Annotated in this window: 804 protein-coding genes, 5 tRNA genes, 3 rRNA genes, 15 pseudogenes and 2 riboswitches (2 of these 829 running past the window's edge); of the genes and pseudogenes, 497 read left to right on the top strand and 330 right to left on the bottom strand. The window is 70.9% G+C overall.

What is annotated here, in order from left to right; genetic code table 11:
• On the bottom strand, nt 1-587 hold the 5' portion of the coding sequence (proS, locus tag ACQPY0_RS47370) for a proline--tRNA ligase (RefSeq protein WP_432976553.1). It extends 823 nt beyond the left edge of the window; the window shows 587 of its 1,410 coding nt (coding positions 1-587); the start codon lies at nt 585-587; its stop codon lies beyond the left edge, outside the window.
• A gap of 61 nt (nt 588-648) precedes the next feature.
• On the opposite strand from proS, the gene ACQPY0_RS47365 reads away from it, so the two are divergent.
• The 3 genes from ACQPY0_RS47365 to ACQPY0_RS47355 all read left to right on the top strand — a co-directional run bounded on the left by ACQPY0_RS47365 (nt 649) and on the right by ACQPY0_RS47355 (nt 2,906).
• The gene (locus ACQPY0_RS47365) at nt 649-1,734 is read left to right on the top strand and encodes a sensor histidine kinase (protein ID WP_432976550.1); all 1,086 of its coding nucleotides are present in this window, start codon (nt 649-651) and stop codon (nt 1,732-1,734) included.
• Nucleotides 1,731-2,384, top strand: a complete 654-nt coding sequence (locus ACQPY0_RS47360; RefSeq protein WP_432976547.1) for a response regulator — start codon at nt 1,731-1,733, stop codon at nt 2,382-2,384. The genes ACQPY0_RS47365 and ACQPY0_RS47360 overlap by 4 nt, the downstream gene beginning before the upstream one ends.
• 87 nt (nt 2,385-2,471) lie before the next feature.
• Nucleotides 2,472-2,906: a hypothetical protein gene (locus ACQPY0_RS47355; protein WP_432976544.1), complete on the top strand. Its 435-nt coding sequence runs from the start codon at nt 2,472-2,474 to the stop codon at nt 2,904-2,906.
• 125 nt (nt 2,907-3,031) lie between these two features.
• Here ACQPY0_RS47355 and ACQPY0_RS47350 read toward each other — a convergent pair.
• Nucleotides 3,032-3,312: pseudogene (locus ACQPY0_RS47350) on the bottom strand (transposase); the annotation flags it as partial.
• 47 nt (nt 3,313-3,359) lie between these two features.
• On the opposite strand from ACQPY0_RS47350, the gene ACQPY0_RS47345 reads away from it, so the two are divergent.
• A complete protein-coding gene (locus ACQPY0_RS47345; RefSeq protein WP_432976541.1) occupies nt 3,360-3,794 on the top strand; it encodes a hypothetical protein in 435 nt (144 codons plus the stop codon).
• On the opposite strand, the gene ACQPY0_RS47340 is transcribed toward ACQPY0_RS47345, so the two are convergent.
• The 6 genes from ACQPY0_RS47340 to ACQPY0_RS47315 all read right to left on the bottom strand — a co-directional run bounded on the left by ACQPY0_RS47340 (nt 3,770) and on the right by ACQPY0_RS47315 (nt 11,643).
• Nucleotides 3,770-4,723 carry a CU044_5270 family protein gene (locus ACQPY0_RS47340; protein WP_432976538.1) on the bottom strand — a complete coding sequence of 318 codons (954 nt, stop codon included), beginning with the start codon at nt 4,721-4,723 and terminating at the stop codon, nt 3,770-3,772. The two genes, ACQPY0_RS47345 and ACQPY0_RS47340, sit on opposite strands and share 25 nt — an antisense overlap.
• Before the next feature lie 2 nt (nt 4,724-4,725).
• On the bottom strand, nt 4,726-5,316 hold the full coding sequence (locus ACQPY0_RS47335) for an RNA polymerase sigma factor (RefSeq protein ID WP_432976535.1): 591 nt from the start codon (nt 5,314-5,316) through the stop codon (nt 4,726-4,728).
• 745 nt (nt 5,317-6,061) lie between these two features.
• A complete protein-coding gene (locus tag ACQPY0_RS47330; RefSeq protein WP_432976532.1) occupies nt 6,062-6,574 on the bottom strand; it encodes a TetR/AcrR family transcriptional regulator in 513 nt (170 codons plus the stop codon).
• Between the two features lie 193 nt (nt 6,575-6,767).
• Nucleotides 6,768-7,403 carry a hypothetical protein gene (locus ACQPY0_RS47325; RefSeq protein ID WP_432976529.1) on the bottom strand — a complete coding sequence of 212 codons (636 nt, stop codon included), beginning with the start codon at nt 7,401-7,403 and terminating at the stop codon, nt 6,768-6,770.
• A gap of 32 nt (nt 7,404-7,435) precedes the next feature.
• On the bottom strand, nt 7,436-9,769 hold the full coding sequence (locus ACQPY0_RS47320; protein ID WP_432976526.1) for an FHA domain-containing protein: 2,334 nt from the start codon (nt 9,767-9,769) through the stop codon (nt 7,436-7,438).
• Between the two features lie 80 nt (nt 9,770-9,849).
• Nucleotides 9,850-11,643: a serine/threonine-protein kinase gene (locus ACQPY0_RS47315; RefSeq protein ID WP_432995675.1), complete on the bottom strand. Its 1,794-nt coding sequence runs from the start codon at nt 11,641-11,643 to the stop codon at nt 9,850-9,852.
• A gap of 154 nt (nt 11,644-11,797) precedes the next feature.
• On the opposite strand from ACQPY0_RS47315, the gene ACQPY0_RS47310 reads away from it, so the two are divergent.
• The 3 genes from ACQPY0_RS47310 to ACQPY0_RS47300 all read left to right on the top strand — a co-directional run bounded on the left by ACQPY0_RS47310 (nt 11,798) and on the right by ACQPY0_RS47300 (nt 17,479).
• Nucleotides 11,798-15,892 carry a BTAD domain-containing putative transcriptional regulator gene (locus ACQPY0_RS47310; RefSeq protein WP_432976523.1) on the top strand — a complete coding sequence of 1,365 codons (4,095 nt, stop codon included), beginning with the start codon at nt 11,798-11,800 and terminating at the stop codon, nt 15,890-15,892.
• Between the two features lie 369 nt (nt 15,893-16,261).
• Nucleotides 16,262-16,600, top strand: a complete 339-nt coding sequence (locus tag ACQPY0_RS47305) for a helix-turn-helix domain-containing protein (protein ID WP_432976520.1) — start codon at nt 16,262-16,264, stop codon at nt 16,598-16,600.
• 78 nt (nt 16,601-16,678) lie between these two features.
• On the top strand, nt 16,679-17,479 hold the full coding sequence (locus ACQPY0_RS47300; protein WP_432995673.1) for an ImmA/IrrE family metallo-endopeptidase: 801 nt from the start codon (nt 16,679-16,681) through the stop codon (nt 17,477-17,479).
• A 1-nt stretch (nt 17,480) separates the two neighbouring features.
• Here the strand turns inward: ACQPY0_RS47300 and ACQPY0_RS47295 are convergent, their stop codons facing one another.
• From ACQPY0_RS47295 to ACQPY0_RS47275, 5 genes are all read right to left on the bottom strand, one after another.
• Entirely contained in the window at nt 17,481-19,790 is a 2,310-nt protein-coding gene (locus ACQPY0_RS47295) for a 2OG-Fe(II) oxygenase (protein WP_432976517.1), read from the bottom strand.
• A gap of 106 nt (nt 19,791-19,896) precedes the next feature.
• Nucleotides 19,897-21,012, bottom strand: coding sequence for a hypothetical protein (locus ACQPY0_RS47290; protein WP_432976514.1), 1,116 nt, complete (start codon nt 21,010-21,012; stop codon nt 19,897-19,899).
• Nucleotides 21,013-21,097: 85 nt separating this feature from the next.
• Nucleotides 21,098-22,327, bottom strand: coding sequence for a hypothetical protein (locus tag ACQPY0_RS47285; RefSeq protein ID WP_432976511.1), 1,230 nt, complete (start codon nt 22,325-22,327; stop codon nt 21,098-21,100).
• Nucleotides 22,328-22,505: 178 nt separating this feature from the next.
• Complete coding sequence (locus ACQPY0_RS47280) at nt 22,506-23,165, bottom strand: response regulator (protein ID WP_432976508.1); 660 nt, start codon at nt 23,163-23,165, stop codon at nt 22,506-22,508.
• On the bottom strand, nt 23,162-24,295 hold the full coding sequence (locus ACQPY0_RS47275; protein ID WP_432976505.1) for a sensor histidine kinase: 1,134 nt from the start codon (nt 24,293-24,295) through the stop codon (nt 23,162-23,164). Before ACQPY0_RS47275 ends, ACQPY0_RS47280 begins: the two co-directional genes overlap by 4 nt.
• Before the next feature lie 185 nt (nt 24,296-24,480).
• Here ACQPY0_RS47275 and ACQPY0_RS47270 point away from each other — a divergent pair, with 185 nt between their 5' ends.
• Complete coding sequence (locus tag ACQPY0_RS47270) at nt 24,481-25,686, top strand: DUF418 domain-containing protein (protein WP_432976502.1); 1,206 nt, start codon at nt 24,481-24,483, stop codon at nt 25,684-25,686.
• A gap of 117 nt (nt 25,687-25,803) precedes the next feature.
• On the opposite strand, the gene ACQPY0_RS47265 is transcribed toward ACQPY0_RS47270, so the two are convergent.
• The 3 genes from ACQPY0_RS47265 to ACQPY0_RS47255 form a co-directional block, all read right to left on the bottom strand.
• Nucleotides 25,804-26,292: a VOC family protein gene (locus ACQPY0_RS47265; RefSeq protein WP_432976499.1), complete on the bottom strand. Its 489-nt coding sequence runs from the start codon at nt 26,290-26,292 to the stop codon at nt 25,804-25,806.
• 88 nt (nt 26,293-26,380) lie between these two features.
• On the bottom strand, nt 26,381-29,398 hold the full coding sequence (locus ACQPY0_RS47260) for a PQQ-dependent sugar dehydrogenase (RefSeq protein ID WP_432976496.1): 3,018 nt from the start codon (nt 29,396-29,398) through the stop codon (nt 26,381-26,383).
• A gap of 140 nt (nt 29,399-29,538) precedes the next feature.
• Nucleotides 29,539-30,696: a glycoside hydrolase family 16 protein gene (locus ACQPY0_RS47255; protein WP_432976493.1), complete on the bottom strand. Its 1,158-nt coding sequence runs from the start codon at nt 30,694-30,696 to the stop codon at nt 29,539-29,541.
• Nucleotides 30,697-30,874: 178 nt separating this feature from the next.
• Here ACQPY0_RS47255 and ACQPY0_RS47250 point away from each other — a divergent pair, with 178 nt between their 5' ends.
• The 4 genes from ACQPY0_RS47250 to ACQPY0_RS47235 all read left to right on the top strand — a co-directional run bounded on the left by ACQPY0_RS47250 (nt 30,875) and on the right by ACQPY0_RS47235 (nt 35,387).
• Nucleotides 30,875-31,738, top strand: coding sequence for a hypothetical protein (locus ACQPY0_RS47250; RefSeq protein ID WP_432976490.1), 864 nt, complete (start codon nt 30,875-30,877; stop codon nt 31,736-31,738).
• 3 nt (nt 31,739-31,741) lie between these two features.
• Entirely contained in the window at nt 31,742-32,896 is a 1,155-nt protein-coding gene (locus ACQPY0_RS47245; RefSeq protein ID WP_432976487.1) for a HEAT repeat domain-containing protein, read from the top strand.
• A 138-nt stretch (nt 32,897-33,034) separates the two neighbouring features.
• Nucleotides 33,035-33,292, top strand: coding sequence for a ribbon-helix-helix protein, CopG family (locus ACQPY0_RS47240; RefSeq protein WP_432976484.1), 258 nt, complete (start codon nt 33,035-33,037; stop codon nt 33,290-33,292).
• A gap of 61 nt (nt 33,293-33,353) precedes the next feature.
• Nucleotides 33,354-35,387 (top strand): NAD(+) synthase, encoded by a 2,034-nt coding sequence (locus ACQPY0_RS47235; protein WP_432976481.1) that lies wholly within the window; start codon nt 33,354-33,356, stop codon nt 35,385-35,387.
• A 21-nt stretch (nt 35,388-35,408) separates the two neighbouring features.
• Here the strand turns inward: ACQPY0_RS47235 and ACQPY0_RS47230 are convergent, their stop codons facing one another.
• Nucleotides 35,409-35,750 (bottom strand): hypothetical protein, encoded by a 342-nt coding sequence (locus ACQPY0_RS47230; RefSeq protein ID WP_432976478.1) that lies wholly within the window; start codon nt 35,748-35,750, stop codon nt 35,409-35,411.
• Nucleotides 35,751-35,802: 52 nt separating this feature from the next.
• On the opposite strand from ACQPY0_RS47230, the gene ACQPY0_RS47225 reads away from it, so the two are divergent.
• Complete coding sequence (locus tag ACQPY0_RS47225) at nt 35,803-36,273, top strand: MarR family winged helix-turn-helix transcriptional regulator (protein WP_432976475.1); 471 nt, start codon at nt 35,803-35,805, stop codon at nt 36,271-36,273.
• On the opposite strand, the gene ACQPY0_RS47220 is transcribed toward ACQPY0_RS47225, so the two are convergent.
• Nucleotides 36,222-36,755, bottom strand: a complete 534-nt coding sequence (locus ACQPY0_RS47220) for a GNAT family N-acetyltransferase (protein ID WP_432976472.1) — start codon at nt 36,753-36,755, stop codon at nt 36,222-36,224. The two genes, ACQPY0_RS47225 and ACQPY0_RS47220, sit on opposite strands and share 52 nt — an antisense overlap.
• Before the next feature lie 136 nt (nt 36,756-36,891).
• On the opposite strand from ACQPY0_RS47220, the gene ACQPY0_RS47215 reads away from it, so the two are divergent.
• The gene (locus ACQPY0_RS47215) at nt 36,892-38,709 is read left to right on the top strand and encodes a hypothetical protein (protein WP_432976469.1); all 1,818 of its coding nucleotides are present in this window, start codon (nt 36,892-36,894) and stop codon (nt 38,707-38,709) included.
• Between the two features lie 148 nt (nt 38,710-38,857).
• Here the strand turns inward: ACQPY0_RS47215 and thrC are convergent, their stop codons facing one another.
• Nucleotides 38,858-39,910 (bottom strand): threonine synthase, encoded by a 1,053-nt coding sequence (gene thrC, locus ACQPY0_RS47210; RefSeq protein ID WP_432976466.1) that lies wholly within the window; start codon nt 39,908-39,910, stop codon nt 38,858-38,860.
• Between the two features lie 64 nt (nt 39,911-39,974).
• On the opposite strand from thrC, the gene ACQPY0_RS47205 reads away from it, so the two are divergent.
• From ACQPY0_RS47205 to ACQPY0_RS47195, 3 genes are all read left to right on the top strand, one after another.
• Nucleotides 39,975-40,808 (top strand): MurR/RpiR family transcriptional regulator, encoded by an 834-nt coding sequence (locus tag ACQPY0_RS47205; protein WP_432976463.1) that lies wholly within the window; start codon nt 39,975-39,977, stop codon nt 40,806-40,808.
• 317 nt (nt 40,809-41,125) lie between these two features.
• A complete protein-coding gene (locus ACQPY0_RS47200; RefSeq protein WP_432976460.1) occupies nt 41,126-41,791 on the top strand; it encodes a hypothetical protein in 666 nt (221 codons plus the stop codon).
• Nucleotides 41,792-41,965: 174 nt separating this feature from the next.
• Nucleotides 41,966-42,652 (top strand): PP2C family protein-serine/threonine phosphatase, encoded by a 687-nt coding sequence (locus tag ACQPY0_RS47195; RefSeq protein ID WP_432976457.1) that lies wholly within the window; start codon nt 41,966-41,968, stop codon nt 42,650-42,652.
• On the opposite strand, the gene ACQPY0_RS47190 is transcribed toward ACQPY0_RS47195, so the two are convergent.
• The 3 genes from ACQPY0_RS47190 to ACQPY0_RS47180 all read right to left on the bottom strand — a co-directional run bounded on the left by ACQPY0_RS47190 (nt 42,637) and on the right by ACQPY0_RS47180 (nt 44,557).
• Nucleotides 42,637-43,062, bottom strand: a complete 426-nt coding sequence (locus tag ACQPY0_RS47190) for a GntR family transcriptional regulator (RefSeq protein WP_432976454.1) — start codon at nt 43,060-43,062, stop codon at nt 42,637-42,639. The two genes, ACQPY0_RS47195 and ACQPY0_RS47190, sit on opposite strands and share 16 nt — an antisense overlap.
• 320 nt (nt 43,063-43,382) lie before the next feature.
• On the bottom strand, nt 43,383-44,051 hold the full coding sequence (locus ACQPY0_RS47185) for a zf-HC2 domain-containing protein (protein ID WP_432976451.1): 669 nt from the start codon (nt 44,049-44,051) through the stop codon (nt 43,383-43,385).
• Nucleotides 44,048-44,557: a sigma-70 family RNA polymerase sigma factor gene (locus ACQPY0_RS47180; protein ID WP_432976448.1), complete on the bottom strand. Its 510-nt coding sequence runs from the start codon at nt 44,555-44,557 to the stop codon at nt 44,048-44,050. The genes ACQPY0_RS47185 and ACQPY0_RS47180 overlap by 4 nt, the downstream gene beginning before the upstream one ends.
• Before the next feature lie 86 nt (nt 44,558-44,643).
• Here ACQPY0_RS47180 and ACQPY0_RS47175 point away from each other — a divergent pair, with 86 nt between their 5' ends.
• Nucleotides 44,644-45,270 carry a (2Fe-2S)-binding protein gene (locus ACQPY0_RS47175; protein WP_432976445.1) on the top strand — a complete coding sequence of 209 codons (627 nt, stop codon included), beginning with the start codon at nt 44,644-44,646 and terminating at the stop codon, nt 45,268-45,270.
• Here the strand turns inward: ACQPY0_RS47175 and ACQPY0_RS47170 are convergent.
• The gene (locus ACQPY0_RS47170) at nt 45,267-45,491 is read right to left on the bottom strand and encodes a CbtB domain-containing protein (protein WP_432976442.1); all 225 of its coding nucleotides are present in this window, start codon (nt 45,489-45,491) and stop codon (nt 45,267-45,269) included. The genes ACQPY0_RS47175 and ACQPY0_RS47170 overlap by 4 nt on opposite strands.
• 235 nt (nt 45,492-45,726) lie before the next feature.
• Between ACQPY0_RS47170 and ACQPY0_RS47165 the strand changes: the two genes are divergently transcribed.
• The 11 genes from ACQPY0_RS47165 to ACQPY0_RS47115 all read left to right on the top strand — a co-directional run bounded on the left by ACQPY0_RS47165 (nt 45,727) and on the right by ACQPY0_RS47115 (nt 53,185).
• Nucleotides 45,727-46,647 carry a DUF929 family protein gene (locus ACQPY0_RS47165; protein WP_432976440.1) on the top strand — a complete coding sequence of 307 codons (921 nt, stop codon included), beginning with the start codon at nt 45,727-45,729 and terminating at the stop codon, nt 46,645-46,647.
• Nucleotides 46,634-47,116, top strand: a complete 483-nt coding sequence (locus ACQPY0_RS47160; protein ID WP_432976437.1) for a vitamin K epoxide reductase family protein — start codon at nt 46,634-46,636, stop codon at nt 47,114-47,116. Before ACQPY0_RS47165 ends, ACQPY0_RS47160 begins: the two co-directional genes overlap by 14 nt.
• A gap of 76 nt (nt 47,117-47,192) precedes the next feature.
• Complete coding sequence (locus tag ACQPY0_RS47155; RefSeq protein WP_432976434.1) at nt 47,193-47,915, top strand: YcnI family protein; 723 nt, start codon at nt 47,193-47,195, stop codon at nt 47,913-47,915.
• Nucleotides 47,916-48,034: 119 nt separating this feature from the next.
• On the top strand, nt 48,035-48,160 hold the full coding sequence (locus tag ACQPY0_RS47150; protein ID WP_432976431.1) for a hypothetical protein: 126 nt from the start codon (nt 48,035-48,037) through the stop codon (nt 48,158-48,160).
• Nucleotides 48,109-48,522 carry a hypothetical protein gene (locus ACQPY0_RS47145; protein ID WP_432976428.1) on the top strand — a complete coding sequence of 138 codons (414 nt, stop codon included), beginning with the start codon at nt 48,109-48,111 and terminating at the stop codon, nt 48,520-48,522. Before ACQPY0_RS47150 ends, ACQPY0_RS47145 begins: the two co-directional genes overlap by 52 nt.
• A gap of 101 nt (nt 48,523-48,623) precedes the next feature.
• Entirely contained in the window at nt 48,624-49,154 is a 531-nt protein-coding gene (locus ACQPY0_RS47140; protein ID WP_432976425.1) for a M15 family metallopeptidase, read from the top strand.
• Between the two features lie 182 nt (nt 49,155-49,336).
• Nucleotides 49,337-50,956: an AAA family ATPase gene (locus ACQPY0_RS47135; protein ID WP_432976422.1), complete on the top strand. Its 1,620-nt coding sequence runs from the start codon at nt 49,337-49,339 to the stop codon at nt 50,954-50,956.
• 2 nt (nt 50,957-50,958) lie between these two features.
• Nucleotides 50,959-51,399: a hypothetical protein gene (locus ACQPY0_RS47130; RefSeq protein ID WP_432976419.1), complete on the top strand. Its 441-nt coding sequence runs from the start codon at nt 50,959-50,961 to the stop codon at nt 51,397-51,399.
• Complete coding sequence (locus ACQPY0_RS47125) at nt 51,396-51,599, top strand: DUF2997 domain-containing protein (RefSeq protein ID WP_432976416.1); 204 nt, start codon at nt 51,396-51,398, stop codon at nt 51,597-51,599. Before ACQPY0_RS47130 ends, ACQPY0_RS47125 begins: the two co-directional genes overlap by 4 nt.
• The gene (locus tag ACQPY0_RS47120; protein WP_432976413.1) at nt 51,589-52,533 is read left to right on the top strand and encodes a ComEA family DNA-binding protein; all 945 of its coding nucleotides are present in this window, start codon (nt 51,589-51,591) and stop codon (nt 52,531-52,533) included. The genes ACQPY0_RS47125 and ACQPY0_RS47120 overlap by 11 nt, the downstream gene beginning before the upstream one ends.
• A 58-nt stretch (nt 52,534-52,591) precedes the next feature.
• The gene (locus ACQPY0_RS47115) at nt 52,592-53,185 is read left to right on the top strand and encodes a 4Fe-4S single cluster domain-containing protein (RefSeq protein ID WP_432976410.1); all 594 of its coding nucleotides are present in this window, start codon (nt 52,592-52,594) and stop codon (nt 53,183-53,185) included.
• A gap of 48 nt (nt 53,186-53,233) precedes the next feature.
• Here the strand turns inward: ACQPY0_RS47115 and ACQPY0_RS47110 are convergent, their stop codons facing one another.
• From ACQPY0_RS47110 to ACQPY0_RS47095, 4 genes are read right to left on the bottom strand one after another with little or no spacing between them, the layout of a single operon-like run.
• Entirely contained in the window at nt 53,234-53,848 is a 615-nt protein-coding gene (locus ACQPY0_RS47110; protein WP_432976407.1) for a LutC/YkgG family protein, read from the bottom strand.
• Entirely contained in the window at nt 53,845-55,290 is a 1,446-nt protein-coding gene (locus tag ACQPY0_RS47105; protein WP_432976404.1) for a LutB/LldF family L-lactate oxidation iron-sulfur protein, read from the bottom strand. The genes ACQPY0_RS47110 and ACQPY0_RS47105 overlap by 4 nt, the downstream gene beginning before the upstream one ends.
• Complete coding sequence (locus ACQPY0_RS47100; protein WP_432976401.1) at nt 55,287-56,012, bottom strand: (Fe-S)-binding protein; 726 nt, start codon at nt 56,010-56,012, stop codon at nt 55,287-55,289. Before ACQPY0_RS47100 ends, ACQPY0_RS47105 begins: the two co-directional genes overlap by 4 nt.
• A 3-nt stretch (nt 56,013-56,015) precedes the next feature.
• Complete coding sequence (locus ACQPY0_RS47095; RefSeq protein WP_432976398.1) at nt 56,016-57,056, bottom strand: LacI family DNA-binding transcriptional regulator; 1,041 nt, start codon at nt 57,054-57,056, stop codon at nt 56,016-56,018.
• 177 nt (nt 57,057-57,233) lie between these two features.
• Here ACQPY0_RS47095 and ACQPY0_RS47090 point away from each other — a divergent pair, with 177 nt between their 5' ends.
• Genes ACQPY0_RS47090 through ACQPY0_RS47055 form a run of 8 tightly spaced genes read left to right on the top strand, consistent with a single transcriptional unit; the run spans nt 57,234 to nt 66,706 of the window.
• Nucleotides 57,234-58,718: a sugar ABC transporter ATP-binding protein gene (locus ACQPY0_RS47090; RefSeq protein WP_432976395.1), complete on the top strand. Its 1,485-nt coding sequence runs from the start codon at nt 57,234-57,236 to the stop codon at nt 58,716-58,718.
• Nucleotides 58,715-59,743 carry an ABC transporter permease gene (locus tag ACQPY0_RS47085; RefSeq protein ID WP_432976392.1) on the top strand — a complete coding sequence of 343 codons (1,029 nt, stop codon included), beginning with the start codon at nt 58,715-58,717 and terminating at the stop codon, nt 59,741-59,743. Before ACQPY0_RS47090 ends, ACQPY0_RS47085 begins: the two co-directional genes overlap by 4 nt.
• Nucleotides 59,740-60,714: an ABC transporter permease gene (locus ACQPY0_RS47080; RefSeq protein WP_432976389.1), complete on the top strand. Its 975-nt coding sequence runs from the start codon at nt 59,740-59,742 to the stop codon at nt 60,712-60,714. The genes ACQPY0_RS47085 and ACQPY0_RS47080 overlap by 4 nt, the downstream gene beginning before the upstream one ends.
• A 55-nt stretch (nt 60,715-60,769) precedes the next feature.
• Complete coding sequence (gene rhaS / locus ACQPY0_RS47075) at nt 60,770-61,819, top strand: rhamnose ABC transporter substrate-binding protein (protein WP_432976386.1); 1,050 nt, start codon at nt 60,770-60,772, stop codon at nt 61,817-61,819.
• A 24-nt stretch (nt 61,820-61,843) separates the two neighbouring features.
• Complete coding sequence (locus tag ACQPY0_RS47070; RefSeq protein WP_432976383.1) at nt 61,844-62,167, top strand: L-rhamnose mutarotase; 324 nt, start codon at nt 61,844-61,846, stop codon at nt 62,165-62,167.
• Nucleotides 62,164-63,342 carry an L-rhamnose isomerase gene (gene rhaI, locus ACQPY0_RS47065; protein ID WP_432976380.1) on the top strand — a complete coding sequence of 393 codons (1,179 nt, stop codon included), beginning with the start codon at nt 62,164-62,166 and terminating at the stop codon, nt 63,340-63,342. Before ACQPY0_RS47070 ends, rhaI begins: the two co-directional genes overlap by 4 nt.
• A complete protein-coding gene (locus ACQPY0_RS47060; RefSeq protein WP_432976377.1) occupies nt 63,339-65,348 on the top strand; it encodes a bifunctional aldolase/short-chain dehydrogenase in 2,010 nt (669 codons plus the stop codon). The genes rhaI and ACQPY0_RS47060 overlap by 4 nt, the downstream gene beginning before the upstream one ends.
• A complete protein-coding gene (locus ACQPY0_RS47055) occupies nt 65,345-66,706 on the top strand; it encodes a rhamnulokinase (protein WP_432976374.1) in 1,362 nt (453 codons plus the stop codon). The genes ACQPY0_RS47060 and ACQPY0_RS47055 overlap by 4 nt, the downstream gene beginning before the upstream one ends.
• Before the next feature lie 71 nt (nt 66,707-66,777).
• On the opposite strand, the gene ACQPY0_RS47050 is transcribed toward ACQPY0_RS47055, so the two are convergent.
• The 5 genes from ACQPY0_RS47050 to ACQPY0_RS47030 all read right to left on the bottom strand — a co-directional run bounded on the left by ACQPY0_RS47050 (nt 66,778) and on the right by ACQPY0_RS47030 (nt 72,056).
• Complete coding sequence (locus ACQPY0_RS47050; RefSeq protein ID WP_432976371.1) at nt 66,778-67,353, bottom strand: HD domain-containing protein; 576 nt, start codon at nt 67,351-67,353, stop codon at nt 66,778-66,780.
• Nucleotides 67,350-67,997 (bottom strand): 4'-phosphopantetheinyl transferase family protein, encoded by a 648-nt coding sequence (locus ACQPY0_RS47045; RefSeq protein WP_432976368.1) that lies wholly within the window; start codon nt 67,995-67,997, stop codon nt 67,350-67,352. Before ACQPY0_RS47045 ends, ACQPY0_RS47050 begins: the two co-directional genes overlap by 4 nt.
• Nucleotides 67,998-68,007: 10 nt before the next feature.
• Nucleotides 68,008-69,048, bottom strand: a complete 1,041-nt coding sequence (locus tag ACQPY0_RS47040) for a hypothetical protein (protein WP_432976365.1) — start codon at nt 69,046-69,048, stop codon at nt 68,008-68,010.
• Nucleotides 69,049-69,516: 468 nt separating this feature from the next.
• Entirely contained in the window at nt 69,517-70,911 is a 1,395-nt protein-coding gene (locus tag ACQPY0_RS47035) for an FAD-dependent oxidoreductase (protein ID WP_432976362.1), read from the bottom strand.
• Nucleotides 70,908-72,056: a polysaccharide pyruvyl transferase family protein gene (locus ACQPY0_RS47030; protein ID WP_432976359.1), complete on the bottom strand. Its 1,149-nt coding sequence runs from the start codon at nt 72,054-72,056 to the stop codon at nt 70,908-70,910. The genes ACQPY0_RS47035 and ACQPY0_RS47030 overlap by 4 nt, the downstream gene beginning before the upstream one ends.
• Nucleotides 72,057-72,133: 77 nt before the next feature.
• On the opposite strand from ACQPY0_RS47030, the gene ACQPY0_RS47025 reads away from it, so the two are divergent.
• Both ACQPY0_RS47025 and ACQPY0_RS47020 read left to right on the top strand, forming a co-directional pair.
• A complete protein-coding gene (locus ACQPY0_RS47025; RefSeq protein ID WP_432976356.1) occupies nt 72,134-73,150 on the top strand; it encodes a potassium channel family protein in 1,017 nt (338 codons plus the stop codon).
• Nucleotides 73,151-73,161: 11 nt separating this feature from the next.
• The gene (locus ACQPY0_RS47020) at nt 73,162-73,698 is read left to right on the top strand and encodes a hypothetical protein (protein ID WP_432976353.1); all 537 of its coding nucleotides are present in this window, start codon (nt 73,162-73,164) and stop codon (nt 73,696-73,698) included.
• A 49-nt stretch (nt 73,699-73,747) separates the two neighbouring features.
• Here the strand turns inward: ACQPY0_RS47020 and ACQPY0_RS47015 are convergent, their stop codons facing one another.
• Nucleotides 73,748-73,993, bottom strand: a complete 246-nt coding sequence (locus ACQPY0_RS47015; RefSeq protein WP_432976350.1) for a hypothetical protein — start codon at nt 73,991-73,993, stop codon at nt 73,748-73,750.
• A gap of 464 nt (nt 73,994-74,457) precedes the next feature.
• On the opposite strand from ACQPY0_RS47015, the gene ACQPY0_RS47010 reads away from it, so the two are divergent.
• The 4 genes from ACQPY0_RS47010 (at nt 74,458) to ACQPY0_RS46995 (ending at nt 80,270) form a co-directional block, all read left to right on the top strand.
• Complete coding sequence (locus ACQPY0_RS47010; protein WP_432976347.1) at nt 74,458-74,844, top strand: hypothetical protein; 387 nt, start codon at nt 74,458-74,460, stop codon at nt 74,842-74,844.
• Between the two features lie 603 nt (nt 74,845-75,447).
• Nucleotides 75,448-75,996, top strand: a complete 549-nt coding sequence (locus ACQPY0_RS47005; RefSeq protein WP_432976344.1) for a sigma-70 family RNA polymerase sigma factor — start codon at nt 75,448-75,450, stop codon at nt 75,994-75,996.
• 319 nt (nt 75,997-76,315) lie between these two features.
• Nucleotides 76,316-77,290, top strand: coding sequence for a hypothetical protein (locus tag ACQPY0_RS47000; protein ID WP_432976341.1), 975 nt, complete (start codon nt 76,316-76,318; stop codon nt 77,288-77,290).
• A gap of 88 nt (nt 77,291-77,378) precedes the next feature.
• Nucleotides 77,379-80,270 (top strand): RICIN domain-containing protein, encoded by a 2,892-nt coding sequence (locus ACQPY0_RS46995; RefSeq protein WP_432976338.1) that lies wholly within the window; start codon nt 77,379-77,381, stop codon nt 80,268-80,270.
• A gap of 47 nt (nt 80,271-80,317) precedes the next feature.
• Here ACQPY0_RS46995 and ACQPY0_RS46990 read toward each other — a convergent pair whose 3' ends face one another.
• Nucleotides 80,318-81,283 carry a pirin family protein gene (locus tag ACQPY0_RS46990; RefSeq protein ID WP_432976335.1) on the bottom strand — a complete coding sequence of 322 codons (966 nt, stop codon included), beginning with the start codon at nt 81,281-81,283 and terminating at the stop codon, nt 80,318-80,320.
• Between the two features lie 267 nt (nt 81,284-81,550).
• On the opposite strand from ACQPY0_RS46990, the gene ACQPY0_RS46985 reads away from it, so the two are divergent.
• Nucleotides 81,551-82,117: a hypothetical protein gene (locus ACQPY0_RS46985; protein WP_432976332.1), complete on the top strand. Its 567-nt coding sequence runs from the start codon at nt 81,551-81,553 to the stop codon at nt 82,115-82,117.
• Nucleotides 82,118-82,140: 23 nt separating this feature from the next.
• Here ACQPY0_RS46985 and ACQPY0_RS46980 read toward each other — a convergent pair whose 3' ends face one another.
• Entirely contained in the window at nt 82,141-83,166 is a 1,026-nt protein-coding gene (locus ACQPY0_RS46980) for an ROK family protein (protein WP_432976329.1), read from the bottom strand.
• Between the two features lie 120 nt (nt 83,167-83,286).
• Between ACQPY0_RS46980 and ACQPY0_RS46975 the strand changes: the two genes are divergently transcribed.
• Complete coding sequence (locus ACQPY0_RS46975; protein ID WP_432976326.1) at nt 83,287-84,189, top strand: NADP-dependent oxidoreductase; 903 nt, start codon at nt 83,287-83,289, stop codon at nt 84,187-84,189.
• Nucleotides 84,190-84,198: 9 nt separating this feature from the next.
• On the opposite strand, the gene ACQPY0_RS46970 is transcribed toward ACQPY0_RS46975, so the two are convergent.
• Both ACQPY0_RS46970 and ACQPY0_RS46965 read right to left on the bottom strand, forming a co-directional pair.
• Nucleotides 84,199-84,840, bottom strand: coding sequence for a LuxR C-terminal-related transcriptional regulator (locus tag ACQPY0_RS46970; protein ID WP_432976323.1), 642 nt, complete (start codon nt 84,838-84,840; stop codon nt 84,199-84,201).
• A complete protein-coding gene (locus ACQPY0_RS46965; protein ID WP_432976320.1) occupies nt 84,804-86,588 on the bottom strand; it encodes a histidine kinase in 1,785 nt (594 codons plus the stop codon). Before ACQPY0_RS46965 ends, ACQPY0_RS46970 begins: the two co-directional genes overlap by 37 nt.
• Nucleotides 86,589-86,720: 132 nt before the next feature.
• Between ACQPY0_RS46965 and ACQPY0_RS46960 the strand changes: the two genes are divergently transcribed.
• Entirely contained in the window at nt 86,721-87,617 is an 897-nt protein-coding gene (locus tag ACQPY0_RS46960) for an ABC transporter ATP-binding protein (protein WP_432976317.1), read from the top strand.
• Between the two features lie 2 nt (nt 87,618-87,619).
• Nucleotides 87,620-88,360: an ABC transporter permease gene (locus ACQPY0_RS46955; RefSeq protein ID WP_432976314.1), complete on the top strand. Its 741-nt coding sequence runs from the start codon at nt 87,620-87,622 to the stop codon at nt 88,358-88,360.
• Here the strand turns inward: ACQPY0_RS46955 and ACQPY0_RS46950 are convergent.
• Nucleotides 88,345-88,959, bottom strand: coding sequence for a cysteine hydrolase (locus tag ACQPY0_RS46950; protein WP_432976311.1), 615 nt, complete (start codon nt 88,957-88,959; stop codon nt 88,345-88,347). The genes ACQPY0_RS46955 and ACQPY0_RS46950 overlap by 16 nt on opposite strands.
• A 64-nt stretch (nt 88,960-89,023) precedes the next feature.
• Here ACQPY0_RS46950 and ACQPY0_RS46945 point away from each other — a divergent pair, with 64 nt between their 5' ends.
• On the top strand, nt 89,024-89,854 hold the full coding sequence (locus ACQPY0_RS46945; RefSeq protein ID WP_432976308.1) for a phosphoribosylaminoimidazolesuccinocarboxamide synthase: 831 nt from the start codon (nt 89,024-89,026) through the stop codon (nt 89,852-89,854).
• A 251-nt stretch (nt 89,855-90,105) separates the two neighbouring features.
• On the opposite strand, the gene ACQPY0_RS46940 is transcribed toward ACQPY0_RS46945, so the two are convergent.
• A complete protein-coding gene (locus tag ACQPY0_RS46940; RefSeq protein ID WP_432976305.1) occupies nt 90,106-91,029 on the bottom strand; it encodes a proteasome assembly chaperone family protein in 924 nt (307 codons plus the stop codon).
• A gap of 23 nt (nt 91,030-91,052) precedes the next feature.
• The gene (locus tag ACQPY0_RS46935) at nt 91,053-91,706 is read right to left on the bottom strand and encodes a TetR/AcrR family transcriptional regulator (protein ID WP_432976302.1); all 654 of its coding nucleotides are present in this window, start codon (nt 91,704-91,706) and stop codon (nt 91,053-91,055) included.
• Between the two features lie 86 nt (nt 91,707-91,792).
• On the opposite strand from ACQPY0_RS46935, the gene ACQPY0_RS46930 reads away from it, so the two are divergent.
• The gene (locus tag ACQPY0_RS46930; RefSeq protein WP_432976299.1) at nt 91,793-92,719 is read left to right on the top strand and encodes an SDR family oxidoreductase; all 927 of its coding nucleotides are present in this window, start codon (nt 91,793-91,795) and stop codon (nt 92,717-92,719) included.
• 296 nt (nt 92,720-93,015) lie between these two features.
• Nucleotides 93,016-93,381, top strand: a complete 366-nt coding sequence (locus tag ACQPY0_RS46925; protein ID WP_432976296.1) for a TetR/AcrR family transcriptional regulator C-terminal domain-containing protein — start codon at nt 93,016-93,018, stop codon at nt 93,379-93,381.
• A gap of 135 nt (nt 93,382-93,516) precedes the next feature.
• On the opposite strand, the pseudogene ACQPY0_RS46920 reads toward ACQPY0_RS46925, so the two are convergent.
• A pseudogene (locus tag ACQPY0_RS46920) lies at nt 93,517-93,671 on the bottom strand (transposase); the annotation flags it as partial.
• Between the two features lie 132 nt (nt 93,672-93,803).
• The gene (locus ACQPY0_RS46915) at nt 93,804-94,886 is read right to left on the bottom strand and encodes a nucleoside hydrolase (protein WP_432976293.1); all 1,083 of its coding nucleotides are present in this window, start codon (nt 94,884-94,886) and stop codon (nt 93,804-93,806) included.
• 840 nt (nt 94,887-95,726) lie between these two features.
• On the opposite strand from ACQPY0_RS46915, the pseudogene ACQPY0_RS46910 reads away from it, so the two are divergent.
• A pseudogene (locus tag ACQPY0_RS46910) lies at nt 95,727-95,999 on the top strand (transposase); the annotation flags it as partial.
• 15 nt (nt 96,000-96,014) lie between these two features.
• On the opposite strand, the gene ACQPY0_RS46905 reads toward ACQPY0_RS46910, so the two are convergent.
• From ACQPY0_RS46905 to ACQPY0_RS46835, 15 genes are all read right to left on the bottom strand, one after another.
• Complete coding sequence (locus ACQPY0_RS46905; RefSeq protein WP_432976290.1) at nt 96,015-96,668, bottom strand: response regulator; 654 nt, start codon at nt 96,666-96,668, stop codon at nt 96,015-96,017.
• On the bottom strand, nt 96,647-97,786 hold the full coding sequence (locus ACQPY0_RS46900) for a sensor histidine kinase (RefSeq protein ID WP_432976287.1): 1,140 nt from the start codon (nt 97,784-97,786) through the stop codon (nt 96,647-96,649). Before ACQPY0_RS46900 ends, ACQPY0_RS46905 begins: the two co-directional genes overlap by 22 nt.
• A complete protein-coding gene (locus ACQPY0_RS46895) occupies nt 97,783-98,463 on the bottom strand; it encodes a YqeB family protein (protein WP_432976284.1) in 681 nt (226 codons plus the stop codon). Before ACQPY0_RS46895 ends, ACQPY0_RS46900 begins: the two co-directional genes overlap by 4 nt.
• A 304-nt stretch (nt 98,464-98,767) precedes the next feature.
• Entirely contained in the window at nt 98,768-100,006 is a 1,239-nt protein-coding gene (locus ACQPY0_RS46890; protein ID WP_432976281.1) for a vWA domain-containing protein, read from the bottom strand.
• Nucleotides 100,003-101,178, bottom strand: coding sequence for an AAA family ATPase (locus tag ACQPY0_RS46885; protein WP_432976278.1), 1,176 nt, complete (start codon nt 101,176-101,178; stop codon nt 100,003-100,005). Before ACQPY0_RS46885 ends, ACQPY0_RS46890 begins: the two co-directional genes overlap by 4 nt.
• A 34-nt stretch (nt 101,179-101,212) precedes the next feature.
• Nucleotides 101,213-102,700 (bottom strand): ankyrin repeat domain-containing protein, encoded by a 1,488-nt coding sequence (locus ACQPY0_RS46880; RefSeq protein ID WP_432976275.1) that lies wholly within the window; start codon nt 102,698-102,700, stop codon nt 101,213-101,215.
• Entirely contained in the window at nt 102,697-103,815 is a 1,119-nt protein-coding gene (locus ACQPY0_RS46875) for a gala protein (RefSeq protein ID WP_432976272.1), read from the bottom strand. Before ACQPY0_RS46875 ends, ACQPY0_RS46880 begins: the two co-directional genes overlap by 4 nt.
• Nucleotides 103,809-105,041 (bottom strand): SDR family NAD(P)-dependent oxidoreductase, encoded by a 1,233-nt coding sequence (locus tag ACQPY0_RS46870; protein ID WP_432976269.1) that lies wholly within the window; start codon nt 105,039-105,041, stop codon nt 103,809-103,811. Before ACQPY0_RS46870 ends, ACQPY0_RS46875 begins: the two co-directional genes overlap by 7 nt.
• Before the next feature lie 14 nt (nt 105,042-105,055).
• Nucleotides 105,056-105,131: transfer RNA gene (locus ACQPY0_RS46865), tRNA-Met, on the bottom strand.
• Nucleotides 105,132-105,156: 25 nt separating this feature from the next.
• Nucleotides 105,157-105,233: transfer RNA gene (locus tag ACQPY0_RS46860), tRNA-Trp, on the bottom strand.
• A 24-nt stretch (nt 105,234-105,257) separates the two neighbouring features.
• Nucleotides 105,258-105,330: transfer RNA gene (locus tag ACQPY0_RS46855), tRNA-Val, on the bottom strand.
• Complete coding sequence (locus ACQPY0_RS46850; protein WP_432976266.1) at nt 105,321-105,728, bottom strand: VOC family protein; 408 nt, start codon at nt 105,726-105,728, stop codon at nt 105,321-105,323. Before ACQPY0_RS46850 ends, ACQPY0_RS46855 begins: the two co-directional genes overlap by 10 nt.
• Nucleotides 105,729-105,802: 74 nt before the next feature.
• A complete protein-coding gene (locus ACQPY0_RS46845; protein ID WP_432976263.1) occupies nt 105,803-106,264 on the bottom strand; it encodes a hypothetical protein in 462 nt (153 codons plus the stop codon).
• A 28-nt stretch (nt 106,265-106,292) separates the two neighbouring features.
• On the bottom strand, nt 106,293-106,883 hold the full coding sequence (locus tag ACQPY0_RS46840; RefSeq protein ID WP_432976260.1) for an RNA polymerase sigma factor: 591 nt from the start codon (nt 106,881-106,883) through the stop codon (nt 106,293-106,295).
• A gap of 96 nt (nt 106,884-106,979) precedes the next feature.
• Nucleotides 106,980-108,140 (bottom strand): S8 family peptidase, encoded by a 1,161-nt coding sequence (locus tag ACQPY0_RS46835; protein ID WP_432976257.1) that lies wholly within the window; start codon nt 108,138-108,140, stop codon nt 106,980-106,982.
• Between the two features lie 134 nt (nt 108,141-108,274).
• Between ACQPY0_RS46835 and ACQPY0_RS46830 the strand changes: the two genes are divergently transcribed.
• Entirely contained in the window at nt 108,275-110,866 is a 2,592-nt protein-coding gene (locus ACQPY0_RS46830) for an FHA domain-containing protein (RefSeq protein WP_432976254.1), read from the top strand.
• 131 nt (nt 110,867-110,997) lie between these two features.
• On the opposite strand, the gene ACQPY0_RS46825 is transcribed toward ACQPY0_RS46830, so the two are convergent.
• Complete coding sequence (locus tag ACQPY0_RS46825; RefSeq protein WP_432976251.1) at nt 110,998-111,540, bottom strand: hypothetical protein; 543 nt, start codon at nt 111,538-111,540, stop codon at nt 110,998-111,000.
• A 109-nt stretch (nt 111,541-111,649) separates the two neighbouring features.
• Here ACQPY0_RS46825 and ACQPY0_RS46820 point away from each other — a divergent pair, with 109 nt between their 5' ends.
• The 3 genes from ACQPY0_RS46820 (at nt 111,650) to ACQPY0_RS46810 (ending at nt 115,425) form a co-directional block, all read left to right on the top strand.
• Nucleotides 111,650-112,786, top strand: a complete 1,137-nt coding sequence (locus ACQPY0_RS46820) for a serine hydrolase domain-containing protein (RefSeq protein WP_432976248.1) — start codon at nt 111,650-111,652, stop codon at nt 112,784-112,786.
• A 780-nt stretch (nt 112,787-113,566) separates the two neighbouring features.
• Nucleotides 113,567-114,499 carry an aminoglycoside phosphotransferase family protein gene (locus ACQPY0_RS46815; protein ID WP_432976245.1) on the top strand — a complete coding sequence of 311 codons (933 nt, stop codon included), beginning with the start codon at nt 113,567-113,569 and terminating at the stop codon, nt 114,497-114,499.
• A gap of 26 nt (nt 114,500-114,525) precedes the next feature.
• Nucleotides 114,526-115,425: a phosphotransferase enzyme family protein gene (locus ACQPY0_RS46810; protein ID WP_432976242.1), complete on the top strand. Its 900-nt coding sequence runs from the start codon at nt 114,526-114,528 to the stop codon at nt 115,423-115,425.
• Nucleotides 115,426-115,434: 9 nt separating this feature from the next.
• Here ACQPY0_RS46810 and ACQPY0_RS46805 read toward each other — a convergent pair whose 3' ends face one another.
• Entirely contained in the window at nt 115,435-116,292 is an 858-nt protein-coding gene (locus ACQPY0_RS46805) for a phosphotransferase family protein (RefSeq protein WP_432995671.1), read from the bottom strand.
• Nucleotides 116,293-116,549: 257 nt separating this feature from the next.
• Between ACQPY0_RS46805 and ACQPY0_RS46800 the strand changes: the two genes are divergently transcribed.
• The 5 genes from ACQPY0_RS46800 (at nt 116,550) to ACQPY0_RS46780 (ending at nt 121,679) form a co-directional block, all read left to right on the top strand.
• A complete protein-coding gene (locus ACQPY0_RS46800) occupies nt 116,550-117,284 on the top strand; it encodes a dienelactone hydrolase family protein (RefSeq protein ID WP_432976238.1) in 735 nt (244 codons plus the stop codon).
• A gap of 1 nt (nt 117,285) precedes the next feature.
• Nucleotides 117,286-117,564 carry a DUF6295 family protein gene (locus tag ACQPY0_RS46795; protein WP_432976235.1) on the top strand — a complete coding sequence of 93 codons (279 nt, stop codon included), beginning with the start codon at nt 117,286-117,288 and terminating at the stop codon, nt 117,562-117,564.
• Nucleotides 117,565-117,770: 206 nt separating this feature from the next.
• Complete coding sequence (locus tag ACQPY0_RS46790; protein ID WP_432976232.1) at nt 117,771-119,663, top strand: propionyl-CoA synthetase; 1,893 nt, start codon at nt 117,771-117,773, stop codon at nt 119,661-119,663.
• A gap of 61 nt (nt 119,664-119,724) precedes the next feature.
• The gene (locus ACQPY0_RS46785; protein WP_432976229.1) at nt 119,725-120,300 is read left to right on the top strand and encodes an ATP-dependent Clp protease proteolytic subunit; all 576 of its coding nucleotides are present in this window, start codon (nt 119,725-119,727) and stop codon (nt 120,298-120,300) included.
• A gap of 164 nt (nt 120,301-120,464) precedes the next feature.
• A complete protein-coding gene (locus ACQPY0_RS46780; RefSeq protein WP_432976226.1) occupies nt 120,465-121,679 on the top strand; it encodes a serine hydrolase domain-containing protein in 1,215 nt (404 codons plus the stop codon).
• A gap of 565 nt (nt 121,680-122,244) precedes the next feature.
• On the opposite strand, the gene ACQPY0_RS46775 is transcribed toward ACQPY0_RS46780, so the two are convergent.
• Nucleotides 122,245-122,499, bottom strand: coding sequence for a hypothetical protein (locus ACQPY0_RS46775; protein WP_432976223.1), 255 nt, complete (start codon nt 122,497-122,499; stop codon nt 122,245-122,247).
• Here ACQPY0_RS46775 and ACQPY0_RS46770 point away from each other — a divergent pair.
• On the top strand, nt 122,498-122,944 hold the full coding sequence (locus ACQPY0_RS46770) for a transposase family protein (protein ID WP_432976220.1): 447 nt from the start codon (nt 122,498-122,500) through the stop codon (nt 122,942-122,944). The two genes, ACQPY0_RS46775 and ACQPY0_RS46770, sit on opposite strands and share 2 nt — an antisense overlap.
• Here ACQPY0_RS46770 and ACQPY0_RS46765 read toward each other — a convergent pair.
• Complete coding sequence (locus ACQPY0_RS46765; protein ID WP_432976217.1) at nt 122,896-123,609, bottom strand: DUF998 domain-containing protein; 714 nt, start codon at nt 123,607-123,609, stop codon at nt 122,896-122,898. The genes ACQPY0_RS46770 and ACQPY0_RS46765 overlap by 49 nt on opposite strands.
• Nucleotides 123,610-123,806: 197 nt before the next feature.
• Here ACQPY0_RS46765 and ACQPY0_RS46760 point away from each other — a divergent pair, with 197 nt between their 5' ends.
• Together ACQPY0_RS46760 and ACQPY0_RS46755 are read left to right on the top strand one after the other, a co-directional pair.
• Nucleotides 123,807-125,135 carry a sensor histidine kinase gene (locus ACQPY0_RS46760; RefSeq protein ID WP_432976214.1) on the top strand — a complete coding sequence of 443 codons (1,329 nt, stop codon included), beginning with the start codon at nt 123,807-123,809 and terminating at the stop codon, nt 125,133-125,135.
• Nucleotides 125,132-125,845 carry a response regulator gene (locus tag ACQPY0_RS46755; protein ID WP_432995669.1) on the top strand — a complete coding sequence of 238 codons (714 nt, stop codon included), beginning with the start codon at nt 125,132-125,134 and terminating at the stop codon, nt 125,843-125,845. The genes ACQPY0_RS46760 and ACQPY0_RS46755 overlap by 4 nt, the downstream gene beginning before the upstream one ends.
• Before the next feature lie 298 nt (nt 125,846-126,143).
• Here the strand turns inward: ACQPY0_RS46755 and ACQPY0_RS46750 are convergent.
• From ACQPY0_RS46750 to ACQPY0_RS46740, 3 genes and pseudogenes are all read right to left on the bottom strand, one after another.
• Nucleotides 126,144-127,206 (bottom strand): annotated as a pseudogene (locus ACQPY0_RS46750) (transposase); the annotation flags it as partial.
• A gap of 91 nt (nt 127,207-127,297) precedes the next feature.
• Nucleotides 127,298-127,705: a DUF4279 domain-containing protein gene (locus ACQPY0_RS46745; RefSeq protein WP_432976211.1), complete on the bottom strand. Its 408-nt coding sequence runs from the start codon at nt 127,703-127,705 to the stop codon at nt 127,298-127,300.
• A gap of 40 nt (nt 127,706-127,745) precedes the next feature.
• On the bottom strand, nt 127,746-128,453 hold the full coding sequence (locus ACQPY0_RS46740; RefSeq protein ID WP_432976208.1) for a hypothetical protein: 708 nt from the start codon (nt 128,451-128,453) through the stop codon (nt 127,746-127,748).
• A gap of 51 nt (nt 128,454-128,504) precedes the next feature.
• Here ACQPY0_RS46740 and ACQPY0_RS46735 point away from each other — a divergent pair, with 51 nt between their 5' ends.
• Both ACQPY0_RS46735 and ACQPY0_RS46730 read left to right on the top strand, forming a co-directional pair.
• The gene (locus ACQPY0_RS46735) at nt 128,505-129,110 is read left to right on the top strand and encodes an O-methyltransferase (protein ID WP_432976205.1); all 606 of its coding nucleotides are present in this window, start codon (nt 128,505-128,507) and stop codon (nt 129,108-129,110) included.
• A 68-nt stretch (nt 129,111-129,178) separates the two neighbouring features.
• Nucleotides 129,179-129,637 carry an STAS domain-containing protein gene (locus ACQPY0_RS46730; RefSeq protein ID WP_432976202.1) on the top strand — a complete coding sequence of 153 codons (459 nt, stop codon included), beginning with the start codon at nt 129,179-129,181 and terminating at the stop codon, nt 129,635-129,637.
• On the opposite strand, the gene ACQPY0_RS46725 is transcribed toward ACQPY0_RS46730, so the two are convergent.
• A complete protein-coding gene (locus ACQPY0_RS46725; protein ID WP_432976199.1) occupies nt 129,582-130,250 on the bottom strand; it encodes a pentapeptide repeat-containing protein in 669 nt (222 codons plus the stop codon). The two genes, ACQPY0_RS46730 and ACQPY0_RS46725, sit on opposite strands and share 56 nt — an antisense overlap.
• A 52-nt stretch (nt 130,251-130,302) precedes the next feature.
• Between ACQPY0_RS46725 and ACQPY0_RS46720 the strand changes: the two genes are divergently transcribed.
• The 4 genes from ACQPY0_RS46720 (at nt 130,303) to ACQPY0_RS46705 (ending at nt 134,429) form a co-directional block, all read left to right on the top strand.
• Nucleotides 130,303-130,929: a TetR/AcrR family transcriptional regulator gene (locus ACQPY0_RS46720; protein WP_432976196.1), complete on the top strand. Its 627-nt coding sequence runs from the start codon at nt 130,303-130,305 to the stop codon at nt 130,927-130,929.
• A gap of 105 nt (nt 130,930-131,034) precedes the next feature.
• The gene (locus ACQPY0_RS46715) at nt 131,035-132,030 is read left to right on the top strand and encodes a CAP domain-containing protein (RefSeq protein WP_432976193.1); all 996 of its coding nucleotides are present in this window, start codon (nt 131,035-131,037) and stop codon (nt 132,028-132,030) included.
• Between the two features lie 259 nt (nt 132,031-132,289).
• Nucleotides 132,290-133,168, top strand: a complete 879-nt coding sequence (locus ACQPY0_RS46710; RefSeq protein ID WP_432976190.1) for a DUF4397 domain-containing protein — start codon at nt 132,290-132,292, stop codon at nt 133,166-133,168.
• Between the two features lie 370 nt (nt 133,169-133,538).
• The gene (locus tag ACQPY0_RS46705; RefSeq protein ID WP_432976187.1) at nt 133,539-134,429 is read left to right on the top strand and encodes a class F sortase; all 891 of its coding nucleotides are present in this window, start codon (nt 133,539-133,541) and stop codon (nt 134,427-134,429) included.
• 620 nt (nt 134,430-135,049) lie between these two features.
• Here the strand turns inward: ACQPY0_RS46705 and ACQPY0_RS46700 are convergent.
• On the bottom strand, nt 135,050-135,481 hold the full coding sequence (locus tag ACQPY0_RS46700; RefSeq protein ID WP_366228113.1) for an SsgA family sporulation/cell division regulator: 432 nt from the start codon (nt 135,479-135,481) through the stop codon (nt 135,050-135,052).
• Nucleotides 135,482-135,949: 468 nt separating this feature from the next.
• Here ACQPY0_RS46700 and ACQPY0_RS46695 point away from each other — a divergent pair, with 468 nt between their 5' ends.
• Both ACQPY0_RS46695 and ACQPY0_RS46690 read left to right on the top strand, forming a co-directional pair.
• Complete coding sequence (locus tag ACQPY0_RS46695) at nt 135,950-136,360, top strand: PGPGW domain-containing protein (RefSeq protein WP_432976184.1); 411 nt, start codon at nt 135,950-135,952, stop codon at nt 136,358-136,360.
• Nucleotides 136,361-136,693: 333 nt separating this feature from the next.
• Complete coding sequence (locus tag ACQPY0_RS46690; RefSeq protein WP_432976181.1) at nt 136,694-137,050, top strand: histone-like nucleoid-structuring protein Lsr2; 357 nt, start codon at nt 136,694-136,696, stop codon at nt 137,048-137,050.
• Nucleotides 137,051-137,391: 341 nt separating this feature from the next.
• Here the strand turns inward: ACQPY0_RS46690 and ACQPY0_RS46685 are convergent, their stop codons facing one another.
• The 5 genes from ACQPY0_RS46685 to ACQPY0_RS46665 all read right to left on the bottom strand — a co-directional run bounded on the left by ACQPY0_RS46685 (nt 137,392) and on the right by ACQPY0_RS46665 (nt 141,249).
• Nucleotides 137,392-137,811 (bottom strand): Hsp20/alpha crystallin family protein, encoded by a 420-nt coding sequence (locus ACQPY0_RS46685; RefSeq protein ID WP_432976178.1) that lies wholly within the window; start codon nt 137,809-137,811, stop codon nt 137,392-137,394.
• Between the two features lie 107 nt (nt 137,812-137,918).
• The gene (locus tag ACQPY0_RS46680; protein WP_432976175.1) at nt 137,919-138,530 is read right to left on the bottom strand and encodes a response regulator transcription factor; all 612 of its coding nucleotides are present in this window, start codon (nt 138,528-138,530) and stop codon (nt 137,919-137,921) included.
• Entirely contained in the window at nt 138,527-139,627 is a 1,101-nt protein-coding gene (locus tag ACQPY0_RS46675; RefSeq protein ID WP_432976172.1) for a sensor histidine kinase, read from the bottom strand. Before ACQPY0_RS46675 ends, ACQPY0_RS46680 begins: the two co-directional genes overlap by 4 nt.
• Nucleotide 139,628: 1 nt before the next feature.
• On the bottom strand, nt 139,629-140,366 hold the full coding sequence (locus ACQPY0_RS46670) for an ABC transporter permease (protein ID WP_432976169.1): 738 nt from the start codon (nt 140,364-140,366) through the stop codon (nt 139,629-139,631).
• Nucleotide 140,367: 1 nt separating this feature from the next.
• Nucleotides 140,368-141,249, bottom strand: a complete 882-nt coding sequence (locus ACQPY0_RS46665; RefSeq protein WP_432976166.1) for an ABC transporter ATP-binding protein — start codon at nt 141,247-141,249, stop codon at nt 140,368-140,370.
• Nucleotides 141,250-141,352: 103 nt separating this feature from the next.
• On the opposite strand from ACQPY0_RS46665, the gene ACQPY0_RS46660 reads away from it, so the two are divergent.
• Nucleotides 141,353-142,234: a Dyp-type peroxidase gene (locus ACQPY0_RS46660; RefSeq protein WP_432976163.1), complete on the top strand. Its 882-nt coding sequence runs from the start codon at nt 141,353-141,355 to the stop codon at nt 142,232-142,234.
• A 4-nt stretch (nt 142,235-142,238) separates the two neighbouring features.
• On the opposite strand, the gene ACQPY0_RS46655 is transcribed toward ACQPY0_RS46660, so the two are convergent.
• Genes ACQPY0_RS46655 through ACQPY0_RS46645 form a run of 3 tightly spaced genes read right to left on the bottom strand, consistent with a single transcriptional unit; the run spans nt 142,239 to nt 145,791 of the window.
• Nucleotides 142,239-144,344, bottom strand: a complete 2,106-nt coding sequence (locus ACQPY0_RS46655; RefSeq protein ID WP_432976160.1) for a xanthine dehydrogenase family protein molybdopterin-binding subunit — start codon at nt 144,342-144,344, stop codon at nt 142,239-142,241.
• On the bottom strand, nt 144,341-145,318 hold the full coding sequence (locus ACQPY0_RS46650) for an FAD binding domain-containing protein (protein WP_432976157.1): 978 nt from the start codon (nt 145,316-145,318) through the stop codon (nt 144,341-144,343). Before ACQPY0_RS46650 ends, ACQPY0_RS46655 begins: the two co-directional genes overlap by 4 nt.
• Nucleotides 145,315-145,791 carry a (2Fe-2S)-binding protein gene (locus tag ACQPY0_RS46645; protein ID WP_432976154.1) on the bottom strand — a complete coding sequence of 159 codons (477 nt, stop codon included), beginning with the start codon at nt 145,789-145,791 and terminating at the stop codon, nt 145,315-145,317. Before ACQPY0_RS46645 ends, ACQPY0_RS46650 begins: the two co-directional genes overlap by 4 nt.
• Before the next feature lie 55 nt (nt 145,792-145,846).
• Here ACQPY0_RS46645 and ACQPY0_RS46640 point away from each other — a divergent pair, with 55 nt between their 5' ends.
• The gene (locus ACQPY0_RS46640; protein WP_432976151.1) at nt 145,847-146,803 is read left to right on the top strand and encodes a zinc-binding dehydrogenase; all 957 of its coding nucleotides are present in this window, start codon (nt 145,847-145,849) and stop codon (nt 146,801-146,803) included.
• Here ACQPY0_RS46640 and ACQPY0_RS46635 read toward each other — a convergent pair.
• The gene (locus tag ACQPY0_RS46635; protein WP_432976148.1) at nt 146,789-147,214 is read right to left on the bottom strand and encodes a rhodanese-like domain-containing protein; all 426 of its coding nucleotides are present in this window, start codon (nt 147,212-147,214) and stop codon (nt 146,789-146,791) included. The genes ACQPY0_RS46640 and ACQPY0_RS46635 overlap by 15 nt on opposite strands.
• A 72-nt stretch (nt 147,215-147,286) precedes the next feature.
• Between ACQPY0_RS46635 and ACQPY0_RS46630 the strand changes: the two genes are divergently transcribed.
• On the top strand, nt 147,287-148,240 hold the full coding sequence (locus tag ACQPY0_RS46630) for a helix-turn-helix domain-containing protein (protein ID WP_432976145.1): 954 nt from the start codon (nt 147,287-147,289) through the stop codon (nt 148,238-148,240).
• 17 nt (nt 148,241-148,257) lie between these two features.
• On the opposite strand, the gene ACQPY0_RS46625 is transcribed toward ACQPY0_RS46630, so the two are convergent.
• From ACQPY0_RS46625 to ACQPY0_RS46575, 11 genes are all read right to left on the bottom strand, one after another.
• Complete coding sequence (locus tag ACQPY0_RS46625) at nt 148,258-148,896, bottom strand: maleylpyruvate isomerase N-terminal domain-containing protein (protein WP_432995667.1); 639 nt, start codon at nt 148,894-148,896, stop codon at nt 148,258-148,260.
• Between the two features lie 19 nt (nt 148,897-148,915).
• Nucleotides 148,916-149,869 carry an ABC transporter ATP-binding protein gene (locus ACQPY0_RS46620; RefSeq protein ID WP_432976142.1) on the bottom strand — a complete coding sequence of 318 codons (954 nt, stop codon included), beginning with the start codon at nt 149,867-149,869 and terminating at the stop codon, nt 148,916-148,918.
• Entirely contained in the window at nt 149,866-150,660 is a 795-nt protein-coding gene (locus tag ACQPY0_RS46615) for an ABC transporter permease (RefSeq protein WP_432976139.1), read from the bottom strand. Before ACQPY0_RS46615 ends, ACQPY0_RS46620 begins: the two co-directional genes overlap by 4 nt.
• Nucleotides 150,653-151,429, bottom strand: a complete 777-nt coding sequence (locus ACQPY0_RS46610) for an ABC transporter permease (protein ID WP_432976136.1) — start codon at nt 151,427-151,429, stop codon at nt 150,653-150,655. Before ACQPY0_RS46610 ends, ACQPY0_RS46615 begins: the two co-directional genes overlap by 8 nt.
• Before the next feature lie 188 nt (nt 151,430-151,617).
• The gene (locus ACQPY0_RS46605) at nt 151,618-152,694 is read right to left on the bottom strand and encodes a hypothetical protein (protein WP_432976133.1); all 1,077 of its coding nucleotides are present in this window, start codon (nt 152,692-152,694) and stop codon (nt 151,618-151,620) included.
• Nucleotides 152,695-152,758: 64 nt separating this feature from the next.
• On the bottom strand, nt 152,759-153,310 hold the full coding sequence (locus ACQPY0_RS46600) for a hypothetical protein (protein ID WP_432976130.1): 552 nt from the start codon (nt 153,308-153,310) through the stop codon (nt 152,759-152,761).
• Between the two features lie 89 nt (nt 153,311-153,399).
• On the bottom strand, nt 153,400-153,888 hold the full coding sequence (locus tag ACQPY0_RS46595) for a hypothetical protein (RefSeq protein ID WP_432976127.1): 489 nt from the start codon (nt 153,886-153,888) through the stop codon (nt 153,400-153,402).
• 140 nt (nt 153,889-154,028) lie between these two features.
• Nucleotides 154,029-156,779: a protein kinase domain-containing protein gene (locus ACQPY0_RS46590; RefSeq protein ID WP_432976124.1), complete on the bottom strand. Its 2,751-nt coding sequence runs from the start codon at nt 156,777-156,779 to the stop codon at nt 154,029-154,031.
• A gap of 171 nt (nt 156,780-156,950) precedes the next feature.
• Nucleotides 156,951-157,328 carry a hypothetical protein gene (locus ACQPY0_RS46585; RefSeq protein ID WP_432976121.1) on the bottom strand — a complete coding sequence of 126 codons (378 nt, stop codon included), beginning with the start codon at nt 157,326-157,328 and terminating at the stop codon, nt 156,951-156,953.
• Nucleotides 157,325-157,792 carry a cation:proton antiporter domain-containing protein gene (locus tag ACQPY0_RS46580; protein ID WP_432976118.1) on the bottom strand — a complete coding sequence of 156 codons (468 nt, stop codon included), beginning with the start codon at nt 157,790-157,792 and terminating at the stop codon, nt 157,325-157,327. Before ACQPY0_RS46580 ends, ACQPY0_RS46585 begins: the two co-directional genes overlap by 4 nt.
• A 269-nt stretch (nt 157,793-158,061) precedes the next feature.
• A complete protein-coding gene (locus ACQPY0_RS46575; protein ID WP_432976115.1) occupies nt 158,062-159,231 on the bottom strand; it encodes a S8 family peptidase in 1,170 nt (389 codons plus the stop codon).
• 95 nt (nt 159,232-159,326) lie between these two features.
• Here ACQPY0_RS46575 and ACQPY0_RS46570 point away from each other — a divergent pair, with 95 nt between their 5' ends.
• The 4 genes from ACQPY0_RS46570 to ACQPY0_RS46555 all read left to right on the top strand — a co-directional run bounded on the left by ACQPY0_RS46570 (nt 159,327) and on the right by ACQPY0_RS46555 (nt 166,743).
• Nucleotides 159,327-161,012, top strand: coding sequence for a tetratricopeptide repeat protein (locus ACQPY0_RS46570; RefSeq protein WP_432976112.1), 1,686 nt, complete (start codon nt 159,327-159,329; stop codon nt 161,010-161,012).
• Complete coding sequence (locus ACQPY0_RS46565; RefSeq protein ID WP_432976109.1) at nt 160,982-161,941, top strand: CHAT domain-containing protein; 960 nt, start codon at nt 160,982-160,984, stop codon at nt 161,939-161,941. Before ACQPY0_RS46570 ends, ACQPY0_RS46565 begins: the two co-directional genes overlap by 31 nt.
• A 42-nt stretch (nt 161,942-161,983) precedes the next feature.
• The gene (locus tag ACQPY0_RS46560; protein ID WP_432976106.1) at nt 161,984-165,202 is read left to right on the top strand and encodes a hypothetical protein; all 3,219 of its coding nucleotides are present in this window, start codon (nt 161,984-161,986) and stop codon (nt 165,200-165,202) included.
• 527 nt (nt 165,203-165,729) lie between these two features.
• On the top strand, nt 165,730-166,743 hold the full coding sequence (locus ACQPY0_RS46555) for an SDR family oxidoreductase (protein ID WP_432976103.1): 1,014 nt from the start codon (nt 165,730-165,732) through the stop codon (nt 166,741-166,743).
• 61 nt (nt 166,744-166,804) lie between these two features.
• Here the strand turns inward: ACQPY0_RS46555 and ACQPY0_RS46550 are convergent, their stop codons facing one another.
• The 3 genes from ACQPY0_RS46550 to ACQPY0_RS46540 all read right to left on the bottom strand — a co-directional run bounded on the left by ACQPY0_RS46550 (nt 166,805) and on the right by ACQPY0_RS46540 (nt 169,736).
• Nucleotides 166,805-167,329 (bottom strand): hypothetical protein, encoded by a 525-nt coding sequence (locus ACQPY0_RS46550; RefSeq protein WP_432976100.1) that lies wholly within the window; start codon nt 167,327-167,329, stop codon nt 166,805-166,807.
• An 84-nt stretch (nt 167,330-167,413) separates the two neighbouring features.
• Complete coding sequence (locus ACQPY0_RS46545; protein ID WP_432976097.1) at nt 167,414-168,574, bottom strand: DUF2786 domain-containing protein; 1,161 nt, start codon at nt 168,572-168,574, stop codon at nt 167,414-167,416.
• Between the two features lie 10 nt (nt 168,575-168,584).
• Nucleotides 168,585-169,736, bottom strand: coding sequence for an FAD-dependent monooxygenase (locus ACQPY0_RS46540; protein ID WP_432976093.1), 1,152 nt, complete (start codon nt 169,734-169,736; stop codon nt 168,585-168,587).
• A gap of 65 nt (nt 169,737-169,801) precedes the next feature.
• Between ACQPY0_RS46540 and ACQPY0_RS46535 the strand changes: the two genes are divergently transcribed.
• The 5 genes from ACQPY0_RS46535 to ACQPY0_RS46515 all read left to right on the top strand — a co-directional run bounded on the left by ACQPY0_RS46535 (nt 169,802) and on the right by ACQPY0_RS46515 (nt 174,496).
• A complete protein-coding gene (locus ACQPY0_RS46535) occupies nt 169,802-170,452 on the top strand; it encodes a TetR/AcrR family transcriptional regulator (RefSeq protein ID WP_432976090.1) in 651 nt (216 codons plus the stop codon).
• A 46-nt stretch (nt 170,453-170,498) separates the two neighbouring features.
• Nucleotides 170,499-171,425, top strand: coding sequence for a TIGR01777 family oxidoreductase (locus ACQPY0_RS46530; RefSeq protein WP_432976087.1), 927 nt, complete (start codon nt 170,499-170,501; stop codon nt 171,423-171,425).
• A 95-nt stretch (nt 171,426-171,520) separates the two neighbouring features.
• A complete protein-coding gene (locus tag ACQPY0_RS46525; protein ID WP_432976084.1) occupies nt 171,521-172,861 on the top strand; it encodes a chitosanase in 1,341 nt (446 codons plus the stop codon).
• Between the two features lie 58 nt (nt 172,862-172,919).
• Complete coding sequence (locus tag ACQPY0_RS46520) at nt 172,920-173,576, top strand: HAD family hydrolase (RefSeq protein WP_432976081.1); 657 nt, start codon at nt 172,920-172,922, stop codon at nt 173,574-173,576.
• A complete protein-coding gene (locus ACQPY0_RS46515; RefSeq protein ID WP_432976078.1) occupies nt 173,573-174,496 on the top strand; it encodes a hypothetical protein in 924 nt (307 codons plus the stop codon). The genes ACQPY0_RS46520 and ACQPY0_RS46515 overlap by 4 nt, the downstream gene beginning before the upstream one ends.
• Nucleotides 174,497-174,546: 50 nt before the next feature.
• Here ACQPY0_RS46515 and ACQPY0_RS46510 read toward each other — a convergent pair whose 3' ends face one another.
• The 3 genes from ACQPY0_RS46510 to ACQPY0_RS46500 all read right to left on the bottom strand — a co-directional run bounded on the left by ACQPY0_RS46510 (nt 174,547) and on the right by ACQPY0_RS46500 (nt 178,190).
• Nucleotides 174,547-176,397 carry a hypothetical protein gene (locus ACQPY0_RS46510; RefSeq protein WP_432976075.1) on the bottom strand — a complete coding sequence of 617 codons (1,851 nt, stop codon included), beginning with the start codon at nt 176,395-176,397 and terminating at the stop codon, nt 174,547-174,549.
• 102 nt (nt 176,398-176,499) lie between these two features.
• On the bottom strand, nt 176,500-177,174 hold the full coding sequence (locus tag ACQPY0_RS46505; protein ID WP_432976072.1) for a hypothetical protein: 675 nt from the start codon (nt 177,172-177,174) through the stop codon (nt 176,500-176,502).
• Nucleotides 177,175-177,320: 146 nt separating this feature from the next.
• On the bottom strand, nt 177,321-178,190 hold the full coding sequence (locus ACQPY0_RS46500) for a GGDEF domain-containing protein (RefSeq protein WP_432976069.1): 870 nt from the start codon (nt 178,188-178,190) through the stop codon (nt 177,321-177,323).
• Between the two features lie 327 nt (nt 178,191-178,517).
• Here ACQPY0_RS46500 and ACQPY0_RS46495 point away from each other — a divergent pair, with 327 nt between their 5' ends.
• Nucleotides 178,518-179,501 (top strand): hypothetical protein, encoded by a 984-nt coding sequence (locus ACQPY0_RS46495; RefSeq protein WP_432976066.1) that lies wholly within the window; start codon nt 178,518-178,520, stop codon nt 179,499-179,501.
• A 49-nt stretch (nt 179,502-179,550) separates the two neighbouring features.
• Here ACQPY0_RS46495 and ACQPY0_RS46490 read toward each other — a convergent pair whose 3' ends face one another.
• The 4 genes from ACQPY0_RS46490 to ACQPY0_RS46475 form a co-directional block, all read right to left on the bottom strand.
• Nucleotides 179,551-179,904, bottom strand: coding sequence for a GntR family transcriptional regulator (locus tag ACQPY0_RS46490; RefSeq protein WP_432976063.1), 354 nt, complete (start codon nt 179,902-179,904; stop codon nt 179,551-179,553).
• A gap of 257 nt (nt 179,905-180,161) precedes the next feature.
• Complete coding sequence (locus ACQPY0_RS46485; protein ID WP_432976060.1) at nt 180,162-181,010, bottom strand: hypothetical protein; 849 nt, start codon at nt 181,008-181,010, stop codon at nt 180,162-180,164.
• Nucleotides 181,011-181,012: 2 nt separating this feature from the next.
• On the bottom strand, nt 181,013-181,648 hold the full coding sequence (locus ACQPY0_RS46480; protein WP_432976057.1) for a SigE family RNA polymerase sigma factor: 636 nt from the start codon (nt 181,646-181,648) through the stop codon (nt 181,013-181,015).
• A 322-nt stretch (nt 181,649-181,970) separates the two neighbouring features.
• Nucleotides 181,971-182,408, bottom strand: coding sequence for a hypothetical protein (locus ACQPY0_RS46475; RefSeq protein WP_432976054.1), 438 nt, complete (start codon nt 182,406-182,408; stop codon nt 181,971-181,973).
• Nucleotides 182,409-182,559: 151 nt separating this feature from the next.
• On the opposite strand from ACQPY0_RS46475, the gene ACQPY0_RS46470 reads away from it, so the two are divergent.
• Nucleotides 182,560-183,417, top strand: a complete 858-nt coding sequence (locus ACQPY0_RS46470; protein WP_432976051.1) for a metal ABC transporter permease — start codon at nt 182,560-182,562, stop codon at nt 183,415-183,417.
• 48 nt (nt 183,418-183,465) lie between these two features.
• Here ACQPY0_RS46470 and ACQPY0_RS46465 read toward each other — a convergent pair whose 3' ends face one another.
• Nucleotides 183,466-184,038, bottom strand: a complete 573-nt coding sequence (locus tag ACQPY0_RS46465) for a TetR/AcrR family transcriptional regulator (protein ID WP_432976048.1) — start codon at nt 184,036-184,038, stop codon at nt 183,466-183,468.
• Between the two features lie 31 nt (nt 184,039-184,069).
• Here ACQPY0_RS46465 and ACQPY0_RS46460 point away from each other — a divergent pair, with 31 nt between their 5' ends.
• On the top strand, nt 184,070-184,978 hold the full coding sequence (locus ACQPY0_RS46460) for an NADP-dependent oxidoreductase (protein ID WP_432976045.1): 909 nt from the start codon (nt 184,070-184,072) through the stop codon (nt 184,976-184,978).
• On the opposite strand, the gene ACQPY0_RS46455 is transcribed toward ACQPY0_RS46460, so the two are convergent.
• Both ACQPY0_RS46455 and ACQPY0_RS46450 read right to left on the bottom strand, forming a co-directional pair.
• Nucleotides 184,965-185,372: a VOC family protein gene (locus ACQPY0_RS46455; protein WP_432976042.1), complete on the bottom strand. Its 408-nt coding sequence runs from the start codon at nt 185,370-185,372 to the stop codon at nt 184,965-184,967. The genes ACQPY0_RS46460 and ACQPY0_RS46455 overlap by 14 nt on opposite strands.
• 5 nt (nt 185,373-185,377) lie before the next feature.
• On the bottom strand, nt 185,378-185,782 hold the full coding sequence (locus ACQPY0_RS46450) for a helix-turn-helix transcriptional regulator (RefSeq protein ID WP_432995665.1): 405 nt from the start codon (nt 185,780-185,782) through the stop codon (nt 185,378-185,380).
• Between the two features lie 371 nt (nt 185,783-186,153).
• Between ACQPY0_RS46450 and ACQPY0_RS46445 the strand changes: the two genes are divergently transcribed.
• Nucleotides 186,154-186,711 carry an RICIN domain-containing protein gene (locus ACQPY0_RS46445; RefSeq protein ID WP_432976039.1) on the top strand — a complete coding sequence of 186 codons (558 nt, stop codon included), beginning with the start codon at nt 186,154-186,156 and terminating at the stop codon, nt 186,709-186,711.
• A gap of 338 nt (nt 186,712-187,049) precedes the next feature.
• Here the strand turns inward: ACQPY0_RS46445 and ACQPY0_RS46440 are convergent, their stop codons facing one another.
• From ACQPY0_RS46440 to ACQPY0_RS46430, 3 genes are all read right to left on the bottom strand, one after another.
• Nucleotides 187,050-188,348, bottom strand: a complete 1,299-nt coding sequence (locus ACQPY0_RS46440) for a glycoside hydrolase family 19 protein (protein WP_432976036.1) — start codon at nt 188,346-188,348, stop codon at nt 187,050-187,052.
• A 930-nt stretch (nt 188,349-189,278) separates the two neighbouring features.
• A complete protein-coding gene (locus tag ACQPY0_RS46435; RefSeq protein ID WP_432976033.1) occupies nt 189,279-190,751 on the bottom strand; it encodes an FAD-dependent oxidoreductase in 1,473 nt (490 codons plus the stop codon).
• A 43-nt stretch (nt 190,752-190,794) separates the two neighbouring features.
• A complete protein-coding gene (locus ACQPY0_RS46430; protein ID WP_432976030.1) occupies nt 190,795-191,196 on the bottom strand; it encodes a YybH family protein in 402 nt (133 codons plus the stop codon).
• 57 nt (nt 191,197-191,253) lie between these two features.
• Between ACQPY0_RS46430 and ACQPY0_RS46425 the strand changes: the two genes are divergently transcribed.
• Nucleotides 191,254-191,556 (top strand): hypothetical protein, encoded by a 303-nt coding sequence (locus ACQPY0_RS46425; RefSeq protein ID WP_432976027.1) that lies wholly within the window; start codon nt 191,254-191,256, stop codon nt 191,554-191,556.
• On the opposite strand, the gene ACQPY0_RS46420 is transcribed toward ACQPY0_RS46425, so the two are convergent.
• On the bottom strand, nt 191,537-192,454 hold the full coding sequence (locus ACQPY0_RS46420; protein WP_432976024.1) for an NADP-dependent oxidoreductase: 918 nt from the start codon (nt 192,452-192,454) through the stop codon (nt 191,537-191,539). The two genes, ACQPY0_RS46425 and ACQPY0_RS46420, sit on opposite strands and share 20 nt — an antisense overlap.
• A gap of 464 nt (nt 192,455-192,918) precedes the next feature.
• On the opposite strand from ACQPY0_RS46420, the gene ACQPY0_RS46415 reads away from it, so the two are divergent.
• The 3 genes from ACQPY0_RS46415 (at nt 192,919) to ACQPY0_RS46405 (ending at nt 194,853) form a co-directional block, all read left to right on the top strand.
• Nucleotides 192,919-193,212, top strand: a complete 294-nt coding sequence (locus tag ACQPY0_RS46415; RefSeq protein WP_432976021.1) for an alpha/beta fold hydrolase — start codon at nt 192,919-192,921, stop codon at nt 193,210-193,212.
• Nucleotides 193,169-193,789, top strand: a complete 621-nt coding sequence (locus ACQPY0_RS46410; protein ID WP_432976018.1) for an alpha/beta fold hydrolase — start codon at nt 193,169-193,171, stop codon at nt 193,787-193,789. Before ACQPY0_RS46415 ends, ACQPY0_RS46410 begins: the two co-directional genes overlap by 44 nt.
• Nucleotides 193,790-194,034: 245 nt before the next feature.
• Nucleotides 194,035-194,853, top strand: a complete 819-nt coding sequence (locus tag ACQPY0_RS46405; RefSeq protein WP_432976015.1) for an alpha/beta fold hydrolase — start codon at nt 194,035-194,037, stop codon at nt 194,851-194,853.
• A gap of 361 nt (nt 194,854-195,214) precedes the next feature.
• Here ACQPY0_RS46405 and ACQPY0_RS46400 read toward each other — a convergent pair whose 3' ends face one another.
• On the bottom strand, nt 195,215-196,438 hold the full coding sequence (locus ACQPY0_RS46400; protein ID WP_432976012.1) for an NAD(P)/FAD-dependent oxidoreductase: 1,224 nt from the start codon (nt 196,436-196,438) through the stop codon (nt 195,215-195,217).
• Between the two features lie 50 nt (nt 196,439-196,488).
• On the bottom strand, nt 196,489-196,680 hold the full coding sequence (locus ACQPY0_RS46395) for a ferredoxin (RefSeq protein ID WP_432976009.1): 192 nt from the start codon (nt 196,678-196,680) through the stop codon (nt 196,489-196,491).
• A gap of 690 nt (nt 196,681-197,370) precedes the next feature.
• Here ACQPY0_RS46395 and ACQPY0_RS46390 point away from each other — a divergent pair.
• The gene (locus ACQPY0_RS46390; protein WP_432976006.1) at nt 197,371-197,559 is read left to right on the top strand and encodes a hypothetical protein; all 189 of its coding nucleotides are present in this window, start codon (nt 197,371-197,373) and stop codon (nt 197,557-197,559) included.
• Between the two features lie 122 nt (nt 197,560-197,681).
• On the top strand, nt 197,682-198,896 hold the full coding sequence (locus ACQPY0_RS46385; RefSeq protein WP_432976003.1) for a cytochrome P450: 1,215 nt from the start codon (nt 197,682-197,684) through the stop codon (nt 198,894-198,896).
• Between the two features lie 334 nt (nt 198,897-199,230).
• On the opposite strand, the gene ACQPY0_RS46380 is transcribed toward ACQPY0_RS46385, so the two are convergent.
• Both ACQPY0_RS46380 and ACQPY0_RS46375 read right to left on the bottom strand, forming a co-directional pair.
• Nucleotides 199,231-199,959 carry a TetR family transcriptional regulator gene (locus ACQPY0_RS46380; RefSeq protein WP_432976000.1) on the bottom strand — a complete coding sequence of 243 codons (729 nt, stop codon included), beginning with the start codon at nt 199,957-199,959 and terminating at the stop codon, nt 199,231-199,233.
• A complete protein-coding gene (locus ACQPY0_RS46375) occupies nt 199,956-201,515 on the bottom strand; it encodes a class I adenylate-forming enzyme family protein (RefSeq protein ID WP_432975997.1) in 1,560 nt (519 codons plus the stop codon). The genes ACQPY0_RS46380 and ACQPY0_RS46375 overlap by 4 nt, the downstream gene beginning before the upstream one ends.
• Before the next feature lie 419 nt (nt 201,516-201,934).
• On the opposite strand from ACQPY0_RS46375, the gene ACQPY0_RS46370 reads away from it, so the two are divergent.
• From ACQPY0_RS46370 to ACQPY0_RS46325, 10 genes are all read left to right on the top strand, one after another.
• Nucleotides 201,935-203,110 (top strand): thiolase family protein, encoded by a 1,176-nt coding sequence (locus ACQPY0_RS46370; RefSeq protein ID WP_432975994.1) that lies wholly within the window; start codon nt 201,935-201,937, stop codon nt 203,108-203,110.
• A 2-nt stretch (nt 203,111-203,112) separates the two neighbouring features.
• Nucleotides 203,113-203,541, top strand: coding sequence for a Zn-ribbon domain-containing OB-fold protein (locus tag ACQPY0_RS46365; protein ID WP_432975991.1), 429 nt, complete (start codon nt 203,113-203,115; stop codon nt 203,539-203,541).
• A gap of 27 nt (nt 203,542-203,568) precedes the next feature.
• Complete coding sequence (locus ACQPY0_RS46360) at nt 203,569-204,507, top strand: cyclase family protein (RefSeq protein WP_432995663.1); 939 nt, start codon at nt 203,569-203,571, stop codon at nt 204,505-204,507.
• Nucleotides 204,508-204,597: 90 nt separating this feature from the next.
• Nucleotides 204,598-205,728, top strand: coding sequence for an enolase C-terminal domain-like protein (locus ACQPY0_RS46355; protein ID WP_432975988.1), 1,131 nt, complete (start codon nt 204,598-204,600; stop codon nt 205,726-205,728).
• Between the two features lie 1,787 nt (nt 205,729-207,515).
• Nucleotides 207,516-208,262, top strand: a complete 747-nt coding sequence (locus ACQPY0_RS46350) for an HpcH/HpaI aldolase family protein (protein WP_432975985.1) — start codon at nt 207,516-207,518, stop codon at nt 208,260-208,262.
• A gap of 46 nt (nt 208,263-208,308) precedes the next feature.
• Nucleotides 208,309-209,202: a branched-chain amino acid ABC transporter permease gene (locus ACQPY0_RS46345; protein WP_432975982.1), complete on the top strand. Its 894-nt coding sequence runs from the start codon at nt 208,309-208,311 to the stop codon at nt 209,200-209,202.
• Nucleotides 209,199-210,155: a branched-chain amino acid ABC transporter permease gene (locus tag ACQPY0_RS46340; protein WP_432975979.1), complete on the top strand. Its 957-nt coding sequence runs from the start codon at nt 209,199-209,201 to the stop codon at nt 210,153-210,155. The genes ACQPY0_RS46345 and ACQPY0_RS46340 overlap by 4 nt, the downstream gene beginning before the upstream one ends.
• Nucleotides 210,152-210,943: an ABC transporter ATP-binding protein gene (locus tag ACQPY0_RS46335; protein ID WP_432975976.1), complete on the top strand. Its 792-nt coding sequence runs from the start codon at nt 210,152-210,154 to the stop codon at nt 210,941-210,943. The genes ACQPY0_RS46340 and ACQPY0_RS46335 overlap by 4 nt, the downstream gene beginning before the upstream one ends.
• Nucleotides 210,927-211,667, top strand: coding sequence for an ABC transporter ATP-binding protein (locus ACQPY0_RS46330; RefSeq protein WP_432975973.1), 741 nt, complete (start codon nt 210,927-210,929; stop codon nt 211,665-211,667). The genes ACQPY0_RS46335 and ACQPY0_RS46330 overlap by 17 nt, the downstream gene beginning before the upstream one ends.
• Nucleotides 211,668-211,944: 277 nt before the next feature.
• On the top strand, nt 211,945-213,084 hold the full coding sequence (locus ACQPY0_RS46325) for an ABC transporter substrate-binding protein (RefSeq protein ID WP_432975970.1): 1,140 nt from the start codon (nt 211,945-211,947) through the stop codon (nt 213,082-213,084).
• Between the two features lie 103 nt (nt 213,085-213,187).
• Here ACQPY0_RS46325 and ACQPY0_RS46320 read toward each other — a convergent pair whose 3' ends face one another.
• The 9 genes and pseudogenes from ACQPY0_RS46320 to ACQPY0_RS46280 form a co-directional block, all read right to left on the bottom strand.
• Entirely contained in the window at nt 213,188-213,490 is a 303-nt protein-coding gene (locus ACQPY0_RS46320) for a hypothetical protein (RefSeq protein ID WP_432995923.1), read from the bottom strand.
• Nucleotides 213,491-213,644: 154 nt separating this feature from the next.
• Nucleotides 213,645-214,365 (bottom strand): annotated as a pseudogene (locus tag ACQPY0_RS46315) (4-hydroxy-2-oxovalerate aldolase); the annotation flags it as partial.
• Nucleotides 214,366-214,645: 280 nt separating this feature from the next.
• Complete coding sequence (locus ACQPY0_RS46310; RefSeq protein WP_432975967.1) at nt 214,646-214,996, bottom strand: hypothetical protein; 351 nt, start codon at nt 214,994-214,996, stop codon at nt 214,646-214,648.
• Nucleotides 214,993-215,853, bottom strand: coding sequence for an SDR family NAD(P)-dependent oxidoreductase (locus ACQPY0_RS46305; protein WP_432975964.1), 861 nt, complete (start codon nt 215,851-215,853; stop codon nt 214,993-214,995). The genes ACQPY0_RS46310 and ACQPY0_RS46305 overlap by 4 nt, the downstream gene beginning before the upstream one ends.
• The gene (locus ACQPY0_RS46300) at nt 215,850-216,713 is read right to left on the bottom strand and encodes an alpha/beta fold hydrolase (RefSeq protein WP_432975961.1); all 864 of its coding nucleotides are present in this window, start codon (nt 216,711-216,713) and stop codon (nt 215,850-215,852) included. The genes ACQPY0_RS46305 and ACQPY0_RS46300 overlap by 4 nt, the downstream gene beginning before the upstream one ends.
• A 25-nt stretch (nt 216,714-216,738) precedes the next feature.
• Nucleotides 216,739-217,335 (bottom strand): 3-phenylpropionate/cinnamic acid dioxygenase subunit beta, encoded by a 597-nt coding sequence (locus tag ACQPY0_RS46295; RefSeq protein WP_432975958.1) that lies wholly within the window; start codon nt 217,333-217,335, stop codon nt 216,739-216,741.
• A gap of 1 nt (nt 217,336) precedes the next feature.
• Nucleotides 217,337-218,572 (bottom strand): NAD(P)/FAD-dependent oxidoreductase, encoded by a 1,236-nt coding sequence (locus ACQPY0_RS46290; protein ID WP_432975955.1) that lies wholly within the window; start codon nt 218,570-218,572, stop codon nt 217,337-217,339.
• Nucleotides 218,569-218,901 (bottom strand): non-heme iron oxygenase ferredoxin subunit, encoded by a 333-nt coding sequence (locus ACQPY0_RS46285; RefSeq protein WP_432975952.1) that lies wholly within the window; start codon nt 218,899-218,901, stop codon nt 218,569-218,571. The genes ACQPY0_RS46290 and ACQPY0_RS46285 overlap by 4 nt, the downstream gene beginning before the upstream one ends.
• Nucleotides 218,898-220,283, bottom strand: a complete 1,386-nt coding sequence (locus ACQPY0_RS46280; RefSeq protein WP_432975949.1) for an aromatic ring-hydroxylating dioxygenase subunit alpha — start codon at nt 220,281-220,283, stop codon at nt 218,898-218,900. The genes ACQPY0_RS46285 and ACQPY0_RS46280 overlap by 4 nt, the downstream gene beginning before the upstream one ends.
• Nucleotides 220,284-220,385: 102 nt before the next feature.
• Here ACQPY0_RS46280 and ACQPY0_RS46275 point away from each other — a divergent pair, with 102 nt between their 5' ends.
• Both ACQPY0_RS46275 and ACQPY0_RS46270 read left to right on the top strand, forming a co-directional pair.
• Nucleotides 220,386-221,375 carry a zinc-binding dehydrogenase gene (locus ACQPY0_RS46275; protein WP_432975946.1) on the top strand — a complete coding sequence of 330 codons (990 nt, stop codon included), beginning with the start codon at nt 220,386-220,388 and terminating at the stop codon, nt 221,373-221,375.
• Entirely contained in the window at nt 221,372-222,310 is a 939-nt protein-coding gene (locus ACQPY0_RS46270) for a 3-carboxyethylcatechol 2,3-dioxygenase (RefSeq protein WP_432975943.1), read from the top strand. The genes ACQPY0_RS46275 and ACQPY0_RS46270 overlap by 4 nt, the downstream gene beginning before the upstream one ends.
• A 22-nt stretch (nt 222,311-222,332) precedes the next feature.
• On the opposite strand, the gene ACQPY0_RS46265 is transcribed toward ACQPY0_RS46270, so the two are convergent.
• The gene (locus ACQPY0_RS46265; protein WP_432975940.1) at nt 222,333-222,866 is read right to left on the bottom strand and encodes a helix-turn-helix domain-containing protein; all 534 of its coding nucleotides are present in this window, start codon (nt 222,864-222,866) and stop codon (nt 222,333-222,335) included.
• 175 nt (nt 222,867-223,041) lie between these two features.
• Between ACQPY0_RS46265 and ACQPY0_RS46260 the strand changes: the two genes are divergently transcribed.
• The 11 genes from ACQPY0_RS46260 to ACQPY0_RS46210 all read left to right on the top strand — a co-directional run bounded on the left by ACQPY0_RS46260 (nt 223,042) and on the right by ACQPY0_RS46210 (nt 237,181).
• Nucleotides 223,042-223,842 carry an IclR family transcriptional regulator gene (locus ACQPY0_RS46260; RefSeq protein WP_432975937.1) on the top strand — a complete coding sequence of 267 codons (801 nt, stop codon included), beginning with the start codon at nt 223,042-223,044 and terminating at the stop codon, nt 223,840-223,842.
• Between the two features lie 509 nt (nt 223,843-224,351).
• The gene (locus tag ACQPY0_RS46255; protein ID WP_432975934.1) at nt 224,352-225,908 is read left to right on the top strand and encodes an ABC transporter substrate-binding protein; all 1,557 of its coding nucleotides are present in this window, start codon (nt 224,352-224,354) and stop codon (nt 225,906-225,908) included.
• 6 nt (nt 225,909-225,914) lie between these two features.
• Nucleotides 225,915-226,919, top strand: coding sequence for an ABC transporter permease (locus tag ACQPY0_RS46250; protein WP_432975931.1), 1,005 nt, complete (start codon nt 225,915-225,917; stop codon nt 226,917-226,919).
• Between the two features lie 113 nt (nt 226,920-227,032).
• The gene (locus tag ACQPY0_RS46245) at nt 227,033-228,853 is read left to right on the top strand and encodes a dipeptide/oligopeptide/nickel ABC transporter permease/ATP-binding protein (RefSeq protein ID WP_432995661.1); all 1,821 of its coding nucleotides are present in this window, start codon (nt 227,033-227,035) and stop codon (nt 228,851-228,853) included.
• Nucleotides 228,850-229,881 (top strand): ABC transporter ATP-binding protein, encoded by a 1,032-nt coding sequence (locus ACQPY0_RS46240; RefSeq protein ID WP_432975928.1) that lies wholly within the window; start codon nt 228,850-228,852, stop codon nt 229,879-229,881. The genes ACQPY0_RS46245 and ACQPY0_RS46240 overlap by 4 nt, the downstream gene beginning before the upstream one ends.
• A gap of 43 nt (nt 229,882-229,924) precedes the next feature.
• Nucleotides 229,925-231,883, top strand: coding sequence for a prolyl oligopeptidase family serine peptidase (locus tag ACQPY0_RS46235; RefSeq protein WP_432975925.1), 1,959 nt, complete (start codon nt 229,925-229,927; stop codon nt 231,881-231,883).
• Nucleotides 231,880-233,046, top strand: coding sequence for a P1 family peptidase (locus ACQPY0_RS46230; RefSeq protein ID WP_432975922.1), 1,167 nt, complete (start codon nt 231,880-231,882; stop codon nt 233,044-233,046). The genes ACQPY0_RS46235 and ACQPY0_RS46230 overlap by 4 nt, the downstream gene beginning before the upstream one ends.
• Entirely contained in the window at nt 233,043-233,777 is a 735-nt protein-coding gene (locus tag ACQPY0_RS46225; protein ID WP_432975919.1) for a TetR/AcrR family transcriptional regulator C-terminal domain-containing protein, read from the top strand. The genes ACQPY0_RS46230 and ACQPY0_RS46225 overlap by 4 nt, the downstream gene beginning before the upstream one ends.
• On the top strand, nt 233,774-234,247 hold the full coding sequence (locus ACQPY0_RS46220) for a hypothetical protein (protein WP_432975916.1): 474 nt from the start codon (nt 233,774-233,776) through the stop codon (nt 234,245-234,247). Before ACQPY0_RS46225 ends, ACQPY0_RS46220 begins: the two co-directional genes overlap by 4 nt.
• 155 nt (nt 234,248-234,402) lie before the next feature.
• On the top strand, nt 234,403-235,959 hold the full coding sequence (locus tag ACQPY0_RS46215; RefSeq protein ID WP_432975913.1) for a class I adenylate-forming enzyme family protein: 1,557 nt from the start codon (nt 234,403-234,405) through the stop codon (nt 235,957-235,959).
• A 94-nt stretch (nt 235,960-236,053) separates the two neighbouring features.
• Nucleotides 236,054-237,181: a Glu/Leu/Phe/Val dehydrogenase dimerization domain-containing protein gene (locus ACQPY0_RS46210; protein ID WP_432975910.1), complete on the top strand. Its 1,128-nt coding sequence runs from the start codon at nt 236,054-236,056 to the stop codon at nt 237,179-237,181.
• 26 nt (nt 237,182-237,207) lie between these two features.
• Here ACQPY0_RS46210 and ACQPY0_RS46205 read toward each other — a convergent pair whose 3' ends face one another.
• Nucleotides 237,208-237,360 carry a hypothetical protein gene (locus ACQPY0_RS46205; RefSeq protein WP_432975907.1) on the bottom strand — a complete coding sequence of 51 codons (153 nt, stop codon included), beginning with the start codon at nt 237,358-237,360 and terminating at the stop codon, nt 237,208-237,210.
• A 508-nt stretch (nt 237,361-237,868) separates the two neighbouring features.
• Here ACQPY0_RS46205 and ACQPY0_RS46200 point away from each other — a divergent pair.
• The 4 genes and pseudogenes from ACQPY0_RS46200 (at nt 237,869) to ACQPY0_RS46185 (ending at nt 241,656) form a co-directional block, all read left to right on the top strand.
• A complete protein-coding gene (locus tag ACQPY0_RS46200; RefSeq protein ID WP_432975904.1) occupies nt 237,869-239,167 on the top strand; it encodes a PQQ-binding-like beta-propeller repeat protein in 1,299 nt (432 codons plus the stop codon).
• Between the two features lie 465 nt (nt 239,168-239,632).
• Entirely contained in the window at nt 239,633-239,971 is a 339-nt protein-coding gene (locus ACQPY0_RS46195) for a hypothetical protein (RefSeq protein WP_432975901.1), read from the top strand.
• A gap of 23 nt (nt 239,972-239,994) precedes the next feature.
• Nucleotides 239,995-240,275, top strand: a pseudogene (locus ACQPY0_RS46190) (hypothetical protein); the annotation flags it as partial.
• 280 nt (nt 240,276-240,555) lie between these two features.
• On the top strand, nt 240,556-241,656 hold the full coding sequence (locus ACQPY0_RS46185) for a hypothetical protein (RefSeq protein ID WP_432975898.1): 1,101 nt from the start codon (nt 240,556-240,558) through the stop codon (nt 241,654-241,656).
• A gap of 578 nt (nt 241,657-242,234) precedes the next feature.
• On the opposite strand, the gene ACQPY0_RS46180 is transcribed toward ACQPY0_RS46185, so the two are convergent.
• Nucleotides 242,235-242,306: transfer RNA gene (locus tag ACQPY0_RS46180), tRNA-Val, on the bottom strand.
• 76 nt (nt 242,307-242,382) lie between these two features.
• On the opposite strand from ACQPY0_RS46180, the gene ACQPY0_RS46175 reads away from it, so the two are divergent.
• The gene (locus ACQPY0_RS46175) at nt 242,383-243,417 is read left to right on the top strand and encodes a TRM11 family SAM-dependent methyltransferase (protein WP_432975895.1); all 1,035 of its coding nucleotides are present in this window, start codon (nt 242,383-242,385) and stop codon (nt 243,415-243,417) included.
• Between the two features lie 42 nt (nt 243,418-243,459).
• On the opposite strand, the gene ACQPY0_RS46170 is transcribed toward ACQPY0_RS46175, so the two are convergent.
• Together ACQPY0_RS46170 and ACQPY0_RS46165 are read right to left on the bottom strand one after the other, a co-directional pair.
• Nucleotides 243,460-244,938, bottom strand: coding sequence for a family 20 glycosylhydrolase (locus tag ACQPY0_RS46170; protein ID WP_432975892.1), 1,479 nt, complete (start codon nt 244,936-244,938; stop codon nt 243,460-243,462).
• Nucleotides 244,939-245,303: 365 nt separating this feature from the next.
• Nucleotides 245,304-245,648, bottom strand: coding sequence for a hypothetical protein (locus ACQPY0_RS46165; RefSeq protein ID WP_432975889.1), 345 nt, complete (start codon nt 245,646-245,648; stop codon nt 245,304-245,306).
• A 29-nt stretch (nt 245,649-245,677) separates the two neighbouring features.
• Here ACQPY0_RS46165 and ACQPY0_RS46160 point away from each other — a divergent pair, with 29 nt between their 5' ends.
• The 6 genes from ACQPY0_RS46160 to ACQPY0_RS46135 all read left to right on the top strand — a co-directional run bounded on the left by ACQPY0_RS46160 (nt 245,678) and on the right by ACQPY0_RS46135 (nt 250,917).
• Nucleotides 245,678-246,787, top strand: a complete 1,110-nt coding sequence (locus tag ACQPY0_RS46160; RefSeq protein WP_432975886.1) for a damage-control phosphatase ARMT1 family protein — start codon at nt 245,678-245,680, stop codon at nt 246,785-246,787.
• Nucleotides 246,788-247,004: 217 nt separating this feature from the next.
• A complete protein-coding gene (locus tag ACQPY0_RS46155) occupies nt 247,005-247,484 on the top strand; it encodes a hypothetical protein (protein WP_432975883.1) in 480 nt (159 codons plus the stop codon).
• A gap of 10 nt (nt 247,485-247,494) precedes the next feature.
• The gene (locus ACQPY0_RS46150; protein ID WP_432975880.1) at nt 247,495-248,073 is read left to right on the top strand and encodes a hypothetical protein; all 579 of its coding nucleotides are present in this window, start codon (nt 247,495-247,497) and stop codon (nt 248,071-248,073) included.
• Nucleotides 248,074-248,126: 53 nt separating this feature from the next.
• On the top strand, nt 248,127-248,726 hold the full coding sequence (locus ACQPY0_RS46145; protein WP_432975877.1) for a hypothetical protein: 600 nt from the start codon (nt 248,127-248,129) through the stop codon (nt 248,724-248,726).
• Between the two features lie 20 nt (nt 248,727-248,746).
• Complete coding sequence (locus ACQPY0_RS46140; protein WP_432975874.1) at nt 248,747-249,361, top strand: hypothetical protein; 615 nt, start codon at nt 248,747-248,749, stop codon at nt 249,359-249,361.
• A 104-nt stretch (nt 249,362-249,465) separates the two neighbouring features.
• Nucleotides 249,466-250,917: a flavin-containing monooxygenase gene (locus tag ACQPY0_RS46135; RefSeq protein ID WP_432975871.1), complete on the top strand. Its 1,452-nt coding sequence runs from the start codon at nt 249,466-249,468 to the stop codon at nt 250,915-250,917.
• Between the two features lie 33 nt (nt 250,918-250,950).
• On the opposite strand, the gene ACQPY0_RS46130 is transcribed toward ACQPY0_RS46135, so the two are convergent.
• The 3 genes from ACQPY0_RS46130 to ACQPY0_RS46120 are packed head-to-tail and all read right to left on the bottom strand — an operon-like array spanning nt 250,951 to nt 253,507.
• Nucleotides 250,951-252,042, bottom strand: a complete 1,092-nt coding sequence (locus tag ACQPY0_RS46130) for a Zn-dependent alcohol dehydrogenase (protein WP_432975868.1) — start codon at nt 252,040-252,042, stop codon at nt 250,951-250,953.
• A 35-nt stretch (nt 252,043-252,077) separates the two neighbouring features.
• Nucleotides 252,078-253,418: an aldehyde dehydrogenase family protein gene (locus ACQPY0_RS46125; RefSeq protein ID WP_432975865.1), complete on the bottom strand. Its 1,341-nt coding sequence runs from the start codon at nt 253,416-253,418 to the stop codon at nt 252,078-252,080.
• A 14-nt stretch (nt 253,419-253,432) separates the two neighbouring features.
• Complete coding sequence (locus tag ACQPY0_RS46120) at nt 253,433-253,507, bottom strand: hypothetical protein (protein ID WP_432995659.1); 75 nt, start codon at nt 253,505-253,507, stop codon at nt 253,433-253,435.
• A 132-nt stretch (nt 253,508-253,639) separates the two neighbouring features.
• Between ACQPY0_RS46120 and ACQPY0_RS46115 the strand changes: the two genes are divergently transcribed.
• From ACQPY0_RS46115 to ACQPY0_RS46085, 7 genes and pseudogenes are all read left to right on the top strand, one after another.
• Nucleotides 253,640-254,272 (top strand): TetR/AcrR family transcriptional regulator, encoded by a 633-nt coding sequence (locus tag ACQPY0_RS46115; RefSeq protein WP_432975862.1) that lies wholly within the window; start codon nt 253,640-253,642, stop codon nt 254,270-254,272.
• A gap of 106 nt (nt 254,273-254,378) precedes the next feature.
• On the top strand, nt 254,379-254,999 hold the full coding sequence (locus ACQPY0_RS46110; protein ID WP_432975859.1) for a TetR/AcrR family transcriptional regulator: 621 nt from the start codon (nt 254,379-254,381) through the stop codon (nt 254,997-254,999).
• Nucleotides 255,000-255,009: 10 nt separating this feature from the next.
• Nucleotides 255,010-255,586: pseudogene (locus tag ACQPY0_RS46105) on the top strand (5'-nucleotidase C-terminal domain-containing protein); the annotation flags it as partial.
• A gap of 38 nt (nt 255,587-255,624) precedes the next feature.
• Nucleotides 255,625-256,611 carry an aldo/keto reductase gene (locus tag ACQPY0_RS46100; protein ID WP_432975856.1) on the top strand — a complete coding sequence of 329 codons (987 nt, stop codon included), beginning with the start codon at nt 255,625-255,627 and terminating at the stop codon, nt 256,609-256,611.
• The gene (locus tag ACQPY0_RS46095; protein WP_432975853.1) at nt 256,608-257,678 is read left to right on the top strand and encodes a carboxylate-amine ligase; all 1,071 of its coding nucleotides are present in this window, start codon (nt 256,608-256,610) and stop codon (nt 257,676-257,678) included. The genes ACQPY0_RS46100 and ACQPY0_RS46095 overlap by 4 nt, the downstream gene beginning before the upstream one ends.
• A gap of 13 nt (nt 257,679-257,691) precedes the next feature.
• Nucleotides 257,692-258,306 carry an HAD family hydrolase gene (locus tag ACQPY0_RS46090; protein WP_432975850.1) on the top strand — a complete coding sequence of 205 codons (615 nt, stop codon included), beginning with the start codon at nt 257,692-257,694 and terminating at the stop codon, nt 258,304-258,306.
• A complete protein-coding gene (locus tag ACQPY0_RS46085; RefSeq protein WP_432975847.1) occupies nt 258,303-259,241 on the top strand; it encodes a TAXI family TRAP transporter solute-binding subunit in 939 nt (312 codons plus the stop codon). The genes ACQPY0_RS46090 and ACQPY0_RS46085 overlap by 4 nt, the downstream gene beginning before the upstream one ends.
• 72 nt (nt 259,242-259,313) lie before the next feature.
• Here ACQPY0_RS46085 and ACQPY0_RS46080 read toward each other — a convergent pair whose 3' ends face one another.
• Nucleotides 259,314-259,913: a hypothetical protein gene (locus ACQPY0_RS46080; protein WP_432975844.1), complete on the bottom strand. Its 600-nt coding sequence runs from the start codon at nt 259,911-259,913 to the stop codon at nt 259,314-259,316.
• 96 nt (nt 259,914-260,009) lie between these two features.
• Between ACQPY0_RS46080 and ACQPY0_RS46075 the strand changes: the two genes are divergently transcribed.
• On the top strand, nt 260,010-260,675 hold the full coding sequence (locus ACQPY0_RS46075; protein ID WP_432975841.1) for a response regulator transcription factor: 666 nt from the start codon (nt 260,010-260,012) through the stop codon (nt 260,673-260,675).
• Nucleotides 260,672-262,048 (top strand): ATP-binding protein, encoded by a 1,377-nt coding sequence (locus ACQPY0_RS46070; protein WP_432975838.1) that lies wholly within the window; start codon nt 260,672-260,674, stop codon nt 262,046-262,048. Before ACQPY0_RS46075 ends, ACQPY0_RS46070 begins: the two co-directional genes overlap by 4 nt.
• Before the next feature lie 1,382 nt (nt 262,049-263,430).
• Here ACQPY0_RS46070 and ACQPY0_RS46065 read toward each other — a convergent pair.
• From ACQPY0_RS46065 to ACQPY0_RS46055, 3 genes are all read right to left on the bottom strand, one after another.
• Entirely contained in the window at nt 263,431-263,556 is a 126-nt protein-coding gene (locus tag ACQPY0_RS46065) for a hypothetical protein (RefSeq protein ID WP_432975835.1), read from the bottom strand.
• A gap of 200 nt (nt 263,557-263,756) precedes the next feature.
• Complete coding sequence (locus ACQPY0_RS46060) at nt 263,757-265,835, bottom strand: hypothetical protein (RefSeq protein ID WP_432975832.1); 2,079 nt, start codon at nt 265,833-265,835, stop codon at nt 263,757-263,759.
• A gap of 120 nt (nt 265,836-265,955) precedes the next feature.
• Entirely contained in the window at nt 265,956-267,227 is a 1,272-nt protein-coding gene (locus ACQPY0_RS46055; RefSeq protein WP_432975829.1) for a sensor domain-containing phosphodiesterase, read from the bottom strand.
• Between the two features lie 102 nt (nt 267,228-267,329).
• Between ACQPY0_RS46055 and ACQPY0_RS46050 the strand changes: the two genes are divergently transcribed.
• The gene (locus tag ACQPY0_RS46050; protein WP_432975826.1) at nt 267,330-268,169 is read left to right on the top strand and encodes a spermidine synthase; all 840 of its coding nucleotides are present in this window, start codon (nt 267,330-267,332) and stop codon (nt 268,167-268,169) included.
• 477 nt (nt 268,170-268,646) lie between these two features.
• Here ACQPY0_RS46050 and ACQPY0_RS46045 read toward each other — a convergent pair.
• A tRNA-Leu gene (locus ACQPY0_RS46045) sits at nt 268,647-268,723 on the bottom strand.
• 112 nt (nt 268,724-268,835) lie between these two features.
• Between ACQPY0_RS46045 and ACQPY0_RS46040 the strand changes: the two genes are divergently transcribed.
• The 10 genes from ACQPY0_RS46040 to polA all read left to right on the top strand — a co-directional run bounded on the left by ACQPY0_RS46040 (nt 268,836) and on the right by polA (nt 280,116).
• Nucleotides 268,836-269,423, top strand: a complete 588-nt coding sequence (locus tag ACQPY0_RS46040) for an ANTAR domain-containing response regulator (protein WP_432995657.1) — start codon at nt 268,836-268,838, stop codon at nt 269,421-269,423.
• A gap of 241 nt (nt 269,424-269,664) precedes the next feature.
• Nucleotides 269,665-270,837, top strand: coding sequence for a branched-chain amino acid ABC transporter substrate-binding protein (locus tag ACQPY0_RS46035; protein WP_432975823.1), 1,173 nt, complete (start codon nt 269,665-269,667; stop codon nt 270,835-270,837).
• A 102-nt stretch (nt 270,838-270,939) separates the two neighbouring features.
• Complete coding sequence (locus tag ACQPY0_RS46030; RefSeq protein WP_432975820.1) at nt 270,940-271,905, top strand: branched-chain amino acid ABC transporter permease; 966 nt, start codon at nt 270,940-270,942, stop codon at nt 271,903-271,905.
• The gene (locus ACQPY0_RS46025) at nt 271,902-273,011 is read left to right on the top strand and encodes a branched-chain amino acid ABC transporter permease (protein ID WP_432975817.1); all 1,110 of its coding nucleotides are present in this window, start codon (nt 271,902-271,904) and stop codon (nt 273,009-273,011) included. The genes ACQPY0_RS46030 and ACQPY0_RS46025 overlap by 4 nt, the downstream gene beginning before the upstream one ends.
• Before the next feature lie 92 nt (nt 273,012-273,103).
• Nucleotides 273,104-273,934, top strand: a complete 831-nt coding sequence (locus ACQPY0_RS46020; RefSeq protein WP_432995655.1) for an ABC transporter ATP-binding protein — start codon at nt 273,104-273,106, stop codon at nt 273,932-273,934.
• Nucleotides 273,924-274,634, top strand: coding sequence for an ABC transporter ATP-binding protein (locus ACQPY0_RS46015; RefSeq protein WP_432975813.1), 711 nt, complete (start codon nt 273,924-273,926; stop codon nt 274,632-274,634). The genes ACQPY0_RS46020 and ACQPY0_RS46015 overlap by 11 nt, the downstream gene beginning before the upstream one ends.
• A 31-nt stretch (nt 274,635-274,665) precedes the next feature.
• Nucleotides 274,666-275,580 (top strand): ABC transporter substrate-binding protein, encoded by a 915-nt coding sequence (locus ACQPY0_RS46010; RefSeq protein ID WP_432975810.1) that lies wholly within the window; start codon nt 274,666-274,668, stop codon nt 275,578-275,580.
• 10 nt (nt 275,581-275,590) lie between these two features.
• Nucleotides 275,591-276,559, top strand: a complete 969-nt coding sequence (locus ACQPY0_RS46005; protein WP_432975807.1) for an amino acid ABC transporter permease — start codon at nt 275,591-275,593, stop codon at nt 276,557-276,559.
• Entirely contained in the window at nt 276,556-277,320 is a 765-nt protein-coding gene (locus ACQPY0_RS46000; RefSeq protein ID WP_432975804.1) for an amino acid ABC transporter ATP-binding protein, read from the top strand. The genes ACQPY0_RS46005 and ACQPY0_RS46000 overlap by 4 nt, the downstream gene beginning before the upstream one ends.
• A gap of 105 nt (nt 277,321-277,425) precedes the next feature.
• Nucleotides 277,426-280,116 carry a DNA polymerase I gene (gene polA, locus ACQPY0_RS45995; RefSeq protein ID WP_432975801.1) on the top strand — a complete coding sequence of 897 codons (2,691 nt, stop codon included), beginning with the start codon at nt 277,426-277,428 and terminating at the stop codon, nt 280,114-280,116.
• A 1,339-nt stretch (nt 280,117-281,455) separates the two neighbouring features.
• Here the strand turns inward: polA and ACQPY0_RS45990 are convergent.
• Nucleotides 281,456-282,265: a class I SAM-dependent methyltransferase gene (locus ACQPY0_RS45990; RefSeq protein ID WP_432975799.1), complete on the bottom strand. Its 810-nt coding sequence runs from the start codon at nt 282,263-282,265 to the stop codon at nt 281,456-281,458.
• A gap of 261 nt (nt 282,266-282,526) precedes the next feature.
• On the opposite strand from ACQPY0_RS45990, the gene rpsA reads away from it, so the two are divergent.
• Complete coding sequence (gene rpsA, locus ACQPY0_RS45985; RefSeq protein ID WP_432975796.1) at nt 282,527-284,023, top strand: 30S ribosomal protein S1; 1,497 nt, start codon at nt 282,527-282,529, stop codon at nt 284,021-284,023.
• Between the two features lie 975 nt (nt 284,024-284,998).
• Here rpsA and uvrB read toward each other — a convergent pair.
• Both uvrB and coaE read right to left on the bottom strand, forming a co-directional pair.
• Nucleotides 284,999-287,155, bottom strand: a complete 2,157-nt coding sequence (gene uvrB / locus ACQPY0_RS45980) for an excinuclease ABC subunit UvrB (RefSeq protein ID WP_432975793.1) — start codon at nt 287,153-287,155, stop codon at nt 284,999-285,001.
• Nucleotides 287,156-287,451: 296 nt separating this feature from the next.
• Nucleotides 287,452-288,039: a dephospho-CoA kinase gene (gene coaE / locus ACQPY0_RS45975; protein WP_432975790.1), complete on the bottom strand. Its 588-nt coding sequence runs from the start codon at nt 288,037-288,039 to the stop codon at nt 287,452-287,454.
• Nucleotides 288,040-288,562: 523 nt separating this feature from the next.
• Between coaE and ACQPY0_RS45970 the strand changes: the two genes are divergently transcribed.
• A complete protein-coding gene (locus tag ACQPY0_RS45970) occupies nt 288,563-288,763 on the top strand; it encodes a hypothetical protein (RefSeq protein WP_432975787.1) in 201 nt (66 codons plus the stop codon).
• A gap of 200 nt (nt 288,764-288,963) precedes the next feature.
• Nucleotides 288,964-289,821, top strand: a complete 858-nt coding sequence (locus ACQPY0_RS45965) for a hypothetical protein (RefSeq protein ID WP_432975784.1) — start codon at nt 288,964-288,966, stop codon at nt 289,819-289,821.
• Here the strand turns inward: ACQPY0_RS45965 and ACQPY0_RS45960 are convergent.
• Nucleotides 289,818-290,111: an antibiotic biosynthesis monooxygenase family protein gene (locus ACQPY0_RS45960; RefSeq protein WP_432975781.1), complete on the bottom strand. Its 294-nt coding sequence runs from the start codon at nt 290,109-290,111 to the stop codon at nt 289,818-289,820. The genes ACQPY0_RS45965 and ACQPY0_RS45960 overlap by 4 nt on opposite strands.
• Nucleotides 290,112-290,127: 16 nt before the next feature.
• Here ACQPY0_RS45960 and pnuC point away from each other — a divergent pair, with 16 nt between their 5' ends.
• Genes pnuC through ACQPY0_RS45925 form a run of 7 tightly spaced genes read left to right on the top strand, consistent with a single transcriptional unit; the run spans nt 290,128 to nt 296,802 of the window.
• Nucleotides 290,128-290,757, top strand: coding sequence for a nicotinamide riboside transporter PnuC (pnuC, locus tag ACQPY0_RS45955; protein ID WP_432975778.1), 630 nt, complete (start codon nt 290,128-290,130; stop codon nt 290,755-290,757).
• Nucleotides 290,742-291,836 carry an AAA family ATPase gene (locus tag ACQPY0_RS45950; protein WP_432975775.1) on the top strand — a complete coding sequence of 365 codons (1,095 nt, stop codon included), beginning with the start codon at nt 290,742-290,744 and terminating at the stop codon, nt 291,834-291,836. Before pnuC ends, ACQPY0_RS45950 begins: the two co-directional genes overlap by 16 nt.
• Before the next feature lie 11 nt (nt 291,837-291,847).
• Nucleotides 291,848-292,762, top strand: a complete 915-nt coding sequence (locus ACQPY0_RS45945; RefSeq protein ID WP_432975772.1) for an STM4015 family protein — start codon at nt 291,848-291,850, stop codon at nt 292,760-292,762.
• A complete protein-coding gene (locus tag ACQPY0_RS45940; protein WP_432975769.1) occupies nt 292,759-293,799 on the top strand; it encodes an STM4014 family protein in 1,041 nt (346 codons plus the stop codon). Before ACQPY0_RS45945 ends, ACQPY0_RS45940 begins: the two co-directional genes overlap by 4 nt.
• The gene (locus tag ACQPY0_RS45935) at nt 293,796-294,590 is read left to right on the top strand and encodes an STM4013/SEN3800 family hydrolase (RefSeq protein WP_432975766.1); all 795 of its coding nucleotides are present in this window, start codon (nt 293,796-293,798) and stop codon (nt 294,588-294,590) included. The genes ACQPY0_RS45940 and ACQPY0_RS45935 overlap by 4 nt, the downstream gene beginning before the upstream one ends.
• The gene (locus tag ACQPY0_RS45930; protein WP_432975763.1) at nt 294,584-295,894 is read left to right on the top strand and encodes an STM4012 family radical SAM protein; all 1,311 of its coding nucleotides are present in this window, start codon (nt 294,584-294,586) and stop codon (nt 295,892-295,894) included. Before ACQPY0_RS45935 ends, ACQPY0_RS45930 begins: the two co-directional genes overlap by 7 nt.
• The gene (locus ACQPY0_RS45925) at nt 295,891-296,802 is read left to right on the top strand and encodes an STM4011 family radical SAM protein (RefSeq protein ID WP_432975761.1); all 912 of its coding nucleotides are present in this window, start codon (nt 295,891-295,893) and stop codon (nt 296,800-296,802) included. The genes ACQPY0_RS45930 and ACQPY0_RS45925 overlap by 4 nt, the downstream gene beginning before the upstream one ends.
• Here ACQPY0_RS45925 and ACQPY0_RS45920 read toward each other — a convergent pair.
• Nucleotides 296,777-297,328, bottom strand: coding sequence for a TIGR03086 family metal-binding protein (locus ACQPY0_RS45920; RefSeq protein ID WP_432975758.1), 552 nt, complete (start codon nt 297,326-297,328; stop codon nt 296,777-296,779). The genes ACQPY0_RS45925 and ACQPY0_RS45920 overlap by 26 nt on opposite strands.
• 38 nt (nt 297,329-297,366) lie before the next feature.
• On the opposite strand from ACQPY0_RS45920, the gene ACQPY0_RS45915 reads away from it, so the two are divergent.
• The gene (locus ACQPY0_RS45915; RefSeq protein WP_432975755.1) at nt 297,367-297,699 is read left to right on the top strand and encodes a hypothetical protein; all 333 of its coding nucleotides are present in this window, start codon (nt 297,367-297,369) and stop codon (nt 297,697-297,699) included.
• Here the strand turns inward: ACQPY0_RS45915 and ACQPY0_RS45910 are convergent.
• Nucleotides 297,696-298,502 carry a transglycosylase SLT domain-containing protein gene (locus tag ACQPY0_RS45910; protein WP_432975752.1) on the bottom strand — a complete coding sequence of 269 codons (807 nt, stop codon included), beginning with the start codon at nt 298,500-298,502 and terminating at the stop codon, nt 297,696-297,698. The genes ACQPY0_RS45915 and ACQPY0_RS45910 overlap by 4 nt on opposite strands.
• 168 nt (nt 298,503-298,670) lie before the next feature.
• Between ACQPY0_RS45910 and typA the strand changes: the two genes are divergently transcribed.
• The 3 genes from typA (at nt 298,671) to ACQPY0_RS45895 (ending at nt 301,517) form a co-directional block, all read left to right on the top strand.
• The gene (gene typA / locus ACQPY0_RS45905) at nt 298,671-300,536 is read left to right on the top strand and encodes a translational GTPase TypA (protein WP_432975749.1); all 1,866 of its coding nucleotides are present in this window, start codon (nt 298,671-298,673) and stop codon (nt 300,534-300,536) included.
• A gap of 172 nt (nt 300,537-300,708) precedes the next feature.
• Nucleotides 300,709-301,149, top strand: coding sequence for a DUF899 family protein (locus ACQPY0_RS45900; RefSeq protein ID WP_432975746.1), 441 nt, complete (start codon nt 300,709-300,711; stop codon nt 301,147-301,149).
• Nucleotides 301,095-301,517: a DUF899 family protein gene (locus ACQPY0_RS45895; protein ID WP_432975743.1), complete on the top strand. Its 423-nt coding sequence runs from the start codon at nt 301,095-301,097 to the stop codon at nt 301,515-301,517. The genes ACQPY0_RS45900 and ACQPY0_RS45895 overlap by 55 nt, the downstream gene beginning before the upstream one ends.
• Nucleotides 301,518-301,855: 338 nt before the next feature.
• On the opposite strand, the gene ACQPY0_RS45890 is transcribed toward ACQPY0_RS45895, so the two are convergent.
• Together ACQPY0_RS45890 and ACQPY0_RS45885 are read right to left on the bottom strand one after the other, a co-directional pair.
• Nucleotides 301,856-303,334 (bottom strand): DUF6745 domain-containing protein, encoded by a 1,479-nt coding sequence (locus ACQPY0_RS45890; RefSeq protein ID WP_432975740.1) that lies wholly within the window; start codon nt 303,332-303,334, stop codon nt 301,856-301,858.
• Between the two features lies 1 nt (nt 303,335).
• Nucleotides 303,336-303,629 carry a hypothetical protein gene (locus ACQPY0_RS45885; RefSeq protein ID WP_432975737.1) on the bottom strand — a complete coding sequence of 98 codons (294 nt, stop codon included), beginning with the start codon at nt 303,627-303,629 and terminating at the stop codon, nt 303,336-303,338.
• A gap of 374 nt (nt 303,630-304,003) precedes the next feature.
• Here ACQPY0_RS45885 and ACQPY0_RS45880 point away from each other — a divergent pair, with 374 nt between their 5' ends.
• Entirely contained in the window at nt 304,004-305,014 is a 1,011-nt protein-coding gene (locus tag ACQPY0_RS45880; RefSeq protein ID WP_432975734.1) for a TerC family protein, read from the top strand.
• 88 nt (nt 305,015-305,102) lie between these two features.
• Complete coding sequence (locus tag ACQPY0_RS45875; RefSeq protein WP_432975731.1) at nt 305,103-306,095, top strand: terpene synthase family protein; 993 nt, start codon at nt 305,103-305,105, stop codon at nt 306,093-306,095.
• A 75-nt stretch (nt 306,096-306,170) separates the two neighbouring features.
• On the opposite strand, the gene ACQPY0_RS45870 is transcribed toward ACQPY0_RS45875, so the two are convergent.
• The gene (locus ACQPY0_RS45870) at nt 306,171-307,931 is read right to left on the bottom strand and encodes a CocE/NonD family hydrolase (protein ID WP_432975728.1); all 1,761 of its coding nucleotides are present in this window, start codon (nt 307,929-307,931) and stop codon (nt 306,171-306,173) included.
• Nucleotides 307,932-308,022: 91 nt separating this feature from the next.
• Nucleotides 308,023-309,126 carry a winged helix DNA-binding domain-containing protein gene (locus tag ACQPY0_RS45865; protein ID WP_432975725.1) on the bottom strand — a complete coding sequence of 368 codons (1,104 nt, stop codon included), beginning with the start codon at nt 309,124-309,126 and terminating at the stop codon, nt 308,023-308,025.
• An 18-nt stretch (nt 309,127-309,144) separates the two neighbouring features.
• Here ACQPY0_RS45865 and ACQPY0_RS45860 point away from each other — a divergent pair, with 18 nt between their 5' ends.
• Nucleotides 309,145-309,378 carry a hypothetical protein gene (locus ACQPY0_RS45860; RefSeq protein WP_432975722.1) on the top strand — a complete coding sequence of 78 codons (234 nt, stop codon included), beginning with the start codon at nt 309,145-309,147 and terminating at the stop codon, nt 309,376-309,378.
• Nucleotides 309,379-309,469: 91 nt separating this feature from the next.
• Nucleotides 309,470-310,330 (top strand): MHYT domain-containing protein, encoded by an 861-nt coding sequence (locus ACQPY0_RS45855; RefSeq protein WP_432975719.1) that lies wholly within the window; start codon nt 309,470-309,472, stop codon nt 310,328-310,330.
• Nucleotides 310,331-310,336: 6 nt separating this feature from the next.
• Here ACQPY0_RS45855 and ACQPY0_RS45850 read toward each other — a convergent pair whose 3' ends face one another.
• Nucleotides 310,337-311,458: a LolA family protein gene (locus ACQPY0_RS45850; protein WP_432975716.1), complete on the bottom strand. Its 1,122-nt coding sequence runs from the start codon at nt 311,456-311,458 to the stop codon at nt 310,337-310,339.
• Nucleotides 311,459-311,556: 98 nt separating this feature from the next.
• Here ACQPY0_RS45850 and ACQPY0_RS45845 point away from each other — a divergent pair, with 98 nt between their 5' ends.
• Together ACQPY0_RS45845 and ACQPY0_RS45840 are read left to right on the top strand one after the other, a co-directional pair.
• Nucleotides 311,557-312,213 carry a response regulator transcription factor gene (locus ACQPY0_RS45845; RefSeq protein WP_432975713.1) on the top strand — a complete coding sequence of 219 codons (657 nt, stop codon included), beginning with the start codon at nt 311,557-311,559 and terminating at the stop codon, nt 312,211-312,213.
• Nucleotides 312,210-313,556: an ATP-binding protein gene (locus ACQPY0_RS45840; protein WP_432975710.1), complete on the top strand. Its 1,347-nt coding sequence runs from the start codon at nt 312,210-312,212 to the stop codon at nt 313,554-313,556. The genes ACQPY0_RS45845 and ACQPY0_RS45840 overlap by 4 nt, the downstream gene beginning before the upstream one ends.
• A gap of 306 nt (nt 313,557-313,862) precedes the next feature.
• Here ACQPY0_RS45840 and ACQPY0_RS45835 read toward each other — a convergent pair whose 3' ends face one another.
• Nucleotides 313,863-314,420, bottom strand: coding sequence for a cysteine hydrolase family protein (locus ACQPY0_RS45835; RefSeq protein WP_432975707.1), 558 nt, complete (start codon nt 314,418-314,420; stop codon nt 313,863-313,865).
• Between the two features lie 59 nt (nt 314,421-314,479).
• On the opposite strand from ACQPY0_RS45835, the gene ACQPY0_RS45830 reads away from it, so the two are divergent.
• Together ACQPY0_RS45830 and ACQPY0_RS45825 are read left to right on the top strand one after the other, a co-directional pair.
• On the top strand, nt 314,480-315,241 hold the full coding sequence (locus ACQPY0_RS45830; protein ID WP_432975704.1) for a MerR family transcriptional regulator: 762 nt from the start codon (nt 314,480-314,482) through the stop codon (nt 315,239-315,241).
• Entirely contained in the window at nt 315,238-317,778 is a 2,541-nt protein-coding gene (locus tag ACQPY0_RS45825; protein WP_432975701.1) for a VIT domain-containing protein, read from the top strand. Before ACQPY0_RS45830 ends, ACQPY0_RS45825 begins: the two co-directional genes overlap by 4 nt.
• Before the next feature lie 338 nt (nt 317,779-318,116).
• Here ACQPY0_RS45825 and ACQPY0_RS45820 read toward each other — a convergent pair whose 3' ends face one another.
• The 4 genes from ACQPY0_RS45820 to ACQPY0_RS45805 all read right to left on the bottom strand — a co-directional run bounded on the left by ACQPY0_RS45820 (nt 318,117) and on the right by ACQPY0_RS45805 (nt 321,786).
• Nucleotides 318,117-318,539 (bottom strand): hypothetical protein, encoded by a 423-nt coding sequence (locus tag ACQPY0_RS45820; RefSeq protein WP_432975698.1) that lies wholly within the window; start codon nt 318,537-318,539, stop codon nt 318,117-318,119.
• Between the two features lie 63 nt (nt 318,540-318,602).
• A complete protein-coding gene (locus tag ACQPY0_RS45815; protein WP_432995653.1) occupies nt 318,603-319,076 on the bottom strand; it encodes an HIT family protein in 474 nt (157 codons plus the stop codon).
• Nucleotides 319,077-319,126: 50 nt separating this feature from the next.
• Nucleotides 319,127-321,136, bottom strand: coding sequence for a threonine--tRNA ligase (thrS, locus tag ACQPY0_RS45810; protein WP_432995651.1), 2,010 nt, complete (start codon nt 321,134-321,136; stop codon nt 319,127-319,129).
• A gap of 65 nt (nt 321,137-321,201) precedes the next feature.
• Entirely contained in the window at nt 321,202-321,786 is a 585-nt protein-coding gene (locus tag ACQPY0_RS45805; RefSeq protein ID WP_432975695.1) for a phosphoesterase PA-phosphatase, read from the bottom strand.
• Nucleotides 321,787-321,895: 109 nt separating this feature from the next.
• Between ACQPY0_RS45805 and ACQPY0_RS45800 the strand changes: the two genes are divergently transcribed.
• Nucleotides 321,896-324,076 carry an acyltransferase family protein gene (locus tag ACQPY0_RS45800; RefSeq protein ID WP_432975692.1) on the top strand — a complete coding sequence of 727 codons (2,181 nt, stop codon included), beginning with the start codon at nt 321,896-321,898 and terminating at the stop codon, nt 324,074-324,076.
• A 281-nt stretch (nt 324,077-324,357) separates the two neighbouring features.
• Here the strand turns inward: ACQPY0_RS45800 and ACQPY0_RS45795 are convergent, their stop codons facing one another.
• The 4 genes from ACQPY0_RS45795 to ACQPY0_RS45780 form a co-directional block, all read right to left on the bottom strand.
• A complete protein-coding gene (locus ACQPY0_RS45795; RefSeq protein WP_432975689.1) occupies nt 324,358-324,933 on the bottom strand; it encodes a hypothetical protein in 576 nt (191 codons plus the stop codon).
• A gap of 367 nt (nt 324,934-325,300) precedes the next feature.
• Complete coding sequence (locus ACQPY0_RS45790) at nt 325,301-326,482, bottom strand: cytochrome P450 (RefSeq protein WP_432995649.1); 1,182 nt, start codon at nt 326,480-326,482, stop codon at nt 325,301-325,303.
• A 334-nt stretch (nt 326,483-326,816) separates the two neighbouring features.
• Entirely contained in the window at nt 326,817-327,851 is a 1,035-nt protein-coding gene (locus tag ACQPY0_RS45785) for a DUF695 domain-containing protein (protein WP_432975686.1), read from the bottom strand.
• A gap of 55 nt (nt 327,852-327,906) precedes the next feature.
• Complete coding sequence (locus ACQPY0_RS45780) at nt 327,907-330,069, bottom strand: elongation factor G-like protein EF-G2 (RefSeq protein WP_432975683.1); 2,163 nt, start codon at nt 330,067-330,069, stop codon at nt 327,907-327,909.
• Between the two features lie 191 nt (nt 330,070-330,260).
• On the opposite strand from ACQPY0_RS45780, the gene pgsA reads away from it, so the two are divergent.
• The 11 genes from pgsA to ACQPY0_RS45725 all read left to right on the top strand — a co-directional run bounded on the left by pgsA (nt 330,261) and on the right by ACQPY0_RS45725 (nt 337,741).
• Entirely contained in the window at nt 330,261-330,902 is a 642-nt protein-coding gene (pgsA, locus tag ACQPY0_RS45775; protein WP_432975680.1) for a phosphatidylinositol phosphate synthase, read from the top strand.
• Entirely contained in the window at nt 330,899-331,816 is a 918-nt protein-coding gene (locus tag ACQPY0_RS45770; protein ID WP_432975677.1) for a phosphatidylinositol mannoside acyltransferase, read from the top strand. Before pgsA ends, ACQPY0_RS45770 begins: the two co-directional genes overlap by 4 nt.
• 9 nt (nt 331,817-331,825) lie before the next feature.
• Nucleotides 331,826-332,959 carry a glycosyltransferase family 4 protein gene (locus tag ACQPY0_RS45765; protein WP_432975674.1) on the top strand — a complete coding sequence of 378 codons (1,134 nt, stop codon included), beginning with the start codon at nt 331,826-331,828 and terminating at the stop codon, nt 332,957-332,959.
• Nucleotides 332,960-332,969: 10 nt separating this feature from the next.
• Nucleotides 332,970-333,500 carry a hypothetical protein gene (locus ACQPY0_RS45760; RefSeq protein WP_432975671.1) on the top strand — a complete coding sequence of 177 codons (531 nt, stop codon included), beginning with the start codon at nt 332,970-332,972 and terminating at the stop codon, nt 333,498-333,500.
• A gap of 150 nt (nt 333,501-333,650) precedes the next feature.
• Complete coding sequence (pdxS, locus tag ACQPY0_RS45755; RefSeq protein ID WP_432995647.1) at nt 333,651-334,499, top strand: pyridoxal 5'-phosphate synthase lyase subunit PdxS; 849 nt, start codon at nt 333,651-333,653, stop codon at nt 334,497-334,499.
• Entirely contained in the window at nt 334,496-335,119 is a 624-nt protein-coding gene (gene pdxT / locus ACQPY0_RS45750) for a pyridoxal 5'-phosphate synthase glutaminase subunit PdxT (RefSeq protein WP_432975668.1), read from the top strand. The genes pdxS and pdxT overlap by 4 nt, the downstream gene beginning before the upstream one ends.
• A gap of 2 nt (nt 335,120-335,121) precedes the next feature.
• Nucleotides 335,122-335,877: a YebC/PmpR family DNA-binding transcriptional regulator gene (locus ACQPY0_RS45745; protein WP_432975665.1), complete on the top strand. Its 756-nt coding sequence runs from the start codon at nt 335,122-335,124 to the stop codon at nt 335,875-335,877.
• 116 nt (nt 335,878-335,993) lie between these two features.
• Complete coding sequence (locus ACQPY0_RS45740) at nt 335,994-336,224, top strand: type II toxin-antitoxin system VapB family antitoxin (protein WP_432975662.1); 231 nt, start codon at nt 335,994-335,996, stop codon at nt 336,222-336,224.
• A 23-nt stretch (nt 336,225-336,247) separates the two neighbouring features.
• A complete protein-coding gene (locus tag ACQPY0_RS45735) occupies nt 336,248-336,631 on the top strand; it encodes a PIN domain-containing protein (RefSeq protein WP_432975659.1) in 384 nt (127 codons plus the stop codon).
• Between the two features lie 471 nt (nt 336,632-337,102).
• Complete coding sequence (locus ACQPY0_RS45730) at nt 337,103-337,333, top strand: type II toxin-antitoxin system VapB family antitoxin (protein ID WP_432975656.1); 231 nt, start codon at nt 337,103-337,105, stop codon at nt 337,331-337,333.
• Between the two features lie 189 nt (nt 337,334-337,522).
• Nucleotides 337,523-337,741, top strand: coding sequence for a PIN domain-containing protein (locus tag ACQPY0_RS45725; protein ID WP_432975652.1), 219 nt, complete (start codon nt 337,523-337,525; stop codon nt 337,739-337,741).
• A gap of 46 nt (nt 337,742-337,787) precedes the next feature.
• Here ACQPY0_RS45725 and ACQPY0_RS45720 read toward each other — a convergent pair whose 3' ends face one another.
• Entirely contained in the window at nt 337,788-339,005 is a 1,218-nt protein-coding gene (locus ACQPY0_RS45720; RefSeq protein WP_432975649.1) for a hypothetical protein, read from the bottom strand.
• Nucleotides 339,006-339,164: 159 nt separating this feature from the next.
• Here ACQPY0_RS45720 and ACQPY0_RS45715 point away from each other — a divergent pair, with 159 nt between their 5' ends.
• Nucleotides 339,165-340,277, top strand: a complete 1,113-nt coding sequence (locus ACQPY0_RS45715) for a sensor histidine kinase (RefSeq protein WP_432975646.1) — start codon at nt 339,165-339,167, stop codon at nt 340,275-340,277.
• A 44-nt stretch (nt 340,278-340,321) separates the two neighbouring features.
• Nucleotides 340,322-340,945 carry a response regulator gene (locus ACQPY0_RS45710; RefSeq protein WP_432995646.1) on the top strand — a complete coding sequence of 208 codons (624 nt, stop codon included), beginning with the start codon at nt 340,322-340,324 and terminating at the stop codon, nt 340,943-340,945.
• 4 nt (nt 340,946-340,949) lie between these two features.
• Here the strand turns inward: ACQPY0_RS45710 and ACQPY0_RS45705 are convergent, their stop codons facing one another.
• The 4 genes from ACQPY0_RS45705 to ACQPY0_RS45690 are packed head-to-tail and all read right to left on the bottom strand — an operon-like array spanning nt 340,950 to nt 345,283.
• Nucleotides 340,950-342,119, bottom strand: a complete 1,170-nt coding sequence (locus ACQPY0_RS45705) for a cytochrome P450 (RefSeq protein WP_432975643.1) — start codon at nt 342,117-342,119, stop codon at nt 340,950-340,952.
• Nucleotides 342,116-343,714, bottom strand: a complete 1,599-nt coding sequence (locus ACQPY0_RS45700; protein WP_432975640.1) for an FAD-dependent oxidoreductase — start codon at nt 343,712-343,714, stop codon at nt 342,116-342,118. Before ACQPY0_RS45700 ends, ACQPY0_RS45705 begins: the two co-directional genes overlap by 4 nt.
• Nucleotides 343,715-343,748: 34 nt before the next feature.
• The gene (locus tag ACQPY0_RS45695) at nt 343,749-344,639 is read right to left on the bottom strand and encodes a sensor histidine kinase (protein ID WP_432975637.1); all 891 of its coding nucleotides are present in this window, start codon (nt 344,637-344,639) and stop codon (nt 343,749-343,751) included.
• On the bottom strand, nt 344,636-345,283 hold the full coding sequence (locus ACQPY0_RS45690) for a response regulator (RefSeq protein ID WP_432975634.1): 648 nt from the start codon (nt 345,281-345,283) through the stop codon (nt 344,636-344,638). Before ACQPY0_RS45690 ends, ACQPY0_RS45695 begins: the two co-directional genes overlap by 4 nt.
• Nucleotides 345,284-345,488: 205 nt before the next feature.
• On the opposite strand from ACQPY0_RS45690, the gene ACQPY0_RS45685 reads away from it, so the two are divergent.
• The 20 genes from ACQPY0_RS45685 (at nt 345,489) to ACQPY0_RS45590 (ending at nt 366,314) form a co-directional block, all read left to right on the top strand.
• Nucleotides 345,489-346,061 (top strand): GtrA family protein, encoded by a 573-nt coding sequence (locus ACQPY0_RS45685; protein ID WP_432975631.1) that lies wholly within the window; start codon nt 345,489-345,491, stop codon nt 346,059-346,061.
• A complete protein-coding gene (locus ACQPY0_RS45680; protein ID WP_432975628.1) occupies nt 345,973-347,121 on the top strand; it encodes a glycosyltransferase in 1,149 nt (382 codons plus the stop codon). The genes ACQPY0_RS45685 and ACQPY0_RS45680 overlap by 89 nt, the downstream gene beginning before the upstream one ends.
• A complete protein-coding gene (locus ACQPY0_RS45675; RefSeq protein ID WP_432975625.1) occupies nt 347,111-348,718 on the top strand; it encodes an ArnT family glycosyltransferase in 1,608 nt (535 codons plus the stop codon). The genes ACQPY0_RS45680 and ACQPY0_RS45675 overlap by 11 nt, the downstream gene beginning before the upstream one ends.
• Before the next feature lie 12 nt (nt 348,719-348,730).
• On the top strand, nt 348,731-350,197 hold the full coding sequence (locus ACQPY0_RS45670) for a hypothetical protein (protein ID WP_432975622.1): 1,467 nt from the start codon (nt 348,731-348,733) through the stop codon (nt 350,195-350,197).
• Between the two features lie 5 nt (nt 350,198-350,202).
• Nucleotides 350,203-351,186 (top strand): ATP-binding protein, encoded by a 984-nt coding sequence (locus ACQPY0_RS45665; RefSeq protein WP_432975619.1) that lies wholly within the window; start codon nt 350,203-350,205, stop codon nt 351,184-351,186.
• On the top strand, nt 351,183-351,851 hold the full coding sequence (locus ACQPY0_RS45660; protein ID WP_432975616.1) for a response regulator: 669 nt from the start codon (nt 351,183-351,185) through the stop codon (nt 351,849-351,851). The genes ACQPY0_RS45665 and ACQPY0_RS45660 overlap by 4 nt, the downstream gene beginning before the upstream one ends.
• A 266-nt stretch (nt 351,852-352,117) precedes the next feature.
• On the top strand, nt 352,118-353,233 hold the full coding sequence (locus ACQPY0_RS45655) for a glycoside hydrolase family 5 protein (RefSeq protein WP_432975613.1): 1,116 nt from the start codon (nt 352,118-352,120) through the stop codon (nt 353,231-353,233).
• Nucleotides 353,234-353,297: 64 nt separating this feature from the next.
• The gene (locus ACQPY0_RS45650; RefSeq protein ID WP_432975610.1) at nt 353,298-354,218 is read left to right on the top strand and encodes an alpha/beta hydrolase; all 921 of its coding nucleotides are present in this window, start codon (nt 353,298-353,300) and stop codon (nt 354,216-354,218) included.
• A gap of 159 nt (nt 354,219-354,377) precedes the next feature.
• On the top strand, nt 354,378-355,559 hold the full coding sequence (locus tag ACQPY0_RS45645; RefSeq protein WP_432995644.1) for a substrate-binding domain-containing protein: 1,182 nt from the start codon (nt 354,378-354,380) through the stop codon (nt 355,557-355,559).
• Nucleotides 355,560-355,584: 25 nt separating this feature from the next.
• Nucleotides 355,585-356,367: an ABC transporter ATP-binding protein gene (locus ACQPY0_RS45640; protein WP_432995642.1), complete on the top strand. Its 783-nt coding sequence runs from the start codon at nt 355,585-355,587 to the stop codon at nt 356,365-356,367.
• The gene (locus ACQPY0_RS45635) at nt 356,364-357,086 is read left to right on the top strand and encodes an ABC transporter ATP-binding protein (protein ID WP_432975607.1); all 723 of its coding nucleotides are present in this window, start codon (nt 356,364-356,366) and stop codon (nt 357,084-357,086) included. The genes ACQPY0_RS45640 and ACQPY0_RS45635 overlap by 4 nt, the downstream gene beginning before the upstream one ends.
• Before the next feature lie 133 nt (nt 357,087-357,219).
• Entirely contained in the window at nt 357,220-358,107 is an 888-nt protein-coding gene (locus tag ACQPY0_RS45630) for a branched-chain amino acid ABC transporter permease (protein ID WP_432975604.1), read from the top strand.
• Nucleotides 358,104-359,198: a branched-chain amino acid ABC transporter permease gene (locus tag ACQPY0_RS45625; RefSeq protein ID WP_432975601.1), complete on the top strand. Its 1,095-nt coding sequence runs from the start codon at nt 358,104-358,106 to the stop codon at nt 359,196-359,198. Before ACQPY0_RS45630 ends, ACQPY0_RS45625 begins: the two co-directional genes overlap by 4 nt.
• Before the next feature lie 209 nt (nt 359,199-359,407).
• Nucleotides 359,408-360,166: an ABC transporter ATP-binding protein gene (locus tag ACQPY0_RS45620; RefSeq protein ID WP_432975598.1), complete on the top strand. Its 759-nt coding sequence runs from the start codon at nt 359,408-359,410 to the stop codon at nt 360,164-360,166.
• Nucleotides 360,153-360,878 carry an ABC transporter ATP-binding protein gene (locus ACQPY0_RS45615; protein WP_432975595.1) on the top strand — a complete coding sequence of 242 codons (726 nt, stop codon included), beginning with the start codon at nt 360,153-360,155 and terminating at the stop codon, nt 360,876-360,878. Before ACQPY0_RS45620 ends, ACQPY0_RS45615 begins: the two co-directional genes overlap by 14 nt.
• Before the next feature lie 15 nt (nt 360,879-360,893).
• Nucleotides 360,894-362,135 (top strand): ABC transporter substrate-binding protein, encoded by a 1,242-nt coding sequence (locus ACQPY0_RS45610; protein ID WP_432975592.1) that lies wholly within the window; start codon nt 360,894-360,896, stop codon nt 362,133-362,135.
• A 6-nt stretch (nt 362,136-362,141) separates the two neighbouring features.
• On the top strand, nt 362,142-363,014 hold the full coding sequence (locus tag ACQPY0_RS45605; RefSeq protein ID WP_432975589.1) for a branched-chain amino acid ABC transporter permease: 873 nt from the start codon (nt 362,142-362,144) through the stop codon (nt 363,012-363,014).
• Entirely contained in the window at nt 363,011-363,931 is a 921-nt protein-coding gene (locus tag ACQPY0_RS45600; RefSeq protein ID WP_432975586.1) for a branched-chain amino acid ABC transporter permease, read from the top strand. The genes ACQPY0_RS45605 and ACQPY0_RS45600 overlap by 4 nt, the downstream gene beginning before the upstream one ends.
• A 109-nt stretch (nt 363,932-364,040) precedes the next feature.
• Nucleotides 364,041-365,645, top strand: a complete 1,605-nt coding sequence (locus ACQPY0_RS45595) for an MFS transporter (protein WP_432975583.1) — start codon at nt 364,041-364,043, stop codon at nt 365,643-365,645.
• Nucleotides 365,646-365,702: 57 nt separating this feature from the next.
• Nucleotides 365,703-366,314 (top strand): TetR/AcrR family transcriptional regulator, encoded by a 612-nt coding sequence (locus ACQPY0_RS45590; RefSeq protein ID WP_432975580.1) that lies wholly within the window; start codon nt 365,703-365,705, stop codon nt 366,312-366,314.
• Nucleotides 366,315-366,440: 126 nt separating this feature from the next.
• On the opposite strand, the gene ACQPY0_RS45585 is transcribed toward ACQPY0_RS45590, so the two are convergent.
• Both ACQPY0_RS45585 and ACQPY0_RS45580 read right to left on the bottom strand, forming a co-directional pair.
• Nucleotides 366,441-368,333: a helix-turn-helix domain-containing protein gene (locus ACQPY0_RS45585; protein WP_432995641.1), complete on the bottom strand. Its 1,893-nt coding sequence runs from the start codon at nt 368,331-368,333 to the stop codon at nt 366,441-366,443.
• Nucleotides 368,334-368,344: 11 nt separating this feature from the next.
• On the bottom strand, nt 368,345-369,142 hold the full coding sequence (locus ACQPY0_RS45580; RefSeq protein ID WP_432975577.1) for a 3-hydroxybutyrate dehydrogenase: 798 nt from the start codon (nt 369,140-369,142) through the stop codon (nt 368,345-368,347).
• 141 nt (nt 369,143-369,283) lie between these two features.
• Between ACQPY0_RS45580 and ruvC the strand changes: the two genes are divergently transcribed.
• The 9 genes from ruvC (at nt 369,284) to ACQPY0_RS45535 (ending at nt 378,494) form a co-directional block, all read left to right on the top strand.
• Nucleotides 369,284-369,796 (top strand): crossover junction endodeoxyribonuclease RuvC, encoded by a 513-nt coding sequence (gene ruvC, locus ACQPY0_RS45575; RefSeq protein ID WP_432975574.1) that lies wholly within the window; start codon nt 369,284-369,286, stop codon nt 369,794-369,796.
• Nucleotides 369,793-370,401 carry a Holliday junction branch migration protein RuvA gene (gene ruvA / locus ACQPY0_RS45570; protein ID WP_432975571.1) on the top strand — a complete coding sequence of 203 codons (609 nt, stop codon included), beginning with the start codon at nt 369,793-369,795 and terminating at the stop codon, nt 370,399-370,401. Before ruvC ends, ruvA begins: the two co-directional genes overlap by 4 nt.
• Nucleotides 370,398-371,462 (top strand): Holliday junction branch migration DNA helicase RuvB, encoded by a 1,065-nt coding sequence (gene ruvB, locus ACQPY0_RS45565; RefSeq protein ID WP_432975568.1) that lies wholly within the window; start codon nt 370,398-370,400, stop codon nt 371,460-371,462. The genes ruvA and ruvB overlap by 4 nt, the downstream gene beginning before the upstream one ends.
• 168 nt (nt 371,463-371,630) lie before the next feature.
• A complete protein-coding gene (gene yajC, locus ACQPY0_RS45560) occupies nt 371,631-371,978 on the top strand; it encodes a preprotein translocase subunit YajC (RefSeq protein WP_432975565.1) in 348 nt (115 codons plus the stop codon).
• Nucleotides 371,979-372,057: 79 nt separating this feature from the next.
• A complete protein-coding gene (gene secD / locus ACQPY0_RS45555) occupies nt 372,058-373,863 on the top strand; it encodes a protein translocase subunit SecD (protein ID WP_432975562.1) in 1,806 nt (601 codons plus the stop codon).
• A gap of 2 nt (nt 373,864-373,865) precedes the next feature.
• Nucleotides 373,866-375,029 carry a protein translocase subunit SecF gene (secF, locus tag ACQPY0_RS45550; protein ID WP_432975559.1) on the top strand — a complete coding sequence of 388 codons (1,164 nt, stop codon included), beginning with the start codon at nt 373,866-373,868 and terminating at the stop codon, nt 375,027-375,029.
• 79 nt (nt 375,030-375,108) lie between these two features.
• Nucleotides 375,109-375,633: an adenine phosphoribosyltransferase gene (locus tag ACQPY0_RS45545; RefSeq protein ID WP_432975556.1), complete on the top strand. Its 525-nt coding sequence runs from the start codon at nt 375,109-375,111 to the stop codon at nt 375,631-375,633.
• A gap of 44 nt (nt 375,634-375,677) precedes the next feature.
• The gene (locus ACQPY0_RS45540; protein WP_432975553.1) at nt 375,678-378,287 is read left to right on the top strand and encodes a RelA/SpoT family protein; all 2,610 of its coding nucleotides are present in this window, start codon (nt 375,678-375,680) and stop codon (nt 378,285-378,287) included.
• 42 nt (nt 378,288-378,329) lie between these two features.
• Nucleotides 378,330-378,494 (top strand): hypothetical protein, encoded by a 165-nt coding sequence (locus ACQPY0_RS45535; protein WP_432975551.1) that lies wholly within the window; start codon nt 378,330-378,332, stop codon nt 378,492-378,494.
• A gap of 58 nt (nt 378,495-378,552) precedes the next feature.
• On the opposite strand, the gene ACQPY0_RS45530 is transcribed toward ACQPY0_RS45535, so the two are convergent.
• Both ACQPY0_RS45530 and ACQPY0_RS45525 read right to left on the bottom strand, forming a co-directional pair.
• Nucleotides 378,553-379,422 (bottom strand): peptidylprolyl isomerase, encoded by an 870-nt coding sequence (locus ACQPY0_RS45530; protein ID WP_432975548.1) that lies wholly within the window; start codon nt 379,420-379,422, stop codon nt 378,553-378,555.
• Nucleotides 379,423-379,459: 37 nt separating this feature from the next.
• Nucleotides 379,460-380,374, bottom strand: a complete 915-nt coding sequence (locus ACQPY0_RS45525) for a peptidylprolyl isomerase (protein WP_432975545.1) — start codon at nt 380,372-380,374, stop codon at nt 379,460-379,462.
• Nucleotides 380,375-380,580: 206 nt separating this feature from the next.
• On the opposite strand from ACQPY0_RS45525, the gene ACQPY0_RS45520 reads away from it, so the two are divergent.
• From ACQPY0_RS45520 to ACQPY0_RS45505, 4 genes are all read left to right on the top strand, one after another.
• Complete coding sequence (locus ACQPY0_RS45520; RefSeq protein WP_432975542.1) at nt 380,581-381,261, top strand: MBL fold metallo-hydrolase; 681 nt, start codon at nt 380,581-380,583, stop codon at nt 381,259-381,261.
• 6 nt (nt 381,262-381,267) lie between these two features.
• Nucleotides 381,268-382,593: a histidine--tRNA ligase gene (gene hisS / locus ACQPY0_RS45515; protein WP_432975539.1), complete on the top strand. Its 1,326-nt coding sequence runs from the start codon at nt 381,268-381,270 to the stop codon at nt 382,591-382,593.
• Between the two features lie 41 nt (nt 382,594-382,634).
• The gene (aspS, locus tag ACQPY0_RS45510; RefSeq protein WP_432975536.1) at nt 382,635-384,455 is read left to right on the top strand and encodes an aspartate--tRNA ligase; all 1,821 of its coding nucleotides are present in this window, start codon (nt 382,635-382,637) and stop codon (nt 384,453-384,455) included.
• A gap of 112 nt (nt 384,456-384,567) precedes the next feature.
• Nucleotides 384,568-385,905: a replication-associated recombination protein A gene (locus ACQPY0_RS45505; protein WP_432975533.1), complete on the top strand. Its 1,338-nt coding sequence runs from the start codon at nt 384,568-384,570 to the stop codon at nt 385,903-385,905.
• 229 nt (nt 385,906-386,134) lie between these two features.
• On the opposite strand, the gene ACQPY0_RS45500 is transcribed toward ACQPY0_RS45505, so the two are convergent.
• Complete coding sequence (locus tag ACQPY0_RS45500; RefSeq protein ID WP_432975530.1) at nt 386,135-386,854, bottom strand: hypothetical protein; 720 nt, start codon at nt 386,852-386,854, stop codon at nt 386,135-386,137.
• 299 nt (nt 386,855-387,153) lie between these two features.
• On the opposite strand from ACQPY0_RS45500, the gene ACQPY0_RS45495 reads away from it, so the two are divergent.
• The 11 genes from ACQPY0_RS45495 to aroB all read left to right on the top strand — a co-directional run bounded on the left by ACQPY0_RS45495 (nt 387,154) and on the right by aroB (nt 399,205).
• Nucleotides 387,154-388,122 carry a hypothetical protein gene (locus ACQPY0_RS45495; protein WP_432975527.1) on the top strand — a complete coding sequence of 323 codons (969 nt, stop codon included), beginning with the start codon at nt 387,154-387,156 and terminating at the stop codon, nt 388,120-388,122.
• Nucleotides 388,119-388,841 (top strand): hypothetical protein, encoded by a 723-nt coding sequence (locus ACQPY0_RS45490; protein WP_432975524.1) that lies wholly within the window; start codon nt 388,119-388,121, stop codon nt 388,839-388,841. Before ACQPY0_RS45495 ends, ACQPY0_RS45490 begins: the two co-directional genes overlap by 4 nt.
• Nucleotides 388,842-389,276: 435 nt before the next feature.
• On the top strand, nt 389,277-389,723 hold the full coding sequence (locus ACQPY0_RS45485; protein WP_432995639.1) for a DUF948 domain-containing protein: 447 nt from the start codon (nt 389,277-389,279) through the stop codon (nt 389,721-389,723).
• A gap of 72 nt (nt 389,724-389,795) precedes the next feature.
• Complete coding sequence (locus ACQPY0_RS45480; protein WP_432975521.1) at nt 389,796-390,062, top strand: hypothetical protein; 267 nt, start codon at nt 389,796-389,798, stop codon at nt 390,060-390,062.
• Nucleotides 390,059-392,719: an alanine--tRNA ligase gene (alaS, locus tag ACQPY0_RS45475; RefSeq protein ID WP_432975518.1), complete on the top strand. Its 2,661-nt coding sequence runs from the start codon at nt 390,059-390,061 to the stop codon at nt 392,717-392,719. Before ACQPY0_RS45480 ends, alaS begins: the two co-directional genes overlap by 4 nt.
• 1,223 nt (nt 392,720-393,942) lie before the next feature.
• Nucleotides 393,943-394,410, top strand: coding sequence for a Holliday junction resolvase RuvX (gene ruvX, locus ACQPY0_RS45470; RefSeq protein ID WP_432975515.1), 468 nt, complete (start codon nt 393,943-393,945; stop codon nt 394,408-394,410).
• 22 nt (nt 394,411-394,432) lie between these two features.
• Nucleotides 394,433-395,623, top strand: a complete 1,191-nt coding sequence (mltG, locus tag ACQPY0_RS45465) for an endolytic transglycosylase MltG (RefSeq protein ID WP_432975512.1) — start codon at nt 394,433-394,435, stop codon at nt 395,621-395,623.
• A 13-nt stretch (nt 395,624-395,636) separates the two neighbouring features.
• Nucleotides 395,637-396,422, top strand: coding sequence for a shikimate dehydrogenase (locus ACQPY0_RS45460; protein WP_432995637.1), 786 nt, complete (start codon nt 395,637-395,639; stop codon nt 396,420-396,422).
• 55 nt (nt 396,423-396,477) lie between these two features.
• Entirely contained in the window at nt 396,478-397,656 is a 1,179-nt protein-coding gene (gene aroC, locus ACQPY0_RS45455) for a chorismate synthase (RefSeq protein WP_432975509.1), read from the top strand.
• Nucleotides 397,653-398,150 carry a shikimate kinase gene (locus tag ACQPY0_RS45450; RefSeq protein ID WP_432975506.1) on the top strand — a complete coding sequence of 166 codons (498 nt, stop codon included), beginning with the start codon at nt 397,653-397,655 and terminating at the stop codon, nt 398,148-398,150. Before aroC ends, ACQPY0_RS45450 begins: the two co-directional genes overlap by 4 nt.
• Complete coding sequence (gene aroB / locus ACQPY0_RS45445) at nt 398,147-399,205, top strand: 3-dehydroquinate synthase (RefSeq protein ID WP_432975503.1); 1,059 nt, start codon at nt 398,147-398,149, stop codon at nt 399,203-399,205. Before ACQPY0_RS45450 ends, aroB begins: the two co-directional genes overlap by 4 nt.
• A gap of 862 nt (nt 399,206-400,067) precedes the next feature.
• Here the strand turns inward: aroB and mptB are convergent.
• Nucleotides 400,068-401,447 carry a polyprenol phosphomannose-dependent alpha 1,6 mannosyltransferase MptB gene (mptB, locus tag ACQPY0_RS45440; protein ID WP_432975500.1) on the bottom strand — a complete coding sequence of 460 codons (1,380 nt, stop codon included), beginning with the start codon at nt 401,445-401,447 and terminating at the stop codon, nt 400,068-400,070.
• A gap of 189 nt (nt 401,448-401,636) precedes the next feature.
• Between mptB and efp the strand changes: the two genes are divergently transcribed.
• The gene (efp, locus tag ACQPY0_RS45435) at nt 401,637-402,194 is read left to right on the top strand and encodes an elongation factor P (RefSeq protein WP_432975497.1); all 558 of its coding nucleotides are present in this window, start codon (nt 401,637-401,639) and stop codon (nt 402,192-402,194) included.
• A 50-nt stretch (nt 402,195-402,244) separates the two neighbouring features.
• The gene (nusB, locus tag ACQPY0_RS45430) at nt 402,245-402,652 is read left to right on the top strand and encodes a transcription antitermination factor NusB (protein ID WP_432995635.1); all 408 of its coding nucleotides are present in this window, start codon (nt 402,245-402,247) and stop codon (nt 402,650-402,652) included.
• Nucleotides 402,653-402,720: 68 nt separating this feature from the next.
• Here nusB and bldD read toward each other — a convergent pair whose 3' ends face one another.
• Nucleotides 402,721-403,209: a transcriptional regulator BldD gene (gene bldD / locus ACQPY0_RS45425; protein ID WP_432975494.1), complete on the bottom strand. Its 489-nt coding sequence runs from the start codon at nt 403,207-403,209 to the stop codon at nt 402,721-402,723.
• Nucleotides 403,210-403,400: 191 nt separating this feature from the next.
• Here bldD and pyrR point away from each other — a divergent pair, with 191 nt between their 5' ends.
• The 12 genes from pyrR to ACQPY0_RS45365 all read left to right on the top strand — a co-directional run bounded on the left by pyrR (nt 403,401) and on the right by ACQPY0_RS45365 (nt 418,077).
• On the top strand, nt 403,401-403,985 hold the full coding sequence (gene pyrR, locus ACQPY0_RS45420; RefSeq protein WP_432975491.1) for a bifunctional pyr operon transcriptional regulator/uracil phosphoribosyltransferase PyrR: 585 nt from the start codon (nt 403,401-403,403) through the stop codon (nt 403,983-403,985).
• Nucleotides 403,982-404,896 (top strand): aspartate carbamoyltransferase catalytic subunit, encoded by a 915-nt coding sequence (locus ACQPY0_RS45415; protein WP_432975488.1) that lies wholly within the window; start codon nt 403,982-403,984, stop codon nt 404,894-404,896. The genes pyrR and ACQPY0_RS45415 overlap by 4 nt, the downstream gene beginning before the upstream one ends.
• A gap of 121 nt (nt 404,897-405,017) precedes the next feature.
• The gene (locus ACQPY0_RS45410; RefSeq protein ID WP_432995633.1) at nt 405,018-406,214 is read left to right on the top strand and encodes a dihydroorotase; all 1,197 of its coding nucleotides are present in this window, start codon (nt 405,018-405,020) and stop codon (nt 406,212-406,214) included.
• Nucleotides 406,211-407,323: a glutamine-hydrolyzing carbamoyl-phosphate synthase small subunit gene (carA, locus tag ACQPY0_RS45405; protein ID WP_432975485.1), complete on the top strand. Its 1,113-nt coding sequence runs from the start codon at nt 406,211-406,213 to the stop codon at nt 407,321-407,323. The genes ACQPY0_RS45410 and carA overlap by 4 nt, the downstream gene beginning before the upstream one ends.
• Complete coding sequence (gene carB, locus ACQPY0_RS45400; protein WP_432975482.1) at nt 407,316-410,609, top strand: carbamoyl-phosphate synthase large subunit; 3,294 nt, start codon at nt 407,316-407,318, stop codon at nt 410,607-410,609. The genes carA and carB overlap by 8 nt, the downstream gene beginning before the upstream one ends.
• Entirely contained in the window at nt 410,606-411,604 is a 999-nt protein-coding gene (locus ACQPY0_RS45395; RefSeq protein ID WP_432975479.1) for a quinone-dependent dihydroorotate dehydrogenase, read from the top strand. The genes carB and ACQPY0_RS45395 overlap by 4 nt, the downstream gene beginning before the upstream one ends.
• A 32-nt stretch (nt 411,605-411,636) precedes the next feature.
• The gene (gene pyrF / locus ACQPY0_RS45390; protein ID WP_432995631.1) at nt 411,637-412,443 is read left to right on the top strand and encodes an orotidine-5'-phosphate decarboxylase; all 807 of its coding nucleotides are present in this window, start codon (nt 411,637-411,639) and stop codon (nt 412,441-412,443) included.
• 119 nt (nt 412,444-412,562) lie between these two features.
• Nucleotides 412,563-412,883, top strand: coding sequence for an integration host factor, actinobacterial type (mihF, locus tag ACQPY0_RS45385; RefSeq protein ID WP_190253177.1), 321 nt, complete (start codon nt 412,563-412,565; stop codon nt 412,881-412,883).
• 140 nt (nt 412,884-413,023) lie between these two features.
• A complete protein-coding gene (gene rpoZ, locus ACQPY0_RS45380) occupies nt 413,024-413,293 on the top strand; it encodes a DNA-directed RNA polymerase subunit omega (protein ID WP_344616982.1) in 270 nt (89 codons plus the stop codon).
• 8 nt (nt 413,294-413,301) lie between these two features.
• Complete coding sequence (coaBC, locus tag ACQPY0_RS45375; protein ID WP_432975476.1) at nt 413,302-414,528, top strand: bifunctional phosphopantothenoylcysteine decarboxylase/phosphopantothenate--cysteine ligase CoaBC; 1,227 nt, start codon at nt 413,302-413,304, stop codon at nt 414,526-414,528.
• 139 nt (nt 414,529-414,667) lie between these two features.
• On the top strand, nt 414,668-415,867 hold the full coding sequence (gene metK / locus ACQPY0_RS45370; RefSeq protein WP_432975473.1) for a methionine adenosyltransferase: 1,200 nt from the start codon (nt 414,668-414,670) through the stop codon (nt 415,865-415,867).
• 287 nt (nt 415,868-416,154) lie between these two features.
• Nucleotides 416,155-418,077 (top strand): primosomal protein N', encoded by a 1,923-nt coding sequence (locus ACQPY0_RS45365; RefSeq protein ID WP_432995629.1) that lies wholly within the window; start codon nt 416,155-416,157, stop codon nt 418,075-418,077.
• 158 nt (nt 418,078-418,235) lie between these two features.
• On the opposite strand, the gene ACQPY0_RS45360 is transcribed toward ACQPY0_RS45365, so the two are convergent.
• Together ACQPY0_RS45360 and ACQPY0_RS45355 are read right to left on the bottom strand one after the other, a co-directional pair.
• Nucleotides 418,236-418,811 (bottom strand): AAA family ATPase, encoded by a 576-nt coding sequence (locus tag ACQPY0_RS45360; RefSeq protein ID WP_432975470.1) that lies wholly within the window; start codon nt 418,809-418,811, stop codon nt 418,236-418,238.
• Complete coding sequence (locus tag ACQPY0_RS45355; RefSeq protein WP_432975467.1) at nt 418,808-420,535, bottom strand: ABC transporter ATP-binding protein; 1,728 nt, start codon at nt 420,533-420,535, stop codon at nt 418,808-418,810. The genes ACQPY0_RS45360 and ACQPY0_RS45355 overlap by 4 nt, the downstream gene beginning before the upstream one ends.
• Before the next feature lie 62 nt (nt 420,536-420,597).
• Here ACQPY0_RS45355 and def point away from each other — a divergent pair, with 62 nt between their 5' ends.
• The 3 genes from def to ACQPY0_RS45340 are packed head-to-tail and all read left to right on the top strand — an operon-like array spanning nt 420,598 to nt 423,529.
• On the top strand, nt 420,598-421,146 hold the full coding sequence (gene def / locus ACQPY0_RS45350; RefSeq protein WP_432975464.1) for a peptide deformylase: 549 nt from the start codon (nt 420,598-420,600) through the stop codon (nt 421,144-421,146).
• Nucleotides 421,143-422,087, top strand: a complete 945-nt coding sequence (gene fmt / locus ACQPY0_RS45345) for a methionyl-tRNA formyltransferase (protein WP_432975461.1) — start codon at nt 421,143-421,145, stop codon at nt 422,085-422,087. The genes def and fmt overlap by 4 nt, the downstream gene beginning before the upstream one ends.
• A complete protein-coding gene (locus ACQPY0_RS45340) occupies nt 422,042-423,529 on the top strand; it encodes an RsmB/NOP family class I SAM-dependent RNA methyltransferase (RefSeq protein WP_432995627.1) in 1,488 nt (495 codons plus the stop codon). Before fmt ends, ACQPY0_RS45340 begins: the two co-directional genes overlap by 46 nt.
• Here the strand turns inward: ACQPY0_RS45340 and ACQPY0_RS45335 are convergent.
• Entirely contained in the window at nt 423,526-424,068 is a 543-nt protein-coding gene (locus ACQPY0_RS45335; protein ID WP_432975458.1) for a hemerythrin domain-containing protein, read from the bottom strand. The genes ACQPY0_RS45340 and ACQPY0_RS45335 overlap by 4 nt on opposite strands.
• 129 nt (nt 424,069-424,197) lie before the next feature.
• Here ACQPY0_RS45335 and rpe point away from each other — a divergent pair, with 129 nt between their 5' ends.
• The 7 genes from rpe (at nt 424,198) to ACQPY0_RS45300 (ending at nt 431,436) form a co-directional block, all read left to right on the top strand.
• On the top strand, nt 424,198-424,863 hold the full coding sequence (gene rpe / locus ACQPY0_RS45330; protein WP_432975455.1) for a ribulose-phosphate 3-epimerase: 666 nt from the start codon (nt 424,198-424,200) through the stop codon (nt 424,861-424,863).
• Between the two features lie 44 nt (nt 424,864-424,907).
• Nucleotides 424,908-425,858 carry a GGDEF domain-containing response regulator gene (locus ACQPY0_RS45325; RefSeq protein ID WP_432975452.1) on the top strand — a complete coding sequence of 317 codons (951 nt, stop codon included), beginning with the start codon at nt 424,908-424,910 and terminating at the stop codon, nt 425,856-425,858.
• 67 nt (nt 425,859-425,925) lie between these two features.
• A riboswitch (FMN riboswitch) is annotated at nt 425,926-426,075 on the top strand.
• 123 nt (nt 426,076-426,198) lie between these two features.
• Complete coding sequence (gene ribD / locus ACQPY0_RS45320; RefSeq protein WP_432975449.1) at nt 426,199-427,368, top strand: bifunctional diaminohydroxyphosphoribosylaminopyrimidine deaminase/5-amino-6-(5-phosphoribosylamino)uracil reductase RibD; 1,170 nt, start codon at nt 426,199-426,201, stop codon at nt 427,366-427,368.
• A gap of 3 nt (nt 427,369-427,371) precedes the next feature.
• Nucleotides 427,372-427,998 (top strand): riboflavin synthase, encoded by a 627-nt coding sequence (locus tag ACQPY0_RS45315; RefSeq protein ID WP_432975446.1) that lies wholly within the window; start codon nt 427,372-427,374, stop codon nt 427,996-427,998.
• A complete protein-coding gene (locus tag ACQPY0_RS45310) occupies nt 427,995-429,239 on the top strand; it encodes a bifunctional 3,4-dihydroxy-2-butanone-4-phosphate synthase/GTP cyclohydrolase II (protein ID WP_432975443.1) in 1,245 nt (414 codons plus the stop codon). The genes ACQPY0_RS45315 and ACQPY0_RS45310 overlap by 4 nt, the downstream gene beginning before the upstream one ends.
• On the top strand, nt 429,239-429,715 hold the full coding sequence (gene ribH / locus ACQPY0_RS45305; protein ID WP_432975440.1) for a 6,7-dimethyl-8-ribityllumazine synthase: 477 nt from the start codon (nt 429,239-429,241) through the stop codon (nt 429,713-429,715). The genes ACQPY0_RS45310 and ribH overlap by 1 nt, the downstream gene beginning before the upstream one ends.
• A gap of 1,475 nt (nt 429,716-431,190) precedes the next feature.
• Nucleotides 431,191-431,436: a hypothetical protein gene (locus ACQPY0_RS45300; RefSeq protein ID WP_432975437.1), complete on the top strand. Its 246-nt coding sequence runs from the start codon at nt 431,191-431,193 to the stop codon at nt 431,434-431,436.
• A 110-nt stretch (nt 431,437-431,546) separates the two neighbouring features.
• Here ACQPY0_RS45300 and ACQPY0_RS45295 read toward each other — a convergent pair whose 3' ends face one another.
• Nucleotides 431,547-432,035, bottom strand: coding sequence for a hypothetical protein (locus ACQPY0_RS45295; protein WP_432975434.1), 489 nt, complete (start codon nt 432,033-432,035; stop codon nt 431,547-431,549).
• A 68-nt stretch (nt 432,036-432,103) separates the two neighbouring features.
• On the opposite strand from ACQPY0_RS45295, the gene ACQPY0_RS45290 reads away from it, so the two are divergent.
• The 24 genes from ACQPY0_RS45290 to argH all read left to right on the top strand — a co-directional run bounded on the left by ACQPY0_RS45290 (nt 432,104) and on the right by argH (nt 458,218).
• Nucleotides 432,104-432,724 (top strand): SigE family RNA polymerase sigma factor, encoded by a 621-nt coding sequence (locus ACQPY0_RS45290; RefSeq protein ID WP_432975431.1) that lies wholly within the window; start codon nt 432,104-432,106, stop codon nt 432,722-432,724.
• On the top strand, nt 432,721-433,728 hold the full coding sequence (locus tag ACQPY0_RS45285; RefSeq protein WP_432975428.1) for a Gmad2 immunoglobulin-like domain-containing protein: 1,008 nt from the start codon (nt 432,721-432,723) through the stop codon (nt 433,726-433,728). The genes ACQPY0_RS45290 and ACQPY0_RS45285 overlap by 4 nt, the downstream gene beginning before the upstream one ends.
• 65 nt (nt 433,729-433,793) lie before the next feature.
• Nucleotides 433,794-434,057, top strand: a complete 264-nt coding sequence (locus ACQPY0_RS45280; RefSeq protein WP_432975425.1) for a phosphoribosyl-ATP diphosphatase — start codon at nt 433,794-433,796, stop codon at nt 434,055-434,057.
• 53 nt (nt 434,058-434,110) lie between these two features.
• Nucleotides 434,111-434,962, top strand: a complete 852-nt coding sequence (hisG, locus tag ACQPY0_RS45275) for an ATP phosphoribosyltransferase (protein WP_432975422.1) — start codon at nt 434,111-434,113, stop codon at nt 434,960-434,962.
• 16 nt (nt 434,963-434,978) lie between these two features.
• Nucleotides 434,979-435,455, top strand: a complete 477-nt coding sequence (locus ACQPY0_RS45270; RefSeq protein ID WP_432975419.1) for a PH domain-containing protein — start codon at nt 434,979-434,981, stop codon at nt 435,453-435,455.
• Nucleotides 435,456-435,699: 244 nt separating this feature from the next.
• Nucleotides 435,700-436,320: a translation initiation factor IF-3 gene (infC, locus tag ACQPY0_RS45265; protein ID WP_432995625.1), complete on the top strand. Its 621-nt coding sequence runs from the start codon at nt 435,700-435,702 to the stop codon at nt 436,318-436,320.
• 249 nt (nt 436,321-436,569) lie between these two features.
• Nucleotides 436,570-436,764, top strand: a complete 195-nt coding sequence (gene rpmI / locus ACQPY0_RS45260; protein WP_350550703.1) for a 50S ribosomal protein L35 — start codon at nt 436,570-436,572, stop codon at nt 436,762-436,764.
• A 90-nt stretch (nt 436,765-436,854) separates the two neighbouring features.
• Nucleotides 436,855-437,217, top strand: coding sequence for a 50S ribosomal protein L20 (rplT, locus tag ACQPY0_RS45255; RefSeq protein WP_033356865.1), 363 nt, complete (start codon nt 436,855-436,857; stop codon nt 437,215-437,217).
• A 28-nt stretch (nt 437,218-437,245) separates the two neighbouring features.
• Nucleotides 437,246-438,010 carry a TrmH family RNA methyltransferase gene (locus ACQPY0_RS45250; RefSeq protein ID WP_432975414.1) on the top strand — a complete coding sequence of 255 codons (765 nt, stop codon included), beginning with the start codon at nt 437,246-437,248 and terminating at the stop codon, nt 438,008-438,010.
• A gap of 186 nt (nt 438,011-438,196) precedes the next feature.
• On the top strand, nt 438,197-439,282 hold the full coding sequence (pheS, locus tag ACQPY0_RS45245; RefSeq protein ID WP_432975411.1) for a phenylalanine--tRNA ligase subunit alpha: 1,086 nt from the start codon (nt 438,197-438,199) through the stop codon (nt 439,280-439,282).
• A gap of 1 nt (nt 439,283) precedes the next feature.
• Nucleotides 439,284-441,758, top strand: a complete 2,475-nt coding sequence (pheT, locus tag ACQPY0_RS45240) for a phenylalanine--tRNA ligase subunit beta (RefSeq protein WP_432975408.1) — start codon at nt 439,284-439,286, stop codon at nt 441,756-441,758.
• 241 nt (nt 441,759-441,999) lie between these two features.
• On the top strand, nt 442,000-443,211 hold the full coding sequence (locus tag ACQPY0_RS45235; protein ID WP_432975405.1) for a nucleotide sugar dehydrogenase: 1,212 nt from the start codon (nt 442,000-442,002) through the stop codon (nt 443,209-443,211).
• On the top strand, nt 443,208-444,005 hold the full coding sequence (locus ACQPY0_RS45230) for a glycosyltransferase family 2 protein (RefSeq protein ID WP_432975402.1): 798 nt from the start codon (nt 443,208-443,210) through the stop codon (nt 444,003-444,005). Before ACQPY0_RS45235 ends, ACQPY0_RS45230 begins: the two co-directional genes overlap by 4 nt.
• A gap of 25 nt (nt 444,006-444,030) precedes the next feature.
• Nucleotides 444,031-445,056, top strand: a complete 1,026-nt coding sequence (locus ACQPY0_RS45225; RefSeq protein WP_432975399.1) for an NAD-dependent epimerase/dehydratase family protein — start codon at nt 444,031-444,033, stop codon at nt 445,054-445,056.
• A gap of 388 nt (nt 445,057-445,444) precedes the next feature.
• A complete protein-coding gene (locus ACQPY0_RS45220; RefSeq protein ID WP_432975396.1) occupies nt 445,445-446,671 on the top strand; it encodes a hypothetical protein in 1,227 nt (408 codons plus the stop codon).
• 86 nt (nt 446,672-446,757) lie between these two features.
• Nucleotides 446,758-449,475 (top strand): AAA family ATPase, encoded by a 2,718-nt coding sequence (locus ACQPY0_RS45215; RefSeq protein WP_432975393.1) that lies wholly within the window; start codon nt 446,758-446,760, stop codon nt 449,473-449,475.
• 114 nt (nt 449,476-449,589) lie between these two features.
• On the top strand, nt 449,590-451,002 hold the full coding sequence (locus tag ACQPY0_RS45210; RefSeq protein ID WP_432975391.1) for a hydrolase: 1,413 nt from the start codon (nt 449,590-449,592) through the stop codon (nt 451,000-451,002).
• A gap of 49 nt (nt 451,003-451,051) precedes the next feature.
• Complete coding sequence (gene argC, locus ACQPY0_RS45205; RefSeq protein WP_432975388.1) at nt 451,052-452,056, top strand: N-acetyl-gamma-glutamyl-phosphate reductase; 1,005 nt, start codon at nt 451,052-451,054, stop codon at nt 452,054-452,056.
• The gene (argJ, locus tag ACQPY0_RS45200) at nt 452,053-453,228 is read left to right on the top strand and encodes a bifunctional glutamate N-acetyltransferase/amino-acid acetyltransferase ArgJ (protein ID WP_432975385.1); all 1,176 of its coding nucleotides are present in this window, start codon (nt 452,053-452,055) and stop codon (nt 453,226-453,228) included. Before argC ends, argJ begins: the two co-directional genes overlap by 4 nt.
• Before the next feature lie 38 nt (nt 453,229-453,266).
• Nucleotides 453,267-454,151, top strand: coding sequence for an acetylglutamate kinase (gene argB / locus ACQPY0_RS45195; protein WP_432995623.1), 885 nt, complete (start codon nt 453,267-453,269; stop codon nt 454,149-454,151).
• Nucleotides 454,148-455,323, top strand: coding sequence for an acetylornithine transaminase (locus ACQPY0_RS45190; protein WP_432975382.1), 1,176 nt, complete (start codon nt 454,148-454,150; stop codon nt 455,321-455,323). The genes argB and ACQPY0_RS45190 overlap by 4 nt, the downstream gene beginning before the upstream one ends.
• Nucleotides 455,320-456,228, top strand: coding sequence for an ornithine carbamoyltransferase (gene argF, locus ACQPY0_RS45185; RefSeq protein ID WP_432975379.1), 909 nt, complete (start codon nt 455,320-455,322; stop codon nt 456,226-456,228). Before ACQPY0_RS45190 ends, argF begins: the two co-directional genes overlap by 4 nt.
• A complete protein-coding gene (gene argR / locus ACQPY0_RS45180) occupies nt 456,225-456,719 on the top strand; it encodes an arginine repressor (RefSeq protein WP_432975376.1) in 495 nt (164 codons plus the stop codon). The genes argF and argR overlap by 4 nt, the downstream gene beginning before the upstream one ends.
• Before the next feature lie 68 nt (nt 456,720-456,787).
• Nucleotides 456,788-458,218, top strand: a complete 1,431-nt coding sequence (gene argH, locus ACQPY0_RS45175; protein WP_432975373.1) for an argininosuccinate lyase — start codon at nt 456,788-456,790, stop codon at nt 458,216-458,218.
• A 230-nt stretch (nt 458,219-458,448) separates the two neighbouring features.
• On the opposite strand, the gene ACQPY0_RS45170 is transcribed toward argH, so the two are convergent.
• Genes ACQPY0_RS45170 through ACQPY0_RS45160 form a run of 3 tightly spaced genes read right to left on the bottom strand, consistent with a single transcriptional unit; the run spans nt 458,449 to nt 460,465 of the window.
• Nucleotides 458,449-459,234 carry an ABC transporter permease gene (locus ACQPY0_RS45170; protein ID WP_432975370.1) on the bottom strand — a complete coding sequence of 262 codons (786 nt, stop codon included), beginning with the start codon at nt 459,232-459,234 and terminating at the stop codon, nt 458,449-458,451.
• Entirely contained in the window at nt 459,231-460,109 is an 879-nt protein-coding gene (locus ACQPY0_RS45165; RefSeq protein WP_432975367.1) for an ABC transporter ATP-binding protein, read from the bottom strand. The genes ACQPY0_RS45170 and ACQPY0_RS45165 overlap by 4 nt, the downstream gene beginning before the upstream one ends.
• Nucleotides 460,106-460,465, bottom strand: coding sequence for a GntR family transcriptional regulator (locus ACQPY0_RS45160; RefSeq protein ID WP_432975364.1), 360 nt, complete (start codon nt 460,463-460,465; stop codon nt 460,106-460,108). Before ACQPY0_RS45160 ends, ACQPY0_RS45165 begins: the two co-directional genes overlap by 4 nt.
• An 85-nt stretch (nt 460,466-460,550) precedes the next feature.
• Here ACQPY0_RS45160 and ACQPY0_RS45155 point away from each other — a divergent pair, with 85 nt between their 5' ends.
• Nucleotides 460,551-460,994 carry a hypothetical protein gene (locus tag ACQPY0_RS45155; RefSeq protein ID WP_432975361.1) on the top strand — a complete coding sequence of 148 codons (444 nt, stop codon included), beginning with the start codon at nt 460,551-460,553 and terminating at the stop codon, nt 460,992-460,994.
• A gap of 106 nt (nt 460,995-461,100) precedes the next feature.
• On the opposite strand, the gene ACQPY0_RS45150 is transcribed toward ACQPY0_RS45155, so the two are convergent.
• Together ACQPY0_RS45150 and ACQPY0_RS45145 are read right to left on the bottom strand one after the other, a co-directional pair.
• Nucleotides 461,101-461,280 (bottom strand): DUF4236 domain-containing protein, encoded by a 180-nt coding sequence (locus tag ACQPY0_RS45150; RefSeq protein ID WP_344620382.1) that lies wholly within the window; start codon nt 461,278-461,280, stop codon nt 461,101-461,103.
• A 26-nt stretch (nt 461,281-461,306) separates the two neighbouring features.
• Nucleotides 461,307-461,675, bottom strand: a complete 369-nt coding sequence (locus ACQPY0_RS45145) for a PH domain-containing protein (protein ID WP_432975358.1) — start codon at nt 461,673-461,675, stop codon at nt 461,307-461,309.
• Nucleotides 461,676-461,837: 162 nt separating this feature from the next.
• Here ACQPY0_RS45145 and ACQPY0_RS45140 point away from each other — a divergent pair, with 162 nt between their 5' ends.
• The 6 genes from ACQPY0_RS45140 (at nt 461,838) to ACQPY0_RS45115 (ending at nt 469,159) form a co-directional block, all read left to right on the top strand.
• Nucleotides 461,838-464,663, top strand: coding sequence for an AfsR/SARP family transcriptional regulator (locus ACQPY0_RS45140; RefSeq protein WP_432975355.1), 2,826 nt, complete (start codon nt 461,838-461,840; stop codon nt 464,661-464,663).
• A 47-nt stretch (nt 464,664-464,710) separates the two neighbouring features.
• On the top strand, nt 464,711-465,790 hold the full coding sequence (locus ACQPY0_RS45135; RefSeq protein WP_432975352.1) for a M20 family metallopeptidase: 1,080 nt from the start codon (nt 464,711-464,713) through the stop codon (nt 465,788-465,790).
• Nucleotides 465,787-466,659 (top strand): GNAT family N-acetyltransferase, encoded by an 873-nt coding sequence (locus ACQPY0_RS45130; protein ID WP_432975349.1) that lies wholly within the window; start codon nt 465,787-465,789, stop codon nt 466,657-466,659. The genes ACQPY0_RS45135 and ACQPY0_RS45130 overlap by 4 nt, the downstream gene beginning before the upstream one ends.
• Before the next feature lie 68 nt (nt 466,660-466,727).
• On the top strand, nt 466,728-468,239 hold the full coding sequence (locus tag ACQPY0_RS45125) for an MFS transporter (RefSeq protein ID WP_432975346.1): 1,512 nt from the start codon (nt 466,728-466,730) through the stop codon (nt 468,237-468,239).
• Nucleotides 468,240-468,247: 8 nt separating this feature from the next.
• Nucleotides 468,248-468,919: a TetR/AcrR family transcriptional regulator gene (locus ACQPY0_RS45120; protein ID WP_432975343.1), complete on the top strand. Its 672-nt coding sequence runs from the start codon at nt 468,248-468,250 to the stop codon at nt 468,917-468,919.
• Between the two features lie 81 nt (nt 468,920-469,000).
• On the top strand, nt 469,001-469,159 hold the full coding sequence (locus ACQPY0_RS45115) for a DNA-3-methyladenine glycosylase (protein WP_432975340.1): 159 nt from the start codon (nt 469,001-469,003) through the stop codon (nt 469,157-469,159).
• A 297-nt stretch (nt 469,160-469,456) separates the two neighbouring features.
• Here ACQPY0_RS45115 and ACQPY0_RS45110 read toward each other — a convergent pair.
• The 4 genes and pseudogenes from ACQPY0_RS45110 to ACQPY0_RS45095 all read right to left on the bottom strand — a co-directional run.
• A pseudogene (locus tag ACQPY0_RS45110) lies at nt 469,457-469,709 on the bottom strand (acyl-CoA dehydrogenase family protein); the annotation flags it as partial.
• A 154-nt stretch (nt 469,710-469,863) separates the two neighbouring features.
• Entirely contained in the window at nt 469,864-470,685 is an 822-nt protein-coding gene (locus ACQPY0_RS45105) for a 3-hydroxybutyryl-CoA dehydrogenase (RefSeq protein WP_432975337.1), read from the bottom strand.
• A gap of 153 nt (nt 470,686-470,838) precedes the next feature.
• A complete protein-coding gene (locus ACQPY0_RS45100) occupies nt 470,839-470,994 on the bottom strand; it encodes a hypothetical protein (protein WP_432995622.1) in 156 nt (51 codons plus the stop codon).
• Nucleotides 470,995-471,089: 95 nt separating this feature from the next.
• Nucleotides 471,090-471,260: pseudogene (locus ACQPY0_RS45095) on the bottom strand (beta-ketoacyl synthase N-terminal-like domain-containing protein); the annotation flags it as partial.
• Between the two features lie 599 nt (nt 471,261-471,859).
• Between ACQPY0_RS45095 and ACQPY0_RS45090 the strand changes: the two are divergent.
• The 9 genes and pseudogenes from ACQPY0_RS45090 to ACQPY0_RS45050 form a co-directional block, all read left to right on the top strand.
• Nucleotides 471,860-472,564, top strand: coding sequence for an alpha/beta fold hydrolase (locus ACQPY0_RS45090; RefSeq protein WP_432975334.1), 705 nt, complete (start codon nt 471,860-471,862; stop codon nt 472,562-472,564).
• Nucleotides 472,565-473,002: 438 nt separating this feature from the next.
• Complete coding sequence (locus ACQPY0_RS45085; RefSeq protein ID WP_432975331.1) at nt 473,003-474,292, top strand: sugar ABC transporter substrate-binding protein; 1,290 nt, start codon at nt 473,003-473,005, stop codon at nt 474,290-474,292.
• A 96-nt stretch (nt 474,293-474,388) separates the two neighbouring features.
• Nucleotides 474,389-475,981: a sugar ABC transporter ATP-binding protein gene (locus ACQPY0_RS45080; protein ID WP_432975328.1), complete on the top strand. Its 1,593-nt coding sequence runs from the start codon at nt 474,389-474,391 to the stop codon at nt 475,979-475,981.
• Nucleotides 475,982-476,058: 77 nt separating this feature from the next.
• The gene (locus tag ACQPY0_RS45075) at nt 476,059-477,063 is read left to right on the top strand and encodes an ABC transporter permease (RefSeq protein ID WP_432975325.1); all 1,005 of its coding nucleotides are present in this window, start codon (nt 476,059-476,061) and stop codon (nt 477,061-477,063) included.
• Nucleotides 477,060-478,274 carry a CaiB/BaiF CoA transferase family protein gene (locus ACQPY0_RS45070; protein ID WP_432975322.1) on the top strand — a complete coding sequence of 405 codons (1,215 nt, stop codon included), beginning with the start codon at nt 477,060-477,062 and terminating at the stop codon, nt 478,272-478,274. Before ACQPY0_RS45075 ends, ACQPY0_RS45070 begins: the two co-directional genes overlap by 4 nt.
• 78 nt (nt 478,275-478,352) lie before the next feature.
• The gene (locus tag ACQPY0_RS45065) at nt 478,353-479,141 is read left to right on the top strand and encodes a citryl-CoA lyase (protein ID WP_432975319.1); all 789 of its coding nucleotides are present in this window, start codon (nt 478,353-478,355) and stop codon (nt 479,139-479,141) included.
• Nucleotides 479,142-479,220: 79 nt separating this feature from the next.
• Complete coding sequence (locus tag ACQPY0_RS45060; protein WP_432975316.1) at nt 479,221-480,372, top strand: acyl-CoA dehydrogenase family protein; 1,152 nt, start codon at nt 479,221-479,223, stop codon at nt 480,370-480,372.
• Nucleotides 480,373-480,476: 104 nt separating this feature from the next.
• Entirely contained in the window at nt 480,477-481,229 is a 753-nt protein-coding gene (locus ACQPY0_RS45055) for an enoyl-CoA hydratase/isomerase family protein (RefSeq protein ID WP_432975313.1), read from the top strand.
• A 137-nt stretch (nt 481,230-481,366) separates the two neighbouring features.
• Nucleotides 481,367-481,543 (top strand): annotated as a pseudogene (locus ACQPY0_RS45050) (group II intron reverse transcriptase/maturase); the annotation flags it as partial.
• Between the two features lie 257 nt (nt 481,544-481,800).
• On the opposite strand, the gene ACQPY0_RS45045 reads toward ACQPY0_RS45050, so the two are convergent.
• Nucleotides 481,801-482,832: an LLM class F420-dependent oxidoreductase gene (locus ACQPY0_RS45045; RefSeq protein WP_432975310.1), complete on the bottom strand. Its 1,032-nt coding sequence runs from the start codon at nt 482,830-482,832 to the stop codon at nt 481,801-481,803.
• Nucleotides 482,833-483,227: 395 nt separating this feature from the next.
• Here ACQPY0_RS45045 and ACQPY0_RS45040 point away from each other — a divergent pair, with 395 nt between their 5' ends.
• The 4 genes from ACQPY0_RS45040 to ACQPY0_RS45025 all read left to right on the top strand — a co-directional run bounded on the left by ACQPY0_RS45040 (nt 483,228) and on the right by ACQPY0_RS45025 (nt 487,533).
• Nucleotides 483,228-484,778, top strand: coding sequence for an AMP-binding protein (locus ACQPY0_RS45040; RefSeq protein WP_432975307.1), 1,551 nt, complete (start codon nt 483,228-483,230; stop codon nt 484,776-484,778).
• Nucleotides 484,779-484,827: 49 nt separating this feature from the next.
• Nucleotides 484,828-485,712, top strand: a complete 885-nt coding sequence (locus ACQPY0_RS45035) for an amidohydrolase family protein (protein WP_432975304.1) — start codon at nt 484,828-484,830, stop codon at nt 485,710-485,712.
• A complete protein-coding gene (locus ACQPY0_RS45030; RefSeq protein ID WP_432975301.1) occupies nt 485,712-486,515 on the top strand; it encodes an SDR family oxidoreductase in 804 nt (267 codons plus the stop codon). Before ACQPY0_RS45035 ends, ACQPY0_RS45030 begins: the two co-directional genes overlap by 1 nt.
• A 376-nt stretch (nt 486,516-486,891) precedes the next feature.
• The gene (locus ACQPY0_RS45025; protein ID WP_432975298.1) at nt 486,892-487,533 is read left to right on the top strand and encodes a TetR/AcrR family transcriptional regulator; all 642 of its coding nucleotides are present in this window, start codon (nt 486,892-486,894) and stop codon (nt 487,531-487,533) included.
• 25 nt (nt 487,534-487,558) lie between these two features.
• Here the strand turns inward: ACQPY0_RS45025 and ACQPY0_RS45020 are convergent, their stop codons facing one another.
• Both ACQPY0_RS45020 and ACQPY0_RS45015 read right to left on the bottom strand, forming a co-directional pair.
• Nucleotides 487,559-487,651 (bottom strand): hypothetical protein, encoded by a 93-nt coding sequence (locus tag ACQPY0_RS45020; protein ID WP_432975295.1) that lies wholly within the window; start codon nt 487,649-487,651, stop codon nt 487,559-487,561.
• A gap of 153 nt (nt 487,652-487,804) precedes the next feature.
• Nucleotides 487,805-488,434, bottom strand: a complete 630-nt coding sequence (locus tag ACQPY0_RS45015) for a TetR/AcrR family transcriptional regulator (RefSeq protein ID WP_432975292.1) — start codon at nt 488,432-488,434, stop codon at nt 487,805-487,807.
• Between the two features lie 447 nt (nt 488,435-488,881).
• On the opposite strand from ACQPY0_RS45015, the gene ACQPY0_RS45010 reads away from it, so the two are divergent.
• Nucleotides 488,882-489,052, top strand: a complete 171-nt coding sequence (locus ACQPY0_RS45010) for a hypothetical protein (protein ID WP_432975289.1) — start codon at nt 488,882-488,884, stop codon at nt 489,050-489,052.
• Nucleotides 489,053-489,066: 14 nt separating this feature from the next.
• On the opposite strand, the gene ACQPY0_RS45005 is transcribed toward ACQPY0_RS45010, so the two are convergent.
• Nucleotides 489,067-490,584, bottom strand: coding sequence for an apolipoprotein N-acyltransferase (locus ACQPY0_RS45005; protein WP_432975286.1), 1,518 nt, complete (start codon nt 490,582-490,584; stop codon nt 489,067-489,069).
• The gene (locus ACQPY0_RS45000; protein WP_432975283.1) at nt 490,568-491,143 is read right to left on the bottom strand and encodes a TetR/AcrR family transcriptional regulator; all 576 of its coding nucleotides are present in this window, start codon (nt 491,141-491,143) and stop codon (nt 490,568-490,570) included. Before ACQPY0_RS45000 ends, ACQPY0_RS45005 begins: the two co-directional genes overlap by 17 nt.
• Nucleotides 491,144-491,312: 169 nt before the next feature.
• On the opposite strand from ACQPY0_RS45000, the gene ACQPY0_RS44995 reads away from it, so the two are divergent.
• Nucleotides 491,313-491,921: a DNA-3-methyladenine glycosylase gene (locus ACQPY0_RS44995; protein ID WP_432975280.1), complete on the top strand. Its 609-nt coding sequence runs from the start codon at nt 491,313-491,315 to the stop codon at nt 491,919-491,921.
• A 66-nt stretch (nt 491,922-491,987) separates the two neighbouring features.
• Here the strand turns inward: ACQPY0_RS44995 and ACQPY0_RS44990 are convergent, their stop codons facing one another.
• The 3 genes from ACQPY0_RS44990 to ACQPY0_RS44980 all read right to left on the bottom strand — a co-directional run bounded on the left by ACQPY0_RS44990 (nt 491,988) and on the right by ACQPY0_RS44980 (nt 494,498).
• Entirely contained in the window at nt 491,988-492,449 is a 462-nt protein-coding gene (locus ACQPY0_RS44990; protein WP_432975277.1) for a cupin domain-containing protein, read from the bottom strand.
• Between the two features lie 3 nt (nt 492,450-492,452).
• Complete coding sequence (locus ACQPY0_RS44985; protein ID WP_432975274.1) at nt 492,453-493,583, bottom strand: Ig-like domain-containing protein; 1,131 nt, start codon at nt 493,581-493,583, stop codon at nt 492,453-492,455.
• A 66-nt stretch (nt 493,584-493,649) separates the two neighbouring features.
• Complete coding sequence (locus tag ACQPY0_RS44980; RefSeq protein ID WP_432975271.1) at nt 493,650-494,498, bottom strand: hypothetical protein; 849 nt, start codon at nt 494,496-494,498, stop codon at nt 493,650-493,652.
• Between the two features lie 454 nt (nt 494,499-494,952).
• Nucleotides 494,953-495,102: riboswitch (cyclic di-AMP (ydaO/yuaA leader) on the top strand.
• Nucleotides 495,103-495,113: 11 nt separating this feature from the next.
• Here ACQPY0_RS44980 and ACQPY0_RS44975 point away from each other — a divergent pair.
• A complete protein-coding gene (locus ACQPY0_RS44975; RefSeq protein ID WP_432975268.1) occupies nt 495,114-495,965 on the top strand; it encodes a C39 family peptidase in 852 nt (283 codons plus the stop codon).
• Between the two features lie 6 nt (nt 495,966-495,971).
• Here ACQPY0_RS44975 and ACQPY0_RS44970 read toward each other — a convergent pair whose 3' ends face one another.
• Nucleotides 495,972-498,056, bottom strand: coding sequence for a transglycosylase domain-containing protein (locus tag ACQPY0_RS44970; protein WP_432975265.1), 2,085 nt, complete (start codon nt 498,054-498,056; stop codon nt 495,972-495,974).
• A gap of 169 nt (nt 498,057-498,225) precedes the next feature.
• Between ACQPY0_RS44970 and asnB the strand changes: the two genes are divergently transcribed.
• On the top strand, nt 498,226-500,163 hold the full coding sequence (gene asnB, locus ACQPY0_RS44965; protein WP_432975262.1) for an asparagine synthase (glutamine-hydrolyzing): 1,938 nt from the start codon (nt 498,226-498,228) through the stop codon (nt 500,161-500,163).
• Between the two features lie 269 nt (nt 500,164-500,432).
• Here the strand turns inward: asnB and recQ are convergent, their stop codons facing one another.
• Together recQ and ACQPY0_RS44955 are read right to left on the bottom strand one after the other, a co-directional pair.
• Complete coding sequence (recQ, locus tag ACQPY0_RS44960) at nt 500,433-502,280, bottom strand: DNA helicase RecQ (RefSeq protein ID WP_432975259.1); 1,848 nt, start codon at nt 502,278-502,280, stop codon at nt 500,433-500,435.
• 86 nt (nt 502,281-502,366) lie between these two features.
• The gene (locus ACQPY0_RS44955; RefSeq protein WP_432975256.1) at nt 502,367-502,723 is read right to left on the bottom strand and encodes a YciI family protein; all 357 of its coding nucleotides are present in this window, start codon (nt 502,721-502,723) and stop codon (nt 502,367-502,369) included.
• A gap of 142 nt (nt 502,724-502,865) precedes the next feature.
• Here ACQPY0_RS44955 and ACQPY0_RS44950 point away from each other — a divergent pair, with 142 nt between their 5' ends.
• Together ACQPY0_RS44950 and ACQPY0_RS44945 are read left to right on the top strand one after the other, a co-directional pair.
• Nucleotides 502,866-503,726, top strand: a complete 861-nt coding sequence (locus ACQPY0_RS44950) for an RNA polymerase subunit sigma-70 (protein WP_432995620.1) — start codon at nt 502,866-502,868, stop codon at nt 503,724-503,726.
• Nucleotides 503,727-503,857: 131 nt separating this feature from the next.
• On the top strand, nt 503,858-505,243 hold the full coding sequence (locus tag ACQPY0_RS44945) for an IS1380 family transposase (protein WP_432972463.1): 1,386 nt from the start codon (nt 503,858-503,860) through the stop codon (nt 505,241-505,243).
• Between the two features lie 117 nt (nt 505,244-505,360).
• Here ACQPY0_RS44945 and ACQPY0_RS44940 read toward each other — a convergent pair whose 3' ends face one another.
• Entirely contained in the window at nt 505,361-506,356 is a 996-nt protein-coding gene (locus ACQPY0_RS44940) for a hypothetical protein (protein WP_432975253.1), read from the bottom strand.
• Between the two features lie 51 nt (nt 506,357-506,407).
• Between ACQPY0_RS44940 and ACQPY0_RS44935 the strand changes: the two genes are divergently transcribed.
• From ACQPY0_RS44935 to ACQPY0_RS44920, 4 genes are all read left to right on the top strand, one after another.
• The gene (locus ACQPY0_RS44935) at nt 506,408-506,821 is read left to right on the top strand and encodes a hypothetical protein (protein ID WP_432975250.1); all 414 of its coding nucleotides are present in this window, start codon (nt 506,408-506,410) and stop codon (nt 506,819-506,821) included.
• Nucleotides 506,822-506,901: 80 nt separating this feature from the next.
• Complete coding sequence (locus tag ACQPY0_RS44930; RefSeq protein ID WP_432975247.1) at nt 506,902-507,519, top strand: hypothetical protein; 618 nt, start codon at nt 506,902-506,904, stop codon at nt 507,517-507,519.
• Between the two features lie 27 nt (nt 507,520-507,546).
• A complete protein-coding gene (locus tag ACQPY0_RS44925; RefSeq protein WP_432975244.1) occupies nt 507,547-508,209 on the top strand; it encodes a hypothetical protein in 663 nt (220 codons plus the stop codon).
• Nucleotides 508,206-509,054, top strand: coding sequence for an SGNH/GDSL hydrolase family protein (locus ACQPY0_RS44920; RefSeq protein ID WP_432975241.1), 849 nt, complete (start codon nt 508,206-508,208; stop codon nt 509,052-509,054). The genes ACQPY0_RS44925 and ACQPY0_RS44920 overlap by 4 nt, the downstream gene beginning before the upstream one ends.
• Before the next feature lie 98 nt (nt 509,055-509,152).
• Here the strand turns inward: ACQPY0_RS44920 and ACQPY0_RS44915 are convergent, their stop codons facing one another.
• From ACQPY0_RS44915 to ACQPY0_RS44905, 3 genes are all read right to left on the bottom strand, one after another.
• Nucleotides 509,153-510,058 (bottom strand): NADP-dependent oxidoreductase, encoded by a 906-nt coding sequence (locus ACQPY0_RS44915; protein WP_432975238.1) that lies wholly within the window; start codon nt 510,056-510,058, stop codon nt 509,153-509,155.
• 84 nt (nt 510,059-510,142) lie between these two features.
• A complete protein-coding gene (locus ACQPY0_RS44910) occupies nt 510,143-512,701 on the bottom strand; it encodes a hypothetical protein (protein WP_432975235.1) in 2,559 nt (852 codons plus the stop codon).
• Nucleotides 512,702-512,703: 2 nt separating this feature from the next.
• Nucleotides 512,704-513,012: an antibiotic biosynthesis monooxygenase family protein gene (locus ACQPY0_RS44905; protein WP_432975232.1), complete on the bottom strand. Its 309-nt coding sequence runs from the start codon at nt 513,010-513,012 to the stop codon at nt 512,704-512,706.
• A gap of 96 nt (nt 513,013-513,108) precedes the next feature.
• On the opposite strand from ACQPY0_RS44905, the gene tyrS reads away from it, so the two are divergent.
• From tyrS to ACQPY0_RS44875, 6 genes are all read left to right on the top strand, one after another.
• Nucleotides 513,109-514,377, top strand: coding sequence for a tyrosine--tRNA ligase (tyrS, locus tag ACQPY0_RS44900; protein ID WP_432975229.1), 1,269 nt, complete (start codon nt 513,109-513,111; stop codon nt 514,375-514,377).
• A gap of 692 nt (nt 514,378-515,069) precedes the next feature.
• Nucleotides 515,070-516,584: ribosomal RNA gene (locus tag ACQPY0_RS44895) — 16S ribosomal RNA — on the top strand.
• A 341-nt stretch (nt 516,585-516,925) separates the two neighbouring features.
• Nucleotides 516,926-520,032 (top strand): 23S ribosomal RNA (locus ACQPY0_RS44890).
• A 103-nt stretch (nt 520,033-520,135) separates the two neighbouring features.
• Nucleotides 520,136-520,252, top strand: a 5S ribosomal RNA gene (rrf, locus tag ACQPY0_RS44885).
• Together the 16S, 23S and 5S rRNA genes form the textbook arrangement of a ribosomal RNA operon.
• Before the next feature lie 2,003 nt (nt 520,253-522,255).
• Nucleotides 522,256-523,440, top strand: a complete 1,185-nt coding sequence (locus tag ACQPY0_RS44880; protein WP_432975226.1) for a hypothetical protein — start codon at nt 522,256-522,258, stop codon at nt 523,438-523,440.
• A complete protein-coding gene (locus ACQPY0_RS44875; RefSeq protein ID WP_432975223.1) occupies nt 523,437-524,435 on the top strand; it encodes an HAD-IIA family hydrolase in 999 nt (332 codons plus the stop codon). Before ACQPY0_RS44880 ends, ACQPY0_RS44875 begins: the two co-directional genes overlap by 4 nt.
• A gap of 1 nt (nt 524,436) precedes the next feature.
• On the opposite strand, the gene ACQPY0_RS44870 is transcribed toward ACQPY0_RS44875, so the two are convergent.
• Nucleotides 524,437-524,775 (bottom strand): SCP2 sterol-binding domain-containing protein, encoded by a 339-nt coding sequence (locus tag ACQPY0_RS44870; RefSeq protein ID WP_432975220.1) that lies wholly within the window; start codon nt 524,773-524,775, stop codon nt 524,437-524,439.
• Nucleotides 524,776-524,887: 112 nt separating this feature from the next.
• Here ACQPY0_RS44870 and ACQPY0_RS44865 point away from each other — a divergent pair, with 112 nt between their 5' ends.
• From ACQPY0_RS44865 to ACQPY0_RS44840, 6 genes and pseudogenes are all read left to right on the top strand, one after another.
• Entirely contained in the window at nt 524,888-525,457 is a 570-nt protein-coding gene (locus ACQPY0_RS44865; protein ID WP_432975217.1) for a phasin family protein, read from the top strand.
• Complete coding sequence (locus ACQPY0_RS44860) at nt 525,454-525,648, top strand: hypothetical protein (RefSeq protein WP_432975214.1); 195 nt, start codon at nt 525,454-525,456, stop codon at nt 525,646-525,648. The genes ACQPY0_RS44865 and ACQPY0_RS44860 overlap by 4 nt, the downstream gene beginning before the upstream one ends.
• A gap of 22 nt (nt 525,649-525,670) precedes the next feature.
• Nucleotides 525,671-526,471, top strand: coding sequence for a TlyA family RNA methyltransferase (locus tag ACQPY0_RS44855; RefSeq protein ID WP_432975211.1), 801 nt, complete (start codon nt 525,671-525,673; stop codon nt 526,469-526,471).
• A gap of 172 nt (nt 526,472-526,643) precedes the next feature.
• The gene (locus tag ACQPY0_RS44850) at nt 526,644-527,537 is read left to right on the top strand and encodes an NAD kinase (protein ID WP_432975208.1); all 894 of its coding nucleotides are present in this window, start codon (nt 526,644-526,646) and stop codon (nt 527,535-527,537) included.
• A gap of 71 nt (nt 527,538-527,608) precedes the next feature.
• Nucleotides 527,609-529,366, top strand: a complete 1,758-nt coding sequence (recN, locus tag ACQPY0_RS44845; protein WP_432975205.1) for a DNA repair protein RecN — start codon at nt 527,609-527,611, stop codon at nt 529,364-529,366.
• 58 nt (nt 529,367-529,424) lie between these two features.
• A pseudogene (locus ACQPY0_RS44840) lies at nt 529,425-529,802 on the top strand (DedA family protein); the annotation flags it as partial.
• A gap of 162 nt (nt 529,803-529,964) precedes the next feature.
• On the opposite strand, the gene ACQPY0_RS44835 reads toward ACQPY0_RS44840, so the two are convergent.
• On the bottom strand, nt 529,965-530,183 hold the full coding sequence (locus ACQPY0_RS44835) for a PASTA domain-containing protein (RefSeq protein ID WP_432975202.1): 219 nt from the start codon (nt 530,181-530,183) through the stop codon (nt 529,965-529,967).
• A gap of 207 nt (nt 530,184-530,390) precedes the next feature.
• Between ACQPY0_RS44835 and steA the strand changes: the two genes are divergently transcribed.
• The 6 genes and pseudogenes from steA (at nt 530,391) to ACQPY0_RS44805 (ending at nt 538,177) form a co-directional block, all read left to right on the top strand.
• Complete coding sequence (steA, locus tag ACQPY0_RS44830) at nt 530,391-531,563, top strand: putative cytokinetic ring protein SteA (RefSeq protein WP_432975199.1); 1,173 nt, start codon at nt 530,391-530,393, stop codon at nt 531,561-531,563.
• A gap of 13 nt (nt 531,564-531,576) precedes the next feature.
• Entirely contained in the window at nt 531,577-532,524 is a 948-nt protein-coding gene (locus tag ACQPY0_RS44825) for a copper transporter (RefSeq protein WP_432975196.1), read from the top strand.
• Nucleotides 532,514-533,296 (top strand): annotated as a pseudogene (locus ACQPY0_RS44820) (hypothetical protein); the annotation flags it as partial. The gene ACQPY0_RS44825 and the pseudogene ACQPY0_RS44820, both read left to right, overlap by 11 nt.
• A gap of 65 nt (nt 533,297-533,361) precedes the next feature.
• Nucleotides 533,362-534,927, top strand: a complete 1,566-nt coding sequence (gene murJ / locus ACQPY0_RS44815) for a murein biosynthesis integral membrane protein MurJ (protein WP_432975193.1) — start codon at nt 533,362-533,364, stop codon at nt 534,925-534,927.
• A 62-nt stretch (nt 534,928-534,989) separates the two neighbouring features.
• A complete protein-coding gene (locus ACQPY0_RS44810; protein WP_432995618.1) occupies nt 534,990-536,048 on the top strand; it encodes a glycosyltransferase family 4 protein in 1,059 nt (352 codons plus the stop codon).
• Nucleotides 536,048-538,177, top strand: a complete 2,130-nt coding sequence (locus ACQPY0_RS44805; protein WP_432975190.1) for a hypothetical protein — start codon at nt 536,048-536,050, stop codon at nt 538,175-538,177. Before ACQPY0_RS44810 ends, ACQPY0_RS44805 begins: the two co-directional genes overlap by 1 nt.
• A 116-nt stretch (nt 538,178-538,293) precedes the next feature.
• Here ACQPY0_RS44805 and paaI read toward each other — a convergent pair whose 3' ends face one another.
• The 8 genes from paaI to arfB form a co-directional block, all read right to left on the bottom strand.
• Nucleotides 538,294-538,737, bottom strand: a complete 444-nt coding sequence (gene paaI, locus ACQPY0_RS44800; RefSeq protein ID WP_432975187.1) for a hydroxyphenylacetyl-CoA thioesterase PaaI — start codon at nt 538,735-538,737, stop codon at nt 538,294-538,296.
• Nucleotides 538,734-539,321: an NUDIX domain-containing protein gene (locus ACQPY0_RS44795; protein ID WP_432975184.1), complete on the bottom strand. Its 588-nt coding sequence runs from the start codon at nt 539,319-539,321 to the stop codon at nt 538,734-538,736. Before ACQPY0_RS44795 ends, paaI begins: the two co-directional genes overlap by 4 nt.
• Entirely contained in the window at nt 539,318-541,021 is a 1,704-nt protein-coding gene (locus ACQPY0_RS44790; RefSeq protein WP_432975181.1) for a CTP synthase, read from the bottom strand. Before ACQPY0_RS44790 ends, ACQPY0_RS44795 begins: the two co-directional genes overlap by 4 nt.
• A 107-nt stretch (nt 541,022-541,128) precedes the next feature.
• Nucleotides 541,129-541,968, bottom strand: coding sequence for a helix-turn-helix transcriptional regulator (locus ACQPY0_RS44785; protein WP_432975178.1), 840 nt, complete (start codon nt 541,966-541,968; stop codon nt 541,129-541,131).
• Nucleotides 541,969-542,355: 387 nt separating this feature from the next.
• A complete protein-coding gene (locus ACQPY0_RS44780; protein ID WP_432975175.1) occupies nt 542,356-543,264 on the bottom strand; it encodes an SDR family oxidoreductase in 909 nt (302 codons plus the stop codon).
• A 171-nt stretch (nt 543,265-543,435) separates the two neighbouring features.
• On the bottom strand, nt 543,436-544,083 hold the full coding sequence (locus tag ACQPY0_RS44775; protein WP_432975172.1) for an epimerase: 648 nt from the start codon (nt 544,081-544,083) through the stop codon (nt 543,436-543,438).
• Nucleotides 544,084-544,088: 5 nt separating this feature from the next.
• Complete coding sequence (locus tag ACQPY0_RS44770) at nt 544,089-544,802, bottom strand: hypothetical protein (RefSeq protein WP_432975169.1); 714 nt, start codon at nt 544,800-544,802, stop codon at nt 544,089-544,091.
• Nucleotides 544,803-544,827: 25 nt separating this feature from the next.
• Nucleotides 544,828-545,253 (bottom strand): alternative ribosome rescue aminoacyl-tRNA hydrolase ArfB, encoded by a 426-nt coding sequence (arfB, locus tag ACQPY0_RS44765; protein WP_432975166.1) that lies wholly within the window; start codon nt 545,251-545,253, stop codon nt 544,828-544,830.
• A gap of 114 nt (nt 545,254-545,367) precedes the next feature.
• On the opposite strand from arfB, the gene ACQPY0_RS44760 reads away from it, so the two are divergent.
• A complete protein-coding gene (locus ACQPY0_RS44760; protein ID WP_432975163.1) occupies nt 545,368-545,784 on the top strand; it encodes an ATP-binding protein in 417 nt (138 codons plus the stop codon).
• A 13-nt stretch (nt 545,785-545,797) separates the two neighbouring features.
• On the opposite strand, the gene ACQPY0_RS44755 is transcribed toward ACQPY0_RS44760, so the two are convergent.
• Together ACQPY0_RS44755 and ACQPY0_RS44750 are read right to left on the bottom strand one after the other, a co-directional pair.
• The gene (locus ACQPY0_RS44755; protein WP_432975160.1) at nt 545,798-546,175 is read right to left on the bottom strand and encodes a YchJ family protein; all 378 of its coding nucleotides are present in this window, start codon (nt 546,173-546,175) and stop codon (nt 545,798-545,800) included.
• Nucleotides 546,172-547,110, bottom strand: coding sequence for an AraC family transcriptional regulator (locus ACQPY0_RS44750; RefSeq protein ID WP_432975157.1), 939 nt, complete (start codon nt 547,108-547,110; stop codon nt 546,172-546,174). The genes ACQPY0_RS44755 and ACQPY0_RS44750 overlap by 4 nt, the downstream gene beginning before the upstream one ends.
• Nucleotides 547,111-547,191: 81 nt before the next feature.
• Between ACQPY0_RS44750 and ACQPY0_RS44745 the strand changes: the two genes are divergently transcribed.
• The gene (locus ACQPY0_RS44745) at nt 547,192-547,668 is read left to right on the top strand and encodes a DUF1772 domain-containing protein (RefSeq protein WP_432975154.1); all 477 of its coding nucleotides are present in this window, start codon (nt 547,192-547,194) and stop codon (nt 547,666-547,668) included.
• 12 nt (nt 547,669-547,680) lie between these two features.
• On the opposite strand, the gene ACQPY0_RS44740 is transcribed toward ACQPY0_RS44745, so the two are convergent.
• Entirely contained in the window at nt 547,681-548,388 is a 708-nt protein-coding gene (locus ACQPY0_RS44740; RefSeq protein WP_432975151.1) for an RICIN domain-containing protein, read from the bottom strand.
• 164 nt (nt 548,389-548,552) lie between these two features.
• Between ACQPY0_RS44740 and ald the strand changes: the two genes are divergently transcribed.
• Together ald and ACQPY0_RS44730 are read left to right on the top strand one after the other, a co-directional pair.
• Nucleotides 548,553-549,668: an alanine dehydrogenase gene (ald, locus tag ACQPY0_RS44735; RefSeq protein ID WP_432975148.1), complete on the top strand. Its 1,116-nt coding sequence runs from the start codon at nt 548,553-548,555 to the stop codon at nt 549,666-549,668.
• A gap of 6 nt (nt 549,669-549,674) precedes the next feature.
• Nucleotides 549,675-550,616, top strand: a complete 942-nt coding sequence (locus tag ACQPY0_RS44730; RefSeq protein WP_432975145.1) for a site-specific tyrosine recombinase XerD — start codon at nt 549,675-549,677, stop codon at nt 550,614-550,616.
• A gap of 106 nt (nt 550,617-550,722) precedes the next feature.
• Here the strand turns inward: ACQPY0_RS44730 and ACQPY0_RS44725 are convergent, their stop codons facing one another.
• The 4 genes from ACQPY0_RS44725 to ACQPY0_RS44710 form a co-directional block, all read right to left on the bottom strand.
• A complete protein-coding gene (locus tag ACQPY0_RS44725; protein ID WP_432975142.1) occupies nt 550,723-550,932 on the bottom strand; it encodes a hypothetical protein in 210 nt (69 codons plus the stop codon).
• A gap of 206 nt (nt 550,933-551,138) precedes the next feature.
• Nucleotides 551,139-552,374 carry a hypothetical protein gene (locus ACQPY0_RS44720; RefSeq protein WP_432975139.1) on the bottom strand — a complete coding sequence of 412 codons (1,236 nt, stop codon included), beginning with the start codon at nt 552,372-552,374 and terminating at the stop codon, nt 551,139-551,141.
• Complete coding sequence (locus tag ACQPY0_RS44715; protein ID WP_432975136.1) at nt 552,304-552,948, bottom strand: SigE family RNA polymerase sigma factor; 645 nt, start codon at nt 552,946-552,948, stop codon at nt 552,304-552,306. Before ACQPY0_RS44715 ends, ACQPY0_RS44720 begins: the two co-directional genes overlap by 71 nt.
• Before the next feature lie 119 nt (nt 552,949-553,067).
• Complete coding sequence (locus tag ACQPY0_RS44710; RefSeq protein ID WP_432975133.1) at nt 553,068-554,381, bottom strand: protein kinase domain-containing protein; 1,314 nt, start codon at nt 554,379-554,381, stop codon at nt 553,068-553,070.
• A gap of 171 nt (nt 554,382-554,552) precedes the next feature.
• On the opposite strand from ACQPY0_RS44710, the gene ACQPY0_RS44705 reads away from it, so the two are divergent.
• From ACQPY0_RS44705 to ACQPY0_RS44685, 5 genes and pseudogenes are all read left to right on the top strand, one after another.
• A complete protein-coding gene (locus tag ACQPY0_RS44705; protein WP_432975130.1) occupies nt 554,553-555,488 on the top strand; it encodes a ParA family protein in 936 nt (311 codons plus the stop codon).
• Nucleotides 555,489-555,525: 37 nt separating this feature from the next.
• Complete coding sequence (locus tag ACQPY0_RS44700) at nt 555,526-556,611, top strand: segregation and condensation protein A (RefSeq protein WP_432975127.1); 1,086 nt, start codon at nt 555,526-555,528, stop codon at nt 556,609-556,611.
• Between the two features lie 1,337 nt (nt 556,612-557,948).
• Nucleotides 557,949-558,491 (top strand): annotated as a pseudogene (gene scpB / locus ACQPY0_RS44695) (SMC-Scp complex subunit ScpB); the annotation flags it as partial.
• Between the two features lie 175 nt (nt 558,492-558,666).
• A complete protein-coding gene (locus tag ACQPY0_RS44690; protein WP_432995617.1) occupies nt 558,667-559,365 on the top strand; it encodes a pseudouridine synthase in 699 nt (232 codons plus the stop codon).
• 346 nt (nt 559,366-559,711) lie between these two features.
• Nucleotides 559,712-560,698 (top strand): helix-turn-helix transcriptional regulator, encoded by a 987-nt coding sequence (locus ACQPY0_RS44685; protein ID WP_432975124.1) that lies wholly within the window; start codon nt 559,712-559,714, stop codon nt 560,696-560,698.
• A gap of 298 nt (nt 560,699-560,996) precedes the next feature.
• Here ACQPY0_RS44685 and ACQPY0_RS44680 read toward each other — a convergent pair whose 3' ends face one another.
• Nucleotides 560,997-561,560 carry an NADPH-dependent FMN reductase gene (locus ACQPY0_RS44680; protein WP_432975121.1) on the bottom strand — a complete coding sequence of 188 codons (564 nt, stop codon included), beginning with the start codon at nt 561,558-561,560 and terminating at the stop codon, nt 560,997-560,999.
• Nucleotides 561,561-561,667: 107 nt separating this feature from the next.
• Here ACQPY0_RS44680 and ACQPY0_RS44675 point away from each other — a divergent pair, with 107 nt between their 5' ends.
• The 3 genes from ACQPY0_RS44675 (at nt 561,668) to der (ending at nt 564,794) form a co-directional block, all read left to right on the top strand.
• Nucleotides 561,668-562,276 (top strand): MarR family winged helix-turn-helix transcriptional regulator, encoded by a 609-nt coding sequence (locus tag ACQPY0_RS44675; protein WP_432975118.1) that lies wholly within the window; start codon nt 561,668-561,670, stop codon nt 562,274-562,276.
• Between the two features lie 473 nt (nt 562,277-562,749).
• A complete protein-coding gene (gene cmk / locus ACQPY0_RS44670) occupies nt 562,750-563,421 on the top strand; it encodes a (d)CMP kinase (protein ID WP_432975115.1) in 672 nt (223 codons plus the stop codon).
• A gap of 11 nt (nt 563,422-563,432) precedes the next feature.
• The gene (gene der / locus ACQPY0_RS44665; protein WP_432995615.1) at nt 563,433-564,794 is read left to right on the top strand and encodes a ribosome biogenesis GTPase Der; all 1,362 of its coding nucleotides are present in this window, start codon (nt 563,433-563,435) and stop codon (nt 564,792-564,794) included.
• 106 nt (nt 564,795-564,900) lie between these two features.
• Here the strand turns inward: der and ACQPY0_RS44660 are convergent, their stop codons facing one another.
• Genes ACQPY0_RS44660 through ACQPY0_RS44630 form a run of 7 tightly spaced genes read right to left on the bottom strand, consistent with a single transcriptional unit; the run spans nt 564,901 to nt 571,910 of the window.
• On the bottom strand, nt 564,901-565,752 hold the full coding sequence (locus tag ACQPY0_RS44660) for a carbon-nitrogen hydrolase family protein (protein ID WP_432975112.1): 852 nt from the start codon (nt 565,750-565,752) through the stop codon (nt 564,901-564,903).
• On the bottom strand, nt 565,752-566,468 hold the full coding sequence (locus ACQPY0_RS44655) for a glycerophosphodiester phosphodiesterase (RefSeq protein WP_432975109.1): 717 nt from the start codon (nt 566,466-566,468) through the stop codon (nt 565,752-565,754). The genes ACQPY0_RS44660 and ACQPY0_RS44655 overlap by 1 nt, the downstream gene beginning before the upstream one ends.
• A 39-nt stretch (nt 566,469-566,507) precedes the next feature.
• Entirely contained in the window at nt 566,508-567,374 is an 867-nt protein-coding gene (locus ACQPY0_RS44650; RefSeq protein WP_432975106.1) for an ABC transporter permease, read from the bottom strand.
• Nucleotides 567,367-568,287, bottom strand: a complete 921-nt coding sequence (locus ACQPY0_RS44645) for an ABC transporter permease (RefSeq protein WP_432975103.1) — start codon at nt 568,285-568,287, stop codon at nt 567,367-567,369. Before ACQPY0_RS44645 ends, ACQPY0_RS44650 begins: the two co-directional genes overlap by 8 nt.
• Nucleotides 568,284-569,282 carry an ABC transporter ATP-binding protein gene (locus ACQPY0_RS44640; RefSeq protein WP_432975100.1) on the bottom strand — a complete coding sequence of 333 codons (999 nt, stop codon included), beginning with the start codon at nt 569,280-569,282 and terminating at the stop codon, nt 568,284-568,286. The genes ACQPY0_RS44645 and ACQPY0_RS44640 overlap by 4 nt, the downstream gene beginning before the upstream one ends.
• Nucleotides 569,269-570,276, bottom strand: coding sequence for an ABC transporter ATP-binding protein (locus ACQPY0_RS44635; protein WP_432975097.1), 1,008 nt, complete (start codon nt 570,274-570,276; stop codon nt 569,269-569,271). Before ACQPY0_RS44635 ends, ACQPY0_RS44640 begins: the two co-directional genes overlap by 14 nt.
• Nucleotides 570,276-571,910 carry an ABC transporter substrate-binding protein gene (locus tag ACQPY0_RS44630; RefSeq protein ID WP_432975094.1) on the bottom strand — a complete coding sequence of 545 codons (1,635 nt, stop codon included), beginning with the start codon at nt 571,908-571,910 and terminating at the stop codon, nt 570,276-570,278. The genes ACQPY0_RS44635 and ACQPY0_RS44630 overlap by 1 nt, the downstream gene beginning before the upstream one ends.
• 342 nt (nt 571,911-572,252) lie before the next feature.
• On the opposite strand from ACQPY0_RS44630, the gene ACQPY0_RS44625 reads away from it, so the two are divergent.
• Nucleotides 572,253-573,209 (top strand): LysR family transcriptional regulator, encoded by a 957-nt coding sequence (locus tag ACQPY0_RS44625; protein WP_432975091.1) that lies wholly within the window; start codon nt 572,253-572,255, stop codon nt 573,207-573,209.
• Between the two features lie 29 nt (nt 573,210-573,238).
• Here ACQPY0_RS44625 and ACQPY0_RS44620 read toward each other — a convergent pair whose 3' ends face one another.
• The 7 genes from ACQPY0_RS44620 to ACQPY0_RS44590 form a co-directional block, all read right to left on the bottom strand.
• The gene (locus ACQPY0_RS44620) at nt 573,239-574,642 is read right to left on the bottom strand and encodes a ferredoxin reductase family protein (RefSeq protein WP_432975088.1); all 1,404 of its coding nucleotides are present in this window, start codon (nt 574,640-574,642) and stop codon (nt 573,239-573,241) included.
• Nucleotides 574,639-575,295 (bottom strand): RibD family protein, encoded by a 657-nt coding sequence (locus ACQPY0_RS44615; protein WP_432995613.1) that lies wholly within the window; start codon nt 575,293-575,295, stop codon nt 574,639-574,641. Before ACQPY0_RS44615 ends, ACQPY0_RS44620 begins: the two co-directional genes overlap by 4 nt.
• Before the next feature lie 223 nt (nt 575,296-575,518).
• Entirely contained in the window at nt 575,519-576,151 is a 633-nt protein-coding gene (locus tag ACQPY0_RS44610; protein WP_432975085.1) for a GTP cyclohydrolase II, read from the bottom strand.
• 9 nt (nt 576,152-576,160) lie between these two features.
• On the bottom strand, nt 576,161-577,018 hold the full coding sequence (locus tag ACQPY0_RS44605; protein ID WP_432995612.1) for a lysylphosphatidylglycerol synthase transmembrane domain-containing protein: 858 nt from the start codon (nt 577,016-577,018) through the stop codon (nt 576,161-576,163).
• Between the two features lie 200 nt (nt 577,019-577,218).
• Nucleotides 577,219-578,325, bottom strand: coding sequence for a glycosyltransferase family 4 protein (locus ACQPY0_RS44600; RefSeq protein ID WP_432975082.1), 1,107 nt, complete (start codon nt 578,323-578,325; stop codon nt 577,219-577,221).
• Complete coding sequence (locus ACQPY0_RS44595; RefSeq protein ID WP_432975079.1) at nt 578,322-578,720, bottom strand: 6-pyruvoyl trahydropterin synthase family protein; 399 nt, start codon at nt 578,718-578,720, stop codon at nt 578,322-578,324. The genes ACQPY0_RS44600 and ACQPY0_RS44595 overlap by 4 nt, the downstream gene beginning before the upstream one ends.
• 14 nt (nt 578,721-578,734) lie before the next feature.
• Nucleotides 578,735-579,742: a zinc-dependent alcohol dehydrogenase gene (locus ACQPY0_RS44590; protein WP_432995610.1), complete on the bottom strand. Its 1,008-nt coding sequence runs from the start codon at nt 579,740-579,742 to the stop codon at nt 578,735-578,737.
• Nucleotides 579,743-579,833: 91 nt separating this feature from the next.
• On the opposite strand from ACQPY0_RS44590, the gene ACQPY0_RS44585 reads away from it, so the two are divergent.
• From ACQPY0_RS44585 to ACQPY0_RS44575, 3 genes are all read left to right on the top strand, one after another.
• Nucleotides 579,834-580,544 carry a CDP-alcohol phosphatidyltransferase family protein gene (locus tag ACQPY0_RS44585; RefSeq protein ID WP_432975076.1) on the top strand — a complete coding sequence of 237 codons (711 nt, stop codon included), beginning with the start codon at nt 579,834-579,836 and terminating at the stop codon, nt 580,542-580,544.
• 20 nt (nt 580,545-580,564) lie between these two features.
• Complete coding sequence (locus ACQPY0_RS44580; RefSeq protein WP_432975073.1) at nt 580,565-582,256, top strand: sulfatase-like hydrolase/transferase; 1,692 nt, start codon at nt 580,565-580,567, stop codon at nt 582,254-582,256.
• A 128-nt stretch (nt 582,257-582,384) separates the two neighbouring features.
• Complete coding sequence (locus tag ACQPY0_RS44575) at nt 582,385-583,641, top strand: glycoside hydrolase family 3 N-terminal domain-containing protein (protein ID WP_432975070.1); 1,257 nt, start codon at nt 582,385-582,387, stop codon at nt 583,639-583,641.
• Between the two features lie 37 nt (nt 583,642-583,678).
• Here ACQPY0_RS44575 and ACQPY0_RS44570 read toward each other — a convergent pair whose 3' ends face one another.
• The 6 genes from ACQPY0_RS44570 to ACQPY0_RS44545 form a co-directional block, all read right to left on the bottom strand.
• Complete coding sequence (locus ACQPY0_RS44570) at nt 583,679-585,805, bottom strand: ATP-dependent Clp protease ATP-binding subunit (protein WP_432995609.1); 2,127 nt, start codon at nt 585,803-585,805, stop codon at nt 583,679-583,681.
• A gap of 2 nt (nt 585,806-585,807) precedes the next feature.
• A complete protein-coding gene (locus tag ACQPY0_RS44565) occupies nt 585,808-586,092 on the bottom strand; it encodes a chaperone modulator CbpM (RefSeq protein WP_432975067.1) in 285 nt (94 codons plus the stop codon).
• Complete coding sequence (locus ACQPY0_RS44560) at nt 586,089-586,904, bottom strand: DnaJ C-terminal domain-containing protein (RefSeq protein WP_432975064.1); 816 nt, start codon at nt 586,902-586,904, stop codon at nt 586,089-586,091. The genes ACQPY0_RS44565 and ACQPY0_RS44560 overlap by 4 nt, the downstream gene beginning before the upstream one ends.
• Nucleotides 586,894-587,349 carry a nucleotide exchange factor GrpE gene (locus tag ACQPY0_RS44555; RefSeq protein ID WP_432975061.1) on the bottom strand — a complete coding sequence of 152 codons (456 nt, stop codon included), beginning with the start codon at nt 587,347-587,349 and terminating at the stop codon, nt 586,894-586,896. The genes ACQPY0_RS44560 and ACQPY0_RS44555 overlap by 11 nt, the downstream gene beginning before the upstream one ends.
• A 65-nt stretch (nt 587,350-587,414) precedes the next feature.
• Entirely contained in the window at nt 587,415-589,274 is a 1,860-nt protein-coding gene (dnaK, locus tag ACQPY0_RS44550; RefSeq protein ID WP_432975058.1) for a molecular chaperone DnaK, read from the bottom strand.
• Between the two features lie 113 nt (nt 589,275-589,387).
• Entirely contained in the window at nt 589,388-589,771 is a 384-nt protein-coding gene (locus tag ACQPY0_RS44545; protein ID WP_432975055.1) for a YccF domain-containing protein, read from the bottom strand.
• Nucleotides 589,772-590,483: 712 nt separating this feature from the next.
• Between ACQPY0_RS44545 and ACQPY0_RS44540 the strand changes: the two genes are divergently transcribed.
• From ACQPY0_RS44540 to ACQPY0_RS44500, 9 genes are all read left to right on the top strand, one after another.
• Nucleotides 590,484-592,934: a sensor histidine kinase gene (locus ACQPY0_RS44540; protein ID WP_432975052.1), complete on the top strand. Its 2,451-nt coding sequence runs from the start codon at nt 590,484-590,486 to the stop codon at nt 592,932-592,934.
• Nucleotides 592,935-592,947: 13 nt separating this feature from the next.
• A complete protein-coding gene (locus ACQPY0_RS44535) occupies nt 592,948-593,328 on the top strand; it encodes a roadblock/LC7 domain-containing protein (protein WP_432975049.1) in 381 nt (126 codons plus the stop codon).
• Nucleotides 593,329-593,418: 90 nt separating this feature from the next.
• Nucleotides 593,419-593,967, top strand: a complete 549-nt coding sequence (locus ACQPY0_RS44530; RefSeq protein WP_432975046.1) for a GTP-binding protein — start codon at nt 593,419-593,421, stop codon at nt 593,965-593,967.
• An 83-nt stretch (nt 593,968-594,050) separates the two neighbouring features.
• The gene (locus ACQPY0_RS44525; protein ID WP_432975043.1) at nt 594,051-595,241 is read left to right on the top strand and encodes an ABC transporter substrate-binding protein; all 1,191 of its coding nucleotides are present in this window, start codon (nt 594,051-594,053) and stop codon (nt 595,239-595,241) included.
• A 29-nt stretch (nt 595,242-595,270) separates the two neighbouring features.
• Nucleotides 595,271-596,080 (top strand): class I SAM-dependent methyltransferase, encoded by an 810-nt coding sequence (locus ACQPY0_RS44520; RefSeq protein ID WP_432975040.1) that lies wholly within the window; start codon nt 595,271-595,273, stop codon nt 596,078-596,080.
• A gap of 84 nt (nt 596,081-596,164) precedes the next feature.
• Nucleotides 596,165-597,043 (top strand): branched-chain amino acid ABC transporter permease, encoded by an 879-nt coding sequence (locus ACQPY0_RS44515; protein WP_432975037.1) that lies wholly within the window; start codon nt 596,165-596,167, stop codon nt 597,041-597,043.
• Nucleotides 597,040-598,029: an ABC transporter permease subunit gene (locus tag ACQPY0_RS44510; RefSeq protein WP_432975034.1), complete on the top strand. Its 990-nt coding sequence runs from the start codon at nt 597,040-597,042 to the stop codon at nt 598,027-598,029. The genes ACQPY0_RS44515 and ACQPY0_RS44510 overlap by 4 nt, the downstream gene beginning before the upstream one ends.
• Nucleotides 598,026-599,591 (top strand): ATP-binding cassette domain-containing protein, encoded by a 1,566-nt coding sequence (locus ACQPY0_RS44505; protein ID WP_432975031.1) that lies wholly within the window; start codon nt 598,026-598,028, stop codon nt 599,589-599,591. Before ACQPY0_RS44510 ends, ACQPY0_RS44505 begins: the two co-directional genes overlap by 4 nt.
• Before the next feature lie 149 nt (nt 599,592-599,740).
• On the top strand, nt 599,741-600,439 hold the full coding sequence (locus ACQPY0_RS44500) for a hypothetical protein (protein ID WP_432975028.1): 699 nt from the start codon (nt 599,741-599,743) through the stop codon (nt 600,437-600,439).
• Nucleotides 600,440-600,522: 83 nt separating this feature from the next.
• Here ACQPY0_RS44500 and ACQPY0_RS44495 read toward each other — a convergent pair whose 3' ends face one another.
• Nucleotides 600,523-601,758, bottom strand: a complete 1,236-nt coding sequence (locus ACQPY0_RS44495; RefSeq protein WP_432975025.1) for a hypothetical protein — start codon at nt 601,756-601,758, stop codon at nt 600,523-600,525.
• A gap of 173 nt (nt 601,759-601,931) precedes the next feature.
• On the opposite strand from ACQPY0_RS44495, the gene ACQPY0_RS44490 reads away from it, so the two are divergent.
• Genes ACQPY0_RS44490 through ACQPY0_RS44480 form a run of 3 tightly spaced genes read left to right on the top strand, consistent with a single transcriptional unit; the run spans nt 601,932 to nt 604,910 of the window.
• Complete coding sequence (locus ACQPY0_RS44490) at nt 601,932-602,450, top strand: PadR family transcriptional regulator (RefSeq protein WP_432995607.1); 519 nt, start codon at nt 601,932-601,934, stop codon at nt 602,448-602,450.
• Nucleotides 602,447-603,148 carry an ABC transporter ATP-binding protein gene (locus ACQPY0_RS44485; protein ID WP_432975023.1) on the top strand — a complete coding sequence of 234 codons (702 nt, stop codon included), beginning with the start codon at nt 602,447-602,449 and terminating at the stop codon, nt 603,146-603,148. The genes ACQPY0_RS44490 and ACQPY0_RS44485 overlap by 4 nt, the downstream gene beginning before the upstream one ends.
• Before the next feature lies 1 nt (nt 603,149).
• Complete coding sequence (locus ACQPY0_RS44480) at nt 603,150-604,910, top strand: FtsX-like permease family protein (protein WP_432975021.1); 1,761 nt, start codon at nt 603,150-603,152, stop codon at nt 604,908-604,910.
• A gap of 19 nt (nt 604,911-604,929) precedes the next feature.
• On the opposite strand, the gene ACQPY0_RS44475 is transcribed toward ACQPY0_RS44480, so the two are convergent.
• Nucleotides 604,930-605,247 (bottom strand): hypothetical protein, encoded by a 318-nt coding sequence (locus ACQPY0_RS44475; protein WP_432995921.1) that lies wholly within the window; start codon nt 605,245-605,247, stop codon nt 604,930-604,932.
• Between ACQPY0_RS44475 and ACQPY0_RS44470 the strand changes: the two genes are divergently transcribed.
• The gene (locus ACQPY0_RS44470; RefSeq protein ID WP_432975019.1) at nt 605,174-605,434 is read left to right on the top strand and encodes a TetR-like C-terminal domain-containing protein; all 261 of its coding nucleotides are present in this window, start codon (nt 605,174-605,176) and stop codon (nt 605,432-605,434) included. The two genes, ACQPY0_RS44475 and ACQPY0_RS44470, sit on opposite strands and share 74 nt — an antisense overlap.
• A 17-nt stretch (nt 605,435-605,451) precedes the next feature.
• Here ACQPY0_RS44470 and ACQPY0_RS44465 read toward each other — a convergent pair whose 3' ends face one another.
• Both ACQPY0_RS44465 and ACQPY0_RS44460 read right to left on the bottom strand, forming a co-directional pair.
• The gene (locus ACQPY0_RS44465) at nt 605,452-606,450 is read right to left on the bottom strand and encodes a sugar-binding transcriptional regulator (protein WP_432975017.1); all 999 of its coding nucleotides are present in this window, start codon (nt 606,448-606,450) and stop codon (nt 605,452-605,454) included.
• 182 nt (nt 606,451-606,632) lie between these two features.
• Nucleotides 606,633-607,022 carry a VOC family protein gene (locus ACQPY0_RS44460; protein WP_432975015.1) on the bottom strand — a complete coding sequence of 130 codons (390 nt, stop codon included), beginning with the start codon at nt 607,020-607,022 and terminating at the stop codon, nt 606,633-606,635.
• A 123-nt stretch (nt 607,023-607,145) separates the two neighbouring features.
• Between ACQPY0_RS44460 and ACQPY0_RS44455 the strand changes: the two genes are divergently transcribed.
• Entirely contained in the window at nt 607,146-608,972 is a 1,827-nt protein-coding gene (locus ACQPY0_RS44455) for a glycoside hydrolase family 15 protein (RefSeq protein WP_432975013.1), read from the top strand.
• A 64-nt stretch (nt 608,973-609,036) separates the two neighbouring features.
• Nucleotides 609,037-609,408 carry a VOC family protein gene (locus ACQPY0_RS44450; RefSeq protein ID WP_432975011.1) on the top strand — a complete coding sequence of 124 codons (372 nt, stop codon included), beginning with the start codon at nt 609,037-609,039 and terminating at the stop codon, nt 609,406-609,408.
• A 24-nt stretch (nt 609,409-609,432) separates the two neighbouring features.
• On the opposite strand, the gene ACQPY0_RS44445 is transcribed toward ACQPY0_RS44450, so the two are convergent.
• The 6 genes from ACQPY0_RS44445 to ACQPY0_RS44420 all read right to left on the bottom strand — a co-directional run bounded on the left by ACQPY0_RS44445 (nt 609,433) and on the right by ACQPY0_RS44420 (nt 615,937).
• Entirely contained in the window at nt 609,433-609,696 is a 264-nt protein-coding gene (locus ACQPY0_RS44445) for a hypothetical protein (protein ID WP_432975009.1), read from the bottom strand.
• Between the two features lie 479 nt (nt 609,697-610,175).
• Complete coding sequence (locus tag ACQPY0_RS44440) at nt 610,176-610,934, bottom strand: SDR family NAD(P)-dependent oxidoreductase (RefSeq protein ID WP_432975007.1); 759 nt, start codon at nt 610,932-610,934, stop codon at nt 610,176-610,178.
• Nucleotides 610,935-610,941: 7 nt separating this feature from the next.
• Entirely contained in the window at nt 610,942-611,634 is a 693-nt protein-coding gene (locus ACQPY0_RS44435; protein ID WP_432975005.1) for a class I SAM-dependent methyltransferase, read from the bottom strand.
• A complete protein-coding gene (locus tag ACQPY0_RS44430; protein WP_432975003.1) occupies nt 611,631-612,632 on the bottom strand; it encodes an alpha/beta hydrolase in 1,002 nt (333 codons plus the stop codon). Before ACQPY0_RS44430 ends, ACQPY0_RS44435 begins: the two co-directional genes overlap by 4 nt.
• Nucleotides 612,633-612,669: 37 nt before the next feature.
• Entirely contained in the window at nt 612,670-612,975 is a 306-nt protein-coding gene (locus ACQPY0_RS44425; protein ID WP_432975001.1) for a putative quinol monooxygenase, read from the bottom strand.
• Between the two features lie 193 nt (nt 612,976-613,168).
• Nucleotides 613,169-615,937, bottom strand: a complete 2,769-nt coding sequence (locus ACQPY0_RS44420; protein ID WP_432974999.1) for an AAA family ATPase — start codon at nt 615,935-615,937, stop codon at nt 613,169-613,171.
• A gap of 133 nt (nt 615,938-616,070) precedes the next feature.
• Between ACQPY0_RS44420 and ACQPY0_RS44415 the strand changes: the two genes are divergently transcribed.
• The gene (locus ACQPY0_RS44415; protein ID WP_432974997.1) at nt 616,071-616,964 is read left to right on the top strand and encodes an AraC family transcriptional regulator N-terminal domain-containing protein; all 894 of its coding nucleotides are present in this window, start codon (nt 616,071-616,073) and stop codon (nt 616,962-616,964) included.
• A gap of 19 nt (nt 616,965-616,983) precedes the next feature.
• Here the strand turns inward: ACQPY0_RS44415 and ACQPY0_RS44410 are convergent, their stop codons facing one another.
• Nucleotides 616,984-619,467 (bottom strand): ATP-binding protein, encoded by a 2,484-nt coding sequence (locus ACQPY0_RS44410; protein WP_432995605.1) that lies wholly within the window; start codon nt 619,465-619,467, stop codon nt 616,984-616,986.
• 134 nt (nt 619,468-619,601) lie between these two features.
• The gene (locus tag ACQPY0_RS44405; RefSeq protein ID WP_432974995.1) at nt 619,602-620,021 is read right to left on the bottom strand and encodes a cellulose binding domain-containing protein; all 420 of its coding nucleotides are present in this window, start codon (nt 620,019-620,021) and stop codon (nt 619,602-619,604) included.
• Between the two features lie 246 nt (nt 620,022-620,267).
• On the opposite strand from ACQPY0_RS44405, the gene ACQPY0_RS44400 reads away from it, so the two are divergent.
• From ACQPY0_RS44400 to ACQPY0_RS44365, 8 genes are all read left to right on the top strand, one after another.
• Nucleotides 620,268-620,702: a hypothetical protein gene (locus tag ACQPY0_RS44400; protein WP_432974993.1), complete on the top strand. Its 435-nt coding sequence runs from the start codon at nt 620,268-620,270 to the stop codon at nt 620,700-620,702.
• 72 nt (nt 620,703-620,774) lie between these two features.
• Nucleotides 620,775-620,864 (top strand): K(+)-transporting ATPase subunit F, encoded by a 90-nt coding sequence (kdpF, locus tag ACQPY0_RS44395; protein WP_271188891.1) that lies wholly within the window; start codon nt 620,775-620,777, stop codon nt 620,862-620,864.
• Nucleotides 620,864-622,525, top strand: coding sequence for a potassium-transporting ATPase subunit KdpA (gene kdpA, locus ACQPY0_RS44390; protein WP_432974990.1), 1,662 nt, complete (start codon nt 620,864-620,866; stop codon nt 622,523-622,525). Before kdpF ends, kdpA begins: the two co-directional genes overlap by 1 nt.
• A gap of 2 nt (nt 622,526-622,527) precedes the next feature.
• Complete coding sequence (gene kdpB, locus ACQPY0_RS44385; RefSeq protein ID WP_432995603.1) at nt 622,528-624,651, top strand: potassium-transporting ATPase subunit KdpB; 2,124 nt, start codon at nt 622,528-622,530, stop codon at nt 624,649-624,651.
• Between the two features lies 1 nt (nt 624,652).
• Nucleotides 624,653-625,501 carry a potassium-transporting ATPase subunit C gene (locus tag ACQPY0_RS44380; RefSeq protein WP_432974988.1) on the top strand — a complete coding sequence of 283 codons (849 nt, stop codon included), beginning with the start codon at nt 624,653-624,655 and terminating at the stop codon, nt 625,499-625,501.
• 1 nt (nt 625,502) lies between these two features.
• Complete coding sequence (locus ACQPY0_RS44375) at nt 625,503-628,076, top strand: DUF4118 domain-containing protein (protein WP_432974986.1); 2,574 nt, start codon at nt 625,503-625,505, stop codon at nt 628,074-628,076.
• Between the two features lie 2 nt (nt 628,077-628,078).
• Nucleotides 628,079-628,768, top strand: a complete 690-nt coding sequence (locus ACQPY0_RS44370) for a response regulator (RefSeq protein ID WP_432974984.1) — start codon at nt 628,079-628,081, stop codon at nt 628,766-628,768.
• 69 nt (nt 628,769-628,837) lie between these two features.
• Nucleotides 628,838-630,160: a diaminopimelate decarboxylase family protein gene (locus ACQPY0_RS44365; RefSeq protein WP_432974982.1), complete on the top strand. Its 1,323-nt coding sequence runs from the start codon at nt 628,838-628,840 to the stop codon at nt 630,158-630,160.
• 12 nt (nt 630,161-630,172) lie between these two features.
• Here the strand turns inward: ACQPY0_RS44365 and ACQPY0_RS44360 are convergent, their stop codons facing one another.
• A complete protein-coding gene (locus ACQPY0_RS44360) occupies nt 630,173-632,134 on the bottom strand; it encodes an amino acid transporter (protein ID WP_432974980.1) in 1,962 nt (653 codons plus the stop codon).
• Between the two features lie 355 nt (nt 632,135-632,489).
• Between ACQPY0_RS44360 and ACQPY0_RS44355 the strand changes: the two genes are divergently transcribed.
• Complete coding sequence (locus tag ACQPY0_RS44355; protein WP_432974978.1) at nt 632,490-633,956, top strand: glutamate synthase subunit beta; 1,467 nt, start codon at nt 632,490-632,492, stop codon at nt 633,954-633,956.
• A gap of 61 nt (nt 633,957-634,017) precedes the next feature.
• On the opposite strand, the gene ACQPY0_RS44350 is transcribed toward ACQPY0_RS44355, so the two are convergent.
• Nucleotides 634,018-635,871 (bottom strand): N,N-dimethylformamidase beta subunit family domain-containing protein, encoded by a 1,854-nt coding sequence (locus ACQPY0_RS44350; RefSeq protein WP_432974976.1) that lies wholly within the window; start codon nt 635,869-635,871, stop codon nt 634,018-634,020.
• A 3-nt stretch (nt 635,872-635,874) separates the two neighbouring features.
• Nucleotides 635,875-637,215: a condensation domain-containing protein gene (locus ACQPY0_RS44345; RefSeq protein WP_432974974.1), complete on the bottom strand. Its 1,341-nt coding sequence runs from the start codon at nt 637,213-637,215 to the stop codon at nt 635,875-635,877.
• Nucleotides 637,216-637,475: 260 nt separating this feature from the next.
• Between ACQPY0_RS44345 and ACQPY0_RS44340 the strand changes: the two genes are divergently transcribed.
• Together ACQPY0_RS44340 and ACQPY0_RS44335 are read left to right on the top strand one after the other, a co-directional pair.
• Nucleotides 637,476-638,228 (top strand): serine hydrolase domain-containing protein, encoded by a 753-nt coding sequence (locus ACQPY0_RS44340; RefSeq protein WP_432974972.1) that lies wholly within the window; start codon nt 637,476-637,478, stop codon nt 638,226-638,228.
• Entirely contained in the window at nt 638,225-638,593 is a 369-nt protein-coding gene (locus ACQPY0_RS44335; RefSeq protein ID WP_432974970.1) for a serine hydrolase, read from the top strand. The genes ACQPY0_RS44340 and ACQPY0_RS44335 overlap by 4 nt, the downstream gene beginning before the upstream one ends.
• Before the next feature lie 106 nt (nt 638,594-638,699).
• Here the strand turns inward: ACQPY0_RS44335 and ACQPY0_RS44330 are convergent, their stop codons facing one another.
• Both ACQPY0_RS44330 and ACQPY0_RS44325 read right to left on the bottom strand, forming a co-directional pair.
• Nucleotides 638,700-639,542 (bottom strand): 3-hydroxybutyryl-CoA dehydrogenase, encoded by an 843-nt coding sequence (locus ACQPY0_RS44330; RefSeq protein WP_432995601.1) that lies wholly within the window; start codon nt 639,540-639,542, stop codon nt 638,700-638,702.
• A gap of 47 nt (nt 639,543-639,589) precedes the next feature.
• Nucleotides 639,590-640,765 (bottom strand): acyl-CoA dehydrogenase family protein, encoded by a 1,176-nt coding sequence (locus ACQPY0_RS44325; protein WP_432974968.1) that lies wholly within the window; start codon nt 640,763-640,765, stop codon nt 639,590-639,592.
• Between the two features lie 84 nt (nt 640,766-640,849).
• On the opposite strand from ACQPY0_RS44325, the gene ACQPY0_RS44320 reads away from it, so the two are divergent.
• A complete protein-coding gene (locus ACQPY0_RS44320; protein ID WP_432974966.1) occupies nt 640,850-641,572 on the top strand; it encodes a TetR family transcriptional regulator in 723 nt (240 codons plus the stop codon).
• A gap of 62 nt (nt 641,573-641,634) precedes the next feature.
• Here ACQPY0_RS44320 and ACQPY0_RS44315 read toward each other — a convergent pair whose 3' ends face one another.
• Entirely contained in the window at nt 641,635-642,030 is a 396-nt protein-coding gene (locus ACQPY0_RS44315) for a VOC family protein (protein ID WP_432974964.1), read from the bottom strand.
• Nucleotides 642,031-642,427: 397 nt separating this feature from the next.
• Between ACQPY0_RS44315 and ACQPY0_RS44310 the strand changes: the two genes are divergently transcribed.
• From ACQPY0_RS44310 to ACQPY0_RS44245, 14 genes are all read left to right on the top strand, one after another.
• The gene (locus tag ACQPY0_RS44310; protein WP_432974962.1) at nt 642,428-643,972 is read left to right on the top strand and encodes an APC family permease; all 1,545 of its coding nucleotides are present in this window, start codon (nt 642,428-642,430) and stop codon (nt 643,970-643,972) included.
• A 35-nt stretch (nt 643,973-644,007) separates the two neighbouring features.
• Nucleotides 644,008-644,814, top strand: coding sequence for an alpha/beta hydrolase (locus ACQPY0_RS44305; protein WP_432974960.1), 807 nt, complete (start codon nt 644,008-644,010; stop codon nt 644,812-644,814).
• A 49-nt stretch (nt 644,815-644,863) separates the two neighbouring features.
• Entirely contained in the window at nt 644,864-645,100 is a 237-nt protein-coding gene (locus ACQPY0_RS44300; protein WP_432974958.1) for a hypothetical protein, read from the top strand.
• A complete protein-coding gene (locus ACQPY0_RS44295) occupies nt 645,097-646,299 on the top strand; it encodes an acyl-CoA dehydrogenase family protein (protein ID WP_432974956.1) in 1,203 nt (400 codons plus the stop codon). The genes ACQPY0_RS44300 and ACQPY0_RS44295 overlap by 4 nt, the downstream gene beginning before the upstream one ends.
• A 36-nt stretch (nt 646,300-646,335) precedes the next feature.
• Nucleotides 646,336-647,535: a GNAT family N-acetyltransferase gene (locus ACQPY0_RS44290; RefSeq protein ID WP_432974954.1), complete on the top strand. Its 1,200-nt coding sequence runs from the start codon at nt 646,336-646,338 to the stop codon at nt 647,533-647,535.
• A gap of 96 nt (nt 647,536-647,631) precedes the next feature.
• Nucleotides 647,632-648,930: an NtaA/DmoA family FMN-dependent monooxygenase gene (locus ACQPY0_RS44285; protein ID WP_432974952.1), complete on the top strand. Its 1,299-nt coding sequence runs from the start codon at nt 647,632-647,634 to the stop codon at nt 648,928-648,930.
• A 391-nt stretch (nt 648,931-649,321) separates the two neighbouring features.
• Nucleotides 649,322-650,935, top strand: coding sequence for an ABC transporter substrate-binding protein (locus ACQPY0_RS44280; RefSeq protein WP_432974950.1), 1,614 nt, complete (start codon nt 649,322-649,324; stop codon nt 650,933-650,935).
• Nucleotides 650,936-650,937: 2 nt separating this feature from the next.
• Entirely contained in the window at nt 650,938-651,894 is a 957-nt protein-coding gene (locus ACQPY0_RS44275) for an ABC transporter permease (RefSeq protein WP_432974948.1), read from the top strand.
• Nucleotides 651,891-652,763 carry an ABC transporter permease gene (locus ACQPY0_RS44270; protein WP_432974946.1) on the top strand — a complete coding sequence of 291 codons (873 nt, stop codon included), beginning with the start codon at nt 651,891-651,893 and terminating at the stop codon, nt 652,761-652,763. Before ACQPY0_RS44275 ends, ACQPY0_RS44270 begins: the two co-directional genes overlap by 4 nt.
• A gap of 9 nt (nt 652,764-652,772) precedes the next feature.
• Nucleotides 652,773-654,500 carry a dipeptide ABC transporter ATP-binding protein gene (locus ACQPY0_RS44265; RefSeq protein WP_432974944.1) on the top strand — a complete coding sequence of 576 codons (1,728 nt, stop codon included), beginning with the start codon at nt 652,773-652,775 and terminating at the stop codon, nt 654,498-654,500.
• Nucleotides 654,501-654,502: 2 nt separating this feature from the next.
• Nucleotides 654,503-655,753 (top strand): acyl-CoA dehydrogenase family protein, encoded by a 1,251-nt coding sequence (locus ACQPY0_RS44260; protein WP_432974942.1) that lies wholly within the window; start codon nt 654,503-654,505, stop codon nt 655,751-655,753.
• A 32-nt stretch (nt 655,754-655,785) separates the two neighbouring features.
• Nucleotides 655,786-656,703, top strand: coding sequence for a hypothetical protein (locus tag ACQPY0_RS44255; protein WP_432974940.1), 918 nt, complete (start codon nt 655,786-655,788; stop codon nt 656,701-656,703).
• 16 nt (nt 656,704-656,719) lie between these two features.
• A complete protein-coding gene (locus ACQPY0_RS44250) occupies nt 656,720-658,012 on the top strand; it encodes an NtaA/DmoA family FMN-dependent monooxygenase (protein ID WP_432974938.1) in 1,293 nt (430 codons plus the stop codon).
• Between the two features lie 20 nt (nt 658,013-658,032).
• Entirely contained in the window at nt 658,033-658,545 is a 513-nt protein-coding gene (locus ACQPY0_RS44245) for a flavin reductase family protein (RefSeq protein WP_432974936.1), read from the top strand.
• Nucleotides 658,546-658,628: 83 nt separating this feature from the next.
• Here the strand turns inward: ACQPY0_RS44245 and ACQPY0_RS44240 are convergent, their stop codons facing one another.
• Entirely contained in the window at nt 658,629-659,243 is a 615-nt protein-coding gene (locus ACQPY0_RS44240) for a TetR/AcrR family transcriptional regulator (RefSeq protein ID WP_432974934.1), read from the bottom strand.
• Nucleotides 659,244-659,298: 55 nt separating this feature from the next.
• On the opposite strand from ACQPY0_RS44240, the gene ACQPY0_RS44235 reads away from it, so the two are divergent.
• Nucleotides 659,299-660,858 (top strand): MFS transporter, encoded by a 1,560-nt coding sequence (locus tag ACQPY0_RS44235; protein ID WP_432974932.1) that lies wholly within the window; start codon nt 659,299-659,301, stop codon nt 660,856-660,858.
• Between the two features lie 71 nt (nt 660,859-660,929).
• Here ACQPY0_RS44235 and ACQPY0_RS44230 read toward each other — a convergent pair whose 3' ends face one another.
• The 5 genes from ACQPY0_RS44230 to ACQPY0_RS44210 form a co-directional block, all read right to left on the bottom strand.
• Entirely contained in the window at nt 660,930-661,700 is a 771-nt protein-coding gene (locus ACQPY0_RS44230; RefSeq protein WP_432974930.1) for an IclR family transcriptional regulator, read from the bottom strand.
• Nucleotides 661,701-661,712: 12 nt separating this feature from the next.
• A complete protein-coding gene (locus ACQPY0_RS44225) occupies nt 661,713-662,804 on the bottom strand; it encodes an ABC transporter ATP-binding protein (protein ID WP_432974928.1) in 1,092 nt (363 codons plus the stop codon).
• Nucleotides 662,801-664,588, bottom strand: coding sequence for an ABC transporter permease subunit (locus ACQPY0_RS44220; protein WP_432974926.1), 1,788 nt, complete (start codon nt 664,586-664,588; stop codon nt 662,801-662,803). Before ACQPY0_RS44220 ends, ACQPY0_RS44225 begins: the two co-directional genes overlap by 4 nt.
• Nucleotides 664,585-665,652: an ABC transporter substrate-binding protein gene (locus ACQPY0_RS44215; RefSeq protein WP_432974924.1), complete on the bottom strand. Its 1,068-nt coding sequence runs from the start codon at nt 665,650-665,652 to the stop codon at nt 664,585-664,587. The genes ACQPY0_RS44220 and ACQPY0_RS44215 overlap by 4 nt, the downstream gene beginning before the upstream one ends.
• A 118-nt stretch (nt 665,653-665,770) precedes the next feature.
• Nucleotides 665,771-666,889: a PLP-dependent cysteine synthase family protein gene (locus tag ACQPY0_RS44210; RefSeq protein ID WP_432974922.1), complete on the bottom strand. Its 1,119-nt coding sequence runs from the start codon at nt 666,887-666,889 to the stop codon at nt 665,771-665,773.
• 135 nt (nt 666,890-667,024) lie between these two features.
• On the opposite strand from ACQPY0_RS44210, the gene ACQPY0_RS44205 reads away from it, so the two are divergent.
• The 5 genes from ACQPY0_RS44205 (at nt 667,025) to ACQPY0_RS44185 (ending at nt 672,647) form a co-directional block, all read left to right on the top strand.
• Complete coding sequence (locus ACQPY0_RS44205; protein WP_432974920.1) at nt 667,025-667,411, top strand: nuclear transport factor 2 family protein; 387 nt, start codon at nt 667,025-667,027, stop codon at nt 667,409-667,411.
• A 31-nt stretch (nt 667,412-667,442) separates the two neighbouring features.
• The gene (locus ACQPY0_RS44200) at nt 667,443-669,044 is read left to right on the top strand and encodes a phytoene desaturase family protein (protein ID WP_432974918.1); all 1,602 of its coding nucleotides are present in this window, start codon (nt 667,443-667,445) and stop codon (nt 669,042-669,044) included.
• A 28-nt stretch (nt 669,045-669,072) separates the two neighbouring features.
• A complete protein-coding gene (locus ACQPY0_RS44195; protein ID WP_432974916.1) occupies nt 669,073-669,471 on the top strand; it encodes a cupin domain-containing protein in 399 nt (132 codons plus the stop codon).
• On the top strand, nt 669,468-670,949 hold the full coding sequence (locus ACQPY0_RS44190; RefSeq protein WP_432974914.1) for an aldehyde dehydrogenase family protein: 1,482 nt from the start codon (nt 669,468-669,470) through the stop codon (nt 670,947-670,949). The genes ACQPY0_RS44195 and ACQPY0_RS44190 overlap by 4 nt, the downstream gene beginning before the upstream one ends.
• An 81-nt stretch (nt 670,950-671,030) precedes the next feature.
• Nucleotides 671,031-672,647, top strand: coding sequence for an amidohydrolase (locus tag ACQPY0_RS44185; RefSeq protein ID WP_432974912.1), 1,617 nt, complete (start codon nt 671,031-671,033; stop codon nt 672,645-672,647).
• Nucleotides 672,648-672,696: 49 nt separating this feature from the next.
• Here the strand turns inward: ACQPY0_RS44185 and ACQPY0_RS44180 are convergent, their stop codons facing one another.
• Together ACQPY0_RS44180 and ACQPY0_RS44175 are read right to left on the bottom strand one after the other, a co-directional pair.
• Nucleotides 672,697-675,021 carry a PKD domain-containing protein gene (locus tag ACQPY0_RS44180; RefSeq protein ID WP_432974910.1) on the bottom strand — a complete coding sequence of 775 codons (2,325 nt, stop codon included), beginning with the start codon at nt 675,019-675,021 and terminating at the stop codon, nt 672,697-672,699.
• Nucleotides 675,022-675,203: 182 nt separating this feature from the next.
• Nucleotides 675,204-678,446 carry a TIM-barrel domain-containing protein gene (locus ACQPY0_RS44175; RefSeq protein WP_432974908.1) on the bottom strand — a complete coding sequence of 1,081 codons (3,243 nt, stop codon included), beginning with the start codon at nt 678,444-678,446 and terminating at the stop codon, nt 675,204-675,206.
• A gap of 536 nt (nt 678,447-678,982) precedes the next feature.
• Here ACQPY0_RS44175 and ACQPY0_RS44170 point away from each other — a divergent pair.
• From ACQPY0_RS44170 to ACQPY0_RS44155, 4 genes are all read left to right on the top strand, one after another.
• Complete coding sequence (locus ACQPY0_RS44170; protein WP_432974906.1) at nt 678,983-680,041, top strand: acyl-CoA dehydrogenase family protein; 1,059 nt, start codon at nt 678,983-678,985, stop codon at nt 680,039-680,041.
• A complete protein-coding gene (locus ACQPY0_RS44165; RefSeq protein WP_432974904.1) occupies nt 680,038-681,144 on the top strand; it encodes an acyl-CoA dehydrogenase family protein in 1,107 nt (368 codons plus the stop codon). The genes ACQPY0_RS44170 and ACQPY0_RS44165 overlap by 4 nt, the downstream gene beginning before the upstream one ends.
• Nucleotides 681,145-681,188: 44 nt before the next feature.
• Nucleotides 681,189-681,974, top strand: a complete 786-nt coding sequence (locus ACQPY0_RS44160) for an SDR family NAD(P)-dependent oxidoreductase (RefSeq protein ID WP_432974902.1) — start codon at nt 681,189-681,191, stop codon at nt 681,972-681,974.
• A 68-nt stretch (nt 681,975-682,042) separates the two neighbouring features.
• The gene (locus ACQPY0_RS44155; protein ID WP_432974900.1) at nt 682,043-682,786 is read left to right on the top strand and encodes a FadR/GntR family transcriptional regulator; all 744 of its coding nucleotides are present in this window, start codon (nt 682,043-682,045) and stop codon (nt 682,784-682,786) included.
• Nucleotides 682,787-682,840: 54 nt separating this feature from the next.
• On the opposite strand, the gene ACQPY0_RS44150 is transcribed toward ACQPY0_RS44155, so the two are convergent.
• Genes ACQPY0_RS44150 through ACQPY0_RS44125 form a run of 6 tightly spaced genes read right to left on the bottom strand, consistent with a single transcriptional unit; the run spans nt 682,841 to nt 689,610 of the window.
• Complete coding sequence (locus ACQPY0_RS44150; protein WP_432974898.1) at nt 682,841-683,794, bottom strand: acyl-CoA dehydrogenase family protein; 954 nt, start codon at nt 683,792-683,794, stop codon at nt 682,841-682,843.
• The gene (locus ACQPY0_RS44145; protein ID WP_432974896.1) at nt 683,784-684,920 is read right to left on the bottom strand and encodes an acyl-CoA dehydrogenase family protein; all 1,137 of its coding nucleotides are present in this window, start codon (nt 684,918-684,920) and stop codon (nt 683,784-683,786) included. The genes ACQPY0_RS44150 and ACQPY0_RS44145 overlap by 11 nt, the downstream gene beginning before the upstream one ends.
• Before the next feature lie 30 nt (nt 684,921-684,950).
• Nucleotides 684,951-686,177 carry an ABC transporter substrate-binding protein gene (locus ACQPY0_RS44140; protein WP_432974894.1) on the bottom strand — a complete coding sequence of 409 codons (1,227 nt, stop codon included), beginning with the start codon at nt 686,175-686,177 and terminating at the stop codon, nt 684,951-684,953.
• A gap of 27 nt (nt 686,178-686,204) precedes the next feature.
• Complete coding sequence (locus ACQPY0_RS44135) at nt 686,205-686,900, bottom strand: ABC transporter ATP-binding protein (protein ID WP_432974892.1); 696 nt, start codon at nt 686,898-686,900, stop codon at nt 686,205-686,207.
• Nucleotides 686,897-688,732 (bottom strand): branched-chain amino acid ABC transporter ATP-binding protein/permease, encoded by a 1,836-nt coding sequence (locus ACQPY0_RS44130; RefSeq protein ID WP_432974890.1) that lies wholly within the window; start codon nt 688,730-688,732, stop codon nt 686,897-686,899. The genes ACQPY0_RS44135 and ACQPY0_RS44130 overlap by 4 nt, the downstream gene beginning before the upstream one ends.
• Entirely contained in the window at nt 688,732-689,610 is an 879-nt protein-coding gene (locus tag ACQPY0_RS44125) for a branched-chain amino acid ABC transporter permease (RefSeq protein WP_432974887.1), read from the bottom strand. Before ACQPY0_RS44125 ends, ACQPY0_RS44130 begins: the two co-directional genes overlap by 1 nt.
• 117 nt (nt 689,611-689,727) lie before the next feature.
• Between ACQPY0_RS44125 and ACQPY0_RS44120 the strand changes: the two genes are divergently transcribed.
• The 4 genes from ACQPY0_RS44120 to ACQPY0_RS44105 are packed head-to-tail and all read left to right on the top strand — an operon-like array spanning nt 689,728 to nt 694,044.
• Nucleotides 689,728-690,537 carry an enoyl-CoA hydratase/isomerase family protein gene (locus tag ACQPY0_RS44120; RefSeq protein WP_432974885.1) on the top strand — a complete coding sequence of 270 codons (810 nt, stop codon included), beginning with the start codon at nt 689,728-689,730 and terminating at the stop codon, nt 690,535-690,537.
• Nucleotides 690,534-692,156, top strand: a complete 1,623-nt coding sequence (locus ACQPY0_RS44115) for an AMP-binding protein (RefSeq protein ID WP_432974883.1) — start codon at nt 690,534-690,536, stop codon at nt 692,154-692,156. Before ACQPY0_RS44120 ends, ACQPY0_RS44115 begins: the two co-directional genes overlap by 4 nt.
• The gene (locus tag ACQPY0_RS44110) at nt 692,156-692,992 is read left to right on the top strand and encodes an SDR family NAD(P)-dependent oxidoreductase (protein ID WP_432974881.1); all 837 of its coding nucleotides are present in this window, start codon (nt 692,156-692,158) and stop codon (nt 692,990-692,992) included. The genes ACQPY0_RS44115 and ACQPY0_RS44110 overlap by 1 nt, the downstream gene beginning before the upstream one ends.
• A 56-nt stretch (nt 692,993-693,048) precedes the next feature.
• Nucleotides 693,049-694,044, top strand: coding sequence for an NAD(P)H-dependent flavin oxidoreductase (locus tag ACQPY0_RS44105; protein WP_432974879.1), 996 nt, complete (start codon nt 693,049-693,051; stop codon nt 694,042-694,044).
• Between the two features lie 16 nt (nt 694,045-694,060).
• Here ACQPY0_RS44105 and ACQPY0_RS44100 read toward each other — a convergent pair whose 3' ends face one another.
• Together ACQPY0_RS44100 and ACQPY0_RS44095 are read right to left on the bottom strand one after the other, a co-directional pair.
• On the bottom strand, nt 694,061-694,867 hold the full coding sequence (locus ACQPY0_RS44100; RefSeq protein WP_432974877.1) for an enoyl-CoA hydratase/isomerase family protein: 807 nt from the start codon (nt 694,865-694,867) through the stop codon (nt 694,061-694,063).
• Nucleotides 694,867-695,457 (bottom strand): TetR/AcrR family transcriptional regulator, encoded by a 591-nt coding sequence (locus ACQPY0_RS44095; protein ID WP_432974875.1) that lies wholly within the window; start codon nt 695,455-695,457, stop codon nt 694,867-694,869. The genes ACQPY0_RS44100 and ACQPY0_RS44095 overlap by 1 nt, the downstream gene beginning before the upstream one ends.
• An 83-nt stretch (nt 695,458-695,540) precedes the next feature.
• Here ACQPY0_RS44095 and ACQPY0_RS44090 point away from each other — a divergent pair, with 83 nt between their 5' ends.
• Genes ACQPY0_RS44090 through ACQPY0_RS44080 form a run of 3 tightly spaced genes read left to right on the top strand, consistent with a single transcriptional unit; the run spans nt 695,541 to nt 698,653 of the window.
• Nucleotides 695,541-696,722 carry an acyl-CoA dehydrogenase family protein gene (locus tag ACQPY0_RS44090; protein WP_432974873.1) on the top strand — a complete coding sequence of 394 codons (1,182 nt, stop codon included), beginning with the start codon at nt 695,541-695,543 and terminating at the stop codon, nt 696,720-696,722.
• Nucleotides 696,722-697,477, top strand: a complete 756-nt coding sequence (locus tag ACQPY0_RS44085; RefSeq protein ID WP_432974871.1) for an SDR family NAD(P)-dependent oxidoreductase — start codon at nt 696,722-696,724, stop codon at nt 697,475-697,477. The genes ACQPY0_RS44090 and ACQPY0_RS44085 overlap by 1 nt, the downstream gene beginning before the upstream one ends.
• Nucleotides 697,478-697,507: 30 nt before the next feature.
• A complete protein-coding gene (locus tag ACQPY0_RS44080; protein ID WP_432974869.1) occupies nt 697,508-698,653 on the top strand; it encodes a thiolase family protein in 1,146 nt (381 codons plus the stop codon).
• A gap of 49 nt (nt 698,654-698,702) precedes the next feature.
• Here ACQPY0_RS44080 and ACQPY0_RS44075 read toward each other — a convergent pair whose 3' ends face one another.
• Together ACQPY0_RS44075 and ACQPY0_RS44070 are read right to left on the bottom strand one after the other, a co-directional pair.
• Nucleotides 698,703-699,866: a CaiB/BaiF CoA transferase family protein gene (locus tag ACQPY0_RS44075; protein WP_432974867.1), complete on the bottom strand. Its 1,164-nt coding sequence runs from the start codon at nt 699,864-699,866 to the stop codon at nt 698,703-698,705.
• A gap of 133 nt (nt 699,867-699,999) precedes the next feature.
• Nucleotides 700,000-701,490 carry a CoA-acylating methylmalonate-semialdehyde dehydrogenase gene (locus tag ACQPY0_RS44070; RefSeq protein ID WP_432974865.1) on the bottom strand — a complete coding sequence of 497 codons (1,491 nt, stop codon included), beginning with the start codon at nt 701,488-701,490 and terminating at the stop codon, nt 700,000-700,002.
• Nucleotides 701,491-701,549: 59 nt separating this feature from the next.
• On the opposite strand from ACQPY0_RS44070, the gene ACQPY0_RS44065 reads away from it, so the two are divergent.
• On the top strand, nt 701,550-702,899 hold the full coding sequence (locus ACQPY0_RS44065) for a PLP-dependent aminotransferase family protein (protein WP_432974863.1): 1,350 nt from the start codon (nt 701,550-701,552) through the stop codon (nt 702,897-702,899).
• Between the two features lie 67 nt (nt 702,900-702,966).
• Here ACQPY0_RS44065 and ACQPY0_RS44060 read toward each other — a convergent pair whose 3' ends face one another.
• From ACQPY0_RS44060 to ACQPY0_RS44015, 10 genes are all read right to left on the bottom strand, one after another.
• A complete protein-coding gene (locus tag ACQPY0_RS44060) occupies nt 702,967-704,046 on the bottom strand; it encodes an ABC transporter permease (protein ID WP_432974861.1) in 1,080 nt (359 codons plus the stop codon).
• Nucleotides 704,043-704,957 (bottom strand): ABC transporter ATP-binding protein, encoded by a 915-nt coding sequence (locus tag ACQPY0_RS44055; RefSeq protein ID WP_432974859.1) that lies wholly within the window; start codon nt 704,955-704,957, stop codon nt 704,043-704,045. The genes ACQPY0_RS44060 and ACQPY0_RS44055 overlap by 4 nt, the downstream gene beginning before the upstream one ends.
• Before the next feature lie 82 nt (nt 704,958-705,039).
• Nucleotides 705,040-705,501 (bottom strand): GntR family transcriptional regulator, encoded by a 462-nt coding sequence (locus ACQPY0_RS44050; RefSeq protein WP_432974857.1) that lies wholly within the window; start codon nt 705,499-705,501, stop codon nt 705,040-705,042.
• 937 nt (nt 705,502-706,438) lie between these two features.
• Nucleotides 706,439-707,239: an alpha/beta fold hydrolase gene (locus ACQPY0_RS44045; RefSeq protein ID WP_432974855.1), complete on the bottom strand. Its 801-nt coding sequence runs from the start codon at nt 707,237-707,239 to the stop codon at nt 706,439-706,441.
• The gene (locus ACQPY0_RS44040; RefSeq protein WP_432974853.1) at nt 707,236-708,255 is read right to left on the bottom strand and encodes an ROK family protein; all 1,020 of its coding nucleotides are present in this window, start codon (nt 708,253-708,255) and stop codon (nt 707,236-707,238) included. The genes ACQPY0_RS44045 and ACQPY0_RS44040 overlap by 4 nt, the downstream gene beginning before the upstream one ends.
• Nucleotides 708,245-709,678, bottom strand: a complete 1,434-nt coding sequence (locus ACQPY0_RS44035) for a mannitol dehydrogenase family protein (protein WP_432974851.1) — start codon at nt 709,676-709,678, stop codon at nt 708,245-708,247. Before ACQPY0_RS44035 ends, ACQPY0_RS44040 begins: the two co-directional genes overlap by 11 nt.
• Nucleotides 709,679-709,704: 26 nt before the next feature.
• Nucleotides 709,705-712,143, bottom strand: coding sequence for a glycosyl hydrolase 2 galactose-binding domain-containing protein (locus ACQPY0_RS44030; RefSeq protein ID WP_432974849.1), 2,439 nt, complete (start codon nt 712,141-712,143; stop codon nt 709,705-709,707).
• The gene (locus ACQPY0_RS44025; RefSeq protein WP_432974847.1) at nt 712,140-712,964 is read right to left on the bottom strand and encodes a carbohydrate ABC transporter permease; all 825 of its coding nucleotides are present in this window, start codon (nt 712,962-712,964) and stop codon (nt 712,140-712,142) included. Before ACQPY0_RS44025 ends, ACQPY0_RS44030 begins: the two co-directional genes overlap by 4 nt.
• Entirely contained in the window at nt 712,961-713,806 is an 846-nt protein-coding gene (locus ACQPY0_RS44020; protein WP_432974845.1) for a carbohydrate ABC transporter permease, read from the bottom strand. Before ACQPY0_RS44020 ends, ACQPY0_RS44025 begins: the two co-directional genes overlap by 4 nt.
• Nucleotides 713,807-714,097: 291 nt before the next feature.
• Nucleotides 714,098-715,417, bottom strand: a complete 1,320-nt coding sequence (locus ACQPY0_RS44015; RefSeq protein ID WP_432974843.1) for an extracellular solute-binding protein — start codon at nt 715,415-715,417, stop codon at nt 714,098-714,100.
• Nucleotides 715,418-715,489: 72 nt separating this feature from the next.
• Between ACQPY0_RS44015 and ACQPY0_RS44010 the strand changes: the two genes are divergently transcribed.
• Nucleotides 715,490-716,668 carry an ROK family transcriptional regulator gene (locus ACQPY0_RS44010; protein ID WP_432974841.1) on the top strand — a complete coding sequence of 393 codons (1,179 nt, stop codon included), beginning with the start codon at nt 715,490-715,492 and terminating at the stop codon, nt 716,666-716,668.
• Nucleotides 716,665-717,516, top strand: coding sequence for a LacI family DNA-binding transcriptional regulator (locus ACQPY0_RS44005; protein ID WP_432974839.1), 852 nt, complete (start codon nt 716,665-716,667; stop codon nt 717,514-717,516). The genes ACQPY0_RS44010 and ACQPY0_RS44005 overlap by 4 nt, the downstream gene beginning before the upstream one ends.
• Before the next feature lie 106 nt (nt 717,517-717,622).
• Here ACQPY0_RS44005 and ACQPY0_RS44000 read toward each other — a convergent pair whose 3' ends face one another.
• Nucleotides 717,623-718,852 (bottom strand): hypothetical protein, encoded by a 1,230-nt coding sequence (locus tag ACQPY0_RS44000; RefSeq protein WP_432974837.1) that lies wholly within the window; start codon nt 718,850-718,852, stop codon nt 717,623-717,625.
• Between the two features lie 270 nt (nt 718,853-719,122).
• On the opposite strand from ACQPY0_RS44000, the gene ACQPY0_RS43995 reads away from it, so the two are divergent.
• On the top strand, nt 719,123-719,650 hold the full coding sequence (locus ACQPY0_RS43995; RefSeq protein ID WP_432974835.1) for a hypothetical protein: 528 nt from the start codon (nt 719,123-719,125) through the stop codon (nt 719,648-719,650).
• A gap of 291 nt (nt 719,651-719,941) precedes the next feature.
• Here ACQPY0_RS43995 and ACQPY0_RS43990 read toward each other — a convergent pair whose 3' ends face one another.
• The gene (locus tag ACQPY0_RS43990) at nt 719,942-720,922 is read right to left on the bottom strand and encodes an SDR family NAD(P)-dependent oxidoreductase (RefSeq protein ID WP_432974833.1); all 981 of its coding nucleotides are present in this window, start codon (nt 720,920-720,922) and stop codon (nt 719,942-719,944) included.
• A gap of 185 nt (nt 720,923-721,107) precedes the next feature.
• On the opposite strand from ACQPY0_RS43990, the gene ACQPY0_RS43985 reads away from it, so the two are divergent.
• Nucleotides 721,108-721,563: a MarR family winged helix-turn-helix transcriptional regulator gene (locus tag ACQPY0_RS43985; RefSeq protein WP_432974831.1), complete on the top strand. Its 456-nt coding sequence runs from the start codon at nt 721,108-721,110 to the stop codon at nt 721,561-721,563.
• A gap of 22 nt (nt 721,564-721,585) precedes the next feature.
• Here ACQPY0_RS43985 and ACQPY0_RS43980 read toward each other — a convergent pair whose 3' ends face one another.
• From ACQPY0_RS43980 to pdhA, 3 genes are read right to left on the bottom strand one after another with little or no spacing between them, the layout of a single operon-like run.
• Nucleotides 721,586-722,758 (bottom strand): dihydrolipoamide acetyltransferase family protein, encoded by a 1,173-nt coding sequence (locus ACQPY0_RS43980; RefSeq protein ID WP_432974829.1) that lies wholly within the window; start codon nt 722,756-722,758, stop codon nt 721,586-721,588.
• Nucleotides 722,759-722,780: 22 nt separating this feature from the next.
• Nucleotides 722,781-723,779 (bottom strand): alpha-ketoacid dehydrogenase subunit beta, encoded by a 999-nt coding sequence (locus ACQPY0_RS43975; protein WP_432974827.1) that lies wholly within the window; start codon nt 723,777-723,779, stop codon nt 722,781-722,783.
• Nucleotides 723,776-724,864: a pyruvate dehydrogenase (acetyl-transferring) E1 component subunit alpha gene (gene pdhA, locus ACQPY0_RS43970; protein ID WP_432974825.1), complete on the bottom strand. Its 1,089-nt coding sequence runs from the start codon at nt 724,862-724,864 to the stop codon at nt 723,776-723,778. The genes ACQPY0_RS43975 and pdhA overlap by 4 nt, the downstream gene beginning before the upstream one ends.
• A 145-nt stretch (nt 724,865-725,009) precedes the next feature.
• Between pdhA and ACQPY0_RS43965 the strand changes: the two genes are divergently transcribed.
• Nucleotides 725,010-725,627 carry a TetR/AcrR family transcriptional regulator gene (locus ACQPY0_RS43965; protein WP_432974823.1) on the top strand — a complete coding sequence of 206 codons (618 nt, stop codon included), beginning with the start codon at nt 725,010-725,012 and terminating at the stop codon, nt 725,625-725,627.
• 66 nt (nt 725,628-725,693) lie between these two features.
• On the opposite strand, the gene ACQPY0_RS43960 is transcribed toward ACQPY0_RS43965, so the two are convergent.
• From ACQPY0_RS43960 to ACQPY0_RS43950, 3 genes are all read right to left on the bottom strand, one after another.
• Nucleotides 725,694-726,173 (bottom strand): hypothetical protein, encoded by a 480-nt coding sequence (locus tag ACQPY0_RS43960; RefSeq protein WP_432974821.1) that lies wholly within the window; start codon nt 726,171-726,173, stop codon nt 725,694-725,696.
• Between the two features lie 108 nt (nt 726,174-726,281).
• Entirely contained in the window at nt 726,282-726,746 is a 465-nt protein-coding gene (locus ACQPY0_RS43955; protein ID WP_432974819.1) for a hypothetical protein, read from the bottom strand.
• Nucleotides 726,747-726,853: 107 nt separating this feature from the next.
• A complete protein-coding gene (locus ACQPY0_RS43950) occupies nt 726,854-728,878 on the bottom strand; it encodes an ABC1 kinase family protein (protein ID WP_432974817.1) in 2,025 nt (674 codons plus the stop codon).
• A gap of 47 nt (nt 728,879-728,925) precedes the next feature.
• On the opposite strand from ACQPY0_RS43950, the gene ACQPY0_RS43945 reads away from it, so the two are divergent.
• The gene (locus ACQPY0_RS43945; protein WP_432974815.1) at nt 728,926-729,264 is read left to right on the top strand and encodes a hypothetical protein; all 339 of its coding nucleotides are present in this window, start codon (nt 728,926-728,928) and stop codon (nt 729,262-729,264) included.
• A 132-nt stretch (nt 729,265-729,396) separates the two neighbouring features.
• Here ACQPY0_RS43945 and ACQPY0_RS43940 read toward each other — a convergent pair whose 3' ends face one another.
• Entirely contained in the window at nt 729,397-730,407 is a 1,011-nt protein-coding gene (locus tag ACQPY0_RS43940) for a LacI family DNA-binding transcriptional regulator (RefSeq protein ID WP_432974813.1), read from the bottom strand.
• A gap of 351 nt (nt 730,408-730,758) precedes the next feature.
• Here ACQPY0_RS43940 and ACQPY0_RS43935 point away from each other — a divergent pair, with 351 nt between their 5' ends.
• The 5 genes from ACQPY0_RS43935 (at nt 730,759) to ACQPY0_RS43915 (ending at nt 737,766) form a co-directional block, all read left to right on the top strand.
• Complete coding sequence (locus ACQPY0_RS43935; protein WP_432974811.1) at nt 730,759-732,084, top strand: ABC transporter substrate-binding protein; 1,326 nt, start codon at nt 730,759-730,761, stop codon at nt 732,082-732,084.
• A gap of 21 nt (nt 732,085-732,105) precedes the next feature.
• Nucleotides 732,106-733,050: a carbohydrate ABC transporter permease gene (locus ACQPY0_RS43930; RefSeq protein WP_432974809.1), complete on the top strand. Its 945-nt coding sequence runs from the start codon at nt 732,106-732,108 to the stop codon at nt 733,048-733,050.
• A 38-nt stretch (nt 733,051-733,088) separates the two neighbouring features.
• Nucleotides 733,089-733,895, top strand: coding sequence for a carbohydrate ABC transporter permease (locus tag ACQPY0_RS43925; protein WP_432974807.1), 807 nt, complete (start codon nt 733,089-733,091; stop codon nt 733,893-733,895).
• Nucleotides 733,896-733,957: 62 nt separating this feature from the next.
• Nucleotides 733,958-735,265 (top strand): glycoside hydrolase family 1 protein, encoded by a 1,308-nt coding sequence (locus ACQPY0_RS43920; RefSeq protein ID WP_432974805.1) that lies wholly within the window; start codon nt 733,958-733,960, stop codon nt 735,263-735,265.
• On the top strand, nt 735,262-737,766 hold the full coding sequence (locus tag ACQPY0_RS43915; RefSeq protein WP_432974803.1) for a glycoside hydrolase family 78 protein: 2,505 nt from the start codon (nt 735,262-735,264) through the stop codon (nt 737,764-737,766). Before ACQPY0_RS43920 ends, ACQPY0_RS43915 begins: the two co-directional genes overlap by 4 nt.
• A gap of 25 nt (nt 737,767-737,791) precedes the next feature.
• Here the strand turns inward: ACQPY0_RS43915 and ACQPY0_RS43910 are convergent, their stop codons facing one another.
• Genes ACQPY0_RS43910 through ACQPY0_RS43900 form a run of 3 tightly spaced genes read right to left on the bottom strand, consistent with a single transcriptional unit; the run spans nt 737,792 to nt 740,757 of the window.
• Entirely contained in the window at nt 737,792-739,033 is a 1,242-nt protein-coding gene (locus ACQPY0_RS43910) for an amidohydrolase family protein (RefSeq protein ID WP_432974801.1), read from the bottom strand.
• A gap of 58 nt (nt 739,034-739,091) precedes the next feature.
• The gene (locus ACQPY0_RS43905) at nt 739,092-739,853 is read right to left on the bottom strand and encodes an alpha/beta fold hydrolase (protein ID WP_432974799.1); all 762 of its coding nucleotides are present in this window, start codon (nt 739,851-739,853) and stop codon (nt 739,092-739,094) included.
• A 19-nt stretch (nt 739,854-739,872) separates the two neighbouring features.
• Nucleotides 739,873-740,757 (bottom strand): fumarylacetoacetate hydrolase family protein, encoded by an 885-nt coding sequence (locus tag ACQPY0_RS43900; protein ID WP_432974797.1) that lies wholly within the window; start codon nt 740,755-740,757, stop codon nt 739,873-739,875.
• Between the two features lie 141 nt (nt 740,758-740,898).
• On the opposite strand from ACQPY0_RS43900, the gene ACQPY0_RS43895 reads away from it, so the two are divergent.
• Nucleotides 740,899-741,561 (top strand): FadR/GntR family transcriptional regulator, encoded by a 663-nt coding sequence (locus ACQPY0_RS43895; protein ID WP_432974795.1) that lies wholly within the window; start codon nt 740,899-740,901, stop codon nt 741,559-741,561.
• A 39-nt stretch (nt 741,562-741,600) separates the two neighbouring features.
• Here ACQPY0_RS43895 and ACQPY0_RS43890 read toward each other — a convergent pair whose 3' ends face one another.
• From ACQPY0_RS43890 to ACQPY0_RS43870, 5 genes are all read right to left on the bottom strand, one after another.
• Nucleotides 741,601-743,094, bottom strand: a complete 1,494-nt coding sequence (locus ACQPY0_RS43890) for an aldehyde dehydrogenase family protein (RefSeq protein ID WP_432974793.1) — start codon at nt 743,092-743,094, stop codon at nt 741,601-741,603.
• Nucleotides 743,095-743,149: 55 nt separating this feature from the next.
• Complete coding sequence (locus tag ACQPY0_RS43885) at nt 743,150-744,286, bottom strand: thiolase family protein (protein ID WP_432974791.1); 1,137 nt, start codon at nt 744,284-744,286, stop codon at nt 743,150-743,152.
• A gap of 70 nt (nt 744,287-744,356) precedes the next feature.
• The gene (locus tag ACQPY0_RS43880) at nt 744,357-744,734 is read right to left on the bottom strand and encodes a Zn-ribbon domain-containing OB-fold protein (RefSeq protein ID WP_432974789.1); all 378 of its coding nucleotides are present in this window, start codon (nt 744,732-744,734) and stop codon (nt 744,357-744,359) included.
• Nucleotides 744,735-744,776: 42 nt separating this feature from the next.
• Nucleotides 744,777-747,290, bottom strand: a complete 2,514-nt coding sequence (locus ACQPY0_RS43875; RefSeq protein ID WP_432974787.1) for a CoA transferase — start codon at nt 747,288-747,290, stop codon at nt 744,777-744,779.
• A 73-nt stretch (nt 747,291-747,363) separates the two neighbouring features.
• Nucleotides 747,364-748,992 carry a thiamine pyrophosphate-binding protein gene (locus ACQPY0_RS43870; protein WP_432974785.1) on the bottom strand — a complete coding sequence of 543 codons (1,629 nt, stop codon included), beginning with the start codon at nt 748,990-748,992 and terminating at the stop codon, nt 747,364-747,366.
• A 246-nt stretch (nt 748,993-749,238) separates the two neighbouring features.
• Here ACQPY0_RS43870 and ACQPY0_RS43865 point away from each other — a divergent pair, with 246 nt between their 5' ends.
• The 9 genes from ACQPY0_RS43865 (at nt 749,239) to ACQPY0_RS43825 (ending at nt 758,806) form a co-directional block, all read left to right on the top strand.
• Complete coding sequence (locus tag ACQPY0_RS43865; protein ID WP_432974783.1) at nt 749,239-750,207, top strand: ABC transporter permease; 969 nt, start codon at nt 749,239-749,241, stop codon at nt 750,205-750,207.
• 81 nt (nt 750,208-750,288) lie between these two features.
• Nucleotides 750,289-751,908 carry an ABC transporter substrate-binding protein gene (locus tag ACQPY0_RS43860; RefSeq protein WP_432974781.1) on the top strand — a complete coding sequence of 540 codons (1,620 nt, stop codon included), beginning with the start codon at nt 750,289-750,291 and terminating at the stop codon, nt 751,906-751,908.
• Nucleotides 751,905-752,918 (top strand): ABC transporter permease, encoded by a 1,014-nt coding sequence (locus tag ACQPY0_RS43855; protein WP_432974779.1) that lies wholly within the window; start codon nt 751,905-751,907, stop codon nt 752,916-752,918. Before ACQPY0_RS43860 ends, ACQPY0_RS43855 begins: the two co-directional genes overlap by 4 nt.
• 3 nt (nt 752,919-752,921) lie before the next feature.
• Complete coding sequence (locus tag ACQPY0_RS43850) at nt 752,922-754,049, top strand: ABC transporter ATP-binding protein (protein WP_432974777.1); 1,128 nt, start codon at nt 752,922-752,924, stop codon at nt 754,047-754,049.
• Nucleotides 754,033-755,424, top strand: coding sequence for an MmgE/PrpD family protein (locus ACQPY0_RS43845; protein ID WP_432974775.1), 1,392 nt, complete (start codon nt 754,033-754,035; stop codon nt 755,422-755,424). Before ACQPY0_RS43850 ends, ACQPY0_RS43845 begins: the two co-directional genes overlap by 17 nt.
• Nucleotides 755,421-756,716 carry an aconitase/3-isopropylmalate dehydratase large subunit family protein gene (locus ACQPY0_RS43840; RefSeq protein ID WP_432974773.1) on the top strand — a complete coding sequence of 432 codons (1,296 nt, stop codon included), beginning with the start codon at nt 755,421-755,423 and terminating at the stop codon, nt 756,714-756,716. The genes ACQPY0_RS43845 and ACQPY0_RS43840 overlap by 4 nt, the downstream gene beginning before the upstream one ends.
• 26 nt (nt 756,717-756,742) lie before the next feature.
• Nucleotides 756,743-757,294 (top strand): 3-isopropylmalate dehydratase, encoded by a 552-nt coding sequence (locus tag ACQPY0_RS43835; RefSeq protein WP_432974771.1) that lies wholly within the window; start codon nt 756,743-756,745, stop codon nt 757,292-757,294.
• Entirely contained in the window at nt 757,291-758,136 is an 846-nt protein-coding gene (locus ACQPY0_RS43830) for an ATP-binding cassette domain-containing protein (RefSeq protein ID WP_432974769.1), read from the top strand. Before ACQPY0_RS43835 ends, ACQPY0_RS43830 begins: the two co-directional genes overlap by 4 nt.
• A 148-nt stretch (nt 758,137-758,284) precedes the next feature.
• Nucleotides 758,285-758,806: an RraA family protein gene (locus ACQPY0_RS43825; protein ID WP_432974767.1), complete on the top strand. Its 522-nt coding sequence runs from the start codon at nt 758,285-758,287 to the stop codon at nt 758,804-758,806.
• 59 nt (nt 758,807-758,865) lie between these two features.
• Here ACQPY0_RS43825 and ACQPY0_RS43820 read toward each other — a convergent pair whose 3' ends face one another.
• Entirely contained in the window at nt 758,866-759,852 is a 987-nt protein-coding gene (locus ACQPY0_RS43820) for an alpha-ketoacid dehydrogenase subunit beta (protein ID WP_432974765.1), read from the bottom strand.
• Nucleotides 759,845-760,927: a thiamine pyrophosphate-dependent dehydrogenase E1 component subunit alpha gene (locus ACQPY0_RS43815; RefSeq protein WP_432974763.1), complete on the bottom strand. Its 1,083-nt coding sequence runs from the start codon at nt 760,925-760,927 to the stop codon at nt 759,845-759,847. The genes ACQPY0_RS43820 and ACQPY0_RS43815 overlap by 8 nt, the downstream gene beginning before the upstream one ends.
• A 189-nt stretch (nt 760,928-761,116) precedes the next feature.
• Here ACQPY0_RS43815 and ACQPY0_RS43810 point away from each other — a divergent pair, with 189 nt between their 5' ends.
• Nucleotides 761,117-761,950: an IclR family transcriptional regulator gene (locus tag ACQPY0_RS43810; protein ID WP_432974761.1), complete on the top strand. Its 834-nt coding sequence runs from the start codon at nt 761,117-761,119 to the stop codon at nt 761,948-761,950.
• 64 nt (nt 761,951-762,014) lie between these two features.
• Here the strand turns inward: ACQPY0_RS43810 and ACQPY0_RS43805 are convergent, their stop codons facing one another.
• The 4 genes from ACQPY0_RS43805 to ACQPY0_RS43790 form a co-directional block, all read right to left on the bottom strand.
• Entirely contained in the window at nt 762,015-762,665 is a 651-nt protein-coding gene (locus tag ACQPY0_RS43805) for a FadR/GntR family transcriptional regulator (protein ID WP_432974759.1), read from the bottom strand.
• Between the two features lie 148 nt (nt 762,666-762,813).
• Nucleotides 762,814-764,385, bottom strand: coding sequence for a sugar ABC transporter ATP-binding protein (locus ACQPY0_RS43800; protein ID WP_432974757.1), 1,572 nt, complete (start codon nt 764,383-764,385; stop codon nt 762,814-762,816).
• Nucleotides 764,386-764,387: 2 nt separating this feature from the next.
• Nucleotides 764,388-765,512: a sugar ABC transporter substrate-binding protein gene (locus tag ACQPY0_RS43795; RefSeq protein WP_432974755.1), complete on the bottom strand. Its 1,125-nt coding sequence runs from the start codon at nt 765,510-765,512 to the stop codon at nt 764,388-764,390.
• Between the two features lie 122 nt (nt 765,513-765,634).
• Nucleotides 765,635-766,465 carry an FAD binding domain-containing protein gene (locus ACQPY0_RS43790; protein ID WP_432974753.1) on the bottom strand — a complete coding sequence of 277 codons (831 nt, stop codon included), beginning with the start codon at nt 766,463-766,465 and terminating at the stop codon, nt 765,635-765,637.
• 201 nt (nt 766,466-766,666) lie between these two features.
• Between ACQPY0_RS43790 and ACQPY0_RS43785 the strand changes: the two genes are divergently transcribed.
• The 8 genes from ACQPY0_RS43785 to ACQPY0_RS43750 all read left to right on the top strand — a co-directional run bounded on the left by ACQPY0_RS43785 (nt 766,667) and on the right by ACQPY0_RS43750 (nt 775,596).
• Nucleotides 766,667-767,692, top strand: a complete 1,026-nt coding sequence (locus ACQPY0_RS43785; RefSeq protein ID WP_432974751.1) for an ABC transporter permease — start codon at nt 766,667-766,669, stop codon at nt 767,690-767,692.
• Nucleotides 767,689-769,104 carry a dihydropyrimidinase gene (gene hydA, locus ACQPY0_RS43780; protein WP_432974749.1) on the top strand — a complete coding sequence of 472 codons (1,416 nt, stop codon included), beginning with the start codon at nt 767,689-767,691 and terminating at the stop codon, nt 769,102-769,104. Before ACQPY0_RS43785 ends, hydA begins: the two co-directional genes overlap by 4 nt.
• Nucleotides 769,105-769,111: 7 nt before the next feature.
• Nucleotides 769,112-769,975, top strand: coding sequence for a carbon-nitrogen hydrolase family protein (locus ACQPY0_RS43775; protein WP_432974747.1), 864 nt, complete (start codon nt 769,112-769,114; stop codon nt 769,973-769,975).
• 46 nt (nt 769,976-770,021) lie between these two features.
• Complete coding sequence (locus ACQPY0_RS43770) at nt 770,022-771,713, top strand: thiamine pyrophosphate-binding protein (RefSeq protein ID WP_432974745.1); 1,692 nt, start codon at nt 770,022-770,024, stop codon at nt 771,711-771,713.
• A 22-nt stretch (nt 771,714-771,735) separates the two neighbouring features.
• On the top strand, nt 771,736-772,224 hold the full coding sequence (locus tag ACQPY0_RS43765) for a (2Fe-2S)-binding protein (protein WP_432974743.1): 489 nt from the start codon (nt 771,736-771,738) through the stop codon (nt 772,222-772,224).
• Nucleotides 772,214-774,562 carry a molybdopterin cofactor-binding domain-containing protein gene (locus ACQPY0_RS43760; RefSeq protein ID WP_432974740.1) on the top strand — a complete coding sequence of 783 codons (2,349 nt, stop codon included), beginning with the start codon at nt 772,214-772,216 and terminating at the stop codon, nt 774,560-774,562. Before ACQPY0_RS43765 ends, ACQPY0_RS43760 begins: the two co-directional genes overlap by 11 nt.
• 35 nt (nt 774,563-774,597) lie before the next feature.
• Complete coding sequence (locus ACQPY0_RS43755; protein ID WP_432974738.1) at nt 774,598-775,314, top strand: CoxG family protein; 717 nt, start codon at nt 774,598-774,600, stop codon at nt 775,312-775,314.
• A gap of 189 nt (nt 775,315-775,503) precedes the next feature.
• Nucleotides 775,504-775,596, top strand: a complete 93-nt coding sequence (locus tag ACQPY0_RS43750; RefSeq protein WP_432974736.1) for a hypothetical protein — start codon at nt 775,504-775,506, stop codon at nt 775,594-775,596.
• 252 nt (nt 775,597-775,848) lie between these two features.
• Here ACQPY0_RS43750 and ACQPY0_RS43745 read toward each other — a convergent pair.
• Nucleotides 775,849-776,051 (bottom strand): annotated as a pseudogene (locus tag ACQPY0_RS43745) (IS5/IS1182 family transposase); the annotation flags it as partial.
• Complete coding sequence (locus ACQPY0_RS43740; RefSeq protein ID WP_432974734.1) at nt 776,048-776,743, bottom strand: TetR/AcrR family transcriptional regulator; 696 nt, start codon at nt 776,741-776,743, stop codon at nt 776,048-776,050. The gene ACQPY0_RS43740 and the pseudogene ACQPY0_RS43745, both read right to left, overlap by 4 nt.
• Nucleotides 776,744-777,236: 493 nt before the next feature.
• On the opposite strand from ACQPY0_RS43740, the gene ACQPY0_RS43735 reads away from it, so the two are divergent.
• From ACQPY0_RS43735 to ACQPY0_RS43660, 16 genes are all read left to right on the top strand, one after another.
• Entirely contained in the window at nt 777,237-778,316 is a 1,080-nt protein-coding gene (locus tag ACQPY0_RS43735; protein ID WP_432974732.1) for an ABC transporter ATP-binding protein, read from the top strand.
• 65 nt (nt 778,317-778,381) lie between these two features.
• A complete protein-coding gene (locus ACQPY0_RS43730; protein WP_432974727.1) occupies nt 778,382-780,097 on the top strand; it encodes an ABC transporter permease in 1,716 nt (571 codons plus the stop codon).
• 39 nt (nt 780,098-780,136) lie between these two features.
• Nucleotides 780,137-781,246, top strand: coding sequence for an ABC transporter substrate-binding protein (locus ACQPY0_RS43725; protein ID WP_432974725.1), 1,110 nt, complete (start codon nt 780,137-780,139; stop codon nt 781,244-781,246).
• 77 nt (nt 781,247-781,323) lie between these two features.
• Entirely contained in the window at nt 781,324-782,313 is a 990-nt protein-coding gene (locus ACQPY0_RS43720) for a peptidyl-alpha-hydroxyglycine alpha-amidating lyase family protein (protein ID WP_432974723.1), read from the top strand.
• Nucleotides 782,310-783,167 carry an aldo/keto reductase gene (locus tag ACQPY0_RS43715; RefSeq protein WP_432974721.1) on the top strand — a complete coding sequence of 286 codons (858 nt, stop codon included), beginning with the start codon at nt 782,310-782,312 and terminating at the stop codon, nt 783,165-783,167. Before ACQPY0_RS43720 ends, ACQPY0_RS43715 begins: the two co-directional genes overlap by 4 nt.
• A gap of 76 nt (nt 783,168-783,243) precedes the next feature.
• Entirely contained in the window at nt 783,244-784,146 is a 903-nt protein-coding gene (locus ACQPY0_RS43710) for an NAD(P)-dependent oxidoreductase (protein WP_432974719.1), read from the top strand.
• Between the two features lies 1 nt (nt 784,147).
• Nucleotides 784,148-784,435: a putative quinol monooxygenase gene (locus tag ACQPY0_RS43705; protein ID WP_432974717.1), complete on the top strand. Its 288-nt coding sequence runs from the start codon at nt 784,148-784,150 to the stop codon at nt 784,433-784,435.
• A 111-nt stretch (nt 784,436-784,546) separates the two neighbouring features.
• Nucleotides 784,547-785,461 (top strand): dihydrodipicolinate synthase family protein, encoded by a 915-nt coding sequence (locus ACQPY0_RS43700; RefSeq protein ID WP_432974715.1) that lies wholly within the window; start codon nt 784,547-784,549, stop codon nt 785,459-785,461.
• Complete coding sequence (locus ACQPY0_RS43695; RefSeq protein ID WP_432974713.1) at nt 785,458-786,246, top strand: LamB/YcsF family protein; 789 nt, start codon at nt 785,458-785,460, stop codon at nt 786,244-786,246. The genes ACQPY0_RS43700 and ACQPY0_RS43695 overlap by 4 nt, the downstream gene beginning before the upstream one ends.
• Entirely contained in the window at nt 786,243-786,953 is a 711-nt protein-coding gene (locus tag ACQPY0_RS43690; protein ID WP_432974711.1) for a 5-oxoprolinase subunit B family protein, read from the top strand. Before ACQPY0_RS43695 ends, ACQPY0_RS43690 begins: the two co-directional genes overlap by 4 nt.
• Nucleotides 786,950-787,975 carry a biotin-dependent carboxyltransferase family protein gene (locus ACQPY0_RS43685; protein WP_432974709.1) on the top strand — a complete coding sequence of 342 codons (1,026 nt, stop codon included), beginning with the start codon at nt 786,950-786,952 and terminating at the stop codon, nt 787,973-787,975. Before ACQPY0_RS43690 ends, ACQPY0_RS43685 begins: the two co-directional genes overlap by 4 nt.
• 103 nt (nt 787,976-788,078) lie before the next feature.
• Nucleotides 788,079-789,254, top strand: coding sequence for a pyridoxal phosphate-dependent aminotransferase (locus ACQPY0_RS43680; protein WP_432974707.1), 1,176 nt, complete (start codon nt 788,079-788,081; stop codon nt 789,252-789,254).
• Nucleotides 789,251-789,871, top strand: a complete 621-nt coding sequence (locus ACQPY0_RS43675) for an RraA family protein (protein ID WP_432974705.1) — start codon at nt 789,251-789,253, stop codon at nt 789,869-789,871. The genes ACQPY0_RS43680 and ACQPY0_RS43675 overlap by 4 nt, the downstream gene beginning before the upstream one ends.
• Nucleotides 789,868-790,725 carry a transketolase gene (locus ACQPY0_RS43670; RefSeq protein ID WP_432974702.1) on the top strand — a complete coding sequence of 286 codons (858 nt, stop codon included), beginning with the start codon at nt 789,868-789,870 and terminating at the stop codon, nt 790,723-790,725. Before ACQPY0_RS43675 ends, ACQPY0_RS43670 begins: the two co-directional genes overlap by 4 nt.
• Nucleotides 790,726-790,749: 24 nt before the next feature.
• Nucleotides 790,750-791,712: a transketolase family protein gene (locus ACQPY0_RS43665; protein WP_432974700.1), complete on the top strand. Its 963-nt coding sequence runs from the start codon at nt 790,750-790,752 to the stop codon at nt 791,710-791,712.
• 4 nt (nt 791,713-791,716) lie between these two features.
• Nucleotides 791,717-792,727, top strand: coding sequence for a glycerate kinase family protein (locus ACQPY0_RS43660; RefSeq protein ID WP_432974698.1), 1,011 nt, complete (start codon nt 791,717-791,719; stop codon nt 792,725-792,727).
• Between the two features lie 24 nt (nt 792,728-792,751).
• Here ACQPY0_RS43660 and ACQPY0_RS43655 read toward each other — a convergent pair whose 3' ends face one another.
• From ACQPY0_RS43655 to ACQPY0_RS43645, 3 genes are all read right to left on the bottom strand, one after another.
• A complete protein-coding gene (locus ACQPY0_RS43655; protein WP_432974693.1) occupies nt 792,752-793,408 on the bottom strand; it encodes an FMN-binding negative transcriptional regulator in 657 nt (218 codons plus the stop codon).
• Between the two features lie 77 nt (nt 793,409-793,485).
• The gene (locus tag ACQPY0_RS43650; protein WP_432974691.1) at nt 793,486-794,091 is read right to left on the bottom strand and encodes a helix-turn-helix domain-containing protein; all 606 of its coding nucleotides are present in this window, start codon (nt 794,089-794,091) and stop codon (nt 793,486-793,488) included.
• A gap of 48 nt (nt 794,092-794,139) precedes the next feature.
• On the bottom strand, nt 794,140-794,778 hold the full coding sequence (locus ACQPY0_RS43645; RefSeq protein ID WP_432974689.1) for a TetR/AcrR family transcriptional regulator: 639 nt from the start codon (nt 794,776-794,778) through the stop codon (nt 794,140-794,142).
• 138 nt (nt 794,779-794,916) lie between these two features.
• Between ACQPY0_RS43645 and ACQPY0_RS43640 the strand changes: the two genes are divergently transcribed.
• Complete coding sequence (locus ACQPY0_RS43640; protein ID WP_432974687.1) at nt 794,917-797,070, top strand: ABC transporter permease; 2,154 nt, start codon at nt 794,917-794,919, stop codon at nt 797,068-797,070.
• Between the two features lie 105 nt (nt 797,071-797,175).
• On the opposite strand, the gene icmF is transcribed toward ACQPY0_RS43640, so the two are convergent.
• Nucleotides 797,176-800,388, bottom strand: a complete 3,213-nt coding sequence (gene icmF / locus ACQPY0_RS43635) for a fused isobutyryl-CoA mutase/GTPase IcmF (RefSeq protein WP_432974685.1) — start codon at nt 800,386-800,388, stop codon at nt 797,176-797,178.
• A gap of 66 nt (nt 800,389-800,454) precedes the next feature.
• Between icmF and ACQPY0_RS43630 the strand changes: the two genes are divergently transcribed.
• The 5 genes from ACQPY0_RS43630 to ACQPY0_RS43610 all read left to right on the top strand — a co-directional run bounded on the left by ACQPY0_RS43630 (nt 800,455) and on the right by ACQPY0_RS43610 (nt 805,427).
• Nucleotides 800,455-800,961, top strand: coding sequence for a MarR family transcriptional regulator (locus ACQPY0_RS43630; protein ID WP_432974683.1), 507 nt, complete (start codon nt 800,455-800,457; stop codon nt 800,959-800,961).
• Nucleotides 800,962-801,037: 76 nt separating this feature from the next.
• The gene (locus tag ACQPY0_RS43625; protein WP_432974681.1) at nt 801,038-801,868 is read left to right on the top strand and encodes an SDR family NAD(P)-dependent oxidoreductase; all 831 of its coding nucleotides are present in this window, start codon (nt 801,038-801,040) and stop codon (nt 801,866-801,868) included.
• Between the two features lie 86 nt (nt 801,869-801,954).
• Entirely contained in the window at nt 801,955-803,316 is a 1,362-nt protein-coding gene (locus ACQPY0_RS43620) for a M14 family zinc carboxypeptidase (RefSeq protein ID WP_432974679.1), read from the top strand.
• 114 nt (nt 803,317-803,430) lie between these two features.
• The gene (locus ACQPY0_RS43615) at nt 803,431-804,372 is read left to right on the top strand and encodes an ABC transporter ATP-binding protein (protein WP_432974677.1); all 942 of its coding nucleotides are present in this window, start codon (nt 803,431-803,433) and stop codon (nt 804,370-804,372) included.
• A 20-nt stretch (nt 804,373-804,392) separates the two neighbouring features.
• The gene (locus tag ACQPY0_RS43610; RefSeq protein WP_432974675.1) at nt 804,393-805,427 is read left to right on the top strand and encodes a dipeptidase; all 1,035 of its coding nucleotides are present in this window, start codon (nt 804,393-804,395) and stop codon (nt 805,425-805,427) included.
• Nucleotides 805,428-805,431: 4 nt separating this feature from the next.
• On the opposite strand, the gene ACQPY0_RS43605 is transcribed toward ACQPY0_RS43610, so the two are convergent.
• Entirely contained in the window at nt 805,432-806,283 is an 852-nt protein-coding gene (locus tag ACQPY0_RS43605) for a MarR family transcriptional regulator (RefSeq protein ID WP_432974673.1), read from the bottom strand.
• Between the two features lie 76 nt (nt 806,284-806,359).
• Between ACQPY0_RS43605 and ACQPY0_RS43600 the strand changes: the two genes are divergently transcribed.
• The 4 genes from ACQPY0_RS43600 to pepN all read left to right on the top strand — a co-directional run bounded on the left by ACQPY0_RS43600 (nt 806,360) and on the right by pepN (nt 813,064).
• Entirely contained in the window at nt 806,360-807,724 is a 1,365-nt protein-coding gene (locus tag ACQPY0_RS43600) for a UbiD family decarboxylase (protein WP_432974671.1), read from the top strand.
• The gene (locus ACQPY0_RS43595; RefSeq protein WP_432974668.1) at nt 807,721-808,008 is read left to right on the top strand and encodes a flavoprotein; all 288 of its coding nucleotides are present in this window, start codon (nt 807,721-807,723) and stop codon (nt 808,006-808,008) included. The genes ACQPY0_RS43600 and ACQPY0_RS43595 overlap by 4 nt, the downstream gene beginning before the upstream one ends.
• A 113-nt stretch (nt 808,009-808,121) precedes the next feature.
• Nucleotides 808,122-810,488, top strand: coding sequence for a zinc-dependent metalloprotease (locus ACQPY0_RS43590; protein WP_432974666.1), 2,367 nt, complete (start codon nt 808,122-808,124; stop codon nt 810,486-810,488).
• Between the two features lie 113 nt (nt 810,489-810,601).
• Nucleotides 810,602-813,064 carry an aminopeptidase N gene (pepN, locus tag ACQPY0_RS43585; protein ID WP_432974664.1) on the top strand — a complete coding sequence of 821 codons (2,463 nt, stop codon included), beginning with the start codon at nt 810,602-810,604 and terminating at the stop codon, nt 813,062-813,064.
• A 92-nt stretch (nt 813,065-813,156) separates the two neighbouring features.
• Here pepN and ACQPY0_RS43580 read toward each other — a convergent pair whose 3' ends face one another.
• On the bottom strand, nt 813,157-813,588 hold the full coding sequence (locus ACQPY0_RS43580) for an Lrp/AsnC family transcriptional regulator (RefSeq protein WP_432974662.1): 432 nt from the start codon (nt 813,586-813,588) through the stop codon (nt 813,157-813,159).
• 177 nt (nt 813,589-813,765) lie between these two features.
• Between ACQPY0_RS43580 and ACQPY0_RS43575 the strand changes: the two genes are divergently transcribed.
• Genes ACQPY0_RS43575 through ACQPY0_RS43560 form a run of 4 tightly spaced genes read left to right on the top strand, consistent with a single transcriptional unit; the run spans nt 813,766 to nt 817,101 of the window.
• Complete coding sequence (locus ACQPY0_RS43575) at nt 813,766-814,758, top strand: ABC transporter substrate-binding protein (RefSeq protein WP_432974660.1); 993 nt, start codon at nt 813,766-813,768, stop codon at nt 814,756-814,758.
• Between the two features lie 7 nt (nt 814,759-814,765).
• Complete coding sequence (locus ACQPY0_RS43570; protein WP_432974657.1) at nt 814,766-815,707, top strand: ABC transporter permease; 942 nt, start codon at nt 814,766-814,768, stop codon at nt 815,705-815,707.
• Entirely contained in the window at nt 815,704-816,498 is a 795-nt protein-coding gene (locus tag ACQPY0_RS43565) for an ABC transporter ATP-binding protein (protein ID WP_432974655.1), read from the top strand. Before ACQPY0_RS43570 ends, ACQPY0_RS43565 begins: the two co-directional genes overlap by 4 nt.
• Before the next feature lie 18 nt (nt 816,499-816,516).
• Nucleotides 816,517-817,101: a cysteine hydrolase family protein gene (locus tag ACQPY0_RS43560; protein WP_432974653.1), complete on the top strand. Its 585-nt coding sequence runs from the start codon at nt 816,517-816,519 to the stop codon at nt 817,099-817,101.
• On the opposite strand, the gene cysK is transcribed toward ACQPY0_RS43560, so the two are convergent.
• Nucleotides 817,098-818,012, bottom strand: coding sequence for a cysteine synthase A (gene cysK / locus ACQPY0_RS43555; RefSeq protein WP_432974651.1), 915 nt, complete (start codon nt 818,010-818,012; stop codon nt 817,098-817,100). The two genes, ACQPY0_RS43560 and cysK, sit on opposite strands and share 4 nt — an antisense overlap.
• 184 nt (nt 818,013-818,196) lie before the next feature.
• Here cysK and ACQPY0_RS43550 point away from each other — a divergent pair, with 184 nt between their 5' ends.
• The 3 genes from ACQPY0_RS43550 (at nt 818,197) to ACQPY0_RS43540 (ending at nt 821,125) form a co-directional block, all read left to right on the top strand.
• Nucleotides 818,197-818,352, top strand: a complete 156-nt coding sequence (locus tag ACQPY0_RS43550) for a hypothetical protein (RefSeq protein WP_432974649.1) — start codon at nt 818,197-818,199, stop codon at nt 818,350-818,352.
• Between the two features lie 289 nt (nt 818,353-818,641).
• Nucleotides 818,642-820,237, top strand: a complete 1,596-nt coding sequence (locus ACQPY0_RS43545) for a hypothetical protein (protein WP_432974647.1) — start codon at nt 818,642-818,644, stop codon at nt 820,235-820,237.
• 393 nt (nt 820,238-820,630) lie between these two features.
• Nucleotides 820,631-821,125 (top strand): sigma-70 family RNA polymerase sigma factor, encoded by a 495-nt coding sequence (locus tag ACQPY0_RS43540; RefSeq protein ID WP_432974645.1) that lies wholly within the window; start codon nt 820,631-820,633, stop codon nt 821,123-821,125.
• Nucleotides 821,126-821,330: 205 nt separating this feature from the next.
• On the opposite strand, the gene ACQPY0_RS43535 is transcribed toward ACQPY0_RS43540, so the two are convergent.
• Both ACQPY0_RS43535 and ACQPY0_RS43530 read right to left on the bottom strand, forming a co-directional pair.
• Nucleotides 821,331-822,551, bottom strand: a complete 1,221-nt coding sequence (locus ACQPY0_RS43535) for a sensor histidine kinase (protein ID WP_432974643.1) — start codon at nt 822,549-822,551, stop codon at nt 821,331-821,333.
• Nucleotides 822,552-822,695: 144 nt separating this feature from the next.
• Nucleotides 822,696-822,938, bottom strand: a complete 243-nt coding sequence (locus ACQPY0_RS43530; RefSeq protein ID WP_432974641.1) for a zf-HC2 domain-containing protein — start codon at nt 822,936-822,938, stop codon at nt 822,696-822,698.
• Nucleotides 822,939-823,124: 186 nt separating this feature from the next.
• Here ACQPY0_RS43530 and ACQPY0_RS43525 point away from each other — a divergent pair, with 186 nt between their 5' ends.
• Complete coding sequence (locus ACQPY0_RS43525; RefSeq protein ID WP_432974639.1) at nt 823,125-823,835, top strand: hypothetical protein; 711 nt, start codon at nt 823,125-823,127, stop codon at nt 823,833-823,835.
• A gap of 115 nt (nt 823,836-823,950) precedes the next feature.
• Here ACQPY0_RS43525 and ACQPY0_RS43520 read toward each other — a convergent pair whose 3' ends face one another.
• On the bottom strand, nt 823,951-826,689 hold the full coding sequence (locus ACQPY0_RS43520; protein WP_432974637.1) for a hypothetical protein: 2,739 nt from the start codon (nt 826,687-826,689) through the stop codon (nt 823,951-823,953).
• A 244-nt stretch (nt 826,690-826,933) separates the two neighbouring features.
• Between ACQPY0_RS43520 and ACQPY0_RS43515 the strand changes: the two genes are divergently transcribed.
• From ACQPY0_RS43515 to ACQPY0_RS43460, 12 genes are all read left to right on the top strand, one after another.
• A complete protein-coding gene (locus tag ACQPY0_RS43515; protein WP_432974635.1) occupies nt 826,934-832,588 on the top strand; it encodes a hypothetical protein in 5,655 nt (1,884 codons plus the stop codon).
• A gap of 147 nt (nt 832,589-832,735) precedes the next feature.
• Nucleotides 832,736-833,395 (top strand): response regulator, encoded by a 660-nt coding sequence (locus ACQPY0_RS43510; RefSeq protein WP_432974633.1) that lies wholly within the window; start codon nt 832,736-832,738, stop codon nt 833,393-833,395.
• Between the two features lie 196 nt (nt 833,396-833,591).
• Nucleotides 833,592-834,242, top strand: a complete 651-nt coding sequence (locus tag ACQPY0_RS43505; RefSeq protein WP_432974631.1) for a response regulator transcription factor — start codon at nt 833,592-833,594, stop codon at nt 834,240-834,242.
• A gap of 51 nt (nt 834,243-834,293) precedes the next feature.
• On the top strand, nt 834,294-836,465 hold the full coding sequence (locus ACQPY0_RS43500) for a hypothetical protein (protein ID WP_432974629.1): 2,172 nt from the start codon (nt 834,294-834,296) through the stop codon (nt 836,463-836,465).
• A gap of 43 nt (nt 836,466-836,508) precedes the next feature.
• A complete protein-coding gene (locus ACQPY0_RS43495) occupies nt 836,509-837,600 on the top strand; it encodes a discoidin domain-containing protein (RefSeq protein ID WP_432974627.1) in 1,092 nt (363 codons plus the stop codon).
• 156 nt (nt 837,601-837,756) lie between these two features.
• Nucleotides 837,757-838,527, top strand: coding sequence for a hypothetical protein (locus tag ACQPY0_RS43490; RefSeq protein WP_432974625.1), 771 nt, complete (start codon nt 837,757-837,759; stop codon nt 838,525-838,527).
• A 39-nt stretch (nt 838,528-838,566) separates the two neighbouring features.
• A complete protein-coding gene (locus ACQPY0_RS43485) occupies nt 838,567-841,374 on the top strand; it encodes a right-handed parallel beta-helix repeat-containing protein (protein ID WP_432974623.1) in 2,808 nt (935 codons plus the stop codon).
• Nucleotides 841,371-845,378 (top strand): type VII secretion protein EccCa, encoded by a 4,008-nt coding sequence (eccCa, locus tag ACQPY0_RS43480; protein ID WP_432974621.1) that lies wholly within the window; start codon nt 841,371-841,373, stop codon nt 845,376-845,378. Before ACQPY0_RS43485 ends, eccCa begins: the two co-directional genes overlap by 4 nt.
• A 15-nt stretch (nt 845,379-845,393) precedes the next feature.
• Complete coding sequence (locus ACQPY0_RS43475; RefSeq protein WP_432974619.1) at nt 845,394-846,770, top strand: EsaB/YukD family protein; 1,377 nt, start codon at nt 845,394-845,396, stop codon at nt 846,768-846,770.
• A 96-nt stretch (nt 846,771-846,866) separates the two neighbouring features.
• Complete coding sequence (locus ACQPY0_RS43470) at nt 846,867-848,672, top strand: hypothetical protein (protein WP_432974617.1); 1,806 nt, start codon at nt 846,867-846,869, stop codon at nt 848,670-848,672.
• A gap of 157 nt (nt 848,673-848,829) precedes the next feature.
• On the top strand, nt 848,830-849,150 hold the full coding sequence (locus tag ACQPY0_RS43465) for a WXG100 family type VII secretion target (protein WP_432974615.1): 321 nt from the start codon (nt 848,830-848,832) through the stop codon (nt 849,148-849,150).
• Nucleotides 849,151-849,199: 49 nt separating this feature from the next.
• A complete protein-coding gene (locus ACQPY0_RS43460) occupies nt 849,200-849,487 on the top strand; it encodes a WXG100 family type VII secretion target (protein ID WP_432974613.1) in 288 nt (95 codons plus the stop codon).
• Nucleotides 849,488-849,825: 338 nt separating this feature from the next.
• On the opposite strand, the gene ACQPY0_RS43455 is transcribed toward ACQPY0_RS43460, so the two are convergent.
• Both ACQPY0_RS43455 and ACQPY0_RS43450 read right to left on the bottom strand, forming a co-directional pair.
• Nucleotides 849,826-851,211: an IS1380 family transposase gene (locus ACQPY0_RS43455; protein WP_432972463.1), complete on the bottom strand. Its 1,386-nt coding sequence runs from the start codon at nt 851,209-851,211 to the stop codon at nt 849,826-849,828.
• A 132-nt stretch (nt 851,212-851,343) separates the two neighbouring features.
• Nucleotides 851,344-852,078: a hypothetical protein gene (locus ACQPY0_RS43450; RefSeq protein WP_432974611.1), complete on the bottom strand. Its 735-nt coding sequence runs from the start codon at nt 852,076-852,078 to the stop codon at nt 851,344-851,346.
• A gap of 246 nt (nt 852,079-852,324) precedes the next feature.
• Between ACQPY0_RS43450 and ACQPY0_RS43445 the strand changes: the two genes are divergently transcribed.
• From ACQPY0_RS43445 to ACQPY0_RS43435, 3 genes are all read left to right on the top strand, one after another.
• Nucleotides 852,325-852,906: a hypothetical protein gene (locus tag ACQPY0_RS43445; RefSeq protein WP_432974609.1), complete on the top strand. Its 582-nt coding sequence runs from the start codon at nt 852,325-852,327 to the stop codon at nt 852,904-852,906.
• 79 nt (nt 852,907-852,985) lie between these two features.
• On the top strand, nt 852,986-876,496 hold the full coding sequence (locus ACQPY0_RS43440) for a hypothetical protein (RefSeq protein ID WP_432974607.1): 23,511 nt from the start codon (nt 852,986-852,988) through the stop codon (nt 876,494-876,496).
• Between the two features lie 112 nt (nt 876,497-876,608).
• Nucleotides 876,609-877,136: a hypothetical protein gene (locus ACQPY0_RS43435; RefSeq protein WP_432974605.1), complete on the top strand. Its 528-nt coding sequence runs from the start codon at nt 876,609-876,611 to the stop codon at nt 877,134-877,136.
• A gap of 19 nt (nt 877,137-877,155) precedes the next feature.
• Here the strand turns inward: ACQPY0_RS43435 and ACQPY0_RS43430 are convergent, their stop codons facing one another.
• From ACQPY0_RS43430 to ACQPY0_RS43420, 3 genes are all read right to left on the bottom strand, one after another.
• A complete protein-coding gene (locus ACQPY0_RS43430) occupies nt 877,156-877,482 on the bottom strand; it encodes a YbaB/EbfC family nucleoid-associated protein (RefSeq protein ID WP_432974603.1) in 327 nt (108 codons plus the stop codon).
• A gap of 140 nt (nt 877,483-877,622) precedes the next feature.
• On the bottom strand, nt 877,623-878,996 hold the full coding sequence (locus ACQPY0_RS43425; protein WP_432974601.1) for a hypothetical protein: 1,374 nt from the start codon (nt 878,994-878,996) through the stop codon (nt 877,623-877,625).
• A gap of 32 nt (nt 878,997-879,028) precedes the next feature.
• Nucleotides 879,029-886,150, bottom strand: coding sequence for a hypothetical protein (locus ACQPY0_RS43420; protein WP_432974599.1), 7,122 nt, complete (start codon nt 886,148-886,150; stop codon nt 879,029-879,031).
• 227 nt (nt 886,151-886,377) lie between these two features.
• On the opposite strand from ACQPY0_RS43420, the gene ACQPY0_RS43415 reads away from it, so the two are divergent.
• The 3 genes from ACQPY0_RS43415 to ACQPY0_RS43405 all read left to right on the top strand — a co-directional run bounded on the left by ACQPY0_RS43415 (nt 886,378) and on the right by ACQPY0_RS43405 (nt 889,881).
• Nucleotides 886,378-887,649, top strand: a complete 1,272-nt coding sequence (locus ACQPY0_RS43415; RefSeq protein WP_432974597.1) for a VWA domain-containing protein — start codon at nt 886,378-886,380, stop codon at nt 887,647-887,649.
• Nucleotides 887,649-888,473 (top strand): peptidase, encoded by an 825-nt coding sequence (locus ACQPY0_RS43410; protein ID WP_432974595.1) that lies wholly within the window; start codon nt 887,649-887,651, stop codon nt 888,471-888,473. Before ACQPY0_RS43415 ends, ACQPY0_RS43410 begins: the two co-directional genes overlap by 1 nt.
• 220 nt (nt 888,474-888,693) lie before the next feature.
• Entirely contained in the window at nt 888,694-889,881 is a 1,188-nt protein-coding gene (locus ACQPY0_RS43405; RefSeq protein WP_432974593.1) for a zinc-dependent alcohol dehydrogenase family protein, read from the top strand.
• A gap of 72 nt (nt 889,882-889,953) precedes the next feature.
• Here the strand turns inward: ACQPY0_RS43405 and ACQPY0_RS43400 are convergent, their stop codons facing one another.
• From ACQPY0_RS43400 to ACQPY0_RS43385, 4 genes are all read right to left on the bottom strand, one after another.
• On the bottom strand, nt 889,954-891,462 hold the full coding sequence (locus ACQPY0_RS43400) for an aldehyde dehydrogenase (NADP(+)) (protein ID WP_432974591.1): 1,509 nt from the start codon (nt 891,460-891,462) through the stop codon (nt 889,954-889,956).
• Complete coding sequence (locus tag ACQPY0_RS43395; protein ID WP_432974589.1) at nt 891,459-892,853, bottom strand: NAD(P)/FAD-dependent oxidoreductase; 1,395 nt, start codon at nt 892,851-892,853, stop codon at nt 891,459-891,461. Before ACQPY0_RS43395 ends, ACQPY0_RS43400 begins: the two co-directional genes overlap by 4 nt.
• Nucleotides 892,837-893,109, bottom strand: coding sequence for a (2Fe-2S)-binding protein (locus tag ACQPY0_RS43390; RefSeq protein WP_432974587.1), 273 nt, complete (start codon nt 893,107-893,109; stop codon nt 892,837-892,839). Before ACQPY0_RS43390 ends, ACQPY0_RS43395 begins: the two co-directional genes overlap by 17 nt.
• Before the next feature lie 124 nt (nt 893,110-893,233).
• Nucleotides 893,234-894,409, bottom strand: coding sequence for an NAD(P)/FAD-dependent oxidoreductase (locus ACQPY0_RS43385; RefSeq protein WP_432974585.1), 1,176 nt, complete (start codon nt 894,407-894,409; stop codon nt 893,234-893,236).
• A 94-nt stretch (nt 894,410-894,503) separates the two neighbouring features.
• Here ACQPY0_RS43385 and ACQPY0_RS43380 point away from each other — a divergent pair, with 94 nt between their 5' ends.
• Genes ACQPY0_RS43380 through ACQPY0_RS43360 form a run of 5 tightly spaced genes read left to right on the top strand, consistent with a single transcriptional unit; the run spans nt 894,504 to nt 898,880 of the window.
• A complete protein-coding gene (locus ACQPY0_RS43380; protein ID WP_432974583.1) occupies nt 894,504-895,400 on the top strand; it encodes a dihydrodipicolinate synthase family protein in 897 nt (298 codons plus the stop codon).
• A 3-nt stretch (nt 895,401-895,403) separates the two neighbouring features.
• Nucleotides 895,404-896,414, top strand: a complete 1,011-nt coding sequence (locus tag ACQPY0_RS43375; RefSeq protein ID WP_432974581.1) for a proline racemase family protein — start codon at nt 895,404-895,406, stop codon at nt 896,412-896,414.
• A gap of 2 nt (nt 896,415-896,416) precedes the next feature.
• The gene (locus ACQPY0_RS43370; RefSeq protein WP_432995599.1) at nt 896,417-897,322 is read left to right on the top strand and encodes an ornithine cyclodeaminase family protein; all 906 of its coding nucleotides are present in this window, start codon (nt 896,417-896,419) and stop codon (nt 897,320-897,322) included.
• A complete protein-coding gene (locus ACQPY0_RS43365; protein WP_432974579.1) occupies nt 897,319-897,999 on the top strand; it encodes a GntR family transcriptional regulator in 681 nt (226 codons plus the stop codon). The genes ACQPY0_RS43370 and ACQPY0_RS43365 overlap by 4 nt, the downstream gene beginning before the upstream one ends.
• On the top strand, nt 897,996-898,880 hold the full coding sequence (locus ACQPY0_RS43360; protein WP_432974577.1) for an LLM class flavin-dependent oxidoreductase: 885 nt from the start codon (nt 897,996-897,998) through the stop codon (nt 898,878-898,880). The genes ACQPY0_RS43365 and ACQPY0_RS43360 overlap by 4 nt, the downstream gene beginning before the upstream one ends.
• Nucleotides 898,881-898,896: 16 nt before the next feature.
• Here ACQPY0_RS43360 and ACQPY0_RS43355 read toward each other — a convergent pair whose 3' ends face one another.
• From ACQPY0_RS43355 to ACQPY0_RS43345, 3 genes are read right to left on the bottom strand one after another with little or no spacing between them, the layout of a single operon-like run.
• Entirely contained in the window at nt 898,897-900,105 is a 1,209-nt protein-coding gene (locus ACQPY0_RS43355) for an amidohydrolase family protein (RefSeq protein ID WP_432974574.1), read from the bottom strand.
• A complete protein-coding gene (locus ACQPY0_RS43350) occupies nt 900,102-901,820 on the bottom strand; it encodes a hydantoinase B/oxoprolinase family protein (protein ID WP_432974572.1) in 1,719 nt (572 codons plus the stop codon). The genes ACQPY0_RS43355 and ACQPY0_RS43350 overlap by 4 nt, the downstream gene beginning before the upstream one ends.
• Nucleotides 901,817-903,874 (bottom strand): hydantoinase/oxoprolinase family protein, encoded by a 2,058-nt coding sequence (locus tag ACQPY0_RS43345; RefSeq protein ID WP_432974570.1) that lies wholly within the window; start codon nt 903,872-903,874, stop codon nt 901,817-901,819. Before ACQPY0_RS43345 ends, ACQPY0_RS43350 begins: the two co-directional genes overlap by 4 nt.
• Before the next feature lie 448 nt (nt 903,875-904,322).
• Between ACQPY0_RS43345 and ACQPY0_RS43340 the strand changes: the two genes are divergently transcribed.
• The 7 genes from ACQPY0_RS43340 to ACQPY0_RS43310 all read left to right on the top strand — a co-directional run bounded on the left by ACQPY0_RS43340 (nt 904,323) and on the right by ACQPY0_RS43310 (nt 912,362).
• Complete coding sequence (locus ACQPY0_RS43340) at nt 904,323-904,634, top strand: antibiotic biosynthesis monooxygenase family protein (RefSeq protein ID WP_432974568.1); 312 nt, start codon at nt 904,323-904,325, stop codon at nt 904,632-904,634.
• A gap of 30 nt (nt 904,635-904,664) precedes the next feature.
• On the top strand, nt 904,665-905,687 hold the full coding sequence (locus ACQPY0_RS43335) for a sugar ABC transporter substrate-binding protein (protein WP_432974565.1): 1,023 nt from the start codon (nt 904,665-904,667) through the stop codon (nt 905,685-905,687).
• A 73-nt stretch (nt 905,688-905,760) separates the two neighbouring features.
• Nucleotides 905,761-907,275 carry a sugar ABC transporter ATP-binding protein gene (locus tag ACQPY0_RS43330; protein ID WP_432974563.1) on the top strand — a complete coding sequence of 505 codons (1,515 nt, stop codon included), beginning with the start codon at nt 905,761-905,763 and terminating at the stop codon, nt 907,273-907,275.
• Nucleotides 907,272-908,273 (top strand): ABC transporter permease, encoded by a 1,002-nt coding sequence (locus ACQPY0_RS43325; RefSeq protein ID WP_432974561.1) that lies wholly within the window; start codon nt 907,272-907,274, stop codon nt 908,271-908,273. Before ACQPY0_RS43330 ends, ACQPY0_RS43325 begins: the two co-directional genes overlap by 4 nt.
• Nucleotides 908,274-908,321: 48 nt before the next feature.
• On the top strand, nt 908,322-909,626 hold the full coding sequence (locus ACQPY0_RS43320; protein ID WP_432974559.1) for a hydantoinase/oxoprolinase N-terminal domain-containing protein: 1,305 nt from the start codon (nt 908,322-908,324) through the stop codon (nt 909,624-909,626).
• 85 nt (nt 909,627-909,711) lie between these two features.
• Nucleotides 909,712-910,836 carry a DUF917 domain-containing protein gene (locus tag ACQPY0_RS43315; RefSeq protein ID WP_432974557.1) on the top strand — a complete coding sequence of 375 codons (1,125 nt, stop codon included), beginning with the start codon at nt 909,712-909,714 and terminating at the stop codon, nt 910,834-910,836.
• On the top strand, nt 910,833-912,362 hold the full coding sequence (locus tag ACQPY0_RS43310) for a PucR family transcriptional regulator (RefSeq protein WP_432974555.1): 1,530 nt from the start codon (nt 910,833-910,835) through the stop codon (nt 912,360-912,362). The genes ACQPY0_RS43315 and ACQPY0_RS43310 overlap by 4 nt, the downstream gene beginning before the upstream one ends.
• On the opposite strand, the gene ACQPY0_RS43305 is transcribed toward ACQPY0_RS43310, so the two are convergent.
• The 5 genes from ACQPY0_RS43305 to ACQPY0_RS43285 all read right to left on the bottom strand — a co-directional run bounded on the left by ACQPY0_RS43305 (nt 912,344) and on the right by ACQPY0_RS43285 (nt 916,910).
• Nucleotides 912,344-914,029, bottom strand: coding sequence for a hydantoinase B/oxoprolinase family protein (locus ACQPY0_RS43305; RefSeq protein WP_432974553.1), 1,686 nt, complete (start codon nt 914,027-914,029; stop codon nt 912,344-912,346). The genes ACQPY0_RS43310 and ACQPY0_RS43305 overlap by 19 nt on opposite strands.
• The gene (locus ACQPY0_RS43300; RefSeq protein WP_432974551.1) at nt 914,026-916,068 is read right to left on the bottom strand and encodes a hydantoinase/oxoprolinase family protein; all 2,043 of its coding nucleotides are present in this window, start codon (nt 916,066-916,068) and stop codon (nt 914,026-914,028) included. The genes ACQPY0_RS43305 and ACQPY0_RS43300 overlap by 4 nt, the downstream gene beginning before the upstream one ends.
• A 247-nt stretch (nt 916,069-916,315) precedes the next feature.
• Nucleotides 916,316-916,492, bottom strand: coding sequence for a hypothetical protein (locus ACQPY0_RS43295; protein WP_432974549.1), 177 nt, complete (start codon nt 916,490-916,492; stop codon nt 916,316-916,318).
• 23 nt (nt 916,493-916,515) lie between these two features.
• Nucleotides 916,516-916,668, bottom strand: coding sequence for a hypothetical protein (locus ACQPY0_RS43290; protein WP_432974547.1), 153 nt, complete (start codon nt 916,666-916,668; stop codon nt 916,516-916,518).
• A 68-nt stretch (nt 916,669-916,736) separates the two neighbouring features.
• The gene (locus ACQPY0_RS43285; protein WP_432974545.1) at nt 916,737-916,910 is read right to left on the bottom strand and encodes a hypothetical protein; all 174 of its coding nucleotides are present in this window, start codon (nt 916,908-916,910) and stop codon (nt 916,737-916,739) included.
• A gap of 222 nt (nt 916,911-917,132) precedes the next feature.
• Here ACQPY0_RS43285 and ACQPY0_RS43280 point away from each other — a divergent pair, with 222 nt between their 5' ends.
• The 3 genes from ACQPY0_RS43280 to ACQPY0_RS43270 are packed head-to-tail and all read left to right on the top strand — an operon-like array spanning nt 917,133 to nt 918,811.
• Nucleotides 917,133-917,867 carry an XRE family transcriptional regulator gene (locus ACQPY0_RS43280; protein WP_432974543.1) on the top strand — a complete coding sequence of 245 codons (735 nt, stop codon included), beginning with the start codon at nt 917,133-917,135 and terminating at the stop codon, nt 917,865-917,867.
• 10 nt (nt 917,868-917,877) lie between these two features.
• Nucleotides 917,878-918,354, top strand: a complete 477-nt coding sequence (locus ACQPY0_RS43275; protein ID WP_432974541.1) for an NUDIX hydrolase — start codon at nt 917,878-917,880, stop codon at nt 918,352-918,354.
• The gene (locus ACQPY0_RS43270; protein ID WP_432974539.1) at nt 918,347-918,811 is read left to right on the top strand and encodes a hypothetical protein; all 465 of its coding nucleotides are present in this window, start codon (nt 918,347-918,349) and stop codon (nt 918,809-918,811) included. Before ACQPY0_RS43275 ends, ACQPY0_RS43270 begins: the two co-directional genes overlap by 8 nt.
• Here the strand turns inward: ACQPY0_RS43270 and ACQPY0_RS43265 are convergent.
• Genes ACQPY0_RS43265 through ACQPY0_RS43255 form a run of 3 tightly spaced genes read right to left on the bottom strand, consistent with a single transcriptional unit; the run spans nt 918,776 to nt 920,052 of the window.
• On the bottom strand, nt 918,776-919,321 hold the full coding sequence (locus ACQPY0_RS43265; RefSeq protein WP_432974537.1) for an HD domain-containing protein: 546 nt from the start codon (nt 919,319-919,321) through the stop codon (nt 918,776-918,778). The genes ACQPY0_RS43270 and ACQPY0_RS43265 overlap by 36 nt on opposite strands.
• Before the next feature lie 24 nt (nt 919,322-919,345).
• Nucleotides 919,346-919,792: a GntR family transcriptional regulator gene (locus ACQPY0_RS43260; RefSeq protein ID WP_432974535.1), complete on the bottom strand. Its 447-nt coding sequence runs from the start codon at nt 919,790-919,792 to the stop codon at nt 919,346-919,348.
• Between the two features lie 29 nt (nt 919,793-919,821).
• On the bottom strand, nt 919,822-920,052 hold the full coding sequence (locus tag ACQPY0_RS43255; RefSeq protein ID WP_432974533.1) for a hypothetical protein: 231 nt from the start codon (nt 920,050-920,052) through the stop codon (nt 919,822-919,824).
• 174 nt (nt 920,053-920,226) lie between these two features.
• On the opposite strand from ACQPY0_RS43255, the gene ACQPY0_RS43250 reads away from it, so the two are divergent.
• Complete coding sequence (locus ACQPY0_RS43250; protein WP_432974531.1) at nt 920,227-920,673, top strand: hypothetical protein; 447 nt, start codon at nt 920,227-920,229, stop codon at nt 920,671-920,673.
• Between the two features lie 88 nt (nt 920,674-920,761).
• Here the strand turns inward: ACQPY0_RS43250 and ACQPY0_RS43245 are convergent.
• A pseudogene (locus ACQPY0_RS43245) lies at nt 920,762-921,262 on the bottom strand (transposase family protein); the annotation flags it as partial.
• A gap of 415 nt (nt 921,263-921,677) precedes the next feature.
• Nucleotides 921,678-922,746, bottom strand: partial view of an ABC transporter substrate-binding protein gene (locus tag ACQPY0_RS43240; protein WP_432974529.1) — the 3' portion only. 221 nt of this gene lie beyond the right edge of the window; 1,069 of the gene's 1,290 nt are visible here — the last part of the coding sequence; its start codon lies beyond the right edge, outside the window; it ends in the stop codon at nt 921,678-921,680.

Below are 922,746 nucleotides of genomic sequence, written 5' to 3'. Positions count from 1 at the left end.
CCGGCCACGACCGGCATGGCCAGCACGCTGCGCATGAAGTCCTCGTACAGGTCGTGCAGGATCCGGCGCGCGTACCGCCCGGCGTCCTCCTCGGTGGCGTGCGCGGTGTGGCCCTCCTGCCACAGGAACTCGGTCGTGCGCAGCAGCAGCCGCGGCCGAAGCTCCCACCGCACGACGTTGGCCCACTGGTTGAGCAGCAGCGGCAGGTCGCGGTAGCTGCTGATCCACTTCGCCAGGTACTCGCCGATCACCGTCTCGCTGGTCGGCCGCACGACCAGCGGCTCGGCGAGCGGCTTGCCCCCGCCGTGCGTGACCACGGCCAGCTCCGGCGCGAACCCTTCGACGTGCTCCGCCTCGCGCCGCAGGTAGCTCTCCGGGATGAACAGCGGGAAGTAGGCGTTCTGCGCGCCGGCCGCCTTGATGCGCGCGTCCATCTCGGCCTGCATACGCTCCCAGATCGCGTACCCGGCCGGTCGGATGACCATCGTCCCGCGCACCGGCCCGTTGTCGGCCACCTCGGCCTTGGCGAGCAGCTCCTGGTACCACCGGGGAAAGTCCTCCGCACGCGGAGTGAGCACACGAGCCATGACTCCCACGCTAGTGGCGCACGCTCGCCATCGCCTTCGATTAAGGGCCTACAGTGTGCGGGTGACGCCCGTCCGGGTCCGGGAAGGACTGTTGGCCGCGGGGCTCGTCGTGGTGCTGGCGGCCGGCACGGCCGGGGCCGCGGCGCGGCAGGTGCCGCCGAGGCATCCGCTGGACGGGTTGGCGTGGCTGTTCGTCGGCGCCGCCGTCGCGGTCGTGCTGGTGCGGCGGCGGTGGCCGGTCGGCGCGCTGCTCGCCGGGGCCGCCATCGTGGCCGGTTACTTCGCCGCGGGCTATCCATACGGCCCGGTGATCTTCGTTGTGTGTCTGCTGTCGTACTCGCTGGCCCGGCGCGGCGGCACGCGGCGCACCCTGTGGGCCATCGGGCTGGCGACGGTCCTGCTCGTGCCGCCGCTGGTGCGGCCCGCGCCGGTCAGCACGCTGCTGGTCGAGGCGCTCGTGCTGCTCGGGGCGGTGCTGGCCTGGCTCGGCGTGCCGGCGTGGCTGGCGGCGACCGTCCGGCTGTACCGCACGCACGCCGACGACGTGGCCGAGCGGGCGATCGCCGACGAGCGGCTCCGGCTCAGCCGCGAGGTGCACGACGTCGTCGCGCACAGCCTGTCGCTCATCACCCTGCAGTCGGGTGCGGCGCTACGGGTGTGGGACCACAGCCCGCAGGACGCGCACGCGGCCGTGCAGGCCATCCGGGCCACGAGCGTCGACGCGCTGCGCGAGCTGCGCCAGACCCTCGCCGAGCTGCGCGGCGAGGCGCCGCCGCGGGGGATCGCCGACGTGGACGGGCTGGTCGCCCGGCTCAACGGCGACGCGCTGCGGGTGTCCCTCACGGTGACGGGCGAGGCGCGGCCGCTGCCGAGCGAGGCGGACGCGTGCGCCTACCGGCTCGTCCAGGAGTCGCTGACCAACGTCGTGCGGCACGCGGAGGCCGGCGCCGCGCTGGTGGCGGTGGCCTACGAGCCGGGCGGCGTCGGGCTGGCCGTCGAGGACGACGGCGCCGGTGCTGCCGACGGGCCGGGCCACGGGCGAGGGCTGCAGGGTATGGGGGAGCGGGTGGCCGCGCTGGGCGGGACGCTCTCGGCCGGGCCGCGACCCGGCGGGGGATTCGCCGTGCGGGCCTGGATCCCGCGATGATCCGGGTGGTGCTGGTGGACGACCAGCCGCTGGCCCGGGCCGGGCTGCGGGTGATGCTCTCGGCCGAGCCCGACCTGGAGGTGGTCGCCGAGGCGGCCAACGGCGCCGAGGCGCTCGGCGTGGCCCGGCTGCATCGGCCCGACGTCATGATCATGGATGTGCGGATGCCGGGCGTGGACGGCATCGAGGCGACCCGGCGGGTCACCGCGGCGGTCGCCGGGGTGCGGGTGCTGGTGCTCACCACCTTCGACGTGGACGAGTACGTCTTCTCGGCGCTGCGCGCGGGCGCGAGCGGCTTCCTGCTCAAGGACGCCGAGCCCGAGGCGCTGATCGACGCGGTGCGGGTGGTGGCGCGCGGCGACGCGCTGCTCGACGCGGCGGCGACGCGCAAGCTCGTGGCGGCGTTCGTGCGCCGGCCGGCCGGGCGGTCCGCGGAGGCGGTGCGGGCGCTGGGGCGGCTCACCGAGCGCGAGCGCGAGGTCGTGCGGCTGGTCGCGCAGGGGCTGACCAACGACGAGATCGGCACGCGGCTGGGGATCAGCGCGGCGACCGCCCGCACGCACGTCAGCCGCAGCATCGTCAAGGTCGGTGCCCGGGACCGGGTCCAGTTGGTGGTGTACGCCTACCGGTGGGGCCTGGTGGAGCCCTGAACCCGTACGCGATCCTGCGTACGCCGGGCGGCCCGGTGCCGCGTCCGGTCGGACGAGCCGGCCCGCGCCCGCCCATAGCGTCGGGGCATGACCGCTCGCCGCATGCGCAAGGTTCTGCTCACCGTGCACCTCTGCGCCGCCGCCGGCTGGCTCGGCGCGGCGCTGACCCTCGTCGCCCTCGGGTTGTCCGCCCCTGACGGCGCGCTCGACGCCATGCGCACCATCGATCAGTACGTGATGATCCCGGTCTCGATGCTGGCCCTGCTGGCCGGCCTCGCGCTGGCCCTGACGTCGCCGTGGGGCCTGGTCAAGCACTACTGGGTGCTGACCAAGCTCGTGCTCACCGTCGCCGTCATCGTGTTCGCCGCGGTCTTCCTCGCCCGGCAGGTGGAGGCGGGGTCGCGGGCGGGTGCCGTCGTAGGCGCGGTCGTCCTGCTCGGGGTCCTGGTCACGAACGCGACCCTCGGCGTGTTCAAGCCGTGGGGCCGCCGCACGGTCCGCGCCCCCGAGCGGGTCAGTTAGGCCGGGTACTGTCCACGAACCCGGCCACCATCGGCGCCGCCTCGTCCAGGTACGACTCCAGCAGGAAGTGGCCGCCGTCCAGCAACTGGATCTCGGCGCCGGGCAGATCCCGGCGGAACGCCTCCGCGAGGTGCCGTGGTGTGGCGGGGTGGGCCGGTGTGCCAGTAGTTGCTGTGTGCGATCACGGTCTTCTCGACCGCCTTGGCGAGGTTGTTCCACAGGTGCCAGCGGTCATTGACCTGCACTGCCTGTGGTGTCCGTCGCGGATGGCTTCGACGTAGGCTGCGGACCCGTCACGACACACCACCTCGACCTCGGGATGCTCGCGCAGCCAAGCTGCCAGGGTGGCGGCCCTGCGATCGGGTAGCACGTCGACGCGGCGGTGTGTGACCGCGCCAATCAGCACGGCCGGTGCTGGTAGCCGGCCCCGGTATCGCGAGCTACGAATGCGGCGTGGTGGTCCTGTCCCCGCATCAGAACAACTTCCACATGCCGCTGCGTGTCGAGTGCTGGCACCGGCGGCCACCCGACGATACGGATCAGTGGGAGGAAGTCACCGAGTGCGCATTCACGGTCGAAGCCGGCGAGCTGCGCTACGAGTCCCCGGCCCTCGACACGACGGCCTGTGCGGTCCCGGACGGGCAATACGCCGTACGGATATGTGGCCGGGGATTCGTCAATCGAGGATGGCCCGGGTCCACCAAACCAGGCGACGTCTGGCGAATACAGCTCTGGCCGGCCAGCGACGAGGTCGCTGATCGGAGGATCAAGCATGGCAACCCTGAGAGCACTCCCGAACAGGACAGGGCATCATGCCCGACGGCGCGGCAATACACGATCGGCGGATTGGAACCCCAGCCCGGTCAGTCCGGCAGCCGCCCCGCCTGATCCACGATCGCCGTCCGCAGGAGTGCTGTGGGACGCAGCATCAGCATGGAGATGCGGTCGTCGTCACTGTTGAGTTGCGTACCTAGGAACCGATAGCTGCCCGGATCGAACAGCAACTCCTGGCGCAAACTGTCCTGGGTGCGGGTGACGGCAACACCGTGCCGACCCGCCGCGTCAACCCTGTCCTGGGCGACAGAGACACCGGGAAGCTCAGATGCTGCCATGAACAGGGCTGCGCGCGATTTCGGCGGCACGTACCCGCTGCTGAGTAGCGTGATGATCTGACTGAACACCTGACCGGGGTCGTCGCCGCCGGCCGCGCGGCGCAGGTAAGCCAGCATCGCCCCGGGACTCGTCGGCAGCTGGTCGCGGTAGCCGGGGTCGGGTGTGCACGGGCGGGTCCGGGTCGGATCGAGTGTTCCCCCCGGTCCCCACTGGGCAGCCTTGCCGTTGCGACAACCGGGGATCGTCATCTCATGCCGTCCGTCGGGGTCGGCCTGCTCTTTCCAGATCAGGTTGTCGCGGGTGCCGTCGACCGACAGCCAGGAACGCACGAGGCCGGCTACCGGGCCGCTGGTGGTCGGTGACCAACTCTTGGACTCGACAAAGACGAACTGGTCGGGCCGGGCAGCCAGTCCCGGCTCCTGCCCTGCTACGGCGGCCGCGTGCCGCAACAGTTCCGTGGCTTCGGCGCTCGCGGCCGGACCTCGTTCGCCGATACGCGATGTCTGCAGGACGAAGGTTGCGGCAACCATCACCGCGGCGACGCCGGCCACCAGGACGATCCGTCCGCTGGGACCACGTAGCCACAACCGCCGCCGGCTCGTGCGCGCCCGGTCGAGTACGCGGCCATGCAGCGAGGCCGGCACCACAGGCTGCGGCGGGCCAAGACGCGCACCGAGATCATCAAGTGCCTGCTGCAGGTCCACGACTACTCCTCACCGACTCGTAGCGGATTGTCACCCAATACAGCCCTGACCTGTCGCCGCGCCCGATGTAACCGGGACCGAACCGTTCCTGCTGGAATGCCCAGGGCGTCAGCAACCTCGTCGTAGCTCAGCCCGCCCCACGCGATCAGCAGCAGAACGTCGCGGTCACCGGCCGTCAGGCCACGCAGAGCAGCAGCGAGCGCCGCCCTGGCGGCCCGGGCGGTTACCTCGTCCGCCACCCGCTCGGCATGGCCGTCCTCGCCGAGCGGCTCCCCGTAGCGGGCGACGGCACGCAGCCGCGCGCCTTCCGTGCGCCGATGCCGGGAGATCTCTTTCGTGAGGATGCCGAACAGCCATGGCCGGGCGTCGGGCCGGCTCAGGTCGTACCGGGCGCGCTGGCGGAAGGCCACGGCGAAGGTCTCAGCGACCACATCATCGGCGATGTCGGGCCCGACGCGCCGGTAGGCGTAGCTGTACAACGCCAGGGCATGGCGCTCGTACAGCACGGCAAACGCCTCCGCTGAGATCAGCGAGGCCTCCACAGCCCGCCCGTCGGCGAGACCACCCGCCGACCGCCAGCTCAGCACACCCATCCGTCAACCAGGCCCATCGCATCCGCCTCCCCTCCCCGCAGGAACACCCCGCACCATTACTCGCCACTTTCCGGTCAGCGAGTTCACGCCCAAAGGGAAACCGGCGTCCGACGCAGCCGCCGAGGCCCGCTGTATCGCCCGGCAGCGGCGCCGGGTGTGGCTCCTGTCTGGGGCTGTGCTTCGGCTCCTTGCCCGGATCTGGGCTTTGGCCCGTGGAACCTTCGTGCCCTCCCGGGCCCCCGCCGGGCCAGGTCCGCTGAGATGATCCAATGCCGAATCCCCTCATCGGGGAGATCCGTGTACTCACTCGCCTGGCGGCGCGGCGGCGATCCGCTACGAAGCGGCGATCCGCTACGAACTGGTCCAACTGCGCCTCAACCGGGCCGACTGTGGCGCTCAGTCACAGACCAGCCGGAGGGGGGTGTTCGTCCGGTCGGGCCGGTCCGGGGGTGAGTGGGCCGGGCTGGCCGTGGCTGCTGGGCAGGTCGGCCAGGGTGAGCCGGTGGCGGTCGTTGCCGGCCAGCCGTCACACCGGGCCGGCGGGGACGGCAAGCTCGCGCGGAGATATCGAACGACGTTTGTGAATTAGGTCGCTGAGCGGTTCATGCTCGGGGTTGCCTTACCGGGAGGCTCGACCCAACCGGTCATCGGCGTTGCCATGCGCGGCTGGTCTGCGGCACCAGCCTAGAAACGGCTCCATGATCCACTGTCGGGCCGCGCGGCAAGCGACGATGAGCCCCGGCCGTCAGAATCGGGAATTGAGGACGTGGTCGACGGCCGCGTGCAGTGTCTCGGTCTCGGTGGTCAGGATCGATTCCTCCGAGGGTAAGGCTCTCGTGATCGAGAGTCCGTTGAGGACGGTCACAAGGAATCTGGCACGTCGGCTGTTGTCACCCTCGGCGAGGGCGCCTTCGTTGCTCAGGACGGTCAGCCAGTACTCGACACGGCGGTGTGCTTCCCGGTCGATAGCGAGATACGCTGCGCGACTCTCGGCGGTCGGCTCGGGCTCGATGTAGGTCGTGAAGATCTCACCCCAGGCCGCTCGGGCCTGTTCGCCCACGCCGGCGAGGGCGAGCACGTGCCGGAGGCAATCGATCAGCCGCTCCCGTGCCGTTGCCGATCGGTCGTGGATCCTGTCATCGGGGCTGATCACGTCATAGAAGCCGGCGAGCACGGCGTCCTGCAGTGCGCGCTGCGTCGGGAAGTGATACCTGAGCGAGCCGGTGCTCACCCCGGCCCGCGCCGCAACCGCCCGCACGCTGAGCCGGGCGCCCCTTCACACTGCCGCCCATCACGGCGCGATTCGGGACGTTCGTCTCGCCCGTCTCCCTTCCTGCGTGGCTCAACGCCTTGATCGGCATCGGCGCCGCGCTGGCCAGCATCGAACGCGCACTCCGCCTACGCCGCAACCGGTTCCTCGACACCGTCGGCCACCATTAACTTGACAGGCGTCAGCTCCCGTCGCCGATGGCCCGCTGGTTCTGGTACGTCGCGTCGGCGATCGAGCGGGGCAGCGCGGCGAGACCCGGGAGTTGCAGGCCGCCGCGCCCGTACACCACGTGCGCGACGCTGACCGCGAACCAGGGCGCCGCCGGGCCGTGCAGCATGATCGGTTCACCGACCTGGTAGCGCAGGACGAACAGCCACCGTGCGACGTCGGCCTGGAACTCGGTGACACCCTCGTGCCAGAAGCTCAGCCACCGCCCGCGGTAGTCGCACATCAGGCGCCGGTTGGTGAGCATGGTCCGGACGGTTGCGTGGTCGCGCCACTGGACGGCCGCCTGCGCCTGAGCGCGCTGCTTCGCAGACGAGTTCACGACCGCGTTCGCGGCGAGTCCGGCGGCCACGAACGCCGCCGAGCCGAACAGGAACATGTTGTTGCGCTCGTAGGTCACCGTGGTCCCGTAGAAGCGGGCGTAGCCGAGCAGCGCGTCGCCGTACAAAATCTCGCCGGGGTTCAGCCGCACCGCATTGGGCGGCAGTGCGGCGAGTTCGCCGCCGGCGTGCAGATGCCCGTACAGCTGGCACGCACTGGCCCAGCCCTCCCGCAGGGCGATCTCGAGTCCGCCGTCCATCCTGCGACCCACGAGTTCCTCCTTCCTCTCCATGCTCCCGGTGGTCAGCGGCCCGGCTCATGGCGCCGCAGCGCCCACCGGGCGGCGCCGGTGAGCACCACGCCCTGCAGCGCGAGGACGCCCATCGCCCACCACCACGCCCCGGCGGTGTGCTTCCACAGCGCGTCCGCGCTCGGATTCACCACCAGCGCGCGAAGGTCGACGGTGGCCGCCGCGGCGGCGTATCCCCACCGCGACGGTGCCAACCACGACAGCTGCTCGACGCCCGAGCGACCGACCACTTCGAACAGGCCCCCGCAGAGCACCAGCTGCGCCATCACCAGTCCGACCAGGATGGGCATCGTCTGCTCGCCGGTGGAGACGTACGCGCTGACCAGCAGGCCCGTCACGGTCGCGACCAGCGCGGTCAACCAGACCACCGCGATCAGCTCCAACAGCGGCCGGCGCAGCGCCAGCGCCTCGGGCGCACCCGGCCGCCCGGCGAGACCCACGACCACGAACAGCGCCGCCTGCGCGCCGTTCACGACGGCGAACGCCAGAACCTTCGAGCCGAGGTACGCACCCGGCGCGAGCCCGACGGCCCGCTCCCGGCGGTAGATGGGGCGCTCCCGGACCAGTTCCCGCACGCCGCCGGCCAACCCGAAGAACACCGCACCGATGATGAGTACGACGAGGAGCTGGGACGCCTCGGTGCCGCGCGCCAGCGGGTTGTCCGGTACGGCGAACCCGTTGTCGCCGGGGATCACGTGCAGCAGCGCGGCGAGTCCGAGCGGCAGCCCGAGCAGCAGCGCCACGTACATCCGGTCGGCCAGGGTCACAGCCGCGATCCGCCGGGTCAGGATCGTCAGCTGCCGCCACCAGCCCTGCCGGGCCGGCGGCGCCTGGGCCGGTTGCGTCGCGGGCGCGATCGGTTCGGCGGCGGTGGGCCGGGGCGTCACCCGGGCGGCGTACCGCGCCGCCCAGCCGTCGGGGTCGTCGTACACCTGCTTGAAGACGTCGGCGTACTCCTGCACGCCGAAGAACGGCAGCAGCTCGCCGGGCGGGCCGAAGTAGGCGACCTTGCCGCCTCGCCCGAGGACCAGCACCCGATCGCAGACGTTGAGGTGCAGCGGGCTGTGGGTGACCACGACGACGGTACGGCCGCGGTCGGCGAGGTCCCGCAGGCTCACCATCACATCCCGGTCCAGCGAAGGATCGAGCCCGGACGTCGGCTCGTCGAGGAACAGCAGCGACGGCTCGGTGAGCAACTCCAGCGCGACCGAGGTACGTTTGCGCTGGCCGCCCGAGAGGGTGTCGATCCGCTGGTCCGCCTGGGCGGCCAGGCCGAGCTGACCGATCACCTCGTCGATGCGCTGCTCCCGCTCCGCGCTCGTGACGTCGGAGCCGAATCGCAGCGCGGCCGCGTATCGCAGGGCGCGGCGTACGGTCAGCGCCGAGTGCAGGATGTCGTCCTGCGGCACCAGACCGATCCGCTGGCGCAGGTCGTCGTACTCGGCGTACAGGTCGCGGCCCTGGTAGACCACCGCGCCCTCGTTCGCCGGGCGGTACCCGGTCAACGCACCCAGCAGGGTCGATTTTCCGGCTCCGCTGGGGCCGACCACGGCGAGCAGGCTGCACTCGTCGAGCGCGAAACCGATGTTGTCGAGCAGCCGCCGGCCGCCCGCCACGGTGACGCCCAACCCGTCGACGTGGAGCGAGACCCTCCCGGTGTCGACGTACTCCCGCAGCTCTGTGCCGTCGACGACGAGCTGGTGCCGCCCGAACGACAGCAGGTCACCGGGGTGCAGGTCCACCTCGGAGATCCGGCGGCCGTTGACGAACGTGCCGTTGCTGGTACCGAGGTCGACGAGCTTCAGCCCGGCCGGGGTCCGCAGCAGGTCCGCGTGGTACCGCGACACCTGCAGGTCGTCGAGCACGATGTCGTTGTCCGGGGCGCGGCCGATGCGGGTGCGCTGCGCGGCCCGGTAGATCGCGGAGGGCACCCGGCCGGCCTCGAACCGCGGTCCCGATGCGGCCGTCGCCGGCATCGCCGGCGGGGTCGCCGCCGTGACCGTCACCGGCGGCGCATCCATCCGGGCCGGCTCCGGGCGCAGGGTGAGGGCCGGCCCGTCGGCGGCACCGAGCCGTACCTGGCACGGCCGCGTCAGGTCGAGCTCGTCCACCCGCACGCCGCCGGCGTAGGTGCCGTTCTGGCTGCCCAGGTCCCGCAGCCACCACCCGTCGGCGCGGCGGAACACCTCGACGTGTTCCCGGGATACCCGGGGGTCTTCGACGACGATCCGGCACAGCGGGTCCCGGCCGATCCGCAGCACCGTCTCCGCCGGCGTGATGCGCAGCTCGCCGTCGGGCGTGCCGATCAGCAGGGCAACGCCGGTCACGAGCCCTCCGCTTCGCTCCGGTCCCGTGACCTCCGCCCTGTGCCCATGGTGACCGGCCTCTCCGCTTCGCTCCGAACCGGTCACGAGCCGCTCTTCGGCAGCCGGTTCGCCATCGCGGTCGCCAGCTGGATCGCGTCCGACTGGTAGCTGCCGTGGACAAGGTCCATGAAGGTCTGCCCCGTCACCACTACCTCGATGGCCGCCTGACCGCTTCGGACGAATACGATCGCCAGCTTGGTGCTCCCATCGTCGGAGAACACCCCGAGCGTTTCATCGCCGAGCTTCGCGGTCTGCATCTCCGTCCACCCGCATCGGCCGGCCTTGTCGCGCAGTGAGGCGAAGAAGACCTTCGCCTCGTCACCGTAGAAGCCGGCGACGGCCGAACCCACGAACGGGTAGCCCTCGGCCCCTGTGACCTTGAAGTTGTTCGTCTCGGAGCCGGCGATGGCGTCCCCGGCCACCGCGCCGTCGGCACACAGCTTCAGGCTGGACAGCCCACCGTGAAGATAATTCTCGCCAGACCCCCTCGACTCGATCGTTTCGCGCGATGCGCGCATCACCGCGGTGATGTCACCGACCGAGACCAGCGCCGAGCGCAGCTCCGTCACCGGCGGCGGGGGCTTGCTCTTGTCGAACGACCGGGTGGGTCCGGCGCCGGGTCTGCCGGTGGATTCTGGTTGGCTGCTGAATCGGGCCGCACTCGACCCGAATTTGTAGACGGTGAAGGAACAACAACCGACGACGAGCAGCAGCACCGCGCCGAGGATCATCAGCGGTACCTTGGCGCCGCTCTTCTTCGGCGGCGCAGCGGCGACGTAGCCACTGGCGGCCGGCGAGAGCTGCGGTCCGCCGAGACTGCCGGGCGGCATCGGGTAACTCACCGGTTGCGGCGGCGGGCCGGGAAGGGAGCCGGTGAAGGAGCCGGGCGGGAGCCGGTATCCGGACGGGGACGCCGCCGTGGGAGGCGGCGGCGAGATCTGCGCCGGAATCTGCTGTGGGCTGACGGTCGTCTGCGGTGGTGCGGTTCGCAGGGCGCGGACCCAGCGCGCGGCACTGGCGGGGCGGGCGTCGGGCTGCGCGGCGAGCATCGCGAGGATGCCCCGCGCTTCCCGATCCTTGCCCGGCCCGAGCGCCGCCGTCAGCCGCTGGGTCATCCCCTGCACATCTCCGGGTATCGGAGCCTCGCCGGTCAGTGCGTAGTAGACGGTCGCGCCCAGCGTGTACCGGTCGGTTGCGGGGCTGTACTCGCCGCGGGCCAGCGACTCCGGCGCCATGAACGGGGCGGTGCCGAAGATCCGCGAGGTCCGGTCGGTGCCTCGCAGGCGTACCAGCCCGAAGTCCACCAGGTACACCCGGCCGTCGGCGGCGAGCAGAACGTTCGCGGGCTTGATGTCGCGGTGGAGCACCGGGGCGCCGTTGGTGTCCTGTCCGCTGTGCAGGTAGTCGATCGCCTCGGCGACGGGTTCCAGCGGCGCCAGCACGTCGAGGCCCTGGATCTCGCCCCGCTCCAGCGACTCCTGCAGGTTGCGGCCCTCGATCCACTTCATCACGAAGTAGAGCCGCCGCCCCGTGGCAGCGGCGCCCTGACCGGCCGGGTGCGGCGGCGGGCCGACGAAGACCTCCTTCACCTTCACCAGCGCCGGGTGCTCCAGCTGCGTGGCGAGCGCCGCCTGCAGCCGCAGCTCTTCCAGCTGGCGCTCCGCGACCGAGTCGTCGTCGATCCGGATCACCTTCACGGCGTACGAGAACGACTCGGCCCCGTGGTGTTCACGAGCCAGCCACACCTCGCCCTCGCCGCCCGCGGCGTGCCGCTGCACGAACTCGTACCGGTCGAGCGCGTCGGCCGGGCCGGCGTGACCCGGGCCTCCCTCCATCGACACCAATCCACACCATTCTCTTGCTGGCCACACGATTCTTCTTGCAGGCCCCTGGGCAATGGCCGCCAGTCTAGGGATGCTTCGCCGCCGGTATCGATCGGTTGTTAGGGACTTGTTAGGGGGCCGGCGTCCGGTTTGATATCAATGGTCAGTGGAATTCGGGCTCCTGGGACCGGTCGAAGTCCGGCACATGGGGCGGCTCCTGCCCGGTGGTAGCGGACGGGAGCGGCTGGTGCTCGCCACGTTGCTGATCAACGCCGAGCGGTTGAACTCCGCCGACGAACTCATCGCCCGGCTCTGGGAGCATCCGCCCGGCTCCGCGAGAGCGCAGCTGCACAACCTGATCAGCGGACTGCGGCGCCGGTTCCGCGCCGTGGACACCTCCCTCATCCAGACGCGACCCACCGGGTACCTGCTGCGACTGGGGCCGCACCGGTTGGACCTGGCGGAGTTTCGCGGACTCACCGAGCGGGGCCGCACCGCAGCTGCGGCGGGCGAGCACACCACCGCGGTGGCGGCATTGGACCAGGCGTTGTCGCTGTGGCGGGGCCCGGCGCTGGCCGACCTCGCCGACGCGTATGCGGGCGAGGTCCGAGAGGCGCTGCATCGGGAGCGGCTCGCCGCGGCCGAGGCGAAGCTGGCCGCCGCGCTGGCGCTCGAGGACTACGACACCGTGCTGCGCGAGGTCGAGCCACTGGTCGCCGAGAATCCGTACGCCGAGCGCCTCTATCGCCGGCAGATGCTGGCGCTGGCCGGCGTGGGTCGCCGCGCCGACGCGCTTGCCGTCTACCGGCGCGCGTACCGGCGCCTCGTCGACGACATCGGTGTAGAACCGGGACCGTTGCTGCGCAACACCGAGCGGGAGATCCTGTGGGGGTGGCAGGCGGGCCGGGCGACCGCGTCGAGCGGGCCACCGGCACCGCGGCAGCTTCCCCGGGCGGCCGCGCTGACGGGTCGCGGCCCGCTGCTCGACCGGATCGTCGGGCAACTCGATGGTGACGCCGAGGCTTCCCCGGTGGTACTGCTGGTGGGGCCCGGCGGGGTCGGCAAGAGCAGCCTGGCCCTGATGGCCGGTCACCGGCTGACCCGGGCGTTCCCGGACGGGCAGCTCTACGCCGACCTGCGCGGCAGCCAGGACACTCCCGCGGACCCGTACCAGGTCCTGGAGCGGTTTCTGCGGGCGCTGGGGGTCAACGGCACCGACATGCCCAGGGATCCCGAGGAGCGCGTCACGCTGTACCGCAGCCAGTTCGCGCGCGGCCGGATGCTGGTGGTGCTCGACGACGCCGCCGACGAGGCCCAGGTGCGACCGCTGCTGCCCGGGGCGGGCGCCGCCGTGGTGACGTCGCGGTGGCAGCTGGGAGAGCTGCTCAACGTGGCCCGCTTCGTGGTACCGCCGCTGCGGACCGCCGACGCGATCCGGCTCCTCGCCAGCGGTGTCGGCGCCGCGCGGATCGCCGCCGAGCCGCAGGCGGCGCAGGAGATCGTGCGACTGTGCGGCGGACTTCCGCTCGCCGTCTGCATCGTGGCCGCCCGGCTGGCGCTGCGGCCGGACGCCGGCCTTGACGAGCTGCGGCGGCGCCTGGGCACCCAGCGCGGCCGGCTGGACGAGCCGGCGACCGGCAATCTCGACGTGCGGGCGACCATCGCGCTGAGCCACGAATCGCTTCCGGCCGATACGCGAATGCTCTTCCTGCGCTCGGGTCTGCTCGGCACGGCTGACTGGCCGGAGTGGGTCGCACAGGCGCTGCTCGACGCGACGGGCGAGCGGGCCCGCGCGCTGCTCGACCAGCTCGCGGACGTCCACCTGGTGGAGCCGCTCGGCCGCGACGTCACCGGGCAGGAGCGGTACCGGCTGCACGGACTGGTTGCCGAATACGCCCGTGAGCGCTGCACGTCCGACGAAGCGCCGGCCGAGCGGGACCGGGCGCTGAAACGGCTGCTCAACGGCTGGCTCGCGCTTGCCGGCGAGGCCGGCGAGCGGCTCGGTCACCGCGCGGGCGGACTTGAGCTGAAGGCCCTGCCGCCGGCGCCCGACAGCGGTGTACGCGCGATGCGATCCGGCCCGCTCAACTGGTTCGAGACGGAGCGCGCCGGGCTGGTCGCCGGGGTCGACCAGGCCTGCCGGTCGGGGTTACCCGATCTCGCCGGCGGGCTCGCGCTGAGCCTTTCTCGTCTTCTCGGGAACCGGCCCTACTCCGACGACTGGGAACACACGCTCCGGCAAGCGATGTCGTGCGTCCGCGCGTTCGGAGCGGACCGGCTCCTCGTCCGCCTGCTCGGGGGTCTCTACGACGCCCACCTGCACCGCGACGAGTATGCCCAGCTGCCGGCCATCGCGGCCGAGCAGCTGAGCGTGGCGCGCCGGCTCGGCGACTCGGAACTCGAGGTGCGATCGCTGCGAAACGCCGGCCTGGCCGCGGTCCGCCTCGGGCGGTTCGGTGAGGCGTTCGACTGGTTGGAACAGGCGGTGACGGCGGCCCGCAGCCGGGCGGTCCCCGATTGGCTGCTCTGCGACACCCTGGACGGCCTCGGCTTCGCCAACTGGGAGGCGGGCGATGCCGCGGCCGCCGTGCCACTGCTGGAAGAGGCGCTCGCCCTCGACGGCGCGGCCGGCCGGTCGCTGCAGGTCGCCCGCGTCCGCTATCGCTACGGCTTGGCGCTCATCGGGGCCGGAAGGCTCGCCGACGCGGAGCGGGCACTGGCCGCGGCGCTGCGGACCAGCCAGGAGGTGGGCGACGACCTGGGCACGGCGTACGTCGAGCAGGCGCTCGCCGACGCGGAGATCCGGCAAGGGAGGTGGCCCGAGGCCGCGGCGCGACTGGGCCGGGCGCTGTCCGGTCACCAGCAGGTCGGGCGCCCCGACGGCCTCGCCGAGACGTTGCGTTCCATGGGTGACCTGGCCGCCGCCGAGGGACGCTGGGCGGAGGCGATCGGCCCGCTGCGCCAAGCCCTGGCCATCTGGCGTCGCATCGGCGCGGCGCCGCGGATCGCTCGCGTGTCGGCCCGCCTCGAGCGGATCTCGGCCGCTGCCGGTGACCACGCCGCGGCCGCGGCCTACCGCCGGCAATGGCGCTCGGCCGTCGCCAGGCTCAACGTCGACGACGCCGTGCTGAACCTTCCACCGTTCCTCGCCCGGCATCAAGGGATCGACCGGGAGCAGTCACCCGCGGCGCGCGGCCGTCCCGCCGGCAACACCCCCGGTACGTTCGATGCGAGGAAGGCGGGTGTGGTGGCCAGAGTGGATCCCGAATCCGACGGGAGCTGGTCCGGGCTGCTGTCCGGGATGGTCAGCGACGAGGCGGCCATGGTCTTCGGCCGGCTACTGTCGGCCTCCCAGCTGCCCGTCGGCCACGGGCCGGGCATGCTGGACCTGGATGAGGGACCGGGGCGAGAACTGCTGGATGCCGGGGTCATCAACATCACCGGCAGCGGTGACGCCCGGTTCGCCCGTACGGTACATCCCTCCCTCGCTCTGCGCCGGTTGCTCGACCGCCAGCATCGCAAGCTGGCCGAGCTGCAGCAGCAGTTGGGCAGGGTTTGGGAGCAGTTCGCGGGCATGATGTTGCCGACCACCGGCCTGGCCCACGGCCCGATCGACGACCAAAACGTCCGGGTCATTCGCGACTACCCGGAGATGGCACGGCTCGCGTCCGGGCTGTATCGGTCACCGAAACGCATGCTCCGAGCGACTTTGAACGGTCATTTCGTCGATGGCGCCCCCACGCACGGGGTGCTGCTCCCTCCGGCGGACGCCATCGCCGCGGGAGTCGAGTTCCGGATGATCTACGACGCGATACACGTGTCGGACCCCTGGGGGTCGTACAGCGTCGAGCAGTCCGTGCAGGCCGGCGAGCAGGCCAGGGTGCGCAAGCAGGTGCCGATCAAGATGATGCACGTCGATGACGCGGTCGCCCTGGTGACCATCGACGCCACCGGCGCGGCCGGCGCGTTGCACATCCACTCGACCGCCCTGCTCGAATTGCTTGCCGAATGGTTCGACCTGCTGTGGCACGACCCAGGAAGCGTGGTGGTCGGCGGCGGGGCGGACGAGGCCGAGCTCACCGGCGTCCAGCAGAAGGTGCTGCGTCTGCTGGCCTCCGGCCTCACCGACGAGGCTATTTCGCACCGTACCGGGACCGCCGTGCGGACCGTGCGCCGGCACGTCGGTGCGATCCTCAAGGTACTCGGGGCGGACAGCCGCTTCCAGGCCGGCGTGGCGGCGGCAAAACGCGGCTGGCTGTAGCTGATGTAGTGCCGCTATGCGGGCGAAGCCGCGTAGGCCGGAAACAGCTGGTCAGAACCGGACAATGTCCGGAATTGCCGCTGCCGATCCCGACAGTGTGCGCGTGCCCGGGTGGCCATCGGCGGGATCGTGCGATCGTCCTGTGCCACGAGATACCGGCCTGCTGTACCGCGAGTAGCTGATCGCCGAGGCCACCACGCTTTCGAGACTGGCTTTCCACGGGCGTGCAGCCAGCGAGCCGAATGGTCGGCAAAAGGTCGCGTCGGCTCTGGAGGATCAGGCGCGCTGCTCGGCTTGGCGCCGTGTGCAGCGGTCGCGTATGCTGAATCAATAAGGCCGATCATGATTCAGTATAGGAGGAGGGCGGCCATGGCAACGGCAGATGTCGGTGCGCTGGTTGAGCGTGCCCGCATGGCTGCTGGCCTGAGCCAGCGTGCCCTCGCGGACGCGACCGGCATCTCGCAGTCCACGCTGTCGCGGATCATCTCGGGCGATCGGGTGGCGAAGCTGCCTGAGGTCGTGGCGATCGCGTGGGCGACCGGGCACACGGTTGCCCAGCTCACCGGGGCCGGGACGGTGGCCGATCGAGTCCAGTGCGCGGCCCGGGCCACCAACGACTCGGACATGGAAGGCATGCGCCGTGCGCTTCTGCACTTCCTGGAGCTGGACGACTATCTCGATGACCAGGCCATCCCAGCCACGATCTAGCCCGGGTTGGAAATCGTGAATGCTGAAGCAGGCGGGAACGCTGCTGCCGCACGGTTCCGCCAGGACCACCACTTGGGCGTGCAGCCGCTGGGTGACCTCGTTGCGGTCATCGAACAGGCGACCGGTATCGACGTGGCCGTGCTCGACGCAGGTCCGGACGAGCACGGTCTGACGATGCGCGACCCGCGGCGCAACGCCGTGTTCATCGGCGTCGCACGCACGCGCAACCCGATGCGGCAGCGCAGCACACTCGCCCACGAACTTGGCCACGTCCTGTTCGAGGACTGGACGGACAACGATGCGGCCAACTGGAGCGACCGAACTCAGGAGGAGATTCGAGCCGACGCCTTCGCGCGGCACCTGCTCGTGCCGGTCGACGGCCTGCGCGAGTTCCTCGGAACCGGCGATCGGATAAGCCAATTCAACCTCTCGGCGGTCGTCCAGCGATTCCTGGTGTCACCAGCCGTCGCCACAATCGCGCTGCACCAGGCGGGGTACATCGATGCTGCCACCAAGCAGGAGTGGATGGGGCTCTCCGCGCGCCAGTTGGTTGTCCGGTTCGGGTGGAGCGACCAATACCGCGCATTGCAGGCTGACTCCGACCAACGGAGGGCGCCGCAGCGGCTCCTGGCCCGTGCGATCAAGGGCTACACGGAGGGTGTGATCCCCGCACAGGCCATCGCCACCTTGCGCGGCATTGATCTGGAAGCCGCCGAAGCGGAGCTGCGAGAGGCGGGTGTCGTGCCTCCTGAGCGTCTTGTTACGTGGGCCGCCCCTGCTGAACTGCCGGACGTGCAGGTGGACCTGGCATCCCTGGACGAGGATCTCAATGCGCCGGATGACGGTGGGGACACGACCACGGAGACAAAGGCGACATGAGTCACCGGCGCCGGGCGGCGGAGGTGCGGTTGAGCCAGGTCAGGTCGGTCTGATCGCGCCGGCGGGCCTCCCGCTCGCGTGTGAAGAGCGCATCGGTTTTGTTCAGTACCAAGGTGTAGGGTCGGCCGGTGCGTCGGGTTTGATGGTGTACCGGCAGCTCGGACTGGTCGATTCTGCTGTGGATGTGACGTCGGCGCTGTTCGGCCAGCGGCCACTCGAACGTGCGCCGCGCCGGGTCGCCCAGGAAGGCACCCAGGGTCCCGCACAGCTCGCAGTGGCACCCCTCCGGCAGCTCGATCGACCAGTCGTCGGCGGCCCGGGCCGGCCGGGCCAGCCGGGCCTCGAGCCGTGCGGCGCAGTGGCGGGCGATGACATCGAGTCCTGACTCGCGGTGGGTCTCCCACTTGGCCTTGTGGGCCGCTCGCAGCGCGGACATCGCGCACACGACCAGATCGTCGTTGTCCTGGCGCAGGAAGGCGACCACCTCCTCGCGCAGATCCGCCGCCGCGACGATCGCCGTGCTCACCAGCAAGCCGGCGACGGCCGGCCCGAGTTCGCCCAGCGCCTTGTCCCGGCGGCTCGGCGTGGGGAATCGCAGCATCCCGGCCGCCGATTCCCGCACTCGGGTCCAGGCGGCAGCCGACAGCAGCCGGCCCACCAGCACGCCTGCTTCGGGTGCCGCGCGCAATGCCTCGCACACAGCCGGTAGCGACTCCAGCCAGACGGCGTGCTGCGGCTGCCACGACATGTACGCCGGCCGGTCCCGGCCGAACCAGACCCCGATCAGGTCGCGGGTCCAGGACTCGTCGTAGTGCGCCGCGAGCCGGGCCAGCGCTGCCGCATGGGTACGGGCCAGCATCTCGATCTGGAACGGCGCGAGCAGCATGGCGGCAGTGCCCGGCTCGTCCAAGCGTTGGGCGACCGTCAGCGCCTTGCCCAGCAGGTGCTCGGCGTCCGCCTTCGCCGTCACGCTCCAGAACGAGGTCAGCGTGGCGGCGGCATCCCTGGCCTCGGCCACGTCCCCAGCCCGCAGCAGGTCGGCGAGCCGGTCAAGGGCCCATCTGGGCGAGGACTCCGCGCGGACCGCGAAGTCCCACCGGCGCGGCCACACAACGACCGCCGCCCTGCGGTACCACCGGTCGAGGGTGTTGCCGTAGTTTCCCATGTAACCCTCGTACGACGAATCGTACGGCGACAGATCCGCTGTGGGCGTCGTCGCGCACACCTCGTCGTCGGAGACGGTCAGCGAGATAGGCGCAACCTCGTCCGACTCGTCCAGCCAGCAGTCGAGGCTGGTCGTGGATTCGATGAGTTCCTGCAGCTCGTAAGCGTCCTCGTCTTCCTCGTCGTCATCCCCGGACCGGTCGCGCCACTCCTGCCGCCCCCAGGAGCCCGCCTCCTCGGCGCTCCACGTCTCGTGCACCTTCGCCAACGCCAAGGCGACCTCGCAGTCGGCGGCACGGGCCGCCGCCCGCACCATCGCGGCCCGGCTGGCGTCGTTTCCCTTGAGCCGGGCCCAGCCCAGCCCCCGCTCGGTGTACTCGTGGTCGAGCAGATACACCAGGCGGGTGGGCTTGTCGGAACCGCCGAGGTGTTCGTCGAGGCAGCTCGCCAGTTCGGTGACCAGGCCCGGGTCGGCCCGGCCGGTGGCCGCGGCGACCGTGTCGCCGTTGAGGAGCAGGTTGTAGGTCAGCACGACCCGGTAGCCAGACGTGACCGGCCGGACGTGGTGCCGGCAGTCCGCGTAGAACGCCACGAACGACAGCGACTCCTTCGACGGCCGGTACGTCGCGGTCTGGCCGGCATGCTCGACCACGAGTACACCGCCCGCAGACACCGAGGGCAGCGTCACGACCAGGGTCCCGATCATGGCGTCGACCTTCTCGGAGTCCTGGTGCGATGCGAAGAACTGGCCCGGCGCATAGACCAGCATCGAGTGGAACTCGGCTGCCAGCTTGCATCCCTCCGGCAGGCCGAGATCGACGCGCAGGCGATCGAGGACGGGTCGCAGGGTGGTGTTCCACTGCCGCTTGTCGATCTTTATGCGGCTCTTCGGGACCTCCCACGTGTCGCGGACCTTCGCGTCCAGCAGCGTCTGCTCACCTTTGCCGAACCGGGCCGGTCGACCGATCAGGCACAGCTGCTTCGCCTGCCGGACCGAGACGGGCAGGTCGATCGGGCCGACGCCGTCGACCTCCAGCCGCAGGTCATCGGGGCGGGCGGTGCGTCGCGCGCTGAACGAGCCAGCAGCCGCGGCCCCACCCAGAAGAGTTGCGAAGCGATCACGCGGAAGGGCTGCGGGCGAAGGCACGGCATGACTGTAGTCGCCCTCGGTGCGCCGACGGGAGCCGCGTTCCGCCAGCGGCGGCAGCTGCGCAGTAGCCCGCGGGCTGTGCGGGGTCGGTGAAGACTATCGGTCAGCTTTCCCGGCGGAGCACGGCGGCGAGGCGGTCGCTGAGCACGGTGACCCGAGGAAGCGGAGGGCGCGCGTACCACGAGCTCTTGCGCTCCCGGAGCAGCCGCTCGCCGTCGGTCTCCCAGCGGAATGCGGGTTTGCCGAGGGCCGCCCGGAAGACCCGGTCCACGGTGCCGGGGTGACGGGCGGCGAGCCGTTGGAGCGGGATCGGGTCCACGCTGTCGTCGTCGAGGTAGGACTTGATCGTTTCCTTGTAGCGCCGCTCGCGCATGAGGTCGGGATTGTCGAACGCCTCCTGGGCCAACGCGTAGTCGGCGTACATGCCCAGTCCCGCGGTCTCGTCGTAGATGATCCCGACCGTCTCGGCGGAGACGCGCAGCCAATCCGTGTCCGTGTCAGGGCCCGTGCTGACACCGCCGGTATACGTTTTCCAGAAATTTGCCATGACCGTCGGCAGCTCCTCGACGGACACGGTGACCTCATCCTTGCCGAAGTGCCGCACGAATCCGGCGTACTGGTCGCGTTGCTGCCGCCAGCCGGCCGCGACCTTGTCCGGGTTGTGGAAGACCAGGTCGGGGGAGGACGCGGCGACCTGCGCAGCGACGTGCAGGACGTCGTCGCGGGCGATCGCGGGAAATGTCCGCACCGGACCGCTGATGAGCCACTCGTCATTGACTGGCACGATCCGCGTCGAGATGAACGACCCGGCCGGCATCTGGTCGAACGCCTGGGGCCCGACGTTGGCCCGGATTCGGTACGACATCTCGTCGATCAGGTTCTCGGCGAGCAGCGCGGCGCCATCGCGTCCGGTCACCTCGAACAACCCCTCGCGCACGTTGCGCCAGCCGAGCAGAAAGGTGCGCTCGTCATCAGGCAGGCTCCGCTGGGTATCCAGGTAGCAGTCGATGAGGGTGCGTCCGTCGTGCAGCCGGAATTCCTGGAGGAACCAGTCGTAGAAGGCGTGCAGGTCTTCCTCACGTTCGAGGACGACGACCTTGCCGAAGCGCTTGCGGATCTCCTGACGGAACTGCTTGTCGAAGCGCGGCTCCCGGGCGAACTCCAACAGCTGGCGTTTCAGGCTGCCGCTGCGTTCCACCAAGGAGTCAGTCGAATCCACGAAGCGAGTGTAGGGCCGGCCGAGCGCGGCATGCCGGGTGACCTTCCGATCGCGGGCTGGGCCAGTGTCTTCTTAGTTCTGATCCTTACTCGGCGACTCGTGCCATGGTGTTCAGTCGTCCTTGCTCGTCGAGGATCCCGGGGAACTGAAGATCGCCCGAGGCGTAGGCGAGGCAGCGGTCGGTCAGCTCCGCCGGCATGCCGGTGTGCTCGGCAAGGAAGCGGATCCATTCCGGTAGCACTGCGACGAGTTCGGCGGCGAAGTTTTCCATGTAGAAGTCTCGCAGGTGCAGCACAGCCACTGCGACCTTGTGCGGCGAGCAGAACGGATACAGCGTTGCGTCATCGTGTGGGGACCAGGAGCCGGCCAACTCCGTGGCCAGCTCCTCGGCCCCGGCCGGGCCGTCGTCCGACCCGTCGCCCGCTGGCACGTCGGGGTAGCCGAGCTGCCGTAGCCGCTGGCCGAACTGTCTGCTCGCGTCGTCAGCGCTCAGCGGTACAAGAGTCCGCCCACGCCCCCGGCGGACCGCGTCGCGGACGGCCCGGCCGAGCCGCCGGCTGCGCAGGTACTCGGCATACTGCTGCTGGTCTTCTCCGCCGAGCCGGATCCCCTCGACCTCGCCACACAGCAGGCCGCCGAGGGTTTCCGCATCGTCCGCTGTGGTCAGGGCCGCGCCGGCCGCGCTGGGGCCGACCGCTCCCTGCCAGGCGGCCATCGCGGACTCGGCCGACGGGTGGAAGCCGCTGTGCGTCGTGACGACCTCATACCCGCAGGTGTCCACGTCCCACAGGTACCACCGGTCCGGGCCGCCCGCCGCCGCGAACGGCGCGACCACGGCCCAACGGCTGCCATAGGCGTCGCGTGCCCACAACACCGGACCGGTCACGGTGCGGCCGCGCCCGATCTCCCGTGCTGCGCGGGCGCTGACATGTTCGGCGACCATACCCTGTGCGGACTCGCTCAGCGGGAACGGCAGCACCCCGGCGACAACCGTCAACAGCCGCTGGAGCATCACGACGTCGGCACCGGCCTCCTCGGCCTGGTGCAACCGCTCGTCGATCGCCGCCAGTAAGGCGGTGGCAAGGTTGTCCGGGTTGACCAGATCCTCCACCGCGCCGCCCTTGAACTGGACCATCGCCGCGCCATAGCGGGCGCAGAACTCGTCCTCGAGGTCGTCGTCGGACCACCCCGGGGCAGCAGCGATCAGTGCGTCGATCATCGCCCCGGCGGTGTTCCCGGCCAGCGCGGTGCGATGCTCGGCCAGCTCGCGCCGGTGCTCGAGCAGCTCATCGAAGGCGCTGACCCGTGGGGACACGCTCGGCGTCGATGACATCGGCGGACGCGGCGGCCGGCGACCGGACTGGGACTTCTTCTTCCGCTTACGGGATACGGGCACTGCGGCAGCCTACCCAACCAGTCTCGGCTCAGGGCGACCTATGGCCGACCGGCTCCACGGCTGCCGCCTACATGACCTGCGGCTGGGCCCGCCGCCGTCAGGAGTCGAGCAGCCCAGCCTGGTGGGCGAGGATGGCGGCCTGGACCCGGTTGGTGAGGCCGAGCTTGGTCAGGATGCGGCTGACGTGGGTCTTGGCCGTCGCCTCACTCATGTGGAGGCTCGCCGCGATGTCGGTGTTCGACAACCCTTTCCCCACGGCGACGAGCACCTCCTGTTCTTTGATCGTCAAGACGGTGAGGCGCTGACTGGCCTCGGAGCGTCCTGCGTCGACGGTGATGAACCGGCGCAGGAGTCTCCCGGTCACCTTGGGGGAGAGCATGGCGTCGCCGCGCGCCGCGCTGCGGACCGCGGTCAGCATTTCCTCGGCCGAGGCATCCTTGAGCAGGAAGCCGACAGCGCCGTGCCGCAGCGCGGTGTGCACGTACTCGTCGAGGTCGAACGTCGTGAGAACCACGACGTGCGGCGGCGGGGTGAGATGGGTGAGCCGCTCGGTGGCGGTGAGGCCGTCGGCGCGGGGCATACGGATGTCCATCAGTACGACGTCCGGACGGTGGCGCCGCGCTTGTTCGACGGCCTCGTTGCCGTCGGCCGCCTCGCCGACCACGACGATGTCCGGCGCGGTCTGCACGATGGTGCGCAACATCGCCCGAACCATCCATTCGTCGTCGACGACGAGCACCCGGATCGGTTCGCTCATCGAAGGTTCTCGGAATCCGGCCTTGGCGTCAGCGGTACCGTGGCGGTGATCTCGAAGCCGCCGTGCGGCGAGGGCCCCGCGGTCAGCCGGCCACCGACGAGCCGCACCCGCTCCGCGATACCGAGCAGGCCGTGTCCGCCGCCGGGCAGGCCGGTCCCGGCCGGACCCCGGCCACGGTCGTTGCTCACCACCAGACATAACGTTTCTGGAGTGTGGGTGACGCGGACGTGGGTCCGCGCACCGGCGGCGTGCTTGTGCACGTTGGTCAGCGCCTCCTGTGCGACGCGGTAGAGCGCGTGGTCGATGAGCGCGGGCGGCCGGGTCCCGGACTCGTCGGTCAGGTCGAAGGTGACCGGCAGGCCGATCCGGCGGGACGCGGCGACCAGGTCGGCCAGGTCGGCGAGCCCGGGGTGCGGCGCCACAGGCGCGGCCTCGTCCGTGCGGAGAACGTTCACCAGTGACCGCAGCTCCTCCAGAGCTTCGCGTCCGATCGTGCCGACCCGCCGGCCGATGGCGACGGCATCCTGACCCTGGGTCGCTTCCAGTGCGGTGGCGTGCAGGACGATCAGCGACACCCGGTGGGTAACGACATCGTGCATGTCCCGGGCGATCTGGGCACGTTCCTCACTACGGGCCTGGAGGATCCGCTGGTTCTGCTCGCGCTCCACCCGCTCGGCGCGCTCCCGCACCCGGGCGATCAGCTCGCGCCGGGTGCCGATGTACAGGCCGAGGAGGGCAGGACCGGCGCAGATTCCCGCGCTCAGCGGCCCGGCCGCGTCGGCTCCGCCCGCGCCCCAGATGGGTACTCCCACCACGATCGCGGTGAGCACAGTGCTCACCGCGACCGGCCGCCACGACCGGGTGCGCTCCGCGAGGTTGTACTGCGCGAACAGCACGGCGACGAACGCCGCCACGCTCACCCAGGCGACCACACCGAGCAGCACGACGAGCGCCGGCCAGCGCCGCCGCCACCAGACGGCCGTCCCGACCAGGACGCCGAGCGGGATCGCGAACCACAGCGGCGGCTGCCAGCCGAAGTAGGCGATCTCGTGCGGGCCGAATGCGCGGCCGGCCCCGCCGTCGCCGAGTGCCGTCGATCCGCCGATGGCGAGCGCCAGCACGGCGTCCACGGGACGGCCTTGGTCCGCCCGGAACCGGAACCACCGACTCATGGCCCGCCATGGTAGTCGCGGCCCTGATGGCCGGCATCAGCAGAAAGTTGTACGTGAATGCCGCAAGTCGGCCCCGATCCGCCGACGCCGAGGGCGCAGGTTGCCGGATGTCTCGGCTGGGCCGTCCAGCCGATGCTGCCGGCATGGACAATCCTCAAACGACGGCGATCCGGCGGCCGCTCACGGCCGGACCGGCATCCGGATCGGAACGCATCGCTGCCCTGGACGTTCTGCGGGGCTTCGCCCTGCTGGGCATTCTGATCGTGAACATCACGGTCTTCCAAGGCGAACCGCCGCCGGAGGACCACGCGGCGGGCGTCGTCAAGGACGTCCTCACGTTCGCCTTCTCGGACAAGTTCTACGCGCTGTTCGCGCTGCTGTTCGGATACGGCCTGGCCATCCAGATACGGCGGGCCGGTACCGAGCACGTCGCCCGGATGCGGCGCAGGTTGGCGTTCCTGTTCGTCCTCGGGCTGGCCCACGCGGTGTTCCTGTTCTACGGCGACGTGCTCGCCAGCTACGCCATCGCCGGAGTGGTGCTGCTCGCCCTACGCCGGCTCTCCGCCCGTACGGCGGCCCGCGCCGCCATCTGGTCGCTGGTCGGCCTCGCCGCCCTGCACCTGATTCTCGCGCTCGGCTGGGCGTTGGCCGGAGGCGCCGGCGATTCGGCGTCCGGCGACGACGCAGGGGCCTCCGCGGCGGCGATGGCCGCGTACCAGGGGTCGTTCACCGACATCGTCGGCCGGCGGCTGAGCGACTTCGCCGGCTTCGTCCCGTTGACGCTGGGGTTGCTCCTGCCGAACTACGTGGTGCTGTTCCTCGGCGGCATGGCCGCCGGCGCGTACGGGCTGCTGGACCGGGCTGACATCGCGGCGCGCAGCCTCTGGCGGGTGGTCATGATCGGGTTGGCGATCGGACTGCCCGGTGCCGCACTGTCCACCGCGTTCCCGATCGCCGAGGCGAATCCGCTGTCCGTCGCGGCCCGTGGTGCCAGCGTGCTGACCGCACCGGCCCTCACCGCCGCCTACGCGGCCGCCCTGCTGCTCGCCGCGCGGACCCGACCCGGGCGCCGCTTGGCGGACCTGCTCGCACCAGCCGGACGGATGGCTCTGTCCAACTACATCGGACAGTCGCTCCTGTGCGCCATGCTGTTCACCGGCTACGGCCTCGGCCTGATCGGCACCCTGGGAAGCCTCGCCACCGCCGGCGTCGCGGTCGGTATCTTCGCCGTCCAGGTCGTGCTGAGCCGGTGGTGGCTACGCCGCTTCCGGTTCGGCCCGCTGGAGTGGCTCCTCCGCTCGGTGACCTACTGGCGTCGCCAGCCGTGGCGGGACACCCCGGCCAACTGACCACTCGCCCGGCCAACGCCAACGAGCCGGAGCCGCCGCACTCGCTCGGGGTCAGCCAGGCCCGGGTTTCTCAGATTGAGTACGGGCCGGGCCGGGGTTGCGGGCCGCGGTCGAGGTTCAGGTCCGGGGGAAGATCTCCGTTTCGGGGCGCTGCATGTACTCCATCGCCGCGGTGAACTCCGGGTCGGTGCAGCGTCGCTCCATCTCCTCGGGCGTCACGTCCTCGATGCGGGTCTGGATCCACCATACGTTGCCGAACGGGTCGCGGACCCGCCCGACCAGGTCGCCGAAGGCCAGATGGGTGACCTCCGAGATGCAGACGCCGCCCGCCTCGACCGCCTGGCGGTGCACGGCGTGGGCGTCCTGGACGTACAGGCGGAGGAACGCGGGTGTCGCCGGCCAGCTCGGGTCGCCGTCGAAGAGCATCACGATCGCGTCGCCGATGCGGACCTCCGCGTGCCCGATCACCCCGCGGGCGTCGATCACCCGGCCCAGTTCCTCGGCGTCGAACGCCCTTCGGATGTAGTCGATGACCGCGGCCGTGTCGCGGGAGATGATCCACGGCGTGACGGTCGTGTAGCCCTCGGGGATCGCCTTGACAGACATGTCGGGTGGCTCCTCTGCGTGCGGAAATGCGCCACCGACGCTAGCTGCCGTACAGGTCCGTTCCTGTCCTGTACGGCAGCAACCGCCGTCAGAGGGGGGTGATGGTGAACTTCTCCCAGGGGCCGACGGCGGTGCGGTTGGCGATCAGCGGGGACGCCCCGGCGTTGTCGGCCGTCACGTACAGGGCGTTGGCGTTGGCCTTCAGGCTTACCGTGCCGTCCGGGTTGTTCACGACCTGGAACTGCTCCCAGTCGCCGATCGTCGCGCGGTTGGCGATCAGCGGGGACGTGCCGCCCTTCTCCGCGGTCACGTACAGGCCGTTCGCCTTCGACAGCAGGGCCGCGTAGCCGTTGCCCAGGTCCAGCAGGTCGAACTGCTCCCAGGTGCCGACCGTGCTGCGGTTGGCGATCAGCGCCGACTTGCCGCCGTTGGCCGCCGAGACCAGGCCGTTGTTGATGTACGCGGTGATGCTCACCGTCCTCGGGGCCTTCGGCGTCGTGAACTTCTCCCAGTCGCCGATGCTCGTGCGGTTGGCGATCAGCGGGGACGCGCCGGCGTTGTCGGCGGTGACGTATCGGCCGTTGGCGTTGGCCTTCAGGCTCACCGTGCCGTCCGGGTTGGTGACGATCTGGAACTTCTCCCAGTCGCCGATGCTCGTGCGGTTGGCGATCAGCGGGGACGCGCCGGCGTTGTCGGCGGTGACGTACAGCCCGTTGGCCTTGGCCCGCAGCGCCACGAAGCCGCCGCCCGCGTCCACCGGGTCGAACTGCTCCCATTGGCCGACCACCGCGCGGTTGGCGATCAGCGGGTTGTTGCCGCCGTTGGCCGCCGTCACGAAGCTTCCGTTGACGCCGGCGCGGAACTCGATCGGGGCCACGGCCGCGTAGGTCGCCGTGTAGGTGGCCGGCGCGGCCGGGGCGGTGATCGTGTGGGTCTGGGCGCCGCCGTCGGACCAGCCGCCGAAGTTGTACGTCATGGCCGGGGCCGTCTGCGGGGCCGGGGCGCTGATCGTGTTCGTCGAGCCGACGATGACCCGGCGGGTGAACGGGGTCGCCTGGCCCGTCGAGCCCACCGCCAGCTGCAGGCCGGACGGCTTCGTGGCGAAGGACAGGTCCACCGTCTTGGGCTGCAGGTCGACCGTGGCGACGCTGGTCAGGCCGCCGGCGTCCGTGGCGGTCAGGCGCAGGCGCAGGTAGGACGGGTACTCGTGGTCGGGGGCCGGGAACGAGCCGCTCGCCACGCCGTTGAAGGTCTGCAGGTAGTGGGTGTGGCAGTTGTCCGGGGCCGTGCAGTGCTGGAGCAGGACCTCCCACTTCAGCGCCGAGGGCGGCAGGGTGCCCTGCTGCGGGTCGCTCGCGTGGCCGGAGAACGTGATCGTATTGCCGACCGCCCACGTCAGGGACGAGGCCGGGGTGTCGATCGTGGCGGTCGGGGACGCGTTGCCGGCGGTGATCGTCGTGGTCGCGGTGCCGCTCGCACCGAGCGGGTCGGTGACCTTGAGCAGGGCGGTGTAGCTTCCGTCGCTGCCGTACGTGTGGGTCGCGGTCACGCCCGTCGCGTCGAACGTGCCGTTGCCGTCGAAGTCCCACTGGTACGTCAGCTGGTTCTGGTCGGCGACGTCCTGGTCGGTCGAGCTCGAGGCGTCGAAGCTGACCGTCAGCGGCGTCGTGCCGCCGGTCGGGTTGGCCGCGAACGAGGCTATCGGCGGGCGGTTCGTCGGGAAGTACCGGATCCGCCGGACGGTGCCGCCGCCCAGGTCGACGTAGTAGAGGTCGTTGCCCGGGCCGACGGTGAGGTACACCGGAGTGGCCGCGCCGGCGGTGAAGGTCTGGATCTGGGCCGGGTCGGGCAGGCCGTTGCTGCCCTTGAACATCGCCCAGATGCAGCCGCGGGCGTAGTCGGCGAAGAACAGTGCGCCGTTGTAGGAGGCCGGGTAGGAGCCGCCGGAGCCCGGGTAGAAGGCGAGCCCGGTGACCGAGGAGCCGCCCGTCGGGCAGGACTCGCCGGGCACGATCTTGTTGACGTGGTTGTAGGTGAAGTACGGCGGTGTGTGCCCGCCGCCGCTGTACAGGCTCTGGCACATCGGCAGTGCGGCGCTGGAGTACGCCGGCTGGGCCGCGCTGCCCTCGTAGCAGGGCCAGCCGAAGTTCGCCGGCGCGGCGGTCGGGTTGGCGATCCGGTTGATCTCCTCCCACGTGTCCCAGCCGACGTCGCCGGCCCAGACCTCGTTGGTGCCGGGGCGAAGCGTGAACCGGAACGGGTTGCGCAGGCCGTATCCGACGATCCGCCGCGTGTTGGGGTCCGGCGATCCACCGAGCGGGTTGCCGGCCATCGCCGCCCCGGTCGCCGGGTCCAGGCGCAGGATCGCGCCGTCGAACGAGGCCGGGTCGCCGGTGCTGCGCACGTCCTGGGCGCGCAGCGCGCCGCCCTCGTCCGCCGGGTCGCCGCACGGGTTGACCGGGGTGCCGAACTGGCCGTAGTCGGTGCCGTAGAAGCTGGCGCCGTCGCCGCCGGAGACGTAGAGCGCCCCGTCGGCGCCGAAGTGCAGGTCGCCGAGCGAGTGGCTGGGGAACTGCTGGCACCAGTCGTTGATCAGCGGCTGCTCGACGCCGGTCCACGCGTCGCCGGCGGCGGTCAGCCGGGACAGCCGCCCGCTGATGACGCAGTTTCCGCCGGTGCCGCCGCCGTCGACGGCGCAGTCGTCGTGATACACGGGGGCCGTGCCGCCCAGCGGGGCGTCATAGCTGTACAGCACGTAGACCGACGGGTCCGCCGGAAACGTCGGGGCGAGCGCGAACCCGAGCAGCCCGCGGTCCCAGTAGTCGTGCACGCGGGAGGAGAGATCGGCGAAAACGGCGGGGGAGGGGTCCGACAGGCTGTCGTACACCTTGATGACGCCGTTCTTCTGCGCGACGAACACCCGCCCGTCCGCGGCGAACTGGATGCTGGTCGGCTGCGTCAGTCCGCTGAAGACGATCTGCTCCTGGAACCCGGTCGGCAGCGTCGCGGCCGTCGCCGTCGAATGACCGGCGCCGATCCACACGGCGGCGCCAGCGACCACGACGGCGGCGGCCACGACGGACGACAAACGACGACGCAGCGACATTGCGCGCTCTCCCCTGGGATGGCCGTCCCGAAAGTGGCGCAAGCGTAACGCTGGTTGTCGAATTGGTTAAGTGCCCGCAAGGAGGAGGTGGAGATGCCCGTTGCGGCACCGCCCCCGCCGTGCCCCGCGCCGGCGGCGGGTTACGCGGCGGTCTGCTGGTAGACGCGGATGTAGTCGACCTCGAGCTGGCGGGTCAGGGTCGGGTCGGCCAGGCCGGCGCCGGAGCGGCGCTGCCAGTTGTTGTCGACCATCAGGTGCAGGATGATCTGCATCGGGTCCTTGGCGATGTTGGCGGCGTCGGTGAAGCGGGCACACTCGACGCCGTCGATGTACCAGGCGATGTGGTCCGGCTGCCAGTCCAGGCCCATCCGGACGAAGTCCTTCGAATAGTCCTTCACCGGGCATTTGCCGTTGTTGTACATGCCCTTGTTGCCCGAAAACGCCGTGTCGCGGTTGTTGTAGTGATACGTCATGAACATCGTTGACGGCTCGTTGCCGAGCTGTTCGAGAATGTCGATCTCGGTCTTGTAGTTGTACGTCGGATCCGTCGGCAGCATCCAGAACGCGGTGAAGAATCCGCGGGCGACCGGGAACTTGAATCGCGATTCCACGTAACCGTACGTGAACGAGTAGAGGTACTTCGAGCCGTCGGACGCGTTCGGGCGCGAGGTCGACACCAGGCCGGCCTTGTAGGTGCAGGAGCCGTTCTGGCAGGCGCTGCTCGGATACGCCGGGCTCAGCGGCGCGGCGATCAGCTTGGCGGTGCCGCCGGAGACGACGACCTGGCTGGGCTGGTAGTGCTCGCGGCCCTCGTTGAACGTCGAGGTGCAGTCGCCGGAGTTCCAGTCGAAGCACGGGCTGAGCTTGGACTTGTCCAGCGACGTGCCGTTGAACTCCTCGCTGTAGCCCAGCGTCCAGCGCTTGCCGGCGGCGGCCGCGATCGGCGGGGCGCCCGGGCCCGAGCCGGTGCTGCCGGCCTTCGTGCCGGTCGCGCTCGGGCGGGCCGAGGCCGACGGGCCGGTCGAGGCCGAGGCGGACGCGCCGGCGCCGAGGCCGGCCGAGCCGCCCGCGTCGCCGGACTCGCCGGTGACGCCCGGGGAACCGGCCGCGTTGACGGCGTCGCTGTTCGTGGCGGGGGTGTCGTGCCCGAGATAGGTGAAGGCACCGGCACCGGCCACGACGATCAATACGGCCGCGGCCGCCAGGACGATGACCCAGAGCTTTCGGCGCCGGGGCCGCTCCATATGGTCGAATTCGTCGCTTTCCGGGGTGCCGATCCTTGTCTCACGGAAACGCATCTGCCTACCAATCGGCTCGCGTATTTCGGTTGACCGGGAACTGCCCGACCGCATTGCCGTCGGCAACCCTATCAGCGAGGTGGGTGCAGTTGTATGCCTGACCGGTGGAGCGGTCAAGGTCGTGGATCTCGCCGGGGGCGGCTAGCTTCGAGATCGATACCCACAACGGGAGGTAGCGATGGCATGGAGAGCCGCACGCTCGTTGCTGGTCCTCCACCAACAGTTGAGAGCCGGCGCGCCCCGCGCGGCACCCCCGGGGACCGGGACCGACGAGTGGGGCCTGATCGGCGACGCGGCCCACGACCCCACCTCGGACCACACGCCGCACAACTTCGCGGGCTGGGGCAACCAGATCGTCACCGCGGCGGACTTCCCCAACCGGCCCGGCCTGGGGCTGGACGCGCACAAGGTGCTCGAGGACATCCGGCGCTCGCGCGACGCACGGGTGAAGTACGGCATCAGCAACGGGCAGATGTTCTCCAGCTACGGGGTGCGCGGCTACAACGCCTGGACCTGGCGGCCGTACAACCCCGCAAACGGCGACCGGCACTTCACCCACGGCCACCTCTCCGTCGTCGGCGACGCGCGGGCGGACGGCACACAACCCTGGCAGACAATCGGCGCGGCACAGGCCCGCGGCACGGAGGATGACGACGAGATGGGCGCTTCGTTCGGACCGATCAACATCGAGCGCGAGGGCGCGACCTCGCTGACCATCCCCCCGGTCAGCGCGGGTCTCGCCGACCCCCGCCCGGCCTGGCTGAACTTCTGCAACGACACGCTGGGCCAGGTCTACGGGCTGCGCATCTGGTACACCTCCGGCAACGAGAACTTCGCCCCGCTGCCCGGCACCAACGGCGGCCTGCTCGCCCTGCGCTCCGGCCAGCGCTTCTCCCAGCAGATCCCGAGCGGCACCTCCTGCCTGTCGATCTCCCGCAAGGCGATCGACCCCGCCGGCAACGTGGTCGACCCGACCGACACGCTTCGCCCGTACCCGGGCCACCTCACTTGCGCGATCGAGCGGGGACCGGTAGGCACCTGATCCGTGGATCTGGACCGGCTCATCGAGCACGCCGCGGCGGCGGGGGACTACGAGGAGATCGCCCCCGCCGCCGCGGCGCTCGCGGCCTCGGGGGACCTTTCCCTCGTACCGCGGCTGCTCACCGCCCTCGAAGCGTTCCTCGCCGAGGAGAACTTCTACGGCCGTGACCTGGTCGCGACCGTCCTCGCGGGCATCCAGGGCCCGGCGGCGCTCCCCGCGCTGCTGCGCGCGTCGGCCCGCGACCTCGGCGACGACCAGGACGGCCTGTCCACCGAGATCGCGAGCCTGCTCGAACAGGACCCGGACGCGGCCCGCCCGATCGTCCTGGAGTTGGTGGCGTCCCCGGACGCGGCCCTGCGCCGCACGGGCCTGTGGGCCCTGGGTTTCATCGCCGGCCCCGCCGACAACGCGATCTGGGCCGAGGCGGCGCTCGACCCCGACCCGCGGATCCGCGCCGAGGCGATCGACGCCATCGACGACCCGGGCAGCGACGAGCGCGCCTTCGCCGTCCTGATACGCGCGGTGCGCGACCCGAGCCCCGACGTCCGCACGGCTGCCGTCTCCCGCCTGGGCGCGATCCGCCGCCCCGATGCCGCCGCCCCGCTGTCCGAGGCGGCCGGCGACCCCTCCGCGCAGGTGCGGGCCCGGATCGCGTACGCCCTGGGCCGCCTGCGTACCCCCGCCGCGACCCCGGCCCTGCGCCGCCTGCTCGACGACCCGGACGAGTTCGTGCGCCGCTACGCCCTGGCCGCCCTCGGGACCACCGGCGGCGAGGACGCGGTCGACACCCTGCTCACCCTGGCCGCCTCCGGCAACCCGGAGCACCGCGAGCGCGCCGCCAAGGCCCTGCCGGCGGCGGCCGGCACCGACCCGCGGGTGGCCCCGGCCCTGGCCGCGCTGGCGGCCGACCGCGAACATCCGGTCCGCGCCGCCCTGGCCAGCGGCCTGGCGAGCACCGGCACCACCCGGCCGGACTGGCCGCCGCTGCTGCTGGCGCTGGCCGACGACCCGCAGAGCTCGGTCCGCGAGCGCGTCGCGGTGGCGGTCCGCCACGTGGCCCCGTCGGTCGCGCCGGACCTGCTGCGCCGCTACGCCGACCACGATCCCGACCCGGCGATCCGCCGCACCGCCACCGTCCAGCTCACCCGCCTGCCCTGACCGGACGGAGTCGCGCTCGCGTTTTACGCGTTATACGCTGGGAGGCTACGCGATTCTTGCCGTCCGGCCGGCGACCCCGCACGAGATCAAGCTGTGGTTGGAGGGAACTCGATGAGCGAGCACCGGGACCCCCGGACGATGAGCCGGGACGAGCTGATTGCTTACTTCAACGGGGGCGGCGACATCTCTGAGGTGCTGCGGGGTGGCGTCCGGGGGCCCGATCTCGGGCCGGCGCCGGCGGAGATTCCCATGATCGTGACCGGGGTGCGGCTGCCGGCCGCCGTCGTTGAGCGGCTCGACGCGCTGGCCGGCAACGACAAGGGTGGCCGGTCGGGGCTGATCCGGCGGGCGATCGACGAGTTCCTGCAGCGCCACGCGGGTGAAGCGGCGGCCTGAACCGGCCGGCCGTGACGGCGGTCGCTGACAATCCGGGGGGCCGGTTCGACATGATGGAAGCGTGAACTTCCGGTCGATCTACGCGCACGGTTTTGCCCGGGTGGCCGCCTGCACCGGCCTGACCTCCATCGCCGACCCGCCCGCCAACGCGGCCGAGATCCTGCGGCAGGCGCGAGCGTGCTCGGACGAGGGCGTCGTGCTGGCGGTCTTCCCGGAGCTGGGGCTCAGCGGGTACAGCATCGAGGATCTCCTGCTGCAGGACGCCGTGCTCGACGGGGTCGAGGACGGGCTCGCCGCGGTGGTCGAGGGCTCCCGGGAACTGCTGCCCGTGCTGGTCGTCGGGGCGCCGCTGCGGCATCGGGGGCGCGTGTACAACTGTGCCGTCGTGGTGCACCGGGGACGGGTGCTCGGCGTAGCCCCGAAATCGTACCTGCCCAACTACCGTGAGTTCTACGAAGCCCGGCAGCTCACCGCCGGCGACGCCGAGCGCGGCGGGGTCATCCGGGTGCTGGGAAGCGACGTGCCGTTCGGCACCGACCTGCTGTTCGCGGCCGCGGACCTGCCGGCGTTCGTGCTGCACGTCGAGGTCTGCGAGGACATGTGGGTGCCGGTGCCGCCGAGCGCGGAGGCGGCCCTGGCCGGGGCGACCGTGCTGGCCAACCTGTCCGGCAGCCCGATCACCGTCGGCCGGGCGGAGGATCGCAAGCTGCTGTGTCGCTCGGCGTCGTCGCGGTGCCTGGCCGCGTACGTCTACTCCGCCGCCGGCGCCGGGGAGTCCACGACCGACCTGTCGTGGGACGGGCAGACGATGATCTACGAGAACGGGGTGCTGCTGGCCGAGACCGAGCGCTTCCCCGACGGCGACCGGCGCTCGGTCGCCGACGTCGACCTCGACCTGCTGCGCCAGGAGCGGCAGCGGATGGGCACCTTCGAGGACAACCGGCGCACGCACGAGGCCCGCACGGGCGGGTTCCGGCGGATCGCGTTCACGGCCGCCCCGCCCGAGGGGGACCTGGGGCTGCGACGGGTTATCGAGCGCTTCCCGTTCGTGCCCGCCGACGTGGCGCGGCTGGAGCTGGACTGCTACGAGGCGTACAACATCCAGGTCGCCGGCCTGCGGCAGCGCCTGGCGGCGATCGGCGAGCCCAAGGTCGTCATCGGCGTGTCCGGCGGCCTCGACTCGACCCACGCGCTCATCGTCGCGGCCCGGGCGATGGACCGGGCCGGGCGCCCGCGCACCGACATCCTGGCGTACACGATGCCGGGGTTCGCGACCTCCGGCGGGACCCGGGACAACGCCCACGCCCTGATGCGCGCCCTCGGCGTCAGCGTCCACGAGCTCGACATCACCCCGACCGCGCGCCTCATGCTCGCCGAACTCGGCCACCCCTTCGCGGCCGGCGAGCCCGTCTACGACGTGACGTTCGAGAACGTGCAGGCGGGCCTGCGCTACGACTACCTGTTCCGCATCGCCAACCACCGCGGCGGGATCGTGCTGGGCACCGGGGACCTCTCGGAGCTGGCGCTGGGCTGGTCGACGTACGGCGTCGGCGACCACATGAGCCACTACAACGTCAACGGCGGCGTGCCGAAGACCCTGATCCAGCACCTGATCCGGTGGGTCAGCGGCAGCGGGCAGTTCGACGACGAGGTCGCCAAGATCCTCGACGTCATCGTCGAGCAGGAGATCAGCCCGGAGCTCGTGCCGGGGGAGGAGCTGCAGTCCTCGGAGTCGAAGGTCGGCCCCTACGCGCTGCAGGATTTCACGCTCTTCCACGTCCTGCGATACGGCATGCGCCCGTCGAAGATCGCCTTCCTGGCCTGGCACGCCTGGCGCGACCCGGACGCCGGCGCGTGGCCGGTCAACTTCCCGAAGGAGAAGCGGGTGGCGTACGACCTGCCGGCGATCCGGCACTGGCTGGAGGTGTTCTGCCGCCGCTTCTTCGGCTTCGCCCAGTTCAAGCGCTCGGCCCTGCCCAACAGCCCGAAGGTCTCGGCCGGCGGCTCGCTCTCCCCGCGCGGCGACTGGCGCGCCCCGTCGGACGGCAACGCCAACGCCTGGCTGCGCGACCTCGACCGGTGGGACATGTCATGAGCCGGCCGGGCGCTGGCCGAGCTACCGCGCTGAGGCGAGGGCGTCGTGCAGGGAGCCGAACCGGTGCGCGAGCGCGACCCGGCCGCTGCGGACCCGGAACAGCGTGGCGACCGTGGCGGCGGCGCCCCCGTCCCAGCTCGCCTCCTGCTCGACCACCATCGCGTCGGGGCCCACGGGGTGCCAGGACACCGGCCGCAGCGTGATCCCGGACCGGACGATCCAGCCGGCGAAGTCGGCGGCGGGAATGGGTCCGGCCCCGCGGGGCCCGGACACGTCGACGGGATCGGTGACGGCGGCCTGCGCGGCGTCGAGGTCGCGCCGATTGACGGCGTCGTGCCAGGCGTTGATCGCGTCTTCCAGCATGACGGCTACCGTATGCGTTTTGCATACGTAATGACAAGGGGTTCGAGGGCTCATGGAGTCTGGCGGCGGGCAGGCGTTGTTCGCGTTCGTGCGGTACTGGTCGCGCCGCTGGACCGGCGCGGACCCGGACCGCGGCCGCGACGTGCTGGCCCTGGAGGCGGTCCGCGCGCTGAGCGCCCGCCTCGGCGCCCCGCCGTCGGTGAACGACGTGGCCCATGAGCTGGGCCTGGACCAGTCGGGGGCGAGCCGGCTGCTGAGCCGGGCCGAGCGGCTCGGCCTGCTGGCGCGCCGGTCGGCCCGCGGGGTCGGCGCGGCGACGACGGTCACCGTGACGCCGCCGGGTGAGGAACTGCTGCGCCAGGCGCACGCCTGGCAGGACGAGGTGCTGGCGGAGCTGACCGCGGGCTGGCCCGACGAGGACGTCCGGACGCTGGTCGCCCTCATGTCCCGCCTGATCGAGGGCCAGTCCGGCTACGGGCGCGGCTGGGAGCCTTCCGCGGACTCGGCGCGCAGCAGCGAGTAGATGTGCAGGTCGCGCCACCGGCCCTGGCGGAACTGGGCCGAGCGGATCGTGCCCTCCCGGGTGAACCCGGCCTTGGCCAGCGCGCGCTGCTCGGCGAAGTTCTCCACGTCGGTGTACGCCTCGATGCGCTCCAGCGGGCTGATGTCGAACAGGTACGCGACCAGGGCCCGCTGCGCCTCGGTGCCGTGCCCCCGGCTGCGGAACTCCGGTAGCAGCGAGATACCGATGTTCCAGCAGGCCCAGGACGGGGCGCCGTACGTCAGCCGCCGCCACGCCACCGTCCCGGCGATCCCGTCCGGCGCCTCGACGATCAGGCACCCGTTGTCCGCGCTGATGAGCCGGTCCTCGTCGAAGCGGCGGCGCAGCGCGGCGATGTCGCGGTAGCCGGACCAGTTGAACCGCCCGCCGGCCTCGGGCTCGTCGGCCTGTCGTTCGAGCAGCCAGAGATCGGCGGCGGTGATCGGCCGCAGCACAACGTCCACGGCAGCAGACTACCGGCGGCAACGCCCATGTCGGCGTTCGGTTGCATCGCCGGAGCATGTGTCGAGAACCCGTCGCGGCCCGGCCAGGGGCGCCGCGATCGACCATGATGGTTACGGGCAGAGGTTGGAGAACCGTATGTCGTCGGGTTCCGGCGCGCAGGGGTGCGTCGAGGCTGACTTCGCAACTGACATTGAGCCGATCGCCGCAGGGCTGCGCGCGCTGCACGACCACGGGGATCTGCGGACCGCCCGGGCGTGCTTCGACGCCGCGTTCGTGCGGGCCGAAGCCGCCGGGGACGTGAACGCCATGGCCGAGGCGGCGCTGGGCTTCGCCGGCGTGTGGGTGCACGAGCACCGCGTCGGCGCGTCGGCCGCCGTGCTGGAGCAGCGGCTGGTCCAGGTGCTCGGGCTGGTCGACCCGGACGGGTCGTTCGCGGTGCGGCTGCGCGCCCGGCTGGCGGCCGAGCGCGACTACCGCGACGGGTCCAGCGACGCCGTCCTGGCCGCGCTGGAGGAGGCCCGCGGGCACGGGGACCCGGTCGCGCACGCCGAGGCGCTGAGCCTGGCGCACCACTGCGTGCTGGGCCCCGAGCAGCGCGTGCTGCGCCGGGAGATCGCCGTCGAGCTGCTCGGCGTGAGCTCCCGCACGCACCGCCGCGGCGACCTGCTCATGGGCCTGCTGTGGCGGACGTCGGACCTGCTCCTGGACGGCGACCGGCACGCCGAGCGGCGCTTGGCGGAGCTGCGCGGGATGCTGGCGGACACCCCGCACCTCGCGGTCGGATACGTCGTGGACGCCATCGACGTCATGCGCGAGATCCGGGCCGGGCGCTTCGCCGAGGCCGAGGCGGCCGCGAAGCGCGCGTTCGAGCACGGCGAACGGGCCGGCGACGCCGACGCCACCGGCTGGTACGGCGCGCACCTGGTCGCCATCCGCTGGTACCAGGGGCGCCTGCAGGAACTGCGCCCGATGCTCGAGCAACTCGTGCACTGGCCGACGCTGTCGGTCGTCGACAACGCGTACTTCGCCGTGCACGCCGTCGCGGCGGCCGAGGCCGGCGACCTGCGCACCGCCGCCGGAGCCCTGGCCCGGCTGCGCGGCCCGGCGCTCAAGGAGCTGCCGCGCTCGGGCAGCTGGCTGGTCACCATGCACGGCATCGTCGAGGCGGCCCGGCTGCTCGGCGACGCCGACCTGGCGGCGGAGGCCTACGAGCTGCTCCGGCCGCACGCGGAGCGGCCGGCGATGGTGAGCCTCGGCATCGCGTGCTTCGGCTCGGTGCACCACGCGCTCGGCGTGGCCGCCCACACGTCCGGCCGCCGGGACCTGGCCGTGCAGCACCTGACCCGGGCGATCGCGCACAACCGGGCGCTCGGGCACTGGCCGGCCGCCGAGGAGTCCCGCCGCGCCCTGGAGCGGCTCGGCCCGGCGCAGCCCGACCGGGCCGTCTGCGTGCGGCAGCGTCAGCACTGGCGGCTCGAGTGGGGCGAGCGCTCGGTCGTCGTCGAGAACAGCGTGGGGATGCTGCATCTGGCGGTACTGCTGGCAAATGCCGCAACCGAGATCCCCGCGGTCGAGCTCGCGATGGGCGTCACCGGTCTGGCCCAGGCGGCCGGGGCGCGCAGCTCGCCGCAGGCGGTCCTCGACCACGAGGCGATGCGCCGGTACCGCAGCCGCGTCGCCGAGCTGCGCGAGGAGATCGAGTCCACCTCCGACGACCGGCGCGCCGCGGTGGCCCAGCGCGAGAGCGACGCGCTGCTGGCGGAGCTCGCCGGCAGCGTCGGCATCGGCGGGCGCAGCCGGCGCTTCGTCGACAACGCCGAGCGGGCGCGGGTCGCGGTCGGCAAGGCGATCCGCCGCGCCATCGCCCGGATCGAGGAGGCCGACGCGGACCTGGGCCGGCACCTGCGCGAGACCGTCCACACCGGACGCCAATGCTCCTACCGGCCGGTGTGACCCGTCAGGCGTCGCACGGCACGACCCGGCCGGACCGCCGAGCGCGAGGCCGGGCAGCGGCCCCGCCCGGCACGACCCGGCCGGACCGCCGAGCGCGAGGCCGGGCAGCGGCCTCGCCCGGCACCTGGCGGCGCGCCGCGTCAGCCGGTCAGCCGGTCAGCCCGAGCGTGCGGGCCACCTCGGCGGTGGCGGGGCCGGACGGTGCCGGGTCGTAGTCGTCGCGCAGGGCGGCGTCGGGGTCCTTCAGGCCGTTGCCGGTGAGCGTGATCGCCACGGTCGAGCCCGGCGTGAGGCGGCCCGCGCGGTGCTCGGCGAGCAGCCCCGCCACGGCGGCCGCGGACGCGGGCTCGGCGTAGACGCCGTCGAGGCGGGCGAGGTCGCGGTACGCCGCGAAGATCTCGGCATCCGTGACCGCCCCGATCAGGCCGCCGGACTCGTCGCGGGCCGCGACCGCCGGCGCCCAGGTGGCGGGCGAGCCGACCCGGATCGCGCTCGCGTCGGTGCGCGGCTCGGCCACCGGCGCGCCGTGCACCAGCGGCGCGGCGCCGGCGGCCTGGAAGCCCCACATGCGCGGCCGGCCGCGGCCGTATCGGCAGTATCCCTGCCAGGTGGCGGTGATGTTCCCGCCGTTGCCGACCGGCAGGCAGTGCACGTCGGGCGCGGCGCCGAGGGCGTCGACGATCTCGTAGGCGACCGTGCGCTGCCCGGCCAGCCGCAGTTCGTTGCCGACCGAGTTGACCAGCGCGACCGGGTGGTGCGCGGCGAGCTCCCGGGCGGCGCGCAGGCAGTCCTCGAAGGTGCCGGCGACCTCGACGATCCGCGCCCCGAAGCGGGCCGCCTGGCCGAGCTTGCCGCGCGCGACGCCGCCCGTGGGCACGAGCACGGCGGCGCCCAGCCCGCCGCGGGCCGCGTACGCGGCGGCGGAGGCGCTGGTGTTGCCGGTCGACGCGCACACGACGAGGCGCACGCCGGCCTGCGTGGCGCGGCTGATCGCGACGGTCATGCCGCGGTCCTTGAACGACCCGGTCGGGTTCGCGCCCTCGACCTTGAGCCAGACGTCGCAGCCGGTCCGCGCGCAGAGGTGCGCCGAGCGCAGCAGCGGGGTGTTCCCCTCGTGCAGGGTCACCGAGGGAGTCTGCGGGGTGACCGGCAGCCGGGGCCGGTATTCGCTGTCGAGCAGTCCACGCCAGGGAGCAGCCATGCCTGGGACCATAACACTCGTTTCGCCATTTGTGATTGCTGGCATTTGACGTAACATTCGTTTCATGGATCTCGAGGCGCGCCTGAGCGGCGTCTACGCCGAGCTGCCGCCGGGGGAGCGCGCGATCGCGCGCGCGATCCTGGACGACTACCCGTATGCCGCGCTCGGCTCGCTGCGTGCGCTGGCCCAGCGCGCCGGCGTCAGCGCGCCCACGGCGTCGCGGCTCGTCGCCCGCATCGGCTTCGCGAGCTTCGCCGACTTCCAGGAGGCGGTCCGTGCGGGCGCCCGCTCGGCGGCCGCCCCCACCGCGGGGGGCCGCTCCCGCCTGCACACCTTCGTCGCCGAGCCGGCCGGCCTGGCCGAGGCCGCCCGGAGCCTGCGAGCGGGGCTCGACGGCTGCCTCGCCGCCGTGCCCGAGGCGCTGCTGGACACGGTCGCGGAGCGCCTGGCGACGGCCGGCGCGGTGTGGGCGCTGGGTGGACGCCTGAGCGAGTTGGCGGCCGAATACCTGGTGCGCCAGCTCGCGAGCCTGCGCCCCGGCGTCCGCCACGTCCCCGGCCCGGCGCCGCAGCGCGCCCGGGTCCTGCTCGACCTGCGCCCGGGCGACCTGCTGGTCGCGTACGACTTCCGCCGCTACTCCACCGCCAACGCGCGCTTCGCCGCGGCCGCCACCGCCCGCGGCGCCCGGCTCGCGCTCGTCACCGACGCCTGGGAGTCCCCGCTGGCCGGCCGCGCGGACGTGCTGGTCCGCCTGCCGCGCGAGGCGTCGGGGCCGATCGACCCGATCACGCTGGAGATCGCGGTGACCGAGCTGATCCTGGTGACGGTCGCGGCCCGGCTGAGCCCCGCCGACCGCCTGGCCGACCTGGAGCGGCTGACCCGTGACCTGGCAGGCTGAGCCGGGCAGCGGTTTGGGCGTTTTGTTCAGTTTCGGCCGTGGCTGGCCGATCGGGGGCGTGTGAACCATGCTGCGGCCGTTCGGCCGGGGGCCGGCGAGGTCGGCGTCGACGCGGCGGGCACGCGCGCCCGGCGGACGGTTGCGGTCGAGGGTTTGCGGGAGCCACGCGTGCGGTACGACTTCGGGGTGGTCACGATCGGCATCGGCGTCGCGTCCGACGTGGCGCCGTACGAGGCGAAACGCGAAGGGCGTGACCGGGTCGCGCCGCTCCGGCGGCCACCGGTAATCTCAGCGGTTTGAGGGAGCATGCGACGGCCATGGCCGACCATCGAGCGGACCGGCACACCGGCGACGCGACCGGCGCCCCGGTGACGCTGACGTTCGCGGAGCTGGAGTTCGTCCTGCGCTGCGCGGCCGAGCGGGGCGTGGACGTGGATGACGTACGCCGCCGCCTCAACTTTCAGCCCGGCGTCTCCACCGGCATCGTGGTCGCCTCCGGCGTCGCCTCGCTCGTGGCCCGCGACCTGTGCCGCATCGACGGCGCCCGGGTCGTGCCCGGCGAGTTCGTCCAGTGCGCGATCGCGGCCCTGGCGACCCGGCACACGAGCACCGAGGCGGCCGGCTGGCTCGACGAGCGCCCGGTGGTCGTGCACCTGTTCTCGGGCGTGACGGGGCGGCTCGCGGTGTACCCGGGCTCCTTCGGCCTCTTCTCCGTCGAACTGATCGACGCCGCCGAGCCGCTGTCGGCCCCGGTCATCCGGTTCCTGGACATGTGCACCTCGGGCGACGGCGCCGCCACCGTGCTGATTCGCACCCAGGCCGGCGCGGCGGACGAGTCGGGCGTGGCGGTGGCCCGCAGCGCGGCCGGTGCCTGGTTCATGTCCGACTCGCTGGAGCGCCCGGACCCGGGCCGCCCGCTCGCCCGCGCGGCGGTGGTGGCCCGCCTGCTGTCGCTGCTGGCGCAGCCGGTGGGTGTCCGATGAAGTCTTCTCGGAGCCCAGTGTCCGTTCGTTCCACCGATGGTGCGATCTTGACAATGGTGAGATCTTGATGGCGGTTCGTTGCTGTCGGCGTAGTCGCGTGTCTGGCGGTCCCCCTGGCCGCCGGCATGGTTGTTGCTTGTCCGGCGGTGTTTCTGCGATGGCGGTGGAGGGCTGATGGCGAACATCCGGGCCGGCGTGGCGAGCGACGTCGGCAAGATCCGCCGCCGCAACGAGGACAGCGCCGTCGTCGGCACCTGCATCTTCGCCGTGGCCGACGGCATGGGCGGCCACGCGGCCGGCGATGTCGCCAGCCGCCTCGCGGTCGCCGCCCTCAAGCGCCTCGACGACGTGGCCGGCCCCGGCCCGCTGGACATCCGCGACGAGATCGTCCAGGCCAACGCCGACATCCTTTCCGCGGCCGCCGCGGATCCGGCCCAGGGCGGCATGGGCACCACCGCCGCCGGACTCTGCCTCGGCCGGGTCGACGGCGACGAGTGCTGGATCATTTTCAATGTCGGCGACTCGCGGGTGTACCGTTTCGCCGCCTCCGCCCTGGACCAGCTCACGGTCGACCACGTGGCCCCCGAGTCCGTGACCATGCGCCGCGGCGTGATCACCCGCGCCCTGGGCACCGATCCCGGCCCCCGCCCCGACCTGTGGGTGCGCACCGCCGAGCCGGGGGAGCGCTACCTGGTCTGCTCCGACGGCCTGCCGCTGGAGCTCACCGACGCCGAGATCACGGATGTCCTGGCCGCGGGTCAGGAGCCGCAGGCGGCCGCGGAGGAGTTGGTCCGGCGGGCGGTCCTGGCCGGCGGCCGGGACAACGTGACGGTGGTCGTGGTCGACTACCTGTCGGTCTGATCGCGCCGGAAGCGCAGCCCGGTCTCGTCCGCGGGATGCACCTCCTCGACGTCACCGATCCTCACGACCAGCACCGGCACCCCTTCGGGCAGGTCAAGCTCCGCCCGCTCCCGCGGCGTGGGCATCCGCGCCCGCACGACTCCGCAGGGCGGGACCTCGACCAGGTTCGCGGGCGGCACCGGCCCGACGCCGTTGCGCCGCTGCATGGGCCCGGCCCGCACGACGCAGTCCCGTCCGAGCACGGCGATTCCCTCGTTGCGCAGCAGCCGTACAGCCTTGAGCGCGGTGTCCCGCCCGACCCCGAACTCCCGCGCCAGCTGATCGGCTCCGGGCAGCGCCTGCCCCACGACGTACGCACCGGAGAGCACCCGCTCCCGGAGCACATCGGCGATCAGTCGATACCGCACCACGCGCTCAAAAGTAGCCAAGTGGCCACACCGTCCGAAAGTGCCACGCCGTGGGTATTCGGAGATGCCTGCCATTAGCGCCAAGCTTGTGGCGCTTAAATCCGATAAACCGGACACCTAGCCGTACGACTTGCCAGATTTATGTCCATATTTCGGATTGGTGAGATCTGGCGCGCACCGGATCTTCCGGTATGTCCGGCGGTGATGCCCGCCGCCGACGGATTCGTGAAACGTGAGCGCGGCGGAAGTGTTCCGCGAGCCGCCCCGTCGGCGCGCGCGAGCCAGCCCGGAGGGCGGGCGGCCCTTCCGGGTGGGCGGGAACCTCAGGCGACGCGGGCGGAGCCCAGCAGGTTGCCGTCGTGATCGGCGACCGTGACCGAGTCGACGTTGGCCAGCTGGATCGAGCTGGCCCCGGTCACCCGGGCCTGGGCCGTGCGGGTCCGGCCCCAGCAGGCGGCCTGCTCGGCCTGGCCGCCGCGGCCGAGCACGTTCATCGTGAACGGCCCGTCGCCGGGCAGCCCGGCCAGCTCCAGCGAGACCGAGACCCCCCACTGCCGCGGGCTCAGGGTGGCCCGCCCCGACAGCCCGCTGCCGCCGGCCGCCACGAATTGCACGACGGTGCCGGCGGAGACCGACGGCGACGCCTGTGCCTGTGGAGCCGGTGTGCCCGCCGGCCGCAGCGCCAGGACGCCGGCCAGGACGGCGAGCGCGACGCAGGCCGCGGCGAGCACGACGACCGGCAGGCGGCGGGGGCGGGCGCGGCGCAGGAAGGCGTCGAGGCCGGCGCGGGACGGTGGTTCGAGGGGCTCGCCGGGGGAGGATGAGGGCAGGCGCTGCAGCAGCTCCGGCACGGACGCCAGGCGCCCCACCTCGGCCCGGCACTGCGCGCACGAGCTCAGGTGGGCGTCGAGCGTGGTCTGGTCGGTGGTGTCGAGGCCGCCCAGGACGTACGCCCCGAGCAGCCGGCGCACCGCGTCGTGATCGGCGGTCACCGTAACACCCCCATCTCCTCGAACACCGCCCGAAGCGCGCGGACCGCGTAGTAGGCGCGCGACTTGACGGTACCCTCCGGTACCGAAAGCCGTTTCGCCGTGTCGGCGACCGTGCGGCCGTCGTAGTAGACGGAGCGGATCACGTCGCGGTGCTCCGGGGAGAGGCGGTCGAGCGCGGCGCGGATCAGCCAGCCCTCGACCAGCTCGTCGACGTTGTCGGGGTCGGCGACGGCCGCCACCGCGTCGGGGTCCGAGACGAGCCGGGGGCGGCGCTGCTCGGCCCGCCAGTTGTTGCTGACCACGTTGCGCGCGATCGTGAGCAGGTACGCCCGCGTGGTGTCCCGGCTCACGTCGATGCGCTCGATGTGCCGCCAGGCGCGCAGGAGCGTGTCCTGCACGAGGTCCTCGGCGCGGTGGCGGTCCCGCTCGTAGCGTGAGACGAAGGCGAGCAGCACACCGTAGTGCTCGGTGTACAGCGCGGTCATGAGCTCCTCGTCGCGCGTCACGCACAGCCCCTCTCGACGGCCTCCCGGTGACATCTACACCACGAGGCTGTTCAGGGTTCAACCAACTCCGCGGTTAGGGTACGGGCGTGAATCCGTACTTCGTCTGGGAGCCCTACGACGGCGGCCCCGGCTGGCGGCCGTTCGCGCAGTTGCTGGAGCCGGACGTGGTCGCGCAGCGGGTCGCCGTGTCGCGGCGGGCGCTCGTGGGGATGTTCGGGCTCGACGAGGCGGCGGTGCCGGAGCGGGTGGTCGCGTCGGTGCTGTTCCTGGGGTGGGCGTCGCGGCTGGTCTCGCCGCCGCTGGCGGATGCGCTGACGGGGACGGTCCGGGGCGCGGGGCCGGGCGACCTGTGGTGGCGGGAGGTTCCCGGCGGCCCGCTGCCCCTGGCCGTCCGTGATGTGCCGCCCCGGCCGGCGGACGACCTCTTCGACGTGGCGGTGCTGGGCCTGGTCGCGCCGCTCGCCGAGGTGTTCCGGGAGCGGTTCCGCCTCTCGCCCCGGGTGCTGTGGGGCAACGTGGCCTCGGCGCTGGGCGGGGCGGCCGGGCAGTTGCCCGGGGGCGCCTGGGACGTCGTGCGGGGGCTGCTGGCGCGCCCGCCGCTGGCCGGGACCGCGGTCGTCGGCGCGCGCTCGCTGCGGCGCAACAACTGCTGCCTGTACTACCGCATCCCCGGCGGCGGGACCTGCGGCGACTGCGTGCTGCGCAAGCCCTAGTGGCAGGGGAAGCCGAGGAAGTGGCGGCCGTCGTGCAGCAGTTCGTGGACGTGCGAGTCGTTGCCGAAGACCGACACGGCGCCCTGGTCGATGCCGACGAAGTAGTAGACGAGCAGGGCCAGCAGGGCGGTGCCGCCGAGCCAGAACAGCGAGCGGGAGATCGGCAGGACCAGCGGGGTCGTGATCGCCTGGGGTGACTCGGCGCCGGACACGGTGCTCATCGGTGACCTCCCTCGATGTCTACCCGTACGACACTATGGGCCCGGCGGTCCTTACGTCAATCAGGCGCCCAGGACCTTTCCAGGACCTTCCCAGGACTTTCGCCCCTGACCGGTCGGTAGCCACTCCCATACGATCGGTCGTCGGCAGGGTGATCTTCGGTGGGATCGGGAACTGGACGCCCCGCCGCGTGCGACTACTGAGTGACAGGATGACTCGTTCCGGGAAGGTGGCCGCGTGTCCAAACGGCAGCGCGACTCGCGTGAGTACGCGCGACGAATGCGCATGATCCAGGAGCGGGCGCAGGCCCGGCACGGGCGGATGAGGCTGGCGTATTCGTCCATCGCCGCCGTCCTGCTGGTCTTCGTCGTGATGGGCCTGGTCAAGCTCGGCAGCGCCGGTGGAGGCGGCGAGAAGCCCAGCGCACTGCCCAGCCCCGCCGCGGCCGCCGAGATCGTCGCCGGCGTGACCTCGGTGCCGGCCGCCACCCTCGACGCCGTCGGCGCCGGCGCGAAGCCGTCGCTGCCCACGCCGCTGACCGGCCAGCCGGCGCTCACCGCCGACGGCAAGCCCCTGATCCTGTACGTCGGCGCCGAGTACTGCCCCTTCTGCGCCGCGCAGCGCTGGCCCGTGGTCGTGGCACTGTCGCGGTTCGGCACCTTCCAGGGCCTGTCGCTGACGACGTCGGCGGCGGACGACTCGTTCCCCAACACGCCGACGCTGTCGTTCCACGGCTCGACGTACACGAGCCAGTACCTCGCCTTCCAGGGCGTCGAGACGACCACGAACGTGCGCAAGGGCGGGCAGTACCAGCCGCTGGACCAGCTCACCGCCGAGCAGGCGCAGATCGTGCAGAAGTACAACGCCCCGCCGTACGTCCCCAAGGACTCCGCGGGCGCGATCCCGTTCATGGACTTCGCCAACAAGGCCCTGCAGGCCGGCGCCTCCTACAGCCCGGAGCTGCTCGCCGACCACACCCACCAGCAGGTCCTCGACGCCATCAGGAATCCCGACAGCCAGCTCGGGCGCAGCATCGGCGGCAGCGCCAACGCGCTGACCGCGCTGCTGTGCCGCATCACCGGCAACCAGCCCGGCGACGTGTGTTCCAGCGCGGCCGTCAAGGCCTACCAGGGGGAGTTCGCCAATGTCGGCCAGTGAGATCGAGATCGACCGCAGCGTGGTGCAGCACTGGGTGCCGCTGACCTCGCTGGTGCTGGCGGTGTGCGGGCTGGCTGTCTCGGTGTACCTCACGATCGAGCACTTCACCTCGTCGAGCACCCTGGCCTGCCCCGACACCGGCGCGCTGAACTGCCTGAAGGTCACCACATCGCAGCAGTCGGCCGTGTTCGGCATCCCGGTGGCGGTGCTCGGGCTGGTGTACTTCGTGGCGATGCTGGCCCTCTCGCCCGCGCCCCTGTGGCGCTCGGCGCTGCCGGCGATCCGCTACGGCCGCCTGGCCCTCGCCGCGATCGGCGTGCTGTTCGTGTTTTACCTGGTCTTCGCCGAGCTGTTCACGCTCGACGCGATCTGCCTGTGGTGCACCGGCGTGCACGTGCTCGCGGTGGTGCTCTTCGCCGTCACCGCGATCGGCACCGCCTACGCCGACCCGGGCGACCTGAAGCGCTGAACGCGGGAACTTCGCGGGGGTGTGTGGCGACTATCAGCGCGACACATCCCCGGATCCCCGAGAGGACCTCCCCGTCATGCGCCTGGCCCGTGTGGTCCGCGCCGGTGTCGCCGCCGCGGCGGCGCTCACCGCGGCGCTCGCCTTCCCCGTCGCCGCTTCCGCCCACGTCACGGTGAACCCGAACACCGCCGTGCAGGGCGGATACACGAAGGTGACGTTCCGTGTCCCGACCGAGCGCGACAACGCCAGCACCACGAAGGTCGAGATCGCGATCCCGACCGACAAGCCGATCGCCTCGGTCTCGCTCAAGCCGGTGCAGGGCTGGACGGCCGCCACGGAGACCAGCAAGCTGGCAACCCCGATCAAGACCAACGACGGCGACGAGATGACCGAGGCGGTCTCCAAGATCACCTGGACCGCGGACGAGAGCGCGGCGATCAAGCCCCACCAGTTCCAGGAGTTCGACGTCTCCCTCGGCCCCCTGCCGCAGGTCGACCAGATCGTCTTCAAGGCCCTGCAGACGTACTCCAACGGCGAGGTCGTCCGCTGGATCGACGAGCCCGCCCCGGGCGCCGAGGCCGAGCACCCGGCCCCGGTCCTGAAACTGTCGAAGAAGACCGACACCACGGCCGCCTCGACGACGACCTCGGCCGGCCCGACGGTCGCGGCGAGCGACTCGAAGTCCGGCGGCAGCGACGGCACCGCGATCGGCCTGGGCGTCGCCGGCCTGGTCCTGGGCCTGGCCGGCCTGGTGGTGGGCATCCTGGCGTACCGCCGCGCCCCCGCCCCCACCGCCTGACACACGCATCCCCGGCGCCGCGCCCCGCCTGGGCCGCGGCGCCGGAGCGTGTCCGGCGTTCGCCGCCCGTTCGCCGCCGCGGCACCGGTCCGCAGCGCAAGCGCGGTCGAATCGTCGGCATGCGTCGGTTGGTCAGGATCGTGGCGGTGGCCCTCCTGCTCGCGCCCGCGGCCCTCGCGCCCGGTGCCGCCGCGTGGGGCGCGCCGGCGCACGCCCGGATCGAGGGCACCGCCACGGCGAGCTGAGCGGGATCTCGGTCACCGACACGCGCCCCGGCCAGCCCGGCTGGACCCTCACCGGCCAGGCGACCGACTTCGTCAACGGCGCCACCACCGCCCCCGCCGCTGACTTCGGCTGGATTCCGGCGCTGCTCGCGCCCGGCAGCGACGCCGAGGGCGCCCCGCTCGCGGGCCCCGCCGTGCCGCCCCGGATGCAGTCCCCGCAAAGCGGCGGCCTCGCCGTGCCGGGCGCCACGCTGGCGTCCGCGCCGCCGGGCAGCGGCCTGGGCACCCAGCACGTCGGCGCCGCGATGGCGCTGTGGTTGCCGGACACGGCCCCGACCGGCACCTACACCAGCCTGTTGACGATCACCCTCATCGGCCCCTGACGCGAAATGCCCGCGCGCCGCCCGCGCCGGCTAAGGTTGCGGTTCGGGTGGCCGATGGTTGCGATGTGGAGGCCACAGGCATAGCCGGCATCGCGAACCGCATGGCGGAGATTCGCACGCAGATCGCCGCGTTCCGGTCGCCCGCGACGACGCCGGCGGCCGCGGGGACCGAGTCGTCCTCGGCGGCGTTCGCGCAGGCGCTCGACGGGACGCTGCGCACGGCGCGCACGTCGGCCGGGGTGCCGGTGGAGCTCACGAAGTACGGCAACGGGCGCATCCCCGAAAGTGCGCTGCAGCGGGTCGGGACCACCGGGCACCGCCTGTGGGCGCCGGCCGCCACGTCGCTGGAGGCGCTCATGTGCGCGGCGCGGGAGCAGGGCGTGAACATCGGCATCACCGACTCCTACCGGCCGCTCGCCGAGCAGGTCGACCTCGCCGAGCGCAAGGGGCTGTACTCCCAGGGCGGGCTCGCCGCGAAGCCCGGGACCAGCGACCACGGGTGGGGCATCGCCGTCGACCTCGACCTCGACAGCCGCGCCCAGGCGTGGATGCGGGCGAACGCCGGGAGGTTCGGGTTCGCCGAGACGACCCCGCGCGAGCCCTGGCACTGGGCGTTCCGGCCGGCGAAATGAGTGGGTGACCGCCCTCTTCGTGACCCTGCACCTCGCGCTGCGGGCGCGGGCGTGGGCGATGACCGTGATCGCCGGTGGCGCGTTTCTGACAGGGCTGGCGGCAACCAGCGGACTCATCTGAGCGGCCCGCTGCGGTTAGGGTCATCGGCAACGCCCGCCCGCGGTAAGGAGAGGACAGCGCAGTGACCGGTTTCCGCCACGACCTGGCGCAGCTGTTGAAGGCCAGGTTCCCGGTCCTCTACGTCGAGTCCTACGAGGAGCACCGGGTGCTGGGCGAGCTCGCCGCGGTCGCGGCCGACGCCGCGCTCGTGCGCACCCCGCGGCCGGTGTGGACCTGGTCGGCGACCAGCGGCCTGCTGCAGCCCGACGGGGTCGCCGTGCAGTACACCACCGAGCCCGACAACGCGCTCGAGGCGGTGCTGCGCATCCAGCAGCCCGGCCTGTTCGTCTTCCGCGACCTGCACAACTCGCTCGGCGGCGACGTGCCGGTCCTGCCCAGCGTGGTGCGGCGGCTGCGGGACATCGCCGCGGCGTTCAAGGCCGGCGCGGCGCCCCGGACGCTGGTCGTCGTCGCCCCGGTCCTGCGGATCCCGCCGGACCTCGAGAAGGACGTGACGATCGTCGACTTCCCGCTGCCCAGCGAGGCCGAGATCCGCGGGGTGCTGGAGGCGATGATCGCCGGCAACGCCAGCAGCGGCCGCATCCGCATCGAGCTCGACCCGATCGGCCGCGAGAAGTTCGCCAAGGCCGCGGCCGGGCTCACGCTCAACGAGGCCGAGAACGCGTTCGCCCGGGCGATGGTCAACGACGGCGTGCTGAACCTGGGCGACCTCGACATCGTGCACGAGGAGAAGCGGCAGGCGGTGCGCAAGGCCGGCGTGCTGGAGTACGTCGACGCCGACGTGCGCCTGGACCAGGTCGGTGGCCTCGAGAACCTCAAGCGCTGGTTGGCCAAGCGGGACAACTCGTGGCTGGCGGCCGCCGCGGAGTACGGGCTGCCGGCGCCCAAGGGCGTGCTCATCACCGGCGTGCCGGGCTGCGGCAAGTCGCTGACCGCCAAGGCCGTCGCCGCCGCGTGGGGGCTGCCGCTGCTGCGGCTGGACATCGGCCGCGTCTTCTCCGGCCTGATCGGCTCCAGCGAGCAGAACATGCGCGCCGCGCTGCGCACCGCCGAGGCGAGCGCCCCGTGCGTGCTGTGGGTCGACGAGATCGAGAAGGGCTTCTCCAGCAGCGCGAGCAACGACGGCGGCACCACCAACCGCGTCTTCGGCACGTTCCTGACCTGGATGCAGGAGAAGACCGGCTCGGTGTTCGTGATCGCGACCGCCAACGACATCGAACGGCTGCCCCCCGAGCTGCTGCGCAAGGGCCGGTTCGACGAGATCTTCTTCGTGGACCTGCCCAGCCGCGCCGAGCGGGCCTCCATCTGGGGCGTCCACCTGCGGCGGCGCCTGGCCCGCCCGGCCGTCCAGGGCGCACTGCGGCTCGACGAGGCGCTGCTGCGCGAGGTGTGCACGCTCTCGGCCGGCTACTCCGGCGCCGAGATCGAGCAGGCCGTGGTCGCGGCGCTCTTCGACGCGTTCTCCGAGCGGCGCCCTCTGCACCGCGAGGACATCCTGCGTTCGGTGGCGGGCATGGTACCGCTGAGCGTCACCCAGGCCGAGAAGCTCGGCGCGCTGCGCGAGTGGGCCCGCACCCGCGCCGTCGCCGCGACCGCCCCCGAGGACTGGGACGCCGACGAGGAGCCGCCGACCGCCCCGATGCCGGTGATCGGCTTGCGCGGACGAACGATCGAGGTCTGACGATGAGCGTTTCCCTCATTCTGGTACCGCTGGTGATCGCCGCCACCGCGGCGCACGCCGGCCTCACCAAGGGCAAGGACTCCACGGTCGTCAAGGTGGAGACCCGGATGCGCGACGCGGCCCTGCTCGCCGCGGCCCTGCGCGACACCCGGGCCGCCGTGACCACCGAGGACGCCGATCTCGTCGCCGACTGGGCGGGCGTGCGGGCCCGCTTCAGCCGCGACGAGCGGCACATCTGGACCGCCCACTTCACCGGCGACGTCGACGAGGCGCGCGCGACGGACATCGTCCGCGCGGTCGACGCCGCGTACGGCCGGCAGGTGCAGCGGGCGGTCCTGACCAGGCTGACCGAGCGCGCCCCGGCCGCGGGCCTGCGGCTGGAGTCGCGCTCGGTCACCCCGGACCGCGCGGTGCGGCTGGTCTTCGCGGTGGAGCGGTCATGAAACGCATCGTGGTCACCGTCGCCGAGGACGGCACCGTCTCGGCCGAGACCCTGGGCGTCACCGGCTCCAAGTGCCTCGACTACGTCGCCGTGCTCGAGGACCTGCTGGCCGCGCAGACGGTGCACAGCGAGTACACCGCCGACTACACGGCGGCGTCGAACTCTGTGACGGTGAGGCGGGAGCAGTACGATGGCGGGTAATGCGGTCGGCTTCGGCTGGCGGCTGCGCAACAGCTGGTGGGTCCTGCTGGTGGTGCTCGGCCTGGGCTGCCTGAGCGGCACCGGCTTCCTCTACATCGGCATCACGGCTCGCCGCCCGGCCTGGTGGGGCCTCGGCATCGCCTATCTCGTCCTGCCCTGGGCCGGCCTCGTCGCGATCAACCGCCTGGGGGACGCCCCGGCGAGCACGGCGATCGCGGTCGCCTACTTCGTCCTGTGGTTCGCCGGCATCGTCCACGCGCTGCTGCTCAACGGCTCCTGGCTGCGCTGGCGCGCGGCGAACCGCCCCTGGTTCGAGCAGCAGCCGCCCGCCGCCGCTGCGCTCGCCCCGCCACCGACCTTCCCCGCACCGCCGCCTCCCAGCGTCGCGCCCGCCGCTTTCGGTGCCTACCCGCCCGGTGTTCCGGGTGCCTACGCACCCGCGGCTTCCGGCGCCGATGTGCCTGCGGTGCCAGGTGCCTACGTGCCCGCGGCTCCCGGCGCCGATATGCCCGAAGTGCCGGGCGCCTTTGCGTCCGCGGCTCCCCGAGCGTGGGGAACCGATAAGTCGGGCGCTCCGCGCCACGACTTATCGGATATTTCGGGTATGCCCGAATCTCGGCCCGCTGCGCCTTTCGGCGCGATCCCGGCCCCGCCGGGCCCGAACGCCGCAGCCCCGGGCATCGCCGGGATGCTCGACGTCAATGCGGCCACCGCGGCGCAGCTGGTTCAGCTCGCCCGCCTGGATTCGCCGCGGGCCGAGCGACTCGTCGCCGATCGCGAGGCGTGGGGCGGTTTCCAGACCGTCGAGGAGTTCGCCGCCGCGGCCGCCCTCGCCCCGCACGAGTACGCCCGCCTGCGCCCGGTCCTCACCTGCACCCCGCGCCCCCGCGCGCCGCAGCACAACCCGGGCGGCGGCCGTGTCCTCGACTTCTGAGCCAGGCCCGCCCATCCCCGCGGACGTCCTGCGGCTGGGCCGGTTCGTCGAGCGGACGGTGGCGGAGGGGCCGGGGGAGCGTACGGCCCTGTGGGTCCAGGGCTGCACCATCCGCTGCCCGGGCTGCTTCAACCCGCACCTGTGGACCTTCCGCGGCGGCGAGCCGGCCCCGACCCGGGCGGTCCTGGACCGGGTCCTGGCCGCGGGCACCGAGGGCCTGACCCTGCTCGGCGGCGAACCGTTCGACCACGCCGCCCCGCTCGCGGTGATCGCCGCGGGTGTGCGGGCGGCCGGCCGCTCGGTCATGACCTTCTCGGGCTACACCACCGCACAGCTGAACCGGGCCGTCCACAGTGGGCGAACCGACGTGGCCGCGCTGCTGGAGGCCACGGATCTGCTCATCGCCGGCCCGTACGTCGCGGCCCTCGTCGACCGCCACCGCCCTTGGGCCGGCTCGACCAACCAGGAGTTCGTCCAGCGCAGCGACCGTATCCGGGTGGCCGAGGCCGTCGCGACCCGGGACCGGCTGGAGATCACGGTCGCGCCCGACGGCGTCCTGTCGGTCAACGGCTGGGCCGACGACGAGACGCTGGACGCCCTCCTGCACGACCTGGGCCGCCCGCAACGGTCACGCACCGCTTTATCACGATAAAGGCGATATATCCGGCGCCGGAGGCGCCGGATATATCGGAAAAGCCAGTCACCGAACCAGGAACACGACCAGGGTCCGCGGCCCGTGCACGCCCTCCACGCGGTTCAGCTCGATGTCGCTCGTCGCCGAGGGGCCGCTGATCAGGGTGAGCGGCCGGGTGGGCGTGAGCCGGGCCAGCAGATCGGGCACGGACTGCACGACCTGGTCGGCCCGGACCACGCAGAAGTGGCGGTCGGGGACCAGCGATATCGCCCGGCGGCCCTGGTCCGGGGAGCCGTCCAGCGCGATCGTCCCGGTCTCCGCCACGGCCGCCGCGCAGCACGTCACGACGCCGGCGAACGTGTCCAGGCCGGGGGCGGACAGTGAACCGTCGTCCACCGTGGCGCCTGGAACCGCGAAGGGCAGGGACGGCGGCACGATCAGCGGGGACAGGCCGGCCACAGCGGTGGCCAGGTCCGTGGCGAGGGCGTCGGCGGAGGTCGGTACGACCGTCGCCTTGTAATCGAGCAGGCGATCCGTGAACAGCGCCAGCAGTTCGTCGGACCCCGGCGCCAGCGGGCCCGAGCGCCGGTAGTCGCGCGGCACCGCGGGCACGGTGGGGGAGGAGCCGAGGGCCGACCGGATGCGGGCCAGGACCACGGAGCGGGCGTCGGGTTCAGTCATCGCGCGCGCCACCATTCACGGAACGTCTGGGCCGGCGGCCGGGGCAGGTCCCGGCTCGCGGTCCACGCGGACAGCGGCGGCGGCAGCGACCCGATGCGGTCGCGGCGCCGGCCGAGCAGGCGCCCGAGCCGCATCAGCCGCTCGCCGGCGCGGAACCGGGCCGGGCGCCCCATCACCCACGACATCGCGGCCATCGCCACCGCCTCCGCCGACGGGCCGTGCTCCTCGACGTGCCGGGCCCGCAGATGCACGAGCATGGACGGGATGTCGATGCGCACTGGGCAGGCGTCGAAGCAGGCGCCGCAGAGGCTGGAGGCGTACGGCAGCGAGGCGTTGTCCTCCACCCCCGTCAGCTGCGGGCTCAGCACCGCGCCGATCGGGCCGGGGTAGACGGATCCGTACGCGTGGCCGCCGGTGCGCTCGTAGACCGGGCACACGTTGAGGCACGCGCTGCAGCGGATGCAGTGCAGGGCCGACCGGCCGGCCTCGTCGGCGAGGACGGCGGTGCGGCCGTTGTCGAGCAGGATCAGGTGGAAGTCCTGCGGGCCGTCGCCGGGGGTCACGCCGGTCCACAGCGACGTGTACGGGTTCATGCGCTCGCCGGTGGACGAGCGCGGCAGCAGCTGGAGGAAGACCTCCAGGTCGGTCCAGGCGGGAACGAGCTTCTCGATGCCCATCACCGTGATCAGCGTCCGCGGCAGGGTCAGGCACATGCGGCCGTTGCCCTCCGACTCGACCACGGCCAGGGTGCCGGTCTCGGCGACGGCGAAGTTGGCGCCCGACACGGCGACCTTCGCCGAGAGGAACTTGCGGCGCAGGTGCTCGCGGGCGGCCATGGCCAGCCGGCGAGGATCGTCGGTGAGATCCGGGGGCGCGCCCTGCATGGAGCGCAGGAAGATGTCGCGGATCTCGGTGCGGTTGCGGTGGATCGCCGGGACGAGGATGTGCGAGGGCCGGTCGTGGCCGAGCTGGACGATGAGCTCGGCGAGGTCAGTCTCCCAGGCGGCGATGCCCTGCGCCTCCAGGGCCTCGTTGAGCCCGATCTCCTGGGTCGCCATCGATTTGACCTTCACGACCTCGTCGGCGCCGGCCGCGCGGACGAGGCCGGCGACGATGGCGTTGGCCTCGTTGGCGTCGCGGGCCCAGTGCACGGTGCCGCCGCGGGCGGTGACCTGCTCCTCCAGCTGGGCGAGCAGCTCGGGCAGGCGGGCCATGGTCGAGGCCTTCAGCGCCTCGCCGGCGCGGCGCAGCTCCTCCCAGTCCGGCACCTCGCCGACGACCGCGGCCCGCTTGGCCCGGATCGTGCGGGTGGCGTGGCCGAGGTTGCGCCGCAGCTGCTCGTTGCCCAGCGCCGTGCGGGCGGCGACGGGGAAGGGCTCGTCGCCGCGCAGCTGCCCGACCCCGCGCGGGGCCACTTCGGGCATTCCCAGAAAGGTGCTCATGTCGAGGCCAGAATCTCCGCGAGGTGTACGGGACGAGCCTGCACCGACAGCCGCGACAATCCGCCGCCGATGTGCATCAGGCAGGACGAGTCCCCGGCCGAGACGACGTCGGCGGAGGTGGACAGCACGTTGCGCAGCTTGTCGGCGAGCATCGCGGCCGAGGTGTCGGCGTTCTTGAGCGCGAAGGTCCCCCCGAAGCCGCAGCACTGCTCGGCGTCGGGCAGCTCGACGAGGTCGATGCCGCGGACCGCCCGCAGCAGCCGCAGCGGCCGGTCGCCGACGCGCAGCATGCGCAGCGAGTGGCAGGTCGGGTGGTAGGTGACCCGGTGCGGGTAGTGCGCGCCGACGTCGGTCACCCCGAGCACGTCGACCAGGAACTCCGACAGCTCGTAGGTGCGCCGGGCGACCTCGCCGGCCCGGGCCGCGAGCTGGCGCTTGCCGGCGCGCTCGGCGACCGCCGCGTGCTGGTGGCGCACGGAACCCACGCACGAACCCGAGGGCGCCACGATCGCGTCATAGGGCTCGAACGTGCGCATGTGGTGCTCGACGAGGCTGAGGGCCTGTTTCTGGTATCCCGTGTTGACGTGCATCTGCCCGCAGCAGGTCTGCGCCTCGGGGAACACGACCTCGTTCCCCAGCCGCTCCAGCAGCGTCACCGTGGCCTTGCCGACCTGCGGGAACATCGCGTCGGCGAGGCAGGTGACGAACAGCGCGACGCGCACAGGTCATCGCCCCTTCCGGGCCGGTCCACGCCGGCCGCGCGGGCGGGCGCTGGACTCGCGGACGATCAGTTCGGGCTGGAAGACCACGTGCCGGTGCTCGTGGCGGCCGTCGTCCTCGATCTCCTCGAGCAGCAGCGCCGCCGCCGTGCGGCCGAGCTGTTCGCGGGGCTGCCGCACCGAGCTTAACGGCACGGCGGCGGCCGCGGCGAACTCGATGTCGTCGTAGCCGACGATGGCGACGTCCTGCGGCGCCCGCAGGCCGCGCTGCGTCATCTCCTGCAGCACGCCGAGGGCGAGCAGGTCGTTGGCGCAGAAGACGGCCGTCGGCCGTTGCCCGGGTGGTCGGGAGGCGATCTGCGTGGCGGCCGCGCGGCCCGAGGCCACGGTGAGGTTCGGCGTCGGTACGACGGACAGCTCGGCCTTGCCCTCGACGGCCTCGGCCACCCCGGCGTGCCGGTCGTGGACCTGGGCGATCGACATGGGGCCGCCGACGAAGGCGATGTGCTGGTGGTCCTGCTCGACGAGGTGCTCGCCGGCGAGCCGGCCGCCGAGGACGTCGTCGACCGCCACCGAGCAGCGGCTGTGCCGGCCCGAGCCGCGGTCGACCAGCACCACCGGGGTGCCGCGCTGGATGAGCTGCTCCAGCCGCGAGTTCGGCGACTCGTCCACCGGTGTGATGAGCACGCCCCGCACCCGCTGCTCCTCCAGCAGCTCCAGGTGCCGCTGCTCGCGGTTGGCGTCCTCGCCGCTGTTGCACACCACGACCATCACGCCGTGGTCCTCGGCGGCGGCCTCCGCGCCCCGGACGACGTCGGTGAAGAACGGGTTGGTCACGTCGAGCACCACCAGCGCGATCTGCCGGCTCTGCCCGGCCCGCAGCTGCCGCGCCGAGTCGTTGCGCACGTAGCCGAGCTCGGCGATCGCATCCAGGACGCGCTGCCGGGTGGTCGTGGCGACGAGCTCGGGGCGGTTGAGGACGTTGCTGACGGTGCCGATGGAAACACCGGCCCGTCGCGCGACCTCTTTGATGCCGGTGGTGGACATCTATCTCCTGAAACGTGTAAAGCCCGGGGCGCGGGCAGGCGCCGCGTCCGGTGTATCAAATCGGTAACGCGATGCAAAGCCTTGACGGGGTCAAGGCTTTGCTTCTACCGTCACTCTAACCAGTCCATGAAACGTTTCACAAGCAGTGCGCAGTCGCGAACCGTCAAGGGAGGTCCGGTGCTCGTTCTCGAGGGCATCAGCAAGTCCTTCGGCGCCGTTGCCGCGCTGCGCGACGTGCACCTTGACCTGCGCGCCGGCGAGGCCCACGCGCTCGTCGGCGAGAACGGCGCCGGCAAGTCCACCCTGGTCAAGATCCTGGCCGGGGCGCACGCGCCGGATGCCGGGACGCTGCGCATGCACGGCGAGCCGCTGGTCCTGGGCAACCCCGCCGACGCCCGCGCGGCCGGCATCGCGGTCATCTACCAGGAGCCGACGCTCTTCGCCGACCTCTCGGTCGCCGAGAACATCTTCATGGGCCGCCAGCCGCGCAAGGGGCTGCGCCGCATCGACACCGCCGAGATGCGCCGCCGCGCCGCCGAGCTCTTCGCGCGCCTCGGCGTGCAGCTGGACCCCGACCGCCCGGCCCGCGGCCTGTCCATCGCCGACCAGCAGCTGGTCGAGATCGCCAAGGCGCTGTCGTTCGACGCCAGGGTGCTCGTCATGGACGAGCCGACCGCGGCCCTGTCCGGCGTCGAGGTCGAGCGCCTCTTCGCCGTCGCCCGCTCGCTGCGCGACGCCGGTGCCGCGGTCCTGTTCATCTCGCACCGCTTCGACGAGGTGTTCGCGCTGTGCCAGCGCATCACGGTCATGCGCGACGGCCGGTGGGTCTCCACCGACCCGGCCGGCGACCTGACCGTTGAGGAGGTCGTACGCCGGATGGTCGGCCGCGAGGTCGGCACCTTGTTCCCGAAGGAGCCGGCGACCATCGGCGAGCCGCGGCTGCAGGTGCGCGGCCTGACCCGCCAGGGCGCCTTCCACGACGTCGGCTTCACCGTCCACAGTGGAGAGATCGTGGCCCTGGCCGGGCTCGTCGGAGCCGGGCGCTCCGAGGTCATCCGGGCCGTCTTCGGCGTGGACCGGTACGAATCGGGCGAGGTCCTCGTCGACGGCAAGCCCCTGCGCCGCGGCAGCGCCGGCGCGGCCATCGCCGCCGGCCTGGCGCTGGTGCCGGAGGACCGTCGCCAGCAGGGCCTGGTGATGGAGTTGTCGGTCGAGCGCAACGCCACGCTGCCGCGGCGCTGGTCGTTGGCGAGCCTCGGCCTGCTCTTCGGCGCCGCCGAGCGCCGCTCCGCGAGCGAGTGGTCCGAACGCCTGCAGGTCAAGGCGGGCCGGCTCGGCGATTCGGTCTCCACGCTGTCGGGCGGCAACCAGCAGAAGGTCGTGCTGGCCAAGTGGCTGGCCACCCGGCCGCGCGTGCTCATCGTCGACGAGCCCACCCGCGGCATCGACGTGGGCACCAAGGCCGAGGTCCACCGGCTGCTCAGTCGCCTCGCGCAGGAGGGTGTCGCGGTCCTCATGGTCTCCAGCGAGCTGCCCGAGGTGCTCGGCATGGCCGACCGGGTCCTCGTGATGCACGAAGGGCGGCTCGTCGCCGACATCCCCCGCAGCCGAGCCGACGAGGAGTCCGTGATGCTCGCCGCCACCGGGCAGGGCGATCGATGAGCGCCGCAGCCACCGCCGCCCCGCCGCGCACGGCCCGGGCCACGCGCCTGACCCATCGGGTCTTCCTCGTGCGGGAACTGGGCATCCTCGTCGCGCTCGCGCTGCTCATCGGGGTCACCGCGATCACCAACCCGCGTTTCCTGTCCCAGCAGAGCGTCAAGGACCTGCTGCTCGGCGCGACGATCCTGGCGATCCTGGCCACCGGGCAGGCGATCGTCGTCATCACCGGCAACGTCGACCTCTCGGTCGGCTCGGTCCTCGGCCTGTCGGCGTTCGCGACCGGCACGCTGTTCCTCGACCACCCCGGCATCCCGATCCCGGTGGTGCTGGTGGCGGGCGCGGCACTCGGCGCGGTGTGCGGCGCGGTCAACGGCGCCCTCATCGCCGCCGCCCGGGTGCCGGCGCTCGTCGTCACGCTCGGCACGCTCTACGTCTTCCGCGGCATCGACTACCAGTGGGCCACCGGCAAGCAGATCAACGCCAAGGACATCCCGGTGTCGTTCCTGCACATGGGGACCTCGACGATCCTCGGGGTGCCGCTGCTGACGCTCTTCGCCCTCGTCGTCGTGCTCGCCGCCGGCTTCTTCCTGCGCTCCTACCGCAGCGGCCGCGAGCTGTACGCGATCGGCTCCGACCCCGCCGCGGCCCGCCTGTCCGGCATCGCGGTCGGCCGCCGCGTCTTCTTCGCGTTCGTCACCTGCGGCGCCCTGGCGGGCCTGGCCGGCGTGCTCTACGTGGCCCGCTTCGGCACCCTGGACGCCAACGCCGGGCTCGGCCAGGAGCTCAACGTCGTCGCCGCGGTCGTCGTCGGCGGCGTGGCGATCTTCGGCGGCAGCGGCTCGGTCTACGGCGCGGCCCTCGGCGCGATGCTGCTCAGCACCATCGGCAGCGCCCTGCCGGTGCTCGGCGTCACCCCGTTCTGGCAGCGGGCCGCGGTCGGCGCGCTGATCCTGGCGGCGATCGGCCTGGACCGCGCGCTGTCGGTTCGCGTCACGAAGAGCCTGCAGCGAGGGGTACACCAGTGAATGTCATCCGGCGGATCGGCTCCTGGGACCTGATCGTCCTGCTGGCACTGGTCCTGGTCGTGGTCATCGGCGCGGCGAGCATCGACGGCGTCGCCAGCCCGCGCTTCTGGCGGTTCGTGACGCTGGAGGTCATCCCGATCGCGCTCGTGGCCATGCCGCTCACGCTCGTCGTCATCACCGGCGAGATCGACCTGTCGGTGGCCAGCGTCATGGGCCTGACCTGCGCGGTCATGGGCAGCCTGTGGGCGCACGGGGTGAGCTCGCTGCCCCTGCTCATCGCTTTGTGCCTGGTGCTCGGCGCGGTGCTGGGCGCGGTCAACGGCCTGTTCGTGACCGTCTTCGGCCTGCCCTCGCTCGCCGTCACGATCGGGACCCTGGCGCTGTACCGCGGCCTGGCCTACGTCGTGCTCGGCGACAAGGCGGTCGCGGACTACCCGATCTCCTGGACCAGCAAGGCGATCAGCCCGATCCCGGGGCTCACCATCCCGTGGGCCGTCATCGTCGTCGCCGTCCTCGCGGTCGTCTTCGCCGTGGTCCTGCACGCCACGCCGATCGGCCGCGGCCTCTACGCCATGGGTAACAACGCCGAGGCGGCCCGCTTCGCCGGGGTCGCCGTCGGCCGCACCAAGTTCTGGCTCTTCGTCACCACGGGCGCGATGTCCGCGCTCGCCGGGGTGTTCTGGACCTTCCGCTACGCCAGCGCCCGCGCGGACAACGCCAACGGCCTGGAGCTCGCGGTGGTCGCGGCGGTGCTCCTCGGCGGCGTGTCCATCTTCGGCGGCCGCGGCGGCCTGCTCGGCGTCATCGGCGCGGTCGTGCTGCTCAGCACGCTGCGCAACGCGCTGCAGCTGGCCTCCGTGCCGCAGAACACGCTCACCATCGTCACCGGCTCCCTGCTCATCGCCTCGGTCGTCGGACCGAACGTCGTCGCCATGGCGCGCGAGCGCCTCCGCCGGCGACGGCCAGCATAAGACGTTCTGCCCGACGCCCTTTCTGCCCGCACCTCACTGAAAGGATTCAACCCCGATGAGAGGTAAGATCCTTGCGGCCGTCGTCGCGACCGCGCTCGCGTTCAGCACGACGGCCTGCGCCGAGGACTCGTCCACGTCGACCGACAACGGCGGCGGGGACTCGGGTAACGGCACCATCAAGAGCGGCCTCAAGGTCGCGTTCCTGCCCAAGCAGGTCAACAACCCGTACTTCGACACCTCCGACAACAAGGGCGGCAAGGTCGCCGTCGAGGAGTTCAAGGGAACGTACAGCGAGACCGGCCCGTCGGAGGCGAGCCCCTCGGCGCAGGTCAGCTACATCAACACGCTGTCGCAGCAGGGCGCGAAGGTCATCGCCGTCTCCGCCAACGACAAGGACGCCATCTGCGGCGCGCTGAACGAGGCACGGCAGGCCGGCGCCAAGGTCGTCACCTACGACTCCGACACCAAGCCCGAGTGCCGCGACCTGTTCATCAACCAGGCCAGCACCGAGGGCATCGCGAAGATCCAGGTCAAGCTCATCTCCGACGCGATCGGCCCGGACGGCGGCGAGATCGCGATCCTGTCGGCCACGGCGAACGCGACCAACCAGAACGCCTGGATCGAGCAGATGAAGACCGAGCTGGCCAAGCCGGAGTACGGCAAGCTCAAGCTCGTCGACACCGTCTACGGCGACGACGACGACCAGAAGTCGTTCCAGGAGGCCCAGGGCCTGCTGGCCAAGCACCCCAACCTCAAGGGCATCATCTCGCCGACCACGGTCGGCGTCGCCGCCGCCGCGCGTTACCTGTCCGGCTCGACGTACAAGGGCAAGGTCCAGCTCACCGGCCTCGGCACGCCGAACCAGATGAAGGCGTACGTCAAGGACGGCACCGTCAAGGCCTTCGCGCTGTGGAACCCGGCGGACCTGGGCTACCTCGCCGCGTACGCCGGCGCCTCGCTCGCCTCGGGCCTCATCAAGGGCAAGGAGGGCGACAAGTTCAAGGCCGGCAAGCTCGGCGAGTTCACGGTCGGCAAGGACGGCACGGTCCTGCTCGGCGACCCGTACACCTTCAAGGCCGACAACATCGACCAGTTCAACTTCTAGAAGTTCTTCGCTGAGGAGTATGGCGTGCGCCGCGTCTGTTTCACGCTGCAGGTCAAGCCGGAGCGGCTGGAGGAGTACCGGCGCCGCCATGCCCAGGTCTGGCCGGAGATGCTCGTCGCCCTGCGCGACGCCGGCTGGCACGAGTACCAACTCTTTCTTCGCGACGACGGCCTGCTGGTCGGCACCCTGCTGACCGACGACCTGGCCGCCGCGCAGGGCGCCATGGACGCCACCGAGGTGTCCGCGCGCTGGGAAGCGCAGATGGCGCAGTTCTTCACCCACGGACGGCATCCTGCCGTCCTCGACGAGGTGTTCAACCTGGAGCACCAGCTTGGAGCAATGCAATGACTGAGCTCGCGCCGCAGACGCGGGCGCGTGTCGCGGCGGCACTGCGCGACCAGCGGATCGAGACCGCGTCCTGGGCGTTCGGCAACTCGGGCACGCGGTTCAAGGTGTTCGCGCAGGAAGGCGTGCCCCGAGACCCGTACGAGAAGCTCGCCGACGCCGCCCAGGTGCACCGCTTCACCGGCGTCGCCCCGTCCGTGGCGCTGCACATCCCGTGGGACCTCGTCGAAAACTACGCCGACCTGGCCCGGCACGCCTCCGAGCTCGGCGTGCGGGTCGGCACCATCAACGCCAACGTGTTCCAGGACGACGACTACAAGCTCGGCAGCGTCACCAACCCCGACCCGGGCGTGCGGCGCAAGGCGATCGGGCACCTGCTGGAGTGCGTCGAGGTGATGGACCGCACCGGGTCGCGCGACCTGAAGCTGTGGTTCTCCGACGGCACCAACTACCCGGGCCAGGACGACGTGCGCACCCGGCAGGACCGCCTCGCCGCGGCCCTGGCGGAGACCTACGAGCGCCTCGGCGAGCACCAGCGGATGCTGCTGGAGTACAAGCTCTTCGAGCCGGCGTTCTACCTGACCGACGTGCCCGACTGGGGCACGGCGTACGCCCACTGCACGGCCCTCGGCGAGCGCGCCCAGGTCGTCATCGACACCGGTCACCACGCCCCGGGCACCAACATCGAGTTCATCGTCGCGATGCTGCTGCGCACCGGCAAGCTCGGCGGCTTCGACTTCAACTCCCGCTTCTACGCCGACGACGACCTCATGGTCGGCGCCGCGGACCCGTTCCAGCTCTTCCGCATCATGCACGAGATCGTCCTGGCCGACGCGCTGTCGGGGCAGGGGATCGCATTCATGCTCGACCAGTGCCACAACATCGAACCCAAGATCCAGGCGGTGATTCGCTCCGTGCTCAACGTCCAGGAGGCGACAGCCAAGGCGCTGCTCGTCGACCACACCGCGCTGCGGGCCGCGCAGGACGCCGGTGACGTGCTCGGCGCCAACGAGGTGCTGATGGACGCGTACAACACCGACGTGCGGCCGCTGCTGCGCTCGGTACGCGAGGATATGGGGCTCGACCCCGACCCGATCGGGGCGTACAAGCGCTCCGGGTACCTTGCCGAGATCGTGGCCGAGCGCGTCGGCGGCACCCAGGCCGGGTGGGGCGCGTGACCTCCCCACAGGATCTCATCGCGCGGTCGAACCGGCTCGGAGCGGACCCGCGCAACACCAACTACGCCGGCGGCAACACGTCGGCCAAGGGCACCGACACGGACCCGGTCACCGGTGGCCCGGTCGAGCTGCTGTGGGTCAAGGGCTCGGGCGGCGACCTCGGCACGCTGCGGCCCGAGGGCCTCGCCGTGCTGCGGCTGGACCGGCTGCGGGCGCTCGTCGACGTGTACCCGGGGGTCGAGCGCGAGGACGAGATGGTCGCCGCGTTCGACTACTGCCTGCACGGCCGGGGCGGGGCGGCCCCGTCGATCGACACCGCGATGCACGGCCTGGTCGAGGCCGCGCACGTCGACCACCTCCACCCCGACGCGGGCATCGCCCTGGCCACGGCGGCGGACGGCCCGGCGCTGACCAAGGAGTGCTTCGGCGACCGGGTCGTCTGGGTGCCGTGGCGCCGCCCGGGCTTCCAGCTGGGCCTGGACATCGCCGCGGTCCAGCGCGCGAACCCGCAGGCCATCGGCGTGATCCTCGGCGGCCACGGCATCACGGCGTGGGGCGCCACCTCCGAGGAGTGCGAACGCCACTCGCTCGAGATCATCGCCACCGCGACGCGCTTCCTCGCCGAACGCGGCCGCCCCGAGCCGTTCGGCGCGAGCGTCGTGCCCGTGCTGGACGCCGCCGCCCGGCGGGCTGAGGCCGCTCGGCTGATGCCCCTGCTGCGTGGGCTGGCGTCGACCGACCGGCCCCAGGTCGGCCACTTCCGGGACGATGACGTCGTTCTGGACTTCGTGGGATCGGCGCAGATGCCCCGGCTGGCGGCGCTCGGGACCTCGTGCCCCGATCACTTCCTGCGGACCAAGGTGCGCCCCATGGTGCTGGAGCCGGGCCGCGGCACCGAGGAGTCGATCCGGGAGTTGCACGCGGCGTATCGGGCCGACTACGCCACCTACTACGACCGGCACGCCACCCCTGACTCGCCGCCGATGCGCGGCGCGGACCCGGCGATCGTGCTCGTCCCCGGCGTCGGGATGTTCTCCTTCGGCGCCAACAAGCAGACCGCGCGGGTCGCGGGGGAGTTCTACGTCAACGCGATCAACGTGATGCGCGGCGCCGAGTCCGTGTCGAGCTACGCGCCGATCGACGAGGCGGAGAAGTTCCGCATCGAGTACTGGGCCCTGGAGGAGGCGAAGCTGCGGCGCATGCCCAAGCCGAAGCCCCTCGCCACCCGGATCGCGCTGGTCACCGGCGGCGGGTCGGGCATCGGGCGGGCGATCGCCCTGCGGCTGGCCGCCGAGGGGGCGTGCGTCGTCGTCGCCGACCGGGACGCCGACGCCGCCGCGCGTGTAGCCGGCGAGATCGGCGGGGCCGATGTCGCGATACCGGTGACCGTCGACGTCACCGACGAGAACGCGGTGCGGGCCGCCGTCGACGCGGCCGTGCTCGCGTTCGGCGGGGTCGACCTCGTCGTCAACAACGCCGGGCTGTCGGTGTCCAAGCCGCTGCTGGCGACCAGCGTCGCCGACTGGGACCTGCAGCACGACGTGATGGCGCGCGGCTCGTTCCTGGTCGCCCGCGAGGCCGCCCGGGCCATGATCGCCCAGGGGCTCGGCGGGGACATCGTGTACATCGCGAGCAAGAACTCGGTGTTCGCTGGGCCGAACAACGTGGCGTACGGCGCGACCAAGGCCGACCAGGCCCACCAGGTCCGGCTGCTGGCCGCCGAGCTCGGCGAGCACGGCATCCGCGTCAACGGCGTCAACCCCGACGGCGTCGTGCGCGGCTCCGGCATCTTCGCCTCCGGCTGGGGCGCCCAGCGCGCCGCGGTCTACGGCGTGCCGGAGTCGGAACTCGGCGCCTACTACGCGCAGCGGACGCTGCTGAAGCGCGAGGTGCTGCCCGAGCACGTGGCGAACGCGGTCTTCGTCCTCACCGCCGGCGAGCTGTCCCACACCACGGGCCTGCACATCCCGGTCGACGCCGGCGTCGCGGCGGCGTTCCTGAGATGAGGATCGCGGCCGTTGACCTGGGTGCGTCGAACGGGCGCGTGATCGTCGCCGACGTGTCGTCCGGGGCGATCACGTTCTCGGAGGTCGCGCGGTTCGCCAACGAGCCGGTGCGCGTCGGCGGCACGCTGCACTGGGACATCCTCGCGCTGTTCCGCGGCGTGCTCGACGGGCTGGCGGCCGCCGGACCGCTCGACTCCGTCGGGATCGACTCGTGGGCCGTCGACTACGGGCTCCTCGACGCCGACGGTGTGCTGCTGGGCAACCCCGTCCACTACCGCGACACGCGGACGGACGGGGTGGCCGCGCGGTTCGACGGCTACGCGCTGTACCAGGCCTCCGGCATCGCCACGCTGCCGTTCAACACGATCTTCCAGCTGGCCGCGGCCCGGGGCAGCGCCCAGCTGGAGGCGGCGCGCACGCTGCTGCTCATCCCGGATCTGCTGTCGTACTGGCTGACCGGGACCCTCGGCACCGAGGTGACGAACGCGTCGACGACCGGCCTGCTCGCCGCCGGCGGCGCGGGCTGGTCGCCGGCGATGCTGGCGCTGGCCGGGGTGCCGCAGTCGCTGCTGGCACCCCTTCGCGCGCCCGGCTCCTCCGCCGGGACCGTCAAGGCTTCACTCGGGGTGTCCGCCGGCACCCCGGTCACCGTCGTCGGGTCGCACGACACGGCGTCAGCGGTGGCCGGGGTGCCCGGCGAGGGTGACTTCGCCTACATCTCCTGCGGCACCTGGTCCCTCGTCGGCGTCGAGCTGTCCGCGCCCGTGCTGACCCGCGACTCCTACGAGGCCGGGTTCACCAACGAGATCGGGGTCGACGGGTCCGTACGATATCTGCGCAACGTCATGGGCCTCTGGCTGTTGCAGGAGTGCATGCGCTCCTGGGACGTGCCGCTGGCCGACCTGCTGGCGGGGGCCGCCGCGGCGCCCGCCGGGCGCAGCGTCATCGACGCGACCGATCCGGTGTTCCTCGCTCCCGGGGACATGCCGGCGCGGATCGCCTCCGCCTGCCGGGCCCTGTCGCAGCCGGTGCCCTCCAACCCGGTCGAGATGACCCGCTGCATTCTCGACTCCCTGGCGCTGGCCTATCGGCGGGCCATCGACGATGCCCGGCGGCTGGCCGGGGTGTCGGTCGACGTGGTCCACATGGTCGGGGGCGGGGCGCAGAACTCGTTGCTGTGCCAGCTCACCGCCGACGCCTGTGGGCTGCCGGTGCTGGCCGGGCCCGTCGAGGCCGGGGCGTTGGGGAACATCCTGGTGCAGGCGCGGGCGCTGGGGGTGGTAGATCCGGATTTGTCGGGCATGCGGGGGTTGCTGCGGGCGACTCAGCCTCTTGTGCGGTACGACCCGCGCGTTTAGGCGTTCTTGTCGTACGCGTGCGGTACGGTGGCCTCATGGTTAGAACGGATGTTCTAGATCATGAGCGTTTTTCAGATCGGGAACCGGTTCTGAAAGGCCAGCCGCTCGTCGGCCCCGTCGGCGAGCCGGGTCAGTTCGTCGTCGAGGCGCATGTAGACGGCCCAGACCGGCTCGCCGAGGGCTCCGGCGACGACCTGCGCGACCTTCTCCTCGAGGCCGGCCTCGCGCCGCCCCTTCCAGACCTTGTCGGCGAGCGTGACGAGCAGTTCGTCGAGGGTGGCCTGGTCCCGGTCCCATCGCGCGTGCAGGGCGGTGAAGCGGGCCAGCCGCCGCTCGACGCCCAGCTCGGCGAGGAGCCGCTCCCCGGCCGGCTCGTGCTGTGCACCGGCCCCCGACAGCTCCTGGGGGAAGTGGACCTTGCCGACGTCGTGGGTGGCCGCCCCGAAGAGCACAGCCTCCCGGTCGACCTGGACGCCCTGACCCTCGACCCAGACGACGATCTCTACGGCGACGTCGTGCACGGCCCGCAGATGGGCACCGAGCCGCGCCGGCGCGGCCAGCCGCCGCAGCAGCCGCGCCACATCCCCCGGCAGCGCGCGTAGCCCCGGCTCGGCCAGCGCCCGCTCCAGCGCGTTCCCCGCGCTCAAGCCGTCACCACCCCCGCACTGCGGACCAGGCCGGGGGCCACGTGAAACCGTCCCTGGAACACCTCGGGCGCTCCGGGCGTCCGGGCCAGCCGCTTCGCCCCGATCCGCGCCTCGAACGCTCCCGCCTCGACGTCGATCGTCAGATGCGCGTCGTGGAAGTCGAGCCAGGTCCCGACGATCGGCGACCACAGCTTGTAGACGACCTCCTTCGCGGAGAAGAACACCGCCGGCCACCAGTCCTCGCCGGGCCGCTGCGCGCACCACGCCAACTCCTCCGGCAGGCAGATCGTGGCCCGGATGTTCTGCGGCAGAATCGTCCGCCGCTCGGCGTCGATCCCGACGGCCTGCACGCGCGCGCTGAGCCCGACGGCCGCCGCGCAGTAGCCGGCGGTGTGCGTGATGCTCCCGGTGACCCCGTCGGGCCAGCGCGGCGCCCGGTTCTCCGCCGAGGTCAGCGGCCAGCCGTGCACCCCGACCCGCCCGAGCGCCCGGCGCGCGCACGCTCGCCCGGCGGCGAACTCCCGCCGCCGGCTGGCCACCGCCCGGGCGCTGAGTGCCGCCTCCTCCTCGGGCAGCAGCGCGGCGGTGTAATCGTCTTCTTCCGCGACCTCGACGGCCACCCACTCCGGCAACAGGTCCCGCACCCGAGCGACTCTAACCGCCGGTTCGTGTCGCCGGTAGGAACAGCCCGCCGAGCACCGCGCCGGCGAGCGTCGTCAGCACGACGACCCCGCTCCACAGCTCCAGCGACCAGGCCACCCCGAGCGAGAACTCGATGCCGAGCAGGTGCGTCGCCCAGACCAGCGACGGCACGACCGCCCCGGCGGCGACCGGCACCAGACGCGCCTGCCGCACGGCGACCCACTGCACCACCAGATCGGCCACGACCGCCCCGACCAGCGGCCAGAGCTGCGCCGGAAGGTTCTCGAAGTCGTCGAACACCCCGTCGGGAACGGCCGCGGCGGCGACCACGAGCGTCACGAGCCCGACCGGCACCCGCCCGAGCCGGCTGCGGACGAACAGCACCGCGGTGACCATCAGCACCGTGAACGCCACGTACTGCGCCAGCCCGAACGACTGCGCGTTCTCGTATCCGCTCAGCGACGCGGGCGCATCGGTGAACGGCGAGAGATAACTGAGGAAGAACGCCGCCACCGCGGTGGCGCTGGTCGCGCTGATCAGCACCGGCCACGACCCGGCCATGACGTCCGTGCGCCGTCCGGCCTCGTCGTCGAAGCGCTGCTTGGCGGCCGCCGCCCGGATCGGCGTCGTGATCATCAGCATGCCCGCGGTCAGCAGCACCAGGTGCGGCGGGCTGAGCAGCGCCTCGAGACTGGCCTCGATCCCGAACGCGATGTGCCACGTCATGTCGCACACCCCGCCGACCGCGAACAGGATCGCGCCGAGCAGCCCCAGCCCGTACCCGGCCGGCATCCAGCCCGCCACCGGCTCCTCGGGCCGCCCGCGCCACAGCCGCCCTGGGACGAGCGCGATCGCCAGCGCGGCGTATCCGCTGTACAACACCCCGTGCCACGGCGTGAAGAACGTCTCGAGCTGGGGCACATGCGAGTGCGCCCACCCATCGAGAAAGAGCCCGCCCGCAAGCCAGACGGTCGCGAGCGCCACAAACAGGTCCCGCCGGTCGCTGGAGACCGGCCGGCCCACGGTCGTGCGGCCGGTGACAATGGCAGCCATCCATCGATCGTGGCGCATCAGGCCCGGGAACACAGCCCCGTTTCCCCGAACTGCCCCACCCGGGCGACCACTCCCACACCGCGAACAGCGGCACCGGGGTCCCCATCGACAGTGCGATTACGTCAAAGCCTCATGACCCGCGCAATTCGGGCGGCCCGTCTAGGGCGTCCGGCGTTCCCGGTGCGGGCGGTTGTGTCGGGGTGCCGCGATCCGGCCGCTCGGGCGGCCGGTCTTTGGTGGTCCGGGCGGTTCGGTCCGCTTGGGCGCCCGCCGTTCCCGGTGCGGGCGGTTGTGTCGGGGTTCCACGATCCGGCCTGCTCGGGCGACACTTCTTCCGGCCGCGGGTGGTGGCGTTGCCTTGGCCGCCCTCGCCGTGCTGCGCAAGCAGGCCGGGCTGACCTTCCATGCGGCGCAGCAGGTGGGCCCGGGCTTCAGCGTCCATCGGCCCGCCGCGTCGAGGTTCGGGCGTCAGCTCGGGAGGCTCGCGCCCTGCGCGCGCAGGACGCGCTGGACCTGCTCCGGTGGGACCTCGCGGGGCGGCTTGCCCAGGCGGGCCGCCAGCGCCGCGCAGACGCCCGCGGCCTGGCCGGTCGCCATCGAGATGGGCATGATGCGGTACGAGCTGTGCGCGACATGGTCGCCGGAGATGCATCGGCCCGCCACCAGCAGGCCGTCGGTGTCGCGGGGGAGCAGTGCGCGCAGCGGGATGTCGTAGGAGCAGCCCTGCGGCAGCCGGCGCAGGATCGTGCCGGGGCCGTTGGGATTGTGGATGTCGACCGGGTAGGCGCCCCGGGCGATCACGTCGTCGAACGAGCGCGCGCTCAGCACGTCCTCGCCCGTCAGCTGGTAGTCGCCCAGCACCCGGCGCGTCTCCCGGACGCCGATCTGCACGCCGCTCTGGATGACGTACGACTCCGCGAAGCCCGGCACCCGGTCGTGCAGGAACCGCGCGATCTGCGCCAGCTGCCGGTGGGTCGTCAGCTCCGCCCGGGTCAGGTCCCACACGCTGATGCCGAGCCCGCCGACGCGCGTCGAGTTGACCGAAACCTCGTCCGGGTGCGGGGTCGCGAAGAACAGGATGTCCTCGCGCGGCAGGTCCAGCTCGCCCGCGTCGCGCGCCTGGCGGATGAGGTCCCACAGCCCGTGTACTCCTCTCCACTGGTCGGGGTTCTCGTGCACGTATTCGAGGAAAGCCGCCCGGTCGAAGTTGCCGACGCGGAACATCAGCGTCATCGGCTGGGTCAGGCCGTCCTCGGGGCGGCCGATCTCGTAGGGCGCGCCGGACGCCGCCGCGAGATCGCCGTCGCCGGTGCAGTCCACGACGACGTCGGCGTCCAGCACGACGGGGCCGGACTTGGTCTCGAACACGCAACGTGAACCCCCGCCGGGCAGCGTCGCGCGATCCGAGGCGAAGGCGTGCAGCAGGAGACGAACACCGCAGCCGTGCAGCATGTCGTAGGCGACAAGCTTGAAGAGCTCGGGATCGAAGGGAACGGTGTAACCAGTGCTCGGGTCCGGTGGGATGGCGCCCCGGACGCGGACCAGTCGGTCGAGCAGGGTCCACAGTACACCCGCCACAACCGGCTCACCTTCCCCATGATCGGTCGGTAGCAGACGGTTATCTTCGCCGGCCACGGCCTGCTTGACCTCGTTGTGGAAGCTCATCAGCGGCATGACCAGGGCGGCCGTGGCGTTGCCGCCGAGGAATCCGTAGCGCTCGACGAGGATGACCTCGGCCCCGGCCGCCGCGGCGCCCATCGCCGCGCCCAGCCCGGCCGGCCCGCCGCCCACGACGAGCACCTCGGTCCGCCCGCCGTGCGTGGCCGTTCGCGGCGGAAGCTGTACCCTGTCCAGCTCGCTCATGCGCTCACCACCGGCTCGGGCACGCCCACCGGGGCCAGGCGGTCCAGCTGCGCGCCGAGGCGTCGCCCGGTCTCCGTCGCGCGCTGCCGCAGCCCGGCGACCCGCGCGGCGATCTCCTCGCGGCGCTGTGGCCGTTCGTCCCACAATCGGTCGACCTGGGCGATCAGCGGCCCGGCGGCCTCCCGCACGACGCCGCGGGGCACGGGCGCGCCGATGCGCTGCGCGAAGTCGAAGACCTTGCCGGCGTACGGCAGCGCCAGAACGGGTACACCTGATAAGGCCGCGAACATGAGGAAGTGCAGGCGCATGCCGACTGCCATGTCCAGATGGCGCATGAGGTCGAGGATCTGTCCGGGCCGGAACTGCCCGTTGAGCACCCGGCAGTGCTCCGCCGCCGTCATCCGCGACAGCACCGCGTGCGAGTGCCGAATGTCCGAGCGCTCCATCGGCACGAAGAGCAGCGCCGCGTCGAGCCGGTGCACGATGAAGTCGCCGACCTGGGCGAGCAGTTGGTGGTACTCGTCGGCGTCCAGGTGCTGCGCCGCGCGGCCCGGCTCGCGCACGCTCATCCCGACCACCCGCCGCTCGGGCGGCAGTGAGCCGTTCAGCACGGCCGGGTCGAACTCCTCCGGCTGCAGCAGCAGGGCCGGGTCCGCGGTCACGGTGACCGGCGCCGTCACCCCGGCCTCCTCCAGCGCGACCTTCGACTCCTCGTCGCGGACGGTCACTTCGACGGCCGCGGCGAGCGTCTCACGCGCCATCGTGCAGTCGAGATCCTCGGTCAGCGGGCCGGCGCCGAGCGCGTAGGCGAAGACGGGGACGCGCTGCTCCTGAGCGGTGCGTACGACGCGCAGATATCGGCGCGCCTCGGTGTCGTACAGGATGCCGCCACCGCCGAGGACGAGCAGGTCGAGGCGGGAGAGGGCCTCCGCGGTACGTTCGCGTCCGACGCCTTCCCACGGCGCGACCGCAACGTTCGGGTGCTCCCGGGCCGTGTGCTGCGGGTCACGCGAGAAGACCAGCACCTCCGCGTCCGGGCGCCTGATCTGAAGATCGGCGAGGATGCTGGCCAGGATGGCCTCGTCGCCGAGGTTGCATCCGCCGTACGAGCCCAGGACGCCGACCCGGGGACCGATTTCGGACATGACGCGCCTCCCGTTCGCCGGATGGCGGGCACTACCCACGAGCGAAACTGTCACACCCGAGCCTTATGGTGGATTTCGTGATCCACCTTCCGGCTGTACGGCGCGGGCCGCTGCGAGCCATCAGTGCCCGCCTCGGCTTCGCCGTCGCGCTGGTGTGCGCGATCGTGGTCGTGATTTTCATCGACCGTGACGGATATCGTGACGTCAACGAGGACGGCCTGTCGCTGCTCGACTGCTTCTACTACGCGGTCGTGACACTGTCGACGACCGGCTACGGCGACATCACCCCGATCTCGCAGTCGGCCCGGCTGGTCAACATCCTGGTCATCACACCGGCCCGCGTGCTGTTCCTGATCATCCTGGTCGGCACCACCCTCGAAGTCCTGACCGAGCAGTACCGCACCAACCTCAGGTTGCAGCGGTGGAGGAAACGCGTGAAGAAGCACGTCATCGTGTGCGGCTACGGCACCAAGGGCCGTGCGGCCGTCAGCACCCTGCTGGAGAACGGATTCGACAAGACCAGCGTCGTGGTCGTCGAGAACGACCGCGCGGCGCTGCGCCAGGCGACCTCCGACGGCCTGGTCTGCGTCGAGGGTTCGGCCACCCGCTCGTCCATCCTGGTCGAGGCCCGCGTCCAGGAGGCCAAGGCCGTCATCATCGCCACCGACAGCGACGACGCGTCGGTCCTGGTCACCCTGACCGTCCGCCAGCTGACCGCCGGCAAGGTGTCCATCATCGCGGCCGTGCGCGAGGCCGAGAACGCGCCGCTGCTGCGCCAGTCCGGCGCCCACCACGTCATCGTGTCCTCCGCCACCGCCGGTCGGCTGCTCGGCCTGTCGACCACAGCCCCGCCGCTGATCGAGGTCGTCGAGGACCTGCTCACGCCCGGCCAGGGCATGGCGCTGGCGATGCGCTCCGCCCGCCGCGACGAGGTCGGCTCCTCGCCCCGCGAGCTCACCGAGCTCGTGATCGCCCTGTTCCGCCGCGGCAAGGTCCTCTCCCTGGCCGACCCGGAGGGCACCGCCATCCAGACCGGCGACATGATCGTCTATGTCCGCGACGACCGTCCGGAGTCGATCCCGGCCATGCCGTAGGGTTGCCGAGCGTGGCGGCGCGCATCGGAACCCTCCTGGCCACGGTGGCGCTGCTCCTGCTGCTGACGCCGACGGCCGCCCAGGCCCACGGCGGCGCCGACGTGACGATCCACACCGACGGCCACGGCTCGGTGTGGATCACCGCCCAGTGGCAGGACGGCCACCCGATCAGCGAGCCCACCCAGGTCACCCTGACCGCGACGGGCGACACCACCACACTGCCCGCGTCGGCACTACGCCAGACGGGCGACGAGCGCGGCACCCAGACGTACAGCGGCACCCTGGCCCCGGGCGCCTGGCGCGTGTCGATCGACCTGGCCGCCCCGGTCAACGGCCACTGCCAGGCCCTGATCCAGTCCGCACCCGAAAGCGCGCCCCCCCACCCGGCCGAGATCGCCTGCCTGATCCCAGCCACGGCGCCAACGCCAGCCGAGCCCCCCGAACCGGCCTCGAACGGCAGCCTGACGCCCTTGTGGTTCACCCTGGCCGCCCTGGCGACAGCCGCCACGGCCATGGCGGTCTACCTACACCGCCGCCGTCGCCCCTGACCCACCGCCACGTCCCGTAGCCGCCATCACCGCCGGCCGTTTCCCCAGCTCAGCGGTTTTTGTCGTACCCCTGTTCTAGGTTCTTGTCATGGGCGAGGTGCTGACCGGGATCTCCGATTCGGAGCGGCGTGTTCGGTTGGATGCGATGCTGGCCGAGAGCCGTCGTCGTGTGGCCCACCGTCGCGCGGTTCGTGCCGAGTTCGCTGAGGCTCGCCGTCGTGGTTTGGAGGCGCGTCATGCCGAGCGGCTGGCCCGCTTGGACGCCGAGGCCCGCACTGCTGAGATCAGCGCTCATTGGGCTGAACAGGATGCCCGAGCCGCCCGCCGCCGTTCTCTAGCCACCCAACCCGGGTCGGGCCGTCTGCCGGCTCAGCCTGATTCGGGCTGTCCGCCGACCCAGTCCGACTCCCGCCGTCCGGCCACGCCGTCCAACCCCCGCTGTCCGGCCGCTCAGCCCGACCCGCGCTCCGATCCGTCCGCGTCCACCCCGCCCAGACCGTCTCGCCCTCTCGACGTTGCCACCCCACCGGCACAGCCCCCACCGCCGACAGTTCGTACGCAGTCGCCGAGGCCATCACCGCCGCCGATGTCCCGCGCACCATCACCAGAGCCTTCGCCAAGGCCTACGCCGTCGCCGCGTTCCCAGCCCGCACCGACGCCACTGCACCCCCGACCGGACCAGTCCCCGCACCCTCAGCCGGACCAGTCCCCGTGCCCCCAGCCGGTCCAGTCACCGCGTTCCCGGCCTGTCCAATCAGCGTGCTGCCGATCCGTAGCGTCACCACCATCGCAACGACCGAGCCGTTGCGGCGCCGCCGCGCCACCCCCGCCGCAGCGGCGATCGAGTCGTTGCAGCGCCGCCGCGTCGCCGCTCACCGCTCCGGCATCCGCCACCGGGAGGGCCGCCGCACCGGCGAATTCTTCGCCAGCCCCGCCGCAGCGGCGATCGAGTCGTTGCAGCGCCGCCGCGTCGCCGCTCACCGCCCCGGCACTCGCCACCGGGAGGGCCGCCGCACCGGCGCATCCCTCGCCCCCGCCGAGCTCCCCTCCGGCCCGGTGGCCATGTGCTTCACCCTGGCCGCATTCACCGCGTCATCCGCACGCCCAATCTCGCCGGTCGTCGCCGTCGCCCGCCAGACGACCTGAAGGCGGCCGCTGGACACGCGGCTCGACAACATCACCACGACCGACCCTGGGCCTGGAGATCCCCGCGTTCGTCGCCACGGGTGGCAGGAGCCGAGCAGGAGCGGGAGCACGGTCCCCGCCGACGTGACCGTAATGTCGCCACCGGGCGGAGCCGAGGCCCCGCCGTCGCCCTGGTCGCCGAACCGGCCACCCGGCGCCGCCCGTCACCCGGCGCCGCCCGTCACCCGGCGCCGCCCGCCACCGGCGTCACAGACTAGCCACTTGGCGTCACGGACCGATGTGAGCCCAGACCATGCTGCGAGCCCAGACTGCGTGGTTCGGCCCTGGATGGGGCGGCTTGTGGCCGGCGGAATGGGTCCGGCGGAGCCGGGTGGTTCGACAGGGCCGAGTGTGCTGCCTGCGACTCCGTCTCGGCTCGCACGGTCGGCGGGGCTCGGCAGGCGCTCGCCTGCGGGCGGCTGCCGCTGGCCCGGCCGGGCCCGCCTGTTTCCTGTCCCCGAGGACTCGACGGTCGTGGCTTCGGCCCCGGGGGTCGGTGCCGCGCGGGGACCGCCTGGCGAGGCGGAGGGAGGCCTCTCAGGGTGGGACGCTAGGCTCGCTGCCGTGACTGGTGACGCCAACGGCGAGGTGGATGCGGCGACGCGGGCGTTGCTGGCTGCCCGGAGCGGCGATGAGCGGGCCGCGGCCGCGTTCGTGCGGGCCACCCAGGCGGAGGTTTGGCGGTTCGTGGCGGCGCTGGTGGGGGTGGCGCTGGCCGATGACGTGACGCAGGACACTTACCTGCGGGCCTTCCGGGCGCTGCCGGAGTTCGCTGGGCGGTCCTCGGCGCGCACCTGGGTGCTGGCCATCGCTCGGCGGGCGTGTGCCGACCAGGTGCGGGCGGCCGTGCGGGCCCGGCGGCTCGAGGCGCGGGTCGTGGCCGAGCCGGCCCCGCTCACCGACCAGGACCACGCCGGGCTGCATGCCACGAGCGCGTTGGTCGCGGCGCTGCCGGCCGAGCGGCGGGTGGCGTTCGTGCTTACGCAGGTGCTCGGTGTGTCCTACGCGGAGGCCGCCGAGATCGAGGACGTTCCGGTCGGGACCATCCGGTCGCGGGTGGCGCGTGCCCGGGCCGACCTGGTCGCGGCGATCGCCGCCGCCCGGGCCGGCTGAGAGTGCCTGCCTACGGGCCGAGGTCACGGCCGCAGGCGCGACCGGTGCGCGGTCGGGACTTGGCGCCGCGGTTGGGGGCGGCTGACGGCCACGGGCCGCGGCCCTGTTGACGAGCGCGAGCCGAGCAGCAGCGCTCCCAACGGCCGTCCAGCCTGATGGCGGCTGCCCGGCCTGATGGCTGCGCCCAGGCCTGATGGCTGTTGCTCGGGCCTGATGGCTTTGCTCGGGGCTGATGGCTGTTGCTCGGGCCTGATGGGTACCGCCTCGGGTTGCGAACGGCTGTCGCTCGGGCCGGATGCCGCCCGGAGAGTGAGGGAATGTGACTGGTCGGGGCTGGCGGTGGGTTGTCGCGGTCGGGGTCGGGGTGCTTGGCGTGCTGTTGTACGGCGGGCCGGTCAGTGCTCACGGGGCCGATGCGCCCGTCGCCGTCGGGTACGTCGTGCGGGTTGAGTCCGTTTCCGTGCCGGGGGTTTCGGTTCGGGCCGTCGAGGGCGGGGCTCGGCTTGAGCTCGTGAACCGGTCCGGCCGCGAAGTTGTCGTGCTCGGGTTGCAGGGTGAGGAGTTTCTCCGGGTCACCGGCGATGGTGTCGCGGAGAACCGGCGGTCGCCCACCTGGTTCTCCAGCCGGACCATCAGCGGCAGCGCTGCGGGAGGAGACGCCGCCGCGGCGCCCGAGTGGCATCGGATCGCCGATGAGCCGCGGGTTCGGTGGCATGACGAGCGGGCCCGGGAGCTGCCCGCCCGGAGCTGGAGCGTTCCGTTGCTCGTCGATCAGCGGGAGAACGGGATCGTGCGGGGGAGCATCGTCGCCGCGCCGGGGCCGGCTATCGGGTGGTGGTGGGCCGGTGGGGTACTGGGGGCGGTCGGCGTCGCGCTGCTGTGGCGGTGGCGGTTCGCGCTCGCCGGCGTCGCGCTTGCCAGCGGGGCGATCAGCGGGGCCTGGGTTGTCGGGTCCGCCGTGCTCGCCGCCTCGCCCGCCGACGGGGTCGGGGTGCAGCTGCTGGCTCGGCTGTGGGCGTTGCTGACCGCGGCCGGGGTCGTGGCCGCGGGGGTGTTGGTGCTGTTCAAGCGGGTGGACGTCGTTGTCGGGATCGTCGGGGCCTGTCTGGCGGTCATGATCGGGATCGGTGACTCGGCCGTGTTCCGGTACGGGACGCTCGCCGGGCCCTCGTGGGGGCGGTGGGGGGTCGTGGCCGCGTTCGCCGGCGGGATCGGGCTCGCCGTCGCCGGGGGATTGCGGTGGTACCAGGCCGCCGGGGAGCACGAGAACGCACATGCGGTACACGTGAAATAAACAAAGTTAAACGGGTTCTTTCATGAACGACCGTTTCTTTGCATAATCGGGCTTCGATGTTCCCCGCCAGGAGCAAAGGAGTCCGATCGTGGACCGTAGGACGTTCGTCGCGCGAGGGGCCGTCGTCACCGGCGGAGCGATCGCGCTCACCGCGGGTGTGGCCGGGGTCGCCGAGGCCGCCGTGCGGACCTCGAAGACCGTCACCGCCGGGGCGCGTGGCGGACAGTACGCGCCCAACCTCGCGCCGCTCAAGGCGACGCCGTTCCTGAAGCTTCCGCCGGGGGCGGTCCAGCCGCGCGGGTGGCTTCGCAACCAGCTCAACATCGAGGCCGACGGGCTGTGCGGGCGCATGACCGAGGTCAGCGACTACCTGCAGTACAACAACTGTGGCTGGGTCGACAAGACCAAGGGTGCCTGGGAGGAGTTGCCCTACTGGCTGCGAGGCTTCGGTGACCTCGGGTACGTCACCGGCAACACCCGCATCCTCACGCTCGCGCGGCAGTGGATCGACGGGATCATCGCCAACCAGGCATCCGACGGGTTCTTCGGCCCCAGCAGCCTGCGCACCAGCCTGGAGAACGGTCCGGACTTCTGGCCGCACATGCCGCTGCTGGACGCGCTGCGCTCGTTCGTGGAGTACAGCGGCGACACCCGCGTCGTGCCGTTCATGCGCAAGTACTTCCAGTTCCAGAACGCGCAGCCGGCGGCCGTGTTCAACCGCAGCTGGGCGGCCCTGCGCTGGGGCGACAACATCGACAGTATCTACTGGCTGTACAACCGGACCGGCGAGAGCTGGCTGCTCGACCTGGTGCGCAAGATCCACGCCGGGTCGGCCGACTACACCAACGGTATCCCGGACTGGCACAACGTCAACCTCGCGCAGGGCTTCCGCGAGCCGGCGCAGTTCGGGCTGCTCGACGCCGACCCGAAGTATCCGCAGGCCACGTACAACGACTACAACACCGTGATGGGGCTCTACGGCAACTTCCCCGGCGGCGGGTTCGCCGGCGACGAGAACTGCCGCACCGGGTACACCGATCCCCGCCAGGGCTTCGAGACCTGCGGGATCGTCGAGTTCATGCACTCCCACCAGATGCTCGCGCGCATGACCGGTGACTCAGTGTGGCTGGATCGCTGCGAGGACCTGGCGTTCAACTCGCTACCCGCCGCGCTCGACCCGGCACAGAAGGGCATCCACTACATCACGAGCGCGAACAGCATCGCGCTGACGGACCGCACGCTCACGCAGGGGCAGTTCCAGAACGGCTTCCCGATGCTCGCGTACATGCTGGGCATCCACAACTACCGTTGCTGCCCGCACAACTACGGGATGGGCTGGCCGTACTACGCGCAGGAGCTGTGGTTCGGCACGTGGGACAACGGGCTGTGCGCGGCCATGTACGGCGCGTCGCAGGTGACCGCCAAGGTCGGCGCGAGCGGCACCACCGTCACCGTCGTCGAGGACACCGACTACCCGTTCAGCGACACGATCACGCTCACGCTGAGCACGCCGGGGCCGGTGGCTTTCCCCTTGTACCTGCGCATCCCCGGCTGGTCCACCGGCGCCCAGGTCCGCGTCAACGGCACCCTGGTCACCGGCGCGCTGCAATCCGGCTCGTTCGTCATCGTGGACCAGACCTTCAACAACGGCGACAAGGTCACCGTCACACTGCCGATGCGCACCACGGTGCGTACGTGGGCCAGGAACGGCAACGCGATCAGTGTCGACAACGGCCCGCTCACGTTCTCGCTGTCCATCGCCGAGCGCTGGTCGCGCATCGGCGGCACCGACGCGTGGCCGAGCAACGAGGTGTACACCGACTCCGCCTGGAACTACGGCCTGCTGCTGGACCCGAACAACCCGGCCGTCGCCGTGACCAGAAGGTCCGGACCTTTGGCCGCGAACCCGTTCACCCGGGACGGGGCGCCGATCTCGCTGAGCGTCACCGCCCGGAAGATCCCGAACTGGCAGGCCGACGCCGAGGGAATCGTGCGCACCCTGCAGCAGAGCCCGGCCCGCTCGACCCAGCCGAACGAGACCGTACAGCTGCTGCCGATGGGCGCGCAGCGGGTCAGGATCACCACGTTCCCGCGCATCAGCGACGGCTCGGACGCGATCGAGTGGTCGATCCCGGCGACCGCGTCCGCGTCCTGGTGCTGGGGTGGAGACAGTGTCGGCGCGATCAACGACGGCAAGGTGCCGAGCAGCTCCGGCGACCCGAGTATCCCGCGCCTGACCTGGTGGGATCACCTCGGCACGAGCGAGTGGGCGCAGCTTTCCTACGCGACGCCGATCAATACCGGGGCCGTTTCGGTGTACTGGTTCGACGACACCGGCGTCGGGCAGTGCCGGGTGCCGCAGTCGTGGCAGGTGCAGTACCTCAACGCCGCCGGGCAGTGGACGGCGGTGAGCGGAGCGTCGGCGTACGGTGTCGCGCTGAACACCTTCAACCGGGTCACGTTCAACTCGGTCACCACGTCGGCGCTGCGCGTGGTCGTGCAGCTCAACTCCGGCGTCTCCGGCGGCATCCTGGAAATGCGCGTCGAGGGCACCACGGCACCGATCTCGTGGAAGCGGATCCAGAACAGGAACAGCCTCAAGGTGCTGGGCGTCTCCGGAATGTCGACGGCGAACAGCGCCAATGTCGTGCAGTACGACGACAACGGCACCGCGGACCACAACTGGCGCCTGATCGACGCGGGCGGCGGCTGGTGCAAAATCCAGAACCAGAACAGCGGGAAGCTCCTCGCCGTGCAGAACATGTCGACGGCGAACAGCGCGCCCGTGCAGCAGTACGACGACAACGGCAGCGCCGACCACCTGTGGCGGCTCATCGACAACGGTGACGGTTGGTATCGGATTCAGGTCCAGCACAGCATGAAGGTGCTGGGCGTCTCCGGAATGTCGAGCGCCAACAGCGCGCAGGTCGTGCAGTTCGACGACAACGGGACCGCCGATCACCTTTGGAAACTGCTCTAGATTTGGCCGTACCGCATGAGCCGGCGCCTTTTTCGCAAGGCGTCGGCTCACGCCTTTCGGTGGCGTGGGCGTGGCATCAGCCTTGTGGTGGGCAGGCCCGGGGCCGGCAGCGGGTCCTCGCCGCCGGGGACGGTGCCGAAGCGGTCCGAACCTTTCATCCAGTCCGCGCGGGCCTCGACGATCTCCTCGTGCGAGCGGCCGACGAAGTTCCACCACATCACGAGCTCCTCCTCGAACGGCACGCCGCCGAGCAGGAACAGCCGCGCCTCGCCGTCGGCCTCGAGGCGGAGGTGGTCGCGGTGGGCGCCGAGGTACAGCAGCGATCCCGGCGTGACCTCGACCCCCTCGACGCGGGCGCGGCCGCCGGTGACGACGACGGCGTGCTCGAAGTCCTGTCGCACGCGGATCCCGGCACCGGCTCCTGCACCCAGCTCGATGTCGGCGCCGAGGAGCTCGCTGTGCACCTCGGCCGGCGATGCGGCACCCTCCAGCTCACCGACCGCGACCGTTATCTTTACCGACTTATCCGAAATTTCGGGCAAATCGGAAATGTGGGAGAAGGCCGGGGCGCGGTCACGGTCCGGGGACGGCAGGGCGACCCATAGCTGCAGGCCGTGCAGGATGGGCGGCTTGGCGGTGGGGGAGTTCTCGGAGTGCGCGATGCCCCGCCCGGACGTCATGATGTTGAGCTGCCCGGGCCGGATGACCTGATCGGAGCCGAGGCTGTCGCGGTGGCGGACCTCGCCGCTCAGCAGCCAGCTGACGGTCTGCAGCCCGATGTGCGGATGCGGCGGCACCCGCATGCCGGGTCCGCCGGTCACGTCCTCGGGCCCGAAGTGGTCGAGAAAGCACCAGGCCCCGACGGTGCGCCGTGACTTGTTCGGCAGGCTGCGCCGCACCACCGTGTATCGCCCGAGCGGCACGTCCCGCCCCTCGAGCAACTCCGCGCACGGCCCGGCCTCGGTGTCCACGGGCAGGTCCACCTCGGCCGGCTGCCCCTCCAGGTTGCTCACGCGCCCGATTCTCCCAGTGCCCCGCCCTCATCGCCCACCCCGCGCCGGTCCCGGCCGGAACTGCGACGCGGCGTGAGGGTGGATCGGGGCTGGGCTGGGGCTGTGACGCGGCGTGAGGGTGGGTCGAGGACGAGCGGGGGTTGCGGCACAGTGCCGGGATGGGAATGTCGGACCGGGAAGCCGTCCGGGTTCGCCGGGGGAGGCCGTCGTTGACAGCTTGAGTCGAATGCCCGGTCTCATACGAAATTTCATGACAACATGGGCGGCGTGGGGCTTCTCGTCGCCGCGATGCTTGCCGTGCTCGTGGCCGGTGCGGGCGTGTACGTCGGCTGGATGGCGTTGCAGGCCGCGCGGCAGGGTGTGGTCGCCGCCGCCGGGCTGGTGGCCGCTTACCGGCTGGCCGAGGAGCGCAAGGACGCCGAGCGGGTGTGTGCCTGGGCCGTGAGCGAGCGCGAGACATTCGAGAAGATCATCACCCGGGGCGTGGTCGGGGCGGCGGTGCGCAACGCCGGGCAGGCCCCGGTGTACGACGTCGAGATCGTCTTCCGTGACCCGCCCGCGGCCTGGACCGCCGTGCGGAAGGTGCGCATCGTTCCGCCGGGGGAGCAGCCCGAGGTGTACGCCGGGTTCGATCAGGAGGAGACCAGCGGGCCCGTCGAGCGCGACCGCATCAACGAGGACGGCACCATCCGGCTGGCGCCGTCGGCCGACATGCACGTCGAGCTGCGCTTCACCGACGCCGCCGGGCGGCGCTGGCAGCGCGACGACAAGGGGCAGCTCAACCTGCTCGGCGAGAACGTGGCGAGGGCCCCGGCGCCGGTCGAGACGGCCTGAATCCGAAAGGGCCCAGGAAGAACCTACGCCACGACCGTGCCCGCCGCGGCGATCGCGGCGCCCCGGGCGCCGGCCATGTCGCGGTCCGGGACCAGGGCGAACTCGGCGACCGCGGTCTGCTCCTCGCGCAGCAGCGTGTGCTCGCGGACGCGGGCCAGGAACCAGTCCCGGAAGTGGGGTGCCGCCTCCACCACGCCGCCGCCGACGAAATAGCAGTCGGGGTCGGTGAAGTTGGCGGCGATCGTGAACAGGCGGCCGAGCCCCATCGCCTGCTGCTCGAAGATCCTCAGGGCCAGCGCGTCGCCCTGCTCGGCGTAGGAGCGGACCTGCTTGGCCGCGGCCTTGACGGATTCGGCGGCGTGCAGCGGGTGGTCGGGGAAGCGCGTGAGCCAGTACGGCAGGAGGTTGCGCACGATCCCGGTGAGCGAGGTGATGCTCTCCACGTCGCCGAGGAAGCCGCAGCCGCAGCTGGGCAACGGCTGGCCCTCCTCGAGCAGGCCGTGCATCGGGATGTGCACGTGGCCGAGCTCGCCCGCCATGCCGGCCGCGCCCTTGACGATCTTGCCGCCCTCGACGACGCCGCCGCCGAGGCCGGTGCCGACGATCGCCGAGACCGAGGACCTGGCGTCGGCGTCAGCGCCGAAGTACACGTGATGGGCGTAGAGGGCGGCCGCGTTGCCGTCGTTGTTGTAGACGACCGGCAGGCCGAGCCGCCGCTCCAGGCCACCGCGGAAGTCGTAGCCCCACCAGGCCGGCTGCGAGAAGTTCGTCGCGCCCTTGGAGGAGATGACCCCGTCGGCGCTGGCCGGGCCGGGGGTGTCGAGGCCGACGGCCACCACGTGGGAACGGTCGACCTTGGTCACCGCGAGGATGTTGTCGAACGCGGCGGCGAGCGCCTCGATCGCCGCCTCCGGGCCGTCGAGCACCCGGCTGGGCACCTCGACGAGGCCGTCCACCAGGAACGTGCCATCGCGGTCCAGGACCGTGGCATTGTTCGCCGTGCCGCCGTTGTCGAGCCCGACAACGACCCAGTCCTTCGCGTTCACCATCGTCGACTCCCTGAGTACTCGCCGCGCGGCATGCACGCTACCGCATCGACCACGACCGCGCTCAAGGCCACAGCGCCGGGTGTTGACCTCAAGCGCGCTTGAGGTCGCAGAGTCGAGCCCATGAGAGCTGCTGCCTTCGCCGAGCCCGGCCCGCCCGACGTCCTGCGGACCCTCGACCTGCCCGAACCCCAGGCGGGACCGGGACAGGTGCGCGTTCGGGTGCGCGCCGCCGGTGTCCAGCCGTTCGACGCGGCGCTGCGCCGGGGCTGGGTCCCGCCGTACGCGACCGTCACGCTCCCGCAGATCCCGGGCAACGAGTTCGCCGGCGTCGTCGACCAGGGCACGCCGCAGGTGCCGGAGGGGACGCAGGTGCTGGGCTTCAGCGTGTTCGGGGCGTACGCGCAGTACGTCGTCGTCCCCGCCGACCAGGTCACCGTCAAGCCGGCGGACGTGCCGTGGGAGGTCGCCGGCGGCTTCACGGCCGGATGGCAGACGGCCCGCCTGGCCCTGACGGCGATCGGCGCCGGGCCGGGCGACACCGTGCTCGTCAACGCCGCCGCGGGCGGCACCGGCACGGCTGGCGTCCAGCTCGCCCGCCTGCGCGGGGCGAGCGTCATCGGCACCGCGAGCGAGGCCAACCAGGACTACGTGCGTTCTCTCGGCGCGATTCCCGTGGTGTACGGCCCGGGCCTGGCCGCCCGCGTCCGCGCCCTGGCCCCGCAGGGCGTCACGGCCGCGATCGACGGCGCCGGCGGTGCGGCCCTCGAGACGTCCCTCGAGCTGGTGGCGGACCGCCGGCGGATCATCACCCTGGTCGAGCATGCCCGCATCGAGGAGCTGGGGCTCGGCAGCATCCAGGGCCGCCGCAGCGCCGAGGCCCTCGCCGAGCTCATCGACCTGTACGCGGCCGGCCGCACGCAGTGGCACGTCCGGCGCGCGTACCCGCTGGAGGAGGCCGCCGCGGCGCACCGGGAGATCGAGACGGGCCACGGGCGGGGGAAGATCGTGCTGCGGATCGAGTAGCCCGGGTCCTCAGGCGCCCTGCAGGTGGGCGAGCACCGCCAGCACCCGGCGGTTGTCGTCGCCTGCGACCGGCAGGTTCAGCTTGCCGAAGATGCTCGCGATGTGCTTGTTCACCGCGCTCTCGCTGAGGAACAGCTGCTTGGCGATGGCCGCGTTCGAGCGCCCCTCCGCCATCAGGGTCAGCACCTCGCGCTCGCGCGGGGTGAGGGCGCCGGTCTGCGGGGTCGGGCGGGCGACGAGCTTCGCGATCACCGAGGGGTCCATGACGGTGCCGCCGGCGGCCACCCGGCGTACGGCATCGACGAACTGTTCGGCGTTGAACACGCGGTCCTTGAGCAGGTAGCCCACCGACCCGGTGCCGTCGGCCAGCAGCTCCCGGGCGTAGAGCTGCTCGACGTGCTGGGAGAGCACCAGCACCGGCAGGCCGGGCACCTCGCGGCGGGCGGACAGGGCGGCCTGCAGCCCCTCGTCGGTGAAGCTCGGCGGGAGCCGCACGTCGACCACGGCCACGTCCGGGCGGTGCTCCAGCAACGCCGCGAGCAGCGCCGGTCCGTTGTCGACGGCCGCCACGATCTCGAAGCCGTGGCTGCGCAGCAGCAGGACCAGGCCGTCCCTCAGGAGGTAGAGGTCTTCGGCGAGGACAACGCGCACGGCAGCTCCAGCGTCGCGACGGTCGGCCCGCCCACTGGGCTGTTCAGGGCGAGCGTCCCGTCGAAGGTACCCAACCGCCGCTCGATCCCGCGCAGCCCAGTGCCGCGCGACGGGTCGGCGCCGCCGTCGCCGTCGTCGGTGACGGTCACCCGCAGCAGCCCGTCGCGGTGGCGGAGGTCGACGGTGACGTGCTCGGCGTGCCCGTGCCGGACGGCGTTGGCCAGCAGCTCGCTGACCGCGAAGTACGCCGCCGACTCGACCGGCGCTGCCAGCCGCCCCGCGAGCCGCCCGGTGACGGTGACCTCGGCCCCCGTGTCCAGGGCCAGGGCCCGCACCGCGTCGGGCAGGCCCCGCTCGGACAGCACCGGCGGGTGGATGCCGCGGACCAGGTCGCGCAGCTCGGACAGGGCCACCTTCGAGGTCTCCCGGGCCTGCGCGACGAGCCTGCGGGCGGCGTCGGGGTCGGTGTCCATGAGCCGCTCGATCGCGCCGAGGGTCAGCCCGACCGAGATGAGCCGCGCCTGAGCGCCGTCGTGCAGGTCGCGTTCGATGCGGCGTACCTCGGCCGCCTGCGCGTCCACGGCGTCGGCCCGGGTCCGGGTGAGCCGCTCGACCCGCCGGCGCAGCTCCTCCTTGGCGGTCGGGCGCAGCAGCAGCGCCGTCCAGCGCGACGCCAGCCGCAGCGCGGGGTGCGCGGTCGCCAACGCCCCGGCCACCAGCAGGACACCGACCGCGAGGCCGGCGGTGCGGTTGCCGGCGACGGCGCCGTACCAGCGGCCCCACTGTGCCCCGAACGCCCGGGTCCACACCCACGGCAGCACGAGGCCCCACCCGCCGTACACCCCGGCGAGCACCGGCAGGCCGGCGATGACCCCGGTGACGGCCGCGTCGGTGAACAGCCACACCAGGTCCCGCCAGGACGCGGCGTCGTGCCAGACCCACTGCCAGCGGGCGTTGAACTCCGCCATGCCCTCGGTCTTGTACAGCGAGCGCCCCACCCGGTACAGCCCGTCGTCGCGCAGCTCGGGCCGCAGCTGCCTGGTGTAGGGCCGTTCGACGGCGACCCCGCCCCAGGCCGCGTACGACCGGCGCAGGTTCGCCAGCCACCGGAAGTGCGTGAGCCCCACCGGGATCAGGAACACGATGCCGAGGCCGAAGCCGAGCAGGAAGCACGCCACCGTGACCGCGAACAGCCCGACCTGCAGCACGGCGCTGAGCGACAGCAGCCCGCAGCGCGCCCAGGCGAGCAGCACCTGGTTGGTGCGGCTCGGCTGCGTGCGGCGCGGCGCCGACGACGACGGGCCCAGCCGGCGCTCGCTCCACCGGGCGACCGTGCGCACCGCGCGGGGCGCGACCGGCAGGCCGAGCGGGATGACGAGCAGCACCACGAACGGGAACGTCAGCTGCCACCGCAGGTCGCGGCCGAGCGCCGGATCGTGGGAGAACCAGTCGACCCGCCGCAGGTAGTTCGGCACGCGCGGCGAGCGGTACAGCTGCGTGTCGTGCTGGTACAGCCCCTCGGAGTCCGGCTCCGGCGGCGGGGGCGGCGGCAGGTAGGGCGCCGGGATCTCCCGGCCCAGCCAGCCGCCGAACACCGCCCGCCAGCGGTTCGTCAGCCACCGGGCCAGCACGGCCACGTGGATCAGGCCGACCATGAGCGGCACGACGGTGAACAGGAGCTGGCCGAGGGCGAGCACGGCCATGCCGAGCAGTGCCGCGCTGCGGGCGAGGGCCCTGAGGTACGTCATGCCAACGAGCCTCGCTTCCCCCGTCCGCGCCCACATCGGCCCTGGCTGCCGGGCGGGGGTGCAGAAAACTCCACCCCGCGCCGGCATCCAGCGCCATTCTGCCCGGTCGCGGAAATCGAGAGAGTTCTCGGCATGACAGTCATCGACGTGCAGCAGCTGCAGAAGCGCTACGGCGACCGCGCCGCCGTGCGGGACGTGACCTTCTCGGTCGAGCGCGGCGAGATCTTCGGCATCATCGGCCGCAACGGCGCCGGCAAGACCACGACGGTCGAGTGCGTCGAGGGCCTGCGCCGCGCCGACGGCGGCCGCGTGCGGGTCCTCGGCCTGGACCCGGGCGACCCGGCGGTGCGCCAGCGCCTCGGCGTGCAGCTGCAGGAGTCGCAGCTGCCCGACCGGATCCGCGTCCGGGAGGCGATGGAGCTCTTCGCCTCCTTCTACTCCCGGCCCGCCCCGATCGCGCCGCTCCTGGAGCAGCTCGGGTTCGCCGAGCACGGCGCCCAGCAGTACAGGAGGCTCTCCGGCGGCCAGAAGCAGCGGCTGTCGATCGCCCTGTCGCTGGTCGGCTCGCCCGAGGTCGCGGTGCTCGACGAGCTCACCACCGGCCTGGACCCGCAGGCCCGCCGCGACACCTGGAAGCTCATCGGCGACATCCGTGACCGGGGCGTCACGGTCCTGCTCGTCACCCACTTCATGGACGAGGCCGAGCGGCTGTGCGACCGGATCGCGGTCATCGACCGCGGCCGCACGGTGGCGATCGACTCGCCGGCCGGGCTGATCCGGCGGGTGCCGAGCGGGGTGACCGTGACCTTCCAGCCTTCGGTTCCCATCGAGAAGTGCGTTCTGGCAGCGGTACCGGGGGTGCGTTCGGCCAGCGCCGAGGACGGCATCTGGACCGTCACCGGCAGCGGCAACCTCGCCCACGAGGTGTCCACGGCCCTGGCCGCCCGCTCGGTGGTCCCCCTCGCGCTGAACATCGTCCAGGCCGATCTCGAGTCGGCCTTCGTCGCCCTCACCGGCGAGGAGTCCTGACCATGGGCGCCCTGACCCGCCTGGCCGTCATCGAGACGAAGCTGATGCTGCGCGAGATCGCGGCCCCGATGTTCACCGTGCTGCTGCCGGTCGCCCTGCTGGTCGTCTTCGGCCTGCCGGCGAGCGTCCACCGGCCCGACCCGGCCCTCGGCGGCCACCGCGGCATCGACACGCTCATCCCGTCGATGTCCGTCATGGTGTCGATGGCGATGGTGGCGTTCTTCATGCTGCCGACGGTGCTGGCCGGGTACCGCGAAAAAGGCGTCCTGCGCCGCTTCGCCACCACCCCGGTGAAGCCCGCCGCCCTGCTCGGCGCCCAGCTGGTCATGAACGCCGGGGTGGTGCTGTTCTCGACGTCGCTCACGCTGGTCATCGGCGTCGCCGCGCTGGACATGCACCTGCCGGACCCGCTGCTGGTGATCCCGGTGCTGCTGCTGGGCCTGCTCGGGCTGTTCCCGATCGGGCTGCTGGTCGCCTCGATCGCCGGCAGTGCCAAGGCGGCGACCGGCTACGCGCTCGCGCTGTGGTTCCCGTCGGCGTTCTTCGCCGGGCTGTACGTGCCGGTCGAGTACCTGCCGCGAGTGATCCGCCGCATCGGGGACTTCACCCCGCTGGGCGCGTTCCGCCAGGCCATCCAGGCGGCGTGGGCCGGCGACGCCCCGCACCCGCAGCATCTGCTCGTGCTCGGCGTGAGCTTCCTCGTCGCCGGTGGCCTGGCGGTCCGCTACTACCGACCGGCCTGAAGCCGGCCGGCGAAGTCGGCCCCGGACATGGGCGTGGAGAACATCGGGAAGTCGTACTTCAGCGCGTTGTCGTGCTCCTCGGCCGAGGTGGCCGCGACGCAGTCCTGCAGGGTGATGACCTGGTAGCCGTGCTCGTAGCCGGTGCGCATCGTCGACTCGACGCAGCAGTTGGTCAGGAACCCGCCCAGGGCGATCGTGGTGATGCCCTTGCTGCGCAGGATGAAATCGAGGTTGGTGCTGGCGAACGTGTCCAGCCCGCGCTTGCCCTCCACGACGATGTCGCCGGGCTGGGGAGCCAGGTCGTCCACGATCTCGGCGCCCCACCCGCCCTTGACGAAGGCGTTGCCGTCGACGACGCCCTTGAGGATGCCGTACGGATGGGAGGTGATCTCGTTGTATCCGGGCGCGAACGTGATCGGCGCGTGGATGACGGTCACCCCGGCGGCGCGGGCGGACGCGACGACCTTGCGCGTGTTGGCCATCATGTCGGTCTTCTCCATCACGCCCTGCACGGCGCCGTGGAACGCGCCGCCCTCGGAGACGAAGTCGTTCTGATACTCGATGAGCACGATGGCGGTCTTCGCGGGATCGATGGTCATACCGACCTCCTCAGGCTGGGTGTGGCGTGTTTCACCCTACGCGCCGACCAGTAGGCTCTGCGGTGTGAAACTCCTGCACTCGGGCAAGGTCCGTGACGTCTACGCCGACGGTGACGACCTGATCCTGGTCGCCTCGGACCGCATCTCCGTCTACGACGTGGTGCTGCCGACGCCGATCCCGGACAAGGGCGCGGTGCTCACCCGGCTCTCGCTGTGGTGGTTCGAGCAGCTCGCCGACCTCGTGCCGAACCATGTCATCTCGGCCACCGACGTCCCCGCCGAGTTCGCCGGCCGCGCCATCCGCTGCCGCCGCCTGGCCATACTGCCGGTCGAGTGCATCGCGCGCGGCTATCTCACGGGCCTCGGGCTGTCGCAGTACAACTCCCGGGGTGAGGTCTCCGGCGTTGCGCTCCCGCCCGGCCTGGTCGAGGGCTCCCACCTGCCCGAGCCCGTCTTCACCCCCACCACCAAGGCGCCGATGGGCGAGCACGACGAGCCCGTGACGCTGGACGAGGTCCGCGAGCAGATCGGCAAGGAGCTCGCGGAGGAGCTGCGCGACCTGACCCTGCGGGTGTACTCGCGCGGCGCGGCCCTGGCGGCGGAGCGCGGCATCATCGTGGCGGACACCAAGCTGGAGTTCGGCCGCACCGCCGACGGCTCGGTGCTCCTCGCCGACGAGGTGCTGACCCCGGACTCGTCCCGCTTCTGGCCGCTGGAGCAGTGGGAGCCGGGCCGGACGCAGTTCTCCTTCGACAAGCAGCTGGTCCGCGACTGGTCGCTGAGCAGCGGCTGGAACAAGACCGCCCCGGGCCCGGAAGTCCCGCCGGACGTGGTGGCCCTGACCCGCGCCCGCTACGTCGAGGTGTACGAACGCCTGACCGGCACCGCCTGGTAGCGTCGCGCTCACGCTCGGCGACGGACTTTTTCGGGCACGCTAGCATAGCAATTAGATGAGCGCGCGGCCCGCCGAGGACCGCGCGCAGCTCGTATCGACAGGCCAGCTTCTATCGGCAAGTTAGCTCGTGGCGACAAGGCGGCGGCAGGCGGGCCGTGGCGCGGCGCGGCGCGGGCCGCGCGCAGGCGCGGCCGCGGTCCCCCGACGCGCTGGTAGCCTCGTCCGTTCCCCGCCGCCGAGCCGTGGCGGGATCAGCCGATGGGTGGCTCGTCGCCGCGGCTGTGCTCGGCCAGGAAGCGCTCCAGCTCGGCGCCGATCTCGTCCGCCGTCGGTAGCGGGGCGGGCGACTCGGCCAGCAGGTTGTTGTTGCCGACGCGGCCGCGGGTGAAGGCGTCATACTGCTCCTCGAGCGCCCGCACCAGCGACGCCGCCTCGTCGGCCTGGGCGATCTGCACGTCGATCTCGGCGCGCACCGAGTCCGCGGCCGCGTGCAGCTCGTCCATCGGCACGCGCAGGCCGGTCGCGTCGGCCAGGCAGGACAGCAGCTTCTCCGCCGCCGCCGGGAACTCGGCCTGGGCCACGTAGTGCGGCACGTGCACGGCGAAGCCGAACGCGTCGCGGTCCTGCTGGCCGATGCGATACTCCAGCAGGTTGCCGACGCTGCCGGGCACCTGGACGCGCTGCAGCCACGGCTCGAAGCCGGCGATCAGGTCGCGGCTGGTGCCGTGCGCGGTCACGCCGGTGGGGCGGGTATGGGGCACGGCCATCGGGATCGCGGTCAGGCCGACCGTGGCGCGCACGTCGAAGCGCTCGATGAGCTCCAGCACGGCCGCGGTGAAGCGTTCCCACTGCAGGTCCGGCTCGGGGCCGTCCAGCAGCAGGAACTCGGTGCCGGTGGCGTCGCGCAGCACGCGCAGCAGGAGCGCGGGCTGTTCGTAGTGCTCCCAGTGATCCTCCACGAACAGCATCGCCGGGCGGCGGCTGCGGTAGTCGTAGAGCTGGTCGAGGTCGAACCGGGCGATCGTGCGCGGCGAGCCGACCGACAGCAGGTGCTCGCGGGCTAGGCGGGCGGCGTTGCCGGCGTCGACGAAGCCCGTCAGCGCGTGCACGAGCACCGGCCGGTCGGCCGCCGGCAGTTCGTCAGTGAGCTCGTAAAGTCCGCTGGGGTTCAGCACCGCAACGAGTCCCTTCCTCTGTTTTAAGCCTGCAACCCGTCTGTACGCCCGATCATTCCATCCGCCGTCTGCCACGGATTCGTAAGGATCGCGTAGACGAGTTCGTCCACGGCGGGCGCGAGTGTGGTGAAGGACGGTCCGGCGCCGGTGTACGGGTCCGAGACCTGCAGCATCATCTCGTGCACGCCGCCGACCAGCGCGACGGCCAGCAGCGGCGACAGCCGGGGGATCGCCGGGTCCCGGGCGTGCGCGGCCTCCACGACCTCGACCAGCGCGTCGGCGAAGCGCCGCTGCATCTGCTGGCGCAGCCGGAACGCCCGCGGCCCGGCCGCCTGGACCTCGACCAGCAGCGTGCGGGTCGCCGCGGGCATGCTCTCCAGCGCCGTGAGGTACGCCGTCACCCCGTTGTTGACCATTTCCTTCCACGGCCGGCCGCTGCCGCCCTCGGCGGCGGCGCTGCGCACCACGGCCAGCAGGTGCCCGCAGCCCTGCTCGTAGAGGGCCATGAGGCAGGCTTCCTTGTCGGCGAAGTGCTCGTAGAACGTGCGCTTCGACACGCGGGCGTGCATGACGATGTCGGCGATCGTCGTGGCCGCGTAACCCTTCGCGGCGATCGCCTCGCCCAGCCCGCCCGTGAGGTCCTGCCGCAGCTCCTCGGCGGTCCTGGTGCTCGTCATGCGGCTGCCCTGACCTTTCGCGACAATGTCCCGGATGTTATTTTGCCTGGTACTGAACGGTACCGCCGATGGGAGGAGCCCCGCGGGTGAAGCGCAGCTTGTCCGGCCAGGTGGTGCTGATCACGGGCGCCGCCCGCGGTATCGGTGAACACACCGCGCGCGCGGCCGCCGCCCGCGGTGCCCGGCTCGCCCTGGTGGGGCTGGAGCCCGAGCGGCTGGAGCGGCTCGCCGGCGAGATCGGCGCGGTGTGGTTCGCCGCCGACGTGACCGACCAGGCCAGTATGGCGGCCGCCGTCGAGGGGGTGCTGGGCGCGTACGGCCGCATCGACGCCGTCATGGCCAACGCGGGCGTGGCCAGCCGCGGCACGATGGCCACCGGGGACGTGGACGCGCTGGTGCGCACGGTCGAGGTCAACCTCATCGGCGTCATGCGCACCGCGGCGGCCTGCCTGCCGCACCTGATCGCGGCCCGGGGATACCTGCTCATCGTCGCCTCCGCCGCGTCGTTCGTGGCACTGCCCGGGATGGCGCCGTACTGCGCCTCGAAGGCCGGCGTCGAGCACTTCGGCAACGCCGTGCGCCTCGAGGTCGCCCACCACGGCGTCGCGGTCGGCACCGCCCACCCGAGCTGGATCGACACCGACCTCGTCCGCGACGCCCAGGACGACCTGCCCGCGTTCAAGGACTCCCTGCGCCGCCTGCCGCCGCCGCTGGGCTCGACCACGTCCGTCGAACGCTGCGCGGCCGCGTTCGCCGACGCCCTGGAGCGCCGGCGCCGCAAGGTCTTCGTGCCCAGGAGCGTCATGCTCCTGTACTGGCTGAGAACCTTCCTCAACAGCCGCCTGACGGAGAAGGTCGTCGAGTCGCAGGCCCGGCGCAGCGTGCCGGCCATGGAGGAGCAGGTGCGCACCCTCGGGCGCGGCTTCGGCGCCAGCACCGCCGCCGCGCTCCCGGCCCCGGCCACGCCGCCCAAGGCCGAGCCGGGATTCATCGCGGACCGCTATCACCGCTGATCCCGCTGCACGGCAGATTTGCCCAATGCCCACGCCGCCCGCGCGCCATCGCGGCCGCCGCGCTGGAGCTCGCCGCCGCCGAGGGCATCGACGTAGTGTCCATGCGTAACGTCGCCGCGCCTCGGCGCCAGCACGATGACGCTGTACAACTACGTCGAGACGAAGGACGAGATCTTCGCGCTCATGGACGACCTCATGGCCGAGGCGGTGCTGGTCGGCGGCTGGCTGGGCGGTGCTGTCGCGGCATCCGTGGGCGATCGCGCTGCGCCAGGGCCCGGCGATCGGCCCTACACGCGATGCTGCACTTCGAGCAGAGCCTCGCGGTGCTGGCCGGCACCGGGCTCTCCGCGCCGGCCAGGTTCGAGGTGCTCGCGGTGGTCGACGCGTACGTCTTCGGCAGCGCCCTGCGCGCCGCCGAGTCCCGCGCCGAGACTGACCCGGAAACGGTGCGGGCCATCACGGCGTACGGCCTGCGGCGGCTGGCCACCGGCCGCTTCCCGCACACGGCGGCGCTGCTGGCGAGCCACGAACCCGGCTCGCAAGAGGTCGCCGGCCGGGCGATGGCCGCGGAAGCGATGGCGGCCCAGTTCGAGCGCGGCCTGCAGGCGGTCCTCGACGGGCTGGTGGCGCTAGGTGCGTATCAAGGCAGAGCCACTCGTTGATCGCGGCGATGCGCATGGTGGCTTCGTAGCGCACGGCGAGCCCGATTGCGCTTGAGGCGGTGATGCCGCAGTCCACGGCGTGACGCTGTTTGTGGCGTTCTGGGTCGAAAGCCGCGCCCACGTCCCGTCTCGCTACCACCGGCGAAACAGCGCATAGGCCGCGGACCAGGACCCAGAGCAGTCCGGCACGTCCCGCCACGGCGTGCCGACCCGGACCCGCCACCGGATTGCGTCGATCAACTGCCGCCTGCTCCACAACGACGAGCGCCCGGCCGCTTCGGTGCGGGCAGTAACGGCTCCCCCTCACCCGCTACGCGCGAGACATTCTCGATGTCGACCTGAATGGCCCGACTCGCATCACCGTTGTGGGGTCGGTCGATCTGGATGCTTTGGTCCAGATCGACCGGCCCTTCAGCCGCCCGTCAGTGTCCGAAGTTGAGCTTCATTTTGGCGAAGAAGTCGCCCAGGAGCAGCCGGCTGTCGATGGTGTCGTAGACACGGATACTCCGGCCCGATGGGTTAGCGGTGTAGGTGCCGTTGTTGTTGATGGTCGGCGCGTTGACCGTTTGGAAGGTGGCGCTGCTGGAGTTCACGCCACCGAAGGCGGACGACAGCGCGGTCACCATCACGAGCGGACTGTCGCCCATTACATACGTCTCGCCGAGGTTTGCCCATGCAAGACTCTTCTTCCGTTCAACGAGCTTCGCCCAGAGGTAGGCCCCGATCGAGCCGCATGGAGCAACGTTGAGCTGGATCTCGGTATCCGACGTCACGATCTGGGCATATGCATTTGACGGAATCTGCCAGATCGACACATTTGAATCATTGAAGAGCACCTGCGCGGCCGTCGTGTCCTGGGTCATGTTGAACTCGGCCCCACCGGCCGGGTAGCGGCCGCCACCGATCCAGACCAAGGTGAACTTGTTGGCGATCGCCGGCTCCATGAGGACCGCGCTGGCGACGTCGGTCAGTGTGCCGCCGACCGTGACGAACAGGGGCAACGTTGTGTCGGTCCGCATGGCCTCGGCGATCAGGGCCCGCGCGGCAGCCGACGGTTGTGGGGTCGTGCGGTTGGCGAGGACTGTGTCGGACCCGGCGAGCACCGGCACTTTGCCTGTCAGCCCCATCCTCTTGACGACCTCGTTGAGGATGGCGACGCCGTCGGTTGCGGGGGTCTTCGACTGCTGGCCGCTGGCCTCTCGTCCGGTCCTGTTGAGGCAGGACACGACACCAGTAACCTGCGTGCTGCTGCACATCAACGCATGCGCATAGGCGAAGAGGCCGTCGGGATCGCCGAATGCATCGTTGAAGACCATCACGCGAGCACGCGGGCCCCTCGGCACCTGGAATGCGTCGTGCTGGGGCGTCGTGCTGGGGTTTGTCGAGCCAGAATCTGCGGACCCTGACGCGGCTTCGGCTGAAGCGGCTGAGGCCGTGGCGGTGGTCGCCAAAGCGCCGGCGGTGGCCACGCCGATCCCTTTGAGCATCATTCTACGATCGATCACGTCATTGTCCTCTCGAATTCGTTGCCTGATTCGCCATTCCCGCCACCTCCGCCCAGGGGTGGTCAGTCTTGTGGCAATCAAGTGCACTGAGGCAAATAGATGGTGAGGGCGGCCGTTGTCGGAGACGGCGGCGCCGATGACGGTGCGTTGGCCGGTGTGGGTGGTCTTGGGGATCTGGACGCGGATGTCGGATCCGTAATGAGCTGGGGCGTGCCGTTGGCGGACCATGCGGTGGTGAGCTTGTTGCCGTCGGGGTCGCTGGCTTCGACGCCGAGGGTGACGGTCTGATCGGGCTTGCCGGTGGTGGGGACGGGAGGTTACCCAAGCGGCGGGGTAGTGAATTTCTATTCAGTACCCGTTAGGCATGCATACATCCTGGAGCGGCCCACCGGGCTTTGTCAACGGCTGGACACGCCGCTGTTACCGGCCGGTGACGCGCCCGATCGCGCCGCGACTACGAATGGGTTGTCCCCTATCGCGAGGCGATCCCCAACGGGCTGTCGACGCGTTCTGCGCCCCGGCCGACCCGCTCGCCGACCAACCCGCCCAGCAGGGCGATCCGCGACACCGCCATCCGCCACACCCGCGCGCCAAAGCCCTCCCATCGGAAGGCCATGCGCGCCCCCGCCGGGGTCCCACCTCGACGCGATCCGCGCCCTGCGGCGCAACCTCACCCGCGCCCTCGCCAGATCGACGCCGAACCCGACGACCAAAGCCTGGCCCTCGCCGACCAACGCACCGCCGTGAGCGGCCCGGCCCATCTCGCTGGCTCAGACCTGGGGATCGTCGACGTTGGGCGTAGTCCTGTATGGCTTCGCGGCGGCGGAGTCTACTTAGGGCGGGGACAGCCCGCAGTTCGTGCCGGTCCTGGACGGGATCCCGGGTCCCGCGGTTGGGTGGTGGCCGGCCCCGCACCCGCCCGGACCGGGTTTCTGGTTGACAAGGCCTACACGTCCCCGGGCCAACCGCCGCTACCTGCGCCGGCGCGGCATCCGGGCAACAGTCCCGTCCAAGGCCGACCAGGACGCCAACCGGCGCGAGCGGGGGTCCAGAGGCGGCCGGCCACCGGCCTTCGATCCCGAGGCCTACAAGCAGCGCCACGTGGTGGAGCGCGGCATCGTACAGGCGTTAGTCGAGGCGTGACTCGTGGACCAGGATCGCCACCTGGACCCGGTTCGTGCAGTGCAGCTTCGCCAGGATCCTCGACACGTACGTCTTGACGGTCGCCACGCTCATGTGCACCGCCGCGCTGATCTCCGCGTTCGAGCGGCCCTCGGCGACGGCGTCGGCGACGTCGCGCTCCCGCGGTGTGAGCACCGTGAGCGCCCGCCGGGCCGCGTCCCCGCGGTCGTCGGCGGCCACGTGCGCGATGAGCTGGCGCACCACGGACGGGGAGAGGATCTGCTCGCCGGTGGCGACGCGGCGTACGGCATCCAGGATGGCCAGCGGTGGCGTGTCCTTGCGCAGGAAGCCGTGCGCCCCGAGCCGCAGCGCGCGCAGCACGTGCGCGTCGGTGTCGAACGTGGTGAGCACGACGACCCGCGCCCTGTCGGCCTGCAGCGCCTCGAGCGCGGCGAGGCCGTCCATGCGCGGCATGCGGATGTCCATGAGCACCACGTCGGGGCGCAGCGCCCGCACGCTGCGCACCGCCTGCGCCCCGTCGGCCGCCTCGCCGACGACCTCGACGCCCGCGCCGCCGCCGAGCACCATGCCCAGCCCGGCCCGCACGAGCGCGTCGTCGTCAACCACGACGACCCGGATCACCTCAGCCACGGCAGCCACGCCTCCAGCGTGAACGCCGGCCCGTCCGCGCCGCGCCGCACCCCGTGCTCGATCCGCCCGCCGGCCAGCGCGACCCGCTCGCCGAGCCCGACGAGCCCCGAGCGCGCGCCCGGCAGCCCCGGCGCGACCGGCCCCGCCGGCAGCGGGTTGCTGACCCGCACGTGCAGCTCGTCGCGCTGCTCCAGCCGGACCGCCACCTCGGCTCCCGGCGCGTGCTTGCGGGCGTTCGTCAGCCCCTCCTGCACCAGCCGGAACGCGGTCCGGTTCACCGCCGCCGGCAGCGCCCGCGGATCGCCGAGGCCATTCTCCAGCCGTACGGCCATGCCGGCCTCCCGCGCCTGCGCCACGAGCTCGTCGAGGTCCTCGAGCCCCTGGCGGGGCCGCAGGTTCTCGCTCTCGCCGGCGCGCAGCACCCCGAGGATCTCCCGCAGCTCCTCCATCGCCTGATGTGCGCTGGCCCGGATCGTGCCCCCGGCCGCGGCGACCTGCTCCCGGCTGAGGTCGTCGCGGATCTCCAGCGCCCCGGCGTGCAGGCTGATCAGCGAGATCCGGTGCGCCAGCACGTCGTGCATCTCCCGCGCGATCCGCTCGCGCTCCAGCCCGCGCAGCACCGCGGCCCGCTGCCCCGCCTCGGCCTCGGCCCGCGCCGCCCGCTCCCGCAGCGTGGCGACGAGCTCGCGGCGGGCCCGCACCGCGCTGCCCCAGGCCACGACGATCGCCAGGACCGTGAACCCGAACGTGCTGGCCCAGATGGTCCCCAGGTCCGGGTCCGGATAGCGGACGCTGAGCGGAACCTGCACCAGCAGGTGCAGCCCCGCCACCCACAACGCCGTGCGCAGCCGCCGGTGCACGGTGACGGTGAACACGGCGATGGCGGTGACCCCGCCCACCATGTCAGTGACGGCCCCCGGCGCGAGCAGCACGAGCGCCACGCCGACGGGGTACTTTCGCCGCCACCACAGCACCACCAGACTCGGCACGGTCACCGCGAGCGAGACCAGCAGCCGTTCGTCGCTCAGCGTCTCGGTGTCGAGTCCGGCGGCCGCGGCCACGAGCGCCACGAAGACCCCGATGAGGGTGGCGGCGACCCCGACGGCGACGTCGCGGGTCCGTCTCACGGCTTCACCAGCGGCCGCCAGTGCTGGACCTTGCCGACGTCCCGGACCGTGTACCCGAGCTTCTGCACCTCGTCCCGCAGCTCCTCCGCGTCGGCGGCGCTGCCGGCCTCCAACGCCTTGCCGCGGGCGGCCAGCACCGCGTTGACGGCGGCCGGAAGATCGGGCAGGTCGGGCACCCACCGCCGGTAAAGTTCACGGTACGGATCGTGGTCGACCCACGGATACCCGTGCGCGAGAAATGCCCGTGCCACGTCCGGGCTGTCATGATTCTCCAGCGAGTCCCGGATCACCTGCCGGGATTCCCGATCGAGCACGACGAGCAGCCTGCCGTCCATGAAGACGGCGTCGACACTGCTTCTGGCCACCGTACGCCGAGCCTCCCCGCGAACGACCGTCAGCAGTTCGTCCCCGACCGTGACCCGCAACGACTCGTGCACGGCGCCGGCCCCGAGCAAACCCCCGGCGACCAGGCCGGCCGCGAGGACCCCGGCCCGCCCCCACCCCGAGTCGAGGTGCGCGACCAGCCGCAGCGGCCCGGCGAACGGGACCCAGTCGAGCGAGATCAGCCACCGAGCCACGACGGGCAGGAACCACCCGGCCAACCCCCCGGCAAGCGGAAACCCGCCAAGCATGACGAGCCGATCGCCCCGCGAGAACCCCAGCTCGTGATCAGTCATACCCTCACGCTAAGCACCCCACAGACGTGAACCCAGTCGCCAAAAGTCGACGACCGCAAGCGATACGAAGGTCCCTGCCGACCCGCCGCTGCAGCTGGTCGCGATGCACAAGCGGACAGTACTGCCGGGGTATGACATTTTCGGGCGTCCTGGCGGCACGGCCCAGCGCATGGTTTGTGCCCTGCCGGGGCACGCTGTCGTCGGCCCGCGCGACGTGCGCCGCGGCCCGCAGCCCCGCCCGACCGCGGTGGTCGGGTCAGCCTCCTGCGCCCACCGTCGAAACGGACCATCGACGGCGCTCGAGTCATGAGCTGGGGCGGGCGGCGCGGGGGGTGTCGGTGATGTGGACGGACTCGATCCATGGTGGCACGGACGGGGGGTTGGGGCCGATCAGGCCGGCGATGACGCGGCACGACGAGGTCTCGTCCGGCCAGGGGGTTATGCCGTCGGTCAGCACGACGATGATGTTGGGCGGCTCCGGGCTGGACCGGGCGCGGGCGATGCCCACCCTCATGTCCGTGCCGCCTCCGCCGCTGAGCTGGATCTGCTCGGTCTTCGTCACGCGGGTCACGGCGTGGACGTCGGCGTCGCAGGCCAGGACGGTGACCCGGTTGCCGCGGATGCCCACCGCGCGCAGCACGCCCGTCACCTCGCCGAGTGCCGCGGCCAGCTCGTCGTCGCCCATCGAGCCGGACGTGTCGATGACGATGGCGACCCGGGGGAGCGGCTGGCGCAGGCTCGGCAGCACCACACCGCGGAGGGCGGCGCTGCGCCGGCCCGGGCGCGCGTAGGTGTAGTCGACCGCGCCGCTCGCCCACGCCACGGCCTGGCGCAGCGCGCCGGTGAGCAGGCGGCGCCAGTCGATCACGGGCTCGGCGATCTCGTCGGCCCAGCGTTTCCAGCCGTGCGGCACCAGGCCCCGGGAGCGGGCGTGGCCGCGGATCGCCTCGGCGGTCTGGCGGCGGATGGCCTCGGCCTCGACCGAGCGCACCCCGGGCGCCCCGTCGATGTCGAGCTCGCCGGGCACCGGGACGCCGTGCGCGCCCGAGCCGCACTGAACATGGACGACCGGCGTCGGCGGAATCCCCGGCAGATACTCCTCGAAGAGCCGCCCCGTCGGCAGCGCGAACGTCTTCGGCTCCACCCGCGCGGCGGGCAGCGCCAGCCCGTCCTCGATCAGGTCGTCGTTGATCTCGCAGTCCTGCGCGAGATTGACCCGGTGGGAGTCGTCCCGGTCGGCGTCGCGCAGCCGCTCGGCCCGCCCGTGATGCTCGCGCAGCACGTGCGCCACCTCGTGAATCCACACCCCGGCCAGCTCCTCGACGGGGTGCCCGGCGACGAAATCCGGGTTCACGTAGAGCCGCCAGTGCCGGTCCACCCCCATCGTCAGCAGATGCCATGAGGGAACCACCGACAACGCGTAGAGCGCCGTCGCCAGATACGGCCGATCCTTGGCGGCCCGATACCGCGCCGCGAGCAGCTTCGTGCGATCCAGCGCCGTGCGCGCGGACACCGGCGGCGCGGCCGGGCCGGCGGTCGTCACAGGGCCCCCGACAGGCGCAGGATGTCGAGGAACGCGTCGATCGTCTTCGGCACCGGCCACGTCTTGTCGCGCATCACCGCCAGGTCCGTCGCGGCCCGCGCCGCCACGTCCGGCACGCCCGCGTCCACCGCCTTGGCCAGGACCGCCCATGCGGCCTCCCACCGGGCGCGGCTCGTGTCGGACTGCACGGCCGAGACGATCGCGGTGAGGAAGGCCAGCTGTCGGTCCCCGCGCTGGGGCAGCGCGAACGCGTCCGGGTTGGCCAGGACCCGGTTGGGGTCGGGCAGGTCGAGCTCGTCGAGGTAGGTGATCAGCTCCAGCCCCGCCCCGTCGCCGATCGCCCCCACGATCGCCGTCGACAGCGCCTCGCGGCTGGCGTCGCTGGCCAGGCCGAAGGTGAGCAGGCGCAGGGCCATCTCCCAGGTGCGCGGGGACGGCCACGCGCCGCCGCGGGCCTCGGCGTCGGCCGGCAGGTGGTGGGACAGGCCGGGGCGGGCGGTGAGGAAGCCGGACAGGGTGCCGCGGGCGCGGGCCAGGGCCGAGGCGGTGCGGCGGGGGTCGACGCGCGGGATGTCGGCGGTGGGCCAGGTCCCGGCCAGGCCGCGGGCGACGACGGCCGGGTCGTGGGTCCAGCGCAGGTGGATGAAGCGGTTGGCCAGCGGCGGGCTGAGATGCCAGCCGTCGGCGGCGGAGGCCGGCGGGTTGGCCGCGGCCACGACCCGCACGCCCGGCGGGAGCTCCAGGCTGCCGACCCGGCGCTCCAGCACGACCCGCAGCAGGGCCGCCTGCACGGCCGGCGGGGCGGAGGAGAGCTCGTCGAAGAAGACCAGCCCGACGCGGTTGCGGGTGAGGCGGACCGCCCAGTCCGGCGGGGCCATCGGCACGCCCTGGGTCGCCGGGTCGTCGCCGACGACGGGCAGCCCGGCGAAGTCCGACGGCTCGTGGATGCTCGCGATGACGGTCTCCATCGGCACCCCGAGCCGGTCGGCGAGCTGCTGCAGCGCGGAGGACTTGCCGATGCCCGGCTCGCCCCACAGCAGCACCGGCAGGTTGGCCGACACGGCCAGCGCGAGCGCCTCGAGCTGGACGTTGTCGCGCCGCTCGACGCGGGTGGCGCGGGTCGCGGCGAGCAGCTCGTCGGCCGCGGCGAGCAGGGTCAGTGCCTCCGTCATGCCCGCGAGCGTAGCCGTGAGGTCTGACAAAAATTCACGAGAAGAATCCGCGCAGCTGGGGTAGGTCGTCCGCGCGGCGGCGATCGTACAGGTCCGCCAGGCTCCACCCCTGCGCGTCCTCGGCATGCGGGTCCGCGCCCGCGTCGAGCAGCGCCCCCACCACCTGCGGCGACCCGTCCTGGTGGACCGCCAGGTGCAGGGGAGTGCGCCCGGCGTGGTCGCGCGCCTCGAGGTCCAGCCCCGCGGCGAGCAGCCGGGCGAGCAGGTCCGGCCAGCCCTCGCACCAGTCCACGCCGGCGATGAGGTGCAGCAGCGTGCGCCCGTGCACGTCCCGGGCGCGGGGGTCCATGCCGGCGTCGAGCCGCTCGACGACCCCATCGAGGTCGCCGTGCATCATGCGCAGCAGCAGGTCGCGCCGCTGCTCCTCGAGCCTGCGTGGCAGCCGGTCCGCCCGGTCCGCCCACCCCTCGGCGGCCGCGAAGCAGCCGTGCAGCGTGCCGCCGAGTGCCCGCAGCGCCTCCTCCCGCCGCCGCTCGTCCGCGTCGTGCGGGATCGCCAGCCGCGCGGACTCCCAGCCGACCGCGTGCCACTGCCCGCCGCACCGCACCCGCACGACGTCGTCCCGGCGAACAACGGGAATCCGAGCCGCAGCGGCGAAGGGCGCCAGTTGCGGGCCGACGAGCGGGTGCAGGTCGGCGGGGGAGAGCAGGCCGGTGCGGACCAGGTGCAGGTCGACCGGGCGCTGGACCGCGAGGTAGTCGAGCCGGTCGGGGGAGGCAGGCCGCGTCCACGAGCGCGCCCGCACCCACTCGGAGTGCACCGGCCCGCCGTTGACGAGGTGCAGCCGCAGGTCGAAGCGCCCGCTGACGGTGACCGAGAACGTGGCGGTGCGGCCGGCCCGGGCGGCGGCGAGCACCCGGTGCGGGTCCGCGTCGAACCGGGCGAAGTCCTTCCGGGCGGCGTCGGGCGGGTCGGGGACGTCGATCCCGGCATCGGCCCACGCCTGCTGGGTCTGCCCCGCGTCCTGCAGGGCCAGGATCTGCGTGGCGTTCGGCCCGCAGGTGCGCTCGGCGAGCCGGTCGGCCTCCCGGGCGTCCCAGCGGTGCCGGGCCGCGCTCCAGTCGTACGACCCGGGGAAACGATCCTCGTCGATCTCTTCGCAGGCGACCAGCACGAGCCGCTGCGAGCCGAACCCGACCCGCGGCGTGCCGACGCCGAGCAGGGAATCGCCGCGGCGGGCCAGGATGACGAGGTTGCGCGGGGCGATCGTGGTCTCGCCCCGGCCGGGCCGGCGCGGCAGGTGCCAGCGCAGCAGATCGGGCGCGAAGTGCAGCAGATCGTCGGCGAACGGCGCCAGCTCGGCCTCGCCGGGCTCGACGACGACCCCGGCGGCGGCGCAGGCGGCCCGCCAGTCGCCGGCCAGCCGCGCGGCCGTGGCCCGCTCGATCATGCGGCGCGGCACCGCGTACTGCCGCACGCGCCGCCAGTTGCCCAGCGCCTCCTCGCCGATGAGCGCGCTCACCGGTACACGCTCAGGATCTCGCTCGAAAGCGGCGGCTCGCCCCCGGGCAGCAGGCCGGCGAGGACCCGCTTGACCCGCCGCGGCACGTCGGGGCCGAGCGTGAGGCGGCGCAGCGCGGTCCGGCCGGTCTCCACCGCGGCGAGCAGCGCCTTGGCGCCGCGGCCGCGCACGCCCGTGTGGCGCAGGTCGAGCCGGCGCAGCGGGCTGCCGGGCAGCGCCTCGGCGAGCCGGAACGCGCCCGCGTCGCCGATCGTGTTGTCGGTGGCGCCGAGGACCCGCAGCGACAGCGGCCGGCTCAGGTCCAGGCCGTCCAGCATGGACAGTCGCGCGGCGAGCGGGGCGGCGTCGGTCAGGCCGTTGCCGCCCAGGCCCAGCGTGGTACCGCTGCGGGAAATGGCGTCCGCGAGCGTTGCGATGCCGTCGTCGCCGAGGCGGTTCGCCGCCAGGAACAGCCCGGTGACGCCGCCGTCGGCCAGCAGCCGTCCGAGCAGCGGCGCGGCGGCCGGGCCGAGGCCGTTGCCGCCGAGGAAGACCCGGGTGACGGGGCGCGGCCGGGCCACGAGCGCGTCGACCAGCTCGCCCAGCCCGGCCTGGGTCAGCCCGGTGTTGACCAGGTCCAGGGTGTCGATCGCCGTGTTGGTGCGCAGCATCGCGGCGAGCGCGGCGACCCCCGCGTCGCCGAGGGGGTTGCGCTTGAGCCACAGCGCGGTCACCGTCTCGTCGCCGGCGAGGCGCTCGAACAGCGGCTCGGCGCCGCCCGCGTCGATGGCGTTGCAGCCCAGGTAGAGCGTCCGGACGCCGTGGCCGGGGGCGAGCGCCGCGGCCAGGGCCGCGGTCCCGGGCGCGGCCAGAGCGTTGGTTCCAAGCAGCAGGTGTACGGCATGAGCCGACCCGACCACACGGTCCAGCACCCGCGTCACCCCGTCCGGGCCGAGCCCCTGCTTGCACAGGTCGAGGCGGCCGTCGGCCTGCAGGGTGCCCAGCGGGAAGCGCTCGGTCCCGGCGACGTGCGCCGGGTCGGACAGGCGGGCCAGCAGGGGCTCCAGGAGCGTCAGATCCGCCGGCGGTACGGCCGGAGCCGCCATGACGGGACACGCGATCTCGATCTCTACCACTGCACCACCCGGTAGTCCTTGAGGAACACGCCGTGCACCGGGTCGCCGTGCACGCCGCGCACGATCGGGTCGTAGACCCGCGCGGCGCCGTCGACGACGTCCAGCGGCACCCGGAAACCCTTGCCGTGCAACGCCTCCCGGGTCGCCTGGGGCCGCTCGTCGGTGACCCAGCCGGTGTCGACGCTGGTGACGTGGATGCCCTCGGCCGCGTACTCGCCCGCGATCGTGCGGGTGAGCATGTTCAGCCCCGCCTTGGCCATGTTGGTGTGCGGGTGGTCGGCGGTCTTGTTGCGCCGGCTGAAGCTGCCCTCCATCGCCGAGACGTTGACGACGTAGCGGTCCGGGAACGGCGAGGCGTGCAGCAGCGGGCGCAGGCGGGCGGTCAGCAGGAAGGGTACGAAGGCGTTGATGACCTGTACCTCCATCCACTCCCGCGGGGTGACCTGGTGCACCTTGAGCATCCAGCTGTTGACCGGCCGGAGATCCAGCGGCTCGCCGGTCTCGTCGAGCGCGCCGGCCGGGAAGAACAGGTCGGTGGCCGAGGCCGCCAGTGCGGGGCGGCCCTCGGCGGCGGCGAGCTCGCGGTAGTACGACGGCGGCCTCTGGATCGTCTGCGCGGCGTTGTTGACGAGGATGTCCAGGTGGCCCCATTGGGCGGCGACGGCGTCGGCGAGACCTAGGACGCCGGGCAGGTCCAGGAAGTCCACGCCGTGGATGTGCAGCCGGTCGCGCCAGTCGGCGGCGTCGGGGACCCCGGCGTAGCGCCGCTCGGCGTCGCGCGGGAAGCGGGTGGTGACGACGACCTCGGCGCCGTCGCGCAGCAGCTTCAGCGCCGTCTCGAAGCCGATCTTGATCCGGCCCCCGGTGAGCAGCGCCCGCCGGCCGGTGAGGTCGGCGCGGGCGTGGCGGCGCGCCGTGTTGCCGGCCGCGCAGTCGGCGCACATCTGCGGATACGTCGCTGGTACGGCGCGGTAGGGCGCCTTGCACACGTAGCAGTTGCGGGCCCGTAACAGCTCGGCGCCCTCGGCGGGCCGGGGCGCGGTCAGCAGCCGCCGGTCGTGCTGGGCGACCGCGGCCCGGCGCTCGCCCTTGAGACGCTTCTTGCGGATCTTGTACGCCTTGTCGACCGCCGCCCACACCGCTGCGGCGCCGGTGTCGTCCGCCTCGTCGAGCGCGTCCAGCACCCGCAGGCAGGTCTCCACGTCGGCGGGATTCAGCGGCGGCACCCGAGGAATGGTACTGGCGGACCGGCCGGAATCGAACCGGCGTCCTCCCGAATTATGAGTCCGGGCGCGACGACCTCTGCGCTACGGCCCGCGCGCGGGCATGGCACCGCCCCGATGCAGGCCGACCGGATTCGAACCGGCGTCCTCCCAGATTTGGAGTCCGGGCGCGACGACCTCTGCGCTACGACCTGCGCGTGGGGCATGCTGCCCGCAAGGCAAGGCCGGCCGGATTCGAACCGGCGTCCTCCAGTGTGTTGTACCGGCGCGACGACCTCTGCGCTACGACCTTGCCGCGGCGAAGCTTACCGGTCGCGTCCGCGGCTGGTAGAGCTGGTGCAGCACGAAGGTGTTGCCGTCGGGGTCGGCGAACGAGGTGACCCGCGAGAACGGGCCCTCCTCGATCGGCGTCTCGAAGACGATCCCGCGCTCGGCGAGCTCCTCGTAGGTCCGCTCGATGTCGTCGGTGTCGAGCACGACGCCGCGCAGCGAGCCGGGCGGCATCGTGTCGAACCAGGTGACGAGCGCGAACGAGGTCTGGCCGTGCTTCGGCGCGACCTCGACCCAGCGCCGGTCGCCCTCGTCGTTGTCGCTGATCAGCTCCCAGCCCAGCGCGTTGAGGTAGAAGTCGCGGGCCCGGTCCTGGTCGGTCACGGGAATGGACACGATCTGCACGTGGTCGATGGGCATGGCCGGCTCCTCGCAACGTGGGGGCACCTTTCGTGCACGGTACCCCGGCCGACCTGGCCGTTTTCCCGGAACTTCTACAACTGCACCCATTCTGTGCGGACTGGTACGAATGCCCCCTCGTCCACGGGTTCGCAGCGCAGCCGCACCGGCCCGGGCGTCACGCCCTCGACCCGGAAGCGCCCCTCGTCGTCGGCGGCCGTCTCGTGCGTCCCGCCGGGCGACTCGACCACCACCTTGGCCGGGATCACCGGCGCCAGCTCGCCGACCACGTCGACGGCGCCGGCGCGCGTGGTCACCTGGACGTCGATCGTCAGCGCGCCGCCGAGGAACGTCAGCACCCGCGGGGTGCCGCCACGGACCCCGCCGCGCACGGCGATCAGCTTGTCCAGCGAGTCGCGCACCAGCTCGGCCAGGGCCGCGTCCGGGTCGCGCCACGCCAGGCTCGCCCGGGCGGCGGCCAGGACCGCGAGTGGCACCGGATCGTGCCGGCCGGCGATCTCACGCAATGAGCTCAGCACCTCTTCCTCCCCGATCATCGGGTCGGCCCTGCCCAGCCGCGGTGGGTCATATCGAAGCCGCCAATCGTCGGCGCAGCGTGCCCAGGCAGCGCTTGCGAGTCGGACCGATACTGCCGATCGGCACGTCGAGCGCGGCCGAGACCTCGGCGTAGCTCGGCGGCGGATCGGCGATGAGCACCCGCAGCAGCTGCTGACACTGGCCGGACAGCGCGCGGAACTCCTGCCACAGCGTGGCGTCGCGCTCGTCGCGCAGCACGCCGGCGTCCGGCTCGTCCTCGACCCGGTCGAGGCCGGCCTGCACCCCCAGGTGGCCGACGAAGTCGCCGGCCGAGCCTGCGGGGACGTCGCGGCCGCCCTTGCGCAGCAGGGCGATCGCCTCGCGCCGGGCGGTGGTCGCCAGCCACGAGCCGAGCTTGTCGGCGTCGCGGACGTCGTCGACGTGCTCGACGAGCCGCAGCCAGGTCGCCTGGCTCACGTCGGCGGCGTCGGACTGACCGAGCTGGAAACTGCGCGCGACCGACCAGACGAGGTTGGCGTATCGGTCCACAATGGACTCCCACGCCTGCTGGTCGCCGGCCGCGGCCGCCCGCAGAAGTGCGGCGTTTCCGTGCTCACCGGGACTTTCGGGGTCGGCCATGGCTCCGAAGGGTAGCATCGCGGCCACCGGACGACGGGGTGCGGCGACCAGTGCGCCGCACCCCGTCACCCCCCTCCCCCTGATGTACTGCATGGCCTACGCCACCCCCGCGTAGCGGCCGTAACGCAGCCGTGCCCCGGCCACCACGGACTGCGCCGCGAGCCCGGCCGATCCCGACCCGGGCAGCGCGTCGGCGATGGCCGCCGCGACGAACGGCGCGGCGAACGACGTGCCGCTCCACCGCGCCCAGCCGTCCGGGAAGTCCTCGTGGTGCACGAACGTGCTGTGCACGTCAGCCCCCGGCGCCGCGAGCGTCACCCACGGGCCGGTGTTGCTCCACTCACAGATCCGCCGGCCGTCGTGGGCGGCGACCGCGACGACGCGCTGGCGCCACGGCGCGCCCGTCCCGGCGTACGCGGCCGGCCAGAACGGCCGGTCGTGCTGGCCGTCGTTGCCGGCCGCCGCCACGACAACCCGGTCCCCGCTGGTCAGCAGCCCCGCCAGCGCCGCCGTGAGCAGGACCGGTGGCCGGTCGTCGAGCGTGTATCCCCCCAGCGAGAGGTTGATGATCGGATCGTCGCCCGCCTGCCGGAGCGCGGCGACCAGGTCGCTCTCCCGGCAGATCCCGAACGTGTCCACGATCCGCACCAGCCTCGGCCGTACCCGCCCTGACCGGCCCAGCATGACCCCGGCGACGAAGTTCGCGTGACCGGCGTCGCCGTGCGCCACCCCGTCGCCGGACGAGTCCTCCCAGTCCTGCGTGACGTAGCGCTCCTTCGGCAGCGGGCTGTTGAGCAGCACCCCGCTGTCGAGCACCAGCACGCCCACCTCGCCGGTCGCCTCCGGCGGGGTCAGCGTGCCGGGCGGCGCCGGGCGCGGCGCCCCGTACGCCCCGGCGTGCGCCAACGGTGTCGAGACGAACACGTGGTTCGGACCGGCGGCCACCCTCGTGTCACCCGCCGCCTCCGCCTGCACGCGCACGCGCCGGGCGGCGCGCGCGACGTCCAGACCGGGCAGGCGCACCCGCCGGAAGCCGTCCGGGACATCCCCCTCCTCGATGATGTCCCGGGCGGTGAAGCCCTGCTCGGCGAACGCCTGCCGCGCGGTGGCGAAGTGCTCCTCGAGCACCACCAGCTCGTCGGCGACGAAACGCACCGGCGTGCCGTCCGTCCGGTCCTCGCGGCGCACCCACGGCAGGCCGGCCAGTCGCCGGGCGCGCCGGGAGCGCCACTGATCCGAACGGGCGTGCGCTGCCATCGGGGGCTCCTCCTCACCGTGTCGTCCTCGTCTCGACACACAAGAGGAGCCGGGCGGCCGTCCTGATACATGGATCTTCGCGGTTTCCGCCCCCCGGCTGTTTTCTGTCGTACCCCCACGGCATGATGAGCCCCGTGGCGAGCATCGATCAGCAGACGGTGACCCGAGAGCTCACCGTGCTCGAGGTGATCAGCGGCGACAAGAAGGCGGTCGTCCGCCCGGACGACACGGTGACCCTCGGCCGCGACGCCGCCAACGACCTCGTGGTCGAGGGCAACCTGATCTCCCGCCGGCACGCCGAGGTGATCTGGAACGACGACGGCTGGTTCCTGCGCGACCTGGACAGCCGCAACGGCACCTTCGTCGGCGGCGAGCGGGCGGCCTTCGTCGCCGCGACCGACGGCGGCGAGGTCCACCTCGGCTCGGCCGACGGCCCGGCGGTGACGTTCAAGGTGATCACCATCACGGAGCAGCTGCCCGTCCAGCCCTCACCCCCGCAGCGGGAGGCGACCCAGCACGAGTTCGGCGCCGGGCGCATCCGCATCGGCCGCGGCGCCGACAACGACATCGTGCTCACCGACCTGCGCAGCTCCCGCAACCACGCCGAGCTGCGCCGCACTCCCACCGGCGGCTACGAGGTCGTCGACCTGGGCAGCCGCAACGGCACCTTCCACAACGGCAAGCAGGTCGCCCGCCAGGACATGAGCCCCGGCGACCTGATCTCCATCGGCCGGCACGAGTTCATCTTCGACGGTGCCCGGCTGCACGAGTTCGAGGACGCGGGCCCCTCCTCGCTCATCGCCGACGACCTCACGGTGCGGATCAAGGACTCGGTCCTGCTCGACGACGTCAGCTTCGCCCTGGCCGAGGGCAGCCTGCTCGCCGTCGTCGGCCCCTCCGGCTGCGGCAAGTCGACCCTGGTCAAGGCGGTCGCCGGCCTGCGCCCCGCGACCCAGGGCGCGGTCCGCTACGACGGCCGCGACCTCTACGCCGACTATGCCGAGCTGCGCTACCGCATCGGCATGGTGCCCCAGGACGACGTCCTGCACCGCCAGCTCACCGTGCGCCGCGCCCTGCGCTTCGCCGCCGCCCTGCGCTTCGCCGACGACGTGCCGCGCAAGGAGCGCCGCGCCCGGGTCGCCGAGGTGCTCAAGACCCTCAACCTCACCGAGCGGGCCAAGCAGCGCATCGACAGCCTCTCCGGCGGCCAGCGCAAGCGGGTCTCGGTCGCCCTGGAGCTGCTCACCGAGCCCTCGCTGCTCTTCCTCGACGAGCCCACGTCCGGCCTCGACCCGGCGCTGGACAAGGAGGTCATGGAGGAGCTGCGCGAGCTGGCCGACAGGGGCCGCACCGTCGCCGTGGTCACGCACAACGTCATGCACCTCGACCTGACCGACCGCGTGCTCGTGCTCACCGTCGGCGGCCGGATGGGTTACTTCGGCCCGCCCGATGAGCTGCTGGGCTTCTTCGGCGCCGAGGACTACGCCGAGGTGTTCCGCGAGGTCACCAGCAACGCCGAGCACTGGGTGCGCAAATATCGCTCGTCCGAGCTCTACACGCGCTACGTGACCGACCAGATCGCCGAGGCCCCGCCGCCGAAGCCGGAGGCGGTCGAGCAGGTGACGATCCCGGCCCAGCGCACCGCCACCGCGTCCGCTCCCACGGGCGCTCCCACGGCGGTCCTGGGCGAGTCGACCGCCGAGCAGGAGATGCCGCCGAAGCCCGCCACGCCCGGCGAGTCCCCGACCGCAGAGCAGCGCGTGCCCGCCCGGCCCGGCACCGCCGCTCCCGCCCCGGCCGGTCCGGGGACCGGCGGCGGCTCCGGGGCGGCGCAGTCGGCCAAGATCGTCGGGCGGGCCCGGGTGAGGCTGGGCGGGGCGTCGCTGCGCAGCCGGGCCCTGCACCCTGCGGCCCCGATCCGGCAGTTCCTCACGCTGTGCCTGCGCATGCTGTGGGTGATCGGCGCCGACCGTGGCCTGTCCGTGTTCATGGTCGGACTGCCGCTCGCCCTGGCGCTGCTCACCCGCACCGTGCCCGGCGAAAACGGCCTGGCCCCGGCGACCGGCCTGCGCTACAGCCTGGAGGCCCAGCGCCTGCTCGTCGTCCTGGCCGTCGGCGCCGCGTTCCTGGGCACCGCCGCCGCCATCCGTGAGCTGGTCAACGAGTCGACGATCTACAAGCGCGAGCGCGCGGTGGGCCTGTCCGCCGGCGCCTACCTGGCCTCCAAGGTCTTCGTCTTCGCCGTGATCATCGTCGTCCAGACGGCCCTGTTCACCTGGCTGGCCCTGCTCGGCAAGAACCCGCCGCGCGACCCGCTGATCTTCTCCGAGCACTGGCTGGTCGAGATCACCATCCCGGTCGCTATGGTCGCCCTGGCGTCGATGGCCTTCGGCCTGCTGGTCAGCGCCCTGGTCAAGACCACCGAGCAGACCACCCCGGTCCTGGTCGTCGTGGTCATGGCCCAGCTGGTCCTCTCGGGCGGCCTGTTCGAGCTCGACGGCCAGAACGTCCTGGAGCAGATCTCCTGGCTCTTCCCGACCCGCTGGGGCCTGGCCGCCGGCGCGTCCACGGTCGACCTGCAGTCGATGATCCCGTTCAAGGACGCCCTGTGGGAGCACACCACGGGCGCCTGGTGGCGCTCAGTGCTGATCCTGCTCCTGCAGATCGCCCTGCTCACCGGCCTGGCCCGGCTGGCCTTGCGCCGCTCGGAGCCCGGCCGCCAGTAACCGGCCCGGGCCCACCCGTCCCGCCGCGTCCACCCACACCGCCACCGCCTGAGAGGGAGACAGCCGACTTCCTGGCCGAGATCCGGCCCCGCCGTCAGGCCCGCAGGGTGATAGGGCGGGACGGAGGATCGTCATGGCTGCACGGGACGACGCCGGCCGCGGGAGCCGTTGCCGGTGGCGCGGGCCGGCGTGAATCGTTCGTGCGCGGACTGGCGTGTGATGCCGAGCACCGCGCCGATGTCGGCCCAGGAACTGCCCGCGTCACGGGCCCGCGCAACGGCCTCCTCGGTTGCGGTGCGCTGCCAGCTTTCCAGGTGCGCGAGGACTCCCAACGCCTGCAACGGCCACGTGCCGGCGAGCTCGGTGACGCTTTCACGGAGCGAGTCGGATCGGTTGAGTAGCCAGCCCGGTGGTGCGGCCGCCCACAGCGGCCGCATGTGCGCGATCCAGTCCGAGATCGCGGACATCCGGCCCACTTCGTCGGGCCGGTGCTCGGTCGGGCTGGTCCAGCCGCATGAGCACCGCGCGAATACCCCGACCGGCGAGGGACGCCGGCCTGAGCGGTCGCCCTCGCCACGGCTCAGGTCAGCATCGACCTCGGCGAGCGAGCCGTCGGGCAGACGCTCGACCGTCGAGCCGGAGTGTCCGGGTAGGTCGTCCAGCGCAATGTGCACGTCCGCATCCTAATGATGTCAGGATCTCCTGACAAATAATGTAAGGGTTGCCTAACGGACACCGTCGTTCTAGCCTGACGCGCGTTCCCGTGTCACAGGAGGAGAACAAGTGGAGATCCACGGCGTCACCGAGCCCAGCTTCACGGCCGTCCGGAAGGCGTTCGCACGAAATATCGAGCGGTACGGGGAGGTCGGCGCGGCGGTGTGCGTCTACCACCACGGCCGCCCGGTCGTCGACCTCTGGACCGGCCTGGCCGATCCAGACGTCAGCCGGCCCTGGCAACGCGACACGCTGCAGATCGTCTTCTCGGCGACGAAAGGCGTGGTCGCAGCGTGCGCACATCTGCTCGTCCAGCGCGGCGACCTGGACCTGGACGCTCCGGTCACCCGGTACTGGCCGGAGTTCGGCGCCGCCGGCAAGGACCGAATCCCGGTGCGGTGGGTACTCTCGCACCGGGCCGGACTGGCAGCCCTCGACCGTCCACTGACACTCGCCGATGTGACCGCGTGGAACCCCGTCACCGAAGCCCTCGCCATGCAGGCACCGGCCTGGGAGCCCGGCACAGCGCACGGCTACCATGCGTTCACCTACGGCTGGATCGTCGGTGAACTGGTCCGGCGCGTGTCCGGCCGCAGCATCGGCACGTTCTTCCGGCAGGAGATCGCCGACCCGCTCGGCCTCGACATCTGGATCGGGCTACCCGGCGACGAACAGCACCGGGTGAGCCGGATCGTGGCGCCGCCGCTGGACCTGTCAACCGTCGACCGCTCCTCGCTGACGCTCCGGGCGATGCTGCCCACCGAAGAGCCGATGGACTTCAACCGGCCGGACCTCCGCGCCGCCGAGATCCCGGCCGTCAACGGCGTGTGCACAGCCCGCGCACTCGCTCGGTTCTACGCCGCGCTGATCGGCTCGGTCGACGGCCACCGGATCCTCGACCCGGCAACACTCGCCACCGCGACTGCCGAGCAGGCGGCCGGGGCCGACCGGATCCTGCAGGTGCCGACCCGTTGGGCGCTCGGCTTCGGCCTGCCCACGCCGGACCTGCCATGGTTCACACCGACGTTGTTCGGGCACGCCGGTCACGGCGGATCGCTGGGCTTTGCCGACCCGGCCAGCGGGCTGGCGTTCGCCTACGTCATGAACCGTGTGCACGCCGCTATGGAGCCCGACCTGCGGGCCAACGACCTGGCCGTGGCAGCCATCGAGGCCGCAGAGCGACCGGGTGATCGGGTGGCCGGGTGACCGGTGCACTCTCTTCCTAGCGCTTTGGGCGTGCTGGAAGCAGCTGTTCGAAGATCGTGATGGTGGTCTTGACGGTGTAGGTCTGGGTGCCGTGTGGTCCTCTGGTGCGGGCTTGGTGCTTGCTGGTCCTGCTTTTCCGGGTGCGGGGCTTGATGCGTCGGCGATGTCGAGCGGGCAGGAGATTGGCCAGGGCGGAGCGTCAAGACCGGATTCAGTGAAGGCGGCGTCGGCAGCGGCGCGGGTAAGTGCCCGACAGGTCGTCAGGAGCGCCCAGATTTCTTGCCCGAGGCCGTGGGTGCTGCGGGAGCGTAAGACGCGTCCGTCGAGGATGATGGCTTTGATCGAGGCGTAGGCGATGGTCGGGCGGCGGTTGGCATCGCCGCGGACGAGAAACCGGGCACCCGTGGTGGTGACCTGCTGCGGGAACGTGTCTCGAACAGCGGCCGCAGCGGCGCAGCATCAACCCGGCGCCGTACCCTGGCCAGCGACGACACGTTCGGCTGCGCCAGCCGCAGACCGGTCAACGCCGCGGTCAGCTTCGTCCACGTGGCCCGGTGGGAGCAGTGCCAGCTCGCCGAGATGACCCGGGGCAGGACGCCGCCGGCCACGGTAACCGCCCGGGCGACGCCGGACTGCTCCTGGAACAGTTCGGCCGGCCCCTCAACGCGACGGCGTTGTAGGCTTTGGGCATGCGTTGACCCCTGCCCGGAAGCCGGGCGCCGCCACCGTCTCCTTCGTCTCACGCGATCGAATCCGGAGTCCACGAAGGAGACATTCAACATGAACACGTCGATCCGCATCGACGTCCCCGAGGCGCTGGCCGCCTCGCACAGCAAGCACGGCGGTGCGGCTGGCCGTGCCTGGATCGCCGCACTGCCCGCACTGGCCGCCGGCTTCCTGGACCGCTGGACACTGCGGTTGGACGGTCCAGGACGGCACGGCATGGCATCGCTCGTGCTCCCGGTGACCCGCGCGGACGGCACGCCCGCCGCGCTCAAGCTCCAGCCGGTCAGCGATGAGCACGCCACCGAACCGATCGGCCTGCGCACATGGGACGGCGATGGAGCCGTACGCCTGCTCGACCACGACCCGGACACCGGCACCATGCTCCTGGAGCGCCTGGACGCGACCCGGCCGCTGTCGGCGGTGGCCGACGACAGCACCGCCGTACGGATCCTGGCCGAACTGCTGGTACGTCTGGTCGCGGTACCCGCGCCGAAGGGCCTGCGCCGCCTGGCCGACATCGCCGCCGCCATGCTCGAGCAGGTGCCCCGCGCTGTGCCCGCGCTGGGAGATCCGGCCGATCGGCAACTGGTGCGGACCTGCGCGTCCGCCGTGGCCGAACTGATCGGCGAACCCGGCGACCGCCTGCTGCACTGGGACCTGCACTACGACAACATCCTCACCGGACAGCGAGAACCATGGCTGGCCATCGACCCCAAACCGCTCGCCGGCGACCCCGGCTTCGACCTGTGGCCGGCACTGGACAACCGGTGGGAGGAGGCAGTGGCGACCGGTGACGTGACCCGCGCGGTACTGCGCCGCTTCGACCTGCTGACCGAAGCCCTCGGCCTGGACCGGCAGCGGGCGGCCGGCTGGACGCTCGGCCGCGTGCTGCAAAACGCGTTGTGGGACATCGAGGACGGCGAGACCGCGCTGGAACCTGCCCAGGTCACCATCGCCACCACCCTTCTGCGCCATCGGGCGCGCTGACCCTGCGGACCTGTGAGGAGGTTGTGATGCCTTTCGCCGAAACGCCGCTGACCGCCCCGATACGAAGTGCGGTTCAGGACGCCTGGGGACTGCGCGTCGGCGGTGAGCCGGTGCGGCTGTACGGCGGCGAGGAGTCGGTGGCCTACCGGGTCGATGACCTTGTCGTACGCGTCGGTCCCGCGAGACGTACGAGCGCCGAGGCCGAGTGGTGCCACTCGATCGCAGTCCATGCCGCCTCCACCTTCGCGGAGGCGGTGGCCCCGTTGCGCGCACGCGACGGGGCCACGGTCATCCGGGTGGACGACCGGCCCGTGTCAGTGTGGCCTTATGTCGAGGGCGAGTGGCCCGATGCGGATCAACCCCAGGTGCGCACGCAAGGCGCGCGGCTTCTCGCGCAGCTGCACCGTGCGCTGGTCTCCCACCGGCCACCGCCGCGCCCGGTGGCCTCGTTCGCGCAGACCGGACTGTACGGGGAATCGCCGCACGATGTTCCCGCGCTGGCCGATCAAGGACTGGACCGCTGGCTGGCGGACTTTCATCGTCGAAACCCCGTCCGCCAGCCACTGCACGGGGACTTCTACACGGGAAACACCCTCGCCCGGGACGGTCGGTTGGTGGCCGTCCTGGACTGGGACGAGGCCATCGTCGGAGCGCCTGAAATGGAGGTGGCGTCCGCCGCGCTCGAATGGGCCGATGAGTACGGCGACAGCCCGGCCCGACGTCGCCGCTTCATCGCCGACTATCACGAGGCCGGCGGGACCGCGGGCGACCTGGACGATGAGACGGTCGTCCAGCTGATCAGGCACCGGCTGCGCCGCGAGGCGGCATATTTCGAGCATGCCCGGCGCCAGGGCGCCGAGCATGACGAGGACGATCTCGAACACCACGAGCGCCGCGTGAAGGCCTTCTTCAATCTCAGGCCGTAACGAGCCCGTTCAGCGGTAGCCCGCCAGACCGTCCGCCAACTCCTTCTCGTCACCGTCCCGGTACGCGGCGAGGGCCTGCTGCAGGGCGAACGTTGCGCCGATCGTGGTGACGCGGGTGATCGTCTCGTGATCCGCCCAGCCGCCCAGCGTGAGTACGCGCCTCAACTGGTCCGCGCCGTAGCCGGCACCGATGGCCGCGAGATCCTCGGCGGGGTCGCCGAGCGTGATTTCGTCCCAGTCGATCACCCCGCTCAGGCGCGGCAGCCCATCGGTGCTCTCCCAAAGGACGTTCTCGGGGCCGAGGTCACCGTGCACCACCGCCGCGGTGAGGTCAGGAAGGTCGCCGAGCGCAGTGAGTTCCCGTTCGGCTCGCCGGCGCCCGCCGGCGGACATCAGCCCGAACAACTCGGCGCGGACATCCACCGCGAACCGCCGCCACCGATCTTCCGGAGTCGGCAGTGTCGCGCGCACCCTGTCGTCGGCGCCGGCCCTGGCCAGACCGGTCAGCAGACCGACGTACTGGCCGGCGACCGCATCGGCCACCCGCGGATCACCGATTGCATCGGCCGTCAACGGTGTTCCCGGTACGCGGCTCAGGACCAGGAACGGCGGGTCGCCGGCGTGGTCCGCGCTGCTTTCCATCAGTGGCTCTGGCGTATGGAAACCGAGGTCGAGCCGGGCGAGGACACGCAGGATGGCCGCTCGCCGCGGTAGCCGGGCCGCCGCCGCCTCGGTGCGGGGCAGGCATACGACACGGTCCGGGCCGATCACCACCAGATGGAACTGCCCTTCGCGGACGGTGACATCCTCCGGTTCCACATCCGGCAGCAGCCGGCTCAGCAGAGCCCGATGCGTCCGAAGCACCATCTCCACGACGCGAACACTCCTCTCTCGCCACCGGGCAAGTGTCTCGCTACGGTCGTTGCTGCCCTCCCGGGCATGCGCGCCGCGATATATCCGACATTTCGGTTATGCCAGGTTCGTGGGAATGTGGCGGGTCCGGGGTGATGCGATCCCGGGTGGTGATGGCGGGCCTTGGATCGGCGCGCGCCGGACGGGGATATTGTTTGCCCGGCTAAGTAAACCTGCCGCGCGTGGTGACCGAGAACGACGGAGAACAGAGCATGTCAGACGCGATCCGGGCCGAGACCGTGTTCATCGGTGAGGAGCAGATCCAGGCGTACCAGGCCCGCCCGCTCGACCCGGGGCCGTTCCCGGGCGTCGTGGTGATCCACCATCTGCCCGGGTACGACGAGGCCACCAAGGAGATGGTGCGGCGGTTCGCCGTGAGCGGGTACTCGGCGATCTGCCCCAACCTGTACTGGCGCGAAGCCCCGAACGCCTCGCCGGACGACGCGTCGGCGTTCGTGCGCGGGCAGGGCGGCATCCCGGACGAGCAGATCATCAAGGACGCGGCCACGGCGGCGGCCGCGCTGCGCGCCCTGGACAACGCCAACGGCAAGGTCGGCGTGATCGGGCACTGCTCGGGCGGCCGCCAGGCGCTGCTGGTCTCGACCGCGGTCGACCTCGACGCGGCGGTGGACTGCTACGGCGCGTTCGCGCTGGAGGCGCCGCCGACCGGGTTCCCGCTCAAGGCCACGTCGATCAAGGACCGCCTGCCGGACGTGCGCTGCCCGGTGCTGGGGCTGTTCGGCGACGACGACAAGTACCCGGCGCCGGACGAGGTCGCGCGGCTGGCCGAGCTCATGGCCGAGCACGGCAAGACCTTCGAGCACCACAGCTACGAGGGTGCGGGACACGCGTTCTTCGCCGTGGACCGCCCGTCGTACCGGCCGGCCGCCGCGGTCGACGGCTGGCAGCGCATCTTCGCGTTCTTCGGAAAGCACCTGGGGGCCTGACATGTGCACGTACGAGACGGAGACCGTCGACATCGAGGGCGCCGGCAAGGGCGCCGCGGGCTGGTTCGACCTGACCCGCGCCGCGGTATACATCGACCACCCGCAGCACGCCCTGTTCGGCCACACCGTGAACATCGACTTCGCCAACCCCGCTCTGGGACCGTCGGCCCGGGTCGCGGTGGAGTTGACCGAGGAGGCGGCCCTGGCCCTGGTCGCGGCGATCCAGCAGGCCCTGGCCCACGCCCCGGCCGGCCTGGCCAGCGCCGACGCCCCGGTGTAGCCGCCCTGGTCCGGCCCATGCCCCTGCGGCCACGTAGCCGCAGGCGGAACGCCGATTTGTCCGACACTGCGAGCCGATAAGTCGGGCGCTCCGCGCCACGACTTATCGGACATTTACCCTGTCCGGGTATAAATGCGATATGTCGGAATCGGAGCGGCGCTGACGCGGGCCTACCGCGCAGGCGACGCCGGGAGCAGGATCGAGGCATGGGCAGCTACCACGACACGTACCAGCGCAGCCTCACCGATCCCGAGTGGTTCTGGCGTGACGCCGCCGCCGGTGTGGACTGGACCCGGATGCCCATCCGCATCCTCGACGCCGACAACCCGCCGTTCTACCGCTGGTATCCGGACGCCGAGCTCAACACCTGCCACAACACGCTCGACCGGCACGTCGCGGCCGGGCGGGGGAACGATATCGCGCTGGTGTACGACTCGCCGGTGACGGGGAAGCTTCGGCGGTACACCTTCCGGGATCTGCTCTTCGAGGTTGCCACGTTCGCGGGCGCGCTGCGGCGGCTCGGCGTGGGCCGGGGCGACCGGGTCGTGATCTACATGGCCATGGTCCCCGAGGCCGTGATCGCCATGCTCGCGTGCGCGCGGATCGGCGCCGTGCACTCGGTGGTCTTCGGCGGCTTCGGGTCCAAGGAGCTCGCGGCCCGCATCGACGACGCCCGGCCCAAGGTCGTGGTCGCGACGTCGTGCGGGATCGAGGCGAGCCGGGTCGTGCCGTACAAGCCGCTGCTGGACGCCGCGCTGCGGGAAGCCTCGCACACCCCCGAGCACCGCGTGATCCTGCAGCGCGAGCAGGCCCCGGGCGAGCTGCGCGACGGCGACGTCACGTGGGCCGACGCGGTCGCGGGGGTAATCCCGCACTACGCGACGGTGCCGGTGGCGGCGACGGATCCGCTGTACGTCCTCTACACCTCGGGCACGACCGGCCGTCCGAAGGGGATCGTCCGGGACAACGGCGGGCACGCCGTCGCGCTGACGTGGTCGATGGCGAACATCTTCGACTGCGGCCCGGGCGACGTGTTCTGGGCCGCGTCCGACGTGGGCTGGGTCGTCGGCCACTCGTACATCGTGTACGCGCCGCTGCTGGCCGGGGCGACGACGGTGCTGTACGAGGGCAAACCCGTCGGCACCCCCGATGCCGGCGCCTTCTGGCGGGTCGTCGCCGACCACGGCGTGAACGTCTTGTTCACCGCGCCCACCGCGATCCGCGCGATCCGCAAGGAGGACCCGGACGGCGCGCGGATCGACCGGGCGCGGATCGGCTCGCTGCGCGCCCTGTTCCTGGCGGGGGAGCGGCTGGACCCGCAGACGTACGAGTGGGCCGGTGAGCGGCTCGGCGTGCCGGTCGTCGACAACTGGTGGCAGACCGAGACCGGCTGGCCGATCGCGGCGAGCCCGCGCGGGCTGGAGCCGTTGCCGACGAAGCCCGGCTCGCCTTCGGTACCCGTGCCGGGCTTCGACGTCCGCGTGCTCGCACCCGACGGCCGGGACGCCGCCCCAGGAGACGACGGCGCGATCGTGATCCGGCTGCCGCTGCCGCCGGGGTGCCTGCCCACGCTGTGGGGCGACGACGAGCGTTTCATCCGGTCGTACCTGTCCGCCTACCCCGGCCACTACCTCACCGGCGACGGGGGACGCTTCGACGAGGACGGGTACCTCTTCGTGATGGGCCGCACCGACGACGTCATCAACGTCGCCGGCCACCGGCTGTCGACCGGCGCCATGGAGGAGGTGCTGGCCTCGCACCCAGCGGTCGCCGAGTGCGCGGTCATCGGGGTCGACGACGAGCTCAAGGGGCAGGTGCCGCGCGGCTTCGTGGTGCTCAAGGCCGGCGTGTCCACGCCGCCGGAGACGGTCGCCGGCGAGCTGGTGCGGCTGGTGCGGGACCGGATCGGGGCCGTGGCGAGCCTGCGCAGCGTGCAGGTGGTGGCGGCGCTGCCGAAGACTCGCTCGGGCAAGATCCTGCGCCGGACGATGCGGGCGATCGCGGACGGCCGCGAGGAGCCCGTGCCCTCGACCATCGAGGACCCGGCGGTGCTGGACGCCCTCCGGCCGGCACTGCGGGCCCGGGGCGGCACGCTGTGAGCGAACACGCTCAGGGCGAACGGGGGGTCACAGATCACCGGCGCCGCCATACCGTCGAGGCATGGCCGACCTTGAGATCCCCTTCGACAGTGCCGTCTTCGAGCGCCTGCTCGCCAAGCGCATCATCGTGCTCGGCAGCGAGGTCAACGACGAAATCGCCAACCGCATCTGCGGCCAGCTGGTCCTGCTTGCCGCCGAGGACTCCGAAAAGGACATCAGCCTCTGGATCAACTCGCCGGGCGGGGCCGTGCACGCCGGGCTCGCGATCTACGACACGATGAGGTTCATCCGCAACGACGTGTCGACCGTGGTCATGGGCATGGCGGCGTCGATGGGGCAGTTCCTGCTCAGCGCCGGCACGCCCGGGAAGCGTTACGCGCTGCCGCACTCGCGGGTGATGATGCACCAGCCGTCGGGCGGCATCGGCGGCACGGCGGCCGACATCGCCATCCAGGCCGAGCAGATGCTGCACACCAAGAAGACCATGCAGCGGCTGATCGCCGAGCACACCGGCCAGACGCTCGAGCAGATCGAGGCCGACTCGGACCGCGACCGCTGGTTCACGGCGCCGGAGGCGTTGGAGTATGGCTTCGTGGACCGCGTGGTGGAGGGCGCGCAGCAGCTCGCGCTGTCCTGAGGCCTGACCGCGCCGAGCGGCCGTCCGCGGGCCGCTTGTTCGCGGGCCGCTTGTTCGCGGGCCGCCTGTTCGCGGGCCGCCTGTTCGCGGGAGCTACCTTTTCGCGGGCCGCTTGTTCGCGGGCTCCCTTTTCGCGGGGCGCCGTGAAGATCTACAGTCCGGATGTGAGCATCGAACGCGAAGTGGCGCCAGAGCAGGCCGGTTTCGACGCGCGGCGGCTGGCCCGCCTGGACGCCCACTTCGCGCGATACGTCGACGACGGGCGCCTGGCCGGCTGGCAGCTCACCGTCGCGCGCGACGGCCGCGTGGCGCACAGCAGCGTCTACGGCCACCGTGACGCCGAGGCCGGCCGGCCGGTCGAGCCGGACACGCTGTGGCGGCTGTTCTCGATGACCAAGCCCATCACCTCGGTCGCCGCGATGCTGCTGTGGGAGGAGGGCCGCTTCGAGCTCACCGACCCGATCGGCGAGTGGCTGCCCGAGTTCCGGGACATGCGGGTCTACGACAAGGGCTCGGCGACCCAGCCGTTCACGGTCCCCACGGTCGAGCCGATTCGGGTCTGGCACCTGCTCACGCACACGTCGGGCCTGACGTACGGCTTCCTGAACACGTCGGTCGTCGACGCGCTGTACCGCAAGGCCGGCTACGACATGACCACCAAGCCCGGCGCCGACCTCGCCGAGGTGTGCCGCGACTTCGCCCGGCTGCCGCTGCTGTTCCAGCCCGGCACCGCCTGGGGCTACGGCGTGAGCACCGACGTGCTCGGCCGCCTGGTGGAGGTCGTCGCGGGCATGCCGCTGCCCGACTTCATCCGCACGCGCATCCTCGAGCCGCTCGGCATGCACGACACCACCTGGTCCGTCGCGCCGGACGAGCCGCGGATGGCCGCACTCTACGTGCCGGGCCCCGACGGCCACCGCCTACGCTTCGACATGATGGGCCGGCAGGCGTTCGAGGAGCCCAAGGCCCCAGCGGGCGGCGGCGGCCTGATCTCGACCGCGGCCGACTACCAGAAGTTCATGACCATGCTCCTGCGCCGCGGCGACGGCCTGCTCGCCCCGCGCACGGTGGGCTTCATGACCCGCAACCACCTGCCCGGCGGCGTCGACCTGGACCGGCTGCAGACCGGCGGCTTCGCCGAGACCACCTTCGAAGGCGTCGGCTTCGGCCTGGGCTTCGCCGTGGTCCGCGACCCGGTCCCGGCCCGCGTGTTCAGCAGCCCCGGCACATACTATTGGGGCGGCGCGGCGAGCACCGCCTTCTGGATCGACCCGGTGGAGCGGCTCACCGTCGGGTTCTACACCCAGCTCGTGCCGTCCAGCACGTATCCGATCCGCCCCCAGCTCCGCCAGCTCATCTACAGCGCCCTGACCGACTGAACGCCCCACCCGCGGCGCCCAGGTCGGACGCATGATCGCCGGCCTTGCCCCACCTGGCCAGCGCCGTGTCCGCCGTCGGGGCCGCCGCGGCGAGCCCGGCCCCTACGTCGTCGGCCAACTGTATGACCCCCGAGCCAGGCTGTCGACCGGGGCGTCTCAGCGGCCTTGCGTCGGGTCCGGTTCTACGTCGCTGGCCGGGCCGTGTGACCGCCGAGCCAGGCCGCCAGCTGTGGCGTGTCTGTGCCCCAGCCCCGGGTCGGCCCCCGGGCCACGGCGCATCGACCCCGCTCGCACCGACTGATCCCGACCCGACTCGTCGACGCCGCTGAAACAACCGTGTCGCTCGACGCCGCTGAACAATCGCGCCGCGGAGCCGACACCGTCGCCGAAGCTCGAATTCAAGCGCCGACAGGATGTGCAGGCGAAACGATGAGCCTTTTCAACCATCAGTGATGGCCGTCTTCGACGTGCTCGAGCACGAAGATCGCTTTGGGGGATCGCGATGGCGCAGAGTGGGTGCGGTATCGGCGATTTCCGACGCCAATCACCGGAAAGGTGACGAACGCTACTCGCCGTGCTCGATCCACACGCCGAGGCGGGCGAGCCGCTGGATGGTCGTTGGTCCGTAGAAGACCAACGCCCTCGCCGCACGGTCCGGACTGTCGTTGACAACCCTGATGCCGGCCTGCAGGCCGAAGGCCCGGCAGGCAGCGGCGATGCCGTCGGCGAATGGGGGCTCTTCGAACTTGGCGGGGGTCTGAGGGTTGGCTGAAGTTCCACTGTGGACCCGGTGATAGTGCCCGTAGCTCTCGTAGATCATGTTGTTGTCGAAGCAAGATGATCACAACCGAAGAGCTACGGGCGTGGTTCACGATACGACGCGGCTGCTGGGCCTTGACGGCCTGGCCGTGGTCGGGGTCGCCGACGACCCCAAAGGACCGGTAGTGCACCTGGTCACCGCCGATGAACAGGCACGACACTGCCCGGACTGCGGCACCCGGGCGCGACGGTCCAAAGGCCGGCGGGTGACCCGGCCTCGTGACCTGCCGGTCGGTGGCCGCCGGCCGCGGCTGGTGTGGACCAAGCGCCGCTGGCGCTGCGACGAGGCGGCGTGCCGGCGTCGTTCGTTCACCGAGTCGGCGCCGGCGGTGCCGCCGCGTAAGCGGTTGACCAGCCGGTTGAGGCGCCTCGACCGGTCGTGCGTACGATCCGATGATCACCCGGTCGTTGCCTGCGGTGTACTTCCCCACATCGACGCCGGCTGACGGCGCCGCGACGCCGAGAAGACCGCCGCCGCCAGCGTGGCGAGCAACGCGATGTTGCTCGCCAGGGCCAGGCGTTCGGTGATGCCGCTGTACTGCCGTGCTCCGATCAGCCAGACGGGCTGACCGGTGGGGACGAAGGTGCTGACAAACGCGGCGATGCCCAGCAGACTTACGGTGGAGCACGCCCGGACGACGGTCGCCGACCGGCGCCACCACGCATGCGTCCGGAAACGGCGGGCCAGCCGGATTCCGGCCAGCGGGAGGCAGACGAAGCCGACCAGCGCGGCGTAGCGGTGCAGTGTGTCGTACCAGACTGCCGGCGTCCCTACCGGCGTCGGTGGGAAGATCGCGGCCACCACCAGCGCGCCGCTCCAGACGCCGATCAGCATCCGGTCGAGCCGGCCGGTCGGTGCCAGGCAGGCGATCAGCGCGAACATGATGCAGATCGATGCGAAAGAGAGCATGACCATGCTGACGCCGACCAAACGCGCGCCCAGCGTCGTGAAGATGAGTTCGCTGAAGGTCGGGTGGATCAGGTCGATGCCGCTCGGCCGGCCGAGTTCGCTGGCGAGCGCGATGGCGACGGCGCACGCGATCCACAGCGAACCGGCGCCGGCGAGTGGCCGGGCGAGCCGGAACGGGGATGTCCGGTCTGCATTTCCCATGAGCGAAAGCCTGGACATCGTGAGAGGTCATCCGCCTCAGCGCGCCGAACGATTGCCCGCCTCATCCTCGCGGCCGATCGTCGGTAGGTCTGCGGAGCGATGGCGAGAGCCGCAGCTGTCCCGTAAGGTCTGGCCCTCGAGTTATCCGGGGAACTTCACGATGCGCGGCGGATCTTTGCCGGGCTAGCCTGCCCGGCATGGACAGTGCGGCCGGCGGGCGCGGCATCGGCAGACTCCTGGGTCGGGTCTGGTCCGCGCTGTGCCACGTGCTGATCACGGGCCGGGACCGGGAGCTCCCGCCGTCCGGCTGGGGGACCGCTGGGCGGCGCTACGCCCAGCGGGCGCTGCTCGCGGTGGCCGTGGCGGCGCTGTTCGTGGGCGAGGTCGGTAACGGATACCCGTATGACCACGCGGGCCCGGTAGTCGCGGTCGTCGTCCTGCTGCACATGACTCCGGTGTTCCTCATGCGGCGCCGGCCGTTCACGGCCTGGCGGCTCGCCATCGCCGGCACCCTGCTGACGCTGGTCGTCGCTGCGATACTCACCGACTGGGGCCAGAGATACCAGCTCGGCACGCCCTGGACGCCCGGGATGCTGCTGTACCTCCCGGTCATCATGATGACGGTCGCGCGCTGTCCCCCGCCCGGCGCGACGGCCGTCGCCGGGGTCAGCCTCCTGCTCGTCGTCCCGGCTGGGCTGGTGGTCGGCGCGGGGCCGCTTTCCGGGGCCACGGTGTTAGGGATTCTAGCGGTGGGCGCCGCGGTACTGGCCGGCCTGGGCCTCGGCCGGCAGGACCGGATGGAGCAGCAACTCGACATGGTGAACCGGTCCGTGGCCGAGGAGCAGACCCGCCGGGCCGTGCTGGAGGAGCAGGCCCGCATCGTCGGTGAGCTACACGACATCATCGCCCACCACCTGTCCCTCATCGCGGTACGGACCGAGACCGCGCCGTACCGGCTCGCCGCGCTCCGGTCCGCACCGGAGGATGATCCGGTACGGGCTGAGTTCGCCGCGATGGCCGACGCGACCCGGCAGGCCCTCGACGAAACCCGGCAGCTCCTCGGTCTGCTGCGGCGTGATGAGGCCGAGGCCGACGACCTGGCTCCGCAGCCGGGCCTGAACGACGTCGAGGCCCTGGTGGCCGACGGACGCGCTGCCGGCGTGCCCGCGACACTCACGGTGCACGGACACCTCCGCCCGGTGCCGCCCACCGTCGGCCTGGTCCTGTATCGGGTAGCGCAGGAGGCCCTGAGTAACGCACGGCGGCACTCGCCGGGCGCGCCGGTGCGGGTCGAACTGTGGTATGCGGTGGACCGGGTGCGGATCAGGGTCGAGAACTCGCCGCCGCCCCGGCCCGCCCGGTCGACGTCGACGGCGGGGCCCGGGCTCGGCCTCGCGGGGATGCGGGAACGGATCGCCGTCGTGCGCGGCGAACTGGCCGTCGAGCCACGACCCGACGGAGGGTTCGCCGTCGACGCCGCGGTGCCGGTCACCACCGCCCGCGCCGGAGCGCCGGCACTGTGGTGACGCGGGTGTTCGTCGCCGACGATCAGGCCATGGTGCGGGAGGGATTCACCTACCTGCTCGATGCCCAGCCGGACCTGTCGGTCGTCGGGACCGCCGGCGACGGCCTGGACGCGCTGGCGACGATCGCGGAGCTACGCGAGCTGGGCGAGGGGCCGGACGTGGTGCTCATGGACATCCGGATGCCGAAGCTGGACGGGCTCGAGGCGACCCGGCGGCTGCTCGAGGATCCGCATCCGACCGCCGGAGCCGAACAGCCACCGCGAGTGCTCGTGCTGACGACCTTCCACCTCGACAGATACGTCTACCAGGCGCTCCGGGTCGGCGCGAGCGGGTTCCTCCTCAAGGACGCCACGGCGACCGAACTCATCGCGGCTGTCCGGGTCGTCGCCGTGGGCGACTGTCTGCTGGCCCCGGCAGTGACCCGTCGGCTCATCGCCGACTTCGTCCGGGCCGACCGGTCGGCGCCGCCCGTTAGGCCGCAGCGGCTGGCCGACCTCACCACGCGGGAGACGGAGGTCCTCGCCCTCATCGCCCGGGGCCTCACCAACGCCGACATCGCGGTGGACCTGTTCGTCTCGGAGTACACGGTCAAGACCCATGTCGCGCACATCCTGAGCAAGCTGAGCCTGCGGGACAGAGTCCAGGCCGTCGTCCTGGCGTACGAGGCCGGCCTCGTCACGCCGGTCCGGACGCCGGTCGCGCCGCCCTGACCGCCTGCGGCGCCGCTCGCACGAGCAGGGCCCAAACCCAAGGCGTACCTGATCCGGCCGATCACCCCCCGGACCACTCGGCCGTCAGCGCACGACCACGGCCGCACCACCCGGACGCCCACGTTTCCCCAGGTCACGGCGCGTTTGCCAAGGCGGTTCGCGTACTGCCCGTCCGGTTTCGCGTTTTCCCAGCCCACGTGCCATGGGTGGAGTTGAGGGGACTCGAACCCCTGACCCCCTCGATTCGAATGAGGGTGGTTGCGCGCCGGCACAAAGTCCTTAGCGGCTCTTCGAAGTTAGCGGGGGTCGAGATGCCCGCGGGCTTGCGGGTGGTGGCGGTTCGGGTTCGTAGTCGCTGGTTGACGGGGTTACGGAAGCCGTAGGCGTCGCGGGCGATGGTCTTGATGACCCGGTTTGGTGCCTTCGGAGCCCGCGTTGGTGATCCCGGTGTGCAGGAACGCCAGGATTTCCGGCCACCACGTCTCGACGGTCGTGGCCAGGCGCTCCAGTTCGCGGAGGCCGGCGTCGGCGCTGCGGCGGTAGAACCGGTGCAGCAGGTCGCGGACCTGTTCGCGGTCCGGGTGGGTGCGGGCGGTGGCGAGCAGGTCGAGGAGGTCTTCCTTGGCGTTCCACGCGGCGGTGATCGGTTTGCCGATCGCTGGCGGCAGGCCGGCGAGTTCGTCGAGGAGGGCGTCGCGCCAGGCCTGGTCACGGTCGGTCAGCCAGTCGATGACCGTCTGGGCGGTGCGGCCTTCGACCTGCCCGAGCAGGCCCTGCCGGCCGGACAGGTCGACGAAGCCGACGTGCCAGCGGTCCACCGTGGTCTGCCAGGCACCGGTGGCCTCGTCGCGGATCCATCTCGGCCGGCCCCGGCGAATTTCGTCGATACCGAGCGCCTGCACCGGCTCGGACTGGGCCGGCAGCATCGACCGGGCGTGGGCGGTGAACGCCGCCGCGACCACCGGCCAGGAGACCGCATGGTCGCGGGCCGCCTGGACCACGGTGCGGCCGGCGTCGGCAACCGCCGCCCCGGCCGCAACCCTCAACCGGCTGGTCAACCGCTTACGCGGCGGCACCGCCGGCGCCGACTCGGTGAACGAACGACGCCGGCACGCCGCCTCGTCGCAGCGCCAGCGGCGCTTGGTCCACACCAGCCGCGGCCGGCGGCCACCGACCGGCAGGTCACGAGGCCGGGTCACCCGCCGGCCTTTGGACCGTCGCGCCCGGGTGCCGCAGTCCGGGCAGTGTCGTGCCTGTTCATCGGCGGTGACCAGGTGCACTACCGGTCCTTTGGGGTCGTCGGCGACCCCGACCACGGCCAGGCCGTCAAGGCCCAGCAGCCGCGTCGTATCGTGAACCACGCCCGTAGCTCTTCTGTTGTGATCATCTTGCTTCGACAACAACATGATCTACGAGAGCTACGGGCACTATCACCGGGTCCACAGTGGAACTTCAGCCAACCCTCAGACCCCCGCCAAGTTCGAAGAGCCCGAATGGGTCGATCCGGTCGAGCAGTGCCGTCACCACGTCGTCGGTGATCATGGTGTCCATCACCGGCGTGCTGTACTCCCAGCCGCTGGATCGTCGTGCCAACCCGTCCGGCTCGCCCCGCCGGTAGCTGGTTGTCGGTGCCAGCCCTGCCAGCGCGGTGACCTCGTCCGGGTCGAACGCCATCGCGTCGAGTTCTGCGTCGCTGTACGACGACACGTCTTTCGTGACCGGATGCTGGAGAACCAGGTAGGCCCGTTGCGCAAACGTCTCATCCATCAAGGCGAAGAGTACCGAGCCAGGCGCCACAGCCGAGGCGCCGATCTGGGCCGCCGCGGCCACGTGTGACGGTGCCAAGAAAAAGGCGATCATCGATTTCCGTGGACGGTGATCGAGCCGTGGCGCATCGGCGTCAGATGAACGACAGGCTGCCGCCGCCCGTGGCGATGCGGACCTTGTGCGTCGAGGCGTTGTCCGTCTTGATTGTGCCCGTCTGCTTGCCGCCGTCGAGCTCGGCCTGCAGTGCGTAGCTGTCGGTCGTCAGTCGCAGGTTGACGTTGCCGCCGCCGCTGTCGATGTCGACGCGGTCCGGGGCCTGCGCGATCTTGATGTCGACCGGGCCGCCGCCGGTGCGGGCGTTGAGCTCCGGCGGGGCCAGGTTCTCGCCGCTCACGCCGCCGCCGTCGGACTGCACGTCGATCAGGCCGGTCAGGCCGGTCAGCATGATCCGCCCGCCCGAGCTGTCCAGCCGGACGCTCAGCGTCGAGGGTATCTCCACCTCGTACGATATCGAGCAATCGCTGTTCGGGCACCCGGCCGAGCCCAGGATCAGCTCGCCGCCGTCGAGGCTCTGCTTGCGGCCGGGCTTGTCGCTCTTGTACTTCGCGGTCTCCGTCACCTTGATGGTGGGGCCGCTGCCGGCCTTGATCGAGATCGTGCCGCCCTCGCTGTCGACCTCGACGACGCTGACGTCGTCCTTCACCTCGAACGCGTTCGTGGCGGTCTGCTCGGGGCCGTTTTTGGCCGGGTTGCTCGGCGACTGCGACGGGCTACCGCAGGCGCCGAGGGCGAGCAGGACGGCGGCGGCGGGCGTGAGGACCCGCGAAGGCAGTGACTTCACGGGGCACAGCTTTGCACGCGGAGCGCGACGATCTTCGGTAGGGTCGCCGCCGTGAACTCAGCCCAGATCGACGGCGATGCTCTCGTCGCCGCCGCCTACGCCCGGGCCACGGCGAACGGCTTCGGGCAGTCCTGTGAGCCGGCCGTCGGACGGCTGCTGGCGACCCTGGCCGCGGCACTGCCGCCGGGCGCGCGGGTGCTGGAGATCGGCACCGGCGCCGGCGTCGGCACCGCGTGGATCGTCAGCGGCCTGCTGCCCCGCACCGACGTCAGCGTCGTCTCGATCGAGTCCGACCCGGCCAGGGCGGCGCTCGCGGCGACCGGGGACTGGCCGGCGTTCGTGGACCTGCGGGTCGCCGAGGCGCTGGAGTTCCTGGCGGCTGGGGGCGATCAAAACGGTGACGGGGGGTTCGACCTGATCTTCGCCGACGCCGTTGGGGGCAAGATCGACGGACTCGACCGTACCGTCGCGAAATTGAACCATCGAGGGACCCTTGTGGTGGACGACATGACCCCGGTCGAGGGATGGCCGGAGGAGTTCCGGGTGAAGCAGGACGGGGTGCGCCGTGCCCTGCTGGGTGACCCCGGACTGGTCGGCGTCGAGCTGGCCTGCGGTTCGGGCGTGATCATCGGCGTCCGTCGACCCCCGGCGGGCTGAACGGCGCAGGAGGGGTCGGCCGCCCGGCCGCTGACGCGCAGGAGCCGGGGTCGGTACCGTCAGCAGCGATGAGTGCGGTCGTGCTGGCCCTGCACGGGCTGCTGGTGGAAGGGACCGTGGCGACCATCGAGCCGGTACTCGCCGGGCTGCTGGTCGCCGACGAGCCCCGGCTGGTGCTGGACGTGTCGCAGGTGACGGTGTGCGACACGACCGGCGCCGGGCTGCTGGTCAGCGTGGCCGGCGCGGCCCGCGACCGGGGCGGCGAGCTGCGCCTGGCCGCGCCGTCGCCGGCGATCCGCTCGTGGCTGGGCGTCGCCGCGGGCATGAGCGGCATCGCCGCCTTCGCCACGGTCGAGGGGGCGATGGAGGCCGACCCGCGCGACCTCATCGGCCCGGTCGCGACGCCCGCGGCCGAGTGCGTCGAGCCGCCGCCCGCCCGGACGTTCCCGCACGGCCGGCCGCGCTGGCGGGTCAACCCTTCGGGCCGCGCACGATCACGCCGAGGTCCCGCATCACCGCGTCGGTGAGCCCGGGCAACTGCGCGGGCTCGATCGTCACCCCGCGCAGGCTCGTCATCCCGCTGACCTCCGACAGCTGGTTGCCGCGCAGGTCGGCGCCGCGCAGGTCGCAGCTCTCGAACGACATCTGGCGCAGCCGGCAGCCCTGCATCGCCGCGTAGGGCAGCGCGCAGTCGCGCAGGTTGGTGTTGACCAGCACGCAGCCCACGAAGCCGGTCGGCCCGGCGGTGCTCACGTCGTCCAGCGAGGCCCCGTCGAGCCGGCAGCCCTCGAACAGCACGTCGGACAGGCGCGACTCGGCGAGGTTGGCCCAGGTGAGCTTGCAGTTGACGAAGTGCACCCGCTCCAGGGTCAGGCCGGTCAGCCGCGCGGCGGTGAAGTCGACCTTCTCGAACCGGCAGCCACTGATCGCCACGTCCTCCCAGGTGACCCCGTTGAGGTCGAGGTTCTCCAGGTGGGAGCGGCGCAGCCGGGCGTCGATGAGCGTGGTGCGGATGGCGCGGCCGGTCTGTACGTGCGCCTCGTTGAGGTTGCCGCCCCAGGGCGCGCTGACCGGCTCCAGCTCGCCCGGGTCGAACACGGGAAGCTCGATGTCGATGTCGTGCACGTTGCGCACTGCCACGCCCTTCACCGTAGAGGGTCCCGCGAACGTGTGGCACGTAGGCTGTCACGTCATGAACGATTCGGGGGTGCGCCAACGGGTGGACGGGCGCACGTTACGGGCCGAGCGCACCCGGCGGGCGATCACCGACGCACACTTCGCGCTCCTGGAGGAGGGGGAGCTGCGCCCGACCGCGGAGCGTATCGCCGAGCGGGCCGGGGTGTCCCTGCGCGCGCTGTGGACCAACTTCAAGGACATGGAGGGCCTGTTCGCGGCGGCCGGCGAACGGCTCATGGAGCGCATGCGGGCGGACTACCGCCCGATCCCGGCCGACCTGCCACTGCCGCGGCGCATCGACGAGTACTGCGAGCAGCGCGCCCGCCTCCTGGAGCTCGTCGCCCCCGCCGCGCGCGCCGCGCGGATCCGGGAGCCGTTCTCGGCGCAGCTGCGCAAGAATCGGGCCGGGCACTTCGACTTCGCCCGCGAGGAGATCCAGGCCCTCTTCGCCGCCGAGCTCGCCGCGGCCGGTCCGGCCCGCGCCGAGATCCTCGACGCGCTGACGCTCGCCACGACCTTCGCCGGCTGGTCGATGTGGCGCGACGAGCTGCACCTGGACGTGCCCGCCGCCACGGCCGTGCTCCGCCGGGTGGTCAGCAGCCTGTTGACCGGCAGCAGCACCGCACCCGCAGTGTCGGCATAAGTTTGGCTTAGACCGCCGTTAAATCGGCTTCCGTGAGCGAATCACGTGTCCAACGCCTTCTAGTGTCTGTGGCGGCTGTGACGAAACGTGACCATGGAGGCCCCGGTGTCAGCGTTCGGTGAGGACTACCCGGACCGGTACGACCCCTACGGCGCCGAGCGCGGCTACGAACGCAGCCCCGGCTACGGCGAGCAGCAGGGATACGGCGGCCAGCCGGGGTATGGCGAGCGCCAGGGGTACGGCGAGCAGCAGGGATACGGCGGCCAGCCGGGGTATGGCGAGCGCCAAGGGTACGGTGAGCACCAGGGGTACGACAGCCGCGGTTTGGGCGAAGCCGACTGGGCCGCCGGGGAAGCCCCCGAGCCGCAGCACCGCCGCGGGTCGAAGATGCTGCTGGCCGCCGGTATCGGCACCGTGGCGCTGATCGTGGTCGGCGCGGTCGCGTTCGGCGGCTCGGTGCTCATGTCGAAGTCCGCCAACTCCTCGCCGGGGCAGTCGAAGGTGGCGGGTGCGGCCTCCTCGACCAGCCCGGGCAACGACCTGCTCGGCAGCGCCGGCGGCGACCCCGCCGCGGCGGCCTCGAGCCCCGCGGCCGAGAACGCCACCGCCTCCACCGCGCCGAGCCCGACGAAGGCGACCACGACGGCCGCGGCGCCGAAGACGACCCCGCCGGCGAAGCCGAAGACCACGGGCGCCCCGGCCGGGGGGACCGGCAATACCGCGTACGAGTCGCAGGTCCTCACGATCGTGAACACCGAGCGGGCCAAGGCCGGCTGCCAGCCCCTCGCCTACAACGCGAAGCTGCGCGCGGCCGCGTACAAGCACTCGGCCGACATGGCGGCCCGCGACTACTTCTCGCACGACACTCCCGAGGGAGTCTCCTTCGCCACCCGGATCAAGAACGAGGGATACAGCTGGTCCGGTGCGGCCGAGAACATCGCCAAGGGGCAGCGCACCCCGGAAGAGGTCATGAACTCCTGGATGAACAGCTCCGGGCACCGCGCCAACATCCTCAACTGCAAGCTCAAGGACCTGGGCGTGGGCCTGGCCTACGAGGGCAAGACCGCGATCTGGACCCAGGACTTCGGCACCCCGATGTAAGCCGGTCGATCAAGACATTGATTCGTACCGAAGGGTAATTTGCCTCGTCCGGACGGACGTTGTGCCGCAGCCCAGCGTCGGGCACCGTACACACGCCGCGATGATCCCTGCCCAACACGGGTAGCGCGTTGCTCATTGACGTGCCAGACTCACCGCGTTCAGTGCTGACGGTGCCCGCGCGGATTACTCATGTCGACCCCCGCGGGTGCGTACGACCCGCTCAGAAGAATCGCTGTGTTCCAACAGCAGGGGGTACAACGTGTTCGCTGCTCCCCAGCGGCGGCGGCTCGCGGCGCTGTCCGCCGCGGCACTGCTCGGCCTGGGCCTGACGATGGTGGAAGCCTCGCCGGCCGCGGCGGCCGGGGTGGGTTACGTCCGTCTCGCGCACCTGTCGCCGGACACTCCGGCGGTCGACGTCTATCTCAGCTCCGTCACCGGTGCCATCCCGCAGCAGAAGTTCGACGCCGTCGGGTACGGCACGGTTTCGAAGTACCTGCCGCTGCCGCCCGGCACCTACGCGGTGGCGATGCGCAAGAAGGGCGACCCCGCCTCCGCGGCGCCGGTGCTGAGCACCCAGGCGACGGTCGAGGAGGGCAAGGCCTACACGGTGGCCGGCACCGGCAAGTTCGCCGACCTCGGCCTGCGCGTGATCCCCGACGACCTGGGCCTGCCCGCGGACGGCAAGGCGAAGGTGCGGGTCGTGCAGGCTTCGGTGAAGCAGCCGGTCCTGGACGTCGCGGTCGCCGGCGGCGCGCAGATCGCCCAGGGCGTGCAGTTCGCGACGACGAGTCCGTACCAGACCGTCGATCCCGGCCGATGGACGCTGCGCCTGTCCCAGCCCAGCTCGACCGGAGCGGCGACCACGGTGACCGCCCCGCTGAAGGCCGGCGCCGTGTACTCGCTGATCATCCTCGACGGCAGCGACGGCCTGACCGCGCAACTGCGCACCGACGCCTCCAGCAGCGGCGTGCCCGAGGGCGGCGTCGACACCGGTGGCGGCGGCACGGCGGGGGAGCGGCCGGGCCTGAACCCGCTGCTGCCGATCGGCGGCGGCGCGGCCCTGGTGCTGCTCGCGCTGGCCGGCGGCCTGTTCTGGCGCGGTTACCGCCGATCCCGCATCAGCGCGGCGGCGGCTTAGGGCAGCCGGCCGTACGCTCGGGGCGATGAGCAGCAGGGATCCGGCCGCGGGCGGGCCGGGGGATGCGCCGGCGGACCCGGCCGCGGGCGTGCCGGCGGACCCGGCCGCGGGTGCGTCGGCGGCCTCGGTGGGTCCCGCTGCTGACTCGCCAGGGCCGGCCGTGGGTGAGGCCGGACCGACCATCGGCGCGGCGGAACCGGCGACGGGCAACGCCGGATCGGTGCCGGGATCGACCGGGCGGGCCGCGGAACCGGCGGGTCCGGCCGAAAGCTCGACAGGACCGGATGAAGGAAAGACGGCGCTGGTCGGGGGCGGGACGGCGCTGGTTGTGAGTAGGACGTCGCCGGTCGAGGGCAGGATGTTGCCGGCGGTGAAGACCGGGACGGTGGTCAGGCATCGGGCGCTGGGGGGTCAGCGACCGGGCCTGGCCGCCTCCCGCCTGCGCCGGACCGAGACCCCGCGCCCGAGCGGGACGCCGAGCCAGACCGGGACGCCCCGCCTGAACGAGACCCTGCGCCGGACCGAGATCCTGCGCCCGAGCGGGACGCCCCGCCAGACCGGGACGCCCCGCCAGACCGGGGCTCCGCGCCCGAGCGGGACGCCGCGCCTGAGCGAGACCCTGCGCCTGGCCGCGACGCGGCGCTTGCGTCTGACCGCGACCCGGCGGCGGACGCTGATGCTCATCGGGTGCGTGCTGGCCCTGGCCGCGCCGCTGATCGCCGGCGCCGCCACGCTGGTCGGCCGGCGTGTCGACATCGACGCCGGTGACGCGACCTGGATCGTGCCGCACAGCATCGACCTGCCGGTCGCCAACGCCGCGCCCGACACGCCGCCGACGCAGCTGCGCATCGCCCGGCTCGGCGTGGACACCCCGCTGGAGGATCTACGGATGGACGGGGCCGGGGTGCTGGAGAGCCCGAAGGAGTACGCCGAGGCGGGCTGGTTCGCCGGCGGCACGTACCCCGGCGATCCGGGCCCCGCCGTGGTGGTCGGCCACGTGGACTCCAAGACCGGGCCGGCGGTGTTCTACCGCCTCCACGAACTCAAGCCCGGCGACACCGTGGACGTGCGGCGCGGCGATGGCTGGCTGACGTTCCAGGTGACGGCGAGCGAGCACTACGCGAAGGCGCAGTTTCCCAGCGCGAAGGTCTACGGGCCAACGCCGGTGCCCGAGCTGCGGCTGATCACGTGCGGCGGGACGTTCGATCAGGCCCGCCACTCGTACCGCGACAACCTCGTCGTCTACGCGGTGCTCACGTAAGCGGGTGCCGCGCCGCCGTTCCGAAGCCCTACGCTACCTCACGCCCACAAATCCCGGCCCAGTCCGACCGCGGACCGTAGTTTCTCGTCACGCTGGGGAGTGCTTTTGGGTCGGTGTGCCAGGTCGCCTCGCGGCGATAGGCGCGACACGGCTCCAGCCGAACGGTATTCCGTGAAGGCAGTGTGGTGAGGCCCGGGGACACACAGCACACCGACTCACTGAACAGTAGCGCGCCCCGGCGCCATCGTCCCGCGATCGCACGATGCGAGAAATCACAGCAACGCCGCGGCCCGCCACACCGCGTGCGCCGGACCTTCGACCAGGCGGAGATCCGAAAGGTTCGCTCCCCGCGCCTCGGGGAGCTCAACCGTGGGTGAGATCCGGGTGACCGGAACGGGACCCCGCCGGGCCGGCCCGGACGACAGCAACGGGCGCCACACGATCCCCTTGGCGGTGGCAGGGGTCGTGTCGCGCCCGGGTGCGCCGTCTGTCATGCCGGTGCAGCGCCGGCGGGAAGCGTTTGGCTGCTGTGCTGTGCCGTGCTGCTGGTCGCGCTCGGTGGCCGGGTCGGCGGGTGGTGCCGCGGTGGTCGCCGGCGAGGGCCGAGCGCGACGGTGGGCTCAGCGGCCGGCTAGTAGCCGGTTCACGGCGCTGTCGACGTCGAGGTGGTCGGTCTCGTGACCGCGGGGCACGACGCTGTACGTGCGGCGCAGGAAGCGCACCAGCACGCTGCGTGGCACCTCGAACAGCGCGTTGCCGTCCGGTGAGGACAGCGCCAGGGCGACGAAGTCGCCGCGTGGCCCGTTCCATGGCCAGACCCGCACGTCGCCGATGCCCGCCGGCTCGTCCAGCCCGGTGAACAGCAGCTCACGAGCGAAGGACCAGCTCACCGGCTCGCCCCCCGCCGACTCGGCGTGGAAGAGCACGTGGACCGCGTACGGGTCGTTCGGGTCGTAGCGCAGGCTGGCTCGCACCGGCAGCGCGGTCGCGTCGGGCGCGACGAGTCGTAGGGATGTCTCGACCTCGACGGTCGATGGTCGGATAGCGCTCATGTCGTACTCCCCCCGGCACCGCTTGCGGAGCATGCCGTGCCCCGCCTCTCCTATGTTGAGGCGATTCCCAGTGTTACGCGTAGTGATTCTACGATCTCACTCTGTAGTGTTTCTGGGCCCGATTTGCCGTCAACCGAACATCCTGCGTGCGATGTCTGGTTTTTCGGGCGCGTTCGGGGTCCATGACGTGACGAGTGGGCCGTACGTCAATTCATTCCGGTAACGTCCCGTGGTCCATGGGAGTGACGGCTTATCGAGTGATGGGAACGAGAATTGCGCGGTAGTGAGGTGGACGGGTCGGGCGTTACGCCTGATACCGGACGTCCCGCCGCCCGCGAGAGTGACTTCCGGCGTGTCGCTGCCGGGGACGTATCCTCCGATCGCATCGTCTATGCACTGACCTTGGACGATTAGTCCGTTTATGTCCGAAACTCGCGGCCCGGTTGCCGGACCGTGGACCATGGAACCGTGTCTGAGCAGCCGAGCAGCCCCGTTGACGTGACCGAACGACCGGCGCCCGGGCGGGCCCGACGACTCCGTGCCGCGTTGCTGCGGGCGCGGCAGCGGGCGTACGCCACCCCGCTCGGCCGGCTCGGCGTGAAGATCGCGGTCGCCGTGACCGGCACCCTCGTCATCGCCGTGGGCGTGGTCCTGCTGCCCCTGCCCGGCCCGGGCTGGGTCATCATCCTGGCCGGGCTGGCTCTGCTGGCGATGGAGTTCGCCTGGGCCCGCCGCCTGCTGCACTTCACGCGCGAGCAGTTGCTGCGCTGGACCCGGCTGGTGCGCGAGGGTTCGTGGCTGGTGCGCGTCGCCTCCGTCGGCGGCCTGCTCCTGGTGGTCGGTGGCGCGTTGCTGCTGTCGCTGCGGATGCTCGCCTGACTCCACAACCGCGATCGTCGGGATCGCGCGGGTGAGTTCTCGCCATCCGGCTCGGGTGGCTCTCTCGGTGCGTGATCCTGGCTCTTTAGGCCGGTTGGTCTTTACCGATCGTGTGCGTTTCGTGTTGTATGCGTTTCGTGACATGCTGATTTCGGTACCCGGCGCGCGAAAGGGCTACCGTGGAGGTATTCTCGCCCGAGTCACCGAGTAGCATGTAGCCAAGTATCTTGTTTGTGTCCGAATGATACGGCCGGTGCGCTCAGTGCCGAGATCCGGATCGGTTCCGTACACATCGGTTCTGTACACCTGGGTACCACCGAGGAAAGGCCACTCATGGCAAAACGCGTCATCCACGAGCTGATCGACGACATCGACGGCAAGCCCGCCGCCGAGAGTATTGTCTTCGCGCTCGACGGCGTGCAGTACGAGATCGACCTGTCCGCGACCAATGCAGCCAAGCTGCGCGACGCGGTCGCGCCCTTCGTCGCCGCCGCGACGAAGATCGGCCGCGGTGGCGTGGTCGCCACGTCGCGCGGCCGGGAGGCCCGCGGCCGCAGCGTGACCCGAGGAGACCGCGACCAGAACCGCGCGATTCGCGAATGGGCGCAGGCCAAGGGCATCGAGGTGTCCGACCGGGGCCGCATCAAGCAGGACATCGTCGACCGCTACCACGCCGAGGCCGGTCGCTGATCCCCGGCGCGACGGCGGTGTGAACCCATCGCCGGTTCGACGCGACGCAAAGCGGGCGGGCCCGGGCACACGATTCGTGTGCCCGGGCCCGCCCGCTTTCCATTGCCGGGGCACAGTGCCCCATTGCCGATCGGTCCGGTCGCCTTTCGCCGCCGGGCAAATGCGCCGGACGATCACCGCGGGCGCATCGAGAATGACCGGCTGTGGCGACGCCGATCGATTTCGAATGGGCGCGGAAACGCGACGGCCGCGGCCCGCACGGGGCCGCGGCCGGAACGCGATCGCGGATCAGTCCTCGTCAGGCGCTTTTCGGGGCGCCACCGGTGGATTCGGCCGGGCGTTTACCGCGCGGCGGCGAGCTCGTGCTGCGCCGTGCTGATCTCGATCTTGCGCGGACGGGCCTTCTCGGTCACTGGGATGCTCAGCGTGAGCACGCCGGCGTCGTAGCTGGCCTGCAGGCCCTCGGTGTCCAGGGTGTCGCCCAGGACCAGGCGGCGGGTGACGGTGCCGGTCGGGCGCTCGGCGATGACGCGGCGGACGCCTTCACGATCGGTGCGGGTGCGCTCGGCGCGCACCGTGAGCACGTTGCGGTCGACGGTGGCGTCGATGGTGGCCGGGTCCACGCCGGGCAGGTCGATCTCGACGAAGAAGGTGTCCCCGTCGCGGTAGGCGTCCAGCGGCGCCGTCGTGCGGGTGCCCGCGGTGTTGAAGAGCTGGTCGAACGCATCGAAGGTCCGGAACGGAGCGGTGCGCAGCAACATGATGTAGTCCCCTCCAAGGTTGAGCCCGTGTCGCTCAAGTCGTACAACCGGAGAGGTGCCCAGCCCGTTCCCCTCCCGGACGTGACCTGAGTCACCCTGACTCAACTTTAGGGGAGCCAGCCGTTGGACTGGGCGACGCCGATCGCCTCGATCCGGTTGCGGGTGCCGGTCTTCGTGATCGCCGCCGACAGGTAGTTGCGCACCGTGCTCTCCGACAGGTGCAGCCGCGCCGCGATGTCGGCGACCGTCGAGCCGTCGGCCGCCTCCCGCAGCACCTCGCGCTCGCGATCGGTCAGCGGGTCGGGCCGGGCGGCCAGCGCGGCGGCGGCGAGGTCGGGGTCGAGGACCCGCTCGCCGGCGAGCACCCGGCGCACGGCCGCGGCCAGGGACTCTACTGGCCCGTCCTTGACCAGGAAGCCGCTCGCGCCCGCCTGCATGGCCCGCCGCAGGTACCCGGGCCGCCCGAACGTCGTGAGGATCAGCACCCGGCACCCGGGCAGCCGCCGGCGCAGTTCGGCGGTGGCGGCGATGCCGTCGCCGCCCGGCATCTCGATGTCGAGCAGTGCCACGTCGGGCCGCGCCTGCAGGGCCGCGGGCACCACCGCGTCGCCGCTGCCCACCTGGGCCACGACCTCGATGTCGGGCTCGAGGTCGAGCAGCAGCGCCAGCGCGCCGCGCATCATGCCCTGGTCCTCGGCGAGCAGCACCCGGATCGTCATATGGGCAGCCTCGCAGTCAGCGCGAAGCCGCCCTCCGGCCGGGCCCCCGTCTGCAGGGTGCCGCCGGCCGTGCGCAGGCGCTCGGCCAGCCCGCGCAGGCCGTTGCCCGGCGGGGGCGCCGCCGACGGTGCGAGGTCCCCGTCGTCGGTGACCCGCAGGACCGCCGCCCCGTCGCTCAGGCCGACGGCGATGTCGCAGCGGGCCGCCCCGCTGTGGCGGATCACGTTGGTCGTCGCCTCGCGCACGACCCAGGCCAGCAGCCGGTCGGCGGCGTCGGGCAGCGGGTCAGCGGTGCGCAGCACGCCGGCGGCGATGCCGGCCGCGGCCAGCGCGCCCTTCGCGCGCGTGAGCTCGGCCGTCAGGCCGGTCTCGCGGTAGCCGGTGACCGCCTCGCGGATCTCGACCAGGGCGCGCCGGCCGACCTGCTCGATGTCGGCGGCCTGAGCGGCGGCCGCGGCCGGGTCGCGCTCGGCGATGCGGCGCACCACCTCGGCCTTGACGACGATGACCGACAGGGTGTGGCCGAGCAGGTCGTGCAGGTCGCGGGAGAAGCGCAGCCGCTCCTCGGCGACGGCGGCCTCGGCCAGCGCCTCCCGGGTGCGCTGCAGTTCGCCGATGAGCCGGCCGTGCTGGCGGACCGCGCCGACGAGCAGCGACGACAGGGTGGTGCCGGCCATGACCGCTGCGGCCTGCCACCACGGGACCGCGTGCGCGAACCCGATGACGGCCGTGGTGGCCAGCGCCGCCAGGAGCACGCGGAGCGCGATGACCGGGCGCTCCTGGCCGGCGTACACCGCCATGCCGGCGCACGCGACGAACAGCATCAGCACGAGCCAGTGCCGGCCGTAGACACCGGCCAGTCCGGCGCCGAGCGCGGCCACGCACGCGACGAGGACATGGTGGCGCCGCGTGAGCCGGCCCGACTCGAAGCCCAGGGCGGCGGTGTACACGTAGACCACCTCGAACAGCCCGAGCCCGACGGCCCCGACCGGCGACGTGAGCGCGCCCAGCGGCTCGGCGAGCGGGAACGTCCAGACCGCGACCCAGATGAGCCCCGGGATCGTCGGGCGCGGCCGGCGCTTCACGGCGTTCACCATGTCACAGCACCGCGACGCTGCGCACGCTGCGGCGGAACCCCAGCACCGCCAGGCCCGCGAACGCGGCCATCCACCCGGCGAGCGTCACGACGTCGGTGACGCTCGGGGCACCGCCGAACGCGACCCGCCAGGACATGTCGGCGTAGGCGTGGGTCGGCAGCAGCCGCCCTGCCGAGGCGAGCCAGTCCGGCATGACGTCCAGCGGCAGCCACAGGCCGCCGGCGATCGACAGCCCGAAGTACACCAGGAAGTTCAGCGGCTGCGCCGTCTGTGCCGTGGCGAGGTACCCCATCCCGATGCCGAGCAGTGCGAACGGCAGCGAGCCCAGCCACAGCAGCGGCAGGATCGCCAGCCACTGCCCGGCCCGCAGCTGCACGCCGTTGACGAGCACCGCGGCGCCGCACAGCGCCAGGACGGGCAGCAGCGCCGCCGCCATCGCGGCCAGGCCCTTGCCCAGCACCACCTTGACCGGCGGCAGCGGGGTCAGCCGCAGCTGGCGCAGCCAGCCGATGGAGCGGTCCACGACCAGGCCGGAGGCGTAGTTGAGCAGGGCGCCGATCGCGCCGTAGCCGGCCATGGAGACCATCGTGTACGTCGCGGCGGTCCCCTTGTCCTGCCCGGTGATGGTGTTGAGGTTGGTGAAGAGCAGGTAGCTCAGCAGCGGCATGACCACGGCGAAGATGAGCAGGCCGGGCGTGCGGGCGAGCCGGCGCAGCTCCAGGCGGACGTAGGGCAGCATGTCAGGCCTCGCTGTTCGTGAGCCGGGTCAGGGTGAGGTACGCCTCCTCGAGGCCGGCCCCGGCGACCTCGAGGTCGCGCAGCAGGCCGGCGGCGGCGAGCGCCAGCACGGTGGCGTCGGAGTCGGTGCTGGTCATGACCACCCGCTCGGGCAGGTGCTCGACGGCGGCGACCCCGGGAAGTACCGAATAGTCGTGCTCCTGGGCCGCCACGCTCACGGTGCGCACGCCGACCCGCCGCTTCACCTCGGCCGCGGTGCCGTCGGCGATGACCCGCCCGCGGTCGAGGACCACGATGCGGTCGGCGTTGGCGTCCGCCTCCTGCAGGTAGTGCGTGGAGAACAGGACCGTGCGGCCCTGGTCCGCGTAGCGGCGCATCGCGGCCCAGAACGCGCGGCGGGACTCGACGTCCAGCGCCGCCGTGGGTTCGTCGAGGATCAGCAGGTCGGGCCGGCCGACGAGCGCCATCGCGAAGCGCAGCCGCTGGGCCTGGCCGCCGGAGAGCCGCTCGACGGTCCGCCCCGCCAGGCCGGTGAGGTCGGCGAGCCCGAGCGCCTCGGCGACGGGCATCGGGTGCGGGTACACCTCGTGGAGAAACCGCAGCAGATCACCGACGGTTGAGCGGGGCAGCAGCCCGCCCGCCTGCGGCATCGCCGCGACCCGGCCCGCCGCCACGGCCGTCCGCGGGCTGTCCCCGAAGAGCCGAACGGTGCCGGTGCGCGGCGGTAGCAGCCCCAGCAGCATGAGCAGCGTCGTGGACTTGCCGGCCCCGTTGGGCCCGAGGACCGCGACGACCTCGCCGGCCTCGACGGTGAGCGTGACGTCCTCGACGGCCCGCAGGCTGCCGTACGCGTACGACAGGTTCTGAAGTTCGACGGCGTTCATGGACGTGACGGTAGGTTCGCGGGCCGGCCGCGGGCAGATGCGTCCGTATCGGCTTCGCGGTGACAAATGTCCTGCGGATCCCGGACTCGCTACGATCGGGCGCATGGCACCGACCCCGCAGCCGGGCATCTTCGCGGCGGCCCTGGCCGAGCACGCGTATCTCGAGTTCGACCGGCGCCCGGGCGTCGACGCGCGGGAGCTGTTCGCGGCCCTGACCGCCGTCGGCGAGCCGATGCCCGCCGCCGGCGCGATCAACGTCGTCGTCGGCGTCCGCCCGTCGCTGTGGGAACCGGTCGTCGCCACCGACTTCACCGAGCCGGTGGCCGGCCCCGACGGGTTCACCATGCCGGCGACGCAGCACGACGCGTGGCTGTGGCTGTCCGGCGCCGACCGCACCGCGCTGTTCGACTACACCCGGGCCGCGCTCGCCGTGCTCGACCCGGTCGCGATCTGCGCGAGCGAGGTCTCCGGCTGGGTGTACCACCACGACCGCGACCTGACCGGCTTCATCGACGGCACCGAGAACCCGCCGCGCAGCCTGGCCCCGACCGTCGCCGCGGTCGCCGAGGGCCCGGCCGCCGGCTGCTGCGTGGCGCTGATCCAGCAGTGGCGCCACGACTCCGGCGCGTTCGAGGTGCTCAGCGTCGCCGAGCAGGAGGCCGTCATCGGCCGGACCAAGGCCGACTCGGTCGAGCTCGACGACGCGCACAAGCCGCCGACGTCACACGTGGCGCGCACGGTCATCGAGAAGGACGGCGAGGAGCTGAAGATCTTCCGCCGCAACACCGCCTACGGCTCGGTGCGCGAGCACGGCACGATGTTCGTCGGCTTCTGCGCGCAGCAGTATCCGCTCGCCGAGATGCTGCGCCGCATGGCCGGCGTGGGCGACGGCGTCCGCGACGCCCTGACCCGCTACACCGCCCCGGTTACCGGCGCCTACTACGTGATCCCGCCCGTCGAGGCCCTCGCGCGCCTCGCCCCGTAGCAGCTCATTCCCGCGCGGCGGACAGCAGCACGGCGGGCGTGACGGGCAGGCTCCGCACGCGGATGCCCGTCGCGTGGAACACCGCGTTCGCCACCGCCGCCGCCGCGCCCACGATCCCGATCTCGCCGATGCCCTTCGACCCCATGGGGTTGAGGCGCTCGTCGGTCTCGGGCACGAACTCGACGTCGGCGCGCGGGATGTCGGCGTTGACCGCCACGTGGTACGAGGCCAGGTCCGACGTCACGAAGTCGCCGGTACGCGGGTCGAGCACCGTCTGCTCCAGCAGCGCCATCGACGCGCCCATCGTCATCCCGCCCAGCAGCTGTGAGCGGGCCGTCGTCGGGTTGATGATGCGGCCGGCCGCGAAGACGCCCAGCAGCCGGTCGATGCGCACCTCGCCGGTGGCCGGATCGGCGCGCAGCGCGCAGAACTGAGCCCCGAACGCGTGCCGGGCGTACGCCTCGCGGGCGGCCACGTCGGCGGTGGTGTCGGCGCGCACGCCCACGCCCTCGGGCGGGACCCGGCCGCCGTGGACCTCCTCGATCCGCTCGCGCAGCAGCCGGCACGCCTTGGTGACCGCCCAGCCCCACGACGACGTGCCCATCGAGCCGCCCGCGACCGGCGCCGGGCCGATCGCGCTGTCGCCGACCGTGATCTCGACGCGGTCCTCGGCGACACCGAGCGCGTCCGCGGCGATCTGGCGCATCACCGTGCGGGCGCCGGTGCCGATGTCGGCGGCGTTGACGGCGACCTCGAAGCGGCCGTCGGCCAAGGCCCGCGCGGTCGCCGTCGACGGGAAGGTGATCGCCGGGAACGTGGCCGCGGCGACGCCGGTGCCCAGCAGCCACCGGCCCTCGCGGCGGGCTGCCGGGCGGGGGTCGCGCCCGGCCCAGCCGAAGTGCTCCGCGCCGGTGCGCAGGCACTCGACGAGGTGGCGGCTGCTGAAGGGCAGACCCTCCGCGTCGTGGGTGGCGTCGTTGTCGATGCGCAGCTGTACCGGATCCCAGTGCCCGGCCACCGCCAGCTCGTCGATCGCCGACTCCAGCGCGAACGAGCCCGGGCACTCGCCGGGCCCGCGCATCCAGGTCGGCGGCGGCACGTCGAGGGCGACCACGCGGTGGCTGGTGGTCAGGTTCGGCGGGCGGTACATCACGCGGCTCACCACGGCGCACTGCTCGGTGTACTCGACCAGCCGCGACGTCTGGGTGATCGACTCGTGCCCGAGCGCCATCAGCCGGCCGTCGGCGTCGGCGCCGAGGCGGACGCGCTGGATGCTCGGAGTGCGATACCCGGCCAGCGCGAACGTCGCCGGCCGGCTCAGCGCCAGCGTGACCGGCCGGCCGACGACCCGGGCGGCCATCGCGGCCAGCACCGCGTTGGGCTTCGGCGCCCCCTTGGCCCCGAAGCCCCCGCCCACGTGCTCGTTGTGCACCCGGACCAGCTGCGGTGGCAGCTCGAAGAGGGCGGCGAGCGTGTCCTGCACGTCGGAGGAGGCCTGGGTCGCGTCGAACACGACGAGCCCGCCGCCCTCCCACAACGCCGTCGTCGCGTGCGGCTCCATCGCGTTGTGATGTTCGGTCGGCGTGCGGTACGTCGCGTCGACGCGCACCTCGGCGGCGGCGAACCCGGTGTCGAAGTCGCCGGTGTCGACCCGCCCGGGGTAGCCGGCGTTGACGACCGCGGGCTCGTAGAGGCCGGGATGCCCGTCGCGCAGCACGGTGTCCGATGCGGACACCTCCGCCCGTACGTCCACCAGGTCCGCGCCCTCCCGGGCCCGCTCCAGCGCCGTGGCCACCACGAGCGCCACGACCTGGCCGTAGTAGGCGACCTCCGGCGACTGCAGGACCAGCAGGGCCGGGTCGCCGCCGCGAGCCAGCCGGGGCGCGTTGGCGTGCCACAGCACCCCGAGGACGCCGTCGACGGCGAGCGCGGCCGAGGTGTCCACCGTGGACACCCGGCCGCGGGCGAACGCCGCGTGGACCGGCCAGGCGTAGACAGTTCCGGGGAAGTGGCGGTCCGCGGCGTAGCGGGCCTGCCCGGTCACCTTCTCCCGCGCCTCCAGCCGCGGCTGGGCCGCGCCGGCACGGGTCGTCGGCTGCAGCATCGTCATGGCGTCATCTCCAGCAGCACCTCGACGGTCAGGTTGCGCAGCAGCGGCACCTTGTACGCGTTGTCGCGCAGCGGCCGCGCCCCGGCGAGCTCGGCCTCGGCGGCCCGCGCGTAGCTCTCGGCGGTGGCCGGCGCGCCGCGCAGGGCCCGCTCCGCCGCCCAGCACCGCCACGGCAGGTGCGCGACCGCGCCCCAGGCGAGCCGCACGTCGTGCACGACCCCGTCGCGCACGTCGAGTGCGGCCGCGACCGAGCCGGCCGCGAACGCGAACGACGCCCGGTCGCGGACCTTGCGGTACCTGGAGGCGGCCGCGATCGGCAGCTCCGGCAGCGCGACCGCGGTGATGAGCGCCCCGTGCGGCAGGTTGGTGTCCCGGTCCGGCCGGTCGCCGGGGCGGCGGAAGAAGTCGTGGACGCTGATCGCGGCTGGGCCGTGCGGGCCCAGGTACTGCACCGAGGCGTCCATGATGGACAGCGCCACCGCCAGGTCGGACGGGTTGGTGGCGATGCACTGCGGCGAGGCGCCCAGGATCGCCAGATCGTGATGCTCGCCGTCGCGGGCCGCGCAGCCGGTGCCCGGCACCCGCTTGGCGCACGCCTTCGTGAGGTCCTGGAAGTACCGGCACCGCGTGCGCTGCAGCAGGTTGCCGGCGACCGTGGCGCGGTTGCGCAACTGCCCGGACGCGCCGGCCAGCACGGCCTGCGACACGGCCGGGTACGCCGCCTCGACCGCCGGGTGCACGGCCAGGTCGGTGTTGGACACCAGCGCCCCGATGTATAGCCCGCCGCCGGGCGGCTCCTCGATGTCGCGGTACGGCAGGCCACCGAGGTCCACCAGGACCTCCGGCGTCGCCACGCCGAGCTTCATGAGGTCGACGAGGTTCGTGCCGCCGGCCAGGTACTCGGTGCCGGGCCGGGCCATGGTCGCGAGCGCCCCCTCGGCGTCGGCGGCCCGTTCGTAGCCAAATGGTTTCATGACGCCGCCGCCACCTCGTAGACGGCCGCGGCGATGTGCACGTAGGCGCCGCAGCGGCAGATGTTGCCGCTCATCGCCTCCCGCACCGCCGCCGGCGACGCCGTCTCCTGCGGGGTGAGCCCGACCGCCGAGCAGATCTGGCCCGGCGTGCAGAAGCCGCACTGCATCGCGTCGAAGTCGATGAACGCCTCCTGCATCGGGTGCAGTCCGTCCCCGGCGCTGAGGCCCTCCACCGTCGTCACCGCCGAGCCCTCCACCGAGCAGGCCAGCAGCAGGCAGCTCACCACCCGGCGGCCGTCCAGCAGTACCGTGCAGGCGCCGCATTGGCCCTGGTCGCAGCCCTTCTTCGCCCCCGGCAGGTCCAGGTGCTCGCGCAGCGTGTCCAGCAGTGTCGTGCGGTTGTCCAGTCGTAGCTTGTGCTCTTCGCCGTTGACGCGCAGCGTCACGTCGGTCTCGGTTCGTGTCGTGCCCACGGCGCCGCGTTACCCGCCTTGACATGAACCATGCTTGAGGTTCGAGGGTGGTTTCATGCGCGCGATAGAGGTGGCCCGCTTCGGTGGACCCGAGGTGCTCGTCCCCGTCGATGCCCCGGACCCGTTCCCCGGCCCCGGCCAGGTGCTCCTCGACGTGACGGTCGCCGACACCCTGTGGCTGGAGACGATGGTGCGCGCGGGCACCGGGGGCGCGCACTTCCCGGTCGAGCCGCCCTACCGCCCCGGCGTCGGCGTCGCCGGCACGGTGTTCACGGTGGGCAGCGGCGTCGCTCCACAGTGGATCGGCCGGCGGGTGCTCGCCCGCACCGGGCACGCCGGCGGCGGATACGCGACCCGGGCCCTCGCCGCCGCCGAGGGGCTGGTGCCGATCCCCGACACCGTCGAGGACCTCGCCGCCGCGGCCGTCCTGCACGACGGCGTCACCGCCCTGGCGCTGCTCGACGTCGTCCCCGTCCGCGCCGGCGACCGGGTCCTGGTCACCGCGGCCGCCGGCGGCCTGGGCGCGATCCTGGTCCAGCTGGCCCGGGCGCAGGGTGCGACGGTGGTGGCCGCGGCCCGGGGCGAGGCCAAGCTGCAGCGCCTGCGGGCGCTCGGCGCCGATGAGGTCGTGGACTATTCGCGGCCCGGCTGGGCCGATGCCGTCGAGCCGGTCGACGCGGTCTTCGACGGCGCCGGCGGCGACTACGGCCGGGCGGCGTTCGAGCTGGTCAAGCCCGGCGGCCGGTTCTCCGGCCACGGCGCGCCCGGCGGCGGCTTCGTCGCCGAGCCGGACCGCGCCCGCGCCCGCGGGATCACCGCGACCGGGATCGCGGACGTCCAGCTGCGGCCCGAGCGGCACCGCGCCTACCTCGGCCGGGCGCTGGCCGCCGTGGCCGAGCGGCGCTTCACGCCGCTGATCGGGCAGGTGTACCAGCTCGACGAGGCCCCCGCCGCGCACCGCGGGATCGAGCAGCGCACCGCGATCGGCAAGACGCTCTTAGCAGTCGCATGAGACCGTCCACCGCGGGGCGGTGAGCTCGTCGGCGGGGCGGCGCTGCGGGCCGGCCGGCGTCTCGAACTCCAGGCCCTCGCGCACCCAGTACTCGAACCCGCCGAGCATCTCGCGCACCCGGTAGCCGAGCTTCGCGAACTCCAGCGCGGCCCGGGTCGCGCCGTTGCAGCCGGGGCCCCAGCAGTACGTCACCACGTCCGCGCCCGCGGGGACCAGCTGTGCGGCACGGTGCGCGATGTCCGCGGTCGGCAGGTGCAGCGCGCCCGGGAGGTGCCCCTGCGCCCAGGCCCGCGCCCCGCGCGAGTCGACCACGACGAGGCCGCCGGCACCGGCGCTGAGGGCGGCGTGCACGTCGCTGACATCGGTTTCGAAGGTGAGGCGGGCGGTGAAGTGCTCGATCGCGTTCGTCATGCCGTGCAGCATGAGCCGGATACGGTACCGCATGACAGTGGCGAAATCGCCGCTGTTCGCTAACATCTCGCCATGCACGTCGCGGTCCTGGCCTTCGACGGCATGTCCCTGTTCGAGAGCGGCATCGTCACCGAGGTCTTCGGGCTGGCCCGCCCCGAGCTGGACGTCCCGTGGTACACCCTGACGATCTGCGCCCCGACGCCGGACCCGGTCCCGGTCCTCGGCGGCGCGACGCTCACCGCCCCGGCCGGCCTGGCGGAGCTGGCCGCCGCCGACACGGTCATCGTCCCCGGCGTGCAGAGCGTCCACGCCGACCCGCCCCCGCCGGTCCTCGACGCCCTGCGGTCGGCTCACGCCCGGGGCGCGCGCGTGCTGTCCATCTGCTCCGGCGCCTTCGCCCTGGCCGCCGCCGGGCTGCTCGACGGCCGCCGGGCCACCACCCACTGGCGCTACGCCGAGGTCTTCCGCGCCCGCTTCCCGCACGTCGACCTGGACCCGCGGGTGCTCTACCTGGCCGAGGGCGACGTGTGGACGAGCGCCGGCAGCGCGGCGGGCATCGACCTGTGCCTGCACCTGATCCGCACCGACCACGGTGCCGCGGTCGCCAACGCGGTGGCCCGCCGCCTGGTGGTCCAGCCCCACCGCGACGGCGGCCAGGCCCAGTTCATCGAGTCCCCGATGCCCGCGTCCGGCGGGACCGACGACCGGATCGCCGCGAGCCTGGCCTGGGCCCTGGCCCACCTGCGCGACCCGCTGAGCCTGCCCGTGCTGGCCCACCAGGCGCACATGTCGCCGCGCACGTACCTTCGCCACTTCACCCGGGCGACGGGCACCAGCCCGATCCGCTGGGTCCTGCACCAGCGCATCCAGGCCAGCCTGGCCCTGCTTGAGACGACCGACACGCCGATCGAGCGGATCGCGGCGGCGGTGGGCTTCGACACCGCGGTGACGTTCCGTCACCACTTCACCAACGCGATGCGTACGTCCCCGTCGGCCTACCGCCAGGCGTTCCGGGCCCGCGAGTAGCCGCGCCGGGAGCCGCGTCAGCCGCGTTCGGCGAGGGGGCGGCCGTCCCAGCGCCACGTCGTGGGCGTCGCGTGGCCGGGCAGCTCGATGCGGCCGGTCGCCCACAGCAGGACCTGCCACGGGTCGTCGTGCGCCGGGAGGCGATCGGGCACGCCGGGGAAGAGGCGGTCCAGGACCGCCCGGCACAGCTGCGCCGGCGGGTTCCAGGGCCGCTCCACGGTGTCGGCGACGTCCCAGGCGTGGACCAGGACCTCGACCACGCCCATGGCGGCGAAGCCCTCGGGGTCACTGACGCCGTACGGGTGCCAGCCGCGGCGGGCCGGCGGGGCCGCGTCCACCACGCCGGCCAGCATCGCGCCGCAGGCCTCCAGGGCGCGCAGCAGGGCCAGGGTGCCGCCCTTGCGCTCGACGAAAATGGTGTTCGGCGGGCCGCCCTCGCGCAGCGCGCGGTAGACGAACGGCACGTAGGAGTCCCGGGGGCTGTCCTCGGCGGCGATCTGGCCCGCGTAGGCGAACAGGTCGTCCGCCGTGTGCTCCATCGTCTCCCAGCAGGTCCAGGACAGGGTGCCGGCCGGGCGGTCCCAGCCGTCGTCGGCGACGTCGGCGAACGCCGTCCGCACCAGGGACACCGCGCGCAGGACATCCGAGCCGTGCATCGTCACGCTTCCGACGCTACTAGCCCGGAGCCGGTTTTCGAACGGCATTCTGGCGGGTCTGGAGGTCTTGGGAGTACAGCCGGCGCACCACCGCCTCGATGTCGGGCTCCTCGATGGTCAGGTCGTGCACGCCGGCGGTGGGCGCGACCGACGCCAGGATGGCCGCCACCGTCGTCGTGCCCGGCGCGAACGACAGGCGCTGGCGCAGGCCGCCCCCCTCCACGCCGACCAGCCGCGTGCCGGGGACCGCGTCCAGGGGCGGGGCCTGCTCGGTCAGGTCGAGCACCAGGATGCGCTCGGCGCCGACCTCGCGGGCCAGGCCGTCGAGGGTGCCGTCGAAGGCGAGGCGGCCGTGGTCGACGACCAGGAGGCGGTCGGTCAGGCGGCGTACGTCGCCCATGTCGTGCGTGGCCAGCAGCAGGCTCGTGCCGGCCGCGGCCCGCTGCTCCAGCAGGAACGCCCGCAGCCGCTCCTTGCTCAGCACGTCCAGGCCGATCGTCGGCTCGTCGAGGATCAGCAGCTCCGGCGCGTGCAGCAGCGCCGCCGCGACCTCGCCGCGGATGCGCTGGCCCAGGGAGAGCTGGCGGACGGGAGTGTCCAGAAAGGACGTCAGGTCCAGGCGCTCGGCCAGCTCGGCCAGGCGCGGGCGGTGATCGAGGCGGTGGATCGCGCCCAGCGCGCGGTACGAGTCGCGCAGCGGCAGGTCCCACCACAGCTGGCTGCGCTGGCCGAAGACCACGCCGATGCGCCGGGCCAGGCGGCGGCGCTGGCGCATCGGCTCCAGGCCGCACGTGCGCACGCGGCCGGCCGTGGGGCGCAGGATGCCGGTCAGCATCTTGATGGTGGTGGACTTGCCGGCGCCGTTCGCCCCGATGTACCCGACCGCCGCGCCCCGCTGGATGCCGAACGTGAGCCCGTCGACGGCGACGACCTTGCCGAAGCTCCGCCGCAGGCCCTCGACCTCGATGATCATGACCCCGCCCCCCTGTAACGCCGCAGGCCCGATCGCCAGCCCAGCAGTGCCACGACCCACAGCGCCGCCGCGGCCGCCGGCGAGCACCAGCCGATCCACTGCGGAAGCCCGTCCGGCACCGGCAGCCGCAGCAGGGTGAGCGCCGGCAGATACGCGACGAACGCCGTCGGCACCACGAACGTGAACAGCACCCGCAGCGGGTCCGGGTAGACGGTCGCCGGGAACTGCGCCGCGTACTGTCCACCGTAGACGAACGACGAGGTGATGTCGGCGCCGTCGACGAGCCGGAACTGCACCGCCGCCGCGAGGGTGAACAGCGCCGCGAATATGGCCGCGCCCGAGAGCACCGTGAGCGCGAGCAGCGCCGCGTTCGCCGCGCTCCAGTGGATGCCGAGCCGGGCGAGCAGCACCGCCGCGATGACCGCGCCGGCGGCGGTCCGCCCGAGCCGGCGCAGCGACAGCTCCGCGGTGATGAGCTGTGGCAGGACCGGCAGCGGGCGCAGCAGGAACGCGTCGAGCGTGCCGGTGCGCAGATACGCCGGCAGCGCGTCGAGGTGGCCGAAGAACAGGTCGGCCAGACTCATCGACACGTGCCCGAGCGCGAAGACGAGCAGCCCCGCACGCAACGTCAGCCCGCCCAGCGCCGGCACGTTGGCGAACACGACGTACAGCTCGCACACGCCGCTGACCGTGGCGCCCACGCTCGCCAGCAGCTCGATGGCGAACGAGCCGCGATAGACGGTCTGCGCCCGCATGTGCAGGCGCGCCAGCACCAGATACGGCTCAGCCACCCTGGACCACCAGCTTTCGCGCGCCGAGGGCGAACCCGGCCCGCCCGAGCGCGAGCAGGCCGATCAGCCACAGCAGCTGCAGCAGTACCGCCTGTGCCCCCGCCCGTCCCATCAGCACGTCGATGGGCGCCTGCAGCATCGACGGGAACGGCGTCGCGGCGGCGAGCGCGGCCAGCCAGCCCGGGAACCAGTGCACCGGCACCACGAGTCCACACAGGACACCGCTGAGCACCAGGTACAGCGTCATCGGCCCGCGCAGGTCCAGCAGCCAGAACGCGCTGAGGTTGACCAGCCACCGGCACGCGAACGACAGCGCGGCGGCCAGCACGACGCTGGCCAGCCCGAGCGCGTACGGCGCCACGGCGTGCGGCAGGGCCAGCCCCGTCGCCAGCAGCCCGACGGCCATCGGCGGCAGGCCCCGCGGCAGCAGCGAGAACGCGGCCCGGCCGAGGTCCGCGGCGAGGTAGGACAGCAGCGGATCGGCCGGGCGGGCCAGGTCGATCGCGATGTCGCCGGTGCGGATGCGCTGCGCAAGTTCGGTCCATGTGAACAGCTGGACGGGGCCGATGAGGGCCTGGCCCAGCCACACGTACGTGGCCGACGTCGTCGCGTCGTACCCCGCGAGCGCGCCGCCGGCGCCGGCGACGACCGCGGCCATGACCGCCGAGCGGATCAGCCCGAAGACGCAGTTGGTGAAGGCGCCGCCGAGCGCCGCGGCGCGGTACGCCGACCATCGCCGGAAGCCCAGGACGAACAGGGTCGCGTACACGAGTACGGCAGCCTAGCGGCCGGCCGGGGCCACGGCACCGGATTTCGGCCGTCCGGTGCCCGCGCGGGCCGCGCGGGCCGTCCGGTGCCCGCGCGGCCCGCGCCGTCGAGGTCGCCTTCGCCGTCGAGGTCGCCTTCGCCGGTGAGCCGGCCCGGTCCCGCCGCGCTTCGTGAAGCCGGTCAGGCCGTTCAGCTCGCCAGCGGCAGGTCGGTCCGCGCGGGGGACGCCTCCTGCCAGCGGCGCAGCATCGGGGTGACCGGCCAGCCCAGCTCGCGCTCGCGATACGCGGCATCGACACAGCGCGCCGCCCAGCTGCGCGCGGCCCGGTGCAGCGGCAGGTCCTCGCCGAGCAGCTCGTCGCGCAGCCCGAACAGCACGGCGGCGGCGTGCTCGAAGGCGGGCACCTCGCGCTCCCGTTCGCCCAGGCCCGCCATCCAGTCCAGATCCCGGCCCGCGCAGACCGGGCAGTCGCAGGCCCAGAGCCGTCGGTCCGGGCGGGCGCGCCGGCCGCGCTGGATCGCGCTGATCCGGCGGTACGACATCGTGGGTCTGAAGATCGTCGACGGCGGGCGCGGCCCCGGCGGCGGCCGGCCACCCTCGGCCTCGCGGGGTGCGAGGTGCCGCAACGCGCCGACCGTGCCGACCGCCGCCGCGGCCGCGCCGTGGCACAGTGCGCCGAGCGAGGAGAGATCGGAGCGCAGCAGTACGGTCGGCACGCCGCAGCCGAGCACCTCCAGCAGCCCCGGCACGCATCCCGGCAGCCCGAACGGGTCGCCACGGGCCTCCAGCACCAGCGCGACGGGCACACCGGCGTCGCGGACGTGGTTGGTGAGCGCGGTCAGGTGCAGGCGGTCGCGCAGCCAGGCCGGGTGCAGCGGCAGTACCGCGATCGCCCCCGGGATCGCCATGGCCCGGCGCAGGATGCTGACCAGGCCGGGCTCGTCGCCGCCGCCGACGTATCCGGAGTCGGTGAGCACCGGCAGCCCCAGTTCCCGCTGCCGCCGAAGCCAGCGCGGGTTGAACGGCGCGCTGGCCGGCAGCCGGTTCGCCCCGGCGTAGCGGGCCGCGTCCAGCAGCAGCGGTGCGTCGAAGCCCCGCTGGCGCAGCAGGTACGCGGCGGTGGCGAGCAGGCCGCGCTCGTCATGCCGGTGCGGCGAGATCACCAGCCCCGCGTGCGGCCGCCGGGCGATCGGGGCGCAGCGCAGGGCCTGGTTCGCCGAGCAGTGCACGAGCAGCCGGCGTCCGTCGAGCCCTCCGACATGCATGACCGATCGATCCCGTCACGTTGGGTGAATCGATCGTAACCAATCGTGCGGGATTCACGAACATTCATCTTCCGCAGTCGACCTCGATGCTGGTCGTCGCGCTCGCCGGGCTCGGCTGCGACACGGCGATGCGCACCTCGTGCTCGCCCCGGGAGGAGCCGACGGTGGCCTGCGTCGTCTCGCTGAACGAGGTGCCCGACGCCGTCCTGCGCACGGTCGTCGACTCGTTGATGGTGTATCGCACCGGGAGTCCCGGCTGGCTCAGCGTCATGCGCACGGTGATCCGGGTGAGCATCATCCCGCGGCAGCTGGTGAACTGGTCCGGGTCGGCCGTCACCGACACGGTGAGCACCCGCGGGCCGGTGTTCGAGGGGGAGCCCGAGGGCTTCGCCGTCGCGGTCTTCGTGGCCGAGGGGCGCGCCGACGCCGTGGTCCGCAGCACCGCGGTCGCCGGCGGCACGAGCGTCGCCACGGTCTCCTCCGGCACCACCGGCTGCGGGGTGTTCGGCACCGCGGCCGGGCGTGTGCTCCGGTCGCCGCCGCCCGTGCTCAGCGCCACGAACGCGATGCCGACAACGAGCACGATCGCCAGCCCGCCACCGGCGAGCAGGGCCATGGTTCGCCGCGACGGCCCGTCCGGCGGCGGCGCCGGAAAACCGTGGGTCCGCCCGTCTAACCCGTCCTCCGCTGAGCCGGGTTGTTCGGTCATTGGTGACCCGGGATTGTCGGCCTCGGCGGGAAGGTCGGATTACCCTTGGTCGGCTTCGTGGTCGGCTTGGTCGTCTGGGTCGCCGGCGGCTTGGTCGTCGCGGTGGCCGTCTTCGTCGCCTTGGTCGTGGTGTTGCTGATCGGCACGCCGTCGGTCGGGGCCATCGGCCAGGACGTGGTCGGGGCGGCCTCCTGCTCCCCGGTCGGCGACGGCGGCACCGAGGCCGAGCTAGCCGCGGTGGACTCGGGGTTGGCCGCGGCCGGCGTGACGTCCGGCCCGCCGGTGCTCAGCGCCGCGACGACCAGCCCGATGATGAACAGCAGCGCGACCCCGCCGCCGGCGACGAGCATCTTCGTCCGCCGGTCCATCGGCCCGGCGGGCGCGTCCTCGTCGTCACTCTCGGGCCGCGGCGGCAGGGGCATCTCGCCCGTGTACTCGCCGTAGATGAACCTGGGCAGCCCGTCGCGCGTGTCGTCGTCGGTCATTCGACCACCCTCCAGCAGTGACGGCGCCGCACATCCCGTCTCGTGCCCTCGCCGTGCCCCTGCGCCGTCGCGGGTCCTGTCGCCATGGCCGTGCCCGTGCCCGCGGCACCCAGGCATCCTAGACGAGCGCGAGCGGTTCGCTAGGGCTTGGTGCAGTCGTTGGTGATCGTCGCGGTGCTGCTCATCGAGTTCGGGCTGGTCACGCTCAGCGTCATCGGGAACGAGTACCTCCGGCTGTTATCGACGTGAATGCTGTACGTATCGGTGTATGTGCCATCCGTAGCCGTCACCGTCTTGGCCGACTTCCCCGTCGTCGTATACGTCACCTTGGTGTCCGGTTGGTTCGTGGTGATCGTCACGACGACCTGGATGTCGACCCCGTTCATCGTGCACTTCCCGGTGATCGTCGACGGGTTCACCGCGATCTTGGCCGCCGTGACCGCAGCCGGCTTCGGCGGCGAGGGCGACGGCGACTTCGTCTTGGACGGCCTGGTGGTCGTGGCCGCCACCACCGGCGCCGACGACGACATGCTCGCCGCCGGCGACGGCGACGGCGACGGCGGGTCCGAGGCGATCGGGCTGACCTCGGCGGCCGTGCTGGGCTGCCGGGACGACTCGGCGGGCGCACCCTGGGCGGCCTGGCCACTGTTGCCGCCGCCGCCCAGCGTGCCGATCGCGATGAGGAAGACGAGCACGCCGGCCCCGACGAGCGCGGCCACCTTGAGCTCCGAGCGCATCCGCGGCGGCGCCACCCCGGCCGCGGCGCCCTTGGCCCCGCCGCCCGTACCACCCTCGCTCTGCGCACCCGCCGTTCCGGCCTGTGCTCCCGAACCCGTCGCGGTGGCCTGTCCTCCCGCACCCGCCGCGGTGGCCTGTCCTCCCGCACCCGCCGCTCCGGCCTGTGCTTCCGCACCCGCCGCGGTGGCCTCGGCCTCCGCACCAGCCGTGCCGATCTCGGCCCCGGCACCAGCCGCGGCGGCCTCGGTCGTTTCTGTGCTTCCGTCCCCGGCCGCCGGGGCCAACGCGGGCTGCTCCTCGGTAGGGTCCTCGCTCTGCGTCTCCGCGCGACCACCCACCTGCCCGGGCGCGGCCCACGCCTGCGTGGCCGAGTGCCGGGCCCGCCGGGGCCGGGGATGCTCGTCGGTGTCGACATCCAGGTTTGCGCCCACACCCGTTCCGCCGGCCACGCCCGCTCTGACTGCGGCCTCGGCGTGGGCGTCGTCGGCCACGCCCGCTCCGGCCTCCGCCTCACCCTGCGGGTCGTCGGTCACGACCGGCAGCTCTTCGGTGATGGCCTGCTCAGCGCCCGCCGCCGATCCGGTCGCCGCCTGTCCGGCAAGCCCGCCGTGTTTCTCGGCGCCAACCTGCCCGTAGCCCGAACTGACCGGCATTCCCGGGCTCAGCGCGGCAGCGATCGCGGTTCGGGCGTCGTCGGCTCCGATCTCCTCGATGGACGCCGGCGCCAGGACCTCGACGGGCGCGGCGAGTTCGTCGACCGCTGCCAGCTCCCCGATTGACGCGCCGGCGTCATCGGCGGCTGTGAGGTCGTTGGTGGATGCCGGATGCTGGCCGTCGGCTGCGGGGTCCTCAGTGAGTGCGGCGGCTTCGTGGGCCGCTGCTGGTTCCCCGGTTGACGTGGCGGCCACGTCGGCGGCTGTGAGGTTCTCGGCGGGTGCCGGATGCCGGCCGCCGGCTGCGGGGTTCCCAGTGAGTGCGGCGGCTTCGTGGGCCGCTGCTGGTTCCCCGGTTGACGTGGTGGCCTCAGCGGCGGCTGTGAGGTCCTTGGTGGGCGCCGGATGCCGGTCGGCGGCTGCGGGGTCCTCAGCGAGCGCGACGGGCTCGTCGGTCGCTGCCGGCTCCCCGGTTGGTGCGGCGGCCTCAGCGGGCGCGGCTGGTTCGTCGGTCGCTGCCGGTTCCCCGGTTGGTGCGGCGGCCCCAGCGGCGGCCGTAGGACCCCCGGTGGCTGTGGGCGTCTCGTTTACGGCTGCGGCGGCCTCGTCGGCGGCTCCCGGGACGCCGGCGGGCGGGGCGGACTCGCCGAACGCGGCCGGAACCTCCGCGGCGGCGGCCGCGACAGCCTCATAGGGCACGGCGGGTTCGCCGGAGTCGGCCGGGGCGGCCTGCGCGAGAGCCTGGCTGGGCGCGCCGGGTTCGTCGGGGTCGGCGGGGGAGGCGGATGCCGGGAGTGCCGGGTCCTGGACGTGGGCCGCGGCCGCGGACAGCGCCGCCCGTACGGCCTCCACCCCCGGCCTGGCCTGCGGGTCCTCGGCCATGAGGGCCGCCACCGTCTCGGGCGCCAGCTCGGGCGAGGCGAACGCGAGGGTCGCCCCGAGCGAATAGAGGTCGGCCTCCACCCCGCCCTCGCCCGGCTGGCGGCGCTCGGGCGCGATGAACGCCGGGTCGCTCATCGGCATCCCGTTACCCAGCGTGGCCGCCACGGCGAAGTCCGTGAGCAGGGGAGCGCCGTCGGTGGTGAACAGGATGTTGGCCGGCTTCACGTCGCCGTGCGTGATGCCCGCGGCGTGGGCGGCCTCCAGCGCGGCGAGCAGCGCCAGGCCGAGCTCGGCGCCCGCGGTGGGGTCGAGGGGGCCGTCGTTGCGCACGCGCTCGCCGAGCGAGGAGCCCTCGATGAGATCCATGACGATCCACAGACCGTCGTCGGTGACGACGACCTCGTGGACCTTGACGATGCCGGGGTGCTCCAGCCGGCCGGCGGCGCGCGCCTCGCGGATCGCCCGGTCGCGGTCCGCGGCGGACATGGCCTCCGGCAGGCGTACCTCCTTGATCGCCACCATCTGCGGTCGTCGCAGGTCCCGGGCGCGCCACACGATGCCCATGCCGCCCGCGCCGATCGCGTAGTCCAGCCGGTACCGGTCCACCAGCGTCTTCAAGATCTAACCCCAGCCATTGCCGTGAAAAGGACATCCCAGCATGCCCACACCGGGTGATGCGGTCGGGCAAACGGTCGGTTTCACTCTGTCGTACAGCTGCCCGCGAGTCGAACCTCTTCAATGTTGACTTTGGCCTGCAGCCTCCAGAGTGCAACATCGTCAATCCTGCGTTCATCCCGCAGCCAGCCCGCGTGCAGGCTCGCGAGGTGCTGCCCGTCCTTCCTGCGCAGCCGCGAAACCACCAGTTCCTCCGTTCCGAGCCGCGCGCCGAGCCCGGGCAGCGCGTCGCGCCTCCTGCGCCGCCGTGGTCTGGGCGAGCAGCGGCTCCTGCCGCGGCCCGTCGTCGTCGGGCAGCCGCGCCCACCTTACGACCGCGGACATGAACAAACCCAGCAGGAGGGTCAGCACGATGACGCCGGCGGTGGTGAAGACGATGAGATCGTGTTCGGTGACCGCGGAGGGCACGGCCAGGGCCACGGCGAGTGACACCGCGCCGCGGAACCCGGCGCACGCGTGGACCAAGCGGGCGCCTGCTGGGGCGGCGGTCAAGTGCGCGGATGATGTACGGCGTGGTGCGGGTCCACACGAACCGTAGCCCGGCGACGGCCACGTGCCCGACCGCCGCGTGCTCGAGGGTGCCGTCGGTGAGCCCCCGCACCGAGTCTGGCAGTTGCCGGTCGAGCGCCCCCCGTCGAGCACCAACGTCGTGAGCGCCCAGAACCCGGTTGCCCGCATACGGGTGCCGGCGGGACGGTGAGTGGCCTGGAGCGGTTGAGCATCGGGCCGCAGACGACCACGGCGAGCACCCCGGAGGCGTGTACGGCCCAGGCGAGCAGGAAGGACGCGAACGGCGTCACGAGGCTGACCGTGTTGGCCAGCAGCGGTTCGTCGCCGATGAGCCGCCGCGTCTGCGCCGCGAGCCAGTCGGTGACCAGCCCGGCGAGCACCCCACCGCCGTACGCGAGCACGAACCGCCCCGCCGCGAGGCCGTTCCGGTCGACCGGCACGCTCATCGCGAGCCCCGAAGATCACCAGCGCCGTCGACAGCAGCACGATCACGCGCAGGTTGCCTCGGATCTCGCGCAGCGAGGTGGTGAGGCTCGCCGGCGCGGCAGCACCGGCGGCGTCACGTGCGGCCGCTGCGCGATCATGCCGACCGGCAGCGGCGCGACACCGGGTGCCACGACGAGCTCAAGGCGCGCCCAGGGCCGCTGCATTGTCCAGGGCGCTGCGGGTCGCCGCCCGCAGCGCCCCGGAGCATCGGCCGGAGGGCGCCGACCGGTCAGCGCAGCGAGGGGAACCCGCCCAGCGGCTGCTGCGTGGCCTCCGCCTTGACCTGCTCCGCGGCCGCCACGACGGAGCCGGCCGCCGCCACCCGCTCGACCAGCGCCGCCACCACCTTCGGCGCCGCGAACGAGGTGCCGCTCCAGGCGGCCCAGCCTGAGGCGAAGCTCGGGTGGTTGATGAACGTGCTCACCACGTCTTCCCCGGGCGCGACCAGCGAGACCCACGGACCGCGGTTGCTCCACTCGCACACGGCGTTGCCGTCGTGCGCCGCCACGGCCAGGATCTGCGGGGCCCACGGCGAGCCGCTCGCCGCGAACGCGGCCGGCCAGAACGGCCGCTGCTGGATGCCGTCGTTGCCCGCCGCGGCGACGACGACCCGGCCGGTACCGGTCAGGAAGTTCGACAGCGTGGCGGCCAGCACCGCGGGCGGCTCGTCGCCGACCGAGAACCCGCCGAGCGACAGGTTGAGCACGTCGACGTCGGTGAGACCGTCGATCGCGGCGGCCAGGTCGGCCTCGGTGCACACGCCGAAGGTGTCGAGGACCTTCACGATCCGGATCTGCGCCGCCTCCGTGGCCTGGACGACGACGCCCGCGATGAAGTTCGCGTGGCCGACGTCCGAGTCCAGCTCGCCGTCGTTGTCACCGTCGATGACGGTCTCGATGTTCTCCGGCGTGGCCGAATAGCAGCCGGCCGGCAGGGGGCTGTTGAGATATACCCCGGTGTCCATCACAACCACCCGGACGGACGATGCCCCGGTGGCCGAGGGGGCAAGCTTTGCCGGCGGAGCGTCCGCCGCCACCGGCGGGCCGAACGGGCCGCCGTGCTCGTGCGGGGTCGACATGAACACGTGGTTCGGGCCGACGACGGCGTCCGGCATCTCTTCGCGCAGCCGTCGCACAGCGGCCGTCACGTCCAGGCCACGGGCCTTGAGCCGGCGCAGGCCGGTGTGCGGCTCGTCCTCCGAGATCTCGCTGTTGCGGTGCCCGAGCCCGTTGAGGGCGCGGTGCGCGGTGCCGACGCCCCGGTCGGTGACCAGGATCTCGTCGGCGACGAACCGCACGGGGCGGCCGGACTGTACTTCGGTGCGCAACCACGGCAGGGTTGACAGGCGGGCGGTGCGGACCCGCTCCCACCTCTGACGACGATCGTTTGGTACGGACATGTGTGCTCCCCAAAACGGATCAACAATGAGGCCGGTGACATGAGTCGCGTCCCGGACCCCGTGATACACATCCGAGCCTTTGGCAGGATGCAATCATGACGGCAGCGTCCGTGCTCCCCGCCGCCGATGAAGCTCTGGCGCAGCGGCTGCTCCCGATTGTCATGGCCGACCCCGGCAAGGCCAAGAACCTCGCCGAGTCGGCGTTGCGCGACGCCCGCCGCGACGGCGACCCCGGCCGCGAGGCGGTTGCCCTGCGCGCCCTCGGCCTGGTCGCCCGAGCCCGTCACGACGCCGCCGCGGCCGCCGAGCACCTGCGCGCCTCGATGACCGTCGCCCGCCGGCACGGGCTCAAGGTTCACGAGGCCGAGGCTCGCATGAGCCATGCCCTGATCCTCGACGATCTCGGCCGCCCCAGCGCCGCGCTGAAGGAGATCGACCGCGCGGTGGCGGAGCTCCACGGCCACCGCCGCGCCCGGGCGACCATGCAACGGGCGCTCATCCTCCGCAGGCTCGGCTTCGATCATCAGGCCATGGAACTCTACCGCGGGGCGCTGCGGTCGTTCCGCAGCTCCGGCGACCAGGTCTGGGAGGCTCGGACACTGACCAACCGGGGCGTGCTGCACGGGTACCGCGGAAACCTCAAGCAGGCCGAGAACGATCTGCGCGCCGCTCAGGCCCTCTACAACCGGCTCGGCATGTCGACCGCCGCCGCGCAGGTCGAGCACAATCTCGGCTTCGTCGCCGCCCAGGCTGGCGACGTGCCCACCGCACTGGCCCGCTACGACCGGGCCCACGACCGCCTGTGGAGCACCGGCGTCGACGCGGTGAGCCTGCTGGACCGGGCCGACCTGCTGCTGTCGGTCCGCCTGCTGCCGGAGGCCGAGTCCGCCATCCGCGCCGCCATCGACGCGTGCACCGACGGCCACCTCGACTCGGTGCTCGGCCAGGCCCACCTCATGCTGGCCCGGCACGGCCTGGCCGCCGGCACGCCCAACGAGTCGAGGGACGCGGCCGCCGCCGCCCGCCGCGTCTTCCATCGCCAGGGTCGCAGCGTGTGGAGCGCCCGCGCCCGGGTCGCCGAGATCGCCGCCGTGGTCGCGCTCGGCCGGGCCAACCGCGGCACCCTGCGCGAGCTGCGCTCGGTCGCCGCCCACCTGCTCGAGGCGGGCTGGCTGCAGCCCGGCTGGGACGCCCTGCTCGACGCCGCCCAGCTGGCCGTCGACCTCGGCGAGCTCTACACCGCCCGCGAGCTGCTCACCGAGGCGGGCGGCGCGGCCAAGCTCGGCCCGGCGCCCCTGCGCGTGCGCTGGTGGCACATCCGGGCCCGGGTGGAGCTCGCCTCCGGCGCCGTGGCCGAGTCGGTCCGCGCGGCCACCGCGGGCTGCGCCAGGCCGACGCGTATCGCGCCAGCCTTGGCGCCACCGAGCTGCGCGTTCGCGGCAGCGCGGAGACCGCGGCCCTGGCCGGGCTGCGCCTGCGGCTGGCCCTGCAGCACGGCGGCCCGGCCTCCGCACTCGCGTGGGCCCAGCGGTGCCGTGCCGCGGCGCTGTCGCTGCCGCCGACGCACCCGTCGACCGACCCGGTCGTGGCCCGGCACCTCACCGAGCTGCGACGGATCAACGGGGAGTTGGCCGCGGCGCCCACCGGTCCTCAGCGCACCAGCCGGCTGCTGCGCCGGCAGCGCGTGCTGGAGGCCGAGATTCGCCGCCGGTCGTGGCGGGCGCCTGGCTCCTCACCCAACGCTGTGGAGTTGTCCCTCCCCGCGCTCGCCGCCACGCTAGGGGAGCGGGTGCTCGTCGAGATGCTGGACATCGACGGGCGCCTGCATGCCCTCGTGGTGCGCGGGCGCAGGGTCACGCATCGCATCGTCGGCGAGATCGACGCGGTGCGAGCCGAGCTGGAGTCGCTGAGGTTCGCCCTGCACAACCAGGTGCTCGGGCACGCCGCAGGTGGCGAGCGACTCGAGCGGCGCGCCGAGGTGCTCGACCGGCTGTTGCTCGGCCCGCTTGCCGACCTGCTCGGCGACGGGCCGCTGGTCCTGGTCCCGACCGGGGCCCTCCACGCGCTGCCGTGGGGAATGCTACCCCGGCTGCGCGGGCGCTCGCTGACCGTCGCACCCTCGGCGACGATCTGGTTGCGCTGCGCAACCTCGTCCACTGTGGACGGCAAGCTCGTGCTGGTCGGGGCCCATTCGGCGGAACAGGCCGCCGACGAGGTGCGCGAGATCGCCGCGGACCGGCCCGGCGCGACCGTCCTCGCCGGCGAGCAGGCCCGGGTCGACCGTGCTCTCACCGCGCTGGACGGGGCCGCGATCGGGCACATCGCGTCGCACGGGGAGTTCCGCGTCGACAACCCGCTCTTCTCATTCCTGATGCTCGCCGACGGGCCGCTCACGGTGTACGACCTCACGGCGCTGCGGTGCCCGCCCGGCCTGCTCGTGCTCTCCGGCTGCGACACCGGCCTGGCCGCGGTCCACCCCGGCGACGAGCTCATGGGACTCGTCGCCGCACTGCTCAACATGGGTACGGCCACCGTGATCGCCTCGACCGGGCCGGTCGACGACGGCGCCACCCGCCACCTCATGCGCTCCTTCTACGGTCACCTCGCGACCGGGCTCGGGCCGGCCGCCGCGCTCGCCGCCGCGCAGGCGTCCGCCGATCCGCGTGACCGCGCGAGCACGGACAGTTTCGTATGCTTCGGCGCGGGATGATCATTCTCGGAATTGTCAGACCCCGGGCCTACGATGCCTCCCGTGACCCGACGACGTGCCCGCCTCCCGCTCACCGCCCTGGCGGTGCTGCTGGTGCTGGGCGCGTTCGTGGCCTGGGGCGTCGGCGGAGCGCTGGGCCTGCGCTTCGACCGCGCGGCCATCCCCGTGGAGCGCCCGGGCGTCGCCGACGTCGGCCCGCCGGCGCCGGTCGCGATCGGATCGATCTCGGTGCCTTCGTCGCCTCGCCTGGCGCTCGCGGCCACGACGGTCTCCGACGCCCTCGTCACCCGCGGCGCGCCCCGGCCGGTGATCGGTCCGGAGGCCCCGGCCGATTTGGTCGTACATGTTGATCAGTCGATTCCCGCCGGCTCTTACCGCCTCGACACGCCGCTCGTGCTCACCGCGGGCGACGACGCGGGCGCCGCGGCCGGCCTGTATGCCCTCGCCGATCGCATCCGCTCCGGCGAGCCGCCGCTGCCCGACGACCAGGCCGGCGAGATCATCAAGCCCCGGCTCGGACTGCGGCTGACCGACGCCGGCTCGGTCGGCCGCGAGCCGGACGTGGCCGCGTTCGCCGCCGGCACCGACTACTCGCTCAACACCGACGTCGTCGGCGCAGCGCTGCTGCCCGGCGCGCCGTGGGTCGACCCGGTCGCCGTCGAGCGGATCTCCCAGCAGTTCCACCAGTTCGTCGAGCACGCGCTCGCGCAGGGGTACAACGGCGTGGTCCTGCCCGGGTTCCTGGAATACGTCACGTTCGTCGGCGTCGGCGACGGGCACCGGGTCTACCCAGCCGGCGACTCGCACATCGCCCGGGCCGAGGCGCTCACCGCCGCCTTCGCGCCCGTGTTCCGCTACGCCGCGGACATGGGCATGCGGGTCTACCTGCTCACCGACATGCTCGCGCTGTCGCCGCCGCTGGAGCGCTACCTCGACGACACCTACGGCGGGCTCAAGGTCGAGGATCCCCGTTTCTGGCAGGCGTATTCGTCCGGCCTGGACGAGCTCTTCCAGCGCATGCCCTTCGTCAGCGGCCTCATGGTGCGCATCGGGGAGGGCGGCGACGTCTACAAGCAGCCCGGCTGGGACTACTCCTCGCGCATCGCGGTCACCACCCCGAAGGCCGTACGCACGATGCTCACCTCGCTGCTGGCGACCGCCGGCGCGTCGGGCCGCGACGTCATCTTCCGCACCTGGACCGTCGGCGTCGGCGCGGTCGGCGACCTGCACACCGACCCGGACGCCTACGAGAAGGTCCTCGGCGGCCTCGACGACCCGCACCTGATCGTGTCGACGAAATACTCGCTCGGCGACTTCTACAGCCACCTGCCGTTCAACTCCACCCTCGAGGTCGGCACGCAGCGGCGGATCGTGGAGTTCCAGTCCCGCCGCGAGTTCGAGGCGTTCGGCTCGCTGCCCAACGACCTCACCGGCCTGCACCAGCAGGCGCTGCAGCGGTTCCTTTCCGCCAACCCGCACGTCGAGGGCGTGTGGACCTGGACGCAGGACGGCGGCCCGCTGCGCGCCGGGCCGATGACGCTGCTGCTGCGGACCGGGTTCTGGCAGCTGTACGACCTCAACTCCTATGCGCTCGGCCGCCTCGCCTGGGATCCGGCGACCCCGCCGGCGCGGATCACCGCCGACTGGGCCCGCCAGACGTTCTCCGACGACCCGGCGACCGTCACCGCCGTGTGCCGCATGATGGCCATGTCCCGTGAGGCGATCACCAAGGGCCTCTATCTCGGCCCCTACGCGGACGAGAAGGTGCGCGCACTCGGCCTCGAGCCGCCGCCGATGATGTGGATCTTCGAGTGGGACATCGTCACCGGTGACTCCGCGGCCTTGGACAGCATCTACGCGGTGAGCAAGGACAAGCTCGAGCTCACCATCGCCGAGGGCGACCGCGCCGTGGCCCTGGCCGCCTCGATGCAGGAGACCATCGCCGCCACCGACCCGGCCACCTGGCGCGACACGACGCTGCGGGCCAAGCTGGTCGACACCCTCGCCTACGAGACGGATCTGCTGCGCACCCTGGGGGCGTATCGCGGCATGGTCCTGCGCCACGCCCAGTGGCTCGACACCGGCTCCCCGACCGCTCGCGTCGCGTGGCAGGAGGCCGAGGTGCGCTACCGCGAGGCCCGCGACGAGCACATCGCGCGCTACGGCGGTGACGTGGACCTGCCGGCGTACAACTTCACGGCCGCCGACCTCGGCGCCGCCCGCGCCGACCGCGACCCCAGCATGGCCGTGCTGGCCCGCGTCCTGCTCGGCCTGGTCGTCCTGCTCCTGCTGGTCGGCGCGGTCGGCCGCTCCACCGCCCTGCGCGCCCTGTGGCTCGGCGCGACCCGCCCGTGGCGCCTGGCCGACCTGGCCCCGCTCCCGGGCCGCCTGGACCGGGTCCTGGTCATCGCCGCCCCCGTCCTGGCCCTGGTCCTGTCGAGGCTGGTCTACACGTGGTTCGCCGCCCCGGCCCACCTGATGGTCTCGCTGGGCGGCTGGCTGCTGTTCGCCCTGACCGCTCGCATCGTGGCCGGCCGCCGCGACCCGTTCCACCTGTGGGCCGCGATCGGCGGCGTGGCCCTGCTTCGCACCGTGATCCTGCTGGCCGCCCTGGTCACCCGCGGCCCGGGCGGCTACTGGTTCGCCTTCTGGAGCGACCCGGTCCGCCGCTCGGCGTACATCTGCGTCGCGTTCGCGGCCTTCGCCTGGCTCTTCGTCGCGGTCGCCCTGGTTTTGCGCGACCGCTACCGTCTGCCGCGCCGGCGCGCTACGTCCGTCGTGCTGGCCTCCCTCGGCACGCCGCTGGTCGTGCTGGGCGGCCTGATCGCGGTGCTGGGCCTGGAGCGGTCCCTGACGATCTGGAACGACCAGATGGCCCTGCTGCCATGGGGCCTGTCGCGGATCCTGGGCATTACGGTCTACCTGGGCATTCCCGCTGAGCTGCCGTATGCGGCGATTCTCCTGGGCGCCCTGCTGCTGGCCGGGTCGGCCCTGCTGCCCCTGCGCCGCCGCACCAACCGCCGCCCGTTCCCCGGCCCGGTGGCCGCACTTCCCGCCGGCCCGTCCGTGGCGCTCGACGGCGACGCCGATCCGGACCACACCTCCTCGTCGGCGACCGCGACCCGCCCGGCCCCGCCGCTGCCGACCCGCCCGGCCCTGCCGCTGCCGACCCGCCCGATACCACTGCCGTCCCAGCCGCCGCACCAGGAGGCCGACCCGTCCGACCCGAAGTTCCCGCACCGTCCCCGCCACTCCGCCTGACCCGGCCCCGCGACGGGCGATGAGGACGCCCGCCCGGGCCATGTATCGAACGTGCGCCGAGGAACCGATCCCGAGGCGGCGCGGGCTATCGCGGAACAGTCGCACGCGGTCGGGTCCGCAGTGGACGGCGGCTGTCGCGGGTCCGAGCCCGGCGCCGTCGGCGAGAGCGGTGTGGACGGCGGTCGGCCGGTGGGCGTGCGTCAGCCAGCGCTGGCGGGGTGGTCGTCGTTCGGTGGTGGGTGGGGGTTGTGGCGTGGGAGTTGTGGCGCTGTGGGTGAGAACGGCCCAGACGGCGGTGGCTGCTGTGCGGGTCTGGGCACTGGGGGCCTCGCTGAGAGCGGCCCTGATGGCGGGTGCCCGCGGGCAGGGTGAGTGGTGAGGGTGGTGCTGACAGCGCGGAGCGGGCGATCAGCCACATGCGGCCGTCGGTACCCGTCGGGCGCCCGGAGCGAACGGGGGACATGGTGGCGATCCGGCTGCCGTCGGAGGTCGTTAGGCGGCGGTGGGTGGCGGGTATGCGTGCCGGTATGAGGCATCAGGGCGTCCGTCAGGTCGTTGTCGTCACCGGGGCGAGTGGAGGAATCGGGCGGGCCACCGCGCGGGAGTTCGCGCGGCGGGGGGCCGCCGTCGCGCTGCTGGCCCGGGGGGACGCCGGGCTCAAGGCGGCGGCCGAGGACGTCGAGGCGGCCGGGGGGACGGCGCTGCCCATCGAGGTCGACGTGGCCCACCAGCAGGAGGTCGACAGCGCCGCCAGCCGGGTCGAGGAGAAGCTCGGCGCGATCGACGTGTGGGTCAACGACGCGTTCACGTCGGTGTTCGCGCCGTTCATGCAGATCGAGCCGGAGGAGTTCAAGCGGGTGACCGAGGTGTCCTACCTCGGCTACGTCTACGGCACCCGGGCCGCGCTGCAGCGGATGATTCCCCGCGACCGCGGGGCGATCGTGCAGGTCGGATCGGCGCTGGCATACCGCGGGATTCCGCTGCAGAGCGCCTACTGCGGCGCCAAGCACGCGATCCAGGGCTTCAACGAGGCCGTACGCGCCGAGTTGCTGCACGACAAGCGTAACGTGCACGTCACCATGGTGCAGATGCCGGCGGTCAACACGCCGCAGTTCGACTGGGTGCTGTCGCGGCTCGGCCGGCATGCGCAGCCGGTGCCGCCGATCTACCAGCCGGAGATCGCCGCGCGGGCCGTGGTGTACGCGGCCGGCCATCCGAAGCGGCGCGAGTACTGGGTCGGGGCCTCGACGGTCGGCACGCTCATCGCGGACAAGATCGTGCCCGGGCTGCTCGACCGGTACCTCGCCCGCACCGGCTACGACTCGCAGCAGACGCGACAGCCGCGCGACCCGAACCAGCCGCGCAACCTGTGGGAGCCGGCCGACGAGCGGCGCGACTTCGGCGCCCACGGCGACTTCGACGACCGCTCGGCCCGCCGCTCGCCGCAGTTGTGGGCCTCCCAGCACCACGGCCTGCTCGCGGCCGCCGCCGGCGCGGGCCTGGCCCTGGTCGCGGGGGCGGCCATCGCCCGCCGCCGATAGCCGAGTAAGCGTGCCCACCGGGGGAGGCGGACCGCGCAGGTAGTGCGCGGTCCGCTCTTTTTCAGCGGTACTGCGGGTACTGCGGCTGCGGCGGTGCCTGGCCGTACTGCAGGGCCTGCTGGAAGCGCGGGTCGGGCTTGGCCACCTCGACGAAGTTGCCGTCCTGCGACACGAACGCGCCCGCGACCGCCTGGTAACCGGAGCGCGCGGCGAAGACGATGCCGACGATGAGCACCACGAGGCCGAGCAGGAGCAGCATCGGCCCGGCGTCGCCGTCGATGGTGGCGATGCCGACGACGAACAGCAGCAGGCCGAGGGCGAGCACGCCGAGGCCGATGCCGAGGTTGCGCGAGCGGTTCGCCTTGCAGGTGGCGCACCAGGGCCACGCCGCCGCGTTGACGGTCTTGCGCAGCGCCATGACCACGATGACGTACACGATGCCGCCGAGGATGATCAGGAAGGCCGCCCACGGCGGAGGCTTCGAGATGAGCCGCAGCTTCTTCATCTCGAGCGCCGGCTCGCCGTGGCGGGGGCAGACGGGCGGCAGATGACCGGCCGCGACCTGCCCGGCGGGTAGCTGGAGCATGCTCAGGGACTCCCCGTTGTCGAATGGACAGATGTGACGGGCGAGACTCTCACGGACGTGGGCGGTGTGACGTCCTTCGATCGGTCAGAGCAGGGTGGCCCGGTCGGCCGCGTCCCGCCCGGACTCCCAGCCCTCGCGGCTGTCGACCCGGCTGCCGCGCCCGCGCACGGTGCGCGGGAAGACCCGGGCCATGGTCTCGCGCACTTGCTCGTCCCGGGAGCGCAGCACCGGCAGCAGGTCCGAGCGCTGCGGCGCCTCGGCCAGGGCCAGCTCGCTCGCGCGGGCGAGGCGCTCGCCGATGCGCACCGCGTAGGCGACCAGGAACGATTGGCGGAAGGCCTTGAGCCGGGCCCGCCCCGCCTTGCCGCCCGGCGGCTCGGCCTTGGCCATCGCGCGCCCGGCCTGCACGAGCAGGGAGGTGTACAGCAGGTCGACGGCGTCGATGTCCGCGTCGAACCCGAACACCGTGGTGAAGCCGTAGTCGGGCGACCACACGGTGTGGCAGCGGTTCGCCTCGGCGACGGCGCTGAGCAGCGACGCCTTCTCGCCCTCGTACGGGTGGTCGACCCCGATCCGGCGCGCGAACGGCACCAGCTCCGCCGCGGAGTCCAGCCCGGCCAGCAGCGCCTCGTCGATCGCGTGCCGGGCGATGAGCTCCTGGGCCTTGGCCGTGTACGTCTCGGCCTCGGCCGGATACCCGGTCGACTCCGCCTTGGCCAGCAGCGCCCGCACCCGCTCCAGCAGCCGCTCGTCGACCGTGCTCTTGCGGGAGCGGCGCGGCGCGGTCCCCGGCGGCGGGACGAGCACCTCGATCTTCGGCAGGTGCACGAGCACCGTCAGCAGCTCGAGGAGGTCGTCGATGGCCGAGATCCGGTCCCGCCGGTGTTTCGCGGCCAGTTCGGTGACGTATCGCTCGTCGGCGCTCCACCACACCGTGGCGTCCAGTTCGCCGGCCTGGGCCAGCCAGCGCTCGTCGACGCCGCGGCGGGGGAAGTCGCGCAGGTGGGCGGCGACCGCGTCGATCACGGCCCGGCCGAGCAGGGGCCGGTCGGTGCCGCCGCGGCGGACCACGGCCCGGTGCAGCTCGACCGGCTGCCAGCCGCCGCCGAACAGCCGCGCGGCGGCCTCGTTCAGCGCGGCGAACAGCGCCGGGTCGACCTGCGCGGCGGGGGCGACGGCGAGGCGGTCCAGGCCGTCCTCGTAGGCCACCGCCCCGCGGACGAGGGCGTCGATCTGCCGTTTCACCGCGCCAAGGCTACTTGGACAGTTTCGCGGGCTCGTACGCGTACAGCCACGCGGTCGCCTTCTCGTAGAACACTGGCACGAAGATCCGCATCAGGCCGGCCTGGAGCCGTCGCCGGACCGGCCCGGCCTTCTTGGCGTTGCGGTTGTCCTCGGCGGTGCCGAGCACCTTGGTGATCCGCGGCCGGCGATCGGTGTCGTACCGCTGGAGCGCCGACGGTACCGAATCCTGGTTCTGCAGCGCCGCGGCCAGCGCCAGGGCGTCCTCGATCGCCATTGACGCGCCCTGCCCCGCCCCGACGGGGTGCGCGGCGTCGCCGATGAGCACGACGCGCCCGCTGTGCCAGGTCCTGACCGGGTCGACGACGTGCATGAGCGTGAGCGGCTGCAGCGCGGTGGTGCCGGTGAGCACGGCCGACGGCGTGACCTCGTCCCGGAACAGCCCGGCCAGCTCCCGCAGCCGGGTGGCGTCGTCCACGCCCTGGCGCACCGGCGTCGCGGGCGAGTTCACCTGGGCCGACCACCACACCTCGGCGCCGGCGCGCAGGTGCAGGAAGGCGCCGTTGCGGGCGAAGGTCATGTTGAACACGCCGGGCTCGACGCCCTCGACCCGGGAGACGCCGGAGACGGAGTACAGGCCGGCGTACTGCGGCACGGGCGCGGCCGGGTCGAGCAGCCCGCGCACCGTCGACCAGATGCCGTCGGCGGCCACCAGCACGTCGGCGGTGTCGGCGGTGCCGCCCTCGAACGTGGCGAGCACGCCCCGCTCGGTCTCGCTGACCCCGGCCAACCGCGCCCCGGTCACGATCCGCGCCCCGGCCTCGGCGGCGGCCGTCCGCAGCGCGGCGACCAGCCGCCCGCGCATCATCGAGACGCCGTGCAGGGTGTCGCTCTCCCGCCGGCCGCGGGCGACGTCACCGATGAGCATGCCGCCGGCCGACCACATGCGCTGCCGGGCGACCTCCACCCCGGCCGCCCGCACCGCCGCCAGGCAGCCCAGCGCGTCGAGCGCCCGCAGCCCGTTCGCGGCCAGGCTGATCCACGCGCCGACCTCCCCGGCGGGGTCCTCGTACGCCTCGTAGACGGTCACGTCCGCCCCGATGCGCCGCAGCGCCAGGGCCGCCGTCGAGCCGCCGACCCCGCCGCCGATCACGATCGCTCGCATCTCCCCGCTCCTTAACTGAATCAGAATTCACCGAACTTGTATTCGGTGAAAGTATGTTCGGTAGGATGGTGCGCGTCAACCTGTGGTTCGGAGGGGCGGCCCGCATGGCCCGAAGCAAGATGGACGGCGTGCGCAAGGCGAAGGCCGCGCAGACCCGGGCCGCGCTGCTGGACGCGGCGCGCCGGCTGTTCGGCGAGCGCGGCTACCTCAACACCAAGGTCACCGACATCACCGCCGCCGCCGGCCGCGCCACCGGCTCGTTCTACGAGCACTTCGCCGACAAGGAGGAGCTGCTGCGGACGCTGCTGGCGGACATCGAGGACGCGGCCGACGAGCACCTCGTGGCCGTGGAGCACCCGCGTGAGCACGACCTGACCGACCGCGAGCAGCTGCACGCGCACCTGCGCATCGCCTGGACCGTGATGCGCGAGCACCGCGCGGTGCAGGTGGCCCTGTTCCAGTCGATGGTCGCCGACGACCCCGGCTCCGGGCGGGCGTGGCGCGACCTGACGAGCCAGACCACCGTGCTGCGCGAGCACCTGGAGTGGCTGCGGGAGCGCGGCCACGAGCTGCCCGGCGAGCCGGAGCTCATCGCCGCCGGCATGGGCGCGATGCTGGCCCTGACCAACTACGCCCTGCCGCCGGGCGGCGCCTACGACGACGAGGCCGTCGTCGAGGCCTTCACCGGCCTGATCCTGAAGGGCCTGACGGGGTAGCCCGGTCCGCCGCCCAGGGAACCGCCATCCCTGGTACAAAAGCGGCGTGAAGATCGTGTTGGCCGGGGGCACGGGCGCCCTGGGGCGCCGGATCGCGGCCGATCTGGCCGGTCGCGGCGACGAGATCGTGATCCTGACCCGCATGCCGCGCGAGGACCTGCCGTATCGCCAGGTCGCCTGGGACGGCGTCACCGTCGAGGACTGGGCCGCCGAGCTCTCCGGCGCCGCCGTGATCAACCTGGCCGGTGAGCTGGTCGACCGGCGCCCCACCCGGCGCAACATCGAGCTGCTGCGCCTGTCCCGGGTCCGCCCCACGTACGCCCTCGTCGAGGCGGCCGCCGTGATCGCCGAGCCGCCCGCGGTCTGGCTGCAGGCCAGCACGCTGGCCATCTACGGCGACGCCGGCGAGGCGGAGCTGGACGAGACCGCCGAGCCGGCCGAGGCCCCGCCCCAGATGGCCGGCGTGGCCCGCGCCTGGGAGTCCGCCGCCGCCCTGCACGAGGCCGCCACCTTCCACCGCGCGATCGTCGAGCAGACCCGGCAGAGCATCCTGCGCATGGGCATCGTCCTGGACCGCGGCACCCCGGCCCTGAACCGGCTGGTGACCCTGACCCGCTGGGGACTCGGTGGCCGGGTCGCGAACGGCCGGCAGTGGGTCAGCTGGATCCACGTCGAGGACCTGCTGGCCGCGGTACGCCGCATCCTGGACGATTCCTCCCTCAGCGGCGTCATCCACGTGACGTCCCCCAACCCGGTGCGAAACGCCGATCTCATGCGGGCCCTGCGCGCGGTCCTGCGCCGCCCGGCCCTGCCCACCCCGGCGTTGCTGGCCCGCGCCGGCGCCTTCCTGCTGGGCACCGACCCGGCCCTGGCCCTGACCGGCCGTCGCTGCCTGCCGGCCCGCCTGCAGGAGGCCGGTTTCGAGTTCGGGCACCCGCGACTGCGCGGTGCGCTGGAGGAACTGCTGTCTTAGGGGCGTCACCCGATCGGGGTGCGGCGGGCTGAGAGCTTCCTGAAATCCGGCTTAGCCGGCCGTGACCCGCCCTCGGCCATGGTCAGATCTGGCCCATGCAACTGACTCGCAGGCTGGTCGGGATCGGAGCGGTCGCCGCCGCCGGGGCGCTCGCCGCCGTACCGCTGGTCGTCCGGGCCGACGCCGACGCCGAGGCCGCCACGGACAGGCTGCTGTCGAGGGGCCGTCCCGCGCAGGCGTCCTCGGTCGAGACCGACGGCCTGGGCCCGCGGGCCGCCGTCGACGGCGACCCGAGGACCCGCTGGGGCAGCGAGGAGGGCGTCGACCCCCAGTGGATCTCGATCGACCTGGGCGCCCGCCACACCGTCACCCGGGTCCGGCTGCGCTGGGAGACCGCGTACGGCAAGGCGTACGACATCCAGGCCTCGCCGGACGGCAACACCTGGAGCACCGTGGCGCGGACGGCGGCGGGCGACGGCGGCATGGACGAGTTGACCGGCCTGTCGGCCGAGGCGCGCTACGTGCGCCTGTACGGCACGGCCCGCGGCACGAAGTGGGGGTATTCGTTGTACGAGTTCGAGGTCTACGGCACCGGCCGGCCCGCGGGCGACGCTCCGTCCGCCCGCCGCCCCGCCCGCGGCTCCCAGGCGGCCCCGGTCGTGACGTCGGGCGACCCGCGCCCCGCGAAGCCCACGGCGATCGCCTCCCGTGTCACGGAATCGGCGGCCTCGGGTCTTGCGGATCCCGCGAAAAAAGACATCGCTCTGCAACTCGTGTCCTCGGCGGAGAATTCGTCGCTGGACTGGCGGGCCCAGTACCGGTACATCGAGGACATCGGCGACGGCCGGGGCTACACGGGCGGCATCGTCGGCTTCTGCTCCGGTACCGGCGACATGCTGGAGGTGGTCGAGGCCTACACCCAGCGCGTCCCCGGCAACCCCTTGGCCAAGTACCTCCCGGCCCTGCGCCGCGTCGACGGCACCGCGTCGCACGACGGCCTCGACCCGGGCTTCACCGGGGCCTGGCGCGCCGCCGCGTCCGACCCCGAGTTCACGAAGGCCCAGGACGACGAGCGCGACCGCGTCTACTTCGACCCGGCGGTCGCCCAGGCCAAGGCGGACGGCCTCGGCACGCTGGGCCAGTTCGCCTACTTCGACGCGATGGTCATGCACGGCCCCGGCCCGGACGCGGACAGCTTCGGCGGCATCCGCACGGCCGCGCTCGCGCGGGCCAAGCCCCCGGCCCTGGGCGGCGACGAGGTCATGTACCTCAACGCGTTTCTCGATGCCCGGGCCGCCGCGATGCGCACGGAGGCCGCCCACAGCGACACCAGCCGCGTCGAGGACGCCCAGCGCCAGTTCCTCAGCGGCGGCAACCTGGATCTGCACACCCCGCTGACCTGGAAGGTCTACGGCGAGACGTTCAGAATTCCCTAGTGGGCGCGCAGAACCAAGTCGGGGGCGGCCCTTTGCACAGGTGCGTACGATCGGCGGCGTGGCGCTGGCGATCTTCGATCTCGACAACACACTCATCGACCGGGAGGCGGCCTTCCGGCGCTGGGCAGAGACCTTCGTGAGCGCCCACAACCTTCCCGGCGAAGCCCTGCCGTGGCTGGTGGAGGCCGACGGCGACGGCTACACACCCCGCGCGCAGTTCCTGGCCGCGGTGGCCGCCCGATACGGCGTCGACAAGCCGGCCGGCGACTTCCGCGCGGAGCTGGTCGACGCCATCGACCTGGACCCGCGCGTCCCGGCACTGCTCGACGCCCTGCGCCGGTCGGGCTGGAAGGTGGCGATCGCCACCAACGGCACGACGGCCCAGCAACACGCCAAGCTCCGCCGGACGGGCCTGATCGACCACGTGGACGCGGTGGCGGTCTCCGAGGAGGTGGGCGCGCCGAAGCCCGACGCGCGCATGTACGAGGCCGCCGCCAACCGCTGCTCCATGACGTTGACCGAGTCCGCCTGGATGATCGGCGACTGCCCGGCCCGCGACATGTCCGGCGCCAGGTCGGCGGGCCTGCGCACCATCTGGCTCCACCGCGGCCGCACCTGGGATCGGCGCTCCCCGTCCCCGGACGCCGAGATAGCCCACATCACCGAGGCCTTCGCGATCCTGTCCGCCGCCGAGCCCGGACCGGCCCCGCGATGAGCGCCCCCGACCCCGTCGAGCTGTGCGTCGAGGCCCTGGCCACCGCCCGGGTGCAGGGCCTGAGCGCCGACGCGCCCATCCACGCCCTGGCCTCGACCCTGGGCGCCGAGTTCACCGAGCACGGCACCTCCGGCGGCATGTACCGCGACTTCGGCCGGGTCGAGTGCCACTATGAGCGCCTCGGCCCGGACGAGCCCTGGCAGGGCCGTTTCCTGGTGGTCCGGGCCGACCGGCTCCCGGCCCGGGTTTGCCTGGACGACCTGCAGGAGGAGCTGCGCCGGGTCGGTCAGAGCCTGGTCCCGCTTCCCCCCGCCCGGCACGACTCCCCGGACACGATCCTGCGGGCCCCGCTGAGCGGCTCGACCCTGACGGTGACCGACGACGGCACCGTGCTCGCCATCGCCGCCCCGGTCTGGCCGGTCCCCGAGTCTCCGGCGCTGCCGGAGGCCCGCTGGCGAGCGGTCTGCGACAGTCTCCATCACCTGCTGCCCCTGATCAGGACCGAACGCTCCGAGTGGCTGGCGGTCCGGGTCCCGGACAGCGCCGAGGCCGCCGACTGGTGGACCTCCCTGCTGCACCCCCTCCCGACGCTGCGCTTCGGCGACCCCCAGCAGGCCGCGGCCTGGGCCGGCCTGGAACTGTGGCTGCTGGACCGGGCCGGCGACGCCGCGGCCTGGCCCCGGGACGAGTGGGTCTGGCGCTGGATGTGGTTCGTGCGCAGCCTCACCCCCAGGGCCGCCGCCCCCCACGCCGCCGACCTGACGAGGGTGAGCCTCGCCGCCCTGCCGATGACGGTCGCCCAGCTCCACGCCCTCCCGCCGGACTGGCGCGCGCTGACGGCCGCCGACCTCCGACGGGCGCGGACCGCCCGCGCCCTCCTCTCGGTGGCCACCGCCTACGGCGCCCGGGTCATGGGCTGAGCGCGCGGGCCGGCCGGCGCCTCACCCGCGCGCGGGTGAGCCGCGATCTGTCAATCTCTGACGTCCCACATCCACAGGCCGCCGGTGAACGTGCCGGGGCCGTAGAGTTCGGTGAGGGTCTCGCGCACGGCGGCCCACTTCGGGCCCTCGGGGGCCAGGATCAGCGACGTATGCCAGTACCGCAGGTCCTCGCGGGCCTGGGCACGGTCGGCGTCGGTGATCAGCGGCACCGTCCGGCCGTACATCGCCGTGGTGAACAGCTTGTCCGTGGGGCGGGGCACCGGGCCGACGAAGGCGTGGTGGCCGTCGACGCCGTCGGCCGGGCCGAGGAAGTATCCGTGCGAGATGCGCATGTCCGCGTTCGTGGCGGCCGCCCAGAACATCCCGGTCGGGAAGTCCCACTGCGGCAGCGGCACGATGAGGACCGTCCGGTCGCCGGTGACGTACGGCTTCCATTTCCCGGAGGAGATGAACGCGGGGATCTCCACCCGGTTCACCACCTTGATCGGCATCGGCGCGGCCGGCACCAGCGCCGCGGCCAGCACCCCGACGAACAGCAGCCGCCGCGTGCGGATCGGCAGGCCCTTGATGTCGATGAGCCGCTGCAGCCCGAGCGCGAGGATGGGCACGACCGCCCAGTTCGTCACCTCGCCGAGGCGGGTCGGCAGCAGCGTGTCGAACAGCGGCAGTTCCTTGAGCAGCCCGTACGGCGCCGGGATGTCCGTGTCGCGGCCCTGGAACTGCAGCGGGCTGCCCCACGCCATGATCTGGAACCCCAGGCCGGTCATCGCCAGGCAGCGGATGAAGACGTCGCTCCACTGCCAGATCACGAGCGCGGCCAGCAGCAGCACCAGCGCCCAGCCGAGGAAGCCGTGCTCCTCCGCGCCCAGCGGCGGCGGGGGCTCGCCGAAGCGGCCCAGGCGCTCGGCCACGCTGTTGCTGCCGTACGACGTCAGTCCGAGCACGTCCATGCGGAACGTGGTCATGTACGACTCGCCGCCGTGGTAGTGGCCCGGGCCGAGGAACTGGAAGTACAGCGGATAGGCGAGCACCACCACCGACACGCCCGCGGTGACGCCGAGCCCGGCGGCGAGCGGCCGGAGCGCGGCGCGGACCCGGTCGCGGCGCTGCACCGCGTAGAGCAGCATCACGGCCGCGATCGACAGTGCGACCAGGAACAGCGTCTCCTCGTTGATGAAGACCTGGTAGACGATCAGGGCCGCGAGGATCAGCCCGTTGCGCACGCTGCGGCCCTCGAGCAGCTTGAAGGAGCGCCAGGCCAGCAGCGGTACCATGAACTGCGCGGCGAGGTTCGGGTGGTAGGACGCGTGCGAGGCGACGGTCGGCGCGAACCCGCCGACCAGGCCGCCGACCCACGCGGCGGTCCGGCTCGTCACGAGGTGACGGGAGAGCAGCCAGTACCACGCCGCGGCCGTCCCGGCGATGCTGAGCACGATCAGCAGGTCGAACGTGACCTGGGCGCCGAACAGCAGGGTGATCGGCGAGAGCGGGATCGCGAAGCCCAGCACGGTCGTGTTCGCCATGCCGTTCACCCCGAAAGGGGCGTTGTACTGCATGATGTGCAGCGGGTTCTCACCATGCGTGACGGCGTGGGCCGCCCAGCTCAGGAAGTACTCCGACAGCGCCCGGTCCCCGGGGCTCACCGGCATCCGCTTGCCGTAGTGGGCCAGCAGCGGCGAGACGATGAACAGCGCGCCCAGCAGGTAGCTGCCGAGCGCGAGCAGGTCCGCCCGGCGGCCCGGGCGCGGCCCGGCCGGGGCCTCAGCCGTCTCGGTGTTCTCGGCGATCTTGTCGAATTCCTCGCTGCGCCGCTGCTTGACGATCCTGCTCGTGGTGGCCGGTGCGGTCATGTCGCCCTGGTCGGCCGTACCCGTCAACATCGCGTGACCATATCAGCGAACGGGTCTCGCCTTCCGGGTGACCATCACGTGCGACGGGGCGGATCCGCCCCGGATCCGCCCCGCCTTCGTAGCCGGTGGAAACTACCGGCCGCGCTCGGTGAACGTCATCGTCGGCATGGGTGCCGGCGCGATCACGGTGTCGGTCGGCGTCGGCGCGGGGTTACCCAGCGTGTCGCTCGGCAACGGGATCGGCAGGGTGTCGGTCGGCACCGGGACCGGCAGGGTGTCTGTCGGCACCGGGATCGGGTTGCCGAAGGTGTCGGTCGGGGCCGGCGCGGCGGTGGTGCAGTTCGCGGTCGGCGTCGGCGTCTCGGTGCCGCCGAAGGTCGGCGTCGCGCCCGGGGTCTCACCCGGGGTCTCACCCGGGGTTGCGCTCGGGGTCTCGCTCGGGGTCTCGCTCGGCGCGCCGAAGGTCGGGGCCGGGCTCGGCTCCTGGGTCGGCAGCGTCGAGGGCGACTCGCTCGGCGTCTCGAACATCCCCGGCGGGATGATGACGGACTGGCCCGGCGCGGGAACGCTCGGCGGCATGACGATCGTCCCGCCCGGCGCGGGCGGCGTGGTCGTGTCGGTCGGGCAGGGAATCCCGAGCGGGCCGCCGGTCGGCGGCGCGGTGGTCGTGGCGGTGGGATTCGGCGGCCAGGCGGTGGTCCACGCGCTCAGATCCGGATCGGGCGCCGTGGTCTCGGCCGCACGCGCCCCGCCGTTGACCGTCTGCGCGTCGGCGCTGGTCTGGTGTAGGACGCCGGCGGTCAGCACGGCGAGGAAGCTAGCGGCCCCAATTGCAACCGGCAGGCGCCGCTTGCTTTTGCTGGCAGGCATTGGGTGAAACCCCCGTTGGTCTCGACAGCAGTCACCCTCATGTTCACTCTCCGTAGGACTGAACGGTCCTAAAACGGGAAATTTCAGGATGTTCTCAGGTTCTTCGCATATGTCGGTTTATTCGCGGTACCTCCGGCCGACACGACCCGGTTCCGCCCGCGGATCTTCGCGTCGTAGAGCGCCCGGTCCGCCGCCGCCAGTAGCCCCTCCGGCCCGGTTGCGGCCGGGTCTGCGGTCGAGGCCAGCCCGATGCTGAGCGTCGGCAGCCCGTCCGGCAGGTCCGAACCGGCGGCGACCGCGGCACGCACGGATGCCGCCACGGCCAGCGCGTGCTCCTCGCCGCCGTCGACCACCACCGCGAACTCGTCGCCGCCGAGGCGCACCGGATGATCGCCCGGCCCGGCGCACGACCGCAGGGCCGCGCCGACGCGGGCGAGGACGGCATCGCCGGTACCGTGGCCCCAGGTGTCGTTGATGGTCTTGAAGTGGTCGACGTCGACGATGAGCAGGCAGCGCTCGGACCCGGCGGCCAGGGCCCGGCCCAGTTCCAGGTCGAAGGCGCGCCGGTTGGCAAGCCCCGTGAGCGGGTCGGTCAGCGCCTGCTCCTCCAGCCGGGCCACCAGCGCCTCGCTGCGGCCGCGCAGCTTCGAGACCACCACGGTCGAGACGGTGAACGCGGTCAGCAGCGCCGCGATGTCCGTGGCCGCCTCCGCACCGGGCCTGAGCCAGAAGGTCACCGCGGCGTCCGTGCCGCCGGCGGCGACGAGCAGGCCGTACATCAGGTCGCGCCGGACGAACGTCGCGGTGTAGAGCAGGGGCCAGAGGAAGTACAGGTGCGCGCTGACGCTGACGTCGTGGGTCATCAGGTTCAGGCTGCCGATGAGCAGTACTGCCAGGAACGGCACGGTGACCCAGAACGGCTCCGGCACCCGTCGCGGGGACAGCCGGCACACCGCCCCGCCAGCACCATCGTCCCGGCGACCGCCTCGGTGATCAGCTCGCCGGGCGTCGAACCGCCCGCGAACCCGGGCACGAGCAGGGCGCACGCGCCGACGACGGAGCCGCCGGCGATGAGGAAGTACGCCACCGCGCGCGTGGCCGCCAGCAGGTCGCGCGCGTGGATCAGAGGCCGGTCCGGCGCGCGCCACACCAACCCACGTTCGGCCGCGCGGGCGCGAAGCTGAGCCTTCGGACGTGACACGCACCGCCAGGAACCGGACAGCACGCCCAGCGTAAAGCGACTATGCTGCCCCGGGTCTTCCGTGTGCCGAGGAGCTCTCATGTCTGACCCGTACGGCCCGCCGCCCAACTACGATCCTTACGGCCAGCAGCCGTCGCCATACGGACAGCAGCCGTCCTACGGCCAGCAGCAGCCGCAGCAGCCGTCTTACGGCCAGCAGCAGCCGGCCTATGGCCAGGATCACTACGCCCAGCCGCAGCCCGCGTACGGGCAGGATCCGTATGCCCAGCCGGCGTACGGGCAGGACCCCTATGGCCAACAGCAGCCCGCCTACGGCCAGCCCCAGCCGTCCTACGGCCCGCCGCCCCAGCAGGACTACAACAACTGGCCCGCGGCCGCGCCCGTGCCGCCGCCGAAGAAGAAGGGCAACGGGCTGGTCCTGAGCCTGGTCTTCGGTGCGCTGGCGCTGGTGCTGTGCGGCGGCATCGGCGCGGTCGCATACGTGTACACCTCCGGCGACGACGAGAAGGACGACACCCCGACCGCCACGTCGTCGAACAACCCGACCACGAGCAGCAAGCCCACCGCAGGCGCGACGAAGACGACGGGCGCCCCGCCCGGCACGAAGTTCACGCTGAACGCCCCGGCGGCGATCGGCACCTGGAAGAAGGCGGCCGACCAGTCGCAGGCCCAGAGCATGAGCCAGCAGCTGTCGTCCGCCGGCGTTGCGAACCCCTTCGCCGCGCAGTACCAGGACTCGGCCAAGTCCACGCGCATCGCCGTGGTGTGGGGCGGCACCGGTTCGGCCTTCAGCGTGGGCGGCCCGGACAAGCAGCTGACCGCGTTCTTCGACAGCGCGATGAAGTCGGTCGGCGGCACGCCGGGCACGCCGACCACGGTCGACCCGGGCAAGCTGGGCGGCAAGGCGGAGTGCCAGAAGACCGACGCGAACGGCATCACGATGTCGATCTGCGCCTGGGTGGGCACCGACGTACTGCTGGCCTTCATGTTCAGCACCCTGCAGCCGTCGGAGGCCGCCACCCAGATGAAGAACATGCTCCCGGCCATGGTCGTGGCGTCCTAGCTCACATCTGGCTCGAACGGCCGGGGCGCTGCGGCGCTCCGGCCGTTCCCTATCGCCGCAGCGCCGCCTCGGCGATCCGCAGCCCTTCCTCCGCGTCGAGCCCCGCGGCCGCGACGACAGCGGCGTACTCAGCGGCGGCGGCCCGCACCCGCTCAAGCGCGGCGACCCCGGCCGCGGCGACGAACGACCCGCTGCGCCCACGCGTCTCGATGAGCCCCGCGTCCTCGAGTTCCCGGTAGGCCCGCGCGACGGTGTTGACGGCCAGCCCAAGCTCCGAGGCAAGACTGCGAATAGTGGGCAGCCGAGCCCCGACCACGAGCGACCGATCCTGGATCCGCCGAGCCACCTGAACCCGCAACTGCTCGTAAGGCGGCACGCCGGACCCCGCGTCGATGACGAACATGCCTGAGTATCCCGCGCCGCCCCACCACATCGAAATCCCGCCGATGCGGCCGGCTTCGGGTCGCCTTCAAACCCGGTATCGCCCACCAGCTATACCAGCAGGTCAACTGGCCCTTTGCTGAACAACCGGTAACGGGTCTTTTGCTGAGCATCGGCCGTTCCCAGGGGGTGACAACTTCCGTTGCCCGCGGGGGCAGCGGGTCGGCGCCATGAAGTAGGGCCGGCTCTCGGTCGTCCGCTCCGCCGGCTGACCGAGGATCAGCCGCGGAAGTCGGGCGATGCCGCGAGGTCGGCCAGCTCCTGGTCGGTGAAGACCGGCTGGTCCAGCATGCCGCCGCCGGGCTGGCCGCCCGTGCCGTGGGGCATCTGCTCCACGGACACCGCCCGGTCGTCGGCCACCCAGGTCGCTCGGACGACACGCGGCACCTTGCCGCTGCCGCCCCGCCAGGACACCGCGACCAGGGTACCGGTGACCGCGGTCAGCACCGTACAACCGTCGTACGAGCCGGCGGCCTGGTAGGCGGCGGCGCACAGATCATTGGTGCCGGGCGGGCCGTAGTCGGTGAACGAGCTGACCCGCACCGCGCCGACCTTGCCGTCGCGGTAGACCTCGGTACTGACCAAGTAGAGCCAGCCAGTCTGTTGCCAGCCCTCCACACGTGCGGAACGGGTGCGTGGGTCGCCCGCCGCCGGAGTGGTGTATCCGGCCGGTACCGCCGCAATGAGCGTGGCCAGCATCTGGTTGGCGCGCTGCTGCTGGGCTTCCGGAATCTTCGACACCGGACGACCGGTGGGCGACTTGTCCACCCCCGGGCTGCGTGCGCCGGAGGTGCCTGGCGTGCCGGAGGTGCCTGGCGTGCCGGAGGTGCCTGGCGTGCCGGAGGTACCTGGCGCGCCGACGGTGCCTGGCGCGCCGAGTACCGGTACCACCTGGATTGTGGCCGCCACCGCGGCGACCGCCGCCAGCGCGACTGCGCCGGCCCGCCACCAACGCCGGTGGTTTCTGGCCCGCCGCCCGGCCGCCACCATCTCCTCCCGGCTCGCCGGCGACGGCCCGGCCTCGCCGAGCACCCGCACGAACAGGTCCCGCACGTCGTTGTCGTGCATCGTCACTCCTTACCTATGGAAGCGGTGTCGGGCGCGCCGAGCAGGCGGCGTAAGGTTTCCAGCCCGCGGGCGGCCTGGCTCTTGACCGTGCCGGCCGAGATCCCGAGCAGTTCCGCGGTCTCCTCGACCGACAGGTCCTCCCAGAACCGCAGCACCAAAACGGCGCGCTGGCGCGCAGGAACGGCCGCCAGGGCGTGGTGCAGGATCAGGCGGTCGTCGACCCGGTCGGTCCCGGCTGGGGAACCCGGGTCGAGGTCGACGAACTCGGCCGTCGGCCGCTCCCGGCGCCACGGCCGGCGGCGCTCGTCGAGGAAGACCCGCACGAGGATGCGCCGGACGTAGCGGTCGACGGGCTCCTGACGCCCGAGCCGGGGCCACGCAAGATAGAGCTTGATGAATGTTTTCTGGGTGAGATCGTGCGCCAGGTGCCAGTCGCCGCACAACAGGTAGGCGGTCGCCCGGACCGCCGCGCCCCGGGTGGCGTAGTAGTCGCCGAACTCCTGATCGCGGCTCATGCTCGATCCCATGCAACCTCCCTCGTCCCTGACGCCAATACTCACGTAGGCAACGGGCCGGCGGGTTGCACGGATTACGAGGCGATCGGCCACCACGTCGCCCACCACCTCCGAGTCCTTCACGATCCGCCGGTGCCCAAGCCCGTTGGCGGGTCGCAGGCGCGCGCCGGTCCAGGTGCCGGCGTCCGCGTAAGGGATCTCGGCGTCCTGCCCGTCATGGACGAGCAGTGCCGGGGTCTTCGGCGTTCTGGCGGACCTGGGGCTACGAGGCCGAGTCCGACATCCTCGTCCTGGCTTTCAAGGCCCGCACAACGTCAGCCTCTGGCCGCGGACGATCGGCGACATTGTGGCCGCCGCCCTCGTCCTCCTCCACGTCGAGCACGGCCGCACGACGTGATTACCGAACGCTACAAGCCGTTAGTCCGGCTTGGGGCAGCCGCTCCTTCTACGAGTCGCCTTGGTCGAGCGTCGTTGCTCGAGACGGGCCGTTGCCCGCAATCGCTTGCGCGTGCCGGCGTTTGACACGTAGCCAGGTGACCCAGATCGCGGCTACGCCGCCCACCCATCCAGCGAGTGCGTTGCTGAGGAAATAGGCCCACGCGGGCTGCAAGTAGAGGGGCCGGATCTGATCAGCGACGAGCAAGACCACGGATGCGACCAGCAGTACGACCGCGGTGCTGATCAGCCAACCCCGAGACCGCGCTGTAGGGCCGAGCATGATGCTGAGCAACCCCACGGGCGCTGCGAACGGCACCCTCGGGAAGCCGGTGGGTGTCCCCGGCCAGACAACATCGAGGAGCAACAACGCAGTGCTCATGGCGAGGATGACCACCGTGATCCGGACAACGTCCGACTTCCACGCATAGTCCTCAGCAGTAGCCACGCCAACACGATAATCAGCTACCACGCCTCGATCACGTACGGGCTGCGGCTGGCCGGCGGCGCCACCGTCGTGCTCACGCTCGTCGCCGTCTACCTGCTGACCATGCTCGTCGCGGCGATCACCCGCGCGCTGCAGTCCCGGAGGTCCGGCCGTGTCGTGGCTTGACGTCGCGTTCCATCGTGCCCTGGTCGAGGCCGTCCTCGTCGGTACCGTCTGTGGCCTGATCGGCGTACACGTCGTGCTGCGCCGCCAGGCGTTCTTCACGATGGCCATGACCCACGCCACGTTCCCCGGCGTCGTCGTCGCCGCCGTCACCGGGCTCAACCTCTACCTCGGGGGCGCCGCCGCCGGGGTGCTCGCCGCGCTCGCCGTCACCGCGCTGGCCCGCCGCCGGGGCCACGACTCCAGCACGGCCGCGGCCGTGGCGCTCGCCGCCGGGTTCGCGCTCGGCGTCGCGCTGATGTCGGCGCAGAACGGGTTCACCAAGGATCTCACGGCGTACCTGGCCGGCAGCATCCTCACCGTCGGCCCGCCGGACCTGCTCGTCGCGGCCGCCGTCACCGCCACCGTCGCGCTGGTGCTCGCCGTGCTGCACAAGGAGCTACTGTTCACGGCGTTCGACCCCGCCGGGGCCCGGGCCGTCGGCTACCGTACCGGCGCGATCGACCTGCTGGTGCTGGTCCTCATCGAGGCGGTCGTCGCGACGGCGGTCCCCGCGGTCGGCACCATCCTGACGCTCGCCCTCGTCGTGGCCCCCGCCGGCGCCGCCCGGCTGTGGACCGACCGGATCGGCGCCATGACGGCCCTTTCCACCGCGGTCGCCGTGGGCAGCGCGATCGGCGGCCTGTACCTCTCCCGCGCCTTCGACGTCGCCGCCGATGGCGCGATCAGCCTGCTGGCAGCCGCCTGCTTCGTGGTGTCCACCGTCGCGGCACCGCGGCTGGGCCTGGCCGCGCACCTGCTCCGCCGGCGCACCCGGCGCCCGGCGCCCGCGCCCGCCACCGGCTGAGCGGCCCGGGCCCGGTCAGCCCCCACAGGACGAACGAGCGCGGCGATCTCACCGCGCCGAGATTCCGGCGAGCACCACCTCGGTCAGCCGCCCGATGGCCCGCCCGGCGCGTTCCGGGGGCAGCCCCCGCAGCCCCGCGATCCCCATCAGCCCCGCCCGCACGTCCTCGACGGTCACCCCGGCCCGCACGACCCCGGCCTGCCGTCCCCGCTCGACGAGCGCCGCCAGCTGCCGCGAGTGCGCGTCCCGCTGCGCGGGAAACCCCTGCAGCAGTACCGCATTGAGCCCCCGGTCCCCGGCCTGCCAGGCCGCGAACCCGCGCACGATGACCGACAGCCCCACCCAGGGGTCGACCTCCGCGAGCGCGGCGGCCATCGTGGCCTCGCACTCCGCGACCCGCTCGGCCAGGACCGCGTCCACGAGGTCGGCCCGGGACGGGAAGTGCCGATACACCGTGGCCACCCCGACCCCGGCCCGCCGCGCCACCTCGCGGGTCGGCACGCCGGTCCCGTCCGCGGTGAACGCCGCCCGCGCCCCGGCCACGATCCGCTCCCGGTTGTCCAGCGCGTCGCTGCGCCGCTTCCGAGTCAGTTCGCCGGGCTCGGCCCTCAGTTCCGTCACGCGACCACCCCTCGCGCCTACGGTAGCCCGCATGCTAGCCGTACAGTTCGACCGGTTCGGGCCGCCGGAGGTCCTCCACCTGGCCGAGGCCGCGGACCCGCACCCGGGCCCCGGCGAGATCCGCATCCGCGTGCGCGCCGCCGGCATCAGCCCGGTCGACCTCGCCATCCGCGCCGGGAAGTCGCCCACGCCCCGGCCGCTGCCGCACATCCCGGGCGTCGACGCGGCCGGGGTCGTCGACGAGATCGGCGCGGGCGTGACCGGGTGCTCGGTGGGCGACGAGGTCTTCGGCACCGTGCCGCTGACCCGCCTCGGCGGCGCTACCGCGGAGCTCGCGGTACTGAGCGCTTGGATCCGCCGACCGGCGTCGATGCCCTGGCCCGAGGCCGGCGCCGCCGGCACGAGCATCGAGACGGCGACCCGGGCACTGGACCGCCTCGACGCCGCCCCGGGCGCGAAACTTCTGATCACGGGCGCGGCGGGCGGCGTCGGCAGCGTCGCCGTGCAGCTGGCGGTGGCCAGGGGGCTCATCGTGTACGGCACCGCGCGCGCCGAATCCCACGAGTTCGTGGCGTCGCTGGGCGCCACGCCGCTGCCCCGCGAGCTCGGGTCCCAGCGCCCCGGCGCGTTCGATCACGCGCTGGACACGGCCGGTGGCGGGCTGCTGCCGGATCTGATCGCACTGACTGGTACGGCTGCGAAGGTTTTGACCTTGGCCGACTTCGGCGGCCCCGCGCTCGGCGTGGCGCTGTCCATGGGCGAACTGGCCGGCGAGCCGTCGGGCCGGCCCGGCCTGGCGGCGGCCGCGGCACTGGCCGAGCGGGGCCGGTTCCGCGTGCCGATCCAGGCGGCCTACCCCATGGCTCGCGCGGCCGACGCCCACCGGGCGGTGGAGTCGGCGCCGCGCCGCGGCAAGACGGTGATCACTACAGCTGGCTGATCCGCACCAGGTTGCCGGCGGGGTCGCGCACGGCGCAGTCGCGCACGCCGTACACCTGGTCGGCGGGCTCCTGCACGATGTCGGCCCCGCTGGCCTGCACCCGGTCGAACGTCCCGGCGAGGTCCGAGGTGGCCAGCACGATCGTGGCGTAGCTGCCCTTGGCCATCATCTCGGCGATCGTGCGCCGCTCCTGCTCGGTCAGGCCCGGGTCGACCGCCGGCGGGTGCAGCACGATCGAGGTCTGCGGCTGGTCCTTGGGACCCACGGTGACCCAGCGCATCGAGCCGTACTTCACGTCGTTGCGAACCTCGAACCCGAGCGCGTCACGGTAGAACGCCAGCGACTTCTCCGGGTCGTCGGCCGGCAGGAACGTCTGGTGAATGATGACACTCATGCCGCTCACCGTATGCCGGAGCGCCCGGCGGCCGCTCCCCGAACCCGGATCGGCCGCATGAACTGTTTCGCCACGCAGCCCGGTATCCCGGCGGCGTCCTCGCTCGCGAGCTTCTTGTACGCACTCGGCGACATGCCCACCAGCTCGGAGAACCGCGTGCTGAAGGTGCCCAGCGAGGAGCACCCGACCGCGAAGCAGACCTCGGTGACGGAGAGGTCACCCTGGCGCAGCAGCGTCATGGCCCGCTCGATCCGCCGCGTCATCAGGTAGCTGTACGGCGACTCACCGTACGCGGCCCGAAACTCCCGGCTGAGATGCCCGGCCGAGATGTTGACCCCGCGCGCGAGCTCCTGCACATCGAGCGGCTGCGCGAACTCCCGATCGATGCGATCTCGCACCCGCCGCAGCATGGCCAGGTCCTTCAGCCGCGCCTCGCCCTTCCCACCCACGCCGACCAGCCTGCCCTGTCACCCCCGCCGCGGCAACGCCGACCCCCCAAATCGCCCCCCGTCGTGCGGCCGGCGTCAATCTTGCCACCGATCGGTCCCCGAATCACATCCTCCTGAACCGTGCGGCCGGGCCGGCGAGTGCCAGTGCGAGGCGAATTCTCGGCCCGGTTCACGCGGCGGCGTTCCCGCTTGCCCAACCAGATCGTGTGAACCCGGCACCGCTCGTCACCGTTCTACGGACCGGCAAGTACAGCCCTGCCTTGTCGGCACCTGACGCCTCTGAGTGCAGCTCGAGGTGTGCTCGTTGATTGGAGCCTCGTATGTCTGAATTGATGGATCGGCTGGCCCGGTCGGGCACCGACCGCACGCCCCGGTCCGGGTGGCGCTCCCGCCGCCTTCTCGCGGTTCTCATCACCGTCGTCACGATTGCCATGTCCGCGGTGGCCTTCCAGTCGCCTGCCCAGGCATACGTAGGCACGAACATCCTGCGGAACTGGGAGACCGGGCGATGCCTGGACAGCGACTGGAACGGCGACGTGTACACGCTGCCGTGCGACCTGCCGGTCGGTAGCAACGACCATCAGATCTGGGAGCCGATTCGTCGGGCACATGCCGAGTTTGACGTCGTGATACTCAAGAACAAGGCGACCAGCCGATGCCTCGGCTGGCTTCCGGGCAAGCCCAATGTGATCAGGACGACCGTCCAGTGCGGCTACGACGGCAGGGCCACCGACATCCGCGTTCTGTGGTCCGCGGTCGGCACCGGCTGGGCGAACGTTCTCTTCCGCAACAATGTCGGCGGTGAGGTTCTCGACAGCAACCGCGCCGGCAACGTCTACCCGCACGCCTTCAACGACGGCGGTTTCCAACATTGGAAGTTCGGTTTCTGAGCCATTTCGGATAACGATACGGAGCCCCGCTATGAAGAGGTTCTTCATCGTCATTGGGGCTCCGCGTCGAGCGACGGTCGTGACGGCGGGGGTATATCGGCACCAACTGAGGCAGGTCTTCAAACACTGGCGCGATCTGGCCACACGCTGGTCGTGGTCTGGTCGAGGCGGAGCAGTTTGCCGTCGAGGATCGTCCACGAATACGACCATGCTGCCTAACCTGCGCGGACGGGTTTCCGCACCCGCAGGATCGTGTGGCCGTCCGCTGCGTCACAGATGCGACGGACCGGTCGCGCTGCAAGGCGTGACCGGTCCGTCGATGACAGTGCTCGTCCGCGTCAGCAGGTCAGGTTGCCGCCTGCGGGCACGCCCAGGATGGCGACGAACTGGTTGTAGAGGTTCACCCGGCTCTGTACCTGCGCGGGGTTTCCGCCGTTGCACTCGATGCTGTTGATCGCCCGGATCGTGGTGCCGAAGCCCTGGCCGTTCACCATCGCGTTGTGCGACGTCGTGCCCGCGTTGCCGGTGCCGGTCATCCAGTACCACAGACCGGTCTGCCACGAGATCGACGAGTTCGTCGCCACCAGGTCCGGGTTGTTGAGCAGGTCGACGCCGAGCGCGTCACCCGCCGCCTTGTAGTTGAAGTTCCAGCTCAGCTGGATCGGGCCGCGGCCGTGGTACGCCGACTGGCCGGCCGGGCAGCCGTACGGCTGGCTGGTGTCGCAGTAGTGGGGCCAGTTCGCGGTGTTGATCTCGTTGATGTACACCAGCCCGCCGGTCTCGTGACTGACGTTGGCCAGGAACGCCGCGGCCTCCTGACGCTTGACCGTGTCACTGCCGGTCGTGGCGAACGCGGGGTACTTCTTCATCGCATCGGTCAGCCCGGCGTACGTGTAGAAACCGTTCCGGCTCGGGAACATCTGGTTGAACTGGGCTTCACTGACCACGAAGCCGGTCGTGCCCCCGCCACCACCACCGCCGCCACAGTTGTACGGCGACCAGAACCAGGTGCTGATCGTCGGGTCGTAGCCGGGGTTCTCGTGGGTCGCCTGGTAGTACAGGCCGTTGGTGTACCGCACGATCGCACCGACCGCGTACCACTGCCCGGCCACCCAGTTCGGGTAGCTGCACGAGCCCGTGCCGCCGCTCGGGGCCGTCCATTTCTGGTTGGCGCCGCCGTGGCAGGACCAGATCAGCAGCGGTGTGCCGTCGGTCGAGCCCCAGCCGGCCGCGTCGAGGCACTTGTTGGCCTGGGGGTTGACGATGTCGTTGGCGGCGCTGACGACCCACTGCTGGGCGCCGGTGCCGTTGCAGTCCCAGAGCTGGACCCTGGCCCCGTCGGCGGTGGAGCCACCGGAGACGTCGAGGCACTTGCCGAGGGCGCGGATCGTGCCGTCGGTGCCCACGGTCCAACTCTGGGCGCCGGTGCCGTTACAGGTCCACAGCTGGACTGTGGTGCCGTTCGCGGTGTTGGCGTTGGAGACATCGACGCACTTGCCGCCGTAGCCGGTGATCGCACCGGTGCCCGCGGCGGCCGCGGTGCCGGGGCTGAACGGAATGAGGACGAGGATGCCGAGGACGGCAGCGGCTGCCGCTCCCAGCACCCGGCGCAGGCGCGCCAGTCGTGATCTGTCCATGGGATTGCTCCTGGATGGGGGAGTGTGGCGGAACATGGACCCGGATCTCTATGGGGGACCTTTTCATACCGCAAATGCAGCTAACTGTAAAGAGTCCTTCCTTTTTCTCGACGCGTCGTGACCGGATCCGTCGACGTCCACGCGTGACGCATCGACGCCGGAGAGCCAGAGCCCGCTGACCACACGCGGCGACGTCGGCGCACACGGACGATGAGCTGCGGGCCAAGGCGGCGGCCGTTGCGGCCGGCGCCGGCTGGTCGACAACGATCGCATCTGGGGCGAACGGGCGAAGTACACCTTGCGGTGCTTCGCCGAGGTCGGTCTGTCCCAGGACCGGGATGCCTGCCACGCTCCTTATCGATGCCGGCAACGCCGGGCGGCCGTGACGCCAGTGATCAATTTGTTACGGCTGGTACGGCCGCCGTCACGGCACCAGCTGCGAGTCACCCGATGCGAAGCGAGGTCTGGGGGGGGTGTGGGGTGGCGAAGCCCCCCACTGGGGAGCGAGCGCGAGGAATCCACCGCCGAAACGGCGAAAGAGGGCGAAGCCCTATGAGCAGGCTTCGCCCTCGGCGGTGGACCATACGTGGCAAGAATCAGTGGCGTCCGGCCAGTCGGAATCCGGCGGTCATAGGACTGGCGGGGCGCTGGTTCGAATCTCCGGCGGGGCCCCAAGACCATGGGAAACGGCCGTGACTAGGGGCGATACCGACATCCTGGGCATCGACGGCTGCTGGCCGGTGCCGCCACGCGGACAGTCCGCCAAGCCGAGACGGCCGGCCTCCCTGTCCAGGCCGGCGACCAACACAACCGGACCGTCACAACAACCTGATCAACTCATCGTGAAAGGTAGGGGCTAAACCATCTACCGGAGACCTCTTCGGTTATCGATCACCGTCACGCCGGAACCCAGCCCTCACGAAACACCGCCTAGTGGAAGTGGGTCACATCGACCCTCTGGGGTTCGGCGTGCTGCAGTGCGATCCGCTGGAAGACCTCGGCCTGTGTCGGGTAGCAGTGAACCGTGTTGGCCAGCGCCACCAAGCGCATCTGGTTCGTGATTGCCAGCGTCAGCACGCTGATCATCTCACCGGCGTGCGCCGCCACAAGCGTCGCTCCTGCGATCTCGCCGCTGTCACTGCGCGTGTAGATCACCCCGAATCCGTTCTCCTCGCCGTCGATGAACGCCCGCTCCACCTTGGCCAAGTCGAGCCGATAAGCGTCGATGGCGACACCTTCGTTGCGGGCTCGGCGCGGTGTCAGGCCCACCTCGGCCACCTCGGGATCGGTGTAGGTGCAGTGGGGAATGACGAGCTCCCGTACCGGGCGATGCGCTCCATCCAGCGCGTTCGCGATACAGAGCCGCGCTGTCGCATTGGCCGCGTGCGTGAACTTCTGCGGGAAGGTTGCATCGCCAGCGGCATAGATGTCGGGGTTCCTGGTGCACAGGTATTCGTCTACCTCCACGCCGTCTCTGGCGACGTGTACCCCTGCCACGTCCAGGTCCAGGTGCTCCACGTTCGCCTTGCGGCCGGTGCCGAGCAGCAACGCATCATAGGGCAGCTCGCGTGTCTCGTCGGGGCCCTGCACCAGCAAACGGCCGGCGCCCGCCCGTACTGCCATGAACCCCAGATGGAGCCTTATCCCCTCCTGCTCGAACCGGCGACGGATCAGCTCACCGACCTCCGGCTCATCATGGGGCAGCAGGGTCCTGGGGTGGCTGACCAGGTCCACCTCGCTGCCGAGACGGCGGAAGGCCTGGGCCAGCTCGCATCCCATCGGGCCGCTGCCGATGACGACCAGCCTGGCTGGCAGCTCGGTCAGTGAGAAGACGGTCTCGTTGGTCAGATACTCGCCGGTCCGCAGTCCCTCGATGGGGGGAACCACGGGGTCCGATCCGGTGGCGATCACAGCCTTTCGAAATCGCAGCATCCGGCCCTCGACCTCCACGGCATTCGGCGCGGTGAAGCGCGTGTGCCCGAGGTAGACCTCCGCTCCCGCTTGCTCGGCCATCTCGACCGCATCGCCTGAGCTGCTCATGGAACGCATCCTGCGGACCCGATCCATGACCGAGCCGAAATCAGTTTGGGGCGGGGCGTCGAGCCGAAAGCCGAACTCGGCCCCGCGGCTCGCATCGTGTACCGCACGTGCGCAGCGAATCAGCGCCTTGCTCGGCGTGCATCCGAAGTTGACACAGGTGCCCCCGGTAAGTCGCTGCTCAGTCATAGCGACGCGGTGCCCGCTTGCAGCGGCAGTCGTGGCGGCGGTGAGGCCGCCCGGTCCGCCGCCGAGCACCACCAGGTCGTAGTCACCACCTTCGCGGTTGACCCAGTCAGGTGGGTGGCCTTGGCGGATCGTCCGCTGGTTGTGAACGTCGTCGGGGTACAGATCGACAGTCGTCATGGCGCATCCTCCGTTCGCCGAGAACTGCCGTGGCGCACATGTGTCAGGCGGGCTGTCGCACCGCCGTCCCAAGACGATTGTCGATCAGGTACCGCCAGAGTCCATCCGCGCCGCGGCGTGCGACATCGCTTGCCGTGCCTTCGACGTGCACGTGCTTGCCGTCGGGACCTGTGCCATCAATTGACCAGTCCACCACGATCTCGGCGATATCGCCGGCAACGAACACATGGCGCGCCTTGGCCTCCAGCGGCAGGCCGAGGCTGAGATCGCGCTCGAGTTCGGCAGCGATCTCGGCGCGATCGGTGACGGTTCGCCCGTCGTCCGCAACGAGCACGGCTCCTTCGTACAAGGTCATCATCTCGCTGACCTTGCCGGAGTTAAATCGCTCAATCAGCGACGGGATGACGCCTTCGGGTCCAGTGGGCAGCGAATGGGACTCGGACATCGCGGTCTCCTGTTCGTGTTGGTTGAACTGCAATGTGTCTCACGCTATAGCCGGGTGATGGCCTGGCCGGAGGAGAACGCGGGTGAGGCCTGGCTTGAGGAGAGTCCGCAGGTCATCTTTCATTTCACTCCGGTCGGGTCGGGCTGGATCAACCAGATCGAGACCTGGTTCGGTATCCTGACCCGCCAGTCGATCCGCCGCGGCACCTTCGGCTCGATCAAGGTCCTCCCACTAACGGTTGTCAGGGGCGTTGAACGCACGATGCCCGCCAACTTGCGGGACTGCTGCACCGAGAACCCGGAATGCCGACCTACCGCCCGACGATCGCGTCCCCGAGTCCTCACGGACGAACACGGATGATCGTCTTCCCCTTGATCCGCCCGGTCGGGTTGAGGGCGGCGACGGCATCGTCGAGGGTTGCGATGTTGCCGATGTTTGTCCGCAGTCGTCCGTCCCGTACCCGGTGAACGATCTCATGCAGTTGGGTGCGATCGGACTCGACGACGAAGTCGATCGCCAAGCCGTCCGCGGGCCGCGCCTCGGGCGGCCCGGCGATGGTCACCAGTGTTCCTCCGGCGCGAATCATGCCTGCGGATCGCCTCTGGATGTCTCCGCCGATGACATCGAACACCAGGTCGACGCCGCCGACGTCTTCCAGCGCGTCGTTCTCAAGGTCGACGAACTCCAGCGCGCCGAAGTCGAGCGCCTTCTGACGGTGGGCAGCGCGCCCCGTACCGATGACATACGCGCCAGCCTCGCGCGCGAGTTGCGTCACCATCGTCCCGACTGCGCCGGCCGCGCCGTGCACGAGGACACTCTGCCCCGCCTGAAGACGGCCATGCTCGAACAGCCCTTGCCACGCAGTTAGACCCGGCATCGGCAGGCTCGCGCCCACCGCGAAGTCGACGTCGCCCGGCAGCGGCGCGAGGTTGCGCGCCTCGATCGCCACATACTCCGCCAGCCCGCCGCCGCGATACGAGTCCGTGAGGCCGAACACCCGCTGTCCCACCGACAGCCCTGTCGTGCCATAGCCGAGAGCGGTGACCACTCCGGCCAGCTCCTGCCCGGGAATCGACGGTGTCCGGTCACGGTGGAGGCGATCGGTCCAGGTCGAGGGCCACGTCAGCTCACCCGACGTGAATCCCGACGCATGAACCTCAACGACGACGTCGTTTATCGCCGGTTCCGGCTCGGGCCGCTCCACCAGCGTCATCCCGGCCGTTCCGGCAGCCTCATCTGTCACCACAATCGCCTTCATCGGGCACCTCCCTTACCCAGTCCTCGCCTGCACTGCATGTTCGGTTCACCACTGTTAGCCATGGACGAGACATTCCCCGACGAGCCGTAGTCACTCAGGTAGTCATGCAGGGCATGAAAGACGCCGTTTCCGGCAGGAGTCCATCGGCGGGGAACCTGGCACGGCCGAGAAGTAACACCTCCAAGGCGGCGGCGAGCGCCCAGATCGGGATCATGAACCCGACTAGGAGGTATGTGCGACGAATGTGACCATCAGACGCAGAGGCGGTGGTGCCCCCACCGGACCCGATGGACGATCCAGGCGCCGTGGCCTCCCTGGGGCGTACCGTGAAGGGGAGAGGTCGGCCGGAAGGCCAGCGGTGGTGAGGGTGTCGTACGGCCGGCAACGCGATGGGGCAGCCTGTACTGGGCACCAACCCGAAGGGCCTTGCTCGGGTCGCCCCCAGTGGTTGTGGAGGTGCCTCCGTGCAGTTCTCGGCTCCCACGCAGGGATTTCGGTTGGCGTATGAACACCATGGTTCGGGTGCCCCAGTGGTCCTGTTGCACGGCTGGCCGGGTGACCATACCGACTACGACGAACTGGTCGCGGCCCTTGCCGGCGAGGCGGATGTGATCGTTCCTGATTTGCGTGGTTTCGGGGATTCCGACAAGCATCCGGCCGACCCGCAGGAGGTGTACTCCAGCCGCGGGCAGGCTGCCGGGGTCAGCGCAATGCTTGGACGAACTGGGCGTCAGCAAGGCGGTGGTGTGCGGGTATGACATCGGTAGCTACGTCGCGCAGACCATCGCCCGCGACCGGCCCGACCTGGTGAGCGCTCTGATCGTCTCGCCGCCGCTGCCGGGTGCCGGCGCCCGAGTGCTGGAACTGCAGGCGGTGAAGGAGTTCTGGTACACCTCGTTCCACCAGTTGCAGCTGGCGGAGCAGCTGATCGACGGCCGGCCAGCGGCGGTCCGCGCCTACCTTGGGCATTTCTGGGAGCACTGGTCGGGCCCCGGTTACACGGTCGGTGACGACCGGCTGGACCATCTCACCGAGAAGTACGCGGCGCCCGGCGCCTTCACGGCCTCAATCATGTGGTACCGGGCTGAGGGCAACCCCGTGACTCATTACTCCGGCGAGGGCGAGCCCAGGGCGTCGGCCCGGCTCACCACGCCCACGACCGTGCTCTGGCAGGAGTGCGACCCGATTTTCCCCTTGGCGTGGTCGGACCGGCTGGACGAGTACTTCACCGACCTCCGGTTCCGGCAGCTTGACGGGGTTGGCCATTTCACCCCGCTGGAGGCCACCGACGCCTTCGCCGCCGCCGTCCGGGAACGGCGGGCTGTCCTGGCGTAGCCATGCACCGTCCCACCGGAAGGAGCGGGTCGGGATGGTGTCCGGCAGTGTGCCCAGCGCGGAATGGCGGACGTCATCGCCGCCGGCGCCTCGCTCGACCCGGTGATGGGCGGCTGCGACTGTCAGGGCGTGCCCGTCAGCCGGTGCCGGCCGGCGTTTGACCGTGCCCGGGCGGGTAGGGGACGGGCTGCTGTAATGCCCACCCGCGACCGGGGGACCTGATGGACGTACACCATCACCGTGCCATGACCAACGGCGTCCAGCTCCACTACGTCACCGCCGGATCGGGGCCGGTCGTGCTCTGCCTGCACGGGTGGCCCGAGACGCACCGCGAGTATCTGCCCATCATCGAGCGCTTCGCCGACCGGTACCGTTTCATCGCGCCGGACCTGCGGGGCTTCGCCGACAGCGACAAGCCGTTCAGCGGCTACGATCCGAGGACGATCGCCGCCGACATGCTGGGCCTGCTCGACGTCGAGGGCGTGGACCGGTTCCACATCCTGAGCCACGACCTCGGGGGACCGCCGGCCGTCGCGCTCGCCTACCTGGCGGCCGGCCGCGCGTTGTCGCTCGCGACGATCGAGACACCGTTCTTCGGCCTCGACTACCCGGGGTACGTCGATCCACAGGCCACCTACTGGCACCTCTGGATGCACATGAACATGGACCTCGCCCGCTTCCTGTTGGAGGGGCGCGAGGAGGAGTACCTGCGGCACTTCTTCCGTGACTTCGCCTACGATCCGGGCGCGGTGCCGGAGGCCGAGATCCAGGCCTACGCCATGCAGATGCGGCAACCGGGCAACCTGCGCGCCAGCCTGAACCTGTACGGATCCATCCCGCAGACGACCGAGCAGACCAGGCAGCTGACGGCGGGCCGGCTGACGGTGCCGATGATGGCCTGGGGCGGCCGGTCGTCCTTCGCCTCGCACTGCATCGACAGCGCCAACGCCATCGCGACTGAGGCGCACGGCGGCGTCATCGAGCAGTGCGGCCACTGGGTTTTCCAGGAGCGGACCGAGTTCATCTGCGACCAGCTGGACCGCTTCTGGGCCGGGAAAGCGTGAAAGGCATGGGACAAGATCCGTGGGAAGGCCCGGACCGGGTTTCCTACCCGCGGTGGCCCCGGGGAAGCTGACGGATATGAGCCGCAAGGTCGCGTCCTGGCGGCTGCATCGACGCGCGACCGGCAAGCGACTCAGACGCAGCGAAGCCCGAGCGCGGGCCTGGCTACAGGGCGTCCGGCACCGGTCGCCCGGCCTGTTCGCGCACTGGGCACTGCGGTATACGACCTGACACCTGAGCGGCACGAGCCGGATAAATCGAGAGATTCACGTCCGGATCTGTGGGGGCCTGGGGGTGAGATTCCCCCGGGCTGCCCGGCAATGGGGGGCAATGAAATCGCCCCAAAGTTCCACTAGAGTTCTGTCAATACTGGAAGCGCTTCGCTAGTTCAAGCCGATAGTGGGGCATGCGCCGCGCCGCGTTCCATGCGATGACACCTACCACTTCCTTACCTATCGACGCGGCCGCGATAAAGGAATCTGAGTTGGCGTCTCCCTCGATAACATCGACGGACGCGTCCTTCGGAATGGTTCCCGCTACCTGGATCGTCGCCCCGTGTTGGGTGGTCCAGAAGAAGGGGATTGGAGTATAGGGGTTCCCGACGCCGAGGATGTCGAGGGCTACCGCCCGCCCCTGCTCAGTCGCATTTGTGCGATGTTCCAGTCGCACGTGGCGGCCGAGACCGACGTGGAGCCATCTAGCGATGTCGCCAGCGGCCCACACTCCGGGCGCTGCGCGGCAGTATTCGTCGCAAACAATCCCATCGTCAAGGTCAATGCCGCTGCCCACGAGCCATTCGAGTTGCGGGACGCATCCAATGGAAACGAGAACACACTCGGCTTCCAACTGCGTACCGTCGACCAGTCGAACCTCCCGGACAGCGCTCGGTCTGCGGGGCTCGCCGCTCGACCCAAGATATGGCGGAGGTGGCGGTGGATCTTCACCGACAATGCTCTCGACCTCGCGACCCGTCAATATGCGCACGCCCGCCTTACGGTGAAGCTCCAGGAGCCTCGTCGCACACAGCGGTCCAACACGGCTGGCTAGTGGCGTCAGCGTGGACTCGACGACCGTCACATCGACGCCCATCGCGCATGCTGTCGCCGCCGCTTCCAAGCCAAGGAACCCTGCACCCAGAATCACAAGTCGTGCGCCCGGCCGGAGGTCTTGCTGCAATCGCAGGGAGTCCTCAAGGGTCCGAAGAACGTGCACCGAGGCCAAATCTGGTGCAGGGAAGACCCGCGGCTGAACGCCTGTCGCTATCACGAGCGCGTCGTACGAGTGCTTCGCGCCGTCGTCGGTCGTCACAGCCTTGGAAGCCATATCCAGCTCCCTGGCGCGCCGTCCAGTGAGTAGTCGGGCACCTAGGCCTTCGAGCCGACGCTCCGAAAGCAGCCGCGCCTTCTCTGGTGCCCACGCGCCCGACAAGACGTCCTTGGACAGTGGCGGGCGATCGATGGGCGGCCCAGGTTCGTCGCCCAGGATCGTCACGCTGGTCTCCGGCGCGCGGTGACGGAGAGTCTCAGCCACCGTGAGGCCAGCTGCACCAGCACCGATGATGAGCACAGAGTTGCTAGTCACGGACATCGTCGGCGCATCTCCCGGCTCCCCACCGACAATAGTCGTGGACCGAAGATTTAGTCATCGGCTTCGATGGCGCCAGCAGGGCAGGCGCGTACAGCCTCTATGACGCTTTCATGCAACTCCGCGGGCGCCTCGCTCTGTAAGAGTTGCACTATGCCGTCCTCGTCTTGAGTGAACACCTTGTTCGACGCCAGTACGCACATGCCGCTCGCAACGCACCTCTCGCGGTCCACCAACACGCGCATGTCTCCTCCTTCGCGGTTAAGAGCTGCCCAGCCTGATCCAAGACGTGCAGCTTGGCCAACTGTCCGTGACATCGGCCGACGAGCACGTCGAGTCGCGCGGCTCTTCGAAGGGCGCCACCCGTCCGATGACTGTGATCAGCGATACGGAAGCGTACGCGCGTACGAGTATTGCGTCAACCCGAATGGAACACGCGCATATCCACAAGCACCGAGTCAAGCGCCGATGGTCCCGATGGGGCGTTCCCCGGCTCCCACTTGCTGGTCTTGTTGACTCGCACGCACGTACGGTATCGTTCGGGATGATGTAACGCTGGTCACACGACCGCAGATAGCAGGAGGGCCAATGCGCTGCTTGAAACCCACCGCACAAGCGCAGGCCGGGCTGATCCTCGGCCCGCCGGCAGTCCCGACGGCGGCGAGCACCAATGGGGTCAACGTGGCAGCGATGTGGGCTAGCGTCAGCGAGCGCATGACGCGCCTAGTTCGCATCGATTCTCCGGCCACCGATACTGCCCAGTCGCCGGCCCAGGCAGGTCCTCGGGTCGGCGGACTTGCGACGACGACGGCATTCACAACCACGCATCGGATTTCCAGGGCCCCCCTCGACGGCGCCGTGGGTTGTGGCAGTGATTTTGTGTACGGCGTTTGCGATCCATCACCGGCACGTCAGCCCGTCAACAAGGAGCTGGCGTGGAGGTGACGGGCGATGCTTCGGCTGACGAGCCATTGATGGAGGTCATCTGTCCGGCATGTGGCGGAATCGTCGAGGCAATCGGCGCTGAAGAGCTGGTCGCCGTCGCGACGGAGCACACTCGCGACGTACATGGATACGACGTACCGCGCGAGCACATACTCAACTCGGCCCGCAGCATTGATTGACAACAGGCGGCAAGGCAAGGTTTCCCTTTTGCGCTGCTATCCCGCCAAAGGTGCCGATCGGTGGCAGTCGCGCTCACGGCGGTAACGTGCGAGCACAAGTAGCCAGGAGATATCCAGCAACCATGACATCAGCCAAGTCAACCCAGGTTCCCTTCGTTTCTCTGGACTATTTTACGGCCGAGTTCAACGCAAACCCCTATCCCAAGCTCGATGAGCTTCGGGAGATTGGCCCTGTCGTATACAACGAATATTTGGATCACTGGGCCATTACATCGTTCAAGATTGGCTCGCGCGTCCTGGCGAATCCCAGGGAATTCCGAGCCGACCGGCAACTCGAGTCGGTCTTCGGTGGCGCCACCATGCAGGTTGAGGACTCAGCCCTCCATGGTGAGATCCGAGGTGTCTGGGCACGCGACTTCCAACGGGACACCCTTGACGAGCAGCGCGCCGTGGTCGACGAAGCCGTCCGATCTGCAGTCGACCCATTCGTCGAACGGCTCCGCGCCGGTGAGACTGTCGACGCCGTCCGGCATATGACGCGCGGAATCCCTGTGCAGGTTATTGCTCAAATGCTCGGTATCGGTCTCGACCCACAGACGTTGCGGCAAGTCGCGGAGTGGAGCGACCTCATGGGCGCGATCCCCTCAGGCCTGCTCGACCCGTCCCCGGCTGGAGAGGTAATTCTGCAAAAGGGAGCCGAGGCCACTCGAGCACTACATGAATTCATCGGCGCTGAGATGGATAAGCGGCGCTTGGATCCAACAAGCGACCTTATCTCGAAGATGACGAATTCGTCGGTAGCCAACCAGCTCAGCGAACGGGATCTCCGAGCGGGGAACAGTCAGTTGATCTTCGCCGGCAACGAGACAACAGCGAAACTGATGGCCAATATTATCGTTGCACTCGGGGACCACCCGGATCAACGCCGCGCTGTCGGGATCGACCACTCGCTCATCCCCGCAGTCATCGAGGAGGTCCTCCGCTGGCAAAGTGTCTCCCAGGTTGCGCGGCGTGTGGTTCGTGGTGACGACGTATTCGTCGACGGCATTCAGATTCCGGACGGCGCCAGAGTGGTCGTTCTCTTGGGCGCCTGCAACCGGGACCCTGACAGATGGGACGAACCAGACAAGTTCGATATCCGGCGTGAGCGCCGACAGCATCTTGGCTTTAGTTTTGGCATCCACACTTGCTTGGGCCAGAATCTTGCGCGCCTGGAATCGGCGGTTTGGCTAGAGCAATTCTTGGAACGGCTGCCGGACTACGAATTGGCCGGAGATATCGATTACGGGCCAGGTTTCGCGGTACGTGGGCCCGAGGCGGTTCCTATCCGGCTGTGACGACCCCGTCAATTCGGCGAGTGGGTGCGGTCTTGGCCCGGAGTGGCGCGTTGGAATGAATCGGTAGCGCTTGACCGCGATTCGTGCCGCTGCCGCCTTCCCGGCGTGGGTGACCGGCCCAGGCGGCTGGATGGTGGTGACGTCCCCGGAAGTGGTGTAGGTCTTCGCCGTTGAGTCTCGTCGTGTTGACGGTGACGTAGGCGGCCAACGTGCGACGGTCGGAGCAGTCCCTTGCGTGGTCTCAGCCATGATCCACCGATGGTGAATCAGGGCTGAGACCACGCCTCACTCGTCAGGCTCCTGGCTCTGCGCGGAGCCGTTGAGGCAGAAAGAGTTACGCCTGCATCCGTTTCACCGCAGCTTGGCTCGATGCGTCAGGGGGATAGAAGGGCTCGAGAACGCTTGTTAGAGAGCCGAAGAAGGACAGCAGTCGCCGGGGAGCAAAGCGGTCGCCATGCTCGGACTTGGCGCACAGGCCTCGGAGAGTGTTCGATGCGAACTCGGCCGAGACGTCTTCGACGGTTGCGGGCTCATCAAGCCGGAGCCAGGTCCAGACGTAGTTACATGTCCCGAAGATCTGCATAGCTGTAACGGTGAGATCAGTAAAGCCGAACGCTCCAGTCAGCTGTCCCCTGCGCAAAATGCCCGTCATGATCGCGGTGAACTCGTTCCGGAGCGTGCGCATCGCCTGGACATCGCCACCAAACGGGAACCGGGCTTGTTCTCGCAGGAACGAGATGGTCCCAGGCCTGTCATCGCGATGCGCGCGGACGATGGCGTACATCATGGCGGCGAGTTGGTACTCAGGCTCCGAGACCACCTCTAGGACTCGGTACATCTCGCGCACGCGACGTTCCATGTACTGCATATGGGCCTCGGCCATGATCAGGTTCTTCGCGGGGAAGTGGTGAACCACCGTTCCCTTGCTGATGCCGAGAGCAGTCGACAGCATCGAGACGCTGGCTATCTCGAAGCCATGCTCGGCGACGAACTCGCTGAACTTGTCGATGATCTTTTGTCGGGTCTCGGGACCGTTGCGACTGTCGGGCACGGTTCCCCTCATGACGTGGTCAAAGTATCCGCCGCGAGCATCTCACGGATCCGGAACTTCTGGATCTTATGCGAGGGTGTCCTCGGCAGCTCGGACACGAAGACTACCTGTCGGGGCTTCTTGAAGCTGGCGAGGTGTGCCCGGCAGTGCGCGATCAGCTCTTCGGCGGTCACCGGTACGTCCTCTTTTGTCACGACAACAGCGCAGACCGCCTCGATGTACTCCGTGTCGGGCACGCCGATCACTGCTACGTCGACGACAGCGGGGTGGCGCAGGAGGACGTCCTCGACCTCGGCTGGGGAGATGTTCTCTCCGCCGCTTCGAATCATGTCCTTCTTGCGTCCGGCGATGCTGAGGGTGCCATCGGTGACCACGCCCAGGTCGCCGGTGTGGCACCAGCCGTCGGTGAAGGTTGCGGCTGTCTCGTCTGGCTTGTTCCAGTAACCGAGGGAGTTGGCTGGACTGCGGGTCCAGATCTCGCCGATTGTTCCTGGCGGGACCGGGTCGCCCTGGTCGTCACGTAGAGAAACCTCGACGAACGGAAATGCTCGGCCGACACTGGCCGGTCGCTCGTAGCCCATTCCGGGTGCCGAGCATGTCGCGATCGGTGTGCCCTCGGTGAGGCCGTAGACCTGGATCAGGTCCGCACCGGGTAGGGCTGAGTTCAGTCGTTCGCATACCGATGGCAACAGCGCGTCGCCACCGGTGAAGACTCGCGTAAGGCTGCTGAGGTCGAACTGGTCGAGGTCTAGTCGCTCAACGAGCTGGTTGATCATGACCGGGAAGAGCAGGAGATCGGTGATGCGCTGATCTTCGACGATCTTCAGAGTGCGGGTCAGGTCGAAGTTTGTGCTCCGCTGCATCACACCGTGGCCACCCATGGCGAGCGTTGGCAACACATAGTTCTCGAGTCCGCCGATGTGGTAGAGCGGCCCGGTCACCATCGTGACAGAGTTTTCGTCGAACCCCCACTCCATGACTTGGAGTGCGGCCCACCAGGTCGTGGTGCCGTGTGACCAGAGCACTCCCTTGGGTCGGCCGGTGGTGCCGGAGGTGTACATGATCATGGCGCCAACCTCAGCGGCCGGCAGCGGGATGTCGAGTGAGTGGGTGTCGCCCCGCTCAAGTTGCTCCCATGGCTTCGCCCAATCAGGACGCCCTGCCTCTGGTCCAAGTGCCAAGTAGTGTTGAACAGGGACGACGGACCGGAGCTGGTCCAGCGGCGCGAGCAACTCGCTGTTGGCGAGGAGAACCGTTGAGCCCGAGTCGTTGAGGACGTACTTGAGCTCCTCGATGCCGAGCCGGAAGTTGAGCCGCACTGCAATCGCGCCGATACGCGTGATCGCGAAGTAGGCGATCCAATACTCGACGCTGTTGTACATGAGGATGGCGAGCCGGTCGCCTGGCTTGACGCCCAAGTCCAGGAGTTGTCGTGCGTAGGCGTTCGTGCGTTCGCCGAGCTGTCGGTAGGTGACTGGTTCGTCGTTCTCGAGGCTCAACGCCGGCCGGTCGGAGTCGAAACGGGCAACGTCGTCGTAGACGTGGCGCAGGAAGAAGGAGATATCCATGATGCGCGTCAGCCCTCGATGTGAACTAGACGGGTCATACCGTCGCCGACCCTAGAGCACACCGCGGCCAGGTTGACCCCACTGGTGCTCGGCGTCATCGAGACTGCCGGCGAGCCGAGGATCGGCCCAACCTGTGCTTGTGCGGTGGGTTTCAAGCAGCGCATAGCCCTCCTGTCAGCTGCGGTCATGTGACCCGCGTTACATCACCAAGGAAAATACCGTACGTCCGTGCGAGTCAACAAGGCCCGGTCGTCGTGGTCGGTCAAAGCTTGGCCTGGTGAGTTTCCCCGTGTCAAAGCGCGCCTTCTGCCATGATCCCGGCACCGGCAGTTGACGACAGAGCCGTACGCTCGTACGCTTCCGTGACGCCGATCACGCGACATCGCCTGTGACGCTGGTCGCTAAGTCAGGAGGAGCTTGTGCGCAAAGCCACGGCAGCCGTCGTTGGCATCGGTGAGGTGCCGTCCGGACGATTCCCAGACCGCTCAGAGGTCGAGGCTGCGGTGCTCAGCGCAGCGGCCGCCCTCCGAGACGCAGGTCTCTCGCCGCGCGACATCGACGTCGTCATGCCGGTTGGTGCTCTGGCATCGCCGCAGTTCAACGTCGATCTGGTGTTCTCGCGGATCTGCGAAGAGCTCGGGATGCTCCGAAGTGTTGCAATGAACGTGCAGGTCATGGCGGGAGGGGCGAGCAGCTCAAGCATGCTCGCCGTGGCTGAAGCCCTCGTCACCACGGGGGCCGCGCGCCGGATTCTGGTCCTGCACTCGGACAAGGTGGGGTCGCTGCCCCCGCAGCGGGGCGTGGACCTGTTCGCCACGACTGGCGTCTCCGAGGAGTGGGAGCGCCCGTTTGGCCACAATATGAACGCTGTCGGCGCGATGATCTCGCAGCGCTACATGTACGAGACCGGCACGACCGACGAGGAGCTCGCGTCAGTGTGTGTGTCTCTGCGCAAGTGGGCCATGCTCAACCCGCATGCGATGTACCGCTCGGAGTTGACCCTGGATGACGTGCTCGGGAGCAAGATGGTTGCCACGCCACTGCGCTCGCTTGAGTGCAACATGCTGGCCGACGGCGCCTGCGCCTACGTCGTGGCTCCTGCCGACGACGCTGCATCGATCACGGAGGCCCCGGTTTACGTGCGTGGCCACGGCTCGCTAGTCACCCACTACTCGATGTCGCAGGACGTCGATCTGGCCAAGCTGGGCTTTCCGGAGGCAGCCAAGCGCGCCTATGAGCAGGCTGGCATCGGACCCGACCACATCCAGGTCGCCGCCTGCTATGACGCTTACCCGGTCTTTCCATTGATCGCGATGGACGCGCTCGGCCTGTGCCGTGGCGAGCGGGCCGGCGCGTTCGTGGCCGCGGGGCACACCAGCCCCGGCGGCGTGATGCCGATGACCACCAACGGCGGCATGTTGTCGCAGGGCCACACCGCCGCCGGTGGCGGCATCGCAGTGCTCGTCGAGGCATTCCGTCAGCTGATGGGCAAGGCCGGGCAGCGACAGGTCGAAGGTGCAGTGAACGCCGTTGAAACTGCATCCGGCGGAACTTGGATGGATTCACACGTCACGGTGCTTTCGAAGGAGCGTTGAGCATGACCGCCACCACTCGTCCCGTCCCGTCGCCGTCCGATTGGAGCGCGCCGTTCTGGTCGGCAGCGCGGCAGAAGCGACTCGTCTACCAGGTATGCGGCCAATGTGGGGCGGCCACGCTGTACGCCAAGCGGATTTGCCCCAACTGCCTGGCAGACGCGCTCAGTTGGCGAGACGCGTCTGGTCAAGGCGAGGTCTACACCTATACCCAGCAGGTGGCCGGCGCTCCGAGCGGATTCGCGGATCTCGTTCCGTATGTCATCGCCGTCGTCCGTCTGGACGAGGGGGTTCAGCTCATGTCGAACATCGTGGGACCCGAGGCGTCCAGCGTTCAGTGCGGCGACCGGGTGACGGCGGACTTCTATACGGTGCCTGGCACCGACATGGTGCTGCCGGTGTTCACCCTCGACCGGGCACACGTCAGTGCCTGAGTTGGAGATCATTCACTGGTGAGCAAGATGCGACGTGATGCCCCAAGCGAAAGCGATATTCGCGACCAGTTGTGGGCACGGAAAAACTGGGGACGGTGGGGCGAAGGCGATCAGCTCGGCACCGTCAACCTGATTACGCAAGAGAAGCGGATCGAGGCCGCCCAGTTGGTGCGGGACGGTGTCACCATCTCTTTGAGCATGCCATTTCCGACCTCACACTCAGAGGTGAACCCGCGCCCCGCCCAGCACCTGATGTTGCAACGAGAGAGCCGCAGAGGCGGCGGCCATGCGAGCGACTACTACGGGATTGCCTACCATGGCCTGACAAGCACTCACATCGATGCGCTTTGCCACGTGTGGGACCGAGACGGGATCTATGGGGGTCGGGATCCCGACCAAGTGCTCACCGCTGGGCGCGCGCAAGCGTGTGACATCGATCAGTGGCGCAATGGACTCGCGACTCGGGCAGTGGTCTTCGATGTGCCCGGTTTCCGCGGGGTGGACTTCGTTGAGTACGACCAGCCCGTCCACGGTTGGGAACTGGAACAGATCGCCGAGTCCAAGTCGTTCGAGGTCCGTGCTGGCGACGCACTGGTTGTGTACTGCGGCCGAGACCGTTGGCCGGCCGAGCTGGGAGAGTGGGGGCGGCGCGGCCATGACCGCCCGGCCTACGAGTCGCCCCGTGCTGGCGTACACGCATCAGTCCTCGAGTTCATCCGCGATACGGACGCATCCATGCTCGTGTGGGACATGCAAGATGCCTATCCGACCGGATGCGTAGACATCGCGTGGACCGTGCATGGCGCCATCTGGGCCTACGGGTTGGCCGTAGTCGACAACGCGAGCCTCGGACCACTCGTCGAATACTGCCGCACGCACGACCGTAGCGACTTCTTCCTCGTCACTGCACCGCTCCGGGTCGAGGGAGGCACCGGCTCACCGGTAAATCCGATTGCAATCCTGTGAATTTGACCAATGTCCGACAAGCAACGAATGGCGGACCCGAATGAATACCCGGCTCAGACGAGACTAGAAGACTAGAAGGAGTTTCTGCGGATGTTGATCAACGACGTAAGCGTGACGATCTTCCCCTGGGTTGTGGACCCGCCGACGGACCCGCTGGGCCGAGGACCCTTTGACCCAACCGGATTGCCACCCATGACGACCAGCCTCGGCCTCGTGCGAATCGAGACCGACGAGGGCGTCGAGGGTTATTCATTCCTGGGAGGCCGGACTCGACCGGCTGGCAGCGACTTCCGCGCCCTTCTCGACAAACTTAAGCCCGCGCTTCTAGGACGCGATCCCATGGATCGCGAGGCACTCTACCAAGCGATGCTGGCCGCCCGGATCCCGGTCCAGCCGTGGGTGATCGGCGCCGTCGATATCGCCCTTTGGGATTTGGCTGGAAAGGTGACCGGCCAGCCGATCTACAAGCTACTCGGCGCTTACCGAGATTCCATTCCCGTGTACGCCAGCTCAGAGCGGTTGGACTCGATCGAGAGTTACGTCGCGGAGGCGGTGGAGTTTCGCGACATGGGCTGGCACGCATACAAGATTCATCCCTTCCGTGTGTGGCGAGACGACATCGAGCTCGTCCGAGCGGTTCGTGAAGGCGTCGGCGACTCCTTCACGCTGATGCTCGACGCCGCATGGGCGTACAACTATCCGGCTGCACTGCGCGTCGGCAAGGTCGTCGAAGAACTCGACTACTACTGGTATGAAGACCCGCTCGTCGAGACCGATATGTACAACATGGCGAAGCTCCGTGAGCTCCTGAGGATTCCTCTCATGGCGACCGAGATGCCTGGCGGACTGTTGACAAACTACGCGCCCTGGATCACCGCTCGCGCTACTGACTACCTTCGAGGGGATGTGGCAATCAAGGGGGGAATCACCGGCTGCATCAAGGCCGCGCACCTTGCTGAAGCATTCGGCATGAACTTCGAGGTCCACCACGGCGGCAACTCTCTGAACAACGTCGCGAATCTCCACGTGGAGTTGGCGGCTTCAAATTGCGAGTTCCACGAAGTAATGCTTCCCAGGAAGGCATTTGATGGCGGTCTCGGTCTCGTCGAGAACGTCAGTGTCGACAACAACGGGATCATCCACGCGCCGACAGGACCAGGTCTTGGCGTGGAAATCGACTTCGCCTGGATCGAACGCAATAAGACAGGTGTTCACCGCTGACCTTCTGCTCACGTCCGTCAGCTGATCTGTGACACCGGCCGTGATAGGCACCGTGGATCGCGACGTCTCCGTGGGGCGTCCCGGAGTCAGGGAGGCTGGGCCCGGTACTGGTTGTCTTGTCGCTGGTCGAACAGCGCCTGGATGCGGTCCGGACTGTGTTGTCGGGCATGGGATGTCGTCGAGGCCGCCCGCGCGGGTGGTGTCGTACCGGTCGACGGTGCACCACTGGATGGTTCGGTATCTGGACGAACAGATCGGCGGGTTGGGCGGTCGGTCGCATCGGCCGCTGTCGTGTCTATGTCGGGCGGTGAAAGCGGCCGAGGTCGCGGCGGTCGAGATGCGGCACGAGCATCCCCGATGGGGGTCGGGTCGGACCCGGCTGGAGTTGTTGCGCGAGCCGCTGCCTGGCACGAACGAGGGCCTGCCAATGCCCCGGAACGCACCATCGACCGGATTCTGAGCCGGCACGGGCTGTCGCGGCAGCGGCCGAAGTGAAATCGCCCCAGGTCTGACAGGAGGCATCCACGAATCCCGGGGCGATTCGCTCGAGGTCGCCGAGCCGGTCGATGAGACGTCCGCTGTGCGCGGTGCCGCCGGTGATGCGCGGCTGGCGTCCAGGCCGGCACCGGCGGCCGCGCCAGCGGGACGATCGTTGGAGGGGAGCGCACCGTGGCCCGCAACGTGGTGTTCACTGCGACAGCGGATCATGCTGGCCGCCGAGCTCCTTGCTGGCGGTCGAGTCGGAATCACATGGAGGAAGGCGCGCCGCGCTTGTTCTTCGATGCCGAGACCCGCGAGCTGCTGCGGACCTCGGCCGAACCTGCTCGAGTCCGGTGAAGCTGCGCGGTTGCAGCGAGCCCGCCCGCCCGGTCGGGTCGGTACGCGTCGGTCGACCGAGCCGATCTGCGTGCAGCGACGGGCGTCGAACACCGGCGTGATCATGGTCGTCAGGCAGAAGGTCGCACTCGGCCGCGAGCACCATGACCGGACCGTGACCGTGCTGTGCCGGGGGTCGCACATCAGGTGGCGGACATGTAGCGCGCACCTGCCGTCGGATCACAGAAGCGCTCGACGGTGAGGGTGGCGTGCAAGGTGCGGCCGGCAGTGCTCGTCAGTCCTCTTCTTGCCGTTGTCCGCCTCGTTCCCGTATCGCGGTCTCGCGAAGCAGTTCCTGGTGCGACGTCGAGCCGCAGAGAGCAACTGTGTGTGCACGCCATCTATGCGCCTCATGTCCATTTGTGACTCAGATCATACATATCGAGCAGGATACCGTACGGACGTGCGAGTCCGTCAGGCCCGTCGGTCGGGCCACCGGGCGCGTCCTTCGGTCCCAAAGGAGCCGCGCATCGGGTACTTCCGGGGGCTATCGCCGAAACGGTGGTTGACGCCCGAGCCGTACGCCCGTACGCTTCCGTGACGTCGATCACATGGACCGCTCTGTGTCGGCGGCAACTAGTCAGGAGAGGGCTTGTGCGCAAGGGCACGGCAGCGATCGCCGGCATAGGTGAGGTGTCGTCCGGACGATCCCCGGACTGCACATGTCTCCACGACCGAGAACGGATCATCCGCACGTCGACAGGACCGGCCTCGGCCTCGGCATCGACGGCGACTTCGACTGGATCGAACGCAACAAGACCAGCATCCATCGCGACTCACACTCCGGACCTGCGCGCCGCCACGAATGACCAAAGCCGACCGCCGTCGAAAGAAGGGATGCTATGACCCCCACTCGCTCACTGCGTGAGGCTCTTTCGTCAGGGTCACCGCTATTCGGAGCTTGGCTGCAAATGCCTAATCCGGTCGCCGCCGAGGCGGCTGGTCGCGCGGGTTTCGATTGGATAGGCATCGACACTCAGCACGGCCTCATCGGCTACGACATGCTCCTGCACATGCTGCAGGCGATCGCCGTCTCAGGCACGCCCGGGGTCGTCCGAGTCTCGGGCAACAGCCTCCCGGAGATCGGTCGCGCCCTGGACTCCGGGGCCCAGGGAGTGATCGTGCCGCTGATCGAGACGGCCGAGCAGGCGCAGCAGGCTGCCTATGCGTGCCGGTACCCACCCAGCGGCGGCCGCAGCTGGGGGGCTATGCGGCCGATGCTCGAACACGTGCCGTACAGCCCATCTCTCGGTGATGAGCTGGCCGTGTGCTTCGCGATGGTCGAGACCGAGACCGGCGTGAACAACATCGACGAGATCGTGGCGGTCGACGGCCTCGACGTGGTCTACGTCGGCCCGAGCGACCTCGCGGCCTCGGCCGGACTTCCGCCTCAACTAGCCGTTCAGCCGGGCCGCCACCAGGAGCTCGTTGAGCGGATCGCTGTGGCGTGCCGAAAGGCAGGTCGCTGGAGCGGCATCCACCCGTCGAGCGCCGACGTGGCGTGGTATCGCGATCAGGGTTTCAGTCTCTTCCCGATCTATCGGGATCTGGCCGCGTTCCAGGAGGGGTGCACAACTTCCCTGGCGCTGGCCAGAGCCTCGTTGGCGCGACAGGACCCCGGCCTGCAGCGGGTCGGGTCGGCTGACCTTTTCTATTGACTCAATCCAAATTTCACTAGACGAAAAGATAAGAGGTGAAGAGATCGTGGCCCAAGATGTGGTCAACATCCTGGTGCTCGCTGCCGTCTATCTCTTGTTTGCCCTGGGAATGAGCCTGGCGTGGGGGACGATCGGCATTCTGAATTTCGCCCACGGTTCGGTCTTCATGTTTTCCGCGTTCGTTGACTATCTCATCGTGCGTGATATGGAGTTGCCGATCCTACCAATGATCCTGGTCGGGATGGCGGTCGGTGCGGCCCTGTCGGTGGCCGCTCAGGTACTGGCGTTCGAGCCGATTGTCAAACGGGCGAAGGACGTACATGCCGCCAGTCTTCAGATCCTCATCGCAGGCATCGGCATCGCCATCATCCCGTTGGCCATCGCCCAAAAGGTCACCCTGAACACCCCATTCGGTTTCAGTGGCAGCAGCTTTCGGATTGACACCTTTGCGTGGGGAGGTGACGTGCGGATCTCGAACGCCCAACTCCTCATCATCGCCTGTGGGGTCGTGTTCGGCGGGGGTACGGCGCTGTGGCTACGCAAGTCACGGTCCGGTTTGGCGCTTCGTTCTATCGGTGTCGACGCCGAGACGGCGTCGATGATGGGCATAAACCGACGAGCGCTGGCGATTGGCGCGATGGCGCTCGCTGGTGCCTTGGCCGGTCTGGCCGGCGTGCTGCTCACATACAACCTCGGTGCCATCGCGCCGCAAACCGGTGACGCGCTGCTGCTGAAGGCGTTCGCCGCAACGGTGCTAGGCGGTGTCGGAAGCATCGCGGGGGTGATGGCCGGAGCGACGATCCTGGCGATCGCGGAAACGCTCGTGCTCACGCACACGTCCGGAACGTGGGTCGATGCGGTTTCGTTCGGCCTCATCTTCATTGTGCTGCTGCTTCGACCGCAGGGGCTCCTCGGCCGCCGGGAGGTGCGGCGAACATGACGGACTGGTACAACGCGCACATCATTCTGGTACAGGGAACCTTCACCAGTCTGCTTCTTGCGCTGAGCATCCAGATCCCGCTGCGAATGGGCGTCTTCTCTTTCGCCGGGATCGGGTTCTACGGCATCGGGGCGTACACCGCGGCCATCGTGACGATCCGCTTCCACTGGCCGTCCTATCTCGCGATCGGCGCCGGCATGCTGCTCGCCGCGCTAGTCGGCTATCTGCTCGGCCTCGTCGTGCGGCGTCTGGACGGCTTGTATCTCGGTATGGCCACCATCGCGTTCGCGCTGATTCTGGCCGTCGCGGTCAACAACGGGGGTTCGCTCACCGGTGGAGCCAGCGGCTTGTACGGGGCGATCGCCTCGATTCCGATGTACGCCGTCGTCATCGTCGTCGTCGTGCTGATCGCATTGATTGCCTACACCGAGCGCGGCAAACTTGGGCGCCGGATCGAGGTGTTGCGCGAGGATCCACAGCTCGCGATGTCCGTGGGCATCAACGTCAAGCGTCTCCAACTGCTGTCCTTCATCGCCAGCGGCCTGCTCGGCGCACTCTCCGGCGGTATCCACGTGCTTCACCGCACGACCGTGTCACCGGAAGACATTGGATTCCCGGTCGTGGTTACGGCGCTCACGATGATCGTCGTCGGCGGCGCCCAATCGTGGTTGGGAGCAGCAATCGGTGCCGTCACCTTCACCTGGCTGCCAAGCGTGCTGACCATCGTTGGCCAGTGGCAGGCCGTGATCTACGGCTCGATCGTCGCTCTGGCGGCGGTCTGGGTGCCAGGCGGTCTTGTCGGCTTGACGACCGACACGTTCCGGAGCGTCCAGGCCAAACGCCGACGCGGCAGCCTTCCGGCCGCCGCATCCACGACCGAAAGAGATGACCAGGCTGGGCCCACCGGGCTCGAGGAACTCAGATTCCACACCGCGGGTGGAAACCCGTCATGACCGACACCACAACGATGACATTCGAGCAGCGACCTGCCAATCCTTCGAGCGAGGTGGTTCTGGAGGCCTCGGGCGTCGCAGTCCACTACGGCGGCATCAAGGCCGTGGATGGCATGTCCTTCCAACTCACCCGAGGCAAGATCTTCGGGCTCCTCGGGCCCAACGGCTCGGGCAAGAGCACTCTGCTCGGCGCCATAACGAGGATGACCAACCTGACGCGCGGCTCGCTCTCGTTCGAGGGCACTGCCTATGACCGATCGTCCGCGTCATCGCTCGCTCGTCGAGGCATCGCCCGAACGTTCCAGACCGTGCGGCTCTTACCAGGCCTGACTGTGCGGGAGAACATTATGTTGGGGGTCGATGTCGGACGGAGCCCCCGGTCGACGTCGTCGAACGTCGTCAGCGACGCTATGGAACGGACCGGGCTCCTCGGTTTGGAGCGAACTCGGCCCGGCGAGCTGCCCTACGGAATTCAGCGTCGCGTCGAGATCGCCCGGGCCATTGCGATGGATCCGATCCTGCTCCTCCTCGACGAGCCGACCGCCGGGATGAACCAGAACGAGCGGCACGAGATAAGTGAGCTGCTTCGCAAGCTTCGCTCAGAGGGCCTCACCCAGCTACTCGTTGAGCATGACGTGCAGATGATGGTCGACACGTGCGACCACCTCTTCGCAATGAACTTTGGTCAGCTCATTGCTAGTGGTGCGCCGGTCGACGTAGTGCGGGAGTCCGCGGTCCGCGAGGCGTACCTCGGTAAGCGATGGGGGACCGATGCTCGAGGTCAGTGATCTGCACGTGTCCTACGGGGCGGTCGAGGCCGTTCGGGGCATCAGTCTGTCCGTCACGCCAGGTCGGGTCACCTTGGTGCTGGGCGCGAACGGAGCAGGAAAGACGACAACTTTGCGTGGGATCTGTGGCCTGCTCCCCATCCGCAGAGGGGTGGTGACGCTGGACTCCAACCAGATCGGCGGGATGTCACCACATCGAATCGTGCGACGAGGCATGGTGCTTGTCCCCGAAGGGCGTCGCGTCTTCGCGCCACTGTCGGTCTTGGAGAATCTTCGGCTGGGGGCTTACACCGCGCCGCGGTCCCAGTTCGACGCCGATCTGGCCCGAGTCTTCGAGCTGTTCCCGATCCTCAGTGATCGGCGCTCGTCGGCGGCCGGCCTGCTGTCCGGCGGTGAACAGCAGATGCTGGCGTTCGGGCGCGGCATGATGTCGCAGCCCCGGGTGATGTTGATGGATGAGCCGTCGATGGGTCTGGCGCCCGCCATGGTCGATTCGGTCCTGAACAGCGTCCGGCAGATCGCGGACTCCGGCATGGGCGTGCTCATAGTCGAGCAAAACGCCGATGTCGGCCTCGAAGCGGCAGACGACGTCGTCGTCGTCGCGCGTGGCGAGGTTGTGTTCAGCGGCCCAGCGGACGTTGCGCGCTCGCATTCCTCGGTGGTCCGGGCGTTTCTCGGCGAGGCGGCACTGGCTGAAACACAGCCGCGAGCAGAAGGCCGTTGATGTTGACCCATCAGTACCGCCAAGGGATTTCACGCGCGCCGCCGGCGCGGGGCGGTCCAAAGTGCTCGACAGATCGAGTTCTGCTCGCCTGCACATGTATCAGGTCGATCTACGTGCTATTGAGCTAAGTCGCCCAGCAGTTCCTGGTCTTCATCCCGCAACCAGTACGCCAATTCCCTGTGAATGTTATCTATTGTCATACATCTATTATGTTCACGCAGGTCAGAATATGGGAGTGTTCATGAGATCCGATCGAGCGCGTGTGAAGGTGGCTATCGTGGCCGCTGTCGCGGTCCTTCTGGCTGCGTGTGGTGGCGAGAACAATAACTCGAGTCCTTCCGGTGGCGCTGGCGGCGAGTTGCCGGCGAAGATCACCATCCCGTCGATCACTGACCTTACGGGACCCTCGTCCTTCGCGGGCACTGCTGGCGAGAAGGGCACCCAGCTGGCGCTGGACGAGATCAACAGCCAGAAGTTCCTCGGGCCCAACACGACGCTGTCTATCGAGACCAAGGACACGACCACGAACAACCAGACGGCCGCAAGCCTATTTACTGCAGCCGCCGCCGACAAGAGTATTCCGGCTGTTCTCGGGACGATCACGAGCAGTCAGTCCCAGGCAATCGCGCCTATTGCCACGCAGTCGAAAGTGCCCGTGGTTTTCACGCAGTCGGGCAGCACTGGCACGGTCCTCGGCAAGTATACCTTCCGAGTGACTGCACCGTTCACCACGTATTTCGACAGCGTGCTCAAGCCGTTCATTGCCGGCAAAGGAGTGAAAACCGCGAGCGTTGTCTATGCGACGGCGAATCCGACGATGACCCAGTTGGCCCGGGAGGTGGTGCCACAGATGGGAAAGGAGCTCGGCTTCACGGTCGCTTCCACTACGGGCGCGGAGACCAATACCGTCGATTATTCGGCGACGGTGTCCAAGATCGTAAGTGGCAAGCCGCAGGTGGTGTTCCTACTGATGATTGGTACGCAATTCGCGACGATCATCCCCCAGCTCCGTACCGCCGGATACTCCGGTCCGATCGCTGCATTGTCGACGGCCTGTTGTGGGAACCTGAAGACGGTCGGCTCCGACGGCGTCGGCGTCGTTTGGCCGGCCGATTTCTTCTACGATCAGAGCGGGGCGTCGAGCCGGGCCTTCACCACCGCGTTCAAGGCCAAGTACAACGAGGATCCGTCCTTTTACGCGGCCGAGCGATATGACGCCCTTTGGTTCATCGCGCGCGCGATCAAGCTGGCCGGAAGTGCGGACCGGGACGCCGTCCAGAAGGCGTTGGACACCGTCGCGGCTGAGGGCTTCGACGGAGCGATGGGCAAGCTCACCTTCAAGGACCGCGACTTGCGGGTTCCGGGCGTCCTCGTGGAGTGGGATGGCACAGCCGAGAAGCTCGCAAAGATCGACTGACCGGACGAGCCAGAGCATTGGCGCCGTTGCAAGTGCGGTGTCCACCAACGGTCGCTGGTTTGTTGCGCATCGATCTTGCAGTTGTGGTGCCAAACCGGGGCATTCAGGGAGTGCCTCGGCACCACAACTGCAAGATCGACAAAAGGTGAACCCGGTCAGCGTTTGGTGGACGCCGCTGACCTGAGGGCGTCGCCTGCGAGCGTTCCAAGTCGTTGATGAGTTGATTAAGGCTGGTGCCGTAGTTGACGAGGTTGTCGAGGACCCGGTCGGCGGTCTTGACCCAGACGAAAGGTTTCGGATCGACGTTCCACGCCGCGATCAAGGCGGTGACGCCGGTTTCGAGGTCTTTGACGCTGCGGTGGATGCTGCGGCGCGTAGCCTGCGGCGGGTGAGTTCGGCGAACCATCGCCGACGGGGTTGAGCCAGCTGCCGGAGGTGGGGGCGAAGTGCGGGTGGAAGCGGGGATACGCGGCCAGCCAGGTCTTGATCGCTGGGGTCTTGTGGGTGGCGTAGTCGTCGCAGATGAGGTGCCGGTCCAGTTCGGATGGGGGTGTTCGCTTCGTGAGGGTTTCGCGGTCGACTCGGACCGGCCTGTCCTGGAGCGGCCGGACGATGTCATCGGCGGCGTCCTGGAGTTTGAACAGGTCACAGCCGTGCTGGATGTCGGAGAGGTTGGCCACGGCGATGAACGCCTCGATCGGGCAGTTGCCAGCACCAGCCCCGTGTCCCGCCAAAGAGGCGTCGACCCGGTACACGCCGTTCTCGACCGCGGCGACCGAATTGGCCACCGACAGCGAGAGGTTCTCGTGTGCATGGATGCATGAGCTTGGCTTGCCGCGAGAGTTCCTCTGGTGGTGCCGTGTGGGAGAGCATCAGGAAGCCGGACACGTCCATGCCGATCTCCCGGGCCGCGGCGATGTGCTGCGCGGAGATGTCCGCCTCTGTGCAGTGTGTCGCCACCCGCACCGACCGGACCCCGTGGTCCCAGGCCGTCCTCAGCTCGTGGGTGGTACCGATGCCCGGCAGCAGCAACGTCGTCAGCCTCGCGCGCTCGAGCACGTCCGCGGCCGCCTCGATCCATTGCCAGTCCGAATGCGAGCCGGGTCCGTAGTTGACGGAGCTGCCCGCCAGGCCATCACCGTGGGCGACTTCGATGGCGTCGACACCGGCCTGGTTCAGGGCCACGACGATGCGTCGCACATCCGCCGGTGTCATGCGGTGCCGGACGGCGTGCATGCCATCTCGAAGCGTCACGTCTTGGATGAAGACGGGAATACTCATACCGGCACCTGCTTCCCGGTGCGGGTCGCCAACTGTTCGGCCACTCGCAGCGCGGCGGACGTCATGATGTCCAGGTAGGTCGCGCACTGGCGCGCAGGGGCGTCGGTCACGAGCCGCGGCCCGGAGGCGGGCCGCGGCTCGCTGCACCGCGGCCGTCGGCCGCGCACGGGAGTCAGGCATGCCACCACCCTGGCCGGAGGGCGGCGCCGGGTCAGCTGGTCGATCCGCTGGACGACACACTCTCTGCCCGGAGACATCGCGTCGGCCCGCACCGAACGACTCACGTTCCCGGGACGCGGTCGAGGTACATGTCCACGCGGGTCACCGACGCCGGCTCGCGCACCAGGAGCGACAGCTCGAGGGCGCCGCCGTCGTCGGGCACGTCCACGTCGACCACGTAGCGGAAGCCGGCCGCCTCCGCGGCCACCATGGCGTGGAGGTCGCCGACGTGCGTCGCGAACACGACCTTGCGGCAGCGGGGGTCGCTCGACAGCACCCGTTCCGACGCGTCCCGGAGCACGTCCTCCAGGTCGTCCGGCGCAACCCCGTCCAGCCGGATCTCGACGTCGTGCGTGGCCACGGGGTAGACCGGCCGGAGCCGGCCCGTCAGGCAGCTCTCGACCCGGATCATGTCCGCTCCTTCGAGACCAGATCCATGAGGTGATCGCCGCCGGCATCGTGCTGGAAGCCGCGCACGCCCATGCCTCCGTCCACCTGGATCGCGTGGCCGGTGATCGGGCCGCTCTGCTCACGCGATGCCAGCAGGACATAGGGCGCGGTGAAGTCGACGGGGTCGACGCTCGAGTCGTAGAGCGGAATCGGCGGAGGCGGCGCGCTCTGGGTGCGCTTGGCGAAGGAGGCGGCGATCGACCGATCCTCAAGGGCCAGCGCCACTGGACCTCGCAGGTCCGTGTTCATGCCACCGCACGCAACGCCGTTGACCCGGACCCGTGGCGCGAGTTCGTAGGCCAACTCCTTCATCAGGCCTAGGCACGCGTGCTTGGCGGCGGTGTAGACGGGTCCGCCGCCGTTGACGTAGAAGGACGCGTTCGACAGCGTCATCACGATGCTGCCGCGGTTGCGGACGAGTTCGCGCCACGCCGCTTCGGCGGCGAGCAGGTAGCCCTTCACATTTACGGCGAACAGCTCGTCGAAGGTACGGTCGAGTTCGTCCACCGACAACCGGGTGAGCTGGCGCTGGAAGTCCCACACGCCCGCGTTCGCTACCAGGGTATCGAGCTTCCCGAATCTGGCGACCGACTCCCCGACGGCCGCGTGCAGCTGTTCGGAGCTGCGGACGTCCGCCTCGACGGCGTGCATTCGGGACGGGTCGGCGGAACTCTCGACGACGGCGTCGAGCCTGGCCCGGTCGCGTCCCACGACCGTGACGCAAGCACCTTCCCCGACGTACCTCTGGGCGACCGCGGCTCCGATCCCGGAGCCGCCGCCCGTGATAAGCGCGCTGTAGCCTTGGAGCCATCCCGTCATCGTGGCGTCCTCAGGAAGTCCGCGACCAGACGCTCGAACTCGGCCTGACGCTCGAGCTGGACCCAGTGGCCGCAGTTGCCAAAGACGTGCAGTTCGACGTCACGAAGATACTTGAGCAGGATCTGCGCGCCATCGAGCGTGATCGTCCGATCATCGCGCCCCCACAGCAGCAGGGTCGGCGCCTTCACCCTGTCCAGATCACGCCACAGCGGGTCCATCCCCCGGCGCCGCGCAAACGACGTGTTCAGCCGGTGGTAGAACTCGATGTGGCTGGGATCGCGGGAGGCCTCGTAGCGCGACCTGACCACGTCCGCACCGAACCGCCGGTGATCGGCGACCATCACCCGGATGAAGTTCGCCATCTTCTTCTCGGTGGGCCCGTCTCCGTTGAAGTAGCGAAACATTTCCTTCTGGCCTTCCGTCGGCGTCGGCCCGAACGGCAGCCAGCCGCCGCCGGGCGCCATCAGCACAAGCCGGCTGACACGGTCCGGATGCTGCTGCGCCAGCGCGATCGCCGCCGCTCCCCCGAGGCTGTTGCCGAGGGCGTGGACGGTGTCGCAGCCGAGTTCGTCCAGTACGGCGACCAGCGCGTCGACGGTGAGCTGCGTGATCGATCGCGCTTCCAGGTCGTCGTCGGCCGGCCGGTACGACGTGCCGAACCCTGGCTGGTCGGGCAGCAGAACCCGGAACTGCTTGGTAAGCGCGGGCAGGTTCTGGTGATAGTTGGACACCCCACTGGCGCCCGGACCGCCTCCGTGCAGCATGACGAGGACCGGGCCGCTGCCTGCTTCGGCGACGTGCACGTCGCCGTCCGGGGTCGCGATCTGGTGATGGGTGAGCTCCGGCTCGGCGACGGTCACGGCGTGCCTTTCTCGGGTGGGTCGGTCAGAAGAAGGTGGAGATGTTCTTCGCCAGGAGGACGTTCTGGTCGAGCAGGATCTCCCGCCTGGCCACCTGCAGGCGGCCGTCGGTCAGGCGCCGGAGAACGTCGGCACGGCGCCCGGCATACACGCCCTCTTCACGCTGGAGCCGGTTGCGGTAGAGCAGGAACGCGCTGCGAGCGACCAGGTCGTCGGCGGTGAAGCCCTCCTGGAGCGCCGGATCGGCGTGGCGGACGCGCACGTTGGTGACGAGGTGTCGGGTCCGCGACGGCGGGTCTTCGGCCCAGGCCATCCCGGAGTCGAAGCGGCGGATCCGCCAGGCCAGCGACTCCTTGGTCTCGTCGTAGAACGCGGCCTCGCCCCGGCCGGCGACCGAGAACGCCTCCTGGCGGCGCAACCGGTTGGTGCGGGTGGGCATCCAGTAGTCGAGGTCGTCGGCGAACAGCTCGAGCCAGTCGACATAGCGTCCGTCGTCGAGCAGTTCCGCTTCCTCGTAGTACAGCTGCTCCACCTCGAAATGGACGTCCCGGCTCGCCGGTTGCCCGGCCTGGAGGGCAGGGCCGGACCAATCCGCGGATGTCTGCTGGTCAACGGTGTCCATGTCATCCCCTCAAGAGCTTCCGCAGGTCGGTGCCGGTGTCGGCGAGGCGCGCCGGGTCGACGGCGACGGCACGGTCGATGAGGCGCCGGGCGGCCCGCAGGGCCTGGGAGTCGTCGATGGCGACTGCGCCGACGATCCGGTCGTCACGGACGGCGAACACGGCGAAGGGCGCGGGGCCGATCTTGCCCCGGACGATGTGCCTGATCCCGGCGTCCGGCCCCGTCAACTGCCCGACCCCTTCGACGTGGCGTCCGTATCGATCGCTCCACCACCACGGCGCTGTCGGCGCCGGCGCGGCGACGCCGAGAATGGTCGCGGCGGCGCGCCGGCCGTCGAGCTGCGCCGCTTCCCAGTGCTCGCTGCGGTCGTGGCCACGCATGCGGGCGCAGTCGCCCACCGCCAGGATCCGCGGGTGGCTCGTCACCTGCGCGTTGTCGACCAGCACGCCACGATCGACCTCGAGCCTGGCGGCCGCCGCGAGGCCGGTGTGCGGCATCATGCCGACCCCGACGAGGACGGCGTCGAACTCCCGGTCAGCGGACTCGCCGCGCAGCCGGGCGGCGACCCCGCTGGACGTCGGTCGCAGCGACTCCAGCACGGTGGTCACCGTGTCGACGCCGTGGTCCGTGTGCTGGCCGTGCAGCCACTGCGCGACCGCAGGGCCGAGCGCACCGATGAGCGGGGGATCCACCGGGTCGACCATCGTGACGTGGCACCCGAGTTCGCGCGCCGTGGACGCGGACTCGGCACCGATGAGGCCACCGCCGACCACCAGCAGACGCGTGCCCGGCCGCAGCGCCGCCCGGAGCCGGTCGGCGTCGTCGGCGTCCCGGAGAACGTGCAGGCGTCGCGCGTCACGGGTGGCGTCGATGCCCGGGATGGGCGGTACGGCCGGGCGGCCTCCGCTTGCGAGAACCACCTGGTCGGCGTCCGAGACCGTGCCGTCGGCCAGCTGGATCCGTACCTGGGCGTCGGAGGGTTTGAGGTCGACGACCTCGGCCCGCCCCACGAGTGTGACCCGTTGTTCGACGTACCAGTCCGGCCGCTGCAGGGCGATCTGCTCGAGGTCCTGGGCACCGGCGAGGTACGCCTTCGACAGCGGCGGCCGGTCGTACGGGAACTCGGATCTCTCGACGAGGACCAGGTCACCGGCGTAGCCGCCCGCGCGGAGCGCGGCCGCGGTCGAGACGCCGGCGACACCGCCGCCGACGATCACCACCCGTCCGGGGGCGGTCACGGCTGCTCGCCGGGGAACAGGTAGACCTCGCCGTCGCGGACCTCGACCCGGTGCGCGACCGTGTCCCGGGTGGCGGGCAGCCCGTCCACCTGGCCGTTCTTCAGGCAGAACCTCGACGAGTGGAGCGGGCACTCGACGTGTCCGTCCTCGACCCACCCGTCGGCGAGCGACGCCCTCTCGTGGGTGCACGTGTCGTTCAGCGCCCACACGGTGCCGTCCTCGTCCTTGAGCAGCGCGATGTCGTCCTCGGTTCCGGTCTGATCGCGGGAGACGACGATGCCCTCGCCCTCGGGGATGTCGCCGGCGGCCGCGACGCGGATTCCCGTCATCCGGCGTCCTTCCCGCAAGCCCCCGGCTCGTGCCAGGCGGGGGTGTTCATGAGGGTCTGCCAACGGCGGTAGAACGAGCGGCCGGCGGCGTCGGAATAGAGCTCGGAGGTCGCGCCGGGATACGTGCCGTCCTGACGCTCCGACCCCAGGCCCATCTGGTAGTTCAGCGGGACGCTGTTGGTGATGAAGGCGTGCGAGATGGCCTGGACCTCGCTCCAGTTCTCGCCGTCGTCCTGCTCGAAGATGCCGCTCGGCCCGAAGGTGCGCAGGTTGTACAGCCGCTGCGCCCCCTTGACCTCTGCCGGCCAGGACCGGTCCACGACGGTCCACGCCCACACCTCTACCCGGTCCGGGCCCTTCGGGTGCCATACCCGGATGGACCCGTTGACGGGCAGATAGGAGAAGTTGGGAAAGACGGTGGCGTGCCCGTTCGTCAGCGGCCCCTCGACGCGCTCACGGCCCAGACGCTCACGCAGGGCGTCGTAGTCGACGGCCTTGTGGACGGTCGACGCGTCGAACCGGTTCTTGGGATGCACCGGGAAGCCGGCACCGTGGCCCAGCGGATCGACGTACTGGCGGCCGGTACGGTGGACGATCTCGTCCTTGGGCTTCTTTCCGGTAGGCGACATCAGCATGAGCGCCGACGCGTGGCTCATGTTGACGTGGTACCAGTCGGTCGCGAACTGCTCAGCGGACAGCTTCCAGTTGCCCTCCAGCACCCACTTGTGGACGCCACCAACCACCTCGGTGCCGGCTTCGTCGTGGTCAAGCATCGCGTCCATGTACCAGGCCATGTCGCCCAGCGCCTCGCGCAGCGGCACCGGCTCGGGATTCCAGGTGCCGAAGATCAGTCCCTTGTACGACTCGATATGCGGTACCTCGACCAAGCCCCAGTCGGCGACGGAGAAACCCGCCGGGTAACCGTCGAGGTTCGGGACACTGACCAGCTTGCCCTCGAGGTCGTAGGACCAGCCGTGATACGTACAGGTGAAGTTGCGGGTCTGGCCGAGGTCGGCACGGCAGACGCGGGCGCCACGGTGGCGGCAGGAGTTCAGGTAGGCGCGGATCGTCCGGCTCTTGTCCATGGCCACGATCACGGGGTCTTCGCCCATGGACGTCGTAAAGAAGTCGCCCGGCCTGTGGAACTGGTCGGTGTGAGCGAGGAACAACCAGCTGGGCGCGAAGACCCGGCGCAGCTCCTGCTGGTAGAGCAGCTGGTCGGTGAAGATCGCCCGGTCGACGTACCCGCCGTCGGCATCGACCATCCCGGACACGTCGACGTTACGCGTCAACCCCTCCGGCCGCCGCAGCCGCCCGCGGGGAGAGCCGGTCGCCGGCGTGCAGTCGTCCGGCGGGGTCGGCCACTGACCGGTCGTCGTCATGTCACCGAATCTCGCGGGGAGGTGGCACCTGGAACAACGCGGCGTTCCGCTCGACGGCACGCGTGCTGTCCCGCGCCGGACGCGTCAGGAGAAGGTCGCACCGTGCTTGCCGCCGTCGCCGTCGCCCAGAGCGAGACCGACCCTCTCGCCGGCCTCGAGCTCCGCGACCTCCCAGTGCCCAGGACCGAGCCCGGGTGGTCCCGGGTCCGCGTCGCCGCGTCAACGATCAACATGCACGACCTGTGGACCCTGCGTGGCGTCGGCCACTCGGCGGACCAGCTGCCGCGCATCCTCGGGTGCGACGCCGCGGGCTACGACGAGTCTGGGCGTCCCGTCGTGGTGTACCCGGTGATCGGCTCCGCGGACCGCGGCCGCGGCGACGAGACGCTCGACCCGCAGCGCGCCCTGCTCTCCGAACGCCACGACGGGGCCTTCGCGGAGTACCTCGTGGTTCCGACCCGCAACCTCCGGCCGCTGCCGGACGGCCTGAGCCTGGACGAGGCGGCCTGCCTCCCGGTGGCGTGGGGAACGGCCTACCGCATGGTGTTCACCCAGGCCGGTGTCCGGGCCGGCGACCGGGTCCTCGTCCAGGGTGCGGGTGGCGGCGTCGCGTCAGCGGCGATCAAGCTTGCCGTCGCGGCCGGCGCGGTCGTGTACGCGACCTCCCGCTCGGCCGACAAACTCCAACTGGCCGAGCAGTGGGGCGCACGCGGTGTCGAGACCGGAGGCCGGCTCCCCGAGAAGGCGGACGTCGTCATCGAGACGGTCGGCGAGGCCACCTGGTCACACTCGCTGCGCTCCCTTCGTCCCGGCGGTGCCGTGGTCGTCGCGGGCGCCACCTCCGGGTTCAACCCGCCCGCTGATCTCGGCCGGGTCTTCTACCTCCAGCAACGCATCCTCGGCTCCACCGGCTGCACGCTGGCCGAGATGGACGCGCTCCTGCGGATGCTCGCCGCCACCGGCGTCCGGCCGGTTATCGACCGGTCCTTCCCTCTCGAGGACATCCATAAGGCCTTCCAGCTCATGATCGACGGCGAGATCGCCGGCAAGATCGTCGTCCGCCCGCCCGAACCGCGAGTAACCCGGTCATGACCTCTGCCGCTGTCGGCCTCTCCCACTCGCCGCTCATCGGGAAGAACGACCCCGCGCCCGAGGTCCTCGCCCGGGTCGACAGGGCCGTCGCCGTGGCGCGGGAGTTCGTGCGCGCCTTCGCGCCTGACCTCGTCGTGCTGTACGCCCCCGACCACTACAACGGCTTCTTCTACAAGCAGATGCCACCGTTCTGCCTGGCGACCGGCGCACACGCAGTGGGCGACTTCGGCTCGGCGTCCGGCCCGCTCTCGGTTGACACCGAGTCCGCCAGGGCGTTGGCGTCGAAGGTCCTCGATCGTGGCATCGACCTCACAGTGTCGGCGCGGATGACCGTCGACCACGGGTTCGTCCAGCCGCTGGAGGTGTTGTTCGACGGCATCGACCGCGTCCCCGTCGTCCCGGTCTTCGTCAACGGCGTGGCCACGCCGCTGGGGCCGGTGAGCCGGATCAGGGCTCTGGGCACGGCGATCGGCTCGGCTGCGGCCGAGCTTGACCGGCGGGTGCTGTTCCTCGGCTCCGGGGGGCTGTCCCACGACCCGCCGGTACCGGCGCTCGAGGGCGCACCGCCACGCGTGGCCGACGCCCTCATCGAGGGTCGTCCCCCGACGCCTGAACAGCGAGAGCGCGGCGAGCAGCGGGTGATCCAGGCCGGCCGCGACTACGCCGCGGGATCGACCGCGATGATCCCGATCAACCCCACATGGGACAACGAACTCCTCGACATCCTGGAGGCCGGCACCCTACCTGATCTCGACTCCTGGACGGTGGAGTGGATGGGCGAGAACGGCGGCGGCTCGGGCCATGAGGTCCGCACCTGGATCGCAGCCTTCTCCTCGCTCGCGGCGACCGGCGGTTACCAGATGGAGTCGCGCTTCTACGAGGCGATCCCGGAATGGATCGCCGGTTTCGCCGTCGCCACCGCCAGCCAGCGCTGATCGGGCGGACCCGGCGGCCGGGTCACTCCGAGGCCGGCCGCGTCGTGCGCGGGCGGACCTGCCGGACCTGGGGCAGCGTGGTGACCATGTGCGCCACCACCCGATCGCTGAGGCAGACGTGCTGGTGCTCGACGTCGCCGGGGAACCGCACGAAGTCTCCGGCCGAGACCTCGACCGGATCCGTCACCGGGCCGGTGCGCAGACGTCCCGTGATCACGTAGACATGGTGCAGGGTGCCGGGGGCGTGCGACGCGATCAGTCCTTCGCGCGTGGTTCCGCGCTCGAGTCTCAGCAGCAGGGTGCGCACGTACCCGGAGCCGAAGATCTCGTCCAGCATCCGTTCCGACCGGCCGTCGCGGGAGCGCCACTCGGCGTCCTCTTGGCGCTGTACGACGACGGGGCTTCCCCACTCGGTCAGCAGGCGCCGCAGGGTCAGGTCCAGGGCCCGCGCGAGGGCCGCCATGGTCTCGACGGTGGGATTCCCGATGCCTTGCTCGACCTTGGACAAGGTCTGTTTGGACAGGCCCGACCGGCGCGCGAGCTCACCGAGGGACATCCCCCGTTCCTGGCGGAATCGGCGAACGTTCCGGGCTACCAGCTGGTTCTCGTCACTCATGCATGCCGTCACTTATAATGGTCGATTGTCACTGTTGACTGACGAACTGCTCATGGTCACCATGTCACGTAGAAGTGACTAGAGAAGTATTCTAGGTGACGGAAGGTGGCGGATCGTGACCACCGACATGAGGCGAGCAGTCAAGGACGATCGGGCTGCGATCGACAAGGCCATCAGCCTGCTGATCTCGTTCGGAGGCGACGCGGCTACCGGGGTCGGGGTCAGCGAGCTCGCCCGGCGCGCCGACCTCAGCAAGTCGACGGCCTTCCGCATCCTCGGGTTGCTCGAGCGAAACGGCGTGGTCGAGCGGATCGACCGTCTCTACCGCCTCGGGGGCCGGCTGCACGAGATCGGCCGTCACGTGTACTCCCCTGAGCACGACTCCGTGCGAGACTTGCTGATCCCGTTCTTGACCGATCTCTACGAGCGGACCCACGACACCGTCCACCTAGCAGTGCTGCACGGCACCGATGTCATGTACCTGGCCAAGCTCCACGGGCACCGGCCCGTTCCGTGCCCCTCGCGCATCGGCGGTCGCGTGCCGGCCCACTGCACCGCCCTGGGCAAGAGCCTGCTCGCCCATGACCCCGACGCGCAGGAGCGTGTGCTCAGCTCGGGGCTGCGGCGGTACACGTCCGCGACGATCTCAGCACCGGAGGACTTCCTGACACAGCTGGCGACGGTGCGGCGCGATGGCGTCGCGCGTGACGACCAGGAGGTCCGCCTCGGGCTCTCCTGCGTGGCGGCGCCAATCCTCGGGCGCAACGGCCGGCCGGTGGCCGCGCTGTCGGTCTCGATGCCGAGCGGCCGGCCGGCCGAGCTGGTCGCCGCCGAGAAGACACTGCGCCAGATCGTGGCTGCCGCAACGCCTGCGGTGAGCCGCTACGACCTCACGCGTCGCGCACGGAGCGCCTGACGGGACGACCGATGAGCTGCCGCCCGGGGAACAACCCTGGCACGATCACGCCGTCGGTCACGACGCGGTGACCTCCCACGAGCACCCGATGTGCTCGATGTCCCGCGGCCCCGGCGCTGGGAGTGCACGATCTGCACCGCCCGCGCCCGGACGTACGCCACGACGACACGACAGGACTGACCTGTTTTGGTGCGTACCTCCCGCGCCGAAAACCCCAGGTCACAGCATCACCGCCCGCCGAATCTACGATCTGTGGCCCAGGTCGGGTTACGAGGTGATCGAGCCTCTCGCCCAAGCTTGGCCGGGGCCCGACGTCGAAACACACGGGGTCACCAACTTTCGCAACGAGCCTTGACGAAGAACGCTGGTCAACGCATCCTGTACGGGGTTACAGGGATTTGGGCCAGCGTTCAAGGCCCGTTCAGCCCCCAACACATCCGGAGGGATGCGTAACCATGTCCAATCCATCGAGGTTTCGTGTGCAGGGGCTCGGACCCTGCTCCCTTCTCTTGGTCTCCGCACTTGTCGCTGGCTGCACGACCACCAGCAGCGACGAAGACGGCAACAAGTCGAACGCGCCGACCGACGGCACTTTCACGATGGCGATGGCTGCGGACCCGCAGTCACTGGATCCGCAGATGACGCTCGACGGGACGAGCCTCACCATGGCTTCGTTCGCGTACGACGCCCTCGTCAGTCAGAAGGCCGACGGGACCTTCGCCTCCCAGCTCGCATCCTCTTGGGAGACAAAGGGCAAGGATTGGATCTTCACTCTCCGCAAGGACCTGAAGTGCGCCGACGGATCGACCCTCACGCCCCAGGACGTGGCTGACAACTTCAGCTTCATGGCCGACCCCAAGAACGCCAGTCCGCTCAACGGCACCTATCTGGCCGCCGGCGTCAAGGCGAAGGCCGACGACCGTGCCGGCACCGTCACCCTGTCCGTTCCCGCGGATACGCAGTTCTTCCTCAACGGCCTGGCCCTGGTCCCGATCGTCTGCAAGAAGGGCATCGAGGACCGCAAGTCACTCGCCACCACGACCAACGGCACGGGGCCGTACAAGCTGGAGAGCTCGGCGTCTGGCGACCGGTACACCTACGTCCGCAACGAGGGCTACAACTGGGGTCCGGACGGAGCCACGAACAAGGAGCCGGGCTCGCCCGCCAAGGTGATCGTCCGTATCGTCCCGAGCCAGTCGACCACGGCGAACCTTCTGCTGTCGGGCGAGGTCAACGCAGCAGCCGTGAGTTCCGCGGATCAGAAGCGCCTCCAAGCCAAGCGCCTCTACTCGGCTGGTTACGTCTCTCCGCTCGGAGAGATGTTCTTCAACCAGGGCAACGACCACGTAACCTCGGACGACGTGGTGCGAAAGGCGCTCACCGCCGCGTTGGATCTGAACCAGATTCGCAAGGTCTACACGAGCGGGAACGGTGAAGCGCCAAGGACCTTCACCCCCGGCAACCCGCCGGCCTGCGCGGGTGACTCGATCACGAGCGCCCTGCCCTCAACCTCCGTCGAGGAGGCCAAGTCCATCCTCGAGCAGGCTGGATGGACAGTCGGCTCAGACGGGATCCGCACTAAGAACGGTCGCAAGCTCACCGTATCCTTCCTCTACCTTACGGATCTGATCCCGGGGGCTGCCTCGGCGTCCGAGCTCGCGGCCGAGGCTTGGAAGCAGATTGGTGTGGACGTCAAGCCCAACGGCGTGGCGGTGAACCAGAGCAACGAGATCCTCTTCGGAACCGGGGCATGGGACGTTGCCTGGACCGGCCTCGGCGTGGCGGCGCCGAACCAGCTCGTGTCGGTCTTCCAGGGCGCTGCCCCTCCGGACGGGTCGAACTTCGCCCACCTTGCGAACAGCACTTACGACTCTGAGGTCAAGCTCGCCCAGGCGTCGAACGACAACAACGGCTGCGAACACTGGCTCAAGGCCGAGACCGCGCTCGTCAAAGATGCGGATGTCGTTCCGTTCGCCGCGGTCGAATACCTGACGTACGGTTCGCGTGCCCAGTTCGGCTTCGTCGCGGGACAATTCGTGCCGACCAGCGTCCGGCTGAAGGGCTGAGGTCACATGAGTGCCATCGCGTCGTCGCCGAGAACCGAGGTCACGGGTCGGCGGCGCTCGACCGCTGGGCCGTGGGGCGGATACCTGGGCCGGCGCGTTGGCCGCCTCGTCGTTTCGATGTTGGCAATCGTTACCGCGTCGTTCGCGTTGGTCGCCCTGGTACCCGGCGATCCTGCGCGGAACTCACTTGGTCCGACCGCCTCACCTCAGGCGGTTGCCGAGCGTCGACACGTCCTGGGGCTTGACCAGCCCCTGGTTCCGCATTTCCGCGATTACCTCGTCGGTCTCCTACATGGTGACCTCGGCATTTCCACATCGCTCAATATGCCGGTGGGCGCGATCATCGGGCAGCGATGGGCGGTGAGCGTCAACCTTGCGCTGCTGGCGTTCCTCATTGCCGTGGTCACCGCCGTCCCTGTCGGGGTGGCGGTGGCCGCGGCGACCCAAGGGGGGCGCCGGAGAGCACTTGACCTAGCTTTCACGGTCATGACTGGCTTGTTGTTCTCGGTGCCCGGCTTCCTGCTTGCGGTCGGTTTGGCATACGCATTCGCGGTGAAGCTCGGTTGGTTTCCCATCGCCGGCGTCGAGAGTCCAGCGGGATACGCCCTCCCTGTGGCAGCACTTGCGGTAGGACCAGCCGCAGCGATGGCCCGGCTTGTTCGGCTCGAGGTACTTCGTGTGCTCGATCTCGACCTCGTCCGCACGGCGAGGGCGAAGCGGATGCCGGCCACGCGCCTCTACCTCCGGCACGCGTTGCCCAACACTCTCACCGCGCTGCTGAGCTTCGGGGGGCTCCTGCTCGGCGGGCTCCTAGCGAGCACCGTGCTCGTTGAGACAATCTTCGCGGTGCCAGGGCTGGGCAGCCTGCTGACGTCCTCGATCCTCCATAAGGACTACAACCTGGTCCAAGCCCAAGTGATCTTGTTCGGCGGTGCCGTTCTCGTCATCAACCTGCTCGTTGACGTCCTGATGGCGATCGTCGACCCACGAACCTCGATCCGAGAGCGGTAGCCGTGAGTACTGAGACCCCGAGCACGCCGGGGGGCCGAGGCCGGCCGGCCGTCTTCCGTGACCCATTCGCGCTCTCAGGAATGTTGGGAGCCGTCCTGCTGGTCTTGATCGCCGTGGTCGGCCCCTACCTGCTGGGCGACGCCGCAAGCCACACGGACCCGGCTAATGCGTACGCCGACCCGTCTGCCAGCCACCTGCTTGGCACAGATGCCCTCGGGCGGGACATCTTGGCCCGCATCGTTGTCGCAACACGACTGTCCTTGGTGCTGGCTTTTGTGGCAACGCTCATCACGGTGACGTGCGGGGTGTTCTTGGGGGCACTCCCGCTCTTTGCATCCAGGCGCGTGTCGCGATTCCTTGTTGGGTTCGTAGACTTTCTCGTCGCGTTTCCCGGCCTGCTACTGGCGTTGTTTCTGGTGGTGCTCTTCGGGACCGGCGTTCGGGGGGCCGTTTTCGCCGTCGGCGTGGCTGGCGTCCCGTTCATCGCACGGCTCACCTACACGCTCGCGCTCGGCATCATCGAACGTGACTACATCACGGCATCGAGGATGCTTGGTGTCCGGCGTACGCGCGTGCTCCTACGCCACGTCATTCCAAACATCGCTGAACCGCTCCTGCTCAACGTCGCTATGCAGACCGGCGCGAATCTGCTCGCCTTCGCGGCTCTCTCGTTCCTCGGCCTCGGTGTCCAGCCGCCTTCCTACGACTGGGGGCGTCTACTGAACGAAGGGCTCGAACGGATCTACGTGTCCCCTGCGCAGGCACTCGGCACGGCCTTCGTGGTGATGGTCGCCGGCATGACCTTCTCGACCGTCGGCGAGGCCTTCGCGAACGTCGCGAGCGGTAGGTCCTCAAGCGCTGGAGCGGCGAGGAAGCGGGCGGGCAGGGCCGTTGTCGGTACGCCGAGCGGGCGCGTCGAGACGACGGCTTCGGTTGTTCTGAGCGTTGATGAGCTCCGTGTGGTTGTCCGCGACCACGAAGGCCCGGTCGAGGCTGTGCGGGGAGTGTCGTTTCGGATTGGTGCTCACGAAAGCGTCGGCCTGGTGGGCGAGTCGGGGTCGGGCAAGAGTTTGACGGCGATGGCGGTCGCCAACCTGTTGCCCGTTGGGGCTGAGGTCTCGGGCGGCCGCATCGAGCTCAACGGCGCCGACCCGGCCTCCCTACGTCCTCGGGAGCGTTTCGCTCACCTTCGGCGGTCGGTGTCGGTGGTCCTCCAAGACCCGATGAACTCGCTGAACCCGGTCACGCGGGTCGGAAAGCAGTTGGCTGAGGTTGCGCTCTTGAATGGCGAAAGCCGCTCGGCCGCCACGACGGGGGCCATCGCGCGCCTCGCAACCGTGCGGATATCTGCACCTCGTGTCCGGGCGCGTCAGTATCCACATGAGTTCTCCGGTGGGATGCGGCAGCGCGTCATGATCGCAATGGGCCTGATGGTCACACCGCGTCTCATTGTTGCGGACGAGCCCACCACGGCCCTCGACGTGACGGTGCAGCGGCAGGTGCTCGACCTTCTTGACGATGTCCGCCGTCAAGAAGGCACGGCTCTGTTGCTGATCACCCACGATATGGGGGTCGTCGCCGAGCGCTGTGACCGGGTGCTGGTGATGTATGGCGGGCATATCGTTGAGGAGTTGCCGGCGCATGCGTTGGCGGCCGATGCCGTGCATCCGTACACCAGGGCTCTTCTCGCCAGCGTGCCCGACGTCTCGGACAGCCGCGAAGGTCCGATGCCGACGATCCCTGGCCTGCCACCGCGTCTGCGCTCGGTTCCCGTCGGATGTCCGTTTGCGCCGCGTTGCGAGTTTGCAGACGAACAATGCCACTCCGAACGGCCGCCGATGGTGACATACGGCCAGGGCCAGCGCGCGGCCTGCTGGCACCCGGTGCTCCAACCGAAGCCGAACAACGCCCGCGAAGAGGAATTGTCGCGATGAGCACGCTTGAAGTCCGAGGCGTCACTGTCGAGGTCGGACACTACCGCCGCCCGTTCACTGCGCTCGACGGGGTCAGCCTCAAGGTTGGTGCTGGGCGGGTCATGGGAATCGTGGGCGAATCTGGATCCGGAAAGTCCACGCTGGGCCGAGCTGTCGCAGGATTACAGCCCCTGCGGTCGGGGAGCATCGTTATCGACGGTCAGGTGGTCGCCACTCCACGACGGAACCACCGGCCCGTTCCGGGAGTGCAGATGGTCTTTCAGGATCCGTTCGGCTCCCTTGACCCCAGGATGACGATCGGCGATTCCGTGATCGAGGGCGTCGCGGCAGCTGGTGTGCGGCGCCGCTCAGCCCAGCGCGAGGAAGCGCTGCGCATGCTTGACCTCGTCTCGTTGGACCACAGCTATGCGACCGTTCGGCCGGCCAAGTTGTCGGGGGGCCAGCGCCAGCGCGTCGTGTTGGCACGCGCTCTAGCGGCTCGTCCGCGGATCTTGATCGCCGACGAGATCACGTCAGCGCTCGACGTATCGGTGCAGGGTTCGGTCCTGAACGTCGTGAACGCGGCAGTCCGCCAAGACAACCTCACGACGCTGTTCATCTCTCACGACCTCGCAGTGATCAGTGCGATCTGCGACGACATCGTGGTGATGTACGCCGGCGAGGTCGTCGAAAGGGCACCAACTGCTCAGCTCATTCACGACCCCCAGCACCCGTACACGCGGACACTGCTCGATGCCGTGCCCCGCGTCCGCCCGGTGGAGACGGGATCAACCCGCCGTGGAGAAGCCGGCGCCCGGTCCAGCAACGGCACTCAGGTCGTCTCCGCGCGCGCTGCCCGAGAGGTCTTGGACGCAGACCCGCCCGACATGCACGAGCCGCCCGCAGGGTGTCGATTCGCGGGCCGCTGCCCGGTCGGCCCCCGGGTGCACGCTGAGCGTTCCGACTGCACGAGTCTGAGACCGCCTCTCCTCACGATCGGTGACAGGCACACATCGGCGTGCCACTACGCCCCCCACATCGACGGGTAAGTCGCTCCCGCAGCGAGTGTCAGATGGAAGGAAGAGCAGCGCGATGAAAAGCCGCCCTTTCGGGCTCGACGACCTCTACAACCTGGCAGTGCCGAGCGACCCGCAGTTTGCGCCTGACGGAAGTGCCTACGCGTTCGTCCTGACCCAGGCGGACCGAGACATCGACCTCCGTGCATCAAGCATCTGGATCGGAACCTTCGACGGTGACCGGCGACAGCTCACTGCCGGTCCATCCGATTCAGCCCCCCGCTTTTCCCCAGACGGATCGCGACTGGCCTACCTCGGACTCGACGCCGACGGCCGAGCGCAGGTGTACGTCGTCACCCTGGAGCCAGGCGCAGCGCCGACCAAGCTCACCGAACTGCCATGGGGAGCAGATCCCGCCGCGTGGTCGCCGGATGGCAACTTCCTCGCATTCTCGGCGTACGTCGACACAGCCGCATCCCCGGAGCCGAACAACTCGCCCATCGCGGCCAAGGCGCCCGTCGTTGTGGAGGAAATGGGCTACAAGCTCGACGGGTTCGGGCTCCGCCGCGGCCTTCGCAAGCACGTCTTCCTCATCGACCTCGCAGCCGGAGGGGTCCGGCAACTGACCCACGGCGATCGCGATTGCAGCGGACCGCTTTGGTCCCCAGACGGTGCCGCCCTCGCCTACACCACACACGACTACAAGACTGTCGGGTCAGTTCTCTGCCCTGAGATCGTCGGCCTCGTATCTGCGGCTGGCGAGGACCACGGCTACCTAACCCCATCCGACGCCCGACTCTGTCCGGTCGACTGGTCTCCCGACGGGACGACTCTGCTGTGCATCGGATCCGACCGTTGGGGGCTGGCGGAGCCACACCTCTGGAATGTCCGAGTCGAAGACGGACGAGTCAGCGAACTTCTGCCCAACCATCGAAGCAACCACATGCCGGGCTGGGAGAGTCACCTTCAGGCACACTACTCACCGGACGGGACGACCATTCTTTTCGGCGAGTGGCGCAACGCTCGCACGCGACTTCTCCAGGTGGACGCGCGCGGCGGCACTCCGGTCGAACTCGTCGGCGGAGACCGCGACGTCCGGGCCGCCCGGTACTCAGACTTCGGCGTCCTGTTCATCGCTGGTGACGCGCACTCGATCGCCGACCTCTACTTCGACGACGGCACAGCTGAGCGCAGGCTGTCCGACTATCTCAGCGAGCGCCTGCCAGAGGTGACCTTCGTCCAGCCGAAGGTGCGTACGTTCACTGCGCCGGATGGCCGCCAGCTTCAGGGCTACGTGATGCGCCGCGACGACGTGACTGGGCCGACTCCGGTGGTGGTCGACGTGCACGGCGGTCCGTACAACTCCTGGGCTCCTCGGCTCAACGAGCACTTCCTGCACCAACAGGTGCTGGCGGGCATGGGATGGACCGTGCTGTGCGTGGATCCGCGCGGCAGCGCCAGCTACGGCGAAGACTTCATGCTGGGATCGGACGGCAACTGGGGGTTCGCCGACGAGGGCGACATTCTGGCGCCGCTCGACACATTGATCGACGAGGGCTTGGTTGACCCCGCGCGCCAGACGGTAACCGGCTTCAGTTACGGCGGCTACCTGTCTTCCTGGCTGACCAGCCGCACGAAGCGATTCAGCGCCGCCGCCTGCGGCGTGATGATCTGCGACCAGGTCGCCGCGCAGGGCAGCGATGCCGGATCGGTCTACAGCTACTGGGCAGCCGGAGGCCCCCTGTGGGAGTCGTACGACCGACTAAGGGATGTCTCCCCAATCAGTCGCTGTGGAGACGTTGAAACTCCGACGCTCATCCTGCAGGGCGAGGACGACCTGAGGTGCCCCATGGGGCAGGGCGAACAGTGGTTCCAGGCGCTGCATTCTCGCGGCGTCCCAGTCCAACTGGTCAGGTACCCGGACGCCAGCCACTTCTTCCTGCTCGCAGGGTCCCCGTACCAGGCGCTCGACGTGTACCAGCGAGTCGTGGACTGGCTTCTCAAGTACGTCGGACAACCGGTGATCGACCGATGAGCAACCTGCTGCGCGAGCACGGCATCGTCATCGGCCGACTCCAGCCAGGACCACGCAACACCATTTCCGATGTCGAGGGTTGTCGAGTCGGCCACGCCACGATCGTTCGCGGGTCCGGCGACCTCACCGTGGGCGAAGGACCCGTGCGGACGGGTGTCACCGCTGTGATCCCGCATCCAGGTGACGTCTGGGAGGAGCCCCGATTCGCTGGCGTCTTCGCTCTGAACGGCGCTGGTGAGTGGAGCGGAACGTCCTTCGTCCGCGAGACCGGATGCCTCTACGGCCCGATCCTGACCACCAACTCCCACAGTCTCGGAACCGTCCGAGACGCGGTGATCAAGTTCGAGGTCGCACGCCGGGGAGCCATCGAGCGGCTGCCCGTCGTCGGCGAGACGTTTGACGGCCTCCTGAACGACATCAGCGGCATGCACGTCACCGACGAACACGTCCTCGAAGCTCTCCAGACGGCGTCCTCTGACTTTTCCGAGGGAAGTGTCGGCGGCGGAACAGGCAACGTGTGCCACGGATTCAAGGGCGGAATCGGCAGCGCGTCGCGCAGGGTCGAGATCGCCGACCAGACCTACACGGTCGGCATTCTCGTCCAAGCGAATCACGGAGGGCGCGAGGAGTTCCAAGTCGCAGGCGTGCCCGTCGGACGTCTGATCCCCACTGACGAAATCCCGCTGGGTCCGACCGGGTTCGACCGGGCCGAGTCCCCGCACAAGAACAGCGTCCTCGTAGTCGTCGCGACAGACGCCCCGCTCCTGCCGGGACATCTTGAGCGTCTCGCGCACCGGGCAACTCTCGGCATTGCCAGGAACGGGGCGTACGCACACAACCTCAGCGGTGACATGGCGCTCGCCTTCTCGACAGCTCCGCAGCCACCGGCAGGCTACGACTTTGGAGACCCTCGAACTCCGGTCACGATTCAAACGCTGACGAACGCCGCGACCGCACCCCTGTTCGAAGCCGCGATCGAGGCGACTGAGGAAGCGATCGTGTCTGCGTTGGTCAACGCCGAGACTACCGAAGGAATCGACCGATGGACCGCGTACCGTCTCGACGTCGAACGCCTCGCCCGCTGCATCGAAGACTACCGGGGCAACAGGCCGCCATTGGCGAAACACAAGGGGCTCCACAGCGAGCCGAGGAGCCAGCGATGACGACAGCAGAGCCCACCCGAAAGGCCGCACGACAGAAGGCCGGGAGGCGCTCAAACCTCACGCGCAACGACGTTGTCGTCGCTGCCATCGAGCTGATCGATGAAGACGGCCTCGATGGCTTCACCATGAGAGCGCTGGCCGAGCGGCTCAACGTCTACCCGACAGCTCTGTACTGGCACGCAGGGTCCAAATCGGAACTGCTTGCAGCAGCATCATCTCGAGTACTCGACGATGTCCGATTGCCGGACGAGCACCAGATGGCGTGGGATGAATGGGTCAAAGAAGTCGCCCATCGCTGTCGTCACGCCCTGCACCGACACCCTGAAATCGCGATGGTCGCCGGAAGCAAGATGGTGGTCGCTGCGACCGCGATGCCAATGGTCGAGCGACTTCTAGGTGTCCTTGAGCGCGCGGGTTTCCAGAAGACGGGCCTCCTCGATGCCTACAACACGATCATCGGATACATCCTTGGCTGGACGACGCTCGAACTGTCCGCGGAGCCGGCGGGTGTAACCGCGGCTTGGCGTGAGGAGTTCGCGAGCGAGATGCGCGATCTCGACCCCAACGCGTATCCAGCCGTAACACGAAACCAGGAGACCTTCGAGAACAACGCGTTCATGATGCGTTACGAATCCGGACGCACACGACCCATGGACCGCAGCTTCACCGTGGGCCTGGACGCCGTCATCCGCGGCCTCGCGACTCAACTCGAGGAGAGCAGCGACACATGAGCGCCCCAAACACGACGGCCAAGGTGCCGTCCCATCTCACCGAGTTCCCGGGCGCAGTGGGTCTCGAGTTCGTCGGCGACTGGGTCCAGATCGAACCAGAACGAGCGGAGCAGTTCTACCTCGGCACCTATCTGGACCGCTCGTACGGCGAGTCACTCGGCGACGGCTACCCCGACGGCCTGATCGAAGGCTTCAACGTACTCGGGCTGCTGGATTGGATGTCGTCCGAGCTGATCGGTCGCTGGTACGGCTTCAACTACGGGCTGGACCGTGTCAGGTTCACCAAGCCCATAACCCTCCACGACCGCATCCGACTGCGCCTGCGCGTCGCGGACGCCCGAGAGCGCGGGTACGGATACCTGGTGACGTACGAGGCCACGGTCGAGCTCGAAGGGTCGGAGAAGCCGGGGATGGTCGCGACGTGGCTGGTCCTCCTACTTCCCGAACCCCACCCCTACGACGAGAATTAACACAAATGTCTCTGGAAACTGACGTGCACGGCGCCTGGGATTCAGGCCCAGCCGAACTCCTTCCCACACATGACAAGGCGCTGACAAGAACTGAGATTGCGCGAGGATGGCAACGTCGTCGCGCAGACATCGAGAGCACTCATGTTCCATCGACGGTGATCGAACTGTTGGAGACGGCTGCAGAAGCGCACGGCGACCGGATGGCCTGGTCCTTCTTCGAGGACGAAGATAACTGGTCATTCCGGCAGGTGCGAGACGGCGCCCACCGCGCCGCGAACGCGCTCCTCGAACTCGGAGTCCGGCACGGTGACCGGGTCGCTGTCATGGTCCCCAACGGCTCGCTCTACCTCCAGACGTGGCTGGGACTCGCCATCATCGGGGCGGCAATCGTCCCGGTAAATGCCCGATACACACCGCGAGAAGTCCTCCACGTGGTGGAGACATCTGCAGCAGGCCTCCTCATCTTGGATCCTCAGCACGATGCCATCGCGACGGCGGTGACGGAGCGCCACGAACGTGGTGACCTCGCGTGTGTGACGGTGTTCTCCGAGGGGATGCGCAACAGCTTTCGCGATCAGGTCACACGTCAGACCACCGGTTGTCGTCCAGGATGGACAGCGCGGCCCGACGACCTTCTGAACGTGCAGTTCACGTCTGGCACTACTGGTCTCCCCAAGGGCTGCATGTTGACCCACAGGTACTGGACGATCGCAGCCGTCAGTTGGGATGGCTATCTCGACGTTCCGGTGGACCGAGTGTTGGTCAACCAGATGCTCTTCTACGTCGATGGTCAGTTCCTCGCGATGTTCGCTCTCCGACGCGGGGCGACCCTCTTCTGCGCGCGCCGGCCAAGCGCGAGTTCGTGGCTCGGCTGGGTGCGCGAACATCGGATCAACGCGGGCTTCTACTTCGACCCAATGTTCAAGACGTCAGAGACCGACGTGGATGCTGACAACGAACTGGCCGTTCTTACGACCTTTGGTTTCCAGCCAGCCCGACACAGCGCGCTTGAGACACGCTTCCGGACCAGAGTCCGTGAGAGCTACGGAATGACCGAGCTTGCCCCGGCCCTGGTGATGCCGCTCAACGCAGACGTCACGGTGGGTTCGGCATCGTGCGGCTTGCCAGCTCCCTTCTGCGAAGCCAAAGTCGTGGACGCGAACGGCGTCGAGGTTGCTCCCGGAGTGACCGGGCAGCTAGTTCTGCGTTCGCCTGCCCAGATGACGGGCTACTACGACGATCCCAACGCGTCCGCCGAGGCGATTCGGGACGGATGGCTTCACACCGGCGACCTGTTCCGTCGCGACGAAGACGGGTTCTTCTACATGGTCGGACGGATGAAGGACATGGTGCGCCGTAACTCGGAGAACGTCGCCTGCGCTGAGGTCGAATCGGTGCTGCGCCTGTCTGACCTCGTCGCCGAGGCTGCCGTGGTCGGCGTGCCCGACGACCGAGTAGGCGAGGAGATCAAAGCCTACCTGCAACTGCGGCCCGACGTGGAGCCCGCATCGGTCGACCTAGACGAGCTCCTGGCGTTCTGCCGGCGACACCTCGCCGTGTTCAAGGTTCCGCGGTACTTCACATTCGTCGACCAGCTCCCTATGACGGAGTCCGCTCGCGTATCCAAGTCGGCTCTGCTCTCCGCAAGCGGGGTCACGGGGGCGAAGACGTACGACTCCGTGACGGGCTGTTGGGCGGCGGGAGTCACCTGACGACCGCTGGCGCGTGAGACAGGCGAAGTATCCATTGGTTGGTCAGTCGAGCACTGCGCGGTGAGCGTCTTGCTCATGATTGCGAGGTATAGGCATGGTTGACGCCAACACGATCTTGGGCCGCGCCCTTGGCGGCGAGCACGAGCAGGTCGTGCTCTGCCACGACGCGGACTCGGGCCTGCAGGCTGTGATCGCTATATACTCGACGGCTCTCGGGCCGGCCTTGGGAGGCACCCGGTTCTATCCGTACGCCTCCCAGTCCGACGCTCTCTCAGACGCCCTCAACCTGTCGAAGGGAATGGCCTACAAGGCGGCGCTTGCCGGGCTCGACCTGGGAGGTGGCAAGGCTGTCATCATCGGCGACCCGTCGCGCGACAAGTCGGAAGCCCTCCTGCGGGCATACGGCCGCTTCGTCGAAACCCTCGGAGGCCGCTACTACACGGCGTGCGACGTCGGCACGTACAGCCCTGACATGGACGTCGTGTCACGAGAGACGGCCTATGCGACGGGCCGGACCGAGGAGAACGGGGGCTCCGGCGACTCCTCCATCCTCACGGCAGTCGGGGTTTTTCACGGTATGCGTGCGACCGCACAGCACGTGTGGGGTAACGATTCCCTCGAAGGCCGGAAGGTGGGCATCGTCGGGGTCGGCAAGGTCGGCAAGCACCTCACCAAATTGCTCCTCGAAGCAGGCGCCTTCGTGGTCGTCACCGATGTCAGTAGCAAGGCTCTAGCCAGCCTGACGACTCTCCATCCGACCGCGCAGGTGGTGAGCTCTGAGCAAGAGCTCGTGAGGTCGAACCTCGACATCTACGCTCCGTGCGCCCTCGGCGGCTCCGTCAACGACGATCTCGTCCCCGAGCTCGCATCCAAGATCATCTGCGGGGCGGCGAACAACCAGCTGGCCCACCCTGGCATCGAGACGCGACTGTCTGAGCTTGGGATCACCTATGCACCCGACTACTGCGTGAACGCAGGTGGCGTCATCCAGGTGGCGGAAGAGCTGACCAACTTCAACTTCAAGCGCGCCCGTACCCGTACCGTTCAGACCTATGACCGAACCCTGAAGGTGCTCACGAGCGCAGTGGAGAACGGAATCTCAACCACGGCCGCCGCCGACCGCATCGCAGAACGTCGAATCAACGAGATCAGCCGACTACGACGAATCCGCGTAGCCGGCCGACAGCTGAATGGGCCATCCGGTGGAAGGCCGGCGGCCTAGTTAGAACGGTACACCGACATCCGCACTCACGTATTGACGGCTTCTTGAACCACCTCAGCGATCTCGTCGGCGATCTCCGCCACCGTGCTTACCGCGGTGTTCCGGGCGATTTTGTCGACGAGCGACGGCGACTGTTTGGCGATTCCGTCGCGGGAGATCTCGTGCCAGATGGGCAGCATCCTCGGTCGCCGTTGACGCTCATCCCGACGATCCCGTCGAACTCGTACTGCGGCCAGCCCTTGGCGAAGACGACTTGGACAGGATGCCTACACCGAGGCGCCGGGGGCAAGACTGCGGTTGATCTTGCGGCGCAAGCCGTCCTATCGTCCAGGCCGGCACTCGCTTCCGCACCAGACGATGTGGTGACCTGTGCCACCGGCTGGGGCTGGGTCCACGGTCAAATGACGGTCGAATGATCTTGAGGCCAGATCCTTGATCTCCGGATCTGGCCCCTGACCTGGTGTTGCGCGGTGGGCGATACTGGGATCGAACCAGTGATCTCTTCGGTGTGAACGCCATTGCGTCCGCGCCTGACCGGTCGAAACCTGTTGTGCCGCAACGGTTCTAGGTCCGCAAGCGTTCGTAGTCGTACGCCGCCGTTCGCTCCCGTGACCCCACTGTTAGCCCCCCATTGAGGGCTGGAACAGGGGGTGCGTTGAACGGGAGCGCTTGGTACCGTCGGTCACGGTGATCGATCTCGATGTGAGCCCGCGTGATGCGACGCGGCGGTCTGGCCGGCGCTGGCGGGGGTTTGGCCTGCTCCTCGCCGCGGTGCTGGGGCTGGCCGGGGGCGCGCGGCCAGGAATGTCACTGGACCCGGCGGTGGTCCTGCGCGGCAACGGGGTGAGCGCGGTCGACGGCGACGGGTCCGCGATGTACGTGCTGTCGAGGGATTCCCTGGCGGCGTACCGGATGCCGGACGGCGCCCGGCGGTGGGCGGTGCCGGCCGCGACCGGTACGCAGTTGCTCGCCGTGGGCGAGGCGCGGGTGGTCGTGGGGGTCCAGGACAGCACGAGCAAGGCGGCGTCGACGCTGCTCGGGCTCGATGCCGCCACCGGTGCGCCGGTGTGGCGGACCACCGGCTACGTGCCGGCGGTGTACGGCTGCGCATGCGCGGCTGGGGTGGTGGTCGCCGAGATGTACCCGCCGGGCGTTGACCCGGAGCTGGAGCGGCAGCGGTCGACCCCCTATATGGCCGGCATCGATGTCCGCTCCGGCGCCGTGCGCTGGTCGCTCGTCACGCCGCTGGGCGGCCGGCGGAGAGTCGTGTCCATACATGACGATCGCGTCCAGATCGCGATGCTCGACGCCGAGGGCACGCTGTGGCTGTACAGCGCCGAGACGGCCGAGGTGGTGCGGACGGTCCACCTGGAGGATCCCGGGCAGGTCGACGAGCTCACGATCTCCGGCGACCGGCTGCTGGTCTACCGCGCCGGGCTGGGGAGCATCGTCGGCACCACCGTGTTCGACCTGGCCACCGGCCGGCGGCTGTGGCAACGCACGGCCGAGCCGGACGGCGAGATGCTCTGGTGGTGCGGGCGGGCGGTCTGCGCTCGGTCGAAGGACGGGCCGACCGTGCTGCTGGACCCGGACACCGGCCGCGAACGATGGCGCCTGGACGGGCGGACGGATCTGGGCGGCCTCACCGATCGGTACATGCTCGCCACGCCGCCCCCGCCGGACGGCCATCACCTCGTGCTCGACGCGTCCACCGGCCGGGTCGTTCGCCGCATCGACGGCTGGGAGCCCGCCGGCGACCTGACGGGAACCCGGTTGCTGGTCGCGGGCCGCGGCGCCGCCGGCGGCTCGCTGATCGCACGCCTCGACATCGAGACCGGCGCGGTGACGGTGCTCGCGCGGGCGCCGCGCTGGTCCGCCCCGCCGGAGTGCTTCACCACGGGGCCGCTGCTCGCGTGCCGGCTGGACCAGGAACGCATTCCAGTCTGGCGGCAGGCTGCGGCGCCCGCCGGGTGGGGCAATAGTTAGACCCCTGAACGGATCACAAGGCCGCTTCCAGCGATCGGAAACGGCCTTTGACCTGCGGTGGGCGATACTGGGATCGAACCAGTGACCTCTTCAGCGTGAACTGTCGGCAAGGCGGTCTGTTGAGGTGCCGTTCGAGGTCAGTCGGCGTGCGGCGAATCCGTGTAGGTCGGTTCTGTGGGTACGGCTGCTGCACTTTGCTGCTGTACGTCGATGCCTGGCGCCGGTCGACGGCCCAGACGGCCCAGGGGAGTAATTTGCCTGGCATCGTTGGCCGACCTTCGACGGCCGAAAGACGGCCTGACAGCCTTGCGGGGGCGGTCTGGCTGGGGTTTGGTGGAAGTAGCACGCAACGCCCGACACGCAGACGACTCGTCCATTGTCTTACCTTCGTCGATGAGGGTGTGTAGGTTGTGGCGGTGGTCGGCCGAGACCGGCGGACATGGCGTGGAAGCTCAAGGGGACGGCATGGAGCAGCGCGACCAGTTCGACGCCGGTCGGCCTCTGGCACTGCTGGTGGTCTTGGCCGACCTCCTGCTGATCCCGGCACCGCTCGTGGCTCTCTATGACCTCGTCGTCGAGGATTCGCCGGAATTGGCGACACAAAATCGCTTCAACCTCGTCGCCTGGGCGGTCGCTGGGGTACCGCTTGTTGCGGCCTTCGTGTGCGCGGTCAAGGTTTTCCGTGACGAGCGGCAACCCCAGACCCGTCGACGTGCAGCTTGCGCTGGGAGTTTGTTCGTCGCCGGGCTGGCCATGCTCGTCGCGGCAGTGGTCGTTCGAGAGACTCTCTTGCCGACGTCGTGACCGGTCACAGCGCGGCCGTTCGCGAGCGCTCGTGGGACACCCGGGTCCGGCGGGCGGCGCTTGCGCAAGGTCACGGTGCACGATGCTCGGCGGACGTGTGCGAGCCTGCTGGTTGACCTGGACGTGCACCCCCGGGTGATCATGCAGATTCTCCGGCATGCTGACTTCAAAGGTCACGATGGAGATCTACTCGCAGGCATCGTCGGCGGCCACGCGCGACGCGCTGAAGCGGCTGGGGGCTGAGTGCCCCGCTGCTGTACGGGTCGGAAAAAGGCCGCCTCCCGAGGTGGGAAACGGCCGCTGACCTGCGGCGGGCGATACTGGGATCGAACCAGTGACCTCTTCGGTGTGAACGCCATGGTATCGGCGCCTGACGTGCCGAAACTCGTTGTGCCGCAACGGTTCTAGGTTCGTGAGCGTTCGCCGGTGTGCGTGGCTGTTCACCCCGGTGACCCCCACGGTTGACCCCTCGGATCGGCGCAACGAGCTGCCCCCGTTGCTCTAGCCATCGTCACTCGGATAGCTGGGGCGGGTATCGAGTCGCGATCATTCGCCCTGTCCGTCTTCCTGGATAGGGTCACTACATGTTGCGAACGCTCCCGCCCCCGATTACTGAGGCGGCGGCACTGTCCGTCGCCGGAGCCGGGCTTCGCCGGTACGAGATGGGCCCAGCGCTAATCGGCGTGGGCGCGGACGCGACCGTGGTGATCGTCGCGCCCGGGGATGATCCGAAGGGCAGCGGCGTTCAGGACTCCACCAAGGTGCTCCTGCGCGGTGACAGGATTCCGGACCTTCTCTCACGATTCTGGGGCTCCCTGCCCATCCACGTCTTCGCCCGCCTGGATCGGGGCTGCATTCCGCTGGGCACCGCGCTCTGTAGGGGAGGGGCGACGGAACCTGCCAGTTTCAACCGCGCCGAATTGGAGCTCGACCAGCCGCTGACCCGCGAGATGCTGGACGCGGTCCGATCGATCCCGGCACCCGGGCCGGTGCCAGGGGTGGAGTGGGTCGACCTCGTGGAAACCAATCCGATCCAGGCCCTGGAGTCATTCGTCCTCGGCTGGTTCCCCGCTGAGGAGCATGAGCCGGCCGAGGAAGAGAGTACGGCGGGCGAGCTGGACAACCTGCCGGAGGCGTTGGCCGCCTTCCACCGCTTGGCCCGCTTCCGCCCGGCAATCCACAGATTCCACGACCCAGTACTGACGGAGCCCCACCGCGTTTCCGGACCGCTCGGCGACCGACTGGTCGTTGCCGTGTGGAACGGGGCCGGGATGGACTGGTCCATCCCGTGGCCACCGACGGAACCAGGTGAAGTCGACCCCCGCGTATGGCTCACCGAAGACCCCTACGCTGCGGAACCGGAGACGATCCTCGAAGAGGAGCCACTCAGCCGCTTCCTCCTGCAGTTCACCCTCAACGAAGCCATGATTGCCGCCCCCTTTCACGCATCGACCTACTGCATGCTGACCGCCCACCTCAACGCGCTGTGGAGCATGCTGCGTTCCGTACCCCTGAGTCCGTTCCTGCCGACCTACACGGCCGGGCGGTTCTTCGTGGCCCCGGGCCTGCTCACGCAGGTCATCAGCGACGAGAACGAGGCTGTCGTAGGCTTCGGCGCGGTCCACCGCGGGACCCTGACGCCGTTGCTCGAACACGGATTCCGCTGGTCCCGCTTCGACGGGTGAGGCATAGGCCCGGGCGAGATCGCATACCTGCTCATGATCAAGTGCTGCCCGCAGCGGCCAGCGTGATGGAGCGGGTCGGTCGATGGTCGGGGAACGCCGGCACGGCCACCGAGCGCTGCGCCCGCGCCGCCCATAACCCGCCCGCGGAACGAGCCCACGATCCCGCAGCTGTCAATTCGAACGGAGACAACGTTCCGGCGTGGTATCCGCTACGAACGGCAAAGGCAATGACGCCACCAACTGCGCCCGGCCCTGACACACGGCACGGAGGCGATGGACGGCCTGTGAGCAGCGCCCACCAGAAGGTAAAGCCAGGTGAGCCCCGATAACCGGATCAAGGCCCCCCCAACGACCGAAAACCCCCCGCGAGCACCGCACAGTCCTCGATGTCGGCGATCTAATCCTCACGCGAAGCGCAGTAGTCCCGATGCGAAGCGAGCCGATCCGATGCAAAGCGAGGTATCGGGGGGTGCGGGGTGGCGAAGCCCCCCGCCTGGAGCGAGCGAAGCGAGCGCGAGGAATCCACCGCCGACGGCGAAAGAGGGCGAAGCCCTATGAGCAGGCTTCACCCTCGGCGGTGGGCGATACTGGGATCGAACCAGTGACCTCTTCGGTGTGAACGAAGCGCGCTCCCGCTGCGCCAATCGCCCCCTGTCGTGGAACTCTACATCACGCGGGGCGGCGGATGCACATCGGTATCGGGCGTGTCGGTAGGGTGGGGGGTCTATGGCACTGTATGCGCTGCTTATCCTGCCCTCCGCCAATCGGGTCTATGCCGACGCGTCCGTCGAGCTCACGCGGGCCGAGTTGGTCGCGTTCGACCGGGGGGTGCTCGGGGGGCGGCTTGCCGAGGTCGGGACCAGGGTTGTCGGCGGGGTGTCGTATGTGACGTTCGAGGCGGATTCGCTCTCCGCGGGGGATGTCGCCGTGCTCGGGAACCTCTCGTCGGTCTACGCGCTGTTCGAGGTCGTCGGGGAGTTGCTGCGGCCTGTGGAGGTGGCGCGGCTGGACCGGTTCGACGATGATCTCATCACGATCCAGAAGTATCAGGGTAAGACGAATGAGCAGTTCACGAAGCTGCTGCTGAATGTCACGCTGCTGGCTTCGGAGTTTGCGCCGCAGATGCTGCAGCGGCGGTTCCGGGTGCTCGACCCGCTGTGCGGGCGGGGGACGACGCTCAACCAGGCGCTCATGTACGGGTTCGACGCGGCCGGCGTAGATCGGGACCAGAAGGACTTCGAGGCGTACGCCACCTTCATCCAGACCTGGCTCAAGCGTAAGCGTATCAAGCACAAGGCCGAATTCGGGCCGGTGCGGCGGGAGCGGCAGGTGGTCGCGAAGCGGCTGCGCATCGAGCTGGCCGCCGATCGGGACGACTACAAGTCGGGCGCCGTCCAGCTGCTCGACGTCGTCAACGCCGACACCGTGCGGGCGCGGGAGTTCTTCAAGGACGGCACCTTCGACCTGATCGTGACCGATGCGCCGTATGGCGTACAGCATGGCAGCCGCACGGCGGGCAAGGGTCTGGTGCGCAGCCCGGAGGACCTGCTCGCGGAGGCGGCGCCGGTGTGGGCGCGGCTGCTGCGGCCCGGCGGGGCGATGGGCGTGGCGTGGAACACGTTCGTGGCCAAACGGGAGCTGGCCGCCGGACTGCTGGCCGCCGCGGGGCTCGAGGTCGTGCAGGATGAACCGTACCAGTCGTTCAAGCACCGGGTCGACCAGGCGATCCTGCGCGACGTGCTGGTCGCCCGGAAACACTGAACCCGGAAGCACTAAACCCGGAAGCGCTAGTCCCAGGAAGCGCTAAACCCAGGGGATCTCCGGGTCCGGGTGGAAGCCGATCCCGCGCAGCGTCCACCGTGGACCCTGCGCGGCCAGGCGGGAACGGAACGATGTCCAGTCGCGGGCGGCCTGCGGCGACCACGCGACCTCGGCGACGGCCGCCAGGCGCGGGAACGTGAGCAGGTCGATGTCGGCGACGGTCGCGACGGTCTCGGTCCACAGTGGAGCCTCGACGCCGATGACGTCCGGCCGGCCGGGCAGCAGGGTGCCGGGATCCCAGTCGTACGCCGTGCGCGTCGTGATGTGCCCGGCCCAGTCCACCCCGATGCGGGTCCCGGCGTCGTACTTCATGTCCAGGTACACGCGGTCCGCCGGCGACAGCAGCACCCGGTCGCCCGCGGCGAGCGCCGCGCGCAGGTCCTCGTCCGGCTCCGGCTCGTGGCCCCAGTACTGCACGATCCGCCCCGGCTCCCGCCGCGCCGAGCCGATCTGGTGCCACCCGACGACCGTCTTGCCCAGCGCGGTCACCATCGGCTGCACGCGGCCCATGAACGCCAGATAGTCCTCTGTGGACGTGCTCTTCGCCTCGTCGCCGCCGATGTGCAGGTATGGCCCGGGGGTGAGCGCGGTGACCTCGGCGAGCACGTCGCGCACGAAGTCGTAGGTCACCTCGCGGTCCACGGCCAGCGTGCTGAAGCCGACGTCGACGCCCGTGTACGCCCCGGGGGCGACCCCGTCCGCGTTGAGCTGCGCATACGCGCTCAGCGCCGCGTTGGTGTGGCCCGGCATGTCGATCTCGGGCACGATCGTGACGTGCCGCGCGGCCGCGTGGGCGACCAGCGCGGCGAACTCGGCCTTCGTGTAGCAGCCACCGGCACCGCCCCCGACCTGCGTCGCGCCGCCCACGGTGGCCAGCCGCGGCCACGCGTCGACCGCGATCCGCCAGCCCTGGTCGTCGCTGAGGTGCAGATGCAGGACATTGAGCTTGTACCGCGAGAGCTCGTCGACCAACCGTATCAGCGCGTCGACGCCGAAGAAGTGCCGCGAGACGTCCAGCATCGCGCCGCGGTAGGCGTATCGGGGCGCGTCGAGGATCCGTCCACCTGGGACGGTCCACGGTCCATGCTGGACGGTGCCGCTGTCCACGGCGGACGGGAACAACTGCAGCAGCGTCTGCACGCCGTGGAACAGCCCGGCCTCGGTTCGCCCCCGAACGACAACGCGACCGCTTTCCACGACGATCTCGTACCCCGATTCGGGAGCTTCGGAAATGTCCGCGAGCGCGGGGTCGGGCTCGCCGAGGCGCAGCTCGATGTCCGGCTCCGTGTGCCGCTCGACGACGGGCAGCGCGAACCCGGTCGCGGGTCGCAGCGCGGTGGCGAGGGCCTCCCCGGCGGCGGCCGAGTCCGACCGGATGACCGCCCGGGGCGGGAGGGTGAAGGTGACGCCCGGCGCGGGCTCGACCCGGGCGGGGACGGGAACAACCGCGATGCCGTTCATGCACCGATCATCGCAGGAACGCGGGTCGCCCGCTCGCCCCGAAGTCCGTGGCGAGTCGATCATTGGGCGCGGCGAATGCGTCGAGGATGGCATGACGCGAATCGACCGTTTTGGCGGATTTCGAGTGGTCGTCGATGGGCGGGGGGTTGCGCCGGCCGCGTTGGTCAAGCGCTCGCGCCGGGGCATCTGCTACATCGAGTTCGGTCACGACGAGATCGGCCGGGTGGAGGTCACCTTCCGGCAGAGGGAGCGCCCGGTCGGCCGGTTCGACGACGCGTCCGGGATCTACCGCGCGGACAAGTCAGCCTTCGGGGCGGGCCTGGGTTGGCCGGGATCGGAGCAATCCCTGACGAAGTTCGCCGGCGTCAGCGGGTGCGCTGCGGCGGGCGGCGCTGGACCTGCGGGGGCAGGCCGGCGCCCGGCTGCTGGCGGTTCTGCCGCGCCTTCACGGCCAGGCGGCTCAGGTAGATGAGGGCGCCGCCGAGGACGCCGACGTCGTCGAGGTAGATCGGGTCGGGTAGCAGGTCGATCGGGAAGATCGTGTAGATGATCGCGCCCCAGAAGACCCACCGGCCGCCGACGCCCATCGCCTGCAGATACTTGCCCGTCTTCCACACCCGCACGGCCAGGACGACGGCCAGCACGAGCACGGCGATCAGCAGCGCGGCGCCGATCACGAAGAGCGCGTAGAACCAATCGTCCGACGACATGGTTCGAGTTTACGGGCGATACTGCCCCAATGCGTACCGAGCCATCCGTCATCCTCAGTAACGAGCCGGGGTCGTTCCCGCAGTCGGTGCTGCGCGACCGGCACCCGAAGATCGTGCGGCGGGTGCTGGCGGATCTTCCGTACGCACATGACGTACAGGCGCGGCTTGAAATGCTCTTGCAGGAGCGGGTCGTGACACCGCTGGATGCCGGCGCGCACGACGCCGCGGCGTGGGCGGTGTGGGGCGCGGACCTGTTCGGGCGGTCGTGGTACGACGTGCCGTTCCTCTTCGCCGAGAACTTCTTCTATCGGCGGCTGCTGGAGGCCGTGGGCTACTACGGTGAGGGTGCCTGGCGGGGGATCGACCCGTTCGGGCCGCAGAAGGCCGCCGACCTGCCGGGGGAGCGGGAGCTGGCCGAGCTCGACGCGCTGCAGGAGCTGCCCGAGCCGGAGCAGGCGGCGGGGCTGGTGCGGGCCGCGCTCTGGGGCAACCGGGCCGACCTGGGTTTCCGGCTCGTCGCGGGGCACACCGAGCGGGTCGACGAGCTGCTCGTGGACGACAGCGAGCGGCTGTGGGAGCTGGCCCGGGGCGGGGCGGTGATCGTGGTCGCCGACAACGCCGGGCGGGAGCTGCTGCCCGACCTGGTGCTCATCGACTTCCTGCTGCGCACCGGGCGGGCATCGCGGGCCGAGCTGCACGTCAAGCCGGCGCCGTACTTCGTCTCCGACGCGCTCACCGCCGACGTGCTCGCCGAGCTGCGCCGGTTCCCGCCTGGCAGCGCGGTCGGCGGGCGGCTCGACGCGGCCCTGCGCGCCGGCACACTGCGACTGCACACCGAGGACTTCTACTGCGCGCCGCTGACGTTCCACGACGCGCCGGCGGGGCTCGCGGCCCGCTTCGCGGCGGCGGAGCTGACCATCCTCAAGGGGGATCTCAACTACCGCCGCCTGGTCGGGGATCGGGCGTGGCCGGCGACCACGCCGTTCGAGGAGGTCAGCGCGTACTTTCCGGGGCCGGTCGCCGCCCTGCGGACGGTGAAGTCCGACGTGGTCGCCGGGCTGGCCGCGGGCGCGGAGCGAGGCCTGCCCGCGTCATGGCGTACCAGCGGCGCTTTTGCCCTGGTCCAAGCGCGCGGCTGAGCCGGCGGCAGCGGTCGGGGTGAAGGTCGGTCCGGCCCAGGACTTGCAGGAGTTCGTCATGCTCCGCACTCTGCCGTCAAGGACTTGGCGAGCACTTGCGGTCGGCTTGCGAAGAGCCTCAAGCGTGGCGCCGGTCACGCCGGGTCACCCTGGAGAGTGGCTTTTGTCCCGGTACCCCGGGGTAGCGCGCGAGTTCCCGATGGAGAGGAACGCGCGCATGCAACCTGAAGGCGACGAGCTGGCGCCCCAGGCTGACGAGGATGTCCCGCCCGCGGAACCACCCAGCGTTTCCCCGGAGCCGGCCTCGGGCCCGGCCGCAGCCTCGGGCTCGGTCTCGGCCTCGGCGCAGGTTCCGGCCTCGGGCCCCGCCCCGGTCTCGGCTTCGGCCCCGGCTCCGACCGGCGGCTCGGCCCGGCCGGGCTCGGGCTCGCTGGCCGGGCTGTGGAACGAGTCCGACCGGCAACGCATCCGGGGCCGGTGGCAGGAGCTCCAGCTGCGCTTCATCGACGACCCGCACCTGGTCGCGGGGGAGGCGGAGCGGCTGGTGCAGGAGGCGGTCACCTCGCTGACCGCGTCGCTGGACGCCCGCCGCGGACAGCTGCACCAGCAGCGGGCCGCCCGGGGGCTGGACACCGAGAACCTGCGTGCCTCGCTGCGCGACTACCGCGAGTTCCTCGACCGAATCCTCGGACTGTGAGGAGGAGCGCATGAACTCCACGACGATCACGATCGGCCTGGTGGTGCTCGCCCTGGCGGTGGGCGGATGGATCCTGCTGCGCGGCGGCAAGGAGGAGGAAGAGGAGGCCGAGGTCGCGACGTCGGTGCCTCCGGTACCCGCCGCCCCGGCCGCCCCGGCAGCGGTGCCGGCGGCGCCGATGGCTCCGGGCGCTCCGGTGGCCCCCGCCGGACCGATGGCCCCGGCGGGTCCGGCCGCCCCGCGTCCGCCCGCGGTGGCGGCGGTGCCGCAGGCCGCGCCGATGTCCTCGGTCCCCTACGGCGGCAGCCCCGGCTACCTCGCGACCGCGCCGCTGACGAGCGAGGCGCACGCGTACGAGGTGCGGACCCGCTGGCAGGAGCTGCAGCTGCGCTTCGTCGACGATCCGCAGACCGCGGCCGGGGAGGCCGAGCGGCTGGTCGACGACGCCCTCGCCGGGGTGACCGCCTCGCTCAACGCGCGCAAGGACCAGCTCAGTACCTGGCGCGTGTCGGGGCGCGACGACACCGAGCAGCTGCGGGCGGCGGTTTACGGGTATCGCGACTTCCTCAACCACCTGGTCGGTTCCTGACACCGTTTGAGGGGCGGCGCCGCGCGGAATACCTCCATTGAAGGAGGACCGCCATGACAGCCACCCAAGTATTGGTCACGATCATTTTTCTGGTCGTGATCGCCGCGATCGGCTACGGCATCTGGTTCGTCACCCGGCGCCGGGCCCTGCGGAACCGGTTCGGCCCCGAGTACGACCGGGCCGTGGCCGACCGGGACAGCCGCCTCGCCGCCGAACGTGAGCTTCGTGAGCGCGAACGGCGCCACGCCGAGCTGGAGATCAAGGAGCTCGACCCCGCGGCGCGGGCCCGGTACACCTCCCAGTGGGAGGAGATCCAGGCCCGCTTCCTCGACGACCCGCACGGTGCCGTGCGCGACGCCGACGCGCTCCTCACGCGGGTGATCGGCGAGCGTGGTTACCCCACCGGTGACTACGAGGACCACCTCGCCCACCTGTCGGTCGAGCACGCCCGCACGCTCGGTCACTACCGCGACGCCCACGAGATCTCGCGGCTCTCCGAGCGCGACGAGGCGACCACCGAGCAGCTGCGCCGGGCCGTGGTGCACTACCGCACCCTGTTCGCGGAGCTGCTCGGCACCGGCGACGACCACGCGGGCGTCCCCGCACAACGCGTCGGCCGCGCAGCGCCCCACGACACCGGCAGCCGGTCGTAGGGCCGGGGGAGGACACCGCGATGACGCACCAGGAGCAGCACCAGACGCACGTTCCCGGCCAGCGCGACGGCGAGCACGAGGACGTCGCGGTCGGCACCGCCCGGGCCCCGCACCGGGAGGAGCCGGACGGGGAGCGGTACCCGGCAGGCACCTACGCCTCCGGCTCCGCCGGCCCGGACACCGCCGCCTCCCACGACGACGTCGACGTGGTCGACCGCGACACGGTCCTGGCCGACGACCGCGAGGACGAGGCCCGCGCGGGGTCGGTGGACGTCGCGGACGGTCCGGACGCCATCGAGCAGCCGGTGACCGAGGAGGTCGACTCGGGGGAGAGCGGGTCGCGTCCGGGGTCCGTCGACGTGGCGGCCGTCGGGGCGGTCTGGGCCGACGGCGCGGTCGACGGGCTGCGCGAGCGGTGGCGGGAGCTGCAGCTGCGCTTCATCGACGACCCGCGCGCGGTCGCCGGCGAGGCGGACGCGCTGGTCGGCGAGGCCGTTGGAAAGATCACCAACGCCCTGCAGGCGCAGCGGCGCGAGCTCGCGGCGTGGCAGGATCACCAGGGCGAGGACACCGAGCGGCTGCGCGCGGCCGTGCGCGGCTACCGCGACTACCTGGACCGCCTCCTGGGCATGTGAGGCACCGCCGGGCAGCAAGGGGCCCTCCCTGTGCCGGGGCGGGCTCCGTTGCGCCCCGCGATGGTAACGTGCCTTGGTACCAGATAGTACCAAGGGGGTCGCCAGTGCATACCCGGATCGCGATCATCGGCGCGGGCTTCGCCGGCCTCGGCGCGGCCATCCGGCTCCGCCGGCGCGGCCACGACGACTTCGTGATCTTCGAGCGCGCCGGCGAGCTGGGCGGCACCTGGCGCGACAACGCCTATCCGGGCTGCGCGTGCGACGTGCCCTCCCAGGTGTACTCCTTCTCCTTCGCCCTGAATCCGGCGTGGTCGAGCACCTACTCGCCGCAGGCCGAGATCTGGGCGTACCTGCGCGAGTGCGCCGAGCGCTTCGGCGTGCGCCCCGCGATCCGCTTCGGCACCGAGGTGCGCCAGGCCGCCTGGGACGCCGCCGAGGCCCGGTGGCGGATCGCCACCTCGCGCGGCGAGTGGACCGCGGACGTGCTCATCGCCGCCGGCGGCCCGCTCAACGAACCGGTGATCCCGAAGCTGCCCGGCCTCGAGACGTTCCGGGGCGAGGCGTTCCACTCCTCGCGCTGGGACCACGGCGTGCGGCTGGCCGGGCGGCGGGTCGCCGTGATCGGCACCGGCGCGTCCGCGATCCAGATCGTGCCGGCGATCCAGCCCGCCGCGGGGCGGGTGACGCTGTTCCAGCGCACCCCGGCGTGGGTGGTGGCCCGCGGCGAACGGCCGCTGCGGGCGTGGGAGCGGCGGATGTACCGCAGCGTTCCCGGCGCCCAGCGACTCGCGCGGACACTGGTGTACTGGCGGACCGAGGCGACCGTGATCGCCTTCCTGCGCCCGGCGCTCATGCGGTTCGCCCAGCGGGCCGCCGTGCGCAACCTGCGCCGCGGCGTCAAGGACCCGGCACTTCGGGCCAAACTCTCGCCGCAGTACCGCATGGGCTGCAAACGGATCCTCAAGTCCGACGACTACTACCCGGCGCTCGCCCGCGACAACGTCGACGTCGTCACCGACCCGATCGCCGAGATCCGCCCGCACGCCGTCGTCACCCGCGACGGCACCGAGCATCCGGCCGACGTGATCGTCTTCGGGACCGGCTTCCGCGTCACCGACCTGCCGATCACCGAACGCATCCGCGGCCGCGACGGGCGCAGCCTGGCCGAGCACTGGCAGGGCAGCCCGAAGGCGTACCGCGGCACGACGGTCGCCGGCTTCCCGAACCTCTTCCTGCTGCTGGGCCCGAACACCGGACTCGGCCACAACTCGGTCGTGCTGATGATCGAGGCGCAGATCGCGTACGTCCTGTCGGCCCTCGACACCATGCGCCGCAAGGGCCTGCGAGCCGTGGAGCCCCGCCCCGAGGCCCAGGCGCGATTCGTCGCCGCGCTGGACAAGCGGACGGCGACGACGGTGTGGATGACCGGCGGGTGCAGCAGCTGGTACATCGACGCGACGGGCCGCAACTCGACCATGTGGCCGGGCTCGTCGTGGGCGTACCGTCTCCGCCTGCGCCGCTTCGACCCGGCGGCGTATCGCGAGGTGACCGCGTGATCGCCTTCGAGCGCACCGGCGCCGGTGAGCCGCTCAGGCGGCGGGTGATTGGAAGCGGACCAGGGTGCGGGCGCCCTGGCCGGAGCGCATCCGGGTGAACGCCTCGCCGATGCCGGACAGGTCCACCTCGTCGGTGACCAGGGCGGCCAGGTTCAGGCGGCCGGCGCGGTAGTGTTCGAGCAGGATCGGCACGTCGACCGCGGGGTCGGTGTTGCCGTACATGCAGCCGACAATCCTGCGGGCGAAGAACGCGACCTCGAGGGCGTTGAACGTCACCGGGTCCTGGGCCGAGCCGAGGCCGACGACCGTTGCCGTGCCGCCGCGGCGGGTTGAGGACCACGCCGCGCGGATCGTCTCGCCGCGGCCCACGCACTCGATCGCGTGGTCGGCGCCCAGGCCGCCGGTCAGGGTGCGAATCTCCTTCGGCAGGCCGGCGTGCGGGGGCACGAAGTGGGTGGCGCCCAGGGAGCGGGCCAGGGGTTCCTTGGCCGGGGACGGGTCGACCGCGATGATCTCCGAGGCGCCGGCGATGCGGGCGCCCTGGATCGCGGCCAGGCCCACGCCGCCCAGGCCGATCACGGCCACCGTCTCGCCCGGGCGGACCCGGGCCGCGTTGGTGACCGCGCCCACGCCCGTCAGCACCGCGCAGCCCAGCAGTGCGGCCTCGGCCAGGGGGATGTCGGGCGGGACCGGGATGCAGGCGTGGGCGCCGACGACCGTTTCGGACGCGAAGGCGCCGGTGCCCAGGCCGGCGTAGACGGGGGTGCCGGCGGACGTGGCGAAGGGGACCGCCCGGGCGTCGTCGGCGTGCGCGCACAGGTACGGCTCGCCGTGGTCGCAGAACCAGCATGCCCGGCACGGTGGGGACCAGTTCAGGACCACGTGGTCGCCGGGCCGCACGCTCGTCACGCCCTCGCCGACCTCGGTCACGACGCCGGCGCCCTCGTGGCCCAGGACCGCCGGCAGCGGCTGGCGCAGGGTGCCGTTGGCCAGCGAGAGGTCGGAGTGGCAGACGCCGGCCGCGGCCAGGCGGACCCGGACCTGGCCCGGGCCGGTCGGGTTGAGGTCGATCTCCTCGACCGTCAGGGGGCCGTCGAGGGTACGCATGACCGCCGCGAGAGTCATCGCCGGAACTCCTTGCATCAGGGCGGGGGTGCGGGTCAGAGCTGGATCGCCTTCACCGCCGTGAACTCCTCGTAGCCGTACCTGCCCAGCTCGCGGCCGTACCCGGAATGGCCGACGCCGCCGAAGGGCGCCGACGGGTTGAACGCGCCGCCGTTGATGTCGACCTGGCCGGTGCGCAGCCGCCTCGCCACCGCCAGCGCGTGCTCCCGCGACGCCGACCAGACCGCGCCGGCCAGGCCGTACTTCGTGGCGTTGGCGATCCGCACGGCGTCGTCCTCATCGTGGTACCGAATGATGGACAGCACAGGCCCGAAGATCTCCTCCTGGGCGATCGCCGCGTCCGGGTCGACGCCGGTGAAGATCACGGGGGCCACGTAGTAGCCCACCGGCGGGACCGCCCCGCCGCCGAAGGCCATCGTCGCCCCGTCGGCCAGGCCGCGCTGGACGTAGCCGAGGACGCGGTCGCGCTGAGCCGCCGAGGCGAGCGGGCCCAGGCGGGTCTGCGGGGCGGACGGGTCGCCCACGGTGTACTTCGCCGCGGCCGCCACCGCCAGCTCCACGGCCTCGTCGTGGCGGGACTCGGGCACCAGCATGCGGGTCCAGGCGGTGCACGTCTGGCCGGAGTTCAGCAGGCAGTTGCCGACCCCGACCTTGACCGCGGCGGCGAGGTCGGCGTCGGGCAGGATCACGTTGGCCGACTTGCCGCCGAGCTCGAGCGCGACCCGGGTGACATTGGCGGCGGCGAGGGCGGCGACCTTGCGCCCGGCGACCGTGGAGCCGGTGAAGGAGACCAGGTCGATGCCCGGGTGCCCGGCCAGCTGCGCGCCGGTCGGGTCGCCGTGGCCGTGCACGACGTTGTACACCCCGTCGGGGATCCCCGCCGCGCGGACCAGTTCGGCGAGGCGGTCCGCCGACAGCGGGGCGACCTCGCTGGGCTTGTGCACGACGGTGTTGCCGGCCGCGAGGGCCGGGGCGACCTTCGCCACCGTCTGGTGCAGCGGATAGTTCCAGGGGGTGATCGCGCCGACGACCCCGACGGGCTCGCGGTAGATCTCGGAGTTGCCGACCCGCTCGGGCTCCTCGGGCTTCTCCAGCAGCTCGATAATCGAGGCGAGGGTCGAAAGCGGCAGCCCGACCTGGACCTTGCGCGCGATCGGCAGCGGCGCGCCCATCTCGGCGCTGATGAGCTCGGCGAGCTCGGGCGCGGCCGCGCTCAGGCCCTCGTGCAGTGCCCGCAGCCGGGCGGCGCGCTCGGCGCGGGGGAGGGCGGCCCAGCCGGGCTGGGCGGCGCGCGCCGCGGCGACGGCGGCCGCGACGTCGCCGGGCGAGACGGTGCCGATGACCTGTTCGGTGGCGGGATTGATGACGTCGATCACGATGGCTTGGCCCCCTACGCGAACGCGCTCACGCCGGTGAGAGCGCGGCCGATGATGAGCTTCTGGATCTGGCTGGTCCCCTCGTACACCGTAGTGACCCGCGCGTCGCGCAGGTACTTGCGATGAGCTGCTGGACGAGCTGGAACGAGGCGATCTTCCGCCCGAACTGCTCGCCGCGCGGAGGCGCCCCTGGACGATCCCGTGTTTCTAGGATCGTACTCATGGCCCGTCCCCGAACGCCTCTGCTGAGCCGCGACCGCATCGTCGAGGTCGCGACCGCGATCGTCGACGCGGAGGGACTCGACGCGCTCTCGACCCGGCGCCTGGCGCGTGAGCTCGGGGTGCAGGCGCCGTCGCTGTACAACCACTTCGCCACGAAGGAGGAGATCGTCGACGCCATCGGCGACGCGATCGTGGCGGAGGTCGACCTGTCGATGCTCGGCCGCGACCCGTGGCCGGCCGCCCTGCGCGCGTGGGCCCGCGCCTACCGGGCGGCGTTTCGCGCCCACCCGAACGTCGTGCCGTTCCTGGCCCGCGGCCCGGCCCGCCGCCCGGCGTCCCTGCGCCTGGCGGACGCGGTCTACGGCGCGCTGGTCGACGCGGGCTGGCCGCCGGCGCAGGCGACCCGGATCGGCGCGGCGATGCGCTACTTCGTGGCCGGCTCCGCCCTCGGCTCGTTCGCCCTGGGCTTCGTCGACGACCCGCAGCTGTACGCCGCCGACTACCCCCGCCTGCGCGACGCCCACCGCCTGGCCGGCCGCCACGCCCAGGTCGACGACTCGGCCTTCGAGCTGGGCCTGGACGCGCTGGTCGACAGCCTGGAGCGCAAGTTCGCCGCGCTACCGCCGACCTGACCCGCGTCGCGCCGCCCCGTGGCGAGGCGCGCCGGAGCCCGCGCGACCCCGGGGGAAAAGGACCGGCGAGGGAAAAGAAAGCGAGCGTTCGCTCTAAGATCGGGGCGTGCCCCGTGTATCCGAAGCCCACCTGGCCGCCCGCCGCGAGCAGATCGTCGAGGCGGCCACGCGCTGCTTCATCCGCAACGGGTTCCACCAGACGTCCATGCAGGACGTGATCAAGGAGGCCGGGCTCTCGGTCGGGGCGTTCTACCGCTACTTCTCCAGCAAGTCCGAGCTTATCCGCGCCATCGCCGAGGAGAAGGTCGGCAGCATCCTCGCCACCCTCGACCAGCTGCTCGTGCAGGAGCCGGTCCCGCCGCTGCACCAGGCGTTCGGCGAGCTGCTCACCCAGATCGACGCCAACCTCGCCGAGGACGGGCCGGTGCGCATCGCCGTGCAGGTGTGGGGGGAGGCGGCGCACGACCCGGCGTTCGCGGAACTGGTCGGGGGCATCTACGGGCGGATCCGGGCCAGCGCCACCGCACTCGCCGCGCGGGCCCGCGACGCCGGGCAGCTCGGGCCCGAGGCCGATCCGGTGGCGGTGGCCGCCGTCGTGGTGGGGCTGGTGCAGGGGTACGTCATCCAGCGCGTCCTGGCCGGGCGCGTCGATCGGGACACGTATCTGGCGGGCATCGAAGGATTGATCGGCCGTTACGATGCTCGGGACGCCCACGAGGCGTCCTGAGCACCATGACCTGCGCGTCGGCATCCTCGGCCTCACCAACCCCGGCGTCGCCATCTGGGACCGGGCCAATGTCGAGGGCAAGCTGCGCTTCGAGGACATGGTGGCCACGGCCGCGAAGTACGTGCCGCAGATGCGCCGCCGCGGGGCGGACATCGTGCTGATCTCGGCGCACGGCGGGGCCCGAACGAGAACCCGTCGGCGCTCATCGCCGCCCAGGTGCCGGGCATCGACGCGATCCTGTTCGGCCACGCCCACAACGACATCCCGCAGCGGTTCGTCACCAACACCGCCACCGGCGCCCAGGTGAGGATCAAGGACGTCGCCGGCCTGTACATCTATGACAACACCCTCGAGGCCGTCGTGCTGAGCGGCGCCGAGGTGCGGGCCTACCTGGAGTACTCGGCGAAGTACTCGCCCCGGTCGACCCGGCGACGATCAGCGACCCGTCCGTGCCGGACTACAACTACGACACGATCTCGGGCGTCGAGTACGACATCGACATCAGCAAGCCGGTGGGGCAGCGCATCACGCGCCTGAACAACTACCGGCGCTCCGGCGGCGTACGCAAAGCAACGCCGGTGTTCTAGACCGGCACGACGATCCGGTGCGCCTTAGGGTGGACTCCATGCAGGAGAGGATTCTGGGGCGCACCGGCGTCCCCGTCGGTGTCGTCGGGCTCGGCGCATGGCAGCTCGGCGCCGACTGGGGCCGCGTCGACGAGGACGAGGCGCTGGCGACGCTGACCGCCGCCCACGAGGCCGGCGTGACGTTCATCGACACCGCGGACGTCTACGGCGACGGGCGCAGCGAGCGCATCGTCGGGCAGTTCACCCGCTCGCTGCCGGAAGGCCGCAAGGTCACGGTGGCGACGAAGATGGGGCGCCGGGTGCCGCAGGAGCCCGAGCGGTACAACCTCGACAACTTCCGCGCCTGGAACGACCGCTCCCGCGAGAACCTTGGCGTCGACACCCTCGACCTGGTGCAGCTGCACTGCCCGCCGACCCCCGTCTACGCCTCCGACGCCGTCTTCGACGCGCTCGACGGGATGGTCGGCGAAGGGCGCATGAAGGCGTACGGCGTGAGCGTCGAGACCACCGCGGAGGCCCTCGCCGCGATCGCCCGGCCCAACGTGGCCAGCGTCCAGATCATCTTCAACATGCTGCGGCTCAAGCCGCTCGACGAGGTGCTGCCGGCGGCCGAGAAGGCCGGGGTCGCCATCATCGCCCGGGTCCCGCTGGCCAGCGGGCTGCTGTCGGGGCGCTACGACGAGCGGACCACCTTCGCCGCCGACGACCACCGGACGTACAACCGCAAGGGTGAAGCCTTCGACCAGGGTGAGACCTTCTCCGGGGTCGACTACAAGGTCGGGCTGCGGGCCGTGCGGCGCCTGGCGGCGCTCAAGCCCGGGGGCATGACCATGACGCAGTTCGCGCTGCGCTGGATCATCGACCACCCGGCCGTCAGCGTGGTCATCCCCGGGGCGCGCAACGGCGAGCAGGCTCGCGGCAACGCCGAGGCGGCCACGCTGCCGTCGCTGACATCGCAGACGCACGCGGCGGTGGCCGAGGTCTACGACGAGCTCGTGCGCGATCCGGTGCACCAGCGGTGGTGAGCGTCGGGGACACCATCGGCGTGGAGGAGGAGTTCCACGTCGTCGACGCCGAGACCGGCGAGCTGAAGCCGGCCGCGCGGCGGGTGCTGCGAGGTGTCGACGCCGAGCCGGAGCTGCACCGCTCGATGGTCGAGACCGCCAGTGCCGTGCGGACCGAGCTGACGGCGCTGCGGGCCGATCTGGTGGACAAGCGCCGGGCGCTCGTGGCGGCCTCGGGGCGCCTCGGGCTCGCGATCGTGGCGGCCGGGACCGTGCCCGGCTCCGGGAGCACGCCCAGCCGGGTGTACCCCGACGAGCGCTACGAGCGCATGGCCCAGGAGTACCGGCAGCTCGTCGACGAGCAGCAGGTCGCCGCGTGCCAGGTGCAGGTCGGGGTGGCGGACAAGGACCTGGCGGTGCGCATCACCCGCCGGATCCGCGAGTGGCTGCCGACGCTGCTGGCGCTGAGCGTCTCCTCGCCGTACTTCGCCGGCCTCGACACCGGGTACGCCTCCTACCGCACCGTCGTCAGCTCGCGCTGGCCGACCGTCGGGCCGCCGCCGGACCTGGACTCGGCCGCGCAGTACGAGCGGGTCGTCGCCACCCTCGTGGACAGCGGCGTGATCAGCGACGCCGGGATGGTGTACTTCGACGCCCGCCCCTCGGCGCGCTACCCGACCGTCGAGGTCCGCGTCGCCGACTCCTGCCCGAACATCGACGACGTGGTCCTGCTCGCCGCGCTCGCCCGCGGCCTGGTCACGGTCGCCGCCGAGGAGGACGCCGCCGGGCGGGCGCTGCCGGAGGCGCCGCAGGTCCTGCTCCGCGCGGCGACCTGGCGGGCGGCCCGCTCGGGGCTCAGCGGCCACCTCGTCGACCCGGCCACCCGCAGCGCGGTGCCGGCCGGCGTTCGCATCGACGCGCTGCTGTCGCACGTACGCCCGGCGCTGGAGGCGCGCGGGGAGTGGGACACCGCGCTGGAGCTGCTCGACGGCCTGCGCGGGCGGGGCACCTCGGCGACCCGGCAGCGCCGGGCGGCCTCGCACCGGGAGGTGGTGCTCGCCCTGGTCGATGAGACGGCCCGCGGGTGACTACCCTCGGGGTATGACTGCGCACCGGGGCTTGCTGGTGGACTGGGGCGGCGTGCTCACCACCGACGTGTTCGCGTCGTTCGACGCGTTCTGCGCGCGGGAGGGGCTGCCGGCCGGGACCGTCCGCGAGCTGTTCCGGACCGACCCGCGGGCCCGCGAGCTGCTCGCGGGCCTGGAGGACGGCACCCTGCCCGACGCCGGGTTCGAGGCCGGGTTCGCCGCCCTGCTCGGGCCGGGCGTCGCCGCCGAGGGCCTCATCGAGCGGCTGATGGGCGACGCCGGCGACGACGCGGCGATGCTCGGCTTCGTGCGGGCCGCCCGCGCGGCCGGCATCCGCACCGGGCTCATCTCCAATTCGTGGGGCGTCGATCGGTACGACCGCGTCCTGCTCGCCGAGCTCTTCGACGGGGTCGTCATCTCCGGCGAGGTCGGGGTGCGCAAGCCCAGCCCCGAGATCTACGCGCTCGGCGCCGAGGCGGTGGGGCTGGTGCCGGCGGAGTGTGTCTACGTCGATGACCTGCCCGGCAACCTCAAGCCGGCCCGGGCCATGGGCATGACGACCCTGCACCACCGCGGGTCCGCCGAGACCATCGCGGCCCTGGGCCCCCTGCTGGGCCTGGCCGCGTGAGGCGCCGGCCCCTGCTGACACTGGCCGCGGCGGCCCCGTTCGTCGCCGCCGCGCCCGCGCTGGCCGCCTGCGAGTCCGGCGGCGAGGAGGCCACCGCCACGCTGCGCATCGCCACCGGCAGCCCCGGGGCCGTCTACTACCGCTACGGCTCCGCGATCGCCGAGCTCGCCAAGAAGTACCTGCCCAACGTCCACGCCAGCGTCCTTTCCACGGCCGCCTCGCAGATCAACGTCGACTACCTGCTCAACGACACCGCCGACGTGGCCTTCACCCAGGCCGACATCGCCGCCGACAACGAGAAGGCCCACCCGCGGCAGCTCGCCGCCCTGGCCCGGCTCTACGACGACCACATCCACGTCGTGGTCTCCGCGAACGGCCCCATCAGCGGCCTGAAGCAGCTGCAGAACCACCGCGTCTCCGTCGGCGCCCAGGGCTCAGGTACCGCGGTCACCGCCGACCGCGTGCTGACCCTGTCCGAGGTCACCGTCGAGCGCGTCCAGCTGGGCCTGGACGACTCGGTGAAGGCCCTGCGCACCGGCGCGATCGACGGCTTCTTCTTCTCCGGCGGCCTGCCGGTCTCGGCCATCGCCGAGCTGGCCAGGCAGTTCCCGATCAGGCTGCTCAACCTCGCCGATCCGGTCCCGAAGCTGCGCGCCCGCTACGGCGACTACTACGCCGAGCGGGTCGTGCCGGCCTCGACCTACACGGGCATCCAGCCGACCGTGGCGATCGGCATCGCCAACTACCTCGTGGTGCGCGCGACGATGAGCGATCCGCTGGCGTACGGCGTGACGCGCCTGCTCTTCGAGGGCCGCGACGATCTCGCGAAGGCCCACCAGGCGGCGGCCCGGCTCAACATCCGCTCCGCCATCTCGACCCCGCCCCTGCCGCTGCACTCCGGCGCGATCCGCTACTACCGCGCGCAGAAGGCGTGACCCGAGCCGAAAAGTCGGGCGCTGCGCGCCGCGACTTTTCGGATTTTTCCCCTGACGGGGCATAAACAGCGACTAGGCCGCGGAGGTGGCCGGCATGACCAGCAGCAGCTGGCCGCCCGGACGAGTGCTTATCCGCACCGGCAGCGCCATCATCCGGCCCGCGCGGACCAGGACCGTCGCCGTGGCCAGGTCCGCGACGCGCAGCCCCGGCGAGCCGTTGCGGGCCGGCCCCGAGACCATGAGCACGCCCCGCCACGCGGCCTCGGCCAGCCGGCGGGAGTGGCGCACCTGGCGGGTCGAGCGCGGCTCGGTCACGGCGACGCACAGGTCGCCGTAGCCCTGCGCCCAGGCGCGGTCCAGGAAGGCGGCGGCGCCCTCGTCGGAGAAGACGCGGAAGATCTCGTACCGGTGCCGGTTGCCGGCGGTGTACCGGTGCACGCTCGCGCTGTAGCCGGCCGCGTTCAGCAGCTCCGCCAGGCGCTCGGCGGCCACCCCGCGGTTGAACTCCGCCAGGACGCCAGCCGGCGACGATGAGACACGCGCCCGGGAGCCTCCCAGCGCCCGGGCACGGCCTCCTCCTCCACACACCCCCGTACATCGCACCAGCACGGCCGCCTCGAACGCGGCGACGGTCGAGGCCCGATAGCGCTCGCCGCTCGACACGATGTCCACCGCATTACCGTGGCAATCGCCGCCCCGCCCCGGGAACTGCCGCCGCCGTTCCTTGAGGAACTCTTGAAGGTGCCCCTCCCGTACCATGGGCGCACCATGCGGGTGATGTTGGTGGAAGACGATGCGCGGGTGGCGGCTGCCCTGGCCACGGCCCTGCGCCGGCGCGGCCACGAGGTCGTGCATTGCCCGACCGCCGAGGGGGCGCTGGGAACGTTCGCGAGCGAGCAGTTCGATCTCGTACTGCTCGATCTCAATCTCCCGGACGGCGACGGCATTGAGGTGTGTCGCACCCTGCGGCGTAAGGACGAATCGGTCGCCATCATCGCGGTCACCGCGCGGGCCGAGGAGCGCGACCGGGTGATCGGTCTGCAGACCGGCGCCGACGACTACGTCGTCAAGCCCTACTCGATGGCCGAGCTCAACGCCCGCATCGAGGCCGTCCTGCGCCGGGCCGCCCGGGCCGCGCCGATCCCCAGCGAGGTGCTCAGCGCCGGACCGGTCACCATCGACGTGGCGGCGCGGCGGGTCGTGGCCGGCGGGCGCGAGATCTCGCTGACCCGCAAGGAGTTCGAGATCCTCACGGTGCTGGCGCGCACGCCCGGCGTCGTCGTGTCGTACGACCGGCTGATCCTCGCCGTGTGGCAGACGAGCTTCGTGGGCCGGCACACGCTCGACGTGCACGTCGGGTCGCTGCGCGCGAAGCTCGACGTGACCGGCCTCGTGCAGACCGTCCGCGGCGTCGGCTACCGGCTCGCGCCGTGAGGGTCCGGCTCGGCACGGTCTATCTCGTGCTGCTGCTGCTCGTGCTGGCCGCCCTCGAGGTCCCGCTGGCGATGACCATCGCCGGCCGCGACACCCAGCGGCTGGTGGCGGACCGGCTCGCCGACGCGACGCGCTTCGCCACGCTCGCCGAGCCCGCCCTGCGCGACTCCGACACCGGCGAGCTGGCCGCCGAGCTGACCCGCTACGACGACGTGTACGGCGTCGGCGCCGTCCTCGTCGACCAGGACGCCCACCAGGTGCTCAGCTCCCGGCCCGGCCTGCGCCTGGCCGACGAGGCCGTGCTGCGCCAGGCCCGCCGGGCGCTGGAGGGCCGGGAGGCCAGCGACGACGGCACGATCTGGCCGTGGCGCACCGACCCGCTCGTGGTCGCCGTCCCGGTCGGCCGCAACGGCGAGGTGATCGGCGCGGTCGTCATCGTCTCGCCGACCCGCCGCAACGCCAACGGCGTCGGCACGGCCTGGAGCGTCCTGGCCGGCGGCGGTCTCGTGGTCCTCTTCGCCGGCATCGTGGCCGCCTGGTCCCTGGCGCGCTGGACGCTGCGCCCGGTCGCCGAGCTCGACGCGGCCGCCCACGAGCTCGCCGCCGGCGACTACGCCGCCCGGGTCCCCGCCGCCGACGGCCCGCCGGAGCTGCGCCGTCTTGGCACCGCCTTCAACGAGATGGCCGCCACGGTCGCCGACTCCCTGGAGCGGCAGCGCGCATTCGTGTCCCACGCGAGCCACCAGCTGCGCAACCCGCTCACCGCGCTGCGCCTGCGCGTGGAGGACATCGGCGTCGATCCCGCCGACCCGCAGGCGGTCGAGGGCCACCGGCTGGCCCTGGAGGAGGCCGAGCGCCTCGGCGAGGTGCTCGACAGCCTGCTCGCCCTGGCGCGGGCCGAGCGGGGCAAGCACGACCTCACCGAGTTCGACGCCGGCGAGACCGCCTGGGCCCGGGTGCTGGCCTGGCAGCCGGTGGCGGCGAAGAAGGACATCACCCTGCGCTACGTGCGCCCGGCCCGGCCCCTGCGCGCCCGCGCCGTGGGCAACGCGATCGACCAGGCCCTGGACGCCCTGATCGACAACGCGGTGAAGTTCTCCGGCCCCGGCACCACAGTGACCGTACGCCCCAGCGCCGACGACAACGGCGTCGCCCTCCACGTGATCGACAACGGCCCCGGCCTGACCGAGGAGCAGCGCGAGATGGCCACGGAACGCTTCTGGCGAGCCCCCGACGCCCAGAACGTCGACGGCAGCGGCCTGGGCCTGCCGATCGTCGCAGTCCTGGTCGACGCCTCGGGCGGCCACTTCGATCTACTGCCGAACACCCCGACCGGCCTGCACGCCCGCGTCTGGTTCCCAGCCGCCCCCTGACAGCGCGATCCCCACCCGCCCGTCGCGCGATCCGTGACCAAGCCGACGACAAATCGGACTTTCGCCTAAATCCGATCGAGATCGTGTTGTGGGCCCTTGGTGTCGGTCGGGCCGCTGTTTTCCCTGGTCGCCGGGTTTTGTCGTACCCTTGTTCTAAGTTGTTTTCATGAGCGAGGTGCTGACCGCGACCGCCGACTCGGAGTGGCGTAGCCGCTTGGATGCGATGCTGGCTGAGCACCGCGGTCGTGTGGCTCGTCGTCGTTCGGTCCGGGCCGAGTTCGCTGAGGCTCGCCGTCGTGGTTTGGAGGCGCGCCATGCCGAGCGTCTGGCCCGTCTGGATGCCGAGGCCCGCACCGCCGAGATCACCGCCTATTGGGCCGAACAGGACGCCCGAGCCGCCCGCCGTCGTTCTTTGACGACTCAGGCCAACCCGGGCCGTCCGCCGGCGCAGCCCGATTTCGGCGGTCTGGTGGGTCAGTCGGGCTCCTGTGGTCCGGTGAGGCAGTCGGACGCCCGCCGTCTGTCGGTTCGCTCCGACTCGGGCTGTCTGTCAGCCCAGCCCGACTCCGGCGGTCCGGTGGCTCAGTCAGGCTCCCGTGGTCCGGTGACGAAGTCCGACGCCGGCTGTCCGGTGACTCAGCCAGACCCCCGCCGTCCGGAAAGCCAGCCCATTCCCCGCCGTCCGCCGACCCAGACCAACCCGGGCCGTCCGCCGGCCCAGTGCGACTCCGGCTGTCCCGCCGCCCAGCCCAACCCTCGCTCCGATTCGTCCGCGCCCGCCCTGCCCGGACCGTCTCGCCCGCGCGGCCTTGCCGCAGCACCGTCGCAGCCGTTCCCGCCGCCGATATCTCGGGCCCGGCCGTCGAGGCCACCGTCGCCGCCGGTGGCTCGTGCACCTTCGCCAGAGCGTTCGCCAAGGCCTTCGCCGTCGTCGCGTTCCCAGCCCGCACCGACGTCACCTCGCTCCGGGCCCGTCCAGTCATCTCGCCCTCGGCCGGTCCAGTCGCCGCGTTCCCGGCCTGTCCAGTCGGCGTGCTGTCGATCCGTGGCGTCACCTTCGCCGCACCGGCCAAGCCGTTGCGGCGACGTTGTGTCAGCACCGCAGCGACGGCCGAGTGGTTCCGGCGATGCCGTGCCACCGGGGTCCTCCCCGGCACCCGCTACCGGTGGGCCCGCCGCCGCATGGGCGCGTCCCTCGCCACCGTTGAGCCCCGCTGCGGCCCGGCCGTCATGTGCTTCTCCTGGGCCGCGTCCACCTTGTCATCCGCGCACCCGATCTTGCCGGCCGTCGCCTTGGACCATCGGACGGCCTGGAGGCGGCCGCTGGGCGCGCGGCTCGACGAGATCATCATGGCCGACGCCGGGTCGGTCGCTCCCCGGGCTCACCGCCTCGGGTGGTCGGGGTCGAGCGAGAGCACGGTCGCCGCCGACGTGACCGTGGTGTCGTCACCGGGCGGAGTCGAGGTTCCGCTGTTGCCCTGGTTGCCGAGCCGGCCACGGGGCGTCACCGGCCGCGATGCGAGTCCAGGCTGTGCTGCGCGGTGTGAACTGGCGCGACGCGGGCGCACCGGTGGGTGGGCAAGCGCATGCAGGGCGCCTGGTCGTCGAGCTCCAAGTTGCAAGCCGAAGCGGTCGAGTTTGTCGTGTGCGAAGTCGTTGAGACGGCCGACTTTTCGGGAGGGGGCTCTGGCTCGGCGGACTTCAGCGGTCAGAGGCGGGTGGCGCTGAAGATCATTGTGGTCATCACCATGCCGCTGGTTGCTGCGTTGGTCAGGACCAGGCGGGGGCTCAGTGACGTGAACGGGTTGTCCTTGTCCACGAAGGTTGCCTTGCGGTTGCCGGTGGAGAATGCCGTCAGCTCGATTCCGCCGTCCGCGGTCGGCTTGCAGGTTACCTGGAGCGGAGTCGAGGCCGTGGTCGGTGGGCCGGCGTTCTTGGGCTTGGCGGACGTGGCCAGCTTGGGGTGCTGGTCGCCGCCGTGCTTGTAGATTTCGATGACTCCGTCGGCGTTGACCTCGAAACTGTACCCGTTGCCCAGGTTCGCGCCGTCGAAGCAGCCGGCACCGATGCGTGCGCCGCCGGCTGACTTGCCGATCGCGGCGAACTCCAGGTCGATGTTGAAGCCGGCGCCGGGCACGCTCAGGCGCTGCTCGGGGCCGGGCGCCAGGCATCGTACGTTGGGCTGCTCCGCCGTGATGCGTAGCGCGTCGGGCACCTCGACCTTGCAGCCGCCGGCCGGGCCCCAGGCGGTCTTCTGCTGCAGGGCCGCCACGGTCCGGGTGCCCTTCAGCGGCCAGGGGCCGACGGAGCCGAGCCAGCAGGCGATCACCGGCTTGGCGTGCCAGGCCTTGTCGAGGCCGGGCGGCAGCAGCGGGGTCTCCAGCGGCAGGAAGGACTGGCCGAACGGCACGCCCAGGTAGTCGCCGTACGACTGCTCGCACATCGCCCGCGAGGCCGCCGTCACCGCCTTCGCGCCCGGGTCGACGGTGAAGGGCAGGTGCCCGACGAAGGTGACCTCGCCGACGTGGGCGGCGTTGCACTGGGCGACGTAGCGCAGCTGCGACGATCCGCCGATCCAATCGAAGCACTCGCCGGTCTTGAGGTCGAACTGCTCGCCGGCGAAGCTGTCGGCGGCCGCGGTCGCGGGGCTGGCCAGGACGTTGGCGATCCGGTCGCCGTCGGCGTAGTCGGCGACCGGCAGACCGTCGGCGAAGAGTTGGCGCAGCGACGGCGAGAGGCCCTCGACGGTCAGCTTCGTGTCGTGTACGGCCTGCCGGTGCGTCGGCGACAGGCCGGCGACGACCACGACGTGCCCGTTGTCGGTGCGCAGGTAGTACTCGAAGCCCCACCAGTGTCCGGCCCCGACCGCGCCGAGCGGCACGGCGACGGCGACGGCGAGGGCCGCGTAGCCGGTGACGGTGCCCCAGGCCCGCCCGGCCGAGGCGGCGGTGACGGCGGCGGCCCCGGCGAGCACGCCGCCGAGCAGCGCGATCGCCCCGCCGTCGGCCAGGGCCAGGCGCAGTGGCTCGGCGATGAGGAAGCCGAAGAGGCCGCCGGCCCGGGCCGCGCCGCCGTCGAGCACGTCGGGGTTGCCGCGCACCAGGTGCAGCAGGCCGAGCGCGGCCACGACGACGCCGGTGGCCCGGGTCAGCACCCGCTCGCGCAGGAACGCCAGCGTGGCGGCGCCGAGCGTGGCGAGCTCGGGGCCGCGCCACAGGCGCCGGTCGGCGACCGGCACCACGAGGATCTGCCACGGCCAGGGCTCGCGGGGCAGGCGGGGCAGCGGCCAGGCCAGCAGCAGGGGCAGGACCGGCAGCGCGTAGGCGGCGTACCCGAAGAAGAACGACGTCACCTTCAGCGCCGGCGCGTGCACGGGCAGCTCGGGTACCCACAACAGCACTGCCAGCGCCAGCGCGGCCGCGACCGTGACGACCAGCCGCACCCAGGAGGGGCGCCGCGGTCGGCGGGCCTCGCCGGTGAACTCGCCCGAGCGGTCCAGCTCGCGCCGCTGCCGGACCTCGCCGGTGACCAGGTCGCGGCGGGGACGGCGGTGCACGCCCCACTCGGCGGCGGCTGCTCCCTGCCAGCCGGTCAGCGCGGCGCGGACCTGGTCGGCGGCGGCCAGCGCCAGCAGCAGCGCGACGAGCAGCGTCAGTGCGAGACGCCAGGCCGGCGGCAGCGGCGCGAACCCGAGCAGGGTGGACACGCCCAGCGCCGCCCCGGTCGCGAGGACCAGCAGGGCGGCCGCGGGCAGAGCGGCGCGGGCCCGCCGACCGGCCTCGGACATGGCTGGGAGCATGGCACCCGCCGTCACGAAGTCGCAACCGGCCTAAAGCTGGCTTAAAACTTGAGCGTCACATCCGCGTGTGGCCGGCCGCGCACGCGTCGATGACCGGCTTGAACGCGCCTATGTTGGCACAATCCACTGCAGCAGCGCACGGGCCGCATCCAGCACCAGGCCACGGTCGTAGGTCAGCGCGTAGGTGAAGCGGCGCTCGGCGTCCGGTCCGGTGTCGGCCAGGTCCCGGGCGACGAGGGCGCCCGCGAAGTGCGGGCCGACCACGATGACGTTCCACTCGCCGCGCAGCGCGTCGTCGCCGGCGAAGGCGATGCCGCGCACGCCCGGCGCCGGTGCGCTCGGCAACTCCGTGCCCAGCACCACGACCATGGCGGCCTCCCGGGCGATCTCGGTGTACCGCCGCAGCGTCGCCGGTGTGCAGTGCCGCCCCTCCTGGAACGAGGCGAGCAGCATCGGCGGCTCCGCCGGGTCCCGCGCCTTCGTCTCCAGGCAGTGGCTCAGCGGCAGCAGCATCCGCTTGGTCGCCTCGGTCGTCGGCCGCCGCGCCGCCACGATCTCGTACGGCGTGCGCCCACCGGCCGGCGCCGGCGCCTCGACGAACGGCACCCCGAGCGAGCAGCGCCGCGCCGCCACGTCGTCCGGCAGCGGCCCGGGCCGGCCGAACAGCCACCCCTGCCCGAGCGTGGCGCCCAATCCCAGCGCGGCGGCGAGGTGCTCGCGGTTCTCGACGCCCTCGGCCAGCACCGCGGCCCCGGCCCGCTCGGCGTAGGCGACGACGGCGTTGACCACCCGGGCCGCGTACCCGCCGTCGGGCTGCTGGGCCAGGTGCCGGTCGAGCTTGATCACGTCGGGGTGTACGAACGGCATGACCGACAGCGAGGCGGGCTCGGCGCCCACGTCGTCCAGCGCCACGCCCCAGCCGGAGCCGCGGCACGCCTCGGCCGCGGTGAGCAGCGCCGCCGGGTCGTCGCCGATGGCCCGCTCGGTCATCTCGACCACCACCCGCAGCCGCAGCTGCGCGTCGAGGATCGTCGGGGCGAGGTCCGGCGGGCACGTCACCCCGAGCGCGACGGGCTCGGCGTTGACGAAGAGCGTCAGCCCGTACGGCAGCCCGGCGTCCAGCGCGGCCCGGTATGCCGAGGCCCGGCACACCCAGTCGAGCTCGGCGAGGCGCCCGCGTTCGGCGGCCGCCCGCAACAGCGGCAGCGGCTCCTCCCACGGCGTGCCGAGCGGTCCGCGGGTGAGGGCCTCGTAGCCGACCACCTCGTGCCGGCGGTGGTTCCACGGGTCGAGCCGGACGATCGGCTGGAACACGGTGGTGACCGCACGCGTGTCGACGACGTCGTCGATGGTACGGATGATGGTGGTGCCGCCCTCCATGTCCAGCGATTCGGCCCCGGCGGCCGGGATCTGAGGGTTTCGCCACTTCGGGGTGGGTTGTGCCGCAATGGGAAGCTGGCGTGCGGGGTAGGTTGTGCCGCGATGGGAAGCTGGCGCGAGATCATCGACGGCATCGGCGAAGCCTGCGACTTCGGCGCGGCCCGCCTGGTGCGAGACCCGCGGCGCAAGGGCGGCTGGACCCTGCTCGTGGAGGAGGTTCAGCAGTCGTACGTCGACACGCTCGACCCCACCCACCTGTACTTCGAGTACACCCGCCGCGTCGGCTCGGTCGTCGACACGGCGTTCCCGGCCGGGGCCCCGCTGCGGGTGCTGCACCTCGGCGGCGGCGCGTTCACCATGCCGCGCTACGTCGCCGCCACCCGCCCCGGCTCGACCCAGCTGGTCGTGGAGCGCGACCGCCGCCTGGCCGCGTTCGTCCAGCGCATCCTGCCCCTGCCGGCCGGCGCGGACATCACCCTGCGATTCGGCGATGCCCGCGAGACGGTCCTCGAGCTCCCAGCGGCCGCGTACGACCTGATCATCGGCGACGTCTACGACGCGGCCCAGATGCCCGAGAGCGTCTCCGACACCGTCTTCGCCGCGGGAGTGGCCCGGCTGCTGGCCCCCCGCGGGGTGTACGCCCTCAACGTCGCCGACCTGGCGCCGCTGGCCTTCTCCCGCGGCCAGGCCGCGACCCTGCGCACCGCGTTCGCGGACGTGTGCCTGATCGTCCGCCCGGATCTCCTGCGCGGCCGACGCTTCGGCAACGTGGTCTTCGCCGCCGCGATCGAGCCGGACCGGCTGCCGGTGGCCCGCCTGGCCGCGATCGCCGGCCGCGATCGCCAGCCGGCCCAGGTGGTGACGGGGGCGGCCCTGGACCTGCTGACCGCGGGAACCGCCCCGGTCCAACTGGACGCCGACCCCGACCCGGACCCGGACTGACGCCCGGTCCGCCACGGGGCCGGTGAGGGCGGCGTCGCCGGGCCCGAGGGACGGACGCGCTTGCGCAGCCTCGCCGCCGAGCTCGCGGTCAGGTCGGACGACCAGCACCGACCGGACCACGCCGCCGGGGCGGACCAGCAGGGTGGCCACCTGCGCGGTCTGGGCCGGCAACCCCTCGAACTTGCCGGCGATGAGCGCGACCGCGGTGTCGGCCTCCTCGGCGAGGTGCTCGTTGCCGATGCTGAGGATCCTTGCCCGGCCGCGCCGCGTCTCCTGCAGCCCGCATCAAGATGCGCGGGCAATGCCCAAGGCGACCTCCCAGGTCGCCGCCGAGCGTAGGGCCGCCCCGCCGCATCCTCCACGGCGTTGCGCCCGCTGGCAGCCGCCGAGGGCGTCACGGCTCCTTGCACTTGGTGGAGTGACGCGGATCACTCGGCGTGTGTGAAGATGCGGAAGTTTCCGCTTGGCTGTCTGGTTTGGTGCCCCGGGTGGGATTCGAACCCACACTGTCGGAGGTTTGAGCTCCGTTCCTCTGCCGATTGGGATACCGGGACGAGTACGCCGCACTAGGGTACCCACTACTCTGATCGCGACGGTAACCGCCGTCGGACGCGTCGGATCGGATCGGATCGGGAGAGGCTAGTGGCCGAGGCACAGAGCCGCCGGGTGCTCATCGCGGAAGATGAGGCGCTCATCCGCCTCGACCTGCGGGAGATGCTCGTGGAGGAGGGCTACGACGTCGTCGGTGAGGCCGGCGACGGCGAGACGGCCGTGCGCCTGGCCGAGGAGCTCAAGCCCGACCTCGTCATTCTCGACATCAAGATGCCAATCATGGACGGGCTCGCGGCGGCCGAGAAGATCGCCGGCGGGCGGATCGCGCCGGTCGTCATCCTCACCGCGTTCAGCCAGCGCGACCTCGTGGAGCGGGCCCGGGCCGCTGGGGCGATGGCCTACCTGGTCAAGCCCTTCCAGAAGAGCGACCTGGTGCCGGCGGTCGAGATCGCCGTCTCACGCTACGCCGAGCTGTCGGTGCTCGAGTCCGAGGTGGCCACGCTGACCGAGCGGCTGGAGACCCGCAAGGTGGTCGAGCGGGCCAAGGGCCAGCTCATGGCGACCTATGCCATGAACGAGCCGCAGGCCTTCAAATGGATCCAGCGCACGGCGATGGATCACCGCATGACAATGCGGGAAGTGGCCGACCGGATCATCGCGGAGACCGCCGGAGGTAACGGTTCGGTCACGGCGGAAATGTAGCGGTCCGACGCGTTGACCAGCGCCCGGGCGAAGAATTAGGCGAAGAACATCGACGCGACCCAGGCCTTACGCACTGGGTAACGGTCGGGTAAACCCCATATCGAAGAATCTACCGCGCGGACCGAACGTGGGATAACGTCCCGCCCGCAGGCCGCAGACAACGGTTTGGCCCTTGCGCCGCGTGGTCCCGCTCACCCGCGGGAACGAGCGCGAGGTCTTCGATGGAGGAGGGTTCGAAGCCTTGAGGCAACGACTGGTACGCGTCGTAGGTGGCATCGCCGCCGCTACGGCCTTGCTCGCCGGAGCGGCTGGGTGCAACAGCACGAGCAAGGACGACAGCAGCTCATCGGGCGGGGGCGACAAGTGCGGCCTCGAGCTTGCGTACTTCGGCGCGCTGACCGGCTCGTCGGCGAACCTCGGTGTGAACATCGAGCAGGGCGCTGAGCTCGCGGTCATTCAGTACAACGAGAAGCACAAGGACTGCCAGGTCACCCTGAAGAAGTTCGACTCGCAGGGCAGCCCGGACGTCGCGCCCGGACTCGCCCGGCAGCTGATCCAGGACAAGAAGATCGTCGGCATCATCGGCCCGCCGTTCTCCGGTGAGTCCGAGGTCGCCGACCCGATCTTCAACGAGGCCGGCATCCCCCTGATCACCCCGTCGGCGACCCGCACGTCGCTGTCGGCCAACGGCTGGAAGATCTTCCACCGCGCGGTCGCCAGCGACAGCGCGCAGGGCCCGGCCGCGGGCAACTACATCAAGTCGACCCTGAAGGCGACCAAGGTCTTCGTCGTCGACGACCAGTCCGCCTACGGCGCCGGCCTCGCCGACCAGGTCAAGACGGTACTCGGCAGCGCGGTCGTCGGCACCGACAAGGTGCAGGCGGACGGCAAGCAGACCGACTTCTCCTCGACCGTCACCAAGGTCACGTCGAGCGGCGCCGAAGCGCTGTTCTACGGCGGCTACTACCAGAACGCCGGTCTGCTGCGCAAGCAGCTCACCGGTGCCGGCTGGAAGGGTGTCCTGGTCGCCGGCGACGGCGTCAACGACCCCGGCTACATCAAGGCCGCCGGTAACGACGCCGCCGAGGGCTCGATCCTGACCTGCCCGTGCGCCCCGGCGTCCAAGGCCGGCGGCACCTTCGTCGCCGACTACAAGGCGAAGTGGAACGTCGACGCCGGCACCTACAGCGACGTGGCCTACGACGCGGCGAACATCTTCCTGCAGGGCATCGACGCCGGCAACACCACGGCGGAGAAACTCAACACGTACCTGAGCACCGTGAACTACAAGGGCATCGCGAACACCTACAAGTTCACGGACAAGGGCGAGCTGGACCCGGCGCAGATCATCGTCTGGGCCTTCAAGGTCACCAAGGGTGAGGTCGTCCCGGACGTCGAGGCGCCCAAGAGCTGACCTGATCGGCTGAGCACGTTTTTCAAACGCACGACGTCGATCGACCGGTGCGGCCGGAATCGCTTTCCGGCCGCACCGACCGTTTCCAGCCGGGAGTCGTACTTGCATTACCTCTCCGAACATTTCAGCAGCCTGTTCCGGGACTTCGGACAGCTGACCACCACCGGGCTGGCCCAGGGCGCCATCTATGCCCTGTTCGCGCTCGGCTACACCCTGGTCTACGGCGTACTGCGCCTGATCAACTTCGCGCACTCCGAGGTCTTCATGGTCGGCACCTTCGGCGCGGTGCTGACCTGGAGCGCGCTCGGCCTGGACCAGAACTCCCACATCAACGGCGTCGGCTCGATCGTGCTGTATCTGCTGCTGGGCCTGCTGGCCGCGGTGATCGCATCGGGCGGCACGGCCGTCCTGGTCGAGCGCACCGCCTACCGCCGCCTGCGGCGCAAGAACGCACCGCCGCTGGTCTTCCTGATCACCGCGATCGGGGCCTCGACCGTGCTGTCCGAGCTCGTCGGCGTCCTGAGCAATCGTAGCGTGCGCAGCAGTCCGATCTTCGTGCAACCGCACGACCTGATCAGGATCGGCAACACCTCGCTGACCAACGTGCAGCTGATCCTGATCGTCACGGCGCTGGTGATGATGGTCCTGCTCGACATGTTCATCAACCGCACCCGGCTGGGCCGCGGCGTCCGTGCGGTCGCGCAGAACCCGGACAGCGCCGCGCTCATGGGCGTGAACAAGGACCGGGTCTTCGCGCTGGTTTTCCTGCTCGGCGGGCTGATGGCCGGCGTCGCCGCGGTGATGTACCTGATGAAGATCGGTACCACCCGCTTCGACTCCGGCTTCTACCTCGGCATCAAGGCGTTCACCGCCGCAGTGCTCGGCGGCATCGGCAACCTGCGCGGCGCGCTGCTCGGCGGCCTGGTACTGGGTCTGGTCGAGAACTACGGGGCCGGGTTCTTCGGCACGCAGTGGCACGACGCCGTGGCGTTCGTCGCCCTCGTCCTGATCCTGCTGCTGCGCCCGACCGGCCTGCTCGGTGAGTCGTTGGGGAGGGCGCGAGCATGAGCGAGACAACCGAACGGACCAAGCGGGCCCGGCGCCTGTCGCTGCACGGGTGGTACGCGAACCTGCCCCGGCCGGCCAGGTGGGCGGTGCTCGCCGTCGTCGCAGCACTGGCCTATCTGCTGCCGTACATCAACCAGGTTCCGATCATCGGGCCGCAGATCGTCACGGCCGGCATCGACTGGTCCAGTGCCCTGTTCAACATGTCGTACTACGTGCTGCTCGCACTGGGCCTCAACGTGGTCGTCGGCTTCGCCGGCCTGCTCGACCTGGGCTACGTCGGCTTCTTCGCCGTCGGTGCGCTCACCGTGGCGGTGCTGACCTCGCCCGACAGTCAGGTGCACACCAAATGGCCCTGGCTGGCCGCGGTGCCGGTCGCGATCGCGCTGTCGCTCATCAGCGGCCTGATCCTGGGCTGGCCGACCCTGCGGCTTCGCGGGGACTACCTGGCCATCGTCACGCTCGGTTTCGCCGAGATCATCCGCATCTCCGCGGACAGCACCGAGTTCCTCCGGGGAGACCGGGGCTTCACCGGGCTGCCGCACCCGCCGGGCAAGGGCGCCGACGGCAAGCCCATCTTCGGGATCGTCGACGCCACGCCGTACTTCTGGCTCGGCGTCACACTCATCATCCTCGTGATCATCGGCGCGCGGAATCTCGAACGCAGCCGGGTCGGTCGCTCCTGGCTCGCCATCCGCGAGGACGAGGAGGCCGCCGAGGTGATGGGGGTGCGGACCGTCAAGTTCAAGCTCTGGGCCTTCGCCATCGGCGCCTCCATCGGTGGCTTCGGCGGCGTGCTGTTCGCCGGCGAGCAGGGCTTCGTGAACTCCTCGACCTTCCAGTTGCTGTTCTCGATCCTGGTGCTGGCCGGCGTGGTCATGGGCGGCTCGGGCAACATCGCCGGCGCCATCCTCGGCGGCGTGCTCATCTCCTACATCCCGGACCGGCTGCGCAACGTCGAGGTGTTCGGCAAGGACGCCTTCCAGTACCGCTTCCTGATCTTCGGCCTGCTGATCATGCTGATCATGATCTTCCGGCCGCAGGGGCTGATCCCCAGCCGTCGGCGTGCCGCGGAGTTCGAGGACCGGGCGAAGGAGGTGCAGGCGTGAGCGAGACCCAGTGGGAGGAGCACACCGCCGCCGGAGCGGAGACCCCGATCGACTCGCCGGTGCCGACCGGCGAACACCCGGGCGCGGCGCCGCTGCAGTTCCACGAGCGGCCGTTCAACTCGGGCAAGCGCGGCGACGACGTCCCCGACGGCGAGCCGCTGCTCGAGGTCGACCAGGTGACGCTGCGCTTCGGCGGTGTCGTCGCGCTCAACGACGTCTCGTTCACCCTGCGTAAGGGCGAGATCTTCGGGCTGATCGGGCCGAACGGCGCCGGCAAGACGACCTGCTTCAACGCGATGACGGGCGTCTTCCGTCCCACCTCGGGCCGGATTCGGTTCGCCGGCGAGACGGTCACCGGGCGCAAGAAGCACGAGATCACCCGGATGGGCATCGCGCGCACGTTCCAGAACGTGCGGCTCTTCCCGGAGATGACCGCGCTGGAGAACGTCATGGTCGGTGCCGACTCCAGGCACAAGACCAGCGTGTTCAGCGCGCTGTTCCGGCTGCCGCGGCACTGGCGCGAGGAGCGCGAAGGGCAGGCGAAGTCCATGGCGCTGCTGGAGTTCGTCGGCATCGCCGAGCGGGCCGGCGACCTCGCCCGGAACCTTCCCTACGGTGCGCAGCGGCGGCTGGAGATCGCCCGGGCGCTCGCCACCGAGCCGACCCTGCTCTGCCTCGACGAGCCGGCCGCCGGATTCACCCCGGCGGAGAAGGTCGAACTGCTCGCGCTGATCCGCGCGATCCGGGCACGGGGCGTGACCGTGCTGCTCATCGAACACGACATGCGCTTGGTCATGGGCGTCACCGACCGGATCGTGGTGCTCGAGTTCGGCAAGAAGATCGCCGAAGGCACCCCGGCCGAGGTCCGTGACGACCCGGCCGTGGTCGCGGCCTACCTGGGGGTGCCGGCAGATGCTGCTTGAGCTGGACAACGTCAGCCTGATGTACGGCCGAATCCAGGCGCTGCACGGCATCAGCCTGACCGTCGACGAGGGCGAGGTCGTCGCCCTCATCGGCGCCAACGGCGCCGGCAAGACCACCACCATGCGGGCCATCTCGGGGCTCCGGCCGATCCGCGGCGGGACGATCCGTTTCAACGGCGAGGACATCAGCCGGTTGCGCTCCGACCTGCGGGTCGTCCGGGGCATCGGCCAGTCGCCCGAGGGCCGGGGCCTCTTCCCGGGCATGACGGTCCGCGAGAACCTGGAGATGGGCGCGTATACGCGCCGCGACGCGGCCGGCATCCGGGCGGACATGGAGCGGGTGCTGAACCTGTTCCCCCGGCTGCTGGAGCGCATCAAGCAGCCCGGCGGCACGCTCTCCGGCGGCGAGCAGCAGATGGTCGCGGTCGGCCGGGCGCTGATGACCCGGCCGAAGCTGCTGCTGCTCGACGAGCCGTCGATGGGCCTCGCGCCGATGCTCATCCAGCAGATCTTCTCGATCATTACCGAGATCAACCAGCAGGGCACCACCATCCTGCTCGTCGAGCAGAACGCGCAGCAGGCGCTGTCCCATGCCCACCGCGCGTACGTGCTCGAGACCGGCCGGATCGTCAAGACCGGTGCCGGCACCGATCTGCTCCATGATCCCGCCGTCGCTGAGGCGTACCTCGGTGTCGCCTGACATCGATAGAGAAGAAAGTAGGCATCTCCGGATGTTTCTGACACCCTCCCGGCGCCGCGCGGCCGTCGGCCTCGCCGGTGCCGCCGCCCTCGTGCTCTCCATGGCCGCCTGCGGCGAGAAGAAGGACGAGTCCAGCACGCCCGGCGCCGGCGGGTCCGCGGCGGCCAGCGTTTCCTCCGACACGGCGCTCGCCGACAAGGTGCCCGCGGCCATCAAGGCCGACGGCAAGCTCATCGTCGGTACCGACTCGACCTACGCCCCGAGCGAGTTCCTCGACGCCGACGGCAAGACCGTCGTCGGCTTCGACGTGGACCTGTTCAGCGCCGTCGCCGGCAAGCTCGGGCTGAAGGCGGAGTTCCAGTCGGCCAAGTTCGACGACGTCATCCCCGGTGTGCAGTCCGGCAAGTACGAGGTGGGTGTCTCCTCGTTCACCATCAACGACGAGCGCAAGAAGCAGGCGCTGATGGTGAGCTACTTCTCCGCCGGAACGCAGTGGGCGGCCAAGAAGGGCTCCAGCATCAACCCGGACGACGCCTGCGGCAAGAAGGTCGCGGTGCAGACCGGGACCGTGCAGGAGACCGACGACCTGCCCGTCCGGCAGCAGAAGTGCAAGGACGCCGGCAAGCCGGAGATCAAGGTCGACTCGTACCAGGCGCAGAGCGACGCCACCGCGGCGGTCATCAGCGGCAAGGACGACGCGATGCTCGCCGACTCGCCGGTGTGCGCGTACGCGGTGAAGCAGACCAGCGGCCAGCTGGACCTCGTCGGCAAGATCTACGACTCGGCGCCGTACGGCTACGTCGTCAAGAGCGACCAGCAGGCCCTCGCCGAGGCGATCCGCGATGGGGTCAAGGCGCTCATGGCCGACGGCACGTACAAGACCATTCTCGCCAAGTGGGGCGTCGACGCGGGTGCGCTGAACACCGACCCGGCGATCAACCCGTAACCCCGCGCGGATGGCACCCGATTCCGTCCCGGCGCCGGCACCGCCCGAACCCATCAAGGCGGTGCCGGTCCGGCACCCCTGGCGCTGGGTCCTCATCGCCGTCCTTGCCGTGCTCGCGGCGATGTTCGTCCACCTGCTGGTCACCAACGATCACTTCCAGTGGGCGTTCATCGTCGACAACGCGTTCCGGCCGCCGATCATCGACGGGCTGCGCGGCACGATCCTGCTGACCATCTTCTCGATGGTCATCGGCGTGGTCCTCGGCGTACTCATCGCGATGATGCGCCTGTCACCGAACCCGGTGCTGCGCGGGGTGGCGTGGACGTACACGTGGATCTTCCGGGCCATGCCCCGGCTGGTTCTCGCCGTGCTCTTCGGCAACCTGGGCATCCTGTGGGAACGGCTGGAATTCGGCCTGCCGTTCGACACGCAGATCGGCCGGCTCTTCGGCATCGACGACCTGCGCGTGCGTATCTTCGGGTTGGACGCCCGGACCTTCCTGTCCGGCTTCGTCGCCGGCCTGCTCGCCCTGGCGCTGTCCGAGGCGGCGTACATGGCGGAGATCGTGCGGGCCGGCATCCAGTCCGTCGACCCCGGCCAGGCCGAGGCCGCCGAGGCACTGGGCATGACCCGTGGGCAGGTGCTGCGACGCATCGTGCTGCCGCAGGCGATGCGGCTCATCGTCCCGCCGACGGGCAACGAGACGATCGCCATGCTCAAGGACACCGCGCTGGTGGCGTACGTCCCGGTGACCGGTGAGCTGTTCTTCCAGCTGCAGGCGGTCGGCCACCGGACCTTTGTGGTGTTCCCGATGCTGGTCGCGGCCTGCGGCTGGTACATCCTGCTCACCAGCGTGCTGCTCGTGGCCCAGCACTACATCGAGCGGTACTTCTCCAGGGGGTACAACCGCAGCCAGAAGGCCCGCGCGCGCCTTCGTGACCTGGGCGCGGAGACGGGAGGCCGGGTGACCACGGTATGAGCGAAGCGATGGTGCGGGCGGAGAACGTCCACAAGTCCTTCGGCCGCCTCGAGGTGCTCAAGGGCATCGACCTGGAGGTCCGGCCGGGCGAGGTCTGCTGCGTGATCGGCCCCTCCGGCTCGGGCAAGTCGACGTTCCTGCGCTGCATCAACCACCTGGAGCGGCTCGACGCCGGCCAGATCTGGGTCGACGGTGAGCTCGTCGGGTACCGCGAGCACGGCGGCAAGGTGTACGAGATGCGCGACCGGGAGGTGGCGGTCCAGCGCCGGAACATCGGCATGGTGTTCCAGCGGTTCAACCTGTTCCCGCACATGACGGTGCTGGAGAACGTCATGGAGGCGCCGCTGCGCGTGCGCCGTGAGTCCCGGTCCGAGGTGCGGCAGCGGGCGCTGGCGCTGATCGACCGCGTCGGGCTGGCCGACAAGGCCGACTCGTACCCGAACCAGCTCTCCGGCGGCCAGCAGCAGCGGGTCGCGATCGCGCGGGCGCTGGCCATGCGTCCGAAGCTCATGCTCTTCGACGAGCCCACGAGCGCGCTGGACCCGGAGCTGGTCGGTGAGGTCCTCGACGTCATGCAGGACCTGGCCCGGGAGGGCATGACCATGGTGGTCGTCACGCACGAGATCGGTTTCGCCCGCGAGGTCGGGGATACGCTGGTCTTCATGGACGGCGGCGTGGTGGTCGAGGCGGGCAACCCGCGCGAGATCATCGCGAACCCGCAGCACGAGCGGACGCAGACCTTCCTGGCCAAGGTGCTCTGATCGCGCTCCGCAGGGCGGCGCGGCACCGGGCCGCGCCGCCCCGAAGGGTCTCCGCGGCGCGGGGCCGCGGAAAAATGTCAGAGGGGGCGACTAGAGTCGCCAAGCGTGACGGGTTCGACTGACACCAGGCTGCTGCTGCTCGACGGGCACTCGCTCGCCTACCGGGCGTTCTTCGCCCTGCCCACGGAGAACTTCTCCACGGCCACGGGCCAGGTGACCAACGCCGTCTTCGGCTTCACGTCGATGCTCATCAACATGCTGCGTGACGAGCAGCCCACGCACATCGCCGTGGCCTTCGACGTGTCGCGACAGACGTTCCGCCTGGAGAAGTATGCGGAGTACAAGGCGAACCGGGCCGCGACCCGCCCCGAGTTCGCCGGCCAGGTCGACCTGATCAAGGAGGTCCTCAACGCCCTGCGCATCCCGTTCGTGGAGAAGCCGGGCTACGAGGCCGACGACGTCATCGCCACTCTCGCCCGCCGGGCCACCGAGCTGGGCTGGCCGACCTCGATCGTCACCGGTGACCGGGACGCGTTCCAGCTCGTCAGCGACAACGTCACGGTGCTCTACCTCAAGCGCGGCGTCACCGAGATGGACCGCATGACCCCCGCCCGGGTCGAGGAGCGCTACGGGATCCCGCCGTCGCAGTATCGGGACAAGGCCGCTCTCGTCGGCGAGGACAGCGACAACCTGCCCGGCGTCCCCGGCGTCGGGGACAAGACGGCCGCCAAGTGGATCGTGCAGTTCGGCGGCCTCGACGGGATCATCGCCCGGGTCGACGAGATCAAGGGCAAGGCCGGGGAGAACGTCCGCGCCCACCTCGCCGACGTCATGCGCAACTACGAGATCAACCAGCTCGTCGACGACCTTGAGCTGTCGATCGACCCCGAGGACGTCAAGTGGAAGGGCTGGGACCGCGAGGCGGTGCACCAGATCTTCGACTCGCTGGAGTTCCGGGTGCTGCGGGACCGTCTGTATCAGTATCTCGACGCGGTCGAGCCCGAGGCCGAGTCCGGCTTCGACCTCGACGGCGAGGTCCTGCACGGCGGCGTCGCCGCCTGGCTCGACGAGCACGCCGCGCCCGGCGCCCGGGTCGGCGTCGCCGTCGCCGGCAAGTTCGGCCGCGGCACCGGCAGCCTGACCGGCATCGCCCTGGCCGCCGCCGACGGGCCGGCCGCCTGGTTCGACCCGGCCGAGCTCGACGCGGCCGACGACGCCGCCGTCGGCGCCTGGCTCGCCGCCGAGGACCGCCCCAAGGTCCTGCACGACGTGAAGCCCGCCCGCCTGGCCTTCCTCGCCCGCGGCTGGGACCTCGGCGGGGTGGCCAGCGACACCGCGCTGGAGGCGTATCTCGCCCGCCCCGACCAGCGCTCCTACGACCTCAACGACCTCGCACTGCGATACCTCAAGCGCGAGCTGCGCGTCGACGCCCCGGACAACGGCCAGCTCACCCTGGAGGGGCTCGGCGGCAACACCGGCGAGGCCGAGGAAAACCTGATGCTGCGCGCCCGGGCCACGCTCGACCTCTCCGAGGCGATCGGCGAGGAGCTGCGCCGCGACGGCGACTCCTCGTCCCGCCTGCTGGCCGAGGTCGAGCTGCCGCTGGTGAACGTGCTGGCCGAGATGGAGCGGGCCGGGATCGCCGCCGACACCGAATACCTCAGCGAGCTCGAGGCCCATTTCGCCGCCGGCGTGAAGGGCGCGGCCCAGGCGGCCTACGGCGTGATCGGGCGCGAGTTCAACCTCGGCTCGCCCAAGCAGCTGCAGGAGATCCTCTTCAACGAACTCGGCCTGCCCAAGACCAAGAAGATCAAGACCGGCTACACCACCGACGCCGACGCCCTGCAGAGCCTCTTCACCCAGACCGGGCACCCGCTGCTGGAGCACCTCCTGAGCCACCGCGACGTCGCCAAGCTCAAGACGACCGTCGACGGGCTGCTCAAGTCGACCAGCGACGACGGGCGCATCCACACGACGTATTTCCAGACCGTCGCCGCCACCGGCCGCCTCTCCAGCACCGACCCCAATCTGCAGAACATCCCGATCCGCACCGAGGAGGGCCGGCGCATCCGCCGCGCCTTCGTCGTCGGCGAGGGCTACGAGACCCTGCTGACCGCCGACTACAGCCAGATCGAGATGCGCATCATGGCGCACCTGTCCAAGGACGCCGCCCTCATCAAGGCCTTCAACTCCGGCTTCGACTTCCACGCCGCCACCGCGTCCTCGGTCTTCTCCGTCCCGGTCGACGAGGTCGTCCCCGACCAGCGCCGCAAGATCAAGGCGATGAACTACGGCCTGGCCTACGGCCTGTCCTCCTACGGCCTGGGCACCCAGCTCGGCATCACGCCGGCCGAGGCGACGGTCCTCATGGAGGAGTATTTCGCCACGTTCGGCGGCGTCCGCGACTACCTGCGCCAGATCGTCGCCCAGGCCCGCCGCGACGGCTACACCGAGACCGTACTGGGGCGCCGCCGCTACCTGCCGGACCTCAACAGCGACAACCGCCAGCGCCGCGAGATGGCCGAGCGCATGGCCCTCAACGCCCCGATCCAGGGCTCGGCGGCCGACATCATCAAGGTCGCCATGCTCCGCGTGGACACCGCCCTGCGCGGGGCCGGCCTCCGCTCCCGCATGCTGCTACAGGTCCACGACGAGCTGCTCTTCGAGGTCGCCCTGGGCGAGCGCGAGCCGCTGGAGGCGTTGGTCCGCGAACAGATGGGCGGCGCGTACCCGCTGGACGTGCCACTGGGCGTCTCGGTCGGCATCGGCAAGGACTGGAACGCCGCCGACCACTGACCCCATAACCCGTCCGTACACCTGCTCCACGACCGCGGGCCGCTCCGACCGCACCTGGGCCAGCTCGCCCCCGCGGCAACGCCGGCCGCTTCGGCGTGCGCTGCCTCGGGCGTGGTCCGGCACGGTCCGTGGCCGTCGTGCGCGGCCAGGCGTGTGTTCGCGGACCGCTGCAGCGCGCGGTCTGCGGCCGAGGCTCCGGCCGCCATGCCTGGCTGGTGTCGCCTGGGCGTGGGCTGTGGTCGTTGTGCGCGGCCTGGTGTGTGTTCGCGGCCCCGCGGTCGGCGTGGGGCCTGCGGCTCGGAGCGCATCGTTGGCCGTCGTGGCTTGCGCGGCTCCGGGTGCGGTCCGGCGTGAGCGGTGGTCGTTGTGCGCGGCCAGGGGTGTGTCCGCGGCCCCGCGGTCGGCGTGGGGCCTGCGGCTCGGAGCGCATCGTTGGGCGTCATGGCTTGCGCGGCTCCGGGTGCGGTCCGGCGTGAGCCGTGGTCGTTGTGCGCGGCCAGGCGTGTGTCCGCGGACCGCTGCAGCGCGGTCTGCGGCTGGGGCTCCGGCCGCCAGGCCTGGCTGGTGTCGCCTGGGCGTGGGCTGTGGTCGTTGTGCACGGCCTGGTGCGTGTTCACGGACCGTTGTGGCCCTGCGGTCGGCGTGGGGCTTGCGGCTCGGAGCGCATCGTCGGGCGTCGTGGCTTGCGCTGCTCGGGGTGTGGTCCGGCGTGGGTCGTGGTCGTTGTTTGGGGCCTGGTGTGTGTTCACGGACCGTTGCGGCCCCGCGGTCGGCGCGGGCCTGCCGTTCGGAGCGCATCGTACGACGCCGTCGTTCGTGCCGCGCTCCGTGGTCTGTGTCGCCCGCCGCAGTCCATGGTGGTCGTCGGCCGCCTGGCGTGTGCTCGCCGATTGCGGCGGCGGTCGAAGCGGGCCCGTGGCTGAGCGCGTCGCCGCGGTCGTGTGGCGGTCGCCGTCGACCGCACAGCATGTGTTCGCCCCTCCGCGGCCGCCGATCGAAGCTGGCGGCCGCAGCGGCTGGCTGGGGCAGCCCCTGGCAGGTTCAGGCCGCGGTCGGGTCGATCCATGACCGGCTCGACCCGGCCAGCCTCGACGCGCTGCGGCCCTGGCCCGCGGGTCAGGGCCGCAGCGCCGGGCAGACCCGGACTCAGCTCAGGGCGCGCCATCCGTCGCCCTTGTTGCGGACCTCTAGCTCGGCGCGAAAGGGGCTACGGGGACATTTCGGAAGTACGCCCTCGTTCGCTGTTGTCCGGGATTGCTGTGATGCGGCTGCTGGAGTGAGGTCGAGACGTGCTGTGATCCCCTCGCCGACGGGCGGCCGAGATCGGAAATTTCGGATATCAGCATGGTTTGGTGGCGACGAAGATCGCCGTGCCCGGGAAGATTCTGCCGCGCAGGGGGCTCCACTGGCCCCATGTCTTGTCGTGGCCGTCGGGCCATTCGGGCTCGATCAGGTCGTTGAGCACGAAGCCGGCGGCGACCAGTTCGCGGATGCGATCGCCGAGGGTGCGGTGCTGCTCGACGTACGTGGGGACGTGCCGCTCGTCCTCCTCGACGTAGGCGCGGCGGTCGAAGTACGAGTGGACGGCGACCAGGCCGCCCTCGCCCGGGTCGTCCAGGAAGACCCACCGCATCGGGTGGGTGATCGAGAACGCCCAGCGGCCGCCGGGGCGCAGGACGCGGAAGGCCTCGCGCATGACGTGGGCGGAGTCGGCCACGAAGGGTACGGCGCCGAAGGCGGTGCAGACGATGTCGAATACGCCCTCGGCGAACGGCAGCGCGTTCGCGTCGGCCTGCAGGAGGGGGACGCTCACGCCCGATCGGGTGGCGCCGGTGATGGCGTGGCGGAGCATTCCGGCGGACAGGTCGGACGCCACGACGGCGGCGCCCTGGGTCTTGAGCCACCGGGAGCAGGACGCCGCCCCGCAGCCGATCTCCAGGACGCGGCGGCCGGCGACGTCGCCGAGTAGGTGGGCGTCGGCCTCGCGCAGGCCCTCGGGACACCACACGAAGTCCACGTCGCCCAGGAAGGATCCGTGTTCCTCCTGGTAGGCGTCGGCGTCGGTGTCCCACCAGCGCCGGCTGGCCCGGCGGCTCTCGGCGGCGCTCACGGCGCGTCGTGTGACGCCTGCGTCAGGTGACGATTCCATGGGGTGCAACGGTAGGCCTGCGAAAGTCGGCAGATCGGGTATGGGGGAGGGTTGGACCATGTGGTATTGCGCAGGGTAGGCTGATCGGTGCACTCGTGGGTTTGTGCGGCCTCGGCATGGAGCAGGCTCACGGTCGCCGAACACATCCTGAGCTTCCAATGCACTGATCCTGCACTGCGACAGGCGGGTTGTGCCCGACGACGGGTCCGCGGGAGCGCGCAGGTTTACCAGGCAAATCCACCGACCGGAGCAACAGCCCACATGACGAGCAGCATCGAGGCCACCTCGAGCGCCAGCAGTAACAAGGTCACCATCGACGACATCGGTTCCGAGGAGGCATTCCTCGCCGCGATCGACGAGACCATCAAGTACTTCAATGACGGCGACATCGTCGAAGGCACCGTCGTCAAGGTCGATCGGGACGAGGTCCTGCTCGACATCGGCTACAAGACCGAGGGTGTCATCCCCTCGCGCGAGCTGTCGATCAAGCATGATGTCGACCCTGCTGAGGTCGTGTCGGTCGGTGACCACATCGAGGCCCTGGTTCTCCAGAAGGAGGACAAGGAAGGCCGTCTGATCCTGTCGAAGAAGCGCGCGCAGTACGAGCGCGCTTGGGGCACGATCGAGAAGATCAAGGAAGACGACGGCGTCGTCCGCGGCTCGGTCATCGAGGTCGTCAAGGGTGGTCTCATCCTCGACATCGGCCTGCGCGGCTTCCTGCCGGCCTCCCTGGTCGAGATGCGCCGGGTGCGCGACCTGCAGCCCTACGTCGGCCGCGAGCTCGAGGCGAAGATCATCGAGCTGGACAAGAACCGCAACAACGTGGTCCTGTCCCGCCGCGCCTACCTCGAGCAGACGCAGTCCGAGGTCCGGACCGAGTTCCTGCACAAGCTGCAGAAGGGCCAGGTCCGCAAGGGCGTCGTGTCCTCGATCGTCAACTTCGGTGCGTTCGTCGACCTCGGTGGTGTCGACGGCCTGGTCCACGTCTCCGAGCTGTCCTGGAAGCACATCGATCACCCGTCCGAGGTGGTCGAGGTCGGCCAGGAGGTGGAGGTCGAGGTCCTCGACGTCGACCTGGACCGTGAGCGCGTCTCCCTGTCGCTGAAGGCGACCCAGGAGGACCCGTGGCGTCAGTTCGCCCGCACCCACGCGATCCAGCAGATCGTGCCGGGTAAGGTCACCAAGCTGGTTCCGTTCGGCGCCTTCGTCCGCGTCGACGACGGCATCGAGGGTCTGGTCCACATCTCCGAGCTGGCCGAGCGCCACGTCGAGATCCCGGAGCAGGTCGTCCAGGTCGGCTCGGACGTCATGGTCAAGGTCATCGACATCGACCTCGAGCGTCGCCGGATCTCGCTGTCGCTCAAGCAGGCCAACGAGGGCTTCGTCGAGGGCGAGGAGCACTTCGACCCGACCCTCTACGGCATGTCGGCCACCTACGACGAGCAGGGCAACTACATCTACCCGGAGGGCTTCGACCCGGAGACCGCCGAGTGGATGCCCGGCTTCGAGAAGCAGCGCGAGGCGTGGGAGCAGCAGTACGCCGAGGCCCGCCAGCGCTGGGAGGCCCACACCAAGCAGGTCCAGACGGCCCGCCAGGCGGACGCGACCGCCGAGCCGGCCGCCGCGGCCCCGCAGGGTGGCTCGGTCTCGTCGTCCACCCCGACCGCGGCCCGCGCCCCGGAGGAGCCCTCCGGCACCCTGGCCACGGACGAGGCCCTGGCCGCCCTCCGCGAGAAGCTCGCCGGCGGCAAGAGCTGAACTGACCGGCCAGCCGGTTAGCCAGTCCTGAGAGGCCCCGGTCCCGCAAGGGACCGGGGCCTCTTCGTCTCCGGCCGGGGCCGCCACCACCGCGACGCCCGGGCGCGCGGTTCCCTGGGGGCCGCACGGGCCAGTCGAGGGGCCATCTCCGCCCGTGGCGACGACGATGATCACTGGGCCGACGGCCGCCCGAGCCGTTCGGCGGCTCGCCGCCACCGGCGTGCCAGGACCCGTACCCCTTCAACGGCGACGCCACCCCGGCGCAGGCCGGGTCACCGGCTTCCAGGACCTGGACGCCGCCGAACTGGCGTGGCCGCTGAACGAGCGGTCGACCACCCCAACGGCCAGGAACACGCCGCCTTCATGAGCCGGCGACCAGGCACCTGCGCGATCTGGCTGTCAGAGTAACCGCAAGTCCGCCGACCTGCCGGAGCTACGCGTCCGGGCGGCTGCGGTGGTTCCGGCCGCTGGAGGCTCTGGGCGTTGGTGGAGAGCCCGAGGCGGCAGGATGGCGCTCGGCCGCCAATCCGCCGCGGACCATGAGACGCGCCAGACGTCACACAGTCGATGATCGAGAGCTGGGGATCGCCGGCGGCCTCGGGCGGGTCCGGAGCTTGCGACCCCCACAGACTCCAGGATGCGGCGAGCGCTCATCGTCAACGATCTCGGTCGGCCCTCCGCGAGCCGGCCTCCGGCGACTGGTCGCTGGCCCGTTCGAGCCGGCCGACCTCGCGCAGCGCCGCCTCCTTGACCTTCTCCGGCAGCTCAGCGGCCTCGACCCGGGCAGCGCCTCGGCGCCGGCCGCCCGAGCCGGGGGTGGCGATCGTGCCGCGGCATCGCCAGGAGCCTTGGGCGAACCAGGAGCTCGCGATCTGCCAAAGGGTGCGGGATGCGGCATTCCGGGCCGGCGCTCCCCGGGCGTGGGGGAACGTCGGCCTGGCGCCGGCCGCCGTGCGGGGTGAGGTGAGGGGCGGGCTACTTCACCCCCGCCACGTCCATCGCACGCAGCTCCTTCTTCAGCTCCGCGACCTCGTCGCGCAGGCGGGCCGCCAGCTCGAACTGCAGCTCCCGCGCCGCGCCCAGCATCTGCTCGTTCAGGTCCTGGATCAGTGTGGCGAGCTCCGCGCGGGCCATGCCCGCGCGGGCCGGCGCCGACGGGGCCCCTGCCGCGCCCTTCGTGCCGCCGCCCTTCTGCCGGGCACGGATGTTCTCCGGCGACTTGCCGCGGCTCATCTGGCGGCCGCCGCCGATGACCACGGCGCCGCCCGGGCCGTGGCCGCTGACCGCGCCCGCGGTGTCCTCGGCCTCGCGGTAGATGTCGTCGAGGATGTCGCCGAGCTTCTTGCGCAGCGGCTGCGGGTCGATGCCGTTGGCCGTGTTGTACGCCTGCTGCTTCGCCCGCCGCCGGTTGGTCTCGTCGATCGCGTGGGCCATCGACGGGGTCATCTTGTCGGCATACATGTGGACCTGGCCGGATACGTTGCGGGCCGCGCGACCGATGGTCTGGATGAGCGAGGTGCCGGAGCGCAGGAAGCCCTCCTTGTCCGCGTCGAGGATCGCCACCAGGCTCACCTCCGGCAGGTCGAGGCCCTCGCGGAGCAGGTTGATGCCGACGAGGACGTCGAACTCGCCGCGGCGCAGCTCGCGCAGCAGCTCGACCCGGCGCAGCGTGTCCACCTCGGAGTGCAGGTAGCGGACGCGGATGCCGTGCTCGAGGAGGTAGTCGGTGAGGTCCTCGGCCATCTTCTTGGTGAGCGTGGTGACCAGGACCCGTTCGTCGCGCTCGGTGCGCAGCTTGATCTCGTGCATGAGGTCGTCGATCTGGCCCTTGGTGGGCTTGAGCACGACCTCGGGATCGATCAGGCCGGTCGGGCGGATGACCTGCTCCACGAACTCGCCGCGGGTCTTGTCCAGCTCCCAGGGGCCCGGGGTGGCCGAGAGATAGACCGTCTGACCGACCCGCTCCTCGAACTCGTCGAAGCGCAGCGGCCGGTTGTCCTGCGCGCTGGGCAGCCGGAACCCGTGCTCGACGAGGGTCCGCTTGCGGGAGGCGTCGCCCTCGTACATCCCGCCGATCTGCGGCACGGTGGCGTGCGACTCGTCGATGACGGTGAGGAAGTCGTCCGGGAAGTAGTCGAGCAGGCAGTGCGGCGGGCTGCCGGCCTCGCGGCCGTCGATGTGCCGGGAGTAGTTCTCGATGCCGTTGCAGAACCCGACCTGGCGCATCATCTCGACGTCGTAGGTGGTGCGCATCCGCAGCCGCTGCGCCTCCAGCAGCTTGCCCTCGCGGTCGAGATCGGCGAGGCGCTCCTCCAGCTCGGCCTCGATGCCGGCGATCGCCCGCTCCATGCGCTCCGGGCCGGCGGCGTAATGGGTCGCCGGGAAGATCAGCAGGGAGTCGGTCTGGCGGATCTCGTCGCCGGTCAGCGGATGCAGATACGACAGGCGCTCGATCTCGTCGCCGAAGAACTCGATGCGGATCGCGAGCTCCTCATACGCCGGGATGATCTCCAGCGTGTCGCCCCGCACCCGGAACGTGCCGCGGTTGAACGCCATGTCGTTGCGCGTGTATTGAATGTCGACCAGGCGCCGCAGCAGCTTGTCCCGGTCGATCTCCTCGCCGACGGTGACCTTCGCCGCCCGGTCCAGATACTCCTCGGGCGTGCCCAGGCCGTAGATCGCCGAGACGGTCGCGACCACGATGACGTCGCGCCGGGTCAGCAGGCTCATCGTGGCCGAGTGCCGCAGCCGCTCGACCTCCTCGTTGACCGACGAGTCCTTCTCGATGTAGGTGTCGGTCTGCGGGATGTAGGCCTCGGGCTGGTAGTAGTCGTAGTAGCTGACAAAATATTCGACCGCGTTGTGCGGCATCAGGTCGCGGAACTCCTTGGCCAGCTGCGCGGCCAGGGTCTTGTTGTGAGCGAGCACCAACGTCGGGCGCTGCAGCCGCTCCACCAGCCAGGCCGTGGTCGCGCTCTTGCCGGTGCCGGTCGCGCCGAGCAGCACGGTGTGCCGGTCCCCGGCCCGCACCCGCTTGGCGAGCGCGTCGATCGCCGTGGGCTGGTCGCCGGAGGGTTTGTACTCGCTGACCACCTCGAAACGACGGTCCAAGCGTGGGATGTCGAGCGCCATGCCCCCAACCGTACGCGGGGGGTATGACAACTTTCCGGGTCCTTGCCCTGGGTGGTCGTCCGTATTCAACCTGACGATTGTGTGGGGAACATCACCGGTCTACGGTAGACGTCGTAGGCCGCTCGCGGCGGCCGACCGGAGAGCAGGCCCGCCCATCACGCTGGCCCTCCCGGCGCCCGGTTGCAGCCCCGGCCCGTCACGGCCGGCGAGCGCACCGAGGCGGGATCGCGCGCACCGCGCGACCGGCCGCCGCGAGCGCCCTGAAACACCGCAACGAACCACCTGAAGACGGCAGATCAGCGCCGAATCGCCTCCCAAGCGGCGGCCACCGCCCGGTCCAGGTCCTCGGGCGTGCCGTCGTTGAAGATCTCGATGTCCGCCACGGCATGGCGCTGCTCATCGCTCGCCTGCGCCGAGATCCGCGCCATCGCCTCGTCCCGCGACATGCCGCGAATGCGGATGAGCCGGTCGAGTCGCGTCGAAAGCGACGCGAAGACGATCACGACCAGCGAGTACAGCCCGGCCATGTTCTTCTCCACGATCAGCGGCACGTCGTTGACGATGATCGAGCCGGGCGGGGCCGCCGTCACCAGCTCCGCTGTCCGGGCCCGGACCAGCGGATGCGTGATCGCCTCGAGCCGTCCGCGGGCCTCGGTGTCGGCGAAGACGATCCTCGCCAGCGCCGGCCGGTCCAGCGCCCCGGACGGGTCCAGCACGCCCGGCCCGAACGCCTCGACGACCCGCGCGAGCCCCTCGGTGCCCGGCGCGACCACCTCGCGAGCCAGCCGGTCGGCGTCGACGATCACCGCGCCGAGCGCCGCCAGCCGCTGCGCCACCGCGCTCTTGCCCGCCCCGATGCCGCCGGTCAGCCCCACCATCTTCATCGGATACCTCCGTGGATACTCCGGCCTTCAGGCCGGAGGGGAAACGGATCTCCTGCGGGTCAGGGCAGAAAAAGCCCGTTCGCCGCCACGGCGAATCTGGCGTCTACCACCCGGAGTGCGCAAGCGAACACATGTGCTAAGTTTGTGCGGCCCGGTCGGTGATGACCAAGCCAGTCGGGCCTACCGCCGGGCTGGCGGGAAGTGACGTCTGTGGAGACGATGGAAGACCGATGGGCGGTACACCGTCCCTTGCCGGTAGCCCGGGTCGGCTGTTGTCGGTGAAGCAGAACGCACAACCCGCGAGGGTTGAATCCCGCTGCTTCAGCTGGGGAGATATCAAGAACCCATCACACCTGAAGGTGAATCCGAGCCGGTGGCCGGGGCTCGACCGGCGTGGTCTGCATGGATGGCGTGGTTTGTCAAGATACCTTCCGACTCAAGCGAGATCCCGGGGGCGATCATGACAGTGGGGCGACACAGCCTGGGCCGGCCGGGCCTGGCGCGCCGCGATTGGGCAGGCTTCATGTCGGAGGGTAGCGGAAGGACGGCGTCCGGTCGCCGCCTCGTCCGCCGGGCCCGGCACCGCCGCGTCAGCATGCGCTGGCGCACCTCGCCGGAGCCGATGGGCCTCGTCGTCGCCCTGACCGTCCTGGGGATGCTGGTCGTGAGCGGCTGGTACACGGCCGCCGGCGCCAATGCGGTCGCCCAGATGCTGGCGCGTTAGAGGGGCCGTTCCGCCGTGGCGCGGGTCGTGGGCCGTCAGCGATACTCTGCCGGGCAACTGCACACTGCACATCTGCCAGGACCAGAAGGACACGCTGCATGGAGCCGGGACGCCCCCCACGGCAGGACCCACCGACGGAACACAGCCAGGACCAGGTCAACGGGTCGCCGCCGCCTCCGGCCAGAAGCCGCCGCGGGTGGATGTCCGACTCGCCGCTGGACGGCGGATCCGGCTGGCCCACGTCGGCGTATGCGATCGTGCCGCGCCAGCCCGCGCCGCAGGAGGAGGCACCGGCCCCGGCGGAGCCCGAGCCGGCGCCCGTCCGGGGCGAACCGGAGGCCGGCGAACCGGAGAGGATCGAACAACCCTCGCGTAAGGGACGGATCGCCGCGCTGGCCGTCGGCCTGATCGTCCTCGTCATCGCGGCCGTCGGTGGGGTGCTGGCGACGCGTGACGATTCCCCGAAGAGCCCCACCGAGGCCGCGGCGGCCACCACGGCCGCGCCGGCTCTGCCCGTCGCCGGTGACAGCGCGAGCGCCAGCGCCGGCGCGAGCGAGCCGGCCGGGGCGGGGACGAGCGGCTCGGCCAGCGCCGACCCGAGTGGTCAGCCCAGCGGGGCGGTCTCGGCCGACCCGAGCTCGGGCGCCAGCACGGTGCCCGCCGCCCCGCCGAGCACCGGCATCCTGCGCGCCGGCACGGCCCAGTTCGTCGTCCTCGCCGGGCAGCCCGACGACGCGTACGACCTCGACAGCGGCCTCAAGCAGAGCGCCGGCGCCGACATCACCGCGGGTGCGATCGGCCTGACCGCCGCCAACGGTGCGCGGTTCGCGGTTCTGCTGACCGCCGACACGCCGTCGCTGGCCGCCTGCACGGGCGTGCCCGACGCCGCCTGGGCCGGGCAGGTCGTGCTGGCGAGCCTCCTGCCCGGCTCGAAGGTGTGCGTGCGCACCAGCGACGGGCGCTACGCGTGGTTCATGACCCGCATCGGTGAGCCGGTCGCCGGCGCGCTGTGGACCTCGAACCTGGACTTCATCGTCTACAAGAAGGCCGGCGACTAGGGCTGGACGTCGGCGAAGTGCTCGACGCGGGGGGCTCCGTCGAAGTAGGGCCCGATGAGCCCCCGCCACTGCGTGAACCGGTCCGTGGCCCGGAAGTTGTCCAGGTGCGCATCGACGGAGTCCCACTCGACGAGCAGGACGAAGCGCGAGGCGCTCTCGATGCCCCGGGTCATGCGCACCGACCGGCAGCCGGGGGTGGTGACGAGGATTTCGTGGGCGTTACGGTATGCGGCGGCGAACTCGTCCTCGCGGCCTTCGACGACGTCGATCAGGGCGACTTCCAGAACCATCCAGCTAGGGTAGACCGTGCTTGACTGGCTGACCTCCGCGGCGCTCCATGCGTTCGGCGCGCCCACCACCTGGGCCGAGCTGCTCGGCTTCGCCAGTGGACTGCTCTGCGTCTATCTCGTCGTGCGCCAGCACATCGCGAACTGGCCGATCGGTATCGCCAACAACCTCCTGCTCATGGTCGCGTTCTGGCACGTCGGGCTGTTCGGCGACGCCTGGCTGCAGGTCGTCTACGTCGGCCTCGGCGCCTACGGGTGGTGGCGCTGGGGCACCGGCCGGGTCGAGCAGCGGGTGCGCTCGACGACCCGGGCCGAGTGGTGGTGGCTCGCGATCGCGGGCGTGCTGCTGACCGTGGCGCTGTGGTGGTACCTCGACCGCTGGACCGAGTCGACCGTTCCCGGGCCCGACGCGCTCACGACCGCGGTGTCCCTGCTGGCCACCTACGGCCAGACGCGTCGGCTCGTGGAGAGCTGGTGGCTGTGGATCGCCGTCGACGTCGTCTACGTCCCCCTCTACGGCTATAAGGATCTGTGGTTGACCGCCCTGCTGTATCTGGTCTTCCTCGCCCTGTGCGTGCTCGGCCTGCGCGCGTGGCGCGAGCAGTTGCGCACCGCACCGCAGGGGAGCCCCGCGTGGTCCATGGACTAGTCGTCGGCAAGTTCTACCCGCCGCACGCCGGCCACCATCACCTGATCGACACCGCGGCGCGCGCCTGTGACGAGGTGACCGTGGTCGTCGCACCGTCCACGGTGGAGTCGATCCCGCTGCAGGACCGGCTCGAGTGGCTGCGCGAGGTGCACGCCGGCTCCCCGCACGTGCGGTTCGTCGGCGTCTACGACGACACGCCGATCGACTACGGGTCGCAGCAGGCGTGGCGGGCGCATACGGCCGTGTTCCGCCGGGCCGTCGGCGATCGCCGGGTCGACCGGGTCTTCTCCTCCGAGGCATACGGCGAGGAGCTCGCCCGCCGCTTCGGCGCCGTCCACGTCCCGGTGGACCCCGCCCGGTCGGCCGTGCCGGTGTCGGGCACCGCCGTGCGCGCGGACCCCGCCGCCCACTGGGCGATGCTGGCCCCGCCGGTGCGCGCCTGGTTCGTGAAGCGGGTCGTGGTCGTCGGCGCCGAGTCGACGGGCACGACCACGATGACCCGCGCCCTGGCCACGCATCTTCGCCTGCGCGGGGGCGTCTTCGCCGCTACGGCGTGGGTCGAGGAGTTCGGACGCATGCTGACCTCCCTGAAGCTGGCCGAACTGGCGCCGGGCCAGGCGATGGCGGACCTCGAGTGGACCCGCGAGGACTTCGTGACCGTCACCCGCGAGCAGAACGCCGCCGAGGACGCCGCCGCCCGATCCGGCAGCCCCATTCTGCTCTGCGACACCGACAGTTTTGCGACGCGGATATGGGAGGAGCGATACCTCGGCAGCGCGTCGCCGCAGGTCCGGGCGGCCGCCAGAAAACCCGACCTGTACTTGCTCACCGGCGACGAGGGCGTGCCGTTCGAGGACGACGGCATGCGCGACGGCGAGCACCTGCGCGCCTGGATGACCGGGCGGTTCCGCGACGAGCTCGCCGTCCTCGGGGTCCCGTGGGTCGAGCTGACGGGGTCGTACCGCGAGCGCCTCACCCGAGCGATCCGGGCCTGCGACGATCTTCTCGCAGCGGGCTGGAATCTTGCATCGCCGCTGCTCCCGGCCACTGCGGCAAGAATTGTCGGAGGGTCCTGCTAACGTCCCGGGCCATGACGATCGGCAGCAACTTGACCACCTTCGCGGGCCTGCCCGTCAAGCGGTTCGACGTTCGCCAGCGCCACCGGCCACGGCACGGCGAGGCGGTCGCCTGGCGCATCTCCCACGGCGAGCACGAGCTGTCCGATGCCCTCGACAGGCTGCTCGACACCGTCGGCGGCCACACCGTCACCGCGCTGCTCATCGGCTCCTGGTCCGACGCCTACGACAGCGGCCCGCCGCTGCACCTGCTCGTCGCCGCCCGTGACCGCCTGCCCAACCTGCGCGCCCTCTTCGTCGGCGAGATGACCTACGAGGAGTGCGAGATCTCGTGGATCAACCAGACCGACTACGCGCCGCTGCTGGGCGCGTTCCCCGGCCTGGAGGTCCTGCACATCCGCGGCGCCGACGGGCTGCGGCTCTCTCCGGTGCGCCACCGCCGCCTCAAGGAGCTGTGCGTGGAGAGCGGCGGCCTGCCGGTCGGGTTCATCCGGGGCCTGTGCGACTCGTCGTTCCCGGCTCTGGCCGACCTGGAGCTGTGGCTGGGCGTTCAGGAGTATGGCGCCGACGCCACCGTCGAGGACCTCGCCCCGATTTTTAACGGCGCCGAGCTGCCGGCACTGCGCCGCCTCGCCCTGCGCAACGCCGAGATCGCCGACGACATCGCCACGGCCCTGGCCGGCGCCCCGGTCGTCGCCCGGCTGACCAGCCTCGACCTGTCGATGGGCGCGCTGTCCGACGCCGGCGCGGAGGCGCTGCTGCTCGGCCAGCCGCTGACCCACCTGCACTCGCTGGACCTGTCGCACCACTTCATGTCCCCGGACGTGGCCGCCCGCTTCGAGGAGGAGCTGCCCGGCGTCCGCGTCGACGTCTCCAACGAGCAGGAGGCCGAAGAGGACGGCTTCCGATACGTCTCGGTGACCGAATGAGACCGATCACCGTCGTCGGGATCCCCGGGCACCGGCGGGTCACGATGTTCCGGGCCGCCGCCGTCGCGGCCGGGCTCCCCGAGCCCGCGGTCGTCGGCTGGCGCGACGTGTGCGCCGGCGACTTCACCATCCCGGCCGGCACGGTGGTCCGCATCGAGTCACCGGGGGAGGACGCCGAGGTCGACCGCCTCCTGCGCGGTGCCGCCCGCCCGGCCGGGCACGGCGAGATCGTCGGCCTCGCCGCGTGGTATGAGGGCTTCGTCGCCGCCGCCCGCCGCGTCGAGCGCGCCGCCACCGGCCCGCTCATCACCCCCGTCGACGACCTCGCCGGCATGTTCGACAAGCGCCGCTGCCACGCCCGGCTGCGCGAGCACGGCGTCGCCGTCCCCGACGGCTTCCCCGCGAATAGCTACGCCGAGGTCCGCGCCGCCGGATGGCCCCGCGTGTTCGTCAAGCCCGCCCACGGCAGCTCCGCCTCCGGCGTCGTCGCGCTCGCCTTCGGCCGCGGCCGGGTCAGCGCCTACACCTCCGCCGTCCCCGACGGCGGCCGGCTCTACAACGAGCTGCGCGTGCACCATTACACCGACGAGCGCACCGTCGCCGCGATCGTCGACCGGCTCGGCGCCGACGGCCTGCACGTCGAGCGCTGGTTCCCCAAGGCTGCCCACGACGGGCGCGTGTTCGACCTGCGGGTCGTCGTCATCGCCGGCCGTGCCGGCCACGTCGTCGCCCGCACCAGCCGCACCCCGCTGACCAACCTCCATCTCGGCAACGCCCGCGGCGACCTGCCCGCGATCCGCGCGGCGGTCGGGGAGGAGCGGTGGGCGGCCGCGATGGCCACCTGCGAGCGGGCCGCCGCCTGCTTCCCGGGCAGCCTGCACGCCGGCGTCGACCTGATGCTCGCTCCGGGCCACGCCGAGCACGCCGTCGCCGAGGTCAACGCGTTCGGCGACCTGCTGCCGGGGCTGCTCGTCGACGGCCGTGACACCTACGCCGCCGAGATCGAGGCCCTGCAGAGGCTGGCGGTGGGCGTATGAAGTCGCTGCTCGGCTCCCACGACCTGCTGTTCGTCACGCTCGACACCCTGCGCTACGACGTCGCTGCCGCCCTGCTCGTGCGGGGGCGCACGCCCAACCTCGCCAAGGTGCTGCCCGGCGGGGCGTGGGAGCGGCGGCACACGCCCGCCTCGTTCACCTACGCCGCGCACCACGCCTTCTTCGGCGGGTTCCTGCCCACCCCGCTCACGCCCGGCCCGCACGAGCGGCCGTTCGCGGCCCGGTTCCCCGGCAGCACCACCATCGGCGCCGACACCTGGGTCTTCGACGCCCCCGACGTGGTCACCGGGCTGCGCGCCGAGGGCTACCATACCGTCTGCGTCGGCGGCGTCGGCTTCTTCGCGATGACCTCCGCCCAGGGCACCGTGCTGCCGGGCCTGTTCGACGAGGCGCACTGGACCCGCGAGTTCGGCGTCACCAACCCGGCGTGCTTCGAGGCGCAGCTCGCCCGGCTCGCCGAGGTCGTGCCGGCGAGCGGGCCGCTGTTCACGTTCGTCAACGTCGCCGCCCTGCACCAGCCCAACCGGCACTACCTGCCCGGCGCCGGGGAGGACTCGCTCGCCTCGCACGGGGCGGCACTGGAGTATGTCGACCGGCACGTGCCGACGCTGCTGCGGCTGGCGACGTCGCGGGGCCGGCCCTGCCGCGTGATCGTGTGCAGCGACCACGGCACCGCCTACGGCGAGGACGGCCACACCGGCCACCGGTTCGCGCACGAGGTGGTGTGGACGGTGCCCTACGCCGAGTTCACGCTGGAGGCCGGCGCATGGTGAGCCTCGGCCCGCCGTATCAGGGCTACCTCTACGCGTATCCGCACAAGACCGCCTACCGCCCCCTCGAGCCACGCCCCCGCCTCGCCGACGTGTGGGCCGGCGAGGACACGACGAGCCTGTTCCTCTACACCCACATCCCCTACTGCGAGATGCGCTGCGGCTTCTGCAACCTCTTCACCCGTGCCGCACCGCCCCACGAGCAGGTCACCGCCTACCTGGCGCAGCTTCGCCGTCAGGCCCGCCAGGTCGCCGCGGCACTGCCCGGCGCCCGCTACGCCCGAGCGGCGATCGGCGGCGGCACCCCGACATACCTCACCGCGCCCGAGCTCACCGAGCTGTTCGACCTGCTTGAGGCGGCGACCGGCGTTGACTTCCAACCCGTGCCGCTGTCGGTCGAGACGTCCCCGGCCACGGCGACCGCGGACCGGCTCGCGGTGCTCAACGAGCGTGGCGCGACCCGGATCAGCATCGGCGTGCAGAGCTTCCTCGACGCCGAGGCCCACGCCGCCGGCCGCCCGCAGCGCCGCGCCGAGGTCGAGCGCGCCCTGGACGCGATCCGGGCGGCCGGCCCCGCCGGGCTCAACATCGACCTCATCTACGGCATCCCCGGCCAGACCCGTGCCACCTGGGACGAGTCGCTGTCCGCGGCGCTGCGCTGGGCACCCGAGGAGCTGTATCTCTACCCGCTCTACGTCCGTCCGCTGACCGGCCTCGGCCGCCGGGAGACCGCCGACGGCTCGGACCCGGACTGGGATGCCCAGCGCCTGGAGCTCTACCGCCACGCCGTGTCCCGCCTCGCCGCCGAGGGCTACGAGCAGCTCTCGATGCGCCAGTTCCGCCGCCCCACCACGCAGAGCACCCCGCCGGACGACTACTGCTGCCAGGACGACGGCATGGTCGGGCTGGGCTGCGGCGCCCGCTCCTACACCACCGCGCTGCACTACTCGTTCGACTACGCCGTCGGGGTCCGGCACGTGCGCGGCATCCTCGATGACTATCTGGCCCGCCCCGCGGTGGACTTCGACGTCGCCGAGGTCGGGTTCGCGCTGGACGCGGGGGAGCGGCGCCGCCGGTGGCTGCTCAAGTCGCTGCTGCGGGCCGAGGGCGTGGACGCGGCGGCCTACGCGGCGCGGTTCGGCACCGCGGTCGACGACGACTTCCCGGCGCTGGAGTCGCTGCGCACCGCCGGCTACGCCGAGGGGCACCGGCTGACCGCGGACGGGCTCGCCCGCTCCGACGCGATCGGACCCTGGCTGATCTCCGGCGGTGTCCGAGCCGCCATGGCCGGGCACGTGACGCGATGAGGATCCTCTACCGCGGCCCGCTCGCCAGCTGCAACTACGACTGCCCGTACTGTCCGTTCGCCAAGCGCCGCGACCCGCCGCAGCGGCTGCGCGCCGACCGGGCGAACCTGGAGCGCTTCGTGGCCTGGGTGCGCGACGCGGACGAGCCGGTGGAGGTGCTGTTCACGCCGTGGGGCGAGGGGCTCACCCGCAGCTGGTATCGCGCCGCCCTCGTCGAGCTCTCCCACCTGCCGCACGTGGCCCGGGCCGCGATCCAGACGAACCTGTCCGCCCGGCTCGGCTGGGTCGCGGACGCGGACCCGGCGAAGCTGGCGCTGTGGTGCACGTACCATCCGGGCCAGACGGGCCTCGAACGCTTCCTGGCCGCGAGCGCGACGCTGCGCCGGCACGGGATCCGCCACTCCGTCGGCGTCGTCGGACTGCCCGGGCACCTGGCGGCGGCCGTCGAACTGCGGCGCCGGCTCGACCCGGGCGTATACCTGTGGGTGAACGCCGCCGACGGGCAAACCTACACCGCCGAGGAGGAAGCGGCGTGGACGGCGCTCGACCCGCTGTTCGGCTACAGCGTCCGGCCGCACCGCTCGCTCGGGCAGCTGTGCCGCACCGGCGACGACGTCATCTCGGTGCTCGGGGACGGCACCGTGCGGCGCTGCCACTTCGTGCCCGAGCCGCTCGGCAACCTCTACGACGGCTCGTGGACGGCCCGGCGCGGGCAACGCCCCTGCCCCAACCGCGAGTGCGACTGCCACATCGGATACGTCCACCTGCGCACCCTGCCCCTGCACGACGTCTTCGCCGGCGGCATCCTGGAGCGCGTCCCGCATGAGCTTCCGCTGTGGTCGGTCCCGCCGGCCGCGCTGACCGCCGCCGGGGCAGCAAAAGCTACGCGAGCGGGTCGCGGCCGATGAACGCCAGCAGACGGGTCTGCGGCTCGGCGTCGTCCGGCACCTCGACCCGAGGCCCGTAATGGCCGCTGGAGCGCAGTGCCGCATCCATCGGCAGCATCCCGGCGAGCATGTCAGCGCACCGCCGCGGGTCGAGCCGCTCGTCCTGCCCGGTCGCCCGGGCCAGGTCCCACGTGTGCAGGAACACGTCGGAGGTGTAGAAGGTCGCGATCGCCGCCCGCAGCGGCATCCGGCCGGTGTGCTGGTTGGCGAAGTGGATCTCGGCCGAGGCGGGGTCGTCGAGCAGCGCCTGCACGGCGTCGGTGTGCGCCACCCAGGCCCCGACCGGGTCGTCGTCGACGGACGGGCCGGCGGGGAGCGTCACGCCGGCCCCGGACGAAACAAACCCGGGGAGCCATTCGATGAGGTGACGTACGACATCACGGGCGGTCCACCCGGCGCAGGGAGCGGGCGCGGACCAGTCGGTCGTGCCCCGCACCAGCCCGGTGAACCGCCCGGCGGTCTCGCGATGCTCGGCGGCGCTGCTCACTGGAAGCCTCCGAATCGGCACAAGCCATACTGGTCGGCATGGGTTATCTGATCGCGTTCGCGTCGCGGCGGCTCGTGGAGGACGAGTCGCTGACTCCCGGATACGTGTACCACGATCCGGAGGACGCCACGCTGCCGCCCGCCCCCGACGGGCGCCGGGCCAGCGGGTGGAACCTGCTCGTCGGTGACGAGACCGACGAGCAGCTCGCCGACGCGGGGGAGTTGCTCATGCCCGACCTGGAGTGGCTCGTCGAGCGCTACCCGGCGTTCGGCAAGATCGTCGCCGAGGGCTCGGAGGGCCGGCAGTTCGAGTGGGACGCCGACGCGGGCCGCTACACCGACGTCGGCCCGTCGACGTTCCAGGACGATTAGTAGTTTCCCGCGCGGCTCGACACCATCAGGGCACGGACGTTCTGGACGTATTGCGGATTCGGATATTTCGCATTCGCGTAGTCCACGCCGCCGGTGCCCCAGTTGTAGGCTGAGATGACCGCGTTGAGCAGCTTCGTGTCGGTCATGTCGTAGGTGCCGAGCTTGGGCCCGTAATAGGCGATGAGCCAGGCCAGGTAGTTCGCCCCGAGCATCACGTTCTGCTGCGGAATCGTGCCGTCCCAGTCGGTGCCGAAGCGGTTGTTCACGAACGCCTGAGTGCCCGGCATGATCTGCATCACGCCCAGGCCGCCGTCGCAGGCCTTGATGTCGGTCTGCCAGCCGCTCTCCTGCTCGGCGATCGCGTAGAGCAGCCGCTGCGGCACCCGGATCTGCTCGTAGTCCGGGTCGGTCCTGGTGCCCCAGAACTGCGTGGTCGCGGCGGTGTCGAGGTACTCCTTGACTTTGGTCTTCGGCAGCTGGTTGGGGCCGCGGCTCGGCGTGCAGGCCGGCACGTCGTGCGGTGGCGCCGGCGGCTGGACGGTCTCGGTGACCTTCGGTGACGGCTTCTTGGTGGTCTTGCTCGGCGACGGGGCCTTCTTCGAGGGCGTCGACGAGGTCTGCACCGCGGCGACCGGGGCTTCGGAGGTCGGCGGCGGCGCGGAGTACGAGGCGATGGGGGTTGATCGGGTATCGCCCTGTTTGCCGGCGACGGGCTGGCGGTCGAGGTCGACGCCCTTGGCCAGGCCGACGAGCACCCCGCAGCCGATCAGCACCACCGCGACGGCGACGCTGAGCAGGACCACGCCGCCACGCCGTCGGCGACGAGGCGTTTCGAATTCGGCCGTATCGTCAAAATCATCCATTATTGCCGATTTCCTCCCCCGTGACGGCAAGCCTAGCCGTATAGACAGACGCCGCAGACCCCCTGGAGCGATGACAAGGGTGCGCGACAAGCCTGGAACAATGGGCTCATGCAGACCCGTTCAGACCTCCGCAACGTGGCCATCGTCGCCCACGTCGACCACGGCAAGACCACTCTCGTCGACGCGATGTTGCGGCAGTCCGGCGCGTTCCACGCCCGCGCCGAGCTCACCGACCGGGTCATGGACTCGATGGACCTGGAGCGCGAGAAGGGCATCACCATTCTCGCCAAGAACACCGCGGTGCGCTACGTCCCCCAGGACGGCGGCGACCCGGTGACGATCAACATCATCGACACGCCGGGCCACGCCGACTTCGGCGGCGAGGTCGAGCGCGGCCTGACGATGGTCGACGGCGTGGTGCTGCTCGTCGACGCGAGCGAGGGCCCGCTGCCGCAGACCCGGTTCGTGCTGCGCAAGGCGCTGAAGGCCCGCATGCCGATCATCCTGGTCATCAACAAGGTCGACCGGCCCGACGCGCGGATCAAGGAGGTCGTCGACGAGACGTATGAGCTGTTCCTCGACCTCGACGCCGACGAGGAGCAGATCGACTTCCCGATCGTCTACGCCTGCGCCCGCGACGGCATCGCCTCGCTGACCCAGCCCAAGGACGGCACGGTCCCCGAGGACAGCGACAACCTGCAGCCGCTGTTCCGCACGCTGCTGGACACCATCCCGGCGCCGGCCTACGACGAGGACGCCCCGCTGCAGGCGCACGTCACCAACCTCGACGCGTCGCCGTTCCTCGGCCGCCTCGCGCTGTGCCGGGTCCGCCAGGGCCGCATCCGCAAGGGCCAGACGGTGGCGTGGTGCCGCGAGGACGGCACGCAGACCAGCGTGCGCATCTCCGAGCTGCTCATGACCGAGGCCCTGGAGCGCAAGCCCGCCGAGGAGGCCGGCCCTGGCGACATCATCGCCGTCGCCGGCATCAACGAGATCATGATCGGCGACACGCTCGCCGACCAGGAGAACCCGATCCCGCTGCCGCGCATCACCGTCGACGAGCCGGCCATCTCGATGACCATCGGCACCAACACCTCGCCGCTGGCCGGCAAGGTCAAGGGCGCCAAGGTCACCGCCCGCCTGGTCCGCGACCGCCTGGAGCGCGAGCTCGTCGGCAACGTGTCGCTGCGGGTCCTGCCGACCGAGCGCCCCGACGCGTGGGAGGTTCAGGGCCGAGGCGAGCTGGCGCTGGCGATCCTGGTGGAGCAGATGCGCCGCGAGGGCTACGAGCTCACCGTCGGCAAGCCGCAGGTCGTGACCCGCGAGATCGACGGCAAGGTCCACGAGCCGACGGAGCGGCTGACGATCGACGCGCCGGAGGAGTACCTCGGCGCGATCACCCAGCTGCTGGCCACCCGCAAGGGCCGCATGGAGCAGATGGTCAACCACGGCACCGGCTGGGTCCGCATGGAGTGGCTGGTCCCGGCGCGCGGCCTGATCGGCTTCCGGACCGAGTTCCTGACCGACACCCGCGGCACGGGCATCCTGCACCACGTCTTCGAGTCCTACGAGCCGTGGTATGGCGAGCTGCGCACCCGCGCCACCGGCTCGCTCGTCGCCGACCGCTCGGGCGTGGCGACGCCGTTCGCGATGATGAACCTGCAGGAGCGCGGCTCGATGTTCGTCGAGCCGACCACCGAGGTGTACGAGGGCATGATCGTCGGCGAGAACTCCCGCGCCGACGACATGGACGTCAACATCACCAAGGAGAAGAAGCTCACCAACATGCGCTCCTCGGCGGCGGACGAGACCGAGAAGCTGATCCCGCCGCGGAAGCTGTCGCTGGAGCAGGCGCTGGAGTTCTGCCGCGAGGACGAGTGCGTGGAGATCACGCCGGAGGCGATCCGCATCCGCAAGGTCATGCTCGACCAGAAGGACCGCGAGCGCGTGGCGCGCAAGCGGGCGCACGCCTAGAGATCCCGCGTCACTTGCGGACCGCTGCTGCCGTCAGCGCCGGGTCTGGGTCGGTCTCCGCGAAGCGCCACCGAGCCAGACCCGGCGAAACGGGCCGGGGTGCCGAGAGAACGTAGCGCGCCAGGGCGCGACGGTGTTGTGCCGCACTCTTCGACTGGGTTGGACAGGCCGCATGACAGAGGCGTCAGCAGCCGGACACCCCCTGCCGCAGATCGCCGATCGGCGGACCTGGCAGGCGAGGATCGACGAACTGCGGGTCAAGGAGAAGGCCCACACCAGGGCCGGGGACGCACTGGCCGCCGAACGCCGTCGGCTGCCGATGGTCGAAGTCGATTCGCGGACTCCGCTGATCGCAGCCAACGGTCCGGTGCCGCTGATCGACATCTTCGACGGCCGGACCCAGTTGATCGCCTACTTCCAGATGTGGCATACCGGCAGGCCCGCGGCGCAGCAGTTCGAGGGCTGTACCTTCTCCACGACCCACATCAGCGAGTTGTCCTACCTGCACTCGCGGGACGTCAGGACTGCACGAGGAGAACTCGCGCTACCGCGAGTTTCATGGGCTGGACGATCCCCTGGTACTCGGTGCCGCAGGACTCCGCGGACCGTTTGATCGCCGGCCGGCACTTCGGCATCCTGGTCGCCTATCTCCGCGACGACGACAAGGTCTACGAGACGTATTGGACCACCGGCCGCGGTAACGAGCCGATGGCACCGTCGTATGGACTGCTGGATCTGATCGTCTACGGCCGCCAGGAGTTCTGGGAGGATTCGCCGGAGGGCTGGCCGCAGCATTGGAGTTCCCGAGGCGGCCAGTCCCGGCTGGACGACCGCCCAACCGCCCAGTGGTCACCAATCGAGCCGGGCCGTAACGACGACCTCGGCACCTCGTCGACGATCATCACCCGCCGCATAGCCACTGAACGAGCCCCCGAGAAGAACTCGGCAGGCGCAAGGTCGCAGGAAGCGAGCTCCTGGTAGATCCGCCGGTTCTGCTCCTCCTCGCCGCCGAGCGGGCGACCATCGAGCCGCCGCCGGGCGGCCGGAGAACGTTCCCGGCGCGGGCGGGACGACGTGGCGGCAACCGCCGGTCGGACTCCCGCTGCTGGTCCGGGCTTCTCATCGCGGGGGCCGATGAGAGGCCCTCCCGGGCTTTTCCGCGTGACGGGTGCACATTCACCGGGGCGAGTGCGGCCGGCGCGGCGCCACCATCTGGTCCGGCCGGGGAGACCGTTCCCGGCGCCGTAGTCGGGCACGGTCTGGTGAGGTGCGTCCCTGACGGGGCTCGGCTCGGGTGCGGTGTGCTCCCTTCGGGGTCTTCAGGTCTGGATCAAGGGGCGATACTCGGCCTCGGTGAGGCCGAACGTCCAGGCGACGCCCTCGCGGGCGGTGCGGGTGGCCGGGGGGACACGCAGCCAGTAGACGCGGCTGGTGCCGTCCGGCTCCGGGGTGCTGTTGATGACCTCGACCATGACCAGGGGCTCGTCGTCGGCGAAGTTCAGGCGCCACAGGGTGCCGGTCTCGTCCTGGGCGACGCGGTGGGCGCCGGCCTCGCGCAGATAGCGCTCGTAGCCGAAGTGCTCCAGCATCACGCGGCGCAGCTCGGCGTTGCGTTCGTCGGCGATCTGGCGATAGGTGAGGCTGGAGAGCCGGTCGACCAGGTCGGACGGGATGGGCATGCCGCGCCAGGCGTGCAGGGCGTAGCCGTCGCTGTAGTGCAGCGCCGGGGCGTCGGCGGCGTGGAGGCGGCCGATGTTGTCCCGGTGCAGGGCGTCGGGTCGGTCGGTGAGGATGGCGACGTTGGCGTAGGGCCACCACCACGATGCGCAGCGGGCCACGCCGGCCAGGCCGGCCAGGCGGGCGACCGCGTGCAGGGCGGCCTCGCCGCCGCCGGCGCCGGCCCAGACCGCGCCGACCGGGCCTGCGCTGTAGACCGGCTCGGGCTCCGGGTCCGGCGGTGTCTCGGGGATCGGGGCGGCCGAGGCGGCCCAGGCCGCGGCATATGCGGCGGCGGAGGTGACCCGGCCACCGCCGGGCGCGGCCGCCGGGGTCATCGGGACGCCCCGGGCGGCAGCCATGGCGGTCCCGCTCGCCGCGGCGTTGGGGCCAGGTGAGGTGGACCGTCCGGCCACGGCGGTGCCGGGTGCGAGGGGTGCTGCCGGGGCTGGCGGCGCCGCCGGGTCGGGTGTGGCGGTGCGGGTGGTGGGTGCGGTCGATGGTGCGGCGGCGTCGAAGGCGGACAGCCAGCCCGCGTCGTGCTGGCCGCCGATCGCGTCCAGCAGGACCGGGCGGGCGTGCGGCGGGAGCTCGCCGCGCAGGTGGGTGCGTAGCGGGGTGGCCAGGCGGTCGTTGACCAGGCGCCAGACGTCGGCTCCGCAGGCCGACCAGAGGGCCGCCCAGCCGTCCGGGCCCAGCAGTTCGTGAGCCTCGGCCCTGGCCGCGGCCCAGGGGTTGGTGCGCACGGCGGCCCGCGCGGAGGGGCCCGCGCTGCCGCGGACCGGGGGGCAGCGCTGCTCGCGCAGCTCGGCCTCGATGGCGGTGTCGGCCGGGTCCGGTGGAGTGCCGGGGTCCGGGCGACGGCCCGTGAGCAGGGCGGCCGCCCGCGCGCCGGCCAGGGGTGAGGCGAACCAGACGATGTGGCGGGGCTCGGGCAGGCCGGCGGAGCGGTAGGCCAGCCGGACGGCGTCCTCGGCGGCCCGGCGGTCGGCGGGGGCCGTGGACAGGCCCGCGGCGAGCCATTTGGCGGACACGGCGCCGAGCGCGGCGGCCCGGGTCTCGGTGGCGATGGTGGACGTCATGTCAGTCGGCCACGTAACGGTAGGCGCCGGGGACGTATTCGCGCTGGCGGACGATGCGGTAGGTGCCGGCCGGGATGGTGATGGTGCCGTGCTCCTCGTGGACGACCCGGCCGCGGGTGACGACCTTGACGAACAGGCGGTCGATGTCGTCGCGGTCGGCCAGCAGGATGGTGTCCGGTCCGACGATCACGTGGGCATGGCCGGTGGCCTCGCCGCGGGCCAGGACCATGCGCCCCGTCCGGTCGCGCGGGGCCGGGACCGCCGTGGCGGGCACCTCCGCCTGGGCAATGGGCACCAACAGAACGTCACCTTGCCGATACACGATCGCACTCCCCTCGACGGCCGGCCATGAGTGAGCGTTGAAAGAACTCCCCGGCTCACCGGAACTGACCAGCACGATAGACGCGGGGTACGACATTTTTTCGCCCCCCGCGCGTCCGGACCCCGCAGCCTGATGGACAATGGTGGAAGAGCAACAGGAGGGGAGTATTCCCTCGCGACGGTTGTCGTCAGCACGGTGTCCCACGGTGACGTGGGGATCACACCCGGCACCGTCGGTCATCCGGCTTCGGCGGATGGCGGAAGAGACCTCCGGTGTCAACTACACAGCCCGCGCGGCCCCTCTGGGGTGGGCGCGGTCTGTGGTGTGTCTACCGGAGGTTTCTGCACGTGGACGTTGCCGGCTGGATCTGGACAGTGACTCTCGTCGGGCTGGGTGCCATCCTTCTGTTCGACCTCGCGATCGTCGCCCGTCGCCCCCATGAACCCTCCATCAAAGAGTCGACGATCTGGGTCACGGTGTACGTCGGGCTCGCCCTCCTCTTCGGCCTGTTCGTGCTGGCCCGGTGGGGCGGCGGCTATGCCGGCGAGTTCTACGCGGGATGGCTGACGGAGTACAGCCTCTCCGTCGACAACCTGTTCGTTTTCGTGATCATCCTGTCGCGGTTCAAGGTGCCGCGGCAGTACCAGCAGAAGATCCTGCTCATCGGCATCGTTCTCGCGCTCGTCATGCGCGGCGGGTTCATCGCGGTCGGCTCGGCGGCGATCAGCCGGTTCTCGTGGGTGTTCTACATCTTCGCCGCGTTCCTCATCTACACCGCGGTCAAGCTCGCCATGCAGGGCGAGACCGAGGAGGAGGACTTCAAGGAGAACGCGCTCATCCGCTGGTCGCGGCGGGTGCTGCCGATGACGCCGCAGTACCAGGAGTCGCGGCTCACCGCGCGCGACGAACGCGGGCGCCTGCACATGACGCCGATGATCGTGGTGCTCATCGCGATCGGCACGACCGACCTCATCTTCGCGCTCGACTCCATCCCGGCGATCTTCGGGCTGACGGCGGAGCCCTACCTGGTCTTCACGGCCAACGTGTTCGCGCTGATGGGGCTGCGGCAGTTGTACTTCCTGATCGGCGGCCTGCTCGACCGGCTGGTGTACCTCTCGATCGGCCTGAGCGTGGTGCTCGGCTTCATCGGCGTGAAGCTGTTCCTCGAGGCGCTGGCCGACAACAACCTGCCGTTCATCAACGGTGGCGAGCACGTCGGCTGGGCCCCGCACATCGGCATCGAGCTATCCCTGGCGGTCATCATCGGCACGCTGGCCATCACGACGGTCGCTTCACTGGTCAAGTCGAGGCGCGATGCGCGTGCGGCGGTCGCGCAACCGGACAAACTTCACAATTAAATGAAATGCCTCGCCAGGACTCGCGCTGAGCGCGAATCAGCGCCAATATGAGGTACCACGGCCGGGCGGGTGATGCATCTTGCACGAAATGACGCACCGGGGCCAGATGTCGGCCCCGGTGGTGCTGTGCCCGTTCACGCCCCGGATCTCCCCGCACGCGGACGGGGTCCAGCGCTGGTCGCTGCACTGGGCGACGCGGCACGGCCTGCTGGACCGGCCGGGTGCCCGCGCGACGTTCGCGCGGGCGAAGTTCGCCAACCTCATGTGCCGCGCGCACCCGGACGCGGGCGAGTCGGAGCTGCGCCTGGCCACCGCGTGGCTGATCAGCATCTTCGTTCTCGACGACCTGCTGGAGCGGGCCCTGGTGCGCGACCCGGAGCCGGCCCGCGCGGCCGTCGCCGAGGTCGTGCGCCTCGTGCGCGACCAGCAGCCGGCGCCGATCCTCGGCACGGCGCTGGGCCGCCCGCTCGCGGCCGCGCTCGGCGAGGTCTGGCGGCGCACCGAGCCTCGGGTCAGCCCGGCGTGGCGGGAGCGGTTCGTCGGGCACGTCGCGGACTACCTGGCCGGCACGCTGTGGGAGGCGGGCAACCGGACCTCGGACTCCCCGCCGCTGCTGGAGGAGTACCGCCGGATGCGCCACCTCAGCGCGGCGACCGACATGTTCTTCGACCTCATCGAGCCGATGCACGGCGTCGAGCTGCCGCAGGCACTGCTGGACGACCCCGACTTCGCCATCGCACGGCGCACCGCCGGCACGGTCATCGGGATCTTCAACGACCTGATCTCGTGGCCCAAGGAGGCCGCGATCGGCGACCACCACAACATCGTCTTCTCGTTCCAGCGCGAGCAGCGGCTGCCGCTGGCGGAGGCGGTGACGGCGGCGGTCGCCGAGCACGATGCGCGGGTGATCGAGTTCCAGGTGGCGCGGGCCCGGCTGGAGGCCCGGTTCTTCGACGACCCGCCGGCGATGGTGGGCATCGCCGACCTGGTGCACTGGATCCGGGGCAACCTGGACTGGTCCATGGAGTCGGGGCGTTACACGCCTGCGGACTTACCGCCACCCCGGCGGCCGGTCGACTGAGTCCCTCACCAGCCGGCGTGACATGTTCATGCTCATGGCCTCATGGCCACGACCCATCCGGGGCCGGAGCGCGTGTCATCTGGCCAGGGGGAGTGTGACGAAGGACGGGGCGAGGATCTCCTGGCGGACCTTGCGAAGCTCGATCTCGTGGCCGAGCGGGGCGCCGGTGCCCGGGTTGCGCGAGAAGCGCGGGTGGGCGCCGCCGCTGACCTGGAGGCGCACGCGTCGGCCGGCGGCGAACCGGTACGCGGTCGGCCAGAGTTCGACGTGGACGGGGGTGTCCGGGGCGCGGTCGGGCAGCGCGCGGGCCAGGCCGTCGCAGATGTTCCAGGAGCGGCCCTGCTCGTCGACCTCGCAGAGCCGGACGAACACGTCGAAGTAGGGCGCCGCCGCGTCGTCGGAGCCGGTCGTGGCGGTGGCCCGGACGATGATGTCCGCCGAGACCGGGCCGACGACGTCCAGCGGCTCGGTCAGCGGCGCCGAGGTGAACGTCAGCACGTCCGGCCGGTCCTCGAGCGTGCGGTTGTCGCGGCGCCCGGCGATCTTGCCCACCAGGCGTGGCCCGCCCAGTGCCGGTGTCGGGTCCTTGGGGTCGTAGACGAACGACCCGACGACCACGTCACCGGCACTCGCGATGGCCACACCCGCGCCGGCGCCCGCCCGGGCGATCCCCAGCCCGCCCGCGTCCGCGCTTTGACTCGCGCCCGTTGCGGTGCCCGCCCCAGCGGCGCCGCCCGGGACCGTGCTCGCGTCCGCGGCCGGGTCCGGGATCAGGGTTTCGGGGGCGGACAGGCGCCAGCGCTGGAGGATGCTCTGCGGGGGTGGCCAGTCCTTCAGCTCCAGCCAGCCGTCCGCGCCGCCCACGTGGACGCGGACCGGGTGGTCGCGGACCTGCTCCGTGCCGCCGGTGTGGGCGCGGAACCAGGCTACGGCCTCGGCGGCGGAGTGCTGGAACAGGCCCGCGCTGCCGTGGTGCCAGGGGCCGATGGTCAGGTGGGGCTGCTGGCCCGCCACGCGCAGGGCCGTGTAGTCGGCCAGCTGCCAGGGCAGGAAGATGTCGTACCAGCCGCCGATCATCAGGACCGGGGCGGTGACGTGCGGCAGGCGGTGGGCGTGGCCGCGCTGGGTCCAGTACGGGGAGGCCGGGTCGGCCTCGGCGAGCCAGCGCTGGAAGAACTCGATCTCGGCGCCGACGGTGACGCGGTCGGCCTCGGCCATCGGGACGCGGGACAGGCCGCGCTGCAGGCGGGGCTGGCCGCGCAGGAGCTCGACCGCGTTGTCCAGGCGCGGGCCGCGCTGGGCCTCCAGGAGGGCCGACCACGTCAGGACGGTGTCGAGTGAGAACGCGCCGCCGGCGTAGGTGGGCGGGCCGAAGTCGGACGCGGTGACGATCGTCGCCATGGCCTTGAGCTCGTCGCCGGCCTCGGCGGCGAGGGCCCACTGGACGAAGCCGACGTAGCTCGGGCCGTAGGTGAGCAGGCGGCCGTCGTACCACGGCTGGCGCCGCAGCCACTCCAGCGTGTCGAGGCCGTCCTCGCGCTCCTGCAGCAGCGGCTCGAACGTGCCGCTGGAGTCGGCGGTGCCGCGGCAGGACTGGATGAGCACGTTGAAGCCGCGCTGGGCCACGGCCCGGCAGAGGATGCTGACCGGGGCGCCGCGGCCGTAGGGGGTGCGGACCAGCACCGTGGGCACGTCGGCGGACACGGCGGGCGCGTAGTGGTCGGCGCGCAGGTTGGCGCCGTCGCGCATGCGGATCGGGATGGCCCGCGTGACCCGGACCCGGCCCGTCACCGCGGGCGGGAGCTTCAGCAGACGACCAACCGGATCCAGTCTCATGCGTCCCGAGCGTAGCGTCAGCCCCGGCCGGCCATGCCCGCCACGACCGCTTGGCCAGGCCTCAACCGACCATGAGGTACGAAACCAGGCCCTAGCCGAGGCCTTTGACGTCTGCCTCCGCCAGGCCGCGGACGGCCGCGACGGTGTCCGCCTCCGCCCCGGCGGCCGTGCGGGTGGCGGCGGACAGCGGCACCCAGGGCTCGACGGTCAGCTCGAGCCGCTTGCGGACCGCCTTCGCCCGCCAGGTTCCGGCGATCTCGCCGTCCACCAGCAGTACGCCGGGATTGCCGAGCACCCGCCAGACCTCCTTGGCCCGGTCCTTCCCGGGCACCAGCACGGTGCGGTCGCGCGCCTGCAGGAACGGGTCGGACGGCGGCAGCAGCCGCACGCCGCGCACGTCAGGGGCGGCGAGCAGCACGTCCAGGCACTCGGCCGGCAGCCAGGTCCGGTGGCCGTCGACCGAGACCTCGGCGAGGTCCGCGGGCCAGATCGGCCTGAGGGCGGCGACGGTCGTCCCGAGGTACTTCGCGACGTCCCCGGCGGTGGCCGGCCCGAGGATGCGCAGGTAGGCGCGCACGAACTCGGTCGTCCCGGCCGCCTTCGCCGGCAGCGGCGGGCGGGGCTCGATCGGCGCCAGGACCGTCTTGGCCGCGTCCTCGTCGAGGCGGACCCCGCCGCCGAGGCCGGCCTGCTGGAGCAGACCGCCGGAAATGTGCCGGGCGCCACACGGCTTGCAGTCGTAGGTGAGCTCGGGTGGTACCCGCTCGCTGACCGCGCGGCTCACGTCGCCCTTCGCCGACGGCCGGCGTACGACATCCCGCAACGCCTGCGCCGTCACCCGGAACGCCTCGACGCCCAGCTCGAACGCGGCCGGCGGCAGCTGGCCGGTGGCGAACCGCGACGCGGCGTCGGCGTCGGCGAGCGGCCACAGCGCCCCGGCCAGGGCGGGCAGGTCGGCCGGGCGGTGCAGGTGCGGCGCGCCGCGGGTCGTCCAGGCCAGCACCAGGTCGCCGGCGAGCGGCTCGGTGCAGCGGGTGGCGAGCGCCTGGCGGGCGGTGCCGGCCGGGACGTTGGGCACGCCGAGGTCGAGCACGCCGAGGACTTCGGGGCCGCCGGCGCGGCGCTCGTGCAAGTCGTTGGTGACCGTCCGGTATGCCATGACCCGGGCCCGGCCGATCTGCGGCACGCTGCTCACGGTGGTCATTCTCGGCCCTTGCGGGAGTTCTTGCGCTCCCTGGCGGCGCGGGTGCACGATCGATACATGACCGGCGAGCGCTTCACGGACACGGAGCTTGCGTTCCTGCGCCATGCCCGGTTCGGCGAGCTGCCGGCCCAGGTCCGGCCCGAGGACCGGGTCGAGATCGAGGAGACCGACCCGCCGCGGGCCTGGCTGGACATCGGGCCCAGCCCCGAGCAGATGCGGGCGACGCAGGCCGGAGCCGCCTGAGATACGCCGGGCCGCGGAATATCCCCCAAACGGGGCAAACACCGCACAAGCTGTCCGACCGGGACTGCCCCGCGGATGACTCAATCGCCGGGTGAGCACGGTAGAGCAGTTCGCATACGGCTGGCTGACGCCCGCGCTGGCTCTGGCGATGTCGATCCTCGGCTGCCTGCTCGGCACGTACCTCGCCGGCCGCTCCCGGGCCTCCACCGGCGCCAGCCGGGCGCGCTGGCTGACGCTGTCCGCCGTCGCGATCGGGGCCGAGGGGACCTGGGTTCCGCACTTCATGGCGATGCTGGGCGTCGACGTGCCGCAGACCGTCGTGCGGTACGACATCTTGACCACCGCCCTCGGGCTCGGCATCGCCATGGTCGTGTACTGCCTGGGGCTCTACATCGTCGGCTACGGCCGCCCGGGCGCCTGGAAACTCCTGCCGGCCGGCGTGCTCACCGGCCTCGGCCTGACCACGGTGTACGCGACCGGGCCGATGTCGATGCGGGTCGCCGGAATCGTCGAGTACGAGCCGCGGACGCTGCTCGTCGCCGCGGTGGCCGCGATCGTCGGGGCGAGCGTGACGCTGTGGTGCGCGTGCGTGGTGCGGGGGACCGCCGCGATGCTGTGCGCCTCCGTGATCATGGCGCTCGCCGTGTGCAGCACCCACTACGCGGTGATGGCGGCGGTACGCGTCCAGCCGGCCGCCGCAACCGCCGAGGTCCCCGGCGTCTCGCTCTTCGCGATGCTCGCCCCGGTCTGCGTGCTGGCCTGCCTGCTGCTGTCCGGGCTGGCGTACTGCACCGTCGGCTTCACCGTCCGTCAGGACACCGCGACGGAGGAGGCGCTGCTGCGCCGGGCCCGGGACATGTACTCCGTCGCCACCCTGGCCCGCGCCTGCGCCAACCGGCACCGGGAAACGGAAAGGGACCGCGGCATCGCCGCGGTCCCCTCCCATCGATAGCGCGGGCTACTTGAGCGCGGCGGCAGGGTCGGCGGCCACCTGGGCCAGCTTCTCCGGCGTCACCGAGCCGATGAGCACCCGGCCGTCGTCGGTGAACAGAACGCTCACCAGCTTGCTGTTGAACGTGCGGCCACCGTTGCCGGCGGGCAGTTGCCCGATGGCGTCCTGGGCCTTCTTCTGCTCCTCGGACGGCGCGCCCTGGCCCGCGTCCGAGGTCCGCATCACCAGGACCGACGCCCAGCCGGTACCGATGACGGCGGTCTTGGGCTTGTCGGCCGAACCCGGCTGCTGCTCGGCCTGCTTGCCCTGGTGCTCCTGCTTGGCCTGGTCCTCGGTCACGTCGGTGACCTTGGTGCCGGCCGGCGGGTTGAACGTGAACTCGGCGTCGTCGGGCCGGGCGAAGTTCACCGAGGTGAACGCCACCTCGAACGCGGGATTGGCGGTGCCGCGGGGCAGCACCTGCACCCGCAGCGGCAGCTTCTTCTCCGCGTCGATCGCCAGGCGCACCTCACCGACCAGCGACGCCGTGTCGCGCGGGCGGAGGACGAGCTCGTAGGCGTTACGGCCGGCGATCTTCGCCGAGTTGCCGGTCGAGACCTGCGTGGTCGGGTCGATCGCCTTCAGCGCCAGGTCGGCGGCCTCCTGCGGCGACTTCGGCAGGTCGCTCGGCGAAGGCACGGCGCCCGCCGCGTCCTTCTCCGGCGTGCCGGTGAAGTGCCTGGCCTCCTTGGCCTGGCTGTCCCAGATCCAGGTGTCGGAGCCGTTGTGGATGACGTCGCTCTGCCCCTGCGTGCCCAGCAGTGACACCCGCGCCCGGTCGGGGCCCGAGTACCACACGCGCAGGGTGTGCTTGCCGGACACCAGCGACGTCAAGTTGGCGCTCTGTTCGCCGGTGAGCAGCGGGATCGCCGGCAGGCCGAGGTCGGCACGTTCGACCACGGTGCCGGACAGCCCGTCGAGACTGGCCGTCTGCAGATCGACCAGCAGCTGTGCGGCGGTGCGCGGCGGCAGGTCGGGTTCGGCGGCGACGGCGAGGGTCTTCGCTGCCACGCCAGCACCGACCACAGCGACCGCAGCAGCCGCGGGCACCGCCCACCGAAGGACGGGTCGTGACGTGAAGTTGGACATTGGTTGCACCTCCTGCCAACCATGGTGCGTGGACCCGGCTGTGACATCGCTGAGACCGTCTGTGTCGTGCCACAGGCGAGCATGCCACGCTGGTATGCGTGCGGCTGCTGGTGGTAGAGGACGAGATTCGCATGGCCAACGCGCTCCAGCGGGGCCTGCAGGCGGAGGGCTTCGCCGTGGACGTGGCCGGCGACGGGCCCACCGGGCTGGAGATGGCTCGCCACGGAGGCTACGACGCCGTCATTCTGGACATCATGCTGCCCGGCTTGTCCGGGTATCGTGTGGTGCAGACCCTGCGCGCCGAGAAGAACTGGGTGCCGGTGCTGATGCTCTCGGCCAAGGACGGCGAGTACGACCAGGCCGACGGGCTCGACTGCGGCGCCGACGACTACCTGACCAAGCCGTTCTCCTACGTCGTGCTGGTCGCCCGCCTCCGTGCCCTCCTGCGCCGCGGCGCCCCCGAGCGCCCCAGCGTCCTGACCGTCGGCGAGCTGACCCTGGACCCCGCCCGCCGCCGCGTCACCAGCGCCGGCGACGAGATCGTCCTCACCGCGCGGGAGTATGCGCTGCTGGAGTACCTCATGCGCCGCCCGGGCCAGGTCGTGTCCAAGACCGAGCTGCTCGACCACGTCTGGGACGCCAGCGTCGACACCGCGCCCAACGCCGTCGAGGTCTACGTGGGGTACCTGCGCCGCAAGCTCGGCCGCGACCTCCTCGAGACCGTCCGCGGCGCCGGCTACCGGCTGCGCACATGAGGTGGTGGGCCTCCCTCTCACTCCGTGGCCGCCTGATCCTGCTCGGCACCACGGGGCTCGTCGTCGGTCTGAGCATCGCGGGCGCGGCGATGGCGATCGCGATGACGTACAGTTTCCGCGGCTCCCTCGACCGCTCCGCCGACAGCACTGTGACGGAGATCTCCGCCCTGCTCGACGAGGGCGGGAAGCTTCCCGAGACCCTGCCGGCCCCCGCCAACCAGGTCGTGCAGATCCTCGACCCGCAGCAGCACAGTGTTCTGGCCGGTGATCAGAACGCCGATCTGCTCGTACCCCTGCTGCGCGGCCCCGAGGTCGACCGCGCCCTGCACGGGGAGCGCGTCGAGGTCCCCGGCGACCGCGCCGTCCAGCCCGACAGCCTGCGGGTCACCGCCCACCAGGTCCCCGACGGCCGGATCATCCTCGTCGCCGTGCCGCTGGGCGACTACCACCGCAGCCTCGACCTGCTCAAGGACGCCCTCTGGGTGACGTATCCGGCGCTCATCGTCGTCCTCGTCGCCATCGCCTGGCGAGTCGTCGGCGCCGCCCTGGCCCCGGTCGACCGCCTGCGCCTCGGCGCCGAGCGCATCACCGGCGCCGCCACCGACGAACGCCTGCCGGTTCCCCCGTCCAGCGACGAGATCCAGCGCCTGGCGATCACCCTGAACCACATGCTCGACCGCCTGGCCGTGTCCCGCGCCCGGCAGCGCTCCTTCATCGCCGACGCCGCCCACGAACTTCGAAGCCCGCTCGCCTCGATCCGCATCCAGATCGAGGTCGCGCAGAAGCTCGGCGACTGGGCCGCGGTCTCCGACGACGTCCTGACCGACCTGGACCGCCTGACCCGCCTGGTCGACGACCTGCTGCTGCTCGCACGCGCGGACGCCTCGGACCCGAGGCGTTCGGCTGTGGAGCCGGTGGAGCTGCACTCGTTGCTGACGACGCTCGCGAAGCGGTACGACACTGTCACCGTCGACCCCGGCGAGCCCCTGTGGACGGAGGGTGACCCGGACGCCCTGCACCGCATCGTCCTCAACCTGGTCGACAATGCCGTGCGCCACGCCCGCGACCGCGTGGCCCTGGCCGTCGTGGCCGAGAACGCGACCGAGGTCCTGCTGACGGTCACCGACGACGGCAGGGGCATCCCGGCGCCCCTGCGCGAGCGCGTATTCGACCGCTTCGCCCGCCTGGACGACGGCCGCGCCCGGGACGCCGGCGGCAGCGGCCTGGGTCTGGCGATCGTCCTGGAGCTCGTACGCCGCCACGGTGGCACGGTCCGCCTGGCCGACGCCCGCCCCGGCGTGAGAGCCGAGGTCCGCCTGCCCCGCCTCCCCGAGGTCACCTGATCGCGTCTTCCGTCCCGGACCGGACGATTTTCGCCGCGTCCTGGACCTCTTCCCGTCCTGAACCCCATTCCGACCCCTCTCCGTCCCGACCCCTCTCCGTCCCGACCTTTCCGGTCCCGACCCTTTCCGGTCCCGACCCCTTTCCGTCCCGGAGCTTTTCTGTCTCGAAGCGGATCGGTTCCGTCCCGGAGCGGACTGTTTCCGTCCTGGAGCGGGCCGGACACCCGGCGTGTCAGACGTGCGTCCCGATCGCTGTCTGGCTCGGCCGGGCTCCGCCTGCTCCCGCCGGTCGCTGATCGGCGTCGCTCACTGTTGGTCGAAGCTGATGTCCTTCGTGTCGACGGTCCCGCCGCGGCGGCCGGGAGCGCTCTGCCAGTCCCAATACATGTTCGTGTGCGCGACGACCTGCTCGGGGGCGGGTGCGCCGTAGGCGGTGAGGTCCTCTGTTGTGTGCGCATCGCCGACGAGGGTGGCGTCGTAGCCGCGCACCATCGCGCCGTGCAGCGTCGAGCGGATGCAGGCATCGGTCTGCGCGCCGGTGACGACCAGCCGGCCGACGCCGTGCTCGGCCAGGTGCTTCTCCAAGTCAGTGTCTTCGAACGAGTCGAAGTAGTGCTTGTGCACCAGCGGCTCCGACTCCAGCCGGATTAGCTCCGGCACGTATTGCCAGTTGTCGCCGCCCTCCGGGAGGTTCTCGTCGGAGTGCTGCACCCACACGACCGGCACGCCCTCGGCGCGGGCCTTGTCGAGCAAGGTGTTGATGTTGGCGATGACGGTGTCCCGGTTGTGGGTGCCGTTCACGGTTCCGTTCTGCACGTCGATCACGAGGAGCGCGGTGTTCGGCCGGTCGGAGAGCGTCGTCATGGACCTCACCGTAAACGGCGACCTTGACAGTGTCAAGGTGACAGTGTCAGGATAGAGTCATGACCGCTACGGGATGGACACTGGATGAGCTGATCGGCGAGGTCGCCGCGCAGCTCGACAGCACGCCCTATGCGGGCGCGCCGAACGGGCGGGTGCGCGACGTACCCGACGCCCGGGCGGTGCGCTGGTATACGACCATCGGCCTGGTGGACCGCCCGCAGATGCGAGGACGGACGGCGTTCTACGGGCCGCGGCACCTGCTGCAGCTGATGGCGATCAAGCTGCGGCAGTCCCAGGGCTTCAAGATCGCCGAGATTCAGGCGGAGCTAGCCCAGGCCCCCGACGACGTGCTGCAGCGCATCGCGGAGCTACCGGCGACTCCGGTCCCGCCCGCGAAGCCGTCGGCCCCCAGCCCGGAGGTGAGGTTCTGGGCGGAGCCGCCGGCGGAATATGTGCGGCCGGCGCCGGTGCCGCCGCGGAGACTGGAATCTGGGGCCGCCACGTCCGGGCTGCTCAGCGGCGTTCCGCTGGGCGGGGGAGTGGTTCTGCTGCTGCCCGCGACGCCCACCGTCGATGATCTCGCGGCCGTCCGGAGCGCGGCCCGTGAGCTGATGGAAACGCTGGCCGCCCGGGGGCTTGTAGTGCCGGACGACGACGGGCCGGCCACCGGCGGGCGACAGGCCGACGCGCGACGACGAGTCCACCGCGACGAGCCGGACGAGCGGCAGCCCGAGCCGGTTACTCATGGGGGCGTGGCAACCGGCGAGGCGACCGACCACATGGCGAACGAGACGACGAAGGGGAGAGGAAAGGCCAGATGAGACTCGCGACGATGACCGACGACGAGGCGCGGACGTTCGCCGCACCCGCCGAAGATGCCGGGCTGGGTGCGCTGCGCACCGAGCGCGGCAACCTGCCGCTCGACCGGCTTGAGGTGCGGGCCTCGATCACCGGACTGGTCGCCCGCACCGATCTCACGCAGGAGTTCGTCAACGTCCACCGCGAACCGCTCGAAGCGACGTATATCTTCCCGCTGCCAGATCGGGCGGCTGTGGTCCGCATGACCATGACCGCCGACGGCCGGGTCGTCGAGGCCGAGCTTCAGGAGCGCGCCGCGGCTCGCCAGGCATATGACACCGCCATCGCCGCCGGGCAGCGCGCCTCGATCGCCGAGGAGGAGCGCCCCGACGTGTTCACCATGCGCGTCGGCAACATCCTGCCCGGCGAGCGCGTCAGCGTGCGGCTGTCCCTCGTCGGCCCGCTCGCGTTCGAAGACGGCGAAGCGACGTATCGGTTCCCGCTGGTGGTCGCGCCGCGGTACATCCCCGGCGGCACGCTCGACGATGACAGTGTCGGCGACGGTGTCGCACTGGACACCGACGCGGTCCCGGACGCCTCGCGCATCACCCCACCGGTGCTGCTGCCCGGCTTCCCCAACCCGCTGCGCCTGTCGATCGACGTCGACATCGACCCGGCGGGCCTGCCCCTCGGTGGCGTGCGCTCCAGCCTGCACGCGGTCGAAGAGGCGGAAAACCACGTGTCCGTGCTGCCCGGGGACCGCGCCAACCGCGACTTCGTCCTTCGCCTGGCCTACGGCTCCGGCGCCCAGAGCCTCGCGCTCGTGCCCGACGCGGAGGGCGACGAGGGCACCTATCGCCTCACGATTCTCCCGCCCGAGCCCGACGCCCCGCCGCGCCCCCGGGACGTGGTGCTGCTCCTGGACCGCTCGGGCAGCATGGGCGGCTGGAAGATGGTCGCCGCCCGCCGGGCCGCGGCCCGGATCGTCGACACCCTCGACGCCCAGGACCGCTTTGCCGTCCTCGCCTTCGACGACCGCGTGGAGACGCCGGAGTCGCTGGGCTCGGGCCTGTCCGACGGCACCGACCGCAACCGCTACCGCGCCGTCGAGCACCTGGCCCGCGTCGATGCCCGCGGCGGCACCGAGCTGCTGGAGCCCTTGCTGGAGGCCTTGCGCCTGCTGACCCCGGAGTCGGCCCGGCCCGGCCCGGGCGCGGCGGACACCGGCTCCGGCACGGCACGCACCGGTCCCGCCACGTCGCACACGGGCGGCGGGTCCAGGAGTGTCGCGCGTGACCGGGTGCTCGTCCTGGTGACGGACGGCCAGGTCGGCAACGAGGACCAGATCCTGCGCACGGTCACCGCGTCGCTGCAGGGCGTTCGAGTCCACACCGTCGGCATCGACCAAGCGGTCAATGCCGGGTTCCTGGGCCGCCTCGCCATAGCCGGCGGCGGACGCTGTGAACTGGTCGAGAGCGAGGACCGGCTCGACGAGGCCATGGACCACATCCACCGCCGGATCGGCGCACCGGCCATCACCAGCGTGTCCATCGCGCCCGCCGGTGCCTCGACCGCTACGGCCACCGCTGCAACGGCTGCTGGTTCGGCCGGCTCCGCGTCGTCGCTGGAGCTGCTCGACGACACCCGCACGCCGGCCCGACTGCCGGACGTCTTCCCGGGCGTGCCGTTCGTGGTAACCGGGCGATACCGCGGTCCGGCCACCGGCGCCCTGGTCGTCACCGGCACCACCCGCGACGGCCGCGCCTGGTCGGCGACGGTTCAGGGCGAGCACCACGACGCTGCGGCCCTGACCTCGGTTTGGGCGCGGGCGCTGCTGCGGGACCTTGAGGACCGTTATGTTGCCGGGACGCACGCCAGCGGCCCGCTGGAGACCCAGATCACGGGGATCTCGCTGCGCTTCGGCGTGCTGTGCCGCTTCACCGCCTTCGTGGCGGTCGACAGCCGGGTCGTCACCGAGGGCGGGGAGCCCCGCAAGGTCACCCAGCCGGTGGAGACACCGGCGGGCTGGGAGCTGCCCAAGGCCGTCGCGCCCCCGCCGCTGCAGCCGGTGTCCGCCGTGACGCACCTTGGCTCCGCCGCGGGCTACGGCGGTGGCGGCGCGTATCCGATGGCGGCTCGCCCGCTCGCGATGCCCGCTCCGATGCCCGGTGCGCCGGCGGCCGCGCCCCCGCCGGCTCCGGTCGGCGGCGTCGTGAGCCGCAAGCGGGGCTCGTCCCGCCGGGCCTTCATGCAGGACGTGGATGCCGAGGACCGCTTCGCGGGCGTCGATGTCCGCGAGCTCGCGGCCCAGGAGGCGGCGCGGTTGCGCGAGGCGGAGGATCGCCCGGAGTTCGAGCGGCGCGAGCTGCTGGAGGACCTGGGCTCCCGCCTGGCCGCCCTGGCCATCCCGGCGCTGCGCGCCCTGGCGGAGGCCCTGACCCCCGAGGCCATCGCCGCCCGGCCCTTCGAGGAGGTGTGGCAGTTCGTGCTGACCGAGCTCGACCGCGCGGCCGGGGGCGGCCGTTCGGAAACGTCCCGCGCGACGTTCTGGAGGCGCTGACGAGCGAGCGCCCCGCCGCACGTCGCCGCTCCTGAGCGCGTGCGGCGGGACGGGGCACGATGTGATGGTCAGGCCGGCGAACCGCGCAGCAGTTAACCGACAACGCAATGTCCCCTGCCCTCACCCGCACCAAGATCCGCGAGAAGGCAGCTACGACCGGCCCCGACCCACCCGACTACTGGCACTCCCGCTCGGACCGAGCCTGCCTCGCCGATCAACCAGGTCGGCGAACGCCAGCCGCTGGCGGCCACCGGGCGGCACGGTCAGTTACCGGGCGACGATTCGACGACCCCCGCTAAGTATCAACACCACCCCGGTCAAGAACCAAAGCGCCGCAATCACGAGCATCGTCCAATGACCGAACCTACGCTTGGATGAGACAACGGCACCATCGAGGACCCCGGATTCCGACGAACAACCTCCATGAGTTGCTCGGTTTGTCGCACCGTCTTCCGCCACCGCCATCTGCCCTGATCGCGCCGCGAATCCCGGGACAGGAATGCCTCGACATCGATGGCCCGGCCAGTGGACGTCTTCAGATAAACGCGTTCTCGTTCGACCCCGCCAGCCCCGACGATCGCTGCGCGCAGAATGGTGTGGGTGCTGAATGAGTTGTGAACAAACACCCAGTCACCGTCCACAATGACAGATACAGACGGTCCGATGAAGTACCCGATAGTCAAGACCAGGCGGCAGATCGACCCAGCCATGAACACCAGGATGTAGGCCATCCCGGCAGCGCTCACCGCCATGAGGATCATGGACGGCACTCCAACGCGTCGCTGCTTATATCGCAGCAACGCGGCGACGTGGAGCTTGGCGAATCAGGCGGTTGGCCAGGCTTCGGCCAGGAGTTTGCGGGTGTCGGTCAGGAGTTGGGGGAGGACCTTTGTACGGCCGACCACCGGCATGAAGTTTGTGTCGCCGCCCCACCTCGGGACGATGTGCTGGTGCAGGTGGGCCGCGATTCCTGCCCCGGCCACGGCGCCCTGGTTCATGCCCAGGTTGAAGCCGTGTGCGCCGCTCACCCGGCGGATTGTTCGCATCGCCGTCTGGGTGAAGGATGCCACCTCGGCTGTCTCGGCTTCGGTCAGGTCGGTGTAGTCGGCGATGTGGCGGTACGGGACGACCATGAGGTGGCCTGGGTTGTACGGGTACAGGTTCAAGATCGCGTAGACGACGTCGCCGCGGGCTACTACCAGGCTTTCGTCCGGCGGGGCGGCCGGGGCCCGGCAGAACGGGCACCCGGCCGGCTCGTCGTGGTCGTCGGCTCGATCCTCACCCCTGATGTACGCCATCCGGTGGGGCGTCCACAGGCGCTCCAGTTCGTCCGGCTCGCCGGGGTTGGTCACTCGGGGGTCCCGGCGGCGGGGGCGGAGGGGCCGGTGTTCGTGCGGGAACGGACGACGTCCGCCACGTGGGCGACCGCCTCGGCGAGGGGGACGCCGTTGCGCTGCGAGCCGTCGCGGTAGCGGAAGCTCACGGTGCCGCCGGCGACGTCGTCGTCGCCGGCGATGGCCATGAACGGGATCTTCTGCTGCTGGGCGTTGCGGATCTTCTTCTGCATGCGCTCGTCGGAGTGGTCGACCTCGACGCGGATGCCCTCCTTGCGCAGGAGGTCGGCGAAGTCGAACAGGTAGTCGGCGTGGTCGGCGCGGATTGGGATGCCGACGACCTGGACGGGGGCGAGCCACGCCGGGAAGGCGCCCGCGTAGTGCTCGGTGAGGACGCCGAAGAAGCGTTCGATCGAGCCGAAGAGAGCGCGGTGGATCATGACGGGCTGCTGGCGGGAGCCGTCGGAGGCCTGGTACTCCAGGCCGAAGCGCTTCGGCTGGTTGAAGTCGACCTGGATGGTCGACATCTGCCAGGTGCGGCCGATGGCGTCCTTGGCCTGCACGGAGATCTTCGGGCCGTAGAAGGCCGCGCCGCCCGGGTCCGGGACGAGATCCAGGCCGGAGGCCTCGGCGGCGGCGCGCAGGGCCTCGGTCGCCTCTTCCCAGTCGGCGTCGTCGCCGATGAACTTCGGGGAGTCGTCGCGGGTGGACAGCTCCAGGTAGAAGTCGTCGAGGCCGTAGTCGCGCAGGAGATCCAGGACGAACTGCAGCAGGGAGCGCAGTTCGCCGGGCATCTGCTCCTTGGTGCAGTAGATGTGCGAGTCGTCCTGCGTCATGCCGCGCACGCGGGTCAGGCCGTGCACGACGCCGGACTTCTCGTAGCGGTACACGGTGCCGAACTCGAACAGCCGCAGCGGCAGCTCGCGGTAGGAGCGGCCACGGGCCCGGAAGATCAGGTTGTGCATCGGGCAGTTCATGGCCTTGAGGTAGTACTCCGCGCCCTCCATCTCCATGGGCGGGAACATGGTGTCGGCGTAGTACGGCAGGTGGCCCGAGGTCTGGAACAGGTTCGACTTGCTGATGTGCGGGGTGTTGACGAACTCGTAGCCCGACTCGTGGTGGCGCTGGCGGGAATACTGCTCCATCTCCCGGCGGATGATCCCGCCCTTGGGGTGGAACACCGCGAGGCCCGAGCCGAGCTCGTCCGGGAAGCTGAACAGGTCGAGGTCGGCGCCGAGCTTGCGGTGGTCGCGCCGGGCCGCCTCCTCCAGCAGCTTCTGGTACTCCTTGAGCGCGTCCCGCGTCGGCCACGCCGTGCCGTAGATGCGCTGCAGCTGCGGGTTCTTCTCCGAACCGCGCCAGTAGGCCGCCGCGCTGCGCATGAGCTTGAACGCGGGGATCATGCGGGTCGAGGGCAGGTGCGGGCCGCGGCACAGGTCGGACCAGCAGACCTTGTCCGACTGGGCGTCGAGGTTGTCGTAGATCGTCAGCTCGCCGCCGCCGACCTCCATCACCTCGGACGTGTCGACATCGGACTTGACGTCGACGAGCTCCAGCTTGAACGGCTCGTTGGCGAGCTCGGCCTTGGCCTGCTCGACGGAGTCGAAGCGCCGGCGGCGGAAGCGCTGGCCCGCCTTGATGATCTCCTGCATGCGCTTCTCGAGCTTGTCGAGGTCGTCGGGCTGGAACGGCTTGCCGACCTGGAAGTCGTAGTAGAAGCCGTTCTCGATCGGCGGGCCGATGCCGAGCTTGGCCTCGGGGAAGACGTCCTGCACGGCCTGGGCGAGCACGTGCGCGGCCGAGTGGCGCAGCACGTTGAGCCCGTCGGGGCTGCCCATGTCGACCGCGTCGACCTCGGTGTCGATCTGCGGCACCCAGTCCAGGTCGCGCAGCCGGTCGCCGTCGCGGACCACGACGATCGCCTTCGGGCCGCTGGTGGGCAGCCCGGCCGCGGCGACCGCGGCGGCCGCCGTCGTGCCGGCCGTGACCACGATGCGCGGTGGGGCTTCGGTATTCGAGCGCACTGCGGACACGGGCTGCTCCCAAGCATCAAAGAGGTCGGTTTTCCACCCCGATGCTATCCAGCGCCCTACCGCAGGGCCGCGAACACCCCACCGGCCACCAGCGCGCCGACGATCGTGCCCACGGCGACCTGCGCGGCCGTGTGGTCCTTCAGCTGGACTCGCGACCAGCCCACGGCGGCGACCAGCGGCACGGTGGCGAGCATCTGCATGCCGTACACCATCGAAAGGATCACCACCGACCCCGCCGCCACCGCCGCGTGGATCGACATCTTCCACCAGTGGTTGACCAGCGCGGCGACGACCAGTCCGACCCCGCCGGCGCCGACCGCGGCCAGCAGCTCACGGTGCGCGCCGGCGAGCAGCAGCACGACGAGCCCGAGCACCACCGACCCCATCCCGACCAGCAGCGGGACGAGCCGCTGGCGCCGGTCGCCGATGTGGTGGTCGGTGATCCTTCCGGTCCGCACGCCGCGCAGGATGTAGAGGTACGGCAGGAGGCTTTCGAACAGTGCCGCCACCACGCCGAGCGCCAGGCCGCGCCCGAGGCGGCCGGGCTCGCTGTGGATGCCCAGCAGCACCAGCAGTACCGAAACCAGCACCGCGGGCGCGAACGCCTCGGTCAGCCATCGGGCGATCCGCTCCCTGATCACCGCAGCACCCTATCGGCTCCAGACCGCGGTCATGGCGCGCTGAACCCCACAGAAGCGGAGAATTCTCAGGGGTGCGTGAATCGGCGCGGGTCGCTACCGTGGGCGCTCGGTGACCACCTACTACCAGCCGCAGCCGGCGCGGTACCGCGCCCCCGCGCCCCGGCCGCGGCGCCGCCACGCGCCCGTCGCGGCCCGGCCCCGGCCGAAGGCCGACCGTTTCCGCCCCGACATCGAGGGCCTGCGCGCCGTCGCGGTGCTGCTCGTCGTGCTCAGCCACGCCGGGGTGACGGCGCTGGCCGGTGGGTACGTCGGCGTCGACGTCTTCTTCGTCATCTCCGGCTTCCTCATCACCCTGCACCTCTTCCGCGAGCTGCAGCAGACCGGCCGCATCCGCTTCGGCGCCTTCTACGGCCGCCGCATGGTCCGCCTCCTGCCCGCCTCGACCCTCGTGGTGCTCACCACCGTCGCCGCCGCCTGGGCCTGGATGTCGCCGCTGGCCGCCCGGGCCGTGAACTACGACGCGCTCACCGCCGCCGCGTATGGCATCAACGTCCGCCTCGCCGCCCAGGGCACCGACTACCTCTCCGCCGAGCGGGAGCCGTCGCCGCTGCAGCACTTCTGGTCCCTCGCGGTGGAGGAGCAGTTCTACTTCATCTGGCCGGTGCTGCTCGTGCTGGCGGCCGGGGCCTGGATGAAGGGCGCCCAGCGGCTGCGGGCCGCGATCGCGCTGAGCACGCTCGCGGTCGCGTCGTTCGCGGTGTGCGTGTGGCAGACGACGGCCGCGCAGCCGTGGGCGTACTTCGGAATCCAGGCCCGCGCCTGGGAGCTGGCCGCCGGTGCGCTCGTCGCCCTCGGCGCGGCCGCCCTCGCCCGGCTGCCCGGGGTCCTCGCCGCCCTGGCGACCTGGGTGGGGCTTGCCATGATCGTCGCGAGCGCGGTGCTGTACGCCGAGCAAACCCTGTTCCCCGGAAAGGCCGCCCTGCTCCCGGTCGCCGGGGCGGCCCTCGTCGTGGCCGGCGGCTGCGCGGGCCCGGCCGGCGGGGCGCGGCTGCTACTGGGCACGGCGCCGCTGCAGTTCTTCGGCAAGCTGTCCTACAGCTGGTACCTCTGGCACTGGCCGGCGCTCATACTCGCCCCGCACATCGCCGGCGGCGAGCTGAACCAGTGGGCGAAGCTCGCGGTCGCCGCCGGCACCCTGCTGCCGGCCTGGCTGTCGATGCGCCTGGTGGAGAACCGTATCCGGTTCAGTCCCGTGTTCAAGCGCCGGCCCGGGCGCGGGCTGCTGCTCGGGGCCACCACCACGGCCTTCGCCGTCGGCGCCGCGGTCATCCTGCTCGGGCTGCCGATGCGCGTGCAGGGCGAGGGCACCGCGCAGGACACCGCCGCCGTCGTCTCCGAGGCCGACCGGCTCGAGGAGGCCCGCAAGCAGCTGCTGCGGCTCATCCAGGACGGTGCGACGCTCACCGCGATGCCGCAGAACCTGACCCCGCCGGTGACCTCGGCCGCCAAGGACCTACCCCAGGGCGACAAGGGCTGCCTGGCCTCCCTCGACGACAGCTCCACCGCGGCCGCCCTGGCCCAGGGCTGCGACAAGCACGGCGACCCGGCCGGAAAATCGGTCGTGGTGCTCTTCGGCGACTCGCACACCGAGCAGTGGTTCGACGCCATGGACGCGGTCGCCAGGAAGCGGCACTGGCGCCTGGTGGTGCTGGCCAAGAGCGGCTGCACCCCCGCGGATGCGCTGACCATCAAAGTCAATTCGCGGCGGGCGTACAGCGAGTGCGCCAGTTGGCGCGAGGACGCCTTCAAGGTGATCACCCGCCTCAAGCCGGCCATGGTCGTGCTGTCGACGCGCACGTACACCGACCCGCCGGTCAACGCCCAGGGCGCCCCGACGGTCGAGAAGGCCAAGGCGGACGCGGCCTGGGCCACCGCGACGATGGACTCGGCGACCCGGATCGCCAAGCTCGGCGCCAAGCCGGTCGTGCTGCAGGACACGCCCGACCCGCACGGCGTGGCCGTGCCCGACTGCGTCGCCGCCCACCCGGCCGCGGTCGCGCAGTGCGCGCTGAAGGTGCCGACCGCGATCTACGCGGGCCGGACCGCGGCGATCGCCGAAGCCGCCCAGGCCGCGGGCGTCACGGTGGTCGACCCGACCGAATGGTTCTGCACGGCGCAGGTGTGCCCGGCGATCATCGGCAACGCGCTGGTGTACCGCGACGGCAGCCACGTCACGGCCAGCTACATCCGCCTGCTCACACCCCTGCTCCAGGCCGCTCTGCCGGTGTAGTCATGGGAGTACTACGCTGTGTGGTCGCGCGGAGGCCGAAATTTCGATGGGTGTTGTAGCGTGTGATTCAAGCGGAGCGGCGCCGCACGAGGCCCGCATGGCGCGGTCCGCCGACGTTCTGTCGCCTCGTTGGGTAGCAGCTGTGGGCAGGTTGGTCGGTCTGGTGGCGGTGTACGGCTCGGCGCCGGAGTCGTTGTCCGGGTTCGCGGTCGGATACGTGAGTGCGGACGGGCGGGAGCTGCGGGACGACCCGGCGGCTCCCACCTCGGCCGTTACTCATCTCAGGCGGGACGGAAGCGGATGAAGTCCACCTCGTCCGCGGTGGTGGCAAAATCAACCTGCCAGCGCCCGGCCCCAAGCGTGATGACGCCTACCCCGTCATTCGCCGGAATCTGCGCCGGATCCGCGGCCCCCTCGGCAGCGGAATCGAACATGAAAAGGCGACCGTCGGTCAGCGAGATGACGTCCACTCCGACAGAACGCCAGCTCCCTGTGGGAACCTTCGCGGGATCGTCATCGGCCGCACTGATCGACGAGCGCACGAGTACCCCGCCCTCGCCGTCCGCCTCGAACCACGTGAGGATCTCACCGTCCAGGATCAGGACCGGCTGACCCTGGACATCGACCCACCCGAAGCCACCGTACGGCGTTCCCTCGAAGACCGGCGGATCGCATGCCCGGTCATAGTCACACTCCGGGCCGTCCGCATTACCCCAGGTCCACCCGTCAGGGAGCGCAACGCCTGCGGGAGGCGACGTCCCCCGCCAGTGCTCGGCAATCTCTGCCGGGACCACGATGATTGGTCCGCCGCCTGAATTTGTCCACGGTCGGCCGCGTTCATCGATATTGGACCCCACGGCACCTCCAGCTGATCTTCCTGTGTCACACAACTTGCGCGACCTTGACGAGCGTTCCATGCGCAGGCAATGGATGAGCCAGCACTGGCGCGGCGCATTGAAGCAGCGCGACCTCCGTGCCGCGAAACTACGCGGTGTTGCGCAGCGCCGCTGACCAAGCTCTTTGACGACACCAGCAGCCGCGGCCCAGGCCACGACCGATGACCGACCGTTTCTCCGCGAATCTCTTCCGTCGCAGCTCATCGCCCCGTAGGGCGGATCAGATTCGCTGAGAACAGTGGACCGGCGCTCGCGTGCGCATCGGACCAGGCACCGAGCCGCCTCGGCAGCCTTCCCAGCCGCATGCCTGGCTGGGTTCGGCGCCTGATCAGCCGAGGTCGGCCGGTGTGGCGGTGAGGGTGATCGGCATCGCGGTGAAGCCCTTGAGGCTCAGGCTGTCGCGCCGCTGGGGCGCGCCGGCCAGGCTCAGGTCCGGGAAGCGGGCGAGCAGCGCGGGCAGCGCGATCTGGCCCTCGAGCCGGGCCAGGGGCGCGCCGAGGCAGTAGTGGATGCCGCCGCCGAAGGACAGCGGGGCGTTGTCGGGCCGGTCCAGCCGCAGCTCGTCCGGGTCGGCGAAGCGCTGCGGGTCGCGGTTGCCGGCTCCGAGGTACGCGACGATCCGCTCGCCTTCCTCGATCGTCACGCCCGCGACGTCGACGTCGGCCATGACCAGGCGGCTGGCGATCTGGACCGGGCTGTCGTAGCGCAGCAGTTCCTCGACCGCCGCCTCCGGGTGCTCGGCGAGGACGTCCCGCTGGCCGGGGTTGGCCAGCAGCGCGACCAGCCCGTTGGACAGCAGGTTGGTGGTGGTCTCGAAGCCGGCGGCGAAGAGCAGCGCGGCGCTGCTGAGGACCTCCTCGTCGGTGAGGCGGTCGTCGGCGGCCTGGGCCTGGGTGAGCGCGCTGAGCAGGTCGTCGGCCGGGTCCTTGCGGCGCTCGTCGAGCAGACCGCCGAGGTACTCCCGGATCGTCGCCGCGGCCGGGTCGGCCCGCGCCAGGACCTCGGGCGTGATCACCTCCAGCACCTGGGTCCAGTCGCGGACCAGGGTCTGGAACTGGGCGCGGTCCGCGGCCGGCACGCCGAGCAGCTCGCCGATGACCGCGACCGGCAGCGGGAACGCGAACTCCGCCACGAAGTCGACCGGCCGGCCGGCGTCGGCGGCCATGGCGTCGAGGAGGTCGGCGACCATGCGCTCGATCGCGGGGCGCAGGGCGGCGACGCGGCGGGCGGTGAAGGCCGAGCTGACCAGGCGCCGCAGCCGGGTGTGGTCCGGCGGGTTGAGGGCCAGCATGCTCGTGAACAGCTGGAGCAGCGCCGGGTGGTCGCGCCAGTCGGGGAAGCCGACGGCGGCCAGCAGGTCGGGGGGCAGGTGGCCGAAGCGGGCGTCGCGGACCACGGTCTGGCAGTCGTCGTAGCCGGTCACGACCAGGGCGCCGTCCTCGGCCCGCACGATCGGGGAGATCTGGCGCAGGCGGGCGTAGCGCGGATACGGGTCCTCCCGGCCCGTCATCGTGGTCAGTTCGTCCAGCAGCCTCAGCACTTCGTCGTTCTGCACGATTTCCGCCACCCGCCCACCATAGTTCGCATTCGTCGGCAGCGATGTCCGCGTTGGCCGCGGGGAGGGGTGAAGGGCGAGGTGAGGGTGGCCGGGGCGCGGAATTCGTCGGCAGCGATGTCCGCGTTGGCCGCGGGGAGGGGTGAAGGGCGAGGTGAGGGCAGCGCGGGGAGGGACGAGACGCGGTGGGGGACGTGGGTGGCGGGTGCGGAGAGCCCGGGAACGGCGTGATGCCAGGGGACGGGGATGTCGGCGCGGCGATCGGGGACGGGGGACCGTTACGGATCGGTCAGCGGAAGCGGCTGATTCGCTCGAAGGACGGGTCGAAGTGGCGCTCCACGCGGGCGCGGCCGTCCTTCCACCAGCCGGCCGCCTCCGCCAGGTCGTCGGCCGCCGGGGAGTCGGCGTCGACGTAGTAGTGCAGCGTCCGCGCGCCGCGGCTCGTCTCGTGGGCCAGCAGCACCCCGTCGGCGCCGGCGGCCGTGGACAGGGCGGTGTCCTCGAACTCGCGCAGGGCGGCCAGGGACTCGGTCTCCGGCAGGCCGCCCGCGTTCTGGTGCTGGTACGGCAGCGTGATCGCCACATGCGTGTCGAACCAGGGCCAGCGCACCGGCCGCAGCGGGCGCTGCACAGTGGCGAGCAGGGGGCTGCCGTCGGGCAGGTCGGTGCGCAGGAGGACCCACTGCGGCGTGCGGTGCTCGGATCGCAGCGCCTCCACCGCGGCGGCGAGCGCGTGCGGGTCGGCGGCGTCCGGCGGCTCGGCGGTCTGCCAGGAGATGGCGCCGATCCACTCCTCGACGCCGTCCTCGCCGAGCAGCCAGTCCAGGGTCAGGAACGTGACGCGGCCGCGGACCTCCTCGCCGAGCATGCGGAAGCCGGGGTGGTAGGCGACGACGTCGAGTTCGGGCGAGCCGGCGTCGCGGGTGAAGGCGAAGCGCAGCTGGGTCAGGTCGAGCTGGACGCCGTCGCCGAGGCCGATCGTGCTGCTGAGCATCTCCGGGTCGGGCTGGCGCGCGGTGTGATACTCCCAGGTGGCGTCGGCGGGCGGGGCGAGGGCGCCCCAGCGGGCGGCGACCGGGCGCAGGTCCGCGACGCCGGCGGCGGAGACCACGAGGGCGTGCCGGGCGGTGCTGCCGCGGGCGAACTCCCACTCCAGGCCGGGGTGGATCGCCTCGACGCGGCGGGAGAACTGCGGGGTGAGGGCGGCCCAGCCACCGCCGGAGATGGCCGCCTCGACGTCGGCGCGCACGGTCGGCCACCACGCCCAGAAGTCCACGATCGCGCCGCCGTCGCCGGCCTTCCGCTTCGATCGCCCGAAGATCACGGCACTCACCCTAACGGTGATCCCGGCAGGCCGGGATCACCGTGGGTGAAATCGGTCAGCGGGCCGCGGCGTGCTCCTTCTTGACCGCCTCCGCCAGGTGCGCCGGCATCGGGTCGTGCCGGACGAAGGCGCGGCTGAACGTGCCCGACCCGGAGGTCATCGCCCGCAGTTCGACGGCGTAGCGGACGAGCTCGGTGGCGGGGACCTCGGCGCGGACCAGGGTCCGCTCGTGGCCCTCGGGGTCGGGCTCGTTGCCCAGCACCCGGCCGCGGCGGCCGGACAGGTCGCTCATGACCGCGCCGACGAACTCGTCCGGCACCCGGATCGTCACCTCGTCGATCGGCTCCAGCAGGGTCGTCTGGCCCTGCTCGGCCGCCTCGCGCAGGGCGAGCGCGCCGGCGGTCTGGAAGGCCGCGTCGGAGGAGTCGACGGAGTGGGCCTTACCGTCGAAGAGGGTGACGCGCACGTCGACGACGGGGTAGCCGGCGACCATGCCGCGCTCCATCTGGGTGCGCACGCCCTTCTCGACCGAGGGGATGTAGTTGTGCGGGACGACACCGCCGACGATCTTGTCGACGAACTCGAAGCCGGCACCGCGGGGCAGGGGTTCGACCTTGATGTCGCAGACGGCGTACTGCCCGTGCCCCCCGGATTGCTTCACGTGCCGCCCGTGCCCCTGGCTCGCGGCGGCGAACGTCTCGCGCAGGGCGACCTTCACCGGCTCGGTGTCGATCTCGACCCCGCCGGCGCGCAGCCGGTCGAGGACCACGTCGGCGTGCGCCTCGCCCATGCACCACAGGACCAGCTGGTGCGTCTCGGCGTTGCGCTCCAGCCGCAGCGTCGGGTCCCCGGCCACGAGCCGGCCCAGGTTCTTGGCCAGGGCGTCCTCGTCGGAGCGGGTCCGGGCCACGATCGCGATCGGCAGCAGCGGCTCCGGCATCTCCCACGGGGCCATGAGCATCGGCGCGTCCTTGCCCGAGATCGTGTCGCCGGTCTCGGCCGTGCCCGACTTCGTCACCGCCACCAGGTCGCCGGCCACGGCGTGCGGCACCTCGCGCAGGTTCGCCCCGAGCGGGGAGAACAGGTGGGCGAAGCGCTCGTCGGCGTCGTGGTCGGGGTGGCCGCGCTCGGCCATGCCGTGGCCGGAGATGTGCACCGGGGTCTCCGGGCGCAGCGTGCCGGAGAAGACGCGGACCAGGGAGACGCGCCCGACGTACGCGTCGATCGTGGTCTTGACGACCTCGGCCACCAGCGGCCCCTGCGGGTCGCAGGAAAGCGGCGCGGCGGGCTCGCCGTCGAGGTCGGTGATCGGCGGCACCTCGTGCTCCAGCGGCGAGGGAAAGCCGCTGACCAGCACCTCCAGCAGCGCGTCGAGACCGACCCCGGTCTGCGAGCAGACCGGCACCACCGGGTAGAACGTGCCCCGGGCGACGGCCTTCTCCAGGTCCTCGACGATGATCCGGGTCTCGATCCGCTCGCCGCCGAGGTAGCGCTCCATGAGCGTCTCGTCCTCGCTCTCGGCGATGATCCCCTCGAGCAGGGTGTTGCGGGACTCCTCGATCGCCGGCAGGTGCTGCGGGTCCGGGTCGCGCACCGCGGGCGGGTAGCCGGCGGAGTAGTCGAAGACCCGCTGGGTGATCAGCCCGATGAGCCCCTCGACGCTGGCGCCGTCGTCGCCGAGCATCGGCAGGTACAGCGGCAGCACGTTGTCGCCGAAGACCTCCTGGCAGACCTGGAGGGTCTCGTCGAAGTCGGCCCGGTGGTGATCCAGGCGGGTGATCGCCACCGCCCGGGGCATGCCCACGTGGGCGCACTCCTCCCACAGCGCGCCGGTGGCCGCGTCCATGCCGTCGACCGCCGACACGACGAACAGGGCCGCGTCGGCGGCGCGCAGTCCGGCGCGCAACTCGCCGACGAAGTCCGCGTAGCCCGGCGTGTCGAGCAGGTTGACCTTCACGCCGTCGTGCAGCAGGGGCGCGCAGGACAGCGTGACGGAGCGCTGCTGCTTCACCGCCGCGGGATCGTGATCGGTGACCGTGGTGCCCTCCGCCACCGCGCCGGCCCGCGAGATCGTGCCGGTCGCGGCGAGCAGCGCCTCGACCAGCGTCGTCTTGCCCGAGCCGGAGTGGCCGACGACGACCACGTTGCGTACCCTGCCGGGGTCATCAACCACCGGCACGGCGCCGGTGACCCCCTTCTCCTGGACCTTCTGCGCCATCACGCGCCTCCCGAAAGTCTTGCGATGCCTGTGAGCAGTCTCACAGTCACGACCTGTTCACCGATCCCACACCCGAAACATCACCGACACAAGGGCCGTACGGCCCTCAAGACTCCGGTTTACTCAAGCATCGTGAGCAGTCCCACGTGCCGGTATCCGGCAAGCTTCGCCGCCGTTATCGTGAGAGCGCCATGGCGAAGATCCTCAGCGTAGTCAGCCGGGCCGGATTGGCCCGCGTTCTCGACCCCGTCGCCGCCGCGCTGCTGCGCGCCGGAGTGACGCCGAACGCGGTGACCGTCGCCGGCACCGTGGGCGTGCTCGTCGGTGCCCTCGGCTTCGCCACCCGGGGCCACCTCACCATCGCGCTCGTTATCGTCACCGTGAGCTGCTTCACAGACCTCATCGACGGCTCCATGGCCCGCCAGCGCGGCATCACGAACAAGTTCGGCGCGCTGCTGGACTCCTCGATGGACCGGATCGCCGACGGGGCCATCTTCGGCGCCATCGCCTATTACTACGCTACCCAGCACGAGCTGCGCCCGGTCGCCGCGGCGCTGCTGTGCCTGCTGACCGGGCAGGTGGTGTCCTACGTCAAGGCGCGTGCCGAGGGCCTGGGCTTCACCTGCAACGTGGGCATCATCGAGCGGGCCGAGCGACTCATCGGCATCGGCATCGGCGGGCTGCTGTGGACCTTCCACGTGCCCGACGGGCTGGAGATCGTCATGTGGCTGCTGGCCGCCCTGTCGATCGTGACGATCGGCCAGCGTATCGGCACCGTCTACCGGCAGGCCCACGCGCCCGAGCGGGCCTCGGCGCAGGCACCGGCCAAGTGAGCCTCGTCGAGCTCGGCTACGGCGCGGCGTTCAACCTGCTGCCGAAGCTGCCGCGGGGCGCGGTGTGGCCGCTGTTCGCGGCGGCGGCCTCGAGCGGGCACCGGGGGTACCGCCGCGGAAAACCGGGGAAGGGCACCGCCACGCTGGCGAAGAACCTGCGCCGGGTGGTCGGCCCCGGGATGCCCGAGGAGCAGTTCACGGACCTGCTGCACCGGGCCCTGCGCTCCTACGCGCGCTACTACCTGGAGGCGTTCCGGCTCCCCGGGCGCTCCCGGGAGCAGATTCTCGCCGGCTTCCGCCTGGAGCGCGGCGAGGAGCTCGGGCGCAACCACGAGGCCGGGATCGGCTCCGTGGTCGCCCTGCCGCACGCCGGCAACTGGGACGCGGCCGGCGCGTGGGTCGCCGCCAAGGGGTGGCCGATCACGACGGTGGCGGAACGGCTCAAACCCGAGAGTGTGTACCTCAAGTTCCTGGACTTCCGCCGCTCGCTCGGCATGGAGATCCTGCCCCTGACCGGCGGTGAACGCCCCACCTTCGACGTGCTCGAGGAGCGCCTGCGCTCCGCGGCGGTGGTCCCGCTGCTCGCCGACCGCGACCTCACCCCGCGCGGGATCGACGTCGAGTTCTTCGGCGGGCGCACCCGCATGCCCGCCGGCCCGGCGCTGCTCGCCCTGCGCACCGGATCCCCCCTGTACGTGGCCGACATGTGGTTCGATTCGGATTGGGCGGCCGGTCGCCTCGCCGGTCCCGTCGCGATGCCGGGCACGGACGAGGGCTCCCTCGACACCCGTGTGCGCATCGTGACGCAGCGCGTCGCCGATTTGTTTGCCGAGGGCATCGCGCGGCACCCGGAGGACTGGCACATGCTTCAGCGGTTCTGGCTCGACGAGCCGGCCGTCAGCACCGTGGCCTAGGGAGGGACGTTGCGCATCGGGATCGTCTGCCCGTACTCCTTCGACGTGCCCGGCGGCGTGCAGAACCACGTCCGTGACCTCGCCGAGACGCTCATCGCGCTCGGCCACCACGTCAGCGTCCTGGCGCCCGGCGACGAGGAGGGCATGACCCTGCCGTACGTCGTGCCGGCGGGGCGGACCGTGCCGGTGCCGTACAACGGCTCGGTCGCCCGCGTGTCGTTCGGCCTGATCTCGGCCACCCGCGTGCGCCGCTGGCTCGCCGCGGGCCGCTTCGACGTGCTGCACGTGCACGAGCCGCTGATCCCGAGCCTGTCGATGCTCGCCGTGCTCTCCGCGCGCGGCCCGGTCGTGGCGACCTTCCACACCGCGATGACCCGCTCCCGGGCGCTGGCCGCCGCCCAGGGCGTGCTCCAGCTGGTGCTGGAGAAGATCACCGGGCGGATCGCGGTCAGCGAGCTGGCGCGCAAGGTCCAGGTCGAGCACCTCGGCGGCAGCGCGTGGGAGATCCCCAACGGGGTGCAGGTGTCCAAGTACCGCGGGGCCGTCCCCCTCGACGGATGGCCGGGCGAGGGCGGCGCGCTGGGCTTCATCGGCAGGTTCACCGAGCCCAGGAAGGGTTTCCGGCACCTGCTGAGCGCCTTCGCGACCCTGGCGCCCGCGCGCCCGGACCTGCGGCTGCTGGTCGCCGGCCCCGGCGACTCCGACGAGGTCCTCGAGGACGTGCCCTCCCTCGTGAAAGACCGGATCGTCTTCCTCGGCAAGGTCTCCGAGGAGGACAAGGCGCGGATGCTGCGCAGCGTCGACGTGTACGTCGCGCCGAACACCGGCGGCGAGTCCTTCGGCATGATCCTCACCGAGGCGATGGCGGCCGGCACCGCCGTGCTCGCCAGCGAGCTGGACGCCTTCCGGCGAGTCCTCGACGGCGGCAGCGCCGGAGCGCTGTTCCCGGTCGGTGACGCCGGCGCCCTGGCTCGCATCGCCGGCGAGCTGCTCGACGACCCGGTCCGCCGCACGGCGCTGGCCGCCCGGGGCGCCGAGGTGGTGGCCGCCTACGACTGGCCGGTCGTCGCCGAGCGGGTGCTGGAGGTGTACTCCACGGCGATCGAGGTTGCCGGAGCCACCGTGCAGGAGTCCGTCCCGTAGGCTGCGCCGCATGTGGTGGGTGATCGCCGTCGTGGCCGTGGTGGTCGCGGTGGCCACCTATCTGACGTGGCTGGCGGCCCGGATCGACCGGCTGCACGCGCGCGCCGCCGCGGCGTACGCGACCCTGGACGCGCACCTCGTGCGCCGCGCGGCCGCCGCGGTCACCCTGGCCGAGGCCGCCCAGCTGCCCACGCTCATGTACGCGGCCAAGATCGCCCTGGACGCCCAGCCCGACGACCGCGAGGTCGCCGAGAACGACCTCACCCGGCACCTGCGGCTGGTCCGGCCCGACCCGAACGCGGTCCCGCCGGGCCGGGCCGGGCGGGGCGGCGGCCTCGGCGGCGCCGCGAACCCGCCGGACGAGGTGGTGGAGACGCTGGTACAGGCCAGCCGCCGGGTGGCGCTGGCCCGCCAGGTGCACAACGACGTGGTCCGCGACGCTCTGGCCGTGCGGCGCCGGTCACTCGTCCGGCTGTTCCGGCTCGCCAGAAAACATCCCGTTCCTGCCTATTTCGACGTCGACGACCCCTCGCTGCCGTGATCCGTGGGCCGCGGGGTTGCCATTGGCCGTCGGGACGTCGGGTGAGCCGGGCGTAAACTTGCGGGTGAATCCAGCTTTTCCTGTTAGGAGTGCGTCGTCGTGTCCTCACCCAGTTCGCCGGTCACCGGCACCGCCCGCGTCAAGCGCGGCATGGCCGAGATGCTCAAGGGCGGCGTCATCATGGACGTCGTCACGCCCGAGCAGGCCAAGATCGCGGAGGACGCCGGCGCGGTGGCCGTGATGGCGCTCGAGCGGGTCCCCGCCGACATCCGCGCCCAGGGCGGCGTGTCGCGCATGAGCGACCCCGACATGATCGACGGCATCATCAGCGCCGTGTCGATCCCGGTCATGGCGAAGGCCCGCATCGGGCACTTCGTCGAGGCTCAGGTGCTGCAGGCGCTCGGTGTCGACTACGTCGACGAGTCCGAGGTCCTCACCCCGGCCGACTACGCCAACCACATCGACAAGTGGGCGTTCACCGTCCCCTTCGTCTGTGGCGCGACCAACCTCGGCGAGGCGCTGCGCCGCATCAACGAGGGCGCCGCCATGATCCGCTCGAAGGGCGAGGCCGGCACCGGCGACGTCTCCAACGCCACCACCCACATGCGCAAGATCCGCGCCGAGATCCGCCGGCTGACCTCGCTGCCCGAGGACGAGCTGTTCGTCGCCGCCAAGGAGCTGCAGGCGCCGTACGAGCTGGTCAAGGAGGTCGCCGAGACCGGCAAGCTGCCCGTGGTGCTGTTCACCGCCGGCGGCATCGCCACGCCTGCGGACGCGGCGATGATGATGCAGCTCGGCGCCGAGGGCGTCTTCGTCGGCTCGGGCATCTTCAAGTCCGGCAACCCGCAGCAGCGCGCCGCCGCGATCGTCAAGGCCACCACCTTCCACGACGACCCGGACGTGATCGCCAAGGTCTCCCGCGGCCTGGGCGAGGCCATGGTCGGCATCAACGTCGACGACATCCCGCAGCCGCACCGCCTCGCCGAGCGGGGCTGGTGACCGCCTCCGTGATCATCGGCGTGCTCGCCCTGCAGGGCGATACCCGCGAACACCTGCACGCGGTGGCCGAGCTCGACGCGGTCGGCCGCCCCGTGCGCCGGGTCGACGAGCTCGACTCGGTCGACGCCCTGATCATCCCGGGCGGCGAGTCCACCACGATGAGCAAGCTCGCCGTCGAGTTCGGCCTGCTGGAGCCGCTGCGCAAGCGCATCGCGGCCGGCATGCCGGTCTACGGCTCGTGCGCCGGCATGATCATGCTGGCCACGACGATCCTGGACGGCCGCGCCGACCAGGTGCCCTTCGGCGGCATCGACATGACCGTCCGCCGCAACGCGTTCGGCCGCCAGGTCGACTCGTTCGAGGGTTCCGTGGACATTTCGGGCATTGACGGCGGCCCGTTCCACGCCGTGTTCATCCGCGCTCCGTGGGTAGAGTCTGTGGAAGACTCCGTAGAGGTACTGGGCCGCGTGAATGGTGGAGCCGGCGCCGGTAGGATTGTCGCGGTTCGGCAGCGGCACCTGCTCGCGACGGCCTTCCACCCCGAGCTCACCGGCGACCTACGCGTCCATCGGTATTTCGTGGAGATGGTGCGCGAGGCGGGTAAGACGACGGAGGGTTAGGCATGTCGGGGCACTCAAAATGGGCGACCACCAAGCACAAGAAGGCGGTCATCGACGCCAAGCGTGGAAAGCTCTTCGCCCGCCTGATCAAGAACGTCGAGGTGGCCGCGCGCACGGGCGGCGGTGATCCCGCCGGCAACCCGACCCTCTTCGACGCCATCCAGAAGGCCAAGAAGAACTCGGTCCCCAACGACAACATCAACAACGCGGTCAAGCGCGGCTCCGGCCTCATCGGCGGCGGCGCCGACTGGCAGACGGCGATGTACGAGGGGTATGGCCCCAACGGCGTCGCGATCCTCATCGAGTGCCTGACGGACAACCGCAACCGCGCCTCGACCGAGGTCCGGGTGGCCCTGACCCGCAACGGCGGCAACCTGGCCGACGCGGGCAGCGTCTCGTACATGTTCACCCGCAAGGGCGTCGTGATCGTCCCGAAGGCGGGCGAGCTGACCGAGGACGACCTGCTGCTCGCGGTGCTCGACGCCGGCGCCGAGGAGGTCAACGACCTGGGCGAGGCCTTCGAGATCATCAGCGAGGCCTCCGACCTGATCCCGGTCCGCACCGCCCTGCAGGACGCCGGCATCGACTACGAGTCGGCCGAGTCCTCGTTCGTGCCGAGCGTGACCGTCCCCCTGGACGAGGAGGGCGCCCGCAAGGTCTTCAAGGTGATCGACGCCCTGGAGGACTGCGACGACGTCCAGAACGTCTACGCCAACTTCGACGTCAGCGACGACGTGATGGCACTCATCGACGCCTGAACCGTTCGGCGTTCTCCGGCGCCCCACCCGTCACCGGGTCGGGGCGCCGTAGTCTGAGGTTGGCACACTCTGGATTCCATCGTGTGGCCCTATGATGGCAGAGTGGGGAGGTGACCATGACTGAGATCGCTGTGCGGAAGGGTTCCGGCTCCGGCGTCGATGAGGAGCTTCTGGCCGAGGCGCAACGCCACCTCGGCGGCGCTTCGGAGACGGAGGCTATTAACGCCGCGTTGCTGGAATATGTCGACCAGTGGCGCGTGCGTCGTTTGCGAGGTTTGGAACGGCTTCAGCAGATGGCTGAAGAAGGCGCGTTCAACTTCGACGCACTCGAAGCGGCTGATCAGTGAAGTACCTTGCAGACACCAGCGCGATGGTTCGCATCATCCGACGTCAGGTCGACCCATCATGGCACCAGTTGGTCGGACGTGGCCTGGTGGCGCTCTGCGAACCGGTGATCGCCGAGGCGATGTTGGTTGTTGACGCAAAACGGTATACCGCCGCCGAGAAGGAGTTCCGCGAGACATACGTCGTGGCAACGATCCCGGACGGCATGTGGGACCTGACCGTCGCGATCAGGCATGAACTGGCGCCACACAGCGCACATCTGGGCCTCGCTGTCACCGACCTGGTTGTGGCGGCGACGGCGATCCGGCTGAAGCTGGAGGTCCTGCACGAGGATGCCGACTTCGAGACGATGGCGCGGTTCGTGCCGGAACTGCGGCAGCGCCGGATCGGCACCGCGCCGGAGTTGTGAACGTCTCTCGTCCGAGGTCAGCGACGAGGTCATGGCCCTGGTCGAGGCCTGACGAACCAGCACTTCCCCGATGGCGCCCCCGCGAAAGCGGCGGGCGCCATCGCCGTAAACGGCCGTGTGTTCGTGTTCGTGTTCGTGTTCGTAGGCATCAACAGTCTTCGACGCGGACGATGCCCCGCAGGGTCGACGACACCCCGCCGTGGGCTGCGGCGCACCGGTCACGGCGGCAGCCTAACCTTCATCGACCAGAACGGCTGTCCCGAAGTAGGGCGTGTGCCTGTCGGCCCGTCCTTACGCCGGACAGGGTGAGCCCGAGGGGTCAAGGCTCCCGGTTGGCGTCGCCGGAGCCGGCCGAGGACCGCCTCGTCGGATACAACGCCGTCACCGGACCTTCTCTTCATATGCTGAAAAATGCGAGCTGAGACTAGGTTTTGGCCATGTGGCCACATGCATTGATCGAGGGAGGTGACCATGACCGAAACAGTCGCCCACATGGCGACCGAACCCCAGATCGACCAGGAACTCCTCGAAGAGGCCCAACGCCACCTCGGCGGCGTGACACCCAACGAGGCGCTCAACGAAGGGCTGTACCGATTGGTTGAGCAGGAACGCGGCAAACGCCGAGAGGCGCTCGAGAAGCTGAGACGCATGTCCGACGAGGGCCTCTTCGACTACCCCGCCATCGAGCAGGTGGACGAGTGAGATACCTCGCGGACACTAGCGCGCTCGTCCGCCTGCACCGTCGTCAGGCGGTGCCGGAATGGGACGCACTCATCGAACGCGGGCTCGTGACCCTCTGCGAGCCGGCGCTCATCGGAAGCACTGAAGATTGCCGAGGCCAAGCATTACGACGCGACTGAGCGGCACATCTGCGGTCTCTACACATGGACGATGGTCCCGGAGAACATCTGGGACGTAACGGAGTCCATCCGACGGGTTCTGGCGACCTACGGTGCGCACCAGGGGCCGTCGGTGGCGGACCTGGTCGTGGCGGCGACCGCGATCCGGTTGAAGCTGGAGATTCTGCACGAGGACGGCGACTTCGAGACGGTCGCCCGGTTCGTGCCTCAACTGCGGCAGCGGCGGATCAGCGCCGGGCCGGAGGAGTGAGCTGACGGTGGCGCCCCGTCGGTGCGGCGGCGGGGCGCCACCGCGTTCAGGCCGTCGCCGGTACCGCCGCCTCGGGCTGCGCGGCGGGGCGGGGACGGGAGAAGGCCACCGGTGCCAGGGCGGCCAGGAACAGGGCCGGGCTCAGCAGGCTCAGCGGGCCCACGCCCAGCACCAGGAAGGCCGCCACCGCCAGGGCGGTCAGCACCGGCGTCCACCAGCGCACCCGGCGGGTCACCGCCGCGGCCACCGTCACCGCGACCAGGCCCAGCAGCGTCAGGAACATGCCCGGCAGGACCCAGGCGAAGGTGAACAGGGCGTACTCGCCCAGGGCGGCGTCCACCCGCTCCGCCGTCGCGCGGTCCAGGGCCGAGGCGGCCGCGATCGTCGTGTAGTCGCCGGTCATCAGGCCCGAGAAGTTGACCAGGGCCAGGGCCGTGATCGCGCCGATCGCGCCGCGGGACAGGAACAGGGCCGCCGGGATGAACGCCACCCACGCCAGGTGCAGCAGCAGCGCGCTCGCCTGGGCCTGGGCCGGGTGGGCCAGGGAGCCGTCCAGGCCGGGGGAGAAGCCGGGCACGGTGGCCAGGCCGGCGGCGAACAGCAGCGGGGCCGCGACCAGGCTCGCCCGGCCCGCGCGGTCCACGAACGTGCCGTACGCGTCCCGCTCCTGCTCGGCCGGGCGGCGCAGGCGCAGCGCGGCGACCGTGTAGGCGGCCAGCATCACCGCCGGGCCGACCAGCGACAGCGGCACCGGGGAGATGGCGAAGAGGAAGTACAGCACCGTGCCGGCCAGCGCCGCCGACGCCGTCCACCAGTTGATCACCCGGGCGCGCGCGGCGGCGATCGGGGTCAGGATCAGCGCCAGCGCCCAGCCGGCCAGGCCCGGCACCTGCCACCCCCACTGTGCCCACCCCAGCGCCTCGAACGCCTCGTTGGCGCGGCGCACCGAGTCATCGGGCAGTTGCTGCTCCAGCGCCAGGATCCACAGGTCCACGGCCATCAGCGCCGAGAACGTCGTCAGGCCCACCACCGTCGCCACCCACGCGATGCGCGCCAGCACGGCGCCGCGAGCGCGGATGGGGGCCAGCAGCGCCAGCAGGCCGGGGACGAACAGCGCCCACGCCGAGTGCAGCAGGACCGAGTGCCACTGCAGCGCCTCCGGGTGCTGCCGGTACACGCCGTAGGGCTCGGTGTCGCCCAGGGCCGGGTCGACCGCCGTCGCGATCAGTAGGCACAGCGGGGCCAGTATCAACAAGAACCGCACGGGTCCTCCTTCGTCGTCATCGCAGTGAGCCCGCACGGTAGGAGCGGGCGGCGCGTGCGTAACCCCTACAGCGGGCGAAACCGGGTCCCTCGCGCGGCGGAGCGTCGGTCATCCGGCGGACGGGTCCGCGCGGGGGTGAGCAGGCCGTACCGTCTGGACATGCGCGGATGGCGGCTCGACCTGGTGGTGACGGCGGGGTTCGTCGCGTTCGCGCTGACCGAGGAGGCCGTGGTCCGGATGCCCGGCGCCTGGTGGCCCTTCGCGCTGGCCGTCTTCACCGGCCTGGTCGCGGTGCGCCGGCGCGTGCCCCTGATCGGGCTGGTCGCCAGCTGCGTGCAGCTGTTCTATCCCGACGTGGCTGTCTCGTACCGGCTGTGGCAGCTCGTTGCCATGATCATTTTCTCCTTCACGGCCGGGCGGCGGTTTCCCCCGCCGCGCCGGCTCGGCTGGGTGGGGCTGGCGCTGGTGCTGGCCACCGGGGCCACGTACTGGAGCGTCGCCCCCGCCGACCCGATGGGGTCCTTCTTCTTCCCGCTCGCGCCGTGGGGGCTGGGGGTGGCGCTCGCCGTCCAGCAGCGCCAGAGCGTCGAGGCGGCCGGCGCGCGGGCCGCGATCCGCGAGCAGCGCGCCCGGGAGGCGGTCATGGAGGAGCGGGTCCGCATCGCCCGCGAGCTGCACGACATGGTCGCGCACAGCGTCACCGTGATGGTCATCCAGGCGGGCGTGGTCCGCCGGCGGCTCGACGCCGGGCTGCCCGTCGACGGGGACCTGCTGCGCAGCATCGAGTCGTCGGGGCGCGACGCGGTCGGGGAGCTGCGCCGGACCCTGGGCCTGCTGCGCGGCGAGGGTGCTGCCGACCCGCCGGTGGGCCTGGAGCGCCTCGACGAGCTGCTCGCCCAGATGCGGGAGGCCGGGCTGGAGGTCGAGCTGCGGCGGGAGGGTGAGGCCGTGCCGCTGGCGCCGGCGGCGGACCTGTCCGCGTACCGGATCGTCCAGGAGGCCCTGACCAACGTGCTCAAGCACGCCGGCCCGACGGTGGTGACCGTCGTCGTCCGCTACGCCGACGACGGCCTGCACCTGACGATCGTCGACCGGGGGGCCCGCGCGAACGCGGGCGGCGGCCCGATCGCCGGCGCCGGGCAGGGGCTGATCGGCATGCGCGAGCGGGCGGCGCTGTTCGGCGGGCAGCTGCGGGCGGGGCGGCGCCCGGGCGGCGGCTTCGAGGTGCACGCGACGCTGCCCGTGCCGCCCCGTGCGCTCGAGCGGGTCTGACCGGCGTGGGCCAGATCAAGGTCGTCGTGGCCGACGACCAGAAGATGGTGCGAGCCGGGCTGCGGATGGTCATCGAGACCGAGCCCGACATGGCCGTCGTCGGCGAGGCCGGAGACGGGGTCGAGGCGGTCGCGCTCGCGCGGCGGCTGCGGCCCGACGTGGTGCTCATGGACATCGCGATGCCGCGGCAGGACGGGCTGGCGGCGACGCGGGCGCTGCTGGCCACCCCGTCGCCGCCGCGCATCGTCATGCTCACCACGTTCGACACCGACGAGAACCTGTACAACGCCCTGCGCGCCGGGGCCAGCGGCTTCCTGCTCAAGGTCTCCTCGCCCGAGCACCTCATCACCGCGATCCGGGTCGTCGCCAGCGGTGAGGCGCTGCTCGACCCGGCCGTGACGACCCGGGTGATCGCCGCGTTCGCGGGCGGGCCGGGGCCGCAGGCGCCCCCGGAGCTCGCCGAGCTGACCACCCGCGAGGCCGACGTGCTGCGGCTGATGGCCCGGGGCATGTCCAACGGCGAGATCGCCGCCGCGCTGACCCTCGGCGAGGCGACGGTCAAGACGCACGTGGCCCGGGTGCTCATGAAGCTCGGCCTGCGCGACCGGGTCCAGGCCGTCGTGTACGCCTACGAGTCCGGCCTGATCCGCGCCGGCGGCCCGCACTGAGCCCTCAGTCGAGGGCGACCCGCAGATGGCGCGGGCCGCGCAGGACGGCGCTGAGGCGGTACACCGGCGGGTCCTGCAGCAGGCGGGCGCGGGCCAGCACCGGGGCCAGGGCGCGCAGCGCGGTCTGGGCCTCCAGGCGGGCCAGCGGCGCGCCGAAGCAGTAGTGGATGCCGTCGCCGAAGCCCAGGTGCTGGGCGGGGCGGCGGTCGGGGTCGAAGCGGTCCGGGTCGGCGAACTGCTCCGGGTCGCGGTTGCCGGCCGCCAGGACCAGCGTGATCGACGCGCCGCGCGGGATCGTCGTGCCGGCGACCGGGATGTCGTCGAGCGCCGTGCGCCAGGGCAGCATCTGCACCGGCGGGTCGTAGCGCAGGACCTCCTCGACGAACCGCACGACGACGTCCGGCTCGGCGCGCAGGCGGTCCAGCCACAGCGGCTGGCGCAGCAGGACCAGGGCGCTGTTGGCGATGAGGTTGACCGTGGTCTCGTGGCCGGCGATGAGCAGCAGCATCGCGGTGCTGACCAGCTCCGGGCGGGTCATGCGGCCGTCGGGCCCGTCGTCGGTCGCGAGCGCCGAGAGCAGGTCGTCGCCGGGGTCGGCGATGCGGCGGTCGACGAGGTCGCCCAGGTACCGCGCCAGGTTCCCCAGCGCGGCCCGATCCGGCCGCACGGCGATCAGCGCGGCGTCGATCCAGGCGCGGAAGCGCGGCTCGTCCTGCAGCGGCACGCCCAGCAGCGCGCAGGTGACGCGGACCGGCAGCGGATACGCGAACCGGTCCACGAGGTCCACAGTGGACGGCGGGAAGTCGCCGATGAGCTCGGCGGTCAGCGCCTCCAGCGACGGCTGCAGGTCCGCGACGAAGTGCGGGGTGTGCGGCGGCCCGAACGGCCGGGTCGCCAGCCGCCGCAGCCGGTCGTGCGCCGGCGGATCGAGCCGCAGGAAGCTGGGCGGCAGACTCACCAGATCGGAGCCGACGCCCGCGTCGGCGACGTCGAGGCTGCTGACCCGCGGGTCGTGCAGCAGCGCGGTGATCGCGTCGAAGGTGCTCACCACGCGGGTGCCGTCGGCCTCCACGGTGACCGGCGTCCGGCGCAGCGAGGCCAGCAGGGGGTACGGGTCGTGGCGGTTGACCGGGTCCAGCACGGCGCTGAAGGTCGAGCCGACCGAGGTGGTCACGCGGTACTCCTCACGAGGGTCGGGCGGTGCCCGGTGACGACCGCCGTGGCGTCGCGGGCCAGCGCCTCGTGGTCCGGCACCCCGGCCGGCACCGGCAGCACGTCGCCGGGCCGGTCCACGGCGTTGAACTCGGGCGGGAACGGCGCCGCCCGCTCGATCAGCCGCTCGTAGAAGGGCAGCCACTTGGCCTGGTCGAAGGCGACCGCGCCGGTGAGCCGGCCGTTGAAGCCGTAGGCGGCGACGAAGCGCCGCTCGGCCACGCTGCCCTGGACCACCACGACCTCGTCGGCGAAGGTCGGTACACCCACGGACTTGATGTTGTGCCCGAACTGCGCGGACCAGAACCGCGGCATGTGCAGGTGCGGCCACCGGTCGGACTCGTCGGCGACCATGTTGTGCGCGGCCACCTCGGCCTGGCTGACCGCGTTGGCCCAGTGCTCCAGGGCCAGGAACTGGTAGCCGAACATGGCGTTGGGCGAGCGGGCCACGTCCCCGGCCACGAAGATGTCGTCGGTGACGACGCCGTTGACGTCGAACGCGCGGCAGCCCGCGTCGCAGGCCACGCCCCACGGCCCGACCGCGAGCCCGGAGTGCTCCAGCCACTCGACGTTGCGGATGCCGCCGAGCGCGGCGACGACCACCTCGACGTCCAGCGCCGAGCCGTCGGACAGGTACGCGCGGCGGACCCGCCCGTCGCCCTCGATACGCCGCACGGTGACCCCGCAGCGCAGGTCGACGCCGTTCTCGCGCTGGATCTCGGCGGCGATCTCGCCGATGGCGCTGCCCAGTGCCCCGGCCAGCGGCGTGCCGGCGGCCTCGGCCACGGTGACGTCCAGCCCGAGCGAGCGGCAGCTGGAGGCGACCTCGCAGCCGGTGAAGCCGGCCCCCACGACGAGCACCCGCCCGGGGCGCCCGCCGTCGCCGGGTCGCAGCCGCCGCCGCAGCCGCACGGCGTCGTCGCGGGTACGCAGCACGAACATCCCGTCCAGCGCCGCCTCCACCGGGTCGGGCCACGGCCGGGCCCGCACGCCGGTGGCGATGAGCAGCCGGTCGAACGGCAGCCAGGAGCCGTCGCTGAGCCGCACCCGGCGCCCGGGCAGGTCCAGCGCGTCGGCCCGCACGCCGAGCCGCCAGCCGGCGTCGAGATCGGCGCGGTGCGGCAGGCCGGTCCCGTCCGGGCGGATGCGGCCGCCGAGGGCCTGCTTGGACAGCGGCGGCCGGTCGTACGGGCCGCACGGCTCGTCGTCGACGAGGGTCAGCGCGCCCGCGTATCCCTCCTCGCGCAGCGCCTCCGCGGCGCGCAGCCCGGCCAGCGAGGCGCCGACGATGACGATCCGGGCGGGGCCACCGCCCGCCGCCGGCTCGGCGCGGGTCGCGGTGCGGACCGGGGGCATGTCCTGCGTGGCGAGGCGGTCGATCTGGATCGCCTGCACCGGGCAGGCGGCGGCCGCACGCCGGACGTGCTCGAGCTGCTCGTCGCCGGGCTCCGGGTCGTAGAGCAGTGCCTCGTCGCCCTCCAGCTGGAACGCGGCCGGGGCCAGGAAGGCGCACTGGGCGTACCCCTGACACTTCGTGAGGTCGACAACCACGCGCATGCGTCCAACGTGCCCCGCACGGCCCCCCTGCGGGTCACCCGGTGGGGAGGGCCGCGCGGACCACGGTCCCGGACCCCGGCGCGCTGCGGATCTCCAGGGTGCCCCCGAGCAGCTCGGCCCGCTCGCGCATCGAGCGCAGCCCAAGGTGGCCCGGCTGCGGCTCCTGCGGGTCGAAGCCGGCCCCGTCGTCGATCACCTCCAGCACCACCTGCCGCTCGTCGCCCGCCAGCCGCACGGTGACCTGCGAGGCCTCGGCGTGGCGGGCGGCGTTGCCGAGGGCCTCCAGGGCGATGCGGTACAGCGCCTCCTCGACCTGCGGGCTGACCACCGGATCGGCGTCGAGCTCGAGCCCCCAGCCGGCGCGGCCCGGGTCGACGTGCAGGGTCTCGAAGACCCCGCGCAGCGCGGTCGCCGGCCCGGCGCCGACGAGCGTCTCCGGGCGCAGCCGCAGGATGATGCCGCGCAGGTCGGTCAGGCCGGCCGCGGCCGTCTCGCGGATCCAGGCGAGCGACGCCTCGGCGTGGGCGGGGTTGCCGTACAGCAGCTCCGCGGCGGTGCCGGCGCCGAGGCTGATGCCGTAGAGCGTCTGTACCACCGAGTCGTGCAGGTCCCGGGCCAGCCGGGCGGGCTCGGCCGCGGCGGCCAGCAGCAGTTCGGCGAGCGGGATGTACGGCGTCAGCACGGCCGGCCGCGGCGCGCGACGCCCGGTGGCGGTCAGCAGCCCGCCCGGCACCGGCTGGTACAACACCCGCCGGTCCCGGGTCGCCCGGCCCCCGGCCATCGCCTTCGCCGCCGCGGCGAGGTCGAGCGGGGCGGGGTCGCCGGCGTGCGACAGCACCGTGGCGGACGCGTCCAGAACGTGGACCGCCCGGGCCCCGGACGTGTGGCGGGCCAGCGCGCAGAGCGCGTCGAGGGCGGGGGTCAACTCGGGGCCGCCGCGTGTACGGGGACCAGGCCGACCCGCATCGCGTAGAGGGCGGCCTGGGTGCGGCTCTGCGCGCCGAGCTTCTGCAGGATGTTGCTCACGTGCGTCTTGACCGTCTGCGGCGCGATGTGCAGCTCGCGGGCGATCTGGCCGTTGGCGCGCCCGCGGGCCAGCAGCGTGAGAACCTCCTCCTCGCGCCGGGTCAGCTGCGGCGGGGTGGCCGGCACGTGCACGTCCCGCACGAGCCGGGCGGCGACCGCCGGAGACAGCTGCACCTGCCCCGCCGCGGCGGCCCGCACGGCGCGGTGCAGCTCCTCGGCGTCGGTGTCCTTGAGCAGGTACCCGACCGCCCCCGCGTGCAGCGCGTCGGCGATCAGCTGCGGCTCCAGGTACCCACTCAGCGCCACCACCTCGACGCTGGGCAGCTCCCGGCGGATCACAGCGATCGCGCTGATCCCGTCCAGGACCGGCATGAGCAGGTCCATCAGCACGATGTCGGGGCGCAGCTCATGGGTCAGCGCCACGGCCTCCCGGCCGTCGGCCGCCACGCCGACCGTCTCCAGGTCAGTGCTGAGCGCCAGGAAGCTGCGCAGGCCCTCGCGGACCATGGCGTGGTCGTCGGCGATCAAGATCCTGATACTCATCGAGCCGCGCTATACCCCGTTGATCGAGGGCATACCGCGTGTGACGGAGCCAACCGGCGTACGCCGAATGGGGGAGACCGAAGGTCGGCACCGGAGCCGATCCGCAGCGTGATGTGCCGGGTGCGGCGGCCTCGGCACGGTTGTGAGCGTGACGCCCTACTTGCACCGGCTCAGCCGGTTCTCCCTGGTGGGAGTCAGTGGCGTTGTGGTGAACAACGCCGCCCTGCTCGTGCTGCACGGGCTGCTCGGGCTCGCGCTGTTGCCGGCCACCGTGGCCGCGGTCGAGCTCGCCCTGGTGTCCAACTACGTCCTGCATGAACTGTGGACCTTCCGTGGCCGCGCCGCGCCCGGTGGCCGGCGCCTGTCGCTGTCGCGGTTCGCCTCCTACAGCCTCGCGGGTCTCGCCGCGATGCCGGTCAACGTGGTCGTCGTCCAGTTGCTGGTCGCCCTCGGCCTGCACTATCTGCCCGCCAACCTCATCGGCATCGTGGCCGGCTTCGGGGTCAACTTCGCCGTCAGCTCGAAGTGGATTTGGAGTGAACGCACCGATGGAGCAGATGGTGTTGGCCGTCCTGACCATGGTTTCGGTGGTGCTGACGGTGCAGGCGGCACACGCCCTGTATCTCATGATCTACACGTGGGACCAGCCCGAGGCGGACGCGCGGGCGCGGGTTCCCGATCAACGTGCTATGCCGGAACTCTCCTTCACCGCCATCCTCCCGGCACGCCACGAGGAGGAGGTCATCCAAGCCACCATCGCCCGCGCCGCGTCCGCTGACTACCCGCCGCACCTCGTGCAGATCCTCGTCGTGTGCTCGGCGGACGACACCGGCACCATCGCCCAGGCGCAGGCCCAGGTGGGTGCGCTGCGCGCGGCCGGGCGGGTCAACGTGGAGGTGGTCGTATTCGACGACGGACCGATCAACAAGCCGCACGGGCTCAACACGGCGCTGCGCCACGCCACCAACGACATCGTGGCCGTCTTCGACGCCGAGGACGAGGTGGAGCCGCAGCTGTTCGACATCGTCAACACCATCATGCTGGGCGACGACGTCAGCGTCGTGCAGGCCGGCGTGCAGCTGATGAACTTCGACTCCAACTGGTACTCGACGTTCAACGTGCTGGAGTACTTCTTCTGGTTCCGCAGCCGCCTGCACTACCACGCCAAGAACGGCGCGATCACCCTCGGTGGCAACACGGTCTTCTTCAAGCGCGAGCTGATCGAGCGCCTCGGCGGCTGGGACGAGAGCAACCTGACCGAGGACGCGGACATCGGCCTGCGGGTCTCCAGCATGGGGGAGAAGGTGCGCGTGGTGTACGACGACCGCTACGTCACCAAGGAGGAGACTCCGCCGACGCTGCAGAGCTTCATCAAGCAGCGCACCCGCTGGTGCCAGGGTTTCATGCAGACCCTGGGCAAGGGGACCTGGAAGCTGATGCCCAACCGGCGGCAGCGCTTTCTGGCCTGGTACACCCTGGCCTTCCCGCACGTCCAGGCGATGCTCGGCTTCTACCTGCCGGTCGCGCTGCTGAGCGCGTTCGTGCTCAGCGTCCCCGTGCCGGTGGCGATGCTGTCCTGGATGCCGGTGCTGCTGCTCGGCGCGCACTTCCTGATGTCGGTGGTCGGGCTGTACGAGTTCACCGGCGCGCACGGGCTCAAGGCCGGACCCGGGACCGTGGTGAAGATGGCGGTGACCTGGTTCCCGTACCAGATGGTGCTGTCCTACGCCGCCGCCCGGGCGCTCTACCGCCAGCTCAAGGGCGCGACCAACTGGGAGAAGACCGCCCACGTCGGCGCCCACCGCACCGAGGCTCCGGAGCTGACCAATGTCGGCTGAAACCCTTACCAAGCCCAGGCCCCGGCCCGGGCCGGGCACCGCCCGCAAGCCGGAGCGGGCGCCGAAGACGATCATCGCGCTGTGCCTGCTCATCGGGCTGGCGAGCCACGGCTGGAACATGTTCCGCTATCCGCTGTACCTCACCGACGAGGGCATCTACATGGAGCAGGCCTGGTCGGTGCTCAGGGAGGGCAAGCTCAGCCCGTACACCTACTTCTACGACCACGCCCCGATGGGCTGGCTCGCGATCGCGGGCTGGGTCAGCGTCCTGCCCGGTGGCTTCTCGGCCTTCGGCAACGCCATCAACACCGGCCGGGTCCTGATGCTCATCGTCCACCTGGCGTCGGTGTTGCTGATGTTCGAGATCATCCGCCGCTTCACCGGCAGCAAAGCGGCGGCGTTCCTGGCCACGTTCGTGTTCAACCTCTCGCCGCTGGGGGTGTACTACCAGCGCCAGGTCCTGCTCGACAACCTCATGATGTTCTGGATCCTGCTCGGGCTCTACCTGCTGGCCCGCCGGGACGGGCGGATCGTCACCGCGATGGGCGCCGGCTTCTGCTTCGGCCTGGCCCTGGTGACGAAGGAGAACGCGCTGTTCGTGCTGCCGGGCTGCGCGTACCTGCTGCACCGCACGATCAAGGAGCAGCCGAACCGCCGCTTCGGGGTCAGCTTCTGGTGGTTCGCCGCGCTGGCGCCGGTGATCGGGTACCTGCTGTTCGCCCAGATCAAGAACGAGCTGTTCCCGGAGAACTTCAACTTCAGCCTGGGTGCCACCACGCCCGGCGACCACGTGTCGCTGCTCTACACCGTGTGGTGGCAGCTGCACCGCAACTCCAGCAGCTCCAACGGCCTGTCCTTCACCTATCTGCTGCACGCCAGCTGGCTGTTCAAGGACCGGTACATCCTCATCGGCGGCGTCGTGGCGACCGTGCTCACGCTCCTGTCGGGCCGGCGCAACAAGCGGCTGCGGCCCCCGATGCTCGCCTGCGCGCTGATGGCGTTCGGCTACGCGTTCTACCTCAGCCGCAGTGCGCTGCTGGACTTCTACATCGCACCGATGGTGCCGCTGTTCGCGCTGAACCTCGGCATGTTCTTCGGCTGGCTGACCCGGCGCACCGGGCAGGGCGGGGCGGCGGTGCTCGTCGCCTGCATCCTGGTGCCGTTGCTCGTGATGCCGGGTGGGTTCCTGGTGAAGTACAACGCCAAGGGTGAGCTCGAGTTCAGCGACGCCTACCGGCTGCCGCTGACCCAGCTGCAGGAGCAGCAGGTGGCCTGGATCAAACAGAACATCCCGACCACCGCCCGGCTCATCATCGACGACGACGTGTGGGTGGCGCTGCACGACAGCAACCCGCCGTACCGCTACGCGCATTCGCACTACAAGGCCACGTCCGACCCGGACGTGCGGGACAAGGTCTTCCACTCCAGCTGGGAGAACGTCGACTACGTCGTGATGTCGAACAAGATGCGCGACGCCCTCCAGCGCGGCGGCGAGACCTGGATCATCGAGGCGATCGACCAGCACGGGCAGACCGTCTGGCAGGCCACCCGCGGCGACGTCTCGCTGTCCATCGTGAAGATCGGCAATACGTCCTAGGTGGAGTCGCAGATGCAGACGCTCAAACACCGCCCGGCGGCCCGCCGCGGCCGCGGCCGGGGAAAACGACCCAAAATCTCCCGTAAGCGGCTGCTGCTGGCCGGCGTCGCCGCGGTACTGCTCGTCATGCTCGGGCGCTCGCTGCTACCGGCGATGGGCATCAAGGCGCCCGGTCTCGGCGGCGGACAGCCCGGCGCCGAACCGACGCAGGTGCAGACGAAGGCGCCACCGCCGCCGACGATCGACCTGAACGGGGTCCTGGTGCAGGGCGGCGGCTCGCCGATGATCACCCTGAACCCGGGCCTGGTCCGCCTCGGCGGGACCGTCACCGTGCAGGGCTCGGGCTTCGACAAGGGCTCCATGGTCGACGTCTACCTCGGCCCGTCCTCGGCGCCGGGGCAGAAGAAGCCGGCCAAGACGGCCGGCCCGGCCGCCAAGCCGCAGCAGGTGGCCACGGCGAAGGCCGGCAAGTGGGGCCAGTTCACGGCCAACTTCTCCTTCCCCAACAAGATGACCACGCCCGTGCTGGAGGTGACCGCCCAGGCACGCGGCAGCGACAAGGTGGCCAAGGCCGACGCCTCGGTCGCCCAGGGGGCGGGTCAGGCGACACTGTCGGCGATCGTCGGCAAGCCCGGCGACACGGTCAACCTGACGGTGAAGGGCTTCGCGCCCGGCGAGCAGCTCAACGTCTTCTGGGGCCGGATCACCGGCGATCCGACGCTCACCCTGAAGGCCGACGAGGGTGGCTCGGTGGGTAAGACGCCGATCAGAGTGGGCGTCACGGCGGTCGGGACGACCAGTCTGGTGGTCGTGGGCAAGACCAGTGGCGCGGCGGCGAGCGCGCCGTTCCAGGTGCTGCGGCTGTACCCGTCGATCAAGCTGGCGCCGTACGCCGCGAAGGCCACCCAGAAGATCACCTTCTCGGGCTCGGGCTTCGCGCCCAGCGAGCGGGTGCTGGTCCGGCTCAACGCGGCCGGGGGCCAGCCGGTCATGGCGCTGCAGACCAACGACGCCGGTGGGTTCAAGGGCGCCAGCCTGGTGATGCCGTACCAGCTCAAGGGGGCCCAGGCGCTGGTCTTCACCGGCGAGCAGAGCCGCGCCGCGGTCTCCACCGGCTTCACGATCCTGCCGTTCACGCCGCAGGCGCGCACGAACGCGTACGGCGGCCTGCCCGGAACCGTCGTGAACTTCTACGCCACCCAGTTCGCCCCGAACGAGGCCGTGCACGTGACGGTCAGGACCGCCAAGGGCGCCAAGCCGCAGCTCGTGGCCGCGTTCCGGGTCGATCAGAAGGGCACCGCGCGGGCGGTCGGGCAGTACACGATCCCGGGTGACACCGAGGACACCGTGGTCTTCCAGCTGCACGGCCAGCGCAGCGACGCGACCGCGACGGTGAACTTCAAGGTCGACAAGACCGGCGGACCGGTCGACATCCCGCCGGCCAAGCCGTACGTGGTCCCCAAGGGCCTGGAGAACTGAGGACGGTGTACTGGCAGGCCTTCCGAGCCGCCCCGGAGGCGCTCCTCGTACTCGACGCCGCCGGGGTGGTCCGCTCGGCCAGCAGTGCCGCCGAGGCCCTGTTCCAGCGGGCCGGCGCGGACCTCGTCGGGCGCCGGGTCGCCGAGCTCTTCGCCGGCGACCCGGTGTTCCGCCCGGACGAGCCGGTCGCGGCGGTGATGCTGCGGCCCGGCGGGGACGACCTGGCCGTGGACGTGCGCACGAGCACCCTCGCGGGCGACCCCAGCGGCATGCTCGTGCTCGCCGTGGAGGACCCGGTCGCGCCGGGCCGCAGCCCGGCCGTCGCCGAGCAGCGCGAGCTGCTCGGCGACGTGATGATCACCCAGGAGCGGGAGCGGGCCCGCATCGCCGCCGGCGTGCACGACGACAGCCTGCAGGTCATCACCGCGGCCACCCTGCGCCTGCAGCACCTGCGCCGGCGCCTGAGCGACCCGGACGACCTGGAGGTGCTCGACCGGCTCGAGGCCTCGCTGGTGCAGGCCGCCGACCGGCTGCGCCGGCTCATCTTCGACTTCCGCCCGCCGCGGCTGTCCGCCGACGGGCTCGCCGCGGCCGTGGAGGACCTCCTCGACGGCCTCGCCGAGGACCACGGCCTGCAGGTGAGCGTCGAGGACCGGCTCATCGCCGAGCCGGCCCTGCCGACGCGGGTGCTGCTGTACCGGATCCTGCAGGAGGCGGTGGCCAACGTCGGCAAGCACGCCGGGGCCGACCGGTGCACGGTGACCCTGGGCGAGCAGGAGGGCGGCTACCTGGTCCGGGTCGTCGACGACGGCGTCGGCGCGGAGAACCTCGTCACCGACCCCGGCCACCTCGGGCTGCTGCTCATGCGGGAGCGGGCGGCGCTGGCCGGCGGGTGGTTCCGCATCAGCAGCGTCGCCGGGAGCGGTACCACTGTCACGTTCTGGGTGCCGCGCGGCGCCGACCTTGAATCGAAGGGAGTCGCTCCGTGAGCCGTCCGCCGTACCGGGTGCTGATCGTCGAGGACCATCAAGTGGTCGCCGAGGGGCTGGCGGCGCTGCTCAACGAGCATCCGGAGCTGCGCGTGGTGGCGCTGGCCGGCAGCGTCGGCGAGGTCGAGCACCTGGCCGACGTGGAGCGGGTCGACGTCGTGCTGTGCGACTTCTGGCTGCCCGACGGCACCGGGGCCGAGGCCGTGGCGGCCCTGCGCGCGCACCAGCCCGAGGTCGCCGTGGTCTTCCTCAGCGCCGACCAGAGCGACCAGGTGATCCTCACCGCGCTGGAGGCCGGGGCGGCCGGGTACCTCGTCAAGAGCGCCGGCGGCGCGGACGTCGCCGAGGCCGTGCGCCGCGCCGTCGACGGTGAGATCCTGGTTCCGGCGCGCCAGCTGGCCAAGCTCCTGGCCCGCCGGCGCGAGCGGGCCCAGCGCTCGCAGGAGCACGCCCGGCGCCTGGACAGCCTCACGCCCCGCGAGCGGCAGATCCTTTCGCTGATGGCCGAGGGCATGGACAATCGCGATATCGCGCGGGAGCTGAGCATCAGCTACACCACGGTCCGCAGCCACGTGCGGCACCTGCTGAGCAAGATGGGCGCCCGTTCGAAGCTCGAGGCGGTGGTCCGCGCCGCCGAGTGGGACGCCCCCTCGATCGGCGCCTGACCCGGTTCTCGACCTATGGTTCGCGCCGGTTCGTTGGACGGTCCTCCCTCAATTGGCGTATACACAAATCCGGCATTTGTACGCTGACCGCATATTCCCGATATCCGTAACGTGTTGACCTGCCCCGCCGTCGAACCGGAGGACAGGTCAGCTCAATGGGTCGTACGCGCCTCTACTGGATTTCCGCACTGGTCGCGCTCGCCGTTGCCGCCGTTGCCACCGTGGCACTGGTGCCACTGCTCGACAGTAAAAAGGTCCACCCGACCATGACAGAGTCCGGCCAGCGGCTGCAGATGCCGCTGCACGCCGAAGGCTCGAAGATCGTCGACGCCCGCGGCGAGACCGTGACGTTCACGGGCGTCAACTGGTTCGGGCTGGAGACCAACACGTTCGCCCCGCACGGGCTGTGGTCCCGTGGTCTCGGCGACATGCTCGACCAGATGGTCGCCCAGGGCTTCAACTCGATGCGCCTGCCGTTCAGCAACGAGCTGTTCGACGACGCGTCCAAGCCCAACGGCGTCGACTACGCGCTCAACCCGGACCTGAAGGGTCTCACCGGAGCGCAGATCATGGACAAGGTCGTGGAGGGCGCGACGAAGCGCGGCCTCATGGTCATCCTCGACCGGCACCGCCCGGACTCGCAGGGCCAGAGCAACCTCTGGTACACGGAGAAGATCAGCGAGGACCGCTGGATCTCCGACTGGGTGATGCTCGCCAAGCGCTACAAGGACAACAAGCTCGTCGTCGGCGCGGACCTGCACAACGAGCCGCACGGCGAGGCCACGTGGGGCGACGACAACGCGAAGACCGACTGGCGCGCCGCCGCGCAGCGGGCCGGTGACGCCGTGCTCAAGGCCAACCCCAACTGGCTCATCATCGTCGAGGGCATCGAGAACTACAAGAAGGCCGACGGTCAGTCCGACGGCTACTGGTGGGGCGGGAACCTGCAGGGCGCCAAGGACAAGCCGGTGCAGCTGTCCGACCAGTCGAAGCTCGTGTACTCCGCGCACGACTACAGCCCCAAGGTGTGGTCGCAGCAGTGGTTCAACGACCCGGCCTTCCCGTCCAACATGCCGGCGCTGTGGGACAAGCAGTTCGGCTACCTGGTCAAGGACAACACCGCCCCGGTGCTCGTCGGCGAGTTCGGCGGCCGGTCGGTGGCCGAGAAGGACGCCCAGGGCAACAAGGACCTGGAGGGAATCTGGCAGCGCAGCCTGGTGGCCTACCTCAAGGACAACGGCCTGAGCTACACGTACTGGGCCTGGAACCCCAACTCCGGTGACACCGGCGGAGTCCTCAAGGACGACTGGAAGACGGTCGACGCCGACAAGGCCGCGCTCCTGAAGACCTACCAGGCGCCCCTCGCGGCGGACAGCCAGTAAGGCTCGCCGCACGCCGACACGGCCCTCCCCTCGCTGCTAGATTTCGCGGGGGGAGGGCCGATCCATGCCTGAGACAGAAACGGTCGTCGATACTGCGGCCGGTCCGCTGAATGCGATCCTGCGCACCCCCGAGGGCCCGGCCCGCGGGGGTCTTGTGCTTGCCGACGGGTCCGGCCCGGCCACCCGCGACGCCTGGCAGGGCGTGCCCGGCTGGCTCGCCGAGCGCGGGATCGCCACCCTGCGCCACGACAAGCCCGGCTGCGGCGGCTCGCCCGGCGACTGGCGCGGCCAGAGCTTCGCCGACCGCGCCGCCGAGGCCCTGGCCGCCCTCGCCGTGCTGCGCAAGCAGGCCGGGGTCGAGCGGGCCGGGCTGATCGGCTACAGCCAGGGCGGCTGGGTCGTGCTGCTCGCCGCGGTCACCGCCCCCGAGCAGGTCGACTACGTCGTCACCCTCGGCGGCCCGTTCGTCGGCATCGAGGAGCAGGAGCGCACCCTGCTCGGCCGGGTCATGCGCCGGCGGGGGCTGGGCGAGGACTCCGTCGCCGCGGGCCTGGCCTGGGCCGACGAGCGCGCCGCCCGGCTCGCCGCCGGGGAGGACCCCGCCGGAGTCCTCGCCGAGCAGGGCCGCCTCGCCGGGCGCGACTGGGCCGCCGTGGTCTGCGACCGGCCCTACGCCACCGCCGAGGAGCTCGGCTTCTTCGCCCGGAACCTGAGCTTCGACCCGCCCGGGCTGCTGCCGTTCCTGGCCTGCCCGATCATGGCCTTCTTCGGCGCCGACGACGAGCACGTGCCCGTCGAGCGCAGCCTCGCGGTGCTGGGCGAGCGGCTGCCGGCGCGGCACCGGGGCAGCAACGGGGTCGCGGTGCTGCCGGGGGTCGGGCACATGCTGTATCCGGTTCCCCCGCGCGCCGACGCCCCACCGTTCGAGCAGCTGTCGCCGGGTTTCCTGCCCCTGCTCGGGGCATTCATCGACCGCGTGGCCTGACTCGACCCATAGGATTCCGCCGATTCTGTGTGGCCCGACCACATAGCGACGTGCCCGACGCCACTCCTAGCGTGTGCGAACACCGCCAGCAGGCGCTGGCCTTAACACAGCGTTCACACGGAGGAAGCGTTGATCAGGCAGACAGGCGCGCCGCGGCGGATGTTGTTCGCGGCGCTTGGAATCTCGCTCGCCGCGGCGTTCGCGTCGGCGTGCAGCAGCCCCCAGGAGGCCGCGCAGGAGCCGGCCGGCGACGGCGCGCCGATCAAGGTTGGGCTGGTCTACTCGCAGACCGGGCCGCTGGCCAGCTACGGCAAGCAGTACATCGAGGGCTGGAAGGCGGGCCTCGCCTACGCGACCAAGGGCACCGGCAAGGTCGGCAACCGCCCGATCGAGGTCAAGGAGGCCGACGACGCCGGCGACGCGGCCAAGGCGGTCTCGGCCGCCAAGGACCTCATCGGCCAGGGATACAAAATCCTCGCGGGCAGTACCTCGTCGGGCGTCGCCAGCCAGATGGCGCCGCTGGCCGCGCAGAACAAGATCCTGTTCATCTCGGGCCCGGCCGCCACCGACGCCGTGACCGGCATCAACAAGTACACCTTCCGCTCCGGTCGCCAGTCCTACCAGGACGTTCTCGCGGCCAAGTCCTACCTGAGCGCCCCCTCGGGCAAGAAGGTCCTCGTCTTCACGCAGGAGGGCGCGTTCGGCAAGTCCAACGCCGACGCCGTCAAGGCCGTCATCGGCGGCGCCGGCGCCACCGTCGACACCCTGTCGGTGCCGGCCAACGCCACCGACTTCACCGGCTTCGCCGTGCAGGCCAAGAACGCCAAGGCCGACATGATCTTCGTCGCGTGGGCGGGCACCACCGCCACCGCGATGTGGCAGGCCCTCGACCAGCAGGGCGTGCTCGGCTCGGCGCTGGTGGTCACCGGCATCGACCAGCGCGCGTCCTGGCCGACGTTCGGCGCCGCCGGCTCGAAGATCTCGCTGCTGGCCCACTACTTCGACGGCGCCAGCGACAACGAGGCCACCACGGCGCTGCGCAAGGGCGTCGAGGGCGGCAAGGTCGACCTGTTCCACCCGGACGGCTTCACCGCCGCGCAGATGGTGGTCCGCGCCGCGCAGGAGGGCGGCGACGACGTCGACAAGATGGTCACCGCGCTGGAAGGCTGGTCCTTCGACGGCGTCAAGGGCAAGCTGACGGTTCGCAAGGAAGACCACGCCCTGCTCCAGCCGATGTTCCAGGGCAAGTTCTCGGGCTCGGGCGCCGACCTCAAGCCCGACCTGGTCAAGGCGATCGACCCGGCCGACGCCGCACCTCCGGTCGCGCAGATGAAGGGCTGAGCCGGTGTCGGATGCACCGGCACCGATGGTCGGCGGCGTCCTCGCGGACGCCCCGGCCACCGGCCTCCTCTCGACCCGGCGCCTCGCCTGGAAGGTCGGCGGGGTCGCCATCGTCGACGGGGTCTCCATCGACCTCGCCGAGGGCGAGTTCCTGGCCGTCATCGGCCCGAACGGCGCCGGCAAGACCTCGCTGTTCAACCTCATCTCGGGGCTGCGCAAACCGTCGGACGGCTCGATCTCGCTCGACGGGCACGACGTGACCCGGCTGCCGCCGTACCGGCGCGCCCGGCTGGGCCTGGGCCGTACATTTCAATCGTCCTCGGTCTTCGCCTCGCTGAGCGTCGCGGCCAACGTGCGCCTGGCCGTCCAGGCCCGCCGCGGCGGCTCGATCCGCCCCTTCCCGCTGTCCGGCCGGGACCGCGACATCGCCGAGCGCGCCGAGCGGGTGCTGTGGCGGGTCGGCCTCGAGGATCGCGCCGGGGCGCTCGCCGGCACCCTCGCCCACGGCGAGAAGCGCAAGCTCGAAATCGCGCTGCTGCTCGCCGGGGAGCCGCGGGTGCTGCTGCTCGACGAGCCGATGGCCGGGGTCAGCGCCGAGGACGTGCCCGGCCTGGTGGCGCTCATCCGGACCCTGACCCGCGAGGAGAAGCGCAGCGTGCTCATGGTCGAGCACCACATGGACGTCGTGCTCGACCTGGCCGACCGGGTCGCCGTCATGCACCACGGGGCGCTGCTGGTGTGCGACACCCCGGACGTGGTCATGGCCGACCGCACGGTCCAGGAGGCGTACCTGGGGGAGAAGCTGTGACCACCGTCCTTTCCATCGCGGATCTGGACGTCCGCATCGCCGGCTCGCACATCCTGCAGGGCGTCACGTTCGGCGTCGCGCCCCAGGGCGTGACCGCGCTGCTCGGGCGCAACGGCGTCGGCAAGACCACCACGCTCAAGGCGGTCCTGGGCCTGCTGCCCCGCGGCGCCGAGCTCGCCGGCACCGTCCATCTCGCCGGCGCCGCGGTGACCCGCCAGCCCACGCACCGGCTCGTTCGCGACGGCCTGGGCTACGTGCCCGAGGACCGCGGGGTCTTCGCCGGCCTCACCGTCGCCGAGAACCTGCGCCTGGCCGAGCGCTCCGGCACCGCCCCGGACTACGAGCGCGTCTACGGCCTCTTCCCCGAGCTGCAGCGGCGCGGCAAGCAGCGGGCCGGCACGCTCTCCGGCGGGCAGCAGCAGATGCTCGCGATCGGGCGGGTGCTGCTCAACCCCAACCGGCTGCTGCTCATCGACGAGCCGACCAAGGGCCTGGCTCCGAAGGTTGTCGGCGAGGTCGCGGCGGCCCTGCACGCGGTCGCCCAGGTCGTGCCGATGCTGCTGGTGGAGCAGAACCTCGCCGTCGTGCGCCGCCTCGCCCGCGACGCCGTCGTCATCGCCGCCGGCCGCGTCGCCTACACCGGGGCCGCCCCGGACCTGCTGGACTACACCGAGAAGACCAAGGCGCTGCTGGGCGTCGGGAAGGGGGAACAGGCATGAGCGGTACGGAGCGGAGCGGCGCCCGGTCTGGGTCGATCGGCGCGCAACATCATCGAGCCAGACTGGGCGGAGTGGCCGCTCATCGGAGGCTCAGGGTTTCAGGCCTGCACCGGAGCGAAGCGGAGGGGCTGGCATGAGTACGGTCGTTTTGCTCACGCTGACCGGGCTGGGGCTCTCCGCACTGTACTTCCTCGTCGCCTCCGGCCTCGCGCTCGTCTTCGGCCTCGCCGACGTGCTGAACTTCGCGCACGGGCTGTTCCTGTCCGTCGGGGCCTACGGCACCTGGTGGGCCGCCGGGCACCTGCCGGGCGCCGGGGCGAGCGGCTGGGGCTTCGCGCTCGCCGTGCTCTTCGGCGTGGTGTGCGGCACGGTCGTCGCGGCGCTGGTCGAGCTGGTGCTGATCCGGCCGCTGTACCGCCGCACGATCGAGCAGGTCCTGGTGACCGTGGGGCTGTCGCTGGCGGGCGTGGCGCTGCTGCAGGCGTCGTGGGGCAGCGATCCCCGGCCCTACCCGCGCCCGCAGTGGACCCAGCGGCTGACCTCGATCGCGGGCGCCCGCGTGCCCAACGACCGGTTCCTGCTCATCGGCGCGGCCGTCGTGGTGCTCGTGGGCTTGCTGGCGTTCCTGAAGTACACCCGGATCGGTCTGGTCATTCGCGCGGGCGTCGAGGACCGCTCGATGGTGACCGCCCTCGGCATCGACGTGCGCCGCGCCTTCACGCTCGTGTTCGCCATCGGTGGCGCGGCCGCGGCCCTGGCCGGCGCGCTCGGCGGCGTCTTCACCGGCGCGATCTCGCCGACCGGCGGCAGCTCGCTGCTGATCTTCGGGTTCATCGTCGTCGTGATCGGCGGCATGGGCTCGGTCACCGGCGCCGCGTACGCCGCGGTCACCGTCGGCCTGCTCCAGCAGTTCGTCAACTACACCTCGTCGGGCCTCGGTGACATCTGCGTCGTCGCGCTGCTCGCGGTCGTGCTGCTCGTCCGTCCACAAGGGATCACCGGGAAGGTCGCCACCTCATGACGACACAGACGGCGCCGCCCGTGCGCACGGCCCCGCCGCCGGCCCGGACCCGGCTTCAGCTCGGGCGCTTCGGCCCGCTCGTGGCGCTCGTGGTCCTCATCGCCCTGCCGTACTGCGGCCTGAAGATCCCCGGCGTGTTCGACTCCGCCCTCAACGCGCCCGGCACCCTGCAGCTGCTGGCGCTGTGCCTGGTCTTCGGGGCCCTGGCGCTGGGCTACGACCTGCTCTTCGGCCGCACCGGCCTGCTCTCCTTCGGCCACGCCCTGTACTTCGCGGCCGGCGTCTACGGCACCGACATGCTCGTCACCAAGGCCGGCTACGGCCTGTGGACGTCGATCCTGCTCGCCGTCGTCGGCACCGCGACCCTGGCGGCCCTGCTCGGGGCGATCGCCCTGCGCACCGGCGGCATCGCCTTCGCCATGGTGACGCTGGCCTTCGCGCAGGTCGCGGCGATCACGATCGGCCGCAACCCGGGCGGGGCGACCGGCGGCGAGGAGGGCCTGCCGATGGCGTCCGAGCGCGTGCCGTCCTTCCTGGTCGGGGTGGCGAACACCGTCAACCTGTACTGGCTGGCCCTCGGCGCCCTGGTCATCACCGTCCTCGTGGTGCACTCCATCGCGGACTCGCCGGCGGGCCGGGTCCTGGCGGCGATCCGCGACGACGAGCGGCGCGTCGGCGTCCTGGGCCTCGACCCCTACCGGTACCGCCTGTTCGCCTTCACCGTCTCCGGCGGCCTGGCCGGGCTGGCCGGAGCCATGTACGCGCTGCTCATCGGCGGCGCGACGCCCCACATCGCCACCTCCGACCAGACGCTGACCCTGCTCGTGATGGTGGTGCTGGGCGGCCCGGGCTCCCGCTGGGGCCCGCTGCTCGGCGGCTTCCTCTTCACATACCTGGACTACCGCCTGGTGGCCCTGGGCGACTCGGACGCGGTGGCGGGCCTGCCCGGCTTCCTGCGCGGCCCCCTGTCACAGCCGCTGTTCATCCTGGGCACCGTCTTCATCCTCGCCGTGTACTTCTTCCCCGGCGGCCTGGCCGGCCTGCGCTCGCGGCTCGGACCGCTGGCGAAGTGGATACCCGCGCGCCGCTGAACGCCGCCGTCCGAAGCATCCCAAAGAATCCGACGCATCCCAAGAATCCGGGCAGCCTGCTGCCCGGATTCTTGGTGTTTCAACCAGTATCCGGGCGAGACATAAGCACAGAGGTAAATGTGTGGATCGGCTCCGTAGTGACGCGGGGGAGGGCGGCCATACCTTGTGGCGGCCGTCACCTTCAACCGCCAGAGGGGGGTGTGTCCCACATGGACGGTTCCGCGCTCACCGCGCGCGGGCTCACGCGCGATTTCCGGGGATTCCGCGCCGTCGACGAGGTCGACCTGGACTTCGCAGCCGGCCGCGTTCATGCGCTCGTCGGGCCCAACGGGGCCGGCAAGACGACGCTGTTCAACCTGCTGACCGGGTTCCTCGCACCGAGCGCCGGCCGCATCGAGCTCGAGGGGCGCGACATCACCGGGCTGGCCCCCGAGCGGATCGCCCGCCTCGGGATGGCCCGCTCCTTCCAGATCGCGAGCCTCTTCCCGCAGCAGACCGTGCGGGCCCATGTCGAGCTGGCCCTGCAGGGCGGCACGTCGCTCGGCTGGGCCTTCTGGCGCTCCGAACGGCCGCTGCGGCGCTTCCGCGAGCGCGCCGGGGAACTGCTGGAGCGGGTCGGGCTCGCCGGGGCGGCGCAGGACGCCGCGGGCAGCCTCGCCTACGGGCGCAAGCGGGCCCTGGAGCTGGCGATCGCGCTCGCCCTCGACCCGAAGGTGCTGCTGCTGGACGAGCCGACCGCCGGCATGGGGGTCGAGGACGTCGAGCGGACCGTCGAGCTGATCGCGCAGGTCCGCGACGGGCGGACCGTGGTGCTCGTCGAGCACAATATGAGCGTCGTCGGCCGGCTCGCGGACCGGGTGACCGTCCTGCAGGCCGGTCGTGTCCTGGCCGAGGGCTCCTACGAGCAGGTGCGCGCCGACGAGCGCGTCGTCGAGGCCTACCTGGGCAGCGCCGATGTTGCGCATTGAGGGCTTGTCCGCCTGGTACGGCGAGGCGCACGTGCTGCGCGACGTCGGCCTGCAGGTGGCCGAGGGCGAGGTCGTCACCCTGTGCGGGCGCAACGGCGCCGGCAAGACCACGCTCCTGCGCTGCGTCATGGGGCTGCACGCCGGGCAGTCGGGGACGGTCGAGCTCGGCGGCCGGTCCGAATCGGTCTCCGCGAAGCGGCCCGCAGCCGACATCTCCCGCTGGCCGGCGCACGCCCGCGCCCGCGCCGGGCTGGGCTGGGTGCCCGACGACCGGGGCGCGTACGCCACGCTCAGCGTCGCCGAGCACCTGGCGCTGCCGCCGGTGGTCGGGCCGCGGCCGTGGAGCCTCGAGGAGATCCACGAGGCCTTCCCGAACCTCCACGAGCGGCGCGCCAGCCCGGCCACCCGGCTCTCCGGGGGCGAGCAGCAGATGCTCGCCCTCGCCCGGGTGCTGCGCATGGGCGCCACCCTGCTGCTGTGCGACGAGCCCACCGAGGGCCTCTCGCCGCTGCTGGTACGGCGGGTCGGCGAGATCCTGCGCCGCGCCCGCGACCACGGCGTCACCATCCTGCTCGTCGAGCAGAACCTGCGCTTCGCCACCACCGTTGCCGACCGCCACTACCTGCTCGCCGAGGGGCGCATCGCCGGCACGTTCGACAACGCCGACGTGCGCTCCCGCGAGGACGAGTTCCTCGCGCTCCTCGGCATCTGACCGGAGGTACACCTGATGAAGCAATCCCTCGCCATCGGCGCCGCCCTGTGCGTCCTGCTCGCCGGCTGCGGCGGCGGTGGTCCCCGCACGTCCGGCGGCGGCGGTCTCACCGGCGACAAGATCGTGCTGGGCGTGCTCAACGACCAGTCCGGCGTCTACGCCCAGCTGTCCGGCAAGAACTCCGTCGTGGCCGTGCAGATGGCCATCGAGGACTTCAAGGCCAAGTACGGCGACCGGGCGATCACCAAGAACATCACCGTGGAGTCCGCGGACCACCAGAACAAGCCCGACGTCGCCAACACCCGCGCGAGCGAGATGTACGACCGCCTCGGCGTCGACGCGATCCTCGACGTGCCGACGTCCTCGGCCGCGCTGAAGGTCGCCGACGTCGCCAAGCAGGCGAAGAAGTTGTACTTCAACATCTCCGGTGCCACCACGGACCTGACCGGCAAGTCCTGCAACAAGTACACGTTCCACTACGCCTACGACACGGCGATGCTCGCCAACGGCACCGGCACCGCGGCCACCGTCGCCGGCGCCAAGAACTGGTACATCGTCTACCCCGACTACGCCTTCGGTCAGGACATGCAGAAGTCCTTCGCCGCGGCGGTCACCAAGGGCGGCGGCACGGTCGTGGCCAGCGACCCGACGCCGTTTCCGAACGACAACTTCTCCACGTTCCTGCTCAAGGCGCCGACGCTGAACCCGAAGCCGGACGTGCTGGGCACCATGCAGGCGGGCGCCGACCTGGTGAACCTCGTCAAGCAGTACAACGAGTTCAAGCTCAAGGACAAGGGCATCGGGCTCGCCGTGGGCCTCATGTTCCTCACCGACATCCACTCGCTGACGCCGGACGCCCTGGCGGGCACCACGTTCACCGACGCGTGGTACTGGAACTTCGACGAGCGCAACCGCGCGTGGGCCGACAAGTTCGCCGCACGCACCGGCGGGCAGCGCCCCACGTTCGCCCACGCGGCCAACTACTCCGCGGCGACGCAGTACCTCGAGGCCGTCCAGGCGGCCGGCACCGACGACGCCGACGCGGTCGTCAAGCAGCTGGAAGGCCGCAAGGTCGACGACTTCTTCCTGCGGGGCGGCGAGTTCCGGGCGGCCGACCACCGGGTGCTGCACGACGCGTACCTGGCGAAGGTCAAGCCGAGCTCCGAGGTCAAGGAGGCGTGGGACTACGAGCAGATCGTCAAGACGATCCCGGCCCAGGAGGCCTTCCGCGCCCCGTCGCCGGACTGCCGGCTCTGATCCGCGATGGGTCTGCTCACGCACACGGTCAACGGTCTGGTCGGGGGCGGCTTCTACGCGCTGCTCGCCCTCGGCCTGGCCGTCATCTTCGGCATGCTGCGGGTGGTCAACTTCGCGCACGGGGCGTTCTACATGCTCGGTGCGGTCGGTGCCTTCTTCCTGCTCGACTCGGCCGGGCTCTCCTTCTGGGTCGCCCTGGCGGTGGTGCCGGTCGCGCTCGGGCTGCTGGGCATGGCGCTGGAGCGCACGGTCGTGCGGCGGCTGTCGGCACTGGACCCGCTGTACAACTTCCTGCTCACCTTCGGCCTGACGCTGATCCTGCAGGACGCCGTGAAGTCCCGCTACGGCACCCAGTCCAAGCCCTACGACGCGCCGGCCGGGCTGCGCGGGACGCTCGACCTCGGGGCGTTCGACTTTCCGGCGTACCGCGTCTTCGTCCTCGCCGTCGCGCTGGCGCTGTGCGCGCTGGTGTGGTGGCTGCTGGCGCGCACCCGGGTCGGCATGGTGGTGCGGGCCGGCATCGAGCGGCCGGAGCTGACCCGGGCGCTGGGCATCGACGTCGGGCGGTGGATCGGGCCGGTGTTCGGCGCCGGGGTGGCCCTCGCGGCGCTGGCCGGCGTGCTGGCCGCGCCGGTGCGGGCGGTCAACCCGCTCATGGGCGGCGATCTCATCATCGGCGTCTTCGCGGTCGTGGTCATCGGCGGCCTCGGCTCGGTCTTCGGCTCGGTGGCCGCCGGGTTCGGCATCGGCCTGCTGCAGGCGTGGAGCGAGGCGTACGCCCCGCCGCTGCTGGCCCAGACACTCATCTTCCTGGTCATGGCGCTGGTGCTGCTGGTGCGCCCGGCCGGGCTGTTCGGCAGACAGGAGGGCTCGGCGTGAAGTGGGCACTACTGGCCGCGGGTGCGGCCGTCGCGCTCTGGCTGCCCAACGGGATCTACCCGGCGGTGGCGGTGGACATGCTCTGCTGGGCGCTGTTCGCGATCGCGATCGACCTGCTGCTGGGCTACGGCGGGCTGCTGTCGTTCGGCCACGCCGCCTTCTGGGGCACCTCGGCGTACACGGCCGGGCTGATCGCGGCCCGGCTCGGGGCGCCGTTCCCGGTCGCGGTGCTCGGCGGGGCGCTGACCGCGGCCGCGCTCGCGGTGCCGATCGGCTGGCTCGCGGTGCGCCGCACGGGCATCTACTTCGCGATGGTCACGCTGGCGTTCGCCCAGATGATCTACTACGTGGCCAACGCGTGGTCGTCGGTCACCGGCGGCGAGAACGGCCTGCAGAGCGTGCCGCGCGAGCTGCTCGGGCTGGATCTTTCGGACCCGTACTACTTCTACTACGCGGCGCTGCCGGTCGCGGCGCTGGGCCTGCTGCTGGCCTGGCGGATCGTGCACTCGCCGTTCGGCCGGGTGCTGGTCGCGGTGCGGGACAACGCGAACCGGGCGCGGGCGCTGGGGTACGCGGCCGCGCGGTACAAGCTGCTCGCCTTCGTCCTCTCGGCGTTCCTCGCCGGGCTCGGCGGCGGCCTGTTCGCGGTCGCGCACGGCTTCGTCTCCCTCGACGTCGTGCACTGGACGACCTCGGGCAAGGGCGTGGTCCTGGTCGTGCTGGGCGGCATCGGCACGCTGTGGGGCGGCGTTCTCGGCGCGGGGCTCGTGGTCAACCTGGAGGACCAGCTCTCCCAGGCCGGCTTCGACCTGGTGGGGCTGGTGACCGGGGGGATCTTCGTGCTGGTGGTGCTGCTGTTCCGCCGCGGCCTGTGGGGCAGCGCCGCGGATTTATTCCGCCGATGGCGACGGGTGTGATCGGAGGCACTTTTCAATACGAGACGGTTCCGTATCGCCGCCGTGGTCGTTAGGTTGATACGGAACTGTTCCGTATCGTAAAAGCGTTCCGACCAGGGGGAGCAACACCGTGGACGCAGCCACCCGACAAGCAACACCCAACACCGGACATCCCCGCCGCTGGGCGATCCTCGGCGTGCTCGTCATCAGCCTGCTCGTGGTCGTGCTGGACAACACCGTCCTCAACGTCGCCATGCGCACCATCGCCGACCCGCAGCACGGCCTGGGCGCGTCCCAGAGCCAGCTCGAGTGGGCGATCAACTCCTACACGCTGGTCTTCGCCGGCCTGCTCTTCACCGCCGGCATCATGGCCGACCGGCTCGGCCGCCGCATCATGCTCACCGTGGGTCTGGCGTTGTTCGGCATCGCGTCGCTCGTCTCGGCGTACTCCGGCTCGGCCGACCAGCTGATCTGGGCCCGCGCCCTGATGGGCCTCGGCGCCGCGGCGGTCATGCCCTCGACCCTGTCGATCATCGCCAACGTCTTCGACCCGCGTGAGCGCGGCCGCGCCATCGGCGTGTGGGCCGGCGCCGTCGGCCTGGGCGTCGCGATCGGCCCGATCGTCGGCGGCCTGCTGCTGGAGCACTTCTGGTGGGGCTCGGTCTTCCTGATCAACGTGCCGATCGTGGTCGTGGGCCTGATCCTGGTCAACACGCTCATCCCCGAGTCGCGCGACCCGAAGCCGGGCCGCATCGACGTCGTCGGCGTGCTGCTGTCGATCATCGGCCTCACCCTGCTGACGTACGGCGTGATCGAGGGCGGCGACCACGGCTTCGGCAAGCCGCAGGCGTGGGGCACCCTGGTCGCGTCCGTGGTCGTCCTGGCCGCCTTCGCGATCTACGAGCGGCGCATCGAGTTCCCGTCCCTGGACGTGCGGCTCTTCGCCAACCGCCAGTTCAGCGCCTCGACAAGCATGATCGGCCTGGTCTTCTTCGCGGCCATGGGCATCATGTTCATCAGCGCCTTCTACCTGCAGCTGGTCCGCGGCTACGGCCCGCTCGCCTCCGGCGCCCTGTTCGTGCCCTTCGCGGTCGCCCAGATGGTCTTCGCCCCGCGCAGCGCCGCCATGGTCAAGCGCTTCGGGCCCAAGGCCGTCGGCACCGTCGGCCTGCTGCTCGTCGCGGCGGGCCTGTCCGCGTGGATGTTCATCCAGGCCGACACGCCGATCTGGATCGTTGGTGCGCTGTTCTTCGTCATGGGCGTCGGCATGGCCAACGTGATGCCGCCCGCGACGGAGGCGATCATGTCCGCGCTTCCCCGCGAGAAGGCCGGCGTCGGATCGGCCGTCAGCAACACCATCCGTCAGGTCGGCGGCGCCCTCGGCGTGGCCGCCCTCGGGGCCGTCATCTCCTCCGTGTACCGCGACCACATCGAGTCGGCCACGACCGACCTGCCGGCCGCGGCGCGCACCGCCGCCGACGAGTCGATCTCCGGTGCGTACGGGGTGGCGCCGCACGTCGGGTCCGCCGGGCCGGCGCTGATCCAGCACGCCAACGACGCCTTCCTCACCGCCATGCACGGCGCGGCCATCGGCTCGGCGATCTTCGCGATCCTCGGTGCCGTCGTCGCCCTGGTGTGGCTGCCCAGCAAGCGCCCGGCGGACGCGCCCGCCCCGACCAGCGCCGAGGGCCTGGCGGAGGAGCAGGGCGTGGAGCTGGTGACGGTCGGCGACTGAGAGGCGGAGGAAACCGGTGGGTAGCTTCGGTGTGAAACCTCGGTAACAATGGAAACCATGACGCTCAGCGTGGACGCGGCGCCTGACCAGGACCGGAAGGGTCCTGGCCGGCCCCGCAGCGCCCGGGTCGACGAGGCGATCGTCGAGGCGGTGTTCGAGCTGCTCAGCTCCGGCCAGAGCGCGGACGCCATCTCGATCGAGGCGGTCGCGGCCAAGGCCGGTGTTGGCAAGGCGACGATCTACCGCCGCTGGCCCAACAAGGAGGCGCTGCTCATCGACGCCGTGCTGGCGATGAAGGGCCCCGGCCCGGAGCTACGCGGCGAGTCGGTGCGCGACGACCTGGTCACGCTGATCGCCGCGATGCGCAACAAGCGCATGGAGCACTACGGCAAGGTCACCGCCTGCCTGCTCCCGGAGCTGTTCAAGAGCTCGGAGATGACCCGCGTCTACCAGGGCGTGGTGGAGCCCCGCCGCGAGATGATGCGCGCGGTGCTGCGCCGCGGCATCGCCACGGGCGAGCTGCGCGCGGACCTGGACGTGGAGATGACCCTGCTCGTGCTGTCGAGCCCGACGCTGGCCCAGAACATGCTCCGTTGGAATCTCAACGTGCCGGACGAGAACTTCGCGGAGAACCTGGTCGACTTCGTCCTCCGCGGCGCCGGCGCCTGACGCTCCCACCGCGCCACAACGGCCCGGCCGCGCCCGCCAAGGCGCAGCCGGGCCGGAGCGTTCAGCGCGTGGCCCCGGCCCGGGACATCGGACGACCGGCCGCCGCCGGCGGCCGGTCGCAGCAGCTCAGGGGGACTGGAGGCGGTGCAGGCGCAGCGCCAGCTGGACCTCCAGGGCGCGTTCGGGCTTCTGCCAGTCCGGGCCCAGCAGCTGCGCGATGCGCTCCAGGCGCTGGGTCACCGTGTTGACGTGGACGTGCAGGAGCTCGGCGGCCCGGGCCAGGCTGCCGCCCACGCCGAAGTACGCCTCCAGTGTCTTGACCAGCGCGGTGCCGCGGCGGGCGTCGTAGTCGAGCACGGGGCCGATCGTGGCGGTCAGGAACGTGCGCACGTCGTGGTCGCGGCCGTCCGGGGCCGAGCCCAGCAGGAGGCCCACGAAGCCCAGCTCCGCGGTGCTCGCGCCGGTGCCGGTGCGGCCCAGGGCCGTCAGGGCCGTCACGCACCGGTCGGCGTCGCGGTAGGCCGGCGCGATCGCCTCCGGGGCCGTGGCCGGGCCGCCGGCGCCGGCCGTCACCGAGCGGCCGAGCAGCTTGCCCAGGTCGCGGGCGACCAGGCGGGCCGCGGCGCCGGGAGCGTCGCCCGGCAGCAGCAGCACCACGTGACCGTCGCGGGCCGCGGCCAGGCCACCGCGGCTCTGCGCGTACGTCTGGGCCCACGACACCGCGCGCTGGCGGGTCGAGCCGGCGGTCAGCACGTCCGCGCCGACGGCGACCACGACGTTCGGGGCGTCCAAGTCTACGCCCAGGCGCTTGGCCCGCGCGCGCAGGGCGTCGGCGTCGCGGACCGGGCGGGTGATGACGTCGTCGAGGAGCTCTCCGCGGACCCGGCCCTCGGCGTCCGCGACCGTACGGCGGAACAGCTGCAGCAGCGCCGTCACCACGGCCGCGCGCTCCAGGATGCGCTGGTCGGCGTCGACGAGCGGGCCGCCGGGGCGGAAGACCAGGGCCCCCAGGTTCTCCGCGCCGGCGACGACCGCGGCGACCCACAGCTCGCCGCGGTGGACGCTGCGGCCCTCGGTGCGGGAGGCGGCCAGGGCCTCGGCGATCGCGCTCGGGTCCGGCGGGGCCAGCTCGCCGACCAGTGCCAGGGTGCGGTTCTCGGCGTCGAGGACCAGCAGCGAGCCGTCCAGGACCTCGACCACGACCGCGGCCACGTCCTCGACGCCGGCGCCGCGCAGGACCAGGGCGGTCATGCGGTCGTGGGCGGCCGCGGCGCGCTCGACGGAGTCGCTGTGGGCCCGGATGACGCCGTTGGCGGCCGAGAGTTCCTCCAGCGCGGCCCTCGTCTCGCCGAGCAGGCGGGCGGTGTCGATCGCGACCGCGGCGTTGGCGGCCAGGGAGACCAGCAGCGACACCTCCTCGCGGGCGAAGGGGCGGGCGGAGCGGTTGGCCGCGTACAGCACGCCGATGATGCGCGAGCCGAGCCGCAGCGGCACCCCGAGGATCGCCACCAGGCCCTCCTCGCCCACGCCGGCGTCGATGTCGCCGGTGTGGTGGAAGCGGGCGTCGCGCGGGTAGTCGGCGGTCACGTACGGGCTGCCGGTCTGCGCCACCAGCCCGCCCAGCCCCGAGCCCATGGGCAGGCGCAGGGCCTGGAACCGGGCCGAGATCGACCCGTCGGTGACGCGCATGTAGGTGTCGCCGCGCTCCTCGTCGGTGAGCGTCAGGTACGCCACGTCCGCCCCGAGCAGCGTGCGCGCCCGGTGGACGATCGCGGCGAGCACGGCGTCGACGTCGCGCAGGCCCGCCAGGTCGCTGGCAGTGTCGAAGAGGCCGGACAGCTCCTCCTCGCGGCGCCGGCGGCGCTCCAGCAGGGCCCGCACGCGCAGGGCGACGAGCTTGGCCTGCTCGAGCTCGGCGATGCGCTCCGGCGGCAGGCCGGCGCTGCGGGCGGCGACGAGCGGGCCCTCGAACTCCACGGCGGCCGCCTCGCGGGCCAGCAGCTCGAGGTACGGAAGCATCGTCACAAGCCCTAGTGTGCGGTCCAGCCGCCGTCGATCGACAGCGAAGTGCCGGTGATGAACCCCGCGACGTCGGTGCACAGGTAGGCGACGAGTTCGGCGACCTCGGCCGGCTCGATGAGGCGCTTGATCGCGGCGCTGGTCAGCATGATCTTCTCCACGACCTCGGACTCGTCGATGCCGTGGGTGCGGGCCTGGTCGATGATCTGGTTCTCCACCAGCGGGGTGCGCACGTACGCGGGGTTGATGCAGTTGGCCGTCACGCCGTGCGGGGCGCCCTCCAGCGCGACGGTCTTCGACAGGCCCTCCAGGGCGTGCTTGGCGGTGACGTACGCGGCCTTGAACGGCGAGGCGCGCAGCCCGTGCACGGAGGAGATGTTGACGATCCGCCCCCAGCCGCCCGCGTACATGTGCGGAAGCACGGCCCGCACCAGCCGGAACGGCGCCTCGACCATGACGGCCTGGATGTAGGCGAAGCGCTCCGGCGGGAACTCCTCCAGCGCGGCCACGTGCTGCAGCCCGGCGTTGTTGACCAGCACGTCGATGTCGAGGTGACCGGCCAGGGCCGCATCCAGATTCTCGGCGTCGGACAGGTCGGCCACCAGGGGTACGACATCCGGGTGCTCTTTGGCCAGGGACTCGAGCGGCTCCGTGTCGCGGTCGAGCGCCACCACGCGCGCGCCGGCGGCGGCCAGCCGCGCGGCGACGCTGCGGCCGATGCCACTGCCGGCCCCGGTGACCATCGCGGTGCGGCCCCGCAGGTCCAGGGCGACCACCGGCTGCGGGGAAACGGGGTGTGGCGTCGTCATGGGCGGAAACGTACGAGCCTTCGCGCCGCCGTCCCATGGGGGTGGACCACATACCTTCGGCCCACTCGATGTGTGTGTCGGTCGGCCGGGCCGGCCCGGCGGTCGGCTAAGCTGTCGAACACACGTTTGAGGGGAGCGGCGGTGCGCGTGCTGGGGGTCGACCCGGGCCTGACCCGGTGCGGCGTCGGGGTCGTCGAGGGGTCCCCGGGGCGCCCGTGCCGGCTGGTGCACTACGAGGTCGTCCGCAGCGACCCCGACACCGACCTGGCGCTGCGCCTGCTCAACCTCGACGAGCGGCTCACCGCGCTCGTCGCCGAGCACCGGCCGGAGAGCGTCGCGGTCGAGCGGGTGTTCAGCCAGCACAACGTGCGCACGGTCATGGGCACCGCCCAGGCCGGGGCGGTGGCGATCCTCGCGGCCGCGCGGGCCGGGCTCTCCGTGCAGCTCTACACGCCCAGCGAGGTCAAGGCCGCGGTCAGCGGCAACGGCCAGGCCGACAAGGCCCAGGTGACGGCGATGGTGACCCGATTGCTGCGGCTGGAGGTCGCGCCTCGCCCGGCCGACGCCGCCGACGCCTTAGCCTTGGCCATCTGTCACGTGTGGCGAGGCGGTGCGCGGGAGCGCATCAGCGCGGCGATGAGGAGGACGCGGTGATCGCGAGCGTTCGCGGGAGGGTGGCGACGGTGTCGCCCGACGGTGCGGTGATCGAGGTCGGCGGGGTGGGCCTGGCCGTACAGTGCTCCCCGCACACCCTGGCGGACCTGCGGGTGGGGCACGAGGCCCGGCTGGCCACCTCGCTGGTGGTGCGCGAGGACTCCCTGACGCTCTACGGCTTCGCCGACGAGGACGCCAAGCAACTCTTCGAGCTGCTGCAGACGGCCACCGGGGTCGGGCCGCGGCTGGCCCAGGCGGTGCTGGCCGTGCACACCCCGGAGGTGGTCCGGCGGGCGATCTCGGCCGGCGACACCTCCACGCTGACCCGGGTGCCGGGTATCGGCAAGAAGGGCGCCGAGCGGCTGGTGCTGGAGCTGCGCGACAAGATCGGCGCGCTGCCCGGCGACGGCGCCCCGCTGGCCGGCGTCGGGGCGGGCGCGGTCTGGCCCGAGCAGGTCCGCCAGGCGCTGGTCGGGCTCGGCTGGAACGACAAGCAGGCCGACCAGGCGGTGGCGGCGGTCGCCGAGCAGCTCGACGGGCAGAGCGCCCCGCCCGTGCCGGTTCTGCTCAAGCAGGCGATCCGGATGCTGGGCACGATTCGATGACGGATCCGCTGGTCAGTGCGTTCGCCTCCGACGAGGACACGGTCGCCGACCAGTCGGTGCGGCCCAAGCGCCTCGCCGAGCTGATCGGGCAGCACCGGGTCCGCGAGCAGCTCGACCTGCTGCTGCGCAGCGCCCTGCGCCGCGGCAGCCCGCCCGACCACATCCTGCTGTCCGGCCCGCCGGGGCTGGGCAAGACGACCATGGCCATGATCGTCGCCGCCGAGCTCGGCGCCGGGCTGCGGTTGACCAGCGGCCCGGCCATCGAGCGGGCGGGTGACCTGGCCGCGGTGCTGACCAGCCTCACCCACGGCGACGTGCTGTTCATCGACGAGATCCACCGCATGGCGCGGCCGGCCGAGGAGCTGCTCTACAGCGCCATGGAGGACTTCCGCGTCGACGTCGTGGTCGGCAAGGGCCCCGGCGCGACCGCGATCCCGCTCGACGTGGAGCCGTTCACGCTGGTCGGCGCCACGACCCGCAGCGGCCTGCTCACCGGCCCGATGCGGGACCGCTTCGGCTTCGTCGGCCAGCTGGACTTCTACGACCCCGAGGAGCTCGAGCAGATCATCGCGCGCTCGGCCCGCATTCTGGACGTGCCGATCACCGAGGACGGGGCGGTGGAGATCGGGCGGCGCTCCCGCGGCACGCCCCGGATCGCCAACCGCCTGCTGCGGCGGGTGCGCGACTACGCGGAGGTGCGGGCGGACGGGGTCGTGGACGTCGCCGCCGCGCGGGCCGCCCTGCGGGTGTACGACGTCGACGAGCTCGGCCTCGACCGGCTCGACCGGGCCGTGCTGCTGGCCCTGGTGCGCCAGGGCGGGGGGCCGGTCGGCCTGTCGACCCTGGCGGTGGCCGTCGGTGAGCAGCCCGACACGGTCGAGGAGGTGTGCGAGCCGTTCCTGCTGCGATCGGGGCTCCTGGCGCGCACCCCCCGTGGCCGGATCGCCACGGCGAGCGCATGGCGACATCTGGGAATTCCAGCCCCCGCTGGTACCGTCGGGGGCGGAAAAGCCACGGGTGGCTTGTCCCAAACGCCCGATCTGTTCAGTTTGGAGCCGTAGCTCCCAGCCTGTCGTGATCGGCGCCTACTCTGAATCGATGTCTCGGAACGGATCGAGCCAGACTGGGCATAGTGCGGATGCCGGGCTACGTGGTTTCCGACACACCGACTAGACTCGCCGCGATCCGCTGCGCGGACGTCTGACACATCAACCGGGAAGGCACCAATCGTGTATTACGCCGCGGAGACCTCGGGCGGCAGCTCGGCGCTCCCGCTTCTTGTTGTCGTCGCCTTCGCCGCCTTCGTGTACTTCCTCATGATCCGGCCCCAGCAGAAGCGGCGCCGCGAGGTCGAGAACATGCAGTCCGCGATGGGGATCGGTGACGAGGTCGTGACGGTCGGCGGGCTCTACGGCATCGTCGCCGGGATCGAGGACGACACCGTTCTGCTGGAGATCGCGCCGGGTGTCACCGCCAAGTACGCCCGCGCTGCCATCGGCAAGGTGAACAAGAAGGCGGCCGTCGAGGACGACTCCGCCTCCGACGAGGAGTCCACCGGGACCACGGACGCCGACTGAAAGCCCCGTTCGCACCCGCTATGTGAAACATTCACGCCGCGCGGACTCCGCCGGCGTCATGTAGGGAGACCCGACAGCCGTGGCACAACCTCAGGCACCGATGCGCCCGAGCCGCCAGCTCGCCGTGCTTGCCGCCATCTTCATCGTGCTCGCCGCCCTCGTGTGGTTCGGCGGCAGCGGTGGTTGGCGCGACCGGCTCGAGCCCAAGCTCGGCCTTGATCTGATCGGCGGGACGACGGTCACGCTGCAGGCCCAGAACCTGGAGGGCAACAAGCCGCCCACCCAGGACCAGATGGAGACCGCCCGGCGCATCATCGACCAGCGGGTCAACGGCCTGGGCGTCGCCGAGGCCGAGGTCGTGGTCGAGGGCAGCAACAACATCGTCGTCTCCCTGCCGGGCAAGAGCGACGACCGGCTCAAGCAGATCGGTCAGACCGCGGAGCTGCGCTTCCGCAAGGTGCTGGGCCAGACCGGCGACACCGGCGCGACCGACCCGTCGGCCTCGCCGTCCGCCTCCCCCACCCCGTCGGGCTCGGCCCCCGCGTCGCCGTCGGGCACGCCGTCCGCGACCCCGTCGGCCACGCCGTCGGGCTCGGCCGCCGCGGCCGGGGACGCCTCGGCCGCACCGTCGGAGTCGCTCGCCCCGGACACCGCCACGCAGCGGGCCGCGGTGCAGAAGAAGCTCGGCGCCGACGTCTGGGCGGCCGCGCTCGCCGAGCAGGCGCCGGTCGACCTCACCCAGGACGCCGCCAAGGCCCAGGCGTACAAGGGCTTCAAGGACCTGAGCCCGGCCGAGGTCGCGGTGCTGCCGGCGTCGATGCAGTACAACATCCCCTACGTCACCTGCGACAAGCTCAACCACCGGCCGGTCGGCTCGATCAGCAAGGCCGAGGAGCCGGCCGTCGCGTGCGGGCCGGGCGTGAAGTACCAGCTCGACGTGGCCAAGGTGCTGGGCACCGACGTGTCGAGCGCGGACTCGGGCATCAACTCGCAGAACGGCAAGTGGACGGTCAACCTGTCCTTCCACAGCGCCGGGCAGAACCGCTGGACGGACCTGACCCGCGAGGCCTACAACAACGGCCAGGACAGCAAGCAGGTCGCCGTCGTGCTCGACAACGAGGTGGTCTCGGCCCCGACGATCCAGAACGTCATCCCGGGCGACGCCGAGATCAGCGGCACCTTCACCAAGGCCGAGGCCCAGCTGCTGGCCAGCCAGCTGCAATACGGTGCCCTGCCGCTGTCGTTCACCTCGCAGGACGCGCAGAGCATCTCCGCCACCCTGGGCAGCTCCCACCTGGAGGCGGGCCTGCTGGCCGCCGGCATCGGCATGCTGCTGGTCGTGCTCTACTCGTTCTTCTACTACCGGCTGCTCGGCGCGGTCATCATGCTCAGCCTGGTGCTGTCCGGCGTGCTGGTCTTCATGTCGCTGATCCTGCTGGGCCGCTGGATCGGCTTCACGCTGAGCCTCGCCGGCTTCGCCGGGTTCATCGTCTCGCTCGGTGTGGCGGCTGACTCGTTCGTCATCTACTTCGAACGCCTCAAGGACGAGATCCACGACGGCCGGAGTCCGCGCAGCGCCGTGCCGCGCGCCTGGGTCCGGGCTCGCCGCACGATCATCTCGGCGAACACGATCACGCTGCTCGCGGCCGCGATCCTGTACTTCGTGTCGATCGGCTCGGTGAAGGGCTTCGCCTTCGCCCTGGGCGTGGCGACGATCCTCGACCTCGTGGTCGTGTTCCTGTTCCGCCATCCGATCATGACGCTCTTCGCCCGCAGCAAGGCATTCTTGTCACCGAGGGTCAGTGGCCTCGGCCGCGTGCTCGAGCAGCGTTCCAACACCGACGCGGCGCCCACCAGCCGTCGTAACCGCCCGAAGGAGGCCTGACGATGAGCGCCAGTGGCATCGCAGCCCGGCTCTACCGCGGTGAGGCCGGCGTCGACATCGTCGGCCGCCGCAAGCTGTGGTTCACCGTCGCCGGCATCGCGATCGTCATCGCTATCGCGAGCATGCTGGTCCGCGGCTTCACGCTCGGCATCGAGTTCGAGGGCGGCAACCAGTACAACATCCCCGTGAAGGTCGGCACGCTCGACGAGGTCGAGAAGGCGTTCGGCGACGCCGGCGTGTCGGTCAAGACCGGGCAGACCGTGGGCGACAGCCAGTACATCATCAAGACCGAGCTGATCACCGACGCCGCCCGGCAGACCGAGATCAAGGACTCGGTCGCCAAGCACTTCAACATCGACGCGGCGCAGATCAGCGACAGCGCGGTGAGCACCTCGTGGGGCGGCCAGGTCACCAGCAAGGCGGCGCTGAGCCTCGCGATCTTCCTCGCCGCGGTGCTGGTCTACCTGATCGCGCGCTTCGAGTGGCGGATGGCCGTCGCGGCCATCGCCTCCCTGCTGCTGGACCTGGTGCTGACCGGCGGCGTGTATTCGCTCGTCGGCTTCGAGGTCACCCCGTCGACCGTCATCGGCTTCCTGACGATTCTCGGCTTCGCGCTGTACGACGTCGTCGTGGTCTTCGACAAGGTGCAGGAGAACACCCGGGGCATCACCGGCTCCAGCACCTCGACCTACTCCGAGGCGGCCAACCTGGCGGTCAACCAGACCCTGATGCGCTCCATCAACACCGGCCTGGTGGCGCTGCTGCCGGTCGGCGGCCTGCTCTTCATCGGCGCCGGCCTGCTGGGTGCCGGCACGCTGAAGGACCTCGGCCTGGTGCTGTTCATCGGTATGGGTGTCGCGGTGTACTCGTCGATCTTCTTCGCCACGCCGGTGCTCGCCGAGCTCAAGAGCCGCGAGCCGCGCCTGCAGCAGCACGCCAACCGGGTGCTCAACAAGCGCGCGGCGCAGGCCAAGGAGGCGGCGGCCCGGGCGGCGAACCCGGCCCGCGACTCCGACGGCGTGCCGATCGGCGGCGCGGCCAAGAGCGTCGAGCGCTCCGAGCTGGCCGGTGCGGCGCCGCGCCCCGGTGCCCGCCCGTCGGCGCGGCCCGGCCAGGGCAAGCGCCCGCGGGCCGGCGGTCGCCCCGGGGCCGGGGGACGCCGGTAGTTCTTCTCGTTCTGCGACTGCAAAAATCAACGGGCGCCGCGGTCGCGGCGCCCGTTGATCTTTTTGTTAGGAGCCCCCGGTGGAGATCGCCGACCTCGTCGCGAGCAAGGTCCTCGACGTGCCCGACTTCCCGAAGCCGGGGATCATGTTCAAGGACCTCATGCCGCTGTTCGCCGACGGCCCGTCGTTCGCCGCGGCCGTCGACGCCATCGTGGCCGAGCAGGGCGCGGACAGCTTCGACGTCGTGGCCGGCATCGAGGCGCGTGGCTTCGTGATCGCCGCCGCGATCGCCTACGCCACGGGCAAGGGCGTCGTCCCCGTGCGCAAGGCCGGCAAGCTGCCCCGCACGACCGTCGCGGCGACCTACGCGCTGGAGTACGGCGAGGCGACCCTGGAGGTCCACGCCGACGCGTTCATGGCGGGGGAGCGGGTCCTCGTCGTCGACGACGTCCTGGCCACCGGCGGCACCGCCGAGGCGACCCTGAGTCTCGTCGAGCGGGCCGGCGGGCTGGTCAGCGGCTTCAGCGTGGTGCTGGAGCTGTCGTTCCTCAAGGGGCGGGAGCGGCTGACGGGACGTCCGGTTCATGCCCTGTTGACCGTCTGAGGGGCGCTTTCCGAGTCGCTTACCGGGCGTTCTGATGAGGAGAAATGTCGGTGGGGACGGGTAAGCTTGCGGTTCGGAACGTTGTCGGCGATGAGGAGCGGCCGGTGACCGGCGACATCGCACCCCCCATTGAGGGTACGGTCGACCACGTGCAGGATGAAGGCGCACGCCCCGCAAAGGCGACTGAACCGCGCGATGTCCGCGACGCGACCGCGCCGGAGACGGCGGAGGCCGGCGGCGTGGTGCTGCAGTTCCCCACGCCGCCGAGCACGCCCCAGCGCCGCGCGAGCGACCAGCAGCCCCAGCGACGCACGCCGGAGGAGATCCTCGGCGAGGACACCGAGGATCTCACCGACGCCGCCGGCGGGGTTACCGGCGCCGTGGCGGGGTTCGTGGGCGCCGCGCCGACCGGCCGCCGGGTGCGGGCCCGCCTGGCGCGGTTTAACGCGCCCTGGCAGAGCCCCTCGGTCAGCGAGGTGCTGGAGCCGCTGATCGCCCAGCACAAGGCGAGCCACCCCAAGGCCGACGTGCGGTTGCTGCAGCGCGCCTACGACATGGCGGAGCACTTCCACAAGGGGCAATACCGCAAGTCCGGCGACCCCTACATCACCCACCCGCTCGCCGTGGCCACGATCCTCGCCGACCTGGGCATGGACACCACCACCCTGGTGGCCGCGCTGCTGCACGACACGATCGAGGACACCGAATACACGATCGAGCGCATGCAGGTCGACTTCGGCGGCGAGGTCACGCTGCTGGTCGACGGCGTCACCAAGCTCGACAAGGTCAAGCTCGGCGACGCGGCGAAGGCCGAGACGATCCGCAAGATGGTCGTGGCGATGGCCAAGGACCCGCGGGTGCTGGTGATCAAGCTGGCCGACCGGCTGCACAACATGCGCACCCTGACCTTCCTGCCCCGCCCCAAGCAGGAGCAGAAGGCCAAGGAGACCCTGGAGATCCTGGCGCCGCTCGCGCACCGGCTGGGCATGAACACGATCAAGTGGGAGCTGGAGGACCTGGCGTTCCGCACGCTGTTCCCCAAGCGCTTCGACGAGATCAGCCGGCTCATCGCCGAGCACACGCCGCAGCGTGACTCGCTGCTGCGCACCGTGACCCAGAAGGTCGCCAACGACCTCAAGGCCGCCAAGATCAAGTCGGAGGTCACCGGCCGGCCGAAGCACCTGTACTCCGTCTACCAGAAGATGATCGTCCGGGGCCGCGACTTCGGCGACATCTACGACCTGGTCGGCGTGCGCATCCTGGTCGACACCGTCCGCGACTGCTACGCGGCCCTCGGCGTGATCCACGCGAACTGGCAGCCCGTGCCGGGCCGGTTCAAGGACTACATCGCCATGCCGAAGTTCAACATGTACCAGTCGCTGCACACGACGGTCATCGGACCCACCGGCAAGCCGGTCGAGCTGCAGATCCGCACCTACGCGATGCACCGCACGGCGGAGTATGGCATCGCGGCGCACTGGCGTTACAAGGAGACGAAGAACGCCACGATCGCCGGGCCGCCCGCGCACATCGACGAGATGACGTGGCTGCGGCAGCTGCTGGACTGGCAGCGCGAGGCGAGCGACCCCAGCGAGTTCCTCGACGCGCTGCGCTTCGACCTGTCCAGCCAGGAGGTGTACGTCTTCACGCCGAAGGGCGACGTGATCGCGCTGCCCACCGGCTCGACCCCGGTCGACTTCGCCTACGCCGTGCACACCGAGGTCGGCCACAAGTGCATCGGCGCGCGCGTCAACGGCAAGCTCGTGCCGCTGGAGAGCACGCTGTCCAACGGCGACGTCATCGAGATCTTCACCTCGAAGTCGGAGACCGCCGGGCCGACGCAGGACTGGCTGGGCTTCGTCAAGAGCCCCCGGGCCCGCACGAAGATCCGGCAATACTTCAACAAGGAGCGCCGCGAGGAGGCGATCGAGGCCGGCAAGGAGGCGATCGTCAAGGCGATGCGCAAGCAGGGCCTGCCGCTGCAGCGCCTGCTCACGTCCGAGTCGCTGATGACGATCGCCCGCGAGCTGCACCTGGCCGACGTGGCCGCCCTCTACGCCGCCGTCGGCGACGGCCAGGCCTCGGCCCAGTCGATCGTCCAGCGCCTCGTGCAGGGCTACGGCGGCGAGGAGGGCGCGGTCGAGGACATCGCCGAGACCGCGATCCCGACCCGCCCGGCCCGCGCCCGCACCGCCGCCACCGACCCCGGCGTCGAGGTCCGCGGCGTCGACGACGTGTGGATCAAGCTGGCCCGCTGCTGCACCCCGGTCCCGGGCGACGCGGTCTTCGGCTTCGTGACCCGCTCCGGCGGCGTGAGCGTCCACCGCGACGACTGCGCCAACGCCGCGGACCTCAAGGAGCAGCCGGAGCGAGTCCTGGAGGTCAGCTGGAAGCCGACCAGCGCCTCGACGTTCCTGGTCGCCATCCAGGTCGAGGCCCTGGACCGCCACAAGCTCCTGGCCGACGTCACCCGCGTCCTGTCCGACGAGAAGGTCAACATCCTCTCGGCGACGGTGACCACGACCCGCGACCGGGTGGCGATCAGCCGCTTCAGCTTCGAGATGGCCGACCCGAAGCACCTCAACCACCTGCTGGCCGCGGTCCGCCGCATCGACGGCGTCTACGACGCCTACCGGGTGACCTCCGGCGCCTGATCCCCCTTTTGTGGCTGGTGCCGCGCGCTGCCGCTGAGCGCAGTGGCGGCGCTGTCGTCGTCGGCCTGGTGGTGGCCGTGGCTGCTGTGGTCGCACGACAGGCCGCTCGACGTCATGGCGGTTGCGGTGGTGCTGGCCGAGGAGGGCCGGCACGACGAGGCCGTCGAGTTGGCGGCCCGCATGGTGTCCGCGGACCCGTTCGAGTAACGGGCGAGGGCCGCCCACCGGGTCGGTGGGCGGCCCTCGTTACGGGCTTTGAGCTGGACTACGGGGTCGGGGCGCTCATCGTCAGGGTCTTGATGCGCACCTCGGTCTTCGGCTTGCCCTCGCTCGGCGCGGCGGACGGGTCGCCGCTGGCCTCGGGGACCACGCCGGCCTCCGCGACCTTCTTGATCAGATCCAGGCCCTCGGTCACCTTGCCGATGACCGTGTAGTTCGGGTCCAGCTGCTCGATGTCCTTGTACACGATGAAGAACTGGCTGCCCGTCGACGCCGGCTGGCCGTTGTTCGCCATCGCGACCACACCCTCGCCGTAGGCCGGGCGCTTGCCGGTCGGGAGGTTCTCCTCCGCGTAGCGGTAGGACGGGCCGCCGAAGCCCGTGGCGAACGGGTCGCCGCACTGCAGGACGTAGATGCTCTGCAGGACCAGGCGGTGGCAGGTCGAGTCGTCGAAGAACTTCTTGCTCGCCAGATACGTGAAACTTTCCGCGGTGCACGGGGCGTGGGCGGTGTCGACCTCGATCTTGATCGTGCCGACGCTCGTGTCCAGGGTCATCGTCTGGGTGCCCGTGCGGGCCTCGCCGGAGGCCGGGGGCTTGCCCACGTCCTTGGTGTTCTTCGCCAGCTCCGGGTCGGGGGAGGCGCTGGCGCTCGGGTCGACCACCGGGTGCCACACGCAGCTGGTCGGGGAGGCCGAGGACGACGGGTCGGCGCCGGCCTGCTCCTTCTTGTCGCCGTCGCTGGTCAGGGCGACCACCACCCAGGCCGCGGCGAGCACCACGATCAGGGCGCCCGCCCCGGCGGCGATCGTCGTGTTCCTACGGCGCCGGAGCCGGGACTGCTCGGCGCGATCGGCCATCTCCCGCTCCAGCCGCGCACGCGCCGCGGCGCGCTGACGGTCCCGGTTGGTGGTCACGGTCGGTACTCCTTGCTCAACAGGGATGGGGTGGACATCACGACTTGCTGGACGAGCTGGCCGAAGGGGCGCTCGAGGCGGACGCCGAGGCGTCGGCCGACGCGCTGGTCGTGGGGACCGGCTCGGCCTGCGGCGGAGCGGTGTCGGTGACGGTCAGCGAGCTGATCTTCACCTCCTGGTTGGGCTTGCCGCCGCCGGCCTGGTTGGAGCCGTCGTTGCCCGCGGCGCCGATCTTCTGCAGCACGTCGAGGCCGCCGGTGATCGTGCCGAAGACCGTGTAGTCGGCCGGGTACTGCACGTCCTTGAAGACCAGGAAGAACTGGCTGCTGTTGCTGTCCGGCTGCGAGGAGTGCGCCATGGCCAGGGTGCCGGCGGGATACAGGGCGTTGCCCGTGGCCGGGGCGTCCGCGGGCGCCGAGGCGCTCGGGTCGCTCGACGGGGCGGTCGGCGAGGGCACGTTCTCGTTCGGGAAGCGGTACGCCGGGCCGCCGCTGCCGGTCTGGGACGGGTCGCCGCACTGCAGGATGGCGTCGGTGAGGCGGTGGCACGTGGTGTTGTCGAAGAACTTCTTGCCCGCCAGGTACGTGAAGCTGTTCACGGTGCACGGCGCCTTGCTCGGGTCGAGCTTGGCGGTGACCGTGCCCTGGCCGAGCGCGATCGTCATCGTCTTGACGCCGTTCTTGACCACGTCCGTCGTCGGGGGCTTGCCGACGTCGGTCACGCCGCTGCCGGCGTCTACGCTGGTGTACGCACAGTCCTCGGCCTTGGCCGGGGCGGGAGAGAAACCGCCGGTCTTCCAGACCACGACCACGACCAGCAACGCGAGCACCACGGCAGTGCCGATGCCCGCCTGCCACTGGCGGCGTCGCCGCGCCGCGGCTGCCCTCCGGGCGATCTGCCGCTCGGTCTTGGCCCGCGCCAGAGCGCGCTGCCGGCTCTTACTGGAAGCCACCGGTGCTCCCCTCCAGGAAAATACATTTGGGTGCCACGTCACACGCCCGCCAGAGTGTACGGGTAGAACCCGGAATGCGGGTCGCCGCCCGGTCACGGTTCGCTGTGCCTGACCTCCGGATAGGGTCTACGTGCTGCCCGCTGTGCTTTGTTGGCAACCAGCGCAGCCGGTCGTCGTCGGGACATCGACAGGGAGGAGCGCCCCCCGTGCTCGTTGCCGGATTCCCCGCCGAGGCGTTCGGGACCAACTGCTTCGTCGTGGCCCCCGCGCCCGGCGAGCAGTGCGTGGTCATCGACCCCGGGATCGGGGTGACGGACCGGCTGGACGAGGTGCTCGCCGAGCACCGGCTCCAGCCCGCGGCGGTGCTGCTCACCCATGGTCACCTCGACCATACGTTCTCCGTGACCCCGGTCTGCGGCGCGCGGGGCATCACCGCGTACATCCACCCGGACGACACCGAGATGCTCGCCGACCCGGCCAAGGGCCTCAGCGCCGACCTCACGGCGCTGTTCGGCGGGCGGCTGTCCTGGAGCGAGCCCGAGGACGTGGCGCCGCTGGAGGACGGCCTGGTGCTCAAGATCGCCGGGCTGGAGCTGACCGTCGACCACGCGCCGGGGCACACCCGCGGCTCGGTGATGTTCCGCGGCGACGGCGACGAGCGGCTGTGCTTCTCCGGCGACGTGCTCTTCCGCGACTCGATCGGCCGCACCGACCTGCCGGGCGGCAGCATGGCGCAGATGATGGCGAGCCTGCGGGACAAGGTGCTCACGCTGCCCGACGAGACGATCGTGCTGCCCGGACACGGCCCCGAGACGACCATCGGGCGTGAGCGGGCCCGCAACCCTTATCTCCGTGAGGCGCTCGAGGCGCCGCGTAAAGGCTGGTAGAGACCCATGACCCGACCCACGCCGCTGTCCGGCTTCCCCGAGTGGCTGCCCGCGCAGCGCATCGCCGAGCAGCAGGTCCTCGACCGGCTGCGCCGTATCTTCGAGCTCTACGGCTTCTCGTCGCTGCAGACCCGGGCGGTCGAGCCGCTGGACCAGCTGCTGCGCAAGGGTGAGACCTCCAAGGAGGTGTACACGCTGCGCCGCCTCCAGGCAGGGGAAGGCGAAGAGGAGCAGACGCTGGGGTTGCACTTCGACCTGACCGTTCCGTTCGCCCGCTATGTGCTTGAAAATGCCGGAAAGTTGCAGTTTCCCTTCCGGCGGTACCAGATCCAGAAGGTGTGGCGGGGCGAGAAGCCACAGGCCGGACGCTACCGCGAGTTCCTGCAGGCCGACATCGACATCGTCGACCGCGACACCCTCCCGCCCCACTATGAGGCCGAGATCCCGCTGGTCATCGGCGACGCGCTGCGCTCGCTGCCGATTCCGCCGGTCCGGATCATGGTCAACAACCGCAAGCTCTGCGAAGGCTTCTACCGCGGCCTCGGCCTGGCCGAACCGGAGGAAATCCTCAGGATAGTCGACAAGCTGGACAAGATCGGCCCGAACGCCGTCGCGGAGCAGATCGTCGTGGCCGGCGGCACCGAGTCCCAGGCCAAGGCCTGCCTGGCGCTGGCCGAGATCCGGGCCCAGGACGCCTCCTTCGCCGACGCCGTGCGCGCCCTCGGCGTCGAGCACCCGCTGCTGGAGGAGGGCATCGCCGAGCTCACCGCCGTCGTCGAGACCGCCCGCGAGCACGCCCCGGGGCTGGTCGAGGCCACGCTGAAGATCGCCCGGGGCCTGGACTACTACACCGGCACCGTGTACGAGACGGAACTGGCCGGCTTCGAGCAGTACGGCTCGATCTGCTCCGGCGGCCGCTACGACAACCTGGCCAGTGCCGGCAAGGACGTCTTCCCCGGCGTCGGCATCTCCATCGGCGTCTCCCGGCTGCTGGGGCTGCTCTTCGACGCCGGGCAGCTGGCCGTCAGCCGCCCGACGCCGACCGCGGTGCTCGTCGCGCTGTGGAGCGAAGAGGAGCGCGCGACCAGCAACCGCATCGCCGCCGACCTGCGCGCCCGGGGCATCGCCACCGAGGTCGCGCCCGTGCCGGCGAAGCTGGGCAAGCAGATTCGCTACGCGGAGCGGCGGGGGATCCCCTACGTCTGGTTCCCGGCCAGCGCCTCGGCGGAGGGCGGCGATCAGGTCAAGGACATCCGCTCCGGCGAGCAGGTGGCCGCGGTGAGCGCTGAGTGGAACCCCCCGGCCGCGGACATGGCGCCGACCCTGCAGTGAAAGAATAGGGCCGTCTTGCGTAGTTCGCCGAAGGAGATCTTGTGATCCGATCCCATGAGTCCGGCACCCTGCGTGGCGCCGACGCCGGAACGACCGTGACGCTGGCCGGCTGGGTGGCCCGCCGCCGCGACCACGGCGGGGTCATCTTCGTCGACCTGCGCGACGCCTCCGGTGTGGTCCAGGTGGTCTTCCGGGAAGAGATGCAGGCCGCGCACGCGCTGCGCAACGAGTACTGCGTGCTCGTCACCGGCGAGGTGCGCGCCCGTCCCGCCGGCAACGAGAACCCCGACCTGCCCACCGGCGAGATCGAGGTCGTCGCCACCAGCCTCGAGGTGCTCTCGGAGGCCGCGCCGCTGCCGCTGCCGATCGACGACGAGGCCGCCAGCGACGACGTGCGCTACCACTACCGCTACCTCGACCTGCGCCGCTCCGGCCCGCACCGGGCCATGAAGCTGCGCAGCCGGGCCAACCAGATCGCCCGCAACCTGCTCGCCGGGCGCGACTTCGTCGAGGTCGAGACCCCGACGCTGACCCGCTCGACCCCGGAGGGCGCCCGCGACTTCCTGGTGCCGGTCCGGCTGCAGCCCGGCACCTGGTATGCGCTGCCCCAGTCGCCGCAGCTGTTCAAGCAGCTGCTCATGGTCGGCGGCCTGGAGCGCTACTACCAGATCGCCCGCTGCTACCGCGACGAGGGCTTCCGGGCCGACCGCCAGCCGGAGTTCACCCAGCTCGACATCGAGATGTCCTTCGTGACCCAGGAGGACATCATCGAGCTCGGTGAGTCGATCGTCCGGGCACTGTGGTCGGACCTCGCCGGCCACGAGATCGTGGGCGACATCCCGCACCTGACCTGGCACGAGGCCATGGCGCGCTACGGCTCCGACAAGCCGGACCTGCGCTACTCGGTCGAGCTGACCGAGCTGACGGAGTACCTGCGCGGCACCGAGTTCCGCGTCTTCGCCGGCGCGATCGACGCGGGCGGCTACGTCGGCGCGGTCGTGATGCCCGGCGGTGCCGCGCAGACCCGCAAGGAGCTCGACGGCTGGCAGGACTGGGCCAAGGCGCGCGGTGCCAAGGGCCTGGCGTACGTCGTCCTCGACGCCGACACCGGCGAGGCCCGCGGCCCGGTCGCGAAGAACCTCTCCGCCGAGCACCTGGGCGGCCTCGCCGACGCGGTCGGCGCCAAGCCCGGCGACGCGGTGTTCTTCGCCGCCTCCACCGAGCGGCGCGAGGCCCAGGAGCTGCTCGGCGCCGCCCGCATCGAGATCGCCAAGCGCGCCAAGCTCGTGGACGAGAGCGCGTGGGCGTTCTGCTGGATCGTCGACGCGCCGATGTTCGAGCCCACCGACCCGGAGGCCGGCGGAACCGGGGGCGGCGCGAAGGGCTGGACGGCCGTGCACCACCCGTTCACCTCACCCAACCGGGACTGGATCGACCGGTTCGAGGAGGCTCCGGGGGAGGCGCTGGCGTATGCGTACGACATCGTCTGCAACGGCAACGAGATCGGCGGCGGCTCCGTCCGTATCCACCGCGGGGACGTGCAGCGGCGCGTCTTCGACATGCTCGGCATCACGCCCGAGGACGCCGCGGACAAGTTCGGCTTCCTGCTCGAGGCGTTCAAGTACGGCCCGCCGCCGCACGCCGGCATCGCCTTCGGCTGGGACCGCATCTGCATGCTGCTGGCCGGCGCGGACTCGATCCGCGAGGTCATCGCCTTCCCGAAGACGGGTGGCGGCTACGACCCGCTGACCGGCGCGCCGACGCCGATCACCGCCGAGCAGCGCGCCGAGGCCGGCGTCGACGCCAAGCCGAAGGCCCCGATCCCGGCCGACGTCAAGGTTCCGGTCGAGCGTTCGAACTGATCCCCGGCCTGTAGGGTCGGGGGCCGTGGACGGCTTGTTTGAGGTTCAACCATCTGGTGACGGCGAGGGCTCTTCCGCACAGGGCCCCGCCGTCACCGGTGGTTTCACCGACGTGACAGCGGACGCGCCGCTCGCGGTGCGGATGCGCCCCGTCAGCCTCGACGAGCTGGTCGGCCAGCAGCACCTGCTGGCCCCGGGCGCGCCCCTGCGCCAGCTCGTCGGCGGCGCCTCGCCGATGTCGGTCATCCTGTGGGGCCCGCCCGGCTCCGGCAAGACCACCATCGCCCACCTGGTCGCCGGCGCCACCGACCGGCGCTTCGTGGCGCTCTCGGCCCTGTCCGCCGGCGTGAAGGACGTGCGCGCGGTCATCGACACCGCCCGCAAGGAGCGCCGCCGCGGCGGCCCGCCGACCGTTCTGTTCATCGACGAGGTTCACCGCTTCAGCAAGACCCAGCAGGACTCGCTGCTGGCCGCCGTCGAGGACCGCACCGTGACGCTGCTGGCCGCCACGACGGAGAACCCGTACTTCTCGGTCATCTCCCCGCTGCTGTCGCGCTGCGTGCTGCTGACCCTCCAGCCGCTCACCGACGACGACGTGCGCGCGCTGCTGCGGCGGGCCGTCGCCGACTCCCGCGGCCTGGACGGCGCCGTGACGCTGGACGAGGACGCGGAAGCTCATCTCGTACGTCTTGCCGCCGGCGACGTACGAAAGGCGCTCACCGCTCTTGAGGCGGCCGCGGGTGCCGCGATCGCGCAGGAGATGCCGAGCATCGACCTGGCCACCGCGGAGAAGGCCGTCGACGTCGCCGCACTGCGTTACGACAAGGACGGCGACGAGCACTACGACGTGGTGAGCGCGTTCATCAAGAGCATCCGCGGCTCCGACGTGGACGCCGCCCTGCACTACCTGGCCCGCATGATCACCGCGGGGGAGGACGCCAGGTTCATCGCCCGCCGCATGGTCATCTCCGCCAGCGAGGACATCGGCATGGCCGACCCCACGGCGCTGCCGATCGCGACGGCGGCCGCGCACGCGGTCGAGTACGTCGGGCTGCCGGAGGTCCAGATCGTCCTCGCCCAGGCCGTGATCCACCTGGCCCTGGCCCCGAAGTCCAACGCGGTGGTCGCCGCGATCGGCGCGGCGATGGCCGACGTGCGCGCCGGGCACGGCGGTGGAGTACCCGCGCATTTACGCGACGCGCACTATAAGGGGGCAAGCTCGGTGGGGCACGGAAAGGGGTACAAATACCCACACGATGACCCCCGGGGCGTGGTCCAGCAGCAGTACGCGCCGGAGGGGATCCGCGACAAGGAGTACTACCGCCCGACGGGCCATGGCGCAGAGCGCGCAGTGGCGGAACGATTGCCGAAACTGCGGCGTATCGTGCGTGGAACCGGGGCCGGTGACGCTCCGGAATCGACCAACATGGCGGAGGAGCGGCACCGGTGACATCGGGTCGGGACGAGGCCAGGAAGCGGCGCGGCCGCGGCAAGGCCCAGCAAGGCCCGAGCGGCGAGGAGGAACTCGGCTGGCTCGCGGAGCTACGCAGCGCGGGCAACGACCCGGATGACCTCGCCGCCCTGGGCGGCTCTCCCGCGCCCGCGGACGTCCTCGATCAGGTGCCACCCCAGTCCCGTGGCGACGCCGGCCCGGTGGTCTCGGGCCCGGTGGTCTCCCGCTACGCCGGCCCCGGCTTCGGCGACGCGGGCCCGTCCGGCTCACGCTCCTCCTCCCCGGCCCGCTCCTCCTCCCCGTCACGCTCCGGCGCCCCCGAGCCCGGCCCGATCGCGCCCGGGTCGTCCGCACCCCGCGGGGCGGCCGAGCCCACGCAGGCCTGGCGCGTGCCGCGCAACGAGTCCCCGCCGGCCGCGAAGCCGCCGGTCGGCCCACCCGCGGAGGCCATGCCGACGTGGCGCCCGCCGCGCGACGTGCTCCGCGAGTCCGGCGAGCAGCCCGCCGCCGCCCCGGCGACCCCCGTCGCGCCGGAGCCGACCCAGGCCTGGCGCGTGCCCCGCGGCACGGCCCGCCCGGCCGAACCCCGGCGCGACGCCGCACCGGGCGCCCGCTCCGAGCCCCCGCCCGGCTCCCGCCCAGCCTCCGGTGACGCCGAGCCGTGGCGTGAGTCGCCGTCGGGTTCGCGTCCGGCGTCGGGGCGTGCTGCGGCTGGTGATGCGGAGGCGTGGCGTGAGTCGCCGTCGGGTTCGCGTTCGGCGTCGGGGCGTGCCGGGGCTGGTGATGCGGAGGCGTGGCGTGAGTCGCCGTCCGGGTCGCGTTCCGCCTCTGGGCGGGCCCCGGGGGAGGGCGACCCGCGTTTGCGGGCCCAGCGGGCGGCGCATGACGAGTTCACGGCGGCCTGGGAGGCCTCGGCCGCGGCCAGCGACGCCATCTCGGAGATCACGGGCCGCCGGCGTGCGGCCGATGTCGTGCCGGAGCCACCCACCGGCGGGCAGCGGACGGCCCACTCACTGCCCGAACCCCGCACCGGCGAGGCGCCACCTCCCACCGGCGGGCGCGCCTCCGTCCCCGGCGGCCCTGGCGTTTCGGGCGGCGGTGGTCCTGGCGGCGGCATGCCTGGGGGCGGTGGCCCCGGGGACGGCGGCCCGGGTGGCGGCCGCCGCCGTCGCCGCGCGGCCGAGCCGGCCGAGCCCGCCGCGTTCCGCACCGGACAGACGCCCGACCCTCGGGAACCGGATCCGCGTGGCACTGATCCGCACAGCAGTGACATTCGCGGCGGCGACCAGCGCGGCGCCCCGGTCCGCGATGGTGACCGCCGAGGCGGCCCGGCCCGCGGCGCTGACGTCCGCGGCGGAGACCCGCGCGGTGGCGATCCCCGCGGTGGCGATGTCCGTGGCGGAGATCCGCGTGATGGCGATGTCCGCGGTGGCGATCCCCGCAGTGGCGATGTCCGTGGCGGAGACCCGCGCGGTGGCGTTGTCCGCGGTGGCGATCCTCGCGGTGGTGGCGTTCGCGGTGGTGATCCGCGCAGCGGGGACTTCCGGGGCGGTGAGGGTCGCGGTGGCAGTGCTCGCGGGGGCGACCCGCGGGTCCCGGATCCGCGTACGGGCGATGCGCGTGGCGGCGAATCCTCGACTGCTGCGCTTCGTGGCGGTCGTGCGACGACCCGTCCCGCCGATGGGCCCGGTGGTGCCGGAGGTCCTGGCGGTCGCGGCAGCGGTGGACCCGTTGAGGCCGGTGGGCCCGGTAGCCGCGGCGGTAGTGGCCCGGCCGGGCCGGGCGATCCGAGTGGCCCCGGCGGACCTGGCGCGCGGTCGACCGGTGGACCTGACGGGCCTGGCGGGTCTGGTATGCGAACTGCCAGTGGAGCTGACGGGCCCGGCCGGTCCGGTGGGCCCGGCATGCGAGCCGCTGGTGGACCTGAGGGGTCTGGCCGCGCTGGTGAGTCTGGTATGCGGGCTGCTGGTGGACCTGAGGGGCCTGGCGGGTCTGGCCGGGTCGGTCGGCCCGGCGCGCGGGCGGCTGGTGGGCCCGGTGGCCCTGGCGAGGCTGGGCGGCCCGGTGGGCGGTCCGGTGGGCCCGGCGCGGGCGGGGCCGGTGGTCCTCATGGGCCGGGGCGAGGCGGGCCGTACGGAAGCGGGCGCCCGGCCGGGGACGGGCCGGCGCCGAAGCCGTTCGTCGACCTGGCGCGGTTCGATCCCAACCCGGTGACGTACCGGGGCACGGCCAGCTCGCCGATGGCGTTCGACTGGGAGTCGACCACGCAGATCGCGCCGTTCGGGCTGCTGCGGCAGGCGCAGGCGAAGCGGGTACGGCAGCTGCGGTTCGCCACGATTATTTTTGTCGTGCTGGCCGTGGTCAGCGCGCCGGCGGCGTTCTTCGTGATCCGGGAACTGTCCAAGGATCCCGTCTTCGTCGAGCTCGACGAGCTGGACCTGCCCGAGTGGGCCGCGCAGAATCCGACCGACGGGGCGGTCGGCAGCCGGTGGTGCATTCGCGAGTGCCGGTCGCGGCAGCGTACGTGGGAGTCGGCCCGCAGCCCTGAGGAGACCAACCGCGCGTTCGTCGGCAAGCTGCGCAACGCGGGCTGGGTCGAGTGGAACATCCCCGACTGCCAGGCCGAGGGCGTCGACGGCATGGAGACGTGCTGGCAGCGCGACGAGTACGTGCTCGACCTGTGGGTACGCGCCGCCGTCTGCGACGTGAAGGGCGCCCGCCCGACGGTCAGCCCCGCGCCCGCCCCGTCCGGCAAGTCGCCGACCGCCAAGCCCCCGTCGAAGGCCCCGTCCGCGGCGTCGTCCGACTCACCGCCGGGCGAGGGCGACCCGGGCCCGGCCCCGACGGCGATCTGCCCCCTCGCGGTCACGACGATCAAGGTCTTCAACCGGATCAGCTACGACCCGGGCGGCGGCGGCCAGCCCGGCCCCTGACGCCCGGCCCAACCGGTGGGCGGCGCGGCCCGGCTTGTAAGCGGCGCGATCCGGCCTGGTAGCGGTCCCGTGTCGGCTCGCTGGTGGTGGGAGCGGTGGGGCGTGGTCGGCTGGCTGGCGGTGGGAGCGGTGTCGTGTGGCCGGGGTCGGGCCCGACAAGGACGTTCTCGTCCGGCGGGCGGTGGCAGCGATGAGATGGGGGACGGGACCGATCTGCTTCGCTCCCGGCGAGCGGGGCTGCGGTCGCCGGAGACGGGTGCGGATCGGCGGGTGGAGGGCGCGGAGGTGCGGTAAAGCCGGCCGCCGCAGGTCGAAAAGCGTGTGGAGCGGCCGGTCGAAGCGCGGCGATGCATCACGGAGGGTAGGGTTCGTCCGTTGGAAATGCGCTTCCACACGGGTGAACCTCAATGCGGGTGAAGGAGGAACGGCGTGACCGTGTCCCTGGGCGGTATCGCGGCGCTGGTGGCGTCGGGTGGGTTCTTCGTGCTCGTCCTGGTGCTCGCCGTGCCGATTCTGCGTGTGCGGCACACGATCGACGCGGCCACCGGGGCCCTGCGGGACGCCGCCAATCAGACCACGCCCATGCTTGAGCGGGTCAACAGCACGATCGACAACGTCAACACCGCGCTGACGCAGGTGCACACCACGCTCGACGGGGTCAACATGCAACTCGCACGGATCGACACCATCACCGAAAACGTGTCGCACGTCAGCGCCAACGTTGCGAACCTGTCCACAGTGGTCAGCGCGGCCGCGGCCAACCCGCTCGTGAAGGTGGCCGCGTTCGGGTACGGCGTGCGCAAGGCCGCCGCCAACCGCCGGCGCGAGGCCGACGAGGCCGAGGTTCGCGAGCAGATCAAGCTGCGCCGCAAGCGCGGCTGAGCACATAGCCAGACACACGAAGTACAACTAAAAGAAAAGTACCAACCAAAAGATAGAGGGAAGGGTTGAGCCATGCGGCGTCTGCTGTGGCTCGGAATCGGACTCGCGGTCGGGGCACTGGTGGTCCGGGCGGTCGCCAAGAAGGCCCAGGTCTTCACCCCGCAGGGCATCGCGGCGTCGGCGCGCGACTCCGCCATGGGCGTCGCCGCCGGTGTGCGCAACTTCGTCGACGACGTGCGTGACGGGATGGCTGAGCGCGAGGCCGAGATCCACGCCGCGTTCACCGATGGTCTGACCCTGGACGAGGATCTATACCCGGAAGGCCGGCAGCACGGATGAGAACCGCCGAGATCAAGCGACGTTTCCTGGCCCACTTCGAGGGGGCGGGCCACACGGTGGTGCCCTCCGCCCCGCTGCCGGCGGTCGACGACCCCAACCTGCTGTTCATCAACGCCGGCATGGTCCAGTTCGTGCCGTTCTTCCTGGGGCAGCGCACCCCGCCGTATCCGCGCGCGACCAGTGTGCAGAAGTGCATCCGCACCCCCGACATCGACGAGGTCGGCAAGACCAGCCGGCACGGCACGTTCTTCCAGATGAACGGCAACTTCAGCTTCGGCGACTACTTCAAGGAAGGCGCCATCAAGCTGGCCTGGGAGCTGTCCACGAAGGCGGCCGAGGACGGCGGCTTCGGGCTGGACCCGGAGCGTATCTGGGCCACCGTGTACCTCGACGACGACGAGGCCATCGACATCTGGAAGCGTACCGGACTGCCCGCCGAGCGGATCGTGCGCCGCGGCAAGAAGGACAACTTCTGGTCGATGGGCATCCCGGGCCCGGCCGGCCCGTGTTCGGAGCTGTACTACGACCGCGGCGACGCCTACGGCAAGCCGGGCGGCCCGGAGGTGGACGAGGACCGCTACCTGGAGTACTGGAACCTCGTCTTCATGCAGCACGAGATCGCCAACGTGAAGTCGAAGGAGATCTTCGACATCGTCGGTGACCTGCCCGACAAGAATATCGACACCGGCATGGGCCTGGAGCGGATCGCCTCCATGCTGCAGGGCGTCGACAACCTGTACGAGATCGACGAGGTCGCCCCGATCCTGGCCAAGGCCGCGGAGCTGACCGGCAAGCGCTACGGCCAGAACGTCTCGCACATCGCGGCCGAGTCGCACCCCGATGACGTACGCCTGCGGGTCATCGCCGACCACGTGCGCACCGCGCTGATGGTCATCTCCGACGGCGTGATCCCCTCCAACGAGGGCCGCGGCTACGTGCTGCGCCGGATCCTGCGCCGCGCCATCCGCTCGATGCGCCTGCTGGGCTGGGCCGAGGGCCCGGCGCTGCCGCTGCTGCTGCCGATCGCCCGCGACTGCATGGCCCCGTCCTACCCGGAGGTCGCCTCCGAGTACGACCGGATCTCGCAGTACGCGTACGGCGAGGAGGAGCGCTTCCTGGCCACGCTCAGCGCCGGCACCACGATCCTCGACCTGGCGGTGACCGAGACCAAGGCCAAGGGTGGCACGCTGCTGGCCGGGGACAAGGCGTTCCAGCTGCACGACACGTACGGCTTCCCGATCGACCTCACCCTGGAGATCGCCGCGGAGCAGGGCCTGCGGGTCGACGAGGACGGCTTCCGCCGGCTCATGGCCGAGCAGAAGGCCAACGCCAAGGCCGACGCGAAGGCCCGCAAGACCGGCCACGCCGACCTGTCGGTGTACCGGGCGGCGCTGGAGGAGGGCGGCGCGGTCGAGTTCACCGGCTACCGCGAGGTCTCCCGCGAGTCCCGGGTGCGTTCGCTGCTCGGCGCCAAGGCCGCCGGCGAGGGCGAGGAGGTCTCGATCGTCCTCGACGCGACGCCGTTCTACGCCGAGAGCGGCGGCCAGCTCGCCGACTCGGGCTTCATCACGCTCGGCGGCGGCCGGGTCGAGGTGCTCGACGTGCAGTCGCCGCTGCCCGGCCTGATCGTCCACCGGGCCCGGGTCGTGGCCGGCGAGGTCCACCCCGGCGACACCGCGTTCGCCGAGATCGACGTAGACCGTCGCCGCGCGGTCTCGCGCGCCCACACCGCGACCCACCTTATCCACCAGACGATGCGCAACTTCCTCGGCGAGTCGGCGACCCAGGCGGGCTCGCTCAACGCCCCGGGCCGGCTGCGCTTCGACTTCAACACCCCGTCGGCGGTCCCGGCGAGCGTGCTGCACGACGTGGAGCAGCAGGTCAACGAGGTGCTCCTGCGTGACCTGCTGGTGAACGCGTTCGTCACCACGCAGGAGGAGGCGCGCAAGATCGGCGCCATGGCGCTGTTCGGCGAGAAGTACGGCGACGAGGTCCGCGTCGTCGAGGTCGGCGACTACGCCCGCGAGCTGTGCGGCGGCACCCACGTGGAGCGCTCCTCGCAGCTCGGCCTGGTGAAGATCCTCTCCGAGGCGTCCGTCGGCTCGGGCGTGCGCCGCGTCGAGGCCTTGGTCGGCCTGGACGCGTTCAGCCACCTGGCCCGCGAGCACCTGCTGGTCTCCCGGCTGGCCGAGCTCTTCCGCGTCCCCGGCGACCAGGTCGCCGACCGCGTGGAGCAGACCGTGGCCCAGCTGCGCGACGCCGAGCGCGAGCTGGAGAAGCTGCGCACCCAGGTCGTCCTGGCCGGCGCCGGCGCCCTGGCCGAGGGCGCCCGCGACGTGCGCGGCGTGGCGTTCGTGGGCACCGAGGCCCCGGAGGGCACGTCGGCCAACGAGGTGCGCACACTGGTCCAGGAGATCCGCGGCCGCATCCCGGCCGACCGCCCCGCGGTGGTCGCCGTGACGTCCCGCGCGGGCGGCAAGGCGTCACTGGTGGTCGCGGTCAACGCGGCGGGCAAGTCACGCGGCCTGGCCGCGGGCGCCCTGGTCAAGGGCGCCCTGTCGGGCCGCGGCGGCGGCAACGCGGACCTCGCCCAGGGCGGCGGCGTCCCCGCCACCGAGGCGGCGAACCTCCTGGCCGCGGTGGAGAAGGCCCTGTAAGAGAAACGCGTCCGTAACGGCCGGCCCGGGTCAAGGTCCCCTTGACTCGGGCCGCCTCACTTACAGACCGCTCCTCCCGCGAGACACCGGGCCGGGGCCCAGCTCCGCTGGCCCTGGCCCTGCCAGGCCCGCGTGGCCAAGACCCCCGGCGAAGTCCCGGGTGTAGTGCCAAGTCTCGTGTCGCATCAAGGGTCTCGTGGCCTGCGCCCTGTCGTGCGTCGCCCGTCGCGTGCCTTGCGTCGTTGTCTCGCGCCGCCGCGTCTCGCGCCGCGTCCTGCGTTCCGGCTTACGCCGCCTCTCGGGTCTCGTGCCTTTGCGTCGCGTCTCGTGCCGTTGTGCCGCCGTGTCTTGTGCCGCGTCTGGCGTCTGGCCGTACGCCGCCGCTCGCGTCTCGTGCCTTGCGTCGTTGTCTCGCGCCGCTGTGTCTCGCTTCTCGTGCCGCGTCTCGTGTTCGGGCCTTCGTTGTCTCGTGTCCTGCGCCGTGTCTCGTGCCGTTGTGCCGCCGTGTCTTGCGCCGCGTCTGGCGTTTGGCCGTAAGTTGCCTCTCGGGTCTCGTGCCTTTGCGTCGCGTCTCGCGCCTTTGTGCCACCGTGTCTTGTGCCGCGTCTGGCGTTTGGCCGTACGTCGCCTCTCGCGTCTCGTGCCTTGCGTCGCGTCTCGTGCCGCTGCGTCTCGCGTCTCGTGCCGCGTTCTCCTGTTCGGGCCTTCGTGTCTCGTGTCTTGCGTCCTGTCTCGCGCCGCTGTATCTCGCGTCTCATGTCCTGCGTCGCGTCTCGTGCTGCTGTGTCTCGCTTCTCGTGCCGCGTCTCGTGTTCGGGCCTTCGTGTCTCGTGCCTTGTGTCCTGTCTCGCGCCGCTGTATCTCGCGTTTGGCCGTACGTCGCCTCCAGCGTCCCGTGTCTTGCGTCGCGTCTCGCGTTGCCGGCGGTCCCGGTGCGCGCAGGCTCGTTCACAGCCCGCGACATGCCGATTCCGTTGCCGGCCTTCGCTGAAACCGCACCCTCCGCATCTTCGCCCACACCCGAAATTTCGGATAGGTCGCCCGAGCAGGTGACACGGAGGGCAATCGGCGTGTCTGACGGTGACGGGGCGCACACGGGGCGGAAAACCCCAGCGGGCCAATCGATGCACGGGCCTGGACGACCCGGCGCGCCGACCCCGGGTGCCGGACCGGGGGAGCGGGGGTGAGCGCACCAGGATGCCGAAAGCGGTTATCGTGCGCGTGTGGAGCAGTGGACGCGGGGACGGCGCCTCGGCATCGACGTGGGCTCGGTGCGGGTGGGCGTGGCCGCTTGCGATCCGGACGGCATTCTCGCCAGCCCGGTCGCCACCGTCGCCCGTGACCAGCAGCCGAAGCCGGACGCGGTGCCGTCCGACATTTCGGAGATTCTCCGTTACGCCGCCGAATACGAGGCAGTGGAGATCGTCGTCGGGTTGCCGATCAACCTGGCCGGCAAGGAGGGTCCGGCGGCCACTCTGATCAGGCAATACGCGGACCGTCTGGCCGAGCTGGCCGCTCCGGTGCCCGTCGTGCTGGCGGACGAGAGGATGTCCACGGCGGCGGCAACACGTAGGCTGTCGGAGCGCGGCGTCCGAGGCAGACGCCAGCGCGCGGTCGTCGATCAAGCGGCCGCGGTGGAGATCCTGCAGGGTTGGCTCGACGCCAGACGTGCCGGAGCAGTTCGTGGCTGAGCGCCCAGGAGGCAGAGTGCAGATGAACGAGCTGGATCTGGCGTGGGAGGATGAGCAGCGGCCGCGTCACCGGCGCCGCGCCGCCTCCGGGCCGGCCCGGAAACGCAAGAAGGGCCGCGGTGGAAAGACCTTCCTCGCCTTCTTCATCAGCCTGCTGGTCGTCGGCGGCCTGGCCTTCGGTGCGTATATCGGCATCGACAAGGTCAAGGACATGTTCAGCGCCCCCGACTACAACGGCGGAGGCACCGGCGAGGTGACGGTCGAGGTCATCCAGGGCCAGCTCGCCGCGGACATCGGCAACACCCTGGTCCAGAAGGACGTCGTCAAGAGCGCCAAGGCGTTCGTCGAGGCGGCGAAGAGCGACGAGCGCAGCCGGAAGCTCCAGGCGGGCTTCTACAACCTTCGTAAGCAGATGAAGGCCTCCGCCGCGCTGTCGCTGATGCTCGACCCGCGCAGCCGCGCCGTCAACAAGGTCACCCTACCCGAGGGCCTGACCTGGCAGGACACGTTCACGAAGCTGTCCCAGGTCACGAAGATCCCCTACGCGGACTTCGAGAACGCCGCCAAGGACCCGAAGGCGCTCGGCGTCGGTGAGGTCTGGTACACCCGCCAGGACAACAAGCCCCGCGACCCCGGCATCGAGGGCTTCCTGTTCCCGGCGACCTACGACCTCCCGCCGAACGTCGACGCGACCGCCATCCTGAAGATCATCGTGGCGCGGTTCAACCAGGAGATCGACAAGATCGGTTTCATCGACACCGTGCAGAGCGCCCTGCACATCTCGCCCTACGAGGCCCTGGTCGCGTCCTCGATCGCGCAGGTCGAGGGCCTCGACAAGGACCAGCCCGGGATCGTGCGGGTGCTGTACAACCGCGTCTACAGCAACAAGTTCCCCTGCAACTGCCTGCAGGTCGACAGCACGGTCAACTACTTCCTGCGCATCACCAACAAGGGCGCCAAGCCCTCCACGGAGCTGCTCAACTCCGAGATCCACAACAAGAACAACCCGTACAACACCCACGACTTCCCCGGGATGCCCCGCGGCCCGATCAGCAACCCGGGCACCAGCGCCCTGACCGCGGCCACCAACCCGCCGAAGAGCGACTACTACTACTTCCTCGCCATCGACACCCAGGGCAACACGGCCTACGCCAAGACGTATCCGGAGTTTCAGAACCTCTGGACGCAGGCGCAGAAGAACGGCGTGAAGTAGCGTGCGTGCCGCCGTGCTCGGCAAGCCGGTGGGCCACTCGCGCTCACCGGCGATCCACAACGCCGGATACGCGGCGGCCGGCCTGAGCGACTGGTCGTACAGTGCGATCGAATGCGACGAGAACGACCTCGCGGGGCTGGTCGCCGGGCTCGGGCCGCAGTGGGCGGGGCTGTCGCTGACCATGCCGCTCAAGGAGGTGGCGCTGACGGTCGCCGACCTCGTCGACCCGTTCGCGGCGGCGATCGGCGCGGCGAACACGCTCGTGCGCCGGCAGTACGGCTGGCACGCGTACAACACCGATGCCCCCGGCATGGTCCGCGCCCTGCTGGAGGCCGGCGTCACTCGCACGCCGCGGCTGGCCCTGCTCGGCGCGGGCGGCACCGCCCGCGCCGCGATCGCCGCGGCCGCCAGCCTGGCCGCGGACGTCACCGTCTACACCCGCCGGCCCGAGGCGGCCGAGGAACTGCGCCCGGTCGCCGAGGCCCTCGACGTGGAGCTCACCGCGGCCCCGTGGTCCGCGGCGGCCGAGGCGGCGAGCGCGCCCGTGGTGATCTCGACTGTGCCGAAGGGCGCCGCCGACCACCTGGCCGTGGCGGACTTCTCGGCCCGGCCGGTCGTGTTCGACGCGATCTACGACCCCTGGCCGACGCCGCTGGCCGCCGCCGCGCAGGATGCCGGCTGTCGGATCGTCTCCGGCCTCGACCTGCTGCTGTGGCAGGCGGTCGATCAGTTCGAGCTGTTCACCGGGGTCAAGGCACCCGTCGCGGCGATGCGCGAGGCGCTGCACACCAGAGGGTGAGATGCGGGCGGCCCCGGACCGGGCTCGGGCGAGGGCGTCGTGACAGACTGGCGGGGTGCTGCGCTGGTTGACTGCTGGGGAATCCCATGGCCCGGCGCTCGTGGCGATCCTGGAGGGCGTGCCCGCCGGGGTGGAGCTCACGAGCGCGTCCGTGGCGGCTGAGCTGGCCCGTCGACGCCTCGGCTACGGCCGCGGCGCCCGGATGAGCTTCGAGCAGGACGTCGTCGAGTTCATCGGCGGCCTCCGGCACGGGCGCACGCTCGGCAGCCCGGTGGCGATCCAGGTCGGCAACAGCGAGTGGCCCAAGTGGGAGACGGTCATGGCCGCCGACCCGGTGGACCCGGGCATGCTGGCCGCCCAGGCCCGCAACGCCCCGCTGACCCGGCCCCGGCCCGGCCACGCCGACCTGGCGGGCATGCAGAAGTACGGGCACACGGACGCCCGCCCGATCCTCGAGCGCGCCAGCGCCCGCGAGACCGCCGCCCGCGTCGCCGTGGGCACCGTCGCCAAGGCCATGCTGCGCCAGGCCCTCGGCATCGAGATCGTCTCGCACGTCATCGAGCTCGGCTCGGTCGCCGCGAAGGCGGGCCTGCTGCCGACCCCCGACGACTTCGAGCGCATCGACGCCGATCCGCTGCGCTGCCTCGACCCGGAGGCGAGCGCGCGGATGGTCGAGGAGGTCGACGCGGCCAAGAAGGACGCCGACACGCTGGGCGGGATCGTGGAGGTCCTGGCGTACGGCGTGCCCCCGGGCCTGGGCAGCCACGTGCAGTGGGACCGCAAGCTCGACGCTCGGCTGGCCACCGCCCTGATGTCGATCCAGGCCATCAAGGGCGTGGAGATCGGCGACGCCTTCACCCAGGCGCGCTCCCGCGGCTCCGTGGCCCACGACGAGATCATCAACACCCCCGAGGGCGTCCGCCGCGTCACCGACCGCGCCGGCGGCCTGGAGGGCGGCATCACCACCGGCGAGCCCCTGCGCGTCCGGGCGGCGATGAAGCCGATCTCCTCGCTCAACCGGGCCCTGCAGACCGTCGACGTCGCCACCGGCGAGCCGGCCACGGCCATCAACCAGCGCTCGGACGTCTGTGCGGTCCCGGCCGCCGCGGTGGTGGCGGAGGCGATGGTCGCCCTGGTCCTGGCCGAGGCGGCGCTGGAGAAGTTCGGCGGGGACTCGGTGCCGGAGATCCGCCGCAACCTCGCCGGCTACCTCGACAACCTGGTGATCCGATGAGCCCTCGCGCGGTGCTCGTGGGCGCCCCCGGCGCTGGCAAGTCCACCGTCGGCGGCCTGCTCGCCGAACGCCTCGGCGTCGAGTTCCGCGACGTCGACGCCGACATCGAGGCGAGCGCCGGCAAGCCGATCCCGGAGATCTTCTTCGACGAGGGCGAGGAGCACTTCCGGGCCCTGGAGCGCGCCGCGATCGCCACGGCGCTGCGGGAGTTCGACGGCGTGCTGGCCCTCGGCGGCGGCGCGGTCCTGTCCGAGGAGACGCGCAAGGCCCTGGTCGGCCACACCGTGGTGTACCTGTCGGTCGAGTTCGCCGACGCGGTGTCCCGGGTCGGCCTCGGGGCGGGGCGCCCGCTGCTGGCGATCAACCCGCGGGCGACCCTCAAGCACCTGCTCGACCAGCGCCGCCCGCTCTACGAGGAGGTGGCGAGCGTGACCGTGGTGACGGACGGCCGCACGCCGGAGGAGATCGCCGAGTACCTGGCGGGGCAGGTATGAAATTCGTCGACGTTTCCGGATATTCCGTACAAATCGGGCGAGGGGCGAGCGCGGACGTCGCCGACCTCGTCAAGGGTGCGAACCAGGTCGCGGTGATCTTCGCCGGCCCGGTCCGCGAGCACGCGGCCCGGATCGAGGCGGCCCTGACCGCGGGCGGCGCCCGGGTGCTGCCCATCGAGGTCCCCGACGCCGAGGCCGGCAAGGACATCGCCGTCGCCGCCCGCTGCTGGGACGCCCTCGGCGAGGCCGCATTCACCCGCTCCGACGCCGTGGTCGGCGTCGGCGGCGGCGCGGTGACCGACCTGGCCGGCTTCGTGGCCGCGTGCTGGCTGCGGGGCGTGCGCCTGGTGACCGTGCCGACGAGCCTGCTGGGCATGGTCGACGCCGCGGTGGGCGGCAAGACGGGCGTGAACACCGCCGCGGGCAAGAACCTGGTCGGCGCCTTCTACCCGCCGGTCGGCGTCCTGTGCGACCTGGCCGCCCTGGACACCCTGTCCCCGGACGACCTGCTCGCCGGCCTGGCCGAGGTCGTCAAGTGCGGCTTCATCGCCGACCCGGCCATCCTGGACCTCATCGAGGCCGACCCCGCCGCGGCCCTGGACCCGGCGGGCGCGGTGCTGGCAGAGTTGGTCGAGCGCTCGGTGGCGGTGAAGGCGCGGGTCGTCTCCGAGGACCTGCGCGAGAGCGGCCTGCGCGAGATCCTCAACTACGGCCACACACTGGGCCACGCGATCGAGCGGCGCGAGCAGTACCGCTGGAAGCACGGCCACGCCATCAGCGTCGGCCTGGTCTACGCCGCCGAACTGGGCCGCCTGTCCGGCCGCCTGGACGACGTGACCGCAGACCGCCACCGCGCGATCCTGCAGCGTCTGGGCCTCCCGGTCGCGTATCCGGCCGACGCCTGGCCGGACCTGCACGCGGCGATGCGCGTGGACAAGAAGGCCCGCGGCGCGATGCTGCGCTTCGTGGTCCTCGACGGCCTGGCCGCCCCCGGCACGCTGGAGGGCCCACCGGACGGACTGCTCCAGCAGGCCTACCGCACGGTGGCCCGCTAAGAACCGGACAAATCCCGAAAAGTCCGGCGAGCCACTGGCTGGCCGGACTTTCTCGTCGGTGGGAGCGAGTGCGCCATGGGGCGCCCGGCGAAGAGGCGCAGGCTGCTCGCCTCGGCCGACACGCAGCCGCACGACCTTGACCCGCCCGGGCGGGGGCTCGTCGCCGTCGGCCCTGGCGGGCGCCGTCTGGAGGGCGGCGAAGTCGGCGCGATTCGTCGGCGCCGCGCTGCTCCTGCTGCTCCTGCTCGCCTCCCACGGGCGCGCCGCCGCCCAGGGGGTGCCCGCATCTCGTGCACCCCCGCGGCGACGGAGTTCACGACGGCGGCCGGCGCGCCTGCGAGGGGTGGATTGCGGGCATGGCTGCGATCGCCGACGGCCGCATCTTGTGCACCCTTGGGCGGCGACGGAGTTCACGACGGCGGCCGGCGCGCCTGCGAGGGGTGGATTGCGGGCATGGCTGCGATCGCCGACGGCCGCATCTTGTGCACCCCCTGGGCGGCGACGGAGTTCACGACGGCGGCCGGCGCGCCTGCGAGGAGTGGACTGCGGGCATGACCGCGATCGCCGACGGACGCGGCTCGTCCAGCGCCCGTCGTCGCGGAACGAGCGTTCGGCCGGGGTGACCTGCTCGCCGCTGAGGCTGAGCCCGCCGGATGCGGATCCCGGCCTGGTGCCGCACCCGCGCCGCCGAGATCCTTGCGCGGCGCGGAGCCGGAACAGGAACGCCGAGGCCTACCGCTTCCGCCCCGCATACGCCGCTCCGGTTGCCGCGCACCCGCGTCGCGGCGGGTCCGAGCGCCAAGACGCCGACGCAGCGGGTTGCCTGGGAACGTGGCGGATTGGTGTGCTGGGGTGCGGCCGGCTATGACGGGGCTGGCGCTGGCGCTGGAGCTGAGGTCGGGGCTGGGGTCAGGGTCGGGACCGGGGGGCGCATCCGCAGGTAGAGCAGGCCGGCGACCGTGCCCACCGACGCCGCGACCACCGCCGCCGGGTAGCCCGGCGCTCCCGTGGGCAGCAGGAACAGCGACAGCCCCACCGAACCCCACACCGCCGGCGACGGGACCCGGCGCAGGCCCGCCGCCAGGGGGACGAAGGCCCACAGCAGGTACCAAGGGTGCACGACGGGGCCGAGCAGGATGATCGAGCTCAGCGCCAGGCCCAGCCCCGCGACCGGGTTCGGCGCGCGCAGCAGGGCCCAGCCGGCCAGCAGGCAGCCGGCCACCGCCACCGTCGTGCGGATGATCTGCATCGGCTCCGGCCAGCCCACCGCGCCCAGCAGCATGCCCAGGTCGGTGCTGAACGACAGGCCGTTGCGCACCGAGGTCGGGGTGCGCATCGCGCCGATCCAGCCCGTGCCGAGGCCGGACGCGAGTTGCAGGCCCAGGGCCGAGGTGGCCGCCGCCAGGCCGGTGCGCAGCCAGGCACGCGGGCAGAGGACCAGGACCGTGAGCAGGGCCAGGGCGGCTGGGGCCTTGATCAGGGCGGCCGCGCTGATGAGGGCCGCGCCGATCGCCGGGTGGCGGCGGACCGCGGCGTAGATGCCCGCGGTCATCAGGCCGACCATCAGGGCGTCGTTGTGCATGCCGGCGACGAGGTGCAGCAGGAGCAGCGGGTTCAGGGCGCCGAACCACAGGGCCCGCTGGACGGGCACGCCGAAGCGCGCCGCGATGCCGGGCAGGCACAGCACGATGAGGGCCACGCCGATCAGGGCGATCGCGCGGAAGGCGAGGACGCCGACGACCACATGGTTACTGGTGATGTTGACCACGGCGGCGGCGCCGCGCAGGAACAGCGGGCCGTAGGGGGCCGGGGTGTTCTGCCAGATCGCGGGGACGTCGGCGGCGAAGCGGCCGCCGAGCAGGGACGGGCCGAACTTGTACGCGTCGAGCCCCTCGTGCACCATCGCGCCCTGGGCGAGGTAGCTGTACACGTCCTGGCTGAACATCGGCGGCACGAGCACCAGCGGCGCCGCCCAGCACAGGAACGTGCGGACCAGGTCGGACGGGCGCTGCTCGTCCAGTGTGCCGCGCAGCCGCAGCCAGGCACCGCACAGCAGCGCCAGGCCGACATACGTGCACGCGATCGCCACGAGTGGGAGGGAGCGCAGCTCGCGGATCACCGGCCAGTGAGCGAACGGGTCGCGCTCGGGATCGGGAAGCGCCCCGGCGGCCATCCCGCCCACCGCGATCGCGACGGAACCGGCAAGGCCCAGGGTACGGTTGAGGAGGTCCGGTCTTCCCACCCCGGCACGCTGGCAGAGTCAGGTGTCTCGATGGATACGGCAAGATGAACACGGACCCCACGGCCCGGTACACTGCTTCGGGCCATTTCTGCTTTCCCGGTACACTTCTCCGGGCCTTTTCCCGCCAACCGTCGGGACCAACTCTTCCCGGTCTGCGGGCCGGCCGCGACGAAAGCGACGTTAAATCACATGGCATCCACGAACGACCTGAAGAACGGCCTGGTGCTCAACCTCGACGGCGACCTGTGGACCGTCGTTGAGTTCCAGCATGTCAAGCCGGGCAAGGGCGGCGCGTTCGTGCGGACCACCCTCAAGAACGTGCTCTCCGGCAAGGTGGTCGACCGCACGTTCAACGCCGGGACCAAGGTCGACACCGCCACGGTCGACAAGCGCACGATGCAGTACCTCTACGCCGACGGCGAGGACTACGTGTTCATGGACCTGGACACGTATGACCAGATCACGGTCCCCGGCGGCACGGTCGGCGAGGCGAGCAAGTTCATGCTCCCCGAGGCCGAGGTGATCGTGGCCACGCACGAGGACGCCCCGCTCTACGTCGAGCTGCCGACCTCGGTGATCCTCGAGGTCACCTACACCGAGCCGGGCCTGCAGGGCGACCGCTCGACCGGCGGCACCAAGCCGGCCACGGTGGAGACCGGCGCCACGGTCAACGTTCCGCTGTTCATCTCGACCGGCGAGAAGATCAAGGTCGACACCCGCGACAGCCGTTACCTGGGCCGGGCGTGACCAACTCCGCTTCCGGAAGCTCATTCCTGGGCGGGGACGTCACCGCCCAGATGACGGCGCGGCGCAAGGCGCGCAAGCGGGCCCTGGACGTGCTCTACCAGGCCGACCTGCGCGGGGAGCCGCGCGGGTCGGTGCTGGCCGCCTACGTGGCCAACCTGGAGGAGCCCCGCCCCGGCTACCTGCCGTACACGGTCCGCCTGGTCGAGGGCGTCGAGGACCACGCGGCGCGCATCGACGAGCTGCTGTCGAGCTACGCCGAGGGCTGGACGCTGGAGCGGATGCCGGTGGTGGACCGCAACCTGGCCCGCATCGCCGTCTACGAGCTGCTGTACAACGACGAGATCGACAACCCGGTGGCGATCACCGAGGCGGTGGAGCTGGCCGAGACGCTGTCCACCGACGACTCGCCGCGCTTCCTCAACGGCATCCTCGGCCGCATCGCCGACTACGCGACCTGATCCGAAGCCTCGCCCGAGAACGTGAAAGGGGCCACGCCGGCGGGCGCGGCCCCTTTTCAAGAACCCGATCAGCTCTGGAACAGGCTCCGCGGGTCGGTGACCAGCACGCCGTGCTCGTTGAGCTTCTCGACCAGGCCCGACGGCGAGGCGTCGTAGACGATCGCCAGGGCGCGCAGGTCGTCGGCCCGGATCGACAGCACGCGGCCGTTGTAGTCGCCGCGCTGCTGCTGGATGGCGCGGGCGTAACGGGCGACGTAGGCGAGGTCCTCGGCGCCGGCGTCGTAGAGCCGCTCCAGGTCGAGGACGATCTTGTTGGTGGGCTCGTGGCGCACGCCACTGCCTTCGGGCAGCAGCTCGGCGACGGGCACGCGGTAGAACTCGGCCAGCTCGGCCAGGCGAGAAACGGTGACGGCACGGTCGCCACGCTCATACGACCCGACGACGACGGCCTTCCAGCGCCCGGCCGACTTCTCCTCGACACCCTGCAGAGACAGCCCCTGCTGCTGTCGGATGGAACGCAGGCGAGCACCAAGAGACTTGGCGTACTCAGACGGCATACGGACACTCCCAGTCACTGGCCTGAGGGGTTTCCCCAGCGATCGCTACGGAGCGTGACCGTAACTGGCTCACGACGCGCGGTCAAGTGGTCGAGACCCTTCCGTTGCCCTGGTCAGGACGGTTGTTAGGGTAGTCGGCGTTCGACGTCCTTTAACGACCCGTCCGGTGAGGCGGGGAAGGAGGTCCGGTTTTGTCGTCCCCGACAACCGGCACTGAGCTGGGCAAAACCATCCTAACGGCGGCGGATTTCGCCCGTGTGGTGGACCGGATTGCCCACCAGATCCTGGAAAAGACGTCCGGCGCGGCCGAAACGGTGCTGCTGGGCGTACCTACGCGCGGTGTGCCTCTGGCCCGCCGCCTGGCCGCCCGGATCGCGGCTTTCGAGGGATTCGACGTCCCGGTGGGTGTGTTGGACATCACGCTCTATCGGGACGATCTGCGCCTGCAGAAGACCCGTGCCGTGGGTCACACCGAGATTCCTCCCGGCGGCCTCGACGGGCGCCGGGTCATCCTCGTCGACGACGTGCTGTTCTCCGGCCGGACCGTGCGGGCCGCGCTGGACGCGCTCAAGGACCTGGGCCGGCCGCGCGCCGTCCAGCTGGCCGTCCTGGTCGACCGGGGCCACCGCGAGCTGCCGATCCGGGCCGACTACGTGGGCAAGAACATCCCGACCTCGATCGACGAGAGCGTGCGGGTGCTGACGGCCGAGATCGACGGCGAGGACGCGGTCCGGATCAAGAGCAGAGGATCGAGCGGAAAGGGGGAGCGGGCGTGATCAAGCACCTGCTCAGCGTGGCCGACCTCGACGCGCCCACCGCCACCCTGGTGCTCGACACCGCCGGGGAGATGGCGAGCCTCGCCGCACGCGAGGTCAAGAAGCTGCCGACCCTTCGCGGCCGGACCGTCGTCAACCTCTTCTACGAGGACTCGACCCGCACGCGGATCTCGTTCGAGGCCGCCGCCAAGCGTCTGTCCGCCGACGTCATCAACTTCTCGGCGAAGGGCTCCAGCGTCTCCAAGGGTGAAAGTCTCAAGGACACGGCGCTCACCCTGCAGGCGATGGGGGCCGACGCCGTCGTCATCCGGCACCCGGCCAGCGGCGCCCCGCACCGGCTCGCCAACTGGGTCGACGGCAGCGTGGTCAACGCCGGCGACGGCACCCACGAGCACCCGACGCAGGCGCTGCTGGACGCGTACACCATGCGCAGCCGCCTGGGCCGCCTCGCCGGGCTCAACGTGACGATCGTCGGCGACGTGCTGCACTCGCGGGTCGCCCGCTCCAACGTGCAGCTGCTGCACACGCTCGGGGCGAAGGTGACGCTCGTCGCGCCGCCGACCCTGCTGCCGGTCGGCGTCGAGGCGTGGCCGGCCGACACCTGCTACGACCTCGACGCGGTGGTTCCCGGCACCGACGTGGTGATGATGCTGCGGGTCCAGCGGGAGCGGATGAACCAGGCGTACTTCCCCTCCGAGCGCGAGTACTCCCGGCGCTACGGCTTCGACGTCCCGCGCATGCGCCGCCTGCCCCAGCACGCGATCGTCATGCACCCCGGCCCGATGAACCGCGGCATGGAGATCGCCCCCGAGGTGGCCGACTCCGCCCGCTCCACGATCGTCGAACAGGTCGCCAACGGCGTCTCCGTGCGCATGGCGGTCCTCTACCTGCTGCTGGGAGGCAAGCCGTGAGCGAGCAGCAAGCAGCGAGCCGGCCGGCCCCGCAGTTCGTGAGCGAGGAGCGAGCTTGCGAGCCCCGCAGTCCACGACCAGGAGGAACATTGTGATCATCTCCAACACCCAGCTCGGCGAGATCACGGTCGAGGACGGGATCATCGTGCGGATCGACCCGGACAAGACCGGTGAGAAGATCGCGCTGCCGGGCCTGGTCGACCTGCACACCCACCTGCGCGAGCCGGGCCGCGAGGACGCCGAGACCGTCGAGTCCGGCTCCCGCGCGGCGGCCCTGGGCGGCTACACGGCGGTGTGCGCGATGGCCAACACCTCGCCGGTCGCCGACACCGCCGGCGTGGTCGAGCAGGTGTGGCGGCTCGGGCGCGAGGCCGGCCTGGTCGACGTGCAGCCGATCGGCGCCGTCACGGTCGGCCTGGCCGGGGAGCAGCTGGCCGAGCTCGGCGCGATGGCCGACTCCGCGGCCCGGGTCCGGGTCTTCTCCGACGACGGGCACTGCGTGCACGACCCGCGGCTCATGCGGCGGGCGCTGGAGTACGTCAAGGCCTTCGACGGGGTCATCGCCCAGCACGCCGAGGAGCCGCGGCTGACCACCGGCGCGCAGATGAACGAGGGCGAGGTCGCCGCCCGGCTGGGCCTGACCGGCTGGCCGGCCGTGGCCGAGGAGGCGATCATCGCCCGTGACGCGCTGCTGGCCGGGCACGTCGGCGCGCGCCTGCACATCTGCCACGTCTCCACCGCCGGCAGCGTCGAGCTGATCCGCTGGGCCAAGTCCAAGGGCTGGCGGGTCACCGCCGAGGTCACCCCGCACCACCTGCTGCTCACCGAGGACCGCGCCACGCAGTACGACCCCGTCTTCAAGGTCAACCCGCCGCTGCGCACCGAGGCCGACGTGCTGGCCCTGCGCGAGGGGCTGCTCGACGGCACCATCGACTGCGTCGCCACCGACCACGCCCCGCACAGCGTGGAGGACAAGGAGTGCGAGTGGGCGTACGCCCGGCCCGGCATGCTCGGGCTGGAGACCGCCCTCGCGATCGTGGTGGCGACCATGGGCCCGAAGTGGGACCGCATCGCCGAGTGGATGTCCGCCGCGCCGGCCCGCATCGCCGGGCTTGCCGGTCACGGCACCCCGCTGGCGGTGGGGCAGCCGGCCAACATCGCGATCCTCGACCCGAACGTGCGCTGGAACGTCGACCCCACGGCGCTGGCCAGCCGCTCGCGGAACACCCCCTACGCCGGAATGGAACTGCGCGGCCGCATCGAGGCGACCTACCTGCGCGGCGAGCCGACGGTGCTGAACGGAAAGGCGACACGGTGAGGCGCAGAGAGGCCCTGCTAGTCCTCGAGGACGGACGCACCTTCCGGGGTGAGGCCTTCGGCGGCGTCGGCGAGACGTTCGGCGAGGCGGTCTTCAACACCGGCATGACGGGCTACCAGGAGACGCTCACCGACCCGTCCTACCACCGCCAGGTCGTCGTGCAGACCGCCCCGCAGATCGGCAACACCGGCATCAACGGCGAGGACGACGAGTCCGACCGCATCTGGGTCGCCGGCTACGTGGTGCGCGACCCGTCCCGCGCCTACTCCAACTGGCGCGCCGAGCGCAGCCTGCAGGAGCGGCTCGAGGCCGAGAACGTCGTCGGGATCAGCGGCATCGACACCCGCGCGCTGACCCGGCACCTGCGCGAGCGGGGCGCTATGCGGGTCGGGGTCTCCAGCGTCGAGACCGACCACGAGGCGCTGCTGGAGCGCGTCCGGCAGCAGCCGCAGATGCTCGGCGCCGACCTGTCGGCGCAGGTGAGCACGGCGCAGCAGTACACCGTACCGGCCCAGGGCGAGCACCGGCTCACGGTCGCGGCGATCGACCTCGGCATCAAGCGCAACGTCCCGCGCCGGCTCGCCGCCCGCGGGGTCACCACCCATGTGCTGCCCGCCTCGGCGACGCTCGCGGACATCAAGGCCCTGGGCGCCGACGCCGTGTTCTTCTCGCCCGGCCCGGGCGACCCGGCCACGGCCGACGGCCCGGTGAACCTGGCGAAGGCCGTCATGTCGCAGCAGATCCCGCTGTTCGGGATCTGCTTCGGCAGCCAGATCCTCGGCCGCGCGCTCGGGTTCGGCACCTACAAGCTGGGGTACGGGCACCGCGGCATCAACCAGCCGGTGCTCGACCGGAGCACCGGCAAGGTCGAGGTGACCAGCCACAACCACGGCTTCGCGGTCGACGCGCCCCTGCAGGGGCGGGTCCAGACCGAGTTCGGCGCCGTCGAGGTGAGCCACGTCTGCCTCAACGACAACGTGGTCGAGGGGCTGCGCTGCCTCGACGTGCCGGCCTTCACCGTGCAGTACCACCCGGAGGCAGCAGCGGGGCCGCACGACGCGGATTACCTGTTCGATCGATTCGCGGAGCTGATGCAGAGCAATGCCTAAGCGCACCGACCTCCGGCACGTCCTCGTCATCGGCTCCGGCCCGATCGTCATCGGCCAGGCCTGCGAGTTCGACTACTCCGGCACCCAGGCCTGCCGCGTGCTGCGGGCCGAGGGCCTGCGGGTCAGCCTGGTCAACAGTAACCCGGCGACCATCATGACCGATCCCGAGTTCGCCGACGCGACCTACGTCGAGCCGATCACGCCCGAGTTCGTCGAGCAGGTCATCGCCAAGGAGCGCCCCGACGCGCTGCTGGCCACGCTCGGCGGGCAGACGGCGCTCAACACCGCCGTCGCGCTGCACGAGGCCGGGGTCCTGGAGAAGTACGGCGTGGAGCTCATCGGCGCCGACATCGACGCCATCCGCCGCGGCGAGGACCGGCAGCTGTTCAAGGACATCGTCGCCCGCGCCGGCGGCGAGACCCCGCGCTCGCGGGTCTGCCACTCCATGGAGGAGGTGCACGCGACCGTCGCCGAGCTCGGCCTGCCGGTCGTCATTCGCCCCTCGTTCACCATGGGCGGCCTCGGCTCCGGCATGGCGCACACGCCCGAGGACCTGCAGCGCCTCGCCGGCGGCGGCCTGGCCGCGTCCCCGGTGCACGAGGTGCTCATCGAGGAGAGCGTGCTGGGCTGGAAGGAGTACGAGCTCGAGCTCATGCGCGACAAGCACGACAACGTCGTCGTCGTGTGCTCGATCGAGAACGTCGACGCGATGGGCGTGCACACCGGCGACTCGGTGACCGTGGCGCCGGCGATGACGCTCACCGACGTGGAGTACCAGCGGCTGCGCGACCTCGGCATCGCCGTGCTGCGCGAGGTCGGGGTCGACACCGGCGGCTGCAACATCCAGTTCGCCGTGCACCCGGGCACCGGCCGGCTCGTCGTCATCGAGATGAACCCGCGGGTGTCGCGCTCCAGCGCCCTGGCCTCGAAGGCGACCGGCTTCCCGATCGCCAAGATCGCCGCGAAGCTCGCCATCGGCTACACCCTCGACGAGATCCCCAACGACATCACCCTCAAGACGCCGGCCGCCTTCGAGCCGTCGCTGGACTACGTGGTGGTGAAGATCCCGCGGTTCGCGTTCGAGAAGTTCCCCGGCGCCGACGCGGAGCTGACCACCACGATGAAGTCGGTGGGGGAGGCGATGTCGCTGGGCCGGACCTTCGCCGAGGCGCTCGGCAAGGCCATGCGCTCGATGGAGACCAAAGCAGCGGGCTTCTGGACCATTCCCGACGCATCGCTGCTGTCGGATCTGCGCATCCCGCACGACGGCCGCCTCTACACCGCGGAGCTGGCCCTGCGGCAGGGGCACACGGTTGCCGAGGTCGCCGAGGCGTCCGGGTTCGACCCGTGGTTCGTCGACCAGCTCGCCGCGCTCGTCGAACTGCGCGCGGAGATCATCGAAGCCGCGGTGCTCGACGCGCCGCTGCTGCGCCGCGCCAAGCGTGCGGGGCTGTCCGACCGGCAGGTCGCCGCGCTGCGGCCCGAGTTCGCCGGCGAGGACGGCGTGCGCTCGCTGCGCCACCGGCTGAGGCTGCGGCCGGTGTACAAGACCGTGGACACGTGCGCGGCGGAGTTCGCCGCCGGCACGCCGTACCACTACAGCACCTACGAGGACGAGACCGAGGTCATCCCGTCCGACCGGCCGAAGGTGATCATCCTCGGCTCCGGCCCGAACCGCATCGGCCAGGGCATCGAGTTCGACTACTCGTGCGTGCACGCGGTCATGGCACTGCGGGCCAAGGGCTTCGAGACCGTGATGGTCAACTGCAACCCCGAGACCGTCTCCACGGACTACGACACCGCCGACCGGCTGTACTTCGAGCCGCTGACCTTCGAGGACGTCCTCGAGGTCGTGCACGCCGAGGACAGCTCCGGCCGGGCGGCGGGCGGCCCGGGCGTCGTCGGCGTCATCGTGCAGCTGGGCGGGCAGACCCCGCTCGGCCTCGCCGAGCGCCTGGAGGCGGCCGGGGTGCCGATCGTCGGCACGTCGCCGGCCGCCATCGACCTCGCCGAGGACCGCGGCCTGTTCGGCAAGCTGCTCACCGAGGCCGGGCTGCGCTCCCCGGCGCACGGCACCGCGACCACGTTCCCGGAGGCGAAGCTCATCGCCGACGAGATCGGCTACCCGGTGCTGGTGCGCCCCTCCTACGTCCTCGGCGGTCGCGGCATGGAGATCGTCTACGACGAGCCGACCCTGCGCGACTACATCGGCCGGGCCACCGAGATCTCGCCCGCGCACCCGGTGCTCGTCGACCGCTTCCTCGACGACGCCATCGAGATCGACGTGGACGCGCTGTGCGACGCGACCGGGGAGGTGTACCTCGGCGGCGTGATGGAGCACATCGAGGAGGCCGGCATCCACTCCGGCGACTCCTCCTGCGCGCTGCCGCCGATCACCCTCGCCGCCGTGCACCTGGCCGAGGTGCGCCGCTACACGGTCGCCATCGCGCGCGGGATCGGGGTGCGGGGGCTGCTCAACGTGCAGTACGCGCTCAAGGACGACGTGCTGTACGTGCTGGAGGCCAACCCGCGTGCCTCGCGCACGGTGCCGTTCGTGTCCAAGGCGACCGCGGTACCGCTGGCCAAGGCGGCCGCCCGCATCGCGCTCGGCGCCACCATCGCCGAGCTGCGCGCCGAGGGGCTGCTGCCGGCCGAGGGCGACGGCGGTTCGCTGCCCGGGCACGCGCCGATCGCGGTCAAGGAGGCGGTGCTGCCCTTCAAGCGGTTCCGCACCATCGAGGGCAAGGGCGTGGACAACCTGCTCGGCCCGGAGATGAAGTCGACCGGTGAGGTCATGGGCATCGACCCGTCGTTCGGGCACGCCTTCGCCAAGTCGCAGGCGGCCGCGTACGGCTCGCTGCCCACCTCGGGCACGGTCCTGGTCACCGTGGCCAACCGGGACAAGCGCGGGATCGTGTTCCCGGTCAAGCGCCTGGCCGACCTCGGCTTCGCGATCGTGGCGACCGCCGGCACCGGCGAGGTGCTGCGCCGCTACGGCGTCGCGTGCGAGATCGTGCCCAAGCACTTCGAGGAGGGCGGCGGGCGCAACGCCGTCTCGCTCATCGCGGGCGGCGAGGTCGACCTCGTGATCAACACACCGCAGGGGTCGTCGGGGCGGCAGGACGGGTACGAGATCCGCAGCGCCGCGGTGGTCGCGGACATCCCGTGCATCACGACCCTGCCCGGCGCGGCGGCCGCGGTGATGGGTGTGGAGGCCCTCATCCGCGGCGAGATGTCGGTCCGGCCGCTGCAGGAGCTGCATGCGGCCCTGCGGGAGGCGCGGTGAGCCTCTACACGCGGGTGGTCCGCCCGGTGCTGTTCCGGCTCGGCGGCGGCGACGCCGAGTCGGTGCACGAGCGGACCCTGCGGATGCTGGCGCGTGTGCCCCGGGCTCGGGTGCCCTACAGCCCGCCCGGGGCGCGCCGGAGCGTGTTCGGGGTCGACTTCCCCAACCCGGTCGGGCTCGCCGCCGGCATGGACAAGGACGGCCGGGCGCTGGGCGCCTGGCCCCGCCTGGGCTTCGGCTTCGTCGAGGTCGGCACGGTCACCCGGCACGCCCAGCCGGGCAACGACCGGCCGCGGCTGTTCCGCCTGCCCCAGCACGAGGCGATCGTCAACCGGATGGGGTTCAACAACGCCGGCGCCGAGGCGCTGGCGGCGCGGTTGCGCGCGTTCGGGCCGCTGCCGGTGCCCCTGGGCATCAGCCTGGGCAAGTCGAAGGTGACCCCGCTGACCGGGGCCGTCGAGGACTACGTGCACAGTTTCCGGCAGCTGTACTCCCTGGGCTCCTACTTCGCGATCAACGTCAGCTCGCCCAACACCCCCGGCCTGCGCGAACTGCAGGACAAGGCGCACCTGTCGGCGCTGCTGGGCGCCCTGCGCGCCGAGGCCCAGGCGCTCGGCGGCCCCGTGCCGATCCTGGTGAAGGTCGCGCCGGACCTCACCGACGCCGCCCTGGGCGACCTGCTCGACGTCTGCCTCGGGCTGGGCGTGGCCGGGCTCATCGCGACCAACACGACCGTGGAGCGGCCCGGCGTCAGCACCCCCGAGGCGGGCGGGCTCAGCGGGCGGCCGCTCGCGCCGCGGGCCCTGGAGGTCGTGCGGTTCGTGACCAAGGAGAGCGGCCTGCCCGTCATCGGCGTCGGCGGGATCACCCGGCCGGAGGACGCCCAGCGGATGCTCGAGGCCGGCGCCTCCCTCGTGCAGGTTTACACCGGACTGATCTACCACGGCCCCTCGCTCGTGCGCGGGGCCGTGGCGGCGACGAGGAGCATGACGTGACCGAACCGTTCGGGGCCCGCCTGCGGGCCGCCATGGACGCGCTGGGGCCCCTGTGCGTGGGGATCGACCCTCACCCCTCCCTCCTGGCCGCCTGGGGCCTCTCCGACGATGTCAAGGGCCTGGAAGCGTTCGGCCGGACGGTGGGGGAGGCCCTGGCCGGACGGGTCGCGGCGCTCAAGCCCCAGTCCGCCTTTTTTGAGCGTTTCGGCTCCAGGGGCATAGCTTGCCTCGAGTCGGTTATCCGACAGTTGAGCGGCTCCGGCACGCTGGTGATTCTCGACGTGAAGCGCGGCGACATCGGCTCCACGGCCGCCGCCTACGCCGACGCGTACCTCGATCCGTCCTCGCCGCTGTGCGCCGACGCGGTCACCGTCAGTCCCTACCTCGGCTTCGGATCGCTGCGCCCGATCATCGACAAGGCCCGGGGCAACGGGCTCGGCGCGTTCGTCCTGGCGCTCACCTCCAACCCCGAGGGCGCGGCCGTCCAGCGGGCCGTCGCGGCCGACGGGCGGACCGTCGCGCAGACCATCATCGACGAGATTTCGCAGGTCAACGCGGGTATCAGCCCGATGGGTGACATTGGCGCCGTGGTCGGCGCGACCGTCGGGCCGACCGGCCACGCGCTGACCAGCCTCAATGGACCGATCCTCGCGCCGGGCCTCGGCGCGCAGGGCGGGCGGGCCGAGGACCTGCGCGCCGTGTTCGGCGACGCGCTCGGTCTCGTCCTGCCGTCGTGGTCCCGCGAGGTCCTCTCGGCCGGCCCGGATCCGGCCGCTCTACGGGCCGCCGCGGACCGGGCGCGTGATTCCTGTGCGTCCGCAATTGCGATCACTGCGTGATCATCAAATTTTCACAAGGCGTCGATCTTGTCTTCCGACGTTGCCGAAATGGCTTCTGACCGCTAGTTTTCCCGGCGCTAGACCATCAACACTTTTTTCAAGGGACCTGAGGAGACCTGGTGCCGCTCCCGTCACTGAGCCCGGAACAGCGCGCGGCCGCTTTGGAAAAGGCGGCTGAGATCCGCAAGGCTCGCGCTGAGCTGAAGGAGCAACTCAAGCAGGGCAAGACGACGCTTGCCGCCGTAATCGACCGTGCGGAGTCCGACGACGTCGTCGGCAAGCTCAAGGTCTCGGCCGTTCTCCAGGCGATGCCCGGCATCGGCAAGATCCGCGCAACGCAGATCATGGAGAAGCTGAAGATCGCCGAGAGCCGCCGCCTGCGCGGCCTGGGTGACCAGCAGCGCAAGGCCCTGCTCGGGGAGTTCGCCGGCGGCAAGTGACGCCCCGGCGGTCCCCCGGACCGGTATAACGACCCCGACGCGCCCGGACCTCACGGTCCGGGCGCGTCGGTGTTCTTGCAGCTTGGTGTAAGGTTGTTCAGTTCGTGAGCTGTCCATTGGGAAGTGTTGAGGTTTTATCCGTGGCCGGAACCGTGGCAGACCCGCAGGGGATCACCAACCCGCCGATCGACGAGCTGCTTGAGAAGACGACGTCGAAGTATGCCCTGGTGATTTTCGCGGCGAAGCGTGCCCGCCAGGTCAATGCCTACTACAGCCAGCTGGGTGAGGGGCTGCTCGAGTACGTGGGGCCGCTCGTGGAGACCACGCCGCAGGAGAAGCCGCTCTCCATCGCCCTGCGCGAGATCAACAGCGGGCTGCTGACCGCCGAGCGCATCGAAGAGACGCCCTGAGCGACGCGATGCCCGACCAGCGCGCCGAGGACCGCCCGCCTCGGGTCATCCTCGGCGTCGCCGGTGGCATCGCCGCCTACAAGGCCTGCGAGCTGCTGCGGCGGCTGACCGAGTCCGGTCACCGGGTGCGGGTCGTGCCCACCGCCGCGGCGCTCACCTTCGTCGGCGAGGCCACCTGGGCGGCGCTGTCCGGCCAGCCGGTCAGCACCGACGTCTGGACCGGCGCCCACGAGGTGCCCCACGTCCGCCTCGGCCGCGAGGCCGACCTGGTCGTCGTCGCCCCGGCCACCGCCGACCTGCTCGCCAAGGCCGCTCACGGCCTGGCCGACGACCTGCTCACCAACACGCTGCTCACGGCCCGGTGCCCGGTGCTCTTCGCGCCGGCGATGCACACGGAGATGTGGGAGCACCCCGCCACCCGGGCCAACGTGGCCACCCTGCGCTCGCGCGGCGCCGTGGTCCTGGAGCCCGCCGTGGGCCGGCTCACCGGGGCCGACACCGGCAAGGGCCGCCTGCCCGAGCCGGCCGAGATCTTCGCGGTCGCGACGCGCCTGCTGCGCCGCGGCACCGTCGAGTCCGACCTCGCCGGACGGCACGTCGTGGTCACCGCGGGCGGCACCCGCGAGCCGATCGACCCGGTCCGGTTCATCGGCAACCGCTCGTCGGGCAAGCAGGGATACGCGATCGCCCGTGCCGCCGTCGCCCGTGGCGCCCGGGTCACCCTGGTCGCCGCCAACGTCGCCCTGCCCGACCCGGCCGGCGCCGACGTGGTGCGGGTCGAGACCACCGAGCAGCTGCGCACGGCCGTCGTGGCCGCCGCGAAGGGCGCCGATGCCGTGGTCATGGCGGCCGCGCCCGCCGACTTCCGCCCCGCGAGCTTCGCCGCCAGCAAGATCAAGAAGGTGGACGGCGTCGCGCCCGTGCTGGAGTTGCTCACCAACCCCGACATCGCCGCCGAGCTCGGCGCGGCCAAGGCCGAGGGGCAGGTCCTCGTTGCGTTCGCGGCCGAGACCGCCGACCTGGATCGGGCCGTCGCCGCCGGTCGCGAGAAGCTCCTGCGTAAGCAGGCCGACCTGATCGTGGTCAACGAGGTCGGGGTGGACAAGACGTTCGGCGCCGAGCGCAACCAGGCGGTCATCCTGGGGGCCGACGGCAGTCGTGACGCATTGCCCGAACTGTCCAAAGACGACCTTGCTGATAGGATTTTGGACCGGATCGCCGATCGTCTGCCCTGATCACGCGCCCGGTCCCGCAGTGCCGCGGCGCAATGTCGCACCAAAAATCCCGCCAGTCCCGCGACCGCCGCAGCACGCTCAGGTCGTACACTCTGGCCAAACTTCCTTGTCGACCGCCGAAGCCCCCTGAGGAGCACCATTGGCACGCCGCCTGTTCACGTCAGAGTCGGTTACCGAAGGTCACCCGGACAAGATCGCCGATCAGATCAGTGACGGCGTTCTCGACGCGCTCCTCTCCCAGGACGCGCGCAGCCGGGTGGCCGTGGAGACGCTCATCACGACCGGCCAGGTCCACGTCGCCGGCGAGGTGACCACGACCGCCTACGCCGACATCGCGAAGATCGTCCGCGAGACGATCCTGGGCATCGGCTACGACTCGTCCAAGAAGGGCTTCGACGGCGCGTCCTGCGGCGTGAGCGTGTCGATCGGGTCCCAGTCGCCCGACATCGCGCAGGGCGTGGACTCGGCGATCGAGGTTCGCGAGGGCGGCAGCGGCGGCGGTGACGCGCTCGACCTGCAGGGCGCCGGCGACCAGGGCATGATGTTCGGCTTCGCGTGCAACGAGACCCCGGAGCTCATGCCGCTGCCGATCGCACTGGCGCACCGCCTGGCCCGCCGGCTCTCCGCGGTGCGCAAGGACGGCACGATCCCCTACCTGCGGCCGGACGGCAAGACCCAGGTCACGATCGAGTACGACGGCCTGCGCCCGGTGCGGCTGCACACCGTCGTGGTGTCCAGCCAGCACGCCCCGGACATCTCGCTGGACTCCCTGCTCACCCCGGACGTGCGCGAGCACGTCATCGCCCCCGAGCTCGAGGGCCTGGGCCTGCAGACCGAGGGCTACCGGCTGCTGGTCAACCCGACCGGCCGCTTCGAGATCGGCGGCCCGATGGGCGACGCTGGCCTGACCGGCCGCAAGATCATCGTCGACACGTACGGCGGCTACGCGCGCCACGGCGGCGGCGCCTTCTCCGGCAAGGACCCGTCCAAGGTGGACCGCTCCGCGGCCTACGCGATGCGCTGGGTGGCCAAGAACGTGGTCGCCGCCGGCCTGGCCGACCGCTGCGAGGTGCAGGTCGCCTACGCCATCGGCAAGGCGCACCCGGTCTCGCTGTTCGTGGAGACCTTCGGCACCGAGGTCGTGCCGGTCGAGCGCATCGAGAAGGCCATCAACGAGGTCTTCGACCTGCGCCCGGCCGCCATCATCCGCGACCTGGACCTGCTCAAGCCGGTCTACCAGCAGACGGCCGCCTACGGGCACTTCGGCCGTGAGCTGCCCGGCTTCACGTGGGAGCAGGCCTCCCGCACGGCCGAGCTGAAGTCGGCCGCCGGCGCCTGACGCCCGCCCCCCGCACGCCGACGTTGGCCGATCAGCCCGAACCCCGGATTGATCGGCCTTCGTCATTTTCTAAACCCGGACCTGATCGGTTGAAGTCTATTCATTCCACTCCGGAGGACGCCCCCGCGGCGTCAAATGATCGATCAGAACCTATTGAATCGGCGTTGTTCCCGGAGTCGGAGTTGCAACCGCGCGCGGCCGCGGAGCGCATTGCCGGAAATGCCGGCGGGAAGGCGCGCGCGGCCCGTGCGGCCGCCCCGCCGAAACGCGCCGCCGACGATTCGCCGATCGCCCGCGTCTGCGTCGACAGCCCCCTGCCGCACCTCGACCGCCCCTTCGACTACCTGGTGCCGCACACCGCCGCGGACATCGCCCGGCCCGGCACCCGCGTGCGGGTCCGCTTCGGCGGCCAGCTCGTCGACGGCATCGTGCTGGAGCGCACCACCGAGACCGAGCACGGGGGCCGGCTGTCGTTCCTGGATCGCGCGGTCTCGCCCGAGCGGGTGCTGACCCCGCAGGTGGCGCGCCTGGCCCGGGAGATCGCCGACCGCTACGCCGGCACGCTCTCCGACGTCCTGCGCCTGGCGATCCCGCCGCGGCACGCCAGGACCGAGGCCGCCGCGCCCGAGCCGGCCCCCGCGCCGTTCACGCTGCCCTCGACGGCCGGATTCGGGGCCGGCTGGGAGCGGTACACCGCCGGCAGCGCCCTGCTGCGGGCGCTCGCCACCGACCGGGCGCCCCGGGCCGTGTGGACCGCCCTGCCCGGCGAGGACTGGCCGGCCCGGCTCGCCGAGGCCGCCGCGACGAGCCTCGCCGCGGGCCGGGGCGCGCTCGTCGTCGTCGCCGACGCCCGCGACCTCGACCGCCTCGACGCCGCCCTGCTGCACGTCCTTGGCGGCCCGGGCCACCACGTCGCACTGTCGGCGGCGATCGGCCCGGCCGAGCGGTACCGCCGCTTCCTCGCCGCCGCCCGCGGCACCGCCCGCATCGTCATCGGCACCCGCGCCGCGGCGTTCGCCCCGGTCGGCGACCTCGGCCTGGTCGCCATCTGGGACGACGGCGACGACCTGCACAGCGAGCAGCGCGCGCCGTACCCCCACGCCCGCCAGGTGCTGCTGGCACGCGCCGAGCAGGAGCGCTGCGCGGCGATCGTCGGAGGCTTCGGGCGTACCGCGGAGGCCCAGCAGCTCGTCGAGGCCCGCTGGGCGATCGAGGTCGGCGCCGCCCGCGACGAGCTGCGCCGCGCCATGCCCCGGGTCATCACCGTCGGCGAGCACGAGCGCGCCCGCGACCCGCAGGCGGTCGCGGCCCGCCTGCCCACGATCGCGTGGCGCGCCGCCCGCGACGCCCTGAGCGGGGGCGCCCCCGTGCTCATCCAGGTGCCGCGCCGCGGATACCTGCCCGCGGTGTCCTGCGCCGACTGCTACACGCCCGCGCGCTGCGTGCGCTGCTCCGGCCCGCTGTCCCTGCCGGCCGCCGACGGCGTCCCGGCCTGCCGCTGGTGCGGCCGCCCGGCCGCGGGGCACGCCTGCCCCGAGTGTGGCGGCCGGCGCCTGCGCGCGGCCGTCGTCGGGGCCCGCCGGACCGCCGAGGAGCTGGCCCGCGCCTTCCCCGACACCAAGGTCCGCACCTCCGGGCGCGACGAGGTGCTGGCCTCGGTGCCGCGCGGGCCCGCCCTGGTCGTCGCCACGCCCGGCGCCGAACCCGTCGCCGAGGGCGGCTACGGGGCGGTGCTGCTGCTGGACACCTGGGCCTTCCTCACGCGCGCCGACCTGCGGGGGACCGAGGAGGCGCTGCGGCGGTGGTTCGCGGCCGCCGCCCTGGCCCGGTCCGGCGCGCCGGTCGTGGTCGTCGCCGACGGGGGGCTCGTGGCCGTGCAGGCGCTGCTGCGGTTCGACCCGGCCTGGCTCGCGGCGCGGGAGCTGGCCGACCGGCGCGAGCTCGGCTTCCCGCCGGCGGTGCGCATCGCGGCCCTGACCGGGGTCCCCACGGCGGTGGCTGAGCTGCTGTCACTGGCCGAGCTGCCCGAGGGGGCCGAGGTGCTGGGGCCCGTACCAGCGGCGGAGGGGCAGGAGCGGATGCTGGTGCGCACCGCCCGGTCCGCGGGCAAGGCGCTGGCGCTCTCGCTGAAGGCGGCGGCGGGGGCGCGGTCCGTGCGCCGGGCCGCCGACCCCGTGCGCATCCAGATCGACCCCCTGGACCTGCTGTAGCCGCGACCCGTTGCCGCCCCGGACCATGAGCGATCTTGGCCCATCCGCTGGTCGCCCTTATACCCCGCCGGGTGAAAAATCCGTTATGTCGTGGCGCGGCAGCGCCCGACATAACGGGCAAAACGCTTGATGCTGGAGAAGTTGGTGCGGAATTCGGCTCATCCGAGTTTCTCCGCCTTCAGGGCCGCCCGCAGCGACTGGAGCAGCGGCGGCGCCCCGGCGCGGTTGTCGATCTCCAGGTGCGGCACGGCCGGCGGGCGCTCCGGCGGGATCGCCGCCAGGAACTCCGGCCAGCGGGCCAGTTTCTGGCCGTCGCGGTGGGAGCCGCGGGCCAGCATCCGGGACCGCAGCGTGGCGGCGTCCGAGCGGACCCACACCAGTGTCACCGGGTCGCCGCCCAGGGACGTCACGAACGCCGACCAGCGCGACGGGTCCGAGATCTGGCCGGTGAACGGGCCGGACAGCAGGACCGGGCAGCCGTGGGAGCGGATCTCGCGGGCGGTGGCGGCCAGCCCGGCGTACTCGTGGAGCTTGATGTTCGCGTCGTACCAGGGGCCCTCGCGCTCGCCCGGGGGCCGGCCGGCCGCGGCCAGCGTGGCGGCCACGAAGTCGCCGTACACCGTGTCCTTGTCCAGCAGGGCCGGCGTCGGCGACAGCAGGCGGAGCAGGAGGCCCGCGACCGTGGACTTGCCGGCGCCCGGCGGGCCGGCCACGACCCAGGCCGGCGCGCTCACGCGACCAGGAGCTGGTTCGTGGCCAGCTCGCGGTACAGAGGGCTGCTCGACAGCAGCTCGTCGTGGCGGCCGATCGCGGCGACCCGGCCCGCCTCCAGGACCACGATCTGGTCGGCGTCCACGACCGTGGAGAGGCGATGGGCGACGACGATCATCGTGCGGTCGCGGGCGACCGTGTCGATCGCGTCGCGCAGGGCCACCTCGTTGCGGGCGTCCAGGTTCGACGTCGGCTCGTCCAGCAGGAGGATCGGGGGCGCGGCCAGCAGGGTCCGCGCGATCGCCAGGCGCTGGCGTTCGCCGCCGGAGAGCAGGACGCCACCCTCGCCGACCTGGGCGTCCAGGCCCTGCTCGGTGCGGGCGACGATGTCGGTCAGGTTGACCGCGGCCAGGACCCGCAGCATCTGGGCCTCGGTGGCGTCGGGAACGGTCAGGCGCAGGTTCTCGCGCAGGGTGCCGGCCAGCACCGGGGCCTCCTGCTCGACGTAGCCCAGCTGGGCCCGCAGCGCCGCGCGGGGCAGGTCGCGCACGTCGACGCCGGCGACCCGGACCACGCCGCCGGTGACGTCGTAGAAGCGCTCGACGAGCTGCAGCAGGGTCGACTTGCCGGCGCCGGACGGGCCGACGAGGGCGGTCCGCGTGCCGTACGGCACCGTGAACGACACGCCCGTCAGCACCGGCTGGGGCGCGGCGGCGTAGCCGAACGTGACATCGTCGAAGACCACGGCCGCGGGGCCGCCCGCCGGGGTCGCGGTGCCGGTGTCGGACTCCAGCGGCACGGCCAGGATGTCCTCCATCCGCTGCAGCGCGCCGAGGCCGGTCTGCAGCTGGGTGTACGCGTGCAGCGCCTGCCCCAGCGGCATGACCAGGAAGAACAGGTAGAGCACGAACGCCACCAGGTCGCCGACGGAGATCGTGCCCGCGGCGACCCGCGCGCCGCCGACGCCGAGCAGGAGCAGGAACGCGCCCTGGATCGCCGCGACGCTCGCCGGGCCGACGAGGGCCTGCAGGCGGGCGATGCGCACACCCGCGTCGTACGCCTCCCGCGCGCTGGACTCGACGGTCGCGATCTCCCGGTCCTCGGCGTTGCTGGCCCGGATCGTACGGGCGGCCGACAGCGCGCGCTCCACGGCGCTGGTCATCTCGCCGATGCGCGCCTGCGCCACCTCGGAGGCCGGGCGGACCCGGCGGGAGAAGACCACCGCGATCGACAGGCCCAGGGCCAGGCCGAGCCCCGAGGTGAGGAACAGGACCGGGTCGAGCAGCACCATCGCGACGGCGGCGCCGACCACCATCACCACGCCGGTGACCGTCTCGAACAGCCCGGAGGTGACCACGGCCCGCAGCAGCGTCGTGTCCGCCCCGACGCGGGAGAGCAGGTCGCCGGTGCGGCGCTGGTCGTACTCGCCGATCGGCAGCCGCAGCAGGTGCCGCGTCAGCCGCCGGCGCGAGCTGAGCACGAGCCCCTCGGCCGTGCGCTGCAGCAGGTAGTCCCGCACCGCGGTGAGGACCGCGACCGCGGCGAGCACCACGACGAGCAGGGCGACCGTGCCCCACACCGCGCGCGCGGCCTGCAGGGAGTCGAGAACCTCGCGGGTGAGCAGCGGCTGAGCGAGGGTGGTGACCGAACCGAGGAGTGAGAGGACCCCGACGACGACGAGGGTGGCCCGATGATCACGAAGGTAGGGCAGCAGCGACCGCAGCGAGACGCGAGGCGAATCGGACACGGATCAAAGCTAGCCTAGACTTGACAGGCCCGATTTCAGCCGTAGTTCAGATGAGGTGCCGCTTGACCGTCCAGTCCGTCCGCCTGTTCGGGGACCCGGTGCTGCGCACGCCCGCCGACGCGGTCGTCGACTTCGACAAGGAGCTGCGCAAGCTGGTGGCCGACCTGCTGGACACCATGCATCAGCAGAACGGCACCGGCCTCGCCGCCCCGCAGATCGGCGTCGGGCTGCGGGTGTTCTCCTTCGACGTCGACGACGTCGTCGGGCACCTGGTCAACCCGGTGCTGGAGTTCCCCGACGAGGAGGAGCAGGACGGTCCCGAGGGCTGCCTGTCCATCCCGGGGGTGTACGTCGACACCAAGCGGCGGCAGAACGTCATCGCCAAGGGCTTCAACGAGCACGGCGACCCGATCCAGATCGTCGGCACCGGTCTCATGGCTCGCTGCACCCAGCACGAGACCGACCACCTCGACGGCGTGCTCTTCGTCGACCGGCTCGACGCCGAGCGGCGCAAGCAGGCGATGAAGGAGATCCGGGCCGCGGAGTGGTACAACCCCGAGACGCCCCCGGTCGTCAAGACCAGCCCTCACGGCCTGTTCGGCATCCGGTGAGGGTCGTCTTCGCGGGCACGCCGGCCGTGGCCCTGCCCTCCCTCGACGCCATCGCCGCCAGCGAGCACGAGCTCGTGGCGGTCGTCACCCGCCCGGACGCGCCGGCCGGCCGCGGCCGCCAGCTGGTCCCGTCCCCGGTCAGCGCCTGGGCCACCGAGCGCGGGATCCCCGTGCTCACCCCGGCCAAGCCGCGCGACCCGCAGTTCCAGGAGCAGCTCGCCGCCCTGGAGCCGGACTGCGCGCCGGTGGTCGCCTACGGCGCGCTCGTGCCCCGCAGCGCCCTCGACATCCCCCGCCACGGCTGGGTGAACCTGCACTTCTCGCTGCTGCCCGCCTGGCGGGGCGCCGCGCCCGTGCAGCACTCGGTCCTGCACGGCGACGAGATCACCGGGGCGAGCGTCTTCCTGCTGGAGGAGGGGCTGGACACCGGCCCGGTCTACGGCACGCTGACGGAGCCGATCGGCCCGCGCGACACCTCCGGCGACCTGCTCGAGCGGCTCGCGAAGTCCGGGGCGGAGCTGCTCGTCCGGGTCCTGGACGGCATCGGGGCCGGTGCGCTTTCCGCCGTACCGCAGCCGCAGGAAGGCATTTCGATCGCCCCGAAGCTGGCCGTCGAGGACGCCCAGGTGCGCTGGGGTGATCCGGCCTTCGCGGTCGACCGGCGGGTGCGGGCGTGCACCCCGGCGCCCGGTGCGTGGACGACGTTCCGGGGCGAGCGGCTCAAGCTCGGCCCGGTCACCCCGCTCGCCGCGGCCACCGTCATCGCCGGCTCGCCCGCCCCGGCGCCCGGCGTCATCACGGTCGAGCGCAACCGGGTCCTGGTCGGCACCGGCACGGTGCCGGTCGTCCTGGGCTCCGTCACGGCCCCCGGCAAGAAGGCGATGCCCGCCGACGCCTGGGCCCGCGGGGCCAGGGTGGAGTCGGGGGAGCTCGTCTCTTGATCCGCCCGGCGCCCCGCCGCGGCCCGGGGCAGCGGCCCGGCGGCGGCCGCGACGACCGGCTGGCCCGCCCGCCGCGCGGCGGCCGCCCGGCGATCGACCCGGCCCGCGAGGCCGCCTACGAGGCGGTCGCCGCCGTCCACCGCGACGACGCGTACGCGAACCTGGTCCTGCCGGGCCTGCTGCGCGAGAACGGGGTGTCGGGGCGGGACGCGGCGTTCGCGACGGAGCTGACGTACGGCACCCTGCGCCAGACCGGCACCCTCGACGCGATCGTCGCCGCGGCCGCCGACCGGGCGATGGACCGCATCGACCCGCCGGTGCGCGACGCGCTGCGCATCGGGGCGTACCAGCTGCTGCACATGCGCGTCGGCGCCCACGCCGCCGTGGCCACCACGGTCGACCTGGTCCGGTCCCTGGTCCCCGGCGCCGCCGGCTTCGCCAACGCCGTCCTGCGCCGCGTCGGCGAGTCCGACCGCGCGGCCTGGCTGCAGCGCCTGGCGCCCGCCGACCCGGTCGCCCGCGCCGCGCTGGTCCACGCCCACCCGGCCTGGATCGTCAACGCGTTCGCCGACGCGCTCGGCTCGCTCGACGAGGCGGAGCTCGCGCTCGACGCCGACAACCTCCCGCCGCCCGTACACCTCTGCGCCCGCCCGGGCCTGATCGACCCCGCCGACCTGGCGGCGAGCCTGCACGGGGCGGCGGTGGGGCGCTACTCGCCGTACGCGGTGGTGCTGTCCGGCGGCGGCGACCCGTCGTCCATCCCCGCGATCCGCGAGGGGCGCGCCCACGTGCAGGACGAGGGCAGCCAGCTCGTCGCCGCCGTGCTCGCCGACGCCGACCTGGACGGCCCCGACGAGCGCTGGCTGGACCTGTGCGCCGGACCGGGCGGCAAGGCCGGCCTGCTGGGCGCGCTGGCCGCGACCCGCGACGCCCACGTGACCGCGGCCGAGGTCGCCCACCACCGGGCGGCGCTGGTGGCCAAGGCGACGCAGGGGCTGCCGGTGTTCACCATCAACGCCGACGGCCGCGACGTGGGTAAGGACCCGGACCTGCCCGAGGCCTCGTTCGACCGGGTCCTCGTCGACGCCCCGTGCACCGGCCTGGGCGCGCTGCGCCGGCGCCCGGAGGCCCGCTGGCGCCGCCAGCCCTCGGACCTGCCGCCGCTGACCCGGCTGCAGCGGGAGCTGCTGCAGTCGGCGTTCCGCGCGGTGCGCCCGGGCGGCGTGGTCGCCTACGTCACCTGCTCCCCGCACCAGGCCGAGACGGAGGTCTCGGTCACCGAGGCGGCGCGGCGTTCGTCGATCGAGGTGGACCTGGTCGATGCCCGCCCGTATCTGCCGGCGTCGCTGCCCGAGACCGGCACCGGCCCGACGGTGCAGCTGTGGCCGCACCGCCACGGCACGGACGCGATGTTCGTGGCCCTGCTGCGGCGGACCGCTTAGCTCTGCGGCGAGTGCTCGCGGTCGCGTTGCAGCGGCGGGCGCAGGTCGGGGATCAGCGCGGCGACGGCTTCCCGCCGGCCGCAGCCGTCCGCCATCAGCCGGTCGCGCTCGGCTACCCAGGTCACGCCGAGCGCCTCGCGGGTGGGGGCGTCCAGTTGCAGGCGGGCGTCGTTGAGCAGGGTGCGCTCCTCCTCGTCGACGTGGTGCGCCAGCGAGTTGGCCAGCTTGCCGACGGCCCGGTCGAACTCGGGCGCGAGGACGTCCTCGACGTCGAGCAGCGCGAGCAGCTTGCGGTGCCCGTCGATGTGCTCGTCGGCCCCGTGCTCGACGTGGGCGCCGCCGCCGGACAGCTCGCGCAGCTTCGGGTAGACCTCGGACTCCTCGGCGGTGGCGTGCGCCACGAGCAGGTCGGCCAGCTCGCGCCGCGCGGCCAGGCGCCGCCCCCGCACCGCCTCGCCGTCGACGTCGCGCGTGCGCAGGACCCGCAGCAGCGCCTCGAACCGCACGTGATCGCCAACGATCGCCTCGACGACATCCATGCTGACCATTCTCGCAGCCGTGCGCCCCGAACCGCCGTACAAAGCCCCGATCGGGCACGAACTCGCGGATAACCCCGAACAACACCCCCACCTGGGCAACGTTCGTGGTCACAGCACTAGCATCACGCTGTGTCGGACAACGTGGTGATCGCGCCCTCGATTCTTGCCGCTGACTTCGCTCGGCTCGCCGATGAGGCCCGGGCCGTCGAAGGAGCCGCGGACTGGCTGCACGTGGATGTCATGGACTACCACTTCGTGCCGAACCTCACGATCGGGCTGCCCGTGGTGCAGAGCCTGCGCAAGGCGACCACGCTGCCGTTCGACTGCCATCTCATGATCGCCGACCCCGCCCGGTGGGCCACCGGCTACGCCGAGGCGGGGGCGTACAACGTCACCATCCACGCGGAGGCGGCCACCGATCCCGTCGCCGTCGCCAAGGACCTGCGGGCCGCGGGCAGCCGGGCCGGGCTGGCGATCGACCGGGACACCGCCGTCGAGGGGTACCTCGAGCTGCTGCCCCACTTCGACCTGCTGCTCATCATGACCATCAAGGCCGGCTTCGGGGGGCAGGCCTTCCTGCCCGAGCTGCTGGACAAGGTGCGCCGGGCGCGACGGCATATCGACAGTGGCCATCTTGAGCTGCGCATTGAAGTCGACGGCGGTGTGGCCGAAGATACGATCGCGGCCTGTGCGGAGGCGGGGGCCGACACGTTCGTGGCCGGGACCGCCGTGTACGGGGCGGAGGACCCCGCCGCGGCCGTGCGCAAGCTGCGGGGGATCGCCGCCGCTCACTGAACGGGCGGCGGGGCAACGCAACATCCGAGCGGAACGGGACGGCTGTGGGCGAACGCGACCTGATTCTCGTGGTCGACGACGATGTGGACATCGCCCGGTTCATCGAGGTGAACCTGACCCTGGAGGGGTTCGACGTCCTGCTCGCCAACGACGGGGCGACGGCGCTGGCGCAGATCCACCAGTACAAGCCGGCGCTCGCCGTCGTGGACTGGATGATGCCGCAGCTCGACGGGCTCGAGCTGACCAAGCGGCTGCGGGCCGACCCGATGACCGCCTCGATGCCGGTGATCCTGCTGACCGCGCGCGGGCAGACCGCCGACAAGGTGATCGGGCTGCAGGCCGGGGCCGACGACTACCTGGTCAAGCCGTTCGACACCATGGAACTGGTCGCGCGGGTGCGCTCCACGCTGCGGCGCAACCAGGAGAACCGGGAGGTCTCGCCGCTGACCGGGCTGCCCGGCAACACGCGCATCCTGCGGGAGATCACCGACCGGGCTCGGGCCGGGAGTGACTTCGCGGTGTCGCACGTCGACATCGACCGGTTCAAGCCCGTCAACGACGTGTACGGGTTCCAGCGCGGCGACGAGTTCATCATCGCGCTCGCGCGGGCGCTGCACCGGGCCGTCGTCGAGGTCGGGCTGCCGCCGGCGTTCCTCGGGCACATCGGCGGCGACGACTTCCTCGTCGTCTGCACGCCGGAGCAGCTCAAGGAGCTCACCACCAAGGCGATCCTGGCGTTCCAGGCCGCCTCCGACGCGCTCTACGACCCGGTCGACGCCGAGCGCGGGTACATTGAGGTGGTCTCTCGCGCCGGCGAGGTCCAGCAGCCCAACCTGGTCACGCTGTCCATCGGGGTCGCCATCGGCACGCCCGAGAGCGGGCGCTTCACCGACCCGCGGGAGATCATCGCGATCGCGACCGAGATGAAGAAGGTCGCCAAGAAGCACAACGGCAACTACGTGGCGGTCGACCGGCGCAGCGCCGTCGAGCTGTGACGTACATCCCGCAACACGTCCGGTAAGGACCGGCGGTTCTGTGTAAAACTCAAGGTACGTACCCACCACGCGCTGGCGGGGCTCGGTGAAATTCCGAACCGGCGGTAACCGCTCCAAATCGGACGCGGAAGCCCGCGACCCGGTCGAAGCCATCGGCCGGTGGACCTGGTGTGAGTCCAGGGCCGACGGTCAAAGTCCGGATGGGAGTTCAGCGCGCGGGATCCGGTTCGGCCCGTTTTCGGGCGGTTCCGGAAGGGTCGCTGCGCGCTCCCCGGCGCCTCACCAGCCGGGTTCGACGGCGTCCCCCCGCGTGTGATCACGAACCACGCGGGAGAGGGCCATGGCAGACGACGAAGCGTTCATGCGACGCGCCATCGCACTGGCGCGCCTGAGCCTCGGCGAGACCAGCCCCAACCCCAATGTCGGCTGCGTCATCGTGAGCCCGGGCGGCGAGGTCGTCGGCGAGGGCCGCACCGCGCCGGCCGGCGGGCCGCACGCCGAGGTCAGGGCCATCGCGGCGGCGGGGGAGCGGGCCCGCGGCGCCACCGCCTACGTCACCCTGGAGCCCTGTGACCACACCGGGCGGACCGGCCCCTGCTCGCGCGCCCTGGTCGCGGCGGGGGTGGCCCGCGTCGTGGTCGGGGTCGCGGACCCCAACCCGCTGGCCGCGGGCGGTGCCGAGACGTTGCGGTCCGCCGGGGTCGTCGTCGACATGGGTTCCGTACTGCACGAGCTCGCCCACGACGCCATGGAGGGCTGGCTCACCGCGGTCTCCCGGGGCACCCCTTACGTCATCTGGAAGTTCGCGGCCACGCTCGACGGCCGCTCCGCCGCCGCCGACGGCACCAGCAAGTGGATCACGTCCCCGGACGCCCGCGCCGACGTGCACCGCCTGCGCGCCGGCGTCGACGCGATCATCGCCGGCATCGGCACCGTGCTCGCCGACGACCCGCAGCTCACGGTCCGCTCACCCGAGGGTGAGCCGGCGCCCCGCCAGCCGCTGCGGGTGGTCGTCGCGGGCCGCCGCGGCGCCGGCCTCGCCACGGCGCCGGTCGCGGGGGCAGGAAGTCTCGCCGCGGCGCCGGTCGCGGGTGCAGCGGCGCCGGTCGTGGGCACGGCGGTGCCGGTCGTGGGCACGGCGGCGTCGGTCGTGGGCACAGGGGGTACCGAATCCGGATTGAAGGTCTTTGATCTTTCCGCTCCGACCTGGGTCGTCTCCCCGGGGGCGGACGGGCGGGCCGACCTGCCCGCGATGCTGCGGGAACTCTATGCGCGCGGGGTGCGGGTGGCGCTGCTGGAGGGCGGGCCGACGCTCGCCGGGGCCTTCCTCGCGGCGGGGCTGGTCGACCGGGTCGTGGCCTATCTCGCACCCAAGCTGCTCGGGGCCGGGCCCGCGGCGCTGGGGTTCGCGGGCATCGAAAGCATCGGCGGGGCGATCGGCCTCGACGTCGTCGACCTCGCCCGGATCGGGCCCGACGTGCGCCTGACGGCGACTGTGAAAGGTGCGTGAGCAGTGTTCACCGGCATCATCGAAGAGCTCGGGACGGTCGTCGCGATCGACGAGCTGGGCGACTCGGCGCGGCTGTCGATCCGCGGGGCGACCGTCGCCTCCGACGCCGCCCACGGCGACTCGATCTCGGTCAACGGGGTCTGCCTGACCGTCGTGGACAACGCCGACGGCGTCTTCACCGCCGACGTGATGGGCGAGACGCTCAAGCGCTCGGCGCTCGGCTCGCTGCGCGCGGGCTCGGCGGTCAACCTCGAGCGGGCCGCGACCGTCGCCACCCGGCTCGGCGGGCACATCGTGCAGGGCCACGTCGACGGGGTCGGGCAGATCCTGTCCCGCGAGGCCGGCGACCAGTGGGAGACGGTGACGTTCTCGCTGCCGGCGGAGCTGGGGCGCTATGTGGTCGAGAAGGGCTCCATCACCGTCGACGGCATCTCGCTGACCGTCATGGCCGTCACGGACGACACCGTCGGCCCCCCGCCGCGCTCCGCGCGATTCTCGGTCGGGCTGATCCCGACCACGCTCAAGCTCACCACGCTCGGTGCCAAGGGCGTCGGCGAGCGGGTAAACCTGGAGGTCGACATCATGGCGAAGTACGTGGAGAAGCTGCTCGCGAAGGCGCCGCGGTCATGAGCGCGCCGATCACGGGCCTCGACCCGATCGAGAAGGCCGTCAAGGAGATCGCGGCCGGACGCGCCGTCATCGTCGTGGACGACGAGGACCGTGAGAACGAGGGCGACCTGATCTTCGCCGCCGAGTTCGCCACGCCCGAGCTGGTCGCGTTCATGGTGCGCTACACGTCCGGCTACATCTGCGTGCCGATCACCGAGGCCGAGGCGGACCGGCTCGACCTTCCGCCGATGTACCGCACCAACGAGGACCGGCGCGGCACCGCCTACACGGTGACGGTCGACGCGCGTTTCGGCGGCACGACCGGGATCTCCGCCGCCGACCGGGCCAATACGATCCGGCTGCTCGCCTCGGCCGACACGCAGCCGCACGACCTGACCCGCCCCGGGCACATCGTGCCGCTGCGGGCCAAGGACGGCGGGGTGCTGCGCCGCGCCGGGCACACCGAGGCGGCCATCGACCTCGCGACCATGGCCGGCCTGCGCCCGGCCGGCGTGCTGTGCGAGATGGTCAACGACGACGGCACCATGATGCGCCTGGACGACCTGCGCGAGTTCGCCGCCGAGCACGATCTCGCGCTGGTCAGCATCGCGGACCTCATCGCGTACCGCCGCGACGCCGAGACCCAGATCGACCGCGTCGCCGAGACCCGGCTGCCGACCGAGCACGGGGTGTTCCGCGCCGTCGGCTACACGCAGAGGTACGGCACCGGCGAGCACATCGCCCTCGTCTACGGCGACCTCGGCGACGGCGAGGACGTCCTGGTCCGCGTGCACTCCGAGTGCCTGACCGGGGACGTGTTCGGCTCGGTACGCTGCGACTGCGGCCCGCAGCTGCAGGCGTCCATGAAGATGGTCGCCGACGAGGGCCGGGGCGTGGTGCTGTACATGCGCGGGCACGAGGGGCGGGGGATCGGGCTCATGCACAAGCTGCAGGCGTACCAGCTGCAGGACCTCGGCCGCGACACCGTCGACGCCAACCTGGACCTGGGCCTGCCCGCGGACGCGCGCGACTACGGCACCGGCGCGCAGATCCTGACCGAGCTGGGCATCAAAACAATGCGACTGCTCACCAACAACCCGGCCAAGCGGGCAGGCTTGGAAGGGCACGGACTTTCCGTGCTGGGGCGTGTGCCCCTGCCGACCCGGCCTCACCCCGAGAACGTGCGCTACCTGCGCACCAAGCGGGACCGGATGGGTCACCTGCTGGACGAGCTCGACGAGGTCGCGGAGGGACTTGCGTAATGGCTGGGAGTGGGGCACCCGTCCTGCAACGGGTGGACGGCACCGGGTTGACGCTGGGCATCGTCGCCACCCGGTGGCACGGCGAGCTGGTCGAGCACATGCTGAGCCGGGCGATCGAGGCCGGCGAGTCATCCAACGTCGACCACATCACGGTCGCCCGGGTCGACGGGGCGGTCGAGCTGCCGGTGCTGGCGCAGGCCCTGGCCCACCGGTTCGACGCGGTGGTGGCCCTGGGCGTGGTCATCCGGGGCGACACGGCCCACTTCGAGTACGTCTGCCAGTCCGTCACCGACGGCCTGACGCGGGTCGCCCTGGACGAGTCGACGCCGGTCGCGCACGGCGTACTGACGGTGGACAACTACGAGCAGGCGCGGACGCGGGCCGGGTTCCCGGACTCGGCGGAGGACAAGGGCTGGAGCGCGACCCTGGCCGCCCTCGACGCCGCAGTGGCGCTCCGGCTGGTCGCCAAGTCCTGACCGCAGCCGTCGGGCGGGCATCATGGCGTTCGTCTACCTGCGCCGCAGGTCGGATAGATCCGAGCACTCCGTGCCGGATTTATCCGACTTTCCGGACATGCCTGGCCCGCGCGGAGGGCCGCGCCAGCGCTCGCGGAGGGCGCGCCAGCGCTCGGGGAGTGGCGTGCAGGCGCTCGGAGGAGGGCGTGCAGGCGGGATGCAGCGTTGCTGTGCCGGCGCGACGGAGCAGTTCCCTGCCCACTGTCGGTGCGCTCTGGAGACTCCGACAAGGAGCGCCCATGTCGGCGATCCGGACTTGTTGTCATCGAAGCGCCCGGGATCCATCGTCCATGCGCTTGCCGGCCTGCCGCTCGCCCGTGTTGCGGCGGTTCAGGCCGTACACCCATGGTCTGGGCTCGCTTGGGTCGGTGACGCTGGGCGCCGACTCGGCGGCCAGGGCAATGGCGGAGCGTCGATTCCGACTGGTGACGACACTGCGGTCACGTCGGCGGGGAACGTTCCCCCGCTCCTGCTCGACTCCTACCAGCCGAGGCGGCGAACGCGGGCAGCGACAGACCCGGCGTCGTCGGCCGTGGTGATGTTGTCGAGCCGCGCGTCCAGCGACTGGCCTCAAGCCGTCTGGTGGTCCAAGGCGACCGCCGGCGAGATCGGGTGCGTGGATGACGCGGTGGACGCGGTCCGGGAGAAGCGCATGAGGGCCGGGCCGAAGCGGGGCTCAGCGGTTGCAGGGCATGCGCCGGCGGAGCGGCGGGCCGACTGGCGGTGGTCCGACAGGTGACGGCCTGACTGGCGACGGTTCGACGGGTGGCGGACCCACGGGGTCGACGGGTGGCGGGCCGACGGGCGGCGGGTGTCGCGGAGGTGGGCGGTGGCGCGGTGTCGCCGGAGCGGATCGGCCTTTGCTGCGGCGGTGGTGATGCCACGGATCGACAGCACGACAACTGGACCGGTCGGGAACGCGGTGACTGGACGGGCTGGGGGTGGGGTGACGTTGGTGCTGGCTGGGAGCGCGGTGACGGCGAAGACCTTGGCGAAGGCTTTGGTGATGGTGCACGGGACGTCGGCGGCGGGGGTTGCGCCGGTGGGGCGGCAAGGTCATGAGGGCGAGGCGGTCCGGGCGGGGCTTCCGCGAACGGATCGGAGCAGGGCCTGGGCCGGGTAGCCGAGCGGCGGGAGTTGGGCTGGGTCGGCGGACAGCCTGGGTCGGGTTGAGTCGATGGGCGGCGGAGCGCGGGCTGGGGTCCGGGACGGCGGAAGTTGGGCCGGGTTGGTGGACAGCCCAGGTCGGGCTGGGTGGCTGGACCGTGGGAGTCCGGCTGAGCCACCGGACCGCGCGAGTCGGGCCGAGCCATTGGGCCGAGGGAGTCGGGCTGGGTTGGCGGACAGTCTGGGTTGGGCTGGGTCGCTGGGCGGTGGGGGCTGGGCTGGGGCGGCAGGGAGCGGCGGCGGGCGGCTCGGGCGTCCTGTTCGGCCCAGTGGGCGGTGATTTCGGCGGTGCGGGCCTCGGCGTCCAGGCGGGCCAGGCGTTCGGCGTGGCGGGCCTCCAAGCCGCGGCGGCGGGCCTCGGCGAACTCGGCGCGGACCGCGCGACGGTGGGCCACACGACGACGGTGTTCGGCCAGCATCGCATCCAACCGAATACGCCACTCCGAATCGGCGGTTGCGGTCACCACCTCAGTCATGGGAACAACTTAGAACACAGGTACGACAAAAATCCGTGAGCAGGAAAAACGGGTCGGTCGGCGGGCGTTCGGAACCATGGAGCCAGCGCGGGGACGCCGTTGGGTGGGCGACGTCCCCCGGTGGCCGGCGGGGGCCGGGTGGCGACGGGTCAGACCTCGAGCGCGGCGGCCAGCTCGTCGCGGAACGAGCGTTCGGCCGGGGTGACCTGCTCGCCGCCGAGGCCCAGGACGCCGCCCGTGCGGGCCGCGCCCACGACCTGCTCGGCGACGGTCACCACCCAGAAACGATAGGCCTCGGCGTCGGCGGGCTCGGCCTTGGCGGCCAGGAGTTCGTGGGCCGCCTTGGCGCGGGAGAGCACGTCGGCCAGGCCGGCGTCGCGGTCGGGGAACTCGATGACCGGGGGCTCGTCGCCATCGGTGACGTCGCCCTGGCGGGTGACCACCTCTGCGGCGACGGCGTTCACGAGGGCGCTGGACGAGCCGCGGCCGTCGGCGATCGCGGTCATGCCCGCGGTCCACTCCTCGCGGGTGCGCCGGGCGCCGTCGTGCTCGGCCTGGGACGCCGCGATCAGGACGGACTGGGGGAGGCCGACGAGCAGGCCCCACTCTTCGTCGGTGTACTTCCGCTCCGTATCCACGACGCACAGGGTAACCAGGTGATCAGACCGGTAAACCGATGGGCGCACTCGCGCGTCGTGGAGGTGTGATGGCCGACGCCGCGGCAGCGGCATGGGACGGTGGGCCGGTGCAGGCGGCGAGGACCCCCGGCGGACCCGGGCGCGACCCGGCGCTCGGGCGGCGGCGGCCGGGCGAGGACGTGCGCGGGTGGAGCGCCGACGACGCGATCGGGGCGCTCTTCGGCGCGCACTACCGGGCGCTGGTCCGCCTCGCGGTGCTGCTCCTGCGTGACGAGGGGGTGGCCGAGGACGTGGTGCAGGACGCGTACGTCGCGCTGCATCGCCGGTGGTGGCGCCTGCGCGATGCGGACAAGGCGCTGTCGTACCTGCGCACGAGTGTGGTCAACGGGGCACGTTCGGCGCTGCGCAAGCGGGGTGTGCAGGAGCGGCACATCGCCCGCGGGCCGGACGGGCCGCAGGTGGTGGCGAGTGCCGAGACCGGCGCGCTGAGCCTGCTGGCCCACCGGGAGGTGCTGGCCGCAGTACGCCGGCTGCCGGCCCGCCAGCGCGAGGCGATCGTGCTGCGGTACTACGCGGAGCTCTCCGAGGCCGAGATCGCCGACGCCATGGGGGTCAGCCGCGGCGCGGTCAAGAGTCACGCGTCGCGCGGGATGGCGGCGCTGCGGCAGAGTTTGGAGCAGGCGCGATGAGGCCGGGACAGGCTCCGGAGGAGCGTCTGCGCGAGGCGCTGCGGGCCCGGGCGGACGAGGTGGAGGTCGCGCCGGACGCGCTGCCCCGCATCCGCATGCGCACCGCGGGTAACCGCCGCCGCGGGCGGTGGGCGGCGCTCGGCGCGGTCGTGGCCACCGCGGCGGCGGTCGGCGCGGTGGCCGTCGTGGTCCAGGCGACCCGCGACGGCCAGCACAATCCCCCAAGTACCACTATTTCCGAAAAATCGGACACACCGCCGAGCGGAGGCCCGCAGGCCCCGCACGCGGTCAACCTGCCGGTGTACTTCAGCCGCGGCGGCCGCCTGTACCGCGAGTTCCTCCCCGCCGCCCTGCCCCAGGACACGGACACGGCCCGAATCCGGGCCGCTGTCGAGATGTCCCTGACCGGCCGGGCCGTCGACCCGGACTACCACACGCTGTGGCCGCAGGGCGTCACCGTGCGCGCCGTGTCGATCGCCGGCAGTGAGGTCACCGTCGACCTCGGCAACGTGGGGACGGGGCCCGCGAACGGTGGCACGCCGGGCCTCGCCGCGCAGCAGCTGGTGTACACCGTGCTCGCCGTCTCGACGTACACCTCGATCAAGCACAGCGACGGCGTCCGCCTGCTCGTGGACGGCGCGCCCGTGGCGAAGCTCTGGGGCAGTGTGGACACCGGCCGGCCGCTGCGCCAGGCGGCCATGGCCGACGTCCAGGCGCCGGTCTGGGTCATCGAGCCCGAGCAGGGGGCGGTGGTCGGCAAGACCTTCACGGTGTACCTCGCCGGGATCGTCTCCGAGGGCACTGTCAGCCTGCGCGTCCGCGACAGCGCCGGCAACCCGGTCGACGAGCGGGTCGTGCAGCTCAGTGCGGGGGCGCCGGCGCTCGGGGAGGCGCGGGTGACGCTGACGCTGCCGTCGGGACGGTACACCGTGGAGGCCTACTTCATCTCGCAGAAGGACGGCAGCGTGCAGTGGGTGGACGACCACGAATTCACCGTGGCGTGAGGCGCGACACGCCTGTCATCAATCGGATTCCGTTTCGGGGGCAAGGCCTGCGAGAATTCCTGCCCGTGAAGACCTTCGAGGAGCTGTTCGCCGAGCTGAGTGCCAAGGCGGCGGCCGGCACGCCCGGATCCGGCACCGTGGCGGCGCTGGAGAAGGGCGTGCACTTCATCGGCAAGAAGGTCGTCGAGGAGGCCGCCGAGAGCTGGATGGCGGCCGAGCACGAGGGGCCGCAGCGCACCGCGGAGGAGCTGTCGCAGCTGCTCTACCAGGTGCAGTGCCTGATGCTGGCGACGGGGCTGTCGCTGGACGACGTCTACCGACATCTGTAGTTCGGTCCCGTCGTTGCGTTAGATCCCTCACCCGTCAGGAGACCAGACCAGCCATGCTCCGCATCGCCGTGCCCAACAAGGGCACTCTCGCCGTGCCCGCCGCCCAGATGCTGCAGGAGGCCGGCTACCGCCAGCGCTCCGACCCCAAGGACCTGCTGTGCCGCGACGAGGCCAACGGGGTCGAGTTCTTCTACCTGCGCCCGCGCGACATCGCCACCTACGTCGGCTCCGGCGACCTCGACCTCGGCATCACCGGCCGTGACCTGCTCATCGACGCGGGCAGCCCGGCCGTGGAGGTGCTCGACCTCAACTTCGGCCGGGCCACGTTCCGCTTCGCCGCCGTGCCCGGCTCGGTCAAGGGCGCAGCGCCCGCCGACCTCGAGGGGCTGCGGGTGGCCACCGCCTACCCGGGCGTGATGGAGCGCTACTTCGCCGAGCACGGCGTGCGCGCCGAGGTCATCCGGCTCGACGGCGCCGTGGAGAACGCCATCCGCCTCGGCGTCGCCGACGTCATCGCCGACGTGGTCGAGACCGGCAAGACCCTGCGCCAGGCCGGGCTGGAGACGCTCGGCGAGCCGATCCTGAAATCGTCCGCGGTGCTCATCCGCCGGGCCGGTGAGGAGCTTCCTGCGGGCGTACCGCAGCTGCTGCGCCGTCTCCAGGGTGTCCTCGTCGCCCGGCAGTACGTCATGCTCGCCTACGACGTGCGGGCCGACGTGCTCGACGCGGCCGTCGCGCTGACCCCGGGCATCGAGTCGCCGACGATCTCCCCGCTGCACCGCGAGGGCTGGGTCGCCGTCCAGGCGATGGTGCCGCAGGCGGACGTGCACCGGATCATGGACGAGCTCTACGACGTGGGCGCCCGGGCGATCCTGGTGACCGGAATCCACGCCTGCCGGCTGTAGTGGCAGACTGGGGGCCGTGAGCAGCGTGCAGACCACGGTCACGGCCCCAGTCGTCGCCCGCCCGCAACGGGCGCGCATCATCGCGTATGTCCTCGCGCTCGTCGTCGTGGTGGTCTTTACGCTCATCGCGTTCGGGCTGCACGGCAAGACCGGCGACGGCCCCGGATACTTCCAGCGCGGCGACCAGGCGGCGATGATCGGTCTGGGCCTGTGCGCCGCCGCCGGCATCCTGCTGATGACCCGTCCCCGGGTCGACGCCGACGAGCACGGCGTGCGCGTGCGCAACATCATCGGCTCCTACGACCTGCCCTGGGACTCGGTGCGGCGGGTGACGTTCGGCCGCGGCGCCCCGTGGCTCACCCTCGACCTGCACGACGACGAGCGGGTCGCGGTGATGGCGGTGCAGATGGCCGACAAGGACTACGCCGTCCGGGTCGCCCGGGGGCTGCGGGCCCTCCACGCGGCGAGCTTGACACCGGCCGTGGTAGAGTAGTCCGCGTCGACCGCATCCCGTCCCAAGCGGGGTGTCCGAAGCGGGACCAGCGCCAAGACTAAGAGGCAAGGTCTCCACCCGAGCAGCTCAGGGCAGCCGGGTCCGGTCCGACTGCGGTGCCCAGCAGAGTCTGGGCACTCGGTCGAACGGCCCTCGCCTGCGCATGCGCGGCGGGGGTTTTTGGCGTTGCCCGGCGGGGGATGCGATCGGCCACATGAGTTGAAGCACCTATCGAGGAGGCCACATCAGCGTCGAGCCACGCGTCAACGAGCAGATCCGGGCACGTGAGGTCCGGCTGGTCGGCCCGGAGGGTGAGCAGGTGGGCATCGTCCCGCTCGAGCGCGCACTCCAGCTGGCCGCCGACGTGGACCTGGACCTGGTCGAAGTTGCGCCCATGGCACGCCCGCCCGTCTGCAAGCTCATGGACTTCGGCAAGTTCAAGTACGAGAGCGCGCTCAAGGCCCGGGAAGCCCGGCGTAACCAGCAGCAGACCGTCATCAAGGAGATGAAGCTCCGCCCGAAGATCGATCCGCACGACTACGAGACCAAGAAGGGTCACGTGGTGCGGTTCCTGAAGGCGGGCGACAAGGTCAAGGTAACGATCATGTTCCGTGGCCGCGAGCAGAGCCGCCCGGAGCTTGGTTTCCGGCTGCTGCGCAAGCTCTCGGAGGAGATCTCGGAGCTGGGCTTCGTCGAGGCCGCGCCCAAGCAGGACGGCCGCAACATGATCATGGTCTTGGCACCGCACCGCAACGTGAAGGCCGCCGCGACCGAGCGGCGTGAGGGCAAGGCGGACGGCAGCACGGGCCCGGAGGGCGAGCCAGTCGCCGACCTGCCCGAGCCGGTCACCGCTGATCAGGCCTGAGCGCTTGAGCGGCGGGCCCCAGTTCAAGCACTAGCGCCCACCAGTCGTCACCACGACCGGGCGTCGCGATAACGCCCGGTCCGTGACCGACGGACCGGCGCGCTGCTCCACCATGTCAACCACCGCGTCGTGCGGGCGGGACCCGCACAATGCGGCGTTCCCGGCTGCGCGCCGGAGCGCTCCGGCACTGGGCCGCCTGACGGCGGCCCGCGGTGCCGGCGCACCCGATGAATGAAGGGCAACATCAGCATGCCGAAGTTCAAACCGCACTCCGGGATGAAGAAGCGCGTGAAGATCACCGGTCGCGGCAAGATCCTCAGCGAGCCGGCGGGCAAGCGGCACCTGCTCGAGGTCAAGTCCAGCCGGCGGACCCGGCGGCTGAGCGGCAACGTCGAGCTCGGCCAGTCCGAGACCCGCAAGGTCAACAAGCTCCTCGGCCGATAAGACGGCGCTGCTCTCCCCCCTTTTCGATTTTTCCGACCGGCCTATCGGCGGGCATCGCCCCGGGCCGGTCTCGCATGAGGAGTAAGAACCGTGGCACGCGTGAAGCGGGCAGTGAATGCCCAGAAGAAGCGCCGCACCGTCCTGGAGACCGCCAGCGGTTACCGTGGGCAGCGCTCGCGGCTCTACCGCAAGGCCAAGGAGCAGGTGCTGCACTCGATGCAGTACGCCTACCGCGACCGTCGCGACCGCAAGGGTGACTTCCGCCAGCTGTGGATCACCCGCATCAACGCCGCGGCCCGCGCGAACGGCCTGACGTACAACCGCCTCATCCAGGGCCTGCGCCTCGCCGGCGTCGAGGTGGACCGCAAGATCCTCGCCGAGCTCGCGGTCAGCGACGCGAAGGCGTTCAGCGGCCTGGTCCAGGTGGCGAAGACGGCCGTTGCCGCAGCCTGACCCGCGCGCTCAGCGTTCACGACCCGGGGTGTTCACCGTACGGACGCCTCGGGTCGTCGCCGCTCGGCGCCTGCACCGCCGCCGCGACCGTGACGAGACCGGTCGCTTCCTGGCCGAGGGGCCGCAGGCCGTCCGCGAGGCGCTGCGCACCGGCGCCGTGGTCGAGCTCTTCGCCACCGCCGAGGCGGCCGGCCGCTACCCGGAGCTCACCGCCGACCACACGCTCGTCGACGCCGCCGCCCTGCAGGCCCTCGCCGACACCGTCCAGCCCCAGGGGATCGTCGCCGTCTGCCGGCAGCGGGGGGTGTCCCTCGACACCGCGCTCGCCAAAAGACCCCAGTTGGTCGCCGTCTGCGTCGACATCCGCGACCCCGGCAACGCCGGCACCGTCCTGCGCACCGCCGACGCCGCCGGCGCGTCCGCCGTCGTCTTCGCCGGCGACTCCGTGGACCCGTACAACGGCAAGGCCGTGCGCTCCTCCGCCGGCAGCCTCTTCCACGTCGACCTGGTCCGCGCCCGCGACACCGCCGCGACCGTCGCCGCGCTGCGCGCCGCCGGTATCCAGGTGCTCGCCGCCGACGGCTACGGCGACACCGACCTGTTCGACCTCGACACGCTGGGCCGCCCCACCGCGTGGCTGTTCGGCTCCGAGGCCCACGGCCTGCCCACGGACCTCGACGCCGACCGCCGGGTCCGGGTGCCGCTCTACGGCGGCGCGGAGAGCCTCAATCTGGCCGCAGCCGCGGCTGTATGCTTGTACAGTTCCGCGAAGGCATTCCGCGGAGCGCATTGAAGCGGCAGAGCTTGAAGCGGTAGAGCTTGAGGGAGTGACGTGGTGATCCTGTTTATCCGGCCCGCCGGCGACGGTGGGCGGACGGGAACTCACCCCTCCTGACACCTTCCCACGGCCGGCGGGCGGACCTCACCCAGAGTGTCCTAACTACAATGTCCGAGGCCAATCTCCCGTGGGAAGAGTCCGATGACGTACCGCAATGATCCGTACGACCCGAAACAGGCCGCGCTGCTCGACCAGAGCGCGCTCGACGACGCGGTCACCGCGGCCGACAAGGCGTTCGCCGCGGCGGGCGACCTCGACGCGCTCGCCGCGCTCAAGCACCAGCACCTCGGCGACCGCGCCCCGGTGTCGCTGGCCCGCCGCGAGATCGGTTCGCTGCCCCCGGCGGCCAAGGCCGACGCCGGCAAGCGCGTCAACCAGGCCCGCGTCGCGATCCAGACCGCGTTCGACGCCCGGCTCGCGGTGCTCACCGCCGAGCGCGAGGAGCGGGTCCTGGTCGAGGAGGCCGTGGACGTCACGCTGCCGACCGCGCGCCGCCCGGCCGGGGCCCAGCACCCGCTGACCAAGATCATGGAGCGGGTCGGCGACCTGTTCGTGAGCATGGGCTACGAGGTCGCCGAGGGGCCCGAGGTCGAGTGGGAGTGGTACAACTTCGACGCCCTCAACATGCACCCGGACCACCCGGCGCGCACGATGATGGACACCTTCTTCGTGCAGGCCGGCGCGCCGCATGAGGACAATGACTCGCGGGTGGTGCTGCGCACGCACACCTCGCCGGTGCAGGCGCGGACGATGACGAGCCGCAAGCCGCCCATCTACATCGTCTGCCCCGGGCGGACCTACCGCACCGACGAGCTCGACGCCACCCACACCCCGGTCTTCCACCAGGTCGAGGGCCTGGTCGTGGACAAGGGCATCACGATGGGCCACCTCAAGGGCACCCTCGACAACTTCGTCAAGGGCATGTTCGGCGACCAGGCCCGCACGCGGCTGCGCCCGTCGTACTTCCCGTTCGTCGAGCCGGGCGCCGAGATCGACCTGTGGTTCCCGCAGCACCGCGACGGCCCCCGCTGGGTCGAGTGGGGCGGCTGCGGCATGGTCAACCCGCGGGTGCTGCGCGCCTGCGGCATCGACCCGGAGGAGTACTCCGGCTTCGCGTTCGGCATGGGCATCGAGCGGGCGCTGATGTTCCGCAACGAGGCCGGCGACATGCGCGACATGGTGGAGGGCGACGTGCGATACGCGCGGGCGTTCGGATGGGAGGCCTGAGGTGCGCGTTTCGCTTTCCTGGCTGCGCGAGCACGTCGACACCCCGGCGGACCTCGACGGCGACGGGCTGGAGAAGGCCCTGGTCAAGGTCGGCCTGGAGGTCGAGGAGCTGGTCGACGCCGGCGCCACCGTCACCGGGCCACTGGTGGTCGGCCGGGTCGAGTCGATCGAGGAGCTCACGGGGCTGAAGAAGCCGATCCGGTACTGCCTCGTCGACGTCGGCAACGACCAGCCCCAGGGCATCATCTGCGGCGCCCGCAACTTCGCCGAGGGTGACCTCGTCGTCGTCGCGCTGCCCGGCGCCGTGCTCCCCGGCGACTTCACCATCTCCGCGCGCAAGACCTACGGCCACGTCTCCAACGGCATGATCTGCTCCGGCCAGGAGCTCGGCGTGAGCGACGACCACGCCGGCATCATCGTGCTGCCGGAGGGCACCGCGAAGCCCGGCGACGAGGCGCGGCCGCTGGTCGGGCTCGACGACGTCGTGGTCGAGATCAACATCACCCCCGACCGCGGGTACTGCTTCTCCGTCCGCGGCATCGCCCGCGAGCTGTCGCACTCCTTCGGCAGCGCCTTCCGCGACCCGGTCGCGGCGGTGGTGCCGCTCGCGGGCGACGGCTCGGACGCGTACCCGATCGAGGTCCTCGACAGCGTCGCCTGCGACCGCTTCACCGCCGTGGCCGTGCGCGGCGTCGACCCGGCCGCGGCCACCCCGCAGTGGATGAAGCAGCGGCTGGCCACGGCCGGCATCCGCGCGATCTCGCTGCCGGTCGACATCACCAACTACGTGATGATCGAGATGGGCCAGCCGATGCACGCCTGGGATCTCGGCCGGCTCACCGGTCCGCTGGTGGTCCGCCGGGCGCAGGCGGGGGAGAAGCTGACCACGCTCGACGGCGTCAACCGGGTGCTCGACCCCGAGGACATCGTCATCGCCGACGGCACCGGCGTGGTCTCGCTCGCCGCGGTCATGGGCGGCACGACCACCGAGGTCGCGGCGGACACGGTCGACGTGCTCCTCGAGGCCGCGCACTGGGACCCGCGCTCGGTCGCCCGCACGATCCGCCGGCACAAGCTGCCCAGCGAGGCCGGCAAGCGCTACGAGCGCGGCGTCGACCCGCAGATCACCGCGGCGGCCTGCGCCCGGGCGGCTGCGCTGCTGGCCGAGCACGGCGGCGGCACCATCTCCGCCGGGGTCACCGACGTCTACGCGGTCGTCCCGCCGGAGCCGGTGACCATGTCCGTGCAGCGCCCGTCGCAGCTGGCCGGGGTCGACTACACGCCGGAGCGGGTGCTGGAGATCCTCGCGATGATCGGCACCCAGGTGGTGGCCGACGGCGACCGGCTCACCGTCACCCCGCCGAGCTGGCGGCACGACCTCAACGACCCGGCCGACCTCGCCGAGGAGGTGCTGCGCCTCGACGGGTACGACCGCATCCCCAGCGTCCTGCCGATCGCCCCGCCCGGCCGCGGCCTCACCGCCACCCAGCGGCGCCGCCGCACGGTCGGGCGGGCCCTGGCCGACGCCGGTTACGTCGAGACGCTGTGCTGGCCGTTCGTCGGCACCCCGGCGCTTTCGGCCATGCGGGTGCCGGACGACGACCCGCGGCGGGAGATGCTGCTGCTGCGCAACCCGCTCTCCGACGAGGAGCCGGGGCTGCGCACCACGCTGCTGCCCCCGCTGCTGGCCGCCCTGCGCCGCAACCTCGGTCGCGGTTTGCGCGATCTCGCGCTGTTCGAGATCGGGCCGGTGTTCCTCCCGGACGGGCCGCTGCCGGTCGCGCCGGCGCACGGGGTCGACGGGCCGCCGAGCGCCGAGGAGTTCGCGGCGGTCGAGGCACTGCTGCCGCACCAGCCCTGGCACGTGGCCACCGTCATCGCCGGCGAGGCCGACCCGGCCGGCTGGTGGGGCGGTGGCCGCCCGGCCGACTGGGCCGACGCGGTCGAGTCCGCCCGCACGGTCGCCGCGGCGGCCGGCGTCGAGCTCACCGTGCGCAGCGCGGCCGAGGCGCCGTGGCACCCGGGTCGCTGTGCGGCGCTGCTCGTCGGTGACACGGTCGTGGGGCACGCGGGGGAGCTGCACCCGGCGGTCTGCGCCGACCTGGACCTGCCCCGCCGGACCGTCGCCATGGAGCTCGACCTCGACGCGCTGCCGATCCCGGGCGTGTCGATCGCGCCCCGGCTGTCGAACTTCCCGACGGCGCTCATCGACGTGGCGCTCGTGGTCGACGCGGACACCCCGGCCGGGGAGGTCGAGGCGGCGCTGGCCGAGGGGGCCGGGTCGCTGCTGGAGTCGGTGCGGCTCTTCGACGTGTACTGCGGGGAGCAGCTCGGCGAGGGGCGCAAGTCGCTGGCCTACAAGCTGACGTTCCGCGCGCCGGACCGCACGCTCACCGGCGAGGAGGCGCTGGCGGCCCGCGACGCCGCGGTCGCCGTCGCTTCGGACCGGTTTGGTGCGGTACTGCGCGGAGCGTGACAATTCGATAACGACATACATTGACGGCGGTCACTTCCTGGATGTGGCCGCCGTCACGTACATCCGATATCGGACTCATCACTGGCTCCCCGTGAGCTGCAGGATCAGGTCCGGGTTCGGCGAAGGTGGTACCGTCACGGCGCCGAGCCGAACTTTCCACGCAGCCAGCGGCGTTCAAATACAAGGACACGGTCCGTGCCAGTCGCCGGGCCCGACCATGACTTTCCTGAAGGGGCAACGCGTGTCAGACGTCAGTGCATCGGCGGGGTTCACCACCGACGTCGTGGTGATCGGTGGTTGCGGCCGGGTGGGGCTCCCCCTCGGCATCGCCCTTGCCTCCCGTGGCCTGCAGGTGACCCTGTACGACATCAATGAGGCCGCCGTCGGCGTGGTCAACAGCGGCACCCTGCCGTTCGACGAGGAGGGCGCGGCCGAGCCGCTGGCCCGGGCCGTCGCCGAGGGCCGGCTCAAGGCCAGCACCGACCCGGCCACCGTCGCCACGGCCGAGCACCTGGTCGTGATCGTCGGCACGCCGGTCGACGAGCACCTCAACCCCAACATCGCCGCGGTGCCCAAGGCGATCGAGCGCTGCGCGGAATACCTGCGCGACGGGCAGCTCATCGTGCTGCGCAGCACCGTGCACCCGGGCGTCACGGCGCTCACCGAGAAGCTCATCCAGAAGCTCGGCGTCAACGCCGACGTGGCCTTCTGCCCCGAGCGCATCGCCGAGGGCAAGGCGATGACCGAGCTGTTCGAGCTGCCGCAGATCGTCGCGGCCCGCACCCCCGAGGCGACCGAGCGCGCCGAGAAGCTCTTCCGCAACCTGGCCAGCCAGATCGTGATCCTGGAGCCGGAGGAGGCGGAGCTCGCCAAGCTCTTCACCAACACCTGGCGTTACATCAAGTTCGCCGCCGCCAACCAGTTCTGGATGATGTCCAACGACTTCGGGCTGGACTTCGAGCGCATCCGGCACGCGATCCGCTTCCAGTACCCGCGCGCCGCCGACATGCCCGGCGCCGGCTTCGCGGCCGGGCCGTGCCTGCTCAAGGACACGATGCAGCTGGCGGCGTTCAACAACAACAACTTCGTGCTCGGCCACAGCGCGATGCTCATCAACGAGGGCCTCCCGCTCTACGTCGTGTCCAAGCTGCAGGAGCGCTTCGACCTGTCCGAGATGACGGTCGGCATCCTCGGCATGGCCTTCAAGGGCGGCAGCGACGACATTCGCGAGTCGCTGGCCTACAAGCTGCGCAAGGTCGTCATGCTGCGGGCCAAGGAGACCCTCTGCACCGACCCCTACGTCCGCGACGACCGGTTCGTGCCGCTCGACGAGGTCCTCACCCGCGCGGACCTGCTCATCATCGCCGCGCCTCACCCGGAGTACCGTGACCTGGAGACCGAAATCCCGGTTGCGGACATGTGGGGCGTGACGAACAAGGGCGTGCGTATATGAGTTTGGCGCCACAGATCTCTGTGGTCATCCCGGTCTACAACGAGGGCGAGGCCATCGTCCGCTGCCTCGACCGGATCCTGCGCGAGGTGATGATGCCCGCCGAGGTCCTCGTGGTGCACGACATGCCCGAGGACACGACGGTGCCCTTCGCGATGGAGGTGCGGGCCCGCGATCCGCGGGTCCGCCCGGTGCTCAACACGTACGGCCGCGGCCCGGCCAACGCGATCCGCTTCGGCATCGACGTCGCCCGGGCCCCCGTCGCCGTGGTCACCATGGCCGACGGCTCCGACGACCCGCGTCAGATCGAGGACCTGGCGCGGCTCGTCGACCGCGGGGTCGTGGTCGCGGCCGCGTCGCGCTACATGCCGGGCGGGCAGCAGGTCGGCGGGCCCAAGTTCAAGCGGTTGCTGTCCCGCACCGCCGGGCGGACCCTGCACTGGTTCGCCCGCGTCGGCACCCGGGACGCGACCAACAGCTTCAAGGCGTACTCGACGCAGTTCGTGCGCCAGGTCGGCATCGAGTCGAAGACCGGCTTCGAGATCGGCATCGAGCTCACCGCGAAGGCCACCCGCCTGCGGCTGCCCGTCGCCGAGATCCCGACCATCTGGCTCGACCGGCAGCTCGGCGAGTCGCGCTTCGACGTGGGGCGTTTCATGCCGAGCTACCTCAAGTGGTACCGATTCGCGTTCGGTCCCAAACTGACAATGGAGAAGCTGGCGAAACGCCCGGCGTCCACGGCCGCGCGCGACGACGCGCAGGCCGCCCGGGCGAGCTCGTCGGCATCGCAAGGCTAGGCATTCGAGGCTAAAAGGAGCGTTTGTGGCAAAGGTCCTGGTCACCGGCTCGGCCGGCTTCATCGGTGGATATGTCGTCGAGGAGCTGCTCGCCCGCGGCTACCAGGTCGTCGGCCTGGACAACTACTCGAAGTACGGGCCGGTCACCCGCAGCTACGACTCCCATCCGGACTACCGCTTCGTCGAGGGCGACGCGCGCGACGTCGACCTCGTCACGGAGCTGCTGGACGGCTGCGAGCACTTCATCGCCGGCGCGGCGCTCATCGGCGGCATCTCGTACTTCCACGCGTACGCGTACGACCTGCTGGCCAGCAACGAGCGGATCATGGCCTCCTCGTGCGACGCCGCGATCAAGGCGCACCAGTCCGGCACGCTCAAGAAGATGACGTACATGTCCTCGTCGATGGTCTTCGAGTCCACGACCACGTGGCCGTCGAAGGAGGGCGACGAGCGCCAGGTGCCGCCGCCGCTGTCGTCGTACGGCTTCCAGAAGCTCGCCGTCGAGTACTTCGCGAAGGCCGCCTGGGACCAGTACAAGCTGCCCTACACGATCGTGCGCCCGTTCAACTGCGTCGGCGTCGGCGAGGGCCGCGCGCTGGGCGAGATCGAGGTGCTGTCGGGCAACGTGAAGCTCGCGATGTCCCACGTCGTGCCCGACCTGGTGCAGAAGATCATCAAGGGCCAGGACCCGCTGCACATCCTGGGCACCGGCGAGCAGGTGCGCCACTACACCTACGGCGGCGACCTGGCCAAGGGCATCATCGCAGCGATGGAGTCCGACGCGGCGCTCAACGAGGACTTCAACATCTCCACCGCCGAGTCGACCACGGTCATGGAGCTGGCCGAGGTGATCTGGCGCAAGATCAAGGGCCCGGACGTGCCGCTGCGCGTGGTCTCCGACGACCCGTACGAGTATGACGTGCAGAAGCGCGTCCCCGACTGCGCCAAGGCCAAGGAGGTCCTCGGCTTCGAGGCGACGACCTCGCTGGAGAAGATGCTGGACGAGGTCATCCCGTGGGTGACCGAGGCGGTCAAGGAAGGCCGCCTGTAGATCGGGCTTCCCGAGAAGGGCTCCGCCGCCAGGCGGGGCCCTTTCTCGTTGGGTAAGCGTGAGCATCGACCAGCATCACGAAATTTCGGACATATCGGGCGAGCTGGCGCCGGGCCTGCCCGCCAAAGTGCGGAAGGACCTCAAGGGCCGGCCGGGGGAGAGTCCCGAAGGGTGTGAGAACCACGGAGGGCGCGAGGGCCCCGAGAGATTCGCGGACGCGCAGAGTGGCCAAGGGTGGGAGGGCCGCGGAGAGCTTGAGATTTCCGAGGCGCGGGAGTGTGGCGGGGAGGCGGAGGGGTCCGAAGAGCGGGGAAGGGAGTCGGGGCGAAAAGTCCGGCGCGGGCGCCAGATTTTTCGGATATATCCGCATTTAGCGGGGCGTGGGGTCGTGTTTGGGGCCGGGGCGGTGGCGGCCGGGGCGGTTGTTGGGCTGGCGCGGACGCGGGAGCCGGGCGCGGTCGACTCCATCTGGGCCGAAGATGGGCAGAACTTCCTTACCGACGCGCTCAATCTGCCCTGGTACGAGGCGATTTTCACGCCCTTCAACGGCTACTACCATCTCGTCGCGCGGGGCTGCTGGGCGCTCATCGCGCTGTTTCCCGTTGAGTGGGCCGCTGCCCTGAACGCTGTGCTCGACGCCACCATCACCAGTTTTCTCGGGCTGGCCGTGTTCTGGGCCGCTCGCTCGCGGGTCGATCGCCTTCCGGCTGCCGCGATCGGGATCACCGCCGCGTTGCCGATGGGGTTCGTGCCCAACGCGCTCGCGCAGCTGCAGTTCCCGCTCGTGTACGCGGGACTGTGGATGCTGCTGTGGCGGCGTACCGGCCCGCTGACCGTGGGGCTGCCGGCGCTGGCCGTGCTCAACTCCATGCTCGGGGTGCTGCTCGTGCCGGTGGCGTTGGCGGGGCTCGTGCGGTACCGATGCCGGGAATGGCTCTTGAAGTCTCTCTGCCTCGTGCCGGGCACGCTGCTGCAGGTCGTCCCGCTGCTGGCCGGGACCACCCGGCGGGGCCTGGGGGAGCGGCCCCAGCACGACCCGGTCGCGGTCGCGGGCATGTACCTGCGGTGGGGCGTGCCCCGCTCGTTCCTCGGCCCCGCCTGGCTCGCCCCGCCCTACGACGACGTGTGGGGCCACCGCGCGCTCGTCGCCGCCGGTCTGCTCGTCCCCGCCGTGCTGGCCGGCATCGCGCTGTGGCGGCGCGCGTATCCCCAGTTACGCCTCGCCGCCGCGCTCGCCGGGTTCGCGGCGCTCGCCGGGGGCGTGCAGCTGGCCGCGCACGGGTTCGGGGAGGACCGCTACCTGGTGCTCGTGAGCCTGCCGAACATCGCAGCCGCAGTGTGCCTGGTGGCGGGCCCCGAACGCTTCAGCCGCGTCCCCGGTTGCTCCTCCGGTCGCATGCCGTTTGTCATATTCGCGACACTTCTGGCCGTCGTGTCCGCTGCCAACCTGCGGCCCGCGCAGCCTCGCGACGGTGGGCCCCGCTGGAGCGCCGCGGTGGCCCAGGCCCGGCAGGAATGCCTTGTCCAGCCCGGTTTGGCGGGCGTGAATGTGCACATCGCGCAGTGGCCCGTGCTCGGCTGGGAGGCGGTGCTGCCCTGTTCCCGGCTGCGATGATCGTCGGTCGCTCCGGCTTCACGCGGGTGTACCGCTTCGTTCTCCGGCCGTTGCGACGGACGGTCGTTCGTTAGAGACTCGGCGTCGTGGTGAGCTCCTCGTCGGCGCCCATCGGCCGGGCCGATCTGCTGAACCACGCCCGGGAGCGGCTCGCGGCGGGGGGCAGCGTCGTGCTCTGCGGGCCCGCGGGCATCGGCAAGTCCACGATTCTCGATGCGCTCGCCGTGGCCGAGACCGAGGCCCTCGTGCTGCGGGCGGCGGCCGCCGAGGCCGAGGCCGACCTGCCTTATCTCGCGCTGGTCGACCTCTTCGACGGCGCGCCCGACGCCTCCGACCTGCTCCCGGCCCACCTGCGCGCGGCGCTGGACGGCGCCCTGCTGCGCAGCGCGCTCCCGGCGACCCCGCATGACCAGCTCGCGGTGCGCCTGGCCGTGCTGGAGCTGCTGCGCGCGCTCGCCGCCGACCGGGCGGTGCTGCTCATCCTCGACGACGTGCAGTGGATCGACGAGCCCAGCGCCGGCGTGCTGCGGTTCGTCTCGCGCCGCCTCGGCGAGGTCCCGGTGCGGGTGCTCGCGGCCGAGCGCGTCCCCGACGGCGGCGCGCCGACCCGCCTCGACCTGTGCCCGCCGCCGAGCGTCACCCTGCCCGTGCCGCCGCTGCCCCAGAGCGACGTCGCCGACCTGCTGCGCGCCCGCTTCGGCGCCGAGGCCGGCCGGGCGCACGTGCAGCGCATCTACGAGGCGAGCGCCGGCAACCCGCTCTACGCCGTCGAGCTCGGCCGGGCCATCGGCAGCAGCTCGTTCCCGGCCACCGACCCGCTGCCCGTCCCCGACCGCCTGCGCGAGCTGCTCGCCGCGCGGCTGGCCACGCTGCCCGCCGAGGACTGGCCGGCCCTGCTGGTCATCGCCGCGGCGGCCCGCCCCAGCCTGGCCCTGCTCGGCGCCTGCGGGCTCGCCGAGGCGCACGTCGAGGCCGGGATCGCCGCGGGTGTACTGCATGTGGAGCCCGACGGTGCCATCCGCTTCTCGCACCCGCTGCTGCGCGAGATGGTCTACGCCGACGCGACCGTCCCCGCCCGCCGGGAGACCCACGAGCGGCTCGCCGACACCGTCACCGACCCGGTCGACCGGGCCCGGCACCTCGCCGCCGCCCGCCCCGAGCCCGACGAGGGCCTGGCCGAGTGCCTCGCCGACGCGGCCTCGGCGGCCCGGCTGCGCGGGGCGCCGGCGATGGCCGCGGACCTGGCGGCGCTCGCGGCGGACCGCACGCCGCGGGACACGCCCGGTGTGGCGGCCGTACGCCGGCTGAGCGCCGCCCAGTACGCGTACTCGGCCGGATCGCCCGCCGACGCCCGCCGGCACGCCGCGGCGGCCCTGCGCGACGCCGCCGACCGGCGCACCCGGGTCGGCGCGCGGCTGCTGCTGGTCGAGATGTCCGGGGAGGACCACTCCAACTCCGGCCCGCTGCTCGACGCCGCGTTCGTCGAGGCGGTCGACAGTCCCGACCTGCTCGCCCACGTGCGGCTCTACAAGGGCATCAAGGCGAACTGGGACGGCGACAGCGAGGCGGCCCTGGCCGAGCTGAAGCGGGCCGAGGAGGCCGCCGAGCTCTGCGGGGACATGGAGCGGCTCGTCGAGGTCCTCAGCTGGCGCGGCAACATCCTGCTCGGCACCGAGGGCGACGAGTATCTCGAGCGCGCCGGCAAGCTCGCCCGCGGCCTGTCGCTCACCCCGGCCACGGTCGCGGCCCGGCAGGTGGCGGCGATGAGCCGGCTGTTCAAGGGCGAGACCGCCGAGGCGGTCCGGCGCATCGAGGCGCTGCGCATCGCCGTCGAGCGGTCCGGCACCGTGCGCGACCTCGCCGCCGTGCTCGTCTCCGTCGCCGGCATCTACTGGCGGTCCGGGCGGTGCGCGGACGCTCTCGCCGCCGGGCGCGACTGCGTGCGGCTCTACGTCGACGTCGAGACCACCCCGGGTCCCGGATACCTGGTGGCGGCACTGGTCGAGTACGCGGGCGGCACCGCCACGGCGGCCGCCGGCCACGCCGAACGGGGCGTCACGGCGTGCCTGGCCGCCGGGGACGAGGACTGGATCAAGCTCGCGTACGCGGCCAGCGGCCTCGTGCACATGCTGCGCGGCGACCCCGTGGCGGCCGCCGAGGCGATGCGCGAGGCGTACGCGCTCGACCAGCGTCTCGGCCGGCTCGACCCGGGCGTGCTGCCCTGGCACGCCGACTTCGTCGAGGCGCTCGTCGGGGCCGGCGCCCGGGCCGAGGCCGCCGAGGTGCTCGAGGAGGTCGAGCAGCGGGCCAAGCACCTGGACCGCAAGGTTGTCTTTCTCGGCCTGGCCCGCGCCCGCGCCGTGCTTACCGCGGCCACCGGCGAGGCCCGCGAGGGCGCCGAGGCGCTGCACCACGCGATCGAGGACTGGGCCGACCACCCGTACCCGCTGGAGATGGCCCGGGCCTACTACACCCTCGGCGGCCTGGAGCGGCGCGCCCACCGCCGCGGGGCCGCCCGAGCCGCGCTGTCCGAGGCGGTCCGCCGCTACGCGCTCGCCGATGCCCACCCGTGGCGCGAGGTCGCCGCGGCCGACCTGGCCCGCCTCGACGGCGGCCGGGGCGCGGGGCTGTCGGAGACCGAGCGGCGCATCGTCGAGCTGGTCCGGGCCGGCGCCACCAACCGCGAGATCGCCCGGGCGCTGTTCCTGTCGATCAAGGCGGTCGAGGCCAACCTGACCCGGCTGTACCGCCGCCTCAACGTGCGCAACCGCGCCCAGCTGGCCCGGTTCCTGGATCCCGAATAGAAACCGCGGGATCCCGAATAACAGGCGTGGTTACCCTCGCCTGACCCGTGCGTTCACGCCTGCGTGGTTTTGTCATACATAGACTGCCTCCGATTCCTTCCACCGGAGGTAGCAGTGTTGAAGCGTGCCCTGCTCGCCGTCGCGCTCATGACGGCGGGCGTCACCTATCTCGCGGGGGCGTCCGCATCCGAGGCCGCCGCCGTCCATCGGGTCCTGTTCGACAACTCCAAGGCCGAGACTGCCGGGAACGCCGACTGGATCATCAGTACGTCGCAGCCTGACCCCCTGAACCAGAACGCCAACCCGACGAGCGAGACGTCCTGGACCGGCGCGCTGTCGGCGTGGGGCGTGGCACTGCAGCGCACCGGGCAGTACAGCCTCAAGACGCTGCCCGCCGGCAACACCATCACCTACGGCGGCACCGGGGCCCTGGATCTCAAGAACTTCGACGAGTTCGTGATGCCGGAGCCCAACTCGCCGCTCAGCGCCGCCGAGAAGACCGCGATCATGCGGTTCATCCAGGCCGGCGGCGGGTTCTTCCTCATCGTCGACCACACCGCCAGCGACCGGAACAACGACGGCTGGGACTCGGTGCGCATCGCCAACGACCTGCTGAGCAACAACGGCGTCGACGACACCGACCCGTTCGGCTTCAGCATCGACGTGAACAACATCGGCACCGAGAACCCGGTGGCGATCAGCAGCGGCACGGACCCGGTCATCAACGGGCCGTTCGGCAAGGTGCGGGGCAGCATCATCCGCAACGGCAGCACCCAGACGCTGCACCCGGCGAGCAACGCCTCGGTGAAGGGGCTGGTCTACCGCAGCGGGTTCACCCCCGGCGGCACGACCGGGGCGTTCTTCACCACGTCGACGTTCGGCGCGGGGCGGGTCGCGGTGTGGGGCGACAGCTCGCCGATCGACGACGGGACCGGTCAGTCCGGCAACACGCTGTACGACGGGTGGAACGACACCGCGGGTACCAACGCGGCGCTGGCCCTCAACGCCACGGCCTGGCTCGCCGGCTCCGGCGGCGGGACCACCACCCCGCCGCCCACGACGCCGGGCGGCGGCACGTGCGGCGGGGCGGAGCTGTTCGGCAACCCCGGCCTCGAGACCGGCTCGGCGAGCCCGTGGACCGCGACGCCGGGCGTGGTGTCGAACGACACGTCGATGCCGGCGCACTCGGGGTCGTGGAAGGCGTGGCTGGACGGGTACGGCTCGGCGCACACCGACACCCTGTCGCAGACGGTGACGATCCCGTCGGGCTGCACGCGGGCGACGCTGAGCTTCTGGCTGCGGGTAGACACCGAGGAGACGGGTACCACAGCGTATGACAAGCTCACGGTGGCCGCCGGGGCCACGACCCTGGCGACCTACTCGAACCTCGACGCCTCCACGGTGTACCAGCAGAAGACACTCACCGTGAACGCCACCGGCCCGGTGAAGATCACCTTCACCGGGGTGGAGGGGAGCAAGCTGGCCACCTCCTTCCTGCTGGACGACCTGAGCATCAAGGGTGCCTGAGTTATTACCTGCTTGAAACCTGCGCTTGCATAGCGATACAGTCGAACGCATGGGAATACGTGTCGCCGTTGCGGGGGCCTCGGGCTACGCCGGCGGTGAGCTGTTGCGGCTCATCGCCGGCCACCCGAACCTCGAGCTCGCCGCCGCCACCGGGTTCGCGCAGGCCGGATCGACCATCGGGAGTGTCCACCCGCACGTGCGCTCGTTCCGCGACGTGGTGCTGGCCAGGACCGAGGCGGCCGCGCTCGCCGACGCCGACCTGGTCTTCCTCGCGCTGCCGCACGGCGAGTCCGCGGCCCTGGCCGCCCAGCTGCCCGAGTCGGTGAGGATCGTCGACCTCGGCGCCGACTTCCGGCTCAAGGACGCGGCGGCCTGGGAGAAGTACTACCCCGGCCCGCACGCCGGCACCTGGACCTACGGCCTGCCCGAACTGCCCGGCCAGCGGGACCTGATCGCGGCCTCGACCCGGGTCGCCAACACCGGCTGCTACGCGGTCACCACCGTCCTGGCCCTAGCCCCGCTCATCGCCGCCGGGGCCGCCGACCCCGACGACGTGGTCGTCGTGGCCTCCTCCGGCACCTCCGGCGCCGGGCGCTCACCCAAGCAGCACCTGCTCGCCTCCGAGGTGATGGGGTCGATGTCGCCGTACAAGGTCGGCGCCCACCAGCACGTGCCCGAGATCAAGCAGGCCAGCGGCGCGCGGACGCTGTCGATGACGCCGGTGCTGGCCCCGATGCCGCGGGGCATCCTGGCGACGATCACCGCCAAGCCGCTCGGCGACGCCGACGCGCACGCGGTGCTCGCCGCCGCCTACGAGGGCGAGCCGTTCGTGCACGTGCTCCCCGAGGGGCAGTGGCCGCAGACCGGCGCCACCTTCGGCTCGAACTCGGCCCACCTGCAGGCCACGCTCGACGTCGACAGCGGCCGGATCGTCGTCGTCTCGGCGACCGACAACCTGGTCAAGGGCGCGGCCGGCCAGGCCGTGCAGAACGCCAACATCATGCTGGGCCTGCCCGAGACCGCAGGCCTCGCCGTGGACGGGATCGCGCCGTGAGCGTGACTGCGCCCAAGGGGTTCCGGGCCTCGGGGGTCGCCGCGGGGATCAAGGCCGTGGCGGGGGCGCTCGACGTCGCCCTCGTCGTCAACGACGGGCCCGACACCACCGCGGCGGCCGTGTTCACCAGCAACCGCATCAAGGCCGCGCCGGTGCTGTGGAGCCAGCAGGTGCTGCGGGCCGGCATCGTGCGGGCCGTCATCCTCAACTCCGGCGGCGCCAACGCCTGCACCGGCCCCGCCGGCTTCCAGGACACCCACGCCACCGCCGAGCACACCGCCGCCGTGCTGTCCGGGCGCGCCTCGCGCTTCCCGGTCGGCGCCGGCGACGTCGCGGTCTGCTCGACCGGCCTCATCGGTGAGCGGCTGCCGCTGCCGAAGCTGCTCGCCGGCGTGGACGCGGCGACCCGCGCCCTGTCCCGCGACGGCGGGGCCGAAGCGGCCCAGGCCATCATGACCACCGACACGGTGGCGAAAACCGCGGTCCACAGTGGACAGGGCTTCACCGTCGGCGGGATGGCCAAGGGCGCCGGGATGCTCGCGCCGGGCCTGGCGACCATGCTCGTGGTGCTCACCACCGACGCCGTCGCCGACGCGACCACGCTGGACACCGTCCTGCGGGAGGCGACCGCGGTCACCTTCGACCGCGTCGACTCCGACGGCTGCATGTCCACCAACGACACTGTGCTGCTCATGGCCAGCGGCGCCTCGGGGATCGAGCCGACGCCGCCGGAGTTCGCCGAGGCGGTCACCGCGGTCTGCGCCGACCTCGCCCGGCAGCTCATCGCCGACGCCGAGGGCGCCACCAAGGAGATCGCGATCGAGGTGACCGGGGCCGCGTCGGCCGCCGACGCCGTCGAGGTGGGCCGCTCCATAGCCCGCAACAACCTCGTGAAGACCGCGTTCTTCGGCAACGACCCCAACTGGGGCCGCATCCTCGCCGCCATCGGCACCACCGCCGCGGCCTTCGAGCCCGACGAGGTCGACGTCGCCATCAACGGCGTGTGGATCTGCCGGGGCGGGGCCGCCGGCGAGGAGCGCTCCAGGGTGGACCTCAGCGCCCGCGCGGTCACCGTCACCGTCGACCTGCACGCCGGCGACGAGTCCGCGACGATCTGGACGAACGATCTCTCCCTGGGGTACGTCCACGAGAACTCGGCGTACAGCTCGTGAGCGGTCCGGAGCGAAGCGGAGGGCGCACGAACGGGCGGATCAACGGGCGGGATCTCGGGATCGCGCTGGGCAAGGCGAACACGCTCATCGAGGCGCTGCCGTGGCTGGAGCGGTTCTCCGGCTCGACCATCGTGGTCAAGTACGGCGGCAACGCCATGATCGACAACGAGCTCAAGCGGGCCTTCGCCGCCGACATGGTGTTCCTGCGCCACGTCGGCATCCGGCCCGTGGTCGTGCACGGCGGCGGCCCGCAGATCTCGGCGATGCTCAAGCGCCTCGGCATCGCCAGCGAGTTCAAGGGCGGCCTGCGGGTCACCACCCCGGAGACCGCCGACGTGGTCCGCATGGTCCTCGTCGGCCAGGTCGGCCGGGAGCTCGTCGGGCTCATCAACGAGCACGGCCCGCACGCCGTCGGCATGTCCGGAGAGGACGCGGGGCTGTTCACCGCCGTGCGCCGCCCCGCCATCATCGACGGCGCGCCCGTCGACATCGGCCAGGTCGGCGACGTCGAGCGGGTCAACGTCACCGCCGTCGCCGACCTCATCGCCGCCGGGCGTATCCCGGTCGTGTCCACCGTCGCGCCCGACGCCGACGGGGTCCTGCACAACCTCAACGCCGACACCGCGGCCGGGGCGCTCGCCGTCGCGCTGCAGGCGCGCAAGCTCGTGGTGCTCACCGACGTCGAGGGGCTCTACCGCAACTACCCGGACCCGGAATCGCTGATCTCGCAGCTGACCGCCGACGAGCTCGCGGAGCTGCTGCCGGGCCTGGAGTCGGGGATGGTGCCGAAGATGGAGGCCTGCCTGCGGGCGGTCAAGGGCGGGGTGCCGGCCGCGCACGTCGTCGACGGGCGGGTGCCGCACTCGCTCCTGCTGGAAGTGTTCACGTCGGAAGGATTCGGAACGATGGTGGTGTCGGAATGACCGGATCGCTCACGTCGCGCTTCGAGGCGTCGGTGATGAACACGTACGGCCCGCCGTCACTGGGCCTCGTCAGCGGCCGGGGCGCGGTCGTCGTCGACGAGGCCGGGCGCTCCTATGTGGACTTCCTCGGCGGCATCGCGGTGAACCTGCTCGGCCACGCCCACCCGGCCGTCGTCGCCGCCGTCACCGAGCAGATCGCCACCCTCGGCCACGTCTCCAACCTCTTCGCCTCGCCGCCCGTCGTCGCCCTCGCCGAGCGGCTGCTCGACCTCGGCGGCCGCCCCGGCGCGGTGTTCTTCGGCAACTCCGGCGCGGAGGCGAACGAGGCCGCGTTCAAGCTCTCCCGGCGCACCGGCCGTACGAAGATCATCGCGGCCGAGGCCGGCTTCCACGGCCGGACCATGGGCGCCCTCGCGCTGACCGGGCAGCCGGCCAAGCAGCAGCCGTTCCTGCCACTGCCCGGCGAGGTCGTGCACGTGCCCTATGGCGACACCGACGCGCTCACCGCCGCGGTGGACGACCAGACCGCGATGGTGCTGCTGGAGCCGATCCAGGGCGAGTCCGGCGTGGTCGTGCCCCCGGCCGGCTACCTCACCGCCGCCCGCGAGATCACCCGCCGCCACGGCGCCCTGCTCGCCCTCGACGAGGTGCAGACGGGCATCGGCCGGACCGGATACTGGTTCGCGCACCAGGCCGAGGGGGTGCGACCCGATGTCGTCACGCTCGCCAAGGGCCTCGGCGGCGGGCTGCCGCTCGGCGCGATGGTCGCCTTCGACGACGCGGCCACGCTGCTCGGCCCGGGCACGCACGCCTCGACGTTCGGCGGCAACCCGGTCTGCTGCGCCGCCGCTCTCGCCGTGCTGGACACCATCGAGCGTGAGCATCTCCTCGACGCCACCAAACGGATCGGCGAGCGGATCCGCCGCGGCGTCGAGGCGCTCGGCCACCCGCTCGTCACCGGGGTGCGCGGCGCCGGGCTGCTGCTCGGCATCGCGCTGCGCGGCCCGGCCGCCGGCGCGCTCGCCGCGGTCATGCGCGACAAGGGCTTCCTCGCCCAGGCCGTCCAGCCCGACGTGCTGCGCGTCGCCCCGCCGCTGATCCTCACCGAGGAGCAGGCCGACGCGTTCGTGGCCGCGCTCGGGCCCGCGCTCACGGCGGTGCAGCCGTCATGACCGTGCGGCACTTCCTGCGCGACGACGACCTGAGCGCGGCCGAGCAGCTGCAGGTGCTCGAGCTCGCCGCGGCCATGAAGGCCGACCGCACCGGCTTCACGCCGCTGTCGGGCAAGGCGGTCGCGGTCATTTTCGAGAAGCCGTCGCTGCGCACCCGGGTCTCGTTCGAGGTCGGCATCGCCCAGCTCGGCGCGACCCCGCTCATCATCGACGCGACCACCACGCACTTCGGGCGCGGCGAGACCATCGGGGACGCGGCGAAGGTCCTGTCGCGCTACGTCGACGCGATCGTCATCCGCTCCGGCTCGGACGCGCGCCTCGCCGAGCTGGCCGCGGGCGCCACCGTGCCGATCGTCAACGCGCTGACCGACGGGTTCCACCCCTGCCAGCTGCTGGCCGACCTGCAGACCGTGCGCGAGCGGCTGGGGGAGACCCGGGGGCGTGTCCTGACGTATCTCGGCGACACCGCCAACAACATGGCCCACTCCTACGCCCTGGCCGGCACGCTCGCCGGGATGCACGTGCGGCTCTCCGGCCCGGCCGGCTTCGAGCCCGACCCGGCCGTGCTCGCGGCCGCCCGGGCGCGCGGCACCGTCGACGTGATCGCCGACCCGGCCGAGGCCGCCAAGGGCGCCGACGTACTCGTCACCGACACCTGGGTCTCGATGGGGCAGGAGGGCGACGGGCTGGACCGGCTCACGCCGTTCCGGCCGTACCAGATCAACAGCGCCCTGCTGCTGAACGCGAAGCCGGGCGCGATCGTGCTGCACTGCCTGCCCGCCCACCGCGGCGACGAGATCACCGAAGAGGTCATGGACGGGCCGCACTCCGCGATCTGGGACGAGGCCGAGAACCGTCTGCACGCGCAGAAGGCCCTCCTCGCCTTCCTGCTGGAGTCCGGGTGAGCGCACCGACGACCAAGGCCGCGCGCCTGGACCGCATCTCCGCGCTCATCCGCGGCTCGGCCGTGCACTCGCAGACCGAGCTCGCCGAGCTGCTCGCCGGGGACGGCTTCCAGGTGACCCAGGCGACGCTGTCGCGGGACCTGGAGGAGCTGCGGGCGGTCAAGGTGCGCGGGGCGTATCTCATCCCGGAGGACGGCGAGCGGGCGCTGCGCCCGGCCGAGGAGGCCCCGACGCGGCTCATCCGGCTGCTGCGTGAGCTGCTCACCGGCGTCGACCACTCCGGCAACCTGGTCGTCCTGCGCACCCCGCCCGGCGCCGCGCAGTTCCTGGCCAGCGCCATCGACCGCACCGGCCTGCCCGACATCGTGGGCACCATCGCGGGCGACGACACCATCCTCGTCGTCGCCCGCGAGGAGCCGGACCCCTCCGGCCGTCCCGCCGCCGGCGACCTGCTCGCCGCCAAGCTCAGCGAGTGGGCCCAGCTCGGCTGATTGACCTGTGGATCGCCGCGGTGGCCGGGGCCACCGGCGGCGATCTTGCGCTATGGAAGGATCGTTGCGTGGCTTCTGAAACTCCTACCCGCCTGTGGGGCGGGCGCTTCGCCGGCGGCCCCGCCGAGGCCCTGGCGCGCCTGTCGGTGAGCGTGCAGTTCGACTGGCGGCTGGCGCCCTACGACATCGCCGGCTCCCGCGCCCACGCCCGGGTCCTGGCCCGCGCCGGGCTGCTGGACGCGGACGAGCTCGGCCGGATGCTCGCCGCCCTCGACGACCTCGAGTCCGCCTGCGCCGCCGGTGACTTCCGGCCCACTGTCGACGACGAGGACGTGCACACCGCCCTGGAACGGGGGCTGTTGGAGCGCCTCGGCACGCTGGGCGGCAAGCTGCGCGCCGGCCGCTCGCGCAATGACCAGGTCGCCACCGACCTGCGGCTCTACCTGCGCGACCACGCCCGCGGTGTGGCCGCCCGCATCGTCGAGCTCGCCGACGCCCTCATGGAGCAGGCGGCCCGGCACCTCGACACCCCCGCGCCCGGCTTCACCCACCTGCAGCCGGCCCAGCCGATCGCCTTCGGCCACCAGCTCCTGGCCCACGTGCAGGCCCTGCTGCGCGACCTCGATCGGCTGCGCGACTGGGACGCCCGCGCCGCGGTGAGCCCGCTCGGCGCCGGCGCCCTGGCCGGCTCGTCGCTGCCGCTGGACCCGAGCCAGGTCGCCAAGGAGCTGGGCTTCGCCGCGGCCGCGCCCAACTCCATCGATGCCGTCGCCGACCGCGACTTCGTCGCCGAGTTCCTCTTCGTCGCCGCGCTCACCGGCGTGCACCTGTCCCGGCTCGGCGAGGAGGTGGTCCTGTGGACCACGCCTGCCTTCGGCTGGGTGCAGCTCGACGACGCGTTCGCGACCGGCTCGTCGATCATGCCGCAGAAGAAGAACCCGGACATCGCCGAGCTGGCCCGCGGCAAGTCCGGCCGGCTCGTCGGGCACCTCACCGGGGTCCTGACCATGCTCAAGGGCCTGGCGCTGGCGTACGACCGGGACCTGCAGGAGGACAAGGAACCGGTCTTCGACGCCGTGGACACGCTGGAGCTCGTCCTGCCCGCGCTGGCCGGGATGATCTCGACGATGACGGTCCGGGTGGACCGGCTCGCGGCGCAGGCGCCGGTGGGATACACGCTGGCCACCGAGGTCGCCGAGTGGCTCGTGCGCCAGGGCGTGCCGTTCCGGGAGGCGCACGAGATCACCGGCAAGCTCGTGGTCATCTGCGCGGCCCGCGACATCGGGCTGGACGAGGTCAGCGACGCCGACCTGCAGACGGTCAGCCCGCACCTGACGCCCGCGGTGCGCGAGGTGTTCTCGGTGCCGGGCGCGCTGGCCGCCCGCACCACGCCCGGTTCGACGGGCCCCGGCCCGGTCGCCGACCAGCTCGCGGTCGCCGCGGACAAGCTGGACCGCTGGCGGGACTGGTCCGGCGAGCAGGTCATTCCGCGGGACTGAGTCCCTCGTTTCTGGACAATTCGGGCATGCGGACCGTGATGCGGAAGATCACGCAGGACGCCCTCGGCGGCCCCGACGAGCTCCGGCTCGTCGAGGCCGCCGTGCCCGCCCCTGGCGGTGCAGTTGGCAAAGGTTGCGGGGCGGCCGCGTTATCGCCACCGCGTCGGCCACCAAGCATGACCTGGCGGGGCGGGCGCGCGGCCGGCGCGTCCGCCGCGCCCGGGGCGAGGTCAGGGGGTGGCCCGGCGCAGCACGAGCCAGGAGCCGCCGCCCAGTGCGGCGGCCAGCAGCAGTGGCCAGCCCGCGATCAGGGCGACCGGGCTCGTGTGGGTCAGCCAGTGACCGATCGCCGGCCACTCGCCGGACCTGCTGATCAGGGCCGCCGCGCCGCCGAGGAGCAGCAGCAGGACGGAGCCGGCGGTCAGGATGCCGTTGGCGCGCCAGCGCAGGTACAGCGCCCCCGACGCGGTGCCGATCAGCGTCATCGTCAGCATCGGCACGGCGTAGATGACGAACTGGACCGGGATCGGATATTCGTGGATGAAGCCGACGCCGAAGAACCGCAGCCGCAGTCCCCATCCGCCGGTCGCTTCCTCGATCGACTGCAGGATGATCAGCAGCACCGAGTAGGCAATGACCTGGACGGCGGCGAACAGCGCCAGGGCCGCGGTGAACTCGCGGCGGGTCACGCTCATGCCGAGGGCGAACGGGAAGTTCTGGTTCACCGCGATCGTGCCGAAGGCCAGGGCCGCGATGTAGATGCTGGCCAGGGCGCCGGTGACCGGGTCGGACTCCAGCGCGTCGTCGGGCATGGTGGCGAAGAGCAGGACGTTGACGGAGAAGGCGATCGCGAGGACGCCGATCGGCCACAGGGCCGCGTCGCGGCGGCCCAGGGCCTGCAGGCGCGCGACCGCGAGAATGCGGCTCAGGCCAGCCCCTCCGCTGCGCTCCGGTGCAGGCCTGAAACCCCTGCGCTTCTGATGAGCGGCCACTCCGCTTCGCTCCGTACCGCTCATGCGGCTTGCTCCTTCAGCTCGGCGGTGGTGATGCGGACGACCAGCTGCTGCAGCGACACGGGCTGCAGGTCGACTCCGGCGGCGCGGGCCTCGCCGGGCTCGATCCGGCCCCGGACGGTGGCCCGGGTCAGCGGGCCCAGGCGCTCGCGGTGCAGCTCGTCGGCGTTGACGGCCAGGGCGTCGACCGCCGCGGCCGGGCCGGTCAGGGTCATGACCTGGCCGCGCAGGGTGTCGGCGGCCTCGTCGAGGACCAGGCGGCCGCGCTCGATGAGCAGCACGTGCTCGATCAGGTCGCTGACCTCGTCGATGAGGTGGGTGGACAGCACGATCGTGCGCGGGAACTCGGCGTAGTCGGCCAGGAGGCGGTCGTAGAACAGCTGCCGGGCGACGGCGTCGAGGCCGAGGTACGGCTCGTCGAAGAATGTCAGCGGGGCCCGCGAGGCCAGGCCCAGCGTCACGCCGAGCGCGGAGAGCATGCCGCGGGAGAGTTTCTTGACCGCCCGGCCCTGCGGCAGGCCGAAGTCGTGCGCCAGGGCGCGGGCGAAGGCGTCGTCCCAGTGCGGGAACAGCAGGCGCCCGGCGGTGAGGGCGTCGCGGACGCGGAAGCTGTCGGGGTAGCGCTGGCTCTCCTTGATGAACGTGACCTGCCGCAGCACGTGCTCGTTCTCGTAGGGTTGCCCGCCGAAGACCTCGACGGTGCCGGCGGTGGGGACCTGCTGGCCGGTCAGCACCTGCATCAGGGTGGTCTTGCCGGCGCCGTTGCGGCCGAGCAGGCCGTAGATGCCGTTGCGTTGCAGGTCGAAGGTTACGCCGTCGAGGGCGGTGACGCCGCGGAAGCGTTTGGTGACCCCCTCGGCGCGCACGATCGTGCTCATCGCTGCTCCTCGTAACGCTCGATCATCGTCTTCAGCTCGGTGACGTGGATGCCGAGCTTCGCCGCCTCGGCGAGCAGCGGCTGAAGATACTGCTCGGCGAACTGGTCGCGCCGCCGCTGCCGGAGCTTGGCCCGCGCGCCGGGGGAGACGAACATGCCGATCCCTCGCTTCTTGTAGAGGATGCCGTCGTCGACGAGCTGGTTGACGCCCTTGGCGGCGGTGGCCGGGTTGATCCGGTGGAAGGCGGCCAGCTCGTTGGTCGAGGGAACCTGGGCGTCCTCGGCCAGGCTGCCGTCGATGACCGAGTTCTCGATCTGCTCCGCGATCTGCAGGAAGATCGGCCGCCCCTCGTCCATCACCCGTCCCGGTTAGTGGGTTCATTACTCATGTAACTAACCATGCAACCGACGGGCCCGGGTGTCAAGGACTATGTTCTGTGGCATGGCGACAGTGGGCTTCGGGCCGAAGATGGCGTGGCTGGCCGTGCGGGCCGAGCCGGAGCACGTGATGGGCGCCCTCGGGCTGCGTGACCTCGGGGCGGTGGAGCCCCGCACGGGGCTCGACCTGGCGCACTTCACCGACGACCGGGTGGTGGTCGCGGTCGTCGACGCGTGGTGCCTGATCGCGGGGAAGTGGCTGTTCCGCTGGTCCGGCATCGCCGCGCTGTCGATGCGGCTGGGGGCCGAGGTGCAATACTTCGCCACCGACCGCAGCCTGGTGATGCACCGCTGGGTCCGGGCCTACGGTGCCGACGTGCAGATGTCCGACGAGGACGCGCTGCTGGACGAGAACGACGTCTTCCGCACCGCCGCCGAGTGGAGCGTCGACCCGCGGGTGCTGCCGATCGTGTCGTTACATATCGCGGCAGTACCCGTTCACGAGTGATCTTCCGCGGCGTCGATATTCATGCACGACGATGTCGTCACCTACCGCCTGTGAATCAACCGCCTGTCCAAAAAACTGAAGGGGTGGCCGCGGCGCGGCCACCCCTTCAGGAACGCTTGCCCTTACTGCGCCAGGAGAACGGCCCCGGAAGGTCGTAGCGGTGGGCGCGGGTGCGCGAGTTCCACGACCAGCGGCCGATCTTCAGTCCCCACGAGGAGAAGCCCTTCGGGGTGAAGTTCAGCACCAGCGGGCCGATGCGGAACGCCTTGCGGAACAGGATCGGCAACGGGGGTCCTCCTGTGGACGCGGCGGTTATCGGGCGGAGTAATGCAGGATCACATTGTGGATGTGCTGCGTTTTCTCGACGCCGCGGACATCCACCTCGTAGGTGTGGGTGCCGACGTGCACCGCGATGGTACCGCTGCTGAAGAAGCTGCCCGCCCAGGACTTGTTGCTGACCACCGAAACCGCGGTGACCTTGCCGTACGGGATCGAGGTGATCGCGACCCGCTTGCCGACGAACGACCGGTCCTGCATGATCACCCGCTTGTCGGTCAGCCCGATGAACCCGGTGCCGACCCCGACCGCGTCGTAGACCGCGATGATGGTCTCGCCGGGCAGGAGCCCCGAGGCGATCTGCTCGTACTGCTCCCGACGGTCGTATTTCGCCTGCTGTGCCATGCGCTCAAGGTAGCCGCCGGGTTCAACCCCGGACCGATTCTGTACCGCGCCCAGCAGCCCGGCGGTGTATCGTTTCGGCCTGGCTCGGTTCGATATACGGACCCGCCGTGACAGTGCAATCGCTATAGGTTGCTCTCAATCAACCGTTGGGGGGCGGCCACGGTGCGGGTGCGGCTTCTCGGGCCGATCGACGTGCTGGTCGGCGGCGAACCCCGGCCGGTGCAGGGCCTGCGCCGCAAGGCCGTGCTCGCGGTCCTCGGCCTGCACGCCGGCGACGTGGTGAGCACCGGCCGCCTCGTCGAGCTCGTCTGGGACGGCGCCGCCCCGCCCAACGCGGTCAACGCGCTGCAGAGCCACCTGAGCTACCTGCGCCGCACGCTGTCGGACAAGGCGGCCGTGCGCTCCCGCCCGCCCGGCTACGTGCTGGACGTCGGCGCGGACGGCACCGACGTCGAGGTCGCGGAGCGGCTCATCGCCGCGGGGCTGGCCGGCCGCGACGACGCCGGCCGGGCCCGCGACCTGCAGCGGGCGCTGGAGCTGTGGCGCGGCGAACCGATGGCCGACGCGACCGGCGTGACCTGGCTGGAGGAGCAGGCACAGCGGCTCGGGCAGCTGTGGCTCTCGGGCAAGCGCGCGCTGCTGCAGGCGCGGCTCGGGCTGGGCCAGCACGCCCAGCTGCTGTCCGAAGTGGAGCAACTGACCCGCGAGCACCCCTACGACGAGCAGCTGCACGGGCAGCTCATGCTCGCGCTGTACCGCATGGGCCGCCAGGCCGACGCCCTGAGCGCGTTCCAGCGCCTGCGCCGCACCCTGCGCGACGACCTCGGCATCGAGCCGGGCGCGGCGCTGCGTGAGCTGGAGTCGGCGATGCTGCGCCAGGACGAGCAGCTCGACCCGCCGAGCGCCCCGGTGGCCGGCACGGGCGGCGGCACCGCGGGCAGGAACCCGCAGCCCGCGGCCGTACCAGCGCAGATTCCCCTCGCCGTGCGCACCTTCGCCGGCCGGGACGGGCAGCTGACCCGGCTCGACGCGCTGCTGCCCGCCGAGTGGACCCAGCCCGGCAGCGCCGTGTTCGTCGCCGTCGTCAGCGGCACCGCGGGGGTCGGCAAGTCCGCGCTCGCCGTGCACTGGGCACACCGGGTCGCCGACCGGTTCCCCGACGGGCAGCTCTACGTCAACCTCCGCGGCTTCGACCCCGCCAACGCCCCGATGCCGCCCGCCGACGCCGTCCGCGCGTTCCTCGACGCGCTCGGCGTGCCGTCCGAGCGCGCCCCGGCCGACCTCGCCGGGCTCTCGGCGCTGCTGCGCAGCCAGCTCGCCGGCCAGCGGGTGCTGATCCTGCTCGACAACGCTCGCGACGCCGAGCAGGTCCGGCCGCTGCTGCCGGCCGCGCCCGGCTGCCTGGTCGTGGTCACCAGCCGCGACCCGCTCACGTCGCTGGTGGCGATCGAGGGCGCGGTGCCGGTGCCGGTGGACCTGCTCACCGACGCCGAGGCGCGCGAGCTGCTGGTGAGCCGGCTCGGGTCGCGCCGGGTCGCCGCCGAGCCGGACGAGGTCGAGCGGATCGTCGAGCGCTGCGCCCGGCTGCCGCTCGCGCTCGCCGTCGTCGCGGGCCGCGCCGCCACCCACCCGGAGCTGCCGCTCGGCGCGCTCGCCGACGAGCTGGGCGCGCGGCGCTCGACGCTGGACGCGATCGCCGGCGCGGACCCGGCTTCCGACGTGCGGGCGGTCTTCTCCTGGTCGTACCGCGCGCTGGGCCCCGCCGCCGCCGAGATCCTGCGCCGCATGAGCCTCGGGCCCGGGCCGGACCTGGGCATCGACGCCGTCGCGAGCCTCGCCGGCATTCCGGCCGCGGGCGCCCGCGCCGGCCTGGCCGAGCTGGACCGGGCCGGGCTCGTGGTGGAGCAGCGGCCGGGGCGGTACACCTTCCACGACCTGCTGCGCGCCTACGCCACGGAGCTGGTCGAGACCCACGACCCCGAGCCGGACCGGGCCGCCGCCGTGCATCGTCTGCTGGAGCACTACGTGGCCACCGCACAGGCCGCGGCCCAGCGCCTCGACCCGGCCCGGGACCCAGCGCCGCGGCCGGCCCGGCACCCGGCGATCGCGGTGCCCGCCCCGCCGCGCGAGCGGGCCCAGGCCTGGTTCGCCGACGAGCACCGGGCGCTGCTGGCCGCCGTGCGCCTCGCCGCCGACCTGGGGCTGGACGAGCACACCGCGCGCCTGGCCGCCGCGATGGCCACGTTCCTGGACTGGCACGGGCAGTGGCCGGAGCTCGCCGCGACCCAGGAGGCGGCGTTGCGGGCCCTGCGCCGCCTCGGCGACCGGCCGGGGCAGGGCGCCGCGTCGTGCGAGCTCGGGCAGGTCTACGCCCGGATCGGCCGCTTCGAGGAGGCGCACCAGTACCTCTGGACCGCCCTGTGCCTCTTCGAGCAGCTCGACGACGCGCCGGGGCTCGCCCGGGCGCACTACCAGCTGGGCTGGCTGCAGCACGCCCAGCGCCGCTACCGCGACGCGCTGAGCCACAGCGAGCAGGCGCTGGCCCTCTTCGAGCGCCTCGGCGACAAGCTGTGGCGGGCCCGCGCCCTCAACGCGACGGGCTGGATCATGGGGCAGCTGGGGGAGTACGAGCGGGCGCTGCGCCGGTGCCGCGACGCGCTGGTCGACAGCCGCGAGGCCGGCGACCGCCACGGCGAGGCCGGCACCTGGGACGCGGTCGGCTGGGCCCACCACCGCCTCGGCGACCCGCATCAGGCGGTCGCCTGCTACGGCCACGCGCTGCGGGCGTATCGCGAGCTCGGCGACCGCTCCGGCCAGGCCCACGTGCTGTGCCACCTCGGCGAGGCCCAGGCCGACCTGGGCGATATGGCGGCGGCCGTCGATGCGTTCACGCGGGCCGCGGCGATCCTCGACGACATCGATCCGGCCCACGCGGCCGTGATCCGGGCCAAGCTGCCGGCGGATTCGCCCGCTACGGTGAGGGGATGACGGCGCTTGACAACTTACGGGCCGGCCTGTCGGCCGCCGCCCCGCAGATGCGCGACGACCTGGCCGAGCTGATCGAGGTCGAGTCCCCGTCGTCCGACCTGGACGCCCTGGCCCGCTGCGCCGACACGGTCGCCGCGCTCGGCACCCGCTGCACCGGCACCGCCCCGGAGCGCGTCGTCGTGGCCGATCGGCCGCACCTGCGCTGGCGATTCGGCCCGGGCCCGGCCCGGGTCGTGCTCCTCGGCCACTACGACACCGTCTGGCCGCGCGGCACCCTGGCCCGCTGGCCGTTCTCCGTCGACGGCGACCGGGCCACCGGCCCCGGCATCGTGGACATGAAGGGCGGCCTGGTCATCCTCTTCCACGCCCTGGCGGCCCTGGACGACCTCGACGGCGTCGCGGTCGTCGTCAACGCCGACGAGGAGATCGGCTCGCCGACCTCGACCGCGCTCATCCAGGACACCGCCCGCGGGGCCGCCGGCGCGCTGGTGCTGGAGGGCAGCTCCCGCGGGCGGCTGAAGGTCGCGCGCAAGGGCATCGCGCATTACACGGTGCGGGTCACCGGCCGCGCCTCGCACGCCGGCAACGCCCCGCACCTGGGCGTCAACGCCGGAGTCGAGATCTCCCACCAGATCCTGCGCATCGCCGCCCTGGGTGACCCGCAGCGCAGCACCACGGTCACGCCGACCGACGCCGTCTGCGGCACCACCAGCAACACGGTGCCGGGCACCGCCCGGGTCAGCGTCGACGTGCGCTCCTTCGACGCCGCCGAGCTGCGCCGGGTCGACGCGGCCCTGCGCGGGCTCGAGCCGGTGCTGCCCGGCGCGCACGTCGAGCTCGAGGCCGGCGCGGCCCGCCCGGCGATGCCCGAGACGGCCGCGGCCGAGCTGTTCGCGCTCGCGCAGCGGCTCAGCGAGCGGCTGACCGGGCGCGCGGCCGAGGGCGAGGCGGTCGGCGGCGGCTCGGACGGCAATCTCACCGCCGACGTCGGCGTGCGGACCCTCGACGGGCTCGGCGCGATCGGCGGCAACGCGCACGCGGAGGGGGAGTGGATCCAGCTGTCCAGCCTTCCCGACCGGGCCGCCCTGGTCAGCTCGCTCGTCGCGGCGATCGGGCGGTCGCGGTGACGGACCTGGTGGCCGACGCCTGGGTCTGCGCCGCAGAAGCCGCGGACCGCGTGGGCGTGCAGGTCGCGGAGCTGGCCACGATCGGCGAACTGGAGGAGTGCTCGGGGCTGCTGCAGCGGGTGTGGCGGGCCGGGCACCCGGCCGAGATCGCCTCGCCGTCGATGCTGCGCACGTACGCCCACTCCGGCAACTACGTCGTCGGCGCCTACCGCGGCGGGGTGCTCGTCGGCGCCTCCGTCGGCTTCTTCGGCCGCGCCCACGAGCGCACGCACCTGCACTCGCACCTGGCCGGCGTGGAGCGCGGCGGGCACGGCCGGGGCGTCGGCTTCGCGCTCAAGCTGCACCAGCGCGCCTGGACGCTGGCCCGCGGGGTGCGGGAGGTGCACTGGACGTACGACCCCTTGATCCTGCGCAACGCCTACTTCAACCTGCAGAAGCTCGCCGCGGACGCCGTGGAGTACCTGCCGGAGTTCTACGGGCCGATGACCGACGGCATCAACAACGGTGACCTCTCCGACCGGGTGCTCGTCGTGTGGCGGCTGGACGGCCCGCGGGTGGCCGCCGCGGCGCGGGGCGTCCCGGCCGAGCCCGACCTGCGCGGCGCGGTGCCGCAGGTGTCGCGGGCCGGCGGCGACGACGAGCCGCCGGTGACCCACGATCCCGGGCCGGCGGCGGCGGTGACCGTGGCGGTGCCGCTGGACGCCGAGGAGCTGCGCCGGCGCGACCCGGCCGCGGCGCTGCGCTGGCGGGTCGCGGTCCGCGACGCGCTCATGGCCCGCCTCGCCGCCGGGTGCCGTATCGCCGGCATGGCCCGCGACGGGCGCTACCTGCTGGCGGGTGAGTGTGACGACCGAGACAGAGTGGCATAACTTTACAGGCGTTAGCTGACGGGTCTAACCTTACGGGCGTTAGTAAACGCCCGTAAGGAGTATGTGCCATGAACGATTACCCGCGTCGCTGGGCCGCTCTCGCGGTGCTCAGCCTGACGCTCGTCGCCGTCACCCTCGACAACTCCGTGCTCAACACCGCGCTGCCGTCGCTGGCCCACGCCCTGCGCGCCGGCACCGCCGACCTGCAGTGGATCACCGACGCGTACACCCTCGTCTTCGCCTCCGCCCTGATCCTGGCCGGCACCCTCGGCGCCCGCCTCGGCTCCCGCAACGCCCTGCTCGGCGGCCTGGCGGTCTTCGGCGGCGGCTCCGCGGTCGCGGCCCTGTCCGACTCGCCCGGTCAGCTCATCGCCTGGCGGGCGGTGATGGGCCTCGGCGCCGCGTTCGTCATGCCGGCGACGCTGGCGATCATCACCCGGATCTTCCCGCCCGCCGAGCGCCCGAAGGCCTTCGGCGCCTGGTCGGCCGCGGCCGGCGTCGGCGTGCTCATCGGCCCCGTCACCGGCGGCGCCCTGCTGGAGCACTACTCGTGGAGCAGCGCCTTCTGGATCAACGTCCCGCTGGTCGCCTTCGCCGTCGTCGCCGTGCTCGCGCTCGTGCCCGCCGTCCCCGCCGTGCGCGGCGACCGCCTCGACGTGCCCGGCGCACTGCTGTCCACCGCGGCGGTCGCGGCCCTGGTCGACGCGGTCATCCAGGCCCCGGCACGGGGCTGGGCCGACGCCGTGACGCTCACCGAGTTCGCCGCCGCGGCCGTGCTGCTCGCCGCCTTCCTGTGGTGGCAGCGGCGGGCGTCGTCGCCGCTGGTCCGGCTCGACCTGTTCGCCAACCGCACCTTCGCCGTCGCCGCGCTCTCCCTCGCCGTGGTGTTCTTCGTGCTCTTCGGGACGCTGTTCGAGCTCTCGCAGTACCTGCAGCTGGTCCACGGCTACAGCCCGCTGGTCGCCGGCCTCGGCGCGATGCCCTTCGCGGTGGCCATGGCGCTCACGTCGGCGACCTCGCCGCTGATCAGCCGCCGGCTCGGCGTGCGCGGCACCCTGGCGCTGGGCCTGTCGCTGGCCGCCGCGGGCCTGTTCGACCTCGCCACCACCGGCGTGCACACGCAGTACTGGAAGATCGCCGTCGGCACCGCGGTCATCGGTCTGGGCATGGGCATGATGATGGCCCCGGCCAGCCTGCAGATCAGCGGCTCGGTCCCGCCGCGGTTCGCCTCGATGGCCAGCGCCCTCAACAGCGTGATCCGCGAGCTGGGCGGCGTGCTCGGCATCGCTGTCCTCGGCACCGTGGTCTCCTCCGCCTACCGTTCCTCCGTCGGTACCGACCTGGGCCCGGCCGGCACCGACCTGCCCACCGCCCACGGCATGGCCGCGACCCTGCCGGCCCCGGCCGCGCAGCACGTCATCGCGGTCACCGACCAGGCGTTCACCGACGCGATGGCCCGCGCAACCCTGATCGCCGCCGGGATCGCCGCCGTGATGGCACTGACGGTCCTGCTCGTACGGCCCGCGCGGGCCGCGGCCCCGGCGATTCCCGCGCCGGAGCCCCAGCTGCAGAGGGCATGATGAAGTCCATGAAGTCGCACTCGCCGGATCCGGCCACGCCCGCCGCGGGCGCCGGCCGGGCCCGCAACCGGCGCGGCGAGGGGGTCCTGCTGCGCGACGAGATCGTGGCCGCGGCCGAGCGCCTGCTGGAGCGCGAGGGCACTGAGGAGGCGCTGACGCTGCGCTCGGTCGCCCGCGAGGCCGGCATCTCCGCTCCGTCGATCTACACCCATTTCGCCGACCGCGACGCGATCCTGGACGCGGTGCTCGACATCGCCTTCGAGCGCCTGCTCCGGCTGGTGACGCAGTCCACCGAGGGCGTGAGCGACCCGGTCGAGCGGCTGCTGGCCGGGTGCCACGCGTACGTGCGCTTCGGCATGCAGGACCCGGCGCGCTACCGCGTCCTCTTCGGCCGCCAGCGGGCCGGCCGCCCGGGTGCGGGCTCCCCGGTCGACATGTCCGACCTACCGGAGGTCTGGCGCCGCCGCCTGGACGCGTTCATGGTGCTGGTGAGCGGCGTGCGCGCGTGCGTGGAGGCGGGCCGCTCGGCCAGCACCGACCCGTTCGCCGACGCCAGCACCCTGTGGACGTCCCTGCACGGCGCGGTGACGATGCGCCAGTTCGTCCCCGGGTTCCCGCTCCCGCCGCTGGAGCGCACCGTCGACGACCTCGTCCACCGGATCGCCCTGATCCAGTCATGACGCTGCCGGATCGGCTGTCCGGTCCGGTCGAGGGGGCCGCCGGGCCCTGCTCGGCTGCCGGATCACCGTGGCCGGGGGACGGTGCGGCTCACCGAGGTCGAGGCGTACTCCGGCACCGGCGAGGACCCCGCCTCCCACGCCCACCGCGGCCGCACCCCCCCGCAACGCGCCGCCGGGTACGCCTACGTGTACTTCACCTACGCATGCACTACTCCTCGAATATGCCGCATGGTTCCGTGATGATGTGGCGCTGCGCGTCCGGGCCATCGCTGAGACGCTGCTGTACCGCACCGGGCTGAGTGACCGCGTGCTCGGCCGGGCCGCGCAGGAGGCTTGGGCACGGCGATCCGGTGCCGCGGCAAGCTGGCAACTCGAGCCGGCGCGCCAGCCGGGTGGGGCGAGTCCAGGAGCGGCTCAACACGTGGCGGGATTGGGCCGAGAGTTGTCAGGGCAGAGGCATCACGGTTCGGGCAGCGGTGCGAGCACCTAACGGACCTCGCGGATGGGGAGCCGCGGCTGTCGTCGAGCTTCCTTTGCTCAAAGTCCCGCACCGATCCGCGTGGTACCCGGCAGGTTGCGGGCCATGACAATGCGCTGGACCTGGTTCGTGCCTTCGTAGATTTTGGTGATCTTCGCGTCGCGCATCATGCGCTCGACTGCGTTGCCGTGGGTGTAGAGCGTAGCCGCCCAGTAACCGCACCGCGTCGATGGTCACCTCCATGGCGACATCGGAGGCGAAGGACTTGGCGGCGGCGCTCTGATAGGTGAGGTCGGGGTCGACGCGCTCGGCCGCAGCGCCCGGCCCGGAGCGTCGGCAAGGAAGTACGCGCTGCGGCGTACGGCGTCTTGTTGGTCTCACTTAGGTCGCGGACCGCCTCACGCACCGCACGGTGCTCCGCGAAGAGCGCGAACGGCAAGATGTCGCTCATGCGCCGCCGTAGGTCTCATGCCCCGCCGTAGGTGTAGAAACCGCGGCCGGACTTCCGGCCGAGCAGGCCGGCGTCGACCATTCGCCGCAGCAACGGGGGAGCGGCGTACAGCGGCTCCTTGAACTCCTCGTACAGAGACTCGGCCACCGCCTTGGTGGTGTCCAGGCCGATCAGGTCGGCCAAGGCGAGCGGGCCCTGCGGGTGGGCGGCGCCGAGGACCAGGCCGCGGTCGATGTCTTCGGCCGAGGCGAAGCCGGACTCGTACATCCGGATCGCGGAGAGGATGAAGGGGATCAGCAGCGCGTTGACCACGAAGCCGGCGCGGTCCTGGCTCTCGATGGCCTTCTTACCGAGTCCGTCCTGGACCCAGGCGCGGGCGCGCTCGGTGGTGTCCGGCGAGGTGAGCAGCGACGGCACCAGCTCGACCAGCTGCAGCACCGGGACTGGGTTGAAGAAGTGGATCCCGATGACCTGCTGGGGGCGGGCGGTGACCACGCCGAGCTTCATGATCGGAATGGAAGAGGTGTTGGAGGCCAGCAGTGCATTCGGGGCGGTGACGATGGCGTCGAGCTTCTTGAACAGCTCGACCTTGACGTTCACGTCCTCGACGATCGCCTCGACCACGACCTCCCGGTCCGCCAGCGCGTCGAGGTCCGTGACCACGTCGATGCGGGCCAATATCTCGGCGGCGGGACCGTCGAGCTTGCCGCGCTGCTCGGCACGCTGCAGGGAGGACTCCAGCCGCCCCACGCTCTCCTTGGCGGCTTCGTCGGTGGCCTCCACGACCACCACGTCCAACCCCGCGCGGGCGCTGACCTCGGCGATGCCGGACCCCATGAGCCCACCGCCAACGATACCTACTCTGCGCATCATGACTCCGTCTCTCTGCATACTCGGCCGCAAGGACTTCCCTGACAGAACCCTTTTCCCCCACGGTTACGGCTGGTTTCGCTCGGTGAACCCTTCGTCCGTCTCAGGCTTCAGGCTCGCTCAGTTGCCGGCGGGAGGCACCTGTGCCAGCGACTCAAGCGACTCCTGGCGGCCGAGCTCGATGTGCGCGAGAAGGGAGTTGTCGGCCAGTTCAATGATCTGGTCGTGGAACCGGGTGCTGCTTTCTGCGATGGCTGCGTCGTCTCCAGACTCCAGGGCATCCGCGGACTGCCGCAGCGTGGTGTCGAGCGCTGCCGTCGATCGCGCCGGCGGCGACGACCGAGTGCCGCAAATGTGCGCGCCTTGTCCTCACGCGTGAGCTTTTCCGAACCAACGACGAGAACGATCTCCGCCTCGCCGGCCGCAATCGACGTAGCGGCAAGATAGACAGCGGTGGATGCCGGGGCGCACGCGTTCTCCACGTTGACGACCGGCACCCATGCAGTCCGAGGTCCCTCGGCGCAACTTGCCCCACGAACCATCTCTTGTCCGCTCAACGGGCTGGCAGTCGCGTTGCTGAAGCAAGGCTTGGTCGATCTGATCCGCCGTCAGGCGCGCGTCGAGAAGGCCCGCTGAGCGGCGTCGTCAACCAACGAACGCACGGTCGACGCCGGGAACCTGCCGAAGGTCGTCATGTCGGCTCGGCAATCACAGGCTGTGTCATGGGGTGCCCTCCAGATGCTGACATTCACGTCAGTATCTGGAGCTCGCCTATGGGTGTCAAGCGCGCGACGAGGTCCGTGAGATGGGTGGTCGTGCCCGCGCCCGGCTGGGCCGCGGTCCTCGACGGTCGCGGCGAGCCCGTCGGCGGACAGTCGCGGCGGGCGGGCCCGGGTCGTCCGGTCGCAGGCCGGGTCGAGAAGGGGTGCGCTGCACTTGACAGCGCGGGCTCAAGTGGGCATGGTCACACTGGAAGTTAGTGATACCTGTGTCAGTAAGTGAGTTCAAGTCCTGCTCTCGAGCTTCACAGGCGTCGCGCTCCCAGCGGGCGAGTACGACGCCGCCCATCGTCTGACACCCCGCGAACTGGATGCGCCGCAAGGGGCGTGAGAAGTCGATCTGAATGAGAAGGAAGCTGGACATGTCAACGTTTGTGCTCGTGCATGGCGGCTGGCGCGGCGGATGGATCTATCGGCGAACGGCCGACCTGCTGCGGAGTTCGGGACACAGGGTGTTCACGCCGTCGCTGCCCGGTTGTGGCGAACACCGTCACCTGCTGACTGGCGACATCTCCCTGAGTACTCACATCACCGACATCGTCAATCTCGTCGAATGCGAAGACCTTTCGTCCGTCACTCTGGTGGGCCACTCGTACGGCGGCATGGTCATCACCGGGGTAGCCGACCGAGTTCCAGATCGCATCAGTGAGCTCGTCTACCTGGATGCCGTCGTCCCGACCAGCGGGCAAGCCTTCCTCGACGTCTATCCCGTCATGCGCGATTCCTTCATGGCTGCAGCGGCCAAGAACAGGGGACTCTTCATCGACCCTGTGCCTTCCGCGCTATTCGGTGACAATGAAGACGACCAGCCGGACATCGACCGGCTCTGCACGCCCTTCCCGCTCGGTGGCGCCACGGAGAAGCTGACTTTGAGCGGTCGCGTCGATCTGGCGAGCTTCAAGCGGACCTACGTGCTAGCCGAAGGCTGGGAAGCCAACCCCTATCGCGACAACCGCGAACGCTTCGCCAACGACCCGTCGTGGGACTTCTTCAGCATTGACTGCGGCCACGACATCATGCTCAACGATCCGCAGTTCCTTGTGGACACGCTGCTGCGCGCCAGGTAGTCGCAGCCGCAGGGGGTTCAGGGGATGAGGACTCCGGTCGAGAGCGGAGCCGACCAGGCTCTGCTGCTCGTCCGAGAGTTCTCAGTCTCCTGCGCTCATGCCGCACTGACCTCTACCCGAAGACTTCGCCCGATCATCGGGCCAATACCACTCGCGGAGCCGACGTGCGCGCAGCGTTGGGCTGCGAGCAGCGAGGTGCACACCATTGGCGGCTCGCGACTACCCCGATCGACACCGATCGGCACCTTTTCGACCACTTCCGCCCGTACGGACGGTGGTTGGTCACTCCCCTGGGCGGAGCGGCTGTAGGTCGCCGCTTTCCTTGCTGAACGTCCTTGACATCCGAAGTCCTCGTGGGCATAGTCACCACATCTTAATGACGCCGCTGTCAGTAAGTGCCGGGAAGCCGAGCTGGCGCCAGTGCCACGAGGGTCGAACGTGCAGGGCGTCTCGATGATCGGCCGGTCCAGTCAGGCCAAGTGGGCGGCGGTGACCGGCGCGCCGTTGCCAACCTTCCGGCGAAAGGAAAGAACTATGGCGAGATTTCCAAGCCACCATCCAATGCGCGTCATCTCGGTCGGAGCTGCCGCCGCGTTGATCGTTCTGGTCAGCGGATGCGGCTCTGGCGAAGGGTTGAGCGACGACACGAGCAAGCCTTCGAGCGGCGGCGGCGTCGCAGCCGACGTTCCGACGATGGAGCAGTTGTACAAGGGTCTCGGCGACCCGCCGCCGACGACCGGTCCGACTCCGCCGAAGAACAAGACCGTTTGGTGGGTGTCGTGTGGCGAGAAGATTCCGGCGTGTTCGGCCCGGACGGAATTCGGCCGTGCGGCCGCCGGGCTGCTGGGTTGGACGTTCAAAGTCGCCGACGGCAATCTGAACGCGAACGGCGGCTGGCAGACCGCGATGCGTCAGGCGATCGCGGCGAAGCCTGATGCGATCATCGCCTCCGCCATGGACTGCGCGACCATCGAGCAGCCGCTGAAGGAAGCCAAGGCCGCTGGCATCCCCGTGGTTGCCGATACGGCGAGTGACTGCGACAGTCCGATTGGCGGTAACGGTGGGACGTCGCTCTTCTCCGGCCCGACGAAGTTCTCGACCGCTGCGCCGACGGCTGGCGATTACCTCAAGTCATTGGGAACTGCGGGTGCGGCGTACATCATCAACAAGACCGGTGGCAGCGCGAAGATCATCACAGCGGTAATCCAGGCTCCGCTCGGCCTCGCGATCGACGAGGGCTTCCAGGCCGAGATCAAGAAGTGCTCGGGCTGTTCCGTCGTCGGGTCCTTCACCTTCAGGCCGGCCGATACGACGGCTGGCGGCCCGTTCGCTCAGGCCCTGCAGGCCGCGCTGGTCAAGCATCCCGACGCCAACGTGGTCTACATGCCGCTCGACTCGGAGCTGCAAAGCGCCGGAGGCGCCAGGATCGTGAAGCAGACCGGACGCGACATTCTGGTCGTTGGCGGACAGGGGACAGATCCGGCTGTCGTTGCGATGACGAAGAGCGGTGACATTGCGGCGATGACGTCGGTGACGTCGACGGAGTGGATCAGTTACGCCGCGATGGACACGGTGCTGCGCGTGCTGGCGAAGGCGCCCACGGTCAACCAGGGCGTCGGGGTGATTGTCATCGATGCCAAACACGGCATCGGCGAGGGCGACGCCGTGACGACTGCGGCGTACGACATCAAGGCGAGCTACTCGAAGCTGTGGGGCGTCGGCGGGTAGCCGACCGTGACCTCGCCCGACAACACCCTGAAGTCGATGCCTGCGGTGGACAAGTCGTCGTTCACCGCAAGCATCGGCTGACCGAAGGAGGCACGAATGACCGAGCCCGATGCTGGTGAGAATGCATCGCCACCAACCCCAGGCCATCGGACCGAGCCTAATGCCCTCACCGTGCGGGGTCTCTTCAAGTCGTTCCCCGGAGTGCAGGCTCTCAAGGGAGTCGATCTGACAGTCGCCCGGGGTGAGATCCACGCGCTGGCCGGGGGAAACGGCTCCGGCAAGTCGACGCTCATCAAGATCATCACCGGCGTCCAGCATGGCGATGGCGGAACGATCCGGTACGCGAGCGGGAGCGTGCTGGAGGCCGCTCACACCTCGCCGGAACTCGCTCACGACGGTGGCGTGTACGTCGTCCACCAGGACTTCGGGCTGTTCCCCGACATGACGGTCGCCGAGAACTTCGCGCTGGGCTTCGGCTTTCCGACGGGACCGACCGGCCGGGTTCGGCGGCGGCAGTTGCACGAGCGGGCGACGGCGCTCATCGACAAGTTCGAGATCAACACGCAGCCGCGATCGCTCGTGCGCGACACACCGCGAGCGGTGCAGGCGCAGATCGCCATCGCTCGCGCCCTGCAAGCCGAGGACGATCAGGGTGGCCAGGGCCTACTGATTCTGGACGAGCCGACGGCGGCACTACCGTCCCACGAGGTCGAGTTGTTGTTCGCCGCGCTGCGGCGCTACGTCGCCGCTGGGCGATCCGTGTTGTTCGTCAGTCATCGTCTGGACGAAGTCCTCGACCTCGCCGACAACGTCACGGTGTTTCGCGACGGAGCTGTAGTCGGCACCTATGACACGTCCACGCTTTCCGAAGCAGCGTTGGCCGAGTTGATTGCCGGCCGGCCGATCTCGCAGGCCGCGGACGAACGCCTTGCTCGCAGTACGGGCCCAGTTCTTCTCGAGCTCTCCGACGTGCACGCCACGCCGTTGCAATCGATCAAGCTGACCGTGCGCAGTGGAGAAGTTGTCGGAGTGGCCGGGCTGCTCGGGTCAGGGCGGAGCGAACTTCTGCGCTGCATCTACGGCGACCTCCCGGTCGAGTCGGGCACCGTACTGCTCGATGGCGTTCCTGTTCGCTTCAGGCACCCGCGAGACGCGATCGACGCTGGTATCGCACTGGTCCCGGAGAGCCGAACGAGTTCCGTCTTCTACGACCTGCCCGTGTCGATGAATCTCGCCATATCGAAGCTGCCGCACTACTCGAGACGGATGTGGCTCAGCGAGCGAACGGTGCGGACGCGGGCTAGGCAGGACATCGCGACGTTCGGTGTGAAGGCCGTGAGCGAACGCAGCCCGGCCAACGTGTTGTCCGGCGGCAATCAACAAAAGGTCGTGCTCGGCCGCTGCCTCGGTCTCAATCCGAGGGTACTGCTGCTCGACGAGCCGACCCAGGGTGTGGACGTCGGTGCGCGGCGCGAAATCTACGACATGGTCAGGCAGGCGACCGACGCCGGCATGGGGGTTCTCCTGGTGGCTTCGGACATGGAAGAGCTGGCCCGCAACTGCGATCGAGCGATCGTGCTGAGCGGTGGTCGGATCGTGAGCGAACTCGCAGGCTCGCAGCTCACCGCTCACGCGTTGGTGGCGGCGGCATACAGCGGGGCGAATCGAGGAAGGCAGGCTAGAAGGTAGTGGCTGCAACAAGTGATCGGGCGAGTGGCGACGGAAGAGCGTGGCGGGTCGCGACACGCTCGGCAGAGCAGTTCGGGTTGCCCGTCCTGTTCGTGCTGATGATTCTCTTCTTTGCGACGTACCCGAGCAGTCAGCGCGCGTTCACATCGAGCGAGAACATCAACAATATCCTGGCCGGGCAATCGGTCACCGGCATCATTGCTCTGGGAATGGTCATCCCGCTGGCGGGAGGGTACTTCGACGTTTCGATCGCAGCTATCGCCGGCGTGACGAACGTGGCGGCGGCCAGCATCATCGCCGAACACGGGCAGCCGATCTGGGTCGGGATGCTGGCCGCCCTGGTGCTGGGCGGATTGATCGGCGCGGTCAACGGCGTCTTCGTGGCCTACTTCAAGCTGAACGGCCTCATCGTCACGCTCGGCGTCTACACGGTGCTCGGCGGCCTCCTCACCTGGTACACGAAGGGCGCGAGCAGCAGTGGCGTGCCGGACTCGCTGGGCAACTGGGGCTCACTGGAGTGGCTGGGGATCCCACGGCCGTTCTGGTTGCTCATCGTGGTCGGGCTGATCATCTGGTACGGACTGATGCACACCCCGTCCGGTCGTCAGTTCGAGGCAGTGGCTTCGAACGAAGCTGCGGCTCGGCTGGTGGGTATCCGCGTCGAGCGCCTGGTATTCGGCAGTTTCGTGGTAGCCGGCTTGATCGCCGGGATCGCCGGGATTCTGCTCACTTCCCGCACCGGCGGGGCCGATCCGACCGCGGGACCGTCCTACCTCTTCCCGGCTTTCGCCGCCGTCTTCCTGGGGGCGACCACGATCCGGCCAGGGAAGTACAACGTATGGGGCACGATCGTCGGCATCTTCTTCGTCGCCGTCGGGGTCACCGGCTTCACGTTGATCGGTGCCGACGTATGGGTCACGCCGGTGTTCGACGGAGCTGTCCTGATCGCGGCGGTCCTCATCTCGACTGTCGTGGGTCGGCGTCGTGCCGGTGCCGCCTTCGCCGTGGTGTCACAACCGGACGAGTCGGTGCCGATCAGCAGCGAGGCCGACACGCGTGAGAGCGCGGGTAGTCAGTCATGACGGAGTCGTCGGAGTTGGCAGCTCGCGAGCATGCGGATGACGGCCTTCCTCCGCTGGCTGGGATCAAGGTGATTGATGCTTCCCAACTGATCGCCGGCCCGCTCGCGACCCGGGTGCTCGCAGATCTGGGCGCACAGGTGATCAAGGTCGAGCCGCCGGGCGGCGAGCACGGCCGCGCACTGGGTCGTTCGGTGCTCACCGCAGGATTCACTGCCGTTTTCGCGGCCGTCAACTCGGGAAAGCGAGCTATCTCGTTAGATCTGAAGTCGAAGGGCGGCAGAGAGGCATTCGATCGTCTGGCTGCGGAAGCGGACGTGTTGGTTCACAACGCACGACCGCGGATAGAACAATCGCTGGGCCTGACATTCGAGCGTCTCTCCGAGGTGAACCCGCGGCTCATCGTGGTCGGAATCACGGGGTTCGGTCGGCGCGGACCCAATGTCGACAAGCCGGCCGTCGACCTGGTGGTCCAGGGGATGAGCGGCCTGCTGATGATCAACGGGTACCCGGACGCACCGGTACGAGTGGCCACCACGGTGATCGACAATCAGGCGGCCTGGATCGCGGCCTGCGCGACGGTGTCCGCCTTGGTGCAACGTGCCCGGACCGGTCTCGGCGAGCAGATCGACGTCAACCTCTACGACGCGGCGCTCTCGATCCAGGCGTCGAACGTCACCGACTACCTGGCATCTGGCGTTCTTCCGAAACGTACGGGCAATGATGCTCAGCTCGGCGCGCCCGCTGGCGTATACGAGACGGCGACGACCTCGATCGTTGTCTCCGCCTACTTCCCCGACCATTGGCGAAGCCTTTGCCACCTCCTCGGTATCCCCGACATCGAGCATGATCCTCGGTTCAAAGACAACGACGCCCGATTGCGACATCAGGCCGAGCTCAACACCGTGCTGGCGCCGAGATTCCTTGCCGAGCCGGCGACGCTCTGGTTGGAGCGGTTCGAAGCGGCCGGGATCACCTGTGGGCCGGTCGCCGACTACGCCGAGGTGTGCGCGAGTGAGCAGGCCGCTGTGAGTCAGATCCTGGCCGATATCGGCACGGCCGCCACGGGACCGGTCAGAACGGTCGACTTGCCGATCACGATCCGCGGCGAGCGCGTAGGAACGTCACGCCGCCTCCCCGTCCTGGACGCGTGTCGTGAGCAGGTTCTCGCGACTGGATTCGAGCCTGACCAGGCAACTACGTCGACGCGGTGACCCGCCATTGGGTCAAGCGAGGCAGAAGCACGATGAACCAGACCGATCCGCTAGAGACATCACTGAAGGAGGGAAATCATGCCCCTTTTCACGACGGACCATTGGGACACGAAAATCGCGAAGGTCGAGGCGGACGATGTCATTGTCCGAGGCGAGCGTGTCACTGACCTGATCGGTCGCATGTCGTATGCGGAGATGATGTACCTGGTTCTGACCGGACGCCGTGCGACACCCGGACAAGCGAGGGTGCTCGACGGGCTGATGGTCTCGGTGATGGACCACGGGATCTCCCCATCCACCACTGTGACGCGGATGCTGGCGTCTTACGGCGTTCCTATCCAGGTGGGTGTCGCTGCCGGGGTCCTGACGTTCGGGGACATCCACGGGGGCGCGGGGCAGCAGTTGGCCTACCAGCTGCACGGGATTGTCGAGCAGATCGCCGCCCAGGGAGAGGTGGACGAGCAGCACATTCGCGAGGCCGCGCGCGAGTTGGTGGCCGAGAGCCGAAGGTTGCGCCGCCCGCTCGAGGGATTTGGACATCCGCAGCATGGCGCCGATCCGCGCACACAGATCCTTCTGAAGTTGGCCCGCGACCAGGGCGTCTATGGATCGTACTGCACCTTCCTGACCTGTCTTGAGGAGGAGCTGAGGACGGCCACCGGCCGGCCGATCGCAGCGAACATCGACGGGGCCGCCGCGGTGCTGCTGCTGGATCTCGGTCTTGCCCCGCAGTTCGCGCGGTTGATGCTGATCGCGCCTCGGACCGTCGGACTGGCCGCCCACTACGCGGAGGAGTTGGAACAGGGCGGCGCCTGGCGTTTCGTTCCCGGCGACCAGGTCCAGTACACCGGCCCCATGCCCGGCTAGGCATCGACCGCCAAGGTCGACCTGGATTCTCCGCGAATACAGAACGAGCCAGAGAGCTATGAAAGGACGAGCCACCAACATGGAGTTGGGCGAGACGGAAGATCAGCGGGCACTGAGATCGGCGGTCAGGAAACTGATCGACGAGCAGGCTCCTCAGAGCCTGGTCAAGGAGTGGGACGAGCAGGCCCGGTACCCGGCAGAGTTCTTCGCGCGCATGGCCGAACTCGGCTATCTGGGCCTACCTTTTCCTGCTGAGTATGGCGGCGACGATCTCGGCGTGATCGAGATGCTGATCGTTGCAGAAGAACTGGGGCGACGGGGCATCGACTTCGTCAGTTGCTATGGACTGACGATGTTCCTTGGCCTGAACATCCTGCGGAATGGCACGGCGAGGCAGAAGGAGCATCACTTGCCGCGAGCCATCCGGGGACTGGAGCGGTACAGCATCTGCATGACCGAGCCCGATGCGGGCAGCGATGCCGCCGGCATTCGCACAGCGGCTCGCTCTGCCGGCGAGGGCCGTTGGTTGCTCAACGGACACAAGCACTACATCACAGGCGCGGGACTGCCTGACACCGTCCTGCATGTGACGGCGCGGACCAGTCCTTCTGATGACAAGCATTCCGGCATGACGGTCTTCCTGGTGCCGGCGGACAGCGAAGGTGTCGAGATTCGCCGTCTCCGGACCGTGGGACGCCAGCTGCTCGGGACCTACGAGGTCTACTTCGACAACGTCGAGGTCGTCGACGACCAGGTGCTCGGTGAAGTCGATGCCGGCTGGGCCGTACTGCAGTCGAATCTTGAGCTCGAGCGGATGTTCAACTGCGGCGGATACGTCGGAGCGGCGCAGACAGTCCTGGACATGACCATTGAGCACGTCAACAGTCGAACCCAGTTCGGCCGTTCGATCGGTGCCTTCCAGGCGGTGGCCCATCCGATCGCCGACATGTATTGCGACATCGCCGCATCTCGCCTGTTGACCTACCACGCAGCCCGTCTTCTCGATGCTGGTGTGTCCGCGTTCACTGAGGTGACGGCGGCAAAGCTGTTCGGCTCTGAGGCGTTGCAAAGGGCGACGAACACCGGCATGCAGCTCATGGGCGGTGCCGGATTCATGGCTGAGTACGACATGCAGCGGTATTGGCGTGAGGCGCGAGCAGCGACCATCACCGCCGGGACGTCGCAGATACAGCGGAGCGTCCTCGCGAGGCGAATCGGTGTTGCCAAGTAAGGCCGTCCGACGGGGAGCGCCCGCAGGAAGGCCTCCCTCGTCGGATGCGGCATCAACGAACGACGCAGGCAGGGGACATGAGCAGGAACAGTGACACCTCCCGAGTGAACGATGAGGTGCCGGTCGCATACAGCACTGTCGACGGGGTGGCTCACATTGTCCTCCAGCGACCGGAGAAGTCGAATGCCTTCGACCTGCAGATGGCTGAGAGTCTGTTGCTCGCTGTCCGCGAGTCGGAATCGGAGAGCGTACAGTCCGTGATGATCCTGGGCGCTGGTCCTCGGTTCTGCGCCGGCGGTGATGTATCGGCCTTCGCGGGCCACGCCTCACCGTCTACCTATTTGTTCGAACTTGCGAGCCTGCTGGGCGAGGTCACGCAGCGGCTGTGCGCATTGCCGAAGCCTGTGATCGTCGGGGTGCATGGTGTGGTGGCCGGCGGAGGTCTGGGGCTCATGCTCAGCGCTGACGTTGTGCTTGCGGCAGCAGACACCAGGTTCACTGCCGGCTATCCCGGGATCGGGCTCAGCCCGGACTGCGGCGTGTCGTACTTGCTGCCGAAGGCGGTCGGAGACAGGCGTGCATTGGACTTCTTTTTGACGGGACGCGTGTTGTCCAGCGAGGAGGCTCTCGCTTGGGGCATGGTCAACTACGTTGTCCCGGATGCGGAGCTGCGCGTCGAGACGCTGCAACTCGCGGACCGCCTGGCGAGGGGACCGGGGCGCGCTCTGGCGGCCGCGAAGCGGCTTGTGCGTTCAGACGCCTCCAGCGCTGCGCTGGCCGTGGACGAGGCCCACACGATCTCGGCGCTCATGCGAGAGCCCGACGCGATCGCGTTGACCAAGCGCTTTCTGAAATGAGGGGCCCGCCAGGCGCGCCGACATGACCGCAACGCCCATGTGACCTGCTTGAGCCGGACGATCGGACAACGATCAAGTCCGGTTCCGAAGGGGCCTCGGCGCAGCAATGCGCCGGGGCTACCTGACTGGTCTCGCCGTTGCTGGCGAACGTCTACCTGCACCGCATTGATCGGGCATGGTCGACGCGCGAGCATGGGGTTCTGGTTCGATACGCCGACGACGCGATCGTGATGTGCTCGTCCCGGCAGCAGGCTGAAGCCGACCTCGGGCGGTTGACGCAGCTGCTGGCCGACCTTGGGCTGGAACCCAAGGCGGCGAAGGCCCGCATCGTGCATCTGCAGGTCGGTGGGGAGGGCGTGGACTTCCTCGGCTTTTCACGACCGGCTGGTGCGCGCGTGGGCGCGGACCGGGACCAAGCAGGTCACCTTAACCTGGAGGACCCCGGGAGACCGCGCCCGCCGCCGCGACAGACGGCCCTTTACCCTGCCTGGAATCGCGATCGCATCGATCAACAACGGTCAGCGTGCCGGGTCGAACGAGCCGGCGTCAGGCGCGAATCATCGAGGCTAGGTCAGACCACCCATTCCTTGAGCTGGCGTATGAGCCCGGCCGGGTCATTGCTGACGGGAGTCACCTGCAGATTGGTTACTCCCGACTCGCGGAACGCCTCGATGCGCTCCTTGACGTACGACTTCGGGCCGACGAGGTTCACCTGCTCCATCAGTTCGAGCGGAACCGTGGCCTCAGCCTCCTTCTTCTTGCCGTCGAGGTACAGGTCCTGGATCTTCTTGGCCTCGGCCTCGTAGCCGTACCGGCAGGCGATGTCGTTATAGAAGTTCTTGCCACGAGCACCCATGCCGCCGATGTAGAGGGCGAACATGGGGCGCGTGAGGTCGAGCAACCCCTTGACGTCGTCGCCGACGGCGACGACGCCACCTGCGGCGATCTCGAGCGGCGCGAGATCTTCTGAACGTTTCGCGGTACCCGCGGCGAGCGAGTCACCCCAAATTTGGGCGGACCCCTCGGGGGAATAGAGGAAGGGCAGCCAGCCATCGGCGTACGCGGCTGCGCTCTCGACGGACTTGGAGCCAAGCGCGGCGATGTAGAGCGGCACCGAAGGTCGCTCAGGGCGAGTCAGCAGCTTCAGCGGTTTGCCGAGGCCGGTGCCCTGGTTGGCTGGCAGAGGCAGGTCGAATGAGCGGCCGTGGTAGTTGATCACCTCGCGTCGCAGAGCGGCGCGGATGATGTCGATGGCTTCTTTCGTACGGCCTAGCGGCTTGGCGTAAGGCATTCCGTGCCAACCCTCGACCACCTGCGGACCGGAGGCGCCGAGGCCGATGATGGCGCGCCCCCCGGACACGTTGTCGAGGCCCGCGGCGGTCTGCGCGAGCAGGGTCGGTGTTCGGGAGTAGACGTTCAGGATCGCCGAGCCGATCTCCACTGTTGACGTCCGGGCCGCAAGGTAGCCCATCAAAGTGGGCGAGTCGAAGCCGTAGCCCTCGGCCACCCAAACGGTATCCAGCCCGGCTGCTTCGAATCCGACGACCTGGTCGGCGGCCGAGCGTGGGTCGCCGCCGTACGTCAGCATCGTCGAGAGCTTCACGAGGTGGACTCCTGAGCGCCGGGGCCCGTCGCGAGCGGCACCCTTCCGCCGAGCTTCAGTAGTTCGAACATGGGACTCCTTGCGGCTGGACAGTTAATGATAGCCGTGTCAGTATGTCGCCTAGGCCGAGGAGCTGGCAAGTCTTCGCCGGTCGAGACACTGGAAGACCGGAACATCCGGTTGTTCCATCAGACCGACTGCTGGCGCAGCAATCGCCCGCCGCCCCCGGGGCCGATCAACACCCCAACGCAACACAAGGACGGAACAATGTCGATATACCTCGTGCTGGGGGCCCGTGCTCTCGGCTCTCGTGGCTTTGTCCGGACGTCAACAGGAGCAGATCGCGCGAGCGGAAGCGCAGGGCGGCCGACGGCGCCGCGGTGGGGAGATCGCAGATGAGTGGCGCGTCCTCCGGTGCGACGCTGGGCGACCTGATCGTCCAAGCCCTGACTCGGCACAGCTCATCCGAGGCGTTCGTGGCCGGTGACCGGCGCCTGACGTACGCGCAGGTCAACGACCTCGTGTCGCAGTACATGAGCGCGTTGGCCGGTCGGGGGGTGGGGCCTGGAGTGGGCGTCACGATGCTCAGTCCAAACATGCCCGAGTCGTGGATCGTCCAGGCTGCGACCTACCTCCTGGGAGGGCGCTTCACTGGCCTCCAGGCCTTGGCGTCGATCGAGGATCACGTCGTCGTCTGCGAGGACGCGGAGGCCACCGTGCTGGTCGTCACCGCTGCTCTTGAAGAGCACGGGCGCGAGGTCCTCGAGCGGGTCGGCTCGCTCAGGCACCTGATCGTCATTCCGGTCGGAGGTGGGTTACCCGCCGGCGAGTCCTACGGAGCTCGATCACTCGACCCTGGTCCGGCAACCGAGGCGGACGTCGCGTGGCTGCAGTACACCGGGGGGACGACCGGAAGGCCCAAGGGCGTGATGCTGCCGCATCGGGCGATGGTGCACAACGTCCTCACGCACCTCGCGGATCACGAGATGCCCCACCTGCCGCGATTCTTGGCATCAGCGCCGCTGACTCACGCCACGGGGCTCGGCGTTATCCCGACGCTCCTTCGCGGAGGCACGGTCGTGATCGAGCAGGGCTTCAACCCCAGCCGATTCCTCGACGTCATCGAGTCGGAGCGTATCAATTGCATCAGCGCCATCCCGACGATGATCTACGCGGTGCTGGACCATGAACGTCCAGAGACGCGAGACGTGTCCAGTCTTGAGGTGATCTGGTATGCCACCGGGCCGATGTCCCCGGTGCGTCTGGCAGAGGCTCGTGAGCGCATCGGTCCGGTCTTTGCTCAGATCTACGGTCAGACCGAGTCGACCGGCGTGGGAACGGTCCTGCCGAAGGCAGCGCACGAGACCGCGAGTCTGGAACAGCTGGCGTCCTGCGGCCGTCCCGTCGTCGGGAACCGCATCAGACTGATCGACGACGATGGCAACGACGTTCCCGTTGGCGCGGTGGGCGAGATCGCCATGCGTAACAGCGGCGTGATGCTCGGCTACAGGAACCTGCCCGAGGAGTCGGAGGCGGCGCTCAAAGGCGGTTGGCTGCACACGGGAGATCTGGCCCGTCAGGACGACCAAGGACTGCTGTACGTCGTCGACCGCAAGAAGGACATGATCATTTCCGGTGGCTTCAACATCTACGCGAGCGAAGTCGAGAGCGCACTGACGGGACACCCTTCGATCAGCTCCGCTGCCGCCATCGGTGTGCCCGACGAGAAGTGGGGCGAGATCGTCACTGCGTTCGTGGTCGCGCGCCCAGGGCAGGATGTCGACGTCCTCGCGCTCCAGTCCTACGTGAAGCAGGTCAAGGGCTCGATGTATTCGCCCAAGAAGGTCGTGGTCGTTGACTCGCTCCCCATGACGACGGTTGGAAAGGTGGACAAGAAGGCCCTGCGCGCCCCCTACTGGGGCGACTCGACGCGCAATGTCAGCTGATCCTCCCCACGTCACTTCCCAACAGCCCACCAAGAGAGGTTCTTGACCTTTGAGTGCATCGCCACCCCGATTGATCGACTTCCACTCCCACTGGGGGACCGAGCAAGGTTGGAAGGGGAGTCCATACGAGAGCGCCGAGGATCGACAGGCGCTGCGGGGCTACTTCAAGTGGGACATGAGATTCGTCAGTGAGGAAGAGCAAGCGGCCCAGTTTCGCCGGGCCAACGCCAAGGTGATGCTCGACTTCGCGTTCACCCCGAAGATGGATGTCGGAGCGGTACGAGAGCAGCACGACTACGCGTTCGACTTCGCTCGAAAGTACCCCGACGTCGTACTCGGCAACTGGATCGGAATCGATCCGACGCGGCCAGATCATGTCAAGGAGCTCGAGCGCTGCCTGAGCGACGGGCCGGGACTGGTCGGGTTGACGCTTAACCCGACCACTCCGGCCGGCACGCCGGACCAGCCGGAGTGGGAGACCTGCCTCAATCTGTGCATCGAGGCCAACCGGCCGGTATTGATCTTCGTGGGCATGTCTGCGACCGGCGCCGGAACCCGCGGGGGCATGGGCATCACGCTCGAAAGCTGCCACCCCCGCTACGTCGACCGCGTCGCGGCCAAGTACCCCGACTTGAACGTCATCGCGGCTCGGGTTGCGTGGCCGTGGCAGTCGGAGATGATCGCAATCTCACTCCACAAGTCCAACGTGTGGATGGAGCTCCACGGTTGGTCTCCGCGCTACTTCTCCGACGAGCTCAAGCGCGAGATCGGGAAGCGGCTCCGAAAGCGGGTGTTCTTCGGAGCCGACTATCCGATGCTCAGCCACGAGCGGCTCGTGGATGAGTGGCGTGAGCAGGGCTTCACATCAGACGTCCTGGACGACGTGTTCTCGGGAAATGCCGAATCGTTTCTCGCGTCGATTGGAGTCGAGTGATGGACTTGGGACTGACAGCGAAGGTCGCCATCGTCGGCGGGGGCAGCGATGGCTTGGGCTTCGCGATTGCCGATCGTCTCCTGCGAGAAGGTGCATTCGTCACGATCTTTGCGCGACGTGCGGAGAAGGTCTCGGCCGCGGCCGAAGAGCTTGCCAGGAAGTACGGTGAGGAGAAGGTCCTCGGACTGGCCGCCGACTGTTCAGACGCAGCGGACATCGACCGGGTCACTGCCTCGACAGTCGACCGGTTCGGCCCAGCCGTCCATGTCCTGGTCACCAACGATGGCGGACCGCCGATCCGACGGATCGCGGAGCTCACCGACGACATCTGGGAGCAAGCCCTCGCACGCCACTTCTTCTACGTGGTCAGGTCCGTGCGAGCCACGTTGCCATACATGACAGCCGAAGGTGGCAGCATTCTCAACGTGGTGTCCGGCGTCGTTCAGCGTCCGGCCGTCGGCATGGCAGCGTCCGTCGCGGTGTGGTCCGCGGTGATCGGTTACGCCAAGACCCTCGCGCTGGAGGTCGGCAAGCACGACATCACGGTCAACACACTCATGTCCGGATACTTCGACACCGCGCTTTTGGGCAAGACGATCGAGAGGCAGCCAGAACTCTCGAAGGAACGTCTTGGAAGCGGGCTGCCGATGGGGCGGATCGGCGAACCGTACGAGTTCGCCAACCTGGTCGCAACGCTCGTGTCGCCGCATTCGAGATTCATCACTGGAGTTGCAGCTCCGGTAGACGGCGGATCCAGCATCGGGATGGGCGCAAGCTTCGACTCGCCGCGCACTTCAGTGTGAGGTCACTGCCGACGCCCGGGTCGACGACACCAGTAGTCTGCGACGACTCGGGCGCGACCGCCATTGAGGTGCGGTAGGGCTGGATCCGCCGTGCCATCAGCGGACGCGCGTGAACCGGGCGCTCGGCGCAGGCCAGGATGATCTTCGCGCGCATCGCGAGGACCTGCGCCGACTTCGCCCGCCGGCGCACCAGCGGATGGGGGCGGACGCCCGGCCCTGGGCATCTCGCCACCCTGCACCCATCTATGAGGCGAACTTCTGGTGCAGCACCTTAGCGGGACGGATGAGTCACTCCACCCGCCGTCAAACCCGGGTTCGGCGGCCGCAGAATTAGCGCGAGTCGGGCCGCGCGCCGGATGACGGTAGCCTGACGGTCGTGCCCACGCAGAAAGAGCGCAACGCCGAGACCCGGCGACGGTTGCTGTCCGCGGCCCGAGAGGTGTTCGCCGAGAACGGCTACGCTCAGACCAGCGTGGCTGACATCGTGAAACGCGCCGGCCGCTCACACGGTTCGTTCTACCTGCACTTCGTCAACAAAGAGGCAGCCTTGCAGGCCCTGCTCAAGGACGCGATGGCTCAGTTGTCGCTCGAGCTGGAGACGATGTGGCGATGGGACGAACCCGGGACGAGCGTGCACAAGACCGTCCGCAGGTTCATCGAAGAGTACGGTGCGAACCGCGATCTGTGGCTGCTCCTCGATCAGCGCAGCAGCCTGGAGCCAGCCTTCAAGGAGCTGAGCGACCAGTGGTTCCAGCAGCTCGCCAGCAGCATCATGCGCGGCATGGTCTCCACCGAGACCCCTGGATTGCTGCCCGGTCTCGAACCAGAAATTCTCGCGCAGGTCTTCGCTGCCATGCTGTCGGACAGCACCCGCGCTGCGCATCAGGAAAGCCACAGCTGGACGATCGACGAGATGGCGGATGAGATCTCCGCGATCTGGTCCCGCACCCTCGGATACACCGACGACGTGACCATCGGACATGCCGACGTGATCGCGTCGCCCCAGGATCCCGTGTGAACGCGGCTCGAGGCGTCGTAAACCGCTACGACGCCGGCAGACCGCCATCGACGGCGAAGACCTGACCGGTGATATACGAGGCGGCGTCCGATGCCGGGAACGTGATGAGCGGCGCCACTTCCTCGGGCTTACCGAACCCTTCCCGCAGCGATCGTTCGGACGTCGGCAATATGCTGCCGCGCCCGCCCGGCCACGAACGCGCCCACCGACCGTCCTGACAACTCGTCCCGCTGTTCCCGCCAAACCCAGCAGGCCCAGGAGACCTGGCCAACTAATCCGCCGCGAACATGTCGCGCAGATTGTCGAGATCTGCTTTGGTTATCGGCTGCCCAACAGCGTTGCACCACACGACTGTCATGTGCAGTGCGGTGACGTCCGGGGAGGCCGGAAGGTTCCCGGTTCTGGCGAAGTGCAGAGCCATCGCTGTCACAAGGTCTGCCAGCAGTTCGATGTTCGGCGCGGGAGAGACGAGTTCGTCGGGGCGCGCCTTGAGACCTCGCAGGATCGGCTCGACGTAGAGGTGTCGGAGTCTGGACCTCAATGGCGCCGCATCCTCTTCGAGCGCGACCACCTCCTCGAGCAACGACCATAGACTGCGCTCAGGTGTGATCCGTGCGAGAAAGGCTCGAAGCCCCAACCAGATCGCATCGACCCGTGGCGCCGTACGCCAGATCTCACGAACATTTCGTCGCGCCTCTTCGGCCATCTCGTCGAGCAAGACCGAGACGAGCTCTCGCTTGTTCTCGAAGTGAAGGTAGAACGTGCCATGCGCCCGATTCGCTCGTTGAGTGATCTGAGCGACAGACGTGCGCGCGTAACCCACTTCGCGCAGCAGGGAACCTCCCGCCTCTAGCAAAGCTTGACGAGTCTGCTCGTTTCGTTCCTGCTGGGTGCGCGCCACCGTTCTGTCTCCTACGTTCTGAGTCGCCCGGCTTTGTGGAGGCCCGATGACTGTCCAGCCGTCGCAAGGACGGATGCTCCAGGGCAGTGGTGGCCATCTGAAATGCCCAGTGCCCGCGCTTCTGAACTCGGCTGGGACGTCACCGATCTCGCCGTACCGGCGGCGACAAAGGTACCATCCGACCTATCGGCCGAGGCGGTCTCGACATCACAGACGCTCTCTGAAGGCCGGCGACGGCCCGGCTGGCGACGGATGCGGCGCCGTGACGGAGGTCGCGGAGCCGTGTCGGGAGCAGGTCGGCAGTGCGGCGGAGCAGGCAGAGGCGGTCGGTGACGTAATTGGGGGTACAGAGCGCGGCCGTGCGGGTGAAGAACGGTGTCCGGCCAGTGACGAGCTGTTCGGAGCGTTGCTTACGGGCGTGCTCGCACAGGACCTCGACGGTGTGCCGTGGAGGCGGGCCGTTCGGCCAGCACCGACCCGTTCGCCGACGCCAGCACCCTGTGGACGTCCCTGCACGGGGCGGTGACGATGCGCCAGTTCGTCCCCGGGTTCCCGCTCCCGCCGCTGGAGCGCACCGTTGACGACCTCGTCCACCGGATCGCCCTGATCCGCTCCTGACGGTGCCGGATCGGCTACACGGTCGCGGAGTTGACGGTCATCGACGGGTTCCCGGGTCGGTCGGCGGCGTCCAGCGGCACATTCCTGGGCGCGCTTCGGCCCTTGCGCGCGGCGAGGAGTGCCAGGAGCACGGTGGCCGCCGTGCACAGCCAGGCGAACCAGTCGCCGATCAGTGCGTACAGGGTCCGTCCGGTGCCGGTCGGCACGTCCGCGACGATCGCGGTGTCCGGATCGTGGACGGCGTCGGCCTCGGCCACCACGTCGCCGGTCGGGTCGCTGATCGTCAACAGCCCGTTGCGCCCGGCGCGGGCCACCGATGTGCCGCTCTCGATCCCGCGGACGATCGCCATCCGTCCGTGCAGCCATCCGTCGGATCCCATGTCCCAGGCCGGCGCGAGCAGGATCGACGCATCGGCGTTGCGGTCCTGTCGGACCAGGCCGGGAAAGTCGAGGTCCTTGCAGACGATGAGACCGAGGCCGCCCGGCAGCACGACGGGCGGTCCGTCGCCCTCGGTCAGGTCGCTTTCCAGCCCCGGAATGAGATGGTGCTTGGTGTAGGTCACCGCAGCGCCGCCGGTCGCGGGAAACGCGACCGCCACGTTGGTCGCGGTGCCGCCCTGCCGCACGGTGGCGCCGACGACGATGGTGACGTGCCGCTCGGCCGCCAGCTTCGCGAGGGGATCGGCGAGCATCGGCCAGGTCCGCTCGTCGGTGTCGAACACCTTCTCCGGAAGGACGACCACCGACGCACCCGCGTCCGCGTAACGCCCGATCTGCTGCTGGTATGTGGTGAGCTGTGCCTGGCCGTCGGCGGTATCGGGGCCCAGTTCGGCATCGATCGGTCCGCCGAGCACCGCGACCCGGATCGTGGGACCGGTCTGCGGGGCGAGGAGCCGGACCCCCCAGTACCCGCTCGAGACGGTCAGGATCACGGCCGCCGTCCCGATCACGCGCAGCCGCCGGCCGCTCGCACCGGGCGCCGCGAGTGCCGCGATCGCGGCCGGGAACCAGGTGATCAGGAAGGTCACCCCCCATACGCCGGTGACGGCGGCGACCTGCAGCACCGGTCGTACGTCGGCCTGGGTGTAGCCGAGGCTGAGCCAGGCGCCGTGCGGCTGACTGACCGAGATCAGGTACTCGCCGGCGACCCAGACGACCGGTACCGCCAGCATCGCCGATATCGGCCGGTTGCGCCGTACGAGCGCCCGGAACAGGACGGTCGAACCCGCGGCGAGCTGCGGGTAGAGGGCGAGCACACCGATCAGGACCGGCAGCGGCATGCGCAGCGGACCGGCGAAGTACGACCACAGTCCGCTCTGCCCGGCGATCCACGCGACCGCGGCCGCGCCGGCTGCCCAGCCCCAGCGCACCCGGGGCGCCAGCAGGAGGACGGGCAGCAGCGCGAACCAGGTCAGCGGGGCGATCGGATGGAGTCCGGTGCCGAGGTACGCGCACACGCCGGAGCCGAGTGCGGCAGCGGCTGCGAGGAGCGCGGATCGGGTACGGGACGCCGGTTCACTTGCTGATGCCATCGAAGATCCTCCTCAGGCTGTCGTGGCACAACGCGCGAAACGCGTCGTCGGGGATGCCGATGCGGCCGCCGTGCCGCAGCGCGACGAGTCCGTGCAGCTGCGCGGCGAGGGTGAGGGCCAGGCCGACCGGATCGTCGTCGCGCAGCACGCCGCAGCGCATCCCGTCGGTCAGCGCCTCGACGATCAGGTTGACGGTCGGTGACTTCCCGGCTGCGAAGTCGCCGGGAAACTGTCTGGCGCCGGGCCGGGGCGCGGTGAACATGTAGTCGTACAGGCGCGGCCGGGCCAGCGCGAAGTCGATGAACAGGTCGGCGATCGCGACCAGGTCGGCCAGCGGCTCGGCCGCGCGTTCCCGGCCCCGCCACTGCTCGGCGACTTCGTCGAATGCCACCGCACAGACCGCCTCCAGCAGCGCTTCGCGGCTCGGGAAGTGCCAGTACGGCGTCATCGGGCTGATCCCGCACGCCGCGGCGATGCTGCGCATGCTGACCGCGCCGGCCCCCTTGCTCTCCAGGATCTCCCTGGTCGCGGCCATGATCTTCGCCCTGGTGCCAGACACTTTTACACCGTAAGAGCGGCGGCGCTGCCGATCACTCCGGCTGGCCCCCGTAGCGATGCTGAGGCTGGCCGGAGATCGCCCTACCGCAGAGCTCGCCGTCTATCGATCAGCGACCCGCCGCGGCAACTCCGGCTGGCGGGAAAGGGGGCTTGTGGCGTTTCCTGGTCCGGTGACGTATCCGTGGCTCAACGCGCCGGCCGCCGACATCCCGAACACTGCCCGATCCCTGCTTGGCTGGCGCGTCACGGGAAACGGGGTCACGATCCGCCTGACCGAGGTCGAGGCATACGCCGGAACCGGCGAGGACCCGGCGTCGCACGCCCATCGCGGCCCGACGCCACGGTCCAGGATCATGTTCGGGCCGCCAGGGCACGCCTACACCTACTTCGTGTTCGGAGTCCACTGGTGTCTGAACATCGTGTGCGCGCCCGAGGGGGAGGCCGCCGCCGTGCTGCTGCGCGCCGGCGAAGTGGTCGAGGGGGTCGATCTGGCCCGCAGCCGGCGCGGCGACGTCGCGGCGCGCGAACTCGCTCGGGGACCGGCGCTCCTGGTCATCTCACTGGGAGTCGGCCGCGACGCGTACGGCACTTCGATGATCGATGGCACCGGGCCACTGATGCTGCGACCACCAGCCGAACCGGTGCCGGACGAAGCGATCTCGGCAGGCCCGCGCGTCGGTGTCGCGAGCGCGCACGACATGCCGTGGCGGTTCTGGCTCACCGGCGACCCGACCGTCAGCACGTACCGCCGGCACGTGCCGCGCCTGCGCCGGGCGTGACCGGCCGCTCCGCGAAATCCGCCGGTGCCGGGCGCGAAACGCCCGGCACAAGCGGATTCGAGCGCGTCACCAGCAGGCTTCGCGGGACGGGACGCGGTCCTCGTCGGGGAAGCGGATGGCGGCGGACTGCGGTGGGCGGGCGTACTCGCTGTCGGTGACCTGGTCGCCCCACTCCGTCTCGGGGCCGTCCGGGTCGGTCTCCTGGGTCGAGACCATCGCCACGAAGGTCGTCGGGCCCGCGCCGTGCCAGTGCCACTCGCCGGCCGCGACGACGATGGTGTCGCCCGCGCGGACCTCGTGCACTGGGCCGCCGCGGCGCTGGACCCGGCCGATGCCGTGCAGGACGTGCAGGACGCGGCCGTACGGGCAGCGGTGCCAGGCCGTGCGGGCAGCGGGATTGAACTGCGCGTGGAACGTGGCCATGTGGGACGGCTCCATGGCCGTCACGTCGCGGCCGATCCACGCCACGCCCGAGTAGCGCTGCTGCGGCGCCGGGCGGCTCGTGCTGGGAGTTCGGATGACCTCCACTGCTCATGCCTCCTTCTGGTAGTCGGGCCAGGACATGTTCCAGGCCGTCCACCCGTCGCCCGGGTCCAGGCCGACCTCGGTGTTGCGGGTGGTGACCGGGTCGCCGACCAGGACGTTCTCGTAGAGCCATCGCGCGTTGTCGGTGGAGACGTTGGTGCAGCCGTGCGAGACGTTGCGCACGCCCTGGTCACCCACCGACCAGGGAGCGGCGTGGATGTACTGGCCGCCCCAGGTGAGTCGCATCGCGTACTGCACCGTGGTCGTGTACTCCGGCGTTTTGAACAACGCCGTCGGCTCGCGGGACATGATGACCGTCGTGCCGCTCGACGACGGGGTCGAGGACTTGCCGAGGCTGACCGGCATCGTGCGGACGAGTTCGTCGCCCGAGTGCACCTGCAGCTGTTTCGTGGCGTTGTCGATGTCGATCGTGAGCTTGCGGCCGATGGTGACGGTCGCGGTGAGGTCCTCGTCCGCGTGCCCGTCGCCGATGGACACGCCGTTGAGGGCCTTGCGAGCGGTGATCTTCGTGCCGGGCTGCCAGTAGTGCTCGGGCCGGTACATCACCTGCTTGCCGCCGAACCAGTGCCACGCGCCGGGCTGCGGCGGATCGCTGGTGACGAACAGCCGCTTCACGACGCCCGCCCTCGACGCCTCCGGCACGTCGGAGCCGAACTCGACGACGATGGGCATGCCGACGCCGTAGGTCCCGCCGTCGGCGAGCATCAGGTCCGAGTTGACGGATTGCCCGGCCGGCTTCGCGACCGTGGTGAAGGTCGTCTCACGGGTGACGGGTTTCTTGTCGGCGCCGACGGCGGTCACCTTGGCGGTGTAGGCGGTGTTGTACTTGAGCGCCGCCGCCGGGACCCACGACGAGCCGTCCGGTCGCAGGGCTCCCGCGACCGGCTGCCCGCCCGATTCGGCGAGCGAGATGGCGGTGACGTTGCCGTCGGTCACGGTGGTACCGATCTCGGCGCTGATGGGGACCGTCTTGTCGCCCGCCGCCGGGGTGATCTGCACCGCCGCCGGTTTCGGCGGCGGTGCGGTCGTCCGGGCGCCGGTGCGCGGGGAGTCGTGACACGCCGACAGCGCGCCCGCGAGCGCGAGCAGCGCGACCGATGTTCGTAATGTGCGCATACGGGCATCGTCGGCCGCGGCCGGGCGAGGCCGTGGCGACTCTTGGGTGAACCCGCGTAGGAGCCCTTACATCGTGGCGTCGGCGATCTGGTTGGCGAGGCCCTCCCACTTGGCATACGCGTACGGGAACGCCGAGCGCTGCACCATCTGCGCCGCGACGGTCACCGCGTAGTCGCCCCAGCCGGGGATGCTCAGCAGCGCCGCGTAGAACCGGCGCGCGGACTCGTGCGGGTCCATGAGCTGCTTGACGGATCCCCAGTTCGGCCGCTGCTGGAACAGCCCGACCGAATCGTAGTCGTACCCGACCCCCTCGTTGGGGTGGTTCAGCGAGTCCGGCAGGTTCGCGTTCGCCAGGTTCCGCAGGTGGCTCTCCTGCAGTGCGGTGGCGAGCGCGACGACGGCGGCGCGCTTGGGCAGCCGCTCCCGCACGGCCACGTCGACGATCGCGATCGCGTTGTTCATCTCGGCCCGGGACAACCCGCCGACTGGATCGGCCCGCCGTGCGGCCGCCGGCGCCGGCACCGCCGTCGTCGCCGCCGGGGTTGGGGCGCTCTGCGCGCGTTCCCGGCCGCGGGAAGCCGCCCCGGGTGCGGACCGGCCGGCGCCGGGCTCGGCCGTGGCCGTGGCTGCGGCCTCGGCGGCCACGACCCCGGCGGGCCGCGCGCCGGTGCTCAGCGACGCGGAGACGCCGAAGGTGGCCAGCGCGAAGGCCGTCACCAGCGCGGCGCCGCGCAGCAGCGGCGGCGCGGCGGCTCCGCCGATGCCATCCCGGATCAGCGGCGGCCTCAGGACGCCCGGCAGGTTGCGCTGGAGGCTGAGCGGGACTGTGCGTGAGAGGGCGCGCTGGATGGAGCGTGGGAGGGCGCGCTGGCGGAACTGGTGCGCCCGCGAATGACGAGGTCCGCTGTTCGGCATCCGGCGACAGTAGGGCCGGGGTTAAACACGGGTGATTTTGGGCATGAGAATAGGCCCTCCGGCGCCCTGCGGGCGGGCGGCCCGGCGGCTCTCACCTCGGACACGTGCGAGTTGGCGGCTTTCGTCCGGAATGTGCGCCGCCCGGCGGCTCGCATCTGGGATTCGCACCAATTGCCGAAATTCGTCCGAAATGCGGGCGGGGTCGGCGGCCCCCGTCCGGGATGCGCACGCCTCGCCGAGCCGGTGGCGGCGACCGCGCACCGTGCCCGGGTCATCACGGAGAGCGTGCGAACGGCGAGGCGAACGGCGACGTCCAGGCGGGGTGCTTCCCGGCGGCTGAGGGCTGGGCGAGCCGCCCGCTGGCCGTTTCACCCAGGGGGTGAAACAGGCCCTGACCGGCACGTTTAGCTTCGTCGAAGCCGCCCGGACCGTGGTCGTCCAAAGGGATGACGCCGCGGCGGTACCGCTGAGTCGTGCGTGCGTACGAGCCGGGGACCCAAGTACCGCCGGGGTGAATCCGCGGGGCCGAACCTAGGCCCCGCGGTAGGACGAACTTCCCGTCCGAACCCGTCAGCTAACCCGGTAGGCGGCTTCGGAAGGAGGCGAGGTACGCCCATGTACCTCTACAGATCCCGCCACCTGCGCCGCATGGGCGCTCCTGGGCAGCGGCGCGTGCGCGTCGCCCTGGCCTCGGCCGCCGTCGCGGCCGCCGCCGGGATCGGCATCGCCGCGCTGCAGGAGTCCCCGCCGCCGGTCAACGCGCAGACGGTCGCCGCGGAGGCGACCGGCCTGGTCAGCGAGTCCTCGGGCCCCGTCAAACGCCAGGATCAGGCCGCGCAGGGCAACCGGCAGGCCCCGGGCCAGGTCACGCAGGGCAAGCAGGCCCAGGCCACGCCGGGGGCGAAGGCGACCCAGACCCAGAGCCAGGCGGCCCCGAGCGCGAGCCCGGCGACGCCGGCGGAGAAGGACCTGACGTACCAGTTCGCGTGGCAGGAGAACTACTACTTCTGCGGCCCCGCGGCGACCCGCATCGCGCTCACCGCGCGCGGGCTCACCCCCTCGCAGTCACAGGTCGCGCAGAGCCTCGGCACGACCGTCAACGGCACGAACTCGTCGCAGGACACGGCGCGGGCGCTCAACCAGATCACCGGCACCAGCTTCTACTCGGCGCACTTCATCGCCGGTCAGACCGCGACCGACGCCGACGTCGCCGCGCTCAAGCAGGCCGTCCTGCACGCGATCACCCAGGGATACGCCGTCGTGGCGAACATCGCCGGGTCCACTGTGGACGACTCCGGGCACTCGCACTCGTACTCGGGCGGGCACTACCTCACGATCGTCGGGTATCGCGACAACGGCGACACCGTGAAGATCGCGGACCCGGCCGACGCGATGGGTGTCGGCTCGTACACGCTGAGCACGAAGAAGATGGCGGACTGGATCGCACAGCGCGGGTACGCCGCGTAACCGTAGTTACGTCGAGCCGAGCGCGCGCGCCCGGCTCGGGGCCGGGAAGCCCTGCGCGGATTGACCGCGCAGGGCCGCGACCATCGTCTGCGCGACCGCCTGGTTGACCGAGGAGGACACGCCGCCGCCGACATAGTCGTTGGGGTTGTCGGCGTTGGCCGCGATCCCGGCGGCGGCCACCTGCGGGGTGAACCCGACGAACGTCTCCGTCGCGTTGTTCTCCGAGCTGCCCGTCTTGCCCGCGACCGGCCGCCCGCCGAGGATGCCCGACACCGCCTCCGCGGTGCCGCCGTCGCACTTGCCGTAGGCCGAGCCGCGCCCGACGGGGCAGCGGGCGGCGTCGGTCGCGGCGGCCGCCACGTCCGGGTCGACCACCTGCCGGCACTGGGGGTTGGCGGCGTTCACCGGGCGGCCGTCGGGGCCGGTGACGGACAGCACGGGCAGCGGCTCGCAGTACAGGCCGCCGGCGGCCACGGCCGCGTAGGCGTTGGCGAGGTCCAGCGGCGTGGTCGAGGAGGTGCCGAGGGTGAACGAGCCCCACTCGTCCTTCGTCGCCAGCCCCGCGTCGTGCTCGTCGCGGAACTTGATGCCGAGCTGCTGCGCCATGTCGATCACCCGCCGGAGGCCGACCTGCTCCTCCAGCCACACGAAGTACGTGTTCACGGACCGGCCGAACCCGGTCCACATCGTGCGCACGCCGTCCATCCAGCTCGGGGTGTCGTTGGCGGGGCACCATCGCCCGCCGCAGCTGGCGCCGGCGCTGCCCGGCCAGATGGTCGGGAGCCGGGCCGGCGCGTTGAACGACGTGTTGAGGGGCCGGCCGGAGTCGAGGGCGGCGAGCATCGTGAACATCTTGAACGTCGAGCCGGCCTGGTAGCCGGCGACGTCGGCGCCGCCCGCGACGAGCTGGTTGACGGTGTTGGGGTACTGCGGGTGCTCCGGCGGGTTGGCCTCCAGGCTGAAGTGGCGGTTGACGGCGAGCGCCTGGACCCGGCCGGTGCCCGGCGTGACGACGGCGATCGGCAGCGAGCGGGCGCGGTCGTAGCCGTACACCCCCAGCGACTGCGACAGGGCCGCCGCCTGCACGCCGGGGTCGAGCGAGGTGACGATGGTGTACCCGCCGGTGCGCAGCCGCTCGTCGCGCTCGGTCGGCGTGGTGCCGAACTCCGGGCGGCTGTTCCACCACTGGCGGAAGTAGTCGCAGAAGAAGCCCCAGTCGTTGTGCTCCGGTGCGACCGACGCGCAGTCGTTGGGCAGCCGGGTTTGCGTCAGCCGCAGCTCCTCGTGCTGGGCCGCGGTCGCCGCCTCGGCGGTGATGACGTGCATCTTCGCCATGGCGTCGAGGGTGTACGCGCGCCGCTGCAGCGCCGTCGCGCGGTCGCCGGTGATCGGGTTGTCGACGTCCGGCGACTGCAGCAGCCCGGCCAGCAGCGCCGCCTCGGGCAGCGTGAGGTCGGCCGGGGCCTTGCCGAAGTACGTCTGCGCCGCCGACGCGATGCCGTACGCGCCCGCGCCGAAGTAGGCGATGTTGAGGTACCGCTCCAGGATCTGCTGCTTGGTGAGCTGCTTCTCGATCGCCCGCGCGTAGCGCATCTCCCGCAGCTTGCGGTCGGGGGTGTCGGCCAGCGCGTCGAGGTGCTGCTGCGGCGTCAGGTCGGGGTCGTTCTTCATGACGTTGCGCACGTACTGCATGGTCAGCGTCGATGCGCCCTGCTGCGCCCGGCCGCGGCTGTTGGACACGAACGCGCGCAGCACCCCGCGTGTGTCGACGCCGTGATGATGGTAGAAACGCGTGTCCTCGGCGGCGACGACGGCCTGCCGCAGCACGTTGGCCACCTGGTCGAGCGGGACGTCGTGGCGGTTCTCGTCGTAGAACGTGGTGATGAGGGTCTTGCCGTCGTTGGCGTACACGTACGACGTCTGGGCCGGCAGCGGCGTCGCCAGCTGCGTCGGCAGGCTCGTCCACATGTCGCCGCCGGCCTTGGCCGCCCCGCCGCCGGCGATCGCCAGCGGCAGCGCGGCGGCGGCGAGCACCAGCCCGCCGAGCACCCCGCACAACAGCAGGCGCAGAATCTTGCGGACTCGGGGCATGTGTACTCCCAGGCACGGGCGGAAGGCTGGCGGGCGCCCCGCTACCCGACCCGCCTGCGGCTAACCTCCGGTGCCCCGGGATCACCCCGGTCTCCGGCACGGGCGAACGCCGGGATGGCCGCCCGGTAACCGAACCGCGCCCCGCCCCGAGGCTTGTTGGCTGGAGGTCATGTGCGGCTTCTTGATGTACACCGGCAACGACATCATCTCCGCGGACGTCCTCGGCGCCATGGAGCGCCGGCTCGCCCTCATCGAGCACCGCGGCCCTGACGACACCGTCCTTGCGCGGATCGGCCCGGGCACCGCCGCCGGCTTCGCCCGCCTCGCGATCATCGACCGGCAGGGCAGCCGCCAGCCGCTGCGGTATCCGCCGACCGGCCCCGACGCGGGCCGCTGGACCCTGGTGTTCAACGGCGAGATCTACAACTTCGAGGCCCTGCGCACCGAGCTGGTCCGCGAGCACAACGCCGTGTTCGCCACCGGCGGCGACTCCGAGGTGCTCGCCGCCGCGTTCCACCACTGGGGCGAGGCCGCGCTGGACCGGCTGCGCGGCATGTTCGCGTTCGCGCTGTGGGACGAGGTGACGGAGACGATCTACGCGGCGCGCGACCCGTTCGGCATCAAGCCGCTGTACTACGTGGTGACCCGCGACGGCGTGTGGCTGTGCAGCGAGAAGGCGCCGCTGCTGGACTGCGCCGGGCCGGAGCTCGACCCCACGGCGCTGTCGCTGTACCTCACGATGCAGTACGTCCCCGAGCCGTACACCCTCCACCGCGACGTCGCCCGCCTGCCGCCCGGCGCCCTGCTGGTGAAGGAGCTCGGCCGTGCCCCGATGATCCGCCGCTACGCCCGCCCGGCCTTCCGCCCCGACCCGGCGGCGCAGGAGACGGCGGTCGTGGAGGAGCTGCGCGCCGCCCTGCGCGACAGCGTCGGCGCCCACATGCGCGCGGACGTCCCGGTCGGCGCGTTCCTGTCCAGCGGCATCGACTCGACCGCGGTCGTGGCCCTGGCCGCCGAGCACCACCCGAGCCTGCGGGTCTTCACCGCCGGCTTCGAGGGTGCGCCGGGCGCCGGCTCGGAGCTGGAGATCGCCCAGCGCTCCGCCGCCCACCTGGGCGTCGAGCTGACCCCGTCGATCGTGCGCCCCGAGGACGTGATGGAGGCGCTGCCGCGCATCGTGTGGCACCTGGGCGACCCGGTCGCCGACCCGTCGATCGTGCCGCTGTACTTCCTGGCCCGCACCGCCGCCCAGCACGTGACGGTGGTCCTGTCGGGCGAGGGCGCCGACGAGCTGGCCGGTGGCTACACGATCTACCGCGAGCCGCGCTCCCTCGCCCCGGTCGCCCGCCTCGGCGCCCCGCTGCAGCGCGCCCTGCGCGCCGTGGCCCGCGCGATGCCGGAGGGCCTGCGCGGCAAGAGCTACCTGCAGCGGGCGACGACCCCGATGCGGCAGCGGTACTTCGGCAACGCCCGCGTCCTGTCCGACCTCGACAAGGCGCGGCTCCTGCGGGGCGCCCCGGCGGTCGGCCACGCGCACGTCACCGCCGCCCTCTACGCCGAGGCGGCCGCGGCCGAGCTGGACCCGGTGGCGACGATGCAGCACATCGACGTCAACACCTGGCTGCCCGGCGACATCCTGACCAAGGCCGACCGCATGTCGATGGCCCACTCCCTGGAGCTGCGCGTGCCGTTCCTGGACCGCGCGGTCTTCGAGGTCCTGTCCCGCGTCCCGGCCCACCTGAAGGTCCCGCCCCGCACCCGCACCACGAAGTACGCCCTGCGCCGCGCCATGGCGGGCATCGTCCCCGACTTCATCACCGACCGGCCGAAACTGGGCTTCCCGACCCCGGCACGCGCCTGGCTGCGCGGCGACCTGACCGAGTGGGCCCACCACATCCTGTCGACGTCCGGCGCCAAGACGCTGCTGGACCTGGAGTACGGCCACGAGCTGCTGAAGGCCCACGCGAATGGCGAGGCCGACCACGCCCGCAAGCTGTGGATCCTGCTGACCTTCTGCCTCTGGCACGGCATCTTCGTCGAGGGCTCGATTCCGGTGGCGGTCCCCGGTGCCGCCCGCGGAGGATTCACCGAGGCGTCCACCGGATGAGGGCAGCGGCATGGACCCGGACGGGTCGTTGCCCTGGCTGCCTGGCACGAGGCCCGGACGGGTCGTTGCCCTGGTTGCCTGGCACGAGGCCCCGACGGTCCGCTGCCCTGATCGCCCGGCATGAGGCGAGGACGGCCAGGGGAACTCGCGGCCCTCGACCCAGTCCGGGCCGACGGCGAACAGCGTGCGGCTGCCGTCGACGAGCAGCGGGCCCTCGTCGGACATCGCAACGGAGCGGTGGACGACCGCCCCCTCACCGCCGTCTGCTGTCATTCGTCGAGCTCGGCCAGCGCGTCCAGGATCTGCTGGCCGAACTTGGCCAGCTTGTTTTCGCCGACCCCGCTGATGTGCGACAGCTCGGCCAGTGTCCGGGGGCGATCCGCGGCGATCTGGCGCAGCGTCGCGTCGTGGAAGATGACGTAGGCCGGGACCGACTGCTCCTTCGCCGTCGCCGCCCGCCACGCGCGCAGGTGCTCGAAGACCGGCGCCGCGGCCGCCGGCATGTCCGCCGCCGCCTCGCGGGCCCGCGCGGTCTTCGCCACCTTGGCCGCCGAGATCGTGCGCTCGGGCTCGCGGCGGAGCATGACCTGGCGGCGGCGGCCCAGCACCTCGGCACTGGCGTCGGTCAGCACCAGGGTGCCGTAGTCGCCCTCGACCGACAGCAGCCGCTGGGCCAGCAGCTGGCGGATCACGGCGCGCCACTCCTGCTCGCGCAGGTCGGCGCCGACGCCGAAGACCGACAGCTCGTCGTGGTGCCACTGCACGACCTTGTCGGTCTTCTTGCCGAGCAGGATGTCGATGCACTGGCCGGCGCCGAACTTCTGGTTGCGCTCGCGCTCCAGGCGGTAGACGGTCGACAGGAGTTTCTGGGCGGCGATCGTGCCGTCCCAGGACTGCGGCGGGGCCAGGCACGTGTCGCAGTTGTCGCAGGGCTCGTCCAGCTTCTGGCCAAAATATGCCAGCAGCTGCCGGCGGCGGCACTCGACCGTCTCGCACAGGGCGAGCATCGCGTCGAGGTGCTGGGAGAGGTTGCGGCGATGGGCCAGGTCGCCCTCGGAGGTGTCGATCATCTTGCGCTGCTGGACGACGTCCTGCAGGCCATAGGCGAGCCAGGCGACCGACGGCTCGCCGTCGCGGCCGGCCCGGCCCGTCTCCTGGTAGTAGCCCTCGATCGACTTGGGCAGGTCGAAATGGGCGACGAAGCGGACGTCGGGTTTGTCGATGCCCATGCCGAAGGCGATCGTGGCGACCATGACCAGGCCGTCCTCGCGCAGGAAGCGGTCCTGGTGCTCGGTGCGGGTCCGGGCGTCGAGGCCGGCGTGGTAGGGCAGGGCGGCGACGCCGTTGTCCTTGAGGAACTCGGCGATCTTCTCGACCGAATTGCGGGACAGGCAGTAGACGATCCCGGCCTCGCCGCGGTGCTCGCCGCGCAGGAACTCCAGCAGCTGGCGGCGCGGGTCCTGCTTGGCGACGATGCGGTATTGAATGTTGGGCCGGTCGAAGCTCGACACGAAGTGGCGGGCCTCGGTGAGGCCGAGCCGGGTCCCGATCTCGGCGTGGGTCGCGGTCGTCGCGGTCGCCGTCAGCGCGATGCGCGGCACGTCGGGCCAGCGCTCGTGCAGCATCGACAGGTTGAGGTAGTCGGGGCGGAAGTCGTGGCCCCACTGCGACACGCAGTGCGCCTCGTCGATGGCGAACAGGGCGATCCGGCCGCGCTCCAGCAGCCGCATGGTGCCGGGGGAGGCCAGCGCCTCGGGGGCGAGGTAGAGCAGGTCCAGCTCGCCGCCGGCGAACTGGGCCTCGATCGTGCGGCGCAGGTCGTAGTCGAGCGTGGAGTTGATGAAGCCGGCCTTGACGCCCAGCTCGCGCAGGGTGTCGACCTGGTTCTGCATGAGGGCGATGAGCGGCGAGATCACCACCGCGGTGCCGGGGCGCACGATCGCCGGGATCTGGTAGCACAGCGATTTGCCGCCGCCGGTGGGCATGAGCACGAGCGCGTCGCCGCCGCCGATCACGTGCTCGATGATGTCCCGCTGGCTGCCGCGGAACTCGTCGTAGCCGAACACCCTGCGTAACACGTCGAGCGCATCGGACCCGACGGCTGTGCTGGTCTGCATGGCGGTGATTCTACGGAGTACCCCCGACAAAATCATGATGGCCGATCCGTGTGGTGACGGACCGGCCATCATCGCGTCACGCAGCGTCAGGCTTCCTGTGTGTACTCGATCGGCCGCACCTCGATCGCGTTCCATTTCGCGTCCGGGATCATCGCGGCGAGCTCGCAGGCGCGCTCCTTCGAGGCGCACTCGACCAGGTAGAAGCCGGCGAGGAACTCCTTGGCCTCGACGTACGGCCCGTCGGTCACCGTCTGCGCCCCGGCCCGCACCCGTACGACCGCGCTCTCCTCCGGCCGGCCGAGCGCGTCGGTGCGGATCATCTCCCCGGACTCGGTGATGGTCTTGATGAACCGCTCGTGCCCGGTCATCACCTCGTCGATGTCGGCCTGGGTCAGCGTCGACCACACGTCGGGGTTCATGTGGATCAGCAGCAGGTACTTCATCGCGGAATGTCCCTTCCAAGTAGGCGTCACTGATGGTCGGAGCCGTCCGGCCCATCTCTACACGAGCCGGTAGCGTTGTGCCGTGGACTTCCGCGAGCTGTTCGATCGGCACCGGCGGGAGCTGCACGTGCACTGCTACCGGATGCTGGCCTCGTTCACCGACGCCGACGACGCCGTGCAGGAGACGTTCCTGCGCGCCTGGCGCCACCGCGACGACTTCGAGCCCGGCACCAACGTGCGCGCCTGGCTGTATCGCATCGCCACCAACGCCTGCCTCGACGCGATCCGGCACGCGAAGCGCCGGCCCCCGTCGGCCGGCGCCGAGGTGTCCTGGCTGCAGCCCTACCCCGACCGGCTCCTCGACGAGATCGCCCCGCCCGACGAGCAGCCCGACGCGGTCGTCGTCGCCCGGGAGACGATCGAACTGGCCTACCTCACGGCGATCCAGCTGCTGCCGGCCCGCCAGCGCGCGGTGCTGCTGCTGCGCGACGTGCTGGACTGGTCGGCGGCGGAGACGGCGCAGGCGCTGGAGCTGACCGTAGCGGCGGCGAACAGCGCCCTGCAGCGCGCCCGCGCGACGCTGAAGTCGGCGCCGGAGCGCGACTCGATGCCCGCCGCCCCGACCGGGCCGGAGCGGGAACTGCTGGAGCGGCTCATCGCCGCGCACGAGCGCGCCGACGTCGGCGCCGCGGTCGCGCTGCTGCGCGAGGACGTGCGGGTGACCATGCCGCCGCTGCCGATGCGGTACGACGGCCTGGCGGAGTTCCTGCCGCTGCTGCACCGGGCGTTCGACGCGCCGGTGATGGGCGTATGGCGGCTGGTGCCGACCAGCGCCAACCGGCTCCCGGCGGCCGCGAGCTACCTGCGCGAGCCCGGCGGCACCGAGTTCCGCGCGTTCAAGCTCGACGTGATCCGTATGGAGGGCGGCCGGGTCGCCGAGTTCACCACGTTCGACGCGAGGCTGTTCCCGCACTTCGGCCTGCCGGACGTGCTCCGGGCTTAGCCTCGATCCGTGGACCGGATTGCTCCGCCGTGACCAGAACCGGTGTGGAGATGTGACGAGAGTGCCCTGCCAGCTGGGATGATCGGGTTTGTCTAGGACCCTGACCGGACCAGCGTGGAAGGACACTCTCGGTGCAAGCATCTCATGCCTGGCGCGGTGACAGCGCGGTGTTCGATGAGGGCAACCTCGTGTCGCACGCGGGCCTGGTGCCGCTGCTGGAACTGGCCGAGCAGACGGGACTGTCACAGCTGCTGGACGAGCACGTGCGGTTCGTCGACGAGCGGGTCAAGTCCGGGGCGGCCAACGCGACACCGAAGCTGACCTCGATCGTCGCTGGGATGGCCGCCGGCGCGGACAGCATCGACGACCTCGACGTCATCCGCGCCGGTGGGACGGGCAAGCTGTTCAGCGGCGTCTACGCCGCTGCGACGCTGGGGATTCTGCTGCGGGAGTTCACCCACGGCCACACCCGGCAACTGTCAGCGGTCCTGCGCCGGCACCTGCTCGCCCTCGCCGCGCGCACCCCGCTGCTGGCCGGCATCGACGAACGCGTGTTCATCGACATCGACTCGCTGCTGCGCCCGGTCTACGGCCACGCCAAGCACGGTGCGTCGTTCGGCCACACGAAGATCGCGGGCAAAACCGTGCTGCGCCGGGGCCTGTCCCCGCTCGCCGTCACCATCAGCACCCCGAACGCGGCGCCGGTCCTGGCCGCGGTCCGGCTACGAGCCGGACGCGCCGGCTCCGGCAGGGGCGCGGCGAGCATGGTCACCGAAGCCCTCAACACCGCCGTATCAGCCGGCGCGGACCCGGCGAACATCCTGGTCCGCGGCGACTCCGCATACTGCTCCGGCAAGAACGTCACCGCGGTCGTCAAAGCGGGAGCACAGTTCTCGTTCACGATCACCCGCAACCCCGCCGTTGACGCCGCCATCGCCACCATTCCCGATGAGCAGTACACACCCGTGCGCTACCCCGGCGCGGTCATCGACCCGGACACCGGGCAGCTGATCTCCGACGCCCAGGTCGCCGAAGTCCCGTACACCGCGTTCACCGGCACCCGCCACGAAACCACCGGCCGGCTCGTCGTGCGCCGCGTGCTCGACGCCAACACCCAGGACCCGCTGTTCCCGGTCTGGCGCTACCACCCGTTCTTCACCAACACCACCACACCGGTCACCGACGCCGACCTCACCCACCGCCAGCACGCCATCTGCGAAACCGTCTGGTCCGACCTCATCGACGGCCCCTGGGCCCACCAACCCTCCGGCTCCTTCCCCGCCAACGCCGCCTGGACCATCCTCGCCGCGATCTGCCACAACCTGCTCCGCGCCGCCAGCACGCTCACCGGCACCACCCGCTACACCAAAGCCCGAGGCGCCACCCTACGCACCCACCTGATCACCATCCCAGCCCGGCTCGCCCGCCCCCAACACCGCCCCACACTGCACCTACCCGCACACTGGCCCCGCGCCGCAGCCTGGCTCACCCTCTGGAACGCCGTCTTCGCCACCTGAGACAGACCACCCCCTGCCGCACGCACCACCACGCAACACCCCACCCGCAACCAACCCGACGGGCAGGAAACGATCTCATCCAAACACCCACGCAAGCGCCGATCCACGGATCGAGGCTTAGAGCCTGGTTGAGGCCGGCAGCGGCAGCGCCCTGGTGATGTTGGTGAGGTTGGCCGCGGCCGTGGCGAACCGCGAGCCGTCCGGGTGTACCGAGAGGACGGCGACGATGAACCGGTCGTCCTCCCCGACGGTCCCGGTGGTGTGCAGGACCTCACCCGTCATGTCCGGGCTGTTGGGCTCCGCGGCGGGCACGAACGCCAGGTGCTGGGCCGCGGGAAGGTCGGCGCCGGCGACGCACGGGGTCGCCGGGTTGTCGCCGAAGCCGGACCAGCCCTGCTTGGCGGCGCGGGGCTGCTGGAACACGCTGGGGATGCCGAACGACTGGTCGTAGTGGTCGGTGCCGCACTTCGTGGTCGCGTGCAGGTTGCCCATGATGAACTCGCGCACCGGCTGCGGCGCCTTGTCGAGGATGTACTGGTAGATGCGGACCAGGTCGCCAGCGCTGACGGCGGTGTATCCCCAGTAGCCCGGCTGGCTCGCCGGCGGCGGCGCGGTGTCGGTGAGCCCGAGGCGCTGCACCATCCGGCTGACGATCTGGCGCTGGCCGTCGGCCTTCCAAAACCCGGTCGCGGCCGCGTCGTCGCTGCTGCGCAGCATCACCTGGAGCTTCGGCTGCTCGGCCGCCGGCACCGAGTACGACGGGCCCTTGTTCCAGAAGTAGTCCAGCGCGATGAGCAGCTTGACCAGCGACGCCGACCGGAAGCGCCAGGACGGCTTCTGCTGCAGCACGTAGGAGCGGGCCTCGCGGTCGTAGATCACGATGCCGGCGGTGACGCCGGCGGGCACGGGTACGGCCGCCGCCGAGGTCGCCGCCGCGGCGGGTGACGGGACCGCGCTGGGCGAGTCCGACGCGGCCGGGGAGGTGGCCGACGGCGAAGCCGTCGAGGCGAACTGCGGCGTCGCCGCCGGGCCCTCCTTGCCGCCGCAGCCGGTCAGGACCAGGGCGGCGGTCACGAACGCCAGGAGCAGGCGGACGGGACGCACGGTCGGCATGGCCCCCATCCTGTCAGGCCCCGGCGGTCCTGCCCACGTAGCCTTGAGGGGGTGCGATGGCGTCGCGGCGAGGCCGGGGCGCAGCGGTGGTCGGCCCGGGTGCCGCTGCACCGGGCCGCGCTCATCTGGGAGTTCGGCGCCGGTTTCGCGCTGCTGTTCGGCGGGGGTATGCCGGTAAGTATCACGGCCGGCGACGACGGGCTGACGCTTCGCCCGCGCTGGCCGGCCGCCCCGCGTCACCCCTGCGTGACGGTGCTGTGGAGTGACATCGCCGGGGTCCGGGCCGTGCCGGCCGGGCGCTTGACCGACCACGGGCGGGTCGCGCTGCGGCCGCTGACCGCCGTGGTCCTGGATCTACCAGGCGATACGGGCGGGCCGCTGACGGTCACCACGCACCAGGCCGCCGGGTTGGTCGAGGCGGTGGCGGCACGCAACATAGCGCAGGAGCGCGATCACCGAGGGTGAAACGGTGCACGGGTGATGGACGAGGCACGGTACGAGGCTGGGTTGCGCCGGTTTCTTCCGGTTCCGTACGGTGGTCTTCCATGGCGGAGTTGATCGAGGTCGGTGCCTGGTACGAGGCCCGGCCGATCACGGTTGACCAGGGTGTCGACCGATACGAGGCGCTGCGGCGCGGCGACAGTGAATGGGCGGTCGTCGATCCCGGCGTGGAGCGGTTCGATCGCGAGGTACGGGCGGGCGTCGATTCCGCACTGTGGGTCGAGCCGGTCGTCGGCGAGGGCACCCACGTGCTGCTGGTGCTGCACCGCGACGCGCCCGCCGAGACCCTGCACTTCATCCACAAGCTGGCCGACGAGTGCGAACTGCTGTGCTTCCAGCGGCCCGGTCGCCATCAGCCCGCGGCACTGTGGCAGCCGCGCCGGCTGCTGCGGGTGCCGGTGCCGCGGATGACCACCGAGGACGGTTCACTCTCGCACCACCCGACCGGCGACGACATCCGCGACTTCATCCGCCGGCTCGACGGGGACAACACCACCGCCGAGCTGTGGCGCGAGGACGGCGCCTCGATCCGGGTCGCGTTCGTACCCACGCAGCGGCGCTGGCGGGTCTCGACCACGGTGGGGGAGGAGCGCTCGGAGTCCGAGCAGGACGACCTGGCCGGCGTGGCCGAGCGGTTCGAGGCCTTCGCCGCCGCGACCTGACGCTCCACGATCCCCGCGGCAATCTGCTTGGGGCTGCACGTTCTGGCGACGCTGTACGAGCGCCCGATGCACCCGATCCAGTGGGGTTCGCTCCATACCGTGGTCGCCAACCTCACCAAGCACGGCTTCGTCGAGGCGGGGGCGGCGACCCGGGAAGGTCGCCGCCTCGAGCGCACCGTCTACCGGCTCACCGGCGCCGGCCGCGACGAGATCATCGACTGGCCGCGGGGAGCTCGTCGGCGACTACTGCGCTCATGGCCCGGGACGGGGCCGGCGAGTCCCCCGTGTGGACCGTCAGGTGTGCGCGGACACCCGCGGCGACCGTGGTGGGTGATACCGGCGGACGTCGGCGTGTCGCGCCGGGTGGCGGCGAACGTGTCGGTGATGCGGCGGACGCCGGCGCAGTACGGTGGGGCGATGCGCGAGCCGCTGCCGCCGGACCCGTTCGACCCGGCCTGCCCGTCCTCGGTGACCCCGTTCCAGATCGGCGACAAGTGGACGGGCACGGTCCTGACCTGCCTGCGCGACGGGATGATCACGCGGACGGCGTACGGCGAGATTCCGCCCCGCGTCGAGCACGCCATCGGCCGGACCCTTTTCCCGGCGATGGACGCCTGCCGAGCCTGGGCCGAGCGGCACCTGCCGGTGCTCGAGTCGGCCCGCGCCGCCTACGCGCTGCGCACACCATGAGCGCCGACCTGTCCCGGACCACCACCACCGGCCCGGCCCCGGCCGCCCGGACGTATCGCCGCTACGTCGCCATCGGAGACAGCACCACCGAGGGCATGGACGACCCGGACGGCGCCGGCGGCTACCGGGGCTGGGCCGACCGCTTCGCCGAACACGTGGCCCGAGCCCAGTCCGGCCCTCGGCCCGCCGACGTCGCCGTCCTCGAGTACGCGAACCTCGCCATCCGCGGCCGCACCACCGCCCGCATCCGCGCGGAGCAACTGCAGCCCGCCCTGGCCCTGGAGCCCGACCTGGCCACGGTCGTCGCGGGCATGAACGACATCCTGCGGGGCCGGTTCGACGTCTCCGCCGTGGCCGCCGACATCTTCGCGATGCAGGGCGCCCTGGTCTCCGCCGGCGCCACGGTGCTCACCTTCACCCTCCCTGACCCGGCGCCGGTGATGCCGATCGTGCGCCCGCTGCGTGGCCGGGTCCTCGCCCTGAACGACGCGATCCGCAAGGTCACCGCGGACAGCGGCGCCACCCTGCTCGACCTCGGCGCGTATCCGGTGGCCTCCGACCCCCGCCTCTGGAGCGACGACCGCCTGCACGCCAACAGCGCCGGCCACGAACGCATCGGCGCCGCCCTCGCGTACGCCCTGGGCCTCCCCGGCTTCGACGACTCCTGGGGCGCCGAGCTACCGCCCCCGGTGCGCCGCCCCCGCCACCGGACGATCGCGGCCGAGCTGGCATGGTTCCGCCGCCACCTGCTGCCGTGGGCGGGGCGCCACCTGCTGGGCCGCTCATCGGGCGACAACCGCGTCTGCAAACGCGCCACCCCGACCCCGGTCGTAGCCAACCCCTGACCCTTGCTCGCAGCCCCTTGCTCGCAGCCCCTTGCTCGCAGCCCCTTGCTCGCAGCCCCTTGCTCGCAGCCCCTTGCTCGCAGCCCCTTGCTCGCAGGTCAGAGGGCCAGGACGATCTTGCCGCGCACGTGGCCGGACTCGCTCAGGTCGTGTGCCGCGGCGGCCTCCTCCAGCGGGAACGCGCGTTCGACCGGCATGGCGAAGCGGCCCTCCGAGTAGAGGGCGGCGACCTCGCGCATGGTTGCCCAGGCGCGGCCCTGCGAGCCGTCCGTGACACGGGCGCCGTGCTTCGGGGCGTCGAAGTCGGTGATGCTCACCACGTCGGCCGGGGTCGGGGTCAGGGTGACGAGCTCGGCGACAGCGCCGCGGCCCGCGGTGTCCAGGGCCACGTCGATGCCGGACGGGGCCAGAGCACGGACGCGGTCGGCGAGGCCAGCGCCGTAGGTGACCGGGGTGACGCCCAGGCCGCGCAGGAAGTCGTGGTTGCGCTCGCTGGCCGTGCCGATCACCGCGGCGCCCCGGGCGACCGCGAGCTGGACGGCGGCGATGCCGACGCCCCCGGAGGCGCCGTTGACGAGCAGGGTCTGGCCCTTTTCGAGACCGAGCAGGCCGAACGCGCGGCCGGCGGTCTCCACGACATTGGGCAGGCCGGCGGCCTCGGCCATCGACATGGCGGCCGGCTTCGCCGTCCATTCGTGCAGCACGGCGTGCTCGGCGGCCGACCCGCCCACGGCAACCCCGAACACCTCGTCGCCGATCGCGACCCCCTCGACGCCCTCACCGATCGCGTCCACGACCCCGGCCGCGTCCGAGTGCGGCACCATCGGCAGCCGGCTGGGCGTCGTGTCGCCGAACGCCCCGCTGCGTACCTTCCAGTCGAACGGGTTGACGCCCACGGCCCGAACCGCGATGCGGATCCGCCCCGCGCCCGGCTGCGGCTCGGGCAGCTCCACGATGCGCAGAACGCTGGACGGCCCATACTCGGAATACTGCAACGCCTTCACGATCGGCTCCGGATCTGTCGGATGTGCGGACGGAAACCGGGCCTGGCCCGGTTCGGCGGATGGATGGAACAGGCGCCGGGCCCGTCAGGTGTTGAGCGGGCGACGGGCGACCAGCAGGACGTGGGTGTCGGGCCAGTCGAGCGGGGTGCCGTCCACTGTGGAGAGTTGGGCGTAGGGGCGGATGCGGTTGTCGACGATCCAGTCGTTGCGCCAGGAGTGGGAGGCGCCGTCCACCTCGAAGCCGATGTCGGTCAGCAGGGCCTTCCAGTCGGCGAACTCCAGGCCGCAGAACTGCTCGTGGGCCTCCGAGAGCCAGTTGTCCGGGTAGTCCTTGTGCGTGAGAAACTCCATGGCATCGCCAAGGGCGATCTCGACGGCGCCGGGGTCGGCTGAGTCCTCGAGATCCTTGTACGGCAGCGGAAAGTGGAAGTCGGCCGCGAACCGGTCGAGCCGGGCGCGAGTGGACAGGCCCTCGACGAGCGCCGCGATCTCGTCCCGCGACAGCCCGTCCAGCGACGGCGCCAGAGAGCCGCCCAGTGCCGTGGCGCCAGAGGCGGCGCAGTTCGGGACGGTGCCGCTCGGAGCGGTTCCGCCGAGCATGGTTCCAATAGACATTGTTTCGCCCGGAACCGCGCCGCTTGACGCCGCTCCGCTGGGAGCTTTGCCGCTTGACGTCGCACTGCTGGGAGCTTTGCCGCTTGGCGTTGTATCGCTGGGAGCTGTGCCGCTTGAAGTTGGGCCGCTGGGGGCCGTATCGCCTGGTGCTGTGCCGCTCGAAGCTGTGACGCTCGGTGCTGTGCCGTTTAGCGTCGCGCCGCTCCGATTCGTGCCGCTGGGAGCTGCGCCGCTTGAAGCTCTGTCATTTGGTGCTGAGCCGTTCTGGGCTGTGCCGCTCGAAGCTGCGGCGCTTCGAGGTGCGCGGCTTGGAACTGTGCCGCTCGGAGTCGTGCCGGTCTCGGGTGTGGCGTCCGGGGATGAGCCGGCGAGTGGCGGGGTGTTGAGCGCCGGGCCGGTGGGCGACTGGAGCGGGGTGCCCTGCAGCGTGAGGCGGACCTGGCAGGCACGATTGTCCGGGCCGCACACGTCGGAGTTGATCCAGACGCCGCCGGGGACGGTGTGGTCGTAGATGGCCTGGGCGAAGGCGCGCAGCGAGGCCATGCCGTCGCCGTAGGACCAGATCTCGTGGGTGAGGGCGAACGTCAGCGTGGTGTCGATCGAGCGGGTCGGGAAGACAGCGCCGCCGAGGACGTTGCGGCAGTAGAAGTACACATTGGGGTTGGCGAACCAGCCCTGGGCCTTGCGGTGCACGCACTCCTCGTAGAGGTGGCGGGCGACCTCGACGCCGATCAGGTCGCTCTCGCGCAGCGCGGGCTCGCGGTCGGCGAGGCCGAGCACGGCGCCGGCGCCGCAGCCGACGTCGACGATCCGGCCGGGCCGGACGTGGCGCTTGACGAGGTCCCACTTGCGCTGGGCGCTCGCCTCGAACGCCTCCGCGTAGGTGCGGTAGTCGCGGGTTGTGGTCAGGCCGCCCTCCTCGCCGACCACCGGGTCGTTGACCACGAGCGTGACCTGCTCGTCGAGGCGATAGCGGTCGTACACATCCAGCGTCGCCGGGTGCGCCAGCTCCCGCCAGGCCGGGTCGCCGGCTGCCAGCCGCAGCAGCACGTCCCACGGCCGCTCCGGCGCCGCACCCGCACCCGCACCCGGCGAGCGGTCGGCGGCAGCATGGGCTTGGCGTCCGGAACCGGCGCTCGGTGTGGTGGCCGGCGAGAGGGCCGCGGCCGGCTCGGTGTCGTGGCCCGGGCCCGCGGTCGCCGCGCCGGCCGATGCGGAACCCGCACTCGGCCCGATGGCCGGTGGCAGGGGGTCGGGGTCCGCTGCGGGAACTGGATCGGCCAGCGGGAAGTCAGCGACGGGCATAGGGGCGGCTGGCGGCTGGCCAGCTGCGGGAACGGAAGCGGCCGGTGGGGGGTCAGCTGCTGGGACGGGAGCGGCCGGTGGGAGGTTAGCCGGGGGAATGGGGGCGGCTGGGCCGGCCTGGGGCGAATCGAAGGCGGCCGGGGCGCGGCTGGGCGCCGTCGTCGGTGTGGCGGCTGCGGGAGCGGCGGCGAGGGAGGAGTGGGTGGCGTCGGTCGGCCCGCTGTCTCGGGCCTCGCTCGTCGGCGCCGCGGCGCGGAGGCTGCGGCTGTGGGCGGGGTCGGCCTCGACGGGGGCTATCTCGAAGCCCAGGGCCGAGTAGAGCGCGGCGACCTCGGGGGTCGAGCAGGCCACGACGGTGTCCTGCGGGGTGAGGCGGTGGCCCAGGACCGACTCGACGCTCTTCAGGGTCACCTCGGCGAAGCGGTCGGTGTGCGCCGTGTCGAAGACCGGGACCACCAGGGAGCGCAGGCCCTCCTGGACGCTGAAGCGCTCGATGGCGGCCTCGCGGCGGTCATACGCCACCGGGTTGCGCTTGGTGTTCTGATGGTTGGCGCTGGTGACGGCCCAGACGATCGTGGCGCCGGGATTCGACGACGCACACGTAGTACGAAATTCGGGGCTTTGCTCTTGTGCTTCTTCGTCCTTGACCAGACCGCGCAGATAGACCGCCTGGAAGCGGGTCAGCAGGTGATGACGGCCGGGGAAGAGGACGAAGCGCGCCATCGTCAGGCTCGCGGGTCCGCTTGCTGGACGACCTCGAACTCCAGCAGGCTCGCGCCGGAGGCCACCGGGCGGCCGTGCTCACCGGCGTGGGCCTGGCGGGCGGGGCCCTTCGCCCAGGCCTGGAAGTGCTCCTCGGACTCCCACTTCGTGTAGACGAAGTAACGCGTCTCGCCGGCGACCGGGCGTAGCAGCTCGAAGCCCAGGAAGCCCGGCTGGCCCTCCACCGCGCCCTGCCGTGCACCGAAGCGACGCTCCAGTTCGGGGCCAGCGCCCTCGGGGACTTCGATCGCGTTGATCTTCACAACTGCCATGCCCCAACCCTAGCCGCCGGGTACGACAAAACCTCACCACCTGCTCGGACGTAATGCGGTGGGAGGTCGGCGAGGGCGAGTGGGACAATCGCGGCCATGACCGATGTGCTCGAAGATCTGCAGTGGCGCGGCCTGATCGCGCTCTCGACCGACCTCGACGAGCTCCGCAAGGAGATGGCGAAGGGGCCGATCACCTACTACTGCGGCTTCGACCCCACGGCGCCGAGCCTGCACATCGGCCACCTGTTCCAGGTCCTCACGGTGCGCCGCCTGCAGCTGGCCGGCCACCGGCCGCTCGCCCTCGTCGGCGGCGCGACCGGACTGATCGGCGACCCGCGCCCCTCCTCGGAGCGGCAGCTGCACTCGCGCGACCAGGTCGCGGAGTGGGTCGACAAGCTGCGCGGGCAGATCGAGCCGTTCCTGGACTTCACCGGCAGCAACGCGGCCCGGATGGTCAACAACTACGACTGGACCGCGTCGATGTCGGCGATCGACTTTCTGCGTGAGATCGGCAAACACTTCCGGGTCAACAAGATGCTCACCAAGGACGCGGTGAGCGCGCGGCTCAACTCCGATGCCGGGATCAGCTACACCGAGTTCAGTTACCAGATCCTTCAGGGGATGGACTTCCTGGAGTTGTACCGCAGGTACGACTGCAAGCTGCAGACCGGCGGCAGCGACCAGTGGGGCAACCTGACGGCCGGCACCGACCTGATCCATCGCGTGGAGGGGGTGTCCGTACACCTCCTGGCGACGCCGCTGCTGGTGAACTCCGCCGGGGAGAAACTCGGCAAGTCCACCGGCGGCGGAAGCCTGTGGATGGACGCGGAGATGACGAGTCCGTACGCGCTGTACCAGTACTTCGTGAACCTCGAGGACGCGTTGGTCGGTGGGCTGCTGCGCAAGCTCACGTTCCTCGAACGCGAGGAGATCGAGGCGATCGAGAAGGAGACCGCCGAGCGGCCCGCGGCGCGGATCGGGCAGCGGCGCCTCGCGGAGGAGATGTCGAAGCTCGTACACGGGCCCGAGGAGACCGCCCAGGTGATCGCCGCCAGCCAGGCGCTGTTCGGCCGGGGTTCACTGGGCGAACTGTCGGGGTCGACGCTGCGGGCGGCGCTCAGCGAGGCCGGCCTGGTCCAGGCGTCCGCGGGCTCGACCGTCGCCGACCTGTTCATCGCGGCCGGGCTGGTGTCGAGCCGCAATGAGGCGCGCCGGACGGTGGCGGAGGGCGGCGCGTACGTGAACAACGAGCGGGTGTCCGACGCCGAGGAGGTCGTGCCGGCCGAGCGGGCCCTCGCGGGCGGTCTTCTGGTGCTGCGGAAGGGAAAGCGCACGTTCGCGGGCGTCGAGCTCGCCGGCGCGTGAGGCTCGATTTGACTCCCGCGCCGGGCGCCGCGTAGCTTTTGTCCTCGCTACGGCGCCCGGCGCGCCCGAGCTCAACCCGGTCTCGGCCGGGGGCCACCAAAGAGAGTGATCGATTTGGTGGAGATCGGAACCCCGGGTAATGTAGATGACCGGCAGGGAAACGGACGAGATAGCGGAGCGCAAGTCGCGCCGCGGCGGTCGGCCTGTCGATCCCAAACGATCACGAAGCCGGGTGACCGGTTAGTGATCATGCCCAGAAAGCGCACGACGGCCATGATTTGGACGCCGGGCGCGGAGCGGGTAAAGTAGACAGTCGGCAGGGAAAACGGACGAAGGAAGCGGATCGGAAACGAGCCGCTGCGGACGTCCTGCCGATAGCTTACGACATTCGGCCGGGTAACCGGAAGAGTGTCATGCGTTCGCAAAACTGGACAAAGTACGGCAAGCCGGACTTGACCGAGTAAAGCGGACCTGCTAGACTAGAACGGTACGAAACGCCCCGGGCGGGCTGAACCGGAAACGGTGAGGTTCGGCGGTGTGTGTTGGTTGTTTGAGAACTCAACAGGGTGCTTGTTAAGCCAGTGCCAATTGAAATTTACCCCGTGGCACGGGCTCCGTGAGGAGTTGCGTGTCTAGGATTCCTTTGGTGACAACATGTTTGTTGCCGGGTGATTGATTCACCAGCATAGGTTTTGTTGGAGAGTTTGATCCTGGCTCAGGACGAACGCTGGCGGCGTGCTTAACACATGCAAGTCGAGCGGAAAGGCCCTTCGGGGTACTCGAGCGGCGAACGGGTGAGTAACACGTGAGTAACCTGCCCTAGGCTTTGGGATAACCCTCGGAAACGGGGGCTAATACCGAATATTCATATCTGGCGGCATCGTTGGGTGTGGAAAGTTTTTCGGCTTGGGATGGGCTCGCGGCCTATCAGCTTGTTGGTGGGGTGATGGCCTACCAAGGCGACGACGGGTAGCCGGCCTGAGAGGGCGACCGGCCACACTGGGACTGAGACACGGCCCAGACTCCTACGGGAGGCAGCAGTGGGGAATATTGCACAATGGGCGGAAGCCTGATGCAGCGACGCCGCGTGAGGGATGAAGGCCTTCGGGTTGTAAACCTCTTTCGACAGGGACGAAGCGCAAGTGACGGTACCTGGAGAAGAAGCGCCGGCCAACTACGTGCCAGCAGCCGCGGTAAGACGTAGGGCGCGAGCGTTGTCCGGATTTATTGGGCGTAAAGAGCTCGTAGGCGGCTTGTTGCGTCAGCTGTGAAAACCCGCAGCTCAACTGTGGGCTTGCAGCTGATACGGGCAGGCTTGAGTTCGGTAGGGGAGACTGGAATTCCTGGTGTAGCGGTGAAATGCGCAGATATCAGGAGGAACACCGGTGGCGAAGGCGGGTCTCTGGGCCGATACTGACGCTGAGGAGCGAAAGCGTGGGGAGCGAACAGGATTAGATACCCTGGTAGTCCACGCTGTAAACGTTGGGCGCTAGGTGTGGGGGGCCTCTCCGGTTCTCTGTGCCGCAGCTAACGCATTAAGCGCCCCGCCTGGGGAGTACGGCCGCAAGGCTAAAACTCAAAGGAATTGACGGGGGCCCGCACAAGCGGCGGAGCATGCGGATTAATTCGATGCAACGCGAAGAACCTTACCTGGGTTTGACATGTTCGGTAATCCGGCAGAGATGTCGGGTCCTTCGGGGCCGTTCACAGGTGGTGCATGGCTGTCGTCAGCTCGTGTCGTGAGATGTTGGGTTAAGTCCCGCAACGAGCGCAACCCTTGTTCGATGTTGCCAGCGGTTCGGCCGGGGACTCATCGAAGACTGCCGGGGTCAACTCGGAGGAAGGTGGGGATGACGTCAAGTCATCATGCCCCTTATGTCCAGGGCTTCACGCATGCTACAATGGCCGGTACAAAGGGCTGCGATACCGTGAGGTGGAGCGAATCCCAAAAAGCCGGTCTCAGTTCGGATCGGGGTCTGCAACTCGACCCCGTGAAGTCGGAGTCGCTAGTAATCGCAGATCAGCAACGCTGCGGTGAATACGTTCCCGGGCCTTGTACACACCGCCCGTCACGTCACGAAAGTCGGCAACACCCGAAGCCGGTGGCCCAACCCTTGTGGAGGGAGCCGTCGAAGGTGGGGCTGGCGATTGGGACGAAGTCGTAACAAGGTAGCCGTACCGGAAGGTGCGGCTGGATCACCTCCTTTCTAAGGAGCACCTTCAGCCGAAAGGCTGTAAGGAGCCCGCACCAGCCGAGTGTGCTGGTGGGGTGCTCGATGGCGGAGACACTGGCGAAGGTCCTGCGGACAACGGTCCCGGAATCTAGTACTGCCGCGGAAGTGGCGTGGAACGGTTTGGGATGCGGTTCGTGGCGATCGTATAGGCACCCTGTTGGGTCCTGAAACAACCAACGGTTTGTTTCGGACGTGAATCCAGGCCGGCGGCCAAAACCGGGCACGGAGTGTGCTGAGGTTGGTTCGCGGATACGGTTTGGGTTTGGTGTTGGTTGAGAATTGCACAGTGGATGCGAGCATCTTTATTGCTTTGTGGTCAAGTTGCTGAGGGCGTACGGTGGATGCCTTGGCACCAGGAGCCGATGAAGGACGTGGGAGGCCGCGATAGGCCTGGGGGAGCTGTCAACCGAGCTGTGATCCCAGGGTGTCCGAATGGGGGAACCCGGCACCAGTCATGTGGTGTCACTCCTGCCTGAATACATAGGGCAGGTAGAGGGAACGCGGGGAAGTGAAACATCTCAGTACCCGCAGGAAGAGAAAACAATAGTGATTCCGTGAGTAGTGGCGAGCGAAAGCGGATGAGGCTAAACCAGGCATGTGTGATACTCGGCAGGGGTTGCATGTTTGGGGTTGTGGGGCGTGTCTTGTCTGGTCTGCCGGCTGGGCGCACAGTGAGAAAACCGAGGGTTAGTCGAAGTTCGCTGGAAAGCGGCACCGTAGACGGTGAGAGTCCGGTAGGCGAAAATGTTCGGTCTGTGTTGGCGTGTTCCCGAGTAGCGGCGGACTCCTGTAATCTGCCGTGAATCTGCCAGGACCACCTGGTAAGCCTAAATACTCCCTGGTGACCGATAGCGGACGAGTACCGTGAGGGAAAGGTGAAAAGTACCCCGGGAGGGGAGTGAAATAGTACCTGAAACCGTGCGCCTACAATCCGTCGGAGCGTCCCGCCTTTGGGCGGGGGTGACGGCGTGCCTTTTGAAGAATGAGCCTGCGAGTTAGTGATACGTGGCGAGGTTAACCCGTGTGGGGGAGCCGTAGCGAAAGCGAGTCTGAATAGGGCGTCAGAGTCGCGTGTCCTAGACCCGAAGCGGAGTGATCTAGCCATGGGCAGGCTGAAGCGCGGGTAAGACCGTGTGGAGGGCCGAACCCACCAACGTTGAAAAGTTGGGGGATGATCTGTGGTTAGGGGTGAAAGGCCAATCAAACTCCGTGATAGCTGGTTCTCCCCGAAATGCATTTAGGTGCAGCGTCACGTGTTTCTTGCCGGAGGTAGAGCACTGGATGGCCTAGGGGGCCTACAAGCTTACTGAAGTCAACCAAACTCCGAATGCCGGTAAGTGAGAGCGTGGCAGTGAGACTGCGGGGGATAAGCTTCGTAGTCGAGAGGGAAACAGCCCAGATCACCAGCTAAGGCCCCTAAGCGTGTGCTAAGTGGTAAAGGATGTGGGGTCGCATAGACAACCAGGAGGTTGGCTTAGAAGCAGCCACCCTTGAAAGAGTGCGTAATAGCTCACTGGTCAAGTGGTTCCGCGCCGACAATGTAGCGGGGCTCAAGCACACCGCCGAAGCTGTGGCATTCACACGTATACTAGGCTTTTGTGGTCCAGGTGTGTGGATGGGTAGGGGAGCGTCGTGTCACCGGTGAAGCGGCGGAGTGATCCAGCCGTGGAGGTGACGCGAGTGAGAATGCAGGCATGAGTAGCGAAAGCAGGGTGAGAAACCCTGCCGCCGGATGACCAAGGGTTCCAGGGCCAGGCTAATCCGCCCTGGGTGAGTCGGGGCCTAAGGCGAGGCCGAGAGGCGTAGTCGATGGACAACGGGTTGATATTCCCGTACCCGCGTAGAAGCGTCCATGCTGAACCTGCTTGTACTAACTTCACAATGGTCTGAACCTTTCGGGGGGATGGCTGGCGTTTAGGAACTCGGGTGGTAGTAGGCAAGCGATGGGGTGACGCAGGAGGGTAGCTGGACCCGGCCGGTGGTTGTGCCGGGGCAAGCGTGTAGCCCGTGCTGTAGGCAAATCCGCAGCACATGTGGGTGAGGCGTGAAGCGGAGCCGTTCAGGTGAAGCCAGTGATCCCATGCTGCCGAGAAAAGCCTCTAGCGAGTTTCGAGCGGCCCGTACCCCAAACCGACACAGGTGGTCAGGTAGAGAATACCGAGGCGATCGGGCGAACTGTGGTTAAGGAACTCGGCAAATTGCCCCCGTAACTTCGGGAGAAGGGGGGCCACCGATGGTGAGACCACGTGCTGGTGGAGCGGTTGGTGGCCGCAGAGACCAGGGGGAAGCGACTGTTTACTAAAAACACAGGTCCATGCTAAGTCGTAAGACGACGTATATGGACTGACGCCTGCCCGGTGCTGGAACGTTAAGGGGACCTGTTAGTCTTTCGGGGCGAAGCGGAGAACTTAAGCGCCAGTAAACGGCGGTGGTAACTATAACCATCCTAAGGTAGCGAAATTCCTTGTCGGGTAAGTTCCGACCTGCACGAATGGCGTAACGACTTCCCCACTGTCTCAACCACAGGCCCGGCGAAATTGCACTACGAGTAAAGATGCTCGTTACGCGCGGCAGGACGGAAAGACCCCGGGACCTTCACTATAGCTTGACATTGGTACTCGAATTCGATTGTGTAGGATAGGTGGGAGCCGGTGAAGTCCTCACGCCAGTGGGGGTGGAGGCAAGCTTGAAATACCACTCTGTTGGATTTGGGTATCTAACCTTGGGCCGTGAGCCGGTTCAGGGACAGTGTCTGGTGGGTAGTTTAACTGGGGCGGTTGCCTCCTAAAATGTAACGGAGGCGCCCAAAGGTTCCCTCAGCCTGGTTGGCAATCAGGTGTTGAGTGCAAGTGCACAAGGGGGCTTGACTGTGAGACTGACAGGTCGAGCAGGGACGAAAGTCGGGACTAGTGATCCGGCACTGGCAGGTGGAAGCGGTGTCGCTCAACGGATAAAAGGTACCCCGGGGATAACAGGCTGATCTTCCCCAAGAGTCCATATCGACGGGATGGTTTGGCACCTCGATGTCGGCTCGTCGCATCCTGGGGCTGGAGTAGGTCCCAAGGGTTGGGCTGTTCGCCCATTAAAGCGGTACGCGAGCTGGGTTTAGAACGTCGTGAGACAGTTCGGTCCCTATCCGCCGCGCGCGTAGGATACTTGAGAAGGGCTGTCCCTAGTACGAGAGGACCGGGACGGACGAACCTCTGGTGTGCCAGTTGTTCTGCCAAGAGCACGGCTGGTTGGCTACGTTCGGAAGGGATAACCGCTGAAAGCATCTAAGCGGGAAGCTCGCTTCGAGATGAGGTATCCCACCCCTTGAGGGTTAAGGCCCCCAGCGAGACCACTGGGTTGATAGGCCGGAAGTGGAAGCCTGGTAACAGGTTTGAGCTGACCGGTACTAATAGGCCGAGGACTTGACCTACATTCGAGTTTTGAAGATGTTTGCATCCACTGTGTGATTCTGAACCAACACCGAACGCACCCCCAAAAACTAGGGGTGTGCGGGGTTGACAGGTTCATAGTGTTACGGCGGCCATAGCGGAGGGGAAACGCCCGGTCCCATTCCGAACCCGGAAGCTAAGCCCTCCAGCGCCGATGGTACTGCACCCGAGAGAGTGTGGGAGAGTAGGACGCCGCCGGACAAACTTTCGATCAAGGGCCGCCCCAGTGGGCGGCCCTTGAGTCGTTTGCCGGGGCGAACGCATGCGGCGTACCCCGGTCGGGAAGGATGAAAGTCGTGAACGCGATGCCACACGACGGCGATGGTCAGGACGGGGCGCGACGGCCGCGTCGGGAAGACGGGCCGGGGCGCGATGACCGGTCGCGCGGGGAGGACCGCGGGGATCGGTCGCGCGGGAACTTCCGCGGCGACCGCGAGCGTGGGGATTTCCGGGGTGATCGGCCGCGGGGCAACTTCCGGGACCGCGACGGCGGGCCGCGCCAGGACCGGGCGGACCGCGGTGAGCGCGGCGGGGCCGGCGGCTACCGGGGTGGAACTTCGGGTGGTCCGCGGGACCGTGACGGGGCTCCCCGTGGGGATCGGCCCTTCCGGGACCGGGACGGCGGGCCTCGTGGCGAGCGTTCCTCAGGCTTCCGGGACCGTGATGGTGGCGCCCGCGGAGATCGGCCGTTCCGGGATCGGGATGGCGGGCCTCGGGGTGACCGGCCGTCCGGGTCGCGGGATCGGGACGGCGGACCACGTGGGGATCGGCCGTCCGGCTTCCGGGACCGCGATGGTGGCTCCCGTGGGGATCGGCCGTCCGGGTTCCGTGGGGACCGGGATGGCGGGCCTCGTGGTGACCGGCCGTCCGGCTTCCGGGACCGCGATGGCGGGTCCCGCGGGGAGCGAGGCAGCGGTGGGTTCCGGGATCGGGACTCTGGTGGGTACCGGGGCGATCGTGACGGTGGGTTCCGTGGGGATCGGCCGTTCCGGGATCGGGACGGTGCGCCCCGGGGTGACCGGCCGTCCGGGTTCCGCGACCGCGATGGCGGGCCTCGTGGTGACCGGCCGTCCGGATTCCGCGACCGGGACGGCGGACCGCGCGGTGACCGGCCGTCCGGGTTCCGTGGGGACCGGGACGGTGGGCCTCGTGGTGACCGGCCGTCCGGATTCCGCGACCGGGACGGCGGACCGCGCGGTGACCGGCCGTCCGGGTTCCGTGGGGACCGGGACGGTGGGCCTCGTGGTGACCGGCCGTCCGGGTTCCGGGATCGGGATGGTGGCGCCCGTGGGGATCGGCCGTTCCGGGATCGGGATGGCGGGCCTCGTGGGGATCGGCCGTCCGGGTTCCGCGGGGACCGCGATGGTGCGCCTCGGGGTGACCGGCCCTCGGGCTTCCGGGGCCGCGATGGTGGCGCCCGTGGTGATCGGCCGTTCCGGGATCGGGATGGCGGGCCTCGTGGAGATCGGCCGTCCGGATTCCGTGGGGATCGGGACGGTGGGCCTCGGGGTGAGCGTGACGGTGGGTTCCGCGGCGATCGATCCGGTGGGTTCCGGGATCGGGACTCCGGTGGGTACCGGGGGTCGCGTGACGGTGGGTACCGTGGCGACCGCGATGGCGGGCCTCGGGGTGACCGGCCGTCTGGCTTCCGGGATCGCGATGGCGGGTCTCGTGGGGATCGGCCGTCCGGGTTCCGTGGGGACCGGGACGGTGCGCCTCGGGGTGACCGGCCGTCCGGCTTCCGGGATCGCGATGGCGGGCCTCGCGGCGAGCGGTCGTCCGGCTTCCGGGACCGGGATGGTGGGCCTCGGGGAGAGCGGGACGGTGGGTTCCGTGGCGAGCGGCCGTTCCGGGATCGCGATGGTGGGTCTCGTGGGGATCGGCCGTCCGGGTTCCGTGGGGACCGGGAACGTGACGGTGGGTTCCGCGGCGGGGATCGGGAGTCCGGATTCCGTGGAGAGCGGGGCGGCGGCTACCGGGACCGGGATCGCGGGGGGAATCGGGCCGGGTTCGGGGATCGTGATCGGGACTCGCGCGGTGGGGGGTTCCGGGATCGGGACTCCGGTGGGCGCGGGGCCGGGTTCCAGCGGGCCGAGGGGCTGCGGCGCAGCGACGCCGGCGGGTATCGGCCGCGGAGCAGCGACCCCGGGTTCGTCAGCAGTGACGTTGAGGGCGAGGAGGGCGTCAGCCGGGTCGCCGATCCGGTGCTCGCCGACGACATCGACCCGTCGGAGCTGGATCGGGAGGTTCGCGCCGAGCTGAGCTCCCTTGCGCGGCCCGTGGCCGAGGAGGTGGCTCGGCGGCTCGTCGCGGCCGGGCAGCTCATTGACGACGACCCGGAGCTGGCGCTTGCGCATGCGCTCGTGGCCCGGCGTAAGGCGTCTCGGATCGCGGTGGTACGGGAGGCCGCCGGGATTGCGGCGTATCACGCGGGCGAGTGGCAGACGGCGCTGGGGGAGCTGCGGACGTACCACCGGATGACCGGGAAACAGACGCACATCGCGGTGATCGCGGACTGCGAGCGGGCGCTCGAACGGCCGGAGAAGGCGATCGATCTCTTCCGGACCGCTGATCGGGAGAAGCTCTCCGCCGAGGAGATCGTCGAGCTGCTCATCGTCGCGGCGGGGGCGCGTGGGGATCTGGGGCAGCATGACGCCGCGGTGGCGATGCTGCAGGTTCGGGAGCTCACGTCGGCGCCGGACGCGCCCTGGGCGGCCCGTCTGCGGTACGCGTATGCCGACGCGCTGCTGCGGGCCGGGCGCCGGGAGGAGGCCCGGGAGTGGTTCGCGCGGGCCGCGGACCTCGACGAGGACCTGCGTACGGACGCGGCGGAGCGGCTGCTCGAACTCGACGGGATCGTCCTCGACGGGGACACGGACGACGAGGACGAGGACGACGAGCGCGAGGGCGACTACGACGACGAGGACGATGACGACGACGTAGACGACGACGAAGACATCGACGATGACGACGACGTAGACGATGACGTAGACGACGACGAAGACGACGATCTCGACGAGGACTCGGACGACTACGACGACGAAGACGACTATGACGACGACGAGGATGATGACGACCTCGGCGACGACGAGGACGACTACGACGACGAGCCTGACGGGGCTTATGACGACCGCGACGACGACTCCGAGGACGACGACGAGCCTGATGGGGCTCATGACGACCGCGACGACGACTCCGAGGACGACGACGAGCCCGACGGGGACTACGACGAGCGGGGCGAAGGGGCCGAGGACGACGACGAGGACCGGCCGCGGGACGTGGCCGCGGACGACGAGGTCGACTCGGATCACGACGACGCGCCGGTGAGCGCTCAGGGCACCGGGGGCGCGGCCCAGGACGATGACAAGGACGGGAAGGGCCGGGCGTGAGCGCGGCTGGTGGCGCCGGTGATCTGGTCGGTCAGTACGACCTGGTGATCTTCGATCTCGACGGGGTGCTGTACCTCGTCGACCAGGTCATCCCGGGCGCGGCCGAGGCGTGCGCGAAGTTGCGTGAGCGGGGGATTCCCAGCGCGTACGCGACGAACAACGCCTCGCGGCTGCCGGGTGACGTGGCGGCGCTGCTGACGCGCCTCGGCATTCCCGCCGAGGCGCGGGAGGTCGTCACGTCGGCGCACGCGACCGCGCTGCTGATGGCGGAGCGGTTCGAGGCCGGCACCCCGGTGCTGGTCCTGGGGGCGCCGGCGCTGCGCGAGGAGGTCGTCTCGGTGGGGCTGACGCCGGTGACGGAGGCGGAGCAGGCGCGGGTCGTCGTGCAGGGGTACGGGCCGGATGTGCGGATGCGCGATCTCGCCGACGCCGCGGTGGCGATCCGGGGCGGGGCCGCGTGGATCGCGACCAACGCCGACCGGACGCTGCCGTCGCCGCGGGGGCCGGTGCCCGGCAATGGGTCGCTGGTCGCAGCCATGGCCACGGCGCTGGGGCGGCAGCCGGACACGATCGTCGGCAAGCCCGACCCGGTGCTGTTCCTGGAGGCGGCGCGGGAGCGCGGGGCGAAGCGGCCGATCGTCGTCGGGGACCGGCTCGACACGGACATCGAGGGGGCGAATCGCTCGGGGATGGACAGCCTGCTGGTGCTCACCGGGGTGTCCGGCGCCGCCGAGCTGCTCGCGGCCCCGGCCGCGCGGCGGCCCACGTTCGTGGCCGAGGATCTGGGTGGGCTTTTCCAGCCGGCACATGCGGTACTGACGCCGAAATGGCACGTGAACGAGCTGGACGGTCGGTGGGAGCTTTCGGGCGACGGGCGTCGCGCCGACGCGCTCATGGCGCTGTGCCAGCTCGCCTGGGCCGCAGGTGAGGTGCGGCCGATCGCCGCCGCGGGGGAGGCCGCGCAGGCCGCGCTGGACTGGCTGAAGCTCGCCTGAGTCAGAGCAGCTTGCGCAGCTTCAGCAGGTCCATCATCCCGGCGTCGATCTTGATGCGACCGCTGGTCCAGGCCGACATCACGTTGAGCCGGCCGTTGACGAGGGCGACGAGGTCGTCGCCGGTCGAGGTCAGCTTGATCTTGGCGCGCGGGTCGTCGCCGTCGGTGAGACCGGTGATCTGCCCGCCCTCCAGGCGGCCGTGGAAGGCCACGCCGAGGTCGGTGACGCGGCAGGCGAGGGTGCGGTCGAAGTCGAGCTTCTCCCGCGCCTCGGCGGCGTTGGCTGCCAACCGCTCCGCAAGCTTCTGCAGTGCGGCCCGGCACTCGTCAACGGTTGCCATCGTGCGATTCCCCGTCTTTCTGCGGTTCCGTCGTGGAATGTGACGGTACCGTACGGCGTCGCGGCACGCCCGGTAGCGTGATGGTGTACACCACTTGGAGGAGAGACGCAATATGGCGCAGGAAGCATGGCGGGCGTACCTCGAGCTCGCCTATGGCATGACCGAGGCCACCACGAAGAAGGCGACCAAGACGGTCCGGCGCCTGGTCGGCAAGAGCGGCGCGACCGCGGAGCAGCTGCAGACCATGGCCGAGGACCTGCTCAAGGCCGGCTCGGCGAACCGTGACGCGTTGACGAAGCTGGTGCGCTACGAGCTGGACCGCGCGCTCGGCGCCGTCGGCCTGGCCACCGCGGACGAGGTCGCGGCGCTCACGTCGCGCGTGCACGAGCTGGAGGCGCAGCTGAAGGAGGCGACGGTCAACGCCGTCGCGCCGCCGCAGGAGCACGCGCCGCCGGTCGGCGCCGAGGCCATCACGGAGACCCCGGCTCCGGCACCGGTGAAGAGGACCGTGGCGAAGAAGGCGGCGGCTCCGGTGAAGAAGGCGGCGCCGACCACGCCGGCCAAGAAGGTCGCGGCCAAGAAGGCCATCGAGACGGTCGCGGCCGCCTCCGAGGTCGGGCCGGCGTCGGACAGGCTGCCCGTGAAGAAGACCACTCGCGCGCCCCGTAAGAGCGCGTCGTGACGAGCCCCGTCCCTGGTCCGGGCCCCGCGCCGGTGCCCGGACCGCCCGGCGCGGGCGTGCTCGGCCGGGTCGAAGCGGCGGTTGCGGCGCTCGGCGAGGTAGCGTCGCTTCCGCTGCGGCAGCAGGTTTCGGTCTACGCCGATGCCCACCGCACGCTGCAGGAGACGCTGGGCACGATCGAGGAACGCTGAGCTTTCAGGGAGCTGCTGGCAGATGGCGCGCCGGAACCGACTCGACGCCGAGCTGGTGCGGCGTGGGCTGGCCCGCTCCCGGGAGCACGCGGCGGCGTTGATCGAGCAGGGCCGGGTGGAGGTGCGGGGCACCCCCGCGGGCAAGGCCGCGGCCCAGATCGACCCGGCGGACCCGGTGCGGGTGCTGGAGTCGGGCGAGGACGAGTACGTCTCGCGCGGCGGGCACAAGCTCGCCGGGGCGCTGGACGCCTTCGCGGCACTGCCGGTAGCCGGGCGCCGCTGCCTCGACGCGGGCGCCTCCACCGGCGGGTTCACCGACGTGCTGCTGCGCCGGGGCGCGGCCGCGGTCGCCGCCGTCGACGTCGGCTACGGCCAGATCGCCTGGTCGCTGCGGACCGACGAGCGGGTGCTGGTCATCGAGCGGACCAACGTGCGCACGCTGACGCCGGAGCAGATCGGCGGGGTGTGCGAGCTGACGGTGGCCGACCTGTCGTTCATCTCGCTGCGGCTGGTGCTGCCGGCGCTCGCCGCGTGCACGGCCCCGGACGGGGACCTGGTGCCGATGGTGAAGCCGCAGTTCGAGGTCGGCAAGGAGGCGCTGGGTGAGCGCGGTGTCGTGCGCTCGCCGCGGCTGCGGACCGAGGCGGTGCTTGACGTCGCCGCCGCGGCTGCCAGGATCGGGCTCGGCGTGGCCGGCGTGGCGCGCAGCCCGCTGCCCGGCCCGCAGGGGAACGTGGAGTTCTTCCTGTGGCTGCGCCGGGACGCCCCACCGGTCGACCCGGACGCGGTGGCGCAGGTCGTCGAGGGAGTGGTGGCGCAGTGAGTGGTCCGGAGCGCAGCGGCGCCCGGTCTGGGGCGATCGGCGCGGAGCCTAATCGAGCCAGATTGGGTGTTGGGGCCGCTCACCGTAGGTTCAGTTTCCTCGCGCCGGCGCCGGAGCGTCTGGGACGGTCTCCGCGAAGCGTCATCGAGCCAGACCAGGCGGAGGTTCCGGCGTGAGCGGACGTGAGGCGCTGCTGGTCGCCCACACGGGCAAGGCCAGCAACAACGACCACGCCCGGACGGTGGCGGCGGACCTGCTCGACAACGGGTTCACCGTCCGCGTGCTGGCCGACGAGGCGCCGCAGCTGGACATCCCGCGGGCGGTGCCGGTCAGCGGCGAGGCGGCGGCGGAGGGCGTGGAGATCGTCTTCGCGCTCGGCGGCGACGGGACGCTGCTGCGCGCCGCGGAGCTGGCCCGGCCGGCCAAGGCGCCGCTGCTGGGCATCAACCTCGGCAAGGTCGGGTTCCTCGCCGAGGCCGAGATCGGCGACGTGGACAAGGCGGTCCGGGAGGTCGTCGAGGGGACGTACACGGTCGACGAGCGCCTGACCCTCGACGTCACGGCCGAGCACGCCGGGCGGCTGGTCGGCACCTCGTGGGCGCTCAACGAGGTGACCGTCGAGAAGGGTGCCCGGGAGAAGATGCTGGAGCTGCTCGTCGAGGTGGACGGGCGGCCGTTGTCGCGGTACGGCTGCGACGGCGTGGTGTGTGCCACCCCGACGGGCTCGACGGCCTACGCGTTCTCCGCGGGCGGGCCGGTCGTGTGGCCGGAGCTGGAGGCGTTGCTGCTCGTGCCGATCTCGGCGCACGCGCTGTTCAGCCGCCCGCTGGTGATCGCGCCGTCGTCGACGATCACGGTCAACGTGGAGCCGTTCACCAGCTTCGCGCTGCTGTCGTGCGACGGCCGGCGGGTGATGGACCTCGCGCCCGGTGCCACGGTGACGGTGCGCCGCGGAGCGCTCCCCGTCCGGGTCGTACGCCTGCGTGAGCGGCCGTTCACCGATCGTCTCGTGGCGAAGTTCGGGCTCCCCGTGGAGGGGTGGCGGCACAACAAGCAGCACGGCTGAGGCCACCGCAGGCGCGACATTTCATGCGGCCGAGTGGAGAACTGTCGCACCCCGCGGCTAGTGTTCCTCACGTGCTGGAGGAACTCCGCATTACCGGACTGGGCGTGATCGAAGACGCCACCCTGCCCCTGGGCCCGGGCCTGACCGTCATCACGGGCGAGACCGGCGCGGGCAAGACCATGGTCGTGACGAGCCTCAGCCTGCTCTTCGGCGGACGCGCCGACGCTGGGCGGGTGCGCGCCGACCCGGGCCGCGCCACCGTCGACGGCCGGTTGACGCTGCCCGTCCACGTGCGGGCGGCGGTGGAGAGCCGCATCGCCGAGGCCGGGGCGGAGGTCGACGACGACGGATCGCTGCTGCTGAGCCGCACGCTGACCGCCGAGGGCCGCTCCCGCGCCCACGTCGGCGGCCGCACCGTGCCGGTGTCGCTGCTGTCCGAGGTCGGTGAGCGGATCTTCGCCCTGCACGGCCAGTCCGACCAGCTGCGCCTGCTGCGCCCGGCCGAGCAGCGCGCCGCCCTGGACCGCTACGCGGGCCCGGAGCACGAGAAGCTGCTGGGGCAGTTCGCCGAGCTCTACACGCGCTGGCGGGCCGTCGAGGACGACCTCGCCGACCGGCGGGCCAACGCCCGGCAGCGCAACCAGGAGGCGGAGCTGCTCAGGCTCGGCCTCGACGAGATCAGCCGCGTCGACCCGCAGCCCGGCGAGGACGAGCTGCTGCGCGAGGAGGCGCAGCGGCTGGAGCACGTCGAGGGGCTGCGCTCGGCGGCGCAGCTGGCGCATGTGGCGCTGGCCGGCACCGGCGACGGCGACGACATCGCCGACGTGCTGAGCCTCATCGCGACCGCGCGGCGGACCCTGGAGGCCCAGGCCGAGCTCGACCGGGTCCTGGGCGAGCTGGCCGCCCGCCTCGACGAGGTCGCCACCCTCGCGGGTGACGTCTCCACGGAGCTGGGCACCTATCTGGCGTCGCTGGACGCCGATCCGGGGCGGCTGCAGGAGGTCTACGAGCGGCGGGCCGCGCTGCGGGCGCTCACCCGCAAGTATGCCGAGGACGTCGACGGGGTCGTGGCCTGGGCCGAGCACGCCCGCACCCGGCTCGGGGAGCTCGACAGCTCCGACGAGCTGCTCGAGGAGCTCGACCGGGAGCGGCAGCGGCTGCACGGCGAGGTCGCGGAGCTGGCGGCGGTGCTGTCCGCGGCCCGGCAGGAGGCCGCCGGGCGGTTCGCCGCGGATGTGACCGTGGAGCTGGCCGGCCTGGCGATGCCGCACGCGCGGGTGCAGGTGGTGGTGGTGCCGAAGTCGGCGGGCAACGGGCCGAGCATCCCGACGGCGTCGGGGACGGACAGCGGGGTCGGGCCGGACGGGGCCGACGACATCGAGCTGCGGCTGCTGCCGCACCCGGGCGCGCCGGCGCAGCCGCTGCAGAAGGGCGCCTCCGGTGGTGAGCTGTCCCGGGTGATGCTCGCGATCGAGGTCGTGTTCGCCGGGGTCGGCGGGCCGCCGACGCTGGTGTTCGACGAGGTCGACGCGGGTGTCGGCGGGACGGCGGCGGTGGAGATCGGCAAGCGGCTGGCCCGGCTGGCGCGGGACCACCAGGTCCTGGTGGTGACGCACCTGCCGCAGGTGGCGGCGTTCGCGGACCGGCACCTGGTGGTGGCCAAGGACACCGGCGGGGCGGTCACCACCAGCGGGGTGACCGTCGTGGAGCACACGGATCGGGCCCGGGAGCTGGCGCGGATGCTGGCCGGCCTGCCGGACTCGGACCTGGGGATCGCGCACGCCGAGGAGCTGCTGTCGGTCGCGGACCGGGAGAAGACACGGGGCTAGGTCTTGATGTTGGGGCGGGGGACGCCTCGCGTTTGGATCGTCGCCCTACGTTGAGATCGTGGTCGATGCTGTCGCCGGGTCGCCGTGGGTGCTGCTGGTGGTGTTCGTGGTGGCCGGGCTTGACTCCCTCGTGCCGCTGTCGCCGAGCGAGTCGACGCTGATCACCGTGTCGGTGCTGGCCGGCACGACCGGGGAGCCGAACATCGGGCTGGTCATCCTCGCCGGGGCCTCAGGGGCGTACGCCGGGGACACGGTGTCGTATCACATCGGCACCCGGCTGCAGCGCAAGGCGTCCGGGCTGGCCGCCTACGGCTGGGCGCGGCGCACGCTGAGCTCCCGCGGGGGCCAGGTGCTGGTGTTCGCGCGATACCTGCCGGGCGGGCGGGCCGCGTCCGCGCTGGCCGCCGGGGTGGTCGGATACCCGGCGGGGCGCTTCGCGGCGTGGACGGCGCTCGGGGTGAGCCTGTGGGCGACGATGGCCGGGCTCATCGGGTACGGCTGCGGGCTGTACTTCGACGGCACGCTGTGGAAGGCGTTGGTCGCCGCCTACGCCGGGGCGGGGCTGCTGCTGCTCGTCGCCGAGGTCGTGCGCCGGTTCTCAGCGCCGGCCGACCAGGAGGTTGACCCGGGTGCCGACGGGGGCGACGGTCAGAGCCAGGGTCGACTGCTCCAGGACGATCATGGAGCCGGCCGGTCCGATCTCGCGGATCACCCCGAGTTCGAGTCCGGCGGTGCGTAGCGCGGCGGTCGCCTCGGCCGGGGTCTTGCCGGCGAGGTTCGGCACGCGGGTCAGACGGATCGACGATAGTGTCTCCATTCGGCGACTCCCTCGTGGTGGGACCTGGTGCAGACGTGAGGACGCCCCGGACGTCGTAAATACGCGCACCTGGTGTCGGGTGGGCGACACAGCGTAGGCCCGTTTCGAGTGACCGCGGTCACGCCGAAATGTGAAATGGGGCGTACCACCTGCTCGGGGACATGTCGCACGCGGCTTTCGGCGTCCGTCCATGCCAGGATGGTTGTGATGCGACTTCCAACCTTGCGCCGCACCCGGCCCGCCGAGCCGGGTGTCATCGCCGGCGTCGTGAGGCTCGATCGGCGGACGAAGCGCCTGGTGGGGCGGCTGCGGCCGGGTGACATCGCGGTCATCGACCACGTGGACCTCGACCGAGTGGCGGCCGACTCGCTGGCCGCCTCGGGCGTGGCGGCGGTGCTCAACGCCAAGCCGTCGGTGTCGGGGCGGTATCCGAACCTCGGGCCGGAGGGGCTGATCAAGGCCGGCGTCCCGCTCGTCGACGACCTCGGCGAGGACCTGTTCGACCGGCTGCGCGAGGGCGACTCGGTGCGCGTCGAGGGCGACACCGTGTTTCTCGGCGAGGAGGCCGTCGCCAAGGGCGTGCGGCAGGACGCCGACACCGTCGCCGAGTCGATGGCCGACGCCCGCGAGGGGTTGTCGGTGCAGCTGGAGGCGTTCGCCGCCAACACGATGGAGTACCTCAAGCAGGAGCGCGCCCTGCTGCTCGACGGCGTCGGCGTGCCCGAGGTGCAGACCCAGATCGCCGGGCGGCACTGCCTGATCGTGGTGCGCGGCTACGACTACAAGGCCGACATCGATGTGCTGCGGCCCTACATCCGGGAGTACAAGCCCGTCCTCATCGGCGTCGACGGCGGCGCGGACGCCCTGGTCGAGGCCGGTTACACCCCGGACATGATCATCGGCGACATGGACTCGGTCAGCGACGACGTGCTGCGCTGCGGCGCCGAGGTCGTCGTGCACGCCTACCCCGACGGCCGCGCGCCGGGCCTGGCCCGGGTGCAGCGCCTCGGCGTCGAGGCGATCACCTTCCCGGCCGCGGCGACCAGCGAGGACATCGCGATGCTGCTGGCCGACGAGAAAGGCGCGTCGCTGCTGGTCGCCGTCGGCACGCACAACACCCTCATCGAGTTCCTCGACAAGGGCCGCGGCGGCATGGCCTCGACGTTCCTGACCCGGCTGAAGCTCGGCGGCAAGCTCGTCGACGCCAAGGGGGTCAGCCGGTTGTACCGCCAGAGCCTGTCGGGCTCCTCACTGGTGCTGCTGCTCGCCTCGGCGATCGCCGCCATGGCCGCCGCGCTCGCGGTGACCACGATCGGCCGGGCGTATCTGAGCGTCATCGCCGAGTGGTGGGACAACCTGATCTTCACGCTGTTCTCCTAGACGGGTCGCACCTGTGATCAATTTCCGGTACCACGTGGTGTCGCTGGCCGCGGTCTTCCTCGCGCTGGCCATCGGCCTCGTCGTCGGCACCGCGGCGGCCAACGGGCCGCTCACCGAGAACCTCAACGACCAGGTCAACACGCTGACCGACGACAAGCAGCAGCTGCGCAACGACCTCGAGCAGACCCGGGCGGAGCTGAAGAAGAACGCCGACTTCGCCACCGAGACCGCCCCGATGCTGCTGGCGAACCGGCTGCTGAACAAGAACGTGCTGCTCATCAAGCTCGACGGCAACGACAGCGGCGACGTGAACACCGCCACCGACGGCGTGGCCACCGTGCTCGGCACCGCCGGCGCGAAGGTCGTCGGCACGGTCACGATCAAGGAGAAGTTCACCGCCCCGACCAACAGCCCGCACCTGCTCGACCTCGCCGAAACCGCGGTACCGGCGGGCATCTCCGGCGCCCTGCCCGGCCAGTCCGACGGCGCGGACACCTCGGCCGCGCTGCTGGCCGCGGTCCTCGTCGGCAAGGCCGGCACGCCGCAGGTCGAGGGCACCCGCACCGTGCTGTCCGCCTACGAGTCCGCCGGCTACATCGGCCTCGACGGCGACTTCAAGGCCCCGGCCGAGGCGGTCGTCATCGTCGCCGGTGCGCCCGCCAGCGGCAAGGACGCCAAGGACCGCAACGCCGCCGTGCTGACCCTGGCCACCCGCTTCGACCTCGCCGGGCGCGTCGTCGTCGCCGGGCTGTCGGCCAACGGGCTGGTCTCCGCGGTGCGCGGCGACACCACCGCCGCCAAGTCCATCTCCACCGTCGACAACGCCGTCACCGCCTACGGGCAGGTCGCGGCGGTCATGGCCCTCGTCGAGCGGTTCGGCGGCAAGTCCGGGCACTACGGCAGCGGCGACGGGGCGACCAGCCTGCTGCCGAAGACGGCGAGCGTGACCAATGGCTCGTAGGTTCATCCTCGGCGCGCTGGCCGGACCGGTCGGCGGTGGCGTCGCCCGCGCGGTGCTGCGCGCCCTGCAGGGCCACCCGCGGCTGGCGCGGACCAACTTCCGCGGCCGGACGGTGTCGCTGGCCGGCGGGCCCGCCCTGGCCGCCGGCGCCACGGCGGGCGCGATCGTGCACCGGCCCGAGCACGCGGCCGCCAGCGCCGTCGCGGGGCTCGGCTCCGGGGCCGTCGGGCTCTACGACGATCTCGTCGGCGGTCGCCCCGAGCACGCGGCGAAGGGCTTCCGCGGGCACCTCGGCGCGCTGCGGGAGGGGCGCGTGACGAGCGGCCTGGTGAAGATCGCCGGGGTCGGCGCGGCCGGGCTCGCCGCCGCCGCGCTGCTGCCCCGCAAGCGCAAGGTGGACGTGCTGCTCGGGGCCGGGGTGATCGCCGGGGCCGCGAACCTGTTCAACCTGTTCGACCTGCGGCCGGGTCGGGCGCTCAAGGCCGGGATCGCCGTCGGTACCCCGCTGGGCGCCTCCGGGCCCCTCGGCGCCTCGAGCGCGCTGCTGCCCGCCGACCTCGACGAGGAGATCATGCTCGGCGACGCCGGGGCGAACGCGCTCGGTGCCCTGCTCGGGGTGGCGTACACGGCGCGGACCGGGACGTTCGGCCGGCTGGCGGCGCTGGCCGGGATCGCGGCGCTGACCGCGGCGAGCGAGAAGGTCAGCTTCACCAAGGTCATCGAGGGCAACCCGGTGCTGAACGCGGTCGACCAGTGGGGCCGCCGCCCGGCCGAGCCGTCTTGTCGGGATGCTGCCCCGCAACCGAAAACCCGTAAACCGTCGCCGTATCCGCGCGGGTGACGAAGGGGCGGATCTTCGGGGCGGCGGTGCTCGTCGCGGGCCTCACGATACTGAGCCGGATTGCCGGATTTGCCCGCATTCTCGTCTTCAACTCGTCGGTCGGCACCACCCAGCTCGGGGACGCGTACCAGGCCGCCAACACCATCCCGAACATCATCTTCGAGCTCGTCGCCGGCGGGGCGCTGGCCAGCCTCGTCGTGCCGCTGCTCGCCGGGCGGGACAAGGCGACGGTCGAGCGGACCGTCGGGGCGCTGCTCACCTGGGTCGTGCTCATCCTCGCGCCGATCGCCGTGCTCGTCGCGGTCCTCGCGCACCCGCTCGTCGCGCTGCTCACCAGCGGCAAGCCCGCGCCCGTCATCGACGCCGGGGCCGACATGCTGCGGGTGTTCGCGCCGCAGCTGCCGCTCTACGGGGTCGGGATCGTGCTGACCGGGGCGCTGCAGATGTATCGCCGCTTCGCCTGGCCCGTCATCGCGCCGCTGCTGTCGAGCCTCACCGTCATGGCCGTCTACATCGCCTTCGGCGTCGTCGCCGGCCGCGGCGTGGCGCTCGCCGACGTCACCGGCGCTCACCTGCTGCTGCTGTCGGGCGGCACCACGCTCGCGGTCGCCGTGCTGTCGCTGTGCCTCGTCGCCCCGGTCGGCCGGCTCGGACTGCGGATCCGGCCCACCGTGCGGCTCGACGTCGGCGCGATCGCGACGCTCAAGCCCCTCGTGGTCGCCGGGATCGTCACCGTCGGCACCCAGCAGCTCGTAATCGGCCTCGCCATCAACCTGGTCAGCTACGGGCAGAGCGACGGCGTCATCGTGGTGTACTCGCTCGCCCAGACGATCTTCCTGCTGCCGTGGGCGGTGCTCGCGGTGCCGGTGGCGACCACGACGTACCCGGCGCTGGCCGAGCGCGGCGCCGCCGGGGACCGGGCCGGGTTCGCCGCCGCGCTCGCACCCGCCGTGCGGGCCGTGATCCTGCTCAGCTGCCTCGGCGCCGCCGCGCTGATCGTGCTCGCCCGGCCCGTGGCGGTGCTGCTGGCGGCCGCCTCCTCGCACCCCCCGGCGGTCGGCCCGCTCGCCGACGGGATCGCCTGGTTCGGGCCGGGGCTGCTCGGGTACGGTGTGTTCGCCCTGCTCTCCCGCGCCCTCTACGCCGGCGGCAACGCCTACCCGGCCGCGCTCGCCACCGCCGCCGGCTGGGGCGCCGCCGCCGTCGCCGCCGTGTCGCTGGCCACCGCGCTGCCGGTCGGGCACCGCGTCGCCGCCGTCGCCGCCGCGAACTCGATCGGCATGCTGGTGCTCGGGGCCGCGCTGCTGGTAGCCGTGCGGCGGCGGGCCGGCGGGGAGGCGCTCGCCGGCGCGGTACGCACGGCATCGGTCTGTGTCGTTGCCGCGGCCGCGGCGACCTTTGCGGGACTGTTCGTGCGGTCGCACCTGACAACCCCGGGTGCGGGCGGGGCCGTCGTGCAGGGCATGCTGTGCGGAGTCGTGGTGGCGATGGTGTTCCTCGCCGGGGCGGCGGTCGCGGACCGCGGGACCCTGCAGCGGCTCATCGGGAGAAGGGACGGGTAGTGGGCGCGCGCATCGCGTTGGTCCTGGCCTCGACCACGGGCGGCACGGGGCGGCACGTCGGCATGCTCGCCGAGGGCCTGGTCGCGCGCGGCCATGAGGTCAGCGTGCACGGGCCCGCGGCGACGGAGGAGCAGTTCGGCTTCACCGCCCGCGGCGCACGGTTCCTGCCCGTGGAGATCCCGGCCAGCCCCCAGCCCAGCGACGTGCTCGCCGTGCGGGCCCTGCGCCGCGGCGTCCGCGACGCCGACGTGATCCACGCCCACAGCCTGCGCGCCGGGTTTGTCGCCGCCCTCGCCCGTCCCGCCGGCATCCCGCTCGTCGTCACCTGGCACAACCTGGTCCTCGCCACCGGCCTGCGGGCCAAGCTTTACCACCCGCTGGAGCGGCGGGTCGCCCGCGCCGCCGACGTGACCCTCGCCGTCTCCAGCGACCTCGTCGCCCGCGTCCAGGAGCTCGGCGGCCGCGACGTGCGCCTGGCCAAGGTGCCGGCGCCGGTGCCGAAGCCGGTCCGGCGCGACGCCGGTCAGATCCGCGCCGAGCTGGGCATCGAGCCCGGCCAGCCGTTCGTCTTCGCCTGCGGCCGGCTGCACCCGCAGAAGGGCTTCGAGACGCTCGTCTCCGCCGCCGCCCGCTGGCGCGACCGCGACCCGGAGCCGTTCACCGCGATCGCCGGGGCCGGCCCGTCGTACATGTCGCTGGCCCAGCGCATCTCCGAGGAGCACGCCCCCGTCCACCTGCTGGGCAACCGCGACGACGTGCCCGACCTGCTCGGCGCGGCCGACCTGGTCGTGGCGACCAGCGTCTGGGAGGGCCAGCCGCTGTTCGTCCAGGAGACGTTGGCAGCAGGTGTACCGCTGGTGTCGACCGCCGTCGGCGGCGTCCCCGAGCTCGTCGGTGACGGCGCGCGGCTCGTCGAGCCGCACGACGTCGACGCGGTGCACGACACGGTCCTGGCCCTCCTCGACGATCCGGTTGCCCGGGCCGAGCTGGCCCGGGCCGGCCGGGAGCGGGCCGCCACCTGGCCGACCGAGCACGACACCGTGGATCAGGCCGAGGCGGTGTACGCGCAGCTGCGCGGCGGGTCTCGCGCGAAGCGCGGCGAGGGGCCGGCGGTGGGCTGATGCGGCACTGGCTGCATCGGTTCCTGCCCGGTCTGCTGGCGCTGGTCGCCGGGCTCCTCGGCGTCGCCGCGCTCATCCCGCGCCCCGCCGCGGCGCCGCCCCAGCCCAGCGCCGACTACGTGCTCGTCGTCGGCGTCGCCGGGCTGCGCTGGGACGACATCAACGCCGCCGACACCCCCGCCATGTGGCAGATGGCGCAGGGCGGCGCGATCGGCGCGCTGTCGGTGCGCTCCGCGCGGCGCATCACCTGCGCCGGCGACGGCTGGCTGACCCTGGGCTCCGGGAACTTCGCCGTGTACACCACCGGCCCCGTCACCTCGACCTGCCCCGACCTGTCCGTGCCGATCAGCCAGGATTCGTCAGCCGGGGCCACCCTGCCCGACCAGGCCGACATCGTCGCCCGCAACCGCGAGCTGCACTGGGGTGCCCAGCCCGGCGCCCTCGCCGAGGGCGTGCGCTGCACCACGGCGATCGGGCCGGGGGCGGCCATCGCCGCGGCCCGCCCCTACGGCCGGGTCGACCGCTACTCCGAGGGCCTCAACGACAACCTGCTCTCCGCCTGCGCCCTGACGCTCATCGACCTCGGCGAGATCGCCGGCGACGACCCCGTGGCCCGCGCCTCCGACGCCCGCAGCGCCGACGCCGCCCTCGCCGGCATTCTCGCGGCCCGCCCCGAGCGCTCCGTCGTGATCCTCGCCGGCCTGTCCGACCTCGACGCGACCAGCCGGCTGCACGTCGCGATCGCGCAGGGCCCCGGCTTCACGGGCGGCTGGCTCACCTCGCCGTCGACGTCGCGGCCCGGGTACGTCCAGGTCGTCGACCTCGCCCCGACCGCCCTGGCCGCCCTGGACCGGCCGATGCCCGGCCGGCTCTTCGCCGGCGGCGCCGCGTCCACCAGCGGCAGCGGCCGCCCCGCCGACGTCACCGCGGCCGTGAGCCGGCTCGCCGACGCCGACCGCGAGGCGAGCGTCCAGCGCCGGGTCGGCACCAACTTCTTCACCACCCTCGTCGTCGCCGAGCTGCTGCTCTTCGTGGGCGTCGTGCCGCTGCTGCGGCGGGCCCGCCGCCCCGCCGGGCCGCTCACCCACCGCCCGGTGCCCCGCCCGGTCGTCCGCGCCGCCGAGCTGCTGCTCATCGCCGCGTCCCTCGCCCTGCCCGCGGCCCTCGTCGCCGACCTGGTGCCGTGGTGGCGCTGGTCCCGGCCGGGCCTGGTCTTCGGCGGCATCACCCTGGCCGTTCTGGCCGTGGCGACGTTCGTGATCGCGTACCTCACCCGGCGCAGCCGCGCGATCGCGCCGCTGGGCGGGGTCGCGGCGATCGCCGCCCTCGCCGTCGCCTTCGACGTGCTGACCGGCTCGCGGCTGCAGCTCAACGGCGTCGCCGGCTACTCGACGGTCGTCGGCGGCCGCTACGCCGGCGTCGGCGTGATCGGCCTGGGCCTGCTGGTCGCCGGCGTCCTGGTCGGCGGCGCCGCGCTCGCGCAGCGCTTCGAGCGCCGCTGGCGCCCCTTCGTCATGGCCGTGATCGGCGCCGTCGGCATGGTCGTCATCGGCAGCCAGTATCTCGGCGCCGACGCCTCCGGCGCGGTCGCGCTCACCGCCGGCGTCTGCGTGGCCGCGGCGATGGCGGTCGGCGGCTGGCTCACCATCACCCGGCTGCTGTGGGCGGCGGGGGCGGCGCTCTTCGTCTCGTCCGGCTTCGCGGTCCTGGACCTGTTCCGGCCGGAGGAGCAGCGCAGCAGCGTGGGCCGCATGCTCGTGCGCACCCGGGAGGGCACGGCCGGCTTCATCGCGCGCCGCATCGCCGAGGCCGACGTGGTGACGACGGTGACCAGCCCGCTGACGGTGCTGGTGCTGGGCTGCGTCGTCTACGCCACGTTCGTCCTGCTGCGCGACTGGGGCGGCCTGCGCCGGCTGCTGGGGGTGTTCCCGCCGGTGCGCGCCGCCCTGTCCGGCCTGGTGGTGGCGTGCCTGCTGGCCGGTGTCGTGGAGGGCGTGTCGTTCAACGTGCTCGGCGCGGCGCTGGCGACGGCCCTGCCGCTGGTGGTGCTGTCGTGCCTGCGGGTGCGGGAGCACGCCGACGACCGCACTCCGGCCCCTCGGGTGCCGGAGGAGGCCCTGGAATCGTAGCCGCGACTGTGTGGCTGCGGATCTCGGCGGTGCGGCGTTCCGCTTGATCACACCGTATCACACGTGCAAAAGTTCGATCTTTGAATATTGCTGTCCGTGACCATCGCGTCGCCATGCTACCGCCCGAGGATCGGGGTGTCCAAACTGCGGGAGCGGCCCCGGAACTCGGCCAGGACCACGCCGTCGGCGCGGGTCACCGTCACGTCGTAGAGGCCGGAGCGGCCACGGCGGGAGCGCTCCACCGCCGTGGCCGTCAGCGTGTCGCCCGCCCGGGCCGGTTCCAGGAAGGTCACGTCCGCGCCGGCGGCCACCGTCACGCGGCCGTACGTGTTGCAGGCGAACGCGAACGCGGTGTCGGCCAGCAGAAAAACGTAACCGCCGTGGCCGATCGCGTGGCCGTTGAGCATCTGCGCGGTCACCGTCATCGTCGCGGTGGCCCGGCCCGGGCTCACGTGCGAGATCGTGATGCCCAGCGACCTCGAGGCGGTGTCGGCGGCGTACATCGCCTCCGCGCAGGCCTCGGCCAGGTCCTGCGCCTGTGCCGAGGCCTGGGCGGTCATACGGCGTCGGCGGCCGGGCGGAGGTTCTTCCAGTCGCGGGCCTTGGACTGGGCGGTGGCGAGCACCCCGATGACGCCGGCGGCGTTGGTGATCTCGCCGGACAGGGCCATCGTCACCGCCTCGTCGAGGGCGACCCAGTGCAGCTCCAGCTCGGCCTCCTCGTGGGTGCGCTCGTGGCGGTCCTCCTGCGGTACTGACGCGATCTCCCGGGCCAGGAACAGCCTGATCTTCTCGTTGGAGCAGCCCGGCGTGGTGTGGACCTCGGCCAGCAGGTCCCAGCGGGCCGCGACCAGGTCCACCTCCTCGGCGAGCTCCCGGGCGGCCGCGTCGACCAGCGACTCGCCCGGCACGTCGATCAGGCCGGCCGGCAGCTCCCACAGGACCTGGCGGACGGCGGGGCGGTACTGCCGCACGAGCGCTATCCGCTCGTCGGCGTCCAGGGCCACCACGCCGACCGCCCCGACGTGGACCAGGTAGTCGCGGTCGACGACCTCGCCGCCGGGCATCTCGATCTCGTCGGTGACGACCGAGAAGACGCGATTGCGCAGGCGCTCCGTGTGGGAGCGCACGTCGTAGGTCGTCACGCGTCCACCGTCTCGAGCTCGACCGGCAGGCGGTCGGCCGCGTTGTAGGCGACCGCGGCGCCGACGAACGCGGCGAACAGCGGGTGGGCCCTCGTCGGGCGGCTCTTGAGCTCGGGGTGGGCCTGGGTGGCGACGAAGAACGGGTGCAGCTCGCGGTCGAGCTCGACGAACTCGACCAGGCGGCCGTCCGGGGAGGTGCCGGAGATGCGCAGGCCGGCGGCGGTCATCGCCTCGCGGTAGGCGTTGTTGACCTCGTAGCGGTGACGGTGGCGCTCGGAGACCTCGCTCGTGCCGTACGCGTCGGCGGTCAGCGTCCCGGGGGTCAGCACGGCCGGGTAGGCGCCAAGCCGCATGGTGCCGCCGAGGTCGCCCTTGCCGGCGACGATGTCGTGCTGGTCGGCCATCGTGGAGATGACCGGCTCGCTCGCGTCGGGGTCGAACTCCAGGGAGTTGGCGCCGGGGATGCCGGCGACGTGGCGCAGGACCTCGATGGTCATGCACTGCAGGCCGAGGCACAGGCCGAGGGTGGGGATGCCCCGCTCGCGGGTGTACTGCGCGGCGCCGATCTTGCCCTCGATGCCCCGCACGCCGAAGCCGCCGGGGATGATGACGCCGTCGACGCCGGTCAGGGCCTGGGCCGCCCCGGCGGGGGTGGTGCACGCGTCGCTGGGGACCCAGCGGATCTCGACGCGGGCGCGGTGGGCGAAGCCGGCGGCGCGCACGGCCTCGGTGACCGACAGGTAGGCGTCGGGCAGGTCGACGTACTTGCCGACGATCGCCACCGTCACCGTCTGGCGCGGGTGGTGCACGCGGTCGAGCAGGTCGTCCCACTTCTTCCAGGCCACGTCGCGGAAGGAGAGCCCCAGGCGGCGTACGACGTAGGCGTCGAGGCCCTCCTCGTGCAGCACGCGCGGGATGTCGTAGATCGAGGGCGCGTCGGGGGCGGAGACGACCGCCTCGGCGTCGACGTCGCAGTACAGCGCGAGCTTGTTCTTGGTCTTGTCCGGAATCTCCCGGTCGGAGCGGCAGACCAGGGCGTCGGGCTGGATGCCGATGCTGCGCAGCGCCGCGACCGAGTGCTGCGTCGGCTTCGTCTTCAGCTCGCCGCTCGGTGCGAGGTAGGGCACCAGCGACACGTGCAGGAAGAAACAGTTGTCCCGGCCGATGTCGTGGCGGACCTGGCGGATCGCCTCCAGGAACGGCAGCGACTCGATGTCGCCGACGGTGCCGCCGACCTCGGTGATCACCACGTCGGGCGCCAGGCCGTCGGCGCCGGGGGCCGACATCGCGCGGATGCGGGCCTTGATCTCGTTGGTGACGTGCGGGATGACCTGGACGGTGTCGCCGAGATACTCCCCGCGCCGCTCCTTGGCGATGACCGCGGAGTAGATCTGGCCCGTGGTCACGTTCGCGTTGCGTGACAGATCCTGGTCCAGGAACCGCTCGTAGTGGCCGATGTCGAGGTCGGTCTCCGCACCGTCTTCGGTGACGAACACCTCACCGTGCTGGAACGGGTTCATGGTGCCGGGGTCGACGTTGAGGTAGGGGTCGAGCTTCTGCATGACGACCCGCAGCCCGCGGGCACTGAGCAGGCTGCCCAGGCTCGAGCCCGTGAGGCCCTTACCGAGTGAGGAGGCGACGCCCCCGGTGACGAAGATGTGCTTAGCCTGTCGGCTGGCACCGGTCCGTGCTGAAGACAAAGCCTGCTCCCGTGGGGTCTGTCACGCTGCCGAGTCAGCGATCCACGGGAGTTCAGCCTAACACCAGGTAAACGGCGGTGCAGAAGACACACCTGCCGTCACGCACGTCACACGTCGGTGCGTGCCTCACCGAGCACTGTCAGCAGTTCCAGGCGTTCGTGACTCTCCGTGCCGGGCTTGGCGGTGAGGACCAGCAAGATCTGGCCGTGGTCGGGGTCGAGGAGCGTCTGGCAGTACAGCTCGAGGATCCCAGCCTCCGGGTGGCTGATGCGCTTGCGGGTCTCGCGGGTCTTGCCGACGTCGTGGGCCGCCCAGAGCCCGGCGAACTGCGGGCTCTGGGCCTTGAGCAGCTCGACGAGCTCGGCCGCGCGGGAGCCCGGTCCCTCGTGCGTGTAGGTTTCGCGGAGCTGGGCGGTGAACATCCTCGCGTGGTGGGCGTGGTCTTCGCGCGGGTAGACGGCTCTGGACTCGGGGCGGGTGAACCAGCGGTACGCGACCGCGCGCTCCGGGCCGGTGAAGCGGGTCTCGTCGCCGAGCAGGGCCTTGGCCGGGCGGGTCTGGACCAGGGTCTCGCCCAGCGTGGTCATGACCTGGGCCGCAGTGTCCTCCAGGCGGTCCAGGATGCGCATCATCCCCGGGGCCACGTGTTCGGCCCGGACCGCGCGGCCCGGCGTCGCATGGCCGGCCAGGCGGAACAGGTGGTCGCGCTCCTCCAGCGTGAGGCGCAGGCCGCGGGCCAGCGCGGCGACCATCTGCTCCGACGGGCGCGGGCCGCGCTGCTGCTCGATGCGGCCGTAGTAGTCCGCGGACATGCCGCTGAGGGCGGCGACCTCCTCGCGGCGCAGGCCGCCGGTGCGGCGGCGCGGGCCGCGGGGCAGGCCGACGTCCTCGGGCTGCAGCGCCTCGCGCCGGGTGCGCAGGAAGTCGGCCAGTTGAGCGCGATCCACGCCGCCATTCTCCTCTCCGCCGTGGTCTGCGCGGTTGCTGGACGCCGTTGGGCTCCTCCGCGCCGCTGCCCAGATCCGGCGGCCTTGCCGGGCCGCGGGTCCGGGCAGCTGAATGCCGCTGGGCTCCGCCTCCGCGCCTCCGCCCAGACCAGGCGGGCCTACCGGGCAACGGGTTCGGGCAGCCGAACGCCGCTGGCGCTCAGGGCCGACGACTTTGCCAGGCAACGCTTTCGGGCAGCCGGGTTCCCCGTTGCGGTCAAGGGTTGACGACTTTGCCAGGCAACCAACGCTTTCGGGCAGCTGAGCTCCCTGTCGCGGCCGAGGGTCGGCGGCCTTGCCAGGCAACGCTTTCGGGCGGCTGGACGCCGTGGGTTCATGCTCCGCCGCTCAGGCGACGGATTCGCGCAGCTGAATGCCGCTGAGGTCCTCCGCCGCCGACCAGAGCCGGCGGGCGGCGGCGGTGTCGCGGGCCGTGCGGTACATCCGCTGCTCCCGCGGCGCCCCGGGCCCGTAGAGCGCCCCGCCGCGGGCCCGCGGGTCGGCCGCCGCGAACAGCACCGGCAGCGCGCCCGCCTCGGGCGTGCGGACCAGGATTCCGGCCCGCGCCAGGCGTCTGAAGGCCCGGTCGAGGCCGGGCGCGCCGGCCTGCAGGTTGGTCGAGGCCAGCCCGGGATGGGCGGCGTTGCTGGTCAGCCCCCAGCCGCCGGCCGCGCTGCGGCGCTGCAGCTCCAGCGCGAACAGCAGGCCGGCGAGCTTGGACTGGTTGTAGGCGCGCATCGGGGCGTACGAGCGGCGGCTCTGCAGGTCGTCCCAGGCGAGCCGGCCCGTCCGCGCGCCGAAGCTGCTGACCGTCGTGACCCGCGCGCGGGCGGCCCGCAGCAGCGGCAGCAGGTGCGCGACGAGCGCGAAGTGGCCGAGGAAGTTCGTGGCGAACTGCAGCTCCAGGCCGTCGGGGCTCTCGCGGCGCGACGGCGGGGCCATGATGGCGGCGTTGAGGACGAGCAGGTCGATCGGGCGGCCCTCGGTGCGCAGGGTCTCGCCGAGCGCTCGCACGGAGGCGAGGTCGGCCAGGTCCAGCGCGCGGGTGGCGACGGGGGCGAGCGGCCGGGTCGTGGTCGGGGTCGTGGCGCGGATTCGGGTCGCGGCGGCCGCGCCCTTGGACGGGTTGCGGACCGGCAGGATCAGCTCGGCGCCGGCCGCGGCGAGGCGTTCGGCCAGCCGCAGGCCGATGCCGTCGCTGGCGCCGGTCACGACCGCCAGGCGGCCTCGCAGGTCGGGCAGTTCGTAGGACCTCATGCCGTCGAGCATCGGGGTCGCCGAGGGGCGGATGAAGGCCGAGAAGATCCCGGGACTGGTTGTCCCTGGGTGCGCGTCGCGGTTCCGGTGGTGCCGTTCCGCTTCCAACACCTTACCCCACCCGGCCAAATCTCCAAGATCGGAGACTACCCACGGTGACATTCCATCACACTAGGTCGCCGACGCTATCAGCCTGGAGGGCCAGACCCGCTCCTCTGGGCGGGTGCGGGCGACGATCAGCATGGCGCGGCCCAGCTGGGACGTGGTGGTGGCCATGCCGGGGGCGAAGCGGACCAGCAGCGCCGACAGGGGAGTGCTCACGGTGTAGATCCAGTGGTACAGGCGGACCCTGGACCGTGCGCCGTGCTCCGGGCGGATGAAGCCGGGGCGGAAGGCGTACGCCCGCAGGTTCAGGGCCGCCACGTCCCGCTCGGTGCGGGCCTTCACCCTGGCCCACATCTGGCGGCTTTCGGAGCTGGTGCCGGCGCCCGAGACGTAGACGAAGACCGCGCCGGGGGACTGGCCGGCCAGCCGGGTGGCGGCGGCCATCGTGTAGTCGTGGGTGATGCGGGTGTAGTCCCGCTCGTTCATGCCGACGGAGCTCACGCCCAGGCAGAAGAAGCAGGCATCGTAGCCGGCGAGGTCCACGCCGGCGAAGTCCGTGAAGTCGGCGTGCGCCACCTCGCGCAGCTTCGGGTGCTGCACGCCCGTCGGCGTCCGGGTCACCACCAGGACCTCGTCGACGTCCGCAGCCAGCAGCGACTCGCGCAGCACGCCCTGACCGACCATGCCCGTCGCGCCGAAGACGATGACCCGCATGGCCATCATTGTGCCCGTACCGCCGACAGCGTCGCGTTCTCCAGTGTGGTGTACAGGTCGGAGTCGGTGAAGTCCCGGCCGGTCTCCTCGCCGATGTACACGTCCACGTGCCGGCTGCCGCCCAGGCCCGGGGTGAACTCGTCGACGATCGTCCACGTCGGGGTCTTCAGCTTCGCGCAGACCTCGGCGGTCACCTCGGCCGTGCCGCAGCGCTGGATCGTGAAGCGGCTGCCGGCCCGCAGTGCGTCGCTGTCGGCCGCGGCCGAGATCCACGGGCGCAGCGGGCGGCCGGCGGTGTCGCGTGGGGCGGTGTCCATCCAGTAGCCGGTGTCGTAGGACCAGTTGAGGTACCGCCCGTCGCGCGTGCGGCCCGTGCCCTCGTCCTTCACCGCCTTGACGAACGAGGCGGGGAAGCTGCCCAGTCGCTGCTGGTCGCGGCCCTTGCCGCAGTCGATCGTCGGGCAGCCGGTGACCTCGGTCGCGGCGTCGGTGTGCAGGGTCTCCACGGCGGTGTAGTAGACGGTCACCTCCCAGCCCGTCAGCTCGACCGGGCGGCCGGAGACGCCGGGAACCGGAGTCCGGGACGGCTCGCCCGGGTAGGCGCCGGTCTCGGGCGGGTGTCCGGGGGCCTCGCTCGGCAATGCCGCGGGCTGCTTGTCGCCGCCGCATGCGCAGAGCATGAGCACCGCCGCGAGGAGGGCGAACGTTTCACGTACCATATCCGGATTTTGTACGAAATAACCCTCACTCGTCCGGCGGGCGGCGTTGTTGCTTGCGCAAGGCGGTACGGCGCTTGGACTCCAGGCGGCGCTCGACGGCGCCCTTGGAGGGCTTTGTCCGTTTCCGCGGCCGCGGCGGCGGGGCGATCGCGGCCGCGATGACCTCGGCCAGGCGCAGTTCCGCGGCGCGGCGGTTCTGCAGCTGCGAGCGGTGCTCCGAAGCGGTGATCGACAGGACCCCGTCGACGAGCCGGCCGGCCAGCCGCTGCAGGGCGCGGGCCTTCAGCGGCTCGGGCAGCGCGCCCGTCCCGGCCAGGTCGAAGCGGAGTTCGACGCGGGAGTCGGAGGTGTTCACCGACTGGCCGCCGGGGCCGCCCGAGCGGCTGAAGCGCCAGGTCAGCTCCGCGCGCGGCAGGGCGATGCCGTCGGTCACCCGCAGGTCGTCATCCATCCGTTCAGGATGCGGGGCGCGAAATGCACATTGCACCCCAGGGTGACTTGACGTCGGCCCGCCGACCGCTGGGGGTACGCTCAGCGAGGCGAGACGCAGCGGAAAGGTGACACCGTGGCTGAAGCCGTTCAGACGACGGCGCTGCTGGTCGAGGACTTCGACGTCGCACGAATCACGCCCGTCCGCCACGCCGTGAGCCGCGGGGCCGCCGGTGCGGGGCTTTCCGGGCAGCGGCTCGAGGACTTCGTCCTCGCGGTCAACGAGATCGTCACCAACGCCGTGCGCCACGCGGGCGGCCACGGGACGCTGCGGATGTGGCTGGCCGGGGCCACACTGGTCTGCGAGGTCGTGGACCGGGGAGCCGGCATCCCGCGGGAGCGGCTCAACGGGCAGGGCCTGCCGCCCAGCAGCGCGATCAGCGGGCGCGGGCTGTGGCTGGCCCGGCATCTCGTCGACGAGGTCACGGTGAGCACGGGCGAGGCCGGGACAATTGTGCGGCTGGGCAGCGCCCTGCCGGATTGGCAGACCTGAGCACCCCCGCCCGTCAGACCTCGTCCACGTAGCGCCACGCCCCGTCGACCTTCACGAACCGGCTCCGGTCGTGCATGGTGCCCGGCCGGCCGTCGGCGACGTAGCGGGCCCGGAACTCCACGATGCCCTCGGCGTCGAACAGGCCGCCGCCCTCGCGGTCGAGAATCGTCAGGCCCTGCCAGTTCTGGTTCGCCTCCAGGGTCAGGGCCCGGGGCCGGGTCTTCTCGTGCCAGGTGCGCAGCAGGAACTTCCGGTCGGCCGCGACGTACGCGCTGTAGCGGGCCCGCATCAGCAGCTCGGCGCTCGGCGGCTCGGCGCCGCGGTGATACTTGCCGCAGCACTCGTCGTACGGCTCGCCGAGGCCGCAGGGGCAACTGTCTGTGCCGTTCATGCGGTGCATTGTTCCCGATGGGCCTGGGGCGAGACCCCGCGGACACGCTTGAACGCGGCGCTGAGCGCGAACGCGCTGCCGTAGCCGACCTGGCGGGCCACCGCGGCCAGCGTCGCGTCCGGCTCCAGCAGCAGATCGGCGGCGAGTGCCAGGCGCCAGCCGGCCAGGTACGCCATCGGCGGCTCGCCGACGAGCTCGCCGAAGCGGCGGGCCAGCAGCGCCCGGGACACCCCGACCTTGGCCGCGAGGCCGGCGACCGTCCAGGGCAGGGCCGGGTTGTGGTGCAGCAGCCGCAGGGCCGGGCCGGCGACCGGGTCGGACTGGGCGCGGTACCAGCCCGGCGCCCCCGACGCCGGCCGGGCCAGCCAGGTGCGCAGCGCGGTGATGAGCATCAGGTCCAGCAGCCGGTCGAGCACCGCCTCCTGCCCGGGCCGGTCCTTGGCGATCTCGTCGGCCAGCAGTTCGACCAGCGGCGCGTCCCACTCGGCCCGCGGCACCACCAGCACCCGCGGCAGGGCGGTGAGCAGCCTTCGGCTGACCTCGCCGGCGAGCTGGTAGGCGCCGGTGAGGATGAGGGTCGGGCCGTCGGGGTCGGTGCCCCAGGTGCGCACCCCGAGGTGCATCACCTCGGCGAGGTCCTCGCCGTCGGGGGTGGTGCAGCGCTGGCCGGGGTGGATGACGATCTGCGGCGGCGTGCCGGGCGGCTCGGCGACCGTGTACGGTTGCGGCCCCCGGATCACCATCACGTCCCCGGGGCCGGCCGCCACGGTCTCGCCGTCGTCGCCGACGTAGGCCGCGGTGCCGCGCACCACCGCGGCGATCGCCAGCGCCGCCTCGTCGCGGATGCGCAGCGACCACGGCGGGGTGAGGACCGAGCGCAGCAGGAACGCGCCCCGGGCGCGGGGGCCGTCGAGCAGGGCGGTGAGGGCGTCCATCCGTACACCGTAGACGCCGGCGTATGCATCGGCGCTTTCTGGCCATGGTGCGTCTCAGTGTCAGTCGATTCACTGGGATGCATGAGAAACGTCGTCCTCGCCGTCACCACGCTGCTCGTCGGCCTCTCCGCCGGCGTCTTCTTCGCCTACTCCACGTCGGTCATGCTGGCCCTGCGCAAGGTCGAGGACCGCACGTTCATCGATGTCATGCAGAAGATCAACACGGCCATCCTCAACGGCTGGTTCCTCACCGCCTACGTCGGCGCCCTGCTCGCCGCGGTCGTCGCGGTGCTGCTGCACCTGCCGGCCGGGCACCGGGCGCCGTTGCCGTGGCTGCTGGCGACGCTCGTGCTGTACGGCATCGTCTTCATCGTCACCGCGGCCCTCAACGTGCCGATGAACAACACCCTCGACGCCGCCGGCCCGGTCGCCGCGATCGCCGACCCGGCCGCGGTCCGCCAGGCGTTCGAGGGCCCGTGGGTCGGCTGGAACACCGTGCGCACGCTGGCGTCGGCCGGCTCGCTGCTGACCCTGGCGATCGCCCTGATCAGGGCCTGACGCGCGGCGGGCCTACAGGGGCTGGAAGACGAAGCGCTGGTCGGGGGCGCCGTTGCAGTCCCAGATCCGGGCCAGCGCGCCGGGCTCCTGGCGGGCCGACTCGATGCTCATGCAGCGGTTGCTGTTCGGGTTGAGGAAGCGGTAGCCGTCCTGGTCCGCGACCATCCTCCAGGCCTGGCCGATGTCGGCGTGGCAGTCCCACAGCCAGACCTCGGCCCAGTTGTCCTTGGAGTTGTCGCGCACGCTCAGGCAGCGGCTGTCGGCGGCGTTGATCAACTGGAACGTGTCGGTGGAGTTGACCATCGCCTGGGGTATCCAGCGCATTGTGGGGTTGTTGGGATCGCACGGCTGCTGGGCCGCGTTGGCGCCGTTGCCGCCACCCGCCTGCAGGCACTGGCCGGAGTGGCGGGCCAGCACCAGCGACGGCTTCTCGGCGAGGATCGCGGCCTTCTTCGGCGTGGGCGTCGGGCTCGGGGTGGCCGAGGGCGAGAGCGAGGGCGCGGCCGAGGGTGGCGGCGAGGCGGGCGCGGACGGCGGGGCGCTCACCTGGTGCTGCACCGCGGGGGCGCCGGACGCCTGCGGATCGCCGGACATGAACGCCTGTGCCCCGAAGACGATCCCGGCGACGACCGCCAGCACCGCGGCGCCGGCCGCGCCGAGCAGCAGCTTGTCGGGCTTCGGCGCCGGGGGCGTGGGGCGGGGCCCGCCGTAGACGGTCATGGCCGCAAAGCATAGATCAACGGCGTTGACGCTCCAGGGGCGACAGAGTGTCAACCCGGCCGCGTAGGAGTTCACAGTGTGCAGCCAGCGCGGGCAGGTCGGCGGCCATAAACTCCGGCTTGTGCACACAGCGTAATGTCGCGCTGAGTGGAGAGGGGTCCACCGTGAAGGTCGCAATTCCGCGCGAGGTCAAGAACCACGAGTACCGCGTGGCGATCACACCCGCCGGCGTCCACGAGCTCGCCGCGCTCGGGCACGAGGTCTACATCGAGGCCGGGGCCGGCGAGGGCTCGTCGATCGCCGACAACGAGTACCGCGAGGCCGGCGCCATCATCCTGCCGACCGCCGACGACGTCTGGGGCGAGGGCGAGCTGGTCCTGAAGGTCAAGGAGCCGGTCGCGCAGGAGTACCACCGGATGCGCCCCGATCAGGTCCTCTTCACCTACCTGCACCTGGCCGCGTCCCGCGACTGCACCCAGGCGCTGGTGGACCGCAAGGTCACCGGCATCGCCTACGAGACCGTCGAGCTGCCGGACCGGTCGCTGCCGCTGCTCGCCCCGATGTCCGAGGTCGCCGGGCGGCTGGCCCCGCAGGTCGGCGCGTACCACCTCATGCGGGCCGGCGGCGGGCGCGGCGTGCTGCTCGGCGGCGTCTCGGGCGTGTACGCGGCGAAGGTCGTCGTCATCGGCGCCGGCGTCTCCGGCCTCGCCGCCGCCGCGATCGCGCTCGGCATGCAGGCCGAGGTGCTGCTGCTGGACAAGAACATCGCCCGGCTGCGCGGTGCCGACGCCATCTACCAGGGGCACCTGCAGACGATCGCGTCGAACGGGTACGAGATCGAGAAGGCGGTGCTCGACGCCGACCTGGTCATCGGCGCCGTGCTGGTGCCGGGGGCCAAGGCGCCCAAGCTCATCAGCAACGACCTGGTCAAGCGCATGCGGCCCGGCAGCGTGCTGGTCGACATCTCCATCGACCAGGGCGGCTGCTTCGAGGACTCGCGCCCGACGACGCACGCCGAGCCGACCTACCGCGTGCACGACTCGATCTTCTACTGCGTGGCGAACATGCCGGGCGCGGTGCCGCACACCAGCACCTACGCGCTGACCAACGTGACCCTGCCCTACGTGATAGAGCTGGCCAACCGCGGCTGGCGCGAGGCCCTGCGCCGCGACCCGGCACTCGCCCTCGGGCTCAACACGCACGACGGCCACGTCACCTACGGCCCGGTCGCCGAGGCGCACGCGATGGGTCACGTTGCCCTGGACGACATCCTGGCATAGAACACCATGGTGGACGTCGGCCGTATCGTGGACAGCTACCTCGACCACCTGACCGTCGAGCGCGCCCTGGCGGCGAACACCCTCGTGTCGTACCGCCGCGACCTCGACCGCTACGCGGACTGGCTGGCGGCGGCGGGCGTCACCGACCTGCGCGGCGTCACCGCCCGCGACATCGCCGCGCACGTCGCCGACCTGCGCACCGGGGACGCCGAAACGCCACCGCTGTCGGCGTCCTCGGCCGCGCGCGCCGCCAGCGCCGTGCGCGGCCTGCACCGCTTCGCCCTGCTGGAGGGGCACGCCCCCACCGACCCGTCGCGCGAGGTCAAGCCGCCGGCGCTGCCGAAGCGGCTGCCGAAGGCCCTCGACGTCGACCAGGTGTCGCGGCTGCTGGCCGGACCTGCCCCGGCCGCCGCGGGCCCGCTCGAGCTGCGCGACGCGGCGCTGCTGGAGTTCCTGTACGGCACCGGCGCCCGCATCTCCGAGGCGGTCGGGATCGCCGTGGACGACCTCGACCTCGACGCCCGCCCGGCGATGGCGGTCCTGCACGGCAAGGGCGGCAAGACGCGGCTCGTGCCGATGGGCAGCTACGCGCGCTCGGCGCTGGACGCGTACCTGGTCCGCGCCCGCCCGGCCCTGGCCGCCCACGGCACCGGCGTGCCGAACGTGTTTCTCAACGCCCGCGGCGGGGCGCTGTCGCGGCAGAGCGCCTGGACGATCCTGCGCAAGGCCGCCGACCGGGCCGGGCTGCCCGTCGACGGGCCCTCCGGGGTGTCCCCGCACACGCTGCGGCACTCGTTCGCCACGCATCTGCTCGACGGCGGGGCCGACATCCGGGTCGTGCAGGAGCTGCTCGGGCACGCCTCGGTGACCACGACGCAGGTGTACACGCTGGTCACCGTCGACCGGCTGCGCGAGGTGTACGCGACCGCCCACCCGCGGGCGCGGTGACGTGACCGCGCTGCCGCCCGAGAGGCTCGGGGAGGACCTGGTCCGGCCAACCCCGCAGCGCTACCTCGGGCCCGGCCGCTGAGGCACGGCCGGGCCCGGGGCCGCGTCACTTGTGGCGGTTGTACATCCTCGGCGCCTTCGGGCTGCTGCCCCTACCGACGCCGCCCTTGCCGCCCCGGCCGCCGGAGCCCGGTGGCAGCGAGCGGTTGGCCTGGGCCTGGCGGATCGCCTCGAGCGGGTTGGCGGGCTTCGCCTGGTCGGGCGTCGCCTCGGTGGTCTCCTCGACGGCGTCGCCGGGGTTGTCTGCGGCAGGCATGAGCGTCTCCTTCGCTGTGGACACGGCTTGCGGACAGGCGTATGCCGCGCGGAACGCGAAGCGGGAAGGATGAACCCACAACGGGGCCGGCCGGAGTCACTCACGGCGGCACGCGCGGCGTTGATGGGCTCAGAAACGCATGCCTGAACAGTAACAGCACCCCGGCCCCTCGCGCACGCGAGTTTCCCGGCCGGGGTGCTGCGGTACTACGGGAAGGCCTTCGTCGCCGGCGGCCAGTCGCGGCTGTCGGCGGGGTCCTGGGCCCGGATGCCCAGCGTGATCTGCGACAGCTGGGTCACCACGCCGTTCTTGACGCCGCCGCCTGCCTCGGCCGAGACGTAGGTGGTGCCGTCTCTGAGGAACCGCGTGCACAGAGTCGTCGCCGTGCAGTCGAGCACCCCCGCCATCTTCGCTCCGGCATCGGTGCGGCCCAGTGCCAGCGTCACCGCCGGGAGTTCGTCGAAGTCGTACGGCTGGTAGAGCGGCAGCGACGGCGTCTCCGGCGACAGCCGCACCGCCGACACCACCAGCTTTCCCGTGCGCAGGTCCGAGCCGGAGCTCGCCGACAGCAGGTGGTAGCCGCTGGGGATGTGCGTCGCCTGCAGCCCGACCTGGAACGGCCGGGGCGCCGCCGGTGTGAGGCCCTCGGCGATGCTCAGCAGCTCGTCGCGGCTGGGCACGGTCTCCCAGGCCGACCAGTAGATCGCGGCCCAGGCGTCGCCGGTGTACTGCCACGCGAGCGCGGGCACCATCCGGCCCAGCTTCTGGTACAGCGCCCGATCGTTCGGCGACATCGTCGGCTGCGCCCCGTTGCCGGAGGCGGCCAGCAGCAGCCCGACGGCGCCGGAGCGCAACTGGATCTTCTCGCTGGCCTTGAGGAACATCGCCGGGTCGAACGCGTCCGGGCGGTACACCACCAGGGTTCCGCCGCGCAGCAGGCCCGGCACCGTGGTCATCGGCGGCTCGGCCGTCGCCGCCGGGTGGGCGGGCAGGCTCGGGTTGCCGTTGCCGTTGCCGGCCCGGGACGCCGGTGACGCCGACGGCTGCGGGTCGACCACGAAACCGGCGTCGATCGAGGACTGCTGGTAGGCGGCGGTGACCAGGTCCGGGTCGCTCACGATGTATCCGCCGGCCTGGTAGGCGCGGTAGGTCGCGACGAACGGCTCCGCCTCGACGAACGCGGTCGGCACCGGCGACGCGGCGGGCAGCGCGCTCGGGTCGACCGCCGGGGTCACCACCCGCGGCGAGCCCAGGAGCACCAGCGCCGCCGTCACGGCCGCGACCGCCGCGACCGCGCCGCCGCCGACCGAGGAGAGCAGGGCCAGCCGCCGGCGGCGCCGCACGAGGTGGCGGCCCGCGGCGGTGATGTCGTCAACGCTGAGTCGCGGCGGCGGCGCGTCGTTGCGAGCCGACGTCAGCAGCGTGCGCAGATCCTGTTCCATGCCCTTCCCTCCCATCCCGGTCGTGACCGATGCCGATCCCCGAGGTCCCAGCCGGGCCGCCGCCCGCAAGGTCGTCGCTGACGCGGAGCTCGTCCGTGCCGAGCAGCGCACGGAGGGCGGTGAGCCCCCGGGCGGTCTGACTCTTGACGGTGCCCGGCTGGCGGCCGAGCACCTCCGCGGTCTCCTCAACGCTCAGCCCCTCGTAGTACCGCAGCACGAGCACGGCTCGCTGGCCGGGTGCCATCCGGGCGAGGGCGGCGCGGATCCGCAGCCGCTCGTCGACCTGATCGGCGTGGTCGGGCCCGGGCAGCTCGGGCAGCGCGTAGCCGGCCGAGCGCTCCCGGCGGCGCCACGGCCGGCGGGACTCGTCGACCAGCGCGTGCACGATCGCCCGGCGTACGTACGCCAGCGGCGTGTCCACCTTGGTCCAGCGCACGTACAGCTTCGCCAGCGACGCCGCGACGGCGTCCTCGGCGGTGTGCCAGTCCCCGCACGTCAGGTAGGCGAGCGAGCGCAGCCCGTCGAATCGCGCCGTGACGAATTCGCGGAAGTGCGCCTCGTCGTCTTGGTTCACCCGTTCGGGCTCCCTTCGTCCGGGGTAGACGGACCCGCCCGGGGAAGGGTTGCACACGTCAGCGGGAATTTTCGTCGGGCGTCTCGATGGGGTTTGCGGGCGGAATGTCGCCCTTCGGGTCAGTTGCCGGCCCCGCCCTGGACCACGCCGGTGGCGCCGACCGAGCCCGGGGGCGGGGTCGGTGCCTGCGTCGTCGGGGTGGGCGGTGTGGTGGTCGTCACGGGCGGTGGGCCGGACGAGGCGGGCGGGGTGTCGTCCGGCGCCGGGGAGCTCGGGTGCACGCTGGCCTGGGCGCTCGTCGCGTTGGTCGACGGGCCCGAGGTCGGGTTGCGCGACGCGGCCGGGGTGCTCGCGCCCTTGACCGAGGCGGAGGCGTCCGCCGTGACCGTCACCGTGGGTTTGCCGCCCGAATCCGGCGGGCCGACGACCTTGCGGGTCAGGGCCACCACGGCCAGGATCACGCCGGTGATCAGGGCGAGGACGGCGACCGTGGCCGCGACCGGGACCCAGACCGGCCGGCCGGCGGGCTCGTCGGGGTCGTCGCCCGCCGGGGCGGCGACGACGGTGGTGGGGGCGGAGGCACGCACGGACGGTACGACATCCGGATCCTCGGCGGTGCCGTTCTCCGCCGCGCGGGCCGCGGCCGCCATGACCGCGGCGGTCGGGAAGCGATCCTGCGGATCCTTGGCCATGGCCCGCTCGATCAGCGCCCGCGTGGCGGCCGGGAGCGTGTCGGGCAGCGGGGGCGGCTCGTCCTGCAGGTGCTTGATGGCGATCTCGAGGGGCGAGTTGCCGTTGAAGGGCGGGGCGCCGGTGACGCAGTGGTACGCCACGACGCCGAGCGCGTAGATGTCCGTCGACGGTGAGATCGGATTGCCCGACGCCTGCTCCGGCGACATGTAGAGCGCGGTGCCGATGACCGCGTTGAGCTTCGTCACCGCGGTGACGGACGACGAGCGGGCCACGCCGAAGTCGACCAGCGTCACCGCGCCGTTCTCGCCGACGAGCAGGTTGTTGGGCTTGACGTCGCGGTGGATGATCCCCCGCTCGTGGGCGGCGTGCAGGGCGTCGGCCGCCTGCGCCACGATCGCCAGGGTCTCGTTCACCGGCAGGGGGCCCTCGGCGTTGATCCGCTCGCCGAGCGGCCGGCCGTTGACGAACGCCATGACCAGGAACAGGGTGCCCTCGGGGGTCTCGCCGTAGTCGTACACGCCCACGACGCCCGGGTGGCCGATGGAGGCCATGATTCGCGCCTCGGAGCGGAACCGGCTGCCGAACTCGGCGTTGCTCACATGGCCGGGCAGCAGCACCTTCACGGCCACGGTGCGCCCGAGCGTCTGGTCGGTGGCGCGGAACACCTGCCCCATGCCGCCGCTGGCGACGAACTCATCGAGGCGGTACCGGTCGCCGAGAACGTCCCCTGGTCCCAACACGGCAATGAAGGTACCCAACGATGAGCTTCGCGACACGCCGGGCGGGGCTCGCGCTATGTACCCTGCAGTGACGTACAGTCGGGCAACGGCTGACTCGTTCCCCCCAAAAGGCCGGCGCCGATCCGGGCCTGGCGGGTGGAGACAATGCCGCCGGGAGGGGCGAAGACAGCGATGACAGGCATGGGCGACCAGGCGGAGTCGTGGACCACCACGATGCGCGCCGAGCAGGCCTCGCTTGACCTCGGTGCGGAGCTCGGGCCGGCCGACCCGACCGCGTACACGATGCGCAAGCCGATCCCCGAGCCGATGCCGATGGACCGGCACGGCCCGGCGCGGATCATCGCCATGGCCAACCAGAAGGGCGGCGTCGGCAAGACCACGTCGACCATCAACCTCGGCGCGGCGCTCGCGGAGTACGGGCGGCGGGTGCTGCTCGTCGACTTCGACCCGCAGGGCGCCCTCTCGGTCGGCCTCGGCGTCAACCCCCACAACCTCGATCTCACGATCTACAACGTCCTGATGGACTCCGACGTGACGGTCGAGGACATCCGGATCAAAACGGACATTACCGGCCTGCACCTGCTGCCCGCGAACATCGACCTCTCGGCCGCCGAGATCCAGCTGGTCACCGAGGTCGCCCGCGAGATGGCCCTGGCGCGGGTGCTGCGTCCGGTGCTCAAGGAGTACGACTTCATCCTGATCGACTGCCAGCCGTCGCTGGGCCTGCTCGCGATCAACGCGCTGACCGTCGCCCACGGCGTCATGATCCCGCTGGAGTGCGAGTTCTTCTCGCTCCGCGGTGTCGCGCTGCTGCTGGACACGATCGACAAGGTGCGCGAGCGGCTGAACTTCGACCTGGAGCTCGAGGGCATCCTCGCGACCATGTACGACAGCCGGACCACGCACTGCCGGCAGGTGCTGCAGCGCGTGGTGGAGGCGTTCGGCGACAAGGTGTACCAGACCGTCATCACCAAGACGGTGAAGTTCCCGGAGTCGACCGTCGCGGGCGCGCCGATCACCACCCTCGACCCGTCGTCGTCGGGGGCGCGCAACTACCGCCAGCTGGCGCGCGAGGTCATCGCGCAGCAGGCGGAGCGGCGGCTGTAGTCGGGGATTTTCGCTGTTCGTGCGCTAGGTTCTTGGCGTGACTGAGCCGGTTGTCGAGTCGGCGTCCTCCCCGGCGGTGTCGTCGCCCGCCGACGCCCCGTTGTCCGCTTCGCCCGCGGATACGGCTCCGTCTGCCGCCTCGCCGCCCGCCGCCGCGCCGGCGGCGTCCGGGTTCCAGGTCAAGCTCGCGAACTTCGAGGGGCCGTTCGACCTGCTGCTGCAGCTCATCGGCAAGCACAAGCTCGACGTCACCGAGGTCTCGCTGCACAAGGTGACCGACGAGTTCATCGCCTACATCCGGGCGATGGGCGACGCCTGGGACCTCGACGAGGCCTCGGAGTTCCTCGTGGTCGCGGCGACGCTGCTCGACCTGAAGGCGGCCCGGCTGCTGCCCTCGGCGACCGTCGAGAACGAGGAGGACCTCGCCCTGCTCGAGGCGCGGGACCTGCTGTTCGCGCGGCTGCTGCAGTACAAGGCCTTCAAGGAGGCGGCCGCCCACATCGCCGGCCTCGAGGCCGTGGGATCGCGCCGGTACCCGCGCTCGGTCTCCCTCGAGCCGCAGTACGCCGAGGCCCTGCCGGACCTGGTCCTGGGCATCGGCCCGAAGCGGCTGCTCAAGCTCGCGATCAAGGCCTTCACCCCGAAGGTGCCGCCGGTGGTCTCGATCGCGCACGTCCACCAGGTCCGGGTCAGCGTCCGCGAGCACGCCAACATCGTGCGCGACCGCCTCTTCATCCTGCGCGTGGCGACCTTCTCCGACCTGTGCAGCGACTGCGAGTCGACGCTGGAGGTGGTCGCGCGGTTCCTGGCCCTCCTGGAGCTGTACCGCGAGAACCTCATCAGCTTCGAACAGGTCCAAGCCCTGGGCGAGCTCGTGGTCCGCTGGACGGCCGCTGACGACGCGAACGTCAACATCGACGTCGAGGAGTACGACGGCCAGCCGCAGCCCCCCGACGCCTCCTCGCCGCCGGCCCCGGACGGCGCCGTCAATGGTTCGGACCTTTCACCCGAAGGTGCGGCGGAGGCTCCCGAATTGGCGGATTCCGCGAGTTCGGTAGATGCTTCGAATCCGCCGATGCGCGGGGATGCTGCGGCGGACGTGGACAACGAGGTGGACCAGTGAGCCAGGACGACAAGCCGACGGGGTCGGGGTCGGGGTCGCTCGCCGACCAGGCCGCGAACTGGATACCGCCTTGGGCCCGCCCGAAGCCGGAACCCCAGCCGCAGTCGTTTCCCGAGCTGCAGTGGCAGTCCGACGCCGAGGAGGAGTCCCCGGCCGCCGCGAATGTCTCGGCCGATGTCCCCGCCGCCCGGACGCCGGTCGACGAGGCCGTGCCGGTCGCCGGCGATTCTGAGGCCGTCGTGGCCTCGGTCCCGGCCCGGCCGGAGCTGGCCGCCGTTGCCGAGGATGTGCCGGTTGCTGGCGATTCTGAGGGCGTCGTGGCCTCGGTCCCGGTCGAGCTGGAGCTGGCCGCCGTTGCCGAAGATGTGCCGGTTGCTGGCGAGTCTGAGGGTACCGTGGCGGAGGTCCGCGTCGAGCCGGAGCCGGTTGACGAGGCCGTGCCGGTCGCTGGCGAGTCTGAGGGCGCCGTGGCCGAGGTCCCGGCCGAGCCGGAGCTGGCCGCCGTGGCCGAGGGCTCGGTCGAGTCGGAGCTGGCCGCCGCGGACGCGTCTGCGGACGCCGATGCGCCTGGCGCAGCCGAGGCTCTCTCCACTGCCGAAGGGCCCGCAGTCGAAGGACCTGCTGTCGAGGTCGAGGAGCTGACGCCGGGCGATGAGCCGGCCGCGTCGGACGAGCCGGCGGCCGTGGCGGAGTCCGGGCCGGTGGCTCCGGACGAGCCGGCGGGCTCGCAGGAGCCGGAGCCGGTTTCGTCGGATGCGGCGGTGGGCTCGGTGGCGGCTGTGCCGGTCGCGGTGGGCTCAGGGGAGTCCGACCAGGCGATGGGCCTGGCGGAGGCTGAGCCAGCCGCCGCCTCCGCGGAGCCCGTGCCCTCACCAGACGCGACCGGCTCCGCCTCGCTCACCGCGATGGGCTCAGCCTCCACCGAGCCCGACACCGCCCCAGACGAAACCGGCCCAGTCTCCGCCGAGTCCACCGCGACCGGCTCAGCCTCCACCGAGCCCGACACCGCCCCAGACGAAACCGGCCCAGTCTCCGCCGAGTCCACCGCGACCGGCTCAGCCTCCACCGAGCCCGACACCGCCCCAGACGAAACCGGCCCAGTCTCCGCCGAGTCCACCGCGACCGGCTCAGCCTCCACCGAGCCCGACACCGCCCCAGACGAAACCGGCCCAGTCTCCGCCGAGCCCGCCGCGACCGGCCCAGCCTCCACCGAGCCCACTTCCAAGCCCGACATATCCGGCGTTGAGTCTGGGCGGTTGTTCGATCTTCAGGGCGAGGCGGGGGCGGCCGGTGCTGGTCAGGAGGCTCCGGCCGGGAGTGTTCGGGCGGAGATGTCCGACTCCGAGCTTCGGGGGGCCGTCGAGGCGATTTTGCTCGTGGTCGACGAGCCGACCAGTGAGGTCACGCTCGCTCAGGTGCTCGAGCAGCCCGTGGAGCGGGTGCTGGCGGCGTTGGAGGCGGCTTCCGCGCAGTACACGTCGCTGGGGTTTGGGTTTGATCTTCGGCGGGTCGCCGGGGGCTGGCGACTCTACACCCGGCCGGAGTATGCCGCGTATGTGGAGAAGTTCGTTCTCGACGGGCAGCAGATCCGGCTCACGCAGGCGGCGCTGGAAACACTGGCGGTGATTGCGTACAAGCAGCCGGTAACCAGGTCGCGAATCTCGGCCATCCGCGGTGTGAACTGTGACGGTGTTGTACGTACGCTAGTTACGCGGGGTCTGATCGAGGAGATCGGCAGCGAGCCCGAGAGCGGCGCGTTCCTCTACCGGACGACCACGCTGTTCCTGGAGAAGCTCGGCCTGGACAGCGTCGATCAGCTGCCCCCGCTCGCCCCGTTCCTGCCCGACGACATAGATGAGATCGCCGATGCCCAGCGTTGACCCGTCCGTTGAATCCGAATTCGAGCAGTTCGCGCGCTCCTCGTCCGCCGGTGGGGCGTCCCCCGGGGATGCGGGTGCCGCCCCCGGGCGGTTCGCCGGCGTGGAGTTCGAGGGGTCGGCCTTCGACGCTCCGCCGGATGCCGAGCCGCCGCGCAACGAGGAGCGGCTGCAGAAGATCCTGGCCGCGGCCGGGCTCGGGTCGCGGCGGGCCTGTGAGCGCATGATCGACGAGGGGCGCGTCACGATCAACGGCAAGGAGGCCACGCTCGGCGACAAGGCGGATGCCGTACGCGATGCGATCCACGTCGACGGTCAGCGGCTGGTGACGGACACGCGGCTGGTGTACCTGGCGCTGAACAAACCACAGGGCGTGGTCTCGACGATGGACGACGAGCGCGGCCGCGACGCGATCGCGGACTTCCTGCCGAACATCAGCACCCGCGTGTTCCACGTGGGCCGGCTCGACCAGGACAGCGAGGGTCTGCTCCTGCTCACCAACGACGGCGGGCTCGCGCACAAGCTGATGCACCCGTCGTACGAGGTCGCCAAGACGTACCAGGTCGAGATCCCGGGGCCGGTCCCGCGCGCGATGGGGCGCGAGCTGAAGTCGGGCGTCACGCTCGAGGACGGTCCGGTGAAGGTGGACTCGTTCCGGGTCGTGGATGCCTACGGCAAGGTCGCCCTCGTCGAGGTCATCCTGCACGAGGGGCGCAACCACATCGTGCGGCGCATGTTCGACGCGGTCGGGTTCCCCGTACAGCGGCTGATCCGCACGCAGATCGGGCCGATCCGGCTCGGTGACCTGCGCCCCGGCCGCACGCGTCACCTCTCGCAGGCCGAGGTGGGCGCCCTGTTCAAGGCCGTCGGCGAGTAGCGCCCAGAACCAGGGAGCGCGGGGGAGGCGGCGCGGCGGGCCAGACTGCTGGCCACCGTCGCGGACGTGACGGCATGTGACGGCCGCCTTCCGTGGCGGGCGTCATCGGCGGGTCACGGGGTCGCCCCGGCGGTCGGTGAAGACCGAAGCCCGCCGCCGGTCCCCGCGCTCGAACAGCGCGGCCGGCCCTGCCGCCGAATTCGGGTACCTCCGTCCTGGCGCTCGCATCGCGTGGCCGGCGCTGTGCTGGATGTGTGACCATCTCTGTGCTGGCGCTTGCATCACGCGGGCCGCCCTCCGCGGGATGCGGACAGCTTTTGTCCTCTTCTCCGGCGATACTGTGCCCATGCTCGAAACCTCGGCCCGCCTGCTCGCCCTGCTGTCGCTGTTGCAGGCTCGGCGCGACTGGCCCGGGCGCACCCTCGCCGACCGGCTCGAGGTCAGCCCGCGCACCGTCCGTCGCGACGTCGACCGGCTGCGTGAGCTCGGGTATCCGGTGCAGGCGACGCGCGGTCCGGAGGGCGGGTACCGGCTCGACGCCGGCTCCGAGTTGCCGCCGCTGCTGTTCGACGACGACCAGGCCGTGGCCGTCGCGGTGGCGTTGCAGACCGCGACGATCTCGGTGCAGGGCGTGGAGGAGGCTGCGCTGCGGGCGCTGGCCACGGTGCGTCAGGTGATGCCGGTGCGGCTGCGGCACCGGGTCGACGCGCTGCGGGTCACGCGCGTGGTGAAGAGCGGCTGGCGCGAGGGGGACATCGACGCGCAGCACCTGCTGGCGATCGGCACCGCGGTCCGCGCGCGCGAGGTGTTGCGGTTCGACTACGCGGGGCGACGGGAGCTGGCGGAGGGCGTCGGGCAGCAGCGGGCGCCACGCCGGGCGGAGCCGCACCACCTCGTGACGTGGGGCGGGCGGTGGTACCTCGTGGGCTGGGACCTCGACCGCAAGGACTGGCGCACGTACCGTGTCGATCGCATGACGCCGCGTACGCCGAACGGGCCCCGGTTCGCGCCGCGGGACCTGCCGGCGGCCGACGTGGTGGACTTCATCGCCGAGCGCTTCGAGCGCCGGGATCCGCTGCCGTGTAAAGGGACGGTGATCCTGCATGTGCCGGCGGAGGCCGCGAACGAGTGGATCCGCGGGCAGGCCCTCGTGGAGGACATCGGGCCGGACCGGTGCCGGGTCACGGCCGGGTCCTGGTCGTGGACCGGGCTGGCCTCGTGGTTCGGCATGTTCGACGCCGACTTCGAGCTGGTGGGGCCGCCGGAGTTGCGGGCGGCTGCGGAGGCGCTGGCGGAGCGGTTCGCCAGGGCGGTGCATCAGCCGGCGGGCTGAGGGGTGGCGGTGGAAGTGCTGGTTGCGGAGGTTGCCGGGGTGGTGCATCGGCCGGCGGCTGGGGGAGTGGCGGTGAAGGGTGCTGGTCGCCGCGGTTCGCCGGAGCGGTGGGGTTGGCCGGCGGGCTGGGGAAGTGGCGGCGGAAGTCTGGTCGCGACGGTTTGCCGGGGTGGTGCGTCAGGCGGGCTTGCTGGTCGGGGTGGTTTGGTCGACCGGCGGGCTGGCACGGTAGCCCGCCGGTCGGGGTGAGGTGCCCGGTGGTGTGGCCGGGGAGCACCGGTGGTACGAGGGAAAAGGATCAGGCCTTGTTGCGCACCGTGGCCAAGGCCTTGCCCCACGTGACGGTCTGGTCGAGGACCGTGTTCAGGGTCGCCTCGTGCTGCTGGCCCGGCTTGAAGACGCTGAAGTTCTCGAAGTCGGTGAAGAGCGACAGGGCGACCTGGGCGCGTACGTCGGCGATCTGCAGTTCGCCGGCGATCAGTCGCAGGTGCTCGACGGCGCGGGTGCCGCCCGCGGAGCCGTAGCTGACGAAGCCGGCCGCCTTGTTGTTCCACTCCGTGTAGAGGAAGTCGATCGCGTTCTTCAGGGCGCCGCTGGTCGAGTGGTTGTACTCGGGCGTCACGAAGATGTACGCGTCGAATTCGGCGATCTTGGCCGACCACTGCTTGGTGTGCTCGTTCGCGTACTGGCCCATGGACGGCGGGATGGCCTCGTCCAGGTGCGGCAGTTTGTAGTCGAGCAGGTCGATCAGCTCGAACTCCGCGTCCGAGCGCCGGCTCGCGATGTCGTACACCCACTTGGCCACGGCCTCGCCGTTCCGGCCGGGGCGCGTGCTGCCGAGGATGATTCCGACCTTGGTCATGTAGCGGTTCCTCTTCCTGGAGTCGCCACCGGGGAAGGGTGACGTGTCACCGAGACGATAGCGCAGACCGACGGTGACGTGTCACCCATACCCGTAGACTTCACTCCGTGACGGATCCGGACTGGCTCGGCGAGCGGGAGCAGCGGGCCTGGCGCGGGTTCATTGCCCTGAATGCCGAGATTCAACGCCGCGTGGCGCGGCAGTTACTTCGTGAGACAGGGCTCACGATCGCGGAGTACGCGGTGCTGGCCAGCCTCTCCGAGGCCCCGGGCGGGCGGCTGCGGGTGTTCCAGCTGCGCACCGCCGCCGACTGGGAGAAGACCCGGCTCACGCACCAGATCACGCGGATGACCGCCCGTGGCCTCGTCGCGCGGGAGCCCTGCGCGGACGACCCGCGCGGCGCGTTCGTGGTGCTGACCGAGGCCGGGTGGGAGGCGGTGGCGGCCGCGGCGCCGCGGCACGTCGCTCACGTGCGGCACTGGTTCTTCGACGCGCTGTTACCCGAGCAGGTGGACGCGCTCATGGACGTGGCGAAGACGGTGCTGGAGCGGCTGCCGGAGGCGGATCGGGAGATGGGCGAGCCGTGCCTGCCGCCCGGGGCGGTCCGGAATGCGGCGTGTTCCGCGGATGGCGTCGAATGCAACATTCCGGAAATTGGCGAAATATCCGAAATGTCGGAACTGGCGGGGCCGTGTGACGGGACCACGGCCTGCTGAGGGAGCGCCGGGTGCGGGCCCGGCCGTGCTGGGAGCGCGGCGAGGGGTCGGTGGCGGAGAACGGCCCGCGGTGTGGTGAGGGATCGGTGGCGGAGAACGGCCCGCGGTGTGGTGAGGGATCGGTGGCGAAGACCGGCCCGCGGTGTGGTGAGGCCGCAGCGGCGGTATGGCGCAGCGCGGTCTGTGGCGCGGCGAGACCTGTAGTTGGGGGTATGGCGGAGGGCGGCGTGTGGCGCGGCGAGGCCAGCAGCGGCGGTGTGGCGGAGTGCGGCGTGCGGGTGCGGTGGAGCCGGTGGCGGCAGTGTGGCGGAAGGCGGGCTGTGGTGCGGCGAGGCTGCGGTCCGGGGTGCGGCGACGGCGTGCCATACCATCCGTGACGGCATGTGACGGCCGCCTCCCGTGGGCGGGCGTCATCGGCGGGTCAAGTACTGTTTTGAAGGGCTTCATCGAGTCATCTGCGTGAGGAGACGGGCGTGCACGACGAGGGCCGGCAACTGGTGGTTGCCGTCGACGGGCCGTCCGGCTCCGGCAAGTCCACCATCTCCCGCCGGGTCGCCCAGGCGCTCGACGCGCGCTACCTGGACACCGGCGCGATGTACCGGGCCGTCACCTATGCGGTGCTGCGCGACAACGTCGACCTCGGGGACGCTGTCAAGATCGCGGTGGTCGCCGAGGGGGTCGAGCTGAGCATCGGCACGGACCCGGCGGCGCCGCAGATCAGCGTCGACGGCGCCCCGGTCGACCAGGAGATCCGTGGGGCCGAGGTCACCCGGGCGGTGTCGGCGGTCGCGGCGGTGCCGGCCGTGCGCGCGCTGCTCGTGGCGCACCAGCGGGCGATCATCGCCGAGGCCGGGCGGATCGTCGTCGAGGGGCGCGACATCGGCACGGTCGTGGCGCCGGACGCGGACCTGAAGGTGTACCTCACCGCCGACGCCGAGGAGCGTGCCCGCCGGCGCAGCACCGAGAACGCGAGCAGCCATGCGGCCACCGCGGCCGACCTCGCGCGGCGCGACCGGCTCGATTCGACCCGCGCCGCCGATCCGCTGCGCCAGGCCGAGGATGCCGTCGTGCTCGACACCACCTCGCTCGGCATCGACGAGGTGGTCGAGCGGCTGCGAGGCATGCTCGACAAGGTGACGGCATGAACGCAACGCCCATGGACGTCTCCCGGGAGGCCGTCGATGGCGAGCCGGACGACGTCGAACTGAGCCTGCCCATCGTCGCCGTCGTCGGCCGGCCGAATGTCGGCAAGTCCACGCTGGTCAACCGGGTGCTCGGGCGCCGCCAGGCGGTCGTCGAGGACGTCGCGGGCGTGACGCGGGACCGGATCGCCTACGACGCGGAGTGGACCGGCCGGCACTTCACGATCGTCGACACCGGCGGCTGGCTGCCCGACGCGCGCGAGCGGGCCAAGGCCATCGCCACGCAGGCCGAGATCGCTGCCCAGACCGCTGACGTCGTGCTCTTGGTCGTCGACGCCACGATCCCGCCGACCTCCGACGACGAGGCGGCCGTGCGCATGCTGCGCCGCTCCGGCCGCAAGGTCATCCTCGTGGCGAACAAGGTCGACAACGACCGCATCGAGAGCGAGATCGCGAGCCTGTGGGGCCTGGGCCTGGGCGAGCCCTTCCCCGTGTCGGCGCTGCACGGTCGCGGTTCCGGGGACCTGCTCGACAAGATCCTGGAGAACCTTCCCGAAGCCCGACCGGTCGAGGTCCGTGAGGCCGGCCCCCGCCGCATCGCGCTCGTCGGCCGCCCGAACGTGGGCAAGTCGAGCCTGCTCAACAAGCTGGCCAAGGAGGAGCGGGCGGTCGTGGACTCGGTCGCCGGCACGACCGTCGACCCCGTGGACAGCCTCGTCGATTTCGGCGGCGAGACCTGGCACATGGTCGACACCGCCGGGCTGCGCAAGCGCGTGTCGCACGCGAGCGGCACGGAGTACTACGCCTCCCTGCGCACCAACGCCGCCATCGAGGCCGCCGAGGTCGCGATCGTCCTGCTCGACGCGAGCGAGGTCATCTCCGAGCAGGACCAGCGCATCATCTCGATGGTGATCGAGGCCGGCCGGGCCCTCGTCATCGCGTTCAACAAGTGGGACCTCGTCGACGAGGACCGGCGTTACCAGCTGGGCAAGGAGATCGACCGCGAGCTGCGCCGCGTCCCGTGGGCGGTGCGGGTCAACGTCTCCGCCCTCACCGGCCGGGCCGTGGACAAGCTCGCCCCCGCCCTGCGCACCGCCCTGGCGAACTGGGAGCGGCGCGTGCCGACCGGCCAGCTCAACCAGTGGCTGACCGCGCTCGTGCAGGCCACCCCGCACCCGGTCCGCGGCGGCCGGGCCCCGCGCGTGCTGTTCGCCACCCAGGCCGGCGTGTCGCCGCCGAAGTTCGTGCTGTTCACGACGGGCGTGCTGGACCCCGGCTACGTCCGCTTCGTCGAGCGCCGGCTGCGCGAGGAGTTCGAGTTCACCGGCACGCCGATCCACATCACGGTCAAGCCGCGCAAGAAGAACAAGAAGTAGCCGGCGCGCCGGTGCCGATCCGGTCGGCGTTGTGCGCTTGCGCTCGCCGAGGATCTCCGCGCCCGGTGCATGCCCGTGAACATGATCGCGAGTGACCCGCACGAGCTCAGTGGTGTTGCATCACCTCGCTGATCGTCCGGTACAGCTCCGGTCGCCGGTCCTCGAACAGGTATCGGGCCGGATCATCGGGCTCGCCCTCGTAGGAGCGCAGGCGAGCCGGCGGGGCGGCGGTCGGCACGTCGAAGTAGAGCACGCCCTCGCGTACGCCGAGGTCGGCTACCAGCCTTCCCTCCCAATCTGCCACGCAGGTGCCGCCCAGCGTGATGCCCTGCCGGACGGCCGCCTGCGCGGGATGGCCGAATGCCGAGCGCACCACGAACACGCAGTTGTCCAGGGCGCGTACCCGCACCTGCAGCTGGATCGTCTCCAGTGATTCGGCGCGTTGCAGGGCGGGGAAGAAGATCGCTCGGGCCCCGGCCAGGGCCAGCACCCGAGCCGTCTCCGGAAAGTACATGTCGTAGCAGCTGGCGATCCCGAACCGTAGTCCCGACGCCTCGAACACCGACAGCGTGTCTCCCGGGACCAGCCGCCGGCGGACGCGTTCGCTCTTGGTCAGGTGAGTCTTGCGGTACAGGTCGGCGCGGCCGTTTCCGTCGAGCACCCACGTGGTGTTGTACCGGTGTTCGCCGGCGAACTCGACCGTTGGGCACAGGATGGTCACTCCAGCGGGACACAGTTCGCGGCAGCGCTCCAGCACCGCGTCCGCCAACCGCATCTGCTGCGCGGGATCCCGGCGGTCGAGCCCGATCACCGCGAAGTACTCAGGCAGGCACACGATCTGGGCGCCGTGCTCGATCGCGTCGACGACGAGCGCCAGGCCGCGCTTGATCGTCTTGTCGTGGGCCAGGTCGTCGTCAGGCTCCAGCGGCGGCTGCACCGCGGCCACTCGTACCGTCATCAGCCGAGGCCCTTCCGCACGGCGATGAGGACGTCGGGCCGGTTGGTGAGGATGGAGTCCACGCCCATCGAGATGAGCCGCCGCATCTCGGCGGGTTCGTCGGCCCAGAAGACGTTGACCTCGACGCCGGCCTCGTGCGCGGCCGTGACCATGTCCTTGGACACCACCGCGTGCCCCGGCTGGATCAGCTCGCAGCCGATGGCGACGGACCGCTTGAGCAGCGTCGCGGCGGGCTCGACGTCGAGGTTGCACAGGCCGGCGTCCAGGTTCAGCTGCCGGGCCAGGCGCAGGCTCTCCTCCTCGCCGGCGATGTACGCCGTGTCGGCCAGGTCGCGCTGGCCGATCGCCTTCACCACGCCGTCGATCAGGCGCTTCCGCGTGCTGTTCTCCGGCTTGACGTTGATGTTGAGGCGGGTCCGGCCACCCAGCAGGTCGAGCACGGCGCCCAGGGTGGGCACTGGTTCGGCCGGCAGGTCGAAGCCGGCCGCCGCGTTGTGCCGCTGGATGTCCTCGAGCGTCAACTGGCTGACCGCACCGGTGCCCGACGTCGTGCGGTCGAGGGTGTGATCGTGGATCACGACCAACTCGTCGTCCGCGGTCAGGTGGACGTCGAACTCGATCGACTCCACGGCCAGCTCCATCGCGGCGCGGAACGCGGTGAGGGTGTTCTCGGGGTAGACCGCCGAGAAGCCGCGATGAGCGATCACATTGACCACTGGTGATTCTCCTGACTGTGCTGGTATTTGACTGCGGTCTTACGAGGTGGGTCTGAGTCTCGGGTCGCTCCGGTCGCGCAGCCGGTCCCCGAGCAGCGTCAGCTGGGCGATGACGAAAACGATGACCAGCGACGGCGCGACCGCCAGCCACCACTGATCGATGAGGTAGTCGCGGCCCTTGCTCGCCAGCAGTCCGAGGGACACGTTCGGCGGCTGCAGGCCCAGACCGAGAAACGACAGCCCGGACTCCAGGAGGATGAAGCTGTTGAGCTGCAGCGTCGCGTTCACGATGAGCAGCGACGAGATGTTGGGCAGCACGTGCTCCACGAGGATCCGGCCGCGGGAGGCGCCCATTGATCGGCTCGCGACGATGAATGTGAGCTCCCGCAGGCGAAGGATCTCACCGCGAACGATCCGGGCGAACCCCGCCCACCCGGTCAGGCCGATGATGAGGATCAGCGACTGGGGCGTGGATCCGAAGAATGCCGCGCACGCGGTCGCGATGACGATGGAGGGTACCGCCAGCCGGACGTCGACGAGGAACGCCAGCAGCGCGTCGGCGATCCCGCCCCACAGGCCCGCGACGATGCCGATGAGGGTGCCGATGACGGTGGCGATCAGCATGCCGGCCACCGAGATGCCCAGCGAGTTGCGGGTGGCGTAGATGAGCTGCACCAGGTAGTCGTGGCCCAACGGATCGGTGCCGAGCGGGTGTGCCCAGCTGCCGCCGGGTTCGAAGACGGGTGGCTTGAGGCGGTTCAGCAGGTCCGTCGCGCCGAGGTCGACCCGGGCGATCATCGGGAAGACGGCCGCGCACAGGGCGATGAGCGCCAGGAGGACCGTCGAGATGACGGCAGGCAGCCGGCGCAGCACCGACCGGCGGCCCGGGGCGTTCGCGTCAAGCATGGATGCGGATCCTGGGGTCGAGGAGGGCGTAGCTGAGGTCGACGAGCAGCGACGCGAACACGACGGTGCCGGCGACGACGAGCACGCCGAACTGGATGACGGGCAGGTCTCTGCTCTGCGCGGCGGCGACGATCAGCGAGCCCACCCCGGGCCAGCCGAAGACGGTCTCGACGACCACCGCGCCGCCGATCAGCGTGCCCAGTTGCAGGCCGAGAACGGTCACGACGGGGATCAGCGAGTTGCGCATCGCGTGCTTCAGGACCACCCTGACCTCGCCGATTCCCTTGGCCCGGGCCGTTTCGAGGTAGTCCTGGCCCAGCACGTCGACCATGGCGCCGCGGGTCCATCGGGCCACACCCGTCGTGGCGCCGGCCGCGAGGGTCACGACCGGCAGGATGTAGTGCTGGGGCGAGGAGTAGCCGCCGCTGGGCAACACGTGCAGCGTCAGGCTGAACACCAGCACGAGCAGGATGCCCAGGGCGAAGTCGGGGATCGCCTCGCCGCCTACGGCCGAGGTCATGCTCAGCCGGTCGATGACGGTGCCACGCTTCGTCGCCGCGAGTGTGCCCAGGGCAATCCCGGCGACGACGGCGACGAGCAGCGCGAGCCCACCCAGCGCGACCGTGTACGGCGCCCGCTGCAGGAACAGGTCCGAGACCGGGCGATGGTACGCGTAGCTGGTGCCCATCCGGCCATGGCTGAGGCCGACCAGGTAGTCCCAGTACTGCTGCCAGATCGGACGGTCCAGCCCGAGCGAGGCGCGCAGCGCGGCCCGGTCCCGTGCGCTCGCGTCGTCGGGCAGCAGCCACTGCGTCGGGTCGCCCGACAGGTGTGACAGGAAGAATACGATCGTCAGAACGACCCAGATCGTCATGATCGCGCGCAGAACCCGGGCGAGCAGGTACGCCTTCATGCCGCGTCCCCGATGGACGCCGGATCGCCGTTGTCGAGGTGGCACGCGACGTGATGCCCGGTGCGGCGCGGCTGCAGCGGGGGGATCTCCCGGCGGCACACCGGCATCACCACCGGGCACCGGGTCTGGAACCCGCATCCGGGCGGCGGATCGGCCGGGCTCGGGACCTCACCGGCGATCGGCGCGGGGGCGCTACGGTCGTGCCGGCGCAAGCGCGGCGCGGCGGCCAGCAGCCCACGGGTGTACGGGTGTTCGGGCCGCTCGAACAGGTTCGACCGGCTGCCGATCTCGACCACGCGGCCCAGGTACATGACGGCGACGCGGTCGCTGACGTGGCGGACCACGCCCATGTCGTGCGAGACGAACACCGTGGTCAGGCCGAACTCGGCCTTCAGGTCGAGGAGCAGGTTCAGGATCTGTGCCTGCACCGACACGTCGAGCGCGGAGACCGGCTCGTCGCAGACGAGCAGCTGGGGACGCAGGATCATCGCGCGGGCGATGGTGATGCGCTGCCGCTCGCCCCCGCTGAACTGGTGGGGATACCTGTCCAGGGCCGTCACGTCAAGACCGACGTGGCTGAGCACCTCGGCCGCGGCCTCCGACCGCTGCCGACCGGTGAGCCGCGTATGGATGCGTAGGGGCTCCTCGACGCTACGCCGGACCGTCATCCGCGGATCGAGCGACGAGTAGGGATCCTGGAACACCATCTGCGCGTGCCGCCGATACTCCTTGAGGGTTCTGCCACGCAGGAGTTGGGCGCGGTAGCGGACCGTGCCCCCCGTCGGGGTGATCAGACCCATCAGCAGGCCGGCGAGGGTGGACTTGCCGCAGCCCGACTCCCCGACGACGCCAAGGGTCTCGCCGGCGTCGATGGACAGCGTGACCCCGTCCACGGCCCTGATGCCGACGCCCCGGCGCCCCAGCCGCCGGCCGGAGAGGTAGACCTTGCTCGCGCCGGCGAGTTCGACCAGCGGGACACTGTCAGGCGCCGGCATGCTCCGCCTCCCGGGCAGCGCCGGACAGCCAGCAGCGGACCCGCCGCCCGTCGGGCTCGGTCAGCAGCGGCGGCTCCGCGGTACGACAGCGCTGCACGACATGTTCGCACCGGGCGGCGAACCGGCAGGCCGGCACGGGCCCGGCCGAGGTGGGGGTGGTCAGCCGGCGGACCGCTCCGGGGATCGTGTAGAGCCGTTCCTGCACGGAGTCGACGCTCGCGACCGACCGCAGAAGTCCCTGCGTATAGGGGTGGCGCGGCGTGTCGAACAGGTCGTCGGTGGGTCCCTCTTCCATGACGACCCCGCCGTACATGACCAGCGTCCGCGTGCACACCTGCGCGATGACGCCGAGGTTGTGGCTGATGACCAGCACGCCCATGCCGGTCTCCCGGCCGATCTGCGTCAGCAGGGCCAGGATCTGGGCCTGGATGGTCACGTCCAGGGCGGTGGTCGGTTCGTCGGCGATCAGCAGCCGGGGCCCGCAGGCCAACGCGATCGCGATCGCCACCCGCTGCTGCAGGCCGCCGGAGAGCTCGTGCGGGAATTGGCCGCGGCGCAGGTCAGGGTCGGGCACCCCGACCTGCGCGAGCAGTTCTGTCGTGCGTCGCCTGATCTGCGGCCGGGTCAGCTCCGTGTGGGCGCGCAGCGACTCCGCGATCTGGTTCCCGATCGTGAACACCGGGTTGAGCGCCGACTGCGCGTTCTGGAACACCACGCCGATCCGGCCGCCGCGCACCCGGTCGAGCTGCCTGCGCGACAGCCGCAACAGATCGACGCCTTCGAAGCGGACCGATCCGGCGACGATCCTTGCCCGCCGGCCGTCGACCAGCCGCAGCATCGATCGGCCGAGCGTGCTCTTGCCCGAACCCGACTCGCCGACCACGCCCACGTTCTCGCCCGCACCGATGGTCAGGTCCACGCCGTCGACCGCCCGCGTCACCGCGTGCTTCGTGACGTAGTGCGTCCGCAGGTCGCGCACCTCGAGCAGCGCCATCAGCTCACCGAGAAGTTGGCCGCGGTGAAGTCCATCATCTGCGATGCGTAGGGCCACCAGTTGAGCCCGTCGCGTACCGCGGTCGTCTCGAACGGGTAGTACAGCGGGATCCCCGGCACGACGGTGTCCCACGTCTGCATCAGCTTCTTGGCCAGCGACTTGCGCTGCGAGTCGTCCATGGTCCGCGCCATCTCCTCACCGGTCGCGGTGAAGTCGGGGTCGCCGCCCTTCCACCACGTGTTGCCAGCGGCCGGGCTCCACAGCAGCCACAGCCCGCCCAGCGGGTCGGGGAAGCGCATCGAGTTCGACCAGGTGCCGATGCTGTTCCTGGTCTGGGTCTGGACGTTGGTGACGCGGCACTTGACGCCGATCTTCTGCCACATGCTGACCACGGCCTGGGCGGCGACGTCGGCGTTGGTGTAGTACCCCGGTGTCAGCTCGTAGACGAGTTCTTCGCCCTGGTACGACGACGCCTGCACCAGCGACTTCGCCTTCTCCAGGTCGTAGGGGTACAGCGGGTAGTCGTCAACGTACAGCTTGCCGTACTGCGGGAACTGGTGGCCCCGCAGCACCTTCGCCTGGCCGCCCCACAGCGTGTCGACCAGCAGCTGCCGGTCGATGGCCAGGCTCAGGGCCTGTCGCAGCTTCGGGTCGGACAGCCCGGGCGCCGACGGGTTGACCGTCAACAGGTGCATGTTCTCCAGTACGACGTTCTTGGCACTGAAGCCGGGGCGGTTGGACACCGCGGAGAGCTGGTCGGGCGGAATCTGGGTGGCGATGTCGACCTCGCCGTTGAACAGCGCCGTCATCCGGGGAGCGACCTCCGGGTAGAGGACGTACTCGATCCTGTCGGCGACGGGGCGCGGCCCCCAGTAGTCCTCGAACCGCGTCAGCACGACGCGCTGCGCGGTGAACTCCTGCACCTTGTACGGCCCCGTCCCCACCGGCTTGAGGCCGAACTGGTTCGTGCCGACCTTCTCGTAGTAGGCCTTCGGGATGATCCAGGAACCCCAGGCCGACGACAGCCGCTCCTCGAGGATGGGATCCGGGGCGTTCCCGGTCACCCTGACCTTGCCGGGATCGACGACGTCGACCGTCTTGATGTTGGCCATCAGCGACGCGGTCAGTTGCATGCCGGGGATGTTCTGCTTCATGCGGTCGAAGCTGAACTTGACGTCCTCGGCCGTCAGCGGGCTGCCGTCGTGGAACTTGGCCGCCGGGTTCAGCGTCAGTTCGAGGGTCCGATCGTCGACCCTGGTGTAGCTGCTGGCCAGCATCGGCTTCAGCGCGTAGTTCTCGCGCTGGTCGGCCAGGACCAGCATCTCGAAGGCGTTGCAGTGGATCCGGATGCTCGCGTTGCCCGGCGACAGGCTGGGATCCATGGTGGTGGGCAGGCTGGCCACGCCGATTTTCAGCACGGGCAAGTTCTTGCCGTTCTTGGGCACGGGCGGCAGGACTCCGCTCGGCCCCGCGCTCGCCGCGGCGCTCGGCGACGAGGCGTCGCCGCCGCAGGCCGCCAAGGCCGGCCCCAGAGCCGCCGCGCCGGCCCCCAGGGCAGCCCATCGGAGAATCCGCCGCCGACTGATCAGGTCGGCGCTGTCGGTTCGAGGAGTATCCACTGTCGTCGGCTCCATCCAGCAAACGTCGTGAGGTAGTTGACCCGGCGAGTCGGCCGCCGGCCGGCATCAGGCGCGCTTTCGGGCGCGGCTTGAGTCTGTCCGAGGCCGGCCTTCGGCCATACCGACGCGTTTGTGATGCGGGTATAACGCAGCCGAATGCGCGACAAACACGTATAGCCGGGGCTGTTGACGCGCGGGTCGTGGAACGGAGACGGTTGTGTCGCCTCGCGCTGAACGCCCGGTGGCGTGTGCCGAGGCTGTGGATCGGTCACCTCACCGTGTGCCGATCTCCACGCGAGCGAAGGCGAGGGTTAACGCCGGCTTGCGGGGCCCGTCAATCACGCCTGATAGGCGTTGATGATGGCCATATCCATCCAGATGCTGGAGATGTTCTGCGCGGCCGTCCGCAGCCAGTCCTTCTCCGCGGTGGCGAAGGATCGTTTCGTCTCCCAGCCGCATGTGTCCACGCAGATCCGACGCCTGGAGCAGCACTGCGGCTTTCCACTGTTCGTTCGCTCGCAACCCCGCATCCACCTGACCGAGGCCGGTGAGGTGCTGTACGGATACGCTCAGCAGGTGCTGCACGCGCTCGCCGAGCTGGAGGAGGCGGGCCGGCAGTTCCGCACGGCCGAGCATGGCGTGGTGCGGGTGGGCGCGGTCGACAGCGCCGGCAACTTCGTCCTGCCCGAGGTCATCTCGAAGTTCAACCGCCGATACCCGCAGGTCGTCGTCGAGGTCCGCATCGGCAACACCACGGAGCTGGCCGGCTGGATCGAGGCGGGCGACATCGAGATCGCGGTCGGTCCGCGGCCGCGGAACATTCCCGGACTCGCGTCGGACCTGCTCTACCGCGAGTTCCTCATCGTCGTGCGCCCCGCCGGAATGGAAGTTCCGGAGCCTGTACCTGTCGAGACCCTCGCTCGCCTGCCGAAGGTCATCCGCGAGGAGGGTTCTTTCTCGCTGTCCGTGATGCGGAACCTGGTAGGCGGCTTACCAGGCGGGTCGCAGTACGTTGCGCAGTTGCGGGGCAGCACGGCGGTGAACGAGGCGGTCGCGGCCGGTCTCGGTGTCGCCCTCGTCCCGGCGACCACGGCGCGGCCGTGGCTGGCGGCCGGAGCGGTTCGGGCCTGCACCCTGGCCGGAGATCGCGCACTGTTCAACGATTTCTTCCTCAGCTGGCGATCGAACGGGCTGGCGCCGTTGGCGAGGGCGTTCACCAGCTATCTTCAGACGGTCAAGGAAGAACTCAAGCAGCGTGCGGGTGACCGGGACCTCGGCCGCCACGCCACGTCCACCGCGTACACCGCGGCGTGAGTGCGTACCGCGCGGCCGTACCGCGCCATCTAATCGGCCATCGCGAAGATCTCCGCGTGCTGCTGGATGCGCGGCACGCCCAGCTTGCGCAGGGATGCCAGGACCGCGTTCGTCATGGCGGTCGGGCCGCAGACGTACACGTCGCGCCGGCGGATGTCGGGGACCAGTTTCTCCAGGTGCTCCGCGCTCAGCGGGGGCGGCGTCGTGTCCCGGGTGCGCCCCACGACCAGCAGCAGCTTGGCCTGCTTGGTGTGGGCCAGGTCCCGCAGTTCGCCCAGCAGCGCCGCCTCGGACTCGGAGCGGACGCGGTACAGCACCACGAGCGAGCCGTCGAGATCCTCCATGAGCGACCGGATCGGCGTGATGCCGACGCCGCCGGCGATCAGCAGCGTCGCCGACTTGGTTCGGTGCTGCCCGGTGAACGCGCCGTAGGGGCCCTCGGCGAACACGCGGGTGCCGACGCGCAGGTCGCGCAGGCGTGCGGTGCCGGCGCCGACGGCCTTGGCGGTGAGCCGCAGGCCGCGTCCGTCCGGCGCCTTCGACAGCGAGAACGGGTTGACCTGCCACCAGCGGCCCGGGGTGAGGAAGCGCCACAGGAAGAACTGCCCGGCGTGTGCCGGCATCTTGTCGAGGGCGCGGCCGGTGACGTACACGGAGACCACGTCGTCGGACTCGGGGACGACGGCCGAGACGCGCAGGTTGTGGCGGAGGTTGCGGTACAGCGGCAGCAGCATCCGGCCGAGGACGAACAGCCCGATCGCGACCGTCCACAGCAGCCACCAGTACACCTTGGCCCAGGTGGCCGGCTGCGAGATCGGGTTCTCCACGGTCTGGTGCACGATCGCGAACCCGACGACCGCGTAGGTGCCGATGTGTACCGCGTGCCAGAGCTCGTACGGCATCCGGCGGCGCATCGCCCGGGTCGAGGCGAGCACGACGAGCAGCAGCAGCGTGCCGGAGATGATGCCGGCGAGCGTGCCCAGCGAGCCGAGCCACTTCTCCGCGAGCGTGCCGAAGGGCCAGTGGTTGATCCGGGCGTACGCCCACGACGCGAGCGTGGCGTGCACGATGATCGTCCACGCCAGGGCGATGCCGACCCAGCGGTGCCAGGCGGTGAGCTGGCCCATGCCGAGCCGCCGGTCCAGCCACGGCACGCGGGCCACGAGCACCAGCTGCAGCGCCAGCAGTACCGCGGCGTGCAGGCCGAGGAACCGCCCGACCGACAGCATCGTGTTCGGCGCGTCGGTGGCGGTGAAGAACAGCACCTCGACCACGGCGGCGTTGGCGAGCGCCACGGCGAGCAGCGCGACCGTCGCGCGCTGCGGCCCGGTGCCGCCCCGCGGCCGCCGGTGGCGCTGGACCCGCTCCGAGATGGCGGGCCTGGGATCGGGGATCCGGACCGGGGCCGCGGCGGGGCTCGTCGACGGGGTCACGACGCGCCGAACCGATCGGAGAGGGCGTAGCGCAGCAGCACCACGTCGTCCATCTGTCGTACCTCCACCATCGTCGCGCGGTGCCCGGAGTGCCAGGGAAAACGGCCGTCGCCCACGAAGCGCGGCGCGCGCCCGTCGCCGACGAAGAACGGAGCGATGACCAGCTGGAGCTCGTCGACGAGCCCGGCGGTGAGGAACATCGTGTGGATGGTGCTGCCGCCCTCGACCAGCAGCCGGCGCACCCCGCGAGCGGCGAGGTCCTGCAGGGCGAGGCCCAGGTCGACAGGCTCGCCGCCGTCGACGACCTCGGCGCGCCCGCCGAGCCGGGCGCGGTGGTGGCAGGCGGTCTTCGTCGCGCAGTACACGATCTTCTCGGTGTCACCGTCGGTGAAGAACCGTGACTGCGGGTCGACGTCGCCGTGGCCGACGATGGCGACCTTGACCGGCAGCGGCGGCAGCCCGTTCTCGGCCCGCCGCTCGCGCCGCTCCGGGGCGCGCACCATGAGCCGCGGGTTGTCGCGGCGGATGGTGTTGGCGCCGACCAGAATCGCGTCGCACGCCGCGCGCGTCGCGTCGACGCGGTCGAGGTCCTCGCTGTTGGAGAGCACGAGGCGCTCGTCGGTGGCGTCGTCGAGGTAGCCGTCCAGTGACATGGCGCAGCTCAGCAGGACGTAGGGCCGCTCACGGGGGGTCGTGACATCGGTCTGCACGGCCGTATTGTCGCGCTGCGCGGTCACCGCGTCGCTGTTCGTCGCCGCTCGGTCACCCCCCGTTCCCGCGCTGTTGCGCACCTCCGTGGCGGGTCTCGTGCCCGCGGCGAACGGGTTGTTGCTGATCGTGGTCAGGGCGTCACGCAGCGGCGGCGCCATCGTCGACTCACCGGGCCGCGGCACGGCTCGCCTTTGCCGCCAGGTAGCCCGCGTTGGCCGGGCTCAGGAACACGCCGGTCGGCACCACGCTGGCCACGGTCACGCCGAGCCGGTCGAGCTGGTCGGCCTTGTCGGGGTTGTTGGTCAGCAGCGCGATCCGCGACGCGCCGAGGGCGTCGAGCATCTGCGCCGCCGCGGAGTAGTCGCGCGCGTCCTCCGCGTGACCGAGCGCGACGTTGGCCTCGAAGGTGTCCAGGCCGGTGTCCTGCAGCGCGTACGCGTCCAGTTTGGAGTACAGCCCGATGCCCCGCCCCTCCTGCCTGAGGTACAGCAGGAATCCGCCCGCCTCCGAGATCCGCTCGATGGCCTCGCGCAGCTGCGGCCCGCAGTCGCACCGCTCGCTGCCGAAGATGTCGCCGGTCAGGCACTCGCTGTGCAGGCGCACCAGGGGTGCGGCGCCGCCGCCGGCGCTGCGGCGCAGCGACTGCGCCCAGTCACCGAGGCCGAACGCGACGTGCTCACGCCCGTCGACCAGGCCGTTGAACGAGAACAGGCGGGCGGTGGCGCAGTACCCGTCGAGGAGCCGCAGCGGCACGGTCACCTGCGTGCGCATCGTCGCCCCGGGCAATGTTTCGAACATCCCTCTCCTTCAGCTGGCCACGGCGCGTCGGCGGAACAGCAGCACCGCGACGCCGGGAAGGCTCGACACCAACACGAGTACCCCGTAGACCGTCGCGGTCGCGACACCCTGCGCGGCGGTCAGGCCCGCGGCGCCGAACGCCCACGCCGCGACGCCCTCCCGCGGCCCGAACCCGCCGATGTTCGCCGGCACCCCCATCGCGAGCAGCGCCAGCAACGTGAGCGGCAGCAACTGGCTCGCCGGGGCGGTCAGGCCAGCGGTCCGCGCGGCGACCAGGAACGTGAGCAGGTGACCACCGACCGCAACGGCGGAGCAGAACACGACACCGGGCCAGATCCGCCGGGCCAGCAGCACCTCACGCACGTCGGCGCGGGCCGTGCGCACGAACCGGCGCCACACCCGCGGCCCGCGCCGCCCGGCGACCAGTGCCAGCAGCGCCACGACCAGGGCGAACCCGGCCGCGACGGCGGCGATGCGCGGCACGTAGGCTCGCACCGGCGACGGCAGCGCCCACAGCAGCGCGACGGCGAGCACGCACTGCACCAGCTGCCCGGCCGCCCGCTCCCAGACGACCGCCCGGATGCCGCGCCCGACGTCACCGTCCTCGCGCCCGTGCCCGACCGCCCGGTCGACGTCACCCAGCACGCCGCCCGGCAGCGTGGAGTTGATGAGCACCGCGCGGTACAACTCGGCGACCGCGGTGCGCAGCGGCAGCCGCATCCCGAGCCCGCGCGCCACGAGCCGCCACCGCCAGGCGCACGCGACGATCGTCGCCGCGCCGACCCCGACCGCGGCGGCGACCGCCCACAGGTCGATCATCCGCAGCCCGGCGAGGAACGGCCCGCTGCCGAGGCGCCACACCAGCATGGCGAGCACCGCCAGCCCGCCGACCGTCCGGATGAGACCCCAGTGCGAGCGCCGCCGCTGTACCGCCGGTTGCGACCCCTCGCCGCCGGTGCCCGGCACCGGCTCGGCCGGCGCCCGGTGGCGCACCGGCGCTTCGGTGCTCGGCATGGCGACTCCTTCGAACGATCTCTCCTGTCATACGCCCCCTGGCCCGATCAGGTTCAGTTCCGCGCCAGGCCCGCTCCGCAGTGTCCGGAACCCGCCGCCCGATCCGGCAGGCCGCGCAGCGTGTCGGAGATCGTACGGGCGGTGACGTCCCAGCCCGTGAGCGTGCCCCGCCGCTCGAGTGCCGCCACGCGAAGCCGATGCCGTAGCGCCCCGTCGCCGAGCCAGTCGCGGAGGGCCCCGGCGAGCGCGCCGGCGTCGCCCGGCGGCACCAGCAGCCCCGGGCCGCGGCCGACGGCCTCGGGCAGGCCCTTCGCGGTCGTGCCCAGGACCGGGATGCCGCGGGCGAGGGCCTCGGCGGCGACCATGCCGTAGGTCTCGCCGAGCGACGGATGCACCAGCAGGTCCGCCCCGGCGTAGAGATCGTCGAGCTCCGTCCTGGTCTTCGGCCCGGCCAGGCGCAGGCGGTCGCCGAGCGCGAGGGCGTCGACGCGGGCGGTGAGCGCCGCGACGAACGCGGGGTCGCGCTCCAGCGAACCGGCGCACACGCACGTCCAGGCCAGGTCCGCGACCCGGGCCAGGGCCTCGACCAGCACGTCGTGGCCCTTGTGCCGGCCGACCACGGCCACGCAGAGCAGCGCCGGGGCGCCGGAGCGCGCGCCGTCCGAGCCGGCGGCGACCGGCGCCGGGTCAGCACCCGGAGTGGCCACGTGGATACGGCCGACCGGCAGGTCGTACAGCTCCAGGAGCCGCCGCCGCGTCCAGTCGCTGGTCGTGACGATCGCCTCGGCGGCGTGCAGCGAGCGGTGCTCGGCCGGGCGCGCCGCCGGGTCCGTGTCACCGAAGGGCATGTGCACCAGCACCACGAGCCGCAGCCGGGCCGCGTGGGCCGCCAGCACGCCCGGTGAGCAGGAGGCGACCAGCCCGTCCACGAGCGTGAGGGCGCCGGCCGGCAGCCCGCTCAGCAGCGCGCCGAGCGCCGCGAGATCGGCGCCGTGCGGGCCCGGCCACGCACCGTGCGCGGCGAGCTCGCGGACCGCCCAGCCGAGGGTGGTCAGGCCGGTACAGACCTCGCGGTCGTACCGGTTGCCGCCGCTGGGCGCCGCGGCGTCGTCGATGTCGTTCGGCAGGACCGCGAACAGCTCACCCGGCGGGCCGGTCACAGAGGGCGCTCGTAGGTGGCCCGGGCGACGTGGGACTCGCGCAGGGTCACCGACAGCCGCTCCAGGCCCGCCGCGCCCGGGCCCAGGGCGCCCGAGCCGACGCGGGCGGCCAGGCGATCGGCGACCACGGCGGCGAGCATCTCCGTGGACGTGTTCACGCCCGAGAAGTCCGGCTCGTCGTCCAGGTTGCGGTAGTTCAGCGCGGCCAGCACGTCCTTGAGCTCCTGCGACGCCAGGCCGATGTCGACCACCAGGTTGTCGGCGTCGAGCTCGCGGCGGAAGAACGTCACGTCGACCACGTACGTCGCGCCGTGCAGGCGCTGGGCGGGGCCGAAGACCTCGCCGCGGAAGCTGTGGGCGATCATCATGTGGTCACGGACGGTGAGGCTGTACACGCGGTGCGCTCCTGTCAGTCGTTGTCGTAGGTGATCACGTGGCACAGGGCCGGCCGGGTGCCGTCGGCCAGGTCGCGCAGGACGGCCGGCAGTTGCGCGAACGGGGACGAGCCGGTGATGAGCGCGTCGAAGGCCGGGTCACGCAGCAGGCGCAGGGCCAGGGCCATCCGGTCGGCGTAGGTGCGGGTCGCGCGGCGGGCCGGCGACACGGTGCCGACCTGGCTGCTGCGGATCGTGAGCCGGCCGGAGTGGAACGCGCCGCCGAGCGCGACGGTGACGGGGCGGTCGCCGTACCAGCTCAGCTCCAGTACCGTCCCCTCCGGCGCGAGCAGGTCGAGGGAGCGCTGCAGGCCACCCTCCGTGGCGCTCGCGTGCACGATCAGGTCGCGCCCGGCCGAGGCGGAGAGCGGGCTCGTGTACGTCACGCCGAGTGCCTCCGCGATCGCCGCGCGCGACGGGTCGGTGTCGATCAGCTCGACCTCGGCGCCGGGGATGCGGCCCAGCAGGGCGGCGACGCTGCAGCCGACCATGCCGGCCCCGACGACGCTGACCCGGTCGCCGATCAGCGGGGCCGCATCCCACAGGGCGTTGACCGCGGTCTCGACGGTGCCGGCCAGCACGGCGCGGCGCGGCGGGACGCCGTCAGGCAGCGGCACGACGGCGTCCCGCGGCACCACGTACGCGCTCTGGTGCGGGAACAGGCAGAACACCGCGCGGCCGAGCAGGTCGTCCGGCCCGGCCTCGACGACGCCGACGTTGAGGTAGCCGTACTTGACCGGGTACGGAAAGTCGCCCTCCTGGAACGGGGCGCGCATGACCTCGCGCTGGCCGGCGGGGACCCGGCCGGACAGGACGAGGGTCTCGGTGCCGCGGCTCACACCCGAGTACAACGTCCGGACCAGCACCTCGTCCTCACCCGGCGTGGGCAGCGCGGCCGGGCGGATCTCCCCGCCGTCCGCGGTCGTCCAGAACGCGTGCGCCTCGCGCAATGGTTGCTCCTTTACTCTCAGTGGCGACCGGATGCTCTCGGTGGCGGTCGAACCGGCGCGGCACCGCGCGCGTATGCACTGTCGGGTCCATGGTCGAAAGCACAGCCACCGATACGGAGCGACGATGCCGCGGGTTCGAACCGGTCCACTCACCGGACTGATCTTCCACTGCGCCGTGCTGGGCGTCCTTTCCGGGACCGTCGGGCTCGGTACGGCGGGCTGGCTGATCGGCCTCGCCAGCGGGATCGTCACATACCTGGCGCTCGGATACGCGCTGCAACGCTCCGGCGCCGAGGTGTTCGGGGCCGCCAACTGGGTGACGATGACCCGGGCCGGGCTCGCCGGCGGGGTCGCGGCCCTCACCGCCGACTCGTTCACCCGGCCCGTGTCGATCCCGACACTGTGCGTGCTCGCCGCGGTCGCGCTCGCGCTGGACGCCCTCGACGGTCACCTGGCCCGCCGTACCGGCACCGTCACGGCCGTGGGCGCGAAGTTCGACATGGAGACCGACGCCTGGCTGATCCTCGTGCTCAGCGCGTACGTCGCCGAGGTCGTCGGGCCGTGGGTGCTGGTCATCGGGGCGATGCGCTACGTGATCGGGGTCGCGACCTGGCTGGTGCCGTGGCTGCGCGGGCCGATCCCGCCCAGCTACTGGCGCAAGGTGGTCGCGGCGATGCAGGGCGTGACGCTCGCGGTCGCGGCGTCGGGCCTGCTGCCCGCGGCGGTGACGACGACCGTCGTGGCGATCTCGCTGCTGTTCCTCGTGGAGTCGTTCGGCTCCGAGGTGCTGTGGCGGTGGCGGCAGCAGTCGCTCACGGTGGCGGTGTCGTCCTGATGTCCGTATCGTCGCGGTCCGTGAGCGCCGCCGCGGATCAACCCGCCGTGCTGGAGCCTGAGCCGGCGGTGACCCCGCCTGCTGCGAAGCGGACTGGCGCCGGGGCGCTCGTCCGGCGCGTGGCGGTGTGGGTCGGGACGGTGCTCGGCGCGGCCGTCGTGCTGTTCACGCTCATGGCGCCCGACCGGCTCACGCAGTTCAGCGCCGGGGCGTTCCTACGGATCCCGATCGAGGGGCTGCTGCTGGTGGCGCTCTTCCTCGCCGTGCGGGGACGGGCGCGGTCGCTGGTGCTCGGCGGGGCCGGAGTCGGGCTCGGCCTGCTGATCGTCATCCGGCTGTTCAACCTCGGCTTCTACACCGCGCTGTCCCGGCCGTTCGACCCGGTGCTGGACTGGGTGCTGCTGCGCCCGGCGTTCGAGCTGGTCGAGTCGTCGCTGGGGAAGGCCGCGGCGCTCGGCGCCACGATCGTGCTCGGGATCGTCGTGCTCAGCGTCCCCGTCGTCATGACGCTGGCGCTGCGGCGGCTGGGCCGGCTCGCGGTGCGCCACGAGCAGGCCACCGCACGGGGAACCGCGGTGCTGGCCGGGGTCTGGGCGCTGTGCGCGGTGCTCAACGTGCAGATCGCCGACGGGGTGCCGGTCGCCTCCGACGGGGCCGTCGGGGCCATCGGGGTGCAGGTCGGGCTCGTCCGGCGCGACATCGACGACGGGGCGAAGTTCGGGCGGCAGTCGCAAATCGACGCGTTCCGCGACGTGCCGGGATCGCAGCTGCTCACCTCGCTGCGGGGCAAGGACGTGCTGCTGACGTTCGTGGAGAGCTACGGGCGGGACGCGGTGTCCAACCCGCAGTACGCGCCGCAGGTCAACGCCACCCTCGACGAGGGGACCCGGCGGCTGGCGGCGGCCGGGTTCTCGGCGCGCTCGGCGTTTCTGACCTCGCCGATCACCGGCGGCGGGAGCTGGATGGCGCACGAGACCCTGCTCTCAGGGCTGTGGGTCGACAACAACCAGCGCAGCGCGACGCTGCTGGCCGGGGACCGGTTCACGATGAACGCCGCGTTCCGGCGGGCCGGGTGGCGCGTCGCCGGGATCATGCCGGCCAACGACCGGGACTGGCCGGAGGGGAAGTTCTTCCAGTACCACGAGCTGTACGACTCGCGGAACATGGGCTACAAGGGGCCGAAGTTCAGCTACGTGCCGGTGCCGGACCAGTTCACGCTCGCCGCGTTCCAGCGGCTGGAGCGCGCGCCCGGTCACCAGCCGGTGTTCGCCGAGATCCCGCTCGTGTCCAGCCACGCGCCGTGGACGCCGATCCCGCAGATGCTCGGGTGGGACGAGATCGGCGACGGGACGGTGTACAGCACGATGAGCACCGCCGGCGACCCGCCGGACGTCGCCTGGCGCACGTCGGAGAAGATCCGCACCGCGTACCGCAACTCCATCGTGTACTCCCTGAGCAGCCTGATCTCGTACGTCGAGACCTACGGCGACGACAACCTCGTCGTCGTGTTCCTCGGTGACCACCAGCCGTCACCGGTGATCGTCGGCGACACCGCGAGCCACGACGTGCCCATCACGATCGTCGCCCGCGACCCGAAGGTGCTCGACAAGATCTCCGGCTGGGGCTGGCAGGACGGGCTGCGTCCCGGCGACGGCGCGCCGGTCTGGCGCATGGACCAGTTCCGCGACAAGTTCCTCACCGCCTACCGGTAGGCCGACACCGGCGGGTCCGGCAGGAGTCTCTGCCGGAACCGCCGAGGGGCGGGGCTGGGCCGCCTTGCGTATCCTCGATCGCGGCGCGCTGGACCACCGGCGCCGGAAATCGCGGGATGGAGCAACGGATGCCGAGAGGAACGCGCCGGACGTCCGAGCGCGGGAGGATCGGGCCGTTCCCCGTATGGGGGGTCATCGTCGCGGCCGTCGTGCTGGTCGCCGGCGGGATCGCCGTCGCGGTTGCCGGGACCGGCGATGACTCGGCACCGCAGAGCGCGGCCACGCCCGGCAGCGGGGCTCCCCGCGGCAGTGGCGCGGCGCCGCCGGCGTCCTCGGCCGCCGCCGACTGCGCCTCCTCGCTGGTGGCCAAGATGCCGCTGGAGGCGCAGGCCGCCCAGTTGCTGATGATCGGCACGCCGTTGAGTTCGCCCCTCGGGGCTGTGCAGAGCATCCAGAAGTACAAAATCGGGGGTGTCTTTCTCGCGGGGCGCTCCTCGGCCTCGGCCGCCTCGCTGCGCGAGCAGATCGCCCAGTTGCAGGACGCGGCCCGGCAGGGCGGCGGGCTGGCGCTGCAGATCGGCATCGACCAGGAGGGCGGGCAGGTCCAGACCCTCAAGGGCAACGACTTCCCGGCCATTCCGACCGCGGTGAGCCAGGGCAAGCTGGACAGCGCGACACTGAGCAGCCGCACCGGCGAGTGGGCCGGGCGGCTCAAGGGCATCGGCGTCACCATCGACCTGGCACCGGTGGCCGACGTGGTCCCGGCGGACGTGGGCAAGGCGAACCCGCCGATCGGGGGGTTCGAGCGGCAATACGGCTCGACGCCCGACCCGGTCGCGGAGGACGTGGCGACCGTCGTCACGGCGGTGCAGGGCGCGGGCGTGCTCACCACGATCAAGCACTTCCCGGGCCTCGGCCGCGTGCGCGTCAACACCGACACGTCGACCGGCGCGCGCGACGATCTGACCACTGTGGACGATCCGTCGCTCAAGCCCTTCCGCAGCGGCATCGCCGCCGGCTCCGCCGCGGTGATGATCTCCTCGGCGACGTACCCGAAGCTCGACCCCGACAACGTCGCCGCCTTCTCGGCACCGATCGTCACCGACCTGCTGCGCGGCAAGCTGGGCTTCGACGGGCTGGTCCTCTCCGACGACCTGGGGGCCGCCACAGCGGTCAGCTCGGTGCCGGTGGGCCAGCGGGCCGTGCGGTTCGTGAAGGCCGGCGGCGACATGCCGCTCAGCGTCCGGCTCTCCGACGCGGGACCGATGACCGACGCGCTGGTGGCCGCGGCGAAGGCCGACCCGGCGTTCGCGAAGCGCGTGACGGAGTCCGCGACCCGCGTGGTGCGCAGCAAGCTCAAGGCGGGCATCGCGTCCTGCGGCTGAGCGCCTGACAAGAACCTGGAAAGGCGACAGCCGGGCGTCACACCGCCGCTGCGGCCGGGGTGAAGGTGACCTCCAGGCCGTCGGGGACCAGGCCGACGTCGATTGTGGCGTCCTCCGTCACGGTGCTGGCCAGCAGCGCCCGGGCGATGCGGGTCTCCACCTCGCGCTGGATGAAGCGGCGCAGTGGTCGTGCGCCGAAGACGGGGTCGTAGCCGGACTCCGCGATGAAGGTGCGGGCGGCCGGCGTGACGTGCAGGGCGATGCGGCGCTCGGCCAGGCGGGTGCGCAGGTCGGACAGCATCAGCTCGACGATGCGCTCGATCTCGGGCTCGGACAGGGCGCGGAACGGGACGATGTCGTCGATGCGGTTGAGGAACTCCGGGCGAAAATACTCGCGCAGCGCCGCCAGGGCCGTCTCCGGGTCGGTGGCCGGCGAGGGGGAGCCCGCGTTGCTGGTCATGATGACCACGGTGTTGCGGAAGTCGACGGTGTGGCCCTGGGCGTCGGTCAGGCGGCCGTCGTCGAGCAGCTGCAGCAGGGTGTTGAAGACGTCCGGGTGGGCCTTCTCGATCTCGTCGAGCAGCAGGACCGCGTACGGCTTGCGCCGCACCGCCTCCGTCAGCTGCCCGCCCTCCTCGTACCCGACGTAGCCGGGCGGCGCGCCGACGAGGCGGGAGACCGTGTGCCGCTCCTGGTACTCGCTCATGTCCAGCCGCACGAGGCTGTCCTCGGTGTCGAACAGGGCGGCCGCGAGGGTCTTCGCGAGCTCGGTCTTGCCGACGCCGGTCGGGCCCAGGAAGAGGAACGAGCCGATCGGGCGGCGCGGGTCGGCGATGCCGGAGCGGGCGCGCAGGACCGCGTCGGCGACGACCTGCACGGCCTCGTCCTGGCCCACGACGCGCTCGTGCAGGATCTCGGGCAGGCGCAGGAGCTTGTCGCGCTCGGCCTCCATGAGCCGCGCGACGGGGATGCCGGTCCAGCGCGCGACGATGCCGGCGATCTCGTCGGGCGTGACGACCTCGCGCAGGAGGCGGTGGCCGGACTGTTTGGCGCCGAGGCGCTCCTCCGCGGCCGCGAACCGGCGCTCGAGCTCCGGCAGGCGGCCCAGGCGCAGGCGGGCGGCGTCGTCGAGGTCGTAGCGGCGCTCGGCGAGGTCGGCCTCCCGGCGCGCGGCCTCGATCTCGGAGCGGAGCTCCTGCACCCGGCGGATCGCCTGCCGCTCGGCGTTCCACTGGGCGCGCATCGCCTCGACCTCGCCGCGCCGGTCGGCGATCTCGCGTCGGATCTGGTCGAGGCGGGCGACGCTTCCCGGGTCGGTCTCGGGGGCGAGCGCCGCCTCCTCCATCTCCAGGCGCATCAGGCGCCGGGCCGCCTCGTCCAGCTGGGCCGGCTGCGAGTCGATCTCGGTACGCAGCATCGCGCACGCCTCGTCGACGAGGTCGATCGCCTTGTCCGGCAGGAAGCGGTCGGCGATGTACCGGTGCGACAGGCGCACGGCGGCGATGAGGGCGGTGTCGAGGATGCGCACGCCGTGGAACACCTCCAGCCGCTCCCGCAGCCCGCGCAGGATCGTCACCGCGTCCTCGGGTGTCGGCTCGGGCACCAGGATCGGCTGGACGCGCCGCTCGAACGCCGCGTCCTTCTCGATGTAGCGGCGGTACTCCGCGAGCGTCGTCGCCCCGATCATGCGCAGCTCGCCGCGGGCCAGCATCGGCTTGAGCAGGTTCCCGGCGTCCATCGCGCCCTCGGTGGCGCCGGCGCCGATGACGGTGTGCAGTTCGTCGACGAAGAGCAGGACCCGGCCCTCGGCGGCGGCGACCTCGTCGAGCACGGCCCGCAGCCGCTCCTCGAACTCGCCGCGGTACTTCGCGCCGGCGATGAGCGCGCCCATGTCGAGCGCGAAGATGACGTGGTCGCGCAGGCCCTCCGGGACGTCGCCGTCGACGATGCGCTGGGCCAGCCCCTCGACGATCGCGGTCTTGCCCACGCCCGGATCGCCGACCAGCACCGGGTTGTTCTTCGTCTTGCGCGACACGATCTGCACCACGCGCCGGATCTCCTCGTCGCGGCCGATGACGGGCTCGAGCCGCCCGGCGCGCGCGTCGGCGACGAGGTCGCGGCCGAAGCGCGACAGCGCCTCGAACTCCTCGGCGGGTCGGTTCATGTTCACGGCCGCCTCCTGAGCTGTGCTTCGAGTTCGTCGATGCGCGCGAGCAGGTCCAGGACCACGCCGACGGCGGCGTAGTTGAGCGGCAGCTCCGCGTGCAGGCGGCGGATGCGGGCCAGGCGGGCCAGCTGCGTGCCCGGGAAGACCGGCTCGCCGCCCGGGCCGATCACCGGTTCCAGCAGGCCCAGCGCCACGAAGCGGGTGACGAGCCGCGGATGTACGCCACCGGCGGACGCGAACGCCTCCAGGGACATGAGCGGTCGGCGGACCAGGGCGGGGGTCATGGGCTGCTCCGCGGGTCGTACGCCGACGTGCGCGCCAGCTCCTCGAAGAGGCGCCGCTCGCCGGGCGTGGGACTGGGCGGGACCACGATGCGGATCTCGGCGTAGAGGTCGCCGGGCTGGCCGCGCGGGTTGGGCAGGCCCTGGCCGCGCAGCCGCAGCCGGCGCCCGGACGAGGAGCCCGCGGGCACGTCGAGGCGCACCACGCCGGCGGGTGTGCGCAGCGGGACTGTCGCGCCGAGCGCCGCCTCCCAGGGCGCGACGGGCAGGCGCACGGTGATGTCGCGGCCGTCGACCCGGTACCGCGGGTCCGGCGCGAAGCGCACCACGAGGTACAGGTCGCCGCGCGGCCCGCCGGCCAGCCCGCGCGCGCCCTGGCCGGCGAGCCGGATGCGCTGCCCCTCGCGGACCCCGCGCGGGATGGTCACGCCGAACCGGCCGCCGGGGACCGTGACGGTGCGGTGCCCGCCGCGGTAGGCGTCCTCGAGCCCGATCGTGATCTCGGCCTCGGTGTCGGCGCCGCGGACCTTCCCGCCACCGAAGAGACCCCCGATCAGGTCCTCGATGTCGAAGCGCTCGGCGCCGCGGCGGCCCGGGCCGGTGCGCACGGCGCCCGCGCCGTCGTAGGCGCGGCGGGACTGCGGGTCGGACAGCACGTGGTACGCCTCGGCGATCTCCTTGAACCGGTCCTCGGCGCCCGGCTCCTTGTTGACGTCGGGGTGGCTGCGGCGGGCCAGCGTGCGGTACGCCCGCTGGATCTCCTCCGCCGTGGCGGTCCGCGGCACGCCGAGCACCTCGTAGTAGTCACGCGCCATGGCCGGCCGGCTCCTCGTCGGGGCGGATCGCCACCGCCACGGTGGCGGGGCGCAGCAGGCCGTCGGGGCCGCCGTAGCCGGGGCGAACCACGCGCAGGACCGTCCCCGGCTCGGCGACGAGGTCGGGCACGGCCTCGGCGGCCTCGTGCCGTTCGGGATCGAACGGCTCGCCCTCGGCGCCGACGGGGGAGAAGCCCAGCCGGGCCAGGGCCGCGCGGGCCTCCTCGCGGACGTGCTCGACGCCCTCGACGATCGCGGCCGGGTCGGCGCCGGCGTGGCGCAGCGCCAGGTCGAGATGGTCCAGCAGCGGCAGCCACGCGGCCGCGCACCGCACCCGCTCGGCCGCGGTGCGCTCGGCGACGAGCCGCTCGCAGCGCTTGCGGGCATTGTCGGCGTCGGCCTCGGCCCGCCGCCACCGCTCCTGCCAGTCGACGTCCTCGGTCATGCACCCCTCCTCGCTGCGCTCGCATCCGATGACCGGCAGCGCATCGCTGCGGACCGGTCACGGGCTCAGCCGTTGCGGAAGTCGGCGTCGACGACGTCCTCGTCGGACGGGCCGGCCGAGGACGGACCGCCCGGGGACGAAGCGGCCGCGGCGCCGGAGGACAGGGCGTAGGCGAGCTGGCGCAGATCCTGGGTCAGGCCCGGAATGCGGGTCTCGTCGGCCTCGGACGCCTGCTGCAGCAGCATCTCCGCGCGGGCGCGCTCGTGCTCGGGCACGCCGTCGCCGCGCTCGTCCAGCAGGCGCCGGACCTGGTACGCGGCCCCGTCGAGCTCGTTGCGCGCCTCGACCGCCCGCCGCGCGCGCTCGTCCTCGCCGCGGTGCTGCTCGGCCTCGTGCACCAGCCGCTCGACCTCGGACTGCTCCAGGGTGCCGCTCTCGGTGATGGTGATCTGCTGCTGGCGGCCGGTGTCCTGATCCTTCGCCGAGACGTTCAGGATGCCGTTGGCGTCGATGTCGTACGTCACCTCGATCTGCGGCGCCCCGCGCGGCGCCGGCCGGATGTTCTCCAGGCGCAGCCGGCCCAGGATCCGGTTGTCGGCCGCCCGTTCGCGCTCGCCCTGCAGGACCACCACCTCGACGCCGGGCTGGTTGTCCTCGGCGGTCGTGAACGTCTCGGTGCGCCGCGCCGGGATGGTCGTGTTGCGGTCGATGATCCGGGTCATGAGCCCGCCGAGCGTCTCCACACCGAGGGAGAGCGGGGTGACGTCGAGCAGCACGACGTCGCGCACGTCGCCCTTGAGCACCCCGGCCTGGATCGCGGCGCCGAGCGCGACGACCTCGTCCGGGTTGACGCTCATGTTCGGGTCCTTGCCGCCGGTCAGGCGCCGCACGAGCGCCTGCACGGCCGGCATGCGGGTCGCGCCGCCGACCAGGATCACCTCGTCGAGGTCCTGCTCGCCGACCTTCGCGTCGCTCATCGCCTGGCGCACCGGGGCGAGCGTGCGCTCCAGCAGGTCGTGCGTGAGGTCCTCGAACACGGCCCGGCTCACGGTCGCCGTCAGGTGCTTGGGTCCGTTGGCGTCGGCGGTGATGAAAGGCAGGTTCACCTGCGTCTGCGGTACCGTCGACAGCTCGATCTTGGCCCGCTCCGCGGCCTCGATGAGCCGCTGCAGCGCCTGTGGGTCCTGGCGCAGGTCGATGCCCTGGTCGCGACGGAACTGCTCGGCGAGGTGGTCGACCAGGCGGTGGTCGAAGTTGTCGCCGCCGAGGTGGGTGTCGCCGGCGGTCGCGCGCACCTCGACCACGCCGTCGCCGACGTCGAGGATGCTCACGTCGAAGGTGCCGCCGCCGAGGTCGAAGACCAGGACCGTCTCGTGGCCCTTCTTGTCCAGCCCGTAGGCGAGCGCGGCGGCGGTCGGCTCGTTGATGATCCGCAGCACCTCGAGCCCGGCGATGCGCCCGGCGTCCTTGGTGGCCTGGCGCTGGGCATCGTTGAAGTACGCAGGCACCGTGATGACGGCCTCGGTGACCTTCTCGCCGAGGTACTTCGCCGCGTCGTCGGCGAGCTTGCGCAGTACCAGTGCGGAGACCTCCTCCGGCGAGACCGTCCGGCCGCGCACGTCGAAGCGGACCGCGTCCTCGGGCCCGGGCACGACCTTGTAGGTGACGGTCTGCGCCTCCTCGGCGATCTCGTCGAAGCGCCGCCCGACGAACCGCTTCGCGGAGGTGATGGTGCCGTCGGGGTTGAGCGCCGCCTGGCGCCGCGCGAGGTGCCCGACGAGCCGGTCGCCGCCGGCCGTGTACGCGACGACCGACGGCGTGGTGCGGCTGCCCTCGGCGTTCGTGATCACGGTCGGCTGCCTGCCCTCGAACGCGGCGATCACCGAGTTGGTCGTCCCGAGGTCGATGCCTACTGCCCTGGCCATGGCGGGAAGTCCTTCCGGCGCGGAGACGCTTTGCCGGATCCAGCATTCCGCCGGTGTACGGCACGGGCGTCGCACCGCCGGGGTGAGCCCTGGCCGCGACCGGGGCCCGGGGCTCAGTCCAGGTCCACCACCTCGCGGCCCAGCGGCCAGAACGCGACCGGGACGAGCTTGAAGTGGGCGATGCCGAACGGGATGCCGATGATGCTCAGGCACAGGGCGATGCCGGCGCTGATGTGGGTCAGCGCGAGCCACCACCCGGCGACGATCACCCACAGCACGTTCGCCACGCCGGTGACGACGCCGGACCCGCCGTTCTTGGCGCGCACGGTCCGGCCGAACGGCCACAGCGAGTAGACGGCCAGGCGCCACGAGGCGATCGCGAACGGGATGGTCACGATCAGGACGAAGCAGATGACCGCGGCGAGGGCGTAGCCGAGGAACAGCACGAACCCGCCGCCGAAGACGACCCACAGCACATTGAGCACGAAGCGAACCACACCTCGATCATCCCCCACGGCCGCAACCGGCGCCGCGCCGCGGTGAGCACTCAGCGCCAGAACTCCGCCGGAAGGGCCGCGAACGCGAGGTCGAGGTCCCTTGTGGACGGTCCCGCGACCTCCCGGCCGACGAAACCGGTGGTGGTGGCGGGTGGGGGCCATACCTCTATTCGTGCTGGAAAGCAACCGTTGCCCCGGCCTGATCGAGCTTGCCTCACCTATTTCGATCGAATTTCGCGCCAGGCCCGGACAAATAGCAAGGTCAACGCATTGTCGCCCTGGGCGCGTGGAATGTGAATTTCGACGCACCGATTTCAGGTAGGTGGTGTGTGATTCATGCCGATAAGCTCCGCGGCGTCATTTATTGCATTGACTGCCGTGGTCGGCGGCAATTTGGCCCCAGTCAGAAACCGGAGAACGCGCCGCGATGTGTCCCAATCATGCCATCAGTCCTCCCCTTTTCCGTTGTGGACGGTGGTCCCCGGTGGCGACGACGCGGGGACTGATCCGCCGCGAGGCGCCGCGCTGCTGGTCAGGGCGCTGAATCTGCTTGGGCCTCACTACTTGGAGCTGTTTTCGATGACGCGATCCAGGCGCCCCAGGGCGCTTGTTGAGCCGTACGCATGCTGGGCGGCCGGAGGTGGCCCCAGATGATTTCTCGACGTCAATTCGGTCTGCGTGGTCTCGAGCGCCCCCGGCGTCTTGCGCGTCGATGCTGCCACCTCCGCGTCACCGGCATTGGTGCGATGATGAAGGCGGGACGGCTGTGAATAGACAAGCCACCCGGCGTCTCCGGCCGCCGGCTCGTCGGCGCTGGCTGCGTGACCGTCGCATCAGCACAAAGCTCGGGCTGATTCTCATGCTGCCGGTCGCGGCGATCGTGGCGCTGACAGGGTTCAACGTGGCCGCGGCGGCAGGCCGGGCCATCGACGCCGAGCGTGCCCGTGAACTCGTTGGGGTGGGTGGCGTCGCCGCACAGGTCATCGCGGCGCTGCAGCGAGAACGAGCGGCAGCTGCGCTGACGTTCGTCGTGCCCGGCAGCGCATCGGCGGTCGCCGACTACAAGGGCCGCGGCGCGGACACGGATGCCCTGGTCGCCGCGTTCGAGGATGGGTTGGCCGCGACACGGCTCCCGGCCAGTCTGGAGCCCCTTGTCGGACGGATCAGGACGGAGCTGGGCGGCCTGCCGGGGCTGCGGCAGAGGGTCGCTGCGGCCCCCGACGCGGTGCTGAGTGCGGTGGCGTTCCGTTACCGCTCGATGATTTCCGACCTGATCAGCTACCGGCAGGCGCTGGGGCAGGTCGGTGTGTCGCCGGCGACGGCGAACGGTCTTCGGGCGGTGGCCGCGCTGTCCGAAGCGATCGAATCAGCGTCGCGGCTTCAGGTCGCGGCGGTGCGTGCCCTGAGCGCCGGTCGGCTGACGCCGGCCGGGCAGCAGGAGATCGTGGGTGCGGACAGCGCGGCCACCGAGGCGCTGCGGACGTTCGCGGACCTCGGTCCGCAGACCTGGCCGGCGCTGCTCAACGGCCGGCTCGGCGGTCCGGAGATTGTGCAGGCGGAGCGGCTGCAGAGCCTGGTGACCCGCAGCCAGCCGGGCCGGGAGTTGGCGCTGGGCACCGATGCGCAAGGCTGGTCGACTGCCATGGGGGCCCGCATCGACCTGATGCACGCGGTGGAGGCCGACCTCGACACCGGCCTGCTGCGCACGGTCACGGCTGAACGCGACAGCGAGCGGCGGGCCGTCTTCACCGCGCTCGGGGCGGTCGCTGGTCTGCTGCTGGTCGTCGTCGTGGTTGGAGCCGTGGTGGCCCGGTCGCTGACGCGTTCGCTGGTCCGGCTGCAGCATGACGCCATCGACGTCGCGGAGAACCGGTTGCCCGAGATGGTGGGCCGGCTCGACGTCTACAACGCCGATCCGGCCACGGTGCAGCGGCTGCTGGCGCAGGCGGGCGAACCGATCCCGGCAGACGGCGCCGACGAGGTCGCCAGTGTCGCCGCCGCGTTCAACAAAGTCACCAGATCCGCGGTGCGGATCGCCGGCGAGCAGGCCGCGACACGGGCGGGGGTCGGCGCGATCCTGGTGGCACTGTCACGGCGCCTGCAACTGCGCGCCGACACGATGATGGCCAGCCTGGACCGCCTGGAGCGCGACGAACACGATCCGGACCGACTGGCCATCCTGTTCCAGCTCGACCACACGGCCACGCTGATTCGCCGGCTCATCTTCAACCTGCGGATTCTGGCCGGCGGCCGGGGCGACCTCTCCCGGACCGACGCGGTCAGCCTGAGGGATCTGCTTCGGGCGGCAATGGCAGAGACCGATGACTACCGGCGCGTTGACGTGGTCGCAGCCGACGAAGGCGTCCAGGTCGACGGCGAGGTCGCCGCCGAGCTGATCCACATGCTGGCCGAACTGCTGGACAACGCCACCGCGTACTCCCCGCCGGAGTCCTCCGTCGAGATCGAGGCACGACAGGTCGGTGATCAGCTGCACATTCAGGTCCGGGACAACGGTATGGGCATGACTGAGGCCGCCTTGGACGCGGCACGCAGCCGGATCGCCCATCCGCCGATGGACCATCAGACCGCCGAGCGCATGGGCCTGCCGGTGGTCGGCATGATCGCCCAGCGACTCAACATCAAGGTCGAGATCCGGACCGAGGCACGCTTCGGAACCCGCGTCGACCTGACTGTCCCGCGCGCGCTGTTCAGGGTTCAACCGGCCGTGACGCACACGCCGCCCGTGCTTGCGCCGGCGATCCCTCCCGGGCCACCGGCCGGGTGGCCGCTTGCCGCCGGGGTGAGCGCGGCGACCGTCGAGCCGGTCATCTATCACGAGCTGACCGCCCGCAGTGCATGGTTCCACCCCGAGGCCGAGCCTGATCCGGGCGCCGTCACCGCCGAGCTCGTGCTGGTCCGTGCCGCTGACGACCGGCACGCCGCGACGGGTGCTGACTTCGACGTCCACGGGCGGACTACGGACGGGGGCCTGCCGGTGCGCCGGCCGGGGCAGCACGTCGGCGAGAACCTGCGGCCCCAGCCACCTGAGGAAAGCCCGAACCCGGTTCCGGTTCAACGGGATCCGAACTCGCTTCGCCAGCGGATGTCCGCGTTCCAGGCCGGCCTCAGCCAGGCGGGCCGGCGCACGCCCACCATTCAGTGAAGGACGACACGCCATGACGGACATGGGATTCCTGCTCAAGAAACTCTGCGAGGTCAGAGGGATCACGCATGCCCTGGTGGTCTCGGGTGACGGGCTGCCGGTGGCCCACAGCCGGGGCCTGCCCAACGTCGATCAGCTGGCGGCGGTCGTCGCGGGCCTGGCCTCGCTCACGACCGGGGCGGGCAAGTTCATGGACGCCCTCCCGGTGGAGCAGATCGTCGTCGAGATGCACGGCGGTTTCTTGATCACGATGGTGATCGACAACAACTCGATCCTCGCCGTCCTGGCCAAGAAAGACTGTGATCTCGGTCAGGTCAGCTACGAGATGGCGGTGACGATCGACCGGGTCGGGGGAATCCTCACCCCGGAGTCGCGCCACCCGCAGAAAGCCTGACCGCGGACCATGGCCCCGCACACCACCGGCCTGCGGGCCTCAGCCGCCGGCCACCCGGGACAGACCATCGCGGTTCCGCGCGTCACGTCGGTGAAGATCGTTGTCGCCGGCGGATTCGGCGTCGGCAAGACGACCTTCGTCGGCACGATCTCCGAGATCACGCCGCTGCGGACCGAGGAGATCATGACCGCGGCGAGCGCCGGCGTCGACGACCTGTCCGGGGTACCGGACAAAATCACCACGACGGTGGCGATGGACTTCGGCCGGATCGGTATCGACGAGACGCTGATCCTGTATCTGTTCGGCACCCCGGGCCAGGACCGGTTCTGGTTCATGTGGGACGAGCTGTGCAGGGGCGCCATCGGCGCGGTCGTGCTCGCCGACACCCGCCGCCTGGGCGACTGCTTCGCCGCGGTGGACTACATGGACAGCCGCGGGCTGCCCTACGTCGTCGTGCTCAACGTCTTCGACGGCGCGCCCCGGCACGACCTGGCCGAGGTGCGGCACGCACTGCGCGTGCCCGACCACGTGCCGGTGCTGCGCTGCGACGCCCGCAACCGTGACGACGTCCGGCACGCCCTCGTCGAGCTGGTCCAGTACGCGCTCAGGCTGCGCGACAGAAGCACCGCCGATGGATGAAGACCACCGGCCAGACCCGGCCGGCTGGGCGCACAGCTCAGCTTTCCCTTCAACCGCACCGCATTGAAAGCGAGGACCATCCCGTGATCCGACGACGAGCGCTACCCGCCGCGCTGGCTGCGGCGGCCGCCATGGCGCTGGTGGCGGGCTGTTCGGGCGCCAGCCTGGGCAGTGACGCCGCCACGAGCGGCGGCCCGATTCACATCGGACTGATGTGGCCGCAGACCGGTGTCTACAAGACCGTCGGCGACGACTTCGCCCGCGGCTGGCAGCTGTATCTGGACACTCACGACGGCAAGCTCGGCGGGCACGAGATCAAGACCACCGTCGTCGACGAGGGCGACGGCAAGCAGACCGCGCGGACCGGGATCAAGAAGCTCATCGAGCAGGACAAGGTCTCCGTCGTCGTCGGCACGATCAGCTCCGACGCCGTCCAGGAGGTCCAGCCGGCCGCCACGGAGGCCAAGATCCCGTTCGTGGCCACCGGCGGCCGCCCGGACAACCTCAAAGACCTGGCCTACACCTGGCACACGTCCTGGCAGAACCGCGACGCCGGGGCCGCGATCGCCGACTACATCCGCGCGAACGTCAAGGGGCCGGTGTACGTGATCGGCCCGGACTACAAGGGCGGCTGGGACCAGATCGCCGGGTTCGTCGACCCGTTCGTGGCCGGCGGCGGCAAACTTGCCAACCCCGACGGTAAGGCGACGTTCACCCCGTTCCCGACCACGACGAACTTCCTGCCCTACCTCAACGCCATCCCGGCCGAGGCGAAGGCCGTCTTCGCGTTCTACGGCGGCGCGAACGCGATCGACTTCGTCAAGTCGTACGCGCAGGCGGGGTTGCCGGCGAAGGTGCCGCTGTATGCGGGCGGATTCACCGTCGAGGGCGCGGTCCTGACCGCGCAGGGCTCAGCGGCAGACGGGATCTACTCGTCACTGAACTACGCCCCGGACCTGGACAACCCGGCCAACCGCTCGTTCGCCACCGCGTTCCAGCGCAAGTACGACGGCATTCCGGACCTCTACAACGTCACCGCCTACGACGCGGCACTGGTGCTGGACGGGGCCATCGCCGCCGCGGGGCCGAACCCGACCAGCGCCTCGATCAACGCCGCGATCGGCAAACTCGGCCGGCTCGACAGCCCGCGCGGCCAGTGGCGCTACGGCGAGCAGCACGCACCGATCCAGCCCTGGTATCTGCGGCAGGTCCGGCTCGACGGCCGCGGACGCGCCAACGTCGTCGTGCAAACCCTCACCACCCTCGGCAAGTAGCCCCGTCCATCGAACCTGGAGGACCGTCCGTGACCACCACAGCGCCCGACGCGTCGGCGTACACGTTCCGCAACGCCGACCAGCAAGGCCCCAACCAGCTGCAGATCCTCGCCGAGATCCTCGACGAGCACACCACCGACATGCTCGTGCACGCCGGCATCGCCGACGGCTGGCACTGCCTGGACGTCGGCCCCGGCCGCGGCACCATCACCACCTGGATGGCCCAGCAGGTCGGCCCGGCCGGGCACGTCACCGCCCTGGACCTCGACCCGCGCCACGTCATCGGCGGCGACACCATCACCATCCAGCAGGGCGACGTGCGCATCGTCGACCTGCCGGACGGCCACTACGACCTCATCCACACCCGCCTGGTGCTGCTGCACCTGGCCGAGCGGCTCGCCGTGCTCGACCGGCTCGTGACCGCGCTCAAGCCCGGCGGGGTGCTGGTCGTGTCCGACTGGGACGCCACCGACCGCAGCATGCTGGTGCACGCGCCCACGCCGCAGGCCGCCGCCGCGTTCGACACCTTCCAGGACGGCCTGCTGGCCATCCTCGAGACCAACGGCGCCGACGTCGGCTGGGCCCGCCGCGCCCCGGCCGCGGTACGCGCCGCCGGAATGGTCGACGTGGAGACGATCGTGCACAACCGCCTGTGGCCCGGCGGCGGCGCCGGCAACCTCCTGCACGTCAGCAACTCCTACCAGCTGCACGACGCGCTGCTGGGCGCCGGGCTCAGGGTCGAGGAGCTGGAGCTGCTCCGCGAGGCGATGCAGGACCCGCAGACCCTCGCCTACTGCTACTGGATGTTCACCACGATCGGCCGCCGCCCGAAGCGGTAACGACAGGGCCAGGACTTCACCCGAGGGGGTCAGCGTGAGGACAAGAACGATGCCTCGGCACAGCTATGTCTGGTGGGGCGCGCGGTGACGGCGTACGCGGTCACCGCCCTGGACGGCCTGGCCTACGGGCTGGCGCTGTTCGTCGTCGCGGCCGGCCTCACGCTGATCTTCGGGGTGATGGACGTACTCAACCTGGCGCACGGCAGCCTCTACCTCGCCGGCGCCTACCTGACCTATCTGTTCAGCCACGGGAGCCTCGCCGGGCTCGCGGTTGCGCTCACCGCCGGCGTCCTTGTCGGCGCCGGCGGCGGTGCGGCCCTCGCCGCCGCGATGCGGCCGCTGACCGGCTCGCAGCAGAGTCAGGGCCACCTGCACCAGGCCCTCGCCACGCTCGGCATCGCCTACCTGGCCGCCGACGGCTACACCACCGTTTTCGGTGGTGCCCCCGTCCCCGTCAATCCACCCGACATCCTCGCCGGCAGCCTCGATCTGGGCCGGCATGGCTACCCTGTCTACCGCCTGCTGTTCATCGTCGTCGCCGCCACCGTTGCGCTCGCCCTGCACCTGGTGATCACCCGCAGCCGGTCCGGGGTGCTCCTGCGCGCCACCGTGGCCGACCTCGGGATGGCCGCGGCTACCGGGGTCAACACCCGCCGCGTGCAGACCGCCGCGATGGCCGCGGGCAGCGTCCTCGCCGTCACCGGTGGCGTGCTGGCCGCACCCCTGATGGGGCCCGCCCCTGGCGCCGACACCACGGTGCTGGTGCAGTCCCTCATCGTCGTCGTCATCGGCGGCACCGCCGGAGCCGGCTCGATCCCCGGCACCCTCGGCGCCGCGCTGCTGGTCGGTCAAGTCCAAACCGTGGGCGTGCTCGCCGCCCCCACCCTGGCCCCGTTCGCCCTGTTCGCGGTCCTGTTCACCGTCCTCGTTGCGCGTAGCCGCACGGCGGTGAGGCCGGCATGATCACCACTCGACTCCTGACCACCCCGGCGGCGTCCGTCCGTCGGGAGGCCCGCTCGCGCCGCCGTCAGCTTCTGCTCGGTGCGGTCGTGATGCTCGCCGCGTTCGCCTTGCCGTTCATCGCGGACGCCTACATCGTCTCGATCGCCTCCACCGCGATCGTTCTCGCGGTCCTGGCCATGAGCACCCAGCTGCTCACCGGTATCGCCGGGCTGCCGTCACTGGGGCAGGCCGCGTACCTCGGCGTCGGCGCCTATACCGCCGCGCTCCTCGCGAGCGCGGGGCTCACCAACGGGCCGGTGCAGCTGGCCGCCGCGGCCGTGGCCGGGGCCGCCGCCGCGGCGGTGACCGCTGTGCTGCTGCTGCGCACCCGCGGCGTGCTGTTCCTCATGGCCACCTTCGCCGTCGCGGAGCTGACCCGCACCATCGCCACCCAGTGGGCATCCGTGACCGGCGGCGACGACGGCCTGCACACCCCGCCGGTCACCGTCTGGCCCGGCACCCCGCCGCTGCGCGGTGACGGCTACACGTACCTGTACCTGCTCGGCTGTTTCCTCGTCCTCGCCGCCGCGGTCGCGGTGCTGCTGCGCAGCCGGCTGGTCCTGGCGCTGCGTGCCGCCGCCGACCACGAGGCCCGGCTCGCCGCGCTGGGCCACCACGTCAACCGCCACCTGCTCGCCGGATTCGTCACCGCGGGAGCGCTCGCCGGCGCGGGCGGGGCACTCCTCGTCGCGGCCCACCGCTACCTGTCCCCGGCCGACCTGGGCCTGGACCTGTCCGCCATGGCGCTGCTGGCCGCCGCGATCGGGCTCGGCACGATGCGCGGCGCCGTTGCCGGTGCCGTGCTCGTCGTCGCCGTCCGCGACCTGCTCGGCACCCCCACCGGCGGCCACGCGGCCGCCCTGCTCGGCCTTGCCTTCCTGACGGTGGCGTACCGGCCTGCCATCACCGCCCGGCTGGCCGACTGGAAACGGAGTCGACGGCCGTGACGACGAGCATGCTGCGCCTGGACGGGGTCAGCCGCCGCTTCGGCGGACTCACCGCCCTGCACGAGATCAGCCTGGACCTGCCGGCCGGGGCCCGCCACGCCGTCATCGGCCCCAACGGCGCCGGCAAGTCGACCCTGCTCAACCTGATTGCCGGCACCTTGGCGCCGACGACCGGGACGATCGTCGTCGACGGACGTGACGTCACCCGCCTGCCCGCCCGGCTGCGGGCCCGGCATGGCGTGGGCCGCAGCTTCCAGCACCCGGCCGTGTTCCGGCGGCTCCCGGTGGTGGCGAACCTCGCGCTGGCCGTCATGCCCGGTCCGGACGACATCCCAGGGCCGCGGGACGCGGACGGCGGGGCGCGGGTACTCGACGCGGTCGGGCTCACCGAGTACCACAGCGTGCCGGCCGGACAGCTGCCCTACGGGCTGCAGCGGCGGCTCGAGCTGGCGATGGCCCTCGCCCGCCGGCCGCGGCTGCTGCTGCTCGACGAGCCCTCCGCCGGGCTCGACCCCGGCCAGATCGACCGGCTCACCACGCTGCTCGCCAACCTCGACGCCCAAACCACCGTCCTGCTGGTCGACCACCACCTCGACCTGATCTGGTCCCTCGCCCAGACCGTCACCGTGCTGCACCACGGCCGCCACCTCGCCACCGGCACCCCGGACCAGGTCCGCGCCGACCCGGCCGTCCGCGACGCCTACCTCAACCCCGGCGGCCACCCCGCCGCCACCGCCCGGCCGGCGCCGCGCACCGCACCTGGTCCGGTCCTGCTGCGGGTACGGCAGTTGCGCGCCGGCTACCACGGCGCGCCCGTCCTCGACGGCATCGACCTCGACGTGCACGACGGCGAAGCGGTCGCCGTCCTCGGCCGCAACGGCGCCGGCAAGACCACCCTGCTCGACACGATCGCCGGGCTGCACCCCGCGCAGGGCCGGACCCGGATCGAGTGGGCCGGCCGGCCACTGCCCACCCGCCGACCACACCTACCCGCCCGCGCCGGGATCGCGCTCGTGCCCCAGGGCCGGCGGATCTTCACCGGCCTCACCGTCCGCGAGCACCTCGTCTGCGCCTCCGGCGCCGGTGGCCGGACCGCCGCTACCCCCGGCCAGGGGTGGACCGTCGAGCGAGTCCTGGACCTCCTGCCGGGCCTTGGCACGCGACTGCACCACCCGGCGCAGCGGCTCTCCGGCGGCGAACAACAGATGCTCGCCCTCGCCCGCGCGCTGCTGACCCAGCCACGACTGCTCATCCTCGACGAACCAACCGAAGGCCTGGCCCCCGCGATCATCGCCCAGCTCACCGACGCCCTCCTCCAACTCGTCGGCGACGGCCTGGCCATCCTGGTCGCCGAGCAGAACCTGGCCATGGCCACCGCACTCGCCGACCGGCTCGTCGTGCTCGACCACGGCCGGATCGCGATGACCGCCACGGCCGGCGACCTGACCCAGGACGGTCCCCGCCAGCGCCTGCACGCCCTGCTCGGGGTCGCCGGCCCGGTCACCCCGTCGTCGGCTCCCGCGCCGCGGCCGACGCGCGCCACGCAACCGAGGCCGCGATGACCACGCCGCCGCCACCGAAACCTGCCGGGTCCAGCCCGGCAGCACCGGACTGTGCTCCGCACGGAGTACCGAGGTGCGCGCTGCGGTCGCTGACCGTCACGGCCCGCCTCCAGCTGGCGTGCGGTGACCGGCGATCAGCCGTCGCCATCATGCGGGCCGCGCTGCTGGAGCTCGACCCGGCCACATCGCCGCCGCGGGACGACCTGATCGCCGCGGCCACGATGTACGCCGGCCTGCTGCGCCCGCATGAGGTCGCGGAGTGGCTCAGCCTGCGATGGGCCCGGTACGCCTACCGCAGCGCCACCGCATGTTTCGGGCCCGTTGACGAGCGGACATTCGCCGCGGCCGCGGTGCTGTCCACCGTCATGGCCGCCTACCGGCTCGAGGATGCCGCTGTCGAGCTGCGGGAACAGATCGCCGCCCGGCTGACGGACCGCTTCGGGCCGGCGCACCCGCGCGTGCACACCGCACGGGTCGAGATCGCCGTGGCCCGGCACGCCGCCGGTCACTGCGTGCAGGCGATCGACGAACTCGCCGAGATCTGTCTGAGCTGGGCGCGACGGCACGGCGGTTCTGACGTCGTCACCGTGACCACGCGGCTGCAACTCGCCGCCCTGCACGACGCCTGCGGCCGCCACAGCGGCGCCGCCAGGCGCGCCGCACTGGCGATGCGTTCCTACCACCCGCCGCAGGCCGACAGCCCGGCCGCCGATCGGCCGGACCTGACCTGGATCACCGACCCGGATCACACCCACGCCGTCCTGTGCCAGCACGAGTACCCACGCCGGCTCCTGCGGCGACTGCGGGATGCAGCCCGGAATCCGTTGAACCGCCGGCACCTGCCATGAGCCGCGAACCGCAGACCCGGGCTGCGCCGCCCGGGCGCTCGCCGGCCTGAGGGGACGGACCGCCGGTCCGCCCCCTGTTGTCCTCAGAGCAGCTGGGTGATGCTGCGGCGGCTCGCGACGACGAGGTACCGGCCGTTGCGGAAGGTCCCGTCCGCGAGCCTGGAGAGGGCGCAGTTGGTGAAGTCGACGATCGCCGCCTGCTCGGGCAGGGTCTCGACGTACTGCCCGAGCTCCGTCCACATCGCCGCCTGCACCGCCTGCTCGTTCCTCATGAACCCGATCAGGTAGCCGACGGCGTGGCCGGAGTGCCGGTCCTGGCGCAGGAACGCCGTCAGCGCCTGCTCGATCGCGGTGTTGTCCGCGGCGAGCGTAGCCGGCAGCGCGTTGGGTGCCGGCGCGGCCAGCATCGGGGCCTGGTTGAGGCAGAACGTGCGCACGGCGTTGACGAGCGCCCAGTCGTCCGGCTCCCCGAGCGGCCCCGAGTTCGGCTGGACCGGCCCGCCCAGCTCGCGGCGCTTCCCGGCGTTGTGCGCGTAGAACTCGTAGATCAGGTATCCCAGCGCCGCCCACCGCCGCCGCAGCGCCAGCGCCAGCCGCCGCTGCAGCTCCGCGGTGCTGATCACCGGCAGCAGGTGCGGCGCCACCGCGGGCCGCACCCGCACCATGATCTGGACGGGGTGTGTTCCGTTGTCGCGCCCGGTGACCGGGTTCCCGACGATGATCATCCAGGTCACCCGCCCGCGGGTGCCCTGGTCCGGCCGCAGGGGCGGCTCGCCCCGCCGGACGTTGCCGTCGATGGCGGCCTTCACCAGCGGCGACACGGCGAGGCGGCCGTCGATGTACGGGCCGGCCGGCGCGGGGGCGTGCTGGTCGTTGACGCAGCCCACGGGCAGGCAGACCAGCGCGCCGACGCCGAGCGGCCCCAGCCCGCCGGACAGGACTCGGACCAGGCACTTGGGCCCGGCGGGGTCGTTGATCACGTGGTGCACCTCGCCGGTCACCGGGCCGGCGGCGACGAGCGCCGCCGGCCCCACGAGGTCGACGAGCGCGCCCGGCGGCGGTACGGTCGCCGCGGGGGCCGGCACCGGCCCGAGGTCCTGGTACGGCACGCACACGATCTGCCCGACGTGCAGGTACGGGTAGGTGCTGTGCAGTACGTGCACGTCGCAGTCGAGCCGGGATTCGTCGGGCCGCAGCGCGACGACCATGCCGAACACGACACAGTTGAGCGGCTTGCCGTTCAGGCTGACGACCGTCACGATCTCGCCGATCTCGAGCACGCCCGTGGGGTTTGCCGTCACTGGCAACGCTGGCTGCATGGCTGACTCCGTCCTGTGGTTGCGCCGATTCGGCAATGGGACGGCCGGGCCCCACCCGGCGATACCGACGGTCGGGTTGCCGACACCACCTCACCCGATCGGCACCGCCGAGACTTCGGCGTGGCGGGTTACCGGAGTTGACACCTGCAATAGGTAACGGTTAGCTATTGCGGGTGCAGGACGTGGTGCTGGCGATGCTGGCCAAGGAGCCGGCGCACGGCTACGAGCTGCGCGGCCGGCTCCGCGACGCGCTCGGCCCGCTCGGCGACACCATGAACGGCGGGCAGATCTACGTGACCCTGGCCCGGCTGGCGAAGGCCGGGCTGGTGACCTCGGAGCGCTCCGACGGCCTTCCGGACAGACCGGATCGGCGGGTGTACGCGCTGAGGCCGGCCGGGCAGCAGCGGGTGTCCGCGTGGCTGGCCGAGGTGAGCTGGCCGCGGCCGGACCTCACCGAGTTCCACCTCAAGCTCGTGGCCGCGGCGGCCGCCCGACTCGCCGACCCCGTGAGCCTGGTCGACGCCCAGCGGCGCGAGCTACTGCGCCGGATGCGCGAGACCCAGCGGGCCGCGCTGGACCGCTCGGTGGACCCGGTCGCCGGGCTCCTGCTGGAGGGGGTCGTGCTGCGCCTGCGGGCCGACCTGGAGTGGCTGGACGCGTGCGAGCGCACATGGAAGATGGCGGGGGCATGACGACCGGAACGATGGTGCTGCAGGCGCGGGGGCTTTCGAAGCGGTACGGCGACGGCGACAGCCTGGTCCGCGCGGTCGACGAGGTCGACCTGGACGTGCCGGCCGGACAGGCCCTGGCCGTCATGGGTCCGAGCGGCTGCGGCAAGTCGACCCTGCTGCACCTGCTCGGCGGGCTGCAGCGCCCCACCGGCGGCGAGGTGTGGCTGGCCGGGCAGCGCATCGGCACGATGAGCGAGCGCGCCCTGGCCCGGCTGCGGCGCGACACCGTCGGCTTCGTCTTCCAGTCCTTCCACCTCATGGACGAGCTCAACGCGGTCGAGAACGTCGAGCTGGCCGCGCTGCTGGCCGGCCGCTCGCCCCGCCAGGCCCGCCGCCGCGCCCTGCACCTGCTCGACCGGGTCGGGCTGGCCGACCGCGCCCGCCACCTGCCCGCGGCGCTCTCCGGCGGGCAGCGCCAGCGGGTCGCGGTCGCCCGGGCCGTGGCCAACGAGCCGCTGCTCGTCTTCGCCGACGAGCCCACCGGCAACCTCGACAGCGCCGCCACCCTCGACGTGCTACGGCTCTTCGAGGAGCTGCGCACCGCCGGGCAGACGCTCGTCGTGGTCACCCACGACACCCGCATCGCCGCGGTCGCCGACCGGATCATCGCCATGCGCGACGGGGCCTTCGCCGACGCCGTCCACGCCGGAGGGCGTTGAGTTGGCCGGCCGGCTGCGCCTCGTCCTGCGGCTGCTCGCCCGCGACCTGCGCCGCCGCCCGATCGAGGTGGTACTGCTGCTCGTCGCCATCACCGCCGCGGCCGGCACGCTCACCCTCGGCCTGGCGCTGCACGACCTCGCCGACCGGCCGTTCGAGCAGACCCGGGCCGCCACCGCCGGCCCGGACGTCGTACTCCGGCCCCGGGCGACCGGCCCGGAAGCGCGGGGCGCGCTCGAGCAGTACAAGAGCGGGCCCGGCATCGCCGCCGCCAGCGGGCCGTTCCCGACCGCGTTCCTGACGATGACCGTGGCCGGCGGCGTGCAGGCGCACGCCGTCGTCGAGGGGCGCGACGACGCCCCGGTGGCGCTGGACCGGCCCGCGGTGACCGAGGGCACCTGGGTCCGCCCCGGCGGCGCGGTCGTCGAGCGCGCCTTCGCCGACGCCCTCGGCGTGCGGGTCGGCGACACCGTGAGCATCGAGAACCACCCGCTGCGCGTGCTCGGGATCGCGGTCACCGCCGCCCGGGCCGCGTACCCGTACGCCGGGTGGCACTACCCGGGCAGCATCCTGGTCGAGCGGGGCGGCCTGGTCTGGGTCGACGCCGGCGACATCGCCGCGCTGGGTGGCGACCGCCCGCTGTCGTACGTGCTGAACCTCAAGCTCGCCGACCCCGCCACGATCGGGGACTACCGGGAGGGCGACGAGCTCTCGACCTGGCAGAGCATCGCCAAGTCCGACGCCGGGCTGTACCGGGACGCGCGGATCGTGCTGAACATCGGCAGCTGGCTGCTCACCGCCCTCGCCCTGGCCGGCGTGGCCGGGATCGTCGCCGGCCGCATCATCGCCCAGCGCCGCCGCGTCGGCCTGCTCAAGGCCGTCGGCGCCGGCCCGGCGATGATCGCCGCCGTGCACCTGGCCGAGTACCTCGTGATCGGCCTGGTCGCCGCCGCCCTGGGCCTCGCCGCCGGCTGGCTCAGCGCGCCCGCGCTGATCCGCCCCGGAGCCGGCCTCATCGGCTCCACCAACGCCGACCCGCCCGGCCTGAGCACCGCGCTCGCCGTCACGGCGCTCGCCCTGGCGATCGCCGTGGCCGCGACCCTGGTGCCGGTGGCGCGCGCCGCCACCACCAGCACCGTCCAGGCCCTGGCCGACGGCGCGACCCCGCCGCGCCGCCGCCGCTGGCGCATCCTGCTGTCCCGGCGGCTGCCCACCGTCCTGCTCATCGGGGTGCGCATCAACGCCCGCCGCCCCCGCCGCGCCCGGCTGCTCATGGTGAACGCCCTCGTCACGACGGTCACGCTGGTGGCCGTCCTGACGAGCCGGGTGCAGGTGCGCCGCTTCGACCTCGGGTACACGCAGCTGTCCAACCCGCGGATCGAGCGGGGGAACCAGGCCATGCTCGTCCTCTGCGTGGTCCTGTTCACCCTCGCCCTCATCAACGCGGTCGTGAACACGTGGACCGCGGTCCTCGACGCGCGGCAGCCGCTGGCGGTCGCCCGGACCCTCGGCGCCACGCCGGCGCAGGCGGCGGCGAGCCTGGCGGTGGCGCAGGTGCTGCCGGCCGTTCCGGGGGTACTCGCCGGGCTCCTGATCGGGACGCAGCTGTACTCGTCGAACTCGACCGGCGACGTGCGCTATCCGCCCGGGCCGTGGCTGCTCGCCGTGGCGCTCGGGATCCCACTGGTGATCGCCGCGCTGACCGCTGTGCCGGCGATGGCGATCGCGCGGCGCCCGGTCGCCGACAGCCTGAGCCCGGCCTGACGACGCCGTCCGGCGCGAGTCACTCGACCCGGCGGCGCCACCGGGCCCACAGCACCGTCGCGGCGAGCGCGAGCGCGACCGCGGTGATGCCCGCCTCCCCGGCGAGCAGCTGCCAGAACCGGTCCGCGCCGTGCTCCCACAGCGCGTCGGAGGCGAGCCCGGCCCGGCGCCGTTGCCCATCGAGCAGGCCGTAGTTCGCGGCCGCGGCGAAGCCCAGCCGCGCGGGCAGGACCGCGGTCACCGGGGCGAGCCAGCCGGGCAGCGTGAACAGCGAGCCGTTGAGCACCACCTGGCGCGAGCTGATCCGCGACCGCGTCACCTCGGACTCGGTGATCATCGCGCGGGCCGTCGAGCGCGGCGAGATCGACCCCGCGCGGATCACGCCCCGGGTCGCCGCGCTGCCCTTCGACCTGTTCCGGCACGAGGTACTGATGACGCAGGCCCTCGTGCCGGACGAGGTGATCGAGGAGATCGTCGATCGCATCGCGCTGCCGGCGATGACGGGATCGGCCGCGCCGCCGTGATGGCCGGGCCGGCTGCCTCAGTCGCGCAGGAGTTCGGCGGCGGTGGCCTGGTCGGTGATGAGCACGTTGAGCCAGCCGCCGCGCAGTGCGGCGCGGATGGCGCGCCACTTGCGTTCGCCGCCGGCCACGCCGATGCGGCGGGGTACTTTCTTGAGGGTTTCGGCGCTGATGCCCAGGACTCGGTCGTCCAGTTCGGAGTCGATGTGCTGGCCGTGTTCGTCGAAGAAGCGCATGCAGACGTCGCCGATGGCGCCGAGTTCGCGCAGTCGCTGCTCCTCTTGCGTGGCGATCGCGTTGCCGCTCTGCCGTAGCAGGGTGGAGGGTTCGAGGCTGCCCACGCCGACGAGTGCGACGGTCAGGTCCTGCCAGGCGTCCAGCACCGCCGCGATGCTCGGCTCGCGCACCAGTGCGTGGCGCATCTCGGCCGTCGCCACGAGTCCGGGGGCGACCAGGTAGACGGCCTCGGCGCGGGTGTGGCGGGCGAGGCCGCCGGTGAGCCGCGTCGCCTGGCTCTGCGCGGCGCTCGTGCCCACGCCACCGAGGATCTGCACCACCCGGTCGGCGGCCAGGCCGGGTGCCGAGTGCATGGCATCGACGGTGGCGAGCAGCGTCGCACTCCACGAGGAGATCCCGACCCGGTCACTGCGGCTCAGTGTCGTCTCCAGGTAGACGGCGGCCGCGGCGGCGATCGCCCGGGTCACCGCGATCTCGTCGGTCTGCCCGGTGCTGTCGGCGACGACGACCTCGCTCAGCCCGTATCGCTGCTCGACGGCGTCCTCCAGGTCCGCGTGGACGCCGCGCGGGGTGATCACCACGGTGCGGACGATGCCGGCGGCCACGGCCTGTTTGAGCAACCGTGAGACGCGTGGCTGGGAGATGTGCAGGAGCTCCGCGATCTGTGGCTGCCGTACACCGCGCTCGTGGTACATCCGGGCGACCTTGGTCAGCAACCGGATGTGTTCGGCGGCGATCGCGTAGGGCTCCGCGCCGTCGTTCGCGTCGAGCCTCGGGCTCACTGGTGCCTCCTCAACGTCGTCAACGAAGCGTAACCACGCCGACCGGACCGGGGTAGCCGGAGTTTGCCGCCGACGCACTCCCGGGCGATCAATTCGTTGACGAACCCGCAGAGGAAGTTCACACTACCTGAATGTCCAATCATAACTGAATGGACATTCATATCAGGGGTCGTCGGGTTCGATCACGCGGAGTCGCTGCCGTACGGGCGCGTGAGGATCTCCAGGTTGTGCCCGTTCGGATCGTCGAAGTACACACCACGACCGCCGTCGCGGTGGTTGATCTGCTCCGGCTGACCGTGGTGCGGATCGGCGTAGTAGGCCACCCCGGCTTCCCTGATGCGACCGAAAATGGCGTCGAACTCGTTCTCCGAAACCAGGAACGCGTAATGCTGAGCGGTGACGGACTCGCCACCGGTATCGATGAAGTCCAGGGTGACGCCGTTGCTCATCTCGACCGGGATGAACGGGCCGAAGCGAGCACCCACCGGCACCCCCAACATCGCCGCCAGGAACTTGGCGGATGTCTCCTTGTCACGGGCCGCGACAATCGTGTGATTGAGCTGAACGGACATCGCGATGCCTCCTGACTCATACGAAGGTGTCACACCTTGCTACCCCCGTACACCCGGAAAAACAGAACGAAGGTTCTGGGATCGGCGGCATGCTTCGTGCTCGAACGGGGAAGCCCATATGTCATGAACGGCGGGCGAGAGCTGAGCGCGGCATCCGGTTACCTGCCGATCGCCGAGCACGGCCTGATCGGCGACCTGCGCACGGTGGCCCTGGTGGGCACCGACGGCACCATCGACTGGTACTGCTGTCCCCGCTTCGACGCCCCGAGCGTGTTCGCCTCGATCCTCGACGCCGAGCGGGGCGGGCGTTTCGAGCTCACCGCCGACGCGCCGGCGACGACCAAGCAGTTCTATTTCCCCGACACCAACGTGCTGATCACGCGGTTCTTCACCGAGGACGGCGTGGGTGAGGTGCAGGACTTCATGCCGATCAGCGGCGACTCCGGCGACTCCGGCCGCCACCGGCTGATCCGGCGCGTCCTGTGCGTGCGCGGCACGATCCCGTTCCGGGCGCGGGTGGCCCCCCGGTTCGACTACGCCAGGCAGCCGCACACCGTGGGGTGGCACGCCGGGCAGACGCGCTTCGAGTCCGCCGACCTCGCGCTCGCGCTGACCGCCACGGTACCGGTGGAGCACGAAGCCCTGGACGCGACGGCGACGTTCAAGCTCCTCGAGGGCGAGTCCGCGGTCTTCGCGCTCGACCGGGTCGGCGACGACATCATGCCCCGCGGGTGCCCGCACGCCGAGGCCGAGGCCGAGTTCAACGCCACGGTGGCGTTCTGGCGGCGATGGCTGTCGGCCTCGCGGTACCGCGGCCGCTGGCGCGAGACCGTCCACCGCTCCGCGCTGACCCTCAAGCTGCTCACCTACGCACCGACCGGCGCGATCGTGGCCGCGCCGACGACCAGCCTGCCCGAGCGGATGGGCGGGGAGCGCAACTGGGACTACCGGTACGTGTGGATCCGCGACGCCGCCTTCTGCGCCTACGCGTTGCTGCGACTGGGCTTCACCGGCGAGGCCGAGGCCTTCATGACGTTCCTGGCCGATCGCATCGCCCAGCGGGTCACGAGTCCGTCCGGGCCACTGCAGATCATGTACGGCATCGACGGCCGCACCGACCTGCCCGAACTCGAACTGCGACACCTGGACGGCTACCGCGGCTCGGCACCGGTGCGCATCGGCAACGCCGCCGCCGACCAGCTTCAGCTCGACATCTACGGGGCGCTCATCGACTCGGTGTACCTCTACGACAAGTGGGGCAGGCCGATCTCCAGCGACCAGTGGGACGCGGTCTGCGAAGTTGTGAACTGGGTCTGCGAGCACTGGGACCAGCCGGACGAAGGCATCTGGGAGACCCGCGGCGGGCGCCGCAACTTCCTGTACTCGAGACTGATGTGCTGGGTGGCGATCGAACGCGCCATGCGCATGGCCAACCACCGCGGCCTGCCCGCGAACCTCCTGCACTGGGGGCGGACCCGGGACGAGATCTACCGCAGCATCATGCGCCGCGGCTGGTCCCCCGCGCGGCGGGCGTTCGTCCAGCAGGAGGACAACGACGTCCTCGACGCCGCGCTGCTGATGATGCCGCTGACCAAGTTCATCGCCCCCACCGACCCGAAGTGGCTCGCCACCCTCGACGCGCTCGGCGCGGAGCTGGTGTCCGACTCGCTGGTGTACCGCTACGACCCAACCAGCGGCCAGGACGGCCTCCACGGGGAGGAGGGCACCTTCTCCATCTGCTCGTTCTGGTACGTCGAGGCGCTCACCCGTGCGGGCCGGCTCGACGAGGCGCGGCTGGCCTTCGAGAAGATGCTCACCTATGCCAACCATCTCGGCCTCTACGCCGAGCAGATCGCCCGCACCGGCGAGCAGCAGGGCAACTTCCCGCAGGCCTTCACGCACTTCGCGCTGATCAGCGCCGCGTTCAACCTCGACCGGGCCCTCGGCTGACGGTCGTGCCGGGCAGAATGGACCCTGACACCCGGCCACCCGGCCGTGTGGGATGGAGGCACAGATGTTCGCGAAGACCAAGGCGTTCAGCGGCTTCGCCGTGCCCGACGTCGCCGCCGCCAAGAAGTTCTACGGCGACACGCTCGGCCTCGACGTGACCGAGCAGAACGGCATCCTCACCTTGCACCTGGCGACCGGCGCCACGGTGATCGTCTACCCGAAGCCGGACCACAGCCCGGCGACGTACACGATCTTGAACTTCCCGGTCGACGACATCGACGCGGCGGTCGACGAGCTGGCCGCGAAGGGCGTCACGATGACCCGATACGAGGCCTTCGAACAGGACGAGCGCGGCGTGTTCCGCGGCGGCGGGCCGTTCATCGCCTGGTTCACCGACCCGGCCGGCAACGTCCTCTCCGTACTTCAGCAGCGGTGAGGGCGGCCGGGCCGGGCCGGATCGTCAAGCCGCGACGCCGGTGAGCGTCGGTGCCATGGCGCGGGTGCACATCTCGCGCGCCCACTGGATGCGGTCGAGGGCGGTTTCGGGCCGGTCGCCGAACACCTCGGCGGCGCGGGCGTAGCACTCGTCCGGGCCGAGCTGATCGAGCGTGCGGCCGACCGTTTCACGGATCGTGGCGTCGTCCGGGTCGCTCGACCTGGGGGTGTCGGAGACGAACAGCGCCATGCACAGGACCGGATCAACCGGGAGTGTCGTGGTCGTCATCGTGGATCACCTGTTCAACGGGGTGTGTGGGCGATGGCTCCACGGTCTCTCGAAGCGGTGCGCGACCACCTCGGTGCCGACGGGATACTCCGGCTGCGGGTTTCAGCACCAGCGGATACCTGCTGTCCTGCATGGCGGCCTCACATCGCCTCACCCTCTTCGCAGGACCGCGCAGGACCGCGCGGACCATCACCGGGGCCGCCCCGCACCATCATCCCGCGGCTCACCCCTGCCCGCCCGGCCGCGGGAGTAGCTTCGGATGTGGGCCTACGAGACGTGCGGGAGAGCCCAACTGGATGACAGTTGAGCTGAGAGGCTGAATGACTGAGAGGTCGGCCGGCGATCCCCACTACCTGATCCAGGCAATGCTGGCGAAGGGAAACCGCCTCGTAGGTCTTTTTGCGTGCCCTTTTCGGGTGGCCGGGTCGCCCGGCGAGTGCCGCACGACCCGGCCCCGTGGTATTGCGGGTCGACCGTACTCAGAGGTTGAAGCCGCCGGAGACCTCGATGTCCTGAGCGGTGATCCAGCGGCACTCCTCGCCGAGCAGTGCCGCGACGACCATGCCGATGTCGTCGGGTTCGCCGAGCCGGCCGAGGGCGGTCTTCGCCACGATGCCCGGGATCACCTCGGGGAAGCGCTCGAAGGCGTTGTCGGCGATGCGGGTGCGGGTGGAGCCGGGCGAGACGGAGTTGACGCGGATACCGCGGGTGCTGAGCTCCTTGGCCAGGTAACGGGTCAGCACCACCAGGCCGCCCTTCATGGTGCCGTAGGCGGAGTAGCCGGGTTCCAGACCGCAGTGCCGCGCCGCGCTGCTCGTGGTGTTGACGATCGCGCCGCCGTCGGCCAGCAGCGGCAGCAGCGTCTGGGTCAGGAAGTACGGGCCCTTGAGCAGGACCCGCATGAGCGTGTCGAACACGTCCTCGGTGGTGTCCTCGAACATCGCCATCCGGCCGAATCCGGCGTTGTTGACGAGGAAGTCGAAGGTGTCCCGCTGCCACGTGTCGCGCAGTGCCGCCGCGACGGACTCGCGGAAGGCCGCAAAGGCGGCGGTATTGCCGACGTCCAGCGGCAGCGCGACGGCCGTGCCACCATCCTTGTCGATCACCGCGACGGTGTCCCGCGCGCCGGCCTCGTTGCCGTGATAGGTCAGGATCACTCCCGTGCCGCGCCGGGCGAGCTGGACGGCGATGCTCTGTCCGATTCCGGAGCTGGCACCGGTGACGATGGCGATCTGCATGGTTGACTCACCTGTTCGTTCGTCGGGTGTGTACTGAATCGAGGGCCGGCAGCGGCGCGCGGGGCCTGCGGCAGTAGTAGACGAATGCCGGTGGCAGGTTCGCCCACACCGTCCGGCTGTGCACGACCTCCTCGAAGCGTGCGCGCAGCGTGCGCCGCAGCCGCAGGGCCGGCGGTGCCCATCGCGTGTGCGTGTACGCGAAGGTGGTGAACGCGCCGTGCGGGGCGAGACCGGCGGTCACGGCGTCGAGCAGGTCGTCCTGGCGGCCCGGCGTGAACGCCGCCCACGGCAGCCCGCTCACGATCGCGTCCGCGCGGCGGTGACCGCGTTGCGCCAGGATGTCGTGCAGGTCGCGGGCGTCGGCGACGGCGAGGTCGACCCCGGGGTAGCGGGCGGCCAGGCGTTCGGCGAACCGGGCGTTGATCTCGATGGCCAGGTGCCGCCCGCGGCCGGCGAGCCGGCGCTGGATGGCCGCCGTGAACGCGCCCGTGCCGGGGCCGAGCTCCACGACCAGCGGCTCGCCGGCGCCGGGCACGGTCGAGGTGACCGCCTCGGCCAGGGTCCGGCCGCTGGGTGTGACGGCGGCGACGGTGAACGGGTCGCGGAGGAACTCGCGCAGGAACGCGGTACGGTCGTCGCCGCCCGGCGCCGGTGACGGCGGCCGGGTCGGATCGGGTTGGGTAGCGGCGAGCGTGGTCATGGTGCGGTGCTCGTTGCGACGACGTGGCGCTCGCCGGTGGGCAGCGCGGCCAGCACACGGGTGAGCCAGTTGCTGCGGGTGCGGCGGGCCGCGGCGGAGACGCGGGTGTGCGGGAAGAGGGCGTCGAAGCCGTGGCAGCCGCCGGCCCAGACGTGCAGCTCGGCCTGGCCCCCGGCGGCCCAGATGCGGGTGGCGTAGGCGACGTCCTCGTCGCGGAAGACCTCGGCCGTGCCGGCGTCGATGTAGGTGGCCGGCAGGCCGGAGAGGTCCTCGGCCGTGGCGGGTGAGACGTAGCCGGGCACGTCGGCGCCCCGGAGGTCGCCGAGCACGCAGCGCCACCCGAACTCGTTCATCTCCCGGGTCCACACGCCCGGCTCGCCGGAGTACTGCCGGCTCGACGTGGTGGTGTTGCGGTGATCGAGCATCGGGCAGATGAGCACCTGCGCGGCGATCGCCGGGGTGCCGAGGTCGCGGGCCATCAGCGTGACCCCGGCGGCGAGGCCACCGCCGGCGCTGATCCCGGCGACGATGATGCGGGTGGGGTCGATCCCGAGCTCCGCGGCGTGCTCAGCGGTCCAGAGCAGGCCGTGGTAGCAGTCGTCGACCAGGGTCGTGCCGGTGGCCTCCGGCGCCAGCCGGTACTCCGCGGTGACCACGACCGCGCCGAACCGGTCGAGCCAGTCGAGGGGGATGTCGATCTGGGAGAAGCGGTCTCCCATGACCATCCCGCCGCCGTGCAGCCAGTACACGCACGGCGCCGCCGCGGCGCGTCCGGCCCGCTGGGGGCTGAGGATCGACAGCGGAAGCCGGACACCGTCCGGGCGGGCGACGGTGGCCTCGCGCCGATCGACGGCGCGCCCCTCGAGGAGGGTTTCGACCGGCGGCGAGGGGATCTGGCGGATCTGTGCGAGCAGTTCGGGGTTGAGCTCGCTCGACAGGGGCATGTCGGCGAGCAGCGCTCGCAGCTCGGGATCGATGTCGGGTCGGGTCGGGGTCATGCTCGGCTCCTGAGGTGTCAGTGGTCGCGGTGGAGGCTCAGAACGCGGGCTTGCCGCCGACGGGGACCGCGTCGCTGTACTGCGACTCGCCCGCCAGCAGCGGCTGCAGCTTCGCGACGAACGCCTGCGCCGGCTCGCTCGCGAAGAACGCGGTGTGGGCCTGCTGGCTGGTCCAGCCCTCGGCGAGCCAGATGACGTCCGGGTTGGCGCCGGAGCGGCTGACCAGGAAGACGACGCAGTCCTCGTTGGGCAGGGACGGCGCGTCGAGCAGCAGCGCGACCAGCTCGTCACCGCGGCCCGGCTGGGCGGTCATGACGGCGTGGAAGCCGTGGTTGACAGTCATGAAGGTACGTCTCCTCAATGTTGTGCTCGTGGTGCGCTCCACTCTCGGACGCGGCCCGGTCGTGCTCATCAGTCATCTGTCTGCGACTTAGCCGGCAGGTCCGGCCGCGCGGTCGTTAGGTCGTTTGACAGATGTGCGGCGGCGAGCGGCGTCCGAGGATCGAATCCATGACGAGGCCGGGCGGGCGGGGCGACTACCGGGGATCGGCGCCCGACGACAGCGCATCCCTGAGCCCGGCGCGCGAGGCGACGCCGAGCTTGGGAAAGATCCGGTAGAGGTGCGCGCCCACGGTGCGGTGCGAGAGGTACAGGCGCTCGGCGATCTGCTTGTTGGTCAGACCGCTGGCCGCCAGCTGGGCGATCTGGAACTCCTGCGCGGTCAGGGCGGCCGGCCCGTCCGGCGGAACGTCGGTGAGCCGGTACTTGGTGGCGCGCAGCTCGGCGTGGGTGCGTTCGAGCCAGGGCCCGGCGGACATGGCGGCGAATCCGTCGCGCGCGGCGAGCAGGTGCCGGCGGGCTCGCGACGCCGAGCGGGTCCGGCGCAGCTTCTCGCCGAGGGCGAGCCGGATCCGGGACGCCTCGAACAGCCACCGCTGCGTCTGCGGACTGTCCAGCAGTGCCTCCAGCCGCGTCGTCGCCGCGTCGTCGTCCTGGACGAGGACGTCCGCTCCCGCCTGGATGAGCGCCATCCGGGCCGACAGGGCGGCGACGCCGGCGGCCCGCATCGCCTCGGTGTGCGCCCTGGCCTCGTCCGTCCGCCCGGTCCGTACGGCCGCCTCGACCAGGTCGAACATCACCCAGGTGCAGTGCGGCACGTATGCGGCCAGCACGCCGGGCGGGCTCATCGCGGCGGCATGGCGGAAGGCGGCGTCCCAGTCGCCCTGGCCCAGGGCGGCCAGCGTGCGCGGATGATGGGCGAACAGGGCGGCGGCGGACACACCGCGGGGAAGCGCCCAGTACGTCATCTCGTCGGCGAGGGTGTACGCCTCGTCGAAGCGACCCCGGCCGGCGGCGATGATCGCCCGGTTGTACCGGAAGTACCACGCGAAGAACGAGAAGCCGCTCGCGGCACAGACCCGCTGCCCCTCGAGCGCGAGCTCTTCGGCCTCGTCCCAGTGGCCGACGAGGTAGTCGTCCAGGCACAGGTGCATCAGGGCACCGAGATGCCGACGGGGTGCTCCGCCGTCGCGTCCGTGCTGCACGAGCCGCCAGGAGGACTCCCGGCAGTCGCCCAGGCGGTCCAGGTAGACCGATGCCGTGCCGATCCGCATGATCCGGGTGGGATCGGCCTCGTTGGGCAGCGAATCGAGGATCGGGTCGATCCACGGCAGCGCCGACGCCCCGGTGCGTACGGGATCGGGAAAGGTCCGGCTCGCCAGCGCGAGAACGTCGGGCGGCTGCGGCCGCAGCCGGCCCAGTGCCTCGTGGAACGGTTCCCAGTACGCAGGGGCGCTGCCGTACCAGCACAGCAGCAGCAACGTGTGCATGGCCTCGATCAGCGCGGGATCCTCGGCCCGGTAACCGTGCTCGCCGGTCTGGATGGCACCGACGAGGAGACGGTGCGCGGTGTTCACGTCACCGTCGCCGTTGAGCATCAGAAAGGCGGCCGCGTTGGCCGCGTGCAGGGAACCGGCGCTGTCCGGCGCCGCCCGGCGCGCATCGGTCAGCAACGTCTTCGCGTCGTCGATGGCGCCGCTGGCCTCGGCGCCGATGTACGCGGCCTCGGCGAGTCGCCGGCCCCGGCCGGAGCTCGTCACGCTCAGCTCGGCGGCGCGGATCAGCGCCGCGACGGCGGCGAACGCGTCCCCGCGCAGCATGACGCGATGCGCCGCGTCCTCGAGCAGCTCGGCCACCGCCTCGTCCGGTCCGACGGCGGCCGCCGCCAGGTGCCAGGCCCGGCGTTCCTGGTCCCCGTGCAATGCCTCGGCGAGGGCGATGTGCGCGCCGCGGCGCTCCTCGTGCGTGGACATCGCCACGATCGCCGATCGGATCAGCGGGTGCCGGAACGCGATTCGGGCCGTGGCGTCGTCCACCCGTACGAGCTGCGCCCGCTCCGCCGGGGCGAGGTCGGCAAGGCCCGGCTGATCGCCGGGGGCGGCCTGCAGGACCCGGATGTCGCCGGTGCCCTCGAACGTCGCGAGCAGCAGCAGCCGGCGGGTCGGCTCCGGCAGCTCGCCGATGCGGGCGGCGAACATCGCCTGCAGCCGGTCACTGAGCGGCACCACCTCCGGTCGCGCCGCCGTACGGTGAACGACCCCCGCCAGCGTCGACGGCAACTCCATCAACGCCAGCGGATTGCCCTGGGCGAGGTCCAGCAGCCGCTGCCGCATCGGGGGCGTCAGCCGCGGAAAGGTGACGTCGACCAGGTGCCCGGCCGCCTCGTCGTCGAGCGGCTGGACGACGATCTCGGCAAGTCCCCGCGGATCCAGGAGGCTGCCTGTCCCCGTCCGGGCCGACGCCAGCAGGCCGGCCCGGCAACCGTCCAGGCGACGGGCGATGAAACCGAGTACGACGGCACTCGCGCGGTCGATCCACTGGATGTCGTCGACGAGCAGGACCACCGGTGCTTCGGCGGCGACCGTCTTGACCAGCAGCAGAGCGGCGTTGCAGACCAGCAGCGCGTCCGGCGGCGCTCCGGCGCCGAAGCCCAGGGCCACGGCCAGGGCCTCCCTCGGACCGGGCGGAAGGCGTTCGAGGTCGGCGAGGACCGGCAGGAGCAACTGGTTGAGGCAGGAGTAGCTGACGTCGGCTTCGAACTCCGATCCGGACGCCCGCAGCAGCCGCGTCCGCGCCGCGAGAGCGAACCGCGCCGCGGCGGCCATCAGGGCGGACTTGCCGACGCCGGGCTCGCCCCAGATCAGCCGCGCGGCACCGCGCTCGCGCGCGCTGACCACGAAATCGGAAAGCTGCTCAAGCTCGGCTCGGCGGCCGAAGAGTTCGATGGTGGCCACCTCCTCAGGCACAACCGGACACCCGAACACACATGAAACCAGCCCAGGACCCGTAGCGGCTTGCCCAGAAGTCGCGAAGTCTTGCTCGATCCTGCTTGATCCGCCTGGTGCCGGCCCGGGGCACCGCGGCGGTTTAATCGCAGGCATGGCCCTCGACGAGCTCCGCTGCCTGCTGGCCCGCCACGCCCGGCCCGACCTGACGACCGGGATCGACGACGTCCGGATCTTCCGGGCGGACCGGCCGTACCCGCCGACGCCGGCCCTCTTCGGCAGGGTGCTCGCAGTGGTGGCCCAGGGCACCAAACGGCTGGCGCTGGGCGATCGCGTCTACCACTACCGTGCCGGGCAGTACCTCATCTCATCGATCGACCTGCCTGTGAGCAGCCATTTCACCGAGGCCAGCCCGGAGCTTCCCGGCCTTGGAGTCGGCCTGGACCTCGACCCGGCCGCCGTCGCCGACGTGCTGCTGCAGGTGGCACCGGGCGATCTGCCGGACGTCGGCGCCGACTCGCCGACCGGCCTCGCCGTCAGTGCCGCGTCCGCCGAGCTCCTCGACGCCGTCGTCCGGCTCGTGCGCCTGCTCGACCAGCCGCGCGACATCCCGGTGCTCGCGCCGCTGGTCAAACGCGAGATTCTCTGGCGACTCGTCACCGGCGAGCAGGGCGCGATGGTCCGTCAGCTCGGGTTGCCCGACAGCAGCCTCAGCCACGTCGCCCGGGCGGTGCGATGGATCCGCGACAACTACATGCGGCGCTTCCTCGTCGAGGAGGCGGCACAGCGGGCAGGTATGAGCGTCTCGGCCTTCCATCGCAACTTCAACGCCGTCACCGCGATGAGCCCGATCCAGTTCCAGAAACAGATCCGGCTCCAGCAGGCGCGGCTCCAGCTCGCCGCCGACGCCGGCGACATCGCCGCGATCAGCCGCCGCGTCGGCTACGGCAGCCTTTCGCAGTTCAGCCGCGAGTACCGCCGCCAGTTCGGCGTCCCGCCGAGCCAGGACGCCACACGGTTGCGTACGACCGCCCGGACCATGCCCTGACAAGGGCCGTCGAGGGGTTTCACCCGTTCCGTGTACGTCGCCTTGACGGCGGCGGAGGTGTCGTCGAGGCGACGTACGGCGCCGGTACGCCCAGCTCGGCGAGGCCGGCGAGCGCGCGGGCGGCCTCGTCCGGGTCGCCCGTGCGCCTTGCCAGGTCCAGCGCGGCGCGGTACCCCTCCAGCGCGGCGTCGAGGCGGCCCATCGCGCGCAGCGTCGCCCCGAGACCGTTCAGTGCCTCGATGCGCAGGCCGCGCTCGCCTGTTTCGTGGCTGATCGCCAGCGCCCGGTCGAACTGGTCGAGCGCCTCCGCCGGCCGTCCCAGCCGCAGCTGCGCGGCGCCGAGCGCGGCGAGCGCGCTGCCCTCGCCACCCCGGTCGCGGCACGACCGGCAGGCCGCCAGCGCCCGCCGCAGCTGCTCCAGCGCCTCCTCGTGCCGGCCGACCAGGCTCTCCAGCACGCCGAGGTTACCCAGCGCGTAGCCTTCGAGCCGGGCGTCGCCCAGCTCCGCGAAGAGGGCCGCCGCCCGCCGCAGGTGCCGGCGGGCCAGCGCGTACCGGCCGAGGCGCCGTTGCAGGCCGCCGAGGTTGAGCAACTGGGAGCCCTCGCCGTGGCGGTCGCCGATGCCGCGATACCCGGCGAGCGCCCCGATCAGGCACGCCCGGGCCCGCAGGTAGTCGCCCAGCCGCTCGTGGGCCAGTCCCAGCCGGGCCAGCGCCCGCGCCCGGCCGGCGCGGTCCCCGCCGCGCTCGTGCCAGGCCAATGACCGCTCGAACCAGTGCCGGGCTCGGGTGTGCTCGCCGATCCACCAGTACGTCCCGCCGAGGTTGGCGAGCACCCGGGCGACCCGCTCCGGCGGTGCGGGCACCTCCCGCAGGGCTGCCCGTACGGCGGCGCCGTGCACGGCGAGTGCCTCCTGGGCGTGGCCGCCGACCTCGAAGTAGCGCCACAGCGCCTCGGACAGCCCGATGACGTGCGCGGCGAGGCCGTACTGGGCGGCGTGTCCGGCCAGCGCCACCAGGTTGGCCCGCTCCCGGTCCAGCGCGCGGTGCGCCGTTTCGGCACCGCCGGGCGCGGGTCGCACGCCCGGCTGGTCGTGGGGGTACAGCGCGGCCGCGGCCGCCGTCGCGGTGCCGACGTGGTGGTCGAGCAGCCGGACGAGCGCGGCCCGGTGCTCGTCGTGGGACAAGGCGCTGCGCGCGGACTCGGCCGCGTACGCCCGCAGCAGGTCGTGCATGCCGTACCGGTCGGCGCCCACCCGGGCCACCAGGTGCGCGCGGACCAGCTCGCTGACCGCGGCGCGGGCGGGCTCCATCGCGACGCCGGCGAGCGCGGCGACGGCCGGGCCGTCCAGGTCCGTGCCAGGGTGCAGCCCGAGCAGCGCGAAGAGCCGCCGGGAGGGCGGGCCGAGGTGCCGGTGCGACCAGGAGAACACCGCCCGTACCGCACTGCGTGGGTCGCCGGCGTCCAGGCGGTCCAGCGCGGTGGCCGCCGTCCACGGGTCTGCGCGGTGGTAGGGCGGGTCGGTCACGCACGCGCCGCCGTCGAGGTCGGCCACCACGTCGCGCAGGCGCAGCCCGTCGTGCCCGGCGGCGAACTCGGCGGCGATGCGCAGCGCCAGCGGCAGCCCCGCGCACCGGCGGGCGAGCGCGGCGGCGGCCGCCGGCTCCGCGTCGACCCGGTCGCCCAGCAGCGCCCGCAGCAGCCGGGCCGCCTCGGTCGCACCGAGCGGGTCGAGCCGGATCCGGCGGGCGCCCTCGCGGACGACCAGGCCGGCGAGGTCGTCGCGGCTGGTGACCACCACGAGGCAGGACGCGGTGCCGGGCAGCAGGGGCCGTACCTGGTCGGCGCCGAACGCGTTGTCGAGCAGCACGAGTACCCGCCGGCCGGCGACGAGACTGCGGTACAGCGCGGCGCGCTCGGCCACACCGCGGGGGATGTCGGCGCCGTCGACGCCGAGGGCGCGCAGGAAGCCGGCGAGCGCGTCGGCCGCGGCGACCGGTCGCCGGGGGTCGTAGCCGCGCAGGTCGACGTGGAGCTGACCGTCGGGGAAGCGGGCGGCGGCGCGGTGCGCCCACCGCACGGCCAGCGCGGTCTTGCCGACCCCTGCGGTGCCGACGACGAGCGCGACCGTACCGCTGGTGACATCGCAGAGCTGCGTGGCGTCGCGGCGCAGCAGCAGGTCGAGCTCGGCGAGTTGCGGCTCGCGGCCGGTGAAGCCGGCGCTGTCCAGCGGCAGCTGCCGCGGTACGACCGCCCGCGCCGACGCGCCGTGCGCCGGCGCGTGGCGCGCGTCCGCGACCCGGTCCCGCGCCGTTGCGAGGGCACCCTGCTCGGCGGGCGTCGCGCCGAGCAGCCGGACGAGCTCGTCGAACCGGTCGGTCGGCGGCAGGACCTGCCCGGCGAGATACCCGCCGATCACGCCGCGGGACCATCCCGTCGCGGCGGCGAGCTGGCGGTAGGTCAGCTCGCCGCCCCCGCCGGCCCGGGCGTGCCGCCGGCGCAGGTCGCGCAGTGCCCGGCCCAGGTCGGCGAGCGTCGCGATGCCGGCCGCCGGATCGCCGCGCGACCCGGCGGCCGGTGCCGATGCCGAGGGCTGCCCGCCGATGCCGGGAGGCTATCGGGCACCGGGCGGCGGGGCTACCAGCCGGACGTCGTACAGGGCGTCCCGTTGAGCGTGAAGCCGGTGGGCGGCGTGAAAGGTACAGCCGAACCTCCGAATCCCACGTTCGCCTGTCCACCGGGCTGGATCGTCGTGAACCACACCGCCGGCGTGATGGTGCCGGAGGAGCCGGCGCGGGTGACGGTCCCGCCGAAGGAGCCGGCGATCGTCGCCGTCGCGGCTATCTGGAACGTGATGTGCCAGCCGGTGACCGGGACGGCGGTGGTGTTGCGGACGGTCACCACGGTTTGGTACCCGGGCGCGAACTGGATCACCTGGGCGACGCAGGACGGAGCGGGTGCGGGATCGGCGGCGGACGCGGGGGTCTGAGTGACGGCGATCACGGCGGCGGACGCCAGTACGCACGCGAGCCGCAAGGGGAGACGATGTCTGTCCATGGTGGAATCCTGGCCACCCGCCGGCGTCGCCGCCCCGGATCCCGGACACGGCCGGACAGCGTCGGACAGGCCGACGACGCCGTGGCGGCGTCAAAGAAGCGTCAAGAAACCGGCGCCGGCCGTAGGGATTCTGTAAAGGCACCTGGGCAGGGCAAACCGCCGCGTCTTTCACTTGCATCGGGCCGGACGGAAGGCCCCTGGCGCGAATGTCGAAGCGGGTGCTCGATGAACGGGACATGGTGGTCGGTGCGGCCGCGGTCCGCGCCGACCGGCATCACCCTCGCTGCCGGCTCGGCCGCGGTGGTGGCCACGGCGCTGCTTGCCGCCGCGGTCACCGCAGCGTCGGCGCCGGTGGAGCGGCTCGTCGCGATGGCGGCGTGCGTCTGCGTGGTCGGGGCGTTCGGCGCGGACCTGGTCGCGGCGCTCGCCACGGCCGTGATCGCGTGGAGCGTGCTCAACGGGTTCCTGGTGGACCGGCTGGGCACGCTGACCTGGCACGGCACGGCGGACGCGATCCGCCTGACCGTGCTGTGCGGCGCGGCCCTGGCCGGGTGGCTCGCCGCCCTGGCACACCGGGTGGCCCGGCATCGACGGGACGTGGTCCGGATGCGCGTCTGGCTCTACGGCGACGGATTCGCGTCGTCGGTACGCCGATACAAGGAGGCAACCCCCAGTGGCTGATGTGGTGTTCGTACTGCTGACGATCGCGGCGTTCGCGATCCTCGGCCTGGCGGTGCGGGCGGTGGAGCGGCTGTGAACGCCGAGAACCTCGTCGGCCTCATCCTCGCGGTGGCCCTGACCGCGTTCCTGATCGCTGCCCTACTCTTCCCGGAGCGGTTCTGATGAGCCCCACCATGGCGGGCGTGCTGTTCATCGCCTCGCTGATCGCAGTCCTGGTGCTGCTGTACCGCCCCTTCGGCGACTACATGTACCGGGCGGTCACGGCGCCGAGGCACCTGCGCGCCGAGAAGGTCATGTACCGCGCTGTGGGCGTCAACCCCGAGGGTGAGCAGTCGTGGAGCGTCTACGCCCGCAGCGTGCTGGCCTTCTCCGCGGTGTCGATCCTGTTCCTGTACCTCTTCCAGCGCGTCCAGAACCATTTGTGGCTCAGCCTCGGCCTCGACCCGGTCAAGCCGGACCAGGCGTGGAACACGGCCGTGAGCTTCGTGACGAACACGAACTGGCAGTCGTACTCCGGCGAGTCGACGATGGGCCACCTGGTGCAGATGTCCGGCCTGGCGGTGCAGAACTTCGTCTCCGCGGCCGTCGGCGTCGCCGTGGCGGTTGCCCTCGTGCGCGGGTTCTCGCGGTCCAAGACCGACCAGCTCGGCAATTTCTGGGTCGACCTGGTCCGCATCTGTGTGCGGATCCTGCTGCCGGTGGCGGTCATCGGCGCCACGGTGTTCATCGCGGCCGGCATGGTGCAGAACCTGTCCGGCGGCACCGATGTGACCACCCTCGCCGGTGCCACGCAGCACGTCACGGGTGGCCCGGTCGCCTCCCAGGAGGTCATCAAGGAGCTCGGCACGAACGGCGGCGGCTTCTACAACGCCAACAGCGCCCACCCGTTCGAGAACCCGACGGGCTGGACGAACTGGCTCGAGATCTTCCTCATCCTGCTCATCCCGTTCTGCATGCCCCGCGTCTTCGGCCGGATGGTCGGCGACCGGCGCCAGGGCCTGGCGATCGCGGGCATCATGGCGATTCTCGCGCTGGGCAGCATCATCGCGCTCAACGCGTTGCAGATTCACCACGCCGGCACGGTGCCGACCGCGGTCGGGGCCGCGACGGAGGGCACGGAGACCCGGTTCGGGGTGCCGCAGTCGGCGACGTTCGCGGCGGCGACGACCCTGACGTCGACGGGCGCGGTGGACTCGTTCCACGACTCCTACACCGCACTCGGCGGCATGGTCACGATGCTGAACATGATGCTCGGCGAGGTCGCGCCCGGTGGGGTCGGATCGGGCCTCTACGGCATGCTCATCCTGGCCGTCATCACGGTCTTCGTGGCCGGGCTCATGGTGGGGCGCACACCGGAGTACCTCGGCAAGAAGATCGGTTCGCGGGAAATCAAGTTCGCGTCGCTGTACCTGCTCACGACCCCGGCCCTCGTGCTGGTCGGCACCGCGATCGCCATGGGTTCGCAGACCGCACGCTCGTCCATGGCCAACCCGGGCGCCCACGGCCTGTCGGAGGTGCTGTACGCGTTCACGTCGGCCTCGAACAACAACGGCTCCGCGTTCGCCGGCATCAGCGTGAACACGACCTTCTACAACACGGCACTGGGCCTGTGCATGCTGCTGGGCCGGTTCCTGCCGATCATCTTCGTCCTCGGCCTGGCCGGTTCCCTGGCCAAACAGCAGCCGGTCCCGGCCTCCGCGGGGACCCTGCGCACGCATCAGCCCCTGTTCATCGGCATGGTGGTGGCCGTCACGGTCGTCGTCGTGCTGCTCACCTACCTGCCGGCCGTCGCGCTCGGCCCCCTCGCGGAGGGCATCCAGTGACCATCACCGTCCAAGGCACGTCGCCGCAAGGAACATCGACGGGCTCGCCCACGCCGCCCCGGCGCATCGCCGGCGGCCTGCTGGACCCCAAGCAGCTGTGGAGATCCACCCCGGACGCGCTGCGCAAGCTCAACCCGGCCACCCTGTGGCGCAACCCGGTCATGTTCATCGTCGAGATCGGCTCGATCTTCACCACCGTCCTGGCGGTCATCCACCCGACCGGCTTCGCCTGGGCGATCACCGTGTGGCTGTGGCTGACGGTGCTGTTCGCGAACCTGGCCGAGGCGGTCGCCGAGGGCCGGGGCAAGGCCCAGGCGGACACGCTGCGGCGGGCGAAGCAGGACACGATGGCGTGCCTGCGCGACGGTGGGACCGTCAAGGCGAGCGAGCTCAAGCAGGGCGATGTGGTCGTGGTCGAGGCCGGGCAGATCATCCCGGGCGACGGCGACGTCATCGAGGGTATCGCCTCGGTCGACGAGTCGGCGATCACCGGTGAGTCGGCGCCGGTGATCCGCGAGTCGGGCGGCGATCGCAGTGCGGTGACCGGTGGCACGAAGGTGTTGTCGGACCGGATCGTCGTGAAGATCACCCAGAAGCCGGGGGAGTCGTTCATCGATCGGATGATCGGCCTGGTCGAGGGTGCGAACCGGCAGAAGACCCCGAACGAGATCGCGCTGAACATCCTGCTGGCGTCGTTGACGATCATCTTCCTGCTGGCCGTGGCGACCCTGCAGCCGCTGGCGATCTACTCCAAGGCGGTGCAGGCGTTCGCCCCGGACAGTGCCGCGCTCAACGCCGACGGCGTCACCGGTATCGTGCTGGTTTCGCTGCTGGTCTGCCTGATCCCGACCACGATCGGGGCGCTGCTGTCGGCGATCGGGATCGCCGGCATGGACCGGTTGGTGCAGCGCAACGTCCTGGCCATGTCGGGCCGGGCGGTGGAGGCGGCCGGGGACGTCAACACGCTGCTGCTGGACAAGACCGGCACGATCACGCTGGGCAACCGGCAGGCGGGTGACCTGCTGCCGGTCGAGGGCGTGGACGTGCGGGACCTGGCCAGTGCGGCGCAGCTGTCGAGCCTCGCCGACGAAACCCCCGAGGGCCGGTCCATCGTCGTGTACGCCAAGGAGCACTACGGCCTGCGCGAGCGCACGACCGGCGAGCTGTCCCACGCGGCGTGGGTCCCGTTCACCGCGCAGACCCGGATGTCCGGCGTCGACCTGGACGGCGACCGCCGGGTCCGCAAGGGCGCGGCCACGGCCGTGATGAAGTGGGTGCGCGAGAACGGCGGCCGGCCCACGGAGGAGGTCGGGTCCATTGTGGACGCCGTGTCCACCTCGGGCGGCACCCCGCTGGTGGTCGCCGAGCACGTGGAGGGCCAGCCGGCCCGGACGCTGGGCGTCATCCACCTCAAGGACGTCGTCAAGCAGGGCATGCGGGAGCGCTTCGACGAGATGCGGCGGATGGGCATCCGCACCGTGATGATCACCGGTGACAACCCGCTGACGGCCCGGGCCATCGCCGAGGAGGCCGGCGTCGACGACTTCCTCGCCGAGGCCACCCCCGAGGACAAGATGGCCCTGATCAGGAAGGAACAGGAGGGCGGGAAGCTGGTCGCGATGACCGGCGACGGCACCAACGACGCCCCCGCGCTGGCCCAGGCCGACGTCGGGGTGGCCATGAACACCGGCACCTCGGCCGCGAAAGAGGCCGGGAACATGGTCGACCTGGACTCCGACCCGACGAAGCTCATCGAGATCGTCGAGATCGGCAAGCAGTTGCTGATCACCCGGGGCGCGCTGACGACGTTCTCGATCGCCAACGACATCGCCAAGTACTTCGCGATCATCCCGGCGATGTTCGCCGCGGTGTACCCAGGCCTGGACAAGATCAACATCATGCGGCTGCACTCGCCGACGTCGGCGATCCTGTCCGCGGTCATCTTCAACGCGCTCGTCATCGTCGCCCTCATCCCGCTCGCCCTGCGCGGGGTGCGCTACCGGCCCGGCTCGGCGGCGGCGATGCTGCGCCGCAACCTGCTCGTCTACGGCGCCGGCGGTGTGATCGTGCCGTTCATCGGCATCAAGCTCATCGACCTCATCATCATGAACATCCCGGGGATCTGACATGCGACTCCCAGCCTGGCTCGCCCAGCACCTCGCCGCCCTGCGCGCCCTGGTCGCCCTGACCATCGTGCTCGGCCTGGCCTACCCGCTGCTCATGGTCGCCGTCGCCCGCATCCCGGGCCTGTCGGGTCACGCCGACGGCTCCCTGATCGACCGCGACGGCCAGCCGGTCGGCAGTGCCCTCATCGGACAGTCCTTCGTGGACAATCAGGGCAACCCGCTGAAGCAGTACTTCCAGCCGCGCCCGTCGGCGGCCGGCGACGGCTACGACCCGAAATCGACCTCGGCCGGCAACCTCGGCCCCGAGAACGTCGTGGACACGCTGCCGGACCCGAACGTCCAGGATGACGAGGGCAAGCAGAGACTGCTCACCCTCGTCTGCAGCCGCAGCAAGGCGGTCGGCGAGCTCGAGGGCATCGACGGGTCCCGGCCATATTGCACACCCGGCGGCGTCGGCGCGGTCCTCGCCGTCTACCCCGACCACGCCGTCAGCCTGAACGAGGCGTGCCCGGCCGAGCCGTTCATCCAGCAGTTCCAGGGCAGGCCCGTCGCGTGCGCCAAGCCCGGCGAGGACTACAGCGGCGGCGTCATCACGCCGGTTCGCGGTAACGCGCCCGGCAACCCGGCCGTGCCGGCCGACGCGGTCACGGCCAGCGGCAGTGGCCTTGACCCGCACATCTCCGTCGCCTATGCGAACCTGCAGATCAAGCGGGTCGCCGCGGCCCGCAACCGGTCCGAGGCCGACGTGCGCAAGCTTGTCGAGGAGCACACCGAAGGCCGTACGCTCGGCTTCATCGGGGAACCGGCCGTGAACGTGCTCGAGCTCAACCTCGCTCTGGATCGGAGCTGACATGACGGCGCGCGGGACGCTGCGGGTGTACCTGGGCGCGGCGCCCGGCGTCGGCAAGACGTACAAGATGCTGGAGGAGGGGCGGCGCCGGCTCGAACGCGGCACCGACGTGGTGGTCGGGTTCGTCGAGACCCACGGCCGCCCCTTCACCGAAGCGATGCTCGACGGCCTGGAGGTCGTGCCCCGCACGACCATGCAGTATCGGGGCAGCCAGTTCACCGAGCTGGACCTCGACGCGGTCCTGGCCCGCCGGCCCGAGGTGGCCCTCGTCGACGAGCTCGCCCACACCAACATCCCCGGCGGTGCCCAGGCGAAGCGCTGGCAGGACATCGAGCGGCTCCTCGACGCCGGGATCGACGTGCTCACCACGGTCAACGTGCAGCACCTGGAGTCGCTCAACGACGTCGTCGAGTCGATCACCGGGGTGCCGCAGCGCGAGACCGTCCCCGATGTGGTGGTCCGGCGGGCCGAGCAGATCGAGCTCGTCGACATGACCCCCGAGGCCCTGCGGCGGCGGATGGCGCACGGCAACATCTACAAGCCGGAGAAGATCGACGCGGCGCTGGGCAACTACTTCCGGGTCGGCAACCTCACCGCGCTGCGCGAGCTCGCGCTGCTGTGGCTCGCGGACAAGGTCGACGAGCAGCTGGAGCGCTACCGCACCGAGCACGGCATCGCCAAGACCTGGGAAACGCGGGAGCGGGTCGTGGTGGCGCTGACCGGCGGCCCCGAGGGCGACACCCTCGTGCGCCGGGCCGCCCGGGTCGCCGCCCGGACCAAGGGCGCCGATCTGCTCGCCGTGCACGTCGTGCGCGGCGACGGCCTGGCCGGCGCCGACCCGGCCAACCTGACCCGCCAGCGGCTGCTCGTGGAGTCCCTCGGCGGCACCTACCACCAGGTTCTCGGCGCCGACGTCCCGCGCGCCCTGCTCGACTTCGCCCGCGGCGTCAACGCCACCCAGCTCGTCCTCGGCGCCAGCCGCCGCGGCCGCCTCGCCCAGATCCTCTCACCCGGCGTCGGCGTCACCACCACCGCCGAATCCGGCGCCATCGACGTCCACCTCGTCACCCACGAGCAGGTCCGCCGAGGCCGGCTGCGCCTGGGGCGCTCCGGCGCCGGCCTGACACTGCGCCGGCGGCTGCTGGGCTTCGCGGTCGCCGTGGCCGGCCTGCCATTGCTGACCCTGGTGCTCGACACGATGCGCGGCGAGAAGGCCCTGCCCAGCGACATCCTCGCCTACCTGGTCCTGACCGTGGCCGTCGCCCTGCTCGGCGGGCTGCTTCCCGCCCTGGTCTGCGCCGTCGTCGGGTTCCTGCTGCTCAACTGGTACTTCACCCCGCCCCTGTACCAGTTCACGATCGCCGAACGGGAGAACGTCTTCGCCCTCGTCGCGTTCGTCTTCGTCGCCGTCGCCGTGGCCACCGTCGTCGACGGCGCCGCCCGCCGGGCCCGCGACGCCGCCCGAGCCTCCGCCGAGGCCCAGACCCTGGCCACCCTCGCCGGCAGCGTCCTGCACGGCGACAACCCCCTCGACGCGCTGCTGGAACGGGTTCGCGAGTCCTTCGGCCTGACCAGCGTGACGCTGCTGGAGCGCGATGCCGAGCACGCACCCTGGCGCATCGCCGCGGCCGTCGGCGGCCCGCCCTGCACCACGCCGTCCGACGGGGAGACGGAGGTCCCCATCGACGACGACGCCGCACTGGTCCTGCGCGGCCACCCGCTGCAGGCCGCCGACCGCCGGCTCGTGGAGGCGTTCGCCGCCCACGCCGCCATCGCGCTGCGCCAGCGCCGCCTCGGCGAGCAGGCCGCCGCGGCCGGCACCCTCGCCGAGGTCGACAAGCTGCGCACCGCCCTGCTCTCCGCCGTCAGCCACGACCTGCGCACGCCCCTCGCCTCCGCCAAGGCCGCCGTCGGCAGCCTGCGCAGCCCCGACGTCCACTTCTCGCCCGAGGACACCCAGGAGCTGCTCGCCACCGCCGAGGAGTCCCTGGACAAGCTCACCCGGCTCGTGGAGAACCTGCTCGACATGTCGCGCCTGCAGGCCGGCGCCCTGGCCATGACCCTGCAGCCGGTCAGCGTCGCCGAGGCGCTTCCCCGCGCCATCGACGACCTGGGACCGCTCGCCGCCGGTGTGCGCATCAGCGTCGCCGACGACCTCCCCGAGGTCCACGCCGACCCCGCACTGCTCGAACGCGTGCTGGTCAACATCCTGGCCAACGCGGTGCGGTACAGCCCGCCCGGCAACCCACCGCTGATCGGCGTCAGCGAACACGCCGGCCTGGTGGACATCCGCGTCATCGACCACGGCCCCGGCATCCCGGCCGCCGACCGGGAACGGGTCTTCCAGCCCTTTCAGCGCCTCGGCGATCGCGACAACGCCACCGGCGTCGGCCTTGGCCTGGCGCTGTCCCGCGGCCTGGCCGAGGCGATGGGCGGCAGCCTCGCCCCGGAACCCACCCCCGGCGGCGGCCTCACCATGACGCTCACCCTGCCCAGCGCCGACGCCGCCGGTTCCGACCGCGCCGATCCCGCGCTGCTCACGCATCTGGACACCAGGCCCGCCGGAAAGGTATAGCGATGAACCGCACCCGGATCCTCATCGTCGACGATGAGCCGCAACTCCTGCGCGCCCTGCGGATCAACCTGCAGGCCCGGCAGTACGACGTGGTCACCGCCGGCGACGGCACCAGCGCACTGCGCGCGGCCGCCGATCAGCATCCCGATGTGGTGGTCCTCGACCTGGGCCTGCCCGACCTCGACGGCATCGAGGTCCTGCGCACGTTGCGGGCGTGGACACCGGTTCCGGTCGTCGTGCTGTCCGGCCGGCTGGGCAGCACCGAGAAGGTGGCCGCCCTCGACGCCGGCGCCGACGACTACGTGACCAAGCCGTTCAGCGTGGACGAGCTCCTGGCGCGGCTGCGGGCGGTGTCGCGCCGCCGCGCCGAGCCCGAGGTGGCATCGGCCGTGCGCATCGGCGAGTACGAGGTCGACCTCGCCGCGCACGACGTGCACCGCGCCGACGACCCCGCCCGGCGCCAGCACCTGACCCGCACCGAATGGCGGCTTCTGGAGCTGCTGCTGCGCAACCCGGGCCGGCTCGTCGGCCACCGCGAGCTGCTGGCGCACGTGTGGGGTCCGACGTACGTCGAGGAGAACCACTACCTGCGCCAGTACATGGCCCAGCTGCGGCGCAAGCTCGAGACCGACCCCGCCCGGCCCCGGCACCTGCTGACCGAGCCGGCGATGGGGTACCGCTTCCAACCCTGAGTGCTTCGCGCGTAGAGATTGCGTCAGGACACCTTGGCGGCCCGCCGAGCCGGTGCCAGCGTTGCAGGCATGACCCTCACGGAAATCCTCCCCTCGCTGCGTTCATCGCTACCGGTCCAGCTGGATGCCGGCGTCTGGCCGGGGACCGCCCGCTGGGGCGCCGACGGCGACCTGCGGGTCGGCGGCGTGAGCCTCGCCGCGCTGGCCGCCGAGCACGGCACCCCGACCTACGTCGTGGACGAGGCCGGGGTGCGGGACCGGTGCCGGGCCTACGCCGCCGCGTTCGGTCCGCGCGACGTCGCCTACACGGCCAAGGCGCTGCTCAGCCGCGACGTCGCCCGCTGGATCGCCGAGGAGGGGCTCGGGCTCTACGCCGGTTCCGCCGGCGAGATCCGCATCGCCGAGCTCGCCGGCTTCGACATGGCCCGGGTGACGCTCTACGGCAGCGCCAAGGCCCCCGAGGACCTCGATGCCGCCTACGCCGCCGGGGTCGGCACCATCGTCGTGGAGTCGCTGGGCGAGATCACCCGGCTCGCCGCGACCGCGCCCGACGGCCAGCGGGTGCTGCTGCGGGTCCTGGCCGGGCCGGAGCCCGCCGGTGGCCACGACCGCCGCTTCGGCGTGCGCGTCGCCGGGGGAGAGGCCGCCGCCGCGGTCGCCCGGATCGCGGCCCAGGCCCGCCTGCGGCTGGCCGGGTTCGACTGCTCCCTCGGACACCAGCTCAACCGCTTCAGCCTCTACGAGCGGGAGATCGGCCGGCTGTGCGAGTTCGCCGCCGCGGCGCGCCGCGCGCACGGCGTCGAGCCGGAGCAGCTCAATCTCGGCGGCGGGCACGCCGTCGCCTATCGTCCGGCCGAGCTCGACCTGGCCCTGGACGCGTTCGCGACCCGGATGCGCTCGGTGCTGCACCTGGAGGCCGACCGGCACGGCCTGCCCGTGCCCGCGCTGACCGTCTCGCCCGGCCGCGCCGTCGTCGCCCGCGCCGGCGTCACCGTGTACCGCGTGCTGGCCGTCACCCGCACCCAGGGCGGTGAGCGCCTCGTCGCCGTCGACGGCGGCATGTCCGACTGCCCGGCCACCGCCCTGTGCGGCAGCCAGCACAGCGCGGTGCTCATCGGCCGCACCGGCCGAACCGCCCGCGGCCCGGCGGTCGTCGTCGGCCGGCACAACGACGCCGACGACGTCGTGGTCCCCGACGCGGACCTGCCCGCCGACGTGCACCCGGGCGATCTGCTCGCCGTCGCCGGCACCGGCGCCTACCACCATGCCCGCGCGACGAACTTCCACCTCGTCGCCCGTCCCGCCCTGCTCGCCGCCGCCGACGGCCGCGCCCGGGTGCTCGTGCGCCGCGAGTCCCTCGACGACCTGCTCGCACGTGACCTGGGACGGTGACATCCAGGCGGGTCAGCCCGCGTGCACGTGCGGGCGCCGGCTGCGGTCCGGCTCGTGCTGGCGGAGGATCTCCCGGGTCACCGGCGCCACCTCCCCCTGGCCGAACGCGAGGTAGCGCAGGAAGTTCAGCGCCGGATTGCCCTCGGTCCACTCGAAGTAGATGTGCGGCTTCCGGCCGGTGCGGTCGCGGATGTGCAGCAGCAGAGCCGCGAGGGCGTTGGGCACCGACGAACTCTCCATCACCAGCACCCGGAACCGCTCGTGCCGGACCTCGCCCCGCACCCGCAGCGCCTCCTCGAACTCCGACGGATCGGTGACCTCCACCTCGACGAAGATGACGTCGCGGCCTTCGGGGATGTCGTTGTCCTCGGTGATCTGGGCGAGCTTGGCGTGGTACTCCCCGGCGTCGCGGCGGTCGGGCTCGTTGGCGATGAGCCGGATGCCGCGCCGGGCGCACTCCTGGACGAACCGTTCGGCGACCGGGTCGGTGTCCACGTGCGTCACCCGTAGCTCGAACGCGCGGTACAGCCGCGACAGCAGCGACACGGCGATGACGGCACCGATGAAGCAGGCGGCGATCTTCACGCCGTCGGGGCGCTCCACCACGTTGGCCACCGTCGTGTACGCGAACACGGCCGTGATGACCGCGAACCCCGCGGCCTTGCCCCGCTCGCGGTGCCGGTGCGCGGAGAGGGTCACCGCGACCGCGGCCGAGGTGATGAGCACGAGTACGCCGGTGGCATAGGCGCCGCCCTGCGCGTCGACGTCGGCATCGAACAGCACGGTGATGAGGAAGGCGGTTGCGGTGAACACGAGCACCAGCGGGCGCACCGCCCGCGCCCACGTGGGGGCCATGCCGTATCGGGGCAGGTATCGCGGCACGAGGTTCAGCAGACCGGCCATGGCCGAGGCGCCGGCGAACCACAGAATCGCGATCGTGGCCAGGTCGTAGACGGTGCCGAAGCCGCCGCCGAGGTTCTGGTGCGCCAGGTAGGCCAGCGCCCGGCCGTTGGCGGCGCCGCCCGGCTCGAACTCCTTCTCCGGAATGAGCACCGTCGTGACGATGCTGCTGGTGATGAGGAACACGCTCATGATCGCCGCGGCCGTGGTCAGCAGCCGCCGGGTGCCCCGGATGCGGCCGGTGGGCCGCTCCTGCGTGTCGTCCCGGTCGCCCTTGACGTGCGGCATGACGGCGACGCCCGTCTCGAACCCAGACAGGCCCAGCGCGAGCTTCGGAAAGACGAGCAGGGCGATGGCGACCATCATGAACGGGTCGCCGTGCTGGGTGCTCAGCGCGCTCGTCCAGTCGCTCACCGCGGCCGGGTGGCTGATCACCTGCCACAGCGCGTCCGCGATGACGACGGTGTTGAGCGCCAGATACACCCCGACCAGTCCGACGGCGATACCGATCGCCTCGGTGAAGCCCTTCAGGAACACCGCGCCGAGCAGCCCGACGAGCACGAGCGTGACGATGACCTCGTGGCCCTTGAGGCTTTGCGGCCAGAACGGGTTGTCATTGATGTGCGCGGTCGCGTCGGCGGCCGAGAGCGTGATGGTGATGATGAAGTCGGTGGCGGCGAAGCCGAGCAGCACAAGGACGAAGAGTTTGCCCTGCCAGTACGACAGCAGCCGCACCAGCATGGCGATGGACCCTTCGCCGTGCGGGCTGTCGCCGGCCACCCGGCGGTACACCGGCAGCGCCCCGAGCAGCGTGACGAGCACGAGCACGGCGGTGGCGACCGGCGAGAGCACCCCGGCGGCCATTGCCGCGATGCCGGGCTGGTAGCCGAGCGTGGAGAAGTAGTCGACACCGGTCAGGCACATGACCCTCCACCAGGCGTGCGCCTTGTGCTCGGCCGGCCGGGCATGCGGCCCCGTGTGCTGCAGCGACTGGTCTGACAGGCCGGAGAGCAGCCAGTTGCGAACCGGCCGGTCCTTCGGGCGCTGCGGTCCGGCCGTCGTCGAGACGCTCAACCGGCCTCCTCTCGTCTCGTCGCGACTCGTTGCCCACCATTCAGCCACGAGGTGCTGTCCGGACGAGGCGCGCGAGGCATTAAGAACGCGTCAAGAAGTCGGCGGGCGGCTCGAGCCGGGCCGCCGGTCCTGCTCATCGTTGTCGATTGCTTCGATGTTTCACGGAGCCGGCGGCTCGTGGTGGCCGAGGCGCCGCGGTGGCGGGTGTGGCGCACTTGGCTTTTTCTGGCCCTTGTGGGATACCCGGGCAGTTCGGTTAGGGTGCCTTCCACGGCAGTGGGAGGGCCGTCTCATATTTCGGGCCAGTGTTGTCCCGTTGCGATCCGGATGCACCGCCAGGCAACGGAGGCCAGTCATGCCCGATCCGATGGGATTCATGAAGTATCGCCGGCAGCTGCCGCTGCTGCGCCCGGTGCCCGAGCGGGTCGCCGATTGGCGCGACGTGTACCAGCGCGTCGACGGACAGGTGATCCACGAGCAGTCCAGCCGGTGCATGAACTGCGGCGTCCCGTACTGCCACAACGCCTGTCCGCTGGGCAACCTGATCCCGGACTGGAACGATCTGGTGCGCGTCGGCGACTGGGAGCGCGCCGCCGAGACGTTGCACGCCACGAACAACTTCCCCGAGTTCACCGGGCGGCTCTGCCCGGCCCCGTGCGAGGCGGCCTGCGTTCTCGGCATCGGTGACGACCCGGTCACGATCAAGCAGGTAGAGGTCGAGATCATCAACCGTCTCACCGATGGCGGGCCGCTGCGGCCCTTCCCGGTCGCGACGCGCTCCGGTCGCAGCGTTGCCGTGGTCGGCTCCGGGCCGGCCGGTCTGGCCGCCGCGCAGCAGCTGGCGCGGGCCGGGCACGCGACGACCGTGTACGAGCGCAGCGACGCCGTCGGCGGCCTGCTCCGCTACGGCATCCCCGACTTCAAGCTGGAGAAGCGCCACATCGACCGGCGGGCCGCTCAGCTCGCCGCCGAGGGAGTGACGTTCGTCACCGGCTGTGAGGTCGGCGTCGACGTCTCGCTGGCTGAGCTGCGGGAGCGCCACGACGCCGTCGTCCTGGCCTGCGGCGCCCTCGACCCGCGCGACGTGCCGGGCACTCCCGGTCGCGAGCTCACGGGCATTCACCAGGCGATGGTGTACCTGGAGGGTGCGAACCGGGTCGTCGCCGGCTCGCTGGACGCACCGCCGATCGACGCGGCCGGCCTGAACGTCATCGTCGTGGGGGGCGGTGACACGGCCGCGGACTGCCTCGGCACCGCGCATCGGCAGGGTGCGGCCAGCGTGCAGTTGGTGGAGGTGGCACCGCTGCCTCCGCCGCAGCGGGACGGCGGGCGCGACCCCTGGCCGACCTGGCCGACCATGCTGCGCAGCGGCTCGGCGCACGAGGAGGGCGGCGAGCGCAACTTCGGCTGCGCGGTGCGCCGCTTCATCGGCGACGACGAGGGGCGGCTGCGCGCGGTCGAGTTGGTGGACGTCCTCGTCGGCCCCGGCTTCACGCTGAGCGAGGTTGAGGGCACGGTCCGCGAGGTGCCGGCCGACCTGGCTCTGCTGGCGATCGGATTCGCCGGCACGCAGCCCGGACCGCACCTGGCCCAGGCGAACCTCACCTGCAACGGGCGCGGCACGATCGACGCCAGCGGCGACTGGCAGACGCAGGCGCCGGGCGTCTTCGTGGCCGGCGACGCCCGCCGGGGACCGTCGTTGATCGTGTGGGCGATCGCGGAGGGCCGCTCGGCCGCCGCGGCGGTCCACCAGTACCTGGGCGACGGCGGACGCCTGCCCGCCCCGGTCACCCCGGCCTCGATGCCGCTCAGCGCGAAGTAGGCAGTGCCGGCGGGCCACCGGGTGCGGATGCGGGCTGCCGCCGCGGCCCGGCTCCGGCAGGTCATTGTGAGTTTAGGGCGATGTCGCGCCACCGCAGCAGCCCATCGCCGCCGGCGCCGGCCAGATGTCCGTCGTACCCGGCGATGACGGTGCGGTCGCCGGCCGGACCGAGGTCCGACCAGGTCGCCTCCGTGGCCATCGGCAGCCGAACCCGCAGCCGGTGGTTGCGGTCGATGGCGAAGAGCAGCCCGCCGGCGGCGGTGAGGCTGAGCGCTCCCTCGGCGCTCCCGGCGTCAGGCCAGGAGCGGTCCCCCTCGGCGAGCCGGGCCAGCGGCAGGCACCGGATCCGATCGTCGTCAGTGACGGCGAACAGGGTCCCGTCGGCGCTGGCGAGCGCCAGGATCCCGTGCGGGGCGGTGCCAATCTCCTCCCACCGCGCCGGCTCCCGGACCGGTGGGCGGTACAGCAGCCGTCCCCGCGGCGTGACGGCGTACAGCCCGACCCCCATCCCGCGGACGGCCTCGCGCGGCGCCGCGAGGCATACCGGCGGATCCTGGGAGGCATCCTGGGGCGCCCCGGCCGGGCGCCAGGGGAGGTTCTGGGCGCAGGCGGCGCGGACCAGGAGCGTGCCGTCCGCAGTCAACGCCCAGAAGGCGTGTTCGCAGGCGACCAGCGCGGCCAGCTGCGGGGCCGGTCCGATCGCGTCCCAGCGGGACGGGTCCGGCGGCGTCGAGAGGCGGTCCAGGACGTTGCGGGTGATCCGGTCGACCACCGGGTCGGCGAGCGTGTTGCCCCAGTTCACCGTGGCCGCGTTGAACACGGTGCCGGCGCCTGACCGGAACACGCCCATCGTCGCGTGGCCGCCCTGGCCGTATCGGCGCCAGTGGCGCAGGTCCGCCGTCGCCAGGATGACGAACGACGGCGGGGTGCCGTCGCCGCCGGTGATGCGCGGCACACCGTCGATGTTCTGGTACAGCGCGGCATCCGTCTCGTACCCGACCGCGCCGAGCGCGAACCGGTCCCCGTCGCGCAGGCCGGTGCCGGCGAACACCCAGTGCTCGGCGAAGCGGGCCGTGTAGTCGGTCTCCTTCATGACGTCCATGAAGTCACCCCACGCGCCGGCGCCGTGCCGGTAGCCGACGCCAGTCATCGTGTTCTCCGGGCGGTTTACCGGGGCCGCCGCCCACTCGACCGTCGTCCGCGCCGGGTCGAGCGCGGCGACGGGGTCGCGTACCGGGTCGCGGTAGCAGACCATGGTGCGCTCGGCATCCTCGAAGCGGACCTGCCAGAGCGCCGTGTTGGCGGCGAAGTACGCGACGTTGCCACCGGCCGCGGTGAAGGACTCGACGGCGTCGCGCATCTCCTTCGACCAGTACTCGTCGTGGCCGTTGACGATGAGCAGGCGGTATCCGCGCAGCAGCGCCGGGCCGTCGGCGTGCAGGTCGAGGTTGGAGCAGAAGTCGGCCTGGTAGCCGGCCGGACGAAGCCAGCGCAGCAGCCCGTCCTCCCAGCGTTCCGGGGGCGGTCCGCCGCCGGGCCGGTCGAACGATACATGGGACGCCCTGGTCGGCTCCTCGGCGTAGTAGAGGCTTTCGCCGGGGATGCCGGAGCGGTTGTACGCCTGCCAGGTCGCGAACGGCACCGAGACAAGCATGGAGGCGGACGGGTTGCCGGCCGGGCGGCGCACCGCGAAGTACACCTCATGGCCCCTGTTGCTGAAAACGGCCCGGTAGAGGGAGCTGGGCCAGTCCTCGGGAACGGCGAGTGTCCACATAGGATAGCTGACGTCGGCCGTCAGCAGGAGGCGATCGTCGGTGGCATCGTGGACCGTGACGGTGTCCGGGCCGGGGCCGAGCAGGGTGAAGCGCAGGATCCCGCCAGGGGTGCAGGAGGTGGCGTGAGCGTAGGCGGGCAACGGCTAAGCGGCCACGGTGAGAGCGCCGATCGCCTCGGCCACGAGCAGCGTCTCGATGCCGCGCAGGTGCTCCTCGACCTTCGCGCGGTCGAAGACGCTGGTATCGGCGAAGAGGGTGAGGTCGAGCACGCCGGGCACGGCGTTGACGTGCAGGAAGTAGCGGGCACCGTAATGCTCGACCGGCTCCCAGGTGAGCGCCGTGCGGGGCAGTGCGGCGCGCAGCCCATCGGCGCTGACGCTTACCGCGGCGGAGACGGGGGTCTGCATGTCGAAGCGGCGGTCGTTGAACGAGCAGGACAGGTCGACGTCGCCGAGTTGCGCGACGAGCGCATCGAGGGCGACCGGGTCGTACTGTGCGTGCAGGTACGCCTGCATCGAGGCCTGCATGGCCCGGCCGATGACGGGGCCGAGCTCGTCGTCGCCGACCTCGATGACGCACAGTCCGTCCTGCGAGGCGGGCCCGACCGAATCGGCGAGGCCGGGGCGGAACCGGTTGCTGACAATGACCTGCAGGACGGCCTCGCGGGCGCCGGTCTGGCGGGCGAGCTGCACCGCGGCGGCGGCGAGGATGACCGCGGACGTGCTGACCCGCTCACGGTCGGCGAGCAGGCTTACGGCTTGGTCGCCGGCGGGTGAGCTCAGGGTGGCGCTGACGAACCGGGGCTCGCCGTCGGGTTCGCCGAACCGGCTGCGGGGGACGGCGCGCAGCTGACGCTGCCAGTATCGCAGCGCCTTCTCGCTCTGCCGTCGCCCCGCGTCGGACTGCTGGTGCAGCGCCTGGTCGTACGGCTGCCGGTCGGGCGGATCGAGGTTGGGGCGGCCGGCGAGGCTGTCCAGGACGTCGCGCACGAGCGCGGTGAGCCCGCCCCGGTCGGTAACGAGGTGGCAGATGGCGAAGACGGCGTGGGTGACGACGTCGCCGACGCGCACCGCACCGACCCGTAGCGGCCACTCGTTCGGGTAGTCGAACGGCGCCTCGGTGAGCCTGCGCTGCAGTTGCCGGGCCGCAGCGGCGGCCCCGTCCCGCTGCGCGTCGACGACCTCCAGCTCGATGACGCCGTCCCGCGCCACCATCTGTCGCGCGTCGCGGACCTCGTCGAGCCGGACCCTCGTGCGCAACGACTCGTGGCGGGCCATGATGTACGCGACCGTGTCGGTGACCCTCGACAGCGGCGTGTCGACGGAGATGCCCTCGTCCTCGAGGGCGGTCACCCAGCTCATGTTGAGGCTCGCATCGTCGGGCACGAGGCGCTGGATCGCGCGCCAGATCGCGATCTGGCCCCAGCTCAGCCCGCATTCGCCGCCCCGCGCACCGGTGAACCCGATGGGGATCCGTTCCGTCATCGCTGCCCCGCTTTCGTCAGGGTGTGACTCCGGCGCCTCATTGAATCGGGGGCGTTCAACGCCTGTCAATACAGTGGCAACCCGACCATCGCGGGCGTCCCGCCCGGCTGCTCACAAGCGATCATCACGCCGCTGGGTGCGAACCCTTAGTTGGTCATCTGGATGCGCCGGCCGGGTTCTGGCCTGAATGATCGGGGCATCGACGCAGCAGCGCATGTCAGGTGCCTGATCACACGGGGAGCAGCGTGTACAACAGGAGAATGCGAGCGGTCGCCGTTCTGGCGGCGACGGTCATGATGTCGGTGGGCGTGTCCACGGCGGCCGAGGCACATTCGCCGGCTTCGCCGTCGAACCTGCGGGCGGAGTTCGACGCAATGGCACGCGCCGACATCGTCTCGGCGATCGCCGAGCTCCGCGACGGTGCTTCAGTGCAGCGTTTCAGCGCTGGCACCACCGAGCTTGGTGGCAGCCGCCCGGCGCCGCCGGCCGGCAGGTACCGGGCGGGGAGCGTCACGAAGACGTTCGTCGCCACCGTCATCCTGCAACTGGTCGGTGAGGGCCGAATCGCCCTGAGCGACCCCGTCGAGCGGTGGTTGCCGGGTGTACTGCCCAACGGGCAGGCCGTCACGATACGCGATCTGCTCGGGCACAGCAGCGGGGTGTACGACTACACCCAGGACCTCCTGCCCAGCGACCACGACGTGCTCCACATCCGGTCCACCACGTTCCCGGCCCGCCGGCTGGTCGACATCGCCATTGCACACGGGCCGCAGTTCGCACCGGGTACGCAACAGCAGTACTCCAACACCGACTACATCCTGCTGGGCATGGTGATCGGCAAGGTGACCGGACGCCCGTACGGCGAGGAGGTCCAGCGACGGATCATCAGACCGCTCGGCCTGACCGGCACCTCGGTGCCGGGAACCTTCCCGTTCATCATCGGACCGACGCGCACGTCTACGTCGGCGCCAGCGGTGCCGCCGACGCCCCACCGGTCGACGTCACCGTCATGAACCCGTCCATGGCCGGCGCCGCCGGTGAGATCATCTCCACCACCTCTGATCTCAACCGGTTCTTCCGTGCCCTGGCAACGGGTCGGCTCCTGCGCCCCGTGGAGCTGCAGCAGATGACCGACCCCGGCAGCTCCGGCTTCGGCCTGGGAGTTGAGATCGCCACCCTTGACTGCGGCGTCCGCATCATCGGGCACGGCGGTGGCGGCCCCGGCTTCGTCGGCCTGGCGTTCACCACCGCCGACGGTTCACGCCAGCTCAGCCTCACCGCCGCCGTGTGGGGCCCCGACCGGGACACCCTTACCGCACGGGTGATCGGCGCCGAGATGCGCGTGCTGTACGCCGCGTTTTGCCCAACACCACAATAGATGCGAAGGCCGGCGCCGGGCTCCGCGGTGCCAAGATCCCGGATCTGATATCACAAGCTCCGACGATGAGGCGGACGCCGGTGGCGTCCGCCTCACGTCCGCTGGCCTACGGCAGCCGCTTCTTGCCGTCCTTGCCATACCGGTAGAAGCCGGCGGCCGTCTTCCGCCCGAGCTGCCCGGCCTTGACCATCCTGGTGAGCAGCGGCGGTGCGATGTACTGGGGTTCCTTGAACTCGGCGTACAAGCAGCCGGCGATGGCCGCGACCGTGTCCAGCCCGATGTGGTCGCACAAGGCCAGCGGCCCCATGGGGTGGGCGCAGCCGCGGACCATGCCCTCGTCGATGTCGTCGGCGGTCGCGTATCCCGCTTCGAACATGCGCACCGCGGCGAGCAGGTAGGGAACCAGCAGGGCGTTGACGACGAAGCCCGCCCTGTCCTGGGAGACGATCACGTGCCGGCCCAGCACCTGCTCGGCGAAGCGGCGTGCCTGTTCCCACGTGGCGTCGCCGGTCGCCAAGGATCCGGTGAGTTCCACCAGGTCCATGACCGGGACCGGATTGAAGAAGTGCATACCGATGACCTGGTCCGGGCGACTGGTCGCCGCGCCGAGCGTCATGATCGGGATCGACGAGGTGTTGGACGCCAAGACGGCGTCGGGGCGCTGGACGATGGCGTCGAGGTCGGCGAACAGCCGAACCTTGAGATCCTCGGACTCCGAGACCGCCTCGATGACCAGATCCCGGTCGGCCATATCGCTCAGGCGGGTCGTGAACGACAGCCGTGAGGTGGCCGCCGCGTGAGCCTCGGCCGTGATCTTTCCCCGCTCCAGCGCCGTCCGCAGCGAGGCTGTCACCCGCGCTTGCCCTGCCTCCAGCGAGGCGACGTCTCGTTCGTGTACGAGTGTGTCCAGACCCCGGGTGGCACACAGTTGTGCGATGCCTGCGCCCATCAGGCCGCAGCCGACCACACCGACCTGGTGGAATCCGCCGTCGTCGCTCAAAGCCCCGCCCCGATCCGTGTGGTGCCCGGCAGGTTGCGGGCCATGACAATGCGCTGGACCTGATTCGTGCCTTCGTAGATCTGGGTGATCTTCGCGTCGCGCATCATGCGCTCGACCGGGTAGTCATGGGTGTAGCCGTAGCCGCCCAGCAACTGCACCGCGTTGATGGTCACCTCCATGGCGACATCGGAGGCGAAGCACTTGGCGGCAGCGCCCTGATAGGTGAGGTCGGCGTCGCCGCGCTCGGACGCGGCGGCGGCCTGGTAGGTCAGCGCGCGGGCGGCCGAGATCTTCATGGCCATATCGGCGAGCATGAACTGGATGCCCTGGAAATCGCCGATCGGCTTGCCGAACTGCCGGCGTTCGCGTACGTAGCCCGCGGCGTAGTCCAGCGCGCCCTGGGCGATGCCCAGAGCCTGGGCGGCGATGGTGATCCGGGTGTGGTCGAGGGTTTTCATGGCGGTGGCGAAGCCGGTGCCCTCGGCGCCGATCAACCGATCGGCCGGGATGCGGACGTTGTCGAGGTACACCTCACGTGTGGGCGAGCCCTTGATCCCGAGTTTCCTCTCCGGGGCACCGAAGGAGACGCCTTCGTCGGACTTCTCCACGACGAACGCGGAGATGCCCTTGGAGCGCTTCTCTGGATCGGTGACGGCCATCACCGTGTAGAACTCGGAGACGCCCGCGTTGGTGATCCAGCGCTTCACCCCGTTGAGGACGTAGTGGTCGCCGTCGCGCACCGCGCGGGTCGTCATGCCGGCCGCGTCCGAGCCCGCGTCCGGCTCGGACAGGCAGTAGGAGAACATCGCCTCGCCGCTGGCCAGCGGAGCCAGGTAGCGCTTCTTCAACTCCTCGGAGCCGGACAGGATGACCGGCAAGGAGCCCAGCTTGTTGACCGCGGGGATGAGCGAGGACGAGGCGCAGACCCGGGCGACCTCCTCGATCACGATCGCGACGGCCAGCGCGTCGGCGCCGGAGCCGCCGAACTGCTCAGGCACGTGCACGGCGTGCAGGTCGTTGGCGACCAGAGCATCGTGGGCCTCCTGCGGGAAGCGCGCCTGCTCGTCGACGACGGCAGCGTACGGCGCGACCTTCGCCTCGGCCAGCGCGCGAACGGCATCGCGGAGCATCTCGTGCTCCTCGGGTAGCCGGTACAGGTTGAACTCGGCCATATCGCTCCTACTCTGGATGGCACTCAGTACCCCAGTTTTGCATTCTTGGTGCCAGGAGTCGAGGGGTCGGGTACATTCCCTGCCATGACTGCCGATCACGAGGACCCGGACGGCACACCGGAGGCCGGCCCGCCGCGCGAGTCCGTACGCGGGGCCATCGTGACCGCCGCCTTCGAACTGTTCGCCGAGCGCGGCTACGACGAGGCGACCGTCGCCGACATCGTCAGCCGCGCAGGCGTGGGCAGGCGCTCGTTCTTCCGGTACTTCCCGACGAAGGAAGCGGTCGCGTTCCCCGACCACGAGGGCACGCTGGCCCGCATGGTCGAGTACCTGAACGCCAGTGCCCTGGACCCCGACCCGATCGGGCGCGCCTGCGGTGCGGCCCGCCTGGTCATGCAGATGTACGCGCAGGACTCGGAGTTCTCGGTGCGCCGTTACCAGCTGACCCGGCAGGCACCCGCCCTGAAGGCCTACGAGAAGTCGGTCGTGTGGCGCTACGAACGCGCCCTGGCCGTGTATCTGGAGCAGCGTCTCGCAGCCCAGCCTGACGGCGGCATCAAGGCCTCCGCCATCGCCGCCGGCATCGTGGCGGCTCACAACTACGGGCTGCGCCTCTGGCTGCGCTCGGGCGCCCATGGCGACGTGGCCGCCGTGGTCGACCGGGCCCTGGACGTCGTCCGGCGCACCTGGGCCGGCGGCGGCGACCCCATCGTCATCGTCGCTCGACCCGACACGCCGACCTGGCGGCTCGTCCAAGAGATCGAACAAGCGCGAGGGTCGGCAGTCCGGGACGCCCTGCACGAGTAAGGTACTTGAGGCCAGATTCTGGGGGCCCAAGTTCCCTCCGGAACGGCGCGGCGACCGGTCCCCTAGAGGCGCGGAATGTAGGCGACCTCGAACCGCGATCCGTCGGGGTCCTCGACGAACGTGGCATAGTACCCGTCCGCGTACTCGGGGTAAAGGCGCGGGCCGTGCACGATCGTGCCGCCGGCGGCGACCGCCGCGCGGTGGGCGGCGTCGACGGTCACGGGGTTGTCGACCTGGAATGCGAGGTGCTGTAGTCCAGGCGAACCGTGCCGATGCCGGCCGGTGTCGTCGCCCTCGACGACGTAGACGAGGATCTCCGGGCCGTCGCCGGCGTAGATGAGCGGGCTGCCGAGGCCGCCTTCGCGGTGGTAGCCGAGCTCGGCGAGGAACGGGTCGTGGAAGGCGGCGCTCGCCCCGAGGTCGGAGGCGGTGAGCGCGAGGTGGTGCAACCTGGTCATCGATGTGCTCCTGCCTGTGTGCGGATCGGGCGGGTCAGGGCGTCCGGGAAATCCCTAGTAAACCCATAGGCTTTCTGGTTATTATCGCGTCGTGCTCAAGGCAGCCCCCAGTCTCGTCCGCCGGCGATACCTCGACCTGTGTCGCCACGCCGGCTCGCGGGGTCGCTGTTCCTCCTGAGCTCCACCGCCCCATCGCTCCAGCGCCTCTCCGCGCGTCGCGGCCGCGACGCCGGGGAGACCGCCTGCCCTGAACGCGTCGCGCGGCGCCGATACGACGGCGGCCGCGTGCGCCCTTCCCCGCTCCCTCCGGTCGGTACATCGCCGTGCCCGGCGAGCCCCGCGCCGTGGGCTTGCCATGCCTTCCTTCGTCCCGCACCGCGCTGAAAGGTCTTCCACCGTGACCACAAAGGAATCCACATTGGCCGGCGGCGTCCAGCCGCCCACCGTCGACGAGAGCGGTGAGCTTCCCGCCGGCGCCGTTTCCGGCCTGGGCGTCTTCGCGCAAGGGCTGGCGGCCGCCGCTCCGAGCGTCGCGATCGCGAGCGTTCCCGGCTCGCTGTTCCTGGTCGCCGGCAAGGGGGCCTTCTGGGCAGCGATCATCGGTGGGGCTCTCGTCTACCTCATCGCAGCGCTCATCGCATTCCAGGCCAGGCGGACGGTCTCGTCGGGTTCGCTCGGGACGTACGCCGGCAACGGGCTCGGTCCGGTGGCCGCGTTCGTCACCGGCTGGGCGCTGATCATCGGGTACGTCGGGTTCGCGGCCGGCGGCGTGCTCGGGGCGGTGCTGTACTTCAACTCGTTCCTGCAGGAGATCGGTCTGCCCACCGACCATCTGGCGGTCAAGGTGCTCCTGCTGGTGCTCGCCTCGGCGGCAGCGTTCTATATCCCGTTCCGCGGGGTCAGCGTGTCGGTCAGGCTCGGGCTCGGATTCGAGGTCGTGTCGCTGGTGGCGATCTTCGTCATCCTGGTCGCGTCCTACATCCACTATGGACCGCACCTCGACTCCGCGCAGTTCAGCCTGCACCACCTGGGCGCCAGCAGCACCCTTATCGCCGCGGTCACCGCCGTCGGGTCGTATGCCGGCTTCGAGAGCGCCGCCTCCCTGGGGCACGAGGCGCGCGACGCCCACCGCAACGTGCCCCAGGCCGTTCTGCGGCTGGTCATCATCCTGTCGGCGCTCTACCTGGTCGCGACCTACCCGGAGGTGCTCGGCTTCCAGGGCCCGAAGACGCTCGACGCCGACAGCACGCCGCTGCCGGTCGTGGCCGAGAACGCGAATGTCCACTGGGTGACCTACGTCGTCACCCTCTCGCTCGGCACCGCGATGATCGTGTTCTCAGCCGCCGTGATCAACTCCGGTGCGCGCAGCCTGTTCACGCTGGCCCGTGAGCACGCCCTGCCGAGTGCGCTCGGTCGTGTCCACTCCGCCTTCCGTACGCCGCACGTCGCGATCACGTTCGTCAGCGTCGTCGGTTTCGTCATCGGCCTGATCGGAACGGTGAACTCGGTCGGCCGGTTCCAGTGGGACGTCTACGTCGGCATCGTCTCCAGTTACGCGTATCTGTTCGCGTACCTGTTGGTGGCGATCGCGACGCCGCTGTGGCTGCGCAAGATCAAGGCGTTGACGCCGGGGGCCGCTGTGGTGGCGGTGCTCGCAGCGCTCGGCATCCTCTACGTGATCTACAAGAACCTCGTCCCGGTGCCGGTCGGTGCCTACAAGTACCTGCCCTACGTGTTCCTCGCGCTGCTGCTGGTCGGGCTGCTCCGCTTCCTGCAGCTGCGGGCCACCCGGCCGCAGGTCGCGGCCCGGGTGGGCTCGATACAGACGCTGTCGGACGCCGAGCAGGAGCGCCTCGCCGAGCTCGGCATCCTCGACGCCGTGACGGGCGGCCACCGTGCTGAACGCGCGGTGGGCGACCTCGACAGCGGTTCCTCGCACTGACCCGCCCCCCGGCGGCCTCCGTAAAGGACAAACCCATGCCCTTCTTCACCAGTTCCGGCGCGCGCCTCTACTACCGTGCCTGGGAGGCGGAGCGGCCGGTCGCCGCGTTCGTCTTCCTGCACGGCGGCGGCGAGCACTCCGGCCAGTTCAGCCGGCTCGCCTCCCGCCTCAACGCCGCCGGCATCGACGTCTACGCCATCGACCACCGCGGCCACGGCATCTCCGACGGGGAGCGGGGGGTCGTCCGATCGCTCGACGTGCTCGCCCGGGACGCCTTCGCCCTGGCCGGCATCGTCCGCGGGCGCCGGCCCGGGCTGCCGCTGGTGATCGGCGGGCACTCGCTGGGCGGCTGGGTCACGGCGGCGGTGATCACCGCGGACCCGGCGCCGTTCGCGGGCGCGGTGCTCACGGGCGCCAGCCTGCGCGGGCGTACGGCACTCGACGCCTCTGCGCCGGGGCAGGTCTTCGCGTTCGACACGTCGGTGCTGGCCGCCGATCCCGACTACCTGGAGGAACTTGCCAAGGACCCGCTCGTGCAGTTGGTGCTCCCCGAACCGGAGGTCACCGCGGCGGCCCTCGCCGTCGCGGCCGACCGGCTCGCCACGACCTTCGTCGACGTAACGCTGCCGGTGCTGTTCGTCAACGGCACCAGCGACGCACTGGCCCCGGTGCAGGACGCGCGGCACTGGCGCGACACCCTCGCGGACGCCCGCCTGGTGGAGATCCGCGACGGCCGGCACAACGTGCTCAACGACGTCGATCACGTGGCGGCCATCGGTGCCGTGCGGGACTTCATCCTCGAGATCACCGCCGCGTCTCGGCCGGCCGCGGCAACCGCGTGAGCCATGCCGATCCATCTGCACTGGTACCTGCCCACCAACGGCGACAACCGTGACATCGCCGGCTCCGGAGACGGCTCGCAACGGACGCTGGCCGCCGTGCGGGGCGGCTTGCGCGCAGTACCACGACCTCGGCATCGATCACTTCATCCTCTCCGGGCAGCCGCACCTGGAAGAGGCCTACCACTTCGCCGAGGGCGCCGCCGCCGAGCTTCGCAGCCGGGGCCTGGTCGCGCCGCCGCAGCCACACCAGTCCGTCGACACGACCGGGAACGGAGCACAGCCATGACCAACGCCAGAATCGCGTCCTCCACGTCGCCGCTGTTCGAGAAGGCCGAGCCCTCGGCGTACTTCAGCGACGACGACTACCGGCGCTTCCACGCCCGCGCGGCCGGATACGACCGGGACAACCGCTTCTTCGCCGAGGACTTCGAGGAACTGCGGGCCAGCGGGTACCTGCGGGCTGCCCTTCCCGCCGAGCTCGGCGGCGGCGGGCTCGACATCACCGCCCTGTCCAGCGAGCAGCGCCGGCTCGCCTACTGGGCGCCGGCGACCGCGCTCGCGGTCAACATGCACCTGTACTGGACCGGCCCCGCCGCGGCGCTGACCAGCACCGGAGTCCTGGATCTGAGCTGGTTGCTGCGCGCCGTCGCTGACGGCCAGGTCCTCGCCGCCGGACACGGCGAGCGGGGCAACGACCTGGGCCTCGACGACTCCCTCACCGCTGCGGTCCCGCAGCCCGACGGATCGTACGTGGTGAGCGGCCGCAAGACCTTCACCTCGCTCTCCCCGGTCTGGGACAGGCTCGGTATCCACGCCCGTGACGACTCCGACCCCGAGCATCCGAGCATCGTGCACCTGTTCGTCGATCGCACCGCGGCGGGAGTCGCGACGGAGAAGACCTGGGATGCGCTCGGGGTGCGGGCCACCGCCAGCGACGACACGGTGCTTGACAGCGTCCGCGTCCCCGCGGATCAGGTCGTCGGGGTGTCCGAGATCGGGCAGCCGTACCCGCCGTATGTCGTCGGGATCTTCCAGTGGTACCTGCCGCTGGTCGCCAACGTGTACTTCGGGATCGCCCGCCGGGCGCTGGATCTCGCCGAGCTCGGGGCGCAGGAACGCAAGTCGCTCGCCCTGCCGGGACGCACGCACGCCGACAAACCGGCCGTCCAGCGGCAGCTCGCCCAGGGCGAGATCCTGCTCGACGCCGCGTGGTCACTGCTGGAGCGGGCCACCGCCGACCTCGACGCCGGGGTCGACCACGGCAGCTGGTGGACCCCGCGGTTGTTCGCGGTCAAGGAGTTCACCGTCACCACCGCCCGCCAGGTGGTGGACATCGCCGTCCAGGTCGGGGGCGCGGCGTCGGTGAGCCGGACGAACGAGCTCGAGCGGCTCTACCGCGACGTGCGCACCGGGAGCCTGCACCCGCCGAACACCGACCTCGTCCTCGACGTCATCGGCCGCACCGCTGTCCACCGGTTCCCGTGATCCCGGCCGTCCGAGCTTTCGCAGAAGGGGCAATTCATGAGCATCGAGATCAGGCCGCTGAGCACCCCGAGCGAGGTCAACGCCGGATTCCGGGTCTTTCTGCGGGCGATGGTGGGGCTGCCGTTTCGCGACCTCGACGCCACGCAGCTGACGGACCCGGGCCGTTACCTCGGCGCGCTGGACGGCGATGAGGTCGTCGGCAGCGCCGATTCGTACACCAGCTGGCTGGTCGTCCCGGGCGGCGCCCGGATTCCGCACGCGGCCGTCACCCACGTCGGCGTCCTGCCGACCCACCGCCGCCGGGGCATCGTCAGCGAGCTCATCGCCCGGCAGCTGCGCGACGTCGCGGCCCGCGGCGAGGTCGTCGCCTCGCTGCGCGCCTCGGAGGCCGTCATCTACGAGCGCTTCGGCTACGGCATCGCAACCTCGGCCCAGTCCGCCCGGGTGAGCGTGCGGCGGGCGACGCTGCGCGCGGAGGTCCCGCCCGGCGGCTCCGTGCGGCTGGTCGACCGGTCGGTCACCCCGCAGCTGCTCGACGGCATCTACGCGCAGGCGGCCTGGACCGGCGCGATCGGCCGGCCGGACGGCTGGTGGCGGCTGCAGCAGACGCTGCGGGAGGCCGATCCGGTCACCCACTACGTGGTCGTGCACAGCACGGACGGCGCCGACGACGGGTACGCGATCTACCGCCCGGAGGACACCGGCGGCTGGTTCACCAGCCCCGAGAAGACCGTGACGGTCACGGACTTCGTGGCGCTGACCGGCAGCGCCCGGGCGGGTCTGTGGCGTCACCTGTTCTCGCTCGACCTGGTGGACGTCGTGGCCTTCGACTCGCTGGCGCTGGACGATGCGCTGCCCCTCGCCGTCGCCGACCGCCGATCGGTCGTGCTGGGCTCTGCGCACGACGAGACATGGCTGCGGCTGGTCGACGTCGAGGCGGCGCTTCGGGCGCGCAGCTTCGGGGACGAGAACACCGTCGTGCTCGGCGTGCGGGACGCGCTGCTGCCCGCCAACGACGGCAGCTACGAGATCGGCCCGAAGTCGGTGTCGCGCACCAGCGCCGCGCCCGATCTGAGCGTCGACGTGGCGACCTTGGCCGCCGCCTATCTCGGCGGCACCAGGTGGCGCCACCTGGCCGAGGCCGGGCGGGTCGCCGTCCACTCGCCGGAGGCGGTACGCCGCATCGACGCGCTGTTCGCGGTCGACGCGCAGCCGTTTGCGGGCACCGTCTTCTAAGACCGGCCATGCGGCATGGCCCCTTGGTCCTCTCCCTTGACCACCTCACCGGACCCGCCGCCGGCGGCCCGCGACCATCGCTTCAGGAGCATCCCGATGACCCGTCAACTGCACCTCCTGGTTCTGGGCAATCCGAGGTTCGGCAGCTCGTGGCGCTATCCCGGCGTCGTCAACGGACCCGCCGCCGTGCTCGAGTCGGTGATCGAGACGGCCAGGACCGCCGAGCGCGGGACCTTCGACGCCATCTTCTTCGCCGACACGTTGAACTACGGACCCGAAGCTACGTGGCCGCACAAGGCGACCGAAGACTTCGAGCCGTTCACCACCACGGCCGCGCTGTCGCGGGAGACCGAGCGGCTGGGGCTGGTCGTCACCGGCTCGGCGACCTTCCAGGCGCCGTACCACCTGGCACGGCAACTGATCTCGCTGGACCACCTCAGCGGCGGCCGGGCCGGCTGGAACGTGGTGACCAGCTTCGCCGAGGAGGCGGCCGCCAACTTCGGCGACGGGGGCGTGGTCGCCCATGACGAGCGCTACCGCGTCGCCGCCGAGACGCTGGACGTCGTCCAGAAGCTCTGGGACTCCTGGGGCCCGGACACGGTGGTCGAGGACCGCGCGGGCGGGGTGTACAACGATGGCCGGAAAATCCGCGTGCCCGGCCACAAAGGGGAGTTCTTCGCCGTCAAGGGTCCCCTCGGCGCCGCCCCCTCACGGCAGGGCCACCCGGTGATCTTTCAGGCCGGATCGTCGGCGGCAGGACGGGCGTTCGCCGCCCGGCACGCGGAGGTCATCTTCACCGGGCAGGGCGACTTCGACCGCGGGCGCGCCTTCGTGGAGCAGGTTCGTCAGCAGGCGGGCTCGTACGGCCGGCCGACGCCGCCGCTGGTGACCCCGTCGCTGGGATTCATCGTCGGCTCCACCGAGCAGGAGGCGAAGGCCGCGGAGCGTACGATCTTCGAGCACTTCATCCCCCAGTTCCAGATCGGGTGGCTGCAGGAGGTCGACATCGACCTGACCGGCGCGGACCTGGACGGGCCGGTGCCGCTGTCGGCCTTCGCGGCGTCGACGCAGACCCATCAGACGGCACTGGCCGGTTACCGGGCGCTGGCCACAGCGGGCAACCCGACGGTGCGTGAGTTTCTGTTCCGCACGGTCACGGCCTTCGGGGCGCGCGTCGTCGGCTCGCCGCAGCAGATCGCCGACGAGATCGAGCGCTGGTACGCCGGCCGGGCCGCCGACGGTTTCATCCTCGCGCCGTCTGGCCTGCCGGGGCAGCTCGACGCATTCGTGGACCATGTCGTGCCGATCCTGCGCGACCGGGGCCTGTTCCGGCGCGAGTACCGCGGCGACACACTCCGCGACCACCTTGGCGTGCCGCGGCCGCCGACCCGCTGACGTCAGGCCAGGTCGACGATGGTGATGACCGGGGTCTCGCGGTTGATGGTCTCGCGGGAGGCACACCGTACCTGATCGACAGCGAGGCGCTGGGCCTGCGCTCTGGCAGGAGCATGACTGACCCGGCCGGACTTCAGTTCTCCTTGAGTTCTTCTCGGAATGACCGAGATCTCAAGAGGTTGACTTCAGTTTGATCGACATGCCATCCTCAGGGCATATTCCTACTTCTCCGATATGTATAGCGGGTCTTCGGTGATGATCGGCTGACGCCGAGCGCGCGGCGTGATGCCGCCCGCTTGCCGGGCCTGCACAACCACTTCCGGCGCACTGCCGCCCCTCCCGGGACGTTGCCGACGATGCGTGCGCCCATGTCCGAAAGGATCGACCAGCCATGGCCTTGCCAAAGCGCTCATCGCTCGCCTGGATCGCCGCGACTGCCGGCGCAGCCCTGCTGCTGGCCGGCTGCGGGTCCAGCTCCGGCTCCGGGAGTGCGGCGGCCGCGGACTCGAAGCCTCGCGACGGTGGCACGCTCATCGTCGGGCAGTACCAGGAGGTCACGCAGTTCGACCCGAACCGCCAGTACTCCTGGGAGACCTGGCGGATCGACCGCAACATCTACGAGACGCTCGTCAACGAGGATCTGTCCTCGCCGGCCGGGGTTCCGAAGATCGTGCCCGGGCTGGCCACCTCCTGGACGGTCAGCCCCGACGCCACCACCTACACCTTCAAGCTGCGCCAGGGCGTCAAGTTCACCGACGGGACGCCGTTCGACGCGCAGGCCGTGCAGTTCAACGTGCGACGCTTCACCGACCCCAGCTTCCAGTACTACGACAAGGTCAGCGCCGCGACGATGGGGCTGGTCTACGCGGATCTCGCGTCGTTCAAGGTGATCGACGACTACACCGTGGAGTACGTTTTTAAGCACCCCTTCCTCGACTACCTGCGGCAGATCCCGAACAGCGGCAACGCGGCGTCAGGCATCTTCAGCCCGGCCGCCCTGCAGAAGTACGGCCAGGACGGGCTCGCCGAGCACCCGGTCGGCACGGGGCCGTTCAAGTTCCAGGAGCGGGTGCGCGGCGACCACACCACGCTGGTGCGCAATCCCGACTACTGGGGCGCCCGGCCGCACCTGGACAAGGTTATCTTCAAGCCGATCGGTGACGACCAGAGCCGGGTCGCCGCGCTACGCAGCGGCGCCGTCGACCTGATCAGCCGCGTCCCACCGGACTCGGTCGCGACGCTGGAAAAGGCCGGCTTCGCGGTGCCGGAGAACAAGAACGTTCCGCAGATCATCTACTACAGCTTCAACTACACGAACCAGTATCTGCAGGACAAGCGGGTGCGGCAGGCGATCATCCACGCCGTCGACCGCAAAACCCTGGCCGAGAAGATCTACAAGGGCTACGCGGAGCCGGCGACCTCGATCATCAACCAGGGTAACGAGGCGTACGACGTGTCCGCGGTCGACTATCAGTTCGACCCCGAGGCGGCCAAGAAGCTGCTCGCCGACGCCGGCTACCAGCCCGGCGAGGTGAAGTTCACGATCCTGAGCGACACCACCGGACAGCCCACGGCGGAGTTCATCCAGCAGCAGCTCAAGGCGGTCGGTATCGACGCCTCGGTGGAGTCGTTCGAGTGGATCACCTACGGGACGCGCTCGGCCAACCTCAAGCCGACCGACGGCGTCAACCTCGGCGAGTGGGGCTACATCGCCCCCAACTGGGTCAAGATCGCGCACAACTACACCGTGGTCAACCGGAACGGGGACAAGTACTCCGACACCAGCGCAGCGACGAACAGTGCGATCGACGCGGCCGCGCACAACCCCGACCCGGCCAAGTCGAAGGAGCTGTGGCAGGCGGCGGCGCAGGCCTGGGCCAAGGACGCCACGATCTTTCCGCTGATCTCGTTCAACCGTTACTACGCGGTCTCGCCGCGCGTCGGTGGGTTCGTCTGGCCGCAGCAGGACCACTACGACCTTTCGCAGATCTGGGTGGCGAGCTGACGATGGCGCGCCGGATCCTGTGGCGGCTGGCGAACCTGGTTCCGCTGCTGTTCGTGATCAGCCTGCTGGTGTTCTTCATCTCCAAGGCCGGCCCGGCGGACCCCGTCAAGGACGTACTGAGCGAGAAGATGTCGCCCGAGCAGATCGAGCAGATCCGCCAGGCGTACGGGCTCGACCAGCCCGCCTGGTCGCAGTACCTGCACTGGCTGCGGGACATGTTCACCAACGGCGGCGGCATCTCGCTGAGCGTGCGCAGCCCCGTCTCGGGCATCGTGTTCCCAGCCTTCCTGAACACGCTCATCCTCGGGGCGGCGACGACCGTGGTCGCCGTCGTGCTCGGGGTGCTGATCGGATTCGTCTCGGGGATCCGGCACGGCCGGCTCATCGACCGGGCGGCGATGCTGCTGGTCCAGATCGGCAGCAACCTGCCCATCTACTGGTTCGGTCTGATCATCATCTGGCTGACCGCGGTCAAGTGGAACTGGCTGCCCCCGGGCGGCATGCACGACCTGCGCGGCGACGGCGGCTTCGGCGATCTGCTGCTGCACCTGATCGCGCCCGCCTTCGCAGCCTCCCTGGTGTCGATGCTGATCATCGCCCGGTTCGTCCGGGCGGCGGCCATCGAGAGCGCAGGATCGGACTACATCCGCACCTACCGGTCACAGGGTTTCGGGCGTGCGGCGATCCTGGGCAAGCACATCGGCCGCAACATCCTGCCGCCCATCGTCAACACGACTGGGCTCACCGTCGGCTCGGTCATCACCGGCGTGGTGTTCGTCGAGACGATCTTCTCCTGGCCCGGTCTCGGCAGTGTGCTGCTCAACGCGATCGCCGGCAATGACTACCCGGTGATCCAGTCCGGCATCCTGCTGGTCGCCGCCACCTTCGTGATCGTCAACCTGATCACCGACGTACTGCTCGACCTGCTCAACCCCCGGCTGCGGCACGGTGGCGCATGACCACGACCACAGCCGAGGCCCGCGCCGCAACACCGCCACGACTGAGGCGGTCCGCGGTGGCCCGCTTCGTGCGCAACCGCGAGGCGCTGCTCGGGCTGGCCGTCCTGGTCATCGTGGTCGGCGTCTGCGTGCTGGCGCCATGGCTGGCCCCGCACGACCCGAACGCCGGCGATCCCGAGAACGTGCTGGCGCCCGTCGGCTCGGCCGGCCACCTGCTGGGCACCGACGACCAGGGCCGTGACGTGCTCAGCCGGCTGCTGTACGGCGGCCGGGGCGCGCTGGTCGTCTCGATCGTGTCGGTCGCGGTGGCGCTGCTGATCGGGACGCTGCTGGGACTGTACGGGGCGTTCGCCGGCCGGCGTATCTCCGGGGTGCTGATGCGGATCATCGACCTGATGTTCGCGTTCCCGGTGATCCTCGTCGCGCTTTCGCTCGCCGCGATCATCCACCCCGGACCGTGGGTGCTGATCGGCACGGTGGTCTTCGGCGCGGTGCCTTACGTGACCCGCATCGTGTTCGCGGAGGCGAAGATCGAGCGAGAGAAGGACTACGTGGAGGCGGCGCGCTCGCTGGGCGCCTCCGAGGCCACCATCCTGCACACTGAGGTCCTGCCCAACCTCCTCTCCGCGGTCGTGATCTACGGGACCAGCCTGGTCGGCGTCAACATCGTTTTCACCGCGAGCCTGAGCGCGCTGGGCCTCGGCATCCAGCCACCCAGCCCGGACTGGGGCCGGATGATCTCCGAGGGCGCCAAGGTCCTGGTGACCGGCAATCCCGGCGTCGCCACCTTCCCCGCCATCGCCATCCTGCTGGTCGCCCTGGCCTTCAACTGGCTCGGCGACGGCCTGCGCGACGTCCTCAACCCGTGAGGTGATCCGATGACAGCCGTGCTCACCGTCGACGGCCTGCACGTCGACTTCCAACTGCCCGGGGCGGTCGTGCACGCCGTTCGCGGCGTCGACCTCGAGATCGGTCCCGGGGAGGTCCTCGCACTGGTCGGCGAGTCGGGATCGGGCAAGAGCGTCACCGCGGCCGGCATTCTCGGCCTGCTGCCGCGCAATGCCCAGGTGACCGCGGGCAGCATCCGCTTCCAGGGAACCGAACTGGTGGGCCTGGGGGAGCGGCAGCTCAACGTCTTCCGCGGGGCCGGCATCGGAATGATCTTCCAGGACCCGGTGACCTCGCTCGATCCGTCGTTCACGATCGGCAGCCAGCTGGGTGACACCGCTCGCCTGCACCTGCGGGTGTCCCGGAGCGAGGCGCTCGAGGTGAGCCGGACCTGGCTCGACCGGGTCGGGATCGGTGAGCCGGACCGGGTGCTGCGGTCCTATCCGCACGAGCTCAGCGGCGGAATGCGGCAGCGGGTCATGATCGCCCTCGCGGGCCTGTCGGGCCCGAAGCTGCTCATCGCGGACGAGCCGACCACCGCGCTCGACGCCACGGTCCAGAAGCAGATTCTGGACCTGCTCCTCGGCCTCGCCGGCGAGGCCGGCACCGCGGTCCTGCTGATCACCCACGACTTCGGCGTCGTCTCGCACACCAGCTCACGCGTCGCGGTGATGAGCGAGGGGACGATCGTCGAGATCGGGCACACCGCGGCGGTCCTGGACGCGCCATCGCATCCGTACACCCGCATCCTGATCGACTCGGTGCCCGAGATCGGGCAGCGCCACCTCCAGGACGGCCGTCAGCGGCGACTGCTCGGCGCCCCGGCGGCCACGGCCCGTGTTCGTCTCAGCGACCGTACCGAAGCCCCCCGGCCGTCGGCCGACCGCCCGATCCTGGAGTTGCACGAGGTCACCAAGGAGTTCGCGATCGGTGGGCTCGGCACCGGGCGACACCGCTCGAGCGTCCGGGCGGTCAGCGAGGTCTCCCTCAGTGTGCGCCGCGGCGAGATCTTCGGACTCATCGGCGAATCCGGCTCCGGCAAGTCGACGCTGGCGCGGCTGTCCGGCGCGCTGCTGCCGCTCACCGCGGGCTCGGTCACCTTCGACGGTGCCGACGTCACCAGGGCCGGCAATCAGGGCCTTCGGGACCTGCGGCGCCGGTTCCAGTACGTCTTCCAGGACGCCGTCACCGCGCTGAACCCGCGGATCAGAGTCGGCGACCAGATCGCGCGGCCGCTGCTGCGGCTGGGAAAGGCGACCGGCCGCCGGGAGGCCACCGAACTGACCCATCGAGCCCTGGATCTCGTCGGCCTGAACGCCGGCTACGCGGACCGGTATCCACGCGAGTTCTCCGGCGGTCAGCGGCAGCGGGTGGGCATCGCCCGCGCCATCGCCCTGGAGCCCGACCTGCTGATCCTCGACGAGCCGACCTCGGCGCTGGACGTGTCCACCCAGGCGGCCATCATCAACCTCCTGCTCGACCTCAAGGACGAGCTCGACCTGACCTACCTGTTCATCGGCCACAACCTGGCGATCATCGAGTTCGTCTGCGATCGCATCGGCGTCATGCGCCAGGGCTCGCTCGTCGAGACGTTCCCCGCCGGTGAGCTGTTCTCCACCCACCGGCAGCCGGCCACCCGTGCCCTGCTCGACGCGGTTCTGCCCGTCCGGGCCTGCCGGCGCGCAGACCTCCTCGTTCCCTCCACCGTCAAGGACTGATCATGACCACGACCGACGTCTCCGCCGGGCTGACCTACCTGCGTCCCGCCACCGCCATCGCCGCCGAGCTCTCCGAGCGCTTTCAGCCGGTCTTCGACCGGATCGCCGAGGGCAACGTCGCCCGGGAGAAGGACCGGATCTTCCCCCACGACCAGGTGCAGTGGCTCAAGGATGCCGGATTCGGCCGGATCCGCATCCCGGTCGAGCTCGGCGGTTTCGGCGCCTCGCTGGAGCAGACCTTCGCATCGCTCGCGGATCTCGCCGAGGCCGACGCCAACGTCGCGCACATCTGGCGCAACCACCTCGCCTTCGTCGAGGACCGGCTCAACGCGGCACCCTCGCAGACCAACGACCGGTGGATCCAGCGGTTCCTCGTCGGCGAGTTCGTCGGCGGTGGGTGGACCGAGGCCAACAACGGCACGTTCGCCAACCTCAAGACGACGGTGCGCCGCAACGGCGACGGGTGGCTGGTCAGCGGCGCCAAGTTCTACGCCACCGGCAGCCTCTACGCCGACTGGCTCGACGTGCTCGGCAAGGGCGACGGCGACGCCGTGCTGACCGCCCTCGTGCGCCGCGACGACCCGGGGGTGCGGCTGGTCGACGACTGGACCGGCTTCGGCCAGCGGACCACCGCCAGCGGCAGCGCCACGTACACCGACGTTCCCGCGGCGGAGGGCGACGTCTTCCCGGCCGGGGAGCGCTTCGTCTACCAGGGGCACTTCTACCAGGCCGCGATGCTGTCCGTGCTGACCGGCATCACCCGGGCGGTGCTGCGCGACGGGACCAGCGCGCTGAAGGCCCGCGGCCGCAACTACCCCCAGGCGCTCGATCCGGACCCGACCCGCGACGGTCAGCTGCTGCAGGTCATCGGCCAGGTCTCCGGGTACGCCTTCACGGCCGGGGCGGCGCTGCGGGCGGCGGCGCACAGCATCGACCTGGTCGCGGCGGCCCACGCGAGCGGCGACGAGGCGCTGCGCAAGCAGCGGGTCCTTTCGGCCGAGGTGGCAACGGCGCAGGCGCAGCTGGCCATCATCGATGCCGCGCTGCAGGCCACGACGAGCGTCTTCGACGCCCTCGGTGCGTCCGGCGTCTCCGAGAAGCTGCTGCTCGACCGGCACTGGCGCAACGCCCGCACGCTTGCCTCTCACAACCCGCGGGTCTACAAGGCGCGCATCCTCGGCGACTGGATCGTCAACGGCACCGACCCGGTGCCCAACCTGGCCGCCATTCACCGCGGCGGCCAGGGCAACTGACCCGTGCCGCGCCACCAGCGAAGGGAAAACCGATGCCCGCCCCGTACCTCGCACTAGGCCTCGCCGGTCCGCACCTCATCGAGCTGACCGGCCGCGCCGACCTGCTCGCCCGATGGGACGCGCTGCCATTCGCGTTCACCGTCCTGGGGATCGACCGGATCGACGGCCGCGGCCCGGCGCCCTTGACGCTGGACAGCAGCGCCGTCGGCGCGAGCCTCGCCGGCCGCACGAGCCGGGCGCGCTTGCTCATCGTCGCCAGCCCGCAGCGCGACCACCCCTACAACCTGGCACGCCGGGTGGCATCGCTCGGGCACCTCTCCCGCGGGCGCAGCGGCGTGCTCTTCGCCGTGGTGGACGCATACGCGGCACCCGGCCCGGACGACACCGGCGCCTGGGGCGGCGCCGGGCTGGGCGCCGGCGCACCGCTCACCGCGGCGACGGCGCTCGACACGGTCCGCGCCGTGCGGGCACTCGAGCAGAGCTGGCCCTACGACTCCATTGTCGGCGATCGTGAAACCGGCATCCTGGTGCGGTCCGACCAGATCGTCCACATCGACCACGACGGCGCGTACCACATCGCCGGCCCACTGAACGCTCCGGAACCCGCCACCGGCGCCTCGCTCATCGCCTGGTACACCACCACGCCGGACGACATCGTCGTCGCCGAATCGGCGCCGGTCGACCTGGTCGTCGGCGCCGGCGGCTCCGTCGCAGTCGCGCCCCCGGGCCTGCGGCCGCCGGACAGCGATGCCGCGGGTGTCCTGCTACGGCCGACCCTCGACCAGAGCCTGGACGAGGTGCTGACCGCGGCCGAGCGGTTGCTCGCCGACGGCTTCGCGCCGGTGACGCCGGGCGGACCGCTGCGCGCGGCCCTCGGTCTGGCGGCCCCGGCCCGCCCGGCCGGCGGCCGTTCCGCGTTTCCCGTACCCGAACCCCACCCCTCCCTGTGACCCCGGAGAAGAGACCATGACCGATCGCCGTACGGGACACGTCATCCTCGGCATCAACGTGCTCGTCCTCGGCTATCTGCCGGCCGCGTGGCAGTCGCCGCTGCTGAAGAAGGACTCCTTCGTCGATCCGGACTACTGGGCGGGCATCGGCCGTACGGCCGAGCGGGGAACACTCGACGCGATCTTCCTGGCCGACGGGCCGGTGCTCGGCGATCCCGCGTACGACGCCAACCCGATCCGGCTCGAACCCACCGTGAACTGGGGCTACGTCGCCGCCGCGACCGAGCGCGTCGGCCTGGTGTCCACGGCGTCGACGACCTTCAACGACCCCTTCGAGCTCGCCGAACGGCTGCTCTCGTGGGACAGCCTCTCGGGCGGCCGTGCGGGCTGGAACATCGTCACCACCCGCGGCGCGGCGGCCGCCCGCAACTTCGGCCTGGCGGACGTGCCGCTGCGCGATGACCGGTACGAACGGGCCGCCGAGTTCGTCGACGTCGTCACGGCGCTGTGGGACTCGGCCGCGACCGGCCACGATGTCCACCACCACGGCGACTTCTTCGACATCGACGGCCGGCTCCGCGTGCCGCCGTCCGCGCAGGGCCGCCCCGTGCTGCTGCAGGCGGGCGGATCACCCAAGGGGCGGGCCCTGGCCGGCCGGGTCGCCGAGGGCGTGTTCGCGGCCGAGCTGACCAAGCAGAAGGCGATCGAGCACTACCGTCTCGTCAAGCGCCTCGCCCGCGACAACGGCCGCTCGCCCGACGACGTGAAGATCCTTCCCGGTCTGCTGCTCAGCCTCGGCAGCACCGAGGAGGAAGCCAAGCGGCGCAGCGACGAGCTGCACGACGCCGGCCCGGCCTCCTACTCGATCCAGTGGCTGTCCCAGTCGATCGGGTACGACGCCTCGAAGCTCGAGCTCGACGAGCCGTTCCCCGAGGAGGTCCTGGCCGCGCCCGCGGACCCGCAGACCTTCCAGGGCAGCATGGGGTTCCGCGAGTCGATCGTCACCCAGATCCGGCGCACGAATCCGACCGTGCGCGAGTACCTGAAGCAGACCCGCTACACCGGCTCCGGCCACGCCGGCTTCGTCGGCACGCCCGAGCAGCTCGCCGACCACATCGAGGACTGGTTCCACTCGGGCGCGATCGACGGCTTCAACCTCCAGCCCGACGTACTGATCGACGGCCTCGACGTGATCGCCGACGAGCTCGTGCCGATCCTGCGCAGGCGCGGCCTCTACCGGCACGAGTACGAGACCAGCACCCTCCGCGCGCATTTCCAGGCCGCCTCGCCGACACCCGACCTCGGCTGACCACTTGAGAGGGGATGGACATGAGCGGTCTTTCCCAGCCGTTCCCCACGAACCAGGATCTCGACCCGGTGCGCCTGCGCCAGGCGTTCGGCGTTTTCCCCAGCGGCGTCGTCGCGGTCGCCGCCCAGGTCGACGGCGCCCTCGTCGGTCTCGCGGCCAGCTCCTTCACGTCGGTCAGCCTCGACCCGCCACTCGTGTCGTTCTCCATCGCCAACGTGTCCAAGACCTGGCCTGACCTGCGGCGCGCGGCCCACCTGGGCGTTACGATCCTGGCCGACCGGCACGGCGGCCTCGCCCGCCAGCTCGCCGGCCCACCCGAGTCCCGCTTCGACGGCGTGGAGGTCCTGCTGAGCTCGCACGGCGCGGTGACGCTGCCCGACGGGCTCGCGCAGTTCGACACCACGATCTACCGCGAGGTGGAGGCGGGCGACCACACGATCGTGCTGCTCCGGCTGCACGCGGTTCAGCACGCCGACCACTCGCTACCCCTGGTCTTCCACCGCAGCGCCTTCGGTTTCCGCAGCGAACGGTGACACAGGCGACCGCGGCCCGGCACCTCACCCCGAGGTGCCGGGCGGCGGCACTTCAAGCTCACGATCGTGCGCGACAGCGACGATCATTCAGGTCCGGTCGCTGAATCGTCGCGGCCGGCGACGAAGGCGTGTCGCAGGGTGTCGGCGAGCAACTGGCCGGCCTGGTCGGCGGTCCGGCGTCCGACCAGCACCTCCTCGTTGGCTGCGCGGCCGAGTCCGTGGATCATCGCGTACATCCACTCGGGGGGCAGATCGGTGCGCAGCTCGCACCGCTCGGCGGCCTCGGTCAGCCACATCAGCAGCGGCTCGTCGGCGGCGGGGTGCCGCAGCGGCGCGTCGGTGACGCTGCCGGAGCGATTGTCGAGGAACCGGTAGCGTTCTCCGACCCGGATGATCCCGGGGCCGAGTCGATCGAAGACTTCCGCGGCCGTGGCGTCCGGTGTGATCGCGGTCGTGACGACGGCCCTTTCCTGCTCGACCACGAGGTCGATGAGCGCCTGGATGAGGTGCTCGCGGGTCGGGAAGTGCCGGTAGACGGTGATTCGAGCCACGCCGGACTCCGCGGCGATCTGCCGCATGCTCGCCTCCGGGTCGCTCGCGAGGATCCGGATCGCGGCGGCAATCACCGCGTCCCGATTGCGCCGGGCGTCCAACCGTAGGGCTTGCTCGTTCGCGCTGAGGTCGCTGGCGTCGCTCACCAATAAATGATACAACGTGTCACAACTGGTACAGCGTGTTTCAGTTGGAGGGCGCGTGAGCGTGATCGAAACGACGGGCATCAGCCCGTCGAGACGCAAGCAACGGATGACCCTGTTCGCGGTGGCGCTGGGTGTGGTGATGGTCAGCCTGGACGGAACCGTCGTCCACATCGCCAACCCGACGATCGCCCGCGACCTCGGCTCGTCGATGACCGGTCTGCAGTGGGTGACCAGCGGCTACCTTCTCGCACTGGCAGTGACGTTGATCGTCGGTGGCAGGCTGGGCGACAGGTTCGGCCGGCGCAGACTCTTCGTGATCGGCGTCGCCGGTTTCGCGCTCGCGTCACTCGGGTGCGGTCTGTCGCCGACGACTGCGGCCCTGATCGCCTTCCGCGTGCTGCAGGGACTCGCCGGGGCGTTCCTGGTGCCGAACACCCTCGCGATCTTGAGGTCGACGTTCCCGTCGTCCGAGTTGAACCGCGCCATCGGGGTGTGGGGTGCCGCATCGGCGTTCGCCGCTGCCGCTGGGCCGATCGTCGGCGGACTGCTGGTGGAGTACCTGTCCTGGCCGGCGATCTTCGTGTTGAACGTCCCGATCGGGTTGGCCGCCGCCGCGCTGGCGCTGCGGTGGGCCGACGAGAGTCACGCCCCGGGCGCCGACCGGTTCGACATCCTGGGCGCCGCTGTGCTGGCTGGGGCATTGTTCGTGCTGGTGTGGGCGTTGACGAGCGCACCCGGGCGGGGATGGTGGCACTGGGCCGCAGGGGTGGCCGCGGCGCTGGTACTTCTGGCAGGGTTCGTGCTTCGGCAGCGCCGTTTCCCTGCGCCGATTCTTCCTCTGTCGCTGTTCCGGTCCCGGGCACTGTCGGTGGGTGTCGTCCTGCTGGTGACCGGGAACGTCGCGCTGTACGGAGTGCTGTTCTCCATCGGCCTCTACATGCAGAACGTGCACGGCTACACGCCGTTTTCGACCGGAGTTCGCCTGTTGCCGCTGATGACGATGTTCATGGTCGGCTCGCCGCTGGGCGGACGCCTGACCGAGCGGCTGGGTTCGCGTTGGCCGTTGGCCCTCGGGATGGCGCTGCTCGCGGCGAGCTTCTTCGGTTTGGTCGGCCTGTCCGCGGACTCCCCCTACAACCGGCAGTGGCCGTGGTTGGTCGTGCTGGGCCTTGGCATGGGGATGGTGGTGGTGGCTGGGACCGAGGCTGTCGTCGGGACGGCTCCCGTACACCACAGCGGAGTCGCGGGAGGCCTGCAGACCACCGCGAATCAACTCGGCGGCGTGCTCGGCACCACGGTGTTCGGGATGGTGATCGCTTCGATCGTCGCGCGAACGCTACCGGCAGAACTGCACGGCGCCGGCGTTCCTGCCGCGCTCGCGGAGCAGGTCATCACCCACCTGGGCCGGGCCGAACAGGGGATCGCTCCACTCGGCGCGCGGTCGAACGATCCGGCCGCGGCGGCGATCGCCGGTGCGACGGAACGCGCATTCATGTCCGGCATGCACACAGTCATGTGGATCGGCGCCGGCATCGCGCTCCTCAGCGCGCTACTGGCGCTGCTGATCCCGGGCCGCCGCCAGGAAACGAGCGGTCTCTCCGCAACGTCGAGGTGAGAAGAACCTGTACATCTCGAGCTACTCCCCGATTCCTTCGAGACCACCCGCACGGCCGAATTCCGGGGCCCTCACGCCACCGAACGGCTGTGGGCCGCCGCCGCTCGCTGCAGAGCGGCCTGGACCTTCGCGATGTACTGCTCGTCCGACCGGGTCATCGGGACGACGACGGCCAGGACGCCGAGAAGGAGGTCGCCCCGGAACATAGGCGCGGCGACCGCCCACGATTCCTCGGTCGACTCGCGGCCGCTGTAGCCCATGCCACGTTCTCGGATGACGGCGCATTCGGCCCGCAGATCGGCCAGGGTGCGCACGGCCCCGGACTCTGTCTTGAACTCGTTGGTGCCTGGCGGCAGACCGAGGTAGCCGTGCTCGGCGTTGCTGAAGGCGATAAGGGCCTTGCCCGCGGCGCCCAGGTACACCGGCCCGCGCTCACCGGGGTGGCAAACCCTCCGCACGAGCCGGCCGGATTCCGCCGACTCGATGCAGACACGGTCATTGCCGGAGCGGACGAAGAACGCCACGGTCTCGTCGAGCTCGTCCCGGAGGCTGGCGGCGGCTTCTCCCACGAGCTTGCGGATACCCGACCACTGGTCGCCCGCGTACAGCAGCGCGGTCAGCTCGGGACCGGGGACGAACTGGCCATCCTCGTGCTGTTCCAGGAAGTCGGCCATCTTCAGCGTTGCCAGGAGCCGCGATGCGGTGCTCAGGCTGACACCGGCCTGACCGGCGAGCTCGGTGAGTGTCCGGCTCCCGCGAGCGGCCGCGGAGAGCAGGTTGAGCGCACGGATCACCGACCTGACGCCGCGCTGCTCGGTGGGCTCGTCCTCCAGCTCGGTCAATGAGTCCTCCCTTCATCGTTCGGCTGTCGAGCCGAAGACGTTCACATCACGTGTCCGCCAGATCATGCCTACTGTCTCGCCGGTGCGGTAGGGATGCTCGCCATCATCGTGCTGCATCTGCACGCGCACGGGGCCGAATGTCTCGGAGTGGACGGTGTACATCGTGTGTGAGCCGAGGTATAGACGGTGTGTGATCTTCCCGGTGCAGTGGCTGAACCCGGGAGGTGGGGCAGCCGCGATGTTCGTGAGCGCGATCCGCTCCGGACGCACCGCGGCCACGGACGCGTCGGCGGGCACGACCCGGCCGTCGTCGACCGGCAGCAGCCCGCCGTTCTCGACGCTCAGCCGCCCCGGGGCCTCGGGACGGACCGCGAGCATGTTGTTGGTGCCGAGGAAGTCCGCGACAAAGGCGGACCGGGGGTGCTCGTAGAGCTCCCGTGGCGTCCCCATCTGCTCGATCCGGCCGTGGTTCATCAAGGCGATGCGATCGGACATCGACATCGCCTCCTCCTGGTCGTGGGTGACGTAGACCATTGTCACCTTCAGCGCCTGCTGGAGCTGCCGGAGCTCAACCTGCAGACGCTGCCGCAACTTCCGGTCGAGGGCGCCCAGCGGCTCGTCCATGAGCAGGAACGCCGGGTCGAACACGACTGCCCGCGCCACCGCGATCCGCTGTTTCTGGCCGCCGGAGAGCTGGTCGGGCCGCCGGTCGGCCGCGGCGGCCATGTCGACGAGCTCGAGCGCCCGGTCGACCCGCTCGGTGATGACCTCGCGCGGCTCCTTGCGCATCTCCAGTGGGAACGCGAGGTTGTCGCGGACCGACAGGTGAGGAAAGAGTGCGTAGTCCTGGAATACGACCCCGATGTTGCGCTTGTCGCTCGGCACGTGCGCGATGTCGATGCCGTCGACCCGGATGGTCCCCGAGGTCGGCTCGGTGAAACCGGCAAGCATCATCAGGGTCGTGGTCTTCCCCGATCCGGATGGGCCGAGCACCGTGAAGAACTCACCAGGCTCGATCGTGAGGGTGAGGTCGTCGACGGCGACGTGGTCGGCGTACTCCTTGCGGACGTTGTCGAACTGGATCGCGCCATGGCGGGCGGTCATGAGTTGCTCCTCGAGGTCCGGGTGAGGCGGCGGAACAGCGCATAGCCGAGCCAGATGACAGCGGCGCACGCCATGACGAAGACGGAGATCACCGCCACGGTCGGGTTGGTCTCCAGCGAGAGTGCCTCGAAGATCCGCTTCGGGAGCGTCTTGACGTAAACGCCGGAGAGGAAGATCGCGACCGTCGACTCGTCGAACGAGGTGAGGAACGCGAAGAGGCCGGCGGTCACGATGGACGGGGCGATCAGCGGCAGCACGATTCGGCGCAGCTGGACCGCCCGGCTCGCACCCAGGCTGGAAGCGGCTCGCTCGTAGACCGGGTCGAGCGAGCGGAGCCCCGCGCTGACCACGCTGAACACGAACGGCAGAGCCAGCGTCACGTGGGCCAGGACGATCCCCAGCTCGGTGTCGACGAGCCCGATCCGCTCGAACTCCACGTAGAAGCCGGCGGCGGCGACCACCGTCGGGAACAGCAGCGGCAGCATCATCAGGGTCGAGGTCAGGGCTCCCCACCGGCGCAGCGTTCCCCGGACGACGCCCATCGCGGCAAGCGTCCCGAGCACTCCGGCGATGACGGTCACGAAGAGCGCGATCCGGACGCTGACCGTGAGCGGATCGAGCCAGCTCGCGGTGAAGAACTCCGAGTACCACTGGGTGGAGTAGCCGACCGGCGGGAAGACCAGCGCCTCGGTGGAGGCGAACGAGATCGGGATGACGATGAACTGCGGTGCCAGCACGAGGGCGCCGAGGACGGCGGCCACGACCTTCGGCAGGCTGCGGCTGCGGGTGACGCCGAGGCGGTCGAGTCCGCCGGCCGCGCGTCCCGCGAGCTTGAGGGCGCGTCCGCCGCCGCGCTTGGCGCGAGGGGAGCGGGTGGCCGCGGTGCCGGACCGCCCGGCGAGCTCGGTCGTCGACATCCCGGTCAGCCGCTGGAAGCCCAGGACGATGACCAGGACCAAAGCGCCGAGCACGAGAGCGGCGGCGGATGCGAGGCCGTAGTCGCCGCTCTGCTTGATCGCACTGTGGATCAGCGGGCCGAGCATGCTGCCCTTGGAGCCGCCGAGGAGCGCGGGGATCACGAACGCGCCGATGCCGTACACGAAGCACAGGACCGATCCCGCTTGGATGCCGGGCTTGGTCAACGGCAGATAGATCCGGACGAACGCCTGGGCCGGCCCGGCGCCCAAACTGCTCGCGGCCCGCATCCGCGAGTTGTCGACCGAGCGCATCGTGGCGGCCAGCGGCAGGATCATCAGCGGCAGCAGGTAGTGAGCCAGGCTGACGACGACCGCGATCGGCGTGAAGACCATCGCGATCGGCTCCAGCCCGAACTGCTCGATCAGCTTGTTGATCGGGCCCTGGCGTCCGAGGATCACCAGCCAGGAGAACGACCGCAGCAGGATCGAGGTCAGGTAGGGCGCCATGATCGCTACCGTCAGGAAGGTGCGCAGCCAGGTGCCGCCGTGGACCATCTGGTACGCGATCGGGTAGCCGAGGACCAGCGCCACGAATGTCGAGGCCGCGGAGATCAGGATCGTCCGCACGATGTTGTCGACGTAGCCGGAGTGCCCGAGGAGCCGGGTGAAGTTCTCCAGACCGACGGTCGGTTCCGTCACGCTGCGCAGGCAGAGGATCGCGACGGGAAGTACAAAGACCAGGGTCACGACGACGACCGCGGGAACCCCGCTCAGGTCCCAGCCGCGCCGGCGGCGGCGCCGGCCTCCCGCCGTGCGGGAGGCCGGCCCAGAACGGTCCACGTCTGGGGATGCCGGGGTGGCGGTCACGCGTTCTGCCAGTCCTGCCAGCGCTTGAGCACGTCCGCGCCGTTCTTGGCCCACCAGCTCACGTCGATGCGGAAGGTCTCGTCACTGGCGGTTTCCTGGGTGCCGGGAAGGTCGGCGCGGGTCTTGGCGTCGAGGCCGTCGAGCACGGACTTCAGCGACGGCGTGTAACCGAGCTTGTCCATGATCGCCTTCTGGACCTCGGGCTTCAACGAATACTCGATCGCCTTGTAGGCGTCCTGCTCGTCCGGCGCTCCCTTGGGAATGACGAGCTGCTGAACGGAGAGGACGGCGCCCTTCCAGGTGTAGTCCAGCGGCACCGCGCCGCTCTTGGCGATGCTCTTGATTCGCGCGAGGTTCCCGTAGCCCAGCGTGATCTCGCCCTGTGAAATGGCGTTCTGCAGGTCGCCGTTGGACCGGAAGAAGACGGTGTCGCCGCGGATGGTGTCGAGTTTGGCGAAGGCGCGCTTGAGGTCGAGTGGGTAGAGCTGGCTGGGCTTGACACCGTCGGCGATCAGCGCGCCCTCGAGGATGCCCCAGGGTAGCCCCACCATGCCGCGCTTGCCCGGGATACGCTTCGTGTCGAACAGGTCAGCCCAGGACTGGAGGCCACCGGCTACCTTGTCCTTGTTCCAGAACAGGTTGCGTGAGAATGTGTACCACGGCACCGAGTATTCGGTGACCGCGCTCGGGTCGGCGAACCCGTTGAGGCTCTTGGTGTCGATCGGCTGCAGCACGCCGGCGGCCATGAACTGGGCCAGCGAGGAGTCCTCGGCGTCGATCAGGTCGAGGTTCATCGAGTTGGACTTGGACATCTGCACCAGCTTGGCAACGTCGGAGCCGCTGCTGTCGTAGAGGACCTTGACCCCGCTGTCCTTCGAGTACGGGTCGAAGAGCGCCGTCTTGACGGCCTCCTGGTAGGTGCCGCCGAAGCCGGCGTACGTGATCGACCCCTTCTTGTCTGCGCCGCTCGAGCAGGCCGTGAGGCTGCCCAGGGCCACGACAACCGCGGCCAGCACGGCACCGACGCGACGCCGGCCCCAGGTCACGTCGAGACTTGTTCGCATAAGGGTTCCTTCTTGGTCAGAGCGGCCGGTTGGGTGCGTGAACCCACTCGGGTTGGACTTCCATACAATGAAAGTATGACTTCCATTGCAGAGATGCTGTGGCTCGAGCGGCAGCCTGTCAAGAGCTGTGGCCGGGCTTTCCCGCGATCACGCCGGCAAGTGATCCCGACCGCTCGTACTCATCCAGCACAGCGATGTACGGCGCCACGTTGAAGCCTTGCTCCGTGCGCCAGGTCGCGTCGTAGTACGTCGAGGCGTAGCGTTCGCCGCCGTCGCAGATCAGGCTCACCACGCTGCCTCGCTCGCCGTTGCGCTCCAGTCCGGCGATGAGCTGGAGGGTCGCCCACATGCTCGTCCCGGTCGAGGGCCCGACCCGCCGGCCCAGGCGGCGCGAGGTCCACAGCATCGTCGCGACCGACGCCGCGTCCGGCACGCGGACCATCTCGTCGATCACCTCAGGCATGAACGACGGCTCGACCCGTGGCCGGCCGATCCCCTCGATCCGGGAGCCTTGGGCCGACCGCAGCCCGCGCTCGCCGAGGCGCCAGGCGTCGAGGAAGACCGAGTGCTCGGGATCCGCCACCAGCAGCCGGGTGGAGTGCCGCCGGTAGCGAAGGTAGCGCCCGATGGTCGCCGCCGTTCCACCCGTGCCGGCGCTGGCGACGATCCAGGCCGGCACCGGTTGCGCCTCGCCGGACATCTGCTCGAAGATCGACTCGGCGATGTTGTTGTTGCCGCGCCAATCGGTGGCCCGCTCGGCGTAGGTGAACTGGTCGAGGTAATGGCCGCCGAGCTCGGCGGCGAGGCGCCGCGCCTCGTCGTACACCTGACCCGGATGATCCACCACCTGGCAGCGCCCGCCGTGCCACTCGATCAGCTCGAGCTTGGCCGGGCTGGTCGAGGCCGGGACGACGGCGATGAACGGCAGGTCCAGCAGGCGGGCGAAGTAGGCCTCGGACACCGCGGTCGAGCCGCTGGAGGCCTCGACAACCGTCGTGGTCGGGCCGATCCAGCCGTTGCACAGCGCGTACAGGAACAGCGAGCGGGCGAGCCGGTGCTTGAGGCTTCCGGTCGGGTGCGAGGACTCGTCCTTCAGGTAGAGGTCGATGCCGTGCCGGCCGGGCAGGTCGAAGGGCAGCAGGTGGGTGTCGGAACTGCGGTTGGCATCGGCCTCGACGCGGCGGATCGCCTCGTCGACCCAGGTCCGGTCGGCACGGGCCGGCTCGCGCATCGTCATTCGAGGTCTCCTTCGGGGTCTTCTTCCGACCGCTCTCGCGGATGCCGTGGTGGCGCTTGACCCTGTTCGCATCCGAGGGCATCCTATGGTACGGAAGTTGGACTTCCACTGTATGGAAACATTTGAAGGAGTTCAGTGATCAACCAGCCCGTGAGTCCGGCCGATGCCCGAGCGATCGAGGAAGTCCTCAATCGGGTCGCCTACCTCCTCGACGCCCATGAGTACGACCGGCTCGGGGAGGTCTTCGCGCCCGAGATCTTCTTCGACAACCCGGGCCGTCTCACGGCCAACGGGCTCGATGACGTGATCGCGGCCTTCAAGGCGATCGCGACGCCCGCGGTCAGTCACCACATCACGAATGTGGTGGTCGCCGGCGTCGGCGACGACACCGCGGAATGCCAGAGCAAGGCGCTCGCCCTGCGGGCCGGAGGGGCGGTCACCGCCGCGATCTACCGCGACACCGTGACCCGCACCGACGCGGGATGGCGCGTCTCGGCTCGCCGGATCAGTCCGCTGGGCTGACCGCAACGGCGACGTAACGGAAAGGAAGCGGATGGAGCAGGCGTACGACGTGATCGTCGTCGGGACCGGGCACAGCGGCCTGGTGGCCACCGGGTACCTGGCTCGGGCGGGGTTGAAGGTGCTCGCCCTGGAGCGGCGCGACATCGTCGGTGGCACCTGCGTCACCGAAGAGATCTTCCCGGGCTACCGCGGCAGCAGCGTGGCCAACGCGAGCCACAGCCTCGATCCACGCATCGCCGCGGAGCTGGAGCTGGAGAAGCACGGGCTCCGCTTTGCCCACCCGCCGCTGGGATCCCTGACCCTGTTCACGGACGGCCGGGCACTGCCGGCCTGGCCGGACCGGGCCAAGCGCCGGGCGGTCATGGAGCAGTTCGCGCACGGGGACGCGGACCTCGACGGCTTCGCCGCGGTCATCGAGCTGTACGCCTCGGTGGCCCGGCAGATGAAGGTCTCCTTCTACGACCCGCCGCCGTCGTTCGCCGAGGTGGCCGCCCGCTTCACCACCCCGCGCCAGCGCCGCGACTTCGAGTCGATCATGTTCGGTCCGGTCGCGGACATCCTCGAGGAGCGGCTCTCGTCGCCGCAGCTGCAGGCGTTCTTCGCCGGCACCGCGGTCGCGACCAACTTCGTCGGCCCGCGCACACCGGGCAGCGGCTACCTGCTGCTGCAACGGCCGCTGTGGGAGGAGTCGCTGCGCAGCGTCGGCAGCCACGACGACAACGAGCTGATGATGCGCAACGCCGCGCCGCTGGGCGGCATCGGTGCCGTGACCGGCGCGATGGCAGCCTCCGCCCGTGCCCACGGAGCCACGATCCTCACCGGCGCGCAGGTCGAGCGCATCCTCTGCAAGGACCAGCGGGTCGTCGGTGTCGTCCTCAGCGACGGGCGCGAGTTCCGCGCACCCCGGGTCGTCTCCAACGCGAACCCGAAGCTGACCCTGACCAAGCTGGTCGGACCCGAGGACATCGGGGAGGACCTGTACGACCTCGCCAAGGCGGTCAGCATGAAGGGCACCTCCGCCAAGGTCCACCTCGCGCTCGAGGGCACCCCACGGTTCGCCGCCGCGCAGGACGAGGAGGAGAACCGTCTCTTCCTCGGCACCAACTTCCGGATAGCGGCCAGCATCGACGTGCTCCAGAACGCCTACAACGAGGCGGTGCTCGGGCGCTGGAGCAAGCGGCCCACCGTCACCGCGATGGTCGACTCGGCGCACGACCCCTCGCTGACCCCACCGGGATGCCACTTCATGAGCCTCAGCGTTCGAGGAGTTCCGTATCACCTGGCCGAGGGCACCTGGGACGAGCAACGCGACGACCTGGGCAAGGCCGTGGTCAGCACGTTGGAGGAGCACATCCCGAACCTGTCCGAGATCCTGGCCGGCGTGCACGTCTACTCGCCGCTGGACCTCGAGCGCGAATTCGCCCTTGTCGAGGGCAACGGTGCCCACGGCGACATCGTGCCCGGGCACATCTTCGACTCGCGCCCGATCCCGGGCTGCGCCGACTACCGGACCCCGGTCGAGGGGCTCTACCTGACCGGGGTCGGCAACTGGCCGGGCAACTTCATGAGCGGCGTCACCGGCTACAACGCGAGCAACCGCGTGCTGAGCGACGTCCGCCGTAGCACCGACTGACCCCGACCCCACGAACCGGAGGAGCACGATGATCATCGGACGAGGTATTGCGGCGGACCGGGTGTCGGCCATGCGGCCGGCGACCACGACCGGACAGGTCTGGTCGGACATCGTCCTGGCCGGCGGCGGGACCCGCGCCCTCAACATGTTCTTCGCGCCCGGGTCGCGCACGCACTGGCACCGGCACCCGGGCGGCCAGATGCTCTACACCGTCTCCGGCGAGGGCTGGATCCAGGAGCGCGGCGGCGAGGTGGTGGTGATGCGCCCGGGCGACGTCGTCTGGACCGAGCCCGGGGTTGAGCACTGGCACGGTGCCACCGCGTCCGCCCAGCTGGTCCAGCTGGTGCTGCACTTCGGTGACGTCGAGTGGACCGGTGAGCTCGCCGAGGCCGAATACGCCGCCTGCGGTGCCGGGGACGCGCGATGAGCAGCCGGCCGGCCGATCTGGTCGCACGGCTCGTGGGTGACAGTCCGGGCTCGTGGATCGACGGCAGCTGGGTGGCTACCTCCCCGGACACGTTCGCGGTCCACGACCCGGCCACCGGGGCCACGATCTGCGCGGTCGGCGACGCCGACGCCGACCAGGCCGCCGCGGCGGTCGCCGCGGCGGCAGCCGCCCTCGACGGGTGGTCGTCGGCGACCGGCTGGCAGCGCTTCGAGGTCCTCAGCCGTGCGACCGACCTGCTGGGGGAGCGGGTCGAGGCTCTCGGTGAGCTCATCAGTGCCGAGACCGGCAAGCCGCTGGCCGAGGCGGTCGGCGAGGCCCGCAACACGGTCCGCTTCTTCGAGTGGTTCAGCCACGAGACGCTGCGTCTTCCCGGCGAGGCCTGGGCCGACGTCGCGCCCGGACGCGACGCCCTGGTGCTGCACGAGCCGATCGGGGTTGTCCTCGCGATCACGCCGTGGAACTTCCCGGCGTTCATGGTGGCCTGCAAGGTCGGCGCCGCGCTCGCGGCCGGCTGCACGGTCGTGCTGAAGCCGGCCCCGCAGACGCCGCTCACCGCGCTGGCCATCGCCCGCTGCTTCGGGGAGGCGGGTCTGCCGCCCGGTGTCCTGAACGTCGTCGTCGCCGGCGATCCGCAGCGGGTCAGCGACGCCTTGCTGGACGCCCCCGAGGTCGCGTGCATCAGCCTCACCGGGTCGCGCAAGGTGGGCGAGCTCGTCATGCGCAAGGCCGCATCGTCGATCAAGCGGGTCCTGCTCGAACTGGGCGGCAACGCAGCCGCGGTGGTACTCCCCGACGCGGACGTCGCCCGGACCGCGCGTGACCTGGTCCGGGCCCGGTTCCTCAACTCCGGGCAGGCGTGCATGGCCGCCAATCGGGTGTACGTCGTCGACTCGAAGGCCGGCGATCTGGTCGCCGAACTCACCGCGGCGGTCGACCAGATCGTCCTCGGCGACCCGCGCGACCCGGCGACCACGATGGGCCCGCTCATCGACCATGCGGCCGTGAGACGGATCGAGGCGCAGCTGGCCCAGGCCGTGGCGGGCGGTGCGACCGTCGTCGCGGGCGGTGCCAGGACCGCCGAGAACGAGGTGAGCGCGTTCCTGGCGCCGACACTGCTGACGGCCGAGGGGCAGAACCAGCCGGCCGTACTCGGTGAGGAGTTCTTCGGTCCGGTGCTCAGCGTCATCCGCTGCGCCGACGTCGACGAGGCTGTCCGGTTGGCCAATGCGACCGAGTACGGCCTGGCGGCGTACGTGTTCGGCGGTGACCAGGCCGCCGCGACCGCGGTTGCCCGCAAGCTCAAGGCCGGCTCGGTCGGCGTCAACACCGCGCTGGTCAGCGAGCCGGCCCTGCCGTTCGGTGGCATGCGCGGCAGTGGCCTCGGACGGGAGCGGGGGCGGCTCGGCGTCGAGGAGTACCTGGAAACCAAGACCGTGCAGATGCCTGCCGTCCGCTGATCACCTGCTGACCCGCCACCGCCGGCCTCACCCGCGACGGCGGCTTCACAACCATGCCCAGAAAGAGGTAGAGCAGTGCCAATGGAGACGGTGTGCTTCGTCGGTGGCCGGGTCCGCACCATGGACCGGGCCGGAACCGTCGCGGAGGCGTTTCGCGCCGAGGACGGCCGGATCGCGGCGATCGGGACGACGGAGGAGATTCTCGCCGGGGCCGCAGAGGCGCGGATCGTCGACCTGGCCGGCGCGACGGTGATCCCCGGGCTGGTTGACTGCCACTCCCACCTGGAGCTGCTCGCCTACGCCTGGGAGCTCGCCGTTGACTGCCGCTCGTCGCGGGTATCGAGCATCGAGGAGATCGTCTCCGTGCTCGCGCAGCGCGCCGGCTCCACGATCGCCGGTGAGTGGATCCTCGGTCAGGGGGAGCACTACCAGAATCTCAAGCTCACCGAGGGGCGCTATCCCGATCGGCACGACCTGGACCGGGTCAGCACCACCCATCCGGTGATGTACCGGGCGAGCTACCACCTCAACGTCTTCAACTCGCTGGGCCTGGAGCTGCTGGGGGTCGACGACGACACTCCGGACGCGCCCGGCGGCCGGATCGAGCGCGACCCGGCCACCGGCGTCGCCACCGGCCGCACCTACGACATGTTCGAGCCGCTGGGCGGCCCGCAGCCGACGGTCCCGGAGCTCGCGGCGGCGATCAAGCGAGTGCAGGACCGGTACCTCTCCGTCGGCGTCACCACGGTCGGCGACATCCCCCTGCACCGTGCCGGGCTGGAAGCGATCTGCTCGCTTGCCGCCGACGGTGACCTGGTGCTGCGCGCCGCGCTGTACCCGAAGCTTCAGGCCGTGGTGTCGGCCGAGGACGTGCGCACCGGCCGTACCAAGGACCGGATCGACGCCCTCGACCCCGACCATCTCGCGATGGTCGGTTTCAAGGTCTTCCTCGACGGCGGGCTCACCGCAGGGGCGGCAGCCCTCCACGAGGACTACCCCGGCCAGCCCGGCTACCGCGGCGAGCTCGCGTTCATCGACGAGCAGGTCGCCGCCCTGGTCGCCACCGCCGATGCCGCCGGGCTGCAGATCGCCATGCACGCGATCGGCGACCGTGCCCTGGACCAGGCCATCGACGGCGCGCTGGCCCTGCCGGCCGGGCGCCACGGCGTCGCCCGGCACCGCATCGAGCATGCGGGCAACATGTTCATGACCAACGAACGGATCAAGCGGCTGGCATCCTCCGGAGTCGTCCCCGTGCCGCAGCCGGCCTTCATCCGGACCACCGCGGCCGGATACGTCGCGCACCTGGGCAGCGACCGGATCGGGACCGTGATGCCGTTCCGCACGCTGATCGACCACGGCTTGCCGATCCCGGGCAACTCCGACGCGATCGGCATCACCGACGACCAGCACGACCCGTTCCCGGCGATGCAGGCCGCGGTCACCCGGCACACCAACGACGGCGCCGAACTGGATGCCCAGGAGGCGGTCACGGTCGAGGAGGCGCTGCGGATGTACACCGAGTGGTCGGCGTTCTCGATCGGCTGGGAGGACCGGGTCGGCTCGCTCGAGGTGGGCAAGTTCGCCGACTTCGTCATCCTGGCCGCGGACCCGTTGGAGACCGAGCCGGCGGATCTGGCCGCCCTGACCGTCGCGCAGACCTGGATCGGCGCGGCGCTGGTCTTCCAGAGGGGCTGAGCGCGAAAACGCCTGGCCCGAGTGGGCCAGGTGTCCTCGTACTGCGCGTTTAGTTGAACTCCTCCCAGCTGCCGATCGCGGTGCGGTTGGCGATCAGGGCCGAGTTGCCGGCGTTGTCCGCGGTGACGTATTTGCCGTTCGCGTTGGCCTGCAGGCTGGTGCTGCCGTCGGCGTTCTTGGTGATCTTGAACTTCTCCCAGGCTCCGACGGCTGTGCGGTTGGCGATGAGTGGTGAGTTGCCGCCGTTGTCCGCGGTGACGTACTTGCCGTTGGCGTGCGAGTAGAGGGCGACGTAGCCGTTGCCGGCGTCGACGAGGTCGAAGGTCTCCCATTGGCCGGGGGTCGTGCGGTTGGCGATCAGTGGTGAGTTGCCGCCGTTGTCCGCGGTGACGTACTTGGCGTTGGCGTGAGCCTTCAGCGTCACCGTGGCGTTGGCCTGGTCGACCACGCCGAACCGCTCCCACGGCCCGATCGCCGTGCGGTCCGCGGTGAGCACCTGGTTCGTGCCGCTGTTGCTGCTGACGTACGCCTTCTTACCCACCGACCAGAGGCTGATGTTGCCGTCGGCGTCGGTGGTCAGGTCGAACAGGGCCATGTCGTCCGTAACGGGGTCGCCCGCCGCGAGCAGGGGATCCGTGCCCCAGTTGACGGCGAAATACGTGCCGTTGAGCCGCGAGCGCAGCGCCACGTGCCCGTTGCCGGGCTCGACCACGTCGAACAGCTCGGGGGCGCCGATCGACCAGGAGTAGACGCTGCTGTTGAGCCAGTTGTACCCCTCGGCGCCGCTGGTGACGTAGCGGTTGTTCTCGTGCGCCAGCAGGGCGATCGTGCGGACCGTCGGCCAGAGCGACGCCGACCGGTTGGCGAGCCACTTGTGCCCGTTGGCGTCGGTGACCGTCAGGACCACGGTGTACGTGCCGGGCTGGGCGTAGTGGTGCGTGACGACCGCCGTCGACTGGGTCGTCGTGGTGCTGTCGCCCCAGTCGAACGAGTAGGTGACGATGGGCGAGAACCCGGGCGTCGAGCCGCTCGCGTCCGCGACGATCGAGTTCGCGGCGTGGTCGGGTCGCAGCTGGAGCGCCGCGAGCGGGCCCTGGACCGACTCCGTGGCGCCGCGGTCGGCGTAGGGGACCGGGCCCGCGCCGGTGTTGGGCTTGTTCGGGTTGTCCTCGCGCTTGTTGCCGCTGGAGTCCGTGCTCTGCCAGCCCGGCGCCGCCGAGTTCGCCGAGTCCTCGTTGACGTCGCTCAGCGCGGTCTCGATGTCGTGCGCGCTCTGGCCGGACGCGGCCCGGAAGGCGGTCAGGCTCAGCGGCGTGCCGTTCCATGCGTACGCGTTCGGCATCCCGTTCCCGCCGTGGAAGGTGGTGTTGTAGTCGACGACCGTGCCGGACCCGGCACCGATCTCGACCGCGCCCTGGATCGCCTGGTCGCATTGCTCCTTGTTCGACCAGGGCACGTTCTGGGCGGTGACGTTGTTCTGCACGGACACGCCCGAGGAGGCCCCGGCGACCCGGATGCCCCCGGCGCAGTGGTTGGTGATCGTGTTGTTCGTGATCGCCGTGCCGGTGGCGCCCGTGTTGTCGATGCCGACGCCCCAGCCGAAGTCCATGCTGTTGTTCGCCACGACAGTGCCGGTCGCCCCGGCCCCGATGCTGATCCCGGCGATCGTGTTGTTGCCGAAGGTACCGTTGAGGATCGTGTTGCGCGCGCCGAGCACCTCGACGGCACGGGCGCCGTTGGTGATGACGGGCCCCGTGACGACGACGCCGGAGGTGGCCGCGTCGAGCGCGATGCCGGTGGTCATCGCCCGGCCCGAGGCCCGGAGCGTGGTCAGCGCCGAGTCGGTCACGCCGGTCAGCTTCACGCCGGGGAGCGCCGCCGTGGTCCCGAGTTGCGCCAGGAGGTTCTCCACGGTGATGCGCGAGGAGTTGCGGATGTCGAACGCGGGCCCGGTCACGGCGTTGATGACCCAGACGCCGCTGATCACGATGTCGTGCTGGCCGTCGATGGTGAATCCGACGTCGGGGCCGCCGGCCAGCCGTGAGACGGCCGCGCCGGGGGCCGTGTAGCGCTGCAGCGTGATCGGCCGCCCCGGCTCGCCGGACTTGTCGATGGTGATGTGCTCGTTGTAGGCACCGGCGATCGCGATCGTCTGGCCGGCCGAGACCGCGGCGACCGCGGTGCCGAGCGTGCAGTACGGCTGGGCCTGCGTGCCCGAGCCGCCGTCGGAGCAGTTGGCGGCCACGTCGTTGTTGACGTACAGGACCGGCAGGTCGGCGGCCAGCGCCGGCGCGGCGCCCGTGAATAGCGCCGCGCCCGCGGCCACGGTGGCGACAGCCAGAACGGTGCGGCCGGGGAGGGGATGTCTGCCCACGCGTAGTACCTCGTCAGGAAGGGAAGCAAGGGGACGTGCAGCAAGGATCGATGCCTGCGCTGGCAGATTATGGCGTTCCCCGCACGTTCCAACAAGGTCCTGAACGTGAACGTAGCTCATAAAAGCCGGGAGGCGGCAAGGATCACCTGCGATCCTTGCCGCCTCCCTGGGCCCGGTCGACCTCAGTTGGTGTCGTAGCTGACGGTCAGGGCCTTGTTCACCGGTTGCTTCGCCGCGGTGACCGTGAGGACGTGAGCGTCACGGTCCCAGCTCCACGAGTCCGCCGACACTCGCTTGCCGTTCACCGACACGACCGTGGGTGCGGTCGCATTCGTGAACCGCACGGTCCAGGTACGCTGGGTGACCTGCCCGGCGAACGTGCCATGCACGGGATCGATCCGTACCTTGTGCCTGTCGTACGAGATTTCGGTGGTGGTGCCGGCCGCCGGCGTCGCGCTGTTGCCGTCGTCTTCGTACAGGACCGAGGACCCCGGATTCCCCTCGGTCACCGTCACGGTCGCGGCGGTCAACGGGTTCTGCTGGTCGTTGGCGACGTTGTCGGTGCGCGTGGTCACGATCCCGCCGGAGCGCACGAACACCGGCATGGTGGACAGGTCGGTGGTGATCTGTGCCGAAGTACCGCCGGCGTAGGTGCGGCCGGTGAAGTAGTCGGTCCAGCTGCTGCCGCTGGGGAACCACACCGTGGTGGTGGCGCTGTTCCCCGGCGTCGTCACCGGCGCCACCAGAATGTCCGGGCCGTACAGGTATTCGGCATCGGCCTGGGCGTAGGCCTCCTGCTGGTCCGGGTACTGCAGGTAGAGCGGCCGCACGATCGGCATCCCGGTGACGCTCGACTGCTGCGCCAGGGTGTAGGTGTACGGGATCAGGTTCTCGCGCAGGTTCAGGAACTTGTTCGCGGACTTGTTGGCCTCCGCGCCGTACTGCCACGGCAACCGGTCACCATGGTTGGAGTGCAACCGGTCGATCGGCTGGAACGTGCCGAACTGCACCCAACGCGCGTACAGATCGTCGGCCAGCTTGTTCGAACCCGGCTCGCTGCCAGGGCTCGTCGCTCCACCGGTGTGACCGCCGATGTCGTGGCTGACGGAAGCCATGCCGGTCGCCACCGACTCGCCCGGTGTATAGGCGACCTCGAAGGCCAGGGTCTGCCAGTTCGAGGTGGTGTCCCCGGTGAAGTGCAGCGTGGTGCGCTTGTCCGCCCACGGGCCGGTGGCCACCGGGACCGGGTTGCTGTAGCCGCCGGCCTGCAGCGAACCGTAGGCCCGGGAGAACGCGAAACCACGCGGCAGGCTCTGGCTGGTGTAGTCGGCGTACTTCTGGTTGATCCAGGCATCGCCGGTCACGCCGGCGAGGGAGGACCGAGTCTGGTCGCAGCACCAGTCCAGCCACCACAGATCGTTGCCGGCGGCACGGATCTGATCATGCAGGGACAGGTATGCGTTGAGCTGGTCCGGATCGCCGAAATCGAAGACGTAGCAGTCCTTGCCGCCACCGCCGCAGCCGCCGGGCTTCAGCTTGCCCTTGGCGATCTCCTGCGCCCGGGCGAACTGCGGGTCCGAGGCCAGGATGCTCGGATGCAGGTTCACCGACGTGTACAGCCCCTGGGCGTGCGCCCAGGCGAAGAACGCCGCGGGATCGGGGAACTTGGCGGTGTCGATTTCCCACCCGTTCCACAGGTTCGGCGACTTGAAGTCGGTGTCGACAACCAGCACATCCAGCGGTACCTTCTCGGCGCGGAACCGAGGCACGATGGTGTTCTGGAAATCGGCCGCCGTGCGGTTGTAGTACTCCGAGTACCAAACACCGTAAGCCCAGCGCGGCAGCAGTTTCGGCGGCCCGGTCAGCGTGGCCAGGTCCTGCAGGCCCCGCTGGTAGTCCTTGCCGTAGGCGAAGACGTACCCATCCTGGTACGGCTTGCCATCGGTTGTCTTACGCGGCGTCACGCCCCTGGTCTTCTGATCGAAAACCGCCGATGCCGTGTCGTCCAGCAGCGACCAGCCGTCCTGGTACAGCAGGCCGGGCGAGGTCAGGGCGCCCCCATTGACCCCGTCCAGGGCGCGCCGGTAGCCGCCCAGCGGTGCGTGCGGGTCCAGCAGCGCCGATGTGGTGCCGGTGAACGCGACGGTGTCCAGGTTGACGTTGCAGCTGGTGGCGGTCGGGCAGCCGAGGGTGACCTGGTTGGTGCCTTTGGACAGCTTGACCGGCGTGGACACGGTGCGCCAGGCGTTCCAGCTGCTGGTCGGTGCCAGGGTGAGGGTGCTGGCCGGGGCGTCGCCGACCGTCACGCTCATCGTCCTGGACTGCAGCGGCTGGGAACCGGCCAGGTAGTTGGCGTAGCGCACCTGCAGGGCGTAGGTGCCGTCGGACGGCACGTCGGTCACCGTGTAGGCAGCGGCGCCGCCGGCCTTCTCCAGCCCGGCGGCGAATCCCTTGCCGGAGTAGCCGTTGTGGTCGGTCGCGAGCCTGCCGCCACCGCTGAGCGCCCCCGACTCCGCCTCGCAGATCTTTGCGAAGCCGCACGGCGACGCGGTCGGTGGGGTGACCCCGGGGTAGGGGTCGCCGGGCTTGACCAGCGCGATGTTGTCGACGTTGATGTGGCCGGAGTTCCCTGGCGCCCGGGTGAAGGCGATGGTGTGCCGGCCGGCGGTCAGGTTCACCGAAGCCGTTGCGACGGCCCAGGTGTCCCAGTTACCCGTGGGCGGCAGCGACACGGTCGCCGGCGCTCCCCCGTCGACCGCAACGCTCATCGTACGGACGGTGTTCAGTCCGTCGCCACCCGTGCTGTTGGCGTAGCGCACGTCGAAGTCGTAGGCGCCCGCGGTCTGGACCGTGGTCGCGAACGTCACCGAGTCGCCGTCGTTCGCGAATCCCGCCGCGAAACCTGTTCCGGTGTAGCTCTTGTGATCGGTGGCCACTGTCGCCCCGGACAGGTCGAGACTCTCGACCTCGCAGCGGGTTCCGATCTCACACACCGGCGCGCCGGTCCACGGGGCGGCCGTGACCGTGTTGCCGGACGCTTGCCTTGTGACGACCAGATTGGTGGGGTTGAACGGCCCGGATCCCACCTTGTAGCGGAGGGTAACCGCATCGGTGGTGATGGTCAGCCAGCCGTCGGTGGTCCTGGTCTTGAAGTTGGTCCGGTTGAACGAGTCCCTGCCGATGGCGTTGAAGGTCGCCGCGTCCAGGAACTTTCCGTCCCCGGCGTACTCGGTCCGGATCAGGGTGGGCGAGAGGACCTCGAACCGCGCCTGGCCCGAGACCACCGCACGTTCGGCGGCGGGGCGAGTCTTGTCCGCATCGGCGGCGGCCGGTCCGGCGTGCGTCATGATCATCAGGTTCAGTGCGAGCACGGCCGCGGCAGCCGCGACGCGCCGGCGCCGCGACGTGGTGGATCGGCGTTTCACGAAGGACTCCTTTGGCCGCCGGCGGTGGCGGCCGACGTGAGCGCCAAACCAGTGACGCAGGCCGGCGCCGTGTCGGCGGTCAGCAGCGGGCGCAGTCGTGGAGGTGGTCTCATCTCACTCCTTGCACAAGACGGACCGCGAGGAGCCGCGGACGCGGTCCGGGCCGCCCAAATTGAAGCGGCTCAGTTTTGTTGTGTCCGGCAACGTATTCCCCGGGTGGATCATCGCGCAAGGTCACCGATTGATTTAAGTTTGTTGTCCGCGGTAACAATTCGGTAACACGGCGGTGGTGCGGCGGCCGCGGTGGCCGATTTGCGGGGGTATCGGGGAGAGGTTCGGCGGGATGATCGTCCTTTGTGGACGATGCTCCGCAGTGCGCGGTCCGGGTCGACCTGGGGTACGGAATCCGGCACGCCGGTACCCGGTGGCGGGGTGTGAGGGGTTAAACATCTAAATCATATAACTGCAATGGGGTGGACTCGGGTAGCATCGCGAACGTCGGAGACCGTATGACGCTGAGGAGCTCCCGGAATACGATGGCGGACTGGTATCTTCTCGCCCCGGACGAGGACGCGCGGGCCCTCGCCCAGGCGGCCGGCGCTCAGTTCCGATCGCTCAACGGTCCGGCGGACATGCGTGCCGCCATCGACGGCGCCGCTCTCGCGCCCGACGGGTGGGCGACCCTGGTGAAGGGCGGCTACCTGGACATCGGCGTTCCCGAGGCCCTCGGCGGGCTCGGCCGGATGATCGACCTGGTCGTCATGCTCGAGGAGGCCGGACGCAGCCTGTTGACGGCACCCCTCCTGGCGGCGGTGCTGGCGTCCCAGACGCAGATCGCGGCCGGGGTGCACCGCGAGGAGCTCCGGCAGTCGCCCGCGGGCTTCGCCACCGCCGAGGGCACCGTCGAGGACGGCCGGTGCTTCGTTGACCGGGCGCACGTGTTCGGTGGTCTCGACGCCGCCGCCCTCACCTTGATCGTGAAAGGGCCGGACCGCGCCTGGATCGCCGTGGTCGACCCGGACACGGACGGGGTCGAGCTGCTCGAGCGCGCGACGGTGATCGATCCTTCCCGGCCCGTCCCGGCACTGCGGTTGCGGGGTGCGGCCGCCGTCGAATCCCGCGCGCTCGCGCTCGACGACCTGGAACGGATCATGGCGAGCGCTCGTGCCTGCCTCGCCGCCGACCTGGTCGGTACCGCCGCGGGCGCCCTGGATGCGGCCATCGCGCACGTGCTGCAGCGCAAGCAGTTCGGTCGGGCGATCGGAGCGTTCCAGGCGGTCAAGCACCAGCTCGCGGACGCCTACGTGTCGGTCGAGAAGGCTCGTAGCCTCACGTTCGGCGCGGCCCTGAGCCTCGTACCGGGCGTCCCCGACGACATACCCACACGCGACTGCCTGCTGGCCAACGCGGTGGCGGCCGAGGCGGCCGTCCAGGTCGCGGCCCGGTTCACGCAGTTGATGGGCGCCATGGGCGTGACCTTCGAGGCGGACTGCCACCTGTTCCTGCGCCGCGCCCATCAGAGCGCCGGCCTGCTCGGCGCACCCGACGACCTGTTCATGGCGGCGGCACGGATCGAAAGGCGGGAAGCTCGATGACGGACCTGGGCGCGATGTTCGACGCGTTCCTCGACGACTTCCTGCCGGCCGACTACGTCGAGGACTATCAGCGGTACCGCACCGATGCCGAGCTTCGGAAGGCCTATCAGGCGGCCGCGTTCGACGAGGGCTGGCTGATCCCCGAGTGGAGCCGGCCCGAGGGCGGACGCGACCTGAATGGCGCCGACGCCTTGGCCGTCAAGCTTGTCGGCGCGCGCCGCCGGGTTCCCCGGTTCATGAACATCCAGGGCGTCGGGGTCGCGGCACCGGCCATCCGGGCCTTCGGGACCGCCGCTCAGCGGGACCGCCTCCTGCGCCCGGCCGCCCGCGGCGACGAATGGTGGGCCCTCGGCATGTCCGAGCCCGGTGCCGGCTCGGACCTGGCCTCGCTGCGGACGACGGCGACCCTCGCCGACGGGGTGTTCACGGTCAACGGCCAGAAGATCTGGACGACGCAGGGGGACGAGGCGCGGTGGTGCACGCTCTACGTCCGCACCGCCACCGGCGGCAAGCCGCACCACGGCATCTCGTGCCTGATCCTCGACCTGCGAAGCCCCGGGGTGGTGGTCCGCCCGATCCGCACCGCCGGCCCCGCGGTCGAGTCCTTCTGCGAGGTCTTCCTCGACGACGTGCAGGTGCCGGAGGATGCACTGCTCGGGCCGCTCAACGGCGGCTGGACGGTGGCCATGTCGAGCCTCGAGCACGAGCGGGACATGATCTGGATCAACACGTGGCTGGAGACCAGCCGGGCTCTGGGTCCCACGCTGCGGGCCCCCCACCTGGCTCAGCACCAGCTCGTCAAGCTCGGCCGGGCGCTGGCGGACGCGGAGAGCGTCCGTCTGACCGGCTTGCGTACGGCTGCCCAGCGGTTCGCGGACCTGCCATCCCCCGCGGCGTCGATCCTCAAGCTGCTCGGCTCCGAGTCGGTGCAGCGCGCGGCCCTGCTGTCGCTGGAAGTGGCCGGCGAGCGGGCATTCGACGACCCGGCGCTCTTCGATGAACGGCTCGAGTCGCTGGGCGCCACGATCTATGGCGGCACGTCTGAGGTACAACGGAACATCATCGCGGAGCGAACGCTCGGACTTCCGAAAGGCGGACTATGACAGCCACCCACGTCGTGGGCTCACTCTCCGGACGCTCTGCCCTCGTGTCCGGGGCCGGCCGCGGACTGGGGCGCGCGATCGCGGCATCCTTGGCGGAGGCGGGCGCCGTGGTGTGCGTCGTTTCCCGCAAGGCCGAAGAGCTCGACAGCCTCGTGGCGCAGATCGATGCCGCGGGCGGCCGGGCGCTTGCCTTTCCGGCGGACATTCGCCAACCTGGTGACCTGGATCGCCTCCGGGACGCCGTGCTCAATGATGTCAAGGTCATCGATATCCTCGTGAACAACGCCGGTAATCTGGTCAAGAAGCCGGTCGTTGCGCTGCCGGTGGACGAGTCGTCCGGCCAGAAGGTCGGACAGCCGGGATCCGGGCCGGCCGATGTCGCCATGTCCGACGAGGAATGGGACTCGGTGCTGGACACGCACGTCCGCGGATCGCTCCATCTGATCAGGTCATTCGTGCCGGGAATGCTGGAGCAGGGGCGAGGCCGGGTGATCAACATTGCGTCGAGCAGTGTCGCCAGATCGGCCAACTTGACCGTGAGCTACCAGGTTGCCAAGGGCGCCATGGGGCAGCTCACGCGAGCGCTCGCCAAAGAGTGGGCGGCGTTCGGTATCACGGTGAACGCCATCGCACCGGGGCATTTCCGCACCAGCATGACCCAGGCCCTGCACGACAGTCCCGAAGGCCAGGCCTGGCTCAAGGAGCGCATCCCGATGCGACGCACGGGCGACGCCGCGGAGTTGGGGGCCTTGGCCGTGCATCTGGCGGGCGATCTTGCCTCGTTCATCACCGGCCAGACGATCTTTGTCGATGGCGGTGAAACGCTGTAATGCCCGAACCCGAGAATCCCGCGCGCCCTCGCCGGGTACCGTTGCGGACACCCAGGGTGGCCGAGGCGATGGCGGCTCAGCTGCGGCTGCGCATCATGGAAGGCGATCTCGTCGACGGATCGGAGCTGCCAACGGAACCGGTGCTGCTCCAGAGCTATCCGGTCAGCCGTCCGAGCCTCCGTGAGGCGTTCCGCATCCTGGAGACGGAAGGGCTGGTGACCGTCCGCCGCGGGAAGCGCGGCGGCACCGTCATCAAGAGCCCGACGCTGGACTCCGCCGCATATCACATGGGACTGCTGATGCACTCGCGCGCGCTGCCCATGGCGGACCTGGCGGCCGCCCGTAACCTGCTGGAGCCGCTGTGCGCCGAGCATGCGGCGCTTCGCGAGGACCACGCCGCCGTCGGCGCCCGGCTCCGGCAGCTCGGCGACGAAGCCTTGCAGGTTGTGGCGGACGGACCGGCGTTCACCGGCGCGGCCGGCAAGTTCCACGAGGAGTTGGTCGACGCGGCCGGTAACCAGACGCTGCGGATCCTCGTCGGGATGCTGGAGAGCGTCTGGAGCATTCAGGAACGGGGCTGGGCCCGGCAGGCGGCCGAGGAGGAAAGCTACCCCACGGTGGACCTGCGTCGCGCGGTCCTGCGGGCGCACGACTCCATCGTGGCTGCCATCGAGGCGGGCGACGCCGACCAGGCCGGACAGTTGATGCGGGCCCATCTGGAGGCGTCGCAGCTGTATGTCGCCTCGCAGAACGCTCCGCCCGTTCGGGTGCTCGACGAGTACGGCAACCCCCGTATGACCGCCCAGCACTGACGATGAACGACGCCCGGCCGGGTCGAAACCCGGCCGGGCGTCTGTCGCTGTCGGTCAGCGCCGCGCCGGCACCGGGTAGATGCCGTCGAAGCCCTCCCTGGCGACCGCCTGCGCCAGGAGATCCGTCGAGGCGATCAGCCCGGCCGGGCGGTGCAGGACGCTCTGGAGGTGACGGTCGATCACGGTGAGATCGTGCTCTTCGCACAGGCCCATCGCGCCGAGCACCTGATGAGCGTTGGACAGCACGACGTTCGCCGACTCCAGCATCTGCACCCGGAGGGCGAGCAGGTCCGCGGGCCTTGCCGCGGCCTGCCGAACGAGCCACCACCCGTGCAACGTCAGTTCCTCGAGCCCGTCGAGGGCAAGGGCGATGTCCGCGATACGCCACCGGATCTCACCGAACTTCCCGATCGGCTTTCCGAACTGCTGCCGCTCGCGTGCGTGGAGGACCGCCAGTTCGACGGCCGTGCCGAGCGCGCCGAGCACCCAGAAGGCATCGAGCAGCAGGTGCATCGAGACCGTCCGCGGCGCGTCGATGTCCAGTTCGGTGGCGCCGAGGACGACGCCCGAGGCGAACGGGTCCAGCGGCGCCGGCTGCGGCGGGCTCGCCGTGACCGAGGAGGCGCCGCCGCGTACCAGGTCGACGGCGACGGCGTGCTCGAACAGGTCGGCGTGGTCGAGTCGCCCGGTCGCGCCGGCGAACAGGTAGACGCCGTCGGCCTCGCGGCGCAGGTGCGGGGCCAGGGCCAGTTCGTGGACCAGCGGCCACGGAAGCACGACGGCGCCGGCCGCCTTGACCCCGAGTACGACGGCCGCCGACTCGTCCTGCTCGCCCCAGGGATCCAGGGTTCGCAGGTCGAGCTGGTCCAGGGCCGGCGCCACGAGCGTCCGCCGCCGGCCCGGGTCCGTCTCCGCGTCGCGCGCGATGTTGACGCCACCCAGCGCCTTGAGCGCCTTGGTGACGCTCTCCTGGTAGACGACCGCCGCCTGCGGCCAGTCACGACGCATGCCGGGCTCCTTCGATCGACGATCGGGCGACGAGCATCCGCTGGACCTCGATGGTCCCGGACGCGATGGTCGCCGACCGTGCGTAGCGGAACACGTCCTCGACGCGTCCCAGCAGACCGGCCGACGGGTCGGGGGCGAGGGCATCGGCACCGGCGAGGTCCAGCGCCAGCTGCGCCACCTCCTGGTCCAGCTGGATCGACGCCAGCCGCGCGATGGAGGCCTCGCGGTCCGTGAGCCGGCTGGCGTCGTTCAGCGCCACGGCGCGGTAGTTGAGCAGGCGGGCCACGCGGGCGTGCACCAGCGCGCGGGCGTAGGAATGCAGCGCCGTCGGCTCCTCGAGCGACGCGTGCCCGGCCAGCGCGGCGAGTACACGCTCGTCGCGGGCGTACCGCGGAATACCGATCCGTTCGTGCTTCAGCACCAGCTTGATGACGTCCCACCCGTTGCCGACGCCACCCAGAATCGCGTCGCCGCCGATCCGGACGTCATCGAAGAACACCTCGTTGAGATGCTGCTCGCCCATGATCGACTCGATGGGGACGACGGTGATGCCCGGTCGATCCATGGGGACCAGGAAGATGGTGATGCCGTCGTGTTTCCCGCCCGCCTTGCCGGTCCTTGCCGCCAGGAAGCACCACTGTGCCAAGCCCGCGTAGGAGGTCCAGATCTTCTGGCCGTTCAGCACCCACTCGCCGTTGTCGAGCCGGGCGCTGAGCTGCAGCGCGCCGAGGTCCGAGCCGGCCTCGGGCTCGCTGAACCCCTGGCACCACACGGCCTGCCCGGCCGAGATGGCGGGCAGGTGGGTGGCCCGCTGCTCCGCCGTGCCGACCTCCATGATCACCGGCCCGACCCAGTTCAGGCCCATGTACTGCGGGCCGCGCGGCTCGAAGTGCGCCCACAGCTCCTCCCGTAGCACGGTCTGCTGCCAGACGTCGGCCTCCGCACCGCCGTACTCCTTGGGCCAGCTGAGCGTCAGGAGCTTTTCGCGCGCGAGGCGTTCGGTGACCCCGGCCACCACCGACTGCACCGAAGGGTCGCGGGCGAAGGACGTCGTCCAGTCCTCGGGGAGGAGCTCGGCGAGCAGGGCCCGCAGGCGGACGCGCAAGTCGTCCGCCTGCGATCCCATCCGGAGATCGACTGTGGTCTCCTCAGGCATTCATCGCCCCGCGCTGACGGAGGCTTCGACGCACTTGCCGTTCGGGCACGGCTTGGCGGGCACGAACACGCCCAGCTGATCGGCGTCGAGCCCGATGCGCTTGTCGGCACCGAACTTGTACGTGCCGTTGGCGCCCTGGAGCGCCTCGCCGGAGACCAGCTGCTGCTTGATCTTGTCGGCGTCGGTCGACTTGACCTTCTGCGACGCCTGGGTCACCAGGAGCACCCAGTCGAAGGAGATGGCGCCCACCGTGTCGAGCGCGTTGAAGGAGTCCTTGCCCTTGGCCTTCAGGTAGAGCTTCACGAAGTCCGCGGTGATGCCCGTGGGGGACTCGCCCGCCGTGGACGACAGGAACGTCTTGGCCATGGGGCCGGCGGCGAGGGTGCCCTTCATGCCGTTCGGGATGAGCTCCGACGTCGCGGGATCGCCGATGCCCAGCACGCCGGACATCTGCGGGTTCCAGCCGATCTTGTTGAGGCTCGACATGGCGGCGACCAGCGGAGCGCCGTATGACCAGACGATGAGCGACTGTGCGCCCGAGTCCCGCAGCTTGGACAGCTGTGCGGTGACGTCCGAGGCGGTGGAGGGGAAGCTCTCCTGCACGATTTTCACGTTGGGGAACTGGCTCTTGGCAAGGGCCAGGGTGTCCTTCGACTGCGACGTGCCGTACGCCGACGAGTCGTCCAGCATCGCCACCGTGTTGCCGGCCGAGGCCGCGTACGAGAGCAGGGGCACGATCGAGGTGTCGCCCGAGGTGCCCGCGCCGGTGCTGAACGCGTACTTGTACCGCTTCGAGTCGCCGACGTCCGGCAGGATCGAGCCGATGCCGCCCGCCGTGTCGCCGGGCACCTTCACCTGGTTCAGGATGTCCTGAACCGGGGGAAACGCCTCGGTGGTGAAGTAGAAGGCGGAGACCCCCTCCTGCGCGAGCGACCGCGTCGCGGCGACCGCCGCGGTCGGCTCGCCCTTGGTGTCCTTCTGCATGATCTCGATCTTCGTGCCGGGGTTGTGCTGCTCCACGTACTCGGCGCCGGCCTTGAGCCCCGCGAGCGACACCTGACCGCTCGGTGCGAGCGAGCCGGTCAGCGCCCCCACGAACCCGATCTTGATGGTGGAGCCGGAGCCTTCATCCTTGCTGCCGGAGGACTCGCCGCCGCACGCGGCGAGGGCGACGAGCGCCGTGCACAGCGTCGCGGCGGCAACGCCTCTCGTTATGAGGGTGGCCATGCTTTCCTCGTACTTTCTGTGAGTTTGTCAGGAGAGATAGGCGGCATGCAGCAGGTCCGGGAGGCTGGGGTCGGTCCCGTGCAGGCGGTGCTCCACGCGCCCGTGTCGCAGCACCACGACATCGGCTTCGAGCTTCTGGGCGACTTCGATGCGCTGCTCCACCAGCAGCACGGAGAAGCCGGCGTCGCGCAGATCGGCAAGGATCTCGATCGTCCGTCCGACCAGCTTGGGCGAGAGCCCGTTCGTCGGCTCGTCGAGCATGATGGCGCGGGGAGCGCCCGCGACCGCTCGCGCGATGGCCAGCATCTGCTGCTGGCCCCCGCTCAGGCCGCCGGCCGGGCGCGGCATCAGCTCACGCAGTTCGGGCAGCAGTTCGAGCGGGTCGACCTCGGACGGCCGGGGTGCCCGGCCCGCCGCCACGCGGAGGTTCTCCGCCACGGACAGGCTCTTGAAGACGTGCCTGCCCTCGAGCACGTGGCCCAGGCCCGCACGGGCCCGTTTGCTCGCCGGAAGGGTGTCGAGGCGACGCTCGTCCAGCCAGATACCGCCGCCGGCCGCGGCGAGACCACCGATGCCACGCAACGTGGAGGTCTTCCCGGCGCCGTTCGCGCCCAGCAGGGCCAGGCACGTCCCGGGCTCCACCGTGAGCGACAGGTCCTCGACCGCGGTGACGCCGCCGTACCGCACGCGAAGGCCGTCCACCTTCAGCCGCCCGCCGTTCATGCCACACCCATGTAGGCGGCGCGGACGGCATCGACGGTGTGGAGATCCTCGGGCCGCCCCTCCCAGAGGACGGCTCCGAGGTCCAGGACGACGACCCGGTCGACCAGACGGCTGATCATCTCCAGGTGGTGCTCGACGATGATGACGGCGACCCCGGCCGCCGCGACGTCGCTCACGACCCGCTCGAATCCCTCGATCTCCGAGGCCGAGAGTCCCGCGGCCGGTTCGTCCAGGAGGAGGACCTGCGGACAGGCGCTGATGGCGGTGGCGGCTTCCAGGAAACGCAACTGACCGTGGCTCATGACCCTGCTTTCCCGGGTGACGGCGGCCGCATCGTGCGGGTCGAGGCCGCTCATCTCCAGCAGCGCGAGGGAGCCGCGGCGGCAGGCCTGGAGAAGTTCCGGTTCGCGGTCGCCGCGAGCGGCCGCGAGTGCGAGATGCTCCTCGATGCTCATGCCGGGGAACGTCTTCGGGGTCTGGAACGTGCGGGCGACGCCGCGCCGGGCGATGGCGGCCGGACGCTGCCCACCGATCTCCACCCCGTCCAGCTCGATCTGGCCGGCCGTCGGCGGGTAGTGCCCGCACACGACGTTGAGCAGCGTCGTCTTGCCCGACCCGTTCGGGCCGATGAGGCCCACGATCTCCCCGCGTGCCAGGTCGAACGACACGCCGCGGAGGGCGTTGACGCCCCCGAAGCTGCGCCGCAGCTGCGTCAGTCGCAGGATCGGCGCGCCGGGCGCGCGCTCGGGCACCTCGATGGGCGGCGTGCGGGCGATCTCCCGCAGCGCGTGCTTGGCGGGCGCGGCGGAGCGGCTGAACAGACCGCGGGGACGCAGCCGCATGAGGACGATGAGCAGCAGACCGTAGAGGAGGTTGTTGAGGTGCGGGTACTCGTCGAGGCGCAGCGGGATCAGGATCAGCAGCGCCGCGCCGACCACCGGTCCGAGCCGGGAGCCGCTGCCGCCGAGGACGACCATGACCAGGAACAGGATGGAGAGGTTCGGCGAGAAGGCATCCGGCGAGATGTAGGCGGACAGGATCGCGAAGAGCCCTCCGCTGAGCGCGCCCAGCGCGGAGCCGACCGCGAAGGCCGCGACCTTCGTGATGTAGCCCGAGATGCCCAGTGCCGACGCGCCGATGGGCTCGTCGCGAACCGCGACGGTGGCTCGGCCGAGCCGTGACACCCGGTACCGGGCGTGCAACCAGTAGCAGAGGGCGGCGACGACGACGATGACGGCGGGGACGACCCACGGCGTTTCCACGGGGTCGTCGTCGAACCAGAGGCCGGCGTCGATGCCGGACAGTCCGGAGTTGCCTCCGGTCACGTCCCGGAACTGGATGAGCATGTCGTTGACGACGAGCATCAGGCCGAGCGACAACATGGCCAGGCCGATCGCGCCGAAGCGCCCGGCCGGGAAGCCGATCGCCGCGCCGGCGACGAGCCCGCCCAGGACCGCGAGCGGGATGGCGGCCCAGAACGGCCATCCGTGCGATGCCACCAGGATGGCGGTGACGTACGCGCCGATGGCGAACGAGGCGCCCTGGCCCAGGGACAGTGCGCCCGCGTATCCGGTGGTGATGTTGAGGCCCAGGGTGGCCACGGCGTACAGGCAGATCAGCTGCAGGACGTAACCGTTGTACGACTGCGGGCCCCACGCGACGAGCAGGACCAGCGCCACGGCCGCCATCAGCAGGCTGTGCAGGCCCGGCGCCGCGAGCACGCTGCGGACGGGGGACGGCACGGCCTCGCGGGTTCGCTCCATGCCGCCGCGCAGCGCTCGCGACACGGGATCCAGCGCCCGGGCCGGCTTCTCGAGCAGCTTGTGCACCATCAGACCGCCCGCACCGGCGCGGCGCCGAACAGACCGTGTGGGCGGATCACGTAGACGACCAGCAGCAGGGCGAACACCGCGAGGTTCACGACGAGGCTGCCGACGTACACGCCCATCGCCTGGCTCAGGACGCCGACGATGAGGCCGCCGACCAGGGCTCCCCCGATGCTGCCCATGCCGCCGATCGCGGTGGCCACGAAGCCGTAGAACGTATAGGACAGTCCCAGCGACGGCGTGACGAGCTGGGTCGAGGCGACCAGCACGCCGGTGACCGCGGCGACCAGCGCGGAAAGCGTCATGGCGATCTGCGAGGCGCGGGCGCGGGAGATCCCGACCGCCTCCGCGCCGTCGAGATCGTCGGCGATGGCGCGCAGCTCGAGCCCGATGCGCGTGTACCGGTAGAAGCCGACGAGCAGCCCGGTCACGACGAACAGCGCGGCGATCGACGCGAGCTCGGCGGGCGACACGCCGATGCCCGCCAGGTCGAACCGGTGTGCGCTGACACCGTGCTTGAAGTTGCGGGACTCCCCGTTGTACGGGATGGCCAGCAGTTCGGCCAGAATCACGCTCACGGCCAGTGTCGAGAGCAGCCACGAGACGGACTGGCCCGACTGCACGAACGGTCGCACCGCGGACCACTCGACCGTGAGGGCCACCCCGACCATCACCACCAGCGCGACGACGTACGCAAGCCAGGTCGGCAGGCCGGCCTGCATCGCCACGAGCACCGACATGGGCATCAACATGACCATCTGGCCGTGCGCGAAGTTGATGACCCCGGTCGTTGAGAAGAGCGTGGCGAAACCCACCGCGACTAACCCATAGATCGCGCCGTCGGTCAGGCCCGGCACGAGGACCGACTGGAGAAAGTCATGCATACGGGGCCTCCCTCCGAGCGCTTGACGTGACGTCCCTCTTCCGCATGGCGCAAAAACGTATATATGATTTGGACGATAGTCAAGGGAAGGCGCGGGAAGCGCCGTGAGGAGGCGCCGGTGTCGAGCGAGCGGGACAGAGCGGACCTGGAACGCGCGGAGGGAGTGGTGCTCAGCAGGGTCATTGACGGCACGCTGCTGGTGACCCTCAATCGCCCGCAGGCGGCCAACGCTCTCAACGACGAACTGATGGATGCGCTGGCGAGCCTGTGGCGGGCCGCGGCCGGGACGCCGGGGCTGCGTTCGGTAGTGCTCACGGGCGCCGGCAAGGCCTTCTGCGGCGGCGCTGACGCGGGCATGCTCTCGGCGCCGCGCACCCGGGTGGGTGACACCGCGGCGGCCGAGCTCGACTTCCTGCCGGGGACGCACGTGGAGGTCCCGGTGATCGCGGCCGTGAACGGGGCCTGCGCCGGCGGCGGTCTGCACTTCGTCGCCGACGCCGACATCTGCATCGCGTCGTCCGCGGCCCGCTTCCTGGACCCGCACGTCAGCGTCGGGCAGGTTTCGGCGCTCGAGCCGCTGCAGCTGCGCCTGAGGATGCGTCCGGACATCCTGACGCGCCTCGTGCTGCTCGGGCGGTACGAATCGCTCTCCGCCGAGCAGGCCGAGCGGGCCGGCCTCGTCTCCGAGGTGGTCGATCCCGCGACGCTGCGGGACCGGGGCCTGGAGCTCGCCGGGATGATCGCGAAGAACTCGCCGGAGGCCGTGCGGCTCAGCCGGCGCGTCCTGCGCACGTTCGATGAGCGCCGCATCGCCACCGACCTCGACCTCGGCTGGGAGCTGATCCGGCGGCACCGTTCGCATCCGGACGCGCTCGAAGGGCCGGCGGCGTTCCTGGAGAAGCGCCCGGCGCGGTGGACGCAGCAATGAGGGTGGCTGACTGGAGCGGCCGGCGGCGAATCGTCGCACCCGACGTCGCGCAGGCGTGGCGCCGGCAGGGTTTCCTCACCGATGAGCGGATCGGGCACCTCCTGGAGCAGGGGGCGGCGCGATGGCCGGACCGACCGGCGGTCATCACGTCCGAGGGGGAGACGAGCTTCGCCGCGCTTGCCGCCGGCTCCGCCGCGATCGCCCGAACCCTCCTCGACGGCGGCGTGCAGCCGGGCGACGCGGTTTCCTGGATGCTGCCGACCGGCGCTGGGGCCGTCGCCGCCGCGGCCGCGATCTGGCGCATCGGTGCGATCAGCAGTCCGATCGTGCCGCTCTACGGCCCGCGCGAGATCCTCGGCGCGCTCGACCAGGTGCGACCGGCGGCCGTCATCGTCCATGCCGCCGATGCCCGCCGCGACTATCCGGACGAGTTCGACGAGGCGCTTCGCAGCATCGGCCATGAGCCCGCCGCCCGGCTGATCGTCGGTGGCCGCGCGGCCGGTTGGCGCTGCGCCGACTCGGCCGGCAGCGGCTCCCTGCCCTCGGGCGTCGAGCCCGCCGGGCCGGCGGATCCATGCCTCGTGCTGTTCACCTCGGGCACCGAGTCCGAGCCCAAGGGCGTGGTCCACTCCGTGGCGGGCCTCCAGCACGAGCTGCGCACGACCATCGCGGAGTGGGGGCTGACGTTCCGGGACCGCATGGTGATGGCCTCGCCCATGACGCACATCACGGGCCTGCTGCAAGGGTTCATGATCCCCGCCCGGGTGGGGGCCGCCGCGGTGCTGATGGAGCGCTGGGACCCCGCAGCGTGCGTCGAGTTGGCCGACCGTACACAGGCGACCTACATGGCCGGCGCCACACCATTCCTGCGGGAGCTGCTCGACGCCTACGCTTCGGCGGGGCACGATCGGTCGTCGCTGCGCCAGTACTGCTGCGGGGGAGCGGCCGTCCAACCCGCGCTCATCGCGCGGGCCGGGGAGCTCGGCATCGCGGCGTACCGGGCCTGGGGCATGACCGAACTCCCGACGGCGACGCTCGCCAACGAGCTGGATCCACTCGAGCACCGGGCGGAGACCGACGGCCACCTCGCCCCGGGCGTGCAGCTGCGGGTCGTGGACGCCGCGGGGCAGGCCGTCGAGCCGGGCGATGTCGGGGAGCTGCTGCTGCGCGGCCCCGAGATGATGCTCGGCTACGCCCGGGAGGAGCTCAACGCGCCCGCGTTCACGCCCGGGGGGTGGTTGCGGACCGGGGACCTCGGTTCGTTGGCACGCGACGGACAGGTGCGGATCTCGGGGCGCATCAAGGACATCATCAACCGCGGCGGGGAGAAGTTCAGCACCCGCGAGATCGAGGAAGCCATCGGCAAGCATCCCGAGATCGACGCCGTCGCGATCGTCGCGGTGCCCGGCGGCCGGCTCGGTGAGCGCATCGGCGCCGCCATCGTCTCGCGGCGCGACGACTGGACCCTCGAGGAGATCGGCCGGGCCGTGACCGGTCAGGGCCTGGCCCGCCAGAAGCAGCCGGAGCTGCTGAGGGTCGTACGGGCCCTGCCGACGAACCCGACCGGAAAGATCAACAAGGCGGCGCTCGCCGAGCTGTTCGGCCCGGACGCCGGCTGATGGCTCGTCTCCTGGACGGGCGCTGCGTCATCGTCACCGGCGCCGGAACGGGCCTGGGCCGCGCATACGCACACGCGTGCGCGGCCCACGGGGCGAACGTCGTCGTCAACGACGTGGACGAGCAGGCCGCGCTCGCCGTCGTCGAGGAGCTCACCGCCACCGGCGGCCACGCGGTCGCGGAACCCGGCTCGGTCGGATCGTGGTCGACGGCCGCCCGGCTGGCCGACACGGCGCAGCGACGGTTCGGTCGCCTCGACGGACTGGTGGCCAACGCCGGGGTCACCCATCACGCCGCGCCCTGGGAGGAGGACGAGTCGCAGCTGCGGCGCATCGTGGAGATCAACGTGCTCGGCGTGCAGTTCTGCGCGATCCACGCCATGCGTGCCATGCTCCGGCAGGGCACGGGCGGCTCCATCGTCACGGTCGTCTCGGGCTCCCGGTTCGGCATCCCCGGCATGAGCGCCTACGGCGCCACCAAGGGGGCGGTGGCCGCCATGACCGCGGGCTGGGCGCTCGAGTGCGCGCCCGCCGGAATACGGGTCAACGCCATCTCGCCGCTGGCGCGGACCGGCATGGCGGCGATCGATGCCCGGCCCGACCGCCCCGCGCTGGGAGCGCCCGAAGACGTGGCGCCGGCCGTCGTGGCCCTGCTGAGCGATGCCACGCGCGACGTCACCGGCAGGATCTTCCGCTTCGACGGAACACGACTCGGCCTGTACGCGCCGGAGGCCTTGTCCACGGTCGCCGACGAGGAGTCGCGTGCTGCCGCCGGTCGGGCGGCGTCGATCGCGCGGACGCTGGCGCGGCTCGCCGGCGCTGCCGTTGATACTGAATAGAGTACTGTAGTACTGTTTTTGGTATCACAGCCATTGAAGCGAAAGCCGTTCTCAACATGATCAGAACTGTCTTCACGGAGACCTTCGGCGTGCGGCATCCGCTGCTGTGCGGGGGCATGACCGGACTCGGCACGGCCGGCCTGATCTCGGCCGTCGCCGAGGCCGGCGCTCTGGGGTTCCTGACCGCGCTGACCCAGCCGACCCCCGAAGCGCTTGCGCTGGAGATCGAGCGCACGCGCGAGCTGACGGACCAGCCGTTCGGCGTCAACCTCACCATCCTGCCGACGATCCGCCCGGTTCCCTACGAGGAGTATCGGGCGGTGATCATCGAGTCGGGCATCGGCGTGGTCGAAACGGCCGGCAGCAACCCGAAGCCGCACCTGGAGCACTTCAAGGCGGCCGGCGTGAAGGTCATTCACAAGGCGGTCTCCGTGCGCCACGCCGTCAAGGCGCAGGCACTCGGGGTCGACGCGGTGAGCATCGACGGGTTCGAGTGCGCCGGTCACCCGGGCGAGGACGACATCGGCGGACTCGTCCTGATCGCGGCCGCGAGTCGTGCGCTCAGCATCCCCGTCATCGCCAGCGGCGGCATCGCCACCGGCGCCGGCCTCGTGGCCGCGCTGTCCCTCGGCGCGTGCGCGGCGAACATGGGCACGCGCTTCATGGCGACGACGGAGGCGCCCATCCACGACAACGTCAAGCAGCAGATCGTCGCGAACTGCGAGCGTGACACCACAATCGTCTTCCGCGAGTTCGGCAACTCCGCCCGCGTGGCGCGCAACGCCGTGTCGGAGGAGATCGCCCAGATCTCACGGCAGCCCGGCGCCGCCTTCGCCGATGTCGCCCATCTCGCCTCGGGGGCGCGGGGCCGCGAGCGCGTCCTGGCGGCGGGTGCCATGCAGGACGGGATGTGGTGGGCCAGTCAGGCGCAGGGCCTCATCGAGGACGTCGACAGCTGCGAGAACGTGGTGAACGGCATCATCGCCGGTGCCGAGGAGATCATCCGCGACCGCTTGCCGGGCCTCCTGGCGCCGGCGTCCGCCGCGATCTGACCGGTCGATGCTGAACCTACTGCTGGCCCTCGCCGACCTTCTGGCTCTTGCTGACGAAGGCGGCGAGCCGGGCGTCGGCGGCGGGGGACATGCTGGCCTCGGCGATCGACGCCGCCTCGACGTCCAGCTGCTCGGCCAGCGAACGCCGCGAGGCGTCACGCAGCAGGCGCCGTGTCCGGCCGAGCGCGGGGACCGGCCCCGACGCCAGGCGGAGCGCGAGCCGGCGGGCCGAATCCGTGACCTCCTCGTCGGGGCAGACGCCGGTGACCAGCCCCCAGTCGGCGGCCTCCTGCGCGCCGAGGCGGCGATCGGTCAGCGTGAGGGCGAGCGCCCGGCGCAGGCCCACGACCTGGGGCAGGAGCCAGGACGTTCCGCAGTCCGGCGTCAGCCCCGCCTGCGTGTACGCCGTCAGGAACCGCGCCGACTCGCCGGCGAGGACGACGTCGGCGACCAGGGTGAGGGCCAGCCCGGCGCCGGCGGCGGCGCCCTGGACGGCGGCGACCACGGGAACGTCCAGCTCGGCGAGGGCCAGCACGCTGCGGTGTGCCGTCCTGGCCAGGTCCAGTACGTAGGCGTGCCGATCCGCGGCGCCGCTCATCGCCGCGACGTCACCGCCGGCGCAGAAGTTCCGGCCCCGGCCGAGCATCAGCACGCAGCGGACGCCGGGATCACGCGAGACGGCTTCCACGGCCTCGCGCAGCGCCACCGCCATGGGAAGATCCAGCGCGTTGGCGGACTCCGGCCGGTTGAACTCGATCGTCGCCACGCCCTCCGCGATGTCACTTCGCACCGCAGGCGCCGGCGTGCCGATGGTCTCGCGCATCAGAGTGCTCTCTCCGTCCGCTCCGTCAGGCTGGTGATGACCAGGTCGGCAAGGTGACGGTAGGCCTGCGCCGCGTCGAGCCCGGTGGCCGCCTGGATCGCGCCACGCTGAATGGAGCTCATCACCTCGGCCACCGCGGCGCCCACGAACGAGGCGTGGATCGGCCGCAGCACCCCGGCCTTGACGCCCTCGGTCACGAGATCCTGGACCCGCCGTGCCGCGTACTGCGTGTTCTCCTGGTACACCTCATTGGCCGGACCGAACTCGGCCACGTCCGCGAAGAACACGGCCGAGGCCGGCTGGAGCTCCGCCGCCACGGCCTCCATGTAGATCGCCAGTTGCCGTGCGGGATCATCCGAGGCGCCGACCCTGGCCTCGATGCGCTCGGCCGCCGTCCTGAAGAACGAGCGAACGGCCGCCACCACGATCTGCTCCTTGCTGGGCGCCACGGCGTACAGCGTGGTCCTCGAGCAGCGCAGCCGCTCCGCCAGGTCGCCGACGCCGAAGGACGCGAACCCTTCGGCCAGGAACAACTCGCGGAGCTGGACCAGCATCTCCTCGCGACGGCGAGGTTTCTCGGACGATGGCATGGCACAGACCCTACGGCAGGGCATCATGTTGAGTACTGTATCTGATACCCTAGTACTTGTTCTCGTACTCCCAAGGATATTCGATGCCCGCATCACGTGTCATGCCCAGCAGCGAGAGCGCCGACCTGATCAAGGTCGCCCGTGACCTGGCCGACAAGGAACTGGCGCCAAGGGTCGCGAGGGCCGAGGCGGACGGGGAGTTCCCGCGCGACGTGTTCCGGACGCTCGGCGCGATCGGCGTCCTCGGCCTGCCATATCCGGAGCAGTACGGCGGCGGCGGTCAGCCCTACGAGGTCTACCTGCAGGTGCTCGAGGAGGTCGCCAGGGTCTGGTCCAGCGTCGGCGTGGGCACGAGCGTGCACGCGCTGTCCTGCTTCGGGCTCGTCAACTTCGGCACCCAGGAGCAGCGGCAGCGATGGCTGCCGGACATGCTCGGCGGGAGCCTCCTCGGGGCCTACTGCCTCAGCGAACCGAACGCCGGCTCCGATCCGGCCGCCATGACGACGCGCGCCGTGCGTGACGGCGACGACTACGTGCTCAACGGCGCGAAGGCGTGGACCACCCACGGCGGGCACGCCGACTTCTACCAGGTGATGGCGCGCACCTCGGACGAGCGCAAGGGCATCTCGTGCTTCCTGGTCCCGGCCGACGCCGCGGGGCTGAGCGCCGACCCGCCCGAACGCAAGATGGGCCTCACCGGGTCCCCGACCGCCACGTTGCGCCTGGACCACGTGCGGGTCCCCGCCGGCCGCCGGATCGGCGCCGAGGGCGATGGCCTCAAGATCGCGTTCGCCGCCCTCGACTCCGGCCGGCTCGGCATCGCGGCCGTCGCCACGGGCCTCGCCCAAGGTGCCCTGGACCTGGCCGTGGCGTACGCGAAGGAGCGCACCACCTTCGGCCGGCCGATCATCGAGCATCAGGGCCTCGCCTTCCTGCTCGCCGACATGGAGGCGGCCGTCCAGACCGCCCGCGCGATGACCCTTCATGCGGCACGCTTGAAAGACCAGGGCCTGCCGTTCAGCCGCGAGGCATCGATCGCCAAGCTGGTCGCCACCGACAACGCCATGAAGGTCACCACCGACGCCGTGCAGGTCTTCGGCGGCTACGGTTACACCCGGGACTTCCCGGTCGAGCGCTACATGCGCGAAGCGAAGGTCATGCAGATTTTCGAGGGAACCAACCAGATCCAGCGGATGGTCGTCGGCCGCGCACTCGCGACGAACGGCACCGCGACGATCACCATCGCCAAAAGGGAGAAGGACTGATGCAGGTCGCCGACACGGCAGCCATCGTCACCGGCGGGGCCTCCGGCCTGGGCGCCGCGACCGCCGAAGCGCTGGCCAAGGAGGGCGCGAGGGTCTTCGCGCTCGACCTCCAGCAGAGCATCGACACGGCGGCTCGGCTGCCCGGGGTCGAGTACCTCGCCACCGACGTCACCTCCCACGAGGAGGTCCGTGCCGCCGTCGCGACCGCCGGTGCCGGCCTGCCGTTGCGCACGGTCGTCAACTGCGCGGGCATCGGCCCGTCCATGCGGATCCTCGGCCGCGGCGGCGTGCACGACCTCGACCTCTATGCACGCGTCGTGCAGGTCAACCTCATCGGGTCCTTCAACGTCCTCGCCCTGGCCGCCGAGGCGATCGCCGGGACCGAGCCGGACGAGCACGGGCAGCGCGGCGTCATCATCAACACCGCCTCCGTCGCCGCCTACGAAGGCCAGGTCGGCCAGGCCGCGTACTCGTCGTCCAAGGGCGGCATCGTCGGCCTGACCCTGCCCGCGGCGCGCGACCTCGCCCAGCACGGCATCCGGGTCAACACCATCGCGCCGGGCATCGTCGAGACCCCGATGCTGGCCACCGTCTCCGAGGAGTTCCGCCAGGGGCTCGCCGCCGGCGTGCCGTTCCCGCGGCGTCTCGCCCGGCCCGACGAGTACGCCCAGCTCGCGCTGGCCATCATCCACCACGACTACCTCAACGGCGAGGTCATCCGCATGGACGGCGCCCTCCGGATGGCGCCGCGCTGATCCGCCGACCTACGAGGAGGACGTACCGTCATGAGAGACGCAGTCATCGTCGAAGCAGTCCGCACGCCGATCGGTAAGCGCGGCGGCGGCCTGTCCGGCGTCCACCCCGCCGACCTCTCCGCACTGGTACTGCGGGCGCTGAGCGATCGGGCCGGTATCGACCCGGGCGTCGTCGACGACGTGATCTGGGGGTGCGTCGGCCAGGTCGGGGAGCAGTCCTTCGACATCGCGCGCACCTCGGTGCTGTCCGCGGGGTGGCCGGAGCACATTCCCGGCGTCACCATCGACCGGCAATGCGGATCGTCCCAGCAGGCCGTCTCGTTCGCGGCGGCCGGTGTGATCGCGGGCCACTACGAGGTGGCCGTGGCCGGCGGGGTGGAGGTCATGTCGCGGGTACCGATGGGCGCCTCCCAGGCCGGAGGCTCCCCGCTCGGACGCCGCTACGTCGAGCGGTACGGCGCCGAGTTCCCCAACCAGGGCATCGGCGCGGAGCTGATCGCCCGGGAGTGGGGACTGTCCCGTACCCAGCTGGACGAGTTCAGCCTCGAGTCGCACGCCCGGGCCGCGGCCGCCACCGACGAGGGCCGGTTCTCCGGCCAGATCGTGCCGGTGGCGATCGAGGACGGCACCGTGGTCAGCCAGGACGAGGGCATCCGGCGCGGTGGCAGCATCGAGGCGATGAGCCAGCTGCGCCCGGCGTTCCGGGCGGACGGCGTCGTCACTGCCGGTAACGCCTCGCAGATCAGCGACGGGGCGGCCGCTCTGCTCATCACCACGTCGGACAAGGCCGCCGAGCTGGGCCTGCGGCCGGTAGCCCGGATACACACGTCCGTAGTGGTCGGGTCGGCACCCATGCCCATGCTGACCGGGCCCATCCCGGCGACCCACCGGCTGCTGAAGCGCACCGGCCTGTCGCTGGAGGACATCGGCGTCGTCGAGATCAACGAGGCGTTCGCGTCGGTGGTCCTGGCCTGGATGGCCGAGTTCGGCGCCCGGCCGGAGCGGGTGAACCCGCTCGGGGGTGCGATCGCGCTGGGCCATCCGCTCGGTGGCAGCGGCGCCCGCCTGATGACGACCATGCTCCATCACATGCGCGACAGCGACGTCAGGTACGGGCTGCAAACGATGTGCGAGGGTGGCGGACAGGCCAACGCGACCCTGCTCGAGCTGCTCTGAGACCGAACTGGCGGGTGCTCGACGACCCAGGCGCTTGGCGAGTCGCGTGTCAGCGGACTTCCATCCGGGTGGCGTCGTGGATCGCGGCCGAGGCGAGCAGGACGTCGGCGTCCTCGACGCCCCAGTCGGCGAGGATCTGGCGGCTGTGCTCGCCCGGCACTGGCGGCGGGGTGGTCAGCTCGGCCGGGGTGGCCGAGAAACGGGGCGCCGGTGCTGGCTGGAGCGTGCCGTGCCGCTCGACGAACGTGCCCCGGGCGGCGAGGTGCCGGTCGCGGGTGGCCTCGCCGGGGGTGAGCACCGGCGTGACGCAGGCGTCGCCGCCGGCGAAGTGCGCCGTCCACTCGTCGCGGGTGCGGGTGGCGAAGCGCTCGGCGAACCGGCGGCGCAGCTCGGGCCAGCGGTCGCGGTCGAGCTGGCCGGGCAGGTCCGGGTCGCCGTCCAGGCCGAGGCGGCGCACCAGCTCGGCGAAGAACTGCGGCTCGAGCGCGCCGACAGCCATGTGCCGGGCGTCCGCGGTCTCGTACACGGCGTAGAACGGGGCGCCGCCGTCGAGCAGGTTCGCGCCCCGCTGGTCCTGCCACAGCCCGGCCGTGCGCATGGCGTGCAACATTGTGGTGAGGTGTGCGGTGCCGTCGACGATCGCGGCGTCCACGACCTGCCCGCGGCCGGTCCGCTCGGCCTCGCGCAGCGCGGCCAGGATCCCGACGACCAGGTAGAGCGAGCCGCCGCCGAAGTCGCCAACCAGGTTGACCGGGATCTGTGGCGGGCCGCCGGCCGGGCCGATCGGGTCGAGCGCCCCGGCGAGGGCGATGTAGTCGATGTCGTGACCGGCGGTGGCGGCCAGCGGGCCGTGCTGGCCCCAGCCGGTCATCCGGCCGTAGACGAGCGCGGGGTTGCGGGCCAGGACCGTGTCCGGGCCGACGCCGAGCCGCTCGGCGACGCCGGGCCGCCAGCCCTCGAAGAGCACGTGGGCGCGGGCGGCGAGGGCGAGCACGGTCTGGACACCGGCGGGCTGCTTGAGGTCGACGGCGATCGAGCGCTTGCCCCGGTTGAGCAGGTCACCGGCGGCCTCGACGCCGACCGGCGAGGCGGCGCCGACCCGGTCGACCCGGACCACGTCGGCGCCGAGGTCGGCGAGCAGCATCGCGGCGAACGGACCCGGCCCGATGCCGGCCAGCTCGACGACGCGCAGCCCGTGCAGCGGGCCAGCCATGCGATCTCCTCCCGCGAGCGACGTCCGCCGCCCAATAGCTTGAGTTTCAATACTAATGGGCCGCTTTCGGCAGGAGGCGCCATGGCGCACAAGGCATCCGCTCGCTATCCGTCCATCATGTGAGTACGGAGCATCAACGTGTCTGCGGGAAACCGAGGTCGATTGTGGACGTCGCCGGATCCGGCCAGCGCGAGGTGACGACCTTGCCGCGGGTGTAGAAGTGGATCCCGTCCGGGCCGTACATGTGAGTGTCGCCGAACAGCGACGCCTTCCATCCGCCGAATGAGTGGTAGGCCACCGGAACCGGGATCGGCACGTTGACACCGACCATGCCGGCCTGGACCTCGTACTGGAACTCGCGGGCGGCGCCGCCGTCGCGAGTGTAGATCGCCACGCCGTTGCCGAACTCGTGGCTATTGACCAGGTCAATAGCCTCCGTGAACGACTTCGCGCGCACAACGCACAACACGGGACCGAAGATTTCGTCGGTGTACACACGCATGTCGGGCGTGACGTGGTCGAGGAGGGTCACGCCGAGGAAGAAGCCCGCCCGTGGCACATCGGCGGCACGACCGTCGACGACAACGGTCGCACCGGACTCAACGCCCTGCGCGACGTAGTCCCGCACGCGGTCGCGGTGCTCGCGCGTGATCAGCGGTCCCATCTCGGCGTCCGGGTCTGTGCCGGGGCCGATTCGCAGCTTCGGCAGCCGCGCCGCGATGGCCTCCGTGAGCCGGTCGCCGCAGTCACCCACCGCCACGGCCACCGCGATCGCCATGCACCGCTCGCCGGCCGAGCCGTAGGCGGCCGATACGGCGGCGTCAGCCGCCAGGTCGATGTCGGCATCGGGAAGCACCACCATGTGGTTCTTCGCACCGCCGAGCGCTTGGACCCGTTTGCCGTTGGCGGTGCCCGTTGTGTAGACGTGCTGCGCGATCGGCGTCGAGCCGACGAAGCTCACCGCGGAGATGTCGGGGTGGCTCAGGAGTCCGTCCACCGCCTCCTTGTCGCCCTGCAGCACGGTGAACACGCCGTCCGGCAGGCCTGCCTCCTGCCACAACCGGGCGAGGAACAGCGACGCGGACGGGTCTTTCTCGCTCGGCTTGAGGATGAACGCATTCCCGCAGGCAATCGCGTTCGCGCACATCCACAGCGGGACCATGGCCGGGAAGTTGAACGGCGTGATCCCGGCGACCACGCCCAGGGGCTGGCGGATCGAGTACACGTCGATGCCGGTCGACGCCTGCTCGGAGAAGTCCCCTTTGAGCAGCTGCGGTATGCCGCACGCGAATTCCACGTTCTCCAAGCCGCGCGCGATCTCACCGGCGGCGTCCGAGCGCACCTTGCCGTGTTCGTGTGTGATCAGCTCGGCCAGCTCCGCCGTCCTCGCGTGCAGCAGCTCCCGAAAAGCGAACAGCACCGCCGAGCGGCGCGACAGGGACGAGCGACGCCACGCGGCCGCCGCCGCCTTGGCTGAGCTCACTGCGAGCGCGATTTCGCCGGCGTCGGCGAGGTCGACCACGCCGGACTGAAGCCCGGTGGCTGGGTTGAAAACAGGGGCGGTGCGGCCGGAGGCGCCAGGAGTGAGTCGCCCGCCGATCCAATGCGAGATGTGCGAACTCATGCCAGTCACAGTACGTGTGATCTAGCGTGATACAAAGGCTCGTTTGATATGTTACAAACATGCCGGAGCCGCTGCTGATCAGCATCGAAGAGCGCCTCGAAGAAGCCTCGGCTCGAGGTATCGCCGACGCCGTGACCCGGGCCATGCGCGACGGGGTGCTCGCGCCGGGCACCAAACTGCCGCCGATCCGGACGGTGGCGGCCCAGCTGCAGCTCTCGCCGACCACGGTCAGCGCCGGTTGGGCTCTGCTGACGCGATCGGGGGTCATCAACACGGATGGTCGTCGCGGCACCACCATCGCCGCCATCCGCGCGCCTGGTCCTGCGCGTTACCGCCGCACGCTGCAACGACACACCGCCTTTGACCTCGATCTGTCCACCGGGGTGCCGGATCCTGACCTGCTTCCGGAACTCTCCACCGCGTTCTCGCAGCTGCGGGCCGCGCCCTTTCCCGGCAGCTACCTCGACGATCCGGTGCTGCCGGAGCTGGTCGAACTCCTCCACGCGGACTGGCCCTACAAGGCGGAGGGCATCACCGTGGTGGACGGAGCGATGGACGCGCTCGACCTCGCCGCGACCGCCCTGTTGCGGTTCGGTGACCGGGTGGTCGTCGAACATCCCTGTTTCCCGCCGCTACTGGACCTGCTGGAAGCGACGGGAGTCGAAGTCGTCGGGGTGCCCGTGGACGGCGAGGGAATGTCCGTCGCCGGGCTCACCCAGGCCCTCGCGGTATCACCCGCAGCCGTCTTCCTTCAGCCGCGGGCGCAGAACCCCACCGGTGTGTCGTTGACCACCGGGCGTGCCAGCGACCTGGCCGCCGTTCTCCGGACGGTCGGCACGTGTGTCATCGAGGACGACTCGGCCGGCGCTGTCGCCGCAACCGCCGACATCAGCCTCGGTCGTTGGATACCGCAGCAGACCCTGCATGTGCGAAGCTTCTCCAAGTCGCACGGACCCGACCTGAGGCTGGCCGCCGTCAGCGGCCCGGCGCCCCTGTTGACCAAGCTGGTCGGACGTCGCCAGCTCGGCCAGGGCTGGACCAGCCGGCTGCTGCAGCGCGTCTTGGCGACGTTGCTGGGGGACAAGCGGGCAATCCGGCGCGTGGCGCACGCGCGCGACGAATACGCCCGCCGGCGGGCCGCCTTCGTTCACGAACTCGCCGCACGCGGCGTCGAGGTCGGTGGCAGCGACGGGATCAACGTGTGGGTACCGGTGCGGGACGAATCCGCGGCTCTGCTGCGCCTGGCCAGTCAGGGCATCGGCGTCGCTCCGGGTTCCCCGTTCGGGGTCCTGCCGGGACCCGTCAACCACATCCGGGTCACCGTCGGCCTGTTGACCGACGGACATGCCGACGTCGCGGAATCCATCGCCGCGGCGGCCGGCACTGGTGCCTGGACCGGCGCGCGCTGACCGGACGCTGGGTTCGGCCAAGGGCCGGCGGCCGGCCTAATTAGCCGCGCCGAGGGGGTTCGTACTGTCAGCCCGCGCTGAGGTTGGTGCGGCGAACGATCAGCCAGACGGCGGCGAGGGCCACCGCGGTGAGGCCCAGGTAGCCGGCGCCGACGATCAGGTGGAAGTCGGGGATCCTGCTGCCCGGCTGATACTCGATGTACTGCTGGAGATGGTTGTCGACATAGCAGGAGAACGTCGTGCCGGCACCGTTGTCGGGCGGGCAGAGGCGTTCCAGTTCGGCGCCGGTGAGCTGACGCCGGGAGGCGTCGTACGCGCCCGACAGCTGCTCGCCGCCGTAGTTGATGATGCCGCCCTTGACGACGAGGGCGTTCTTGTCCAGCAGGCCGTCGTCCGGCGCGCCGACCTGCCGCCAGGCGGACAGCGGCTTCATGAGCGTGGGGTATCGGTACTGCACGAGCAGCATCAGCCCGATGAAGCCCGCGGCGACGCCGAACACGGCGGGAAGCGTGCGTTTGATGGCAGCGCCGAGTGCGACGCCGACCGCGAACCAGCAGATGCTGATCACGAGCGGGAGCATCCCGGTGTTCACGAACGTGTGGTACTCGAACATGCTTGCGTTCTTCGAGACGTTGGACACCACGTGTTCCAGGTGGTCGCTCGCGCCGGCGACGGCCGCGGCGACGGCTGCCACGAACAGGCCGAGCAGGCTCAGCTTGGTCCACAGCCAACGCACCGGGGAGATGTCCTGGCTCCAGGCCAGCAGCAGGGTTCGCTGCTCGTGTTCCCTGGACAGCAGCGGGACGCCGATGAACACGCCGATCAGCATCGGCATGTACTGCACCAGCCGCAACAGGGAGCCGATGGTCAGGGCCAGGCCGGAGGCCCCGCCGAGCCGGTGGCCCTGCGGGGAGTCTTCCGGGCACAGCGTGTTGTGGCACTGGTGCCACAGGTCCGTCACCTCCATGGACAGGTAGGTCATCCAGCCCACCAGCACGGCGGCCAGAACGAGCGTGCCGAGGACGGTCCAGCGGTGCTGGCGCCAGGTCAGCCAGATCAGACCGGAGACGCCCCCGTCCGGCGTGGTGGTGAGCTCGGTGCCGTCCTCGCGGTGCGCGGCGAGCCGTGGTCGGGTGATCGGGGTCATGCTGCCGCCTCCAGGTCCCGGTGGGTCTTGGCCGATGCCTTGAGGTACGTCAGGATCAGCTCGTCCAGGGTGATGGGTTGGGTGGTCCATCCGGGGGCGACGACGGCGTGCACAGCCGGTCCGGCGGGTCGGCGGACGACGAACGTGGACTGCCGGTCGGTGTGCTGCGCCTGGACGATCGTCCCTGGGCTCGGTGGCCGCTCCGCGCGGGGTCCGGTGAGCCGCAGGTGGCTGTCGAGCAGCTCCTCGACGTCGCCGGTGAGCAGTGGCCGGCCTGTGTCGAGCAGCAGCAGGTGGTCGCCGACGCCGCTGAGTTCGGCCACGATATGGGTCGACAGCATCACCGTCATGTCGCTGTCGGCAGCCTCGGCCATCAGCTCGCCGGTGACGTCGGTGCGGGCCACCGGGTCGAGGTTGGACAGTGGTTCGTCGAGCAGCAGCAGGGCGGGGCGGGATCCCAGGGCGACCGCGAGCGCGACCTGTGCCCGTTGTCCGCCGGACAGCTTGCCGCAGCGGCGGTCCAGGGGGATGTCGAAGCGTTCCAGCCAGGACAGTGCCCGTCGTTGGTCCCACACCCGGTTGGTGGCCCGTCCGAAGCGGAGCATGTCGGCCACGCTGAAGTCCCGGTAGAGGGGTTTGTCCTGGGCCAGGATCGCGACCCGGCTCCCGGCGTCGGCGGTCCCGGTCCGGCCCTTCACCACCGGGCGGCCGTTGACCAGCAGCGAGCCGGAGGTGGCCGCCAGCATGCCGCTGATGATGCTCATCAGGGTCGACTTGCCCGCGCCGTTGGCGCCGACGAGCGCGATGATGCGGTTGGCGGGCACCTGGAAACTGCACTCCCGCAGCGCCCATACGTCGCGGTAGCGCTTGCTCACGTCGCGGGCTTCCACGGCGATGGACTGCTCGCTCATGCCAGCCCCTCCGCTGCGCTGCGGGACAGGCCTGAAACCCCTGAGTCCCTGTGAGCGGCCACTCCGCTTCGCTCCGTACCGCTCATGCGGCGCCTTCCTCGCGCCTCGACGCGGCGCCCGGCGCCGGTTTCCCCTGCGGCTGGTCGCTGCCGGCCCGCGTCCGGCGCCCCGAGTTCTCCACGATCACCGAGGCGAGCAGCGCCTGGACGTCCTCGTCCTCCAGACCGGCCTCGCGGGCCTGGTCGAGCCATCGGGCCAGGCTGCTGCGCAGGCGGGCCATGACATGGGGATCCGCGTGGCCGAGCGTGCCGCTGACGAAGGTGCCCGCCCCCTGCCGCGCCTCGACCAGGCCGGACAGCTCCAGTTCCCGGTAGGCCTTCAGCACCGTGGTCGGGTTGATCGTGCACGAGGTCACCACGCTGCGCACGGTGGGGAGCTGGTCCCCGGGTTGCAGCGTTCCGATCCGCAGCCCTTCGCGCACCTGCCGCACCAGCTGGGCGTACGCGGGGACGCTGCTGGACCGGTCGACATGGAAGTTGATCACCGCACGAGTCCTCTCCATCCACTCGGGATTGTTCTGGTTAAGTAGAACACTCGTTAACAAGCACCACAAGGCCCCCGGGCAGCAAGCGGGACGCCGCCAATGCGGTCCAGGTCTCTGCCGCGGGAGGGTAAGTGCTGCCTCGTCGTCCATCTCGTTGGCGGCCGGCCGACGGCGATGCCACGTTGGTGCTGGACGTGAAGGTGTTGCGGACTGCTGCGGTGCAGGCAGCGCGGCAGCGGATGTGTCGGCTGAGTGGCCCGGGTGGTGTGTGACGGTGGCGGCGCTCGGATGCCGGTGATCGCTGATGTGTTCGAGGCCGGTCTGGGAGTGCGGCCAGTGGCGGTGGTTCATCCGGGCGTGGTGGCGCCGCCGGCGCCGTTGGCCGGTCAGCCAGCCGCGGGCGGTGCGTGTGCCGCGGCTGGCTGACCGGCGGGGTGTCCTGCTGTCGGTGTGGCGGCGATGGGCCCGTTCGTGTGATTCCTGGCCGGGACTCAGCGGTGCGGTCCGCGGCAGTCGATCGTGCCGGGCATGTTGGTGGCGCGCTCGGTGGGCTGGTGAAGCCGATCCCGCGCCGTTCCAAGAACCGGCGGCGGGCACGCCTCGTCCGCGGTCACTCACGCGGCTGGTGTGCCGGCGTCCGGCGCCCGGCCCAGCATCCGAGCGGCGAGCATCGGCCTGGTGGCGAACTCGTAGTCGGCCGGTCATCGGTCCATGACTTGGGCGCGTACAACTCCCGGTCGATCAACGCCTGGCCATGCACGGTGTCATAGGCGCAAAGACAGCCAGCTGGCGGTTGCCTCCACGACCACCCGGTCACGCCCAGCCCGGTCGGCGACCGGGGCATCGCGAGAAGGTACGAACCCCGCCGCGACCCCGCCGGGCGCGACCGGACCCCATTTCCAGCCCGGAACGGGCCGCTCACCAGGGACGATAGGGACTACACGAACAGCTTCATCACGGCTCGTAGAGCGGCGGCATGCATGGCGGGCAGGTTGTGGGGCGTGTGATTTCCCGGCATCTCGAAAACGGGCAGAGTCGCCTTCTCCGCGAGGACGCGTGCGGTGCGGGTGTAGTACACGTCTCCGCTCTCCAGGCCGACCGCAAGCGCGATCCGCAACGGGGAACTCGCGAGCGCATCGACGTCGGGCTCGGGTCGGGTGAACTGGAGAAACTCGTGGCGCATGAAGAATTCCCAGTCGTCGGCCGGCTTCCCGGAGTAATCGCCGGCATCCGTCGAGGGATCGACCGGAACGGCCCCGACGATGTCGCTCGTGAACACGTGCATGGCCTGAAGCGGGCCCTCGGCCTCGAAGATGTCGTAGATGCGCTCCTGGTAGGCGAACCACTGCGCGGCATCGGGGAGGATCGAAAGCAGCGGCGGCTCGTGTGCCACCACTGCCCTTACCAGCTGCGGATCGGTGACCGCCAGCTGCAAAGCGATGATCGCTCCGCCACTGTTGCCGAAGACCAGCGCTTGCTGACCGACGTGCCGGATGATTGCTGCGGCATCGCGTGCCTGCTGGGCGACGTCGAGGTCGGCATGGCGATCGCCGCCGCTGCGATGGTTGCCGCGCCGGTCGTAGCGAACCACCGTGAACTTGTCCGAGAGCAGCGACGAGACGCCTTTGTAGCGAGCAGCGTCTCCACCGCCCCCGCTGATCAGGAGCAGGAGCGGACCTGCCCCCTCCGCATCGAAGACAATGTCCGCCCCTTCCGTGGTGACAAATCCCTGGGTCAACTGCGTACTTCCTTTCGTGCTGGTGCTGGTTCATTCCGCTCAAGCCGCTGCGCCCGCCGGCTCTGGGGTTGACCCTGCTCGTCGATCACGTGCGGGCGATGTCGCAAGGCGGCGGCTCCGACAAGCGGTCCTTCGGTGGAGGTTCCGGCGGCGACGATCTTGACTCGGCGGACGTACTCGAATGCGGCGCGTGACGCGACCGACTCCCGGATGACGTCGAACAGGTCCGGCGCCACATGAGAGAACCCGCCCCCGATCACAACGACGTCAAGATCAACGAGGGACGACGCGGACGCGATCGCCTGCCCGATGGCGCGGCCAGCGCGATGCACAGCTTGCATGGCGACGGCGTTGCCGTCCGCATACGCCGATGCCAGTTCCTCTCCGGTCTCGCCGGTGAACCCGCGCTCGCGGGCCCAGCGCACGCTGCCCGGGCCTGAGGCGATGGTTTCCAGGCACCCCTGGCCGCCGCATGGACAGGGATCGTCGAACCCCGCGACCTCAATGTGACCGATATGGCCCGCGTTGCCGGTTGGACCGGGCACCGCACGGCCGCCGAGGATGAGGCCACCCCCGACACCGGTCGAGACGATCATGCCCAGGACATTGTCGCTACCCCGCGCCGCACCGATCCAGTGCTCGGCCAGCGTGATGCAGAGACCGTCTCCCCGCAGCGTCACGGGTACGTCCGGGACCAACGCCTCGATCTGCGCACGCAGCGGGTAGCCCCGCCACGCCGTCAGGTTCAGCGGGGAGACGGTTCCATCAGGCAGCGTCACCGGGCCGGCCGACCCGATGCCCGCGCCGATGAGCTGGGCGCCATCAGGCAGTGCGGCGAGCGCTCGTTTCGTGACAGCGTCCACCGACCCCGCGAGTTCGATCGAGCCCCGTCCGATACCAGTCGGCTCGCGAAAGCGCGTGCCGGGCACCAGGGTTCCGTCCGACGACACGAGCGCCGCCTCGACCTTCGTACCGCCCAGGTCGACCGCGAGAACGCATTTGGCCTCAGCGTGCAAGAGCGCCCGCCAGCAGCTCGCGTCCCTGCTCCGCAGCGTCGTAGGTCGCCGAGAAATCCCTGACGAACTCGGCGTCTTGCGCCAAGCGGCCGAACCAGTCGGCGTTGCGGAGAAACCCGGCACGGTCAGCCCGCTGACGCTCGAGCGCGGCGACGGCGGCGGGTTCCTGGCGATCTCGGAACGGAAGATCGTCGCCGGCGACGTGCCGCTCGATGTAGCGCGCCCAGCTGGCGACCACCGCGGCGCTCAGCGGGGCAGGGAGTCCCGCATCGCGACGCTCGCGGATGACCGGAACCAGCCACTTCGGGATACGGTCAGACCCGTCAGTCGCGAGACGCGCCAAGGTGTCACCTACTGCTGCGTTCGCGAAGCGCTCGAGCAGAGTCTCCTTGTACCGGTCGAGATCCACACCCGGCACGGGCGCCAGGGTTGGAGTCGCTTCCTCGTCCATGTATCGGCGCAGGAACTCCACGATGAGCGGATCGACGGCCGCCTCGTGGACGAGACGGTACCCGGCGAGCAGCCCGAAATAGGCCATTGCCTGATGACTGGCATTGAGGAGCCGCAACTTCATGAGCTCGTACGGGCGCACATCCTCGACCATCTGTACTCCGACCGCCTCCCACGGCGGGCGGCCTTGCGAGAAGTCGTCCTCCAGCGCCCATTGGACGAAGTCTTCGCAGATCACTGGCCACGCGTCGCGAACCCCGAAACGCTCGGCGACCATATTGCGGTCTTCGGGAGTCGTGACGGGGGTGATCCGGTCCACCATGCTGTTGGGGAAGCGCACCGTGCGCTCAATCCACTCCGCGAGGTCGGGGTCGAGGAGACGGGCGAAGGCGACGATGCTCCCACGCGTGACATCGCCGTTGCCTTCGATGTTGTCGCACGACATCACCGTGAACGGCTCGATACCGCGTTCGCGACGCAGCCGGAGACCGGCGACGATGATGCCGAAGACCGTCGCCGGCCGTGCACCCGGAGCGATATCCGCGATGATCTCGGGGTTTTGCGCATCGAACTCGCCCGTCGAGTCACTGATGTTGTAGCCGCCTTCCGTGATCGTCAGGGAGACGATCCGCGTCGACGGCGTTGCGAGCAGCTTCAGTACTGCATCGAGCTGCTCAGGGGCGAACAGATAGTCGACAATGGAGCCGATCTCGGTCGCCGACGAAGACCCCTCAGCGCTCTGCTCGACCAAGGTGTAGCGGAAGTCCTGCGACCGCAAGGCGTCGCGCATTCGCGCATCCGCTGGGAGCAGCCCTATGCCGCAGATGCCCCAGTCGAGCGCTCGGCCTTGACGAAGCAGCCGGTCGAGGTACATCGCCTGATGTGACCGGTGGAAGTTGCCGACACCGATGTGCGCGATCCCAACCGAGATCGCCGAGCGGTCGTAGTCGGCCGCCAGAACAGGGAGGGTCACGTTCGCTCCTTCGTCACGTCGCCCGCTCACGAGCGATCGACCAGGTCGTTGGCGCTACGCAGCACCGAAGACGCGGTCAGCTGCTCGTACGAGATGTCTCTCGCCGAGGTGAACTCGATTGTCGCCGAGGCGCCGGGATCGAGTGTCACGAGCATGTCGCTCGCGACCGCGTCCGGATCCACCTGATCCACAAGAAGGCAGACATCACGGACGAGGTGCTCGGATCGAAGGGTGAGCCGATAGCGGTCCCCTACGCGCTGCATCTCCGTCTTGAGCGTCCCGGCTCGGAGGTCTGAGTCGCGGTACTCGGCGAAGAACCAGCGCGCCGTGCCCTCCTCGCTCCGCGCGCGCACGTACTCGCCGGCCGAATCCTCGGCAACGGCAACCTCTTCGTCCAGGGGTACCCACAGCTTCGAGAACGCGGCCACGGAGAGCTCGACAACGGCCGAGGCGAGCTCCTCGCCATCGAACCGACGCCTGGACAGCGTGACGGTTTCGTTCCACGGTGTGCTCGTGTCATTGACCGCCACCAGGTGCAGCTCGCCCGCCCCCTGGAAGGTCAGGAGGCGGTTGGCGTGCGCATGGCGCATCGCGTACAGCAGCGGTTTCGGCCGGCCGTAGCCGTCCACCGCGGCCCATGAGGTTACGGGCCAGCAGTCGTTGAGCTGCCAGACCACCGTGCCGGCGCACTCCGGCAGCGCGCGGAACCGCTCGATGCCGACGGTGATGGCCGCCGCCTGATTGAGCGAGGTTGCCCAGTGCCAGTCGCCGATCTCATCCGGTACTCGCAGGTGCGGGGCGAGCCCGTCGATGAGCTTGACGTTGCCGTCCAGCGCCTTCTGATGCAGGAGCATGCCCGGGGACTCGGGCGTGAGGGGTCTGTCGTGGATCGACTCGGTCAGCGTCGACATCGTGGGCGGCGCCTGCCAGCCGAACTCCGACACGAACCGAGCCGTCTTGCTGCGGTAGGCGGTGTAGTCGAGCTCGTTCCAGACGTCCCAGACGTGCACCGTGCCCTGAGCCGGATCATTCGGATGGGCGCTGCCGTCGGGCGAGAACGGGCTCCCTGGCGTGTAGAGAACGTGAGGAGCCAGCTCAGCGACGATCTGCGGAAACAGCTCGTGGTACAGACGATACCCCCAGGTGCGTCCGTCCAGCCGCGGTTTCCACCTCCAGTCCTCGTGACCCCAGATGCTCTCGTTGGTCCCGTTGAGCATGATGAGAGAGGGGTGCGGCGCAAGACGCGTGACGTTGTCGCGGGCCTCTGCCTCGAACTCCGACCAGAGCTCGTCCTCGGCGTACGCAGCACAGGTGGTGAGGAAGTCCTGCCAGGTCAGGATGCCCATCTCGTCGCAGAGGTCATAAAAGTCCTCGCTCTCGTAGATGCCGCCACCCCAGACGCGCAGCAGGTTGATCCTTCCGAACAGCGCCTGCTCGAGCCGGTGCCGGTAACGCTCACGGTCGACGCGGTGCGGGAACGCGTCGTCCGGAATCCAGTTGGCTCCCCTGACGCTGATTGGAGTCTCGTTGACCAGGATCCGGAACGAGCGTCCGAAGTCGTCCTCATCCTGTTCGAGCCGCACCGAGCGGAATCCAACTCGATGGGTACGGCTGTCGATCTCGTCCCCCGCGACGCGAAGCGAGACGACGATGTCGTAGAGCGTCTGATCACCCAGACCGGCCGGCCACCAACGAGCGACCGCGGGGATCTCCAGCCGGAGCACGGCCCTCGACGAGCCGGAGGCCACGATCGCGGTCGCGGTCGCCATGCCCGAAGAGACGAGAACCTCCAGCTCCGCGTTCGCGTCGGCCCGGTCCACCTCGACAACGAGGTCAACGACCCCTGTCGAACCCTCGAGCGCCGCGACCGGACGCGAGGTTACGATGCGCGCTGTCGACCAGGTCTGCAGAGAGGCCGGCTTCCACATGCCGGAGGTCGCGAGGTCGGGGCCCCAGTCCCAGCCGAAGCTGCACGCCATCTTGCGGATGGCGTTGTACGGATGGTGATTGACGTGAGGGCGATACCCCAGTTCGACACTCGCGAGGTCGGCAGCGGGAATCGGTGCCGCGAATCTCACCTGGAGGTCGTTCGGGCCGGGGCGTACCACGGCGGACACGTCAATCCGGTATCGGCGGTGCATGTTCCGGGTCTGCGCCACGACGACGCCGTTGACGAGGACCGTCGCAATCGTGTCGAGGCCCTCGAACACCAGCTCGGCGCGATCGGCGCCGGGCTGCCAGTCGAATCGAGCATCGTAGACCCAGTCGGTGAGGCCGACCCAGGACTGCTGCTTCTCGTTCTCGTCAAGATACGGGTCCGCCAACAGCCCCGCTGCCATGAGATCTGTGTGGACAGAGCCCGGGACGGTGGCCGGCACAGTGACGTGCGCCAGGCTTTGCGGATACGGACCTCCCACCGCTCGGACGGTCCACGTGTCGAGCCGGACGCTCCGCACCGCGCTCATCGGACGGCTCCAGCAGTGAGACCGCGGTAGATGAACCGCTGCAGGGCGGCAAAGAGCATCAGCGAGGGCAGGATCACGATGATCGTCCCGGCGGCGATGATCTGCCAGTCGGCGCCGAACGGCCCCTTGAAGTGGTACAGCGATGTCGAAATGGTCGACAGCTCCGGCGACGGCATGTAGAGGAACGGGATGTAGAACTCGTTGTAGATGGCTATCCCCTTGATGATCAGCGTGGTTGCGATGGCCGGCCGAAGCAGCGGCAGGATGATCCGCCAGTAGATGCGGAAGTGCCCGGCTCCGTCGACGCGCGCGGCCTCGTCGAGGGTCTTCGGGATCGCCGCCATGAACTGCAGGAAGATGTACACCGCGACGACGTCCGTCCCGATGAAGAGCAGGATCGCCGCCCCCCGGGTGTCGAAGATCCCCAGAGCGTTGATGATCTGGAACGTCGCGACCTGGGTGGTCACACTGGGGATGAGCGCGGCCAGCAGGAATCCGCCCAGGACGATCCGGCGGCCGCGCAGCGCGAACCGGTCCACCGCGTAGGCAACGAACGTCCCGAGGAACGTGGTGCCGGCCAGCGACACGAGCATGATGATTCCGGTGTTGAGGATGCCCGAGAGCATCTGGCCCTCGACGAACGCGATCCGGAAGTTCTGGAAGTTGAACCAGTCGCGCGGCGGCGTGAACGCCGAGGTGGTGCTGTACTCGGCCTTCGTCTTGAACGCTGCGAAGAGCAGTGTGACCAGCGGCAGCAGGATCAACACCGACGCAATGACCAGGCCGACGTACTTCAGAACGGTCACGACGACGCGCGTCATACGAGATCCACCTCGTCCTTGAAGAGCCGGCGCTGGATCAGGGCGATCGCGACGACGATGAGCAGGAGCACGACGGCCAACGCCGAGGCGAGACCGACCTTTCCGTCGACGAACGCCGTCCGGTAGGCCTGAATGACGAACGTCGAGGTGCCGTTCGCTCCGCCGAGCATGATCCATGGGATCTCGAACACCGACAGGCTCGCGGAGATCGACAGGATCGCAACCAACCCGGTGATCCGTCGCACGCCGGGCACGATGATGTAGCGGAATCGGTGCCAAGCGTTGGCGCCGTCGAGTTCCGCGGCCTCGAAGATCTGGGAGTCAATGGCTTGGATGGCGCCGATGAAGAGGATGGTTCCGAGTCCGACGTACCGCCACACCTGAACGCCGGCGAGGGACCAGTTGACGACGGCGGGATCGCCGAGCCACTGCTTCGACAGCCCGCCGAGGCCCAGGAACTGCAGCGTGATGTCCAGAGTTCCGCCGGGCCGGAAGAAGAAGAGGAAGGCGAAGGCGATCGCGACGCCATTGATGAGGTTGGGGAAGAACAGAATCGCCTTGAAGAGGTTCCGCAGCCGGAGGTTGAAGCTGAGCAGCGTTGCGAACAGCAGCGCGAGGAACACCTGCGCCACTGTGGCCGCCAAGTAGTAGAGGCTGACGCCGAACACTTCGAAGAGCTGCGGCTGGGTGAAGATCTCGACGTAGTTCGCCAGGCCGACGAATGGTTTGTCGGGGTCGAGGCCGTCCCACGACGTGACGCTGTAGTACAGCAGGTTCCCCAGCGGCACGTAGGTGAAGACGATGAGGAAGGCGAGAGGTATCAGGAGATAGAGCCACGGCACGACGGCCTGCCTGATACGTCGTCCTCTTGGTACTGGCACTGGTGGTCCCTTCGTGGCCGCGGCCGGACCCGGGGGGTCCGGCCGCGGTGTGCATCAACGCCGTTGCGTTTGGCGGGGCTGGCGGCCGGCGAGGGGTTGTTGAAGATGGTGGCGGGGTGTAGGTCTGGATCGTGGGGTGTGGGCCTTGGCGCGGCGGCGACGGGCGGCGTGGAGGTGGGTCCTGGCGGCGCGGCCGATGGTGCCGGGCAGGTCGGCGGAGGTGATGGTGTCGCGGTGTGCGTGCGTTGCTGATCAGCCGTTGGTCGCGACGGCCTGCGCCCACCTCGCGTCGAGGCTTTCGAAGTAACTCTGTTTGGTCCCCGACGCTGCGCCGCGCGCCACGTCGATGAGCTTCTGCAAGATCGTCGGGTCGGCGAGGAACTGCAGGCCCGCGGCCTTCGAGAGCTGCTGATACTTCTCCGACGGGGCGATCTCGACGTACTGGACGCCGAGCTTGGTGTACTCATCGAGGATCGCTGGGGCCTTCGCCGTCTTGAGCGGCGGAATCTCTCCGATCGCGTTCGCGAATCCGGACTCGTCCAGGTAGAAGTCGACCCACTTGCGGGCGGTCGCCTGACACTTCGAGTGCTTGTTGATCGCGACTTGGTAGTCACCGACGATCTGCGCCTGGTACTTGCCGTCCTTCTGGATGGGCAGCGGCCAGAAACCGATATCGGAGGCCGGTAGGCCGGCGGTCGTGGCGGCCTGCTGAGCCTGAGGCACCGCGAACTGCGCGAGCGGGATCACTGCGATCTTCCCGCTGGCGAGCATCGTGAGGGACGTCGGCCAGTCCGTCGTCGCGGGGTCGGCCTCCGTCAGCCCATCGTGCACGGCATCGAACAGGATCGAGCCGGCGACGTTCAGCTCGGAGCCGTTCTCGTAGAGCGACTTGCTCTTGGTCCGGTCGATGTAGGTGTCGGCTCCCTTGATCAGGCCGTCGAACATGACCCAGCCCTGAAGCGGCCAGCCGTCGTGGTAGTTGGTGTAGAGCGGGACCGCGTCCGTCTTCGCCTTGATCGCCTGGAGCGCGCTCATGAATTCCGCGGGCGTCTTGGGCGGCTCGGTGATGCCGGCCTTCTTCATGACCTCGGTGTTGATCAGGAGGCCACCGGCGAGGCCCGCGAACGAGATGCCGTAGACCTGCCCCTCATAGGAGCCGTTGCCGGTGAAGTGGTACTTGCTGCTCAGCGATGCCTCGGACCCGAGCGGCGTGAAGAAGGCTGGGAACTGCGACGGCGTGATCGACTGCGGGATGTTCAGAACGTCGCCGTAGTTCTTCGAGTTCAGTCGCGTACGGACGTCGTTGGCGTAGTCGGCGATGCCCTGGATCTTGACCTTGACCTTCGGATTGGCCTTCTCGAAGACCTTCGCCTCCGCGGCCAGGTTCGTGTCGACCTGATCCGTCCGGTTGGTGAGGACCGTGATGGTGGAGCAGTCGCCCGTGTCCGTGGTGGGGATCGCCGAGTTGCTGGAGTTGCCGGAGCACCCAGCGAGGACCAGCGTCGCGGCCGATATCGAGGCAAGCCCTCCGAGCATCCATCCTCTATGATGCATGTCACTCCCTAACTTCATCCAGTGAACTAAGTAAGTGCCGCTAGTATGAGCTGGCCCGGCAGGGGAGTCAAGCCGGTCGTAGGGAGCAGGATGAAGACGATTGATCCTCTGAGCACGCCCAGTCACCGTCGGCTTTTGGGTCTCATTCGGCAGGCCGGCCCGATCAGTAGAGTCGAGCTGTCCGCCCTCACGGGGCTCGCGGCCGCCTCGATCACCAACATCGTCCGCGATCTGCTGGGGCACGGGTTCGTGCTCGAGTCCGGTCAGGCCGCTTCGACCGGTGGCAAGCCTCGCACGCTCCTCGAGATAGCCGCAGCATCCGTACACGCGGCGGGAGTGCACATCGAGTCACACGGCGTCACGTACGTGGTCACCGACATGGCCGGGGCTCTCGTCGGGCGGCAGCGAACGCCCCCGCTTGCGCTGGGCCCGCAGGACGCCGAGGAGATCGCCCGCGAAATCGATGCGCTCCTGCGACGCCTCGGAGTCGCCCGGTCGACCCTCGTCGGTATGGGCGTCGTCGTGGCGTCGACCGAGTCCCCCGCGGCTCAGGGGCGTCCACCGCTCGCCGAGTTCATCACCACGCTCAGCGATCTCACCGGTCTGCGGGTCGTCATCGACAATGACGCGACGGCCGCGGCAATCGGTGAGCACTGGGTGGCCGAGCCAGGTCAGCGCGGCACGTTCGCCTGCGTCTATATGGGCCCCTCGATCGAGTCGGCGATTTTGTATGAAGGCATGCCGCTGCGAGGGAGTCGCCCGACCGCGGGGGCCCTGGGACACGTCACCGTGGATCGGAATGGTCCGGCCTGCTGGTGCGGCAATCGCGGCTGTGTCGACCTGTACGCCGGCGTGGAAGCGACCCTGCGCGCGGCTGCCGATGCGGGGATCTCTTCCGAAGTCACGGTTCCTGGCGCTACCGATCTCCGGCAGTTCGATGAACTCGCGCGGAAGGCGATGCACGGGGACCCGCGAGCCGAGGCGGTCGTCCGCTACTCTGCCGAGGCTCTCGCAGATGCGGTCGTCACGTTGGCCAACATCAGTGACGTGGATCGGATCGTGCTTGCGGGACCGTGTTTCGCAATCGCCGGCTCGGCGTACATCCAATCGCTCAACTCGACTCTGTCGCGTCGTGCCTTTGCCCGCGACACCCACGAAGTGAAGGTCGCGCTCGCTACCGACGTGCGCGGCGCGGTCGCGATCGGCGCTTCCGCCCTCGCGCTTCAAGACGCGTTGTCCGTCAAACCTCTCGAGGCGAGGCGCCCATGACCAGTCGCACGATCGTCGGGATGGTCCTTGTGCGGCCGACGGGCCGGCTTGGGTCTGAGCCGTACTTCTATGAGCTCATCGCCGGCATGGAGAACGTGCTGATCGCCGCGGGCGCCACTTTTGTGGTCCACGTCGTCGACGACCTTGAGCAAGAGCTCGACGTGTACCGAAGGTGGTCGACAGAGAGATCCGTCGACGCTGTCATGCTCGTCGATCTGATGGTCAACGATCAACGACCGGCAACCCTGCGAGAACTCGGCACACCGACACTCGTTCTCGGCAACCCTTCGGTTGGCGAAGGATGTCCGACGCTCTGGTACGACGACGACTTCGCAATCGCCCTTGCCGTCGAATCCATCGCGGCTCGAGGCCACCGATCGATCGCCCGAGTCAGTGGCCCGAGGACGCTTCTGCACACCAAGACTCGCTCGGCCGCATTTCAGCGGGAGTGCGAGAGCCGGGGCATCAGCTGGTCGGAGCGGGAGGGGGACTACTCCCAACGCGCCGGCGAGATGGCCGCCCGGCACATCATCTCGTCCGACGATCCTCCGACCGCGATCGTCTTCGACAACGACCTCATGGCGCTTGGAGCGTTAACGGCACTGACCAAGCTCGGAGTGCGGATCCCGGGAGAGTTGTCGCTGGTCGCATGGGACGACTCCCCCCTATGCCAACTCTCGGATCCGTCTCTGTCGGTGATCGCGCAGGACGTGCAGAGGGTCGGAGAAATCGCCGCGGGCGTGCTGCTCGACTACTTGGGAGGGGCGCCGGCCCGAGACGTCGTAACTCCGTTCCCGGCTTTCGTGCAACGCCAGACGACAGCTGCCCCCAGGACCTCGGACCGATAGGCGTCGCTGCTGCGCGCCGCGCTCGAGACGCTGGCCTCGGCATGAGGCGAGCCGGATCGCGGGAGATCCCCGTGACCCGGCTCGCCCGCATCGAGGCGACGGCTACCTACGGGAAGGACGCCCGCATGCTGTCGGTGATCGAGCCGCAGCTGTAGCCCCAGACCGCGGGTCTGACCGTCGCGAAGCCGTGGTTCAGGATGACCGCCGACTTGCCGCACACGCCCTGCCCGGGGCCGAAGACCGAGTAGAGCTGAGCGTCGTACTTGGCGTTGCCCGACGTGACCCGCGCCCACTCGACGACGTTGTAGACCAGGTGGCGCAGGGCCGGGAACGAGAGGTTGAGGGTGCCCGTCTCGACCGTGGGGAGGTTGCCGGTGAGCGGGTTGGCGGTCGCGTTCGGCGTGACGGCGATGTTGACGTAGCTGTGCAGGTGGGCGCCGTGGCGCCGGTCGTTGTGGCCGTTGCGCTGGCCGGCCCAGCTGCCGATCGAGAACGGGACGATGCCGTAGGTGTCGTTCTGCAGGACCGTGCCGTCGTTCTCCTGGACGGGCGTGCCGCCGTAGGTGGTTGCGGTCCAGGCGCGGTCGTGCACCCACGTGGGGAGGGTGCCGCTCATGCCCATGGCGGTCATCCAGTGGCCGCGGATGCTGAAGGTGTAGGAGGCCTGCGGCGCCGGGAGGTACAGGTGGATCGGCGTCGCGCCGCCGGCGCACGGGGTGGCGTTGCACTGCGGGTCGTAGGTGGTGCCGCCGACGGTCACCGGCAGGCCGTCGCGGTACAGGCGCTGCAGCTGGCCCGGGCCGGAGTAGGCGTTGGCCGCGTCGTAGGTGAGGTGGTTGTAGTTGTCGGCGGTGGCGTCGCCGTAGTGCTGGCTGGCGAAGGTGACGCCGTCCTCGGCGAACGGGATGAAGACGTACTTGCCGGTGTTGGACTGGTTGCCGCTGGGCAGGATCGACGCCCGGGCGAAGTCGACGCAGCCGGGCTCGGGCAGGTCTGTCTGGTCGGGGAACGCGATGACGCCCGAGTCGCCGGACGACTGGCGCAGCGCGGTGATGCCGTCGCCGATGGTGTTCGGCCGCGTCATGGTGCAGCCGGCCTTCGGGCTGATCGCGTCGCGGACGGCGCCGCTGGCCGGGTTGGTGGCGTTGTAGGAGCCGACGATGCCGAGGCCGATGGCGTCGCCGATGCCGTTCATGACGTCCTGGGTGGTGTTGTCGCCGACGCCGACCACGTCGCCGACCGGGTCGGCGGCGGCCGAGGCGGTCGTCACGGTGAGGATGAGGGCCACCGCTACGGCGATGGTCAGTGAACCCCGAACGAGCTCTGGTCTCTTCACGCGCCACAGTGTTTCGGTGCGGGGTCGCGCGCTGATGGCGCCTCGCGATACTTTCGGCTACGCCACAGTTACAGAGCGGGTAGTGGATCGGGAGGCGGTGGACGGGTGCGCTGGCCGCCCACGGCAGCGATGCGATGACGGCCTACAAGGCGTGGAATTTCGGCGCGAACGAGAGCCTGCGCGCGGGGTCTCGTTGCGGGAACCCGGCCGAGGCGGCCGGGTATGGTACCGCCCGTGAACTCGCGGTAGTGGGGGCGTGGAGGAAACGTGGTGACCCGCCGGATAGACCGGATAGACCGGATCGTCGTCGCGGCCTTCGTGGTACGCCAGCTCGCTCACGACGGCAAGGCCCGTGATCCGCGGGCGTATCCGGTGTCGGTGACGGAGGTATCGCTCGACGAGGCGCTGCAGCGTGCCGCGATGACGCTGCCGTCCTGTGCCGGGAACGGCCTTCGCTACGGGCTGTTCGACAACGGGTTCGGGTACTACTACACGATTCTCCTGCAGTTGGAGGCGCCGGAGGATTGCGTCAACGACTTCCTGGCCGTCAACCACCTGGTGACCCTTGCGCAGCAGTCGCGCCTCGGCGGGGTTTCGGCGGAGAAGCCGCTGCCCCGCCGAAACGACTGGATGGACGGCAAGCCGGTCCGGGCCGTCGGGTGGGATCTGGGCGCCGACCAGCCGTTCCAGAAGTTCTCCGTCAGAAATGAGCAGAGGTACGGCATGTCCGTTCTCGCGCAGCACATCCCGGGCACATCGGCTGTCCGCGCGTACGTCTACGCATCCCACGGCGGGTGAGGGTGTTCCGGTAAGCGCGGCCGGGCGCTGGTGCGGCGACGCGCCGCCAAGCCGGTGACGAAACGGCCAGCGTCACCCGGATTGATGCGCCGCTGGGCCAAGGTCGCGGCCATCGAGGACCTCGATGTCAATGACGGCCGTCGCGGACGGATCCAGGCTCAGCCAGATGACGTCTACGCAGCAGGCGGACAATGTCCGCGGCGAGCTCCGGGAAGGCATCTGCCAAACGCGGGTTCCGGCGCACAGTCATGACGCCGCGGTCGGTGTGCCGTGAGCGCATCGCCGCCGAGGTTACCTTGCTTCAGGTTCGAGGAGCTGCTGGGTTTCGTGCCAGAGTCTGGCCTGTAGGTTGGGGTCGTTCCCGGGTGGGGTGGGCTGGATCTGGCGGGTTCCGCGGATGGTGTAGTAGCCGCCGGAGCGTCCGGTGAAGCCGGGGTCGGTGGCGAGGGCGACGATGAGGCCAGCGCCCCGGACGGGGTCGCCGATCCCGAGTCGGGTGAGAACTTTCTCGAGGACGCCGGCGAAGCGCAGTTCGCGGCCGAGGCCGGTGGTGTTGAATCCGGGGTTGAGGCAGTTCGCGGTGATGGTGGTGCCGGCCAGTCGACGGGCGAGTTCCATCGTGAACATGATGTCGAGCAGTTTCGTCTTGCCGTAATGCTCGGATGATCCGCGTGCGGTGAACGGGATCGTCTCGGTGAGATCCTCTGGGATGTGGAGGGTTCCGTGGCGGCGGGAGGCTTCGGAGGCGACGTTGACGATCCTGGCGGCAGGGGCCCGGTGCAGGGCGGGCAGCAGCGCCCGGGTGAGCAGCCAGGGGGCGAGGTAGTTGACGGCGACCATCTCCGGGTAGCCGTCCGGGGTGGTGCGCGGCTGGAAGGCGTGGATGCCGGCGTTGTTGACGAGCACGTCGATGTGATCATAGCGGTCGGCGATCTCGTGGCCGATGCGCCGGACGTCGTCGAGCTGGGTGAAGTCGCCGAGGAACACGTCGACGCGATCGGCGCCGATCCCCTGGCGAGTCTGCTCGGCCTTGTCCCGGCTGCGGGCGGTGATCACGATGCGGGCGCCCTGCTGGGCGAGGGCGACGGCGGCGAGGCGGCCGAGTCCGTTGGTGGCGCCGGTAATGACGATCGTGGATTCCATGACGGTCCTGTCCAAGGGTCGCGGGGACGGAGGCTGTTCGGTGACGAAGGTGTGCTTGGCGCCGGCCGCAGGGTCGGCGAGGGCGGCCGAGGCGTTGCCAACGGTCGCGTTGACGGTCGCGGTGACCAACAGGCCGAGCCCGACCAGCGTGAGCCCAGATCGTCGTGGCCAATCCCGGCCTCAGCGCCCCGAGGGTCACCGCCGGCAGCGGCAACCTGCGGTGTTCACGTCTCCGAGCAAAATCCGTAGCCACGGGCAGCGCCGCGCAAAGTAGTTTGTATATACCCACTACTGTACTCGCGTATGGTGGAGATATGCAAACTACTTCGGGTGGGGGCGAGAGTCGGCTCGAACTCGAGCTGGCCCTCGGTGAGCAGATCAACGCCCTCGTCAGCGCGACCCGGGCGCTGAGTGAGCGCAGCGCCGCGCACTTCCACTCGCATCTGCAACCAGCCGCATTCCACATCGCGCGGTGGCTCTACGCCTTCGGACCCGCACGGCCCAGTGAGGTCGCCGAGGCGGTCGGCATGGACCGCAGCTCCACCAGCACCCTGATCGGCAAGATGCGATCACTCGGCCTGCTGGACGCCTCACCGGCGCCGGACGACAGGCGCAGCATCATCGTCCAACTGAGCGCGGAAGGCCGGGAACGGGTCGCGGCGACGCTCGAGGAGCGCGGCAAGGAGTTCTACGCCCGCACGCGGGACTGGTCGACCGACGACCTCGCCCGCCTTGTCGAACTCCTTGGGCGCCTTACGTCCGAGCGGTGATCCGAGACGGGATGCGGGCCCGTCAGGCGACGATCCGCAGAGGGTGTTCGAGCAGGTCGGTGAGGGTGGCGAGGAATTGGGCGGCGAGTGCGCCGTCGATGATGCGGTGGTCGGCGGTGAGCGTGTACCGCATGCGCTTGCGTGCCGTGACGGTCTCTCCTTCCAGAGACAGTTCTTCCCTCGCGGCGCCGACGGCGAGGATCGCACCCTGGGGCGGGTTGACGATCGCGGTGAAGTGCTCGATGCCGTACATGCCGAGGTTGCTGATCGTGAACGTGCCGCCGCTCATTTCCTCGGTCGTCAGTCTCCGGTCCGAGGCCTTGCTGACGAGGTTTCGCGTGGTGGCGGAGATCGCCGTGACGGCGGCGCGGTCGGCGTCCCGGACGACGGGGACGACGAGTCCGGCTGGGGAGGCGACGGCGATGCCGACGTGGATGCGCTGGTGGATGAGGGTCTGCCCGCGCCCGTCGGGGGCGTAGGAGGCGTTCACGCCGGGGTGGGCACGCAGGGCGAGCCCGACCGCGCGGACGAGGAGGTCGTTGACGCTCACCTTCGTACCCGTGCCGGAATGGACGTGGTTGATCTGGGCGCGCAGGGCCAGGAGGTCTTCGACGTCCGCGGACGCGGTCGCGGTGAAGGTCGGGATGGTGGTGCCGCTTTCGGTCAGCCGCGCGGCGACGGCGTGACGGATCGCGTCGAACGGCGTCGGCTGCGGCTCACGCGGGTCCGAATCGGCCCGCGCAGGCGTGGGCGCGGCGCGAGGTACCGTCGGCGCCTTGTTCGTGGACTCGGCACGGTGGGCATCGAGGTCGGCGCGGATGATGCGTCCGCCGGGCCCGGTCCCGGGGACCGCCGCGAGGTCGATGCCGCGTTCCCGGGCGAGCTTGCGCACGAGCGGCGTCGCGGCCCGGCGCTGCGGCCGCACGCTGGAACTCGGCGCCCTGGCGGCCGGGGTGCCGGTTGCGGTGTCGAGGCGGGCGATGGGTGCGCCGATGGGGACGTTCTCGCCGGTGGGGACGAGGATTTCGGCCAGGGTGCCGGCTTCGTAGGCTTCCTGTTCCATGACGGCTTTGTCGGTCTCGATCTCGACGAGGACGTCGCCGGGAGCGACGGGGTCGCCGGGCTGCTTGTGCCAGGCGGCGATGGCGCCTTCGGTCATGGTGTCGGACAGGCGTGGCATGAGGATTTCGATCATGATCGTGTCCTTCTGGGGCTTGTCAGATCGGGCGGCGCCGGGTGACGGCGTCGAGGGTTTCGCGGATGGCGGTGATCGCGTCGTCGGCCGAGGGCAGTGCGGCGGTTTCCAGGGATTTGGCGTACGGGAGGGGGACTTCGGCCATGGCGACGCGCCGGACGGGGGCGTCGAGCCAGTCGAACGCACCGTCGGAGATGGTCGCGGCGATCTCGGCGCCGATCCCGTAGGTGAGCCAGTCGTCTTCGAGCACGACCGCGCAGCTGGTCTTCTTGACCGAGGCGATGATCGTGTCGCGGTCGAGGGGGCGCAGGCTGCGCAGGTCGACGACCTCGACGTCGATATTCTCGCCTTCGAGGTGTTCGGCGACCTGGAGGGCGACAGCGGCCATACGCGAGTAGGCCACGACGGTGACGTCGGCGCCGTGACGGGTGATGGCGGCCTTGCCGATCTCGGCGGGCTCGTCGTGGTCGGGGACCTCGCCGATGGTGTTGTAGAGCGCGAGGTTCTCCAGCACGAGCACCGGGTCGTCGTCGCGGATCGCGGCGAGCATGAGCGCCTTCGCGTCGGCCGGGCTGGACGGGGCGACGACCTTCATGCCGGGCACGAACGCGTAGTAGAGCTCGATGTTCTGCGAGTGGGTGGCGCCGAGCTGCTGCCCGCCACCGCCGGGGGTGCGGATCACCAGCGGCACTCGCGCCTGGCCGCCGAACATGCCGTAGATCTTCGCGGCGTGGTTGACGATCTGGTCGAGCGCGAGCAGGGAGAAGTTGATCGTCATGATCTCCACGACCGGCCGCAGTCCGAGCATCGCCGCGCCGATCGCGGCACCGGTGAAGCCCTCCTCGGCGATCGGGGTGTCCCGGACCCGCTTGGGACCGAACTCGGCGAGCATGCCCGCGGTGATCTTGTAGGAGCCCTCGAACAGCCCGATCTCCTCGCCGATCAGGAACACGTCCTCGTCACGTAGCATCTCGCTGCGCAGTGCGTCGTGGAGGGCCTGGCGGTAGCTGATCACACTCATGCCGACACTCCCGGGAACTCCACAGTGGTCGGTCTCGGCGGTGCGGGGAACAAAGCATCTCCGGGCAGGCGGCGCGAGTCGTTCGGGACCGGCGTGGCGTAGGTGTAGTCGAACAGGGTCGCCACATCCGGGTGCGGGCTCGCATCGGCGAACTCGACCGCGGCCGCGACCCGGGCCATCGCCTCGGCGTCGATCCGGGCGATGAGCTCGTCGGTGGGCAGCCCCTGCTCGTGCAGGCGCACGGCGTATGCCGCGACCGGGTCGGCCGCCTTCAGCGCCTGGGCTTCCTCGCGGCTGCGGTAGCGGGCCGGGTCGACGACCGAGTGTCCCCTGAGCCGGCCCGACACGGTCTCCAGCAGGTACGGCTTGCCATCTCGTGCACTGGCCAGCGCGATCTGGGCGGCTTCGTGCACCGCGGCGGGGTCGTTGCCATCCACCCGGGCCGAGGCCATCCGGTACGACGCGGCGCGCTTGTGCAACTCCGGTTCAGCCGAGGACCGCTCGACGGTGGTGCCCATCCCGAGCCCGTTGTTGACCACCACGTACACGATCGGCAGTCCCCACAGGGCCGCGATGTTCAACGACTCATGGAACGCGCCGATGTTCGTCGTCCCATCACCCATCAGGCACACGACTGCCCCGGGGCCGCCGCGGTAGTCGATCGCCAGCGCCGCACCGGTCGCCAGCGGCACCTGACCACCGACGATCCCGTAACCGCCCATGAACCGGGACGCGATATCGAACATGTGCATCGACCCGCCCCACCCGCGGGAAACCCCATCGGTGCGGCCATACAGCTCGGCCATCACCCGCGCCGGATCGATCCCGCGGGCGATCGCGTAGCCGTGCTCCCGATAGTTCGTGAACACATAGTCATTCGCATCGAGCGCCGCCATGAGGCCGGCGACGGTGGCCTCCTCGCCGAGGTTCAGATGGCAGTAGCCTCCGACCTTCGCCTCGGTGTAGGCGCGGGCCGCGCGCTCCTCGAAGCGGCGAATCAGCACCATCTGCCGGTAGAACCCCAGCAGCTGCTCATCCGTCGGTGCGGCGGCGGTCGGGCGCGGGGTCCTGGTTCGCGAGGGCATATGGGTTCTCCTTCTCGCCCAGACGTACCGCAGGCGAGAGCTGATCTGTCCGGATCGACCCGCGGGGCGGCAACCTATAATGAAACGAAGTTCGGTTCATTATAGGATCGCCGTGGAGTGGTTGTCGATCACGAGGAGGCCGCCGATGGCGAACCAGACTCCTTCCGCGCCGCGCAAGCGAGGGCGCCCGACCCAGGCTGAGCGTGCTCAACGTCGCGACGACATCCTGGATGCGGCGGTTCGCCTGTTGGTCGCCGGCGGGTTCAGTCAGGTCACGCTCGATGACATCGTCGCCGAGGCGCATGTGGCCAAGCGCACGATCTACGGCTACTTCGGCGACCGCACCGAGATCTTTCTCGCCGCGGTCGAACGGCTACGGGACCGCACGACCGGCCTTCCTGCCGAGGAGGACTCGCTCGCCGGGCTCGCTGCGAAGATCGTCTTTGCGCTGCATTCCGATGAGGCGATCGGGCTGCACCGGTTGATGATCATCGAAGCCCATAGCTTTCCGGACCTGGCGAAGCGCTTCTATCGAGACGGGCCCCAGGCCTACGTCACGGCGCTGAACGAACGGCTCCCCGAGCCCGACCCCGAACAGGCCCAGGCGCTGTTCACGCTGCTGCTGGGCGAGCCGCACCGGCAGCGCCTGCTCGGGCTGCGCCCCGCTCCCGACCGCGCCGAGGCTGCCGCCCACGCGCAGGGCGCGCTCGCCCAGCTCGGCCTCACCGGTGACCTGGGCCGAGTCGAACGCAACCGCGGTTGAGGATGCTGTCCGCCACGCGTACTCGTGGAACCACGGCGACGTGGCGTCGGGAGTCGGGAGCCGGGCCTAACGTTCCAGGCCCTCCCAGCAGGCATCGTTGCTCCAGCAGAAGTTCAGCGGCTGGGCGAAGCCGTGGCCGCCGACCTTCAGGGCGCGGTCCATCGCGGCGAACAAGTCACGCTGGGCGAGGCTCCAGTGCTCCATGTCGTGCTGAGCGCCGGCGGCGACGGGGGTCGTCCCCTCGGGCGGGAAGAGGTAGCCGGCGCCGTAGTTCCAGCCGTACAACCGGTAGCGCACCGTTCCGGCGGCGTCGACGACCTCGGCCGCCTCGACCTCGTTCTCCTCGTCGGACAGGACGTCGTCGAGGTCCAGTCCTTGCCAGACGAAGCGCAACTGCTCGACCTCAGCCGGCAGGAGGTCGCCGACAGACACTGGGAGGCGACGGTTGGCGATCGTCAGATTCGACGCGCTCGGGGGCGGGCACGGCGTGGCCGCTTCCCGGTCGGCGATGATGCCCGCAACCTGTTCGCGATAGGCGTCGTTCACGACACCGCAGCGTAGTTCCGGCGCGCAAGATCGTCCGCCCGGTATTCGACGGAGCGCACGACGAGCCGGGCGCCGACGGCTCCTATGTGGACGTCCCGGGGCGGCGCGTCAGCCGCGCTGGCGCGCCGCCACCACCGCGCCGTGCAGCGTCTCGTGGAACGTCCGGCCCGCCGGGTCGTCGCCGAGCGCGAGGTACCAGGACACGGCGCGGCCGCCGTCCCACCGCGCCTCGACGCTGACCCCGGTGTCGATGACGAGCTGCGGGTCGTCGCGCCGGATCGCGGCGATGTCGGCCAGGCGGGTGGACTTCACGACGATGCCGCGCTCGGCGCCGGAGGTGAGCACGATCAGGGCGTGCGGCAGCAGCAGCCCGATGGTGCGGTGCTCGCGCTCGCCGCGGCCGAACAGCCCGCGTCGCTTGAGGCTGACTGATCGCACCTCGACGCAGGCCACCGGGGCGACGGCACCGAGCAGCCGCTCCTCGGCGTGGTGCTCGACGGCCTGGCGCAGGACGGGGTCGAGGTCGGCGTAGGCGAGGGCCCGGCTGCTGCGGTCGTACAGGCGCATGGTCACGGGTGGTATGGTCCCGCCTTCGCACCGATCACGCCGTCACAAGACGGACATCGTGACCGAGGGTTTACCCTTGCCTCCGGCGCCGGCGTGATCCGAGGGGACGGTGTTCAGGGCCGGCTGTGGCGATCGTTCTGGGTGAAGACCTTGAGGACCGAGCGCAGCCCGAGGACGAACCCGAACAGCGCCAGGCCGAAGCCGAGCAGGGTGTTGAGGCGCGTCTGCGGGGTGACGAAGGGCCCGTTGTCGGCGACGATCAGCAGCACGGCGGCGAGGATCGCGCCGACGGCGACGACGGAGGCGACGACGTCGTTGAGCCGGCCACGGATCCACCTGCGGTCGTCGGGGTCCGCCACCGGACGTACCCGCACCGCGAACGTCCCTTCGGCCAGCGCGGCCGTGGTCCGCTCGACGCGTGACGGGAGCCGGTGCAGCGAGGCGGCGAAGACGGAGCCTCGCGCCTTGGCGAGGTCGGCGATGCGCTGCGGGGCGAGCATCCGGGCGGTGATGTCGGCGGCCGCGTGCTGCGCCGCTGCGATCAGCGAGAAGCTCGGGTCGACCGCGACGAGCGACTCCTCCACGGAGGCGATCGTGCGCAGCGCGGCGGCGACCTGGGGCGGGAGGGTCAGGGCGTGGCGGCGGATGACGTCGAAGAGGTCGGCGAACAGGTCGGCACCCGCGTCGGTCCGGTAGCGCAGTGTCGTGATGACCTGCCCGATTTCGCGCCGCAGCGTCGTGACGTCGGTGTCGGTGGGTGAGCCCATGACCATCAGCAGCGCATCGGTCGCCGCCACGTTGTCGTCGATGCCCACCGCGTAGAGCAGGGTCGCGAGCAGCTGCCTCGTCTCCGCGTCCAGCACCCCCACGGAGCCGAAGTCGAGCAGTCCGATGCGGCCGTCGCGCAGCAGCAGCACGTTGCCGGGGTGGAGGTCCGCGTGGAACACGCCGTGGACGAGAACGCCGTCGAGGACGATGCGGAACAGGGTCTGCGCCAGCGCGGAGCGGGCCTCGGCGTCGAGGGATTGGAGCCCGCTGTCCGGGTCGGTCAGCGGGCGGCCGTCGAGCCGGCTCAGCACCATCACCCGCGAGGTGCTGACGTGCTCGTACACGCTGGGCACGACGACCGCTGGGTTGCCGGCCAGTGACGCGGCGACCATGCGGAGGTTGGTGGCCTCGACGCGGTAGTCCAGCTCCTGGCGCAGCGACTCGGCGAACCCGGCGGCGAGGTGGGACAGGCCCATCTGCCGGGCCCAGTCGGCGCGCACCTCGACGGTGCGGGCCAGCCGCAGCAGGATGTCGCTGTCGACCCGCACGCTGTCGCGAGCTGCGGGACGCTGTACTTTCACGACGACCGCGGTGCCGTCGACCAGGCGCGCGTGATGCACCTGCGCGACCGAGGCCGCGGCGAAGGGCTCCGGGTCGAAGTCGGCGAAGTGCTCACTCAGGGCTCCGCCCAGCTCGGCCTCCAGGACGTGCTCGACGGTGCCCGCCGGCTCCGGCTTCGCGCTGCTCTGCAGGCTGCTCAACGCCGTGACGTAGGGCAGCGGCAGCAGGTCACGGCGCGTCGAGAGCATCTGGCCCAGCTTGATGAACGTGACGCCGGCCTCGTTGATGGCACCGACCAGCGCATGGGCCGAGTGGGCGTGCGTGCCCGGGTTGTCCCGCCCGCCCCTGATGAATCGTGCGAGCCCGTACGAGGACAGGATGCGCATGATCCTGAGGTAGCGCCGGACCCGGCGGCGAGCACGGACGGCGTCACGTGCCCACCGGACCGGGTTCCGGACGGTTCCGGTCGGCCAGAGCGCCTCGGACGCCACCAGCGCCGCGACGCCGAGCGCGAAAGCCCAGCCGAACGCGAGCAGGACGAACGCCGTTGCGACCGCCCACGACACGGCGAGGGTGCCGTCCGCATCGCCCAGCCCTGCCGACTCGGCGACCCGGGTCGTCAAGGGCGAGCCGCCCAGGAAGACCGCTACGGCGACGACCAGGATGCGGGGCCAGCCGACGGGCGCTCCGAGCGCGTTGCGGACGACCGCCCTCAGCAACGCCCCGAAGAGCACGACGACCACGGGGGTCGCCAGGGCCATCATCACGCCGCCGACCCCTTCCCGCACTCCGGCCGGCGGCACGATCATCGAGCCGGGCCTGGCCCAATCCTAAATCAGCGGCGTACCTTCGATGTATGCAACGGTGGACGACACGGGCCATGACACCGGCCGAGCGTGCGGGTGCCGTCGTGGCGGCGGTGCTGTGCGCCGGCCTGAGCACCGTCGGCGCGCTGATACTGCTCGGGGTGGTGCCGGTCGCCGGTTGGGGCGCCGGGACACTCGCCGGCAAGGCTGTCTGCGGCGGGCTCTTCACCGTCCTCGGCCTGGCCGGCCTGGCGGGAGCCGTCAGCCATGCCCGGTCCGGCCGGGTCACCGTCGCCCCTGACGCGCCTTCGCCCGACCCGTTTCCCGCCTTCGGCCTCGGCATCGACGGGCCGGGCGGTCGCGAGCCGCACAGTGGCGGCGAGCTCTGACCGGCGCCGTGGCGCAGGGATACCAGCACTCGCCGGCCGGCAAGCCCGACCTCGCCTGCCCCGTACTCGACGGCATCATGAACCGCCGTCGTTCCGTCTTCGCTTGACAGTCCCCGAGCCGGGAAGCAAGGTTCAGCGCCCTGCCGCAGCGGGTGCGCCGGAGGATTGGCGCACGACGAGTTCGGTTGCCAACTGAATATGCATGCCGAGTGGATTCTGGCCGTTGATCAGCTGCATGAGCATCGTTGCCGCTGTCGACCCCATCGTCGAGAGCGGCTGGCGTACGGTCGTGAGGCCGGGGGAGACCAGCTTGGCGGCGTCGACGTCGTCGAAACCGACGATCGACAGGCCGTCCGGCACCGGAACCTTCAGGGCGTGAGCGGCTTGCAGGGTCCCGAACGCAAGCCGATCGTTGAACGCGAAGATGGCGGTGGGCGGGTCCGGGCGGCGTAGGAGGTCCAGCGTCGCCTCGTACCCCCCGGCCGATTCGGTGTATCCGCTCACGCGAACGAGGCTGGGGTCGAGATCTATCCCGGCTTGTTCGAGTGCTTCTCGAGCACCGTGCAGCCGCTCCTTGGTGCTGAAGAAACCGGACTCACCCGTGATCATCGCGATCCGGCGGTGGCCCAGCTCCAGCAGATGCTCGACTGCGTGACGAGCACCCAGGGCATGGGTGGCGGTGACCCAGGGCATGGGAGCCGTCACCTGGTCGATGGGGTCGATGATCACGAACTTGAAGCCGCTGTCGTAGAGGGCGGATATCTCCCGGTTCGACTCCGCCGGGAGCAGAATGAGTGCGCCGTCGACCCCCATCCTCATGAACCCCTGTATGGCATCGCTTTGCCGGTCTCGCTCGTGCTGGGTGGTCTCCAGGACCAGGCTCAGCCCGGCATCGTGGATCACCTGCGCGGCGCCGGCCAGGATCCGCGCGAAGTACTCGGCCTCGATGCGCGGCAACGTCACCGCGATGCGCCCGGTCTGGCCGGTCGACAGCGCCCGCGCCGGCTGGTTGCCGGTGTAGCTGTGCTCGCGAGCGAGTCGTGCGATGGTGGATCGGGTGGCGGCCGACACTCCGGGCTTCCCGCTCAGCGCGCGGGACACGGATGCTACCGATACGCCGGCCATGCGGGCGAGGTCCTGCATGGTGGCGGGTTCGTCCCGAGTCATCCGCAGCTCCCGTCTCATGGTTGGCACCGCCGGCCCGCAGAGCGCCGGGCGGCCATCCGCGCAAGCGGTTACGCAAAGCTTGCCACAAGGTCCGATTGACCCGGCAACTGCGTCACGCACCTGAGTTTTGCTGGTTGGCCGATCGTTGACGTCGCTCGCGGGACGGTGATACGTTCCACTCCACGCAAGCGATTACGTAAGGTTTGCGTGGCACGTAGCACTCGCCGCCACGAGTTGCTGCGGTGGATCGCGCACTGGCGTGGTGATCGCTGTCTACGCGGCTCGTGGCTACCCATGACCGGGATCAGCAACGACCAGGGAGACGCGATGAAACGTTTCACGCGTGCGGCAGCCGTTCTGACCGCCGTCGGCCTCGCCCTTACGGCCTGCTCGGCGCACAACAAGGCCGGCGGTGGGGACGGTGCGGTGGCGGCCGACGGGACGGCCAAGGTCAAGGCGAAGGAGCTGACCGTCTGGACCAGCACCGCCGACCAGGCGTACGTCCGCAACGCATACAAGAACTTTGAGAAGGCGTTCGGCGTCAAGGTGAACCTCGTCGAGATCACCGCGGACGGTCTCGAGAATCAGGTGCAGACCAGGTGGGCCAGCGGCGACCGCCCGGACCTGCTGGAGTACCACGCCACATCGTTGTTCTGGGCGCTCAACCCGGCCAAGAACATCATCGAGATGTCGAACATGCCCTACGTCAAACGCTCCGGGGCGTTGTACAAGACCGCGGGCTCGCTCGACAGCAAGATCTACGCCGCGATCACCGTCGGTCCAGGGCTGTTCGGGATGTACTACAACAAGAAGGTGCTGGCCGAAGCCGGTCTCAGCGCTCCCAAGACCTTCGCGGACCTGGAGCAGATCTGCGCCACCCTGAAGCAGAAGGCGCCCGGCGTGGCGCCGATCTACGAGGCCGGCGGGTCGCAGTGGCCGACGCAGATCCAGATCCTCATGAACCTCGCCGGCGCCGAGAAGGACCGCAACTACTCCGGAGAGATCCTCGCCAAGAAGGCGACCCTCGACGACCCCGCGGGTCCGTTCGTCGCCGCGCTCACCCAGTACAAGAAGCTGCAGTCGATGGGCTGCTTCAACACTGACGCGACCACGGCCAAGTCCGAGCCGTCCTTCAAGGCGCTCGCGGACGGCGCGGCGGCGTTCCTGCCGCAGTCCACGAGCTCGCTTCCTTCGCTGACCGCCGTGTACGGCGGCGACATCGCCAAGACCAGCGCCGCGATCGGCTGGGCGTCGCCGTCGGCGAACAGCACGACGTCCGCCTGGTCGCCGTCCTTCAACGGCACGTGGTACGTGCCGAAGACGGGTAACGCCGATCGGGAGAGCACCGCGCTGGCGTTCATCCAGTGGATCACCACGGACGGGTACCAGAACTATCTGACCGAGACGAAACGGTTCCCGGCATTGTCCGGCGCCCAGGCCGCGACGCCGACCGGGATCGAAGAGGACTTCGCGAGGGCCTACGCGAGCGACAAAGCCCTCGCCGTCAACGCCAATCTGGTCGGCTTCAGCGCCCAGTTCCCGACCTTGATGAGCGGCCTTCTCAGCGGGCAGTACACGCCCGCCCAGACCGGTCAGCTCGCCCAGAAAGCCTTGGAGCAAGGGGCGAAATCGGCAAAGCTGACCGGCTGGTAGACGACTGCGAGGAAGCCCACGATGGCCTACACGACCAGCGACACCACGCTGGCGGCGGGCGGAACCGAGTCCGTTCCGGCCCGCCGGCGTGCGCACCACCGCAAGATTCGACAGGTCGGGTGGTGGCCGTTCATTGTTCCGGCCTTCGCCCTGGTGGCGGGATTCTTCACCGTGCCGTTCCTGCTCAACCTTCGCTTCGCATTCACCGACTGGAGTGGATATTCGGACGTCATCTCCTTCAACGGACTGGAGAACTTCCGGGGTCTCATCGCCCAGGACATCCTGTGGCCGGCCGTGAAGGTCACGTTGCTGTACGCGGTGGCGGCCATGCTCATCCAGAACGTGTTCAGCCTGTCCATGGCGCTGGTGTTGCAGCGCTCGAACCGGACGAACGGGTTCTTCCGATCCCTGTTCTTCCTTCCGGTGCTGATCGCCCCGGTGGCCGCCGGCTACATCTGGGGCGCCATCCTCGCGCCGCGCGGGCCGCTGAACAAGTTCATCTCGCTGTTCGCCGACGGGTTCGACTACGCCTGGCTGGGGCATGCGACCAGTGCGCTGATCAGCCTGGCATTCGTCGACGCGTGGAAGTGGAGCGGCCTCATCACGCTGGTGTACATCGCCGGACTCAACAACATCCCGGAGTCGCTCACCGAGGCGGCGACGGTCGACGGCGCGAACGCCTGGCAGCGATTCTGGCGGATTCGGTTCCGGCTCCTGGCGCCCGCGTTCACCTTCACCGTGGTCGTCACGATGCTCGGGGCCATCAACGCCTTCGACCTCGTCGCGGCGACGACGCGCGGCGGTCCGGGGACCGCGACCACGGTGCTCAACATCGCCATGTTCAACCAGTACGGCAGCGGCTTCTTCGGCATGGCGAGCTCGCTGAGCCTGGTCGTGACGGTGCTGGTCATCGTGCTCGGGCTGCCGCTGATCGCGTACCTGCGACGCCGGGAGGTCGAGGCATGAGCAAGGGTCCTTCGGGACGCCGGCGGGCCGGCGCGCGCGTGGCCGTGCTCAGCCTGATCGCCCTGCTCTGGGTTGTGCTACCGCTGTGGATGCTCCTGGTGAACTCGGCGAAGCCGCTGGAAGAGGCGGCGTTGCTGGGGCTGGAACTGCCGAAGAAGTGGGCACTGGGGGCCAACTACTCCTTCGTCATCAATGAGGGCCACTTCGGAAAGGCTCTCGTCAACAGCCTGACAGTCGTCGTGCCCACGATCGCCGTCATCGTCGTGCTCGGTGCGATGGCCGCGTGGGCCTATGCGCGGTCGCGTTCGATGACGGCGCGGGTCGCGTACAACATCACGGTCCTGTCCATCGTGCTGCCGGCCGCCATCCTCCCGACGATCTACGAACTGCAGACCCTCGGGATCGACGGCACCAGATTCGGTTACTTCCTGGTGATGGCGGGGACCCGCATGGGCAACGTCGTGTTCCTGGCCACCGGTTTCATCAAATCGGTGCCCCGGGACCTCGAGGATTCGGCATCCATCGACGGCGCCGGGCGGCTGCAGATCTTCATCCGGATCATCTTCCCGCTCGCCGTTCCGGTGCTGCTGGTCGGCTCGGTGATCCTGATCATTTCCACCTGGAACGAGTTCTTCTTCGCGGGGTTCCTGCTGCAGGGTTCGGATCGGGCGACGCTGCCGCTGGCGCTGTACCACTTCGCGTCGGCATCGGCGGACCAGCCGGTGCTGCGCTGGAACGTCATCTTCGCGCATGTCGTGCTGACGAGCATTCCGCTCGTGCTGGCGTATCTGTTTGTCCAACGGCGCGTCGTGTCCGGTCTGTCGGCCGGCGCGATCAAGGGGTGAGGCTCGGTGATGCGGGTTGCGTGGCAATGTCGTTCGGCTCGGGCGGAAGGGGATAGGTCGCGATGAGCACCGATGCTGAAGTGGCCGGCGGCCGGCCCGAAGTCGCGGGAGATGCGGGCGGATCGTCGCTGACAGTGCGCGACGCCTTCCCGCCGGGTTTTTTCGTCGGTGCGGCCACGGCCGGCCACCAGATCGAGGGCGGCAACGTCGCGAGTGACTCCTGGGCGCTCGAACACGTGCCCGACACCGTGTTCAGGCATCGCAGCGGGGATGCGGTGGATTTCTACAACCGGTGGCCGGAGGACGTGGCGATGGCTGCGGGACTGGGGTTGCAGGCCCTGCGGTTCAGCGTCGAATGGTCGCGCGTCGAACCGGTTCCCGGCGAGTTCTCACGGGCCCAGCTGGATCACTACCGGCGGCTGGCCGCCGCGTGCCGCGACGCCGGCCTGCGCACCGTCGTCACCTTCAACCACTGGACGACGCCGCTGTGGTTCGCCGCCGAGGGCGGCTGGACGAACCCCCACGCCGTCGAGCGCTTCCAGCGGTACGTGAACGTGGCGGCGGCCCACCTGGCGGGCGAGATCGACTGGGCCATCACGCTCAACGAACCCAATGTCGCGACCGTAGCCGCGGTCGGCGGCGGTGGCGTGGGCGGATCGGCGGTCGGCGACCTCGGCCGGGCGCTGGAGCACGCCAGTCGCCGGCATCCGGCCGCCACCGGCTCGTTCAAGCCGATGATGCTGTGGGAGGGCGACCAGCTGGGCCGGTACGCCGAGGCGCATCGGCGTGCCGTCGAGGCGATCAAGTCGCACGTCGACGCTCCGGTGGGCTGGTCGCTGGCGTGCGTGGACTACCAGGCCGTGCCCGGCTTCGAGGATCGCGCCGCAGCGGTGCGGGACCAGGCGGTCACGGCCTGGCTCGAGGTCAGCCGCGACGATGACTTCGTCGGGGTACAGAACTACACGCGGCGCCTCGTCGGCGCCGACGGCGTCGAGCGGCCGGCACCCGGTGCCCCGGTGGACGATCTCGGCTGGGAGCTCTATCCGCAGTCGCTCGCCAATGCCGCGCGGTACGCGGCGTCCGTCTCGCGGCGCCCGGTTGTGATCACCGAGCACGGCGTGTGTACCTTCGACGACTCGCTGCGGCTGCAGCACACCGGCCGGGCGCTGGAGCACCTCGCCGCGGCGGTGGCCGAGGGCCTCGACGTGCGCGGCTACTTGCACTGGACGCTGCTGGACGAGTTCGAGTGGTTCTCCGGCTACGACGTGACCTTCGGCCTCGTCGAGGTGGACCGGCATACGTTCGAACGCAAACCGCGCCCCTCGGCCGCATGGCTGGGTGGCGTCGCCGTGGGCAGGACGCGCCCATGAACGCCGGCTATCGGGACCGCGGCGCGGTATTCATCGGCGCGTGTGCCCGGCCGACGAGCGAGGACGGGGATCCGGCGGTCTACTTCCGGCGCGAGTTCGAGGTGGCGCGGGACATCGAGTCGGCGACGCTGTGGGTCACCGCGCTCGGCGTCGTGGAGCCCTATCTGAACGGCGCACGCGTCGGTGACGAGGTGCTCGAGCCAGGATGGACGTCGTATCGCCACCGCCTGCTGACCCGCCGCCACGACATCAGCGCCCTCGTGCGCCGGGGCGCGAACGCCTTCGGCGCGATCGTCGCAGAGGGCTGGGCAACCGGGCGGCTGGGCTACGAGGCGATCGCCCGGCGGCGCCAGTTCGCCGACCGGGTCGGGCTCTTCGCGGTGATCGAGCTGTGCTACCCCGACCGCCGCGACGTCGTCGTCACCGACGGGCGGTTCCGGGCGGGCGAGGGATCGGTGCGGGCGAACAGTATTTACGACGGAGTCACCATCGACGCCCGTCTCGAACCCGCCGGGTGGAACGAGCCCGGGTTCGACGATGGTGCCTGGGGCCAGGTGGAGGCGATCGAGTGGGATCCGGCCACGCTTTCGGACCCGGTCGCTCCCGCGATCCGGCGCATCGAGGAACTCGCGCCGCTGGACATCCGGCCCTCGCGGCGGGCGACGACGATCGTCGACTTCGGACAGAACATCTCCGGCTGGGTCCGCCTCCGGCTCACCGGACCGCGCGGACAGGTCGTCACCCTCCGGCACGCGGAGGTCCTCGTCGACGGGGTGCCGGACTACACCACCTTGCGCACGGCGCAGGCCACGGATCGCTATCTGCTGGCCGGCTCCGGGACCGAGGAGTTCGAGCCGCGGTTCACCTACCACGGGTTCCGCTACGCCGAGATCGAGGGCCTTCCGCACGCCCTCTCGAGCGACGATGTGCGCGCCGTGGTCGTCCACACCGACATGCGGCGAACCGGGTGGTTGCAGACCTCGGACGAACTCGTGAACCGCCTGCACGAGAACGTGGTGTGGTCGATGCGCGACAACTTCGTCGGGCTGCCGACCGACTGCCCTCAGCGCGACGAGAGACTCGGCTGGACCGGCGACATCAACGCGTTCGCGCCCACCGCAGCCTACCTCTACGACGTCTGCGACGTCCTGCGGTCCTGGCTCACCGACCTGGCCCTCGAGCAGCACGACCTGGGCTTCGTCCCGTACGTGGTCCCCGACGTGCAGCACAGCTACCGTGCTCCGACAGCACTGTGGAGCGATGTCGCGGTAAGCCTTCCCTGGGCCTTGTACTGGGAGTACGGCGACATCGAGATCCTGTCCCGGTGCTACGAGTCCATGGTGGCGTTCAGCCGCAGCGTGGAGGCGCTCCTCGACGAACGCGGCCTGTGGAGCTCGGGCTTCCAGTTCGGCGACTGGCTCGATCCCGCCGCCCCGCTGAGCAGTCCGCGGCAGGGAAGGACCGATCCGCAGCTCGTCGCCTCGGCGTACTTCGCAAAGGTCGCACGGGAGATGGCGGCCACCGCCCAGGCCCTGGGTCACTCACGCGACGCGCAGCACTTCGCCGCGCTCGCCGAGCGGGTTCGTGCGGCCTTTCGCGCCGAATATGTGACCCCCAACGGCCGGATCACCAACGAGAGCGCGACCGCGTACGCCCTCGCGATCCAGTTCCACCTTCTGGACCCGGGTCAACTGCCCACCGCCGGCCGGCGGCTGGCGGACATCGTGCGTCGCAACGGGGGCCGGATCTCCACCGGATTCGCCGGCACACCGCACGTCGCTCCCGCGCTCACCCGCACGGGGCACACGGATGCCGCCTATGCACTGCTGCTGCAGCGAGAGGCGCCGTCGTTTCTCTATCCCGTCACGCGAGGCGCGACGACGATCTGGGAGCGGTGGGACGCGATGCTTCCCGACGGCACCGTCAACCCCTCCGGTATGACGTCGCTCAACCACTATGCTCTTGGCGCCATCGCACACTGGCTGCACACTGTCGTGGCAGGCATCGAACCGACGAGCCCCGGCTACCGCACCGTACGCATCGCGCCCCAGCCCGGGGGCGGCCTCACCTACGCGAAGGCCGCGCACGACACGTCGTTCGGACGGCTGAAGGTCGAATGGCACCACGCAGACGGCACGATGGAGCTGGCAACGGTCGTCCCCCCGGAGACGACCGCGACCGTCGAGCTCCCGCTGCACCCGACCGAAGACGTGCAGCGGGTCGGTCCGGGGGAGCACCGCTGGACCTACCCGGTGCGCCGGCGACCGCCCGAGCTCACGCTCGACTCTCCGATCGAGGCGCTCGCCGGCGACGACGCCACCTGGGCCAGGATCGCCACGATCCTCCGGCAACACCTGCCCCACGTCTCGCCCGACGCCCTCGTCGAGCACCATGCCGCCATGCCACTGTCGGCGGTTCTGAACGACTTTTCCGCGCTCTCCGCCGGCGCCCGCGCGGAACTCGCCGCCGCGACACGACATTCGACGGCCGGCGGGGGTTAGCCGTGGCGGCGTGCGACCGCTCCCCTCAGGCGGCTGGGTTCTGTTCTTCCTTGTGGAACCGTCCGTCCTTCATGACATAGTTCAGCCTGGTGTGGTCCTGCAGGACGGTGATGTCGGCGAGGGGATCGCCGTCGACCAGGATGAGGTCCGCGAGGTAGCCGGGCTGGACTTTGCCGAGCTCGTTCGGGCGGAGCATGATCTCGCCGCCGAGGGCGGTGGCGGACAGGATCGCCTCCATCGGGGTGAAGCCGAGCCGCTCGACGAAGTGCTGCAGGTCGCGGGCGTAGGTGCCGTGCGGGGTCCAGGCGAACCCGTAGTCACCGCCGGGCAGGATGCGGATGCCGCGGCGGTGCATCTCGCGCAGGCCTTCGGTGGCGATCTCCAGTTCACGCTTGTAGCCCATGGCCTCGGCGGCTTCCTGCGGGAAGCCGAAGGAGGCGGCCTCGTAGAGGGTGGCGATGAGCCAGTTGATGCCGGGGGCGACGAATACCCAGTCCTTGTTGGCTTCGAGCAGGTCCATGCCCTCCGCGTCGGTGAAGCTGGCGTGGTAGATGATGTCGACGCCGTGGCGCACGCACATCTTGACGCTTTCCGCGCTACGGGCGTGGGCGCACACGCGCTTGCCGCGGCGGTGGGCCTCGGCGACCGCGGCGGCGACCTCCTCGTCGGAGAAGTAGGTGTCCTCGGCGCGCTGGGTGCCGGTGATCTCCTCGCCGGTCATGGACAGCTTGATCTGGTCGACGCCGAGGTCGATCAGTTCGCGGACGGCCTTGCGCATGCCTTCGGGACCGTCGGCGAATTTGGTGATGGACTTGACCAGGGCACCGCCGGTGACCGAGATCTCGGGGCCGTTGGCGAGATAGCGTGGTCCGGGGAAGCGGCCGGCGTTGATGGCGTCGCGGCACACCACGTCGAGGCGCTCCTTGGCCGAGGCGGCGCCCAGGCACATGGTGTATCCGGAGTCGAGGTAGGTGCGGGCGGACTCCAGGCAGAACAGCAGGTGCTCCTCGACCGGCATGGTGCCCAGGCCGTCCAGGTCGGCACTGTTGTTCCAGCTGAAGTGGGTGTGCGCGTCACACAGACCGGACATCAGGGTGCGGCCACGTCCGTCGATCACGCGGGCGCCGGCGGCACGGGCCGGGTCGACCTGGCCGACGACGGCGATGCGGTCGTTCTCGATCAGGACATCGCCGGGGTACGGTTCGGCGCCGGTGGAGTCGAGGATGCTGACGTTGCGGAAGAGTGTGGTGTAGGTGGGGACGGGCATGACGGGCTCCTCGCCGGTGAAGGCGGCTCCGGTGGGCGGGGCCGGGACAGTGCTGGGGTCACAGGAACTTGAGCAGGTGGGCGGTGACATCCGCCGCGGCTTCCAGGGCGGTCCAGTGCCCGACGCCGGGGAGGATCGCGACGGTTGCGCTGCCGTGGGCGTCGGCCAGGGACCGGCTGACCTGGGGCGGCCCCACCTTGTCGTCCTCGCCGGTGATCAGCAGCAGCGGGAGGGCGGGGTCGATCGGGCCGGGGTCGGTGGCGCCGGCCAGGGCTTCGCAGTTTCGGGCGTAACCCTCGGGGTTCTGACGCATGACCAATTCGCGGACGAAGGCGGCGACCTCGGGTTTTCCCTGGCGGGTGGTGGCGGACAGGGCGTTGGCCACGACCCCGGGGGCCACGGCGGCGGTGCCGTGCGTGCGCAGCACGGTGGCGCGGTCGCGCTGGGCCTGGCGGACGGCTTCGGTGGGGACTGCCACGGCGCCGAGCAGTGCCAGGGAGCTGACCCGGTCGGGGTGGCGGGCGGCCAGGGCCCGGGCGACGAGCGTGCCCATGGAGTGCGCGACCACGGCGGCGCTCGTCACGCCGAGCGTGTCCAGCGTGGCGGCCAGGTCCTCCGCGTGACCGTCGATGCTGATGTCGTCGGCCAGCGGGGAGCGTCCCGCCCCGGCGGAGTCGACCCGGATGACCTGGAAGCGTGCGGCGAGGGCGTCGGCCTGCACCTGGTAGACGTTGGAGGTGCCGCCCAGGCCGTGGATCATGAGGACTGCGGGGCCTTCGCCGTCGGTCTCGACGGCCAGTTCCTTGCCGTTGACGTTCATGCGCATGTGCTCCTCGGGGTCAGCCGACGCGGTTGGTCAGGGTGCCCAGGCCGGTGATCGACACGGTGACGACGTCGCCGATGCTGAGGAATCTGGGCGGGTCGAAGCCGATCCCGACCCCGGCGGGCGTCCCGGTGGCGATCAGGTCGCCGGGCAGCAGGGTGATGCCGGCGGAGAGGGTGGCGATCAGCTCCGGGATGTCGAAGATCAGGTCCTTCACGCTGGCGCTCTGCCGCACTTCGCCGTTGACGGTGGTCTGCACCTGCAGCGTGGTCACGTCGGCGATCTCGTCCGCGGTCACGGCGTATGGGCCCATCGGGCAGTGGGTGTCCAGCGACTTGCCCAGCAGCCACTGCTTGTGATCGCGCTGAAGGTCCCGAGCGGTGACGTCATTGACGATCGTGTAGCCCCACACGTGCTCGTGGGCGCGGTCGCGAGCGATGCCCCGTCCGCCGCGACCGATGATCACCGCCAGCTCGCCCTCGTAGTCCAGCTCACGCGTGACGCCGGTGTGGGGGTCGATCCGCCCGCCGGGGCCGGTGACCGAGGTGGTCGCCTTGCTGAACAGAATCGGCTTGTCGGGCAGGGCCTCCGAGCGGTCGGGCGTGTCGTAGCCACTGCGGCCGAACTCGACCGCGTGGTCGCGGTAGTTCTTGCCGACGCAGAAGAGGTTGCGCCGCGGTGTCGGGATGGGCGCGAGCAGGTCCACGGCGTCCAGCGAGTACGCCGGCCGGCCGGCCGCCTCGTCGCTCAGGCGGGGCGCCAGGTCGTCCCAGGCCTCGATCAGCTCGAGCAGTCCTGCACCCCCGGGCAGCAGGGCGGTCACGTCACGCACGGTGCCGCGCTCGGGGTCGGCGACGCCCACGCGCGGCCCGCTGCCAACGGAGAAGGTCACAAACCTCATGAACCAATCCTAACCAATCGGGACCATTAAGTGTTGCGGCCACGTTACGTCGTGGCGGGCGCGAAGTCCACAGCCAGGAGTAACTCCGCGACTTGATCCGCGCTATTGGTCTCGATTGGTTTCGCCGGTTAGGATGAGCGGGTGACAGCGACGGTCGACGGAGCCCTGCGCGCCCTGCTGCGCGACGGACTGCAGGACGGCACGCTCGGCCCGGGCGCCCAACTGCCAACCGAGCGTGCCCTGGTGGAACGCCTTGCGGCCCCTCGCAGCGCGATCCGCAAGGCCCTGGAGAGCCTCGAACGCGAGGGCGTCGTGGTTCGGCAGGTGGGCCGCGGCACCTTCCTCACCGACGCCGCGGTCTTGCATCCCACCGCGCCCGACAACACCAGCCCGGCCGAGATCATGCAGGTCCGCCTCTTGCTTGAGCCCCCGGTCGCTGCCCTCGCCGCTCGCGTCGCTACTCAGGCCGACCTCGACCGCATGACCGGTTTCCTCGACCACGGGGGCCGCAGCGAAGGATTCGAGGACTTCGAGGGGTGGGACGCGCACCTGCACCGCGCCATCGCGCAGGCCGCACACAACGGCCTGCTCCTCAATCTCTTCGACGTCATGAACACCGCCCGCACCCTGCCGGTCTGGGGCAGCCTCAAACGGCGCACCTCAACCCCCGAACGCCGGTGCCGCTACCACGGCGAGCACACCGCCATCGTCGATGCGCTGCGCGACCGCGACAGCGACGGCGCCCACGACGCTATGCGCAGCCACCTTCAGCACGTCGCCGACACGCTCCTGGGCCGTCCCTGAAACGGTGGAGGCTCCTCGCGAAGCCGGGCGGGGCGAGTCCTACCCGGCCAGCCCTTGTCCGATGCCCTTCAGCACCAGGGTCTTGGTCTGTGTGTAGTCCAGGATGGAATCGGCGGACATGGTCCGGCCGAAGCCGCTGTGGCGATACCCGCCGAACGGCGCGCCGATCACATCCGTCGAGCCCATCGTGTTGACGTACACCTGGCCGGCCTGGACGGCCCGGGACAGCCGGATCGCCCGATCCACGCTTCCCGTCCACACCGAGGCAACCAGGCCGTAGCGGGTGCCGTTGGCGATGCTCAGCGCCTCGTCCTCGTCGTCGAAGGTCAGCACCGACAGCACCGGTCCGAAGATCTCCTCCTGGGCGATGCGCATGCCGGGCTCGACCTCGTCGAAGACGGTCGGCGCGACGAAGAAGCCGCCGTCGAACATCTCCCCGGTGAGCTTGTGCCCGCCGCGGACCACCCGAGCGCCCTCCGCACGGCCGATATCCAGGTACTCCAGGACGCGCTGCTCCTGGCGGGCGCTGATCAGCGGGCCCATGTCGACCGGCTCGTACCACGGTCCGACGCGCACCGCGGCCAGCGCATCGCAGACCGCTGCGACCACGTCCCGTTTGATCTTCCGGTCGACGAGCAGCCGGGTGCCGGCCGCGCAGACCTGGCCGGCGTTGAACGTGAGGCTACGTACGATCGCGGGCACGGCGTAGGCGAGATCGGCGTCGCGGAGCACGATCTGCGGCGATTTGCCGCCCAGTTCGAGGTGGAGTGGGATGAGGTTGCGGGCGCAGGCGGCCATCACCCGGCTACCGGTCTCGGGGGAGCCGGTGAAGCTCATCCGGCGGATCCCGGGATGCGCGGGCAGCGCGGCGCCGGCGTCGGCGCCGTACCCCACGACCACGTTGATCACGCCCGGCGGGATGCCGGCCAGTTCAGCGAGCTTGGCCAGGTAGAGGCAGGTCAGCGGCGCATCCTCGGCCGGCTTGACCACCACTGTGTTGCCGGCGGCGATGGCGGGGGCGACGTCGGCGGCCATCAGCTTGCCCGGAATATTCCAGGGGATGATGCTGCCGCAGACGCCGTACGGCTCGCGGAGGGTCAGCCCCAGCACGTCGGGGCTGTGCGTCGGCAGGGTCACCCCGGTCACCTTGTCGGCGAGACCGGCGATGTACCCGATGGTTCGGGGGATCGGGGAGCCACCCTGCCGTGGCCTCCCGACCTCCATCGCTTCCAGCGTGTCCAATTCGCCGGCGTGCCGGCGGCACAGCTCGGCCCACCGTGACAGCAGGTCGGCCCGGTCCGCGGGGCTGGTGTCCCGCCACCCCGGGAAGGCCGTCGTCGCCGCGTCGACCGCGGCGTCGACATCCCGGGCCCCTCCGGCCGGGACCCGCAGCAGGACCTCTCGGGTGGCCGGGTTGATGACATCGATCGTGCCGCCCTCGACCGCCGGAACCCAACGACCGCCGATCAGGAACGTGTTCTCGGTGAGCAGTGTGCCGACGTCGAACCGATCGGCCGGGGTGGTGACTGTCATGGCTTACCTCCGATGCGTCTGGTGCGTCTGGCCGGGTCGCCGTGCTGGCCGGCCGTCATGCCTCCAGCACCGCCGTGCAGTTGGCCGAGACGATGCCGCCCTCGGCGTGCAGCAGGGCCGTGCGGGCGCCGCGGACCTGGTTGGCCGCGTCGCCGGAGAGTTGGCGTACCGCTTCGGTGACGTGGTGTACGCCCGCGGCGCCGCCGCAGTGTGCGTGCGACAGGAGCCCGCCGTGCGGGTTGACCGGGATCACGCCGGTGAGTCCGATTCCGCCACCGGCCACGAAGTCCGGTGCGGTGCCCGGCGGGCAGAAGCCCAACTCCTCAAGCTCGATCGCGAGGGTGATGGAGTAGCTGTCGTAGAGCAGTGCGACGTCGGCGTCGAGCGCCCGCATCTTGGCATCGGCCAGGCAGCGCTGTGCGGAGAGGAGCGCGCCGGTGCGGGAGAGGTCACCGGCGTAGCAGAAACTGTCGTACTGATAGCCCTCTGCCCAGGCCCGCAGTCGGACGTCCCGTCGGCCGGTCCCGGCCCGCCCGACCACCAGCGCTGCGCCGCCGTCCGAGATCGGGCTGCATTCCAGCAGGCGAAGCGGGGTGGCGACCGGGCGGGAGACGACGACGTCCGCCACGCTCAACGGGGTCCGGTAGACCGCGCCGGGGTGGGTGCGGGCGTGCTCTCGCAGCACCGGCGGTAGCACCGCCAGCGCATCGTCGTCCAGCCCGTGCCGGTCCAGATACGCCCGGGCGAGCAGCCCGTACGCGGAGACGTTCAGCATCCCGAAGGGCTGCTCCCATTCCGGGTGGCGCATCCGGGAGAACGCCTCGACGGAGCTGCGCCGATCCTGCCCGGTCCGCGGGGTGTCGGCGAAGGCGATGAGTACCGTCGTACACCGCCCGGCCGCGACCAGCAGGGCCGCCTCGGCCACCGCCGCGATCGCGGCGGCGCCGCCGACGGTAGGGGTGCCGGTGTGCCGCAGCCGGGTCTGGATGCCGAGGTACTCCGCCAGCGCGGGGGCCGGCCGGGAGGAGCCGCCGACCATTGGCATGTTGGTGATCAGGCCGTCGACCTGGTCAAGCTCGACCCCGGCGTCAGCACAGGCCCCGGCGGCGACCTGCGCGGCGATGTCGAAGGTGGTCAGGTGCGCCAGCTTGCCCAGTTCGCTGTCGGCCACGCCGAGGATCGCCGCATCCATGCTTCGTTCTCCCTCCCATCCCGGTGCCCCGGGAGCGTCCAGCGCCTCGCGTTCATCCGCCGGCGTGCGATCAGGTCTCGACCGGTGCGAACACCGGAATGGTGCGTCCACCGCGCTCGATGAACCGCACCCGGGTCAGCAGCCCGGCATGGGGCCGCCCGCGGAGGTCGACGAGGTTGGAGACCAGGTACGCCTCCTCGGCGATCCGCAGCGTGGCGAGCCAGTACGGCACCGTGAACCCGGGGTAGGTGCTGGAGTGCACCTCGGTGTACGACACGACCGGGGCGAGGCCGTCGTGCTCCTGCCACTCCAGCCGGGCGCCGGCGTGGCAGCCGCGGCAGGTCGAGGCGGGCGGGTGCTGGTAGCGGTCGCATCCGGCGCAATGCTGTACGAGTAGCTGGTGCCGGGCGATCGCCGCCCACCAGTACTTCGCCGCGGCGTCATTCATCGAACATCCTCCTCACCGGCGTCTCGCCGGCCGGGCGGTCGGTCACCACAGCGAGCGCTCCACCGAGACCTCCCGCGGCATCCCCGCCGGCCAGGTGACCCCTTCCTCGGCCAGTGCGCGGATCTCCTCGGCGTCCAGGCCGAGTACGTCGCGTAACACCTGTTCGGTGTGCGCGCCGATGCTCGGCCAGACCGGGTCCAGCTGGGCCGGGGTGGCACAGAGCCGGAACGGCGGGGCTTCGAAGCGGTGCTGTCCCAGATAGGGATGCTCGAGCACCGGGAATACTCCGCGGTGGCGCAACTGCGGGTCGTGTTCCATCCGGTCCTGCGCGGACTGCACAGCGCCGGCCGGCACTCCGGCGCCCTGCAACAGCCGCATCACCTCATACTTGTCGCGGCGGCGCGTCCAGTCGGCGAGGACTCGGTCGATTTCGTCCTGGCGATGGGCCCGCCCGGTGGCGGTAGCGAGTTCGGGGTCGGCCAGCCAGTCGCGGGCGTCGATCACTGTGCACAGCGCGCGCCACTGCGCGTCGTCGATGACCGTGACCACGCAGTAGTCGTAGTGACCGCCACCCGCGGTGGGGTAGACGTTGTGTGGCACCCCTTGCTCGCCTCGGTAGGTGGCGACGCGCTGCGCCGGCGGGCCGACCGTCTGATTGCCGACGCGGGCCGTCACCGCCAGTTGCGGATCGAGCTGCGTGGCGAGGAGCGACGCGCCCTGCAGGGCCAGTCCCGCCTCGGTCTGTGCGATCTCGACCTTCTGCCCCTCGCCGGTGCGGTCCCGGTGCCAGATCGCCGCGAGGGTCGCGACGGTGGCCATCCCGCCGGCGATGACGTCCATGAACGACCATCCCCAGCCGGCGGGCGGTTGCCCGGGTACGCCGGAGATCGCCGTCATCCCGTTGAACGCCTGGGCGGTCGGTCCCCAGGTTCCGTAGTCCATGTAGGGGCCGGAGTGGCCGAAGCCGGAGGCGCTGACGTAGATGACGGCGGGGTTGATCGAGCGCAGCCGCTCGTGGTCCAGGCCCCACCGGGCGAACACTCCCGCGGAGAAGGACTCCACCACCAGGTCCGACGCGGCAATGAGGCGGTGGATGAGGGCCATGCCCCGCTCCGAGCGGGCGTCGAGCGAGAGGCTGAGCTTGCCGACGTTGAGGTTGGCGAAGAACGGGCCGTTGTTGAGCCCCTTGTTTCGTTCACCGGCGGCGTACATCGTGGTGCGCATCGCGTCGGCCCGTCCCGGCCACTCGACCTTGATCACCTCGGCGCCGAGGGCGGCCAGGTTCCGGGTCACGGTCGGTCCGACCACGCTCCACGAGAAGTCGAGGACCCGCAGGCCCGCCAGTGGACGCGACCCGTGACGCTGCCGGGCGGGCGAGCCGACGCCGGTGGGCGGCAGCACAGTGCCGTTGTGCTCGCCGAGCAGCGGAGCCCGGCTGGGCGCGACGCAGGGGGTGGCGCTGAGCTTGACCGGGTTCGCGGGGTGGCGCCACCGCACGCCGCGCCGGTCGTCGGCGATCTCGGCGAAGTAGCCGCGTTCGCGCAGGTGCGGGTCGGCGAGCAGGTCGGCGGGGCCGTTGATCACCGCCCACGGCAACCGGCGGCGTTGCGCCTCGTGGAAGAGGTACTGCGAATCCTGGGTTGCGCAGAACCGCCGGATGACGGCAACCACGTGGTCCATGTGCCGGGCCCGCTCGTCCCAGGTGGCGTACACCGGGTCGGCCAGGTCCTCGGCCATCCCGAACTGCTGGAACCACTCCACCATGGCGGCGAACCGCCCGTCCTCGAGGTACAAGGGCAGGGCGCAGAGGTACCGCCCGTCCCGGCAGCGGTGGTTCCACGGTGGACTGTCGTAGGGTCGGGCGTGTCGCCCCGTGGCCCGGCGCGGGTTGGTGTGCTGGTACTCCCAGTAGGTGTTGGCCATCTCGGTGCTGACGGCGAGCGCGTCGTGCTCGGCCACGTCCAGCGACTGCCCCTCGCCATGCTGCAGCAGGTGGCACAACGCGCCGATCACCGCGGTGGCGATCGCGACCCCGGCCACGTGCCCGGTCTGCCCGCCGGCGGGGGCGATCGGCTCCAGCACGTCGATGTCGTCGTAGCCGCAGAGTCCCTGCACGCCGCCGAGAGCGAGGGAAACCAGGTCCGACGAGCGGTACTCGGCCCACGGTCCGTCATCGCCGAACGGGGTGACCCGGCAGTAGAGCGTGCCGGGGTGGTCCCGGGACCACCGTCGCGCGATCTCCGGCCGGCAGAGGCCGTCGTCGGTGCCGTCCAGGACGACAGTTCCGGTGACCAGCAGCGACGCGAGCTCGGCGACGTCCGGCCCGCGATCCGCGTCCAGCGTGACGGACCGCTTGCCGGCGTTGTAGTACCAGTGCGAGACGCTGGACTCCACGCCCGGTTCGCCGTGCCACGGTCCCTGTCGTCGTTCTGCCGTGCCCTGCGCCGGCTCGACGGTCACGACGTCCGCGCCGAACTGAGCCAGCAGTTGGCCGGCCACCTGGACGGAGCGGCGACCGCCGAGCTCCAGCACGCGTATTCCGGACAGCGCACCCACGCGTCGTTCCCCTTCTGCCGTTGGCCCCGACCGGGCCGGTCGTCTCGTCAATGCGGTTCTGTGCCCCACGCGCTCAGTCGTTCCAGCGGGGTGAAGTCGTGCGCGGCGGGATCAGCTTCTGGCGCAGCCACACCAGCCGTGGCTCCTTCGCCTCGGCGCACTCCGCGAGCACCGCGCCCAGGCCGGCATCGACGCAGTCCCGGCGGATCGCGGTGATGCCGAAGCTCGCGGCGAGCTGGGCGAAGTCCGGGCCGTGCAGGTCGACCCCGCGCTCCTCGTCACCGTCGTGGATCTGGTCGTAGCGCAGCATGCCGTATCCGCCGTCGTCGACGACGAGGACGGTGATCGGCAGCCGTTCCTGGACGATGGTGGCCAGCTCGCCGAGCGCGAACATCATGCCGCCGTCACCGACGATGGCGAGCACCGGGCCCTGACCGTCCGAGGCGGGGCCGATGGCGGCGGGCAGGGCGTATCCGAGCGTGCCCCAGCCGATCGGGCACTGGATCCGCCGCGGCCCGTAGATGTCGGCGTAGGCGTTGACCCAGTAGGCGCCGATCGCCATGTCGTTGACGATCCGGCCGTCGCGGGGCCAGCCGGCCTCGACCGCCTCGACCAGTTCCATCGCCGTGGTGGTGCGGGAGTCGGCGCGGATGTCAGCCCGGATCCGGCTCCGCAGGGCCGGCAGCTCGGGTGCCCACGAGGCGGTGCGCGCACGGACGGCCGGAATCAGTTCGTCGAGCGCGGTCGCCGCGTCGGCGACGACAAGTACGTCGGGCTGGTAGTCCTTGCTCGCGTCCGCCGGATCGCAGTTGACCGCGACCAGCCGCGGCGGGCGTGGCATCGACCAGTTCTTGGTGGCGATACCGTCGAAGTCCGAGCCGACCGCCACCATCAGGTCGGCCGACTCGAGGAGCTTGGCCACCTCAGGCTCATGTGGGGGAAGGCCGACCAGGTACGGATCGTCGGCGGGCAGGACGCCCCGACCGGCGTATGTGGTCAGCACGGGGGCGCACAGCCGCCGCGCGAGCGCGCCGACCTGGGCGCTCGCGCCTGACTGGATCGCTCCGCCACCGGCCCAGACGATCACCCGCTCGGCGGCGTCGATCTCGGCCGCGGCGGCCGCGATCTGCTCGGCGGTGGGGGCGGGGCGGGTCACCCCTGGCGGTATCACGATCTGCGGACCGGGCAGGTCCAGCACGTCGGTCGGGATGTCCAGGTAGACGGGGCCGCGCGGGAAGGCCAGCGCGGTGGTGACCGCATCGCGAACAGCGGCGCCGACTTCCTGCGGTGTCCGGGGCCGGTACACCGCCTTGGCCAGCGGCTCGAAGATCGCCGCCTGATCCCGGCATTCGTGCAGGACCCGGCGGGTGCTACCGGGCTTTCGGAGTCTGGTGGGGATCTCGCTGGCGATCACCAGCACCGGGCTGCAGGATGACCATGCCTCGCCGAAGGCACCCGCCGCGTTCGCGGCACCGGGACCGGTGGTGGTGAGCGCGACGCCCAGTCCACCGGATGCCCGGGCCGCGCCATCCGCGGCATAGACGGTGGCCTGCTCGTGCCGGACCCCGATGATGCTCGGCCGTCCCGGGCCCAGCTCTCGCCAGAACGGCAGATTGTGCACGCCCGGCAGTCCGAAGACCCGGTCGACGCCGAGGGCGGCGAGCGCGTCGAGGATCCGGGCGGCCACGGTGGGGGTTGACATCGGCTCGGACAACGAGGACCTCCAGTCGGCGATGTGCGGTGCCACCGGGCCTGAGACCGCGACGGCCGACCAAGCATCGGACCGGAGACCGGCGAATATCACGTGGGTCCGGCCGGAGTCTCATTTACCGCAAAGGCGGCCGGCGATCTTCAGATGTTTGGAAAGTCCCAGCCGGCGGCTAGATCCGGTGACCAACGCCATTCGATGATTTCGGCCCCATTGCGACTCCTGGAGGAGGGCCACGTCGTGACGCCAGAGGCGACGAGCGGGCGGCCGGAGAAGACCGCCTCGCCCCCGGTTCCGAGCCCCAACGCCGCATCGGCGCTGCGGTCCCGAGTGCGGATGGTGTGGCACGTCGGCCGCGGGAACCTGCTGCTGGGCACCGCGGTCGGATTCCTGGTCGTGCTCGTCCTCGCGGCGGTGTTCGCCCCGATCGTGGCGCCACACGACCCGATGGCGATCAACCCGGCACTACGGAACAGTCCGCCGGGCACGCTGGGCGACGGCGGGTCCACCGCGCTGCTCGGCACCGACGCGCTGGGCCGGGACGAGCTGAGCCGGCTCATCTACGGCGCCCGCGTCTCGCTGCTGGTCGCCGTCCTCAGCGTGCTGCTCTCCGGCCTCATCGGGGTGACCCTTGGTCTGCTCGCCGGGTACTACCGCGGCTTCCGGGAGAGTCTGATCATGCGGATCGTCGACCTGCAGATGGGCCTGCCGTCCCTGCTCATCGCGCTACTCGCGCTCTACGTCCTCGGATCGGGAATCCTCAACGTGGTGCTCGTACTGGCGGTGACCCGCTGGATGGTATATGCCCGGCTGGTCCGGGGCATTCTCCTGTCGCTGCGCGAGCGCCAGTTCTTCGAGGGAATCCTGCAGCTCGGGGCGAGTGACGCCCGGGCCATCCTGCGCCACGCCCTGCCCAACGTGCTCAGCCCGGTGAGTGTCCTGCTCACCCTCGAGATGGCGATGATGATGCTGCTGGAGGCGTCACTCGACTTCATCGGACTCGGGGTGCAACCGCCCGAGGCCTCCTGGGGACTGATGCTCGCCGAGGGCAAGAACTACATGACCACCGCATGGTGGCAGGTCACCCTACCCGGGGTCGCCATCATGCTGACCGCGTTGAGCTTGAACATCATCGCCGCCCGGTTCGGCGGCAGTTCGGCCAAGCCGGTCCTGCGTATGGATCTGGAACAGCACGGGCGCGGCGCCTGATCACGGCCATCCCGCCCCGCGGTCGCCGGCCCGCCCCATCACACCCCACCGCCGAATGCCTCTGAGAAGGACGGACCTTCGATGCATGTCAACCAATCGGATGCCACGCCCCCGGCCGAACCGAGACGGCGGGACGCGACGTCCGCCTACGCCGGATCGGCCCGCATCCTCGGGTGCCTGACCAGCGCCCTCGTTCTCCTCGGCGCGGGCGCGGCCTGCGCGCCGGACGCCTCCGACACCGACGGCGGCGGCGGTGCCCGCCTGACCGTCGCGCTGGCCGAGGAACCGCGCACCATGGGCAGCTGGTCGGCCGTCTCCGACGAAGGCACGCCATGGATCTACAACGTGGAAGAACCCCTGGTGATGCGCAACGCCGAGACCGGCAGCGTGGACCCCTTGCTGGCCACCAAGTGGAGCCAGGCGAGCCCGACGACCTGGCGGTTCACGCTCCGGCAGGGCGTGAAGTTCCACGACGGAACGGCGTTCAACGCCGAGGCCGCCGCCGCGGCGCTCAACTACACCTGGGACAAGGCGAACAACTTCGCCCTCCTGCAGTTCATGGGGCCGCAGATCACGGCGAAGGCGGCCGGCGAGTACGAGCTGGACGTGAACACCGCCGAACCCGACCCGATCCTGCCCTCCCGGCTCTTCTTCAGCCCGATCTTCTCCCCGCAGACCTTGACGAAGAAGACGTACGACTCGGATCCGGTCGGCACCGGTCCGTACCGGCTCGCCAAGTGGCAGCGCGGACAGTACCTCGACCTGGAACCGAACGACTCCTGGTGGGGCCTGGCGGCCGACTCGGGGCAGCCGCGGCCCACCGTCAAGAACGTGCGGTTCACCTTCAACAGCGAGTCCTCGGTGCGCTCCTCGGCGGTGCAGGCGGGCGACGCGGACCTCGCCATTCAACTCGAGCCGGCGCAGTGCAAGCCGCAGTGCGTCACCACCGGATCGGTGGAGACGATCCTGCTCCGGCTGGACGCGGCGACCAACCCGATGTTGAAGGACAGCCGGGTGCGCAAGGCGATCGCCCTCGGCATCGACACCAAGGCCATCGTCGAGCAGTACATCCCCCAGGGAGCGCAGGCCTCGCAACTGGTCCGGCCCGGCGTGCTCGGCTACAACCCGGACCTGAAGCCGTACCCGCACGACGTGGCCGAGGCGAAGCGCCTGCTCGCCGAGGCGGCGGCGGCCGGCGTCCCGATCGACCAGCCGATCAACGTGATCGACAGGAACGGGTTCGTCCCGCAGGGCGACCAGATCGTCCAGGTCATCCAGGCCCAGCTCACCGCGCTCGGCCTCAAGGCGTCCTCCCGCGTGATGGAGAACTCCCAGCTGCAGACCGGCCTGCGGGCGAAACCGGCTCCGGCCGACCGGGGCTGGGCCCTGCTGTACATGCACAGCAACCAACTCGGCGACCTGTCCGCCACCGTCGGCTGGTTCACCTGTGCCGGCGCCGTCTCCGCCATGTGCGACAAGGCGCTCGACACGCGTGCCGCGAGCGCCGCGGAGCAGACCGGCGAGGCACGACAGGCCGCATATGCGCAGGTCGCTGCCGACCTGTACAACACCTACGCCGTCCTGCCGATCGGGCGGCCGGCCCGCTTCTACGGGGCCCGCCAGGGGCTGAAGTGGGTGGCCCGCAACGACGGGGCGGTACTGGTGAACACCATCACCCTGCCCGGCGGCGCGGGTCGATGAGCACTCCGACGATCGAGGCGAGCCGTCCTCCGCTGCCCGGCGGGACAGGACGGCACGTCCTGTCCCTGTTCACCCGGCTGTGGGACTCCGACGCGCTCGCCGTGCTGGTCCTGCGCCGGCTGCTCTACGGTGCGCTCACCGTCCTGGCCGTGCTCTGCATCGTCTTCCTGATGAGCCACGCGATCGGCGACCCGGCGACGCTGATGCTGCCGCCCGAGGCGTCGCAGGAACAGGTCGACGCGCTGCGGACCCAGCTCGGGCTGGACCAGCCGCTGTGGAGCCAGTTCCTCGACTCGATGTCCGGCTGGCTGCGGGGCGACTTCGGCGACTCCACCTGGCGGGGAGTGCCGGCGCTGCCGCTCGCCCTGAGCGCCTTCGCGAAGACCGCGTATCTGGCCGAGATCACGGTGCTGATCGCGGTACCACTCGGCGTGGTGCTCGGTCTGGTGGCCGGGCGACGCCCGCACGCGTTGGCGGACCGGCTCGTCACGTCGATCTCCGCGATCGGCGTCTCGATCCCGGCGTTCTGGCTGGGGCTGGTGCTCATCCTGGTCTTCGCGGTAACCCTCCGGCTGCTTCCGACCAACGGCTACGGCGGGCTCTCGTACGCGATCCTGCCGGCGTGCGCGATGGCGTTGCTGCCGATGGGGCGGGTCGCCCAGATCACCCGGTCGTCGGTCTCCGAGGAAATGGGCCGTCTGTACGTCACGGCGGCCCGCACGCGCGGGGTCAGCGAGGGCGTCATCGCGCGGCGGCACGTGCTGCGCAACGCCGCGATCCCGATCCTGACCCTGGTGGGCAGCGAGGTGGCGTCCCTGCTCAACGGGATCGTCATCGTCGAGGTCATCTTCAGCTGGCCGGGCATCGGCCGGATGCTGATCGGTGCGATCGAGCAGCGCGACCTTCCGCTGATCACCGCCTCGGTCGCGGTGATCGCCACGGTGGCGATCGTCGTCAACATCCTCGTGGACATCGCGTATCTGTTCGCGGATCCGAAAGTGAGGCGATGAGCCATGGCCGCCCCTGATCATGGCGTGCCGAACCCGCTGTTGCGAATCCAGGATCTGCACGTCCGGTTCGCCACCCGGCACGGGATGCTGCACGCGGTTCGCGGCGTGTCGCTCTCGATCGGCAAGGGGGAGCGGGTCGGTGTCGTCGGCGAGTCGGGCTCCGGCAAGTCCGTGACCGCGCACTCGATCCTGCGCCTGATGCCGCAGGCGAGGACGGAGGGGAGGATTTGGCTGGACGACACCGATCTGCTCTCGCTGCCGCCCGCCGGGCTGCGCAGGATTCGGGGAAACCGGATCGGCATGGTGTTCCAGGATCCGATGACCGCGCTGAACCCCGTGTTGACCATCGGCAGGCAGGTCGTCGAGGCCGGCCGGCACCGCGGGCTGGGCCGGAAGGAGGCTCGCGATCAGGCGGTCTCGCTGCTCGGCAGCCTGGGCATCCCGCATCCGGCGCGGCGTTTCGACGACTATCCGCACCACTTCTCGGGCGGCATGCGCCAGCGGGTGATCATCGCGGCGGCCCTGATGGGTGATCCGGATCTGCTGATCGCCGACGAGCCGACCACGGCGCTCGATGTCCGGCTGCAGGCCCGCCTGCTGGACATGCTCTGGACGCTGTCCGAGGAGCGGAAGATGTCCGTGCTCCTGATCTCGCACGACCTGGCCCTGGTCGCCGGTTTCGCCGAGCGGGTCGCCGTGATGTACTCCGGCGTGGTGCAGGAGAGCGCCCCCGTGGACGAGCTCTTCGGCGCCCCGGCGCACCCCTACACCACCGGTCTGCTGCGCTCGGCGCCGAGGCTGGACGCGTACGCCCGGGAGCCGCTGCAGCCCATCCCGGGCAGCCCGCCGTCGCCGGTCGCCCGGCCGGCCGGGTGCCGGTTCGCACCCCGGTGCCATCGGGCTCAACAGATCTGTACCCAGACCGAGCCTGCGCTGGTCACGCTCGAACACGCCGCCGGACATACGTCGGCCTGCCATTTCGCGGAACAGGTCCGGGCGGAGACCGTCACGACCGGCGGTGCGGCCTCCGCATCCGGTCCGCACGACCGGGGCGGCGGGCCCGGAGGCGACCTCGTCGGCAGCCGACAGCCGGCCGGACCGACCGGGCGAAACGATGATCATCGACCCTAGCTGGGAGTTCGAGATGGACGAGACCATTCGTAGCATCGCGGAGTATGCCGCGAAGCAGACCTACGACGACCTCCCTGACGTGGTCCGCTCAGGCGCCGTCAAGCTGGCGCTGGATGCGTTGGGCTGTGCCATCGGAGGGCTGGACAGCGACCAGGCCCGAATCGCCCGGCGCCTGGTCCCGGCGGCGAGTCCGGGCGACCTGTACGCCGGCGTGGTGCTGGGCTCATCCCGCCGGGGCGGGCCGGAGCAGGCGGCCTACGCGAACACCTGCGCCATCCGGTACCTGGACTACAACGACTTCTACCCCGGAAGCCACCCGAGCGACATGGTCGGTGCGCTGGCCGCCCTCGCCGGCCAGCCTGGAGTGACCGGCCGCAACTTCATCACCGGCCTGGTGGTCGCGTACGAGGTCTCGGCGCGGATCGCGGACGCCACCCAGCTGCGGGAGAAGGGCTGGGACCAGGGGTACGCCATCGGCCTCGGCGCGGTGGCCGGCCTCGGCAGCATGCTCGGCTGCTCCGCGGAGGTCATCCGGGAGGCGCTGGCGATCTGCGCGACCGCGAACGTGCCGCTGCGCAACACGCGGGCCGGTTCGCTGTCGATGTGGAAGGGGGCGGCCACCGCGTACGCCGTGCGCAACGCGACCTTCGCGATGATGCTGGCGATCGAGGGGATGACCGGACCGGCGGCCCCGATCGAGGGACGGCACGGCCTGTGGGAGCTGGTCTCCGGCCGGTTCACCCTGGACGGTTTCCCGGACCGGGTGGCCGAGGACTTCCGGCTGCTGCGGACCAGCGTCAAGCCGTGGCCGGTCGAGTACAACGCGACCGCCGCGGTCGCCGCCGCCCTGCAACTGCGTGAGCAGGTTCGGCTGGAGGACCTGGACAAGATCAGCATCGGCACGCACTGGTCATCCTGGCACGAGATCGGCAGCGACCCGGCCAAGTGGGATCCGCGTACCCGGGAGACGGCCGACCACAGCATGCCGTACCTGTTCGCACGCGCGATGGTGGACGGTGCGATCGATCTGGCCACCTTCGAGCCGGCCGCGTACCTCGACGAGAGCCTCCGGCCGCAGATGGCGAAGATCAGCGTGTATCTCGACGACGGCTGCGAGCAGGCCTTCCCGGAGCACATCCGGCTCACGGTGGCCGCGCGTGCCCGCAACGGCGAAAAGTTCAGCTTCGTGGTGCTGGACCCACCCGGATACTGGCGCAACCCGCTCACGTTCGACCAGGTCGCGGCGAAGTTCCGCGCCCTGGCCGCTCCGGTGATCGGACAGGAGCGGACCGCTGGGCTGATCGCCTTCTGGACCGCAGTGGACGAGCGGAGCGACGTGACACCGGGCCTGCTCGCCGAGGCGGCGACGCCGTGACGAACCGGACGGAGGGCGGCCCGACGCCGGGCCGGACGATGACGGAGAAGATCCTGGAGCGGGCGAGCGGAAAGCCGGCCCGGCCCGGCGACATCGTGGTCTGCGAGATCGACAGCATCGTCTACCTCGACCAGGCGTTCGTCACGAAGACCGAGCCGCTGCCGGTCCGCATGGACCATCCCGAACGAGTGTCGATCATCCTGGACCACTCCATCCCCGCGCCCACCATCGCCGACGCGGACGGGCAGCGGCTGGCCCGCGAATTCGCCCGGGAGTTCGGCATCGAACGACTCTTCGACGTGGGCAGCCAGGGCGGCATCTGCCACCAGGTGATCCTGGAACAGGGCCTGGTTCTGCCCGGCCAGATGCTCGCCTGCTCGGATTCGCACACCTGCGCCTGCGGCGTGCTCAACGCCGCCGGGCGCGGGCTCGGGCGGCTGGAGATGACCCAGGTGCTCTGCACCGGCCGGACCTGGTTCCAGGTCTGCCCGACGATACGGTACGACCTTGTCGGCCGGCCGCAGCCGATGGTCTTCGGCAAGGACGTGTTCCTGTACCTCGCGGGCCGCTACGGCGAGCACACCAACCTCAACGTCGAGTTCGGTGGGGCGGGCGTGGCCGGTCTCGGGCTCGACGACCGGGCCACCATCGCCACCATGTGCGCCGAGTTGGGTGCGGAGTTCGCGGTCTTCCCCTACGACGAGGTCACGGCCGGACACCTGGCGCGGATCGGCGCGACGGACTTCGAGCCGGCCCTGGCCGACGAGGACGCGGTCTACCACGACCGGCGGATCGTCGATCTCGGTTCGGTCTCCCCGATGGTGGCCCTGCCGGAGTTCGTGCCCAACAACACCGTGCCGGTGGCCGAGGTGGCGGACCAACGCATCGACCAGGCGTTCATCGGCTCGTGCGCGAACGGCAAGCTCAGCGATCTGGCGACCGCCGCCGAGGTGCTGCGCGGCCGGCGGGTGGCGGCCGGGGTACGCCTGATCGTCACCCCGGCATCTCAGGCGGTCTACCTCGAAGCGGTCCGCCGTGGGTATGTGGAGATCCTGGTGGAAGCGGGCGCCGTGGTGACCAACTCCACGTGCGGTGCGTGCTGGGGTGCGCACATGGGCGTGCTGGGCGGCCGGGAGGTCTGCATCACCTCCAGCACCCGGAACTTCCGGGGCCGGATGGGCGCAGCGGACGCGCAGATCTACATCGGCTCCTCCGCCACCGTGGCGGCGTCCGCGGTACGAGGTGTCCTGGCGGACCCGCGGGACTTCGCTCGCCGTGCGGTGCTGCGGTGAGGCGCGCAGCGCAAGGAGGGAGCCCGGTGCGGTTCCGCGGCCGAGCCTGGTGCTTCGGCGACCACATGAACACCGACCTGATGCTGCCCAACACCGCCTACCGGGTGCCCGCGGCGCAACGGCCGGGGCTGGTCTTCAGCGCCAACCGGCCCGGCTGGGCACAACAGGTCGAACCCGGCGATCTGATCGTCGCCGGGCGCAACTTCGGCTGCGGATCAGGCCGTCCGGTCTCGACGATCCTGGTCGAGCTCGGCATAGCCGGCGTCGTCGCCGAATCGGTCAACGGCCTGTTCTTCCGCAGCGCGGTGAACGCGGGGCTGCCGATACTGGAGTGTCCGGGCATCGCGTCGGCCGTCGCCGAGCTCGACGAGGTCAGCGCCGACCTGGCCTCCGGCGAGGTGATCAACTGCCGCGACGGCAACAGGCTGGCGGGCCGGGCGGTACCGCCGGAGCTCCTCGAGATCGTCTCGGCGGGCGGGGTCCTCCCGCGGCTGGCCAGGGACGGCTACATCGTCTTGCCGGAGAGCGGTCCGGCGTCGCGCCGGCCCGCCCCGGCGCGGAAGGGTGAGAACGGTTGAGCACAGCGGTGGACGAGTCCTGTCTGGTCGTGGTCGAGGACCTCGTGGTCGAGTTTCCCCAGCGCGGCGGCGGCAGCACCCGTTCGGTCGACGGGGTGTCCCTGCGGGTGCGGGAGGGCGAGTCCTTCGGCCTCGTCGGCGAGTCGGGGTCAGGCAAGACCACGACCGCCCGGGCCATCCTGCGGCTCTGCGACCCGGCGCGGGGCACGATCCGCTTCGACGGCCGCGACATCACCCGGCTGCGCCGGCGGGAGCTGCGCGCCCTGCGCCGCGAGATGCAGCTGGTGTACCAGGATCCGCAGGCGTCCCTCGACCCCCGGATGACGGTGCGTCAGCTGGTCGAGGAGGCGCTGTTGATCCACGACCGGCGGCTGGACCGGGCCGGACGCCTGACGCGGGTACGCGAGCTGCTCGCCCAGGTCGGACTCGGCGACGACCAGCTGGGCGCCAAGCCGGGCTCCCTGTCCGGCGGCCAGCTGCAACGGGTCGCGATCGCCCGTGCGCTGGCTCCCCGCCCCCGGCTGCTGGTCTGCGACGAGGTGGTCTCCGCGCTGGACGTCTCCGTCCAGGCGCAGATCCTGAACCTGTTGAAGGACCTGCAGCAGCGACTGGGCCTCACGCTCATCTTCATCTCGCACGACCTCGGCGTGATCAGCTATCTCTGCGACCGGGTGGCCGTGATGCTGAACGGGAGGATCGTCGAGCTCGGTCCGACGCCCGAGATCATCGGCCACGCGACGCAGGAGTACACCCGTGAGCTGATCCTGTCCTGTCCGGACCCGGATCCCCGGGCCGGGCGCGAGGCACGCAGGGTCCGCCTGCTGAGCGCGCCAACCGCCTGACGGCCGCCGCGGCATGGCGGCTGCCCCAACCGTGATCACCAGACGGGAGTAGCGACAAGAGATGGACGACGGACGCCAATCGCATGACATCGGCCGGCGCCGGCACCCTCGGGTGGACGGCCCTGGCCAGGAGATCGTCACAGGGCTCATGGCCTTTTCCCCGACCGACCTGTCCGACGTCATGCAGGGCGCGTGCTCGATGGATGCCGGGATCGGCCCGGTCTACCGTCCGCTGCGACGCTTCGCCGGCCCGGCCGTGACCGTGGCGGTGCCGGCCGGCTCGGTGGAGGTCCGCCGGATCGCCATGGACCTGGCCCAGCCAGGCGACGTGCTGGTTGTTGCCGCCGGTGCGATCTCCGCCTTCGCGGTGCTCGGTGGCCGGCTCGCCGAACGGCTCAAGCGGCAGGGCCTGGCCGGCGTGGTGATCGACGGCCACGTCCGCGATGTCACCGAGATCGAGATGACCGGCCTGCCGGTGCTGTGCCGCGGCCAGAGCCTTCGCCGGCCACCGGCGACGGGGCCCGGAGAGGTCAACGTGGCGGTCGCGTGCGGCGGGATCGTGGTCAGCCCCGGGGATGTGATCGTGGCCGACGCTGACGGCGCGGTCGCCGTTCCGCGTGCCGCCGCGGCGGGTGTGCTCGCCGCCGCCCGGGAGTACGAGGCGGCCTGAGAGCGCGGGCCGCGAGCGAGCCGGCCGGGGCGGTCATGCCGTCCCGGCCGGCGAAGCACTCAGGCCAGGAGCATCTTCTCGGCCGCCTGGGTGATGCCCTGCGCGGACGGCAGCAGCGCGGCGAGCAGTGATGGTGCGGCCGGGATCCGCGCGTCCGGCATCGCCAGCCGCATTGGCGGCGCGGCGAACGCGGTGCCTGCCTCGACCGCCGTCGCGATGATCTCGGCGCCGAGGCCGGCGAAGCGATGGGCCTCGTGTACCACCAGCAGTCGCCTGGTACGGGCTACGCTGCGCAGGATCGCCTCGGTGTCCAGGGGGCGCAGCCAGCGCAGGTCGAGAACGCTCGCGCGGTGGCCGCGCGTACGCAGCTCATCGGCCGCTGCCACCGCCTGGTGCACCATCACCCCCCAGGAGACGATGGTGATGTCGTCGCCGTCGCGGAGCTGGCGAGACCGCCCGGGCTGCTGTGCCGGACCACCGGTGGTCACGTCGACCTTCTCGCGGTGATAGACGTTGCGGTTCTCGATCACCAGGCACGGGTCGTCCGTGTTGATCGCCGACCAGAGCAGGTCGTAGGCGTCCTGCGGTTCCGCGGGCATGCAGACCTGCAGCCCGGGTACGTGCGCGAAGAAGGCCTCGAGGCTCTGGGAGTGCTGGGCGCAGGCGCCGGGCATGGTGCCTTGCTGGGTCCGGATGGTGATCGGCGCGGTGAGTTCGCCGCGGGAGACGTATCGGACGTTGGCTGCCTGGTTCACGATCTGGTCGAGTGCCACCAGGGTGAAGTCCACCCACATGATCTCCGCGATCGGCCGGCGTCCCATCAGCGCCGCACCGACCGCGCCGCCGAGGATCGCCGACTCGGAGATCGGCGTGTCGAACACCCGGCTGCCGAATTCCTTGCGCAGTCCCTTGGTGACGCCGAAGACGCCGCCCGGCTCGGCGATGTCCTCTCCGAACAGGATGGTCTCCGGCAATTCCGCGAGAGCCCGGCGCAATGCGCTGTTCACGGCTTGTGCGTACGTCAGGCGCTCAACCAGCTCAGGCATACAAGTGCTCCAGTACGGTTGTAGGGTCGGCCAGCGGGGCGCGCTCTGCCTCAGCGGCTGCCTCTCGCACCTCGGCGTGCACCGCCCTCATCGCGATGTCGACCTCGGCGGGCGAGAGCGTGGATTCGCGGAGCAGCTGGCTGAGCTGGGCGATCGGCTCCGCCTCACGTGCCCTGTCGATCTCCTCCGCCGTGCGGTACTGCTGGGCGTCGCCGATGTAGTGGCCCACGATCCGCTGGGTCATCGCCTCGATGACCACCGGTCCGCCGCCCTTGCGGGCGTGGGCCGCGGCTTCGGCGACGGTGTCACGCACCGCGGCGACGTCGTTGCCGTCGATCCGGACGCCCGGTATCCCGTAGCTGGACGCCCGCTTGAAGAGCCGGTCGGACCTGACCATCGAGGCGATGGGCGTCAGCTCCGACCAGTGGTTGTTCTCGATGAGGAACAGGACCGGCAGGGTGTACACCGCCGCGAAGTTCATCGCCTCGTGTACGGAACCCTGGTTCATTGCGCCGTCACCGAAAGCGGTGAGTACGACGCGATTCGACCGATCGAAGGTGGCGGCCAGGGCGGCCCCCGCGGCGATCGGGGCACCCGCACCGACAATCGAGTTCTCCCCGTACATTCCATGCCGGGGACTGGACAGGTACGCCGAGCCTCCGCGGCCGCCATTGACCCCGGTTTCGCGGCCGAGGAGTTCACCGAAGAGATCGACCAGTGGTACGCCGCAAGCGATGGCCCAGCCGTGTCCCCGGTAGGTGCAGAAGACCGCGTCCCGGGGTAGATCGAGAGCTGTGCATGCGCCGACGTAAATCGCTTCCTGTCCACTGCACAGGTGTACCGAACCGGCCACCATGCCGTCGCTTTTCAAGCGCGTGACTTCGTCCTCGAAGTACCGAATCCGACACATGCTCTGCAAATAGGTCAGCAACGTACTGTCAGCTGTCACAGAAATGCCTCTCGCCTCGCTCACGGCCTCTGCCCGGCCGAGCCGCGCCGCTGCCGACCGGGGCTTGTGCCGTAGAGCTAACTGCTTGCCGAGCCCGGAAGCCAGGCCGCGGAACGTCGGCTTCAAGTATTTGAACTGGATTGCCGTTGTGTTACGGTCGGCGACACCGGGGCTGGTCAGGCGCCATGACGGCGGCCATGGTGGGTGACCTCCCGGGCATCGGTGTGAAGTAGTCGCTCACCCGGCGGTCCGCGCTGTCAGCGACGGCGGTCCGACGGTTCCGAGCGCTACTTTGCTGAGGCGAGGAGGTGGGCTATGTCGTTGACCGAACGGGTTGCACCGGATCACTGGTCCCTGTCTTCACTCAATTGTCCAGAGCCGGGCGACACCACCGTATTGACTACGCTCATCCGGGGGCTGCGGGTCCTCGAACTGATTGCCGGCGGCGCGGGAAAAGCCACCGCGAAAAGCGTTCAGGCAGATCTCGGATTGAAGCAGGCAACCGTGTATCATCTGTTACGAACGCTACGTTCGTCGGGTCATATCGTCCGGCTGAAGGGCGGTTTCTACGACGTTGGACCGGGCAGCCTGACGCTTGGCCGATCCTTGGCGGTACGCACGACGGCGCCGACCGAGATAATGATGCTGCTCGCCCGCCTGCACAACAAGACGCACGAGACCTGCTATCTTTCCGGTTGGCATCACGGGGCCATTGTTCTCCAACATTACTTGAGCACCCCGCACTCCATGGCGATCTCCCGGCTGGACGTCGGATACACCTACAACATGCACGCCCGAGCGTCCTGCCGTGCCGTGCTCGCGTTCCTTTCCGAGAACGACATCGAGCGGATGTTCGAGGGTGTCGCCCTGCAGCGACTCACCCCGAAGACGGTCGCCGACTACGACGCGCTCCTGGTCACCCTGGCCGCGATCCGGTCCAAGGGGTACGCGATAGAGCAAGAGGAGTTCCAGGAGGGCGCTTGCTGCATCGCGGCACCGTTCTTCGACCGGCATCTGTATCCGCGTGGCTCTTTCACCGTGTCCGTGCCGGTCGAGCGCTTCAACAGCGACGGGATCTCCGTGGTGCACGCGGTACGGGAGTCCGCCATCATGGCGACGAACCTGTTCACGCGCGGCATCTTGCAGTGACCGGGGCTGACGACGCCGACCGTCAGCACCGTCGCTGCGCCGGAGCCGTTCGTCTTGACACCCGTCAGTTCGGGCGAAACCGATCCTCGACCCGCGCCAGGTGCAGCAACATCGCCGCCTTCGCCCGTTCCGGGTCGCGCGCCCGGATGGCCGAGGCGATCGCCCGGTGCTCGGCCGCGGACAGCTCCCGGGACTCGGCGCTGACCGCGGTCACCGCGAGCACCTGGTACTCCAGGTCCCGGATGCCGCGGACCACGCTGAGCAGCAGGCGGTTGTTGGTGCGCCGCACGATCCATTCGTGGAATGCGATGTCGTGGTCGGGGAAGGTGTGCTGGTCCGAGGTGTCCATCGCGTCCAGCAGCCGGTCGAGTTCGGCGAAGCCGTCGTCCGGGTCATCCGGCAGGTGCATCGCCGCCACCGCGGCGGCCTGTGGTTCCAGGAAACGCCGCACCTCGAACAGGTCGATCTCCGAGCCGCGGACCAGGCGGAATGCGTAGCTCAGCGGCGCCAGCAGCAGTTCCGGGCTCAGGTCGGTCACGTAGGTGCCGGCGCCGCGCCGCGATTCGACGATGTTCACGGCTTCCAGGCTCCGCAGCGCCTCGCGCACCAGCGGCCGGGACACGCCCAGCCGCACCGCGAGTTCCCGCTCGGCCGGCAGCGCGTCTCCCGGCGAGAGCTCACCCTCGAGAATCAGGTTGACAACGTGCTCTCGCACATCGTGGGCCGGACCGGACACACTCTTCAAACTACCGGAGGAGCGACGCGGACCTCGGCCCGGGCCGGGCGCCGATGCCGGGCGCGGGCCGGCCGCCGACCGGTCCGGCCCGGCGTGATCGGCCGCGTTCATCAACTGCGGCACGGCGTCAGGCCGCCGAGCTCATCGAGGATGATGTCGTGGCGTGTCGCATGATCTCCTCCTCGGTCGTTCCACGATGAAGCTCGGCGACGATGGCGCCGCGCCGCAGGACCAGGACCCGGTCGCTCATGCCGCAGACCTCCTGGCCGTCCGAACTGACCAGCATGATGCCCACCCCGGATCGGCCCAGCTGACGCAGGATCGCGTAGATCTCCGCCCGCGCGCCGACATCCACGCCGGCGGTCGGCTCGATCAGGATGAGTACCCTCGGACGCGTGGCGACCGCCTTCGCGATGACCACCTTCTGCTGGTTGCCGCCGCTGAGGCCGCCCACCGGCGTGACCGGTTCTCGCGGCTGGATGCCGAAATCGCGGATCGCCGCCAGCGCCGCCTGGTGCACCTTGCGCCGTCTCAGCACAGGGGTGGCACCGCGGATCGAACCCCGGACAGCCGAACAGGCCGCGATGCTCAGCGCGAGGTTGCGCTCGATGCTCATGCCGGCCACCAGGGCATCGGCGCGGTCCGCCGGCACCAGGCCGATCCCGGCCCGGATCGCCGCGGCGGGCGAGGGGACGCAGACCTCTCTGCCGTCCACCGCGACCCGGCCGCCGGCGAGCGGGCGTACCCCGGCCAACGCCTCCGCGAGCTCCACCATGCCGGCGCCGACCAGGCCGGTCAGCCCCAGCACCTCGCCGGCGCGTACCTCCAGCGACAGCGCGGCGGCGGCGGCCTCGACCCGCACCTCCGAGACGGTGAGTACCGCGGTGTCGCTGGGGTGGGCCGGGGCCGGCGGATACATGGCCTCGACCGGACGGTCCAGCATGGCGGCGATCATGGAGTCCACGCCGAGGTCGGCCTTGCCCAGCCGCTCCACGACGGCGCCGTTGCGCAGCACGGTCGCGCGGTCGCACAGCATCGCGATCTCGTCCAGGCGGTGACTGACGTAGACCAGCCCCACACCGCGCCGGCGCATGCCGCGCAGCCGGTCGAACAAGGCGTCCCGGTCGGCCGCGGTCAACGAGGCGGTCGGCTCGTCGAGCATCAGAACCTTGGCGTCGGTGGCCAGCGCGCGGGCGATCTGCACGAGCTGAGCTTCGGGCACGGACAACTCGGAGACCGGCGTGGCCACATCGACGTCAAGCCCGACCACGGCCAGCGCCTCCGCCACGATGGGTTTCGCGCTGCGCCGGCTGAGCAACCCCCACCGGGTCGTGCGTTGGGCGGCCCGGGACCGGCCGAGCAGGAAGTTGTCCACAATGCTCATCCCCTGCACCAGCGGCAGATGCTGGTGGATGGCGTAGACGCCGAGTTCCTCCGCGTGCAACGGGTTGCGCAGGACGGTGGGCGCACCGTTGACCTCCAGGCGCCCGCCGTCCGGCGCGTGCACCCCGGTCAAGATCTTGATGAGGGTGGATTTGCCCGCGCCGTTCTCCCCGACGAGGGCGTGGATCTCACCGGGGTGGACGGTGAAGTCGACCGCACGCAGCGCCTCGACACCGAGGTACGCCTTGTGCGCCCCGATGACTTCGAGCAGTGGCCGGCTTGCCGGAGCTTCTTCGTCGCTCGCACGCTCCGCCATCCTCAGCACTTCCCCGCGATGGCGTCGGTGACCCGCTTGCGCAGGGCGTCATCCACGTCGAACGGCGAGCCGTTCACTGTCACGCTCTTCGCGCCCTGCTCGATCTCCTTCAGGTGCGCGGTGGTCAGCAGCGTGATCGGCGGCTCGATCTTGGGCGGGACCTGCTTGCCGTTCATCTGGTCCAGGGCCGCGTCGATGAACTTCGACCCGACCTGGTCCAGGAAGAGGATTCCGTCGGCGGCGAACGTCCCGTCGTAGGTGGCCTTCAGGCCGATGCAGGTGCCGTTGTAGCCGATCAGGGTCACCTTGCCCTCGAGCTTGCGGGCGCGCAGCGCGGCCAGGGCCCCGAAGGCCATCTCGTCGTTGTCGGCGAAGATGGCGTCGATGTTGGAGTTGGCGGTAAGGAGGTCCGTCGTCACGCGCAGGGCCTTGTCCCGTGCCCAGTCGGCGGGCTGCCGGGCAACCACCGTGGCATTCGGGGCGCTCTCCTTCAGGCCCTGCTCGAAGCCGTTCGCCCGCTCGATGCCCGGCGTGTCCGCCGGGGCCCCCTCAAGTACCAGGACCCGGCCGGATCCACCGAGCTTCTCGCCGAGCCACCGGCCGGCCACCTTTCCGCCGGCGGTCTCATCGCCGATGATCGATGTCACGACCAGGCCGTTGCCCTCGGTGCCCGGCACCTGCGACTGCAGGATGAACACCGGAATCTTCGCCTGCTTCGCCTGCTGGAGCATCGGCATGATCTGCTGCTTGTCCCACGGCTCGATACCGAGCGCGTCCACCTTCCGCGAGATCATCGTCTGGACCTTGCTGATCATGTCCTGCATGTTGCTGCTGTCCTGGGCCAGCAGCGTCACGTTGGCGTGTTTGCCGGCCTGAGCGGTGGCGGCGTCCGCGAGGTCCTTGATCGCCGGGTTGTCCCACGCCTGGGTCACCAACCCGATGGTGGTCTTACCAGTTTCGCTCGACGTTGCGGGCTGGGAGCACGCCGAGCTGAGAAGAAGAAGTGCCGCTCCCGCCAGAAGTAGCCTAGAACGCATGGTCAACTCCAATGAGAGGACGTACCGGGCCCGCCTGAGGGCGGTGGGAATGCGGTCGAGCGTGTCACCGCGCCGCAGGGGTGTCAACATTTTGGCCTGACCAATCGTGGCTGCGACGGCCCCAAGGGTCCCGTCGTGCGGCCGGGCGAGTGCAGGCTGCTGGAGGCCGCCGGGTGTACCCCGGTCGGCCGGACGTCGTTGGGTTCGACCTTCTAGTCGCGGGCCATGGTGATCGCCCGCCGCATCATCGTGCCCAGCATGCGCAGCTTCGTCCGGTCCGAGACCCCGGCCTGCGTCGCGTCGGCGGCCACCGCCTCGTGGAGGGTCCGGTCGTCGGCGTCGCCGCCGTCGGCCAGGATCGATTCCACCCGCGACGCGCGGAAGGGCCGGTCCGCCGCGCCGAATGCGACGACCCGTGGGTGGCCGCCGGGTGGCAGCAGGCACGCGGCGCCGGCCTCGGCGAAGTCGCCGTGCCGTTGCGCGAACTCACAGAAGCCCCACCGGGTGCCGGCGGGGGGAACGTCCAGGGTGAGCCGGACGAGAATCTCGTCCTCGTCCAGCGAGGTGGTCAGATATCCACAGAAGAAGTCCGCCGCCTCGATGGTGCGCGTCGCGCTGGTCGAGCGGACCTCGAAACGGGCGTCGGCCAGGAGCATCACGGCGGGCATCTCGGCCGACGGGTCCGCGTGCGCCACGCTACCGCCGACAGTGCCCCGGTTGCGGATCTGTTCGTGCCCGACCCAGGTCCCGGCGTGGGCGAGCAGTGGCCAGCTGTGCCGTATCTCGGGTGACGAGGTGACGGTCGCCGTGGTCACCATGGCGCCCAGGGACAGCTGTGCGTCGGTCAGCTCCACCGTGGTCAGTTCGGCCACGGCGCCGAGGTCGACCAGCGCCGGTGGTCGGACCAGCCGGAAGTTCATCATCGGAATGAGGCTCTGACCTCCGGCGATCAGCTTGCCGCCGTCCTCGGCGACCTGGCTGAGCAGGGTCACGGCCTCATCCAGCCCGGTCGGGGCGTAGTACTCCAACATCCCAGGCTTCACGGCGGCCTCCAGTGTCTGGACTGACCAGTTCTTCAGGGTCCGACAATAAAGCTGCAGCTCGACGGCTGCAACCCGGTCGCGGCAGACAGTTTTCGCCGGGAGTTGGTCAGTCCAATCCTCTTGACGGGCTCTGCTGACCTCTGCCACGCTTTCCGGCATTCCCCACTCGGTTTCGATTCCTTCGTATGCCAGGGAGGGCACGTGACGACTCAACAGGCGTCGATCCAGCCAGCGATCGCGCGTGCCCCGGCGGCACCGCCCGGCCGCGCCATGCGGATCCTGCGCCTCGCGCGATCCTCGGTCGGCGGGACGACCGCGGCGCTGGTGATCATCTGGATCGGTCTCGCGCTGGCGGCCCCGAACTTCGCCACCGTGTCGAACCTGCTGAACATCTTCCTCGCCGCCTCCACGCTGGCGATCATCGCGGGCGGGCTGACCCTGGCGCTCATCGCCGGGGAGATCGACCTGTCACTCGGGTCGGTGGAGGCGCTGGCCGGCTCGCTGGCCGCCGTCCTCATCGTCAGCTGGCACCTGCCGTGGCCGCTCGCCCTCGTAGTCGGCGTGCTGGCCGGTGCCGCCGTCGGCGGCGTCAACGCCTTCTTCGCCACCAGGATGGGCGTGCCGTCCTTTGTCGCGTCTCTGGCCATGCTCGGCGTGGCGGGGGGAGCGGCCTACCTGCTCACCCAGGGCACGTCCGTGTTCGGGCTGGGGCCGCAGTTCGGCGCTATCGGCCAGGGCACCGTGCTCGGCATCCCGGTCCCGGTCCTGATCGCCGTAACAGTCCTGGCGGTGCTCGCCGTGCTGCTGCACCGCACCACGTTCGGCCTGAACATCTACGCCGTCGGCGGGAACGCCGAGGCGGCCCGGTTGTCGGGCGTGAACGTGCGGCGGACCAAGGCCGCCGCGCTCGTGCTCAGCGGCGGCCTCGCCGGTGTCGCGGGCATCATCCTCGCCTCGCGGCTGGACGCCGGGTCCGGAACGGTCGGCAGTGCCGACCTGATGGCGGCGGTCGCCGCGGTCGTCATCGGCGGTACGTCCCTCAACGGTGGGGTCGGCAGCATCGCCGGCACCGTCGTCGGCGCCGTCCTGATCGCCAGCATCCAGAACGGGCTGGTGCTGTTGAACGTCACCGCCTTCTGGCAGCAGGTGGCGATCGGTTCGCTGATCCTCGTCGCCGCGCTGCTCGACCGTCTATCCAAGATCCGCACTAGGGGAGTCACCGCATGAGCGCCACCGAGCAGGCCGGGGCACAGACCCTGGACCTCATCATCCGTAACGGCATGGTCGTCAATGCGGAGTCGATGCAGCGATTGGACGTCGGAGTCAAGGACGGCGTTGTGGTGGCGCTGGGCCTCCTCGACGCGCCGGCCGCCCAGGTCGTCGACGCCTCCGGGTGCTTCGTCGTGCCGGGCGCGATCGACGTCCACACGCACTTTCACCATTGGGTCAGCTACGTCGGCTCGCACAATGCCGACGACTACGACACCGGCACCCAGGCGGCCGCCGCCGGCGGCATCACGACGGTCATCAACTACGCCTTTCAGGAGCAGGGCGAGTCGCTGCGGGCCGCCGTCGACCGCGACCTGGAGCTGGCCCAGGACCAGGCGAACATCGACTACGGCCTGCACGTGGTGGTGACCGACCAGGCCGACTCGGTGGTGAAGGAGTTCCCGAGTCTGTCGGCCGACGGGTTCACCAGCGTCAAGGTCTTCGGCGCCGTCACCGGGTTCCAGTTGCCGGACGCGGGCATCCTGCGGGTGCTGGAAGAGGCGGCCGCGAACAACATGCTGGTCAACGTGCACGCGGAGGACGGTGCCCTGATCGAGCACCTGACCGAGTCGTTCCGCACCCGCGGGGAGACCGGGGTCGAATACCTGCCGCGGGCCCGGCCCGCACAGGCCGAGGCGATCGCCACCCGGAAGATCGCGGAGTACGCGGCGCTGCTGCAGGCGCCGGTCTACTTCGTGCATCTGTCCACGGCGGCGGCGCTGGCCGCGGTCCGGGACGTCCGTAGCCGGTTCGACAAGGTCTTTGTGGAGACGCGGCCGGTCTACCTGTTCCTCGAGGAGAGCGTCTACGAGCGGCCCGGGTCCGAGGGCAACAAGTACGTGTGCCTGCCGCCGATCCGCTCGGCCGGCGACAGCGAGGCGCTCTGGGCCGGGCTCGCCCGCGGTGAGATCGACACCTACGCCACCGATCACGCCCCGTGGCGCGCCGCCCAGAAGCTCGCCGACGCGCCGTTCTGGAAAATCCCGGCCGGGGTGTCGAACCTGCAGACCAGCGTCCCGATGCTGTTCTCCGAAGGGGTTCGCACCGGGCGGCTGCACCCCTGCCGGTTCGTCGCGGTGACCGCGGCGAATCCGGCCCGGCTGTTCGGGATGTACCCGAAGAAGGGCGTGATTGCGGTCGGCTCCGACGCCGACATCGCCGTCATCGACCCGGGCGACGTGCGCCGGCTCACCGCCGCGCACATGCACTCCAAGGCCGACTACGACCCGTACGAGGGGTACGAGTGCCATGGCTGGCCGCGTTACGTGTATTCGCGCGGTCAGCTGGTCGCGGAGCGGGGCCGGGCCGTCAGCCGGCCCGGCCGTGGTCAGCTCATCCGGCGTGGCGCGAGCCTTCTCGACACGGTGTGAGCGCGGCATGGCACCCAGGCACACGCTGACGGCGGCTCAAGTGCCCGCCGGGGGACTGACCAGCGCGGCGGTGGACGGCCTCGAACTCGCGGCGGGCCGGCACGACCTGGTCGTGCTCCCCGAGCTGGCCAATCTTCCCTACTTCCCGGTCGCCCCGGATCTGGAGCAGTGGCTCGCCGGCGCACTGGCGGGTCAGGACGAGGAGAGCCTGTTCGCCCCGTACCGCCGCCTCGCCCGGCGCGCGGGCAGCTATGTCGTTGCCGGTCTGTGCCTGCCGGGGCCGACCCGCAGCCGCAACGCCGCGGTCGTCTTCGACCGTGCCGGCGAACTGGTTCCCGGCACCGGCGTGCTGTCCGGCGCCCAGCGGCGGGTCTACGACAAGACCCACCTCTGCGATGTCCGCCACTACGGCTCGGTGTTCCTGGAGAGCCGGTATTTCGAGCCGGGCCCGGAGCTGGTGGTGTGGGACCTGGACTTCGCCCGGATCGGCGTGCTCATCTGCTACGACCGGCACTTTCCGGAGGCGTGGTCGACGCTGCGGCGGGCCGGTGCCGACATCGTCGCGGTACCCACCGCCTCACCGGTGGGTACGGCGCCGACGTTCCTGCCCGAGATGCAGGCGATGTCATTGCAACAGTCGCTGTACACCGTCGTGGCGAACCGCGTCGGCGCGGAGTCGTTACCGCACGTCGGGGTGAGCGAGTACCTGGGGCGCTCGGCCGTGCTCGGCCCGGACGGCACTGTCCTCAGTGTGGCCGGCGGTGAGGCCTTCGACCTGGCCTGCGCGCCGTACGACGCGGCGAGCCTCGACTCCGTTCGCGGGGCGATGGGGTTCGCCCCGAGCCGGCGCCCCGACCTGTACCGGATCTGACGCGGCACAAGTGTCATTGAACGCAACGCTAGACACAGGAGCACACGTGAGACGAGTGGCTGACAGCATCGCCGAGACCCTGCGAGCGCAGGAAATCGAGATCTTCTTCATGCTGACCGGCGGCGATCCGGCGCTGTGGACGGCCCTCCAGCGCGAAGGCATCAGGATGATCCCGTGCCGCAGCGAGCAGGGCGCCGCCTACATGGCTGACGGCTACGCCAGGATGACCGGCCGGCCGACCTTCGTCTACGGCCAGCACGGCCCCGGCTCGGCCAACATCGCCTCGGCGCTGGCGGACGCGTATTGGGCGATGAGCCCGGTCGTCTCGCTCACCAGTTCGGTGCCGGCCGCGACCCGCGACCGGCACGAGTACCAGTCGCTGGACCAGCTCGCGATGCACCGGCCGGTGACCCACTGGGCCGGCGAGGCGCTGCGCGGCGAGCATGTACGGTCGATGCTGCTGCGGAGCATGCACGAGGCGGTCAGCGCGCCAGGACCGGCGCACCTGGACGTCCCGCGCGACGTGCTGGCCGCCCCGCTGGCGCCCGAGGTGGAGACGGGCGGTCCCACGGCGCGGCTGCGGGCTCCCCAGTACCGGATGGCACCGGCGCCGCAGCTGCTCGACACCGTGCTGGCTCGGCTGTCCGCTGCGCGGCGCCCCGTGATCATGGCCGGATCCGGCGCCCGGGCGTCGGGGGTCGACGAGGAGCTCCACCGGCTGGCGGAGGCCCTGCAGTCGCCGGTCGTCACATCCATCGGCGGCAAGGCGTCGATCAGCGAGGCACACCCGCTCGCGGTGGGTGTGGCCGGCCGATACGCGGCCGGTGTCGCCAACGCCGTGGTCAGCGAGGCGGATGTCGTACTCGTGCTGGGCAGCCGGCTGGGCAGCGTGACCAGCGACTCGTTCGCACTGTTCTCATCAGCCGACCTGATCCGGGTCGACACCCGCTCGGACGCGTTGGACCCGTCGGCGGCCATCAATGTACGCGCCGACGTGAAACTCACCGTGCGGGCCCTGCTCGACGCGATCGCTGCCGGTGGCGAGGCCGTGCTCGGCGCGCGCGACGCCTCGTGGGTGGCGTCGGTGACCCAGCGGGTCGCCGGCTGGCGCGACAGCGCGCTGAAGGTCCCCGGCGCCGGCGGCGACGCGGAATGCATGCACCCGAGGGAGGTCGTGTCCGCGGTGTCCGACGCGCTGTCGCCCAGCGACGTCGTGGTGGCGGACACCGGCTACATGGCCGCCTGGGCCGGGGTGCTCTACCAGGCCCGGCAGGCGGGCAACACGTTCCTGCGGGCCGCCGGCTCGCTCGGTTGGGCGATACCGGGGGCGTTCGGCGCCCAGCTCGCCGTCCCCGATCGGCGCGTGGTGTGCATCACCGGCGACGGCGGCGCCGGCTACAACCTGGCGGAGCTGGAGACGGCGGTGCGGGTGGGCATCCCCGCCACGATCGTCGTGGTGAACAACGGCACCCTGGCCTTCGAGTACCACCTCCAGAAGTACGTGGAGAAGAACGTGATCGATGAGATCAACGACTTCTCGGATGTGGACTACGGCGCGGTCGCCCGGTCGCTGGGCGCCGAGGGGGTCCTGGTGCGCTCACGAAGTGAGCTGGGCGACGCGCTGGCGGCGGCGCTGCGCAGCGACGCTCCTACCCTGATCGACGCCCGTGTCGATCGCGAGGCGATCGCCCCGGTCACCTCGTACGCCAGCCAGGGCATGGACCCGTCCGCAGTCTGAGCCGAACCCTTGGAGGCCGCCAATGCCCTACGTCCGGACCACGGTGAACGGACAGTCGGTCGAGCGCGAGGTGCAGGCCCGCGTGCTGCTGTCCGACTTCCTGCGCCACGAGCTGAACCTGACCGGCACGCACGTCGGCTGTGAGCACGGTGTGTGCGGCGCGTGCACCGTGCTCGTTGACGACAAGCCCGTGCGCGCCTGCCTGATGCTCGCGGTACAGGCGAGCGGCAAGTCGGTGCGGACCGTGGAGTCCCTGGCCCGGCCCGGGGAACCGCTGTCACCGGTGCAGGCGGCGTTCAAGCGGCACCACGCCTTGCAGTGCGGGTTCTGCACCCCGGGAATCCTGATGTCGCTCACCGCCCTGCTCGAACAGCGGGACGCGTGTGTGAAGGAGCGGGCGGTCGACGCGCTGCGGGGTCACCTGTGCCGGTGTACCGGCTACCGCAACATCATGGCCGCGGTCGAGGAGATCTGCGCGGAGCCGGAGGAGGCTGGGCACGGTGCCGGCTAGTTTCGGGCGGCGGATGCCGCGGCTGGAGGACGAGCGGCTGCTGCGCGGCGACGGGATGTACCTCGACGACATCCACCTGTCCGGCGCGTTGCACGCGCACTTCGTGCGCAGCCTGTACGCCAACGCGCGGATCACCGCCATCGACGTCGAGGCGGCCCGGCAGCTGCCCGGCGTGCACCTGGTGCTGACCGGTGACGACCTCGGTGATCTCAACGGACCGCTGCCGTTGCTCGCGCCACACCCCGACCTGCGCGCCCCCCGGACGCAGCGGCCACTCGCGCTGGACCGGGTCCGCTATGTCGGCGAGGCGATCGTCATGATCGTCGCCGACGACCGCTACCTCGCCGAGGATGCGGCGGACCTGGTCCAGATCGAGTACGAGCCGCTGCCCGCCGTCGTGGAGTTCGCCGACGCCGGGTCTGATGGCCGGCTGGTGCACGACGACATCCCGGACAATGTGGCGGCGGTCGTGTCACAGGTGAGGGGCGACCCGGATGGGGCGATCCGGTCCGCGCCGCACACCGTCGAACTCAGCCTCGATATCGAACGCAGCTGCGGGAGTCCCCTCGAGGGCCGCGGTGTGCTCGCCGACTGGGACCCGCGGCGTGGCAAGCTCACCGTGTTCGACTCGACCCAGTCGCCGGTCGCCATCCGCCAGGGACTCAGCCGGATGCTGGATCTGCCCCTGGACCAGCTGGAGGTCTCGGCGCCGGACGTCGGCGGCGGCTTCGGCACCAAGATCATGCTGTTCTATCCGGAGGAGGTGCTCGTCCCGTACGCCGCACGCCGGATCGCCCGGCCGGTGAAGTGGACCGAGGACCGCTGGGAGCACTTCATCAGCGCGAACCAGGAGCGCGGGCAGCACCATCAGGCGGTCGTCGCATTCGACGACGACGGCCGGATCCTGGCGGTGAGCACCGACTTCACGCACGACACCGGTGCCTATATCCCCTACGGCATCGCCGTGCCCGCCGTCACCGGCACGCATCTGCCCGGCCAGTACGACATCAAACACTACCGCTACACCGGGCGGGTGTTGTACACGAACAAGCCGCCGGTGAGCCCGTACCGGGGTGCGGGCCGGCCGCAGGGCGTCTTCGTCATGGAGCGGCTGATCACCGCGGTCGCGCGGCAGTTGGGCATGGAGCCGTGGCGAGTGCGCCGCGCCAACCTCATCGCCTCCGACGCCTTCCCCTACGACACCGGGCTCTCCCTGCACGACGGCAGCCGCGCGGTCTACGACAGCGGCAGCTACCCGGAAGGCCTCGACCGGATGCTCACACATCTGGATGTGGAGGCGTTCCGCACCCGGCAGCGGGCGGCCCGAGCCGAAGGCCGCCACCTCGGCCTCGGCATGGCGACCTACGTCGAGGGCACCGGTGTCGGACCGTACGAGGGATGCGCCGCGACGCTGAACGGCAGCGGGCGGATCGTCCTCGAGGTGTCCGTTCCCTCGCAGGGACAGGGCCACGCCACCACCTTCGCGCAGATCGCCGCGGACATGCTCGGCTGCGCCGTGGAGCAGGTCCAGATCAGCACACCGGCGGGCGGCCCGGCGGCGGTGGGCCACGGCACCTTCGGCAGCCGGGCGGCGGTGATGAGCGGCAACGCGGTCGCCAGCGCCTGCCGGACGCTGCGCGCCAGAATCCTTCAGGCCGCGTCCGTGCTGCTCGAATGCTCACCCAATGACCTGGAGACCCGCGAGGGTCATGTCCTCGTCCGCGGTGACGACCGCTCGCGGATCAGCTTCGCCACCGTTGCGAGCAGCGCCAACCCCATCCGGTACCCGGGGTCGGGTGCTGCGGTCCCGTGGGTCCCGGATGAGCCGGGGCTGGAACCACCGGTGTCGCTGTCCGCCACCGAGTACTTCCGCAGCAGCCAGTGGGTGTTCGGCAGCGGCGCGCACGGCGTCATCGTGGAGGTGGACACCGGGACCGGCCGGGTCCGCATCGACCGGTACGTGGTCGTGCACGACTGTGGGCGGGCCATCAACCCGCTGATCGTTGACGGCCAGGTCATCGGCGGTCTGATGCAGGGCATCGGTGGAGCGTTGCTGGAGCGGTTGACCTTTGACGACCACGGCCAGCCCACCACCACGAGCTTTCTGAACTTCCACCTGCCCACCATCGACGACCTGCCCCCACTCGTGCTCGACCATCTCGAGACGCCCTCACCGTGGAATCCCCTCGGCATCAAGGGCACCGGAGAGGCCGGCATCATTCCCGTCGCCGCGGCCATCGCCGAGGCGATCGAAGACGCCCTGTCCCCATTCGGGTACTCCGTCACGTCGATGCCGCTCTTCCCGGCCGAGATCCTCGCCGCCATCGAGCCGGGCTGAACCCGAACACCACCGAATCCGAGGAGGACTGGTACGTGGAACTCGAGCACAGCTTCGACATAGCGGCGGAGCCGGACGTGGTCTTCGGCTACCTGCTGGACGTGAACCGAGTGGCGGCCTGCGTGCCGGGCGTGACCATTCAGGAAGCGCTGGGGGAGGACACCTTCCGCGGCAGCCTGAAGGTCAAGGTGGGGCCCGTAACCGTCCGGTATGGCGGCGTCGGCCGAATCGTGTCCACCGACGCGGTCGCGAGGGTAGCGACAATCGAGGCGGAGGGCGAGGAGACCGGCAGCGCCGGCTCGGTACGGGCGAGCGCCACGATGTCGGTGACGCCGACGGCCGTGGGATCGCACGTTACCGTGCGTACCGACCTGGCGATCGCGGGCCGTGTCGCCACCATGGGCAAGGGCGTGATCGAACAGGTCGGCAACCGAATGGTGGCCCAGACCGCACAGCGGATCGAGCAGGCGATCCTGGAGTCGGCGGACCGGGCCGCGTCGGCTGCCGATCCGGCACCGGCCGGGCACCCTGAGCCGAGTCCCGCGGCGGCCGGCAGCACCAGCACTCCCAGCGCCCTCACCGGTGGTGCCGTGGTTTCCCACCAGGATTCCACTGTGGACGATGCGTCGGCGCTGCGCCTGCTGCCGCTGCTGAGGTCCGTGACGGCCGCATGGTTCCGCCGGATCGCGCGCCGGATCTTCCGGCTCCGCAGGGACCCGATCAGCCGCACCACCGCGGGCGAGCAGCGATGACGCGCATCACGCACTGAATCGACGGACGACCGCGGGCCGGTACCGGCGGGGCGATGTGTTCGATCCCGCCACGGGCCAGGTGACCGGGCAGGTGGAATTCGCCTCGCCGGCCGATGTCGACGAGGCGGTCGCGGCCGCGGCGAATGCCTTCCGGCCTGGCGCGAGACGTCACTGACCCATCGTGCCCAAGTGCTGTTCACCTTCCGGGAACTGCTCAACGCGGGCAAGGAGGAACTCGCCGCGATCATCACCGCCCAGCACGGCAAGGTCCTGTCCGGATGAGGTGTGGCTGGCCGGTGTCATGCCGCCGGAGTGGGCCGAGCGCTACGGCCGGGCGGTGCGACGCGAGCGGCAGCCGACCGGTGCGGGCTGTGCGGCAGTACGTCGAACAGCCCGGTGCGGACGGCATTGCCTTGCTGCAGGCCGTCTCCGTGAGCCACGGCACCATCGCGCCCGCAGTGAGATCACTGCCGTAGGCGGCGTCCAGTGCCAGCTCATGAGGCTGCTCGCCCAGGCCGGCTTCGGTCACGACCGCAGCCGTCGCCGGATTGTGCGGTTCGAGCATGTCGTGGAGGCCACGCGTTCGTAGCCGCAGCCGTGGACCTGGGCACGATGACGTGCTCGAACACGATCCGGCGCCGGTGGCAGCCCAGCGGATGGGTCGAGTCGAACTCGGGTCGCGCTGGCTGCAGCGCGTCGAACTGGAGCCGGATCGGTAGACACGGGACTCCGTTCAAGATCCGGACACCGTTCCTGGCGCTGGTTGTTCCCACGGTGACGGTCTTCCGCCCTCGACCAGCGATATCGCGTGCAGCGCTCCCTTGAAGGCGGTGATGAGGTGGGCGCATATTTCGGGCTTACTCATGCCCAGCGTGTTGAGCAGGTCCAGCACCTCGCGCGGGTCGAACAGGATGTTCCAGAGTTGCAGCGCTCGGTCACCGACAGGCGGTAGCTGCCATGACGCGAGAAGCTCCTCGATCGGACGTTTCAGTGCCTGGTCCATGAGGACGACGTAGTCGACGTCGGCGTGCAGCCGTTCCAGGTATCCACGAGAGGACCGGATCTGAACCATCGCGCGGCCGTTTTGCAGGACGAGATCGATCCAGCGCTGTGCCACATCCTCGAAGAGGTCGGGTCCTGTCCTGGTGGAGGCCTGCGAGTATGCGTTGAGCTGGCCGACGATGCTTTCGAAATATGCACCCAGCAGCTCTTCAAGGGATGAGAAATGCCGGTATGCGGTCGCCTGCCCGAGACCGGCGTGCTGTGCGAGTGACCGTAGCGTAACCGGCCGCGTAGAGGTGGGCATGACCAGCCCGACGGTCTCGATGAGCCGGTCGCGGCTCCTCTGAAAGTCTGCGCGTTTCTTCGTTTCAGGCATAGGCGGCTGTTGAGCAAACCCGCGCTTGCGGGTGTCGTCTACCTCAGGCATGGGTTTGATCCCTGTTTTGATGGAATGTGCCCGGCTGTCATCAGGTGGCGCATTCGAGTACTGCGGCCCACCCGAGGTGCGGGACTCCCGTGCGGCAGCCCGTGCATCCTCGTTTCCTGTTCTGGCCGTGCCACTTCCTTGCGCTGTCTGCAGTGTAGCCGACCTGCATTAAACGAGGAAGGTGCCTCAATTATCTGCGTGCTTTGAGGTCGCCGGCCGGGGTGCCATCAGGCTGGTTCCAGGACGAGGATCGAGCGGCGAAGCATCGCCAGAAGCCCTGGCAAGCGCAGCAACAGCGCCGCGATGAGGGTGGCTCGGCAGTGCTGTGCGGACGACGGAGGCCGGTGTGATCCGATGCTTGACGCTGTCCAAAGCTAGCTGATAGCTTCGCCTCAATTAGTTGATCGACTGGTTCGACGAAGGCTGGGCGGCAGGGACGAACGGGCAAGTGGCACCGCGAAGGTGCGCACTCCACGAAGGCTGAGGACGGACATTGAAGGTTTCGATCGAGAACCTCGCGAAGAGCTTCGGGGAGAAGGATGCGGTCAACGACCTGACTCTTCACGTGAACGAGGGGGAGTTCCTCGTCGTGCTGGGGCCCAGCGGTTGCGGGAAGACGACGACCTTGCGACTGCTGGCCGGATTCGAGCGGCCGAGTTCGGGCAGGATTGTCGTCGGCGACACGACGGTCACCGACCCCGAGCACGGTGTGTTTGTGCCTCCGCAGAAGCGTGGTCTCGGAATGGTATTTCAGTCGTACGCGGTCTGGCCGCACATGACCGTTTTCGAGAACGTGGCCTATCCACTTCGAGTGCGCCGAGTGCCGATGAAGCAGATCCGGCTCAGTGTTCAGGGGATGCTCGAACTCGTCGGGCTGGGGGAGGAGTCGGCATCGCCGGCCACCGCGCTCAGTGGTGGACAGATGCAGCGCGTCGCCCTCGCACGAGCTCTCGTCGCCGATCCCTCGGTGCTGCTGCTCGATGAGCCGCTGAGCAATCTCGATCTCAAGATGCGCGAGCGTCTCCGCCATGAGCTCAAGCAGGTACAGCGGCGGACGGGGGTCACGAGCGTCTACGTCACGCACGATCAGTCGGAGGCGCTCGAGCTCGGGGACAAGATCGCCCTCATGAACGGGGGACGCCTGGAGCAGTTCGGTACGCCGGACGACCTGTGGCACGTACCCACATCGCGATTCGTCGCGGACTTCCTCGGCACGGCGAACATCGTGCCCGTCGTCGCACCGGATCGCCTGCGTGACAAGAAGGTCGTCACGGCCGAAGGAGCGACCATCGCTGTCCATGGCGGCGAGGTCGACGCGGATGGCAACGGGTATCTCGTCGTCCGCCCTGAGGCGGCCCGCCTCACCAGCGAGGCTCCTGTCTCGTCGTCCGACGGCAACGTGTGGCCGGTGAACGTCGTTGAGCGGACGCGCGTGGGAGGGGTCACCAACTCGCGTGTCGAGTGGGGTGGTCAGGCGGTCCGGGTGAGCGCGTTGTCCGATGCCACCCAGGCCGGCCCAGGAAAGGCGTACCTCTCCCTCGCGCGGAACGACGCGTGGGTGGTGAGCCGATGACGGCCATAGTCACACCTCCCCGGACCAAGGCACCGCATCGGGAGGTGTCACGGTCGAGCGGCGGTATGCGCTCCAAGCTCAGGACCTATCTCATCCCCGGCACCGTGCTCGCCGTGCTCATGGTGCTCATCGTCTTTCCCGTTGGCGTGCTGGTCCTCACGTCGTTCTTCGAGAAGCCGCCGACGGCGCTGCACTTCGATTTCGCGACCTTCACGTTCGGGAACTACGTCGACGTCGTTGGGGACACGCAGTTCTTGAGAGCCACGGCCACTACGCTGCTGAGCGCTGGTGGCGGAACGATCGGGGCGTTTCTCATCGGTAGCACCCAGGCCTGGCTCGTCGTCCGCACCGATCTGCCAGGGCGCAGAGTGCTGGGCGTCGCGGCGATCCTTCCGATGTTCTTGTCCCCGTTGGTCGGAGCGTTCGTCTGGGATCTGCTGGGCTCGCCCAACACCGGCATCATCAATCTCCTTCTGGAGAGCGTGAATCTGCCCAGGTTCTTCAACATCTACAACATTCCGGGAATCATCCTGGTCTTCTCCATCTACTACTCGCCCTACGTGTATCTCTTCGTCTCCACCGCTTTTCGGAACATGGATCCGAGCTTCGAGGAGGCCTCGCTGATCTCCGGGGCGTCGATGGCGCGGACGATGTGGTCGGTGACGTTGAGGCTCGCGTGGCCGGCGCTGCTCTCCTCGTGCTTGATGGTCTTCGTGCTGCTCATCCAGCTGTTCTCGGTTCCGGCCGTGCTCGGTCCGCCGGGAGGGCACACCTTCTTGGCGGTCAAGATCTGGGACAGTGTCAGCATCGCCCCGGCGCAGTACGGCCAGGGAGCGGCCATCGGCGTGTTCCTGCTCGTCATGACCGCCGGACTGGTTGCCGGACAGAACCGCGTGATGAAGGGCGTCAACTACACCACGGTCGGAGGAAAGTCCACGCAGCCGCGGCAGATGCGTCTCGGCTGGTCGAAGCCGCTGTGGATCGCGGTGGGCGTCCTCTACGTCCTCATCGCTGTCCTGCTTCCATACGGAACGCTCCTTCTTACCTCTTTTCGCCGCGGACTCTACTATCGAACCGTCGGGGAAATGCTGGATCCGGAGTCCTTGGGGCTGTATCACTACACGAAGATGTTCTCGGACCCTGGGGTGCAGAAGAGTCTGATGAACACGGCGTGGGTGGGCCTCGGCGCCATCGCCGTCGGACTCGTGATCTACTTCGCGGTCTCCTACATCGTGCAGCGAACAAAGCTGCCCGGGCGTCGCTGGCTTGATTACCTGGCCGTTCTCCCGATCGCGGTCCCCGGACTCGTCATGGGTCTCGGTTACCTCTGGTCGTGGATCACGTTGCCGGTCGGCGTATACGGGACGCTCTGGATCCTCATCCTCGCTTATGTCTCGCTCTTCGCCCCTCAGGGTGTGCGTATGATCTCCTCTTCTTTCGCACAGATACACCCTGAACTCGAGGAGTCCTCCCGGATAGCGGGAGCCTCGTTCTTCTACACCCTGCGGCGGGTCGTCGCACCGCTCAGCAGGCATGCGCTCCTGGCCGCCGGAGTCCTGATCCTGATCCTGTCCGTCCGCGAGCTCGCCATTCCGCTGTTCCTTTCCAACGCGAACACGGGTGTCCTCGCCATCACGCTCTTCAACTACTGGGATCGCGGTGCCATCGGACTCGTCGCGGCGCTCTCGGTGCTCCAGGCGGTGATCCTGCTCGTTCTCATGACCGCGTCCGAGATCCTCGAACGACGTCGGGCCAGACTCGGCGTACGCCCGAGGAAATAGCCGCTTTCATACCAGCAATACGACAAACGGAGGTAACAGTTGAAGTCAACAAAGGCGTTCGGCTTTGTTGTTTCTCTTGTCGCGATAGTGCTCGTGAGCGCCGGATGCGCGAGCGGGACGACATCGGGTGACTCCTCAGGCGTGAACGGCGAATCCGCGGGCACCGCCGATGGCGAGGTCTTCGCCTCGCCGGAGCTCATCGACCGTGCCTGCAAGGAGGGCGTCGTCTCCTACTACTCGTCGCAGAACCAGGAAGACGAGACGAACATTGTCGCGCCCTTCCGCAAGCGATTCCCCTGTCTCAAGGTCGAAGTCTTCGCGGCCGGCTCGGCGCAGGTCGCCGCGCGGATCGAGGCAGAGGCGCAGGCCGGGCAGCGCATCGTAGACGTCACGATGCTCACCTCCCCGGTGAGCTTTGACCTGCTCGCACAGAAGAATCTCTTGGCAAAGTGGACCCCGCCGTCGGCGAATCTGTATCCCGAAAAGGCCAAGGTCGAGGGTCAATGGTATGCCGGATCTGCATCGATCATGCAGATCATCTACAACAACAAGATCGTCCGAAAGGCGGATGCGCCCACCAGCTGGAAGGACGTGCTCGATCCGAAGTGGAAGGGCAAGATCGCCACCGCGACGCCGATGTCTGGCGGGGCGAACTGGAGCATGTGGTGGATGCTGCGTGGCCAGATCGGCGTTGATGACTACTGGGGGCAGATCAAGAAGCAGCAGCCCAAGCTCTACACGGGGCAGTCTTCTGTGGCCACGGGTGTGGAGCGAGGAGAGTTCCCGATCGCACTCGTCTGCGATCTCTGCGTCTACAACGCGATGGCCAACGACGGCGCTCCGCTGACCGCGGTGTATCCGGATGAGGGCGTCGCGTACGTGCCCTACGGCATCGGGATCCTCGCGAACGCCCCGCATCCGGCCGCGGCGGAACTGTTCGCCAACTGGTATCTCTCGAAGGAGGGACAGGCCTCGGTCGTCAAGACCCGCGGTGCTTACTCGGCCCGATCTGATGTCAAACCGGCTGAAGGCAAGCCCGCCATCGACAAGCTCAAGCTGATCAGCCCATCAATGGACGTCATGCGCAGTGAGCAAGAGCCGCTCATCACGGATTTCAAAGCCACGCTCGGCGAGGGCGTCGCAAAGTAGTTGACCATGTCCGGGCGGGTGGGCGTCGTTGTGGGGTATGCCCTCCGCCCGGCTGAACACCCTTGGAAAGGCGCGATATGAAAACGCTCTCGCACTTGAGTGAAGTCGTCGGATGGGAGAAGCCGTCGGCGGAGCACCCGCACACAAACGTCGCGGGGGTGGCGGTGGACGAACAGGACAGGGTGTTCCTGCTCACGCGATTCAATCCGGCAGTGCTCGTGTACGACACGGACGGGACGTTCGTCGATGCCTGGGGCGGCGAGTACTTCACCGAACGCTCGCACGGGCTGACGATCGACCGGGACGGAAACGTCTTCTGCGTCGACTCCGGTGATCACACCGTTCGGAAGTTCACCTCCGACGGGCGACTGCTGATGACGCTCGGCACTCGCGGGATCCCCTCGCGCACTGGATACCACCAGGAGAAGGGTGTCGAGACCATCACGCATGGCGGTGCGCCGTTCAACCGGCCGACCAACGTCGCTGTCGCACCGAACGGCGACCTCTACGTCTCGGACGGCTACGGCAACGCCCGGGTGCATCACTTCAGCGGCAGCGGCGCCCATATCCGCTCGTGGGGCGAACCGGGCTCCGGACCGGGGGAGTTCTATCTGCCTCACGGCATCGCAGTCGATGCACAGGGTCGTGTCCTGGTCGCCGACCGGGAGAGCGATCGCATCCAGGTGTTCGCCCCGACGGGCGAGTTTGTCGAGGAATGGCATTCCGTCCACCGGCCCACCGACATCCTTGTCCTTTCCGACGGGAACCTGCTGGTGTCCGAGCTGACCTGGTTCGAGGGCGAGACCTCCTACCGACGGGGGCGGATCGAGCGCGAGGAAGCTGGGCAGATCAGTCTGCTCGACCCCGACGGTGAGGTCTTGGATCGGATCACGGGCCTGAACGCCCCGCACAGTCTGGCGGTCGATTCCGCCGGGAGCATCTACGTCGGGGACGTGGCACGGACCTTCTTCGTCTTCCAGAACAAGCTGGACCGGATCGTTGCGGGAACCCCCGACATCATCAAGTACGCAGCGACGACACAGAGTGCTGCGGGTGCCGGGATGTGAGTGAGGTGACCAGCACGTCGAGGGACGGTTCGGAAAAGGTGCGGCTGCGCAGTGGCGCACTTATGCCCCGTGTCGGGTTCGGTACGTTCCGGATCGACGACAAGGATGCGGAAGGGATCGTGAGCGACGCCCTGGCGCAGGGATTTCGCTTGATCGACACCGCTCAGGGTTACGGAAACGAGCGCGGTGTCGGACGGGCCCTCGCCGCGAGCGCTCTGCCCCGGGCGCAGGTCTTCGTCACCACGAAGGTGTCCAACGACAATCACGGTCGCGTGGCGACGCGTTCCTCCGTGCTCGAAAGCATCGAGCGAGTGGGGAGCGACTACCTGGATCTCGTGCTCATCCACTGGCCGCTTCCGCACCTCGGCCTTGCGGTTGAGACTTGGGAGGAGCTGTCGCGGCTGCGGCAGGACGGGCTGATCCGGGACATCGGATTGTCGAACTTCACGGGAAGGCACCTCGATCCGATCCTCGCCACCGGGATCGAGCCTCCGGCGGTGCATCAGATCGAGGCGCATCCCTTCTTCCCGCAGCCGGACGCGCAAGCGGTCAATGAGGCGAATGCGATCGTCACCCAGTCGTGGAGCGCTCTGGCACAGGGCAACGGGCTTCTCGAATCAGTGCCGATCGTTCACACCGCGCGGGAGGTCGGCGTCTCGCCCGCACAGATCGTGCTGCGCTGGCACATCCAGCGAGGCCTCGCTCCTTTGGTCAAGACGCGCTCGCCGGAGCGGATGCGACTCAACCTCGATGTGTTCAGGTTCGATCTGTCAGACGACCAGATGCGCCGCATCGCCACGCTGGATCGTGCGCAGCGCGTCGGGCCTGATCCCGATCTGTTCGGGAGCGGATGACGGACGCGACAAGGGATCTGCACGGCACAGACAAGGCCGGACGACGCTCGAGCGATATACAAAGGCAGGGGAGAAGATGACGACGGTCGCTTTCATCGGGATCGGGACGATGGGATTCCCCATGGCGACGAACATGCTCGCGGCCGGGTTCGCGGTTCGCGGATACTCCCGCACCGGTGCGACGCGGGAACGGTTCGCCAAGTCAGGGGGACTCGCCGCGGCATCGGTGCGCGAGGCGGTCCAGGGCGCTGACATCGTGTGCTTGATGCTGCCCGATTCCCCCGACGTGGAGCAGGTCATGACGGTTCCGGATGGCGTGCTCGGCGCTGCCGCACCGGGCACTCTCGTCGTCGACTTCTCGACGGTGACGCCCGCATGCTCCATGAGTATGGCGGAGGCCTCGCAGACGGCGGGGTGCCGGTACATCGACGCTCCGGTGTCGGGTGGTGAGGCGGGTGCCATCGACGGCACGCTCTCGGTGATGGTCGGCGGCGACGAAGCCGACGTGGAGCGAGCACGCCCGGTGATCGAGGCCGTGAGCGCCGCGATGCGTCGGGTTGGGGGCGTCGGCAGCGGGCAGGCCGTGAAAGCCGCCAATCAACTGCTCGTAGCCGGACAACTTGTGCTCGTGGCGGAGGCACTGCAGCTTTTGCGCTCGTTCCCGCTCGACATCGACGCCGCACTCGACGTGCTTCGCAAGGGGCTTGCCGGCAGTACGGTCCTGGACCGCAAAGCCATGAGCATGCTGGCCGGCGACACCCGCCCCGGCTTCCGTAGCGAACTGCATCACAAGGACCTCGGGATCGTTGCTGGTCTCGCTCGAGAGAACGGCGTGGCCACTCCCGTGACGGCGGTGGTCGCGCAGCTGATGAGCGCGCTGGTGGCTACCGGCCGCGGGGCTCTGGATCATTCCGCAGTGTCGCTGCTCATCGGTGAACTGTCGCGTCCGAACCACGTATCGCTGCGAGAGGAGCAGTGAGATGAGCGTTGTCGTTGTCGCGGAGTGGACGGCGAAGACGGGCGAAGAGGCACGCGTTCGCGCCGCGTTGGACAAGCTGGCCGAAGCCAGCCGCTCAGAAGAGGGCAACATCGACTACCGGGTGTTCGACTCGGTGGACAGACACGGCGCCTACCTGATCCTTGAGGAGTACGTCGATGAAGAGGCACTGAAGGTCCATCGTGCGAGCGAGCACTTTTCTCGAATAGCGCAGCCGATCATCGAGGCGGCTCTTGAGTCGCGGCGCGCCCGGTCCCTGCACCCAGCATGACCGTTGAGGGCCCGGCACTGAGTCATCGTTGCGAACGTCGGCGGAGCAGGTGATCCGCGATCAGAACGCGCATCGCAACGGTCGAGGGAACAGCGAGAAGAGGAACAGACCTTGAGTAACCAGAAGTTCGCCGGCGTCGGCACGGCGCTGATCACCCCGCTGACTGCTGACGGAGAACTCGATCACGCGGCGCTCGGGAAGCTCGTCGCCCGCGTCGGCGAGGGCGGTGCCGACTATCTCGTGTGCGGAGGCACGAGCGGGGAAGGGCCGTTCGTGCGGCGACGGGTCCGGCACGAGATGATTGCCTCCGTCGTCGAGTTCGTGGCGGGCGAGCGTCCGGTTGTGGCTGGAGTCATCACCGACTCGCTGGAGACCGCGCGCGGGGAACTGGGGGCTCTGGGCGACAGCGGCATCGATGGCGTCATGGTTACCCCGCCCTATTACTATCCGCTCGATGACGACCAGCTGCTGACGTATTACAAGGAGGTAGCGGCGGCCAGTCCGGTCCCCGTCATCCTGTACAACATCCCCGCCTATGCGCGGAACGCCCTGTCGCCGGCACTGGTGTCGAGGCTGACCGAGATCGAGCGGATCGTGGCGGTCAAGGACAGTGGTGCACGCGACTTCGGGCTGCATGCGGAACTGATCCGCGCCGCCCGCCATCGCGCGGACTTCGCCGTGTTGATCGGCCTGGACAAGCTGCTGCTCCCTTCGTTGGTGATGGGCGGACACGGTCTGATCTCTCCCAGCGGCAACGTCTTTCCCGATCTCGCGCCCTCGGTGCTCGCGGCCTACCGAGACGGTGACCTCGCTGCGGCGAGGCGCCAGCAGGAGACGCTCGTAGCCGCGATCAACTCCGTCGAGGTCGGCCGGTTCCCCGGATGGTGGAAGGCCGCCGTCCAGGGGAGCGGAATCGGCTCTGCCGTCGCCTCGCCGCTCGCACCGCAGCCGGCGGCCGGTGACGCCGTCGCCATCTCGTGCCGCATGGAGTCGGCGCTTCGCGCCGGCGCCGAGACACAACGATGACGGCCCATGTAGACCTCGTCGCCGACGTCGGTGAGGGCTTCGGTGCCTATCGCATGGCCGACGACGCCGGGCTGCTCGACCTGGTCACGTCCGCGAACATCGCCTGCGGCTTTCATGCCGGTGACCCGGTAATCATGGATCAGACCGTGCGAGCATGTCACGAGCGTGGTGTCGCCGTCGGAGCACACCCCGGTTTCCATGACCTTGCCGGGTTCGGGCGTCGCGCCGTGGAACTGAGCGCCGCAGAGATTCGCGCTGAGACGCTGTATCAGCTTGGCGCGCTTGACGGCTTCGCGCGCGCCCACGGCACGAGGCTGCGGCATGTCACGCCACACGGGCGGCTGGGCAACCTCTGCGTGACGGATGCGGCTTACGCGAATGGTGTTCTCGACGCCGTGGAGGCATTTGATCCGACCCTGCCGGTTGTCACGCAGAGCGGCGAGCTCTCGCGCCTGGCTCGTGAGCGTGGGTTCCCCGTCGCGATCACCTGTATCGCGGACAGGGCATACAACGCTGACGGCTCACTTGTCGACCGTCGACGCGAGGGCGCCGTCATCCACGACGCGAACGCCATGGTGGAACGGGTCCTCCGGATGGTCATCGATCGCACGGTCGTCACCATCGATGGCGTGGAGGTCGAAATGGACTTCGACACCGTGCTCATCCACGGCGACAATCCTGCCTCCCTTGGCCTCGCTCGCCGCATTCGTGACGAGCTGATCGCCCAGGGAGTGACGCTGGCGCCCCTCGCCACCGTCCTCGCGGCGAGGGGCGAGGGGCCGTGAGCACCCGAGAAAGCGGTCTCCATGTTCAGCCATACGGGGACTCCGCACTGCTGGTGCGCTGTCTGGACGGCACGGCTGAGCGGACGTGGACGACACTGCAGCTGCTGAGCGTACGGATGCGGGCGGCTGCGCTGAACGGAGTGGAGAGCGTCGTCGCGACGTTCGACACGATGCTCGTGGAGTTCGACCCGCTTCGAACGGACGTGCCCGGACTGCAACGATGGCTTTACGAACACGTACCCGAGGGCGATCTCCGTGTCGGTGCGGGGCGTGTGTTCCGGATCCCGGTGGCCTACGGCGGCGACTTCGGGCCGGATCTGCCCGCCGTCGCCGACGAGCTCGGACTGAGCGTCGGCGAGGTTGTGGAGATGCATTCGTCGACGCGATGGCGGGTGGCATTCAATGGTGCACCCGCAGGAGCACCGCTGCATGACGGTTCCCCGTTCGGTCAGGCGATCCGCCGGATGCCACAGCCACGGGTCCGTATTTCTGCCGGCACGGTCGCGCTCGCCGGTCATCAGGGGACGATCTACACGGTGGTGGCTCCGGGCGGATGGCGGCTCATCGGGCGCACACCGCTGCGCATCGTTGATAAGAGTGTCGCCGGCTTCGTCGCTGTCCAGCCAGGCGACACGCTGTTGTTCGCGCCGGTCAGCGACCGGGAGTTCGCGGCGATCAAACCTCGATTCATCGGGGAGCCGTCGTGACAGCGACGTTGAGGGTAATCAAAGGCGGTTGGGCCGCAGTGACCGATCTGGGGCGATACGGTCACACCCACATCGGCATTCAGAGCAACGGAGCTGTCGATCAACTGGCCGCACGCACGGCGAACATCCTCGTCGGCAATGCCGACGGCGCTCCGGTGATCGAGAACCTCATGCTCGGCGAGTTCGAGTTTGAGACCACGGCCACGGTGCTGCTCGCGGTGACGGGGTCTGGAGCGTTGACGATCGATGGTTCGGACTCGCCGATGTACGCGCCGTTGGTGACCTGGCCCGGGGCACAGGTACGCCTGGTACCGCTAAACACAGGTCTGCGAGCCTACGTCGCCGTTCGCGGCATCATGCGAGGTGAATGCTTCCTCGGAAGCCTGGCCACGGACCCGATTGTCGGGGTAGGGCAGATGCTGAGTGGCGGCGACGAGGTGAGTGTGGACGATCCACACGTACCCGAGACGCCGTTCCTGCCGTTGTTCCGCCCGGCTGTCATCCCGCCGCGCTACTCGAACGATCCGACCCTGGACATCATGCCGGGGCCGGAGGCGGAGGAGTTCCCCGAACTCTTCGACGAGTTGGGGGATCTGGTTCTGGAGGTCGGGGCACGCAGCGACCACGTGGGAGTGCGACTGGAGGGGCGGGAGTTCACGAGGACAAGCAGTTCGGAGATTCTCTCCCGGGGTGTGCCCATGGGAGCGGTAGAGGTGCCACCGACAGGTGGGGCGATCGTGCTGCTGAGAGGACGCCCGATCACCGCCGGCTATCCGGTCGTTGCCGTCGTGACACGGGCGTGCCATGCGCTGCTGGGACAGCTGCGACCTGGAGACCGCGTGCGGCTCCGAACGGTTCCGGCCTCAGAAGCACTCAGGTCGCTGACCGCGCAGGAGAGCCAGCTGAATGAGCTTCGCACCCGATGCCAAACCATGTATCAGTCCTGTCAGCGCATTCCGATGGCCGCGGCGTGCCGCAGCGTCGTCAACCAGGACGACGGAGCCAAGTGGCCGGCCGGATGATGCCGCAGAAGACTAGCGATCGATCACCACGAGTCGATGAGATGTGCCTTCATATGCGGACACATTCCGCTCGATCCACAGGGGACGCAACACGGTGACACAGATGATGAGATCCAAGACGGCGGTGGTCAAACGCATCCTCACCGCTTCCCGCAGGCCGGCGACCCTCGGACTTACGCCAGCGGGTGCGGTGTCGTTGTCGATGGGAGAGCCTGACGCGGACACCGCCGTGCCGATCGTCGATGCCGCGATCGAGGCCATGCGCACCGGTCGCACCCACTATGCGCCGCTGTCCGGCGAGCCGCTGCTCCGCGAGGAACTGGCCGCGTGGTTTGCGCGGAGAACCGGTCGTCCCACTGCCGCAGAGGAGACCGTGCTCACCCACGGTGCCAGTGCGGGTCTCGCTGCTCTCACGCTCGCCTTGGTCAACGCGGGAGACGTCGTGCTCACCCCCGAGCCTACGTATTCCCTCTACACGGATCATCTCGCGATGGTCGGCGCCGAGAACGTATGGGTGCCGAACAGGCCTGATCAGCGCCTCGACCTGGACCGGATCGCCGAGCTCGCACCCACCGCGCGCGTGCTCGTGCTGTGCAACCCGTCGAACCCGACCGGTCAGGTGCTCACCGGCGCGGAACTGCGGACCATCGGTGACATCCTCGAGGCCAACCCGGACCTCATTCTGGTATCCGATGAGGCATACAGCGAGATCGTCTTCGACGGTGAGGCGTTCGTATCGGCGGCGACGTTGGAATCAGTCAGAGAGCGCGTCGTGATCGTGGGCACCTTCTCCAAGGCGTTCGCGATGACCGGCTGGCGACTCGGCTACGTTGTTGCGGCACCCGATGTCGCGTCAAGCATCGACCTGGTGCATCGGACGGTCAACGGCGCGCTCAACACGTTCGTGCAGGACGCGGCGCGGGAGGCATTGCGCACTCCCGAAGCGGTGCTGCGCGCGGCGGCCGATTCCTACGAGCATCGTCGTGACATCGTCATGAAGCACCTGTCGGCGATCAGCGGGGTGAGCGTCGCTCGGCCGAGCGGAGCGTTCTATGCATTCCCCCGAATAGATGCCGCGCACACTTCGCAGGAGCTCGTCGAGCGCTTCGCGGCCGGTGGTGTCATCGTCCGCGCCGGGTCCGAGTACGGCCCGTCCGGCGAGGGGCACGTACGAATCTCCTTCGCGACGGACGAGGAGACGCTGATCGACGGACTCCGGCGGTTCGCCCGTGTCGTCCAGGAGATCCACGAGGAAGAGAACAAGGAGCATGAGCGATGAGCATCATCGATGGACGAATGCAGCGTCTGGCGGAGCTCGGGGCGGCGACCGTATACGAGGCACAGGGGCAGAAAGGCGCCATCGATCCCGGGATCAAGCCGCTCGATCCCGGGACCGCGGTCGCCGGACCCGCGGTGACGGTGCGCCTCGAACCGGCGGACAACTGGTTCATCCATGTGGCGCTTCTTGAAGCGGGCCCCGGTGACATCCTCGTCGTCGATGCGGGGGGCTATTTGGGCGCCGGCCCATGGGGCGACGTGCTCACCCTTGCCGCGCAGGAACGGGGACTCGCCGGGCTGGTCATCGACGGGGCGGTCCGAGACGGCCGAGCCATCGTCGCATCGGGGTTCCCGGTCTTCGCCCGAGGTCTGTGCATCCGGCGCACCACCAAAGTGCAGCGGGGCGAGATCGGTGTTCCGGTGAGCATCGGCGGTGTCACTGTCAGCCCCGGCGATGTGCTCGTGGGCGACGCCGACGGGCTGGCTCTCGTCGCGGCCGACGAGATCGATCGTTCGCTGGCCCTCGCTGAGCAACGCGAAGCCACGGAGGACGGGATGCGGCAGAGCATCAGAGAGGGCGCCGCCACCATCGATCTGCTCGGGTTGCCGCGGCCATGAACGATACGACGGAAGCTGTGCGAGAGATCGAACGTATTGAGGGTCTTGCCCGAGAGATCCGTCTCTCGATCGTCACGATGCTCGAACAGGCGGGTAGTGGGCACAGCGCCGGGCCGCTCGGGATGGCCGACCTGATGGCGGTGCTGTACGGCAGCGTATTGCGTCATCGTCCGGAGGACCCGGGGTGGGCGGACCGCGACATATTCATGCTGAGCAACGGACACACCGCTCCCGTCTTGTACGCCGCGATGGCGCACACCGGCTACTTCCCGTTGGAAGAGCTCCTGACGCTGCGGCGCTGGGGCACGCGACTGCAAGGTCACCCGGAACGGCGTCTGCTTGCGGGTTTGGAGAGCACCAGCGGGCCCCTCGGCAGCGGGCTGTCGCAGGCGGCCGGATATGCGCACGTCGTTCAGCATCTGGACCAGCACCCTGACCGACGCGTCTACGTGATGATGGGGGATGGCGAGCTGAATGAGGGCAACATCTGGGAGGCGGCGATGTACGCCGCGAAGTACCGACTCCATCAGCTGATCGGCATCGTGGACCGGAACTTCATCCAGATCGACGGCGACACCGAGGACGTCATGCCACTCGGCGATCTCGCCGGAAAATGGCGTGCTTTCGGATGGCACGTCGTCGAGGTTGACGGCCACGACGTGCCTGCCATCATGCAGGCAATCGAAGCTTGTAAGGCCGAGGGCGGGCGTCCGTCGGTGATCCTTGCGCACACGGTGCCGGGTAAGGGGGTTCCGTTCATGGAGGGCGACCACACCTGGCACGGACGGGTTCCCGATGCCGCGCAGGCCAACATCGCTCGCGAGGCGATCACCGCGGGCAGACGGGAGCCATGACCAATGTCGGTATACACGGGCTACGTGACCGAGCCGATTCGCGCCGGTTTCGGGCGGGGTTTGGTAGTTGCCGGCGAGCGTGACGAGCGCGTCGTCGCGCTCTGCGCGGATTTGGCTGAAAGCACACAGATGCACTTGTTCCGGGACCGGTTCCCGGAACGGTTCGTTGAAGTCGGGGTAGCTGAACAGAACCTAGTGACCGTCGCGGCGGGCATGGCGGCGGCCGGCCGTATCCCGTTCACCAGCAGTTATGCGGCCTTCAGTCCGGGGCGCAACTGGGAGCAGATCAAGACGACGGCGGCGCTGAACGACCAGCCCGTGAAGGTGGTCGGATCCCACGCTGGATTGAACGTCGGCCCTGATGGGGCGACTCATCAGATGCTCGAGGACATTGCACTGATGAGGGTCATGCCCAACATGGTTGTCGTTGCGCCGGCGGACAGTTTGGAGGCGGAGAAGGCGACGATAGCCCTGGCCGCGGATTCACGGCCGGCGTATCTGCGGCTGGCCCGAGATGCCACTCCTGTGTTCACGACCAGGGATGATCCTTTCGAACTCGGAAGGGCGCGGGTCCTTCGGACCGGCAAAGACGTGACACTCGTCGGGACGGGGACGATGACCTGGCATCTGATGATGGCCGCAGCCGCGCTGGCGGAGCGGGGCATCGACGCGGAGGTCATCCACTTCGCGACAGTGAAACCGCTCGACAGTGCCACCTTGCTCGAAAGCGCAGCAAAGACCGGTTACGTGGTGGCTGCCGAGGAGGCTCAGATCGCCGGCGGCTTCGGTGGAGCCGTTGCGGAGACCCTCTCCGAGCACCTCCCCACTCGGCTCATGCGTCTCGGCGTGCGTGATCGATTTGGAGAATCGGGTTCCCCCAGCGAGGTACTCCAGCGATTCAATCTGACCGCGCCGCAGCTTGTCGATCCGATTGCGCAGGCACTGCAGCGTGCCACCACCACCGGTGCAAAGGGTGAGGAAGGCTGAGCACATGCGTGTCGTCGCAGCGCCCGACAAGTACCGTGGATCCGCCTCGGCGAACGAGATCGCGGCGGCTATTGCCAAGGCGGTCGAGGACTACAGCGGCACGTGCACCCAACTGCCGCTCGCCGACGGTGGTGAAGGGACGCTGGATGCGTTCGGTGGTCCCAACCGGTGGACGGAGGTGACCGGTCCGCTCGGCTTGCCCGTCAAGGCCGGCTGGCGGCTTGACGCGGGCGGCCGCGCGGTGATCGAGATGGCGCGCGCCTCCGGCCTCGTGCTGGCGGGCGGCGCAGAGGGCAATGACCCGTATCGCGCCAGCACACACGGCACGGGCGAGCTGATCGCAGCGGCCGTCGAAGCAGGCGCCCGGCGGATCGTCGTGGCCGTTGGCGGCTCGGCCACCACTGACGGCGGCCTCGGCGCCCTGGAGGTCCTCGCCAACCGCCGGATAGACCAGGGTGGTACCGAGGTCGTCGTCTGCTGCGACGTGAACACGCGCTTCACCGACGCGGCGCGGGTGTTCGGTCCCCAGAAGGGAGCGAGTCCGGAGCAAGTGGAGCAGCTCACCGACCGTCTGATACGCCTGCAGGACGAGTACACCCGATTGTTCGGCGTCACGGTCGCCGACCTTCCCGGCGCCGGCGCGGCCGGTGGGCTCGCGGGTGGGCTGGCCGCGCTCGGAGCGCGACTTGTTTCGGGTTTCGACCTCATCGCCGCGGAGGTCGGCCTTCCCCGCGCACTTCCCGGTGCCGATTTGGTGATCACTGGTGAGGGGTTGCTGGATGCCGGCTCATTCGAGGGGAAGGTGGTGGGCGGGGTCACGGCGCTCGCCCGCCAATTCGAGGTGCCGGTCCTGGCGGTGGTCGGTGCGGTCCATCCTGACGCGCGAGGGTGGATCCCCACGGTGGCACTGGTGGACGAATTCGGTGAGACCGCCGCGTGGGAATCGACGCTGGATTGTGTGCGCTTGGCCGTCCAGCGACGGCTGGCGGGAGGGAGCCTCGACAGCGGTTGCTAAGCAGGGCACGTGCAGTTGCGGCACTTACGGCTGTGCTTTCCACTCGCCGATCGAAGTGAGCCGGCGCCGCTGCTGGGCCGCGACAGCGCGGTCGAGGCCGCGGCCGCGCTCCTCGAGGTTGTCGATGACACGTTCACGGTGGTCGGCGGGTTTGTGGTCGTCGTACTTGAACTTCGCCTCGACCCGCACGATCGCCAGCCGGACGCCGCGGATCCCGGAGAGCATCCGGCCGTACGGCCCGCTGCCGACGGCGACCTCCGCGTAGCGGCCCTCCGGTTGGAAGTCGGCGAGTTGGGCGGTGAGGAGCGCCGCCTTGCCCTCGGGGTCGTCGACGATCGTGGGCCGGCACACGAATTGCACCGCGCTGTAGTAGCTGGTCGGTACGCCGTTCTCGGCGGGGATGCCGGCCGGGGCTCGCCAGTAGGTCGGAATGTAGGCGTAGTCGCCGACCACCGTCATCCTGACCTCGCCCGCCGCCGCCAAATGCGGCCAGACCGGGTTCGGACGGGCCAGGTGGATGAGCAGATCATCGCCGGCCAGGCTGAAGTGGGTCGGCAGCATGATCGGAGCCGAAGCCGGGTCGAGGTTGTTGACGGCGAGGATCCCGAACCGATCGGTGGCTGCCAGCCAGTCCTGCCATTCGGCCGTGTCCAGTGCGGCATCCCACGGCTGGATGAACATCTCAGGCTCCTTCAAAGGTGGTGATCAGACGATGGGTGGCCCGGACTGGGGCCGATCGCGTGCCGGCCTTGCGCATTTCAGGCATCGGTGGCCTCTGGCCGGGTAACTGATCCGACGCCTGGCTCGAGCACGGCCAAGGAGAACCGTGCCGGCCGCGGTCCGGCGTTGGCGTATGCGTGGGCGCTGTCGCCGGGAAATGTGAGGGCGTCACCGGCGTTCATGGTGAACGACTCGTCGGCGACCTCAACCGTGATCGTGCCCTCCTGGACCTGCAGGAGCTCCTTGGTGCCGGCAACGTGTGCCTCGCTGGTGTACCGGTCGCCGGGCTGCAGCGTCCAGTCCCACAACTCCACCACGTCCGGCGGCTCGGTGCCGGCCACCAGCACGCCACGCCCGCCGTGCCGGCCGGCCCACAGGGCGGCACCCTCACCGTGCCGGGTGACCTTGATCCGCTTGGGTTTCGGCGGCTCGACCAGCGCCGGCAAACCGACGCCGAGCGCGTCGCTGATCCGTAGCAGAGTCCCCACGCTGGGATTCGCGGCGCCCTGCTCTACGTTGATCAGCATCCGGCGGCTGACTCCGGCGACCTCCGCCAGCTGATCAAGCGTCCACCGCCGTGACTGACGCTCCTGCTTGACACGCAAGCCGATCGCAGACGCGAGGGCCGCGGTACCCGGATCCATGAGTGCATGATAGTGCACCACAAGTGCAATGCACTGGTCCGGCGGGGTTCAGGAGGTGGGTATCGGGAGCGGATTGAGATGGCCGGTGTCGCTGATGGGGGCGGCCATCATGCCGGCGATGGCGTCGGAGATGAAGCTACCGACCGCGAGCCAGCGCGGGTCCTGGCCGTCACGTTCGGCGCGAGCCTCGATCTCGGCCGCCGCGGTGGCGACGATGCGGGTGGTGAGAACCGCGCGGCCGGTGACCACGGCGGGGTCGAGGTCGGCCAGCCGGGCGGCGAGTGATCGGCTCAGGCGGGCGCCCTCGCGCGAGGACGCGTCGCGCACGAGGGTGTGCATGGCGGGGTCGTGCAGGACCTGGCCGATGAAACGGGCGCGCCAGCTCGGTCGGGGCAGCGTCTCCAGCACCTTCATCGCGGGCATGACCAGGTTGCGGACATCACCCAGCACCGAGTCGTCGTCCTCGTGCATTTTCCGTCGCCACTCGTCAACGGCAGCGCTATGGCGGTCGATGAGCGCTCGTAGCAGGCCTTCGCGGCCGCCGAAGTAGTACCGGACAGCGGAATGGTTGGTGTTGCCGGCCGTCTCGGCGACCCGGCGATCGGAGACCTGGGCGATGCCCGCTTCGGCGAACAGCCGCTCCGCCGCGTCCAGCAGCGCGGTCCGCGCCGCCTCTGATCGCCCCATGCGTGAGCACCTCTTTCCCGTCGTAGGAGGTCACGTTAACCGCATCGCCGTGTGGGCTCGGCCACTGACCCCTTGTAAGTCGCGTGACTTACGATAGTTTGCAAGTCAGTTGACTTACAAGCTAGGTCGGGAGTGCCCATGGAAGCCGTGGTCGATACATCGAGCGCTGTCGCGCCGGGAAGCGACGCGCCGGGAGTGGACCGTAAGGAACGGATCGTCCGAACGATCTTCCTGTTCGCCATCCCGTTCATCATGATCTCGATGATGTTCGCGACCTACATGTCGACGATGCACTCGCCGCACCCGAGAGGCATGCCAGTGGCGGTCATCGGCAGCGACGCGCAGGCGCAGGCGGTAGGCGAGCAACTGCACGCAGCCTCCGGTGACGCCACCGAGGTGCGTGCGGTCGCCTCTCGCGGGGAGGCCGTTGATCTGCTCAAGAACCGTAAGATCGTCGCTGCCCTGCAGCCACCCGCTGCCGGCGGTGACGCCGCGACCATCCTGACCGCGATGGCCGCTGGAGCGTCCCAGGCCACGACCGCTCAGCAACTGCTGGCCCCGGTCGCCATCCAGCAGCAGTGGACGACGACCGTCGACGACATCGCGCCCCTGCCGGACGGCGATCGGGCGGGCATCGCGGTGCTGTTCGCCGCCATGGGCATGATGCTCGCCGGGTATGTGCCGCTGAGCATGCTGCTGGGAGGGCTGCCGCATCTGCTGCGGCTGCGCCGTTTCCTGCCGCTGCTGGCCGGCTGGTCCGCGGCCACCAGCACGATCATCTGGCTGATCCTCGGACCGATCGTCGGCGCGGTCGACGGCCACTACCTGACGTTCCTCGGCATCGGCATGCTCGCCACCGCAGCCGTCGGGCTTACCCAGCTGCTGTTCACCAAGGTGATGGGGCCATTCGCCGTCCTGCTCGGCATGCTGCTCTACGTCGTCTTCGGCATGCCGTCCTCGAACCTCGCCGTGCCGGTGTACTCCATGCCGGGCTTCTTCCAGTTCCTGCACGGCATCCTGCCCTTGCCCGCGGCCGGCGAGGCACTGCGCTCCGCGCTCTACTTCGAGCACCGCTCGATCGCCCCACACCTCATCACCCTGGCCGTCTGGATCATCGCCGCCCTCGTCCTGTGCCTGCTCAAGGAGCGCAGCGCCAGTGGTACGACCATTCCGGGCGCGCCACCGGTCACCGACCCGGACGCCAAGCTTCCGGCGTTCGCCGGCGGCCCGCTGCGCTCCAAGCGCTTCCGGTACATCGCCGTCCCCGCATTTCCGCTGACGATCCTGACCGTCGTCGTCGGCGTGATGAGCTTCTCCATGCACGACCCGCAGCCACACAAGATTCCCGTGGCGATCCTCGCCGCCAACCCCGCGCAGGCCGACCAGGCCGCCGACGGCCTCCGTCAGCGACTGGACGGCATACTCGACATCCAGGTGGCCACGTCGGTCCCGGAAGCCACCGAGCGCATCCGTGACCGGGACATCGTCGCCGCATTCGCACTGCCCACCGAGCGCGGCGGCACGGCAACGCTCTACTCCTCCTCGGCCGCCGGCTACAGCCAGCAGACCATGGTCCGGTCCATCTTCCAGCAGATCAGCGCGGCCCAGCAGATGCCCCTCGCGACCAACGACCTGACACCACTGCACACAACCGATACCATGGGCAGCAACAGCCTGTACGTCGGCATGTCCTGGATCATGTCCGGATTCCTGATCATGGCCGTCCTCCGCGGCGGAGCCCCCCACCTGCGCCGCCTGCGACAATTCGTGCCCTACCTCGGCGGATGGGCAATCGGCATGTCCGTCTGGCTCTGGTTGCTCTTCGACGTCATCATCGACGCCGTCAGCGGACCACCCCTGGCCATGATCGGCTTCGGCGTCCTCACCATCCTCGCCGTAGCACTGGCCACCGGCGTATTCACGCGCACCCTCGGCCTCCCCGCGATCATCCCCGTGATGGCTGTGATGGTGATGGCCGGCGTGCCGGCCTCCGGCGGAGGCCTGTCCATCTACATGGTCCCGGAACTCTTCCAGCCACTACGACACCTGCTACCGCTGCCCGCCGCGGTCGACACCGCCCGCTCCCTGACCTACTTCGGCGGCACCGCAACAGGCCACAACCTGCTGATCATCGCCGTCTGGGCCGGCGCGGGCCTGCTGCTCAACCTCGCCATCGACCGATGGCTCCGACGCCGCGAGCGCCGCACCGACGCGAGCCACCCGAGCATCGCGCTCGAGACCAGCGCAGCCCGAGTCGACACCGGGCAGGTTGAGCCGGCCAACGCGTACTGAACACTGCTGGGGCCCGCCGAACCGGCGGGCCTCAGCAGCACGTCGGTGACGGCCAGCTGCGCCTGCCTGTGCCGCCGAGGGAGTCACATCCGGCCAGCTGCATGGTCAGACATTGCGTCGGTACTGGCCGCCGACTTCGAAGAACGCCTCGGTGATCTGGCCGAGGCTGCAGTGCCGGACGGCGTCCATCAGGGCTTCGAAGATGTTGCCGCCAGTGGTGGCAGCCGCTTTCAGGCGGTCCAGTGCGGCGGGGGTGTCGGCGGAGTGCCGGGCCTTGAAGTCGGCGAGCCGCTGGATCTGGGACTGCTTCTCGTCCTCGGTGGCGCGGGCGAGTTCCAGGCCGTTGGCCGGCTCGTCGGCGTCCGGCGGGCCAAGGAACGTGTTGACGCCGATGATGGGCAGCGACCCGTCGTGCTTGCGTTGTTCGTAGAGCATCGACTCGTCCTGGATGCGGCCGCGCTGGTAGCCGGTCTCCATGGCGCCGAGCACGCCGCCGCGTTCGGAGATGCGGTCGAACTCGGTGAGCACCGCTTCTTCGACGAGGTCGGTGAGCAGGTCGACGATGTACGAGCCCTGGAGTGCGTTCTCCGTCGCGGCGAGGCCCCACTCGGCATCGATGATCATCTGGATGGCGAGGGCGCGGCGCACGGACTGGGCGGTGGGTGTGGTGACCGCCTCGTCGTAGGCGTTGGTGTGCAGGCTGTTGGCGTTGTCGTAGATGGCGCACAGTGCCTGCAGCGTGGTGCGGATGTCGTTGAAGTCCATCTCCTGGGCGTGCAGCGACCGGCCGGAGGTCTGGATGTGGTACTTCAGCTTCTGGGAACGCTCGTCGGCACCATAGCGCTCGCGCATCGCGATGGCCCAGATCCGGCGGGCGACCCGGCCGATGACGGTGTACTCGGCATCCATGCCGTTGGAGAAGAAGAACGACAGGTTGGGCGCGAAGTCGTTCACGTCCATCCCTCGGGCACGATATGCCTCGACGTAGGTGAAGCCGTTGGCCAGCGTGAACGCGAGCTGGCTGATGGGGTTCGCGCCGGCCTCCGCGATGTGGTAGCCGCTGATGCTGACCGAGTAGAAGTTGCGCACCCGGTTGGCGATGAACCACTCCTGGATGTCGGCCATGCAGCGCAGCGCGAACTCGGTGGAGAAGATGCACGTGTTCTGGCCCTGATCCTCCTTGAGGATGTCGGCCTGCACGGTGCCCCGGGCGGTCGACAGCGTCCGCGCCCGGATCGCCGCCTGCTCGTCCGGGTTCGGGTTCCGTCCGTGCTGGGCCGTGAACGCGGCCGTCTGCTGGTCGATCGCGGCGTTGAGAAACATCGCGAGGATGGCCGGTGCCGGTCCGTTGATGGTCATGGAGACCGAGGTCTTCGGGTCGCAGAGGTCGAAGCCGGCGTACAGCTCGCGCATGTCGTCGAGGGTGGCGATCGACACGCCCGAAGTGCCCACCTTGCCGTAGACGTCGGGGCGTCGGTCGGGGTCGCGGCCGTACAGGGTCACGGAGTCGAAGGCCGTCGACAGCCGCGTCGCCGGCTGGCCGGCGGAGAGCAGGTGGAAGCGACGGTTGGTGCGGAACGCGTCGCCCTCGCCGGCGAACATGCGCGCCGGTGCCTCGCCGGTGCGTTTGAGCGGGAACACCCCGGCGGTGAACGGAAACGCGCCGGGCAGGTTCTCCGCACGCAGGAACCGGACCAGCTCGCCGTCGTCCCCGTCGCGGGGCAAGGCGATACGCGGGATTCGGCTGCCGGAGAGGGTCTGGCGGGTCAGCGGGCTGCGGATCTCGGTATCCCGGACCCGGTAGACGAGTTCGTCCGCGCGGTAGGCGTCGCGGGTCGCCGGCCACGCGTCGAGCAGCTCGCGGACGTCGCCGGACAGCTCCCGTTCTGTGGCCGCCAGCAGTTGGGCGACCGCCTGCTCGCCGGGCAGTAGGTCGCGGACGGTGGTGAGGTGCTGGCGGCGGCGGGCGACGGCGGCCTGCGCCGCTGTCGCCGCGTGGTATCCGCGGACGGCGTCGGCGATCTCCGACAGGTACCGCTCCCGGCCCTTGGGCAGCGCCGACGTTAACCCGGTCGATGCTCGTCCCGCGACGGCGGGCAGCACGCCGGGGAAACGGGGGAGTCCGTGCTCGGCGAGCAGTTCCTTGAGGTGGTGGTAGAGGGCGGACACGCCGTCGTCGCCGAACCGGGCGGCGCTCGTGCCGAAGACGGGCATGTCCGGCCATGGCGTGCCGAACTGCTCGCGGTTGCGTACCAGTTGGCGGGCGACGTCGCGCCGCGCGTCCTCGCCTCCTCGGCGCTCGAACTTGTTGATCGCCACGACGTCGGCCAGGTCGAGCATGTCGATCTTCTCGAGCTGGCTGGCGGCGCCGAAGTCGGGCGTCATGACGTACAGCGAGACGGCCGAGTAGGAGGTGATGGCGGCGTCGCCCTGGCCGATGCCTGGCGTCTCGACGATGACGAGGTCGTTGCCGGCGGCCTTGCATGCGGCGATGACGTGGGCGAGGTGGTCCGGAACCGTCCCGTCCTTGCGGCGGGTCGCGAGTGAACGGAAGTACACAACACCGGGCGCGGTGGTGTTCATCCGGATGCGGTCGCCGAGCAGTGCCCCGCCGCCCCGCCGTCGGGTCGGGTCGACGGCGATCACCGCCACCCGCAGCTTGTCCTCGCAGTCGCGGCGCAGCCGCCGGACCAGCTCGTCGGTCAGCGACGACTTGCCGGAGCCACCTGTGCCGGTGATGCCGAGGACCGGCACAGTACGCTGGCGGGCCGCCTCGTCCACCGCCGCGGCGAGGGCCGGGTCGGCACCGGCCTGCAGGACGGTGATTGCCCGGGCCAGGGCCGCCTCGTCGCCGGACAGCAGCGCACCGACATCTACCGGTTGCCTTGACACGTCGGCGTCGCATTCGCGGATCAGCTCGTTGATCATCCCGGGCAGGCCCAACCGCTGACCGTCCTGGGGGCTGAAGATGCGCACGCCGCGCGCACCGAGGGCAGCGATCTCCCCGGGCACGATCGTGCCGCCACCGCCGCCGTAGACCCGGACGTGACCGGCGCCGCGCTCGGCGAGCCGCTCGATGAGGTACCCGAAGTACTCGATGTGCCCGCCCTGGTACGACGACAGTGCCACGCCCTGCACGTCCTCCTGAACGGCGGCGGTCACGACCTCCTCGACACTGCGGTCGTGGCCGAGGTGGATGACCTCGGCCCCCTGGGCCTGCAGCAACCGGCGCATGACGTTGATCGCCGCGTCATGACCGTCGAACAGGCTCGCCGCCGTGACGAAGCGGACCGGATTGACCGGCACATGAAGACTCATGGGAAGATACTAGGATGTCAAAATATCCAACGTCCACATAATCTTCCACCGGTTATCATGACGGTCGTGTCGACAAACGGCGGCCTTCCGCTCGACCCGATTGCCGAAGCTCGTCGGCTGTGGGCCGAGCACGGCTGGGCACACGCCGCCGACGGCATGGCGGCCGTCACCTCGCTCATGCGTGCCCACCAGATCGCGCTCGCCCGGGTCGAGGCGGTGCTCAAGCCCTACGGTGTGACCTTCGCCCGCTACGAGGTGCTGATGCTGCTGTACTTCAGCCGCAAGGCCTCGCTGCCCATGACCCTCATCGGCGAACGCCTCCAGGTCCACCCGACCAGCGTCACGAACGCCGTCGACCGCCTCGAGGCCGCCGGTCTCGTCCGGCGTACCCCCCACCCCGACGACCGTCGATCGACCATCGTCGAGCTGCTCGACGCCGGTCGCGAGCTCGCCGAGGCCGCCACCGCCGACCTCAATGCCGAGGTGTTCGCAGCCCCCTGGATCTCGCCCGCAACCGCCGTCTCCCTCGTCGACGTCATCGGCGGGATGCGTCGCGACGCCGGCGACTTCTGATACCCGGTCACCGTGGAACCCCGACTGTTCGCGCCGACCGCATGACGTGGAGCCGATCGACCGCAGACCTCGGGCTATGGTGTTCTCCGAAGCGGAGCTGGCCGCCTACGACGCCGTGACCAGCGACGCCGAGGACACGGCGAAGGTGATCGTCGCGGAGGGCGGCGAGGCCGTCGCCTGCTACGCCGACATCTCCGGCGACGACGGCGCCGGCACCCTCGTGCAGACCGCGGTGGACACGTTCGGGCGGGTCGACATCCTGGTCAACAACGCGGCAGGCCTCGGCTTCGGCCCGTTCGCCGACGTCACCCCCACCGACTGGGAGTATCAGCTGAGCGCCAAACTCAACGGCTCCTTTTACTGCATGCGCCACGCCGTGCCGCACATGATCCGGCAGGGGCACGGCCGGATCCTCAACGCCGCGTCCGACGCGTGGATCGGCATCGCGAACCTGAGCCCCTACAGCGCCGCGAACGCCGGCGTCGTCGCGCTGACGAAGTCCGCCGCCAAAGACCTGGCACGCTACGGCATCACCGTCAACGCCTACTGCCCGCAGGCCGCCTCTCCCGGACACCTCAGCTTCACCGCCACCCTGCGTACCATGATGGAACGCGCCGGCGCGCAGATGACCGTCGACGAGGACCGGATGAAAGCGTCCGAAGAAGCCCACGGCCCAGCGGAGAACCTGACCTTCCTGGCCTACCTCGCCACGGACGAAGCGGCCGGCATCAGCGGCGCCGTCTTCTCGGTGACCGGCAACGGCCAGATCGCCCTCTACTCCGAACCCGTGCACATCAGCAAGATCACCAAGGACGGCACCGCCTGGACCCTCGACGAACTGCACAAGGCGGTGCCGCAGCAACTCCTCAAGGACTACCTCCCCGCCGCCGAACGACAAGAGTTCTGACCGCCGGTGGGCGTCGGGCTCGGCCGAGATGGTTGACATACTTCGAGGTCATAGTAAGGATGCATAGTAGCAATAGGGGAAGGGGCATGATGTCAGAGTTGGGCCGGCTGGTCGGTACGATCGCGCCGCGAACGGGGTTCCCGACCGTTGAGCAGATGCTGGCGTTCACCCGGGACTTGGCGGAGCGTTTCCCGTCGGTGGCGAGCACCCGCGTGATCGGTATGTCAAGAGCCGGCGACCCGATCCACGCGGTGACCGTCGGCGACGGCTCCCGGCACGCGATCGTCGTCGGCAACCCGCACCCGAACGAGCCGGTCGGCCTCGTGACGATCCAGCACCTGCTCACCCGCCTCTGCCAAGACGATGCACTGCGTGCCGAACTCGATATCACCTGGCACTTCGTGCCCTGCGTCGATCCGGACGGCACCCGCCGCAACGAGGGCTGGTACGGCGGGCCGATCACCCGCAGCCACTATGCTCGGCACTTTTACCGGCCTTCGGCCGACGAGCAGGCCGAGTGGTCTTTTCCGGTGCAGTGGGCGGGCAAGACGTTCGGGAACCCAATTCCTGAGACGCAAGCGCTCATGCAGCTTATCGATGCGACCCGGCCGGAATTCCTGGCGTCCCTGCACAACGCCGAGATCAACCGTGGCTTCTTCTACGTCACCGGCGGTGACACGGAGTACTGGGCAGGCCTTACCGGCCTGCTCGCCGATGCGGGGATCGCGGTCGAGCGGGGCCTGTCCGACACGCCTGGGGCACGGACGTTCGCACCCGGTGTCTATGAGGCGTCGCCGTTCGGCGTGACCCATGACGTCATCGCGCAGGCTGATCCACAGGCCGCGGCAGCGCTCAGCGGCGGGTCCACTCGCGACTACTCCGCGCAGTACGGGACGAGCATACTGATCTGCGAAGTGCCGCTGTGGGCGATTCCCGAAGCTGACGACGACTCGCCGGGTTCGCGATCGATGCGGGATCTGCTCCACGCGGCGGCGGCTGCCAACCGCGAGAACGCCGACCTGTTCACCGGAATCCTGAAGCGCCTCGACGGGCGGTTGCCCGATGCGAACCCCTTCTACCGGGCCATCGTCAAATCGCTGCCACGGTGGGCCGCGTTCTTCGACGGGAAGGCGGCGGTGGCCGATTCCGCGGACGACCGCACGGCCACCAGATCCGAAGAGTTCACCGAGCTGTACGGGGTGCCGGAGATGCTGAAGCTGCGGATCGGTGGGATGCTCCTGCAGCTGTTCGACGAGGTTGACCCGTCCGGCGTGGACGCCGACATTCAACGGGAACGGCGCGACTTCGCAGAAGTATTCGATGGTTGGTGCGCTGACGTCGACGCCCACCGACCGGGCGAATCGATCCCCATTGCCACGCTGGCAGCTGTGCAGGCAGGCGCCATCGTGTTGGCGGCGACCAGGATCCGCGACGGACTGCCGGCGTGACTTCATCGCACCGCCCGGCTGCCGTTGTGGCAAGCAACGGGTCGCGGGTTGGCATCCGGTCACTGCGAACCCCGTCCTGCCGGACCTGGCCGTCGGTGTGAAAGGTGGGGTGGAATGAGCGAGCTTCGGTTCAACGAGGTGCGGATCCGCTACGGCAGCCATCGGCGTGGGTTGACAGCGGTCGACGGCGTCAACCTCGTCGTGCCGTCCGGGCAGATCGTCGGGCTGGTGGGGGAGTCCGGGTCGGGCAAGTCCACCCTGGCCCGCGCCGCGGTGGGACTGGCCCCGATCAGCGCCGGCGAGATCCTGGTCGACAGCACCGACGTCCGGAAGCTACCCCGTCGCAACCGGCCGGTGCAGATGGTCTTCCAGGATCCGCAGTCCTCACTGGACCCGCGGATGACCGTTGGCGAGTCGATCGCCGAGGCGATGCCGGCCGGGACGGATCGGCGTGCCGAGGTGGCTCGGCTGCTGGAACTGGTCCATCTCGATCCGAGCCGCGCGGTCGCGTTGCCACGAGATATGTCAGGCGGGCAGCGGCAACGAGTCGCTCTCGCTCGAGCCCTCGCCGGGAAGCCGAAGGTCGTGATCGCGGACGAGATCACTTCCGCGCTCGACGTCTCGGTTCAGGGCGCGATCCTCAACCTGGTGCGCGAACTGCAGCAGCAGTTGCGACTCTCGATCCTCTTCATCTCGCACAACCTCGCCGTGGTCCGCTACCTCAGCGATGTCATCGCCGTCATGTACCTCGGCCGCATCGTCGAGGTAGGCCCGACGCAGGAGGTGCTGGCGAATCCCCGGCATCCGTACACGAGGGAGTTGCTGGCCGCCGCCCCGTCGCGTACCCACAGCCTGCTGGCCGGTCAGTTGGATGCCGCCGACCAGGTCGACGTGCCCGACCCGCATCACCCGCCGACCGGATGCCGCTACCACACCCGATGCCCGATCGGCCCGATCCATCAGCCGGATCGAGGTATCTGCGTCACGACCGACCCGGATGCCAACGCCGGCCCGCATCGGGTGGCCTGCCACTTCGCCGGTGAGAGTTCTCGATGAGAAAAGGTGACGCTGAATCCATGGATGCTCTAGCACTTCACCACGATGCGGTGGTCGTTGATGCCCACAACGATCTGATCCTGGTCGTCGATCATTTCGACGCACGCGGCCGCACCGACAACTTCGGCGAGTATTGGTTGCCCCAGTTGCGCGCCGGCGGCGTCGATGTTCAAGTGTTGCCGATTTGCCTGCACCGGCCATTTCAGTCCGAGGGCGGGCTGCGGCGCACCATGCTGCTCATCGAGCGCATCTACCGCCTCGCCGACCAGCACGCCGATGATGTCGCGATCTGTCTCACCGCCGACGAGGTCGACGCCGCGGTTGCCACGGGCAGGATCGCATTGATCATCGCGCTCGAGGGCGGCCACGCGATCGGCCAGGACGCGGCGCTGATCCGCACCCTCTTCCGAGTCGGCGTCCGGGTGGCGTCGCTGGCACACAACGGGCGTACCTTTCTGGCCGACGGCAGCGGCTTGGACGCTTCGTCCCGTAGCCGGCTCACCCCGGAAGGCGTCGAGGTGTTCACCGAGATGGAAAGCCTCGGCATGGTGTTCGACATCAGCCATCTCGGCATTGCCGGCGTGGATGACGTTCTGGAGCGCGCGACCCGGCCCCTGCTCGCCACCCACTCTGCCTGCCTGGCACTGACCGACACCCACCGCAACCTCGGCGACCCACAGATCAAGCGGATCGCCGAGCTCGGCGGGGTCGTTCACGTCGCGGCGGCGGTACCGCAGTTCGTCGACCCGAAGAACCCGAGCGCTGAGCGCGTCGTCGACCACGTCGAACACCTGATTGAGGTCGCCGGTGTGGACCATGTCGGCATCGGGCCGGACTTCATGGACGACTACATGCAGAACGTGTACGGCCAGTGGCTCTTCCCGCCAGGTATTGAGCCGCACGAGGTCCCGGCAGACGTCGAACGCCCGGCCGACCTGCCGAAGCTCACCGAGGTCATGGTTCGCCGCGGCTTTGCTGAGGCGGACATTCGCAAGGTCCTCGGGGGCAACGCCCTGCGGGTCCTGCACGACGTCATGGGCGTCCCGAAGCGGTGAGCACTCAGGCGGCGGGCTGGGGGAGTGGCACAGTTGCGGTCCGATCCTCGTCGCCTTGCCGGACGAACTGTACTTCGATGGTGTGCTCGCTGCCCTGTTGGATGGCGGTGTCGAGGTGTTGGTTGAGGATCGCGACCGATCGTGCGGGGGAGCCGCCGACTGCCACCAGCAGGTCGCCGGAGGTGAGCCCAGCCCGCTGTGCTGGGCTGTCCGGATCGACCGCGACAACGATCATTCCGGGTTGGTCGGGGAGGCCGACGGTGCGGCGGAGTTGGATGGAGCGGTGGAGTGATTCGAGCCAGATGCCGAGGGTGGGGACGGCGGCGGTGTGTTGGTTGTGGCCGAGGTCGGTGTCGTAGCCTTCGAAGGTGAGGAGGAGGCGTTGGAGGGTTTGGGCGAGTTGGTCGCGTTCGGTGTTGTCGAGTCCGGTGAGGAGGAGTCGTTCGGTTTCGAGGTAGGTGGGTGCGGCTTCGTCGATGAGTTGGAGGCCGCGGTCGGTGAGGCTGATGATGACGGCGCGGCCGTCGTCTGGGTCGGCTGATCGGGTGACGAGGCCGTCGCGTTCGAGTCGGGCGATGCGGGTGGTGAGGGTGGCTTGGGTGCGCAGGCATTGGGTGGCGAGTTCGCTGGCGGTCATGTGGTATGGGGGGCCGTTGCGGCGGAGTGCGGAGAGTGTGTCGAATGCTGAGTGGTTGAGGCCGAAGCGGGCGAGTGGTGCTTCGAGGAGTGGTTCGAGCAGGCTCATGAGGCGGCGCATGCGTGCCATGGCGTGAGCTGGGGCGAGGTCGAGGTCTGGGCGGCGTTGGTGCCATGCGTGGAGGGCCTGGCCGGTGTGGTCGAGTGGCAGCTGTGACACGGTGCCACTGTATCGCAACAAAATTACGTCGCAAAGCATTGATGATGTAGTTCGACCTCGTAGTAAGCTGCGTGTCATGACGGATGATGAGCGCTGGAGTCTTCGCGGTCATGTGCGGGCGTTGGAGGGTGCTGGGCGGCTGGTCAGGCTGGGCCGGCCCGCGGACCCGGATACGGAGGTGTCGGCGTTGATGGCTGAGCTGGATCGGCGGCGTCTGGCGGGGGTGTTCGAGGTGGTGGGCGATTCCCGGTTCGCGTTGGCGTACAACCTGTTGGGTAGTCGTGACATGGTTGGGATCGCGCTGGGTGTGGCTGGTGCGGAGGTGGCTGACGCGTTCGCGCGTGGGGTGGGCAGTCCGGTCGATCCGGTGGTGGTGGCTGGTGGTGCGGCGTCGCAGGAGTGTGTGCTGGAGGGTGCGGACGCTGATCTGGGGTTGCTGCCGGCGGTGGTGCATTCGGAGTTTGATGCTGGGCGGTATATCACTGCTGGGATGGTGTTGACCCGGGATCCTGAGACGGGGTTGCGGAATATTTCGTTCAACCGGATGTGTCCGGTGGGCCCGCGGGCGGCGGGGATTCGGATGATGCCGCCGCAGCAGTTGGGGCAGATCCAGGCGAAGGCGGAGCGTCGGGGTGAGGATCTGCCGGTTGCGGTCGCGGTGGGGATGCATCCGACGGCTGGGTTGGGTGCGGCGGCTTCCCCGCCGTTGGGCCGGGATGAGTTGGCGATGGTTGGTGGGTTGCGCCGGGAGCCGGTCCGGTTGGTTGCGGGGGTTTCGGTTCCGATCGAGGTGCCGGCTGAGGCGGAGTTCGTGATTGAGGGTTGGGTGCGGTGTGGGGTGCGGGAGCCGGAGGGTCCGTTCGGTGATTTTCTGGAGTACTACGTGCCGCGGATGGACAATCACCGGTTGGAGGTTACGGCGATCACGCATCGGCGGTCGGCGGTGTATCAGACGATGCATGCGGGTTCTCGTGAGGATGTGCAGATCCTGGGGGTGAGTCGGGAGGTCGATATTGTTGAGGCGGTCCGGCGGACCGGGGCTCGGGTGAGTGCGGTGCGGTTGCAGCCGACGATTCTGGGTGCGGTGGTGGCGATCGCGCCGCGGTATGCGGGGGAGGGTAAGGCGGTCGCGATGGCGGCGTTGGGGGCGTATCGGTGGCTGAAGTATTGTGTGGTGGTCGATGCTGATGTTGATGTCGACAGTGGTGATGATGTGTGGTGGGCGGTCGCGACCCGGACGGCGTTGGATCGTGATGTTGTGGTGGTGCCGCATGCGGGTGGGTTCCCGCGGGATGAGAGCGGTATGCATGATGCGCGGTTGATCATCGATGCGACCGTGCCGCTGGACCGGGCCGAGCACTTCCACCGGCGGCTGCCGCCCGGGCACGGCCGGGTCCGGCTTGAGGACTTCCTGGCCACCGCGCGCGGGACGGGTGCGTGAGCGCCCGCCGGCTGGTCGTCGCGACGAGCGGCGCATCCGGGCTGCCGTACGGCGTGGCGGCACTACGAGCCCTGCGCGAGCATCCGGACATCGAAAGCCACCTCATCATCTCCCCCGGCGCTCGCACGGCGGTGCCACACGAACTCGACCTGAGCATCGCCGACGTCGTCCACAGCGACAGCAACCTGGCCTCAGCCCTGGCGAGCGGCTCGTTCCGGACCATCGGGATGATCGACACCGGCGACGCCAAGCGGTGGCGCGGCGTCCCGGAACTGGATGCGTGACACTCATGAATGGAACGACAATCGGACAGCCGCCGGTCGCGCTGGTCAGCATCGCGGAGCGGACCAGCGGTCTCACTCGGCTGGACGGATTCATCCCGCTGTACTGGGACGCGGTGGCCGGCAGCCTGCTGCTGGAGATTCGGCGCCTCGATACGGACTTCCTCTTCACCGCCGGTTTGGCGACCGGCCTGGGCTCGCCGGACATCCTGCTGGATCGGCAGCGCAACGACGTCGGCCACGTCGTGCGGTTCGAGCGGACCGGACCGCGGGTCCTGCTCATCGAGCAGAACACATATTTCCGGTCTCGCAGCACCGACCCTGAAGAGCGACGCGCTGTCGCTGATTCCTTTGCCCGATCGGTGCTGTGGGGCTTCCCCGTCGTCGCGGAGTCGCCGGACGCCGTTCTGGTGGAAGCGACGTCGTTCCTGCTGAGCGACGTCCCCAATGTCGCCAAAGCGCTGACGCCGGGAGGCTACCGGGTAGACCCGACACGCAGCAGCATCTATTTGCCGGGGACCAAGGCCTTCCCCCGAAACACCGAGATCGAGGCCACGCTCACGTACGTCGCGGACGACGTCGCCCCGCTGATGGATTTCGGGCCGCCGATCGTGCCGGCGTCGACGGATCGCGCCGTGCCCCGACCAGCTCCGGGCCTGGCCGGCGAGCCGCTGCTCGCCGGGACGATCGAGAGCATCGCGCCTCGGGCGAACGTGGTCACGCTTCGCGCGCATGTGTCGCTCGTCGAGCTGCCCGGCGACGACTTCGAGCCGCGACACTACGATCCGCGGTCTGGCTATGTCGGCTTCAGCTTTCTCGACTTCGGCGCCGGCGTAGGCGAACGGGAGGTGACGCACCTCATCCGGCGGCACAGGCTGCAGAAGAAGGACCCAGCCGCGGCGGTGAGCGACCCGGTGGAACCGCTGCGTTACTGTGTTGATCGAGGCGCCCCGCCGGATGTGCGGGAGGCGATCATCGAGGGGGTTCGCTGGTGGCTGCCGGCGTTCGAGGCGGCCGGCTTCAGCAATGCCATCGAGGGCGCGGTGCTGCCGGAGGATGCCGACCCGATGGACATGCGCTATCACATGATCACCTGGACACACCGGTCGCATCGGAGCTGGAGCCGCGGCGCCACCGTCGACGATCCCCGGACCGGCGAGATCCTCAAGGCCAACGTGTCTCTCGGTTCGATGCGTGAACACCAGGAATTTCGACTCATCGAGGCCCTCACCGCCCCGTTTCCGCACGACGAGTCCGCGGCGGAAGCACGACGCGCGGCGATGGCCCGAATCACCCGGACGGCAGCGCACGAGGTAGGGCACACACTCGGGCTGGCGCACAACTTCTACGCCAGCAGCCACGGCTACATCTCGGTGATGGACTACTCGCCGCTGGACGTGCGGCTGCGGGTGGACGGCTCGATCGAGGTGATGCCGCGCGCTGTCTGTGTCGGGGAGTGGGACCTGGTTGCGATTCGCTACGGGTACGGCGATCTGCCGGTCGGCGAGGCCCAGCCTGAGGCGCTCGCCGCGATTCTGGATCAGGCATGGGAGCGGGATCTGCGGTTCTTCACCAACCAGGATCAGAGCGTGCACCCACGGGTCCGCCAATGGTCCAGCGGTGTGGACCAGGCTGACGAACTGCGCCGCTTGATGGCAGTACGTCGCGCCGCACTCGACCGCCTCGGCGAGGCCACAATCCGGCCGGGTGCGTTCATGGCCACGCTGGAGGAGGCGTTGGTTCCGGTATACCTGCTGCACCGCTTCACCACCGAGGCCGCCGCAAGCCTGCTCGGCGGGCAGGAATTCGCTTACGCGCGGCGCGGAGACGGCTTGACACCGATCACCCGGGAACCAGCGTCGAACCAGCGGCGTGCGCTCGCCGCGATCCTGGCAACGCTCGCCCCGGCTGAACTCACCATCCCGGCCGCGGTGCTGGACCTGATTCCACCGCGGCCGTTCGGGTTCGGCCTCACCCGCGACCACTTCCCCCGCACCACGGGCGCGACGTTCGACCCGATCACTCCGGCCGCGGTGGCCGCGGATCTGACGGTCGCGGCTCTGCTGGCCCCGGACCGCGCGGCCCGGCTCGTTGCCCAGCACGCGATTGACCCGGACCGGCCAGGTCTGGCCGAGGTTCTCGACAAGCTGATCGAAACGGTCGCCGAGGCGACAACCGCATCGCCGTACGAGGCTGAGGTGCGACGCGCGGTGGAGCGCGTCCTGGTCGATCGGCTCGCCTGGCTCGGCCGGGTCGCACCGAACGGCCAAGTCCGTGCCGTCGCCCTGGCAAACCTGGCCGGGTACGCCGAGCGACTGCGGACTCTCACCTCGGCCGGCTCGGGTGAGCGGGAACATCATGCGTACGTGCTCGCGGACATCGAGCGCCACCTTGCGGCGCCGGCCACCGTCGTCCCGGCGCATCCCACACCCGCGCCGCCGGTCTCGGCGGACACCGGCCAGCGATGGCTTGATCATCCGTGAAGCGTTCCCATGGAGTTCACGAACCACGAGTACCGCGTTGATACTTGGACCGTCCATAGCTGCGCGCAGCAGCCCGGAGACCCGGCCGAGTGCACGACGAGGGAGTCGCGATCGTGAGTGCCGTCCAAAGCCCCTTCCAGAGCCTCTTGCGCACGGAGGCGGAGGCTCGCCGCGCACTGCTCGACGTGAGGTCGTACGACGTCCGGCTGGATCTCGCCACGAGCGAGGAAACGTTCGGATCGGTGACGACGATCCGCTTCACCTCCCGCGGCGGCGAGACCTTCGTCGACCTCAAGCCGGTCGCAATCTCATCCATCACGCTCAACGGCCGGTCGATCAGCCCGGATGCGCTCGGCCGCGGCCGCCTGCCGCTCACTACCGAGGCCGGCGAGAACGAGCTGGTCGTGCACGCCACGATGCGGTTCCGTAACGACGGGGAGGGACTGCACCGCTCGGTCGACCCGGCGGACGGCAACCACTACGTCTACGGCATGTCGTTCATGGACGCCGCGCCGTCGGTTTTCGCCTGCTTCGACCAGCCCGACCTCAAGGCGCCGTACACCTTCCACGTCACCGCGCCGGCTGACTGGATCGTCATCGGCAACGCGCCCGGCCGTCAGGTGGAACCGGGTGTGTGGGAGTTCGAGGAGTCGCAGCCGCTGTCGACGTACTTCGTCACGCTCGTCGCCGGCCCCTACCACGTCATCCACGACGAGCACGACGGCATCCCGCTGTCGCTGTCGACCCGGGCGTCGATCGCCGACGCCCTCGAGCGCGACGCGGAGGAGATCCTCACGATCACCAAGCAGTCCTTCGACGAGTTCCACCGGCTCTTCGGGATCCGCCACCCGTTCGGGAAATACCACCAGGCCTTCGTGCCGGAGTTCAACGCCGGCGCGATGGAGAACCCGGGCTGCGTCACCATCCGCGACCCGCTGCTGTTCACGTCGCGGGTGACGCGCGGGGTGCGGATCCAGCGTGCGACCACGATTGTGCACGAGATGGCACACCAGTGGTTCGGCAACCTCGTGACGCCGTTGTGGTGGGACGACCTATGGCTCAACGAGTCCTTCGCGGAGTACCTCGGTATCCGGGTGACCGCCGACGTGACGGAGTATGCCGACACCTGGACCGACATGAGTTACGGCCGCCGGCAGTGGGGGCTGGTCGCCGACCAGGCCCCGTCGTCGCACCCCGTTGCCGGCAACGGCGCGGTCGACGCTCTCGCCGCGCTGCAGGACTTCGACGGCATTTCCTACGCCAAGGGATCGGCAATCCTCAAGCAACTCAATGTCTTGCTGGGTGACGAGGTCTTCTTCGCGGGCGTGATCGACCACTTCGACAGCCACCGGTTCGGCAACGCCACCATGCACGACCTCCTGGGCTCCTGGGAGAGGGCCGGCGCGGGCGACCTCGGCGACTACGCGGCGGCGTGGCTTCGAACGAAGGGGCCGGACCAGATCGTCTGGGACCGCGACGCCGGCGTCATCCGCAAGATCCCGCCCGCGGCCGCCTCCGCGGAGCGTTCGCATACCTTCCGGGTTGCCGTCCACGACGCCGTCGGCTGGCGGACCGAGTCGGTCACCGTGGCGGGCACGGAGACGCCGTACCGCCCCGACGGTGACGCCGTCGTCCTCGACCCGTACGACGACACCTGGGCCCGGCTGATGCCTGACCCCCGCACTGTCGAGGCACTCAAGACGCTGCTGCTCGACGTGACCGATGCGGGCGTACGCGCAGGCGTGTGGAACAACGTGCGCAGCGCGTTCCACAACGCTGCGATATCCCCGGCCGACGTCGTCGACATCGCCGTGGCCAGCCTCCCCGTGGAGGACGCCGAGGACCACCGCCGCCGCACCCGCGCGTGGCTCTTCCGCGACGTGCTGCCACTCGCACCGCAGGGTTCGCGGGAACGGCTCCACGCCGCCGCGGTCGCCAAGCTCGAGGCCGCGGAGACCGGTTCGGAGCTCCAGCTCGCGGCGTTCCGCGCCGCCGTCTCGACGGCGTCCTCGGCGGAGGTGCTGCGCGGCTGGCTGGCCGAGACGCCGGAGGGCATCGCCCTCGACGTTGCCGTGTGCTGGCAGATCCTGGTGCAGCTCGCCGACCTCGGACTGGCCTCGTTCCAGGAGCTTCAGGCGGCGTACGACGCGGCGCCGACCGCCGAAGCCAAGGTGCAGCTCACCCGTGCCCGGTGTGGCTTGCCCACCGTGGCGGCCAAAGCCTACGCGTGGTCCATCTTCACCGGCGAGGTGGACGTGCCGAACTACGAGGTGCTTGCGGCCGGGGCGGGGTTCTGGCGACCGGGCCAGGAGTCGCTGACGGCTGAATACGTCGGCCGCTACTTCGCCGACCTGCCCGGCACCGTCGCTGTGCGCTCAGGCCAATTGCTCGCCGACGCCGCGCAGATGTACTTCCCGTCGACCGCAGTGTCGCAGGAGACCCTGGACCGGGCCCAGACGCTCATCGACTCGCCCGAACTGGATGTGTTCTTGCGCCGACGGCTCGCCGACCTCGCCGACGGCCTGCGGCGCCAGCTCGCGGTGAAGCAGACGTACGGCGGCCCGAGCGCCGCCTAGGTCCGCCGGAAGACCGGCGAAACGGGGCTCAGCCTCGCTGGACGCCGAGGTCGACCAGCTACCGGGGTGTTCCGGAGTTCGGGGACTGACCGCTACGCCGTGAGGGGGCGCCAGCGCAGGACGGTCGACAGCACCATCGTGCTCGATGGCTGGCCGAAGGGGGCCAGCCGGTCGATCGTCGACTCGAAGTCGTTCATCGAGCCCGTGACGACCTTGAGGACGGCGCAGGCGTCACCGGTCACCCGGTGGATTTCCACGACCTCCGGCCACGTGACCACCTTGGGGTCGCGCAGGACGCAGCGGGCGCCATAGCACGCCATCCTGATCAGGGCAACGACGTGCCGACCAGCCTTGGCCAGGTCGATGTGCGCGTGGTATCCGGTGATCACCGCGGCGGTCTCCAGCCGGCGGACCCGTTCGGCGACGGCGGGCGGGGACAGGTGGACCCGGCGGGACAGTTCAGAGTAGGACAGCCGGGCGTCGTGCTGCAGCTCGCGCAGCAGCGCCCAATCCGTGTCGTCCACAGGACCCCCCTTCAGCATGAAAGTAAGTCGACATCATTCGTTGACATCCTTAGACATCGTACCAATATACTCGCGATACGTTGGCCAGCTAGGCCGGCTTCCGACGCCGCCTGTGCCGCTACCGAGCTATGAGACGCGTGACGACTACTTCTCCGTCAACGAACTGGAGCAACGTCCATGAGGCTCAGATCAGTACTCTCCATCGCAGCCGTCACCGGGATGCTCGTGACAACGGCCGCATGCGGCTCCGGCGACTCGGGTTCAGGATCCAAGGACCGCCCGGACATCGCGATTCTCAACCTGGCCAACGTGCCGTCACTGAACGACATTGTGGATGGCGTGATCGCCGGACTGGCGGAGCAGGGCTACGGGAAAGACAAGATCAAGCTCGACAGCCAGAACGCGAACGGTGACATCGGTGTCGCCCAGTCGATCGCGGCCAAGTTCGCCCAGGCCGAGCCCGACGTGATCGTCACGGTCACCACCCCGGCACTGCAGGCCGCGATCAACGCGACGCGGCCCGCACGCAGCATCCCGATCGTGTTCGGAGGTGTCTCCGACCCGGTCGCGGCCGGAGCCGTGAAGAGCCTCGAAGGTGCAACAGGCACCAACGTCACCGGGGTCTACAACGTGAACCCCATCCCGGGGATCCTGGACGTGGGCCGCCAGATGTTACCCAACCTCAAGAAGGTCGGGATCATCTACAACCCCGGCGAGGACAACTCGGTCGCCGACGTGAAGGTCATGAAGAAGGAGGCCGCCACGCGGGGGATCGAGGTGGTGGAGGCGACCGCCGACAACAGCAACAACGTACAGGCGGCGGCACAGAGCATCGTGGGCAAGGTCGACACCATCATCCTGATCCAGGACACGACGGTCGCCACAGCGCAGGCCGTGGTCAACAAGGTTGCCCGGGCGGGGAAGGTCCCGGTGCTTGCGATCGACGCCCAGCTCGTCGAGGAGGGGGCCGTCGCGGGGCTTGGTCGCGACAATCGCGACACCGGCCGTCAGCTGGCCAAGAAGGTCGTCGAGATCCTCAAGGGCGCGAAGCCGGGCGACGTCCCGCTGGAGCCGGTACAGCCGGCCAAGCTGGTCGTCAACGAGGAGGCCGCCCGGCTCACCGGGTTCACCGTCCCGGCCGAGGTGCTCGCCAAGGCGAAGGTGGTCTAGCCGCCTCATGTACACGACAGTCCTCAACTCGCTGGACCAGGGCCTCATCACGGCGTTCATGGCGCTCGGCGTGCTCATCACGTTCCAGCTCATGGGCTTTCCCGACATGACGGTCGAAGGTTCGTACATGCTCGGCGGGGTCGTGTCCGCGACCCTGCTCGTGGCCGGCCACGGCCCCATCACAGCGACCGCCGGCGGCATGGCGGCCGGAGCCCTGGCCGGGTTGTGCACCGGCGTCATGCACACCAAACTCGGGATCAACGCGATCATCGCCGGGCTGCTGACCACGAGCGCCGCGTTCACGGTGGCACTCGTGGTCATGGGCCGCCCGAACGCCTCGCTGCTCAGCGTCGAGGGGTTCTACGACTACGTCCCACGCGTCCTGCACCTCCCGGTGGGTGGATGGAGCAGGATCGCGACGACCGCTGTCCTCATCGGGGTCGTGGCTGCGATCCTGTACTGGTTCCTGAACACGAACCTGGGCATCACGATCAGGGCCGTGGGCAGCAATGAGCGGATGATCCGCGCATTGTCCGTGGACACCGACTTCATCAAGATCCTTGCGATGACCATCTCCAACGCGCTGGTGGCCATCGCCGGCGCGCTTGCCACCCAGGCGCAGGGCTTCGCTGACGTCAACATGGGGCTCGGAGCCCTGGTCGCCGCCTTCGCGTCGCTGGTCGTCGGGCAGACCCTGCTGCGCAGCCGGAAACTCGCCATCTGGATTCTCGCCGTGCTGGTCGGCGCGGTCCTGTACCGCATGCTGCTCAACGTCGCGCTGCGCACCGGCCTGCCACCGGACTATTTCAAGCTGCTGACCGCCGGCCTGGTACTGGTGGCGCTGTGGGGTCCCTCGTACCTCGGATCGCTGCGCGGTCGGCGGCAGATCGTGCGCGAAGAGAAGAAGCTGAACACACGTAAGCCCAAGCCCCTGCAGGAGGCGCAGTGATCGAGCTGAAGGACGTGCGCCGCACCTACCTTCGAGGCACGCCCCAGCAGACCGTCGCGCTCGACCGGGTGAGCCTGGACGTGCCCGCCGGACAGTGGGTGACGGTCGTGGGCAGCAACGGCGCGGGCAAGTCCACACTGCTGCGCCTCGTCGCCGGCATCGAGCAGCCGGACGTGGGCGAGATCCTGATCGACGGGCGTGTGGTCACCAGGCAGGCGGAGTACCGACGGGCACATCTGGTGGGCCGGCTCGACCAGGATCCGCTGGCCAGCACGGCGCCCGGACTCTCGATCGAGCAGAATCTGGCAATCGCGATGATGCGTGGCCGCCGCCGTGGGCTGGGCCTGTCGGTGACCAAGGCGCGCCGGAAGGTCATCGCCGCGGCGCTGGAGCCGTTGGGAATGGGGCTGGAGCAGCGTCTCTCCGCACCGGTCGGGACACTCTCCGGCGGCCAGCGCCAGGCAATGGCGATGATCATGGCCACGATCGCCCAGCCTCGCGCGCTGCTGCTCGACGAACACATCGCCGCGCTCGACCCGAGGGCCGCCGAACTCGTCATGTCCATCACGCAGCGGCTCGTCTCCGCCCATCACCTGACGACGCTCATGGTTACGCACAACATGCAGTTCGCCCTGCGCTACGGCGACCGGTTGATCGTCATGCATCGCGGGCACATCGTCGTGGACCTCAGCGGTACGGCGAAGACTGAGATGGATGTGCCCGCTCTGGTCGAACTGTTCCACCGGGTCACCGGAGACGATGTCGTGACAGATCGCATCCTGCTGGCCTGAATGCGAGAGGACACCACCGTGAGCGGTGATTCGACAGCGGTTCTCGTGGTCGACATGCAGAACGGATTCTGTGCCGAGGGGGGATCGCTGGCCGGTGACCGGGCGCTGTGCGCCCGGTACCAAGCGCTCGCCACCCCGATCCGGCAGTTGTGTGCGAGCGCACGAACGGCCGGGCGCCGGGTGATCTACACGTGCCACGGCTACCGAACGGGCTATCCCGAGGCGGGCCGAGAGCTCTCGACGCTGCATCCCGAGGTCATCCGCGCGAACGGCATGCTGTGGGACAGCTGGGACACGCAAATCATCCCGGGCCTGGCACCCGAGGCGACCGATGTCGTGGTCAAGAAGAGCCGGTTCGACGCCTTCCTGGGCACCGACCTGGATCTGCTGCTGCGCGCAGGGGACATCCGGCGCCTCATCATCGCCGGAATATCCACGAACGTCTGCGTGGAGAGCACCGCCCGGTCGGCGGCTCAGCGTGGATACGAGGTCGCCGTCGCCGCGGACGCGACTGCTGCAACGACTGACACCCTCCATCACGCCGCGCTCGCGAACATCGCATACGCGTTCGCCACCGTCGCGATCTGGCGAGACCTTCTCTAAGCGAACAGGGGAGTGCTCAAGTACCGTTCGCCGGTGTCGGGCAGGACGACCACCACGGTCGCGCCGGTGTGCTCCGGGCGGGCGGCGATCGTGGTGGCGGCGTGCAGTGCGGCGCCGCCCGATATGCCGGCGAGGATACCCTCGCTGCGGGCGAGTCGTCTGGCGGCCGCGCAGGCTTGGTCGGCGTTGACCTGAATGATCTCGTCGTACACGGCCGGGTCGAGTACGGCCGGGACGAATCCGGCGCCGATGCCCTGGATGCGGTGCGGTCCGGGGGCGCCGCCGGAGAGTACCGGCGACTCGGCCGGCTCGACGCCGTACACCAGCAGGCCGGGCCTCTTCTCGCGCAGGGCTTGCCCAACGCCGGTCAGCGTGCCGCCGGTGCCCACGCCGGCCACGAACACGTCGATGTCGCCGTCGGTGTCGTCCCAGATTTCCAGCGCGGTGGTGCGCCGGTGTACCTCGGGGTTGGCCGGGTTGTCGAACTGGCGGGGCATGAACGCGTCGTGCTGCTCGGCGATCTCGTGGGCCTGTTCGATGGCGCCGCGCATGCCCGCGGCGGCGGGGGTGAGGACGAGGTCGGCACCGTAGGCGGCGAGCAGGGCGCGGCGTTCGGCGCTCATGCTCTCCGGCATGGTGAGGGTCAGCCGGTAGCCGCGGGCCGCTGCGATCAGCGCCAGGCCGATGCCGGTATTGCCGCTGGTGGCCTCGACGATGCGGCCGCCGGGTCGCAGGGCGCCGGCGGCCTCGGCGGCCTCGATCATCGCCAGCGCGATGCGGTCCTTGACGCTGCCGCCGGGGTTGGCCGCTTCGAGCTTGGCCAGCAGTCGTGCCGGCAGGCCGGGCTCGAAGCGGGAGAGGCGGATCAGTGGTGTACGGCCGATCAGTGCGGTGATGTCGGCGTGAACCATGCGTGACTCCTGGGTACGGTTTCGGGCGGTGGGCGCGCGCAGCCGGGCGCCCGCCGGGGCGTCGGAAAGAAGGATTCACCGCCCGCGACAACGCTCGTCGAACATCCGCCGTACGTGCGCACCCGCCAGAGGAACGGCGAACCGGCAGCCGGCGAGCCGCCGCCGCTGGGTACCGTGTTCGCTCATGGCCACGACGTTATCCGCGCACATCGGCGGCGGGCAGGGCCGAAAGTCCCGCCGCGCGGTACGGCCGCACCCGCCACGCGTCCCTGAGGTGGGCACACCGATCGTCGTGCCGGTCGCCCGGCCCGGCGATCCCCGCCGCCGCCCGGCGCACTGACCAGACGCCTCCTCCCAGCCACAAGTGAGTCTCAAGACCTACAACGCCACGAGAACAGGCCCATCTTCGGTCTCGGCCGAGGCCCGGCCCGGCCGCGATGGCACCGCGTGCGGACGTGGTCCCGGTATCGGGTCATTCGGTGTCACCTGAACGAGGTGCTGTCGTCGCTATGGGAAACGGTGGCAAGGTCGATGTCGGTGGCCGCCGAGGTGCGCACATGCCCGACCGGCCGGAGTCGGTGCCAAGTCCACGAGATGGCCCACCTCCATGAGATGACGGAGTCGACGCGGTGATGGAGCGACGGTGGCAGGCCACAGCCGGTGCGCGGTGGGTCGCCCGCCTTGTCCACGCCGTGCCGGCCGTGCTGTTGCTCGCGCTGTTCGCGCCGCTCGCCGCCGGGCCGCCCGTGGCTCGCTGGTCGCTCGTCTTCTACGAGACTCCGGCACCGGGCGAGGTGAAGTACTACATCGTGAACCCGCCCACCGACGGCCAGCCTGAGTTTCTGTTCGCGATCGCTCAGAAGACGCTCGGCAACGGGAAGCGGTACACAGAAATCTTCGACATCAACAAGAACCGTCCGCAGCCTGACGGCGGCCGGCTGACCGATCCGATGGTCCTGCACGCCGGCTGGATCCTCGTGCTGCCGGGCGACGCGACCGGCAGCGGCGTGCGGGTGGGCCCGCCACCGGTCGCGAGCCGGCCCGCCGGGGCACCGATGGACGAGACCGGCTCGCCGGGGCCGGGCGACGGAGGGACGGCCGCGGCGTCCGGGACGAACGACCTGACCTCGTATGTGGTCCGGGTCGGTGCCCTGGCGGCGGCGGTTCTGGCGCTGGTTCTGGCGCTGTGGCTGGTGCGCAAGCGCCGCTCGCCCGCGGTCGCGGCCGTGGGGCCGCCGGCGGAAGCCGGGCGGTCGGGGGAGCCGCGATTCGCCGAGACCGTCTGGTTGCCGCGGAAACCCCGGCCAGTGGCGGACGACGGGCCGGACGCACCCCCGCCGCCGGACCGGCCGGGGCCCCCGGCCGAGTGGGGCCCGCCGGGCGACACCGAACGCCCGGCCCGGCCCGGGCCGGATCGGGGCCGGCCGACCCGCAACCAACGCCCGGGCCCGGCGGATGACGACCGGCGGGGCGGCGACGGTCTGATGATGGCGACCAGTCGCCACTACGAGCCGGAGCCACCCCGTCCAGAGCTGTCCGGGCCGCCCGGGCAATCTGCCGGCGACCCGTCGCCGGATACTCCACCGAGCATCGGCGCGGACCCGGCCGCCGCTGAGCCGGCTCTCGCGGTCGCGCCCGAGCTGCTCACCTCGGTGGTCAATGCGGACCGGCGGCTGACGGTGCGGCTCACCGGGGTCCGGCCGTTGCGGCGAACCCGGCAGTACGTGTGGCTCGCCCCCGGCGAACAACCGCCGCGCAGTGTCGTGCCGCTGGAGCTGGGCGGCCTCGACGGGTGGCGGCTGCACGTCGATCTGGCCGCCAGTCCCGATGTGGTCACCATTGTCGGTCCGGCCGGGGTGTGCGGCGCTCTGGCGGGCGACCTCGCCGGGCAGGCGCTCGCCGCCGGTCTGTCGGTCACTGTGGTCGGTGACGCGCTCGCCGCCGCCGATGTGCCCGACGGCTGCCATCGGGTGGCTGCCTTCCCGGGGGTGGACGGCGAACCGGAGCCCGCCGATCGGCCCGGAATCGTCATCTGCGGCGCTCTGCGCGGCCCCGCCCTGCTGGCGGCGCGTCGCATGATGGCCGACAGCCGGGGTCACCTGGTGCCGGTGGTGGTGGGGTCGGTACCCGGGTCTCGCTGGTCGGTGCGCGTGGCGGGGCCGGACGAGCCGGTCGAATCCGCCGACCAGGCCGGACCGGGCGAGGCGCCCAGACTCACCGGGTGATCTGACGGCCGTTCGCGAACCACCGCACATCCCGGACCCGCTGCCGTTGTGGGCCGGGGAAGCGCCGCGAAATGGTCCCCCGACCTGGGCCCGGGATGAGTCCTAAGACCCAGTCCGCGCTCTCTGCCGCTGGCTACTGTTACGCCTCGTCGGACATCGCAAGCCGCGGTTGGAGACAGCCGTGGCCGCCTCTGGCGCTGCGGCGCCCGGACGGCCAGACAGGGAGGTACGACGGTGCAGCTGACCCATGTGGACAGTCTGGCAGAGAGGGCGGACAAGCCGATCCGGCCGTCGGCGGGCGTTACCGGCTTGTCGCCCCGGGCGTGCCGCCCACACCTGGACCCGCCCGCCAGCCGGAGCCGTACGCGCCGGGAAACCGACGCGGAGCGACTGATGCGGGTCATCTGCCAGGTGCACGTCCCTCCGCTGTACCGGTACCTCATGCGCCTGGCCCAGGGCGACCAGCAGGTGGTCGAGGATCTGCTCCAGGAGACCCTGCTGCGGGCTTGGCGGAACATCGACCAACTCGCCGCGGCCCCCGAATCGGCCCGGCCCTGGCTGTTCACGGTGGCCCGCAACCATGCGATCGACGTGATCCGTTCGCGCCAGGCCCGACCGGCCGAACTGGGCATGAACGACGCCAGCCGGGTCGCCGCGCCCGGCGACGCGTTCGAGCAACTGCTGAACAGCACGGCCCTGCGCCACGCGCTCAACGCCCTGACGCCGGAGCACCGCGCGGTCATCGTCGAGCTGTACTTCCACGACGCGACGCTGATGCAGGCCGCGGAGCGGCTCGGGATCCCGATGGGGACGGTCAAATCGCGGGCCTTCTACGCCCTGCGGGCCCTGCGCGGCTCCCTCGACCCCGTCGATCTGTATTCGCAGTGAAGCCCGCGGATGTGCGCGTCGTCGCTGTACAGCGAGGACGCGGGCAAATGTCTGGACGGGTACGCGATCAACTACGGATCGGGCAGCCTTCTGCCGGTCTGGACGGCAACAACCTGACCAATCAGAAGTGGAAGCTGCCGGCCTGACGGCCGCTTCGGCCCTGGCTCCCCGGGGGGGTGTCCCGGTCACCCCCGGGGATACCGGGTCAACATCGGCGGTCCATGCGTGTGACCGCGCCTGATCCGGCCGGGTCAAACGGTGACCGATCCGCCGGCACCCGCACCAGCACCGTCGTCCCGCCTTCGGGATTGGAGCGCAGGTCCAGAGCGCCGTCGACCGCGCGAGCCCGTTCGGACATTCCGACGATGCCGAAGTGCGTGTCCGTCGACAGGGCGCTCAGATCCGCGGGCACCGGGAACCCGGTGCCGTCGTCGTGGATCGTCAACTCCAGGTCCCGCCCCACCCGCCGCAGGCCGACCCTGACCGAGCGAGCGCGCGCGTGCTGTTCGACATTGTGCAGGGCCTCGATCAAAATCTGGGCGAGTTCGTAGCGGGTGGCCAGGGGCGGCTCGACCGGGTCGGCGATGAAACCGACCGGAATCCCGGTCACGTCCGCCCAGCTCCTGCAGACCGTGCCAAGATTGTCGACGAACGGCCGGTCCGGCTCGTCCCGGCGTAGCCCGGCCAGCAGTTCGCGGGCCTCGCGGACAGCGGTGTCGGCGCCCTCCGAGACGGTCGCCGCCAGTTGCTCGGCCAGGTCGGGGTGCCGGCGCAGCGAGAACGGCAGGGCGAGGGCCGCGAAGGAGACGCCGCGCAGCGTCTTGGCCACCGTGTCGTGCATCTCCCGGGCCAGGCGGGCCCGCTCGGAAGCAGCCGCGGACCGCTGCGCCGCTGCCACCTTGTCGATCGAGAGGTCGATGAAGCGCATCACCGCCGCGGTGACCGCGGCGGCGCCGAGGCCGCACATGATGTCCGTCATCGGGAGGGCGACCACCAACGGGGCAGTAGCCGACCGGCCGGGCGTGATGCCTTCGGACCGGAGTAACTGGGTGGCCACTGCCAGCCCGAGAGCGGTGTCGGCGAGCCACAGGGGCAGGGCCTTCATGCCCAGCAACACGCCGGCCAGGGCGGCGAAGCCGGCGGCGTAGCAGAAGAACGCGACACCGCCGTGGGTGAGCACCAGCAGGCCGATCATCAGGGCCGCGTCGAGAGCCAGTGCGCTCAGCCGCCACCTCACCACGCCCGGCCGCCAGGTCAGCACGGTGAGCTGGGTGATCGTGGCGGCGGCGATCACGGCGAGCGCCTTGACAGTGGGCCACACCTCGCCGAGCAGCCCGATGCCGACCGCAGTGGCGACGACGGTGATCGCCAAGCGGCCGAGCAGTACCGCACGGCACACTGCCGCTTGCGCGACGAAGCGGTTCATCGGCCCTTCTCAGGAGGCTCCGGTGTGAGGCAGGAGTCAGCTGATTGGGGATCTTACGTTGCCTGGGCGGCTGGCTGTCCCCGTGCGGGGGCAGGTGTGTTCGAGCCATCACCGTGCGGGCGGCGACCGTGGTCCCGGGTGTGCCTACCGGTCCGTGTGGTCCGCTGGTGTCTGTGGACCGTCTGCGGTGAATTCGCGCCGGTCCGCCGTGGGTAGGAGGATCAGTGCTTCGATCGGGTTGGCCAGGTCGTCGGCCTGGATGAGGCAGGTTGGGCAGGCCGCGAGGTGCCACTCGACGGCCTGGCGTTCCCCGGTGGTAAGGGTTCCGAGGAGGTAGAGCCCGAGGGACTCCAGCACGTGGTTGTCGTTGCTGGCTGGGTCAGCCACGCTTTGTCCTGTCGTCGGCCGGTGTCGTGCCCGGGCCGGGTCGTGTTCAACGTTGCTCTGCTGTTTGCCGGCCGGTCATACGTACAACGATCCGGTCGTCGGCTGAGTTCAACCGTTGTCGACCTGTCGGAGATGGGTACCGTATTGTACGGACACGTATCGTCCGTCCGGAGGGGGTACCGGTTCGTGTCCAAGGACGCTGCACCTGATGCGGCCGGCGGATTCCTTCAGGGTTCGGTGCGCCGCCTCCGCGTGCGGCATTGGATCGGCCTGGCCGGCATCACTGGCGTCGTGGCGGCCGCCGCCGTGGCCGTGCCGCTCATGGTGGCCCCGAGCGATGGGCCGGGCGATGGGCCGGCCGCCCGCGATGCTCCGCTGTCCGCCGGCGTTTCGACCGAGCGGTCGGCCGAGGCGTCGGCACCTCCAGCGTCATCGGCGCCTACCGGCGTTCCCAGCCCCACCGCATCGGGGTCGCCGCGTCCGCCCAGCCCGCGGGCCAGTGCGGGTGCGGGCGTGTTCAAGCCGATCACCATCGAAGCCGAGGCTGCGAGCAACACGCTGACGGGCGACGCGGACGTGGTCAGCTGCGCGACCTGTTACGGCGGGGCTCGGGTGCGTTACCTCGGCGGGCGGAGCGGGGCCAAGGTCGTCGTGCATCTCAACATGCCGGTGGCCGGTCGGCGGACACTGGCCGTCGACTACGAGGTCGACGGCCACCGTAAAGTCAAAATCAGCATCAACAACGCCGATCCGTTCGTCCATGACATAACCGGTAGCAGTTGGCACGAGCCGGTCACCATCGTGTCCGATGTCATGATTCCGGCCGGAGCGGTGGATCTGGCGTTGTACAACGACGAAGCTCCGGGGCCGGACATCGACCGCATCACCATCCGGTGACAGGCCGTCCCCGTCACGTGACAACGAGGAACTGCATGAGTTTTTACGGGCGCGACCGATCCGGCGCGCCGGTCTTCGTGCGTTCCACCAGGCCTGCATGAGCCGGTGAGACCGGTCAGGACCGCTGTCCAGCCGGCTCCTGCGGATCCAGCAGCTCGGACAGGGTGTGGTTCTCCCGGGGTGTGATCGGACGCCAGCGGCGGCGGCGCACGGCCAGCACCTGGGTGACGGTCGTCCGGTCGAAGTAGCGGGCCGGCAGGATCAGGTCGAACCGCGCCGCCCGCAGTTCGGCCGCGGTGGGCCTGACCAGAGCCAGCGACGCCAGTTCCCGGGCGCAGGCCCGCAGGTCGATCGCGTCGTGTGGCTCGACCCGCAACTCGACCAGCCGGTGGCCGTGCCGCGCCGGGGGCCGCCTGCGGTACAGACCGAGCCCGCCCGAGTCGGCCCAGCCGGTCGGCGGGAGCAGGGCGTACGCCTTGGCCGTGTGCTTGGCCGGCCATCGGGGTACGTCACCGGGCAGGCCGTCCACGCCGTGCCGGGCGCCCACGCACCGCAGTCGCACCGCGCCCGTCGCGGGTACGTCCAGCCGGATCGGCTCACCGGACGGCTCCAGGGCGTATCCCGCCAGCATCCGCACCCGGTCCAGCCGGCCGGCGGGCAGCAGGAACACGTCCCGGCCGGCGAAGGACAGGTACAGGGTCGGTGGTACGTGCTGGTCGGTGGCGGTCAGATCGACCGCGGCACCGGGCGCGACGCGCACCCGCAGCAGGTGGCCGGGCGGCGCGTCCAGCCGCGGTGCCGGGGGCGCCAACTCGCCGAGCAGGAACAGGTCCGGGCTGGGCACCCCGTCCTCGGCGGCCTGCGCCGGGGTTACGTCGGTGTGGATGTACAGCTCGAACGGCTCGGTGTTGACCGCGGGCCGGCTCGGCAGCCAGGCAATGCCGCGTGGCCGCTCCCGCCGGCCGGCGGCGGTACCCGGCCGGGGCAGGACCGGCAACGAGGGTGCCGGCGCGGCGGAGCCGGGTGCCGCCGGTGGGGCCGGGACCGGCTGGTCCGGCCGGGGCAGGACCGGCAACGACGGTGCCGGCGCGGCGGAGCCGGGTGACGTCCGTGCGGCCGGGACCGGCTGGTTCCGCGCCGCCGTCGCGGACGCAGGCTCCGATGCCTCGCCCGTGAGGGCGTCCATGGTGGGACGCCGCACGGTCCGCCGGTACCGGTCCCCCGAGGACGGCCGGGCGGCCGATGACGCCGATGCGGCGCCGGCGGCGGTGGCCTCGTCGCGGTCCCGTTCCGGATGTGCCCGGCGGGCTTCGCGTGCGGCGCCCGCCGCGATGGGCCGGACGAGACGGCCGCCCTGGCTTCGCCATCGCGGCGGGCGGGGCGAGTCGCCGGGCGTGGCGAGCCGCTGCCATTCGACCGGGGCGCGGTCCGGGCCGATCGCCACCGGCTGACCCGCGCGCACATCGACGACGGCCCCGGGCGGCAGCACCCACACGTCGACGCCGAGCCCGGCGAACAGCGCAGCTGCGTAGTGGTGCAGGTCGCCCGGGTCGGCGGGGCACAGCAGCAGCAGGTCCTCGTCCCACCAGCCGGCGGCGGCCAGCAGCATCCGGCACTCGTTCGGTCCGAGGGCCAGCAGGGTGTCGTCGGCGCGTACGGTGGCCAGCCGGCCGTCGGGCAGCACCGCGAGATCGACGGCGAACAGGCCGGCCCGGCTGTCCAGCCGAGCGTACCGGTCGGCCATCGCCGCCTCGCGCTGCCGGGACACGCTGACCAGCGCGACACCCGGGTAGCTGCCGGCCAGTGGACCGCCGACCGGTACGAGCCGGCCGTCCGCGTCGGACTCGAACTGCGCACGCGCCGTGTCACCGGACGGAGCATGCGGCTGCCAACGGGCCACGTGGCCGTCGCGATCCACCGCGCTGAGGTCCGCGGACGCGTCGCCGAGTTCCGCCGAGCCGCCCGGCGGCGGCGCCCACACCGTCGTGCCCATGGTGTCGGCGAGTTCGACGAGATTGGAGCGCAACCGCCGTTGCAGCGCTGGGTCAGCCGGCCAGGTCAGCCACGTGCGGATGTCACCGCCCCAGGTCGGCAGGTCACCCAGTGCCTCGGCCACCCGGTGTCCGCTGTAGATGCTCTGGGTGCCGGAGTAGGTGCCGATCAGGAAGCCGCCGTCGCGAACGGCGACCGCGATGGTGGTCAGGCCCGCGTGTCCGGCCATCAGCCGGGCCACGGCGCTGCGCCGGGCGACGAAATCGGCCCGGGTAACCAGCGCCACGCCGCCGGGCAGCGCGAGGGTGACCAGACCGGCGCGCGGGCGGACCAGGCCGCCCGAGAGGTCGAACCAGCCCGGGAGCGGGCGGCCCGGCCCGGGCGGGTGCACCACCAGCCAGTCCGTGGCCAGGCCGGTGGCCTGATCGACCGGTACGGTGTCGGTCGGGCCGCCGGAGTCGCCCGGAGTCCGGTGCGACAGTTCGGCGTCGGCCGGTGTGATCAGGACATCGCGTCCGACCCGCCCGGCCAGTGCCCGGAACAGCGAGAGATGCCGGGCGCCGTGCGGCAGCATGATCCGCACGTCTGCGTCGCCGCCGGCGGCTCGGACCAACTGGGTCAACGAGTCGGCGCTCAGCCGGGTGCCCGGATCGTGCGCCGCGGCCACGCCACCGTCAGGCAGTTCGGTGAGCCACAGGTCGGTCAGCCCGTCGATGCGCCGCTCCGCGAGCGCCGCCGAGGCGGCCGCGGGCCGCGCTGGTGCGCCGGCCGCCCGGGTGACGGCACGGTCGGGGCCGACCGCCGTCCGGAGGCGATCAGTCTCGTGACCGGGCTGGCGGGCGGTGGTCGGCGGCCTCGCCATGGTGTCCCTCCAACGTCGTCTTGACCTTGACGACGATGTTGCGTGTCCGGAAGTTCAGCCGCGGTCGGCTCGTTGCGTCGCCCAAGATTGTTTCGGATCGATTGTCCCCTCGTTGGCTTTTTCGTTGCTCGGGGCGCATGCCTGCTTGGTCCACTTGCCGGGGCCTGTGCCGTGATCAGCGTGTCCTGGCTGGTTGCCGGCCCGCGCCCGCCGCCAGGCCCACGAGGCGCGAGAGGACATCGGGATGAACAATCACGACTCGATTGCTGCGGAGGAGGCGGTGCTCCCGCCCGATCGGGGCACGCTGCCTGCGCAGACTGTCCCCACGCACCACGGCAGCGTCCGGGGCGGGTCGTCGGGTGCCCGGCCGGCGCCGCCCGCTCGTGGCCGGCCGTGGTACCTGGAGGAGCAGGCGCTGGGCCAGACCAACGTCGTTTCCGTCGGACGGGCCGGTGTGGCGGACCCGGACGCGCTGGCCGGGCAGTTCGTGGCGGAACTGCCCGCGGCGGCGGGCACGCCGGCGCTGGCGGGCGCTACCGTCGAGCAGCGGCGGGCCATCGACGACTTTCTGCGCGAGACCATCACCGGATTGCTGAGCCCGCCGGCCCGCCGGCCTGGCCGGGACAACCTGGCACACGACGCGTTTCTGGAGCGTTGGGACCAGGTGCTGTTCCAGGGTGTGCACGGTGTGGCCGGCGGCCGGCTGGTCTGGGTGCGGCCGGTCATCGGCGCGGTCAGCCCGGTCGATCCCGAGCCGGGGCCACGGGTGTTCAAGGTGAGCTTCGGCTCGACGGCGATCAGCAGTTCCTCCGCGGGCGGGCGCGCGACCGGGCACAATGCGTCGCTGGACGGGTCGTTTGGCGGCCTGGGCAGCCACGTCGCCCGCATGATCCCGCACATGCCGACGATTTCGACCAGCAGCGGGGTGGAGACCTCGTCGTCGGCGGAGCGGCGGCTCGTCGCCGGGCGGCAGATGTTCATCCTGAACTCGCAGCGGTTCGACGCGGGACTCTCCTTCGAGGTGTACGTCAACGGCGAGCGCTGGGGCGCAACGCGGCCGCATCCGCCGGCGGACGGCTTGGTGTCGGTGCAGTTCCCCACCGAATACACCGAGCCCGGCGACGGCGCGGTGGATCCGGTGACGGCCCCGCCCACGGATGCGGTCCCGGCGGTCACGCCGCCTGGGCAGCGCCGGCCGAGCCGGGCACACGAGGTGCTCAACGCGTTCGCGATGACCCCGGTCGTGGCGGCCTGGCATCGGGCGTTGCTGGCGGCCCTGGGTGATCCGGCGAAGGTGCTGCCGTTCGCCCGGCAGGGCGTGAAGCAGCTGTTGAACGAGCGCAGCACGCTGAACCGCAACCGGGCGTTGATGACCGGTGGTGACCACGAGGGCGGCCTGACCGCAAACGGCGCCTCGATGTCGCTCGATCTGAGGATCACCCCGACCGAGGTGCAGTATCTGCGCACCACGCCGAACATCGCGGTCCGCGACGACCTCGGCATCGTGTCGTCCGGTGGCAACGCAACCGCGGGCAGCAGCAGCGTGAGCGCCGACTTCCAGCTGCTCGGTTACGGGCTCTCGTATCAGGACAAGCCGACCGCCCCGAACGCCAAGGACAACCGCCACAAGGGTGTGTTCGGTGGCGGGGTCGAGGTCGGTTCGACCCGGGCATCGGGCAACGAGGTCGGCGGTGAGGCGCTGAACCATACCGTACTGCGTCGCCAGAGCGACCAGGCGCGGTACCGGGTCGTGTTCGACGCCGAGTTGACCACCACCATCGGTGTGCGGGTGGAACCGGTGCGGGTCACCGGCATCAGCGGTGAGGTAGCCGTCCCGGAGGCCGAGCGGTCCGATTTCGAGCGGAGCCTCATCGGTACGGACGCCGAGCGTGGACGCCGCTACCCGGCCGCCCGGCCACCGGTGACGCCGGTGGAGCAGCCGACGCCGGCCGCCACCGTGGATGCGACGCTCGGTCCCCGGTCGGTCACCGCACCGCAGACCCGGCCGAGCTACCAGGCCCCGCCCGGGCCCCGCGAGCCGCTCGGCCTGGTGACCCGCCAGGGAATGGGCGGGGGTGTCGTGGTTGGCCTGCCCGGTTCGGAGGCGGTCGCCGAAACGATCGTCGGCGCATTGCGCACGGCGTCAGGCGCCCGCAACGGCATCGGTGAACGGGCGACCACGGTGGTCAACGCGCGGGCCGGACGGCCGGCCCTGGAGGCGGACTTCACGCGGGCGCAGGCCGGTGACCCGTTCACGGTGACGGTCGGTGGCCAGGACTACGACGTGCTCGTCCTGGCCCATCTGCGTGACCGGATCACGGACACCAGCTATCCGATGGATGTCAACCAGCGGGCGCTGCACGGCGGCTCGATCTCCGGGTCGCTCGGCAAGGACGGTTCGGTGGAGGCCTCGCTGGCGGGCGCGGCGGTGTTCGCGCTGCCCAACGACGTGAGGCTGCAGGCCGGCCGGGTCGAGGCCGGCGCCAGGTATTCGGCCGGTGACACGGACAAGTACGCGGACACGATCAAACACTACCGCCGCACGGAGACGACCGGGGAGGTCACCGAGTACGCGTACAACGTCGCCTACGAGGTGGTGGTCCGCGAGGTGGGGGCGCCGCGGACGACGTACCTGATCAATGACCCGGACCGGGCGGTCGGGCAGATCGCGGTGCCGCAGGAGCACGCCGCGGCCACACCGGTGACCGCGCGGCAACGGGACGCGGCCGGCCGGGCGCAGGTCAGCTCGAACCCGCCGCGGGGTTGGGACGAGGACCACGTGCCGTTCGACACGGCCGGCTCCTCCGGCACGTACCCCTTCTTCCTGACCATGCCCGACGTGGTGGCCCAGGCCGCGCAGAACTACGGGCGGCTCAACAAGTTGGGCGACGACTGGTTCGCCGAGCCGTTGAACTGGCCACGGCCGCTGTGGAAGGCGGGCATCCCCACGGAGCTCGCGGCGCACTTCGCGCAGACGACCGGGCTGGACGGTTGGGTGATCCCGCTGCCGGACCACGACGGCCGGCACCAGGCGGTGGTGGTCCGTACCCAGATCGGCGCGAACCCGCAGCACCTCGGGGCCAGCACGTCCACCGAGATCGAGCACTACGTGCAGTCCGCTCCCGGTCAGGAGCAGGCGCACAAGACCAAGACGATCTTCGGCGCCGGCGCCGGGGTCGGTTTGTTGGTCTCCACCGGCGGATCCTCCGAGGCCCACCACACCGACGGGCGGCCCACCCGCCGCGCGGCCGGTCCGGGCGGCGGCTCGTACGGCTCGGGCGGGGTCAGCCAGGACGGTGACGGCAACCTGATCAACATCGGGTTCGCCGCCGGCGGTGAGGCGTCGTCGGCCACGTCGGTGCCCACCGAGCAAGGCAACATCGACATCACCCGGGCCACCTACAACGCGACCGTGCACAGCTACCGCGGCCGTCCCACCGTCGAGGTCACCGCGGTGCGGTGGACCGGGCAGGGCCGTAACGTCGAGGCGGAACGCAGCTATGTGACCGTGCCGGACGGGGTGGACTTCATCATCCCGAACCGGCAGGCGCACGAGCTCGGCCTGCCGGGCACGACCCCGGTCGCGCCGAACCAGACACCGGCCCGCCAGATCGTCGACCCGGCGCTGACCCGGGCGGTCGGGCATCCCGAGCTGGTCCGCGCCGACGAGGTGCTGCCGGCGATCATCCAGGAACTGGCCGCGCACGGGCTGGTGCCCGAGCCCAACGCCGCCGGCGCGGTGCCGCCGACCCCGCTGGTCCAGGCGCTGGTCGAGCGGTTCTCCGACTGGGCGCTGGAGTCGCAGTACTTCGCCCTCACCGGGACCGGAATCCTGATGTGGTACCCGTTCGTCACGCCGGACGCGCAGACCCGATACCTGGCCGTGCAGGTGCGGGCCACGCCCCGGCCGGCGGCCGGCGACCTGGACCGCGGCGAGGTCGGCCTGACCCTGCGCGGCGAGGGGCACCACGCCGACTCGGTGAAGCATGAGCGGGGTCGCGGCCGCCACGTGGACGTCAAGTTCCGCGCGCGGGGCGGACTGCCGACGGGCGGCGACCTCGCCGGCGAGTCCGAGGCCGGGTGGAAGAGCGAGTCCTCGCACGACCACGGCGACGGTACGGAAGTCAAGGATATCTTCCGGGTCGGCGTGAAGAAGTCGCACGAGTTCACCCTGCCGCTGGACTTCTCGATCGAGCTGGGCGTGACGAACGAGAAGCCGGAGATCCTCCGGGTGATCAGCTCGTCGGTGCGCGAGTCACTGTTCGCCGCCAGCCTCGGCCACGCCGCGCCCCGGCGGCTCTGGTATGACTGGCGGCCGATCTCCTGGGACTGGCAGGCATCCCCCGCAGCCGGCGGCGGGACCGCGCGCCTGCTTGTGCCCGCCTACCTGACCCACCCGGTCGGCTCCCCCGGTGCCTGGCAGCCGACTGCCCCGCCGGCTCCGGCCGCCAGCCCGCCGGTGCGATGGGACAACACCGCCCTGGCATCCGCGCACAACCAGGCGCTGCTGTCCGACGAGACGCTGCACCCGTGGACCGTGCTGCCGGTCGCCGAGGCCATGATCCAGTGGACGGCGCTGGCCGCGGAACCGCCACGGCGCCGGCCCGATGGACTCGGACTCCAACGGCCCGACGCGAGCCGGGTGCCCGGGCGGGGACCGCTCAGCGAGTTTGGCCTCGCCGTCCGGCGGCACGCCACCGACTCGATGCTGCGCCCGCGCATCGGCCAGCTGCTGCGCCACGACTACACCATACCCGGCACCGGTACCCGGGCCGGCCTGGACATCCGCAACGTCCACTACTACGAGGTGCCCGAGCCGGACTCGCCCGCCGGTTCTGCCACGGGCAGCGGCGCCGGTTCTGCCACGGGCAGCGGCGCCGGTTCTGCCACGGGCAGCGCCGCCGGTTCTGCCGCGGGCCGTCCGTTGCAGTTCGAGCACAAGGGGCGCAGTTACCGGCAGACCGCGCAGACGCCCAGCCACGAAAGCAGCTCTGGCTCGGACTGGCAGTTCTCCGCTGGCCTGCTGGGGAGGGGTCCGGTCGGCAGCGACAGCAAGATGGGCACCGGGCAGGTGCCCGGCTTCGGGTTCTCCAAAGAGTCCGGCCACGAGGCCACCAGCAGCAACGTCGCGGAGCGCAACTCCGAGATGAAGCGGTCGTACTACCTCTACCGCTACGATGCCACGCTCGTGTTGTACGGGCCGTCGGGCGATCCGCTGCGCATCGACCTCGACCAGGCACTGTACGCCAGCAGCGCCCAGCGACCCGCGATCACCCAGCCGGCACCGCCCACCCAGCCCACAGAGCCGGTGCGGTTCACCCCGGCAGTGCAGACAGCGAACGGCATCGAGCTCGGCGAGCGAATCGACACTCCCGCGAGGCAGCCTTCGCCGCAACGGCGGCAGCCGGTGATCGGCGCCGCCCCCGTCCAACGGCATGCCCCGGCGTCGGCGGCCGCCGACACCAGCCGCCAGCTGTCTCCACAGCAACTGCTCACCCCGCCCGAGCAACCCTCCACCGCCGGCGAAATGATCGAACTGGACGACCTCGCGGCGCGGCGAGGGCCGCTGCTCCGGGAACTCGACGAGATCGTCGGTACCGACGCGCAGGCGTTGGAACCGATCGCCCAGCGGCTGCTCAAGAGCGCCGAGCGGGAAAGCCGGCCGGAGCGTCGCGAGGCGATCGTGGCCGACGCCGAGATGGTTCGTGCGGTGCAGGCCGCGCTGAGCGGACCGCCGGGTCGCGTCCGGCGGGCCCAGGAGCACGCGCGGTCGGCGGATCTGGAGAACCCGGCCAAACTGGAGTGGGTGAAGTGGCTGTGGCGTCTGGAGCTCCGTGCGGATGAGGCGGATCGGCAGGCCGTGCGCGCGGTCGCGGCGGGGGTCGCCGACTGCTGGTGACCGGCCGCCGGCCCGGGAGTGGAGTAGCCTCTTTCTAGATCTACATCTGCCCTGGGGTGGCAACCGGCGGATGTGGGACGCTGCCGCCCTGGTCGGGTGGGGGCTGGCCGGAACGAGGCGTGGGATGGGATGGGACAGGACCGGTCGGTGATCGACGTGCTGATCGTTGACGACAACCCTATTGTCCGCGCGGCGTTGCGTGGGTTCCTCGAGATCGCCGACGACGTACGCGTGGTCGCAGAGGCCGGCAACGGCCGGGATGCGCTGAGCGTGGCGCGCCGGCTGCACCCAACGGTGACCCTGCTCGACTACCGGATGCCGATCGCGGACGGACTGTCGGTGCTCGAGGAGCTCTCCCGCCACACGATCGTCCTGGTGCTGACCAGCGACTCCGATCCGGACCTGATCGGCCGGATGCTGCGTGGCGGTGCCCGTGGCTACCTGGTGCACGGCGAGGCCGATCCGCCCGAACTGCTCCGGGCGGTCCGCGCGGTCGCGGGCGGCCTGAGCTTCCTGCATCCGCAGGCCGCGTCGGTGGCGGTGACCGCGCTGCGGGAGCAGGCGTTGCAGGATCGGGTGCACAAGCAGCACCTCGAGCAGCGGCGACAGGCGCGCGTCCGGTTCGGTCTCACCCAGCGTGAGGAGGTGGTGGCGGATCTGCTGGCCGAGGGATTGTCCAACGCGGCGATCGCGCGGCACCTCGTGCTGAGCGAGAAGACCGTCAAGAACCACCTTCACCACATCTTCGCCAAGCTCCAGGTCACCAGCCGGGCCGAGGCCGTCGCACGGTGGACCGCGAGCCGCTGAGCACTGCCGGTACCGCTTCGGTGAGTGGGGCCGACGAGGCCGGCCGGGTCGTTCGGGGTGTACATCGGCGGCGCCGGATGAGGACATCGCGATGTCCGTGAACCTGGGAGCCTCGGGTTCCGTCGTTAGGTAATCACACATCGGACACGTGGGTACCGGCGGCTGGTGCCGCCACCCGCGGGAACGGGGTTTTGCCGTGCCGGAGCAGGTTTACACCGTCGCCATCGTCGCCGATCAGCCCCTTCCGCGGGCCGGCATGGAGCGGCTGCTCGGCGATGAGCCCACGCTCGCGCTCGCTGCCTCGGTCGAGTCCCTGGACGAGCTCACGGCCGGCCCGGGCGGATACGACGTGATCTTCCTCGACCTGCCGCTGCACGGCCAGCCGGACACGGCCGACATCATCGCGAAGGCGGCCACGCTCGGCGCGCCGTTGGTCTGCTCCTCCTGGGATCGCCCGACGACCCTGGTAACCGCGATCCGGGCGGGCGCGCGGGGCTGCATCACCCGGTACTCCGAACCGATCGTCGTCCGGCAGGCGTTGTGGATCATCGCCGAGGGTGGGCTGTGCATGTGTCCCCGGGTGGTCGGCCAGTTCCGGTCCGACCTGTCCCGGGCGGTCGACACGGACGCCGGCGGCCTCGCGCCGCGCGAGATCGAGACGCTCAAGCTGATCGCGCTGGGTCTGACCCACACCCAGATCGCGACCCGGATGGGCCTGTCGGAGGCCACGGTCAACACCTACGCCAAGCGGATCCGGGCCAAGCTGAACGTGAGCAACAAGGCCGAACTGACCAGGATGGCCATCGAGCTGGGCTACGTGGTGCGAAGCCGGCACCCGGCGGCCTGACGTCACGGCCGCGTCCGCCGGATCGAGGGCTTCAGTTCGATAGGAGTGAATGTGAGCATGACCGTCGCGGCGCGGCCGCAGGGCCGGCGCCGTGGCACCGCCGCGGCCCTGCACTGGCTCTCCGACGTCCTGGTGGTGGTCGGTCCCGACGATGACGGCGCCATCGCCGACGCGGTGTCGCTCCTGCCGCCGGAGCCGGGAATGGTGACCGTGGTGGCCGAACTGCGCGGCCCCGGTGACTGGGACGTGCTGCGCGAGGTGCTGCCCATCGCGGTACCACCCGGGTCGGCCGCCCGGCTGTGCGTGTCCGGCGTAGCCTCCCCGACGGGGTCCGGACGGGCACCGGTCGCCGCGCTCGCCGAGGCGCTGCAGGCCGATGTGCTGGCGCCGGCCGGACGTCTGCTGCTGGTGCCCGGTGGCGCCATGTTCGCGGTCGGCGGCTGGCGGCGCTACGACGGCCAGGGGCTGATCGCTCGGGCCGGTCGGCGGGCACCCACCCCGGCGTGGGAGGCCGTGGTAGACGACGTGGCCGACCGGACCGGCCCGGGCCTGGTCGCGATACCGATCCCGGCCGGCGTCTGGATCTACCGCGCCGATCCCCGCTCGTCCCCGCCCCGGTTGGACGAACTGCCCTACTCGGTGCCGATGGACCCGAGCCGGCCGCTGGCGGTCCTGGGCCGCCCGGGTACCCCGGTCCCGGACCCGGCCGAGGTCGAGCGGCTCGTGGCGGCGCTGCCGCCGAGCACGGTGATCGCACCGTACGGGTCGGGCGTGGTCATCTGTGCACAGCTCGTAGCCCGTTTGGTACACCGGTGGCGCGTGTCGGTGGAGGTGGCGACGGGCCTGCCCACCCTCGACGCCGCGGGCCGACCGGTGTGTACCTTCGTCGACCCGGACGGAGTCCACGCCTGGCAACCGCTGCACGCCCGGCTTCGCGCCGGCGTCTCTGGGCAATGGCAACCGGTCGGGCCGGTGGACTGTCTCGCGGACCTGCCCGCCTGGGCCGGCGGTTACCGGATCGCCGAGCGATGGCTGGTCGAACCCGTGCAGTCCGGACTGTGGGTCCGGCCGCCCCGGGCCGGCCCACGGGCGGCCGAGGTGCGGGACCTGCCGTGGGATCCGGCCGGGATGGTGATTCACGTCGGCCTGCCCGGCACGACGCCGGACGATGATGTGCTCCCGCTGCTGCAAGCCTTGTTGGCCCGGCTGCCGCGCGACACGGCCCGCCGCACCGAGGTCCGCCCGGCCGGCCGTACCGAGGTCAGCGGGGCGGAGGTCCGCCCGGGTCGCCACGCCGACGTCAACGGGTCTGATCGCGCGGAGGTCCGCCCGGGTCGCCACGCCGACGTCAACGGGTCTGATCGCGCCGAGGTCCGCCGGGCTCGCCATGCCGACGGGGCGGCGCCCGGTCCGCGGGCGCACCGGGAGGTACCCGTCGATCTCACACCGGACCGGATCGGCCCGCCCGGCTGGTGGCGGCCGGACCCCCGGCTGTTCACCGTGGTCATCGACGCGACCCGTCCGGACGGCACCGCGCGCACCGACGCCGGCGAACTCGGCGAGACCCTGGCCGGTGTGACCGGCTGGGGCGGCCGGCCGATCCTGCTCGTCGCGGATGGGCCGGTGTCCCCGGACGTCCAGGATCTCCTCGCCGATCAGACACAGACACCCGTGGTGGCCAACGACGGGAGTGGCTGGTGCGGCATGCTGCCCCGCCGGGTCCGCACGGTGGCCGCACCGCAGATCCGGTTCGCCGGCCGGTTCCCGTTCGCCGCCGACGACCTCGCCGAGCTCATGAGGAAACCGGGCCGACCGCTCGCGGTGCTCGGCAACCCGGATGGCGACGGGCCCCTGGACCTGGCCGACGGCGACGGTCGAGCACCCCGGGGCGGTGGCCCGGTCGCGGGTGCGGCTACCGCGGTGGTGATCGTCGATGCCGGGCCGGGATCGCGGCACCCGTTCCGCATCCGCGGCCGGCCGGTGGACGCGTGGCGGCTGGCGGTCGAGATCGCGCGGCAGCGGCCGGCCTGGACCCACCGGGACCGCGTCGTCCGGCTGATCGTCGATCGGATCGACCGCCCGGCCCTGCAGCTGCTCGCCAACTATCTCGGTAGCCCCGTCGAGGTGCGCGCGGACCGGCTGGCCGAGCCACCGTCCGATGTGGATGGACCGGGGTGGCGCCGGGTGCGGCCCCGGCGACCGGACGACCCGACAAGCATCTGAACCGGCCGCCGCGGCCGATTGGAGAGCGGATCAGACCATGGTCATGGATGGTGAGGAAGCGACCGGAGCGCGCCGGGCCGACGGCGAACCCGTGGCTCGGTCCGGCCCCCGGGCGGTGCGGCGGTCGATCGCGCTGCGCGGGCTGCCGCCACACGGGGAGCGCCCGGTCGAGCCCCCGGCATCGTTGCGGGAGGGACGACCCGCCCGGGCCGCCGACGACCCGACGGCGCCCCTCCCGGCCGCCACGGGGCCGCGCGATGACGCGTCCGCGCGTGACGACCCGCCCACCGCCGCCTACCTGCCCGTACCAGTGCCGGTCTTCGCGCCGTTGGACGGTCCGGACCGGCTGCCCGCCGGTCACCGCCGGATCGGGCGCTGGAAAACGCCGGCCGTTCTCGTCGTCCTCGTCCTCGTCGCCGGGGTGGCCGCGGTGCTGGCTCCGGCCCTGCGTTCGGCCCGACACGACGCCCCACCCTCGGCTCCGCTGGCCGACGTGGTACCGCCGGCGGACGGCCTGTCGTTGGGCAACCCGGGCTCGGCGGCCACGTCGGCGGGCCCGTCCGTGACGCCGGACCCGACGGCCCCGGCCACAGCGGTGGTCACACCGACGCAGTCCGCGGCGTCCACCCCCGCCGGCCAGCCGGGTCCGACCGACCCCGCCGAGACGCCGAACGGCGTCAGCCCGCCCGCCTGGCCCGGCTGGCCCGGCTGGCCCATCTGGCCCACCACACCCAACACGCCGGCCGGGCAGGCCGGCCGCGACCTGGCCCGCAACCGGCCGGCCAGCGGGTCCAGTCAAGAGTCCAGTAACCTCGCCCCGAGGTACGCCTTCGACGGTGACCCCACGACACGGTGGGGCAGCGTCTTCGCCGACCCGCAGTGGATCTCGGTCGATCTCGGGGCGGAGTGGACGGTCACCCGGGTGGAGCTGGGCTGGGAACGCTCCTACGCGACGTCGTACCACGTCGACATCTCGATGGACGGCAGCACCTGGACCACCGTCTACAACACGAGTTGGGGGACCGGAGGCACGGTCAGCATCGCGGTCAACCGGACGGCCCGGTACGTGCGGATGTACGGCACCCAGCGAGCGGGCGGCTACGGATACTCGCTCTACGAATTCGGCGTCTACTGAGCCGGATTCGTTTGCGGGCCGGATTTCCCTCCCCGCGGGGTGAACTTTTTCCGGCCCGGTCTCGTCGATTGGTGGACTGTTCGCAGCCGAAGGAGCCCCTGTGAAACACCTCGAACCGGCGGGCATCGACCACGCCGGTGCCCTCGGCGCGCGGCCGTGACGGGGCCCGTCGAGTCGAGCCGGTCGCCGCAGCGGCAGGCGATGGCGCTGCGCGGTGATTTCGTGCGGGCCTTCGTCGAGCACGCCGGTCCGCGGCCGGCCAGTGAACGGATGGTCGTACGGTGGCCCACACTGATCACGGTCACCGCGCTGACCGCGGCGGCCGCCGTGGTGGTCGGCATCTTCCTCAAACTGTGGAGCTCGGAGTCGGCCGGTAGCGCGGCCGGACCCGGCGGGGCGGCACCACCACCACCGGCCGCCGCCACACAGTTGAGCGCGTACACCGCGATCGCCGGGTGGGACTGCGAGGGCGCGGCCGACCGCGGGTTCGAGGCCCACGGACGGACGCCGGACTGGCGCACGGTCGCCGTGGGTGGCTGGCCGCAGGACGGTTGCCACGGCACGTTCGAGACCCTCCCGATGACCGGCCAGGCCGGCACCGACGATCCCGCGCAGTACGGGGAGTGGTGGTTCGCCCCCACCAGCCCCGTCTCCCGGTGCCAGATCAGCGTCTACGTCCCTTCCGGCGGCGCACCCGAGGACACGGCGGCGACGGCGGCACACTACGTGGTGCTCGACGGGCGGGGTGGTGGCCCGTCCGCGGAGTTCGCGGTCGATCAGCACGTCGGTCGGGGCCGGTGGGTGGTCGCGGGCGAATACAAAGTGAGCTCCGCCGGCCTGGCGGTGAAGCTGACCAACCGTGGGGTACCCGCGCACGCCGGCGATCGGATCGCGATGGCCCAGATCAAGGTCGATTGTTCCCGGTAGAGCCGATTGTTCCCGGTGGATCAGAAGAGGGAGGCGTCGATGCAGCCGCAGCGATCCGCCGCTACGGCCCCGACCGGGGCGTTGGAACGGGTGTCCACGCGGGCGTGGAGCCGGCACCGTTCGATCGGCGCCGCGGTCCGGGCGGCCCGGCCGGGCACCGTGATCGCGGTGGCCCCGGGGGTCTACCGGGAGAGCCTGCTGCTGGACAAGGCGGTCACCATCGTCGGCGAGGATCCCGACCAGGCGGTCGAGCTGGTCGGGATCGACGGTCCGGCGCTGGTACTGGTGGGCGGTGTCGCCGTGGTCCGCGGGCTGACCGTGCGCGGGGCCCGCCCGGACACCGCGGTGATCGTCGCCGAGTCGGGCGAGCTGACGGCGCAGTCCTGCCGGGTGATCGGCGGACCGGTGCAGGTGGGCGGACGGGCCACGGTGGTGCTGCGACAGTGCTCGATCAGCCAGAGCACGACCGCCGGGGTGATCGCCGCTGACGGGGCCCGGTTGACCGCCGAGCAGCTACGGGTGGAGGGTGTCGAGGGCAGCGGGGTGGTGGTGCGCGGCGCCGGAGCGGTCAGCCTGACCAACTCGTCGATCAGCCGGGTCAGCGGCTCCGGCGTGCAGGTGGGTGACACCGGCACGGTCGACCTGGCCGGCTGCGACATCGCACATTGCGAGACGGCCGGACTGCACGTCGACGATCGGGGCCAGGCCCGGATGCGCGACACCCACCTGCACGATCTGGCGGGCGACGGCATCTGGCTGGCGTCCAGCGCGCCGTTCCGGGCCGGCTGGTGGACCTCGCTGCGGCCGGACCGGCCGGCGTCGCCGGACGCCGATGACGCGGCGGGCCCGGACAACGACCCGTTCGGTGATCCCGGTGAGGTCGGTGGGGTCGCCGTGCAGCGCTGCGAGTTGACCAGGGTCGGGGGCGCCGGCCTGGTGCTGGGCGGGTCGGCGCAGGTACTGCTGCGCGACTCCACAGTAGACGGTACCGGCGCGGTCGGACTGGTGGCTGACGGGGAGAGCCGGCTTGCCCTGCTGGACACCCGGATCGTCAACGCCGGGGTGACCGCGGTGGCGCTTCGCGATCGCGCCGAGCTGCGCTACCGGGGCGGCACGGTCACCGGCGCCGGGGCCAACGGGCTGTTCGCCAACGGGTCGAGCCGGGCGGTGATCGAGCAGTGCGAGCTGCGCGGTTCGAAGTTCAGCGCGGTGCACCTGACCGGCGAGGCCAACGTGGCGCTGGTGCAGTGCGTGGTCGCCGGTACCCCCGAATATGGGGTTCGGGCCTCGGACCGATCCCTGCTGCGGTTGCAGGGCGGCACCATCGACGGTGCCACGCTCGGTGGCGTGCAGGTCGACGCCACCGCGGACGCCGAACTGCGGGACGTGTCCGTGGTCTCCTGCGGGATCGGCGTGCGCATCGACACCCCGCACCGGCCGCTCCTGCACGGCTGCGAGATCCGCGACATCGCGCAGACCGGTGTGGAGATCGCCGCGTCCGCCGCGCCGACCCTGCGCGACTGCCGGATCACCCGGTGCGGCGCCGCCGGTGTGTTCATCGACCAGCTGGCCACGCCGACGCTTGACGGCTGCCAGGTCAACGGAATCGGCGGCAGCGGGATCGCGGTGACGGAGGGCGCCGCGCCGCTGGTGCGCCAGGTGACCGTGGCCGGGTGCAAGAAGAACGGCGTCTATTTCGCGCCGGGAGCGCACGGCACGTTCGAGGACTGCGACGTGTCCGACATCGACTATCCGGCGCTGTACGTCGGCGCCGGGGCCGACCCGGTGCTACGCCGCTGCCACGTGCACGACGTCGAGGAGGATCTGAGCCAGATGCCGGGCGCCAACGCGGTGTTCGAGGGCTGCTGGACCACCGCCGTCGGCAAGTCCACCATGCCGATGACGCCGGAGACGGTCTCCGCGACCCCGACCGGGCGGCCGGTCACCGCCGGATCCCGGCCCGCTGGATCCCGGCCCGCCGGCCCGCCGACGGTCGCCGCGGCGCCCGAGACGCCGGAGTCCCTGCTGGGCAAGCTGTCCGGGCTGGTCGGACTCGAGCGGGTCAAACAGGACGTGAGCGGTCTGGTGAAGCTGGTGCAGATGAGTGAGATGCGCAAGGCGGCCGGAATGTTGCCGCCGCCGATGTCCCGGCATCTGGTCTTCGCCGGCAACCCCGGCACCGGCAAGACCACCGTCGCCCGGCTCTACGGCCGGCTGCTCGCCGCGCTCGGCGTGCTCGCGGACGGGCACCTCGTCGAGGTCGACCGGGGCCAGCTGGTCGGCGAGTACGTCGGGCACACCGCCCCCAAGACGCAGGCCGCGTTTCGGCGGGCGCTCGGCGGGGTGTTGTTCATCGACGAGGCGTACGCGCTGGTACCCGAGGGTCAGGACAACGATTTCGGCAAGGAGGCGATAGCGACCCTGGTCAAGCTGATGGAGGACCACCGTGAGGAGGTCGCGGTGATCGTCGCCGGGTATCCCAAGGAGATGCGCCATTTCATCGCGGCCAACCCGGGCCTGTCCTCCCGGTTCTCCCGCACCCTGACCTTCGAGGACTACTCCGCCGACGAGCTGGTGCTCATCGTCGAACAGCAGGCGGCCCAGCACGACTACGTGCTGAGCGGGCCGACCCGTGGGGCGCTGGCCGACTACTTCGGCGAGGTGGACCGCGGCACCGGGTTCGGCAACGGTCGCTTCGCCCGCAAGGTGTTCCAGCACATGACGGAGTTTCACGCCGCGCGGGTGGGCGAGCTCAGCGAACCGACACCCGAACAGTTGAGCACCCTGCTCCCGGCCGACCTGCCGTCGCTGGACATCGATTCCGGGAACTCCGGCGGTAACCGGTGAGCCGCATCGCCTTCCACCGCCCGGCCCGGTACCTGCTGCCGAAGCTGCCCGAAGAGCGGATGGTGCTGCCGGTCCCGCCCGAGATGCCGCAGGAGAACCCGACGAACAGCGGCTGGAGCCTGGTCCTGCCGCTGCTCAGCAGCGTCGGCATGGCTGCCTACATGGTCACCTTCGGCCGGCCGGCTCTGATCATCATTGGCGTGCTGTTCTTCCTCACCTCCACCGGCGCCATCATCGCCATGCGGTTCAATCAGCGCGGCAATGCCAACAAGGCGCTGCGCAAGCAGCGCCAGCGCTACCGGGCGGTGCTGAAGCGGGCCCGGGACCAGGCCCGCGCGGTCGCGGACGGGCAGCGGACGCTGTCCGCGCTGAACCATCCGGAGCCGACCCGGTTGTGGGCGATCGCCGGCGACCGCCGCCGGGTCTGGGAGCGCCGCCCGGGGGACCCCGACTTCCTACGGATACGGGTGGGGCTCGGCGAGGCGAGCCTGGCCACCCCGATGCAGCTGGACGAGAAGCTGGACCCGCTCGGCGACTACGACTGGGAATCCGCCCAGGCCGCGGACCGGATGATCGAGCGACTCGCCCACGTGGACAACCAGCCGACGATCGTCGACGTCGGCAACGCCGGCGTGATCAGTGTCCTCGGCCCGCCCGAGCGGACCCACGAGACGGCGCGGGCGATCCTGTGCCAGATCGCGGTGACGCACGCCCCGGACGACGTCCTGATCGCGGTCGAAACCTCCGGTGACGGATCGTGGGACTGGGCGAAGTGGCTGCCGCACGCCAACGAGCCGCGGGCCCGCGGGCAGGCGGGGGTCCGCTCGCTGGTCGCGGGCGGGGCGGAGGACCTGGCCGACTTCCTGACCGCCGAGCTCAGCCGCCGGCTTGAGCAGCAGGCGAACCGGCGGATGCAGCTGAACTCGGAGCAACCGGCCGCGCGGCGGCTGGTCGTGGTGTTCACGGGGTTCGCGCCGGTCTCCGAATGGGGCCGGTCCCCGCTGCTCGGCTCGCTGGTCTCCGCCGCCGGTGCGACCACCGGCATCACGCTGATGTTCCTGGTCGAGCGCGAGTCCGATGAGCCGAGCCGGGTCGGGTTGCGGTTGCGGGTGGAGCGCCCCGGCGAGGTTCGGGTCGACGCGGGCGCGGACCTGGTGGTGACCGGGGCCACCACATCGGTGCCCGATCAGGTGCCGGAGACGCTCGCCGAACTGGTCGCCCGGCAACTCGCCCCGCTGCGGCTGTTCGACGAGCGGGAACAGGTGCTGGCGCGGACCTTCTCGCTGACCGAGATGGTGCTCGGGGGCGATGTGGCGACCGTTGACATCGCCGCCCGCTGGGCCGGCCCGGGTGACCCGCGGTTGCTGCGTGCGCCGATCGGCTCCAACGGCGAGGGCGACACCGTCGTGCTGGACCTCAAGGAGTCCGCCCAGGGCGGTTTCGGGCCGCACGGGCTGATCGTGGGGGCCACCGGCTCGGGCAAGAGCGAGCTGCTGCGTACCCTCATCACCGGTCTGGCCCTGACCCACTCGTCCGACCTGCTGAGCTTCGTACTGGTCGACTTCAAGGGTGGTGCGGCCTTCGCCCCGTTGGCCGAGCTGCCGCACGTGGCCGGGCTGATCACCAACCTGGCCGACGACGCCGCGATGATCGACCGGGTGCTCGCCGCGCTGATCGGCGAGCAGCAGCGCCGCCAGCGGTTGCTGCGCGACGCCGGCAACCTCGACTCCATCCGCGAGTACCAGGTGCGCCGCGGGGCCGGTGGGGTGCGCACCGACGGGCGGCCACTGGAACCGTTGCCGTACCTGTTGATCGTGGTCGACGAGTTCGGCGAGCTGCTGTCCGGGCGGCCGGACTTCGTGGACCTGTTCCTGCAGATCGGCCGGGTCGGTCGCAGCCTCGGCATGCATCTGCTGCTGGCCACGCAGCGGTTGGAGGAGGGCCGGCTGCGCGGGCTGGACTCGCACCTGTCGTACCGGATCTGCCTGCGCACCTTCAGCGCGGCGGAGAGCCGCGTGGTGATCGGTACGCCGGACGCGTACCAGCTGCCCTCGATTCCGGGCTCGGCCTACCTGAAGGTGGACGAGTCGATCTATCAGCGGCTGCGGGTCGCTCACGTGTCCGCGCGGTACCTCAGCCAGACGGAGCGCGCCGCCGCCGCCGGGCGGGTGGACACCACGGTCGTGCCGTTCGACCTGCGCGGCCCGGCGGACGACAGCTGGGCCGATCCGGACGACATGCCGCCGACCGGCCCCGGGCCGACCGAACTGCACATGGTGGTCGACCGGTTGAAGGGCATGATCGGCCCGGTGCACCAGGTCTGGTTGCCGCCGCTGCCCGCGGCGCTCGCCCTCGACCACCTCATCGGTACCCCGTCCCAGCAGGCCGGCCGGGGCTACAGCGCCGGGCTGTGGCCGCACACCGGGCGGCTGCGGATCCCGATGGGGATCATCGACATACCGGTCCGGCAGCTGCAGGAGACGCTCATGGTCGACTTCGGCGGCGCGCACGGGCACCTGGCCGCCGTCGGTGCGCCCCGGACCGGGCGCAGCACGCTGCTGCGCACCCTGATGCTGGCCGGGATGCTCACCCACACCCCCGAGGAGATGCAGTTCTACTGCATCGACTTCGGCGGTGGCTCGCTGCACACGTTCGCCGACGCCCCGCACGTCGGCGGGGTGGCCGGGCGTCACGACCCTGAGCTGATCAGCCGGATGCTCGCGGAGATCCGGGCACTGATCGGTGAACGCGAGCGGCTGTTCCGCAGCCTTGGCGTCGACTCGATCGACGACTTCCGGGCCCGGCGGCAGGAGGGCCGGCTGCCCGCCGGGACGCATACCGCCGACGTGTTCCTGCTGATCGACAACTGGGGCGCGGTGCGCACCGAGTACGAGAACGCGGATCCGCTGATCGCCGAGATCGCGGCGCGGGGGCTCGGCGCGGGCATCCACCTCGTGCTGACGGTCGGCCGGTGGATGGACATCCGCTCGGCCCTGCGCGACAGCATCGGCACGCGGGTCGAGCTGCGGCTCAACGACCCGACCGAGTCGGAGGTCAACCGGCGGATGGCCGCCCGGATGCCGGCCGACCAGCCGGGGCGGGGCCTGGTCGGGCCGGGCGCGTACTTCCAGCTCGTGCTGCCCCGCATCGACGGCAAGGACACCGCCGAGGGGCTGCGCGAGGCGCAGGCGACCGCGCTGGCCGCCGTCGCGGCCGGCTGGACCGGACGCCGGGCGGCGCCGGTGCGGCTGCTGCCGGCCCGGATCGGAGCCTCCGAGGTCGAACGGATGGCCGGACCGGACGAGGCGGCGGTCCCGATCGGGATCGCCGAGGACAACCTGCTCCCGGTGGCCCTGGACCTGGTCAACGACGAGCACCACCTGCTCGTCTTCGGCGACTCGGGCGCGGGCAAGACGACCCTGCTGCGGACCTGGATCACCGGGCTGACCGACCGGCACTCCGCGTTCGACCTCCGGATCGTGTTGTTCGACTTCCGGCACACCCTGCTGGACGCGGTGCCGGCGGACTACCTGGGCGCCTACGCCGGTGACTCGATCACCGCGACGGAGTACGTCAAGCAGGTCGTCGACAAGCTCACCGAGCGCATCCCGCCCTCCGGGATCACGCCGCAACAGCTGCGGGACCGCGACTGGTGGCAAGGGCCCGAGATCTACGTCGTTGTCGACGACTACGATCTGGTCGCCGGCGGGACGTTGGCCCCGTTGGCCGCGTTCGTCCCGCAGGCGCGCGAGGTCGGCCTCCACCTCGTGCTGGCCCGGCGGGTGTCCGGCATCAACCGGATGCTCGGCGACCAGTTGGTCAACCGGGTCAAGGACATCGGTTGCGACGCGGTCGTGCTGGCCGGTGACCCACGGGAAGGCGCGGTCATCGGCGACGTCCGCGCCGCGGCCCGGCCGCCCGGACGGGGCCATCTGGTCCGGCGTGGCCGGCCGCCCCGGCTGATCCAGGTCGCGGTGCCCGACGCTTCGCAGTCCAGCGTTTAACCAGGAGGTTCCATCATGGCCGAGGGGCAGAGCCGGGTCACCGTGGTCGGTGCCCACAAGCGGGTCGATGTGGCGCTGCCCACGTCGACCCCGATCGGTGAGTACTCGGCCCGGCTGGCCGAACTGTGCGGCCAGGACCGCGATCCGCTGAAGCCGCCCGCCTGGTCGCTGGCCCCCGCCGGGGAGGTGCCGTTCCCGCTCACCGCCCATCTGGGCGAGCTGGACGTGGTCGACGGACAGGTGTTGTACCTGCGCGACGTGGCCCGCGAGCCGGGCGATCCGCCCGTGGTCGAGGATCTGGACGAGCTGGTGGCCGACGAGACCCGGGCGAGCCGGCGGCGGATGCTGCCGGCGGGGCACGTCGCGACCTACCTCGGTCTGCTCTGGATGTGCGCGACCGCCGTCGTCCTTGGCCGGCAGCCGCACGCGTCCACCGGCACGGTCATCGCGCTCGCTCTGGCCGGCCTGGTTCTGTGTGCGACGGCGTGGGCGTTGAGCCAGCGCGGTGGAATGATCCCGATCCAGCTGCGACGGGCGATGGTGCTCACCGCGCTGCCCTGCCTGGCGGTGGCCGGGGAGATCGTCGGGCTGGCCACGGGCGGCCCGGACTACGGCTGGGCGGGCGTCATCGTGGGGGCCAACGTGGCCGGGCTGATCGCGTTGGCAGTGCTGCCCGATCCGTACTTCTTCGCCATCGAGCTGCACCTCGTCGTGGCCGCCCTGATGATGACGCTGATCATGAGTCTGCACGCGGACCGGGTCGAGACCGCCGCGTTGGTCGCGGCGACCAGCGCCGGCATGCTCGCGTTGGCCAGGACGATCGCCGCGGCGTTTATCGCGTCGGGGCACAGCGCGCTGCGCTCGGCGCCGGCGGCTGCCACCGGGGCCGGCGAACTGGTCGACCGCACTCGCCGGCTGCTGGCCGTGGTGCTGGCGGGGCCCGCCATCGCCCTGACGGTGACGCTGCCCGTGCTCACCGCGTCGGGCAACGCGTTCGGACTGGGTCTGGCCGGCATCGTCAGCGCCGGGCTGCTGGTCCGGGCCCGCCTGGCCGGCTTCACCGTCGAACTGCTGACTTTCATGGGTACCGGCTTCGTCGGCTTGTTCAGCGTGCTGTCCGACAACGGCTGGGTGCTGCACGCCGCCCCGTCGACGCGCAGTATCGTGCTGACCATCGCGGCCCTCACGGTGGTCGGCCTGGGCGTGGCCTTGAGCCTGCTCGGCCCGGCCGACCCGGACGACGCCACCCTCGCGTCCGGCATGCGCAAGCCGGTGCGGCGGACCCGGGCCGAGGTCGTCGGGGCGATGACGGCGATGGCGGTGGCCCCACTGACGCTGGGCGTGTTCGGCATGTTCAGCCACCTGATCTCGGTGGGCCGGCACCTGTTCTGAGCAGGCGGTCCTGTAACAGGGGACTTGCGGTCGTTTCGTGCGTGGCGCTTAACCTCACTTTGACCCCGTCAGATCCAGTCGCGTAAGGGGCCCGACATGGCCGAGGCTACCCAGGCGGTTCCGCAGCCGAACGGTTCCGTCGTCTACTACGACCTCACCACGGGAGATCCGGTCAGTGAGGTGACCGCCGACGGTTGGAACATCACGTTCAACCACGGCCAGGCCGCCACGGCGGCCCGCAACGGCGAGTTCGCCACGATCGCGAGGACCGACGCCGGCGGCCAGACATGGACCTTTGCCGACAAGTCGTCGGTGACCTTTGACGCGGCCGGTCATGTGGTGCAGCGGGTCACTCCTGATGGCTGGGTGTTGTCGAAGTTCGTGGATGGGCAGGCGACGCGGGCTGCCAAGGGTGATGTGAGTGCTGACATCGCGGCGGTGGCTGGTGGGGGTGAGACCTGGACGTACTCGGATAGGTCGTCGGTGACGTTCGACGCGGCCGGTCATGTGGTGCAGCGGGTCACTGCCGATGGCTGGGTGTTGTCGAAGTTCGTGGATGGGCACGCGACGCGGGCTGCCAAGGGTGATGTGAGTGCTGACATCGCGGCGGCGGCTGGTGGGGGTGAGACCTGGACGTACTCGGATAGGTCGTCGGTGACCTTTGACGCGGCCGGTCATGTGGTGCAGCGGGTCACTCCTGATGGCTGGGTGTTGTCGAAGTTCGTGGATGGGCAGGCGACGCGGGCTGCCAAGGGTGATGTGAGTGCTGACATCGCGGCGGCGGCTGGTGGGGGTGAGACCTGGACGTACTCGGATAGGTCGTCGGTGACGTTCGACGCGGCCGGTCATGTGGTGCAGCGGGTCACTGCCGATGGCTGGGTGTTGTCGAAGTTCGTGGATGGGCAGGCGACGCGGGCTGCCAAGGGTGATGTGAGTGCTGACATCGCGGCGGCGGCTGGTGGGGGTGAGACCTGGACGTACTCCGACAAGTCGTCGGTGACATTCGACGCCAACCACAACATCGTCCGGGAGGTCACCCCGGACGGGTGGACCCTCAGCGACTACAAGGACGGCCACCCGACGCAGGCGGCCAAGGCCGGCGTGACCGCGACCATCACGCAAGTCGCCGGCGGCGGAGAGACGTGGACGTTCTCCGACAAGTCGTCGGTGACCTACGACGCCGAAAACCACATCGTCCGGGAGGTCACCCCGGACGGGTGGACCCTCAGCGACTACAAGGACGGCCACCCGACGCTGGCCACGAAGGACGGCAAGACGGTCCACATCACACCTGCCGGCAACGGTGGCGAGACATGGGCCTACGAGGGTGGGCCGACGATCACCTACGACAAGGACCGCAGGCCGGTCCTGATGACTACACCGGACGGCTGGACCTACAACCAGTTCAACCAGGACGGCAAGCCGACGGCCGGGTTCAAGGGCAAGGAGACGGTCACGATCTCCTACCCGAACGGCAACATCCAGTACAACCACACGAACAACCCCGACGGCGTCAACGAGGTGGTCACCAAGCAGGACGGCACCATCATTTACGAGTGGGTCAACATTCCCGACGCCGACGGCAACATGGTGAATACCAAGATCGTCATTTCGACCGAACTCGACAACATGCAGACCTCGATAGCCACGATGAAGAGGGAGGCCGCCAACCTCACCGAATATCTCGGTGTGCTCAAGTCGATCGTCCAACTCACCGAGTGGAACTGGGAGAGCCCGTCCGGTCGCCGCTACGCGGCTCTCAACACGGACATCGAGATCGCGTACACCGACCTGAGCACGCTCCTGGCCGAGGCCGGCGAGCGGATGCAGAAGACCTGGCAGAACTACAAGGACACGGAGGCCGCCAACGCGCGGGCATATGCGCAGGACCACCGCCAATAGCGGCGGGATCCGCGTCGATGCATGGGGCACCGGGATGTACCACAAATCGGTGTCTTGGCTGATCGTGTAGGGGTCTGCGACGCTCGACACGTCCGTGTCTCCCAACTCGCGCGGATCTGACCCGGACACACCGACCCGAGACCCAAGGAGGTCGAATGTGAACGGTTTGCGCGTCACGTCGCAGGACCTGCTCGACAAGGCAGGCGACTGCGACCGGGAAGCCGGAAACCTGGAGTCCAAGCTGGCGGATCTCCGCTCGTTCGCCAACGGCATGGAAGCCATGTGGCAGGGCCTGGCCCACTCGCAGTTCGAGTCGCTCATGCAGGACTTCGACCGCTACGGCCGGCAGATCCACCAAGCGCTCGTGAGCATCTCCGCCGAGCTCAAGAAGAACGCCCACAACTACATCGACACCGAGACGGGCAACGCGTCCGGCCTGACCAACATCGGCGAGTCCATCCCCGCCGCCAGACTCTGACGGCGGACAGGAAGGGATTGACGTGGCGAACGTAGCATCAACACCCATCATGGTCTCGACCGACATGCAGAGCCAGGGAAGCATCCTGCTCGGCAAGGCGGAGGCCATCGATGCAGACCTGGCGGCCCTGCTCACCAGACTGCAGGCGCTCCAGGAGTTCTGGCAGAGCCCGGCGGCCAACGAGTTCCAGCCGTTCTTCCAGAACTGGCACAACGCCGCGGCGGCGTTGTTCGGCCCGGGCGGCACGCTCGGCCAGATTTCCAACGCGTTGAACATCACGTGGAACAACTACACCGAGTGCGAAACCGCCAACATGAGAGGTTGGCAGGCCGCCTGAGACCCGACCACCAGCGAGACGGCGGCCGCGATCATCGCGGCCGCCGTCGCCGTTGTCAAATACGTGCGCTGAATGGTGCCCGCGTGGATCGCACCGAGGCCGTTGGAAAGCGCCGCGAACAGCGGAAACTCGCCAACGGCCTACCGGTGTTCGGGCCTTAGCCTCGATCCGTGGATCGGCGCTTGCGTGGGTGTTTGGATGAGATTGAATTGATCTTGTTGGGTTGAGGGTGTGGCTGTGCTGCTGGCCCTCGGTCCAGCGTGCTCGGTTTCCTGCCCGTCGGGTTGGTTGCGGGTGGGGTGTTGCGTGGTGGTGCGTGCGGCAGGGGGTGGTCTGTCTCAGGTGGCGAAGACGGCGTTCCAGAGGGTGAGCCAGGCTGCGGCGCGGGGCCAGTGTGCGGGTAGGTGCAGTGTGGGGCGGTGTTGGGGGCGGGCGAGCCGGGCTGGGATGGTGATCAGGTGGGTGCGTAGGGTGGCGCCTCGGGCTTTGGTGTAGCGGGTGGTGCCGGTGAGCGTGCTGGCGGCGCGGAGCAGGTTGTGGCAGATCGCGGCGAGGATGGTCCAGGCGGCGTTGGCGGGGAAGGAGCCGGAGGGTTGGTGGGCCCAGGGGCCGTCGATGAGGTCGGACCAGACGGTTTCGCAGATGGCGTGCTGGCGGTGGGTGAGGTCGGCGTCGGTGACCGGTGTGGTGGTGTTGGTGAAGAACGGGTGGTAGCGCCAGACCGGGAACAGCGGGTCCTGGGTGTTGGCGTCGAGCACGCGGCGCACGACGAGCCGGCCGGTGGTTTCGTGGCGGGTGCCGGTGAACGCGGTGTACGGGACTTCGGCGACCTGGGCGTCGGAGATCAGCTGCCCGGTGTCCGGGTCGATGACCGCGCCGGGGTAGCGCACGGGTGTGTACTGCTCATCGGGAATGGTGGCGATGGCGGCGTCAACGGCGGGGTTGCGGGTGATCGTGAACGAGAACTGTGCTCCCGCTTTGACGACCGCGGTGACGTTCTTGCCGGAGCAGTATGCGGAGTCGCCGCGGACCAGGATGTTCGCCGGGTCCGCGCCGGCTGATACGGCGGTGTTGAGGGCTTCGGTGACCATGCTCGCCGCGCCCCTGCCGGAGCCGGCGCGTCCGGCTCGTAGCCGGACCGCGGCCAGGACCGGCGCCGCGTTCGGGGTGCTGATGGTGACGGCGAGCGGGGACAGGCCCCGGCGCAGCACGGTTTTGCCCGCGATCTTCGTGTGGCCGAACGACGCACCGTGCTTGGCGTGGCCGTAGACCGGGCGCAGCAGCGAGTCGATGTCGATGAACACGCGTTCGTCGATGCCGGCCAGCAGCGGGGTGCGCGCGGCGAGGGCGAGCAGGTGCCGGCGCAGGACCGCTGACAGTTGCCGGGTGTGGCCGTGGGTGAACTCCCGCAGCAGAATCCCCAGCGTCGCAGCGGCGTAGACGCCGCTGAACAGCTTGCCCGTCCCACCGGCGCGGATGACGTCGAGGTCGTCGATGCTGTCCGCGCCGGCGGCCATCCCAGCGACGATCGAGGTCAGCTTCGGTGTCGCGTTGGCCGCCCCGGACTTGACCCGCTCGTCGACGAACCGCACGTGCTCGTCCAGCAGCTGTGACAGTCCCGTCTGCTCGGCCAGTTCCAGCAGCGGCACCAGGCCCGCGTGCGACACGAGGTTGCCCTCATCGAACACCGCGCTGTCACCGCGCCAGGCATGAGATGCTTGCACCGAGAGTGTCCTTCCACGCTGGTCCGGTCAGGGTCCTAGACAAACCCGATCATCCCAGCTGGCAGGGCACTCTCGTCACATCTCCACACCGGTTCTGGTCACGGCGGAGCAATCCGGTCCACGGATCGAGGCTTAGGCGAGGCCGTCGCGCATGCGCCGCTGCGCTAGAAGATCCTCGCTCGGTTGGAGGGCGCCGGAGGTCGAACCAGTCAGGTGGGGATCAACGGCAGGTTGGTTCTCCACAGGCTCCTTCAGCCAGTCAGGCGGGAACGACGCCCGGTCGGCCGCGGCGTAGGACTGCGCGGCGAGGTCCATCAGGTCGACGAACGAGCCGACCATGACGTAGCACGATGCGATGCCCCGGACGAGGGCGTCCGTGGTGTTCACGGCCTCCAGGGTTTGCTGCGGGTGCTCGTCGGTGAAGTTGGCGTACTCGCCCTTGGGGGGGTTGTCGTAGTAGCTATTGTATGTCCCGTCGTGGTAGGTGATGGTCGCGTTCTCGGCGCTGTCCGTGTAGAAGACCCAGGGCAGGTAGCCGCGAACCTTGCCCTTGAACGTGTTGAAGTCGGCGGCGTCCCTCTTGAGGGCCGTCATCAATGTCTGCTCGCTGTCACGGATCGCGCCCGGACTGACCTTGATGGTGGAGTCGGCCGGTGGCTTGTTGCTGCTGCCCGGCTGTTGTGAGTCCTTGGCGGGCACCGCGCCGACGACATCCCACGCCGTGGTGGTGCCGGTGCTGAGGGTCGGGATGAGGTTCGTGTCGCCCCAGCGGATCTGCTCGCCCTGACGCAGGGTCTTGGGATCCCTGTCCGCCGGCTGCGCATCGTATGTTGAGTCGTTGGGGAGGTACGGGAATTCGTCTCCCATGCAAAACTCCTTCAGCCTCGGGTGGCGCCGGCGCGGTGCGTCGACGCCCTCGGTCCACATCGCCAGCTATCTGGCTCAGGAGCCACTGCCGCTACCTTGACGGTGCAGCGGGCCCGGGGCCGACCACAACGTCCCTGTTCCGGTCACAATTCCGGTCAGGAACAGGGCACTGTCGTCAGCCGGTGGATGATCGTTATTGTCCGACAATCGGCGGAGCTGTGTCCCTGCACGAGAACGGAACGACCAATGGCTGATGCACCGGATCCCACGGCCGGATTTTCAAGGTTGATGTCAGACAAGTCGTCCGCGCCGGTGAACTACAACAACCCCGCCTATCACTTCAACGTCGAGCCCCTCGCGGTCTGGATGGCGGCGAGCGCGTGGATGCCGCCGATCCTCGAGCACATTCAGGGCAGCTGGAACAACATCATGAAGTCGTGGCAGGACATTCACCTGAGCTGGGCCAGCCCGTCCGGTTACTCGGCGGAAGAGTTCAAGACGTCGTACAACAAGGCGTTCACGATGCTGTTCGGGCCGGCGGGCGCAATATCGGCGAACGTCACGGGCGGCGGGGGCGAGCACCAGCAGCTGGGCGTCATGGATCAGGCGAGGATCCTGGCGGTGACGGCCGGCAGTAACTTCGGTGTCGCCGACGAAAGCGTCCGGAAGGCGCTGCAGGAGTTCATCGACAACCTTGGCAAGCCTGGCGAGGAAAACATGACTGACCCGGCCAAGAGCCCCGCCGTCGATGACAAGGGGAACCGCGTTGTGCACGAGACGTTCGGCACCTGGTACGCCCCCGGTGAGAACCCGAACCTGGCGCTCTAGCGATGCCAGGTCGATCGTCGACCGGGGTGTCGTATCGCGGTGACCGTTCGGGAGTGTAGCCGTGGGTAGTGGCGCTGCGATGCAGCAGCCGGATCCGGCGCGTCTTCGAGAGCTGGCCCAGCTCTTCGATGACCAGGGCAAGGCGCTGCGGAGTCTGCAGGGGACGCTCGCCGCGAGTTTGGCCGGGACCGGCTGGCAGGGCACGGCCGGCCCGCTCGTGCAGAAGGCTGGCGTGGACATGGGGTCACGCCTGTCCGAGACCATCAAGAACATCGATGCGTATGTGGCCGCCCTGCGGAAACAGGCCGACGAGATCGAGAAGGCCCTCAAGCAGGCAATGTGGATGGCCATCATCGGGGTGATCCTGGAGCTGCTCACGTTGGGCCTGGGGGCGATGCTCGGCGCACTGATCAACGCCATCGCCAGAGGGATCATCATGGCGGCGTCCAGGTTCCTGACCGTGCCGGAGCGACTGGCCAAGTTCGCCTCCGGCTTCGTCGTCTTCGGGTCGATCGAGACCGGCATTTCCATCGCTTCACAGATGGGATCCAAGGCGATCGCCGGGATGGACGACATCGCCCCGAGCTGGATGACGGCTATCGACGCAGTTGTCGGCGGCCTGGTCGGCGGCTGGTTGGTGTCCGAAACGGGCCTCATCGCCCCAAGCAAGGGCATCGGCGGATCGGGGACCAGGGTTCCGGTCCCGAAGACCACGGCCAGCGGGTCGAATTCAGAGACGTCGAGCTTCGGCGGCGGGAGCTCCGGCAGCAAGGGTATCGACTCCGCCGGAGGCCGGTCGTCGTCTGCCGCCGGTAGCGACGCCATCTCGGCATTCCCGGGAGGCGGCCCCCGGACGCCGAACGTCCGGTCGCCGGAGTCGGTCTCGGCGGCGTCGACGACGCCCGCGCCGAAGGGGTCGCCGACGCCGGCGAGGTCGGTGTCGCCTTCCAGCGAGCAGGGTTCCTCGGCACTCACGACACCGGGGCAGGCGCCGCCCGGGTCACGCTCGACGCCGCAGGTCCGCGCGGCCGCCGATACCGGTACGCAGAACAGTCCGTCCCCGATCGTCGCGCAGAACCGCGCGGACAAGCCCTCCGATCGGGTGTCGGTGTCCAGCGCCGGTGGCGAGCCGCCGCCGAATCGCAGCACCTCGGTCTCCAGCGCCGGCAGCGAGAATCCGCCGCCGCAGGTGCGTAACCCCGGCGCCGGCGAACCGCCACGGGAGCAGACCGTCGCGCGCAACACGCCGTCCAGCGAGCCGGCGCGCCAGGTGAACGGTGGTCGTGACGCCAACCCGTCGATGCCCGGCTCCGGGCCGCCGCCCAAACCGCAGCCGCCCAGAGGGGCGGGGGCCGACCCGACTGCGCCCCAGGACGGCCCGGTCAACGGCAACCGGGGTGGGGAGTCGGCCCCGAACAACCGCCCGGCCACCCCGCCGGGGCACGGCGGCAGCGACATGCCGGCGACACCGGTCAAGCAGACCCCCAGCAGCGGCCCCGCCGCGTCCGGTCCGGCCGCGTCCGGTCCGGCCGAAAAGCGCGCCCAGCCCGCCAACCTCGACAATCCGTCGGACACGCCGCCGACTGCGCTGCGGGGGGACGTGCACGTCGTGGGCCCCGGGGCGCAGCCGCCGGGTCGGCCGGGCTCGGCGAGCCCGTCAGGTGCCGAGCATGTGTCCGGTCCGGCCGGGCCCGCGCAGGCGCGGCCGGCGCAGGTCGATGAGATCGGCTCCGTCGTCGGGACGAATCCGTCCGGGGGACGCCCGGTTGCCGACTCGCCGACCGGCACGTCGTCGACGGCGCTGCGGGGGGACGTGCACGCCGTGGGCCCCGGGGCGCAGCCGCCGGGTCGGCCGGGCTCGGCGAGCCCGTCAGGTGCCGAGCATGTGTCCGGTCCGGCCGGGCCCGCGCAGGCGCGGCCGGCGCAGGTCGATGAGATCGGCTCCGTCGTCAGGACGAACCCGTCCAGGGAACACCCGGCGGCCGACTTGCAGACCGGCAATACGGTCACCAGCAAGCCACCGGGGCAACGCTCCGGCGTTCAGGAGTCGGGCTCACATTCCGACAGTTCCGGTACCACCAACCCGGCAACGAACCGGGCGACCACGGTCGGCCGCAGCTCGCCGGCCGAGGCGACCACGACGCCGGCGGACGGTACCACCGTCAGCAAGACCGTGGCGCGTACGGACCACACGACCGGCGAAGGGACGAAGCGGCTCGGCGGTGACCGCCCGTCGGTCCGGGACAGCGGCGTTTCGTCGGTCCGGGACAGCGGCGTCTCGTCGGTCCGGGACAGCGGCGTTTCGTCGGGCGGCGCAGGGAGGGGCACCAACCGCGGATCGGCCGATGGTGTCAGCCACTCCTCCGCGCCCGACCAGCGCGCGGTGCCCCCCGGTGCGCGCGGCACCGCCATGGACGGGGAGCCGCCGCCGGCGTACGGCAAGCACGGGGACGACCCCCTGCTGGAGCGCGGCCCGGATGTGCCGGCTTCGCTGAAGACGGCGTCGCCGGAGCGCGACCTGGGCACACCGAAGACAGGGATCGGCACCGAGACGGCGACGGCGAAGGGCGCCGGGGCCGAGACGGGCTCGGACCTGGCACCGGCCGCCCTCGACCGTGCCGGCGGGACGGACATCCAGGTTAACCGGGTCCGCGTGCCCGCACCGAGGTACTCCGACCTGCCCAACACCGACATCAAGGGAGCGCGTGCGCACGAGAGCGCCGGCAAGCGGCCCGAGGAGCCGGCGCCGGCGTACGGCCGGCCCAGGGACGACGAAATCGTGCTGGAGCGCGGCCCGGACGTGCCGGGTTGGCTGAAGACGGCGTCGCCGGAGCGTGACCTGGTCACGCCGAAGACTCGGCTCGACGACCCGATGAGCGGGATCAACCAGAACATCGACAAGATCCGGGCGGAGCAGCGCGGGAGCATTGAGCAGGGCATCGAAGCGAAGGCCGGCCGCACCGAGCCGACCGCCGTCTCCCGGCCCGGCGACGAGGTTGCGAACACGACGGGCGTGAGTGCCCGGTCGCAGCTCGGCGACCGCGAGCTCGCCTGGGACGCGATGAACAAGCATGAAGCCTCGGTGCGCCAGACGCTCGGCGACGGCGCCAAGCTCATCGACGGCCGCGCGGCTTGGACCAAGACCACGCCCGCGCCGCGCACCGAGCGGCCGGCGGGTGGGGAGAGCCGGCCATCCGGTGCGGGAGCGACGGCGGCGGGCGCTGGGGCTGAGCCGGGTGCGGCGCCGATCAAGGCGACCACGCCCGCGCCGCGCGCCGAGCGGCCGGCGGGTGGGGAGACCCGGCCGCCCGACGCGGAGGCGCTGCGGGCCGACTACCAGGTCAAGCAGCAGCGGGCGGACGCGCTGAAGCGGCGCCAGTCGGAGCTGGACGGCGAGCGCGACGCGGTCGTCCGCAGGACGAACTGGCAGGTGCTGGGCACGCGCCCGATCGTGCCGGGTACGGGCGAGCACGGCCCTGACTCCCACCGGCTCACCTTCGAGCCCATCAACGAGCGGGTGTCAGGGCTGCGGGAGTTGGGTGTCGACGTACGGCGTGAGCAGCTCACGGCCGACCCGGCTTTCGCGCGGGCCGACGCCGAGCTGACCCGGTTCGCGACCGAACGGGCGCTGATCGGCAACGTGCGGCAGGGGCTGGCCGGGGCTATCAACGACGCCGCGCGGCAGGTGGCCATGACCGCGGAGACCCGGGTGGTGGACGAGGCGTCGGCGCGGGCGCGCGAGGACGCGAACCAGCGGCTGGACATGCTGACCGATTTCCGGGACAGGGGGCTGTCGTCTCTGGGTCCGGAGCCGCTGCCTCCCTTGCAGGAGACGCTCTACCAGCAGCTCCGGGGCGAAGGTGTGGCATTGGACCTGCGTCCTGTGGTGGTCGGGCCGAGGCCTGCTGACATCGATCCTGGCCGCGTCGAAGACACCGTGCGTGAGCTGAGCACCGATCTTCTGGCGGCCCGGAATAGGTTCCTCGAAACGCCGACGCCGCGCCCGAACGACCCGGATTGGCAGGAGGCGTACCCGGGGGTGAAGGCGGACCAGGCGATCAGGGACTGGGCGGACGCGTACGCGAACTACGAGCACCGCTGGAACGAGCTCACCCCGTGGCAGCAGGCCGGTGTGGAGCCGCGCGACGCGCAGCTGAAGGTCTTTGAGCGGACCGCGTTCCTCAGGCGTGAGCAGGCGATCGTCACGACGGCCGAGACGCTGGTGCGCGACGAACTGGGCCGGGCGGCACGGCTGGCTGAGGACGCCCGGATCGCGATGGTCCGGGCCGGTCTGACGCCCGAGCCGGCGCGCCCGCAGCCGCAGTCGGAGCCCGCCGAACCGAAGGCGCGGCCGGCCACGCCGAACGAGCCGCCGGCGCCGTCCGCGCATCCCGCGGCGTCGTCCGCGCATCCTGCGGCACTATCCGCACCTCCTGCGGCGCTGCGGGACGGACGGACGCGGCCGTCCGAGCCCGATACCGAGTCCGTTCGATCGGTCGATACCGAGTCCGTTCGATCGGCCGACTTCGACACCGAGTCGGTGCGGTCCAGCGAGACCGATGCCGATGCTCTGCGGTCGTACGAGCGCCTCGACGATCAACTGCGATCGTCCGACAACCCATTCGTCCGGCCGGCGCACGAGCCCGGCGGTGAGCTCGTCAGGCCGCCGAGGTCCCGGCCGGACGACAACTCGTCGGCCACCACCACCCCCGAGCTTTCCCAGGCCGGCGTCCCCCTGACCGAGCCGTCGAAGACCGTGCCGTACACCGCGCCGCCGTTCCTGCCCAGAACTGTCGCCGCCGACAACGCCGAGGCCACGAACGACGGCCTGTTCAGTGACCGGGACCCGCTCGGCGACCGGGACTGGCGCTCCGCGCTGGGCCAGGCGACCGAGGCGTTCCGCGATGGCCTGCGTGACCGGATCGGCACCGCCACGCTGCTCGACCGGGACTTCCCGAACCTGACGGTCGACTTCGCCCGGGTCCATCGCGAGGTTCCCGGGGCGAGCCGGCTGGGTGACGCCGTGGTGGCGGACACCTTTGGGCGGTTCGGCGAGGCCGCGACCCGCGAGTTCGCCGAGGCGATGGGGCGCAGCGCCGATGAGGTCCGGGCGCCGTCCGAGACGGAACGCGCGGCCTGGCAGGAACGCTACGGGGAGCTGCTCGACGACCTCCGCAACGGCCTGCGGGAGCGCGTGGGCGAGACGCAGATCGCGGCGCGGGCGAATGAGGCGTACCGGCAGTGGCACGCCGAAGGCGAGGCGGAGACGGTTTCCCAGCCCGCGCTGCGCGCCTGGACCGAGGCCGCCACCGATCAGCTGCAGGGCATCCGCGCCGCCGGGAACTGGGACCGTGCCGCCGGCAAGCTGGCCGAGATGGTCGACCGGCTGCCGGTCTACCGGGTCATGCACCAGGGCGCCGACCGGATGGCGGAGCGCGCCGCGGCCCAGTTCGCCGACGCCATGGCCGGGCGGCCGGCGGTCGTCGACCCGGAGCGGGTCACCGCGGCCCGGCGGGAGGCGATGGACGCGGCCCGCGAGCAGTACCTGAACCTGTGGGCGCCCAGGTACATCATGCGGGCCGTGACCGACCCGCAGCGCTGGACCCGCACCATCGAGCTGGGGTTCCAGGACCTCGCGCCGGCCATCCGGAACCGCATCACGTATCTGGTGGAGACCCAGCCGGTCCTGGACATGGTCGAGCGGATGACGGAGCCGGCCATGCTGGAGCCGAGACTGCGCGACCCGCTGAGCGACAATCAGAAGGCCGACCTGGTGCGGATCGTCCGGGGCGGGGCTCGGTCCATAGTGGATGAGCGGGCGCCCGGCTTCGTGGCCGACCCGCCGAAGGTCGACGAGGCGATGCTCCGCCGCGTCCGGTTCGCCGTCAATCAGCTGCTGGACGGCGTGCCCGGCCGGGCCGTCTTCGCGGTCGGTGCCAGTCGGCTGGCCGCCGACGCGCTGGTCGTCATCGGCGCCGCGGCGCGGGCCGGCGCGATGGAGGCGGAGCGGCGCGGACTGGACGCGTCCGGCTCGGTCGGCCGGGCGGCGGCCGACGCGCGACGCGCGGTGGGGGATGCGGTCGCCAAGGCGCGAGAGGCGCTGGACGCCCGCGTGTTCGAGCCGGCCGCCGTCGAGGCCAAGCTGGCCAAGCTGCGGGACCGTATCAACGCGATCGTGGCCGGCACCCGGCTCGAAACGGTACGCGACGCGCTGCTGCGCCGCGGCGACCAGGAGGCCCTGCGGGAGCTCAACGAGCAGCGCACCGGGCCGGGTGACCACTTCACGGCGCCCGCCCGGGAGCGGGTCTACCAGGCGTACGAACGCGATGTGGTGGACGACTTCCACAGCCGGATCTTCGGCCCGGACACCAACTTCGACGTGGAGGCGTGGCTGCGCTCGACGCCGCCGGTGCCCTACGGGGTCGACCACCTCGTCCGAGGGCTCGGCCCCCGGTTCGAGTACCACGGACGTCTGGACCAGGCGCAGGACCAGGCGGTCGGGGCATTCGAGAACAAGGATGTCCCCGGCCACAGGCTGACCGGCCCCGCCGAGCCCTCCGAGCACTTGCTGGAGGGCGGTGGGTCCGGTGCCCGCGGGTCGGCCTCGGCCGGGCCTGCCGGGTCCATGCCGGACGTCGTGCGGCCGGTGGCAGCGTACGATACCGATCCGTTGAAGTCTGTCCCGCGTGGTACCAGCGCGGTGCCGGACCACGGCCGGCAGTTTGTCATGACCGACAACGCCAGCGGCCAGCGGTACATCGCCACGCTGTCGGAGAACTCGCAACCGGGTATCGACGCCGGTCGCCGATTGGACGGGGAGCCGGACACCTCGGCGGGCAGGCTTGATCTCGGCCGGGGTCGCTACATCTTCGAGGAGTTCGATCCGGCGACCGGAGCACTGCGGCCGGCGCGGGTCGGGTCCGGCGCCAAGCTGGTCGACATGCGTCCGTTCGACACCTACGACGCCCCCGGCTCCCTGTGGGCGAGGCGGAAGGTGATCGGCCCCGACGGCAGTACGAAGCTTGCGGGGTTCGGCGACAAGACCACGACGTTGATCACGGTCGAACCGAAGACCAAGCGGCTGGATACGGTCATCGCCGCAAAGCAGCAGGAGATCCCCGGGCGGGGCCCGGTCGAAGCCGAGCCCGCGCTGAAGGTGCAGATGTTCCGGCTGTCCGAGAACGGCGGGATGTACCTGCGCACGTACAACCGGGCTCCGGTGCGCTCCGACGACGGCATCGAACCGAACGGCGACTACTTCTACCTGCTCGCCGAGCCCGGCCCGCACCGGGACGCAGGCTGGCACCGTGCCGCGTACGGCAATGGGTACAGCGAGGAGTTGCTCGGCAGGGTGATCCGTCCGGCGGGTGACGCCTCCGGCCGCCGGATCGAGGGCTCCGGGCCGGGCCGGTCTGCGGAAGGTCCGGGCGCGGTGTTGCGGGGAGGAATGCTCCGGCCCGGCGACGCGGAGGTCCGGCCGCTGGTCTACGACCCCAAGGCCAAGCAGTGGGTACTGGTGAAGGTGGTCCGGTCCGGCGGGACCAGGGCCGGCGAGGAGGGCGCCGGCGCGGACGGGCGGACGCGGTACTACACGGTCGACCGGGACACCGGCCAGACCCGCGAGGTGCTCGTCGCGCCCGAAAACGTTGACGTGATGACGGTGAACATCCGCACCGCCGCGGTCGACCGCAGGAGCATGACCCCGGTTCGTGAGCTCACGGACCTGCGGCTCGGGCAGGATGGCCGGTTGCGGGACTCGTGGACCGGGAAGCTGCCGATCAGGCAACTGCAGTACGACCCGGACGCCGGGCAGTTCAGCTTCGGCACCCGCGCCCAGTCCGGTGGCGGCCAGGTCCTGAGCCGCGGTAACGGCGGCGGCGGAGGGCCCGGCGCCGGTGGCGGTGGGGGCACTGCGGCCCGCTCGACAGGCCAGGGTTCGCAGGTGGAGGTCGAGCAGTACCCGCCTGTCACGCTCGTCGAGGACCGGCCGGCGGGCGATGCCTCCCTATCGGGCCGGGCGCAGGGCGAGCGGGGCGCGCCGAAGGAAAAGGAAAGCGCGCCGGCTGTCCGCGGGTCGGACCCTGCCGGCGGCAGCGGTACCGGCGGCGGCCAGCAGCGCGACCCCGGCGGCAGCGGCACCGAGTTGGAGGATCCCGCGCACGTCGCGCACCTCAGGGAGGACCGGGCGCCGCAGGGCGCGAATCAGGAACTGCCGGGCAGCCGGGGCGACCGCGACTCGGTCTCCAGCGATCCGGTCTCGGCGCCGCATTCGACCCGCCCGACGACACCGGCATCGTCGCGGCCCTCGAACACGGTCGCAGCGAAGCTACCGGCGAGCGGGTCGTCAACGGTGGAACCCGCGCCGCGTACGCCGGACCGTCACATGTCGGCGCCGCAGACGCAAGCGCCGCCGCCGCCCGAGCCGCCGCTGTCGTCGCCCCGGCCGGCGTCGGTCAGCCTGCCCGTCGCGGAGCCGACGATCTGGGGCATCACAGTGCAGCCGCGCCTGCAGTCCGCGGCCGGAGCGGGTTACCACATCTCCGTGGTACCGGGCATCAGCCAGTTCGTCCTGCACCGGGACGGGGCGGACCCGGCAGCGGCGCTGCGCTCGGCGACGACGGCCCAGGCCTACCCCGGGCGGGCGGTGCTGTACCTCGACCCGTCGATCGACCTGCGCGACCAGGGTGATCTCGCCGCCGTCAACCGCGTCGTGACAGGGCTGCGCGCGGCGACCAACGAGCCGGCGTTCGTCCGGATTCCCGGCCGTGGTGAGCAGTTCACCCAGGCCGAGATGCAGCGGATCAACGAGCGGATCCTGGGTACCGGCGGCCGGGGACTGGTGAACTGGCCCAACCAGCGCGTCTCCGGCGAGATCACGGCGAACGACCTGTTCCTGCCGGCCGGCAGCTCCGGCCTCGCCGTGGAGGACGGGCCGCAGACGGGGTGGCGTGGGTTCGCCGTCCCGAGACCCGTCGCGGCGACCACGCCGAGCCCGGCCGACCTGCGGCCGCGTCTGGAGTCCGGGCTGGTGCCGGTCCGGACCGGGTACCGGCTGTTCACGCTGCCCGCGTCGGTCGACCGGCCGGATGTGGAGACCGCCGACCGGGCCGCGGCGCTGGCCTCCTCGATGCCGAGGCCGTCCGGTGTAGCGCTCGTGGTCGTGCCGGGCCGGGTCGACGTCGAGGCGCAGACGGTCGAGACGCTGCACGGTCCGCTCACCGTCGCGGGCCTGCGGGAGGTGCTGACGAAGCCGGGCGGCCCGCCGGAGCTCAACGGCCAGGTTGCGGTGCTGTTCCTCGACCCGGCCGCGACCCGGCTGAACGCGGGAGGGACCAGTCTGGCGGGCGCGTTGGCCGACGGACCGGTCCGTGGGGTGGTGGCGCCGAGCGGCTATGTGGTTCCCCGGGGCCGGACACTGGGGTCGGAACATTTGACGGAGGCCGAGAGCGGTCCGGCGCCGGAGCGGGACGGGGCCTTCCCCTGGTACAGCTTCAGCAGGGAACTCGGCGTCCGCCCGATCGGCGACCGGCTCGACCGGCCGGCACCGGGTCTGCCCTGGCTGACCGCTGCGCAGGTGTCCGCGTTGCGCGAGCGTGGCGAGGTGCTGCTGAACGTCCGCACCGACGGGGACGGGCTGTTCCGGTCGGTGCTCGACCGGGCGCCGGAGGTGGTGGCGCGCAGGCTCGGCGGTGGCGAGGTGACCGTCGAACGGATGCGCGGGTTCGCGTCCGAGGATTTCCTGCGGGACTTCGAGCGGCGGCCCGAGCACTACGCTGCCTTCGGCATCGACCGCCGGCGCGCCGAACAGGCCGCCCGCGACCTGGCCACGCCGCGCAGCACCGCCGCGGTTGCCGGCCAGATCGCGCCGCAGGTCGTCATGATGGCCTTCGACCTCGACCTCGACGTGCTCAACCCGGACGGCAGCATCAGCAGGCTGCGGCACGACGTCGACGATCCGGCGCGTGTCACGGTGCAGCTCGCCGGCGTGTCCAAGGTCGAGGGGTTCGGGTACGTCCCGCGCGTCGCGGCCGGCCATCCGCGTGTGGCCGGCCGGCTGAACAAGCGGGTCGACGTGGCTCCGCCGGCGCGGCCGGGCGGGGAGCCCAGGGTCAGCTTCGCGCAGTCGATGGCGCTGCGGGCGCGTGGCCTTGCGGTGATCAGCACCCCGATCGACGGCGACGGGCTCTGGCACTCGCTGCAGCAGGCCGCGCCGCGGTGGATCGAAGCGATACTCCGGGACGAGGGCATCACCGAGGTGACCCCGCAGGACATGCGGCAGTCGGTCGCCGGCCGGCTCCGGTGGAGCCCCGACGGCCTCGCGGACCTCGGGATCAGCCCCGCCCAGGCCGTGCGGATCGCGGCGGACCTCGAGGAGCCGCGTTCCACCGGCGGTCCGGCCGGTGAGATGGCGCTCGAGCTCGCGGTCAGGGCGTGGGGCCTCACGGTCGACGTGGTCCACCCGAACGGCGCGGTGACCACGCTGGGGGTCGAGACCGACGCCGACGAGCCGCGCCCCACCCTGGTGCGGCTGCGGGGCGAGCAGGGGTACGGGTTCCGGCCCGCCCGGCTGACCGGCCCGGCCCACCTTCCGGCCGGGCTCTACGTGCCGGTCGCCGGGGTGACGACCGCCCAGCTCTCCCGGTTCATCCGCATGCCGCGGCAGGACGCACAACTCGTGGCCGCCGGGTTCAGCGACTCCGGCGGCGCGGTGGTGACGGCGTGGGGGCAGCGGTACGAGCCGTCCGCGTTCAACGACCTGCTGACCCAGTACGGCGTGTTGCCCGGCAAGCCGGTGGCGCTGCTCGACGCCCGGACGGGCCGACCGGCCCCCGAGGCGTTCGTCGAGCAGTTGCGCAGGGTTCGGGCCGCCAAGGCGACGCCCGCGGACCCGCAGACCACCGGCAGCGCCCCGGCCACCGATCCGGCCGCCGGCGGCAGCGCCCGGGCGGCCGAGGCGACGCCCACCGACCCCGCGGTCGAGGCGGTCTCCTGGTTCGAGGCCGCCACGCTGTCGTACCAACTGGACAGTCCGTCGAGTCACCGCGCCGGCGAGGAGCTGCTGCCGGTGCCGGACGGCTGGCAGATCACCGCCCTGGACCGTGGCGCGTTCCTGGGGCCGGTAGGCGCACCGCTACCGGCGACGAGCAGCTCCACCGGGCCGGTGCTTGCGATCGGTACCCCGGGCGCAGCGGTTCCCGAGTCGATCTGGACGCTGGTGGACCGCGCGCTCAGCCTGACCGGGTTCCCCGCGCGGAACCTGCACATCATGGAGCTGACCTCCGAACCCGCACCGCTGCCGGCCGACAACGACACCAGACCGAGCGACCAGGACCTGGCGGACTACTGGGACATGGTCGTCGCGATCGGTCGCGGCATGACCGACGCGTCCACGGTCGAGGACTACCGACGGGGCGTGGAGGAGGCCCACAAGTACCTGGTTGCCGCCAACCCGCGCCAGGCGAAGGTCCCGTTGCCGCTGCGGCTGGACGTCTTCAAGAGCCGCATCGACGGCGAGTTCAACTACCTCAAATGGGTCGTGGACATCTACCAGGAACCGTCCACTCAGGACCCGAAGGCGCAGATGCCCCCCGGGTACTGGAAGGAGCTGTTCTACTCCCGCACGCCCACGCTGTTCCACGAGTGGGAGCACCTGAAGCAGTACTACCTGATCGCCCGTTACCTGAACTGGCTCGCTTCGCAGGGGCGCACGAGCGCGGAGCTCGGCAAGCTCAGCCCGGTCGCCCGCAAGGTGGCGCTGCAGGACCCGTTGGTTCCCGGATCAGCGGAGTTCGCCGAGGCGGAGCGTCTGCACACGGCCCTGTTCGACAAGGCTGCCGTGCGACGCACAAGAGTCCTGCTGCATGAGCTCACCGTGGCCAACGTGGCGGTGGACGACGCGACCGCGCATTTCGTCGAGCGCCGCGCCGACCCGAAGGCCGACCCCCTCGACGTCGCCCGCGCGAACGCCGCGGTGGCGCGCGCCCGAGCCGCGTACGCCACCCTGCAGAACGAGTACCAGCGCCTGCCCGCGGAGATCGTGCCGCAATACGCCGAGCGGCGGCTGCGGCAGATGCCGACCGATCTGACCGGCGACATCGTCAAGCCGCCGCCGGCCGTCGACGTCTCGACGGCCGCCACCGCAAGCGCCGAGACCGGCGACGCGGCGAGCGGTAACGGGTCAGGCCGGACCGACACCGTGGTTGCTCAGCCGTCGTCGTTGCCACCTGCACCCGAGCCGGCGCGGTTGTCGTCGCCGTTGCGGCCGGGGATAGTGGCGTCTGCGTCTGCGGAGTCGGGGCCGGGGCCGGTTGTTGTGGGTGGGCAGGTCCGGTTGGTGTCGGTGGCTGAGGCCGGTGTGGGTTGGCCGGTGGTGGTGGCTGGTAGCGGGACCCGTCCGGGCGGAGTGTTGGAGGTGTATGAGGGTGGTGCGGTGCGCTGGTCGGATTCCGACGATGTGCTGGATAGTGTTTGGTTCGCATTCGGTCAGGGGGGCTTTGTGCACCCAAGGTCGGGAACGTGGATCCGGTTCGGTGGTCAGATTCAGCGGTTGAACCCTGGGAGCGGTGCGGACCTGCGTTCGCGGGTGGAGTCGGTGGAACGTACTCCGGGTGGGTTGATGTTCGATAGGCGGGAGGTTCGGCTCGCCTACCCGCCCGAGGTCGTCGACCAGTCCGCGTCCGTTGTGGACGACGACGAGGATCTGTTTGGTTTGTCGGATGTGTCTGACGAGGGTGGTACATCTGGGTCTTGGGACGCTGGTTCGCCTGCTGCGGGTCGGTCGTGGGGGGCGATGCTGGAGGGGGGTGGGGAGGTTGTAGGGGGGCGCGTCGGCGGTGCCGTGGGGCTGGGTGTGGCATCGGCGAGCGGGCCGGCGACGGTCAACCCGCTGGACCTGCTCTTGGTTGGGGGTCCGGGCGCCGGGCTGGACTTGTCCGGTGAGGTGGTCGACCGGCCTGCGTCCGTTGTGGACGACGCACGTCTGTGGCCGGATGGGTTTGACGACGTTCCTGCGTCCGGGTCTTCGGGCGCCGGTTCGCCTGTCGTGGGTCCGTCGTGGGGGCCGCTGGACGAGTACGGTCCTGGGGGACCCGCTGGCGGTGCCGTGGGGCCGGGTGTGGAACCGGCGAGCGGGCCGGCGACGGTCAACCCGCTGGACCTCCGGATCGGGGCGGCTGGGGAGCCGGGCGCTGGTCTGGGCGAGAGCGTCGCCGCATCCGTCAGGGATCAGGTCGGTGTACCTGACAGGGTGCGCGATTGGGCGGGGTGGACCATTGAGCAGCCGCCGGACATCGCGGCCACTTTCGACGGCTACAGGATCGAAAAGAACGGTTCTGTCGAATTGCGGGTGCGTGGTGAGAGACACGGAATCCATGTCGGGGAGCGGTTCAAGGCGTTGGATGGTGTGGTCAGTCTGGCGTTCGCCCATCCCCGTGAGGGAGCTGGTCGCGATGTGTTCGTCGTGCGGCGGGTCTTCCGCGGGTCGGAAGGCGTGGTGGAGGAATTCAGGTGGGGCCGGGAGGAAACGCTCACCGATGCCGAGTTCGCGACATTCCGGGAGCTGCGCGAGGAGCGGGTCGTCTGGGAGGTGCCGGGCAACAGTGCATGGACTACAGGGCTCCCGGAGGACACGGTTCCCGTCGATGCCGACTTCCCGATCGACGACGATGGTCGCATCAAGTTCATCGTTGCCAAGGTCCAACGCAATCTGGGGGTCGTGAGGAGGAGCGAGGCGCTGGGTGGCACGGTCAGGCTGCGCGTCGGCCGGGCCAAAAACGGAAACGTGCGTGATGTGTTCGCCGTGCGGCGGGTTCCTGATTCGTGGCCGAACGGCGATGTCGAACAGTTCGTGTGGATCGACCGGGTGGTGCTGACCGATGAGGGGTTGAAGGATTTCGTAGCGCAGTATCAGTACCTGTACCAGCCCGAGCCCGGCGGTGGTGCGGGCGCCGGACGGGACGAGGTAGAGGGCGCGGGCGCGCAGGGTGGCCAGGACTATCCTGGGGGGTGGACGCGGCGCCCGCCGGACGCCGTCGAGATCACGCTGAAGGCCCTACCGATAGGGGCCAACGGTCGAGTTACGCTCGCCATCGCCGGTGAACGGCTTGATACCTCCGTAGTGACGACGATCGATGGCGCGTGGCAGGACGCCACGATCGATGTTCTCCTCGGCCCGCCGGAGAACGAGACCGGCCGGCCGGAGGACGAGGCCGGTCGGCGGAAGGTGTACGTCGCTCGGCGGGTGTATCTGGCCTGGCCGGAGCGTCGGGCTCCGTGGGTGGACTGGGTGTGGCCGGACCGCCGGGCGTCGATTGTGGAGTACAAGCTGGTCGCGCACAAAGTGGTAACTGAGCACGATGCCGATGGGATGCGGCGTAGGGAGGAGTACGAGCCGGGGCCGAGTCCGTTGCCGACGGGCAATAGCGGTAGGTACGTCCTGGTTCAGCCGGTGGATGCGGGTGCCGGGGTGGCGGTGATGCCGGGCGGGTGGGGTGGCCGTGACGTTCCGGTGGTTCACGGCTTGCCGGGTTCTCCTGACGCGGGCGGGGCTGTGGCCGGCGAGGTTCGGTCTGGGTCGGCGTGGGTGCCGTGGTCGGTGGTGGGTGTGCGGGCGGTGCTGGCGTTGGCTCGGGAGCGGTATGCGGTTTGGCGGGCGCGGGTGGAGGGTTCGGTGGTGTTGTTCCCGCCGCACCCGTTCGAGCTTGCGTTGGAGGCGTTGCACGGCCAGGCCGACGGGGCGTCGCAGGCGTCGCAGGTGGCTGGGGTGCGGGATCGGATCGGCGCGGCGTTGGCGTGGTACAAGGAGGTTGGAGCGTGGAACGCTGTGGTGGCGGAGCTGGCGGCGGGTCTGGTGGCGGGGAGCGAGTCGTACGGCCGGGTCGCCGACGGACAACGGATTGACCTTCGCCCGTGGGCTGACTGGACCCGGTTGCGGCCGCCGAACCTCGCGGCGTTCGTGGACGGCTACAAACCGGACAGGAACGGGATCGTCACCTACGTCGTGCGCGGCGAGCAGCGGGAGATCCAGGTCGGCGAGTCTGGCACGTTCGTTGGTGCTGCGGTCGCGCTGCTGTTCAGCCGGCCCGACCCGGACGATGTTCGCCAGGTCTACGCCATCCGGAGGGTGAGGGTCGACCAGGCGCGGGTGCAACTGGTGGTCGAGGAGTTCCGGTGGGTCCGCGAGGAAACGCTCACCGACCGCGAGCTGGTCGACTTGGCGCCACGGCGGGCCGTGACAACCGTGCTGCCGTTGTCCGTCCCGGCGCTGACGAGTCCGCAGGCCGGCGACGAGGACGCTGCCGAACCCTGGTTCGCTGATCCGAGGCAACGCATGCTGACGGCTGCCACGTGGCAGGGGGCGGGTTGGACCAGGCAGCGGCCGGTCGACGTCGAGCTCAGTCTCGAACGCATGCCGGTCGGGCGCCGTGGCGCGGTCCTCTACAGTGCGGACGGGACGACTCACCTGATCAGGGTGCCCGCGCCGGGCGAGTTGTCGAGGTCTGAGGTCGAGGTCCTGTTCGGCAAGGCCGACGAACGGAACGTTCGACCCGTGTTCGTCGGCCGCGCCAGGACGGTTATTCGGGGTGAATACAGGGAGTACACGCGTGCCGCGAAGGACATTCTCTCTCGCGCCGAGTTGGAGGAACTGCGGAAGCGATACGTGTTGCCCCGCGATGCTGACGGGGACGTGGTCATGGCGGGGGTTGTGGGTCAGCCGGCGCGGTTGTCGTCGCCGTTGCCGGCGTGGACAGCTGCGTCCACATCCACGGAGACGGTGCCCGGGCCGGTGCTCTGGGCACTTGGTGACACGCCGTTGGACATCGCGTTCGACGCCGGGCCGCGACGGCGCCGGGCGGGAGCGAAGGGGCGCCCGGTAGCCGGCGAGCAGCTGGTGGAACCGTACTGGGAGCAGGATGGAGCGTTCCGGCCGGTCGCCGGTCAGGTGCTCTACGCGGTCCGTGACGGCAAGGTGCTGGGCGGGCGGGAAGTCGTCGACGTGGTTGACCAGCCGGGTGGTCGGACCACCGTCTGGCTCACCCGGTGGCGGTATGCTTCGATCCTCGGCGTGACGGCGCCGTCGGACGAGCTTACGTCCGCTCTGGGCGATCTGTTCGAGCGGTCAGGGATGGACGTCGCCACGGCGTATCGGATCGATTCGCATGACTACGGTGATGATGTCTCCGTGTTCCGGGCGAGCGGGCCGGAGATCCAGCGTGGGCTGTTCGCCAAGGCCCGGCAGTTGTACCCGGTCTTGGCACGAGCGTCTGACGATCGGAAAGCCGCCGAGGCGGCGCTGCAGGAGTTGGCGGACTACCTGACCACGATCGAGAACATCCCAGAGTTGGAGGTCGTTCTCGACCCTGCGTTGGGCATGCTCGGGCGGTACCAAGGGCGCCTGGTGGCGGTGCAGCCCGGCGACCCTGACCTGATGCTCGAAGTCATCCTGCATGAAGTGATGCATGCGGTGCAGTGGTATCTCCTGTACCGCCTTGCCGCGGGTACCGGCAACGTCGATTTCTTTGAGCGGTTCACCTGGGCCCTGGACGACAAGGCCAAAGCCCGGGCGGCACGGGCGTGGGACGAGCCGTTGCTGCCCGACGACCCGGCCTATCCCGTCGCGCTCGCCCTGTTCCGGGAGCGCCGCACCAACCCGGACACGCTCCCGCTGTTCTACGCTCTGGACAAGGCGCGCAAGACTGCCGAGACGTCGATAGCGGTGGCCGACGGCGTTGAGGGCCTCAGCCCGCGCATCCGGCAACGTCTATGGGCGGACCTGCGGGCGGTGCAGCATCAGTTGGGCCTGGCGGCGGCGCTCACCGAGTCGGAGGTCATAGAGCGCCAGGTCCTGCACGTTCAGCTCGGCCTACGACACCTGGGCTCGATCCGTGACTGGTCGCAGGATCTGGCCCGGACGAGTCTCAGGCGGCCCGACGGCAAGGCGTTGTCCATCGGCGCCGCTGGTGTGTTCGTCGGCGCCTCGGCGGAGCGGACGTCCCAACTCGCCACGGAGAGGCTCGCGGACGGCGCGAGACTGCGCGTGGTGATGATGGTCGACGATCCGGAGAGCCGGCCGGCCGGCACGTCGGTGGACGACGAGGCGCGTCGGAGCGCGCTCGCTGCGGCGCTGGTCGACGCCGGACGCCTGATCGAGCAGTTGCCCGAGAATCTTCGCGGCCTGGCCGTCGTGGAGCTGGCCCCGAACTGGCGGATGGCGCCGACGACCGCAGCGGGCCTGGCTCAAGAGTCGGGTATGGACCTGCGAGTACACGTCTCGGGGCTCGCATCCCAGCCGCAGGGCGATCGGGCCATGTGGCCACTTCGTCCCAACACCACCTTGGGTCTGGCTGGATGGGCCACCGAGTACGTGTTCCCGGTCGGGCTCGATCGGCCGCCGACGTTGATCGTGGGGGGACACATCCACTCGCTCGCCGTGGACGAGCCGACCCGCGACCTCATGTTCGCAGGCGGCCGGGCGGTCATGACCGGGCAGGTGCTCTGGGTGCGGACCGGGGGTGAGCCGCGGGATCGTCCCGAGCCAGTGGGGAACCGCTGGCCGAAGGCTGTGGTGGTCGGCACGGCCGACCGGCCCACGCCGTGGGGGACCGCGATGCGCGCCAGGGAACTGACCGGCCTGATGACGGGGGTCGTGGGCAGGGCCGAGCAGGCCGATCTGATTCATGTGCACAACGAGATCACCGAGCCGCCGCCCCGACCGGTGGTGCCGCACCCCGCAGCGGTGCCTTCCGGTACACCCGCCCGCGACGTCCTCGATCGGCTGTTCGGCGAAGAAACGGTGGACCCGGCGCTTTTCGCGGTCGAATGGAAGGGCGTCGAACCCACCCGCGGCGTGCTGCACCTTCTGGACGCGTTGATCGAACTTGCGGTCGACGACGCCGGCGGCTGGCCGACGATCGAAGCGCTGGCCGAGCGGCCGGATCGGCTGGATGAACTGGCCGACCGGCTGGACGACCTTGCCCACCGGATCGGTATTGCGCGCCTTGCCGGTGCGCAGTCGCGCCGCACGGCGTTGCTCGATGTGGCCCAGACAACGACCCGCATGTTCGGGATCGCGGGCTTGGACCAGTCGCGGTTGGTGGCGGGCCGGCAATTCACCCAGCTTGATGGTGCGGATGGTTGGCGCCGGAATTTTGCTGATCTCACCCGCACGACGAACCGGCTCTTCGGACGAGCCGACGATGACCCCAAGCAGTTCCTATTCGAGCGGCGTCTGGTGGCCGAGCTCGCGGGGCAGCTCGCTCACCTGAAGCTTCCGTCGCCCGTCGCCTTCGAGAAGCTGGCTGACGACGTGGCCGCGGTGACGGCCGCGGTGCACGAGCTCGCGGCGTCGGCCACGTTGGTGAACAAAGACGTGCTGTGGCTCGGCGACGTCGGCGAGGTGTGGTCGGCTGGGGTCGTGCGCACCAACCATTTGAGGATCGGCTATCTGGCCGAGGCGGACGGGACGCCGAGCAGTGTCGTCGCGGCACTGCGGCGCGTTGACCAGCAGCACGGTGTGACGGAGCCGAGGCGCGGGAGTTGGTTCGGCTGGTTGCCGATGCTGGTCCAGTCGCTGATGGACGCGCCGGGCAGCGTGGTCCGGGGCCGCTCGCTCATGGTGCGGCCGGAGGGAGCGAACCCGACCGAGACCGACGGCGTCTCGCAGTACCTCAAGCAGAAACCGGCAAACTTCCTGGCTGCGGAACGGTTCGTGTGGGAACCGCCGTTGTCCAGGCCGCTGGTGTGGCCGGGCGGCGAGCCGTTCGCCGGCCAGCGTGTTCCCGAGGGGTTCGAGTGGTTCGTACACGACGTGTTCGGCGATGTCGACCCGTCGCGCTATCAGCGTGTGACGTCTGCCTCGGGCCTTGGGTTCACGATGTCCAACCTGGTTGTCTGGGTGCTGGCCGCCGCGGGTACGCAACCGGGTGATGCTCGGGCGGCAGTGGCTTTGAGCGAGCTCGCCGGCGAGGTCGGTCTGCCGGCGCGGGCACGACCCGTGGACCTGCTCGACGCCGTGTACACCACGGCCGTCGCGGCCGGACTGGATGTGTTGAGCAAGGAACGCCTGACCGACGTCGTGGGGTTGTTGACCACGCTGCGTGGTAGCCCGGAGGGACCCTGGCGGGTCGACTCCGCCGACCTGGCCGCCGAACTGGCGCTCCTGGCCCCCGAAACAGCTGCGGTGCCGGCACGGGTTCGTCTCCTGCGCGCGTTGGATGTGACACACGAGCTCGGCCGGCCAACGGCCGGGGCGGTGCGCGCGGCCGCGCTGCGTGACGCGCTCCAGCAGGACCACGACTGGATTGTCGAACTGGTCCGCGCCGCCGAGGAAGGGCCCGCCGGGGACTGGTGGTTGGGCCAGGACGAACGGCCGGCCTTGCCGACCGATCCGGGGGCCGTCGTCCTGGGCTACCAGGTCGGTGCCAACCTCGGTCCGGTCGTCCCCGCGGTGGGCCCGTCGCCGGTGAGGAGCACGGAGGCGTCGATGCTCTGGTTGGCCGACGCGATACGAACCGCCGCCGGCCGGCCGGACGCACGAGTCCTTCTGGTCCCGGTGCCCCCGCCGGACCTCCTGGACGGTGTGTGGTCGAGCTCGTGGCGAATCGACCGGTTCGGCATGCGTCCGGACCTGCGGGTGACGACGCACGCGCCGCTCGCGCCGGTGTGGTTCACGGCCGCCGCGCAGACGGCGCCGGGTCAGCCCGTCGCACCGGAAGCCGGAGCAGTGCATGAGACGGTGGTCGGCAGTCCTGCCCGCCTGTCCGACGCACCGGCGGTCAGGCAGCTCGCTGAGCAAGGGACGGCGGCGGGGCCGTCCGTCCCGGCGGCCGTCGCCGAGCTGCTGCCGCCGGCGGTGCTGCACCAGGTGTCCGCCGAGTTGGCGCTGGCGCCGGCCAAGGTGGAGTACGCCGTCGGTGACCTGCTCGCGGGTATCGCGGCGCGGCCCGGGGAGCCGGTGCGGGACGCCCGCGCGTGGGTGGACGAGCTTCGCCCGGCCCTGGGCGTGCTCGCGCCCACCGACAACCACCTGGTGTGGTACATCGAGCTGGCGTACCGGGTGAGGACCGGACACGGCGACCGGGCGGCCTACGAATGGCTGTGGCACCGGCGGATCACCCCCGAGCTGGTGCTCTTGCTGCCAGAGGACCTGGCGCGCACGACCGTGGACAACGCGCGGCAGGCCTCCGTCATGGACCTGGCCGCGGCGGCGGCCGAGCTCGGGCTGTCGGGCCCGGCCGTGCTGGAGGCCGTCGCGACCGAGTGGGGGGCGACGCCGCTCGACGTCGCGCTGGCCCTGCGGTCCGAGGTGGCGCGGCCGGTCGGCGCGCCCGCACCGGACGGCGGACAGGTCGTCAGCAGGGTCCGCGACACGTTGGCCGGCCGCGGGTACTGGTCACGGGAGGTCATCAGCCGGTGGATCAGACTCACCGCGGGGCTGGGCTTCGATCCCCGCCGGTTGGCGGGCCTGCGACCGTCGCCCTACCTCGACTGGCTGCTGTACCAGGCGCTGGGCGACGTGCCCGCCAACCGGGCCGAGCAGGCGATCACCGAGCTGGTCACCGCCGGTGCCGGCGTCGAAGGGCCGTCCGGCAGCCGGGCCGGCACGGTGGCCACGATACGGCCGTGGTCCGGCGGTGGGACGCGCGACGAGCGGGAGTTCGAGACCGCGGCGTCGTGGCTGGGCGTCGCCGTGGACCAGCTTCGTGCCCTGCCGCCGGCGGCGGAGGTCCGTCCGGTCGACCTGGTGGGGACCGGGTTGTCGGTGGAGCAGCCCGCCACCCTGGTGTCGCTGGTCGCCCACACCGGACGGGTACCGCATGATCTACCCAACCTGGCGCTGCGGTTCGGCGCGGAACCGGGCTGGCTGCTGGCCCTGGCCGAGGCGCTGCGACGCGACCCCCGGGACCTGATGTTGTTCCAGGGCATCACCGACGATCTCGGGGGTACGCCGCAGGCCGACTGGCCCGAGCCGCGGACGGTCGCCGACTACCTTGCCGACGAAGTCGACCGGCACGTGACCGGCGGATCCGGCCGGGACGGCGCGACCTGGCTCTACCGGCTGGCCGGCAGCGGGGCGGCCGGCCAGGGGCGGACCGGCCTCTACCCCGCCCAACTGCGGGCCATGGCCGGCCGGCTCGGCTCCGGCGCCGTAGCCGTCGACGACGCGGCCGCGCAGGCGGCGGTGAACGCCGTCGGGCCGGCCGCCGCGATGTTGGGGCGCTATGCGGAGCCACCCACCGTGGTGAACGTCGCCGCCGGGCTCATCGACCAGGCTGCCGGGATCATCGGTGCGATCAGGGCAAACGCGTCGATTGGTGACGTCGCGGCCCGCGTCGTCGCCGCGAGCGAGTTCGTCGAGGAGCAGCTGGGCCGGGGTCAGCTCGCCCCGGCGCCGGAGCTGATCGGGCTCAAGGAAGCCCGCGAGACGGTGGCGGGGGCCGGCACGGAGCTGGAGAACCTGCGCCGGGCCTGGAAGACCGAAGCCGACGCGAACCGGCCCGTGCCGGCCCCGCATGTCGCGGCTGCCGCGCGGGCTCGCGAGACCTGGGGCGCCTGGCAGGTGCTCGACGCGGGCGTCGGGTACCTGGGGGCCGTCAAGACGCTGGCCACCCTGGTCCTGCGGGCGATGGACCCGCAGGCGACGGCCGCCTTCGACGCCCAGGCCGCGGCGGGCACCGCCGACCCGTCCGCCGCCGCTGCGCCGGTCGGGATGACGCTGTGGCTGGCCGAGGCGATCGATGGGCTGGCCTCCGCGCGGGACGGGCTGGCCCAGGCGCGGCTGAGCAACCCGACCGCCGACGAACTCGCCGCGGCTGCCGGCATCTGGCGGGTGGCCCACGCCGACGACGACGCGGCGAGCTGGAGCGTCCGGGCTCCGCTCGCGCCGTGGTGGGCCGAGCGGATCGGGGTAGCGGCGAGCGAGATCGTCGACGACCTCCGCGACCGCCCGGCCCTACGCCACGCGGCGATCGTGGAGCTTGCCGCGACCCTCGGGGCCGATCCCGCATGGGTACGCCGGATGGGCATCGCCATCGGAACAGTGCCCTCCGGCATCCCGGCGCTGGCCGACGAGTGGTCGGTCGACCCGAAGTTCCTGCTCGGCGTGGCCGGGAAGCTGGGGATCGAGCCGACCCTGCTCGCCCCGGCGCGGCCGTTGCTGCACGGCGGACCGGCGAGCGCCACGGTCGACGGGACCGCCGAGCGGATCGCCCAGCTCGCCTCGCAGCAGGCCACCGACGTGGCCAGGACCGTCGGGGCTGTGCTGGCCGCCCTGACCACGGCGGGCCGGACCCTGCAGGCCACCGCCAAGCCGTCCGACGCACCGGCGCCAGGCACCTCCGCCAAGCCGTCCGAAGCACCGCCGCCGGACGGTTCCGCCAAGCCGGCAGACGTACCGTCGCCGGACGGTTCCGGCAAGGCGGCCGAAGCATCATCGGCGGGCGTGGTGGCCGGCGACGAGCGCGGCCCGCAGACCCCGGCCGCTCCCGGGTCCGAGACGCCGATTGCGCCTCCGGCCGGGCAATCGCCCAGAACCCCCGCTGCGGGCACGTCCGAAACACCGGCGACGCCGCCCGCAACGTCGACCGTCCACAAGCCGGAAAACCTGACTGGGCATACGCCCGAGGCGCCGGTCATGCCCCCGGTCACGACCCCTGCCCTGCCGCCGGCCGGCAGCACCGCCGAAACTCCCGCCAAGCACGAGCCCGAAATCGCGGCCGAGACGCCGGCTGTGACCACGGCCGAGACGCCGGCTGTGATCGCGGCCGTGACGCCGGTTGTGACCACGGCCGAGACGCCGGCTGTGACCACGGCCGAGACGCCGGCGACCCCGGCCGTGGACACCAGCACCACGTCGGCCGGTGTGCCGCCCAAGGCTCCGGCGCAGTCGGGGACGACCGGCGACAGCCCCGCCGGTCCGTTGAGTGAAAAGGCGGCCGGGAAGCGGGCCGACGAGGCGAGCAGCTTTGCCGACGACTGGTTGATCACGCCCGACTGGGCGGCGTCGCGGCGGTTCCTGGCGGAGAACCGGGAACAGATCCGCGCCCAGGATCTCGACGACCTGCGTGCCGAGGGGCCCCGGCAGACTGCGTGGCTCAAGCTGCACCGGGCGTTGCTCACTCTGGACGCGCATGACCGTGCGGACCGGGGCTACGACTGGCTGGAGGCCGAGAAGAGCCCGAAGCAGCGCAAGGATCTCATGGCCGGCGCGATCGCCACGGGCAACGCCGCCGTGGTGCTCGCGTTCGTGCAGTTGTTCGAGGTGTACGGCCGGCGGGAGCAGCAGTCGACGAAAACCTATGAGTGGGAATCGGCGATCGCGCAGGTGCTGCGCCAGTTCGGGGAGATCGCGGCCCATCCGGACGCGGTCGATCTTGACCTGGCTCTCACCCAGCAGGACAACGCGAAGCTGGGGCGCGGCAATACCAAGGTCAAACTGCTGTACGCGATGTTCGACGCCGTTGAGCTGAGGCCCGAGTTGTACGCCGCGGTGGACCGGTTCGGGGAGTCGATCCTCGACTGTCCCCCGGAGGAGATCGTCGAACAGGTCAGCGCCCAGTTCGAAAACCCGCCGCTCCCCCCGCTGCTGGCGTAGGAATCCGCGTCGGGCAGCGGCGGGCGAGGTCGGCGTGCCCCCGGGACGGGCCCGGCCGTTCGCCATCGACAGAACCGGGCAGGTGTGCCGAGACCCCACTATTCGAGGGGCCATGAACCGCGCGTGGGCGAGATCCGTCGATAGAACGACCCGTCAGGTAACGGAAAGGGGAAGCGGGATGGAACTCGACATCGTTGATCGGTGGGTGTCGGCCCTGCGTTACACCGAGTCGATGCACGTCAATGACGTCAGCCGTGCCATGGGTGTCGCGATCATCGGCGCCGAGCGGGTCAGCTGTCAGCTGGTGTGCCCGCCGCCGGCCGGCACGGCCCGCTTCGAGTTCGTGCTCGATCTCGAGACCAAGGACCGGGTGATCTTTGTGGAGTTCATGCTCGCGGAACCGCTGCCGCTGAGCGATCTGGAGGCACGTTTCGGCATCGGCGAAGTGACGGTCCCCAGCCCGCACCAGGTGAACTCGACCATCGCGTTCGAACCACCCAGCCCCGAGCGTGCCCTCCGGGCCTGTTCCGTGCTCGCGGACCTCGAATACGAGTGGCCCAGGGTCGGCCCGGACCGGGTCCGGTCCATCGTGCTCTACCCGCAGCCCCGCGAGGCCGAGGCGGACAGCGCCCAGACGTGAGCGTCCCGTCGGTGCGGGCTCAGCGCTCTGACCAGTCGGCGAACCCGGGGATGATCTCGGACGCCTGGCGCTGACGGTTCTCGTGCACGTGCTTGGCGAGGTCCTTCAGGGCGCTCAGCACCGTCGCCTCGAGCTCGCGGACCGACCCCTTGTCGAAGACGCCGGGATCGATCGCCACGGACAGGAATTCGCCGGCGGCGGTCTGCGTCAGGGTGACACTGTGGTCGTCCGAGATGCCGGTCAACACGGTGGAATTGAGCGTGGACCGCATTTGCTCGGCTCGTTGCTGAATCTCCATGGTCTGCTGGAGAAGCTGCTGGAAGCTGAACTCGGTCGGCTCGGACATCTCGACTCCTTGCGGGCGGCCAGAGAGCAAAGTCGGGCACTGGCCCGCCATCATTCAACTGTGACATCGGCGTACGGACGCCTACCAGTCCCTATGCAGGGCACAACGGACGACCCTTCGCCCCTGATCGAGGCGACCGGTTAGGACCGGCCCTCCGGAGGCGGCTCCGCCTCGGTGCTGCGGTTCGTCGAGCCGTCCTTCGGGCGGGCGGGCGGTTCCCATCGGATCGGCGGTATCGCCGGTGGGGCAGGGGCGCCGCTGCTGCTGGCGGGTTCCGGGGCGCGCGGCGGGCTCGGGGGAGTTCCATTGCCGAGCATGGACATGAGGCTGTTCAGCGTGGCCATGGTCGACTCTCCGGTCGCCGGCGGTGCCGGAATTGACGCAGCGGGCTCCGCCGGCGGGCCGCTGTCCGGCGCGGGCGGGACGGGAGCCGGCCGGTCGGGTGGCGGTGCGGTGACCGGAGGGTGGTTGGCCGGGGCAGCCGGATGCACCGGGGCTCCCCACGCGTCGCCCGGCAGCGCCGGTCGCACGGGCACGGGCGGGATCCGGCTTGTGGGAAACGCCGGGGCCGGGCCGCTCCTCCGCGCCGGCCGACTGCTTCTGCCCACGGCCGCCGTCGGGACATGACTCGTCGGCTGTTGAGGAACCGGCGCATCGGGACGCGCGTTCACCCCCGCTGCGGCCCGCGCAGCCTCGGCCTGGTGGGCGGCTTCGGCCCGGCGGGCGGCCTCCGACCGCTCCGCTTCGGCCAGGTCGGCCAGGCGGCCAGCGAGCTCGCGCTGGGCGGTGCCGAGCCGGTGTACGGCTTCGTCGTGTGCCGCCTGGGCCGTGTATGCCTGGTCGTCGAGGATCTCGAGCTCGTCGGTGAGATCCGCCACCAGTGTCGCTTCGTGCGCCGAGGCCAGCCGTGCGCGCCGGATCAACTCGTCCAGGTCCGCCTGGTCGGCCCGCATCTCGTCGGCGCGGATTGCCCGGTCGCTGGTGCGGTCTTCCAGGTCGGCGATCCGGCGCAGGCGCTCCGCCGCCTGGCGTTGCGTCTCGGCGAGGCGGGCCGACAGGTCGGCCGCAGCGGCTCGCAGCTCGTCGAGCTGGGCCGGCGTCCGGGTGGGATCGCGCGTGGCGGCCAGGACGCGGGCCTGGGCGTGCGGCAGTTGCTCGGTCAACTCGACGATGCGGGCGGCATCGCTGTCGCGCGACGGCAGCGACCGGGTCAGCTCGGCGCGGTCGAGGCGGAGCGTTTCCTCGGTGGCGGCGAGCATCCGGTCGACCTCTGCCCGGTCCGCCTCCAGGCCGGCCAGGCCGCGATCGGCGGCGATCGAACGGCGGAGGAGTTCGTCGAGTTCTTCGGCCCGGTGGCGGTGGCGCAGGTCGGCCGCGGTGGCGGCGTCCGCGGCGGCGGACACCTCCCGTTCGGCGGCGGCCATCCTCTGTTCGGCGGCGGCGCATTCGTGCCGGGCGGCGGCGAGCGCCCGCCGGACAGCATCGAGTGTCGGCGGTTCCACTGGATCGTCCATGCGTTCCAGTATCGCGGTACGGGCCGGCGCGCTCATCTGATGGAGCCCGGCGGGCAGTCCGCCACCGACGCCGCGAGCGAGTGGAGCAATGGCGACTTCTGCGGGAACCGGCGCCCGGTCTGGTACCACCACTTGATCCACTGCAGCTTGGTCTCCCGGGTCAGCTCGCGCTCGACGGACCGGACCTCTTGCCGCAGGCTGGATCGGGCGTCGGTGCCCCCGGCCAGCGCGGCCGCGGTCGCCCGGACCATGGCGGCGTCGACATCGGTGCGCCCGGCGGCGAGCGCCGTCGCCAACGTGTTCAACAGGGCGACGCCGTCCGGCGCCAGCTGGTCGAGCTCCTCGAACAGCCGGCCCCGATCCGGGTCGTTCTGGTACCCCGTGGCGAAGGCGGTCTGTGCCGTCGTCAGCACGGCGGGGACAGCGGGTGGCTGCGGCGTGCCGGTCCGGTCGTCCTGCGGACGCGACCGCTTGCGGATCTCGGCGTGCAATTGCTGCTCGAAGGTCCGCTGGTGAGCCCACGACGTCCGGTAGATGCGGCCCAGGTCCTCGTCGGTGATCTTGAAGTGGCCGACCAGTTCGCGCAGGGTGGGTTGGCGCTGTTCCTCGGGTTTGACCGTGGCCAGCCGGAGACTGGGCTGGGCCTCGTCCGGCCTGATCAGTCCGCCGGCCACGGCCTGGTCGAGGGTCAGCCGGCTGTCGTCGAAGGTTGCCGGGTCGAAGGCATAGAAGCGCCCGTTCCGGTCGAACCAGCGCCGCGTGGCACCGGAGTCCAGCCGGACGTCCCGCTCCAGTTCATGGGCGATGTCCCGGGCCAGCGTCTTCAGGTCGGAGCCGAACAGGGCCACCACGGCCGGAAGGTTGGGCAGTGAGTCGGGGTGGCCGCGGTCGTAGACGTCCTGGACCAGCCTGACCAGGGCATCGGTCGCCGTCTCCACCTGCTGGGCGAGGGAGAGCCCATCGGCTGTGACCAGGCCGGCCAGCCCTTCCTTGACCGCCTGGTCGTTCTCGGTGAGGCCGGCGCTCGCGGCCACGGTCCAGTAGAGAGCCCGGTACCGGCTCAGCAGTTGCTCTTCCTGCTCGGTCAGCTGGATCGTGACCGGCCCGCCGGCGGTGGTCAGGTCCCGGACGGTCCGGGCCGCCCACTGGGCCACGAGGCTGTACCGGTGGGCGGCCCAACTGCCCGAAGCCACCGTGAGGATCAGTCGGTCACCCTCGGGCTGCTGCCGGGCGATCGCACGTGCCACGAGCTTGTAGGCGCTGAAGGCGTCGGTCGGTCGGCGCGCCGCATCTGCCAGCGACTCCGCCAGGTCGACCGTCGGCGCACCGGTGAAGTCGGCGCTCATCGCCCCCTGGAGGGCGACCTTGCGCGACGCGGCGGTCAGGGCCTGGCGGATTACCGCGACCTCGCCCTCGGAGATCTTCAGGTACACGTCGCCGGTGAACGGCCGGCTCACCTGGGGCGGAGCACTGTTCGGACGGCGGAACAGGTGGGACCTCACGAGATGGGCGCGGAGGCGGTACCGGCCGCGGACCCTCACGATCAGCTGCGCGCCCTGGTTCTTCCCGGTCGACTCCGGCCGGTCGATCTTCGTGTTGGAGATCGAGTTGCCGGCTGCGGTGACCTGGTTCGACTGCAGGGGCGTCGATAGCGTGTGCGCGTAGGCGGGGTCGGAGTTCGCCCCCAGCGGCGCGGTGCCGCTGGCCTGGGCATCGACCGTGGGCTGCCAGCGGTCGGTGCCGGCCGCTACGGTGGTGCCGCTCTGGAACTTGCTGTACCGGCCGGTGTTGCTACCCTCGGCGACCCGGCCGACCACGGTCAGGTCGAACAGCCCGCCGAACATCTCCAGCTTGACCCGCTTGCTGGAGCGCCCGGGAACGAAGAGGCCGTCGGCGACCACCGCGCCGGACCCGATGCTCGCTGCGGGGAGGTGGTTCTTCAGGTGGTTGCGGGAGAGCAGTTGCGGCAACGACATCTCGGTGTGGGTGCGGGTGCTGCTGCCGAAGTGGAGCCTCTTCCATCTATGCCGGCGCTGGCGGATTCCGTCGAGGGGGCCTAGGTCGCCGTGCCCCAGCAGGCGTCCGATCAGCTCGCGGGCGGCCGGGAGCGCGTCGTCGAGCGTGGCACCCTCGACGAACGCGTCCAGTGGCACCAGGTCGGGCAGCGGGACCAGGTGCCGCACCGGCCATGGCCCACGCTGCCGGCCCGCCTCCGCGTCCGCCGCCGGCACCTCGATGCTCAGGGCGCCGCTCTCGGTCACGTCGTTGACGGCCGGGCTGCTGTGCAGTGACACGAAGCCGCTGGCCAGCGTGTTGTTCAGCTCTCGGCCGGCCATGTCGAGCCGGTTGACCCGGATGCGCGTGCGGTGGTTGTAGCGGGCGAGGTACGTGCCGTCGAAGGCGCCGACTATCCGCTCGGTGATGCCGGTGTCGGACTGGGTGACGTTGCGCGTGCTTGCCGAGTTCAACTGGAGGTCGGTCATGCCGGAGGCGCCCCCGCCGCCCGGGTTGAGCTTCGGGACGGTGATCCCCTGCGCACTGCGGCGCGCCCTGGTGACGCGTCGCGTGCGGTAGTTGTGGATGTAGGTCTCGACGCCGGTCCTGGCCTTGAAGTCGTAGACCTCGGGGTCGCTGGTGAGTTCGTCGGTGATGTTGATTTCCACGATGTCGGCCAGGAACCAGCCGATCGGGTTGACGAGGTAGAGGGTCAGGCCGTTGGGACTGAGCAGTTCCTCCCACAACGCCTGCTCCCGACCGGGAGCGAACAGCGCTTGGAGCGAGTCGATGCCGCCCTGGAGGCGCCCGAGGATCCGGCCTTGGCTGTCCCACACGTCCGCGTCGGCGGTCAGCAGGCCGGGCGCGGCGCGGTCGACCTGCCGCTTGATGATCTCGAAGAGATTGCGGCCCGAGTCGTACGTCACCTCATGGATGCCGTGGTGCCCCAGGAAACGGCCACCCGGGTCGGTGCGGGTCAGATATTCTGGAAGTTCGATTTCCTGGTACGGGTTGGCGCGCTCGCCGAGCCTGAGCCCGAATGCCTCCGCGAACTCTTTCCGGGCCGACGGGTCCAGGACCGGCAGGGCTCCCTGTCGGTGCGCCCGCCTCAGGAGGTCGGCCCACCTGTGGCGGCGCTTCACCGCCTTGTCAGGGGAGTCCTTCTGCCACCGGGCCAGCACGCGGGCGACCACGTCGCCGCTCAACCTCAGGTCGTTGGCCGACCAGCGCCTGAGCGCGTCCGTGAGGGTGCTGGCGGAGACCGGCAGGTCGCCGGTGCCGTACAGGGCGAGTGCCTCCGGCTCGGGCAGCAGATACAGCATGCGCCGGTCCGCAACGGTGACGGGGTCGAGCGGGTCCTGACTGGCCCAGGCGAACTTGCCGTGCTTCTCCAACCGGGCCCGGACTTCCAGGCTGATGTCGGTCTCGTAGAGGTAGGCGTGGTTGAAGTCGAGCTGGAGGAGCTCTGTGCCTCCGGTCCGCCCGCTGGCCGTTGTCTTGGACCACTCAAATTGCCGCTTGGTGTCGATCTCGCCGGTGATGGTCGCCACGCCGGCCGACCCGCCCAGCCCCAGGTCCAGTTGCTCCCACGTGACGCCCGTCTTGCGGTTACTGCTGGTGGCGGATTCGGCCAGCCACAGTTTGATGATGCCGATCACGAACGGGTCGTCGCTCGCCCCGCGGAATGTGGAGGTGCCCATCTCGCCGGAGATGTCAGCGGTGGCGTGGGTGTCCCGCCACAGTTTGGACTTGAAGAACTGGTCGGTCGTGTAGGTCTTGTGGAGAATTTCCTTGAGATGCGCCCGGAGCTCGATGTGGCCCGCGAAGGTGCGCACCTCCTCGTTGGCCGCGCCGTTGGGCGTCGTCAACGTCGGCAACAGTCCGGTCAGCGCATCGGTGGTGCCGCTGCTGTCCAGGTAGTACACGACCGCGCGGTCGAGCACCTTGGGGGGTGTCGGCCCGGTCGACGTCGGACCGTCCTCGGTGCCGATGGGGGGCACCATCAGCTTGGCCGGCTGATGGATGAGGTTCAGCGGTTCCGGGTCCCGGCGACCGGGCTCGACGTGGCCACGCGGCCCGGAGTGCTGGTACTTGATGGTGACTACGTAGTCGCTGTGCTCGTCGATGCCGGCGAGCGGTCCGCCGTACTCGAGCAGTTCCGGCCGGTTGAGGACGAAGTTCACGTTGTCGCCGGCGCCCTTGCCGCGTTCCGCACCGACGGCGAACAGGGCGCCGCGGAGCACCGCTTTCAGCACCTTGAACTTGGGAAAGGTGAGGCTCGCGGCCTTGCTGCCGCTGACATTCTGCCCCGCGGTATCCAGGCTCATCCCGAGGTTCACCGCGGTGTGGGTCGACGTCGTGCCGCTGGAGGTCGGGGTGGTCCCGGGAGTCCGGACGGCCTTGATGGTGATCGCTGCCGCGTCGACGTCGAAATCCATGCCGAGCGTGCCGCGGCGGCGGTAGAGCGTGAACTGCAGGCCGTCCTGGTGGATCGCGTCGTAGAACGAGTCCAGACCCTGCAGTGAGACCATTCGGTCAACCAGCTCCAGGTTGTCCACCTGGCTGTCCAGCCCGGCACCGTGGTTCCACCAATGGCGGTTGCGCAGTGCCTCCGCGGTGCTGCCCTTTGGCACGAAGCCACGACGGCCGAGCTCGGACAGCAGGTACTCGAGCATGTCGTCGACCGTCGACTGGTCGACCCGGGCCAGCCCCATGCCGATGCCCTTGCCCCGCAGTACGTGCGCGGGAATGGGCGGCTCCGGCTCCTCCTCCGGCTCCTCCTCCGGTTCCTCCGCCTCCGCGATCGTGTCGAGCGGCACACTCGCATAGGGAGTGGTCGGTGGAACCCTCTTCGGTTTTTCCGCGATCGTCTCGAGCGGCCCACTCGCATAGCGAGTGGTCGGTTGCCACAAGCGCTCGGTCAGCAGCTCCGCGGCGTCGGACTCGGCGATCCGCAGCAGCGTGACGGACTTGTAGCGGTCCGCGGTGCCCGGGTCGGGCAACCGCTTTCCCTTCACCGCGGTGACCACGGAGTGGGTGAGTGGCATGTGGAAACCGCTGGTCCGCCCGGTGAAGCGCGGCACCTGGACCCATAGGCCGATCCGGTCGCTGCCGATCCCGTTGGCGGTGGACCAGCTCAGGCCCACCGACCCGGCAATGCCGACACCCATTTCGGGCACGGGCGCCAGACTGGCTTCCAGGTTGTACGAGAGGCCGGTGCTCTGGCTCAACGAGTGGCCGCCGCCGGTGCCGTCGATCGCCGTCCGCACGTCCTCCACGTGGGACTTGTCGCTGGTCCGGCCGACCAGTTGGACCTCGTCCCCCTCAGCCGGCAGCGCAGTATGTATCTCCACCCGTGCGGCCACTCGTCCGCGCTTGTCATGAAGCGTGAACGCGTACCCGAGCGGGTTGTTGACGGCCCGATCCAGGTGCGCTTCCAGGTTCCAGATCTTCTCGCGCAGTTGCTCGCGGATCGTCGAGCCGACTTTCAGCTCCAGCCCTTGGGCCTGGAGCCGGGCGACGATCCCGTCGAACATTGTCGACAGGCCGGTGATGCCGGTGCTGTGGTACATGGCCGGCAACTGGTGGGCGTCGGGGGCCGCCGCCGTGTGCGGCGCAGCTGCGGCTCGGCGTCGAGGTGCGGGCCGGGGCGCGGTGACCTGGTACTGGTACCGAGGCGGGGTTTCGATGTAGTGGTCCGGCATCCAGACCACCAGCGTTTCCGCCTCCGAGGTCGAGGTGTCGACCGACCGGGCCTCGACGTCCTCCCACGCCTTGGTGGCGTCGCTTCGCAGCTTGAACGACCAGGCCGCCGGAGAGCTCAGCGCGGTCATGCCGCCCCCGTTTTTCTGGACGTGCCCGGCCTCCGCGTCCAGGACGCGTTTGGTGGTCCGGCCCGACTTGTTGGCGGTGCCGGCGATCTGCGGGCCGGTCCTGACTGTCGCCGGACCCACGCCGATGCCGAACGAGAACGGCTGCGCCACCCGGGTGCTGCCGGTCTGCCCCGTGTGCGTCGTGACGTGGGCGCCCAGGGAGTACGCCGCGTTGACGGTCTCGGTTCCGCGGAAGGCCCGCTCGTCGTGGGTGAGTGGGGGGTTGGTGCGGTCGCTGTCCACGGCGGTGTCGCCGACCGAGGCGTTGCGGCCGGCCGTGCTCGCCCGCTCATCGTCGGATTCGGTGTCGTCCGGGTCCAGTGCCGTCGTTGTGTCTCGCGGTTGCGTGATCGCGGCACCCGGGTTGCGTACCACCTCCGGGCGTTGCGTTCTCAGCGTGATCAGGGCCTCGGCGTCGCCCAGCGGGACCATGAAACCGTCGAGCAGGTATTTGTAGTTGCTCAGCAGTTTTTGGGGCAGTTCCTCCCAGACCGCCTCAGGCACGTGGTGGCCGTCGGCGGCCTCTCGCATGTCTCGAACCAGCTCATCGAGAAAAGGCAGGTCGACCTTGGGGGTACCGATCGCGGCTATCGCCTGCCAGCGCTCGTCCGCGATGTCGATCCGCGCCGGGACGGGCGGCTCGACGCCGATGGCGTCGGCGAATTGCCGCGCGAGTTCCGGGGACAGCGGGACGCCCACCGGGTCGCCGGGTTGGTAGCGGCGCAACGGACCGCGAATGGCGTGGTCGGACGGCCCTGCCTCGCCCGGTGTGCTCAGGCGGGCCGCGCCTCCGTTCACCAACGAAGGCAATGCTCCTGGTAGCGCCAGGACATCCCGGCCGATCAGCTCGGCCAGTCGCCCGGCGACCGCGCCGCCGCCGGGCATGGCCAGCACCGGCGTCAATGCGGGCCGGTTGGCCGGCATGATATCGGGCAAGTCGGCGACGATCTCGGCGAGTAACTCCAGTATCTCGAGATCCGCTGGGCCGCCCGGCGTGGTGAGCCAGCCGCCCTTCACCAGACCGAAGACCAGGAAATGGTCGTCCGGCAGGAGTCTCGCGAGCCGCTCGGTCTCCTCGTCGTTGTCCGGCTGGTACTTCGGCTGTGTGTCAGGCGCGCCGGGGAGCCATACGGCGATCAGCCTGCCATATCGACCGTCTTCGTTCGATAGCCACAGGCTGAGTCCGTCGTGCATGCGCAGGTACTTCGGTCTGACGAAGGTCGGTTCGATGCCGGTACCGGTGGGAACTCCGATGATCCCGCCGCTGGTGGGAACGGCCGAGGTCAACGGGGCATCCAGCAGTGGCGAGACATGACGACCTCCGTACGGGCATGAATGGCGGGTCAGGCAACCGTTACTGGAAGATTAATTCCGACGCGCGATGGCAAACCAATCCCTCGTTCGAGGGCGTGCGCGGGGACAAAGCGAGACGTCGGTGTCCCAGGACCGGGTGTCCCTGGGCGGCGACGGCCGCCGCGGTGGTTCGCGCTCCGTCAATGTCTATGATCTTCGCCGTGATCATGAAACGGTGGCTCACTGTCATCCTGATAGGACTTTCCATCCTGTCTGCAACCGCTCCGACATCGGCCTTCGCTGAAGAGACCGGTCCCACCGAGCCGCCGAAGGTTGAACTCGTCCTCGATGTCAGTGGATCGATGCGCGCTACCGATATCGGTGGCCGCAGTCGTATCTCTGTCGCCCAGCAGGCATTCAACGAGGTCGTGGATGCCCTTCCCGACGAGACGCACCTTGGTATCCGAGTGCTCGGCGCGACCTACCAGGGCAAGGACAAGGCCGAAGGTTGCAAGGACACGCAGCAGATCGTGCCGGTCGGCCGGGTGGACCGGACCGACGCCAAGGCCGCCATCGCAACGCTGCGGCCCACCGGTTTCACGCCGGTCGGGCTGGCGTTGCGCGGCGCCGCGCAGGACCTGGGCACCGGCGGGAGCACCCGTCGGATCGTGTTGATCACCGATGGTGAGGACACCTGTGCCCCGCCCGACCCGTGCGATGTCGCCCGGGAGCTGGCTGCTCAGGGTATGCGCCTGGTGGTCGACACGCTCGGTCTGGCACCGGATGAGAACGTGCGTCGGCAGTTGGTCTGCATCGCCGCGGCCACCGGCGGGTCCTATGCCTCGGCGCAGACGCCCGAGGAGCTGACCGACCGGATCAAGCAGCTCGTGGATCGGACCAAGGAAGCCAATGTCCCGCCTCCGGCGGTTGTGGCCGGCGGCACGGAGTGTGCCCAGGCGCCGCTGCTTTCCCCCGGCGTCTACACCGACCGGGAGAAGATCTCGGAGCACCGTTGGTACCGGGTGCCGGTCCGCAAAGACCAAGAGCTGCGCGCCTCGGTGAGCATCGCTCTGGACCGCCCGGTCAACCCCGACTACGGCGTGCTCCTGCGGGCCGCTGCCGCCGACGGCAGGGAACTCGTCCGCGGCACGGATGCGGGCAGTGGGCGCACCGATGTGCTGTCCACCGGCCTGCGTTGGTCCGCCTCGGAGGCGGACATGGAAGCGAGCCCATCAGCGAACGCCAATGCCACCACGACGGACATCTGTCTGGTCGTCAGTAACTCATTCGCCGGCCCGGCGCAGGCGAATGCGGGCCCGGGCATGCCATTTGAGCTGACCATCGACATTGTCACCGCCTCGCCCGCTCCGGACGCTCCCGGCCTGGGGCGGGGCTGGCTGCTGCTTCTGGTGCTCACCGTTGCCGGCTTGCTCACCGGCGCTGTCGCCGGCTGGCTGACCCGCTGGTGGGTCGCGACCTGGAGGACGAACTGATGACCATCCGCACCCGACAGGGACGCATCCGATCGTGTGCTCGTCTCGCCGCCGTAGCGACGGCGGCGCTGGGCGTCATCGCCCTACCGCTCGACGCGGCGGCCGCACCAACTCCGTCGCCGAGCGCGAGCACCGTCGCGCGGGCGGGGACCTCATTCCTCACCGCTATCCCGGTCAGCCCGGGCCAGCCGATCAAGGTGGACGCCTCCACCGGCGACTACCTCTACTGGTCGTTCACCGCCGCGGCCGGACAGATCACCGACATCTCACTCACGGTAGCGCTCCCGCCCGCCGGGAAACGCAGCGGCCCGTCCACCTGGACCGTTGACGTCTTCGACGGACTACGCCGCCGGCAGGCATGCACGGCCGGTGCGCAAACGCCGGTTGCCGCCGTTACCGATGCGAAGATCGCCCTCGGCTGTACCCTGCGGCGCGTGCGCTCGTGGGCCGAGCCATGGTCGGGAGATCCGCTGCCCGGCACGTACTACGTCCGGCTGTCCGTTGTCGACCTGCCCGAGAATGACCTCGGCCTGCCCACCAAGGTCGACGCACTCATCGGTGCGACCGACGGCGGCACCAGCGCCGACGACGGCGATCTCAATGCCGCACTCGTACCGGCGGCCAGGCCGGGTACGGTGGCGTCCGGAGCCGGCCCGGCAGCTTCTTCGGCCAGCCCCAGCCCGACCCCCGACGGGGCGAGCGCGGCGTCGGATTGGCTGCCCGGCCTGTCCTCACGATGGGTCTGGACCACAATCGGCGGCATCCTGGCCGCCGTCGCGGGTGTCGTCGGTTTCTCGCTGACCTGGCGCCGCCGCCGTACGTAATAGAAGGCCCCTTCCGCATGGGGCGGTGACTGGGCGCCCACCGACGACGAGGTCTGGTGGGCGCCCCCGTTGTCAATCGTCGCGGGATCAGAGCCGACCTCGGCGGCGCGCAGCAGAAGGGGGCCGAGCTGCGTCCCTGCGCTGCCGGTGCCGGCTCGGAAGCGCCGCAGGATCTCGGTCTCCCGGGCCAGGACCAGGCGCCGGCGGGAGGTCGCATCAGGTGCCGCACCTGTTGCCTGCGAGCATTGCCGACTTCACCGGCCTGGAGCGGCTGCGCGGCCCGCCAGGGCGGGACCAATGGCCCTGTGCTCGGCCCGGGGTGCGGAGCAACGGTAGAAGGATCAGCACTGCGAGGAGGCGACTGAAGATGCGAGCGCTGGTTTATCACGGTCCGGGCCGCAAGAGCTGGGAAGAGGTCGCGGACCCCACAGTTCAACAGGACACCGATGCCATCGTCCAGGTGGACGCGGTCACCATCTGCGGCACCGATCTGCACATCCTCAAGGGGGACGTGCCGGCGGTCACGGACGGGCGGATTCTGGGCCATGAGGCCGTCGGCACCGTGGTCGAGGTCGGCGCCGGCGTGAAGAACGTCCGCGTGGGTGACCGGGTCCTCGTGTCCTGCATCACCGCCTGTGGCCGCTGCCGGTTCTGCCGTGACGGTCACTACGGGCAGTGCGTGGGCGGGGGTGGCTGGATCCTCGGTCACCGCATCGACGGAACCCAGGCGGAGTACGTACGGGTGCCCTTCGCCGACAACTCGACCTATCCGGTGCCGGCCGGGGTCAGCGACGATCAGGTCCTCATGCTCGCCGACATCCTCCCCACCGGGTACGAGGTCGGCGTGCTCAACGGTGCCATCCGGCCGGCCGACACCGTCGCCGTCGTCGGGGCCGGCCCGATCGGGCTGGCCGCGATTCTCGGCGCCAAGCTGTTCACGCCGAGCCGCGTGGTCGCGATCGATCTCGCCCCCGCCCGGCTCGAGGCGGCCAAGCAGTTCGGCGCGGACGTGGTGGTCAACAGCGGCACCGAGGACCCGATCGCCGAGTTGATGCGGCTGACCGACGGGCTCGGTGCGGACGTCGCCATTGAGGCGGTCGGCATCCCCGAAACGTTCGAGTTGTGCACCCGCCTGATCCGTCCCGGCGGGCGCGTGGCCAACATCGGCGTGCACGGCAAGCCGGCAACGCTGCACCTGGAAGATCTCTGGATCAAGAACGTCACGATCACGACCGGTCTGGTCGACACGTACTCGACGCCCACCCTGCTCGGGCTGGTCGCCGCGCACCAGATCGACGCGGCCCGGCTCATCACGCACCACTTCGCCCTCGGCGAGTTCATGCAGGCCTACGACACCTTCGCCCGGGCCGGCGAAACCGGTGCGCTCAAGGTCGTCCTCAACCGCTGACCCGGCCCGCCCGCCGTCGCCCTCGGCGACGGCGGGCGACCCGGCGAGCGTCCTGCGCGGCCGGGTAGGCCGTCACTCGCTCGCGGGGACGAGCACGCCGTCGACGCGGCGCGGCACACCCGTGGTCGCGTCGCGCAATTCCACGGGCAACGCGGACTCCGGCGCGTCCTGCCAGGTCAGCGGGCGCAGGAAGCGGCGGATCGCGGTAGCCCCGACCGAGGTGTGCAGCGAGTTGGTAGCCGGCCAGCCGCCACCGTGATGTTGCGCCCAGGACACCGCTACGCCGGTAGGGAATCCGTTGTAGACGATCCGGCCGGCCCGTTCCTCCAGCGCCCGCTGCGCGGCCGGTTCGAGCGTCGGCTCACCCGAACCGGTCTGCAGCGTTGCGGTGAGCGAGGAGGGCAGCCGGTTCAGGGCCGGGGCCAGGGAGGCCGGGTCGTGGTACCGGACCACGACCGCGACGGGTCCGAAGGTCTCCTCGAGCATCCGGTCGGTCAGGTCGGCCTCGTCGACCTCCAGCAACTGCGCCGCGACGCCCGGCTGCGCGGACCGTCCTGACGCGACCCGGACGATGCCGGCCCCAGCCGTCATCTCCTCGACTCCCCGGCCGAACGCGGCAGCGATGCCGGCGTTGAGCATCACCGCCGCCGGTTTCTCGCGGATCGCCGCGGCCGTCGCCTCGACGACCGCGTCGCCGGCCCGGCCGGCCGGGACGAACGCCAGACCCGGTTTCGTGCAGAACTGGCCGACGCCGAGCGTGAACGAGTCGGCGAAGCCCTTGCCGATGTCGGCGGCGCGTTCCGCGGCAGCGGCTTCGGTGACGACCATCGGGTTGACGCTGCCGAGCTCACCGTAGAAGGGGATGGGTGACGGCCGCTGGTCGATGAGCTCCATGAGCGCCTCACCGCCACGCTGCGACCCGGTGAAGGCGACCGCCGTGATCGCCGGGTGGCGCACCAGCCGCCCGCCGGCGGCCCGGCCGTGGACGATGCCGATGGTGCCGTCCGGGGCGCCGACCGACTCGGCGGCGTCACGGAGGATGTCCGCGCACAGCTGCGACGTGGCCGGGTGCGACTCGTGCGCCTTCACCACGACCGGACAGCCTGCGGCCAGGGCGGACGCGCTGTCCCCGCCCGGGACGGAGAACGCCAGCGGGAAGTTGCTGGCGCCGAACACGACGACCGGCCCGGTCGCCACCAGCATCCGGCGCAGGTCCGGGCGCGGCCCCATGCCGGTCGGTCCGGCGTGGTCGATCGTGGCCTCGAGGAAGCTGCCCTCGTCGACGACGTCGGCGAAGAACCGCAGTTGGTAGCAGGTCCGGGTCAATTCCGCGTTGAGGCGTACGGCGCCGAGCGCGCTCTCCGCGTCGGCGGTCTCGACCACCTTGTCGCGCCGGCCCTCGAGCGCCTCCGCCATGGCGCGGAGCAGGCCCGAGCGCCAGCTCCGGTCGCGCTCCCGGATCGTGCGGTACGCCGCAGCGGCACGATCGCAGATCGCGTCGACCTGCTCGTCGGTGGTCTCGGAGCCGACCACGGCGAGGATCTCGCCGGTGCGCGGGTCGACGCTGTTCACGTTGGTCATGCGTTCCTTCCTCGGCTGCGCAGCAGGCCCAGGGTGGCCGGTGCCGCGAAGGGGCGTTCGGCGAAGGCCCCCAGGTCAGTTTCGGTGACCGCGCGTCCGCACGCGTGCGCCGTGGCCGACGCCACGCCGAAGCCGCACACCCGCCCCTGGCACCAGCCCATGCCGGTGCGGGTCAGCAGCTTCACGGTGCGGGCGTCCGTGGCGTCGAGCTCGCGGACGGCGTCGCGGACGGCTCGTACCGGCACCTCTTCGCAGCGGCAGGCGAGCACCTCGTCGTCCAGGCCGTCGATCAGGTACCTCGGCACCGGGTGGACGGCGTGCAGCGCGTCGGCGAAGCGCCGCAGCGACGCGCGGCGGGTGCCGAGGGACCGCGGCACCGGCGCTCCGGCCGCCGAGCGACCCGCGATCTGGCCTTCGACCACGGCCAGCTCCGCCCCGCCGACGCCGGTCGATTCCCCGGCGGCCCAGACCCCGGCGACACTCGTCGCCTGGGTGGTGTCCACCGTGACGACCAGGCTGCCGTCGGCGCCGATCGTGGTCGCGCAGCCCACCTGCAGCAACAGTTCGAGCCGCGGCGTGAAGCCCCAGCCGACGGCGAGCACGTCGCAGGCGACGGTCCGGGTGGTGCCGGGCCGCACCCGTCCCTGCCGGTCGAGGCGGGCGACCTCGACCGCCTCGAGCCGGCCGGTGCCGAGCGCACGCACCACGGCATGCCTTCGCCGGTACGGGGTGCGGTGGCGGATCAGGCGGGAGACGTACCCGAGCCCTTCACCCAGCTTCGCGGCCGACGACGCCACGGCGCGCGGGTGGCGGGCCATGCCGGCCGGCGAGTTGGCCTCGGCGATGAACGGGACCCGGGCCCCGGCGGTGAGCAGCCCGGCGGCGACCGGCAACAGGAACGGCCCGGTGCCGGCCACCACCACGCGCTGCCCGGCGAGCACGCCGTGCGACTTGAGCAACGCCTGCACCCCGCCGCCGGCCATGACGCCGGGAAGGTCCCATCCGGCAAAGGGCAGCTGCCGGTCGTATGCGCCGGTGGCGACGACGAGCCGCCGCGCCCGCACGACGGTCGTGGCCGACGAGGTGGCCGGCTCGTCGCCCACCACGCAGGTCAGCGACCAGCCGTCATCGTCGGCCACCACGGTCTGGACGTGATGACGGGACAGCAGCAGCGACTCGGTCCGCTGCCGCAGCCGCGCGAAGGTGTTCCAGCCGTGGTACAGCCGGGGGTCCGGCGCGCGGGTGCCGTGGCGCCAGTACTGCCCGCCGGCGCGGTCGTCGCCGTCGACGAGCACCACCGAGGCGCCGGCGTCGGCGGCCGCGGCTGCCGCGGCGAGACCGGCCGGGCCGGCCCCGACGACGGCGACGTCGGCCTCAGCAGGCGAGGTCATCGTGGCCGGCTCCTTCCTGGGTGTGCACGACGTCGCCGGGCCGGGCGACGGCCAGGCAGGCCCGCACCGACGGGCGTCCGTTGACGGTGACCAGGCAGTCGAAGCAGATCCCGATGCCGCAGAACAGCCCGCGTGGCCGCCCGTCGCGCCGGGTGGCGCGCCACGCCCGGACGTCGGCGGCGGTCAGGGCCGCGCCGATGGTCCAGCCCTCTTGGCACGACACCTCGCGGCCGTCGAAGCTGATCATGAAGCTCATGCCGTCACCTCCGCTTCGCTCCGGCGACAGCATGAGGCTCCAAACCGCCCTGCAACATGATTCGCGGCTCCTCCGCTTCGCTGCGGACCGCTCATGCCGTCACCTCCGCTTCGCTGCGGACCACTCACGCGCTCACCTCGTCGAATCGTTCTGGACGGAACGGGTGCAGCGGCAGGTCGGTCGCCTCGCCGCGCAGGCTCTGGGCGATGAGGCGTCCCGTCGCGGCGGACAGCCCGATCCCGGCGCCCTCGTGGCCGCAAGCGTGCCACAGTCCGGGTGCCCGCGGGTCCGGGCCGATGATCGGCAGGTGGTCCGGGCAGTACGGCCGGAACCCGCGATACGCGCGCAGCGCCACCACGTCGGCGAGGAACGGGAACAGCCGCACGGCACCGGCGGCCAGCCGGCGGATCGCGTCCGGGGACCAGGCGCGGTCGAACCCGACGCGTTCGCGGGTCGCGCCGATGAGGACGGTCCCGGACGGCGTCCCTTCCACCACGGGAGAGGACTGGAGCGCGGCGGAGTCGCTGGCCACGTCGGCCACGTAGTCGGCGAGGTACACCTTGTGCCGCACCACCCGCGGCAACGGCTCGGTGACCAGGACGAACCCGCGGCGGGGCGCGACCGGTACGCGTACACCGGCATGCGCCGCCACCTCAGCGGCCCACGTCCCGGCACAGTTGACCACCGCACCCGCCGCCACCGCGCGACGCGAGGTCCGTACGCCGGTGACCCGGACCCCGTCCCGGGCGAAGCCGGTGACGGACTCGCCGAGCAGCGTGACGGCACCGGCGTCGCGGGCCAGCCGCAGCAGCAGCGCGGTCGCCAGCATCGGCTGCACCTGCATGTCCTGCGGGTAGCGGAAGCCGCCGGCCAGGCCGTCCGCGAGGTTCGGCTCGTGGTCGCGCAGCCCGTCCGCCGCGACCGGCTCCGCTTCGACGCCCGCCGCGGCCTGGCGCTCGGCCAGCTCGGCCAGGGCCGGCAGGGTGGCGGCGGAGGCGGCCACGATGAGTCCACCCTTCGGGTCGAGCTCGGCACGCGCGCCGAAGGTCGTGCCGCAGACCGGCACGTCGGCCATCGAACGCCACAGCGCGTTGGACAGCAGCGCGAGATCGAGCTCCGGGCCGGGCTCCTTGTCGGAGACCAGCAGGTTGCCCTCGCCCGCGCTGGTGGTGCCGGCGGCCAGCGGTCCGCGGTCGACGACGCAGACGCTCAGTCCGGCCAGTGTGGCGTGGTAGGCGCACGCGGCGCCCACGATGCCGGCTCCGACGATGACGACGTCGAAGCTCAGATCATGACTCATCGGAGGTCCATTGCCAGGGGACAGTGCCATGTGACATTGTACTGATATCAAGTGGCGCCGCCGCAAGAGCGCGCCCGTCCGAACGGAGAAACGCATGGCTGCCGAGCGCACCCCGTGGCACGGCGTCCTCGTGGCGACAGCGCTGCCGCTGACCGACGACCTCGCGACCGACCTCGACCGCTACGCCGAGCACGTGGCCTGGCTCGCCGCTGAGGGCTGCGACGGCGTGACGCCCAACGGGTCGCTGGGGGAGTACCAGACCCTCACCCCGCAGGAACGTTCGCAGGTGGTCCGCGCGGCCGTCGCCGCCGCGCCGGACGGCTTCACCGTCATGCCGGGCGTCGCCGCGTACGGGTCGGCCGAGGCGCGCCAGTGGGCCGAGGACGCCGCGGAGGCCGGCTGCGCCGCCGTGATGCTGCTGCCGCCCAACGCTTACCGCGCCGACGAGCGCGCCGTCGTCGAGCACTACCGCGCGGTCGCCGCGGTCGGCCTGCCGGTCGTGGCGTACAACAACCCGATCGACACCAAGGTCGACCTCACCCCCGAGCTGCTGGCCCGGCTGCACGGCGAGGGCCTGATCGTCGGGGTCAAGGAGTTCTCCGGCGACGTGCGCCGCATCTACCGCATCGCCGAGCTGGCGCCCGGGCTGGACGTGCTCGCCGGCGCCGACGACGTCACCCTGGAGCTGGTCCTGGCGGGCGCGCGCGGCTGGGTGTCCGGATACCCGAACGCCATCCCGCGTAGCTGTGTCGAGCTGTTCCGCGCCGCCCAGGCAGGCGATCTCGCCACCGCGCTGCCGCTGTACCGCGCACTGCACCCGCTGCTGCGGTGGGACTCGCGCACCGAGTTCGTCCAGGCGATCAAGCTGTCGATGGACATCGTCGGCCGCTACGGCGGTCCCTGCCGGCCGCCGCGCCTGCCGCTGGTGCCCGAGCAGGCAAGCGCCGTGCGGGAAGCCACCGAGAAGGTGGCCGCGGCCGGGTACCGGTAAGCCATGCGCGCCAACAGGGTCTTCGCGGCGGTCGACTCGCACACCGAGGGCATGCCGACCCGGGTGATCACCGGCGGGGTGGGCGTCATCCCGGGCGGCACGATGGCCGACCGGCGCCGCTACTTCCTTGACAACCTCGACCATCTGCGGACCTTGCTGATGTACGAGCCGCGCGGGCACGGTGCGATGAGCGGCGCGATCCTGCAGCCGCCCACTCGGCCTGACGCCGACTGGGGGGTGTTGTACATCGAGGTGAGCGGCTGCCTGCCGATGTGCGGCCACGGCACGATCGGTGTGGCCACGGTGCTCGTCGAGACCGGCATGGTCACCGTCACGGAACCGGTCACCGAGATCCGGCTGGACACCCCGGCCGGTCTGGTCGTGGCCGAGGTGCAGGTCAGCGACGGACACGCCGACGCGGTCACCCTGCGCAACGTGCCGTCGTTCGCGTACGAGCTCGACGCCGTCGTCGAGACGGCGAGCTTCGGCCCGGTGCGGCTCGACGTGGCGTTCGGCGGGAACTTCTACGCCATCGTCGAGCTCGATGCGCTCGGCATCCCGTTCACCCCGGCCGAGGCGCCGGCGCGGCAGCGGCTGCTCGACGCGGGCCTGGAGATCATGGACGCGGTCACCGAGCAGGTCGCGCCGAAGCACCCGGAGCAGCCCGAGATCTCCGGATGCCATCACGTGTACCTCGCGGCGCCCGGCTCGAACGCGATCACGTCACGGCACGCCATGGCGATCCATCCGGGCTGGTTCGACCGCTCGCCCTGCGGCACCGGCACGTCCGCCCGCATGGCCCAGCTGCACGCCCGTGGCGAGCTCGCGCTCGACGCCGACTTCGTGAACGAGTCGATCATCGGCAGCCGGTTCGTCGGGCGGCTCGTCGGCACGACCACCGTCGGCGGCCGGCCCGCCGTGCTGCCCACCGTGACCGGGCGGGCGTGGATCACCGGCATGGGGCAGTACCTGCTCGACCCCACCGACCCGTTCCCGGCGGGCTTCCTGCTGTGAAGATGCTTGATGCCGTACAGGTGCGGCGCGCTGTCGGCTGGCGCGACGCCGTCGCCGCGCTGCGCGCCGCCCTGGCCGGCGGGCTGGACCCCGAGGCCGAGCCGGCGCGCCTCTCGCTCGCCTTCGGCGCCGGCGAGGTGCTCGCCATGCCCTCGGGCACCGACCGTGTCGTCGGCGTCAAGCTGGTGAGCATCGTCCCGGGCAACCCGGCCCGCGGCCTCCCACGCATTCACGGGGTGTACGTCCTCTTCGACGCCGCCACCCTGGCGCCGGCGGTGGTGCTCGACGGCACCGCGCTGACGGCGCTGCGCACGCCGGCCGTGTCCGCGCTCGGGTTGGACCTCGTCGCGCCGGCGCCGGCGCGCCGCCTGGTGGTGTTCGGCACCGGCCCCCAGGCGTACGGCCACGTCCACGCGCTGCGCGCGGTGCGCCCGATCGACACCGTGGACGTCGTCGGGCGTGACGCCACCCGGACCGACGCCTTCGCCGCGCGGCTGCGGGCCGAAGGGATCGCCGCCACCGCGGCCGGCCCGGACACCGTCGCGGAGGCCGACGTCGTCGCCTGCTGCACCACCGCCCGTACCCCGCTGTTCGACGGCCGTCTGCTGCCGGACCACGCGGTGGTGGTGGCGGTGGGATCGCACGAGCCCGACGCCCGCGAGGTGGACAGCGAGACCGTCCGGCGCTGCGGGGCACTGGTCGAGTCGCGGGCAACCGCCCTCACCGAGGCCGGTGACGTTGTGCGGGCCGTGGCCGACGGTGCGGTGCGGGCCGATGACCTGGTTACACTGGCCGATCTGGTGCGAGGGACAACTGTTGCCCGCCCCCGTCTGGTCAAGACGGTGGGCATGGGATGGGAGGATCTGGTCGTGGCTGCCGCCGTTGTCGAAGCCGTGGAGCGGTCATGACCGGCGGGTTCGAGCCGGTCGCCATCGACGGGCGGCTCAGCGTGCGCGGGCAGGTCATCCACGCGCTGCGGGCCGCGTTGATCGCCGGGCAGATGCGCCCGGGCCAGGTGTACAGCGCGCCGGTGCTCGCCGCGCGGTTCGGGGTGTCGGCCACGCCGGTGCGGGAGGCGATGCTCGAGCTGGTCAAGGAAGGGCTGGTGCTCACCGTCCCGAACAAGGGCTTCCGGGTGCGCGAGCTGTCCGACCGCGAGCTGGACGAGATCACCGGCATCCGGATGCTGCTGGAGGTGCCGACCACCCTGCGAGCGGCGGCCACCGCGACCCCCGCCGACCTGACGCGGCTGCGGCCGATGGCCGACGCGGTCGTCGAGGCGGCCGAGCGCAAGGACCTCATCGCCTACGTCGAGCACGACCGCCGCTTCCACCTCGGCCTGCTGTCGCTGGCCGGCAACGAAGAGCTGGTGACGCTGGTCCGCGAGCTGCGCGCCCGCTCGCGCCTGTTCGGCCTGCAACGGCTCGCGGACAGCGGCGAGCTGGGCTCGTCCGCACTGGAGCACGTGCGGATGCTCGAACTCATCGAGGCGGGCGACGTGGATGAACTGGAGCAACTGATGCGGCGGCACATCGGGCACGTGCGCGGCAGCTGGGCCGGCCGGGACGAACGGAGGCAGTCGTGACGAACGCCGTAGCACTCTCGGCGATCGTGCTGCCCGACCGGCACCCTCCGGCGGCGTTCCTGGCCGACGTCGCGGCGGCCGAGCAGGCCGGCGTGCGTACCGTCTGGACCTACGACCACCTGATGTGGCCGGCGCTTCGTGAGGGGCCGTGGTACGGCTGTGTGCCGCTGCTCGCCGCGGCCGCGATGTCCACCAGCCGCGTCCGGCTGGGCAGCCAGGTCGCCACGCCGAACTACCGCCACCCGGTGCCGTTCGCCAAGGAGCTGATGACGCTCGACCAGCTCAGCGACGGGCGGCTGGAAGTGGGGCTGGGCGCGGGTTCCGAGGGACCGGACGCCGCCGTGCTCGGCGACCCGCCGCGCAGCCTGCGCGAGCGCACGGAGCGCTTCGCCGAGTGGCTCGGGCTGCTCGACCAGCTGCTGCGGGAGCCGGTCACGACCGTGCGCGGCGAGCGGTACAGCGCCGTCGACGCCCATCAGCTGCCAGGCTGCGTGCAGGCGCCCCGGGTGCCGTTCACGGTCGCCGGCACCGGGCCGCGCGCGCTCGCCCTCGCCGCGCGGTACGGCCAGGCGTGGGTCACCTACGGGCCGTACGGGCCACAGGTCGAGCCCGACGACTGGCTCGCCGCGCTGGCCGAGCAGTCCCGGCGGCTCGACGATGCGCTGGCCGAGCAGGGGCGTGCGCCGGACACCATGCGCCGCGTCGCGCAGTTCGCCCTGGACGTGCGGTGGCCGTTCGCCAGCGCGCAGCGCTACGCCGACACCCTCGGCCGGCTGGCCGAGCTGCGCTTCAGCGAGGTGACCGTGCACTGGCACCGGCCGGACGGGCGGGGCCTGCCGGCCGCCGCCCTGCCCATGGTCGCTGCCGCGCACGGTCACTGAACGCCGTCGTGGACGGTCACAACACGACCCCGCCCTGAACCACGGTGCGCCGTTCGGGCCCGGCCCACAGCACGGCGGGGTCGCGCAACGGGTCGCCGTCGACGATGAGCAGGTCGGCGACGCAGCCCTCCTGTACCCGGCCCAGGTCGGGCCGGCCGAGCAGGTCGGCGTTGACCGAGGTCGCCGAGCGCAGCGCGGTCACCGGGCCGTCCACCTCGACCTGGAGTCGCAGACCGTTGAGCTGCTCGTCCTCCAGGACGCCCATGAGGTCGGTACCGAACCCGACCCGTACCCCGGCGGCGCGGGCCAGTTCGACCGCCGTCCGGCCGGCGTCGAGCACCTCGCGGTTCTTCTGCCGCGACACCGCCGCCATGCCGAGCTCGGCGCCGCGGCGGTCCATCGCGTCGTACGCGGCGAGGGTCGGCACCAGGAACGCCCCGGCCGCCGCCATGGCGCCGGCCGTCTCGGCGTCGAGCAGGTTGCCGTGCTCGACGCTGCGGACCCCGTTGCCGATCGCGTGCCGGATCGCCTCCGGGGAGTACGCGTGCGCGGCGACGTAGCTGCCACGGCGGGCCGCCTCGGCGGTGACCGCCCGGATCTCCTCCGCGGAGTACTGCGGAATGCGGATCGGATCCGTCAGCGACACCACACCGCCCGACGTCATGATCTTGATGGCGTGCGTGCCGCGGCGGAACCGGTCGCGCACCGCCCGCCGCAGCGGGTCGACGCCGTCGACGACCTCGACCGTGTGCGACGAGCAGCCGCAGACGTCGCTGTCGGCGGCGCGCACGTCGCCGTGACCGCCGGTCTGGCTCAGCGCCGGTCCGGTCCACAGGTAACGCGGGGACGGCAGGAGCCCCTCGGCGATCGCGCGGGCCAGCCCGGCGTCCCCGCCGGCCGGGTCGCGCACCGTGGTGAAGCCGCGGGCCAGCGCCGCGGCCAGCCGCTTCGCGGCCGCCAGGGCCACGTAGCTGAGCGGGCGTGACTCCAGCGCCAGCATGTCGAGGTCGATCCCGTACGCGTGGCAGTGCGCGTCGATGAGCCCGGGCAGCACGGTGCGCCCACGGGCGTCGAGCACGCGGTCGGCCGGCTGCGGTTCGCCACCCACGGCCACGATGCGCCCGTCGGCGACGTGCACCGGCCCCTCGACGAGCTCGTCCGAGACACCGTCGAAGACCACCGCGTTGACGATCGACAGCGACCCGCTCACGAGCGGGCCGCTCACGCGGCGACCCCGCGCAGCTGGGCGGTCGCGGCCTCGTCGACGGCGAAGGTCACCGGGTCGACGGCCACGCCGTACTCACGCTCGGCCGCGACGGCCGAGACGAAGCCGTTGCGTACGTCGGCGGCGACCCGGGCGGGTTCGCGCTCGAACGGCTCGCCGTAGCCGCCGCCCCCGCCGGTGTTGTTCACCAGCACGTCGCCGGCGTCCAACCGGTTGTAGCTGCCGCCCTGCACCACCTCGCGGTCGGTGCCGGGGTTGAGGATGATGTGGTTGTTGTCGCCCTCGAGCCCGCCCGCGATCGCCCACGGCTTCGTCTTCGTCTTGTAGACCAGGCAGATGCCGGTCGACGGCGCGGTGAACCGGTAGGCCCGGCCCACGCCGACGCCGCCGCGGTAGCGGCCCGCGCCCCCGGTGTCCGGCCGGTAGCCGTACGACTCGATGAACATCGGCGACTTGGTCTCGAGCACCTCGACGGGGTTGTTGCGGCAGCCGGGCTCGGACAGGTGCATGATGCCGTCCGCGCCGTCGCCGCCGGCGTGCGCGCCGAAGCCGACCGCCTCGTTGGTGGCCTCCAGCCACGCCTCGCCGTTGCGCGGGTTGACGCCGAGCCCCATCATCGAGGAGACGTCACCGCCCGAGCAGGCCGGCACGATGTCCGGCATGCCCTGGGCGAGGGCCTTGAGGACCACCTCGCCGCCGATCAGGCCGGTCCACAGGGTGAAGGTCGGCATCGGCGGCACGGCGTGCATGACCGACCCCGGCTCGGTGATCACGCGCAGCGGGCGGAAGTTGCCCGCCACCACCGGCGAATCCGGGGTGGTGAGCGCCTTGAACACCAGGCTGCAGAACGCCTCGGTCTGGCCGACCGGCAGGTTGATCGGGCCGCGCACGTCGCGTTCGCTGCCGGTCCAGTCGATGACGATCTCGTCGTCGGTGACGGTGACGGTGGCGTTGAGCTTGATCATGCGATCGAGATCCACGCCGTCGGAGTCGACGAAGTCGTACGCCGTCCACGTGCCCTTCGGCAGCTTCGCGAGCGCCAGCCGGGCGAGCCGCTCGCCGTGGTCGTTGATCGCCCGCATCGCGGCGGTCAGGGTCTCCACGCCGTACTTGGCGGCGATCTCCGCCGTGCGGCGCACCCCGGTGACGCACGCCGAGACCTGCGCCTGCAGGTCGCCGATGGTGCGCTCGGGCAGGCGGCTGTTGAACCGGATGACGTTGAAGATGTCCTCGTTGGCCTCGCCCTCGCGGTACAGCTTCGACGCCGGGAAGAACAGGCCCTCCTGGTACATGTCGGTGGAGTCCAGGACGTACCCCGGGTCCTTCTGCTTGAGGTCGAGCACGTGGATGCGGCACGACGCGAAGCCGATCAGCTCACCGGCGGCGGTGTGGATCGGCGCGAAGACCAGCGGGTCGAGCGTGTGCGCCGACGACCAGTACGGGTAGTTCAGCAGGAAGACGTCGCCGGGCAGCATCTTCGCGGTGCCCAGGAACCGGATCGCCTCCTTGATGCCGTGGTCGTTGCCCCGGGTGAACACCGCGATGCCGGGCGCGTCGGCGACCACGTCACCGTCCGCGTCGTGGATGCCGATGCCGTAGTCGTGGATCTCGTAGACGACGGTGTTGTACGCGGTACGGCAGAGGTTGCGGGCCATCTCTTCGGCGGCGGCCAGCAGGCCGTGCCGGATGACCTCGGTGGTGATCGAGTCGCTCATCGGGCGGTCGCCTCTCCCTCGGTAGCTACAGCGATGACCATCTCACCGTGGTCGCCGACGCGCAGCCGGTCGCCGGCGTGGACCACGGTGGTGGCGGTGTGCTCGGCGATCACGGCCGGCCCGGCGAGCTCGTCGCCGGCGAGCAGGGTCTCGCGCGTGTACAGCGCGTACGGCACCTGCGGCTGCTCCTCGGACACGTACACGGCGCGGATGCCGTCCGGCGCCGGCGCCCCGGACTCGCGGTGCTTCAGCCGGGGCAGCGACGGTTTCGCCACGACGCCGGTCGCGCGCAGCCGCAACGTGGTGGCCTCGATCGGGTCCGTCATGGTGTGGCCGTACTGCCGTTCGTGCAGCTCGGTGAACGCGCGCTCGACGGCACCGACCACGTCCTGCGCCTCGTCGGGCACCGGCACGGTCACGGTGTGCTCCTGCCCGGCGTAGCGGACGTCCACGCTGCGCGTCAGCAGCTGCTCGTCAGGTGCGAACCCTTCGGCGGACAGCGTCCGCCGCGCCTCGTCGAGCATCGCGTCGTACCCCGACGCCAGGCGGGCCGCGTCGAGCTCCGCCAGCGGCGTCACCGACGTGCGCGCGAAGTCGTGCTGGACGTCGGCGAGCAGCATGCCGAAGGCCGAGAACGCGCCCTGCCCCGGCGGCACGATCACCGTCGGGATCGACAGCTCGCGGGCCACGTCGACGGCGACGAGGCCGCCGCCACCGCCGAAGGACAGCAACGCGAAGTCCTTCGGGTCGCGGCCCACCTCGACGGTGATGGCCCGCACGGCGCCCGTGATCTTGGCCGTCGAGATCCGGACGATGCCCCGGGCCAGCGCGAGCGGCGTGAGCCCCAGCCGGGCCGCCAGCGGCTTGAGCGCCGCGTCGGCGAGCGCGTCGTCCAGGGTGAGCCGGCCGCCGAGCGGCGTGGCCGCGCCGAGATAGCCGACGGCCAGCGCCGCGTCGGTGAACGTCGGCTCGGTGCCGCCCCGGCTGTAGGACGCCGGGCCCGGGTCGGCGCCGGCGCTCTGCGGGCCCACCTGCAGCGCACCCGCGCCGTCGAGCCAGGCGATCGAGCCACCGCCCGCGCCGATGGTGTGGATGTACAGCGAGGGCGTGTTGATCGGCAGCTGTTCGAACTCGGCGCCCTGGTGCAGTACCGGTTCGCCGTCGATGACCAGGGACGCGTCCAGGCTGGTGCCGCCCATGTCGATCGTGATCAGATTCGGCTCGCCGATGAGCGCGCCGAATGCGGTGGCCCCGATGACGCCGCCGGCCGGGCCGGACAGGATGAGGCTCACCGGCTGCTCCCGGGCCGCGCTCGCGGTCATCGCGCCGCCGCCGGAGCGGGTCATCAGGAACCGGCCGGTGAAGCCGTTGTCGCGCAGTTCGCTCTCCAGCCGTTCGAGATAGCGGCGCACGATCGGCTTGACGTAGGCGTCGAGCACCGCCGTGCTCGTCCGCTCGTACTCGCGGTACTCCCGTGACAGCTCGTGCGACAGCGTCACCGCGACGCCCGGTGCCACCTCGGCGAGAATCTCGCGCATCCGCAGCTCGTGCGCCGGGTTGGCGTAGGAGTGCAGGAAGGCGACCGCCACCGAGTCGTAGCCGCGCTCGGCGATCGTCGCCGCCACGGCACGAGCCGCGTCCACGTCGAGCGGGCGGTGCACCGACCCGTCGAACAGGCTGCGCTCGGGCACCTCGAAGGTGTCGTAGCGTTCGAGCAGAGCCGGCGGCGGCCGGTACGTGATGTCGTAGTTGGTGCGCCGGTCGGTGCGCCCGAGCAGGTAGACGTCGCGGAAGCCGGCCGTCCCGACCACCGCCGTCCGTGCCCCGGTGCGGGTCAGCAACGCGTTGAGCCCGAGGGTCGTGCCGTGCGTGAACATCGTGACGCCGGCCAGGGGGGCCTGGATCGTGCCGAAGGCGTTCAGCACGCCCCGGGTCGGCTGTGCCGGTGTGGTGGGCACCTTGTCGAAGCGGATCTCACCGGTGGCCGGCAGCAGCTCGACGACGTCGGTGAAGGTGCCGCCGACGTCGATGGCGACCCGGCTGGTCGTGGTCATTGTTCTCGCCTTTCGCGCTCATCCATGCGGCGCGCGGCGCCGGGACGGCAGCGCCCGTGCGGCGGCCTGTCCTGGCGGCGCGGTTCGGAAAGCACCGCAGCACCCTGTCCCGGCGTGCGGTGCGGCGGCCGACCTGGTGCCCCTCGCCTTGGTCCGGGGCACAGGCACCCCACCTCAGGACGCTGCGGTGAGCGCCCATCCGGGTGGCGGTCAGCCAGATGATCTACGCCGGTTGGCGCGGCGGAGGAGTCGAACGCTGGCACACCCGGTTTCGGGTGTCAACCGGCCCGCGGGTCCGCACCAGGGACGAATCCGGCACCGGGGGCGTGCGTGCACAGCGGCGACGGCGGGCGCTGTGCTCGGCGCACATCCACGGACTGGCGGCCACCGGCAGCATTTGCCCACTCGAAACCCACAGGTTCGCCGGGAGCCTCCGATGATCCGAAGTGTGCTTACCCTTCGCGCCGCCGCCGGACAGGCCGGTGCGCTCGAAGCCTTCTATGCCGAACAGCAGATACTGGAGCGCGCCCGGCGGTTTCCGGGGTGTCGAGACGCACTGCTGCTGCGATCCCACGGCGGCGGCCCGGCCACGTACCTCGTCGTCGCCGACTGGGACACGGCCGCGGACTACCGGCGCTGGGTCGACGACCCGTGGCGCGTTGCCCTGTCCCGGCAGCTCGCCTCCATGTTGGACACCGATCCGGACGAGCCGGTCGTTGGCGCACTCTACGAACTCGTCGCGCTAGGTGAGACCCCTTGAGATCCCGTTCCATGCCTTTGAGGAGCACCTGTGACCCGAGCTGTCCGACTCGCGGCGGTCGGTATGACCGCCGCGCTCGCCCTGAGCATCACGGCATGTAGCAAGCCCTCCAACACCGGTGCGGGCGGCGGGGCGCCGTCCGCGGCCTCCGCCGACAAGCACCTCAAGATCGGCTTCTTCGGCTTCGCGAAGGCGAACTCGTTCGCGCAAGCGGCCTGGGCCGGCGTCGAATCGTACGCGAACTCGCACAACGCCTCGGCCACGTTCCTGGACTCCAACTTCGACGGCCCGACGCAGGTGAACCAGCTGCAGGACGCCGTCGCCGCCAAGCGGTTCGACATCGTGATCGTCCAGGCGAACGACGGTACCGCCATGATCAACCCGATCAAGCAGGCGGTCGCCGCCGGCATCGTCGTCGTGGTCGAGTTCACCCCGGTCGGCGGCCGGTACGACACCGCCGAGCCGCAGGTCCCGGGCACGATCACCATCATCGACCCGCCGACGGTCAACGGCGAGGGCCTGGCCAAGCTCGGCCTGGACGCCTGCAAGACGGTCACCAGCGGCGCCTGCAAGGTCGCCTACTTCCAGGGCTTCGCCAACTACCCGCTCGACACGGCGCGGACCAACGCGGCCGTCGACGCGCTCAAGGCCGGCGGCGCCACCGTGGTCTCGAACTTCGTCGGCGGCTACACGCCCGACACCGGGCGGGCCGCCATGCAGAACCTGCTGCAGTCGCACCCGGACGTCAACGTGGTGATCGGCTCCTCCCAGGCGCTCGAGGGCGCCACGCCGCTGGCCAAGGACAAGAAGATCGCCTTCGTCGGCAACGGCGGCTCCACCCAGGCGTTCGGGTTCGTCAACGACGGGACCTGGCACGGTGTCTACGATGTGCCCGAGAAGTCCGAGGGCGCCAAGGCCGCCGAGCTCGGCCTGGCGAAGGCTCGCGGCCAGAGCGTGCCCGATTCGTCCGTGGCCTGCACGGTGCTGACCACCTTCAACTGCCTCGGCACCAAGGCGACCCTGAAGGGTCTGACCGCCGATTACTCCGACTGACGACGCGACCACGGTTCCGGCGCCGCCCCCAGCGTGGCGCGGCGCCGGAACCCGACTTCCTCCAGGGGCAGCGATGAGCACACCCGCGACGCGGGCACCCACCATCTCGGTGCGCGGCATCGGCAAGAACTACAGCGGCGTGACCGTCCTGCACGACATCGACCTCGACATCGCGCCGGGCGAGGTGCACGGGCTGGTCGGGGAGAACGGCGCCGGCAAGAGCACCCTCCTCAAGATCCTCGGCGGGGCGATCCGCGCCGACCACGGCACGCTGAGCTTCGACGGCGAGCAGGTCAGCATCGGCGGCCCCCGCGACGCGATCGCCCACGGCGTCAGCCTGATCTCGCAGGAGGGCGCGCTGGTACCGGCGCTGACGGTGCTCGAGAACGTCTTCCTCGGCCGCTGGTCGAACACCGCCGGCCTGCGCCGGGCCCGGGCCGACCGGCATCGCTTCGCCGAGCTGCTCGAGCTGACCGGCTTCCGCGTCGACCCGCGCGAGCGTGTCGACCGGCTGCCGATCGGCGTGCAGCAGCAGGTCGAGATCCTGCGCTCGCTGGCCCGTGGCACGCGGGTGCTGGCGATGGACGAGCCAACCGCCGTGCTCACCGAGCACGAGAAGGCGAACCTCCTTGAGCTGATTCGCATTCTGGCTGCCGGCGGTACGACGGTCATCCTGGTGTCGCACTTCCTCGACGAGGTCCTGTCGGTCGCCGACCGGGTCACCGTCCTGCGCGACGGCGCGCTGGTCACGACCGGCCCCGCCGCCGAACACACGCCGCGCACCCTGGTGGGGCACATGGTGGGCCGGGAGATCGACGTGCTGTACCCGGAGCCGGCGCCGGTGCCCGACGGCGCACCGGTCGTGCTCTCGGCCCGCGGCCTGCGGCGTGGGCTGGTGCAGGGCGTCGACCTCGACGTGCGGGCCGGCGAGGTCCTCGGCATCGCCGGCCTGGTCGGCAGCGGCCGGTCCGAGACCCTGCGGCTGCTGTTCGGCGCCGACCACGCCACCGAGGGCGTGGTCGAGGTGGACGGTGCCGGGCTGGGCCGGCTCTCGCCGCGGCGCGCGATGGCCGCGGGGCTGGCGTTCGTGCCGGAGTCGCGCAAGGAACAGGGCCTCGTGATGGCCCGGTCGGTCCGGGAGAACGTCGCGCTGCCGTCGTTGCCGCTGCGGCGGATGGGCCCGTTCGTGCGCCGCTCGACCGAACGATCGGCTGTCGAGGCGGCGTCGGCGCAGGTCGACATCCGAGCCGCCGCCAAGGACGCCGCCATCGAGACCTTCTCCGGCGGCAACCAGCAGAAGGCGCTGTTCGCCAAGTGGCTGCTGCGCTCGCCGCGGATTCTGCTCGTCGACGAGCCCACCCGCGGCGTGGACATCGCCGCGAAGACCCAGATCCACCGCCTTATCACCGACCTCGCCCGGGACGGCATGGCCGTCGTGTGCGTCTCGTCGGAGATCGAGGAGCTGCTCGCCCTCTCGCACCGGGTGCTGGTCCTGCGGCACGGGCGCCCGGTCGGCGAGTTCCCGCGCGGGACGGCCAGGGAGGTCGTCATCGCCGCAGCGTTCGGAGACGAAGGAGAGCCCACGTGAGCGTGGACGCAGTCACGCAGACCAAACCCCCCGCCCAGCCGGCCGCGGGCACGGTGTCGCGGCGGGCCTTCCAGTTTCGCGACTACGGCATCCTGGTCGCCCTCGTCGCGATCGTGATCGCCCTGTCGGTGAGCACCGACACCTTCCTGACCAGGTCAAACCTGATCAACCTGCTCGACCAGTGCACGGTGGTCGGGCTGCTCGCGGCCGGCGCCACGGTGTGCATCATCAGCGGTGTGTTCGACCTCACCGCCAGCGCGACCCTCGCGGTGTCCGCGATCGTCGGCGTCGAGATCGTGCGGCTGACGAACGTGGCGGTCGGCTTCACGGCGGCTGTCGCGGCCGGGGCGCTGCTCGGGTTCATCACCGGCACGGTCGTCGTGCGCAGCGGTGTCAACTCGTTCATCGCGACGCTCGCGACGAGCATCATCTACCGGGGTGTGGCGGTGGTGGTGACGGCCGGTTCGATCGTCTACCCCCTCGCCCGGCAGGCCGAGGACTTCGGCGCGCTGACCTGGCCGTCGCTGTTCGACCTGACCTCGGCCACGATCGTGTTCGTCCTCGTGGTGGTGGCGCTGGGCTTCCTGGTCTCCTCGACGACCTTCGGCCGCCGCGTGTACGCCGTCGGCGGCAACGTCGAGGCCGCCCGCCTGTCCGGGATCCGGGTCGGGTCGATCCACGTCTCGGCCTACGTCATCAGCGGTGTGTGCTCCGCGCTGGCCGGGCTCATCCTCGCCTCGCGGGCGGGCTCCGCCCAGTCGACGATGGCCAGCGGCGCGGAGCTCACCGCGATCGCGGCGGCGGTCATCGGCGGCACGAGCATCCTCGGCGGGGAAGGGGCGATCTGGCGCGGCGTCGTCGGCGCCTTCCTGCTGACCCTGATCGGCAACGGCTTCAACCTGCTCGGCTGGGACACCATCTACCAGCAGGTGCTGCAGGGCTGCCTGATCCTCTTCGCCGTCACCACCGACCGCTGGCTACGCAAACGCACACGATAACCCATAACACCCCATAATAGCCCACGAATGCCGCTGTACGCTGGGCCGATGCATTCGCGCAGCGGCACGCACGCGCACATCGGCGTGAGCGTGCACGTGGACCGCTCCCACGCGGTCGTGGTGCACGGCTCCGCGGTCGTGCCCGTCCAGCCGTCGGCGCCGGCCCGCGCCGATCTCGACGGCACGATCGCGTCCGCCGTCAGCACGGCGGTCGGCCTCACCGGCAACGGCCCGGAAGCGGTCACCGTGGACATCTCACCGATGCTCCTCGAGGCGGTCCTACGCCGCGACAGCGACCTGCCCCGGGTCGCGGTGGTCCGGATCGTCCCGCGGGCGGCGACCGATCCGGCACTGGCACGGTCGCCGGCTGAGGTGGTCGAGCGGCGGGTCGCCCGGCGCTTCACCGTGCCGGGCGGCCATGACCTGCTCGGCAACGAGCTCTGCCCGCTCGACCGCGGCCAGCTCGCGGCCGTCTGCGCCGAGCTGGCCGCCGGCACCATCCGGCACGTCGCGATCGTCGGGGCGGGCTCCCAGGCCCGCCCGGCCCACGAGCGTGACGTCGCCGACGCGATCCAGGCCGCCGTGCCGGGCGCCCGGATCTCGGTCGCCAGCGAGTACGGCGGCCAGGGCCTGGTAGCCAGGGAGGCGACCGTCGTGCTGGACTGTGCGCTCGCGGTGCTCACCGATCGGCTGCTGGACCGCTGCGAGCGCACCCTGCGCCGGCTGCCCAGCGAGATCCCGCTCCGCGTGGCGCGCGGCGACGGCGGCTACAGCACCCCCTCCCGTATCCGGGCAAATCCGGTGGTCGCGTTCGGGGCCGCCGAGGCGCTGGAACTGTGCGGCGCCGCCTACCTGGAGGGCCTGGAGGACTGCCGGGTCCTGCTGCGCCGCGGCGATGCCCAGGTCGCCGGCGAGGTGCGCCGCGGGCTGGCCCTCGTCAGCCCCGCCGAGCCGGCCGGCGTCGGCACGGAGATCGTGGTGCCGACGGCCGTGCTCGCGCCCGAGCCGGACCTGACCCGGGACGGCGTGCCGAGCCGGCCCGATGTGCCCGTCGTCCGGGCCCGGCACGAGCCACAGCTGCTGGCCTGCGTCGGCGCCGCGATCAGCCAGCCCACGTCGTGGCTGGACGAGGTGGCCTTCATCGAGTCCGCCACCGAGCTGGAATCGGTGCGTCGCGACGCCGAGGAGCGCGCCACCGCGATCGTCATGGCCAACGGCGCCGCACCGGGCACCGCCTACTTCGCGGAGGCGTCGACGGTGGCCGTGCCGTACAGCCCCTCCGGGACGGTTCGCATCCGGGTGCACGCCGCCGGCGCTCCGGACACCGGCCTGGCTCGGCCCGGTCCGCCATGAGCGGTCCGCAGCGAAGCGGAGGAGCCGCGAATCGTGTTGCAGTTCGAGTCTCATGCTGTTGCCGGAGCGAAGCGGAGGTGACGGCATGAGCGTGCAGGCGGGTGGCTATCTTGGCGCGAACACCTGGATCGGCGCGGAGGACGTGCCCGCGCTGTACGAGGGGGCGAAGTTCTACTCCTCGTCCGTCGGCGACGCCAACCGGTCCTCGCTCAACTCCTGGCTGACCGGGCTGCTCGAGCGCCGGGGACCGGTTCCGCTGCGGCGGGTCGAGACGATGGACCCGGACACGCCGTGCGTGTCGGTGTGCGTGCTCGGGTCGGCGACGGCGATGGCGGACCTGCCGCCGGCCGGGGACGAGTTCGAGTCGGCGATCCGCCAGATCGAGCGGCTGCAGGGCGTCCGGTTCGGCGCCGTGTACCCGCTGGCCGCGGCGACCGTGAGCGCCCTAGCGCCGGTGGTCGCCGCCGCCCAGCTCGGCGTGCCGCTGCTCGACGCCGACGGCATGGGCCGAACGTACGCCCTGATCCACCACACGGCCATGCACCTGGCCGGCGTGTCGCCGACACCGCTGGTCGCGTTCGGCCCGACCGGCGAGAGCGTGCTGGTGGAGTCCCCGGAGGGGCGGCGCGCCGACCGGCTGCTGCGGGCCAACGTCGACCCGCTCGGCGGCTGGGCGGCGCTGGCGGCGTACCCCACGACGGCCGGGATACTGCGGCGGGCCGCGCTGCCCGGCACGGTGTCGAGGATCACCAACGTCGGCCGGGTGCTGCTCCAGCGCACCGATCCTGACCTGCTGATCAGCCGGCTCAGCGCGGTCACGGGCTGCCGGCGGCTGGGCCGGGGGCGCATCGTCGACCTCGAGCAGCTGAGCCGGCCCAGCGACGGTACGATCCCGGCCCACGCGTCCAGTGTCGTGGTCGACGAGACCAGCGGGCCGCGGCGGCAGCTGCGCATCGAGTTGCGCAGCGAGATCGTCGCGGTCTTCGCCAACGGCGCGCTGATCGCGGGCGCACCCGACCTGCTGTGTCTCGTCGACGCCGCCCGCGGCGCGCTGGCGACGCTCGACAACCTCGAACGCGGCGACCTGGTCGACGTGCTGGTGACGCCGGCCGATGCGGTCTGGTACTCCGACGAGGGCATGGAGATGGTGGGCTTGCACTCGCACGGCATCCCGCTGGAGCATCCGCGGCGGCGCGGGGGGTCCCGGTGAGCCAGCGCCCCTCGACCCTGCCGATCACCCTCGGTGAGCTGGTGCGCATCCAGCCGCTGGCCGGGGCCGAACGGCTCCACCTGGCTGAGCCGTCCCGCCGGGTGGAGCAGGTCGTGCTGGCCGAGACCTTCGAGCGGTTGCGCCGGTGCACGCCCCACCTGCTGGTCGTACTGCACAACGAGGCGGCCACCGGTGGCTGGTCGCTGGCCGCGGCCCTGCACCTGGCCTGGGAGCGCAACATCTCGGCGGTGGTGGTGTCCCGCGCTGTCGCCGACGCCTCCAGCGCCGCCCTGGCCGAGCGGCTGAACATGTCGCTGCTGGTCATCGACGCCGACCCGGTCGACGTCGCGCTGCAGCTCGCCGGGCAGGTCAGCGCCCCGGCGGCGGCCCGGGCGCTGCGGCACGCGCTGTGTGCGGCCCGGCTGGCGGAGCAGACCGGCATCCGCGGCGTCCTCGGCGTGCTCAACAGCGAACTGCAGACCGTGCCGGTGGCCCTCGTGATCGGTGGTGCGGCCGTGGCCGGGCGGGCCGCCGCCCTGCAGGAGCGGCCCAACGTCCAGCAGGTCCAGGTCGAGGTGCACGGCCCCGGCGCACGGCCCTGGGCGCGGCTGGTCGCCGCCGTCCCGGCGCAGGGGCCGGCCGCCACCGAACAGGTCGAGGCGCTGCTGCGGCTGGCCCGCCCGTCCCTGCAGGCCGCCTGGGCGCAGACCCGGCTGGACTCCTCGATCCACGCCGCGCAGGAGCAGGCCGCGTTCGGCCTCCTGCGGCGGCTGGCCGCCGAGCCGGCGGACGGCGCCCGCACCGAGGCCGGCGACGTCGACGTGCCGTCCTGGAGCAGCGAGCTGGGCTGGCAGGTCGACGGGACCAACCGGGCAGTGTGGCTGGCGCCGGTGCATCCGTCGGGGGAGCCGGCCGACGAGGTCACCCATCTGGTGCGCGCCTCGTGGCAGCGGGGCCGCGCGAACTGGCCGCTGATCGTGGAGGGCGACGGCTGGATCTCGTGGCACAGCGGCGCCGACCCGGACGACGTGGCCCCGTTGCGCAGGGCAGTGGCCGCCTTCCGGGACCCGGCGGCAGCGCACGGGCTGGTGATCGGGATCGGGCGGGCGCACCCGGGTGTCGCCGGGCTGCTGCGGTCGGTCGCCGAGGCCCGGCTGGCCGCGCACGTCGCCCGCGAGCGCGGCCCGGCCGCCGTGCAGTGGTTCGACCAGGTCGGGCCACCGGCCGCGCTCGCCTGGCTGCCGACCGCCGAGATCGCCCAGGTCGCCGACCTGTGCCTCGGCGAGCTGATGGATGCCCGTGACCGCACCGCCCTGGTCCAGACGGTGCTGGCGGTTCTGGACTGCGGCGGCTCGCTCAGCCAGGCGTCGCAGCGCCTCGGTGTGCACCGCAACACGGTGCTGGCCCGGCTCGCCCGGGCCCGTCAGCTCGGGCTCACCTACGACGAGCCGGCCCAACGACTGGCACTGCACGTGATGTGCTACGCGCTGGCCTCGCTGTGGTCCGTTCAGCGGCCGATGCCGTAGCGGGTCACCGCCGCCTCGGCGCTGATGTTGCCGTCGAGCACGTCGGCGCCCACGTCGTCGGCCGAACGCTCCACCGGATCGCCGTAGCCGCCCCCGCCACCGGTCGCGCAGCGCACCACGTCGCCCGCCTTCAGGGCCAGGCCGTTCACCTTGAGGACGCGTCGCTCGTCCGGGCGGCCCGGGTTGATCAGAACCTCGGGGCCGACCGCGTCCTCGCCGCCGAACAGGCCCCACGCGGGCTGGCGTGAGCGCTCGAACCACAGCGACACCGTCAGGTCGGTCTGCGCCTCGTACTGCCGGATCACGCCGTTGCCGCCCCGCCAGCGTCCCGCCCCGCCGGAGTCGGGACGGATGCGGTACTCCGTGATGCGCCACGGGTAGCGCGTCTCGTGGACCTCGATCGGAATGTCCTTGAGCGACCCGTTCACGTTGTTGATCAGCGCGCTCTCGCCGTCGGAGCCGCTCCACGCGCCCCAGCCGCCGACGGTTGCCTCGAGGCTGACGAACTCGCGCCCGACCCGCGGGTCGGTGCCGGCCGTGAGGATGATCATCGAGTCGCCGTGGCTCGCCCCGGCCACGTGGTCGGGCAGCGCGGGCGCCAGCGCGCGGGCCACCATGTCGATGAGCAGGCCGAGATGGGAGAAGTACCACTGGCAGGCGGCGGGGGAACGGGCACCCAGCACCGACCCCTCGCGGACCTGGGTGGTCATCGTCCGGAACGAACCCCCGTTGCCGGGCAGGTCGGGACTGACCAGCAGCTTGTAGCCCACCCGCAGCGCCGACACGGCCTGCGAGACGCCGCAGTTCACCGGGCCGACGGTCTGGTCGGCGGACTCGGTCACGTCGAAGTCGACGGTCTCGCCCGACACCGTGATCCTCAGCCGGATCGGGATCGGGTTGTCCAGGTCGATGCCGTCGTTGTCGAGCACGCCCTCGGCGGTGTACACGCCGTCGGGGATCCCGGCGATCACCTTACGTTCCAGCAGCTCGGTCTGGCGGAAGATCTCGTCGCGGGCCGCCTCCAGCGTGCGCAGCCCGAACCGGCGCACGATCTCCTGCAGCCGCTTCTCGCCCATCGTGATGCAGGCGATCATCGCGTGCATGTCGCCGGTGGTGGGGTACGGAAAGCGGACGTTCGTGCCGATCGTGTCGATGACGCTGCGGACGTGCTTGCCGCCCTCGACGAGCTTCTGCGGGCCGAGGCGCAGCCCCTCCTGGAAGATGGTCACCGAGTCCATCGAGCCGCCGGGGTCCTTGGAGCCGACGTCGATCCAGTGCGCCCGCGAGGCGGTGAACCCGACGAGGGTGTCGCCGACGAACACCGGCCCGAAGATCGTGACGTCGTTGAGGTGGGTGCCGCCGAGGTAGCTGTCGTTGAGGATCCACACGTCGCCGGGCTGCCACACGTCACGGCCGAACCGCTGCTCGGTGGCCAGCGTGCAGGTCTCGAGGTTGCCGAGGAAGATCGGCAGGCCGGCGGACTGGCCGAGCACCTGGTGCTCCGCGTCGAGCAGGGCCACGACGCAGTCGCCGCACTCGTAGATGATCGGCGTGTACGCCGACCGGATCAGCGTCGCGTTCATGTCGTCGGCCGCGGAGTTGAGCGCGTTGCGGATGATCTCGACCGTCACCGGGTCGACGTCGACCGCGTCGAGGGCAGTTGTCACTTTGAGTCCTTCCGGCGGATGAGCAGTGAGCCGATGTCGTCGAGGCTGACGGTGTGGCCGGGCGGGACGACCGTGGTGGCGGTGTCCTCGACGATGACCGCCGGCCCGTCGAAGGTGTGGCCGACGAACAGGTCGTCGCGGCGCACGACGATCGACGGCTGCGGCTCGCCGTCGAAGACGACCGTGCGGATCTCGTACCGGAACTCGGCGGTCGCGGCCGCAGGCCACTTCTGCGGCTCGGGCCGGCCGAGGTCGCCGAACGCGGCGGTGCGCAGCGTGACCAGCTCGATCGGGGCGCCGAGGTTGGCGTGGCCGTAGCGGGACTGGTGCAGCGCGGCGAAACGCTCCGCCAGGGCGGCCAGGAAGCCCTCCCGCGCCGGCTCGCCCGCGTCGGTGAGCGGCACGGTGATCGTGTACTCCTGCGCCGCGTACCGGACGTCGACGGCGTGGCTCGCGCTGCGCCGGTCGCCGGCCACGCCCTCGTGCGCCAGCGCGTCGAGGCCCTGCCGCTCCAGGCGGGCCAGGGTCGCGGCCATGTCGGCGCCGTCCAGGTCCACGTCCAGGAAGAAGTACGGCTCGGTGGAGTCCTGCCGGATCTGCGTCTGCAGCATCCCCCAGGCCGAGAACGCCCCCGGGAAACGCGGCACCACCGTCTCGGCGATGCCGAGTTCGCGCGCCAGGAACACGGCGTGCATCGGCCCGGCCCCGCCGAACGCGACCAGCGCCGAGTCCCGCGGCTCGATGCCGCGGGAGACGGTGATGGTACGGATCGCCTGCGCCATCTTCGCGTTGGCGACGTCGCAGATGCCCTCCGCCATCGCCGTCGTGCTCAGCCCGAACCGCTCGGCGAGCCCGGCGACCGCGGCGGTGGCCAGGCCGGTGTCGAGGGTCATCTGGCCGCCGGCGAAGCCCTCGGCGTCGATGCGTCCGAGCACCAGGTTGGCGTCCGTCACGGTCGGCTCGGTGCCGCCGCGGCCGTAGCAGGCCGGCCCGGGGCGCGCCCCCGCCGAGCGCGGCCCGACCCGCAGCCCGCCGGCCTCGACCCAGGCGACCGAGCCGCCGCCCGCGCCGACCGTGTGGATGTTGACGACGCTCATGAGCATCGGCAGCCCTTCGAGCTGCGCCTCGGCGGACACGTCCGGCTCACCGTCGACGATCAGCGAGACGTCGAAGGACGTGCCACCCATGTCGATGCCGATGAGGTTCGGCCGCCCGGTCTGGCGGGACAGCTCGGCGCAGGCGATGGCGCCGCCGACCGGCCCGGACAGCAGCGTCTGCAGCGGCCGGCGGCGCGCCGACTCGGCGGTGAGGATGCCGCCCGAGGACTGCATGACGTGCAGCGGGACGTCGAGCCCCCGACCGGCCAGGCGTCGTTCGAGGTCGATGAGGTAGCGCCGCACGATCGGGCCGGTGTAGCTCTCGATGACCGCCGACGAGGTGCGCTCGTACTCGCGCCACTCCTTGGCCGCCTCGTGCGACACGGACACCGTGAAGTCCTCGCCCAGCTCGTCGAGCAGGATCTCGCGGGCGCGCAGTTCGTGCGCCGGGTTCTTGAAGCTGAACAGGAACGCCACGGCGATCGCGCCGTGACCGCCCTCGCGGGCCTTGCGCGCGGCGTCGCGGACCGCCGGCTCGTCCAGCGGGGTCAGCTCGCTGCCGTCGGCGGCGATCCGCCCGCCGATGCCGACCATGTCACGGCGCGGGACGAGCGGGGTCGGCTTGCGGTAGTGCAGGTCGTACAGGCGGGTCCGCGGGCCCCGGGCGATGTGGTAGGTGTCCTCCACGCCGGCGGTCGCCAGCAGCAGGACAGGGACACCGCGCCGCTCGAGGAAGGCGTTGAGGCCCTGGGTCGTGCCGTGGACGAGGAAGCCGATGTCGCCGGTCCGGTCGACGACCGCGTCGAGGCCGACGAGCACGCCTTCGCTGAGGTTGCCGGGCGTGGTCGACGCCTTCGTCGCCGCGAACACGCCCTTGTCCTCGTCGTAGGTGACCACGTCGGTGAACGTGCCTCCGATGTCCATCGACACTCGGTACCGCATCAGCCTTCTCCTCAGCGTCGGGGCGTCCTCGCAAGTTAGGTCGCGTGATCCCGGCGGGACTGTGCGCGCGGCATAGCGGTGGCGGCGCCACGCGTGCGGCGCGCACGGTCGGCGCTTTGCCGGCCCGGGTTCGATGTCGGGCATGCCGACACCGGAGGTACCGCCGGCCGCACCGCAGCGCCGCGCTCACCTCCCGTCCGGACGTTCTTGTCTGCGACGAGGTGACCTCCGCGCTCGACGTGCCGGTTCAGGCGGCTGTGCTGACGCTCCTCATCGACCTTCGCCGGGAACTCGAATTGGCGATGTTGTTCATCACGCACGACTTCGGGGCGCGCTCAGGCCAGCCGGACAGCAGCGCCAGCCCGCGCAGCCCGGTGAAGCTGGCGACCGCCGCCGACGTCGCGGCGACGAGCATTCCGGCCATGACCCACCCATCTCGGCGCCGGGTCACAGGTCCAGTCCTGAGATGTAGTGCGCGGCGGCGGTGACCAGCCGTCCGATGGTCGGCGCGATCGAGGAGGTGGCGAGGAAATAGCCGAACAGGACGCATACGGCGATGTGCCAGATGGGGGTGCGGGTGTAGCGCCAGAGCAGGTACACGAGCAGTCCGAGCAGCAGGACGGCCGAGACCGAGATAGTCAGCGTGGACTCCTTTCGGTAGCAGGGATTCAGAGGTTCGGGCCGGACGGGTTCGGCCCGGGCCGGCGGTGGGTGCGGCCGGTGCGGCGCCGCTGCCAGCGCACCCAGGCGCGGCACTTGCGGCAGTCGGTCGAGTCGTCCGCGTCGAGCTTCGCGCCGCAGGGGCAGAGGTCCTCACCGTCGAGCGGGCCGGACAGTGACAACGAATGGGCTCCCTTCTCGTGGCCACCGAACCTCCCACCATGTCTTGAACATGATGTACATGTTCAAGTCTAGGTCGAAGTGGAGGCCCGGTGAAGGTTCGTCGTGCTTCGATGCCATGAGCATGCGGCACATCGACGGGACGTGTTCAGGTCATGGCTGGACGTATCGAAGATGTCTCCCATAGGGTGGTCACCTGTCGGGACGTCCTGCGACGGGGAGCCATGCCAAACGAACGCCTGCGCTCAGCCATGCTGGAACGCGGTCTCACTCCAGCCGGCCTCGCGGACGTCCTTGAGGTCGACCCGAAGAGCGTCGAGCGCTGGATCAGCGGTCGTCTGCCGTACCGCCGCCACCGCTACGCCGTAGCCGCCCGCCTCGGTGTGGACGAGTCATACCTGTGGCCGGACGCGATGAGCCGCGACCAGGTCGCCAACGCCTCCGAGAGCGAGATCGTCAACATCTACCCGGCCCGCTGGGCGGTCCCGTCAGAACTGTGGCGCTCGTTCTTCGACAACGCCGAACGCGAGATCGGCATCCTGGTCTACAGCGGCCTGTTCGTCCCGGAGGACCAGGGCATCTTCCGCGCGATCCGCCGCAAGGCCGAGAACGACGTCAAGGTTCGCGTCCTGCTGGGCGACCCCGACAGCGAGAACGTCCACCAGCGCGGCATCGACGAGGGCATCGACATGGACATGGCCGCCCGCTGCCGCATGGCCCAGGTCCTGTACGCCCCGCTCCGCGACATCGACGGCGTGGAGTTCCGCCTGCACAGCACGATCCTCTACAACTCGATCTACCGCGTTGACGACCAGGTGCTCGTCAACACCCACATCTTCGGCACGCCCGCCTCCAACGCCCCGGTCCTGCACCTGCGCCACGTCGCCGGCGGTGACATGGTCGGCACGTACGTGGAGAGCTTCGACCGGGTCTGGGCCGGCGGCACACCCTTGGAGTGAGGTTCTCGTCTTGTCCCGGCGCATCGACTACTTCAACGACCCCGACGCCCCGAAGGCCAACAGCCTCGTCCCCTCCGCGAACACTGTGGTGGTCAACGACGCGGGTGAACTGCTGCTGATCCACCGCACGGACAACGACAACTGGGCGCTGCCGGGCGGGGCGATGGAGCCGGGTGAGTCGATGACCGACTGCGCGGTCCGGGAGACGTTCGAGGAGACCGGAATCCACATCGAGGTCACCGGCCTCGTCGGGATCTACACCGACCCCCGCCACGTCATCCTCTACACCTCGAACAACGAGGCCCGGCAAGAGTTCTCCATCGTCTACACCGCCCGCCCCCTCGGCGGCACACCGACGCCGAGCGACGAGTCGCGGGAAGTTGTGTGGATCGCGCCGGACGCGATCGATGGGCTGACGATGCACCGGTCGATGCGGCTGCGGATCGAGCACTACCTGACCCGGGCCGGGAAGCCGCACCTTGGATAGCGACTGGGTCAACGCCGCGGGCAGCGTTTTTTCCGCCCTCGGTACGGTGGGTGCGTTCATCGTCGGGTTCATGCTCCTGCGCCGGGAGCAGAACCGCGAGGCCGAACGCGCCGAGGACGAACGGCGCGGCCAGGCGGCGCGGATCAGCGCGTGGGTGGAGGCGTACCGCAAGCCGGACGGCACTCGCGAACTGGCCTTCCACATCCACAACGCCAGCCAGATGCCGATCTACGAGGTGGAGCTCCCAATGCCCGAGGGCGGCGACGCCGAGTTCGTCGGCCTCGTCCCGCCTGGTCAGACGATCCGCCGCCCAGCTCCGGTGTCGTGGCTGCGCTCGTACGTCGACCCGGAACCCGTCGAGATCGAATTCCTGGACAGCGCCGGGCGCCGCTGGAACCGCAACGAACAGGGCCGGCTCACCTCAGCGGCCGAGAGCAGCCAGCACCCGACCCGTTGACCCCTCCAGCAGCGGCCTGGCCTCGGTCAGCGACAGCGTGACGAGATGCCCGTCGCCGTACCGCTCGAACGCCTCGGCCAGCCGCTGCTCCAGGTTCACCGCCTTGCCGGTCGGGCTGGTCGTCATGTCGCAGAACGTCAGCGCATCGAGCACGAAATCGGCCGGGGTTGGAAACTCGCCTGCTAGATCATCGGCTAGCCCTCGGTTGCGGGCCTCGATGAGCGCGCAGGAGTGGTTGGCGACTAACCGGATGAGCAGCTCGTCGGCGTGCTCGACGTCCCGGAGGTAGCGCGCGCCGTCCAGGGGGTGGAAGCCGGCCTTGTTCAGGTGCGGGGCGTAGCCGATGTCGTGCAGCCAGGCCGCGCAGATCAGCAGCTCGGCGTCGTCGCCGACGATGTGGGCAATGTCCTCCGCGGTATGTCCGACGCCCTGAACGTGGTCCCAGCGGACCGGCAACGACTCGGCCAGCAGACGGCACGCCAGGTCACGAGCCCATCGGACATGTTCCACATGTCCGAGACTAATGCCTGTCGATCATCGCGGCTTGACGTACCGACCCTTCCCATGCACCGACACCGTGACGTCCTGCAATGCTGCGAGGGCCTGCCGTGCCGTCCCCCGCGCCACCCCATACCGCTCGGCCAGCGCCGCCTCGGACGGCAACCGCGTCCCCACCGCCAGTTCCCCGGACTCGATCAGTTCCCGCAGTTCGGCAGCGATCCGCCGGTAGTGCGGCTGCGCCGACCGGCCAGATGCGCCAGCCTCGGCGACGACCCGCCCACGGCCGGGCTGCGCAACGATCAGCCCCTCCTCGGCAAGCGCATCCAAGGCTCGCCGCACGGTATTGCGGGCGACACCGAACTCGGCCACCAGCGCAGCCTCGGACGGCAGCGCAGCACCCGGCGGGAACTCGCCCGACGCGAGCTTGGCGCGCAGCACCTCAGTGATGCCCTTGTAGGCACCCCAAGCCGTCGACGGCATGCCAACCTTCCTCGCACACGAACCGGCCGTCAGTCTCCCAGCTCACCAACCGCCAGCCCACCACCGGCCGCTCGCGCGACCAGATCGGCAAGCTGGCTGGCCACCGCGGGTGTGACCTGACCGACCTCGACCACGGCCACACCGGCGCGCCCGACAGTGGCACCCAGCAGTGGGAACGCCCGGCCGACGTCAAAGCCGGCCTCCTCCAACGCCAGCGCCAACGCATCCGACGCCCGCCGCGCATCCTCGTCCCGAGCCATGCTCGCCTCGCTCTCGTCCAGCCGACAGCGCACCTGGGCGGGCCGAACGGCCGAGGCGTGTCGTCATCCTCAGCCTTCCCCGGACGTCCCCGCCCGGGTACCACGTTCGGGGGGACGTCTTGGGACTTCTTGACTAGAATCGGCTGCACTCAATGGCTTTGAGCGGAGGCCATCGTGCGACACCCACTCACCCGAGCACTCGCCAGCGCCGGACTCACCGCCCTCGACGTCGCCACCCAACTCCAAGTCGACCCCAAAACCGTCGACCGCTGGTTCGCCGGCCGCGTCCCATACCCCCGCCACCGCAACGAACTCGCCCGCCTCACCGGCTGGACCATCGCCGACCTCTGGCCAGACACCGTCGAACGGGAGCCGCGACCGGCCGCCGACGAGGTCAGAGCGGCGTACGCGAACCGAAGCCTCGTACCCGCCGAAACGTGGCGCAGCCTCTTCCGCGGTGCCGAGCAGGCAATCGACCTCGTCGCGTACAGTGCGCTGTTCCTCCTGGAAGACCCCGCGATTATCCGAATCTTTGCGGAACGGGCCAAGGCAGGCGTCTTGATCCGGATCGCACTTGGCGATCCGGACGCCGAGCAGGTTATACGGGCTCTTCGAAGTTAGCGGGGGTTGAGATGTCCGCGGGTTTTGCGGGTGGTGGCGGTTCGGGTTCGTAGTCGCGGTTGCGCAGTTCCCGGCGGCGGCCTCATCTCGGCCGGCCCCGGCGGATCTCGTCGATACCGAGCACCTGTACCGGCTCGGGCTGGGCCGGCAGCACCATGTGCGCGTGGCCGGTGAACGCCGCTGTGACGACCGGCCAGGACACCGCATGGTCGCGGGCCGCTTGGATCACCGTTCGCCCGCCATCGGCCACCGCCGCCCCGGCCGAGGCCCGCAGCCGGGCCGTCAACCGCTTGCGCGGTGGCACGGCTGGCACTGACTCGGTGAACGAGCGATGCCGGCACGCCGGCTCGTCGCAGCGCCAGCGGCGCTTGGTCCACACCAGCCGTGGCCGGCGGCCACCGATCGGCAGGTCACGCGGCCGGGTCACCCGCCGGCCCCTGGACCGTCGTGCCCGGGTGCCGCAGTCCGGGCAGTGTCGTGCCTGTTCATCAGCGGTGATCAGGTGCACCACCGGCCCATCGGGGTCGTCGGCGACCCCGATGACGGCCAGGCCGTCGAGGCCCAGCAGCCGCGTCGTATCGTTGACCACGCCCGTAGCTCTTCTGTTGGGATCATCTTGCTTCGACAACAACATGATCTACGAGAGCTACGGGCATCTATCAGGCAGGGTCCACAGTGGAGCCCCGCCGGGTGGTCAAACCCCCATCAAGTTCGAAGAGCCGGAAAACCCGGCCAGGGCGTTGGCTTCTATCTATGGGATTTCTAACCCGCCCCCGAATACCCCCCGATTACTGGTCGCGGCGATCGGGTTCGTCGCCCGCCCTGGCGTTCGGGTCGTGGGAATCCCGGCCGGCGCCGAGTCGTTCGAGGATTGACAGATGTCGCACCCGACCAGCGCGACCCCGACACCCCAGCAGATGCAGTAGACCGGGGGGCTCGAGACGACCGCCGAGCCATCCGCCACAGGACACCCTAATCTACCAACGAATTGACGCCTCAGGACACTAGGCGTTCTTGACCGCGTCTTTGAGTTCCTTGAGGAATCCGGCGGCCGCCGCGTCCGGCTGCATCTTGCCGAAGAGCACCTGCTCGGTGTACCGGGGCAGAATCTTCACCACCTGGCTCCCGCCGGGCGGCGTCACCGGCTCGGACTGGCCCAGCGGCAGCTTGTTCATGAAGTCGATGGCCGCCTGGTCGACCGGCGACAGCTTCGCCGCGATGTGGGCGCCGACCGCCTTGTTGGCCGGAATGCCGCGCTCGGTGAGCTGGATGTCGCCGGCCTCGGTGCTGTTCACCATGAAGTCCACGAATGCGGCCACCGCGGCCGGGTGCTGGCTGCGGGCCGACCCGGCCCACTGGGCCGACGGCTTCAGGAAGTAGGTGCCCTTGGACTGCGGCAACATGAGGAGCTTCAGTGGCGACTTGCTCGCGTTGGTCAGCGCGCTGAGCTGGCTGTTGAAGAACGAGCCGATGGCGACCTTGTTGGTGGCGAGAAAGGTCTCCGACAGGCCGACGCCCTGGTTCTCCTGCAGGGTCGAGGCGGGCGGGGTCGAGCCGTTCTGCACCAAGCCGTGCAGGTGCGCGAAGTAGCCGGCGACCGTGGGTGCGGTCGCGGCGACCTGTCCGGAGTCGCTGAACAGCGTTTCACCCTGCTGGCGCAGCCATAGCCGCAGCGAACCGTCGTCGTAGCCGAAGCTGCTGCCGAACCCCCAGAACTGCCTGTGTCCGGCGTCGGTCAGCTGCTTGGTCAGCTTGGCGAAGTCGTCCCAGGTCCAGGTCGTGTCGTCCGGCACCGGGATGCCCGCCTGCTGGAACAACGCGGTGTTGGCGACCATGGCGTACGCGGCCGCGCCGGACGGTAGCGCGTAGGGCTTGCCGTCGACGGTTCCGGCGTCGACCGCCGCCTTGGGGAACAGCGACGTGTCGATGTGGTAGTCGGAAAGGTTGAGCAGCACCCCCTGGCGGGCATACGTGCTGAGGTAGATGTCGTCCATCTGCATGATGTCCGGGGTGTCGTTCCCGGCGATCTGCGTGGCGAGCTTGTTCCAGTAGGCGGAGTAGTCCGAGTAGCTC

The sequence above is a fragment of the Dactylosporangium sp. CA-233914 genome (genome assembly GCF_050942935.1).
Lineage (GTDB): Bacteria > Actinomycetota > Actinomycetes > Mycobacteriales > Micromonosporaceae > Dactylosporangium.
The sequence above is the reverse complement of the archived record's forward strand: the minus strand, read 5'-3'. Positions and strand labels throughout refer to the sequence as shown.

Excerpts from the sequence above, each read along its gene's own strand:
- ACQPY0_RS45670 (WP_432975622.1), top strand. The coding sequence starts at position 348,731 with ATGCAGACGCTCAAACACCGCCCGGCGGCCCGCCGCGGCCGCGGCCGG.
- ACQPY0_RS43940 (WP_432974813.1), bottom strand. The coding sequence starts at position 730,407 with ATGCAGGACCTCGCCCGCATGGCCGGCGTATCGGTAGCATCCGTGTCC.
- ACQPY0_RS46385 (WP_432976003.1), top strand. The coding sequence starts at position 197,682 with ATGACATCAGCCAAGTCAACCCAGGTTCCCTTCGTTTCTCTGGACTAT.
- ACQPY0_RS43740 (WP_432974734.1), bottom strand. The coding sequence starts at position 776,743 with ATGCCTGAGGTAGACGACACCCGCAAGCGCGGGTTTGCTCAACAGCCG.
- ACQPY0_RS43935 (WP_432974811.1), top strand. The coding sequence starts at position 730,759 with ATGAAACGTTTCACGCGTGCGGCAGCCGTTCTGACCGCCGTCGGCCTC.
- ACQPY0_RS44855 (WP_432975211.1), top strand. The coding sequence starts at position 525,671 with ATGGCGCGCCGGAACCGACTCGACGCCGAGCTGGTGCGGCGTGGGCTG.
- kdpA (WP_432974990.1), top strand. The coding sequence starts at position 620,864 with ATGAGCCCCACCATGGCGGGCGTGCTGTTCATCGCCTCGCTGATCGCA.
- ACQPY0_RS47015 (WP_432976350.1), bottom strand. The coding sequence starts at position 73,993 with ATGAGCGCTGATCTCAGCAGTGCGGGCCTCGGCGTCCAAGCGGGCCAG.
- aroB (WP_432975503.1), top strand. The coding sequence starts at position 398,147 with ATGAAATTCGTCGACGTTTCCGGATATTCCGTACAAATCGGGCGAGGG.
- ACQPY0_RS46605 (WP_432976133.1), bottom strand. The coding sequence starts at position 152,694 with ATGCATGTCGGAGGGCTCGACGGACGCCGGCTGCTCGTGCACTGCTCG.
- ACQPY0_RS47030 (WP_432976359.1), bottom strand. The coding sequence starts at position 72,056 with ATGTCCGAAATCGGTCCCCGGGTCGGCGTCCTGGGCTCGTACGGCGGA.
- ACQPY0_RS47215 (WP_432976469.1), top strand. The coding sequence starts at position 36,892 with ATGTCGTCGGGTTCCGGCGCGCAGGGGTGCGTCGAGGCTGACTTCGCA.
- ACQPY0_RS44725 (WP_432975142.1), bottom strand. The coding sequence starts at position 550,932 with ATGCCTGCCGCAGACAACCCCGGCGACGCCGTCGAGGAGACCACCGAG.
- ACQPY0_RS43880 (WP_432974789.1), bottom strand. The coding sequence starts at position 744,734 with ATGAATGACGCCGCGGCGAAGTACTGGTGGGCGGCGATCGCCCGGCAC.
- ACQPY0_RS44065 (WP_432974863.1), top strand. The coding sequence starts at position 701,550 with ATGCCGGAGCCGCTGCTGATCAGCATCGAAGAGCGCCTCGAAGAAGCC.
- ACQPY0_RS46435 (WP_432976033.1), bottom strand. The coding sequence starts at position 190,751 with ATGACGACTGTCGATCTGTACCCCGACGACGTTCACAACCAGCGGACG.
- ACQPY0_RS47270 (WP_432976502.1), top strand. The coding sequence starts at position 24,481 with ATGGACAATCCTCAAACGACGGCGATCCGGCGGCCGCTCACGGCCGGA.
- ACQPY0_RS44100 (WP_432974877.1), bottom strand. The coding sequence starts at position 694,867 with ATGCGCGAGACCATCGGCACGCCGGCGCCTGCGGTGCGAAGTGACATC.
- coaE (WP_432975790.1), bottom strand. The coding sequence starts at position 288,039 with ATGAAGATGGTGGGGCTGACCGGCGGCATCGGGGCGGGCAAGAGCGCG.
- ACQPY0_RS44585 (WP_432975076.1), top strand. The coding sequence starts at position 579,834 with ATGCCGCGGGTTCGAACCGGTCCACTCACCGGACTGATCTTCCACTGC.
- ACQPY0_RS45730 (WP_432975656.1), top strand. The coding sequence starts at position 337,103 with ATGACCGAAACAGTCGCCCACATGGCGACCGAACCCCAGATCGACCAG.
- ACQPY0_RS45640 (WP_432995642.1), top strand. The coding sequence starts at position 355,585 with ATGGTCGGCGGCGTCCTCGCGGACGCCCCGGCCACCGGCCTCCTCTCG.
- pgsA (WP_432975680.1), top strand. The coding sequence starts at position 330,261 with ATGGCGAAGATCCTCAGCGTAGTCAGCCGGGCCGGATTGGCCCGCGTT.
- ACQPY0_RS47140 (WP_432976425.1), top strand. The coding sequence starts at position 48,624 with ATGGCGGAGATTCGCACGCAGATCGCCGCGTTCCGGTCGCCCGCGACG.
- ACQPY0_RS43435 (WP_432974605.1), top strand. The coding sequence starts at position 876,609 with ATGAACCGCGCGTGGGCGAGATCCGTCGATAGAACGACCCGTCAGGTA.
- ACQPY0_RS44305 (WP_432974960.1), top strand. The coding sequence starts at position 644,008 with ATGCCCTTCTTCACCAGTTCCGGCGCGCGCCTCTACTACCGTGCCTGG.
- ACQPY0_RS43535 (WP_432974643.1), bottom strand. The coding sequence starts at position 822,551 with ATGAACCGCTTCGTCGCGCAAGCGGCAGTGTGCCGTGCGGTACTGCTC.
- ACQPY0_RS44085 (WP_432974871.1), top strand. The coding sequence starts at position 696,722 with ATGCAGGTCGCCGACACGGCAGCCATCGTCACCGGCGGGGCCTCCGGC.
- ACQPY0_RS45630 (WP_432975604.1), top strand. The coding sequence starts at position 357,220 with ATGAGTACGGTCGTTTTGCTCACGCTGACCGGGCTGGGGCTCTCCGCA.
- ACQPY0_RS44275 (WP_432974948.1), top strand. The coding sequence starts at position 650,938 with ATGGCGCGCCGGATCCTGTGGCGGCTGGCGAACCTGGTTCCGCTGCTG.
- ACQPY0_RS45915 (WP_432975755.1), top strand. The coding sequence starts at position 297,367 with ATGGGTTATCTGATCGCGTTCGCGTCGCGGCGGCTCGTGGAGGACGAG.
- ACQPY0_RS43915 (WP_432974803.1), top strand. The coding sequence starts at position 735,262 with ATGAACGCCGGCTATCGGGACCGCGGCGCGGTATTCATCGGCGCGTGT.
- ACQPY0_RS43600 (WP_432974671.1), top strand. The coding sequence starts at position 806,360 with ATGACGGATGATGAGCGCTGGAGTCTTCGCGGTCATGTGCGGGCGTTG.
- ACQPY0_RS46170 (WP_432975892.1), bottom strand. The coding sequence starts at position 244,938 with ATGAACGGCATCGCGGTTGTTCCCGTCCCCGCCCGGGTCGAGCCCGCG.
- ACQPY0_RS45230 (WP_432975402.1), top strand. The coding sequence starts at position 443,208 with ATGAGTTTGGCGCCACAGATCTCTGTGGTCATCCCGGTCTACAACGAG.
- ACQPY0_RS46485 (WP_432976060.1), bottom strand. The coding sequence starts at position 181,010 with ATGCACGACAACGACGTGCGGGACCTGTTCGTGCGGGTGCTCGGCGAG.
- ACQPY0_RS44500 (WP_432975028.1), top strand. The coding sequence starts at position 599,741 with ATGCGGGCCGCGCTGCTGGAGCTCGACCCGGCCACATCGCCGCCGCGG.
- ACQPY0_RS47105 (WP_432976404.1), bottom strand. The coding sequence starts at position 55,290 with ATGAGCACCTTTCTGGGAATGCCCGAAGTGGCCCCGCGCGGGGTCGGG.
- ACQPY0_RS46965 (WP_432976320.1), bottom strand. The coding sequence starts at position 86,588 with ATGACGTACCTCAGGGCCCTCGCCCGCAGCGCGGCACTGCTCGGCATG.
- ACQPY0_RS46540 (WP_432976093.1), bottom strand. The coding sequence starts at position 169,736 with ATGCGAGCGATCGTGATCGGCGGCGGGGTCGGCGGCTCGACGGCGGCC.
- ACQPY0_RS43855 (WP_432974779.1), top strand. The coding sequence starts at position 751,905 with ATGAGCACTCCGACGATCGAGGCGAGCCGTCCTCCGCTGCCCGGCGGG.
- ACQPY0_RS43720 (WP_432974723.1), top strand. The coding sequence starts at position 781,324 with ATGAAAACGCTCTCGCACTTGAGTGAAGTCGTCGGATGGGAGAAGCCG.
- ACQPY0_RS44225 (WP_432974928.1), bottom strand. The coding sequence starts at position 662,804 with ATGACCGCCCGCCATGGCGCGATCCAGTTCGACAACGTCCGCAAGGAG.
- ACQPY0_RS44615 (WP_432995613.1), bottom strand. The coding sequence starts at position 575,295 with ATGTCACTGGACGGCTACCTCGACGACGCCACCGACGAGCGCCTCGTG.
- rpsA (WP_432975796.1), top strand. The coding sequence starts at position 282,527 with ATGACGAGCAGCATCGAGGCCACCTCGAGCGCCAGCAGTAACAAGGTC.
- ACQPY0_RS44130 (WP_432974890.1), bottom strand. The coding sequence starts at position 688,732 with ATGGTGCACAAGCTGCTCGAGAAGCCGGCCCGGGCGCTGGATCCCGTG.
- ACQPY0_RS44680 (WP_432975121.1), bottom strand. The coding sequence starts at position 561,560 with ATGACCAAGGTCGGAATCATCCTCGGCAGCACGCGCCCCGGCCGGAAC.
- ACQPY0_RS46230 (WP_432975922.1), top strand. The coding sequence starts at position 231,880 with ATGAGCAACCTGCTGCGCGAGCACGGCATCGTCATCGGCCGACTCCAG.
- ACQPY0_RS46250 (WP_432975931.1), top strand. The coding sequence starts at position 225,915 with ATGAGTGCCATCGCGTCGTCGCCGAGAACCGAGGTCACGGGTCGGCGG.
- ACQPY0_RS44210 (WP_432974922.1), bottom strand. The coding sequence starts at position 666,889 with ATGACGATGCGCGAGCCGGCCCGTGCCGACCGGACCTGGGTCGACGAG.
- ACQPY0_RS44685 (WP_432975124.1), top strand. The coding sequence starts at position 559,712 with ATGCTCGAAACCTCGGCCCGCCTGCTCGCCCTGCTGTCGCTGTTGCAG.
- ACQPY0_RS43900 (WP_432974797.1), bottom strand. The coding sequence starts at position 740,757 with ATGAGGTTTGTGACCTTCTCCGTTGGCAGCGGGCCGCGCGTGGGCGTC.
- ACQPY0_RS46655 (WP_432976160.1), bottom strand. The coding sequence starts at position 144,344 with ATGACGATGCTGCAGCCGACGACCCGTGCCGGCGCGGCCCAGCCGCGG.
- ACQPY0_RS43440 (WP_432974607.1), top strand. The coding sequence starts at position 852,986 with ATGCAGCAGCCGGATCCGGCGCGTCTTCGAGAGCTGGCCCAGCTCTTC.
- ACQPY0_RS43470 (WP_432974617.1), top strand. The coding sequence starts at position 846,867 with ATGGCCGAGGCTACCCAGGCGGTTCCGCAGCCGAACGGTTCCGTCGTC.
- rhaI (WP_432976380.1), top strand. The coding sequence starts at position 62,164 with ATGACTGAGCTCGCGCCGCAGACGCGGGCGCGTGTCGCGGCGGCACTG.
- ACQPY0_RS47035 (WP_432976362.1), bottom strand. The coding sequence starts at position 70,911 with ATGAGCGAGCTGGACAGGGTACAGCTTCCGCCGCGAACGGCCACGCAC.
- ACQPY0_RS46815 (WP_432976245.1), top strand. The coding sequence starts at position 113,567 with ATGAACACGTCGATCCGCATCGACGTCCCCGAGGCGCTGGCCGCCTCG.
- ACQPY0_RS46140 (WP_432975874.1), top strand. The coding sequence starts at position 248,747 with ATGACGCACCAGGAGCAGCACCAGACGCACGTTCCCGGCCAGCGCGAC.
- ACQPY0_RS44340 (WP_432974972.1), top strand. The coding sequence starts at position 637,476 with ATGCGAGCGGTCGCCGTTCTGGCGGCGACGGTCATGATGTCGGTGGGC.
- ACQPY0_RS44260 (WP_432974942.1), top strand. The coding sequence starts at position 654,503 with ATGACCACGACCGACGTCTCCGCCGGGCTGACCTACCTGCGTCCCGCC.
- rpmI (WP_350550703.1), top strand. The coding sequence starts at position 436,570 with ATGCCGAAGTTCAAACCGCACTCCGGGATGAAGAAGCGCGTGAAGATC.
- ACQPY0_RS44405 (WP_432974995.1), bottom strand. The coding sequence starts at position 620,021 with ATGGACAGACATCGTCTCCCCTTGCGGCTCGCGTGCGTACTGGCGTCC.
- ACQPY0_RS47130 (WP_432976419.1), top strand. The coding sequence starts at position 50,959 with ATGAGCGTTTCCCTCATTCTGGTACCGCTGGTGATCGCCGCCACCGCG.
- ACQPY0_RS43800 (WP_432974757.1), bottom strand. The coding sequence starts at position 764,385 with ATGGCGGAGCGTGCGAGCGACGAAGAAGCTCCGGCAAGCCGGCCACTG.
- alaS (WP_432975518.1), top strand. The coding sequence starts at position 390,059 with ATGAGAACCGCCGAGATCAAGCGACGTTTCCTGGCCCACTTCGAGGGG.
- ACQPY0_RS44145 (WP_432974896.1), bottom strand. The coding sequence starts at position 684,920 with ATGGGATCGCAGGCGGACGACTTGCGCGTCCGCCTGCGGGCCCTGCTC.
- ACQPY0_RS44565 (WP_432975067.1), bottom strand. The coding sequence starts at position 586,092 with ATGACCCCCGCCCTGGTCCGCCGACCGCTCATGTCCCTGGAGGCGTTC.
- ACQPY0_RS44200 (WP_432974918.1), top strand. The coding sequence starts at position 667,443 with ATGGAGCAGGCGTACGACGTGATCGTCGTCGGGACCGGGCACAGCGGC.
- ACQPY0_RS46400 (WP_432976012.1), bottom strand. The coding sequence starts at position 196,438 with ATGTCCGTGACTAGCAACTCTGTGCTCATCATCGGTGCTGGTGCAGCT.
- recQ (WP_432975259.1), bottom strand. The coding sequence starts at position 502,280 with ATGCAGACCAGCACAGCCGTCGGGTCCGATGCGCTCGACGTGTTACGC.
- ACQPY0_RS43385 (WP_432974585.1), bottom strand. The coding sequence starts at position 894,409 with ATGAGTCATGATCTGAGCTTCGACGTCGTCATCGTCGGAGCCGGCATC.
- ACQPY0_RS43695 (WP_432974713.1), top strand. The coding sequence starts at position 785,458 with ATGACGGCCCATGTAGACCTCGTCGCCGACGTCGGTGAGGGCTTCGGT.
- ACQPY0_RS43495 (WP_432974627.1), top strand. The coding sequence starts at position 836,509 with ATGGATGGTGAGGAAGCGACCGGAGCGCGCCGGGCCGACGGCGAACCC.
- ACQPY0_RS43710 (WP_432974719.1), top strand. The coding sequence starts at position 783,244 with ATGACGACGGTCGCTTTCATCGGGATCGGGACGATGGGATTCCCCATG.
- ACQPY0_RS46145 (WP_432975877.1), top strand. The coding sequence starts at position 248,127 with ATGACAGCCACCCAAGTATTGGTCACGATCATTTTTCTGGTCGTGATC.
- ACQPY0_RS46050 (WP_432975826.1), top strand. The coding sequence starts at position 267,330 with ATGGGAAGCTGGCGCGAGATCATCGACGGCATCGGCGAAGCCTGCGAC.
- ACQPY0_RS47150 (WP_432976431.1), top strand. The coding sequence starts at position 48,035 with ATGCGTCGGTTGGTCAGGATCGTGGCGGTGGCCCTCCTGCTCGCGCCC.
- ACQPY0_RS47280 (WP_432976508.1), bottom strand. The coding sequence starts at position 23,165 with ATGAGCGAACCGATCCGGGTGCTCGTCGTCGACGACGAATGGATGGTT.
- arfB (WP_432975166.1), bottom strand. The coding sequence starts at position 545,253 with ATGGATGACGACCTGCGGGTGACCGACGGCATCGCCCTGCCGCGCGCG.
- ACQPY0_RS44270 (WP_432974946.1), top strand. The coding sequence starts at position 651,891 with ATGACCACGACCACAGCCGAGGCCCGCGCCGCAACACCGCCACGACTG.
- ACQPY0_RS45725 (WP_432975652.1), top strand. The coding sequence starts at position 337,523 with ATGGTCCCGGAGAACATCTGGGACGTAACGGAGTCCATCCGACGGGTT.
- ACQPY0_RS44335 (WP_432974970.1), top strand. The coding sequence starts at position 638,225 with ATGAACCCGTCCATGGCCGGCGCCGCCGGTGAGATCATCTCCACCACC.
- ACQPY0_RS47265 (WP_432976499.1), bottom strand. The coding sequence starts at position 26,292 with ATGTCTGTCAAGGCGATCCCCGAGGGCTACACGACCGTCACGCCGTGG.
- ACQPY0_RS44165 (WP_432974904.1), top strand. The coding sequence starts at position 680,038 with ATGACGGACCTGGGCGCGATGTTCGACGCGTTCCTCGACGACTTCCTG.
- ACQPY0_RS45835 (WP_432975707.1), bottom strand. The coding sequence starts at position 314,420 with ATGACGACGCTCTCCGACCGGCCGAACACCGCGCTCCTCGTGATCGAC.
- ACQPY0_RS44115 (WP_432974883.1), top strand. The coding sequence starts at position 690,534 with ATGAGGGTGGCTGACTGGAGCGGCCGGCGGCGAATCGTCGCACCCGAC.
- ACQPY0_RS44155 (WP_432974900.1), top strand. The coding sequence starts at position 682,043 with ATGGCGGCTCAGCTGCGGCTGCGCATCATGGAAGGCGATCTCGTCGAC.
- mltG (WP_432975512.1), top strand. The coding sequence starts at position 394,433 with ATGAACGAGCTGGATCTGGCGTGGGAGGATGAGCAGCGGCCGCGTCAC.
- ACQPY0_RS44375 (WP_432974986.1), top strand. The coding sequence starts at position 625,503 with ATGACGGCGCGCGGGACGCTGCGGGTGTACCTGGGCGCGGCGCCCGGC.
- ACQPY0_RS44025 (WP_432974847.1), bottom strand. The coding sequence starts at position 712,964 with ATGACGCGCGTCGTCGTGACCGTTCTGAAGTACGTCGGCCTGGTCATT.
- ACQPY0_RS46185 (WP_432975898.1), top strand. The coding sequence starts at position 240,556 with ATGTTGCGAACGCTCCCGCCCCCGATTACTGAGGCGGCGGCACTGTCC.
- ACQPY0_RS46835 (WP_432976257.1), bottom strand. The coding sequence starts at position 108,140 with ATGGCAGCGCACGCCCGTTCGGATCAGTGGCGCTCCCGGCGCGCCCGG.
- paaI (WP_432975187.1), bottom strand. The coding sequence starts at position 538,737 with ATGACCGCCCAGGCCTCGGCACAGGCGCAGGACCTGGCCGAGGCCTGC.
- ACQPY0_RS45780 (WP_432975683.1), bottom strand. The coding sequence starts at position 330,069 with ATGGCGCAGAAGGTCCAGGAGAAGGGGGTCACCGGCGCCGTGCCGGTG.
- ACQPY0_RS46660 (WP_432976163.1), top strand. The coding sequence starts at position 141,353 with ATGGCACCGACCCCGCAGCCGGGCATCTTCGCGGCGGCCCTGGCCGAG.
- ACQPY0_RS43820 (WP_432974765.1), bottom strand. The coding sequence starts at position 759,852 with ATGCCTGAGCTGGTTGAGCGCCTGACGTACGCACAAGCCGTGAACAGC.
- ACQPY0_RS46850 (WP_432976266.1), bottom strand. The coding sequence starts at position 105,728 with ATGCCCATCGACCACGTGCAGATCGTGTCCATTCCCGTGACCGACCAG.
- ACQPY0_RS43375 (WP_432974581.1), top strand. The coding sequence starts at position 895,404 with ATGCGCGCCAACAGGGTCTTCGCGGCGGTCGACTCGCACACCGAGGGC.
- ACQPY0_RS44835 (WP_432975202.1), bottom strand. The coding sequence starts at position 530,183 with ATGGAGACACTATCGTCGATCCGTCTGACCCGCGTGCCGAACCTCGCC.
- ACQPY0_RS46055 (WP_432975829.1), bottom strand. The coding sequence starts at position 267,227 with ATGGAGGGCGGCACCACCATCATCCGTACCATCGACGACGTCGTCGAC.
- ACQPY0_RS44150 (WP_432974898.1), bottom strand. The coding sequence starts at position 683,794 with ATGCGTCGTGACTGGCCGCAGGCGGCGGTCGTCTACCAGGAGAGCGTC.
- ACQPY0_RS46420 (WP_432976024.1), bottom strand. The coding sequence starts at position 192,454 with ATGAAGGCGATTGTGGTGACAGATGAGGCTGCCGGAACGGCCGGGATG.
- ACQPY0_RS46765 (WP_432976217.1), bottom strand. The coding sequence starts at position 123,609 with ATGGGAAATGCAGACCGGACATCCCCGTTCCGGCTCGCCCGGCCACTC.
- ACQPY0_RS44435 (WP_432975005.1), bottom strand. The coding sequence starts at position 611,634 with ATGACCACGCTCGCCGCTACCCAACCCGATCCGACCCGGCCGCCGTCA.
- ACQPY0_RS46225 (WP_432975919.1), top strand. The coding sequence starts at position 233,043 with ATGACGACAGCAGAGCCCACCCGAAAGGCCGCACGACAGAAGGCCGGG.
- ribH (WP_432975440.1), top strand. The coding sequence starts at position 429,239 with ATGGCTGGGAGTGGGGCACCCGTCCTGCAACGGGTGGACGGCACCGGG.
- ACQPY0_RS46580 (WP_432976118.1), bottom strand. The coding sequence starts at position 157,792 with ATGAGCGTGCCGGTCGACCGGAACGGCCTCGCGGCGGGGCGGTTCGTG.
- ACQPY0_RS46760 (WP_432976214.1), top strand. The coding sequence starts at position 123,807 with ATGGACAGTGCGGCCGGCGGGCGCGGCATCGGCAGACTCCTGGGTCGG.
- ACQPY0_RS44125 (WP_432974887.1), bottom strand. The coding sequence starts at position 689,610 with ATGCATGACTTTCTCCAGTCGGTCCTCGTGCCGGGCCTGACCGACGGC.
- ACQPY0_RS45650 (WP_432975610.1), top strand. The coding sequence starts at position 353,298 with ATGCCTGAGACAGAAACGGTCGTCGATACTGCGGCCGGTCCGCTGAAT.
- ACQPY0_RS46375 (WP_432975997.1), bottom strand. The coding sequence starts at position 201,515 with ATGGATATCTCCTTCTTCCTGCGCCACGTCTACGACGACGTTGCCCGT.
- pdxS (WP_432995647.1), top strand. The coding sequence starts at position 333,651 with ATGGCCGAGATGCTCAAGGGCGGCGTCATCATGGACGTCGTCACGCCC.
- ACQPY0_RS46935 (WP_432976302.1), bottom strand. The coding sequence starts at position 91,706 with ATGACGAGCACCAGGACCGCCGAGGAGCTGCGGCAGGACCTCACGGGC.
- ACQPY0_RS44215 (WP_432974924.1), bottom strand. The coding sequence starts at position 665,652 with ATGCGAACAAGTCTCGACGTGACCTGGGGCCGGCGTCGCGTCGGTGCC.
- ACQPY0_RS44940 (WP_432975253.1), bottom strand. The coding sequence starts at position 506,356 with ATGCCGACCGTGCGTCCCGTCCGCCTGCTCCTGGCGTTCGTGACCGCC.
- ACQPY0_RS43640 (WP_432974687.1), top strand. The coding sequence starts at position 794,917 with ATGGAAGCCGTGGTCGATACATCGAGCGCTGTCGCGCCGGGAAGCGAC.
- ACQPY0_RS46805 (WP_432995671.1), bottom strand. The coding sequence starts at position 116,292 with ATGGTGCTTCGGACGCATCGGGCTCTGCTGAGCCGGCTGCTGCCGGAT.
- ACQPY0_RS45900 (WP_432975746.1), top strand. The coding sequence starts at position 300,709 with ATGACAGAGGCGTCAGCAGCCGGACACCCCCTGCCGCAGATCGCCGAT.
- ACQPY0_RS45940 (WP_432975769.1), top strand. The coding sequence starts at position 292,759 with ATGAGACCGATCACCGTCGTCGGGATCCCCGGGCACCGGCGGGTCACG.
- ACQPY0_RS46790 (WP_432976232.1), top strand. The coding sequence starts at position 117,771 with ATGGGCAGCTACCACGACACGTACCAGCGCAGCCTCACCGATCCCGAG.
- ACQPY0_RS43795 (WP_432974755.1), bottom strand. The coding sequence starts at position 765,512 with ATGTTGACACCCCTGCGGCGCGGTGACACGCTCGACCGCATTCCCACC.
- ACQPY0_RS44110 (WP_432974881.1), top strand. The coding sequence starts at position 692,156 with ATGGCTCGTCTCCTGGACGGGCGCTGCGTCATCGTCACCGGCGCCGGA.
- ACQPY0_RS47335 (WP_432976535.1), bottom strand. The coding sequence starts at position 5,316 with ATGGGTGTGCTGAGCTGGCGGTCGGCGGGTGGTCTCGCCGACGGGCGG.
- ACQPY0_RS43255 (WP_432974533.1), bottom strand. The coding sequence starts at position 920,052 with ATGGCTCGGGACGAGGATGCGCGGCGGGCGTCGGATGCGTTGGCGCTG.
- ACQPY0_RS43870 (WP_432974785.1), bottom strand. The coding sequence starts at position 748,992 with ATGTCAACCCCCACCGTGGCCGCCCGGATCCTCGACGCGCTCGCCGCC.
- ACQPY0_RS46525 (WP_432976084.1), top strand. The coding sequence starts at position 171,521 with ATGCAACTGACTCGCAGGCTGGTCGGGATCGGAGCGGTCGCCGCCGCC.
- ACQPY0_RS46670 (WP_432976169.1), bottom strand. The coding sequence starts at position 140,366 with ATGCTGCCCTACGTCCGCCTGGAGCTGCGCCGGCTCGCCCGCACGCCC.
- ACQPY0_RS45065 (WP_432975319.1), top strand. The coding sequence starts at position 478,353 with ATGCCCCTTTTCACGACGGACCATTGGGACACGAAAATCGCGAAGGTC.
- ACQPY0_RS45120 (WP_432975343.1), top strand. The coding sequence starts at position 468,248 with ATGAAGTCGCACTCGCCGGATCCGGCCACGCCCGCCGCGGGCGCCGGC.
- ACQPY0_RS46895 (WP_432976284.1), bottom strand. The coding sequence starts at position 98,463 with ATGACTGATCACGAGCTGGGGTTCTCGCGGGGCGATCGGCTCGTCATG.
- ACQPY0_RS45875 (WP_432975731.1), top strand. The coding sequence starts at position 305,103 with ATGACGCACCGGGGCCAGATGTCGGCCCCGGTGGTGCTGTGCCCGTTC.
- steA (WP_432975199.1), top strand. The coding sequence starts at position 530,391 with ATGCGACTTCCAACCTTGCGCCGCACCCGGCCCGCCGAGCCGGGTGTC.
- ACQPY0_RS46975 (WP_432976326.1), top strand. The coding sequence starts at position 83,287 with ATGAGAGCTGCTGCCTTCGCCGAGCCCGGCCCGCCCGACGTCCTGCGG.
- ACQPY0_RS43330 (WP_432974563.1), top strand. The coding sequence starts at position 905,761 with ATGAGCACACCCGCGACGCGGGCACCCACCATCTCGGTGCGCGGCATC.
- ACQPY0_RS46955 (WP_432976314.1), top strand. The coding sequence starts at position 87,620 with ATGGGCGCCCTGACCCGCCTGGCCGTCATCGAGACGAAGCTGATGCTG.
- ACQPY0_RS43905 (WP_432974799.1), bottom strand. The coding sequence starts at position 739,853 with ATGAACGTCAACGGCAAGGAACTGGCCGTCGAGACCGACGGCGAAGGC.
- ACQPY0_RS46350 (WP_432975985.1), top strand. The coding sequence starts at position 207,516 with ATGCCTAATCCGGTCGCCGCCGAGGCGGCTGGTCGCGCGGGTTTCGAT.
- ACQPY0_RS45540 (WP_432975553.1), top strand. The coding sequence starts at position 375,678 with ATGTCGGTGGGGACGGGTAAGCTTGCGGTTCGGAACGTTGTCGGCGAT.
- ACQPY0_RS46075 (WP_432975841.1), top strand. The coding sequence starts at position 260,010 with ATGCGGGTGATGTTGGTGGAAGACGATGCGCGGGTGGCGGCTGCCCTG.
- ACQPY0_RS46220 (WP_432975916.1), top strand. The coding sequence starts at position 233,774 with ATGAGCGCCCCAAACACGACGGCCAAGGTGCCGTCCCATCTCACCGAG.
- ACQPY0_RS45310 (WP_432975443.1), top strand. The coding sequence starts at position 427,995 with ATGAGCGCGCCGATCACGGGCCTCGACCCGATCGAGAAGGCCGTCAAG.
- ACQPY0_RS46600 (WP_432976130.1), bottom strand. The coding sequence starts at position 153,310 with ATGGCCCTGCTCGCCGGTGGCGGGCTGGCGATCGTGCTCGTTGTCGGC.
- ACQPY0_RS45145 (WP_432975358.1), bottom strand. The coding sequence starts at position 461,675 with ATGGCACAGCAGGCGAAATACGACCGTCGGGAGCAGTACGAGCAGATC.
- ACQPY0_RS46405 (WP_432976015.1), top strand. The coding sequence starts at position 194,035 with ATGACCAACGGCGTCCAGCTCCACTACGTCACCGCCGGATCGGGGCCG.
- ACQPY0_RS43520 (WP_432974637.1), bottom strand. The coding sequence starts at position 826,689 with ATGGCGAGGCCGCCGACCACCGCCCGCCAGCCCGGTCACGAGACTGAT.
- ACQPY0_RS45155 (WP_432975361.1), top strand. The coding sequence starts at position 460,551 with ATGGCGACAGTGGGCTTCGGGCCGAAGATGGCGTGGCTGGCCGTGCGG.
- ACQPY0_RS44625 (WP_432975091.1), top strand. The coding sequence starts at position 572,253 with ATGATGGCCATATCCATCCAGATGCTGGAGATGTTCTGCGCGGCCGTC.
- ACQPY0_RS44415 (WP_432974997.1), top strand. The coding sequence starts at position 616,071 with ATGGCCCTCGACGAGCTCCGCTGCCTGCTGGCCCGCCACGCCCGGCCC.
- hisS (WP_432975539.1), top strand. The coding sequence starts at position 381,268 with ATGACCCGACCCACGCCGCTGTCCGGCTTCCCCGAGTGGCTGCCCGCG.
- ACQPY0_RS46515 (WP_432976078.1), top strand. The coding sequence starts at position 173,573 with ATGAGCGCCCCCGACCCCGTCGAGCTGTGCGTCGAGGCCCTGGCCACC.
- ACQPY0_RS43810 (WP_432974761.1), top strand. The coding sequence starts at position 761,117 with ATGTCGTTGACCGAACGGGTTGCACCGGATCACTGGTCCCTGTCTTCA.
- ACQPY0_RS45745 (WP_432975665.1), top strand. The coding sequence starts at position 335,122 with ATGTCGGGGCACTCAAAATGGGCGACCACCAAGCACAAGAAGGCGGTC.
- ACQPY0_RS43430 (WP_432974603.1), bottom strand. The coding sequence starts at position 877,482 with ATGTCCGAGCCGACCGAGTTCAGCTTCCAGCAGCTTCTCCAGCAGACC.
- pheS (WP_432975411.1), top strand. The coding sequence starts at position 438,197 with ATGACGTACCGCAATGATCCGTACGACCCGAAACAGGCCGCGCTGCTC.
- hydA (WP_432974749.1), top strand. The coding sequence starts at position 767,689 with ATGAGCGCCACCGAGCAGGCCGGGGCACAGACCCTGGACCTCATCATC.
- ACQPY0_RS45925 (WP_432975761.1), top strand. The coding sequence starts at position 295,891 with ATGAGGATCCTCTACCGCGGCCCGCTCGCCAGCTGCAACTACGACTGC.
- ACQPY0_RS44605 (WP_432995612.1), bottom strand. The coding sequence starts at position 577,018 with ATGCTGGTGTGGCGCCTCGGCAGCGGGCCGTTCCTCGCCGGGCTGCGG.
- ACQPY0_RS43390 (WP_432974587.1), bottom strand. The coding sequence starts at position 893,109 with ATGAGCTTCATGATCAGCTTCGACGGCCGCGAGGTGTCGTGCCAAGAG.
- ACQPY0_RS46320 (WP_432995923.1), bottom strand. The coding sequence starts at position 213,490 with ATGGTTCGCCGAACTCACCCGCCGCAGGCTACGCGCCGCAGCATCCAC.
- ACQPY0_RS47315 (WP_432995675.1), bottom strand. The coding sequence starts at position 11,643 with ATGGAGGGAGGCCCGGGTCACGCCGGCCCGGCCGACGCGCTCGACCGG.
- ACQPY0_RS46010 (WP_432975810.1), top strand. The coding sequence starts at position 274,666 with ATGTTTCTGACACCCTCCCGGCGCCGCGCGGCCGTCGGCCTCGCCGGT.
- hisG (WP_432975422.1), top strand. The coding sequence starts at position 434,111 with ATGCTCCGCATCGCCGTGCCCAACAAGGGCACTCTCGCCGTGCCCGCC.
- ACQPY0_RS44365 (WP_432974982.1), top strand. The coding sequence starts at position 628,838 with ATGACCCTCACGGAAATCCTCCCCTCGCTGCGTTCATCGCTACCGGTC.
- ACQPY0_RS43550 (WP_432974649.1), top strand. The coding sequence starts at position 818,197 with ATGGCCACGACGTTATCCGCGCACATCGGCGGCGGGCAGGGCCGAAAG.
- ACQPY0_RS47255 (WP_432976493.1), bottom strand. The coding sequence starts at position 30,696 with ATGCGTTTCCGTGAGACAAGGATCGGCACCCCGGAAAGCGACGAATTC.
- ACQPY0_RS44425 (WP_432975001.1), bottom strand. The coding sequence starts at position 612,975 with ATGACTGTCAACCACGGCTTCCACGCCGTCATGACCGCCCAGCCGGGC.
- ACQPY0_RS44980 (WP_432975271.1), bottom strand. The coding sequence starts at position 494,498 with ATGCCGAACAGCGGACCTCGTCATTCGCGGGCGCACCAGTTCCGCCAG.
- ACQPY0_RS43380 (WP_432974583.1), top strand. The coding sequence starts at position 894,504 with ATGGCTGCCGAGCGCACCCCGTGGCACGGCGTCCTCGTGGCGACAGCG.
- ACQPY0_RS45890 (WP_432975740.1), bottom strand. The coding sequence starts at position 303,334 with ATGACGTCCACCATCGCCACCGAGACCCGGGCCGCCGCGCTCGGCGCC.
- ACQPY0_RS44015 (WP_432974843.1), bottom strand. The coding sequence starts at position 715,417 with ATGAAGTTAGGGAGTGACATGCATCATAGAGGATGGATGCTCGGAGGG.
- ACQPY0_RS46950 (WP_432976311.1), bottom strand. The coding sequence starts at position 88,959 with ATGACCATCGATCCCGCGAAGACCGCCATCGTGCTCATCGAGTATCAG.
- ACQPY0_RS46240 (WP_432975928.1), top strand. The coding sequence starts at position 228,850 with ATGAGCACGCTTGAAGTCCGAGGCGTCACTGTCGAGGTCGGACACTAC.
- ACQPY0_RS44775 (WP_432975172.1), bottom strand. The coding sequence starts at position 544,083 with ATGCGGGTCATCGTCTTCGGCGCGACGGGCATGGTCGGTCAGGGCGTG.
- ACQPY0_RS44730 (WP_432975145.1), top strand. The coding sequence starts at position 549,675 with ATGGTGGACGTCGGCCGTATCGTGGACAGCTACCTCGACCACCTGACC.
- ACQPY0_RS43985 (WP_432974831.1), top strand. The coding sequence starts at position 721,108 with ATGCAAACTACTTCGGGTGGGGGCGAGAGTCGGCTCGAACTCGAGCTG.
- efp (WP_432975497.1), top strand. The coding sequence starts at position 401,637 with ATGGCATCCACGAACGACCTGAAGAACGGCCTGGTGCTCAACCTCGAC.
- der (WP_432995615.1), top strand. The coding sequence starts at position 563,433 with ATGGACGTCTCCCGGGAGGCCGTCGATGGCGAGCCGGACGACGTCGAA.
- ACQPY0_RS45945 (WP_432975772.1), top strand. The coding sequence starts at position 291,848 with ATGACGATCGGCAGCAACTTGACCACCTTCGCGGGCCTGCCCGTCAAG.
- ACQPY0_RS43975 (WP_432974827.1), bottom strand. The coding sequence starts at position 723,779 with ATGAGTGTGATCAGCTACCGCCAGGCCCTCCACGACGCACTGCGCAGC.
- ACQPY0_RS45625 (WP_432975601.1), top strand. The coding sequence starts at position 358,104 with ATGACGACACAGACGGCGCCGCCCGTGCGCACGGCCCCGCCGCCGGCC.
- ACQPY0_RS45060 (WP_432975316.1), top strand. The coding sequence starts at position 479,221 with ATGGAGTTGGGCGAGACGGAAGATCAGCGGGCACTGAGATCGGCGGTC.
- ACQPY0_RS43885 (WP_432974791.1), bottom strand. The coding sequence starts at position 744,286 with ATGGATGCGGCGATCCTCGGCGTGGCCGACAGCGAACTGGGCAAGCTG.
- ACQPY0_RS45850 (WP_432975716.1), bottom strand. The coding sequence starts at position 311,458 with ATGTCCAACTTCACGTCACGACCCGTCCTTCGGTGGGCGGTGCCCGCG.
- ACQPY0_RS45190 (WP_432975382.1), top strand. The coding sequence starts at position 454,148 with ATGACCGGATCGCTCACGTCGCGCTTCGAGGCGTCGGTGATGAACACG.
- ACQPY0_RS44650 (WP_432975106.1), bottom strand. The coding sequence starts at position 567,374 with ATGCTTGACGCGAACGCCCCGGGCCGCCGGTCGGTGCTGCGCCGGCTG.
- ACQPY0_RS47125 (WP_432976416.1), top strand. The coding sequence starts at position 51,396 with ATGAAACGCATCGTGGTCACCGTCGCCGAGGACGGCACCGTCTCGGCC.
- ACQPY0_RS44355 (WP_432974978.1), top strand. The coding sequence starts at position 632,490 with ATGCCCGATCCGATGGGATTCATGAAGTATCGCCGGCAGCTGCCGCTG.
- ruvB (WP_432975568.1), top strand. The coding sequence starts at position 370,398 with ATGACGGATCCGCTGGTCAGTGCGTTCGCCTCCGACGAGGACACGGTC.
- ACQPY0_RS45935 (WP_432975766.1), top strand. The coding sequence starts at position 293,796 with ATGAAGTCGCTGCTCGGCTCCCACGACCTGCTGTTCGTCACGCTCGAC.
- ACQPY0_RS44285 (WP_432974952.1), top strand. The coding sequence starts at position 647,632 with ATGACCCGTCAACTGCACCTCCTGGTTCTGGGCAATCCGAGGTTCGGC.
- thrC (WP_432976466.1), bottom strand. The coding sequence starts at position 39,910 with ATGGCTGCTCCCTGGCGTGGACTGCTCGACAGCGAATACCGGCCCCGG.
- ACQPY0_RS44060 (WP_432974861.1), bottom strand. The coding sequence starts at position 704,046 with ATGACCCCGATCACCCGACCACGGCTCGCCGCGCACCGCGAGGACGGC.
- ACQPY0_RS44950 (WP_432995620.1), top strand. The coding sequence starts at position 502,866 with ATGCTGGCCTCGTTCACCGACGCCGACGACGCCGTGCAGGAGACGTTC.
- ACQPY0_RS45735 (WP_432975659.1), top strand. The coding sequence starts at position 336,248 with ATGGTTCGCATCATCCGACGTCAGGTCGACCCATCATGGCACCAGTTG.
- ACQPY0_RS44975 (WP_432975268.1), top strand. The coding sequence starts at position 495,114 with ATGTACCTCTACAGATCCCGCCACCTGCGCCGCATGGGCGCTCCTGGG.
- ACQPY0_RS44030 (WP_432974849.1), bottom strand. The coding sequence starts at position 712,143 with ATGAGCGCGGTGCGGAGCGTCCGGCTCGACACGTGGACCGTCCGAGCG.
- nusB (WP_432995635.1), top strand. The coding sequence starts at position 402,245 with ATGACGGCGCGGCGCAAGGCGCGCAAGCGGGCCCTGGACGTGCTCTAC.
- ACQPY0_RS46310 (WP_432975967.1), bottom strand. The coding sequence starts at position 214,996 with ATGATCCGGGTCGAGAGCTGCCTGACGGGCCGGCTCCGGCCGGTCTAC.
- ACQPY0_RS44495 (WP_432975025.1), bottom strand. The coding sequence starts at position 601,758 with ATGCAGCCAGCGTTGCCAGTGACGGCAAACCCCACGGGCGTGCTCGAG.
- ACQPY0_RS44450 (WP_432975011.1), top strand. The coding sequence starts at position 609,037 with ATGTTCGCGAAGACCAAGGCGTTCAGCGGCTTCGCCGTGCCCGACGTC.
- ACQPY0_RS44640 (WP_432975100.1), bottom strand. The coding sequence starts at position 569,282 with ATGCCGGCGCCTGACAGTGTCCCGCTGGTCGAACTCGCCGGCGCGAGC.
- ACQPY0_RS43730 (WP_432974727.1), top strand. The coding sequence starts at position 778,382 with ATGCGCTCCAAGCTCAGGACCTATCTCATCCCCGGCACCGTGCTCGCC.
- ACQPY0_RS43625 (WP_432974681.1), top strand. The coding sequence starts at position 801,038 with ATGGTGTTCTCCGAAGCGGAGCTGGCCGCCTACGACGCCGTGACCAGC.
- ACQPY0_RS46150 (WP_432975880.1), top strand. The coding sequence starts at position 247,495 with ATGAACTCCACGACGATCACGATCGGCCTGGTGGTGCTCGCCCTGGCG.
- ACQPY0_RS44140 (WP_432974894.1), bottom strand. The coding sequence starts at position 686,177 with ATGGCCACCCTCATAACGAGAGGCGTTGCCGCCGCGACGCTGTGCACG.
- ACQPY0_RS45090 (WP_432975334.1), top strand. The coding sequence starts at position 471,860 with ATGTCAACGTTTGTGCTCGTGCATGGCGGCTGGCGCGGCGGATGGATC.
- ACQPY0_RS44010 (WP_432974841.1), top strand. The coding sequence starts at position 715,490 with ATGAAGACGATTGATCCTCTGAGCACGCCCAGTCACCGTCGGCTTTTG.
- ACQPY0_RS46620 (WP_432976142.1), bottom strand. The coding sequence starts at position 149,869 with ATGATCATCGAGGTCGAGGGCCTGCGGCGGAGCTTCGGCAAGGTCGTC.
- pdhA (WP_432974825.1), bottom strand. The coding sequence starts at position 724,864 with ATGCCCTCGCGAACCAGGACCCCGCGCCCGACCGCCGCCGCACCGACG.
- ACQPY0_RS43540 (WP_432974645.1), top strand. The coding sequence starts at position 820,631 with ATGCGGGTCATCTGCCAGGTGCACGTCCCTCCGCTGTACCGGTACCTC.
- ACQPY0_RS46280 (WP_432975949.1), bottom strand. The coding sequence starts at position 220,283 with ATGACGACGACCGGTCAGTGGCCGACCCCGCCGGACGACTGCACGCCG.
- ACQPY0_RS46550 (WP_432976100.1), bottom strand. The coding sequence starts at position 167,329 with ATGCTCCAGCTACCCGCCGGGCAGGTCGCGGCCGGTCATCTGCCGCCC.
- pyrF (WP_432995631.1), top strand. The coding sequence starts at position 411,637 with ATGGACGCGCTGGGGCCCCTGTGCGTGGGGATCGACCCTCACCCCTCC.
- ACQPY0_RS45815 (WP_432995653.1), bottom strand. The coding sequence starts at position 319,076 with ATGGCGTACATCAGGGGTGAGGATCGAGCCGACGACCACGACGAGCCG.
- ACQPY0_RS44055 (WP_432974859.1), bottom strand. The coding sequence starts at position 704,957 with ATGAGCGAGCAGTCCATCGCCGTGGAAGCCCGCGACGTGAGCAAGCGC.
- ACQPY0_RS46885 (WP_432976278.1), bottom strand. The coding sequence starts at position 101,178 with ATGACGGAGGCACTGACCCTGCTCGCCGCGGCCGACGAGCTGCTCGCC.
- ACQPY0_RS44955 (WP_432975256.1), bottom strand. The coding sequence starts at position 502,723 with ATGAAGTACCTGCTGCTGATCCACATGAACCCCGACGTGTGGTCGACG.
- ACQPY0_RS43445 (WP_432974609.1), top strand. The coding sequence starts at position 852,325 with ATGGCTGATGCACCGGATCCCACGGCCGGATTTTCAAGGTTGATGTCA.
- ACQPY0_RS45970 (WP_432975787.1), top strand. The coding sequence starts at position 288,563 with ATGTCGGAGGGTAGCGGAAGGACGGCGTCCGGTCGCCGCCTCGTCCGC.
- ACQPY0_RS43620 (WP_432974679.1), top strand. The coding sequence starts at position 801,955 with ATGATGTCAGAGTTGGGCCGGCTGGTCGGTACGATCGCGCCGCGAACG.
- ACQPY0_RS43670 (WP_432974702.1), top strand. The coding sequence starts at position 789,868 with ATGAACGATACGACGGAAGCTGTGCGAGAGATCGAACGTATTGAGGGT.
- ACQPY0_RS44265 (WP_432974944.1), top strand. The coding sequence starts at position 652,773 with ATGACAGCCGTGCTCACCGTCGACGGCCTGCACGTCGACTTCCAACTG.
- ACQPY0_RS44445 (WP_432975009.1), bottom strand. The coding sequence starts at position 609,696 with ATGACGACCACGACACTCCCGGTTGATCCGGTCCTGTGCATGGCGCTG.
- ACQPY0_RS43450 (WP_432974611.1), bottom strand. The coding sequence starts at position 852,078 with ATGGGAGACGAATTCCCGTACCTCCCCAACGACTCAACATACGATGCG.
- ACQPY0_RS44865 (WP_432975217.1), top strand. The coding sequence starts at position 524,888 with ATGGCGCAGGAAGCATGGCGGGCGTACCTCGAGCTCGCCTATGGCATG.
- ACQPY0_RS47360 (WP_432976547.1), top strand. The coding sequence starts at position 1,731 with ATGATCCGGGTGGTGCTGGTGGACGACCAGCCGCTGGCCCGGGCCGGG.
- ACQPY0_RS43300 (WP_432974551.1), bottom strand. The coding sequence starts at position 916,068 with ATGCGGTACCGAGTGTCGATGGACATCGGAGGCACGTTCACCGACGTG.
- ACQPY0_RS45480 (WP_432975521.1), top strand. The coding sequence starts at position 389,796 with ATGCGGCGTCTGCTGTGGCTCGGAATCGGACTCGCGGTCGGGGCACTG.
- ACQPY0_RS43775 (WP_432974747.1), top strand. The coding sequence starts at position 769,112 with ATGGCACCCAGGCACACGCTGACGGCGGCTCAAGTGCCCGCCGGGGGA.
- ACQPY0_RS44075 (WP_432974867.1), bottom strand. The coding sequence starts at position 699,866 with ATGGCTGGCCCGCTGCACGGGCTGCGCGTCGTCGAGCTGGCCGGCATC.
- ACQPY0_RS47225 (WP_432976475.1), top strand. The coding sequence starts at position 35,803 with ATGGAGTCTGGCGGCGGGCAGGCGTTGTTCGCGTTCGTGCGGTACTGG.
- ACQPY0_RS43615 (WP_432974677.1), top strand. The coding sequence starts at position 803,431 with ATGAGCGAGCTTCGGTTCAACGAGGTGCGGATCCGCTACGGCAGCCAT.
- argC (WP_432975388.1), top strand. The coding sequence starts at position 451,052 with ATGGGAATACGTGTCGCCGTTGCGGGGGCCTCGGGCTACGCCGGCGGT.
- ACQPY0_RS44105 (WP_432974879.1), top strand. The coding sequence starts at position 693,049 with ATGATCAGAACTGTCTTCACGGAGACCTTCGGCGTGCGGCATCCGCTG.
- ACQPY0_RS46840 (WP_432976260.1), bottom strand. The coding sequence starts at position 106,883 with ATGGCCGACCCCGAAAGTCCCGGTGAGCACGGAAACGCCGCACTTCTG.
- ACQPY0_RS44705 (WP_432975130.1), top strand. The coding sequence starts at position 554,553 with ATGACAGGCATGGGCGACCAGGCGGAGTCGTGGACCACCACGATGCGC.
- ACQPY0_RS46570 (WP_432976112.1), top strand. The coding sequence starts at position 159,327 with ATGACGGCAGCGTCCGTGCTCCCCGCCGCCGATGAAGCTCTGGCGCAG.
- ACQPY0_RS45610 (WP_432975592.1), top strand. The coding sequence starts at position 360,894 with ATGAAGCAATCCCTCGCCATCGGCGCCGCCCTGTGCGTCCTGCTCGCC.
- ACQPY0_RS43370 (WP_432995599.1), top strand. The coding sequence starts at position 896,417 with ATGCTTGATGCCGTACAGGTGCGGCGCGCTGTCGGCTGGCGCGACGCC.
- ACQPY0_RS46925 (WP_432976296.1), top strand. The coding sequence starts at position 93,016 with ATGCTGCACTTCGAGCAGAGCCTCGCGGTGCTGGCCGGCACCGGGCTC.
- ACQPY0_RS43365 (WP_432974579.1), top strand. The coding sequence starts at position 897,319 with ATGACCGGCGGGTTCGAGCCGGTCGCCATCGACGGGCGGCTCAGCGTG.
- ACQPY0_RS46980 (WP_432976329.1), bottom strand. The coding sequence starts at position 83,166 with ATGGTGAACGCGAAGGACTGGGTCGTTGTCGGGCTCGACAACGGCGGC.
- coaBC (WP_432975476.1), top strand. The coding sequence starts at position 413,302 with ATGCCCGACCAGCGCGCCGAGGACCGCCCGCCTCGGGTCATCCTCGGC.
- ACQPY0_RS43295 (WP_432974549.1), bottom strand. The coding sequence starts at position 916,492 with ATGGCCGGAATGCTCGTCGCCGCGACGTCGGCGGCGGTCGCCAGCTTC.
- ACQPY0_RS45680 (WP_432975628.1), top strand. The coding sequence starts at position 345,973 with ATGCCGGAACTCTCCTTCACCGCCATCCTCCCGGCACGCCACGAGGAG.
- ACQPY0_RS46595 (WP_432976127.1), bottom strand. The coding sequence starts at position 153,888 with ATGACCGACGACGACACGCGCGACGGGCTGCCCAGGTTCATCTACGGC.
- ACQPY0_RS44805 (WP_432975190.1), top strand. The coding sequence starts at position 536,048 with ATGCGGCACTGGCTGCATCGGTTCCTGCCCGGTCTGCTGGCGCTGGTC.
- dnaK (WP_432975058.1), bottom strand. The coding sequence starts at position 589,274 with ATGGCCAGGGCAGTAGGCATCGACCTCGGGACGACCAACTCGGTGATC.
- ACQPY0_RS43475 (WP_432974619.1), top strand. The coding sequence starts at position 845,394 with ATGGCCGAGGGGCAGAGCCGGGTCACCGTGGTCGGTGCCCACAAGCGG.
- ACQPY0_RS46175 (WP_432975895.1), top strand. The coding sequence starts at position 242,383 with ATGGCACTGTATGCGCTGCTTATCCTGCCCTCCGCCAATCGGGTCTAT.
- ACQPY0_RS47260 (WP_432976496.1), bottom strand. The coding sequence starts at position 29,398 with ATGTCGCTGCGTCGTCGTTTGTCGTCCGTCGTGGCCGCCGCCGTCGTG.
- ACQPY0_RS46680 (WP_432976175.1), bottom strand. The coding sequence starts at position 138,530 with ATGACGATCCGGGTGCTGCTCGCCGAGGACCAGGGCATGATGCGCGGC.
- ACQPY0_RS44660 (WP_432975112.1), bottom strand. The coding sequence starts at position 565,752 with ATGACGGTACGAGTGGCCGCGGTGCAGCCGCCGCTGGAGCCTGACGAC.
- ACQPY0_RS44540 (WP_432975052.1), top strand. The coding sequence starts at position 590,484 with ATGCTGCCACCTCCGCGTCACCGGCATTGGTGCGATGATGAAGGCGGG.
- ACQPY0_RS47250 (WP_432976490.1), top strand. The coding sequence starts at position 30,875 with ATGGCATGGAGAGCCGCACGCTCGTTGCTGGTCCTCCACCAACAGTTG.
- ACQPY0_RS43460 (WP_432974613.1), top strand. The coding sequence starts at position 849,200 with ATGGTCTCGACCGACATGCAGAGCCAGGGAAGCATCCTGCTCGGCAAG.
- ACQPY0_RS44745 (WP_432975154.1), top strand. The coding sequence starts at position 547,192 with ATGAGAAACGTCGTCCTCGCCGTCACCACGCTGCTCGTCGGCCTCTCC.
- ACQPY0_RS44740 (WP_432975151.1), bottom strand. The coding sequence starts at position 548,388 with ATGACCGTCTACGGCGGGCCCCGCCCCACGCCCCCGGCGCCGAAGCCC.
- ACQPY0_RS44090 (WP_432974873.1), top strand. The coding sequence starts at position 695,541 with ATGCCCGCATCACGTGTCATGCCCAGCAGCGAGAGCGCCGACCTGATC.
- ACQPY0_RS43610 (WP_432974675.1), top strand. The coding sequence starts at position 804,393 with ATGGATGCTCTAGCACTTCACCACGATGCGGTGGTCGTTGATGCCCAC.
- carB (WP_432975482.1), top strand. The coding sequence starts at position 407,316 with ATGCCTAAGCGCACCGACCTCCGGCACGTCCTCGTCATCGGCTCCGGC.
- ACQPY0_RS44560 (WP_432975064.1), bottom strand. The coding sequence starts at position 586,904 with ATGGCGCGTGACTACTACGAGGTGCTCGGCGTGCCGCGGACCGCCACG.
- argF (WP_432975379.1), top strand. The coding sequence starts at position 455,320 with ATGACCGTGCGGCACTTCCTGCGCGACGACGACCTGAGCGCGGCCGAG.
- ACQPY0_RS45870 (WP_432975728.1), bottom strand. The coding sequence starts at position 307,931 with ATGAGACTGGATCCGGTTGGTCGTCTGCTGAAGCTCCCGCCCGCGGTG.
- ACQPY0_RS45825 (WP_432975701.1), top strand. The coding sequence starts at position 315,238 with ATGAGACTCGCGACGATGACCGACGACGAGGCGCGGACGTTCGCCGCA.
- ACQPY0_RS44455 (WP_432975013.1), top strand. The coding sequence starts at position 607,146 with ATGAACGGCGGGCGAGAGCTGAGCGCGGCATCCGGTTACCTGCCGATC.
- ACQPY0_RS45040 (WP_432975307.1), top strand. The coding sequence starts at position 483,228 with ATGAGTGGCGCGTCCTCCGGTGCGACGCTGGGCGACCTGATCGTCCAA.
- ACQPY0_RS44295 (WP_432974956.1), top strand. The coding sequence starts at position 645,097 with ATGACCAACGCCAGAATCGCGTCCTCCACGTCGCCGCTGTTCGAGAAG.
- ACQPY0_RS44570 (WP_432995609.1), bottom strand. The coding sequence starts at position 585,805 with ATGAACCGACCCGCCGAGGAGTTCGAGGCGCTGTCGCGCTTCGGCCGC.
- ACQPY0_RS45655 (WP_432975613.1), top strand. The coding sequence starts at position 352,118 with ATGACAGAGTCCGGCCAGCGGCTGCAGATGCCGCTGCACGCCGAAGGC.
- ACQPY0_RS43575 (WP_432974660.1), top strand. The coding sequence starts at position 813,766 with ATGAGGCTCAGATCAGTACTCTCCATCGCAGCCGTCACCGGGATGCTC.
- ACQPY0_RS46495 (WP_432976066.1), top strand. The coding sequence starts at position 178,518 with ATGTCTGACCCGTACGGCCCGCCGCCCAACTACGATCCTTACGGCCAG.
- ACQPY0_RS46625 (WP_432995667.1), bottom strand. The coding sequence starts at position 148,896 with ATGCACGGCTCGGATGTCCTGCGCGCGGTGTCCCTGGTGCGGACGGCG.
- ACQPY0_RS44970 (WP_432975265.1), bottom strand. The coding sequence starts at position 498,056 with ATGCCCCGAGTCCGCAAGATTCTGCGCCTGCTGTTGTGCGGGGTGCTC.
- ACQPY0_RS44095 (WP_432974875.1), bottom strand. The coding sequence starts at position 695,457 with ATGCCATCGTCCGAGAAACCTCGCCGTCGCGAGGAGATGCTGGTCCAG.
- ACQPY0_RS45760 (WP_432975671.1), top strand. The coding sequence starts at position 332,970 with ATGTGGTGGGTGATCGCCGTCGTGGCCGTGGTGGTCGCGGTGGCCACC.
- ACQPY0_RS46210 (WP_432975910.1), top strand. The coding sequence starts at position 236,054 with ATGGTTGACGCCAACACGATCTTGGGCCGCGCCCTTGGCGGCGAGCAC.
- ACQPY0_RS44135 (WP_432974892.1), bottom strand. The coding sequence starts at position 686,900 with ATGAACGGCGGGCGGCTGAAGGTGGACGGCCTTCGCGTGCGGTACGGC.
- ACQPY0_RS46395 (WP_432976009.1), bottom strand. The coding sequence starts at position 196,680 with ATGCGCGTGTTGGTGGACCGCGAGAGGTGCGTTGCGAGCGGCATGTGC.
- ACQPY0_RS46430 (WP_432976030.1), bottom strand. The coding sequence starts at position 191,196 with ATGTCCGAGTCCCATTCGCTGCCCACTGGACCCGAAGGCGTCATCCCG.
- ACQPY0_RS44440 (WP_432975007.1), bottom strand. The coding sequence starts at position 610,934 with ATGCAGATCGCCATCGTCACCGGTGCCAGCTCCGGAATCGGACAGAGC.
- ACQPY0_RS46115 (WP_432975862.1), top strand. The coding sequence starts at position 253,640 with ATGGCCCGTCCCCGAACGCCTCTGCTGAGCCGCGACCGCATCGTCGAG.
- ACQPY0_RS44320 (WP_432974966.1), top strand. The coding sequence starts at position 640,850 with ATGACTGCCGATCACGAGGACCCGGACGGCACACCGGAGGCCGGCCCG.
- ACQPY0_RS43280 (WP_432974543.1), top strand. The coding sequence starts at position 917,133 with ATGCCAAACGAACGCCTGCGCTCAGCCATGCTGGAACGCGGTCTCACT.
- ACQPY0_RS44610 (WP_432975085.1), bottom strand. The coding sequence starts at position 576,151 with ATGTTCGAAACATTGCCCGGGGCGACGATGCGCACGCAGGTGACCGTG.
- ACQPY0_RS47155 (WP_432976434.1), top strand. The coding sequence starts at position 47,193 with ATGCGCCTGGCCCGTGTGGTCCGCGCCGGTGTCGCCGCCGCGGCGGCG.
- ACQPY0_RS46555 (WP_432976103.1), top strand. The coding sequence starts at position 165,730 with ATGAGGCATCAGGGCGTCCGTCAGGTCGTTGTCGTCACCGGGGCGAGT.
- bldD (WP_432975494.1), bottom strand. The coding sequence starts at position 403,209 with ATGCCGTCTGAGTACGCCAAGTCTCTTGGTGCTCGCCTGCGTTCCATC.
- typA (WP_432975749.1), top strand. The coding sequence starts at position 298,671 with ATGCAGACCCGTTCAGACCTCCGCAACGTGGCCATCGTCGCCCACGTC.
- ACQPY0_RS47110 (WP_432976407.1), bottom strand. The coding sequence starts at position 53,848 with ATGACTGAACCCGACGCCCGCTCCGTGGTCCTGGCCCGCATCCGGTCG.
- ACQPY0_RS43650 (WP_432974691.1), bottom strand. The coding sequence starts at position 794,091 with ATGGATCCGGGTACCGCGGCCCTCGCGTCTGCGATCGGCTTGCGTGTC.
- ACQPY0_RS43930 (WP_432974809.1), top strand. The coding sequence starts at position 732,106 with ATGGCCTACACGACCAGCGACACCACGCTGGCGGCGGGCGGAACCGAG.
- ACQPY0_RS45990 (WP_432975799.1), bottom strand. The coding sequence starts at position 282,265 with ATGGAATCGTCACCTGACGCAGGCGTCACACGACGCGCCGTGAGCGCC.
- ACQPY0_RS46690 (WP_432976181.1), top strand. The coding sequence starts at position 136,694 with ATGGCAAAACGCGTCATCCACGAGCTGATCGACGACATCGACGGCAAG.
- ACQPY0_RS43765 (WP_432974743.1), top strand. The coding sequence starts at position 771,736 with ATGCCCTACGTCCGGACCACGGTGAACGGACAGTCGGTCGAGCGCGAG.
- uvrB (WP_432975793.1), bottom strand. The coding sequence starts at position 287,155 with ATGGCGCTCGACATCCCACGCTTGGACCGTCGTTTCGAGGTGGTCAGC.
- ACQPY0_RS43945 (WP_432974815.1), top strand. The coding sequence starts at position 728,926 with ATGCAACGGTGGACGACACGGGCCATGACACCGGCCGAGCGTGCGGGT.
- ACQPY0_RS46960 (WP_432976317.1), top strand. The coding sequence starts at position 86,721 with ATGACAGTCATCGACGTGCAGCAGCTGCAGAAGCGCTACGGCGACCGC.
- ACQPY0_RS45895 (WP_432975743.1), top strand. The coding sequence starts at position 301,095 with ATGGGCTGGACGATCCCCTGGTACTCGGTGCCGCAGGACTCCGCGGAC.
- ACQPY0_RS44905 (WP_432975232.1), bottom strand. The coding sequence starts at position 513,012 with ATGGCAGTTGTGAAGATCAACGCGATCGAAGTCCCCGAGGGCGCTGGC.
- ACQPY0_RS46845 (WP_432976263.1), bottom strand. The coding sequence starts at position 106,264 with ATGATCGGGGAGGAAGAGGTGCTGAGCTCATTGCGTGAGATCGCCGGC.
- ACQPY0_RS47095 (WP_432976398.1), bottom strand. The coding sequence starts at position 57,056 with ATGTCCACCACCGGCATCAAAGAGGTCGCGCGACGGGCCGGTGTTTCC.
- ACQPY0_RS44250 (WP_432974938.1), top strand. The coding sequence starts at position 656,720 with ATGACCGATCGCCGTACGGGACACGTCATCCTCGGCATCAACGTGCTC.
- ACQPY0_RS44430 (WP_432975003.1), bottom strand. The coding sequence starts at position 612,632 with ATGACCCCGACCCGACCCGACATCGATCCCGAGCTGCGAGCGCTGCTC.
- ACQPY0_RS46265 (WP_432975940.1), bottom strand. The coding sequence starts at position 222,866 with ATGTCCCTCGGTGAGCTCGCGCGCCGGTCGGGCCTGTCCAAACAGACC.
- ACQPY0_RS46195 (WP_432975901.1), top strand. The coding sequence starts at position 239,633 with ATGGAGCAGCGCGACCAGTTCGACGCCGGTCGGCCTCTGGCACTGCTG.
- ACQPY0_RS46355 (WP_432975988.1), top strand. The coding sequence starts at position 204,598 with ATGTTGATCAACGACGTAAGCGTGACGATCTTCCCCTGGGTTGTGGAC.
- ACQPY0_RS45820 (WP_432975698.1), bottom strand. The coding sequence starts at position 318,539 with ATGATCCTCATGGCGGTGAGCGCTGCCGGGATGGCCTACATCCTGGTG.
- ACQPY0_RS44330 (WP_432995601.1), bottom strand. The coding sequence starts at position 639,542 with ATGGGCGCAGGCATCGCACAACTGTGTGCCACCCGGGGTCTGGACACA.
- ACQPY0_RS44245 (WP_432974936.1), top strand. The coding sequence starts at position 658,033 with ATGAGCGGTCTTTCCCAGCCGTTCCCCACGAACCAGGATCTCGACCCG.
- tyrS (WP_432975229.1), top strand. The coding sequence starts at position 513,109 with ATGACCGATGTGCTCGAAGATCTGCAGTGGCGCGGCCTGATCGCGCTC.
- ACQPY0_RS45700 (WP_432975640.1), bottom strand. The coding sequence starts at position 343,714 with ATGCGCGTGGTTGTCGACCTCACGAAGTGTCAGGGGTACGCCCAGTGC.
- ACQPY0_RS43675 (WP_432974705.1), top strand. The coding sequence starts at position 789,251 with ATGAGCATCATCGATGGACGAATGCAGCGTCTGGCGGAGCTCGGGGCG.
- ACQPY0_RS44315 (WP_432974964.1), bottom strand. The coding sequence starts at position 642,030 with ATGACCAGGTTGCACCACCTCGCGCTCACCGCCTCCGACCTCGGGGCG.
- ACQPY0_RS43660 (WP_432974698.1), top strand. The coding sequence starts at position 791,717 with ATGCGTGTCGTCGCAGCGCCCGACAAGTACCGTGGATCCGCCTCGGCG.
- ACQPY0_RS46510 (WP_432976075.1), bottom strand. The coding sequence starts at position 176,397 with ATGTTGACGGGTACGGCCGACCAGGGCGACATGACCGCACCGGCCACC.
- ACQPY0_RS43825 (WP_432974767.1), top strand. The coding sequence starts at position 758,285 with ATGGCCTTTTCCCCGACCGACCTGTCCGACGTCATGCAGGGCGCGTGC.
- ACQPY0_RS45590 (WP_432975580.1), top strand. The coding sequence starts at position 365,703 with ATGACGCTCAGCGTGGACGCGGCGCCTGACCAGGACCGGAAGGGTCCT.
- ACQPY0_RS45335 (WP_432975458.1), bottom strand. The coding sequence starts at position 424,068 with ATGGATGTCGTCGAGGCGATCGTTGGCGATCACGTGCGGTTCGAGGCG.
- ACQPY0_RS46305 (WP_432975964.1), bottom strand. The coding sequence starts at position 215,853 with ATGACGGGATGGCTCCAAGGCTACAGCGCGCTTATCACGGGCGGCGGC.
- ACQPY0_RS44195 (WP_432974916.1), top strand. The coding sequence starts at position 669,073 with ATGATCATCGGACGAGGTATTGCGGCGGACCGGGTGTCGGCCATGCGG.
- ACQPY0_RS43965 (WP_432974823.1), top strand. The coding sequence starts at position 725,010 with ATGGCGAACCAGACTCCTTCCGCGCCGCGCAAGCGAGGGCGCCCGACC.
- ACQPY0_RS46650 (WP_432976157.1), bottom strand. The coding sequence starts at position 145,318 with ATGAAACCATTTGGCTACGAACGGGCCGCCGACGCCGAGGGGGCGCTC.
- ACQPY0_RS44755 (WP_432975160.1), bottom strand. The coding sequence starts at position 546,175 with ATGAACGGCACAGACAGTTGCCCCTGCGGCCTCGGCGAGCCGTACGAC.
- ACQPY0_RS47120 (WP_432976413.1), top strand. The coding sequence starts at position 51,589 with ATGGCGGGTAATGCGGTCGGCTTCGGCTGGCGGCTGCGCAACAGCTGG.
- ACQPY0_RS44190 (WP_432974914.1), top strand. The coding sequence starts at position 669,468 with ATGAGCAGCCGGCCGGCCGATCTGGTCGCACGGCTCGTGGGTGACAGT.
- ACQPY0_RS44720 (WP_432975139.1), bottom strand. The coding sequence starts at position 552,374 with ATGGAACAGGATCTGCGCACGCTGCTGACGTCGGCTCGCAACGACGCG.
- asnB (WP_432975262.1), top strand. The coding sequence starts at position 498,226 with ATGTGCGGCTTCTTGATGTACACCGGCAACGACATCATCTCCGCGGAC.
- ACQPY0_RS43680 (WP_432974707.1), top strand. The coding sequence starts at position 788,079 with ATGATGAGATCCAAGACGGCGGTGGTCAAACGCATCCTCACCGCTTCC.
- ACQPY0_RS44535 (WP_432975049.1), top strand. The coding sequence starts at position 592,948 with ATGACGGACATGGGATTCCTGCTCAAGAAACTCTGCGAGGTCAGAGGG.
- ACQPY0_RS46285 (WP_432975952.1), bottom strand. The coding sequence starts at position 218,901 with ATGACGGGAATCCGCGTCGCGGCCGCCGGCGACATCCCCGAGGGCGAG.
- ACQPY0_RS44005 (WP_432974839.1), top strand. The coding sequence starts at position 716,665 with ATGACCAGTCGCACGATCGTCGGGATGGTCCTTGTGCGGCCGACGGGC.
- ACQPY0_RS46770 (WP_432976220.1), top strand. The coding sequence starts at position 122,498 with ATGTTGTTGTCGAAGCAAGATGATCACAACCGAAGAGCTACGGGCGTG.
- ACQPY0_RS44280 (WP_432974950.1), top strand. The coding sequence starts at position 649,322 with ATGGCCTTGCCAAAGCGCTCATCGCTCGCCTGGATCGCCGCGACTGCC.
- ACQPY0_RS45125 (WP_432975346.1), top strand. The coding sequence starts at position 466,728 with ATGAACGATTACCCGCGTCGCTGGGCCGCTCTCGCGGTGCTCAGCCTG.
- ACQPY0_RS43890 (WP_432974793.1), bottom strand. The coding sequence starts at position 743,094 with ATGACAGTCACCACCCCGGCCGATCGGTTCGACGTCGGCACACTGCTC.
- ACQPY0_RS46775 (WP_432976223.1), bottom strand. The coding sequence starts at position 122,499 with ATGATCTACGAGAGCTACGGGCACTATCACCGGGTCCACAGTGGAACT.
- ACQPY0_RS46340 (WP_432975979.1), top strand. The coding sequence starts at position 209,199 with ATGACGGACTGGTACAACGCGCACATCATTCTGGTACAGGGAACCTTC.
- ACQPY0_RS46800 (WP_432976238.1), top strand. The coding sequence starts at position 116,550 with ATGTCAGACGCGATCCGGGCCGAGACCGTGTTCATCGGTGAGGAGCAG.
- ACQPY0_RS47230 (WP_432976478.1), bottom strand. The coding sequence starts at position 35,750 with ATGCTGGAAGACGCGATCAACGCCTGGCACGACGCCGTCAATCGGCGC.
- ACQPY0_RS45960 (WP_432975781.1), bottom strand. The coding sequence starts at position 290,111 with ATGGTTCTGGAAGTCGCCCTGATCGACGTCGTCGAAGGCCGCGAGGAC.
- ACQPY0_RS46440 (WP_432976036.1), bottom strand. The coding sequence starts at position 188,348 with ATGGACAGATCACGACTGGCGCGCCTGCGCCGGGTGCTGGGAGCGGCA.
- ACQPY0_RS45160 (WP_432975364.1), bottom strand. The coding sequence starts at position 460,465 with ATGGACGAGGGGCGGCCGATCTTCCTGCAGATCGCGGAGCAGATCGAG.
- ACQPY0_RS44810 (WP_432995618.1), top strand. The coding sequence starts at position 534,990 with ATGCTCGCCGAGGGCCTGGTCGCGCGCGGCCATGAGGTCAGCGTGCAC.
- ACQPY0_RS45620 (WP_432975598.1), top strand. The coding sequence starts at position 359,408 with ATGGACGGTTCCGCGCTCACCGCGCGCGGGCTCACGCGCGATTTCCGG.
- ACQPY0_RS45840 (WP_432975710.1), top strand. The coding sequence starts at position 312,210 with ATGAGGTGGTGGGCCTCCCTCTCACTCCGTGGCCGCCTGATCCTGCTC.
- ACQPY0_RS46025 (WP_432975817.1), top strand. The coding sequence starts at position 271,902 with ATGAGCGAGACAACCGAACGGACCAAGCGGGCCCGGCGCCTGTCGCTG.
- ACQPY0_RS45585 (WP_432995641.1), bottom strand. The coding sequence starts at position 368,333 with ATGCTTCCGTACCTCGAGCTGCTGGCCCGCGAGGCGGCCGCCGTGGAG.
- ACQPY0_RS45030 (WP_432975301.1), top strand. The coding sequence starts at position 485,712 with ATGGACTTGGGACTGACAGCGAAGGTCGCCATCGTCGGCGGGGGCAGC.
- ACQPY0_RS44255 (WP_432974940.1), top strand. The coding sequence starts at position 655,786 with ATGCCCGCCCCGTACCTCGCACTAGGCCTCGCCGGTCCGCACCTCATC.
- ACQPY0_RS46090 (WP_432975850.1), top strand. The coding sequence starts at position 257,692 with ATGACTGCGCACCGGGGCTTGCTGGTGGACTGGGGCGGCGTGCTCACC.
- ACQPY0_RS45165 (WP_432975367.1), bottom strand. The coding sequence starts at position 460,109 with ATGAGCACGATCGTGCGCGCCGAGGGGGTCACCAAACGCTTCCGCGGC.
- ACQPY0_RS46575 (WP_432976115.1), bottom strand. The coding sequence starts at position 159,231 with ATGTCCGTACCAAACGATCGTCGTCAGAGGTGGGAGCGGGTCCGCACC.
- ACQPY0_RS44750 (WP_432975157.1), bottom strand. The coding sequence starts at position 547,110 with ATGGACGCCCTCACCGCCCTGCTCGACGGCCCCCGCGCCCGGGGCGCG.
- ACQPY0_RS46490 (WP_432976063.1), bottom strand. The coding sequence starts at position 179,904 with ATGTTCGTCATCGACGCGGGGTCCGGCGTGCCGCCTTACGAGCAGTTG.
- ACQPY0_RS45790 (WP_432995649.1), bottom strand. The coding sequence starts at position 326,482 with ATGACGGGCCGGGAGGACCCGTATCCGCGCTACGCCCGCCTGCGCCAG.
- ACQPY0_RS45290 (WP_432975431.1), top strand. The coding sequence starts at position 432,104 with ATGGCCGACGCCGCGGCAGCGGCATGGGACGGTGGGCCGGTGCAGGCG.
- ACQPY0_RS43260 (WP_432974535.1), bottom strand. The coding sequence starts at position 919,792 with ATGCCGTCGACGGCTTGGGGTGCCTACAAGGGCATCACTGAGGTGCTG.
- ACQPY0_RS44780 (WP_432975175.1), bottom strand. The coding sequence starts at position 543,264 with ATGAGGTCCTACGAACTGCCCGACCTGCGAGGCCGCCTGGCGGTCGTG.
- ACQPY0_RS44370 (WP_432974984.1), top strand. The coding sequence starts at position 628,079 with ATGAACCGCACCCGGATCCTCATCGTCGACGATGAGCCGCAACTCCTG.
- ACQPY0_RS45675 (WP_432975625.1), top strand. The coding sequence starts at position 347,111 with ATGTCGGCTGAAACCCTTACCAAGCCCAGGCCCCGGCCCGGGCCGGGC.
- ACQPY0_RS46685 (WP_432976178.1), bottom strand. The coding sequence starts at position 137,811 with ATGTTGCTGCGCACCGCTCCGTTCCGGACCTTCGATGCGTTCGACCAG.
- ACQPY0_RS45005 (WP_432975286.1), bottom strand. The coding sequence starts at position 490,584 with ATGGCATCAGCAAGTGAACCGGCGTCCCGTACCCGATCCGCGCTCCTC.
- ACQPY0_RS43845 (WP_432974775.1), top strand. The coding sequence starts at position 754,033 with ATGATCATCGACCCTAGCTGGGAGTTCGAGATGGACGAGACCATTCGT.
- ACQPY0_RS47355 (WP_432976544.1), top strand. The coding sequence starts at position 2,472 with ATGACCGCTCGCCGCATGCGCAAGGTTCTGCTCACCGTGCACCTCTGC.
- ACQPY0_RS47170 (WP_432976442.1), bottom strand. The coding sequence starts at position 45,491 with ATGAGCACCGTGTCCGGCGCCGAGTCACCCCAGGCGATCACGACCCCG.
- ACQPY0_RS46165 (WP_432975889.1), bottom strand. The coding sequence starts at position 245,648 with ATGTCGTCGGACGATTGGTTCTACGCGCTCTTCGTGATCGGCGCCGCG.
- ACQPY0_RS45740 (WP_432975662.1), top strand. The coding sequence starts at position 335,994 with ATGACTGAGATCGCTGTGCGGAAGGGTTCCGGCTCCGGCGTCGATGAG.
- ACQPY0_RS47055 (WP_432976374.1), top strand. The coding sequence starts at position 65,345 with ATGAGGATCGCGGCCGTTGACCTGGGTGCGTCGAACGGGCGCGTGATC.
- ACQPY0_RS45070 (WP_432975322.1), top strand. The coding sequence starts at position 477,060 with ATGACGGAGTCGTCGGAGTTGGCAGCTCGCGAGCATGCGGATGACGGC.
- ACQPY0_RS43570 (WP_432974657.1), top strand. The coding sequence starts at position 814,766 with ATGTACACGACAGTCCTCAACTCGCTGGACCAGGGCCTCATCACGGCG.
- ACQPY0_RS43515 (WP_432974635.1), top strand. The coding sequence starts at position 826,934 with ATGAACAATCACGACTCGATTGCTGCGGAGGAGGCGGTGCTCCCGCCC.
- ACQPY0_RS47040 (WP_432976365.1), bottom strand. The coding sequence starts at position 69,048 with ATGGCTGCCATTGTCACCGGCCGCACGACCGTGGGCCGGCCGGTCTCC.
- ACQPY0_RS44555 (WP_432975061.1), bottom strand. The coding sequence starts at position 587,349 with ATGACCGAGGACGTCGACTGGCAGGAGCGGTGGCGGCGGGCCGAGGCC.
- ACQPY0_RS46270 (WP_432975943.1), top strand. The coding sequence starts at position 221,372 with ATGACCTCTGCCGCTGTCGGCCTCTCCCACTCGCCGCTCATCGGGAAG.
- ACQPY0_RS44635 (WP_432975097.1), bottom strand. The coding sequence starts at position 570,276 with ATGGCGCTGCTCGAGGTGCGCGACCTGCGGACGCACTACGTCACGAAG.
- ACQPY0_RS44645 (WP_432975103.1), bottom strand. The coding sequence starts at position 568,287 with ATGAAGGCGTACCTGCTCGCCCGGGTTCTGCGCGCGATCATGACGATC.
- ACQPY0_RS46005 (WP_432975807.1), top strand. The coding sequence starts at position 275,591 with ATGGCACCCGATTCCGTCCCGGCGCCGGCACCGCCCGAACCCATCAAG.
- ACQPY0_RS45715 (WP_432975646.1), top strand. The coding sequence starts at position 339,165 with ATGCGCGGATGGCGGCTCGACCTGGTGGTGACGGCGGGGTTCGTCGCG.
- ACQPY0_RS45135 (WP_432975352.1), top strand. The coding sequence starts at position 464,711 with ATGCGCGACGACCTGGCCGAGCTGATCGAGGTCGAGTCCCCGTCGTCC.
- ACQPY0_RS44510 (WP_432975034.1), top strand. The coding sequence starts at position 597,040 with ATGATCACCACTCGACTCCTGACCACCCCGGCGGCGTCCGTCCGTCGG.
- ACQPY0_RS46730 (WP_432976202.1), top strand. The coding sequence starts at position 129,179 with ATGAGTGCGGTCGTGCTGGCCCTGCACGGGCTGCTGGTGGAAGGGACC.
- ACQPY0_RS43410 (WP_432974595.1), top strand. The coding sequence starts at position 887,649 with ATGACCATCCGCACCCGACAGGGACGCATCCGATCGTGTGCTCGTCTC.
- ACQPY0_RS45105 (WP_432975337.1), bottom strand. The coding sequence starts at position 470,685 with ATGGGGTCCGGCATCGCCGAGGTCAGCGCCCGCGCGGGGTTGGACGTG.
- ACQPY0_RS44930 (WP_432975247.1), top strand. The coding sequence starts at position 506,902 with ATGGCGGAGTTGATCGAGGTCGGTGCCTGGTACGAGGCCCGGCCGATC.
- ACQPY0_RS43950 (WP_432974817.1), bottom strand. The coding sequence starts at position 728,878 with ATGATCGTGCCGCCGGCCGGAGTGCGGGAAGGGGTCGGCGGCGTGATG.
- ACQPY0_RS45580 (WP_432975577.1), bottom strand. The coding sequence starts at position 369,142 with ATGACGACGCCACACCCCGTTTCCCCGCAGCCGGTGGTCGCCCTGGAC.
- ACQPY0_RS43320 (WP_432974559.1), top strand. The coding sequence starts at position 908,322 with ATGCATTCGCGCAGCGGCACGCACGCGCACATCGGCGTGAGCGTGCAC.
- ACQPY0_RS43980 (WP_432974829.1), bottom strand. The coding sequence starts at position 722,758 with ATGATCGAAATCCTCATGCCACGCCTGTCCGACACCATGACCGAAGGC.
- ACQPY0_RS45450 (WP_432975506.1), top strand. The coding sequence starts at position 397,653 with ATGAGCCCTCGCGCGGTGCTCGTGGGCGCCCCCGGCGCTGGCAAGTCC.
- ACQPY0_RS44290 (WP_432974954.1), top strand. The coding sequence starts at position 646,336 with ATGAGCATCGAGATCAGGCCGCTGAGCACCCCGAGCGAGGTCAACGCC.
- ACQPY0_RS44475 (WP_432995921.1), bottom strand. The coding sequence starts at position 605,247 with ATGATCACCGAGTCCGAGGTGACGCGGTCGCGGATCAGCTCGCGCCAG.
- ACQPY0_RS44325 (WP_432974968.1), bottom strand. The coding sequence starts at position 640,765 with ATGGCCGAGTTCAACCTGTACCGGCTACCCGAGGAGCACGAGATGCTC.
- ACQPY0_RS45965 (WP_432975784.1), top strand. The coding sequence starts at position 288,964 with ATGTCCGACTCGCCGCTGGACGGCGGATCCGGCTGGCCCACGTCGGCG.
- ACQPY0_RS44575 (WP_432975070.1), top strand. The coding sequence starts at position 582,385 with ATGCCGAGAGGAACGCGCCGGACGTCCGAGCGCGGGAGGATCGGGCCG.
- ACQPY0_RS45710 (WP_432995646.1), top strand. The coding sequence starts at position 340,322 with ATGGTGCGAGCCGGGCTGCGGATGGTCATCGAGACCGAGCCCGACATG.
- ACQPY0_RS43395 (WP_432974589.1), bottom strand. The coding sequence starts at position 892,853 with ATGACCTCGCCTGCTGAGGCCGACGTCGCCGTCGTCGGGGCCGGCCCG.
- ACQPY0_RS47200 (WP_432976460.1), top strand. The coding sequence starts at position 41,126 with ATGGCCGACCATCGAGCGGACCGGCACACCGGCGACGCGACCGGCGCC.
- ACQPY0_RS47240 (WP_432976484.1), top strand. The coding sequence starts at position 33,035 with ATGAGCCGGGACGAGCTGATTGCTTACTTCAACGGGGGCGGCGACATC.
- ACQPY0_RS44170 (WP_432974906.1), top strand. The coding sequence starts at position 678,983 with ATGGCGGACTGGTATCTTCTCGCCCCGGACGAGGACGCGCGGGCCCTC.
- ACQPY0_RS46450 (WP_432995665.1), bottom strand. The coding sequence starts at position 185,782 with ATGCTGCGGCGGGTGCGAGATCGCATCGATCGGGAGTTCGCGCAGCCG.
- ACQPY0_RS44920 (WP_432975241.1), top strand. The coding sequence starts at position 508,206 with ATGAGCGCCGACCTGTCCCGGACCACCACCACCGGCCCGGCCCCGGCC.
- ACQPY0_RS46720 (WP_432976196.1), top strand. The coding sequence starts at position 130,303 with ATGAACGATTCGGGGGTGCGCCAACGGGTGGACGGGCGCACGTTACGG.
- ACQPY0_RS46745 (WP_432976211.1), bottom strand. The coding sequence starts at position 127,705 with ATGATCGCCTTTTTCTTGGCACCGTCACACGTGGCCGCGGCGGCCCAG.
- ACQPY0_RS46810 (WP_432976242.1), top strand. The coding sequence starts at position 114,526 with ATGCCTTTCGCCGAAACGCCGCTGACCGCCCCGATACGAAGTGCGGTT.
- ACQPY0_RS46000 (WP_432975804.1), top strand. The coding sequence starts at position 276,556 with ATGAGCGAAGCGATGGTGCGGGCGGAGAACGTCCACAAGTCCTTCGGC.
- ACQPY0_RS43485 (WP_432974623.1), top strand. The coding sequence starts at position 838,567 with ATGCAGCCGCAGCGATCCGCCGCTACGGCCCCGACCGGGGCGTTGGAA.
- ACQPY0_RS46665 (WP_432976166.1), bottom strand. The coding sequence starts at position 141,249 with ATGAACGCCGTCGAACTTCAGAACCTGTCGTACGCGTACGGCAGCCTG.
- ACQPY0_RS44185 (WP_432974912.1), top strand. The coding sequence starts at position 671,031 with ATGGAGACGGTGTGCTTCGTCGGTGGCCGGGTCCGCACCATGGACCGG.
- ACQPY0_RS46425 (WP_432976027.1), top strand. The coding sequence starts at position 191,254 with ATGGCCTGGCCGGAGGAGAACGCGGGTGAGGCCTGGCTTGAGGAGAGT.
- ACQPY0_RS43400 (WP_432974591.1), bottom strand. The coding sequence starts at position 891,462 with ATGACCAACGTGAACAGCGTCGACCCGCGCACCGGCGAGATCCTCGCC.
- ACQPY0_RS45080 (WP_432975328.1), top strand. The coding sequence starts at position 474,389 with ATGACCGAGCCCGATGCTGGTGAGAATGCATCGCCACCAACCCCAGGC.
- ACQPY0_RS43645 (WP_432974689.1), bottom strand. The coding sequence starts at position 794,778 with ATGGGGCGATCAGAGGCGGCGCGGACCGCGCTGCTGGACGCGGCGGAG.
- ACQPY0_RS46060 (WP_432975832.1), bottom strand. The coding sequence starts at position 265,835 with ATGTCCGAGGCCGGTCGGCGGGCCCGCGCCGCTCTGCCCGCGGCCGCC.
- ACQPY0_RS46205 (WP_432975907.1), bottom strand. The coding sequence starts at position 237,360 with ATGCTGCCCATCTGGCACGAGATCTCCCGCGACGGAATCGCCAAACAG.
- ACQPY0_RS43850 (WP_432974777.1), top strand. The coding sequence starts at position 752,922 with ATGGCCGCCCCTGATCATGGCGTGCCGAACCCGCTGTTGCGAATCCAG.
- ACQPY0_RS44770 (WP_432975169.1), bottom strand. The coding sequence starts at position 544,802 with ATGGTACGTGAAACGTTCGCCCTCCTCGCGGCGGTGCTCATGCTCTGC.
- ACQPY0_RS46335 (WP_432975976.1), top strand. The coding sequence starts at position 210,152 with ATGACCGACACCACAACGATGACATTCGAGCAGCGACCTGCCAATCCT.
- ACQPY0_RS43705 (WP_432974717.1), top strand. The coding sequence starts at position 784,148 with ATGAGCGTTGTCGTTGTCGCGGAGTGGACGGCGAAGACGGGCGAAGAG.
- ACQPY0_RS46360 (WP_432995663.1), top strand. The coding sequence starts at position 203,569 with ATGCGACGTGATGCCCCAAGCGAAAGCGATATTCGCGACCAGTTGTGG.
- ACQPY0_RS45690 (WP_432975634.1), bottom strand. The coding sequence starts at position 345,283 with ATGAGTATCAGGATCTTGATCGCCGACGACCACGCCATGGTCCGCGAG.
- ACQPY0_RS46015 (WP_432975813.1), top strand. The coding sequence starts at position 273,924 with ATGCTGCTTGAGCTGGACAACGTCAGCCTGATGTACGGCCGAATCCAG.
- ACQPY0_RS46295 (WP_432975958.1), bottom strand. The coding sequence starts at position 217,335 with ATGGACACCGTTGACCAGCAGACATCCGCGGATTGGTCCGGCCCTGCC.
- ACQPY0_RS44345 (WP_432974974.1), bottom strand. The coding sequence starts at position 637,215 with ATGACGGAACGGATCCCCATCGGGTTCACCGGTGCGCGGGGCGGCGAA.
- ACQPY0_RS44870 (WP_432975220.1), bottom strand. The coding sequence starts at position 524,775 with ATGGCAACCGTTGACGAGTGCCGGGCCGCACTGCAGAAGCTTGCGGAG.
- ribD (WP_432975449.1), top strand. The coding sequence starts at position 426,199 with ATGGCAGACGACGAAGCGTTCATGCGACGCGCCATCGCACTGGCGCGC.
- ACQPY0_RS46700 (WP_366228113.1), bottom strand. The coding sequence starts at position 135,481 with ATGAGCGCTATCCGACCATCGACCGTCGAGGTCGAGACATCCCTACGA.
- ACQPY0_RS44070 (WP_432974865.1), bottom strand. The coding sequence starts at position 701,490 with ATGAGTTCGCACATCTCGCATTGGATCGGCGGGCGACTCACTCCTGGC.
- ACQPY0_RS43910 (WP_432974801.1), bottom strand. The coding sequence starts at position 739,033 with ATGCCCGTCCCCACCTACACCACACTCTTCCGCAACGTCAGCATCCTC.
- ACQPY0_RS43860 (WP_432974781.1), top strand. The coding sequence starts at position 750,289 with ATGCATGTCAACCAATCGGATGCCACGCCCCCGGCCGAACCGAGACGG.
- ACQPY0_RS45930 (WP_432975763.1), top strand. The coding sequence starts at position 294,584 with ATGGTGAGCCTCGGCCCGCCGTATCAGGGCTACCTCTACGCGTATCCG.
- ACQPY0_RS45645 (WP_432995644.1), top strand. The coding sequence starts at position 354,378 with ATGTTGTTCGCGGCGCTTGGAATCTCGCTCGCCGCGGCGTTCGCGTCG.
- ACQPY0_RS46640 (WP_432976151.1), top strand. The coding sequence starts at position 145,847 with ATGCGCGCGATAGAGGTGGCCCGCTTCGGTGGACCCGAGGTGCTCGTC.
- cysK (WP_432974651.1), bottom strand. The coding sequence starts at position 818,012 with ATGGTTCACGCCGACATCACCGCACTGATCGGCCGTACACCACTGATC.
- ACQPY0_RS46130 (WP_432975868.1), bottom strand. The coding sequence starts at position 252,042 with ATGACTCTCGCGGCGGTCATGCGTACCCTCGACGGCCCCCTGACGGTC.
- ACQPY0_RS46455 (WP_432976042.1), bottom strand. The coding sequence starts at position 185,372 with ATGAGTGTCATCATTCACCAGACGTTCCTGCCGGCCGACGACCCGGAG.
- ACQPY0_RS47085 (WP_432976392.1), top strand. The coding sequence starts at position 58,715 with ATGAGCGCCGCAGCCACCGCCGCCCCGCCGCGCACGGCCCGGGCCACG.
- ACQPY0_RS46445 (WP_432976039.1), top strand. The coding sequence starts at position 186,154 with ATGGATCGGCTGGCCCGGTCGGGCACCGACCGCACGCCCCGGTCCGGG.
- ACQPY0_RS45285 (WP_432975428.1), top strand. The coding sequence starts at position 432,721 with ATGAGGCCGGGACAGGCTCCGGAGGAGCGTCTGCGCGAGGCGCTGCGG.
- ACQPY0_RS44460 (WP_432975015.1), bottom strand. The coding sequence starts at position 607,022 with ATGTCCGTTCAGCTCAATCACACGATTGTCGCGGCCCGTGACAAGGAG.
- ACQPY0_RS46380 (WP_432976000.1), bottom strand. The coding sequence starts at position 199,959 with ATGAGGGGAACCGTGCCCGACAGTCGCAACGGTCCCGAGACCCGACAA.
- ACQPY0_RS43350 (WP_432974572.1), bottom strand. The coding sequence starts at position 901,820 with ATGAGCGACTCGATCACCACCGAGGTCATCCGGCACGGCCTGCTGGCC.
- ACQPY0_RS45170 (WP_432975370.1), bottom strand. The coding sequence starts at position 459,234 with ATGAGCGGTACGGAGCGAAGCGGAGTGGCCGCTCATCAGAAGCGCAGG.
- ACQPY0_RS43425 (WP_432974601.1), bottom strand. The coding sequence starts at position 878,996 with ATGGACGATCCAGTGGAACCGCCGACACTCGATGCTGTCCGGCGGGCG.
- ACQPY0_RS47160 (WP_432976437.1), top strand. The coding sequence starts at position 46,634 with ATGTCGGCCAGTGAGATCGAGATCGACCGCAGCGTGGTGCAGCACTGG.
- rhaS (WP_432976386.1), top strand. The coding sequence starts at position 60,770 with ATGAGAGGTAAGATCCTTGCGGCCGTCGTCGCGACCGCGCTCGCGTTC.
- ACQPY0_RS47195 (WP_432976457.1), top strand. The coding sequence starts at position 41,966 with ATGGCGAACATCCGGGCCGGCGTGGCGAGCGACGTCGGCAAGATCCGC.
- ACQPY0_RS45830 (WP_432975704.1), top strand. The coding sequence starts at position 314,480 with ATGACCGCTACGGGATGGACACTGGATGAGCTGATCGGCGAGGTCGCC.
- ACQPY0_RS43315 (WP_432974557.1), top strand. The coding sequence starts at position 909,712 with ATGAGCGTGCAGGCGGGTGGCTATCTTGGCGCGAACACCTGGATCGGC.
- icmF (WP_432974685.1), bottom strand. The coding sequence starts at position 800,388 with ATGAGTCTTCATGTGCCGGTCAATCCGGTCCGCTTCGTCACGGCGGCG.
- ACQPY0_RS46155 (WP_432975883.1), top strand. The coding sequence starts at position 247,005 with ATGCAACCTGAAGGCGACGAGCTGGCGCCCCAGGCTGACGAGGATGTC.
- ACQPY0_RS44630 (WP_432975094.1), bottom strand. The coding sequence starts at position 571,910 with ATGGAGCCGACGACAGTGGATACTCCTCGAACCGACAGCGCCGACCTG.
- ACQPY0_RS46460 (WP_432976045.1), top strand. The coding sequence starts at position 184,070 with ATGCTAGCCGTACAGTTCGACCGGTTCGGGCCGCCGGAGGTCCTCCAC.
- ACQPY0_RS44080 (WP_432974869.1), top strand. The coding sequence starts at position 697,508 with ATGAGAGACGCAGTCATCGTCGAAGCAGTCCGCACGCCGATCGGTAAG.
- ACQPY0_RS46630 (WP_432976145.1), top strand. The coding sequence starts at position 147,287 with ATGCACGTCGCGGTCCTGGCCTTCGACGGCATGTCCCTGTTCGAGAGC.
- ACQPY0_RS47305 (WP_432976520.1), top strand. The coding sequence starts at position 16,262 with ATGGCAACGGCAGATGTCGGTGCGCTGGTTGAGCGTGCCCGCATGGCT.
- ACQPY0_RS46795 (WP_432976235.1), top strand. The coding sequence starts at position 117,286 with ATGTGCACGTACGAGACGGAGACCGTCGACATCGAGGGCGCCGGCAAG.
- ACQPY0_RS46235 (WP_432975925.1), top strand. The coding sequence starts at position 229,925 with ATGAAAAGCCGCCCTTTCGGGCTCGACGACCTCTACAACCTGGCAGTG.
- ACQPY0_RS45615 (WP_432975595.1), top strand. The coding sequence starts at position 360,153 with ATGTTGCGCATTGAGGGCTTGTCCGCCTGGTACGGCGAGGCGCACGTG.
- ACQPY0_RS43655 (WP_432974693.1), bottom strand. The coding sequence starts at position 793,408 with ATGTTCATCCAGCCGTGGGATGCCGCACTGGACACGGCCGAATGGCAG.
- ACQPY0_RS46675 (WP_432976172.1), bottom strand. The coding sequence starts at position 139,627 with ATGGTGAACGCCGTGAAGCGCCGGCCGCGCCCGACGATCCCGGGGCTC.
- ACQPY0_RS46365 (WP_432975991.1), top strand. The coding sequence starts at position 203,113 with ATGACCGCCACCACTCGTCCCGTCCCGTCGCCGTCCGATTGGAGCGCG.
- ACQPY0_RS46100 (WP_432975856.1), top strand. The coding sequence starts at position 255,625 with ATGCAGGAGAGGATTCTGGGGCGCACCGGCGTCCCCGTCGGTGTCGTC.
- ACQPY0_RS46535 (WP_432976090.1), top strand. The coding sequence starts at position 169,802 with ATGGTGCGCGTCAACCTGTGGTTCGGAGGGGCGGCCCGCATGGCCCGA.
- ACQPY0_RS46160 (WP_432975886.1), top strand. The coding sequence starts at position 245,678 with ATGCGTACCGAGCCATCCGTCATCCTCAGTAACGAGCCGGGGTCGTTC.
- ACQPY0_RS46635 (WP_432976148.1), bottom strand. The coding sequence starts at position 147,214 with ATGACGAACGCGATCGAGCACTTCACCGCCCGCCTCACCTTCGAAACC.
- ACQPY0_RS44910 (WP_432975235.1), bottom strand. The coding sequence starts at position 512,701 with ATGGCGCGCTTCGTCCTCTTCCCCGGCCGTCATCACCTGCTGACCCGC.
- ACQPY0_RS45605 (WP_432975589.1), top strand. The coding sequence starts at position 362,142 with ATGGGTCTGCTCACGCACACGGTCAACGGTCTGGTCGGGGGCGGCTTC.
- ACQPY0_RS44985 (WP_432975274.1), bottom strand. The coding sequence starts at position 493,583 with ATGCGCACATTACGAACATCGGTCGCGCTGCTCGCGCTCGCGGGCGCG.
- ACQPY0_RS46785 (WP_432976229.1), top strand. The coding sequence starts at position 119,725 with ATGGCCGACCTTGAGATCCCCTTCGACAGTGCCGTCTTCGAGCGCCTG.
- ACQPY0_RS44380 (WP_432974988.1), top strand. The coding sequence starts at position 624,653 with ATGCGACTCCCAGCCTGGCTCGCCCAGCACCTCGCCGCCCTGCGCGCC.
- secF (WP_432975559.1), top strand. The coding sequence starts at position 373,866 with ATGAGCGCCAGTGGCATCGCAGCCCGGCTCTACCGCGGTGAGGCCGGC.
- ACQPY0_RS47205 (WP_432976463.1), top strand. The coding sequence starts at position 39,975 with ATGGATCTCGAGGCGCGCCTGAGCGGCGTCTACGCCGAGCTGCCGCCG.
- ACQPY0_RS43920 (WP_432974805.1), top strand. The coding sequence starts at position 733,958 with ATGAGCACCGATGCTGAAGTGGCCGGCGGCCGGCCCGAAGTCGCGGGA.
- ACQPY0_RS44485 (WP_432975023.1), top strand. The coding sequence starts at position 602,447 with ATGACGACCGGAACGATGGTGCTGCAGGCGCGGGGGCTTTCGAAGCGG.
- ACQPY0_RS46330 (WP_432975973.1), top strand. The coding sequence starts at position 210,927 with ATGCTCGAGGTCAGTGATCTGCACGTGTCCTACGGGGCGGTCGAGGCC.
- ACQPY0_RS43345 (WP_432974570.1), bottom strand. The coding sequence starts at position 903,874 with ATGACCACGACCAGCCGGGTCGCCATCGACGTCGGCGGCACCTTCACC.